The organism is Nonomuraea sp. NPDC050536 (genome assembly GCF_044457685.1).
Lineage (GTDB): Bacteria > Actinomycetota > Actinomycetes > Streptosporangiales > Streptosporangiaceae > Nonomuraea.
In genome coordinates this window covers 495,658-1,402,417 of record NZ_JBITHD010000001.1, presented here as the reverse complement: position 1 = coordinate 1,402,417, position 906,760 = coordinate 495,658, and the positions used below count along the sequence as shown (strand labels likewise).

General features: G+C 70.9%; 818 protein-coding genes, 5 tRNA genes, 1 other RNA gene, 3 pseudogenes and 2 riboswitches (2 of these 829 running past the window's edge). Of the genes and pseudogenes, 366 read left to right on the top strand and 461 right to left on the bottom strand.

From position 1 onward, the window contains the following. From pdhA to ACIBHX_RS06770, 5 genes are all read left to right on the top strand, one after another. Positions 1–206, top strand: partial view of a pyruvate dehydrogenase (acetyl-transferring) E1 component subunit alpha gene (pdhA, locus tag ACIBHX_RS06790; RefSeq protein ID WP_397064923.1) — the end only. 892 nt of this gene lie to the left of the window's left edge; only the last 206 of its 1,098 coding nucleotides appear in the window; its start codon lies off the left edge, out of view; it ends in the stop codon at positions 204–206. After that, entirely contained in the window at positions 203–1,183 is a 981-nt protein-coding gene (locus ACIBHX_RS06785) for an alpha-ketoacid dehydrogenase subunit beta (RefSeq protein ID WP_397064922.1), read from the top strand. The genes pdhA and ACIBHX_RS06785 overlap by 4 nt, the downstream gene beginning before the upstream one ends. Beyond that, the gene (locus ACIBHX_RS06780) at positions 1,180–2,550 is read left to right on the top strand and encodes a dihydrolipoamide acetyltransferase family protein (RefSeq protein ID WP_397064920.1); all 1,371 of its coding nucleotides are present in this window, start codon (positions 1,180–1,182) and stop codon (positions 2,548–2,550) included. Before ACIBHX_RS06785 ends, ACIBHX_RS06780 begins: the two co-directional genes overlap by 4 nt. Before the next feature lie 242 nt (positions 2,551–2,792). Further along, a complete protein-coding gene (locus ACIBHX_RS06775; protein WP_397064918.1) occupies positions 2,793–3,350 on the top strand; it encodes an RNA polymerase sigma factor in 558 nt (185 codons plus the stop codon). Positions 3,351–3,387: 37 nt separating this feature from the next. Next, complete coding sequence (locus ACIBHX_RS06770) at positions 3,388–3,849, top strand: peroxiredoxin family protein (protein ID WP_397064916.1); 462 nt, start codon at positions 3,388–3,390, stop codon at positions 3,847–3,849. Positions 3,850–3,935: 86 nt separating this feature from the next. Here ACIBHX_RS06770 and ACIBHX_RS06765 read toward each other — a convergent pair whose 3' ends face one another. Together ACIBHX_RS06765 and ACIBHX_RS06760 are read right to left on the bottom strand one after the other, a co-directional pair. Next, a complete protein-coding gene (locus tag ACIBHX_RS06765) occupies positions 3,936–4,580 on the bottom strand; it encodes a response regulator (protein WP_397064915.1) in 645 nt (214 codons plus the stop codon). Further along, entirely contained in the window at positions 4,577–5,701 is a 1,125-nt protein-coding gene (locus ACIBHX_RS06760; RefSeq protein WP_397064913.1) for a sensor histidine kinase, read from the bottom strand. The genes ACIBHX_RS06765 and ACIBHX_RS06760 overlap by 4 nt, the downstream gene beginning before the upstream one ends. Positions 5,702–5,826: 125 nt before the next feature. Between ACIBHX_RS06760 and ACIBHX_RS06755 the strand changes: the two genes are divergently transcribed. Then, positions 5,827–6,609 carry a lysostaphin resistance A-like protein gene (locus tag ACIBHX_RS06755; protein WP_397064911.1) on the top strand — a complete coding sequence of 261 codons (783 nt, stop codon included), beginning with the start codon at positions 5,827–5,829 and terminating at the stop codon, positions 6,607–6,609. A 25-nt stretch (positions 6,610–6,634) separates the two neighbouring features. On the opposite strand, the gene ACIBHX_RS06750 is transcribed toward ACIBHX_RS06755, so the two are convergent. Next, on the bottom strand, positions 6,635–7,426 hold the full coding sequence (locus ACIBHX_RS06750) for a hypothetical protein (protein WP_397064909.1): 792 nt from the start codon (positions 7,424–7,426) through the stop codon (positions 6,635–6,637). After that, on the bottom strand, positions 7,423–8,322 hold the full coding sequence (locus tag ACIBHX_RS06745) for an ABC transporter ATP-binding protein (protein ID WP_397064907.1): 900 nt from the start codon (positions 8,320–8,322) through the stop codon (positions 7,423–7,425). The genes ACIBHX_RS06750 and ACIBHX_RS06745 overlap by 4 nt, the downstream gene beginning before the upstream one ends. Positions 8,323–8,496: 174 nt before the next feature. Between ACIBHX_RS06745 and ACIBHX_RS06740 the strand changes: the two genes are divergently transcribed. The 10 genes from ACIBHX_RS06740 (at position 8,497) to selB (ending at position 19,535) form a co-directional block, all read left to right on the top strand. Then, on the top strand, positions 8,497–9,594 hold the full coding sequence (locus ACIBHX_RS06740; RefSeq protein WP_397064905.1) for a sensor histidine kinase: 1,098 nt from the start codon (positions 8,497–8,499) through the stop codon (positions 9,592–9,594). Next, complete coding sequence (locus ACIBHX_RS06735) at positions 9,591–10,247, top strand: response regulator (protein WP_397064903.1); 657 nt, start codon at positions 9,591–9,593, stop codon at positions 10,245–10,247. Before ACIBHX_RS06740 ends, ACIBHX_RS06735 begins: the two co-directional genes overlap by 4 nt. 72 nt (positions 10,248–10,319) lie before the next feature. Further along, positions 10,320–13,829 carry a protein kinase gene (locus ACIBHX_RS06730; protein WP_397064901.1) on the top strand — a complete coding sequence of 1,170 codons (3,510 nt, stop codon included), beginning with the start codon at positions 10,320–10,322 and terminating at the stop codon, positions 13,827–13,829. Positions 13,830–13,933: 104 nt separating this feature from the next. After that, a complete protein-coding gene (locus tag ACIBHX_RS06725) occupies positions 13,934–14,446 on the top strand; it encodes a TQO small subunit DoxD (RefSeq protein ID WP_397064899.1) in 513 nt (170 codons plus the stop codon). Next, positions 14,443–14,805 (top strand): hypothetical protein, encoded by a 363-nt coding sequence (locus tag ACIBHX_RS06720; RefSeq protein ID WP_397064897.1) that lies wholly within the window; start codon positions 14,443–14,445, stop codon positions 14,803–14,805. The genes ACIBHX_RS06725 and ACIBHX_RS06720 overlap by 4 nt, the downstream gene beginning before the upstream one ends. A gap of 147 nt (positions 14,806–14,952) precedes the next feature. Then, positions 14,953–15,522 (top strand): carboxymuconolactone decarboxylase family protein, encoded by a 570-nt coding sequence (locus ACIBHX_RS06715; RefSeq protein ID WP_397064895.1) that lies wholly within the window; start codon positions 14,953–14,955, stop codon positions 15,520–15,522. After that, positions 15,519–16,343: a radical SAM protein gene (locus ACIBHX_RS06710; protein ID WP_397064893.1), complete on the top strand. Its 825-nt coding sequence runs from the start codon at positions 15,519–15,521 to the stop codon at positions 16,341–16,343. The genes ACIBHX_RS06715 and ACIBHX_RS06710 overlap by 4 nt, the downstream gene beginning before the upstream one ends. A gap of 100 nt (positions 16,344–16,443) precedes the next feature. Continuing rightward, positions 16,444–16,535 (top strand) — tRNA-Sec (locus ACIBHX_RS06705). Positions 16,536–16,554: 19 nt separating this feature from the next. Then, complete coding sequence (gene selA, locus ACIBHX_RS06700; protein ID WP_397064891.1) at positions 16,555–17,811, top strand: L-seryl-tRNA(Sec) selenium transferase; 1,257 nt, start codon at positions 16,555–16,557, stop codon at positions 17,809–17,811. Then, positions 17,802–19,535: a selenocysteine-specific translation elongation factor gene (gene selB, locus ACIBHX_RS06695; RefSeq protein WP_397064889.1), complete on the top strand. Its 1,734-nt coding sequence runs from the start codon at positions 17,802–17,804 to the stop codon at positions 19,533–19,535. Before selA ends, selB begins: the two co-directional genes overlap by 10 nt. Before the next feature lie 9 nt (positions 19,536–19,544). Here the strand turns inward: selB and ACIBHX_RS06690 are convergent, their stop codons facing one another. The 4 genes from ACIBHX_RS06690 to ACIBHX_RS06675 all read right to left on the bottom strand — a co-directional run bounded on the left by ACIBHX_RS06690 (position 19,545) and on the right by ACIBHX_RS06675 (position 25,782). After that, entirely contained in the window at positions 19,545–21,377 is a 1,833-nt protein-coding gene (locus ACIBHX_RS06690) for a glycoside hydrolase family 15 protein (RefSeq protein ID WP_397064887.1), read from the bottom strand. A gap of 142 nt (positions 21,378–21,519) precedes the next feature. After that, complete coding sequence (gene pstS / locus ACIBHX_RS06685) at positions 21,520–22,566, bottom strand: phosphate ABC transporter substrate-binding protein PstS (protein WP_397064885.1); 1,047 nt, start codon at positions 22,564–22,566, stop codon at positions 21,520–21,522. A 123-nt stretch (positions 22,567–22,689) separates the two neighbouring features. Then, on the bottom strand, positions 22,690–23,274 hold the full coding sequence (locus ACIBHX_RS06680; RefSeq protein ID WP_397064883.1) for a helix-turn-helix domain-containing protein: 585 nt from the start codon (positions 23,272–23,274) through the stop codon (positions 22,690–22,692). Between the two features lie 48 nt (positions 23,275–23,322). After that, the gene (locus ACIBHX_RS06675) at positions 23,323–25,782 is read right to left on the bottom strand and encodes a hypothetical protein (protein ID WP_397064881.1); all 2,460 of its coding nucleotides are present in this window, start codon (positions 25,780–25,782) and stop codon (positions 23,323–23,325) included. A gap of 251 nt (positions 25,783–26,033) precedes the next feature. Here ACIBHX_RS06675 and ACIBHX_RS06670 point away from each other — a divergent pair, with 251 nt between their 5' ends. Then, positions 26,034–26,318, top strand: coding sequence for a luciferase family protein (locus tag ACIBHX_RS06670; RefSeq protein ID WP_397064880.1), 285 nt, complete (start codon positions 26,034–26,036; stop codon positions 26,316–26,318). A 19-nt stretch (positions 26,319–26,337) separates the two neighbouring features. Here the strand turns inward: ACIBHX_RS06670 and ACIBHX_RS06665 are convergent, their stop codons facing one another. Continuing rightward, positions 26,338–26,808: an Lrp/AsnC family transcriptional regulator gene (locus ACIBHX_RS06665; RefSeq protein ID WP_397064878.1), complete on the bottom strand. Its 471-nt coding sequence runs from the start codon at positions 26,806–26,808 to the stop codon at positions 26,338–26,340. A gap of 150 nt (positions 26,809–26,958) precedes the next feature. On the opposite strand from ACIBHX_RS06665, the gene ACIBHX_RS06660 reads away from it, so the two are divergent. The 3 genes from ACIBHX_RS06660 (at position 26,959) to ACIBHX_RS06650 (ending at position 31,914) form a co-directional block, all read left to right on the top strand. Continuing rightward, a complete protein-coding gene (locus ACIBHX_RS06660; RefSeq protein WP_397064876.1) occupies positions 26,959–30,282 on the top strand; it encodes an indolepyruvate ferredoxin oxidoreductase family protein in 3,324 nt (1,107 codons plus the stop codon). Positions 30,283–30,331: 49 nt separating this feature from the next. Next, positions 30,332–30,805, top strand: coding sequence for a hypothetical protein (locus tag ACIBHX_RS06655; RefSeq protein ID WP_397064874.1), 474 nt, complete (start codon positions 30,332–30,334; stop codon positions 30,803–30,805). Positions 30,806–31,095: 290 nt separating this feature from the next. Continuing rightward, positions 31,096–31,914, top strand: coding sequence for a hypothetical protein (locus tag ACIBHX_RS06650; RefSeq protein ID WP_397064872.1), 819 nt, complete (start codon positions 31,096–31,098; stop codon positions 31,912–31,914). Here the strand turns inward: ACIBHX_RS06650 and ACIBHX_RS06645 are convergent. Genes ACIBHX_RS06645 through ACIBHX_RS06630 form a run of 4 tightly spaced genes read right to left on the bottom strand, consistent with a single transcriptional unit; the run spans position 31,874 to position 36,129 of the window. Then, positions 31,874–32,782 (bottom strand): polysaccharide deacetylase family protein, encoded by a 909-nt coding sequence (locus ACIBHX_RS06645; protein ID WP_397064870.1) that lies wholly within the window; start codon positions 32,780–32,782, stop codon positions 31,874–31,876. The genes ACIBHX_RS06650 and ACIBHX_RS06645 overlap by 41 nt on opposite strands. Continuing rightward, complete coding sequence (locus ACIBHX_RS06640) at positions 32,760–33,461, bottom strand: fumarylacetoacetate hydrolase family protein (RefSeq protein ID WP_397064868.1); 702 nt, start codon at positions 33,459–33,461, stop codon at positions 32,760–32,762. Before ACIBHX_RS06640 ends, ACIBHX_RS06645 begins: the two co-directional genes overlap by 23 nt. Then, positions 33,461–34,708 carry an MFS transporter gene (locus tag ACIBHX_RS06635; RefSeq protein ID WP_397064866.1) on the bottom strand — a complete coding sequence of 416 codons (1,248 nt, stop codon included), beginning with the start codon at positions 34,706–34,708 and terminating at the stop codon, positions 33,461–33,463. Before ACIBHX_RS06635 ends, ACIBHX_RS06640 begins: the two co-directional genes overlap by 1 nt. Next, positions 34,705–36,129, bottom strand: coding sequence for an amidohydrolase family protein (locus ACIBHX_RS06630; protein ID WP_397064864.1), 1,425 nt, complete (start codon positions 36,127–36,129; stop codon positions 34,705–34,707). Before ACIBHX_RS06630 ends, ACIBHX_RS06635 begins: the two co-directional genes overlap by 4 nt. A gap of 95 nt (positions 36,130–36,224) precedes the next feature. Here ACIBHX_RS06630 and ACIBHX_RS06625 point away from each other — a divergent pair, with 95 nt between their 5' ends. Continuing rightward, positions 36,225–36,878: a GntR family transcriptional regulator gene (locus ACIBHX_RS06625; protein WP_397064862.1), complete on the top strand. Its 654-nt coding sequence runs from the start codon at positions 36,225–36,227 to the stop codon at positions 36,876–36,878. A 397-nt stretch (positions 36,879–37,275) separates the two neighbouring features. Here the strand turns inward: ACIBHX_RS06625 and ACIBHX_RS06620 are convergent, their stop codons facing one another. After that, positions 37,276–37,863 carry a TetR-like C-terminal domain-containing protein gene (locus ACIBHX_RS06620; protein ID WP_397064860.1) on the bottom strand — a complete coding sequence of 196 codons (588 nt, stop codon included), beginning with the start codon at positions 37,861–37,863 and terminating at the stop codon, positions 37,276–37,278. Positions 37,864–37,943: 80 nt separating this feature from the next. Between ACIBHX_RS06620 and ACIBHX_RS06615 the strand changes: the two genes are divergently transcribed. Continuing rightward, positions 37,944–38,444 carry an FBP domain-containing protein gene (locus ACIBHX_RS06615; RefSeq protein WP_397064858.1) on the top strand — a complete coding sequence of 167 codons (501 nt, stop codon included), beginning with the start codon at positions 37,944–37,946 and terminating at the stop codon, positions 38,442–38,444. Here the strand turns inward: ACIBHX_RS06615 and ACIBHX_RS06610 are convergent. From ACIBHX_RS06610 to ACIBHX_RS06600, 3 genes are all read right to left on the bottom strand, one after another. Then, entirely contained in the window at positions 38,419–39,702 is a 1,284-nt protein-coding gene (locus tag ACIBHX_RS06610) for a cytochrome P450 (protein ID WP_397064856.1), read from the bottom strand. The two genes, ACIBHX_RS06615 and ACIBHX_RS06610, sit on opposite strands and share 26 nt — an antisense overlap. Positions 39,703–39,777: 75 nt before the next feature. Continuing rightward, entirely contained in the window at positions 39,778–41,025 is a 1,248-nt protein-coding gene (locus tag ACIBHX_RS06605) for a hypothetical protein (protein ID WP_397064855.1), read from the bottom strand. Positions 41,026–41,151: 126 nt separating this feature from the next. Next, positions 41,152–46,104 carry a trypsin-like peptidase domain-containing protein gene (locus ACIBHX_RS06600; RefSeq protein WP_397064853.1) on the bottom strand — a complete coding sequence of 1,651 codons (4,953 nt, stop codon included), beginning with the start codon at positions 46,102–46,104 and terminating at the stop codon, positions 41,152–41,154. A gap of 82 nt (positions 46,105–46,186) precedes the next feature. Here ACIBHX_RS06600 and ACIBHX_RS06595 point away from each other — a divergent pair, with 82 nt between their 5' ends. Further along, on the top strand, positions 46,187–47,227 hold the full coding sequence (locus tag ACIBHX_RS06595) for a WD40/YVTN/BNR-like repeat-containing protein (protein ID WP_397064851.1): 1,041 nt from the start codon (positions 46,187–46,189) through the stop codon (positions 47,225–47,227). A 3-nt stretch (positions 47,228–47,230) separates the two neighbouring features. On the opposite strand, the gene ACIBHX_RS06590 is transcribed toward ACIBHX_RS06595, so the two are convergent. Further along, positions 47,231–47,860: an alpha-ketoglutarate-dependent dioxygenase AlkB gene (locus tag ACIBHX_RS06590; RefSeq protein WP_397064849.1), complete on the bottom strand. Its 630-nt coding sequence runs from the start codon at positions 47,858–47,860 to the stop codon at positions 47,231–47,233. 86 nt (positions 47,861–47,946) lie between these two features. Between ACIBHX_RS06590 and ACIBHX_RS06585 the strand changes: the two genes are divergently transcribed. Beyond that, positions 47,947–49,155 carry an MFS transporter gene (locus ACIBHX_RS06585; RefSeq protein WP_397064847.1) on the top strand — a complete coding sequence of 403 codons (1,209 nt, stop codon included), beginning with the start codon at positions 47,947–47,949 and terminating at the stop codon, positions 49,153–49,155. A 24-nt stretch (positions 49,156–49,179) separates the two neighbouring features. Here ACIBHX_RS06585 and ACIBHX_RS06580 read toward each other — a convergent pair whose 3' ends face one another. The 7 genes from ACIBHX_RS06580 to ACIBHX_RS06550 all read right to left on the bottom strand — a co-directional run bounded on the left by ACIBHX_RS06580 (position 49,180) and on the right by ACIBHX_RS06550 (position 54,668). Continuing rightward, a complete protein-coding gene (locus ACIBHX_RS06580) occupies positions 49,180–49,713 on the bottom strand; it encodes a CGNR zinc finger domain-containing protein (RefSeq protein ID WP_397064845.1) in 534 nt (177 codons plus the stop codon). A gap of 36 nt (positions 49,714–49,749) precedes the next feature. Continuing rightward, positions 49,750–50,727 carry a WD40 repeat domain-containing protein gene (locus ACIBHX_RS06575; protein ID WP_397064843.1) on the bottom strand — a complete coding sequence of 326 codons (978 nt, stop codon included), beginning with the start codon at positions 50,725–50,727 and terminating at the stop codon, positions 49,750–49,752. Positions 50,728–50,732: 5 nt separating this feature from the next. Next, positions 50,733–51,728 (bottom strand): hypothetical protein, encoded by a 996-nt coding sequence (locus ACIBHX_RS06570; protein WP_397064842.1) that lies wholly within the window; start codon positions 51,726–51,728, stop codon positions 50,733–50,735. Between the two features lie 107 nt (positions 51,729–51,835). Then, the gene (locus ACIBHX_RS06565; protein ID WP_397064840.1) at positions 51,836–52,693 is read right to left on the bottom strand and encodes an oxidoreductase; all 858 of its coding nucleotides are present in this window, start codon (positions 52,691–52,693) and stop codon (positions 51,836–51,838) included. Positions 52,694–52,711: 18 nt separating this feature from the next. Further along, positions 52,712–53,074, bottom strand: coding sequence for a DUF2203 domain-containing protein (locus ACIBHX_RS06560; protein ID WP_397064839.1), 363 nt, complete (start codon positions 53,072–53,074; stop codon positions 52,712–52,714). Between the two features lie 9 nt (positions 53,075–53,083). Then, entirely contained in the window at positions 53,084–53,323 is a 240-nt protein-coding gene (locus tag ACIBHX_RS06555; RefSeq protein ID WP_397064838.1) for a hypothetical protein, read from the bottom strand. Positions 53,324–53,372: 49 nt separating this feature from the next. Beyond that, positions 53,373–54,668 carry an MFS transporter gene (locus ACIBHX_RS06550; protein WP_397064837.1) on the bottom strand — a complete coding sequence of 432 codons (1,296 nt, stop codon included), beginning with the start codon at positions 54,666–54,668 and terminating at the stop codon, positions 53,373–53,375. 262 nt (positions 54,669–54,930) lie between these two features. On the opposite strand from ACIBHX_RS06550, the gene ACIBHX_RS06545 reads away from it, so the two are divergent. Both ACIBHX_RS06545 and ACIBHX_RS06540 read left to right on the top strand, forming a co-directional pair. Then, positions 54,931–55,632: a sirohydrochlorin chelatase gene (locus ACIBHX_RS06545; RefSeq protein WP_397064835.1), complete on the top strand. Its 702-nt coding sequence runs from the start codon at positions 54,931–54,933 to the stop codon at positions 55,630–55,632. 42 nt (positions 55,633–55,674) lie between these two features. Continuing rightward, a complete protein-coding gene (locus ACIBHX_RS06540; protein ID WP_397064833.1) occupies positions 55,675–56,223 on the top strand; it encodes a GNAT family N-acetyltransferase in 549 nt (182 codons plus the stop codon). Here the strand turns inward: ACIBHX_RS06540 and ACIBHX_RS06535 are convergent. Next, positions 56,220–57,494 carry an ATP-binding protein gene (locus ACIBHX_RS06535; RefSeq protein WP_397064831.1) on the bottom strand — a complete coding sequence of 425 codons (1,275 nt, stop codon included), beginning with the start codon at positions 57,492–57,494 and terminating at the stop codon, positions 56,220–56,222. The two genes, ACIBHX_RS06540 and ACIBHX_RS06535, sit on opposite strands and share 4 nt — an antisense overlap. Positions 57,495–57,662: 168 nt before the next feature. Here ACIBHX_RS06535 and ACIBHX_RS06530 point away from each other — a divergent pair, with 168 nt between their 5' ends. Both ACIBHX_RS06530 and ACIBHX_RS06525 read left to right on the top strand, forming a co-directional pair. After that, positions 57,663–58,307: a TetR/AcrR family transcriptional regulator gene (locus ACIBHX_RS06530; RefSeq protein WP_397064829.1), complete on the top strand. Its 645-nt coding sequence runs from the start codon at positions 57,663–57,665 to the stop codon at positions 58,305–58,307. Then, positions 58,246–58,959, top strand: coding sequence for a maleylpyruvate isomerase family mycothiol-dependent enzyme (locus tag ACIBHX_RS06525; protein WP_397064827.1), 714 nt, complete (start codon positions 58,246–58,248; stop codon positions 58,957–58,959). Before ACIBHX_RS06530 ends, ACIBHX_RS06525 begins: the two co-directional genes overlap by 62 nt. On the opposite strand, the gene ACIBHX_RS06520 is transcribed toward ACIBHX_RS06525, so the two are convergent. After that, on the bottom strand, positions 58,937–59,464 hold the full coding sequence (locus tag ACIBHX_RS06520; RefSeq protein ID WP_397064825.1) for an AAA family ATPase: 528 nt from the start codon (positions 59,462–59,464) through the stop codon (positions 58,937–58,939). The genes ACIBHX_RS06525 and ACIBHX_RS06520 overlap by 23 nt on opposite strands. Before the next feature lie 92 nt (positions 59,465–59,556). Here ACIBHX_RS06520 and ACIBHX_RS06515 point away from each other — a divergent pair, with 92 nt between their 5' ends. Continuing rightward, entirely contained in the window at positions 59,557–59,997 is a 441-nt protein-coding gene (locus ACIBHX_RS06515; RefSeq protein ID WP_397064824.1) for a hypothetical protein, read from the top strand. Positions 59,998–60,059: 62 nt separating this feature from the next. On the opposite strand, the gene ACIBHX_RS06510 is transcribed toward ACIBHX_RS06515, so the two are convergent. Next, positions 60,060–60,887, bottom strand: a complete 828-nt coding sequence (locus ACIBHX_RS06510; protein WP_397064822.1) for a class I SAM-dependent methyltransferase — start codon at positions 60,885–60,887, stop codon at positions 60,060–60,062. A gap of 61 nt (positions 60,888–60,948) precedes the next feature. On the opposite strand from ACIBHX_RS06510, the gene ACIBHX_RS06505 reads away from it, so the two are divergent. Then, positions 60,949–61,533, top strand: a complete 585-nt coding sequence (locus ACIBHX_RS06505; RefSeq protein WP_397064820.1) for a TetR/AcrR family transcriptional regulator — start codon at positions 60,949–60,951, stop codon at positions 61,531–61,533. Positions 61,534–61,959: 426 nt separating this feature from the next. Here ACIBHX_RS06505 and ACIBHX_RS06500 read toward each other — a convergent pair whose 3' ends face one another. After that, positions 61,960–62,364 (bottom strand): nitroreductase family deazaflavin-dependent oxidoreductase, encoded by a 405-nt coding sequence (locus tag ACIBHX_RS06500; RefSeq protein WP_397064818.1) that lies wholly within the window; start codon positions 62,362–62,364, stop codon positions 61,960–61,962. A gap of 143 nt (positions 62,365–62,507) precedes the next feature. Between ACIBHX_RS06500 and ACIBHX_RS06495 the strand changes: the two genes are divergently transcribed. The 10 genes from ACIBHX_RS06495 to ACIBHX_RS06450 all read left to right on the top strand — a co-directional run bounded on the left by ACIBHX_RS06495 (position 62,508) and on the right by ACIBHX_RS06450 (position 72,600). After that, complete coding sequence (locus tag ACIBHX_RS06495; RefSeq protein WP_397064816.1) at positions 62,508–63,548, top strand: LacI family DNA-binding transcriptional regulator; 1,041 nt, start codon at positions 62,508–62,510, stop codon at positions 63,546–63,548. Then, positions 63,545–64,795 carry an extracellular solute-binding protein gene (locus ACIBHX_RS06490; protein ID WP_397064815.1) on the top strand — a complete coding sequence of 417 codons (1,251 nt, stop codon included), beginning with the start codon at positions 63,545–63,547 and terminating at the stop codon, positions 64,793–64,795. The genes ACIBHX_RS06495 and ACIBHX_RS06490 overlap by 4 nt, the downstream gene beginning before the upstream one ends. Continuing rightward, on the top strand, positions 64,795–65,670 hold the full coding sequence (locus tag ACIBHX_RS06485; RefSeq protein WP_397064813.1) for a carbohydrate ABC transporter permease: 876 nt from the start codon (positions 64,795–64,797) through the stop codon (positions 65,668–65,670). The genes ACIBHX_RS06490 and ACIBHX_RS06485 overlap by 1 nt, the downstream gene beginning before the upstream one ends. Further along, positions 65,667–66,476 (top strand): carbohydrate ABC transporter permease, encoded by an 810-nt coding sequence (locus ACIBHX_RS06480; protein ID WP_397064812.1) that lies wholly within the window; start codon positions 65,667–65,669, stop codon positions 66,474–66,476. The genes ACIBHX_RS06485 and ACIBHX_RS06480 overlap by 4 nt, the downstream gene beginning before the upstream one ends. Positions 66,477–66,488: 12 nt before the next feature. Beyond that, positions 66,489–67,988 (top strand): glucoamylase family protein, encoded by a 1,500-nt coding sequence (locus tag ACIBHX_RS06475; protein WP_397064810.1) that lies wholly within the window; start codon positions 66,489–66,491, stop codon positions 67,986–67,988. Positions 67,989–68,004: 16 nt separating this feature from the next. Continuing rightward, positions 68,005–69,789: a hypothetical protein gene (locus tag ACIBHX_RS06470; protein ID WP_397064808.1), complete on the top strand. Its 1,785-nt coding sequence runs from the start codon at positions 68,005–68,007 to the stop codon at positions 69,787–69,789. Positions 69,790–69,840: 51 nt separating this feature from the next. After that, the gene (locus tag ACIBHX_RS06465) at positions 69,841–70,323 is read left to right on the top strand and encodes a metallophosphoesterase family protein (protein ID WP_397064806.1); all 483 of its coding nucleotides are present in this window, start codon (positions 69,841–69,843) and stop codon (positions 70,321–70,323) included. A gap of 36 nt (positions 70,324–70,359) precedes the next feature. After that, on the top strand, positions 70,360–70,839 hold the full coding sequence (locus ACIBHX_RS06460; protein WP_397064804.1) for an OsmC family protein: 480 nt from the start codon (positions 70,360–70,362) through the stop codon (positions 70,837–70,839). 80 nt (positions 70,840–70,919) lie between these two features. Beyond that, the gene (locus ACIBHX_RS06455) at positions 70,920–71,288 is read left to right on the top strand and encodes a PH domain-containing protein (RefSeq protein WP_397064802.1); all 369 of its coding nucleotides are present in this window, start codon (positions 70,920–70,922) and stop codon (positions 71,286–71,288) included. Between the two features lie 73 nt (positions 71,289–71,361). Continuing rightward, the gene (locus tag ACIBHX_RS06450; protein WP_397064800.1) at positions 71,362–72,600 is read left to right on the top strand and encodes a hypothetical protein; all 1,239 of its coding nucleotides are present in this window, start codon (positions 71,362–71,364) and stop codon (positions 72,598–72,600) included. 501 nt (positions 72,601–73,101) lie between these two features. Here ACIBHX_RS06450 and glgA read toward each other — a convergent pair. From glgA to ACIBHX_RS06435, 3 genes are read right to left on the bottom strand one after another with little or no spacing between them, the layout of a single operon-like run. Next, positions 73,102–74,271: a glycogen synthase gene (gene glgA / locus ACIBHX_RS06445; protein ID WP_397064798.1), complete on the bottom strand. Its 1,170-nt coding sequence runs from the start codon at positions 74,269–74,271 to the stop codon at positions 73,102–73,104. A 10-nt stretch (positions 74,272–74,281) separates the two neighbouring features. Then, positions 74,282–74,632, bottom strand: a complete 351-nt coding sequence (locus tag ACIBHX_RS06440; protein WP_397064796.1) for a hypothetical protein — start codon at positions 74,630–74,632, stop codon at positions 74,282–74,284. A 36-nt stretch (positions 74,633–74,668) separates the two neighbouring features. After that, positions 74,669–75,442, bottom strand: coding sequence for a DeoR/GlpR family DNA-binding transcription regulator (locus ACIBHX_RS06435; protein ID WP_397064795.1), 774 nt, complete (start codon positions 75,440–75,442; stop codon positions 74,669–74,671). A 59-nt stretch (positions 75,443–75,501) separates the two neighbouring features. Here ACIBHX_RS06435 and ACIBHX_RS06430 point away from each other — a divergent pair, with 59 nt between their 5' ends. The 7 genes from ACIBHX_RS06430 to glgC all read left to right on the top strand — a co-directional run bounded on the left by ACIBHX_RS06430 (position 75,502) and on the right by glgC (position 82,102). Next, positions 75,502–76,848: an MFS transporter gene (locus tag ACIBHX_RS06430; RefSeq protein WP_397064793.1), complete on the top strand. Its 1,347-nt coding sequence runs from the start codon at positions 75,502–75,504 to the stop codon at positions 76,846–76,848. A gap of 401 nt (positions 76,849–77,249) precedes the next feature. Beyond that, positions 77,250–77,432: a hypothetical protein gene (locus ACIBHX_RS06425; protein ID WP_397064792.1), complete on the top strand. Its 183-nt coding sequence runs from the start codon at positions 77,250–77,252 to the stop codon at positions 77,430–77,432. Between the two features lie 76 nt (positions 77,433–77,508). Next, positions 77,509–78,033 (top strand): MauE/DoxX family redox-associated membrane protein, encoded by a 525-nt coding sequence (locus ACIBHX_RS06420; RefSeq protein WP_397064790.1) that lies wholly within the window; start codon positions 77,509–77,511, stop codon positions 78,031–78,033. Further along, positions 78,033–78,587: a TlpA family protein disulfide reductase gene (locus tag ACIBHX_RS06415; RefSeq protein ID WP_397064788.1), complete on the top strand. Its 555-nt coding sequence runs from the start codon at positions 78,033–78,035 to the stop codon at positions 78,585–78,587. The genes ACIBHX_RS06420 and ACIBHX_RS06415 overlap by 1 nt, the downstream gene beginning before the upstream one ends. Then, positions 78,580–80,397, top strand: coding sequence for an ABC transporter ATP-binding protein (locus ACIBHX_RS06410; RefSeq protein WP_397064786.1), 1,818 nt, complete (start codon positions 78,580–78,582; stop codon positions 80,395–80,397). The genes ACIBHX_RS06415 and ACIBHX_RS06410 overlap by 8 nt, the downstream gene beginning before the upstream one ends. Positions 80,398–80,407: 10 nt before the next feature. After that, complete coding sequence (locus ACIBHX_RS06405; protein WP_397064785.1) at positions 80,408–80,857, top strand: S26 family signal peptidase; 450 nt, start codon at positions 80,408–80,410, stop codon at positions 80,855–80,857. A gap of 9 nt (positions 80,858–80,866) precedes the next feature. Beyond that, a complete protein-coding gene (gene glgC, locus ACIBHX_RS06400; RefSeq protein WP_397064784.1) occupies positions 80,867–82,102 on the top strand; it encodes a glucose-1-phosphate adenylyltransferase in 1,236 nt (411 codons plus the stop codon). On the opposite strand, the gene ACIBHX_RS06395 is transcribed toward glgC, so the two are convergent. Next, positions 82,099–84,816: a glycoside hydrolase domain-containing protein gene (locus ACIBHX_RS06395; protein ID WP_397064783.1), complete on the bottom strand. Its 2,718-nt coding sequence runs from the start codon at positions 84,814–84,816 to the stop codon at positions 82,099–82,101. The genes glgC and ACIBHX_RS06395 overlap by 4 nt on opposite strands. Positions 84,817–84,944: 128 nt before the next feature. Here ACIBHX_RS06395 and ACIBHX_RS06390 point away from each other — a divergent pair, with 128 nt between their 5' ends. Genes ACIBHX_RS06390 through ACIBHX_RS06380 form a run of 3 tightly spaced genes read left to right on the top strand, consistent with a single transcriptional unit; the run spans position 84,945 to position 88,424 of the window. Then, on the top strand, positions 84,945–85,898 hold the full coding sequence (locus tag ACIBHX_RS06390) for an ABC transporter permease (RefSeq protein ID WP_397064781.1): 954 nt from the start codon (positions 84,945–84,947) through the stop codon (positions 85,896–85,898). Continuing rightward, complete coding sequence (locus ACIBHX_RS06385; RefSeq protein ID WP_397064780.1) at positions 85,895–86,794, top strand: carbohydrate ABC transporter permease; 900 nt, start codon at positions 85,895–85,897, stop codon at positions 86,792–86,794. The genes ACIBHX_RS06390 and ACIBHX_RS06385 overlap by 4 nt, the downstream gene beginning before the upstream one ends. A 13-nt stretch (positions 86,795–86,807) precedes the next feature. Then, positions 86,808–88,424, top strand: a complete 1,617-nt coding sequence (locus tag ACIBHX_RS06380; RefSeq protein WP_397064779.1) for a hypothetical protein — start codon at positions 86,808–86,810, stop codon at positions 88,422–88,424. On the opposite strand, the gene ACIBHX_RS06375 is transcribed toward ACIBHX_RS06380, so the two are convergent. Beyond that, positions 88,425–89,534 carry a low temperature requirement protein A gene (locus ACIBHX_RS06375; RefSeq protein WP_397064777.1) on the bottom strand — a complete coding sequence of 370 codons (1,110 nt, stop codon included), beginning with the start codon at positions 89,532–89,534 and terminating at the stop codon, positions 88,425–88,427. It abuts the gene before it with no gap. Positions 89,535–89,640: 106 nt separating this feature from the next. On the opposite strand from ACIBHX_RS06375, the gene ACIBHX_RS06370 reads away from it, so the two are divergent. Next, positions 89,641–90,624 (top strand): hypothetical protein, encoded by a 984-nt coding sequence (locus tag ACIBHX_RS06370; RefSeq protein WP_397064776.1) that lies wholly within the window; start codon positions 89,641–89,643, stop codon positions 90,622–90,624. On the opposite strand, the gene ACIBHX_RS06365 is transcribed toward ACIBHX_RS06370, so the two are convergent. Beyond that, positions 90,602–91,162, bottom strand: a complete 561-nt coding sequence (locus ACIBHX_RS06365) for a TetR/AcrR family transcriptional regulator C-terminal ligand-binding domain-containing protein (protein ID WP_397064774.1) — start codon at positions 91,160–91,162, stop codon at positions 90,602–90,604. The two genes, ACIBHX_RS06370 and ACIBHX_RS06365, sit on opposite strands and share 23 nt — an antisense overlap. Positions 91,163–91,414: 252 nt before the next feature. On the opposite strand from ACIBHX_RS06365, the gene ACIBHX_RS06360 reads away from it, so the two are divergent. Continuing rightward, positions 91,415–92,020, top strand: a complete 606-nt coding sequence (locus tag ACIBHX_RS06360; RefSeq protein ID WP_397064772.1) for a VC0807 family protein — start codon at positions 91,415–91,417, stop codon at positions 92,018–92,020. A 23-nt stretch (positions 92,021–92,043) separates the two neighbouring features. Here ACIBHX_RS06360 and ACIBHX_RS06355 read toward each other — a convergent pair whose 3' ends face one another. The 6 genes from ACIBHX_RS06355 to ACIBHX_RS06330 form a co-directional block, all read right to left on the bottom strand. Beyond that, positions 92,044–92,406 (bottom strand): hypothetical protein, encoded by a 363-nt coding sequence (locus ACIBHX_RS06355; RefSeq protein WP_397064770.1) that lies wholly within the window; start codon positions 92,404–92,406, stop codon positions 92,044–92,046. A gap of 68 nt (positions 92,407–92,474) precedes the next feature. Next, on the bottom strand, positions 92,475–94,403 hold the full coding sequence (locus ACIBHX_RS06350; RefSeq protein ID WP_397064768.1) for a DUF5107 domain-containing protein: 1,929 nt from the start codon (positions 94,401–94,403) through the stop codon (positions 92,475–92,477). Between the two features lie 24 nt (positions 94,404–94,427). Then, positions 94,428–95,879, bottom strand: a complete 1,452-nt coding sequence (locus ACIBHX_RS06345; protein WP_397064766.1) for a right-handed parallel beta-helix repeat-containing protein — start codon at positions 95,877–95,879, stop codon at positions 94,428–94,430. Between the two features lies 1 nt (position 95,880). Beyond that, entirely contained in the window at positions 95,881–96,696 is an 816-nt protein-coding gene (locus ACIBHX_RS06340) for a carbohydrate ABC transporter permease (RefSeq protein ID WP_397064764.1), read from the bottom strand. Next, positions 96,693–97,634 carry a carbohydrate ABC transporter permease gene (locus ACIBHX_RS06335; RefSeq protein WP_397064762.1) on the bottom strand — a complete coding sequence of 314 codons (942 nt, stop codon included), beginning with the start codon at positions 97,632–97,634 and terminating at the stop codon, positions 96,693–96,695. The genes ACIBHX_RS06340 and ACIBHX_RS06335 overlap by 4 nt, the downstream gene beginning before the upstream one ends. Further along, on the bottom strand, positions 97,634–98,917 hold the full coding sequence (locus ACIBHX_RS06330; RefSeq protein WP_397064760.1) for an extracellular solute-binding protein: 1,284 nt from the start codon (positions 98,915–98,917) through the stop codon (positions 97,634–97,636). Before ACIBHX_RS06330 ends, ACIBHX_RS06335 begins: the two co-directional genes overlap by 1 nt. Positions 98,918–99,142: 225 nt before the next feature. On the opposite strand from ACIBHX_RS06330, the gene ACIBHX_RS06325 reads away from it, so the two are divergent. Beyond that, a complete protein-coding gene (locus ACIBHX_RS06325; protein ID WP_397064759.1) occupies positions 99,143–99,685 on the top strand; it encodes a GNAT family N-acetyltransferase in 543 nt (180 codons plus the stop codon). Positions 99,686–99,706: 21 nt separating this feature from the next. On the opposite strand, the gene ACIBHX_RS06320 is transcribed toward ACIBHX_RS06325, so the two are convergent. Continuing rightward, on the bottom strand, positions 99,707–100,924 hold the full coding sequence (locus ACIBHX_RS06320; RefSeq protein ID WP_397064757.1) for an MFS transporter: 1,218 nt from the start codon (positions 100,922–100,924) through the stop codon (positions 99,707–99,709). An 81-nt stretch (positions 100,925–101,005) separates the two neighbouring features. On the opposite strand from ACIBHX_RS06320, the gene ACIBHX_RS06315 reads away from it, so the two are divergent. Both ACIBHX_RS06315 and ACIBHX_RS06310 read left to right on the top strand, forming a co-directional pair. Beyond that, positions 101,006–101,962, top strand: a complete 957-nt coding sequence (locus ACIBHX_RS06315; RefSeq protein WP_397064756.1) for a transcriptional regulator — start codon at positions 101,006–101,008, stop codon at positions 101,960–101,962. An 80-nt stretch (positions 101,963–102,042) separates the two neighbouring features. Next, the gene (locus ACIBHX_RS06310; RefSeq protein WP_397064754.1) at positions 102,043–103,074 is read left to right on the top strand and encodes an AI-2E family transporter; all 1,032 of its coding nucleotides are present in this window, start codon (positions 102,043–102,045) and stop codon (positions 103,072–103,074) included. Here the strand turns inward: ACIBHX_RS06310 and ACIBHX_RS06305 are convergent. Beyond that, complete coding sequence (locus ACIBHX_RS06305) at positions 103,049–103,657, bottom strand: TIGR03086 family metal-binding protein (protein ID WP_397064752.1); 609 nt, start codon at positions 103,655–103,657, stop codon at positions 103,049–103,051. The genes ACIBHX_RS06310 and ACIBHX_RS06305 overlap by 26 nt on opposite strands. A 38-nt stretch (positions 103,658–103,695) precedes the next feature. Then, complete coding sequence (locus tag ACIBHX_RS06300; protein ID WP_397064750.1) at positions 103,696–105,657, bottom strand: DUF5107 domain-containing protein; 1,962 nt, start codon at positions 105,655–105,657, stop codon at positions 103,696–103,698. Between the two features lie 53 nt (positions 105,658–105,710). On the opposite strand from ACIBHX_RS06300, the gene ACIBHX_RS06295 reads away from it, so the two are divergent. From ACIBHX_RS06295 to ACIBHX_RS06285, 3 genes are all read left to right on the top strand, one after another. Further along, positions 105,711–106,505 carry a DeoR/GlpR family DNA-binding transcription regulator gene (locus tag ACIBHX_RS06295; RefSeq protein WP_397065031.1) on the top strand — a complete coding sequence of 265 codons (795 nt, stop codon included), beginning with the start codon at positions 105,711–105,713 and terminating at the stop codon, positions 106,503–106,505. A 740-nt stretch (positions 106,506–107,245) separates the two neighbouring features. Then, positions 107,246–107,974, top strand: a complete 729-nt coding sequence (locus ACIBHX_RS06290) for a DsbA family protein (protein WP_397064748.1) — start codon at positions 107,246–107,248, stop codon at positions 107,972–107,974. Further along, entirely contained in the window at positions 107,971–108,771 is an 801-nt protein-coding gene (locus ACIBHX_RS06285; RefSeq protein ID WP_397064746.1) for a cytochrome c biogenesis CcdA family protein, read from the top strand. The genes ACIBHX_RS06290 and ACIBHX_RS06285 overlap by 4 nt, the downstream gene beginning before the upstream one ends. A gap of 152 nt (positions 108,772–108,923) precedes the next feature. Here ACIBHX_RS06285 and ACIBHX_RS06280 read toward each other — a convergent pair whose 3' ends face one another. After that, complete coding sequence (locus ACIBHX_RS06280; RefSeq protein ID WP_397064744.1) at positions 108,924–109,409, bottom strand: winged helix-turn-helix transcriptional regulator; 486 nt, start codon at positions 109,407–109,409, stop codon at positions 108,924–108,926. 94 nt (positions 109,410–109,503) lie between these two features. Here ACIBHX_RS06280 and ACIBHX_RS06275 point away from each other — a divergent pair, with 94 nt between their 5' ends. The 3 genes from ACIBHX_RS06275 (at position 109,504) to ACIBHX_RS06265 (ending at position 113,151) form a co-directional block, all read left to right on the top strand. After that, positions 109,504–110,079 (top strand): dihydrofolate reductase family protein, encoded by a 576-nt coding sequence (locus tag ACIBHX_RS06275; RefSeq protein ID WP_397064742.1) that lies wholly within the window; start codon positions 109,504–109,506, stop codon positions 110,077–110,079. Then, on the top strand, positions 110,073–110,891 hold the full coding sequence (locus tag ACIBHX_RS06270) for an MBL fold metallo-hydrolase (RefSeq protein ID WP_397064741.1): 819 nt from the start codon (positions 110,073–110,075) through the stop codon (positions 110,889–110,891). Before ACIBHX_RS06275 ends, ACIBHX_RS06270 begins: the two co-directional genes overlap by 7 nt. Before the next feature lie 556 nt (positions 110,892–111,447). Next, positions 111,448–113,151 (top strand): hypothetical protein, encoded by a 1,704-nt coding sequence (locus ACIBHX_RS06265; protein WP_397064739.1) that lies wholly within the window; start codon positions 111,448–111,450, stop codon positions 113,149–113,151. On the opposite strand, the gene ACIBHX_RS06260 is transcribed toward ACIBHX_RS06265, so the two are convergent. Together ACIBHX_RS06260 and ACIBHX_RS06255 are read right to left on the bottom strand one after the other, a co-directional pair. Further along, complete coding sequence (locus ACIBHX_RS06260; protein WP_397064737.1) at positions 113,126–113,797, bottom strand: SDR family NAD(P)-dependent oxidoreductase; 672 nt, start codon at positions 113,795–113,797, stop codon at positions 113,126–113,128. The two genes, ACIBHX_RS06265 and ACIBHX_RS06260, sit on opposite strands and share 26 nt — an antisense overlap. Before the next feature lie 11 nt (positions 113,798–113,808). Beyond that, a complete protein-coding gene (locus ACIBHX_RS06255; protein WP_397064736.1) occupies positions 113,809–114,339 on the bottom strand; it encodes a CGNR zinc finger domain-containing protein in 531 nt (176 codons plus the stop codon). A 73-nt stretch (positions 114,340–114,412) separates the two neighbouring features. Here ACIBHX_RS06255 and ACIBHX_RS06250 point away from each other — a divergent pair, with 73 nt between their 5' ends. Then, positions 114,413–115,267, top strand: a complete 855-nt coding sequence (locus tag ACIBHX_RS06250; RefSeq protein ID WP_397064734.1) for a DMT family transporter — start codon at positions 114,413–114,415, stop codon at positions 115,265–115,267. Here ACIBHX_RS06250 and ACIBHX_RS06245 read toward each other — a convergent pair. The 4 genes from ACIBHX_RS06245 to ACIBHX_RS06230 all read right to left on the bottom strand — a co-directional run bounded on the left by ACIBHX_RS06245 (position 115,264) and on the right by ACIBHX_RS06230 (position 120,649). After that, positions 115,264–116,253: a mechanosensitive ion channel family protein gene (locus ACIBHX_RS06245; RefSeq protein WP_397064732.1), complete on the bottom strand. Its 990-nt coding sequence runs from the start codon at positions 116,251–116,253 to the stop codon at positions 115,264–115,266. The genes ACIBHX_RS06250 and ACIBHX_RS06245 overlap by 4 nt on opposite strands. A gap of 18 nt (positions 116,254–116,271) precedes the next feature. Beyond that, positions 116,272–117,249, bottom strand: a complete 978-nt coding sequence (locus tag ACIBHX_RS06240) for a ribonucleotide-diphosphate reductase subunit beta (protein WP_397064730.1) — start codon at positions 117,247–117,249, stop codon at positions 116,272–116,274. Between the two features lie 17 nt (positions 117,250–117,266). After that, positions 117,267–119,417, bottom strand: a complete 2,151-nt coding sequence (locus tag ACIBHX_RS06235) for a ribonucleoside-diphosphate reductase subunit alpha (RefSeq protein WP_397064728.1) — start codon at positions 119,415–119,417, stop codon at positions 117,267–117,269. A 96-nt stretch (positions 119,418–119,513) separates the two neighbouring features. Continuing rightward, positions 119,514–119,706, bottom strand: a riboswitch (cobalamin riboswitch). Positions 119,707–119,710: 4 nt separating this feature from the next. Then, positions 119,711–120,649: a Bug family tripartite tricarboxylate transporter substrate binding protein gene (locus ACIBHX_RS06230; protein ID WP_397064726.1), complete on the bottom strand. Its 939-nt coding sequence runs from the start codon at positions 120,647–120,649 to the stop codon at positions 119,711–119,713. Between the two features lie 230 nt (positions 120,650–120,879). Between ACIBHX_RS06230 and ACIBHX_RS06225 the strand changes: the two genes are divergently transcribed. Both ACIBHX_RS06225 and ACIBHX_RS06220 read left to right on the top strand, forming a co-directional pair. Next, a complete protein-coding gene (locus ACIBHX_RS06225) occupies positions 120,880–121,554 on the top strand; it encodes a Crp/Fnr family transcriptional regulator (protein ID WP_397064724.1) in 675 nt (224 codons plus the stop codon). Between the two features lie 32 nt (positions 121,555–121,586). After that, positions 121,587–121,718 (top strand): hypothetical protein, encoded by a 132-nt coding sequence (locus tag ACIBHX_RS06220; protein WP_397064722.1) that lies wholly within the window; start codon positions 121,587–121,589, stop codon positions 121,716–121,718. Here the strand turns inward: ACIBHX_RS06220 and glmS are convergent. Further along, positions 121,705–123,525, bottom strand: a complete 1,821-nt coding sequence (gene glmS, locus ACIBHX_RS06215) for a glutamine--fructose-6-phosphate transaminase (isomerizing) (RefSeq protein WP_397064720.1) — start codon at positions 123,523–123,525, stop codon at positions 121,705–121,707. The genes ACIBHX_RS06220 and glmS overlap by 14 nt on opposite strands. A gap of 12 nt (positions 123,526–123,537) precedes the next feature. After that, positions 123,538–123,801, bottom strand: coding sequence for a hypothetical protein (locus ACIBHX_RS06210; RefSeq protein WP_397064719.1), 264 nt, complete (start codon positions 123,799–123,801; stop codon positions 123,538–123,540). A 670-nt stretch (positions 123,802–124,471) separates the two neighbouring features. Between ACIBHX_RS06210 and ACIBHX_RS06205 the strand changes: the two genes are divergently transcribed. The 5 genes from ACIBHX_RS06205 (at position 124,472) to ACIBHX_RS06185 (ending at position 127,458) form a co-directional block, all read left to right on the top strand. Continuing rightward, a complete protein-coding gene (locus tag ACIBHX_RS06205; RefSeq protein ID WP_397064717.1) occupies positions 124,472–126,709 on the top strand; it encodes an N-acetylmuramoyl-L-alanine amidase in 2,238 nt (745 codons plus the stop codon). 376 nt (positions 126,710–127,085) lie between these two features. Further along, positions 127,086–127,157 (top strand) — tRNA-Gly (locus ACIBHX_RS06200). A gap of 15 nt (positions 127,158–127,172) precedes the next feature. Further along, positions 127,173–127,243: transfer RNA gene (locus ACIBHX_RS06195), tRNA-Cys, on the top strand. Between the two features lie 50 nt (positions 127,244–127,293). Continuing rightward, positions 127,294–127,365: transfer RNA gene (locus ACIBHX_RS06190), tRNA-Gly, on the top strand. Positions 127,366–127,383: 18 nt separating this feature from the next. Next, positions 127,384–127,458 (top strand) — tRNA-Val (locus ACIBHX_RS06185). 402 nt (positions 127,459–127,860) lie between these two features. Here ACIBHX_RS06185 and ACIBHX_RS06180 read toward each other — a convergent pair. Then, positions 127,861–129,573, bottom strand: coding sequence for a discoidin domain-containing protein (locus ACIBHX_RS06180; RefSeq protein WP_397064715.1), 1,713 nt, complete (start codon positions 129,571–129,573; stop codon positions 127,861–127,863). Next, complete coding sequence (locus ACIBHX_RS06175; protein ID WP_397064713.1) at positions 129,573–131,522, bottom strand: glycosyl hydrolase family 8; 1,950 nt, start codon at positions 131,520–131,522, stop codon at positions 129,573–129,575. The genes ACIBHX_RS06180 and ACIBHX_RS06175 overlap by 1 nt, the downstream gene beginning before the upstream one ends. A gap of 211 nt (positions 131,523–131,733) precedes the next feature. On the opposite strand from ACIBHX_RS06175, the gene ACIBHX_RS06170 reads away from it, so the two are divergent. Beyond that, positions 131,734–132,096 carry an ArsC/Spx/MgsR family protein gene (locus tag ACIBHX_RS06170; protein WP_397064712.1) on the top strand — a complete coding sequence of 121 codons (363 nt, stop codon included), beginning with the start codon at positions 131,734–131,736 and terminating at the stop codon, positions 132,094–132,096. Here the strand turns inward: ACIBHX_RS06170 and ACIBHX_RS06165 are convergent. Together ACIBHX_RS06165 and ACIBHX_RS06160 are read right to left on the bottom strand one after the other, a co-directional pair. Beyond that, positions 132,093–132,914: a class I SAM-dependent methyltransferase gene (locus ACIBHX_RS06165; RefSeq protein WP_397064710.1), complete on the bottom strand. Its 822-nt coding sequence runs from the start codon at positions 132,912–132,914 to the stop codon at positions 132,093–132,095. The genes ACIBHX_RS06170 and ACIBHX_RS06165 overlap by 4 nt on opposite strands. Before the next feature lie 13 nt (positions 132,915–132,927). Next, positions 132,928–133,593, bottom strand: a complete 666-nt coding sequence (locus tag ACIBHX_RS06160; protein WP_397064708.1) for a TetR/AcrR family transcriptional regulator — start codon at positions 133,591–133,593, stop codon at positions 132,928–132,930. A gap of 139 nt (positions 133,594–133,732) precedes the next feature. Here ACIBHX_RS06160 and ACIBHX_RS06155 point away from each other — a divergent pair, with 139 nt between their 5' ends. After that, the gene (locus ACIBHX_RS06155) at positions 133,733–133,993 is read left to right on the top strand and encodes a hypothetical protein (RefSeq protein WP_397064707.1); all 261 of its coding nucleotides are present in this window, start codon (positions 133,733–133,735) and stop codon (positions 133,991–133,993) included. Continuing rightward, positions 133,990–134,328, top strand: coding sequence for a DUF6463 family protein (locus tag ACIBHX_RS06150; protein ID WP_397064705.1), 339 nt, complete (start codon positions 133,990–133,992; stop codon positions 134,326–134,328). Before ACIBHX_RS06155 ends, ACIBHX_RS06150 begins: the two co-directional genes overlap by 4 nt. Before the next feature lie 8 nt (positions 134,329–134,336). Here the strand turns inward: ACIBHX_RS06150 and ACIBHX_RS06145 are convergent, their stop codons facing one another. The 5 genes from ACIBHX_RS06145 to ACIBHX_RS06125 all read right to left on the bottom strand — a co-directional run bounded on the left by ACIBHX_RS06145 (position 134,337) and on the right by ACIBHX_RS06125 (position 138,190). Further along, complete coding sequence (locus ACIBHX_RS06145) at positions 134,337–134,918, bottom strand: TetR/AcrR family transcriptional regulator (RefSeq protein WP_397064703.1); 582 nt, start codon at positions 134,916–134,918, stop codon at positions 134,337–134,339. Between the two features lie 92 nt (positions 134,919–135,010). Continuing rightward, positions 135,011–135,643: a response regulator gene (locus tag ACIBHX_RS06140; RefSeq protein WP_397064701.1), complete on the bottom strand. Its 633-nt coding sequence runs from the start codon at positions 135,641–135,643 to the stop codon at positions 135,011–135,013. Beyond that, on the bottom strand, positions 135,640–136,758 hold the full coding sequence (locus tag ACIBHX_RS06135; protein WP_397064699.1) for a sensor histidine kinase: 1,119 nt from the start codon (positions 136,756–136,758) through the stop codon (positions 135,640–135,642). Before ACIBHX_RS06135 ends, ACIBHX_RS06140 begins: the two co-directional genes overlap by 4 nt. After that, positions 136,752–137,477 (bottom strand): ABC transporter permease, encoded by a 726-nt coding sequence (locus ACIBHX_RS06130; RefSeq protein ID WP_397064697.1) that lies wholly within the window; start codon positions 137,475–137,477, stop codon positions 136,752–136,754. Before ACIBHX_RS06130 ends, ACIBHX_RS06135 begins: the two co-directional genes overlap by 7 nt. Beyond that, the gene (locus tag ACIBHX_RS06125) at positions 137,474–138,190 is read right to left on the bottom strand and encodes an ABC transporter ATP-binding protein (protein WP_397064695.1); all 717 of its coding nucleotides are present in this window, start codon (positions 138,188–138,190) and stop codon (positions 137,474–137,476) included. The genes ACIBHX_RS06130 and ACIBHX_RS06125 overlap by 4 nt, the downstream gene beginning before the upstream one ends. Before the next feature lie 129 nt (positions 138,191–138,319). On the opposite strand from ACIBHX_RS06125, the gene ACIBHX_RS06120 reads away from it, so the two are divergent. The 3 genes from ACIBHX_RS06120 (at position 138,320) to ACIBHX_RS06110 (ending at position 142,214) form a co-directional block, all read left to right on the top strand. Further along, positions 138,320–138,967 (top strand): SAM-dependent methyltransferase, encoded by a 648-nt coding sequence (locus tag ACIBHX_RS06120; protein WP_397064693.1) that lies wholly within the window; start codon positions 138,320–138,322, stop codon positions 138,965–138,967. Positions 138,968–139,195: 228 nt separating this feature from the next. Next, complete coding sequence (locus ACIBHX_RS06115) at positions 139,196–140,974, top strand: UvrD-helicase domain-containing protein (RefSeq protein WP_397064691.1); 1,779 nt, start codon at positions 139,196–139,198, stop codon at positions 140,972–140,974. Further along, on the top strand, positions 140,964–142,214 hold the full coding sequence (locus ACIBHX_RS06110) for a cytochrome P450 (RefSeq protein WP_397064690.1): 1,251 nt from the start codon (positions 140,964–140,966) through the stop codon (positions 142,212–142,214). Before ACIBHX_RS06115 ends, ACIBHX_RS06110 begins: the two co-directional genes overlap by 11 nt. 200 nt (positions 142,215–142,414) lie before the next feature. On the opposite strand, the gene ACIBHX_RS06105 is transcribed toward ACIBHX_RS06110, so the two are convergent. The 7 genes from ACIBHX_RS06105 to ACIBHX_RS06075 form a co-directional block, all read right to left on the bottom strand. Further along, positions 142,415–144,838, bottom strand: a complete 2,424-nt coding sequence (locus ACIBHX_RS06105; protein ID WP_397064689.1) for a GH116 family glycosyl-hydrolase — start codon at positions 144,836–144,838, stop codon at positions 142,415–142,417. Next, positions 144,835–145,638, bottom strand: coding sequence for a carbohydrate ABC transporter permease (locus ACIBHX_RS06100; RefSeq protein ID WP_397064687.1), 804 nt, complete (start codon positions 145,636–145,638; stop codon positions 144,835–144,837). Before ACIBHX_RS06100 ends, ACIBHX_RS06105 begins: the two co-directional genes overlap by 4 nt. Then, on the bottom strand, positions 145,638–146,573 hold the full coding sequence (locus ACIBHX_RS06095) for a carbohydrate ABC transporter permease (RefSeq protein ID WP_397064684.1): 936 nt from the start codon (positions 146,571–146,573) through the stop codon (positions 145,638–145,640). Before ACIBHX_RS06095 ends, ACIBHX_RS06100 begins: the two co-directional genes overlap by 1 nt. Positions 146,574–146,628: 55 nt before the next feature. Next, on the bottom strand, positions 146,629–147,930 hold the full coding sequence (locus tag ACIBHX_RS06090; protein ID WP_397064682.1) for an ABC transporter substrate-binding protein: 1,302 nt from the start codon (positions 147,928–147,930) through the stop codon (positions 146,629–146,631). Beyond that, on the bottom strand, positions 147,909–148,874 hold the full coding sequence (locus ACIBHX_RS06085) for a DUF4185 domain-containing protein (RefSeq protein WP_397064680.1): 966 nt from the start codon (positions 148,872–148,874) through the stop codon (positions 147,909–147,911). Before ACIBHX_RS06085 ends, ACIBHX_RS06090 begins: the two co-directional genes overlap by 22 nt. 74 nt (positions 148,875–148,948) lie before the next feature. Then, a complete protein-coding gene (locus tag ACIBHX_RS06080; protein WP_397064679.1) occupies positions 148,949–150,022 on the bottom strand; it encodes a glycoside hydrolase family 172 protein in 1,074 nt (357 codons plus the stop codon). A 107-nt stretch (positions 150,023–150,129) separates the two neighbouring features. Next, a complete protein-coding gene (locus ACIBHX_RS06075; RefSeq protein WP_397064677.1) occupies positions 150,130–151,635 on the bottom strand; it encodes a DUF4185 domain-containing protein in 1,506 nt (501 codons plus the stop codon). 234 nt (positions 151,636–151,869) lie between these two features. On the opposite strand from ACIBHX_RS06075, the gene ACIBHX_RS06070 reads away from it, so the two are divergent. After that, a complete protein-coding gene (locus tag ACIBHX_RS06070; protein WP_397064676.1) occupies positions 151,870–153,498 on the top strand; it encodes an FAD-binding oxidoreductase in 1,629 nt (542 codons plus the stop codon). A gap of 53 nt (positions 153,499–153,551) precedes the next feature. Here the strand turns inward: ACIBHX_RS06070 and ACIBHX_RS06065 are convergent, their stop codons facing one another. Genes ACIBHX_RS06065 through ACIBHX_RS06030 form a run of 8 tightly spaced genes read right to left on the bottom strand, consistent with a single transcriptional unit; the run spans position 153,552 to position 160,097 of the window. Further along, positions 153,552–154,445 carry an alpha/beta fold hydrolase gene (locus tag ACIBHX_RS06065; protein ID WP_397064674.1) on the bottom strand — a complete coding sequence of 298 codons (894 nt, stop codon included), beginning with the start codon at positions 154,443–154,445 and terminating at the stop codon, positions 153,552–153,554. Next, positions 154,442–154,741 (bottom strand): hypothetical protein, encoded by a 300-nt coding sequence (locus tag ACIBHX_RS06060; RefSeq protein WP_397064672.1) that lies wholly within the window; start codon positions 154,739–154,741, stop codon positions 154,442–154,444. Before ACIBHX_RS06060 ends, ACIBHX_RS06065 begins: the two co-directional genes overlap by 4 nt. Further along, entirely contained in the window at positions 154,738–155,043 is a 306-nt protein-coding gene (locus tag ACIBHX_RS06055; RefSeq protein ID WP_397064671.1) for a hypothetical protein, read from the bottom strand. Before ACIBHX_RS06055 ends, ACIBHX_RS06060 begins: the two co-directional genes overlap by 4 nt. A gap of 1 nt (position 155,044) precedes the next feature. Then, positions 155,045–156,040, bottom strand: coding sequence for an alpha/beta fold hydrolase (locus tag ACIBHX_RS06050; RefSeq protein WP_397064669.1), 996 nt, complete (start codon positions 156,038–156,040; stop codon positions 155,045–155,047). Then, positions 156,037–157,158: an NAD(P)-dependent alcohol dehydrogenase gene (locus tag ACIBHX_RS06045; RefSeq protein WP_397064667.1), complete on the bottom strand. Its 1,122-nt coding sequence runs from the start codon at positions 157,156–157,158 to the stop codon at positions 156,037–156,039. Before ACIBHX_RS06045 ends, ACIBHX_RS06050 begins: the two co-directional genes overlap by 4 nt. Then, entirely contained in the window at positions 157,155–157,802 is a 648-nt protein-coding gene (locus tag ACIBHX_RS06040) for a hypothetical protein (protein WP_397064665.1), read from the bottom strand. Before ACIBHX_RS06040 ends, ACIBHX_RS06045 begins: the two co-directional genes overlap by 4 nt. A 9-nt stretch (positions 157,803–157,811) precedes the next feature. Then, complete coding sequence (locus ACIBHX_RS06035; protein ID WP_397064664.1) at positions 157,812–159,095, bottom strand: ferritin-like protein; 1,284 nt, start codon at positions 159,093–159,095, stop codon at positions 157,812–157,814. 3 nt (positions 159,096–159,098) lie between these two features. Further along, on the bottom strand, positions 159,099–160,097 hold the full coding sequence (locus ACIBHX_RS06030; RefSeq protein WP_397064663.1) for an alcohol dehydrogenase catalytic domain-containing protein: 999 nt from the start codon (positions 160,095–160,097) through the stop codon (positions 159,099–159,101). Between the two features lie 105 nt (positions 160,098–160,202). On the opposite strand from ACIBHX_RS06030, the gene ACIBHX_RS06025 reads away from it, so the two are divergent. Then, a complete protein-coding gene (locus tag ACIBHX_RS06025) occupies positions 160,203–160,646 on the top strand; it encodes a group II truncated hemoglobin (protein WP_397064661.1) in 444 nt (147 codons plus the stop codon). 64 nt (positions 160,647–160,710) lie between these two features. Continuing rightward, entirely contained in the window at positions 160,711–161,991 is a 1,281-nt protein-coding gene (locus tag ACIBHX_RS06020) for a sugar phosphate nucleotidyltransferase (protein ID WP_397064659.1), read from the top strand. A gap of 16 nt (positions 161,992–162,007) precedes the next feature. On the opposite strand, the gene ACIBHX_RS06015 is transcribed toward ACIBHX_RS06020, so the two are convergent. From ACIBHX_RS06015 to ACIBHX_RS06005, 3 genes are all read right to left on the bottom strand, one after another. Then, entirely contained in the window at positions 162,008–162,913 is a 906-nt protein-coding gene (locus ACIBHX_RS06015) for a hypothetical protein (RefSeq protein ID WP_397064658.1), read from the bottom strand. A 76-nt stretch (positions 162,914–162,989) separates the two neighbouring features. Further along, positions 162,990–165,890 (bottom strand): type I polyketide synthase, encoded by a 2,901-nt coding sequence (locus ACIBHX_RS06010; RefSeq protein ID WP_397064656.1) that lies wholly within the window; start codon positions 165,888–165,890, stop codon positions 162,990–162,992. 138 nt (positions 165,891–166,028) lie between these two features. Next, positions 166,029–166,826 carry a helix-turn-helix transcriptional regulator gene (locus ACIBHX_RS06005; RefSeq protein WP_397064654.1) on the bottom strand — a complete coding sequence of 266 codons (798 nt, stop codon included), beginning with the start codon at positions 166,824–166,826 and terminating at the stop codon, positions 166,029–166,031. Between the two features lie 289 nt (positions 166,827–167,115). On the opposite strand from ACIBHX_RS06005, the gene ACIBHX_RS06000 reads away from it, so the two are divergent. Continuing rightward, positions 167,116–168,342, top strand: a complete 1,227-nt coding sequence (locus ACIBHX_RS06000; RefSeq protein WP_397064652.1) for a hypothetical protein — start codon at positions 167,116–167,118, stop codon at positions 168,340–168,342. A gap of 101 nt (positions 168,343–168,443) precedes the next feature. Here the strand turns inward: ACIBHX_RS06000 and ACIBHX_RS05995 are convergent, their stop codons facing one another. The 13 genes from ACIBHX_RS05995 to ACIBHX_RS05935 form a co-directional block, all read right to left on the bottom strand. Continuing rightward, positions 168,444–169,703, bottom strand: coding sequence for a PP2C family protein-serine/threonine phosphatase (locus tag ACIBHX_RS05995; RefSeq protein ID WP_397064650.1), 1,260 nt, complete (start codon positions 169,701–169,703; stop codon positions 168,444–168,446). Beyond that, a complete protein-coding gene (locus tag ACIBHX_RS05990; RefSeq protein WP_397064649.1) occupies positions 169,678–170,127 on the bottom strand; it encodes an ATP-binding protein in 450 nt (149 codons plus the stop codon). The genes ACIBHX_RS05995 and ACIBHX_RS05990 overlap by 26 nt, the downstream gene beginning before the upstream one ends. Continuing rightward, positions 170,124–170,429, bottom strand: a complete 306-nt coding sequence (locus tag ACIBHX_RS05985) for an anti-sigma factor antagonist (protein WP_397064647.1) — start codon at positions 170,427–170,429, stop codon at positions 170,124–170,126. Before ACIBHX_RS05985 ends, ACIBHX_RS05990 begins: the two co-directional genes overlap by 4 nt. Further along, entirely contained in the window at positions 170,426–172,435 is a 2,010-nt protein-coding gene (locus ACIBHX_RS05980) for a glycogen debranching protein (protein ID WP_397064646.1), read from the bottom strand. Before ACIBHX_RS05980 ends, ACIBHX_RS05985 begins: the two co-directional genes overlap by 4 nt. Beyond that, positions 172,432–172,767: an STAS domain-containing protein gene (locus ACIBHX_RS05975; protein WP_397064645.1), complete on the bottom strand. Its 336-nt coding sequence runs from the start codon at positions 172,765–172,767 to the stop codon at positions 172,432–172,434. Before ACIBHX_RS05975 ends, ACIBHX_RS05980 begins: the two co-directional genes overlap by 4 nt. A gap of 6 nt (positions 172,768–172,773) precedes the next feature. Further along, positions 172,774–175,173 (bottom strand): AGE family epimerase/isomerase, encoded by a 2,400-nt coding sequence (locus ACIBHX_RS05970; protein ID WP_397064643.1) that lies wholly within the window; start codon positions 175,171–175,173, stop codon positions 172,774–172,776. Between the two features lie 11 nt (positions 175,174–175,184). Next, positions 175,185–176,774, bottom strand: coding sequence for a thiamine pyrophosphate-binding protein (locus ACIBHX_RS05965; protein WP_397064641.1), 1,590 nt, complete (start codon positions 176,772–176,774; stop codon positions 175,185–175,187). A gap of 2 nt (positions 176,775–176,776) precedes the next feature. Then, positions 176,777–177,595 (bottom strand): type 1 glutamine amidotransferase domain-containing protein, encoded by an 819-nt coding sequence (locus ACIBHX_RS05960; RefSeq protein WP_397064640.1) that lies wholly within the window; start codon positions 177,593–177,595, stop codon positions 176,777–176,779. Positions 177,596–177,720: 125 nt separating this feature from the next. Beyond that, the gene (locus tag ACIBHX_RS05955; RefSeq protein WP_397064639.1) at positions 177,721–179,178 is read right to left on the bottom strand and encodes an ATP-binding protein; all 1,458 of its coding nucleotides are present in this window, start codon (positions 179,176–179,178) and stop codon (positions 177,721–177,723) included. After that, positions 179,163–180,383, bottom strand: a complete 1,221-nt coding sequence (locus ACIBHX_RS05950) for an IS701 family transposase (protein WP_397064637.1) — start codon at positions 180,381–180,383, stop codon at positions 179,163–179,165. Before ACIBHX_RS05950 ends, ACIBHX_RS05955 begins: the two co-directional genes overlap by 16 nt. A gap of 189 nt (positions 180,384–180,572) precedes the next feature. Beyond that, positions 180,573–182,147, bottom strand: coding sequence for a GMC family oxidoreductase (locus ACIBHX_RS05945; RefSeq protein ID WP_397064636.1), 1,575 nt, complete (start codon positions 182,145–182,147; stop codon positions 180,573–180,575). Positions 182,148–182,158: 11 nt separating this feature from the next. Further along, positions 182,159–183,652 (bottom strand): GMC family oxidoreductase, encoded by a 1,494-nt coding sequence (locus ACIBHX_RS05940; RefSeq protein WP_397064634.1) that lies wholly within the window; start codon positions 183,650–183,652, stop codon positions 182,159–182,161. Continuing rightward, positions 183,652–184,338, bottom strand: a complete 687-nt coding sequence (locus ACIBHX_RS05935) for an EthD family reductase (RefSeq protein WP_397064632.1) — start codon at positions 184,336–184,338, stop codon at positions 183,652–183,654. The genes ACIBHX_RS05940 and ACIBHX_RS05935 overlap by 1 nt, the downstream gene beginning before the upstream one ends. Positions 184,339–184,534: 196 nt before the next feature. Here ACIBHX_RS05935 and ACIBHX_RS05930 point away from each other — a divergent pair, with 196 nt between their 5' ends. Both ACIBHX_RS05930 and ACIBHX_RS05925 read left to right on the top strand, forming a co-directional pair. Then, positions 184,535–185,344, top strand: a complete 810-nt coding sequence (locus ACIBHX_RS05930) for an SAM-dependent methyltransferase (protein WP_397064630.1) — start codon at positions 184,535–184,537, stop codon at positions 185,342–185,344. A 468-nt stretch (positions 185,345–185,812) separates the two neighbouring features. Beyond that, complete coding sequence (locus ACIBHX_RS05925) at positions 185,813–186,682, top strand: helix-turn-helix domain-containing protein (RefSeq protein ID WP_397064628.1); 870 nt, start codon at positions 185,813–185,815, stop codon at positions 186,680–186,682. Between the two features lie 311 nt (positions 186,683–186,993). Here ACIBHX_RS05925 and ACIBHX_RS05920 read toward each other — a convergent pair whose 3' ends face one another. The 9 genes from ACIBHX_RS05920 to ACIBHX_RS05880 form a co-directional block, all read right to left on the bottom strand. Then, entirely contained in the window at positions 186,994–187,596 is a 603-nt protein-coding gene (locus ACIBHX_RS05920; protein WP_397064626.1) for a DUF305 domain-containing protein, read from the bottom strand. Positions 187,597–187,647: 51 nt separating this feature from the next. Further along, complete coding sequence (locus tag ACIBHX_RS05915) at positions 187,648–187,971, bottom strand: hypothetical protein (RefSeq protein WP_397064624.1); 324 nt, start codon at positions 187,969–187,971, stop codon at positions 187,648–187,650. Positions 187,972–188,186: 215 nt separating this feature from the next. Further along, entirely contained in the window at positions 188,187–189,608 is a 1,422-nt protein-coding gene (gene pcaC, locus ACIBHX_RS05910; protein WP_397064622.1) for a 4-carboxymuconolactone decarboxylase, read from the bottom strand. Continuing rightward, positions 189,605–190,807, bottom strand: coding sequence for a lyase family protein (locus tag ACIBHX_RS05905; RefSeq protein WP_397064620.1), 1,203 nt, complete (start codon positions 190,805–190,807; stop codon positions 189,605–189,607). The genes pcaC and ACIBHX_RS05905 overlap by 4 nt, the downstream gene beginning before the upstream one ends. Then, positions 190,797–191,285, bottom strand: coding sequence for a protocatechuate 3,4-dioxygenase subunit alpha (pcaG, locus tag ACIBHX_RS05900; RefSeq protein WP_397064618.1), 489 nt, complete (start codon positions 191,283–191,285; stop codon positions 190,797–190,799). The genes ACIBHX_RS05905 and pcaG overlap by 11 nt, the downstream gene beginning before the upstream one ends. After that, positions 191,285–191,950, bottom strand: coding sequence for a protocatechuate 3,4-dioxygenase subunit beta (gene pcaH / locus ACIBHX_RS05895; RefSeq protein ID WP_397064617.1), 666 nt, complete (start codon positions 191,948–191,950; stop codon positions 191,285–191,287). Before pcaH ends, pcaG begins: the two co-directional genes overlap by 1 nt. Further along, on the bottom strand, positions 191,947–192,573 hold the full coding sequence (locus tag ACIBHX_RS05890; RefSeq protein ID WP_397064615.1) for a 3-oxoacid CoA-transferase subunit B: 627 nt from the start codon (positions 192,571–192,573) through the stop codon (positions 191,947–191,949). Before ACIBHX_RS05890 ends, pcaH begins: the two co-directional genes overlap by 4 nt. Next, positions 192,573–193,319, bottom strand: coding sequence for a CoA transferase subunit A (locus ACIBHX_RS05885; protein ID WP_397064613.1), 747 nt, complete (start codon positions 193,317–193,319; stop codon positions 192,573–192,575). Before ACIBHX_RS05885 ends, ACIBHX_RS05890 begins: the two co-directional genes overlap by 1 nt. Next, entirely contained in the window at positions 193,316–194,473 is a 1,158-nt protein-coding gene (locus ACIBHX_RS05880; protein WP_397064611.1) for a 4-hydroxybenzoate 3-monooxygenase, read from the bottom strand. The genes ACIBHX_RS05885 and ACIBHX_RS05880 overlap by 4 nt, the downstream gene beginning before the upstream one ends. A gap of 69 nt (positions 194,474–194,542) precedes the next feature. On the opposite strand from ACIBHX_RS05880, the gene ACIBHX_RS05875 reads away from it, so the two are divergent. From ACIBHX_RS05875 to ACIBHX_RS05840, 8 genes are all read left to right on the top strand, one after another. Then, positions 194,543–195,307 carry an IclR family transcriptional regulator gene (locus ACIBHX_RS05875; RefSeq protein ID WP_397064609.1) on the top strand — a complete coding sequence of 255 codons (765 nt, stop codon included), beginning with the start codon at positions 194,543–194,545 and terminating at the stop codon, positions 195,305–195,307. 189 nt (positions 195,308–195,496) lie between these two features. Continuing rightward, positions 195,497–195,847: a hypothetical protein gene (locus ACIBHX_RS05870; protein WP_397064607.1), complete on the top strand. Its 351-nt coding sequence runs from the start codon at positions 195,497–195,499 to the stop codon at positions 195,845–195,847. Positions 195,848–195,854: 7 nt separating this feature from the next. After that, on the top strand, positions 195,855–196,346 hold the full coding sequence (locus tag ACIBHX_RS05865) for an RNA polymerase sigma factor (RefSeq protein ID WP_397064605.1): 492 nt from the start codon (positions 195,855–195,857) through the stop codon (positions 196,344–196,346). Then, positions 196,343–197,533, top strand: a complete 1,191-nt coding sequence (locus ACIBHX_RS05860) for a hypothetical protein (protein WP_397064603.1) — start codon at positions 196,343–196,345, stop codon at positions 197,531–197,533. The genes ACIBHX_RS05865 and ACIBHX_RS05860 overlap by 4 nt, the downstream gene beginning before the upstream one ends. 114 nt (positions 197,534–197,647) lie before the next feature. Continuing rightward, complete coding sequence (locus tag ACIBHX_RS05855; RefSeq protein ID WP_397064602.1) at positions 197,648–198,211, top strand: helix-turn-helix domain-containing protein; 564 nt, start codon at positions 197,648–197,650, stop codon at positions 198,209–198,211. Positions 198,212–198,227: 16 nt separating this feature from the next. After that, a complete protein-coding gene (locus ACIBHX_RS05850; RefSeq protein ID WP_397065030.1) occupies positions 198,228–198,404 on the top strand; it encodes a TOBE domain-containing protein in 177 nt (58 codons plus the stop codon). Continuing rightward, complete coding sequence (locus ACIBHX_RS05845) at positions 198,401–199,819, top strand: NAD(P)/FAD-dependent oxidoreductase (RefSeq protein ID WP_397064600.1); 1,419 nt, start codon at positions 198,401–198,403, stop codon at positions 199,817–199,819. The genes ACIBHX_RS05850 and ACIBHX_RS05845 overlap by 4 nt, the downstream gene beginning before the upstream one ends. Positions 199,820–199,830: 11 nt before the next feature. Further along, the gene (locus ACIBHX_RS05840; RefSeq protein ID WP_397064598.1) at positions 199,831–200,184 is read left to right on the top strand and encodes a cupin domain-containing protein; all 354 of its coding nucleotides are present in this window, start codon (positions 199,831–199,833) and stop codon (positions 200,182–200,184) included. A gap of 16 nt (positions 200,185–200,200) precedes the next feature. On the opposite strand, the gene ligD (ACIBHX_RS05835) is transcribed toward ACIBHX_RS05840, so the two are convergent. Continuing rightward, a complete protein-coding gene (ligD, locus tag ACIBHX_RS05835; protein ID WP_397064596.1) occupies positions 200,201–201,394 on the bottom strand; it encodes a non-homologous end-joining DNA ligase in 1,194 nt (397 codons plus the stop codon). A gap of 47 nt (positions 201,395–201,441) precedes the next feature. Next, positions 201,442–204,561, bottom strand: coding sequence for a BTAD domain-containing putative transcriptional regulator (locus ACIBHX_RS05830; protein WP_397064594.1), 3,120 nt, complete (start codon positions 204,559–204,561; stop codon positions 201,442–201,444). 55 nt (positions 204,562–204,616) lie between these two features. On the opposite strand from ACIBHX_RS05830, the gene ACIBHX_RS05825 reads away from it, so the two are divergent. Then, positions 204,617–205,870 carry an FAD-binding oxidoreductase gene (locus tag ACIBHX_RS05825; protein ID WP_397064592.1) on the top strand — a complete coding sequence of 418 codons (1,254 nt, stop codon included), beginning with the start codon at positions 204,617–204,619 and terminating at the stop codon, positions 205,868–205,870. Here the strand turns inward: ACIBHX_RS05825 and ACIBHX_RS05820 are convergent. Beyond that, the gene (locus ACIBHX_RS05820) at positions 205,842–206,327 is read right to left on the bottom strand and encodes an Lrp/AsnC family transcriptional regulator (protein WP_397064590.1); all 486 of its coding nucleotides are present in this window, start codon (positions 206,325–206,327) and stop codon (positions 205,842–205,844) included. The two genes, ACIBHX_RS05825 and ACIBHX_RS05820, sit on opposite strands and share 29 nt — an antisense overlap. Positions 206,328–206,396: 69 nt before the next feature. On the opposite strand from ACIBHX_RS05820, the gene ACIBHX_RS05815 reads away from it, so the two are divergent. After that, positions 206,397–207,317, top strand: coding sequence for a threonine/serine dehydratase (locus ACIBHX_RS05815; protein ID WP_397064588.1), 921 nt, complete (start codon positions 206,397–206,399; stop codon positions 207,315–207,317). Between the two features lie 16 nt (positions 207,318–207,333). On the opposite strand, the gene ACIBHX_RS05810 is transcribed toward ACIBHX_RS05815, so the two are convergent. After that, positions 207,334–207,918 (bottom strand): DUF305 domain-containing protein, encoded by a 585-nt coding sequence (locus ACIBHX_RS05810; RefSeq protein WP_397064586.1) that lies wholly within the window; start codon positions 207,916–207,918, stop codon positions 207,334–207,336. Positions 207,919–207,950: 32 nt separating this feature from the next. Here ACIBHX_RS05810 and ACIBHX_RS05805 point away from each other — a divergent pair, with 32 nt between their 5' ends. Then, positions 207,951–209,348 carry an LVIVD repeat-containing protein gene (locus ACIBHX_RS05805; protein WP_397064584.1) on the top strand — a complete coding sequence of 466 codons (1,398 nt, stop codon included), beginning with the start codon at positions 207,951–207,953 and terminating at the stop codon, positions 209,346–209,348. A gap of 28 nt (positions 209,349–209,376) precedes the next feature. Here the strand turns inward: ACIBHX_RS05805 and ACIBHX_RS05800 are convergent, their stop codons facing one another. Next, positions 209,377–210,351: a helix-turn-helix transcriptional regulator gene (locus ACIBHX_RS05800; RefSeq protein WP_397064582.1), complete on the bottom strand. Its 975-nt coding sequence runs from the start codon at positions 210,349–210,351 to the stop codon at positions 209,377–209,379. Positions 210,352–210,415: 64 nt separating this feature from the next. On the opposite strand from ACIBHX_RS05800, the gene ACIBHX_RS05795 reads away from it, so the two are divergent. After that, positions 210,416–210,787 (top strand): nuclear transport factor 2 family protein, encoded by a 372-nt coding sequence (locus ACIBHX_RS05795; RefSeq protein ID WP_397064580.1) that lies wholly within the window; start codon positions 210,416–210,418, stop codon positions 210,785–210,787. On the opposite strand, the gene ACIBHX_RS05790 is transcribed toward ACIBHX_RS05795, so the two are convergent. Beyond that, entirely contained in the window at positions 210,762–211,226 is a 465-nt protein-coding gene (locus ACIBHX_RS05790; protein WP_397064578.1) for a MarR family winged helix-turn-helix transcriptional regulator, read from the bottom strand. The two genes, ACIBHX_RS05795 and ACIBHX_RS05790, sit on opposite strands and share 26 nt — an antisense overlap. Before the next feature lie 52 nt (positions 211,227–211,278). Here ACIBHX_RS05790 and ACIBHX_RS05785 point away from each other — a divergent pair, with 52 nt between their 5' ends. Continuing rightward, positions 211,279–211,875, top strand: a complete 597-nt coding sequence (locus ACIBHX_RS05785; RefSeq protein ID WP_397064576.1) for a TIGR03086 family metal-binding protein — start codon at positions 211,279–211,281, stop codon at positions 211,873–211,875. Positions 211,876–211,910: 35 nt separating this feature from the next. On the opposite strand, the gene ACIBHX_RS05780 is transcribed toward ACIBHX_RS05785, so the two are convergent. Further along, positions 211,911–212,669, bottom strand: coding sequence for a crotonase/enoyl-CoA hydratase family protein (locus ACIBHX_RS05780; RefSeq protein ID WP_397064574.1), 759 nt, complete (start codon positions 212,667–212,669; stop codon positions 211,911–211,913). A gap of 143 nt (positions 212,670–212,812) precedes the next feature. Here ACIBHX_RS05780 and ACIBHX_RS05775 point away from each other — a divergent pair, with 143 nt between their 5' ends. Both ACIBHX_RS05775 and ACIBHX_RS05770 read left to right on the top strand, forming a co-directional pair. Continuing rightward, a complete protein-coding gene (locus tag ACIBHX_RS05775) occupies positions 212,813–213,796 on the top strand; it encodes a pirin family protein (protein ID WP_397064572.1) in 984 nt (327 codons plus the stop codon). Then, positions 213,793–214,101: a tetratricopeptide repeat protein gene (locus ACIBHX_RS05770; protein WP_397064570.1), complete on the top strand. Its 309-nt coding sequence runs from the start codon at positions 213,793–213,795 to the stop codon at positions 214,099–214,101. Before ACIBHX_RS05775 ends, ACIBHX_RS05770 begins: the two co-directional genes overlap by 4 nt. Before the next feature lie 237 nt (positions 214,102–214,338). On the opposite strand, the pseudogene ACIBHX_RS05765 reads toward ACIBHX_RS05770, so the two are convergent. Both ACIBHX_RS05765 and ACIBHX_RS05760 read right to left on the bottom strand, forming a co-directional pair. Next, positions 214,339–214,809: pseudogene (locus ACIBHX_RS05765) on the bottom strand (DJ-1/PfpI family protein); the annotation flags it as partial. Between the two features lie 133 nt (positions 214,810–214,942). Beyond that, positions 214,943–216,646, bottom strand: coding sequence for an acyl-CoA dehydrogenase family protein (locus ACIBHX_RS05760; protein ID WP_397064569.1), 1,704 nt, complete (start codon positions 216,644–216,646; stop codon positions 214,943–214,945). Positions 216,647–216,677: 31 nt separating this feature from the next. On the opposite strand from ACIBHX_RS05760, the gene ACIBHX_RS05755 reads away from it, so the two are divergent. Continuing rightward, positions 216,678–217,397, top strand: a complete 720-nt coding sequence (locus ACIBHX_RS05755) for a PaaX family transcriptional regulator C-terminal domain-containing protein (protein ID WP_397064567.1) — start codon at positions 216,678–216,680, stop codon at positions 217,395–217,397. Here ACIBHX_RS05755 and ACIBHX_RS05750 read toward each other — a convergent pair. From ACIBHX_RS05750 to ACIBHX_RS05735, 4 genes are all read right to left on the bottom strand, one after another. Then, on the bottom strand, positions 217,387–218,403 hold the full coding sequence (locus ACIBHX_RS05750; protein ID WP_397064565.1) for a hypothetical protein: 1,017 nt from the start codon (positions 218,401–218,403) through the stop codon (positions 217,387–217,389). The two genes, ACIBHX_RS05755 and ACIBHX_RS05750, sit on opposite strands and share 11 nt — an antisense overlap. A gap of 65 nt (positions 218,404–218,468) precedes the next feature. Beyond that, positions 218,469–218,750 (bottom strand): hypothetical protein, encoded by a 282-nt coding sequence (locus ACIBHX_RS05745; protein ID WP_397064563.1) that lies wholly within the window; start codon positions 218,748–218,750, stop codon positions 218,469–218,471. Continuing rightward, positions 218,704–219,852, bottom strand: a complete 1,149-nt coding sequence (locus ACIBHX_RS05740) for a glutamate--cysteine ligase (RefSeq protein ID WP_397064561.1) — start codon at positions 219,850–219,852, stop codon at positions 218,704–218,706. Before ACIBHX_RS05740 ends, ACIBHX_RS05745 begins: the two co-directional genes overlap by 47 nt. Positions 219,853–219,888: 36 nt before the next feature. Next, positions 219,889–220,596: an SDR family oxidoreductase gene (locus ACIBHX_RS05735; RefSeq protein ID WP_397064559.1), complete on the bottom strand. Its 708-nt coding sequence runs from the start codon at positions 220,594–220,596 to the stop codon at positions 219,889–219,891. Between the two features lie 103 nt (positions 220,597–220,699). Between ACIBHX_RS05735 and ACIBHX_RS05730 the strand changes: the two genes are divergently transcribed. Beyond that, on the top strand, positions 220,700–221,530 hold the full coding sequence (locus tag ACIBHX_RS05730; protein ID WP_397064557.1) for a helix-turn-helix transcriptional regulator: 831 nt from the start codon (positions 220,700–220,702) through the stop codon (positions 221,528–221,530). A gap of 72 nt (positions 221,531–221,602) precedes the next feature. Next, entirely contained in the window at positions 221,603–222,625 is a 1,023-nt protein-coding gene (locus ACIBHX_RS05725) for a zinc-dependent alcohol dehydrogenase family protein (RefSeq protein WP_397064555.1), read from the top strand. Positions 222,626–222,629: 4 nt separating this feature from the next. Here the strand turns inward: ACIBHX_RS05725 and ACIBHX_RS05720 are convergent, their stop codons facing one another. The 3 genes from ACIBHX_RS05720 to ACIBHX_RS05710 are packed head-to-tail and all read right to left on the bottom strand — an operon-like array spanning position 222,630 to position 223,937. Beyond that, positions 222,630–223,058 (bottom strand): YdeI/OmpD-associated family protein, encoded by a 429-nt coding sequence (locus tag ACIBHX_RS05720; RefSeq protein WP_397064553.1) that lies wholly within the window; start codon positions 223,056–223,058, stop codon positions 222,630–222,632. Further along, complete coding sequence (locus tag ACIBHX_RS05715; protein ID WP_397064552.1) at positions 223,055–223,402, bottom strand: VOC family protein; 348 nt, start codon at positions 223,400–223,402, stop codon at positions 223,055–223,057. The genes ACIBHX_RS05720 and ACIBHX_RS05715 overlap by 4 nt, the downstream gene beginning before the upstream one ends. A gap of 10 nt (positions 223,403–223,412) precedes the next feature. Next, complete coding sequence (locus tag ACIBHX_RS05710; RefSeq protein WP_397064550.1) at positions 223,413–223,937, bottom strand: carboxymuconolactone decarboxylase family protein; 525 nt, start codon at positions 223,935–223,937, stop codon at positions 223,413–223,415. Positions 223,938–223,956: 19 nt separating this feature from the next. Between ACIBHX_RS05710 and ACIBHX_RS05705 the strand changes: the two genes are divergently transcribed. Continuing rightward, complete coding sequence (locus tag ACIBHX_RS05705; RefSeq protein WP_397064549.1) at positions 223,957–224,715, top strand: SDR family NAD(P)-dependent oxidoreductase; 759 nt, start codon at positions 223,957–223,959, stop codon at positions 224,713–224,715. On the opposite strand, the gene ACIBHX_RS05700 is transcribed toward ACIBHX_RS05705, so the two are convergent. The 3 genes from ACIBHX_RS05700 to ACIBHX_RS05690 form a co-directional block, all read right to left on the bottom strand. Next, the gene (locus ACIBHX_RS05700) at positions 224,664–224,867 is read right to left on the bottom strand and encodes a hypothetical protein (protein ID WP_397064548.1); all 204 of its coding nucleotides are present in this window, start codon (positions 224,865–224,867) and stop codon (positions 224,664–224,666) included. The two genes, ACIBHX_RS05705 and ACIBHX_RS05700, sit on opposite strands and share 52 nt — an antisense overlap. Before the next feature lie 357 nt (positions 224,868–225,224). Further along, positions 225,225–225,731 (bottom strand): sensor histidine kinase, encoded by a 507-nt coding sequence (locus tag ACIBHX_RS05695; protein WP_397064547.1) that lies wholly within the window; start codon positions 225,729–225,731, stop codon positions 225,225–225,227. Next, positions 225,719–225,949 carry a hypothetical protein gene (locus ACIBHX_RS05690; protein WP_397064545.1) on the bottom strand — a complete coding sequence of 77 codons (231 nt, stop codon included), beginning with the start codon at positions 225,947–225,949 and terminating at the stop codon, positions 225,719–225,721. The genes ACIBHX_RS05695 and ACIBHX_RS05690 overlap by 13 nt, the downstream gene beginning before the upstream one ends. 213 nt (positions 225,950–226,162) lie before the next feature. Here ACIBHX_RS05690 and ACIBHX_RS05685 point away from each other — a divergent pair, with 213 nt between their 5' ends. Further along, positions 226,163–227,131 carry an aldo/keto reductase gene (locus ACIBHX_RS05685; RefSeq protein WP_397064544.1) on the top strand — a complete coding sequence of 323 codons (969 nt, stop codon included), beginning with the start codon at positions 226,163–226,165 and terminating at the stop codon, positions 227,129–227,131. Between the two features lie 132 nt (positions 227,132–227,263). On the opposite strand, the gene ACIBHX_RS05680 is transcribed toward ACIBHX_RS05685, so the two are convergent. Next, positions 227,264–229,732 (bottom strand): M14 family zinc carboxypeptidase, encoded by a 2,469-nt coding sequence (locus ACIBHX_RS05680; protein WP_397064542.1) that lies wholly within the window; start codon positions 229,730–229,732, stop codon positions 227,264–227,266. Between the two features lie 76 nt (positions 229,733–229,808). Here ACIBHX_RS05680 and polX point away from each other — a divergent pair, with 76 nt between their 5' ends. Beyond that, the gene (gene polX / locus ACIBHX_RS05675; RefSeq protein WP_397064541.1) at positions 229,809–231,491 is read left to right on the top strand and encodes a DNA polymerase/3'-5' exonuclease PolX; all 1,683 of its coding nucleotides are present in this window, start codon (positions 229,809–229,811) and stop codon (positions 231,489–231,491) included. 498 nt (positions 231,492–231,989) lie between these two features. Continuing rightward, positions 231,990–232,676, top strand: coding sequence for a hypothetical protein (locus ACIBHX_RS05670; protein ID WP_397064540.1), 687 nt, complete (start codon positions 231,990–231,992; stop codon positions 232,674–232,676). Here the strand turns inward: ACIBHX_RS05670 and ACIBHX_RS05665 are convergent. After that, positions 232,665–233,393, bottom strand: coding sequence for a short-chain dehydrogenase/reductase (locus ACIBHX_RS05665; protein ID WP_397064539.1), 729 nt, complete (start codon positions 233,391–233,393; stop codon positions 232,665–232,667). The genes ACIBHX_RS05670 and ACIBHX_RS05665 overlap by 12 nt on opposite strands. Positions 233,394–233,401: 8 nt before the next feature. Then, positions 233,402–234,187: an SDR family oxidoreductase gene (locus ACIBHX_RS05660; protein ID WP_397064537.1), complete on the bottom strand. Its 786-nt coding sequence runs from the start codon at positions 234,185–234,187 to the stop codon at positions 233,402–233,404. 96 nt (positions 234,188–234,283) lie between these two features. Between ACIBHX_RS05660 and ACIBHX_RS05655 the strand changes: the two genes are divergently transcribed. The 3 genes from ACIBHX_RS05655 to ACIBHX_RS05645 all read left to right on the top strand — a co-directional run bounded on the left by ACIBHX_RS05655 (position 234,284) and on the right by ACIBHX_RS05645 (position 237,584). Then, the gene (locus ACIBHX_RS05655; RefSeq protein ID WP_397064535.1) at positions 234,284–234,853 is read left to right on the top strand and encodes a PadR family transcriptional regulator; all 570 of its coding nucleotides are present in this window, start codon (positions 234,284–234,286) and stop codon (positions 234,851–234,853) included. A gap of 87 nt (positions 234,854–234,940) precedes the next feature. Then, on the top strand, positions 234,941–235,987 hold the full coding sequence (locus tag ACIBHX_RS05650) for a sulfite oxidase (protein WP_397064533.1): 1,047 nt from the start codon (positions 234,941–234,943) through the stop codon (positions 235,985–235,987). A gap of 121 nt (positions 235,988–236,108) precedes the next feature. Further along, positions 236,109–237,584, top strand: coding sequence for a wax ester/triacylglycerol synthase family O-acyltransferase (locus tag ACIBHX_RS05645; RefSeq protein ID WP_397064531.1), 1,476 nt, complete (start codon positions 236,109–236,111; stop codon positions 237,582–237,584). Here the strand turns inward: ACIBHX_RS05645 and ACIBHX_RS05640 are convergent. Beyond that, positions 237,522–238,067: a TetR/AcrR family transcriptional regulator gene (locus tag ACIBHX_RS05640; protein WP_397064529.1), complete on the bottom strand. Its 546-nt coding sequence runs from the start codon at positions 238,065–238,067 to the stop codon at positions 237,522–237,524. The genes ACIBHX_RS05645 and ACIBHX_RS05640 overlap by 63 nt on opposite strands. Before the next feature lie 107 nt (positions 238,068–238,174). Here ACIBHX_RS05640 and ACIBHX_RS05635 point away from each other — a divergent pair, with 107 nt between their 5' ends. The 6 genes from ACIBHX_RS05635 (at position 238,175) to ACIBHX_RS05610 (ending at position 243,377) form a co-directional block, all read left to right on the top strand. Beyond that, positions 238,175–238,714, top strand: coding sequence for a TetR/AcrR family transcriptional regulator (locus tag ACIBHX_RS05635; protein ID WP_397064527.1), 540 nt, complete (start codon positions 238,175–238,177; stop codon positions 238,712–238,714). After that, positions 238,711–240,225 (top strand): MFS transporter, encoded by a 1,515-nt coding sequence (locus tag ACIBHX_RS05630; protein WP_397064525.1) that lies wholly within the window; start codon positions 238,711–238,713, stop codon positions 240,223–240,225. Before ACIBHX_RS05635 ends, ACIBHX_RS05630 begins: the two co-directional genes overlap by 4 nt. Before the next feature lie 344 nt (positions 240,226–240,569). Further along, complete coding sequence (locus tag ACIBHX_RS05625; RefSeq protein WP_397064524.1) at positions 240,570–241,496, top strand: aldo/keto reductase; 927 nt, start codon at positions 240,570–240,572, stop codon at positions 241,494–241,496. A 167-nt stretch (positions 241,497–241,663) separates the two neighbouring features. Then, on the top strand, positions 241,664–241,897 hold the full coding sequence (locus tag ACIBHX_RS05620) for a hypothetical protein (protein ID WP_397064523.1): 234 nt from the start codon (positions 241,664–241,666) through the stop codon (positions 241,895–241,897). Continuing rightward, a complete protein-coding gene (locus ACIBHX_RS05615; RefSeq protein WP_397064521.1) occupies positions 241,894–242,496 on the top strand; it encodes a hypothetical protein in 603 nt (200 codons plus the stop codon). The genes ACIBHX_RS05620 and ACIBHX_RS05615 overlap by 4 nt, the downstream gene beginning before the upstream one ends. Before the next feature lie 50 nt (positions 242,497–242,546). Then, positions 242,547–243,377, top strand: coding sequence for an NAD-dependent epimerase/dehydratase family protein (locus ACIBHX_RS05610; protein WP_397064519.1), 831 nt, complete (start codon positions 242,547–242,549; stop codon positions 243,375–243,377). A gap of 225 nt (positions 243,378–243,602) precedes the next feature. Here ACIBHX_RS05610 and ACIBHX_RS05605 read toward each other — a convergent pair whose 3' ends face one another. After that, positions 243,603–244,616 (bottom strand): polyprenyl synthetase family protein, encoded by a 1,014-nt coding sequence (locus tag ACIBHX_RS05605; protein WP_397064517.1) that lies wholly within the window; start codon positions 244,614–244,616, stop codon positions 243,603–243,605. Positions 244,617–245,075: 459 nt separating this feature from the next. Between ACIBHX_RS05605 and ACIBHX_RS05600 the strand changes: the two genes are divergently transcribed. The 8 genes from ACIBHX_RS05600 (at position 245,076) to ACIBHX_RS05565 (ending at position 254,254) form a co-directional block, all read left to right on the top strand. Then, positions 245,076–246,461 carry a cytochrome P450 gene (locus tag ACIBHX_RS05600; protein WP_397064515.1) on the top strand — a complete coding sequence of 462 codons (1,386 nt, stop codon included), beginning with the start codon at positions 245,076–245,078 and terminating at the stop codon, positions 246,459–246,461. Then, positions 246,461–247,330 carry a terpene synthase family protein gene (locus tag ACIBHX_RS05595; protein WP_397064514.1) on the top strand — a complete coding sequence of 290 codons (870 nt, stop codon included), beginning with the start codon at positions 246,461–246,463 and terminating at the stop codon, positions 247,328–247,330. Before ACIBHX_RS05600 ends, ACIBHX_RS05595 begins: the two co-directional genes overlap by 1 nt. Continuing rightward, the gene (locus ACIBHX_RS05590; RefSeq protein ID WP_397064512.1) at positions 247,327–248,907 is read left to right on the top strand and encodes a prenyltransferase/squalene oxidase repeat-containing protein; all 1,581 of its coding nucleotides are present in this window, start codon (positions 247,327–247,329) and stop codon (positions 248,905–248,907) included. Before ACIBHX_RS05595 ends, ACIBHX_RS05590 begins: the two co-directional genes overlap by 4 nt. 311 nt (positions 248,908–249,218) lie before the next feature. Next, positions 249,219–251,420, top strand: a complete 2,202-nt coding sequence (locus tag ACIBHX_RS05585) for a nitrate- and nitrite sensing domain-containing protein (protein WP_397064510.1) — start codon at positions 249,219–249,221, stop codon at positions 251,418–251,420. Continuing rightward, entirely contained in the window at positions 251,417–251,812 is a 396-nt protein-coding gene (locus ACIBHX_RS05580) for a roadblock/LC7 domain-containing protein (protein ID WP_397064508.1), read from the top strand. Before ACIBHX_RS05585 ends, ACIBHX_RS05580 begins: the two co-directional genes overlap by 4 nt. Then, on the top strand, positions 251,809–252,171 hold the full coding sequence (locus tag ACIBHX_RS05575; RefSeq protein ID WP_214319778.1) for a DUF742 domain-containing protein: 363 nt from the start codon (positions 251,809–251,811) through the stop codon (positions 252,169–252,171). Before ACIBHX_RS05580 ends, ACIBHX_RS05575 begins: the two co-directional genes overlap by 4 nt. Then, complete coding sequence (locus ACIBHX_RS05570) at positions 252,152–252,733, top strand: GTP-binding protein (RefSeq protein WP_397064506.1); 582 nt, start codon at positions 252,152–252,154, stop codon at positions 252,731–252,733. The genes ACIBHX_RS05575 and ACIBHX_RS05570 overlap by 20 nt, the downstream gene beginning before the upstream one ends. 33 nt (positions 252,734–252,766) lie before the next feature. After that, a complete protein-coding gene (locus ACIBHX_RS05565) occupies positions 252,767–254,254 on the top strand; it encodes an APC family permease (protein WP_397064504.1) in 1,488 nt (495 codons plus the stop codon). A 4-nt stretch (positions 254,255–254,258) separates the two neighbouring features. On the opposite strand, the gene ACIBHX_RS05560 is transcribed toward ACIBHX_RS05565, so the two are convergent. The 10 genes from ACIBHX_RS05560 to ACIBHX_RS05515 all read right to left on the bottom strand — a co-directional run bounded on the left by ACIBHX_RS05560 (position 254,259) and on the right by ACIBHX_RS05515 (position 264,782). Further along, entirely contained in the window at positions 254,259–255,857 is a 1,599-nt protein-coding gene (locus ACIBHX_RS05560) for a cation acetate symporter (protein WP_397064503.1), read from the bottom strand. Then, the gene (locus ACIBHX_RS05555) at positions 255,854–256,183 is read right to left on the bottom strand and encodes a DUF485 domain-containing protein (RefSeq protein WP_397064501.1); all 330 of its coding nucleotides are present in this window, start codon (positions 256,181–256,183) and stop codon (positions 255,854–255,856) included. Before ACIBHX_RS05555 ends, ACIBHX_RS05560 begins: the two co-directional genes overlap by 4 nt. 228 nt (positions 256,184–256,411) lie before the next feature. Continuing rightward, the gene (locus tag ACIBHX_RS05550) at positions 256,412–257,569 is read right to left on the bottom strand and encodes an ABC transporter ATP-binding protein (RefSeq protein WP_397064499.1); all 1,158 of its coding nucleotides are present in this window, start codon (positions 257,567–257,569) and stop codon (positions 256,412–256,414) included. 3 nt (positions 257,570–257,572) lie between these two features. After that, positions 257,573–258,385, bottom strand: coding sequence for a carbohydrate ABC transporter permease (locus tag ACIBHX_RS05545; RefSeq protein ID WP_397064497.1), 813 nt, complete (start codon positions 258,383–258,385; stop codon positions 257,573–257,575). After that, the gene (locus ACIBHX_RS05540; RefSeq protein ID WP_397064495.1) at positions 258,382–259,272 is read right to left on the bottom strand and encodes a carbohydrate ABC transporter permease; all 891 of its coding nucleotides are present in this window, start codon (positions 259,270–259,272) and stop codon (positions 258,382–258,384) included. The genes ACIBHX_RS05545 and ACIBHX_RS05540 overlap by 4 nt, the downstream gene beginning before the upstream one ends. Next, positions 259,269–260,516 carry an ABC transporter substrate-binding protein gene (locus ACIBHX_RS05535; protein WP_397064493.1) on the bottom strand — a complete coding sequence of 416 codons (1,248 nt, stop codon included), beginning with the start codon at positions 260,514–260,516 and terminating at the stop codon, positions 259,269–259,271. Before ACIBHX_RS05535 ends, ACIBHX_RS05540 begins: the two co-directional genes overlap by 4 nt. Positions 260,517–260,573: 57 nt before the next feature. After that, positions 260,574–261,389 carry a carbohydrate ABC transporter permease gene (locus ACIBHX_RS05530; protein WP_397064491.1) on the bottom strand — a complete coding sequence of 272 codons (816 nt, stop codon included), beginning with the start codon at positions 261,387–261,389 and terminating at the stop codon, positions 260,574–260,576. Next, a complete protein-coding gene (locus ACIBHX_RS05525) occupies positions 261,373–262,284 on the bottom strand; it encodes a carbohydrate ABC transporter permease (protein WP_397064489.1) in 912 nt (303 codons plus the stop codon). The genes ACIBHX_RS05530 and ACIBHX_RS05525 overlap by 17 nt, the downstream gene beginning before the upstream one ends. Next, positions 262,281–263,534, bottom strand: coding sequence for an ABC transporter substrate-binding protein (locus ACIBHX_RS05520; RefSeq protein WP_397064487.1), 1,254 nt, complete (start codon positions 263,532–263,534; stop codon positions 262,281–262,283). Before ACIBHX_RS05520 ends, ACIBHX_RS05525 begins: the two co-directional genes overlap by 4 nt. Before the next feature lie 96 nt (positions 263,535–263,630). After that, the gene (locus ACIBHX_RS05515) at positions 263,631–264,782 is read right to left on the bottom strand and encodes a trans-sulfuration enzyme family protein (RefSeq protein ID WP_397064485.1); all 1,152 of its coding nucleotides are present in this window, start codon (positions 264,780–264,782) and stop codon (positions 263,631–263,633) included. A 289-nt stretch (positions 264,783–265,071) separates the two neighbouring features. On the opposite strand from ACIBHX_RS05515, the gene ACIBHX_RS05510 reads away from it, so the two are divergent. Further along, positions 265,072–266,037, top strand: a complete 966-nt coding sequence (locus ACIBHX_RS05510) for a LacI family DNA-binding transcriptional regulator (RefSeq protein ID WP_397064483.1) — start codon at positions 265,072–265,074, stop codon at positions 266,035–266,037. A gap of 39 nt (positions 266,038–266,076) precedes the next feature. Here the strand turns inward: ACIBHX_RS05510 and ACIBHX_RS05505 are convergent, their stop codons facing one another. The 4 genes from ACIBHX_RS05505 to ACIBHX_RS05490 form a co-directional block, all read right to left on the bottom strand. After that, positions 266,077–266,937, bottom strand: coding sequence for an inositol monophosphatase family protein (locus tag ACIBHX_RS05505; RefSeq protein WP_397064481.1), 861 nt, complete (start codon positions 266,935–266,937; stop codon positions 266,077–266,079). A gap of 106 nt (positions 266,938–267,043) precedes the next feature. Next, entirely contained in the window at positions 267,044–268,531 is a 1,488-nt protein-coding gene (locus ACIBHX_RS05500; protein ID WP_397064479.1) for a cation acetate symporter, read from the bottom strand. Next, positions 268,528–268,941, bottom strand: coding sequence for a hypothetical protein (locus ACIBHX_RS05495; protein ID WP_397064478.1), 414 nt, complete (start codon positions 268,939–268,941; stop codon positions 268,528–268,530). The genes ACIBHX_RS05500 and ACIBHX_RS05495 overlap by 4 nt, the downstream gene beginning before the upstream one ends. Next, positions 268,938–269,684 carry a LytR/AlgR family response regulator transcription factor gene (locus ACIBHX_RS05490; protein ID WP_397064476.1) on the bottom strand — a complete coding sequence of 249 codons (747 nt, stop codon included), beginning with the start codon at positions 269,682–269,684 and terminating at the stop codon, positions 268,938–268,940. Before ACIBHX_RS05490 ends, ACIBHX_RS05495 begins: the two co-directional genes overlap by 4 nt. A 93-nt stretch (positions 269,685–269,777) precedes the next feature. On the opposite strand from ACIBHX_RS05490, the gene ACIBHX_RS05485 reads away from it, so the two are divergent. Genes ACIBHX_RS05485 through ACIBHX_RS05470 form a run of 4 tightly spaced genes read left to right on the top strand, consistent with a single transcriptional unit; the run spans position 269,778 to position 277,973 of the window. Then, entirely contained in the window at positions 269,778–270,905 is a 1,128-nt protein-coding gene (locus ACIBHX_RS05485) for a hypothetical protein (protein ID WP_397064474.1), read from the top strand. Continuing rightward, positions 270,902–272,932: a CHAT domain-containing protein gene (locus ACIBHX_RS05480; protein ID WP_397064472.1), complete on the top strand. Its 2,031-nt coding sequence runs from the start codon at positions 270,902–270,904 to the stop codon at positions 272,930–272,932. The genes ACIBHX_RS05485 and ACIBHX_RS05480 overlap by 4 nt, the downstream gene beginning before the upstream one ends. Next, positions 272,929–277,008: a hypothetical protein gene (locus ACIBHX_RS05475; RefSeq protein ID WP_397064470.1), complete on the top strand. Its 4,080-nt coding sequence runs from the start codon at positions 272,929–272,931 to the stop codon at positions 277,006–277,008. The genes ACIBHX_RS05480 and ACIBHX_RS05475 overlap by 4 nt, the downstream gene beginning before the upstream one ends. Then, positions 277,005–277,973 (top strand): hypothetical protein, encoded by a 969-nt coding sequence (locus tag ACIBHX_RS05470; protein WP_397064469.1) that lies wholly within the window; start codon positions 277,005–277,007, stop codon positions 277,971–277,973. The genes ACIBHX_RS05475 and ACIBHX_RS05470 overlap by 4 nt, the downstream gene beginning before the upstream one ends. On the opposite strand, the gene ACIBHX_RS05465 is transcribed toward ACIBHX_RS05470, so the two are convergent. Beyond that, the gene (locus ACIBHX_RS05465) at positions 277,970–279,142 is read right to left on the bottom strand and encodes a sensor histidine kinase (RefSeq protein ID WP_397064467.1); all 1,173 of its coding nucleotides are present in this window, start codon (positions 279,140–279,142) and stop codon (positions 277,970–277,972) included. The two genes, ACIBHX_RS05470 and ACIBHX_RS05465, sit on opposite strands and share 4 nt — an antisense overlap. Before the next feature lie 69 nt (positions 279,143–279,211). Between ACIBHX_RS05465 and ACIBHX_RS05460 the strand changes: the two genes are divergently transcribed. Continuing rightward, positions 279,212–281,407, top strand: a complete 2,196-nt coding sequence (locus ACIBHX_RS05460; protein WP_397064465.1) for an FdhF/YdeP family oxidoreductase — start codon at positions 279,212–279,214, stop codon at positions 281,405–281,407. Positions 281,408–281,409: 2 nt separating this feature from the next. On the opposite strand, the gene ACIBHX_RS05455 is transcribed toward ACIBHX_RS05460, so the two are convergent. Then, positions 281,410–281,826, bottom strand: a complete 417-nt coding sequence (locus tag ACIBHX_RS05455; RefSeq protein WP_397064463.1) for an HIT family protein — start codon at positions 281,824–281,826, stop codon at positions 281,410–281,412. Then, positions 281,823–282,530, bottom strand: coding sequence for a DUF1838 family protein (locus tag ACIBHX_RS05450; RefSeq protein WP_397064461.1), 708 nt, complete (start codon positions 282,528–282,530; stop codon positions 281,823–281,825). The genes ACIBHX_RS05455 and ACIBHX_RS05450 overlap by 4 nt, the downstream gene beginning before the upstream one ends. A gap of 62 nt (positions 282,531–282,592) precedes the next feature. On the opposite strand from ACIBHX_RS05450, the gene ACIBHX_RS05445 reads away from it, so the two are divergent. Continuing rightward, the gene (locus ACIBHX_RS05445; protein WP_397064459.1) at positions 282,593–284,107 is read left to right on the top strand and encodes an MFS transporter; all 1,515 of its coding nucleotides are present in this window, start codon (positions 282,593–282,595) and stop codon (positions 284,105–284,107) included. A 3-nt stretch (positions 284,108–284,110) separates the two neighbouring features. After that, positions 284,111–284,686, top strand: coding sequence for a TetR/AcrR family transcriptional regulator (locus tag ACIBHX_RS05440; protein ID WP_397064458.1), 576 nt, complete (start codon positions 284,111–284,113; stop codon positions 284,684–284,686). Here ACIBHX_RS05440 and ACIBHX_RS05435 read toward each other — a convergent pair. From ACIBHX_RS05435 to ACIBHX_RS05415, 5 genes are all read right to left on the bottom strand, one after another. Then, positions 284,679–285,101: a protease inhibitor I42 family protein gene (locus ACIBHX_RS05435; protein ID WP_397065028.1), complete on the bottom strand. Its 423-nt coding sequence runs from the start codon at positions 285,099–285,101 to the stop codon at positions 284,679–284,681. The two genes, ACIBHX_RS05440 and ACIBHX_RS05435, sit on opposite strands and share 8 nt — an antisense overlap. A gap of 37 nt (positions 285,102–285,138) precedes the next feature. After that, the gene (locus ACIBHX_RS05430) at positions 285,139–285,495 is read right to left on the bottom strand and encodes a hypothetical protein (protein WP_397064457.1); all 357 of its coding nucleotides are present in this window, start codon (positions 285,493–285,495) and stop codon (positions 285,139–285,141) included. 62 nt (positions 285,496–285,557) lie between these two features. Beyond that, entirely contained in the window at positions 285,558–285,875 is a 318-nt protein-coding gene (locus tag ACIBHX_RS05425; RefSeq protein ID WP_397064455.1) for a hypothetical protein, read from the bottom strand. A 72-nt stretch (positions 285,876–285,947) separates the two neighbouring features. After that, complete coding sequence (locus ACIBHX_RS05420; protein ID WP_397064453.1) at positions 285,948–286,109, bottom strand: hypothetical protein; 162 nt, start codon at positions 286,107–286,109, stop codon at positions 285,948–285,950. A gap of 4 nt (positions 286,110–286,113) precedes the next feature. Continuing rightward, the gene (locus ACIBHX_RS05415; protein WP_397064452.1) at positions 286,114–286,845 is read right to left on the bottom strand and encodes a class I SAM-dependent methyltransferase; all 732 of its coding nucleotides are present in this window, start codon (positions 286,843–286,845) and stop codon (positions 286,114–286,116) included. A gap of 94 nt (positions 286,846–286,939) precedes the next feature. Between ACIBHX_RS05415 and ACIBHX_RS05410 the strand changes: the two genes are divergently transcribed. Both ACIBHX_RS05410 and ACIBHX_RS05405 read left to right on the top strand, forming a co-directional pair. Continuing rightward, on the top strand, positions 286,940–289,846 hold the full coding sequence (locus tag ACIBHX_RS05410) for a DEAD/DEAH box helicase (protein ID WP_397064450.1): 2,907 nt from the start codon (positions 286,940–286,942) through the stop codon (positions 289,844–289,846). After that, positions 289,846–290,628: an SWIM zinc finger family protein gene (locus ACIBHX_RS05405; RefSeq protein ID WP_397064448.1), complete on the top strand. Its 783-nt coding sequence runs from the start codon at positions 289,846–289,848 to the stop codon at positions 290,626–290,628. Before ACIBHX_RS05410 ends, ACIBHX_RS05405 begins: the two co-directional genes overlap by 1 nt. A 7-nt stretch (positions 290,629–290,635) precedes the next feature. Here ACIBHX_RS05405 and ACIBHX_RS05400 read toward each other — a convergent pair whose 3' ends face one another. Then, positions 290,636–291,235, bottom strand: a complete 600-nt coding sequence (locus ACIBHX_RS05400; RefSeq protein ID WP_397064446.1) for a TetR/AcrR family transcriptional regulator — start codon at positions 291,233–291,235, stop codon at positions 290,636–290,638. Between the two features lie 47 nt (positions 291,236–291,282). Here ACIBHX_RS05400 and ACIBHX_RS05395 point away from each other — a divergent pair, with 47 nt between their 5' ends. Then, positions 291,283–292,767, top strand: coding sequence for an FAD-dependent monooxygenase (locus ACIBHX_RS05395; protein ID WP_397064445.1), 1,485 nt, complete (start codon positions 291,283–291,285; stop codon positions 292,765–292,767). 26 nt (positions 292,768–292,793) lie between these two features. Here ACIBHX_RS05395 and ACIBHX_RS05390 read toward each other — a convergent pair whose 3' ends face one another. The 3 genes from ACIBHX_RS05390 to ACIBHX_RS05380 are packed head-to-tail and all read right to left on the bottom strand — an operon-like array spanning position 292,794 to position 296,429. After that, positions 292,794–294,932, bottom strand: coding sequence for a xanthine dehydrogenase family protein molybdopterin-binding subunit (locus tag ACIBHX_RS05390; protein WP_397064443.1), 2,139 nt, complete (start codon positions 294,930–294,932; stop codon positions 292,794–292,796). Continuing rightward, positions 294,929–295,882, bottom strand: coding sequence for an FAD binding domain-containing protein (locus ACIBHX_RS05385; protein ID WP_397064441.1), 954 nt, complete (start codon positions 295,880–295,882; stop codon positions 294,929–294,931). Before ACIBHX_RS05385 ends, ACIBHX_RS05390 begins: the two co-directional genes overlap by 4 nt. Continuing rightward, a complete protein-coding gene (locus ACIBHX_RS05380; protein ID WP_397064439.1) occupies positions 295,869–296,429 on the bottom strand; it encodes a (2Fe-2S)-binding protein in 561 nt (186 codons plus the stop codon). The genes ACIBHX_RS05385 and ACIBHX_RS05380 overlap by 14 nt, the downstream gene beginning before the upstream one ends. Before the next feature lie 194 nt (positions 296,430–296,623). On the opposite strand from ACIBHX_RS05380, the gene bla reads away from it, so the two are divergent. Beyond that, positions 296,624–297,505, top strand: coding sequence for a class A beta-lactamase (gene bla / locus ACIBHX_RS05375; RefSeq protein ID WP_397064437.1), 882 nt, complete (start codon positions 296,624–296,626; stop codon positions 297,503–297,505). Here the strand turns inward: bla and ACIBHX_RS05370 are convergent. From ACIBHX_RS05370 to ctaD, 11 genes are all read right to left on the bottom strand, one after another. Next, on the bottom strand, positions 297,502–298,701 hold the full coding sequence (locus ACIBHX_RS05370) for a monooxygenase (RefSeq protein ID WP_397064435.1): 1,200 nt from the start codon (positions 298,699–298,701) through the stop codon (positions 297,502–297,504). The genes bla and ACIBHX_RS05370 overlap by 4 nt on opposite strands. Positions 298,702–298,791: 90 nt before the next feature. Continuing rightward, positions 298,792–299,532, bottom strand: a complete 741-nt coding sequence (locus ACIBHX_RS05365; RefSeq protein WP_397064433.1) for a GNAT family N-acetyltransferase — start codon at positions 299,530–299,532, stop codon at positions 298,792–298,794. An 80-nt stretch (positions 299,533–299,612) separates the two neighbouring features. Further along, the gene (locus tag ACIBHX_RS05360) at positions 299,613–300,551 is read right to left on the bottom strand and encodes a diacylglycerol/lipid kinase family protein (protein ID WP_397064431.1); all 939 of its coding nucleotides are present in this window, start codon (positions 300,549–300,551) and stop codon (positions 299,613–299,615) included. Positions 300,552–300,557: 6 nt separating this feature from the next. Then, on the bottom strand, positions 300,558–303,278 hold the full coding sequence (locus ACIBHX_RS05355) for an immune inhibitor A domain-containing protein (protein WP_397064429.1): 2,721 nt from the start codon (positions 303,276–303,278) through the stop codon (positions 300,558–300,560). A 93-nt stretch (positions 303,279–303,371) separates the two neighbouring features. Beyond that, positions 303,372–303,713, bottom strand: coding sequence for a fumarate reductase subunit FrdD (gene frdD, locus ACIBHX_RS05350; protein ID WP_397064427.1), 342 nt, complete (start codon positions 303,711–303,713; stop codon positions 303,372–303,374). Then, positions 303,710–304,093 carry a hypothetical protein gene (locus tag ACIBHX_RS05345; protein ID WP_397064425.1) on the bottom strand — a complete coding sequence of 128 codons (384 nt, stop codon included), beginning with the start codon at positions 304,091–304,093 and terminating at the stop codon, positions 303,710–303,712. Before ACIBHX_RS05345 ends, frdD begins: the two co-directional genes overlap by 4 nt. Further along, positions 304,090–304,857: a succinate dehydrogenase iron-sulfur subunit gene (gene sdhB / locus ACIBHX_RS05340; protein WP_397064424.1), complete on the bottom strand. Its 768-nt coding sequence runs from the start codon at positions 304,855–304,857 to the stop codon at positions 304,090–304,092. Before sdhB ends, ACIBHX_RS05345 begins: the two co-directional genes overlap by 4 nt. Next, on the bottom strand, positions 304,850–306,583 hold the full coding sequence (gene frdA / locus ACIBHX_RS05335) for a fumarate reductase (quinol) flavoprotein subunit (RefSeq protein WP_397064422.1): 1,734 nt from the start codon (positions 306,581–306,583) through the stop codon (positions 304,850–304,852). Before frdA ends, sdhB begins: the two co-directional genes overlap by 8 nt. A gap of 6 nt (positions 306,584–306,589) precedes the next feature. After that, entirely contained in the window at positions 306,590–306,823 is a 234-nt protein-coding gene (locus ACIBHX_RS05330; protein WP_397064420.1) for a hypothetical protein, read from the bottom strand. 128 nt (positions 306,824–306,951) lie between these two features. Further along, the gene (locus ACIBHX_RS05325) at positions 306,952–307,587 is read right to left on the bottom strand and encodes an NAD(P)-dependent oxidoreductase (RefSeq protein WP_397064418.1); all 636 of its coding nucleotides are present in this window, start codon (positions 307,585–307,587) and stop codon (positions 306,952–306,954) included. A gap of 74 nt (positions 307,588–307,661) precedes the next feature. Next, positions 307,662–309,335, bottom strand: coding sequence for a cytochrome c oxidase subunit I (gene ctaD, locus ACIBHX_RS05320; protein ID WP_397064416.1), 1,674 nt, complete (start codon positions 309,333–309,335; stop codon positions 307,662–307,664). A gap of 177 nt (positions 309,336–309,512) precedes the next feature. Between ctaD and ACIBHX_RS05315 the strand changes: the two genes are divergently transcribed. Next, the gene (locus tag ACIBHX_RS05315) at positions 309,513–310,721 is read left to right on the top strand and encodes an aminotransferase class I/II-fold pyridoxal phosphate-dependent enzyme (RefSeq protein WP_397064414.1); all 1,209 of its coding nucleotides are present in this window, start codon (positions 309,513–309,515) and stop codon (positions 310,719–310,721) included. Positions 310,722–311,225: 504 nt separating this feature from the next. Here the strand turns inward: ACIBHX_RS05315 and ACIBHX_RS05310 are convergent. Continuing rightward, positions 311,226–311,768 (bottom strand): hypothetical protein, encoded by a 543-nt coding sequence (locus tag ACIBHX_RS05310; protein ID WP_397064413.1) that lies wholly within the window; start codon positions 311,766–311,768, stop codon positions 311,226–311,228. A gap of 99 nt (positions 311,769–311,867) precedes the next feature. Here ACIBHX_RS05310 and ACIBHX_RS05305 point away from each other — a divergent pair, with 99 nt between their 5' ends. From ACIBHX_RS05305 to ACIBHX_RS05270, 8 genes are all read left to right on the top strand, one after another. Further along, positions 311,868–313,223: an FAD-binding oxidoreductase gene (locus ACIBHX_RS05305; RefSeq protein WP_397064411.1), complete on the top strand. Its 1,356-nt coding sequence runs from the start codon at positions 311,868–311,870 to the stop codon at positions 313,221–313,223. Between the two features lie 229 nt (positions 313,224–313,452). Next, positions 313,453–315,597: a serine/threonine protein kinase gene (locus tag ACIBHX_RS05300; RefSeq protein ID WP_397064409.1), complete on the top strand. Its 2,145-nt coding sequence runs from the start codon at positions 313,453–313,455 to the stop codon at positions 315,595–315,597. A gap of 80 nt (positions 315,598–315,677) precedes the next feature. Further along, the gene (locus tag ACIBHX_RS05295; RefSeq protein WP_397064408.1) at positions 315,678–316,313 is read left to right on the top strand and encodes a TetR/AcrR family transcriptional regulator; all 636 of its coding nucleotides are present in this window, start codon (positions 315,678–315,680) and stop codon (positions 316,311–316,313) included. Positions 316,314–316,347: 34 nt separating this feature from the next. Next, the gene (locus ACIBHX_RS05290) at positions 316,348–317,880 is read left to right on the top strand and encodes an acyl-CoA carboxylase subunit beta (protein WP_397065026.1); all 1,533 of its coding nucleotides are present in this window, start codon (positions 316,348–316,350) and stop codon (positions 317,878–317,880) included. After that, the gene (locus ACIBHX_RS05285) at positions 317,877–319,730 is read left to right on the top strand and encodes a biotin carboxylase N-terminal domain-containing protein (RefSeq protein WP_397064406.1); all 1,854 of its coding nucleotides are present in this window, start codon (positions 317,877–317,879) and stop codon (positions 319,728–319,730) included. Before ACIBHX_RS05290 ends, ACIBHX_RS05285 begins: the two co-directional genes overlap by 4 nt. Then, complete coding sequence (locus ACIBHX_RS05280; protein ID WP_397064404.1) at positions 319,727–320,509, top strand: enoyl-CoA hydratase-related protein; 783 nt, start codon at positions 319,727–319,729, stop codon at positions 320,507–320,509. The genes ACIBHX_RS05285 and ACIBHX_RS05280 overlap by 4 nt, the downstream gene beginning before the upstream one ends. A 13-nt stretch (positions 320,510–320,522) precedes the next feature. Continuing rightward, entirely contained in the window at positions 320,523–321,953 is a 1,431-nt protein-coding gene (locus ACIBHX_RS05275; protein WP_397064402.1) for a class I adenylate-forming enzyme family protein, read from the top strand. Beyond that, positions 321,950–323,626, top strand: coding sequence for an acyclic terpene utilization AtuA family protein (locus ACIBHX_RS05270; protein WP_397064401.1), 1,677 nt, complete (start codon positions 321,950–321,952; stop codon positions 323,624–323,626). Before ACIBHX_RS05275 ends, ACIBHX_RS05270 begins: the two co-directional genes overlap by 4 nt. A 36-nt stretch (positions 323,627–323,662) precedes the next feature. Here the strand turns inward: ACIBHX_RS05270 and ACIBHX_RS05265 are convergent, their stop codons facing one another. Next, positions 323,663–324,580 (bottom strand): ROK family protein, encoded by a 918-nt coding sequence (locus tag ACIBHX_RS05265; protein ID WP_397064399.1) that lies wholly within the window; start codon positions 324,578–324,580, stop codon positions 323,663–323,665. Positions 324,581–324,643: 63 nt separating this feature from the next. Between ACIBHX_RS05265 and ACIBHX_RS05260 the strand changes: the two genes are divergently transcribed. The 8 genes from ACIBHX_RS05260 (at position 324,644) to ACIBHX_RS05225 (ending at position 334,703) form a co-directional block, all read left to right on the top strand. Further along, entirely contained in the window at positions 324,644–325,465 is an 822-nt protein-coding gene (locus tag ACIBHX_RS05260; RefSeq protein ID WP_397064398.1) for a GNAT family N-acetyltransferase, read from the top strand. 49 nt (positions 325,466–325,514) lie between these two features. Further along, entirely contained in the window at positions 325,515–326,519 is a 1,005-nt protein-coding gene (locus ACIBHX_RS05255) for a phosphotransferase family protein (protein WP_397064396.1), read from the top strand. Next, a complete protein-coding gene (locus ACIBHX_RS05250) occupies positions 326,504–327,769 on the top strand; it encodes an acyl-CoA dehydrogenase family protein (RefSeq protein WP_397064394.1) in 1,266 nt (421 codons plus the stop codon). Before ACIBHX_RS05255 ends, ACIBHX_RS05250 begins: the two co-directional genes overlap by 16 nt. 70 nt (positions 327,770–327,839) lie before the next feature. Further along, positions 327,840–328,091, top strand: a complete 252-nt coding sequence (locus ACIBHX_RS05245) for a hypothetical protein (RefSeq protein WP_397064392.1) — start codon at positions 327,840–327,842, stop codon at positions 328,089–328,091. A 59-nt stretch (positions 328,092–328,150) separates the two neighbouring features. After that, a complete protein-coding gene (locus ACIBHX_RS05240; RefSeq protein ID WP_397064390.1) occupies positions 328,151–329,002 on the top strand; it encodes a helix-turn-helix domain-containing protein in 852 nt (283 codons plus the stop codon). Positions 329,003–329,071: 69 nt separating this feature from the next. Beyond that, on the top strand, positions 329,072–329,338 hold the full coding sequence (locus tag ACIBHX_RS05235) for a hypothetical protein (protein ID WP_397064388.1): 267 nt from the start codon (positions 329,072–329,074) through the stop codon (positions 329,336–329,338). 166 nt (positions 329,339–329,504) lie between these two features. Beyond that, complete coding sequence (locus ACIBHX_RS05230; RefSeq protein ID WP_397064386.1) at positions 329,505–332,084, top strand: ATP-binding protein; 2,580 nt, start codon at positions 329,505–329,507, stop codon at positions 332,082–332,084. Between the two features lie 6 nt (positions 332,085–332,090). After that, complete coding sequence (locus tag ACIBHX_RS05225; protein ID WP_397064384.1) at positions 332,091–334,703, top strand: LuxR C-terminal-related transcriptional regulator; 2,613 nt, start codon at positions 332,091–332,093, stop codon at positions 334,701–334,703. A gap of 51 nt (positions 334,704–334,754) precedes the next feature. On the opposite strand, the gene ACIBHX_RS05220 is transcribed toward ACIBHX_RS05225, so the two are convergent. The 9 genes from ACIBHX_RS05220 to ACIBHX_RS05180 all read right to left on the bottom strand — a co-directional run bounded on the left by ACIBHX_RS05220 (position 334,755) and on the right by ACIBHX_RS05180 (position 347,924). Then, a complete protein-coding gene (locus ACIBHX_RS05220; RefSeq protein WP_397064382.1) occupies positions 334,755–335,702 on the bottom strand; it encodes an ABC transporter substrate-binding protein in 948 nt (315 codons plus the stop codon). Positions 335,703–335,715: 13 nt separating this feature from the next. Beyond that, the gene (locus ACIBHX_RS05215; protein ID WP_397064381.1) at positions 335,716–336,669 is read right to left on the bottom strand and encodes an ABC transporter permease; all 954 of its coding nucleotides are present in this window, start codon (positions 336,667–336,669) and stop codon (positions 335,716–335,718) included. Beyond that, positions 336,666–337,409 (bottom strand): ATP-binding cassette domain-containing protein, encoded by a 744-nt coding sequence (locus ACIBHX_RS05210; protein ID WP_397064380.1) that lies wholly within the window; start codon positions 337,407–337,409, stop codon positions 336,666–336,668. The genes ACIBHX_RS05215 and ACIBHX_RS05210 overlap by 4 nt, the downstream gene beginning before the upstream one ends. A 721-nt stretch (positions 337,410–338,130) precedes the next feature. Further along, positions 338,131–341,388: a GH92 family glycosyl hydrolase gene (locus tag ACIBHX_RS05205; protein WP_397064378.1), complete on the bottom strand. Its 3,258-nt coding sequence runs from the start codon at positions 341,386–341,388 to the stop codon at positions 338,131–338,133. A 168-nt stretch (positions 341,389–341,556) separates the two neighbouring features. Beyond that, positions 341,557–343,452, bottom strand: a complete 1,896-nt coding sequence (locus ACIBHX_RS05200) for an ArnT family glycosyltransferase (protein WP_397064376.1) — start codon at positions 343,450–343,452, stop codon at positions 341,557–341,559. After that, complete coding sequence (locus ACIBHX_RS05195; RefSeq protein ID WP_397064374.1) at positions 343,449–344,585, bottom strand: glycosyltransferase; 1,137 nt, start codon at positions 344,583–344,585, stop codon at positions 343,449–343,451. The genes ACIBHX_RS05200 and ACIBHX_RS05195 overlap by 4 nt, the downstream gene beginning before the upstream one ends. 24 nt (positions 344,586–344,609) lie before the next feature. After that, positions 344,610–346,007 (bottom strand): sensor histidine kinase, encoded by a 1,398-nt coding sequence (locus ACIBHX_RS05190; protein ID WP_397064372.1) that lies wholly within the window; start codon positions 346,005–346,007, stop codon positions 344,610–344,612. Beyond that, positions 346,004–346,699 carry a response regulator transcription factor gene (locus ACIBHX_RS05185; protein ID WP_397064370.1) on the bottom strand — a complete coding sequence of 232 codons (696 nt, stop codon included), beginning with the start codon at positions 346,697–346,699 and terminating at the stop codon, positions 346,004–346,006. The genes ACIBHX_RS05190 and ACIBHX_RS05185 overlap by 4 nt, the downstream gene beginning before the upstream one ends. A gap of 46 nt (positions 346,700–346,745) precedes the next feature. Then, the gene (locus ACIBHX_RS05180; protein WP_397064368.1) at positions 346,746–347,924 is read right to left on the bottom strand and encodes a cytochrome P450; all 1,179 of its coding nucleotides are present in this window, start codon (positions 347,922–347,924) and stop codon (positions 346,746–346,748) included. A gap of 87 nt (positions 347,925–348,011) precedes the next feature. On the opposite strand from ACIBHX_RS05180, the gene ACIBHX_RS05175 reads away from it, so the two are divergent. Then, entirely contained in the window at positions 348,012–348,569 is a 558-nt protein-coding gene (locus tag ACIBHX_RS05175) for a TetR/AcrR family transcriptional regulator (protein ID WP_397064366.1), read from the top strand. Here the strand turns inward: ACIBHX_RS05175 and ACIBHX_RS05170 are convergent. Together ACIBHX_RS05170 and ACIBHX_RS05165 are read right to left on the bottom strand one after the other, a co-directional pair. Beyond that, positions 348,558–350,063: a phytoene desaturase family protein gene (locus tag ACIBHX_RS05170; protein ID WP_397064364.1), complete on the bottom strand. Its 1,506-nt coding sequence runs from the start codon at positions 350,061–350,063 to the stop codon at positions 348,558–348,560. The two genes, ACIBHX_RS05175 and ACIBHX_RS05170, sit on opposite strands and share 12 nt — an antisense overlap. A 101-nt stretch (positions 350,064–350,164) precedes the next feature. Next, positions 350,165–351,055, bottom strand: a complete 891-nt coding sequence (locus ACIBHX_RS05165; RefSeq protein WP_397064362.1) for a LysR family transcriptional regulator — start codon at positions 351,053–351,055, stop codon at positions 350,165–350,167. A 70-nt stretch (positions 351,056–351,125) separates the two neighbouring features. Between ACIBHX_RS05165 and ACIBHX_RS05160 the strand changes: the two genes are divergently transcribed. The 4 genes from ACIBHX_RS05160 (at position 351,126) to ACIBHX_RS05145 (ending at position 356,699) form a co-directional block, all read left to right on the top strand. Beyond that, positions 351,126–352,241 carry a YeiH family protein gene (locus ACIBHX_RS05160; protein ID WP_397064360.1) on the top strand — a complete coding sequence of 372 codons (1,116 nt, stop codon included), beginning with the start codon at positions 351,126–351,128 and terminating at the stop codon, positions 352,239–352,241. Between the two features lie 117 nt (positions 352,242–352,358). Further along, positions 352,359–353,285 carry a pseudouridine-5'-phosphate glycosidase gene (locus ACIBHX_RS05155; protein ID WP_397064358.1) on the top strand — a complete coding sequence of 309 codons (927 nt, stop codon included), beginning with the start codon at positions 352,359–352,361 and terminating at the stop codon, positions 353,283–353,285. Beyond that, positions 353,282–354,211: a carbohydrate kinase family protein gene (locus tag ACIBHX_RS05150; protein ID WP_397064356.1), complete on the top strand. Its 930-nt coding sequence runs from the start codon at positions 353,282–353,284 to the stop codon at positions 354,209–354,211. The genes ACIBHX_RS05155 and ACIBHX_RS05150 overlap by 4 nt, the downstream gene beginning before the upstream one ends. A gap of 64 nt (positions 354,212–354,275) precedes the next feature. Beyond that, positions 354,276–356,699 (top strand): hypothetical protein, encoded by a 2,424-nt coding sequence (locus ACIBHX_RS05145; protein WP_397064355.1) that lies wholly within the window; start codon positions 354,276–354,278, stop codon positions 356,697–356,699. A 160-nt stretch (positions 356,700–356,859) separates the two neighbouring features. Here the strand turns inward: ACIBHX_RS05145 and ACIBHX_RS05140 are convergent, their stop codons facing one another. From ACIBHX_RS05140 to ACIBHX_RS05120, 5 genes are all read right to left on the bottom strand, one after another. After that, on the bottom strand, positions 356,860–357,993 hold the full coding sequence (locus ACIBHX_RS05140) for a DUF5685 family protein (protein ID WP_397064354.1): 1,134 nt from the start codon (positions 357,991–357,993) through the stop codon (positions 356,860–356,862). Positions 357,994–359,092: 1,099 nt separating this feature from the next. Next, positions 359,093–359,869, bottom strand: a complete 777-nt coding sequence (locus ACIBHX_RS05135) for a hypothetical protein (RefSeq protein WP_397064352.1) — start codon at positions 359,867–359,869, stop codon at positions 359,093–359,095. After that, complete coding sequence (locus ACIBHX_RS05130) at positions 359,866–361,428, bottom strand: protein kinase (protein WP_397064350.1); 1,563 nt, start codon at positions 361,426–361,428, stop codon at positions 359,866–359,868. The genes ACIBHX_RS05135 and ACIBHX_RS05130 overlap by 4 nt, the downstream gene beginning before the upstream one ends. Positions 361,429–361,431: 3 nt before the next feature. After that, on the bottom strand, positions 361,432–363,012 hold the full coding sequence (locus ACIBHX_RS05125) for a serine/threonine-protein kinase (RefSeq protein ID WP_397064348.1): 1,581 nt from the start codon (positions 363,010–363,012) through the stop codon (positions 361,432–361,434). Further along, the gene (locus tag ACIBHX_RS05120) at positions 363,009–364,592 is read right to left on the bottom strand and encodes a serine/threonine-protein kinase (protein ID WP_397064346.1); all 1,584 of its coding nucleotides are present in this window, start codon (positions 364,590–364,592) and stop codon (positions 363,009–363,011) included. Before ACIBHX_RS05120 ends, ACIBHX_RS05125 begins: the two co-directional genes overlap by 4 nt. A 77-nt stretch (positions 364,593–364,669) precedes the next feature. Between ACIBHX_RS05120 and ACIBHX_RS05115 the strand changes: the two genes are divergently transcribed. The 4 genes from ACIBHX_RS05115 to ACIBHX_RS05100 all read left to right on the top strand — a co-directional run bounded on the left by ACIBHX_RS05115 (position 364,670) and on the right by ACIBHX_RS05100 (position 369,689). After that, positions 364,670–365,557: a hypothetical protein gene (locus ACIBHX_RS05115; RefSeq protein WP_397064344.1), complete on the top strand. Its 888-nt coding sequence runs from the start codon at positions 364,670–364,672 to the stop codon at positions 365,555–365,557. A gap of 138 nt (positions 365,558–365,695) precedes the next feature. After that, positions 365,696–366,130: a GNAT family N-acetyltransferase gene (locus tag ACIBHX_RS05110; RefSeq protein WP_397064342.1), complete on the top strand. Its 435-nt coding sequence runs from the start codon at positions 365,696–365,698 to the stop codon at positions 366,128–366,130. A 34-nt stretch (positions 366,131–366,164) separates the two neighbouring features. Beyond that, positions 366,165–369,461 (top strand): helix-turn-helix transcriptional regulator, encoded by a 3,297-nt coding sequence (locus ACIBHX_RS05105; protein ID WP_397064340.1) that lies wholly within the window; start codon positions 366,165–366,167, stop codon positions 369,459–369,461. 6 nt (positions 369,462–369,467) lie between these two features. Beyond that, positions 369,468–369,689 carry a LuxR C-terminal-related transcriptional regulator gene (locus tag ACIBHX_RS05100; RefSeq protein ID WP_397064338.1) on the top strand — a complete coding sequence of 74 codons (222 nt, stop codon included), beginning with the start codon at positions 369,468–369,470 and terminating at the stop codon, positions 369,687–369,689. 246 nt (positions 369,690–369,935) lie between these two features. Here ACIBHX_RS05100 and ACIBHX_RS05095 read toward each other — a convergent pair whose 3' ends face one another. From ACIBHX_RS05095 to ACIBHX_RS05080, 4 genes are read right to left on the bottom strand one after another with little or no spacing between them, the layout of a single operon-like run. After that, positions 369,936–371,072, bottom strand: coding sequence for an acyl-CoA dehydrogenase family protein (locus ACIBHX_RS05095; protein WP_397064337.1), 1,137 nt, complete (start codon positions 371,070–371,072; stop codon positions 369,936–369,938). 4 nt (positions 371,073–371,076) lie between these two features. Next, positions 371,077–371,988: a hydroxymethylglutaryl-CoA lyase gene (locus tag ACIBHX_RS05090; protein ID WP_397064336.1), complete on the bottom strand. Its 912-nt coding sequence runs from the start codon at positions 371,986–371,988 to the stop codon at positions 371,077–371,079. Next, positions 371,985–373,889 carry an acetyl/propionyl/methylcrotonyl-CoA carboxylase subunit alpha gene (locus ACIBHX_RS05085; protein WP_397064335.1) on the bottom strand — a complete coding sequence of 635 codons (1,905 nt, stop codon included), beginning with the start codon at positions 373,887–373,889 and terminating at the stop codon, positions 371,985–371,987. Before ACIBHX_RS05085 ends, ACIBHX_RS05090 begins: the two co-directional genes overlap by 4 nt. A 2-nt stretch (positions 373,890–373,891) precedes the next feature. Continuing rightward, positions 373,892–375,460, bottom strand: coding sequence for a carboxyl transferase domain-containing protein (locus ACIBHX_RS05080; protein ID WP_397064333.1), 1,569 nt, complete (start codon positions 375,458–375,460; stop codon positions 373,892–373,894). Positions 375,461–375,507: 47 nt separating this feature from the next. Here ACIBHX_RS05080 and ACIBHX_RS05075 point away from each other — a divergent pair, with 47 nt between their 5' ends. From ACIBHX_RS05075 to ACIBHX_RS05065, 3 genes are all read left to right on the top strand, one after another. Continuing rightward, positions 375,508–376,086, top strand: coding sequence for a TetR/AcrR family transcriptional regulator (locus ACIBHX_RS05075; RefSeq protein WP_397064331.1), 579 nt, complete (start codon positions 375,508–375,510; stop codon positions 376,084–376,086). 21 nt (positions 376,087–376,107) lie between these two features. After that, the gene (locus ACIBHX_RS05070; RefSeq protein WP_397065024.1) at positions 376,108–376,380 is read left to right on the top strand and encodes a PadR family transcriptional regulator; all 273 of its coding nucleotides are present in this window, start codon (positions 376,108–376,110) and stop codon (positions 376,378–376,380) included. Positions 376,381–376,510: 130 nt separating this feature from the next. Further along, complete coding sequence (locus ACIBHX_RS05065) at positions 376,511–378,103, top strand: serine/threonine-protein kinase (RefSeq protein WP_397064329.1); 1,593 nt, start codon at positions 376,511–376,513, stop codon at positions 378,101–378,103. A 125-nt stretch (positions 378,104–378,228) separates the two neighbouring features. On the opposite strand, the gene ACIBHX_RS05060 is transcribed toward ACIBHX_RS05065, so the two are convergent. Continuing rightward, positions 378,229–379,587 (bottom strand): hypothetical protein, encoded by a 1,359-nt coding sequence (locus ACIBHX_RS05060; RefSeq protein WP_397064327.1) that lies wholly within the window; start codon positions 379,585–379,587, stop codon positions 378,229–378,231. Positions 379,588–379,785: 198 nt separating this feature from the next. On the opposite strand from ACIBHX_RS05060, the gene ACIBHX_RS05055 reads away from it, so the two are divergent. The 6 genes from ACIBHX_RS05055 (at position 379,786) to ACIBHX_RS05030 (ending at position 386,915) form a co-directional block, all read left to right on the top strand. Next, a complete protein-coding gene (locus tag ACIBHX_RS05055; protein WP_397064325.1) occupies positions 379,786–382,005 on the top strand; it encodes a dehydrogenase E1 component subunit alpha/beta in 2,220 nt (739 codons plus the stop codon). 156 nt (positions 382,006–382,161) lie between these two features. Next, the gene (locus ACIBHX_RS05050; protein ID WP_397064323.1) at positions 382,162–383,571 is read left to right on the top strand and encodes an MFS transporter; all 1,410 of its coding nucleotides are present in this window, start codon (positions 382,162–382,164) and stop codon (positions 383,569–383,571) included. 104 nt (positions 383,572–383,675) lie between these two features. Further along, the gene (locus ACIBHX_RS05045) at positions 383,676–383,849 is read left to right on the top strand and encodes a hypothetical protein (RefSeq protein WP_397064322.1); all 174 of its coding nucleotides are present in this window, start codon (positions 383,676–383,678) and stop codon (positions 383,847–383,849) included. Between the two features lie 28 nt (positions 383,850–383,877). Next, a complete protein-coding gene (locus ACIBHX_RS05040) occupies positions 383,878–384,402 on the top strand; it encodes a MauE/DoxX family redox-associated membrane protein (RefSeq protein ID WP_397064320.1) in 525 nt (174 codons plus the stop codon). 42 nt (positions 384,403–384,444) lie between these two features. Further along, positions 384,445–384,972, top strand: coding sequence for a TlpA disulfide reductase family protein (locus ACIBHX_RS05035; RefSeq protein ID WP_397064318.1), 528 nt, complete (start codon positions 384,445–384,447; stop codon positions 384,970–384,972). Further along, the gene (locus ACIBHX_RS05030; protein ID WP_397064317.1) at positions 384,969–386,915 is read left to right on the top strand and encodes an ABC transporter ATP-binding protein; all 1,947 of its coding nucleotides are present in this window, start codon (positions 384,969–384,971) and stop codon (positions 386,913–386,915) included. The genes ACIBHX_RS05035 and ACIBHX_RS05030 overlap by 4 nt, the downstream gene beginning before the upstream one ends. A gap of 23 nt (positions 386,916–386,938) precedes the next feature. On the opposite strand, the pseudogene ACIBHX_RS05025 reads toward ACIBHX_RS05030, so the two are convergent. Both ACIBHX_RS05025 and ACIBHX_RS05020 read right to left on the bottom strand, forming a co-directional pair. After that, positions 386,939–387,307: pseudogene (locus ACIBHX_RS05025) on the bottom strand (S26 family signal peptidase); the annotation flags it as partial. A gap of 95 nt (positions 387,308–387,402) precedes the next feature. Beyond that, positions 387,403–387,891 (bottom strand): DUF5946 family protein, encoded by a 489-nt coding sequence (locus tag ACIBHX_RS05020; protein ID WP_397064315.1) that lies wholly within the window; start codon positions 387,889–387,891, stop codon positions 387,403–387,405. Between the two features lie 212 nt (positions 387,892–388,103). On the opposite strand from ACIBHX_RS05020, the gene ACIBHX_RS05015 reads away from it, so the two are divergent. Next, the gene (locus tag ACIBHX_RS05015; RefSeq protein ID WP_397064313.1) at positions 388,104–389,345 is read left to right on the top strand and encodes an esterase/lipase family protein; all 1,242 of its coding nucleotides are present in this window, start codon (positions 388,104–388,106) and stop codon (positions 389,343–389,345) included. A 122-nt stretch (positions 389,346–389,467) separates the two neighbouring features. On the opposite strand, the gene ACIBHX_RS05010 is transcribed toward ACIBHX_RS05015, so the two are convergent. Then, positions 389,468–390,088 (bottom strand): DUF998 domain-containing protein, encoded by a 621-nt coding sequence (locus ACIBHX_RS05010; protein ID WP_397064311.1) that lies wholly within the window; start codon positions 390,086–390,088, stop codon positions 389,468–389,470. Between the two features lie 73 nt (positions 390,089–390,161). Here ACIBHX_RS05010 and ACIBHX_RS05005 point away from each other — a divergent pair, with 73 nt between their 5' ends. Next, positions 390,162–390,638, top strand: coding sequence for a MarR family winged helix-turn-helix transcriptional regulator (locus ACIBHX_RS05005; protein WP_397064309.1), 477 nt, complete (start codon positions 390,162–390,164; stop codon positions 390,636–390,638). A gap of 175 nt (positions 390,639–390,813) precedes the next feature. Here ACIBHX_RS05005 and ACIBHX_RS05000 read toward each other — a convergent pair whose 3' ends face one another. From ACIBHX_RS05000 to ACIBHX_RS04990, 3 genes are read right to left on the bottom strand one after another with little or no spacing between them, the layout of a single operon-like run. After that, positions 390,814–391,902 (bottom strand): magnesium and cobalt transport protein CorA, encoded by a 1,089-nt coding sequence (locus ACIBHX_RS05000; RefSeq protein ID WP_397064307.1) that lies wholly within the window; start codon positions 391,900–391,902, stop codon positions 390,814–390,816. A 10-nt stretch (positions 391,903–391,912) separates the two neighbouring features. After that, positions 391,913–392,389: a nuclear transport factor 2 family protein gene (locus ACIBHX_RS04995; protein WP_397064305.1), complete on the bottom strand. Its 477-nt coding sequence runs from the start codon at positions 392,387–392,389 to the stop codon at positions 391,913–391,915. Further along, the gene (locus ACIBHX_RS04990) at positions 392,389–393,258 is read right to left on the bottom strand and encodes an amidohydrolase family protein (RefSeq protein ID WP_397064303.1); all 870 of its coding nucleotides are present in this window, start codon (positions 393,256–393,258) and stop codon (positions 392,389–392,391) included. The genes ACIBHX_RS04995 and ACIBHX_RS04990 overlap by 1 nt, the downstream gene beginning before the upstream one ends. A 21-nt stretch (positions 393,259–393,279) precedes the next feature. Between ACIBHX_RS04990 and ACIBHX_RS04985 the strand changes: the two genes are divergently transcribed. Genes ACIBHX_RS04985 through ACIBHX_RS04975 form a run of 3 tightly spaced genes read left to right on the top strand, consistent with a single transcriptional unit; the run spans position 393,280 to position 397,112 of the window. Beyond that, positions 393,280–393,654: a YbaB/EbfC family nucleoid-associated protein gene (locus ACIBHX_RS04985; RefSeq protein WP_397064301.1), complete on the top strand. Its 375-nt coding sequence runs from the start codon at positions 393,280–393,282 to the stop codon at positions 393,652–393,654. Further along, positions 393,651–393,935, top strand: a complete 285-nt coding sequence (locus tag ACIBHX_RS04980) for a hypothetical protein (RefSeq protein ID WP_397064299.1) — start codon at positions 393,651–393,653, stop codon at positions 393,933–393,935. The genes ACIBHX_RS04985 and ACIBHX_RS04980 overlap by 4 nt, the downstream gene beginning before the upstream one ends. 3 nt (positions 393,936–393,938) lie before the next feature. After that, positions 393,939–397,112 carry a hypothetical protein gene (locus ACIBHX_RS04975; protein ID WP_397064298.1) on the top strand — a complete coding sequence of 1,058 codons (3,174 nt, stop codon included), beginning with the start codon at positions 393,939–393,941 and terminating at the stop codon, positions 397,110–397,112. Here ACIBHX_RS04975 and ACIBHX_RS04970 read toward each other — a convergent pair. Continuing rightward, positions 397,096–399,108 carry a WD40 repeat domain-containing protein gene (locus tag ACIBHX_RS04970; protein WP_397064297.1) on the bottom strand — a complete coding sequence of 671 codons (2,013 nt, stop codon included), beginning with the start codon at positions 399,106–399,108 and terminating at the stop codon, positions 397,096–397,098. The genes ACIBHX_RS04975 and ACIBHX_RS04970 overlap by 17 nt on opposite strands. A 46-nt stretch (positions 399,109–399,154) precedes the next feature. Here ACIBHX_RS04970 and ACIBHX_RS04965 point away from each other — a divergent pair, with 46 nt between their 5' ends. Beyond that, complete coding sequence (locus ACIBHX_RS04965) at positions 399,155–399,853, top strand: M50 family metallopeptidase (protein ID WP_397064296.1); 699 nt, start codon at positions 399,155–399,157, stop codon at positions 399,851–399,853. Positions 399,854–399,899: 46 nt separating this feature from the next. Beyond that, positions 399,900–401,447 (top strand): serine/threonine-protein kinase, encoded by a 1,548-nt coding sequence (locus tag ACIBHX_RS04960; RefSeq protein ID WP_397064295.1) that lies wholly within the window; start codon positions 399,900–399,902, stop codon positions 401,445–401,447. Between the two features lie 88 nt (positions 401,448–401,535). Here the strand turns inward: ACIBHX_RS04960 and ACIBHX_RS04955 are convergent, their stop codons facing one another. From ACIBHX_RS04955 to ACIBHX_RS04925, 7 genes are all read right to left on the bottom strand, one after another. Next, positions 401,536–402,477, bottom strand: a complete 942-nt coding sequence (locus ACIBHX_RS04955) for a winged helix DNA-binding domain-containing protein (protein WP_397064294.1) — start codon at positions 402,475–402,477, stop codon at positions 401,536–401,538. Positions 402,478–402,482: 5 nt separating this feature from the next. Beyond that, entirely contained in the window at positions 402,483–404,576 is a 2,094-nt protein-coding gene (locus ACIBHX_RS04950) for a transglutaminaseTgpA domain-containing protein (RefSeq protein WP_397064292.1), read from the bottom strand. Beyond that, complete coding sequence (locus ACIBHX_RS04945; protein ID WP_397064290.1) at positions 404,573–405,769, bottom strand: DUF58 domain-containing protein; 1,197 nt, start codon at positions 405,767–405,769, stop codon at positions 404,573–404,575. Before ACIBHX_RS04945 ends, ACIBHX_RS04950 begins: the two co-directional genes overlap by 4 nt. After that, positions 405,770–406,750 (bottom strand): AAA family ATPase, encoded by a 981-nt coding sequence (locus ACIBHX_RS04940; protein WP_397064288.1) that lies wholly within the window; start codon positions 406,748–406,750, stop codon positions 405,770–405,772. It abuts the gene before it with no gap. 13 nt (positions 406,751–406,763) lie between these two features. Beyond that, positions 406,764–408,917, bottom strand: a complete 2,154-nt coding sequence (locus ACIBHX_RS04935) for a fibronectin type III domain-containing protein (protein WP_397064286.1) — start codon at positions 408,915–408,917, stop codon at positions 406,764–406,766. 110 nt (positions 408,918–409,027) lie between these two features. Beyond that, positions 409,028–410,260 carry a hypothetical protein gene (locus ACIBHX_RS04930; RefSeq protein WP_397064284.1) on the bottom strand — a complete coding sequence of 411 codons (1,233 nt, stop codon included), beginning with the start codon at positions 410,258–410,260 and terminating at the stop codon, positions 409,028–409,030. After that, positions 410,257–410,766, bottom strand: a complete 510-nt coding sequence (locus ACIBHX_RS04925) for a SigE family RNA polymerase sigma factor (protein WP_397064283.1) — start codon at positions 410,764–410,766, stop codon at positions 410,257–410,259. Before ACIBHX_RS04925 ends, ACIBHX_RS04930 begins: the two co-directional genes overlap by 4 nt. A 127-nt stretch (positions 410,767–410,893) precedes the next feature. Between ACIBHX_RS04925 and ACIBHX_RS04920 the strand changes: the two genes are divergently transcribed. The 4 genes from ACIBHX_RS04920 to ACIBHX_RS04905 all read left to right on the top strand — a co-directional run bounded on the left by ACIBHX_RS04920 (position 410,894) and on the right by ACIBHX_RS04905 (position 418,843). Further along, complete coding sequence (locus tag ACIBHX_RS04920; protein ID WP_397064281.1) at positions 410,894–412,093, top strand: hypothetical protein; 1,200 nt, start codon at positions 410,894–410,896, stop codon at positions 412,091–412,093. Between the two features lie 361 nt (positions 412,094–412,454). Continuing rightward, positions 412,455–413,963: a hypothetical protein gene (locus ACIBHX_RS04915; RefSeq protein WP_397064279.1), complete on the top strand. Its 1,509-nt coding sequence runs from the start codon at positions 412,455–412,457 to the stop codon at positions 413,961–413,963. A 420-nt stretch (positions 413,964–414,383) separates the two neighbouring features. Further along, on the top strand, positions 414,384–417,503 hold the full coding sequence (locus ACIBHX_RS04910) for a chromosome partitioning protein ParA (RefSeq protein ID WP_397064278.1): 3,120 nt from the start codon (positions 414,384–414,386) through the stop codon (positions 417,501–417,503). Between the two features lie 44 nt (positions 417,504–417,547). Continuing rightward, on the top strand, positions 417,548–418,843 hold the full coding sequence (locus tag ACIBHX_RS04905; RefSeq protein ID WP_397064277.1) for a threonine/serine exporter ThrE family protein: 1,296 nt from the start codon (positions 417,548–417,550) through the stop codon (positions 418,841–418,843). Here ACIBHX_RS04905 and ACIBHX_RS04900 read toward each other — a convergent pair. Next, positions 418,837–420,012, bottom strand: a complete 1,176-nt coding sequence (locus ACIBHX_RS04900; protein ID WP_397064276.1) for a citrate/2-methylcitrate synthase — start codon at positions 420,010–420,012, stop codon at positions 418,837–418,839. The two genes, ACIBHX_RS04905 and ACIBHX_RS04900, sit on opposite strands and share 7 nt — an antisense overlap. Before the next feature lie 67 nt (positions 420,013–420,079). Here ACIBHX_RS04900 and ACIBHX_RS04895 point away from each other — a divergent pair, with 67 nt between their 5' ends. Next, on the top strand, positions 420,080–421,297 hold the full coding sequence (locus tag ACIBHX_RS04895) for a LeuA family protein (RefSeq protein ID WP_397064275.1): 1,218 nt from the start codon (positions 420,080–420,082) through the stop codon (positions 421,295–421,297). Between the two features lie 25 nt (positions 421,298–421,322). Here the strand turns inward: ACIBHX_RS04895 and ACIBHX_RS04890 are convergent, their stop codons facing one another. After that, positions 421,323–422,642: an NAD(P)/FAD-dependent oxidoreductase gene (locus tag ACIBHX_RS04890; protein WP_397064274.1), complete on the bottom strand. Its 1,320-nt coding sequence runs from the start codon at positions 422,640–422,642 to the stop codon at positions 421,323–421,325. Positions 422,643–422,707: 65 nt separating this feature from the next. After that, a complete protein-coding gene (locus tag ACIBHX_RS04885; RefSeq protein ID WP_397064272.1) occupies positions 422,708–423,256 on the bottom strand; it encodes a TetR/AcrR family transcriptional regulator in 549 nt (182 codons plus the stop codon). A 159-nt stretch (positions 423,257–423,415) separates the two neighbouring features. On the opposite strand from ACIBHX_RS04885, the gene ACIBHX_RS04880 reads away from it, so the two are divergent. After that, positions 423,416–424,738 (top strand): MFS transporter, encoded by a 1,323-nt coding sequence (locus ACIBHX_RS04880; protein WP_397064270.1) that lies wholly within the window; start codon positions 423,416–423,418, stop codon positions 424,736–424,738. On the opposite strand, the gene ACIBHX_RS04875 is transcribed toward ACIBHX_RS04880, so the two are convergent. Genes ACIBHX_RS04875 through ACIBHX_RS04865 form a run of 3 tightly spaced genes read right to left on the bottom strand, consistent with a single transcriptional unit; the run spans position 424,707 to position 431,242 of the window. Then, positions 424,707–426,017 (bottom strand): MFS transporter, encoded by a 1,311-nt coding sequence (locus ACIBHX_RS04875; protein WP_397064268.1) that lies wholly within the window; start codon positions 426,015–426,017, stop codon positions 424,707–424,709. The two genes, ACIBHX_RS04880 and ACIBHX_RS04875, sit on opposite strands and share 32 nt — an antisense overlap. Continuing rightward, complete coding sequence (locus ACIBHX_RS04870) at positions 426,002–429,982, bottom strand: AAA family ATPase (RefSeq protein WP_397064266.1); 3,981 nt, start codon at positions 429,980–429,982, stop codon at positions 426,002–426,004. The genes ACIBHX_RS04875 and ACIBHX_RS04870 overlap by 16 nt, the downstream gene beginning before the upstream one ends. Continuing rightward, positions 429,983–431,242, bottom strand: a complete 1,260-nt coding sequence (locus ACIBHX_RS04865) for an exonuclease SbcCD subunit D (RefSeq protein ID WP_397064264.1) — start codon at positions 431,240–431,242, stop codon at positions 429,983–429,985. It lies immediately after the preceding gene. 105 nt (positions 431,243–431,347) lie between these two features. Here ACIBHX_RS04865 and ACIBHX_RS04860 point away from each other — a divergent pair, with 105 nt between their 5' ends. Further along, positions 431,348–432,841, top strand: a complete 1,494-nt coding sequence (locus ACIBHX_RS04860; RefSeq protein ID WP_397064262.1) for an alpha/beta hydrolase family protein — start codon at positions 431,348–431,350, stop codon at positions 432,839–432,841. Here the strand turns inward: ACIBHX_RS04860 and ACIBHX_RS04855 are convergent. Both ACIBHX_RS04855 and ACIBHX_RS04850 read right to left on the bottom strand, forming a co-directional pair. Further along, the gene (locus ACIBHX_RS04855; RefSeq protein ID WP_397064260.1) at positions 432,814–433,737 is read right to left on the bottom strand and encodes an alpha/beta hydrolase; all 924 of its coding nucleotides are present in this window, start codon (positions 433,735–433,737) and stop codon (positions 432,814–432,816) included. The two genes, ACIBHX_RS04860 and ACIBHX_RS04855, sit on opposite strands and share 28 nt — an antisense overlap. After that, positions 433,730–434,590 (bottom strand): enoyl-CoA hydratase-related protein, encoded by an 861-nt coding sequence (locus ACIBHX_RS04850; protein WP_397064258.1) that lies wholly within the window; start codon positions 434,588–434,590, stop codon positions 433,730–433,732. The genes ACIBHX_RS04855 and ACIBHX_RS04850 overlap by 8 nt, the downstream gene beginning before the upstream one ends. A gap of 141 nt (positions 434,591–434,731) precedes the next feature. On the opposite strand from ACIBHX_RS04850, the gene ACIBHX_RS04845 reads away from it, so the two are divergent. After that, positions 434,732–436,108: an LCP family protein gene (locus ACIBHX_RS04845; RefSeq protein WP_397064256.1), complete on the top strand. Its 1,377-nt coding sequence runs from the start codon at positions 434,732–434,734 to the stop codon at positions 436,106–436,108. 1 nt (position 436,109) lies between these two features. On the opposite strand, the gene ACIBHX_RS04840 is transcribed toward ACIBHX_RS04845, so the two are convergent. Further along, a complete protein-coding gene (locus tag ACIBHX_RS04840; protein ID WP_397064255.1) occupies positions 436,110–436,604 on the bottom strand; it encodes a hypothetical protein in 495 nt (164 codons plus the stop codon). A gap of 49 nt (positions 436,605–436,653) precedes the next feature. Between ACIBHX_RS04840 and ACIBHX_RS04835 the strand changes: the two genes are divergently transcribed. After that, the gene (locus tag ACIBHX_RS04835) at positions 436,654–437,253 is read left to right on the top strand and encodes a nitroreductase family protein (protein WP_397064253.1); all 600 of its coding nucleotides are present in this window, start codon (positions 436,654–436,656) and stop codon (positions 437,251–437,253) included. A gap of 107 nt (positions 437,254–437,360) precedes the next feature. Here the strand turns inward: ACIBHX_RS04835 and ACIBHX_RS04830 are convergent, their stop codons facing one another. The 3 genes from ACIBHX_RS04830 to ACIBHX_RS04820 form a co-directional block, all read right to left on the bottom strand. Further along, positions 437,361–438,365: an enolase C-terminal domain-like protein gene (locus tag ACIBHX_RS04830; RefSeq protein WP_397064251.1), complete on the bottom strand. Its 1,005-nt coding sequence runs from the start codon at positions 438,363–438,365 to the stop codon at positions 437,361–437,363. Positions 438,366–438,376: 11 nt separating this feature from the next. Next, positions 438,377–439,750 (bottom strand): MFS transporter, encoded by a 1,374-nt coding sequence (locus tag ACIBHX_RS04825; protein WP_397064249.1) that lies wholly within the window; start codon positions 439,748–439,750, stop codon positions 438,377–438,379. A gap of 63 nt (positions 439,751–439,813) precedes the next feature. Further along, entirely contained in the window at positions 439,814–440,521 is a 708-nt protein-coding gene (locus ACIBHX_RS04820; RefSeq protein ID WP_397064247.1) for a TetR/AcrR family transcriptional regulator, read from the bottom strand. A gap of 100 nt (positions 440,522–440,621) precedes the next feature. Here ACIBHX_RS04820 and ACIBHX_RS04815 point away from each other — a divergent pair, with 100 nt between their 5' ends. Beyond that, positions 440,622–442,067 (top strand): MFS transporter, encoded by a 1,446-nt coding sequence (locus ACIBHX_RS04815; protein ID WP_397064246.1) that lies wholly within the window; start codon positions 440,622–440,624, stop codon positions 442,065–442,067. A gap of 87 nt (positions 442,068–442,154) precedes the next feature. Here ACIBHX_RS04815 and ACIBHX_RS04810 read toward each other — a convergent pair whose 3' ends face one another. From ACIBHX_RS04810 to ACIBHX_RS04790, 5 genes are read right to left on the bottom strand one after another with little or no spacing between them, the layout of a single operon-like run. Further along, positions 442,155–443,303: a VWA domain-containing protein gene (locus ACIBHX_RS04810; RefSeq protein WP_397064244.1), complete on the bottom strand. Its 1,149-nt coding sequence runs from the start codon at positions 443,301–443,303 to the stop codon at positions 442,155–442,157. Continuing rightward, on the bottom strand, positions 443,300–445,468 hold the full coding sequence (locus tag ACIBHX_RS04805) for a DUF5682 family protein (RefSeq protein ID WP_397065023.1): 2,169 nt from the start codon (positions 445,466–445,468) through the stop codon (positions 443,300–443,302). The genes ACIBHX_RS04810 and ACIBHX_RS04805 overlap by 4 nt, the downstream gene beginning before the upstream one ends. Continuing rightward, positions 445,465–446,529 carry an AAA family ATPase gene (locus tag ACIBHX_RS04800; RefSeq protein ID WP_397064242.1) on the bottom strand — a complete coding sequence of 355 codons (1,065 nt, stop codon included), beginning with the start codon at positions 446,527–446,529 and terminating at the stop codon, positions 445,465–445,467. Before ACIBHX_RS04800 ends, ACIBHX_RS04805 begins: the two co-directional genes overlap by 4 nt. Continuing rightward, positions 446,526–447,878: a DUF5691 domain-containing protein gene (locus ACIBHX_RS04795; RefSeq protein WP_397064240.1), complete on the bottom strand. Its 1,353-nt coding sequence runs from the start codon at positions 447,876–447,878 to the stop codon at positions 446,526–446,528. The genes ACIBHX_RS04800 and ACIBHX_RS04795 overlap by 4 nt, the downstream gene beginning before the upstream one ends. Further along, on the bottom strand, positions 447,875–448,846 hold the full coding sequence (locus ACIBHX_RS04790) for an SWIM zinc finger family protein (protein WP_397064238.1): 972 nt from the start codon (positions 448,844–448,846) through the stop codon (positions 447,875–447,877). Before ACIBHX_RS04790 ends, ACIBHX_RS04795 begins: the two co-directional genes overlap by 4 nt. A gap of 117 nt (positions 448,847–448,963) precedes the next feature. Between ACIBHX_RS04790 and ACIBHX_RS04785 the strand changes: the two genes are divergently transcribed. From ACIBHX_RS04785 to ACIBHX_RS04770, 4 genes are read left to right on the top strand one after another with little or no spacing between them, the layout of a single operon-like run. Continuing rightward, positions 448,964–450,262, top strand: coding sequence for an ABC transporter substrate-binding protein (locus ACIBHX_RS04785; protein WP_397064237.1), 1,299 nt, complete (start codon positions 448,964–448,966; stop codon positions 450,260–450,262). Beyond that, on the top strand, positions 450,259–451,131 hold the full coding sequence (locus ACIBHX_RS04780) for a carbohydrate ABC transporter permease (RefSeq protein ID WP_397064235.1): 873 nt from the start codon (positions 450,259–450,261) through the stop codon (positions 451,129–451,131). Before ACIBHX_RS04785 ends, ACIBHX_RS04780 begins: the two co-directional genes overlap by 4 nt. After that, complete coding sequence (locus tag ACIBHX_RS04775; RefSeq protein WP_397064233.1) at positions 451,128–451,937, top strand: carbohydrate ABC transporter permease; 810 nt, start codon at positions 451,128–451,130, stop codon at positions 451,935–451,937. Before ACIBHX_RS04780 ends, ACIBHX_RS04775 begins: the two co-directional genes overlap by 4 nt. 12 nt (positions 451,938–451,949) lie before the next feature. Beyond that, complete coding sequence (locus ACIBHX_RS04770; protein WP_397064231.1) at positions 451,950–452,354, top strand: cupin domain-containing protein; 405 nt, start codon at positions 451,950–451,952, stop codon at positions 452,352–452,354. Here the strand turns inward: ACIBHX_RS04770 and ACIBHX_RS04765 are convergent. Next, positions 452,316–453,725, bottom strand: a complete 1,410-nt coding sequence (locus ACIBHX_RS04765) for an FAD-dependent monooxygenase (protein WP_397064229.1) — start codon at positions 453,723–453,725, stop codon at positions 452,316–452,318. The genes ACIBHX_RS04770 and ACIBHX_RS04765 overlap by 39 nt on opposite strands. Positions 453,726–453,784: 59 nt before the next feature. Here ACIBHX_RS04765 and ACIBHX_RS04760 point away from each other — a divergent pair, with 59 nt between their 5' ends. Further along, a complete protein-coding gene (locus tag ACIBHX_RS04760; protein ID WP_397064227.1) occupies positions 453,785–454,441 on the top strand; it encodes a TetR/AcrR family transcriptional regulator C-terminal domain-containing protein in 657 nt (218 codons plus the stop codon). Continuing rightward, the gene (locus ACIBHX_RS04755; protein ID WP_397064225.1) at positions 454,438–454,980 is read left to right on the top strand and encodes an NADPH-dependent F420 reductase; all 543 of its coding nucleotides are present in this window, start codon (positions 454,438–454,440) and stop codon (positions 454,978–454,980) included. Before ACIBHX_RS04760 ends, ACIBHX_RS04755 begins: the two co-directional genes overlap by 4 nt. Here ACIBHX_RS04755 and ACIBHX_RS04750 read toward each other — a convergent pair whose 3' ends face one another. Next, positions 454,981–456,195, bottom strand: a complete 1,215-nt coding sequence (locus ACIBHX_RS04750; RefSeq protein WP_397064223.1) for a hypothetical protein — start codon at positions 456,193–456,195, stop codon at positions 454,981–454,983. A 378-nt stretch (positions 456,196–456,573) separates the two neighbouring features. Between ACIBHX_RS04750 and ACIBHX_RS04745 the strand changes: the two genes are divergently transcribed. Continuing rightward, positions 456,574–456,987 carry a hypothetical protein gene (locus ACIBHX_RS04745; protein ID WP_397064221.1) on the top strand — a complete coding sequence of 138 codons (414 nt, stop codon included), beginning with the start codon at positions 456,574–456,576 and terminating at the stop codon, positions 456,985–456,987. Here ACIBHX_RS04745 and ACIBHX_RS04740 read toward each other — a convergent pair. Beyond that, positions 456,971–457,723, bottom strand: coding sequence for a hypothetical protein (locus tag ACIBHX_RS04740; protein ID WP_397064219.1), 753 nt, complete (start codon positions 457,721–457,723; stop codon positions 456,971–456,973). The two genes, ACIBHX_RS04745 and ACIBHX_RS04740, sit on opposite strands and share 17 nt — an antisense overlap. A 163-nt stretch (positions 457,724–457,886) precedes the next feature. Here ACIBHX_RS04740 and ACIBHX_RS04735 point away from each other — a divergent pair, with 163 nt between their 5' ends. Both ACIBHX_RS04735 and ACIBHX_RS04730 read left to right on the top strand, forming a co-directional pair. Then, on the top strand, positions 457,887–459,422 hold the full coding sequence (locus tag ACIBHX_RS04735; RefSeq protein WP_397064217.1) for an aldehyde dehydrogenase family protein: 1,536 nt from the start codon (positions 457,887–457,889) through the stop codon (positions 459,420–459,422). Positions 459,423–459,530: 108 nt separating this feature from the next. Beyond that, positions 459,531–460,817 (top strand): CehA/McbA family metallohydrolase, encoded by a 1,287-nt coding sequence (locus ACIBHX_RS04730; protein WP_397064215.1) that lies wholly within the window; start codon positions 459,531–459,533, stop codon positions 460,815–460,817. Between the two features lie 56 nt (positions 460,818–460,873). Here ACIBHX_RS04730 and glnII read toward each other — a convergent pair whose 3' ends face one another. The 20 genes from glnII to ACIBHX_RS04630 form a co-directional block, all read right to left on the bottom strand. Continuing rightward, positions 460,874–461,893: a glutamine synthetase gene (glnII, locus tag ACIBHX_RS04725; RefSeq protein ID WP_397064213.1), complete on the bottom strand. Its 1,020-nt coding sequence runs from the start codon at positions 461,891–461,893 to the stop codon at positions 460,874–460,876. Between the two features lie 84 nt (positions 461,894–461,977). Beyond that, a complete protein-coding gene (locus ACIBHX_RS04720; protein ID WP_397064212.1) occupies positions 461,978–463,201 on the bottom strand; it encodes an FAD-dependent oxidoreductase in 1,224 nt (407 codons plus the stop codon). Between the two features lie 3 nt (positions 463,202–463,204). After that, positions 463,205–463,681, bottom strand: coding sequence for a TetR/AcrR family transcriptional regulator (locus ACIBHX_RS04715; RefSeq protein ID WP_397064210.1), 477 nt, complete (start codon positions 463,679–463,681; stop codon positions 463,205–463,207). 68 nt (positions 463,682–463,749) lie between these two features. After that, positions 463,750–464,289 (bottom strand): dihydrofolate reductase family protein, encoded by a 540-nt coding sequence (locus ACIBHX_RS04710; RefSeq protein WP_397064209.1) that lies wholly within the window; start codon positions 464,287–464,289, stop codon positions 463,750–463,752. A 6-nt stretch (positions 464,290–464,295) separates the two neighbouring features. After that, positions 464,296–465,312, bottom strand: a complete 1,017-nt coding sequence (locus tag ACIBHX_RS04705; RefSeq protein ID WP_397064207.1) for a sigma-70 family RNA polymerase sigma factor — start codon at positions 465,310–465,312, stop codon at positions 464,296–464,298. A 334-nt stretch (positions 465,313–465,646) separates the two neighbouring features. After that, a complete protein-coding gene (locus ACIBHX_RS04700; protein WP_397064205.1) occupies positions 465,647–466,693 on the bottom strand; it encodes a helix-turn-helix domain-containing protein in 1,047 nt (348 codons plus the stop codon). A gap of 69 nt (positions 466,694–466,762) precedes the next feature. Next, the gene (locus ACIBHX_RS04695) at positions 466,763–467,530 is read right to left on the bottom strand and encodes a DUF418 domain-containing protein (RefSeq protein ID WP_397064204.1); all 768 of its coding nucleotides are present in this window, start codon (positions 467,528–467,530) and stop codon (positions 466,763–466,765) included. Positions 467,531–467,602: 72 nt separating this feature from the next. Further along, entirely contained in the window at positions 467,603–469,498 is a 1,896-nt protein-coding gene (locus ACIBHX_RS04690; RefSeq protein ID WP_397064202.1) for a CocE/NonD family hydrolase, read from the bottom strand. Between the two features lie 419 nt (positions 469,499–469,917). Then, positions 469,918–471,126, bottom strand: a complete 1,209-nt coding sequence (locus ACIBHX_RS04685) for a cytochrome P450 (protein WP_397064200.1) — start codon at positions 471,124–471,126, stop codon at positions 469,918–469,920. A gap of 126 nt (positions 471,127–471,252) precedes the next feature. Further along, entirely contained in the window at positions 471,253–472,014 is a 762-nt protein-coding gene (locus ACIBHX_RS04680; RefSeq protein ID WP_397064198.1) for an ABC transporter permease, read from the bottom strand. Beyond that, positions 472,011–472,838 carry an ABC transporter ATP-binding protein gene (locus tag ACIBHX_RS04675; protein WP_397064196.1) on the bottom strand — a complete coding sequence of 276 codons (828 nt, stop codon included), beginning with the start codon at positions 472,836–472,838 and terminating at the stop codon, positions 472,011–472,013. Before ACIBHX_RS04675 ends, ACIBHX_RS04680 begins: the two co-directional genes overlap by 4 nt. A gap of 23 nt (positions 472,839–472,861) precedes the next feature. Next, positions 472,862–473,254, bottom strand: coding sequence for a DUF1048 domain-containing protein (locus ACIBHX_RS04670; protein ID WP_397064194.1), 393 nt, complete (start codon positions 473,252–473,254; stop codon positions 472,862–472,864). A gap of 2 nt (positions 473,255–473,256) precedes the next feature. Further along, positions 473,257–473,586, bottom strand: coding sequence for a PadR family transcriptional regulator (locus tag ACIBHX_RS04665; protein ID WP_397064193.1), 330 nt, complete (start codon positions 473,584–473,586; stop codon positions 473,257–473,259). A gap of 368 nt (positions 473,587–473,954) precedes the next feature. Continuing rightward, positions 473,955–474,080, bottom strand: coding sequence for a hypothetical protein (locus ACIBHX_RS04660; protein WP_397064192.1), 126 nt, complete (start codon positions 474,078–474,080; stop codon positions 473,955–473,957). Between the two features lie 173 nt (positions 474,081–474,253). Continuing rightward, positions 474,254–475,666, bottom strand: a complete 1,413-nt coding sequence (locus tag ACIBHX_RS04655) for a hypothetical protein (RefSeq protein ID WP_397064191.1) — start codon at positions 475,664–475,666, stop codon at positions 474,254–474,256. Positions 475,667–475,680: 14 nt separating this feature from the next. Beyond that, positions 475,681–476,319, bottom strand: a complete 639-nt coding sequence (locus ACIBHX_RS04650) for a sugar isomerase domain-containing protein (protein ID WP_397064189.1) — start codon at positions 476,317–476,319, stop codon at positions 475,681–475,683. After that, positions 476,316–476,525 carry a hypothetical protein gene (locus tag ACIBHX_RS04645; protein ID WP_397064188.1) on the bottom strand — a complete coding sequence of 70 codons (210 nt, stop codon included), beginning with the start codon at positions 476,523–476,525 and terminating at the stop codon, positions 476,316–476,318. The genes ACIBHX_RS04650 and ACIBHX_RS04645 overlap by 4 nt, the downstream gene beginning before the upstream one ends. Then, complete coding sequence (locus ACIBHX_RS04640) at positions 476,522–477,499, bottom strand: N-acetylglucosamine kinase (protein WP_397064187.1); 978 nt, start codon at positions 477,497–477,499, stop codon at positions 476,522–476,524. The genes ACIBHX_RS04645 and ACIBHX_RS04640 overlap by 4 nt, the downstream gene beginning before the upstream one ends. A 122-nt stretch (positions 477,500–477,621) precedes the next feature. After that, positions 477,622–478,989 (bottom strand): cytochrome P450, encoded by a 1,368-nt coding sequence (locus ACIBHX_RS04635; protein WP_397064185.1) that lies wholly within the window; start codon positions 478,987–478,989, stop codon positions 477,622–477,624. A gap of 27 nt (positions 478,990–479,016) precedes the next feature. Next, positions 479,017–479,490 (bottom strand): hypothetical protein, encoded by a 474-nt coding sequence (locus ACIBHX_RS04630; protein ID WP_397064183.1) that lies wholly within the window; start codon positions 479,488–479,490, stop codon positions 479,017–479,019. 43 nt (positions 479,491–479,533) lie between these two features. Between ACIBHX_RS04630 and ACIBHX_RS04625 the strand changes: the two genes are divergently transcribed. Beyond that, positions 479,534–481,000: an LLM class flavin-dependent oxidoreductase gene (locus ACIBHX_RS04625; protein ID WP_397064181.1), complete on the top strand. Its 1,467-nt coding sequence runs from the start codon at positions 479,534–479,536 to the stop codon at positions 480,998–481,000. On the opposite strand, the gene ACIBHX_RS04620 is transcribed toward ACIBHX_RS04625, so the two are convergent. Next, positions 480,997–483,804 (bottom strand): AAA family ATPase, encoded by a 2,808-nt coding sequence (locus tag ACIBHX_RS04620; protein ID WP_397064179.1) that lies wholly within the window; start codon positions 483,802–483,804, stop codon positions 480,997–480,999. The genes ACIBHX_RS04625 and ACIBHX_RS04620 overlap by 4 nt on opposite strands. Positions 483,805–483,814: 10 nt before the next feature. Continuing rightward, entirely contained in the window at positions 483,815–484,492 is a 678-nt protein-coding gene (locus tag ACIBHX_RS04615; protein WP_397064177.1) for a hypothetical protein, read from the bottom strand. A gap of 303 nt (positions 484,493–484,795) precedes the next feature. Between ACIBHX_RS04615 and ACIBHX_RS04610 the strand changes: the two genes are divergently transcribed. Continuing rightward, positions 484,796–485,119 (top strand): carboxymuconolactone decarboxylase family protein, encoded by a 324-nt coding sequence (locus ACIBHX_RS04610; RefSeq protein WP_397064175.1) that lies wholly within the window; start codon positions 484,796–484,798, stop codon positions 485,117–485,119. Here ACIBHX_RS04610 and ACIBHX_RS04605 read toward each other — a convergent pair. The 7 genes from ACIBHX_RS04605 to ACIBHX_RS04575 form a co-directional block, all read right to left on the bottom strand. After that, positions 485,106–485,561 carry a flavodoxin family protein gene (locus ACIBHX_RS04605; protein ID WP_397064173.1) on the bottom strand — a complete coding sequence of 152 codons (456 nt, stop codon included), beginning with the start codon at positions 485,559–485,561 and terminating at the stop codon, positions 485,106–485,108. The two genes, ACIBHX_RS04610 and ACIBHX_RS04605, sit on opposite strands and share 14 nt — an antisense overlap. Positions 485,562–485,658: 97 nt before the next feature. Further along, positions 485,659–487,107, bottom strand: a complete 1,449-nt coding sequence (locus ACIBHX_RS04600) for an FGGY-family carbohydrate kinase (RefSeq protein WP_397064171.1) — start codon at positions 487,105–487,107, stop codon at positions 485,659–485,661. Beyond that, the gene (locus ACIBHX_RS04595) at positions 487,108–488,088 is read right to left on the bottom strand and encodes a substrate-binding domain-containing protein (protein ID WP_397064169.1); all 981 of its coding nucleotides are present in this window, start codon (positions 488,086–488,088) and stop codon (positions 487,108–487,110) included. Then, a complete protein-coding gene (locus ACIBHX_RS04590) occupies positions 488,085–489,140 on the bottom strand; it encodes an ABC transporter permease (RefSeq protein WP_397064167.1) in 1,056 nt (351 codons plus the stop codon). Before ACIBHX_RS04590 ends, ACIBHX_RS04595 begins: the two co-directional genes overlap by 4 nt. Then, positions 489,137–490,645 (bottom strand): sugar ABC transporter ATP-binding protein, encoded by a 1,509-nt coding sequence (locus tag ACIBHX_RS04585; protein ID WP_397064165.1) that lies wholly within the window; start codon positions 490,643–490,645, stop codon positions 489,137–489,139. Before ACIBHX_RS04585 ends, ACIBHX_RS04590 begins: the two co-directional genes overlap by 4 nt. Before the next feature lie 29 nt (positions 490,646–490,674). Next, positions 490,675–493,101: a DUF2961 domain-containing protein gene (locus ACIBHX_RS04580; RefSeq protein ID WP_397064164.1), complete on the bottom strand. Its 2,427-nt coding sequence runs from the start codon at positions 493,099–493,101 to the stop codon at positions 490,675–490,677. Beyond that, the gene (locus ACIBHX_RS04575) at positions 493,091–494,533 is read right to left on the bottom strand and encodes an L-fucose/L-arabinose isomerase family protein (protein ID WP_397064162.1); all 1,443 of its coding nucleotides are present in this window, start codon (positions 494,531–494,533) and stop codon (positions 493,091–493,093) included. The genes ACIBHX_RS04580 and ACIBHX_RS04575 overlap by 11 nt, the downstream gene beginning before the upstream one ends. A 112-nt stretch (positions 494,534–494,645) precedes the next feature. Here ACIBHX_RS04575 and ACIBHX_RS04570 point away from each other — a divergent pair, with 112 nt between their 5' ends. Both ACIBHX_RS04570 and ACIBHX_RS04565 read left to right on the top strand, forming a co-directional pair. After that, entirely contained in the window at positions 494,646–495,620 is a 975-nt protein-coding gene (locus ACIBHX_RS04570; protein ID WP_397064160.1) for a LacI family DNA-binding transcriptional regulator, read from the top strand. Positions 495,621–495,670: 50 nt separating this feature from the next. Beyond that, a complete protein-coding gene (locus tag ACIBHX_RS04565) occupies positions 495,671–496,582 on the top strand; it encodes a DUF664 domain-containing protein (protein ID WP_397064159.1) in 912 nt (303 codons plus the stop codon). Here ACIBHX_RS04565 and ACIBHX_RS04560 read toward each other — a convergent pair. From ACIBHX_RS04560 to ACIBHX_RS04550, 3 genes are all read right to left on the bottom strand, one after another. Continuing rightward, complete coding sequence (locus tag ACIBHX_RS04560; RefSeq protein ID WP_397064157.1) at positions 496,579–499,722, bottom strand: GH116 family glycosyl hydrolase; 3,144 nt, start codon at positions 499,720–499,722, stop codon at positions 496,579–496,581. The genes ACIBHX_RS04565 and ACIBHX_RS04560 overlap by 4 nt on opposite strands. Positions 499,723–499,807: 85 nt before the next feature. Next, complete coding sequence (locus tag ACIBHX_RS04555; RefSeq protein ID WP_397064155.1) at positions 499,808–500,923, bottom strand: GTP-binding protein; 1,116 nt, start codon at positions 500,921–500,923, stop codon at positions 499,808–499,810. A gap of 399 nt (positions 500,924–501,322) precedes the next feature. Then, the gene (locus ACIBHX_RS04550; protein ID WP_397064153.1) at positions 501,323–502,135 is read right to left on the bottom strand and encodes an SDR family oxidoreductase; all 813 of its coding nucleotides are present in this window, start codon (positions 502,133–502,135) and stop codon (positions 501,323–501,325) included. Positions 502,136–502,175: 40 nt separating this feature from the next. Here ACIBHX_RS04550 and ACIBHX_RS04545 point away from each other — a divergent pair, with 40 nt between their 5' ends. Both ACIBHX_RS04545 and ACIBHX_RS04540 read left to right on the top strand, forming a co-directional pair. After that, positions 502,176–503,114 carry an AraC family transcriptional regulator gene (locus ACIBHX_RS04545; protein ID WP_397064151.1) on the top strand — a complete coding sequence of 313 codons (939 nt, stop codon included), beginning with the start codon at positions 502,176–502,178 and terminating at the stop codon, positions 503,112–503,114. A gap of 9 nt (positions 503,115–503,123) precedes the next feature. Then, positions 503,124–503,873 carry an SDR family NAD(P)-dependent oxidoreductase gene (locus ACIBHX_RS04540; protein ID WP_397064149.1) on the top strand — a complete coding sequence of 250 codons (750 nt, stop codon included), beginning with the start codon at positions 503,124–503,126 and terminating at the stop codon, positions 503,871–503,873. On the opposite strand, the gene ACIBHX_RS04535 is transcribed toward ACIBHX_RS04540, so the two are convergent. Further along, positions 503,870–504,292 carry a hypothetical protein gene (locus ACIBHX_RS04535; protein ID WP_397064147.1) on the bottom strand — a complete coding sequence of 141 codons (423 nt, stop codon included), beginning with the start codon at positions 504,290–504,292 and terminating at the stop codon, positions 503,870–503,872. The genes ACIBHX_RS04540 and ACIBHX_RS04535 overlap by 4 nt on opposite strands. Before the next feature lie 198 nt (positions 504,293–504,490). Next, positions 504,491–505,705: an ABC transporter ATP-binding protein gene (locus ACIBHX_RS04530; protein ID WP_397064146.1), complete on the bottom strand. Its 1,215-nt coding sequence runs from the start codon at positions 505,703–505,705 to the stop codon at positions 504,491–504,493. A 143-nt stretch (positions 505,706–505,848) separates the two neighbouring features. Here ACIBHX_RS04530 and ACIBHX_RS04525 point away from each other — a divergent pair, with 143 nt between their 5' ends. Beyond that, a complete protein-coding gene (locus ACIBHX_RS04525) occupies positions 505,849–506,889 on the top strand; it encodes a LacI family DNA-binding transcriptional regulator (RefSeq protein ID WP_397064144.1) in 1,041 nt (346 codons plus the stop codon). A 22-nt stretch (positions 506,890–506,911) separates the two neighbouring features. Here the strand turns inward: ACIBHX_RS04525 and ACIBHX_RS04520 are convergent, their stop codons facing one another. Next, a complete protein-coding gene (locus tag ACIBHX_RS04520) occupies positions 506,912–507,397 on the bottom strand; it encodes a glutathione peroxidase (protein ID WP_397064142.1) in 486 nt (161 codons plus the stop codon). 180 nt (positions 507,398–507,577) lie between these two features. Between ACIBHX_RS04520 and ACIBHX_RS04515 the strand changes: the two genes are divergently transcribed. Together ACIBHX_RS04515 and ACIBHX_RS04510 are read left to right on the top strand one after the other, a co-directional pair. Continuing rightward, complete coding sequence (locus ACIBHX_RS04515; RefSeq protein WP_397064141.1) at positions 507,578–507,973, top strand: lytic transglycosylase domain-containing protein; 396 nt, start codon at positions 507,578–507,580, stop codon at positions 507,971–507,973. A gap of 305 nt (positions 507,974–508,278) precedes the next feature. Continuing rightward, positions 508,279–508,767 (top strand): transglycosylase SLT domain-containing protein, encoded by a 489-nt coding sequence (locus ACIBHX_RS04510; protein WP_397064140.1) that lies wholly within the window; start codon positions 508,279–508,281, stop codon positions 508,765–508,767. Between the two features lie 50 nt (positions 508,768–508,817). Here the strand turns inward: ACIBHX_RS04510 and ACIBHX_RS04505 are convergent, their stop codons facing one another. After that, entirely contained in the window at positions 508,818–509,462 is a 645-nt protein-coding gene (locus tag ACIBHX_RS04505) for a TetR/AcrR family transcriptional regulator (protein ID WP_397064139.1), read from the bottom strand. Between the two features lie 77 nt (positions 509,463–509,539). On the opposite strand from ACIBHX_RS04505, the gene ACIBHX_RS04500 reads away from it, so the two are divergent. The 3 genes from ACIBHX_RS04500 (at position 509,540) to ACIBHX_RS04490 (ending at position 511,618) form a co-directional block, all read left to right on the top strand. Further along, complete coding sequence (locus ACIBHX_RS04500; RefSeq protein WP_397064137.1) at positions 509,540–510,652, top strand: ferritin-like domain-containing protein; 1,113 nt, start codon at positions 509,540–509,542, stop codon at positions 510,650–510,652. A 220-nt stretch (positions 510,653–510,872) separates the two neighbouring features. Next, positions 510,873–511,217, top strand: a complete 345-nt coding sequence (locus tag ACIBHX_RS04495) for a hypothetical protein (protein WP_397064136.1) — start codon at positions 510,873–510,875, stop codon at positions 511,215–511,217. Next, entirely contained in the window at positions 511,214–511,618 is a 405-nt protein-coding gene (locus ACIBHX_RS04490; protein ID WP_397064134.1) for a type II toxin-antitoxin system VapC family toxin, read from the top strand. Before ACIBHX_RS04495 ends, ACIBHX_RS04490 begins: the two co-directional genes overlap by 4 nt. 51 nt (positions 511,619–511,669) lie before the next feature. On the opposite strand, the gene ACIBHX_RS04485 is transcribed toward ACIBHX_RS04490, so the two are convergent. Continuing rightward, complete coding sequence (locus ACIBHX_RS04485; RefSeq protein ID WP_397064132.1) at positions 511,670–512,023, bottom strand: DUF1801 domain-containing protein; 354 nt, start codon at positions 512,021–512,023, stop codon at positions 511,670–511,672. A 227-nt stretch (positions 512,024–512,250) separates the two neighbouring features. Between ACIBHX_RS04485 and ACIBHX_RS04480 the strand changes: the two genes are divergently transcribed. Both ACIBHX_RS04480 and ACIBHX_RS04475 read left to right on the top strand, forming a co-directional pair. Then, entirely contained in the window at positions 512,251–513,972 is a 1,722-nt protein-coding gene (locus ACIBHX_RS04480) for an ABC transporter ATP-binding protein (protein ID WP_397064130.1), read from the top strand. Next, positions 513,969–515,795 (top strand): ABC transporter ATP-binding protein, encoded by a 1,827-nt coding sequence (locus ACIBHX_RS04475; protein ID WP_397064129.1) that lies wholly within the window; start codon positions 513,969–513,971, stop codon positions 515,793–515,795. Before ACIBHX_RS04480 ends, ACIBHX_RS04475 begins: the two co-directional genes overlap by 4 nt. 61 nt (positions 515,796–515,856) lie before the next feature. On the opposite strand, the gene ACIBHX_RS04470 is transcribed toward ACIBHX_RS04475, so the two are convergent. The 4 genes from ACIBHX_RS04470 to ACIBHX_RS04455 form a co-directional block, all read right to left on the bottom strand. Beyond that, positions 515,857–516,291, bottom strand: a complete 435-nt coding sequence (locus tag ACIBHX_RS04470) for a hypothetical protein (RefSeq protein WP_397064127.1) — start codon at positions 516,289–516,291, stop codon at positions 515,857–515,859. A 493-nt stretch (positions 516,292–516,784) separates the two neighbouring features. After that, positions 516,785–517,114 carry a DUF202 domain-containing protein gene (locus ACIBHX_RS04465; protein WP_397064125.1) on the bottom strand — a complete coding sequence of 110 codons (330 nt, stop codon included), beginning with the start codon at positions 517,112–517,114 and terminating at the stop codon, positions 516,785–516,787. Position 517,115: 1 nt separating this feature from the next. Then, positions 517,116–517,442 carry a YidH family protein gene (locus tag ACIBHX_RS04460; protein ID WP_397064124.1) on the bottom strand — a complete coding sequence of 109 codons (327 nt, stop codon included), beginning with the start codon at positions 517,440–517,442 and terminating at the stop codon, positions 517,116–517,118. A 52-nt stretch (positions 517,443–517,494) separates the two neighbouring features. Then, the gene (locus ACIBHX_RS04455) at positions 517,495–517,875 is read right to left on the bottom strand and encodes a hypothetical protein (protein WP_397064122.1); all 381 of its coding nucleotides are present in this window, start codon (positions 517,873–517,875) and stop codon (positions 517,495–517,497) included. Between the two features lie 80 nt (positions 517,876–517,955). On the opposite strand from ACIBHX_RS04455, the gene ACIBHX_RS04450 reads away from it, so the two are divergent. After that, positions 517,956–518,213: a ubiquitin carboxyl-terminal hydrolase 14 gene (locus ACIBHX_RS04450; RefSeq protein WP_397064120.1), complete on the top strand. Its 258-nt coding sequence runs from the start codon at positions 517,956–517,958 to the stop codon at positions 518,211–518,213. On the opposite strand, the gene ACIBHX_RS04445 is transcribed toward ACIBHX_RS04450, so the two are convergent. From ACIBHX_RS04445 to ACIBHX_RS04435, 3 genes are all read right to left on the bottom strand, one after another. Next, complete coding sequence (locus tag ACIBHX_RS04445) at positions 518,210–519,787, bottom strand: Na+/H+ antiporter (RefSeq protein WP_397064118.1); 1,578 nt, start codon at positions 519,785–519,787, stop codon at positions 518,210–518,212. The genes ACIBHX_RS04450 and ACIBHX_RS04445 overlap by 4 nt on opposite strands. A 75-nt stretch (positions 519,788–519,862) precedes the next feature. Beyond that, a complete protein-coding gene (locus tag ACIBHX_RS04440) occupies positions 519,863–521,044 on the bottom strand; it encodes an RNA-guided endonuclease InsQ/TnpB family protein (protein WP_397064116.1) in 1,182 nt (393 codons plus the stop codon). A 138-nt stretch (positions 521,045–521,182) separates the two neighbouring features. Next, positions 521,183–522,253 carry a hypothetical protein gene (locus ACIBHX_RS04435; RefSeq protein WP_397064114.1) on the bottom strand — a complete coding sequence of 357 codons (1,071 nt, stop codon included), beginning with the start codon at positions 522,251–522,253 and terminating at the stop codon, positions 521,183–521,185. Positions 522,254–522,481: 228 nt separating this feature from the next. Between ACIBHX_RS04435 and ACIBHX_RS04430 the strand changes: the two genes are divergently transcribed. Then, complete coding sequence (locus tag ACIBHX_RS04430; RefSeq protein WP_397064113.1) at positions 522,482–524,542, top strand: ATP-dependent DNA helicase; 2,061 nt, start codon at positions 522,482–522,484, stop codon at positions 524,540–524,542. A gap of 41 nt (positions 524,543–524,583) precedes the next feature. On the opposite strand, the gene ACIBHX_RS04425 is transcribed toward ACIBHX_RS04430, so the two are convergent. From ACIBHX_RS04425 to ACIBHX_RS04400, 6 genes are read right to left on the bottom strand one after another with little or no spacing between them, the layout of a single operon-like run. Next, positions 524,584–525,348 (bottom strand): SGNH/GDSL hydrolase family protein, encoded by a 765-nt coding sequence (locus tag ACIBHX_RS04425; protein WP_397064111.1) that lies wholly within the window; start codon positions 525,346–525,348, stop codon positions 524,584–524,586. After that, complete coding sequence (gene aroQ / locus ACIBHX_RS04420) at positions 525,345–525,770, bottom strand: type II 3-dehydroquinate dehydratase (protein ID WP_397064109.1); 426 nt, start codon at positions 525,768–525,770, stop codon at positions 525,345–525,347. The genes ACIBHX_RS04425 and aroQ overlap by 4 nt, the downstream gene beginning before the upstream one ends. Next, positions 525,767–526,825, bottom strand: a complete 1,059-nt coding sequence (aroB, locus tag ACIBHX_RS04415) for a 3-dehydroquinate synthase (protein WP_397064107.1) — start codon at positions 526,823–526,825, stop codon at positions 525,767–525,769. Before aroB ends, aroQ begins: the two co-directional genes overlap by 4 nt. Next, complete coding sequence (locus ACIBHX_RS04410; RefSeq protein ID WP_397064105.1) at positions 526,822–527,322, bottom strand: shikimate kinase; 501 nt, start codon at positions 527,320–527,322, stop codon at positions 526,822–526,824. Before ACIBHX_RS04410 ends, aroB begins: the two co-directional genes overlap by 4 nt. Beyond that, positions 527,319–528,500, bottom strand: a complete 1,182-nt coding sequence (gene aroC / locus ACIBHX_RS04405; protein WP_397064103.1) for a chorismate synthase — start codon at positions 528,498–528,500, stop codon at positions 527,319–527,321. Before aroC ends, ACIBHX_RS04410 begins: the two co-directional genes overlap by 4 nt. Positions 528,501–528,546: 46 nt before the next feature. Continuing rightward, the gene (locus ACIBHX_RS04400; RefSeq protein ID WP_397064102.1) at positions 528,547–529,176 is read right to left on the bottom strand and encodes a prepilin peptidase; all 630 of its coding nucleotides are present in this window, start codon (positions 529,174–529,176) and stop codon (positions 528,547–528,549) included. A 77-nt stretch (positions 529,177–529,253) separates the two neighbouring features. Between ACIBHX_RS04400 and ACIBHX_RS04395 the strand changes: the two genes are divergently transcribed. Further along, positions 529,254–530,030 carry an SAM-dependent methyltransferase gene (locus ACIBHX_RS04395; protein WP_397064100.1) on the top strand — a complete coding sequence of 259 codons (777 nt, stop codon included), beginning with the start codon at positions 529,254–529,256 and terminating at the stop codon, positions 530,028–530,030. A 5-nt stretch (positions 530,031–530,035) separates the two neighbouring features. Here the strand turns inward: ACIBHX_RS04395 and ACIBHX_RS04390 are convergent, their stop codons facing one another. The 3 genes from ACIBHX_RS04390 to ACIBHX_RS04380 all read right to left on the bottom strand — a co-directional run bounded on the left by ACIBHX_RS04390 (position 530,036) and on the right by ACIBHX_RS04380 (position 532,105). Beyond that, the gene (locus ACIBHX_RS04390; protein WP_397064098.1) at positions 530,036–530,578 is read right to left on the bottom strand and encodes an SseB family protein; all 543 of its coding nucleotides are present in this window, start codon (positions 530,576–530,578) and stop codon (positions 530,036–530,038) included. 16 nt (positions 530,579–530,594) lie between these two features. Beyond that, on the bottom strand, positions 530,595–531,425 hold the full coding sequence (locus ACIBHX_RS04385) for a pentapeptide repeat-containing protein (RefSeq protein ID WP_397064096.1): 831 nt from the start codon (positions 531,423–531,425) through the stop codon (positions 530,595–530,597). A 95-nt stretch (positions 531,426–531,520) separates the two neighbouring features. Next, entirely contained in the window at positions 531,521–532,105 is a 585-nt protein-coding gene (locus ACIBHX_RS04380) for a signal protein (RefSeq protein ID WP_397064094.1), read from the bottom strand. Positions 532,106–532,283: 178 nt separating this feature from the next. On the opposite strand from ACIBHX_RS04380, the gene ACIBHX_RS04375 reads away from it, so the two are divergent. Genes ACIBHX_RS04375 through ACIBHX_RS04350 form a run of 6 tightly spaced genes read left to right on the top strand, consistent with a single transcriptional unit; the run spans position 532,284 to position 538,710 of the window. Further along, complete coding sequence (locus tag ACIBHX_RS04375; RefSeq protein WP_397064092.1) at positions 532,284–534,080, top strand: ABC transporter substrate-binding protein; 1,797 nt, start codon at positions 532,284–532,286, stop codon at positions 534,078–534,080. Continuing rightward, positions 534,073–535,101, top strand: coding sequence for an ABC transporter permease (locus ACIBHX_RS04370; protein ID WP_397064090.1), 1,029 nt, complete (start codon positions 534,073–534,075; stop codon positions 535,099–535,101). The genes ACIBHX_RS04375 and ACIBHX_RS04370 overlap by 8 nt, the downstream gene beginning before the upstream one ends. Beyond that, entirely contained in the window at positions 535,098–535,937 is an 840-nt protein-coding gene (locus ACIBHX_RS04365; RefSeq protein ID WP_397064089.1) for an ABC transporter permease, read from the top strand. The genes ACIBHX_RS04370 and ACIBHX_RS04365 overlap by 4 nt, the downstream gene beginning before the upstream one ends. Next, complete coding sequence (locus tag ACIBHX_RS04360; protein WP_397064088.1) at positions 535,930–536,895, top strand: ABC transporter ATP-binding protein; 966 nt, start codon at positions 535,930–535,932, stop codon at positions 536,893–536,895. The genes ACIBHX_RS04365 and ACIBHX_RS04360 overlap by 8 nt, the downstream gene beginning before the upstream one ends. Next, complete coding sequence (locus tag ACIBHX_RS04355; RefSeq protein WP_397064086.1) at positions 536,879–537,790, top strand: ABC transporter ATP-binding protein; 912 nt, start codon at positions 536,879–536,881, stop codon at positions 537,788–537,790. The genes ACIBHX_RS04360 and ACIBHX_RS04355 overlap by 17 nt, the downstream gene beginning before the upstream one ends. Then, positions 537,787–538,710, top strand: a complete 924-nt coding sequence (locus ACIBHX_RS04350; protein ID WP_397064084.1) for an LD-carboxypeptidase — start codon at positions 537,787–537,789, stop codon at positions 538,708–538,710. Before ACIBHX_RS04355 ends, ACIBHX_RS04350 begins: the two co-directional genes overlap by 4 nt. Here ACIBHX_RS04350 and ACIBHX_RS04345 read toward each other — a convergent pair. Next, positions 538,703–539,665, bottom strand: coding sequence for a DUF5937 family protein (locus ACIBHX_RS04345; RefSeq protein ID WP_397064082.1), 963 nt, complete (start codon positions 539,663–539,665; stop codon positions 538,703–538,705). The genes ACIBHX_RS04350 and ACIBHX_RS04345 overlap by 8 nt on opposite strands. A 77-nt stretch (positions 539,666–539,742) precedes the next feature. Here ACIBHX_RS04345 and ACIBHX_RS04340 point away from each other — a divergent pair, with 77 nt between their 5' ends. Continuing rightward, positions 539,743–540,921, top strand: a complete 1,179-nt coding sequence (locus ACIBHX_RS04340; protein WP_397064081.1) for an MFS transporter — start codon at positions 539,743–539,745, stop codon at positions 540,919–540,921. A 475-nt stretch (positions 540,922–541,396) separates the two neighbouring features. On the opposite strand, the gene ACIBHX_RS04335 is transcribed toward ACIBHX_RS04340, so the two are convergent. The 3 genes from ACIBHX_RS04335 to ACIBHX_RS04325 all read right to left on the bottom strand — a co-directional run bounded on the left by ACIBHX_RS04335 (position 541,397) and on the right by ACIBHX_RS04325 (position 548,163). Next, positions 541,397–545,917, bottom strand: a complete 4,521-nt coding sequence (locus ACIBHX_RS04335) for a tetratricopeptide repeat protein (protein ID WP_397064079.1) — start codon at positions 545,915–545,917, stop codon at positions 541,397–541,399. Between the two features lie 219 nt (positions 545,918–546,136). Beyond that, on the bottom strand, positions 546,137–547,234 hold the full coding sequence (locus ACIBHX_RS04330; protein ID WP_397064077.1) for a ring-opening amidohydrolase: 1,098 nt from the start codon (positions 547,232–547,234) through the stop codon (positions 546,137–546,139). Positions 547,235–547,236: 2 nt separating this feature from the next. Next, positions 547,237–548,163: a carbamate kinase gene (locus tag ACIBHX_RS04325; protein WP_397064075.1), complete on the bottom strand. Its 927-nt coding sequence runs from the start codon at positions 548,161–548,163 to the stop codon at positions 547,237–547,239. A 70-nt stretch (positions 548,164–548,233) separates the two neighbouring features. On the opposite strand from ACIBHX_RS04325, the gene ACIBHX_RS04320 reads away from it, so the two are divergent. Genes ACIBHX_RS04320 through ACIBHX_RS04310 form a run of 3 tightly spaced genes read left to right on the top strand, consistent with a single transcriptional unit; the run spans position 548,234 to position 550,581 of the window. Then, a complete protein-coding gene (locus ACIBHX_RS04320) occupies positions 548,234–548,890 on the top strand; it encodes an alpha/beta fold hydrolase (protein ID WP_397064074.1) in 657 nt (218 codons plus the stop codon). A 22-nt stretch (positions 548,891–548,912) separates the two neighbouring features. Continuing rightward, positions 548,913–549,545 (top strand): TMEM175 family protein, encoded by a 633-nt coding sequence (locus ACIBHX_RS04315; protein WP_397064072.1) that lies wholly within the window; start codon positions 548,913–548,915, stop codon positions 549,543–549,545. Then, positions 549,529–550,581, top strand: coding sequence for an aromatic acid exporter family protein (locus ACIBHX_RS04310; protein WP_397064070.1), 1,053 nt, complete (start codon positions 549,529–549,531; stop codon positions 550,579–550,581). Before ACIBHX_RS04315 ends, ACIBHX_RS04310 begins: the two co-directional genes overlap by 17 nt. A 33-nt stretch (positions 550,582–550,614) precedes the next feature. Here ACIBHX_RS04310 and ACIBHX_RS04305 read toward each other — a convergent pair whose 3' ends face one another. Then, a complete protein-coding gene (locus ACIBHX_RS04305; protein WP_397064068.1) occupies positions 550,615–551,469 on the bottom strand; it encodes an SDR family oxidoreductase in 855 nt (284 codons plus the stop codon). A gap of 48 nt (positions 551,470–551,517) precedes the next feature. Here ACIBHX_RS04305 and ACIBHX_RS04300 point away from each other — a divergent pair, with 48 nt between their 5' ends. The 4 genes from ACIBHX_RS04300 to ACIBHX_RS04285 all read left to right on the top strand — a co-directional run bounded on the left by ACIBHX_RS04300 (position 551,518) and on the right by ACIBHX_RS04285 (position 553,488). Continuing rightward, positions 551,518–551,889 carry a MerR family transcriptional regulator gene (locus ACIBHX_RS04300; protein WP_397064066.1) on the top strand — a complete coding sequence of 124 codons (372 nt, stop codon included), beginning with the start codon at positions 551,518–551,520 and terminating at the stop codon, positions 551,887–551,889. Between the two features lie 149 nt (positions 551,890–552,038). After that, the gene (locus ACIBHX_RS04295) at positions 552,039–552,368 is read left to right on the top strand and encodes an ArsR/SmtB family transcription factor (RefSeq protein ID WP_397064064.1); all 330 of its coding nucleotides are present in this window, start codon (positions 552,039–552,041) and stop codon (positions 552,366–552,368) included. Beyond that, positions 552,365–552,847 (top strand): SRPBCC domain-containing protein, encoded by a 483-nt coding sequence (locus tag ACIBHX_RS04290; protein ID WP_397064062.1) that lies wholly within the window; start codon positions 552,365–552,367, stop codon positions 552,845–552,847. Before ACIBHX_RS04295 ends, ACIBHX_RS04290 begins: the two co-directional genes overlap by 4 nt. Positions 552,848–552,879: 32 nt before the next feature. Beyond that, a complete protein-coding gene (locus tag ACIBHX_RS04285; protein ID WP_397064060.1) occupies positions 552,880–553,488 on the top strand; it encodes a dihydrofolate reductase family protein in 609 nt (202 codons plus the stop codon). A 177-nt stretch (positions 553,489–553,665) separates the two neighbouring features. Here the strand turns inward: ACIBHX_RS04285 and ACIBHX_RS04280 are convergent, their stop codons facing one another. Next, a complete protein-coding gene (locus ACIBHX_RS04280) occupies positions 553,666–554,205 on the bottom strand; it encodes a carboxymuconolactone decarboxylase family protein (RefSeq protein WP_397064059.1) in 540 nt (179 codons plus the stop codon). Further along, on the bottom strand, positions 554,202–554,753 hold the full coding sequence (locus ACIBHX_RS04275) for a peroxiredoxin (RefSeq protein ID WP_397064057.1): 552 nt from the start codon (positions 554,751–554,753) through the stop codon (positions 554,202–554,204). Before ACIBHX_RS04275 ends, ACIBHX_RS04280 begins: the two co-directional genes overlap by 4 nt. A 95-nt stretch (positions 554,754–554,848) precedes the next feature. Between ACIBHX_RS04275 and ACIBHX_RS04270 the strand changes: the two genes are divergently transcribed. Continuing rightward, complete coding sequence (locus tag ACIBHX_RS04270) at positions 554,849–555,787, top strand: LysR substrate-binding domain-containing protein (RefSeq protein WP_397064055.1); 939 nt, start codon at positions 554,849–554,851, stop codon at positions 555,785–555,787. A gap of 243 nt (positions 555,788–556,030) precedes the next feature. Here the strand turns inward: ACIBHX_RS04270 and ACIBHX_RS04265 are convergent, their stop codons facing one another. Continuing rightward, on the bottom strand, positions 556,031–557,038 hold the full coding sequence (locus tag ACIBHX_RS04265; RefSeq protein ID WP_397064053.1) for an aldo/keto reductase: 1,008 nt from the start codon (positions 557,036–557,038) through the stop codon (positions 556,031–556,033). A gap of 74 nt (positions 557,039–557,112) precedes the next feature. On the opposite strand from ACIBHX_RS04265, the gene ACIBHX_RS04260 reads away from it, so the two are divergent. Next, positions 557,113–557,676: a TetR/AcrR family transcriptional regulator gene (locus tag ACIBHX_RS04260; protein WP_397064052.1), complete on the top strand. Its 564-nt coding sequence runs from the start codon at positions 557,113–557,115 to the stop codon at positions 557,674–557,676. A gap of 291 nt (positions 557,677–557,967) precedes the next feature. Here the strand turns inward: ACIBHX_RS04260 and ACIBHX_RS04255 are convergent, their stop codons facing one another. Together ACIBHX_RS04255 and ACIBHX_RS04250 are read right to left on the bottom strand one after the other, a co-directional pair. Further along, entirely contained in the window at positions 557,968–558,402 is a 435-nt protein-coding gene (locus ACIBHX_RS04255) for an alpha/beta fold hydrolase (RefSeq protein ID WP_397064050.1), read from the bottom strand. Then, positions 558,399–559,565 (bottom strand): FAD-binding oxidoreductase, encoded by a 1,167-nt coding sequence (locus ACIBHX_RS04250; protein ID WP_397064049.1) that lies wholly within the window; start codon positions 559,563–559,565, stop codon positions 558,399–558,401. Before ACIBHX_RS04250 ends, ACIBHX_RS04255 begins: the two co-directional genes overlap by 4 nt. Before the next feature lie 90 nt (positions 559,566–559,655). Here ACIBHX_RS04250 and ACIBHX_RS04245 point away from each other — a divergent pair, with 90 nt between their 5' ends. After that, positions 559,656–562,274, top strand: coding sequence for an ATP-binding protein (locus tag ACIBHX_RS04245; protein ID WP_397064047.1), 2,619 nt, complete (start codon positions 559,656–559,658; stop codon positions 562,272–562,274). A gap of 76 nt (positions 562,275–562,350) precedes the next feature. Here ACIBHX_RS04245 and ACIBHX_RS04240 read toward each other — a convergent pair whose 3' ends face one another. The 7 genes from ACIBHX_RS04240 to ACIBHX_RS04210 are packed head-to-tail and all read right to left on the bottom strand — an operon-like array spanning position 562,351 to position 569,116. Beyond that, positions 562,351–564,369, bottom strand: coding sequence for a hypothetical protein (locus tag ACIBHX_RS04240; protein ID WP_397064045.1), 2,019 nt, complete (start codon positions 564,367–564,369; stop codon positions 562,351–562,353). Next, on the bottom strand, positions 564,366–564,863 hold the full coding sequence (locus tag ACIBHX_RS04235; RefSeq protein WP_397064043.1) for a sigma-70 family RNA polymerase sigma factor: 498 nt from the start codon (positions 564,861–564,863) through the stop codon (positions 564,366–564,368). The genes ACIBHX_RS04240 and ACIBHX_RS04235 overlap by 4 nt, the downstream gene beginning before the upstream one ends. 33 nt (positions 564,864–564,896) lie before the next feature. Then, positions 564,897–565,292 (bottom strand): hypothetical protein, encoded by a 396-nt coding sequence (locus ACIBHX_RS04230; protein WP_397064041.1) that lies wholly within the window; start codon positions 565,290–565,292, stop codon positions 564,897–564,899. Next, positions 565,289–565,735, bottom strand: a complete 447-nt coding sequence (locus tag ACIBHX_RS04225; RefSeq protein WP_397064039.1) for a hypothetical protein — start codon at positions 565,733–565,735, stop codon at positions 565,289–565,291. Before ACIBHX_RS04225 ends, ACIBHX_RS04230 begins: the two co-directional genes overlap by 4 nt. Before the next feature lie 9 nt (positions 565,736–565,744). Then, positions 565,745–566,539, bottom strand: coding sequence for a carbon-nitrogen hydrolase family protein (locus ACIBHX_RS04220; RefSeq protein WP_397064037.1), 795 nt, complete (start codon positions 566,537–566,539; stop codon positions 565,745–565,747). Then, complete coding sequence (locus ACIBHX_RS04215; RefSeq protein WP_397064035.1) at positions 566,499–567,434, bottom strand: DUF418 domain-containing protein; 936 nt, start codon at positions 567,432–567,434, stop codon at positions 566,499–566,501. The genes ACIBHX_RS04220 and ACIBHX_RS04215 overlap by 41 nt, the downstream gene beginning before the upstream one ends. Then, positions 567,410–569,116, bottom strand: coding sequence for an alpha/beta fold hydrolase (locus tag ACIBHX_RS04210; protein WP_397064033.1), 1,707 nt, complete (start codon positions 569,114–569,116; stop codon positions 567,410–567,412). Before ACIBHX_RS04210 ends, ACIBHX_RS04215 begins: the two co-directional genes overlap by 25 nt. A gap of 25 nt (positions 569,117–569,141) precedes the next feature. Between ACIBHX_RS04210 and ACIBHX_RS04205 the strand changes: the two genes are divergently transcribed. Beyond that, positions 569,142–570,308, top strand: coding sequence for a pyridoxal phosphate-dependent aminotransferase (locus ACIBHX_RS04205; protein ID WP_397064032.1), 1,167 nt, complete (start codon positions 569,142–569,144; stop codon positions 570,306–570,308). Between the two features lie 448 nt (positions 570,309–570,756). Here the strand turns inward: ACIBHX_RS04205 and ACIBHX_RS04200 are convergent, their stop codons facing one another. From ACIBHX_RS04200 to ACIBHX_RS04170, 7 genes are all read right to left on the bottom strand, one after another. After that, complete coding sequence (locus ACIBHX_RS04200) at positions 570,757–572,256, bottom strand: carboxyl transferase domain-containing protein (RefSeq protein WP_397064030.1); 1,500 nt, start codon at positions 572,254–572,256, stop codon at positions 570,757–570,759. Between the two features lie 127 nt (positions 572,257–572,383). After that, complete coding sequence (locus tag ACIBHX_RS04195) at positions 572,384–573,541, bottom strand: CaiB/BaiF CoA transferase family protein (RefSeq protein WP_397064029.1); 1,158 nt, start codon at positions 573,539–573,541, stop codon at positions 572,384–572,386. Between the two features lie 133 nt (positions 573,542–573,674). Further along, complete coding sequence (locus tag ACIBHX_RS04190; RefSeq protein WP_397064028.1) at positions 573,675–574,364, bottom strand: histidine phosphatase family protein; 690 nt, start codon at positions 574,362–574,364, stop codon at positions 573,675–573,677. A 30-nt stretch (positions 574,365–574,394) separates the two neighbouring features. Next, positions 574,395–575,558 carry a DegT/DnrJ/EryC1/StrS family aminotransferase gene (locus tag ACIBHX_RS04185; RefSeq protein WP_397064027.1) on the bottom strand — a complete coding sequence of 388 codons (1,164 nt, stop codon included), beginning with the start codon at positions 575,556–575,558 and terminating at the stop codon, positions 574,395–574,397. Then, complete coding sequence (locus tag ACIBHX_RS04180; protein ID WP_397064026.1) at positions 575,555–576,286, bottom strand: amidohydrolase family protein; 732 nt, start codon at positions 576,284–576,286, stop codon at positions 575,555–575,557. The genes ACIBHX_RS04185 and ACIBHX_RS04180 overlap by 4 nt, the downstream gene beginning before the upstream one ends. Then, positions 576,283–576,948 (bottom strand): amidohydrolase family protein, encoded by a 666-nt coding sequence (locus tag ACIBHX_RS04175; RefSeq protein WP_397064025.1) that lies wholly within the window; start codon positions 576,946–576,948, stop codon positions 576,283–576,285. Before ACIBHX_RS04175 ends, ACIBHX_RS04180 begins: the two co-directional genes overlap by 4 nt. Positions 576,949–576,997: 49 nt before the next feature. After that, positions 576,998–578,956 (bottom strand): hypothetical protein, encoded by a 1,959-nt coding sequence (locus ACIBHX_RS04170; RefSeq protein ID WP_397064023.1) that lies wholly within the window; start codon positions 578,954–578,956, stop codon positions 576,998–577,000. A gap of 62 nt (positions 578,957–579,018) precedes the next feature. Here ACIBHX_RS04170 and ACIBHX_RS04165 point away from each other — a divergent pair, with 62 nt between their 5' ends. Genes ACIBHX_RS04165 through ACIBHX_RS04155 form a run of 3 tightly spaced genes read left to right on the top strand, consistent with a single transcriptional unit; the run spans position 579,019 to position 582,417 of the window. After that, on the top strand, positions 579,019–579,747 hold the full coding sequence (locus tag ACIBHX_RS04165; protein ID WP_397064021.1) for an amidohydrolase family protein: 729 nt from the start codon (positions 579,019–579,021) through the stop codon (positions 579,745–579,747). Continuing rightward, the gene (locus ACIBHX_RS04160; protein WP_397064020.1) at positions 579,744–580,469 is read left to right on the top strand and encodes an amidohydrolase family protein; all 726 of its coding nucleotides are present in this window, start codon (positions 579,744–579,746) and stop codon (positions 580,467–580,469) included. The genes ACIBHX_RS04165 and ACIBHX_RS04160 overlap by 4 nt, the downstream gene beginning before the upstream one ends. A gap of 10 nt (positions 580,470–580,479) precedes the next feature. Further along, positions 580,480–582,417, top strand: a complete 1,938-nt coding sequence (locus tag ACIBHX_RS04155; RefSeq protein WP_397064019.1) for a hypothetical protein — start codon at positions 580,480–580,482, stop codon at positions 582,415–582,417. Here the strand turns inward: ACIBHX_RS04155 and ACIBHX_RS04150 are convergent. Genes ACIBHX_RS04150 through ACIBHX_RS04125 form a run of 6 tightly spaced genes read right to left on the bottom strand, consistent with a single transcriptional unit; the run spans position 582,401 to position 588,379 of the window. Next, the gene (locus ACIBHX_RS04150; RefSeq protein ID WP_397064018.1) at positions 582,401–583,234 is read right to left on the bottom strand and encodes a dihydrodipicolinate synthase family protein; all 834 of its coding nucleotides are present in this window, start codon (positions 583,232–583,234) and stop codon (positions 582,401–582,403) included. The two genes, ACIBHX_RS04155 and ACIBHX_RS04150, sit on opposite strands and share 17 nt — an antisense overlap. Before the next feature lie 11 nt (positions 583,235–583,245). Continuing rightward, on the bottom strand, positions 583,246–584,202 hold the full coding sequence (locus ACIBHX_RS04145) for a hydroxyacid dehydrogenase (RefSeq protein ID WP_397064016.1): 957 nt from the start codon (positions 584,200–584,202) through the stop codon (positions 583,246–583,248). Then, on the bottom strand, positions 584,199–585,062 hold the full coding sequence (locus ACIBHX_RS04140; protein ID WP_397064015.1) for a carbohydrate ABC transporter permease: 864 nt from the start codon (positions 585,060–585,062) through the stop codon (positions 584,199–584,201). The genes ACIBHX_RS04145 and ACIBHX_RS04140 overlap by 4 nt, the downstream gene beginning before the upstream one ends. Further along, positions 585,059–585,928 carry a carbohydrate ABC transporter permease gene (locus tag ACIBHX_RS04135; RefSeq protein ID WP_397064013.1) on the bottom strand — a complete coding sequence of 290 codons (870 nt, stop codon included), beginning with the start codon at positions 585,926–585,928 and terminating at the stop codon, positions 585,059–585,061. The genes ACIBHX_RS04140 and ACIBHX_RS04135 overlap by 4 nt, the downstream gene beginning before the upstream one ends. Continuing rightward, positions 585,925–587,172 (bottom strand): extracellular solute-binding protein, encoded by a 1,248-nt coding sequence (locus ACIBHX_RS04130; RefSeq protein ID WP_397064011.1) that lies wholly within the window; start codon positions 587,170–587,172, stop codon positions 585,925–585,927. The genes ACIBHX_RS04135 and ACIBHX_RS04130 overlap by 4 nt, the downstream gene beginning before the upstream one ends. Before the next feature lie 40 nt (positions 587,173–587,212). Beyond that, the gene (locus ACIBHX_RS04125; protein ID WP_397064009.1) at positions 587,213–588,379 is read right to left on the bottom strand and encodes a DegT/DnrJ/EryC1/StrS family aminotransferase; all 1,167 of its coding nucleotides are present in this window, start codon (positions 588,377–588,379) and stop codon (positions 587,213–587,215) included. A 38-nt stretch (positions 588,380–588,417) separates the two neighbouring features. Between ACIBHX_RS04125 and ACIBHX_RS04120 the strand changes: the two genes are divergently transcribed. The 7 genes from ACIBHX_RS04120 (at position 588,418) to ACIBHX_RS04090 (ending at position 602,634) form a co-directional block, all read left to right on the top strand. Then, entirely contained in the window at positions 588,418–589,623 is a 1,206-nt protein-coding gene (locus ACIBHX_RS04120) for a hypothetical protein (RefSeq protein ID WP_397064008.1), read from the top strand. Between the two features lie 158 nt (positions 589,624–589,781). Then, positions 589,782–593,138: a hypothetical protein gene (locus tag ACIBHX_RS04115; protein ID WP_397064007.1), complete on the top strand. Its 3,357-nt coding sequence runs from the start codon at positions 589,782–589,784 to the stop codon at positions 593,136–593,138. After that, entirely contained in the window at positions 593,138–593,287 is a 150-nt protein-coding gene (locus ACIBHX_RS04110; protein WP_397064006.1) for a hypothetical protein, read from the top strand. Before ACIBHX_RS04115 ends, ACIBHX_RS04110 begins: the two co-directional genes overlap by 1 nt. Then, entirely contained in the window at positions 593,284–595,395 is a 2,112-nt protein-coding gene (locus tag ACIBHX_RS04105; RefSeq protein WP_397064004.1) for a LamG domain-containing protein, read from the top strand. Before ACIBHX_RS04110 ends, ACIBHX_RS04105 begins: the two co-directional genes overlap by 4 nt. Before the next feature lie 8 nt (positions 595,396–595,403). Next, positions 595,404–596,657 carry a ComEC/Rec2 family competence protein gene (locus tag ACIBHX_RS04100; protein WP_397064002.1) on the top strand — a complete coding sequence of 418 codons (1,254 nt, stop codon included), beginning with the start codon at positions 595,404–595,406 and terminating at the stop codon, positions 596,655–596,657. A 12-nt stretch (positions 596,658–596,669) separates the two neighbouring features. Continuing rightward, positions 596,670–600,932: a DUF6603 domain-containing protein gene (locus ACIBHX_RS04095; protein WP_397064000.1), complete on the top strand. Its 4,263-nt coding sequence runs from the start codon at positions 596,670–596,672 to the stop codon at positions 600,930–600,932. Continuing rightward, the gene (locus ACIBHX_RS04090) at positions 600,925–602,634 is read left to right on the top strand and encodes a hypothetical protein (protein WP_397063998.1); all 1,710 of its coding nucleotides are present in this window, start codon (positions 600,925–600,927) and stop codon (positions 602,632–602,634) included. The genes ACIBHX_RS04095 and ACIBHX_RS04090 overlap by 8 nt, the downstream gene beginning before the upstream one ends. On the opposite strand, the gene ACIBHX_RS04085 is transcribed toward ACIBHX_RS04090, so the two are convergent. Together ACIBHX_RS04085 and ACIBHX_RS04080 are read right to left on the bottom strand one after the other, a co-directional pair. Next, on the bottom strand, positions 602,631–603,653 hold the full coding sequence (locus ACIBHX_RS04085; protein WP_397063997.1) for a dihydrodipicolinate synthase family protein: 1,023 nt from the start codon (positions 603,651–603,653) through the stop codon (positions 602,631–602,633). The two genes, ACIBHX_RS04090 and ACIBHX_RS04085, sit on opposite strands and share 4 nt — an antisense overlap. A 61-nt stretch (positions 603,654–603,714) precedes the next feature. Continuing rightward, entirely contained in the window at positions 603,715–604,716 is a 1,002-nt protein-coding gene (locus ACIBHX_RS04080) for an NAD-dependent epimerase/dehydratase family protein (protein WP_397063996.1), read from the bottom strand. Positions 604,717–604,815: 99 nt separating this feature from the next. Here ACIBHX_RS04080 and ACIBHX_RS04075 point away from each other — a divergent pair, with 99 nt between their 5' ends. Continuing rightward, on the top strand, positions 604,816–604,971 hold the full coding sequence (locus tag ACIBHX_RS04075) for a hypothetical protein (RefSeq protein WP_397063994.1): 156 nt from the start codon (positions 604,816–604,818) through the stop codon (positions 604,969–604,971). On the opposite strand, the gene ACIBHX_RS04070 is transcribed toward ACIBHX_RS04075, so the two are convergent. From ACIBHX_RS04070 to ACIBHX_RS04055, 4 genes are read right to left on the bottom strand one after another with little or no spacing between them, the layout of a single operon-like run. Then, complete coding sequence (locus tag ACIBHX_RS04070; RefSeq protein ID WP_397063993.1) at positions 604,931–605,833, bottom strand: Gfo/Idh/MocA family protein; 903 nt, start codon at positions 605,831–605,833, stop codon at positions 604,931–604,933. The two genes, ACIBHX_RS04075 and ACIBHX_RS04070, sit on opposite strands and share 41 nt — an antisense overlap. Then, the gene (locus ACIBHX_RS04065) at positions 605,830–607,638 is read right to left on the bottom strand and encodes a hydantoinase B/oxoprolinase family protein (protein WP_397063991.1); all 1,809 of its coding nucleotides are present in this window, start codon (positions 607,636–607,638) and stop codon (positions 605,830–605,832) included. The genes ACIBHX_RS04070 and ACIBHX_RS04065 overlap by 4 nt, the downstream gene beginning before the upstream one ends. Next, on the bottom strand, positions 607,631–609,709 hold the full coding sequence (locus ACIBHX_RS04060) for a hydantoinase/oxoprolinase family protein (RefSeq protein WP_397063989.1): 2,079 nt from the start codon (positions 609,707–609,709) through the stop codon (positions 607,631–607,633). Before ACIBHX_RS04060 ends, ACIBHX_RS04065 begins: the two co-directional genes overlap by 8 nt. 7 nt (positions 609,710–609,716) lie before the next feature. Beyond that, on the bottom strand, positions 609,717–610,055 hold the full coding sequence (locus tag ACIBHX_RS04055) for a hypothetical protein (RefSeq protein ID WP_397063987.1): 339 nt from the start codon (positions 610,053–610,055) through the stop codon (positions 609,717–609,719). Between the two features lie 108 nt (positions 610,056–610,163). On the opposite strand from ACIBHX_RS04055, the gene ACIBHX_RS04050 reads away from it, so the two are divergent. Then, entirely contained in the window at positions 610,164–610,781 is a 618-nt protein-coding gene (locus ACIBHX_RS04050; RefSeq protein WP_397063985.1) for a thymidine kinase, read from the top strand. Here the strand turns inward: ACIBHX_RS04050 and ACIBHX_RS04045 are convergent. After that, positions 610,778–611,905: an FAD-dependent monooxygenase gene (locus ACIBHX_RS04045; protein ID WP_397063983.1), complete on the bottom strand. Its 1,128-nt coding sequence runs from the start codon at positions 611,903–611,905 to the stop codon at positions 610,778–610,780. The genes ACIBHX_RS04050 and ACIBHX_RS04045 overlap by 4 nt on opposite strands. An 80-nt stretch (positions 611,906–611,985) precedes the next feature. On the opposite strand from ACIBHX_RS04045, the gene ACIBHX_RS04040 reads away from it, so the two are divergent. Continuing rightward, a complete protein-coding gene (locus tag ACIBHX_RS04040; RefSeq protein WP_397063981.1) occupies positions 611,986–612,552 on the top strand; it encodes a TetR family transcriptional regulator in 567 nt (188 codons plus the stop codon). Here the strand turns inward: ACIBHX_RS04040 and ACIBHX_RS04035 are convergent. Continuing rightward, positions 612,524–612,937: a MarR family winged helix-turn-helix transcriptional regulator gene (locus ACIBHX_RS04035; RefSeq protein ID WP_397063979.1), complete on the bottom strand. Its 414-nt coding sequence runs from the start codon at positions 612,935–612,937 to the stop codon at positions 612,524–612,526. The genes ACIBHX_RS04040 and ACIBHX_RS04035 overlap by 29 nt on opposite strands. Positions 612,938–612,999: 62 nt before the next feature. Between ACIBHX_RS04035 and ACIBHX_RS04030 the strand changes: the two genes are divergently transcribed. Beyond that, positions 613,000–613,878, top strand: coding sequence for an LLM class flavin-dependent oxidoreductase (locus tag ACIBHX_RS04030; protein ID WP_397063977.1), 879 nt, complete (start codon positions 613,000–613,002; stop codon positions 613,876–613,878). On the opposite strand, the gene ACIBHX_RS04025 is transcribed toward ACIBHX_RS04030, so the two are convergent. The 4 genes from ACIBHX_RS04025 to ACIBHX_RS04010 all read right to left on the bottom strand — a co-directional run bounded on the left by ACIBHX_RS04025 (position 613,863) and on the right by ACIBHX_RS04010 (position 617,076). Further along, a complete protein-coding gene (locus ACIBHX_RS04025; protein ID WP_397065021.1) occupies positions 613,863–614,531 on the bottom strand; it encodes a DsbA family protein in 669 nt (222 codons plus the stop codon). The genes ACIBHX_RS04030 and ACIBHX_RS04025 overlap by 16 nt on opposite strands. A gap of 39 nt (positions 614,532–614,570) precedes the next feature. Beyond that, positions 614,571–615,467, bottom strand: coding sequence for a hypothetical protein (locus ACIBHX_RS04020; RefSeq protein ID WP_397063975.1), 897 nt, complete (start codon positions 615,465–615,467; stop codon positions 614,571–614,573). A 158-nt stretch (positions 615,468–615,625) separates the two neighbouring features. After that, complete coding sequence (locus ACIBHX_RS04015) at positions 615,626–616,315, bottom strand: carbon monoxide dehydrogenase subunit G (RefSeq protein WP_397063973.1); 690 nt, start codon at positions 616,313–616,315, stop codon at positions 615,626–615,628. Positions 616,316–616,629: 314 nt separating this feature from the next. Continuing rightward, positions 616,630–617,076, bottom strand: coding sequence for a MarR family winged helix-turn-helix transcriptional regulator (locus ACIBHX_RS04010; protein ID WP_397063971.1), 447 nt, complete (start codon positions 617,074–617,076; stop codon positions 616,630–616,632). Between the two features lie 221 nt (positions 617,077–617,297). On the opposite strand from ACIBHX_RS04010, the gene ACIBHX_RS04005 reads away from it, so the two are divergent. The 3 genes from ACIBHX_RS04005 (at position 617,298) to ACIBHX_RS03995 (ending at position 619,892) form a co-directional block, all read left to right on the top strand. Beyond that, a complete protein-coding gene (locus ACIBHX_RS04005) occupies positions 617,298–617,867 on the top strand; it encodes a YbhB/YbcL family Raf kinase inhibitor-like protein (RefSeq protein ID WP_397063969.1) in 570 nt (189 codons plus the stop codon). 95 nt (positions 617,868–617,962) lie between these two features. Beyond that, a complete protein-coding gene (locus tag ACIBHX_RS04000) occupies positions 617,963–618,730 on the top strand; it encodes an alpha/beta fold hydrolase (RefSeq protein WP_397063968.1) in 768 nt (255 codons plus the stop codon). 346 nt (positions 618,731–619,076) lie between these two features. Further along, positions 619,077–619,892, top strand: coding sequence for a polysaccharide deacetylase family protein (locus tag ACIBHX_RS03995; RefSeq protein WP_397063966.1), 816 nt, complete (start codon positions 619,077–619,079; stop codon positions 619,890–619,892). Here ACIBHX_RS03995 and ACIBHX_RS03990 read toward each other — a convergent pair. After that, a complete protein-coding gene (locus ACIBHX_RS03990) occupies positions 619,889–620,467 on the bottom strand; it encodes a CGNR zinc finger domain-containing protein (protein ID WP_397063964.1) in 579 nt (192 codons plus the stop codon). The genes ACIBHX_RS03995 and ACIBHX_RS03990 overlap by 4 nt on opposite strands. 74 nt (positions 620,468–620,541) lie before the next feature. Between ACIBHX_RS03990 and ACIBHX_RS03985 the strand changes: the two genes are divergently transcribed. Beyond that, positions 620,542–621,753, top strand: coding sequence for an MFS transporter (locus tag ACIBHX_RS03985; protein WP_397063962.1), 1,212 nt, complete (start codon positions 620,542–620,544; stop codon positions 621,751–621,753). On the opposite strand, the gene ACIBHX_RS03980 is transcribed toward ACIBHX_RS03985, so the two are convergent. Genes ACIBHX_RS03980 through ACIBHX_RS03970 form a run of 3 tightly spaced genes read right to left on the bottom strand, consistent with a single transcriptional unit; the run spans position 621,665 to position 624,010 of the window. Continuing rightward, positions 621,665–623,098: a multicopper oxidase family protein gene (locus tag ACIBHX_RS03980; RefSeq protein ID WP_397063961.1), complete on the bottom strand. Its 1,434-nt coding sequence runs from the start codon at positions 623,096–623,098 to the stop codon at positions 621,665–621,667. The two genes, ACIBHX_RS03985 and ACIBHX_RS03980, sit on opposite strands and share 89 nt — an antisense overlap. Beyond that, positions 623,095–623,604, bottom strand: a complete 510-nt coding sequence (locus tag ACIBHX_RS03975; RefSeq protein WP_397063959.1) for a hypothetical protein — start codon at positions 623,602–623,604, stop codon at positions 623,095–623,097. The genes ACIBHX_RS03980 and ACIBHX_RS03975 overlap by 4 nt, the downstream gene beginning before the upstream one ends. 19 nt (positions 623,605–623,623) lie before the next feature. After that, on the bottom strand, positions 623,624–624,010 hold the full coding sequence (locus ACIBHX_RS03970; protein WP_397063958.1) for an ester cyclase: 387 nt from the start codon (positions 624,008–624,010) through the stop codon (positions 623,624–623,626). 57 nt (positions 624,011–624,067) lie between these two features. Here ACIBHX_RS03970 and ACIBHX_RS03965 point away from each other — a divergent pair, with 57 nt between their 5' ends. The 3 genes from ACIBHX_RS03965 (at position 624,068) to cydB (ACIBHX_RS03955) (ending at position 628,928) form a co-directional block, all read left to right on the top strand. Further along, positions 624,068–626,527 (top strand): ATP-binding protein, encoded by a 2,460-nt coding sequence (locus ACIBHX_RS03965; RefSeq protein ID WP_397063957.1) that lies wholly within the window; start codon positions 624,068–624,070, stop codon positions 626,525–626,527. A 168-nt stretch (positions 626,528–626,695) separates the two neighbouring features. Then, positions 626,696–628,039: a cytochrome ubiquinol oxidase subunit I gene (locus tag ACIBHX_RS03960; RefSeq protein WP_397063955.1), complete on the top strand. Its 1,344-nt coding sequence runs from the start codon at positions 626,696–626,698 to the stop codon at positions 628,037–628,039. Between the two features lie 10 nt (positions 628,040–628,049). Further along, a complete protein-coding gene (cydB, locus tag ACIBHX_RS03955) occupies positions 628,050–628,928 on the top strand; it encodes a cytochrome d ubiquinol oxidase subunit II (protein ID WP_397063953.1) in 879 nt (292 codons plus the stop codon). Between the two features lie 17 nt (positions 628,929–628,945). On the opposite strand, the gene ACIBHX_RS03950 is transcribed toward cydB (ACIBHX_RS03955), so the two are convergent. Genes ACIBHX_RS03950 through ACIBHX_RS03940 form a run of 3 tightly spaced genes read right to left on the bottom strand, consistent with a single transcriptional unit; the run spans position 628,946 to position 630,837 of the window. After that, positions 628,946–629,770: an NAD(P)H-binding protein gene (locus tag ACIBHX_RS03950; protein WP_397063951.1), complete on the bottom strand. Its 825-nt coding sequence runs from the start codon at positions 629,768–629,770 to the stop codon at positions 628,946–628,948. A gap of 11 nt (positions 629,771–629,781) precedes the next feature. Beyond that, positions 629,782–630,387 carry a TetR family transcriptional regulator gene (locus ACIBHX_RS03945; protein WP_397063949.1) on the bottom strand — a complete coding sequence of 202 codons (606 nt, stop codon included), beginning with the start codon at positions 630,385–630,387 and terminating at the stop codon, positions 629,782–629,784. Positions 630,388–630,435: 48 nt separating this feature from the next. Then, entirely contained in the window at positions 630,436–630,837 is a 402-nt protein-coding gene (locus ACIBHX_RS03940; protein ID WP_397063947.1) for a hypothetical protein, read from the bottom strand. A gap of 456 nt (positions 630,838–631,293) precedes the next feature. On the opposite strand from ACIBHX_RS03940, the gene ACIBHX_RS03935 reads away from it, so the two are divergent. Then, positions 631,294–632,436, top strand: a complete 1,143-nt coding sequence (locus ACIBHX_RS03935; RefSeq protein WP_397063945.1) for an RNA-guided endonuclease InsQ/TnpB family protein — start codon at positions 631,294–631,296, stop codon at positions 632,434–632,436. Positions 632,437–632,489: 53 nt separating this feature from the next. Here the strand turns inward: ACIBHX_RS03935 and ACIBHX_RS03930 are convergent, their stop codons facing one another. The 7 genes from ACIBHX_RS03930 to ACIBHX_RS03900 all read right to left on the bottom strand — a co-directional run bounded on the left by ACIBHX_RS03930 (position 632,490) and on the right by ACIBHX_RS03900 (position 640,710). Then, positions 632,490–633,458 (bottom strand): leucine-rich repeat domain-containing protein, encoded by a 969-nt coding sequence (locus tag ACIBHX_RS03930; RefSeq protein WP_397063943.1) that lies wholly within the window; start codon positions 633,456–633,458, stop codon positions 632,490–632,492. 23 nt (positions 633,459–633,481) lie between these two features. Then, entirely contained in the window at positions 633,482–635,827 is a 2,346-nt protein-coding gene (cutA, locus tag ACIBHX_RS03925) for an aerobic carbon-monoxide dehydrogenase large subunit (RefSeq protein WP_397063942.1), read from the bottom strand. Then, entirely contained in the window at positions 635,824–636,315 is a 492-nt protein-coding gene (locus tag ACIBHX_RS03920; protein WP_397063940.1) for a (2Fe-2S)-binding protein, read from the bottom strand. Before ACIBHX_RS03920 ends, cutA begins: the two co-directional genes overlap by 4 nt. Further along, on the bottom strand, positions 636,312–637,157 hold the full coding sequence (locus ACIBHX_RS03915; protein ID WP_397063938.1) for an FAD binding domain-containing protein: 846 nt from the start codon (positions 637,155–637,157) through the stop codon (positions 636,312–636,314). The genes ACIBHX_RS03920 and ACIBHX_RS03915 overlap by 4 nt, the downstream gene beginning before the upstream one ends. Beyond that, a complete protein-coding gene (locus tag ACIBHX_RS03910) occupies positions 637,154–638,566 on the bottom strand; it encodes a uracil-xanthine permease family protein (protein ID WP_397063937.1) in 1,413 nt (470 codons plus the stop codon). The genes ACIBHX_RS03915 and ACIBHX_RS03910 overlap by 4 nt, the downstream gene beginning before the upstream one ends. Positions 638,567–638,888: 322 nt before the next feature. Then, positions 638,889–639,098, bottom strand: coding sequence for an RNA-binding S4 domain-containing protein (locus tag ACIBHX_RS03905; RefSeq protein WP_397063936.1), 210 nt, complete (start codon positions 639,096–639,098; stop codon positions 638,889–638,891). Positions 639,099–639,108: 10 nt separating this feature from the next. After that, positions 639,109–640,710, bottom strand: coding sequence for a PucR family transcriptional regulator (locus ACIBHX_RS03900; RefSeq protein WP_397063934.1), 1,602 nt, complete (start codon positions 640,708–640,710; stop codon positions 639,109–639,111). A 131-nt stretch (positions 640,711–640,841) separates the two neighbouring features. Here ACIBHX_RS03900 and ACIBHX_RS03895 point away from each other — a divergent pair, with 131 nt between their 5' ends. The 5 genes from ACIBHX_RS03895 (at position 640,842) to ACIBHX_RS03875 (ending at position 647,495) form a co-directional block, all read left to right on the top strand. Next, positions 640,842–641,687, top strand: a complete 846-nt coding sequence (locus ACIBHX_RS03895; protein WP_397063932.1) for a DUF2877 domain-containing protein — start codon at positions 640,842–640,844, stop codon at positions 641,685–641,687. Then, positions 641,684–643,000: an FdrA family protein gene (locus ACIBHX_RS03890; RefSeq protein WP_397063930.1), complete on the top strand. Its 1,317-nt coding sequence runs from the start codon at positions 641,684–641,686 to the stop codon at positions 642,998–643,000. The genes ACIBHX_RS03895 and ACIBHX_RS03890 overlap by 4 nt, the downstream gene beginning before the upstream one ends. Then, entirely contained in the window at positions 642,997–644,388 is a 1,392-nt protein-coding gene (locus ACIBHX_RS03885) for a DUF1116 domain-containing protein (protein ID WP_397063928.1), read from the top strand. The genes ACIBHX_RS03890 and ACIBHX_RS03885 overlap by 4 nt, the downstream gene beginning before the upstream one ends. Positions 644,389–644,485: 97 nt before the next feature. Further along, on the top strand, positions 644,486–646,645 hold the full coding sequence (locus ACIBHX_RS03880) for a protein kinase (protein WP_397063926.1): 2,160 nt from the start codon (positions 644,486–644,488) through the stop codon (positions 646,643–646,645). 31 nt (positions 646,646–646,676) lie between these two features. After that, positions 646,677–647,495, top strand: coding sequence for an MOSC domain-containing protein (locus ACIBHX_RS03875; protein ID WP_397063924.1), 819 nt, complete (start codon positions 646,677–646,679; stop codon positions 647,493–647,495). A gap of 12 nt (positions 647,496–647,507) precedes the next feature. Here the strand turns inward: ACIBHX_RS03875 and ACIBHX_RS03870 are convergent, their stop codons facing one another. Next, the gene (locus ACIBHX_RS03870) at positions 647,508–647,915 is read right to left on the bottom strand and encodes a hypothetical protein (protein ID WP_397063922.1); all 408 of its coding nucleotides are present in this window, start codon (positions 647,913–647,915) and stop codon (positions 647,508–647,510) included. A 120-nt stretch (positions 647,916–648,035) separates the two neighbouring features. Between ACIBHX_RS03870 and ACIBHX_RS03865 the strand changes: the two genes are divergently transcribed. Both ACIBHX_RS03865 and ACIBHX_RS03860 read left to right on the top strand, forming a co-directional pair. Then, positions 648,036–649,523 (top strand): metallophosphoesterase family protein, encoded by a 1,488-nt coding sequence (locus tag ACIBHX_RS03865; protein ID WP_397063920.1) that lies wholly within the window; start codon positions 648,036–648,038, stop codon positions 649,521–649,523. Between the two features lie 21 nt (positions 649,524–649,544). After that, the gene (locus ACIBHX_RS03860; protein ID WP_397063918.1) at positions 649,545–651,116 is read left to right on the top strand and encodes a bifunctional 3'-5' exonuclease/DNA polymerase; all 1,572 of its coding nucleotides are present in this window, start codon (positions 649,545–649,547) and stop codon (positions 651,114–651,116) included. A gap of 32 nt (positions 651,117–651,148) precedes the next feature. Here the strand turns inward: ACIBHX_RS03860 and ACIBHX_RS03855 are convergent, their stop codons facing one another. Together ACIBHX_RS03855 and ACIBHX_RS03850 are read right to left on the bottom strand one after the other, a co-directional pair. Next, positions 651,149–652,417 carry an MFS transporter gene (locus ACIBHX_RS03855; RefSeq protein WP_397063916.1) on the bottom strand — a complete coding sequence of 423 codons (1,269 nt, stop codon included), beginning with the start codon at positions 652,415–652,417 and terminating at the stop codon, positions 651,149–651,151. A gap of 115 nt (positions 652,418–652,532) precedes the next feature. After that, on the bottom strand, positions 652,533–654,074 hold the full coding sequence (locus tag ACIBHX_RS03850; RefSeq protein WP_397063915.1) for an FAD-binding oxidoreductase: 1,542 nt from the start codon (positions 654,072–654,074) through the stop codon (positions 652,533–652,535). 16 nt (positions 654,075–654,090) lie between these two features. Between ACIBHX_RS03850 and ACIBHX_RS03845 the strand changes: the two genes are divergently transcribed. The 4 genes from ACIBHX_RS03845 (at position 654,091) to ACIBHX_RS03830 (ending at position 657,456) form a co-directional block, all read left to right on the top strand. After that, positions 654,091–654,603 carry a TetR/AcrR family transcriptional regulator gene (locus ACIBHX_RS03845; RefSeq protein WP_397063913.1) on the top strand — a complete coding sequence of 171 codons (513 nt, stop codon included), beginning with the start codon at positions 654,091–654,093 and terminating at the stop codon, positions 654,601–654,603. Beyond that, on the top strand, positions 654,596–656,083 hold the full coding sequence (locus ACIBHX_RS03840) for a glycerol-3-phosphate dehydrogenase/oxidase (protein WP_397063911.1): 1,488 nt from the start codon (positions 654,596–654,598) through the stop codon (positions 656,081–656,083). The genes ACIBHX_RS03845 and ACIBHX_RS03840 overlap by 8 nt, the downstream gene beginning before the upstream one ends. A 90-nt stretch (positions 656,084–656,173) precedes the next feature. Beyond that, entirely contained in the window at positions 656,174–657,043 is an 870-nt protein-coding gene (locus ACIBHX_RS03835) for a sucrase ferredoxin (RefSeq protein WP_397063909.1), read from the top strand. A 101-nt stretch (positions 657,044–657,144) separates the two neighbouring features. Further along, positions 657,145–657,456 (top strand): WhiB family transcriptional regulator, encoded by a 312-nt coding sequence (locus ACIBHX_RS03830; RefSeq protein WP_397063907.1) that lies wholly within the window; start codon positions 657,145–657,147, stop codon positions 657,454–657,456. 104 nt (positions 657,457–657,560) lie between these two features. Here ACIBHX_RS03830 and cydB (ACIBHX_RS03825) read toward each other — a convergent pair whose 3' ends face one another. The 4 genes from cydB (ACIBHX_RS03825) to ACIBHX_RS03810 all read right to left on the bottom strand — a co-directional run bounded on the left by cydB (ACIBHX_RS03825) (position 657,561) and on the right by ACIBHX_RS03810 (position 661,227). Next, a complete protein-coding gene (gene cydB, locus ACIBHX_RS03825) occupies positions 657,561–658,556 on the bottom strand; it encodes a cytochrome d ubiquinol oxidase subunit II (protein WP_397063905.1) in 996 nt (331 codons plus the stop codon). Between the two features lie 11 nt (positions 658,557–658,567). Further along, positions 658,568–659,944: a cytochrome ubiquinol oxidase subunit I gene (locus tag ACIBHX_RS03820; protein ID WP_397063903.1), complete on the bottom strand. Its 1,377-nt coding sequence runs from the start codon at positions 659,942–659,944 to the stop codon at positions 658,568–658,570. A 52-nt stretch (positions 659,945–659,996) separates the two neighbouring features. Then, positions 659,997–660,230, bottom strand: a complete 234-nt coding sequence (locus ACIBHX_RS03815) for a DUF397 domain-containing protein (protein WP_214320123.1) — start codon at positions 660,228–660,230, stop codon at positions 659,997–659,999. A gap of 115 nt (positions 660,231–660,345) precedes the next feature. Further along, the gene (locus ACIBHX_RS03810) at positions 660,346–661,227 is read right to left on the bottom strand and encodes a helix-turn-helix domain-containing protein (RefSeq protein WP_397063901.1); all 882 of its coding nucleotides are present in this window, start codon (positions 661,225–661,227) and stop codon (positions 660,346–660,348) included. 272 nt (positions 661,228–661,499) lie between these two features. Here ACIBHX_RS03810 and ACIBHX_RS03805 point away from each other — a divergent pair, with 272 nt between their 5' ends. Continuing rightward, positions 661,500–661,826, top strand: coding sequence for an ATP-binding protein (locus ACIBHX_RS03805; protein ID WP_397065019.1), 327 nt, complete (start codon positions 661,500–661,502; stop codon positions 661,824–661,826). On the opposite strand, the gene ACIBHX_RS03800 is transcribed toward ACIBHX_RS03805, so the two are convergent. Next, positions 661,823–662,452: a phosphoribosyltransferase gene (locus tag ACIBHX_RS03800; protein ID WP_397063899.1), complete on the bottom strand. Its 630-nt coding sequence runs from the start codon at positions 662,450–662,452 to the stop codon at positions 661,823–661,825. The genes ACIBHX_RS03805 and ACIBHX_RS03800 overlap by 4 nt on opposite strands. 424 nt (positions 662,453–662,876) lie before the next feature. Next, positions 662,877–663,974 (bottom strand): ribosome small subunit-dependent GTPase A, encoded by a 1,098-nt coding sequence (gene rsgA / locus ACIBHX_RS03795; RefSeq protein ID WP_397063897.1) that lies wholly within the window; start codon positions 663,972–663,974, stop codon positions 662,877–662,879. Between the two features lie 285 nt (positions 663,975–664,259). Between rsgA and ACIBHX_RS03790 the strand changes: the two genes are divergently transcribed. The 3 genes from ACIBHX_RS03790 to ACIBHX_RS03780 all read left to right on the top strand — a co-directional run bounded on the left by ACIBHX_RS03790 (position 664,260) and on the right by ACIBHX_RS03780 (position 666,892). Continuing rightward, the gene (locus ACIBHX_RS03790; protein ID WP_397065018.1) at positions 664,260–664,748 is read left to right on the top strand and encodes a sigma-70 family RNA polymerase sigma factor; all 489 of its coding nucleotides are present in this window, start codon (positions 664,260–664,262) and stop codon (positions 664,746–664,748) included. Then, positions 664,745–665,455 carry an anti-sigma factor family protein gene (locus ACIBHX_RS03785; RefSeq protein WP_397063895.1) on the top strand — a complete coding sequence of 237 codons (711 nt, stop codon included), beginning with the start codon at positions 664,745–664,747 and terminating at the stop codon, positions 665,453–665,455. Before ACIBHX_RS03790 ends, ACIBHX_RS03785 begins: the two co-directional genes overlap by 4 nt. A gap of 165 nt (positions 665,456–665,620) precedes the next feature. Then, positions 665,621–666,892: a CHRD domain-containing protein gene (locus ACIBHX_RS03780; protein WP_397063893.1), complete on the top strand. Its 1,272-nt coding sequence runs from the start codon at positions 665,621–665,623 to the stop codon at positions 666,890–666,892. A gap of 326 nt (positions 666,893–667,218) precedes the next feature. Here the strand turns inward: ACIBHX_RS03780 and glyA are convergent, their stop codons facing one another. The 4 genes from glyA to ACIBHX_RS03760 all read right to left on the bottom strand — a co-directional run bounded on the left by glyA (position 667,219) and on the right by ACIBHX_RS03760 (position 670,787). Beyond that, positions 667,219–668,472, bottom strand: a complete 1,254-nt coding sequence (gene glyA, locus ACIBHX_RS03775; protein ID WP_397063891.1) for a serine hydroxymethyltransferase — start codon at positions 668,470–668,472, stop codon at positions 667,219–667,221. A 17-nt stretch (positions 668,473–668,489) separates the two neighbouring features. Further along, positions 668,490–668,574: riboswitch (ZMP/ZTP riboswitch) on the bottom strand. 14 nt (positions 668,575–668,588) lie between these two features. Further along, entirely contained in the window at positions 668,589–669,536 is a 948-nt protein-coding gene (locus tag ACIBHX_RS03770; RefSeq protein ID WP_397063889.1) for a YihY/virulence factor BrkB family protein, read from the bottom strand. 60 nt (positions 669,537–669,596) lie between these two features. Further along, a complete protein-coding gene (locus ACIBHX_RS03765; protein ID WP_397063887.1) occupies positions 669,597–669,971 on the bottom strand; it encodes a YccF domain-containing protein in 375 nt (124 codons plus the stop codon). Positions 669,972–670,004: 33 nt separating this feature from the next. Continuing rightward, on the bottom strand, positions 670,005–670,787 hold the full coding sequence (locus ACIBHX_RS03760) for a TIGR03084 family metal-binding protein (protein WP_397063885.1): 783 nt from the start codon (positions 670,785–670,787) through the stop codon (positions 670,005–670,007). Between the two features lie 81 nt (positions 670,788–670,868). Between ACIBHX_RS03760 and ACIBHX_RS03755 the strand changes: the two genes are divergently transcribed. Both ACIBHX_RS03755 and ACIBHX_RS03750 read left to right on the top strand, forming a co-directional pair. Next, positions 670,869–671,669 (top strand): DUF1707 domain-containing protein, encoded by an 801-nt coding sequence (locus ACIBHX_RS03755; protein ID WP_397063883.1) that lies wholly within the window; start codon positions 670,869–670,871, stop codon positions 671,667–671,669. Positions 671,670–671,704: 35 nt separating this feature from the next. Beyond that, positions 671,705–672,052 (top strand): hypothetical protein, encoded by a 348-nt coding sequence (locus ACIBHX_RS03750; RefSeq protein WP_397063881.1) that lies wholly within the window; start codon positions 671,705–671,707, stop codon positions 672,050–672,052. A 101-nt stretch (positions 672,053–672,153) separates the two neighbouring features. Here ACIBHX_RS03750 and ACIBHX_RS03745 read toward each other — a convergent pair whose 3' ends face one another. From ACIBHX_RS03745 to ACIBHX_RS03720, 6 genes are all read right to left on the bottom strand, one after another. After that, positions 672,154–672,984, bottom strand: coding sequence for a sirohydrochlorin chelatase (locus ACIBHX_RS03745; protein WP_397063879.1), 831 nt, complete (start codon positions 672,982–672,984; stop codon positions 672,154–672,156). Continuing rightward, the gene (locus tag ACIBHX_RS03740; protein ID WP_397063877.1) at positions 672,966–673,694 is read right to left on the bottom strand and encodes a phosphoadenylyl-sulfate reductase; all 729 of its coding nucleotides are present in this window, start codon (positions 673,692–673,694) and stop codon (positions 672,966–672,968) included. The genes ACIBHX_RS03745 and ACIBHX_RS03740 overlap by 19 nt, the downstream gene beginning before the upstream one ends. Then, entirely contained in the window at positions 673,691–673,834 is a 144-nt protein-coding gene (locus tag ACIBHX_RS03735) for an Insertion element protein (RefSeq protein ID WP_113703089.1), read from the bottom strand. Before ACIBHX_RS03735 ends, ACIBHX_RS03740 begins: the two co-directional genes overlap by 4 nt. Next, positions 673,831–675,504 (bottom strand): nitrite/sulfite reductase, encoded by a 1,674-nt coding sequence (locus ACIBHX_RS03730; protein WP_397063875.1) that lies wholly within the window; start codon positions 675,502–675,504, stop codon positions 673,831–673,833. Before ACIBHX_RS03730 ends, ACIBHX_RS03735 begins: the two co-directional genes overlap by 4 nt. A gap of 108 nt (positions 675,505–675,612) precedes the next feature. Then, the gene (locus ACIBHX_RS03725; protein WP_311132608.1) at positions 675,613–675,696 is read right to left on the bottom strand and encodes a putative leader peptide; all 84 of its coding nucleotides are present in this window, start codon (positions 675,694–675,696) and stop codon (positions 675,613–675,615) included. A gap of 58 nt (positions 675,697–675,754) precedes the next feature. Further along, complete coding sequence (locus ACIBHX_RS03720) at positions 675,755–675,880, bottom strand: hypothetical protein (RefSeq protein ID WP_397063873.1); 126 nt, start codon at positions 675,878–675,880, stop codon at positions 675,755–675,757. Positions 675,881–675,920: 40 nt separating this feature from the next. Here ACIBHX_RS03720 and ACIBHX_RS03715 point away from each other — a divergent pair, with 40 nt between their 5' ends. Then, positions 675,921–677,273, top strand: a complete 1,353-nt coding sequence (locus ACIBHX_RS03715) for a HEAT repeat domain-containing protein (RefSeq protein ID WP_397063871.1) — start codon at positions 675,921–675,923, stop codon at positions 677,271–677,273. Between the two features lie 11 nt (positions 677,274–677,284). Here ACIBHX_RS03715 and ACIBHX_RS03710 read toward each other — a convergent pair whose 3' ends face one another. Then, positions 677,285–678,175: a maleylpyruvate isomerase family mycothiol-dependent enzyme gene (locus ACIBHX_RS03710; protein WP_397065016.1), complete on the bottom strand. Its 891-nt coding sequence runs from the start codon at positions 678,173–678,175 to the stop codon at positions 677,285–677,287. Continuing rightward, on the bottom strand, positions 678,175–678,726 hold the full coding sequence (locus tag ACIBHX_RS03705; RefSeq protein ID WP_397063869.1) for a sigma-70 family RNA polymerase sigma factor: 552 nt from the start codon (positions 678,724–678,726) through the stop codon (positions 678,175–678,177). The genes ACIBHX_RS03710 and ACIBHX_RS03705 overlap by 1 nt, the downstream gene beginning before the upstream one ends. Before the next feature lie 224 nt (positions 678,727–678,950). Between ACIBHX_RS03705 and ACIBHX_RS03700 the strand changes: the two genes are divergently transcribed. After that, on the top strand, positions 678,951–679,376 hold the full coding sequence (locus ACIBHX_RS03700) for an OsmC family peroxiredoxin (RefSeq protein WP_214320141.1): 426 nt from the start codon (positions 678,951–678,953) through the stop codon (positions 679,374–679,376). Between the two features lie 33 nt (positions 679,377–679,409). Then, the gene (gene glgX / locus ACIBHX_RS03695; protein WP_397063867.1) at positions 679,410–681,530 is read left to right on the top strand and encodes a glycogen debranching protein GlgX; all 2,121 of its coding nucleotides are present in this window, start codon (positions 679,410–679,412) and stop codon (positions 681,528–681,530) included. Positions 681,531–681,689: 159 nt separating this feature from the next. Here the strand turns inward: glgX and ACIBHX_RS03690 are convergent, their stop codons facing one another. Beyond that, positions 681,690–682,463 carry an alpha/beta fold hydrolase gene (locus ACIBHX_RS03690; RefSeq protein WP_397063865.1) on the bottom strand — a complete coding sequence of 258 codons (774 nt, stop codon included), beginning with the start codon at positions 682,461–682,463 and terminating at the stop codon, positions 681,690–681,692. A 66-nt stretch (positions 682,464–682,529) separates the two neighbouring features. On the opposite strand from ACIBHX_RS03690, the gene pgeF reads away from it, so the two are divergent. Then, a complete protein-coding gene (gene pgeF, locus ACIBHX_RS03685; protein ID WP_397063863.1) occupies positions 682,530–683,237 on the top strand; it encodes a peptidoglycan editing factor PgeF in 708 nt (235 codons plus the stop codon). Here the strand turns inward: pgeF and ACIBHX_RS03680 are convergent. From ACIBHX_RS03680 to ACIBHX_RS03670, 3 genes are read right to left on the bottom strand one after another with little or no spacing between them, the layout of a single operon-like run. Next, complete coding sequence (locus tag ACIBHX_RS03680; protein WP_397063861.1) at positions 683,234–683,575, bottom strand: hypothetical protein; 342 nt, start codon at positions 683,573–683,575, stop codon at positions 683,234–683,236. The genes pgeF and ACIBHX_RS03680 overlap by 4 nt on opposite strands. A 9-nt stretch (positions 683,576–683,584) precedes the next feature. Beyond that, the gene (locus ACIBHX_RS03675) at positions 683,585–684,706 is read right to left on the bottom strand and encodes an ATP-dependent DNA ligase (protein ID WP_397063859.1); all 1,122 of its coding nucleotides are present in this window, start codon (positions 684,704–684,706) and stop codon (positions 683,585–683,587) included. Next, positions 684,699–685,424, bottom strand: a complete 726-nt coding sequence (locus tag ACIBHX_RS03670) for a pyrimidine reductase family protein (protein ID WP_397063857.1) — start codon at positions 685,422–685,424, stop codon at positions 684,699–684,701. The genes ACIBHX_RS03675 and ACIBHX_RS03670 overlap by 8 nt, the downstream gene beginning before the upstream one ends. Before the next feature lie 132 nt (positions 685,425–685,556). Here ACIBHX_RS03670 and ACIBHX_RS03665 point away from each other — a divergent pair, with 132 nt between their 5' ends. Both ACIBHX_RS03665 and ACIBHX_RS03660 read left to right on the top strand, forming a co-directional pair. Then, positions 685,557–685,961, top strand: a complete 405-nt coding sequence (locus ACIBHX_RS03665) for a hypothetical protein (protein WP_397063855.1) — start codon at positions 685,557–685,559, stop codon at positions 685,959–685,961. A 240-nt stretch (positions 685,962–686,201) separates the two neighbouring features. Beyond that, positions 686,202–687,920 carry a hypothetical protein gene (locus ACIBHX_RS03660; protein ID WP_397063853.1) on the top strand — a complete coding sequence of 573 codons (1,719 nt, stop codon included), beginning with the start codon at positions 686,202–686,204 and terminating at the stop codon, positions 687,918–687,920. 115 nt (positions 687,921–688,035) lie between these two features. On the opposite strand, the gene ACIBHX_RS03655 is transcribed toward ACIBHX_RS03660, so the two are convergent. Continuing rightward, a complete protein-coding gene (locus ACIBHX_RS03655) occupies positions 688,036–688,509 on the bottom strand; it encodes a winged helix-turn-helix transcriptional regulator (RefSeq protein WP_397063851.1) in 474 nt (157 codons plus the stop codon). Positions 688,510–688,569: 60 nt separating this feature from the next. On the opposite strand from ACIBHX_RS03655, the gene ACIBHX_RS03650 reads away from it, so the two are divergent. The 3 genes from ACIBHX_RS03650 to ACIBHX_RS03640 all read left to right on the top strand — a co-directional run bounded on the left by ACIBHX_RS03650 (position 688,570) and on the right by ACIBHX_RS03640 (position 690,366). Next, a complete protein-coding gene (locus ACIBHX_RS03650; RefSeq protein WP_397063849.1) occupies positions 688,570–689,115 on the top strand; it encodes an SRPBCC domain-containing protein in 546 nt (181 codons plus the stop codon). A 1-nt stretch (position 689,116) separates the two neighbouring features. After that, positions 689,117–689,851 (top strand): SDR family NAD(P)-dependent oxidoreductase, encoded by a 735-nt coding sequence (locus ACIBHX_RS03645; RefSeq protein ID WP_397063847.1) that lies wholly within the window; start codon positions 689,117–689,119, stop codon positions 689,849–689,851. A 161-nt stretch (positions 689,852–690,012) separates the two neighbouring features. After that, positions 690,013–690,366, top strand: a complete 354-nt coding sequence (locus ACIBHX_RS03640; RefSeq protein WP_397063845.1) for a VOC family protein — start codon at positions 690,013–690,015, stop codon at positions 690,364–690,366. A 383-nt stretch (positions 690,367–690,749) separates the two neighbouring features. On the opposite strand, the gene ACIBHX_RS03635 is transcribed toward ACIBHX_RS03640, so the two are convergent. Then, positions 690,750–691,208, bottom strand: a complete 459-nt coding sequence (locus ACIBHX_RS03635) for a GNAT family N-acetyltransferase (RefSeq protein WP_397063843.1) — start codon at positions 691,206–691,208, stop codon at positions 690,750–690,752. Between the two features lie 88 nt (positions 691,209–691,296). Here ACIBHX_RS03635 and ACIBHX_RS03630 point away from each other — a divergent pair, with 88 nt between their 5' ends. Beyond that, positions 691,297–692,730 carry an aldehyde dehydrogenase family protein gene (locus ACIBHX_RS03630; RefSeq protein ID WP_397063842.1) on the top strand — a complete coding sequence of 478 codons (1,434 nt, stop codon included), beginning with the start codon at positions 691,297–691,299 and terminating at the stop codon, positions 692,728–692,730. 18 nt (positions 692,731–692,748) lie between these two features. Continuing rightward, positions 692,749–693,609 carry a tetratricopeptide repeat protein gene (locus ACIBHX_RS03625; protein WP_397063840.1) on the top strand — a complete coding sequence of 287 codons (861 nt, stop codon included), beginning with the start codon at positions 692,749–692,751 and terminating at the stop codon, positions 693,607–693,609. Positions 693,610–693,658: 49 nt separating this feature from the next. Here ACIBHX_RS03625 and ACIBHX_RS03620 read toward each other — a convergent pair whose 3' ends face one another. The 3 genes from ACIBHX_RS03620 to ACIBHX_RS03610 are packed head-to-tail and all read right to left on the bottom strand — an operon-like array spanning position 693,659 to position 696,345. Continuing rightward, positions 693,659–694,228 carry a GNAT family N-acetyltransferase gene (locus tag ACIBHX_RS03620; RefSeq protein WP_397063839.1) on the bottom strand — a complete coding sequence of 190 codons (570 nt, stop codon included), beginning with the start codon at positions 694,226–694,228 and terminating at the stop codon, positions 693,659–693,661. Further along, a complete protein-coding gene (locus ACIBHX_RS03615; protein ID WP_397063837.1) occupies positions 694,225–695,679 on the bottom strand; it encodes an APC family permease in 1,455 nt (484 codons plus the stop codon). The genes ACIBHX_RS03620 and ACIBHX_RS03615 overlap by 4 nt, the downstream gene beginning before the upstream one ends. A gap of 33 nt (positions 695,680–695,712) precedes the next feature. Further along, positions 695,713–696,345 carry a GPP34 family phosphoprotein gene (locus ACIBHX_RS03610; protein ID WP_397063835.1) on the bottom strand — a complete coding sequence of 211 codons (633 nt, stop codon included), beginning with the start codon at positions 696,343–696,345 and terminating at the stop codon, positions 695,713–695,715. A 169-nt stretch (positions 696,346–696,514) separates the two neighbouring features. On the opposite strand from ACIBHX_RS03610, the gene ACIBHX_RS03605 reads away from it, so the two are divergent. After that, complete coding sequence (locus ACIBHX_RS03605; RefSeq protein WP_397063833.1) at positions 696,515–698,536, top strand: acyl-CoA dehydrogenase; 2,022 nt, start codon at positions 696,515–696,517, stop codon at positions 698,534–698,536. Here the strand turns inward: ACIBHX_RS03605 and ACIBHX_RS03600 are convergent, their stop codons facing one another. The 3 genes from ACIBHX_RS03600 to ligD (ACIBHX_RS03590) all read right to left on the bottom strand — a co-directional run bounded on the left by ACIBHX_RS03600 (position 698,537) and on the right by ligD (ACIBHX_RS03590) (position 700,747). Further along, entirely contained in the window at positions 698,537–699,202 is a 666-nt protein-coding gene (locus ACIBHX_RS03600) for a class F sortase (RefSeq protein WP_397063831.1), read from the bottom strand. It lies immediately after the preceding gene. After that, positions 699,203–699,649 (bottom strand): hypothetical protein, encoded by a 447-nt coding sequence (locus tag ACIBHX_RS03595; RefSeq protein ID WP_397063829.1) that lies wholly within the window; start codon positions 699,647–699,649, stop codon positions 699,203–699,205. 102 nt (positions 699,650–699,751) lie between these two features. Then, complete coding sequence (gene ligD / locus ACIBHX_RS03590; protein WP_397063827.1) at positions 699,752–700,747, bottom strand: non-homologous end-joining DNA ligase; 996 nt, start codon at positions 700,745–700,747, stop codon at positions 699,752–699,754. Positions 700,748–701,157: 410 nt separating this feature from the next. Between ligD (ACIBHX_RS03590) and msrB the strand changes: the two genes are divergently transcribed. After that, positions 701,158–701,559: a peptide-methionine (R)-S-oxide reductase MsrB gene (msrB, locus tag ACIBHX_RS03585; protein ID WP_397063825.1), complete on the top strand. Its 402-nt coding sequence runs from the start codon at positions 701,158–701,160 to the stop codon at positions 701,557–701,559. 7 nt (positions 701,560–701,566) lie between these two features. Here msrB and ACIBHX_RS03580 read toward each other — a convergent pair whose 3' ends face one another. After that, complete coding sequence (locus tag ACIBHX_RS03580; protein WP_397063823.1) at positions 701,567–702,175, bottom strand: hypothetical protein; 609 nt, start codon at positions 702,173–702,175, stop codon at positions 701,567–701,569. Positions 702,176–702,281: 106 nt separating this feature from the next. On the opposite strand from ACIBHX_RS03580, the gene ACIBHX_RS03575 reads away from it, so the two are divergent. Genes ACIBHX_RS03575 through ACIBHX_RS03565 form a run of 3 tightly spaced genes read left to right on the top strand, consistent with a single transcriptional unit; the run spans position 702,282 to position 705,428 of the window. Continuing rightward, positions 702,282–703,211 (top strand): ATP-binding cassette domain-containing protein, encoded by a 930-nt coding sequence (locus ACIBHX_RS03575; protein WP_397063821.1) that lies wholly within the window; start codon positions 702,282–702,284, stop codon positions 703,209–703,211. Then, complete coding sequence (locus tag ACIBHX_RS03570) at positions 703,204–704,358, top strand: ABC transporter permease (protein WP_397063819.1); 1,155 nt, start codon at positions 703,204–703,206, stop codon at positions 704,356–704,358. The genes ACIBHX_RS03575 and ACIBHX_RS03570 overlap by 8 nt, the downstream gene beginning before the upstream one ends. Then, positions 704,355–705,428, top strand: a complete 1,074-nt coding sequence (locus tag ACIBHX_RS03565; protein WP_397063817.1) for an ABC transporter permease — start codon at positions 704,355–704,357, stop codon at positions 705,426–705,428. Before ACIBHX_RS03570 ends, ACIBHX_RS03565 begins: the two co-directional genes overlap by 4 nt. Here ACIBHX_RS03565 and ACIBHX_RS03560 read toward each other — a convergent pair. From ACIBHX_RS03560 to hemG, 3 genes are read right to left on the bottom strand one after another with little or no spacing between them, the layout of a single operon-like run. Beyond that, entirely contained in the window at positions 705,418–705,993 is a 576-nt protein-coding gene (locus tag ACIBHX_RS03560) for a DinB family protein (RefSeq protein WP_397063815.1), read from the bottom strand. The two genes, ACIBHX_RS03565 and ACIBHX_RS03560, sit on opposite strands and share 11 nt — an antisense overlap. Positions 705,994–706,039: 46 nt before the next feature. Continuing rightward, positions 706,040–706,741, bottom strand: a complete 702-nt coding sequence (gene hemQ / locus ACIBHX_RS03555) for a hydrogen peroxide-dependent heme synthase (RefSeq protein WP_397063813.1) — start codon at positions 706,739–706,741, stop codon at positions 706,040–706,042. Continuing rightward, positions 706,738–708,117, bottom strand: a complete 1,380-nt coding sequence (gene hemG / locus ACIBHX_RS03550; protein ID WP_397063811.1) for a protoporphyrinogen oxidase — start codon at positions 708,115–708,117, stop codon at positions 706,738–706,740. The genes hemQ and hemG overlap by 4 nt, the downstream gene beginning before the upstream one ends. A gap of 98 nt (positions 708,118–708,215) precedes the next feature. Between hemG and ACIBHX_RS03545 the strand changes: the two genes are divergently transcribed. Beyond that, positions 708,216–709,142, top strand: coding sequence for a DUF4349 domain-containing protein (locus ACIBHX_RS03545; RefSeq protein ID WP_397063809.1), 927 nt, complete (start codon positions 708,216–708,218; stop codon positions 709,140–709,142). Positions 709,143–709,212: 70 nt separating this feature from the next. Here the strand turns inward: ACIBHX_RS03545 and hemE are convergent, their stop codons facing one another. Then, positions 709,213–710,229 (bottom strand): uroporphyrinogen decarboxylase, encoded by a 1,017-nt coding sequence (hemE, locus tag ACIBHX_RS03540; RefSeq protein WP_397063808.1) that lies wholly within the window; start codon positions 710,227–710,229, stop codon positions 709,213–709,215. Between the two features lie 316 nt (positions 710,230–710,545). Between hemE and ACIBHX_RS03535 the strand changes: the two genes are divergently transcribed. The 6 genes from ACIBHX_RS03535 to ACIBHX_RS03510 all read left to right on the top strand — a co-directional run bounded on the left by ACIBHX_RS03535 (position 710,546) and on the right by ACIBHX_RS03510 (position 715,959). Further along, positions 710,546–710,758 carry a hypothetical protein gene (locus tag ACIBHX_RS03535; RefSeq protein ID WP_397063806.1) on the top strand — a complete coding sequence of 71 codons (213 nt, stop codon included), beginning with the start codon at positions 710,546–710,548 and terminating at the stop codon, positions 710,756–710,758. A gap of 60 nt (positions 710,759–710,818) precedes the next feature. Beyond that, a complete protein-coding gene (locus tag ACIBHX_RS03530; RefSeq protein ID WP_397063805.1) occupies positions 710,819–711,415 on the top strand; it encodes a DUF3000 domain-containing protein in 597 nt (198 codons plus the stop codon). A 31-nt stretch (positions 711,416–711,446) separates the two neighbouring features. Continuing rightward, positions 711,447–712,673, top strand: coding sequence for a ribonuclease D (locus ACIBHX_RS03525; RefSeq protein WP_397063803.1), 1,227 nt, complete (start codon positions 711,447–711,449; stop codon positions 712,671–712,673). A gap of 129 nt (positions 712,674–712,802) precedes the next feature. Continuing rightward, complete coding sequence (locus tag ACIBHX_RS03520; protein WP_397063801.1) at positions 712,803–713,948, top strand: Gfo/Idh/MocA family protein; 1,146 nt, start codon at positions 712,803–712,805, stop codon at positions 713,946–713,948. After that, positions 713,945–715,075, top strand: coding sequence for a dihydrodipicolinate synthase family protein (locus ACIBHX_RS03515; RefSeq protein WP_397063800.1), 1,131 nt, complete (start codon positions 713,945–713,947; stop codon positions 715,073–715,075). Before ACIBHX_RS03520 ends, ACIBHX_RS03515 begins: the two co-directional genes overlap by 4 nt. Continuing rightward, positions 715,072–715,959, top strand: a complete 888-nt coding sequence (locus tag ACIBHX_RS03510) for a sugar phosphate isomerase/epimerase family protein (protein ID WP_397063798.1) — start codon at positions 715,072–715,074, stop codon at positions 715,957–715,959. The genes ACIBHX_RS03515 and ACIBHX_RS03510 overlap by 4 nt, the downstream gene beginning before the upstream one ends. A gap of 51 nt (positions 715,960–716,010) precedes the next feature. On the opposite strand, the gene ACIBHX_RS03505 is transcribed toward ACIBHX_RS03510, so the two are convergent. Beyond that, positions 716,011–716,889, bottom strand: coding sequence for an Lrp/AsnC family transcriptional regulator (locus ACIBHX_RS03505; protein WP_397063797.1), 879 nt, complete (start codon positions 716,887–716,889; stop codon positions 716,011–716,013). 40 nt (positions 716,890–716,929) lie between these two features. Between ACIBHX_RS03505 and ACIBHX_RS03500 the strand changes: the two genes are divergently transcribed. Then, a complete protein-coding gene (locus ACIBHX_RS03500) occupies positions 716,930–718,522 on the top strand; it encodes a 5-guanidino-2-oxopentanoate decarboxylase (protein ID WP_397063795.1) in 1,593 nt (530 codons plus the stop codon). 26 nt (positions 718,523–718,548) lie between these two features. Here the strand turns inward: ACIBHX_RS03500 and ACIBHX_RS03495 are convergent, their stop codons facing one another. The 7 genes from ACIBHX_RS03495 to ACIBHX_RS03465 form a co-directional block, all read right to left on the bottom strand. Beyond that, on the bottom strand, positions 718,549–721,110 hold the full coding sequence (locus tag ACIBHX_RS03495) for a PEP/pyruvate-binding domain-containing protein (protein WP_397063793.1): 2,562 nt from the start codon (positions 721,108–721,110) through the stop codon (positions 718,549–718,551). A 56-nt stretch (positions 721,111–721,166) separates the two neighbouring features. Then, positions 721,167–722,126: an alkaline phosphatase family protein gene (locus tag ACIBHX_RS03490; protein ID WP_397063791.1), complete on the bottom strand. Its 960-nt coding sequence runs from the start codon at positions 722,124–722,126 to the stop codon at positions 721,167–721,169. Continuing rightward, positions 722,123–722,905 (bottom strand): sugar phosphate isomerase/epimerase family protein, encoded by a 783-nt coding sequence (locus tag ACIBHX_RS03485; protein ID WP_397063789.1) that lies wholly within the window; start codon positions 722,903–722,905, stop codon positions 722,123–722,125. The genes ACIBHX_RS03490 and ACIBHX_RS03485 overlap by 4 nt, the downstream gene beginning before the upstream one ends. Positions 722,906–722,990: 85 nt before the next feature. Next, positions 722,991–723,986: a LacI family DNA-binding transcriptional regulator gene (locus tag ACIBHX_RS03480; protein WP_397063787.1), complete on the bottom strand. Its 996-nt coding sequence runs from the start codon at positions 723,984–723,986 to the stop codon at positions 722,991–722,993. A 249-nt stretch (positions 723,987–724,235) separates the two neighbouring features. Then, entirely contained in the window at positions 724,236–725,354 is a 1,119-nt protein-coding gene (locus ACIBHX_RS03475; RefSeq protein WP_397063786.1) for a hypothetical protein, read from the bottom strand. A 102-nt stretch (positions 725,355–725,456) separates the two neighbouring features. Further along, positions 725,457–726,881 carry an FAD-dependent monooxygenase gene (locus ACIBHX_RS03470; RefSeq protein WP_397063784.1) on the bottom strand — a complete coding sequence of 475 codons (1,425 nt, stop codon included), beginning with the start codon at positions 726,879–726,881 and terminating at the stop codon, positions 725,457–725,459. A gap of 46 nt (positions 726,882–726,927) precedes the next feature. Next, the gene (locus tag ACIBHX_RS03465) at positions 726,928–728,310 is read right to left on the bottom strand and encodes an MFS transporter (RefSeq protein ID WP_397063782.1); all 1,383 of its coding nucleotides are present in this window, start codon (positions 728,308–728,310) and stop codon (positions 726,928–726,930) included. A gap of 99 nt (positions 728,311–728,409) precedes the next feature. Here ACIBHX_RS03465 and ACIBHX_RS03460 point away from each other — a divergent pair, with 99 nt between their 5' ends. From ACIBHX_RS03460 to ACIBHX_RS03445, 4 genes are all read left to right on the top strand, one after another. Then, positions 728,410–728,700 (top strand): ArsR/SmtB family transcription factor, encoded by a 291-nt coding sequence (locus tag ACIBHX_RS03460; RefSeq protein WP_397063781.1) that lies wholly within the window; start codon positions 728,410–728,412, stop codon positions 728,698–728,700. A gap of 150 nt (positions 728,701–728,850) precedes the next feature. Beyond that, the gene (locus tag ACIBHX_RS03455) at positions 728,851–729,576 is read left to right on the top strand and encodes a hypothetical protein (protein ID WP_397063779.1); all 726 of its coding nucleotides are present in this window, start codon (positions 728,851–728,853) and stop codon (positions 729,574–729,576) included. A gap of 59 nt (positions 729,577–729,635) precedes the next feature. Further along, positions 729,636–730,805: a thiolase family protein gene (locus tag ACIBHX_RS03450; protein ID WP_397065015.1), complete on the top strand. Its 1,170-nt coding sequence runs from the start codon at positions 729,636–729,638 to the stop codon at positions 730,803–730,805. Continuing rightward, a complete protein-coding gene (locus tag ACIBHX_RS03445) occupies positions 730,802–732,856 on the top strand; it encodes a 3-hydroxyacyl-CoA dehydrogenase NAD-binding domain-containing protein (RefSeq protein ID WP_397063777.1) in 2,055 nt (684 codons plus the stop codon). The genes ACIBHX_RS03450 and ACIBHX_RS03445 overlap by 4 nt, the downstream gene beginning before the upstream one ends. A gap of 74 nt (positions 732,857–732,930) precedes the next feature. Here ACIBHX_RS03445 and ACIBHX_RS03440 read toward each other — a convergent pair whose 3' ends face one another. Together ACIBHX_RS03440 and dxs are read right to left on the bottom strand one after the other, a co-directional pair. Continuing rightward, positions 732,931–734,424 carry an amino acid permease gene (locus ACIBHX_RS03440; protein WP_397063775.1) on the bottom strand — a complete coding sequence of 498 codons (1,494 nt, stop codon included), beginning with the start codon at positions 734,422–734,424 and terminating at the stop codon, positions 732,931–732,933. Between the two features lie 30 nt (positions 734,425–734,454). Continuing rightward, on the bottom strand, positions 734,455–736,320 hold the full coding sequence (dxs, locus tag ACIBHX_RS03435) for a 1-deoxy-D-xylulose-5-phosphate synthase (protein WP_397063774.1): 1,866 nt from the start codon (positions 736,318–736,320) through the stop codon (positions 734,455–734,457). A 136-nt stretch (positions 736,321–736,456) separates the two neighbouring features. On the opposite strand from dxs, the gene ACIBHX_RS03430 reads away from it, so the two are divergent. The 3 genes from ACIBHX_RS03430 (at position 736,457) to ACIBHX_RS03420 (ending at position 738,962) form a co-directional block, all read left to right on the top strand. Next, positions 736,457–737,275: a neutral zinc metallopeptidase gene (locus tag ACIBHX_RS03430; RefSeq protein ID WP_397063772.1), complete on the top strand. Its 819-nt coding sequence runs from the start codon at positions 736,457–736,459 to the stop codon at positions 737,273–737,275. A 92-nt stretch (positions 737,276–737,367) separates the two neighbouring features. After that, positions 737,368–738,138 (top strand): neutral zinc metallopeptidase, encoded by a 771-nt coding sequence (locus ACIBHX_RS03425; RefSeq protein WP_397063771.1) that lies wholly within the window; start codon positions 737,368–737,370, stop codon positions 738,136–738,138. Between the two features lie 41 nt (positions 738,139–738,179). Next, positions 738,180–738,962 carry a neutral zinc metallopeptidase gene (locus tag ACIBHX_RS03420; protein WP_397063770.1) on the top strand — a complete coding sequence of 261 codons (783 nt, stop codon included), beginning with the start codon at positions 738,180–738,182 and terminating at the stop codon, positions 738,960–738,962. On the opposite strand, the gene ACIBHX_RS03415 is transcribed toward ACIBHX_RS03420, so the two are convergent. The 6 genes from ACIBHX_RS03415 to ACIBHX_RS03390 form a co-directional block, all read right to left on the bottom strand. Beyond that, a complete protein-coding gene (locus tag ACIBHX_RS03415) occupies positions 738,959–740,182 on the bottom strand; it encodes an ROK family protein (RefSeq protein ID WP_397063769.1) in 1,224 nt (407 codons plus the stop codon). The genes ACIBHX_RS03420 and ACIBHX_RS03415 overlap by 4 nt on opposite strands. Continuing rightward, a complete protein-coding gene (locus ACIBHX_RS03410) occupies positions 740,179–741,432 on the bottom strand; it encodes a sugar ABC transporter permease (protein ID WP_397063767.1) in 1,254 nt (417 codons plus the stop codon). The genes ACIBHX_RS03415 and ACIBHX_RS03410 overlap by 4 nt, the downstream gene beginning before the upstream one ends. Further along, positions 741,429–742,193: an ATP-binding cassette domain-containing protein gene (locus tag ACIBHX_RS03405; protein ID WP_397063766.1), complete on the bottom strand. Its 765-nt coding sequence runs from the start codon at positions 742,191–742,193 to the stop codon at positions 741,429–741,431. Before ACIBHX_RS03405 ends, ACIBHX_RS03410 begins: the two co-directional genes overlap by 4 nt. Positions 742,194–742,289: 96 nt before the next feature. Beyond that, a complete protein-coding gene (locus ACIBHX_RS03400) occupies positions 742,290–743,381 on the bottom strand; it encodes a sugar ABC transporter substrate-binding protein (RefSeq protein WP_397063764.1) in 1,092 nt (363 codons plus the stop codon). Positions 743,382–743,513: 132 nt separating this feature from the next. Then, on the bottom strand, positions 743,514–744,221 hold the full coding sequence (locus tag ACIBHX_RS03395) for a sulfite exporter TauE/SafE family protein (RefSeq protein ID WP_397065014.1): 708 nt from the start codon (positions 744,219–744,221) through the stop codon (positions 743,514–743,516). Between the two features lie 21 nt (positions 744,222–744,242). Next, positions 744,243–744,881: a TetR/AcrR family transcriptional regulator C-terminal domain-containing protein gene (locus tag ACIBHX_RS03390; RefSeq protein WP_397063763.1), complete on the bottom strand. Its 639-nt coding sequence runs from the start codon at positions 744,879–744,881 to the stop codon at positions 744,243–744,245. Positions 744,882–744,949: 68 nt separating this feature from the next. On the opposite strand from ACIBHX_RS03390, the gene ACIBHX_RS03385 reads away from it, so the two are divergent. Both ACIBHX_RS03385 and ACIBHX_RS03380 read left to right on the top strand, forming a co-directional pair. Next, entirely contained in the window at positions 744,950–745,873 is a 924-nt protein-coding gene (locus tag ACIBHX_RS03385) for an ATP-binding cassette domain-containing protein (RefSeq protein ID WP_397063761.1), read from the top strand. Then, entirely contained in the window at positions 745,870–746,703 is an 834-nt protein-coding gene (locus ACIBHX_RS03380) for an ABC transporter permease (RefSeq protein ID WP_397063759.1), read from the top strand. The genes ACIBHX_RS03385 and ACIBHX_RS03380 overlap by 4 nt, the downstream gene beginning before the upstream one ends. Positions 746,704–746,748: 45 nt before the next feature. Here ACIBHX_RS03380 and ACIBHX_RS03375 read toward each other — a convergent pair whose 3' ends face one another. The 3 genes from ACIBHX_RS03375 to ACIBHX_RS03365 all read right to left on the bottom strand — a co-directional run bounded on the left by ACIBHX_RS03375 (position 746,749) and on the right by ACIBHX_RS03365 (position 752,329). Continuing rightward, positions 746,749–748,485, bottom strand: a complete 1,737-nt coding sequence (locus ACIBHX_RS03375) for a CBM35 domain-containing protein (RefSeq protein WP_397063758.1) — start codon at positions 748,483–748,485, stop codon at positions 746,749–746,751. A 204-nt stretch (positions 748,486–748,689) separates the two neighbouring features. Then, positions 748,690–751,464 (bottom strand): aconitate hydratase AcnA, encoded by a 2,775-nt coding sequence (acnA, locus tag ACIBHX_RS03370; RefSeq protein ID WP_397065012.1) that lies wholly within the window; start codon positions 751,462–751,464, stop codon positions 748,690–748,692. Between the two features lie 136 nt (positions 751,465–751,600). After that, on the bottom strand, positions 751,601–752,329 hold the full coding sequence (locus tag ACIBHX_RS03365) for a metal-dependent hydrolase (RefSeq protein WP_397063756.1): 729 nt from the start codon (positions 752,327–752,329) through the stop codon (positions 751,601–751,603). Positions 752,330–752,644: 315 nt separating this feature from the next. On the opposite strand from ACIBHX_RS03365, the gene ACIBHX_RS03360 reads away from it, so the two are divergent. The 3 genes from ACIBHX_RS03360 to ACIBHX_RS03350 all read left to right on the top strand — a co-directional run bounded on the left by ACIBHX_RS03360 (position 752,645) and on the right by ACIBHX_RS03350 (position 754,623). Next, positions 752,645–753,193 (top strand): RICIN domain-containing protein, encoded by a 549-nt coding sequence (locus ACIBHX_RS03360; RefSeq protein ID WP_397063754.1) that lies wholly within the window; start codon positions 752,645–752,647, stop codon positions 753,191–753,193. A gap of 210 nt (positions 753,194–753,403) precedes the next feature. Next, the gene (locus tag ACIBHX_RS03355; RefSeq protein ID WP_397063752.1) at positions 753,404–754,096 is read left to right on the top strand and encodes a PadR family transcriptional regulator; all 693 of its coding nucleotides are present in this window, start codon (positions 753,404–753,406) and stop codon (positions 754,094–754,096) included. A gap of 14 nt (positions 754,097–754,110) precedes the next feature. After that, positions 754,111–754,623: a DUF1707 domain-containing protein gene (locus ACIBHX_RS03350; RefSeq protein WP_397063751.1), complete on the top strand. Its 513-nt coding sequence runs from the start codon at positions 754,111–754,113 to the stop codon at positions 754,621–754,623. Positions 754,624–754,746: 123 nt separating this feature from the next. Here ACIBHX_RS03350 and ACIBHX_RS03345 read toward each other — a convergent pair whose 3' ends face one another. From ACIBHX_RS03345 to ACIBHX_RS03315, 7 genes are all read right to left on the bottom strand, one after another. After that, positions 754,747–755,850 carry an ABC transporter permease gene (locus ACIBHX_RS03345; protein ID WP_397063749.1) on the bottom strand — a complete coding sequence of 368 codons (1,104 nt, stop codon included), beginning with the start codon at positions 755,848–755,850 and terminating at the stop codon, positions 754,747–754,749. A 6-nt stretch (positions 755,851–755,856) separates the two neighbouring features. Next, positions 755,857–757,446, bottom strand: a complete 1,590-nt coding sequence (locus ACIBHX_RS03340; RefSeq protein WP_397063748.1) for a sugar ABC transporter ATP-binding protein — start codon at positions 757,444–757,446, stop codon at positions 755,857–755,859. After that, a complete protein-coding gene (locus ACIBHX_RS03335) occupies positions 757,443–758,480 on the bottom strand; it encodes an ABC transporter substrate-binding protein (protein WP_397063746.1) in 1,038 nt (345 codons plus the stop codon). The genes ACIBHX_RS03340 and ACIBHX_RS03335 overlap by 4 nt, the downstream gene beginning before the upstream one ends. Before the next feature lie 215 nt (positions 758,481–758,695). After that, the gene (mug, locus tag ACIBHX_RS03330; RefSeq protein WP_397063744.1) at positions 758,696–759,214 is read right to left on the bottom strand and encodes a G/U mismatch-specific DNA glycosylase; all 519 of its coding nucleotides are present in this window, start codon (positions 759,212–759,214) and stop codon (positions 758,696–758,698) included. Then, positions 759,211–759,564, bottom strand: a complete 354-nt coding sequence (locus ACIBHX_RS03325) for a MarR family transcriptional regulator (RefSeq protein ID WP_397063743.1) — start codon at positions 759,562–759,564, stop codon at positions 759,211–759,213. Before ACIBHX_RS03325 ends, mug begins: the two co-directional genes overlap by 4 nt. Before the next feature lie 22 nt (positions 759,565–759,586). Next, positions 759,587–760,987 (bottom strand): sugar porter family MFS transporter, encoded by a 1,401-nt coding sequence (locus tag ACIBHX_RS03320; protein WP_397063741.1) that lies wholly within the window; start codon positions 760,985–760,987, stop codon positions 759,587–759,589. Between the two features lies 1 nt (position 760,988). After that, positions 760,989–761,600: a hypothetical protein gene (locus tag ACIBHX_RS03315; RefSeq protein WP_397063739.1), complete on the bottom strand. Its 612-nt coding sequence runs from the start codon at positions 761,598–761,600 to the stop codon at positions 760,989–760,991. Between the two features lie 278 nt (positions 761,601–761,878). Here ACIBHX_RS03315 and ACIBHX_RS03310 point away from each other — a divergent pair, with 278 nt between their 5' ends. Continuing rightward, entirely contained in the window at positions 761,879–763,789 is a 1,911-nt protein-coding gene (locus ACIBHX_RS03310; RefSeq protein ID WP_397063737.1) for an endo-1,3-alpha-glucanase family glycosylhydrolase, read from the top strand. Between the two features lie 9 nt (positions 763,790–763,798). Here ACIBHX_RS03310 and ACIBHX_RS03305 read toward each other — a convergent pair whose 3' ends face one another. From ACIBHX_RS03305 to ACIBHX_RS03290, 4 genes are read right to left on the bottom strand one after another with little or no spacing between them, the layout of a single operon-like run. After that, positions 763,799–764,398 carry a response regulator gene (locus tag ACIBHX_RS03305; protein ID WP_397063736.1) on the bottom strand — a complete coding sequence of 200 codons (600 nt, stop codon included), beginning with the start codon at positions 764,396–764,398 and terminating at the stop codon, positions 763,799–763,801. Beyond that, the gene (locus ACIBHX_RS03300; protein ID WP_397063735.1) at positions 764,395–765,507 is read right to left on the bottom strand and encodes a sensor histidine kinase; all 1,113 of its coding nucleotides are present in this window, start codon (positions 765,505–765,507) and stop codon (positions 764,395–764,397) included. The genes ACIBHX_RS03305 and ACIBHX_RS03300 overlap by 4 nt, the downstream gene beginning before the upstream one ends. Further along, positions 765,504–766,628 (bottom strand): histidine kinase, encoded by a 1,125-nt coding sequence (locus ACIBHX_RS03295; protein ID WP_397063733.1) that lies wholly within the window; start codon positions 766,626–766,628, stop codon positions 765,504–765,506. Before ACIBHX_RS03295 ends, ACIBHX_RS03300 begins: the two co-directional genes overlap by 4 nt. 49 nt (positions 766,629–766,677) lie before the next feature. After that, complete coding sequence (locus ACIBHX_RS03290) at positions 766,678–767,685, bottom strand: hypothetical protein (protein ID WP_397063732.1); 1,008 nt, start codon at positions 767,683–767,685, stop codon at positions 766,678–766,680. 88 nt (positions 767,686–767,773) lie between these two features. On the opposite strand from ACIBHX_RS03290, the gene ACIBHX_RS03285 reads away from it, so the two are divergent. The 4 genes from ACIBHX_RS03285 (at position 767,774) to ACIBHX_RS03270 (ending at position 774,658) form a co-directional block, all read left to right on the top strand. Continuing rightward, positions 767,774–768,688, top strand: a complete 915-nt coding sequence (locus ACIBHX_RS03285; RefSeq protein ID WP_397063730.1) for an LLM class F420-dependent oxidoreductase — start codon at positions 767,774–767,776, stop codon at positions 768,686–768,688. Between the two features lie 100 nt (positions 768,689–768,788). Beyond that, entirely contained in the window at positions 768,789–770,681 is a 1,893-nt protein-coding gene (locus ACIBHX_RS03280; protein ID WP_397063729.1) for an amino acid transporter, read from the top strand. A 46-nt stretch (positions 770,682–770,727) separates the two neighbouring features. Further along, complete coding sequence (locus tag ACIBHX_RS03275; protein WP_397063727.1) at positions 770,728–772,206, top strand: 3' terminal RNA ribose 2'-O-methyltransferase Hen1; 1,479 nt, start codon at positions 770,728–770,730, stop codon at positions 772,204–772,206. Further along, on the top strand, positions 772,199–774,658 hold the full coding sequence (locus tag ACIBHX_RS03270) for a polynucleotide kinase-phosphatase (RefSeq protein ID WP_397063726.1): 2,460 nt from the start codon (positions 772,199–772,201) through the stop codon (positions 774,656–774,658). The genes ACIBHX_RS03275 and ACIBHX_RS03270 overlap by 8 nt, the downstream gene beginning before the upstream one ends. Here ACIBHX_RS03270 and ACIBHX_RS03265 read toward each other — a convergent pair. Beyond that, a complete protein-coding gene (locus tag ACIBHX_RS03265) occupies positions 774,655–774,798 on the bottom strand; it encodes a hypothetical protein (RefSeq protein WP_397063724.1) in 144 nt (47 codons plus the stop codon). The two genes, ACIBHX_RS03270 and ACIBHX_RS03265, sit on opposite strands and share 4 nt — an antisense overlap. A gap of 107 nt (positions 774,799–774,905) precedes the next feature. Between ACIBHX_RS03265 and ACIBHX_RS03260 the strand changes: the two genes are divergently transcribed. Beyond that, positions 774,906–775,322: a DoxX family protein gene (locus ACIBHX_RS03260; protein ID WP_397063722.1), complete on the top strand. Its 417-nt coding sequence runs from the start codon at positions 774,906–774,908 to the stop codon at positions 775,320–775,322. Positions 775,323–775,653: 331 nt separating this feature from the next. Here the strand turns inward: ACIBHX_RS03260 and ACIBHX_RS03255 are convergent, their stop codons facing one another. Together ACIBHX_RS03255 and ACIBHX_RS03250 are read right to left on the bottom strand one after the other, a co-directional pair. Beyond that, a complete protein-coding gene (locus ACIBHX_RS03255) occupies positions 775,654–775,884 on the bottom strand; it encodes a hypothetical protein (RefSeq protein ID WP_397063720.1) in 231 nt (76 codons plus the stop codon). 73 nt (positions 775,885–775,957) lie between these two features. Further along, positions 775,958–777,199 (bottom strand): class I SAM-dependent RNA methyltransferase, encoded by a 1,242-nt coding sequence (locus tag ACIBHX_RS03250; RefSeq protein WP_397063719.1) that lies wholly within the window; start codon positions 777,197–777,199, stop codon positions 775,958–775,960. A gap of 65 nt (positions 777,200–777,264) precedes the next feature. Between ACIBHX_RS03250 and ACIBHX_RS03245 the strand changes: the two genes are divergently transcribed. Continuing rightward, positions 777,265–778,875: an alpha/beta hydrolase gene (locus ACIBHX_RS03245; RefSeq protein WP_397063717.1), complete on the top strand. Its 1,611-nt coding sequence runs from the start codon at positions 777,265–777,267 to the stop codon at positions 778,873–778,875. Here ACIBHX_RS03245 and ACIBHX_RS03240 read toward each other — a convergent pair. Further along, entirely contained in the window at positions 778,862–780,892 is a 2,031-nt protein-coding gene (locus tag ACIBHX_RS03240) for an APC family permease (RefSeq protein ID WP_397063716.1), read from the bottom strand. The two genes, ACIBHX_RS03245 and ACIBHX_RS03240, sit on opposite strands and share 14 nt — an antisense overlap. Positions 780,893–780,995: 103 nt before the next feature. Here ACIBHX_RS03240 and ACIBHX_RS03235 point away from each other — a divergent pair, with 103 nt between their 5' ends. Beyond that, complete coding sequence (locus ACIBHX_RS03235) at positions 780,996–781,661, top strand: potassium channel family protein (protein ID WP_397063714.1); 666 nt, start codon at positions 780,996–780,998, stop codon at positions 781,659–781,661. Further along, the gene (locus ACIBHX_RS03230) at positions 781,661–782,320 is read left to right on the top strand and encodes a potassium channel family protein (RefSeq protein ID WP_397063712.1); all 660 of its coding nucleotides are present in this window, start codon (positions 781,661–781,663) and stop codon (positions 782,318–782,320) included. The genes ACIBHX_RS03235 and ACIBHX_RS03230 overlap by 1 nt, the downstream gene beginning before the upstream one ends. Positions 782,321–782,544: 224 nt before the next feature. Here the strand turns inward: ACIBHX_RS03230 and ACIBHX_RS03225 are convergent, their stop codons facing one another. The 6 genes from ACIBHX_RS03225 to ACIBHX_RS03200 are packed head-to-tail and all read right to left on the bottom strand — an operon-like array spanning position 782,545 to position 786,461. Next, positions 782,545–783,213, bottom strand: a complete 669-nt coding sequence (locus ACIBHX_RS03225) for a DUF3159 domain-containing protein (protein ID WP_397063711.1) — start codon at positions 783,211–783,213, stop codon at positions 782,545–782,547. Positions 783,214–783,217: 4 nt separating this feature from the next. Then, positions 783,218–783,604, bottom strand: coding sequence for an OB-fold nucleic acid binding domain-containing protein (locus ACIBHX_RS03220; RefSeq protein WP_397063709.1), 387 nt, complete (start codon positions 783,602–783,604; stop codon positions 783,218–783,220). A 28-nt stretch (positions 783,605–783,632) separates the two neighbouring features. Beyond that, positions 783,633–784,271 (bottom strand): DUF3710 domain-containing protein, encoded by a 639-nt coding sequence (locus ACIBHX_RS03215; RefSeq protein WP_397063707.1) that lies wholly within the window; start codon positions 784,269–784,271, stop codon positions 783,633–783,635. Between the two features lie 17 nt (positions 784,272–784,288). Then, positions 784,289–784,726 (bottom strand): dUTP diphosphatase, encoded by a 438-nt coding sequence (gene dut, locus ACIBHX_RS03210; RefSeq protein WP_397063705.1) that lies wholly within the window; start codon positions 784,724–784,726, stop codon positions 784,289–784,291. After that, on the bottom strand, positions 784,723–785,277 hold the full coding sequence (locus tag ACIBHX_RS03205) for a PaaI family thioesterase (RefSeq protein ID WP_397063703.1): 555 nt from the start codon (positions 785,275–785,277) through the stop codon (positions 784,723–784,725). The genes dut and ACIBHX_RS03205 overlap by 4 nt, the downstream gene beginning before the upstream one ends. A gap of 11 nt (positions 785,278–785,288) precedes the next feature. After that, positions 785,289–786,461, bottom strand: a complete 1,173-nt coding sequence (locus tag ACIBHX_RS03200) for an AI-2E family transporter (protein WP_397063702.1) — start codon at positions 786,459–786,461, stop codon at positions 785,289–785,291. A 101-nt stretch (positions 786,462–786,562) separates the two neighbouring features. Here ACIBHX_RS03200 and ACIBHX_RS03195 point away from each other — a divergent pair, with 101 nt between their 5' ends. Further along, complete coding sequence (locus ACIBHX_RS03195) at positions 786,563–788,713, top strand: DUF6351 family protein (RefSeq protein ID WP_397063700.1); 2,151 nt, start codon at positions 786,563–786,565, stop codon at positions 788,711–788,713. On the opposite strand, the gene ACIBHX_RS03190 is transcribed toward ACIBHX_RS03195, so the two are convergent. Further along, the gene (locus ACIBHX_RS03190; protein ID WP_397063699.1) at positions 788,691–789,920 is read right to left on the bottom strand and encodes an MFS transporter; all 1,230 of its coding nucleotides are present in this window, start codon (positions 789,918–789,920) and stop codon (positions 788,691–788,693) included. The two genes, ACIBHX_RS03195 and ACIBHX_RS03190, sit on opposite strands and share 23 nt — an antisense overlap. A 55-nt stretch (positions 789,921–789,975) precedes the next feature. Between ACIBHX_RS03190 and ACIBHX_RS03185 the strand changes: the two genes are divergently transcribed. After that, positions 789,976–790,491, top strand: a complete 516-nt coding sequence (locus ACIBHX_RS03185; RefSeq protein WP_397063698.1) for an ArsR/SmtB family transcription factor — start codon at positions 789,976–789,978, stop codon at positions 790,489–790,491. Here the strand turns inward: ACIBHX_RS03185 and valS are convergent. Beyond that, complete coding sequence (gene valS / locus ACIBHX_RS03180; protein WP_397063696.1) at positions 790,450–792,963, bottom strand: valine--tRNA ligase; 2,514 nt, start codon at positions 792,961–792,963, stop codon at positions 790,450–790,452. The two genes, ACIBHX_RS03185 and valS, sit on opposite strands and share 42 nt — an antisense overlap. Positions 792,964–793,042: 79 nt before the next feature. Between valS and ACIBHX_RS03175 the strand changes: the two genes are divergently transcribed. Continuing rightward, entirely contained in the window at positions 793,043–793,321 is a 279-nt protein-coding gene (locus ACIBHX_RS03175) for a DUF4235 domain-containing protein (protein WP_397063695.1), read from the top strand. On the opposite strand, the gene ACIBHX_RS03170 is transcribed toward ACIBHX_RS03175, so the two are convergent. The 6 genes from ACIBHX_RS03170 to paaN all read right to left on the bottom strand — a co-directional run bounded on the left by ACIBHX_RS03170 (position 793,302) and on the right by paaN (position 801,001). Then, positions 793,302–794,687 (bottom strand): trehalose-6-phosphate synthase, encoded by a 1,386-nt coding sequence (locus ACIBHX_RS03170; RefSeq protein WP_397063694.1) that lies wholly within the window; start codon positions 794,685–794,687, stop codon positions 793,302–793,304. The genes ACIBHX_RS03175 and ACIBHX_RS03170 overlap by 20 nt on opposite strands. A gap of 22 nt (positions 794,688–794,709) precedes the next feature. Beyond that, complete coding sequence (locus ACIBHX_RS03165; RefSeq protein ID WP_397063693.1) at positions 794,710–796,227, bottom strand: FAD-dependent monooxygenase; 1,518 nt, start codon at positions 796,225–796,227, stop codon at positions 794,710–794,712. After that, positions 796,224–797,183 (bottom strand): MBL fold metallo-hydrolase, encoded by a 960-nt coding sequence (locus tag ACIBHX_RS03160; protein ID WP_397063692.1) that lies wholly within the window; start codon positions 797,181–797,183, stop codon positions 796,224–796,226. The genes ACIBHX_RS03165 and ACIBHX_RS03160 overlap by 4 nt, the downstream gene beginning before the upstream one ends. After that, positions 797,180–797,998: a 3-hydroxyacyl-CoA dehydrogenase family protein gene (locus ACIBHX_RS03155; protein WP_397065010.1), complete on the bottom strand. Its 819-nt coding sequence runs from the start codon at positions 797,996–797,998 to the stop codon at positions 797,180–797,182. Before ACIBHX_RS03155 ends, ACIBHX_RS03160 begins: the two co-directional genes overlap by 4 nt. Before the next feature lie 69 nt (positions 797,999–798,067). Beyond that, on the bottom strand, positions 798,068–798,814 hold the full coding sequence (locus tag ACIBHX_RS03150; protein WP_397063691.1) for an enoyl-CoA hydratase/isomerase family protein: 747 nt from the start codon (positions 798,812–798,814) through the stop codon (positions 798,068–798,070). Positions 798,815–799,360: 546 nt separating this feature from the next. After that, a complete protein-coding gene (gene paaN / locus ACIBHX_RS03145) occupies positions 799,361–801,001 on the bottom strand; it encodes a phenylacetic acid degradation protein PaaN (protein ID WP_397063689.1) in 1,641 nt (546 codons plus the stop codon). An 81-nt stretch (positions 801,002–801,082) separates the two neighbouring features. Between paaN and paaI the strand changes: the two genes are divergently transcribed. The 3 genes from paaI to ACIBHX_RS03130 are packed head-to-tail and all read left to right on the top strand — an operon-like array spanning position 801,083 to position 803,356. Further along, positions 801,083–801,469: a hydroxyphenylacetyl-CoA thioesterase PaaI gene (gene paaI / locus ACIBHX_RS03140; protein ID WP_397063687.1), complete on the top strand. Its 387-nt coding sequence runs from the start codon at positions 801,083–801,085 to the stop codon at positions 801,467–801,469. Further along, positions 801,466–802,761, top strand: a complete 1,296-nt coding sequence (gene paaK / locus ACIBHX_RS03135) for a phenylacetate--CoA ligase PaaK (protein WP_397063685.1) — start codon at positions 801,466–801,468, stop codon at positions 802,759–802,761. The genes paaI and paaK overlap by 4 nt, the downstream gene beginning before the upstream one ends. Positions 802,762–802,765: 4 nt before the next feature. Further along, positions 802,766–803,356 carry a TetR/AcrR family transcriptional regulator gene (locus ACIBHX_RS03130; protein ID WP_397063683.1) on the top strand — a complete coding sequence of 197 codons (591 nt, stop codon included), beginning with the start codon at positions 802,766–802,768 and terminating at the stop codon, positions 803,354–803,356. Between the two features lie 24 nt (positions 803,357–803,380). On the opposite strand, the gene ACIBHX_RS03125 is transcribed toward ACIBHX_RS03130, so the two are convergent. The 4 genes from ACIBHX_RS03125 to ACIBHX_RS03110 all read right to left on the bottom strand — a co-directional run bounded on the left by ACIBHX_RS03125 (position 803,381) and on the right by ACIBHX_RS03110 (position 806,786). Beyond that, on the bottom strand, positions 803,381–804,187 hold the full coding sequence (locus ACIBHX_RS03125) for a hypothetical protein (RefSeq protein WP_397063681.1): 807 nt from the start codon (positions 804,185–804,187) through the stop codon (positions 803,381–803,383). Positions 804,188–804,221: 34 nt separating this feature from the next. After that, a complete protein-coding gene (locus ACIBHX_RS03120; RefSeq protein WP_352324238.1) occupies positions 804,222–804,521 on the bottom strand; it encodes a DUF4193 domain-containing protein in 300 nt (99 codons plus the stop codon). Between the two features lie 286 nt (positions 804,522–804,807). After that, positions 804,808–806,094 carry a sensor histidine kinase gene (locus ACIBHX_RS03115; protein ID WP_397065008.1) on the bottom strand — a complete coding sequence of 429 codons (1,287 nt, stop codon included), beginning with the start codon at positions 806,092–806,094 and terminating at the stop codon, positions 804,808–804,810. 38 nt (positions 806,095–806,132) lie between these two features. Beyond that, on the bottom strand, positions 806,133–806,786 hold the full coding sequence (locus ACIBHX_RS03110; RefSeq protein WP_397063680.1) for a response regulator transcription factor: 654 nt from the start codon (positions 806,784–806,786) through the stop codon (positions 806,133–806,135). A gap of 209 nt (positions 806,787–806,995) precedes the next feature. On the opposite strand from ACIBHX_RS03110, the gene ACIBHX_RS03105 reads away from it, so the two are divergent. Continuing rightward, positions 806,996–807,160 (top strand): hypothetical protein, encoded by a 165-nt coding sequence (locus tag ACIBHX_RS03105; RefSeq protein WP_397063678.1) that lies wholly within the window; start codon positions 806,996–806,998, stop codon positions 807,158–807,160. 51 nt (positions 807,161–807,211) lie between these two features. Here the strand turns inward: ACIBHX_RS03105 and ACIBHX_RS03100 are convergent, their stop codons facing one another. Beyond that, positions 807,212–808,000 carry an inositol monophosphatase family protein gene (locus ACIBHX_RS03100; RefSeq protein WP_397063677.1) on the bottom strand — a complete coding sequence of 263 codons (789 nt, stop codon included), beginning with the start codon at positions 807,998–808,000 and terminating at the stop codon, positions 807,212–807,214. Further along, the gene (locus tag ACIBHX_RS03095) at positions 807,997–810,078 is read right to left on the bottom strand and encodes a S9 family peptidase (protein WP_397063675.1); all 2,082 of its coding nucleotides are present in this window, start codon (positions 810,076–810,078) and stop codon (positions 807,997–807,999) included. The genes ACIBHX_RS03100 and ACIBHX_RS03095 overlap by 4 nt, the downstream gene beginning before the upstream one ends. Before the next feature lie 48 nt (positions 810,079–810,126). Between ACIBHX_RS03095 and ACIBHX_RS03090 the strand changes: the two genes are divergently transcribed. Further along, positions 810,127–811,077 (top strand): ferrochelatase, encoded by a 951-nt coding sequence (locus ACIBHX_RS03090; protein WP_397063673.1) that lies wholly within the window; start codon positions 810,127–810,129, stop codon positions 811,075–811,077. Positions 811,078–811,234: 157 nt separating this feature from the next. Here ACIBHX_RS03090 and ACIBHX_RS03085 read toward each other — a convergent pair whose 3' ends face one another. After that, positions 811,235–812,371 (bottom strand): lytic transglycosylase domain-containing protein, encoded by a 1,137-nt coding sequence (locus tag ACIBHX_RS03085; protein ID WP_397063671.1) that lies wholly within the window; start codon positions 812,369–812,371, stop codon positions 811,235–811,237. A 73-nt stretch (positions 812,372–812,444) separates the two neighbouring features. Here ACIBHX_RS03085 and ACIBHX_RS03080 point away from each other — a divergent pair, with 73 nt between their 5' ends. From ACIBHX_RS03080 to ACIBHX_RS03070, 3 genes are read left to right on the top strand one after another with little or no spacing between them, the layout of a single operon-like run. Next, entirely contained in the window at positions 812,445–813,650 is a 1,206-nt protein-coding gene (locus ACIBHX_RS03080; protein ID WP_397063670.1) for an MFS transporter, read from the top strand. A 54-nt stretch (positions 813,651–813,704) separates the two neighbouring features. Then, positions 813,705–814,439: a polysaccharide deacetylase family protein gene (locus ACIBHX_RS03075; RefSeq protein ID WP_397063668.1), complete on the top strand. Its 735-nt coding sequence runs from the start codon at positions 813,705–813,707 to the stop codon at positions 814,437–814,439. Positions 814,440–814,479: 40 nt separating this feature from the next. Beyond that, entirely contained in the window at positions 814,480–815,760 is a 1,281-nt protein-coding gene (locus ACIBHX_RS03070) for a D-arabinono-1,4-lactone oxidase (protein WP_397063667.1), read from the top strand. Positions 815,761–815,921: 161 nt separating this feature from the next. Here ACIBHX_RS03070 and ACIBHX_RS03065 read toward each other — a convergent pair whose 3' ends face one another. Next, positions 815,922–816,743 (bottom strand): hypothetical protein, encoded by an 822-nt coding sequence (locus ACIBHX_RS03065; protein WP_397063666.1) that lies wholly within the window; start codon positions 816,741–816,743, stop codon positions 815,922–815,924. Between the two features lie 171 nt (positions 816,744–816,914). Here ACIBHX_RS03065 and ACIBHX_RS03060 point away from each other — a divergent pair, with 171 nt between their 5' ends. Together ACIBHX_RS03060 and sepH are read left to right on the top strand one after the other, a co-directional pair. Further along, positions 816,915–817,748, top strand: coding sequence for a S8 family serine peptidase (locus ACIBHX_RS03060; protein WP_397063664.1), 834 nt, complete (start codon positions 816,915–816,917; stop codon positions 817,746–817,748). A 160-nt stretch (positions 817,749–817,908) separates the two neighbouring features. Continuing rightward, positions 817,909–820,266: a septation protein SepH gene (gene sepH / locus ACIBHX_RS03055; protein ID WP_397063663.1), complete on the top strand. Its 2,358-nt coding sequence runs from the start codon at positions 817,909–817,911 to the stop codon at positions 820,264–820,266. Between the two features lies 1 nt (position 820,267). Here sepH and ACIBHX_RS03050 read toward each other — a convergent pair whose 3' ends face one another. Together ACIBHX_RS03050 and ACIBHX_RS03045 are read right to left on the bottom strand one after the other, a co-directional pair. After that, positions 820,268–821,854, bottom strand: coding sequence for a PH domain-containing protein (locus ACIBHX_RS03050; RefSeq protein ID WP_397063661.1), 1,587 nt, complete (start codon positions 821,852–821,854; stop codon positions 820,268–820,270). Further along, the gene (locus ACIBHX_RS03045) at positions 821,851–822,363 is read right to left on the bottom strand and encodes a PH domain-containing protein (protein ID WP_397065006.1); all 513 of its coding nucleotides are present in this window, start codon (positions 822,361–822,363) and stop codon (positions 821,851–821,853) included. The genes ACIBHX_RS03050 and ACIBHX_RS03045 overlap by 4 nt, the downstream gene beginning before the upstream one ends. A 405-nt stretch (positions 822,364–822,768) precedes the next feature. Here ACIBHX_RS03045 and ACIBHX_RS03040 point away from each other — a divergent pair, with 405 nt between their 5' ends. The 4 genes from ACIBHX_RS03040 (at position 822,769) to ACIBHX_RS03025 (ending at position 828,231) form a co-directional block, all read left to right on the top strand. Next, on the top strand, positions 822,769–823,281 hold the full coding sequence (locus ACIBHX_RS03040) for a YbhB/YbcL family Raf kinase inhibitor-like protein (RefSeq protein WP_397063660.1): 513 nt from the start codon (positions 822,769–822,771) through the stop codon (positions 823,279–823,281). Positions 823,282–823,464: 183 nt separating this feature from the next. Beyond that, positions 823,465–824,871: a hypothetical protein gene (locus tag ACIBHX_RS03035; RefSeq protein WP_397063658.1), complete on the top strand. Its 1,407-nt coding sequence runs from the start codon at positions 823,465–823,467 to the stop codon at positions 824,869–824,871. A 152-nt stretch (positions 824,872–825,023) separates the two neighbouring features. Continuing rightward, the gene (locus ACIBHX_RS03030) at positions 825,024–827,189 is read left to right on the top strand and encodes a SulP family inorganic anion transporter (protein ID WP_397063657.1); all 2,166 of its coding nucleotides are present in this window, start codon (positions 825,024–825,026) and stop codon (positions 827,187–827,189) included. Positions 827,190–827,223: 34 nt separating this feature from the next. Further along, positions 827,224–828,231 carry an NAD-dependent epimerase/dehydratase family protein gene (locus ACIBHX_RS03025; protein ID WP_397063655.1) on the top strand — a complete coding sequence of 336 codons (1,008 nt, stop codon included), beginning with the start codon at positions 827,224–827,226 and terminating at the stop codon, positions 828,229–828,231. A gap of 164 nt (positions 828,232–828,395) precedes the next feature. Here the strand turns inward: ACIBHX_RS03025 and ACIBHX_RS03020 are convergent, their stop codons facing one another. Next, positions 828,396–828,605, bottom strand: coding sequence for a hypothetical protein (locus tag ACIBHX_RS03020; RefSeq protein WP_397063653.1), 210 nt, complete (start codon positions 828,603–828,605; stop codon positions 828,396–828,398). Between ACIBHX_RS03020 and ACIBHX_RS03015 the strand changes: the two genes are divergently transcribed. Further along, positions 828,606–829,502, top strand: coding sequence for an NAD(P)H-dependent flavin oxidoreductase (locus tag ACIBHX_RS03015; RefSeq protein WP_397063651.1), 897 nt, complete (start codon positions 828,606–828,608; stop codon positions 829,500–829,502). Here ACIBHX_RS03015 and ACIBHX_RS03010 read toward each other — a convergent pair. The 3 genes from ACIBHX_RS03010 to ACIBHX_RS03000 form a co-directional block, all read right to left on the bottom strand. Continuing rightward, on the bottom strand, positions 829,475–829,723 hold the full coding sequence (locus ACIBHX_RS03010; protein WP_397063650.1) for an SCO4226 family nickel-binding protein: 249 nt from the start codon (positions 829,721–829,723) through the stop codon (positions 829,475–829,477). The two genes, ACIBHX_RS03015 and ACIBHX_RS03010, sit on opposite strands and share 28 nt — an antisense overlap. 89 nt (positions 829,724–829,812) lie before the next feature. Beyond that, positions 829,813–830,706: an LLM class flavin-dependent oxidoreductase gene (locus ACIBHX_RS03005; protein WP_397063648.1), complete on the bottom strand. Its 894-nt coding sequence runs from the start codon at positions 830,704–830,706 to the stop codon at positions 829,813–829,815. A gap of 56 nt (positions 830,707–830,762) precedes the next feature. Beyond that, entirely contained in the window at positions 830,763–832,193 is a 1,431-nt protein-coding gene (locus ACIBHX_RS03000; protein WP_397063646.1) for a flavin-containing monooxygenase, read from the bottom strand. Between the two features lie 78 nt (positions 832,194–832,271). Between ACIBHX_RS03000 and ACIBHX_RS02995 the strand changes: the two genes are divergently transcribed. From ACIBHX_RS02995 to rnpB, 4 genes are all read left to right on the top strand, one after another. Beyond that, positions 832,272–833,075: a Nif3-like dinuclear metal center hexameric protein gene (locus ACIBHX_RS02995; RefSeq protein WP_397063644.1), complete on the top strand. Its 804-nt coding sequence runs from the start codon at positions 832,272–832,274 to the stop codon at positions 833,073–833,075. 2 nt (positions 833,076–833,077) lie between these two features. Further along, positions 833,078–833,818, top strand: a complete 741-nt coding sequence (locus ACIBHX_RS02990; protein ID WP_397063643.1) for a zinc ribbon domain-containing protein — start codon at positions 833,078–833,080, stop codon at positions 833,816–833,818. Next, positions 833,815–835,029: a bifunctional RNase H/acid phosphatase gene (locus ACIBHX_RS02985; RefSeq protein WP_397063642.1), complete on the top strand. Its 1,215-nt coding sequence runs from the start codon at positions 833,815–833,817 to the stop codon at positions 835,027–835,029. Before ACIBHX_RS02990 ends, ACIBHX_RS02985 begins: the two co-directional genes overlap by 4 nt. 151 nt (positions 835,030–835,180) lie before the next feature. After that, positions 835,181–835,574: RNase P RNA component class A (rnpB, locus tag ACIBHX_RS02980), an RNA gene on the top strand. A gap of 19 nt (positions 835,575–835,593) precedes the next feature. On the opposite strand, the gene ACIBHX_RS02975 is transcribed toward rnpB, so the two are convergent. Beyond that, positions 835,594–836,322: a LysR family substrate-binding domain-containing protein gene (locus tag ACIBHX_RS02975; RefSeq protein ID WP_397063640.1), complete on the bottom strand. Its 729-nt coding sequence runs from the start codon at positions 836,320–836,322 to the stop codon at positions 835,594–835,596. An 87-nt stretch (positions 836,323–836,409) separates the two neighbouring features. Between ACIBHX_RS02975 and ACIBHX_RS02970 the strand changes: the two genes are divergently transcribed. Next, entirely contained in the window at positions 836,410–836,748 is a 339-nt protein-coding gene (locus ACIBHX_RS02970; RefSeq protein WP_397063638.1) for a DUF5997 family protein, read from the top strand. Positions 836,749–836,782: 34 nt separating this feature from the next. Here ACIBHX_RS02970 and ACIBHX_RS02965 read toward each other — a convergent pair whose 3' ends face one another. Beyond that, positions 836,783–837,397, bottom strand: a complete 615-nt coding sequence (locus ACIBHX_RS02965) for a hypothetical protein (RefSeq protein ID WP_397063636.1) — start codon at positions 837,395–837,397, stop codon at positions 836,783–836,785. Positions 837,398–837,494: 97 nt separating this feature from the next. On the opposite strand from ACIBHX_RS02965, the gene ACIBHX_RS02960 reads away from it, so the two are divergent. From ACIBHX_RS02960 to ACIBHX_RS02935, 6 genes and pseudogenes are all read left to right on the top strand, one after another. Further along, positions 837,495–838,574 carry a M20/M25/M40 family metallo-hydrolase gene (locus ACIBHX_RS02960; RefSeq protein WP_397063635.1) on the top strand — a complete coding sequence of 360 codons (1,080 nt, stop codon included), beginning with the start codon at positions 837,495–837,497 and terminating at the stop codon, positions 838,572–838,574. After that, a complete protein-coding gene (locus tag ACIBHX_RS02955) occupies positions 838,571–839,362 on the top strand; it encodes a GNAT family N-acetyltransferase (protein ID WP_397063633.1) in 792 nt (263 codons plus the stop codon). Before ACIBHX_RS02960 ends, ACIBHX_RS02955 begins: the two co-directional genes overlap by 4 nt. Continuing rightward, entirely contained in the window at positions 839,355–839,714 is a 360-nt protein-coding gene (locus ACIBHX_RS02950; RefSeq protein WP_397063632.1) for a VOC family protein, read from the top strand. The genes ACIBHX_RS02955 and ACIBHX_RS02950 overlap by 8 nt, the downstream gene beginning before the upstream one ends. Before the next feature lie 18 nt (positions 839,715–839,732). Continuing rightward, positions 839,733–840,590 (top strand): annotated as a pseudogene (locus tag ACIBHX_RS02945) (zinc-binding dehydrogenase); the annotation flags it as partial. Positions 840,591–840,605: 15 nt separating this feature from the next. Further along, positions 840,606–841,520 carry an NADP-dependent oxidoreductase gene (locus tag ACIBHX_RS02940; RefSeq protein WP_397065004.1) on the top strand — a complete coding sequence of 305 codons (915 nt, stop codon included), beginning with the start codon at positions 840,606–840,608 and terminating at the stop codon, positions 841,518–841,520. 31 nt (positions 841,521–841,551) lie between these two features. Beyond that, positions 841,552–842,580, top strand: a complete 1,029-nt coding sequence (locus ACIBHX_RS02935; protein ID WP_397063630.1) for a helix-turn-helix transcriptional regulator — start codon at positions 841,552–841,554, stop codon at positions 842,578–842,580. Here the strand turns inward: ACIBHX_RS02935 and ACIBHX_RS02930 are convergent. Then, the gene (locus tag ACIBHX_RS02930; RefSeq protein WP_397063629.1) at positions 842,547–843,206 is read right to left on the bottom strand and encodes a response regulator; all 660 of its coding nucleotides are present in this window, start codon (positions 843,204–843,206) and stop codon (positions 842,547–842,549) included. The genes ACIBHX_RS02935 and ACIBHX_RS02930 overlap by 34 nt on opposite strands. After that, a complete protein-coding gene (locus ACIBHX_RS02925; protein ID WP_397063627.1) occupies positions 843,203–844,279 on the bottom strand; it encodes a sensor histidine kinase in 1,077 nt (358 codons plus the stop codon). The genes ACIBHX_RS02930 and ACIBHX_RS02925 overlap by 4 nt, the downstream gene beginning before the upstream one ends. Positions 844,280–844,402: 123 nt before the next feature. On the opposite strand from ACIBHX_RS02925, the gene ACIBHX_RS02920 reads away from it, so the two are divergent. The 3 genes from ACIBHX_RS02920 to ACIBHX_RS02910 are packed head-to-tail and all read left to right on the top strand — an operon-like array spanning position 844,403 to position 847,818. Continuing rightward, positions 844,403–845,644: an FAD-binding oxidoreductase gene (locus ACIBHX_RS02920; protein WP_397063625.1), complete on the top strand. Its 1,242-nt coding sequence runs from the start codon at positions 844,403–844,405 to the stop codon at positions 845,642–845,644. Between the two features lie 12 nt (positions 845,645–845,656). After that, the gene (locus ACIBHX_RS02915) at positions 845,657–846,706 is read left to right on the top strand and encodes a carboxymuconolactone decarboxylase family protein (protein WP_397063623.1); all 1,050 of its coding nucleotides are present in this window, start codon (positions 845,657–845,659) and stop codon (positions 846,704–846,706) included. Further along, positions 846,703–847,818, top strand: coding sequence for a C45 family autoproteolytic acyltransferase/hydolase (locus ACIBHX_RS02910; RefSeq protein ID WP_397063621.1), 1,116 nt, complete (start codon positions 846,703–846,705; stop codon positions 847,816–847,818). Before ACIBHX_RS02915 ends, ACIBHX_RS02910 begins: the two co-directional genes overlap by 4 nt. Before the next feature lie 118 nt (positions 847,819–847,936). Here ACIBHX_RS02910 and ACIBHX_RS02905 read toward each other — a convergent pair whose 3' ends face one another. The 5 genes from ACIBHX_RS02905 to ACIBHX_RS02885 all read right to left on the bottom strand — a co-directional run bounded on the left by ACIBHX_RS02905 (position 847,937) and on the right by ACIBHX_RS02885 (position 853,048). Further along, on the bottom strand, positions 847,937–848,731 hold the full coding sequence (locus ACIBHX_RS02905; protein ID WP_397063620.1) for an SDR family NAD(P)-dependent oxidoreductase: 795 nt from the start codon (positions 848,729–848,731) through the stop codon (positions 847,937–847,939). Further along, the gene (locus tag ACIBHX_RS02900; protein ID WP_397063619.1) at positions 848,728–849,687 is read right to left on the bottom strand and encodes a diiron oxygenase; all 960 of its coding nucleotides are present in this window, start codon (positions 849,685–849,687) and stop codon (positions 848,728–848,730) included. The genes ACIBHX_RS02905 and ACIBHX_RS02900 overlap by 4 nt, the downstream gene beginning before the upstream one ends. A 68-nt stretch (positions 849,688–849,755) precedes the next feature. After that, positions 849,756–850,319: a TetR/AcrR family transcriptional regulator gene (locus ACIBHX_RS02895; RefSeq protein ID WP_397063617.1), complete on the bottom strand. Its 564-nt coding sequence runs from the start codon at positions 850,317–850,319 to the stop codon at positions 849,756–849,758. Between the two features lie 47 nt (positions 850,320–850,366). Beyond that, positions 850,367–851,704 carry a sensor histidine kinase gene (locus ACIBHX_RS02890; protein WP_397063616.1) on the bottom strand — a complete coding sequence of 446 codons (1,338 nt, stop codon included), beginning with the start codon at positions 851,702–851,704 and terminating at the stop codon, positions 850,367–850,369. A 3-nt stretch (positions 851,705–851,707) separates the two neighbouring features. Beyond that, the gene (locus tag ACIBHX_RS02885) at positions 851,708–853,048 is read right to left on the bottom strand and encodes a sensor histidine kinase (RefSeq protein ID WP_397063614.1); all 1,341 of its coding nucleotides are present in this window, start codon (positions 853,046–853,048) and stop codon (positions 851,708–851,710) included. Between the two features lie 156 nt (positions 853,049–853,204). Between ACIBHX_RS02885 and ACIBHX_RS02880 the strand changes: the two genes are divergently transcribed. From ACIBHX_RS02880 to ACIBHX_RS02870, 3 genes are read left to right on the top strand one after another with little or no spacing between them, the layout of a single operon-like run. Then, entirely contained in the window at positions 853,205–854,389 is a 1,185-nt protein-coding gene (locus tag ACIBHX_RS02880; RefSeq protein WP_397063612.1) for an acyl-CoA dehydrogenase family protein, read from the top strand. Then, entirely contained in the window at positions 854,386–855,417 is a 1,032-nt protein-coding gene (locus ACIBHX_RS02875) for an acyl-CoA dehydrogenase family protein (RefSeq protein ID WP_397063611.1), read from the top strand. Before ACIBHX_RS02880 ends, ACIBHX_RS02875 begins: the two co-directional genes overlap by 4 nt. After that, the gene (locus ACIBHX_RS02870) at positions 855,417–856,910 is read left to right on the top strand and encodes an AMP-binding protein (RefSeq protein WP_397063609.1); all 1,494 of its coding nucleotides are present in this window, start codon (positions 855,417–855,419) and stop codon (positions 856,908–856,910) included. The genes ACIBHX_RS02875 and ACIBHX_RS02870 overlap by 1 nt, the downstream gene beginning before the upstream one ends. Here ACIBHX_RS02870 and ACIBHX_RS02865 read toward each other — a convergent pair. Together ACIBHX_RS02865 and ACIBHX_RS02860 are read right to left on the bottom strand one after the other, a co-directional pair. Continuing rightward, positions 856,882–859,797 carry a BTAD domain-containing putative transcriptional regulator gene (locus tag ACIBHX_RS02865; protein ID WP_397063608.1) on the bottom strand — a complete coding sequence of 972 codons (2,916 nt, stop codon included), beginning with the start codon at positions 859,795–859,797 and terminating at the stop codon, positions 856,882–856,884. The two genes, ACIBHX_RS02870 and ACIBHX_RS02865, sit on opposite strands and share 29 nt — an antisense overlap. A gap of 44 nt (positions 859,798–859,841) precedes the next feature. Continuing rightward, positions 859,842–861,077: an MFS transporter gene (locus ACIBHX_RS02860; protein ID WP_397063607.1), complete on the bottom strand. Its 1,236-nt coding sequence runs from the start codon at positions 861,075–861,077 to the stop codon at positions 859,842–859,844. A gap of 108 nt (positions 861,078–861,185) precedes the next feature. Between ACIBHX_RS02860 and ACIBHX_RS02855 the strand changes: the two genes are divergently transcribed. Beyond that, entirely contained in the window at positions 861,186–861,683 is a 498-nt protein-coding gene (locus tag ACIBHX_RS02855; protein WP_397063605.1) for a GNAT family N-acetyltransferase, read from the top strand. On the opposite strand, the gene ACIBHX_RS02850 is transcribed toward ACIBHX_RS02855, so the two are convergent. Continuing rightward, a complete protein-coding gene (locus ACIBHX_RS02850; RefSeq protein WP_397063603.1) occupies positions 861,604–862,398 on the bottom strand; it encodes a class I SAM-dependent methyltransferase in 795 nt (264 codons plus the stop codon). The genes ACIBHX_RS02855 and ACIBHX_RS02850 overlap by 80 nt on opposite strands. Positions 862,399–862,451: 53 nt before the next feature. Beyond that, positions 862,452–863,699, bottom strand: a complete 1,248-nt coding sequence (locus ACIBHX_RS02845) for a cytochrome P450 (RefSeq protein ID WP_397063601.1) — start codon at positions 863,697–863,699, stop codon at positions 862,452–862,454. A 25-nt stretch (positions 863,700–863,724) separates the two neighbouring features. Here ACIBHX_RS02845 and ACIBHX_RS02840 point away from each other — a divergent pair, with 25 nt between their 5' ends. The 4 genes from ACIBHX_RS02840 to ACIBHX_RS02825 all read left to right on the top strand — a co-directional run bounded on the left by ACIBHX_RS02840 (position 863,725) and on the right by ACIBHX_RS02825 (position 869,919). Beyond that, complete coding sequence (locus tag ACIBHX_RS02840) at positions 863,725–864,123, top strand: PaaI family thioesterase (RefSeq protein ID WP_397063599.1); 399 nt, start codon at positions 863,725–863,727, stop codon at positions 864,121–864,123. Between the two features lie 81 nt (positions 864,124–864,204). Continuing rightward, positions 864,205–866,721 carry a CocE/NonD family hydrolase gene (locus ACIBHX_RS02835; RefSeq protein ID WP_397063597.1) on the top strand — a complete coding sequence of 839 codons (2,517 nt, stop codon included), beginning with the start codon at positions 864,205–864,207 and terminating at the stop codon, positions 866,719–866,721. Then, entirely contained in the window at positions 866,718–867,551 is an 834-nt protein-coding gene (locus ACIBHX_RS02830) for an ABC transporter permease (RefSeq protein ID WP_397063595.1), read from the top strand. Before ACIBHX_RS02835 ends, ACIBHX_RS02830 begins: the two co-directional genes overlap by 4 nt. 253 nt (positions 867,552–867,804) lie before the next feature. Then, the gene (locus tag ACIBHX_RS02825; RefSeq protein WP_397063594.1) at positions 867,805–869,919 is read left to right on the top strand and encodes an ATP-binding protein; all 2,115 of its coding nucleotides are present in this window, start codon (positions 867,805–867,807) and stop codon (positions 869,917–869,919) included. Here ACIBHX_RS02825 and ACIBHX_RS02820 read toward each other — a convergent pair whose 3' ends face one another. Next, the gene (locus tag ACIBHX_RS02820; protein WP_397063592.1) at positions 869,920–870,915 is read right to left on the bottom strand and encodes a hypothetical protein; all 996 of its coding nucleotides are present in this window, start codon (positions 870,913–870,915) and stop codon (positions 869,920–869,922) included. A gap of 70 nt (positions 870,916–870,985) precedes the next feature. Further along, positions 870,986–871,357, bottom strand: a complete 372-nt coding sequence (locus tag ACIBHX_RS02815; RefSeq protein ID WP_397063590.1) for an ankyrin repeat domain-containing protein — start codon at positions 871,355–871,357, stop codon at positions 870,986–870,988. Between the two features lie 95 nt (positions 871,358–871,452). On the opposite strand from ACIBHX_RS02815, the gene ACIBHX_RS02810 reads away from it, so the two are divergent. Further along, entirely contained in the window at positions 871,453–872,355 is a 903-nt protein-coding gene (locus ACIBHX_RS02810) for a proteasome assembly chaperone family protein (protein ID WP_397063588.1), read from the top strand. 54 nt (positions 872,356–872,409) lie between these two features. On the opposite strand, the gene ACIBHX_RS02805 is transcribed toward ACIBHX_RS02810, so the two are convergent. Beyond that, positions 872,410–873,171, bottom strand: a complete 762-nt coding sequence (locus ACIBHX_RS02805; RefSeq protein ID WP_397063586.1) for an SDR family oxidoreductase — start codon at positions 873,169–873,171, stop codon at positions 872,410–872,412. Positions 873,172–873,259: 88 nt separating this feature from the next. On the opposite strand from ACIBHX_RS02805, the gene ACIBHX_RS02800 reads away from it, so the two are divergent. After that, positions 873,260–874,300 carry a Gfo/Idh/MocA family oxidoreductase gene (locus ACIBHX_RS02800; protein ID WP_397063585.1) on the top strand — a complete coding sequence of 347 codons (1,041 nt, stop codon included), beginning with the start codon at positions 873,260–873,262 and terminating at the stop codon, positions 874,298–874,300. Here ACIBHX_RS02800 and ACIBHX_RS02795 read toward each other — a convergent pair. Then, positions 874,297–875,088 carry a tyrosine-protein phosphatase gene (locus ACIBHX_RS02795; RefSeq protein ID WP_397063583.1) on the bottom strand — a complete coding sequence of 264 codons (792 nt, stop codon included), beginning with the start codon at positions 875,086–875,088 and terminating at the stop codon, positions 874,297–874,299. The genes ACIBHX_RS02800 and ACIBHX_RS02795 overlap by 4 nt on opposite strands. Positions 875,089–875,153: 65 nt before the next feature. On the opposite strand from ACIBHX_RS02795, the gene ACIBHX_RS02790 reads away from it, so the two are divergent. Further along, positions 875,154–876,026: a hypothetical protein gene (locus tag ACIBHX_RS02790; RefSeq protein WP_397063581.1), complete on the top strand. Its 873-nt coding sequence runs from the start codon at positions 875,154–875,156 to the stop codon at positions 876,024–876,026. On the opposite strand, the gene ACIBHX_RS02785 is transcribed toward ACIBHX_RS02790, so the two are convergent. After that, complete coding sequence (locus ACIBHX_RS02785) at positions 876,007–878,481, bottom strand: tetratricopeptide repeat protein (RefSeq protein WP_397063580.1); 2,475 nt, start codon at positions 878,479–878,481, stop codon at positions 876,007–876,009. The two genes, ACIBHX_RS02790 and ACIBHX_RS02785, sit on opposite strands and share 20 nt — an antisense overlap. Before the next feature lie 122 nt (positions 878,482–878,603). Further along, positions 878,604–880,682: a peptidase M6 gene (locus ACIBHX_RS02780; protein WP_397063579.1), complete on the bottom strand. Its 2,079-nt coding sequence runs from the start codon at positions 880,680–880,682 to the stop codon at positions 878,604–878,606. Positions 880,683–880,782: 100 nt separating this feature from the next. Between ACIBHX_RS02780 and ACIBHX_RS02775 the strand changes: the two genes are divergently transcribed. Both ACIBHX_RS02775 and ACIBHX_RS02770 read left to right on the top strand, forming a co-directional pair. Next, complete coding sequence (locus ACIBHX_RS02775) at positions 880,783–881,934, top strand: PucR family transcriptional regulator (RefSeq protein WP_397063577.1); 1,152 nt, start codon at positions 880,783–880,785, stop codon at positions 881,932–881,934. Positions 881,935–881,994: 60 nt separating this feature from the next. Continuing rightward, the gene (locus tag ACIBHX_RS02770; protein WP_397063576.1) at positions 881,995–883,068 is read left to right on the top strand and encodes a hypothetical protein; all 1,074 of its coding nucleotides are present in this window, start codon (positions 881,995–881,997) and stop codon (positions 883,066–883,068) included. A 41-nt stretch (positions 883,069–883,109) separates the two neighbouring features. On the opposite strand, the gene ACIBHX_RS02765 is transcribed toward ACIBHX_RS02770, so the two are convergent. Then, entirely contained in the window at positions 883,110–883,529 is a 420-nt protein-coding gene (locus ACIBHX_RS02765; protein WP_397063574.1) for a MarR family winged helix-turn-helix transcriptional regulator, read from the bottom strand. Between the two features lie 70 nt (positions 883,530–883,599). On the opposite strand from ACIBHX_RS02765, the gene ACIBHX_RS02760 reads away from it, so the two are divergent. Together ACIBHX_RS02760 and ACIBHX_RS02755 are read left to right on the top strand one after the other, a co-directional pair. Further along, complete coding sequence (locus ACIBHX_RS02760) at positions 883,600–885,402, top strand: ABC transporter ATP-binding protein (protein WP_397063572.1); 1,803 nt, start codon at positions 883,600–883,602, stop codon at positions 885,400–885,402. A gap of 29 nt (positions 885,403–885,431) precedes the next feature. Then, positions 885,432–885,728 (top strand): hypothetical protein, encoded by a 297-nt coding sequence (locus tag ACIBHX_RS02755; RefSeq protein ID WP_397063571.1) that lies wholly within the window; start codon positions 885,432–885,434, stop codon positions 885,726–885,728. Here ACIBHX_RS02755 and ACIBHX_RS02750 read toward each other — a convergent pair. The 4 genes from ACIBHX_RS02750 to ppgK form a co-directional block, all read right to left on the bottom strand. Then, positions 885,725–886,381, bottom strand: a complete 657-nt coding sequence (locus ACIBHX_RS02750; RefSeq protein WP_397063569.1) for an HAD family hydrolase — start codon at positions 886,379–886,381, stop codon at positions 885,725–885,727. The genes ACIBHX_RS02755 and ACIBHX_RS02750 overlap by 4 nt on opposite strands. Beyond that, on the bottom strand, positions 886,378–886,773 hold the full coding sequence (locus ACIBHX_RS02745) for a DUF1992 domain-containing protein (RefSeq protein WP_397063567.1): 396 nt from the start codon (positions 886,771–886,773) through the stop codon (positions 886,378–886,380). Before ACIBHX_RS02745 ends, ACIBHX_RS02750 begins: the two co-directional genes overlap by 4 nt. Further along, positions 886,770–890,642, bottom strand: coding sequence for an ATP-dependent RNA helicase HrpA (gene hrpA, locus ACIBHX_RS02740; RefSeq protein ID WP_397063565.1), 3,873 nt, complete (start codon positions 890,640–890,642; stop codon positions 886,770–886,772). The genes ACIBHX_RS02745 and hrpA overlap by 4 nt, the downstream gene beginning before the upstream one ends. A 267-nt stretch (positions 890,643–890,909) precedes the next feature. Next, entirely contained in the window at positions 890,910–891,623 is a 714-nt protein-coding gene (ppgK, locus tag ACIBHX_RS02735) for a polyphosphate--glucose phosphotransferase (protein ID WP_397063563.1), read from the bottom strand. Positions 891,624–891,712: 89 nt separating this feature from the next. Between ppgK and ACIBHX_RS02730 the strand changes: the two genes are divergently transcribed. From ACIBHX_RS02730 to ACIBHX_RS02720, 3 genes are all read left to right on the top strand, one after another. After that, complete coding sequence (locus ACIBHX_RS02730; protein ID WP_397063562.1) at positions 891,713–892,792, top strand: TIGR03118 family protein; 1,080 nt, start codon at positions 891,713–891,715, stop codon at positions 892,790–892,792. A 402-nt stretch (positions 892,793–893,194) separates the two neighbouring features. Beyond that, complete coding sequence (locus tag ACIBHX_RS02725; RefSeq protein ID WP_397063560.1) at positions 893,195–893,818, top strand: TenA family protein; 624 nt, start codon at positions 893,195–893,197, stop codon at positions 893,816–893,818. Positions 893,819–893,870: 52 nt separating this feature from the next. Beyond that, positions 893,871–894,674 carry a MerR family transcriptional regulator gene (locus tag ACIBHX_RS02720; RefSeq protein WP_397063559.1) on the top strand — a complete coding sequence of 268 codons (804 nt, stop codon included), beginning with the start codon at positions 893,871–893,873 and terminating at the stop codon, positions 894,672–894,674. On the opposite strand, the gene ACIBHX_RS02715 is transcribed toward ACIBHX_RS02720, so the two are convergent. Together ACIBHX_RS02715 and ACIBHX_RS02710 are read right to left on the bottom strand one after the other, a co-directional pair. Further along, positions 894,671–895,246: an HAD family hydrolase gene (locus ACIBHX_RS02715; protein WP_397063557.1), complete on the bottom strand. Its 576-nt coding sequence runs from the start codon at positions 895,244–895,246 to the stop codon at positions 894,671–894,673. The genes ACIBHX_RS02720 and ACIBHX_RS02715 overlap by 4 nt on opposite strands. After that, the gene (locus ACIBHX_RS02710; RefSeq protein WP_397063555.1) at positions 895,243–895,851 is read right to left on the bottom strand and encodes a response regulator; all 609 of its coding nucleotides are present in this window, start codon (positions 895,849–895,851) and stop codon (positions 895,243–895,245) included. The genes ACIBHX_RS02715 and ACIBHX_RS02710 overlap by 4 nt, the downstream gene beginning before the upstream one ends. A gap of 69 nt (positions 895,852–895,920) precedes the next feature. On the opposite strand from ACIBHX_RS02710, the gene ACIBHX_RS02705 reads away from it, so the two are divergent. From ACIBHX_RS02705 to ACIBHX_RS02690, 4 genes are read left to right on the top strand one after another with little or no spacing between them, the layout of a single operon-like run. Then, a complete protein-coding gene (locus ACIBHX_RS02705; protein ID WP_397063553.1) occupies positions 895,921–896,712 on the top strand; it encodes a DUF4253 domain-containing protein in 792 nt (263 codons plus the stop codon). A gap of 58 nt (positions 896,713–896,770) precedes the next feature. Next, positions 896,771–898,288 carry a hypothetical protein gene (locus tag ACIBHX_RS02700; RefSeq protein WP_397063551.1) on the top strand — a complete coding sequence of 506 codons (1,518 nt, stop codon included), beginning with the start codon at positions 896,771–896,773 and terminating at the stop codon, positions 898,286–898,288. Then, on the top strand, positions 898,285–898,704 hold the full coding sequence (locus ACIBHX_RS02695) for a hypothetical protein (protein WP_397063549.1): 420 nt from the start codon (positions 898,285–898,287) through the stop codon (positions 898,702–898,704). Before ACIBHX_RS02700 ends, ACIBHX_RS02695 begins: the two co-directional genes overlap by 4 nt. Positions 898,705–898,720: 16 nt before the next feature. Then, the gene (locus ACIBHX_RS02690; protein ID WP_397063547.1) at positions 898,721–900,316 is read left to right on the top strand and encodes an MFS transporter; all 1,596 of its coding nucleotides are present in this window, start codon (positions 898,721–898,723) and stop codon (positions 900,314–900,316) included. 10 nt (positions 900,317–900,326) lie between these two features. On the opposite strand, the gene ACIBHX_RS02685 is transcribed toward ACIBHX_RS02690, so the two are convergent. The 6 genes from ACIBHX_RS02685 to ACIBHX_RS02660 all read right to left on the bottom strand — a co-directional run. Continuing rightward, positions 900,327–902,234 carry a Xaa-Pro dipeptidyl-peptidase gene (locus ACIBHX_RS02685; protein WP_397063546.1) on the bottom strand — a complete coding sequence of 636 codons (1,908 nt, stop codon included), beginning with the start codon at positions 902,232–902,234 and terminating at the stop codon, positions 900,327–900,329. A 113-nt stretch (positions 902,235–902,347) separates the two neighbouring features. Further along, a complete protein-coding gene (locus ACIBHX_RS02680; RefSeq protein ID WP_397063544.1) occupies positions 902,348–903,790 on the bottom strand; it encodes an amidohydrolase family protein in 1,443 nt (480 codons plus the stop codon). Further along, entirely contained in the window at positions 903,787–904,572 is a 786-nt protein-coding gene (locus ACIBHX_RS02675; RefSeq protein WP_397063542.1) for an ABC transporter ATP-binding protein, read from the bottom strand. The genes ACIBHX_RS02680 and ACIBHX_RS02675 overlap by 4 nt, the downstream gene beginning before the upstream one ends. After that, a complete protein-coding gene (locus ACIBHX_RS02670; RefSeq protein ID WP_397063540.1) occupies positions 904,569–905,522 on the bottom strand; it encodes an ABC transporter ATP-binding protein in 954 nt (317 codons plus the stop codon). Before ACIBHX_RS02670 ends, ACIBHX_RS02675 begins: the two co-directional genes overlap by 4 nt. Next, the gene (locus ACIBHX_RS02665) at positions 905,519–906,316 is read right to left on the bottom strand and encodes an ABC transporter permease (RefSeq protein WP_397063538.1); all 798 of its coding nucleotides are present in this window, start codon (positions 906,314–906,316) and stop codon (positions 905,519–905,521) included. Before ACIBHX_RS02665 ends, ACIBHX_RS02670 begins: the two co-directional genes overlap by 4 nt. Then, positions 906,313–906,760: the 3' end of an ABC transporter permease gene (locus ACIBHX_RS02660; protein ID WP_397063536.1), read on the bottom strand. Its footprint extends 476 nt past the window's final position; the window shows 448 of its 924 coding nt (coding positions 477–924); its start codon lies off the right edge, out of view — the gene reads right to left on this strand; the stop codon is at positions 906,313–906,315. Before ACIBHX_RS02660 ends, ACIBHX_RS02665 begins: the two co-directional genes overlap by 4 nt.

Here is a 906,760-nt window from a genome sequence, read left to right as displayed (position 1 = left end):
GGGCCGCCGGGCTCCTGACCGACGAGGCCGTGCAGGAGATCACCGCCGAGGCCGAGGCGGTCGCCGCCGACCTGCGCGCCCGCCTGTCAGGCGAACCGGCGGTCGCTCCTGAGGACCTGTTCGCCCACGTCTACGCCGCCCCCACCCCCCAGCTGCGAGAGCAGGCCGCGCGACTGCTGGCCGAACTCGCCGAGGAGGACCGGTGACCGCCACCACCTTCGCCCAGGCCGTCAACGCGGCGCTCGCCGACGCCATCGAGGCCGACGAGAGCGTCCTCGTATTCGGCGAGGACGTCGGGCCGCTCGGCGGCGTCTTCCGCGTCACCGACGGGCTCACCGCCAAGTACGGCGAGCAGCGCTGCTTCGACACCCCGCTGGCCGAGTCCGGGATCGTGGGGATGGCCGTGGGCATGGCCATGAACGGGCTGCGCCCGGTCGTGGAGATGCAGTTCGACGCGTTCGCCTATCCGGCCTTCGAGCAGATCGCCAGCCACGTCGCCAAGATGCGCAACCGCACCCGGGGCGCGATCACGCTGCCCATGGTGATCCGCGTCCCCTACGCGGGCGGCATCGGCGGGGTCGAGCACCACAGCGACTCCTCGGAGGCCTACTACTCGCACACCCCCGGCCTGACGGTGGTCGCCCCCGCCACGCCGTCCGACGCGTACAGCCTGCTCCGCGAGGCCGTCGAATCGCCCGACCCGGTCGTCTACCTGGAGCCCAAGCGGCTCTACTGGAGCAAGGAGGAGGTCACGCTGCCGGTGCGGACCGCGCCCTTCGGCACGGCCGCCGTCCGCAGGACCGGCCGGGACGCCACGCTGGTCGCCTACGGCCCGGCGGTGCCCCTCGCGCTGGAGGCGGCGCAGGCCGCCGCCGAGGAGGGCTGGTCTCTCGAGGTCATCGACCTGCGCACCATCGTGCCCTTCGACGACGCCACCGTCGCCGCCAGCGTCCGTAGGACCGGCCGGGCCGTGGTCGTCGCCGAGGCGCAGGGGTTCGCCAGCGTCGCCTCCGAGATCGCGGCGCGCATCGGGGAACGCTGCTTCCACTCCCTGGAGGCGCCGGTGCGGCGCGTCACCGGGCTGGACATCCCCTATCCGCCGCCCAAGCTCGAGCACCATCACCTGCCCAGCGTCGACCGCGTCCTGGACGCCGTCGCCAGCCTGCAGTGGGAGGACGCGTGACCACCAGCCAGTTCACGCTGCCGGACCTGGGCGAGGGTCTCACGGAGGCGGAGATCGTCCGCTGGCTCGTCAAGGTCGGCGACCGGGTCACGGTCGACCAGCCGATCGTCGAGGTCGAGACCGCCAAGGCCACGGTCGAGCTCCCCACCCCCTACGCCGGCATCGTCACCACCCAACCGGCAGCCGAGGGCGACGTGGTGGCCGTCGGCTCGACCCTCATCACCATCGCAGACCCCACGGACGAACCCCTCTCGCCGCGCACGGGCGCTCCGAATGCCACCCACGAGACAGCCTCGAAGGCGGCGAGTGCGGACGAGTCCCCCGGGAGGGGGCGTTCTGCGGAGTCCCCTGAGGCGGCTCGTTATGTCGAGGAGGAGCGCGCAGGATCCGGCAACGTCCTGGTCGGCTACGGCACCAGCACGACCGGCCGCCGCCGGCGCGTCCCCCGCCGCCCCGCCACCGCGGGCACGGACCGGCCGCTGGTCATCTCACCGGTCGTACGGCGCCTGGCCCGCGAGAACGCCGTCGACCTCACCGCCATCACCGGCAGCGCCCCCGGCGGCGTCATCACCCGAGCCGACGTCACCGAGGCCATCACCGCCTCCCGGACGACCCCGCCCGCGGAATCCGCGCCCCAGACCAGCGAACCCGCGCCCCGCACGGGCACGCCGCTCCCGCTGCCGGTCCTCGAGCGCATCCCGCTGCGCGGCGCCCGCAGAGCCGCCGCCGACCTGTTCACCCGAAGCCGGCGCGAGATCCCGGAGGCCACGACCTGGGTCGACGTCGACGCCACCGAACTCGTCCAGCTCCGCCAGACGCTCAACGCCAAACGCCCGATCGGCCTGCTGGCCCTCATCGCCCGCTTCGTCATAGCCGGTCTGGCCCGCCACCCAATACTCAACAGCCGGGTGGACACCGAGGCGGGCGAGGTCGTCGTCCTCGACGGCGTCAACCTCGGCTTCGCCGCCCAGACGGACCACGGCCTGGTCGTCCCCGTCATCAAGCAGGCGCACAAACTCAGCGCCGCAGCCCTCCACGACGAGCTGACACGCCTCACCGCGGCCGCCCGCGACGGCGCCCTGACCCCCGCCGACCTCACCGGGGGCACCTTCACCCTCAACAACTACGGCGTCTTCGGCGTGGACGGCGCCGCCCCCATCATCAACCACCCGGAAACCGCCATCCTCGGCCTGGGCCGCATCCTCGACCGCCCCTGGGCCGTCGACGGCACCCTGGCAGTCCGCAAGATCGCCCAGCTCTCGTTCGCCTTCGACCATCGCGTCTGCGACGGCGGCACCGCAGCGGCCTTCCTCCGCTTCATCGCCGACTCCATCGAAGACCCCCGGCAAGCCCTGACCACCTTGTAGCCGGAACGCTCACCCAGATCCACCCAAGAGACTCCCGCATTATTGGCTGCCCAGCCCCACCGTTTTCCGGGCACTCCCCGAACCGGTGGCGGCGCCGGGCGAGATTCTTGCCGACGAGAGTGAATCCTTTTGCGGTGTGGTGCCCTCTTATGGGTTGATAGCCACGCTTGGAAGGATTATGTGGATGAGCGACCTCGGGATGCCGGTCTTCATGACCTCGCGCCGGCAGCAAGGACGTGGACATGGCTGATTGGGCGAGCACGCAGCTCATCGAGGCCGCGCAGGCCGGTGACCGCGAGTCGATCACCGCGGTGCTGGACGGCGCCCATTCGCACGTCCGGCGCTTCGCGCACCAGCTTTGCGCGTCCCCGCAGGACGCAGAAGACGCCGCCCAGGAGGCGCTGATCATCCTCTACCGGAAGATCGGCACCCTGCGCGCCACCGGCGCTCTGGCCTCGTGGATGTTCAGAATCGTCAGGAACGAGTGTCTACGCCGCACCCGGCTGCTGTTCGACCGCCCTAACGAGGACGGCGCCGGTCTGGTGACGTCGGCGGAGGACGAGGTCATCCGGCGCCTGGAAGCCGAGCTCGTCGCACAGGCCATCAGGGAGCTGCCGGCGGTTCAGCGCAGAGTGCTGATCATGCGGGATGTCCTGGGCTATCCGGGACGGACGGTCGCGGAGACGCTCGGCTTGACCAACGCCGCGATGAAGTCCCAGCTCCACCGGGCCCGTAGCGCGGTACGGCTCAGCCTGGGCCCCGCCGAAGCCCCGCATGATCCCGAAACCATCAGCGCCTGACCTGTTTTTCACACCAAGTTCGAGGGGGAGTTTCGCCATGCTCGAAATCGGATCGCGCGTGCCCGAAGTGGTGCTCGAGGACACGGATGGCCAGGCCGTCCGCTTGTCCGACTACCGGGGCCGTCATGCCGTGCTGGTCTTCTTCATGCGGTCGACCACGTGCCCGGTCTGCAACGGGCACGTTCGCGACCTCGTCAGGCGCCGCGACGAGCTCGCGGCCGACAACGTCCAGGTGCTCGTCGCGGTCCCTGAGGACCGCCAGGAAGCGGCCGCGTGGAAGGCCAAGCGTCAGGTCCCGTTCACCGTCCTCGTCGGCGGCACCCCGCACGAGATGATCGGCCTGAGCAGGAAGGTCTTCGGCTCCATGCAGCAGTCGGGCAGCATCCTCGTCGATTCCGGAGGCATCGTCCGCCACGCCCACGGCGCCACCATGCCCACCGGCGCCTACGACAAGAAGGGGATCGCCGCGGCCATCGAAGGCCTGCGCACCCACGCGTGAACTCGCGCGCGGCCCTGGACCGCTTCCAGGCCGCCCGCGGCTGGGATGAGCAGTTCGAGGCCGGTCTGGAGCAGGTCCTGCGCGGTTCAGTCTCCGTGGTGCGAGGAGAGGTGGTGCGCGGAGAGGTGGAGCGCGAGGCGGGTCCTGTCGCGTAGGCCGAGCTTGCGCAGGATGCTCGAGACGTGGTTCTTCACCGTGCCCTCGGTGATGAACAGGCGGGCGGCGATCTCCCTGTTGGACGCTCCGGCGGCGACCAGCCGGGCGACCTCCTGCTCGCGCGCCGACAGCCGGTCGCCGCCCGGGGCCGGCCGGCCGCGCCGCACGTCGGCCACCAGCCGCGCGGCGACCGGTGTGTCGAGTACGACCTCGCCCCGGTGCGCCTTGCCGATGGCGTCGACCAGCTCCTGCGGCGAGCAGTCCTTGAGCAGGTATCCGCGGGCGCCTGCGCGCAGCGCGCCGAAGATGTACTCGTCCTCGTCGAACGTGCTGAGGACGATCGCCGCCACCTCGGGGTGCTCCGCCGTCAACCGGGTGATCAGCTCCACTCCATCCATTCCCGGCATCCTGGCGTCGACCAGCGCCACGTCCGGCCGGCACGCGGGCACCTGCCGCAACGCCTCGCGCCCGTCGGCCGCCTCGCCGGCCACCTCGATCCCGTCCTCGATCTCCAGCAGCTTGCGCAGCCCCTGCCGCATCAGGATCTGGTCGTCCACCAGCAGCACCCGGATCATGACCGCGCCACCGGCAGCTTGGCCCGCACCTCGAACCCGCCCCCTTCGGCATTTCCGGCATGTACGGCGCCGCCCAGCGCCCTGGCCCGCTCGTCCAGCGAGGCCAGCCCGAAGCCCGGCATGCCTGCGGCCGAGCCTCCGCCGTCGTCGCCGACCACCAGCACCACACTGTCGCGGTCGAAGGTGAGCCTGCCGTGCACACGGGATGCCCCGGCGTGGCGCAACGCGTTGGTCAGTCCCTCCTGCAGCGTCCGGTACAGGACCAGCTCGGCGTCCGGGTCGAGGCGGCGCTCCGTGCCCTCCACCTCGAAGCTGACCTGCATCCCCGTGCCGTCGAACGAGCCCGCCAGCCGTTCCAGCGCGGCGCTGCCGACGTGCCCGTCCAGCGCCAGCGGGCGCAGCGCCCTGACCCAGCGTCTCGCCTCGGCCAGGGCTTCCGCGGTGAGCTGCTTGGCCTGCCGTACCTCGTCCCAGGCGTCGGCGGGGCGCAGGTCGCGGAAGCGCTCGGCGTTCTCCAGGCCCACCTTGATCACGGTCAGGTGGTGACCGATCGAGTCGTGCATGTCCCTGGCCATGCGGGCGCGCTCCTCGGCCACGGCCAGCTCGCGGACGCGCTCGAGCAGGCCCTGCGCCTCCTCGCGGCGGCGGCGCGCCTCCAGCACCGCCGAGGCCATGCCGAGCACGAACGCCGCGAAGGTCACGCCGACCGCCATCTGCACCACGGCATCGGCCCATCCACGGCCCGGCAGCATCGCCGTGAGCAGGAAGCCGGCTACGAAGACGACCCCGAGGACCGTGGCCGCTAGCCGCATGCCGTACAGGAAGGCCAGGTTGGCGAAGCAGATCAGGACGATCGGCAGGTGCGTCCCCGCCGACCCGGTCATCCCCAGCGCGATCGCGGCCAGCAGGAACGCCGGGGCGAGCAGCTTGCGCCGGCCCGCGGCCGGGTTCCAGGGCAGCAGCAACCAGAGCGCCGCGAGGAGCACCAGGTCGACCGCGAACGCCACGGTGAAGATCGGCAGCTTCTCCCTGGTAAAACCGTCGACCGCGGTGGCCGCGAACACGACCCAGAAGACCACGTCGAACAGCACCGGGCGGTCGGGATCGCGCAGGAGGGCCATGCCCGGCACACTACGGCGATCTTCACGTCGGAGACATCCCGCTCGGGTCACCCTGACTTTGGTCATGCCGAGTTCTATCCCGGGCTCGATGTGCGTGCGGGGCGATCTTCCTAGCGTTCCCGGGTATGAAATCCACGTTGACATCTGTGCTCGTCACGATCGCCGGGCTGTTCGCGTCAGTCTTCGGCGGCAGCCTGCCCGCCTCGCTCCTGTTCGAGCGCACCAGCCCGCTGCGGCAGCCGCTGGTGGTCCTCGGGGTCACGTCCCTGGCCGTCCTGCTCGTCTGGCTGGTCAGGCGCTACCTCGCCCACCGCCCCTGGCAAGGCCTGCGCCTCACCCGCTCCCGGTGGGCGCTACCCCAGGCGCTCCTCGGCGTCGGCGCCGCCATGGCCGCGACCGTCGGAGCCAACGCCCTCTCGGTAGCGCTCGGTGTGACCACCTGGGCGCCTGGTATCGACCTGTCCCAGCTGCTCCTGCTGCCGCTCGCCATCGCGTTCATCGTCCTCGGCCAGGCCTTCCCCGAGGAGCTCTGGTTCCGTGGCCACCTCTTCGACACCCTTTCTGAGCGCCTGTCGCCGCGGGTGGTCCTCGCGGTCACCTCGCTGGCCTTCGGCTCCCTCCATCTGCTGTCCCAGAGTCCCGCCCAAGGCTTCGCGGAGAATCTCCTGTACGTCGTGCAGGCCACCACGCTCGGCCTGGCCTGCGGCGCCGCCCGCTCCCGCACCGGCGCCCTGTGGGCGGCGATCGGCTTCCACACCGGCTACCACATCGGGTACGGCCTGCTCCCCACCCAGCCCGTCCACTACGGCGTGCAACTCGTCATCCTGGCCGCCACCACCACGGTGGCCGCGTCGCTCTTCCTCGTCAGGACCCGCCGAGCACCGAGCCCGCGACCCCAGACCTCGTGATCGCGGGCTCGGGGTGCATAGCAGGTCAGACGTCGCGGCGGCGCAGGACGATCAGGGTCAGGACGGCGGCGGCGAGGGGCCAGAGCGCGAAGGTGATCCACGAGCCGGCCACCGTGGGCAGGGCGGGGTCGGGGCGGAGCTCGGGCAGGCCCAGGCAGGTGCGCCAGACGTAGAGGGGGACCAGCGCGTAGACGTCGTTGAGCCACTGGTGGACGGTCGGTTTGAAGAACGTGGGCGCGACGACCAGCGCGAAGCAGACCGTGACCACGGCGGCCGCGGTGTGCCGTACCAGGGCGCCGATCCCCATGCCGGCCAGCGCCGAGACCGGGGCGAGCAGCGCGTTGGCGGCCAGGACCCGCAGGACGCCGGGGTCGCCGAGGGAGACCGTGACGCCGCGACCGGACATGATGGCCTGGCTGACGGCGAACGTGCCCGCCGAGATGAGCGCGCCGGTCGCCAGCATGACGGCGGCCACGACGGTGAGCTTGGCCGCGGCGACGCGGTGGCGGGCGGGGACGGCGATGAAGGTGGTGCCGATGAGCCCGGTGGCGTACTCGCCGACGACCGTCAGGGCGCCCACGCTGCCGGCGCCGATCATGAGCAGGGCGGCGGCGAAGCCGCTGAACGCCTCGTTGAGCGGGCTGAACCTGGCCTTCTCCATCGGGGGGAATCCCGGCCAGCCGTTGTAGGCGTCGAGGCTGCGCTGGGCGGCGAACGCGACGATGGCCAGCGTGCCGAGGCCCAGCAGCCAGGAGGTCGAGCGCAGGGACCAGAGCTTGATCCACTCGGCGGCGAGCACGTCGCGGAAGCGGGTCATCGCGGGTCTCCGAGCAGGTAGCCGGCGGTCAGCTCCATGAACGCCTGTTCCAGCGAGGCGGTGCGGGGCGCCAGCTCGTACAGCATGATCCGCCGCTGGTGGGCGAGCTCGCCGATGCGGGCGGCGCTCAGCCCGCTCACGGTCAGGCAGTCGCCGTCAAGCCGCACGTCGGCGCCCTCCGAACTGAGGACGGCGGCCAGCTCGACGGGGTCGGCCGTGCGCACGGTGACACCCGCGCCGGTGCCGCGGGCGGCGAACGAAGCCAGGCTCTCGTCGGCGATCAGCTCGCCGCGGCCGATGACGACGAGGCGGTCGGCGGTGTTCTCCATCTCGCTCATCAGGTGGCTGGACACCAGCACGGTGCGTCCTTCGGCGGCCAGGCGGAGGAACAGGCCGCGTACCCAGCGGACGCCCTCGGGGTCCAGGCCGTTGATCGGCTCGTCGAACAGCAGCACGGGCGGATCGCCCAGCAGGGCGGCGGCGATGCCGAGCCGCTGGCGCATGCCGAGGGAGAACCCGCCGATGCGCCGGCGCGCCACCGCGGCCAGCCCGACCTCCTCAAGCACCTCGGCCACCCGGCGGCGGGGCAGGCCGTTGCCGCGGGCCAGCGCCCACAGGTGGGCGGTGGCGGTGCGGCCGCCGTGGACGTGGCCCACGTCGAGCAGGGCGCCGACGTGGCGCAACCCCGCCTTGTGGCGGGTGAAGGGCAGACCGTCGACGGTGGCGGTGCCGCTGGTCGGGCGGTTCAGTCCGAGGATCATGCGCAGGGTGGTGCTCTTGCCGGCGCCGTTGGGGCCGAGGAAGCCCGTGACGTGCCCCGGCCGTACGGTGAACGTCATGTCGTTCACGGCCAGGACGTCGCCGTAGCGTTTGGTCAGTCCGTTGACTTCGATCACGCCGGCAACGCTGCCGTAGGTCAGGGGCCTGCCACAGCCGGCCGCGGGCCAGTCCTGCCTGGCCTCGGGGCGTAGGCCCGCAGGCCGATGCCGGGTGCGGAGGCGGGTCACTACGATCGACGGGTGCCCGACAAAACGCCCAGACCGCCCCTTTGGTCGCGGCTGCCTCGTCATGTGCGGAGGCTGCTCACCTGGTGCGCGGTGGCGGCAGCCGTACCGCCGCTGTATGCCGTGACGCCGGCGGATGGCGAGAGCTTCCTGCCGGTGGGGGCGGTCCACGGGGCCTTCGCGATCGCCGTGGCGCTTCCCCTGGCGTGGGCCGGGCGACGGCCGCTGCCGGTGCTCGCGGTGCTGCTGGCCGAGCTGGTCGCGGCCACGGTGCTGGCGCGGCCCGCCGCGGGAGTCTGGCCGATCTTCCTCGCGGCCGACGTCCTGGTCTGCTGCGTCACGGCCTTCCGGTCGCGGCGGGCGGGCCTGGCCGCGGCGGCCGCCGCGCTGACCGTGCAGGAGGCGGCCTGGCAGGTGGAGCTGCTGCGCGAGGGGCACCGCCTCTCGGCGCCGGCCTTCCTCGCGCTGTCGGTCCTGCTCGGGCTGGGCGTCCTGGTCGCCTGGACGGCCGGCACCGCGATCCGCCAGCGGCGCGAGTACGGCGAGGCGCTGCGTGCCCACGCCGTCACGGCGGAGAGGCTGCGCATCTCCCGCGAGGTCCACGACATGGTCGCGCACAGCATCGGCGTCATCGCCTTCCAGGCGGGCGCTGGCGCCCGGGTCATCGACAACCGGCCGGAGCAGGCACGCGAGGCGCTGAGCGCCATCGAGACCACCAGCAGGGAGACGCTGAAGGGGCTGCGGCACCTGCTCGGCGTGCTCCGCGAGCCGCCAGGCCCGTCCTTGGAGGGTCTGGCGGACGTGGACCGGCTGGCCGAGACGACCGCGGCCGCCGGCGTCCGCGTCGACGTGCGCAGGCACGGGCGCCCGCGTCCCCTGCCCTCGGCCGTCGACAGGTCCGCCTTCCGGATCATCCAGGAGTCGGTCACCAACGTGGTGCGCCACGCGGGCACCGGCCACTGCCGGGTCTCCATCGGCTACGGCAGCCAGGAGCTCAGCATCGACGTCGTCGACGACGGACCCGGCGCCGCCTTCGAGGGAGGCGGGCACGGCATCGCCGGGATGCGCGAGCGGGTCGCCCTGCTGAACGGCGACTTCTCCGCCGGACCGCGCGCCGAGGGCGGCTTCCGCGTCGCCGTGCGCCTGCCGCTGGAGGCGACATGACGATCCGCGTCGTGCTCGCCGACGACCAGCCGCTGATCCGGGCAGGCCTGCGCATGGTCATCGACGCCGACCCGGGCGTCGAGGTCGTGGGAGAGGCGGGGACCGGAGCCCAGGCGATCCAGATGGCCAGGCAGCTGTGTCCCGACGTGGTGGTCATGGACATCCGCATGCCCGGCATGGACGGCATCGAGGCCACCCAGGCCGTCACCGCCGAATCCCCCGCCACCCGGGTGATCATGCTGACCACGTTCGACGAGGACGACAACGTCTACGCCTCGCTGCGCGCCGGGGCCAGCGGGTTCCTGGTCAAGGACATGGCCCTGGAGGACATCCTGTCGGCCGTCCATGTGGTGGCCGCGGGTGACGCGCTGCTCGCGCCCGGCGTCACCCGCCGCCTCATCGCCGATTTCGCCGCCCGCCCCTCCCCCGCCGCCCGGCCGCGCGAGCCGGCGCGCATCACGGCTCGGGAACGCGAGGTCCTCACGCTCGTCGGGCGCGGCCTGTCCAACGCCGAGATCGCCGCCTGCCTGCACATCAGCCCCGCCACCGCCAAGGCGCACGTCGCCAACCTGCTCACCAAGCTCGACGCCCGCGACCGTGTCCAGCTGGTCATCATCGCCTACGACGCCGGCCTGGTCGCCCCATCCGGCTGAGGCTCCGCACCTCGATACGACACATATGCGAACATTGTCGGCTTGCCGTACATCCAAGGTCCTGTGACTCTTGTGACGGGTGATCCGGCGCGGATCGGTGGGTACTGGCTGGCCGGGCGGTTGGGCGCGGGTGGCCAGGGGGTCGTGTACGAGGGCTACGACGCGGCCGGGCGCCGGGTGGCGATCAAGATGTTGCACGGCGCCGACGTGGGGCTGCTCGAGCGTGAGGTGATCGCGGCCCGGCGGATCTCCTCCTTCTGTACGGCGGGGCTGATCGATGCCGATCTGACCGGTCCCCGGCCGTATCTGGTCAGCGAGTACGTCGAGGGGCCCAGCCTGGGGCAGGCCGTACGGGAGGGCAGGGTCTTCGACGGCGGCGAGCTGCACCGCCTGGCGACCGGCGTCGCGACCGCGCTGACCGCGATCCACGACGCGGGCGTGATCCACCGCGACATGAAGCCGGACAACGTGCTGCTGGGCCCCGACGGGCCGCGGGTGATCGACTTCGGGCTGGCGCGGACGCTGGAGATGTCGCTGACCGCGACCGGCCTGATCTCCGGGACGCCCACGTACATGGCGCCGGAGGTGTTCACCGGCGAGCGGGCCGGGGCGCCGGCGGACGTGTTCGCGTGGGGCGGGATCGTGCTGTTCGCCGCGACCGGCAGGGACCCGTTCAAGGCCGAGACGCTCGGCGCGGTCATGCACCAGGTGATGTCGGTCGAACCGGACCTGACCATCCTGCCGGAGTCGCTGCGCCCGCTGGTGCACGCCGCGCTGCGCAAGGACCCGCTGAGCCGTCCCACCGCGCGCGCCCTGCTGCTGGCGCTCATCAGCGGCGACGGGCATCTCGACACCGCGCGCCTGCTCGAGGAGGGCAGCCGCGCCTCGCACCTGAACACACAGGGGCACGATCCCGGGCTCGGCCCGCTGGCCGAGGAGGCGTACGGCCTGCTCGGCCCCGCCGACCGCGAGCTGGCGGCGCAGGTGTTCCTGCGGCTGGTCACGGTCGACGACGAGGGCGACATCACCGTACGGCGGGCCAGGCTGAGCGAGTTCGCCGAGGCCGAGGGCGTGCTGCGGGTGTTCGGCTACCTGCTGGAGATCAGCGGCGAGGAGGTACGGCTGGCCAGGCCCGCGTTACCGCACGCGTGGCCGCGGTTCCGCCGCTGGATCGAGACGAACAGGGACGGCCTGGCCGCCCACCGCGACATCCTGAGCGCGGCGCGCCGCTGGGACGACGGCGGCAGGCGCGACGGCGACGTGTACTCGGGCCGGTCACTGGAGCACGCCCTGCATTGGGCGGCGACCGCCCGGCGGGACATCACGCTGGCCAGAGTGGAACGCGACTTCCTCGACGCGGGCGCGGCGCTCGGCCGGCGCAGGGCGCGCAGGAACCGGCTGGTGTCGGTGACTCTGGCGGCGTTGCTGGTGGTCGCGCTGGCGGCGACCGGGGTGGCGGTCTGGCAGGGCAAGGTGGCCAACGACCGGTTCCGCGTCTCGGAGGCGGCCAGGATCGCGGCGGCGGCCGGATCCGTCAGGGCCACGGACCCCCGCCTGGGCGCCCTGCTCAGCGTGGCGGCCTGGCGGCTGGATCCGACCCCGGAGACGCGCAAGGCGATGAACGACTCCCTCGCCCAGCGCGAGACCACCATGTTCCACGACCCGTCCACCGATCCAGGCACGATCCGCACGCTCAGCTCCGACGGCCGGACCCTGGTCAGCGTCAGCGGCGGCGAGGCCCGCTTCTGGGACGTCGTGACCGGGCGCCAGTCCGGCACGGTGAAGCTGCAGGTCAAGGGGTCGCCGCTGGACGTGGCGCTGAGCCCGTCGGGCACGGTGCTGGTGGTGCTGACGAGCCGGGAGGCTCACACCTGGGAGGTGAAGACGGGCAGGTCGAGCCGGGTCTGGCCGCTGCGCAAGCCGATCGCGGGCGATCAGAGCGACCTGGTGGCCGTCAGGTTCGGCACCGTCGATCGCTACGTGGTGCTGCAGTTGGACAACGACTTCACGCTCTGGGACCTGCGGACCGGCCAGACCACACCGATGGGCGGTTACTGGAACGGCGCGATGACTCCCGACGGGTCCGCCGTCTACATGCACTACCGAGGCAACGCCACGATCGGGAGGTTCGCGCTGCCCAGCATGAAGCTCACCGGGACCAGGCCCGTTCAGGAGTCGTGCGCGTACTGCCCCGATCCGCTGGCGGTGACCAGGAAGGGCATGGTGCTCGAGGTGCTGCCGCAGGGGCGGCTCGGGCTGAGCGGCAAGGACCCGTTCATGAGCGGCACGGTGGTCGACGCCGGCCCGCACCAGTGGAACAAGGGCCGGGTGGTGTTCAGCCCGGACGAGCGGTTGCTGGCCTCGGCGACCGAGAAGCAGATCCAGGTCTGGGGTGGCGGGGTGCTCCTGGTCTCGCTCACCATGGCGGCCTCCGCGGATTCCGCCGAGTCGGCGGCCGAGTCCATGTCGCCTCAGCCGAGATTCGACCCCGGTGGGAAGGTGCTGCGCTACCTGAGCGAGGACCGCGTGTTCTCCCTGGACGTGTCGGCGCTGTCCGCACCCGCCCATTCCGAGATCACCCCGCTGACGGTCAGCCCCGACGGCGCACGGACTGTGGTTCTCCGCGGTGCGGACTCGGCCGACGACGCCTACCTGGACAGCGGCGGCCACAGCGCCCTGCTGCTGCACGGCGGGTCCGAGGAGACGTTCTCCTTCACCGGCGCCGATTTCAGCCCCGACGGCAAGCAGATCGCACTGGGCACCTTCGAGATCTCCCAGAACGGGCCCGACGACGTCAGGAACACTGCCAGGCTGCGGATCCACGACGCCACGACCAGGAAGGAGATCAAGCGGCTCACGGTGAGCGCCGACAGCGAGGCCTGGGTGCGGGGCTTCAGCCCCGACGGCAGCAAGGTCGCGGTGATCGTCCAGACCTCGGACGACTCGTCCAAGGCCGTGCTCCAGCTGTGGGACTGGCGGGCTGGCCGCGCCCTGTGGTCGGTCAAGACGCGCGGCCTGACCGAGGTGTACTTCAACCGCGACGGGACCCGGCTCGCGCTGCTGGCCGATGAGCCCGCGCTGCTGGACGCGGCTACCGGCAGGACCGTGGGTTCCGGCTTCAGCGGCACGGGCCGGGTGACCAAACTGGTCCATGGCGCCTTCACCCGGTCCGGGGAGCTGGTGACCACCGACAACCACGGGCGGCTCACCGTCTGGGATCGGCAGGGCTCGCCCAGGGTGGTCATCCAGGGGCCGTCGGGCGCTCCCAGCGGCCTGGCCGTCTCAACAGCGGAGGACCTGGCCGGCGTGGTGGGCTCCGACGGCCGGGTCCGCCTCTACGACCTGGCGCTCGGCCGGCCGATCGGTGCGCTTCCCGCCGACCGGGGCAGGGTCCAGCTGGCGGCCTTCACCAGGGACGGCGCCCGGCTGATCACCTACGACGATCTCGGCGGGCGCCACGAGCACCCCGTCGCGCCTTCCGCGGTGGCCGACGCGCTGTGCCACCGCCCCTGGCGGCCCCTCACCGAGCAGGAATGGACGGCCACCGTGCCCGACCTCCCCGCCGTGGAGGTCTGCGCATAGGTCGCTGCTTTCTCTGACCAGCACCAAATCTCGGGTGGGCGTTCGCGTTCCGTAAGGTTCCCGCTCACTGCGCGTGATTTGCTGAGGTCGAGGGAGAGGTGCTCATGATGGACGCGCAGTTGCCCCGGGCGGGCCCTGCCTGCCTGGCGATCCTCCGCATCGCCATCGGCCTGCTGTGGATCCAGAACGTGGCGTGGAAGCTGCCGCCCGACTTCGGCCGGGGGACGAAGTCCGGTCTGTTTCTGTTCACCGGGTACGCGGTCGAGTATCCGGTGCTGGCGCCGTGGGCCTGGTTCGTGAAGACGCTGGTGCTGCCCAACTTCGTGTTCTTCGGCTGGCTGACCCTGCTGGTGGAGGCGGGGCTGGGGGCGTTCCTGCTGGTGGGGCTCGCCACCCGGCTCTGGGCGCTGATCGGTGTCGCGCAGACGTTGGCGATCACCTTGTCCTCGCTGAACGCACCGCATGAGTGGCATTGGACCTATTTCCTGATGCTGCTGGCCCACCTCGTCATCTTCGGTACCGCGGCAGGTCGTTACTGGGGCGTGGACGGCGTGCTGCGGGCGGTGTGGTCGCGGGGGTCGGATCCGGTGTCCCGTCTACTGGCGAGGGTGTCATGAAAGCGGCCATGGTTCTGGGCATCGTCTCCTTGGTGAGCGCGGTGCTCGTGCTGGTGAGCAACGCCCGCTGGCAGTTCGTCTCGATGACCTGGCGGACGGCGATCGTCGCGGTGGTGCTCGGCGTGCTGGCGATCGTCGTCTCGCGGCTCGGTCGTGCACGGCTCGTGGCGGTAGTGGGGCTGATCTACCTGCTGGCCGCACTGGTGCAGCTGGTGGAGCTGGGTGTGGGCGCGCACTGGCTGGGCGGGACAGGTTCGACGGTGTCGCTGTGGCTCGGCCTGGGCGCGGGCCTGCTCGCGCTTGGCCTGTACGGCGGGCCGGAGCCGCTGTCCGCCGCCGCCCGGCCTGGGCGTGGGTGAGTCCGGCGCATCAGGTTTAGAGGATCGGACCGTGGGCGGCTGCGGAGACTCCTTACAGGATTATGGCCCTGCCTGGATGGCGGGTGATGGTGTGCGCTGCAAGGCTGATGGTGAAAACGGATTCGGATGATCCGGAGGCTACCTGGCATGCCGCGGACCAGGGAGAACGCCGTGCGGCTACTGGACGCCGCCCAGGCGCCCCTGCTCGCGCGGCGCTACTACGCGCAGGGAGATCCAGGCTCGCTGGTCTCGTCGCTGGCGCAGGTGCCCGAGCTGCTGGAGGTCGCGCTGCCGTTCATCGGCACGGCGCTCGGTCCGTCCGCCCTGCCGTGGCGGACCAAGGAACTCGTCATCGTCCGGGTGTCCGCCCGCGCCCAATGCCGCTACTGCGTGCAAACCCACACGCCTGTCGCCCTCGACGCGGGCCTGAATCGGACCGAGGTGCGCGCGCTGCGCGGCGAACTCGACTACGCCGAGGTCTTCCACGACCCCGCCGAACGGGCCGTCGTGGCCTGGTCCGACGCCGTCGCGGCGGCGAAGGGCCCGGTTGCCCGTGAGGTCCGCGACGCGCTCTTCGAGCACTTCGAGGACCACGAGATCGTGGAGCTCACCATGCTGGCCGGGGCGACGCTGATGCTCAACAGGTTCGCCACCGCGCTCGAGCTGCCCACCAGCGAGGCCACCCTGGCCCGCCTGGCGGCCGAGGAGTTCCTGTGACCATCGCCGAAGCCGTCGCCACCGGAAAGCTACCCGGCCGGGTCTGGCTGTATGCCAACTACCACTGCAACCTGGCCTGCGTCTACTGCCTGACCGAGTCGGCGCCCGGCGTCCCACGCCGCGAGCTCGGCCACGAGCGCATGGTGGAGATCGCCGGAGAGGCCGCCGAGCTGGGCTTCACCGACCTCGGGGTCACCGGCGGCGAACCGTTCCTGCTGATGTGGCTGCCCGAGGCGCTGGCGGAGATGGCCGAACAGCTGCCGGTGCTGGTGCTCACCAACGGCACGCTGTTCACGCCCAAGCGGCTGGAGCGGCTGGAGCCGATCCGCGGCGGCCGGGTGGCCATGCAGATCTCCCTCGACCGGCCCGACCCCGACGCCAACGACGAGATGCGCGGACCTGAGAACTTCCGCAAGGTCGTGGACGCCGTGCCCCGCCTGGTCGAGCGCGGCGTCAGGGTGCGCATCGCGACCACGGTCGAGTCGATCGAGGACGCTGAGCTCGACCGGCTCTGCGCCCTGCACCGCGCGCTCGGCGTCCCCGACGAGGATCACATCATCCGGCCGATCGTCCACCGGGGTCGCGCGGTCGACCACGACCTCGGCGTCACCGCGGGTCAGTACGACCTCCCCGCCGAGTTGACCATCACCGCGGACGGGGCTTTCTGGAGCCCCTTCGGCCCCACTGTCCACGGCGGACTGCTCGACACCGACCTGCTCATCACCAGGACCACCCGGCCGCTGAGCGTGCCCGCCACGGCGCTGCTCGGCCTGGTGGAGAACCGCCCGCCGGGCGACGACGTCACCTTGAACATCCGTTGAGCGTGAACCCTCCAGTGTCCGGTCGGGCACTATCGACCACCGCCGCGGGCGAAGCGCGGGAGCCGAACTCCTCCTGCGCGATGGCGTATGCTCCCCGATCGGAGGCGCATGTGTCCTGGTGGGCGCCCTGGTCTTCAAAACCGGTGGACGGCGCGCCGCGCCGTCGGCGGGTTCGATTCCCGTGCGCCTCCGCTCGGCGAGGACGATGAGCATGGATCCTCGACGCCGTATCCCGCCAACCGACGCCCTGCTCGGGGATCCCCGTATCGCACAGGCCGCCGGAGGTGCGAGCCGTACCATCGTCAAGGCCGTCGTGATCGCCGCGCAGCAGCGGGCCCGGGCTGGAGAGATCGCGCCGGAGGACGTGGTGGCGGCCACGCTGTCGGCGCTCGCCGGGTCCAGGAAGGTGATCAACGCGACCGGGGTGCTCGTGCACACCAATCTGGGCCGCGCGCCGCTCTCCGCCGCCGCCGTCGACGCGCTGGCCGCCGCCGCAGGATGCACCGACGTGGAGTTCGACCTGGTCACCGGCGAGCGGGCGCGGCGGGGACGCGCGACGCTCGCCGTACTGGCGGCAGCCGTACCCGACGCCGAAGACGTGCACGTCGTCAACAACAACGCCGCCGCGCTGCTGCTGGCCGCGACCGCTCTGGCCGCGGGACGGGAGATCGTCATCAGCCGAGGCGAGCTGGTGGAGATCGGCGACGGCTTCCGCCTGCCCGACCTGCTCCAGTCCACCGGCGCACGGCTGCGCGAGGTGGGCACCACGAATCGCACCACCGCCCGCGACTACAGCGACGCGATCGGCCCGGACACCGCTTTCGTCCTGAAGGTCCACCCGTCCAACTTCCGGATCGAGGGCTTCACCGCGGCAGCCTCGGTGGCGCAGCTGAGCGGCCTGCCGGCGCCGGTCATCGCGGACATCGGTTCAGGACTGCTCGAGCCGGAGCCGTCGCTGCCCGCCGAACCGGACGCGCGCAGCGCGCTGCGGGCGGGTGCCGCGTTGGTGACGGCCAGCGGGGACAAGCTGCTCGGCGGCCCCCAGGCCGGGCTGATCCTCGGTCGCTCGGACCTGATCGACCGGCTGCGCAGGCACCCGATGGCCCGTGCCCTGCGGGTCGACAAGCTGACGCTGGCAGCACTCGGAGCGTCGTTGCGCGCGGAATCGCCGACGCGGCTGGCGCTGCACCAGAGCATGGAAGCCCTCGAACTGCGGGCACATCGGCTGGCCGAACGGCTCGGCTGCGCCGTGGTGAACTCCTTCGCCGTGGTGGGCGGCGGGGGCGCGCCGGGCCACCGGCTGCCCAGCGTGGCTCTGGTGCTGCCCGAGCGGTTGGGGCTGCCGCTGCGAAGTGGTGACCCGGCGGTCGTCGGCCGGGTCACCGGCGGCCGGCTCCTGCTCGATCTGCGCTCGGTCCCCGCGGATCAGGACGACGATCTCGCAGCGGCGGTGCTGGCATGCACGTGATCGCCACCGCCGGGCACGTCGACCACGGCAAGTCCACCCTCGTCCGGGCGCTCACCGGGATGGAGCCGGACCGGTGGGCGGAGGAGCGCCGCCGCGGAATGACCATCGACCTGGGCTTCGCCTGGGCCACCCTCCCCTCGGGGCGGCGGCTGGCCTTCGTGGACGTCCCCGGCCACGAGCGCTTCGTCACCAACATGCTCGCGGGCGTGGGGCCGGCCCCGGCGGTGATGTTCGTCGTGGCCGCCGACGAGGGGTGGCGGGCCCAGTCCGCCGAACACCTGGCGGCCCTCGACGCGCTGGGCGTGTCGCGCGGAGTGCTCGTCGTCACCCGTGCGGACCTGGCCGACCCCGGGCCCGCGCTGCGGCAGGCCAGGGACCGGCTGGCCGGTACGGCGCTCGCCCACGTCCCCGAGGTCGTCGTCAGCGGCCGCACGGGAGCGGGGCTGCCCGACCTGGTCGCGGCCCTGGACCGGCTCACCGGGACAGCGGCCCCACCGGAAACCGGCGCGGCCGTCCGGCTGTGGATCGACCGGGCGTTCACCGTTCGCGGTGCCGGAACCGTGGTCACCGGCACCCTCACCGCGGGCACGCTCCGGGCAGGGGATGAGTTGCTGCTGGATGCCCGCCGCGTGCGGGTGCGCGGACTGCAGAGCATGAACGAGGCGGCGGACGCGATACCGGCTGTGGCGAGGGTCGCGGTCAACCTCCGCGGAGTCGAGCGAGACCAGGCGGCGCGTGGCATGACGCTGCTCACGCCGGGGGCGTGGTTGTTCACTGACATCCTGGACGTACGGCTCGCCGGCCCCCGGATGGACTCCCGGCGGAGATCGGGCGCCGAGGCGGTGTTCCACATCGGGTCCGCGGCCGTCGCCGCTCGCGTACGCGTCCTCGGCGGCGACCTCGCCCGCCTGACCCTGGCGCGGGCGTTGCCACTGCGGATCGGTGACCGCGGGCTGCTACGCGCCGACGGCATCATCCGGGTCGACGTGCTCGACGTCCGGCCTCCCTCTCTGGTCCGCAGAGGCGCGGCGGCCGCCCGGGCGGCCGAACTGGCCACCGGAACACCGACCGCGGGCGATCTCCTGCGCCGCCACGGCCTGATGCGCCGTTCCGAGCTGGCCGCGATGGGCGTCGTGACCGACGTGGCCGCCGTCGCAGGGGAATGGCTCGCCGACCCCGCGCGCTGGGCTCAGCTGGCCGAACGCCTCACCGCTCAGGTCGCGAACTACGCCGGACGCCACCCGCTGCGCGCGGGAATCTCCCTCGAAGAGGCGCGGGCCGCGCTGGACCTGCCGGAAAAGCGTCTGGTCGAAGCGCTCGTCCGGCCGCCGCTCCAGGTCCGCGCGGGACGCATCCTGCCACCAGGAGCCACCCTGCCGGGGCCCGTGCTTGCGGCGGTCGAACAGGTGCTGGCCGACCTGTCGGCGGCGCCGTACCGGTCGCCGGATTCCGCGCGGCTGCGCGAGCTCGGGCTCGACACCGAGGCACTCGCGGCGGCCGTGCGAGCGGGATTGCTGCTGCGGATCGGCGAGCACCTCGTGCTCGCGCCGGGCGCCGACGTCCAGGCGCGAGGCGTACTCGCCCAGCTGCGCCGGCCTTTCACGGTGAGCGACGCCCGCCGCGCTCTCGGCACCACGCGCCGCGTGGCCGTACCGCTGCTGGAGCATCTCGATCGGGAAGGCCTGACCCGCCGCGTCGACGGCGAGCGGCGCATCACCCGATGACAGGCTTCGTCAGTGGGCAGGGCCGGTGGATACGACCTGTGGCGCGTCGCGGATGGCCCGGGCGGCGTTGATCAGGCCGATGTGGCTGAAGGCCTGGGGGAAGTTCCCGATGGGCTCCCCGGTGATGGAGTCGACCTCCTCGGCCAGCAGGCCCACGTCGTTGGCGCACGACGCCGCGGTCTGGAACACCTGCTTGGCGAGGAAGTCCTCACCCGTCAGGGCAAGGGCGTGGGCGAGCCAGAAGGTGCACAGGAGGAACGTGCCCTCCCGGCCTTCCAGCCCGTCGGCGGCGTGGTACCGGTGCACCAGGCCGCGGGCGTCGGTCAGCTGCGCGGCGACGGCGTCCACGGTGGCCCGCACCCGGGGATCGTCGCCCGGGAGGAACCCGACCAGGGGCATCACCAGCGCGGCGGCGTCCAGGTCTGTGCCGGTGAAGGTCTGGGTGAACGCGCCGACCTGCTCGTTCCAGCCGTGCTCCAGGATCGCGGCCCGGATCTCGTCGCGCGTACGCGTCCAGTCGGCGACCCGGTCGGTGGCCCCCAGCAGGGAGGCGAGGGCGATGGCCCGGTCCAGGCCCACCCAGCACATGAGCTTGGAATGCAGGAAGTGCCGGCTGGGACCCCGTATCTCCCACAGGCTCTGGTCCGGTTCCTGCCAGCGGCGGGCGGCCGTCTCGGCCACTCCTACCAGGAAGGTACGGACGAGCGGGTCGAGGTGGCCGGCGTCGCGGTAGATCTGGTGGGCCGCGTCGAGCAGCTCGCCGTACACGTCCGCCTGGCGCTGCTGCCAGGCGTCGTTGCCGACGCGCACGGGAGCGCTGCCCCGCCAGCCGGACAGGTGGGGCAGCGACCGTTCACTCAGGTCGCGCTCGCCGCCCACGCCGTACATGATCTGCAGGTCCATGCCGAGGTCGAGCCGGGTGGCCGAGGCGCGGGCGAGGAAGGCGAAGAACTCGGTCTCTTCCATCTCGCACGCGGCGGTGGACAGCGCTTGCAGGGTGAAGCTGGTGTCGCGGATCCAGGTGTAGCGATAGTCCCAGTTCCGCTCCCCGCCGACGTTCTCGGGTAGCGAGGTGGTGACGGCGGCGACGATGGCGCCGGTGGGCGCGTACGTCAGCGCCCGCAGGACCCGCCCGCTCTGGCCGACCAGGTCCTGCCAGGGCCCCTGGTAGCGCGCGTGCAGCTTGGACCAGGAACGCCACCCCGCCGCGGTGTCCTCGATGCGGCGGCGGATGCGGTGCGGTTGCCGGCGTGACGGTTCGGCACCCCAGGCCCAGCTGGACTCCAGGGCGAAGCCGAGGCGTTGCCCGGCTCGCAGCGTGACCGTGGTGTCCGCCACCGAACCACTCACCCGCAGGTCGACGGGGGTCGACAGGGTGAGGAGGTTGGCGCCGCCGTGCGCGACGAGGGCGCCGTCGACCTGTTGCATCAGTGGCTGGACCAGGCCGAACTCGGGGCGTGGCGCGTACACCACTTCCACCGGCACCTGCCCCTCGACGCAGGTCACCAGGCGGAGGAGGACACCCGGCGAGGACGCGCCCAGCGCGTGCCCGCGTTCCCGCCGGCCGAGCGCGAGAGCGTCGAGCACCACCACGGTCCCGTCCGGACCGTGGAAGGTGGTCTCCAGCACCAGGGTGTCGTCCAGGTATCTGCGGGTGGCCTTGCCAGGCCGTGAGGGACGGATCGACCAGTACCCGGCATCCTCGTCGAGCAGCCGGCCGAAGATCGACGGGCTGTCGAAGCGCGGCACGCAGAGCCAGTCCACCGAGCCGTCGGAGGTCACCAGGGCCGCTGACCGGCAGTCCCCCAGCAAGGCGTAGTCGCTGATCGGTCGTGTGCTCACCGGAGCCCCTTTCAGCCGCCAGAGGGCACGCCGCCGACCTGCAGCTCTTAGCCAAAAGTCCGGAATGCCCCCTTTCAGGCATTTTAGCTTGCCGCTATCAGGCGCTCCCGTAACGTCATCGCACCCCATGGCGTCCGGCTCATCACCTCATGCCCGCCAGCGACGCGCGTACCCTGGCGATCAGCTCGGGCGGCAGCGGGGCGTAGCCGAGAAGCGACAGGTTGGACTGGCCCGCGTTGCTGGCGGCGTAGTCCAGGAAGCCGCGCAGCAGCGGTTGCGAGCCCTTGGCGCAGGCGATCTCATAGGTGACAAGCACGATCGGGTACGCTCCCGGCTGCTTGACCGTGGGATCGAGCTTGATCGCCAGGTCCCCGCCCACGCCGACGACCGTGGCGCCGACCAGGGCCTGGCTCGCGCTCTCCGGCGTCAGCGTGACGTACTCGCCCGCGGCGTTCTGCACCCTGGCCAGGTGCAGCTGGGCGCCGCTGGCGTAGCCGTACTCCACGTAGCCGATCGAGTCGTCGGTGGTCTTCACCGCGTCGGTCATCTCGGGCGACCCCCTCACGCCCTCGCCGCCGGGCGCGAGCCACGTCATCGAGGGCTGGTACGGCCAGCCGCCCACCTGGCTGAGGAAGCTGGTCAGGTTCTTGCTGGTCCCGGAGTCGTCGGAGCGGTGGAAGGCCCGGATGCCCACGTGGGGCAGGTCGGCGCCCGGGTTCTCACGGGCGATCGCGTGGTCGTCCCACTTGGTGATCTTCCCGCTGAAGATGCCGGTGAGAGTGGTGGGCGAGAGCTTCAGGTCGGGCACGTCCATCAGGTGGTAGATCACCGCGATGGGTCCCACCACCATCGGCAGATGCAGCGCCCGGCTGCCGCAGCGCCTGTCGGCCTGCACCCGCTGCTCGGCGTTCATCACGTAGTCGGAGCCGGCGAACGCGGCATGGCCACGGATGAAGGTGCGCACGCCTTCACCCGATCCGACGGGATGATAGATGATGTTCGCCCCCGGGACGATCCTGGTGAACCCCGCCCGCCAGGCGTCGATCGCGCTGACCTGTGCCGTCGAACCCGCGCCCACGATCGTCGCCGCCTGTCCCGGCAACGAGCTCACGCTCTGCTCCTCGCCGCACGCGGCCAGCGCGACCGCCGCCAGCAGGGCAGCCGCGCCGACCGCAGTCGCGTTTCCCACATCTCAGACGCTATGGACGCACGCTGATGACTTCCTGCATCTACCGGCAAAGCGGACACGAAGGAACGGTCGCCAACCGGTCAAGCCCCCCGCATGGCGCCCCGGCCCTCCGGTCAGACGGCTTCAATCGCCTGACCTGCCGGTCGGGCGGGCGCGGACGTGCATGCGTTCGCCCTGGCTGCCGAACAGCGTCAGGAGCTCGACCGGCTGCGGGTCGGCGCTGGTGAAGGCGTGCGGGACGCGGGTGTCGAACTCGGCCGCCTCGCCGGGCGTGAGCACGACCTCCTTGTCGGCCAGCAGCAGGCGCAGCCGGCCTGACATCACGTAGAGCCACTCGTAGCCCTCGTGCACGCGCAGCTCGCCGACGGACTCCTGCGGGATGATCATCTTGTACGCCTGGATGCCGCCGAGCCGCCGGGCCAGCGGGATCACCGTCCTGCCGTGGTGCCGCACGGGGCGCAGGTGCACCCGCGGGTCCCCGGTCTCCGGCGCGTCGACCAGCTCGTCGAGCGGCACGCCGTACGCCCTGGCCAGGGGCAGCAGCAGTTCCAGCGTCGGCTTGCGCAGGCCCGACTCCAGCCGCGACAGGGTGCTGACGGAGATGCCGGTCGTCTCGCTCAGCTCGTTCAGCGTGGTTCCGGCGGCCATGCGCAGCGCCCGCAGCCGCGGCCCGACCGCCGTCAGCACCTGCTCGAAGTCGTCGCCCACCTTGCCAATCTAGCAAACTACATTGCCATGAGCTTCCTCCACGCGGCCTCAGGACGTGGTGAAGCGGTGCAGGCGTTCGCCGATCTTGTAGTAGAGGTTGCCGAAGGAGTCCGTGGCCAGGCCGTCCATGCCGGCGGCCGTCAGCAGCACGGTCATCGCCTTGGTCGCCTTGTCGATCTTGAAGAGCTGGTCGCCGATCGAGCCGTAGACACTGGCGGGGTCCTGCTTGATCGTCACCAGGTTCGCGTCGCGCCAGGCGCGCGCCGTGTCCTGCGTGTAGTCGACGGTGAACAGCTTCTTCACCGTGGGCCACGTGTCCGAGGCCGGGTCGTACACGAACAGCCAGCCCTCGGCGAAGCCCCAGATCTTGCCGTCCACCTCGGCGACGGCCGTGATGGCCTGGCGGTTGGTGATGGCGGCGGGCAGCGGGTGCGGCGTCACCGCGTCCTTGACGGGGTCGTAGTCGAACAGCGCGGCCGAGGCGCCGGGCTCCAGGACCGGGGTGACGCCGAGCGCGCCCCGGGTCGAGGTGCCGCCGTAGACCTTGCCGCCGGCGTAGGCGAGCGAGACCACGGCCTGGTCGCGCACCACGCACAGGGTCCTGCCGCCTGCGCCGGGGTTCCAGATGTTGAGCGCGCCGCTGCGCTTGCCGTACTTGGGGACCGTACCCAGGTAGATCGTGCCGTCGGGCGAGCCCGCCAGGGCGTAGGGGCGGTCCTGCGGGGGCGGGTCGTCGCCGTTGGCGCAGTCGTCGGCCTTGTCGCCGGCGTGGCCGCCCTCATAGAGCTTCGTGGGTGGCCACGGGCCGGCCGGGTCGTACTCGTAGAGCCTGGCCGAGGGGTAGGTGCCGAAGTAGAGCTTGCCGTTGATGGTCTTCAGGCTGTCGGTCTGGGTGAGGCCGGCGAGGGTGGGCGTGTCAGGCGCGGTGTCGTCGGCGTCGCCGCGCAGCGGGTCGTAGACGCCGGTGCCGCCGGTCAGGTAGCCGCCGGTGTAGATCCTGCCGTCGGGTCCCGCGCCCAGCGCGTTGATCGCCGCGGGCAGCACCGGGGTGTTCGGCACGAGGTGGGTGGTCGCCTGGCCGGTCGCGGGCGCGTACTTGAAGATCTTGGTGCCGTCCTGGGAGGCGCCGAGGCCGACGAGCGTGTCGCCGACCCAGCCGTAGGCGGTGACGTCGAGGCCGGGCTGGACGGTGGTCTGCTGCCAGGTCTTGGCGGCCAGGTCGTAGGAGCACAGGTAGCCGTCCCTGACGAACCACACCTTGCCGTCGCGGGCGTCGGAGATGTGCAGGTCGACGTCGGTGATCGTGGCGTCGACGGCGGACCGGTAGGTGCCGTCGGCGTTCTTGATCACGTCGAGCACGAGCAGCGTACGGTCGACCCAGGCGAACAGCCGCCCGCCGGTCCAGGTGACGCCGCCGACCATGGAGTTGACCGCGTACGCCGGGGGCAGCAGGTCGGAGCGGTCGCCGGTCACGTTGTCGAACCTGATGAGCGCGGCGTTGGTGCCGACGCCCAGGTAGCTGGCATTGGCGACGGGGTCGTGCGCGATGCTGCGCACGTACTCCACGGTCCCCCACACCGGGGCCGCGATCGAGCTGATCTTCCCGTTGTCGTACTTGAAGTACTGGCCGCCGTTGTAGCTGCCGCCGTAGATCTTGCCGTTGGCGCCCGGCGCGAGGCCGAAGATGACGGAGTAGCCGCCCTCGGCCCTGCCCAGATCGGTCACCGCCGACTGGCCGGGGACGTAGCTGTAGAGCTTGGAGTTGGGATAGGTGCCCAGGTAGACGGTGCCGTCGGTGGCCGTGGTCGCGGCCCAGCCGCCCACGGTGGGCGAGCTCGCCGTGTCGGGGATCGTGATCTTCTTCGTCACCGTCTCGGTGGCCACGTCGATGGCGGCCAGCTGCGGGTTGGTCTCGGCGGTGCCGGTGTACAGGCCGTACACCTGGCCGCCGGCGAACGTGGTGGCGTTCGGCACCGAGCTCTGCAGCTGTACGCCGAGGTCCGTGTCGGCCTTGGAGATCAGGATGTCGTCCCAGTAGGCCGTGCCCTGGTTGGCGACGCCGGAGTAGACGAGCGCCGACACCGCCGTCGTCCCGGTAGGCGCGGTCCCGGCGGCCTGGACGTCCGCCCATCCGCCGGTGGGTCCCGCGACGTGGGTGCTGCCGCTGCCCAGCAACTGCCCGGACGAGCCGCGGAAGCGGACGTAGAGGTCGGCGCTCCCCGTGTCCACCCAGACCTTGGCGAAGACCACGTAGCGGGTGTTCGCGGTGGCGGCCAGGCCCGGCGTGCTCTCCAGGCCGTAGGCCTTGGCGTCGGCATCGGCGATCCGCGCGCTGGTCCGGCCCTGCCAGGTGACGGCCGCAGCGCCCCCCGGGCTGTGCGAGTCGGCCCAGCCGGTGAGACCCTGGCCGAACCCGCCGTTCACGATCTTCAGGTCCGCGGCCTGTGCCGGGATCGCCGGTACGGCGAGCAGCGCGAGGACCAGGGCGAGGGCTAACGGAATCCGCATGGGCACCTCCATTGATTTTGGCCCCGACCGTAACTTGGCAAGGCTCCTTCGTCAATGAATAAGGTGATATTTCGGACCCGGCCGATATCGACCTCGCGAGCAGTCGAGACCCAGGCCGGCCGTCGTTTCGGGTAACGGTTGAAGAACGAACGGTGGCCGGTGACCGACCGGTGTACCACGATGGGACCGTGACAGGGATATCCCTCAAACGCCGCCCCCGCGCACACAAGGGGCCCTATGCGGCTCGGGCCGTGACGGAGCTGCGTTCCTGGCCCGCGCTCGCGGCACACGACAGGCGCGGGGGCGTCACCTTCTCCGTCGACGGCACCGAGATCCTGCGCCTGGCCGGCGACGACCGCGCCCAGCTCAGGCTCACCATCCCGGCCATCGACCGGCTCCAGCCGCAGCTGGAGGCCTCCGGCCAGGTCAGCGCCTGCGCCGACAAGGCGTGGGTGGCGATGAAGATCGAGGCCGAGCCCGACCTCGATCTCCTGTTGAGCCTGACCAGCGTCGCCATCAAGGCCAACACCACCTGACCTACACGATCCGAGCCGGTCACGACGGGTGCCCGGGGCGGAGGCGGGAGCGGGCGTCCCGCGTCCAGGAGCCCAGGACCATGAGCGTCTTGGTGCCCGTGACGTTGCCCGTCCTGCGCAGGTGGTCGATGACCTGCTGCAGGTGATCCAGGTCCCGCACCCTGACCCGGATCAGCGCGTCAGGATCGCCGGCGATGGTGAAGACCGCCTGCACCTCCGGCACCTCGGTGGCCGTCCTGACGATCTCGCTGACGGGCGTCGTGCCCGCGTACCGCAGCTCGGTGAAGGCCTCGATCCCCCAGCCGAGCTTGGCATAGTCGATCTCCACGGTGAAGCCGGTGATCACGCCGAGCTCCTTGAGCCGGTCAACGCGCCGCTTGACCGCCGCCACCGACAGCCCGATCTCCCCGGCCATCTCGGAGAACGTCCTGCGCCCGTCGTGGCGCAGCAGCGACAGGATCCGGTGGTCGAGATCATCGATGTCGGGCATGGGAGAACTCCTCGTGTCGGCGAACCAGACATTAGCGAAATGCCCCGTTGCCGCAAAGTGTTTGCGTCTTTGTCGTGATTTCTCATCACATACTTGCGTCGAGGCCAGTCAGCTTGTTCTCCTGAGATCCCCCCAACCAGGAGGTCCCCGGTGAGCGTGTCGCTCGATGACAGGTATACGGCCGTCGACGGCCGGGTGCTGATCTCCGGCATCCAGGCCCTGGTCCGGCTCACGCTGGAACAGCGCCGCCTGGACCAGGAGCGCGGACTGAACACCCGCGTGTTCGTCTCCGGCTACCCGGGCTCCCCGCTGGCCGGCGTCGACCTCGAGATGCGCCGCGCAGCCCGGTACCTCGACGAGGCGGGCGTGGTGCTCAAGCCGGGGCTCAACGAGGAGCTGGCCGCCACCGCCGTCGCGGGCACCCAGCTGCTCGGCAGGCTTCCCGGCCGCCGCCACGACGGCGTGACCGGCTTCTGGTACGGCAAGAACCCCGGTCTCGACCGGGCCGCCGACGCCATCCGCCACGGCAACATGGCCGGCACCGCCGCGCTCGGCGGCGCGGTGGCCTGGATCGGCGACGACCCGGGCAGCAAGTCCTCGACCGTGCCGAGCGCCAGCGAGCAAATGTGCCAGAGCATGTACATGCCGCTGCTCGCGCCCTCCTCGGTCGCCGAGATCATCGAGTACGGCCTGCACAGCGTGGCCCTGTCGCGCCGCAGCGGCCTCTGGGTGGGCCTGAAGATCGTGGCCGACATCGCCGACGCCTCGGCCACCGTCGACCTGGCCGCCCTGCGCGAGTCCATCCCCGCTCCCGACCACGCCGGACGCGAGCCCTCGGCCGCGCTGGTCGGTCCCGCGTCGCTGGACGCCGAGCACGACCTGCTCACCAAGCGGCTGGAGCTGGCCCGCGCCTACGCCCACGAGCACGGCCTCAACCGCGTCACGTTCGACCCGCGCCACGCGAGCCTGGGCATCGTGGCCTCCGGCCTGTCCTATGCCGTGCTCCGGCGGGCGCTGTCCGATCTCGGCCTGGACGAGCCCGCTCTGGAGGAGCTCGGGATCCGGCTGATCAAGCTCGGCATGCCGTACCCGCTCAACTACGAGGCCATCGCGGCGATGACCGGCGACCTGAAGCGGGTGCTGGTCGTCGAGGACAAGGTGCCGTTCCTGGAGGGGCAGCTCAAGCAGGCCCTGTACGGCAGGCCGGACGTGCCCGACGTGATCGGCAGGGAGCTGCTGACCGCCCGGGGCACGCTGGGAGCCGACGACGTGGCCAAGGCGCTGGCCGCGCTACTGCCGATCGAGGCCAAGCCGGCGCGCAGGCGCGTCTCGCTGCCGCTGGTGGCGGCCCGCACGCCGTACTTCTGCTCGGGCTGCCCGCACAACCTCTCCACCCGCACCGACGACAGCACGCTGGTCGGCGTGGGCATCGGCTGCCACGCCATGATCGCGCTGGACGGGGCGGGGCGCGGCAACCAGATCGGCATCACGCAGATGGGCGGCGAGGGCGCGCAGTGGATCGGGCTGGCGCCGTTCACCGAGGACCGGCACTTCGTGCAGAACCTGGGCGACGGCACCTTCCACCACTCCGGCTCGCTGGCCATCAGGGCCGCCGTGGCCGCCGGGGTGACGATGACCTACAAGCTGCTCTACAACGACGCCGTCGCCATGACCGGCGGCCAGCCCGCCGAGGGCCGGCTCGACGTGGCCGCGGTCACCCGGTCGCTGGCCCTGGAGGGCGTGCGGCGAATCATCGTCACCACGCCCGAGCCTGGGGATTATCGTGGCGTCCGGCTGGCGGAGATCGCCACGGTACGGCACCGCGACGACCTGGCCGAGGCCGAGCGTGAGCTGGCCGCCATCGACGGCGTGACCGTGCTCGTGCACGACGACCGGTGCGCCGCCGAGGAGCGCCGCCTGCGCAAGCGCGGCAAGCTGCCCACCCCGACCGCGAAGGTCGTGGTGAACGAGCGGGTCTGCGAGGGTTGCGGCGACTGCGGCACCGCCTCGACCTGCCTGTCCGTGCAGCCGGTCGAGACCGAGTTCGGTCGCAAGACCCGCATCCACCAGCCTTCCTGCAACTCCGACCTGAGCTGCCTGAAGGGCGACTGCCCCTCCTTCCTGCTGGTCGAGCCCGGCGTACGGCGGGCCAGGGCGGTGCCGGAGCTGCCCGTGACCCTGGTCGAGCCGGTCAGGCCGGACGAGGCGCTGATCCGGATGCCCGGCATCGGCGGCACCGGCGTCGTCACCGTCTCGCAGATCCTGCAGATGGCGGCCCACCTCGACGGGCTGCACGCCGCCGGGCTGGAGCAGACGGGGCTGGCGCAGAAGGGCGGGCCGGTCGTCAGCGACGTGCGCATCTCCAAGGACCCGATCACCGCCTCGGTGCGCGCCACGAACGGGACCACCGACGCGCTGATCGGCTTCGACCTGCTCGGCGCGGCCGCCGAGGCCAACCTGGCCGTCGCCTCGCCCTCGCGCACGGTCGCGGTGGTGAGCACCGGGCTGGTGCCGACCGCCGCCATGGTCACCGGCCGCGCCCAGACCGGCTCCCCCACGGGCGCGCTGGACCGGATCGCGTCGGCGACCCGCGGCCAGCTCTTCGTGGACGCGCACGCCCTGTCGGAGGCGCTGTTCGACGACCACATGCCGGCGAACATGCTGCTGGTGGGCGCGGCCTACCAGTTCGGGTGCATACCTGTCTCCGCCGAGGCGATCGAGCGGGCCGTCCAGCTCAACGGCGCCTCGGTCGAGCGGAACCTGGCCGCCTTCCGGTGGGGGCGTGCCACGGTGGTGGACCTCGACGCCGTACTGCGGGCCGCGGGGTTGACCTCTGAAGTGAGCGTGTCCTTCGAGGACGTGATCGCGACGAGGACGGCCGATCTGGCCGGCTACCAGAACCCTTCCTACGCCCAGCGCTATGCCTCGGACGTGCGACGGGTCGCGGAGATCGCGATCGGTAAGGCCGGCCAGGAGGACGGGACGCGGATCGCGCTGGCCTACGCCAACGGGCTGCACAAGCTGATGGCCTACAAGGACGAGTACGAGGTGGCGCGGCTGCACCTCGACCCGGCCGAGCAGGCGCGACGCGAGCGGGACTTCGGGCCGGACGCGGTCGTGTCAGTGCTGCTGCACCCGCCGGTGCTGCGGGCGCTCGGGATGAAGCGCAAGATCCGGCTGCGGCGCTCGGCCGGCGTGCTGTTCCGCGGGCTGCGGGCCGCTCGCGGGCTGCGCGGGACGTCCCTGGACGTCTTCGGGTACGCCAAGGTGCGGCGGGTCGAGCGGGCCCTGATCCCTGAGTACCGGGCGCTGGTGGCCGGCGCGCTGGCCAGGCTGGAGCCGTCGACGGCCGACACGGTGGCCTCGATCGCAGAGCTGCCCGAGGTCGTCCGCGGGTACGAGGACATCAAGCTGGCCCGGGTCGAGGAGTTCCGCACCCGCGCGGCGGCGCTGCAGGAGTCGCTGCACATTTGAGTACTCCGTACTCAGGCCGCGCCGGGCGGCTGATCGCATAGTGGGTCGCATGAAGCGACTGGGCAAGACCATGCTCGCCTGCCTGCTCTGTGCCGCGATGTTCGGCTGCGGCAGCCCACTCGATCAGTCCTCCGGCAAGCGGGGCGGCGCGCACGGGGCGCCGCTCGGCAAGGGCGACGGGCACGGGTACGGCGCGCCGATCATGATCCCTGCCAAGCAGACCGACCAGGGGCAGCCCCTGGACGACATCAGGGAGACCATCGAGAGCGGCATCCGGGACCAGTGCCCCGGGCACAAACTCTGCGTCAAGCTGCGCGTCCAGGCGGAGGACATTCCCCCCTTCACCCGGTGCACGTTCGTCTCGACCCGTCCCCCGCAGGAGACGACGGTCAAGCGCGGCTCGACCGTCGTCATCGTCACAGGCTCCGAACCCTGCGCACCCCCCTCTCCCGACGACGCCCAACCCCAGCCCGACTCCACCCCCGCCCCAGACTCCACCCCCCAGCCGGAGTCCACTCCGTGACCAAAACGCGCCCCGCCCCCGAAGCCCGCCCTGAGGCTCCGGCACCCACCGGGGCCGAGACTCTGCCGCCCGCCGGGGTTCCATCACATGCCGAGGCTCATCTCAGAGCCGACGTTCAGCCGGTTGCCGGAGCCCAGCCTGAGGCTCCGGGGCCTGAGGCTCCGTCAGATGCCGAGGCTCATCTCACAGGTGAGGTCCAGTCGGTTGCCGGAGCCCGGCCCGCGACCGCCGGCCGTACTGTCGCTGAGGCCCAGCCCGGGCTCTCGGCGGGGTTGCCCCAGGTCGCCAAGGTGGTCGGTGCGGTCGCGGCGCCCACCACGCTGCTGACCGCGGTCCTGTTCTACTTCGGCTGGTCCCACGCGTACTGGTTCTACGACTACTTCGGCGTGGACTCGGCCCTGCTGGGCCTGAGCACCCAGGACTACCTGCAGCTCAGCGTGGACGGCCTGTTCGTCCCGCTGACCGTGGCGGCCTGCGCCGGGCTGGCCGTCCTGTGGATCCGAGCCCTGCTGCGGGATCGCCGGATTCCCGCCTCCCGCCTGCTCGTCCCGGCGATGACCGGCTGCGGCCTGCTGCTCACCGCCAACGGCGTGTCCCGCATCTTCACCGAGACCTTCCTCAACCGAGGGCTGGCGGTCGCGCCGCTCACCCTGGCCGCAGGAGTGCTGCTCCTGGTGTACGCCGCCCACCTGAAGGTCGCCAACGCCCGCCCGCAGTGGGTCTCCATCCTGGAATGGACGGTCGTGTTCGTCCTCGTCGGCCTGAGCCTGTTCTGGGCGGCCAACGACTACTCGGCCGCGGTCGGCCGATCCCGCGCCCAGCAGTTCGTAGCCGAACTCCCCACCTACCCCAACGTCACGATCTACAGCGCCCGCAGCCTCAGCCTGAACATCCCCGGCGTCCGCCAATCCCACTGCCAGGACCCGGACGCCGCCTTCCGCTACCGCTACGACGGCCTCAAACTCGTCCTCCGCTCGGCCAACCAGTACCTCTTCCTCCCCCAAGGCTGGTCCCGCGAGACAGGCGTCGCCATCCTCCTCCCCAGATCCGACTCCCTCCGCCTGGAATTCACCCCCGCCCCAGCCTCCCCCCACCCCTCACCCTGCTAGGTTGATTGTGGTTTTGGTACCAGTCGAGGATTTGGTCGCCGGTCCAGAAGGCGACGTCTTCGTGGGTGCGGATGTGCTGGAGGGCCTGTTCGAAGTACTTCAGGCGGTGCGGGGCGCCCATGATGTACGGGTGCACGACCAGGGCCATGACGCGGGCCGAGTCGGCCGAGTCGCGGTAGAGCTGGTCGAACTGGTCGGCCGCCCGCTGGAAGTACTCGCGGGCCGGGTGGTGCTGGATCAGCATCATCGCCACGTCGTTGCACTCCTGGGTGTAAGGAATGCTGACGATGGGCGAGGTCCTGGTGGCCAGCTCGACGGGCTGGTCGTCGAGCACCCAGTCGCAGACGTACTCGTAGCCCTCCTCGACCAGGATGTCGGGCGTCTCCCAAGTTTCCGTCAGCCCGGGGCCGAGCCAGCCTCGGGGTCTGGCGCCGGTGGCGGTCTCGATCGCCTCGGTCGTGGCCTTGATGTCGGCCCGCTCGTCGTCGACCTTCTGCATGTTCTTCTGGGTGAAGCCGTGACCGATGAACTCCCAGCCTCTGTCCTTGGCGGCCTGCGCGATCTGCGGGTAGTGCGTGATGGCCTGGCCGTTGATCGCCAGTGTGGCCGTCACGCCCTGCCGGTCGAGCGCCTGGAGCATGCGCCAGAAGCCGACGCGGTTGCCGTACTCGTGCCAGGCCCAGTTGGGCACGTCAGGGGCGGGGATGCCGCCCGCGGGCGGCGTGAGGACGGTGCGCGGCATCGGGTCGGTGTCGGACCAGGTTTCCACGTTGACGATGACCCACACCACCATGCGCTGCCCCTCGGGCAGGCGGAGCGGGGCACGGCCCGCGATGGGGTCGTAGTCAAGCCGTTCGCTGGGACGCAAGGTCTTCTCCTTCGACGATGGTCACGGTCAGGGTGGGCAGGCCGGTGATCTCGACCTGGATGAGGTCGCCCGGGTTCACGGCCGCGACGCCCGCGGGGGTGCCGGTGTAGATGAGGTCGCCGGGCATGAGCCGGTAGGAATGCGACAGGTGGCTGATGATCTCCTCGACGTTCCAGATCATCAGGCCCAGGTCGGTGTGCTGGCGCAGCTCCCCGTTGACGCTGAGCCGCAGCTCGCCGGACGGAGGTGCCTGGCCGGGCAGGATCGGTCCGCAGGGGGCCGAGTGGTCGAAGGACTTGCCCTCCTCCCACGGATGCGCCCGCTCGCGGCACTCGCGCTGCCGGTCGCGCCGGGTCAGGTCGATGCCCGTGGCGTAGCCGTACACGTGCTCTGTCGCCTGCTCGGGGCTGACGGCGGAGGCGGGCGCGCCGATGGCGACGACCAGCTCGCCCTCGAAGTGGAGGTCGCCGGTCAGCGGCGGGTAGGGCACGCCGGACCCGTCGGGGACCACGGCGTCGGCCGGTTTCTGGAAGAAGAACGGGTCGTCGCGCTCGTCGCCCTCGCGCATCTCCCTGATGTGGTCGAGGTAGTTGCGCCCGACGCAGTACACGCGCCGGACAGGAAAGGCCTCGGTCGTGCCGCTCACGGGGAGCGCGACCTGGGTGGGTTGCCAGAGCATCAGTGGTCCTCGGAGGTGACGGTCTTGCTGAACAGGTGGGGGCGCAGGGCCAGGGCGAGGGCGGCGCCGAGGAGGGAGAAGGCGGCGATCTGGATCAGGCCTGCCGTCACCCAGCCGCCCAAGGAGGTCAGGGTGCTGAAGAGCAGGCCGGCCACGCCCGCGGCGACGTAGACGCAGGTGACGAAGAGCCCGGCCGCGCGGCTGACGATCTCGCCGGAGGCGGACTTGACGAGATAGCTCGCCGCGCCGACGTACAGGCCGCTGCTGGCGAACAGCCCGAACAGGAACGAGAACGTGCCCTGCCAGGCGGTTGTGCCTGGCCCGAGGAACAGCGCGCAGGCGCACGCCGCCACGCCCACGTTCAGCGCGGGTAGCACGATCCTGGGGCTGAACCGGTCGGCCAGGTAGCCGCCGAGCGGCGAGGCGAAGGCCGCCAGCCCGGACAACCCGATGACGAAGCCGGCTCCGCCCGGCGTGTAGCCCAGCTGGCCGCGCAGGTAGCTGGCGTACATGCCGATGTAGGCGAAGTCGGCCAGGCCGAACAGCGCGGTGATGGCCGCCAGCACCATCGGGTTGCGCGACAGCAGCCGCGTCGCGCCGCCCACGTGCCGGGTCGCGGTCTCCGCCGGGTCGATCTCGGTCAGCCCCGGGGAAACCAGTGCCAGGATGGCCAGCGCCAGCGCGACGCCGATGGCGCCGAAGGCGAGCATCGGGGCGCGCCAGGTGCCGTAGGACTCCAGGAAGCCGCTGCCCAGCGAGGGGCCGATGATCGAGCCGGCGGCGAAGGCCATGTTGACGCTGCCGATCGCCACGCCGCGGCGCGCGGGGAAGGCGCTCGACGCCACCGCGATGATCATGGCGAGCTGCAGCGCCTCCCCCACGCCCGACAGCACCCGCCAGGCCAGCATGTCGGCGAACCCGATCGACACCGTGGTCAGCGCCGTCGCCAGCGAGAACAGCAGGGTGCCCGCGACGATCGTGCGCTTGCGCCCGAGCGTCCGCTGCAGGTATCCGGCGGGCAGCCCGGCCAGGCCCATGCCGATGGCGAACACGGTGGACTGCAACCCGGCCGCCTGGAGGCTGAAGCCGTATTCGGCACGGACCTCGACGAGCAGGATGGGGAAGACCATGCGGTCCATGGCGTTGACGGCGTAGGCCAGCAACAGCAGGCCGAACATGGCGACAGCGAGCTTGGGCGCGACGATGCGCCGTGTCGGGGGTGAGAAGGGAACGGGGGTGGTGGTCATGGCAGACTCCCTTCGCCTGCGTCGGTCGGCGACTGGGGCCAGTCGCCGGCGGCCGCGGCCCTGGCGAGGAGGGCGTCGCGGCGGATCGTGGCCATGCGGACGGGGTCCTGCTCGTCGTCGGCGAGAAGGAGCCTGCCGTACCGCTTGAGGATGCGGCCGTCGGCGATGACGGTGTCGATGTTGTCGATCTGGCCCGTGTAGACCAGCGCCTCGACCGGGTCGCCGGTGGGGACCAGGTTGACGTCGGCGCCGCGGATGACGACGACGTCCGCGCGCTTGCCCGGGCTGATCGACCCGGTCCGGTCGTCGAGCCCGAGATCCCTGGCCCCGTCGAGCGTGGCCAGCTGGAGGAGCCGACGCGGCGTGACCGTGCCGGAACCGGTGCGGGCGGCCTCCACCGAGATGATCGCGCGCAGGTGGCCGAGGATGTCGGCGCTGGTCGGCATGGCCAGCGTGTCCAGCGACAGCGACACCCGCACGCCCGCCTCGAGGAGCTCGGTGACCAGCGGGAAGCCCATGGTCCGCATCTCGGTCATCGGGCTCAGCGACACGCGGGTGTGGGTGCGCGCCAGCGCCTCGATGTCGCGCCCGCTGGCGTGCACGGCATGGATGACCTGCACGTCCTCGCCCAGCAGGCCGAGCTCTTCCAGCCGGGTCAGCCCGCACTCGCGGCAGCCCTGCTCGCGCAGGCACCGGTCGCAGTGCATGGTGATCGGCAGGCCCAGCTCGCGCGCCGCCGCCCACTCCCGCTCGTACACCTCGGGAGGTGTCCTGTACGGCCCGCGGAGCGCGACCCCGAAGTCCAGCCGCCCGTCGAGCCGGTCGGCGGGCCAGCGCTCGCGGAGCCTGGCCAGGTCGTCCAGGTCGTTCGTGCTGGTGGCGGGCGCCGAGTCGGGCGGGCCGTAGGAGAAGCGCCCGCGCAGCCCGGAGTCCAGGTGGGCGCGGATGTTGGCGTCGGCGTCCTGCGGGCTGCGGACGTTGTGGTCGAAGTTGTGCACCGTGGTGATGCCGCCGCTGACCGCCTCCGCCAGCCCGAACCGGGCGGCCCAGTAGAAGTCGTCCAGCTCGAAGTGCGGCGCCAGCGCCCGCTTGACCGTGAAGTAGTCGGCCCCGGGCCGATCGCCCACCGTGCCGCGCAGCAGCGAGTTCCACAGATGCCAGTGCGTGTCGACGAACCCGGGCAACGTCACCGTCCCGGCCGCGTCGACGACCTCGACGCCTTCGGCCTCGAGCGCGCCGTACGGCCCGCCGCCCGGCTCGTGCTCGCCGTACCGCGTGACGCCCGAGGTCGGGCCGTGCGGGGAGACGGCGGCGATCAGGCCGTCGCGGATGAGGACGTCGGCGCTCGGGAGGTCGCCGATCGCGGGATCCATGGAGATCAGGTGGGTCCCGGCGAGAAGGAGGTCGGATCGTGGGCGCATCGTCACCCCTGGTGGTGCGGACTTCGGATGGGTTCCAGTATGCATTGCATGCAATGCATGTCAAGGGCGGCTTGCATGCAGCGTATACTCGACGCATGCCCGATTCGCAGCCAGGCAGTGCCCACGCGGTCTACACCGCCCTGCGCCACCGATTCTCCGACGGCGACTACGCGCCCGGCCAACGGCTGACCGAGGCGGCGCTGGCCGCCGACCTCGGGGTGAGCCGCACGCCTGTGCGCGAGGCGATCGGCAGGCTGCTGGCCGAGGGGCTGGTCATCCAGGCCGCCCGCGGGGTCGCCGTCGCGGCGCTGAGCCCCGTCGAGGCCGCGCACCTGTTCGTGCTGCGCGCCGAGCTCGAGTCGCTGGCCGCGGGCCTCGCGGCCGAGCGCCAGGCCGCGGGGCAGCTGGCCCCCGCGGCGGTGGACGCCCTCGACGGCGCGGTCGACAAGGTCGAGGAGGCGGTGCGCACGCGCGACGCCCGCGCCTCCGCCCGGGCCAACCTCACCCTCCACCGCGCCATCGCCGCCGCCGCGGGCAACCCCTTCGTGGAGGACACGCTCCACCGCGTGTGGGACCGCATCGCCGTGACCACCGTCGCCAACCTGGACGACCCGCACTGGGCGGGCGCGATCACCGACCAGCACCGCGCGATCGTGTCCGCCATCCGCCGCGGCGACGCCCAGGCCGCCAGATCCGCCGCCAAGTCCCACATCGAGGCCGCCGCCCGCGCCTACAAACCCGCCACCTAGCCGGCCACCGTGCCGGGACCAGCGGCCGAGCGTCGATCAGTACGCCGGGCCGGGCCGTCCGGCGCTTCCACTACGCGACACAGCGACCCGCACAGCAGGACAGGATGCGAGTACGGCTTGGTGGCGATCACCGTCTTGTCACAGCGCCCGCCGCCCTGGGCGATGAACTTCGGGCCATCGACCAGCGAAGAGGTGGACAGGGCCCATTAGCTGGGCATCAACTTCGTCGACTCCGCCAACGTGTACGGCAGGCAGCCCGGCCCGGGCGCCACGGAGGGAGATCGTCGGGCGGGGTTTCCTGGCGCCGGGTCGGCGGCAGGGTGCACGACGAAGGTCGGCGCCCTGCACGGCGAGCAGGATGATCACCGGGCACGGCGCACATTGGCCGCAGGAGGTGTCATGGGGTGGGGTCGGCGGCTTGCGCAGGCCAGTTGCGGAGGGCGACGTCGAGGGTGTCCAGGATCCGGCCCCAGGACTCGTCCGCGCCGCGCGGATGATGGCGGAACCCGCCCGTCCGCTCCAGGCTCACGAACCCGTGGAAGGCGCTGCCCAGCAGCCGCACCGCATCGGTCTGGTCCGGCTCCGCCAGCGAATAGCCGCGCAGGATCGCCCGCATCATCTCCGAGTGCCTGCGGGCCGCGCTCGCCTTCGCGGTCTCCGGATCGAGCTCGATCTGCGCCGCCGCGTACCTACCCGGATGCTCCCTGGCGTAGTCGCGGTAGGCGTCGGCGAAGGCGACCAGCGCGTCCTTGCCCGCGCGTCCCGCCAGCGCCGCCGCGGCCCGGTCGGCGAGCTCGGCCAGCGCCAGCACCGCCACCCGTACCCGCAGCGCGTGCGCGTTCCTGATGTGCGAGTACAGGCTGGCGTCCTTCACGCCGAACCGGCGGGCGACCTCCGAGACCGTGACGTTCTCCAACCCCACCTCGTCCGCCAGCTCGGCCGCCGCCTCGGCCAGCCGCTCGACGGTCACTCCAGCGCGCGCCACCGGCCTCCTCCATTCCTAGGACTCCTAGGAATATACATAATGGTTTGCTGTCCAGACACATGAAACATAGGTTGATGGCTATGAGACCCATCGCCGAGCCCGAGATCCGCGCCTCCTTCGTGAACTGCACCAAGGGCGAGGCCAAACGCCTGGCCGTACCCAGGGACCTGGCCACCCGGCCGTGGGACGACCTGGACTTCCTCGGCTGGCAGGACCCCGCCTCCCCCGGCCGCGCCTATTTGGTCGCCGAACACGGTGACCGGCTGGTCGGGGTCGCGCTCCGGCGCACCCCGCCGCGGACCGGACTCGCACGGCGCAGCATGTGCTCCCTCTGCCTGACCACGCACACCGGCGACGGGGTGTCGCTGCTGACGGCCCGCCGCGCCGCCGGCAACGCCGACTCCGTGGGCGCCTACATCTGCACCGACCTGGCCTGCTCGCTCTACCTGCGCGGCAAGAAGGACGCCGGGCCCGGCGGGCGGATGCACGAGTCGCTCACGCTCGAGGAGAAGATCGACAGGACCACGGCCAACGTGTCCGAGTTCCTCCAGAAGGTCAGAGCGGGTGTATCGCCATCTTGATGTCGTGCTCCGCCCAGAGGACGAAGCGCTCGACCGGTACGACCGGGTGGTCCTCAACCGGGGTGAAGGCGAAGCGCCTGAGCAGCACGGCGAGCACGAGCTGCGCCTCGAGCGTGGCCAGCGAAGCCCCCTCGCAGCTGCGCGGCCCGAAGCCGAAGGGCAGGTAGGCCAGCCGCGGACGCCCCGCCACCCGGGCGGGATCGAAGCGTGAGGGGTCGAAGCGCGCAGGGTCCGGCCAGATGCGCGGGTTCATGTGGATCGCCCAGATAGGCACGAAGATCGTGGTCCCCGCGGGGATCTCGTGACCGGCGAGCTCGAGCGGCTCGGTGGTCTCCCTGGCGCCGTAGGGGCCCGGCGGGTAGCGGCGCATCGACTCCTTGAGCGCCATGTCCAGTTCCCGCAACGAGGCCAGATCGGCGTATGCCGGCACCTCGGGCACTCCAGCCAGCTCCGCGCGGATGCGCGCGACCGCCTCCGGGTGCGACGCGAGCAGGTACAGCGTCCAGGAGATGGCCACCCCGGTCGTGTGATGGGCGGCCAGCATCATCGACAGCACGCTGTCGCGCACCCGCGCGGGCGGCTCCCCCGCCTCGGCGAGCAGGGTGATCAGGTCGGGCCTGTCAGACGGACGCCGCTCGGCCAGCACCGTGTCGACCGCGCCGCGTAGGAACGCCAGGCCCTCCTCGGCCCTGCCCTCCTGGTACGGCAGGCCGTACAGCTTGCCGAGGTATTCGGACAGGACCTCCTCGAAGGCGTGGACGACGCGCTCGGCGAGGTCGCCGGAGTCCATGTCCATGCCCAGCGCGTACTGGCAGATCATGCGCAGGGACAGCTGGCTGAGCTCCTTCTGCAGCGCGACCGGCCCAGGGGCGGCGGCCGCCCAGCGGTCGGCCAGATCGGTGGCCAGGCGCGCGAACGCGTCGTAGTGCGCCTCGTGCGAGCGCCGGCCGGCCAGCGCCGACAGCACCACCCTGCGCCACGGCGTGTGCTCCTCGGCGGGCATGACCTGCAGGTTGCCCGTCTCGAAGAGCGGGGCGAGGAACTCGAACAGCTTCTCAGGCCGCTTGTTCACCCGCGCGACCCGCTCGAGCAGGACCGGGTCGGCGACCGACACCAGGCGGGAGCCCGGTAACCGGAACTCGGCCACGTCGCCGTGGTCACGATGCAGGTCGAGCTGGAAGGTGTGCAGGCCGCCCGCGGCGGCTATGTCGTCGAGGTTGTCGCCCGAGGCGGACGGCGGTGGGCCAGGGACAGTCATGAAGATCACCCTCGTCCAGCGTCCCACACGCCGCTGCGGAAGCCAATCCCGTCAGCACCGGCGTGCAGGCGGCGCTCACGTGCCCTTGGGCGCCTCTCGTGCGAGCAGCTCCACCAGGCCGACAAGCAGCAGGGTCAAGACGGCGAGCAGCAGCACCACCTTGCCGGTCGGGTGATCCCAGAACACGAAGACCACCGCCGCGAGCGCGACGATGCCCGCCCGGACAGGACCGCGGTAGCGGTAGAGCCACAGGCCGAAGCGGCCGGTGTTGACCCTGCCGCCGATGTGCCCGGTCAGGAACCGGCGGGTGGCCACCGCGGTGGTCGAGGGACCGGTGAAGTACGCGCCGACGGCGATCACCAGTCCGACCACCAGCAGCGTCCGCAGCCCCTGACGCAGGAAACGGACCAGGGTGTCGTAGACGTCGGCGGCGGCTGCCGTGTTCAGGCCGTGGGCGGCCGCCGAGTTGAGGTAGGCGCCTCTGGCCAGCAGCAGCGCCGCCGCCAGCACCAGCATGCTGACAGCGATCCCGACGCCCGCGCCCAGCACGGCCCTGCGGTGGTTCCTGGCCACCCAGACTCCCAGCGCCAGCAGGATCAGCGTCAGGATCGGGAGCACCCACTGCAGCGCGAGCAGCCAGCTGTAGAGGGTCTGCCACCTGACCAGGTCGGGCGACTGGAACAGCTCGAAGGTGGGGTGGATCTCGGGGATGGACGCGGCGATGCCCAGCCCTGAGGCCACCAGCTTCTGTTTGACCTTGTCGATGATCGGCCCGAGGTCGACGCTGACGGTGTTGCCGGTGACCTTGAGCACCGCGCTGCCCTGGCCGGACAGGACCGCGTTGAGCTGGGTGTGCGCGACGCGGTTGGCGTCGACCCAGACGCTCTGGAACTGGTCGCTCGCCACTACCTTGCCGACGGTGTCACGCACGAATCCCTGCACGCCGCCGCTGATGGGCCCGGCCAGCCCGCCGACCTTGTCGCCTACTTTGGGTGGCAGCGCCTGGCCGAGCCTCTTCACCAGGGAGGGCACGTCGAGCGCCTTCATGATGGCCGCGGTGACCCGGTCGGACACCGCACCCTGCACGGTGGGGTCGCTCGCCAGCGGCGTGACGTTCTCCACGTAGCGGGCGGTGTCGGCGACCTGGTTGGCCGCCCAGTAGGCCACCCCCGACACCGGCAGCAGCACGCACCCGAGCGTGATCAGTGCCGCCGACACCCAGGCTCGCCAGCGTCCCCTGGCGCGGCGCTCGCGCAGTTCGGCGATCTCGCCGCGGAGCCGCTCCAGCTCCGCCCGCTCATCATCGTTCAAGCCCTCGGACACACGCCTCGCCCATCCCCCGGAGCCCTGGACAAGGGAACCTTCCCGGCTTATGGCGATGTGTACGGCAAGCGTTCGCCAAGCTATCCCAGCGTGCTGGTGAAAAAGTTCACGTAGTCGATCGAGGTATCAGGCCTCCAGCTCGCGCACGACCTCGGCCCGGTAGTCGCGCAGCTCAACCAGCAGCCGGCCCTGCTCGCCGGGATCCACCGCGGCCAGCGGCTCCTGCAGCGCCAGCGCCCTGTCGACCAGCGACAGCGACTCCTGTGCGGTGGGGACGCTGTCGGCCAGCGACATCAGCACGTTGACCAGCTCCGGCCGCAGCGCCTCCTCCCCGGCGGCGAGCGGTTCGAGCAGTTCGAGCGCCGTACGCAGGTGCGGGACGGCGAACTCCCGATCATCCAGCTCGAGCAGGCAGTAGCCGAGGTTCTGCTCGGCCTCGATCTGCTCCAACACCAGCACCGGGTTCGCGACCTGGGCGAACAGCGACGCGGACTCGCTCAGCACGGGCAGAGCGTCGCGCGGGCGCTGCAGCTCCATCAGGCAGGCGCCGAGCTGCCGCAGCGCGCTGGCCAGCATCGCGGCCGTCGCCTCGCCCATGGCCCTGAAGAGCTCGGCCGCCTCGGACACCGCGACGGCCGCGGCCTCCAGGTCGCCCGCGCGGGCCAGCTCCGCCCCGTGCACGCACAGCGCCTGCGCGAGCTGGAACTCCAGTCCGGGCACGGTGCGCAGCACGGCCACGGTTTCGGCGGTCAGCTCGCCGACCGGCTCGCCGAGCTGCGTCAGCGCGATCAGCCGCACGCTGAGCGCGGTCGCGTGCGATCCGGTCGCCGAGGCGGGCGCCGGCGGGCGCAGCATCTCGATGCCCTCGGCCGCCCCCTGCGCGGCGGCGGCCGCGTCCCCCAGCGCGAGCCGGGCCTCGGCGAGCACGATCACGGCGGAGGCGTGCGGAAGGACGAAGGCAGGCAAGCGATCCGTCGAGTCGTACAGCTCGACGGCCCGGGACAGCGCGATGACCGCCTCGTCCAGCCGCCCCAGCTGCACCAGCGCGGTGCCGCGGACGGAGTGGGCCTGAGCGGTGGCCACCAGTCCGGCGGCGTGCTCGCCGGGCGGCGGCATGGCCAGCGAACGATCCACGAACTCCAGGGCCAGATCCGGCTTGCCCAGCAGCAACTGGCAGCCTGCCATGGCCGACAGCGTGGCGCCCACCAGCGGCTGGGCGAAGACGTTGCCCGAGGCCCAGCGTTCCGCCTCGGCCAGCGGCTCGAGAGCCTCCTGCGGGCGGCCCAGATCCATCAGGCAGGCCCCCTCGCAGAAGTAGGAGCGCGCCATGATGCTGGCCACCAGCGGGTTGTCCTGCGGGTGGTGGGCCACGACGGCGCGCGCGGCCACGGCCGGCTCGAGGGCCTCGTCGAGGCTTCCCGCCATCATGCGGCTCAGCCCGAGCGTGGTCATCGCCTCGGCGAGGATCACGTCGACGCCCGCCACCGTGAGCGAGGCGTCGTCGAGCAACTCGATGGCCTGCTCGGCCAGCGGCACCGCATCCTGCGGGCGCAGGCTCACCTGCAGCGCCGCGGCCAGAATGGCCAGGGCCACGCCGCGGTCCGTCCTGACCGCGTTATCGGTGTCGGCGAGGCCGTCGAGGGCCTCCAGCGCCTCCCGGGCGCGTTCGACGGACTCCTCGGGGCGCTGCAGGTGCATGGCCCACTGGCTCATGGTGGTCAGCGCCCAGCTGAGCAGCGTGGGGTCGTCCATGTCGTGGGCGAGGTAGAGCTCCACGGCCTCGGCGGCCCGGTCGTAGCCCTCCTGGATCCGGCCGACGCTGCCGACCGAGTTGCTCAGCACCACCAGGGCCTGCGCGTGGTCCTTCATGCGCTCGGGCTGGGATTCCGCGAGCGCGGCGGTGATCTCGACGGCCTGCTCGGCCATCTCGAGGGTGGCGGCGGGGCCGCCGGTGGCGGTGACCAGGGTGCCCAGCATGGTCAGGGCAAGCGCGTGCCCCTCGCGTTCCAGCGGGTCGTCCCTGCTCAGTTCGGCGAACAGCTCGGCCGAGTCACGCAGGATCGGCATGGCCTCGTCGGGGCGGCCCAGCTCCGCCAGGTAGGTCCCCAGGGCCAGCTCGGCGTTGGCCAGCATGCTCCACTTCTCGCCCTGCCGGTAGAGCGGCAGGACCCGCCGCAGCGCCTCCACCGCCTCGCCCGGGCGGCCAGCCTCGATCTGGTAGTCGGCCAGCTGTTCCAGGGCATCGGCCAGGCCCGGCGTCGCCAGATCCCCATAGCTGTCCACCGACTCGGCCGTGTTCGCGATGGCCTCCTCCAGGTTCGCCACGCCGTAGTGAGCCTTGCCGAGCAGCCTCAGACCGAGGGCCAGCCGCTCGCGCAGGTCGGGGTTGGCGCGGATGAAGCGGCGCAGTAACGCCACGCTCTCGGCCGCCGGGACGACGGCGACCTCGGTCTCGCCCAGGGCGGTCAGCGTCTCCGACACCGCCCGCAGGATCTCCGCGTAGTCCTCGGCCGCGTACAGCGCCTGGTTTCTGGCCAGGCGGGGCGCGAGCAGCGGCAGCAGCGCGTTGCGCAGGACCTCGGGCGTGTGCTCCGCCAAGCCGGGGCACAGCCGCCCGGCCAGCAGCAGCATCGAGCCGTACCGGTCCTCGGAGTTCGGGCTCGCGCCGTTGAGCGGCCGGTAGCCGTTGCGGACGGCCGGCAGCGGCCGGTCGGCCCGCAGGCCCCGCTCGAGGTGGCGGAACGCCTCGCGCACCGTCTCCAGCAGGTGGTGGCCGGGCGTCCCGCCCAGGTAGGCGCCGATGGCCAGCCGGTAGACGCGCACGGCGTTGAGCTGGTCGCCCCGGTCGGCGCGGAAGGAGGCGAGGTTGAGCAGCGGATCGAGCTCGTCCGAGACAGCCGCGTCGATCAGCAGGGCGTCCGCCCGCTCCAGGTCCGTGCCCTGCATGGCCAGGCACGTGCCCAGGTTGTAGCGGGCCCGCGTCAGCCGTACCGCGTCCAGCCCTTCCGCCAGCGCCAGCGCGCGCTCGGCCGCCTCCAGGGCGGCGGGCAGGTCGTTGAGCGCGGCGCGGTAGGCGGCCAGGTCCGTGAGCGCGTCGGCTAGCTCGGCGCCCTCCAGCGAGCCGTTGGAGACCGCCAGCTCGGCGATCGAGCAGCGCAGCCGGGTCAGCGCGCCGGACGGCTGCGCGGTCGGGCGCGGCACCCTGGCCACCGCCCCGGCCAGCTCCGGGCCTGAGCAGAGCAGCAGCGCCGCCTCGAGCAGGCCGGGCAGCTGGGAGTACGGCTCGGCCGAGGCCGTCTCCACCAGCGCGTCCAGCCGGGCGACGAGCAGCCCGCGCAGGGCCGACAGCACGTTGCCACGCTGCGGCGCCGCCAGCCGCAGCGCGTCGAACAGCTGCGTCAGATGGGCGCCTGTGCACGCGGGATGGTCGTGCACCGCCAGCACTAGGCGGGCCAGGTCCGGGGTGGAGTCGAGCAGCTGCTCGGCGACAGGGTCCGGCTTGAGCGGCGCCAGCGCGGGCTCGCCGGGGAACAGCTCGGCCAGCCACCCGGAGATGCGCCTGCGCCGTCCCGGCTCGCTGCCCTCCAGCCCGGGCAGGGCCGCCAGCAGCTCGGCCGCCTCCTCACGGGTCGGCGCCGTCAGCGTGACCAGCGCAGCCGCCTGCTGCACGTCCTCCTCACCCAGGTCCGCGATGTGGTGCGCGGCCAGCCGCCCCTCCCACCTGCGCCACTCCCTGTCCAGGAAGTCCTTGAGCATCCCCTGTGGCGTGCGGCGCACCTCGCCGCTCAGCACGGCCAGATGCACCAGCAGCGGGCTGGTCTCCGGCAGCCCCTCGTACGGCATGCCGCCGCCGAAGGCCCGCGCGGCGGCCTCGGCGTGCCGCCGCACGTCCTCGGGACCGAGGCCGCCGTCGCCGAGCGCGATGGTCGTGCCGGTGGACCTGCGCAGCAGGCCGTCGGTGTCGCGGTTCAGCTTGCGCCACCAGGTCACCTCGTCACGGCCGGGCGAGCGGTCGACCAGCAGCAGCCGCAGCCTCGGCCCGCGCACCCGCGCGCCGAGCCGCTTGATCAGCGCGATCACCGGGTCGGTGAGCCTGTCGGGGTAGTCGGCGACCAGCAGCGTCGGCCACACCAGCTCGACGCGCACGCCCGAGGTGAGGTCGGCGGTCAGGCCCCGCTCGTCGGCGAACCCGGCCGACCAGCCCCGCTCGGCCATCTCCACGCAGAGCTGGGCGCCCAGCCGGGTCTTGCCCGCGCCGCCCGCGCCCGACACCGTGGCCGCGCTGAACAGGCCGGGCCCCGTGCACCAGGTGAGCAGGTCGCGCAGCTCGCGCTCGCGGCCGACGAATGCGACCCGGCCGTGCCTGGCCTGGATCAGCTGGTAGTCAGGGGCGTCGGCGGCCAGCGGCAGGTAGGGCGGCTCCAGGTAGCGGCCGGTGTCCAGCTCGGTGACGGCGCCCCAGTCCTCGACGTCCTCCACGTCCACCGCGCCCACCAGGCGCGCGAACGCCTCCTCCTCCAGCAGCCGCCTGACCGGCAGCGCGTGCAGGCGGGCGCTGCCGTACATCACCGGGTCGGCGATCACCACGCCGAGCAGCACCCGGCCGGGCCCGAACACGGCCGCGCCGGACATGCCGCGCCAGCCGGACTCGCCGGCCAGCGGCTTGGCGGAGTCGACGTCGATGTCGTAGCGCTGCGCGCGTTCCGTGCTGATCGTGCCGGTCATCGTCTCGATCGGACGGGCGCCATCGGGTTCCGCCTGCGCCTTGGGGAAGCCCCACGCCGTGCACGACACGCCCAGGCCCTTGACCCTGCCCCAGCGCAGCGCTCCCCGGTCGGGCGCGTCCCGCCACGGGGCCGTGGACACCCTGAGCAGGGCGGCGTCGAGCATGCCGTCCGTGCCGCGCCAGGCCACCTCGGCCGTCATCCAGCCGTCGCCGCCCTGCCGCCTGACCTGGCACGCGGGGCCGTCCGCCAGGACGTGCGCGGCCGTCAGCACCAGATCGTCACAGATCGCGTAACCGGAGCCGTAGCCACCGTCCGCGTAGACCTCGACCACCCGCCCAGAGCGCTCAGCCACCCCCCTATCTTCGGGGGTAATCGGCGCCGCGCAATGAGTATGGCCCTACTCATTCGTGATCTCCTGGGTTACGTTGCCCGGCATGAGGCTTCTCTCCGCGCTCACCGCCCTTTCCGCCGCCTGCCTGCTCGCCGTGCCGCTTCCCGCGCACGCGGCCGCGCCGTCGCCGCGCTGGCAGCTCACGGATACCGGCGTGACCGCGCGTTTCCGCGGGCTGGCGCCGGTCAGCAGGGACGTGGTGTGGGCCGCGGGGACGTCGGGGACCGTGCTGCGGACCGTCGACGGTGGCCGCAGCTGGCAGAACGTCTCGCCACCTGGGGCTGAGGCGCTGCAGTTCCGCGACGTGGAGGCCTTCTCGCCGCGGAGCGCGGTGGTGCTGTCGGTGGGCGACGGCGGGGACTCGCGGATCTACCGGACCGAGGACGCCGGCCGTACCTGGAGCGAGACCTTCAGGAATGACGAGCCCGCGGCCTTCTACGACTGCGTCTCCTTCTTCGACCCGCGGCACGGGCTGGCCATGAGCGACCCCGTCGACGGGCGCTTCCGGCTGCTGTCGACGTCCGACGGCGGGCGGAGCTGGCAGGTGCTGCCGTCCTCCGGGATGCCGGCCGCCCTGTCTGGAGAGGCGGGGTTCGCGGCCAGCGGGCAGTGCCTGGTGACCTCGGGGCGGGACGCGTGGCTGGCCACCGGCGGCGGGGAGCGCTCGCGCGTCTTCCACTCCGCCGACCGGGGGCTGACCTGGACGGTCGCCGACACGCCCATCCCGGCCGCCGACTCGGCCCGGGGCGTCTTCGCCCTGGCCTTCCGCGATCCGCGGCACGGCATCGCGGTGGGCGGCGACTACCGGCCCGGCCAGGCCTCCCCCTCCGCCGGGGCGACCACGTCGGACGGCGGGGCCACGTGGCAGCCGTCGGCGGCGCCGCCGCCCGCCTACCGGTCCGGGGTGGCGTGGCTGCCGTTCGCGGCCATCGCGGTCGGGCCCACGGGCAGCGACATCTCCTTCACCGGTGGGCGTGAGTGGCGCACCTTCGACACCGGATCCTTCGACACCGTGTCGTGCACGCGGGACCTGGCCTGCTGGGCCTCCGGCGAGCAGGGCCGCATCGCCCGCCTCACCCTCTAAGGGTCATCTGACGCCGCGCGGGCGGAACTGGATGCTGATGCGCGGGCCCGTGGGGCGGGACAGCTTGGGGATGGCGTGCTCCCAGGTGCGCTGGCAGCTGCCGCCCATGACGATGAGGTCGCCGTGGCCGAGCTCGCGGCGGATCGACGGCCCGCCCCCGCGGGGCCGCAGCAGAAGGGGGCGCGGCGTGCCCACGGACACGATGGCCACCATCGTGTCCTCGGTGCTCCCGCGCCCGATCGTGTCGCCGTGCCACGCGACGCTGTCTCGGCCGTCACGGTAGAGGCACAGGCCCGCGGTACGGAAAGGCTCCCCCAGCTCGGCCGCGTAGTGCTCGCTGAGCAGCCGCCGCGCCTCCGCCAGCGCGGGATGCGGCAGCGGCTCCCCCTCGTCGCAGAAGCACAGCAGCCGCGGCACGTCGACCACCCGGTCGTACATCCGCCGCCGCTCCGCCCGCCACGGCACCTCCTCGAGCAGCCGGTCGAACAGTGCGTCGGCGCCGGCCATCCACTCCGGCCTGACGTCGATCCAGGCACCGCCGGACAGGTCCGTCCGCCGCACCGACTCCCCCAGCCCGCGCGGCCACGGCTCCTCGTCCAGTCCGAGCAATGATGCTTGGAATACAGCCGTCATGCGTGCGATCCTAGCGCATCTTTCAAACATTCTTTCGATTAAATGGGAGTGAGCGAGGAAAGAGATGGGCGTGTAACGTCCTAGATATGTTATGGCGTTACATGATCGGTGCGGTGACGGCCCGGACCGGGGATGAGATGTCCGCGCCCGCGTTGCTGATCGCGGGGCTGGCCGTCACCGGGTCGCCGGTCGTGGCGTCGTGGTTGCTGGCCGGGCTGACCGTGTCGTCGGCAGTGGGCGGGGTCGTGCTGGGCGCCGTGCTCGACCGGGCGCGGCGGCCTGGACGCGCGCTGGCGTGGTGCCTGGGTGGTTACGCCGCCGGGCTGACGGTGATCCTGGCGGGGCTGGGGCACGTGCCCGCCGCGCCGCTGGTCGGGGTGGCGGTCCTGGCGGGGTTGCTGGGTCCCGCGCTGACCGGCGGGTGGACGGCGCAGGTGCCGCAGGTGGCGCCGGGGGCGCGGCTGGCCAGGGCCAACGCGCTGGACTCCATGAGCTACAACCTGGCCGGGCTCGCGGGACCCGCGCTGGCGGGGTTGACGGCGACGGCGGTGGGCGCCTACGGCGCGGTGGGGATCTCGGTGGGTCTGGTGCTGCTCGCCGTACTGCCTGCCTGGAACTTGCCGCCGAACCCGCGGCCGCAGGCGGCGGCCGTGCGGGGGCGTGACCTGACCGAGGGCGTGCGGGCGATTCTGCGGAGCCGGGCGCTGCTGCGGACCACGGTGGCCTCGATGGTGTCCTTCGCGGGGATGGCCATGCTGGTGGTGTCGGCGCCCGTGCTGGGGATCCGGCTCGGCGCCGGGGCCGGGTTCGGCGGCCTGCTGCTGGCGGTGGTGGCGTTGTTCGCGCTGGTGGCGAACGGGCTGCTGGCCGGGCCGCTGCGGCGCCTGGCCGGGCGTCCGGACGCGGTGCTGGTGGGCGCGACGCCGGCGCTGGGGCTGGGCCTGGCGATCACCGCGGCGGCGGGGACGACCTCGGCCATCGGGTGGGGCCTGGTGGGGGCCGTGGTGGTGGGGGCCGCCTCGGGGCCTCAGCTGACGGCGGTGCTGGCCGTCCGGCATCGGGAGGCGCCCGACCAGGTGCGGGGTCAGGTGTTCACGACCGGGGCGAGCTTGAAGATCACGTCTTTCGCGGTGGGCTCTGCGGCGGCGGGCCCGCTGGTGGCCTGGTCGCCGCCATGGGCGCTGGCGACGGGGGCGGCGCTGCAGGTGGTCGCCGTCGCGGCGTTCTGGCTGCTGTCATGGAGCGGGCCATCCCGCATCGAGGCCGAAGCGGCCGAGCGCACCCGGGCAGGATGAGCTCGCGGGCGACGAGCGGGAGGGTCAGGCGGTGGTGCGGGCGCGGTGGGCGGCCACGCGTTCGCGGGTGGCGCAGCGGGCGCTGCAGAAGCGTTGCGGGCTCCCGCCCCCGAGGTCGAGGTACGGCGTGCGGCACGCGGCCGAGGCGCACAGCCCGCCGGGCACCCGCTGGTGCTCGGCCAGCAGGACGGCCAGCGCCAGCGCCGAGGACGCCAGGAACCACTCCCCCCAGGCCGCCTCGTCGGAGCTGTCGGCGTGCAGATGCCAGGCGGTCCCCTCGTGGCTGGTCAGCCGGGGTGGGTGGGCGAGCATCCGGTTGAGCAGTGAGGCGGCGACGGGCACGGAGGAAGCACCGAAGACCTCCTCGAGCCGGGCCGCCGCGGAGCGCATGTCCTCCACGTCGCCGACGGTCGGCATGGGGGACGGTTCGCCGTGGGAGCGCAGGACCCGGGCGACCGACTCCGGCGTGGGCGTCGCGTGCAGCAACTCCACGCAGAGGTCGACGGCCCGCCGCGCCATGTCCTTGGTCGAGTGGACTCGCACAGAGTGAACCGGCACAAGGGCAGCGTACGCGGCGGGCCGTACCCCGGGGCCTCAACCCCCGCAGGCGGCGAAGACGAACGTGTTCTTCAGGAAGGAGTACTTGTCCCTGACCTTGACCGCACCGGTCTCGGTGTCGATCTGGACGATCGTCATCTTGGTCGCCTTGTTCTCCGGGTACTGGGCCAGGTGCAGCGTGACCTGCTTCTCGCCGGTCCAGTCGATCATGAACAGGTCGCCGGCGGGCAGCTTGATGCTCTTGCGCGCCGTCACCTGGTCGCTGTCCATGTCGTAGAGCACGAGCTGCTTCTTCTTGCTCATGACGACGCTCGCCACGGTCTTGCCGTCGCCCGACAGCGCCTCGGGGGCGTTGGCGGAGATGATCTGCGGCGGCGTCTTGCGCAGCTGCTGCTGGCCGTGGTCGTCGTAGACGGCCAGGTCGGTCACCGACTCGTCGCCCTCGACGCTGGTGAGGACCTCGTCGCCGTCGGCGCTGAAGCCCATCAGCGTCTCCTCGCCGGACAGGGTGCCCAGCTGCTCGCCGCTGGCGGTGTCGAAGATCCGGGTCCGCTTGGGCTTGTCGCCTCCGATGACGACCGCCAGCTTGGCGCCGTCGTCGGACAGCTGCAGCGTCACGTTGTACTGCGCGACCCGCGGCACGGCGTTCTTGGCCAGCAGCTTGACCCCGCCGTCAAGGGTCCGTACGGCCAGCCGCCCCGACGTGGTGAAGTACGCCAGGCGCTGCCCGTTGCCGCTGACGGCGATCGGGGCGGCCTGCCACACCGACGACTTGCCGTTGGCCTCGAGCGCGACGGTCTGGGCGTCGGGCAGCGAGTGCTGCATGCCGTTGTGCATGACCAGCCGCCACTTGCCGCACGGCTTCATCTCGCCGTCCTTGGAGACCTTGCACCCCTTGATCGAGGCGTAGCGGATGCTGTCGTGCCCGTGATGAGGTGCGGCCTGGGCGGCGGTGGGTGCGGCCAGCAGTCCGGCGACACCCGCGGCCACAGCCGCGGCGATCCTGAGCCTCATGTCCTTCACTCCCCGGCCGCGAAGTAGGTGTAGCGGTGCTTGCTGATGGAGAACTTGTCGGTCTGGGTGACGTGGCCGGTCTCGGGGTCGACGGTGAGCACCCGTACCACCGCCGGCTGTCCGTCGTCACCGCTGGAGACGAGGGCCCGCAGCTGCCCGTCGGCCGTCCAGTTGGCGCGGTACGGCGTGCTGCCCGGCTTGAGCGCCAGGTCGACGCCCTGCGTCAGGTCGCCGGTCTCGACGTCGTACATGCGCAGCCGCGGTGCCTTGTTCCTGTCGGCGTTGCCGGAGACGAACACCGCGACGGTCTTGCCGTCGGCGGCGAGCGCGTCGGTGGCGGCGTTGGCCACGACCTGCGGCGGCGTCTTCTTGATCGTGGTGCCGTCGAGCCGGTGCACGATGATCTGGGCGGTGTTGTCGGTCGGGTAGCGCATGGCCAGCACCTCGTCGCCGTCGGCGCTGAAGCCGGTGGGCGACTCGGCGCCGGGCAGCTTGACCGTCTTGCCGGTGGCCACCGTGTACAGCAGGGTGGGCCGCGTGGGCCTCTCCTCGCTGGAGTCCACCAGCACCCGGTCCCCCGCCGGTGACACGTAGAGCACGATCGAGTCGGTGCCGCGCGCCGTCAGCGCCTTGGGCAGCGCGGTGGCCGCTCCCCCAGCGGCCTTCCGCACGACCAGGCGGTGGTCGCTCGCGCGTTCGTAGACGATGGTGCCGCCGTCGGCGCTGACGGCGAAGACCCCGGTGTCGGAGATCTTGTGGCCCTTGACGTCGACCCTGGTGGGCGAGGCGTCGCGGACCTGCTGCTTGCTGCCGTCGCGCATGAGCAGCTGCCACTGCCCGCACGGGTAGGTGGTTTCGTCCTTCTTGTCGGTGCAGGACTTGATCCAGGCGGCCCGCGCGGTGGCTGGACCGGTCTGGGCTCCGGCGGCACTGGGTGCTAGCCCCAGCCCGCCGATGACCGCCGTCGCCAGAAGCGCGGCGGCCGCTGAGGTGTGCCTCATCGGTGTGTTCCTTTCGCTCACACCGTTAGACCCGCGCCTGCCGTGACCGGTTGATCACAGCTCGGCCACGAAGCGATGGAATTCCGGCTTGTGGCCGGGTGCCGCCTCTAGCCGAGCTCGGCGAGGTCCTCCGCGGTCAGCCGCAGCGATCCGGCGGCGATGTTCTCCTCCAGGTGGGCCGGGGAGCTGGTGCCGGGGATCAGCAGGATGTTCGGGGAGCGGGCCAGCAGCCAGGCCAGGGCCACCTGCGGCACGGTCGCGCCGTGGCGGGCGGCGACGGCCTCCAGGTGCCGGGCCGTGAGCGGCTGGAACCCGCCGACCGGGAAGTAGGGCACGTAGGCGATGCCCGCCTCCGCGCAGGCGTCGACGATCGGGTCGTCGTCGCGCTGGGACACGTTGTAGAGGTTCTGGACGCAGGCGATCGGCGCGATCGTGCGGGCCTGGGCGAGCTCGGCGGCGCCGACGTTGGAGACGCCGAGGTGGCGGATCAGTCCCTCCTCGCGCAGCGCGAGCAGCGTTTCCAGCGGCGCGGCCAGTGACGTCTGGGAGCGGTCGAGGTCACCCATCCGCAGGTTGACCACGTCCAGGCGGTCCACGCCGAGCGAGCGCAGGTTCGCCTCGACGCCGCGGCGCAGGCCGTCGGGGGTGAGGCCGTTCTTCCGGTCCGCGGGCAGGGCGATGTCGGAGCCCTCCACCAGCGCCCCGACCTTGGTCACGATCACCAGGTCGTCCGGGTAGGGGTGCAGCGCCTGCCTGATCAGCTCGTTGGCCGCCACCCCGGCGCGGGAGTAGTAGTTGGAGGTGTCGATGTGGTTGACGCCCAGCTCCACGGCGCGGCGCAGGATGGCCAGGGCCGTGTCACGGCTGGGCGCCTCGCCGCGCGGCCAGCCGGTCAGCTTCATCGCGCCGTATCCGATCCTGGCGACGCTCAGGTCACCGCCCAGAGCCCATCGTTGCGTTGTCACGATCACCCACCCTACGGGTCAGGGAAGCGGGCGGCGGCCGGGGAAGCCGAGCTCCGTGCGGTGGTACCAGCCGAGCTGCGTCTCCCCCTCGACCCAGCACAGCCGCACCGACACCCCCTCGAGCACGGAGGGGAAGTCGACCAGGACGGGGGCGATGCCCTTGATCTCGATGCCCTGGCCGATCCAGCGGCTGAGCGTCTCCTCGATGCGGGCCTCGATGGCCTTCATCTCGGCCAGTCCACCCAGCGGGGACGAGCCGGCGTTCTCCCGGTCGTAGGCGATCTCGGCGAGGTCGGCGCGGGCGGCGATCAGCTCGCGGGCGTCCTCGATGACCGCGGGCAGGAGCGCACGCGCCTCGTCGAGCGTGAAGATCCGGTCCATGACGGCACGTTAGCGGTTCGGGTCGTAGGCGTGGATGAGGAGCTGCTCGGCGTCGTCGAGATAGGCCTCGAGGAAGGCGGCCGCCTCCTCGGCGCGGCCGGCCTCGAGCAGCTCGAGCAGGGCGCGGTTGCGTTCGACGAACGGCTCGTGCAGCAGGCGCGGATTCTCCATGACGTGGAAGACCAGGCGCAGCTCGGCCAGCAGCCGGCGCATCGCCTCGTCCAGGCGCGGGCTGCCGTTGGCCGCCACCAGCGCCTGGTGGAAGCGGAGGTTGGCGGTGCCGACACCCTGCCAGTGGTCATCCCTTCGAAGTGATCACCGTGGCGCCCGCCGTACGCCATCTGCCCTTGAAGGCGGCCATGGAGGCCAGGAAGATCGCCTGGCCCACCAGGCCGACGAGCAGCCAGGTTTGCCAGCCGCCCACGGCCACGACGCGGGGTGCGACGATGAGCAGAACCACGATCATGACGCGGACCACCATGCCCCAGATGCCCAGCGCCGCGCCCTGCAGGCGGGAGTCGACGTCCTCGGCGTTCTCGGAGAAGTTGGCCATCCACGGCACGTAGGCGACGCCCATGAACAGGAACAGCAAGGCGTAGACGAGCGTGACGTGGGCGGAGGAGACCTCGGTGCCGATGATCGAGATGTAGTAGGCCAGCATCCCGATCGTGAGGACCGTACCCAGGGCCGTGAACGGCTTGCGCAACTGGAGCCTGTCGGTGATCCTGCCGACCACGATCACCGCCAGCGCGTTGAGCACGAGCCCGAGTGCCACGATGCCGTTGGCCTGGGCGGTGGTGACCTTGAAGGCGTCGGTCAGGATGGTCTGCCCGAAGATGGCGAAGGTCCAGTAGAGGACCTGCCAGCCGGTGTTGCCGAAGACGTGCGCCCACAGGTGCGGGTGCTTGAACAGCTCCCTGACCTTGCCCGGGTCGATCTTCTCCTCGGCGCTGACCTCCGACTCGGCCTGCATGACCTGGGCGCGCAGCGCGGCGGACGGCTCGGCGATCTGCCAGATGATCACGGTGCAGAGCACCAGCGAGACGATGCCCATGATGATCGCCTGCGACTGCCAGGCGTTACCGAACATGGGCAGCGTGAGGCTGGCGATCAGCGAGGCCAGGAACGAGGCGCCGACCGGGCCCCAGGTCCAGAACGCGAAGGCCTGTGCCCGGCCCAGCCGCGGGGAGAAGTCGCGCACCAGCGAGGCGGTGATCGTGATCCCGGCGCCCTCGATGAACAGCATCAGACAGCGGACGGCGAACAGGCCGCCGCTGGTGCTCACCGTGGCCAGCAGGAAGTTGCAGGCCGCGGTGACGGTGAGGGTGGGGACCAGGATCGTCACACGGCCCCAGCGGTCCGACAGGATGCCGCCGAATGCCGCCGACAGGCCGCCCACCAGCACGGAGGCGGCCGCGATCAGGCCATAGACCGTGAGCGACATGCTCAGGTCCTTCAGCAGCAGAGGCAGGATCGTGGCGATCGTGGTCTCGAAGTTGGCCACCAGGCTGGCCAGGACGGCGATGGCCAGGAGGCGGATCCGGCGGCTACCGACCGGATAAACGCTCAGTTCGCGGACATAGAACGGCTTCATGCCCATCCTCCGGGGGAGGGTCCTTGACGGTCGCTCTAGAACGCGTTTCTAGTTGCTTCACACTGGCCGCTTTGGGCTAGGCATGTCAACGTTTCCGGGCATCACGATGTGATCTCGGTCACAGCCGGACCGTTGTGATTGAATCGCCGCCGATTCCTCGAACACGGGATCGCGAATCCGCATAAAATGCGCGCCTGTGAGCCTGCCTGTACGTCAACGTTCCCCCAGGCCCGGCGGCGGTCGCCACCGGGCGCCGGTGCCCATGTCCCTGCCATCGGACGCGCCCGTGCTCGTCCTGGCCGCGCCGGGAAGCACCGAGGGAGTGGCCGCCGAGATCGCCGCCGTCGTCCGGGTCGACAACCCGCAGATCGAGGTCCGGTTGTCAAGCGTGGCCGACCTGGCCGAGGTCCTGCCCAGCGGCCGGGACGCGGTCGTGGTGCCGCTGATGACCTGGTCCGACCCGGCCGTCATGGCGGAGATAGGCAAGGCCGTGGCGGCCAGCGGATCGAACGCCGTGGTGACCGAGCCGCTCGGGCCGCACCCGCTGCTGGCGGAGGCGCTGCACATCAGGCTGGCCGAGCGTGGCCTGGCCAGGGCCGACAGGGTCCGCCTGCTGAACGTCTCCAGCCCCGTCGACGCCGTCATCCTCGGCACGGTCGGCGGTGCGCAAGCCGTCGGCGCCGTCCAGCCCACCGCCGTACTGCTGGCCTCCCGGCTCACGCTGCCCGTCGTGGCCGCCTCGCTCGACAGCGAGCCCGGCGTCGCCGTGGCCGCCGAGCGCCTGCGCGGCGCGGGCGCGCAACGCCTGGCCATCGCCCCCTGCCTGATCGGCCACGAGGCGCCCGAGGGCATCGTCGCCGAGGCGGCCGCCTCGGTCGACGCGGGTCATGCTGAGCCCCTCGGCGCGCACGGCGCCGTAGCAGAACTTGTCGCGCGAGCTTACGGCAGTCAACTCGCTACTTGACAACTCTTGTCGAGATCGCTCAAGTAGCGTTACGTTCTGCCCATGCGTAGCGTCCACGTCAACGGTTCGCGCCTTGGGCTTCGTGACGTCACCGAGGCGGACGTGGCCGCGCTGCACGCCGTCTACGGCAACCCGGCGGTCACCGAGCACATGCCGTTCGCCCCGCGCACGGTGGAGGAGGTCGACCGGATCGTTCGTGACGCCATGGAGGCGGCCCGCGCGGACCCGCGCCGCCTCTACGTGCTCGCGGTCACGGACGCCGGCTCCGACGAGGTGGTCGGCGTCGCCCGGCTGCACATTGAGGCCGACCACCCGCACAGCGCGGAGATCGGCCTCGGCCTGCGGCCCGACCAGTGGGGCCGCGGCATCGGCACGGACCTCATCAAGCTGGTTCTGTCGTTCGGCTTCCGGCAGGTGGGCCTGCACCGCATCTGGGGCGCCCGCTCCCCTGCCAACCTGCCGGCCCAGCTCGCGATGCTCACGGCCGGCATGGTCGAGGAGGGCCGCATCCGCCACCACGTCCTCACCCCGGCGGGATGGCGCGACTCCATGGTCCACAGCGCCATCGCCGACGACTGGGTCGCCTACTAGAGGCGGGCGTGTGAGGTGATGTCGGCGCCGAAGTCGTCGATCATGGTGGCGGTGACCGTGGGCCGGCACTGGCCGATCGCCACCAGGTAGTCGGCGGTACTGGCGCCCGCGGGGATGTCCATGGCTCGCGGCGTGGCGAAGTCGCGCTCGAAGGCTGTCTGCGCCGCCGTGCGTGCCGCGTGCTCGATGTCGGCGGGAGTGAACTGCTCGCTGGCCTCGACCAGCGTGTCCAGGTCCACGTCCGGGCGGCCGTCGGAGTAGCGGGCCCAGATCGCCTTGCGAGCGGCCACGTCGGGGGTACCGATCGGGACCACGTAGTCGAACCGGCCAGGCCGCAGGAACGCCGGGTCGAGCGAGCGGATGGAGTTGGTGGCGCACACCAGCAGTCGCTCGTCCCGCTCGCGGAAGCCGGGAATCAGCTTGAGCAGCTCGTTGGTGATGCTGTGGCTGCCCGCCTCCGGGCGCTCCGCCCGGACCGCGGCGATCTCCTCGACCTCGTCGATGAAGACCAGCACCCGCTCCAGCTCGGCGATGCGCCCGAAGGCGGTCCGCAGCGCCGCCGCCAGGTTGCCGTCGTCTGCCAGCCTGGAGGGCAGCAGCTCGACGAACGGCCAGCCGAGCCGGGAGGCGATCGCCCTGGCGAACGTGGTCTTGCCCGTGCCGGGCGGGCCGAACAGGGCGATGGCCCGCGGCGGGCGCACGCCGTGCCGGGCGGCGCGCTCGGGCTCGGCCAGCGGCAGCACGATGCGCCGCTCGATCAGGTCCTTCTCCACCTCCATCCCGGCGACCTTGTCCCACAGGTCTCCCGGGAGCGGCCGCCCGCCGAGCTCCGCCAGCAGGGCGGCCCCGGCGACGGCGGGCTCGGTCTTCTCGAAGTACGCCACGGCCGGCCGCCGCGTGTAGCCGGCGTTCACCAGCCCCTCGCCGAGCAGTTCCTCCTCTGGCAGCACGTAGGCGATGCGCCGCACCCGCGCGTCCACCAGCCGCCGTTCCAGCTCCCTCAACAGCGCGCTGGCCAGCCCGCGGCCCCGCCAGGCGCCGGAGATCGCGATCCGCATCACCCAGGCCCGCTCGCCGGTCACCTGCGCCAGCGCGGCGCCGATCGGCACGCCCCGGTGCACGGCCACCACGGCGGGCTGGCGCGAGGTCAGCGCGCCGATGCATTCGGCCAGCGAGAACACCGACTCCTGCCCGAGCCCGGCCGTCGTGTCGATCAGATGGACGACGGCCGCCAGGTCGTCCTCACGATAGTCGTGGATGAGCCAGTTCATCGGTACCGTCTCCTCGCCTCGGGGGGCTTCGGACGGTATACGAGGTAGAGCGGACAGTCACCCTCCAGTGCGGACAAATCCCGACCAGAAACCTTACGGCGTGCAATAGAGACACCGTTGACGCCCGCCTAACGCAGTGCGAGAATCCTAACAGCGTTAGGAGAACCGATGCGCGACAGGAAAGCCGAACGCCATCAGAGCACGCGGGCGGAGATCCTCGCCGTGGCGTGGAAGCTGGCCGCGACCGAGGGCCTGGCCGGTCTGACGCTGCGCGACATAGCCCGCGAGGTGGGGATGCGGGCTCCGTCGTTGTACTCCTACTTCGCCTCCAAGCACGCGATCTACGACGCGATGTTCGCCCAGGGCTGCCAGGAGTACCTCGAGGGGCACGCCGGGCTCACCTTCACCGGCGACCCGCTGACCGACCTCAAGATCGGGATGCGGTACTTCGTCGGGTTCTGCACCGCCAACCCCGTCCGCTACCAGCTCCTCTACCAGCGGACGATCCCCGGCTTCGAGCCGACGCCGGAGACGTTCTCGCTGTCCGTGGCCGGGCTCGGCAAGATGCGCGACAAGCTGGCCGAGATCGGCATCACCGATCCGGCCGCACTGGATCTGCTGACGGCCATCGGCACGGGCCTGACCGACCAGCAGATCTCCAACGACCCCGGCGGGGACCGCTGGACCCGCCTGGTCGACGAGGCCATGGAGATGTACTACGCGCACATCTCCGATCGCCGAAGGATTCAAGATGACTCTCACCCGGGATCAGGCCGCCACCCTCGCGGCGGCGGAGAACCAGCGATTCGTTGAGCTGGCGCGCTATCTCAGCGCCGACGACTGGTCCAAGCGCACCGAGTGCCCCGCGTGGGACGTGCGCGCGATGGCCGGGCACGTGCTGGGCATGATGGAGTTCACCACGTCGGTGCAGGAGTTCGTGCACGTGATCCGCACCGGCGGCAAGGTCGCGGGCGACCGGCCGGCGATCGACGGCATGACCGAGGTCCAGGTGGCCGAGCGCGCCCACCTGTCCACCGCCGAACTGCTGGAACGGCTGGCGGACGCGGCCCCGCGGGGAGCCCGCTCACGGCGCCGCCTGCCGGCTCCGCTGCGGATGATGCCGATGCCGCAGGAGGTCGACGGGGTGCGTGAGACGTGGCGCCTCGGCTACCTCTTCGACACGATCCTCACGCGCGACACCTGGATGCACCGGGTGGACGTCTGCCGGGCGACCGGCCACGTGCTCCTTCTCACCGCCGACCACGACGGGTTGATCGTGGCCGACGTCGTGGAGGAATGGGCCCGCCGCCATGGCCGGCCGTACAGTCTGGTGCTCGAGGGGACGGCGGGCGGCAAGTTCGGCACGTCTGGGGAGGAGCTCGTGCTGGACGCCGTGGAGTTCTGCCGGATCCTGTCGGGCCGGGGCACGGGCGAGGGGCTGCTCACCCAGCACGTGCCGTTCTGACCCAGCCCTTCAGCACCTCCTCGGCCACCTGGCGCGGGTCCGCTGTGCTTTCGACGACGTAGTCCTCGACGGCGGCCCGCTCCAGAACGCGCTCGAGCTCGCCCGAGCGGTCGAGGTGCCAGCGCAGTCCCTTGTCGTCGCCGTCGTGCCTGCGCGTCAGCCGCCTGCGCACCTCGTCGAGCGGGGCTCGCAACCAGCAGACGGTCAGCGGCACGCCCAGCGCCTCCTCGTAGCCGCGCCGCCCGTCCGCCGACTCGATCACGCCGGCCAGCACGAGCCTCTTCACGCCGGCGTCGAGGAAGTTGGCGGCGACGGCCCGCAGATTCCGCATCGTGATCGCCGCGTTGAACGGGTCCCCCTCCGGGCTCGGCCAGGACCGCCGCAGCCAGTCCACGTCGATGACCGCGTTGGGGACGCCCTCCTCGGCCAGCAGATCCCCCGCCACATCCGCGACGGTGGTCTTCCCGACCCCGACGGTTCCATTGATCAGCAACGCCCACGACATCCGCCGATCCTACATTCAAGGGCGGACCACGCTTCGGTGGATTGTCGGTGGCGGCCCCTACGATGAGCCTCCTCACGGAGGGATACTTGCTCATGCTCGACTCGCTGATCGTGCCGCTGTTCGTCACCACCGACCTGCCGCCGGAGGCCGACCTGGCCGAATTCGGCGGCCTGCTGGCCGGCACCGCCCGCACGCTCGGCTTCGACGCGTTCCTGGCGGGCAAGGTCTTCTGGCTCGACCGCCCCATCGTCCCCCGCCAGCGCCCGGCCGCCGGCACCGAGCTCCGCTTCGCCGCCATGCTCGGCTACCTCGCGGCCTCGGGCTCCGCCCACACCCCCGCCACGGTCGTCGCTGACGTCCGCGCGGCCGTCGGCGCCGCCGTCCAGTCCCGCTACGGCGACGTCGGCGCGCCACCCGCCGTCTTCGCCATCCGCGACCGCGACGTCCGCGAACGCACCCCCGACGACGCCCTCTACGTCGACACCCGCGACGCCACCCCCGACCTCATCACCGCCACCCGCCCCTACCTCTAGCCACTCTCCACCGCACGGACCACTGACTGCTCCCTGCCGCACGGATCACCGGGTTCAGTCGATCAGGCGGGGGTGGTTCGAGTGGCGGTGAGGGCCACCGTGGTGTACGTCATCGTGAAGCTGCCGCCCAGGGTGTCGATGACGGCGCCGACGCCGTCCAGTACCTCCGCCAGCTTGTCCGGTGGGCACCGGGTGAGGAGGCCGATCGTGGGCAGCTGGTCCAGCCACTCGTCGCGGGTATAGGACCGCTCCCAGGGGAAGTGCCACTGCTCCGGCTCGCTGAACCCGCCCACCTCGCGGATCCCGTCGGCGGCCTTGGTGAACATCGCCTGGTACAGGTCCATGGCCGGCCTCGGGGGTTGGGCGTTGATCGGCAAGTCGGGAAGCACCCGGCGAAAGACCGCGGCGAAGGCTTCGGCTGCGGCGGGCGGGGGCTCGAACACGTGGTTGAACGCCGCCAGCCGTCCACCAGGACGCAGCACCCGCGCCGCCTGGGCCGCTCCGGCGACCGGGTCGACCCAGTGCCAGGCCGTCCCGGCGATGACCGCGTCGAAGGTACGGCCGGCGGGGTCCCAGTCCTCGAACCTCGCCACCTCGACCTCGAGTCCGCCGCGCCGTGCGAAGTCGGCCATGCGCGCGTCGGGCTCGACGCCCAGGACCTTGCAGCCGACCGCCTGGAACTGCCGGGCTTCGATGCCGGTCCCACAGCCGACGTCGAGGACGTCGGGGCCGGGGCTGGCGGCGGCGATCCGCTCCACCATGGCGTCGGGGTACGCGGGCCGGGTCCGGTCGTAGCGTTCGGCGTCCACACCGAACGATTCCGCCATCTGCCTGGCCTTATGCGGCTCATTTCCGGAGGGACGGGCGTCCTCCGGCGGTATAGTGGTCATGCGCCCACCTTAGTGGGCAAGCGCCCACTGTCAACGTGTTTCGCCGAGCGAGGAATGCGCCGTGCCAACAGGAGTACACATCCGCGAACCGCGGGAGCAGCTGTTCGACGCCGCCGAGCGCGTCCTGCTCAGGGACGGGCCTGACGCGCTGACCAGCCGGGCGGTCACCGTCGAGGCAGGCGTCGCCAAGGGCGTCCTGCACCGGCACTTCGCCGACTTCGACGCCTTCCTCGCGGAGCTCGTGCTGGACCGCATCGCCCGCATCGACGGCCAGGCCGCGGCGCTGCGCGAGTCCGCCGGGACCGGCACGGTCGCCGGCAACCTCACCGGCGCGCTCATGGACCTGTTCGAGTCGGTCGCCGTGGCGATCGTCAGCCTCGTCATCTTCCGGGACGAACTTCGCGCCCGGCTACGGCAGGCCAGGCCGACCGGGGTCCCGCTCATGACGGAGGCGGCGGAGATGATCGCCTCCTACCTCACGGCCGAGCGTGACCTGGGACGCATCCCGCCGGACGCGGACGTCGACACGCTCGCCCCCACGCTGATCGGGGCGGCACACATGCTGTTCGCCGACCGAAAAGCCCCCACCCCCCAACCCTCCGCAATCCACAAGCTCATCACCACCCTCATCCCCACCACCTCCTAACCACGCCCCCGGACACCGTGGGGCGTACGGGTGAAGACGATGACGTGTCGCTCGCCGGGGCACCCCCCGGCGCCGGGTCGGCGAGGTGTGGGACGGCGGAGGTCGGCGCGCCTGTATGGCGGCCGACTGAGGGCCCCGGTGAGCGGGTTGTGGGCGCCGTGGCGGCGGGCAGTGTCACCGACTCGCCGGAAGCGCCGCCCGCGGGCCCTCAGCCGAAGTACGGCGGGCGGCCGGTGGGGGCGGCCCGCCGTACAGAAGCACCCAGAAAAGCTCAGCACGGGGGGCGGTCCGCCGTACAGGAGCACTCAGAAAGGGTCAGCACGGGGGGCGGCCCGCCGTACAGGAGCACTCAGAAAAGGTTCAGTACGGGGAGCGGCCCGCCGTACAGAGGACGACTAGAAAGGCTGTTGGCGGAACTGGGAAGAGTTAGGTGCGGGGTTCGAGGATTACCACTGGGATGTCGCGCGGGGTTTTGCGTTGGTAGTCGTTGTAGCTGGGCCAGGTCTTCGTCATGAGGGGCCAGAGTTCGGGCTTCTCCTCGGGCGTCGCCGTGCGGGCGTGGGCCGCGAAGCGCTTGCCGCGGACCTGGACTTCGACCTCGGGGTCGTCCTGGAGGTTGCGGTACCAGTCCGGGTCCTCGGGCGCCCCGCCTTTGGAGGCCACGACGATGTAGTCGTCGCCGTGGCGCCGGTAGATGAGCGGTGTCGTATACGGTTGGCCCGACTTGCGGCCCGTGGTGGTCAGCAGGAGGACGGTCGTGCCGCGCCAGTCGTGGCCTTCCTCGCCGTCCGTCTCGCGATATCGCTGGACGTGTTCTTTGCCGTAGAGCATGTGAAGACTGTTACCCGCACGGGCGTAACCTCACCGTTACTCGCCCGGGTCTGTACGAGAACTTAACGAGCCTGGCACACTGCCCTTCTGTAAGCGCTTACACATCTAGGAGTGGAAGCGCTTACAGGATCAGGGAGTGGCCGATGGACGTGACCATCTACGAGGTGGCCCAGCGGGCGGGCGTCTCGATCGCGACCGTGTCCAGGGCGCTGCGCGGCACCGGGCCCGTGGCGTCCAAGACGCGCGAGAAGGTCATGAAGGCGGTCGAGGAGCTCAACTTCATGCCCAGCCGCCTGGGCGTGAGCCTGGCCGAGGGCCGTCACGCCGCCAACGGCATCGTCTTCCCCAACCTCGCCGGCCCCTACTACACCGAGGTCCTGCTGGGCTACGAGGAGGTCGCCTCGGAGCTGGGCCGCTCGGTGGTGATCCTGTCGACCAAGGGCCGCTCCAACGTCAACGACCTGATCAAGGACCTGGCCGGCCGCGTCGACGGCATGCTGATCTTCGGGCACACTGCGCCCGACCCGCTGGTCACCGAGCTGGTGCAGGTGGGTATGCGCCTGGTGTTCGTCTCCCGCGAGCCGCTGGCCGGGGCCGACACGCTGCGCAGCGAGAACACCGAGAGCGCCGTGCGCCTCGCCCGGCACCTGCTGGGCCACGGTTACGAGCGTTTCGCCTTCCTCGGCGCCCCCATGGTCGGCGGCGACGACGTCGACGAGCGCTGGCAGGGCGTCCGCTCGGTCCTCGGCAGCGCGATCGAGGCCGTCACCACGGCCCAGTACACGGTCGAGTGCGGCTACGACGCCGCACTGAAACTCCTCAAATCACCAAAGGGTACGGCGAGCCACGCCGGAGCACGACCCGCCAAGACCGCGAGGCCCCAGGTTCTCGTCTGCTCCGACGACGAGGTCGCCCTCGGTGCGCTGCTGGCGGCCGAGGAGCTCGGCCTCGCCGTACCCGGCGACCTGGCGGTGACCGGCTGGGACGACATCATGGCCGCCCGCCACGCCCGCCCGGCTCTGACCACCATCCGCCAGCCCATGCGCGAACTGGGCGCAAGGGCCGCCCGCGCGCTCGACGAGCTGATCACCGGCGTCCGCGACACCCCCGAGCACCTCGTGCTGTCCACCGAGCTGGTGATCCGTGCCAGTTGCGGTACACACCCCCAGGAGGAATCCCCATGAAGACCACCGCGGCGGGCCTGCTGGCCCTGGCCCTGGTCGTGAGCGCGTGCGGAAGGAGCGCCGACAAGGCGCCGGAGCAGGCCAAGGACGTCACGGCAGGCAAGGTCTCCGGCGAGGTCAGCGTCTGGGCGATCGGCGAGGAGGGCAAGGCGCTCGGCGCGTTCGCCAAGGACTTCGAGGCCGCTAACCCCGGAGTCAAGATCAACGTGACCGCGATGGGCTGGGACGTCGCGCACGACAAGATCACCTCCGCGATCGCGGGCAGCGCCACCCCGGACATCAGCATGATCGGCTCCACCTGGGCGGGCGAGTTCTCCAAGACCGGCGCGCTCGACCCGACGCCCGGCAACCTGTTCGACAAGAGCACGTTCTTCCCCGGCGCCTGGCAGACCGTGGACGTGAACGGCACGGCCTGGGGCATCCCCTGGTACGTCGAGACCCGCGTCCTGTACTACCGCACCGACCAGGCCGAGAAGGCGGGCGTCAAACCTCCCGCGACGTGGGCGGAGTGGAAGACGTTCATCAAGGCCCTCCAGGACAGGGGCGGCGCGAAGAAGGGCTTCAACCAGGGCTACACCGCCGGATCCTGGCAGGAGCTGCTGCCGCTGATCTGGCAGGCGGGCGGCGAGATCGTCAAGGACGGCGCCTACACCTTCGACACGCCGCAGGCCGTCACCGCGCTCAAGCAGTACGCCTCCCTGTTCACCGAGAAGCTCGCGCCCAACGACACCCCGGAGGGCGCCTTCCCGCAGAACTTCATCAAGGGCGAGGTCGGCGGCTTCGTGTCGGGGCCGTGGATGGTCGGCGTGCTCAACTCCGACGGCGGCGCCGGCTTCAAGGACAAGTTCGACGTCGCGCCCTACCCGAAGGGCCCGGTCAGCGCCACCAGCTTCGTCGGCGGGTCCGACATGGTGGTGTTCAAGAAGGCCAGGAACAGGGACGCCGCCTGGAAGTTCCTGCAGTGGCTGACCGATCCCAAGGTGCAGGCCAAGTGGTACACCACGGTCAAGTCGCTGCCCGCCGTACAGTCGGCGTGGCAGGAGCCCGAGCTGAGCGCCGACAAGCAGCTGAAGGTGTTCGGCGAGCAGCTGAAGGACGCCAGGACGCCGCCGCCGTTCCCGACCTGGGAGCAGGTGTCCAAGGTCATCGAGAGCGAGCTGGAGAAGCTGGCCAAGGGTAAGTCGACGCCCGAGCAGACGGCCAAGGCGATCCAGTCGCAGGCCGCCACGATCGGCACCGGTCTGTAGTGTCGCGCGGCAACCTGCGGATCGGCTGGATCTTCGTGCTGCCGTTCGTGGTGATGTTCGTCGTGTTCTATCTCGGCCCGCTGCTGGCCGGGATCGGGATGAGCTTCACCGACATGCGCAGCACGGACGTGACGGACCCGCTCGGCGTGAACCCGGTCGGGGTGGAGAACTACCTGCGCCTGATGCACGACGGCGCGATGCAGCGGGCCGCGCTGAACACCGTGGTGTTCGTGGTGACGGCGCTGCCGCTGACGATCGGGCTGGGGCTGGGCGCGGCGGTGATGCTGAACTCGGGCATCGCGCGGCTGCCCGCCGCGTTCTTCCGGCTCGGCTACTACCTGCCCAACATCACCAGCATCATCGGCGTCGCGGTGGCCTGGAAGTTCCTGCTCGAGCCCGAGGCCGGGCTGGTCAACCGCCTGCTGGACCTGGTCGGGCTGCCCGGCAACGACTGGCTGCAGAGCGAGAGCACGGCGCTGCCGTCGATCATCGTGATGACCGCCTGGCGCAGCTTCGGCTTCAACATGGTCGTGCTGCTGGCGGCCCTGCAGTCGATTCCGCGCGAACTGTATGAGGCGGCCGAGGTGGACGGCGCGGGGCGATGGGCGCGCTTCACCGCCGTGACCGTACCGTCCATCCGGCCCGTGCTGCTGTTCTGCACGGTCTACAGCTCGGTGGGCTTCATGCAGTTCATGGAGGAGCCGCTGGTCATGACCAAGGGCGGGCCGCTGAACTCCACGCTGTCGGCCTCGCTGGCCATCTTCAACCAGTTCGGCGTCGGCAACTACGGCTACGCGGGCGCCGCGTCGAGCCTGCTGTTCGTGGTGATCGTGGCGCTTGCCGTACTGCAACTGAGGCTCGGGAGGCGCAAGTGAAGCGGCGGGCGGTCATCTACCTCGGGCTGAGCGTCGGCCTGCTGCTGGTCGTGGGGCCGTTCCTGTGGACGGCGCTCAGCTCGCTCAAGCCCGAGTCGGAGATCAGGCGCGACCCGCCGACGCTGTGGCCGCGGACGTTCACGCTGGACAACTTCGCCGAGCTGTTCCAGCGGGTCGACATCGGGCACGCCTTCCTCAACAGCCTGATCGTCGCGCTGGTGCTGGTGGCCAGCAACCTGCTGTTCTGCTCGATGGTCGGCTACGCCTTCGCCAAGCTGCCCTTCCGCGGCAAGAACGTGGCCTTCGGGCTGGTGCTGATCCAGCTGGCGATACCCGGGATCGTGGTGATGACCCCGCAGTTCGTGCTGATCGCGAAGCTGGGGATGGTCAACACCTTCCTCGGGATCATCCTGCCGACCATGGTGGCGCCGCTGGGCGTGTTCATGATGCGGCAGTTCATCTCCGACCTGCCCGACGAGCTCATCCACGCGGCCCGGGTCGACGGCGCGCGGGAGTTCCGGATCTTCTTCAGGATCATCCTGCCGCTGTGCGGGCCCGCGCTGGCCACGCTCGGGCTGATCACCTTCCTGGGCGCATGGAACAACTTCCTCTGGCCCGCCGTGGTGGCCCAGAGCGAGGACATGTACACGCTGCCCGTCGCGCTCAACATCCTCAACGGTCACGAGGGCACCCACTACAACCTGCTGGTCGCCGGGTCGGTCGTGGTGATCGCGCCGATCCTGTTCCTCTTCGTCTTCCTGCAGCGCTTCTTCGTCCAGGGCATCGCCACCACCGGCATCAAGTGAGGAGCATCCCCCATGCGCGTGATCTCCGGCCTGCTCGCCTTATCTCTGACAACCACCGATATTTCGGGAACTTCCACGCTGTACGGCTATGCCGCGGATACGTGGCGGTCCATGGCGGCCATGGTCGAACCGGCCACCGGCATCCCCGCCGACAAGGTCACCGGAGATCTGAAGACCCGGGCCAAGGTCACCTCGCCAACCAACATCTCCGCCTACGTCTGGAGCACGCTCACCGCCCGCGACCTGGGGATCATCGGCCCGGCCGACGCCCGGTCGCGGGTCGGGAAGGTGCTGTCCGCGCTGGAGAAGATGGAGCGCGACGCTCCCACCGGGCAGTACTACAACTGGTACGACCCCGCCACGCTGCGGCTCGTCCGGACCTGGCCGGACAACGGCGATCCCGTCGACCTGTTCGCCTCCAGCGTCGACAACGGGTGGCTGGCGGCCTCGCTGATGATGGTGCGCAACGCCATGCCGGGGTTCGCCGGGCGGGCCGGGCGGCTGCTCGGCTCGATGAACTTCAAGGCCTACTACGACCCCGCGGCCAGGCCGGACGCGGGCACCGGACTGCTGCGGGGCGGATTCTGGCCGGTCAAGCCCGCCGGATGCTCGATCCCCACCGACTACGCGGGGACGGGGACCACGGTCTACTCCACCTGCCACACCTACGGCTCGCCGAGCGAGACCCGGATCGGCACCTACGTGGGCATCGCCCTGGGCCAGCTGCCCCGCGAGCACTACTACGGCCTCTATCGGACCTTTCCCGATATCGCCTGTGACTGGGCGTGGCAAGATCAGAAGCCGGTCGGCTCGTGGAAGGAGTACCTGGGCATCAAGGTCTGGGAGGGCACGTACGGCTACCGCGGCATGCGGTACGTCCCCAACTGGGGCGGATCCATGTTCGAGGAGCTCATGCCCGACCTGGTGGTGCCCGAGGCCCGCTGGGCGCCCAGGTCGTGGGGCCGCAACCACCCGGTCTTCGTCAAGGCCCAGATCGCGCACGGTCTCGACGAGGCCAAGTACGGCTACTGGGGCTTCTCGCCCGCCAACGACCCGCGCGGCGGCTACCGCGAGTACGGCGTGGACCCGCTCGGCATGCAGTCCGACGGCTACACCTCCGACGAGGAGCGCACCACCACGGATCCCGGCTACGAGGGCTGCCGCCCAGCCCAGCCTGACCCGGTCTCCTACGGGGATGGCGTGGTGACTCCCCACGCCTCCTTCCTGGCCCTGCCGTACGCGAGGAAGCAGGCTCTGGAGAACCTGGCGAAGATCCGCTCGAACCTGGGGGCCTACGGGCCCGGCGGCTTCTACGACTCCGTCGCGGTCCGCTCGGGGGCGGTGTCACGCTTCTATCTCGCGCTCGACCAGGGGATGGTCATGGCCGCGCTGGGCAACGTGCTGGCCGGGGACAACCTGCACCGCTATTTCGGCAGCTCCGACGTCGAGGCGAAGCTGCGACCTGTCATGGAAATCGAGGAGTGGGACGTTCAGAGCCCGCCCGCCAACTGATCGGGGAAGTTCTTTGATGAGTACGGCTGACGCCGCACGCCGTGACTGGCAGGCACGCATCCACGACGCCTCCGGGGAGGTGTCGTCCGCCGCCGAGGTCGCGCTGGCCGCGCCCGCGGGCCTGCGTGCCGTGCCCGGGGGCGGGTGCGTGACGCTGACCTGGGATCCGGTGCCCGGGGCCGTCGGCTACCTGGTGCACCGCGACGGGTCGCCGATCACGCAGCGGGACGTGGACGTGCCCGCCGTGCCTTCCTGCCGGTATGTCGACACCGCTGCCGGGGGTTCGTACGCGGTGGCGGCCATCGCGGCGATGGACGTGGTCGGGCCGCTCTCCGATGCGGTCACCGCCTCGCCGTCGGATGCGGCGGGCGCGGTCTCGGTCCGGGTCTCCGCGGCGGAGGAGGCAGGGCCGGTGCATCGGCCGTGGTCGTACATGATCGGGTCGGAGCACCTGTCGTACCTGCTGTCGCAGGACCAGACCGGCGGCAGGCCGATCGGCGCCGAGCTCACCGAGGCGCTGCGGATCATGCGGGACGAGTTCGGCGTCCAGACCGTGCGCGCCCACGGCATCCTCTGCGACGATCTGGGCGTCTACCGGGAGGTCGAGGGGAAGGCGGTCTACGACTTCGGCAAGGTCGACCAGGTCTACGACACGATCATGAGCCTCGGCCTGCGGCCGATCGTGGAGCTCGGCTTCATGCCGCGCGACCTGGCCGCCGACCCGGCCAGGACCGTCTTCGGCTACGAGGCGATCATCTCGCCGCCCAAGGACTTCGAGGCGTGGAGCGACCTGGTCAGGGCCCTGGTCGAGCACCTCGTGGACCGGTACGGTATCCAGGAGCTCATCGACCACTGGGCCTTCGAGGTGTGGAACGAGGCCAACCTGGCGGTCTTCTGGTCAGGCACCCCTGCCGACTACTTCCTGCTCTATGACGTCACCTCCGCGGCCGTGAAGAACGTCCACCCGCGGCTGCGCGTCGGCGGCCCCGCCTCGGCGGCCAACGGCTGGATGGAGGAGCTCCTCGCGCACATCTCCGAGTCGGGCGCCGAGCTCGACTTCGTCTCCACCCACACCTACGGCAACGCGCCGCTCGACTGGCGCCCCACGCTCGAGCGATACGGCCTGCCCGGCACGCCCATCTGGTGGACCGAGTGGGGACCCACGCCCACCCACTTCCACGGCATCGGCGACGGCGTCTTCGGTGCCACGTTCCTCCTGCACGGCATGCGGTCGGCCGCCGGGCGGGTCGAGGCGTTGTCGCACTGGGTGGCCTCCGACCACTTCGAGGAGCTCGGCCGGCCGCCGCGCCTGTTCCACGGCGGCTTCGGCCTGCTCACGGTCGGCAACCTGCGCAAGCCCCGCTTCCACGCCCTCACCCTGGCCAACCGCCTCGGCCCCACGGAACTCGCCACCGACCTCACCGGCGACGTCGCCGGAGTGGAAGCGTGGTCCACCCGCCACCCGGACGGCCGCCTCGGCATCCTGCTCTGGAACGGCACCCTCAACCAGTCCCAGGCTTCCGGCGCCGCCGAGCTGAACCGGCGGATCTCCCTGACCGTGGACGGCGCCTACCGTGTCACCCACCACCGCATCGACGAGACGCACTCCAACATCAAGCCCATCTGGGACGCGATGAACAACGAGACCGAGTGGCCTACGGAAGGCCAGTGGGCGAGCCTCCACGCGGCCAACACCCTCGACGAACTCGAACCGCCCAGAACCCTCGCGCCTGGCGAACCACTCGAGTTCGACCTCCCGATGCCCGCCGTCTCCTACCTGGAGCTCACTCCCCTCCTGTGAGCCCTGGCCGAGCGACGATCGCCGTACACCGGAGCTGGTAGAACTCGGGGTATGCGGGTTGTGGCGCTGGCCGACACGCATGGGCCGCGGCGGTGGCAGGGGTGTCCTGCGCCGGTCGCGGCGTTGTTGCGGGAGGCCGATCTGATTCTGCACGCGGGGGACGTGTGCGTGCCGGCGGTGATCGACGAGCTGCGCGGGTTCGCCCCGGTGCTGGTCGTGCAGGGCAACAACGACGTGCCGGAGCTGGGCGCGCCGGAGACGCTGGAGGTGGAGCTCGAGGGGCTGCGCGTGGCGATGATCCACGACAGCGGGCCCGCCAAGGGGCGGCTGGAGCGGATGCGGCGGCGGTTCCCCGCGGCCGACCTGGTGGTGTTCGGGCACTCGCACATCCCGATGGACGAGGCGGGCCACGGGCTGCGGATCTTCAACCCGGGCTCTCCGACCGACCGCCGCCGCCAGCCGTACGGCACCGTGGGGCTGCTGCGCATCGAGGACGGCCGCCTCGCCGAGCACAGCATCGTCCCCGTCACCTAGGAGAACGACTTGACTGAGTGGGTCATGATGGGGGGCATGAGTCGGGAGCATCGGTATCGGGCGACGGTTACCTGGACCGGGAATCTGGGTGAGGGCACTTCGGGGTATCGGGCCTACAGCCGCGATCATGAGGTGTCCGGCGAGGGGAAGCCGGTTCTGCCGGGGACCTCGGATCCCGCGTTCCGTGGGGATCCGGGGCGGTGGAATCCGGAGGAGTTGCTGGTCGCGTCCTTGGCGCAGTGTCACATGCTCTGGTACCTGCACCTGTGTTCCACCAAGGGGATCGTCGTCGACGGCTACGTGGACGATCCTGAGGGGACGATGGTCGAGGGGGGCGACGGGGGCGGGCGGTTCTCCACGGTGACGTTGCGGCCGGTGGTGACGATCGCCGATCCGGCGCAGCTGGAGACCGCGATGGCGTTGCACGAGCAGGCGCACGAGCTGTGCTTCATCGCCAACTCGGTGAATTTCCCCGTCAAGCACGAACCGCAGGTCCATGCGCGGGCGCAGGACTGAGGAGCCTATTGGGACGTGGTGCTCGAGGCGCCATCGGGCTCTAGCCGGAACGCGGAGCCAGGGTGGTTCGTTGTCCTGGTATGGCTGACATCCCGTATGACCGGAAAGAGCAGCTGAAGCAGATCGAGAGCGCACTGCTGCCGGGCGAGCAGATCATCGCCGTATACGACGCTATCGGCGTGGGCACGGGCTTCCTCGGGCTCACCGATCGGCGGGTGATCGTGCAGGACAAGTCGTTCGCGGGCAAGCGGATCGCGATCACCAGCATCCCTTACAGCAAGATCTCCGCGGTGAGCGTGGTGAGCAACAAGTCGTTCGCGGGCGGGTTCTTCTCATCCGGCGCGATCGCCATCCATGTCGGGACGCACACCTACGAGGTGGACTTCCGCGGGGACAACAAGGCGCATCACGTCCATAACGTCATACTTCACTACATTTCGCAGACCTGACCGTTCTCGCTAGGAGCGTTCCAGCTTGCGCTGATCTATCCTGCGGGGGATCTCACGCGGAGGGGGCGGCCTGGTGCGATCCGGTACTGCGCGACTCCTGGGTACGGCGAGCCTGGCCACCCTCGTCATCGCCGCCTGCACGCAATCCCCCGGCGTCCCGGCCGCCTCCTCACCGAGCGGAAGCACCGATGAGGCGACAGCCGCGGCTCCATCAGGAACCCCGGCAGGAGCGACCGGCACGCTGGCACCCGTCCCCATGACAGGCCCGGGAGCGCAGCCCGTGCCCGCGAGCCCCGGCTCGTGCGCGCAGCCGGGTCCCAAGGCGGACGACCTGCACCCCGCCACGGTGAAGTCCGCGTGGAAGCGCGTGGCCTACGACACCGGCCGAGGCAGCCTCGACCACCTGGCCGTGGGCTCCGACGGAACCGTATGGGCGACCAGGACCACCCGGCGGACGGTCGCCGGCGCCGTCGAGACCCGCTTCGACGGCCTGCGACGCTGGGACGGGAAGCGGTGGACCGCGTTCCCGCTGCCGAACGTGCAGGTGACCGCGCTGGGCGCCGCCTCGGCCGAGCAGGCGTGGGTGTTCGGACTGGCCGCGGGGCAGCCGGGCCTGGTGGGCTCGTTCCAGCACGGCGTGTGGGCTCCGCTCCAGCTGACCGGCCAGTTGTCCACCGCCATCGGGACGGCCGGCACCGCCACCCGCGCGGGCTGGACCGTCAACGGCACCGAGGCCCTGCACTGGAACGGCGCCACCTGGCAGTCCTACGAGCTGCCCGCCCCCGCCGGAGCCGTCGGCGGCGAGGGCTCGGCCGTGTGGACCGTCAGCGGTCCCGTCCTGCCGCAGGGTCCCGCCTCCCGGTGGGACGGCCAGGCCTGGCAGCGGATCGGGGTGCCCAGGCTCGCCGTACCGAGAAAGACCGACTCCCCCAGGCCGCGGCTCACCGGCGTGGTCGTGCTCGGCCCGCGGGACGTGTGGGTGGTGGGCGGCGTGTCGTGGCTGGTCCCCGGCAGGTCCAGCCCCCAGAATGAGCCCCTGGAACGCCGCCGCCCCGTCGCCCTGCACTGGAACGGCGCCACCTGGCGATGCCTCTGGGGCCGCCTCGGCACCACCTTCACCCAGGCGGAGCCGGACGGCCGGGGCGGCCTGTGGGTCCTGGACTCCACCGCGTCCCGCCTGCTCCACCTGTCGCGCGCGGGCCGCTGGACCATCCACCCGATCCCGGGCACGATCACCGCCCTCGCCCACGGCCCCTCCCAAACCTACGCCGCCACCTCCACCCCCCGCCCCGCGCTCTTCCGCGCCTCGTAGAAGCCCTGTTTCCGGTACGGCAAGCCTCCGCAACCGGCCGCCGCCCGCACTTCGGCCAGGGACCCGCGACCGGCGCTTCCGGCGAGTCGGTGACTGTCGCACGCCGTCACGGCGTTCCGTTCTCCGGGCGCCACGGTCCCCCTGCCCCACCGCACATCGCGCCGGACGACCGCCGTACACCGTCTCACCGACCCCGGCGAGGAAAGCCCCGAGGCGCCGTGCGCGGGCGCCGCGCTCCGCCCGGGGCCCGCGACACCGCGGTGGGAGAGCGTCGGACGCCACGTCGACGGTCGCCCGGTGGGTGCTGGCGCGGTGCACCCCTGCAGGGGCTGGCCGAGCTGGGCCTGCAGGGAAGTTTCTGGCGCTGCCCCACCACGAGGTCCCCGCCATGGGGCTCGTGCGCCGAGCACCAGCAGCCCGGGCCGGCGGCGGACGCCGTCGTGCAGCGGCGCAGGCGCTTACCCGCGGCGGTCACGCAGGGGCTCAGGGCGGTGAGAGGGCTCAGGGTAGGGAGCGGTAGAGGTCCATGGTGCGTTCGGCGATGCGGGACCAGGAGAAGTGGTCGATGGCGCGGGCCCGGCCCGCCTGGCCCATCGCACGCGCCCTGGCGGGGTCGCCGAGCAGCTCGTTGACCCGCGCGGCCAGGTCTGCGGCGAAGCGCTCGGGATCGTGCGGCTCGCCGTCGGCGCCCTGGGAGATGGGCACGAGCAGCCCGGTCTCGCCGTCGGCCACCACCTCGGGGATGCCGCCGGTGGCCGTGGCCACCACCGCGGTCTCGCAGGCCATCGCCTCCAGGTTGACGATGCCCATCGGTTCGTAGACCGACGGGCACACGAACACGGTGGCGTGCGTGAGCAGCTGGATGACCTCCGGCTTGGGCAGCATCTCGGAGATCCAGAACACCCCGTCGCGGTCCAGCCCGCGCACCAGCCCGCCCACCTCCTCTGCGATCTCCGGCGTGTCGGGCGCCCCCGCGCACAGCACCAGCTGCGCATCAGGGGCGAAGGACCGCGCCGCGTGCAGGAGGTGGACCAGCCCCTTCTGCCGGGTGATACGCCCGACGAAGATGACGTACGGCCGGCCGGGGTCGATCCCGCGTTTCTCCAGCACGTCCACCCCGGAATCGGGCGCGTACTGGGCGGTGTCGATGCCGTTGTGGATCACGTTGACCTTGGCCGGCGGGATCTCGGGGTAGGCGGCGAGCACGTCGCGCCTCATCCCTTCCGACACGGCGATCACCGCGTCGGCCGCGGCCAGCGCGGTGCGCTCGGCCCACGACGACAGCGTGTACCCGCCGCCCAGTTGCTCGGCCTTCCACGGCCGCAGCGGCTCGAGGCTGTGCGTGGTGACGACGTGCGGCGTGCCGTACAGCATCTTGGCGACGTGACCGGCGAAGTTGGCGTACCAGGTGTGGGAGTGGACGATGTCGGCGCCGTCGCAGGCGGCGGCCATCTCCAGGTCGACGCCCAGCACCTGCAGCGCGGCGTTGGCGGTCTCGAGCCCGTCAGGGACGCGGTAGGCGGACACGCCGGGCTCCTCGCGCGCGCCGCCGAAGCAGCGCACCCGTACCTCGGCCAGCCGCCGCAGCTCCCTGGCCAGGTATTCGACGTGGACGCCGGCACCGCCGTACACCTCGGGCGGATACTCCCGGCTCAGCAGATCAACGCGCATGTCCCAGACCTTACGCGGCCGGGATGTCGGCCAGCTCGGTGAACACGCCCTTGCCCTGTGCCCGCGCCTGCTCGACCATGGCGTCGGCCCCCGCGGAGGGGCCGCCGATGCGCAGCACCGCGTCGCAGCGCTCGAGCAGCCGCTCGGCGATCGGGTGGAAGATCCGGTCGAAGGGGCCGTCGCCGACCCGGCTGGAGCCCGCCAGCTCGATCAGCGGCAGGGCCAGCGCCTCGCCGGTGACGGGCAGGTGACCGGCGTGGAAGAGCTCCAGGGCGGCCGCGTTCATGGCGTGCACGTTGGCGGCCAGCTTGGCCGGGTCGTCGCCGGTGCCGGAGCGGTAGGGGCCTGCCACGAGGATCATCAAGGTGTTTCTCCCTGCTATGCGAGAACGAGCCTGCTATGCGTGAACGAGGTGGACTCCCGCGTCGGACAACGCGGTCAGGGTGTCGGCGGCCGCCCGGCCGTCGGCTCCGGTGTCGGTGACGAGCGTGTGGACCGCGCCGAGGTCGGCCACCCTGGCGAAGGCGCGCACGCCCAGCTTGCCGCTGTCGGCCACCGCGATCGTGCAGTCGGAGCGGCGCAGCGCGGCCCGCTTGACGGCGGCGTCGTCTGGGTCGAACTCCGTCCAGCCGGCCGTGGCGTGGACGGCGCCGATCGACAGCAGGTAGGTGTCGAAGCAGAGCGATTCCAGCGCCTGCAGCGCCAGGTAGCCGACGAGGCTCCGCTCCCCCGGCCGGGACTCGCCGCCCAGCACCAGCAGCCTGATGCCGGGCTGGTCGGCCAGGCGGGCGGCGGCCTGCAGCCCGAGCGCGACCACGGTGAGCGGGGCACGGGCGATCAGGTGGCCGGCCAGGCTCGCCATCGTGGTGCCGGCGTCCAGCAGGATCGTCTGTCCCGGCTCGATGAGCTCGGCGGCTCTGGCGCCCAGGCGGTCTTTCGTGGCGGCCTGCCACTGCTCGCGGGCGGCGAACCCGGCCGCCTCCACGGGCGGGGCGAGCGCGACCGCGCCGCCTCTGACCCGCTTGACCAGGCCCTGCGCCTGCAGCTCGTCGAGGTCGCGGCGCACGGTCATCTCGGACACGCCCAGGCGCTCCGCCAGCTCGGCCAGCGTGGTCTGCCCCGCGCCGCGCACGAGCCGCAGCGTCAGGTCTCTCCGGTCAGTCACCGCCATGCCGCCATTCTTACATATCCGTTGTTAGGTATGTGAGATTGATGTTAGGTAGAGGGGTGATGCGAACGGTCTTGCTGGGGTTCGCGCTCTTCGGGGTGTTCTGGGGCGCTTGGGGGGCAGCGCTTCCTGCGGTGCAGGAGCGGGCCCAGGTGGGGGACGCGGCGTTCGGCGGGGCGCTGCTGCTGATCGGGGCGGGGGCGCTGGCCTCGATGCGGGTGACGGGGCTGCTGCTCGACCGGTTGGGGCCGTGGGTGGCGCCGGTCGTGGTCGGCTGTTTCGGGGTGTGCGCGGCGGTGACCGGGTTCGCGTCGTCGGCCGTGGCGCTGGCCGTCGCACTGTTCCTGCTCGGGGCGCTGTCGGGGGCGTTCGACGTGGTGATCAACACGGCCGCGGTGCGGTACGAGGCGGTGCGCGGGCGGCCGCTGATGGGCGGCGCGCATGCGGCGTTCTCCGCCGCCGTCGTGGCCGCCAGCGCGCTGACGGGGCTCGCTCGCGGGTTCGGAGCGGGAACACCGGCGATCTTCGCGGCGGTCGGCGTCGTCATCTGCCTCGCCGCCCTCCCCGCCCGAGCCCTGGCCGCGGGCGCTGCCGGGCGGGTCTCCGGGCGGGCTTCCGGGCGGGGCGGCGAACAAGGCTCGCGGGCTGCCTGGGCGAGGTGGTGGCCGCTGCTGGTGTTCGGGGGGATGTGCGCGCTGGCCAATCTGGTCGAGAACGCGCAGCAGAGCTGGAGTGCCCGGCAGTTGGAGGTCACGCTCCATTCGCCGCCTCAGGTCAGCGGCCTAGGCCCGTCGGTATTCGCGCTGGCCACGGTGAGCGCGCGGCTGGCGAGCCAGTTCCTGGCGGGCAGGGGCATCTCGCCGCGTGCCACGCTCGTCACGGGTGCACTGCTGGCCGCCGCCGGCACCGCGATCACCGCACTGGCATCCGGGCCGGTCATATGCCTGGCGGGGGTGGCGATCGCGGGCCTCGGTACGGGGGTGTGCGCTCCCACGATCATCGGCGTCGCCGGGAGCGGCGTGCCCGCGGCCCAGCGGGGCGCGACGGTGTCCACGGTGATGACGATCGCCTACCTGGGCTTCGCCGCGGGCCCCGCCCTGGTCGGGCTGATCGCCGCCCGGCTGGGCCTGCGAGAGGCCCTGACCGCCATGGCCGGCGCCGCCACGCTACTCGCCATCGCAGCCACCGCCATGCCGACCCGACCGCGCCCGACTCCACAAGACCCCGCCCACAGCAGCGAGCCCACCCAAACCCACGATCCCGCAATCCACGAGCCCGCCCAAACCCACGATCCCGCCTGGAGCCACGAAGCGGCCCGGACCTTCGAGCGCTCCGAGATCTCCGAGACCACCCAAATTCACGGGCGCGGCGAGGGGTGCGAGGGTGCCTGCGCGTGCTGTCCGGACTGACCGGTTTGACACAGTCGGTCAGGACGCGGGCGGCTCGGTGGGAGCCCTCCCATCCGAACATCAGCGATGCGACCTGCGCAAATTCCGGAAGTCCGATAATTGTCCTTTTGGGACCCTTGACGCGAAGTTGCCAGGCTGCTTGACTCCGTTCTGATCAACCGCCCGACCAAATTCGGAAAGGGGGTGACGATGCGCGCTCTCCTAAACTCGGGGCAAGGGTCAGTGGCCGAACTCGCCCCCGCCCAAGATCCCGCCAGGCGGAGCACGGCGCGCACGACCAGCGAAAACACGCTCTGAATCCATATGCCTGCATGGCGTTACAAGCGCATTCCAGGCATTCCCCATTCGCATTCCCGGAAAATGCGAATTCACCATTCTGCTATCTCAGAAATGAGGGATTCATGCGTATCTTCAAGGAAATCAGCGACCGTATGGTGTCCATGCTGGTGCCGAATGTCAAGGCCGCCGCCGGCTGCGCGCCGGACTGCTTCCACCAGTGGAAGGGCTCGGGCATCTGCTACGTCCGGACCTGCTGCTACACCGGCGCCTGCACGGTCTCCTGCGGCGCGTGGAGTAAGTGCTAGCCGATCGGCTCCGCAGGCCGGGCCGGCGCTGCGGAGCGTCGCCCGGCCTGCACCCCCTCACTCTGGTGAAACGCTCGTGATCTATGTCGCCGTCGCGGCGGGCTTTCTCATCGCCGCGGTCTTCCTGGCCTCCGCCTTCTCCAAGATCCGCAGCAAGCGGCAGTTCGAGCTCTTCACGGCCTCGGCCGTCGAGCTCGGCCTCCCCTCCTTCGTTCCGTCGCGGCTCGGCGCCGCGGCGATCGTGGCCATGGAGGCGGCTGTTTCCCCGCTGCTGCTCCTGCTTCCCGTCGTGGGGTTCTGCCTGGCTGTGGCGCTGCTGGCGGTCTTCATCACCGGGATCGTCCGCGTCCACCGCGCGGGCGAGAAGGTGGCGTGCCGCTGCTTCGGCGGCGACTCCCAGACCCCCCTGGGCCCCCGGCATGTCGTGCGCAACGCACTGCTCATCGCGGTGGCGCTGGCCGGCGCACTGACGGCCTTTTCCTCCGCGGAAAGCGTCCACCCCGCCATCCTGATCGCCGCCGCGGGAGCGGGGCTGATCGGCTCGGTGGTCTTCATCCTGTTCGACGACATCAGCGACCTGTTCGCGATGAGGAGATTGTGATGGTGTACGCCCTCTGGGCGGCCGTGTTCGTCTTCGGCCTGCTGTCCGTGCTCACCCTGGTGCTGACCGTCGGCGTCATCCGCAGGTTGCGCGAACACACCGAACGGCTCGACGGCCTGTACGAGCGGACCGGTTCCCCCGCGCCGGGTCTCCAGGCCGGCGAGGTGGCCGACGACTTCGAGGCCACGACCGGCGACGGCGAGACGCTGTCGGGCTCGTCGCTGGGCGAGCGGACGCTCATCGGCTTCTTCTCCCCCTCCTGCAAGCCGTGCAAGGAGCTCGCGCCCAAGTTCGTGGAGCTGGCCGCGAGCATGTCCCGCGACGAGGTGATCGCGGTGATCGCCGGGTTCCCCGACGAGATCGGCGACATGCGGGACCTGCTCGGCCCGGTCGCCAAGGTCGTCAGCGACGACGCCGACGGCGGGCCGCTGGCCAGGGCGTTCGGGGTGGAGGCCTTCCCCAGGGTGTTCATGGTCGACGAGGGCAGGAAGGTGCTGGCCGCGGGCCACACGATGGACGCCCTGGACGGCGTCCTCGCCCCCGCGCATGGCTGAGCGGCCCTGGCCGCGTGCGCTGACCGCGGTGGCCGTGCTGGCCTGGCGCAGCGCACCCGGCATGGTGGCGGCCTACGTGGCCGCCACCCTGGTCCAGGCCGCCGTCCCGGTGGCCACCACCTGGTTCACCAAGGCCCTGCTCGACGCGCTGACCGTCCAGCGCGGCTCGGTGCTGGTCGCCGCGCTCGGGCTGGCCGCCTGCGGCCTGGCCGCCGGCCTGCTGCCGGGCGTCACCACCTACGCCAACTCCGCGCTGGGCAGGTCGGTCGGGACACGCGCCACCGACCGCCTGTTCGCCGCCACCGAGAGGTTCGTCGGGCTGCGGCACTTCGAGGACCCCGACTTCCTCGATCGGCTGCGCCTGGGCCAGCAGGCCACGGTAACCAGCCACGGGCTGGTCGGCTCGGCGTTCGAGAGCGGGCGAGCCGCGCTGACCGTCGCGGGCTTCCTGGCCGCCCTGACCGTGATCAACCCGTGGATGACGGTGGTCGTGCTGGCCGCGCTCGCGCCGACGCTCGCCGTACAGCTGCGTCTGGCCAGGCAGCGGACGGCGATGATGTGGCAGACGAGCCCCGCCCAGCGCCGCGAGTTCTTCTACAGCGAGCTGCTGACCGGCGCGGAGGCCGCCAAGGAGATCAGGCTCTTCGGTATCGGGGCCTTCCTGCGCGGGCGGATGATGAGCGAGCGCGGGCGCGTCAACGCCGCGCAGCGCCGCATGGACCTGCGCCAGCTGACCATGAACGGCGCGCTCGAGCTGCTCACCGCGCTCGTCGCGGGTGGCGGCCTGGTGTGGGCGGGGCTGGCCGCGCGTGACGGCGCGCTCAGCGTGGGCGACGTGGTGATGTTCGCCGGCGCGGTGGCCGGCGCCCAGCTGGGGCTCAACACGCTGGTGCAGACGATCGCGCAGATCGCGCAGAACCTGCTGCTGTTCGGCCACTACCTCGACGTCGTCGAGGCAGCCCCCGACCTGCCCGTGGCGCGCGCCGCGACGCCGCTGCCCGCGCTGCGGCGCGGCATCGAGCTGCGGGACGTGTGGTTCCGCTACAGCGACGAGCATCCCTGGATCCTGCGCGGCGTCGACCTGTTCATCCCGTACGGCGAGGCCGTCGCGCTGGTCGGGCTCAACGGGGCCGGCAAGAGCACCCTGGTCAAGCTGCTGTGCCGCTTCTACGACCCGACCAGGGGCGCGATCCTGTGGGACGGGGTGGATCTGCGCGAGGTGGACCCGGCCGAGCTGCGCACCAGGGTGAGCGCGGTCTTCCAGGACCACATGGCCTACGACCTGTCGGCCGCGGAGAACGTCGGCCTGGGAGACCTGCGGCGCATCGGCGACAGGCGGGCCGTGGAGGAGGCGGCGCGGCAGGCGGGCGTCCACGAGCGGCTCGCCGAGCTGCCGCAGGGGTACGAGACGCTGCTGACCCGGGTGTTCTTCGGTGTCTCCGAGGAGGACGAGGACACGCGGGCCGCGGGCGTGGTGCTGTCAGGCGGGCAGTGGCAGCGGGTGGCGATCGCCCGGGCGATGCTGCGCGACGCTCCGGAGCTGATGATCCTCGACGAGCCGAGCTCGGGTCTGGATCCCGAGGCCGAGTACGACATCCACACCCGAATGCGCGACAGCAGGGCCGGCCGTACCAGTCTGCTGATCTCGCACCGGCTCAACACGGTCAGGGACGCCGGCCTCGTGGTCGTGCTTGAGGAGGGCCGGGTGGCCGAGCAGGGGCGGCACGAGGAGCTGATGGAGCGCCAGGGCGCCTATGCCAGACTGTTCACCCTGCAGTCCACTGGCTACGTCACGGAGAGCCCAGTATGAAGAGCGCGGCATGAGGGGCGAGGTCGCGGTCGGCATCGGGGTGGTGGCGCTGGCCGCCGCGGCGGGGGCGCTGGTGTGGCTGCGCCGGCGGCTCATGGTGGTCACGGTCTTCGGCCTGAGCATGCAGCCGACGCTGCGTGCGGGCGAGCGGCTGCTGGCCAGGCGCGGGACGGGGGCGACCGGCGACATCGTCGTGGTGCGCAACCCCAAGGGCGACCCGCCGCTGCTGGTCAAGAGGCTGGCCGCCGGGCCGGGCGAGCAACTTCCCGCGGTGCTCGGCGGCGGCGTCGTGCCCGGCGGCAAGGTGGCGGTGCTGGGCGACAACCCGCGCCACAGCCTGGACTCCCGGCATTTCGGCCTGCTGCCCGTGACGGACGTGGTGGGGGTGGCGCTGCGGCGGCTCGGCGGGGGCGCGCTGCCACCGGCCGTACACGATGATGTTTTGCCGGAATCGGGGTAGCTTCCAGACATGAAGTCGCCACAAGTCCTCGCGGTTGTCCTCGCAGGTGGAGAAGGCAAGCGGCTGATGCCGTTGACGGCCGACAGGGCCAAACCCGCCGTGCCGTTCGGAGGCATCTATCGCCTGATCGACTTCGTCCTGTCGAACCTGGCCAACGGCGATTATCTGAAGATCGTTGTACTGACGCAGTACAAGAACCACAGCCTCGACCGGCACGTGTCGCGCACCTGGCGGCTGTCGGCGATGCTGGGCAACTACGTGACGCCGGTACCGGCACAACAGCGGCTGGGGCCGCGCTGGTTCTCCGGGTCTGCCGACGCGCTGTTCCAGAACCTGAACCTGATCTACGACGAGATGCCGGAGCACGTGATCGTCTTCGGCGCCGATCACATCTACCGGATGGATCCGCGCCAGATGGTCGAGCAGCACGAGAGCTCGGGCGCGGACGTCACGGTGGCGGCGATCCGGCAGCCGCTGTCGCTGGCCGACCAGTTCGGCGTGATCGAGACCGACCCGATGGGGCGGCGCATCGTGGCCTTCAGGGAGAAGCCGAAGGACGCGGTGGGCCTGGCCGACTCGCCCGACGAGGTGTTCGCCTCGATGGGCAACTACGTGTTCAGAACGCAGTCGATGATCGACGCCCTGCGGGAGGACGCGCTGGATCCGACCAGCAAGCACGACCTGGGCGGCAACATCATCCCGATGCTGGTCAAGTCGGGCGGCGCCGAGGTGTACGACTTCGCCAACAACGTGGTGCCGGGCTCCAGCGAGCGCGACCGCGGCTACTGGCGTGACGTGGGGACCCTGGACGCCTACTACGAGGCGCACATGGACCTGATCTCGGCGCACCCGATCTTCAACCTGTACAACGACAAGTGGCCGATCTTCACCGGCCACGACCCGCTGCCGCCCGCCAAGTTCGTGCACAACGAGGGCGACCGAGTGGGCCGGGCGCTGGACTCGCTCGTCTCGCCCGGCGTGATCGTCTCGGGCGGCACGGCGAACCGGTCGATCCTGTCGCCCAGGGTGGTGCTGCACTCGCACTCGCTGGTCGAGGACTCGGTGCTGATGGACAACGTCAAGGTGGGCCGGGGCGCCGTCATCCGCAAGGCGATCATCGACAAGAACGTGGTGATCCCCGACGGCGCCAGGATCGGCTTCGACCTGGACTACGACCGCACCCGCTTCGCGGTGACGCGCGCCGGCGTGGTCGTCATCGGCAAGAACGAGATCATCGACCGCTAGCCGAGCCGGATGACGCCGCCACCGTCCACCCGGAAGGCGTCGCCCGCCTGGGTGAGCCCGCCGGGCATGGGCAGTCGCACCGCCGCGGTCGCGGGGTCGAGTCCGAGCGCGTCCCAGTCGATCTCCAGCCGCACGTCGACCGGTCCGTCGTGCCAGCTGCCCAGCGCGACCAGCGCGCCGCGGCTGCCCACGTAGGTGGTGGCGAGCACGCCGGGATGGTCGGTGCGGACGGGCGCCCGCGGCGACCAGTACCCCAGCATCTCGGCATGTATCACGTCGCAGGCGTCGAACAGCCGCCACATCGGCCGGGGGTCCGAGCCGTCGTAGAGCCGGTTGGTCATCCCGTGGACCAGTCCCCGCCAGGGATGCCCGCCGCCCTCGAGCATCTCCCCCATCACGCCGAACGGGATCCCCGACATCTCCACCAGCCAGTGGTCCGGCGCGGCCGCGTAGTCGAAGTACTCGCCGAACCACAGCCGGTCCACGTACGGCAGATGCTCCAGGTAGAGGTTGGCGCTGGAGGCGAAGCCGTCGCGCTCGTTGAACTGGTTGGCCGAGTGCAGGTCGATCAGCGGCTCCTCGACCTGGTCGAGCACCCGCCGGACCCGCTTCATCACCTCGCGGTCGAAGCCCAGGTCGTCCAGGTACAGCCCGTCGATCCCGGTGTGCCGCACCAGCCAGGCCAGCCCCTCGACGTAGTAGTTGTGCCAGCGCGACTGCCCCGAGGTGATCAGTGAGGAGTCGTCAGTCGGGGTGGAGAACCAGGCGGGCAGCCGCCCTTCCCCCACGTGCTCGCGCGACCAGGAGCAGCCGCCGCCCGGCCCGGCGGCCAGCACCTCGTCGCCCAGCCCGAGCAGCGCCCACAGCTCCGGCGCCCGGGTGCTGATCTCCCTGACCGTGTAGTAGAGCTTGCCGCGCAGCCCGTGCTCGTGCAGCGAGCCGACGTACTCCTTCAGCCGGTCCGCGGCCAGAAACGGGTAGTTGATGTAGGGGTTGACCTCGGTGGCGTGGTGGGTGTTCACCACGGTGGCCCCGGTCGCCGCGATCTCGTCCGCAGGGCGGTAGCCGTGGAAGTAGCGCTGCCGGAAGTGTGCCGCGGTGTCGATCGGCTTGCCGGGCGTGAGCGTGAGCCGCACGTCGAAGCGGAGCCGCTCCCCCGCTTCGATCCTGCGCGGCCCGCCGTAGCAGACGAGCCTGTCGCCCTCGGTCCTGATGCCGCCCCTGCCGCCGTTGTGCCAGGAGCCGGGCAGGACGAGCGGACGCTGGTGGTAGAAGTTCGTGTTCAGCGGCCGCCGGTAGTGCTCGTCGCTCAGGCGCACCTGGACGCCGGCGTTGACCGCGCCGAGCCAGATCGCGTCCTGGTTGCGGCGGGCGTCCCAGCGCCAGTCGAGGTCCCCGCCGCGCGCGCCGCCCTGCTCGCCCAGCCCCATCCGGTACGGCAGGCCGCGGTGGGCCAGCGTGAGCCGGGTGTCGTCCAGGTCGGCGCCTGCCTGCGCGGAAAGCTCCAGCCGGTAGTCGAGGGTGCCGTCGAACTCGAGCCTCCCCTCGAGGTCCAGGGTGAGCGGGCCGGAGCGCAGGCGCGACACCCAGGTGACGCGGGCCTGCCCGTGGTGGGTGATCCGCCAGCCGTCGCTCTCCCAGGCGACCCCCGGGATCTCGAAGGCCACCGGGGCGGCGAGCACCTGGGTGGGGTGGTCGCCGATGGCGGTCACCTCGGGCGTGAAGTACGAGGTCAGCGCCGCGGGCAGCCCGTCGTGCCCGAGTGTGACGGTGCGGCCGAGCACGCCGAGCACCGGGCCGTCGACGGTGATCGGGGTGAAGGGGCGCGGCACGGTGTCGTCGTCGGCCATGCGGGAGTTCAGCCAGCGCAGCCGCGACAGCCGTACCGGATCGTCGTCGCCCGCGTCCGGCCGCACGACGTCGGAGACCTGCACCGTGAAGTCGACCGTGCGCGGCGGCTCGCCCTCGGCGTGGACCGCCACCGAGAAGGGGCCGGGCGCGGCGGGCAGGCCGCACCACAGGGCGTGCACCGTCTCGGCGGGCACGTCGAGCCCGCGGGTGAACGGCCGGCCGAGGTAGTCGAGGCCGCCGAGCGTGAAGCAGGTGAAGCCGGGCGCGTCGGAGGTGACGCGGACGCCGGTCAGGGGGCGGGAGCCGTACACGCCGATCTGGAAGGCCAGGTACTCGCCCTGGTCGGCGGTCAGCCTGACGGGGCCGGGGGCGCGCTCGAGCAGGCGGGCGGGCAGGTGGCGCATGCGGATCGGGTTCTCGCGGCTCTCGCCGAAGGCCGTGAAACCGTCCGTATCGGGGGCGGGGCGCTCCATGTCGGTGTAGCGGTCGTGCTCAGTCCTGGCCTCGTAGGCGACCACCTCGGCCTGGGCGACGTCTCCGGAGATCTCGGGCGCCGTCCCGGTGAGGTACTCGTGCTCGGGATAGGAGGGCTTGGTGGCGTTGGCGTAGGGCGCGTAGTACAGCAGATAGCGACCTGGGCCGTTGACCGGGGCGAAGACATACGAGCCGCCCATCAGGAACGCCTGCCCGGCCTGCGCTCCCGACGGCGTGGTCACCAGGCCGACCCCGTGATGCCCCTGCGGCGCCACCCACGGCACGGGGACCGACACCCAGGCGGCACCCGGGGGCGCCTCGACCACCACGCGATGGTTGCCGAGCTCAGCGGGCTCCCATCCGGACACCACCTCGATCATCGTGCTCATAGGCAATCAGGTTAACGAAATACCTGGCCGATACTGCCCAGATCACGCATTTATCACGCACTATTGACCGCTTCTGCCCAGTTAATGCAAGCTTCCTGGATAAATCCCCCAGCCTTGGAGGTGGGTCGTTGACGGCAGACGTCACGACGGTCACCCAGGTAGTACAGGAGCGACCCGCCAGACGGACCCGAGGACGCTGGCGCCGTGACCGCACCCTGCTGTTCCTGTGCTTACCGGGCGTGCTCTACTTCGTCCTGTTCTTCTACGTGCCGTTGCTCGGCAACGTGGTCGCCTTCCAGGATTACGCCCCGTTCCTCGGCTTCACCGGCAGCCCGTTCGTCGGGCTGGACAACTTCACCGAGATGCTCTCCGACGCCGACTTCTGGTCCGCGCTCGGCAACACGCTGGAGATCACCACGCTCCAGCTGATCCTGTACTTCCCGGCTCCGATCGCGCTGGCCGTACTGCTGCACGGCATGCTCGGCAACCGGCTGAAGAAGTTCGTCCAGACCGTGGTCTACCTGCCGCACTTCATGTCGTGGGTGATCGTGGTAGCGATGTTCCAGCAGGTGCTCGGCGGCGCGGGCGCGCTCAACATGTTCCTGCGCCAGCACGACCTCGGGGTCCTGAGCATCATGAACAACCCCGACACGTTCTCCCTGCTGATCACCTCCGAGGTGGTCTGGAAGGACTGCGGCTGGGGCACGATCATGTTCCTGGCCGCGCTGGTGGCCGTGGACCAGAACCTGTACGAGGCCGGCGCGGTCGACGGCGCGGGCCGCTGGCGGCGGCTGTGGCACATCACGCTGCCCGGCATCCGCCCGGTGATCCTCATGCTGTTCATCCTGCGCCTGGGCGACATCCTGTCGGTCGGCTTCGAGCAGTTGCTGCTGCAGCGCGACTTCGTCGGCCCGCACACCGCCGAGGTCATGGACACCTACGTCTACTACCACGGCGTCATCGACGGCGACTGGGGCGTCAGCACCGCGGCGGGGCTGATGAAGGGCCTCATCGGCGCCGCGCTGATGCTCGCCGCCAACAAGCTCGCGCACCGCTTCGGCGAGCAGGGGGTCTACCGATGAGGAACCCGTTCGCGCTCCCCTCGATGCCGCCGTGGGTGGAGCGGCCCACGCCGCTCGGCCGCGCCACCAAGGGCCTGGCGCTGGCGATCATCTGCGTGCTCGTGCTCTACCCGTTCGTGCTGGCCATCGGCACCAGCCTGGCCCCGGCCGACGAGCTGATCAAGCACGGCGGCTGGGTGCTCGTCCCCGACAGGCCTACGCTCGAGGCTTACCGGGTGCTGCTGTCGGGCGGCGTGGTCACCCGCGCGGCGATGGTCACGGTGGGGATCACGGTGTGCGGCACCGCGATCAGCATGGTCGCCACGATCATGCTGGCGTACGGCCTGAGCCGCTCGGGATCGGCCGGGAGCAAGCCCATCGTGCTCATGATCCTGGGCACGTTCCTGTTCACCCCCGGCATCATCCCGGGCTATCTCATGGTCAAGCAGCTCGGGCTGCTGGACACCTACGGCGCGCTGATCCTGCCCGTGGCGCTGAACGCCTTCAACGTGATCGTGGTCCGCCAGTTCTTCATGAACGTGCCCGGCGAGCTGCTGGACGCGGCGCGCATGGACGGCGCGGGAGACCTGACGATCCTGCGCAGGGTGATCCTGCCGCTGTCCAAGGCGGTGATCGCGGTCGTCGGCCTGTTCTACGCGGTCGGCTACTGGAACGCGTTCTTCAACGCGATGCTCTACGTCCAGTCCGACAAGTACCCGCTGCAGATGATCCTGCGCTCCTACATCATCGAGGCCGGTCAGATGAACGGCGGCGACCTCGGCCTGGCCAAGCTGCCGCCCGACCAGGCGATCAAGATGGCGGTGCTGGTCATCGCCGTGGGCCCGATCATCTGCGTCTACCCCTTCCTGCAGAAGTACTTCGTCAAGGGCGTCCTCACCGGCGCGATCAAGGGTTAAGGAGACACCCCCCATGGACCGACGTGCCTTCCTGGGCTTGGCCGGGCTGACCGCGCTCGGCGCGCTGACCGGCTGCTCCACCAGCGGCGGAGGCGCCAAGGGCGCCGCCGACGGCGGGGTCGGCTCGCTGAAGATGCCCACCTACGTGCCCTTCGCCGGCCCCAAGCCGGACTTCCCCGGCAACGCCAAGGGCCTGGACCCCGGCTACCTGAGCTTCCCGGCCAGCCCGGTCAAGTCGGTGAAGGCCGTGCCCGGCGACGGCAGCACGATCACCGGCCTGACCTACGCCGACGGCCCGATCCCGCCGCCCATGGACTCCAACGCCTTCTGGCAGGAGGTCAACAAGCGGCTCGGCGTCACCTTCCAGCTGGAGACCGGCAACGACGACGGCTACCCGACCAAGTTCAACGCGCTGGTTGCCGGCGGCGACATCAAGGACCTGATGTGGGTGGCGCCCAACCAGGGCATCACCAAGATCGCCCAGCTGGCCGAGGCCAAGTTCGCCGACCTGACCCCGTATCTGTCGGGCGACGCGGTCAAGGCGTACCCGAACCTGGCCAACCTGCCGGAGATGACGTGGCTGGCGGCCATCATGAACGGCAAGATCTGGGGCGTGCCCGTCGCCTACAGCGCCTTCGGTCAGGTGTGGGTGGGCAACAAGAAGTCGTGGGAGGCGGCCGGCGGCTTCGGCGCCAAGAACCTGGAGGAGTTCTTCGACAAGTGCAAGCAGCTCACCGACGCCAAGGGCGGCAAGTGGGCGCTGGAGTCGGCCTACGTCAACGCGGTGGCGCAGATCAACCAGTTCTTCCGCGGCGCCAACACCTGGCGGCTGGAGAACGGCAAGCTCACGCACATGTTCGAGACCCAGGAGTACGCCTCGGCGATCGAGTTCGCCAACCGGCTGTTCAAGGCCGGGGTGTTCTACCCGGACCCGAAGGTCACCGACATCGACTCCAAGCTGGCCAACGGCACGGTCGCGGCCGCGGTCAAGTCGGGCGCCGGCTGGGTGGGCACCCCTGCCACGCCCGGCTACGGCACCGCCTGGGAGATGGAGGCGCTGGTCCCGTTCGGGCACGACGGCGGCAAGGGCGTGCACCAGCTGGCCGCCGGTTCGGTCGGCTTCACCGGGATCAGCAACAAGCACGACGAGAAGAAGGTGAAGATGCTGCTCGGCGTGCTGGACTACCTGGCCGCGCCGTTCGGCAGCGAGGAGTGGCTGTTCCTCAACTTCGGCGTCGAGGGCGCCCAGTACACCAAGGGGCAGGGCGGCGAGCCGAAGAAGACCAAGACGGGTGAGAGCGAGCTGAACTTCAGCGGGAACCTGAAGTTCATCGCGCAGGGCCCCGAATATCTCTACTACCCCGGTCTGAACGACACCACCAAGCAGATCTACGGCGCCCAGCAGCAGTTCCTGGAGATCGCCCAGCCGCGCCCGCACAACGGCCACTACTCCGAGACAGCCATCGACAAGGGCCAGGCGATCACCTCCGAGTTCTACAAGGTCGTGGAGGACCTGGTGACCGGCCGCCAGCCGATGTCGGCGCTCAAGGGCGCGATCGACAAGTTCCGCAGCGGCGGCGGCGACAAGATGCGCAAGGAGTACGAGGAGTCGATCGCCAAGGGCCACTGATCACAGGCCGCCCCACCGGGTCACGATCAGGTACTCCAGCACGTTCAGCGCCACGATGAGGGCGGCCAGCAGCGATAACGCGGCCAGGGCCGGCAGCAGCGGGGTGACCGGCAGCAGCACGAGCAGCACTGCCGCCGCCCCCAGCCGGGTCTTGGCCCACGCGCGGAACATCCGCCACCTGGTGTAGCCGAAGGTGGCCAGGTAGAGGGCGCACCCGCCGTACAGCAGGCCCGCGGTCGGCAACGGCAGCTGGACCGACGGGTGCGCCACCACCTCGGCCATGCCGGAGGCCATCGTGACGATGCCGGCGATGAACGCCAGGTGACCGTAAGACAGGACCGGCCGGATGATCTCGGTCGGCATGGTGGCCGTGCGCATCGCGTGCAGGATGGCGCTGGCCGCGTAGTGGTAGTACACCCACCACAGGCCGCAGGCCAGCACGAACGCGGCCGTGACGGCGGCGACCATGCCCGCGGTCAGGTGCGGCGCGGTGGCTGCGGGCATCCCGGTGGCCACGATCGACTCGCCCAGCGCGATGATCAGGAACAGGCCGAAGCGTTCGGGCAGGTGGTTGGGGTCGAAGCGGACGTTCTGCAGGCTGCCGCGGGCCAGGCGGGGCGCCGACACGTCGATCAGCGCGGCCACCGCCCACACCGCGACCCGGGCGGGCATGTCCAGGAAACCGCCGATCAGCAGCAGCGGCCCGCTGACGAACGCCGCGATGCTGAAGGCCCGCAGCGTCAGCGGCTGCCCGCGGAAGACCAGGAACGCCAGGATCAGCCGGGCCGCGTAGTAGGAGGCGCCGAACAGCATGCCCCGCTCGCCGTACGCCTGCGGGACGGCCAGCGCCATGAACAGCGCGCACAGGCCGGTGGCGAAGATGCCGATCCGCTCGAAGGGGGTGTCGACGTCGGCGGTGTTGGCGTGGATGCTGGTGCCCACCCACGCCCAGTAGATCGGCACGAAGATCACCAGCGCGCGGCCGAGGCCCGCCCAGGTGTGGTCGGCGTGCAGCAGCGACGACACCTCGGTGACGGCGAAGACGAAGACCAGGTCGAAGAAGAGCTCCGCCCAGGTCACCCGCTTCTCCTGAACCTCGGGCACACTCATACGGCTCTCCGGGGGTGGGGGGTGGGTCCCCAGGCTAGCGCGATCAGTACCAGCAGAGGACGCGGTCCTCCTTGGGCTGGTCAGTAACGCAAATAGCATGCGGAATATGCGGATCATGGAGGCGCAGGCCGTCGCGCGGGCGTGGGTGGCGGAGCAGGACGGACTGGAGGGCGCCTACCTGAGTGGGTCGACCACGTGGCTGCCGGCCGGCGCGGAGCTGGGCGTGGGTTCGGACGTCGACATCATGGTGGTGACCGGCAGGGAGCGGCCCAAGCTCGGCAAGTTCCGCCGCGACGGCGTGCTGCTCGAGGTCAGCTACGTGACCTGGGAGCAGCTGGCCACTCCGGAGCGGGTGCTGGCCGACTACCACCTGGCGGGCGGGCTGCGGACGGACACGATCCTGGCCGACCCGTCGGGACGGCTCCGTGCGCTGCAGGCCGAGGTGGAGCGGCACTACGCCGAGCCGCAGTGGGTGCGGCGCAGGTGCGCGGAGATCGAGCGGCGCATCGCCGACGGCCTGGCAGGCATCGACTCCGACGAGCAGGTGATGGGGTGGCTGTTCCTGACCGGGGTCACCACGCACGTGCTGCTGACGGCCGCGCTGCACAACCCGACCGTGCGGCTGCGCTACGTGTCCGTGCGCGAGCTGCTCATCGAACGCGGCCTGCCCGACGCGCACGAGGAACTGCTCGAGGTGCTGGGCGCCGTACACCTGACACCCGAGCGGGTGGGCGTCCACCTGGCCACGATGACGCGGGCCTTCGACGCGGCCTCGGCCGTGGAGGCCCCGCCGTACCCTTTCGCGAGCGACATCACGCCCGAGGCGCGGCCGATCGCCGTGGACGGCGGTCACGCGCTGGTCGAGCGGGGGCTGCATCGGGAGGCGATGTTCTGGATCGCGGCCACCCACGCGCGCTGCGCGACGATCCTCGGCGCCCCCGCCCCCGGCTACCGGGAGCTGCTGGCCGACCTGGGGGCCACCTCGCCCGTCGCCAGAGCGCGGGACACGCTGGCGTTCCTGCCGCGACTGCGCGAGCTCAAGGAGCTGATCCTCGCAGGGCCCCCGGTCAGCTCGTCGGACACAGGCTGAGCAGCCGGTCGACCAGCGTCCTGGCGTGCTCGTGGCCGACCGGGCGGCTGAAGAAGATCGCGTGGTAGTACAGCGGCGCGATCACCACCTCCATCAGCTCCAGCAGCGTCGGCGGATCCTCGCCGCGCCCGGCCGCCCTTTCGAGCATCTCCTGCAGGCTCACGGCGCGCTGGACCAGATACGTGCCGCCCTCGGGTCCGCGCGTACCGACCATGGCCGCGCGCAGGTAGAGGCTGCCCAGCGGGCCGGCCACGTCGTCGGCCACCTGGAGCGCGTAGGCCTCCAGGTCGCCGCGGAGCGTGCCTGTGTCGGGCACCGGCGAGCCGTGCGCCAGCTTCTCGGTCACCATGTCGTCGATCAGTGAGTTCAGCGTGCCCCAACGCCGGTAGAGCGTGGCCTGGTGCACGCCCGACCGCTCGGCGACCTTGGGCAGGCTCAGATCGTCCCAGTCCTCCTCGCGCAGCAGGTCGAGCACCGCCTCGTGGACGGCGGCCCTGACCTTGGCGCTGCGGCCACCGGGCCTGCGTGCGGGTTCCATGACACCAGCTTAACGCGAATCCGCTTGCGTTAAGTTCTAGCCCGCGTTACCTTGAAGCGAAATTCTTCGCGTTAAGGAGCTTACGATGCGCCCGAGGGCGACTACCACAGCTGGCACGACGAGTGGCTGGCCCCCGCCGCCCGGGTCGCAGGCGAGGCCGAGCGGCTGGACCGGACCGGCGCACAGCACACCAGCGTCGGGCAGGTGCCTGGCCATGGCCCGCATCGCCGCCTGGCTGGAGAGGACGTTCCGGTGAAGAAGTTCCTGCCCGTGATGCTGCTGGACATCGGGCCCGCCGTCGTCGCCTATTACCTGGCGCGGGCGCTGGGCGCGAGCGAGTACGCCGCGCTGCTGGTCGCGACCGGCGTGGGCGGGGCCAGGGTGGCGTGGGTGGCGCTCACGCGCCGCAGGCTGGACGGCTTCGCCGCGTTGACCGCCCTGTTCTTCGCGGTCGACCTGGTGCCCGCCCTGCTGACGGGGGACGCGCGGATCGTGCTGGCCACCAGGCCGCTCAGCACCGCGGTCATCGCGCTGGTGCTGGCCGGCACCTGGCTGACCGGGCGGCCGGCGGCCTTCGGCCTGGCCAAGCGCTTCGGCGCCGAGGACGAGGCCACGGCCGCCCGCTGGGACGTGCTGTACCAGGACAGGGCCGCGTTCCGGCGGATCTACGTGGTGATGACGCTGACCTGGGCGGGCGCCCTGATGGCCGAGGTGGTGGCCCGCGTGGTGCTCACGTTCGTGCTGTCGGTGGACGCCATGACGGGCCTATCGACGGTGCTGCAGATCGTCACGCTCACCCTGCTCGGCGTCTGGAGCGCCTGGTACGGCCGGCGGGGCGAGCTCGCGGCCACCTCCTGACCTGCATCTCCCAGCGGATGCGGCTAGCGCTTCGCCGTGGAGACGACGATCGCCCAGCGGGTGCCCGGCTGTACCGAGACACGGAAGGTGTAGGGGTGCTTGCGCTTGGACAGTTTGTCGGCACCCACGCCGTGGGGCTCCCCGTCGCACTTCTCGCGGAGCGTCGATCCATCGCTGACCTTCACGGTGATGCCGGGACCTGACAGGCAGGTGTACCAGAGCTCGTAGAAGCGGCTGACCTTCACCGTGGTCCGCCAGCCGGTCAGCTTGGCCTTGTCGTCGACGTGGTGAGCGACGATCTTGCCCTTGACGTCCTGGGTGAGGTCCGGCAGGTGGGGCTGGGCGGTGGGGAAGAGTAGCGCGGCGGCGAGCACGGCCTGGATCATCGGGACTCCTCTCATCGGGGGTGTACGCGACGATCCTGGCCGGGCCCGTGTTGAGGATCTGTTGAGGATCAGTGCATGCGGAAGTCGTACCGCTCCGGCAGCGGGTGCTCGCGCCGGACCCGCTCGGCGATCTCCGGGGTCACCGGGCCGCCGCCCGCCAGGCGGCGCTCGTGGTAGCCGAACCAGATGGCGTCCAGTGAGACCTCGCCCTCGCGCAGATTGTGCACCTCGATCCCCTCGGCGAGCAGTCCGGACGCCCGCTCGAGGTCACCGGTGGCCAGGGCGGCCTGGGCCTCCTGCAGGCGGATCCGTCCGAGCGCCCGCTGGTCCTGATCGAGGGCGTCGATCAGGGCGAGCGCCTCGGTGGAGCGTTCCCCGGCCAGCAGCGCCGTCAGCGTCTCGATGGTCAGCTCGGCCAGCCGCGGCGCCCGGGTGTGCGCCTCGAGCAGCAGGTCGGCGGCCCCTCCTTCCGCGGTCTGGGCCAGGCAGCGCAGCGCCCACGGCGTCCTGGTCAGCCGCAGCGACTCCTCCCACGCCTGCCGGGCTCCCGGGGTGTCGCCGTCGGCGTGGCGGAGCAGCCCCAGCTGGTAGCGGGCATGCCAGTCGGCCGGGTGGGCCTCGAGCAGCTCCCGCCAGCCGGCTCCGGTGATCGGGGCGGCGGGCGGGTCGCAGACGGGCAGTCGCCCGGTGGTGGCCAGCTCCAGCCAGGGGCGCTGCTCCGCGCCCACCTCGCCGAACGGCAGGCCGGACACCTCAGGCATACCTCCCGCGGCCACCTCGAGCGCGCCCCAGCCCGACCCCTGCGCCAGCCGCACCGGCTCAGACAGCACCGGCTCAGACAGCACCGGCTCGACGTCGAGCGCGGCGGATGGGACGAGCCGGTCGAGGGCCTCGGACACGCTCTTGCGCGCCTCGTCCCACGAGCCGTGCACCATCGACGGGTCCGCCTCGAGCAGGCCGTACGCCTCCACCCACGACCAGGTCGTGCGCCCTGGCATCGGGATGTGCTCCAGCTGGGTGCGGGCCAGGCCCGCCTGGATCTCCAGGTAGTGCGACGACGGGCCGCTCAGCCACTCCTGCCAGCGCCGCCCGCCCGGGCCTGTCCCCCAGTGGAACAGTTTGCGGCCGCGCAGCCGCTGCGTGGACGTCTGCACCAGCCCGGTGCCCGAGGCGTCGAGCGCCGCGATCCACGGCCGCTCGCCGGCGGGGATCTCGAAGAAGAAGTCGGCCGCGGCCGCCGCCCGGTCGGTGTAGCTGCGGTCGACGCCGTTCAGCTCGGGGAAGTCGACCAGGTGCAGCCGCCCGGTGTAGTCGAAGTGGTGCGCCCGCGCCGCCGGGGCCACCACCCGCACGTCCGCCGCCTCCGGCACCGCGATGTTCGACCACCAGTACACCGGCGTCTCGGCGTCGGACGGGTTACGGATCGACGGCCGCACGAACAGCACCGGCGAGCCCTCCGGCAGCCAGGCGTCGATCGACACGACCAGGCGCCGCATCCGCTCGAACTCGAACAGCCGCAGCACCGGCGTGCCGTCCTGCGTCGCCAGCCGTACGGCGTGCAGGGGGGAGCAGGTCAGCGGCCAGTGGCCGGTCGCGCCGAGGTTCCACTCCACTCCCCCGGCCAGCCAGGCGTCGCGCAGCGCCAGGTTGGCCGGTTGCAGGATCGGGTTGCGGTGCAGCAGCTCCCTTCCGGTGGGGCGGTGCACGAGCGACCACAGCCGCCCGCCGTACCCGGGCAGGAACGTGGCGCGCAGGTGCTCGTTCTCGAGCACCACCACGGGCAGCTCGCGCTCCTCGCGCGCGCGGTCGTAGCCGTCCTGCATCGTGTATGGCAGCAGGCTGTACGGCTGGCCGTACCTCATCTGCGCGGTCATCTCGGCGTCGGCGCCGGTCGCCGCGTGCCTGACCTGCGTGCCGTGCAGGATCGGCAGCAGGCCGGAGCGCGGGGGCGCGGCGGCGGGAATCCGCAGGATGTCGAGCCGGAGGGTGCTGGTCATGAAGGTCCCCGAGTGTTCAGTTGGTCAGCAGGTCGACAGCTGGTGGGCGCCGATGTCCGGCGGGCAGGCGGCCGGGATCGGGTTGCCGAAGTAGTCCCTACCCCCGTTGCCGTCGATCGATTTGCCCGCCTGGAGCGCCGGAGAGCCGGGCTGGAGCTTGAGGTCGGCCGTCAGCAGCGGGTCACCGGTGACGGTGCCTACGGCTCCCGCGGGCACCGGCGCGCCGTGGACGAGGTTGTTCTCCAGCGTGTAGCCGCCGGACCTGAGCTGGAAGGAGGCCGTGCCCGAGCCGCGCTTGAGCACCAGATTGTTGGCGAAGCTGACGTTGCGCCGGGTGGTGTTGTTCTCGTTGACGACCGTCTGGGAGACGCCGTCGCCGATGACGAACGTGTTGTTGTAGACCGCGGCGCTCTCGATGGCGCCCGAGCAGTTCTCGATACCGCGGTAGTGGTCGTCGACGCTCAGGTTGTAGCGCAGCACCGCGCCGCGGATCGCGCCCGAGGCGTTGCACAGCAGCGCGAAGCCGCCGGCGTTGTCGTGGCTGTGGTTGTACTGGAAGATCGCGCCGAAGGCGTTCTCGTCCACGTCGAAGGCCATGCCGTCGCGGGTCGTCTCGCCGCCGGACACCTCGTTGAACTGGATGAGCACGTTGTCGGAGTTGTGCGTCCAGAGCCCGGCGCTGTAGCCCTGGGAGCGGCGCTGGAAGCCGTCCACCCGGTTGTGCTCGGCCACGGCGCCGGCCACGCTGCCCAGCACGATGCCGTCGCCGCCCACGTCGGTGACGGTGTTGCCGGCCACCTTGACGCCCGTCCACGGCCGGTAGGGGCCGGGCTCCTTGCCCCAGCCGGAGCGGTTCCAGCTGGAGAACAGGAAGATGCCGGACCGGTCCGCCCTGGTCACGGTGTTGCCGGTGATCTGCACGTCGTCGAAGATCGTGGGGGTGGTGTTGCCCTCGACCCACATGGTGATGCCGGCCGAGCCGTACTCGTCCTTGGTGTCGTCGCCGTTGACGTCGTGCACGTCCAGGCCGGACAGCACGATGTGGCGCAGCGTGCCGGCGTCGCGGGCGCTGACGCGCACGCCGCGCCGCTTGCCCGCGGTGGCGCCGGTGTTGGTGACCTCCAGGTTGCGGATCTCCCACTGCTGCTGGTTGTGCAGCATCACGGCGTCCTCGGCGCCGCCGCCCTGGATGCGCGGCTTGGCGCCCTGCCCATGGGCGTCCACGACGATCGGGCTGCCCGCGGCGCCGGACCCCTTGGGGGCGAGCGTGCCGGTGCAGGCGCTGCCGCGTTTGAACAGCACCCGGTCGCCCGGCTTGAGTGCCAGCTTGTTGACCTGGTTGAGGCTGTTCAGCGGGCGCAGCAGGGTGCCCTTGGGGGCCTTGGTGGATTGGCAGTCCACGTAGTAGGTGTTCGACTGCGCCAGCGCGGTGAGCCCGGTCGCGGCCAGGCCGACCACGATTAAGGTCTTGATCACGTTATTTCCCGATCCCTACGGTCATGCCCTGGATGATGCGAGTACCGAGCCAGGAGAACAGGGCGACCATGGGCGCCAGGATGATGCAGATCCCGGCGAACATGGTGCCCCAGTCACGGCCCGCGTACTGCTGCAGGCCGACGAAGTTGACCAGCGCCACCGGCAGGGTGACCTTGTCGTCGCTGGTCATGAGCGCGATCGCGAACAGCGTCTCGTTCCACGCGCCGATGAACTGCAGCAGGAACGCGGTGATCAGCCCGCCCCTGGCCACCGGCAGCACGACCGTGACGAAGGCCCGCAGCCCGCTGGCGCCGTCGATGGCGGCCGCCTCCTCCAGCACCTCGGGTATCCCGGCGAAGAACCCGGTCAGCAGGTAGACGGTGAACGGCATGGCCAGGCCGATGTAGACGATCGTCAGGCCGAGGAAGCTGTCGGTCAGCTCGACGGCGGCCAGGCCCACGAACAGCGGCACCAGCAGCACCTGGCCGGGCACGCCGAGCCCGAGCGCGAACGTCATGGTCAGCGCGTTGGAGGTGCGGGTGCGCCGCCTGGCCAGCGCGTAGGCGGCGGGCGCGGCGACCGCCACCGCGATCAGCGACGACACCGAGGCCACGCCGACGCTGTTGAGCGCGGCGCTGCTGAAGCCGCCCTCGGCCCAGGCCTTGCCCCAGTTGCCGGCCTGCGGCGGCACCGGCAGGCCGAACGGCTGGTCGAAGATGGACCTGGTGTCGCGGATCGAGGTGAGGAAGATCCAGGCCAGCAGCGCGAGGTCGGCCGCCACCAGGATCCAGACGATGGCGTGCCCGGCGCGCTTCACAGCATCACCCGATCCCTGCGCATCAGGCGCCGCAGGATGACCACGAACACGCCCACCATGACCAGGCTGACCACGGCCGCCGCAGCGGCCAGGCCCAGCTTGGGCACCGAGCTCTGCGGGAAGGCGGAGAAGTAGACGTACATCGCCGTCGTCCAGGTCTGGATGGGCGCGTTGCTGACCGTGGAGCCGCCGCCGAACAGCAGCACGATCTCGAACACCTTCACCGAGCTGACCGTCCACAGCACCGCGCAGACGCTCACGACCTCCCACGACAGCGGCAGCGTGACGTGACGGAACCGCTGCCAGGCGTTGGCGCCCTCCAGCTCGGCCGCCTCGTAGAGGTAGGTCGGGATCTGGTCCACCGCGGCCATGATGATCGTGGTGTAGTAGCCGGTCGCGGTCCACACGATCGCCCCGATGATCATCGCGGGCAGGTTGTCGACCGACAGCCACTTGGGCACCGCGTCGACGCCCAGCAGCCCCAGCACCGTGTTGACCGGCCCGTTCGGGCCGAACAGGAAGCCCGCCGCGATGCCGAACACCAGCGCATTGACCAGGCACGGGAAGAACAGCACCGAACGGGCGAACATCTTGCCCGCCATCTCGCGCAGCGCCAGCGTCAGGGCGAAGCTCACCGCGAACGTGGCCACGCCGCCGACCACCAGGATCTTGATGGTGTTCATGACGGCGTAGTGGAAGGCCTGGTCGTCCAGCAGCGTGCGGTAGTTGTCCAGGCCGCGCCAGCGCATGTCGCCCATGCCGTCCCACTTGTACAGGCTGGTCCAGGCGGCGAAGACGATCGGCGCCAGGAACAGCACGCCGTAGAAGGCCAGGGCCGGGCCGACGAACGGCCAGAACAGCCGGTTGGCCTGCCGCTCGAGCGGACCCCCGCGGGCCAGGCGCGCCCGCGAGGGTGCGGCGAGTGTGCTGACCGCCACTAGCCGTTGGCCTTCCAGTAGGCGATCTGGCCCTGCTTGGCCTTGGCCACGAACTGCTCGGCCGTCGCCTTGCCCAGCCACAGGTCGGCGAAGGCGGGGAACAGCGACTTGTCCAGGTAGTCACCGGCGACGCCGTCCAGTGGCAGGCGGCTGGGGTTGGCGCTCAGCAGCTTCTGCGCGTCGGCCAGCTCCTCGGGGGCGGGGATGTCCTCGCGCGGGGTGATGTTCTTGGCCTCGGTGGAGATGCCCGACAGGTTGTCCTTCTTCAGGAAGTAGGCGATGAACTTCTGCGCGGGCTCGGGGTGCTTGGCCTTCTTCGGGATCGCGAAGCCGAGCGGGATGATGTCGATCTCGGTGTTGCCGCCCTTGGTGGGAGGCACGGCGAACTCGCCCACCTTGAAGCCGGCCGCCAGGTTCTTGGAGGCCTCGCTCGGCACCCAGGTGCCGTCCAGGTGGAAGGCGGCCTTGCCGGTGGCCCAGCTGGTCTGCTGCGCCGGGTACTTGCTGGCGTCGTAGCCCTTGAGCAGGTAGCCGCCCTTGACGAACTGCTCGATGCGCTTGGCCGACTCCAGCACGCCCGGCTGGTCCCAGGCCGCGCCGGTCTTGTCCTGGTAGATCTTGCCCAGCGTGCCCGGCCCGTTGTCGCGCACCAGCAGGTAGTCGAGCAGCAGGAAGTTGGTCCAGGTGTTGTCGCCGTCGGAGGCCACGCACGCCTTGGACTTGGCCTTGAGCGTGTCGCACAGCTTGACGAACTCGTCCCACGTGGCCGGGGTCGTCGCCAGGTCGGCGTCGGCCTTGTTGTAGTAGTACGTGGCCGAGTTGAGCACGTAGGGGACGATCCAGCGGGTGACGCCGTCGGGGTCCTTCGGCATCGCGTCGAGGTACTTGGCCGGGATGACGTCGGCGACCTTCTTGCCCTCGCCGGGCACCTCGCTGTTGTAGACGGGGGTCAGGTCCGCGGCCTGGCCGGTCGAGGCGAGCAGCGAGCTGATCACGTCGAAGCCGTTCTCCACCAGGTCGGGCGCCTTGTTGGCGGCGATGGCCGGGCCGATCTTGGTCCGGATGTCGCGGCCCTGCCACTCGACGTCGACCTTGGTGCCGGTCTCCTTGCTGAACTTGTCGATCGCGGCCTTGATGACCTTGGCCTGGGGCTCGTTCTCCTTCCACATCGACCAGTACGTGAACTCGCCGCCACCCTTGCTGTCGCTCCCGCCGCCTCCGCCACAGGCGGTAAGAGCGAGCGCCCCGGCCGCCAGCACGGCGGTCACCTTCGGTCCGCGCATGTCGCCACACCTTTCACCTTGAACAGGTCTGGCCGGAACCCTAGGCCGCGCCAAGAGGCCGTACAAGGCAGTATGTGCAACGCTTTGATCTCATCGTGCATAAAGCGACGGTTTGTGCGCACAAAGATGCAAGCTTCTGCAGAGAATGCGGGAAAAGTGACATGACGGATGTGCACGGCGGAAAACCGGGTGCCCGATCGCGGTGCCGCGGGCTAGCGTCGCCAGGTGAGCACGATCACCTGGCGCCGGGTCGTCCCCGGCGACTTCCCGCTGCTGCGCTCATGGCTGGAGCAGCCGCACGTGGCACGGTGGTGGAACCACGAAACGTCCCCGGAGGCGGTGGAGCGCGACTTCGGCCCCACCGCCCGCGGCGAGGAGCCGTCGGAGGACCTGCTGGCCCTGGTGGACGGCGAGCCGGTCGGGCTCGTGCAGCGCTCGCGCCTGGCGGACTACCCCGAGTACCTGGCCGAGTTGTCGGCCATCGTCCCTGTGTCGCCGGGCACGGTCACGATCGACTACCTCATCGGCGCTCCCGAGCGGACCGGTCAAGGTCTCGGCCCGCTGCTGATCGGCGCGATGCTGGACAGGACCTGGCGCGACTTCCCCGACGCGCCGTGCGTCCTGGTCCCAGTCTCGGCCGCCAACCGCCCGTCGTGGCGGGCGCTGGAGAAGGCGGGGCTGCGCCGCGTCGCCGAGGGCGAGCTCGAGCCCGACAACCCCGTCGACGACCGGGCCCACTACCTCTACCGCATCGACCGCCCGGCCTGACCACCCGTCACTGGGCGGCCGTCACTGGGCAGCGGCCGAGCTCCTGTCGCGCTGGTGCCCGTTCGGGGTGCTGATCGCCTGGCGCGCGGCACGCAGGCCCGGCGCGAGCGCGAAGGTGATGAGGATCGAGGCGGCCGCCATCACGACGATCGCCGTCGCGGGCGAGGTGAACTGCGCCACCGAGCCCGCGGCGGCCGCGGCGACGCCCTGCATGGTCATCATGCCCGAGGTGTGCAGGCCAAGCGCCTGACCGCTCAGCTCCTCCGGGGTCAGCCGCATCAGCTTCTCCTGCTGCACGAGGCTGGCCCCGTACCCGACCGCCGACACCGCGACCAGCACCGCCACGAGCTGTATCGGCGGCCCGGCCAGGAAGACCAGGTACGGCGCGGCCAGCAGGAGCAGCAGCGGCACCCCGAGCCGGACCCGCCAGTGCGCGGGCACGAAGCGCCCGAGCAGCACGTCACCGGTCAGCATGCCCAGCGCCGCGCACGCCAGCAGCAGGCCCGCGTGATCCGGCGCGTAGGACACGAACAGCGACTCGCACCCCACCACCAGCCCGTTCGGCAACCAGAGCGCCAGGTAGAGGGACCGCCGCGACCGGTCGGCCCACAGCCTGCGGTTGGTGCGCCACGTCTCGCCCACCGACAGCCGCCCCTGGGCCCGCGGCGCCCTGCGGCTCAGCCCGAACCTGGACACTCCCGCCGCCACCAGGTACAGCAGCGCGGCGACCACCAGCGTGCCGCGCGGAGACAGGGTGGCCACCAGCACCCCTCCCACCGCGAAGCCGGCGATCTGCGTCATGCCCGTCGACATGTTGATCACGGATCGGCCCAGCAGGTAGCCGTCCTTGGACAGGATCTCGTTCAGCAGGCCGTACCGCACTCCCCCGCCCGGCGAGGACACCAGCCCCAGCACCAGCAGCACCGCGAACGACGCCCAGACCGGCATACCGGGCACGGCCTGCAGTCCCGTGCCGACGGCGAAGGCCAGCGCCATCCCGGTCATCGCGGCCCGCGGCGGCAGCCGGTCGGCCGCCGACAGCAGCGTCGTCGCGCCGACCACCTGGACGAGCGCCGGGCCGAACATCGCCAGCGCCGACAGCAGCGGGGAGCCGGTCGCGGTGTAGATGAGCGTGCCCAGGGCGAGCCCGCTCACCGTCTGGGCGGTCACGGATGCTCCCGATGACAGGAACAGCGGGGTGAACTCCGGGGTTCTGAAGAGCTCGCCGTAGGTGCGCATGGGGTGAGTCTCCAACGGGCTTCCGCTCGGGCGTTATTCTTTCGCAGTGCCGCGAAAGGTCGCCTGGGGAGGTGGGGTTCGGTGGGGTGGTGGGTGATCAACGCGGACACGCTGGCGGGCGGGCGGTTCATCGTTTCGCCGCTGGCCGAGGTGACGGCCAGCCTGAAGCTGCTCGACTCGGCGGATGCGGCCGATCCCGGTGAGCGGGCCTGGCTGGAGGCGCACCTGCCCGCCTACCGGGAGCGGGTGGCCGCCGACCCGGTCACCGGGCTGATGGTGCAGATCGGGCTCGGGCGCGGCTGGAACGCGGACTTCCTCACTCCGGCGCCCGACGGAGAGGCGACCTTCGAGCGGGAGGTGGAGCAGGTCAGGGACACCGCGCCGGATGACGCGGTGGCGGATCTGGAGGTGTCGATGGGCGGGCCGCTGCCCGCCGTACTGCGTCGCAAGGACCTGCCTGAGCGGGCCGCGCGGATCATGGAGTGGGTGTGGCGGGAGACCGTGCTGCCGTACTGGCCGCGGCGCAGGCGCATCCTGGAGGCGGACATCGTGGCGCGCACCGCCCAGCTCGGGCAGCGCGGCTGGGCGGCGGCGCTGGACTCCATGCGGCCGGGGATGCGCTGGCTCGGGGCCGGGCGGCTGCAGATCAACGCCCACGACTACCCGCCACGTGACCTGTCAGGTGCGCGGCTCTTCTTCGTCCCCGTCACGCCGGGCCGGGCCTGGGTCGCCTGGGAGGAGCCGCACCGATACGCGATCGTCTACCCCTGCTCGGGCACCCTCACCGAGCACCAGCAGGTCCCGGGACCGCTCGGCCGCCTCCTCGGCCCCGCCCGGGCGGGCGTGCTGGTGCTGCTCGACACGCCCAAGAGCACCACCCAGCTGGTCGCGCTCACCGGCCAGGGCCTGGGTTCGGTCGGCCGCCACCTCAAGGTGCTCATGGAGGGGGGCCTGATCCAGCGCCGCCGCGCGGGCCGCTCGGTCCTCTACTACCTCACCCCCGCCGGCCAGGTTCTCATCGACGCCCAGAATTCGTGACCCCCCGGCTGGGGCAAGGTTTTCCCCAGTGCCCGCGCGCTGAACCGGCGCGAGCCCGGATGATCTCTAACGTGTCCGGCGTGTCTGACTTCTCCAGAGGATTGCGGCTGCTCGTCGGGGTCGCCTCCGCGGCCGTCGTGCTGTTCGGGCTGCGGCAGATCAGCGGCATCGCGGCTCCGGCGTTCCTGGCGCTGGTGCTGACGGTCGTGGTGGGCCCGCTGCGGTCCAGGCTGATACGCAGGGGCTCGCCCGCCTGGGTGCTGGTCGCCGTTCCACTGGGTGTCGTGCTGCTCGTGCTGGTGGTCTTCGTGGTGGCGATGGTGGTGTCGGTGGCGAAGCTCACTGCTCTCCTGCCTACCTACTCCAGCCAGTACCAGCAGTTGCTGTCCGGCATCGGGCAGCAGCTGGCCAAGTTGGGCATCACCTCGGCCCAGGCCCAGCAGGCACTCAGCAAGCTGGACCCCGGCAAGCTGCTCACCGCCGTCAAGGGCGTGCTGTCGGGGCTGGCGGGCGTGGTTTCGGAGGTGGTCCTCATCGCGCTGCTGCTGTGGACGATGAGCCTGGACGCGGTGTTCCAGCAGCGGGCCCTCAGGGCGCTGCGCGGATCCAGGCCGCATCTGGTGGACGCGCTGTCCGGCTTCGCCCGCGACACCTGCAGCTACATCGTGGTCTCGACGATCTTCGGACTGATCGTGGCCGTGCTGGACACGATCGCGCTGGCGATCCTGGGCGTGCCGCTGCCGGTGCTGTGGGGGCTGCTGGCGTTCATCACGAACTACATCCCCAACGTCGGCTTCATCATCGGCCTGGTGCCGCCGGCCCTGCTCGCGCTGCTCGACTCGGGCGTCGGGACGATGATCTGGGTGATCGTCATCTACTGCGTGCTGAACTTCGTCATCCAGTCGGTCATCCAGCCCAAGTTCGTCGGCGAGTCGGCAGGCCTGACGACCACACTCACGATGCTGTCGCTGCTGGTGTGGACGTGGGCGCTGGGCGCGATCGGCGCGATCATGGCGGTCCCGCTGAGCGCCTTCGTCCGCGCGATCCTCATCGACGCCGACCCCGCCACGACCTGGGCCTCCCCGCTCATCGCCGGGAAGGAACGGCGCTAGCCCTGCCCACGAAACACAGGAAGGCGGTCTGCGGATCAGCCCCTGCGGGAGCCGGGATACTGGGGTCGAAGGCGCCGGTGGCCTGCAGCCCCTCGTAGTGCGGCAGCAGCGCCTCGTGCGTGCGGATCACCGCGTCCTGGTCGAGCTGCTCGTCGCCGCCCACCGCGCGGGCCAGGTCCCAGGTGTGCCCGAGCACCTCCAGCGAGCCGATCACGTCGACGGCCAGCTCGACCGGCACCATGCCCATCGGCCCCGGCACCGTCGTGGACGCCAGCTCTGGATCGCCGAGCATCGCGACCATGTCGTCGCGGCAGCGCGCGAACGCCACGGCCAGGTCGGCGCCCGGCTCGACGGCCGGGGCGCCGTCCATCCCCGACACGCCCACCCCGTCGGCCGCGACCGGCGGGCGGCCGGTGACGAAGCCAAGGATGCCGCGGTGGCCGTTGATGACGTGCGCGACCACGTCGCGGGCCGTCCAGCCCCGGCACGGGCAGACCGCGTCCCAGCGGTCGGCCGGGGTGGCCTTGATCCTGTCCAGCAGTTGCCCGGCGAGCCTGGCGTACCTCTCGGCGACGGTCGGCATCGAGACACCTCACTAACGCGTAGGAATTTTCCTACATGTTAGTACTGTTTCACGCTGTAGTCGTACCGGCACGGCAGCGGGTGCTCGGCGCGCACCCGTTCCGCGCCCGTCGGGTTGAGCCGCTCGTGGTAGTCCCACCACAGTTCGTCCAGCGTGTCCTCGCCCTCGCGCAGGTCGTCGACCACGAGCCCGGTGTCGAGCACGCGCCTGGCCCTGGCCAGGTCGTCGCTGTCGAGCGCGGCGCGGCACTCCAGCAGCCGGATCCGGCCGTGCCAGCGGTCCTTCGGCCCGAGCCGGTCGATCAGCGTCAGCGCCTCCGGGGTCCGCCCGGCGGCCAGCAGCGCGTGCAGGGTCTCGATGGTCAGCGGGCGCAGCCGGGGCGACAGCGCGTGCGCCCGCGCGTACAGGTCGGCCGCCCGCGCCGGGTCGGTCTCCAGCACGGCCAGGTTGCGCAGCGCCCAGGCGTTCTCCGCGCACTCCAGCGAGCGCTCCCAGGCCACCCGCGCCCCTTCGCGGTCGCCGGCGTGATAGAGGTTCACCCCCAGGTGGAACTGGGTGAACCAGGTCTTGTCCGCCGCCTCGAGCAGCGCCCGCCACTCCGGCCCGACGGTGTAGGAGGAGGGCGGCAGCACCGGCGCCGGGGTCGGGATCGAGCCCTTGCGCACCAGCGACAGCCACGACTGCTGGTCGCGCCCGATCGTCTCGTCGCCGAAGGGCGTGGCGGGCAGGTTGAGCGCCCTGCTGCGCCGCTTGGCCAGCGCTCTGCGCTCCAGCGCGCCCCATCCGCTGCCGACGTGCACGATCTCCTCGGGTACGGCGCGCGCCAGCCGTACCGCCTGGTCATGCTCGGCCAGGAGCGTGGCCGCCGGGAGCAGAGACTCGATGGCTCCCGCGACGTGATCGGTGGCCTCTCCCCACGGGCCGTGCACGAGCGCGGGGTCCGCCTGGAGCAGGCCGTACGCCTCGGTCCAGGCGAACGACGAGCGGGCGGCCAGCCGTACGTGCTCGAGCTGGGTGCGGGACAGGCCCGCCTGGATCTCGGTGTAGGGGCGGCCGGGGCCCGACAGCCAGTCCTGCCAGTTACGGCCGGCGTCGGTGGTGCCCCAGCGGAAGTGCTTGCGGCCGCGCAGCTGCTCGGTCGAGGTCTGGACGAGCCCGGCGCCGCCGGCGTCCAGCGCGGCGATCCACGGGCGCGAGCCGTGCGGCAGCTCGTAGAAGAAGTCGGTGGCGGGACCGCCGCGGCCGGGATAGGACTGGTCGGTGTCGCGCCAGTCGGGCACGGGGATGCGGCGCAGCCGGCCGTCGTAGGAGAAGTGGTAGGCCTGCCGGGCGGGCGCGAGCACGCGCGTGTCGCCATCCTGGGGCACCGCGGCGTTGGACCACCAGTAGACGGCGGCGTCCTCGGCGAACGGGTTGACGATCCTGATGTGCACCAGCAGCACCGGCGAGCCGGGCGGCAGCCACGCGTCGAGCTGGTAGACCAGGCGCCGCATCCGCTCCCACTCGTACATCCGCAGGACGGGCACCCCGTCGGGCCTGGTCAGGCGGGCGGCGTGGATCGGGGCGCAGGCCAGCGCGGTGTGGCCGAACGTGCCCAGGTTCCACTCCACCCCGCCGGCGAACCAGGCGTTGCGCAGCCCCAGGTTGGCCAGCTGCAGGAAGGACGGCTTGTGCAGCAGCTCCCTGCCGGTCTCCAGGTGCACCAGGGAACGCAGCCGCCCGCCGTACTCCAGCAGGAACTCCGCGCGCAGCACGCCGTTGTCCAGCACCGCCGTGCGCAGCTCGCGCTCCTCGCGCTCGCGGCCGTAGCCGTCCTGGAAGGTGTACGGCAGCAGGGAGTCGACGTGCCCGTAGGCGAGCTGGGCGGCCATTTCCGCGTCGGCGGCGGCGAGCTCGAGGCCGCCGCGCGGGTCAGGCAGCGTGCGCAGCGGCGGGAGCGGGTTCTCCGGGCCCAGCGGCGATACCGGTATCGTGATCGAGGACAGCTGGAACTGGGTCACGTTCTCCTCGACAGTTGTCCGCGGCTTTCCGCACAAATTAGCACTTTGTCATGATGGGGCCCGTGAACCGGTACGAACGCTGGAACGTCCTGCTCGAGCTCGTCGCCGAGGCCGGGCAGCTCGACGTCGTGGAGACCGCCGAGAAGCTCGGCGTGTCGACGGCCACGATCAGGCGCGACTTCGACGAGTTGGCCGCGCAGCAACTGCTGACCAGAACCAGGGGCGGCGCTACCGCGCACAGCGTGTCCTACGACCTGCCGCTGCGCTACAAGGTGGCCCAGCACGCGCCGGAGAAGCAGCGCATCGCCGCCGCCGCGGCGGCGCTGGTCCCCGCGGGCTCGACCGTCGCGCTGAACGGCGGCACCACCACGACCGAGGTGGCCAGGGCGCTGGCCTCCCGCTCCGACCCCGGCCCCGGCGGCCGCGGCCCCGCGCTGACCGTGGTGACCAACGCGCTCAACATCGCCCACGAGCTGGTCGTCCGGCCGCACATCCACGTCGTCACGACCGGCGGCTCGGCCCGCGCCCAGTCCTACGAGCTGGTCGGCCCGGTCGCCATCGGGATGCTCGAGCAGGTGGCGCTGGACGTGGCCGTGCTCGGCGTGGACGCGATCGACGTGGATCACGGGGCCAGCGCCCACCACGAGGGCGAGGCGGCGATCAACCGGCTGATGGCCGCCAGGGCGCGGGAGGTGATCGTGGTGGCCGACGGCTCCAAGCTCGGCAAGCAGGCCTTCGCCAGGATCTGCCCGCTCACTGCGGTCTCTGTGCTGGTCACCGACGCCAGCGCGCCCGCCGCGCAGGCGGCCCGCTTCTCCGACGCCGGCGTGCGGGTCGTCAGGGCCTGACGTCACCAGAGGCTGCCGTCTTCAATCCGAGGCGACGATGCACTTCGGCTGCCGAGCGGGAGAGCCTGACAGCGTCCCTGAGCTGATCATCTGTCCACTTACGGGGGGCAGGCACGTCCAAAGCATATTGCCGTTCCGGACGGCGCCTCTGCCAGTTGGGCTAGAGCGGCATTGAGCCCCGGCCGGGCTGGCGTGGGCCACGCCCGGGGCGATGGACTCGATCCAACCGGGGGGCGCCATTCCCGCCGGGCAGACCGTAAGCCCGCGGCCCTCTGCTTTCCTGACCGCGTTATCGACGGTAACGGGCTGATCGGCCCGAGTGCCACGCATTTATCCCGGGAGGACGGCGAAGGCGCGGCAACCGCCGGGGGGTGCCGACGCGCCGTTGACTGCATCGTCATCCCATCCCGCCGGTGGGCATGGGCTTGCCTCACAAGTGCCCTTTTGGGGTGCCTGGTCGGTGACCGGTGGCGGCTCATATCTGCCCGGTTGCCTGAGCCTTCACCCGCGCAGGCGCAAAGCCCATCCTGGCGAGGTACCCGGCTTGGTCGACAGGAGGCACGGACATTGTGCTCGAGCTCGCGGCGATCATTCTCCTCGTCCTGCTCCCCGCGCTGGGTGTCCCAGATGATCTTTACCGGCGGGACAGACCGTGAGCCCGCGGCCCTTTCTTTCAGAGCCGCCGTTAATGACGGTAACGGGGTGATCGGCCGGCGTGCCGCGCATCTATCCTGGGGCGGATGACGAAGGTGCGGGTGCTGCTGGGGTTCCTGGTGGGCGCCGTCTTGCTCATGGTGCTCGGCGTGGCCGCTCTCGGGCGGGACGACGACTCCGGGTCCGCCGCTCGGATCCCTGGGGTCGCCGCTTCCACGGGGAGTCGACCTGCTGGGAGCCCGAGCGCGACACCTGCCGTCTCGGATGGGGCGACCCCGACGTGGGAGGGGCCCACACCACCGCCGGTTGATCAGAAGCTCATGAGGGGGTCCGCGCAGGCGCCGGTCACGGTGGTCGAGTTCGGCGACTTCAAGTGCCCCAACTGCCGAAATTTCGCCCAGAAGATCGAGCCCGCCCTGAAGGCCAAGTACCTCGACACCGGCATCATCCGGATCTTCTGGCGCGACTACCCCATCCGCGGCCGTGACTCGATCAGAGCCGCCATCGCCGCCCGCGCCGCCGCCAGACAGAACCGCTTCTGGGACTTCTACCAGGCCCTCTACACCGGCCACCCCAGCCTGACCGACGCAGGCCTCCGCTCGGTCGCCGCGAACCTGGGCCTCGACCTGCCCCGCTTCGACGCCGACGTCAAGGATCCCGCCGTACGGCGGGCCGTCGAGGACGACAGAGACTTCGCCACCGAGATCGGCATGCCGGGCACCCCCGCGTTCCTCATCAACGGCGAGCTCCTGTTCGGCGCCCAACCTCAGGCGGTCTTCGAGCAGGCCATCGAGAAGGCCCGCGCGGAACAGTGACCCACCTCGGCTACGCGACCGCCTTCCTCGGCGGCCTGTTCTCCCTGCTCAGCCCCTGCGGCGCGCTGCTGCTCCCGGCCTTCTTCGCCTATGCCTTCCCCACGGGGAGGGCGCTGCTGAGCCGTACCCTCCTCTTCTACCTGGGCCTGTGTGCGGTCGTCGTGCCGCTCGGCATGGGCTCGGCCCTCGCGACCCGCCTCTTCTACACCCACCAGGACCTCCTGATCACCCTCGCCGGCTGGACCCTCATCGCCCTGGGCACCATCCAGACGGCCGGGTTGTCCCTGCCCTCCGTCGGGGGCCCGATCGAGCGGTTGCGCGGCCTGGCCGGAGGCGACTCCGCCGCGGCGGTCTTCACACTCGGGTTCGTGTCGGGCCTGGGCGGTTTCTGCGCGGGCCCGGTACTGGGCGGAGTCCTCACGATCGCCGCCGCCTCAGGACACGCGCTGCGCGGCGCGGCACTGCTGGCCGTCTACGCCGCGGGAATGGCAGCCCCGCTCCTGCTGCTCGCCGTACTCTGGCAGCGCTTCGACCTGTCGCGCAGAGAATGGCTCCGCGGCCGCGGACTACGGATGGGCCCGCTGCGGGTGCACACGACTTCCCTGGCCTCCGGCCTCCTGTTCATCACCCTGGGCACGCTGTTCCTCCTCTTCGACGGCACCCGCGCAGTGAGCCTCCCCGACTCCTGGGAGACCACCCTCGACTCCCTCGCCACCGTCGACATCCCTGACCTCGCCATCATCGCCACCGGCGCGACAGCACTCGTGGCCATCACCGTGTGGCGGCTGCGGCGTTAGAGCCCCATGACGTCGTGTACGGCGCGCGCCTCGACCTCCTCCCACCCAGTGGGCCTGTTCTGGCAGATCAACCACCATGGCTCCGCGGTACGACGTTTACGGTGACCGTGAGACCGATGCACTTCTGGTGGAGCCCGGTGACCGGCATCGACTCAATCCTGCTCAGCGGCGGCGTAGGCGGCGCCGAGTCGCTCGAACGCGCCCGGGCCGTCGTGCGGCTTCGGCGGGGCGCTGAGGTGGCGAACGCGGAGCTCGTCCATGAGCTCCTCGATGAACGCAGGACCCTCATCGCGCATGAGCTGCTGCCGGCTTCGGAGCTCGGCGCTGCCGGAGCTCCAGTCAAGACCCCAGTTGCCGAGAGCATGGATGATCGGCAGAGTCTGGATGCCGGCTTCAGTGAGGCTGAAGCGCGCGCGCTGCCCGCGGGCCGCGGTGCCGCGGGTGAGGATCCCTGCATCGATGAGCCGCTTGAGGCGATCGGCGAGGATGTTCGAGGCGATGCCCTCAATCGACCCGGTGAGCAGCGCGCGGAAGTATCGGCGGTCGCCGAAGATGACGTCGCGCAGCACGAGCAACGACCAGCGATCTCCGAGCACCTCGACGGCGGCGTTGATCGGACACTCGGACCGTGGTTCCACGACTCCTCCTTGACAGGTATTCGCTCCCCCTATAGTAGTTGCAGAATGCAAGCACTCTGAGGAAGAGGGGATGATGGGTCGCTTCTTATATTGGATGAACGTGTCCCTCGACCTGCGGATCGAGCAGGTTCCTGGGGACAACGGCGCGGGCGAATGGCTTCGCATCAGCGAGGAACTGCACCGCGAGTTCAACGCGCGGGCGCAGACGCTCGCGTTGATGGTCCAGGGCCGGGTCATCTACGAGACGATGGAGGAATACTGGCCGCGGGCGCGCGAAGACGCGTCGCTGCCGGACGTCCTGCGTGAATACGGCGAGATCTGGACCGCAGCGCCCAAGGTGCTTGTCTCTCGCACCCGCCGCAGCGCCGATCACAACACCCGGATCATCGGCGGAGACGATGCGATCGAGCAGCTCGCCGCCCTCCGTGCCCAGACCGACGGCACCATCGGTGTAGGTGGCGCGGCGCTCGCCACACAGCTGCTCCGCGCCAATCTGCTCGACGAGCTGCTGCTCTTCACCCATCCCGCGATCCTCGGCTTCGGCAGGCCGCTGTTCGACGACTACGACGTGCCGATCGAGCTTGACCTGCTCGAGCAGCGCTCGTTCGAGCAGGGCGTCACGATGCACCACTACGCGATCCACAATGAGCTCGAGGACAGCCCATGCTGAGGCAGGTCGCCGAGGGCGCGTCGGTCCATGAGAGCGAGTTCTGCCAGACCAACTCCGTGGTCGTGCAAGGCCGGGCCGGCGTGTTGCTCATCGACGCCGGAATCCATCGCGACGAAATGGCCTGCCTCGCCAACGACCTGTCCGAGTCGGGCCAGACCGTGGTGGCAGGCTTCTCGACGCATCCTCATTGGGATCACCTGCTTTGGCACGCCGGGCTCGGCGCGGCGCCTCGTTACGGCACGGCCCTCTGCGCGGCCACTGTCCGAGATCGGCTCTCGGGCGGGGTGGATGCGGTCGCAAAGGCCGCCGGCATCCCCGAACAGGTACCGCTGGACCTGCTCGGCCTCATCACCGCTCTGCCCGCCGAGACGGCGCAGATTCCCTGGGACGGCCCGCAAGTCCGCATCGTCGAGCATCAAGCACATGCCCCGGGCCATGCGGCGCTGTTGATCGAGGAACGCGGGGTTCTCATCGCCGGCGACATGCTTTCCGATGTCTTGATTCCGATGCTCGACCTGAACGCCGCCGACCCGATCGAGGACTACCTCGCCGCGCTGGGCCTGATCGAGGGCGTGGCGGGCGACGTAGATGTCCTCATCCCCGGCCACGGGTCCGTCGGCGGAGCTGATCAGGTACACGCGCGGATCGACCAGGATCGGGCGTACGTGCACGCCCTGCATGACGCCCACGTCCCCAGCGACCCGCGGATCGGCCCATCGGCCATGGACGGCTGGGACTGGGTGGCCGGCGTGCACGAACATCAACTCCAGCGTCTCGCCCAAAGAAGCGAGCGCGACGGGACGCCCCGCTAGCGATCGGTGTGCGACACGCCGCCAAGATGGAGGACTGTGAATGCCCGGAGCCGGGACAGTTTTGCCTTGGTCGATTTCGTGGTAACCGACGAGACCGATCAATTTCAGCTAAAGATAAGAGGTCGGCTCAAGAGCTTTATGCTACCCAAAGCGCTCTCGACACCACGCGTCGAGAGGTTCTGCACCAATGGCTGCTCCACCCAGTCAGCAGCGGGTCACCAAATATATTGCGTCTCACATTGCGAGAATCGGGAATCTCATATTGCCGGTTCGACTCGTGATCGCAAAATGTACAATTCGGGTCACGTTGTACGACGATCGCGCCTGCACAACGCCTTGGTAATCTCGCTTTCAACTATTGAAAACCATCGCACCGAGTTTTTGGCGATCTCCGCGCGATCTCTTCAGTAAGGTGTGAGGCCCTTACATTCCGGTCGGGTGGAGGTCGTCGATGCGACAGTTCCGGGTGTGTGTGGTTTCTGCTGCTCTGGGGTTGGCTGTGCTGGCACAGCCGGTACCTCACGGTGCGGCGTACGCCTCCGAGCAGGCGAAAGCGGTGAGTTATCCCGCGTGGACCTACGGCATGAAGGTGTGGCCGTTCGACATTCTCAATCCGGGTGACGACGAGGCGTCAATCCGTGAGCGGCTGGACACCGCGAAAGACAAGGGGGCGAACACCGTCATCTTCTACCTCGAAGAAGAGCAGATGTACGGGTCGTTCGTGGACGAGGCCGGGTTCCAGAACATGCTCGGCAAAATCCGATATCTGCTGGCGCAGGCTCATACGCGGGGGCTGAAGGCGGTGTGCTATCTGAACGGGGTCGAGGTTCTGACCCGGGACGCGGTGGACGCCAACGGGCGGCCGACCGGTAAGCCGACGCTGGCCAGTACGCATCCTGATTGGCTGCAGCAGGACATCACCGGCAAGAAGATGTCGTTCACCACCACGAAGCAGGTCGACTGGGTTCCCGCGAAGGCAGCCGATGACTGGGCCTCGCCGTACAGCGGGTGGCGGGACTTCTTCAAGGGCCGGCTGGCCGCGCTCGGACAGGCGGGGCTGGACGGCGTCTACATCGACTCGACCAGCGTGGCGGGTACGGCCTTCGGGAACTTCTGGGCCTCGTCGGATCCGGGGTTCGCCAACGCGTTCAAGCAGGCGTACGGGCTGGACGTGCCGAAGACGGTCGACTGGAACTCCCCCGCCTGGCGCAAGTTCGTCTACTTCCGTCACGAGGCGATCCGCGACTACCTGGCCGACCTGGCCGGCACCGCGCGGGCCTACGGCATCACGCCGTTCTTCGAGATGTCCTCGCTGGACAACCAGACCGGCACCGAGATGGGCAACGACAACCAGTTCACCATCGGCGGCGGCATCGCCGTGTCACCGGAGGTCGAGCCGAACTATCTCTCGGGCAAGTTCAAGGAGGCCTTCCGCGCGGCCAAGGCCGGTCGGGACGCCGACCAGAGCTTCCCGATGTGGTATCTCGGCTGGCCGCAGAACGCCACCCAGGCCCGGCGCGAGTACGCGATCACCCTGGCGCTGTCCGGCAACTACTACCCGACGAGCGACAGCCCCTACCCCGCCAACGCCTTCTCCTTCCTCGACACCCTGCGTCCGATCCTCGACCGGCGCGTGCCGTACGCCAAGGCGTCGCTGCTGTATCCGATGCGCAGCAAGGACTTCACCTACGCCACCTCCGCGGCGCTCAAGGCGTACGGCGACGCCTTCACCGCGCTGGCGCGCCGGCACGTGCCGTTCCGGATCGTCCCCCAGGACGGGCTGAAGGCCTCCGACCTGACCGGCACCGTGGTCCTGGGCGGGGCGCAGTCGATGAGCGACCAGGAGTACGCCCTGGTCGCCGCGAAGACCGTGGCGCTCGTCGGCGCGGACAACGCCACCAAGGACACCTGGTTCGAGCCGAAGGCCCGATCGTTCCACACCACGGTGCCCGTCACGGGCATCGACCAGGGGCTGCCCTTCTCCGTGTCGGCTCCGGAGAGCTCCTTGATCGAGTACTACACCGACCGCGACGACCCCAACCACTTCTACCTGTTCTCCTACAACGACACCCCGTCCGGCACGATCACCCTCAACCGCGCCCAGGGGGTGAGCGCGAAGATCTTCAAGCTCGACCAGCCGGCCACCACCCAGAGCGGCACCACGGTGACATCGGCCATCTCCGCCAACGAGTACCTCACCGTCCTCGACGTCACGCTCACCGGCACGCGCGGGGTCAGCTGGAGCGGGGGGCGGGGATGACGGAGAGCTCGCAGGGGTAGGAGTCCGCGGGCGCGGCCAGGAGCCAGACGATCATGGCGGCGAGGCTGGCCGGCTGGATGCAGGCCGCCGGATCGTAGGGGCGGCCGAAGGCGGCTCGGATGGCGCGCAGGTGGTCGGTGGCCGTGGCCGCCGGGTAGACGGTGGTGACGCGAACGCCGTGCGGCTCCTCCTCCTCGCGCAGGGAGTCGGCCAGCTCGCGCAGCGCGGTCTTGCTGCCGACGAAGGCGGACCAGCGTGGTACGGCATGCATCCCGGGCGTCGCGTTGACGAAGACGACGTGACCCCGGGAGCGGCGGAGGGCGGGTAACGCCAGGCGGGTGATCTCGGCGGCGGAGGCCAGGTTCACCGCCAGGGTCCGGGTCCAGACCTCGACGGAGGCTTCCGCCACCGGGGCCACGTGCGCGACCCCGGCGCAGTGGATCACCCCGTCCAGGTCGCCCAGGTCGCCGAGGGCGGCTTCCAGGGTTTCCGGGCGCGACAGGTCCGCCTCGATACGGCGTGCCGAGCCGGGCAGCCGCTCGAGGCTCCTCCCCAGGGCGGTCACCTGGTGGCCCGCCGCCTCCAGGGCGGACACCACCGCCGAGCCGATCCCGCCTGCCGCTCCCGTCACCAGTAAGTCGCCCATGACGGAAGAGGTTAGGTGACGCGGTGGCGGGCGCGGAAGCCTGCGGCCTTGGCGCGGTTGCCGCATTCGAGCATGTCGCACCAGCGCCTCGACGACGCGCGGGAGGTGTCGACGAACAGGCGGGTGCACTGGTCGGCCCCGCACTGCTTGATCCGGGCGTGGTCGGGGCCGCCGAGCAGTTCGATGGCGGCTCTGGCCACGGTCGACAGGGCGGCGGGCACCGGGCCCAGGCGCTCGACGCCCTCCGCGGCGGCCAGCCGTACCTGGGCGGGAGGGGTGGCGGCGAAGGCGTTGAGCGTGTCGCGATCGTGCGGCTGGGCAGCGTCCGTCGCCAGGCGGTAGATCGCCTCGCGGAGCGCCTTGGTGGCGGCGAGGTCCGGGGCGCCGGCCGGCGGGGCGGAGGTGAGCAGGCCGGCCTCGGTGATCCAGCGCGACAGCGCCTCGGGACCGTCGAGCAGGTCCGTGCGGTCGGTACGGCGGTGCTGGACGGTGCCCGCGAGGTCCAGGGCGACGTTGCCGCTGACGAAGGTGAATCGGGTCACACTCACATGCTAACCCCTTTGACAGGTTATGCGCGACCGTGACATAACGAGACTCGTGCTTACTGAGACCCGCGTGAGGAACCGGACCGCGATGCTGGTGCCCGGGCTGTTCGTGGTGATGTGGAGCAGCGCGTTCATCGCCGGGATCGTCGGAGTGGGTGCGGGGACGCCGCTGTTGCTGACGTTCGTGCGTTTCGCGGCGGCGGGGCTGCTGCTGGCTGGTTTCGCGCTGGCGACCAGGGCCGCCTGGCCGCGCGGACGGGCGCTGGCGCACGTGGTGGTGGCGGGTGTGCTGATCCAGGCGGTGCAGTTCAGCGCCTTCTACACCGCGATGTCCATGCACATGCCGGCCGCGGTGGTGGCGCTGGTGCAGGGGCTGAGCCCGGTCGTGATCGCGATGGTGGCGGGGCGGGCGCTGGGCGAGCGGGTGGCGCCGTGGCAGTGGGCCGGCTTCGGGCTGGGCGCGCTCGGTGTGGCGCTGGCGGTGGCCGACCGGGTGAGCTTCTCGCTGGGCGGGCTGCTGCTGTGCGTGGTGGGGCTGCTGGGGCAGAGCCTGGGCACCGTCTACCAGAAGCGGTTCGCCGCCGACATGGACGTGCGGACGGGCACGGCCACGCAGTTCCTGGTCAGCGCGCCGCTGGTGGGTGTGGCGTCGCTGCTGTTCGAGACGCCGCGGGTGAACGACTGGGCGGGATTCTCGGCCTCGGCGGGTTGGCTGGTGCTCGTCAACTCGATCGGCGCGTTCCTGCTGCTCAACACGATGCTGAGGGACGCGCCCGCGAGCCGGGTCAGCACGCTGTTCTTCCTGACGCCGTCGGTGACCGCGGTGATGGCCTGGCTCCTGGTCGGCCAGGAGCTGCACCCGCAGGCCGTCGCCGGGCTGGTCGTGGGCGGCGCGGGCGTGCTGCTGGCGAACCGGCGTGGTTAGGACGTCTCGACGTGGAAGCGGGGCAGGGCGTCGGGGTGGTTCTCCCTGATGTACCTGACCAGGTGCTCGCGCACGTCGCACTTGAGGTCCCAGGCCGAGGCCGAGTCGGCTGCGCTCATCAGCGCCCGCAGTTCGACCAGCCCGTTGTCCAGCACGTCGGTCACCTGCAGCGTCCAGTCCTTCTGGTCCCACAGCGGGTTGGTCTGGATGAAGGAGTACAGCTCCTCCCGGATCTTCTCCACCGGCACCCGCCAGTCGACGCGCAGGAGCACCACGGCCAGCACCTGGCTGCCGTGGCGGGTCCAGTTCTCGAAGGGGTTCTGGGTGAAGTAGGACACCGGCAGCACCAGCCGCCGCTCGTCCCACAGCCGCACCACCACGTAGGTGAGCGTCAGCTCCTCGATGCGCCCCCACTCCCTGTTGACCACGACCACGTCCTCGAGGCGCAGCGCGTCGCTGAAGGCGAGCTGCAGCCCGGCCAGCAGGTTGCCCAGTGTCGACTGGGCGGCGATGCCGACCACGGCACCGGCGATGCCGGCCGAGGCCAGCAGCCCGGCGCCGAGCGCCCGCACCTCGGGGAAGGAGAACAGGATCGCGCCGAGCGCCACCACGACGATCACCGCGGTCGCGGCCCTGCGCACCAGCCCGATCTGGGTCATGATCCGCCGGGCCCGGCGATTGCGCTCGCCCTCGATCAGCGTCAGGCGGTCCAGGATGACGTCGGTGACCGCGTAGGCGGCCTGCGTCACGAGCCATGTCACCGCGACGATCATCAGCACGCCGATCAGCCTGTCGACCCAGCCGCCCATGCTCACCTCGACCGCGAGCACCGACAGGATCGCGACGGCGAACCCGGGCCACGTGCAGTGCTCCACCAGGTGACGGGCCAGGTCCCACTTACGGCCCGCCCTGGCAAGTAGCCGCCTCGCCACCTCTACCAGTGCGACCGCCGCGACCAGTGAGATGGCAAGGATGGGCCACTCCACGTTCACTCCCCCAAATGTCTAAAAGATCTCGTCAAAGCTCACATTGCCCTCAACCGCCACCTGGTACGCGGAGACACGCCGCTCGAAGAAGTTCGCCAGCTCCTGCACATCCTGGAGCTCCATGAAACCGAACGGATTGGTCGTGCCGTACCGGCGGGAGAAGCCGAGCCTGGCCAGGCGCTGGTCGGCGACGTATTCCAGATATTGGCGCATCTGGGCGGCGCTCATGCCGGGCATGCCGTCGCCGCACAGGTCGCGCGCGAAGGCCAGCTCGGCGGAGACCGCCTCCTCCAGCATCTCGATGACCTGCTTCTCAAGCTCCGCGTCGAACAGCGACGGCTCCTCCGAGCGTACGGTGTCCACGACGCTGAAGGCGAACTCCATGTGCATGGACTCGTCGCGGAACACCCAGTTCGTGCCGGTGGCCAGCCCGCTCAGCAGGCCCCGCGAGCGGAACCAGTACACGTAGGCGAAGGCGCCGTAGAAGAACAGTCCCTCGATGCAGGCGGCGAAGCAGATCAGGTTGAGCAGGAAGGCCCGCCTGTCGTCCCTGGTCTCCAGCCGGTTGAGACCGCCGAGCGAGTCGATCCATTTGAAGCAGAACTCGGCCTTGTCGCGGATCGAGGGGATGTGCTCGACCGCGGCGAAGGCCTTGATCCGCTCGTCGAGGTCGGGTAGGTAGGTGTCGAGCAGCGTCAGGTAGAACTGCACGTGCACCGCCTCCTCGAACAGCTGCCTGGACAGGTACAGGCGCGCCTCGGGGGCATTGACGTGCTGGTAGAGGTTGAGCACCAGGTTGTTGGCCACGATGGAGTCGCCGGTGGCGAAGAAGGCCACCAGCCGGTTGATCAGGTGGCGCTCCTGCGGCGTCATCTTGGCCAGGTCGGCCAGGTCGGAGTGCAGGTCCACCTCCTCCACCGTCCAGGTGTTCCGGATCGCGGCGCGGTAGCGCTCGTAGAAGTCCGGATACCGCATCGGGCGGAGCGTCAGATCCATTCCGGGATCAAGCAACATTACTGACACGCCTCGCAGGTCTCGGGGTTCTCAAGGGAGCAGGCGATCGCCTCGGCCGTGGGGGTGGTGACCGTGGTCTGGGCGATCCGGGTCGCCGGGCGCGAGCGCAGGTAGTAGGTGGTCTTCAGGCCCTGCTTCCACGCGTAGGCGTACATCGACGACAGCTTGCCGATGGTGGGGCTGGCCATGAACAGGTTCAGCGACTGTCCCTGGTCGATGTACGGCTGGCGCGCCGCGGCCAGGTCGATCAGCGCCTTCTGCGGCAGCTCCCAGGCGGTCCGGTACAGGGTCCGCAGGTCGGCGGGGACGCCGGGGACGTCCTGGACGGAGCCGTCGGCGCGCTTGAGGTCGTCGCGCATCCGCTGCGTCCACAGGCCGCGGGCCTGCAGGTCGGCCACCAGGTACCGGTTGACCTGGAGGAACTCGCCCGACAGCGTCTCGCGCTTGAAGACGTTGGACACCTGGGGCTCGATGCACTCGTAGCAGCCCGCGATCGAGGCGATCGTCGCGGTGGGCGCGACGGCGATCATCAGCGAGTTGCGCAGCCCGTTCGCGGCGATCTTGGCCCTGACCGCGTCCCAGCGCGGGCCGTGCGCCGCGTCGTAGTGGTCCGGGTGCAGCACGCCCTGAGCGGCCCGCGTGTCGGCGTAGGAGGGGTGCCTCCCGCGCTCGGCCGCCAGGTCGGCCGAGGTGTCGTAGGCGGCCAGCGCGATCTCCTCGGAGATCCTGGTCGACAACGCCAGGGCTTCGGGCGAGTCGAAGGGCAGCCGCAGCGTGAAGAACACGTCCGCCAGCCCCATCAGGCCCAGCCCGATGGGCCGCCAGCGCAGGTTGGCCGCCTGCGCCTCGGGCGTCGGGTAGAAGCCCAGGTCGATCGTCCTGTCCAGGAAGCGGACCGCGGTCCTGACGGTCCGGCCCAGCCGCGCCCAGTCCAGGCCGCCCTCGTCCAGGTGGGCGGCCAGGTTGATCGAGCCCAGGTTGCACACCGCGGTCTCGCCGTCGCTGGTGACCTCGAGGATCTCGGTGCACAGGTTCGACAGGTGGATGACGTTCTCGGGGCGGGCGGTCTGGTTGGAGGTGCGGTTGGCGGCGTCCTTGAACGTCATCCAGCCGTTGCCGGTCTGCGCCAGGGTCCGCATCATCCGCCCGTAGAGGGTGCGCGCGGGGATCTGCCGGACATGGCGGCCCTCTGCTTCGTAGGCGCGGTAGGCGGCCGTGAAGGCCTCGCCGTACAGGTCGGTCAGGTCGGGGACTGTCTTGGGGTCGAACAGCGACCACGGCTCGTCGGCCTCGACGCGGCGCATGAACTCGTCGGGCACCCAGTTGGCCAGGTTCAGGTTGTGCGTACGGCGGGCGTCCTCGCCCGTGTTGTCGCGCAGCTCGAGGAACTCCTCGATGTCGGCGTGCCAGGTCTCCAGGTAGACGCAGGCCGCGCCCTTGCGCCGGCCGCCCTGGTTGACGGCGGCCACCGAGGAGTCGAGCGTGCGCAGCCACGGCACGATGCCGTTGGAGTGGCCGTTGGTGCCGCGGATCAGCGAGCCGCGGGAGCGGACCCGGGTCCAGGAGATCCCGATCCCCCCGGCGTACTTGGAAAGCCTGGCCACCTGCCCGTAGCGGTCGTAGATCGACTCGAGCTCGTCGCGCGGCGAGTCCAGCAGGAAGCAGGACGACAGCTGCGGCCTGCGCGAGCCGGAGTTGAACAGCGTGGGCGACGACGGCAGGTAGGACAGGGTCGACATCAACGCGTACAGCTCCGCGGCCTCGGCCACGGTCTCGGACAGGCCGCAGGCCACCCGCAGGAAGAAGTGCTGCGGGCGCTCGAGCACCTTGCGCGTCTCCGGGTGGCGCAGCAGGTAGCGGTCGTAGACGGTGCGCAACCCGAAGTACTCGAACCGGTCGTCGGCCTCGGCCGAGATCAGCGCGTCCAGCTCGGCCGCGTGGGCGGCGACGAAGGCGGCCAGCGAGTCCTGGATCAATCCGGCCGCGTGGGTCGCCGCGATGGACTCGGAGAACGAGGCCAACCCGGCCTCCTCCGCGATCTCCTCGGCGAGCAACCGGGCGGCAACCCTGGAGTTCGCCGGGTCGGTGATCACCTTCGCGGCCGCCTCCTCGATGGCCAGCCGCCGATCCACCTCAACGATCTGCGTCAACTGCTCTCCTCGTGAACGATGCCCGCGAGGGCGCACGAGAGCACGGCGGCGCAGGGGTACCCCGGCCGCGACGCCCCCGGGCCCTCCCGCGAGGCCCTGGACAACTACGTCGCGGGCAGGTCTTCGGGCTCGCGGGCGTGGTCGTGCCTACTGGCCGTCGCTTCCCAGAGCTCTCTCCAGTGCTCGTGACGGCGGTCGTTCCCGCTCACCGCTGCGGGGCAGCCCCGGAATCGCACCGGGTTCCCTTTCACTCCGCCCTCACGGGCGAACCAGCGACAGGAGGGATCCTACATCTAGTGGCCGTTCCCGCAACTGCCCCAGCATGTTGTGTTCGGTGTGTCGAGAAGGCCCAGATCACCGAGCACCGCGCGGGTGCGGTCCACCTCGGAGGCCAGCCAGGCCGCGAAGTCGTCCCCGCTCAGCGGCAGCGGTCGCCAGCCGCTGGTACGGCAGGCCTCCAGCCACGGCGCCGAGGCGCTCACGTCGTCGCACATCCGCAGCGCCAGAGCCCTGGACCCGGCCGCCATGCCCGGCGGCCCGACCACCGCGCACCAGTTGGCGAAGTCGACCCGCACTCCGCATTCGAGCAGGCTGGGCGCGTCGAGCCCGTCGACCCGGTGCGCCGAGGAGACGGCCAGCAGCCTGACCCGCTCCGCGTCGACGCGCGGCCGCCACTCCGCCAGCGTCCCGGCCGCGGCCGCCACCTTACCGCCAAGCAGCGCGACGACCGCCTCGCCACCCCCCGGATAGCCGGTGTAGTCCAGCTGCCGGGCGTCGGCGCCCACCCCCCTGGCGATCAGACCGAACAGCAGGTGGTCGGGCCCGCCCATCGGGCCGCCCGCCACCGGCGTCAGCTCCGGCTTGGCGATCAGCTGCTCGGCCAGGTCACCGAACTCGCGGTAGCGGGAGTTCGCGGGCACCACCACGACCTCGACGTCGCCGGTGAGCCTGGCCAGCGGGGTGGCGGTGTCGATCGTGGCCAGCCCCCGGTGCAGCTCGCCGGCCGCCAGCGCGGCCAGCCCGGTCACGGTGATCACGGTCGCGGCGCCCGGCGCCGTCACCGGGTATCCGGCGCGGCGTGCGGCCTGGACCAGGCACTTGGTCACGGGGGTCCAGCTCTCGCCACCCGCCACGATGGAGAGGGCGCCCGCCGTACCGCCCCGAGCGGTGGCGCAGCCCGCCAGGCAGGCGGCGGCGCCCAGCCCCAGCGCCAGGAAGTGCCTCCTGCGCATGCCGGCCACCCCCTCCGCTCCTCACTACAAGTTATTGACAGAACACATCGAGTTACACATCTCGGATATGCCCGTCACGCGCCTGGCGGTTATATGCGGAATTTCTCGGGTTTAGGGGTAATTGTTGCCGGATGGGAAATCGATGGATATCTCGTTATGCCGTTGCGACCACGCTTTTACGCGTGACAATTCTGAACAGAACTGGTCAGCGATCCGGGTAAAGGAGCGGCATGCCGATCCGGCTCACGGGGTTGGGCGGGTTGATGCCGCCGTCCACGTGGCAGGTGCTGCGCAGCCTGGGGCCGCTCGGGCACCGCGAGGCGGGGCGGGTGCTGATGCGCCAGGGCGATCCGGCCGACCACGTGCTCGCGCTGGTCCACGGCAGGGTAAAGGTGTCCCAGGTGGAGCCCGACGGGATCGACCTGACGGTCGCCGTGCGGCATCCGGGCGAGGTGCTGGGCGACATCGCGGTGCTGCGCGGGGGCGGGCGAACGGCCACTGTGACCGCCGTCGACCCGTGCCAGGTTCACCTCATCCCTGGACCCGCTTTTGAACGATTTGTCGCCAAAAATAGTCTTTCAATGCTGATTATCCGGCACACGCTTGACCGCCTGCACGAGGCGGAGCGTTATCGGCCCGAGCTCACCGCGCTCCCGCTTTCCCGGCGGCTCTGCCATGCGCTGCTGCGGGTGGCCGAGCCCGACGGTGCGGGCGGGGCGGTGGTGGACGCGGGGATCTCGCAGGAGGAGTTCGGCCGCATGATCCGCGCCTCGCGCAACGCGGTGGGCCAGGTGCTGGGCCGGTTGCGCCGGCTCGGGGCGATCGACACGACCAGGAACCGTGTGACGATCAAGGACCTCGCCCTCCTGCACGCCTACGCCACCGACGATCTTCCCACTCCCTGACGCCGGGAGAGGTCCCGGCGCGGTGGACGACCATGCTCACAGGCGGGACCGGCGAGGCGCAGATCACAGGCCGTGTGCACACGGGTGGGCATTCACTGTCGCTGTGGCTGGCCACGGCCGGGGCCGCGCTGGTGGCGGCCCCGGCTCTGCTCACTCGACTGTGACGCTCTTGGCGAGGTTGCGCGGCTTGTCCACATCGCGGCCCAGCGCCACGGCGGCGTGGTAGGCCAGCAGCTGCAGCGGGATCGTCAGCAGGATCGGGTCCAGCTCGATCTCGTTCTTCGGCACCACGATCACGTCCTCGGCGAGCTTGGCGTCGGGCTCGCGGTGGCCGATCATGAGCACGTTGCCGCCGCGGGCGCGGATCTCGCCCAGCGTGGTCAGGTTCTTGTCGAGCAGCTCGTCGTCGGGGACGATCGCCACGGTCGGCATCTCCGGGCCGATCAACGCCAGCGGCCCGTGCTTGAGCTCGCTGGCCGGGTAGGCCTCGGCGTGGACGTAGGAGATCTCCTTCAGCTTCTGCGCGCCCTCGCGGGCCACCGGGTAGCCGCGGACCCGGCCGACGAACATCATGCTGGGGTACTTGGCGTAGCGGCGGGCCAGCTCGGCGATCTTGTCACCCTGGCCGAGGATCTCCTCGATCTGGTCGGGCAGCCTGCGCAGCCCCTCGCAGATGCGCCGCCCGTCGGCCGGCGACAGGTCGTGCACCCGGCCGAAGTGCAGCGCGAGCAGCGCGAAGGCCAGCGCGGTCGAGGTGAAGGCCTTGGTCGAGGCCACCGACACCTCGGGCCCGGCGTGCAGGTAGACGCCGCCGTCCACCTCGCGGGCGATGGCGCTGCCGACGGCGTTGACGATGCCGATGACGCGCCCGCCCTTGCGCTTGAGCTCCTGGACGGCGGCCAGCGTGTCGTAGGTCTCGCCGGACTGGCTGATCGCGACGTAGAGGGTGTCGGGGTCGACGACCGGGTTGCGGTAGCGGAACTCGCTGGCGGGCTCAGCGTCGGCGGGGATGCGGGCCAGCTCCTCGATGAGCTGCGCGCCGATCTGCCCCGAGTAGTAGGCCGATCCGCAGCCGATGATCTTCACCCGGCGGAAGGAGCGGGTCTCGCGGGCGTCCATGTTCAGCCCGCCCAGGTGGGCGATGTGGAAGCGCTCGTCGAGGCGGCCGCGCATGGTGCGCGCCACGGTCTCGGGCTGCTCGGAGATCTCCTTGAGCAGGTAGTGCTCGTAGCCGCCGGTGTCGTAGTGTCCCGCGTCCCAGTCCACGGTCAGCGGCTGCTTGGCGGTCTCGCGGGCGTCGCTGGCGAAGGTGTGGAAGCCGTCGGCCTTCAGTACGGCCAGCTCGCCGTCCTCCAGGTGGACCACCTGCCGCGTGTAGCGGACCAGGGCGGCCACGTCGGAGGCGGCGAACATCTCCTTCTCACCGATGCCGAGCACGATCGGGCTGCCGTTGCGCGCCACGACCACCTCGCCGGGCCGCTGGGCGTCCACCACGGCGATGCCGTAGGTGCCGACGACGCTCTTGAGCGCCTTCCTGACCGCGTCCTCCAGCGAGTCGGTCTCCTCGACCGTACGGGCGATGAGGTGGGCGAGCACCTCGGTGTCGGTCTCGGAGACGAACACCACGCCGTCGGCCACCAGCCTGGCGCGCAGCTCGTCGGCGTTCTCGATGATGCCGTTGTGCACGACCGCGACGCGCTCGTCGCTGGACAGGTGCGGGTGCGCGTTGGCATCGCTGGGCACGCCGTGCGTGGCCCAGCGCGTGTGGCCGATGCCCAGGTTCCCCTTGAACCTGGCAGGTACGACCGCCGCCAGATCGGCGACCCTGCCCTTGACCTTGCGGACCTTGAGTCCCTTGTTGGACACCACGACTCCGGCCGAGTCGTATCCGCGATACTCGAGCCGTTGCAGGCCCTCGAGCAGGATGGGCGCCGCGTCCTTCGGCCCCACGTACGCCACGATTCCGCACATACGGGTACTCCCCTATCCGTAGACGATCCTGCGCAGCTGTCGCAACGACAGGTCCGGAGCCAGCACCCGGCGGTGCCGCAGCTCCAGTGCAACCCTGGGGAAGATCTCGTCGTTGGTGAGGCCACGGGTCTTCAGCTCGCCGTGGCGCCGCCGTACGAAATCCTCGGTGCGCTCGGAGAAGTACGCCAGCACGTCGGCCACCACCCGGTCGGCCTCTCCTGGGCGTAGCGAACTGGTACGCGCGAGGTGCGCGACGAGGTCCTCGTATGAGTGCACGACGAGGAAGGTACCCAGGAGAAGGCCATGAGGCCAACATCTTGCCCGAAATCGGGCAAGAATTGGCCACTACTGGACGGCGCCGCGGCTCCAGCCCTTGGCGAAACGCCAGCAGGCGAAGACCGCGGCGCCGACGGAGAGCAGCACGCCCGCCGCGTCGCCGACTGGATCATGCTGGTCGCCCAGTATCCGGGCGAGATCGGTACGACGGCCTGCGCCTCATCGCGACCGGCACCAGCGCCCGCCTAGCGCCGAGACCGACAGCGCACCCACGGTGCACAGCGTGGTGAGCTCGCCCTGGCTGCGGACCACGCCGGCGATGGCCGTACCCGTTCCCAGCAGCGCGAAGCACCAGGCCAGGGGTGGCGCATCCCGCTGTCGCCGGCACGCACGTCCGTCACCGCCGAGGGCGTGCGGGTGGTCGACGCGCGCGCGGGTCGGGGGCGGGACCTGCCGCGCGCACGCCCGTCGCCGCCGAGGGGTGCGAGTGACCGACGCGCGCGGGTCGGGGGCGGGACCTACCGCCGTACCTCGACACGCCGGTGGACTGGGATGCAGAGTTCGCGGCTGACCTGCGCGATCTCATCCGTATCGTCCGCCCCGTCTGACTCACCCCTTTCAGGGAGGATTACTGTAAGTAGCATTCCTGTCGCGAAGGGTGGGGGTTGTCATGTTGCACTGGCTCGCCGTCTCGCTCGCTGCCGCCGCGGTCGCCGCACCCGGGCCGCGCCAGGCCGACTTCGCCGCCGCGGCCGAGCAGTACGGTGTCCCGCTCAGCGTCCTCCTGGGCGTCTCCTACCTCGAATCCCGCTGGGACGCCCACCCAGGCGAGCCCAGCACCTCAGGCGGCTACGGCCCCATGCACCTGATCGACCTGCCCACCACCCCCTCCGTCCACCGCGCCTCCCACCCCCGCGCCACGCCACCCGTAGCCGGCAACGCCATCGCCGCCACGCAGCACACCCGCTCCATCTCCCCACCCACCGCGGTCCACCTGGCAACCGCCCACTTCCCCGCAGCCTTGTCCACCTCCTCGGCCGCTGCCCGCTCCCCCGCAGCTTTGTCCAATTCGGCCGCCGCCCGCGCCCACAGCGCCACCGAATCCCGCCCCTACGCGACGCCCGTCCTGCAGCGCGCCGCGGCCTCTCCCGAGAGCGCCACGACCGACCCCCGCGGCAGCGCCATCGCCGCCAGCGCCTCCACCACCCACGCCGCCGCCTCGCAGCCCGCCGAAAGCCGCCCCGGGGATGCCGGCCCGGCCGCTCGTGGTTCCTTGCCGGTGGGCAGCCACGGCGGGCACGTCGCCGCGGATGGACCGGCGGTGGATTCCGTGTTCGACGACGCGCGGGGAGACGACTCCCGTCCGATGGTGAGGTCGGCAGCGCCCGAGGAACCCCCGGCGGCCAAGGCGCCCGAGGACACGCTGCGGATCGCGGCGCGGCTGATCGGCGCCGACCCGGCCACGGTCCGCAGGGACCCGGTGACCAACATCCGCGCCGGTGCCGCGCTCCTGGCCTCCTACCAGCGCGAGCCCAGCCAGGACCCCAACGCCTGGTACGACGCGGTCGCCCGATACTCGGGCTCCGACGACTCGTTCGCCGCGCGGGCCTTCGCCGACGACGTGTTCGCGGTGATGCGTTCCGGCGCGGCCCGCCGTACCGATGAAGGATCTCTGGTACGGCTGGCCCCCACGGAGGGCCTGCGACACCCCATGCCGATGCGGATGGCGAGCAGGGCGGAATGTCCGGCAGGGCTGGGATGCGAGTGGATGCCCGCCGCCTACAAGCGCTTCGGGAAGAAGGACTACGGCAATCACGATCGGATGCGTGGCAACCGGCGTATCGACTACATCGTGATCCACGACACCGAGGGCTCGTATGGCGGGGTTCCGTCGATGGTGCACGATCCGCAGTACGTGAGCTGGCACTACACGGTCCGCTCCCGCGACGGACATGTCGCCCAGCACGTGCGGACCAGGGACATCGCGTGGCATGCGGGGAACTGGGATGTCAATTCCCGCTCGATCGGGATCGAGCATGAGGGATACCTCGCCAAGGGCACCTGGTACACCGAGGCGCTCTACCGATCTTCCGCCCGTCTGGTGAGATACCTGGCGGGCAAGTTCGACATCCCTCTCGACCGGGCGCACATCATCGGCCACGACAACGTCCCGGGCACGACGCCCAAGACGGTGCCCGGCATGCACGAGGATCCCGGACCGTACTGGGATTGGGCCCACTATTTCGACCTGCTGGGCGCTCCCTTCGAACCGGCCGAGCAGGGTTCCTCGGTCATCATCCGCCCCGACTACCAGCAGAACCAGCCGACCTTCACCGGCTGCACGAAAGCGAAGAAGCCCTGCCCACCACGCGGCGCCTCGACCGTCTGGCTCCGCAAGGCGCCGCGCGACAACGCCATGCTCGTGGACGATGTGGGCAAAACCCTCGGCAGGAACGCGACGTACAGCGTCTACGACCACAGCGCCCGCGCCTCGACCGGCCAGCGCTACGCCCTCGCCGGCACGTCGGGCGACTGGACGGCCATCTGGTACCTCGGGCAGAAGGCCTGGTTCTACAATCCGCCCGACGAGCCCACCGCCATCCCGGCCACCGGCCCGCTGGTCACACCGCGCCACGACAAGGTCAAGGTGTACGGCAGGGCGTATCCCGAGCGATCCGCCTACCGCCGAACGGGCGTCAAGTACCAGCCGCAGGTGCCGCTCCAGTACCGCCTCCGCGCAGGCCAGCGCTACTCGCTCGGCCTCACGATCCCCAGTTCCTTCCAGTCGGCCAAGACCTTCAACCCCCGCAAGCACGTCACGGTCCGCGGGAAGCTCCGCTACTACCAGATCCAGCTCGGCCACCGCGCCATGTTCGTCAAGACCCGCGACGTCCGCGTCCTCCACTAGCCAACCGCCACGCCCGGAACCCACCGCCACACCGCCGTGCCCGCCCCGCCTCGCAACCGCCCCCGACCACGAGGCGGCACCCCTCTAACGTGTCCACACTGGCGTGTGCGCACTGACGTGTCTGCGCTGGCGTGTCCGCGCTGACGTGTCCGCGCTGGCGTGTCTGCGCGCGAATCCCGGGCCTGTGGAGGTTGTCGGTGTTGCAGGGCGTCCGGGGATGCGCCGTGGGAGCAGCGGGCGGGACGGAGGCCTAGCGTGGGACACGCCGAGGTGCGGAAATGGAACGGTGGAAATCCCGAGGGTTCGGGCGCGTGTGCGCACGGGCACTCCGTAGAGACGATATGGTTTTCCCGTGACCGGCAATCGCCGGAAACGCGCGGAAGTGGCTCAGTGGTAGAGCATCACCTTGCCAAGGTGAGGGTCGCGGGTTCGAATCCCGTCTTCCGCTCGGAGTACAACTCCTGGTGGAGTGGCCGAGAGGCGAGGCAGCGGCCTGCAAAGCCGTCTACACGGGTTCAAATCCCGTCTCCACCTCGGTGCGGTCGGCGGACCCCACGGGATCCGCTAAAGTAAGTGAGCGCCATGCGGAAGTGGCTCAGTGGTAGAGCATCACCTTGCCAAGGTGAGGGTCGCGGGTTCGAATCCCGTCTTCCGCTCTGAGTTCAACTCAACATGGACGATTAGCTCAGCGGGAGAGCGCTTCCCTGACACGGAAGAGGTCACTGGTTCAATCCCAGTATCGTCCACCAGTTTCACGGGCCGGTTCCTTCACCAGAGGAGCCGGCCTTTCGATCATCTACCATCAGCGCGCCGGCAGAACGCAGACCGATCACGCGGCGGGCGCGATCGGCGGTCTTCAATGCCGTGCCGACCCCGAAGCCGCCAGACGTGCGGCCGTCCAGCCGGGATGATCGAGGTCCCCATGCCGCACGAGGGCGACGAGCGGCTGGCCTGGCACGGCAGGCGGGCGTCGGCGGGCGGTCCTCGCCACCCAGGCGCCGGTACAGGTCCTGACGATGTCGCCGATCGGGAAGTCGCAGCCGTCCCTGCCAGCGAGAGGATCGTTGGTCTTCAATGCCGTGCGGACACCGGAGCCGCCAGGCGTGCCCGCCGTCCGGCCGGGGTGAGGGCCGGACGGCGGGCATGGGTTGTTATGGGGTGATTGGGATGTTGGTCAGGCCGGAGGTGGCGTTGGTGACGGTGTTGGAGGAGTAGACGACGTTGGGCTGCGCCGAGCACTGCGAGACCGAGGTGATCTTGATGGCGTAGGCGCCGACGCCGCCGAGGTCGGAGGTGTTGGACCGCCACACGTTGCCGCACCCGTTGGCGAAGGACGGGTTCGTGGACGGGTTGTGGGTCTCGTAGCCGTTGGCGAACGTCCCGGGCGGGGCGAAGGTGCCGGTGTTGCCCTCGATCAGGTAGCCGATCCCCTTGACGTCGACCCAGGAGTCGCCCGAGTTCTCGCCCGTGATGCCGGTGCCGTCGAAGGTGTTGCCGCGGATGACGCCGTCGAAGGTGCCCTCCTTGACGTCGATGTGCTCGGCCGCGATGTCCGGCCCGAGCCGGTTGCGCAGCACCGCGACCCGGTCGGAGCGGTCGACGCCGCCGGTGTTGCCGTGGCAGCCCCAGTTGGAGTTGGCCGACCCGATGTAGACGCCCTCGCCGTAGCCGGGCTGGACCAGGCCGGTGTGGTCGATCCTGGAGTTCTGGATCACGCCGTCGGCCGACGACCTGCGGAAGTGCACGGCCTCCTCGTCCGTGTGGTGGACGTACACGCCGTCGATGGTGACGTGCGGGGAGTCGTCCACCACGATCCCCTTCTTGGAGTCCTTGACCGTGAAGCCGGTCAGCTTCCAGTACGGCGCGCCGTACAGCCACAGCCCGTATCCGGAGTCCCACCCGGGGGTCGGGACGGGACAGGAGGGGGCCTCGCCCGAGGGCCCGTCGTTGACGAGTATCGCGCCGGACGGACCGGTCAGCGTGATCGGGGCCGCGGCCGTGCCCGCCCGCTGGGCGACGAAGACGCCGTGGTACTCCCCCGCGGCCAGGCGGATCGTCTGGCCGGGCTGGGACCCGGCCAGCGCGCTGATCAGCTGGGCCGCGGTGGAGACGTCCACGGTCGGGCCGCCACCTGACGAGGTGGTGGCGGTGACGGCGCTACTGGCGGCCGAACGGTTGCCGGCGGCGTCGCGCGCCTTGACCGTGTAGGTGTACCCCGTGGACGCGGCCAGCCCGGTGTCGGTGAACGACGTGCCCGTGACCGTGCCCACCAGGCTGGAGCCCCGATAGACCTCGTAGCCTGTGACGCCCACGTTGTCGGTGGAGGCGGTCCAGGCCAGCGAGACGCTGCTGGAGGTCGTCCCCGTGACGTGCGGGCTGCCCGGCACGGTAGGCGGCACGGAGTCGCTTCCGCTCGGCGAGCCGTACACCTGCAACTCCCAGAGCGAGTACCCGTAGGCGGTGCCCCGCGCCGTGCCGTACACGCGGATGTAGCGCCCGCTGCCGGACACCGTCAGGTCGTCCGTCCCTCCGTCGCCGCTGGTGGTGGAGTAGAGGTCGGTCCATGAGGACCCGTCGGGGGAAGCCTGGACCTTGTAGGCCCTGGCGTAGGCGGCCTCCCAGTTGAGCTTGACGCGCGAGATCACGGCGGGAGAGCCGAGGTCGACCCTGATCCACTCGGGATCGTGGCCCTCGCGAGACGCCCAGCGTGTGCCGGTGTTGCCGTCGACCGCCTTGGCCGCCGCGTAACCTGAGGCCTCGACGGACGAGGCCGTGGCGGGCTTCCCCTGGGAGAGCAGCGGGTCGGCCTGGGACGGGGACAGCAGGGCCGCGAACAGGACGGCGGGGACGAGCAAGCCCCTCATCAGGGCACCCAGTGGTTACCGGAGACCGTGATCATGGTTTGCAGCTGGATGCTGGCCGAGTAGTAGCCGGTGGTGTCGATCGGCGTGCCCAGCATCTTGTTCCACAGGGCGTCCACCCAGGCCTGGCTGCCGGGGTCGGTCAGCGCCGCGACCGCGAACGGCGCGAAGAACGCGGCCTCGCTGCCGCTGGAGATCTGCGTGCCGTCCAGCTTGTAGCCGACAGCGATCTTGGCGGGGTCGCCGCCGGTCTTGGCCTTGATCCAGCTGTTGAGCTTGCGCGCCGCGGCGAGGGACTTGGCATCGCCGCTGGTGACGGCGTCGTCGGCGATCCGCCACGGGGTGCGGCAGGAGTTCCACCAGTAGTTGCCGTCGTTGGCGTCCTCGAGGACCTTGCCGGGTGCGGGCTTGGGCGTGGTGTTGGTGTTGACGACGAAGTCCGGCAGCAGCCCGGCGCTCGGCGAGTAGGTCGACTGCATGGACGCGACCAGGTTCTGGTGCGCCGAACGGATGGTGTCCCACGCCGCGTCACCGCTGGCGGTGCGGAAGGCGCGGAAGTGGTCGATCATCCAGTCGGAGGGCCGGGTGAGGTAGTAGTACTGGTCGCCCGAGCTGGACCAGTCGCCCAGCTTGACCAGGTTCGTGGACGGGTTGACCTCGTCCTTCTTGATGGCGGCGATGTGCCGGACCGCGAGCTGCTTGTAGTTGTACGTCCCGGCGCTCCCCCACTGCCGGTCGGCCAGGAGCAGGCCGTAGGCCACGTCGAGGTCGCCGTCGGTCGCGCTGTCGGAGCCGTCGACGCTCTTGCACGCGGTGTCCTGCTCGGCGGCCAGCAGGTCGTGATTGTTGACCGAGGGGTGGTCGAGCATCCACTTGACCATTCCGTCGAAGATCTTCTTGGCGTCCGGGTCCGCCCCGGCCATCGTGGCCACGATCGCCATGCCGTACCCCTGGGCCTCGGCCACGTAGGGATGGTCGGCGTCGGGCGAGATGACCTGGTACCAGCCGTTGCCGCAGTTCTGGCGGACGAAGGCGGCCTTCCACTTCTTGTAGTAGTCGATCACCTTCTGGTCGATGGCCGCCTGGTCGCCCGTCGGGCGCAGGGTGCCCGGGGTGTAGGGGATGGTGTGGCTGCCGAACGGCACGCCGCCGCCTCCGCCGCCGGACTGTGTGGTTGCGGTGACGGCGTTGCTCGCGGGCGAGCGGTTGCCGGCGGCGTCCACGGCCTTGACCGTGTAGGTGTAGGAGGTCGAGGCGGCCAGGCCGGTGTCAGTGAAGGACGTGCCGGCCGCGGTGCCGGCCAGGGTGGCGCCCCGGTAGATCTCGTAGCCGGTCACGCCCACGTCGTCGGTGGAGGCGGTCCAGGCCAGCGAGACGCTGCCGGCCGTGGTGCCTGTCGCCTGGAGGTTCCCCGGCGCGGTGGGCGGGGTCGTGTCGCCGGAGCCGCCCGCGGTGCCGTACACCTGGAACTCCCACAGGGAGTAGCCGTAGGCGGTGCCCCTGGCCGTGCCGTACATCCGGACATAGCGGCCGCTGCCGGAGACGGTCAGGTCGTCCGTGGCGCCGTCGCCGGAGGTGGTGGAGTAGATGTCGGTCCAGGCGCTGCCGTCAGGCGAGGTCTGGATCTTGTACGACTTGCCGTAGGCGGCCTCCCAGATCAGCTTGACCCTGGAGATCGTGGCGGTGGCGCCGAGGTCGATCCGGATCCACTCGGGGTCGTGGCCCTCCTTGGAGCCCCAGCGGGTGCCGGTGTTGCCGTCCACGGCCTTGGCCGCCGCGTAGCTCGAGGCCTCTGTCGAGGAGGCGGTGGCCGGTTTGCCCTGCGACAGCAACGTCTCGGCGGCGGTGACGGCGGCGGCGTGGAACGGGGACTGGGCGGGCGGCGCGGCCATCGCTGGCTGCGCGGCGAGCGCGAGCGCGGCGACGGCGGCCGCCAGGGACATACGTAGCATCGGTGCTCCTGCGGGGCTGGGGGGGTGACAGGAACCTCGATAGTTAAGAAAGCTTCCTAACTACCAAAGAGTAGATTAGGTTGCCCTCATATCTCGCGCAAGACCCAACCTTCGCCGCGCGTACCTGCGGATTCGGACATCACCGCAGCTCAGACGCGTTGACCGGGTATCAGGAAATTCTTTACAGCCCTGACCGTGATATCCATGGCAGGTGGAGATCTGGATCAACCCCGCCTGCTCGAAGTGCCGGGCGGCCCTGGAGCTGCTCGACGCCGAGCAGGTCGGCTACACCGTGCGCCACTACCTGGAGGACCCGCCGACCGAGGCCGAGCTGGGCGAGGTCCTCGGCCGCCTGGGGCTGGAGCCGTGGGACATCACCCGGCTCGGCGAAACCGTCGCCGCCGACCTGGGTATGGACTCCTGGCCCCGCACTCACGAGAGCCGGGACCGGTGGATCGCGGCGCTCGCCGCGAACCCGATCCTCATCCAGCGGCCGATCATCACCGTGGACGAGACCACCGCCACGGTCGCCCGCTCCCCCGAGGCCGTCAGGGCCGCGATCAGGTCGGACTAGAACCGGTAGTGGAGCACGGTCGTGCCGTGGCGGGACCACCAGGCGCTCAGCGAGGCCAGCTGCGTGAACAGCCGCAGCGCGGTGGGGAACTGCGCGACCTCGGGCTCGCGGGTCAGCAGGATCTCCCTGACGAGCTTGATGCGCGGGTTCCAGCTCTCTGGCTCGCGCGGGTCGTCGAACCCGGGTGACTTGAGCAGGTCGGCGACCGACTGCGTGCCGCGATAGCGCTTGGCGGCCCAGATGGCGAAGCGGGAGTAGCCGTTGAAGGCGATCTCGCCGTGCGGGAAGTGGTCGATGAGCCGGTTCATCAGGGCGATCATGTCGTCCGGCGTGAGGAAGGCCAGCAGCCCGTCGGCGACGATCACGGCCGGCCGGCCGGTGGGCACGGCGTCCAGCCAGTGCGGGTCGGTCAGGTCCGTGCCGATGCCGTGGGCGCCGGGGCGCTCGGGCAGCACCCGCTGCCGGGCGGTGATCACGTCGGGGAAGTCGACGTCGTACCAGTCGACGCCGGGCGGCGGGTCCAGGCGGAACACCCGGCTGTCCAGCCCGGCGCCCAGGTCCAGGCCGATCGCGCCGGGGTTGCGGGCGATGAAGCCGGCCGCCACCTCGTCGAGCTTCTTGGCGCGCTGCGCGATCAACAGGATGGGGTTGGTGCTCATGTGGAACCTGTCGCAGTCGTAGCCGAGCTTCCTGACGATCTCGTCGGCCATCGTGTCGGCCAGGATGGGGTCCTCGAGGCGACTGTCGAGCGCCTTGCCGCACAGCGTCAGCCAGAGGCTGTTCTCCATCGGCGTGAACTCGGGCAGCGTGATGCCCATGGCGGTTTCCTTTCTACAGCTGGTAGATCCATTCGCGGGTGGCCGGGATCGCCTGCTCGAAGACGGCCGTGACCTCCGCGGCCGCGGCGGCGACACCCTCGGGTGAGGGGCTCGCCGGTTCGAAGGCGGTCTCGACGACGTGGGCCAGGGCGCCGGCCTTGGCCCTCAGCTCCATCTCGGCGGCCGCCGGGTCGAGGTTGTCGAGGAGATGGAAGCCGGCGTGCACGGCGGTGAAGGCGTAGGCCAGGTCCGGCACGTCGTCGCGGAAGAGGCCGTGCCTGGTCAGCACCTCCATGAAGCGGGCGGTGGCCAGCAGGTCCTCGCCGCGCCGGGGGCTGGCGGCCACGATGTCGCGCAGTTCTCTGGCCTCGCCGGTGATGATGGCGCGCAGCACCGGCCGGGCGTGGACGGCCAGGAACGAGGCGGCCATCAGGCGGTGCGGCAGCACGCCGGCCGGGTCCTCGCGCAGCCCGGCCAGCAGCTCCTCGAGATAGCCGATGCCCTCGCGCATGATCAGCGCCTCGAAGAGCTGCTGCTTGGTGCGCCAGTGCAGGTAGACGGTGCCCTTGCCGATCCCGGCGCGCTGGGCGATGTCCTCCACCGTGACCTTGCGGTAGCCCAGGCGCAGCAGCAGCTCGGCCGCCGCGTCGAGAATCCGGTCCGCCCGGCTGTGGTCCATCGCACGCTCCTCCGCTTGACTGGTTGACTGGATTTGAAATCTGGTCAACGAGTCACACGTTACGCCATGGCGGGGTTGGTGGCATCAGCCGGGGGGTGCCGTGCGGGGTATTAGAGGGATCTCTCTATAATCCGGAGGCATGGGTCTTCCAACCGTCTGGGGCGCTCGCCCCGAGGAGATGGCCGTGCCGTACGACTGCGACCGCGTCGTCGGCCGGGCTGTCGAGGGATGGTTCCGCGCCGTCACCGTCCGCGCGGACGCCGCCTCTATGTTCCGCTGGCTGTGCCAGCTCCGGGTCGCGCCGTACAGCTACGACCTGCTCGACAACTACGGCAGGCGCAGCAACCTGTTCATGATGCACCGCCAGCTGCTCACCCTGCGCACCCTGGCGGAACGATGAGCCGCTGGATCCCGAGACTGATCATCATCGCGGCCGTCGCCCACATCGCAGTCGGTCTGGCCTCCTTCGACACGCTGGGCGAGATCGTCAGCGCGGGGGTGGTCAACGCCGCCGACGGCTTCCCTCGACGCGAGGCGCAGCTGTGGTTCATCCTGGCCGGGATAGGGTTCCTGTGCATCGGCACGCTGTCCGCCTCGATGCCGAAGCTTCCCCGCCAGCTGGGCTGGTACCTCATCGGCATGGGCGTCCCGATCACCCTGCTGTGGCTGGTCAGCGGCGGCCCCGTACTGATCGTCCTGGGAGTGCTCGTCCTGGTGACCACGCGAGCGCGCTAGTGCGCGGGCTACTGGAGCGGGTCGCGGTGCTGCGGCTGTAGCAGGGCCCGGCAGGTGGTGACGATCAGGTCGTCCAGCTGCGGAGGTGGCGGGTGGCCTGAGCCGAGATGGCGGCGGACCGCACCGTAGGGGACGTCGACGACCGCGAAGGCCAGTGTCGTCGCGTCGAGGCCGGGATGGCGGGCGAGGTAGCCCTTGAGTGCGGCGGCCGGGACCCGCTCGATCCGCCGCAGCTCCTCGCCCAGCTCGGCCGGCCAGGCGGCGACCAGGTCGGTGCGCCGGTAGAGCAGCAGCACGGCCGCCTCGGCGGGGTGCAGCCGGCACCAGCGCGGGGTGTGCAGCGCGGCCGCCTCGACGTCGTCGGCGTCGAGCGCGGTGACGAAGCCCTGCTGGAAGCGCTCGACCGTGCGCACCCACAGCGTGGCCAGCATCAGGTCACGCGAGCGGAAGCGGTGGTAGAGCGAGCCGACGGGCGCGCCGAGCCGCTCGCCCAGCGCGACGGTGGTGGGCCCGGCGGGACCCTGCTCGACCAGCAGCTCCAGCGCCGCGTCGAGGATCTGATCCGCGGAGAACTTCGCCGGTCTGCCCATCGTGGGGGAATTCTACGGGTCACCGGTGCGGTTCTCCCGCCGCACCGAGCGGCTCACGAACGCGGAGATCCACGAACGGTTCAGGGCGTGGCTCAGGCGCCGGGCTTGAGCAGGCCGCCGTCGTAGGCCGCGGCCACCGCCGCCGCGCGGTCGTTGACCTCGAGCTTGGCGAAGATGTGCAGCAGGTGGGTCTTCACCGTGGCCTCGGTGATGAACAGCTTGCCGGCGATGTCGCGGTTGGTGGCCCCGCGGGCGACGAGGCCGAGCACCTCGAGCTCGCGGCGGCTCAGCGTCCTGGGCTCGGGCGCGCGCAACCGGTGCGTCAGCACCCCGGCCACCGACGGCGACAGCACCGTCTCGCCGCGGGCCGCCGCCTGGACGGCGCGGCGCAGCTCGGCGCGGGGAGTGTCCTTGAGCAGGTAGCCGGTGGCGCCCTGCTCGATGGCGGGCACCACGTCGGCGTCGTCGCCGAAGGTTGTCAGCACCAGCACGTGCACGCCGGGCTGCTGCTCGCGCAGCCGGCGGATGACCTCCGCGCCGCTCATCCCCGGCATCCGCAGGTCAAGCAGCACGACATCGGGAGAGGTACGGCCGGCCACGACTAGCGCCTCCGGCCCGTCCGCCGCCTCGCCCACGACCTCGAAGGCGTCGTCGCCGGAGAAGATGCCGCGCAGTCCGTCGCGCACCACCGGGTGGTCGTCGACGATGATCATCCGGATCGTCATGCCTCACGTCCCAGCGCGGGAACGGTCGCCGAGATCCCGGTGCCCTGCCCGGGCGCCGTCTCGACCTCGAAGCGGCCGGCCAGGCGGGTGACCCGCTGGCGCATCGCCACGAGCCCGAAGCCGCCGGCCGTACCGGATGCGCGGAAGCCGGAACCGTCGTCGCGCACGTCCAGGACCACGACGTCCTCCATGTAGGAAAGGGTGATGCCGACGCGGGTGGCGGCCGCGTGCTTGGCCACGTTGGCCAGCGCCTCCTGCGCGACCCGCAGCAGCGTGGCCTCCACGTCGGCGTGCAGGGGGCGGGCGTCGCCGGTGACCGACACGGTCGCGGGCACCGCACTGGCCCGCGACCACTTCCCGGCGACCTCTTCCAAGGCCGGGGACAGCTGGGCCTGCTCGAGCGGGGCGGGCCGCAGCGCCTGCACCGACCGGCGCGCCTCGGCCAGGCTCTCCCTGGCCAGGTCGCGCACGGTCTCCAGCCGGGGCCCCGCCTTGGCCGGGTCGTCGATGGCCTCGAGCTGGGTGAGGATTCCGGTCAGGCCCTGGGCGATGGTGTCATGGATCTCCCTGGCCAGCCGCTGCCGCTCCTGCAGCACCCCGGCCTCGCGGGCGCCGGTCAGCAGCCGGGCCTGCAGGTCGGCGTTCTCCTCCCCGAGCGCCGCCAGCTTGGCGATCATCCGCTTGCGCGACTCGTTCTGCGACCGGATCACCTGGCCCGCCAGGCCCGCCGCGGAGGCCACCAGCGTCGCCACGAGGAAGGAGAACGGGATCTGGGCCCAGGGCCTGGTGCTGACGAGGACGGCGGCGGTGGCCGCCACCCCGGCGTAGGCCCACCATCCGGGCAGGAGCAGGAAGGACTGGATGAACCCGCCCAGGCAGATCACCATGAACAGCGAGTCGATCCTGATCAGCACCGCCACCAGCCCGAGCAGGACCACGACGTAGGCGATCGCGCCCGCGAGCCGCCCGGTCCGCCCCGCCATGAACCACTGCCACGCCACAGCCGCCAGTGTCAGCGCGAGCACTTCGGGCCGCCACTGCCGTACCAGGGAGAAGACCGCAGGCAGCAGGATGAACAGGTACGGCAGGGCCGGCCAGACCCGCGGATTCACCATCGGAACGCCCGCACGGCGATCGCACCGGCGACGAGGGCTATGGCGGCCATGATCCCCACATTAGACGCGGAGACCGCGTTTCCCACCCATCCATCGCGGAGCGCGTCCACCGCCGGCGCCATCGGCATCAGGTCGCCGATCGCGCGCATCGCCCCGCCCATGGTCTCGCGCGGGATCACCGCGCCCGACAGGAACACCATCGGGAAGAACAGGCTGAGCCCGATCACGGTGGCCGCCCGCCCGCTGGGCACCAACGCGCCGACCAGCAGCCCGATCGCGCCCAGGCTCAGCCCGCCGAGCAGCCACGCCAGCAGCGCGCCCGCCACGTCCGCGGGCCCGCCGAGCCCGTAGAAGGCCAGCCCGATGCCCACCAGCAGCGCGCTGCCGAGCACCGCGAGCAGCATGTGCGCCACCCACTGCGCGCCGAACAGCATCGCGGGCGAGGCCGGCGTGGCCCGCAGCCGCTTGAGCACCCGCCGCTCCCGGTACTGCGCCAGCGTGGCGGGCAGGACGACCAGTGCGGCCAGCCCGACGACGAAGACGATCAGCATCGGCACCGTGGCGTCGACCATCCGCACCCCGCCCGGCAGCGGCCTTTCGCCGCCGCGCAGCTTGACCCAGAGCATGATCACCGGGAAGGCCAGCGCGAAGAACGCCGACATCGGCTCCCGCACGGCCAGCTTGAGCTCGACCGCGATGACGTTGGCTATGCCCTTCATGACTGGTCCTCTCCGGTCAGCGTGACGTACGCGTCGTCCAGCGAATGTGTCCTGGTCCTCGCGATGAGCTCGCGCGGGCTCCCCTCGGCGATCACCCGGCCTGCGTCGACGACCGCGATGCGGTCGCACAGCGCCTCGGCCTCGTCCATGAAGTGCGTGACCAGCACGACGGTCACGCCGCGCTCGCGGATGGCCCTGATCAGCCCCCAGACGGTACGGCGGGCCGACGGGTCGAGCCCGGTGGTCAGCTCGTCGAGGAAGACCACCTCCGGATCGCCGACGAGGGCCAGCGCGATGAACAGGCGCTGCTTCCACCCGCCCGACAGGCTCGCGAACCTGGTGCGCCGCCGGCCGGTCAGCCCCCATTCGTCCATGACCACCCGCCAGTCGGCGGGCCTGGCGTAGAAGGAGGCGTACAGCCGCAGCGCCTCCCCCACCTTGATCGCGTCGGGCAGCGCCGCCTCCTGCAGCTGGACGCCGATGCGGGGCAGCAGCGCGCGCCGGTCGGTCGCGGGGTCCAGCCCGAGCACCCGCAGCGTGCCGCCGTCGCGCCCGCGCAGCCCCGCCGCGCACTCCACCAGCGTCGTCTTGCCCGCGCCGTTGGGACCCGCGATCCCGAAGATCTCGCCGCGCTCCACCCGCAGGCAGAGCCTGTCCACTGCGGTGGTGCCGCGGTAGCTCTTGGTCAGGCCGTCGATCTCGATGACTGTCATGGCTCGAGGATCACCGCGATCCGCGGCCCCCGACATCAACCGAATGACCGATGGGCATCAACCACACCCGTTTGCCAAGTCGGCAACGGAATTTGCTTCGACACGGCCGGCTGCCGCATCCTCTGGCGCATGCATGACGACGTGATGCCCGCCGAGTTCTGGGACACCAAGTACTCCGAGCGGGACCAGTACTGGAGCGGTGAGCCGAACGCCTCCCTCGTGCGCGAGGTGTCTGGCCTGGCGCCCGGGCGGGCCCTGGACCTGGGATGCGGCGAGGGCGGGGATGCGATCTGGCTGGCCGTGCGCGGCTGGCGGGTGACGGCCGTGGACATCTCCCAGGTGGCGCTGGAGCGTGCGGCCCGCCACGCCGCCGAGGCGGGAGTGGCCGGCCTGATCGACTGGCAGCGCCACGACCTCGGCGACAGCTTCCCCGCCGGCGACTTCGACCTGGTCACCGCCGCCTTCCTGCACTCGCCCACGGAACTGCCGCGCGAGCGGATCCTGCGCCGGGCGGCCGAGGCGGTCGCGCCCGGCGGCATCCTGCTCATCGTCGGCCACGGCGCGGTGCCCTGGCAGGAGGAGAACCACGACCACGCGGATCTGGCGCTGCCCACGCCCGGCGAGGTACTGGATGCGCTCGACCTGCCGGACGGGCAGTGGAAGGTGCTGGTGGACGAGGAGTACGAGCAGACCCACACGGCCCATGACGGCCGGCACCTCCACCGCACGAACAACACCCTCAAGCTGGCGCGCACCGCCCCCACACCAGAAGCGTAATCAGGAAATATCGGGACAAGGGGGTACAGACGCGAGACCTGGGGTCACAGAAGCGACTTGAGTGATAATCGCCACATGTGTCACTATGGCGTCTGCCTGGGCGGCGGAAAATTAGTAATTATCCAAGTAAGGGGTAATTCATGCCGCTCAGATCCCCCTGCTCGGCAATTCGCATAACTCCGCGTTCAACGAGGAGTTGATTGCGAAGTGAGCAGTGCTGAGCCCATTATGAGCGACAACGACAGCGATCCCCCGCCCCTCACCCGCGAACAGCAGGCCATCGTGGACCAGCCGCCCGGCGCGCTGCTCCTGCTGGTCGCCGACGCGGGCACCGGCAAGACGCACACGCTGACCCGCCGGGTCGAGCTGCTGGCCGCGAGCCCGCTCGACGGGACGATCCTGGTCCTCACCTTCTCCAGGGCCGTGGTCTACGAGCTGCAGGTACGGCTGGCCGCCCACGGCCGGCGGGTCCAGGCGGTCGCGTTCGACACCTGGGCGCTGGACCTGCTGACCAGGATCGACCCGTCCGCGGACTGGTCGGGCCTTCCCCCGGAGGCGCGCCTCGACGCCGCGCTGCAGCACCTGACCACCGGCCTGGTCGACGAGCTGTACGACGACCTGCTGCACGTGGTCATCGACGAGGCGCAGGACCTGGCCGGCCGTACCAGGGAGATGGTGGAAGCGCTGCTGGAGCGCGTCGACTGCGGGTTCACCATCGCCGGCGATCCCGAGCAGGCGGTCCACGCCGACGGCGCGGGCTTCCTGGGCCGGCTGCGCGAGGCTTTCGGCGGGGACCTGGCCGAGGCCCGGCTCACGCAGAACTTCAGGAACCGCACCTGGGAGGCCGCCTCCGCGCTGTCGCACACGGCCAGGCTGAGCTCGCTCAAGGAGAGCGACCACTACGCCGTCCTGCGGGCAGCGCTGTGCGAGCGGGTGGACGTGGGCCGTCTGGGCCAGGGCTTCGCCGCGGACGCGCTGACCCGCTACAAGGGCACCACCGCCGTGCTGTGCAGGACCAGCGCCCAGGCCATGATCGTCTCGGCCGACCTGCAGCGGATCGGCGTGCCGCACCGGCTGTGCAGGGCGCCGGGCGACCGGGTCGCGCCGCCCTGGGTGGGGCGGCTGGTCGGGATGTGCCAGGGCGCGCTGCTGAGCAGGCCGCGCTTCGAGGAGCTGGTCGCGACGCTTGCCGTACCGCAGGAACTGACGGACGGGCGGCTGTGGGATCTGCTGCAGCGCACGGCCGGCGGCAACCCCGCCGATCTGACGCTGGAGCTGACCAGGCTGCTGGCCGGGATCGCGGCGGGGCGGCTGCCCGACGAGCTCACCGCGCAGGAGCCCGCCCAGATCATGGTGTCGTCGTTCCGCCGGGCCAAGGGCCTGGAGTTCGACCGGATCCTGGTCGCCGACCCCGGCCCCGTGCCGCCCGGCGACCTGGCAGCCGAGGCCCGGCTGCTGTACCTGGCGATGACACGGGCGAGGTACGAGATGTTCCGCCTGGAGGGCCCGGACATGCGCGGCCTCGCCGTGGATCCGGGGACCGGCAGGTGGTGGCGCCCGCGGGCGGGCATGCAGCTGCTCGAGGGCGACCTGCACACGGCGGAACCCGCCGGCGTCCGCGACTTCCTGGCCGATGCGGCGCAGGTGCAGTCCTACCTGGCCACCGCCGTGCAATCGGGGGACGCGGCCGTGCTGGAACGCCTGTACGTGCACGGCAGGGGCCCGCAGGAGAGCCCGCCGTACGTCCTGGTGCACGGGGGATACGCGATCGGAGTCGCGTCCGAGCGGTTCAGGCGGGACCTGTACCGGCTGATCGGCGACGGCCGCGAGCCGGCGGAGTTTCCGCGCACGATCACCGGGATCCAGGTCGACGCGGTGCGCACCGTCGTCGGCTCGGCGGCCGCGGGCGCGCACGCCGGGCTCGGGCCTTACGGGGTGTGGCTGGCGCCGAGGCCGGCCGGGATCGGACAGTTCATCTGGGACAGGAGTGACCATCATGAGCGTTGACTTGGGGCTGTCGGAACTGCCCTTCTGGACGCTGCCGCAGGCGCGCCGGCTCGACGCCTTCCGCCGGCTCCGCCAGCTCGACAAGCCCGTGTACTTCGAGGAGCCGAGGGTCCCCTGGGTGGGCAAGGGGACCGGCTTCCACGCCCTGGTACGGCATGCCGACGTGGTCGAGGCCAGCCGCAACGCCGAGGTCTTCAGCAGCGAGCCGTGCGCCAACAGCGTCATGGACCTGCCCAACTGGCTGGCCGTCTACTTCGGCTCGATGATCAACATGGACAACCCGCGGCACGCGCGGCTGCGCAGGATCGTCTCGCGGGCCTTCACCCCCCGCATCATCGCCAAGATGGAGGAGGACCTGGCCAAGGCCGCCGTGGAGATCGTCGACAATGCGGCCGCCGCCGGCTCCGGCGATTTCGTCGACATGGCGGCGGCCCGGCTGCCCGTCCGCGTCATCTGCGACATGATGGGCATCCCCGGCAAGTGGCATGACTACGTGCTCCAGCGGACGAACGTCATCCTCGGCTACACCGACGCCGAGTACACCGGCCTCGACCCGGCGTTGTCCCGCTGGAAGGTCGCCTCCGCGCTGGTCAAGCTGGTCCGCGCGGGTCACCAGCTCAACCGGCTGGGCGCCGGGCTGGCCGGGGAACGGCGTGCCGAGCCGACCGGCGACCTGACCAGCCTGCTGGTCAACGGCGAGGAGCGGCTGTCGCCACAGGAGCTCGGCTCGTTCTTCATCCTGCTGGTCGTGGCGGGCAGCGAGACCACCCGCAACGCGATCTCGCACGGGTTGAAGCTGTTCACCGACCATCCCGAGCAGCGTGAGCTGCTGCTCGGGGACTTCGACAAGCACATCGCGGGCGCGCTGGAGGAGATCGTCCGCTTCTGCAGCCCGGTCATGCAGTTCCGCCGGACGCTCACCCGCGATCACGAGATGAACGGCGTGCAGTACCGCAAGGGCGAGAAGGTGGTGATGTACTACATCTCCGCCAACCGGGACGAGGCTGTGTTCGACGACCCCGACCGCTTCGACATCACCCGCGACCCCAACCCGCAGATCGGCTACGGCGGCCCCGGGCCGCACTACTGCCTGGGAGCCCACCTGGCCAGGCGGGAGATGACGGTGATGTTCCGCGAGCTGTTCACCCGGATGCCGGGAATCAGGGCCGCGGGCAAGCCCGACTATCTGGTCTCCAACTTCATCAACGGCATCAAGCGCCTGCCGTACAGCGCGAGCTGAAAACACGCCGGGAAATCGATTCCACTTCGCTGCTTTCTCTCCCGCTGATTCGACGGTCACGAATCCGCGGGAGAAATCCCGGGGTTCATGCTTATCGGCGGACGTGTTGCGGGGCGCGGGCGGGAGTGCGTCAGCATGGGGCGCATGATCTACGGGAAGGGCGGCCACCGCCCCAGCCGGTGAAGCCCGGCACGTGGAAGCTACCCTGAGCGAACGGTGAACGGGTGACCCGGCGTGACCGTGACGGGGCCGTGCTCGAACACGGTCCCGTCGAGGGCGCGGATCGTCATGCTGCCCGCCGTACAGACGATCTCGGCGCCGGCGGGATCGCGGGTCAGGTGACCCCAGCCCGACGACAGGAGCAGCGGCCAACGGCCGGGCGAGCGAGTCGTCAGGTGGCCGGTGCGCTCGTCCCAGGAGATGCCGGACATGGCCTCCAGGACCGACCAGCCGGCCATGGCCCGGACATAGTGGTCGCCGCACTCGATCTCGTTGTAGGGGTTGCGGCGGCGGCCGTCGTAGCGGGCCCACAGCCCGTCGAGGATCGCCCACGCCTCGGTGTCCAGGCCTTCCCACAGGCAGTGCGCGGCCACCTGGTACTCGCTGCCCGTCCACACCTCGTCGCAGTACCGGGTGGGCACGGCCGGGCGGCCGCCGCGCGGCCAGGAGCACATCAGCAGCCCGGTGTCGTCCTCGTCGGCGAAGACCCGGTAGGGGTGGTCGAAGTCCCTGAACCCCTTGCGCAGGTTGTGGCCGACGACCGCGCGCAGGGCCGAGACGACGTGCTCGCGCGGCAGCAGGTGGCCGAGGTCCAGCTGGTGCGCCCACCACTGCCCGATGAGCTGGTCGGACAGGCAGCCGCGGCCCCACTGGAAGTCGCGGTCGGTCTCCTGTTGTTCGTAGTACTCGCCGTTGAACAGGGCCTCGTCGTAGGCCGCGCTCCCCCGCTCGAACAGCTCGCGCAGCTCGCGGGCGTACCCGAGGTCGGGCGACATCTCCTCGGCGGCCCGCAGCCCCGCCAGCCAGAGCGTGCCCATGAACGGGTTGACCCCGTACAGGTCGATGTCATGCGTGGATGGCTGGACGCCACGCAACACCCCACTCCCCTCCGGATCCCACTTTTTCCGGATGTGGGTGAGCATGCGGTGGATCGCGGGCCAGTGGCGGTCCGTGCCGCCGTGCCGGACCTCGCGGTAGGTCTTGAGGACGGCGCCCAGCATGCCGTCCAGGGCCGGCTCGACCGGGCCGCCGATGGGGACGTCCCAGAGCTGGCGCAGGTAGGTCGGCGCGATCACCCGGTGCGGCAGGTAGCCCTCGGGCGCCTGCATCACGTCGAACTCGGTGGCCCGCATGGCGCGCTCGAGCGTAGGGAAGAGCCTGGCCACGGCCTGGACGTAGTTCCAGACGTGGGTGCAGTTGAGCGGGCATGACCCGCCGACGTCCCCCGACCACATCGCGGTCGAGGCGCCGAGCACGCCCTCGAAGCCGAAGAAGGCGCCGTCGGCGCTCTGGAAGCAGGACGGGCTGCGCAGGATCGCCGCCTGCGCGGCCAGGTGCTCGACCGCGACCGGCGACAGGCTGCTTCCGGCGATCGTGTCCACCCAGGCCAGGGTGTCCTCGCGCAGCGAGGTCCACTCCTCACGCACCCGGGCGGCGACGTCGAGCGCGTCGGCGAAGCGGGTGGCGTAGGCGTTGCCCAGCCAGAACCTGGTCGGCCCCCACTGCGGGTTCGGCGGGCCGAACTGGTTGAAGTCGGCGTACCGGTTGGGGAAGTGCCAGGCCAGGCAGAGCCGCACCCGCACCGACTCCCCGGGTTCGAGAGCCGCGGGCACGACCAGCCCGCCGTTCCAGGTCTGTCCCGGCGCGCTCGGCCCGGAGGCGGGCGGGTCGGGCAGCCAGGTGTGGACCGCCCGGGACTCCAGGAACCGCAGGAACTCCTGCGGATGCTGCCAGTCCGGCAGCACGGTCGCGCTCACGGAATCCGCCGTCAGCACGGCCTGCCCGGCTCCGGCCGCCACCGGGTCCACCGACGGGTTCTCCATCACCAGCGACGTCCAGCCCCGCTCGCGCCGCACCCGGTTGACGTTCCCGCCGTAGCCGCGCGCCCGCACCCCGTCGATCGCCGTCTTCCCGTCGTGCCCGACAGGGTTCTGTACGGCTGCCGCCAGCCACATGTACACGGGCAGCGAGCCGGTGTTCGTGATCGTGAAGGTGAACAGGGCGGCAGGTAGCGAGCTGCGTTCCACGTCCAGCGGCACCAGCGGGTTGAACGCCTCCAGCGCCACCTCCACCGGCCACCGCTCGTCGTGGAAGTCCACGTTCGCCACCGGATACGTGGCGCGGAAGCTCGTACCGGATACCCCGGGCAGGTCGCGCTGCCACCCGGGCACGTGATCGTCGGTCACCAGCGGCGTGGCGGGACCCGATCCGGCCGGGCCCTGCAGGACCAGCGTGGTGTTCAGTGGCGGCTCCGGCCTGCTGACGCGCAGCGCGAAGAACGTGTAAGGCAGGTCGCCGCGGTGGTTGCCGACGTTCTGCAGCTGCCACTGCCGCAGCGCCCCGTCGGCGCAGATGGCCAGGTTCCCGGTGCCGATGCCACCCAGCGGCATCGCGACGAATCTCATTTCAACCCCGTGATGCGGACGCCGGCGATGATCTGCCGCTGGAAGATCAGGAACAGCACGATGACCGGCAGCGCCGCCAGCGTCGATCCCGCCATCAGCAGCCCCAGCTCGGAGGTGCGGTCGGAGCGGAACGTGGCCAGGTACTGCTGCACCTGGAACAGGTCCGGGTCGGTGATCGTGAGCACCGGCCAGATGTAGGCGTTCCAGAAGGCCAGGAACGAGGTGGCGCCCACCACGACCAGCGCGCCCTTCGACAGCGGGATGAAGATGCGGCTGAAGATCCGCCATGGTCCGGCGCCGTCGAGCTGTGCCGCCTCCTCCAGTGCCCGCGGGACGGCCAGGTAGTACTGCCGCAGGAAGAACACCTGCAGCCCCGAGGCCGCGCCGGGGATCACCAGGACGGCCAGCGTGTCGAGCATGCCCAGCTGGGTGACCACGATGAACGAGGTCAGCATGATCGCGATGGCCGGGATGAACATGGTGGTGATCACGATCACCCACAGCGTCCGCTTGAAGGCGAACTCCAGCCGCGCGAACACGTACGCGCCGAGCGAGTTGACCACCAGGCTGAGTGCCGCGAACAGCACGGCCCCGACGAACGTCACGCCGAGTGAGCGCAGGAACGCCTCGTCGCCCAGCATCCTGGTGTAGTTCTCCCAGCGCCACACCTCGGGGAAGAACTGGAACGGCGTGGCCACGACCTCGGTCTTGGCCTTGAACCCGGCCACCGCCATCCAGGCCAGCGGGAACAGCGCGGCGAAGACGAACAGCGCGGCCAGCGGGTACCTGGCGAACCTCATCAGCCGTCCACCGCCCTTTCCGATCTGACGAGCCTGAAGATGACCGCCGACACCGCGCCGAGCACCACGAACAGCAGCAGCGCGGCGGCGATCGAGTAGCCGACGTAGAGGTCGTTGGTGAAGTGGCGGAAGATGAACAGGTTGGGCAGCGTGGTGGAGTCCAGCGGCCCGCCGTTGGTCATCACCAGCGGCACGACCAGGAACTGCAGCGTCAGCGCGAACCCGGTGACCAGCAGGTACAGGATGATGTTCTTCATCAGGGGCAGCGTGATCCTGGTCGCCTTGGTCCACGCCCCGGCACCGTCGAGCGCGGCGCACTCGTAGTAGACCTCCGGGATGTCCAGCATCCCCGCCAGCATGATCAGCGAGGCCACGCCGGTGCCCAGCCAGATCGCGGGCACGGCCGTCGCCCACAGCGCCGTGCCTGTCTCACCCAGCCAGGCGGTGTCCTCGTGCCCGAACAGGCCGAGGAACCAGTTGAGTATGCCGCCGCGGTAGGTGTAGGCGAGCGCGAACACGATCGCCGCGATCACCTCGGACACCACGGCCGGAATGTAGATCGTCACCTTCAGCACCGCCGCCATCCGCCGGCTGCACGACTTCACCAGACTGGCGAACAGGAAGGCGATGACGAGCTGCGCGGGCACCACCATGGCCGAGAAGGCCAGGCCCCGCAGGACCGACTTGACGAAGTCGGCGTCGGTGAGCACGTTGAGGTAGTTCCGCAGCCCCACGAACACCGGCGCCTCGTAGAAGCTCCAGGTGAACAGGCTGATGTAGACGGCGTGGATGAGCGGCCAGATGACGAAGATCCCCAGCAGGATCAGCAGCGGCGCCAGCATGATCATCGCGACCTTGGTGTCGCGCCTGCCCGTCGAGCGCCGGGTGCGCGGCACGCTGGCCACCGTCGTCTTCTTCGCGAACGTCACGGCCACCGGCATCTCCTCCTTCCTGAACAGGGTGGCCCCCGAGCGGGGGCCACCCCTCGGTTCATGACGCGGTGCCCTGCCCGGCCAGGTTGTTCTTGGCGATGACGTCCTTGATCTCGGCGTCGGCGTCCCGCAGGGCGCCGTCGATGTCCTTGCCCTGCAGCGCCTTCTCGATCGCCTTGCCGAAGGCCAGGCTGACGGCGAAGTCGTAGGTGGGCTCGGGCTTGGCGTGCGCCACGATCTGGTCCTCGATGGTCTTGGCCCAGATGTTCTCGGCGGCCGCGGGGTCGTTCTTGACCGCGTCGGCCACGGCGGCGCGCGGCGAGTACTTGGAGAACTTCGTGGTCTTGAAATAGTCCACGAGCAGCGTGGTGTCACCGGCCAGCAGCCAGGAGACGAAGTCGGCCGCCGCCTGCGGCTGCTTGGCCTTGCCGTCGACCACCAGCGTCCAGCCGCCCAGCGTGGCGGTGGGCTTGGTGGCGTCGCCGTCGAAGGACGGCAGCGGCGCGGCGCCGATGTTGGCCACCATCTTCGGGTAGTCCGACAGCAGCACGCTGGCCGCCCAGGAGCCGCACACCATCATCGCCGCCTTGCCCTGGCCCATCGGGTTGGCGTCGGCGTAGGGCGCCAACGGCTGCTTGGGCATGATGCCCTGCTGGTAGAGCGTCTGGTAGACCTGCAGCAGTTGCTTGTACTTGGGGTCGCTCGCCTTGGGCGTGGACCAGTCGTCGCTGATGGGCAGGTGTCCGGCGGCGTTCCACTGCAGGCCCCACGTCGACCAGGCCAGGTCGATCGCGGCGCCGGCCGTCACCACGCCCGAGACGTCCTTGGTGGTCAGTTTCTTGCCGTCGGCGATGAGCTCGTCCCAGGTGGCCGGCGGCTTGTTCGGGTCGAGCCCGGCCTTGGCGAACAGGTCCTTGCGGTAGTAGAGCACGGCCGACGGCTCGACCAGCATGGGGTAGGCGTACTTCTGGTTCTTGTACTGGATGGAGCCGACGACCGACTCCTTCAGCCCCGCCCACTTGTCGGCCGGGATCAGCGGCTCGAGCGCCTTGATCTGGCCGGTGCGGGCGAAGCCGGGCACCTTGTTGTAGTTGAGCGTGAACACGTCCGGCGTCTTGCCGGCCGCCTGCGCCGCCTTCATCTTCTGGTCCCACGCGTCGGCCGGTACGGTCACCAGCTTGACGACGACCTTCTTCTGGGAGGCGTTGTAGGCCGCCACGGCCTTCTTGTACCAGGCGTCCTCCTGGTCGGTGAACTTCTGCTGCCAGAGCGTGAGCTCGGTCTTGCCCTGGTTGGGGGTTCCGCTGCCGCACCCGGCGACCAGCACCAGCGCGGTCGCTAAGAGGACGAACTTTCGCACGACTGCTTCTCCTTCCGGAGATCGACGCTGAAGAGGAAGACGTTGTACGGCTCCCACAGCGAGAGGTTGAAATACACCCGGCTGCCCGAGCCCGGGTACATGAAGGGGGCGTACAGCCCCGGATACTCGGCGGCGTCGACGACGGGCTTCGGCTCGCTCCACGGGCCCCAGGGCTCGGCGCTCTGGCGCATGACGACCCCGGTGCCCTCCTTGAGGTACATCATGATCCAGGCGTCGGCGTAGTCGTTGCGCTGCACCGACAGCTCGCCGACCGTGTCGTCCACGACCAGCCGCGCGGCGCGCGCGTCCGCGCTCCAGCCGTGCGGGCCGTAGTACTCGTACGCCGCGGGGTCCTCCACCCGGCCGGCGGGGACCCGCGCCAGCCGTACACCACCGAAACGGCCGGCCGGGATGCCCCAGAAGTACAGCAGGTCGCCGTCGCGGGCCACGCTGACCTGCGCGAAGCCCGACTCGCCCGGCCAGGTCGGGGCGTCGAGCGTGCGCCAGGTCACGCCCTGGTCGTCGGAACGGGCCAGGCCGGAGCGGTTGACGTCCCAGTGGCCGGGCTCGCCCCAGTGGCGTACCGACATGTAGTGCAGGTACATGCTCTGCCCGACCGCGAAGCCGTAGGTCGGGATGACCGTCATCTCGGCGCCGTCGACCTTCTTCGACGGCAGCAGCTCCTTGGCCAGCCCCACCTCGTCGGTGACCATCCCGTCCAGCCGCAGCCCGTCAGACAGGTCGCGGTCGGCGGTGTAGCCCATGACGTTGGAGCGCCAGAAGCTCCTGCCCTCGCCGAAGGTGTCGCCGAAGACCAGGTACGTACGGTCTCCCATGGTGAAGACCGAGCCCAGGTCGGTGCCGTGCACGGCGTAGCCGTCCGTGAGGCCCGGCCCGGTGACCTGGGCGAGCTTGGTCAGGCCGCCCGGCGTGACGCACTGCATGCCGCCTCCTCGAGGGCCGCCGCACCCGGCGCCCCCACTGAGGAGGACCAGGGCGAGCACGGCGAGCACCCGCTTCACCAGATCGGCAGCCGGTCCGTCACCGGCGGCAGGTCGAAGGGCTTGTGCGGCAGCTCCTGGTACCAGAACGCCACCGACGACAGGTCGTCGCTGCGCCGGTTGTCGTGCCCGTGCTCGATCGTGACCCTAATCGAGCGGGTGAACGGCACAGGGTCCTCGATGTGGAAGCGGTACATGGAGATCTGGCCGCTCCAGTTGTCGCCGCCGGGGATCGTGATGCCGTGGTAGGGCGCGTGGTAGGTCTGCGAGGGGCACCAGGCGGTGTTGAAGTAGTCCTCGGTGCCGGTGCCGTGCAGGCTGGGCGGGAACGCCTCGCCGTCGATGAAGATCATGTCGTCGCCCTCGCCGTACCAGTTCCAGTCGGCGGTGCGGCGCAGGTTCGTCACGTTGAGCACGCAGCCCACGTAGTGGCCGCGGCCCTCGGCGTCGAGGATGACGTAGTTGCCGTCACCGTCGAGGTTCTTGCCGTCGAACAGGAACTCGGAGTTGGTCAGCTCCCCCTGCTCGAGGCCGTCGGTGGGGCACTCGCGCCGCCACTGGGCGTGGAAGCGGCCCAGCCCCTCGCCCAGCTCGTCGAACTGGTCGTAGTCGATGTAGTAGTAGAACCAGAGCACCTCCGACTCGCACTCGCTGGTCAGCTCGAACCGCGCCCCGGTGGCGAACGGCATGTGGAACCAGCAGTTGAACGCCTTGCCGTCCTGCGGGCTCATCTGCAACGGCGCGGAGACCATGTTGGCGGTGCGGGCGTGCCCGACGCCGAAGAAGTCCCCGAGCGGCACCAGCACGCTGGGGTGCTCCGCCCCGTCCCAGTACACCCGCAATACCAGCTTGCGCAGGAAGTCCCGGTCGGCCGTCTCCGGCGTGCCGGGGTCGCGGGGCGCGACCGTCATCCAGATGTGGTTGACCGATCCCGCCCCGCGCAGGTCCGCCAGCGTGACCGTCTGGCCTGGGCCGACGGTGATCCGGTCGTCGTTGCCTCCGGAGCGGTCCCAGCTCGATTCACGCCGGCGACGGTGGCTGCGGAGGCGCGGCAGGTCCCTGAGGCTGCTGCCGAACTGGCCGTAGGTCACGTTGGTTTCCCTCCGTACTGCGATAGTGAGAAATCGATTGCTGACGTCCTACTCCTGACCCGGGGCAGGGTCAAGGGGGCGTTACCGAATCGTCTTCGGCATCGGCTCTAGCGACGCACGACGGCGAAGTCGTCGGCCTGCAACCACATGTCTCCGTTGTCGGTCCAGATCCCGGCGAAGACCTCCACCGAACTCCGGCTTCCGCTGCTGAAGTTCACCGTGAAGCGGGTCCAGCGGCCCACGGCCCGGAAGTTGACCTCGTTGAACGGCAGGCCGCCCGGATCGCGCACGCCGAAGAAGCCGTTGTCGTTGTTGCCCGAGGTCCGCAGCCAGCCGGTGAGCGTGTAGTCGGTGTTCGGCGTGACCCGGACCACCTGGTGCAGGTCGTGCCAGCCGCTGTTGTACCGGACGAAGCCGTTGCGGTCGGCGGTGAAGGCCCAGGTGGCGTGGTCGATCCCGCAGTTGCCGTAGCAGCCCCACGGCGGTGAGACGGTACTCGCGGTCTGGCGTTCGAAGCTGGGGTCCTGGACCAGGTTGGGGTTGGCGATGGTGGCGTCCCTGTTCAGGGTGATCCGTATCAGGTAGACGTTGTACGGCGTCCACTCCGACATCGCCAGGTACAGCGACGAGCCGGACGACCACGGATGCATGAACCCGCCATAGAGCCCCGGATAGTCCGCCGAACTGGCCACCATCGCGGGCGAACTCCACGGGCCCGTGGGCGCCGGCGCCGAGCGCAGGATGATGTCGCTGCCCTGCAGGTAGGTCATCAGCCACCTGCCGGTGTAGGCGTTGTACTGCACCGACAGCTCCGCCACCGGCGCCGCGACCACGGGTGCGGCCAGCGTGTCGGCGCCCGCCCGCCAGGAGCTGCCCGTCCAGTAGCGGTAGGCGTTCTTGTCCAGCACCGATGCCTCGGGGGCCCGGGCCAGGTAGGCGGCGCCGTTGCGGCCGTTGGGCGTGCCGTACAGGTAGACGTAGCCGCCGCGGCGCACCAGCGCGGCCATCTGGAAGTGGTCGTCGCCGGTGGGGTTGTCCCAGCGCGGGCCGCCGGCGGTGGTCCAGTTCTGGCCGTTGTCGTCGGAGTAGGCGATGCTGGCGTAGTTGGTGTCCCACTGGCCGGGCGGGCCCCAGTGCCGTACCGACATGTAGGCCAGGTACTGGCGCGAGCCCACCGAGACGCCGGCGGTCGGGATGACGGTGATCTCCACGCCGTCGACCTTCTGGCTGGGGATGAGCTGCTTGGCGTGGCCGGGCGTGTCGGTGGCGGCGCTGGTGAACGACATGCCGTCGGTGAGGTCGTGGTCGTTGCTGCGCAGCAGGGTCTGGCTGCGCCAGTCGCCGCCGTTGGCGCCCGGCGGGCTCCAGCCGTCGCCGAAGGTGTCGCCGAACGCGGTCAGCACCTCTCCGGCTCCGTTGTCCCACATGATGCCCAGGTCGGCGGCGTTGATCTTCCAGTTCGCGTCGGTGGCGCTGACCGAGTCGGGGCCGCTCATCTTGGCCACCACGACGGCCGGTGACCTGGCGGTCGTGGCCTGCGCGGACCCGGCGCCGAACGCTGGGCCCGACAGGGCCACCAGCAGGGCGGTTAACACGAGGGGGGTGGTCTTCATTTGTCCCGGCACCTCCGTCCGAGAAAACGATTTCTCCACATTGTGGGGCCGACAGGCGGCCTGGTCAAGGAATAGTGTGAGTTGCCCCTGGGGCAGACGTCCAGTTTGTGCCCGAAATGGGGAATCGATTTCACGTCTGGACTGCTCGCAGACTCCGTTAGCTGGGCCAGGCCTTCCGCGGGCGGGTTGGAAATCATGGAACTCCTAGACCCTCCAGCAGGAGAGGAGCGCCTCATGAGCGAAGTTACGAGGCGAGGGTTATTGGGCGGGGTGGCGGTCACCGCGGGCGCCGCGGCGATCCAGTCGGCGGTGGAGGCGGCCGTGAGCGCGGGCCCCGCCGCTGCCGAGACCGCCGCCTGCCCCACGACCGGTCCCGTGACCGTCTACCCCGCCGATCCCCGCTACCAGGAGCTGACCGTCGGATACAACCAGCGCTGGGTGGGCGCGCCCGACTACGTGCGGCTGGTGAGCTCCACCGACCAGGTGGTGCGGGCCGTCCAGGAGGCGGTGTCCGCGGGCAAGCGGATCTCGGTGGTGTCCGGCGGCCACTGCCTGGCCCCGTTCGTGTTCAACCCCGACGTCAAGGTCGTCATCGACCTGTCGGGCTTGAGCAACGTCTACTTCGACCCGCTGCGCAACGCCTACGCCGTCGAGGGCGGCTGCCGCCTGTCGGCCGCCTACGACGCGCTGTACAAGAAGTGGGGCGTGACGATCCCCGGCGGGATGTGCCCCACGGTCGGCATCGGCGGCCACGCCACCGGTGGCGGCTACGGCTTCCTGTCGCGGCAGCTCGGCGCCGTGATCGACCACCTCGACGCGGTCGAGATCGTCGTGGTCGACCGCACGGGCACCGCGCGCGCCGTCGTCGCGAGCCGCGACCCGGCCGACCCGAACCACGAGCTGTGGTGGGCCTGCGCGGGCGGCGGCGGGGGCAACTTCGGCATCGTCACCAGGTTCTGGTTCCGTACGGCCGGCCTGGGCGGCAAGCAGCTGGTCAGCCCGCCCAAGGACGTGCTGCTCAGCGCGGTCGGAATCCCATGGAGCGCGCTGGACAGGACCAAGTTCACCGCCCTGGTGACCAACTGGGGATCCTGGTACGAGCAGCACGCCGCCCCTTCGGACCCGGCCAGGGTGCTGTCGGGCGTCGCCTCGCTGGCGCACCGGTCGGCGCAGAACATCTTCCTGCTCACCCAGGTCGATGCCACCGCCTCGGGCGCGCAGCAGCTGCTGTCGGACTACCTGGGCGCGCTCACCCAGGGTCTCGGCGTGGACGCGATCGTGGCCGCGCAGCCGGCGGCCAAGCTGCCGTGGCTGCACGCGGTCAAGCTGATCGCGGCCAGCATCCCCTCGTTCATCAACCCGACGCTGCGCGGCTCGTCCAAGTCGGCCTACCTGCGCAAGCCGTACACGGCGGCGCAGGCGGGAGCGATGTACGACGCGCTGAACCGCACCGACTTCAGCAACCCGGCCGGCGCGGTGACGCTGGCGGGCTTCAGCGGCGGGGCGATCAACGCGGTCTCGCCTACCCAGACGGCGCTGGTGCACCGCTCGTGCTCGTACTGGACGCTGTTCGAGACGCAGTGGCAGGATCCCGCGGCGGACGCGGCCAACATCGGCTGGCTGCGCGACCTGTACGGGTCCGTGTGGTCGGCCACCGGCGGCTATCCCGTGCCGGGCGAGCAGGCCGATGGCTGCTACATCAACAACCCGGACCCCGACATCACCGATCCGGCGTTCAACAGGTCGGGCGTGCCCTGGTACACGCTGTACTACAAGTCCAACTACGCCAGGCTCCAGCAGGTCAAGGCGGCCTACGACCCGCGTAACGTCTTCCGTCACCAGCAGTCGATCGCGCTGCCCTGACACAGGAGAAAGGGGCCCCCGAGGCGGGGGCCCCTTTCTCGTGAGCGGGGTCTTCAGCCGTCCATCGGGTGGCGGCGCAGGAAGCTGAGCGCCGCCTCCCCCACCGCCACCGGGTTCATGCTCTGCAACCCGTGCGTGGCGTTGGGGATGCCGCACCGCTCGGCCTGCGGCAGCCACTCCATGAGGAAGCGCTGTGTCTCGCGGAAGCCGGGCATCGCCGACTCGCTGTCCAGGCCCATGACCGCCAGGATCGGCATCGTGGGCTTGGGACCGAACCTGTCGGCCTCCGACATCTTGAAGCCCCACTGCGAGATGGCCGGGAAGTCGACGGTGAACGTGGTGTCGACGCAGGCCTCGACCCGGTCCCACACGTCGAGCGGACCCGTCATCTCCACCGCCGGCAAGAAGCTGGGCCCGCAGACCGACTCCATGTAGCGCTGCGCGGCGCCGAGCTTGTCGCCGGTCTCGTAAACCTTCATCGCACCCATGAAGGCGTCGATGTTGGCCTGGACCGCGTTGGGGTCCTCGCGCGGCAGGTACGGCTCGAGCAGGATCGCGCTGTGCGCCCGCTCGGGGTGCGACAGCAGGAACTGGAAGGCGATCACCCCGCCGAAGGAGAAGGCCATGATGTGCGCCTTCTCCAGGCCGAGGTGGTCGAGCAGCTCGCGGACGTGCTCGGCGCCCTCCTCGATGCTGAGGGCGTCCTTGTCCAGCGTGCTGCCGTTGTAGCCGGCCCGGTAGTAGCTGATGAGCTGGTAGCCCTCCAGCAGCGGCGGGTAGAACTTCAGCGGCGTGATCAGGCTGTCGGCGATGCTGGTGCCGTGGATGCACACGACCGGCTCGCCCTCGCCGAGCACGGCGTACCTGAGCTCGCCGTCGCTCACCTTCGCGCGCCTGTTGTGGTCGACGCTCCACTCGCGCCCGATGTACAAGGCGTTTCTCGTCATGATCTCTCCAGCAGTCCTGTCTCTTCGAGGCTGGGCACGAGGTCGAACACCAGGAACTCGAGGTAGTAGCGGCCCCACAGCAGCTGCCAGAGCGGGAACACCTCGTCGAACGGCTCGCCGCGGTGTCTGGCCAGCCGGTCCTCCATGTCCCAGATGACCGCGTTGAACTCCTCGGCGGTGAACGCGTGCCCGGTCTGGGCCGCGGCGGCGATCACCTCGTCCTTGGACCTGTCCTTGAGCTTGTCCACCAGTTCCGGCTGCGTGGCCAGGAACCGCAGGAACCCCAGTGCGCTCATGACACCAGCTCCTCGTCGGTGAACCTGGAGGCGACGTCCTTGACCAGGTAGTCGAGGTAGCGGCTGCCCCACATGGCGCGCCACAGGGTGCTGCCGCCGTCGAAGGGCTCGCCGTCCTGCACGGTGACGGCGGCCACCTCCAGCCGCCCGATCACCCGGGCGGCCTCCTCGGCGGTGAAGTCGTAGCCCTGGTTGCGGGCGTGGAAGAGCAGGCGGGGCAGGCTCATCGCGGCGTAGTCGTCCAGCCGCGGCGGGCTGGCTCCGACCTCTCGCAGGAACCTGACGAACTCGGTCTCGGCCACGCTAGCTCTCCAGGGCGTGCGTGATCACGTCGTCGATGGCCTTGACGTCGTCGGCGCTGAGGCCGAACGTGGCCAGGTGGCCGAAGACGCTGTCGATCTGGCGGAACTCGGCCCCGGGGATCATCTCGGCGAAGCGCCTGGACTCCGCGGGCGGGAAGAGGTTGTCGCCGGTGAGCGCGGCCACCGTCGTCTTGGCGGTGACACGCCCGAGCACCGTCTCCAGCGACTCGCCCGCCGCGCCCGGCCAGGAGGCCCGCGCCTTGCGCGCCTGCACCAGCACGTCGTTGGGGTCCTGCGGGAGCCAGAAGCCCTCCCAGAACCCGGCGACGAAGGCGTCCACGCTGTCGAAGCCGAGCGTGGGCCACACCTCGGCGCCCTCGTGGAAGAACGTGCGCGGCGGCGCGGTCAGCGCCGAGCCGTGGGCCACGCGCTTGAGGCCGCCGGCGACCGCTGCGGCGTCGCCGTACCGGCCGTCCTTGTACTCGGGGTCGGACTCCAGCGGCTCCTCGATCACCGTCCTCAGCCACAGCTTGGTCCACGGCGGCGGGGTCGGCGCGCCGGCGATCGGCGCGATGCGGCGCACGGTGTCGCCGAAGCGCAGCGCCCACTCGTAGACCTGGATGGCGCCGATCGACCAGCCCAGCACCAGGTGGATCCGGTCGACGCCGAACACCTCCGACATCAGCCGCCGCTGCGCGATCACGTCGTCGGCGATGGACACGGCGGGGAAGTCGACGCCGCCGCTGTTGCTGGGCGCGGAGGAGGGCGCCAGCCCGAAGTGGCCCGGCAGCACGATCAGGTACTTGCGCGGGTCGAGCGCGCGGCCCTCGCCGATCCAGCCGTTGAGCACCTCGGGCGGCGCGCCGAGGAAGGTGGGGAACACCACGGCGTTGTTCCCGGCCGCGTTGAGCTCGCCGAAGCTCTGGTAGGCGAGGCGGGCGGCGGGGAGCGTGGCGCCCGAGGTGAGCTGGAAGTCGCCTAGCTCGAAGAAGTTCATGCCTGGCTCTCCGATTCGAAACGCAGGATCGTCTTGATGTTCCGGCCGGCCCTGAAGTCCTCGGCGGCGGCCTGGATGTCGGCGAACGGGTACTCCTTGATGAGCGGCTCCATCGTCAGCCGCCCCGCGCGGATGAGCCGGGCCAGCAGCGCGATCAGCCTGTCGGGGTCGCTGTCGCCCTCGCACACGCCCAGGATCCGGCGCCCCGGCAGCAGCCGGTGCACGTCGATGGAGACCTCCACCCCATACGGCGGGGCCCCGACGACCGCGACGGACCCGCGCGGCGCCAGCGCCTCGATCCCGGCGCGCAGCACGTCGGGGTTGCCCACGGCCTCGACGACGTGGTCGACCCCGGCGCCGCCGGTGATCTCGCGCAGCGCCCCGGCCAGGTCGCCCTGGGTGGTGTCGACGGTGTGGGTGGCGCCGAGCTTGGCGGCCAGCTCCAGCTGGGCGGGGTTGCGGCCGACGGCGATGATCTCGCTCACCGGGGTGAGCGCCGCTGCCATGATCGCGGCCAGGCCGACCGCGCCGGTGCCGATGACCGCGACCGAGGTGCCCGGCTCGGGCCGCAGGGTGTTCCAGACGGCGCCGGTGCCGGTCTGCACGCTGCAGGCCAGCGGGGCCAGCAGCTCGAAGGGCAGGTCGTCGGGGACCTTGACCACGCTGCGCTGGTCCGCGATGGAGTGGCGGGCGAAGGACGACTGGCCGAAGAACCTGCCGCCGATCTGCTTGCCGTTCTGGCTGATCGGCGAGCTGCCGTCGGCGCGCTTGCCGCCGATGAGGTTGGTCGGGATCCACGTCGTGCAGTAGGCCGGGTGCCCGACGCGGCACGAGGCGCAGTCGCCGCAGGAGGTGAAGGTGAGGACCACGTGGTCGCCGGGCTTGACCTTGGTGACCCCGGGGCCGACCTCCTCGACGATGCCGGCGCCCTCGTGCCCGAGCACGCCGGGCAGCGGGAACGGGATGAGGCCGGCGGCCACGGTCAGGTCGGTGTGGCAGATGCCGGCGGCCTGCATGCGGACGAGGATCTCGCCCTGGCGGGGCGAGTCGAGCTCGACGTCCTGGAGCGTGAAGGGCGCTCCCGGTGATTCGACGACCGCGGCCTGAGTGGTGGTCACGGCTGGCTCCCTTCGGGGCGAGGGCTGAGTGTGTAGGTGCTGGTGAGGTGGGTCCACTCGGCCGGGCCCCACTCGGCGCCATGCCCGACGCCGGGTCCCGTGCCGTCGAAGGGGGTGACGTAGTAGCTGAGCAGGCCGGGTGCGCGGCGGGTCCAGATCGAGCCCTGCTCGTCGTGGTGGCGCTGCCCGAAGTAGAGCCGGTCGCCGGCCAGGCCGAGCAGGTCGTACTCCAGCGGGCAGTCGTCCACGCCGGGCAGGTCGATCGGCGGGCAGCCGCCGTGCGAGACGTCCTTCCACTCCCCCGGCGTCCAGCTGCCGGGGGCCGAGGCGATCACGTCGGCGTCGAACAGCCGCAGGCACACCTTGGTCCGGGAGAAGTTCGCGTCACGGGCTCCCGGGCTGGCGGTGCTGGGGGCCTGCAGCTCCCAGAACCCGGTGATGATCAGCTCGAACAGCCGCTGGGTGCAGTCGGGGTCCTTGTAGCTGTTGAAGTGGATGGCCCAGAACGGGCTGCGCAGCCAGAAATCGTCGATCCCGTAGATGCCGGGGAAGACCTCGGCGGCCACCGGGCTGCGCCATCGGCCGTCCAGATCCTCCAGCGTGAAGTCCGCGCTGGTCGCCGGGCCGGCTGTTCCGACACTCATCATGACTCCTTAGGACAGGGGGAGCAGCGCCGGCGGCACGTGCGCCCGCAGTTGCTCGGCGAAGCGGGCCGCGACCTGCCCGGCGGCCGTGACCGCCGGGGGCGCGCCGCCGGCACGCGCCGCCTCGGCGCACCGCTGGACCAGGACCTGCATCCGCTCGTGCAGCAGCGCCCACGACGGCTCGCGCCACGGCACGAAGTTGCTCATCGCGTAGTACATCTCGAAGGCGAATCCGGCGGTACGGCCGGCGTGCCCGGGACCGGCGGGCAGCGTGGTAAGCGCGGTGCCCAGCGGCCTGACCACGGCGGCCATCAGCCCGATCGCGACCCCGACCAGCAGGCCGAGCTGCTCGGTGGTCTCGTCGGTGTGGGTGAAGAAGCGGGTCAGGGTGTGCAGCACCAGCTCGTAGGCGACCGTCGCCAGCTCGGCCACCCGGCGCGCGACCGGATCGGTGAGCAGCGGCCTGGGCTCGGCGAGGTCGAACGGCTGGCTGAGGTAGGCGGCCAGGGTGGGGCGGGCGGGTTCGAAGGACGGGTCACGGCGGCGTAGCTCGCCGTACTCCTCCCACATGGCCAGGAAGCGGCCGTAGTGCGCCGTCCGCCAGTCGCCGCGCGAGCCCTCGCCCTGCTCGATGATCATGTCGATCGCGGCGAGCGCGGAGTCCAGGCCGGTCACGGCGATCAGCTGGGGCCAGCGGAACAGCTCGGGGGTGGCCTGGGCGCGCGGCGAACCGATGAAGACGGCCCGCTCCCCCAGCCGCGAGGTCAGATCCTTCAGCCCCTCCTCCAGCCCGCGGTACAGGTGGCCGATCGTGGCGTACTCCTGCCCCTTGGGCATCAGCGCGCCGGGGTCGAGCCCCTCACGCGGCGGGGCGCCGGGCACGAACGTGGCGGCGTCCTGCAGCTGCATGCCCTCGGGACGCTCCAGGTACAGGAAGTGCCGCAGCGCCTGCTCGCCGAAGGGCAGCAGGTCGAGCCGGAAGCCGGCCGGGAAGTAGCCCGACAGCTGCGGGAAGTTGGGCCGGCCGAAGGTGGGCGCCGCGCCGATGGCCGCCATCAGGTTGGCCACCAGCGCCATGTGCAGCATCTCCTCCACGGCGATGTCGTGCAGCACCTTGCGCCAGCGTCCGACCGCCTCGGCCTGCTCCTGGGTCAGGCCCTCCGCGGTGCCGTCCTTGAGGCTGAACTCGGCGAACAGGTACTGGCAAAGGATCATGTGCTCAAGCTGGGCCGCCTCGGTGAGCAGGAACCACAGGTGTTCCCTGTTCGCGACCACGATTCTGGGTTCGCCCATGAGTCAGCCGTTCTGCAGCACAGCGCGGTAGCGCACCTGCCCGGCCTCGACACGCTTGAGCACGTCGTTGACCTCGTCCATCGCGTAGGTCTCGACGACCGGCCTGACCTTGCCCGAGGCCATCAGCGTCAGCACCTCGACCAGGTCGGAGCGGTTGTTGTGGGTGCTGCCCTTGATCGAGCACTGCTTGAACAGCAGCGTCATCATGTCGTCGATCTTCAGCGGCCCCGTGACGCCCATGGTGACGAGCCGGCCGGCGTAGCGCAGGCCTGACAGCACCTTGGCGACCAGCTCCGCCGAGGTCGTGGTGGCCAGGATGATGTCGGCGCCGCCCGCTTCGGCCAGCGTCCTTCCCGGGTCGTCGCCCGCCACGATGCCGTCGACGGCGCCCAACTGCTTGGCGTAGTCGGCCTTGTCGGGCGAGGTGGTGAGCACCACCACCTCCAGGCCGATCGCGGTGGCCAGCTGCACGGCCATGTGGCCGAGCCCGCCGACGCCGAGCACGCACACCCGCTCGCCCGGCTTGGGGTCGGCGTTGCGCAGCCCGCTCATCGAGGTGAAGCCGGCGCAGAACGCCACGGCCGCGTCGGTGTAGGACAGGCCCTCCGGCAGCAGCGTGCAACCGGACTCCCAGGCCAGCATCAGGTCGGCGTACCCGCCGCCGAGGTCCATCCACGTCTGGGTGTGCTCGCAGCGGACGGGCCGCGCGCTCTGGCACTGCACGCAGCGGCCCTCGCCGCGCTGCATCCACGACACGCCGACCCTGTCGCCCACGCGCAGCGTGGTGACGCCCGGTCCGAGCTGCACGACCTCGCCCACGGGCTCGTGGCCGGGGACGATGGGCAGCTGGACGGGCCAGTGACCGCGGTGCACGAGCACGTCGCTGAAGCACATGCCGCATGCGTGGATGCGGACGACCACCTGGCCTGGTCCGGCTACGGGGTCGGCCACCTGCTGGAACTCCCACGGTGAGTTCAGTCGTGTGATCACGGCTGCTCGCACGGTTTCCTCCTTCGCCGGGGGATGCCACGATAAGTACGGCCTGAGCGGCGAGGGGACCCGCACTTAACGCAGCAGGGTCGCCAACAGATGTGTAATCTGAATTACATGGTCAGTCTCTACGAGCACGCCGGCGGCGACGAAGCGCTGCACAGAGTCGAAGAGGCGTTCTACGCCAAGGTCCTCGCCGATCCGGTGCTCAAGCCGCTGTTTCCCGAGCGGCGCCCGCACCACGTCGAACACCTGACCTGGTTCACCGCCGAATCGTTCGGCGGCCCCGGCCGCTTCACCGAGCGCCTGGGCTTCCCCTACCTGATCGACGCGCACCGCGGCCTGCGCATCACCGACGAGCAGCGGCAGCGCTTCGTGGAGCTGTACCTGGAGGCCTTCGACGAAGCCGGGCTGCCCGGCGACGAGGCGTTCCGCGAGGCGGTGCGCTCGCACGTGGAGTTCGGCTCGCACGTGGCCATGCAGAACTCGCTGGCCACCACCGACGACGAGCTGCATCCGCTGCGCGAGGTGCCGCGCTGGACCTGGGACGAGCAGACCTGACGCAATCCGCCCGAGAGCGGGCCGGATTCCGCCGCGCCAGGGACGGCGCTGATACCAAGGAATCATGCAGGCTCTCGTCGCCATCGCTCTGGCGGGCGGCCGCGGGGTTCGCGCCCGGCCGCTGACGCTGGAAGGCCCGGGTCATATCCGTAGCAAGGCGGCCGTCTCCTTTCTGGGGCGGCCGCTCATCGAATGGCAGATCGCGGCGTTCCGCGATCAGGGAATCTCCCGGTTCTACGTGGCGGCCAACGGCCGCGAGAACCGCTACCAGGTCAAGGAGGCGCTCGGCTACGGCGAGCGGCTCGGCGTCTCGATCCGCTACTCCCGCCCGCGTTCCGACAGGCACAACACCGGCTCGGGTCAGGCGACGCTGGCCATCCTGGAGGAGTACGACCTGCGCGGGCACGCGCTGGTGTTCCCCACCGATTCGCTGTTCGAGTTCGACCTGGCCGACCTGGTGCGCGACCATCTGACCGGCGGGGCGGTCGTCACCGTCGCCACCGTCACCAGGAGCGCGGAGCAGGTGGCCGGCACCTACGGCGCGGTGGAGATCGACGGGGACATCGACGGCGGCGGCTGGATCAGGGCGTTCGTGGAGAAACCACCCGCGGACGTGCTGGCCAGGATGCCGGTCGATCCGGCCAGGGTGCCGATCAACGCGGGGCTCTACCTGATCGACTGCGCCAGGCTGCGGGAGCTGGGCGCGACGGCCGAGCTGGGGGCGCTGGCCGGGCGGCAGCTCGACTGGGGCGGCGATCTGCTGCCCTGGCTGCTGGCGCACGGTCACAAGGTGCGCAGCTCGCCCATCGGCAAGATCGGCGATCTGGGCAACCCGCGCGACTACCTGCTGACCATGGCCGAGGCGATGGGCGGCGGCTACCCCAGCCTGCGCCTGCCCGGCGAGCCGGTGATCCACGAGTCGTCGCTGGTGCGCCGCGACGCGGTCAGCGGGATGACGCTGGCGGCCAAGCTGGCCAGCGGGCTGGTCCAGGTCGGGGCGAACGTGTGGATCGGGCGGGACGTCGAGGTCGGGCCGGGCGTGGTGCTGGACGACTGCTACGTCGGCGACGAGGCGGACCTGCATCCGTGGTGCCGCCTGCGCCGGGTGGCCTGCCTGGACGGGACGATCATCGGGCCGGGGGCGCGGCTCAGCGACGCCCATGTGGGCATGATGGCGCAGGTGGACTCCTCGCTGCTGCGGCCCACCGTGATCGACGGGTTCACCGCGCTCGGCCACGAGGTGCGGGTCGACGAGGGCGCGCACCTGACCGGGGTCACGGTCTACCCGGGGGTGAGCGTGCCCGTGGGCGCGGGGGTGCCCGCGGGCGCCCGGCTCACCGGCTGAGCGCTCGCCCGGGGTATCAGTCCTCCTCGAGGTCGTAGTGCAGGCGGCTCTCGATGGCGTAGGCGTGCGGGGCGTAGCCGGTGCGCAGCTCCTGGAAGACGGCCCAGGCCGCGTGCGTGTCGCGCTCGGTCGGCAGGCCCGCCTCGCTGGCCAGCCGTACGGTGTCGGAGAAGTTGCGCTCCTCGCGGCCCTGCAGGCTGACGGTGATCGGCGGCAGCCTGATGCACAGCTCGCTCGCCAGCCGCTGCAGGCAGCGCGTGCCGGTGTCCAGCAGGGCGCGGGTGTGGGCGGGCGCCCAGGCAGGCGCCAGCGACTCGGTGAGCGCGGCCACGTCGAGCACGATGACGGCGGCCTTCAGCCAGTCCAGCTCGCCGGAGGGCCGGCGGAAGGTGAGCGTGGGGTGGGCGACGTGGGTGCTCTCCACCTCGGTCATCCAGCCCGTCCACTCCGAGAACAGGGTGTCGAGGTGGTCGCGGGTGCCGGTCCTGAGGAAGGCGGCCAGCAGCGCGTCGGCGTCGCGGGGCCGGCACACGCTGCCCGCCAGCCGGGCCACCAGGCGTTCCCGCCGGCCGTACGCCTCCATGAAGCGCAGCAGGTAGGCCGCGATGGCCACCAGCAGCAGCCCGGTGGACAGCCACTCGATCCGCTGCAGCGGCGTCTCCGACAGCAGCGCGAATCCGGTCCGGCTGGCGCCCAGCCACAGCGCGCCGACGGTGAAGATGGCCAGCGGCGCGTTCAGGTCAAGCAGCGGCTCGCGGATCCTGCGCGGCAGCCGGCCGGCCAGCGCCACGATGGTGGAGGCGTACGCGCGCAGGGTGCCGCGGATCAGCCGCGACGGCCTGCCCCTGGGGGTGAACACGGTGAGCAGCATGCTCACCCAGGCCGCGACCAGGAGCACGCCGCCGAGCAGGGCAGTCACCATGTGCACCATGGTGAGGCCAGCTCCGGTTCCGCCCCAGAAACGGTTGATGCTGGCACTCCCGATTCCAGGTCCAGCGCTAGCCGGCGCGCAGCCGGGTGGCCAGCTCCAGCAGCGTGCTCGGCCCGAGCAGCAGCCGGACGGGCACCTCGACGCCCAGGTCGCGGCGGATGCGGTCCCTGAAGCGGGTGGCCAGCACCGAGTCAAGCCCGAGCAGCGTGAGCGGCACGTCCACGCCGATGTCGTGCCCGGGCACGGCCAGCACCTGCGCCGCCAGCCCGGCCACCACGCCCGCCACCTCGGCGTCCCGCATGCCCGCCAGGTCGTAGGCCCTGGCGGGCAGTTCCGCGGCGGCGGGCTCGGGGGGCAGCACGGTCCCGGCCTGGTCGGGCCAGAAGCGGCGGCGCTGCCACGGGTAGGCGGGCAGCCGGAGGTGCTCGCCCAGCGGGTAGAGGCGTTCCCAGGCGGGACGGCAGCCCAGCTCGAAGGCGCGGCCCAGGGCGGCGTGCAGCGCGTCGGTCTCGGGCCGCCCGCGCTCGAGCGACGCCACCACCGCGCCGCGGGCGCCGGAGGCCGCGATCTCGTCCTCGAGCGCGGGCTGTAGCAGCGGGTGCGGGCTGATCTCGACGAACACCGTCGGCCGCTCCTGGGTCAGCGCCGCCCTCGCCGCGGCGGCGAACCGGACTGGCAGGCGCAGGTTCTCGAACCAGTACCCGGCGTCCATCTCCTCGCCCTTGACGGGTGCGTCCCAGGCCGTGGAGTGGATGGGGACGGCGCCCGCCTCGGGCCGCAGGTCGCTCAGCTCCCGCAGCAGCGGCGCGCGCATCGGGTCGACCTGGGGCGCGTGCGAGGCGTAGTCCACCTGCACCCGCTTGCCGAACACGCCCTTGGCCAGCAGCGGAGCGACGACCTGGTCGAGCGCGGCGGCCTCGCCGCTGAGCACGGTGGAGTGGGAGCTGTTGATCACGCCGACGCAGACCTGGCCGGCGTGGTCGCCGATGGCCTCGCGGGCGGCGTCCTCGCCGAGGCCGATCGCCCACATGGCGCCGCGGGCGTGCGACTCGCGCAGCACCCTGCTGCGGCGGCAGACCACGGCCGCGCCGTCGGCGATGCTGAGCGCGCCGGAGGTGACCGCGGCGGCGATCTCGCCCATGCTGTGGCCGATGAGCAGGTCGGGTTCGACGCCCCACTCGCGCCAGACGGCGGCCAGGGCGACCTGCATCGCCCAGATCGTCGGCTGGATCTGGTCCACGTGCTCGAGCGGCCGCTCCCGGCGCAGCAGGTCGGCGGGCGACCAGCCGAGCTCGGCCCGCACGGCCCGCGCGCAGCTCTCCAGGTGCCGCGCGAAGGCGGGCAGGCGCTCGAGCAGGTCTCGGCCCATGCCGGTCCACTGGGCGCCCTGGCCGGGGAAGACGAACACGACCTTGGGCTCCTTGCGCACGTAGGTGCCCTCGCCCGCCTCGCGCAGGGCGGCGGCCAGCTCGCCCGCGTCGGCGCCCACGGCGGCGATCCGCAGCTCGTGCCTGGTGGTCCTGGCGCCCGCGGTGTAGCAGAGGTCCTCCAGGGGAGGCTTTGCGTCGAGCAGGTCGGCGTAGGAGGCGGCCAGTTCGCGCAGCGCGTGCGGGTCGCGCGCCGAGACCGGCAGCACGTAGCCGGGCCTGGCGGGTGCGGGCGGCTGCGGCGCCGGTCGCGGCGTCTCCGACAGCACCAGGTGGATGTTGGCGCCGGACATGCCGAAGGAGCTGATGCCCGCGATCGCCGGCCGCTCGTCCTGCGGCCACGGCTGGGTGAGCATCGCCAGCTCGACAGCGGTGTACGGCCGGCGGAGGATGTCGTGGGGCCGGTCCACGTGCAGGGTCGCCGGGATGGTCCGGTGGCGGATGGCCAGGCACGTCTTGAGCAGCCCGGCCAGCCCGGCGGTGAACTCGGTGTGGCCCAGGTTGGACTTGACCGAGCCGACCAGGCAGCGCCGGTCCTCAGGCCGGCCCTCGCGCAGCACGAGGTCCAGCGCGGTCAGCTCGGTGGGGTCACCGGCGCGGGTGCCGGGTCCGTGCGCCTCGATGTAGTCCACGTCGCACGGCGCGACCCCGGCGTCGAGGTAGGCGCTGCGCAGCATCTCCTCGTGGCCCTCCAGCCCGGGCGCCACCATCGAGCCGCCGGTGCGGCCGTCGTGGGTGGCCGAGCTGCCGAGGATCACGGCGTAGGGGGTGTCGCCGTCGGCCAGCGCCCTGGACAGCGGCTTGAGTATCACCGCGGCCACGCCCTCGCTGCGGACGTAGCCGTCGCCGGCGACGTCGCCGAAGCGGCACTGGCCGGTGCTGGACAGCACGCCGGCGTCGGACAGCGCGAAGTACAGGTCGGGCACGATCTGCAGGTTGGCCCCGCCGACGATGGCCAGGTCGGCCTCGCCGTTCCACAGCGCCCGGCAGGCCACGTGCACGGCCAGCAGCGAGGTGGCGCACGCGGCCTCCACGCCCATGCTGGGGCCGCGCAGGTCCAGCCGGGTCGACACGCGCCCGGGGAAGATGCCGGAGACGGCGGCGCCGAGCGCGGCGTGCATGTCGTACATCCCGGCGCGGCGCAGCAGGTCCCAGTAGCCGGACGACAGCAGGCTGGTGTAGACGCCTGTCCTGGTGCCGGCCAGGCTCTCGGCGGGGATGCCTGCGTCGGCCAGCGCCTCCCAGATGGCCTCCATCAGGATGCGCTGCTGCGGATCCATCCTGAGCGCCTCGAACGGGGAGATGCCGAAGTACCGGGCGTCGAACCCGGTGATGTCGTCCAGGTAGCCGCCGGCCCCGCGCAGGACGCCGGGCCGCCTGCCGCGCTCGGTCTCGTCCGCGAACCTGTCCTCGGGGATGGTGCCGACCACGTCCCGGCCCTCGCGCAGCACGTCCCATAACTCGCTCATGCTGTCCGCGCCAGGCAGGCGGCATGCGGCGCCGACGACGGCGACGGGGTCCCGGCCTTGGTTGAGGTTCATGGTTCCATTCCCATCCACGCGCTGAATTCGCGCGTTGCATTTGATGGTGGGCGACAGCAACCAAAGTCCAGTGAGCGGCAGAGGCTGTCAATTTGCAGATGACGGAATACCCCTCACCCCGTTTTCCGCGTTACCGAATTATTTCGGATAATGGATCACCAGGGCGACCGTGGGCTCGTCGGGCGACAGCATCATCGCCAGACGCAGCGTCTGCACGCCGAGCCGCGGGTGGTGGAACCTGCGCATGCGGCTGCGGTGCTCCTGCACGTCGTGCTCGCGCCAGAGCCTGGAGAAGACCGGGCTGATTTTCGAGAATTCGGCGATCTTGGCCTTCATGCGCTCGTCGCGCGGCCATTTGGCGCACTCAGAACGCCAGCGGGCGACGATGTCGCGGATGTCGTTCTCCCAGTCGGGCAGGCGCTCCCTGGCCACCGGCGAGACCAGCATCCAGCGCAGCATGTTGCGCTGCTCCTGCGGCCAGGCGCTCCAGTCGTCATACCATTCCTCGCTGGCGTTGTTCCAGGCGATCAGGTCGCAGTAGACGTCGGTGGCGTAGACGGGGTAGTCGTTCTCGTCCATCAGCGACACCAGCCGCGACATCACGCCCATGGGCGGATCGGCCTCGCCCAGCGGATGCGGGTTGGCCACCTGGCCGTGCGCCAGGGTGTGCATGTAGCGGCGCTCGTCCTCGCTCAGGTCGAGCACGCGGGCCAGGCTGTCGAGCACCTGCACCGAGGGGTGGATGTCGCGCCCCTGCTCGAGGTAGGTGTACCAGGTCGGGCTGAGGCCTGCCAGCACGGCCACCTCCTCGCGCCGCAACCCCTCGGTACGGCGCCGCGAACCGGCGGGGAAACCCACCTGGTCGGGCCGTACTCTGGCTCGCCGGCTCTTCAGGAACCTCGCGAGCTCTTGACGACTCCACTCGTCGCCTGACACAGGGCGCCCCCGCTTAACCTCCAACTGCACGCACAAGAACCGTTCAAGTCCGACCTGATTCTAGGTCGATCGCCGCTCCGGGGAACCCTCAGAAACACAGAATTTTCCTCCGATTACCGATTGCGTCACATCGCCATTGACCGGGGGCCGTGTGTCCCAAAGCATGTATTCGCCCTTCCATAACGACCGACAATCGGCTGGAGGCGCCGTGGAGTGGCATTTTGTAGGCAGAACCCAGTTACTCGAAACGATTCGACGCGCGCTCCGCGCCCCCGTCACCGGCCCGCTGGTGATCGTCGGGGAGCGCGGCAGCGGCCGCACCTCCCTGGTCGAACGCCTGATCGAATCCCCCGAGGTGGCCCGCTACCAGATCGTCCGCATCCGCCCCGGCGACACACCAGCCGACATCGCCGCCCGGGCGGGCGGCGGGCCCGAGGCGCTGATCGTGGTGGACGACGCCCACCTGTGCGACCACGCAAGCCTGCTGGCGCTGCGCGAGCTGGGCCGACGCGAGGGCGCGGCGATCGTGGCCACCACGCTGGCGGGCACGCCCGACCGGCGGCCCGACCCGACCGACTGCCTGCGCTTCGAGCCGGGCGCGCGCACCCTGGTGCTGCAGCCGCTGACCGTGGAGGAGGTGGCCACGCTGCTGTCTGAGATCGCCGGGGGCCACGTCAGGCAGGCCACGGCCGCCGCGCTGCACTCGGCCTCCAGGGGGAACGCCGCCCTGCTGCACGACCTGCTGGTCGGGTGCGGGCTGGTGGACAGGCTGACGCGCGGCGCGGGCGGCTGGGAGCTGCGCCAGGTGCCCCGCTGGCGGGCCAGACAGCGCAGGCAGGGCACGCGCCACCTGGTGGAGGCGACCTGGGAGGCCTGGCGGGGCCGCGCCTTCGACCGGGCCTTCGAGCTGTGCAAGGCGGCCGCGTGGTGCGGGGAGGAGCAACTGGTCGCGGTGCCGATGGCGCACCTGCTCCTGCTGCGCGGGCGGCCTCTGGAGTGCCTGCGCTTCCTGGACTCCCTGGGCACCGGCGCGGTGGAGACCACACCGCACCTGGCGCTGGCGCGAGCGCTCGCCCTGGCCAGCGGGCTGGGCGAGCCGCAGGCGGCGGCCGACTTCCTGCTGCGGGCGGCGCTGGCCGGCGGTGTCACCCGGCCGCAGCCGCTCTACCTGGCCTACCGGGCCTGGATCACGGCGCTGACCGGGCTGAGCACGACCGAGCCCGGCGCGATCGACCGCGACGACCGGGAGACCGCGCTGTTCGTGCACGCGGCGCAGGCGATGGCCGCGCTGCGGCTGCGCTCCGAGCACGCGGTGTTCCACCTTCGGCGGGCGCTGGCCCTGGTCGGCGGCGGCACGGACGCGGGCCCGCCGTGGCTGTCGCCGCACCTGACGGCGTGCCTGATCGACGCGCTGCTGCTGGCGGGCCGCGCCAGCGAGGCGACGCTGCTCGCCGCCAACTTCCACGCCGCCGAGCCCGCCTCGGGCTGGGAGGTCGTGTCAGTGCTCGCTGCTTGACCAGGGTTCCCGTACGGCAAGGCCGGCCTGCCGCCAGTCGCCGTACGGGGCCGGCCCCTGTCCAGGGAGACGCTCCTCCGGCGATGCGCGGCCGGCCGCCGTTACAACGCTGTGTGTGCCGGGCTCGGGGTGCGGCGGAGGGCGAGGGTCGTGATGTCGTCCGACTGCTCGGCGGTTCCCGCGAAGAGACGGACCGATCCGTCTACCGAGTCCAGGAGGGTCTCGGTGTGCGGGGGCGGGCCGTTCAGCAGGGCTCGCAGGCGGGGCATGCCGTACAGGCCATGGTCGGGGTTGCGGGCCTCCACGACGCCGTCGGTGTAGGTGAACAGGGCGTCGCCGGGGGCGAGATGGACGTGGCCGAGGGTGTAGGAGCTGTCGGACAGGATGCCGACCGCCGGGCCCGTGGGCGGCAGCAGCGACTGGCCGCCATCGGAACGCAGCACCACGGGCGGGTTGTGGCCCCCGTTGATGTAGAGCAGGTCGCCGGACTGCGGATCCAGCACCCCGAAGAACATGGTCGCGAAATATCCCTGCTTGAGATGGTTGCGGGCCATGTACTGGTTGGTCCCGACGACCGCCTGGATGAGCGGGCCCGCGCCCAGCGACAGCAACGGCAGCACCACGTCGTTGGAGGAGCCGTTGTTGACGGCGACGGCCAGGTCGTCGCTGACCATCTGCCCCAGCCCCGTGTGCTCGGCCGTGTGCCGGAGCAGGGTCCTGATCAGCGCCATGAACAGCGCCGCGCCGACCCCCTTGTCGCACACGTCGGCCACCACGAACGCCAGCCGCCGCCCGTTGACGATGGTGAAGATGTCGTAGAAGTCCCCGCCCACCTGCCGGGCGGGGCGGAAGCGGGCACCGATCTCCCAGCCGTGCAGCGTGGGCATCGACTCGGGCAGGAAGCCGGCCTGGATCTCGCGGGCGATGCTCAGCTCCCGCTCGTACTCGCGCAGGCTGGCCAGCTCGGCCATCTCCTCCACGGTCGTGCTCAGCTGCCAGCGCTCCCAGCAGGAGTTCACCCGGCTGCGCAGCAAGCTCGGCAGGAACGGCCTCAGGACGTAGTCGAACCCGCCGCGCACGCACTCCTCCAGCGCGGCCAGGTCGCCGTCGCAGAAGGCCACGATCGTGGGCGCGCCGCCGTCGGCCAGGAAGCGCTGGCTGACCAGCGCCAGCCGCTGCAGCCCCAGGGAGGCCGACACCAGCAGCAGGTCGGGCCGCGCCTCCGGCGCGAGGCGCAGCGGCAGGTCGGCCGGCTCGGCGTGCCGTACGACGAATCCCTCCTCGCGCAGCGCTCCGTCCAGCTCCGCCACCGCCTCGGACCTCGCGACCTCGTACTCAGCTACCACCAGGGCATTCGGCATTCGTGCCTCCCCGCCGCATGATCAACGTGTTCCTGTTGCGCCCTCCGACGAACTCGTAGCCGAACTCGTCGACCTTGGTGATCGCCAGCATCAGCCCGTAGCCGCCTTCCTCCCTGTGCAGGGGAGGTACGGCCAGCCGCGGCGCCGGGTCGTACCCGGTCGGATCGAACGGCGGGGCGTCGTCCTCGATCCACAGCCGGAGCCGGTCCTGCTCGATCTCGGCGGCGATGTCCACCACTCCCCCGCGGCCGCCGTAGCCGTGGTGGGCGATGTTCGTGGTGATCTCGTCGGTGGCCAGCCTCAGCCAGTACGCCTGCCGGGACGTGAGTCCGGCCTCGTCGGCCAGCGCCGCCACGAAGTCGGCCACCACCCCTGGCAGGGAGGTGTTCGCGCCGTCAACCCTGAGCCGGCAGGCGAGCATCATTGCATCACGATGCTGCGATCGAAACCCGTCATGCGGATGGTCTCGGCGACCTCCGGTGTGGTGCCGACCAGGGTGATCTCCGAGTCGCGCGGGAGCTTCTGATGGGCGAAGATCAGGCAGCGCACCCCCGCGGACGACATGTAGGTCAGCTCGTCGAGCAGCAGTACCAGCTTGGCCACCTGCTTGCCGACGGCCTGGACGACGAGGTCGTTGAGCTCGGGGGCAGAGCGCCCGTCCAGCTCACCGATCAGGCGGAGTGTGGCGGTGTCCCCATCGACGTTCATCTTCACGTTGAAGCTCATGACTGTTCCCTTTCGTGCGTGACCAGGACGAGCACGCTGCGCGGGCCGATCTCCACCCGGCCCTGGTCGGCCAGGGGAGGCTCGGTGCCGGGCTCGTGCGCGTCCATCGGCGGCGCGGCCCCGGTGTCGGCGAACAGGTGCCAGGCCAGGCCGCGGGGTGGTGCGGGCAGGTCGAGCGTGTGCTCTTCCCAGTGGGTGTTGGCGGCGAAGTAGACGCAGTCGTCCCCTCCGCCGTCGAACATCACGGCGAGCAGGCGGCAGTGCGGGGACCAGTCGGGGGCCCAGGCGTGCACGCCGTGCCAGCTGACGCCGCCGGGCGCGCCGCGGCGCAGGACCGGGTGGGCGCGGCGGAAGGCGATGGCCCGCCGGACGAAGCGGATCAGGGGGGCGTTGGCGGCGGCCAGGTCCCAGTCGAACCAGGTCAGCGGGCCGTCGTGACAGTAGGCGTTGTTGTTGCCGTGCTGGGTGCGTCCCGCCTCGTCGCCGGCGAGGATCATCGGGACGCCCCAGCTGGACAGCAGGATGAGCAGGGCGTTGCGCACCTGGCGGGCGCGGGTGGCCAGCACGGCCGGGTCGTCGGTCTCGCCCTCGTGGCCGCAGTTCCACGAGCGGTTGTCGCTGTCGCCGTCGCGGTTGTGCTCGCCGTTGGCCTCGTTGTGCTTGTGGTCGTAGGAGACCAGGTCGCGCAAGGTGAAACCGTCGTGGCAGGTGACGAAGTTGACGGTGGCGGCGGTGCCGCGGCGGGCGTACATGTCGGGCGAGCCGAGCATGCGAGTGGCCAGTTCGCCGGTGACGCCGAGGTCGCCCTTGAGGAAGCGGCGCACGGTGTCGCGGTAGCGGCCGTTCCACTCCGACCAGCGGCAGTAGTCGGGGAAGGCGCCCACCTGGTAGAGGCCGGCCGCGTCCCAGGCCTCGGCGATGAGCTTGCAGTCGCGCAGCACCGGGTCGTAGGCCAGCGACTCGAGCAGCGGCGGGTTGTGCAGCAGTTCCCCGCCGGCGCCCCGGCCCAGGATGGCGGCCAGGTCGAAGCGGAACCCGTCGACGTGGAACTCCGAGGCCCAGTAGCGCAGGCAGTCGAGCACGAAGCCGCGCACCACCGGGTGGTTGCAGTTGAGCGTGTTGCCGGTGCCGCTGAAGTTGTAGTAGTGCCCGTCGGGGGTGAGCATGTAGTAGGTGGCGTTGTCCAGGCCCTTGAAGCTGATCGACGGGCCGCGCTCGTCGCCCTCGCCCGTGTGGTTGAACACCACGTCGAGCAGCACCTCGATGCCGGCCTTGTGCAGCTCCTTGACCAGGTGCTTGAACTCGTCGACCTGCATGTGGTGGCGCCCGGTGGCCGCGTAGGAGGCCTTGGGCGAGAAGAAGGCCAGCGGGCTGTAGCCCCAGTAGTTCTGCCCGGTGTTGATGTTGTCGGTCTCGTCGAACTCGAACACCGGCATGAGCTCGACGCAGTTGACGCCGAGCTCGACCAGGTAGGGGATCTTGTCCACCAGGCCCGCGTAGGTGCCCGGCGCCGGCACGTCCGCCCCGGCGGTGAAGCCGCGCACGTGCAGCTCGTAGATCACCAGGTCCTCGTGCCGGATGCGGGGCGGGCGGTCGTCCTCCCAGTCGAAGTCGTCCAGCGGCACCCGGGATCGGTGGCGGTGCTCGCCGTACCCGGTGGACAGCCGGGCGTAGGGGTCGGCGAGCACGTTGGCAGGGTGGAACGGCGGGCCGGGGCCGTCGGCGCGGTAGCCGTACTCGACGCTCTCGGGGTCGAGGCCGAAGACGGTCATCGACCACACGCCGCCGATCTTGAACGAGTCGGGGAACGGCAGCTCGGCCATCGGCTCGGCCGCGCCGTCCTTGTAGAGGACGAGCGTCATCCCGGTGGCGTGGTTGGAGAACACCGAGAAGTTGATGCCGCCGGGCACCCGCGTCGCGCCGAACGGCAGTGACCGTCCGGCGCGGACGGGGAACCCGGCGATCCGCTGCGTCGGGTAGGCGTCGATGGGCTCAAGCACCGTCATACGGACAACGCCTCCACGCCTTCCTCGATCGACCCCACCACGGTGAAGAAGCCGAGGAATCCCGTCGCGTCCATGATCTCGCGCACGTCGGGCGGCAGCCCGGTCAGCGCCAGCCGGGCGGCGCTGTGCTGCGCCTGCCGGTAGATCAGCAGCAGCACCCGCAGCCCCGCGCTGGACATGTAGGTCGTGCGGCTCAGGTCCAGCACGACGACGCCCTCATCGGGGAACAGCGCCTGCAGCTCCTGCTGGACCCGCGGCGCGGTCTCGCTGTCCAGCCGCCCGTCCATCGTGATGACGGTGATGCCGCCGCGCAGCTGCTTGCGTACGTCCATGTCCGCTCACTCCTCCACCGGCGCCAGGTGCGCCCGCACCGTCACGGGCGCCGCGGAGTCGGGCAGCTTGATCGTCATCGCGGCCGCGTCGAACAGCTGGTACGGCGTGCCGTCGATCTCCACCCACTCCAGCCGGACCCGCCCCGGGGGCAGCGCGTCGGGCGCGACCCGCAGGACCCGGTCGGTGAACCCGTCGGGCCGCGGCTTGAAGTGCAGGGTCAGCGGCTTCCTGTCGAGCAGCAGCCGCTGGTAGACCGTGGCCAGGAAGCACAGCTCGGCGGCGTGGCACATGCTCATCGAGTGGCTGCCCTTGAAGCGCTCGGTGCCGAGCAGGTAGGGGTGGCCGTCGGCGAGCACGTTGAAGTAGACGCCGCCCTCGTCGTGGTCGAGGAAGAAGGCGTTGTAGAAGGACGCCGACTCCCTGGCCCTGCGCAGGAAGGCAGGGTCGCCGGTGTTGCCGGCCAGGATCTGGTAGGCCAGGATCGCCTGCTCCTGCTGCCACCAGGCCTTGCGGTCATGCCAGGTGAAGCGGTGGATGCGCTGGCCGGGGGCGAGCTTGCGCTCGACCACGTCGTACCAGCCGCCGCGCTGCGGGTCGCTGCCGAAGGCGGGCATCTTCTGCCCGATCTGGGCGGCCAGCTCGCGGTAGCGGTCCTTGGGCCTGATCGACATCATCCGCATCAGGTTCCAGGCGATCTTCAGGTTGTGCCCCACGACCGCGCGGTCCTGCTGCCAGTGCCAGCTGGTGTCCGGCGTCCAGTCGGCGTGGAAGCGCTCCTGGACGTAGGGGCTGTCGCCGCGCGGCATGTGCTTGACGATCAGGTCGAACGTCTCCTCCAGCATGTCGGCGTGGCGCTCCTCGCCGGTGGCCAGGAAGAGGTTGATCAGGTAGGCGGGGGCGTGGTCGCCGACGGAGTTCCAGTTCTTCCTCGACTGGTTGGGGCCGAGCGACTCGTGGTTGGGATCGAGCAGGATCGGGTCGATGTGGCTGTAGTAGCCGCCCCTGTCGGGGTCGCGGAAGAACTTCTGGAACAGCCGCAGCGTGCCGTCGACGTCGGAGGCGATGCGCGGGTCGCCGGTCAGGCGGTACAGCTGGGTGGGCCCGGCCAGCGCGTAGATCTGCTCGTACATCGGGATGGCGTCGTAGTCGTCGCCGAACTCCGAGGTGAACAGCTTGTGCTCGATGCCGTCGCGGATGTCGATGCCGTGGTACCAGTACACGACGTCCTCGTCGCGGTCCACGAAGCGCATGTGCTCGCGCAGGTAGGCGGTGCCCTGCTCGGCCACCTCCAGGAAGTCCTCGTCGCCGGTGAGCATGTAGGCGCTGGACATGCCGTAGATCAGCCGGGAGATCGTGTCGGTCTCCTGGGTGAACTGGTCGATCTTGTCGCCGCCCAGGCGCAGCATGGTCCGGTAGGCGGCGTAGTCGATCGGCCCGTCGGGGCCGAACTGGGCCCTGCGGTAGAACTTGCCCAGCTCGCGGATCTGCTTGACCCACCAGTCGGGCTGCTCGAAGGTGTACTCGCCCGGGTGCCGGCCCAGGAAGGTGAGCGCCTTGGCCTCGATGGTGTACTCGTCGTGCTCGGGATAGAAGATGCCGTGCGCGAACAGGTAGCTGCCCGGGGTGAGCAGCTGGTCCAGGTGCCCTGAGGCGTCGATGTACGGCTCGGACAGGTTGCGCACGAACTCGGCCGACATGGTGGGCGTCAGCCGTACCCGCACCTTCCTGTCGTCGTTGGTGCGCAGGTCGATCGTCTGCCCGTCGAAGGCCGTGACGTAGCCGGCGACCAGATCGGAGAAGGTGAAGTCGGGCCGGTACCCGGTCAGGACGGTGCTGTGCTCGGCCGCGAGCAGGTCGATGATCATGCGGGCGAACACGTGGCAGTGGTCGGCGGTGCGCGCGGTGACCAGGTCGCGGTCCACCACGACGTCCTGGTCGGTGTAGAGCGCCCCCATGTTGCGCACGTCGCCGACGAGGTTGTTGTGGCAGGTCACCCGGCGCCCCTCGACGACCTCCGGGATCGGCGAGACGAGCCAGAGCCCGTGGCAGATGACGCCCTTGAGGATGCGCGGGTCGGCGAAGGCGTCCTTCAGCAGCCGCACCGCGGGCGGGAGCTGGTTGACGTCCTCGGTGTAGCGCAGCCGGTCGGAGACCATGCCCGAGGGCACGATCAGCGCGTCGATCCTGCCGAGATCGACGCTCTCCAGGTCGCCCGCCACGGTGAACGGCTGCCGGTATTCGTGCCCGTGGAAGGTCAGGGAACTCTCGCCCCACAGCCGGGTGACGAACTCCACCCGGGCGCCCTCCTCGATGAAGCGACGCTGGTAGTAGTGCAGCTCGGGCTCGACGAAGTCGCTTTCCATCAGGATCGCGATCGTGCGCCCCGCCAGTCGCTGGTCACTCACGATGACACCTCTCACGTCGTCACGAGATCGACGAGGAACGGCCCGGGCTCGGCCAGCATGCGCCCGACGGCCGACTCCACCTTGGCGGGCTTGTCGACCTTGACGGCTGGAACCCCGAGGCTCCTGGCCAGCCGGACGAAGTCGATCTCGGGATGAGACAGGTCGAAGCCCTCGGGGTGCGGGTGCGCCTCGACGCCACGCTCCCGCCAGTACTGCTCCAGGTTGTCGTCCAGCAGCTGGTAGCGGCGGTTGTCGCAGATCACGAACCGGGCGGCCACGCCGTACCTGACGGCGGTCCACAGCGCCTGGATGGTGTACATGCTGCCGCCGTCGCCGGTGAAGGCGACCACCTCGGCTTCGGGGCGGGCCAGCTTGACGCCGATGCCGCCGGGGATGCCGACGCCGAGCGAGCCGCCCCTGGTGGCGAAGTAGCCGCCGGGGGTGCGTCCTGGCAGGTGCCTGGTCAGCGCCGGCGAGGCGGTCAGCGCCTCGTCGAAGACGACCAGCCCGTCGGGAGCGCGGCGCGCCAGCTCGGCGCAGAACAGGTCCATCATCGAGTCGCCGTGGTCCTCCACCGGCCTGTCCGCCAACGGCCTGCCCGAGGGCTTCAGCCGCGCGGCCAGCGCGGCCAGCGTGGGCTTGGGGTCGGCCACCAGCGCGACGTCGACGGGGAAGTTCTTGGCGATCTCGTAGTCGTCCAGGTCGATGTGGACCACCCTGGCCCCGGGCCTGAAGGGGCTGGTCAGCAGCGGGAAGACCTCGGGGAAGACGTAGGTGCCGACGATCAGCACGGCGTCGGCATCCTTGATCATCTCCGCGCTGTGCTCGCCGAACATGTGCCCCAGTTGCCCTTGGTAGAGCGGATGGGTGGCGTCGATGTTGACCTCGGAGTTGTCGACCCCCCACACCGGCGCGCCCAGCGCCTCGGCCACCCGGGTCAGCTCGTCCTGCGCGCCGGAGACCGACACCCCGTCGCCCATCAGGATGACGGGGTTCTCGGCCGCCGCCAGCGCCGCCGCCGCGCGGTCCAGGTCCTCCGCGACGGGCACCGTCGACCGCCGCGGGATGGTGCTGGGCACGGCCGGCTCGTCGGTCAGCTCGTCGAGCACGTCCATCGGCAGCGCCACGAACACGGGGCCGCGCGGCGGCGTCATCGCCAGCTTGACCGCGCGGCGCAGCACCCGCAGCACCGACCCCGGGTGGGTGACCCTGGTGGCGTACTTGGTCACCGGCCGCGCCATCGCGACCAGGTCGGCGGCCATCTGCCCGTCCATCGCCTCGTAGCGCACCCCGGCCTCGCCGGCGATCACCACGAGCGGCGAATGGCCGCGCTTGGCCTGGTAGAGCATGCCGATGCCGTTGCCGAGGCCGACGCCGCTGTGCAGCTGGACCAGCGCGGGTCCGGCGGTGGCGCGGGCGTAGCCGTCGGCGATGCCGACCGCGACCGACTCCTGCAGCGCCAGCACGTACCCCATGGCCGGCGTGTCCTCCAGGACGTCCAGGAAGCCCTGCTCGACGGTTCCCGGGTTGCCGAACATGAGCGTGATGCCGTCGGCCGCGAACTGCTCGAAGATCGCGTTCTTGGCGGGGCGGGCGGCCATGGTCACCAGCCGTAACGGCGCAGGCCGGACTCGAGGACCTCGACCAGCTTCTCACCTGACAGGAACGAGTCAGGAGTGGAGCGGCCGGTGACGAACGGGTAGTCCACGATCACCGAGGTCTCCTTGCCCACGTTGCCGTGGTAGCGCCCGTCGGGACCGGTGGCGTCGCGCAGGATGTACTCCAGCGGGTACGGCGGCGGGCCCATGTTGAAGTCGACGCCCAGGAAGCCGGTGCCGTCCTTGTAGTCGTACTCCTTGCAGTGGCCGGTGACGTGCTTGCCCCACAGGATGCTCTTGCGGTCTTCCCAGTCGCGGGCGAAGGCCAGGCAGGCGATGCCGTAGCACTCGGCCAGGATGGGCTTGCCGGCCCGCAGGAAGTTCAGGATCAGGTCGTGCACGCGGCCGTTGTTGGCCAGGTCGACGATCGGCCCGCTGCCGCCCACGATGACCAGCGCGTCGTATTCGGCGATGTCCAGGCGTTCGACCTCACGGTAGTAGGCCTCGACCTTTCTCAGATATCCGTCGGCGCTGTTGTAAGGACGCTCGGGAATCCACTCGGCCAGGCTGATCGGATTGTCCAGCCTGTTGGACTCGTCCAGCCGCCTGGCCGCCACCGCGACTTCAGGCGTGGTCACGGAGCGGCCGAGCGGGGGATCGATGTAGCCGGGATCCAGGCTCGGCGGCAGGGCATGCGGTCGCTTGCCCGTAGGGGTGGCGAACACGCTCCGGTAGTCCCTCTTGTCGAAGGCCGCGAGCGGTCCGACCAGCTCTTCTCCCCAATATCCGAACTCGGAGAGGACAAAAAGAATGGTGCGTGGCATGTAAAGAATTCAAACAAGGTGCCGTATTCAACGACAAGGCCGCCGGGGCCATTGCGTCAAGTCGATAATTGTCCGCGGCACTTCGTCAGGTGACTGACAGAGCGAGTGGAATTCCATGTCAGAATTCAGTCATGTCCGACGTCGTGCCGGTCCACGGGCAGGCGCACGGTGAAGCGCGCGCCCTCGGGCCCCGAGGTGACCTCGATCGTGCCGCCGTGCCGCTGGGCCACGATGTCCCTGCTGACGTGCAACCCGAGCCCGGTGCCCTTGCCGACGTCCTTGGTGCTGAAGAACGGCTGGAACACCAGCGGCAGCACCTCGTCGGAGATGCCGGGCCCGCTGTCGCGGAACTCCACCAGCGCGTGGTCCCCCTCCAGACGGGTGGTGATCGTCAGCTCGCCGCTGCCGCCCATGGCGTCCACGGCGTTGTCGATGAGGTTCGTCCAGACCTGGTGGAGCTCGCCGGGGAACACCTTCATGTACGGCAGGCCGCCGAAGTCCCGGTGCACGCGCACGTCACGCAGCCGCGGCGCCATCAGCGCCAGCGTGGCCTCCAGCCCCTCGCGCAGGTCGACGTCCTGCTCGGGGGCGCGGTCCAGGTTGGTGTAGGTGGCGATGCGGCGCACCAGCTCGACGACGCGCTGCCCGGCCTCGGCGGCCTCCTCGGCCAGCGCCCGGGTCCGCAGCGCGCACGCCAGGTGCGCCAGCGCGGCCTTCAGCGCCTCGGGACGGACGCCGGCGGCCAGTTCGTCCAGCAGCGCCTTGTCCGCCCCCCGCTCGGCCAGCACCTCATCCAGATCGTCCGGCAGCCCTCCGGCCTCGCGCGCATCCGGCCCGGCCGCGTCCTGGCCCTGGCCGGTCTCGTCGAGGTCCTGGTCGGCCAGCCAGTCGGCCACCTCGTCCACGGCGTCGGCGGCGGCCAGGGGATCCAGGGGGCGCCGGGTGGACAGCCTGTCCTGGACGGCCTCGATCAGGCGGCACTCGGCGTCGGTGGCCAGGCGGCCCCAGGTTCTGGCGGCGGCGGCCAGCCCCGGCACGCCCGCCCGCAGGTCGCCGGCCGCGCGCAGCGCCGCGGCGGCCGGGTTGTTGAGCTCGTGCGCCAGCCCGGCCGCCACCCGGCCCAGTCCCTGGAGCATGCGGCTGCGCCCGGCCTGCCGTTCCATCGCGTTGATGCGGCCGGCCAGCACGGGCAGCAGCACCCTGCTCACCTGCGGGCAGCGTTCCAGCAGGTCGAAGAAGGCCGCCCGGTCGTAGACCATGACCTGCGCCGATCCGACGGCCAGCGCGGTCGCCAGGTACTCGCCGCCGGTCAGCAGCGGCAGCTCGCCGGTGAAGCTGTGCTCGAGCCGCTCCCCCGCGTGCCTGGCCAGCACCTCCTGGCGCCCGTCGAGCAGCTTGGTGATCACGATCTCGCCGCGGAAGAGCACGAAGAAGCCGTCGGCCTGCGCACCCTCGCGGAACAGCGGCTCGCCGTCGCCCAGCTCGCGCAGGGTGCCGGCGTCGGCGAGCCAGCCGAGCTGCTCGGGCGTCAGGTCGGCGAACAGCTCCATCCCGCGCAGCCGGTCGGTTACCCATGGGGGCACAGACACAGGTCCTCCGCGCTTTCTCCCTCGAGCCTGCGCAGCAGGCGGTAGGCGTGGGCCACGGATACGAGCGTGACATGGTGATGCCAACCCTGGAAGGAGCGGCCCTCGAAGTGCTGCAGGCCCGACTCCCCCGCCGCGCCCAGCTCGGCCAGCGCCCTGTTGCGCAGGCCCACCAGTCCCGCCAGGTCGGGCACCCGGTTGCGGCCCAGGTCGGTCAGCCAGATCGGCCGGGTGCCGGTCCTGACGGCGCCCGGCTGCCAGTGCTCGCGCGACCGCGCCGCCCCGTCGTGCCGCCCGTCGGCCGCGTGCCGCTCGGGTGCGCGGGTGGGGCGTGCCGGGCCGTGCTCCGGGGTGTGGGGCAGGCCCGGGCGCCCCGCGCCTCGTGCCGCGGCGTCATGCGGCCGTGGCGTACCCGGGCCGTAGGGGCCTCTCATCGCGGGGCGCAGGCCGCGGCCCTGGAGCGCGTAGAGGCGGGGCCTGATCGGCTCGAGCAGCGGGCGCGCGGGCAGGCCCGGCGCCATCGCGGGCAGCGCGTTCTGGGCGACGCGCACCAGGTACGGCAGGCCGCGCTCGGCCAGGCCGGCGATGAGGTGCTCGACCCCGGGCGTGGAACGGGCGTCCACCACGATGGGCGCGGGCGGCAGGCCCCAGTCGATCACCATCTCGTCGATGGCGTCGAGCAGGTGCCGCCAGCGGGGCCTGCAGCGTTCCTGGGTCGGGACGCGGGTCCTGCTGCGCAGCCCGTCGTCGTCGTCCCAGGAGCGCGGCAGCATGAGCCGCCAGTTGACCGGGCATCCCCCGTCCTCGCCGACCAGGACGACGGCCAGCCCGAGCTGGCAGTTGATGACCCGCCCGGCGGAGTTGACGAACTGCCGCTCGACCCCGACGGACTTGGAGCCGTTCTTGGGGAAGACCACCTCCTCCAGCACCCAGGCCTTGGGCCTGATGGCCTGGACGAGGAGCTGGGCGAGGCGTTGGCGTACCGGGCCCCAGTCCCACGGGCTCTGGTTGACGAACTGCTGCAGGCACTGGTCGACGGGCCGCCCGACGACGTGGTCGGAGATCCGGCGGATGGACTTGCGGCCTGGTACCGAGACCAGGCCCTGGACGTAGACCTCGCCCCATCGGCGCTGGTCGGAGCGGAGGAAGGAGCCGAACAGGTCTTCGCAGTAAGGCGTGAGCCAGGTTCCGTCAGCATACAAGTCCGCGAGAATCGCCATAACGCCGCCCCTATATATCCGGAAATATCCAATTTCTAAGTATTCGAATTACCGGGGAGGATGACAGGAGGCGTTTATCGTGGCACCGTCACTTCTATCTATGACGTCCAGGTGAACAGGCAGCGAGCAGCCGCCCCCCGAATACCGGGGAGCGGCTGCCGCGTATTCGATTCATCCGGTGATTAGCTCAGCGGCCCTTTCGGCGATCATCATGATCGTGGTGTGCGGGTGCGCGCTGACCAGCGAGGGCATGATCGAGCCGTCGGCCACGCGCAGCCCCTCCACGCCGCGCACGCGCAGCTGCGGGTCGACGACGGCGTGCGCGTCGGTGCCCATCCGGCACGAGCCTGCGAAGTGGTAGTAGGAGCCGGTGTTGGCCTTGACCCAGGCGCGCAGCTCGTCCCTGGTGGCCACCTCGGGCCCGGGCGCGACCTCGGCGAGCTTCCACTCCTCCGCGAAGGCCCTGGTGCGGTAGATGTCCCTGGCGATCTCCACGGCAGTGACCGTGCGTTCGAGGTCGACGGGATCGTCGAAGTAGCCGGCGTTGATGCGCGGGTAGGCCACCGGGTCCGTGCTTGCCAGCCGTACCGAACCTCTGGAGACGGGGCGGACGAGGCCCGTCAGGCTGAGGATCACGTGCGGGTCGACCAGTTCGGTGACGTCGGCGACGGGCTGGCCCGTCTGGACGCGGCGGATCACGTTGGCGAAGAACTTCTCGCCGAACGGCGCCCGGTGCACCAGGCAGATCTCCAGGTCGGGCACGGGCAGGCCCGGCTCGGAGCCGCAGAACAGCGCGACCTCCGTGACGTTGCCGCGCGGATCCTCGCCCGGCCGGTCCAGGTAGCCGATCGGTCCGATGACCAGCGGATGGTCGTGGAAGTTGGCGCCCACGCCGGGCAGGTCGGCCTGCACGCGGATGCCGAACTCGCTCAGCTGCTCCGGCGCCCCGAGCCCCGACAGCAGCAGCAGCTTGGGCGACTGGATCGCGCCCGCGCATACGACGACCTCGCCTTCGGCCCGCGCGGTGCGCGTCCGGCCGTCCTTGCGGTACTCCACGCCCACGCAGCGGTCGCCCTCGAACAGCAGCCGCGTCGCGGGCGCCCCGTCCAGGGCGGTGAGGTTCGGGCGCACCAGGACGGGATCGAGGTAGGCCTCGCGGGCGCCGTGGCGAAGCCCGTCCTTGATGTTGACGTGGTGCCACCCGGCGCCGAACAGCCCGGCGTTGAAGTCGTCCAGCCGGGGATGGCCCAGCTCGACGCAGGCGTCGATGAACGTCCGCGACACCGGGTTGCCCGTGTCGGCCGCGTCGACGACCGTCAGCGGGCCGCCCTTGCCGCCCAGCGGGTTGTGCCCGTCCTGCTGGTCCTCCAGCCTCTGCAGGTACGGCAGGACGTCACGGAAGGCCCATCCCGGGCAGCCGTGGTAGGCCCAGTCGTCGTAGTCCTGGGGGCGGCCCCAGGTGTGCATCATGTGGTAGACGTTCGAGGTGCCGCCGAGGCCGCGCCCGGCGGCCGAGTAGACCTGGCTGCCGCCCAGCCCGGGTTGCGGCTCGCTCATGTAGGCCCAGTCCAGCTCGGTGAGCAGCACCTCGTTCCACCGGTGCGGCGTCCTGACCGCGTCGGTGACCTTGGCGTCGCCCGCCTCGAGCAGGAGCACGGTGGCGTCGGGATCCTCGCTGAGCCGGGCGGCCAGCACGGACCCCGCGGCGCCCGCGCCGATGACGATGTAGCGGTAGGTGTCGGCCACGGCCTGCTCCTTCACGCGATCAGATCCGCCGCGCGCTCCCCGATCATCGTGGTGGCGGCGGCGGTGTTGCCTGCGGGGATGGTCGGCATGATCGAGGCGTCGGCCACGCGCAGCCGCTCGATGCCGTGCACGCGCAGCTCGGGATCGACGACCGCCATCAGGTCGCGGCCCATCCGGCAGGTGCCCACCGGGTGCCAGACCGTGGTCGCGGAGGCCCGCACGTACGCGCGCAGGTCGGCGCTGCGGCCGGGCGCGCTCTCGCGGTCACGGAACGGCGACAGCGCGGCGGTGTGCGCCAGCTCCCTGGACAGGTCGATCCCGCGCACGAGCGTCTCCAGGTCCGCCTCGTTCTCCAGGTAGCGGGGATCGACGCGCGGCAGGTCGGCGGGATCGGCGGAGCGCAGCGTGAGGGTTCCCCTGCTGCGCGGCCGTACCAGCACGGGGGCGAAGGTGAAGACGGGACCGTCGATGCGATAGGCGTCCTCGACGAACTGCACGGGGCCGAACAGCAGCTGCAGGTCGGGGTCGGCGGGCGGGAACAGGCCCGCCTCGGCCAGCAGCTCGGGCAGCGGCATGTCGACCGAGGCCGCGTAGGCGACGCCGAGGATCAGGTGGTCGTGCAGGTTCGCGCCCACCCCCGGCAGGTCGTCGACGACCTCGATGCCCAGGTCGCGCAGGTGCTCCTCGGGGCCGATGCCCGACAGCATGAGCAGCTTCGGGGTGGCCAGCGCGCCGCCGGACAGGATCACCTCGGCGCTCGCCTCTGCGCGGTGCGTCCGGCCGTTCCTGACGTACTCCACGCCGGTCGCCGTCGAGCCGTCCAGCAGCACCCGGGTGGCGCGGGCGCCCGTCTCCACGGTCAGCCTGGGGTGGCCGATCAGCGGCTCCAGGTAGGCGGCCGAGTTGCTGGACCGCTCGTTGTCCTTGGTCCTGGTCGACTGGTAGGAGAACGCGCCCTCCTGCCGGTAGCCGTTGTAGTCCCAGTCGTCGCCGCCGGGGAAGCCCAGCTCGAGCGCCGCCTGGATGAACGCCTTCGACACCGCCGACGGGCTGGCCACGCGCGAGACCTTGAGCGGTCCGCCGGCGCCGCGGAAGTGGTCGGCGCCGTCCTCGTAGTCCTCGGCGCGCTTGAAGCACGGCAGCACCTCGTCGTACGACCAGCCCTCGTTGCCCAGTTCGGCCCAGTGGTCGTAGTCGCGCCGGTTGCCCCTGACGTACAGCATCGCGTTGACCGACGTGCCGCCGCCGAGCACCCTGCCCTGCGGCAGCGCGATGGACCGCCCGCCCAGCCCCGGCTGCGGCTCGGTCACGTGCGTCCAGGTGACGTCGGGGTCGCCCCACAGGGAGACCATGGACGGGATGTCGGTGCGCCTGATGGCCTCCCTGTCGGCGGGGCCGCCCGCCTCGAGCAGCAGGACCGTGGCCTGGGTGCGTTCGATCAGCCGGGCGGCCACCACCGCGCCGGCCGCGCCGGCGCCGACGACCACATAGTCGTAGCCGGGCATCAGCGGGCCTCCGGTCCGATGACCCAGTGCTCGGTCACGACCATCCGGTGGATGTAGCGGGGTTCGACGAAGGCGTGCAGGTCCTCCTGCGCCTTGGCGAACTCGGCCGAGGCCAGCGCCGCCGCCAGCGCCTCGCGGTCGTCGAACCAGAGCTGGAAGGCGGCGTCGAGCACCGCCTCGCCGATGCCGTAGTAGCCGTCGCGGGTGTGGCACTGCAGGTAACGGCGCAGTCCCGGCACCCTTCTGACCAGCTCGGCGTGCGTGTCGAGGCTACGTGCGCGGAAGTCCGCCAGCGGCAGGCCCTCCTTCCGCTTGACCAGCACGATCAGCTTCACGCCCCCGGCGTCCTCGGGGCCCTCGACCAGCTCGTGGGCGTCGGTGTCGAGCACCACCGTGCGCCAGAACGCCGCCCAGGTCGGCTCGTCGCGGCGGGCGCCCTCCAGGAACTCCGGCGTCTGCAGGGACTCCAGCTGCTCCTGCTCGTTGCGCAGCCAGATCTCGGCCACGCCGCTCCACAGGGGCTCACCTTCGTCCTCGAAGAACGGGATCCTGGTGTCGATGAGGTATCTCCTGATCTGCGGAATCTTGCTCGCGTACGTGATGGCGTGCACGTTCAGCCAGTACTGCTGGAACTCCCGCTCGGTCATTCCCGGCCTCGGTGCCGCGAAGATGAGTTGATGGATCACCGCATACCTCCGTCACAGCCGGCGTGGACTCCGACGCTAGGAGCGCGTGATCTGCCCGAGAAGCGTGCGCGGCAGTCGCACGCGGACAAAGTCAAGTCGGCGCGGCTACTTGGCCATGTCTCGTTCCTGAAGAAAGATCGCGCGGATTCACAGGAAGTCCGTAGGATTCCTTCAGACAACCGAGAAAGGCGGCGTGATGGCCGAGGACGAGCGCGCTCCGGCGGGGATCGACCCCACCGTGCCGAGCGTGGCCCGCATGTACGACTACTACCTCGGCGGGAAGGACAACTTCGCCTCGGACCGGGAAGCGGCCCAGAAGATCATCGAGCTGGTGCCGAGCATCACGGACATCGCCAAGGACAACAGGGAGTTCCTGATCCGCGTCGTCCGCACCCTGGCCGCCAACGGGATCCGGCAGTTCGTCGACATCGGCACCGGGCTTCCGACGCAGCAGAACGTGCACCAGGTGGCACTGGACGCGGCGCCCGACGCGCGGATCGTCTACGTGGACAAAGACCCGATCGTGCTCGTCCACGCCCGGGCGCTGCTGATGGACAACCCCCGCACGATCGTCATCAACGCGGACATGCGCGATCCGAAGGGGATCGTCGAGCATCCCGAGCTGCGCTCGCACATCGACTTCAGCCGGCCCGTGGCGATGCTGCTCTTCGCGATCCTGCACTTCGTGCCCGACCAGGACGAGGCCGCCTCGATCGTCACCGCGCTGCGGGGGCCGCTCGCCTCCGGCAGCTACCTGGCCCTCTCCCACAGCTACGCGGGAAGCCTCACCCAGGACACGATCCAGCGGGGCCAGTCGGTCTACCGCACGGCCACGCCTGGCTCGATCACACCCCGCACCCAGGACCAGGTCGGCTCGCTCTTCGCAGGCCTCACGATGGAGCCGCCGGGCGTCGTGCCCGTGCAGGCGTGGCGCCCGGACTGGCACGACGTCCGGCCCGACTTCACCCTCCCTGGCCTCCTCGGCGGCGTCGCCCGAGTTCCCTGACGTTCCACGGGCGGTTGGTGGCACCACTGTCTGGCGCGCGTTCCTCGGCGCCCGTCACCCGATGGTGAGATCACCGGCTTGCCTGTGCGTGCCTGCTTCACATCGCGGTCAGACCTTCCGCCCCGGCTGTCGCTCTGCCCGTCGTCAACGAGCTGCGGGGTCTCGTCGCGGCATGCCGTACATGCGGCTTCTGAGACGCGGGCGGCGAGGGGGATGGACCGAAAAATATCCCGGGCGGTGGCGTCCGATGCGCACGCGTCGGCGAGGGCACCACCGCCCGGGCCCGGGGGGCCATTGGCCGAAGGACCGGATAACGGCGCAGATTGTTATCCGCCCCCCACGAGGCGTTCGACCTACCTATATCCTGCCTTGTGGCGATTGCATGTTCAAGTGCAGATGCAATTGCAGAAGCACCCATTGCGCCATAATTACCGCGACTTGGGGCGCGGACCGAGCACAATGGTCTGCGTGAGTACAGCGCCAGCGCACCGGATGAACGAAGCCAACGGCGGACCCACGGTGGTCCGCATTCTCCTCGGCGGCCACCTGCGACGCCTGCGCGAGGCGCGCGGCCTCACCCGGGACGCCGCCGGGCACGTGATCCGGGCATCCGAATCCAAGATGTGCCGGCTGGAGCTCGGCCGCGTCGGCTTCAAGGCACGCGACGTCTCCGATCTGCTGACCTTGTACGGCGTGAGCGACGAGGAACGCGCGTCCCTGCTCGAGATGACCCGCGAGGCCAACGCGCCCGGCTGGTGGCAGCACTACAGCCCGGTGCTGCCGACCTGGGGCGAGGCCTTCGTGGCGCTGGAGGAGGCGGCCAGCGTCATCCGCGCCTTCGAGATCCAGTTCCTGCCGCCGCTGCTGCAGACGGACGACTACGCCCGCAATCTCCTGGCACTCCAGCATCCCGACTCGCCCGACGCCGAAACGTCCCAGCGGGTCTCCCTGCGCGCCCGGCGCCGTCAACTGCTCGACCAGCCCTACGGTCCCCAGCTGTGGGCGGTGATCGACGAGGCGGCCCTGCGCCGTCCGATCGGTGGCGCAGAGGTCATGCGGGCCCAGATCGACCATCTTATCCAGACGGCGGAGACGTACCAGCACATCACGATCCAGGTGCTGCCTTATTCCAAGGCCAGCCATGTGACGTGCCCCGGCTTCACCCTGCTGCGCTTCGCCGAGCGGGACCTTCCCGACGTGATCTATCTCGAGCACCTCACGGGCGCGCTCTACCTGGACAAGCCCGATGAGGTTCAGGCTTACCGCGTGGCGATGGACCAGCTCACGATCTACGCCCTGACGCCCGCCGACAGCCTCGCCTTCCTCCACTCCCTCTGACCACCCCGCCCTCGGGCTCCCTGCCCCCACGCCCCCGCTGTACAGGGCGCCGACCCCGCCGAAACGCCGACCCGGCGCCTTGGAGACCTGCGATAGCTCACGGTGACGTGCATCTGCAGCGACGTCTTGGACGCCCTGGGTGCCGCCGGGTCGCGTCGTGGGGGCGGCGTTTGCGTTTCGTCGTGGTTGGGGGCAGTTGCGTTCCGTCGCGATTGGTGTGGGGCTCGCCGTACACCTCATGAGGGTGATGCGGGCTGGGCCGCGGGGGTGATGCGGAGTGGGCCGCGGACGGTGCCGCGGCCCACGCTGGGTTAGAGGTTCTTGAGGAGGGAATGCATTTGCGCTACCTCTGCCTGCTGGGCGGACTCGATCGACTTGGCGAGGGACTTGGCCTCGGGGTTGGAGCCCTGGGTCTGCTCGGTGCGGGCCATGTCGATCGCGCCGGTGTGGTGAGCGATCATGAGGCGGACGAAGAGCCGGTCGAAGGCCGCGCCCTTGGCGGATTCGAGCTTCTTCATGTCCTCCTCCGACATGATGCCGGGCATTTCATGACCCATGCCGCCGGACGGAACAGGCTTGCCCCAGGCGTCCAGCCAGCCGCGCATGGTCTGGATCTCCGGGTCCTGGGCAGCCTTGATCTTGGCGGCCAGGTCCTTGACCTGCGGGTTCTGCGCGCGGGTGGCCGCCAGATCGGCCATCTCCACGGCCTGCCGGTGGTGCGGGATCATCATCTGGGCGAACATCACGTCCGCGCCGTTGAAGGCAGTGCCCGACGGCGAGGACATGTCATGGGAAGTCGCTGTTGCGGCGGCGGGCGACGGCATTGTGGCCATATCGCGGGAAGTCCCGCCGCACGCCGTCAGCGCCGCGAGCGCCCCGACTGCCAGAGATGTGAGGATGATGCGGTTGGTCATGGTTCTCCTTCGGTGATGCGGTGAAAGGTCGTCTGTCGCGCGACAGCCGGCCTAGATGCGCAGCACCGACAGGAGGGTGATGATGGGCTGCGGCGGCGGTCTGGCCACGGGAAGTGCCACGATCTCGCCGTCGGAGGGTTCTTCTCGGGTACGGCGCGCCAGCCCGGCCGCCGCGATCAGCGTCAGCACCAGCAGTGGCACGAGCACGGCAAGGCAGACGGAGCTCGGGTCCGGCATCCGATGATCGTCCGAGGCCGTCGAGGGCGCGCCCTGAAGGTGCTCACGCGCCGACATCGCCATCCCCGAGGACGGCGTGACGTGCCCGAGGGTGTGCATCCCGCACACCCCTACTACGAGGAATACGAACAGAAGCATCCCACCCAAGGGCATACGGACCGAGCTGCCCATACTCCCCCTCAGCTAGATCGACCCGCCGAATGCTGAGCACCATACTACGACGAGCAATCGTAGGATCGACACGAGGCACGCCCGTGCCCATCGCGCCATGCATCGTCAGGCGATACTCAGATCGCATGACCGGTCGGCGTACCGAGACCTGGACGGGCCGCCCCCGACGACCCTGTCCTCGCTTACCCGGAATCCCTTTCGGATGTGCCCGTCTCGTCGACCCTTTCGGGTATGCCCGTCTCGTCGGCCCTTTCGGATGTGCCCGTCTCGTCGAGCCTCTCGGGTGCCTGTTCGGTGAGGACTCGTTGCGCTACGGCGAAGGCGGAGTTGGCCGCCGGGACGCCGCAGTACACCGCGGTCTGGAGGAGGACTTCCTTGATCTCGTCGGGCGTGAGGCCGTTGCGGAGCGCGGCCCGCACGTGCATGGCCAACTCCTCCAGATGCCCCCGGGCGACGAGGGCGGTAATCGTGATGCAGCTACGGGTGCGACGATCGAGCCCCGGCCGGTTCCAGATACCGTCCCAGGCGTAACGGGTAATCATGTCCTGGAAGTCCGCGGTGAACGGCGTCGTCCTGGCCACCGCGCGATCCACATGCTCGTCCCCCAACACCTCCCGCCGAGTCCGCATCCCCGCCTCCCAACGCCCATCCCCGCCATCCCCGGCCTCCTCAGCAGGCGCGGCGTCCCCGGCACTCGAAGTGTCCCCGGCACAAGCGGTGTCCCCGGTATGCGTGGTGTCCGTCGAAGGCGGGATGTCCACGGAAGCCGTGGTCTCCATGGAAGGTGGGGGTGCTGGCTTGCCGTACTGGAGGAAGGTGAGGATGGCGTGGGCGGACGCCTCGGGGCGTTGGACGGTGGCGAGGTGGGCGGCGTCGGGGAGGACCGTGAGGGTGGCGTCGGGGATGGCCTTGGCAAGCGTGAGAGCGTGGTCGAGCGGCGTGGCGGGGTCGTCGGAGCCGGCGATGACCAGGGTGGGCGCCTTGATCGTGGGTAGGCGGTCGCGGAGGTCGTAGGCCGCGAGGGCCTCGCAGCAGGCCGCGTACCCCTCGGGGTCCACCTGGTCGAGCATGTCCAGCACCCAGCCGCCGTCGAAGCCGTTGGTGAACCAGCGTTCGGCCAGCGCCGGTGCCAGGATCCGCACTCCTTCCCTGCGTACCAGTGCGGCCCGTTCGAGCCATGGTCCCGGCTCGCCGAACCGCGCCGACGTGCAGCACAGCACCAGCCCGGTCACCCGCCCGGTCACCCGCGTCGCGATCGCCGTGGCGACCGCCCCGCCCAGCGAGATCCCTCCCACAGCGAACCGCTCGTCCTCCACGAGCTCCAGTACGGCCGCCGCAATCTCCTCCACCGACAACGAACCAGCCCCCGCCGAAGACGAGCCAGCCCCTGAGAAGGAGTCGGTCTTGCGTGAGCGCGGGGGGGTGTCTCCTGAAAGGGGGGAGGGGGAGAGGCCGTGGCCGGGGAGGTCGTAGCGGAGGACTCGGTAGAACTGGGTGAGGCGGGACAGGTGGGGGCGCCAGACGTCCAGAGTGGTGCCGAGCGAGGGGCCGAGGACCAGGAGCGGTGCTCCGGATGGGCCGTCGATGCGGTGATGCAGCTTCACAGCTCTCCCAGGATTCTGTCGATCAGTTCCGAGGCCACGCCGAGGTAGCCGCCCGGGTCCTGGTCGGCATCGGGGTGTACGGCGAGCCGTTCGGAGACGAGGCCGGATCCGGTGAGCCCGGCGTTCGCCCGCATCTTGTCCGGAAATATCAGCAATCCGGTGACGAGCTCGACCGCCGTGGCCGTGGCTCCCCCGGTGAGCCGGAGGCACTCCCGCAGCGGAAGCCACGAAGCCTGCCACGCCCCGGCCGCCCGCTCGTGCTCGCCCACCGCGTAGAGCACCTGGGCGTACGCGGGCACCTGCAGCGAAGCCGACCGGATCAGGATCGACAGGGCGGAATTCCGCTTGTGCGGCATGGCCGACGAACCGCCCTCCGTCGACTCGGCCACCTCCCCCACCTCGGTCTGCGCCAGGAGGATCACGTCGGTCGCCAGCTTGCCGAGGGCGCTGGCCGTACCGGCCAATGCGGCCCCCAGCGAGGAGACGACGGAGCGCTCGGCGTGCCATGGGTAGGCGGGGGCGGCGAGGCCGAGCTCGGCGGCGTAGAGGTCGACCAGGGCGAGGGCGTCCCAGCCGCGCTCGACCATGGCCGCGAGCGTCCCGGCGGCGCCGCCGAGCTGGGCGGGGAAGCGGAGGGCGGTCAGCGCGTCGCGGGCCCTGATCAGCCCGGCGAGCCAGCCCGCGGCCTTGAGCCCGAAAGTGGTGGGTACGGCGTGCTGTCCCAGCGTACGCGCGGCCATCACGGTCGCCCGGTGGGTGTCGGCGAGCGCGGCCAGTGTCTGTATGACCGTGGCCAGGTCGTCCAGGATCACGCCCACCGCCCGGGACGACACGAGCATCGCCGCGCTGTCCACGATGTCCTGACTGGTCGCCCCCAGATGCACAAATTCCGCCGCCGAAGCACCTCCAGGACCCGAGGGAGGCTGGTGGCGGAGGGTGGTGCGGAGGCTGGTGAGGAGGGGGAGGATGGGGGTGGCGGAGGCGCGGGACTGGAGGGCGAGTTCGGCGGGGTCCGGCGTGAGGGAGGCCGCGACCCGGGTGATCGTCTCGGCGGCCGACGCGGGGATGAGGCCCAAGCGGGCCTGAGCGCGCGCCAGGGCGCCCTCGCACTCCAGCATGGCCCGCACCCACGCCTCGTCCGAGGTGACCCCCGCCACCCGGGTCCCCGCGACCACGGGCGCGAGCAGGTCAGAACTCAAGGAAAACCGTCTCCCCCGCCCCCTGCAACCGCACGTCGAAGCGATACGAGTCTCCCTCAGAAGAGGCGATGAGCGTGGCACGCCGCGCGGGCTCCAGCGAGTCGAGCAGCGGATCCGGCACGTCCGCGAGGTAGACCCGGGTCAGCAGCGACCGCAGCAGCCCGCGGGCGAAGACCTGCAGGGAGAGGTACGGCCCGCCAGGCCGCGCCGTACGGAATCCAAAGGAACCATCAGCAGCTGTGGCGCACCGCCCGAACCCCGACACGGCCCCGGGAGTGCGCAGGAGTGCGCCCCCGGACCCGGGGGAGCCGGTCCAGAGCTCGAGCAGCGCGTCGGGCACCGGCTCCCCCGCGCCGTCGAGCACCCGGCCGGCCAGGGTGATCGCCCCGGGGTGCCCGGAAGGGACCAATTCCCAGTCGCCGGGGTAGGGCAGGGCGTGGCTGAAGAAGGGACCCACGGTCTGCGACGGGGTGATCATCACGCCTCCATCGGGGTGCGCCCGAGCACGATGTCGAAGCGGTATCCGAGGGCCCACTCGGGTTCGGTCAGCTCCAGCTCGAACGTCGAGATGAGCCGCTGTCTGGCGGCCTCGTCGGGGATGGACTGGAAGATCGGGTCGAACGGGAACAGCGGATCGCCGGGGAAGTACATCTGGGTGACCAGCCGCTGCGTGAACGCCTGCCCGAAGACCGAGAAGTGCAGGTGCGCGGGCCGCCAGGCGTTGGGGTGGTTGCGCCACGGATAGGCGCCGGGCTTGATGGTGACGAAGCGGTAGTTGCCCAGCGAGTCGGTCAGGCAGCGTCCCGCACCGGTGAAGTTGGGGTCGAGCGGCGCCGGGTGCTGGTCGACGGGGTGGGCGTAGCGGCCTGCGGCGTTGGCCTGCCAGAGCTCGACCAGCGTGCCGGGCACGGGCCGCCCGCCGGAGTCGAGCACGCGGCCGGTGACGATGATCCGCTCGCCGATGGGCTCGCCGGCGTGCTGGCGGGTCAGGTCGTGGTCGAGCTCGCCGACCTCCTCGTGGCCGAAGACCGGGCTGGTCAGCTCGATCGCGTCCGGGTCGGCCGTGAACGGCACCGGCTTCTGGGACGGCGCCCGCAGCGCGGTGCTGCGGTAGGCGGGGCTCAGGTAGGGAGGGTGGGTCACGGCAGCAGCTCCGTTCCGGTCGCGGCGCGCACCTCGTCAGCACTCACTCCGGGCGCCGTCTCCACGAGGCGGAGGCCGGAAGGCGTGACGTCGATGACGGCCAGGTCGGTGATGATCCGGTTCACGCACGCCTTGCCGGTCAGCGGCAGCGTGCACTCCGGCAACAGCTTGGGGCTCCCGTCGCGGGCGGTGTGCTCCATCACCACGAGCACGCGGCGGGCGCCGTGCACGAGATCCATCGCGCCGCCCATGCCCTTGATCATCTTGCCGGGGATCGCCCAGTTGGCCAGGTCGCCCGTGGCCGAGACCTGCATGGCGCCGAGCACGGCCACGTCCACGTGCCCGCCGCGGATCATGCCGAACGACAGCGACGAGTCGAAGTAGGAGGCGCCGGTGGTGACCGTGACGCTCTCCTTGCCCGCGTTGATCAGGTCGGGATCCACCTCGTCGGGAGTCGGGTAGGGGCCGACGCCGAGGATGCCGTTCTCCGAGTGGATCACCACGGTCCGGCCGCCGAGGTGGGCGGGGATCAGCGTGGGCAGGCCGACGCCGAGGTTGACGTAGCAGCCGTCGGGCAGCTCGGCCGCCGCCCTGGCCGCGATCTCATCTCTGGTCCAGGCCATCAGGAACGCACGATCCTCTTCTCGATGGGCTTGTCGGCGGCTTCCGAAGGGGTCAGGGCCACCACGTGCTGCACGAAGATCCCCGGGAGGTGTACCTCGGCCGGGTCCAGCTCGCAGAGCTCCTCGACCTCGGCGATCGTGACCCGCCCCGCCATGGCGGCCAGCGGGTTGAAGTTCCGCGCGGCCTTCGAGAACACGAGATTTCCGTAAATATCGCCTTTCAAGGCTCGCACCAGCGCGAAGTCCGTCACGATCGACCGCTCCAGCAGGTACGGCACGCCGTCGAAGACCCGCACCTCGCGAGGAGGCGAGGCCACGGCCACGGTCCCGTCGGGGTGGTAGCGCCACGGGAGCCCGCCCGACTCGACCAGGGTCCCCACCCCGGCGGGCGTGTAGAAGGCGGGGATCCCGCTGCCTCCGGCGCGCAGCCGCTCGGCCAGCGTCCCCTGCGGGATCAGCTCGACCTCCACCTCGCCGGCCAGGTACTGCCGGGCGAACTCCTTGTTCTCCCCCACGTACGACCCGGTGACGCGGGCGATCTGCCCGGCGCCCAGCAGTTCGCCGAGCCCGCGCCCGTCGGTGCCGCAGTTGTTGGACACCACGTGCAGCCCGCCGACCCCACCGGCCAGCAGCGCGCGGAGCAGCACCGACGGCACCCCGGCCAGCCCGAACCCGCCGACGGCGATCGAAGCCCCGTGGCCGATCACCGAGACCGCGGCGGCAGCGGAATCCACGACCTTGTTCACCACGGCATCCCCACGTAGTTCTCGGCCAGCGTCGTCGCGGCGGCTTCTGAGGAGGTCACGTAGTCGAGGTAGGAAAGCTGCAGGCGCCGCCCGTAGGCGTCGTCGGACTCGAAGGTGTGCAGCAGGGTGGTCATCCACCAGGAGAAGTGCTGTGCCCGCCACACCCGCTTCAGGCACGCCGCCGAGTACCCGTCGAGCAGCTCGGCCGAGCCGGTTCTGAAGAACAGGTCGAGCGCCTCGGTCAGCACCCGCACGTCGGCCACGGCCAGGTTGAGCCCCTTGGCTCCGGTGGGCGGCACGATGTGGGCGGCGTCGCCGGCCAGGTACAGCCGGCCGTACTGCATCGGCTCGGCGACGAAGCTGCGCATGGGCGTGACGCCCTTCTCCACGATCTCACCCGTCGACAGCGTGAAGCCGGGCACCGACTCCAGGCGGGCCTTGAGTTCGGCCCAGATGCGCTCGTCCGGCCAGTCGTCGAGCGAGGCGTCCGGCGGGACCTGCAGGTAGAAGCGGCTGATCGTGGGCGATCGCATGCTGTGCAGGGCGAAGCCGCGTTCGGTCCTGCTGTAGATCAGCTCCTCGGAGGAGGGCGCCACCCGGGCCAGGATCCCCAGCCAGGCGAAGGGATACTCCCGCTCGAAGTACGTCAACTCCCCCGAAGGGATCGCAGGCCGCGAGATGCCGTGGAAGCCGTCGCACCCGGCGATCACCTCGCAGTCCAGCCGCTCGCCGCCGAAGGTCAAGTACGGCGCGGCCTCCAGCGAGTGCACCTCCACGTCCTCGACCTCGAACCGGACGTCACCGCCGGCCTCGAGCCGGGCGGCGATCAGGTCCTTGACCACCTCCTGCTGGCCGTACACCGTGATGGCACGGCCGGGCACGAGCTTCTCGAACGGGATCCGGTGTCCCGAGCCGCCGTAGCGCAGCTCGATCCCGTGGTGCACCAGCCCCTCGCGCAGCATCCTGTCGCCGACGCCCGCCTCGACGAGCGTGTCCACCGTGCCCTGTTCGAGCACCCCTGCCCTGACCCGCCGCTCCACGTAGTCGCGGCTACGCCGCTCGAGCACGACCGAGGAGATGCCGCGCAGATGGAGGAGGTGGGACAGGAGCAGACCTGCGGGGCCTGCCCCGATGATCCCGACCTGAGTTCGCATGAGGAGAGCATGCAGCCCGCGCCCGGGCCGAACCCAGAGGGGCCTTCCACTCAGTGGAATAATTGCCCCATGGCAGGCGGATCCCGTGAACCCGGCAGGTCGGTGACCTCGCGTGTCCTGGCCATCCTCGGCGCGTTCGACGCCGAGCACCCGCTGCTGAGCCTGTCCGACCTGGCCAGGCGCAGCGGCCTGGCGCTGAGCACGGTGCACCGGCTGACCGCCGAGCTGGAGGGGTGGCAGGCGCTCAGCCGCGCGCCCGACGGCCGGCTGCGCGTCGGGCTGCGACTGTGGGAGCTGGGCCAGCTCGCGCCCGGGCGCCTGCAGGACGTGGCCCACCCCTGGCTGCAGGACCTGTTCACCGGCACGGGCGAGAACGTGCACCTGGCCGTCCGCGACGGCCTGGAGGTGCTCTACGTCGACAAGGTGTACGGCAGGCGGGCGGTACCCATCGTGTCGCGGGTGGGCAGCCGGCTGCCGATGCACCCGACGGGGGTCGGCAAGGCGCTGCTGGCCTACGAGCCTGACTGGTTCGTCGAGGCCTACCTGCGGCGCAGCCTGGAGCGGCCGACCTCGCACACGATCACCGAGCCGGGGCGGCTGGCCCGCGAGCTGGCCACGGTGCGCGCCCAGGGGTACGCGCTGACGTTCGAGGAGATGACGCTGGGCTCCTGCTCGGCCGCCGCGCCGGTGCTGGTGGACGGGCGGCCGGTGGCGGCGCTCGGCATCGTGCTGGCCTCCAGGCGGGCCAGGGAGCTGCCCAGGCTGGTGGACCCGCTGCTACATGCCGCATCGGGGATCGCAGGGGCACTCCTGGGGTCTAGTAACCCCATGTAAGCGCGTGATGGCTGTCCGTTATATGCTGTTGGTCATACGAGATCCCTTTCTCGTGTGGCGGCCGCCCGCCCTACTTCGCCGTCGCGGCGGGCGGCCTTGTCCTTGATCGAGAAATATCCGAGCGAGGGGTGAAACGCCCGGCGCCCAGCCGGACAGCTCTGAGGTGTATCGACCGATGAGGAGCTGTAGATGCGATTGATCACCGTGCTCGCCGGAGCCGTCCTCGCGGCCGGGGCGCTGTCCCCTGCCGCGAGCGCCGCCACGCGCCCCACGCTGGCCGACTGCGTGGGCAAGCCGCAGGTGAAGCCCAAGGAGATCATCCTGGCGTGCGCGGACGGGGGCGACGTCGTGCACAAGCTGAAGTGGACCTCGTGGGGCAGGCGGACGGCCCAGGCGACCGGTGTGGAGAGCGTCAACACCTGCGACCCGAACTGCGTCGCGGGACACTATGAATCCCACCGGGTCAAGGTGACGCTGCGCGGCGACGGCAGGCACTTCACCAAGATCATCATCAACGGCAAGGTGCACGAGAGGCGGTAGCGGCTTCGTGGCCGATCGGGCGCGTGAGCGGTTCACTCGCGTGTTCGCCGACCACCACCGGGCCGTGCTCGGCTACCTGCTGCGGCGGGCCGACGAGCACGACGCGCAGGACGCTCTGTCGGAGACGTTCCTGGTGGTCTGGCGCAGGCTGGACGCGGTTCCGGCCGACGACCCGCTGCCGTGGCTGATCGGCGTGGCGCGCAACGTGCTCAACAACCAGCGCAGGAGCGCGGTCCGGCGGGAGGCGCTGCGGGAGCGGGTGATGGCGCACGCCGTACCCGCCCATCACGACCCCGCGCCCGCGCCGGACGGCGCGGTGATCTCGGCGCTGCGGCTGCTCGGGGAGCGCGACCGGGAGGTCCTCATGCTGCACGCGTGGGAGGACCTCTCGGCGGCGCAGATCGCCCAGGTGATCGGCGGCACCGCCGCGGGGGCGCGGTTGCGGCTGCACCGGGCGCGCAGACGTCTCGTCCAGGCGCTGGAGGAGGTCACGCGATGAACGAGCACGAGGCCCTCGACGCCCTCCGCGCGGCCGACCCCGCCCCGCACCCCTCGCTCCCCGAGGACCGCCGCACCACAATCACCGAAACCATCATGTCCTCGGCGCTTCCGATCGATGGCGCCGGGAGTGCGAGGTGGTGGCGCGGAGGGCCGCGGCCCTGGGTCGTGGCCGGCGTGGCCGCCGTGCTCGTCGTGGTGATCGCCATGGGTGCCGTGGTCGGGTCGTGGCGGGATGCCCGCCCGGCGGCGGCCGAGGTGATGGAGAGCGCGGCGCGGGCCGTGACCTCGGCGGAGACGACCTACCAGCGGATCCCCGATGAGCGGCAGGCCTACCAGAGGACGACCGAGACGACCGCCTACGACGCCGGCGGCTACCGGTACACGGTCGAGCGAACCGTGGAGACGTGGGTGTCCCCCGACGGCGTGGCCAGGGTCAAGACGACCATGGGCGCGCCCCGGTTCGCCGACCCCGGCCACGAGAGGGCCTGGCGACAGCAGGGCGGGCCGAGGCTGCCCGGCGTGAGCGTGCCCGGCGCGACCAAGGGCCCCGCCGTCTACCAGGTGGGCGACGCCCAGCTCGACTACCAGGCCATGCTCGCCCTGCCCAGGGACCCGGGACGGCTGCAGGCACGCCTGGGCCGCGACCGGTTCGACGCCGCGAGGAGGCTGCTGATGGCCCCGGCGCTGCCGGGAGACCTGCGGGCGGCGCTCTACCGGGTGATCGCCGCCCTGCCCGGCATCACCGTCACCGAGGCCACGCCGGGAAGGGTCACGGTGACCCGCGGGGGCGACCAGCTGTCGCTGGATCCGCGCACGGGCGCGGTGCTGTCCAGCGGCACCACCGTCGTGCGCCAGGCGGGCCTGGTGAACTGCGTCTCGACCGTCGAACGCCCTGCCAGCATCATCCTGACCTGCGCCGACGCCAACCACGTGCTCGAGAAGCTGACCTGGGCGCAATGGGGCGGTCTGGTGGCCAGGGCCGCGGGCGTGGCCACGGTGAACACCTGCGACCCCGACTGCGCCGGCGGCCGGTTCGTGAGCTATCCGGTCGAGGTCACGCTCGACGGGCAGCACGTCTGCGGCCAGAACCTGACCCTCTACACCAGGGCCCGCGTCCATTACCTCGACCGGGTTCCGCGCGGCCTGCACCGCACCGACGTGACCGATCTTCCGTGCGGTCCGTGAGCGGCTGTTTACGTTTTCGTTACCCTGCGCCCCTTGCTGGTCTTTCCTAGGGCTCTGTACGGTCCATCCATTGCCACTTAACAACTTGTTCAGTACAGCCAACCGAGAGGTTCGATGACTGAATCCGAGACCGCCCGCCTGGGAGCGCGGATTCGCGCCTACCGGACGATGCGTCGCATGACCGTGCGCGGTCTCGCCGGCGAGGCGCAGGCCAGCCCCAGCTTCATCAGCCAGTTGGAGCGCGGGCAGACCAGCGCCAGCATCGGAATGCTGCGGCGGATCGCCGGAGCGCTCGGCCTCACGGTGGCGGACCTGTTCAACGAGGAGGACGAGGTCGGCCACCGGGTCGTCAAGCGCTCGGAACGGCCTGAACTACACACGGCGCCGGGAACCCGCAAGTTCCTCATCTCCCAGCGCCCGCTACAGGACCTGGAGGTCTACGCCGGGGAGTTCGACCCCGGCGCGTCCACCGGCGCCGAGCCGTACACCCACGGCGACTCGCAGGAGATCTTCCTCGTCGTGAGCGGCCAGGTCACCCTCTGGCTCTCCGACGCCTCGCACGTCCTCACCCCGGGCGACAGCGTGGAATACCGCACCTCAGTCCCCCACCGCGTCGTCAACGACGGCGACGAGACCGCCGAGGTCCTCTGGATCATCGCCCCACCCACGCCCGCCTGACCCACCCACCGCTTACCTGGGCAGCAGTCGCAAACTGGAGTTGAGGCTGGCCGACGGGTCGTCCGCGCTGGTGCGCGAGCAGGCCGGTAGCCTCAGCGAAGCCCGGCCAGGCGACGAGGTGACGCTGACGTGGCGCGTCGCCGACGCCGTACTTCTACCTGATTCGCCCGATGTGGAGGATGTAGCAACGTGAAGGGCATTCCGCTGACAGGAGACTTCGCCAACGGCGGCGTCTCGTTCTGGTACCGGCAGATCGGTGTGCCGGACCGCCGCGCGGCGCTGCCCGGCTCCCGCGAGTACGACGTGGCGATCGTCGGCGGCGGTTACACCGGGCTGTGGACCGCGTACTACCTGAAGAAGGCGCAGCCCGACCTGCGCATCGCGATCCTGGAGAAGGAGTTCGCCGGGTTCGGCGCCTCCGGGCGCAACGGCGGGTGGCTGTCGGCCGAGTTCGCCGGCTCGCGCCAGCGGCACGCCAAGGCACGCGGCAGGCAGGCGATGATCGACCTGCAGCACGCCATGTTCCGCGCGGTCGACGAGGTCATCGACGTGACCCGCGAGGAGGGCATCGACGCCGACATCCACAAGGGCGGCCTGGTGCACGCCGCCACCAACCCCGCGCAGCGGCGCCGCCTGCGCGAGGAGCTGAAGGAGCTGCGCACCTGGGGGTACGGCGAGCAGGACCTCAGGCTGATGGACCGCGACGAGCAGCGCGAGCGCATCCAGGTGGCCGGCGCGCTCGAGGCCACCTACTCCCCGCACTGCGCCCGCATCCAGCCGGCCAAGCTGGCCGTCGGCCTGGCCCGCGTCGTGGCCGAGCTGGGCGTGGACATCTTCGAGGGCACCACCGTGACGGAGATCCGGCCGCGCGTGGCCGGCGGCAAGGCCTCTGCGGTGACCTCGCACGGCGTGGTCTCGGCCGAGTACGTCATCCGGGCCACCGAGGGGTTCACCGCCTCGATCCAGGGCCAGCACCGGCAGTGGCTGCCGATGAACAGCTCGATGATCGTGACCGAGCCGCTGCCGGCCGACGTGTGGAAGCACATCGGCTGGGAGGGCCGCGAGCTGCTGGGCGACGAGGCGCACGCCTACATCTACGCCCAGCGCACCTCCGACGACAGGATCGCGATCGGCGGGCGCGGCGTGCCCTACCGGTACGGCTCGCGTACCGACGTGCGGGGTGCCACCCAGGCCTACACCGTGGCGCTGCTGTGGCGGATGCTGGTCAAGCTGTTCCCCGCCACGGCCGACGCACGCATCCAGCACTCCTGGTGCGGGGTGCTGGGCGTGCCGCGCGACTGGTGCTCGACCGTCCACCTCGACCACGCCACCGGCCTGGGCTGGGCCGGCGGGTACGTCGGCAGCGGTGTCACGACCACGAACCTGGCCGGCCGTACGCTGCGCGACCTGGTGCTGCGGAACGACACCGAGCTGACCGCGCTGCCGTGGGTGGGCCGCCAGGTCCGCCAGTGGGAGCCCGAACCGCTGCGCTGGGCCGGGGTGCAGGTCATCTACGCGCTGTTCAGGGCGGCCGATCGGCACGAGAACGACCGCGGCACGAACACCTCGCTCTACGCCCGGCTGGGCAACCTGATCAGCGGACGCTAGGGGGATCTGTCATGACGTATCTGCCGAACGCGCTGGACGCCGAGCTGCCCCCTGCGCAGCCCAAGCCCACCAGCCTGACCGGACAGCGGGAGTCCACGCTGGAGCTGTGGACCAGTGGCGGCGCCGAGGCCGGCATCTGGGAGTGCGAGGCCGGCCGCTTCACCGCCGTGCGCGACGGCTTCCACGAGATCTGCCAGATCCTGTCCGGGACGGCCACCCTGACCGGCGAGGACGGGCAGGTCGTGGAGCTCGGGCCGGGCTCGACCGTGGTGCTGCCCGACGGGTGGCGCGGCACGTGGGACGTGCACACGCCGATGCGCAAGACCTACGTGACGGTTCAGACCGGCGGGACGAGCTCGAAGTAGCGGCCGGCGTGGTCGATCATTCGGCCGCACCGCGCCACGGGTCCCAGTCGACCTCGAGTGGTTCCTGCGGCGGCCGCTCCGCCTCGGGCACGTGCTGCAGATTGACCCTGATGCGGTACCACACGCTCGATCTTCCCCGCATGCCGTCGACCAGCACGTCGGCGGGCTCGAGTTGGGCGGCGACGTCCGGGTGGCGGGCCTTCCAGCGTTCGAGGCCCTCCATCGCCTCGTGCTTGTGCTCGGCCCTGGCGATCTCGATGACCGGCATCGTCTGCTGGCGGCGCCCCTCGCCCTTGGGCGGCTTGGGCGCGGGCCCGAGCTCCTCGGCCAGCCGCAGCAGCCCGTCGAGGGAGCCCGGGTACAGGTCCATGTCCTCCCACGGGTCGCCCATCTCGGCCAGGCGCTTGGGCACGGTGTCGACGGTGAAGACGGCCGGGTCGCAGCCGGGCACCTCGTCCCAGGTCAGCGGGGTGGACACGCGGGCGTCCTGGACGGCGCGGACGGAGTAGGCCGAGGCCACGGTGCGGTCGTAGGCGTTCTGGTTGAAGTCGACGAACACGCCGTGCCGCTCCTCCTTCCACCAGCGGCTGGTCGCGATCTCCGGGGCACGCCGCTCGACCTCGCGCGCCACGGTCTCGGCCGCCTTGCGCACCTGGGCGAACGGCCAGCGTGGCTCGATCCTGGCATAGACGTGGAAACCGCGTGAGCCTGACGTCTTCGGCCAGGCGGTCAGCCCGTGGTCGGCCAGCACCTCCCTGGCCACCTGCGCGGTGCGCAGCACGTCGGCCCAGTCCACGCCGGGCACCGGGTCGAGGTCGATGCGCAGCTCGTCGGGGTGGGACAGGTCGGCGGCGCGCACCGGGTGCGGGTTGAGGTCGACACAGCCCAGGTTGATCACCCACAGCAGCTGGGCCAGGTCGCCGACCACGACCTCCGCCGCACTGAGCCCGGAGCGGTAGCGCAACTCGGCCACCTCGATCCAGTCGGGCCGCTTGGCGGGCGCCCGCTTCTGGAAGAAGGCCTCCTGCTCGATGCCGTGCACGTACCGCTTGAGGATCATCGGCCGCCCCGACACGCCGCGCAGTGCCCCCTCCCCCACAGCCTGGTAGAAGCGGATCAGGTCGAGCTTGGTGTGTCCCGAGACGGGGAAGACCACCTTGTCGGGGCTGGTGATGCGCACTTCGCGCCCTGCGACCTCGATGTCAGGCATACCGCCAAGATACGCGCCGCCACCGACAGCCTCCGGGCAGCGACGCTCTAGCCAGACAGCTCTCCGGACGCGTTCTCCCAGTAGGCGAGGCCGAGCGCGCGGTGGGTCTCGAGCGCCCTGGCGGCGTGATGTGCCGCCGGGCCTGGGCGTTCGAGGCGGGTGGCCAGGCGGGCGAGCACGTCGTGTACCGAGCCCCAGGCGGTGCTGCCGACGCCGAGCACCATGAGCTGATCGGCGATGGGCAGCAGCCGGTCGTACAGGGCCGCGGGGTCGGGGGTGCCGAGGCGGGCGGCGATCAGACCCCATACGGGCCAGACGAAATCGGCCGTCCAGTCCTCGCGCAGCTCGGCTCCCCAGCGGCCGAGCAGCCGCCGGGCCAGCGCCTCGTCGCCGGTGTCCAGCGCGGCCAGGATCGCCATCGGCCGCAGCGGGCTGGGACCCGGCCGGTCCGCCGCGGCGACCAGCTCGTCGAGCACCTCGCCCACCCGGCCTTGGCCGCGGCGGCAGGTGTAGACGAGGCCGAGCCGCCGCGCCTCGGGACCCCACAGCGTCGAGCCGAACGTCAGCGAGGGGAAACGGGCCAGCAGCGCCTCCGCCTGGTCCCACTCGGCGCGCAGGGTGTGCCTGGCGCACTCGCAGACCCTGACCATGGCCTCCAGCTCGGGCCTGCGCACCTCTGCCAGCAGGCGGTCGCACGCGGCCAGCTCGCGCTCCCACTCGCCCAGCTCGCCCGCCCGCAGCAGGCACGACATCCGCGTCACTGCGGCCACCAGCCGCGCCTCCCTGGCCAGCCCGGGGATCTTCGCCATCTCCTCGGCCGCCAGCCTGCGCTCGGCGTTCCTGCCGGGCACGAAGCTGACCAGCAGGTAGTTGTTCAGCGTCCTGGCCAGCAGCTCGGGCCGGCCGAGCCGGCGGGCGATCGCCACGGCCTCCAGCGCGTGCCGCTCCCCCTCAGCGCGCCGCGGCCCGTAGTGCAGCTCGACCCCGAGCGTCCCCAGCAGCGTCGCCCGCTCTGCCTCACCGGTCCCGGTGAGGAGGGACTCCAGGGTGGCGACCATCGCCTCGTCGACGGTGCCGTAGGGGCGCCACATCCACACTGACAGGCCGCCGGTGGCCGACGCGGCGGCGACCAGCGCGTCCCTGTCGCCCACCCGCTGCGCCATGGCCAGGGCCTCGGCGGCATTCCGCGCCGCCCCTTCCGCGTCTCCCACGGTACGGCGGGCCTGCGTCAGCGCCGTGAGCAGCCGGCTGCGCTCGGCCGAGTCGCCAGGCGGCAGGTTCGCCAGCGCCAGCTCCCACAGCGCCACCGCCTCGGCGTACCCGTGGCGGCGCCCCGCCTCCTCGGCTGCCCGGCCGGCGTACCGCACCGCCCTGGGGCCGCCACCCACCACCGAGGCGGCCGCGAAGTGCCCGGCCAGCGCGGCGGGATCGGCGCCGGGCAGGCTCTCCAGGTGTTCGCCGGCCCGCAGGTGCAGCCGGGCCCGCTCGAGGCGGCCGAGCCCGGCGTCGAGGGCCTGCCGTACCAGGGCGTGGGAGAAGCGGAAGTCGGCGCCCTCGGCCAGCAGCCCGGCGGCGAGCGCGGGCTCGAGCCTGGACAGCGCCTCCTCGAAGGGCACCTCGAGCATGGCGGCCAGCAGGTCGAGCCGGAACTCGCGCCCGGCGACGGCGGCGGCGCGCAGCGCGGCGGCCGTCTCGGCGGGCAGCCTGGCGACCCGCCAGTCGATGACGTCGCGGGCGCCTGGCGGGACCAGGTGGCGTTCCGCGGCGGGCAGGCGGAGCAGCTCGCTGAGGTAGAACGGGTTGCCGCCCGAGCGTTCGAGCAGTTCGCCGGGATCGGCGTCGATGGCGTGGCGGCGCAGGTAGTCGCCGACCTCGGCCTGGCCGAACGGTTGGAGCGGCACCCGCACGGCCTCCCTGGACAGGGCGCCGGGCGGCGTCTCGGGCCTGAGCGTGGCCACGACCAGGGCGGGGGTGCGGGCGAGCTCGCCCGCCACGTACTCCAGCAGCTTCAGCGAGGAGGCGTCGGCCCAGTGCAGGTCGTCCAGGACGAGCAGCATCGGGCCGCGGCGCAGCTCGGCCACCACCTGGTCGTAGAGGTCGAACAGTTCGCCGGGCACCTCGGCGGGGATGAGCCCGGCCTGGATCCACGGCCAGAACGCGGGCGCCGTGCCGTCCTCCAGGCAGCGGCCCCACGCCACCCGGAAGCCGCGCGCGGCCGCCTCGTCGGCGGCGGCGCGGGCCAGGCTCGTCTTGCCGATGCCTGCCTCGCCGGTGACCAGCAGCAGGCCGCCCCTGCCCGTCCTGGCGGCGGCCAGCCGCTCCTCGACCAGCCGCACCTGCTCCTGCCTGGCGACCAGCGCGTGGCCGACCAGCTCGGGGCCTGGCTCGGCGAGGTGGACAGGGGCCGGCTCGGGGGCGGGCGTGTCGAGCTCGGGGGATTGGTCGAAGACCGCCTGCTCCAGCCGTTTGAGCTCGGGCCCCGGCTCGATCCCGAGCTCGTCCGACAGCAGCGCCCGCACCTCCCGCAGCGCCGACAGCGCGTCGGCCTGCCGTCCGGCCTGGTAGAGGACACGCACCAGCAGCCCCCAAGCCCGCTCCCTGTAGGGGTTGGCGGACACCAGCGACTCCGCCTCGGGCACGCCGGCCCGCCCGAGCGCGAGGCGTGCCGCGAGCAGGTCCTCCAGCGCGCCCAGCCGCACCTCTCCCGGCCAGTCGGGCGCGAGGCCGGGGAACTCGGCGAGCGGTTCGCCGCGCCACAGCTCAAGCGCCCGTTCCAGCCTCTGGACGGCGTCGTGGGCCCGCCCGCCGCGCAGCAGCCGCCGCCCGTCCTCGGCCCAGGCGGCGAAGCGCGCCAGGTCCACCTGCCCGGGCGCGACGTCGAGCAGGTAGCCGGGCTCGCGGGTGAGCAGCACCTTGGGCGGTGTGCGCGGCCTGCGTCCCGGTTCCAGTACGCGCCGCAGGTGGGAGATATAGGCCTGCAGGGTCGCGGTCGCCTTGGCGGGCGCCTCGCCCGCCCACAGCTCCTCGATCAGCCGGTCGAGCGGGACGACGCGCCCCGGCGACAGCGCCAGCATCGCGACGACCGCGCGCTGCTTGCGCGTGCCGAGGTCGAGCCGGTTGCCGTCGGCGTCGTCGACCTCAAGCGGCCCGAACAGTCTGATTTCCATCGACCTCAAGTCAACCCCAAGTCCCGCGCAAAGGTGAAAACGCAAGCTTGGGGACATGAACGAGCTGAAGAACATGATCAACGGCAGGGTGCTGCTCCCCGGCGACGACGGCTTCGACGCGGCCCGCACCCCGTGGAACCTGGCGGTGGAGCAGCCGGTGCGGGCGGTCGTCGAGGCCGCGGACGCCGACGACGTCGCCGCCACGGTCGGCTTCGCCCGGCTGAACGGGCTCGCGGTGACCGCGCAGGCCTCGGGGCACGGCGCCTCCGGCGCGACCGACGGCGCGATCCTGCTGCGCACCCACCGGCTGGGCGGCGTGTCGATCCGGGACGGCGTGGCACGCGTGGGCGCGGGCGTGAAATGGCAGCAGGTCCTGGACGCCGCGAGCCCTCTCGGGCTGACCGGGCTGGCGGGCAGCTCGCCCGCGGTCCCCGTGGTCGGTTACACCCTGGGCGGCGGGCTGAGCTGGTTCGGCCGCAGGTACGGCTGGGCGGCCGACAGCGTGCGCGCCTTCGACGCCGTGGACGCCGGCGGCGCCACGGTCAGGGTGACGGCCGAGTCCGACCCTGACCTGTTCTGGGCGCTGTGCGGCGGTGGCGGCGACTTCGCGCTGGTCACGGCCGTCGAGTTCGACCTGCACCCCGCTCCGCAGCTGTACGGCGGGCGGATCATGTGGCCGGTCGAGCGGGCGCCGGAGGTGCTGGCCGCCTTCCGCGAGGTCACCGCGGACGCGCCGGCCGCGCTGACGGTCTGGTTCGACCTGCTGAAGTTCCCCGGCGCGCCCGGCTACGTCGCGATCGACTGCACCTACCTGGGCGAGCACCCCGGCGCCCTGCTGCGCCCCTTCGACAAGATCGACGGCGCGATCTCCGACACCCGGGGCCCGCTGGCCATCGCCGACCTGGGCTCGATCTCGGCCGAACCCACCGACCCCGGACCCGGCATGGCCAGGGCCGAGCTGCTGACCGGGCTGGACGACGCGGTCGCCGAGATCCTGCTCGGCACGCCGATCGATCCGCTGATCAGCGTCCAGGTCCGCCACCTCGGCGGGGCGCTGACGGGCAGGGTGGCCGAGCCGTACGGGCTGTACCTGTTCGGGCACCCGTCACCCGGCACGGCCGACCGCATCGACGGGTTCCGCGAGCGGCTGGTGCCGTACACGACGGGACGCAAGCCGTACACCCTGCTGGCGGCGGGCGAGAGCGCGGCGGCGGCGTTCTCCGGCGCGGACCTGGCCAGGCTGCGCGACATCAAGCGGGCCAGGGACCCGCTCGGCGTCATCAGGGCGAACTTCCCCGTTCTCGGCTGACGGGGATCTCCAGGCCGGCCTTGACGCGGTCGAAGACCGGGAGCGTGTTGTAGCGCCTGATGTTGGCGTCGTTCTTGAACAGGTGCTCGCCCAGTTCCCGGCAGTGCGGCATGTCCCTGACGGCCAGCACGACCACGTAGTCCCACTCCCCCGCCACCGCGTAGCACTGCTGCACCTCGGGCGTGGCCAGCATGCGCCCGGCGAAGCGCGCGTGGTGCTCACTCGACTCGCGCTCCAGCGTCACGAGCACCACCGCGAGCAGCGCCCCGCCGACCGCGTCGGGCGCGAGAATCGCCACCTGCCGGTCGACGATCCCGGCCCGCTGGTAGCGGCCGATGCGCCGCTGCACCGCGCTCGGCGACAGCCCGACCTCCTCGCCGAGCTGCCTGAGCGTACGGCCGGCGTCGCGCTGCAGCAGGTCGAGCAGGCGCCGGTCGAGGGGATCCAGGTCGGTCACGCAACAATGTTGCGTGGGAGCGGGAAAAGTTTCAATCGGCGCCTCCGGCCCCGCGGTTATGGTCGCCGCATGGAGATGGATCTGGACGTGGGCCGCATCGCGCAGGCCGCCAAGACGATCGACCCGGCGTTCCTGAACACGCCGCAGTACTTCGACGAGCAGCTGTCGGCCCGGCTCGGCCGGGAGGTCCTGGTCAAGGTGGAGACCGCCAATCCGCTGCGCTCCTTCAAGGGCCGCGGCGCCGACTTCCTGATGAGCGGGCTGAAGCCAGGCACCCGCACGGTTTGTGTGTCCTCCGGCAACTTCGGCCAGGCCATGGCCTTCACCGGCCGCGCCCACGGCGTCCCGGTGGAGGTGTTCGTCCGGTCCGACATCAACCCGGCCAAGAAGGCGCGGATGGTGGCCTTCGGAGCGGAGGTGATCGAGGCGGGCGACGATCCGCTGTCGGCCGCCCACGAGCATGTGGACAGGCATGCCGACCGGGTCTTCATCGCCGACGGCAAGGAGGCGGCCGTGGCCGAGGGGGCCGGGACGATCGGCCTGGAGCTGCTCGAGTCCGGGCCATTCGACGCTGTGGTCGTGCAGGTCGGCGACGGCGCGCTGATCAACGGCGTCGGCCTGTGGGTGAAGGAGCACGCGCCCGGCACCCGCGTCATCGGCGTGTGCGCGGCCGGCGCGCCCTCGCTGGCCGAGAGCTGGCGCGCCGGCCACGTCGTGCGCAGGGGACAGCACACGGTGGCCGAGGGCATCAACATCGACGACCCGGTGCCGGAGTCGGTCGCCAGGATGCGGCATCTGGTCGACGACTTCGTGCTGGTGGACGACGAGGCGATCCTGGCCGCGGCCCGCCTGGCCAGGGACACGCTCGGCCTGCTGGTGGAGCCTGCCGGGGCGGCGGGGCTGGCCGCGATCGCCACCCACGACCTGCCCGGCCGCCGCCTGGCCGCGATCCTGACCGGCAGCAACCTCCGCCCCGGCGTCCTCGACTAGCGGCCCCGACCTCCTGCTAGCCCAGAAGCGCTCGCATGCGGTCGATCTCCGCGGACTGGGATCGGTCGATGTCGGTGGCCAGTCGGCGGATGCCCGGGTCGCGGCCCTGGCGCAGCACGGTGCCTGCCAGCCGGAGCGCGACCTCGTGGTGCTCGATCATCTGCTGGAGGAAGAGCCGGTCGAAGGCGGCGCCGTGGGCGGCTTCCAGCGCCGACAGGTCGTGGCCCGGTCCGTGCCGGGGGCTGCGGCCCAGCTTGGCCAGCCAGGTCGTGAGCCAGGTGATCTCCGCCTCCTGCGAGGCCCTGACCCGGCTCGCCACGGCCCTGACGGCCTCGGTGCCGGTGTGCCCGGGCACCAGCGCGGCCATCTCCAGCGCCTGCCGGTGGTGGTCGACCATGGCCTCGGCGAAGAGTACGTCCGCGGCGTCCGGTTCGAGCGGCGGCGCCACGGTCTGCCCGGGGGTGGCCGTGCCCGCCGGACGGCCCGGCTCGCCGGGAAGGATGACGGGCGGCCCGCCGGTGGGCACCACGCCGTGCGCGGGCTGCTGTGCCGTACACCCGCTGATGACTATCAACGCGGCAAACCAGGCGTTACGGTTCATCCTGGGGAGAATCTACGACGGATGGTGCCGCCATGCGACGGGGTGTCTTAGCAGGATTTTTCGCGTTATGTCTGGCCGCGTGTACGGCGCAGCCGCCTGCCCCGCCTCCCTCGAATCCCGCCACCCCCGCCGCCGCGGCGGCCGCGCCCAGCCAGTCGCATACCACGATCAAGCCGGAAGACCTGGCCTCCTACGACAGGACGGCCACGCACAGCGGCAACCTGCTGCCCGTGGCGGGTGTAGCGCGGCGGGCGCCGTTCGACACCGACGCCGCCATCGGCTCCGACCTGGCCTTCACCGGGAACTACGCGATCGCCGGCAACTACGAGGGCTTCATCGTCTACGACATCAGCCGCCCGGAGCGGACCTCGATCGTCAGCCAGGTCTACTGCCCGGGCCCGCAGAACGACGTGACCGTCAGCGGCGACCTGCTCTTCCTGTCGGTCGACTCGCCGATGACGGGCCCGAGCTGCCGCAGCCCGATGGCGCTCGACGCAGGCTGGGAGGGCATCCGGATCTTCGACCTGGCCGACAAGCGCAGCCCGCGCTACGTGGGCGCGGTCGCGGTCCCGTGCGGCTCGCACACGGCCACCCTGGTCCCCGGCCCGACCCCGGAGGCCGTCTACCTGTATGTCTCCTCCGTGCCCACTCATCAGGGCGTCACGCCGGAGTGCGAGGCGCACAAGGGCAAGATCGGCGTGGTCAAGGTCCCGGTGCACGACCCGGCCAAGGCCGCGCTGGTGGGCGAGCCGGTGGTGCTGCCCGACGGCGGCACGCCGTTGCAGCGGCTGAGCTACGGCGGCTGCCACGACATCACGGTCTTCACCGCGCGCAAGCTCGCCGCCGCGGCGTGCATCGGCGACGGGCTGCTGCTCGACATCGCCGACCCCGAGCATCCGAAGGTGCTGGACCGGATCCAGGATCCCCAGCACTTCGGCTACTGGCACTCGGCCGTCTTCAACGCCGCCGGGACCAGGGTGGTCTTCTCCGACGAGTTCGGCGGCGGGCTGTCGATCGTCTGCGACCCGAAGACCGAGCCAGGCTACGGCGGCGACGGGATCTACGACATCGTCGACCGGAAGCTGAAGCTGCGCGGCTACTTCAAGATCCCGCGTCCCGAGCTGGAGCCGGAGACCTGCAGCGCGCACAACGGCTCGCTGGTCCCGGTGACCGGCCGCGACATCATGGTGCAGGGCTGGTACGAGGGCGGAGCGTCGGTCATCGACTTCACCGATCCCGCGCACGCCCGCGAGATCGCCTACTTCGAGCGCGGCCACTCCCCCGCCGAGTTCGGCGGCTCCTGGTCGGCGTACTTCTACCACGGCTACATCTATTCCAACGACATGCTGGAGGGCCTGGACGTCCTCCAGCTCACCGGCGTCCCGTTCGCCGAACCGGCCACCACCCAGCTGAACGCCCAGACTCAGTAATAGCGAGGATCGACAGGGGCATGCTCCGTTACGCCTTCGGGTCGTAGATGCCGGCCATCGCGGTGAGCGTCTCGACTAAGCGTTCGCGCAGGTAGGCGGGGGCGATGACCTCCGCGCCCGCGCCGAGCCTGAGCAGCTCGGAAATCGCCTGGTCCGGCGACTCGATCGGGATCCGCACCTCCACCCAGCCGCCCGACTCCCGTGCCGTCGCGCGGGCGGCCAGGACGACGGCGCGCTCCATGACGTTGGGCAGGTGCTCGAAGGTCTCCGGCGAGAGCCGGACCGTCGCGGTGTCGCGGTGACGGCGGGCGTCGAACGACTCCAGGTACTCCTGCCAGTGCCCGGCCAGATCGAACCCGTCGGGCCGATCGAACCGCTCGTCGAGCACGCGCAGGTCGGCGATCCGCGAGATCCGGTAGGTCCGGATCCGCTCCCCGGTGCGGCCGACCAGATACCAGTGCCCAGCCTTCAGCACCAGCCCGAGCGGCTCCACGGTCCTGGTGACCTCGCGCGGCTCGGCCCAGCGCAGGTACCGCATCCGCACGGCCCGCCCGTTCCACACCGCGTCGGCCACGCTCGTCAGGTACGGCGTGCGGTCCGCGTCCCGGTACCAGGCCGGCGCGTCCAGGTGGAACCGCTCGGCGATGCGTCCCGCGCGGTCGCGCAACTCGGCGGGCAGCGCGGACATGAGCTTGAGCTGCGCCGCGGTCACGATCGCGCCCAGCCCGAGATCGGCGGCCGCGCCTGGCAGCCCGGTCAGGAACAGCGACTCGGCCTCGTCGCCCGTCAGCCCGTTGAGCCGTGTGCGGAACCCGCCGAGCAGCCGGTAGCCGCCCTCGTGGCCCGGCTCGCCGTACAGCGGGATGCCCGCGGCGCTGAGGGAGTCCATGTCGCGGTAGACCGTGCGGACGGACACCTCCAGCGTGTCGGCGAGCTCCTGGGCGGTCACCCGCTCGCGCGTCTGCAGCAGCAACAGGATCGACATCAACCGGCTTGCCCGCATGGTCCGGATTCTGCCGCAATCACCTGACAGAAGGTGTCAGGGGACCGTGGCTAACGTCCGCGGCATGGACATCGAACAGTTCGTCAACCGGTACGTGGCAGTGTGGAACGAGCCCGACGCCGGGCTGCGCAGGCAGGCCGTCGAAGAGCTGTGGGCAGGCGACGGCGTCGAGTACGTGGAGACCGCCGAATTCCGCGGGCACGACGCGCTCGAGGCACGGATCGCGGAGGCCTACAAGGAGTTCGTGGGCACCGGCCGTTTCACGGTCGGCTTCGCCGGGGACGTGCTCGCCCACCACGACGCGGTCACGTTCACCGTGCAGCTCCGCACGCCCGAGGGTGAGGCGGCGTGGGCCGCCCGCGTGGTCGCCATCCTGGGCGACGACGACCTCATCCGCTCCGACCACCACTTCACCGTGCAGGACCTGGCGTCCTGACGTACTCCTCGCGGGGCAGTGCCGACAGCGCCCGTACCACCCGCAGGAAGGCGTGGCGGTCGGCCTCCGGCACGCCCGCGAGGAGGCGGTCCTCGTTGGCCCAGATCTCGGCCTGGACCGCGCGGCGGACCCGCCGTCCCTCAGCGGTGATTGCCAGCAGCCGGACCCGGCGGTCGTCCGGGTCCGGGGTGCGTTCGATGAGGCCCGCATCCTGCAGCTCGTCGAGCGTGCCGATGATGCGGGTCTTGTCGGCGCCGATGGCCTGCGCGAGAGCGGCCTGGGTGCGCATCGGCTCGCCGTCCAGGGCGTTGAGCACGACATATCCCCACATGGACACCCCATGCGCCGCCAGCACCGGCAGCTCGGCCGCGATCAGGTTGCGGACCAGCGGCTGCATCATCGCCGCGAGATCGCGCCGCCCGCCTTCGTGATCCGTCATCCCCGGAAGCGTACTCCTTGACAGATAATAAGCTCTTGCACATCATAAGCTCATGCCTACTAACTTGGACATCGTCGCCCTGGACGCCGTCGCGGTCCGCACCAGCGTCGACCTGGCCGCCCAGGCCAAGCCCGCGGACCTGGCGCGTCCCACGCCCTGCGTCGGGTGGACGCTGCACGGGCTGCTGGCGCACATGGCCACGCAGCACTACGGCTTCGCCGCCGCCTCCCGCGGCGAGCCGGACCTGGCGCTGTGGAAACTGCGCTCGCTCGGCGATGACCCGGTCGAGGCCTACCGCGCCTCGGCCGAGCACGTCCTGGCGGCCTTCACCCAGGACGGCGTCCTGACCCGCGACTTCCCGCTGCCGGAGTTCACCGCCGCCCAGATCTTCCCGGCCGAGCAGGCGATCGGCTTCCACTTCATCGACTACGTGGTCCACTCCTGGGATGTCGCCAGAACCCTCGACCTCCCGTTGAGCTTCACCCAGGACGTCCTGGACGCCGCGCTGCCCATCGCCCAGGCGGTCCCCACCGGCGCGGCCCGCCAGGTCCCCGGCGCGGCCTTCGCCCCCGAGGTCCCCTGGACGGGCGGCACCACCCTCGACCGGATCCTCGCCCTCCTCGGCCGCGACCCCGCCTGGACCCCCTGAACCTCACCCTGGCCGGGTCGGCCGCACAGCCACGGTCATGACGGTGACTGTGGGCGGAAGGCGCCGTGGCGGCCCTGGCCGGAGGTGAAGCGGGCGGCGCCGTCGACGGCGTCGGGCAGGGAGACCAGGCCGTGGCGCAGTTCGTTGCGCAGGGCCTCCTCCTCCGGCAGCGGCGCCTGCTCGAGGGCCGACAGGCGGTCGCCGCGCAGGCAGAGCTGGGGGAAGGCGGCGATCTCCCTGGCCAGGGCCTCCGCCTGCCGGCGGGCCTGACCGTTGGGGACCACCCGGTTGGCCAGGCCCATCGCGTACGCCTCCTGGGCCATGACCGGGCGGCCGGTGAGGATCAGGTCGAGGGCCCGCGACAGGCCGATGAGGCGCGGCAGCCGTACCGTGCCGCCGTCGATCAGCGGGACGCCCCAGCGGCGGCAGAAGACGCCGAAGACCGCGTCCTCCTCGGCGACCCGCAGGTCGCACCAGAGGGCCAGCTCGAGGCCACCCGCGACCGCGTGACCGGAGATCGCGGCGATGACGGGCTTCGACAGGCGCATCCGGGTGGGGCCCATCGGGCCGTCGCCGTCCTCGCCGACGTGGTTGTCCAGGGTCTTCAGGTCCGCGCCCGCGCAGAACGTGCCGCCCTCGCCCCACAGCACGGCCACCGCCGCGTCGCCGGCCTCGAACTCGCGGAACGCGTCGGCCAGCGCGTCGGCGGTCTTGCGGTCGACGGCGTTGCGCACCTCGGGCCTGCTGAGCACGACGGTGAGGACGGGCCCTTCCCGCTCGATCCTGACACTCATGGCATCTCCCAACGCTCCATGTGACAGCCTCCCCCATGGAGCCTTGGTGTCAACGCCCGGCGGTCGCACCTGCTGGGAATTTATCTCGCGCGGGGAATGTTGTGCGGGGCGACTGTTTAAGATTCAACAGATCTGGAGGGGCCATGCCAGCCATCACCACCGACACCCTGACGCTGCCCCGCGTCGTCGTGACCGACCCCGCCGCGGCCACCCAGCGCCCGGTCAGGTCGGTGACCACCGCGCCCAGCGACTTCGAGGGCGAGGGCTTCCCCGTACGGCGCGCGTTCGCCGGAGCCTCATTCGCCGACCTCGACCCGTTCATCCACATGGACCAGATGGGCGAGGTCGAGTACGCGCCCGGCGAGCCCAAGGGCACGCCCTGGCACCCGCACCGCGGCTTCGAGACCGTCACCTACATCATCGACGGCATCTTCGACCACCAGGACTCCAACGGCGGCGGCGGCACGATCACCGACGGCGACACCCAGTGGATGACCGCCGGCTCCGGGCTGCTGCACATCGAGAAGCCGCCGGAGCACCTGGTCGTGTCCGGAGGGCTGTTCCACGGGATCCAGCTGTGGGTCAACCTGCCGCGCGCGCACAAGTTCCACCCACCGCGCTACCAGGACATCCGCGGCGGCCAGGCCAAGCTGCTCGCCTCGGCCGACGGCGGCACCCTGCTCCGGGTGATCGCCGGCGAGCTGGACGGTCACCAGGGGCCCGGGATCACGTTCACCCCGATCACGATGGTGCACGCCACCCTCGCCCCCGGCGCGACGCTGGACCTGCCGTGGAACCCGGGCTACAACGCGCTGGCCTACGTGCTGGCCGGCCAAGGCTCGGCGGGCACCGGGCACGCGCCGGTCCGCAAGGGGCAACTGGTCACCTTCGGGCCTGGCGGGGCGCTCACGCTGGCCGCCGACCAGCGCCAGCCGCAGGCCGAGCCGAACCTGGAGGTGCTGCTGCTCGGCGGGCAGCCGATCCGCGAGCCCGTCGTGCACTACGGCCCCTTCGTGATGAACACCCGCGCGGAGATCCTGCAGGCGATGGAGGACTATCAGGCCGGCCGCCTGGGCGTCGTCCCCGCCGCCCGGATGCCGCACACGCACGGAAAGGACCAGCCATGACCCTGGCCGAGGAGTACGCCCGCGGCCGGATGTTCTTCGAGCTCAAGGACTACATCGGCGCCGCCCGCATCCTGGCCCCGGTGGCCGCCGCCGAGCCGGGCAACGTGGCGGCCCGGCTGCTGCTGGCACGCGCCTACTACCACTCCGCCCAGCTGCGAGGCGCCGAGGCGGAACTGCGCGAGGTCATCGAGCGCGCTCCCACCGAGGAGTACGCCCACCTGCTGCTCGGCCGTACTCTCCAGCGGGCCAACCGGCACGCCGAGGCGGAGACCTACCTCCGCCTTCACGCCGCGATGACCGGCTGACCGAGATCGCCCCCGGCCGCTGTGCCGGCCAGGGGCGATCAGGTGAAGCGTCAGTCGTGCCAGCCGCCGGCGTCGAGGAAATCTTGCCAGGTGGTGTAGGGGGCCTCGGGATGCCGCTGGTGCAGGATCTCCCCCGGCAGGGTCATGGGCGGTGCCTTGCGCCGATCGGCGAGGCACTGCGCGACCATGGCGTCGGTCAGTGCGCGGGCGCCGCCGTGGCGGGGGGACGAGGGCCAGCGCCAGATCGATGCCGGCCGTGACGCCTGCCGAGGTCACGACCGGTCCGTCACGGACGAAGATGGCATCGGGCTCCACGGTGACCCGCGGGAACCGCGACGCCAGTTCAGCGCAGGCGGCCCAGTGTGTGGTCGCCCGCCGCCCGTCGAGCAGGCCGGCCTCCGCCAGCAGGAGCGCACCCGTGCACACCGACGCCACCCGGCGCGCGCGACCACCGATGTCACCCAGCAGGTCCAGGAACGCCCCGCCGGGCCGGTCGCCGTCCGGCGGCGCGTACCCAGGCACCAGCAGCGTGTCGATCGGTCCTACGAGCTCGCCCAGAGCCAGGTCGGCCCCCAGCGGCACACCGACATCCGTGCGCACCGGCCGCCCGTCGATGGACGCGTGCCGGATGCGGTAACCACCGGAGCCGTGCAGAATCTGCACCGGCCCCGCCACATCCAGCAACACCACACCGTCATAGACCGCCACCACCAGGTCCTTCACGGTGCCAAGCCTGGCGACTCCGGCGAGAGGTCCACAAGGACGGCTATCCCACAGATCCGGACATGCGGTGCTTGGCTCACCGTGGGCGCTGACCGGTGCCAGTCAGACAGCGCGATGGTCAGAGCGTGAGCGCCCCAGATACGAGGTCGTCGAAGCGCTCCAGGTTCTCCGCCGGACGGTCGATCCCGCGCAAGGGACCGTGATCGGCGAGGTGCGTGTCGGCGTACAGCCGCGCCACCAGCGTCTTGCGATCACCGTGCCCGTTGCGCTCCTCCCACCCCGCCTGCTCCAGTAGCAGAGCCGCCGCGTAAACGTCTGCCATCAGCTGGGCCAGCGGAAACAGCCGTGCCTCCGCAACTTCGGGGCTCAGCGACGACCAGGCCGTGATCGCCTTGCGAAGGTCGTCGATCCGCTCGCGCACCAGATCGCCCGACCCGGCGGGAGCCTGAGAGACGGCGGTCTCGATTCGGTCGAGGAACGGCTCGTGCGCGTTCTCGCGGAGCATGGCGCGGCGGACGTCGAGGCAGAGGATGTTGTCGCCGCCCTCCCAGATGGGGTTGACCTGGGCGTCGCGCAGCAGGCGGGCGACGGGCCACTGCTCGATGTAGCCGTTGCCGCCGTGGATCTCGATGGCGTCGGTGGCGGCGGTGACGCCGAGCCTGGCCACGCGCAGCTTGATGACGGCGGGTGTGAGGCGCTGCCGGTTGATCAGGCCGTCGAAGACCATGGCCTGGGCGGCCTCGACCTCGACGATCAGCTCGGCCAGTTTGCGGCGCATGAGCGGCTGCTGGATGAGCGGCTTGCCGAAGGCCTCGCGGGCGCGGGCGTAGCAGATCGCCTCGACCAGCGCGCGGCGGGCCACGCCGACGCCCATCATGGCGACGCCGAGCCGCGAGGCGTTGGTGAGCTTCATCATCGTGCCGAGCCCCGAGCCTTCCGAGCCTTCGGCGCTGGCCAGCAGGAACGCCTCGGCGTCGGTGAACTCGACCTCGGCCGAGGCGACCGATCGGGTGCCCAGCTTGTCCTTCAGCCGACGGATCCGCACGCCGTTGCGCGAGCCGTCGCGCCGCTCCCACAGCACGAGGAACGGCTTGACCTCCTGCGAGGCGAGCCGGGCCAGCACGACGAACGCCGAGCCGTTGGCGTTGGAGGCGAACCACTTGAAGCCGTTCAGCAGCCACGATTCGCCGTCCTGGACCGCCGAGGTCTCCAGGGCCGCCAGGTCGGAGCCGCCGGTGCGCTCGGTGAACATCTGAGCGGCCTCGCCGGAGTAGAACCCGTTGGCGAAGATCTCCCGCACCCGGGCGAGTACGTCCGGCGGTGCGTGCTTCTCGGCCAGCGAGACCACCATGTCGCCGCCTGTGCCGAGCGCGCATCCCATCCCGATGTCGGCCTGGTCGAGCAGGTATGTCCAGGCCGCTCCGAGGGCGGCCGAGTTCGCGCCGTTGTCGAGGGCCTGCCGGACGAAGGCCGGGTTGAGGAAGTTGTGCTCCATCATCGCCTCGCGGGCGGTGTGGAAGGAGGGGGGCATGACGACCTGGCTGACGTCCCTGCCCCAGCGGTCGTACTTCTCCAGCCGCGGCGGGTTGCGGTCGGTCTCCTCCGCGCACTCGGCGACCACCCCTCCGGTCACCTTGCCCAGCTCCTCCAGGTACGGCACGGCCCAGCCGTACCCGTCGCCGAGGTGACGGCGCATGAGCAGCCGCAGGGTCGGGTCGATGGCCCACCAGTCGCGGCCCACGGCGCCCTGGTAGCGCTCGGTCGCGTAGCGGTCCCCATGATTCGCGCTGCCGTCGAACGGCTCGATGAGATAGCGGCCCATGCCTCGGAGTGTTACATATACTCGACACGCGATGGAAGAGCGTAATGGAACTCTGAGCGCGCGGTCGGCGGTGCTCAGCGCGCTGCTGGGCAGCCACCCGCCCGAGCTGGCCGCGCGCCACCTGGTGCGCATCGGCGGCCTGTTCGGCATCGCGGAGGGCACGGTGCGGGTGGCGCTGTCGCGGATGGTGGCCGCGGGCGACCTGATCCAGGTCAACGGCCGCTACACGCTGTCGGAGCGGCTGGTCGAGCGCCAGGCCAGGCAGGACGAGAGCCGCGACCCGCACACCAGGCCGTGGGACGGCACCTGGGAGATCGCGGTCGTGACCGCCGAGCGCCGGGCCCCGGCGGACAGGGCGGCGTTCCGGCACGTCATGGGCGCGCTGCGGATGGCCGAGCTGCGTGAGGGCACGTGGCTGCGCCCGGCCAACCTGATCAGGCTCTGGCCCGACAGCGTGCGCGCGCAGTGCACACTCATCGACGGCCGCCCGCAGGACGACCCCACCCCGCTGCTGTGGGACCTGGACGGCTGGGCGGCCGAGGCGCGCCGGCTGGAGCGCGAACTGGCGCGCGCCGATGGGCTGGCCGAGGGGTTCCTGGTGTCGGCGGCGGTGCTGCGCCACCTGTTGAAGGACCCGCTGCTGCCGCCGGAGCTGCTACCGGACGACTGGCCGGGAGCCGAGCTGCGCCGGATCTACGACGGTTTCGACCGCGCCTACCGGGCCACGCTCCTGGAGCACCTCAGAGATTGACCCCGTAGACGATCCGCATGTCCCTGAACTCGGTGACGGACCAGAGCCGGCCGCCCTGCACGGTCAGGTCCTCGTTGCCGATCGGGAACGGGCGGGCGGTGAGCGCGCCGTTCTTCCAGACCAGCAGCTTGCCGTTGGTGTGGGAGTCGGCGGCCTGGCTGAGGTACCAGGTGCCGCCGGAGCACACGGCGCCCTGGATCTTCTTCTGGCCCATGACGTAGCAGTCCCTGGGCACGCCCGTCATGTCCAGGTCCCAGCGGGCGACGCGGCCGTTGGGGTCGGTCTCCAGGTATTCACCGGAGATGAGCGTGTGCGGGGTGGTCGAGCGGTCGATCGACACGAACGAGAAGATCGCGCCCTTGGTGGCGAGCTGCCAGGAGTCGACCTGGGGCAGCAGGTAGCGGTAGCCGAAGGCGTGGAACTTGCCGTCGTGCCGGCCGAGCAGCGTGGGATCGCCCAGATCGTTCTGCGCCGTGCGGATGTCGAGCAGGTGGTTGGTGTCGAAGACGCGCAGGCCGTGGCTGGTGTCGGCGACGTAGATGAGGTCGCCGTGCCAGGCGATGCCGCCGGCGTGGATGTTGATCGCCTTGTAGTCGCCGTCGGGGGTGGCCTCGACGAACAGCGCGTGCTGGTACTTGAACGTCGACGGGCTCAGGAACGTCGCCCTGATCCCGCGCTCGACGACGGGCGGTTCCGGCTTGAAGTACCAGCTGGCCACGAACACCGGCACGCCGGCCTGCCCGGAGTCCTCGCCACAGGTCAGGCCCTGCGGATACCAGTCGAGGGTGTCCTCGTCCTTGGGGTCGAAGGCGTACCACTCCACCGGCTTCGGGTTCATCTTGCCCAGCGCCGCGGCCGCGCCCCGGCGGGTGGCCTTGCGGTTGCCCTGCGCCAGCAGCGCTTCCACGGAGGTGCTGCCGATGTCCCTGGCCAGTTTGGCCGCCCCCTCGGCCAGGGTGCCCGTCGCCCGCCGCAGAGTGAACGGGGCCTTGTCCGTCGGAACCATATGTCCTCGCTTTGCCGTCTCGTGTGGTCAGTTTGACGGACAGTGGGCGACCAAAGTTGCGAGATTCACCACATGTGTACCGGCAGTCCGGACAGCGCCTTTTCCCGATAGCGCCGCACCAGTAGTTGCCAATCGCCGGAGAAGTTCTCTTTCTGCCACGCGGCTCCGGTAGGGCCAAGCCGTACGCGCTGCCTGATGACGTCCAGCGCGGCGTCGGCGTCGGACGGCACCACGCCGGCGTCCAGCAGCGCGGCTCTGCTCTCGGGCAGCAGGTCGAGGATCAGGTCGTCGGCGCGGAACTCACCCTTGAAGCCGGGCCAGGACAGTTTGGCCTCCAAGCCGTGCATGGCGGCGCGGTAGAAGTTCTGGTAGGCCTCGGCGAAGCGGTAGCCGGTCAGGTCCCGCTGGGCCTGCGACAGCGTGAGGCCCAGGAGGAAGGCCGTGTTGGCGGCCATCCGCGCTGGAGGGCCCCGCCGGCAGGGCGCGCATCTCGATGCGCAGGTGGCCACCGTCGGCCGGGTCGTAGACGGGACGGTTCCACTGCCAGACGGTGCCCTGCTGGAGTCGGAGCTCGGCCAGTTCGGTCTTGTCGTCGCTGTCGGAGATCTGGGGAACCACCGGCTCGTAGTCGCGCACGTAGCGCTCGAACAGCTCGTAGGCCCCCTCACGCACCCAGTCGGAGCCGAAGGTGACCCGCCCGTCGCGCCGGAAGCGCCGCCCCACGTCGCGGTCGTCGGCCGCCTCCTCCATCAGCGCGATCCTGGTCTCCTCCCACAGTCGGCGGCGCAGGAAGAACGGCGAGTTGCCGCAGGCCGCCAGCACCGGGCCGACGGCGAGCTGGGCGGCGTTGAACAGCCGGGCGAAGCGGTCGGGCGGGGTGCGCAGGTGCACCTGCCAGGAGGTGTTGGCGGCCTCCAGGATGACGTCCTCGACGGTGAGCTCCAGATCGTCGATCTTGACGATGAAAGGCTCCAGCCGGAGCCTTCTGATGCCCCTGCTCAGGGCCCGGTAGCGGTTCTCGTCGCTGATGGCCTGACGGGTGAAGTCGCCGGTGCCGAGCGTGGGCAGGATGCCGATCGGCACCACTCCCCCGCCCTCGACGGCCTGGTCGATGCGGGTGATCGTCCGTTGGATCTCCGCGCCCAGCGCCTCGAACGGCCGGCCGGCCAGCGGCCGCGGCGTCAGGTTGACCTCCAGGTTGAAGCGGCCGAGCTCCAGCACGACCCGCGGGTCACCGAGCGCGTCACGGGTCTCGCTGTTGCGCGGCAGCGGCCGCCCCGCCTCGTCGACCAGGAAAAGTTCGAGCTCCGCCCCGATCGTCGTGGGTCCCTGACCGAATCCCGGCTCGTCGAGCAGCTCGCGCAGCACCACGAGCTGCTCTTCGAGGCGCTCCCCGAAGCGGGTGAACTCCGCCTCCGAGAAGCGTTCCTTATCCAGATCCCGTCCCATACCTCCCTACCTGTCCGATAAGGAAGGCCCCACACCTCACCACTGAACGGGTCCCGCATCCTGCAGGTGGGCCCCGCTGGGTCCGTCCGCGTCCAGCGTCGCCAGCTGTACGGCTATCGCGGCGCCCTGCTCCGCGGTGCGGAATCCGGTGTGATCGTTGAGATCCGTGGCGCAGTAACCCGGGTTGGCCGCGTTGACCTTGATCGGGGTGTCCGCCAGCTCCTTGGCGAACGACACGGTGATCATGTTGAGCGCCGACTTGGAGGAGTTGTAGGCGACGAAGTTGGCGTGCCTGAACGGGCTGTCCGGGTCGACCGCCATGCTGAGCGAGCCGAGCTCGCTGCTCATGTTGACGATCCTGCCCGCCTCCGAGCGGCGCAGCAGCGGCAGCATCGCCTGGGTCACGGTGACGACGCCGAACACGTTGGTCTCGTACACCTCGCGGAAGGCCTCCACCGGGGTCGCGCTCGGCACCGGCTCCCGGTATCCGCCGGTGATCCCGGCGTTGTTGACGAGGATGTCCAGCTTGCCGTACTCCTGCTCGATCCACTGCGCGGCGGCCCGCACGCTGTCGGCGTCCGTCACGTCGAGCCGCACGTACGGCTGGCCGAGACGAGCCGCGGCCTCCTTGCCCCGCTGCTCGTCGCGCGCTCCCAGGACGACGGTGATGCCCCGCTCGCTCAGCAGGCGGGCGATCTCGAAGCCGATGCCCTTGTTGGCGCCGGTGATGAGTGCTGTTGTCATGCCCGTCAGCCTGGTCCCGGCCGCCGCGGACCGGGAGAGACCTCCGGAGACTGGGATCTTTGGTACCACCCACGTTCCGGCGACATGCCGGATGATTGATGGTGTGAACCGTTCAGCCCTGGCCGAATTCCTGCGCACCCGACGTTCCCGAGTCACGCCGCTGGAGGTGGGCCTGCCCGCGGGCGGCACCCGCCGCACGCCCGGCCTGCGCCGGCAGGAGGTGGCGCAGCTGGCGGGCATGTCGATCGACTACTACATCCGGCTCGAGCAGGGCAGGGGCCCGAACCCGTCGCGCCAGGTGCTCAGCGCGCTGGCCAGGGCGCTCATGCTCACCCACGACGAGCGCACCCACCTGTTCGAGCTGGGCGGGCAGCGCCTCGATCCGCCCCGGCTGCGCAGCGACGTACCGGACGGGATGCTCCACCTCATCGCGTTCCTGGAGGAGGTGCCTGCCTACGTCATCGACGCCAAGTACGACATCCTCGCCTGGAACCCGATGGCCAGCGCGCTGATGGGCGACCTCGACTCCCAGCCGGCCGAGGACCTGAACGTGATCCGCTGGGTCTTCCGCTCCCCCGACGTGGCCGAGCACCTGACGTATGAGGAGAAGGGCCGCTTCGCCAGGACCTCCGTGGCGGACCTCCGCATCGCCGCCGGCCGGTATCCGGACAACCCGGACATCCAGGCGCTGGTGGCGGAGATGCTGGCGTGCAGCCCGGACTTCGCCCGGCTGTGGGAGCAGCACGACGTCGAGATCCGCAGGGAACAGCGCAAGACGGTCGTCCATCCCGCGGTCGGCACGATCCACGCGATCTGCCAGGTCCTGCCCGTACCGGACCGCGACGACCTGCGGCTCGTCCTCTACACCACCGAGCCGGGATCGCCCTCGCACCAGGCCATGCGCGAGCTGCGGCGGCTGACTGTGACCGCGTGAACGGTTTCCCCCGGTCAGAACCCTCAGACAAGCTCTTGCGCGAGTCACCGCAGGTGACCCTAAGCTCGTGAGATGCGAGCTGTTGCTTTTGACGTCTTCGGTGGTGAGCTGGACGTTCGCGAGGTTCCCGACCCCGCGCCCGCCCCGCACGGAGCGGTGATCCGGGTCGAGGCGACCGGCCTGTGCCGCAGCGACTGGCACGGCTGGCAGGGCCACGACCCCGACATCACCACCTTCCCCCACGTTCCCGGCCACGAGCTGGCGGGCGTCGTCGAAGCCGTCGGCTCCGACGTGCGCGGCTGGCGGCCCGGCGCGCGGGTGACCGTCCCGTTCGTGTGCGCCTGCGGATCCTGTACGGCGTGCGCCGCCGGGCAGCAGCAGGTCTGCGAGCGCCAGACCCAGCCCGGCTTCACCCACTGGGGTTCGTTCGCCGACTACGTGGCCATCTCGCACGCCGACGTCAACCTGATCGCGCTGCCGGAGGAGATGCCGTTCGCCACGGCTGCCGGGCTCGGCTGCCGCTTCGCCACCGCCTTCCGCGCCGTCGTCCAGGTGGGCGGGGTACGGCCGGGCGAGTGGGTGGCGGTGCACGGATGCGGCGGGGTCGGCCTGTCGGCCGTGATGATCGCCTCCGCCGCCGGGGCCCGCGTGGTGGCCGTCGACGTCAGCTCGCAGGCGCTCCATCTGGCGGAGCGGGCGGGCGCCACCCACTTCGTCAACGGCTCCCACGGCGACGCCGCCGACCAGGTGCGCGAGCTGACGCGGGGCGGCGCGCACATCTCCATCGACGCGCTCGGCAGCCCGCAGACCTGTGCCGCCTCGGTCCTCGGCCTGCGCAGGCACGGCCGGCACGTCCAGGTGGGGCTGCTGCCCGAAGGCTCCCTCGTGCCGATGAACCGGGTCATCGCCTACGAACTGCGCCTGCTGGGCAGCCACGGCATGGCCGCGCACACCTACCCGGCGATGCTCGAACTCATCCGTTCCGGGACGCTCCACCCGGACCAGCTCATCACCCGCACGATCGACCTCACCGAAGCAGGCAAGGCCCTGGCGGCCATCGGCACGGTCCCCGGCGTCACCATCATCCGCCCCTGACTCCTCAGCTGAGGGCGGCGACCAGACGGGTGATGCGGCGGGTGCGCGTTTCGGGGGACTTGGAGTCCTCGATGTCGCGGACGTGTTTGCGGCGCAAGCCGTACCCGAGCCGCTCGAAGGCCGCACGTGCCCCGGCCGCGTCGAGGGCTTGAGCCAGGTCGGCGGGGAGGTCGACCGTGCGGGGCTCCGTGTCCAGCCGCAGGTCGACCTCCACCGTCTCGCCGACCGCGATGCCGCTCGCGTCGCGATTGGCGGCGCTGATGCCGATGAGGGTGGTGCCGCGCATGGCCGCGACCCGGCTGCGCCAGGTGTGGCCGTTGATCGTGATCGTCACCTCGGGACGCTTGCCGGCGCCGAGCTCCTCCAGCACCTCGGCCGGGACCTCGACGTTGAGGGCGTTGCCTCCGGGGATGACCGTGGTCTGGAAGATCATGCGGGTGGCTGCGAGAGGCCCACGATGTTGCCGTCGGCGTCCTTGACGGTGGCGATGAGCTTGCCGCCGCCGACGTCCCTGACGTCCTGGAGGGTCTCGGCTCCCGCGTCGAGCAGCGCCTGGAGGCTGGCCTTGATGTCGTCGACCTCCCAGTAGCCGACGGGGCCCGTCAGGCCGCTCTTGTGACCGTTCGGGTCCAGGCCGAGGTCCTGGCCCTCGATGCTCCAGCCCACGTAGTAGGGCGCGTCGTGGTCGGGTGCCCGCCCGAGGAGGGCGCTGAACAGGGCCTTGGCCCGGTCGAGGTCACGGACGGGATAGATGATCGTTTTCACTCCTGTGCTCATGAGGTCGAGGTTACGAGCCGGGCAGGCCGGTTGGCTTCTCCATTCCTGCTATGTCGTCGACCTGGACGCGGAGGGTCTTGAGAACCACCGCGAGCATGTCGTAGTGGGCGACGAGCATGACGAGCTCGATCCGCCCGATCTCGTCGTAGTGCTCGCAGACGGCGGCCCACGTCTCGTCCGTCAGGTCGCCGGACTCGTGCAGTTCGTCGGCCACGCGCAGGACGAGGGCGTCGATGCCGTGCCAGGTCGCGCCGGCCTGCCGTACGGCCTCGATCTCCTGCTCCGTGAGGGCTTCCAGGGCGATGCGGGCGTGCGCGGACCACTCGTAGTCGCTGCCGCGGTGGTGGGCCGTACGGAGGATGGCCAGCTCACGGTCGCGGGCGGGCAGCGTGCCGTCGAGCAGCGCACCGCCGAAGCGGAGCCAGCCGCGGTAGACCCTGGGGTGGCGGGCGAGCGTGGTGAAGACGTTGTAAGGGTTGGCCCGCTGGAACTCGTCCCATTCCGCGGACGGCAGGGGCTGCACTCGGGGTTCCATGGTCACTAGCATCCCGCATATGAACGGTCGTTTAGCGGGGCGCCGGGTGCTCGTGGTCGGCGCGGGCACGAGGCCGTCGGACGAGCCTGATCCGCCGGTGGGCAACGGGCGGGCGATCGCGGTGACGGCGGCACGGCAGGGGGCGCACGTGATCTGCGCCGACGTGGACGCCGCCGCCGCGGCCGAGACCGCCGGCTGGATAAAGCAGGAGGGTGGTACGGCGGGCGTCGTCGCGGTCGATCTCGCCGACAGCACGGCGTGCGAGACGCTTCCCGAGCGGCTGGGGCCGGTGGACGGGGTGGTGCTGAACGCGGGCATCGGAGCCGGATTCACCCTGGCGGGGACGTCCGTGGACGACTGGGACCGGGTGTTCACGGTGAACTTGCGCGCACATTTCGTGATTTGTCGGGCGTTCCTGCCGCACATGCACGGCGGGGCCTTCGTCTTCGTGGGGTCCGTGGCGGGTCTGCGGGCGGGCAGCCGCATCCCGGCCTACGAGGCCTCCAAGGCGGGGCTGATCGGACTGGCCAGGAACGTCGCGCTGGAAGGGGCCCGGCAGGGGGTGCGGGCCAACCTGGTGGCGCCGGGGCTGATCGACACACCGCTGGGACGGGACGCGTCCCGCCACTGGAAGCACCGCGACCAGATCCAGGTGCCGCTCGGCAGGCAGGGCACCGCCTGGGAGGTGGCGAACGTGGCCTGCTTCCTGCTCTCCGACGAGGCTTCCTACGTGACGGGCCAGGTCCTGGCCGTGGACGGCGGGCTCACGCTGCGCTGAGGCGGGCGCGCCTTCCTCCCCAGGGTGGATGGGTCATCCCGTGGGTAGATCGTGACCAGCTTGCCGCTGGAGGCGCGGGAGGCGGCCTTGGAGTTGACCATGACGAGCACGGACGGGCCGCGCAGGAACTTGAAGGCGATCCCGCGGGGCACGCAGTAATCCCAGACCGCCGCGATCGCCCGCTCGGCGTCGTCCAGGCGGGCCGAGACGTGGATCTTCCATCCCTGCCGGGGCAGCGGCGGCCCGTCCGCCGGGGCGTAGTAGAACCAGGTGTCGCCCTGCTCGTGGGCCCACCCTCGGGGGACCTCTCTGCGGGCCGCCGGGAAAACGACGTCCTGGCGCTCCAGGGTGTCGTAAAAGGTGGCGTCGGCCAGACAGAACGCCTCGTACTGGTCTATGACTCGAAATCTTTACCAACCACCGCTTTTTCGTCCAGTAACATACCGCATTATCGAAACGTGACTAATTCCCGCACACTTGTGAATTCCTCATAAATAGCGGGGAAGTCATCAGAATGACATGTGCACCGTGAACGCGAACTGCCCGTTGCACGCGTCGCCGAGGGTCGCCCAGCCGCCCAGCTCCGCCACCCGCTCGGCGAGGTCGGCCAGGCCGATCCCGCCTTCCGCCCGCGAGGGGCGCACGCCGTCGTTCCAGACCGACAGCTCCACGACGCCGCCCCGCTCGACGAGCCTGATGGCGCACTCCTGGGCGGCGGCGTGCCTGAGCACGTTGGTGATCGCCTCGCGCAGGACGTAGGTGAGCGCCTGCGCCATCCGGCCCGACAGGTCCCGGCACCGCACGTTGATCTGGCAGCGCACGCCGACGGACTCGAGCAGGGCCCGGGCCGCGGCCAGTTCGTCCTCCAGCGAGCAGCCGGCGCTGCCGTGCGCGACCGCCCGCACGTCTCCCGCCAGGTCGCGCACCAGCTCCAGCGTCTCACCGACCTCGCCCGCGGCCTTGCCGTCGCCGGTCTCGACCAGGCGCTGGATCAGCCCGGTCTTCAGCACGAGCACGGTGAGCCGGTGACCGACGAGACCCACGCCGGGCCGAGCAGGGCCAGCGGGAGGTAGGTCAGCCAGGCCGCGACCGCGATGGTCCACCAGCCTCCCCATACTCCGGTCAGTGCCCCGAGCGCGTACCGGACGTGGATCGCCAGGACGAACGCCAGGACGAGCGCCGCGGACCACATCTGCGGCGCGCCGGAAAGCCCGGAAAGCACGACGGCGGCCAAGGCGAGCAGGCCGGCTGTCAGGGCGGAAAAACCAAGACATAATGGGAACGACCGGAATACGGTCTTTAAATCGCGTGCTGCTGGATTCACGACTACCCCCGAATCGGGCTCTACTGCCGCGCTTGACTCACGTCCCTAAGCACGCTATGACCTGCGGATCCAGCAATACCCTCAATTGGGCGGTTCGCACATTGCAGGCCATATTATTGGGTTATGGACTACACACGACTTGGCAACACCGGGCTGAAGGTGTCCCGGATCTGTCTCGGCATGATGAGCTACGGTGACCCGGCCAGGCAGGATTGGGCGCTGCCCGAGGAGCAGGCGGAGCCGATCATCCGCAGGGCCGCCGATGCGGGCGTGACGTTCTTCGACACCGCCGACATGTACAGCACCGGCGCGAGCGAGGTCGTGACGGGCAACGTGCTGCGCCGCATCTTCCCCAGGCGCGAGGACTACGTGCTGGCCACCAAGGTCTACTTCCCGATGGGCCCCGGCGCCAACGACAAGGGGCTGTCGGCCAAGCACATCCACGCCGCCATCGACGCCTCGCTGCAGCGCCTCGGCACGGACCACGTGGACCTGTACCAGATCCACCGCTGGGACGACGAGACGCCGATCGAGGAGACGATGCAGGCGCTGCACGACGTGGTCAAGGCGGGCAAGGCCCGCTACATCGGCGCGTCGACGATGTGGGCGTGGCAGTTCGCCAAGGCGCAGCACGTGGCGGACGTCAACGGCTGGACCAGGTTCGTGTCGATGCAGAACCACTACAACCTGCTCTACCGGGAGGAGGAGCGCGAGATGCTCCCGCTCTGCGCGGACCAGGGGGTGGGCGTCATCCCGTGGAGCCCGCTGGCGCGCGGCGTCCTGGCGCGCGCGGGTGCGGCCGAGTCGACGACGCGGCAGGGCTCGGACGGCCGCATCGACTTCCTCTACGAGCCGGACAACGACCAGCGCATCCTGGAGCGGGTCGCGCAGGTGGCCCGCGAGCGCGAGCTTCCCGCGGCGCAGGTGGCGCTCGCCTGGCTGCTCCACCAGCCCACGGTCACGGCCCCGATCGTCGGCGCCACCAAGGACCGCCACGTCGACGACGCGGTCGCCGCCGTCGGCGTCTCCCTGTCGGACAAGGAACTGGCCTTCCTCGCCGAGCCGTACTCACCTCGTGAGGTGCGCTTCTAAGGAGCTCTTGTACGGCGGGCGGCGGGAACCCGCCGCCCGCCGTACTCCGGCTCGGGGCCTGTGCCCGGCGCTCGCGGCGAGTCGGGGACGGTGCCCCGCCGTCACGGCGCCCGTGACCCCTGCGAGGGCGACCTAGCGGGAGGCGCCGGAGGTGCCGGCGGTCCAGTAGAGAGCCTGGGCCACCTGCGGGAACAGGGCCTTGGGGTGGTTGCGGAACATGGGTTCCGTGCCGAAGAGAACGGCCGCGGCGCCGCGGGCCGAACGGCCCGAGACGACGGCCGCCTGGCCCTTGGCCGCGTCCTGGCCGCCCGTCCCGTCCTCGTTGGGACGCCAGTGCCCGGAGACGAACGAGTCGTACGTCTGCTCCGCCCGCACCCCGGCGCCGAGGCCGGTGAACCAGCGCGGGGAGTAGACGAAGCTGTAGTCACCGGACGTGAGCCGGACGACGCCGTTGGCGTCCGAGCGGCCCGCGACCGCCGTGACCGGCAGCAGGGCGGTGGCCGCGTTGAAGGCCGCGCCCGTCGCGCCACGGGTGACGACGCCGCCTCCGGTCAGGTACGCCTCCAGCGCCGCCTTGGCCGCCGGGTTGAGCGCGCCGTAGTTCAGGCCGGACGAAACGAACAGCACGTCCGTCGCACTCCAGTCGTACCCGGCGTTGAGCACCGCCGTCGACACCGGCGTGACGGAGAATCCCATCTCGCGCAGCGTGAACAGGTCGTCGGCCGAGGCGGCCGCCGTGACGCGGACGGGTGCCAGGGCGGCGCCGGCCGCCGTACCGGATCTGCTGAAGCGCACGCCGTACCGGTCGGCCAGCTCGCGGGCCGCGGGACGGGCGCTGTCGGGCAGGACGGCACGGCCGTTGGCGGTCCAGGTGACCTGGACGCCGCGCCCGAGCAGCGCGTTGAGCGCGATCACGTCGTTCTCGTCGGTGAGCTGGAGCGCGAGCGCCCCGTGGCCGGGCGGGACGAAGCCCGTCGGAGCCGCGACCCGCACCGGCTCGGCGACCACCCGGTAGTCGGACAGAGGCTGGACCGTGGCTCCCCACAGCAGGGCGTGGCTCCAGCCGGAGATGTCGTACATGGCGTTGACGCGCGGGCTGATGTCCTGGCCGGGCTCCAGCATGACGTTGGCCAGGCCGCGCTTGGGCTGGTGCATGTCCACGACGTACGTGCCCGCCGGATAGGTCCTGCCTCCCGAGCGGAAGGGCAGGACCGCGCGCCCGACCTTGACGTCGTTGGCGATCAGATGGTCGACGAGCCTGGCGGCCGCGGGGCTGCCGGCGGCGATGGTGTAGGCGCGCGGGAACGTGGTGTTCCACTGGTCCTCGGGTCCGAACCCGGGCACCGACCCGAGCGGGACCACCCTGGACGGCTCGCCGGCGGCGCCGCGGCGGAACACCTCGGTCTGGTCGCCGATCAGCCGATCGTGGTTGGCCTTGACGAAGGAGTACGTGGCGTGGATCGCGGCGGAGGCGATGTTCACGTTGATCTGAGCGCGCCTGCGCAGTTCCTCCACCGGGAGCGTGTTGTAGGCGGCGTTGTTGACCTGCATCGGGAACTCGATCGTGTGCGCCGCGACCGCGCCGTGGAAGGGCGCGTACTGCGGGGTGAAGATCGGGGGCCAGTCGTCCCAGCCCTCGTCCAGGTCGCGGAAGGGGATCTGGACGGGGAAGACGCCGTCCTTGTCCGGCGTGTAGCCGAGCCCGTTGATGGCCGCCTCGATGCCGAGCCCGTTGGGGTAGGCGTTGCGGATGAACAGGTCGTACTCGTAGTTGGCGCCGTGTGGCGGCGTGGTGGGCTCGACCAGCGTGCCGTTGACGTAACCGTGCAGGTCGATCATGGTGACCGGCTGGGTGTCGATCATGATCTGCCGCATGGCGCGGTCCTCGGGCTGCGAGGCGGTCACGAAGTCGCGGTTCAGGTCGAAGCCGTTGTCGTTGGCGCGCTTGTTGCCGACCCGGCCGTCGGGGTTGGCGGTGACGTTGAAGTACAGGCGGGTGGTCTTGAGCAGGTCCCCGGCCGCGGGGTCGGTGGCGAGCTCCTCGATCACGCGCAGGGCCGCGTCGGTGCCCTCCCACTCGTTGCCGTGGATGTTGGCGTTTACGTAGATCGGCGCCTTGTAGCGGTTCGCCGGGATCTGGTGGCCCGATTCGATGCGCTGGCGCAGGCGTTCCTGCTCGCGGGCCTGGGCGGCGGTCTCCGGGGCGGTCACGGTGACCAAGTAGAGGTCGCGGCCGCCGGCCGACCTGCCGATGATCTCGGCGCTGACGCGGTCGCTCCTGGCCTGCAGGTCGTTCAGCCGGGCGGCGATCGCGTGGTGCGGGATCAGGCCGAGCTTGATCGAGGCGTCGGCCGGGTTCTCGGGCGGGATCGGGAGCGCGGTGTGGCGGGGGTAGCCGCGGTTGTGGTCGAAGGCGGGGATCGCGGTTTCCGCCGCTTTCGCCGCGAATTGTTCTGGGATGAGCGCGGCCTCGTCGTTGCGGTCCGGGCCGTTCCCGAAGTCCCGTACGGCGGGCGAAGGTGTCGGCGTGGGCGCGGCGGTAGCCGTACCCGGCGAGAGGAGCAGCACGGATAACAGAGGAAGGAGGATGCTCTTTCGCATGATCGAGCCTGACACGGGATCAGGCTTTCGCCAACCGCCCAGATGATCTGTCGGCCCCAGCCTCTATGGTTGGGGCATGGCACGGGCAAACGACGAAGCGGCCGCGGCGCTGCAGGAATACGCGGAGCTGTTCGCGCTGACCGGAGGCGACGCGTTCCGGGTGCGCAGCTACCAGAAGGCCGCCAAGGCGATCGCCGGGTTCCCCGAGGACATCTCGGAGGTCGACGTGCGCGGCGTGCCCGGAGTCGGCGAGGCGATCGCCAAGAAGATGGAGGAGTTCCTGCAGCGCGGGAGCTTCCGCCAGCTCGACGACCTGCGCGGGCGGGTGCCCGACGGGGTGCGGCGGCTGACCAGGGTGCCCTCGCTCGGGCCGAAGACCGCGATCATGCTCTACGACGAGTTCGGCATCGACTCCCCCGCCGCGCTGTCCGAGGCGATCGGTGACGGCCGGCTGGAGGGGGTCAAGGGGCTCGGGCCGAAGACCCTGGCCAACCTGGTCAAGGGCATCGAGCAGTTGGAGCAGTCGGGCCGCCGGGTCCACATCGGCGTCGCCGCCGCGCTGGCCGAGCAGGTGATGGCCTCGCTGAAGGCCGACAGGATGGCCTACGCCGGGTCGCTGCGCCGGATGAAGGACACGATCGGCGACATCGACATCCTGGCCGTGGCGCCCGAGTCCATCATGGAGTCGTTCCGCGCCCAGCCGTACGTGGCCGAGGTCATCGCGGCGGGCGACAAGAAGACCTCGGTGCGCACCACCTCGGGCATCCAGGTCGACCTGCGCGTGGTGCCCGCCGAGTCGTGGGGCGCCGCGATGCAGTACTTCACCGGCTCCAAGGAGCACAACGTGGCGATCAGGGAGATCGCCGTGAAGAAGGGGTGGAAGCTGTCCGAGTACGGCCTGTTCGAGGGCGAGCGGGTGATCGCCTCGGAGACCGAGGAGGACATCTACGCCGCGCTCGGCATGCAGTACGTCCCACCCACGCTGCGCGAGGACGGCGGCGAGGTGCGCGCGGCGCTGCACGGCGAGCTGCCCCGGCTCGTCGAGCTGGAGGACCTGCGCGGAGATCTGCACACGCACACCAACCTGACCGACGGCATCGCGTCGCTGGAGGACATGGTCGCCGCCGGCCACGCCCGCGGCTACTCCTACTACGCGGTGACCGACCACGCGCCCGACCTGGTCATGCAGCGGATGACGCTGGACAAGGCGCTCGAACAGCGCGCCCAGATCGCCGCGCTGCAGGAGAAGTACCCGGACATGCGGATCCTGCACGGCACGGAGCTCAACATCGCCCCCGACGGCTCGGTCGACTGGCCCGCCGACGTGCTGCAGGGCTTCGACGTCTGCGTGGCCTCGGTGCACTCGCACTTCACACAGTCGCGCGAGGAGATGACCCGCCGCTTCATCGCCGCCTGCGAGAACCCCTACGTCGACATCATCGGCCACCCCACCACCCGCAAGATCGGCAAGCGCTCACAGGTGGACGCCGACTGGGACGCCGTCTTCCGCGCCGCCGCCCGCACGGGCACGGTCATGGAGATCGACTCCTTCCCCGACCGCTCGGACCTTCCCGCGGACCTGGTACGGCTGGCCAAGCACCACGGCGTCAAGTTCTCCATCGACAGCGACTCGCACGCCATCCCCCACCTCGCCCACCAGCGCTTCGGCATCGGCATCGCCCAACGCGCCTGGCTCACCCCCGACGACGTCATCAACACCTGGCCCCTCGACCGCCTCCTGTCCTACATCCGCCCCTGAAGGCAAGGTCCTTGCTTTTGGCAGCGCTATCGCGCTTATCACCTGCGGGCTGTTCTCAGTTGGGGGGCCGAGCCCCCCACGACCCCGTGGCAGGGGCGCACCCCTGCACCCGCGCCGACCTCGCCTCCGGCTCCGGCTGTGTTGATTGGGGCGGGGCTCCGCCCCCACACCTCACACGCGCCTCCGGCGCGAATCCCCGCCCGGTACCCCCGGACGGGAGACCATCCGACACCCGCCCCGTGAGAACCCCGAACGCTCCCTGGCGCAGGATGCCGCCAGGCACCCCGCTGAAGTTGGGCGCGAATGGAACCGCGGCGAAGCAGGCCTTCTGCTTGCTCACCTCCCATGGCTACGGCCTGGACCCGAAGGAAGCGACCCCAGCCCAACGATCTTGCATCTCTCATGTGAGAAGCCTCCGATGGCCCTGGTCTCTCAATGCCTGCATGTCCGACCCTGGGTTGATGTGGGGTGGGTGGGCGGTCGCGCAGAATCTGGGGCGTGAAGATCTGGGCGAGGGTGTTGGCGGGTGTGGGTGTGGTGGTCGCGGCGGGGGTTGTGGTGGCTGCGCAGGCGTATCCGTCTGTGGCGGCGACCGCGTGTCCCGGTTGCTATGACCTGACCGAGGCGGCTCCGGGCGTGTACGTAGAGGAGGGGCAGGATGGCGCGGAAGCGGTCCGGGTGGCCGAGGTGGCGCGGAAGCGGGTCGAGGAGTTCTACGGGTCGAGGGTGAGTTCGCCGCGGCTGCTCGTGTGCGTGACCGACGCGTGCTACCGGAGGATCGGCGGCGGGGGCGAGCGGGGTATCGCGGTGATGAACCAGGCGGTGATGCTGTCTCCGCGCGGGATCGATCCCGTGATCGCCTCTCACGAGATGTCACATGTCGAGTTGCATGCGCGGGGTGGGAAGGTGTCGCAGTGGTTCGACGAGGGGCTGGCGGTGGTGGTCTCCGATGATCGGCGGTATCTGGCCGCGCCCGATCCCGCCGACCCGAGCCGGCTCACCGCTCCGGGTTCGCACGATCGGTGTCTGGTCCGTACGGCGGAGCCGCTGCCTGACCGGCTCGACGGGTGGCTGCGGGCAGCGACCGCTGACAAGCAGTTGTACGCCAAGGCGGCCTGCCGTACGGACCAGTGGCTCGTGGCGAACGGCGGGAGGGACGGGCTGCTCAGGTCGCTAGGCCGTTGACACGCCGCCGTCGACGGTGACGATCGTGCCCGTGGTGTAGGCGGAGCGGTCGGAGGCCAGGTACGCGACCAGGTCGGCGATCTCGCCAGGGGTCGCGGGGCGGCCGAGCGGGAAGTCGGCGGCGGCCGCGCGGAAGCGCTCGCTGGTGGCGATGAGCTTGGCGATGCGCTCGGTCTGCACGGGTCCGGGGTTGACGCCGACCACGCGGACGCCGTCGTGCAGGCTCTGGCCGCCGAGTGCCTTGGTGAAGGCCATGAGGGCGGCGTTGGCCGTGGCGCCGCAGATGTAGTCGGCGGTCGGGCGCTCACCGGCCGCGCCGATGACGTTGACGATGACGCCGCGCCCGCGGGCCTTCATGCGGGCGTAGGCGTGGCGGGTCAGGTCGATGTAGCCGTACACCTTCAGGTCCCAGGCGTGCCGCCAGGTGTCGTCGTCGATCTGGTCGAGCCGGCCGGCGGGGATGTCGCCGGCGTTGTTGACCAGCACGTCCACCTCGTGCTCCGCCAGTGCGGCGCGCGCGGCGGGGTCGCGCAGGTCGAGGGCGTGCACGGTGGTGCGTACCGGGAGCGAGGCCGCGACCTTCTCGAGCGCGGCGCGGTCGCGGGCCACCAGGTGCAGGTCGCACCCTTCGGCGGCGAGCGTGGCGGCGATGGCGGCGCCGATGCCTTTGGACGCCCCGGTGATCAGGGCGGTCCTGCCGTGTAGTGCCAGGTCCATGTCGATCCTCACAATCCGAGCGCGCCGACCAGCAGCCGGTCGCGCAGTCCGATGGGCAGGTGGGACAGCAGCGCGGCCATCCGGGCGTCGCGCCCGGTGACGTAGCGGGGCCGCGGGCGGCGGGCGGAGACGGCGGTGGCGATGACCCGGGCGACGCGCTCGGCCGGTGCGAAGGTCTGCTTGGCCATGGCCGCGTCGAACTTGGCCAGCTGGTCCCGGTAGAGCCCCGCGGGGTAGCTACGGCGCGCCTGAGCCGCCTTGGCGAAGATGGGCGTGTCGAGCGCGCCCGGCTCGATGACGACCACCGGGATCCGCCACGCCGCGAGCTCCACGCGCAGCGCGTCCGACAGCGACTCGAGCGCGGCCTTGCTGGCCGAGATGGGCGCCATGTACGGCAGGGCGGTCCTGGCGCTGGCCGCGCTCACGTTGACCACCCTGCCCGTGCCCCGGCGCAGCAGCGGCAGGAACGCCCTGGTGACGGCGGCCGGGCCGAAGACGTTGACCGCGAACTGGCGCCGTAACTCCGCGTCGGGCACCGCTTCGAGCGGTCCGTCGACGATCACGCCGGCGTTGTTGATCACGGCGTGCAGGCCGTTCTCCGCTTCGGCGATCTCGGCGGCGGCGGCCTCGACGGAGGCGGGATCGGTGACGTCCAGGACCACCGGCCGGGTCCCGTCGGGTGCGCGTGCGGAGTCACGGACTCCCGCGTACACGGTGTAACCGCGTGCCAGCAGCTCCCGGGCGGTAGCCGTACCGACTCCGCCCGAGGCGCCGGTGAGAAGCAGCGCGCTCATGCCAAACCTCACATGGATCGAAGGACATGTACTTAGGGACATGTCTAGAGGGACACCGCACGCGTGTCAAGATGGTCACGTCGAAGGGAGGGGCAGGTGTCACTGCGCCACGGACTGCTCGGACTGCTGGCCGAGGGGCCTGCCAGCGGCTACGACCTGGCCGGGCACTTCCAGCGGATGCTCGGGCCCGTGTGGCCGGCGCAGCATCCGAAGATCTACGCCGAGCTGGCGCGGCTGGCCGACGAGGGGCTCATCGAGGTCGACAGCCTGGGACCGCGCGGGCGCAAGGCCTACCGGATCACCGAGGCCGGGCTGGCGGAGGTCCGGCGGTGGCTGTCGGACGGGGACGTGGACCACACGCTGCGGCTTGAGCCGCTGCTGCGCTCGTTCTTCTTCTGGTTGATGCCGCCCGAGGACCTGGACGCCCATCTGGCCAGGGAAGAGGAGTTCTTCGCCTCGACCGCGGCCGCCTACCGGGAGTACGCGGCGGCCAAGGACCGCGGCGAGTTCGGCGACGCCCCGCACACCAAGTCCGCGCGTATCGCGATCGAGGCGGGTGTCCGCCTCTACCAGGCCCTCGCCGACTGGGCCGCCTGGGCCAGGGACCAGGACCCGGGCCACCAGGAGACCGCGCCAGCGGCCACGAAGCCAGAACCGCGACCGTAAAGCCCCGGCGGATGGGTTGGACCCGGCGGCTCGCGCAGGATTAAATGGTTTCTTGGTAGGGAATTATCGTGGAGGAGGTGTGGCCCCATGACGCAGGCCCTGGCGACGATCGTCAAACCGCTACCCGAGCACCTGTTCATCCGGCGCGACGTCAGTGCCGAGATGCGCTGGGAGGCGATGGCCGGGCAGGGCTACCACACACCTGTCGACCGCTTCTTCGTCCGCAACCACACCCATACCCCCCTCATCGACGTCACGACCTGGCGCCTGCGCCTGCACGGCGCCGGGCTCCGATGTCCCGGCGAATTCAGCTACGACCAGGTGCGCGCGATGCCGTCCAGAACGATGGACGTCGCGATCGAGTGCGCGGGCAACGGCCGCCGCTTCTACGGCACGCAGCAGGGGGTCGAGGCGCCGGGCATGCAGTGGGGCCTGGGCGCGGTCGGCGTGGCCCGCTGGCGCGGCGTGCCGCTGCGCTACCTGCTGCGGCAGGCGGGCATCCGCCCCGACGCGGTGGACGTCCTCCCGCAGGGGCTGGACGCGCCGTTCGAGCACTACGGCCACGTGCGCAGGCCGCTGCCGGTCGCCAAGGCCATGGACGACGTGCTGGTCGCCTACGAGATGAACGGCAGGCCGCTGCCGCCCGACCACGGATTCCCGGTGCGCCTGGTGGTGCCCGGATGGGTGGGAATCGCGTCCATCAAATGGCTCGGAGATATAGAAGTGGCCACCCGTGAACTCTTCTCGCCGTGGAACACCGAGTTTTATCCGGACGTCACCACGCAACCGGTGAAGAGCGCATTCGAACTGCCGTGGTACGCCACGCTGGAAGCGGGCAGGGCGCACATCCTGCACGGCAGGTCCTGGTCGGGCAACGGCCGCGTCACCCGGGTCGAGGTCAGCCTCGACGGCGGCCACACCTGGCGCAGGGCAGAGCACCACGGAAAACACCTGGTCGGAGCCTGGCTGCCGTGGCACATCGGCTGGGCGCCGCGGCAGGTCGGGCCGCACGTGCTGATGGCCAGGGCCACCGACGCGTCCGGCCGCACCCAGCCGCTGGTCACGCCGCACCACCCGTTCGGCTATCACTTCGACGCCGTCGTGCAACACCCCGTTAAGGTTGCGCGCGGATAGGTAATTGTCACCGATCCGGGCTGAGCTGGGTATTCCCCGAATACGTGTCCGGCGCCCCCGAATTCATCTGTAAGACTCGCGCGGAAACCTTTCAGAAACGCCGCCGTGTAAGGGTGATGCAATGCGCCAGCTGACCGCGCTCGACGCGCAGTTCCTGAACGCCGAGTCGGAGACGACCGCCGCCCACGTGGCGGGCCTGGCCGTGCTCGACCCGGCCGACGGGGCGGTCAACCGCGAGGCGCTGGCCCGGCTGCTGTCCGAGCGGGTGCACCTGTCCCCCGCGCTCAGCCTGCGCCTGGCCGAGGTGCCGCTCGGCCTCGACCGCCCGTACTGGACCGCCGATCCTGACTTCGACCTGGCCAACCACCTGTTCGAGACGTGGCTGCCCGCCCCGGGAGACGAGCGGGCGCTGGCCGCCGAGGTGGCCGGGATCCACGCCCGCAGGCTGGACCGGGCGCACCCGCTGTGGGAGATGCACCTGATCCACGGCCTGGCCGGCGGCCGGGTCGCCGTCTACACCAAGGTGCACCACGCGGCCATCGACGGCGTCTCCGGCGCCGAGACCCTGGCCACGCTGCTCGACCTGTCGCCGGAGTGCCGCACGGTCGAGCCGCTCACGGAGGACCCGGAGGGCGCGCCCGGGCTGCTCGGCATGCTGGCCGGCGCCGCCGTGCGCAACGCCACCCACCCCGTGCGGGCGCTGGGCTCGCTCGCCCGCGCGGTGGGCGACCTGGACGCGATCCCGCTCGCGGGCACACTGCCGGGCGCGCGGCTGATCGCGAGGACCGCGCGCCTGCTCACCGGCGACCAGAAGCCCCGCGCCGACCTGCCCCGCCCTTCCGCGCCGCGCACCCCGCTCAACGGCCCGATCAGCGGGCGGCGCGAGCTGTCGTTCGGCTCGGTGCCGCTCAAGGACGTCAAGGCCGTGGCCAGGGCGCACGGGCTCAGCGTCAACGACGTGGTGATGACGCTCTGCGCCGCCGCACTGCGGACCTGGCTGCAGGAGCGCGACGCGCTGCCCGACGAGCCGCTGCTGGCCGCCGTCCCCGTCGCCGTCCGTACGGCGAGCGCCCGCGACCTGGTCGGCAACCAGATCTCCGCCATGGCCGCGCCCATGGCCACCAACGTCGCCGATCCGCACGAGCGGCTGCGCACGATGGGCGCCGCGATGCACGCGGCCAAGCGCCGCTTCGCGCAGGCCCCGGCGGGCTGGCTCAACGAGCTGTGCTCGATGCTGCCCGCCCCGGTCACCTCGGTGGCCACCCCGGCGGTGTTCCGGCTGGCCTCGGTGGCGTTCCCGCCGATCAACCTGATCATCAGCAACGTCCCGGGCCCGCAGTTCCCGCTCTATCTGTGCGGCGGGCGGGTGCTGTCGTACTATCCCATGTCGGTGCTGACCGACCTGAGCGGCGGGCTCAACATCACCTGCTTCTCCTACGACGGCATGCTCGACTTCGGCGTCGTGGCCTGCCCCGAGCGGGTGGACGACGTGTGGAGCCTGATCGGGTTCCTGCGCAAGGCGCTGGACGAGCTGCTAGACGAGCGAGTGGGCGATGAGCTCGGCGACCGCGTCGGGATCGATCTGGTGACCCGTTAGCAGGCAGAGGTTCTCCTGGTAGAGCAGCACGGCGGCGAACGTGGCCGCGGCCACCTCCAGCCGCGCCGCGTCGCCCCTGCTGCCGGGCAGCGCCAGCTCCAGGGCGAAGCGGGCCCGTCTGATCAGCTCGCCGTTGAGCCGGCCGAGCCGCTCCTTGACCGAGCCGTGCGTGTCGGCCTCGCGGAACAGGATGCGGCGCATCGCCGGTGAGGCCCGCAGCGGCAGCCTGCGCGCCAGCTTGGACAGCGTGCCCGCCGGGTCGCCGGGCACGGCGTCGACCTCCTTGCCCTCCTCGACCAGCGTCCGCTCGTCGACGAGCGCCACCAGCACGTCGATCTTCCGCGGGAAGTAGTGGAAGACCAGCCCCTTGGGCACCCGGGCGAGCTTGGCGATGACGGCCGTGGGCGTGGCCTCGTAGCCGCTTCCGGCGAACAGCTCCTCGGCGGCGTCCAGGATGCGCGTGCGCGCGTCACCGATGACCACAGCCGAACCATAACGCTCCCGGCCCCGCCCCGGCCATCCCGCCGAAGCGAGATGGCCGTGCTGTATCGTATGAGACGAAATTGTCGCAAACGAGACGGGGTTGTGTGATGACGGTGAGCCGTGAGCAGATCATGAGCGCGGCGATCCAGCACCTCAACCAGGACCCCACGGCCTCGATGGCGCAGCTGGCCGAGGCGGTCGGGGTCAGCCGCGCCACGCTCCACCGGCACTTCAGCAGCCGGGAGGAGCTCATGATCGCGCTCGGCCACTGCGCGCTGGACCAGTGGGAGCGGGTGCAGGACGAGGCGGGCATCGCCGACGCCGCCGATCCCGAGGCGGCGCTGCGGGCACTGCTGCTCGGCCTGATCGGCTGCGCCGACGAGTACGGCTTCGGGCTCACCGACTACGCCCTGGGCACCGACCCGGAGCTGCTGCGCCGCTCCGACGAGCTGGAAGAGCGGGAGATCGCCTTCTACGTGGCCGCCCAGCGAGCTGGGGTGATCAGGGCCGACCTGCCGCCGCGCTGGATCAGCAACACCGTTTACGGCCTGCTGGTGGCCGTGCGCGAGAGCCTGCGCCGCGGCGACGTCGCCAGGCGGGACGTGCCACGGCTGCTCACCGACACCTTCCTGCGGGGGACCTCATGACCGTTGTCGCCACGCCTGTCCGGCGGCGGTGGGCCGCGCTCGCCGTACTGTCCGCAAGCCTGCTGCTGGTCGTCATCGACATCACGCTGCTCAACGTGGCACTGCCCGCGATCTCCGAGGACCTGCGGCCCGGCGCCGTCCAGCTGCTGTGGATGGTCGACGTCTACGCGCTGGTGGTGGCCGGGCTGCTGGTCACCGTGAGCGCGCTGGGCGACCGCTGGGGCCGCAAGAGGATGCTGATCACCGGGTTCGCCGTGTTCGGCGCGGCCTCCACCGCGATCCTGTGGGCGCACAGCCCCGGCGCGGTGATCGCGGTCAGGGCGCTGCTCGGCGTGGGCGGCGCGATGATCATGCCGTCCACGCTGTCGTTGATCAGGACCCTGTTCACCGACGCGCGCGAGCGGGCCACCGCGCTCGGCGTCTGGGCGGCCATGGCCGCCGTCGGCAGCGCGCTCGGGCCGATCGTCGGCGGACTGCTGCTCGAGCGCTTCAGCTGGCAGGCCGCGTTCCTGGTCAACGTGCCCGTCATGGTGGTGGCGATCGTCGCGGGGGTGTTCCTGCTGCCCGAGTCGCGCAACCCGCGCCCCGGCCGCTGGGACGCCCTCGGCACGGTGCTGTCGATCGCCGGCATGGTCGCGCTGGTCTACGCGATCAAGCGCATCAGCGAGTACGGCCTGGCCGACGCGGCCTCGCTCGTCTCGCTCGCGGTGGCCGTGGCGGGGCTCGGCTGGTTCGTGGCCCGGTGCCTGCGGCGGCCCGATCCGCTGCTGGAGATCCGGCTGTTGCGCCGGCCGTCCTTCAGCGCGGGCACCATCACCGCGCTGACCACCGAGATCGCGATGGCCGGGATGATGCTGCTGCTGGCCCAGTGGATGCAACTGGTGCAGGGGTACACGCCGCTGGAGACCGGGGTGCGGCTGCTGCCCGCCGCACTCGCCGCGCTGGTCGTCTCGCCGCTGGCGCCCTCGATCGCCACGCGCGTGGGGGCCAGGCCGGTGCTGGCGGGCGGGCTCGTGATCGTCGGGCTCGGGCTCGCCGTGGTGGCCGTCAACCCGACCGGCTACCTGCCGATGGCGATCTCGCTGGTGCTCATCGGGCTGGGGATGGGGTCGCTGGCGATCGCGTCGGCGGTCATCATGGCCGGGGCGCCGCCGGAGAAGGCGGGCAGCGCGGCGGCCATCGAGGAGACCAGCTACGAGGTGGGCGGGGCGCTCGGCGTCGCCGTCCTGGGCAGCATCGCCGCCGCCGTCTACCGCTCCGGCCTGCCGCTGGACGCGCTCGCGGCCCAGGGTGTCACTGGGTCCGCGGCCTCGACCGTCCGGGAGTCGATCGGCGGTGCGCTCACCGTCGCCTCCCAGGCGGGCTCGGGGGTCGCCGGCCTGGCCAGGCAGGCGTTCACGGACTCGCTCGCGGTGACGTGCGCGGCGGGCGCCGTGATCGCGCTGATCGCGGCCGTCGGGGTCTGGCTGCTCACCCCCCGCGACCTCGACCTCTCATCCTCACAGCACTGACCTCCCACGCTTGCGGCGTGCCCGGGTTCGGTGGTTCCCACTCGGGCGGCTTCCTCGGGTCGTTGCGGCGAGCGACCCGGCGGGCGCATGCGTGTCGCCGGGTGCGGCGGGACGGGGCGTCGGTGAGTGGCTGGTGGGGCGGCGGTAGCCGTACACCCGAAACAGCCTCATCGCCGCAGAGCAACCTCAAGCAGCAGAGGCCCCTACACCTTCGTGGTGGCACCGAGCGACCGGATCGTGAGCTCCGAGGCTGAGCGCGGCAACGGCCGCTATCACGCCGATGAGGCAGGCGCGTGACCGGGGCGCTATCGAGCCTCCCTGTTGGATGCGCGGATAATAGCGGGATGCGATCAATTGGCACCACGGCTCTGTCCGTTTTTCCGATATGCCTCGGCACCAACGTCTTCGGCTGGACCGCGGACAAGGAGGCCTCCTTCGCCGTACTGGACGCGTATGTGGCCGGCGGCGGCAACTTCATCGACACCGCCGACGTCTACCCGGCCTGGGCCACGGGCGAGTCCACGTCCGAGACGATCATCGGCGAGTGGATGGTCAAGCGCGGCAACCGCGACAAGATCGTGCTGGCCACGAAGGTGGGCATGCTCCAAGGCCTGGAGGGACTGGCGCCCAGGACGATCCGCACCGCGGTGGAGAACTCGCTGCGCCGCCTGCGCACCGACCGCATCGACCTGTACTGGGCGCACGTCGACGACCAAGACACGCCGCTGACCGAGTCGCTGTCCGCCTTCGACGCGCTGATCCGCGAGGGCAAGGTCCGCTACATCGGCGCCTCCAACTACGGCGCCGACCGCCTGGCCGAGGCGCTGCGGATCTCCGACGAGGAGGGCCTGGCCAGGTACGTGGCGCTCCAGCAGCCCTACAACCTGGTCGAGCGCGGCTACGAGGGCGCACTGCGCGAGGTGGCGTCCCGCGAGGGCCTGTCCAGCACGCCGTACTTCGGGCTGGCCCGCGGCTTCCTGACGGGCAAGTACGCGCCTGGCGTGACCGTGGACAGCCCGCGGGCCGGGCAGGCGTCGGAGTACCTGCGGACCGAGCGCGGCCCGAAGGTGCTGGACGTGCTGGCCAAGGTGGCCGCCGAGCGCGGCACCGAGCTCGCCGCCGTCGCGCTGGCATGGCTGGCCACCCAGCCGACGGTCACCGCGCCCATCGCGAGCGCCAGGAACGTCACCCAGCTCCAGGCGCTGCTGACCGCCGCCTCGGTCACGCTCGGCCGGGACGAGCTCGCGCTCCTGGACACGGCCTCGGCGTAGTGTCATCGCGGAACGTTACCGATGGGTTACTATTAGCGATCCTGCATGTAGCCGTTCCCCCCTGTCCCGGAGTCCCCATGGCCGAAGAGCCATCGGCAGGCGAGCTCGCGCGCCGCCTGGCCGATCTCCAGCGCGCGCTCCAGAGAATGATGTCTCAGGAGTTATTCGTGGCCGAGCAGCGGGCGATCGAGCGCCGCTTCACCACCGTCGAGCGCGACCTCGAAGACCTCGAGGAGCGCCTCGGCGGCGAGATCAAGTCGCTGTTGGCACACATCGAGGCCCGCGAGCGCGACCGCGGCACCAACTGGCGGCAGAGCGTCTACGCCGGGGTCATCCCGGCGGCTCTGCTCCTGGTGTCCCTGCTGGTCCAGATCTGGCTGACCGCGAAGGGCACGGCGTGACCGAGAACAAGTTCCGCCCGACGCGCCGCGACCTGGCGCTCTTCGTGACCATCGCCATCCTGGTGGCCCTGGCCCTGTGGGTCTCGGCCGCCATCCGCGAACTCGGCGCGCAGTTGCAGGCCGCCCAGCACGACCGCGAGGTACTCTTCCAGCAGGTGCGCCAGCTCGGCGGCGTCCCCAAGGTCGGCGAGCGCGGCAGCCGTGGGCTTCCCGGCCTGCCTGGATTGCGCGGGTTCCAGGGTCCCCCCGGGTCTCACGGGCTGCCCGGCGCGCCCGGTTCGCCCGGTCCCTCCGGTTCTCCCGGGCCCACCGGCTCGCCGGGGCCCTCCGGGTCTCCCGGTCCCGCCGGGCCTCCCGGGCCGCCGGGGCCAGCGGTCTACTGCGTGCCAGGCGCCGAGGAGGCGTCGTGGCACTGCGGGGGGACCCTGCCAACCGCATCTCCCGCTGCCAGGGTGGTGCCGACGCCGACGCCGACCCCGGCGCCCCGTCCGAGTCCCAGCTCCAGTCCGAGCCCGACGCCGTCGGGTGAGTGCGGGGTGGTGCTGCGCAGGACGTCGCTGATCGATCTCTGCCTGCTGTCGCCCAGGCCGCGCTCGTAGATTGCTACGGTTCGTGAAGAACGGACCCCTTTCTGCGGCGAGGAGAGCGAATGTCCAGAGTCTGCGTGACCGGCGCCGCGGGCACGGCGGGCCGTGCCATCGTCCGTGACCTGCTCGCCCACGGCCACGAGGTCGTCGCCACCGACCTGCGGACCGCGGGCGGCGAGGACGTCATGCAGGCCGACCTCACCCGGTACGGCGCAGCGGTCGAGGTCCTGGCCGGGGTGGACGCCGTGGTCCACATGGCCAACATCCCCGCCCCCGGGCTGCGCACCCCGGCCACCACCTACGCCGACAACACCACGATGAACGCCAACGTGTTCCTGGCCGCCGCGCAGCTCGGGCTGAGCCGGGTGGTGTGGGCCTCCAGCGAGACGACGCTCGGCCTGCCCTTCGACACCCCGCCCCGCTACGCACCCGTGGACGAGGACCACTACCCGTATCCGACCTCGACCTACGCCCTGTCCAAGGTCGTCGGCGAGACCACGGCCGCGCACGTCGCCGAGTGGTCCGGGATCCCGTTCGTGGCGCTGCGCTTCTCCAACATCTTCACTGAGGACGAGTACGCGCGCGTGCCCGGCTTCTGGTCCGACGCGCGCTCGCGGCGCTGGAACCTGTGGGGGTACATCGACCATCGGGACGTGGCGACCTCGTGCCGGCTCGCGCTCGAGGCGCCGGTCACGGGCGCGCGCAGCTTCGTCATCGCCGCGGCCGACACGATCATGAACCGGCCGTCGGCCGACCTCATGGCGGAGGTCTACCCCGGCGTGCCGATCAGGGGCGACCTGCCGGAGTACGGCACGCTGCTGTCGATCGCCAGGGCCCGCGCGGAACTCGGCTTCGTCCCCGCCCACTCCTGGCGCGACCACATCCCAAGCTAGCCACACTTTTCTGGTACGGCGAGCCACACCACCCGCCGCCCACCGCACTTCGGCTGAGGCCCCGCGCCCGGCGCTTCCGGCGAGTCGAGGACGCTCGCCCGCCGTTACGGCGCTTTCTGGGCGTGGGTTCCCGGGCCGACGGGCGTTGCCGAGGAGGGTTGCCCGCCGCTTCGGCGCTTTCTGGGCGTGGGTCCCGGGCCGGCGGGCGTTGCTTGTCGAGGAGGGCTAGCGGGAGCGGTGCACGAGGGCCGCGCACAGGTCGTGCAGGGCCTCTGCCCTGGGCAGCTCGCTGCGCAGGGTGGTCAGCGCCGCGGTCAGGTGGGACTCGGCCAGGTCCAGGGCCGTGGCGCGCCCGCCCGCGCGCTCGATCAGCTCGGCCGCCTCGCGGAAGTCGTCGTCCGAGGCCTCCGTGCTGAGCAGGGCCGCCAGGTCCGGGCTCACCGGCAGCGCGGCCAGGACCGGAAGCGTCTTCTTGGCCCGCCGTAGATCGTTGTAGATGGGCTTGCCTGTCTGCTCCGGATCGCCCCAGATGCCCAGCAGGTCGTCGGCGATCTGGAAGGCGATCCCCAGGTCGCGCCCCATCTGCCACATCGGCTCCGCCAGCGACGGCGCCCCGCCCAGGATCACGCCCAGCGAAGCGGCCGCCGCCAGCAGCGAGCCGGTCTTACCTGCCGTCATCTCGGTGTACTCGGCCACCGTCACCGCCCCGGGACCGCTCCAAGGCCGGTCCTCGAAGACCATGTCCAGCGTCTGGCCGTGCACGAGGTCGATCAGTGCGCTGGACAGGTACCGCACCGCCAGCGGATCGCCCTCCTGCGCCAGCCGTCCGATCGCCAGCGCGAGCAGCGAGTCACCGGTCAGGATCGCCGGCCCCACGCCGTAGGCCTTCCACAGCGCCTCCCGGTGCCGCCGCCGCTCGTCCTGGTCGATGATGTCGTCGTGCACCAGCGAGAACGCGTGCACCAGTTCCACCGCCACGGCCCCCGGCAGCGCCGCCTCGGCCGTGGCGCCGACCGCCTCGGCCGCCAGCATCGCGATCGCCGGCCGCAGGTTCTTCCCGCTGTCCCCGTCGTACGGCAGGCCGTCGACGTCGGACCAGCCCAGCGTGAACGAGGCCATCCGCTCCCCCCACGGATGCAGCCCCGCGACCGCCTCCCGCAATGCGGGCTCGGCCAGCCGCCGCGCTCTCTGTAACTCGTCCTCTCCGGACCAGGATGTGGGCGAGTGCCCAGGATTCATCGGGTGCTCCTACCTTGTCCGATCTTGAGATACCAGAGACGATCATGCGATACTTACCCAAGGAAACTACTTTTGTCCTGAAATATCCCGACATTTGAGACCGGAAGATCGGACTGCCGAGGCCGCTCAGAGCGGGAGATCGCGACCATGCCTCTCGACACCGACGCGCCGAGCCCAGGACCTCAAAACCACCGCGACCAGCCTCCGGCGACTCGAACATCTCACGAACGCCGGGACGCCTCCTCGAGCCAACCGCACATCGGATCAAGGGCGGCAAGCAGTGACAGTCGCCCCCTAAACATAGGTTCGGGAGACAAGTGTCACCCTCCACCCACCTTGATCAACAAGAGGTGATCATGTGATACTCGGCCCGAAAAGTTACGTATGTCGGAAGAGTTGCCCCTTCTGGCACATGGTGGCTTAAGAGACAACAGATGGTGCCGGCGCGAGGGGAAGACCGTGGCCTTGCCGCTTGACACTGACCATCTGCGGGCGAGGCAGGCAAGGCGGATCCCGCTCTATCGGAAGACCTTCCAGTTACTACGTGACCCGATGAAGGCGTTCGGGGAGATAGGCGTCCAGGCGGGCGGAGAGATCATCCAGCTCGACTTGGGAGCCTTCCGGCCGTATCTCGTATCCCAACCGGACCACATCCATCACGTTCTGCGCGGCAACGCCGCGAACTACCCGCGCCTCGGCATGTTCTGGCGCCCGTTGAGCACGCTGGTCGGTTACGGAATCGGCGGCGAAGGACAGTACTGGGAGTACATCCGGCCAATGCTCCAACCGGTGTTCGCCGGCAAGAACGTCGCCGCGATCACCGACGACATCGTTGCGACGATCATCGACCGGGTCGACGACCTGGACCTGAAAGCGAGGACAGGGCACCCTGTCTCCGCCGAGCGCGAGATGACCCGTATCGTTCAGCATTCCGTCACACGGTTCTTCATCGGTGACAGAATTTCCGTGGACGTCGCCGACAGGCTCGGCGATGCGATCGTCTCCGCCACCACCGCCCTGGCATCCCGGATCGTTTTCTCCTTCGTTCCCGACTGGATTCCCATGCCGGGCGACCGCACATTCAAGCGCGCGATTCGCGACATCGACGAGATCGTGTTCCCGGTCATCGAGGAGGCTCGGCGCACGCCATCGGACAGCCGCGACGTCCTGTCACTGCTGCTACAGGCGCGCGGCGCGGACGGGCGGCGACTCGACGACCAGCAGCTCCGCGATGAGATCGTCGGGCTCTTCGTGGCCGGCGCGGAATCGTCCGCCGTGGCACTCATCTGGCTCTGGGTGGCGTTGGACGAGAATCCGCACGTCGCGGCCAAGCTGTATGAGGAGATCGACCGCGTGGTGGGAGAAGGGCCGCCCCGGCGATCGCACCTGACGGAACTTCGGTACACGAAAATGTTCCTGCAGGAACTGCTCCGAATGTATTCGGTGGGCTGGATGGTGCCGCGAAAAGCGGCAGGTGACGACGTCATCGACGGCGTCCACATCACGGCCGGGGCGACCGTCCTCATCAGCCCGTTCATCACTCACCAACTGGAAAGCGTCTGGGAGAACCCGCACGTGTTCGACCCGGAGCGATTCGCGCCGAACCGGCAGGACGGCCGTCAGGCGTCCTCGTACGTTGCCTTCGGTACAGGTCCGCACCAGTGCTTGGGCCGGCACCTCTTCATGATGGAGGCACAGCTCGTATTGGCCGCGATCCTTACCCGGTTCCGGCCTGATCTGCGCACGCCATCGCCGGTGGAGCCTCGGATCGGACTCTCACTGAAGCCTCGCCAGGAAGTCGAGATAGTGCTGCATCCCCGTCAAGACCGTGTAGTGGAGAAGTAATGATCAACCGCCTGACGGCCGGCGGAGGCGCATTGACGACCACCCAGATAGGCAGCGCGTGCGGGGTGGCGGGCCAGATCCAGAGAGAAATGCAGGCACAGGCCAAGGCCTATCCCGCGCTCTTTCCGGCCACGGCGTTCGACCCGGCGTTCTTCAGCACGATCTCACTCGCCATGGCCTTCAGCGCCCCGCAGCTGACAGCGGCGGACCTTCGGTTGACGCACCGCATGACCCTGTGGAGTTTCGCCCTCGACTGGCTCATCGACTATGTCGCGACCGAAGAGGACGAGGTGGTGTCCATCGTCGAAGGGTGTATCGCCGTCGCCAACGGCGCGGAGGCGTACGACGACCTCACGCGCTTCCTCACCGAGGTCCGTGACGAGCTGGCGACTGCTCCGGCCTTCGCCGATCTGCGAGACATCTGGCACGAGGAGTTCGAACGGCTCCTCCGCGCCATGACACTGGAATGGCAGTGGAAATCCGCCGCACGTCCCTCCTTCGAGGACTACTTGGCCAACGCCGCGAGTATCGGCCTCGCGCTGGTCTTCACCACGCACTGGATCTGGACGGGTACGTCGCGATCGGTGGCCGAGGGCCGGGAGGCGGGCTGGGCGGTGGAACGAGTCATCCGCCTGCTCAACGACCTGGCGTCCTACGAGAGGGAGAAGCGCTGGGGTGATCTCAACGCCCTCATGCTCGACGTCAGCCGTGAGCAGGTGGGTCAGCGGATCGACGGGCTCGTCGAGGAGTCCTGGAAGATGCTCGATCCGCTGCGGGCCACTCAGCCGGAGCTCGCCGACTACCTGGCGCGGCAGATGGAATTCTGCGTGGGCTTCTACCGGATCACTGATTACTGGGGCGCACATTGAGCGTCGACGAACTCCCGTTCGCGCTGGTCGATGTGGACAGTGCGGCGGATCGGCTGATCGCCGGACTCATGGAGCAGCCCTGGGGTCAGGTCTCCGCCTCCGTGTACGAAACAGGGCGGCTGGTGACCCTTGCTCCCTGGTTGGTCGGGCATGCCGAACGGGTGAACCACCTGATCGCGACCCAAAGGCCTGATGGCGGCTGGGGCGCACCGGGCGGTTACGCGCTGATTCCGACATTGAGTGCAACGGAGGCGCTCTTAGGCCAGGCATCCGCTGACGCGAAAGCGACTCAGTCCGTCTCGCGTGGGCTCGATGTACTGTTTCGCTGGCTCTCGACAGATCTGTTATTGCCGGACATGCCCGCCATCGAGCTCATCGCGCCGTCGCTGGTGACGCTTATCAATCAGCGCCTTGACAGATTGAATGACGAATCAGCGAGTGGCCTGGCTCTCTGGATGGGTAATGGTCGCTTGCCCATGCCAAAAGGAATGAGCAACGCCAAAGTATCGATGATCCAGGCACACCTGAAATCCGGTGCGGTAGTACAGGACAAGCTCCTGCACGCCCTGGAAGCAGCCGGTGACGCGGCGTGCGGCGCCTCGGGGGTCACCGTGGGCGCCGCGGGGAACGTCGGGGGCTCCCCAGCGGCCACCGCGGCGTGGCTGCGGGGTCGCGGTCAGACAGAAGCAGGCGTTCGGGCGCGTGGATACCTCGAAAGGGCGGCGGAGCGTCACGCGGGTCCGGTACCGTGCGCTCTGCCGATCACGGAGTTCGAGAGGGGCTGGGTGTTGAGCTGGCTGGTTCGCGCCGGCGTCCCAGTCGCTGTTCCCCCGCGGCTGCTTGAAGAGTTGAGTGCGGCCATCCGTGCTGACGGGGCTTCGGGCGGGGCGGGGCTCCCCTCGGATGCCGACAGCACGTCGGTGGCGTTGTACGCACTGGCCCTGCTGGGAGTCGAGCGGGAGCCGGACAGCCTGTGGCACTACGAGCTGGACACGCACTTCTGCACCTGGCAGGGGGAGCAGGGTGACTCCGTCACCACGAACGCGCACGTGCTGGACACCCTCGGCCACTACGCGCACGGCCGTACCGGCCTCGACAGCCGATACGCACGAGCAACGCGGAAGGTGTCGGCGTGGCTCGTCGAGCAGCAGCACCTCGACGGGAATTGGCAGGACAGATGGCACGCCTCCCCCTACTACGCCACGACCTGCTGTGTTCTCGCCTTGTCCTGCTACGGAACGAATCCGGCGCCGGTCGAACGTGCCGTGCGATGGATCATCGATTCACAGAACGCCGATGGATCGTGGGGTCGATGGGGAGGCACGGCCGAGGAGACCGCCTACGCGATGCAGGCCGTGCTCCTGGCCGACGCGGACCTGGACGGGCGCGGCCAGGCGGCGGCTCGCGGCTACGCCTATCTTCTCGACGCCCCCGCACTGGAATCCGGGCCCGCGTTGTGGCATGACAAGGACCTTTACAAGCCCGAGGCGATCGTGCGCGCGGCCATCCTCGGCGCCGTACATATGGCGCAACGCGACCCGTCACTCGTCTCCCTCAGCAAGAAAATCCGACAATAGTCACATAAGTGCTTAGAGGGATATGTGATACGTAAGCCGTACATTGCGACTTTTAGGGTTAATTAGTTCCTTGAGTGGTTAATGTTGCGTTGCTATGGTTTCCAAGTGCCGGGGGATTGGCTGCTCTCTGCCGCGAGTCGGCACACCACCCGCCGCTATCGCCTCGCGGTAGGCGGAAGGGCTTTCCGATATTCGCTGGGACAGGTGTAATGCGTTTCCGTAACTCACGTGTGCGAACCAAGGTCATAGCCCTTCTGGCGTCGCTCGCCGCGCTCTGGGCCTTTGCCGCCTGGGTGACACTGAGAGATGGATTGAACCTGCTGTGGGTCAACACTCTCGACGAGAAGGTCGGCCGGCCGACCGTCTCGCTGGTGACAGCCCTGCAGACGGAGCGGCAGCTCTCACTGTCCTACCTTGGTGGGCACACCACACAACGGCGCGATGCGCTGACCAAACAGCGGACGCAGACCGACCAGGCTCGGGCCGCCTTCGAGGAAGACATCAACAGCTACAGCGTGCGAGTCGCGGCGGATGACGCCCTCGAACGCCGCTTGGACGACTCGCTCCGGGCGCTGCAAACCCTCGACAAGCAGCGCAAGTCGATCGACTCGGGAGCACTGGACCGCACTCAGGCCTCAGCGGCTTTGACGGAGATCGTGGACACCATGTTCCTGATCTACGGGTCCGAGGCCAGTATCGACGATCAGCAGATCGCCAAGGACGCTCGTACCCTCATCGCGTTCACTCGTGCCAAGGAGGTTCTCTCCCGCGAGGACGCGCTCCTCGCCGGGGCCCAGGCGGCCGGAAGCTTCAGCACTGGGGAGTACGACCGGTTCGCCGCGCTGGTCGGCTCCCAGCGGTTCCTGCACAACGAAGCCGCGGCCGAGCTGCCCGACGCCGATCGCGCGAGGTACAAGAGTCTGACCAACAGCGCGGCCTTCCAGCGATTCCGCGCGCTGGAAGATCGAGTGATCGAGAACGGCAGGGACCAGGCGGCGCTCCCCGTCACCAACAGGGAATGGCAGGCAGGTATTCAACCCGTCCTGTCGGAGCTGGAGAAGTTCCTCCTGGTCTCCGCGGACGGATTGGTCGAGCGTGCCACCCCGGTCGCCGTCGGCGTCATCGTCCGCCTGGTGCTGGCCGGCGGTCTGGGATTGTTCGCGGTCGTCGCCTCGATCATCTTGTCGATCACCACGACCCGGGCGCTGCTGGCCCAGCTGACGAAGCTGCGGGACGCGGCGCACGAGCTGTCGGATGATCGGCTGCCTGGGGTGGTCGAGCGGATCGGGCGCGGCGAAGAGGTGGACCTGGCCCGCGAGGTGCCCGCGCTGGAGTTCGGTGACGACGAGATCGGGCAGGTGGGCCAGGCGTTCAACACCGTGCAGCGCACCGCCGTGGCCGTCGCCGCCGAGCAGGCCGAGCTGCGCCGCGGCATCCGCGACATCCTGCTGAGCCTGGCCCGACGTACCCAGGGTCTGGTGCACAGGCAGCTGACCGTGCTGGACGTGATGGAGCGGCGCGAGACCGACCCGGAGGAGCTGAAGGAGCTGTTCCGGCTGGACCACCTGGCGATCCGGATGCGGCGCAACGCCGAGAACCTGATCGTGCTGTCCGGCTCCTCCCCCGCCCGTACCTGGCGCCGCTCGGTGCCCATGGTCGACGTGGTCCGCGGCGCGCTGGCCGAGGTGGAGGACTACACCCGCGTCACGCTCATGCCGATGGGCGAGGTGGTGCTCGTCGGCCGGGCCGTGGGTGACGTCATCCACCTGCTGGCCGAGGTGATCGAGAACGCCGTCTCCTTCTCCCCGCCCTACACCAACGTGCAGGTCAGCGGACAGCTGGTGGCCAACGGGTACGTCGTGGAGATCGAGGACCGCGGGCTCGGCATGAAGGCGGAGGACCTGGACGCGGCCAACGAGCGCATCGCCGACCCGCCCGAGTTCCGCATCTCCGGCACCGCGCGCCTGGGCCTGTACGTCGTCAGCCGCCTGGCCGAGCGGCACGGCATCCAGGTGGTGCTGAAGGCCTCGCCGTACGGGGGCACGACCGTCGTGGTGCTGCTGCCGCAGGAGCTCGTGGAGCTGAGCGACGGCGCGCAGCAGGTCGACGGCGGCCAGCCGGAGACCGGCCTGCCGCGCAGGAAGTCGGCCGTGGCCACCGCCACCCGCGAGAACGTGCGCACGCTGCGCTCGGCCAGGCCGCGCGACATCCCCGCGCGCCGTCCAGACGACACGGCCGAGATCCCCGTCAGGCCGGTGACCGCAGAGGAGCAGCCCGCGAGCCCGGAGACCCCAGTGGCACAGGCCGAGACCGAACTCACCCCGGGAGGCCTGCCCATGCGCGTACCGCAGGCCAACCTGGCTCCCGCGCTGCGCGAGGAGCCGCCGCCCGCGACCGAGGAGGACGATGACGAGCGCTCGCCGGAGGAGATCCGCGCGATGATGGGATCCCTGCAGTCAGGCACCCGGCTGGGCCGGTCGGAGGCCGCCAAGCTCCTGGAGGAAGAGCAATGAGCGGCACGGACCTGAACTGGCTGCTCGACGACCTGGTGGGCCGCGTCCAGGAAGCGCAGCACGCGATCGTGCTGTCCTCCGACGGCCTGCTCATGGCCTCATCGGCGGGATTGGAGCGTACCGACGGCGAGCACCTTTCGGCGGTCGCCTCCGGCCTGCAGAGCCTGGCCAAGGGCGTGTCCGAGCAGGTCAAGGGCGGCGCGGTACGCCAGACGGTGGTGGAGTGGAAATCGCAGTTCCTCATCGTCACCGTGGCGGGCGAGCGGGCCTGCCTAGCCGTGCTGTGCGCGCAGAACGCCGACATCGGCCTGATCGCCTACGAGATGGCCATGCTCGTGGCCCGGGTCGGCCAGTACCTGACCTCGGGCGCGCGGGTGGGGAGCGACCGGTGACCGAGGACGATCGATGGATCGATCCGGAGATCATCCGGCCGTACGTGGTCACCAGAGGCAGGACCCAGCCGGCGCACGGCAGGTTCGACCTGATCTCCATGGCCCTGGCCGTCGGGCCCACCCCGGGTCCCGACGCCGGGCTGGATCCCGAGCACCTGGCGATCCTGCGGCTGTGCAGGGAGCCCAAGTCCGTCGCCGAGATCGCCGCGCACCTGAACCTGCCCGCGGGCACGATCCGGGTGCTGCTCGGCGACCTGTTCGACAGGCAACTCGTCGAGGCCCAAGAACCGCAATCCGAGGTGGACATGCATGACATGAGGATGTACAAGGCGGTGCTCGATGGCCTTCGATCGCTCTGAGCGGCGCCTGCCGACCGCGATCAAGATCCTTGTCGCGGGCGGCTTCGGCGCGGGCAAGACCACGATGGTCGGCGCGGTCTCGGAGACCAGGCCGCTGCGCACTGAGGAGATCCTCACCGACCGCAGCGTCGGCGTCGACGACCTCACGAACGTGTCGCAGAAGAAGACGACCACGGTCGCGATGGACTTCGGCCGCATCACCCTGGGTTCTGACTACGTGCTGTACCTGTTCGGCACGCCCGGCCAGGAGCGGTTCTGGTTCGTCTGGGACGAGTTGGCCGAGGGCTCGCTCGGCGCGGTCATCCTGGCCGACACCCGGCGCCTGGCCGACTGCTTCCCCTCGGTCGACTACTTCGAGCGGCGCGGCACGCCGTTCGTGGTGGCGGTCAACTGCTTCGAGGGCTCGGCGACGTTCGACATGGCCGAGGTACGGCTGGCGCTGCAGCTGAACCCGTCGACCCCGATCATCATGTGCGACGCGCGCAAGCGGGACTCCAGCAGGGAGGTGCTGGTCACGCTGGTGGAGCACTCGATGAAGTTGCGGGCGCAACCGGTTTCTTGACGATCCTGATCGTCGAGGCGCATCGTCGGAAGTATGAGCGAGCCTCAGCTGCTTTCTGAGCGGGTGGCGGGCGGGATCCTGCCACGGGTACTCACCACGTTCGACATGGTCGCCATCTTCGTGGCGATCGTCCTGTTCATCACGAACGCGGCCGTCATCCAGAGCGCGGGCCCGGCCGCGTTCGGCTGGTGGATCATCGCGTTCGCGCTGTTCCTCATCCCGTGCGCGATCGTGACCGGGCAGCTGGGCGCGATGTTCCCCGGCGAGGGCTCGATCTACCTGTGGACGAACAAGGCGTTCGGTCCCTTCTGGGGCTTCTTCGCCGGCTTCTGCGCATGGTGGCCCGGCGTGCTGGTCATGGTCGCCACCGGCACGCTGACCATCTCGTTCCTCGGGTTCGTCTTCCCGCCGGTCGGCGCGCTGCCGGTGCAGGCCCAAGGCGGGCTGATCGTGGTGATCCTGGTGGTCGCCGCGCTGCTGGCCGTCCTGCGCTTCCGGCTGACGCAGAACGTGGTCAACGTCGCGTTCGTCGCGTACGGCCTGGCCATCCTGGCCATGTTCGTGGCCGGTGTGGTGCACCTGCTGGAGGGCAACGCCTCGGCGACCAACCCGTGGGACTTCGCGGCCTGGAGCCCGTCGGCCGAGCACGGGATCAACTTCGCCAACTGGAGCTTCTTCGGCCTGGCCGTGCTGGCGCTGCTGGGCGTCGAGGTGCCGTTGAACATGGGCGTGGAGATCCGCGAGGAGAAGGCGGTCACCCGCTACCTGCTGTGGGGCTCGCTGGCCGTCATGGTCGCCTACCTGATCGCGACCTGGGGCGTGATGGTGACGGTGCCGGCCAAGGACGCGGCAACGATCACCGGGGTGGCCGCGGCGGTGAGCCTGGGCATCGGCGACTGGGCCGGCAAGCTGGTGGCGCTGGTGCTGGCGGCGATGTTCTTCATCATCACCGTGGTCTACAACTACTCCTTCGCCCGGCTGATCTTCGTCTCCGGGCTGGACAGGAGGCTGCCCAAGGTGGTCAGCCACGTCAACGCGCACAAGGTGCCGGACGTGGCGGTGTGGATCCAGACCGTGCTGGCCGGCGTGTTCACGTTGATCGCGTTCGTCGTGGTGCCGATCGCCTCGGCCAAGCCGGCCGACGCCCAGACCGAGGTCTACAACGTGCTGCAGGCGGCCGTCACGGTCATCTGGTGCCTGTCGATCGTGGTGCTGTTCGTCGACGTCCTGATCATCCTGCGGCGCTACCGCGAGCAGTTCGAGGCGCGCAGGCTCGCCCATCCGGCGGTGTTCTGGGTGGCCTCGATCGTGGGGGCGCTGGCCTCGCTGGTGGGTGTGATCTCCACGCTGTCGGGGTCGTGGACGCCGCTGATCTCCAACGACGCGGGGAAGGTCAGCCTGTTCGGCGCCGAGATCTCCTACGGCACGTGGTTCTGGCTGGTGGGCGGGATCGCGCTGGCCTCGCTGGTGGTGGGCGCCCTGCTCTACCTGCTGCAGGGCGCCCGCCGTACCGCCCAGTGATGGGCTAGTGCTTCACGGCCTGCTCGGCGCCCACACCCGTGAGGGAGCGGACCTCGATCTCGGACCACTTGTCGGCGTTGTACTCCTTGGACAGCACGGTGCCGAGCCAGCCGAGCAGGAAGCCGAGCGGGATCGAGATGATGCCCGGGTTCGACAGCTCGTGCAGGTGCCAGTCAGAGGTCTTGAACAGCGAGGTCTTGGCGCCGGAGACCACCGGCGAGAAGAACACGATGACCAGGGCGGAGATCAGGCCGCCGTAGATGGCGCAGACCGCGCCCGTGGTGTTGAACCTCTTCCAGAACAGGCTGTAGAGGATCGCGGGCAGGTTGCCGGAGGCGGCCAGGGCGAAGGCGAGCGCCACCAGGAAGGCGACGTTCTGGCCCTGGGCCAGGATGCCGAGCGCGATCGCGATCGCGCCGATGACCAGGGCGGAGATTCTGGCCACCACGACCTCCTGCCGCTCGGTGGCCTGGCCGCGCCTGAACACGTGGGCGTACAGGTCGTGGGCGAAGCTGGAGGAGGAGGCGAGCGTGAGCCCGGCCACCACGGCCAGGATCGTGGCGAAGGCGACCGCGCCGATCAGGGCCAGCAGGATCGTGCCGCCCGTCTCGCCGAAGAAGTTCGCGCCGATGGCGTTGGCCAGCTGCGGGGCGGCGGTGTTGCCCGAGGTGTCGGTCTTGGGGATCTTCACCAGGGCCGCGGCGCCGAAGCCGATCACCAGCGTGAACAGGTAGAACACGCCGATGATGCCGATGCCCCAGAGCACGGACTTGCGGGCGTCCTTGGCGGTGGGGACGGTGTAGAAGCGGATGAGGATGTGCGGCAGGCCCGCCGTACCGAGGACGAGGGCCAGGCCCAGGCTGATCAGGTCGACCTTGCCGACCCAGCCCTGGGCGTCGGTGCCGTACTTGCCGCCGGGGCTGAGCAGGCCGGGCTTGCCGCTGGCCTCCTGGGCGGCGCCCAGCAGCGTGGACAGGTTGAAGTTGTACTTGGCCAGGACCAGGACCGTGATCAGGGCGGCACCGCCCATGAGCAGGACGGCCTTGACGATCTGGACCCAGGTGGTGCCCTTCATGCCGCCGAACACCACGTAGACGATCATGAGGGCGCCGACGCCGACGACCGTCCAGGCCTTGCCCGACTCGCTGGTGATGCCGAGCAGCAGGCCGACCAGCGCGCCCGCGCCGACCATCTGGGCCAGCAGGTAGAAGATGCTGACGATGATCGTGGAGACGCCGGCGGCGGTGCGCACCGGGCGCGGGCTCATCCGGAAGGCCAGCACGTCGGCCATGGTGAACTTGCCGGAGTTACGCATGAGCTCGGCGACCAGCAGCAGCGCGACGAGCCAGGCCACCAGGAAGCCGATGGAGTACAGGAAGCCGTCGTAGCCCGACAGCGCGATGAGGCCGGCGATGCCGAGGAAGGAGGCGGCAGACATGTAGTCGCCGCCGATGGCCAGGCCGTTCTGCAGACCGCTGAAGGAGCGGCCGCCGGCGTAGTAGTCGGCGGCCGTCTTGGTCTGGCGGCTGGCCCAGAACGTGATGCCGAGCGTGCCGGCGACGAAGGTGAGGAAGAGGATCGTCGCGAGGGTGTGGGAAGTCACTGGGCCTGCTCCTCGACCTCGTGGCGGACCTTCTCGGCGAGCGGGTCGAGCTTCCTGCCTGCGTGGCGGGCGTAGGCCCACGCGATCAGGAAGGTGGTCACGAACTGCAGCAGGCCGAAGATGAGCCCGACGTTGATGTCACCGAACACCTTGGTGCTCATGAACGGGCGCGCCCACCCCGACAGCACCACATAGAGCAGATACCACGCCAGGAACGCCACGGTCATCGGGAACGTCCATCGGCGGAAGCGCCGCTTCAGCTCCTGGAAGTCACTGCTTGCCTGCACCTGTTCGTAGACCGATGCGTCATGTTCTTTAGTCGTCACGAGACCTCCACTGTGATGCGGATCACGCACAAGGTAAGAGCGCAACCTACCCCTCGTGGAGGGGGTCGGAGGGGCTGTTCGGCGAGCCGCCGCCGCCCGGCGCTTAGTTGGATGGGGCATGCGGTGAAAGGTCCTTTCAGCGCGATAAGCGGTTCCTGGACCCGTTCGCCGCGGATCAACGGCACGATCATCGGCGAGTGCCATAAACGGCCGATTGACACCGAGATTTCATGCCTCGGTGAGGTTGGTACCGCTCCTGGGGTCGAACAGGTGGATGGCCTCGGTGTCGTACCAGAGCTTGAGCGGCCGTCCCTCCTGGGCGGTGGTCCTGGGGTCGAGGCGGGCGATGAGCTGCGCGACGCCGCCGCCCTCGAAGGCGGCGGTGCCTGCCAGGTGCTCGGATTCGACGGCGCCCGCCTCGAGCGTGAAGTAGGCCAGCTTCTCCGAGCCCATCGACTCCAGGATGTCGACCGTGCCGGCGAACGTGCCGCCGTGGTCCTGGCCGTGCACGAGCGCGGCGTCCTCGAAGGACTCCGGCCTGATGCCGACGATGACCTGCTTGGGCACCTTCTGCCCGGCCATCGCGCGCCGCAGCCGGGGGCCGGGCGGGATCGTGCCGATCACGGTGTGCAGGCCGTCCGGCTCGACCCGGGCGAGCAGGAAGTTCATCGACGGCGAGCCGATGAAGCCGGCCACGAACAGGTTGCGCGGGTGGTCGTACATCTCCTGCGGCGAGGCCACCTGCTGCACCACGCCCGCGCGCATGAGCACGATCCGGTCGCCCAGCGTCATGGCCTCGGTCTGGTCGTGGGTGACGTAGACCGTGGTGGTGCCCAGGTTCTTCTGCAGGCGGGCGATCGTGGTGCGCATCTGCACCCTGAGCTTGGCGTCCAGGTTGGACAGCGGCTCGTCCATGAGGAAGGCCTTGGGGTTGCGCACGATGGCCCTGCCCATCGCCACCCGCTGCCGCTGCCCGCCCGACAGGTTGGCGGGCTTGCGGTCCAGGTACGGGCTCAGGTCGAGCAGCTCGGCCGCCTCCTCCACCTTCCTGTTCGCCTCGGCCTTGTCCACCTTGGCCAGCTTCAGCGGGAAGGCGATGTTCTCCCTGACGGTCATGTGCGGGTAGAGCGCGTAGGACTGGAACACCATCGCGATGTCCCTGTCGCGGGGCGCCTTCTCGTTCATGCGCTGCCCGTCGATGCGCAGCTCACCCTCGGTGATGTTCTCCAGCCCGGCGATCATGTTGAGCGTGGTCGACTTCCCGCACCCCGACGGCCCCACCAGGATGACGAACTCGTGGTCCTTGATGTCCAGGCCGATGTGATCCACCGCGAGCGTGCCGTCGGCGAACCTCTTGGTCACCCCTTCGAGCACGATCTCAGCCATCGTTCATCCCTTCACGGCTCCGGAGGTCAGGCCCGCCACGATGCGGCGCTGGAAGAACAGCACGAAGATCACGATGGGGATCGTGATGACCACGGCCGCCGCGCAGATCGAGCCCGTCGGGTCCTCGAACTGGGAGCTGCCGGTGAAGAAGGAGATCGTGGCGGGCGCGGTGCGGGCGGCGTCGGAGGAGGTGAGCGAGATGGCGAACAGGAAGTCGTTCCAGCACATGATGAACGCCAGGATCGCCGTGGTGACCATGCCGGGCGCCGCCAGCGGCGCGATCACCTGCCAGAACGCCTGGAACGGGGTGGCGCCGTCCATCTTGGCCGCCTTCTCCAGCTCCCACGGGATCTCCCTGAAGAAGGCCGACAGCGTGTAGATGGTCAGCGGCAGCGCGAAGGTGATGTACGGCAGGATCAGCCCCATCCAGGTGTTGAACAGCCCCAGCGACCGCTCGATCTGGAACAGCGGCGTGACCAGCGAGATCTGCGGGAACATGGCGATCAGCAGCGAGAACCCGACCAGCAGCCGCTTGCCGGGGAAGGTCAGGCGCGCGATGGCGTAGGCGGCCATGGTGCCGAAGACGATCGCCACGAACGTGGAGATCAGCCCGATCCCGATCGAGTTCACCAGCCCGCGGACGAAGTCGTCGTTCTCGAAGATGCCGCGGTAGTTGTCCAGCGTCCACTTCCTCGGGATGAACGCGCCGTCGGTGATCGTGCTGGGGTCCTTGAACGACAGCGAAGCGATCCACGCCACCGGGATCAGCGCGTACAGCAGGACGAGCACGTCGACGCCCGCCCACCTGGCCCTCACCGGCTCTCACCGCCGGGCGCCGAGGCTCCGAAGAGCTTGATGAACACGAAGGCGACGATCGCCACGGTGATCAGGATCAGCACGGACATGGTCGAGCCGATGCCGAGGTTCAGCCCGCCGATCAGGTTGTGGTAGGCGATGATCGACACCGAGGAGGTGTTCTGCGCGCCGTTGGTCAGCACGTAGATGTTGTCGAAGATGCGGAAGGCGTCCAGCGTCCTGAACAGCAGCGCGACCAGGATCGCCGGCTTGATCAGCGGGAGCGTGACCTGGGTGAAGCGCTGCCAGGCCGTGGCGCCGTCGATGGAGGCGGCCCGCAGCAGCTCCTCCGGCACGCCGGCCAGCCCCGCCATCAGCAGCAGCGCCATGAACGGCGTGGTCTTCCACACCTCGGCCAGGATGATGATCGCGATGGCCGACCACTGCTGGGTCAGCGGCGCCGAGCCCTCGGGCAGGAAGTTGGCCAGCCAGCCGGTGCCGGGCGTCCAGGCGTACTTCCAGCCGTAGGCGGCCACGACCGTGACGATGCCGTAGGGGATCAGCGCGACCGTGCGGACCAGCCCCCTGCCGACCAGCGTGCGGTACATGGCCAGCGCGAGCAGCATGCCGAACACGAGCTCGAAGGCGACGCTGACCACGGTGATCAGCAGCGTCACCCCGAAGGCGGTCCACCAGTAGGAGCTGCCGAGCACGGTGGCGTAGTTCTCCAGCCCGATCCACGCCTGGTCTTGCGGGAAGCGCAGGTCGGCCCGCTGCAGCGACAGCAGGACAGAGTAGATGATCGGCCAGCCAGTCACGGCCAGCATGATGATCGTGGCGGGCGCGCACAGCCACAGCGCCAGCCGCCGCTCGGCCTCCTGCCCCTCGGTGAGCCGCGGCTCGCTCACGGCAGCACTCCCCTGCTCTGCAGCGCGTCGGCGATCTGCTCGCGCAGCCGGGCCAGGGTCGTGGGCGGTTCGATCGCGGCGGGCGGCGACAGGATGGCGGAGGTGACCGTGGAGACGTTCTGGTAGACGGGCGTCTTGGGGCGCGGCGCCGCGGTCTTGAGCGCGTCCAGAATGGCCTGCCGCATCGGGTACGGCTTGGCCATGGCGGGATCGTGATAGACCGCCTCGATCGTGGGCGGCAGGCCGTCGAGCGTGGCGGCGGTCTTCTGGCTCTCGGCGTCGCGCAGGCACAGCGCCGCCTGGAAGGACGCCTCAGGATGCCGCGAGTAGCTGCTGACGGCGAAGTTGGCGCCGCCCAGCGGCGAGGTGCCTGGCCCGTCGATGCCCGGGTAGGGCGCCCACTTGAAGTCGGGCAGCATGCGGGGCTGGTTGGCGGCCATCGCCGCGTACACGAACGGCCAGTTGACCTCGAAGGCCGCCCTGCCCGCCTCGACCGCCAGGCGGGCCTCGTCCTCGTGGGTGTTGGACAGCGACGGGTCGGCCGCCGGCGAGGTGGCGTAGGCCCGCATCACCTGCAGCGCCTTGAGCGCGGGCGGGCCGAGCGCGACGGCGTTGCCGCCGGGTGTCAGGATCCTGCCGCCCGCCGAGGCGACCACGCTGTTGAACCAGACGACCAGCCCCTCGTACTGGGCGCCGGTCACCTCGCCGTAGTGCGGCTTGCCCTCGGCGGCCAGGCGGGCGGCCTGGGCCATGATGGCCTGCCACGTCGCCGGCGGCCGGTGCACCAGGTCGGACCGGTACCAGAGCAGCTGCACGTTGGTGGTGTACGGCGCGCCGTACAGCTTGCCGTGCCAGATCGCGGTGTCCAGCGGCTTGGCCAGCGTGCCCTGCCGGGCCTGGGCGGCGTCGCCGCCGGTCCACTCCCTGATCCAGCCCGCCTCGGCCAGCTCGGCCGTCCAGGTGACGTCCAGTGCCAGCACGTCCAGGCCCGGGTCGGCGGCTGCCAGGCGGCGGACGAGCTGCTCGCGCTGGCCGTCGGCGTCGCGCGGCAGGATGTTCACGATGATCTTGTAGCGGCCGCCGGCCAGCTTGTTGCACCGGTCGGCGATGGCCTGGATGTGCTCCTGCGGGGAGTTGTACAGGTTGATCAGCGGCACGCCGCCCTCGCCGCCGGAGCCGCACGCCGCCGGCGCCAGCGCGCACGCCGACAGGGCGGCCGCGGCGAGACGGCGGGCTGCGATCACGCATCAGGCCATACCCCTGGCGTCCTCTCCGGTCCTCGCGCGCGGGTAAATGATCCGTCAACCCTTGACGGCTCCGGCGGTCAGTCCCTCCACGATGAAGCGGCGGATCGCGGCGAACAGCACCAGCGTCGGGATCACCGACACCACGGTCGCCGCGGCCATCGAGCCCCAGTCGATGTCGTACTGGGTGATGAAGGAGTTCATCGCGACGGGGATGGTCTTGGCGTCCTCGCTGTCGATGAACGTGATCGCCAGGAACAGCTCGTTCCAGCACTGCACGAACGCGAAGATGAAGGTGGCGGCGATGCCCGGCAGCATGACCGGGATCACCACCCGCACCATCGCGGTGATTCGGGAGGCGCCGTCGACCTGAGCGGCCTCCTCCAGCGCCACCGGGATCCGCTCGTAGAAGCCACGCATGATGATCGTGGCGAAGGGCACCAGCATCGCCACGTACACCAGCATCAGCCCGGCCAGGTGGTTGAGCAGGTCCAGGTCCGACATCAGCAGGTAGAGCGGGCCGAGCGCGATGAACAGCGGCACCATCTGGGTGACCAGGAACGCCAGCATCAGCGGCCCGCGCCCGGCGAAGCTGAACCGGGCCAGCGTGTAGCCACCCATGATGCCGATCACGGTGACGGCCGCGGCCGAGACCACCGAGACGAAGAAGCTGTTCAGCAGGTAGATGCCGAAGTCGGCGAAGGAGAACAGGTCCGTGTAGTGCTCGAAGGTCAGGTTCGCGGGCCAGTAGCGCAGCGGGAGCTGGAAGATCTCCGACTTGGGCTTCAGCGAGGTGACGAGGATCCAGTAGAGCGGGAAGATGGTGATCAGCAGCCAGGCGCCGAGCACCACCGACTTAGCGAGCCGTCTCATCGGTCCTCGTCACGTTGAGATAGAAGATGCTGAAGGCCAGCAGCAGCGCCAGCACGAGCAGGCCCACCGCGCCGGCCCTGCCGTAGTCGCCGCCCATGACCTGCTGGATCAGGTACGTGGTGATGATGTCGGTGGAGCCCGCCGGTCCTCCCCCGGTCATCGAGTAGATCAGGTCGGGGAAGTTCAGGATCCAGATGATCCGCAGCAGCACGATCAGCGCCAGCGTGGGCCTGATGTGCGGCACGGTCACGTTCCAGAACTGGCCGATCCGCGTGGCGCCGTCCACCGAGGCCGCCTCGTAGAGCTCCTTGGGCACCGACTGCAGCGCGGCCATGATCATGATGGCGAAGAACGTCACGCCGTACCAGACGTTGGCCACGACCACCGAGGTCATCGCCCATCCTGGAGTGCCCAGGAACGCGATGGGCCGGTCGATGACGCCCACCTTGAGCAGCAGATCGTTGATCACGCCGAACTGGCCGTTGAACATCCACCGCCACAGCAGCCCGATCAGGAACCCGGACATGGCCCACGGGAAGAACACCCACGCCTGGTACAGGCCCCTGCCGCGGAAGTGCCTGCGCAGCAGCAGGGCCAGGCCGAAGCCGAGGAAGAACTGGAAGACCAGCGACACGAACACCCACGTGCCCGTGTTGCGGAGCGCCGTCCAGAACCGGTCCTCGGCCAGCACGCCCTTGAAGTTCTCCAGACCCACGAACGGGGTCTGGGTGAGGTCGAACAGGTTGTAGCGCTGGAAGGCCATCACGCTGCCGCGCACCATCGGCCAGTAGGTGAACACCAGCACGAAGAGCACGCCGGGCAGCAGGCACAAGCCGATGAAGGCGGCCCGCCGCCCGGTGAACGCGGGCTTGCCCCGCCTGCCGACCGCGGTCACGAGACTTTCTTCGCCTGGTCGACCCAGAAGGCGTCCCAGGACTTCAGCACGTCGGCGGCGGTCTTCTTGCCGGTGATCAGCGCCTGGATGTCACGGTCGGCGTCCACCTGGAACTGGCTGTAGCCGGGGTAGTCCGTCGGGCTGATCGTGATCACCTGGTTGGGGTCCTGCTGGGCGTCGATGTAGGCCTTCCACGCGCCCTGCGAGAACTGCGGGTCGCTCTGCGCCTGCTTGGAGATCGGCATCAGCGAGTTGCCCTTGGCGAAGGCCGTGCTCTGCTTGGCCTCCGACAGGAACTGCACCAGCTTGACCGCCTCGGCCTTGTGCTGGGTGAAGGAGGTGATGCCCCAGCCCGCGTAGCCCACGTTCTGCAGCGCGTAACCAGTCGGGCCCTTCGGGAGGGGGGCGGTGCTCCAGTTCTTCAGCCCGCTCTCCTGGACCGTCTTGATCACCTCGGGGTCCTGGATGAGGATGCCCGTGACGCCCGAGGTGAAGCCCTGGACCATCTCCGGGTAGCTCCAGGCCACCGAGTCGGGCGGCGAGACGTCCTTGAAGAGCTTGACGTACAGGTCGAGCGCCTGAGCGGCCTCGGGCGTGGAGAAGATCGTCTGCTTGTCCTTGAGGAAGAAGGACTTGTCCGGGTTGACCTTGTCGCCGTTGTAGGCGCTGATCATGAGGACGGCGTAGCCCGCGCCGCCCTTGCCGCCGCGGAAGGAGTAGCCGAACTTGCCGCCCGTGGTCATCTTCTTGGCCGCGTCGTACAGCTCGGTCCAGGTCTTCGGCGGGGCCGTCACGCCCAGGTCGGTGCGGTAGAACATGGTCTTCATGTAGAAGCCGTACGGGATCAGGTACGGCTTGCCGCCCACCTCCGCGGCCTTCTTCTGGGTGAGCTCGGTGAGGTCGTTCCAGCCGGCCCAGTCCGTGGTGGGCAGCTCGCCGAGCCAGCCGTTGTTGGAGAACGACTTGGCGGTCAGGTCGCGGACCTCCAGCACGTCCAGGTCCTTCTTGGTCTGCAGGATCTGGGTGATCTTCTGGTCGGCGCTCTCGAGGGGCGGGGAGATGAGCTCCACCTCGATCTTCGGGTTCGCCTTCTCGAAGTCCGCGATCAGGCTCTTGATCAGCTTGGTCCGCTCGGGGCTGGTCAAGCTCTCGATCATGCGGAGCTTGACCTTGCCGTCGGACGAGCCGGAGCCGCAGGCAGCGAGGGTCAGGGTCAGGGCGGTGACCGCCGCGAGGACAGGTGATCTCATCGGTACTCCCTAGGACAGCCCCGTATGACAGCGACAGCCCGGGTATGACAGCGCTGTCATGCACGGTAGGCCACCGACCCCTTTCCGCGCTAGACCTCAGATGGCCTCGAGTGCCCGGCCGAGGTCCTCGACGAGCGTTTGCGCCGACTCCAGGCCCACCGACAACCTGACCAAGCCGACGGGGACGCCCATCGTCTTCCTGACGCTCTCTTCCGTGGTGAGCGTGGGGGCGTTGGCCAGGCTCTCGAAGCCGCCCCACGAGACGCCGATCCGGAAGTGCCGCAGCTCGTCCAGAAATTTCGTGACCTGGGGGTGGGAGTCCGTGTCGAGCTCGAGAGACAGCAGGCTGGAGAATCCGGACATCTGCCGTTTCGCGAGCGCGTGACCCGGGTGGGACTCCAAACCTGGGTGGTTGACGGTTCTGACCGCCGGGTGGGACTCCAGGAAGCGGGCCACGGCCAGGCCGCGCTCCTGGTGTGCGGCCATCCGGACGGGGAGGGTGCGCAGGCCCTTGATGACCTTGCCGGCGTCGTGGGGTGACATGGCCGCGCCGTACAGCATGTACTCGGTCCTGGCCAGCGGCCTGACCAACTCGGCCGAGCCGCAGACCACGCCGCCGACCAGGTCGCTGTGGCCGCCGATGTACTTCGACAGCGAATGCAGCACCAGGTCGACGCCGAGGGTGATCGGCTTCTGGAAGATCGGGGTGGACCAGGTGTTGTCCATCACGGTGACCAGGCCGTGCTCGCGCGCCCACGCGGTCACCTGGGCGATGTCGAACAACTCGTAGCGCATGTAGGAGGGGGACTCGAAGTACAGTAGGCGCGTGGATGCGTTGATAGCGCTGTCACCTGCCGCGAGATCGCTGATGTGCGTATGCGTGACGCCGTATTTCTCCAGGTAACGCAGGAATTGCGTCGTCGGGCCGTAGACGGCGCCCAGCACGAGCACGTGGTCCCCGGCCGAGACCAGCGACGAGATCGTCGCGGAGATGGCGCCCATGCCGGAGGCGAAGCACTTGGCCCGCTCGGCCCGCTCCAGCGCGGCCAGCTTGCGCTGGGCCAGGTCGACCGTGGGGTTGGTGCCCCGCCAGTAGATGTAGTTCTCGTCCTCGTCCTTCAGCGCCTCGGCCAGGTCGCCGGCGGTCTCGAAGGTGAAGATCGAGTTCTCGAAGATCGGCGGGTGGACCGCCCCCAGCAGCCAGGGCTCGTCCTCACCGAGGCGCCCACAAATCCAGTCATCATCCATGCGGTGGACGATATCGTGCGGTTCCTTTCTCACAACCTCCTGGTTCTGTACGGCAAAGCCGCGCCCACCACGCACCGCCGACGTGACTTTCCGGCCGTGCCCGACGGCACGCATGGGTGGGACGGTTGCCCGCCGCAACGCCGCACGGAAAGCAGGGAGCGGCGGTGCGGGTCCGGGGCTGGACGAGGGAGAGGCGGGAACGCGCGCGCGAGGGGTTGTCGTGGGCTGGATAGGGTCCCTCCAGTGATCACTGCGGGGGTGGCGTGGGTGGGTTTGGGGGGTTGGGGTGATGACGCGTAAACCGACGATGGCGGACGTGGCGCGGTACGCGGGAGTGAGCCTGAAGACCGTCTCCCGGGTCGTCAACCAGGAGCCGCACGTCAGCGCCGACCTGCAGCGGCGGGTGCAGGACGCGATCGCGGCGCTGGGCTTCCGCCGTAACGAGGCCGCGGCGCGGCTGGCCAGGGGCGCGACGATGCTCACGATCGGCCTGATCATGGAGAACATCTCCAACGAGTTCTATGCCCGCCTGGCCAAGGCCGTGGAGGCGGCGGCGGCCGAGCACGACGCGCTGGTGGTGTTCGGCTCCTACGAGGAGCGGCCCGAGCGCGAGCGGATGCTGGTCGAGTCCATGTACGCCAGGGGGGTCGACTCGCTGATCGTCGTCCCGTCCGCGGGGGATCACGGATGGCTGGCCGAGGGGCCGCGCGCGGTGTTCGTGGACCGGGTTCCCGCCGGGCTGCCCGGGGCGGACGTGGTGCTGCTCGACGACGTGACGGGCGGGCGGATGGCCACCGAGCACCTGATGGCGCACGGGCACCGCAGGATCGCGCTGATCTCCGACGACAGCGGGCTGAGCTCGGTGCACGCCAGGGCGCTGGGCTACAGGGAGGCGCTGGAGGAGGTGGACGAGGCGCTGGTGGTGAAGGGGGTGTTCGATCCGTGGCGGGTGTCGCACGAGGTGGGGCGCCTGCTGGATCTGGCCGACCCGCCGACGGCGTTCTTCGCCACCAACAACCGGGCCGCGATCGGCATCCTGCAGGCGCTGCGCGACCGTCCCGAGCGGCCGGCGTTCGTGGGTTTCGATGACTTCGCCCTGGCGGACGTGTTCAACCCGGGCGTGACCGTGGTCCGCTACGACACGGCACGGCTGGCCCGGGCCGCGGTCGACCTGCTGCTGACGCCGTCGGACGCGCCGCGCCGCATCCGGGTCCCCGTCGAGCTGGTCGTGCGCGGCTCAGGAGAGCAGCGCTAGTACGGCGGGCGACGGTGTCCGGCGTGGCGCGCCGTACGGTCACCGGGGGCGGGTGGCTGCGGCGCGCAGGACCTCGGCGAGTTCGAGGGCCAGGTCGGGGGTGGCGGCGACCACGCCGCTCCAGCGGCGGGTGAGGTCGGTGTCCAGCTCGATGGGGCGGGCGAAGACGTCGCGCACCGCTCCCCCGGCCGACTCGGCCAGGACCACGGCGGCGGCGATGTCGACCAGGCGGTGCGAGTCGGAGGCGGCGTCGGCGAACGCGTCGGTGGCCCCCTGGGCGACCAGCGCGGCCTCCAGGCAGCTGGACGACAGGATCCGGACGCGGGCGGCCCGCTCGGCCACCGCCATCCACGCCGCCAGCGCTCCCGGGTTGCGCGGGTGCGGGCGCAGCAGCGACACGGCGGCCCCGTCGAGCCGGCGGCGGCCCGTGGTGCGCAGCCCGCGCATGGCACGGCGGGCCCACCAGCTGCGGCCGGTGTCGAGCCAGACGGTGAGCGCCTCGGTGAACACGCCTTCCTCGGCCAGCGCGGCGGAGAAGGCGGCCAGCGGCACCCCGGCGGCGGCGTTGGCCGAGCCGTCGACGGGATCCATGACCAGGGTCAGCGCGGAGCCGCGGTCGACCCAGCCGGTCTCCTCGGTCAGCACGTTGGCATAGGCCGGCAGGGCGGCCAGCACGGCGTCCTCGACGAGCTCGTCGATGCGCATGGTCGGGGTCCCGTCCGCGCCGTCGGCCACGATGGCGGACAGCGCGGCCCTGTCGTGCCCGGCTCCGGCGTAGGCGTCGAGCGCGGCCCGGGCCGCGGCCAGCAGCGCGGGATGGGCGTCCTCGGGCGGCGCCGGGTGCACGCCGGGCGGGAGGAACACCTGGGCCTGCGGGAAGAGCTCGGGGTGTGCGGTCATCGGGCTACTCCTGCCAGGTGGGTACGCATCATGGCAGCCACGTTCCGTGCCACCGGTGATGACCAGGGCAGCTCTTGCTTACGGCGCACGATCCGGCGGGTGAACTTCAGGAAGACCTGGGCCGCCAATCGCCGCGGTCGAGGTTGAGGTTCTCCGGCGTGTGCAGGCGCACCATGGTCCTGGCGACCCCGGCGGGCACCCGGTGCGGCGTCAGGAACGACACCGACACCATCACGGTGAACGCGATCGGCACCGTCCAGGCGGCCGGCTGGGCCAGCAGCGCGCCGGCCAGCCCGTCGTAGGGGCCGCCGGTGATCGTCAGCAGCACCGCGGCGCAGGCCAGCCCGCCACCCACGAACAGCCCGGCCAGCGCGCCCGCGGTGCTGAGCCGCCGCCACCAGATGCCCAGCACGAGCAGCGGGCAGAACGAGGAGGCGGCCACCGCGAACGCCAGCCCCACCACGTCGGCCACCGGCAGCGCCCGCGCCCACAGCGCCAGCCCCAGCGGCACCACGACGGCCAGCAGCGTGGCCTTCCTGAACGCGCCCACCCCGCCCTTCATCAGGTCCTGCGCGATCACGCCGGCGACCGACACGGTCAGCCCCGACGAGGTCGACAGGAACGCCGCGAACGCCCCCGCCGTGACCAGCGCGGTCAGCACGTCGCCGAGCGTCCCGCCGACCATCCGCTCGGGCAGCGTCAGCACGACCGCGTCGGTCCGTACCAGGTCGGGCGCGTACAGCCGGCCCAGCCAGCCGTACAGCGGCGGCAGCAGGTAGAAGGCCCCCAGCAGTGACAGCACCACGAGCGTGGTACGGCGGGCCGTCCGCCCGTCGGGGTTGGTGTAGAAGCGGACGAGCACGTGGGGCAGCCCCATCGTGCCCAGGAACGTGGCCAGGATCAGCGAGTAGGTGGAGTACAGCCCGTACTCCTTGCCACCGCCCAGCGGCACCTGCCAGATGGCGGTGTCGCCGGGGCTCAGCGCGGGCGAGCCGTCGCCCTTCCACGCCATCAGCAGGAAGACCAGCGGCACGGCCAGCGCGGTCAGCTTCAGCCAGTACTGGAAGGCCTGCACGAACGTGATCGACCGCATCCCGCCCGACAGCACGTTGACCGCCACGACCACCGCCACCAGCAGCCCGCCCGCCCACACCGGCGCGCCGGTCACGGTGCGCAGCACCAGCCCGGCGCTCTGGAACTGCGGCATCAGGTAGAGCCAGCCGATGAGCACGACGAGCACGCTGGCGGTGCGCCGCACGGTCATCGACTCCAGGCGCGCCTCGGCGAAGTCCGGCAGCGTGTAGGCGCCGGAGCGACGCAGCGGCGCGGACACCAGGACGAGCAGCACCAGGTAGCCGCCGGTCCATCCGACGGGCAGCCACAGCATGTCGGCGCCGAAGGACAGCACCAGCCCGGCCACGCCCAGGAACGAAGCGGCCGACAGGTACTCGCCGCCGATCGCGGAGGCGTTCCACAGCGGGCTGACCGTGCGGGAGGCCACGTAGAAGTCGGAGGTGGTGCGCGAGAAGCGGATGCCGAACGCCCCGATCAGCACGGCGGCCACCACGACGACGACTACCGCGGCCAGACTCATCGGCGCTCGACCAGGTCGGCGAAGTGGCGCTCGTTGCGTTCGGCCTGCCGTACGTAGAGCCAGGCGCCGGTGATGAACAGGGGGTAGATCAGTCCGGCGAGCACCGCCCACGGCAGCGGCACGCCCAGCAGGTCGACGTCGCGCAGGTGCGGGATGAGCAGGAACAGCAGCGGTAACCCGCCGACCACGCAGGCCAGCACGGTGCAGACGAACAGCGCGAGGCGGAACTGGGTGCGCAGCAGCGAGCGCATGTACACCTCACCGAGGTGGGTCTGCTCGTCGATCTCGCGGGTGGCCGGGTAGCGGGGACGGCGCGCGGCGGCGGTGCGCGGGCTGGTGACGGCGACGCGGCGGGGCGTGTCGGCGCGCGGGTACGGCACGCGGCGCGATGGACGCGGCTCGGCGGTCATTCGGCCCTCCCCTTGCGCGCCCGCCTGACCAGCAGGTCGCGCAGCTCGCGGGTGTGCCTGCGGCTGACGGGGATCTCGGTGTCGCCCACCCTGACCGTGCACCTGCCCGAATCGATGTGCAACTCGTCGATGTGCTTGACCGCGACCAGGTGGCTGCGGTGCACGCGGACGAACCCGGCCGTGGCCCAGCGCTCCTCCAGCGTGGCCAGCGGGATGCGGACCAGATGGCTGCCTGAGGCGGTGTGCAGGCGGGCGTAGTCGCCGTGCGCCTCGACGTAGACCACGTCGGCTGTGGACACGAAGCGGGTCACGCCGCCCAGCTCGACGGGGATCGTGGCGATCTCGCCGACCTCCGCGGGCACGTCAGCCGAGACGGCCACCCTGCGGATCGCCTCGGCCAGCCGTTCCGGGCGGACCGGCTTGAGCAGGTAGTCCTCGGCCTTGATCTCGAAGGCGTCGACCGCGTGCTCCTCGTAGGCGGTGACGAACACGACCCGCGGCGGGTTCGCGAACTGCGACAGCAGCCGCCCGAGCACGACCCCGTCCAGGCCGCGCATGCGGATGTCGAGGAAGACGGCGTCGATCGGCCTGCCGTCGGCGATGGCGCGGTCCAGCAGCCGCAGCGCGGCCGCGCCGTCCCTGGCGGTGGCGATCTCGCCGATGCGCGGGTCGGCGCGCAGCAGGTAGGCGAGGTCTTCCAGCGCGGGAAGCTCGTCGTCCACAGCGAGAACACGCAGTCCCATACACACACATGAAAACAGACATGAGACCTCATGGCCGTCACAGCCCGATCACAGCTACGGCATGCGCCGCCCGGCCGCTGTATCGTCCAGTACGTGCGTGTCCAGGCAAGGGTGGAACGCTCTGTCGCCGCCGCCGATCTGCTGCGCGAGGAGCTCGCCGCCTGGCTCGCGGCCCGCGCCGCCAAGCCCGGCTTCGCCCGCTTCGGCCACCACTTCGAGGTCCTCGAGACCGTCCTGTACGGCATGCTGTCCGGGATCCGCGCCAAGCTCCTGGCCGTGACCGCAGCTGACTTTGGGCCCGACTCCGGCGCCGCCTACGCCCGGTGCCACGAGCTCGACCAGAGCCTGCTGACGGTCAAGCGGCTGTTCGAGTGGTACGCGCCCAAGTACGACCAGCGGCTCGACCCGGTGCGCGGTCCCGTGCTGGCGGCCGCCGACGAGATCGTGCGCAGCTGCTGGTGGCAGCCGTTCGACGTGCTCGGCCGGCGGCCTCCCGCTGGACCGCTCCCGTACCTGGATCCGCTGTTCGACGCGTTCGCCACGCCGCGCCGCGAGGTGCCCAGGGCGCTGCGGGCGCCGGACGACGCGCTGGTGGCCGAGCTGGCCGACGAGCTGATCCCGGTGATCTCGCTGCCCGACTGGGCGGTGCGCGAACCCTGGTGGCTGGTCGTGGCCGCGCACGAGACGGGTCATCTGGTGATGCACGACCTGGACCTGGTCTACGAGGCCACGGCGGTGGCGGGTGACTGGGCGGACGAGGTGTTCGCCGACGTGTACTCGGCGCTCATGGTGGGGTCCGCGGCGGGCTGGATGGTGGGCGAGCTCATGCACGGGCTGCCGGTGGACGGCCTGTACTACCCGCCGCTCGATCGGCGGCTGGCGATCATCGGGCTGTCGGATCCGCTGGCCTCGGCGATGCTGGAGCTGACCGTGGACGGGCACCGGCTGGCCTCGCTGGCCGGGGCCGTGGACGGGCGCCTGGTGACGGCCTGGACCGCGGCGCTGGCCTCCGACGATCCGACGATCACCAAGGTCAGGTCGCGGGAGGCCGCCCGGACGATGATCGCCGCCGGGGTGGCGGCGCCGCCCGGGCCCGCCGTACGGCGCAATCTGCTGGCCTACCTGCCGACGTGCGGGCCTCCGGGGACGATGGGGTCGGCGCCGCCCGCCGGCGACGTCCGGGCGCTGGCCGACCGTCTGACGAGGCGGGTGCTGCGATGAGCCTGCCCCGCATCGTGATCGAAGTGGTACGGCTCGGCTGGCGAAGGGGCCAATGGGGCTTCAACGAACCTCCTACGAACGTCGTGCGTACCCCGGTCGGGACACGGGATCTCGGTTTCGTCCGGCCTCTTGTGGGCGCCGCGGACGGGCAGGAGCTGTTCGAGGCGCTGCTCGGGCCGCTGTGGGAGCGGATCCTGGAACTGCCTGAGGTGCGCGCGAGCCGGGGCGTGGAGCTGGCGCTCGACCTGCCGATGTCGCTGCAGGGGCACCTGTGGGAGGCGATGCACGACGGCCAGCGGCCGCTCGGGGCGAATCCGGGCTTGCTGGTGGCGATCACCCGCCGGGTGGCGTCGGACACGCCGCTGCCGGGCGTGGTGGCGGGGGCGCCGCGGGTGCTGTTCGCCTCGGGGGCCAAGCTGACCGAGCCGGTGATCCTGCCGGGCGCGATGTTCCTCGGGCTGCTGCGCGAGTGCGAGTCGGAGGGGCTGGCGCTGGCCAGCGTCGCCGACGACCTGAGCGCCGACACGCTCGCCGGCCGGGTCGAGGCGTTCCGTCCAGATCTGATCCACCTGGTGGCGCACGGCAGGCTGGATGAGGACGGCAGGCTGCTCGTCGAGCTGTCGGGCGCTCTCGTGCCGCCGGACCAGCTGGTCGCCGCGCTGCTACCGGGCGGTCACCGGCCGCTGGCGGTGGTGCTGAGCGTCTGCCACACGGCGCGGCTGAGTCCTGCCTCTCTCGCGGCGAAGCTGATCGGGGCGGGCGTGCCGATCGTGGTGGCGATGGACGGCGAGGTGGCCGAGCCCGCCTGCCGGCTGTTCTCCAAGCGCCTGGTCAGGGCGCTGCTGAACGGCGACGGCGTGGCAGAGGCCGCCGCGCACGGCCGCCGGGCGGCGCTGGTGGGCGAGCCGGACCCCGGCACGCGCGACGACTGGGCCAGGCCGACCGTGTACACGGCGGCGTCGCTGCCCGCTGCCTTCCGCCCGGTCGACCCCGAGCCCGCGCGCCGGGTGCTCGGGCAGGCCAGGCAGCTGGACCTGGCGCAGCACCCGGTCTACATCGGGCGACGCGCCATCTTCGACCAGGTGGACCGGCTGCTGCCGGGCGGGCCGGGGCTGCTGGTGGCCTACACCGAGGGCGGCTTCGCCAAGCTGGGCGCGACCCGGCTGCTGCGCGAGATCGGCTTCCGGCTGCTACACGCAGGTCACGTCCCGCTGCTGCTGGCCCCGCACACCCAGCACACCGCGCCCAGGACGTTACGGCAGGCGGTGGCCGCCGTGCTGAAGGCGGCGCTGGACGCCTGCGACCGGCTCGGCCTGCCCGCCCCTGCCCTCGGCACCGTCGCCGCAGGTCTCCCGCCCGGCGCGGCGAGCCCGCCGGGCAGCCCGCGACGCGGGGTGGTCGCCTTCCGCGACGCTCCCGGCGCGCTGGATCTCGACGTGGTCAGGGAGGCGCTGGCCGCCGACCTCGCCGCGCTGGCCCGGGTCGCCGGGGAACGGCTCGGCCTGCCGTACGGTGACCACACGCGGGTCGTGGTGCTGGCGGAAGGGCTGCACCTGTGGCTGGGCGCGCTGGGGTGGATCGAGTCGGAGCCGCCGGGCCTGCTCGACCTGGTCACGCCGAACGGGCTGGGCGGCGCGGCGAGTCCCGTGCCGGTGGTGGCCACGGCGGCGCTCGACCAGTGCGTGCCGCTGAGCGCCTTCAAGGCGCAGCGTCCGGGGATGGGCGCCTACCGCTTCGAGCCGCTCACGGCGCTGCCCGACGACGAGGCGATGCTCGGCTACCAGTGGGTCCTGCTGCAGGCGTGGCATCCCGACGACCGCTACAGGAAGGTGTGGGTGGCGGCACCCGGGCACGACAAGGAGGCGCTGCGGGCCACGTTCAGCAAGCACCTGCGCGGGCATCCTGCCGGCGTGGCCGACACGCTGTACTTCCTGGTCGACGTGCTGGCCGAGTGGAAGCACTTCGTCGCCCACGACGACGAGGCGGCCTGGCGCGTGTACGCCGAACTGCATCGGCTGGCGCCATGAGCAAGCCCCAGCCGACCCTGGACGAGCGCCTGCGGCAGCGGCGCTTCGCCGCTTACCCGGCCCACCAGCTGGCCGTGCTGGCACTGATCCCGCTATGGGATGACGAACTCGCCGAGGTGGCCGGCATAGCACCCATGCCCGACTCGGAGCTGGTGGAGAGCACCACGGTGCTGCGCGAGGACGGCTCCGAGGAGCGGGTGTTCTGGATCCGCGAGAGCGTCCGTCCCGAGCTGGGCGCCTACCTGCGTGCCGAGGTTCCTGAGGCGCTGCGCTTGGCGGTGGACAAGGCCGAGGCTCTCAGCCGACTGATCCCGGAGCAGCGCCACTCGCTCCTGGCACTCGAGGACGACCCGTCGGGGCTGCGGCTGCTGTTCGAGGTGGAGCGGCTGATCGAGAACGGCGCGGTGCCCGAGGCCGCGCGGCTCGTGGCCACCGCCAAGGCCGTCGCGGAGGTCGTCGGCGGGCACCGGGTCGGGTCCGCGCGGCGCGCCGAGTGGCGGCTGGCCAGGGCCGCCAGGGAGACGGAGGACGCGCACTACCTGCGCCACTACCAGCCCCGCAGGGAGCTCGAGGCCGCGATCGAGGAGGCCGATTCCTGGGCCGTCCACCTGCTCGGGCCGGGCGGGTCGGGCAAGACCATGCTCATCAGGCACCTGGGGCTGCGGGCGGCGCGGGTCGACTTCGACCACCTCGACCCGCGCTACCCGGAGAACCGGCCGGGCGAGATGTTCCTGGCTCTTGCGGTCGACCTGCTCGGCTGGGTGGGCGACCGGCTGAGGGAGAGGAGCTACCTCTCCTTCCTCGACGCCGTGGACGCCGTGCACGAGGAGCTGGAGGCCGCCGTCCGGGTCGAGGAGCGGGTCAGGGATCTGCGGGAGGCGATGGTCAGGCAGTTCGCCGCGTTCCTGCGTTCGATCCCCGAGGACGTGGTGCTCGTCCTGGACACCTGCGAGGAGCTGGCCAAGCTGTACCCGCCCGGCGAGCCCGCGCCCGGCATCGACGTCACCTTCGAGCTGCTCGAGATGTTGCACGAGAAGGTGCCGTCGCTGAAGGTGCTGCTCGCGGGGCGGCGCTGGCTGGTGCCGCCGCCCTCCGGCGACGCGCCCGCCGGGCCGCGGCTGCGGCCCCGGCCGTACCTGCGGGTGATCCACGTCGGCGGGTTCTCGAGGGCCGAGGCCGAGCGGTATCTGGCGGCCCGCGAGGTGCGCGACCGTGACGTGGTGCTGGCCCGGGCCCGGTCCGGCGACGAGTACAACCCGTTCGACCTGGCCGCCTACGCCGACTGGCTGCTGGCTGAGCCGGATCTGGACGCGCGGGAGCTGCTGTCCGCGCCGGGCGACCCGTACATCAGGCAGCGGATCATCGGCCGCATCAAGGACCCGGCCGTGGCGCGCTGCCTGGGCGTGGCCGCCGAGCTGGGCACGATCGACCGGTCCCTGGTCGGCGAGGTCTTCGGCGAGCTGGGGGTCGAGGCGGAGGCGGTGCTGGCCGAGCTGGCCGCGCAGGAGTGGGCCAGGGTCCGCGCCTACACCGCCGACGGGCGGCCCGCGCTGGTGGAGCTGGAGCCGAACCTGCGCGAGCGGCTGCGGGCCGAGACCGCGACCGATCCCCGCCGGTTCCCCGTGCACGAGACCGTGCTCGGCTCGGCCGCCGCGCGCGCCATCGACGCCGCGCCGTCGGTGGCGGAGGTGACCACGGGGACCGTGCTGCCGGCCGTACGCTTCCTCGCCGAGCGGGAGGCGGTGGCGCTGTGGCAGCGCATCGAGGACCGGGTCGTGGCCGAGGACGCGTGGGGGTGGGCCGAGCAGGTCGCCGCCCGCGCGGCCGCCGCCTGCTCGGGAACGGTCCTGGCGGCCGTGCTGTCGACCCAGGCCGCCTGCCGTATCCACGCCGGCGCCGGCGGGGTGGCTCCGCTGTGGCGGCACGTCGAACGGATCGGCTCCCCCGAGCAGTGCGACCGCGCGCTGCTCGGCCGGGTGGCCGCGGGCGACACCGAGGGGATCGACTTCCTCTGGGAGTTGACCCGGATCGTCTCCATCGAATCGGCTCGCACCGCGTCGATCGTGGCGGCCGTGGATGGGTGGATGGCGCAGAACCGCCGGGTGAATCATCAGGACGTCCGGGACGCAGCGGACCTCACGGACGATCCGGTGACCCGCTCATTCGCCCTGGACCAGGCGGCGGCGCTCGCCCTGATCGCCTCGGACGTCGATGCCGCGCTCGAGATCGTGGAGGAGGCGCGTCGGATCGCGCTGGACGTCGCGGGGCACCCGGTGGCCGCCGACCACCCTCCTGCTGGGGACGCGTGGGCCAGGGTGGAGCTGGTGCGGCGGCTTGCCCTCGGCGACCGGCAGGAGGAGCGGCCCAGGATGAGCGAGGCCGGCTCGCCCGAGGCCGACCGCCTGCGCTCTCTGGAACTGCTGTCCTGGAAGGCGTCCCGCAAGCTGCTCGACTCCTTCGCCCGCGTCGACCGCTACCTTCCAGGGCCGGTGACCTCCTGGGCGGCACGGCAGGTCAAGCCCTTCGTCGTCGCGCTGGCCGAGGCGTACGTGTCCATCGGCGAGCACGCCACGGCGGCCGAGCTGCTGCGGGACCGGCTCGAAGAGGCGCTGACCGCCGGGGACGACCCGGACACGGTCGAGGCCTGCCAGCTCGGGCTGCTCATGGTGTGCCGCCGGGCCCGCTCGCTCGAGCACTACCGGGCCATCAGGGAGCTGGCGTATTCCGGGTCGCCGGTGTGCCGGGCGGAGGCGTGGATCACGATCACGCTGGTGACGGGCCAGCGGCCCGAGGACAACATCGCGACGGGCTCGGTCTACGCGGCCTGGCGGTGCGGGCTGAACCTCTGGCCCGGCTCGACGATCGAGGACGAGGACGGCATCCCGCCCGCCTGGACTCAGCAGGCACGGCTGGAGCATGAGGTGGACCAGGGTTTGGCGCCGCAGTCCCGCCTGGAGGCGCCGCTGCCTTTCGCCGCCACCCGCTTCCGGTGGCTGCGCGGGCTGCGCACTCTGGAGTACGCCGAGGTGCTCGCCCTCCACTTCCCCGACAGAGCCGCCGAACTGCTGTACCGGGCGGCCGACGACCTGGGCCGCGACACCGACCTCGGACGGCAGGCCGTGGAGCTCGCGCAGCAGGCGGAGACCCCCTACGAGGCCGACGAGCCGATCGACGCGGAACCCATGGAACCCGCGCAGCCGCAACCCGAATACCAGATGCCGCCCCGGCCGGGCCTGCTTGAGCGTCTGAGCCGGGCGATCGTGCCATGGCTGGCGCGCGGGATGACGGTCACGCTGGATCCCGACGGCGTGGCATCGGTACACCGCAACACCTATGCGGCCTGGGGCGGACCGGCCTGGCAAGGCGGCTTCTGGAGGTGGACACCGGCGCTGAGTGTCAGGGTCTCGGCTTTGATCAGGGGCGTCGAAGTGCCTCCCGACGTCCGAGCCGTCCGCCTTGAGGGGACTCCGCCCGAGGACGGCCTCGCCTTCGGCGACCGCCTGCCCGCCGTGTTCCGGTCGGAGCACTCCACGGCCCGGCTCGCACTGGAGACCGACTACGACTACCAGGGTCCCGACCACGTGCCGAGATTCCAGGGCGTCAAGCTTCTCGGCCAGCGCACGCATCTGATCGGCACTCCGGTCGACACCAGGGACGGCGTACGGCTGCGCCTCATGATCGACCTCGAGCCCTCGGTCGTGTCCGCAAGGCGCGAACAGCTCGTCGCTCCGACGGGCCTGCCCAGGCTCTACATCCTCCAGGCGGATCCTGTGGACGGCCCGCCCAGGCCGTTCGACGAACAGGAGCACGCCGGGTTCCTGACCTTCGCACGGACGCTCTGCCATGCGGATGCGCCGGCCGTACTGATCATCCCGCCGTTGCCTGACCGGGCCGCCAGTAGGGCCGTCGAGATCTGCGCGACCTGGAAGATCGCCAGGCGGAACATGGTCGACGGGCGGCGGATGCTCAGGCTGCAGCGGCGGCTGCGCGAGGTCGTCGCCGAGGCCGGGGGCGATGTCCGGGCGATGTGCGATGTGATCCTGTTCCTCCCGACGGAAAGCGAGGAGGCTCGATGAGCCGTATCTCCCAGTGGTTCAGTGCGCGGGCAGAGCACACGCACCTGGCGTTCCTGCCGGAACCCGGCTCGAGGCCGCTGCTGCCCCGCGAGGGCTACCTGCGGGCCTGGCTGGTGGAGGGATTCCTGGCGCAGCGCAGGACCTGGGGAAACGATCACTACCCCGCCCTGCACGGCGGCGTCACGCTGACCTTCCTGGGCGCGCAGCCCAGCGCCTTCACGGCCGTGACCACGCCCGCCTGGTCCACCCCCGGCGTGCACCTGGACCTGCCGATCTCGCCGCTGCTGCCATACCACGGCGGCGTCGTCAGCGTCGAGGCGGGCCTGTTCCAGGTGTCGCAGCGCGGCCCGCTGGCCGCGGCGGTGCAGGTACTGGGCAAGCTCGCGGCACTGGTCGGGCCGCCGCTGTCCACGGCGGCCACGATCGCGGAGAAGATGTCGGAAGGCATGGACACCGTGCTCGACGCCACCGGCGACCAGCCCAAGCTGGGCGTCCACTGGAGCATGGTGGCGCCGGGCGGCGTCGGCCGTCCGGTGCAGTCGGGCCACGTGGTGGTGCTGGACGCGCCGGAGCCACCGGGTCCGCTGGAGATCGTCGAGGGCAGGCTGCGCGCGGGAGGCCGGCCGGTCGAGCTGGACTACCTGGTGATCCGCCTGGAGACCAGGGCCGAGCACGACTCCCCCATCACGCCCGAGCTGGCCCAGCTGATGCGCCGGGCCATCGAGGCGGGCCTGCGCGGCGAGGTGGAGTCCATGGACGCGCTCAGGAAGGAGGCCGTCATCAAGGCGTGGAACTCCTCCGACCTGGTGCCCAAGGACGCCCGCCGGGTCGCCAAGCTCATCCACGACGAGATCGACACGGCCAGGCCGCTGGGCATCGTCCCGACCGAGCGGCTCGTCGCCCGGCTGCCCGCCCGCGACGACCCCGAGCTCAAGCGGCTGCGCCTGTCCGACCTGCTCGGCTAGTGGACCGAGACGCCCGGGTGGTACTTGGGCAGGCGGATGTTCACCTTGGTCCCCGCGTCCTTCTCGGTCTCGACGACGAGGCCGTACTCGTCGCCGTAGACCTGGCGCAGGCGCTCGTCGACGTTGGCCAGGCCGACCCCGTTGCCCTCGGACCCGGCCAGCACGCGGCGCAGGCGTTCGGGCGCCATGCCGAGGCCGTCGTCCTCGACGCTGATGCGGCATTCCGCCCCGGCGTCCTCGGCGATGATCGTGATCCGCCCGATCCCGTCCTTGCTCTCGAGGCCGTGCCGTACCGCGTTCTCCACCAGCGGCTGCAGGCAGAGGAACGGCACGGCCACCGGCAGCACCTCGGGCGCGATGCGCAGCGTGACCTGCAGCTGGTCGCCGAAGCGGGCGCGCTCGAGTATCAGGTAGCGGTCGATCGAGCGCAGTTCCTCGGCCAGCGTGGTGAACTCGCCGTGGCGGCGGAAGCTGTAGCGGGTGAAGTCGGCGAACTCCAGCAGCAGCTCACGGGCCCGCTCGGGATCGGTGCGGACGAACGAGGCGATCGTGGTCAGCGAGTTGTAGATGAAGTGCGGCGAGATCTGCGCCCGCAGCGCCCGCACCTCGGCCTCCATGAGCATCGTCCGTGAGCGGTCCAGCTCGGCCAGCTCGAGCTGGGAATCCACCCACCCGGCCACCTCCTGCGCGGCCCGCACCAGCCCGGCAGAGGCGTGCGGGCCGTAGGCGGCCAGCGAGCCGACCACCCGGTCGTCGGTGGTGAGCGGGACCACGACCGCGTGCCTGATCGGACACTCCAGCAGCTCGCACTCGATGGCCAGCACCTGGGTGCGGCCGTCGCGCAGGGTGGCGGCGGCGTGCTCGAACGCCTCGCGGGCGTGGTGCTCGCCCGCGCCGTCGTAGACCAGCAGCCGCTCGCCGTCCGTGATCGCCAGCGCGGGCGAGCCGAGCAGCTCGCGCAGGTGACGCGAGGCCTTCAGCGCGCCCTCGGCCGTCAGCCCCGCCCGCAGCGGCGGCGCCGCCAGCGAGGCGGTGTGCAGTGTCTCGAACGTGGCCCGCTCGGCCGGGCTGGTGCCCAGGTCCCTGCGGCCCCGGACGACCCGCCACAGCACGATCGCGGGCACGCCCACGAGCATCGCCACGACCACCACGCCGACCAGGTACTCCACGGGCGGAGCCTACCTTGACGGCGTTCCCGCCCCGGATCTACTTTCCGAAGAGGGGCAAGGAGCAGTGTCATGAGAAACTGGGCCAGCCTGAAGCCGTTCGGGCTCGGCGAGCAGAAGCCCAACAACTACCTCGAAATCTGGAAGGCCTTCCGCGAGAACCGGGGGCGGCGGCGCTTCGCCTGGCGGATCCTGCGCGACGGCGCGTGCGACGGCTGCTCGCTCGGCACCAGCGGCCTGCACGACTGGACGATGGACGAGGTCCACCTGTGCAACGTCCGGCTCAGGCTGTTGCGGCTCAACACGATGCCACCCCTCGACGCCGGGGTTCTGGCTGACATTTCGGAAATATCCGGTAAGTCGAGTGCGGAGCTGCGGGATCTGGGACGCCTGCCGTACCCGATGATCAGGCGTGCGGGAGAGCCGGGCTTCACCAGGATCGGCTGGGACGAGGCGCTCAACCTGGCGGCCGAGCGGCTGCGACAGGCCGGGCCCGACAGGTTCGGCATGTACATGACCAGCCGGGGCGAGCCCAACGAGAACTACTTCGCCGCACAGAAGGCCGTGCGCGCGCTGGGCGGCAACGCCATCGACAACGCCGCCCGCATCTGCCACTCGCCGTCCACGGTCGTGCTCAAGGGCACGCTCGGCGTGGCGGCGACCACGTGCTCCTACACCGACTGGATCGGCAGCGACCTGATCGTCTTCATCGGCTCGAACGTGGCCAACAACCAGCCCGTGGCGATGAAGTACCTGTACCACGCCAAGAAGAAGGGCACGAAGGTCGCGGTCGTCAACACCTACCGCGAGCCGGGCATGGACCGGTACTGGGTGCCGTCCAACGTGGAGTCCGCCGTCTTCGGCACCCGGATCACCGACCGGTTCTTCCTGGTCAACGTGGGTGGCGACATCGCGTTCCTGAGCGGCGTGCTCAAGCACATGATCGACAACAAGTGGGTGGACAGGGACTTCGTCGACGCGCACACGGCCGGGTTCCCCGAGCTCGAGGCCGCTCTGGCCGAGCGCTCGTTCGAGGAGCTGGCGGCGGTCTCGGGCGCCTCGATCGAGGACATGCTGGAGCTGGCCAGGATGCTGAGTGAGGCCCGTACGGCGGTGCTGGTGTGGTCGATGGGGATCACCCAGCACGAGTTCGGCGAGGACAACGTCCGGTCGATCGTCAACCTGGGCCTCAGCAAGGGCTTCGTGGGTCGCGAAAAGTGCGGGCTCATGCCGATCCGTGGCCACAGCGGCGTGCAGGGCGGCGCGGAGATGGGCGCCTACAGCACGGCGCTGCCAGGTGGATTGGCGGTCAACGAGGAGAATGCCGCGAAATTCCGGGACTTGTGGGGATTCGACGTCCCCGCCCGGCCCGGACTCACGGCGCCGCAGATGCTCGACGGCGACCTGGACGTGCTGATCTCCAGCGGCGGCAACTTCCTCGAGGTGCTGCCGGACCCGGCTTACTCCAGGGCCCGCCTGGCCCGCATCCCGCTGCGGGTTCACATCGACATCTGCCTGTCCAGCCAGATGCTCGTCGCGCCGGCCGACACGGTCCTGCTGCTGCCGGCCCAGACCCGCTACGAGATGATCGGCGGCGTCACCGCCACCTCCACCGAGCGCCGCATCATCTTCTCCCCCGAGATCCCCGGCCCGCGCACCCCCGAGGCCTGGCCGGAGTGGAAGATCACCACCGAGCTGGCCGCCCGCGCCAAGCCCGGGATCGCGGCACTGGTCCGCTACACCGGCACACCGCAGATCCGCGAGGACATCGCCCGCGCCGTCCCGGCCTACCGGGGCATCGACACGCTCACGGCCAAGGGCGACAGCTTCCAGTACGGCGGGCCGCTGCTCTGCCGTGGCTGGGACTTCCCCACCCCCGACGGCAAGGCCCACTTCTCCGTGGTCGAGCTGCCCGCCGTGGAACGCCCCGACGGGACGTTCGTGGTGGCCACCCGCAGGGGCAAGCAGTTCAACTCGATGGTCCACGAGCAGCGGGACACCCTGACCGGCGCCACCCGCGAGGCCGTCCTGATGAACCCGCTCGACGCCGACCGCCTCGGCCTGTCCGACGGCGACCGGGTCACGCTCAGGAGCGCCGGCGGCGAACTGTCGTGCCGCGTCTGCCGCGCGCCCGTCACGCCCGGCAACCTGCAGGTGCACTGGCCGGAGGGCGAGGTCCTGGTCGACCGCACGAAGCACTCGCCGCAGGCGGGCATCCCCGACTACAACGCGGTGGTCACGGTCGAGCCCGCGCCCTCCCGCCCCTGACCTCAGGAGGCCGTGGCGATGGCCGTGGTGATGCGGTCGGCGTAGGACCGGGCCTCCTCGTCCGAGTCGTACTTGGTGCGCGGCCAGAAGAAGCCGCGCAGCCCGTCCTTGCGGTTGCGCGGCACGACGTGCGCGTGCAGGTGCGGCACGCTCTGGCTGATGCGGTTGTTGATCGCCACGAACGTGCCGGCCGCCTCGAGCCCCTCCTCGACCGCGCCCGCGACGAGTTTCACCCGCTCGAAGAAGGGGCCGACGTCGGCCAGGTCCATCAGCGTCTCGACGTGGATCCGGGGCACGACCAGCACGTGCCCCTTGAAGACCGGGCGCGCGTCGAGGAAGGAGACGGCCACCTCGTCGGAGTGGACGACGAAAGCGGGCCGCTCCCCCGCGATGATCTCGCAGAACAGGTCGGTGCTCACCGCCTGACTTTATCGGCGAAGGCCGTCCAACTCGTCATGTTCCGCCCGCCGAACTCCGTGGGGGCGTGCATGAAGTGCTCACCGGCGAAGGAGCGCAGCCGTTCCGGCACCGAGGAGACCTTGGCACCGCGGCAGTGGTAGACCAGGCCGCCGCCGCGCGGGCCCATGGCCATCCACGGCAGCCATGGCGAGACCCGGCACCACGAGAACACCGTCGGCACATCCGGCATATCCGACTTCAGATCAGCCTCGGCCGCGAAGAACTGGAAGAGCTCGAGAGCCCTGTAGGTGTCATTTGCCGAATTCTCCGGATATTTCGCGACTGGAAGGGGTGAGGGGTAGGCGAGCCGGATGTCCACGTTGAACACCACCTGGTCGCCCAGCGACGTCGTGGGGACCGGGTAGTTTCCGAGGCGCTGGTTGACCGGATCGTTGAAGACGTGCTGGACCTCGACCGACCTGCCGGTGATCGGGTTCTCCCAGACGGAGAGGATCTCGCGGCTGCGCGGATCGAGGTAGGCGGCGACCTCGCGGGTCAGCAGCTGCCACCCCTCGTCGGTCTCGACGGCCCTGGCCACGTTGATCCCCTCGAAGCCGAACAGGTGGTGCGGGCCGTCGTCGTCCTGCCAGCCGTACACGTCACCGGTCCACCACGAGATCGTCTCCGCGCCGTCGGCCGACGCGCGCACGCGAATGAAGTCCATGACAGGAAGCCTCTCCAACCTCACCCCTTGTTTCAAGACACGCTGTTGCTATCCTTAGCGACATGGTGTCGCTATCTGAGCGAACCCGTCAGGGCTGGCTCCCCCTCTTCGTGCTCGCGGTCGGCATGTCGATGATCATCATCGACGCCACCATCGTGAACGTCGCCGTCCCCGCGATCCTGGCCGACCTGCGGTTATCGGCCACGGACGTGGAGTGGATCAACTCGATCTACTCGCTGATGTTCGCCGCCCTGCTCATCCCGCTCGGCCGCACCGGCGACGTGCGGGGCAGGCGGCTGGTCTTCGTGCTCGGCCTGGTGATCTTCCTGGCCGCGAGCGTGCTGGCGGCCGCGTCGGTGAGCGGGCCGATGCTGATCGGCGCCCGCGTGATCCAGGGCGTCGGCGCGGCCATGGTCGTGCCGATGACGCTGGCCATGATCAATGCGCTCTACACCGGCCCGCGCCGGACGATCGCCTTCGCCGTCTGGGGTTCGGTGATCGGCGGCATGGCGGCGGTCGGGCCGCTGCTCGGCGGCTGGCTGGTGACCGACCACGGCTGGCGGTGGGCGTTCTGGGTGAACCTGCCCATCGGCCTGCTGGTGCTGGCCGGCGCGACGCGGTTACCCGAGTCGCGCGACCCGTCGGCCGGCGGCTACGACATACCCGGCGTGCTGCTGTCGATGGCCGGCACGTCGTCGCTGGTGTTCAGCCTGATCGAGAGCCAGCGCTACGGCTGGGGCGCGTCCTCCCCTGTGCCGTTCGCGTTCGCGCTGGCCGTACTGGCCCTGACGGGGCTGGTCCTGGTGGAGCGTTCCCGGGCGCGCAGGGGCCGCGCGGTGATGCTCGACCTGTCGCTGTTCTCGATCGGCTCGTTCCGGTACGGCGGGGCCGCGGCGACCGTGGTCGCGCTCGGCGAGTTCGGCATGATCCTGGTGCTGCCCCTGTTCCTGCAGACCGCCATCGGCTACTCGGCCTTCCAGACCGGGCTGATCATCGCCGCGCTGGCGGCCGGGGCGTTCGTGGCGGGCGGGATCGTGCCCGGGCTGGCCAAGCTGCTCCCGGCCCGGCGGATCGTCCAGGTGGGCCTGCTGTGCGAGGCGATCGGCGCCGCCGGCATCGGCCTGGTCGTCTCCCCCGATCTGGGGCCGTGGACGTTCGTGCCGTGGCTGGCGCTCTACGGTCTCGGCGTCGGCTTCGCCTCCGCCCAACTGACCAGCGTGATGCTGGCCCAGGTGCCGCCACACCAGTCGGGCCAGGCCTCCGGGCTGCAGTCCACGATGCGCCAGGTCGGGGCCGCCATCGGCGTGGCCGCGCTGGGCGGGGTGCTGGTGACCGGGCTCGGCGGGGCGATGGAACGCCACCTGCCCGGCAGGCCCGACCTGGCGCGCGCGGTCAAGGACTCCGGGGGCGCGGCCATCGCCGCCATCCGCGAGCCCGCCACCCGCGCGGCCGCCGTCGAGGCCTCGGCCGAGGCCACCCGGCGGGTGACGTTCGTGACCAGCGCGGTGCTGCTCGCCGGGGTCGGCGCGGCGCTGCTGCTGCCCGATACTGGGGGGAGACGACGCGAGGAGGAGTGACCCGTGCCCAGGATCACCGCGGCGACGGTGGCCGACCACCGGGCCAGCCAGCACGCCGCGCTGCTCGAGGCCGCTCTGAAGATCCTGGCCGACGAGGGCGCGGCCGCGCTGACCCCCGCCGCGGTGGGCGCCCGGGTGGGGCTGGCGCGCTCCAGCGTCTACCGGTACTTCTCCTCCACCGCCGACATCCTGGCCCAGCTGGTCGAGGACTCCATCCCGCGCTGGGCGCAGGTGCTCACCACGGCGGCCGGCGGGCCCGGCGACCTGCGCGGGCGGCTGGGCGCGTACGGCGCGGCCGCGCTGACGTTCGTGCACAGCCGCGAGTACGTGCTGCTGCCCACCTTCGCCGTGATCGACCTGCCCGACGAGTGCCAGGCGCGGCTCGGCCAGCTGCACGAGACGATGATCGAGCCGTTGCGCGCCCTCGCGGCGCAGGCCGGGCACGACCACCCCGATCTGGTGGCTCACCTGGGGTGGAGCATCCTGGGCGAGGGGCAGCGTCAGATCGCGGCGGGCGCGGACACCGAGGTGGTCACCGCGGTCACCATCGACACGCTCTGCCGTGCCGTAATCATTTGACCGTCAGCTCGAAGATCGCTTCGCCTGACTGGCGTTTGCTGTCCTCGGTGGTGGGCGTCTTGTTCTGGCCGCAGCGCCAGCAGTCGTGCAGCCTGATCTCGGTGGTCCCCGGGTGCTTGGCGTTGAAGACGAAGTAGCTGGTGCCCGGCGAGCCGGGGGCGTCGCCCTGGCTGTGGTGCTCCTTGCTGATGAAGGAGGCCACGGTGGCGTCTGGCACGGCCACCAGCGTCCACGAGTCGCCGACCGAGGGATTGTCGGCGACGGCCAGCGAGAACCGTTCGCCGCCCGTGGCGGAGACCTGGGTGGTCGCGCCCTTGGCGCCCTTGACCACCGTGCCGAGATTGCTCACTGCGGAGCCCGCACCGCATCCCGCGATCAGCAGGGCGAGCAGGGCTCCCAGTGCCGTACGACGCATCACTCCGGCAGCGTATCGGGCCCAGGTGGCGGGGTCCCTACTTGGTCTTGCCGCGCCTCATGAGCCTGCGCGCGACGAGCGCCAGGATGACTCCCGCGGCCACCATGACCAGCACGGGGCGCTTCTTGGCCTCCGTGGTCACCTTGTCGGCGGCGTCCTTGACCTGGTCGGGCATCTTGTCGGCGACCTCGGCGGCCTTGGCCTTGACCGCGTCCTTGACCTGGTCGGGCATCTTCTCGGCGACCTCGGCCGCCTTGGCCTTGACGGCTTCCGCCTTGCTCTTCACGTCGATGTCGGTGTTCTTGTGCACGTCGTCCTCCTCGGTCTCCCCCTCGAGCGCTGCCGCCCGCCTCACCTGGTTCTTACCGATCGGCACGAGCGCCGAGGCAAGCACCGGCAAAGCTCCTTCCACGATTACGACAGCCGTACATGCGACTACCCAGCGGAAGGGCTTTCTCACCGGCCTTCCAGATCGGCCTCCATCGCGTCCCTGGCCGCGATCAACGGGTTCTCGCGTTCCTCCTCGAGGCGGACCGCCTTGGACTCCTCGTCGCCGGTCGTGTCCAGGACGTCTCCGCCGGTGATCCGGCTCGCGGGAACGAACACGTCGTGCCGCTCGTGGGACTTCACCCACGCCTCGGCGTTCTCCGTCGCTCCCGGCCTGCGCTGCGGGACGTTGATGGACCCCTCGTCGATCGGGGTCCCGATCGTGGCACGCCGCGATCCCACGTCGCCCGCATGCCCCTCGATGTAGCCAGGGTCGGTCTCACTCATGGCTTCGCCCCCTTTGACCCGATTCTCGCCTTCCGGGTCGGAGCGGGATGGCAAGGGCAGGCAAAGCCTCCGTCAGCGCCTGGCGAGACGCAGCAGCAGGCCCACCACGTCACCCAGGGGCGACTCGACCTCACACCAGTTGTCCGGCTTCTTCGGCTTGCTCCACGGGGAGGGCAGCTCGCACGAGGGAGCCGGCGGCTTGGGCCGCTCGCACCACGATCCGGGAGGATTCATGTTTTCAGCGTACGACCAGATGCGTGAGTGCGGCGACCCTTCTGTACGGGTCTGTCCGCCCGGCCTGCTCCTCGCACTCCAGCAGCTCCTCCAGGTCCGCGGGCACAGGCGCTTCGTTGGCCGCCGCGTCGGTGAACACCCGCACGCCGTACCACTCCTCGACCTGGAGATCGTGTACGGCCAGCCGCCGTGTGAGGTCCTCCAGGCGGTCGGCGCGGGCCCGCACGCCGATCCGGTTGGTGTACCCCTCGGCGCCGAACGCCTGCCTGGCGGCGGCCCAGTCGTTCAGCAGCGCCGGCCGCATGGCCATCGCGTCGCCGTTGCGCACCAGCAGCGACAGCCTGCCGCCGGGCGCGAGCACCCTGGCCAGGGCGGCGATCAGCGGGTCCGGATCGTCGAAGTACATCAGCACGCCGTGGCACAGCACCACGTCGAAGGAGCCCGGCTCGAACAGCTCGCCCATCCTGTCGACATCCCCGTGGACGATCCGCACGTCCATGCCCGGTTCGATGCCCTGGCGCAGCAGGCCGAGCAGGTCCGCCGAGGCGTCGAGCGCGGTGACGTGGTGTCCGCGCGCGGCGACGCGCAGGGCCTGGGTGCCCTGGCCGCAGCCGACGTCCAGCACGCGGGCCGGCTCCTCAGGCAGGTGCCGCGCCAGCTGCCGGGTGACGAGCTCCTGACGGACGACGTTGCGCAGGTTGCCGAGCCGGTCCCGCCAGCTGCTCTCTCCGGTCACGAATCCCATGGTGTCCTTCCTGCCTGCGGCCAAATTGCCGAGCACGTTAGCAGACCCGCGCCGACCTGTCGGTGGCGGGCGGTAACCTGCCGGGGTGCTGGTCGTACACGGAGTCTGGGCGGGAGACGCACTCGCCTTCTGGGCGGAGGGCTCCGTGGCCGCACCCGCGCACGGCGCCGGGGCGCACCCGTTCGCCGTGGCGCCCTTCCCCGATGAGGACTTCCCGCATCGCGACCTCGAGCTGCTGCTGCCCGGATCCGCGCGCGAGCCGCTGCCCTCGCCCGAGACCGGGCGGATGACGGAGATCATCCGGCCGCGGTTGCGGCTGTGGCGGGTGCCCGCCGCCGTGCCGCCGGTCGCCGCCGCGCTGCGCGTGCTCGACGACCACCCGGGCAGCGCCACCGTCCGCCACTGGGCCGCCGTCGCCGACCTGGCCCGCGATCTGGTACGGCGGGGCCGCGTCGTGCCCGGGCTCTTCTCGCTCGGCGAGCCCGCCGAGGTCGACATGTGGTCGATCCCGCAGGACAACGCGGTGGCGGCGTGGCGTCCGGTGCTGACAGGGCCGGACGCGGCCCACTTCAGGCAGCTGGCGCTGGCCATGCCGCCCGCCTGCCGTACCTCCCGGGTGGAGCGTCCCTCGGCGGAGGTGCTGCGGGAGGCGCTCGACGCCTTCACCGACGCCCTGGTCCGCGAGCGGCTCACCGAGCCCCTCGTGGCCAGGCCCAAGACCCTGCTCGACCGGTGGCTGGCCGCGCTCACCGGCCCCGATCCCGCCTGCGTCGACCTGCCCGAGCTGCGGGAAGACCTGGCCGGCTGGCACGCCGCGGTCTCGGCGGGCGACGGCGCGGCCCGGGTCTGCTTCCGCCTCGTCGAGCCGCCCGAGGCCGACGACCTCTGGCGGGTGGAGCTGGCCCTGCAGGCCGCCGACGATCCCAGCCTCTACGTTCCCGCCCGGCGGGTGTGGAGCGGCGAGCCCGTCGTCGGGCTTCCCGTCCGGCCCGAGCGGGAGCTGCTGGCTGGGCTCGGCCGTGCCGTACGGCTGTATCCCGAGCTCGACCGGGCGCTGCGCGTCGCCGAGCCCGCCGAGCTGGATCTCGACACCGCGGGCGCGTTCGACTTCCTGCGGCAGGCGGCGCCGCTGCTCCAGGCGGCCGGGTTCGGGGTCCAGCTGCCGCGCTGGGCCGGCCGTACCCGGCTGGGGCTGAAGCTGACCACCCGCAGCAAACCGCAGAGCGCGGCCACCAGCCAGGGGTTCGGGCTGGCGCAGCTGGTCGACTTCCGCATCGACCTGGCGGTCGGCGACCAGACGATCAGCGAGGCGGAGCTGGCCGAGCTGGCGCGGCTGAAGGTGCCGCTGGTGCGGGTCCGCGGCCAGTGGGTGGAGCTGGACGACCGCCAGCTCAAGGCCGCGCTGCGCGCTGTCGAGGGCGCCCGCTCCGGCCGGCTGCCGGCCGCCGATCTGCTGCGCACGGTGATCCAGGGCGACGACGACGAGCTGCCGCTGCTCGAGGTCGACGCCGACGGCGTCCTCGGCGACCTGCTGTCCGGGCAGGCCGAGCACCGCCTGGTGCCGCTGGCCGCACCGGCCGGGCTCGACGCCCGGCTGCGGCCATACCAGGAGCGCGGGCTGGCCTGGCTGAGCTTCCTGTCGGAGCTGGGGCTCGGCGGCGTGCTGGCCGACGACATGGGGCTGGGCAAGACGATCCAGACGCTGTCGCTGCTGCTGCACGAGCGGGCCGAGCTGCCGACGCTGCTGGTGTGCCCGATGTCGCTGGTGGGCAACTGGCAGCGCGAGGCGGCCAGGTTCGCCCCGTCGCTGCGGGTCTACGTGCACCACGGCGCGGGCCGCGACGCCGCGAAGATCTCCTCCGCCGACCTGGTGATCACCACCTACGGCACGGCCCAGCGCGACCTCGAGGCCCTGCGCGAGGTGGAGTGGCGGCGCGTGGTGTGCGACGAGGCGCAGGCGATCAAGAACAGCGGCACGCTGCAGTCCCAGGCCGTGCGCGCGATCCCGACGCGGAGCCGGCTGGCGCTGACCGGCACCCCGGTGGAGAACCACCTGGCCGAGCTCTGGTCGATCATGGAGTTCTGCAATCCCGGGCTGCTGGGCTCGCGGTCGCGGTTCAAGACCCGCTTCCAGGAGCCGATCGAGGCGCGCGGCGACGAGCAGGCCGCCCACGCGCTCAAGCGGGCCACCGGGCCGTTCGTGCTGCGCCGCGTCAAGACCGACAAGACCATCATCTCCGACCTGCCGGAGAAGCTGGAGGTCAAGGAGTGGTGCACGCTCACCCCCGAGCAGGCCTCGCTCTACCGGGCGGTCGTCGACGACATGATCGGCAAGATCGACGACAGCGAGGGCATCGAACGGCGCGGCATGGTGCTGGCCGCCATGGCCAAGCTCAAGCAGGTCTGCAACCATCCGGCCCACCTGCTCAAGGACGGCTCGCTGCTGTCGGGCAGGTCGGGCAAGCTGGCCCGGCTGGAGGAGCTGGCCGAGGAGATCACGGCCGAGGGTGAGAAGGCGCTGTTCTTCACGCAGTACTCCGAGTTCGGCACCATGCTCCAGCCCTACCTGACCCAGCGCCTCGACCGGCCGGTGCTGTGGCTGCACGGCGGGCTGCCCAAGAAGGCGCGCGACCGCCTGGTCGACCGGTTCCAGCAGGAGGACGAGCCGATGGTGTTCCTGCTGTCGCTCAAGGCGGCCGGGGTCGGGCTCAACCTGACCGCCGCCAACCACGTCGTCCACATCGACCGCTGGTGGAACCCGGCCGTCGAGGACCAGGCCACCGACCGCGCCTTCCGCATCGGGCAGCGTAAGAACGTGCAGGTCCGCAAGCTCATCTGCGCCGGCACGCTGGAGGAGCGCATCGACGAGATGATCGAGCGCAAGAAGGCGCTGGCCGAGCGCGTCGTCGGCACCGGGGAAGACTGGCTGACCGACCTGTCGACCGAGGAGCTGCGCGAGGTCTTCCGGCTCACCGCCGAGGGGGTGGCGTGATGCCGTTCTTCGACAAGGGCGCGCCCATCAAGGTCGAGGGCGGCATCAAGGCGCGCAACCAGCGCGGCTCGATCGGGTCGTCGTGGTGGTCGCGGCGCTTCATCGACGTCCTGGAGCGCATCTGCGACAGCGGCCGCCTCTCGCGCGGCCGCACCTACGCGCGCAAGGGCCAGGTCTTGTCCATCGACCTGTCCGCCGGCCTGGTGCAGGCCGCCGTCCAGGGCTCCCGCCCTGCCCCCTACGAGATCACCATCAACATCACCGCGTACGGCGAGGCCCAATGGGCCGCCATCGAGGAGGCCATCGCCGCGCAGGCCGTCTTCAAGGCCAAGCTGCTGGCCGGGGAGATGCCGCCGGAGATCGAGGAGGTCTTCTCCTCGCTCGGCCTCGACCTCTTCCCGCAGTCCCTGGACATGGAGTGCTCGTGCCCCGACTGGGGCTGGCCGTGCAAGCACCTCTCGGCCGTGCTGTACCTCCTGGCGGAGTCCTTCGACGACGACCCCTTCCTCGTGCTGGCCTGGCGGGGCCGCACCCGCGACCAGCTCCTCGGCTCCCTCGAGGCCCCCGCCCCGCTCACGGTCGACGACGTCCCCTTCGCCGACCGCCTCACTGACTTCTACGCCGCCGGCGCCACCCTCCACCGCCCCGAACGCCGCCCCGCCCCCGCCGCGCCCGACCTCCTCCTCCGCCTCTTCCCCCCACCCCACAACCTCACCCACCACCTCCGCCCGGCCTACAACCACCTCCCGCCCCCCACCGTGGACGGGCCGGCCGTACCGTGATCTCTGGCTAGAGGAAGGCGCGCTCGAGCGCGTCGAAGGCTCTGTTGACGGCGGCGACGTGGTCGTCGTGCACGTCCGCGGCGCTCTCGCCCGCGAGCATGCGGGCGGCGGTGGCCTGGTAGGTGCTGCGGAAGGCCGCGACGACGAACGCGGCGGCCAGGCGCGGGTCGTGGTCCTCGCCCGACTCGGAGAAGAGGGCGGCCAGCACCGCCTCCACCTCGTCGGCCACCTCCCTGGCCCGGGCGCGCAGCGCCGGGGAGTCGAGCACCACCCGCCAGAAGTAGCGGTAGTGGTCCTCGATCCCGGCCAGCGGGTGGCCGGTGGCGACATGCCCGAGGAGCATGCGGCGCAGCGCGCCCAGCACGGTCTCGCCCGCGGGCCTTTCCCTGATCGTGCCGGTCAGGATGTCGATCAGCTCGGGGACTCGGTCGAGGAAGATGTCCTCCTTGCGGGGGAAGTAGTTGAAGACGGTCACCTTGGACACGTCCGCCGCCTCGGCGATCTCGCTGATGGTCACGTTGTCGAAGCCGCGCTCGTAGAACAGCAGCGAGCCCTGATCGGAGATGCGCTGTCTCGTCTCCGCCTTCTTACGTTCGCGCAGGCTCATAAAAAAAGTTTAGCGCACTCAAAGTTGAGTCGGGTATGGTTTTAGCCATGGACTACGACGTGATCATTTCCGGTGGCGGGCCCGTGGGCCTGATGCTCGCGTGCGAGCTCGGGATCCAGGGGGTGCGAGTGGCCGTGCTCGAGCGGCTCACCGAGGTGGACGAGACGATCAAGGCGGGGGCGATCAACACACCCACGGCGGAGGCGTTCTACCGGCGGGGGCTGTTCGGGCGGCTGTCCGAGGCGCAGGAGCGGACGATGGCGCAGTTCCGCGCCTTCATGGCGAGCAAGGGCGACAGCGCTCCGCCCAAGGGGAAGAGCTTCGCCGGGCACTTCGCGGCGCTGTGGCTGCTCGGGGAGCTGGTCGACGAGGACGATCCCGACTTCGCCGATCGCGGTCCCGCCGCCCGGCTCACCGGGGTCAGTCAGCAGGACATCGAGCAGGTGCTGGCGGCCAGGGCCGCCGAACTCGGCGTGGACGTGCTGCGTGGCGTCGAGCTGACCGGGTTCGAGACCTCGGCCGACGGGGTGACGGTCGAAGCGGGCGAGCGGGTGCTGCGGGCGGCGTGGCTGGTGGGCTGCGACGGCGGGCGCAGCACGGTCCGGCGGATCGCCGGGTTCGACTTCCCTGGCACGCCGCCGGAGATCACCGGCCACCAGGCGCTGGTGACGATGGAGGGCGCCGAGGGCCTCGGGTTCGGCTGGAACCACACCGACACCGGCATCTACGTCCACGGCCCCATCCCCGGGCGCATCCTCACCGTGGAGTTCGACGGCCCGCCCGAGTACCGCGACGCCCCCATCACGGCCGAGGAGCTCCAGGCCAGCCTGCGCAACGCCTCCGGGGTCGACGTCACGATCACCGGCGTGCGGTCGGCCACCCGCTTCACCGACAACGCCCGCCAGGCGACGACCTACCGCCTCGGCCGCGTCCTGCTGGCCGGGGACGCCGCCCACGTCCACTCGCCGTTCGGCGGCCAGGGCCTCAACCTGGGCATCGGCGACGCCGTGAACCTGGGATGGAAGCTGGCCCGCGTGGTCCACGGCCACGCCCCCGAGTCGCTCCTGGACACCTACACCGCCGAGCGCCACCCCATCGGCGCCTGGGTGCTCGACTGGACGCGCGCCCAGGTGCTGCTCATGCGCCCGGACCCGAAGGCCCGCGCCCTGCGCTCGATCGTCTCCGACCTGGTCGGCACGGTCACGGGCACGACGTACTTCGTCAAGAAGCTCTCCGGCGTGTGGCAGCGCTACGACCTGCCCGGCGACCATCCGCTCATCGGGCGCAGCGCCCCCGACCTGGAGCTGGCCGACGGCACCCGGGTGGGCGACCATCTGCACGCGGGCCAGGGCCTCCTGCTCGATCTCGGCCTCTCGCTGGCCGCCGATCCCCGCGTCCCCCTGCTCAAGGCGGAGCCCGCCGAGGATCCCGGCTTCCTGGCGATGCTCGTCAGGCCTGACGGGGTGGTCGCCTGGGCGGGCAGCGATCAGGACAAGGCCCTGGACCAGGCGCTGGCCACCTGGTTCCAGTGAGGGTCACGAGCTCGGCCTGACCACCCTCAGGCGAGCAGCTTCTCCGGGGTGAGCGGTAGGTCGCGCACGCGGCGGCCGGTCGCGTTGTGCACCGCGTTGGCGACCGCGGCCGCCGCGCCGACGATGCCGAACTCGCCGATCCCGCGCGCGCCCAGCGGGCTCAGCAACGTGTCTGGGTAGTCCAGGAACCGGATGTCCATGGGTGGGATGTCGGCGTTGACGGGGACCAGGTAGTCGGCGAGGTTGGCGTTGGTGAAGCGGCCGGTCGCGGCGTCCAGCCGCAGATCTTCCAGCAGCGCCTGCCCGATCCCCATCACGATGCCGCCGATGATCTGGCTGCGCGCGGTCTTCTCGTTGACGATCGTGCCGGCGTCCGCGACGCACACCCACCGGGTGACGCGCGGCTCCATCGTCCACCGGTTCACCCGCACCTCGCAGAAGTGCGCCCCGAACGAGCGAAAGGCGTGATCCTTGACCTGGTTGCGCGGCGAGGTGGCGGTGGCCTCGACCGCCGGCACGTCCAGCGAGCTCAGCAGCCTGCCGAACGGCATCGCCAGCCCCTCGGCCACCACCTCGCCCTCCGCGAAGCGCGCCTTCCTGCCGTGGAAGGGCGAGGCGGGGTTCCCGGTCGCGAGTTCCAGCAGCGCCGCGATCGCCGCCGAGGTCGCCAGCTGTACGGCGGGCCCGTTCGTGGACGTGGATCCCGACCCGCCCGCGGCGGCCGCCGGGGGCGAGGCGGAATCACCCAGCTCCGGCACGACCCGCGTGACAGGGATGCCCAGCCCCTCCGCCGCGAGCAGCGCGAACACGGTCGACTGCCCGGTGCCGAGGTCGGCCGCGGTCCCGGAAACCGTGGCACGCCCGTCGGACAGCAGCCGCACCTTGATCGACGCCTGATCCCTGAACGCGCCGTAGGTGGCCGTGGCCATGCCCATCCCCACCAGCCAGTCGCCGTCCACCACCGTGCCCGGCTCCTCGGCCCGCTGCGACCAGCCGAACCGCTCGGCGCCCAGGTCGTAGCACTCCGCCAGGTGCTTGCTCGACCAGGGCAGCCCGTTCGACGGGTTGACCGGGGAGTCGTTCCTGCGCCGCAGTTCCAGGGGATCCATCCCCAGCTCGCCGGCCAGCTCGTCGAGGGCGCTCTCCAGGGCGAACGACCCGTTGGACTCACCCGGCGCCCGCATGATCGTGGTCACCGGCGTGTCCAGCGGCACGTACGACCGGCTCACGTGCAGGTTCCGCGCGCCGTACATGATCATCGACAGGTCGGCGGCCGACTCGAAGAAGCCGTTGGAGACCGCCTTGGCCGAGACGCCGTCGTTCTTGACCGCGACGAGCGTGCCGTCACTGTCGGCGCCGAGTGTGACGGTCTGCCTGGTCGGCGGGCGGTGACCGACGACGGTGAAGACCTGCTCGCGGGTCAGTACGGTCTTGACCGGCCTGCCCAGGGCCCGCGCGGCGGCCACGGTGAGGGGCGTGTGGGCCCAGGTGTCCCACTTGTTGCCGAACCCGCCGCCGACGTAGGGGTTGATCACGTGGATCTTGGAGCGGTCGATGCCCAGCGTCTCCGACAGCCGGTCCACGGCCAGCCGTACGCCCTGGGAGGCGGTGTAGACGGTGACATGGTCACCGTTCCACGAGGCGAGGGTGGGGTGCGGCTCCATGGCGGCGTGGTTCTCGGCCGGGCTGGTGTACGTGGCGGTGATCCGCACGGCGGCGCCGGCCAGAGCCTCGTCGATCGAGCCCACACCGGGGGCGAGCACCTGGCTCGTCCCCGCGGCCACCGGGGTCCCCTCGGAGAAGCAGGCCTGCGGCGGCTCGGCGTCGTACTCGCAGCGGACCAGCGCGGCGGCGTCCCTGGCCTGCTCGAACGTCTCGGCCACGACCAGGCCGATGGCCTGACCGTAGTAGCGGACGCCGGGGCTCTGGATCGGCGGCGTCAGCTCGGCGTTGTCCTCCTCGGCGAACGGATGCAGCTCGAGCGGGTTGAACGGCGTGTAGACGGCCAGCACGCCGGGCGCGTCGGGGACGTCCATGCGCCGGATCGTGCCCCTGGCGATCGTGGCGGTGATCAGATAGCCGTAGACGAGGCCGTCGAGGTGCTGGTCGGCGGCATATCGGGCGGCGCCGGTGACCTTGACGTGCCCGTCTTCCCTGTCGGTCATCGGGTGGCCTCCACGAGGGCTCGCACGATCGTACGTTTCAGCAGGGGAACCTTGAAGGCGTTGTCCGCCAGCGGGCGGGCGCCGCGCGCGGACAACTCGGCGGCCGCCTCGAACGCCTCGACCGTCGCCGGGCCGCCGCGCAGCGCCGCCTCGACCTCGGGCAGCCGCCACGGGACCGTGCCCACGCCGCCCGCGGCGATCCGCGCGTTGTGGATGGCGCCGCCGTCCAGGTCGACCGCCACGGCGGCCGAGGTGAGGGCGAACTCGTAGGACCGGCGATCGCGCACCTTCACGTACACGGACCTGCTCGCCCAGGGCAGCGGCGGGACGATCACCTCGGTGACGAGCTCCCCGGGTTTCACCTGGTGCTCGACGTGCGGGGTGTCGCCGGGCAGGGTGTACAGGCCGGCCACCTCGACGGTCCGCTCGCCGGTACGCGTGGCCAGCCGTACGGACGCGTTTAGGGCGACCAGCGCCACAGCCAGGTCGCTCGGATGGGTGGCGACGCAGGCGGAGGACGTGCCGAGGACGGCGTGCGAGCGGTTGCCGCCGGTCTGGGCGGGGCAGCCCGTGCCGGGGGCGCGCTTGTTGCACGGCGTGGCGACGTCGCGGAAGAAGCCGCAGCGGGTGCGCTGGAGGAGGTTGCCGCCGATCGTCGCCATGTTGCGCAGCTGGGGCGAGGCGCTCTGGAGCAGGGCCTGCCGGATGACCGGATATATCCCGTGATGGTGGGCGACGTCCTCCATGAGCTCGAGGGCCCCGATGCGCAGGCCGTCGGGGCCGGGATGGATGCCGCGTAACGGAAGGCGGGTGATGTCGACGACGTGGTCGGGCGTCATCACCTCGAGCTTCATCAGGTCCACCAGCGTCGTGCCGCCGGCCAGGTACGCGCCCGGCAGGTCCAGAGCCTCGTGCGTGCTCTCGGGCGCGGCGTACTCAAAGGGCCGCATCGCGCACGTCCTGGCTCATCGCGGCCCGCACCGCATCCACAATGTTGGGATATGCGCCGCACCGGCAGATATTTCCGGACATGGCCTCGCGGATCTCCTCGCCCGTCGTGGCCCGCCCCTCGTCGACCACCGCCACGGCCGACATGATCTGCCCCGGCGTGCAGAACCCGCACTGGAACCCGTCACATTCGACGAACGCCCGCTGCACCGGATGCCCGCGGACCCCCTCGATCGTGGTGACCCGCTTCCCGCGCACCGCCACGGCCAGCGTCAGGCACGACAGCACGCGCCGCCCGTCCACGTGCACGGTGCAGGCACCGCACTGCCCGCGGTCGCACCCTTTCTTGGTCCCGGTCAGCCCGAGCCGCTCGCGCAGCGCGTCCAGCAGCGTCACCCGCGGGTCCACCCGCAGCGCCGCCTCCCGGCCGTTCACGCTGAACACCAGCGCGTCCTGCTCGCCGCCCGACGCGTACGGCGCGGCCTCCCCCACCGGGGCGACCTGGGCCGGGGCCGCCTGGTCCAGGAACTCACGCCTGGATGGATCCATCCGAAGATCTCCCTGCTGGTAAGCGTTTTCCCAGCAGGTATACGTCCCTGCTCTCCCCAACGTCAACAACCCGGGCCCGACCTGCCCGGATAGCCGAATCGCTATGGACGCCGAGGTGATATCGATATTAGACATGCCGTGATCACATCTGCTTTGCTCCTGCCACTGACGGACGAGAGCAAGGGAACCTCGACATGCGAAACCGCCGCGCCCTCGCGCTGGCCACGCTGACGATCACGATCCTGGCCGGCGCGCCCTTCCCCGCACAGGCCACTGGCCTGCGCCAGGAGCTGCGCGCCCTGGAGGCGTCCTTCCACGGCCGGATCGGGGCGTTCGCGCTGGACACGGCGACCGGGAAGACGGTCGGCTACCGGGCCGCGGAGAGCTTCCCGTTGCTGTCCACGTTCAAGGCGCTGGTGGCGGCGGCGGTGCTGCACCAGGCCCGCACCTCCGCGCCGGGGCTGATGGACAAGGTGCTGCACTGGACCTCCGGCGACCTCAAGCCCAACTCGCCGATCACGTCCAAGCACGTCGAGGACGGGCTGACCGTGGCGCGGCTCTGCGAGGCGGCCATCACGGTGAGCGACAACACCGCGGGCAACCTGCTGCTCAAGCAGATCGGAGGTCCGGCAGGCCTGACCCGCTACCTGCGCTCGCTCGGCGACCCGGTGTCACGCCTGGACCGCTGGGAGTCCGAGCTCAACGACTGGAAGCCCGGCGAGCGCCGCGACACCACCACGCCCGCGGCCGCCGCCACCGACCTCCGTAAGCTCACCACCGGCACGGCGCTCACGCCGAAGGACAGGACCCGCCTCATCGGCTGGTTGCTGGCCACCAGTACCGGTGACGCCCGTATCCGCGCGGGCCTGCCCAAGACCTGGACCATCGGCGACAAGACCGGCACCGCGGGCGTGTACGGCGGGGCCAACGACATCGCCGTCATCTGGCCCACCAAGCATGCCGCCCCCGTCATCATGGCGATCTACACCACCCGCCGCGAGGCGAGCGCCGCCCCCGACGAGAAGACCATCGCCCGAACGGCGACCATCCTCGCCCGCTCCCTGGGAAAGCTCTAGTGGCCCGGAGACCAGATGAGCAGGCCCAGGCACATCTCGTCGCTGGTGCCCTCGCCCCAGACGACGTAGCGGGCGGGCTGGTGGCTCAGAGCCGGCAGCATCTTGCGCAGTCCCGCGTCGTGGGTGCAGGTGACGCGGACGGTGTCGCCCTTCTTGACCGCGACCGGCTGCGGTAGCGGCCGGATGGCCTGCTCGTCGAAGTTGTACTGCGGGATGTCCAGCAGCGTCCGCGCGCCGGGCTTGCCGGGGTTGAGCTCGACCTTGATCGAGCGGCCGAGCAGGTGCATGTGCCCGGCCGTGGCGTAGACCGTGCCGCCGACCGGCAGCTTCCTGCTGCAGCTCTGCGTGTCGCCGGGGGCGAGCGCCTTGCCATGACCGCAGGTCTTGCCGAGGAAGTCCGCCGTCTCGCGCGCCTGCTGGCCGAAGCGGTGCGCCAGGTCGTCGACGGCGGCGGCGCGGTCGCACAGCGGGCCTGACTCCTGCTTGGTGCAGGGGAGCTCGACGGGCGCGGGCAGCGTGGTCGTCTCCAGTGGCGTGAGCTTCTGCGCCCCGTCGGCGAACCTGAGCCGGATGCCGGACTGGTCGCTGCCCGCCGGCTTGCCCTCGCTGGCCAGCAGGTTGTAGTGGATCTGCAGGATCAGCCGGCTGCCTGCCGCGACGGGGTGGCCGACGCGCTGGGTGAGCAGCGTCTCGTTGGCTCCGGGCGCCCAGTGGCCGATCCAGTTGCCGTTCTCGATCCCGGCGTCGCCGAAGCAGGTCCAGCCCTCGCCGGGGGTGCTCGCGTCCAGCGCCTGCGCCTTGTCGGCGCCGGCCTGGTCGACGGCGTAGACGATGGCGTGGTGGACCAGGTCGGTGTTCTGCGGCAGGAACTGGTTGCCCGTCAGGTAAGCCGGGCTCTGCAGCTGCGGGTCGAGCAGGAAGCACCGGTATTCGTCGGTCGCGCCCGCGGGAGCGGCCGGGGTGTAGGGCTGGGGCATCTTCAGCGTGACGAACCGTTCCCCGGCCCGTAACGGCGCGGCCGGGGGCGGCGCCTCGGCCTTCATCCCATGTCCGGCGTGAGCCTGCTGCGTCGTCGCGGTGGGGGCCGAGGCAGGATCCCCGTGGTGCGCGCCCGTCGCACCCTGCCCGCATGACGCCACGACCAGTGCACCTGCCAGGGCCAGCACGGCCCCGCCCATCCACCCTGTCGGTCTCATGCGATCAAGGGTGCACTCCCGCGCCCGCGCTTACATCACCCGAGAAGCCGAACCATGTCATACCTAAGGGTGAATTCCGGGCCAGACCCGCTACCGGAGGGAGGTGTGCAGCATCTCGCCGACCTTGCGGTAGCCGACCCGGGCGTAGACCCGGCCGGCCTCGTCATCGCCCGGCGTGAGGAAGGGCGTGGTGATCCCGGCGGCCCCGCCCGCGCGGGTGAGCAGGGCCGTGACGGCGCCGGCGATGCCGCGGCGCCGGTGCGAGGCGAGGACGGCGATCCCGGCGACCTCCGCGACGCCGTGGTACGGGCTGCCGAGCTGCCCTGCGCCGACCGCCTCGCCCGTCGCGGTGTCCGTGGCGGAGGCGACGAGGCCGCCGCCGTCCAGGGCCCGGCGGAGCCGGGCGACGTCGTGCTCGGTGGCGGCGGGCGCGTCGAAGGCCGCGTTCATCACCTGGGCGACGCGCCACAGGTCGGCGTCCTCGGTCACGAGGACGACGTGCACGCCTTCGGTGACGGGATCCGCCGCCTCGTCGGGGCGGCACACCATGAGCGGGAAGCGGCCCTCGGGAGTGAAGCCGAGCAGCGCCTCCTCCACCTTCGGAGCGGCGGTGGGGACGTACTCCAGCCGCGGCGTCCGAGCCCGCGACCGGAACGCCCGCACCAGCTCGCCGATGTCGTCCGCGGTGGGCGCCGCCCCGTCGTCGGGGATGGCGTAGTTGAAGGGGAGAGCGTCGTCGTGCTCGTCGAACCGGATCACGAACGGCCCCACCCGATGGGCGTGCGGCCCTGCCACTGACCTGAGGTAGGCGTGCACGTCGGCTTCCAGCAAGTTCCCTCCTCGTCACGGCGACCACCGCACGCTAGGGCCTGACGCGCCGCCCTGCCAACCGGTTATTCGATCGCCAGGGTCTAGCTGTCGACGAACGCCTCGGGCACCATCACGCGCACGCCGTTGGGCACCACGCGCAGCCGGATCGGGGTGCGCAGCCGTACCTCGCCGTCGACGTCGGCGGCCATCGGCGGGTCGGTCTCGAGCAGCATCTCCCGCCCCACCACGAACGGCCCACCCGCGAGGCTGCGCCAGCGGCCGGTGGTGGCCCTGGCCAGCGTCTCGAGCAGCAGCCGCAGCCGCTTGCCCGAGCCGAGCTGGTAGGCCACCAGCTGCCCGTTGTCGATGCTGATGTCCCTGGCCACCTGCCAGCCGCCGTGGAAGCGGCCGTTGGCGATGTTGAGCTGGTGGGTGAGCAGTTCGTGCCGCTTGCCGTCGACCGTGATGTAGGCGCGGAACGGCTGGTGCCCCGGCAGGACCCGCAGGGCGGTCAGCGGGTAGGCGGGTCGGCCGAGCAGGCGCTTGAGCCACGGCTTGACCGTGCCGGCCACCTCGACGGAGACGCCGAAGCTGGCCAGGTTGGCGAAGGGCCGGTCGTCGGCCATGCCCAGGTCGATGTCTGCGACCTTGCCCTCGGAGAACACCCGGATGGCGCCCGGCAGGTCGAGCGGCAGGCCCAGGCTGCGGGCGAAGTTGTTGGTGGTGCCGAGCGGCAGCACGCCGAGCGCCACGTCACGGTGGGCGATGTGGCGCACCGCCGACGACAGCGTGCCGTCGCCGCCGCCGACCACGAGCACGTCCGGCTCCAGGGCCAGGGCCTTGTCGAGGTGGTCGCGCAGCCGCTTGGGGTTGACCACGGAGAACTCCCCGAGCGGCTCGAACCCCTGCCGGTGGATCAGGTCCAGCGCCTCGAAGTAGTGGCGGCGGCCGCGGCGCGAGCGCGTGTTGACCACCACGGCCATCCGGCGGTCGCGCCGGATGGCCGCGGTGTGGTCGGCCTTGCTCCGCAGGTCACTCATGACCCTTCATCGTAGAGGCGGAACAACCTTCACGAGTGCCCCCAGATTCCCCGGAAGCGGAGCGATCAGCTTGAACTGCACGCCCAGCGCCTTGCCCTCGTCACCGGGATTGCCGGTGCCGAGAACCGCGCCGTTGGGCAGCTGCTGGCCGTACAGCTCGGTGGCGGGGGTGCCGTCGGCGTGCACCACGCGCGTGTTGTAGGTCTGGTCGCCCTTGGACGGCACGACCATCGAGGCGTCGAAGTCGCGGTAGCCGAGGGCGCCGTCGCGCACCTCCATGCCCGGGTACCAGGTCTTGGCGTCGGTGAAGGCGGAGACACCCTTCAGCGCGGGCACGTCCGTGCAGTACTCGCTGAACGGCTCGGCCGGCGCCTCCAGGCACTCCTTGAGCGGGTAGGTCTTGCCGAAGGTGAAGGCCGCGTTGGAGGACTGCGTGCGCGATTCCATGTTCTTGCGCAGCGTCGGGTCCTTGTCGGCCGCGGTGCCGGTACGGCGCAGCGGCTCGTAGTGCGAGTCCACGATCAGCAGGCTGCCCTTGGTGCCCACGCTCGGCGGGTTCTCCAGGTTCGGCAGCAGCACGTTGTTGGTGTAGGTCGAGTCGCGGTACCAGACCAGGAGCCCGGGTGCGTCGTACTTGACCTTCTCCACCTTCCACGACCCGTCGCGGGAGTAGGAGGTGTCGTAGGCGTACTGCAGGCCCTTGTCGAAGCCGTCGAAGTTGCGCCACTCGGCCAGGTAGAACCGGGAGATCTCCCGGGATCCGTTGTTGATGGTCCAGCCCTGGCCGCTGGTGTTGGTGAACGAGCCGCCGGTGGCCTTCCAGCCGTTGTCGCCGCCCTCGACGTCGTCGCTCCACACGGCGGCGCCGCCGTTGGTGAGCTGGAAGTCGTCGGCGTGCCAGCCGCGCAGCGTGGTGGCCGCGTCGGTGTCGTAGTCCAGGCGCAGCTTGATCGTCTGGCCCGCGTACGGCGTCAGGTCCACATAGTCGTGCCGCCAGCCGTTCGACGTGCCGGTCAGGCCGTGCTTCTTGTTGCCGAACGCCTGCAGGTTCTTGTTCGGGTCCGGATAGTCGTCCGGCGTGGAGACCTCGTTGCCGGCCTCGTCACGGACCTTCAGCTGGGTCCAGGTGTCTCCGCCGTCGGTGGAGACCTCGACGAAGCCGGAGTCCCAGTCCTGCTCGGTCTCGTAGTTGTTCCACATCCAGAACCTCAGGTCGGTCCCGGCGGGCACCTGCACCTCGCGGGCCACCTTGACGTCGGCCCACTCCTGGTCCTGGCCCGTCCACCAGGCCTTGGCGCCGCTGTGCGGGTCGAGCATCTTCTGCGGCGTGCTGGCCAGGTTGACGCGGACGCCGTCCTCGGTGAAGCGGGGCGTGCGCGAGGACTGCCCGACGGTGACCACGCGGGCGGAGTCGCCCGGGTTGAACACCTTCGGGTTGGCCCAGCCCAGCACCCACTTGTCCCACAGGCCCATGTGGGAGGGCATCGACTGGAAGATCGGCCCCGAGTGCGAGCCGCTGGACATCAGGTCCCAGAAGTCCACGTCGGAACTCGCCGCGCCCGAGGTGTCGTAGAGGTCGGGCAGGCCCAGGTCGTGGCCGTACTCGTGGGCGAACACGCCGACGCCGGCGTCCTCGGGCTGCACGATGTAGTTGGAGATCTTCTTGTCGGCGCCGGGGATCCTGTAACCGCCGGCCACCGCGCTGGAGTGTGCCCAGATGGCGTAGGTGCCCTCGGCGCCGCCGTCCGCGGACTTGTCCTTGCCCGCGTGGATCAGCACCAGGTGGTCGATGACGCCGTCGGGCTCGGCGTAGTTGCCGTCGCCGTCGAAGTCGGAGACGTCCTCCTGGTCGTAGTCGGCCCAGGGGAAGTTCGGCTGCGCCTTGGCCAGCGCGTCGACCGCGTCGATGGCCAGCTGCCCGGCGCCGCGCGGGTTGTCGGGGTGGCCGCTCATGTCCTGCGGGACGCCGCCGCAGGCCGCCGCGCCGTACCAGGCCTCGGAGTGCGGCGCCTGGACCCAGCCGACGGCCGAGCCGGTGACGGAGTAGGCGCCCTTGGACATCTCCTCGTACATCTTCTTCATCGTGTAGCCGGAGATGTCGATGCCGGGCTTGCCGTCGCGGGGGTCCTTCAGGTCGGGGCGGACGCGCTCGGTGATGCCCTTGTCGGTGTAGAGCATCGTGTTGAAGTGCTGGGTGCTGAAGTCCTTGACCCAGTAGGTGTTGTCGTCCTTGTGCGGCAGGGTTGCCGGGTCGGGGAGCTTGTTGTGCAGCGGGCCGTTCTTGATCGTGCCCTGCGGCTCGGTCACGCAGTCGTTGGGGGCGCTGTTCGTGGTGCGCAACCGCTTATAGCCGGAAAAATCGTCATTCGCCTGGTCGTTGAATTCGACGAGGAGGGTGAGCAGCTTGGCGGTCTTGGTCTGCTTGGCCCTCTTGAAGATGAAGTCGGCGGGGTTGAGTCCCGTCCTGATGGCCTCGTTCTCGCGGGCCGCGAGCACCCGGGCGGCCGCCGGGTTGCCACTGACGAACTTCCTGTCGGCCTTCTGCGCCGGCGTCAGGGACCGGGCTTGCTGCCCCGGCAGGCCGGGTTCCGCGGGATCGTTGTCGACCCGGGGCGGGGCGTAATTGATGTAGAAGTCGGCCGGGCCGGGCTGGTAGCCGGCGGCTGAGGCGGGAGCGGGCGCCGTCAGCGCGGCGGCGAGGAGCGCGGCCGCGGGTAACGCCGCCAAGATTCGCAGTCTTTTGGGCACAAACTCGGACGTTAGACGTCAGATAAAGTAATAGTAAAGAACGTTGTCGAAATGTGACGTGCTGTCCGATTTTCAGAACAGGACGAGCACGGCCACCGCAGCGCCGAAAATCGCGGCCCCGTAACAGAGGATCGCGATGGCCAGGTCGAACCTGGCGATCCCGAGCAGTTCCTCACTGGTGAATCGGATCCGATGCGCTGCGTGAAACAGGCAGAGCACGACGACGACGAGCAGCGCCAGCCGTACCACGACGTTGCCCAGCAGGGCCTGCAGATGATCGGCGGAGGGCCAGTCGAGCACGCCGAGCGGCATCAGCACCCCGAACAGCAGCACCAGCACGGGCAGCACCAGCGCGGCCACCACTCCCCCGCCGCTGAACAGCAGCCACAGGTAGGGCTCGAGCGTGCGTCTCATCGGAACCCCCGCAGCACGAAGAAGGCGATGATCGCGGAGATGACCAGCCAGGCCGAGTGGTTGCCGCCCTGGATCATCCAGGCGGGCAGCCGGTACCCGTCGAGCCGGACGACGGTGGCCTTGGGCGCCAGGTTGAGGAAGGTGACCGAGTGGAAGGCGGTCGCGACCAGCCCGACGAGGTTCAGCGCGATCACCCACGGCTGCCGGGCGAACGCCTCGAAGTCGGCGAGCGTCCCGCTCAGCACCGCGTCGGCGAGCAGCAGCAGGAACACCACGGTCCAGGCCACGAAGACGCTGGTCAGCTCCCGCAGCACGAACACCGTGTAGGTGCGCCTGCGCAGGAACCAGGCGAAGTCGCGCGGCGCGCGGTAGGTGGTCATCGCTTGCCCCGCTTGGCCGAGAAGGGCAGCACGGACCGCAGCGCGGCGGTCACCTTGTAGCGCTGGATGGCCTCGGCCGGATCCACGTGCTTGGGGCAGGCCCGGGTGCACTCGCCCACGAAGGTGCACCCCCACACCGCCTCGTCCAGGTTGAGCACGTCGAAGCGGTCGCCCATGTCCCGCGAGTCCAGGTTGTAGCGCTGGGCCAGCGCGATCGCCGCGGGCCCGAGGAAGTCCGGGTTGAGCACGTAGACCGGGCAGGCCGAGTAGCACAGCATGCAGTTGATGCACATGCTGTACTGCTTGAACGCCTCCAGCTGCTCGGGCGTCTGCGCGTACTCGGCGGTCAGCGGCAGTTCCTCGCCCTCGCGGATCAGCCAGGGGCGCACCGAGGACAGCTTGGCCAGGAAGTCGTCGATGTCCACCACCAGGTCCCTGATCACCGGGAACCCCTTGAGCGGCTCGATCCTGATCGGCCCGTCGCCGTACTCGGTGAAGAACGTGCCGCAGGTCAGCCGCGGCTCGCCGTTGACGGTCATGCCGCACGAGCCGCAGATCCCCATCCGGCACGACCAGCGGAACGACAGCGACCCGTCCAGCTGGTCCTTGATGTAGGTGAGCCCGTCGAGCACCGCCCAGTCGTCCATCCTGGGCACGTCGTAGCTCTCGAAGACCGGCTCGGCGTCCTGCCCCGGCCGGTAGCGCGCGACCTCCAGGGTGATGGTCCCTACGGCCTGCCGTACCTGCTGCTTGGCTTCAGTCACGGCCGTAAACCCTTTCCCCCGGGGGCCAGCGGGTGATCGTGACGGGCAGGAGCCCGACGGAGGGCGTGCCGTCTGGCGAGCGGTGCACCAGCGAGTGCGCCAGGTAGTTCTCGTCGTCGCGGGCCGGATGGTCGGTGCGCTGGTGCGCGCCGCGCGACTCGCGCCGGTTGAGCGCGCAGGCGGCGATCGTCCGCGCGATGTCGAGCATGGAGCGCAGCTCCTGCAGGGTGATCAGCTCGGTGTTGAACGCGGTGCTGGTGTCGTCGAGGCGGGCGTCCTGGGCCCGGCGATCGAGCTCGGCGAGCGTGTCGACGGCCTTGGCCAGCTCGGTGCCCGTCCGGTAGATGCCGGCGGCGCTCTCCAGCGTGTGCTGCATCCGCTCGCGCAGGTCGGCGATCCGCTCGCCGTCGGGGTTGCCGCCCCGCACGCGCTCAAGCCGCCGCTGCTCGTCGGCCCCCTGACTGCGTACGGCCGGCGGCTCGGACTGCCGGTGCTCGCGGGCGAACTCGGCGGCCGCCAGTCCCGCCCGGCGGCCGAAGACCAGGATCTCCGGCAGCGAGTTCGACCCCAGCCGGTTGGCGCCGTTGATGCTCACGCAGGCCGTCTCCCCCGCGGCGTACAGGCCGGCGACGGGGGTCGCGCCGTGGATGTCGGTGTGGACGCCGCCCATCATGTAGTGCACGACCGGCCGCACCGGGATCAGGTCGGTGGCCGGGTCGAGGTTCTGGTAGCTGCGGCACAGCTCGCGGACGAACGGGATCCTGGTGTCGATCTTCGTCTCGCCCAGGTGGCGCAGGTCCAGGTAGACGACGGGCCCGTAAGGGGTGTCGACCGTGCGGCCCTTCTCCTGCTCGTGCACGAACGCCTGCGAGACGCGGTCGCGCGGGCCCAGCTCCATGCTGCGCAGCTTCGGCGTCGGGGTGGGCTTGCCGAGGTCGTAGTCCTGCAGGTAGCGGTAGCCGTCCTTGTTGATGAGCCAGCCGCCCTCCGCCCTGGCCGCCTCGGTGATGAGGATGCCGGTGAACGGCAGGCCCGTCGGGTGGTACTGGACGAACTCCATGTCCTTCAGTGGCGCGCCCGCCCGGTAGGCCAGCGCCATGCCGTCGCCGGTCTTGATCGCGGCGTTGGTGGTGAACGGGAAGACGCGGCCGCAGCCGCCGGTGGCCAGGATGACGGTCCTGGCGGCGATCGTCTCGATGCGGCCGGTGCGGATCTCGACCGCCACGACGCCGTGGACCCGGCCGTCGTCGACGAGGAGCTTGGTGACGTACCACTCGTCGTACCGCTTGATGTCCTGATATTTTAGGGTTGTTTGGAACAAGGTGTGGAGAAGGTGGAAGCCGGTCTTGTCGGCGGCGTACCAGGTGCGCTCTCGCTTCATGCCACCGAACGGGCGGACGGCGACGGTGCCGTCGTGCTCGCGGCTCCACGGGCAGCCCCAGTGTTCGAGCTGGATCAGCTCTCTGGGCGCCTCGGCCACGAACGCCTCGACCGCGTCCTGGTCACACAGCCAGTCGCCGCCCGAGATCGTGTCGTAGCAGTGCTCGTCGAGCGTGTCGCCATCGCCGATCACCCCGGCGGCGCCGCCCTCGGCGGAGACGGTGTGGCTGCGCATCGGATAGACCTTCGACACGACGGCCACCTCGAGCGCGGGGTCGGTTTCCGCCACGGCGATCGCGGCCCGGAGCCCCGCTCCGCCGCCTCCGACGATGAGCACGTCGATCATGCGCGATCAGCTCCCGTGATCAGCCTGGAACGCGTCCTTCACCCGTTTCCCGTCGTGGCGGATGGCGGACAGATGGATGCTCCCGTCGTGGTACTCGTGCCGGATCCTGCGGCAGCCGCAGTCGAAGAACTGGTCACGGATCACCAGGCCATAGCCATCGTCGTCGACGAGGCGTTCTCCGCCGGACTTCTTCCCGCAGGGGGCCGTCTCGGGATCGAAGTGCGTCTTGGTGCCTGTCATCGCCGATCTCCTTAGATAGGCGAACGCCATTTCCACACAAGCACCGGAGGCCACCTCTGAAAAGGGGGTCAGACCTATCTCGCTGGTTATCAAGGAAGAGCTTCCATGGTCACGTCCCGACCCGCGCTTTAGGCGCTCACCCCCACCGCGTGGCGGAAGGTCTCCGGCATCGTCACGAAGTCCAGCATCGCCCGCGCCGCGTCGGCCCGGGTGATGGACGCGCCCCCCGGCCCGCCCTCGACCAGGTGCCGGTAGGTTCCCGTGCCGGGGGCGTTCAGCAGCCGCGGCGGGCGTACCACGGTCCAGTCCACGTCGCTGTCGCGCAGGATCCGCTCCATCCGCGCCAGGTCGGTGTAGACATCCCTGAGCACCGCCCACAGCAGCGGCCCGAAGACGCGACGTGACGCGAACGACTGTCCCGCGCCCGTCCGGTTGAGCGGGCCCGCGCTCACCGTCAGGATGCGCCGCACGCCCGTCGACGCCATCGCCTCCAGCGCGGCCCTGGCGGAGGTGGAGGCGGGCCTGAGCGGGTCCTTGCGCCCCGCGGCCCCGATCCCCGACAGCACGGCCTCGCTGCCCGCGATGACGTCCTTGATCGAACCGGCGTCCAGCGCGTCCGCCCGCACGACCCTGAGGTTGTCGTGCTGTACGGCGAGCCGTGCCGGATCCCGCACGGCCGCGGTGACCTCGTGCCCGTCGGCCAGCGCGAGGGTGACGACGTGCCTGCCGATGCCGCCGCTGGCGCCCAGTACGGAGAGCTTCATGACCCCTCCAGAGGTGAGTGAGTACTTACTAACCTCCAGTGTACGAAAGAGCGCGGCGCCTCGCGCGGGCGGGCTCAGTCGGACTTCTCCGCCTCTTCCGGCTCCTCGATCGCGGGCACCTCGCGCGGGTAGTGCAGGTCGAAGGCCGGGCGCTCGGAACGGATGGGCGGGATGCGCAGGAAGTTGTGGCGCGGCGGCGGGCAGGAGGTCGCCCACTCCAGCGAGTTGCAGTAGCCCCACGGGTCGTCGAGCGTGACCTTGGGCGCCTTGCGCGCCGTCTTCCAGACGTTGTAGAGAAACGGCAGCGTGGACAGGCCGAGCAGGAACGCCCCGAGCGAGGAGATCTCGTTCAGCGTGGTGAACCCGTCGGCCGGGCTGTAGTCGGCGTACCGCCGGGGCATGCCCAGCACCCCGAGCCAGTGCTGGACCAGGAACGTGGTGTGGAAGCCGATGAACAGCGTCCAGAAGTGCAGCTTGCCCAGCCGGTCGTCGAGCATCCGCCCGGTCATCTTGGGCCACCAGAAGTAGAACCCGGAGAACATCGCGAACACCACGGTGCCGAACACCACGTAGTGGAAGTGCGCCACCACGAAGTAGCTGTCACTGAGGTGGAAGTCCAGCGGCGGCGAGGCCAGGATGACGCCGGTGAGCCCGCCGAGCAGGAAGGTGATCAGGAACCCGATGGCGAACAGCATCGGCGTCTCGAAACTCAGATGCCCGCGCCACATGGTGCCGACCCAGTTGAAGAACTTCACCCCGGTGGGCACCGCGATGAGGAACGTCATGAACGAGAAGAACGGCAGCAGCACCTGGCCGGTGGCGAACATGTGGTGCGCCCACACCGTCATCGACAGCCCGGCGATGGAGATCGTCGCGCCGACCAGCCCCATGTAGCCGAAGATGGGCTTGCGGCTGAAGACCGGGATCACCTCGGTGATGATCCCGAAGAACGGCAGCGCGATGATGTAGACCTCGGGATGGCCGAAGAACCAGAACAGGTGCTGCCAGAGCATCGGCCCGCCGTTGGCCGACTCGAACACCTGCGTGCCCAGCTTGCGGTCGATCTCCAGCACCAGCAGCGCCGCCGCGAGCACCGGGAAGGCCATCAGCACGAGCATGCTGGTCAGCAGCGTGTTCCAGGTGAACAGCGGCATCCGGAACATCGTCATGCCGGGGCAGCGCATGCAGATGATCGTGGTGATGAAGTTCACCGAGCCCAGGATCGTGCCGAGGCCGGACAACGCCAGCCCCATGAGCCACAGGTCCGCGCCGAGGCCCGGGCTGAAGGTGGGCGAGTTCAGCGGCGCGTAGGCGAACCAGCCGAAGTCGGCCGCGCCGGTCGGCGTGATGAACCCGGCGAGCACCATGATCCCGCCGAACAGGAACAGCCAGTACGCTACGGCGTTCAGCCGCGGGAAGGCCACGTCGGGCGCGCCGATCTGCAGCGGCATGACGACGTTGGCGAACCCGGCGAACAGCGGCGTGGCGAACAGCAGCAGCATCACGGTGCCGTGGATGGTGAACAACTGGTTGTACACCTGCTGGGAGACCAGTTGCAGCCCCGGCTGGGCCAGCTCGGCCCGGATGACCATGGCCATGACGCCCGCGATGAGGAAGAACACGAAAGAGGTGATCAGGTACAAGTAGCCGATGATCTTGTGGTCGGTCGTCGACATCCAGGACACGAGGATCGTCCCGGTCCGGCGGCGCCTGACCTGCTCGAACGAGGTCTCGCGAACGGTCGTCACGGCTGCTCCCCTCCACCCCGGAGTGTTGCGTGCCTCGATCTCCCCATTTCACGCCTCCGATCGCCCCACGTGAAGCGGTATAACGGAAAATCTCCCTCTGTCCACATGGTGGACATCGGGCCCGGGCGGCCACTTGAGTCTCCTATCCTCGGTATTTCACCGATCGGAGGAGATTTCGTGAGTGCTCAGCGTGACTACGCCGCCCTCGTCCAGCAGGGACTCAAGCTCGACCTCACCCGGGGCAAGCCGTCGTCGCGTCAGCTCGATCTCTCCAATGACATGCTCAAACTTCCGGCGTCTTACACCTGCGCCGACGGCGCCGATGGGCGCAACTACGGAAACCTGCAGGGGCTGGCCAAGCTGCGGGAGCTGTTCGGGCCGCTGCTGCAGGTGCCGGCCGAGCAGCTGGTCGTGGGGGGCAACTCCTCGCTGGCGATGATGCACGACACGATCGTGCACGCGCTGCTGACCAAGGCGCCGGGGGCGGAGCGGCGCTGGGTGGAGCAGGACGTGACGTTCCTGTGCCCGGTGCCAGGCTATGACCGGCATTTCACGATCTGCGAGCGGTTCGGGATCAAGATGGTGCCCGTGCCGATGGGGGCCGACGGGCCCGACATGGACGTGGTCGAGCGGCTCGTCGCCGAGGACGCCTCGGTCAAGGGCATCTGGTCGGTGCCGAAGTACAGCAACCCGTCCGGCGCCACCTACAGCGACGAGGTGGTCCGCCGCCTGGCCTCGATGCCGACCGCCGCCCCCGATTTCCGGATTTTCTGGGACAACGCCTATGCGGTGCACCACCTGACCGACACGCCCGACCAGCTCGCCGACCTGCTGGCCCAGTGCGAGCAGTACGGCAACGCCGACCGGACGTTCGTCTTCGGCTCGACCTCGAAGGTCACGATGGCGGGCAGCGGCGTGTCGTTCTTCGGCTCGTCGCCGGCCAACGTCGAGTGGTTCCTGGCCAACACCGCCAAGCAGTCGATCGGCCCCGACAAGATCAACCAGCTGCGGCACGTGGAGTTCCTGCGTGACGCCGACGGCGTGGCCGCGCACATGCGCAGGCACGCCGAGCTGATCTGGCCCAAGTTCGAGACCGTGGACCGGCTGCTGACCAAGGAGCTGGGCGACCTGGCCACCTGGTCGAGCCCGCGCGGCGGCTACTTCATCAGCCTGGAGGTGCCGCACGCCCGCGAGGTGGTGGCCAAGGCCAAGGCCGCTGGTATCGCGGTCACCCCGGCCGGCGCCACCCACCCCTACGGCGACGACGCGGCCGACCGCACGATCCGCCTGGCCCCCACCTACCCGGACCTCGAGGAGCTCGAGCAGGCCATCCGCGGCCTCATCACCTGCGTCCGCGTGGTCTCCGACGCCCACGACTCTTTCTGAAGTTAGTTTCAGCTCTTTCTGAAGTCAGGACCTGCTCTTTCTGAAGTACGGCGAAGCCGCCCCACCGCCTCTCGCCGTACTTCGGCCGGGCCCTGTCCAGGGAGACGCCACGGCTAGCAGGACATGGCTGAGCACCGTCACGGCGCACGGAACCCACCTGGGTTGGTCCCCACCCAGATAGCACCTCCCGCCCCGCGCAGCGCTTCCCGCACGGCGCTTCCCGCACGGCGCTTCCCGCACGGCGCTTCCCGTACGGCGAGGCGCATTCCCGCGCCGGGGTCGGCGAGTCGTGGCACGGCGGTCGTCCGGCGCCCTGTACGGCGGGCCAGGGGGGCCGTGGTGCCCGGACAACGAATCGCCGTGACGGCGGGCAAGCGTCCCCGACTCGCCGGAAGCGCCGGTCGCGGGCCCTCAGCCGGAGTACGGCGGGCGGCCGGTCGCGGCGGCCTCGCCGTACAAGAGCTCGCCGTACAAGAGAAAGCTCTTCCAACAGAAGCAGAAGACCTAATCTCTTCCAGCAGCAGAGGAATGCGGCCTGAAGCCGAAGATGTATTCGCGCATCTGCGCCGGCGGGAAGGCCATGTCGATGCCGGGCTCGAACACCTGGTTGTCGCGAGTGCAGTAGTACAGGCCTTCCCAGACCTGCAGCGCCTTGTCCCTGGCGGGGCCCTCGGCGGCGTCGCGCTTGCGCGCGCCGTACGAGCTGAGCACGAACAGCAGGCCGAGCCCCCAGAACAGGCCCGTCAGGCACAGCGGCGCGAGCAGCACCTCCGTCCAGCTCGACTGCTTGCCCATCGCGATGACGAGCGAGGACACCAGGTGCACCAGGCCCGCGCCTAACAGCATGAGATAGCCGGCGTTCCTGTTCGAGGCCGCGTAGTGACGGGAGGGGAACGAGAGCCACACAGCCAGCTGCGTGCGGTGCATCACCTGCTTGGTGGCGCCGCCGAGCGACAGGGACGTCGGCAGGTCGGCGATCTCTCGCTCGCCGGGAGGCCTGACGCGTCCGATTCGGTACGTGGTCCCCGCGGCGACAACTCCCGGCACAGAGGCAACCTGGTCATCTTGCTTACAGACCGGGCACGTCACATCCACTTAGGCAGTCTGGCCTTAAGTAACAAGCGGTGCAAACCGTAGTGTTTACCTGTGATTGATGCCTTGGTGAACGCCCTGCCTGAAGGCCGCGTGCTGACCGACCCCGACGTCATCGATTCCTACGCCCGTGACAGGACCTTTCTCGAGCCCGGCAAGCCGCTCGGCGTCGTGCTCGCGACCAGCCGCGATGATGTCGTGGCGACGCTCAAGTGGGCCAGCGAGCACCGGGTGCCCGTGGTGCCGCGCGGCGCGGGCAGCGGACTGGCCGGCGCCGCCACGGCGGGCGACGGGGCGATCATCCTGTCGCTGGCCAAGATGACCGCGATCAAGGAGATCTCCCCCGCCGACGAGCTCGCCGTCGTCGAGCCGGGCGTCATCAACGCCGACCTGGACAAGGCGGCCCGCGAGTACGGCCTGATGTACGCGCCGGACCCGTCCTCCTACGAGATCTCCACGATCGGCGGCAACCTGGCCACCAACGCGGGCGGGCTGCGCTGCGTGAAGTACGGCGTGACCCGCGACTCGGCGCTCGGCCTGGAGGTCGTGCTGGCCGACGGGCGCGTACTCGAGACCGGGCGGCGCACGGTCAAGGGCGTGACGGGCTACGACCTGACCGGGCTGTTCATCGGCTCTGAGGGCACGCTCGGAGTGATCACGTCGGCGACGGTACGGCTGCGCCGCGTGCCCTCCGTGGAGCCGGCCACGTTCGCGGCCGAGTTCGGCTCGCTGCGCGACGCGGGCGCCGCCGTGGCCGCCATCATGGCCGCCGGATGCCAGCCCTCGCTGATGGAGCTGCTGGACCGCGCCACGCTCGAGGCCATCGACGACTGGCGCAACATCGGGCTCGAGCCGGGCACGATGGCGATGCTGATCGGCCAGTCCGACGCCTCCGACGCGCCCGAGGTGGCACAGCGCATGCAGGAGCTGTGCGAGGCCAACGGGGCCAGCTTCGTCGCGGTGTCCTCCTCGCCGCAGGAGACGGAAGAGCTGATCGGCATCCGGCGGATGGCCTACCAGGCCAAGGAGCGCCTGGGCGCCTGCCTGGTCGAGGACGTCTGCGTCCCGCGCTCCAAGCTGCCCGAGATGATCACCGCGGTCGAGGAGGCCGCTCGCAGGCACTCGGTCAAGATCTGTACGGTGGCCCACGCCGGTGACGGCAACCTGCATCCCGTGTTCATCTTCGACCACGGCACGGCCGAGCCCCCGCCCGAGGTCTGGGCCGCCGCCGACGAGGTCTTCCGCCACGCCCTGGAACTCGGCGGCACCCTGACAGGCGAGCACGGGGTCGGCCTGCTCAAGAAGCGCTGGCTGGCGCTGGAGTCGGGTCCGGTGGTCCAGGAGATCCAGCACGGCATCAAGGCCGTCTTCGATCCGCTGGGCATCCTGAACCCCGGCAAGGCGATCTGACACGCCTCCGCGACCGTTTCACGGAGTTTCGGACAGCTCGGTCAAGATCCTCCGCAGCGGATCGGATGCGTTTCCGATGGCGTTGACCAAGCCGTGACCTGGGTCCTGACCTGCGGCGTCCGTGACCGGTTTGTCCAGAACGTGAAAGATCTGTCACGTCCGGAAGACGTAACAATGGCCACACTGGTAGCGTTTTGCCCCGCCTGTTCATGACAAATGGGGGTCAGACGTGGATCAGAACCAGCCGCTCGCGGCGGACGAACCGCGGCGGCTGGGCGCCTACGACATCGTCGCCCGGCTCGGCGAGGGTGGTCAAGGCATCGTTTACCTGGGCCGCAGCGACTCGGGCGAACAGGTGGCGATCAAGCTGCTGCACCAGTCGCTGGTGGCCGATGCCGAGGCCAGGAGCAGGTTCCTGCGCGAGGTCGCCGTCGCCCAGCGGGTGGCCAGGTTCAGCACCGCCCCGGTGCTCCACGCCGACCTCGAGGGCAGCCGGCCGTACATCGTCAGCGAGTTCATCCCCGGACCCTCGCTGCGCGAGCTGGTGATCAACGAGGGTCCGCGGCGCGGGGCCGCGCTGGAGCGGCTCGCGATCAGTACGGCCACCGCGCTGGCGGCCATCCACCGGGCCGGCATCCTGCACCGCGACCTCAAGCCCGCGAATGTGCTGATGGGCCCCGAGGGTCCCGTCGTGATCGACTTCGGCATCGCGCGCGCCCTGGACGCGCCCGGCGCCACGGCCACCGGGATGGCCATGGGCACGCCGTCGTACCTGGCTCCCGAGCAGCTCAGCGGGGACCCGGTGACGGAGGCGGCCGACGTGTTCGCCTGGGGTGTCACGATGGTCTTCGCGGCCACGGGCAAGCCCGCGTTCGGCGCCGACTCCATCCCCGTGGTGATGAACCGCATCCTGCACGAGGAGCCGCAGCTCGGCAGCATGGAGGGCGTCCTCGGCGGGCTGGTCGCGGCCTGCCTCTCGAAGGACCCCGCCCAGCGCCCCACCGCCGACGAACTCATCCTCCGCCTGACGGGCCAGCCGGTCCCCAACGCCGCCATCGCCCCCGTCTCCGGCGCCCACCCGAGCCCCAGCCCGCCCGGCCCCCAGACCGCCCAGCCGGGTTCCGGACCGTGGCACGGTCAGCCGCCGGTCACCGGCCCCCTGGGCATGCCCGCGGCCGCTTCCGCCGGCGGTACGCCCCCCGGCCGGCCCGCGAACGCCCCCGGAGCTCCGGGCGGCCCCGCCGGCCAGGCTCCGAACGCCTCAGGCCGCAACGCGCAGGCTCCCAACGCCCCCGGCCCGAACGCACCGGGACCGAACGCACCCGGCGCCAAGCCCCAGGGACCGAACGCCCAGGGCGCGAATCCGCACGGACCGAACGCGCACGGATCGAACCCGCAGGGGCCGCACGCCAAGGGACCGGGCCAGCCGGGTGGCGGGCCGAATCTGTTCCAGCCCGGCTCCCAGGTCCCGCCCCAGCAGCCGAAGCCGGCGGTGGACGGCGCGGCGGTCAAGCAGCGCCGCGTCCTGACCCTCGCCCTGTCCGGCGCCGCGGCGGCGGCCCTGCTGGTCGTGGCCGGCGCCGTCGTGGTGAACGCCAACTCCCGCCCCACCCAGGTCGTGGCCGTGGGCAACGCCTCGCAGTCGACCCCCACGGACGGCTCGGCCGGCGGCCAGCCCGCTGACCCGCCCGTCGAGCAGCCCACCGCACCCACGGGCGACCCGCAGCCGGTGCCGACGCTGACGGTCGAGCAGCCGGACCCGACCAAGACCAAGGAAAAGCACCTCAAGCAGCCGCCGATCCAGGTCACCGTCACCCAGGCCCCGGCTCCCACCACGGCCCCGCCGACGTCGGCTCCGACGACGACGAAGCCGACACACAAGCCCACGCACAAGCCGAAGAACACCGACTCGACGGACCCCAACCAGGAGACCCCGCCGACGATCACCGATGCTCCGGAGCCGAGCGCCAGCCCGACCAAGAAGCCGACGACCAGGCCGACGGTCAAGCCGACGACGAAGCCCACCACCAAGCCGACGACCACCCCTCCCAAGCCGAACCCGTACTCCGCCACCTCGGTGTGCGGCGCCGGTTTCAAGGTCATCGACTCGCACGCGCTGGGCAGCAGCGCCACGATCTACCTGCTGTACGGGAACGGTAAGAACTGCGTCGTGACGATGTCGCGCTACGTCTATCCGAAGAAGGTGGCGATGAACGCCACCCTGAAGGTCCAGAACGGCGGCAGCGGCGGCAACCCCGGCAGCTTCACCGCCTACGCGGGCCCGATCCGCCTGGCCGCGGTCAAGAAGTGCGTCCAGTGGGGCGGCTCCTGGAGCACCCTCAGCTGGACCTCCGGCTGGTCCCACTGCACCTGACGGCAGCAAGCAACACCAAAAGGGCCCGACCTCGCGTCGGGCCCTTTTCTGTGCGCCCGGATGGCGTTAGCGTAGTTGACGTGATCGTCAGGTCTGAGGTGCTCACCGGGCGCGGGCGGCGGACGCGGGCCGCGCTGATCGAGGCGGGCAGGGCCGCGTTCGAGACGCAGGGGTACGACGCCGTGCGGATCGACGACGTGTGCGCGCGGGCCGGGGTGTCTCACGGGACGTTCTACACCTACTTCGACTCCAAGGAGGCGTTGTTCGGCGAGGTGGCGGGAGCCGCGGTGGGGGCGATGTTCGCCGAGTCCGTGGTGGGGCCCGCGCCGGACGACCCGTATGCGCGGATCGAGGCCGCCAACCGGCTCTACCTGCGGGCCTGGGCGGCCAACTCGCGGCTGGTGCGGATGCTGGAGCACGCGGCCACGGACGCGGACCGGTTCGGGCGGCTGCTGCTGGAGCTGCGCGAGGTGTTCGTCCGGCGGGGCGCCGACGGGCTGCGGCGGCTGCAGGAGCAGGGGCTGGCCGATCCCGCGCTGGATCCGCGGCTGACGGCCATCATGTTGGGCGGCATGGTGGAGCACTTCGCCCACGTCTGGCTGGATCTGGGCGAGCAAGCGGACGAGGAGACGGCCGTGGCGCTGCTCACCAAGCTCTGGGCCAGGGCCATCGGCCTGACGCCGCCGTCAACAGAGAGGGGCGAGGCAGGTGATTAGCAGCGGCGAGGAGTACCTGCGGCGCCGCGAGGCGATGCTGGCCAAGCTGGCCGAGTTGGAGGCCGAGCAGGTCAAGGCCGTCGCGGGCGGCGGGGACAAGTACGTCGAGCGGCACCGTAAGCGCGGCAAGCTGCTCGCCCGCGAGCGGATCGAGCTGCTGATCGATCCCGACTCCCCGTTCCTGGAGCTGTCGCCGCTGGCCGCGTGGGGCAGCGACTTCCCCGTGGGCGCCAGCGTGGTGACCGGGATCGGCGTGATCGAAGGCGTCGAGTGCGTGATCACCGCGAACGACCCGACCGTCCGCGGCGGCTCGTCGAACCCGTGGACCCTGCGCAAGACGCTGCGCGCCGCCGACATCGCGTTCAAGAACCGCCTGCCGTACGTCAACCTGGTCGAATCCGGCGGCGCCGACCTGCCGACGCAGAAGGAGATCTTCATCCCGGGCGGCCGCATCTTTCGCGACCTGACGCGGCTGTCGGCCGCGGGCATCCCGACGATCGCGCTGGTCTTCGGCAACTCGACGGCCGGCGGCGCCTACGTGCCGGGGATGAGCGACTACGTGGTGATGGTGCGGGAACGGGCGAAGGTGTTCCTCGGCGGGCCGCCGCTGGTGAAGATGGCGACCGGGGAGGAGTCGGACGACGAGTCGCTGGGCGGGGCGGAGATGCACGCCAGGACCAGCGGGCTGGCCGACTACCTGGCCGAGGACGAGCACGACGCCCTCCGGATGGGCCGGAACATCGTGAAGTCGCTGCGGTGGCGGAAGCTGGGCAACGCGCCGCTCGCCGTACAGGAGCCGAGACATCCGGCGGAGGAGCTGCTGGGGATCGTCCCCGAGGACCTGAAGGTGCCGTTCGACCCGCGCGAGGTGATCGCGCGGATCGTGGACGCCAGTGAGTTCGAGGAGTTCAAGCCCCTCTACGGCTCCTCCCTGGTCACGGGGTGGGCACGGCTGCACGGCTACCCGATCGGGATCCTGGCCAACGCGCGCGGCGTGCTGTTCAGCGAGGAGTCGCAGAAGGCCACCCAGTTCATCCAGCTGGCGAACCAGTCGCGCACGCCGCTGCTGTTCCTGCAGAACACGACCGGCTACATGGTCGGCAAGGAGTACGAGCAGGGCGGCATCATCAAGCACGGCGCCATGATGATCAACGCGGTGTCCAACTCGACCGTGCCGCACCTGACCGTCACCATGGGCGCCTCGTACGGGGCGGGCAACTACGGCATGTGCGGGCGCGCCTACGACCCCAGGTTCCTGTTCACCTGGCCGAGCGCGAAGTCGGCGGTGATGGGCCCGGCGCAGCTGGCCGGGGTCCTGTCGATCGTGGGCAGGGCGGCCGCGGGGGCGCGCGGCCAGGTGTACGACGAGGAGGCCGACGCGGCGATGCGGGCGATGGTGGAAGCACAGATCGAGGCGGAGTCGCTGCCGTTCTTCCTGTCCGGGCGGCTCTACGACGACGGGGTGATCGATCCGCGCGACACCAGGACGGTGCTGGGCATCTGCCTGTCGGCCATCAACAGCGCAGCGGAGCCCGCCGAGGGCAGTTTCGGGGTGTTCCGGCCATGATCACACGCCTGCTCGTCGCCAACCGCGGGGAGATCGCCCGGCGGATCTTCCGCACCTGCCGCGAGCTCGGCATCTCGACGGTCGCGATCTTCTCCGACGCCGACGCCTCCGCGCCACACGTGGCCGAGGCCGACCTCGCCGTACGGCTGGACGGGGTGCGGCCCGGCGAGACCTATCTGGACATCGCGCGAATCCTCGAGGCCTGTACGGTGGCCGACGCAGATGCCGTCCACCCCGGCTACGGCTTCTTGTCGGAGAACGCGGACTTCGCCCGGGCCGTGATCGGGGCCGGGCTCACCTGGGTGGGCCCGTCGCCGGAGGCGATCGCGGCGATGGGCTGGAAGATCGAGGCCAAGCGCCTGATGGCCGAGGCCGGGGTCCCGGTGCTGCCGTCGTGGACGGAAGAACAGGGCTACCCCGCGCTCGTGAAGGCGGCCGCGGGCGGCGGCGGTCGCGGGATGCGCGTGGTCCGAGCGGCGCAGGACTTCGAGCGCGAGGTGGAGGCCGCCCGGCGGGAGGCCGAGGCCGCCTTCGGCGACGGGACCGTGTTCGTGGAGCCGCTGCTGGAGCGGGCACGGCACGTCGAGGTCCAGGTCGTGGCCGACCGGCACGGCACCGTGTGGACGCTGGGCGAGCGCGAGTGCAGCATCCAGCGCAGGCACCAGAAGGTCGTCGAGGAGTGCCCGTCCCCCGGGATCTCCGAGGACACCAGGCGGATCCTGCTGGAGGCGGCGGCCAACGCCGCGAGGAAGATCGGCTACGAGGGCGCGGGCACGGTCGAGTTCCTGGTCAGGGGCGACACCGTGGCGTTCCTGGAGATGAACACCCGGCTGCAGGTCGAGCACCCGGTCACCGAGCTGGTCCACGGCGTCGACCTGGTCCGCCTCCAGCTGGAGATCGCCGAGGGCGCCCGGCTCGCCGAGGCCCCGCAGGCGAGCGGGCACGCCGTCGAGGTCAGGCTCTACGCCGAGGACGACCGGCACCTGCCGCAGTCAGGCGTGATCCACCGCTTCGAGATCGGCGGCGAGGTCCGGGTGGACTCGGGCGTGGAGTCCGGCTCCCACGTCTCCCCCTACTACGACCCGATGCTGGCCAAGGTCATCGCGTACGGCGCCGGCCGTACCGAGGCCATCAGGAAGCTCACCGACGCGCTGACCCGCGCCAAACTCCACGGCCTCACGACAAATCGCGATCTTCTCGTCAACATCCTGAAAAATCCGGACTTCCGGGCCGGCGACACGCACACGGCCTTCCTTGACGAGCACGACCTCACGGGCCAGCACTCCGACCTGGAAACGGCCGCACTGGCAGCCGCACTGGCCATGGCCGCCCGCAACCGGGCCGAGGCCAAGGTCCTGGCCACGATCCCGGGAGGCTGGCGCAACGTCCGGTCCCAGCCGTCCCTCGCCCGCTTCGAGGAGGCGGAGACCGCCTACGACCCGCTCCCCGACGGGTACACGCTGGTCAGCGCGGCACCGGGCGAGGTGGTCCTGGAGCGGCACGGCCTGCGCCTGCGGTTCGAGGTCGCCGAGCACGACGGCAAGGTCTACGTGAACTCCGCGCACGGCCAGGTCACGCTCACCCCGATCCCCCGCCTGCCCGAACCCGTCGAACGCGTCGCCCCGGGCTCACTGACCGCGCCCATGCCCGGTACCGTGCTGCGCGTGGCCGTCGAGCCGGGAGAGGTCGTGTCCGGCGGCCAGGAGGTGCTGGTGCTGGAGGCGATGAAGATGGAGCATCGGATCGTCGCGCCCGCCCGCGGTGTGGTCTCCGACGTACGCGTCGAGAAGGGCCTGCAGGTCGAGGCGGGTACGGTGCTGGTGATCATCAACCAGGAGGGGGACGCATGACGCGGCTGGTCCACAAGGAGCTCGCCGATGGCATCGCCACGATCACGCTGGACTCGCCGCCGAACCGCAACGCGCTGTCGGTGCGGCTGCTCGGCGATCTGGAGGACCGGCTGAACTGGGCGCTGGGCGAGCCCGAGGTCCGGGTGATCGTGCTGACCGGCACGGGACCGGTGTTCTGCTCGGGCGCCGACCTGAAGGAGCAGCGGGTCGAGCCCGCCCAGGGCACCGGCGACGCGCCTGTGACGGCCTCCTTCCCCGAGATCCTCTCGCTGATCTGGGAGAGCCCCAAGCCGGTCATCTGCCGGCTGAACGGCACCGCCCGCGCGGGCGGCCTCGGCCTGGTCGCGGCCTGCGACTTCGCGATCGCGCCGCTGTCGGCGTCGTTCGCCTTCACCGAGGTACGGCTGGGCGTCGTGCCGGCCATGATCTCCGTGCCCGTGCTGCGCAGGCTGGAGCCGAGGGCAGCCGCCGAGTACTTCCTGACCGGCGAGGTCTTCGACGCGGCCAGGGCCGAGCGGATCGGCCTGGTGACGCGTGCCGTACCGGCGGAGGAACTGGACGCGACCGTGGCCCGCTACGCCGAGATGCTGATCAAGGGCGGCCCCGAGGCGCTGGCGATCACCAAGCGCCTGGTCAGGGAGATCCCCGAGGTGTCCTTCGAGGAGGGCCTGCGGCGCATGACCGCCCTGTCGGCCCAGCGCTTCACCTCAGCCGAGGGCCAGGAGGGCATCGCGGCCTTCATGGAGAAACGCCCCCCGAAGTGGGTTCCCGACGTGTAGCAGGGAGGATCCCGTGTCCACGATCGCTGCCGCCTTGCGTGCGGCTCCGCGCAATGCGCCGTTTCTGCATCACGGCGAGGAGACGATCAGCTTCGGCGAGCTCGACGAGCGTAGCGACCGGGTCGCCGCCGGGCTGGCCGAGCGGGGCGTCGGCAAGGGCGACCGCGTCTCGGTCGCGCTGCCGAACGGGCCTGCGTGGCTGGAACTGTTCTTCGGCGCGATGAAGCTCGGCGCGATCGTGGTCACGCTGAACCCCCGCTACCGCGAGGCCGAGCTGCGGCACATGCTCAGCCACTCCGGCACCAGCCTCGCCGTGACGGACGCCGAGACCGCCGTCCACTACCGGGACATGGGCGTCGCGGTCTGCACCGAGATCCCGTACGGCACGGCCGCCGCGCCCGAGTCCGAGGTCGGGCCCGACGATCCCGCCGTGATCCTGTACACCTCGGGCACCACCGGCCGCCCCAAGGGTGCCGTACTGACCAACCGCGGCATCCTGGCCTCGGCCGCCGCGCAGGCCGCGCACTTCGGCTACGGCAGCGAGGTGATCGTGGGCAACATGCCCTTCAACCACGTGGGCGGGCTGACCTGCACGATCGCCACGGCCCTGCTGACCGGGAGCGCGGTGGTGCTGCTGCCGGCCTTCAGCGCGGAGGCGGCCCTGTCTGCCATCTCGCGGCACCGGGCGACGATCTTCGGCGGCGTCCCCACGATGTACGTCATGATGCTCAGCCACCCCGGCTTCGCCACCTTCGACGTGGCGTCGGTGCGCATGTGCATCGCGGGCGGCTCGAACGTGGAGCCCGCCCTGTGCGAGCGGATCATGGCGGGCTTCCCGAAGGGCCGCGTGCTGAACCTGTACGGGCTGTCGGAGAGCTCGGGCGCCTGCGTTCTGTCGCGGCCGGACGACGACGTGGCGGCGGTGTCGTCGACGATCGGCGTGGTGATCGGCGACTTCGAGGCCAGGATCGAGGACGCCGTGGACGGGATCGGCGAGCTGCAGGTCAGGGGCGCGTGCGTGGCGGCCGGGTACTGGGGCCAGGACGCGCCCGACACGTTCCTGCCCGGCGGCTGGCTGGCCACCGGAGACCTGGGCTCGATGGACGCCGCCGGGCGCATCGCGCTCAAGGGCCGCAGGAAGGAGATGTACATCCAGGGCGGCTACAACGTCTACCCGGTCGAGGTGGAGAACGTCCTGGTCACCCACCCCGCGGTGGCGATGGCGGCCGGGGTCGGGCTGCCGGATCCGTGGCTGGGCGAGATCGGCCACTACTCGGTGGTCCTGCGGCCAGGCGCCTCGGCCACGGCGGAGGAGCTGCTGGAGTACTGCGGGGCGAGGGTGGCCGACTACAAGGTGCCCAAGCGGCTGGAGATCGTGGACGACCTGCCGCTGACCCCCGCGGGGAAGATCCAGAAGTCGGTGCTCAAGGAGCGGCTGTCGTGACGCTGCGGATCGCCAACTGCAGCGGCTTCTACGGCGACCGGCTCTCGGCGGCGCGCGAGCAGGTCGAGGGCGGCCCGATCGACGTGCTGACCGGCGACTGGCTGGCCGAGCTGACCATGCTCATCCTGGCCGGCAACCGGCTCAAGGGCCGCCCCGGATACGCGCCTACCTTTCTCAAGCAGCTCGAGCAGGTCCTAGGAACATGCCTAGATGAAGGCATAAAAATCGTGACCAACGCCGGCGGGCTGGACCCGGCCGGCTGCGCGGCGGCCGTGCACGAGCTGGCCGCGCGGCTCGGGCTCTCACCCAAGGTCGCGCATGTCACGGGCGACGATCTGACGGGCCGCGAGCTGGACCTGGTCAACGCCGACACCGGCGAGAAGCTCGCGGCCACGCCGCTGACGGCCAACGCCTACCTGGGCGGCCGCCCGATCGCCGCCGCGCTGTCGGCCGGCGCCGACGTGGTGGTGACGGGCCGCGTCACGGACGCCGCCCTGGTGACGGGCCCCGGCATCTGGCGGTACGGCTGGCGGCCCGGCGACCTGGACGCGCTGGCCGGTTCGGTGGTCGCCGGCCACGTCATCGAGTGCGGCTGCCAGGCCACGGGCGGCAACTACGCCTTCTTCCAGGAGGTCCCCGATCTGGCGCACTGCGGGTTCCCGATCGCCGAGCTGGAGGCCGACGGGTCCGCGGTGATCACCAAGCATCCGGGCACCGGCGGGCTGGTGTCGATCGGCACGGTCACGGCTCAGCTGCTGTACGAGATCGGCGCGCCGCGCTACCCGGGTCCCGACGTGGTGGCCCGCTTCGACACGATCACGCTGTCGGACGACGGTCCCGACCGGGTGCGGATCTCCGGGGTGCGGGGCGAGGCGCCGCCGGACACGCTCAAGGTGGCGGTCAACTACCTGGGCGGCTACCGCAACACGATGACGCTCGTGCTGACGGGCCTGGACGTGGCGGACAAGGCCCGCGTCGCGGAGGAGGCGATCTGGGCGCGCGTCCCGCGCGACTCCTTCGACCAGGTGGACGTCTCCTTCGACCCGCCGCTGCTGCGGATCACCGTGATGTCCCCGCACCAGGAGGTGGCCGGGCGCCGCTTCTCCTCGGCCGTGGTGGAGACGGGCCTGGCCAGCTACCCGGGCTTCTACGGCCTGACTCCCCCGGGCAACGCCTCGCCGTACGGCGTCTACTGGCCCGTCCTCATTCCGGCCGTCCAGGTGAACCCCGAGGTCCACCTGGACGGCGTTCGCATCCCCTACGAGGAGCCCCCTCCGGCGCAGGCCCGGCGAGAGGAGCTACGGCGGCCCTCGGCGCCCTCGTACGGCGACCGGCCCACGATCCGGATGCCCCTCGGCAGGCTCGCCGGAGCGCGATCGGGCGACAAGGGCGGCAACGCCAACCTCGGCGTGTGGGTCGCGGGCGCCGAGCCGTACGCGTGGCTGGCCGGCTACCTCACCGTCGAGCGGCTCAAGGAGCTCCTGCCCCACCTGGCTCCCTACGCCGTCGACCGGTATGAGCTGCCCAACCTGCACGCGCTGAACTTCGTCGTCCACGGCCTCCTGGGCCGGGGCGTCGCCGCGAGCCCCCGCCTCGACCCGCAGGCCAAGGCCCTGGGCGAGGAACTCAGGGCGGCGACCGCGGATATTCCACGGCATCTCACACCCGATTGACCGTCGCCGGCTGCTGGTCGAAGTGCGGTGACCGGGCTACCCGCGAGCGCCACGCGGGGTGTCGTGGGCCCGCCAGCCGAGGAGCGCGGCGCCGAGCATTCCGGCACGCATGCCGAGCCGCGACACGCGGAGTTCCGGGGCGGCTCGGAAGGCGAGGCGGGCGGCGAGGCGGCTTCTCAGCGGCGTGAGGAGCGCCTCGCCGGCCAGGGACAGGCCGCCGCCGATCACGATCAGCGCGGGGTCCGCGACGAGGGTGTAGGTGGCCAGCGCGATGGCCAGGGCCTCCACGGCCTCGGCCCACACCCGGGCGGCCTCGGGGTCACCCTCCCGCATGCGGCGCACCACGTCGGCGGCGGAGCTCTCGCCGCACCGGGCCGCGATCGCGGAGGCGGAGGCGTACTGGCCGAGGCAGCCACGCTGGCCGCAACCGCACGCTCGCCCGTCGGGCCACACGGGGATGTGGCCGATCTGCCCGGCCCACCCCGCGGCGCCCCCGTATAGGCCGCCGGACAGGACGACCGCGCCCGCGATGCCGGTGCCGATGGGGAGGAACAGCACGTGGCGCCCGTCGCCGTCGCGTCCTTCGCCATGGACGAGCCCATGGACCAGCCCATGGGCCAGCTCCGCCTCGCCCGCCGAGCGGACGTCGTGGCCGAGCGCCACCGGCAGGTCCACGTCCGCGAACGCCGCGGCGGGCACGTCCCGCCAGCCGAAGGCCGCGGCGAACACCGCCCGCTCGGGCGTCACCAGGCCGGGCACCGCCAACCCCACGGCCACCGGTTCCCCACCTGCCACGAGATCCGCGACGAAGGCGCCGATCGCCGCGATCACCCGGTCGGGGCCCTCGGCACGCGGCGTGGGGCGGCGCTCTTCGTGCAGGATCGTGCCGTCGCGGGCCACGAGCCCGCCTTTCATGGAGGTACCGCCCACGTCGATCGCCACCACACACGTCATGAGGCCCCATACTCCCGCATAACCCTTTGCCTGCCGGGAGCCGGCCCCACCAGGATGTGCGGCGTGGACGTACGCCGCCTGGACCTCGACGACCTGCCCGCCTGCACCGACCTGGCCATCAGCCGCGATTGGGGCGCCGAGGAGCACAAGTGGCGCCTGCTCTTCGCCGCCGGCGAGGTGTACGGCCTGGACGCGCCCGACGGCGACGGCCTGGCCTCCACCACCGTCCTGGTCCGCTACGGCCAGGACTCCGCCGTGGCCAGCATGGTGCTCACCGCCCGCCGCTACGAGCGCCAGGGCCTGGCCACCCGCGTCATGCGCTACGTGCTGGACCAGGCCGGCGACCGGATCGTCTCCCTGCATGCCACCGCCCAGGGCCGGCCGGTCTACGAGCGGCTCGGCTTCGAGACCGTCGGCCGGGTCGACTCCTGCCGCGGCCTGTTCCGCGGCGAGCCGTCCGGCGCCACCCGCGCCGCCACCGAGGACGACCTCGACCGGATCGTCGAGCTCGACGCGGAGGTCTTCGAGACCGACCGCGCGCCGCTGCTGCGCCGCATGCCCGCCTTCCACGAGCGCCTGCGCGTCCTGGAGCGCGACGGCCGCGTCGCCGGGTACGGCGGGGCCTGGCGCAACGGCGGCTACCTGGTCATCGGCCCCGTCGTGGCCCAGGACGTGGAGCAGGCCAAGGCGCTGATCGGCGACCTGGCCACCGGCTGGGGCGTGCCCGTCAGGCTCGACCTGGACACCCGGCAGGAGGAGCTCACCGCCTGGGCCAAGGCCAACGGCGTCGACCAGGGCTTCCCCAACGCGCTGATGGTCCGCGGCGGCAGGCTGCCCGGCGACAGGAGCCGGCTGTTCACGCCGTTCATGGTGGCCCTGGGGTGACCCTTTTGATAGATTCGCCTCCAGAATAACGTTCTGTCGAAGGGCGGCCATGACCTCCACCCATATCGACGTCGGCGCCGTCGACTTCGCGGCGCTGGGCGGCTGGATGGACGGGCAGGGCCTGCCCGGCGGGCAGATCACCGAGGTCGCGCCGGTGCTCGGCGGCACGCAGAACGTCATGGTGCGCTTCGAGCGGGGCGGCAGGCCGTACATCCTGCGCAGGCCGCCGCTGCACGCGCGGCAGAAGAGCAACGAGGTACTGCGGCGGGAGGCGCGCCTGCTCGGCGTGCTGCGTGACACGCGGGTGCCCGCGCCGCGGCTGATCGCGGCGCAGACCGCCGAGGAGCCGGTCTTCTACCTGATGGAGCCCGTCGACGGTTTCAACCCCTCGACGGGGCTGCCCGCCCTGCACGCGGGCGACCCGGCGATCAGACACCGGATGGGGCTGGAGGCGGCCGCCGCGCTGGCCGAGCTCGGGCGGGTCGATCCTGGCAGGCTGCCGGGCTTCGGGCATCCCGAGGGCTTCCTGGAGCGGCAGGTGCCGCGCTGGCTGGGCGAGCTGGAGTCGTACGGCAGGCTCGACGGCTACCCGGGTCCCGACATCCCGCACCTGGACGCGACCGCCGCCTGGCTGGAGGCCAACCGGCCGGCCGGCTTCACGCCGGGGATCATGCACGGCGACTACCACTTCGCCAACCTGATGTTCGCCCACGACGGGCCGAGGGTGGCGGCGATCGTCGACTGGGAGATGTGCACGATCGGCGACCCGCTGCTGGACCTCGGCTGGCTGCTGGCCACCTGGCCGTCGAACAACGGGCACGTGCCCGGGCTGCCCTCCCCCGAGGCGCTGGTGGCCTACTACGCCGAGCTGTCGGACCGGGACCTGTCGGCCGTCGACTGGTACGCGGTGCTGGCCTGCTTCAAGCTCGGCATCATCCTGGAGGGCAGCCACGCGCGCGCCTGCGCGGGCAAGGCGCCGAAGGACATCGGCGACCTGCTCCACCAGACCACGCTGGACCTCTTCGCAAGGGCGCAGACATGGATTTCTCAGTAGAACCGGAGTTCCAGGCCAAGCTGGACTGGATGGACGCGTTCATCCGCGACGAGGTGGAGCCGCTCGACCTGGCCTTCCCCGGCCGCGCCTACCAGCGGCTGGACGACCGGCTCCGCAAGATCGTGGACCCGCTGAAGGAGCAGGTGCGGGCGCAGGGGCTGTGGGCCTGCCACCTCGGCCCCGAGCTGGGCGGCCAGGGGTACGGGCAGCTCAGACTGGCCCTGATGAACGAGCTGATCGGGCGCTCCACCTGGGCTCCGGTCGTCTTCGGCTGCCAGGCGCCCGACACCGGCAACGCCGAGATCATCGCGATGTACGGCACGGCCGACCAGAAGGAGCGCTATCTCAAGCCGCTGCTTGAGGGCGAGGTGTTCTCCGCCTACTCGATGACCGAGCCGCAGGGCGGATCCGATCCCCGGATGTTCCGGATGCGGGCCGTCAAGGACGGCGCGGAGTGGGTGCTCGACGGGGAGAAGTACTTCACCTCGAACGCCGCCAACGCCTCCTTCCTCATCGTGATGGCGGTCACGGATCCCGAGGCGCACCCGTACAGGCGGATGTCGATGTTCCTGGTCCCGGCCGACACACCAGGCGTGGAAATCATCCGAAATATCGGCACGATGGGTGAAAGGTCCGGCGGGCATGCCCACATCCGCTACAGCGGTGTCAGGGTGGGCTCCGACGCGCTGCTCGGCGAGGAGGGCGGGGCGTTCGCCGTCGCCCAGGCCAGGCTCGGCGGCGGCCGGGTCCACCACGCGATGCGCACGGTGGCGGCGGTCAAGAAGGCCTTCGACATGATGTGCGAGCGGGCGCTGAGCCGGCAGACCTACGACGGCGTGCTGGCCGACAAGCAGCTCGTGCAGGCCGCGATCGCCGACTCCTACCTGCAGATCCAGCAGTTCAGGCTGCTCGTGCTGCACACGGCCTGGCTGATCGACCAGTCCTCGACCAGGGAGGCGCGCACCCAGATCGCCGCGTGCAAGGTGGCGGCCGCCCGGGTCTTCCACGACGTGGTGTACCGGGCCATGCACATCCACGGGGCGCTGGGGGTGTCCAACGAGACGCCGCTGGGCCGACTGTGGCAGGCGGCACCGTTGATGGGGATCATGGACGGGCCGACCGAGGTGCACCAGGCGTCGATCGCCCGCAGGGTTCTCAAGGGTTACGAACCGGCACCGGGACCCTGGCCCACGGAGTTCCTTCCTGAGAAGATCGAAGCCGCTCGCGCCAAATATGCCGATTTCTCGTAAGACGGTCGCTTTTGATCTCCCGAGCCCTACAATTGCGCGCAATTGCTCTTGTTCTCGGGGAAGGATCGTCATGCGCATGCGGTTCCTCGGCTCCACCTCGGAGGCGGGCGCCTGCCCCACCCTCTACGAGACCGACCGCGGCACCATCGTCGTCCAGGGACTCACCGTCACCGACCCGGAGGCGCTCGCGGACCTGCGCGACGTGCTCGACGGGGAGTCGGCGGTGGAGGTTCCGCGCGAGCTGCTGACCGAGATCGCCCGCCAGGTACTCCAGGCAAACGCTTTCCACATCACGGAATCGACACCCGCCGCGATCGATTGATCACAATTGCGCGACTGGGCCTGGCATGATCCGCATCCACGGGAATAGCCTCTTGCGGCGTGACGTCGTTCCAGCAGGCGCGCATCGATCTGGGCAGCCAGCTGCGCCAGTTGCGTGAGGCCGCTCATCTGTCAGGCAAGGACCTGGCCGAGCGGCTCCGATGGCAGGCCTCCAAGGTCTCGCGCCTGGAGAACGCCCGCCAGACGGCCACCGAGGACGACGTGGTCGTGTGGGCGCAAGCCGTACAGGCCGCCCCCGAGACGACGGACGACCTGATCAGGCAGGCGATCGCGCTGCTCGAGCGGCACGACGACTGGAAGCAGCGCCATCGCAGCGGGCTGGCGGCCATCCAGGAGGACATCCGCGACCTCGAGGCCCGCACGAAGCTGTTCCGCGTGTTCGAGCCGGGGATCGTGGTCGGGCTGCTGCAGACCTCCGAGTACGCCCGCTACATCTTCCAGAAGGTCAAGCGGCTCTACAGCGCGCCCGACCAGATCGACGCGGCCGTCCGGGTGCGGATGCAGCGGCAGGAGATCCTCTACGACCGGGGGCGGACGTTCCGCTTCGTGGTGCCCGAGTCCGCGCTGCGCACCCGGCTCACGCCGGTCGACGTGATGCGCGGGCAGCTCGACCGGCTGCTGGCGGTGAGCACGCTGCCGAACGTGGAGTTCGGCGTGATCCCCTACGACAACGAGCTGCCGTCGGCTCCGATCAACGGGTTCTGGATCTACAACGAGGCCATGATCGGCGTGGCCACCCTGACCAAGGACCTGGTGCTGCGGGATCCCGACGACATCGCCTTCTACGTGCGGGCCTTCGACGACTTCTGCGAGGTCGCCGACTTCGGCCCGGCGGGCAGAGCCCACATCATCCGGATTCTTCACGATTACGGGAAACAATCCCCACATTAATCGCCGCAATTGCTTGCCTCCCGGCTCAAGATCGTGCAATTCTGTCGCGAGACGTTGCGGAGGTGACGCATGATGTTGGATACCGCGCTCTGCCTGGAGCGGTTCGCGTGGTACGCGGGACGTCACGCAGACCTTTCGGTGCAAAGCCTCGCGCTGGCCTGCGAGCCCGCCTACGTTGCGGTGCGCAACCGCTTCTCCAGCACGCTCACCGAGACGGTGACCTGCTCCGACGAGGGAGTCTTCGTCACGTCCTGGGGATACCGGCTCGGCAGCTCCGACGACGTCGAGAGCGCCGCCGCCCGCCTCGCCTTCCTCCTGGCCGCTCTGCCCGCCTGACCCCGGCCGGCTCCGTCGGCCCGACCTTGAACGGTACGGCTCGGCAGCCATGGACGCCCTTCGCGATTCTGACAACGGCGAAATAGAGGGCGAAAAGGTTCGGGTCGGGGTTGAACCGCGGAGCCGTACGGTACGTCTTCTGGTCGGGGGCCGGAACGGAGACGTCATGGGGGAGCACCCTCTCACCGGCAGAAGTCGCGAGGTCGCCGCACTCCAGCAGGCCGTATCGCTGGCCGCGCAGGGCTGCACGGTGTTCGTGGATGTGCGGGGCGAACCAGGCATCGGAAAGACGAGCCTGCTTGACGAACTGGCGCGGATCGCGACGCGTCACGGGTTCGCGGTGCGGGCGGGGCGGGGGCAGGAGGTGTCGCGGCAGCGGCCGTTCGGGCTGTTCGCCGGGATGCCGTCGCTGCCGCCGACCGCGCTGATGGTGGAGCGCTACCGGCTGCACCGGGCCTTCGCGGCCGAACTCGAGCGGGCCGCGAGCGATCGTGGGCTGCTGCTGATCCTGGACGACCTGCACTGGGCCGACAGCGCCTCGTACGAGCTGCTCAGCCATCTGCTGCGCCACCCGCCCGAGGCGCCGCTGCTGGTGGCGGCGGCCTACCGGCCGAGGCAGGCGCCCGCGCTGCTGCTGGCGACCGTACAGAAAGGACATGCCCGGCACATCAGGCTGGACGTGGGCCCGCTGAGCCGCGAGGCCGTGGCTGAGCTCGTCGGCGAGCGGGAGGCCGAGCGCCGCCACGCCGAGAGCGGCGGGAACCCGTTCTATCTGAAGGCCGGCGCCCCGACGGAGGAGTTCGCGCGGCTGGACCGGACGGCGGCGACCGTGGCATCGGCGATCGCCGTGGGCGGAGACGGGCTGGATCCGCACCAGGTCGCGCACCTGGCCGCGCTGCCGATCGAGGACACGCTGGCCGCGCTCGACACGCTGGCCGCCCGCGACCTGATCGGTCCCGATCTCGCCTTCCGTCACCCGCTGCTGCGCCAGGCCGCCTACGACCACGCGGACGACGCCTGGCTGGCGGGAGCGCACGGGCGGGCGGCCGAGTGGCTGCGCTCGCGCGGCGCGCCGGCGACCGAACTGGCCCACCACGTGGAACGTTCTGCGACCGTGGGTGACGCGCGGGCCGCGGCGACGCTCATCGAGGCGGCCCAGCAAGCGCTGGCCGGCGCTCCGGCGAGCGCCACGCACTGGCTCGGGGCGGCGCTCAAGCTCATCCCGGCCGGTGACGCCGATCCCGAGCTGCTGCACACCCTGGCCAGGGCGCTGCACGTGCAGGGCAGGATCGGGGAGAGCAGGCGGCTGCTGCGCCGGCTGGTGCCCGCGATGCCGTGGGGGGACGAGCGCGGCTCGACCGTGTTCCTCTGTGTCGCGCTGGACCAGATCGCCGGCGACCGCCCCGCCGCGACCGCGCTGCTGGAGTCCGAGCTGGCCGCGCCGCCCGAGCAGGCGGCGTACCTGGCCCGGGTGCGGCTGAACCTGGCGATGATCCACGCCGACTCCGGCGAGGCCGAACGGGCCCGCGCCTGGGCGACGTGCGTCATCGGGTCAGGCCACCGCCTGTTCGAGGCGGGCGCGCACGCGGTGCTCGCGGTGGTCGCCGCCGAGCGGGCCTTCGGCGACGCGGTCGGGCAGGCGCGCCACGCCACCGCCCTGCTGGACGGCATCCTGGACGGCGAGCTGGCGGGGGCTCTTGAGGTGGCGATGTGGGCGGCGGAGGCCGCGCACGTCACCGAGTGCTTCTCCGACGCGATCAGGCATCTGACCAGGGCGCTGCCGCTGGCCAGGTCGACGGGGCAGAACGTGTTCGCGCACGCGTTCCTGTTGCAGCTGGCCGGGTCCCAGTTCTGGACGGGCAGGCTGGCGGAGGCCTGGCAGAGCGCAGGCGACGCCCTGGAGATCGCCGAGCTGCTGCAGAGCCCGGAGATGGTCTGCGTGACGCTGGCCAGGCAGTGCCAGATCGCGATGGACCTGGGTGAGGTAGAGCTCGCCGTACAGCTGGGAGAGCGGGCCTGCGCGGAGGATCGACATCGGCGGCCCATGTGCGCGGGGCTGCTGGCGATGGCGCGGCTGGCGGCGGGCGACGCCGAGGGCGCGCTGCGTGATCTGCGGGCGGCCCTGCCCAGGATGGCGGCGGCGCGGCTGCCGCACTGGTACGACGTGCTCGTCCAGGCCGAGCTGCGGCTCGGGCGGGTGGCGCAGGCCCGGCTGTGGGCCGAGGCGGCGGCCGGGCTGACCGTGCCCGCGGCCTACGGCTATGCGCGCCTGGCGGCGGCCCGGGTGCACGCGGCCGCAGGCGACCCGCGGCTCGCGGCGGCGGCGGCGGGCGAGGCGGCGACCAGGTTCGCGGAGATGGGAGTGCCGATGGTGGAGGCGCAGGCGCGGCTGGTCGCCGGGGGCGCGCTGGCCGACCTGGGGGAGAGCACGGCGGCGCACCACGAGCTGAGCCGGGCTCGCGACCTGTTCACCGCGTGCGGCACCCCGCACTGGCGCGACCAGGCCCGCAGCGAGCTGCGCAGGCTCGGGGCGCGGCGCCCGCGCAGGACGACCGGGGAGGCGCTCACCGAACGCGAACGCGACATCGCGGTACTCCTGCGGCAAGGCTTCAGCAACCGGCAGATCGCGGTCCGGCTCCGGGTGAGCACCCGGACCGTGGAGACGCATCTCGGCCGGATCTACCGCAAGATGGGCGTGGCCAACCGGGCCGGGCTGGTCAGCGCGATCTCCACGATGGCCGGGTGAGGCGGGATGCTGATCGGACGCGAACGGCACCTCGCTTTCCTGCGCCGTGCCGGGGTGGCGGTGCTGGCGGGCGAACCGGGTATCGGCAAGACGGCGCTGCTGCGGGCGGCGTGTGAGCAGGCCGTGTGCGACGGGTACACCGTCTTCCGCGGCGGCGGGTGCGCGGCCGAGCGGGGCGTGCCGTACGGGGTGTTCCTCGACGCACTCCCCCAGGCGCGGCGCGCGCGGGCCGAGGTCGGGTGGCGGACGGGCCTCGCGGAGGCCGCGGCCTGGGTTCGCCAGGCGCTGGCCGGGCGGACGCTGCTCGCATTAGACGATCTGCACCTGGCCGACGAGCCGTCCCTCGCGCTGCTCGACGACCTGCTGCGCGACCCGCCGTGCCGGCTCCTGCTGGTCGACCGCCACGGCGCGCTGCCCGGCGAACGCCTGGACCTGGAGCCGCTGACCGTCGCCGACGCGCTCGCCATGGGGTGCGGCGCCGCGGAGCACGCGCGGGCGCTCGGCGTGCCGTTCTACCTGCGGATCCTGCGCGACGGGGGCGACCCGCGGGCGGCCGTCGAGCCCGAACTGGCCGGTCTGTCGCCTGTGGAGCTCCGCGTCCTGCGAGCGGCCGCGGTCGCGGGCGAGCACTTCGACGCGCCTCTGCTGGCCGAGGTGGCCGAGCTCCCGCTGCCTGCGACCCGTGCCGCCCTCACGACCCTCCTGCACGAGTCCCTCGTACGGCCTGCCTATGGTGGCGAGACGGAGGTGTTGGGGCATCGGCATCCCATGGTGCGGGACGCCGTGTACGACATGTGCGGACCCGGATGGCGATTCGGGGCGCACGTGCGGGCGCTCGCCGTACTGGAGCGTCGTGGCGCGCCCGCGCACCTGCGAGCCCCGCACGTCGAGCGGGCCGCCGCATGGGGCGACACCCGGGCGGCGGCGATCCTGACCGAGGCCGCGGCCCACGCCGACCCCGTCGACGCGGGCACGCGGGAGGCCGACCCCGCGCTGGCGGTGCGCTGGCTGGAGGCGGCCATCCGCATCGCGCCCTCCCCCGCGCTCGACGTACGGCTGGCCCGGAGCCTCACCGCCACCGGACGCCTCCGCGAGGCCCGCGACCGCCTGCACCGCACGATCGGCGCCCTCCCCCCGGGCCCGCTGCGTGCCGAGGCCGTCGAGCGCTGTGCCATGGTGGAACGCCTCCTCGGCCGCCACGCCGAATCCCTCGCCCTCCTGGCGGCCGAGCCCGACCCGCCGCTCCCCCTGCGCATCGAGGCGGCCGCCGCCCACCTCATGGGCGACCTCCCCTGCACCCCCTGGCCCCTCAACGACGCCACCCTCGCGGCCGCCCGCACTCAGCCGGACCCCGACCTGCTGGCCACCGCCCTGGCCCTACGCGCCCTGGACGACGCCGCCCACGCCACCATCACCCCCACCACCTTCTCCCACGCCCTCCAGGCCACCACCCTGCTCGCGGATCACGCTTCCGGGGGCGTTCAGTTGGAGCGTGGGGGTGCTCGGCGGGTGGGGGCGTTGTTGTGGGCCGGGGTCGCGGCGCTGGTGCTCGGGCGGATGGACGACGCCAACGAGCTGCTGCGGCGGGCCGGAGAACTCGCGCGGCGCACGTGCCAGCGGCACCTGGTCAGCCACATCCGGTACTTCGCCGGGCTGGCGGACCTGCGGCTCGGGCGGATGGAGGAGGCGGCGAGCGCGTTCGCGGAGGCGCTGGAGGCCGCACGGCAGACCGGGAGCCCGGACCTCGTCTGCATCGCGCTGGCCGGGCGAGCCCAGGCGCTGGCCTGGCGAGGCGAGGCAGCGGCCGCGGCCGCCCTGGCGGAGGAGGCGGTCGAGGCGGCAGCCGGGCGCCGCAGCGTACCCGCGTCACTGGCCATCGGCATGGTCGCACTGACCAGACGGCTCATGGGCGATCCCGCGGGCTGCGCCGACCTCCTGATGGCGTGGGGAGGCGGGCCCGAACTCCCCGCGTTCGGCCTGCTTCACCGGGTGGACTGGCTCGCCGTACTGGCGGAAGCCCAAGCCGCGGCCGCCCGCTCCACCGCAGGCGCAGCGGAGGCCGTCGGTGTGCTGGGGCGGGCGGCGCAGGCGGAGGTGGCGGCGGAGCGAGCGGTGGAGTTAGCCGCACGGCTGGGGGTGGCCAGGCTGGTGGACCTGGCGGGGTTCGCGCGGGCCTGCGCACTGAAGGCGACCGCGCCGGGGTGGGCCGCGAGGGTCGCGGCGGAGGCGGCGGAGTCCTTCGAGCGGCGCGGGGACGTGCCGTACGCCGCGTGGGCGCGGATCCTGGCCGGGTCCGCGCTGGCCGACGCCGGCGAGGTCGGGGCGGCGTGCAAGGAACTGGAGTACGGCAGGGCCCTGGCCGCCGCGAGCGGTGCCCGGACGCTCAACGAGGCGGCGGCCAGGGAACTGCGCAGGACGGGCACGGCCGTACCGCTCGACCCGAGGGAGCTCCAGATCAGCCACCTGGTGAGCGCCGGCCTGACCAACAAGCAGATCGCCCGCCGCCTCTACCTCAGTCCCCGCACCATCGAGGCGGCCCTGACCCGCATCTTCGGCAAACTCGGCGTCTCCTCCCGAGCAGGCGTGGCCGCCGCCCTCACCACCCAACGCTCGGCCTGACCTCGTCCACGTAACCCGCCTGCTTCCCAGCGAACCGGCAGGCGGGTTCTGTCAGCAGCCTGCCTTGTAGAGCACCTTCTGGACCTCCGGCTTGTCCACGTTGTCCTTGGTGACGATGGTGGCGTCGGTCGGGATGGACGGGGTGATCTGGCGGCCCTTGACCGCGTTGACGGCCTGCTCGACGCCCTTGGCGCCGATGTCGCCCGGCAGCTGGGCGATCAGCGCCTGGACGACGCCGTCCTTGAGCTGCTTGACCTGGGCCGGGCCGGCGTCGAAGCCGACCATCTTGACCTGGCCGAGCTTGCCCGCCTGCTGCAGCGCGGTCCCCGCGCCGGTGGCGGAGTTGAGGTTGGTGGCGAACACGCCCGCCAGGTCCGGGTCCTTGGCCAGGGCGGCGTTCACGATCCTGGAGGCCTCGCCCACGTCGTTGTGCGAGTACTGGACGCCCACGTAGGAGATGTTCGGGTGGTTGGCCTTGATCTCCTGCTCGAATCCCTTGATGCGGGCGTCGACCGTGCTCACGCCGGGGTCGGTGGAGACGACCAGGGCCTTGCCCTTGTCACCGATCTGCTCGGCCAGCGCCTTGGCGGCCGCCGCGCCGCCCTTCTCGTTGTCGGTGCTGATGCGTGACAGCCCGATCGACGGGTCGTCCACGACGGTGTCCACCAGGATGATCTTGATGCCCTGCTGTTTCGCCTGGGTGAGCGGCGCGATCATGGCCTTGACGTCGGTGGGGGCGATGAGCATGGCGTCCGGCTTGCCGGCGCTCACCGAGTTGACGATCGGCGTCTGCAGTGTCGGATCGAACTTCTGCGGCCCCTGCACGTCGAGCTGCACGCCCAGTTCCTTGGCCTTGGCCTTGGCCCCGCAGGCCATCGTCTCGTAGAACTCCTCGCCCGCCAGCCCCTGGACCAGCGTGACCTTGATCTGGCCACTGCCGCCGCCGGAGCAGGCGGCGAGAGTGAGCAGCAGCGTTCCGAATGCCACAGCCTTGCGCATGTGTGATGCCTCCTCATCGCTCGCGTCTGCTGCGCTGCCGCTGGTCGACGTAGACGGCGGCGACGAGCACGCCGCCGACCACCACCTGTTGCCAGAACGGCTTGACCCCGAGGATCTGGAACCCGTTCTGCAGCACGGCCGGGATGAACACGCCGATGACGGTGCCCACCACGGTTCCCACGCCGCCGAACAGGGACGTGCCGCCGATCACGACGGCGGCGATGGCCTGCAGGTTGTCGGTGGAGTGCGCGGACACGCCGGTGATGCCGTACTTGGCCAGCGACAGATATCCCGCGAACCCGGCCAGCAGCCCCGCCAGGCCGTACACCTTGATCAGGTGCGTGCTGACGGCCACGCCGCTGCGGCGGGCCGCCTCGGCGTTGGAGCCGATCGCGTAGGTGTGGCGGCCGAAGCGGGTGCGGGCGAGCGCGACGCCGAGCACGGCGGTGATCGCGGCGCAGATCCACACGATCTGCGGCACGCCCAGCCAGCGGTCCAGCCCCAGGCCGAGGTTGAGGTCGCTGGGCGCGCGCAGGTCCACGCCGCCGGTCAGCAGCAGCGCGCCGCCGAGCGACATGCCCAGCGTGCCCAGTGTCACGATCAGCGCGGGTATCCGGCCGCGCGCGACCAGCACGCCGTTCAGCAGCCCCCAGGCCAGTCCGGTCAGTACGGCTGCCGCCGCGCCGAGCAGCAGGGAGCCGGTGGCGTCCATGACCTCGGTGGCGGCCACGGCGGAGAAGACGAGCACGCCGCCGACGGACAGGTCGATGCCCGCCGTGATGATCACATACGTCATGCCGGTGGCGAGCAGTAGCAGGATGGCGGCGTCGCTGACCAGGTTGAGCAGGTTGAACGCGGTGGCGAAGCTGCCGGGCCTGAGCGCCGAGAACGCCACCAGCAGGACGAGGAGCACGATCGCGATCCACACGACCTGCCGGTCCCACAGTCTGGTCCGCTCTCCGGTCACTGCTCCATCGCCCCCGTCATCGCCGCCACGAGGTCCTCCATCGAGGCGTCCGCGGTGGCGAAGCGGGCCACCCGGCTTCCCAGCCGCAGCACCTCGACCCGGTCGGACACCGCCTTGACGTCCTGCATGTTGTGGCTGATGAGCACGACCGCCACCCCGGCGTCGCGCACGCTGCGGATCAGGTCGAGCACCCGCTGGGTCTGCAGCACGCCGAGCGCGGCGGTGGGCTCGTCCATGAACACGACCCGTTCGGCCCACGTCACCGCCCGTGCCACGGCTACGCCCTGGCGTTGCCCGCCGGACAGGGTCGAGACGGGGGCGCTCTGCGACTTGAGCTGGACGCCCAGTCGCTCGCAGGCCTCACGGGTGCGGCTGCGCATGAGAGCGTTGTCGAGGAAGCCGAGCGCGCCGAGGATTCCCGGTTTGAGCACCTCGCGGCCGAGGAAGAAGTTGGCGGCCGGGGTCAGGTCGGCGCAGAGCGCGAGGTCCTGGTAGACGGTCTCGATGCCGGCCTCGCGCGCCTCCTCCACCGAGCCGAACGACACCGGTCGGCCGTCCAGGAGGATCTCGCCCGCGTCCGGCTGTTCGACGCCCGACATGATCTTCGCGAGTGTGGACTTGCCCGCCCCGTTGTCGCCGATCAAGGCCACGACCTCGCCGGGCGGCAGCGAGAAGTCGGCGCCTCGCAGCGCCTCGACGTGTCCGTAGCTCTTCACGATCCCGCGGGCTTCGAGGAGCATAGATCCATCAAGAATCCCAATGACATCGTTGTCAACCCCAGATCGGTTGCTCGAGTGCCCAGATCTTCTGGCTGTACGGCAAGCCGCCCCCACGCCACCCGCCGCACTTCGGCTGGTCCCTGTCCAGGGAGACGCTCCTCCGGCGATGCGGGGTTGCGGCCGCTACGGCACTTTCTTGGCCGGGCACCCCGGTCCCTGGCTCCCGCCGCACAGGGCGCCGACCTTCGCCATACCTCGCCCCGCCGACCCGGCGCCTAGAACGCCCACCGTGGCCACGTCCCTGACCCACAACGAGGTGCCACATCTCGGCACTGCGGCTCGCGGCGGCCTTCTTATTGCCGGGCCCGCCTCGGACCTCTCCCCGGCGGCCACCGGGGTGTTCCTGGCGCCGGGTCGGCGGGGAGGGGTGCGGCGAAGGTCGGCGCTCTGTGCGGCGGGATGCTGGGGAGCCGGGTGCCCGCGTCACGAAGCGTCGTAACGGTGGTGCATGTGCATCGCCGGAGGAGCGTCTCCCTGGACAGGGCACAGCCGGAGTGCGGCGGGTGGCGGTGGGGCGGCCTCGCCGTACAGGAGCAAGCCCCTGCAAGCGGACAGCCTTGCTGTACAAGAGCAAACTCCTGTAAGGCCGGGCGGCCTCGCCGTACAAGAGCAAACCCCTGTAAGGCCGGGCGGCCTCGCCGTACAAGAGCGAACTCCTGTACGGCGAGGATGGGAGCGAGGGCTACTGGAGCAGGCTCCAGGCGAACACGTGGGCTGTGGCGCGGCCGGTGGGGGCGGACAGGGTTAGGGACTTGAGTTGTTTGGTGGGGTCGAGCTGGATCGGGGCCGTGGCGAAGATGTAGACGTTGATCTCCTGTTTGCCGCCGCCGGCGTCGAGGCGGTACGGGGTCTTGGCGACGATCTCGTTGCCGAAGCGGGGCGGGTAGGCGTCGCGCGCCAGCGCCCAGTCGCTGAGGCCGAGCGTGGCGTCCTGGGTCGTCCCGTCCGTGTAGGTGATGGTGACCTTGGTCTGGATGTCGCCGCTGCCCCCGGCGCCGAGGAAGGCGAGGGACTTCGCGGCCGTCGGCGCGAGCTCGACGGTCTGCCCGTTGGCCTGGACGTTGTCCCACTCGCCGGGTTTCCGGTTGGGCCAGGTGAAGGTGTACCCCTTCCAGGTGACGGCCGCGCCGGGCTTGAGTCCGGCCGTGGCCAGGGCCTGGGCGGAGTAGCTCCAGCCACCGCCGTCGAAGTTGGCCAGCCCCGCCTCGGTGTCGTCACCGATGCCGGAGTTGTTCTGGTTCCACTCGATGGTCCCCTTCTTGGCGACGTTGAGCCGGATGCCGGCGGTGACGCCGGAGACCTCGAACGGCACCGAGACGAACCCGGTCGCCGCGTCGGCCGCCACCGACACCGTGACCTGCACCTTGCCGAGGCCGTAGTCGGGCACGTCGACGGTGCCGGTCGCCGGGGTGACGGTGATGCCGGCCGGCGGCTTGGCGGTCCACGGGAGTGTGCCGCCCTTGCCGACCGCCTGGACGCTGAGCGTGGCGGTGACGGAGCCGCCCGGCTCGGCCGCGGCGCCGCCGGGGTCGACGCTCACCAGATAGGGCTTCTGACCTGCCTGGAAGCTGGGCGGGGCATCCTTGCCGAAGTCGGTGTTCGGCTGGGCGCCCATGGTGAAGTCGAGCCTGCCCGCGAAGCCCTCCGGCAACCACGCCTTCGAGCTTGCGGCGCCGTTGACGCGCAGTGTCTGGATGTAGCGGTTGGTGTCCGAGGCGCCGGGGGCGTTGATGGTGATGGTCCTGCCGTTGGACCTGGTGACGGTGATCTTCTCGAAGGCCGGGCTGTTGAGGATGAGCTCCGCCCTGCCCGGGATAGCGGGATAAATCCCCATCGAGGCCCAGACGTACCAGGCGCCCATCGTGCCCAGGTCGTCGTTGCCGGTCAGGCCGTCGGGGGTGGGCTTGAACAGCTCCTTGCGTGCCCGGGCCACGATGTCCTGGGTCTTGTACGGTCGCCCGGCGAAGGCGTACAACCACGGCGACAGCAGCGAGGGCTCGTTGCCCAGGTAGGCGTAGGGCTTGTTGGGTCCCGCGTTCAGCTCGGTGAAGAACGTGTCGAGCCTGGCCGCCGCCTTGTCGTCGCCGCCCATCGCGTCGAACAGGCCGCGCGCGTTGAACGGCACCAGCCAGTGGTACTGGGCGCCGTTCCCCTCGACGTACCAGCTGGGGCTGGCCGGGTCGAAGTTCGGCAGGAACGAGCCGTCGCCGAAGCGGGGCTGGATCCAGCCGTTGGCCGGGTTGAACGTCGACTGCCACGCCTGGGCGCGCTTCATGAACTCGTCCCTGGTGGCGGTGTCGCCAAGGCGTTCGGCCAGCTGCGCGATGCCGAAGTCGGCGATGCCGTACTCGAGCGTCGTCGACGGGTCGGCGGGCACGTAGCCGTTCTTCATGTAGGCGGCGTTGCCCGGGCGCTCGGTGTAGCCGGTGCCGGCGTCCTCGCCGACGCGCTTGGCGCCCTTGACCATGGCGGCCAGGGCGGCCTTGGCGTCGAAGTCGCGCGCGCCCATGGCGTACACGCTGGCGATGATCGAGTGGTACGGGTCGCCGTTCATCACGCCGGTGATGGTGTTCTGGTGCGACCAGCGGTCCCAGACGTCACCGAGCTGGTGCGCGTCGTCGTACATGGACTGGGCGATGTCGCTCGCCACGTCCGGGGCCAGCAGCGCGATGAGCTGCATCTCGCTGCGGTAGACGTCCCAGCCGGAGAACGTGGCGTACTGGTGGTGGCCCCTGCGCACCTGGTGGGTGCGGTAGTCGAAGCCCGTGTAGGTCCCGTCCGCGTCGTCGAAGACGTACGGCTGCAGCAGCGCGTGGTACAGGCTGCTGTAGAACGTGCGCTTCAGCGTCTCGTCGCCGGTGACCTGGATCTGGCCGAGCCGGGCGTTCCAGGCGGCGCGGGCGTCGTCGGCCACGCGGTCGTAGCCCTTGGAGGCGACCTCCTTGGCCAGGTTCCGCTTGGCTCCGTCGAGGCTGACGTAGGACAGGCCAGTTCGCATCTGTACGGCGCTGCCGCCGTCGAACTGCAGGTAGACGCCGGAACCCGGACCCTTGACGATCACGTCCTGCGAGGGTGCGGAAAGGGCCTGGCTCTGCGGCGCCGGTGAGGGCTCGGCGGCGGGCCTGCCGTCCTTGCCTGGCGGGGCCGGGGCGTTGACCAGGCCGTGCGGCTTGACCGGCGAGGCGATCTTGGGCTCGGACTTGCCGGTGACCTGGGCGTCCCCGGGCGCGACCGAGTCGTTCTTCCACGTGCCGTACGCCCGGATCGGCCGGTCGAAGGTGGCCTGGAAGTAGACGTAGTACATGTTCTCGGTGCCGCAGAAGCCGCCGGTCCTGGCCCAGCCGCTAACGGTGTTGCCGCTGATTCTCGCCTCGGCGTCGTCCACGCCGTTGACCGACCCGGTGACGTTGAGCAGCAGTGTCAGCGGCTTACCGGCGGGCCCGGTGAAGCGGCCCACGCCGGCCCGGGTCGTGGCCGTGGTCTCCGCCTTGACAGCGCTGTCCAGCGTCACCGCGTACCGGCCTGGAGACGCGTTCTCGTTCTCGTGCTTGAAGGTCTGGACGTAGTCCTCGCCGTGGGTGGCGGGCGAGCGGCCGATCGTGCCGGAGATCGGGATGACGGGGAAGTCCTCGGCGCCCTGGCAACCGGGGCCCGAGATGTGCGTGAGCGACAGCCCGCGCAGCCGGTTGTCCTCGTACTTGTAGCCGCCGCCGGAGCCACGCACCGTGTCGGGGCTCCACTGCATCATGCCGAACGGCACGGCCGCGCCGGGGAAGTTCATCCCGGCTCCACCGCCATGCCCGAAGTCGGGGCCGCCGTCCTGGGTGCCCATGAACGTGTTGACATATCCGGCCAAGTCGGGTGCCGCCTTGGCCTGAATGGGAGTGGGGATCACGAGGGTGGCCGCGGTCAACACCGCTAACCCGGGTAAACGTGACAAGGCTCCTCCGTGAGGGGCTTCGCGTTGACAGCAGGCCCGCCCTGTCCGCGGTCGGCGAGCCCGTAAGGGTAGACAACGTTGTCATCCGCGAGTAAACGACCGCGTTCTCTCCCTGTCAAGCTCCCGGTCATCCCCGGCTGGACCGCGGCGGCGGTCCAGCGGGGTGGGTCAGGCGCAGTCGTAGAGGCCTTCCTGGCCCTGTACGGCGGTGCAGTTGGCCGTGACCCAGCCGGTCACCTCGGTGCTGCCGCGTCCCGGGCCGCCGCGGTCGTCGCCGGTGAGGACGTAGCGCAGCTCGCCGTTCTTGACGAGCTGCTGGAGCCTGGCCACGGTCATGGCGGGGTCGCTGCCCGTGAAGCCGCCCATCGCGATGACCGGCAGGCCGGTGCTCAGGATGATCGAGGAGGCCTGCTGGGCGCTGCTGACGGCCACCAGCCAGGTCGCCCCTCCCCTGTGCGCTTTCAGGTAGGAGATCAGCGACTCGCTCACCGGCCCACCGGGCCCGCCCATCCGCCCGCGGAAACGCCCGTCCTGCCCAGGCCCCGGGAAGGAGGCCGTGGCGCCGGGTGGGAGCCGGCCGGGGAAACCGCCGGGTCCGCCGAATCCCATCCTGTCCGTGGCCGGGCCAGCCAGCGGGTTGGCGCCGTTGACCTGGGAGGAGAGGGGCGACACCGCGTACGCGGCGGGTCCCGCGAGACCGGCGACCAGAGTCGCGGCCAGCGCGCCGAGCGCCACCCCGGCCACCACCCGGCGCCGCACCCGGGCCAGGACGAGCCCGAGCACCGCCACGACGGTAGTTCCCAGCACCACCCAGGCCAGCCACGGCACGAACCCGGGCGTACGGCGGAGCACCGCGAACGACCAGGCGCCGGTGACGCCGACCCCGAGCGGCAGCACCCACGCCCAGGCCCGCGACTCCCGGTAGGCCTGCCACATCGCGACCCCGCCCATCCCGGTGATCGCCGCCACTGCCGGCGCCATCGCGGTCGTGTAGTACGGGTGGAAGGTCCCGCTGGAGAAGCTGAACACGACGAAGTGAACGGCCAGCCACCCACCCCACACCAGCCACGCGGATCCAGCCGATGCCGAGGCGCGGCGGGACCGCAGCCAGGTGGCCAGGGTGAAGGCCAGGGCCAGCGCGCAGAACGGCAGGAACCAGGAGATCTGCCCGGCCATGGTGTCGTTGAACAGCCGCCCGGCCCCCGACTCCCCGCCGAAGGAGGCGCCCCCGCCACCGCCGAACCCGCCCTGGCCGAAGACACGGCCGAGCCCGTTGTACCCGATCACCAGGTCCCACACGGAGTTGTCGGTCGACCCGCCGATGTACGGCCGTGACGACGCGGGCCACAGGTCGACGATGACCATCCACCACGCGCTCGACGCGACCAGCACCGCCCCGGCCGCGAGCAGGTGCCCCACGCGGCCCCGAAGCGAGACCTTGGCGCACACCAGGTACGCCAGGGCGAAGGCGGGCACCACGAGGTAGGCCTGCAGCATCTTGGTGTTGAACGCCAGGCCCACGAACAGCGCCGACAGCAGCAGCGACCGCAGCCGCCCGGTCCGCAGTGACTCCAGGCAGAACCAGGCCGCCAGCACCAGCAGGAACACCAGCAGCGTGTCCGGGTTGTTGTCCCGGTTGATGGCGACCGTGATGGGCGTCAACGTCATCACGACCGCCGCGGCCAACGCCGCCACGTGTGCCCGCCGTACACCGAGACATCCGGACGTGCTGCGCCGTACGGCCGAGAAGACCAGCCCCACCGCGGCGACGCCCGCCAGGGCCTGCGGGAGCAGCATGCTCCACGTCGAGAAGCCGAAGATCCGCGCCGACAGCCCCATCACCATGAGCGCGAGCGGCGGCTTGTCGACGGTGATGAACGAGCCGGAGTCGAGCGCGCCGAAGAACCAGGCCTTCCAGCTCTGCGTCCCGGACAGGATCGCGGCGGCGTAGTACTCGTTGGCGTATCCGGACAGCGCCCAGGCGTACAGCACGGCCGCGACGGCCAGCACGCCCCAGAACGCGGGCCGCGACCAGCGCGGGGCGTCGTCAAGGGGACGGCTCATCGGGACGCCCTCCGCCGCTCGGGGTTGAACACCCACACGCGCAGCAGCAGGAAGCGCACCAGCGTGGCCAGCGCGTTGGCCACCACGACCGCCACCAACTGCACCCGGTGCGGCACGCCGTCGGGCAGCAGGGCCAGCCCGCCTGTGGTCAGGACGAGCCCGACGAGGAACGCGATCAGGCCCTCCACCTGGTGCCGCATCGCACCGGCCGCGCCGGTGACGCCGAAGGTGAAGCGCCGGTTGGCGGCGGTGTTGGCCACGGCGGTCGTCAGCAGCGCGATCGCGTTGGCCACGAGCACCGGCAGCGCGTACGACAGGAAGGAGAACAGCAGCAGGTAGGCCACCGTGCTGATCACGCCGACGACGGCGAAGCGGGGCAGCTGCCTGGCCATGCCGCGCGGCAGCTCCTGCATAGAACCGCTCAAGGCGACCCGCGCCATGCCGCGCAGGTCCTCGAGCGCGGTCTTCAGGATGTCGACCCGGCTGTCCGGATCGTCGGTCCAGTCGACGGGCACCTCGTGGATGCGCAGGCCGTGCCGTTCGGCCAGGAGCAGCAGCTCGGTGTCGAAGAACCACTGCTCGTCCTCGACAGCGGGCAACAGCGCCTGGGCGACCTCGGTCCGCAGCGCCTTGAACCCGCACTGCGCGTCGGAGAAGCGGGCCCCCAGCAACGACCTCAGCAGCAGGTTGTACGAGCGCGAGATGAACTCCCGCTTCGGCCCGCGCACCACCCGCGAGGCGCGAGCCAGCCGGGTGCCGATGGCCAGGTCGCTGTGTCCCGACAGCAGCGGCGCGACCAGGGGCAGGAAGGCGTCCAGGTCGGTGGACAGGTCGACGTCCATGTAGCTGACCACGTCCGCCTCGCTCGCCGACCACACGGCTCGCAGCGCCCGGCCGCGCCCCTTGTCCCCCAGATGTACGGCGCGCACCTGCGGAAGCTCCCGGGCCAGCTCGGTGGCCAGGCGCCAGGTGTCGTCGGTGCTGGCGTTGTCCGCGATCGTGATGCGGAAGCCGTACGGGAAGGTGCGGGCGAGGTAGCTGTGCAGCTGCCTGATGCTCGGGCCCAGCGCGCGCTGCTCGTTGTGGACCGGGACGACCACCTCGACCAGGCGCGTCCTGATAGCTGTTTCCATTACCCCACCGTCGCGGGACGATCTTTAACCCAACTTAGCCGATTCTGAATGGGGCGTTAGATTTCCCGGCATCTTGATCGTCGCCACGATGCCGCCACCTGGGGCGTTGTCCAGCCAGACCGCACCGCCCGCCTCCGCCACGGCCTGCGCCACGATCGCCAGTCCGAGCCCGGACCCGGGCAGCCCGCGCGCGGACGGCGAGCGCCAGAACCGCTCGAAGACGTGCGGCAGCTCCTCCTCCGGGATCCCGGGACCGTGGTCCCGCACGGTCACCACGCCCTCGCGCAGCCGCACCTCGACCTCACCGCCCGGGCTGAACTTGGCCGCGTTGTCGATGAGGTTCAGTACGGCACGCTCCAGCGAGACCGCGTTGCCCACGACGTACCAGGCGCCGAGGTCCGTGGCCACCCTGGCGCCGCGCAGCTCGGCCCGCCCGACGGCGGCCTTGACCACGTCGTGCAGCGCCAGCTCGACGTGCGGCTCGTGGTCGTTGTCGCCGCGGGCCAGCTGGAGCAGGTCGCCGACCAGCGCGCTGAGCTCGGCGAACTGCGCCTTGACGTTGACCAGCAGGCGTTCCTTGGCGCCCAGGTCGAGCTGCCTGCCGGTCTGCTCGCTGCGCAGCAGCAGGTCGATGTTGGTACGCAGGATGGTCAGCGGGGTGCGCAGCTCGTGCCCGGCGTCGGCGACCAGCTGCCGCTGGCGGTCGCGCGATCCGGCCAGGGAGGTCGTCATGGCGTTGAAGGACTGGCTGAGGCGGGCGATCTCGTCGTCGCCCGTCACGGGGATGCGCGTGTCCAGGTCCTCGGTGTGCGCGATGTGCTCGACCGCCTCGGTCAACCGGCCCACGGGCCGCAGCGCCGTACGGGAGACGACCCGCCCGGCCCAGGCGGCGAGCAGCACTCCGCCGGCCGCGACCCCGGCGAGCAGGATGGCCAGGTTGCGCATCGAGCTGTTCAGCTCGTGCAACGGCCTGCCGATCATGACCGACACGTCGGGGAAGATGTTGGCGGCCATCACGCGCATGGGCGTGCCGTCATCGGCGACGCCGTCGTAGAAGTCCTTGAAGTCGCGCGGTGCCCGCGTGGCCGTCTTGGCCTTCTCCGACACCGTCATGCCCGTCGAGCTCTCGACGCAGCGGTTCCCGTCGGGGAAGACCACCTGCAACGCCTCGTGCGAAGGAGGTCCGTGTCTCCAGCGCGGATCGGGCCGGGGCTGGGGCGAGCAGTCGTTCATGATGTGCCGGACCTGGTCAGGGGTCGGCACCGATTCGCTCAGCGAGGCGTTGAGCTGCCAGGACAGCTGCCGGTAGACCAGGTACCAGCACCCCACGGCGCTGACCGCGACCGCGATCGCGACCGCGGCGGCCACCAGGAGCGTGAGGCGGGTGCGCAGGCTGCGGGACTTCTTCACGGGCTTTTTCATGGGGCGGCTCGCAGCACATACCCCACCCCGCGCACGGTGTGGATGAGCCGCGGCTCTCCCGCCGCCTCGAGCTTGCGCCGCAGGTACATCACGTACACGTCGAGCGAGTTGGACGTGGGCTCGAAGTCGAACCCCCACACCTCGCCCAGGATCTGCTCCCTGGTCAGCACCTGGCGCGGGTGGGTGAGGAAGAGCTCGAGCAGCAGATACTCGGTCCGCGTCAGGTCCACGAGCCGGGAGCCGCGGACGACCTCGCGGGTGGCCGGGTCCATGCGCAGGTCGTCGTAGGCGAGCGCGCTCTCGTCGACGCGGCCCGACAGGGCGCCGCGGCGCAGCAGCGCGCGGACGCGGGCCAGCAGCTCGTCCAGCTCGAACGGCTTGACCAGGTAGTCGTCGGCCCCGGCGTCCAGCCCTGACACCCGGTCGCCGACGGCGTCGCGGGCGGTGAGCATGAGGACCGGCACGTGGTTGCCCGACTGCCGCAGCCGCCGGCACGCGGTGAGCCCGTCCAGGCGCGGCATCATCACGTCCAGCAGCACGGCGTCGTACGGCTCGCGCGCCAGCGCGTCCAGCGCGGCCTGACCGTCGTTGGCGGTGACGACCTTGTAGCCCTCGAACTCCAGGCTCGACTGCAGCGCCTCGCGCAGTGCGGGCTCGTCGTCCACCACCAGCAACCGGGCAGGCTCACTCATGGCTCACACGCTATGGCCCCATTCTGAGAACTCGGTGAAGGCGCACTCAGAAGGTCACCGGCAGGGCATTCAGCCCAAAGATGGCGCTGTCGTACTTGAACGACAACTCCTCATCTGCCTGCGGGACGCGCAGTCCGGGGATGCGCTCGAACAGCGTCCGGTAGGCGATCTCCAGCTCCGCCCTGGCCAGGTTCTGCCCGAGGCACTGGTGCACGCCGTACCCGAAGGCCACGTGGTTGCGGGCGCCGCGCTCGACGTCGAGCTCGTCCGGCCGGTCGAAGGCGCGCTCGTCGCGGTTGGCGGAGGCGCCGAGCACGTAGATGCCCTCCCCCTGCTTGACGTGCTGCCCGCCGATCTCCTGGTCCTCGATGGCGACCCGGTCGAAGGCCACCCAGTCGACGATGGAGTGGTAGCGCAGCAGCTCTTCGACGGCCAGCGGCCACCCGTCGGGGTTCTCGCGCAGCCGGGCCAGCTGCCCGGGATGGCGCAGCATGCTGAGCACGCCGAGCGGGATCATGTTGGCGGTCGTCTCGTGCCCGGCCACCAGCAGCAGGAACGCCGTGCCGACGATCTCGTCGTGGCTCAGCTGCCCGCCCTTGTACAGCCGCCCGATCAGGTCGTCGCCGGGATCCCGGGTGAACAGGTCGTCCAGGTACTGCCTGATCTCGAAGGCCGCCTGGAACCCCTCCCCCGACAGCAGCGCGCGCGTCCTGGACTGGAAGAACTCCCTGTCCTCGTACGGCACGCCGAGCAGCTGGCAGATGACCAGGGACGGCACGGCCAGCCCGAAGTCCTCGACCAGGTCGGCCGGAGGCCCCTTGGCCAGCATGGCGTCGATCATCCCGTCGACGGCTTCCTGGATGCCGGGCCGCATGTCCCTGACGCGCCTGACGCTGAACTCGGAGATGAGCAGTTTGCGGAAGCGCGTGTGCTCGGGCGGGTCGAGGTCGATGAACTGCCCGACGCTGAACTTCCGCAGCGCCTCCATCTCCTCCGGGCTGCGTGGTTCTGCGTGCAGCGCGTTGTTCGGGTGGCCGGGCGTGGCCGGGTTGGTGCTGATCGCCCCGCCGCGCAGCACCTGCTGGGCCTCGTCGTGCCGGGTGACCAGCCAGACCTCGCCCCCTGGCAGGCTCGCCCGCACCAGCGGCGCCTCCTCACGGAAGGCCCGGTACTCATCGGGCGGCGCGAACGGGCACGTCCGCTGGACGGGGAAGGAACGAGCCATAGTCTTGCTCCCTACTAGCCGGATCGCATTGCTTACTTACGCGAAAGTAAGCAATGTGGTCCGAGGATGTCAAGCACGAGGAGCGGTATGGCGGGGCGCCGGACGGACACACGCGAGCGGATCCAGCGGGTCGCGCTGGAGCTGTTCACCGAGCGCGGCTACGACAGGACCACGCTGAACGAGGTCGCCGAGCGGCTGGAGATCACCCGCCCGGCGCTCTACTACCACTTCCGCACGAAGGAGGACATCCTCACCAGCGTGATGGAGGGACTGCTGGACTCCATGGACGAACTGGTGGACTGGGCCGCGCGGCAGCCGCGCACGCACGAGGCCAGAGTGGAGATCCTGCACCGCATCTCGGCGCTGCTGGAGGACCAGTGGCGGCCACTGTTCGCCTTCGCGCAGGTCAACCAGGGGGCGATGCGCGACATCCCGGCGGGCGAGCGGATGCAGCAGAGCATGTTCAAACTGCTGTCGGTGCTGAGCACGCCGGAGGCGGGCGCGAAGCAGCAGTTCGAGGCCCGCCTGGCGGTGTTCGCGGTGATCATCGGCAGCATCCCGTTCCTGTTCGGGATGGACGTGCCGGAGAGCGAGCGGTCGGCGGTGGCCATGGAGGTGGCCACCGACCTGCTGTCACGCCCCTAGGACCGCCATGGCGGCGTTGTGGCCGGGGATGCCGCTGACGCCGCCGCCCCTGCGCGCGCCCGCGCCGCACAGCAGGATGCGCTCGTACCCGCTCTCCACGCCCCAGCCGCCCTCGTCGGAGTACGGCCAGCTCAGGTCGCGGTGGAAGATGTGGCCTCCGGGCAGTCCCGCCTCGGTCTCCAGGTCGACGGGCGTTTTGGCCTCGATGCACGGCGTGCCGTCGGGGGTCCTGAGCAGGCAGTCCTCGATGGGTTCCGCCAGCACGGAGTTGATCGACGCCAGCGTGGCGTTCAGAGCAGCTTCCCGTGCTTTTTCTGGATTTTCCCGGAAGAGTCGGGCGGGCATGTGGAGGCCGAACAAGGTCATCGTCTCCGCCTTCCCCCGCAGCTGCGGCCCAAGGATGGACGGGTCGGTCAGCGAGTGGCAGTACACCTCGGCGGGCGGGAGGTCCGGGATCCGGCCGCTCGCCGCCTGCGCGTGGGCGCGCGCGAGCTGGTCGCGCCCCTCGTTGATGTGGAAGGTGCCGCTGAAGGCGGCCAGCGGATCCACCGCCGCGTCCTTCAGCCGCGGCAGCCTGCTCAGCACCATGTTGACCTTGAGCTGCGCCCCCTCGGGCACCTCGGGCGTCCTGCCGAGCACCCGATCCAGTACGGCCGGCGGCAGGTTGACCAGCACCCGCCCGCCGCTGACGGCGTGCTCCCTACCGTCGGCGACGAAGGTGACCTCACCCTCGGGCGAGATCCCGACGACCTCCGCCCCGGTCCTGATCTCGGCACCCGCCTCGCGGGCAGCCGCCTCCAGGGCCCCGGACACCGCGCCCATGCCGCCGACGGGGACGTTCCACTCTCCCGTGCCGTCGCCGATCACGTGGTAGAGGAAGCACCGGTTGGCCACCAGCTCGGCAGCCGGGTCCGCGAACGTGCCGATCAGCGCGTCGGTCAGCACGACCCCGCGCACGGTGTCGTCATGGAAGCGCTCGTCGACCACCTCGCCGATGGGCCGCTGGAACAGCTCGCGCCACGCCTCGGCGCCGACCAGCGCCTCGACCTCCTTGGCCGGGCGCAGCGGCTCGAGCAGCGTGGGCGCCAGGGTCTGCGCGACCCGGGCGGTCATGGCGTAGAAGTCCAGCCAGGCACGGTAGTCGGCGTCGCCGCCCGTCACGGCCCTGAACGACTCCTCGGTCCGCCCGGCGTCCTGGTTGTCCACGAGCAGCCCGCCGTCGCCCTTCGGCGTGTAGGAGGCGTAGCGGCGCCGCCGCAGCTCCAGGTCGAGCCCCAGGTCTTTGACGATCTTCGAGGGCAGCAGGCTGACCAGGTAGGAGTACCGCGACAGCCGTACGTCCACCCCGGGGAAGGCCTGCGCGGAGATCGCCAGACCGCCCACGTGGTCCAGCCGCTCCAGCACCAGCACCCGGCGGCCCGCGCGGGCCAGATACGCGGCGGCGACCAGGCCGTTGTGCCCGCCGCCCGCGATCACCACGTCGTATGCGCTCATTCCAGGACCATATGTCAGGGGCAATCCCGAATCGACACTCGCGTCTCCATATGTCTGGGTCGGTGTGCGTCAGGGGTGTGAGGCGGTTGGCGGCGTCGCCGTCAGGGGCGGGAGGCGATCGACAGGAGCGTGGCCGCGGGGGCGGTCAGTGGGCGGCCGCGGCGCCAGACCGCGCGCAGGTTGCGCACCAGGTTGAGGCCGGCCAGGGGCACCTCCACCAGGCGTCCGGTGGCCACGTCGGCCTCGACCGCGTAGCCGCTGAGCACCGCGGGGGCGGCGCCGGCCTGGGCGGCGCCCTTGACCGCCGAGTTGGAGCCCAGCTCCAGCCGCGGGCTGGCCCGGTGCAGGGCGCGGAAGGCCAGGTCGAGGGTCTCGCGCGTGCCCGATCCCGGCTCCCGCACGACCAGCGGCGTGGCGGCCAGCTCCGGCCCGCGCAGCACCGTACGGCGGCGCGCCCACGGATGGCCCGGCGCCACCACCACGACCAGCCGGTCGGTGCCCACGACCCGGCTGGCCAGCCCCTCGGGCACCTGCGGGCCCTCGACGAAGCCCAGCTCCACCTCGCCCGCCAGCACCCGGTACGCGACGTCGGCGGAGTTGACCACGTCCAGGCCGACCTGCATCTCCGGCTCCCTGTTCTGCAGCTCGCCGAGCCAGCGAGGCACCAGGTACTCGGCCACGGTCATGCTGGAGGCCACCTTCAGGTGCACCGCGCCGCTCTGCCGTACGGCTCGCGCGGCGCGCATCAGCTCCTCGGCCGCGGCCAGGACCTGGGCGGCCCAGTTGACCACCATCTTGCCCTCGGCGGTCAGCCTCGAGCCGCGCGGTGTGCGCTCCAGCAACGGCAGGCCGAGGCGGCGTTCGAGGAGCGCGATGCGCTTGCTGGCCGACGGCTGCGCGATGCCCGCCCGTTTGGCCGCCTGGCCCAGGCTGCCCAGCTCGCCGACGTCGACCAGCAGCTTCAGCGAGTCGAGATCGGGCAGCGCACTCATAGCCATAGGCTATGGCCTGCCAGACAAGGCGTGGCTACCGGGGGCTCCGGGCGCGCCGAAGACTGGGATCATGCTTCTTGCCGATCGCCGAACCTCGCTCGTACCCGGACTCCTCGTGACCGCGGTGGTGGTGGTGTTCGCTCTGGTCGTGAACCGCTTCCTGCCGCTGCTGAGCCCGGCGGTGATCGCGGTGGTGACGGGTGCGGCGCTGGCCAACCTGGGCGGGATCGGCGAGAGCTCCCGCCCGGGGCTGCAGTTCGTCGCCAAGCGGGTGCTGCGGGCCGCGATCGTGCTGCTGGGGCTGCAGATCGCGCTGCCGCAGGTGCTCGCGCTCGGCTGGCAGACGATGCTGATCGTGGTGGTGGCGACGGGGGTCACGTTCACGGTCACGCCGCTGATCGGGCGCAGGCTCGGGCTCTCCCCTGGGACGTCGCTGCTGGTCGCGACCGGGGTGTCGATCTGCGGGGCGGCCGCGATCGCGGCCATGCACGACAGCGCCGACAGCACCGACGACGACGCGGCCAGCGCGCTCAGCGCGGTCGTCCTGTACGGCAGCGCCGCCATCGTGGTCGTGCCGTTGCTGGCGTCCTGGCTGGGGCTGACCCACGCGCAGCTGGGCGTGTGGGCCGGGGCGGCCGTGCACGAGGTGGCCCAGGTGGCGGCGATCGGGGCGGCCTCGGGCGTGCTGGCGGCCGCGGTGACGGTCAAGCTCGGCCGGGTCATCCTGCTGGCCCCGATCGTCGCGCTCACGACGCTCCGCCGGCGCGCTGCCGCCGCGTCCAGCCAGACCGCCACATCCCCCGCGGTCGCCACGCCCTCCGCGGTCGCCACGTCCTCGGCGGCTGGCTCGGCCGATAAGTCCGACGTGTCGGGCATTTCTGGCGCGCCCGGGAATTCCGCGACATCCGGGGCGGCGGGAACCAAGAAGCGGCCGCCGGTGATACCGCTCTTCGTGGCCGGGTTCCTGGCGATGGTGGCGCTGCGGAGCACGGGATTGGTCCCGTCCGTGGTGACCGGCGTGGTGCCGACGGTCACGAACGTTCTGATGGCGGGCGCGCTGTTCGGCCTCGGGACCGGGATCGACCTGCGGAAACTCATCAAGGGCGGCCGGGCCATGCTGCTGGGCGCCATCGCCACCGGCCTGATAGGAACGATCTCGTTGGCGGGCGTCGCACTGCTCGTCTGATCACTGGCTGGACGAGCGCCCGGTCCGGCCGTAACGTGCTCATTTTGGAACAAATTCCGCGAAATACACCGTTCCATCTGAGCACGCGCCGGTACCAGCAAGGAGCACGAACCAGTTATGCGCACCACCGCCGACTCCATCCTGCAGCCGTCCGATGAGGTGGCGCAGGCCCTCGCCGCCGGAGCCCCGGTCGTCGCCCTGGAGTCCACGATCATCTCCCACGGTCTGCCGCAGCCGCGCAACCTGGAGGTCGCCAGGGAACTGGAGGCGGTGGTCCGCGCCGCGGGAGCCGTACCGGCGACCATCGCGGTGCTGGACGGGGTCGCCAAGGTCGGGCTGGACGAGCTGGAGCTGGAGCGCATCGCGACCGAGAGCGGGCTGCGCAAGCTGGGTCAGCGTGACCTGCCGGTGGCGGCGGCGCTGAAGGCCAGTGGCGCGACCACCGTGTCGGCGACGGCGTTCCTGGCCGCGCGGGCCGGGATCCGGATCTTCGCGACCGGCGGGCTTGGCGGCGTCCACCGTGGCTGGACCGAGGACCAGGACGAGTCGGCCGACCTGGACACGCTGGCGCGCACCCGCATCACGATCGTGTGCGCGGGCGTCAAGTCGATCCTGGACGTGCCCGCGACGTTGCAGCGGCTGGAGACGCGCGGCGTCACCGTGGCCGGCTACCGTACCGACACCTTCCCCGGCTTCTACCTGCACTCCTCCGGCGAGCCCGTCGACTGGCGGATCGAGTCGCCCGAGCAGGCCGCGGCCGTCATGCGCGGCCAGGACGCGCTCGGAGGCGCGCACACCGCGCTGATCGTGGCCAACCCCGTGCCCGAGGACCAGCAGCTCGACCCGGCGCTGCACGACCGGGTGCTGGCCGAGGCGCTGGCCGCCGCGGGCAGGGAAGGCGTCACCGGGCAGGCCATCACGCCGTACCTGCTCGACTACCTGGTGCGCGCCACGCAGGGCGCCTCACTCGAGGCCAACCTGGCCGCGGTGCGCGGCAACACCGCGCTCGCGGCCCAGATCGCGCTGGCCTGGTCGCGGCCGTGAGCGACTCCGGCCTGCTCGTGATCGGCGACGTGGTCACCGACGTGGTGGCGCTGCACGGAACGCCGGTCATGCCGGGCACCGACACGGCGGCCGACATCGTGCTGCGGCCGGGCGGCTCGGGCGCGAACACCGCCGCGTGGGCCGCCCACCTGGGCGCCGACGTCCACCTGCTGGCGCGCCTCGGCTACGACAGCAGCGAGTGGCACACCACCGAGCTGGTCAAGACCGGCGTGCAGCCGCACGTCAGGGTCGATCCCGACCACCCCACGGCCGTGGTCATCTCGATGGTCGACCAGACCGGCGAGCGTTCCATGCTCACCAACCGCGGCGCGGGCGGGCGGATCTCGGCCGACGACTGGGACCCCGGCTTGCTGGACGGGGTACGCCACCTGCACCTTTCCGGCTACACGCTGTTCGCCGACGGCGGGCTCGGGCTGGCCAGGATGGCCATGGCGGCCGCCGCCGCGGCCGGCGTCTCGATCAGCGTCGACCCGGCCTCGACCGGCCCGCTGCGGGACTTCGGCGTGGACCGCTTCTTCGCCGAGACCACCCTCGCCGGACTGATCATCCCGAACCTCGACGAGGCCCTCCTGCTGACCGGCGCGTCCACGCCCGCGCAAGCCGCCACCTCGCTCAGCGAGCGGTACGGCATGGCGGTGGTGAAGCTGGGATCACAGGGAGCGGTCGCGGCCAGGGACGGCAAGGTCGTCGCGACCGCCGCTGGGGTTCCGGCCGAGGTGGTGGACTCGACGGGCGCGGGTGACGCCTTCGCCGCCGGGTTCATGACGGCGCTGCTCGACGGGTTTTCCGAAGAGGCCGCCTTGCAGGCAGGATGCCGTGCGGGGGCGGAATGCGTGGCCCTGGTAGGCGGTCGGCCACGATACGGTTTGGACTTGAACCTTCTTTACCCTATTCACACCGATTGATAGCTTGCCGCGTAGGCTGCACCAATAGCCACATGCGTCACTCTGGGGAGGATAAGGTCCGCCGATGGATGTCGAGTCATCGATCTGCCTGAGCGACCTGGTGCCTGCCCTGCGCTGGAGCCGTCCCCAGCAGGTCGCGGAGGCACTTGCCGACCCGCGGCTGCCCGCGAGCTGGTGGTCCTCGGTCGCCCTGTCCCGGGCGCTCGGCACCGCCGGGCTCGACTGGATCTGCGAACGGCTGGCGCGGCTGGCGTCCTCCCGCTGGGACTATCTGCCGCTGGCGGACATGGTTCCCGCCCTGGTGGTGCACCACATCGACCCCGGGCTCCCGGGCTGGCCCGAGCCCACGCGCACGGCGATCAAAGGGCTGGGCGGGTGGCAGCGGCTACGCCGCCTGTGTCCCGGCGATCTGACCACCCCGTCGGTGACCGCCGAAGTGGTCATCGGGTCGGTCTTCAGGGAGATCCTGGGCCGCATCCCCCAGTCGCGGACGGAGTCGCACCCGGAGATCACCCACCCGGTCCAGCTCCCCTCCCAGCAGTCCTTCTCCTCTGGCGCCCAGCCCCAGACGGGCCCGCACCCCGCGGTTCCCCTCTCGGACGCCCGGCCCCAGACCGGCCCACATTCTGCGGTTCCGCCGCTCTCTACCGGCTCTCCTGCGGCCGCTTCGGGAGCTCAGCCCGCCCAGCCGCAGACCGGCCCGCATCCTGCGGTTCCGACGCTCTCGGACCCCAGGCCCGAGACCAGCCCCGCGGTTCCTTCCTTCTCGGACCCCAGGCCCCAGACCGGGCCGCATCTTGCGGTTCCGCCGCTCTCGACCGGCTCGCCTGCGGCCGCTTCGGGGGCTCGGCCCACCGGGCCGCAGACCGGCCCGCATCCCGCGGCTCCGCCATTCCCGGCCGCCGCCTCTGGGGCTCAGCCCGGCTCGGCGCTTCCCTCGATTCCGGACGACTCCTCGGGGGCCCGGCCCCAGACCGGCCCCCTTCCCTCGGTTCCGCCGCTTCCGGCCGACTCTCCGGCCGCCGGGCCGCACGCTGCCGGATCGCAACCCGGCGCCTTGCCGCGGCGCCCGTCGGGTTCGCCGAACGGGCCGCTGTCCGCGCCTCCCGCGTCCGGGACCTCTGGGCCGCGTCCCACCGCCCCGCCTTCGGCGCAGGGCTCCAGTGCCCCGCCCCAGACCGGGCCCTTCCCCGCCGTGCCGTCTTCCAGCGTTCCGCCGCAGACGGGGCCGTTCCCCGCTGTGCCGCCTTCCGGAACTCCGCCGCAGACCGGGCCATTTTCCGCCGTGCCGCCTTCCGGCGTACCGCCGCAGACCGGGACCTTCGCCCCTTCTGGGAGCGGGTCCTTGGAAGGTGGGCCGCAGACCGGGATGTTCTCCGCGATTCCGGCCGCTGCTTCCGCTTCGCCGGCCGTACCGTCTGACACCGACCACGCGATGGTGCGGGTCGTCGACGGCCTCTTCCGCAGCCTGGACAAGCTGGAGCTGGCGGTAGCCGTACACCGTCTGTTCGCCGAGGACCCCGTGAGCCTGCGGACGCTCGCGCACAAGATGCTCGTCGACCGGGACGCGCTGTCGCAGGCTCAGCGCACCGCCGAGGAGCGCATCCTGCACTGGCTGCGCTCGTCGGAGTCGGCACCGGTGACCGGGCACATGTTCCGGCTCACCGAGTGGCTCGGCGCCGCCGCCACCCAGGACCAGCTGGTCGGCGCCGACCCTGCCCATCCGGTGAGCGTGCCGTCGCTGCGGTCGCCGCTGTGGCGGGTACTGGTCACGCTCATGCCCGACCGCCGCCTGCAGGACGGCTGGCTCGTCGTCGGCGACATCCACGGGCTGCAGGCCCGTACCCGGCAACTGCTGGCCACTCGCCGCAGCGACTCAGACCCGGTGGAGCTCCTCGCCGAACTCGGTATCCGTGCCCACTCGGCCAAGGCCTGGCTCGACGCTCTCCCGCCCGAGGCGCCCTCCGAGCCGATGGCCGCCTCGTCCGCCGCTCCGGCACCCGCCCAGCCGCTGCCCCGCCGTACTCCCGGAGCCAACGGCCACCACCATCGCGGCGGCCAGCCCATCCCCACCGCCGACACCGGTTCGATCGACCCCACCGCGGCGCTCGCCGCACTGTCTGCCCTGTCGGGCGGCCGCCCGCCGGTCCTTCCCGGCCTCGCCGGCGCGCCTTCGACGCCGCCCCGGCCGATCCCCGGGCCCACCTCGGACCCGCGCCGCTGGCAGCGTATCGAGGTCACCCCCGAACACCTGCGCGGCGGCCCGGTCCCGGTCCCCGAGGGTTACGCGGCCCAGCTCGGCATGCGCCCCGGCACCCTCCTGTCGGTCACGGGTCCCGGGGACAACGCCATCGTCCTGGTCTGGCAGGGCCACCAGCCGGTCTTCGACTCCCTCCAGCCGGTCCTCATGCGCCTCAACGCCCGCCCCGGCGACCAGGTCTACGTCACAGTCGACGGCTACCGCCTAGAAGCCCAACTAACCGGCTGACCCACCCACCCCCGGGGCCCGGCCTGGCCAACCACCACGCCCGACCCCACACCCCAACCTCCCCGCATCGCCCCACATCGCGGCCTCCCCGCATCGCGCCCCCGTATGGACGGCGTTCGTCAAGGCGAGCACAACGACGTCGAGCGTCCGGAAGTGGACTTCAGCAGTCGCAACTGCAGTCGCAGCAGCAGCCATCGTCGCAGCTGCAGCAGTCGCCGCAGTTGGAGCAGTCGCCGCAGTTGGAGCAGGCGTCGCAGCACCCGGTGTCGCAGCGTTCGGTGCATGACCTGTGGCGGTCCTCGTCCCACGGCGGCCGGTACAGGCCGCAGGTACAGCAGGCCATGGCCCCGCAGAACAGCGAGAGGAGACCACCTGGGTCCGGCTCGACCTTCCGCTCGTCCTCGGTCTCCGAGGCGTCCGCGAACGTGCGGGTGACGGCCTTGTCCGTCTCCTTGACCAGCAGCGCGGTGACCAGACCGCGGCGCTCCAGATCCAGGTCGGCCACGGCGGCCCGCAGTCCCGCCACCGCATCGTCGCAGAGCCGCCTGGCCTCCGCCAGGCTCGTGCCCGACGCCACGAGCGGGTTGTAGGCGCCGCGGGCACGGTCGGCTGCCAGATCCTCGACCGCGTCCAGCAGATGGGCCAGGCGACCGAAGTACCGGCCCGCCTCCTCCAGAGTCACCCGGTTGTGCGGCCGGTCGGCGAGCACGGCGGTGTGGCAGAAGGCCGCGGCGACGGCGGACTCGGTGGGCGCGGTGAGCTCCAACACGGCCAGACCGGACCGCCGTTCGAGCCTGGCCTGCTCCTCCACCGCGGCCGCCAGCGGCGCCGGATCGAAGCCGAGGCCGACGGCCGTCCCGCCTCCGGCGGCCGACCAGCGGGCGGCCAGCCGCGTGGCACCGGCAGCCACCAGCCTGCGCGCGTAGACGCCGTCACCGTCCGCGACGTTGTCCTTGACCTTGCCTGCGGCCAGGATCAGCGACACGGCGGCCGCCAGCCGTACACCTTCTGCCTCAACAACGTCGGCGCGCCGGAACCCGCGCAAAGCGCACGGCGCGGCCCGGCGGCGCGGCGCGGTCGCGGGCCGCTGCGCCTCGGTGAGCACCGAGACGAGCAGGCCGTCATAGCTCGTCACGAGACGCGCGGCATGGCCATGCTCATCCCGCAGGGCCAGGCACAGCCCGCACAGGTGCGCCAGCCAATCCTTGAACAGTCCCGTACATAACCCATGCCGACACGGACGAACGATCCCAAACACGGGCCAACCGTAGCGTTCGCCGTACGGCACAGCCATCTCCGGGCACCCTCGGGCCCCTCACGCTCCACCGAGCGCCCCGCACCCTCACGCGCCACCGATCACCGTGCGACCTCGCGCGCCACCGATCGGGGGCCTCGTGCTCCTCCGGCGGCACGCTATATGTCTTCGACTCCATACGAGGAAATCGATCTTGAGAGCGAGGCGCGCTCCTGCTTGATCCCCGTTCGGCGGCAGTGAAGGAAATCCACACATCCGGGGCGACATCGGACCGGTTCGGGATGAGCTGGCGTTCCTCCGTCCACGCGTCACCGGCGATCTCGGTGGCAACGCGCCGCCAGAACACGACGGCCACCGTGTTCGAGACCTGGAAGGCGATCTTCCAGGGGCCGGGGTGCTGGGAGATCACCTCCCGCACACGGTTCATGCCGATCCCGGCCCGGCGCGCGCCTCGTACCACGAAGAAGCTGTTCAGCACGCGCGCCGGCCCGGGACAGCACGCGCACGAACGAGAACCTGATCGCCGAAAGGTGCGAGAAACTCACCATCAGCTACCTCACACCTGGACACCCCACATTCATTGACCACTCACACAAATCCCCGTTGACTCCAAACGTGAGCGCTGATATCACGATATTACACAGACTCGATCAAGGAGGATGACACACGTGATCGGCTACAGGATTTGGAACCACGCCGCGGCCGTTGGCCTTCTCTCACTGGCTACATTTGCCGGCCCAGCGGCAGCTCAAGCACACAGCGCGAAAGCAAACTGTGTGAACCTGATCGCCGAAAGCCCCGACGGAGGCGCCTACGCAGAGTATGAGCGATGCCAGCTCAACGATACTTATACACGGCGGGGCACGCTGTACGACATGAAAGCAGATGGAAGAGCGGCTCGGATCTATCGCAACACGAGAATAGTCGCCACCGCTACCACAGCGAACAATTCTCAGCCGTTTGGGTTCGAGTATTCAATTAGTGAACTCCCTCAGATTTGCACGGGTTTTGGTTACTCGTGCGATTTCCTGAGGTGAGACGCTTCAGAAGCGGTCGGCCACCTATGTCAAAAGGTCAGCCCAGGGTTTCATGACGTCATGCTGACCCGAGACCCTGGGAGCCTTATTCCTGCCGCCACTCAGCCGCCAGTGGAGAGCTTGTCGGCGGCGGCCTTGGCGATCTTCAGCGCGCCCTTCATCAGCCTGCCCTGCGGGTCCTCCGTGACCCGCCGCTGGTAGGTCACCATGATCACGGCGTTGCTGACCCGGACGCCGACCGTCGCCGTGGTCGGCCCGTGGTCGTTGCCGCTGTCCAGCGTGTACAGGGTCGTCCACGATGCGTCGCCGATGGGCGGCTCGGCCGGCGTGAACGTCTTGGACAGCAGCACCGAGTCCTGCCGCTGCGCCAGGAACTGCTGCTGCGCCTTGGCCAGGTCACCGGGGAACACCTTGACGTACAGCTTCAGCAGCCACTGGTTGTTCCCCGGCATGCCCTTCCCCGGCGCGAGCGTCTGCCACTCGCACTCCTCCTGGTAGATCTGCTTCTTGTCGGGGAAGAAGGTGTACTTCCTGACCAGGCTCTGATCGACCAGCGGGCACGGCTCGACGTCCTGGGTGAACTTGGCGGTCCCGGTCGGCGGCGGATCCGCGGTGCTGGCCTGCTCGCTGGGCGTCGGCTCCACGGCCGGCTGCGTCGGCACCTGCGCGGGCGTCTTGGACGGTACGGCTGCCGCCGCGGTCTTGTCCGGCTGCCTGGTCGCCAGGAACACGACCGTGAACACCATCAGCACGACCACCGCCAGCGCCCCGCCGAAGATCACAGGCGTGACCCGCAGCCCAGGCCGCGTACCCGCGGGAGCGGTGGGCGCGGTGTGGTCGCGCATCGCCGCGGTCGGGAAGTTCTGGTTGTCGTTCATGATGCCTTCTGGAGGTTGTCGGCCACGGTTCGGGCGGCTTTGACCGCGAGGGGGTGCAGCTTTTTGGTCGCGTTGTCGTGCGTGTAGTAGATCTCGAGCTTGACCACCACGTTGCTGACGCGCAGCCACGCCGTGCTGGCGGAGGAGTTGAACCAGCTCTCCCGCCTGTCCTGCACGAAGGCCTGGTCGCCCAGGCCGAGCCGCTGGATGGGGAACGTCTCGCTCTTGTCCGTCTTGGCGGCCTTGGACTTCTGCGTCTGCTGGGTGCGCTCGAAGGTCGTCCTGGCCTTCTCGACCGTGTCCGTGTAGGTGACCTTGACGCTGATGCTGGCGTTGTCGACGCCGGCCAGCCAGTTGCACGCGGAGTCGTCGTAGACCTGGTCCTGGCTGGAGTGGGAGCCGGGCAGGATCTCCTGCGCCTGCTCGTCGGTGATCAGGTCGCAGGCGGCCGGGGACTGGCCGAACTTGCCGTCGCCCCTGGCCGGCACGGTCGGCGGCGCCGCGCTGGACGGCGCCTGTGACGGCGCGGCCGAGGTGGCGGCCGGCGGCTCCACGGGGGCCGGGATGTCCGTCTGCGCCTGCGGCTGCGGGGGTGGCTCCTCGCCCCGGTTGAGCAGCACGACCGAGGTCACGCCGACCGCGGCCAGCACGGCCGCGCCCGCCACGATCAGCGGCGCCCTGCTCCTGCGGGCCCTGACCGGGATCGTGGGGGCGGTCGCCATCTCCCGCGCGCGCACCGGCAACGGCGCCGCCAGCGGACCGAGTGCCGTCCTGATCGCCTGCGGGTGCGGACGCATCCCGGGATCCTTGGCCAGCATCGCCAGCAGCAGCCCGCCGAGCGGTCCTGCGCGGAGCGGCGGTGCCGGCTGCGCGTTCAGCACCGACGCGATGATCGCCATCGTCGAGTCGCGGTGGAAGGGCGGCCTGCCCTCCGTCGCGGTGAACAGCGTGGCGCCCAGCGACCACAGGTCCGACAGCGGCCCGCCCGGCTCGCCGCGCAGCAGCTCGGGGGCGATGAAACCGGGCGAGCCCGGCACGTTGCCCAGGTGCGCCGCGGCCGCCGCGGTGGCCGCGCCCGGCACGTCGCCGGTGTGCGAGGCGATGCCGAAGTCGGTCAGCACGACCTCGCCCGACTCGGTGACCATCACGTTGCCCGGCTTGACGTCGCGGTGCAGGATGCCCCGGTGGTGGGCGGCCTCCAGCGCGTCGAGCACCCGCAGCCCCACGGTGGCCACCTGCCCGACCGGCAGCGGGCCGCGCTGCTTGATCAGGTCGCCTAGCGACGAGCCCGTCAGCAGGTCCATGATGATCCACGGCTGTCCGCCCTCGTCGATCACGTCGTGCACCGTGATGATCGACGGGTGGTTCAGCGCCGCCGCCGCCCTGGCCTCGCGCAGGGTGTCGACCAGCGCCCGGTCACGGTCACGGCCCGGCGGCAGCCGTACCTCCTTGACGGCCACCTCGCGGTGCAGCACCTCGTCGCGGGCGCGCCAGACGGTGCCCGCGCCGCCGGCGCCGAGCGGGGCGAGCAGTTGGTAGCGTCCTGCGATCACGCGCATCGGTCAGGAGGCCTTGCCCGCCAGGCCCTGGACCAGGAACTTGGCGGCCTGCGCGGCCTTGTCGCGCAGCTTGGGGTCGTTGGCGAGCTTCTTGGTGAAGCGGAGCTCGCCCACCATGTTGCTGGTGCGGAACGTCACGTTGACCACGTAGGTCTTGCCGCCCGCGCCGGTCTCCTCGACCTCCTGGCCGAAGGCCTCGTCGCCGGCGCCCGGCACCTCGAACACCTCGCCGTGCCTGCCGCCGGTGCCGCCGCGGCCCGCCTGGTCCTGGTCCTCCTTCTTCCTGCCCGTCATGTGGTCCTGGGCCAGGGTCGTCTCGTAGCCGTCGCCCTGCGGCGGGTAGAGCCACAGCTCCACCCAGAAGGCCATCTCCTTGTTCCCGCTGGCCGTGTTGCCCCAGCCGCAGATGAACGACGGGTCGAGCGAGGAGGTCAGGTAGGGGCCGATGAGCTGCGTGGCCTGCGGCTTGGTCAGCAGCGAGCAGGGCCTGGGCATCTTGGAGAACTTGCCGGGCTCGGCCGGGGCGCTGCTGGTCGACGTCGACACCGACGGGGTGGGCGTCGTGCTGGTGGGCGCCTGGCTGGGTGCCGCGCTCTGAGTCTTCTTGGGCGCGGCGACGGGCGTCGGGGTGGGCTTGGGCGTGGCCGACGACGACCCCATGGTGAGGATCAGCGTCATCGCTGCGACGAACGCCACGACCACCGCCGCGGCCGAGCCGTACGCGGCGGCCTTGGGCACCACCCAGTCGGCGGCCGGCGTCCTGACGCCCGGCCGGCCGGTGAGCTTGGTCAGGGCCTGTCTGAGTGTGGCGGTGTCGGGGCGGTGCGCGGGGTCCTTGGCGAGCAGGCCTTGCAGGATCGGCGCGAGCGCGCCCGCGCGCTGCGGCGGCCTGGGCGGCTCGGTCATCACCGCGCCCAGCGTGGCCATCGCGTTGGGCCGCTGGAACGGCGGCGCCCCCTCGACCGCGTAGTAGATCGTGGCGCCCAGCGAGAACAGGTCGGAGTACGGGCCCGGCCGCATGGGCTCGGTCAGGCACTCCGGTGGCGTGTACCCGGGCGTGCCCACCGGCACGGTGCCCGGCTGGACCGCCGCGCCGGACGGTGCCGCGATGCCGAAGTCCGACAGCAGGATGCGGCCGTCGTCGGCCATCAGTACGTTGCCCGGCTTGACGTCGCGGTGCAGCAGGCCGCGCGCGTGCGCCGAGGCCAGCGCCGACAGCACGAACAGCCCGACCGAGGCCGCCCACTGCGGCGACATCGGGCCGCCCGCCTTGATCACCTGGTCCAGCGAGCGGCCGCGGACCAGCTCCATCACGATCCACGGCTCGCCGCCCTCGTCGACCACGTCGTGGACGCCTACCACGGCCGGGTGCCTGATCTGCGCGGCCGTGCGGGCCTCGTGCAGCGTCCGGGCGCGCAGCGCCGCCGCGTCGGCGGCGGCCATGCCCTGCGGCGGCATGACCTGCTTGATCGCCACGTCGCGGCCGATCGAGGTGTCGCGGGCCTGCCAGACGATACCCATCCCGCCCCGGCCGATCTGCTGGATCAGCTGGTAGCGGCCGCCCACGAGTCGAGGTTGGTTCATTCGGTACTCCGGTTGAGCCTGTCGGCGACCCAGCGCGCGGCGCCGCGCGCCCCCTGGCTCAAGGTGTCGCCCTTGCCGATTCGGTTGACGTTGACGTAGCTGATCTCGATGTTCACGTTGCTGACCCGGAAGATCACGGTGACGTGCTCCGCCTGGCCCTTGGGGTTGACCAGGTCGTAGGTGAACGCCTCGTCGCCGATGCCCTTGAGATCCTTGAAGTGCGTGCGGGGCTGGGTGATGCCCTTCTTCAGCCCGATCTCGGGCCACAGCCAGGTGATCTTCGCACTCTGGCTGCGCGCGTTGCTCTTGTTGACGTATTCCTCTTTGGCGGGATCCAGCTCCGCGCTCCACGGATCCGGTGCCTTGTCCACGGCGAGCGCCTGGATCGACAGCCCGATGCCGCGCAGGGTCCAGTCGCAGGAGTCGCCGTCGCGCTTGCCCTTCGGAGCCCCGGGTACCAGCGCGGCCAGCTGCTTGGCGGTCAGGGTCTGGCACAGGTTCACCGGAGCGTGGAACCTGGCCTCCTCCTCCTGCGCCGGCGTGGGCGTGAGGGTGGGAGTCGGCGTGGGGGTCGGGGCGATGTGCGTGGGGTTGCCGGCTCCGGCCACCTTGGGCGGCGGGTGCGGCTTGTCGCCCGGCATGAGCGCCACCACCGCGACGGCCGCCGCCGCGACCACCACGACGCCCGCCCCGACCAGGATCGGCACGCGATTGCTCTTTCTCACCGGCGGTGGCGCCAGCGCGGGCCCGCCCTCGGCGACACGCCGCAGCAACTGCTCCGCGGCCTGCGCCATGGGTCTCTGGTACGGCTCGCGCGCCATCATCGCCATCAGCACGGGACCCAGGTGACCCGCACGCATCGGCGGGTCGGGCGGCCGGGTCAGCGCGTCACGCAGGATCGACAGCGGGGACGTGCCGACGTACGGCGCCCTGCCCTCGACCGCCGCGTACAGCGTCGCGGCCAGCGACCACAGGTCGGACTCGGGGCCGCCGCGCTCGCCGCGCAGCCGCTCGGGCGCGATGAACCCGGGCGAGCCCACCAGCAGGCCCGAGGCGGTGATCGTGGCCTCGTCCTCCAGCCTGGCGATGCCGAAGTCGGTCAGCACCACCCGGCCGTCGTCGGTCAGGAACACGTTGGCCGGCTTCACATCGCGGTGCTGGATGCCCCTGGCGTGCGCGGCGTTCAGCGCGTCGAGCAGCCGCAGGCCCAGGTCCGCCGCCCGTTCGGGCGCCCAGGGTCCCTCGGCCGCCACGGCCTCCTTCAGGTCGCGGCCCTTGAGCAGTTCCATGACGATCCACGGCCTGCCGTCCTCCGACAGCACGTCGTGGATCGTGATGATGCCGGGATGGCGCAGCTGGGCGGCGGCCATCGCCTCGCGCATCGACCGCTGCAGCGCCTCGGCGCGCCCGGCCGGATCGAGGGACTGCGGAAGCAGTACTTCCTTGATGGCGACCTGGCGGTCGAGCAGCTCGTCGTGGGCGAGCCAGATGGTCCCCATGCCTCCCTGGCCGAGCGCTCGAAGCACTCGATAACGGCCTGCGATCGTTGTTTCCCCCTGACCAGGCACGCACGTGACCATAGTGTTTATTGTTTCAAGTTGGCTATATTTCGATCCCTAACTGACCTATTCGTAATCATTGACTCCAGGATGTGGTCATGATCCAGAGTCCGGACGCGCCCCCGGTTCCCCCGCCGTCCTACTGGCCGGACGCGGGCCACCAGCCACCCTCCGGGTCGAAGCCGCCGGGCTGGGCCAAGGGGATCCTGGCGGGTGCGGCGGTCGTGGCGCTCGTCGGCGGGCTGGCGGTCGGGCTGCGCGACGTGGGCTCCTCCTCCCCGCCGCCACTGGCCGAGCCGTCCTTCGCGCCGCCGTCCCTGGACCTGCCCTCCGGGCTGCCGTCCGAGCTGCCGTCCGAGCTGCCGTCGGAATCCGCCTCCGTCTCGGAGTCGCCCACCCCCAGCGCCACCTCGACCTACCCGCCGCTGAAGGCGGTGCCCGAGGTGTGCGACCTGCTGCCGGAGACCCTCATCGCCAAGCTGGCGCCCAAGGCGGTGTCGGAGCCCGGCGTGCAGAAGGACGGCTACGGCGCCCTCCGCAAGGGGTGCGAGTGGACGCAGAAGACCTGGAACAAGACGGGCACGGTGCCGCTGCGCTCCATCCACCTGTCGGTCAACGTCTGGCCCAGCGTCGACGACGCCCGCGGGGACTTCGAGGATCAGATCCGCTCGATGAAGGACATGGCGGGCACCAAGGAGGAGAACCCCGGCCTGCGCTACCTGAGCACGTACGCCCCGATGAAGGACTTCGCGGGGGTCGGTGACGAGGCGCACGCCATGTACACCTCGAACCTCAAGGGCACCACCAACGTGTGGGCGGAGGTCGTCGCCGGCAACGCCACGCTGGAGATCCGCTACTTCGGCACGGACTTCCCCAACGGCGACATCCTCGCCCAGGGCGACAAGGTCAAGCCGGTGCCGGAGGACGTGCTGATCAAGGGCGCGCAGGACGTGGCCGCCCAGGCCGTCAAGGCCCTCACCAGCTGACTTCGTACGGCGGGCGTCACCGGCGGGTCGGGGGGTGGCCGGCCGTACGGATGCCTATGCTTGTCGGTGAGTGGCAGGTGCGGGAAAGCGGGTGCCCAAGTGGACGGGCGAGGCGAAAACGATCTAGTGTCACGTGCCATGACGTCTGAGGATCTCCTGATCAGGAGGGCTGAGAAGACCGATGCGGACGAGATCTTCGCGCTCGCCCACGAGTTCGGGCTGACGTTCCGCCCCGAGCGGGAGGCCTTCGACGTGGCCCTGCCCCAGCTGCTGCGCAACGACGATGCGCTGCTGCTCGCCGCGGTGGTCGGTGGACACGTGCACGGCTACCTGCTGGGGTTCGTGCATCTCACGCTCTTCGCGAACGGGCCGGTGGCCTGGGTCGAGGAGGCCATGGTCCAGACGGGCTCGCGCCGGCAGGGCATCGGGCGGGCGCTGCTGGTCGAATTCGAGGCGTGGGCGCGCTCGCGCGAAGCCGGATATGTGGCGATGGCCACACGCAGGGCGCCCGAGTTCTACCACGCGCGCGGCTATGAGGCCTCGGCGACGTTCTATCGCAAGGTATTGCGCTGACCAACCTGTCGTATCCAGATGGCATCCTTGCCGTGTGAGTATCCACACGGTGAGCCCGGTGTTCGTCGGGCGCTCGGGCGAGCTGGCGGCGCTCGGCCGCGCGCTGGCGCAGGCACGTTCCGGGGCCTCGTCCACCGTGCTGATCGGCGGCGAGGCGGGCGTCGGCAAGACCCGTCTGATCAAGGAGTTCACCGACCGCGCGGGCGATGCCCGGATTCTGGTGGGCGGCTGCCTGGAGCTGGGCACCGACGGCCTGCCGTTCGCACCCTTCACGGCGGTGCTGCGCACGCTGGTGCGCGATCTCGGGCGTGACGCGATCGCGGCGATGGTGCCCGGCGGCACCACGCGCGGGCTGGCTCGGCTGCTGCCGGAGTTCGGCGAGCCCGACCGCGACGGCGCCGAGGCGCGGGCGCGGCTCTTCGAGCAGGTGCTCGGCCTGCTGGAGCGGCTCACCGAGGACGAGCCGGTCATCCTGGTCATCGAGGACGCGCACTGGGCCGACCGCTCCACCCGCGACCTGCTGTCCTTCCTGGTCCGCTACCAGCGTTCCGACGCCCCCATGCTGATCGTGGTCACCTACCGCGCCGACGAGCTGCACCGCACCCATCCGCTGCGGCCGCTGCTGGCCGAGCTGGGGCGGGTCGCCTGGGTGACCAGGCTGGAGCTGCGCCGCCTGTCGCGCAGGGAGGTGATCGCGCAGGCCGCCGGCATCCTGGAGCACGAGCCGTCCGCCGCCGAGATGGACGAGATCTACGAGCGCAGCGAGGGCAACCCGCTGTTCGTCGAGGCGCTGCTGGTCGAGGGCGGCGGCGACGCGCTGCCCGAGTCGCTGCGCGACCTGCTGCTCGCCAGCGTCGAGCGGCTGCCCGACGAGACGCAGGAGCTGCTCAGGGTGGCCAGCGCCGGCGGCCAGCGCATCGAGCACGCCCTGCTGTCGGCGGTGGCCCAGCTCGACGACGGCGCGCTCAACCGGGCGCTGCGCCCGGCCGTGGCCGGCAACGTGCTGGTCGTCGACGGCGAGGGCTACGCCTTCCGGCACGCGCTGATCCGCGAGGCGCTCCACGACGACCTGCTGCCCGGCGAGCACACCCGCCTGCACACCCGCTTCGCCGAGGCGCTCGAGAAGGACCTGTCGATCCTGCCCGCGCCGCGCGGCGCCATCGAGCTGGCCTACCACTGGCACGCCGCGCACGACTCCACCTGGGCGCTGATCAGCGCCTGGCGCGCGGCCGCCGCCGCCCGCAAGTCCGCCGCCTACGACGAGCAGCTCACCATGATGTCCCGCGTCCTGGAGCTGTGGGACCAGGTGCCCGACGTCGCCGAGCGCATCGGCGCCGACCACGCCGAGGTGCTGCGTCTCACCAGTACGGTCGCCCACCTGGCGGGCGAGTACGAGCGCGCCATCGCGCTGGCCGGCGCCGCGTTGGCCGAGGTCGACCAGGAGACCGACCCCATCCGCGCCGCCCGGATGCTGCGCCAGCGCGGCCTGACCCGCTACGACTTCGGACGCCACGGCTTCATCGACGACCTGCGGCAGGCCGCGGCGCTGGTGCCGGCCGAGCCGCCCAGCCGCCTGCGCGCCCAGGTGCTGGAGAGCCTGGCCCGCATGCTGCACACCCCCGAGGACTGGGACGAGAAGATCGCCACGGCCGAGCAGGCCATGCGCATCGCGCACGAGGTCGGCGACGGACGCACCGAGTCCCACGCGCTCATCACGCTGACCTGGGCGCGCTGCCGCTACTCGCAGATCGAGGTCCAGCTCGGCGCGTTCGCCGAGGCCAACAGGATCGCCATCCGCGCCGAGGCCTACAACGCGCTGCTGCGCAGCGCGATCTCCGAGTCCGACGCGCTGGAGGGCGCCGGCTGGCACGAACGCGCCGCCCAGGTCGCCCGCAACGGCATCGCCGAGGCCGACCGCTACGGCCTGGCCCGCACGTCGGGCACCTTCCTGTCGATCAACCTGGCCGAGCCGCTGGTCTCGCTCGGCCGCTGGGACGAGGCGCTCGAGGTGGTCGAGCACGCGGTCGACCTCTCCCCGCCCGCGCCCTACCGGGCCAGCCTGCAGGGGTTCGCCTTCGACATCGCCCTCGCCAGGGGTCAGCTCGACCGGGCCGACACGCTCTTCGCCGCCACCCGCAGCGTGCTGTCGCGCGGCTCGTACCGGGCCCAGACGATCCTGCCGCAGGCGCGCCGCGAGATCGAGCTCCTCACCGCGCACGGCCGCCTCGACGAGGCCCGCCACATCGCGCTCCGCACCCTGCGCGAGCAGGACCTGACGGCCAGCCCTCGCTACGCGTGGCCGGTCCTGGTCGCGTGCGCGCGGCTGGAGTCGGCGCCTCTGGAGGAACTGCGGTCGCTGGCGTCGTGGCTGGACGCCGAAGGCGACCTCCAGCAGGCCCTCCGCCTCACCTTCCACGCCCTCACCGGCCTCACCCTCCCGCCAGAGGCCACCCCGAAGACCCCTACGGATGCGCCTCCCGCCGACTTGGTCGAAGGGGTTCCCGCGACTCTTGACGGCGCGTCGGCTCCGGCTTCTTACGCTGAGACCGCAACTTCTGACCGTGTGGCCATGGAGGACGCTTCGGCTTCTGGCGGCGTGGCCACCGAAGATGCTTCGACCTCCGGCGGTGCCGGGGCGCCTGGCAGGGCCGTGACCTCTGCGGATGCGGCACCGTCCGGCGTTCCCACGGTCACCCGGAATGCCGTGGCTTCCGGCGGCGTGGTCGGTGGAGGTCCTGCGGGTTCTGGCGGTGCACCGGCCACGGCTGACGGCAGGGGTGTTCCGGGTCGGAATGCGGTGTCCGGCGGGGTTGCCGCTCGTCGCGGAGGCGCGTCGGTTTCGGGGCTCGAGGCCGTGGCGGATACCCCGGCATGGCGGGTCGAGGCCTGGGACGCGGCGGTGGAGGCTTGGGCGGAGCTGCGGCAACCGTACTCGGAGGCCTGGGCGTTGCTGGGCGGGGCACACGCGGCGGTGACGGCCGGTGACAGGCAGGGTGCGGCATCGCGGCTGACCCGAGCGCGAGAACTAGCGGAGCAACTCGGCGCGGCACCGCTGACGGCGGAGCTCGACGACCTGGCCCGCCGAGCCAGGATCGCGATCGCGGACGAGCCCGTGCCTCAGGGCCAGCCGCTCGGACTCACTGCCAGGGAGCTGGAAGTCCTGTCACAGGTAGCCGACGGCCGCAGCAACCGGGAGATCGCCGCCGAGCTCTTCATCTCGGTCAAGACGGTCAGCGTCCACGTCTCCAACATCCTGTCCAAACTAGGCGTGGCCTCCCGCACAGAGGCCGCCGCCACAGCGCACCGCCTCCACCTCTTCCCCCTCGACTAAGGGGTGTTGCAAGCGCGGGAACTGGCGGAGCAACTGGGCGCGGGGTCGCCGACGGCGGAGCTCGGCGACCTGGCCCGGCGCGCCAGGATCGCCATCGCGGACGAGCCCGTCCCCCAGGGCCCGCCGCTCGGACTCACCGCGAGGGAGCTGCAAGTCCTGTCACAGGTAGCCGACCGCCGCAGCAACCGGGACATCGCCGCCGAGCTCTTCATCTCGGTCAAACGGTGAGCGTCCACGTCCCCAACATCCTGTCCAAACTAGACGTAGCCTCCCCGAGCCGAGGCCGCCGCCACAACCCACCGCCTCTACCTCTTCCTCTAGTTCTAGGCGCTGGCACGCCCCCGTACGGCAAGGGAGAACCCCACCGCGGTGTCATGAGCCTTAGGCCATAGGTGGGCCGAGAGCTCTCAAGGAAACCGCCTGCTGAAACGACCAGGCCGTGCGGGGGAGAGGGAGTCTCACCCGCACGGCGGGTTAGAGGTCGCCGAGGCCGAGCTGGCGGGCGATCAGCATGCGCTGGACCTCACTGGTGCCCTCGCCGATCTCCAGGATCTTCGCGTCGCGGTAGAAGCGGCCGACGGGGAACTCGTTCATGAAGCCGTACCCGCCGAAGACCTGGGTGGCGTCACGGGCGTTGTCCATGGCGGCGTTGGAGGAGACCAGCTTGGCGATGGCCGCCTCCTTCTTGAACGGCACCCCTGCCAGCATCTTCTCGGCGGCGTGGTAGTAGGCCAGGCGGGCGGTGTGGGCCCGCGCCTCCATGTCCGCGATCTTGAACTGGATGGCCTGGTAGTGGCCGATCGGGTGGCCGAAGGCCTTCCTGTCGCGCACGTAGTGCAGGCACTCGTCGACACAGCCCTGCGCCAGGCCGACGCTGAGGGCCGCGATGGCGATGCGGCCCTCGTCGAGGGTCTGCAGGAACTGGGCGTAGCCGCGGCCGCGCTGGCCGAGCAGGTTCGCGGCGGGGACGCGGCAGTCGGAGAAGGACAGCTCGCGGGTGTCCGAGGCGTTCCAGCCGACCTTGGAGTACTTCTTCGACACGGTGAAGCCGGGCGTGTCGCTGGGCACGAGGATCGTGGAGATCTCCCGTTCGCCGGTGAGCGCGGCCACGCCGATGACGCCGGTGATGTCGGTGCCGGAGTTGGTGATGAACGCCTTGGTCCCGTTGATGACCCACTCGGCGCCGTCGAGGCGGGCGGTGGTGCGCATGCCGCCTGGCACGTCGGAGCCGCCGCCCGGCTCGGTCAGGCCGAAGGCGCCGAGCACCTGGCCGGTGGCCATCCTGGGCAGCCAGGCCTGCTTCTGCTCCTCGGTGCCGAAGCGGTAGATGGGCATGGCGCCGAGCGAGACCGCGGCCTCCAGCGTGATCGAGACGCTGGAGTCGACCCTGGCCAGCTCCTCCAGCGTCAGGCACAGCGCGAAGTAGTCGCCGCCCATGCCGCCGTACTCCTCGGGGAGCGGCAGGCCGAACAGTCCCATCGTCCCCATCTGGCGCACGATGTCGTAGGGGAACTCCTCGCGCTCGTAGTAGCCGCCGATCACCGGCGCGACCACGTCGCGGGCGAACGCCTCGACGGTCTTGCGCAGCTCCTCGTACTCGTCGTTCAGCATGGGCCTATTCCTTCTTCGTGAGTGCTTGGACGACTCGGGATGGGCTGGGTCGGCCCAGCCGCTGCGCCAGCCAGCCGCTCGTGGCGACCAGCTTGTCCAGGTCGAGTCCCGTCTGGATGCCCAGGCCGTGCAGCATCCAGACCAGGTCCTCGGTGGCGAGGTTGCCGGTGGCCGACTCCGCGTAGGGGCAGCCGCCGATCCCGCCGGTCGAGGCGTCCACGACGGTGACACCGGCGCGCAGTGCGGCGAGGGTGTTGCCGAGCGCCTGGCCGTAGGTGTCGTGGAAGTGCACGGCCAGCCGGGAGGGGTCGCCGAACGCCTCGATCAGCGCCTTGACGTGGCCGGGGGTGCCGACGCCGATGGTGTCGCCGAGCGAAAGCTCGTGGCAGCCCAGTTCGAGCAGCCGGGTGCCCACCCTGACGACCTGGTCGATCGGGGTGGGGCCCTCCCACGGGTCGCCGAAGACCATCGACACGTAGGCGCGCACCCGCACGTCGTTGTCCAGCGCCCGGGCGACCACCGGCTCGAACATCTCGAACTGGCTCTCCAGGCTGCGGTTGAGGTTCTTGGCGGCGAACGTCTCTGTGGCGCTGGCGAACACGGCGATCTCGTCGACCTCGAGCGCCAGCGCGCGGTCCAGGCCGCGCTCGTTGGGCACCAGCACCGGATAGCGGACGCCGGGCCTGCGGTGGAGCCTGGTCAGCAGGTCCTCGGCGTCGGCGAGCTGCGGCACCCACTTCGGGTGCACGAAGCTGGTCGCCTCGATCACCTTGTGCCCGGCGTCGGCCAGCCGGTCGATGAACTCGGCCTTGACCTCGACGGGCACGATCGCCGACTCGTTCTGCAGCCCGTCGCGCGGCCCCACCTCGTAGATCGTGACGTGGTGCGGCAGCCCGTCGAGCGGATAGGCCGTCATGACTCCTCCTCGTGGACCACGGCCAGCACGGCGTCCATGTCGACCGGCTGCCCGACCTTGACCGCGAGCTCGGTGACCACGCCGTCGCGCGGCGCGGTGATCGTGTGCTCCATCTTCATCGCCTCCACGATGAGCAGCGGCTGCCCCTCGGCGACCTGGTCGCCCTGCTGCGCCTTCACCACCAGCACGGTGCCGGGCATCGGCGACCTGACCACGCCGTCGGCGGCGCCCGCCGCGCCCGGCCTGTCACCCGGGTCGCCGATCAGGTGCCGGGTGAAAACCCAGCTCCTGCCGTCCCTGCCCAGCCACAGCGTCTCGCCGTCACGCGCCGCCGCATAGCGCGTGGTACGGCCGGCCAGCTCGACCGCCACGCCGTCCGGAAGCCTGAAGAGCCGGGCGGGCACGCCCTCGACCTCGGCGGAGACCTCCGGCAGGCCGCGCACCCTGATCGCGTGCACCTCGCCCCTGGACTCCAGCCGCCACGTCGTCCAGGCGGGCTCCCCCACCCGCCAGCCGTCGGTGACCTCCCACGGGTCGGCTCCCTGCGGAACCGCGTGGAACACCAGCGCCGCGGCGGCGGCCACGTCCTCGGGCAGCTCCGCCGTACCGACCAGCTCCGGCAGGACCCGCTCCACCAGGCCGGTGTCCAGCTCCCCCGCCCGGACCGCGGGGTGGGCGGCCAGCGCCCGCAGGAACGGGACGTTGGTGGTGACGCCCAGCACGACCGTCTCTCCCAGTGCCCGGTCGAGCACCCGCAGCGCGTCTTCCCGCTCCGGCGCCCAGGCGATCACCTTGGACAGCATCGGGTCGAACTCGGACCCGACCACGCCGCCCTCGGCCAGCCCGGAGTCCACCCGCACCCCGGCGGGCTCGCGCAGGGCCAGCACCCGGCCGCCGGTGGGCAGGAACCCGCGCTCGGGATCCTCGGCGTAGACGCGCGCCTCGACGGCGTGGCCGCGCAGCCGTACCTCCTCCTGCGCGAGGGGCAGCGGCTCGCCGGCGGCCGCCCGGAGCTGGAGCTCGACCAGGTCCAGGCCCGTCACCAGCTCGGTGACCGGGTGTTCGACCTGCAGGCGGGTGTTCATCTCCATGAAGTGGTAGTCGCCGGTGGTGCCGTCGACGATGAACTCGACCGTGCCGGCGCCCACGTAGCCCACGGATCGGGCCGCGTCCACGGCGGCCGCGCCCATGCGGGCGCGCATCTCCGCGGAGACGAAGGGCGACGGGGCCTCTTCGATGATCTTCTGGTGGCGGCGCTGGAGGCTGCACTCGCGCTCGCCCAGGTGGATCACGTTGCCGTGGGTGTCGGCCATGACCTGGATCTCGATGTGGCGCGGGCTGTCGATATAGCGCTCGATCAGCAGCGTGCCGTCGCCGAAGGCGTTCACGGCGGTGCGGCGGGCCGACTCGAGCGCGGCGGGCAGCTCCGCGGCCGACCGGACGACGACCATGCCCTTGCCGCCGCCGCCCGCCGACGGCTTGATCAGTGCCGGGAACTCCGACCACGTCTCCAGGGATTCGGCGCTGCCGGGCACGACGGGGACGCCGGCGGCGGCCACGGTGGCCTTGGCGCGGATCTTGTCGCCCATCGCGTCGATGGCCCGGGGCGGCGGGCCGATGAAGACCAGGCCGGCCTCGGCGCACCTGCGGGCGAACTCGGCGTTCTCGGCCAGGAAGCCGTAGCCGGGATGGACGGCCTGCGCGCCGCAGGCCACGGCCGCCGCCACGATCGCCTCCATATCCAGATATTTCGGGATCTGGAGGGCTTGGTCGGCGTGCCGTACGTGGAGATCGTCGGAAGCGGTGTGGACCGCGACCGAGGCGATGCCCAGCCTGCGAAGCGTGGCGATGATCCGGACGGCGATCTCGCCCCGGTTGGCGATGAGGACTGTGGAGAACATGGTCACATCCGGAAGACGCCGTAGCCGGCGGGTTCGAGTGGCGCGTTTGCCGCGGCCGACAGGGCCAGGCCGAGCACGGTGCGGGTGTCGAGCGGGTCGATGACGCCGTCGTCCCACAGCCTGGCGGTGGAGTAGTACGGATTGCCCTGGTGCTCGTACTGGGCACGGATCGCGTCGGCGTCCGCGTTGCCGACCGTGGTCAGGACGTTGGCCGCCTGCTCGCCGCCCATGACGGAGATGCGGGCGTTCGGCCACATCCACAGGAACCTGGGCGAGTACGCCCGCCCGGACATGGCGTAGTTGCCCGCGCCGAAGGACCCGCCGATCACGACGGTGAACTTGGGCACCCGGGCGCAGGAGACCGCGGTGACCATCTTGGCGCCGTGCTTGGCGATGCCGCCCGCCTCGTAGGCCTTGCCGACCATGAAGCCGCTGATGTTCTGCAGGAAGACCAGGGGAATTTTGCGCTGGTCGCACAGCTCGATGAAGTGCGCGCCCTTGAGCGCCGACTCGCTGAACAGGATCCCGTTGTTGGCGATGATCCCCACCGGGTGCCCGTGGATGTGCGCGAACCCGGTCACCAGCGTCGAGCCGTACTCGGCCTTGAACTCCAGCAGCCGCGACCCGTCCACGATCCTGGCGATCACCTCGCGCACGTCGTACGGCTGGCGCGTGTCGGCGGGAACGATCCCGTACAGGTCGTGCGGGTCGAGCCGGGGCTCCTCGGGTGCGATCCGCTCCCACGGCGGCGACGCCTTCGGCGCCAGGGTGGAGACGATGTCGCGGACGATGGCCAGCGCGTGCGCGTCGTCCTCGGCCAGGTGGTCGGTGACGCCGCTGATCCGGGAGTGCAGGTCGCCGCCGCCCAGCTCCTCCGCCGTGACCTCCTCGCCGGTGGCCGCCTTCACCAGCGGCGGGCCGCCCAGGAAGATCGTGCCCTGGTCGCGCACGATGACCGCCTCGTCGCTCATCGCGGGCACGTACGCGCCGCCCGCCGTACAGGAGCCGAGGACGGCGGCGATCTGCGGGATGCCGCGCGCGGACATCGTGGCCTGGTTGTAGAAGATGCGGCCGAAGTGCTCGCGGTCGGGGAAGACCTCGTCCTGCTTGGGGAGGAACGCTCCACCGGAGTCGACCAGGTAGACGCAGGGCAGGCGGTTGTGCAGCGCCACCTCCTGCGCGCGCAGGTGCTTCTTGACGGTGATCGGGTAGTACGTGCCGCCCTTGACCGTGGCGTCGTTGGCCACGACGACGCACTCGCGGCCGCTGACCCGGCCGACGCCGGTGATGATCCCGGCGGCCGGCGCCTGGTCGTCGTAGAGGCCGTTGGCCGCCAGCGGCGACAGCTCGAGGAAGCGCGAGCCGGGGTCGAGCAGGCCGTCGACGCGGTCGCGCGGCAGCAGCTTGCCGCGCGCCTCGTGGCGCTGCCGCGAACGCTCGGGACCGCCGAGCGCGGCCACGGCCAGACGCTCGCGCAGGTCGGCGGCCAGCCGCTCGTTGAGCTCGGCGTTGGCCTTGAACGCCTCGCTCCCCGAAGCGGCGGCGGACTTCATGACCGGCCAATCGCTCATGCTCGGCATGTTAGTCATCATTAACTCATTCGTCTAGAATGTGAGACGTGGCCACTCCTACCCGCAACCGCCGCACCGAGATCCTCGAGGCGGCCGCCAGGCTGTTCGCCGCCCGCGGCTTCCACGGAGTCACCATCGAGGACATCGGCGGCGCCGTCGGGGTGTCGGGTCCCGCGCTGTACCGGCACTTCAGCGGCAAGGACGCGCTGCTCGCCGAGATGCTGCTCGACATCAGCTCCCGGCTGCGCGGCTCGGCCGCGGCGGTGGTGACGACGGCGGCCACGCCCGCCGAGATGCTCGACGCGCTGCTGAACGTGCAGATCACCTTCGCACTCGAGCAGCCGGCGCTGATCACCGTGCACGACAGGGAGCTGGGCAACGTGCCCGACCAGGAGCGGCGGCAGATCAGGCGGCTGCAGCGGCTCTACGTCGAGGAGTGGGTGACCGTGCTGGCCGAGCTGCACCCGGGCACGCCCGCCGCCCGCCTGCGCGCGGCCACGCACGCCGTGTTCGGCCTGCTCAACTCCACCCCGCACAGCGCCGGCGAGCTGCCTTCCCAGGCGATGCGGCCACTGCTGCGCGCGATGGCGCGCGCAGCGCTCCACGCGTCAGTTAACGGTCACTAACATCCCTGTTCCCCTCAGAACATAGGCCTTGCTGGGCGGCGCGGCGACGTACGGCTGGCCCTGCTGAGGCTGCTGGGCGAGGGGCCGAGGAACGGCTACCAGATGATCCAGGACATCGAGGCGCGCAGCCGCGGCATCTGGCGGCCCAGCCCCGGCTCGATCTACCCGGCGTTGCAGCAGCTTGAGGACGAGGGCCTCCATGCTGCTGCAGCCGGTGCTGTGGCTGTGTCATGGGCACCGGGCTGGGGCGCTCCTGGACCGTATCGCACCGGCTCGGGCCGGGCCTTCGGTTGATCTGGCGGAGCGTCAGGCAGGGTTCTACGCTCGTGGGGCGAATGCGGCGGGCGGTTGAGCCGTGAGGTATCCCCGGGTGGGGAGACGAGGGGAGTGCTTCGTGTCGAGGGCGGCGTTTCGGTTTCCTCCATTGCAGTCGAACGATCCGGACAGTCTCGGGGGCTTTCGGCTGGTGGCGCGGCTGGGCGAGGGCGGTATGGGCCAGGTGTTTCTCGCTCTCTCCCCCGGCGGGCAGCCTGCGGCCGTGAAGGTGATCCGTCACGAGTTCGCCAGGGACGCGGAGTTCGGGCAGCGGTTCGCGCGCGAGGTGGGTGCCGCACAGAAGGTGCGTGGGGCCCACCTCGCGCCGTTGCTGGACGCCGACCCCCAAGCCGAGCGGCCATGGCTGGCCACGACCTACGTGGCCGGGCCGACCCTGCGGGACCTGGTGGTCGATCACGGGCCGCTGCCGACCGAGCAGGTGATGCTGCTGGCCTGGGGCATCGCCCACGCCCTCGCCGACATCCACGCCGCGAAGGTAGTGCATCGGGATCTCAAGCCCGGAAACATCATGCTGGACGAGAGCGGTCCGAAGGTCATCGACTTCGGCATCGTCAAATCCCTGACGCAGTCGGCGACTTACAGCAGCCACTCCACCCGGATCGGCACCCCGCTGTACATGTCGCCCGAGCAGGCCGGAGGCCGCGCCGTCGGTGCGGCCTCCGACGTCTTCGCTCTCGGTTCCACCCTGTACTTCCTCACCACCGGTCGTGAGGCGTTTGCCGCGGAGAACGAGTGGGCCGTTTCCCACCGCGTCGTCGCGGACGACCCGGACGTGTCGGCCCTCGCCCCACCCCTACGCCAACTGATCGCCGCCTGCCTGCACAAGGACCCCGACCAGCGCCCGGCACCGGTATATGTGCGGAAGTGGTGTGAGGAGGAGCTGGGTGTCGTGCTCGGTCCGGGCGCCTGGATGAGGATCACCGGTGCCCGCGCGGCGATCCAGGCGCGCACCAGCGCATTGCGCGCCCTCACCGTCACCGGCTCGGAAGCGGTCGGCTCCGTCTCCCGCGATCAGCCCGATTCCCCGCGTGTCAGCGGGGGCGGCGGGACGCTGGGGGCAAGGCCCGCCGCCTCGTCGGCCCCCGCTGTGGTGACGCATGCTCAGAAACCTGCGCAGCTGGCGCAACCGACCGCGCCCGTGTCGACGGGCGGCGTGATCGCCACCCATGTGACAGAGATCCTTCTGGCAGCGGGAGCGCTCGTCTGGGCGAGCTTCCTGCCGATCTTGTCGGAGTCCTGGAAGGAGACGTCCTCCGGCGCTCAGGTGGCGCGTGTGATCGAGTCCTTCAACCTGCGCCACCCGTGGGAATCGGTTTCCAGCGGCATCCCCGGAGTGGCAGCAGACTGGCAGCTGATACCGATTGAGGTCATCGGCACAGCGGCCGGGCTCGTCTTGGCACTCCTGTTCCTGCTGAGGTTTGCCAGGGAGCCCGACCTTCGGAAGCGGGGCTCGGCGGCCGGCATTGCCTGTTCGGCGTGGATCGTCCTCGTTGCGTTCTTCAATCTGTTCCTGCTCTCGATGACACTCGGCCTGGAGCTTTCGGACGACAACCCGGCATACACGGTTCGAAGTGTGTACATGCCTGGAGGATGGTTGCTACTTCTGGCAAACGGCCTGATAGCCGACGCGCTCCGGCGCACGCAGCGATACCTCGTGCGGCGGGCAGCGGGCAGCGCCTGACGCTCGGCACGTTACCCGCTCATCCACCTGGCCCTCCTCGGCGTCGGCATCGCCGAGTTCCGCCGTGCCGAGTAAGCGCGAAGGCCCGGGACTCGCGTCCCGGGCCTTGCGTCGTTCAGCGGATGTCAGCGCTTGACGCTGACGTAGTCCGTGCGGCTGGTGTCGCCGTAGAAGTCGGCGTCACCCCTGAACACCATCTTCCAGGTGCCGGACTTCCACGCCTTGACCTTGGTGTAGAGCTTGCCGCTGTCCGTCGACCACACCGTCTTGACGTACTGCCAGTGCGTCGAGCCCTTGGGCTTGAAGTACAGCCGCACCTTGGCGCCGTACCCCTCCCAGGTGCCCGCGTCGTCGATCTGCAGCTTGCCCTTGAAGCGCAGGTAGTGCCCGCGCTTGACAGGCTCGGGGTAGGCGTTGAACTTGATCAACCGGCTGTCCGACTTGGCCGCCGGAGGCGGGGTCGGCTGGTTGACCGTGACCCAGTCGGCGTCGCTCACCGAGCCGTTGACGCCGTGGTCGCCGCGGAAGACGGCACGCCACCAGCCGGACTCCACCGCCGTCGCGGTGGCCAGGAACCGGCCGTTGCGACCGGTCACGTCGCTGGTCACGTACTCCCACCGGTCCGAGCCGCCGGCCTTGAAGAAGATCGAGACCCGCTCGCCCGGCAGCGGGTCCCAGCCCGACGCCTGTAGGACCCCGGTGAAGGTGAGCCTGTCGCCCTTGTTCACCGGCTCCGGGTAGGCGTCGAAGCCGACGATCCGGCTGTCGCGGTTGCGGAACCTGACGTCGACGCGGTCGGTGTCGCTGACCGAGGACCGGGCGAACTTGTTGCCCGCGAACTCGGCCCGCCACCACCCGGTGGCGTCGGCCCGCACCTTGGTGGCGAACCAGCCACTGTCACGCGTCGTGGCCGTGGTGACGTGGCGGAACGCGTCCGTCCCCTTCTCGCGGAAGGTGATGGTCACGCTCTGCCCGCCGTACCCCTGGCCGTTGGCGAGCAGCCGGCCGGAGACCCGGATGAGGTCGCCCTTGCTGACCAGGTCGGGGGTCGCGTCGAAGTCGACGATCTTCGTGTCGAGGGCCTTGCGGACCTCGAACGTGCCGCGGGTCGAGCTCTCGTCCTTGTCGCCGTGGGCGATGGCCAGGAAGCTCCACTTCCCGGCGTCCTTGGCGTCGAAGGACTTGGTGCCCGTCCACTTCGTCTCGCTGCCGTGCGGCGACGGCGTCAGCGCGACGGGGGTGCCGACGCTGACATCACCGGGGGCCTTGAGCTGCAGCTCGGCCTTGCCGGCGTCCTTGGTGGTGAACGAGAAGGTCGCCGTCACGGGATTGTCGAAGACGACGATCGGGGGACCTGGACTGATGTCCACGTCGGAGATGACGGGGGCTTTCGCCCCCGCCGCTGCCGAGGCCGCGGGTGCCAGGGCTAGCGCCCCGGCGCCCACTGCGAGCGCGACGGCAGCAACACGGATGCGTTGCAACATTCGGGTTCCTTTCTGGACCCCAACTGGTTGAAACGCGGCATTGAGGGTGCCACGCATATCTCTCAAGTAGACGTTCGGACCGCCTAAAAGGTTGGTAATTCTGACAATCTGTTATTAATCCGGGTCAATCGGACCGGTCCATAACATGTCACCTCCGACGGGGAGACGCGGGCGGTACCTGGGAGACATAATCGGCCTGTGGCGCGCGACACTGTTGAGACTCATTTCACCCAGGCGGTTGCGACACTGAAGGCGGGCGTGCCGCGAGATCCCGCCCGGCCCGTCCGTGACGGGACCGCGCTGACGGGCGAGCAGTGCCTGCGCCTGTTCCACCGTCAGCTCGACAGCAGGCTCCTGGACATCGCGGCCCGATGGCTGCGTGAGCAGGACGAGGGCTTCTACACGATCGGCTCGGCCGGCCACGAGGGCAACGCCGCCGTGGCCGCGGCGCTGCGGCCGCAGGACCCCGCCCTGCTGCACTACCGGTCCGGCGCCTTCTACCTGACGCGTTCCGAGCAGGCGGGGCGGCTGCCCGAGCAGGGCCTCCGCGACGTGCTGATGGGGCTGACCGCGTCATCGGAGGAGCCGATCGCCGGCGGCAGGCACAAGGTTTTCGGACATCCCGATCTGGCGATCATCCCGCAGACCTCGACCATCGCCAGCCATCTGCCGCGCGCCGTGGGCGTCGCGTTCGCCATCGAGCGCGCCCGCGCGCTGGACATGCCCTCGCCCTGGCCGCACGACGCGATCACGGTGTGCAGCTTCGGCGACGCCTCGGTCAACCACGCCACCGCCCTGTCGGGGTTCAACACCGCCGCCTACGCCACCTACCAGGGGCAGTCGCTGCCGATCCTGTTCGTGTGCGAGGACAACGGCATCGGCATCAGCGTCCGCACGCCCAGGGGATGGGTGGAGGCCGCGGCGCGGCGGCCCGGCATCGAGTACTTCGCGGCCGACGGCTGCGACCTGGCCGACGCCTACGACACGGCCCGCAGGGCGGCCGAGTACGTGCGCACCCACCGCTCCCCCGCGTTCCTGCACCTGAGCACGGTCCGGCTGATGGGCCACGCGGGCTCGGACGTGGAGAGCGCGTACCGCACGCAGCGGGAGATCAGGGCCGACCTCGAGCTCGACCCGCTGGTCAGGACCGCGCGCCTGCTCGTCGAGGCCGGGCTGCTGACGGCCGAGCAACTGCTCAAGGAGTACGAGTCCGCCCGCGAGCACATCCTGCGCATAGCGCTCGAGACCACGCGCAGCCCGCGCCTGGAGTCGGCCGAGCAGGTCATGGCGACGATCGCGCCGCGCCGCGCCGACATGATCGCCAAGATCAGCCCGGTCGCGGCCGAGACCTCGGCCAGGGAGAAGGCCTTCAACGGCACGCTGCCCGAGGCGGAGAAGCCGCTCACGCTGTCGCAGGCCATCAACCGCACGCTCGCCGACGCGCTCGCCGTCTACCCGGAGATGATGGTCTTCGGCGAGGACGTGGCCAAGAAGGGCGGCGTCTACGGCGTCACCCGCGGCCTGCAGAAGCGCTTCGGCCCTGGGCGGGTCTTCGACACGCTGCTCGACGAGCAGGCCGTGCTCGGGCTCGCGCTCGGCGCCGGGGTGTCGCAGATGCTGCCCGTGCCCGAGATCCAGTACCTGGCCTACCTGCACAACGCGCTCGACCAGATCCGCGGCGAGGCGGCCACGCTGTCGTTCTTCTCCCAGCACGCCTACCGTAACCCGCTGGTCGTGCGGGTCGCCGGATACGCCTACCAGAAGGGCTTCGGCGGGCACTTCCACAACGACAACGCCATCGGCGCGCTGCGCGACATCCCCGGCCTCGTCATCGCCTCGCCCTCGCGTCCCGACGACGCCGCCGCCATGCTGCGCACGTGCCTGGCCGCCGCGCGCACGGAGGGCTCGGTCTGCGTCTTCCTCGAGCCGATCGCCCTGTACCACACGCGCGACCTGTTCGACGAGGGCGACGGCGGCTGGCTCTCGCCGTACGCGGCGCCGTCGCGCTGGGCCGAGACGCACGTCCCGATCGGGCGGGCGCGCTCCTACGGCGACGGGCGCGACCTGACGATCGTCACCTACGGCAACGGGCTGCGGATGTCGCTGCGCGCGGCGGTCCGGCTCACGCAGGAGGGGTTCAGCTGCCGGGTCCTGGACCTGCGGTGGCTGGCGCCGCTGCCGCTCGAGGACCTGCTGCGGGCGGCCGAGCTCACGGGCAAGGTCCTCATCGCCGACGAGACGCGCCACACCGGGAGCGTTTCCGAGGGGCTCATCGCCGCGCTCGTGGACGCGGGCTTCACGGGGCAGGTGGCCCGGGTGACGTCTTCTGACAGCTTCATCCCGCTCGGCGACGCCGCCAACCACGTGCTGCTCTCCGAGGAGGAGATCGAGGAGGCGGCCCGCAAACTCCTCGTCTGACGCACTCTCCTTCATGCACAGCAGGTTCGTGTACGGCACGCCACCCCACGCACCGCGGCCGAGCTGGCCGCGTGGGTGACGGGCCGCGCCCCCGCCCCGCAAGGTTCGAGCATGCTTTGGTCTGCGTCGAAATGACTCGCGCCTAGCGTGCCGAGTATGGAGCCTGATACTCAGACCTCGGCCGCCCGCGTAGCTTCCTCAAGGCGGCGGGTCGTGCTGGCGGCGACGAGCATGGGGCTGGCGGTCGTCCAGCTCGACGTGAGCGTGGTGAACGTCGCGATCAAGCCCATCGGCGCGTCACTCGGCGGGGGCGTCGCGGCGCTGCAGTGGGTGGTGGACGCCTACACGCTCGCCTTCGCCGCCCTCATCCTCACGGCCGGCTCCCTGGGCGACCGCTTCGGCGCCAGGCGCGTCTTCGTCGCGGGCTTCGCCGTCTTCACGCTCGCCTCGGCGGCCTGCGCGCTGGCCCCGGACGTCACCGCGCTGATCGCCGCCCGGGCGCTGCAGGGGGTCGGCGCCGCCGCGCTGGCCTCGTGCTCGCTCAGCCTCCTCACCCACGCCTACCGCGAGCCCGCGGCCCGCGTCCGCGCGGTCGCCCTCTGGGCCGCGGGCGCCAGCACGGCACTTGCCGCGGGCCCGGTCGCCGGGGGCGCGCTGATCGCCACGCTGGGCTGGCCGTCGATCTTCTTCATCAACCTGCCCATCGGCGTGGCGGGCATCTCCCTGACCCTCCGGTACGCCACGGATCCGCCTCGCCGAGACGGGCGTGCCGCGGTGGATCCGTGGGGGCAGGTCACCGCGGGTGTGGCGTTGACGGCGCTGGCGGGGGCCGCGATCGAGGCGGGGGCGCGCGGCCTGACCGATCCCCTCGTGCTCGGCGGCTTCGCCGTCGCCCTCGTGTCGGGAGCGCTGTTCGTGATCGCCGAGCGCAGGACCCCGCACCCGATGCTGCCGCTGCGCCTGTTCGCCGTGTCGAGGTTCGCGCTGCCGGTGGCCATCGGCCTGCTCGTCAACGTCGCCTTCTACGGCCTGATCTTCGTCTTCAGCCTGTTCTTCCAGCAGGAGCAGCGCCTGTCACCGCTCGAGACGGGGCTGATGTTCACGCCGATGCTGGGCGCGATCGTGGCCGCCAACATCACGGCCGCCCGCCTGGCCAGACGCGTCGCCCCTCGTGCGCTGATCGTCACCGGCGCGCTCCTCCTGGCCGCCGCCTGCCTGGGGATGCTTCCCATCACGGCCTCCACCGGGCCCGCCGTACTCGCCGCGGCGTTCGCCCTGGAAGGCTTCGGCCTGGGCCTGGTCGTCCCCGTCATGACGGCGACTCTGATGAGCAGCGTGGACCACACCCGCTCCGGCGTGGCCGCCGGCACCCTCAACGCCTCTCGCCAGACTGGTAGCCTCCTCGGCGTGGCCGCCTTCGGCTCACTGGCGGCCGAGACCGCCCTCGTGGACGGCCTTCGCGCCGCGCTGCTGATCTCCGCCGTCCTCGCGATCGGCGCCGCCGCCCTGGGGCTCGTGCTGGGTGGGGTGCGCGATCATGAACGCTCACCCTTGTCAAGATCATGACTCGCCGAACGTCGTTCCGCCGTGTCGGCCAATCTCTCCATTAACAAGGTGATCTTCGCTGAGTGAGTGTGGGCCCGTAAAGATCCCCCCGCAAGGAGGCCGCCATGATCCGCGCACTCAACAAGCTGGGCGACCGCATCCTCGACAAACTCCTGCCCTCGGCCGACGCCTCGGCCGCGTGCTGGACCGACTGGTGCTGCAACGGCAAGTTCTGCCGGACCTGCTGCTACCACGACTCCACCGGGACGGTCAGCTGCGGCAGCTTCGACTACTGCTGACGCGTCGTTCCGACCTTCAGTGACAGTCATGCAGTACGTCGCGCTGGCCTGCCGGGTGGCGATAGGCATCGTCTTCCTGGTGGCCGTGCTCGGAAAGCTGCGCGGTAGGTCCGCGTTCGCGGGATTCCGCGCATCCGTGCGAGGCCTGGTCCCGGTGGGGCCGCGGGCCTCCACGGCGCTGAGCGGCGCGATCGTCCTCGCGGAAGGATGCGTCGCCGTACTGCTGGCGATCCCTGGGACGGTGCGGGCCGGCATGCTGCTGGCCGGCACCGTTCTGGTGGGTTTCTGTGCCGGCATCGTCAGGGCGATGCGTTCGGGCACCACGACGCCGTGCCGGTGCTTCGGCGTCACCGGGACGCCGCTCGGCGGGCGCCACCTCATCCGCAACGCCGGGCTCCTCGCGCTCGTCGCCGCCGGGCTCGCGCCGGGGCACCTCTCTCCACAGCCCGCGGGCGTCGCGCTGAGCGTGCTGGCCGGAGCCGTCCTCGCCGTCCTCGTGATCTTCTTCGACGACCTGGCCGATCTGTTCGCCGTCCAGCCGCGCCGCCCTTGAGGAGCGCATGCCGTACCTCGTCACCACCCCTAAGGAGCTCGCATGCCGTTTCTCGTCGCCGCCGTCATCGTCATCGGACTGCTGTGCCTGGTGGACCTGGTGCTGACCCTGGCGGTCGTGCGCCGCCTGCGCGCGCACACGTTACGGCTGGCGGAGCTGGGCCCGGCGCGTGCCCCGCTGGTGCAGCCGGGAACGACGCTCGGCGACTTCAGCGCGACCGCCCTCGACGGCGGGACCGTCTCGCGCGCGTTCTTCTCGGGGCCCACCGTGGTGGGGGTGTTCTCCACCGAGTGCGCGTCCTGCCACGAGCGGCTGCCGGAGTTCACGTCCTACCTGGCCGACACCCGTCCCGAACGCGTGCTGGCGGTGGTCACCGGCGACGCCGACGAGGCCCGGCGGTTCACCGGCGAGCTGACCTCGGCCACCGTCGTGGTCGAGCCGATGGGCGGCCCGGTGAGCAGGGCGTTGCAGGTTTCCCAGTTCCCCAGCTTCTACCTGGTCGACGGTGACGCGGTGGTCGTGGCGGCGGACACCGCCCCGGGCAGGCTCCCGGCGGTCACGCGCCGATGACCTCCCCCGCCGGGCCACGGCGGTTGCGTGCCGCCGCGGCGCTGGCCTGGCGGGCGCACCCGGCCGCCGTCCTGGGATCCGGGATCACGGTGCTGCTCATGGGCCTGGTCCCGGTGGTCGCCGCGTGGCTGACCAAGCTCGTCCTCGACGGCCTGGCCGCCGGGGCGGGCCCCGCCGAGCTACTGCCGCAGGGTGTGGCCCTGGGCGTGACCGGCCTGGCGGGCGCGGGCCTGCCCGCGGTCGCGGACTACGCCCAGGAGCAACTGCGCCGCGCCCTCCAGGTGCTGATCCAGGATCGGCTGTTCACCGCCGTCAACGCCCACCCCGGGTTGAGCCGGTTCGAGAACCCGGCCTTCCACGACCAGGTACGGCTGGCGCAGGAGGCCGGCCAGAACGCGCCGCAGCGGATCGTCCGCTCCGCCCTGGGGATCGCCCAGGGAGCCGTCACCCTGGCCGGCTTCGCCGCGACGCTGGCCGTACTGGCTCCGGGGATGATCCTCGTCGTGGCGCTCTCCGCGATCCCCTCGGTCCGCGCCCAGCTCGGCCTCAGCCGGCGCCGCGCCGGGATGATGTGGGGAGTCAGCTCCAGGACCCGGCGGCAGATCTTCTTCGCCAACCTGCTCACCAGCCCCGATGCGGCCAAGGAGATCCGGCTGTTCGGCCTCGGCGACTTCCTGCGCGCCAGGATGCTGGGCGAGCTGCGCGCGGTCAACGACGCCGAGCAGGTGCTCGCCCGCAGGACGCTGCGCACCCAGGGGTCGCTGTCGCTGGTCGGAGCGGCCGTCGCCGCGCTCGGCTTGCTCTGGGCGATCGTCAGCGCCGCGTCGGGCACGCTCAGCGTCGGCGGCGTGGCCGTGTTCGTCGCGGCCGTCGCCGGGGTGCAGTCCGCGCTCACGGCGACCGTCGGCCAGTCGGCCGACGCGCACAACGCGCTGCTGATGTTCGGCCACTACCTCGACGTCGTGGCCGAGGCGCCCGACCTGCCCGTCCCGCGGCGGCCGCACCCCGTCCCCGCGCTGCGCGAGGGCATCGAGCTGTGCGACGTGTGGTTCCGCTACGACGACGCACATCCGTGGGTGCTGCGCGGGGTCGACCTCTTCATCCCCCGCGGAAGCTCCCTGGCTCTGGTCGGGCTGAACGGCGTGGGCAAGAGCACCCTGGTCAAGCTGATCTGCAGGTTGTACGACCCGGTACGCGGATCCATCCGCTGGGACGGCGTCGACCTGCGGGACATGGATCCCGCTGAGCTGCGCGGCCGCATCGGCGCGGTGTTCCAGGACTACATGTCCTACGACCTGACCGCGGCCGAGAACATCGGACTCGGCGACGTCGCGGCGCTCGGTGACCTGGAGCGGGTCGAGGCCGCCGCCAGGCTGGCCGGTGTGCACGAGATCGTCGCCGGGCTGCCGCGGGGCTACGACACGCTGCTGAGCCGCATCTTCTTCGGCGACAGGGACGACCCGCAGGCGGGGATGGCGTTGTCCGGCGGGCAGTGGCAGCGCATCGCGCTGGCCCGCGCCCTGATGCGGGAAGGACGCGACCTGCTCGTGCTCGACGAGCCGAGCTCCGGGCTGGACGCGCAGGCCGAGCACGCCATCCACCAGAGCCTGCGCCGCCACCGGGCAGGCCGGACCAGCCTGCTGATCTCGCACCGGCTTGGCGCGGTCCGGGAGGCGGACGTGATCGTCGTGCTCGCCGAGGGGCGGATCATCGAACGCGGCTCGCACGCGGAGCTGATGTCCCTGACCGGAGAGTACGCGAGCCTGTTCACCCTGCAGGCCCAGGGCTACGAACCGACCGCTTCCCCGAACCCACCGGGCATGCCAGATTCGCCGAGCTTCCCGGATCCGCCGAGTGTCACGGATTCGCCGGGCTTCCCGGATTCACGGGAGGGGGCGAGTGCGCGGACGACGACGCCCAGCACGCGGTCGAAGGGCACGTAACCCCACGCCCGCGAGTCCTCGCTGACCGGCCCGTCACCGAGCACGACGAGCCGGTCCGCCGGGACCGTGTCGCCCGGCGACGCCTCCACCCGCTCCGCGACCTGGGCGGGCACCGGGTCACCCGGCACGGCCACCGCGCGCTTGATGAACCACCTGGCCGCTCCCGGCTCAGGCAGCGGCCCGGTACGCCACACTCCCCCAGGCAGCGCGGTCTGCAACACCACCACCTGTCCACGCTTGACGCCCGCTCCCCTGGTCCTGCGGACGAGCACCCGATCCCCCGTGCGGTACGTCGGCAGCATGCTCGCCCCGCTGATCCGGACGACGACGAACCGCCGCCGCGCGACGACCAACCCGACGGCAAACGCCGCGATCGGGGCCAGCAGGACCATGACACGCCGCACGACACCCTCCAAAGTCGATCATCGCCACCCTAGCGACCGATCCCCTCCTCGACCACAGACCTGGTCGTGCTCGGCGTCGTGCATCAGCTCTGGACGGATCTCCAGGACTCCACTGTCGCTTCGGCGATGCTTTCGATGCGGCGGCCGTATTCCAGATGCCCATCAGACACGAAGCTGCCATCCCTGAACGGCAACCCGCAGAACGTGGCGCTGAAGTGCCCGGGAGATCCGCCCGCCGGAAGCGGCGCGTACGCCTCCAACGGCGCCATGTCGTAGCCCGACTGCGCACTGTGCTTGTTCCGCGCCACCTGATGAGCTGCCACGCGAAGCATCGCGTCAAGCCCCTTGTCCACGTAGAGCTGCAGCTGGCGGAACTGGCCGTCAAGGTACGTCTCACGCGCTCTGGAAGGATGCTGCAGGAGATACGCGCAGACCACAGGCGCGTGCCACCGGTACATCTCAGGGTCTCGCTGCTCTTCGGCCAGGATCTCGTGGTAGTAGTCCACGCACAGGCCCAGTGGGCCGGCAAGCGCACCACAGTCGCACTGACTCAGTACGGGGCTGTCTGTCATGGCCTGCAACATAGGTGGCCGGCAACGACCTTGTCGACGCATTTCCCGTGGGCCGCACGGGGTCCGTGCGGGCCGGGCGCTGTGACGTCCTGGTACGGCGGGCCGTACAGGGCCGTGAGGGTGGTGGCGACATGGGGGTATGGGGGCGCGTCACATTGACTCCCGGGGCTGGATCGAGCGAACTAGAGCCATCCGAACCTTGTGGAGGTCTGATGAGACGACGTGCGTGGAGCCGCGTGGCCGCGGCCCTGGTGTTAGCCGCCGGAATGCTGGTCACGAGGCCGGCCGCCGCGACGGCGTCGGTGACGCTGGAGGCCTCCTACACCTCCGGCCTGGAGAACGGGTGGGCGCTGGTCGAGCGCTACAAGGACAACTCCACGGGATTCCAGACCGAGACCTATCCGCCCGACGGGCGTGGTGATCACGCGGGGCAGACCAAGAGGCTGTTCGGCGACGTCGCCCGGCCGCACTCCTCGCGCTACCTGCTGTACCACGCGCCGGGCTGGCAGACGGGCGCCAAGGCCACCCCCGTGCTGCTGGTGCACGGTGCCAACCAGAACGCCGACCTGGCCTGGGCCAACCCCAACGCCAAGGGGTCGTACGGCTGCGGCCAGGCCAGCTGCCCCACCACCGGGCTCATGCAGTACCTGTCCGGGCAGGGGTACAAGGTGTTCGCGATCGGCTTCCCGCATGTCACGGGCGACGGCTACTACTGGGCGGAGCAGATCCACGACGCCGTCGCCACGATCAAGGCGAAGACCGGAGCGTCGCAGGTGGACGTGATCGGCTGGTCGAAGGGCGCGTTCAACGCGCGCATGTACGTCTCGTCGCTGCGCAAGTCCTGGGGCACGGCCTATGCGGGCGACGTCAGGAAGCTGGTCCTCCTCGGCGGGCCGAACAAGGGCTTCGACTGGGGTTACCGCCACGGCTGGACCCACGATTTCGCGATATTTCCGGAATGTGGGGGGTCGTTGAACGCGCCCGCGCCCCACTCCCAGATGGTCTGCTACGGCCTGTGGCGCAACCATCCCGAGCTGAGCTACGAGGGCGACGCCTACCCGGGCTCCGACGACATGCTCTACCGCTGGGACGACGTCTATCCGCTGCCCACCACCGAGCAGGACTGGTACACCACCTACTACGGCGGGACCGGCTTCTACACCGCCGGCCGCGGGATCCAGTGGGCCATCGACAGGGGCTCGCTGGTGCGGCCCCTCATCGACGCGGGCACTCCGTCGAGCGTGCCGGTCTACCAGCTGTGCGGCAACACGCCGGACATGGCGCTGCTGCACAACGAGCACACGGGCCCGTCGGACGGCGCCGTCTTCGTGGCCAGCTGCACCGCGCCCGACGGCATCGCGAACCGGGCCGCCACGGCGACGCTCGCCCTCAACCACCTCAAGCTCGGCTGGGCCGCGTCCGCCATGAGCCAGATCTCCACCTGGCTCGGCTGAGCGGGGTGAACCGATGGAGCCGGAGCGCTCGCGGCAACGGTCTCCGTCGGGTGGCGCGGGGACGGGGTGACGCACGAACCGTCACCCCGCCCCCGCAGCAGCGCGGGAAACTCACGAAACCGTCACTCCGCCTCCGCAGTGCCGCGTCGAGGGGCCGCCGGTCCTTGCCGCCAGGCGACGAAGGCCAGGTAGCCGAAGCCGGTCAGCATCGCAAGGCGCTGGAACAGGCCGGCGGGCGCGGGCGACCACACCCCCGCATGGTCCAGTCCGTTGAGGGTCCCCGCTGCCAGCCAGAAGACGATCACTCCGATTCCGCTGGCCAGGCCGTAAACGCGGTGGAACCGCCGGGAAAAGGCCAGCGCCGCCGCGGCGACGGACAGCACCACGATCGGACCGAGAATGTCGTGCAGGACGCCGTGCCAGGTAGTCCCCGCCGTACTTCCCTCGGGGTTGTACAGACCTGGATCGATCACGAAGAAGCCGGCCAGGACCAGCCCGGCCCCGGCGAGGGTGACCAGTCCCGGCCCCCACCCTCCGACGGTACGGCGCAGCGCCTGGCCGAAGGCGGCGATCAGCAGACCGCTGAGCACGAAACTCGCGATCTGGATCCAGCCTCGGCCGGATAAGGCCAGCTCGCTGATCCAGTGGCGCATCGGGTGGTACCCGGGCCTGATCGCGCCTTCGACCAGCCAGACGAGCGTGAACAGCGCGGTTCCTGCGATCCCGATCAGGCGAGCGGACATCTATCTTCTCCTCTCAGAGTCTGCATGATGCAGATAATGACCTGAGAAGATTATGAGTACGTAAGATGGGTTCATGTCAACACCCGAGCCGGTGACTCCTGCCCGTCGTGACCTCGAAGCCGGCCTCCAAGCCGAGGTGCAACAGGCCATCGCCGACGGAATCCTGCTCCAGCAGGCCGCAGCGGACCGCCTCGGTCTGGGCCTGAGTGACTTCAAATGCCTGACCGCCCTGAGCGGAATGGACGCGCCCACAGCGGGGGATGTCGCCACTCACACGGGACTGACCACGGGGGCCGTCACGCGGATGATCGATCGCCTGGAGCGCGGGGGGTGGGTGCGACGTGAGCACGATACCCACGATCGCCGCAAGGTGATCGTGCGCTTGGTGCCCGAGAGGATGACACAGATCGGCCCGCTGTTCGACGGCATGTCGGCGGCGTGGACCCATGCCCTGGCGGAGTACGACGACGATCAGATCGCGATGATGCTCGACCTGTTCCGGCGAATGCGCGTGGTCGCCAGGCAACAGGCGCTCGCCCTCACCGAGTGACAACCGTGAGGCGCAGCGCGTGCAGCACGTGCGCGCCATGGGGTCGCGATCATCTCCGGCCGGACATCACCGCTACCGCCCGTCTCCGCAGGCTGGCGGCTTCCGAGAAGACAGCGACGCGCGTCTGTTTCCCGGATGATCATGAAAAACGTGCTGACCTGCGGATACGTAGCCTTCAGAGCCAGTCGCGGCGTTTGAAGACCGCGTAGAGGACGAGGCAGACCGTGGCCATGAGGACGATGGCGAAGGGATACCCGAGGAGCCATTTGAGTTCCGGCATGTGGACGAAGTTCATGCCGTAGATCGTCCCGACGAGCGTGGGCGCGAAGAGGATGGCGGCCCAGGCGGAGATCTTCTTGACCTCCTCACCCTGCTTGATGCTGGTCTCCGTGAGGGCCTGGGTGACCAGGGTGGAGTTGATGACCAGGATGTCCTGAAGCATCTGACGGAAGGAGGCGACGCGTTCCGAGACGGTGATGGCGTGGTCCGCCACGTCCCGCAGGTAGCTCTGGAGCTCCTGGTTGACCCCGTACTTGGCCGCGCCGAGGATGAAGCCGTCGATCATGCGGATGAGCGGCTGCGTGGCGCGCTGGAACTCGATGACCTCGCCCGACAGCTCGTAGACCCGACGCGAGACCGAGGGGTCGCCGCCGAAGACCTGGGCCTCGATCTCCTCCAGGTCCTTCTGGAGGCCGGCGACCACGGGGGCGTAGCCGTCGACCACCGCGTCCAGGATGGCGTACAGCACGGCCTGGGGACCCTGGCGGAGCAGGTCGGGGTCCGATTCCATGCGTTTGCGCACGGCATGCAGGTCGGGCGCCTCGGCGTGCCGTACCGTGATCACGAAGTTGGGGCCGAGGAAGACGTGCAGCTCGCCGAAGGCGACCTCCTCCACGTCGTCCAGGTAGCGGGCGGCGCGCAGCACGACGAAGAGGGTCTCGCCGTAGCGGTCGGCCTTGGGGCGCTGGGAGCCGACGATGGCGTCCTCGAGGGCGAGCTCGTGGAGTTCGAACTCCTCGCCCAGCTTGACCAGCTCCCACTCCTTGGGGCGGTACAGGCCGATCCAGGCCATGCTGCCCGGCATCTGCTTGAGGCGTTCGAAGGCGTCCGCCAGCGAGCCCGGGTTGTCGACGCGGTGGCCGTCCACGTAGATGGCGTTGTCGATGACGGTCGGCCGGTAGGGGGCCTCCTCGGGGGCCCGCGGGTCCATCGAGTGCTCCGGCGCCTCCTCGCGGGGGGCCGTGATACGCCGGAATCCCTTCATCCTCGCCATGTCAGACCAGCTCGCCCAGCGCCTGGGCGGCGCGGTCGCGGATCGTCTTGCGCCACATGGGGGTCCAGCCGAACACGTATCCGTGCGGCCGCCCGAGCGCCATCTTGGACCAGTTCTTGAAGTCGAAATCGTCGTGGTGACGCACGATCAGTCCGTCCTCGAATCGGAACAGGGCGTCGATCTCGTTGACGACCTGCCGCCCTGTCCTGGAGAAGGTGTAGCGGGCGGTCCAGTGGGCGGTGGCGGAGAAGTCGTCGGCCCGCACGTCGCGGTAGGCGGACGTCAGCCCGCCCTGCACGCCCAGCTGCAGCCGCCACATGGCCATGACCTTGTCGCGTCCCTCCACCTCGGGGAAGACCGGGTCGCCGAAGCTCACGTCGGGGTGGTAGCAGCGCTCCATGGCCGCGTAGTCCGCGCGGCCCAGAGCTTCGTAGAAGGCGCTCACCAGCGCCACGTGCCGATCGTTCACGGTTTCCATCAGATCACGGCCGCACCGTTGTGCCAGCACACGGCCCTGAGCCAGTCGTCTCCGAGCTCAAGCCGGTCGAGCGCGTGCAGCTGGTGCGCGTAGGGGTATGGGATTGTCGGGAAGTCGCTTCCCAGAACCACCTTCCCCGCCAGCCCGAGATCACGCAATGCCGGGCGCAGAGCGGCAGGAAACGGCATGCGCCGCTCGGAGAAGTCGGTGAAGGCCATCGTGGTGTCCAGCATCACCCGCTCGTGGCGCTGGGCCAGCTCGAAGAACGGCTCGTACTCGGGCATGCCGAGGTGCGCGATCACCGCGCGCAGCCGCGGGTGCCGCCGCAGCACCTCGGCCATCGGCCCGGGCCCCACTCCCCCGCCGGGCACGGGCACCGAGCTGGCGTGCACCACCACGGGCACGCCCGCCTCTGCCAGCACGCCCCACACCGGGTCCAGCTCGGGCACGCGCGGGTCGAAGCCGCCCACCTGGAGGTGCACCTTGAAGACGCGCACGCCCTCCGCCAGGGCCTGCCGTACGTAGTCCACGACCCCAGGCTCGGGGTAGAAGGTCGCCGACAGGAGACATTCAGGTGTACGGCGCGCGAAGTCGGCCGCCCACGCGTTCAGGTCTCGCGCCATGTCCGGCTTGTGCGCGTAGGACAGGGCAGGGAAGGAGCGCACGCCCAGTTCGCGCAGCCGTGCCACGCGCTCCTCGACCGGCCACTCGTACTCGATCTTCCATCCGTCGCCCATGAGCGGCCCGCCGTGGTTGAAGTGGTGCCACACCCGCCGTTCCATCCGCTCGGGCAGGAAGTGCACGTGCAGGTCGATCAGCCCGTTCAGTCCCAGCGCGCCCCACCAAGCGGGCACATCCACATCAATCACCCTTTTAGTATGGTTTCCCCCGTGGATGAGTTCACCGCGGAGATCGAGCGGCTCACCGAGGAGTACGCGCGCCAGGCCGCCCGCGTCAAGCAGGCCTACGGCGAGCTGAACGAGCTCGAGGTGACCGCCGAGTCGGGCGACGGCCTGGTGGCGGTGACCGTCGGCGGCAGGGGCCAGGTGCGCGGCATCGAGCTGAATCCCCGGGTCTACCGCAAGGTGTCGCCGTCGGAACTGGCCGAGTCGATCATGGAGCTGATCGACCGGGCCACCGACACGGTGACGGAACGTTCCAGGGAACTACTGGGACCGCTGGTGCCGGACGGCGTGCCGTACGAGGAGCTGTTCGGGCCGGGCGCGGATCTGGACGCGCTGCTGCCGAACCCCGGGGACGCATGACCGAGCCCGGGTATTCCGTCCGCTGGGAGTCGCTGCGGCGGGAGAGCTCCGTGCTGAGGGAGCGGCACGGGGACGCCGAACGGGCGCAGGAGGAGCTGAAGGCGGCGTTCGACCGTGACAGGGGCGCGCTCGGCGGCGACCCGTACGGGGCCGAGCTGGCCAAGAAGCTGCCGGGCATCGAGCGGGGCATCTTCGAGGCGTTCGACGCCTATCTCAAGGACCTCGACGACAGCGGTGAGAACCTGCGCAAGGGGTCGGCGGGCTACGAAGCCGCCGAGTGATCCATGGGTTTCGACGGATGCGCGGTGCCGGGATGGCTGCGTCCCTACGTGGACTGGGTCACCGGGATGGCCTGGCCCGAGGGCGACGAGCACGGGTGCTTCAGGATGGCCGACGCGTGCGTGGTGGCCGCGCACCGGGTGGTCGAGGGCACCGTCGCGGCCGATCCGTCGACCGCGCGGCTGATCGGCCACGACTGGGACGGCGCGGCCCAGCAGGCGTTCGCGGTGCACGTCGCCATGACGCTCGGCGGCAAGCAGGCGGAGCTGGTCAAACGGCTGATCGACGCGGCGACCGCGCTGAACGGCGTGGGGCTGACGATCCAGCACGCCAAACGCATGATCACCCTGATCGTGGTGTTCCTGCTGCTGACGCTGCCGCTGCTGATCTGGCGGGCGCCGTGGCTGCTGCGGCCGTTCCTGCAGGTCAACCGGCTGTCGGCGCTGCAGATCGCGAGGAACGCGCGGACCCTCATGACGCTGTTCGCCGGGTTCGGCGGCGGGATGGAGCTGCTGACGCAGGTGACGCAGCTGCTGGGCGGGCGGCGGGACACCCTCGACCAGGAGCAGCTGCTCAGGGCCATCCGCGATGGGGGGATCAACGGGCTGCTGACCGCGTTGCTGGGCGGCGGGCTCGGCAGGCTGGCCACCCCGGCCCTGCGCGCCGGGGTGTCGCGGGCCGAGGCGGCGTTCGCGGAGAAGCTGCTCGCGCTCCTCACCTCCACGGCGCCCGGCCAGATGGCGCAGTTCGCGGTGACGGGCGCGGCCTCCACCGCGCTCAGCATGGCCATCGACGGCCAGCCCCTGGACTGGGACATGATCGTCAAGAGCGGTACGGCCGCCGCACTCGGCGCCGACGGCCATCACCTGTCCGGGCACGACGTGGCGGCGCCGCGGACCGACCTCGCCCACGTGCTCGGCCAAGCCGCCGACGTACACGTCGACCGCCCGCGGGGACACGCGGACGAGCACTCCCTGACCGCCAGCTGGAACAGCGGGGTGGTGCACCACCAGACGATCGCCCACAACTCCAAGGCGGGCACCGACGCGCGGATCACCCTGCTCCAGCTCCACGACGGCACGTGGGCCGTGCACAAGGAGCTCGTCAGCACCGAGGCTCGGGACGCCGAGTACTACGGTGCCAAGCTCAAGCGAGTGGCGGGCGCGGACGTCCCGCCCGTGATCAGGGTGGGCGACCGCGCCGTGGTCGTCGGCTGGGCGGACGGAACCCACCTGCGCGTCCCGTGGGACGGGAACACCTGGCACGCCAACGGGCACGAGCGGACCGCGAGCGGGGTCAGGACGGGGCTGGCCTACGCGCTCACCCTCGATCACGACGGCAAGCCCGCGCAGATCAGGATCGGCGAGCACGGCCAGGTCAGGAGCTTCGACCACGACATGGCCTTCCGCGGGCTCCTGCCCGACGACAAGAACCCGTTCGTGCGGACGTTCTTCCACGACGGCGCCTTCGTCGACAACCCGCTCACCCCCGGCGACGTCGCCCAGGTCCGCGCTCAGATGGCGGGATTCGAGGCGCAGATGCGGGCCGACCACCGCGGCCAGTGGTTCGACAACGCCAGTACCGCGCTCGAGCACATCGAGCGGCACGCCAAGGGCACGACGCCGGTGTTCGGCCTGCCGCCGAACGCCCCCGTCCACTTCCCGCCCGGAGCCCACCAGCCGACACCGCACGTCCCGCAGCCGCGCAGCGCCGACCTCAACCCGGACACGCGCGAGCCGCTGCTGGCCCAGCACGGCCTCGATGACCGCGGCGAGCTGGCGGGCAGGCTGTCCCACACGATCGATCCCGCCCATGCCGCGGTCCCCGCCCAGTGGGCGCAGGAGCGGCGGCACGTGCCGCCGGTCAGGCTCGAGGACCCCTTCGGCATCCCCATCAGAACCCTGGACAAGCGGCAGCTGCTCGTCCCTGGCGAGCACGGTCGCCACCACTGGGTGACCGAGCTGACCGTGACACTGAAGTACCGCACCGACCGAGGGGTGGGGCCGCATGAGCTGGCCCGCCTGATGTCCGACGCGATGGACGGCGTCGACCTGTACTTCAACTACCAGCACCGGCTGCCCGACGGCTCCCAGTTGCACGTCCGGCTGGCCTTCGAGGAGGCCCCGCCCGGCGGAGGACCGTACGACCACCTGCGGATCTCCCCGGGTTCCGGCAGGTCGATGGCCGGGCGCTGGTACGTGGACACGCTGCCCGTCGTCCACGCGCACGAGCTGGGTCACCTGCTCGGCCTGCGGGACGAGTACCGCGACGCCCGTTTCCCCGAGCGCAGGACGATGACCTCGCCGGGGACGCGGGCGACCAGGTCCCTGATGGCGGGCCCCTACACGATGCAGTGGTCGAGCGGCCATCTCGTGGTGGACCACCTGGGGAATCCGGTGCTCGCGCCGCTCGCGCCCCGCGACGCGCACCTCGAGGTGATCGCCGGATTCCTAGGTGAGGGCGGCGAATTCCTCCCGCCCTCCGCGCCGCCGCTGCCGCGCGGGCAGGTCCACACGCAGGGGCGATTCGACCTGGCGGGCGACCGGCTGGTCGCACCCGGCACGGTCTCGTCGCGGTTCACGGACTTCGGCACGCACGGCCTGGCGGACGTCCGGCTGATGGACAGGACCGCGGCGATCTTCGGCGGCGACTCGCCCGCCCTCACCAGCCACCACTCGGACTTCACGCGCGCCCTGGTCGAGACGGCCCAGCATTTCTACGGTCCGGGCGCCGACACCATGATCCGGCTCAACGACCTGGCCAGGCTCAGGGATCTCGCGTTCCTGCTCGGAGCGGAACCCGGTCGCGCGCTGCCGGGCCCGGACTTCTTCACCGCGCGGCTGCGGGAGGTGTTCGGCGGGGGCGCGGTGGAGCCGCGCGCCGTCGAGGGACTGGCGAGGATGGCGGAATGGATCACCGAGACCGGCGATCGGCTCCCGTCCGAGCCGGGGGTGGGCACCCTGCACCGGGTCGCAGGGCGCCTCCTCGGCCAGTCGCCGTGGCCGGAGGTCACGCACCGCGCGGCGCACCTGTTCTCGGACGCCGCCGAGCGCTCCCCCGACCTCGCCGAGGGCCGGGGCACCGTGAACTACCCGGCCGCCGGCGCCCGCCTGCAGGCCCACGCACCCCGCGGCACCACCGCGGACGCCCTCGCCTGGGCCGCTAATCGAGGTGGATGAGCCCGTCGGGGCCGCCCGCGTGCAGGACGCCGGACTCGACGGTCAGTGCCAGGACCGGGCCCTGAAGCCGGTGCTCGCCGAGGAGGGTCCGGTCGCTCACGCGCCACGTGCGCACCCTGCCGTCGTCGAACCCGGCCGCGAGCATGTCGCCGTCCAGGCACAGCGAGCGCACCGTGCCCGGGTTCCCGCGCAGCAGCGCGACCCGCTCGCCGGTCCCCGCATCCCAGATCGGAACGTTCCCGTCGGAGCTGCCTGAAGCGATCACCCGGCGGCCCTCGATCGTGCCCAGGGCCAGCGCGTACACGGGCAGCGCGTGGGCGACCGCGGACACGCCGGCACGACCGGTGGCCCCGTCCCACACGCGGACCGTCCTGTCGTACCCGCCGGAGACGATCAACCCGCCGCCCGCCACGACCGCGGTGACCCCGCCCGCGTGCCCGGTCATCCTGCGGTACGGCAGGCCGGAGCGCGCATCCCACGTCCGCACGTACCCATCAGCGCCGCCCGAGACGAGCACGCCGCCATCGAGGGCCAGCGCGTGCACCGGCCCGCCGTGCGGCGTCGGCACGGCGATCACGCCGAGCCCGGGAAGCTCGTGGACGCGGACGGTCCCAGTGTCGGTGCCGCAGACGAGCCGGTCGTCCCCGGCGAAGGCCAGCCCGGTCACCGCCCCATCCGGCCAGGCCGCCTCGCCCATCGGTTCGCCGGAGCGCAGGTCGAACAGCCGGACCGTGCCGTCGTGGAACCCGGCCGCCACCAGGTCCCCCCGGGTCGCCACGGCGCGCGCCACCTGGCCGTCGGAAAGGGTGAGTAGGAGCCGGCCGCGCACGTCCCACACCCGGACCGCGCCGCCGCCCGTGACCAGGACCTGCTCGCCGCAGGCCAGCCCAGCCGGCCACGCGTCCTGCGCGCTCCAAACCCTGGCCGGGTCACCGGTGAACGGGTCCCAGGTGCGCACGGTGCCGTCGAACGAGCAGGAGGCCAGCATCGGCCGGTCCGCGGTGAGGAACGCCAGCCCGGTCACGCCCGCCCCGTGTCCCGCCAGGACCCGGGGCTGGTCCCCTGCCTGGTCCCAGACCCGGATGAGCCCGTCGGGCCCGGTGCCGGCGACGAGTCCGCCCGAGGCGGCCACGGCGGTGACCCAGCCGGGTCCGCGGTCGAGCTCGCGGTCACCCGCCCGCACGACGCCGTCGTCGCCGCCCGTGACCAGGCCGTCCGCCGTGACGGCCAGCGCGTTGACCGTGCCCGGCGCGCTCGGGGCGCCGTCCGGCCAGGATCGGACGCATCCCGTGCCCGCCGAGCAGATCCGGTCGCCGTCGGCCGCCACCGCCCACACCGGGCCACCGTGCCCCGTCCTGTCGTGCAGCCGCTTGCGTGACTCCGCGTCCCAGACCCTGATCACGCCGTCGTCCCCCGCGGCGGCGACCAGGTCACCGTCCACTGCCACGGCTCTGACGGGGGAGCTCACGGCAGCCAGCGGTCCTGGCCGCTCGCCGTACAGGCTCAGCGTGCCCTGGGCGCGCGCCACCGCCAGCACGGGCCCTGGGCCGAACGCGGCGGCCTCCGGGCGGCCGAGCGGGGCGTCCGGCGTGAGCTTGGCGGAGCGGTGGGCGATCCGCGGCAGCAGGTCGGGCGCGGTCCGCTCCACACCGGAGGCGACTTGGACGACCAGCGCGTCCAGGATGCGGAAGGCCTCCGCCAGACCGGCCGCCGCGGCGTCGTCCCAGGCGATCGCGATCTCCCCGGCCGGCTCCTGATCGATCATCGCCAGCTCGCGCAGCACCGCCCCCGCGGGGGCCGGCGCCGTGCGCACCTCGGGGAAGCCCGCATCGCGGAGCGCGGCCAGCAGGCGTGGCCACACCACCGGGTCGAGCCGCGCCGACCACGACTCGACGCCCTCGCCCCGCACGCGGTCAAGCCGGGCACGGCCGTCCTGCCACACCGTGAGCAGCACCGGCGGGCTCAGCTCACCGCCGAGACGATAGTGGACAGGCATCCTGGCACCCTACACAGGCGCGTCCGGGCGGATAGGGTCTCCCTCGATGGACAAGCTCTGGGCTCATTTGGTCAAGGTTCAGCCCGCGCCGGAACCCTGGGTGGTCGGCGTGGCCGCGCTGGTGGCGTTAGCGGTCGTGGGCTTCACCACGCCGTGGCACCTGAGCCGCGGCCTGATCACGATCGCGCACGAGGGCGGCCACGCCCTGATGGCGCTGCTGACGCGGCGCAAGCTGGAGGGCATCCGCCTGCACTCCGACACCTCGGGCGTGACCCTGACCAGGGGGCGGCCGACCGGTCCCGGGATGGTGCTGACCGCGCTGGCCGGCTACCTGGCCCCGTCGCTGCTCGGGCTCGGCGCCGCCTGGCTGACCTCGGAGGGGCGGATCACGCTGCTCATCTGGGCGGTGCTGCTGTTCCTGGTCTGCATGCTGCTGCTGATCCGCAACCTGTACGGCGCGCTGATCCTGCTGGCCACCGGCGGCGCCGTCTTCGCGCTCTCGATGTACGCGCCCGGCAGGATCCAGCAGATGGTGGCGTTCCTGGCGGTGTGGTTCCTGCTGTTCGGCGGCGTGCGGCCGATCATCGAGCTGCAGCGCAAGCGGTCCAGGCGGCAGGCCCGCGACTCCGACGCCGACCAGCTGGCCCGGCTGACGATCCTGCCCGGCGGCTTCTACGTGTTCTTCTTCCTGCTGGTCGCGGCCGCCTCCGTGGCCGCAGGCGCTTACCTCATGAATCCGCTCTAAAGTCCGAAAAATCACACTAAACTCGCCCGTGACAGGGGGGAGTGCTGTGCTGCCAGTCGAGGACACGCCTGGCTACCGGGTGCTCGATCAGGCCGGACAGGGTGGATTCGCCGTCGTCTACCGCGCCTACCAGGAGCGCCTCGACCGGGTCGTCGCGCTCAAGGTGCTGTCGGTGGACAGGGTGGACCAGCGCACCATGCGCAGGTTCCAGCGCGAGCTGCAGCTCACCGGGCGGCTGACCGGCCACCCGAACGTGGTGACCGTGTTCGACACCGGTGTCACCCGCAACGGCAAGCCGTACATCGCGATGGACTTCTTCGAGAACGGCTCGCTGCGCGACAAGGTGCGCAGGGAGGGTCCGCGGCCCGTGCCCGAGGTGCTGCGCGCGGGCGTGAAGCTGGCCGGCGCGCTGGCGGCGGTGCACGAGGCGGGGGTCCTGCACGGCGACATCAAGCCGCAGAACATCCTCATCTCCCGGTACGGCGAGCCGGCGATCGCCGACTTCGGCGTGGCCCGCGTGGTCGACTCCTCCGAGGTGTCGGCCATGGCGCAGGCCTTCACCCCGCTGCACGCGGCGCCGGAGGTGCTCAACGGGCAGCCGCACTCGGTCTCCAGTGACATCTACTCGCTCGGCTCGACGCTGTACCACCTGCTGGCCGGGCAGCCGGCCTTCCACAGCCCGACGGATCCGTCGATCGCGCTGGTGATGTACCGGGTGCTGAGCACCGAGCCGCCGCCGCTGAACCGCGCGGACGTGCCACCGGTAGTGTTCGAGGCGATCCTGCGGGCGATGGCCAAGCAGCCGGAGCAGCGCTACGGCTCGGCGCGGGCGTTCGCGCAGCGGCTGCAGCAGGTCCAGGGCGAGCTCGGGCTGCCGGTCACCGACCTGGTGGGCCAGGATCCTGGCCCGGGTCCTGCCATGTCCACGGTGCCGCGCACACGTCCGGAGGCCGAGCCGCAGATCGGCATTTCGACGGGCGCCCAGCTCCCGCCCCCGGCGCCCCCGGTGAGGCATCCGGTCGATCCGTGGGTGAACAACGGTCCCGCCTATCCCCCGGCGCTCGACCACACGCCGGAGACCGTCGAGCCCCACCCCGGACCGCCGCTTCCCGTGCGCCCGCAGTCGCGGCTCGGGGTACGGCTGGCCATCGGCGCCTCGGTGGGCGTGGTCGCGATCGCGGGAGCGGGCTTCGCCGTCTACCTGTCGCGGCAGAACGCCTCGCACACGCCGAACCCCCCGGCGGTGTCGAACCAGCCGCAGAAGACCGTGCCCGCCTCCATCGACGAGCGGATGATCGCCTCGCTGGCGCCGCGCAACGTGCGCGTGGCCGACAAGGGCCGGATCGTGGAGCTGCGCTGGAGGCTGCCCGCCAACGCCATGCGCTACCCGGTGGTGCTGCAGCGCTCCCCGGTCAACCCGGGCGAGCAGCCGATCACTCCGCTCCCCCAGGGCACCACCTCGACCAAGGTCGCGGGCTTGGATCCAAACAAGGGCTACTGCTTCCTGATCGGCGTGCCGCTGCAGATCTCCAAGAACAGCACGGTCTCCTGGTCCAAGCCCGCCTGCATCAGGGGCGCGGTCACCACAGGCTAGTTCCACTGTGCGGCACCCGGTCCGATGCGGCGATGGCAGGGTGGCGGCGGCCGATTCCGGGAGGCCGCTCGGGGTTATCCCGACGTGGCTACCTGAGGAAGCGGGCGACGTCGTCGATCTCCGCCTGGAGGTCGGGCAGCAGCCCGTCGTCGAACGGGGTGACGGTGACAGCGTTGCCCCTGCGTCCCCAGGTGCCCCGGATCACGCCGTCGACCAGCACCACCGGGCGCAGGATGCCGCCTCCGGGGAACACCTTCCGCGCGTGTCCTGGCTCGAGGATGGGGTCCCTGCTCTTCCAGCCGAGCAGGTACTCGTCGAACGACGGTGCCAGCCGTACCACCTGCTCGTGGACGGGGTCGTACGGCGGTGCGCCGGCCCAGGCTGCGCGGGCGTCCCCGAGCGACAGGCCCGACCAGGCGGCCAGGTCCTCGGGGGCGGCGTCGGCGTGCGCGCGGCGGTAGCGGACGCCCAGCTCGGTCAGGGCCCGCCCGCTGTCCTGCTCGAAGACGATCGGCGCGCCCAGCCAGTCGGCGGCGTGCACGTAGGTGGGCTTGCCGCCGCGGAGCGGCCCCAGCACGGCCTTCCCGTAGGAGGCGGCCAGCGCCACCAGGTGCACGATCCCCTGCCCTGTGGCCCTGCCCTTGAGCCGTTCCTCCAGCTCGGCCTTGGTGAGCGGCCCCTGCCCCTCCAGCGCCCGGTCGATCAGCCCGGGCAGGTCGTCGCCGGTGACGCCTTCCTCGGCCAGGCGGCGCAGCGCCCCGCTACGGCGAGCCGTCAGCGCCAGCAGCCACGGCAGGTCGTCGGCGTGCACGAAGTGCAGTGTCCCGCGCGGACCCCAGGCCCGCACGATCTCGCGTGCCTGCCAGGCCGCCTCGATGTCCGCGACGGTGAGCGTGGCCGACCGTGCGCGGAACGCCAGGCGGGCCGACGGGACGTCCTGCGCCTGCACTGCCAGCAGGTGACGGACGATCTCCCCCGCGCCCAGGCCCGGCGGGCGGTGCAGGAGCTGGGCGGCCAGCCTGGTTCTCATAGGCGTCATTTCAGCAGAAGCCGTCGGCGCAGGCGGTGCTTGAGCGGGGTCTGGCGGCGGACGGCGACCCGGACGGCGTCGCTGCGCCGCCAGGCCTCGTCGGCCGCCTCGGTGGCCACGTCCTCGGGCGCGTACCGCACGAAGTTTGAAATATCGGCCAACGGCTGCAGGTGGGTGGATATGTCGCCCGGGTGGCGGGCGACCACCTCCTCGGCGGTCAGCGCGTTCTGCTCTTTCAACCCCAGGTCGTCGCAGGTCTGCTGCCAGGCGCCCAGGGCCCGCTGCTCGGCGCCGGCGACGTTGCGCCGCCTGCGCCGGCGCCACCAGGGCAGCGCGAGCGCCGCCCCGCCGTACACCAGCAGGATCGCGGCACCGGCCGCGGGGGCGATCAGCCACAGCGGCGTGCCACCCGCGGTGTCCTTGGCCTGCGCGCCGACCGGGTGGGAGGAGTCCTTGGGCTTGTTCTCCGTGCCCTGGGTGAACTCGCCCGCCAGCTCCTCGCTCTCCTCGATGGCCGAGGAGACGACGTCGTGGTCGTCCTTGGCGCCGCTGCGGCCCGGCGTCGGGAAGAACGGCCGCCAGCCCAGCTTCTCGAACTTGATCTCCGCCCAGGCCATCACGTGCCCGGACTTGACGTGATAGACGCCGTTGACGGGCTGCCCCGGGCGGAACCCGACGACCACCCGCGACGGAAGTCCCAGCGTGCGCGCCATGAGCGCGTAGGTCGCGGCGAACTGCTCCGACGTGCCGCGGTGCGTGGTCTCCATGAAGAACTCCAGGCCCTTCAGCGAGTGCCCGGGCGGCGCGGTCACGTCGTAGGTGGCGTTCGCGCGCAGGTAGTTCTGCAGCAGGTAGGCCTGCTTGATCGGCACGTCGGCGCCCTTGGTGGCCTGCTGCGCGAGCTTACGGAACAGCGCCTCCTGCGGCCCCGGCGGGAACGTCGTCAGCGACGGGTCGTTGACGGGCGCTGCCGCCAGCAGGTCCGCCCTGGACGGCTGCGCGACCCGCGAGGTCACCTCGTAGCGGAACCCCTTGACCGGTTTGGTGCCCGCCAGCAGCGCCCCGCTCGTCGGGTCCACGGCCAGCCCGTGCACGCCGCTCACCTCGACCGGCCGCTCGGCCGCCGGCAGCCACGTGCCCGGCAACCCGTCGACGGTGATCGTCTGCTGAACGGTCGCCGACCTGCCCGTCCACTCCCCTTCCGGCACGCGCCCGCCCGTCGGCTGGAAGCGCGCGCTGGAGGTCCAGCGCACGCCGTCGTAGTGATCGAGTACGGCCAGCCGCCAGTTGAGCGGCTTGTCCGCCTGCACGGTGAACAGCTCCCGATCCGGGATCTGCAGCCACGCCGATACGCGGTCCAGCGGGCTCACGCTGTCGACGCGGATCGGCGGCGGCAGCTCCACGTTCCGGCGCGGGTTGTACGGCTCGGCCGCGATGGGCAGCAGCGGGCCCACCACGCTTGCGGCGGCCGCGAGCACGGCGGCGGCCGGAGCCCCCGCCAGGAGCCAGCCGGGCGGACGCTCGTCGCGCACCATCGCCAGCGCCGCCACCAGGACCAGGATCGCCGCCGTCGGGACCAGGTTGTCGCCGTCGCCGTCAACGCCAAGCAGCAGCGCCACGCCGTAGACCGCCAGCGCGGGAAGCGCGGCCGCCACCCGGGTCCTGGTGCGGGTCAGCGTCTCGGCGCCGATCACGGCGGCCACCCAGACCAGGGTGTGCGCCAGGATCAGCAGCCTGGGCTCCGGCTGGGCGGGGAGGAGCGTGGTGAGCAGCGCCTGCCAGGAGTTCACCAGGTCGCGGGGCATCGCCGGGTTGACGCCGCCGTAGAGCGGGATCGTCGCGGCGAACCACAGGACCACGTCGAGCACCAGCGCCAGCCACAGCGGCCTGCGCCAGGTGATCGCGGCCACGACCGCGGGCACCGTGGCGGCCGGCGCCACGGTCTTCAGCAGCTCGAGCCCCGGGAACACCCGGTGAAACCCCCACCCCGCGACCCCGGCCACGGCGGCCACCAGCACCAGCCCGACGACCCGCCGCCACGTGGCGTGGGGCGGGGCCGGGTGGGCGGTCGAGGGATTTGTGGTGGGGTCCCAGGTCATCGGGGACTCCAGGCGAGGGGGAGGGCGGGGAGGTCGGGGATGGGGGCCACCGTGACGCCGGGGGCGGTGGGGTGACCGGGGCCGAGGTAGACGCAGATGACGCGGTCGAAACGGCGGCGGACCCCGGCGGCACGGCCCACCTCGGCGGGATCCGCCGTGACCAGGACGAGGGAGCCGCCGCCCCTGGCCACCCTGACGGCCTCCGTGACGCCTGCCGTACCAGAGGTGACCAGGGCGAGACGGTTGAGCACCAGCTCGGCATCGGACTTGGTCTCGGCGAGCAGGCCGTCGCCGGTGATGAGCCGCACGGGGAAGCCCGCGCGGGCCGCCGCGACCGCCACCGACGCGGCGGCGTCGACACCGAGCTCGAAGGCCTCGTAGGCTCCCCCCTCGCCCGCCGATCCCTCTCCCGCCGATCTCGAGGAACCGCGCCCGGACCCGGACGCCTCGCGCGGAGATCCAGGCGTGGCGTCGAGGGTGGAAGGGCTGAGGAGGCGGGTGTCGAGGACGATCGTGGTGGTGGGGAGGCTGGCGTCGATGAGCTGGCGGACCATGAGCGTGCCGGTGCGGGCGCTGGATCGCCAGTGGACGTGGCGGAGGTCGTCGCCGACGACGTATTCGCGCAGCGTGTGGAAGGTGACCGTGCCCGCGGGGGCGTTGTCGCTGGTCGGGCCCTCCAGGTGGTGCGCCCTGCCGGAGGGCGGCACCGGCAGGTCGACCGTGCGCGGGCGCACCAGGAGCGTGGCGGCCTCGCCGTACTCCCTGACCCTGCGGGTGAGGCCGAACGGGTCGGCGCGCACCAGCAGCAGCGGGCCGACGGGGATCTCGCCGCGCACGCCCGTGGGCAGCGGGTAGGAGACCGTGCGCAGGCCGCCCCTGGGCAGGCGGGGCACGTCGACGGTGTGCTCGGCGGCGCCGATGCGGTCGCGGGCGCGCAGGCCGGACAGGCCCGAGCGGCCGAGGTTGCGCACGTGCAGCACCGCGATCGCGGCCTCGCCGCGCGGCACCTTCAGCGGCGTGATCTCGCGGTGCACCTCGAGCCTGGGCCGCGGGGCCGTCCACACCAGCGCGGCGGCCAGCGCGAGGAGGCCGCCGGTGGCCAGCACGACGGGTTCCGGGTAGCCGAGGGCGAAGCCGGCCGCGTAGAGGAGCACGGATCCGGCCAGCGTCCCCCAGCCGAACGGGGTGAGCATCTAGGCCGCCTGCGGCACGGGCATCCCGGTGAGGATCTCGCCCAGCACGTCCCCCGCGCCGATCTCGCGCAGCTCCGCCTCGGGCGTGAGGATCAGCCTGTGCGCGATGACGGGTACGGCGAGCGTCTTGACGTCCTCGGGCACCACGTAGTGCCGTCCGGCGGCGGCCGCCTTGACCCTGGCGGCGCGCAGCAGGGCGAGGCTGCCCCGAGGGCTGGCGCCCAGGCGCAGGTGCGGGCTGGTGCGCGTGGCGGCGCAGAGCGCGACGATGTAGTCGTAGACGGGGTCGGCGACGTGGATCCGGGTGGCGAAGTCGATCATCGCGGCCACGTCGGACGCCCTGGCGACCACCGGCAGCCGGTCGACCTGCGGGCCCGTCGGCATGCCCTTGAGCACCTCGACCTCGGACAGGTGGTCGGGGTAGCCGACGGAGATCTGCATGAGGAAGCGGTCGAGCTGGGCCTCGGGCAGCGGGTAGGTGCCGTCCATGTCGACCGGGTTCTGCGTGGCCACCACCAGGAACGGCCGGGGCACGGGATGCGGTTCGGCGTCGACGGTGACCTGGCGCTCCTCCATGACCTCAAGCAGTGCCGACTGGGTTTTCGGCGAGGCGCGGTTGATCTCGTCGGCGAGCACGATGTTCGCGAAGACCGGCCCGTGGTGGAACTCGAACTTCTGGTGCGCCTGGTTGAAGATCGACACGCCGGTGATGTCGCTGGGCAGCAGGTCGGGTGTGAACTGGATCCTGCGCCACTCGGCGTCCACGCTGGCGGCGATCGAGCGGGCCAGGGTGGTCTTGCCGGTGCCGGGGACGTCCTCGATGAGCAGGTGCCCCTCGGCGAACAGGCAGGTCAGCGCGAGCTCGATGGCCTCGCGCTTGCCGCGGATGATCCTTTCGATGTTCTGGGCCAGCACCTGGAACCGCTGGGCGAACTGAGCGGCTAACTGCTGGTTGTTGTCCTGATAGGTGTACTGGGTCAACTGAGTCCCCTTCTCAGTCGTCACACTCGAACAGCGGACCCCCTGGGAAACCGCCCTTCGGCGTGCCCACCATCGTGTCGTTCATGTAGCCGTTGCCGTACTGGGTCTCGACTCTGTTCCACACGTCGCTGCTTTTCCCCGTCGACGTGTCGGTGTAGTTGGCGCCCTTGACCTGGCAGATCACTGTGAGGGTGATGTACTGGTGCTGCGGGATCTTGCCGCTTTCACCGCTGGGCGACGGTCCCGGGCGGATGATCGTGTTGGTGTCGTCGTTGCTGATGTTCTGGTACTGCTGCTTCGGATACGCCAGGTCCACGTCAGTGGACGCCTCGTCCTGGCTCTCCCCCGCGTCGTTCTTCGCCTTGAGCTTGAAGGAGTACTTGGCGTTGTTCTTCAGGCCGTCGACGGTGAACGACGTGCCCTTGACGCCCTCCTTGGTGGCGGCGCCCGTCAGCGTGTACGTCACTCCGTCGTCAGCGTTGGCGGGCGCGTTCCAGGTCAGCTCGGCACCGTGGTTCTTGGGCTTGGCCGAGAACCCGGACGGCGCGCCCGGCGCCACGCACGGCTTGGCGCTCGCGCTCGGCTCCGACTCGACCTCGCCGCCCGACCAGTGGGCGATCACGGTGAAGGTGTACTCGTGGCCGCAGTCGCCCTTGAACTCGAACTGGAACGGCCCGTTCGCATCCACCGACTGCGGTGTGGTGTCGCCGGATCCGCCCGAGGCCCTGAGCGTGTAGCGCTCGACCTTGCCGCCCGTCGACGGGCTGAAGTGGATCTCGATCTTCCCGGGTCCCGACTTGGCGCTGACCGCGCCCGGGCGGGACGGCGCGCTGGGCGACGGGGTCGGGGTGGGCGACGTGGTCGGCGTCGGAGTCGGGGTCGGAGTGGGTTCGTCGGTCGGCTTGTGCTTCGGCTTCTTCGTGGTCGGGTCCGGGTTCGGGACGTCCGTCGTGGTGGGATCCGGCTCGGCGGTCTTGGTCGGGTCCGGCTTCGACTGGGTGTTGGTGGGGTCCGGCCTGGGCGTCTGCTTGGGCTTGGGCGTGTTCGTGGGGCCGGGGACGTTGGAGTCGTCCTTGACGATGTCGTGCTTCTTGCCCTCGGGGTCGATCACGACGGCCTTGTCGCCGTTCTCGTCGTTGGCCCAGAGCAGGCCGTCCTTGACGAACACGTCCACCGGGCCGGGTTGCTCGGCCACCTGGAGCCTGGTCGGCTGGCCGCCGGCCGCGCTGTCCCACACGATGAGCCCGCCGGTGCTGCGGTCCGGCACGTAGATCTTGGATCCCAGGACCTGCGGGACGCCCAGCGAGCCCGGGTCGTCGACGGCGAACTTGGTGTTGAGGACCGAGTTCGAGGCGGTGTCGATGACGACGAGCAGGCCTGCCGTACCAGGAGCCAGAACGGGGACGAGCGAGCCCTCTGTCGTCGCCGGCGTGAGCACGCCGCCCTTGGCCGCCTGGGCGACCTCCTTGGGCAGGGTGATCTCGCCGATGCCGCCCTCGGAGCCGATGATCGTGGCGGTGGCCGCCCTGGTGTTGACCACGACGGGCAGGCCGCCCGCGACCGTGACCGCGAGCTCCTCGCCCGGGTCGCCGACCTTGACGGGGTTGCCCGCCTCGCTCCTGGTGACGGGGACGACCTCGCCCTTGGCGGTGACGGGGACCCACAGGCGGCCGCCGCCGTCGATGCGGGAGGCGCCCAGCGGGCCCTCCAGCGAGACGGGGTCGCCGATGGAGTTCAGTGTGGCCGGGTCGATCCACTGCACCTTGCCGGCCGGGTCCACCGCGTACGCCGTGGGCCCGGAGACGACTAATTGCAGCCCCGCCGCGCCGAAGTCGCGGGTCTGGGCGACGTTGAGCTGGCTCGGCTCGATCCGGCTGACATATCCGGTGCGGTCGTCGACGAGCAGCACGTTCGAGCCGTCCTGGACGACGCGCAGCTGCTTGCCCGCCTTGGCGTCGAGGTAGCCGTCGACCTCGCCCGACAGGCCGTTGACGTGGACGACCTTGCCCTTGACCTTCGTCCACAGCCACGCGCCGACGTCAGCCAGTTTCGGGTTCGCGCTGGACACGCCCACGCCGAAGACGGCGGCCGCGACCACCAGGACCGCCGCCGCCGTACCCGCGATCACCGCGGTGGCGCGGTCACCTCGGAGCACGCGGATACGCATCCGTCACTCACCCCGTATGTGCGATTACCGTGCGTTTGCCCCCGTTTAACGGGCATCACGATAGCGCCTTGCCGTACCTTCGCGCAGGAGGTACGGCAAGGCCGCTATGTCTAACCAGATATACCGGAAGCGTCCGCCTCGTGTCGCGCGGCCGGGAGCTCCGAGCTGACCGCCGAGGAGACCACGTAGGACTTCAGAAACCGGGACTGCCCCGTGTGGACGTCGACCGCGTAGGCGTGGACGGTCCGCTCCCCGGCGGGGAGTCTGTCGAGTTCCTTGGCCTGGCCCCGATCCATCAGCGCGACGACCATCGGGTACACGTCGACGCGCACGGTGGTCGGGCTGAGCCATCCCCACACGGTCTGCATGGTGCCCTGAGCCTTTTTCATGTTGACGGGCCGCATGGCAGTGAGCGCGAGCCTGACGGGCGAGGTCCAGGTCCCCTGCTCCACGTCCAGGGTGGTGAGCCGGTCCGTGAACGCGTCCCTGCTCGAGTCGGTCAGCCGGGCCAGCATCCGCCCGTCGGCGGACAGCGCACCGCTGTCTATGGTGGAACCCTTCGGTCCCCGCGGAATCGCGACCCTGGAGATCACCTGTCCGTCCAGCCCCAGAGTGACCAGTTCGTCCTTGTTCCTGGTGTCGACGCCCATGACTACCCGGTCGCGGGTGATCACCCGTACGCAGCACCGCTCCTTCAGCCGGGTGCTCGTGCCGGTGGCCAGGTCGACGTAGAGCGCGTGGCTGTCGCCCGTGCCCAGGTCCATGTCGCGGAATGCGACGACGAGCTGGGACCCGTCGGCCGACAGGTTCAGTCCCATGAACCCCACGTCCTCCTTGCGGGGCGGCACGCCGTCCGTCCTGACAGGCCGGACGGATCCGCCGCTCAGGTCGCGCACCACGAGCCGGCGGTCGCTCGCCTCGTAGTAGGCGATGTGGGTGCCGTCCTCGCTGAGCGCCAGCGGCGCGGTCACGGCACTGCTGCCGCCGTTCTTGCTGACGTAGGACCCGAGCGCCTGCGTGACCTGCCACTCCCGTCCGTCGCGGCCCGTCAGCTGCCAGCGCTTGCAGTCCTTGCCACACGAGACCATGCGCGCGTGCGTCATCGGTCCCGCGCCGTGATCGGGCAGCGGGCGGACCTGCGGCGTGACCTCCGTCGCGCGCTCGCGCTGCTGCTGGATGATCGGCACCGCCACGACCGCCAGGGCCGCCGCCAGGGCCGGTGCGACGATCCACCTGGTACGGCGGCGCCGCCGCGTGATCCCGATGGCGCGCTCGGCCAGGCTCGTGGTGGGCTCAGGGGCGTCCTCGGCCAGCGCGGCGAGCGTCGTGCGCAGGCGGGTCATCGGGCCACCTCCTCGGGGTCGAGATCTGTCAGCAGCTCGGGCGCCAGGGCCCGCAGCTTCGACAGGGCATAGCTGGTCTGGCTCTTGACCGTGCCGACCGAGCAGCCGAGCAGGTCGGCCGTCTCCCGCTCGGTGCGGTCCTCGTAGAAGCGCAGGACGATCACGGCCCGCTGCTTGGCGGTCAGCCTGGCCAGCGCGTCCCTGAGCGCGAGTTTCAGATCCACGTCCTGGCCACTGGCCGGCTGGTCGGGCGGGGCCGGGCTGGGTAACTCGGCGTGCCGGAGCCTGCGGCGCCAGGAGATGTGCTCGTTCACCAGCGCGCGGCGGGCGTACGCCTCCGGGTTGCCGTCGGTTTCCAGCCTGTGCCACTTCCGCGCGACCTTCGCCAGGACGCTCTGCAGCAGGTCCTCGGCGAGATGCGGGTCCCCCGTCAGGAGGTAGGCCGTGCGCATCAGCGCGCGTTCGCGGCTGTAGACGAAGGCCCTGAAGCCGTCATGTTCATCCATGCCGCCTCCTCTCGCCCGTTACCAACGCTCCCGCGCACCCCTGAGGTTGGAATCGCCCCGGGCTTTGTCGGTGGGGCTCTGCCGTACCTCGCGATTCTTGTCGGCGCGAGGCCGTACCTTAGACCGCGTGCCTGAAGACCCGTTGACCTTGGACGCGGCGCTCTCCGACGAGGCGGTGCTGTCGACCTACCGCCGGATGTTCGCCGCGCTGGCCCGCGACAGCGGCGCGGTGGTCGACGATCCGGTGCTGGTCGACATCGCCGAGACGCTGTTCGCGGCGTTCGCGGAGGCGGGCGAGGAGTGGCTGACGCACGAGCAGATGCGCTTCGCCTGCCGTGCCTACCCGGCCGACCAGTTCGACAACCGGCTGCGGGTGCTCAAGGGGCTGGGCGCTGTCCGTGAGGTGTTCCCCAAGCCCAACCAGCTGCGCTACCGGGCGTCGTTCACCAGCGTGGTCGGGCTGATGTTCATCAGGCGGATGATGGACGACGGCGGCCAGTCGGAGATGCACCGGCTGCTGGCGCTGGAGGATCTCAACGTCGCCGACCCGCGCACCACGATGGAGGAGGCCCGCCTCTCCGCGGTCAACCTGGCCAGGGCCTTCCGGCTGTGGGCGCTGGAGCTGATCACACTGTCGTCCGGCACCATCGAGGAGCTGCGCGAGCAGGCGCCCAAGCTGTGGGGCACCGAGGAGATCGCGCGGCGGGCGCAGGGGCTGCACGGCACGATCCTGACCCGGTGGCCATCGCTGGACCGGGTGTGCACCGATCTGCGTGCCGCGATCTACGCCTACAGCGACGCCTCCCGCCGTGCGGCCGGGCGCCTGGCCGACTCGGCGGGCACGACGCGCAACCTGACGCTGCTGCCGTCCGAGACATGGCGCACCTTCTCCCAGACGGCCTCCAAGGAGCGGCTCGCCGCGGTCCTCGACGGGTTCGTCTTCGACGCGCCCGCGCCGTGGCATGATCCGGCCGCCATCGTCCGCGCCGTCGACGAGGCTCCACGCCCCGCTCCCGCCCAGCCCGCTCCCCCGCGCTCGGCCCTGCCCGACGCCGGTCCCGCCGACGCCGTCGACCAGTCGGGCGACGCCGCCATGCAACGCCTCACGGCCGTCGCCGAGTCCGCCCTGGGGCCGGAGTCCCGGGTCGCGCTCGCCGAGGTGATCGGCTCCGACTGGGCCTCCACCCGCCGCCTGCTCGCCGACCTCACCACGATCGACCTGCGCCCCGAGCTTCCCTACCGCCTCACCTGGTCCGACGCGCTCACCATCGCCCCCGGCAGCGAGCCCGCCTGGCTCTCCCACGGCTACCTGGAGCGCACCCCATGACCCCTCGCCCATACGGCAAGCCCCCCACCCACGTAACTTCCGCTCGGAGCCCCGGGCCGCTGCGCACGCACGCCCGCCCCACACCGTGCAGCGCCATCCAGGCCGTGTCCGCCCACACCACGCGCCCCGCGCCACGCAGCACCGCCCGAGTCGTGTCCAACTGTCCCGCGCATTCTGTGCGGCACAGCACCACCCGGGTTGTGTCCTACCGCACTAGTTATCCCGTGGTTTGTGGTGCCACGCGCGTCTTGCCGGACTACTTCGCCGGGGGCGCGTCGGGCTGCGGCGTGGCGGGGCGGGGCGGTGTCGAGGGGTGTTGGGGCGATTCGTTGAGCATGCCGTACTGCATTGAGGGGGTTGGGTGAAGGGATCGCATGCCGTGCGCGAGGGCGCGGACGGCGCGTACGCTCACGTGCTGGCTCGGGCCGGAGGGCCGGTCGGGCTGGGGGCGGGGGTGGCGGCGCCTGCGGGGATGGCGCGGCTGACGTACGACGACTCCACCGGGGTGGGCGTTCCTGTGTGGCCCGATGGGGTGACGCCGTCGCTGCTGGAGGAGTACCAGGTGGCGGGGGTGTCTGTCGAGCGGGCCGGGGAGTCGCGGCGGGTGCTTGCCGCGTGCCTCAAGTGCTGCTGGACCGACCTGTCCGCCGACCCCTGGCCCGGCTCTCCCGCGCCGCTCGACCAGGTGCTCGACACGTATCGGGCGCTGATCGGGCGTACCGACGACCTCATGCGCAACTGGGCGATCGGGGCGTTGCGCCGCCTGCACGACTCGGGCTGGGTGGTCATGAGAGACGGCGTGGTCCGGCTCGGGCCCCGGTGCGCCACCTGGCCCGTGGAGTCGTACGCCCTGCTGAAGGAACTCCTCCGCCGCCTCCCAGAACCAGACCGCACCGGCCTCATCACCACCCTCCCCACCGGGAACACCGCACCGGCCGAGGACACCACGTCACCACCAGCCGCGGACACGGCGCCTGCGAACGCCGAGGATGCAGGCTCGGCCCCGAATGACGACATCACGCCAACACACGCCAAGCAGGGCCTGCCCGTGGAGGTCGTCCCAGCCCAGGCTGCCGATGCTGAGACAGCCCTGCGCGGGGATGCCGGGGCGGAGCAGGTCGAGGGCGCGGGGGTGGCGTCTCGCGATGGTGTTGGGGCGGAGAGTGGGCGGGTTGAGGGGGCGGCGGGGGACTTTGAGGATTTGTTGGGGGGGTTTGACGAGCGGCGGCGGGCGGAGTTGGTGGCGGCGTTCATGGCGGTGGAGTGCGCCGGGGAGCCCGTGCCCGAGGCCAGGTTCGGGGCGCTGCGGGATCCGGCATTGCGGCACACGTTGGGCGAGATGCTGGCCCGGCGCGGGCGGGTGCTGGTGCAACATCGCGAGCGGTGGATCTCCGGGTACGCGGACGAGTTCGCCAAGCGGGTGGAAGGGCCGGGGCTGTCCGAGGCGGAGCGGGCGGTGCTGACGCTGGTGCTGGTGCACTCGGTGGCGATCCCGCGGGCCGAGGGGATGCTGCCCGAGGACTCGTGGCTGTCGCCGCACCCGACGGCGGCCGAGGAGCTGCGGCGGCACACCCAACTGCCGATCGGCGAGCTCGAGGGCGCGCTGCGGACGCTGCGGCACGCCGGGCTGCTCGGGCAGGTCAAGGCCGGCGAGGAGGCGGGCGGGTACGTCCCCGGGCCCCAGTTCCACCGGCTCACGCCCGCGGCTCGGCGGCGGTTGCAGGAGGAGCTCATCCTCGCCGCGGGCCCGCACACGCCGCTGGCGGCAGCCGTACGGGCCAAGAGATCGTCCTCCGACCCTGCCCGCCGCACGGCTCGCGCCCGGAGCTCAGGAGATGTACGGCCCGCCGAGTCCGAGACCGTCGCATGAGTGGGCGATGCACCCCCCAGAAGGCGACCGGCAGAGGCCGCGACTACGTGGCGACGCGAGCAGGCGACGGCATGGGCAAGCGACCAGGGATCCGGCGGCCCGCAAGGGCGAGGAACCCTGGCCGTGGGCGGGTGATGGCTTGGGCGAGGAGTCAGGAGTCGGACGGCCCGCAAGGGTGACGAACCCCGGCTGCAGGCGGGTGACCGCTTGGGCGAGCGGCTGGAGATCTGGCGGCGCGCAAGGGCCAGGGACCCGGCTGCGGGTGGGTGACGGCTTGGGCGAGCGGCTCGGTGTCTGGCGGCGCGTGCGAGGTCGCGGGGAGCTGCGGCCGGGCGCGGGTCTCGTGGGCGGGGCCGGTGGGTGGGCTGGTGGGTGTGAGTTGGCGTTTGGTGTGGATGGAGGGATTTCGGGGTGTCTCAGGTGGAGAACGTTGTCGGGGATCGGGTGCTGATCGCCGCCCAAGCGGTCAATATTTCGCGGCTTTCGACGCACCCGGTCCCGATTGTGCCGGGGACGCTGATCGTGGTGGCCGGGGCGGGGCCGAAGGACTCCAACGGCGCGGGCAAGTCGTCGTTCATCGCCTCCGTCACCGCGCTGCTGGGTGACGAGCAGTGGCGGTTCGCCTCCGGGGCGAAGGCCGTGTCGGAGCTGCTGTTCAACGCCGAACTGGCCAGCGGCACCGGCGCCCGCCAGTGGGCCAGCGCCGACCACGGCTACATCGTGGGCGTGTTCGGCTACCCGGACGGCCACGAGGTGCCCGAAAGCGACGACGAGCTGTTCCCCGCCGACGAGAGCGGCGCCGTGACGGTGTGGCTGCGCGTCAATCAGGAGGCGCCGCACCTGGAGATCCGCTGGCAGGAGGGCGTACGGCTGGCCGCGGCGGGATCCGAGGCCGAGCGGGTGACCAGGGCGGACGACATCTGGTCGGCGCTGCCGAAGTCCGCGGGCCGCAGGGACGTGGTGGCCCGTGACCTGACCAAGGTCCTTTACGGCGACCGGGTCAGGTGCGTGTCGTTCCTGTCGACGTCCGTGCGGAGCAAGGTCGCCACGAACCTGCTGTCGCAGCCGCTCAACGAGATCTCCCCCGAGCGCGTCTTCGAGGCGATCGCCGCGCTCACGGGCTTGGACGCCGAGCTGGAGCAGGAGCGCGAGGCGCGCCGCGACGAGCACGCCAGGCGGGTGCGGGCGGCGCAGGCGGGCGAGCGGCTGGCCGAGTTCGAGGTGGAGTCGAAGGCGTTGCTGACCACGTTCGACCGCCGCGACCAGGCGCGGATCCGGCTGGCGGACGCGTTGCGGTGCTGGCGTGGCAGGCAGGCGCGCAAGCTGGCGGACGCGGCGGCGAAGGACGAGGCGCTGGCCACCGAGGCGGCCAAGCACCGGAAGGCGGGCGAGGCGGCCGCCGAAGCCGTGGCGATGGTCAAGGCGGAGATCACCACCCTCAAGGACGACACGCTCGACCGGCGGGTGTCGGAGGCGCGCAGGGAGCTGGCGGCGCTGCAGGCCAAGGCGGCCAAGCTGGACGCCGACCGGGCGGTGGCGGAGAACTCGGCCGACGAGCTGCGCGGCCGGATCCCGGCGCTGGAGGAGTCGCGGCGCTTCGCCGACGGGCGCGACGTGGCCACGGCCGAGCGGGAGCTGGGCGAGGCACGGCGGCGGATGAACGAGGCGTTCAAGGCGCTGGGCGTGGCCGACCGGGAGGTGGCCTCCGCCCAGGCCGCGCTCGACGACGCCGAGGGCGGCCCCGCGGCGGCCCAGCTCAACGCCCTGGCCGCGGCCGGCGTCTCCGCGACGGGCCTGCTGGACGCGCTGGACGTGGCCGAACAAGCCCGCGACTACGCCCACGGAACCGGGGGCCCCGGCAGGGCAGACACCAGCGACACGGGCGGCGTAGCCGCGGTTGGCATCAACGCCGGGGGCGCAAGCGGCATAAACGCGGACGGCGCAAACGCAGGGGGCGCGGGCGGCAGAAGTGCGGACGGCGCGGACGCGGGGGGCGGACGCGGTCGAGGTGGGCTGGGGGTCGAGGGGCTTCGCGGGTGGCCGAACGAGCATGCCGTGATCGTGGATGCCGCCCACCTGGACCAGGCCGCGCGAGCGCTCGCGGACCTGCCGGGTTCGGTGCTGGTCAGCTCGGCGGGCGTGTCCGTGGTGGGCGCGTTCGACGGCGTCGCGACGGGTAGGGAAGCGCGGATCAAGGCTGCCGAACACCGGCTCAACCGGGCCAGGGACACCCAGGAGAGCGCCGCGCAAGCCGTACACGAGAGCGAGGAAGCGGTAGCCGAGGCCCAGCGGAGGCTGGAGGGCGCCAAGGCCGGGGTGCAGCTCGCCGAACTGCAGGAGCGGCTGAAGGAACGGCGTGCCAAGCTGGCCGAGCTGACCGCCGCGCTGGAGGAGCTGGTCCCGGCCGTGGCCGAGGCCGAGCGGCAGGCGGGCACGCTGGATTTCCGCGCCCGCACCCGGGACATGGAGATCGAGCGCCTTGAGGGCCGCAGGCACCGGCACGAGCAGGAGCGCACGCAGGCCCACGGCCTGGAGGCCAAGGCGGAGTCCGAGCGGGAGGCGCTCAAGCTCGACGCGCTCAGGGCAGACTGGGGCGGCACGATCGACACCGCGCGGGAGTGGCTCGACGCGCTTGCCGACGAGGAGCGGCCCAGGAGCGCCGACGAGTGGTGGCGCGTGGCCGAGCGTCACCTGGACCAGTCCTTCAGGGACTCCTTCCCCGAGGAGGACGCCGAGGTCCCGGAGGAGCTGGCGTTCCTGCTCGAGGACCGGGGCGGCAGCGCGGCCAGGGAGCAGGCGACGTTCGCCGCCGTGTGCGGTTCGCTGGCCTCATACCTGCGCGGCCAGGAGGAGTACGAGCGGCACCAGCGCCGCCAGATCGAGGCGCAGATCACCAGCAGGCAGCGCGACCTGGCGGCGGCCACGAAGGGCGCCGAGGAGGCGGCCCAGTCGACGGCCGTGCACCGGGCGGCGCTGACCGCCGCGATCAAGGCCAGGCTGACCAGGGTGGCCGAGGAGTTCGAGAAGCTCGACACCTCCTACGGCGGCTACGGCGCGACGCTGGAGTTCCCGTTGCCGCCGGCGCCCGCCGATCCGGAGCAGCGCTGGCAGTGGCGGGTCACGCCGAAGTGGCGGCGCGGCGAGGGCCAGGGTTTCGTGCCCTACAACCGGCGGGCCAACACCGCGCTCATGGACGAGAAGGCGGTCAAGCTGGTGTGCGCGGCGGCCATTGCCTCGAGCGGCGGCGGCCATCTGTGCCTGGTGCTCGACGAGCTGGGCCGCAACCTCGGCAAGGAGCACCGCCGCGAGGCGGTCGCGCTGTTCCGCAGGATCGGCGAGACCTACGGCATCACCGTGATCGGCGCGCTCCAGGACGACATGGAGCCGTACGCGATCGACGCCTGCGGCCAGTACATCAAGCTCAGGCGGTCCTCGGACGCCATGCCGTACAACGAGCCGCCGGTGATCATCGGGCATGATCAGCACGCCGAGCGCGTCCGGGCGCTCGCGAAGTACGTGGACAGGAGCCCCAATTCTTAATCAAGCGGCGTTTGCCCGGATAACGACCGGAAATCGTCTTTCCAATGACCTACGCAGCCTCTGACGCGGACGCGCATCGTGCCATGGCCCTCGCGTTGCGCGTCGGTGAGCTGCTGCTGGGCAGCGGCGAGGCGACGGAGAACGTGTCCGGCTCGATGACCAGGATCCTGCAGACGTACGGTATGCGCCAGGTCGAGGCCGACGTGAACCTGTCGGCGATCACGCTGTCGCACGTCCCCGAGGACGGCAGACCGGCGGCCACGGCCGAGCGGCGGGTGCGCAGGCGCCAGCCGGACTATGACCGGCTGATAGCGGTGCACGAGCTGGTGGGCGAGATCGTGGCGCAGCAGCTGCCGCTGACCGACACCCACGAGCGGCTGCGCGAGGTGGGCCTCCGCAGGCCCGTCTATCCGGGCTGGGCAGTGGTGACGTCGCTGGCGCTGATCGCGGCGTCGGCCGCGGTGCTGATCGGCGGCGGTCCGATCGTGGCGCTCTCGGCGTTCGTGGCGACCGTCATGGGCGACCGGCTGGGCGCGTGGCTGGCCAGGCGCGGTGTGGCGGAGTTCTTCCAGCTGGCGGTGGCCGCGAGTTGCGGGACGCTGATCGCGGTGCTGCTGATCTGGCAGCGGGTGCCGGTGCAGGCCTCGGCCGTGGTGGTGGGCGCGGTGATCGCGCTGCTGCCGGGGCGGCCGCTGGTGGCGTGCGTGCAGGACGGCATCGCCGGCGAGTACGTCACGGCGGCCGGCAGGCTCACCGAGGTGGTCTTCATCATGGCGGCGGTGATCTCGGGGATCGGCACGATACTGTCGATCGGGGTACTGCTGGGGGTGCCGATCAGGGTGGACGTGGTGCCCGTGGCTCCGCTGTCGCTGGCCGCGCCGCAGCTGCTGGGGGCGCTGGGAGTGAGCCTGACGTTCGCGGTGGCGCTGCTGGTGCCGCCCAAGCACGTGGTGGGGGGCGCGCTGGGCGGCGGGGTGATCTGGGTGACGTTCGTGCTGCTGGCCAGGAACGGGTTCCCGCCTCTCATGGCGACGACGATCGCGGCGGCGGTGGTCGGGCTGCTCGGCACCGCCTACGCGCGGATGGTGCGGGTGCCCGCGATGGTGTTCGTGATCCCGGCGATCGGCCCGCTGCTGCCCGGCTCGGTGCTGTATCGGGGGATGCTGGAGATGAGCCTGGGCGAGCTGTCGAAGGGCACCCTTGACCTGATCGAGGCGCTGTCGATCGCCCTGGGTCTCGGCGCGGGCGTGATCCTGGGCGCCGAGGTACTGCGCGCGCTGCGTGGTCGCGGCCTGGCCCGCCGCGTGCGCCCGGCCTCGCGCAGGACCCGCGGCTACTGAAGCGGCGGTCCGACGTAGGCGGCGCGCAGCCGCAGCAGGGACCGCCTGGCGTACTCCTCCATCGCGTGCGCCAGCCAGCCCGCGGTCCTGGACACCGCGAAGATCGCCTCGCCGGCGCCGGGGATCATGCCGGTGACCGCGCCGAGCGTGGCCAGCGCCAGGTCGATGTTGTGCTCGGGCAGCCGTCGCCTGCGCACTTCCACCAGTACGGCGCGTGCCGCGGCGAGCCGCCCGTGGCCGGGCGCGGCGGCCTCGACCAGGTCGAGCAGGAGGGCGCCGCGGGCATCGCCGTTCTTGTAGATGCTGTGGCCGAACCCGGGGATGCGCTCACCCCTGCGGACGCGGTCGCCGACCGCGCGCGGCGCCTGGCCGGGCTCGGCCACCTCGGCCAGCAGACGCTCGGCGCCGTACGACGCGCCGCCGTGCAGCGGGCCGCCCAGCACGCCCAGCCCGGTGAGCACCACCGCGTACGGGTCGGCCTTGGCGGAGGCCGCCACGCGGGCGGCCAGTGTGGAGGCGGCCAGCTCGTGGTCGGCCAGCAGGATCATGGCGGCCTGGAGCGCGTGGAGCAGCGCGGGGGTCGGCGGGTTCGGGCAGATCTTCCCCCAGAGCCGCCCGGCCAGGGATCCGGGGTCGCCGGGCCCGAGGGCGGGCAGGGCGTCGACCAGGCCGCAGATCAGGCGGCGGCCGGTGGCGACCACCGATTCCTGGTCGAGCTGGTAGCGCAGGGAGTCGGAGGCGCCGAGCACGGTCGTGATCACCTGCAGGCGGTCGAGCGGCAGGAGATCGCCGGCCAGCCCGTGCTGCGCGGTCACGGCGGCCTGCAGAGCCGCGGGATCGCTCGCCCACCGCGCGGACGGCGCGGACCACAGCCACTCGGCCACCGATTCGAACGTTCCTGTGCGGGCCAGGTCGATCGCGTCCAGACCGCGGTAGTACGGCCGGTCGACCCCGAGCGCGGTGATCGCCGACTCGATGACCAGCTCAGGCGGCTGCCCGCGCGGACGGCCGCGCCGGGCCAGCCGCTCGATCTCGTCGGCGTCGAACAGGCTGCGCCGCCCGTCCTCGCTGTGGCGGCGCTTGAGCACACCCCTGCTCACGTACGCGTACAGGGTCGCGGGCTTCACGCCGAGCCGCTCGGCCGCGCTGGCGGCGTCGATCCACTCCACACCCAGCCTCCAACATTGATGAAAATCAATATTGATACATATTGAATGAGCATGTCAACGTGAAGGCATGCCTCAAGTTCACTTCCTCGACGTGACCAACCGGGACGGCGTGCAGACCGCGCGCACCGGCCTGTCGAAGTTCGGCAAGACCATGGTCAACTTCTATCTGGCCAAACTCGGCGTGGCGCAGTCGGAAATCGGCTTCCCCTTCCTCTTCCACGAGGTCCCCTACGTGCGGGCGCAGGTCGCGCTGCGGGAGGCGGGCGCGTTCGGCGACCTGCGCCTGTCGGGCTGGTGCCGCGGGGTGGCGCAGGACGTGGAGCAGGCGGCGCCGCTCGGCCTCGTGCACTACAACCTGTCGATCTCGACGTCCGACTACATGATCCAGAACAAGTTCAAGGGCCGGCTGGACCGGAAGGCGATCATCAGGGAGATGACCGCCGCGGTCAGGGCGGCCAAGGCGGCGGGTGCCGAGACGATCGGCGTGAACGCCGAGGACGGCTCGCGCACCGACGACGGGTTCCTGCTGGAGTTCGCGCTGGCGGCCAAGGAGGCCGGCGCCGACCGGGTGCGCTACTGCGACACGATCGGCGGCGACACGCCCGACCGGATCCGCGAGCGCTTCGCCAAGCTGGCCTCCGCCACGGCGATGCCGATCGAGACGCACTGCCACAACGACCTCGGCCTGGCGGTGGCCAACTCGGTCTCGGGCGCGCTCGGCGACCTGGACGCCGGGCAGGACGCCTGGATCAACACCTGCGTCAACGGGATCGGTGAGCGTTCCGGCAACGCTGACCTGCTGTCGACGATCCTCGCCTTCGAGCACGGCTTCGGCCTGAACGCCACCATCGGGGACGCCCTCGACCTGACCTGGGCCAGGCGCTTCGCCCTGTGGGCCGCCTACGCCCTGGGTCAGCCGCTGCCGTACAACCAGGTCGGGGTCGGCCGCAACGCCTTCGCCCACGAGTCGGGCATCCACGCCGACGGCGCGCTCAAGGACCACGGCAACTACGAGCTCTACGACGAGGCCACACTCGGGCCCTTCCCCGAGGACTGGCACGCGCGGGCCGGCCGCGTCGTCCTGACCGGCGAGTACGGCGGCAAGGCCGGCTTCCGCCACGTCATGGACGGGCTCGGACTGCAGGTGGAGGACGAGGACCTGGCCTTCCGGGTCGTCCAGCTCTGCAACGCGATGACCGGCCGCCCCCTCACCGACGACGAACTCACCCTGATCGCCACATATCCCCGAGAGCTCGCACTGCTCTTCCCCGGTTACTTGGACTGACACGGCGAGCTGCCGTGCAGGGGAGTTATGCGGCGAAGTTCTGGGTCGACCTGGTCGGGAAGGAGTCCTGGAAGTCGGCGGCGGGGTGTTCGATGGCGGTGAGCTGGACCGGGTCGCGGCGGAAGAGCATCGACAGGGTCCAGTCCGCCAGGACGCGGGCCTTGTGGTTGAAGGTGGGCACCCAGGCCAGGTGATAGGCCCGGTGCGCCAGCCAGCCGAGCACCCCCGTGAGCTTGAGCCGGTAGACCTGGGCGACGCCCTGGTGGTGGCCGAGCCCGGCGACCGAGCCCAGGTAGGCGTGCCGGTAGGGCTTGAGCGCGCGACCGCGGACGTAGGCGACGAGGTTCCGGCCGAGCAGCTTGGCCTGCCGGACCGCGTGCTGCGCGTTGGGCGCGGTGAACTCGCCGGGCCGGGTGAGGTCGGGCACCGCCGCGCCGTCACCCGCGGCGAAGGCGTCGGCGACGCCCTCCACGGTCAGGTACTCGGTGGCCTTGATCCGCCCGCCGCGGTCGAGGGGCAGGCCGCTGGCCGCATTGAGGGGGTTGGGACGCCCGCCCGCGGCCCAGACCAGGGTCCCGGCGTCGATGGCGGTGCCGTCGTCCAGCGTCGCCCTGCCGTCCTGCGCCGAGACGAGGCGGCTGTTGAGGCGCACGGCCACGCCGCGCTTGGTGAGGGCCTTGGCGGTCCAGACGCCGAGGTCCTCGTGGAGCTCGGGCAGGATCCGCCCGGTGGCCTCCACCAGGGTCCAGCCGAGCTCCTCGCGCGCGATCGACGGGTGGTAGCGCAGCGCGTCGTCGGCCAGGCCCTGCATCTCGGCCAGCGCCTCGACGCCCGAGAACCCGCCACCGACCACGACGAACGTCAGCGCCCTGCGGCGGACGTCGGGGTCGTCGGTCGAGGCGGCCGCCGCGAGCTGCCCGAGCACGTGGTTGCGCAGATGGACGGCCTCGCCCACCGTCTTGAAGCCCACCGCGTGCTCGGCCAGGCCGGGAATCGGCAGCGTACGGAGAATCGAGCCCGCGGCCATCACCACGATGTCGTACGCCAGGGTGCGCGCGGGCCCCTGCACCGGCTGGAACTCGGCCACCCGCTCGTCGTGGTCGATGCGCGTCACCCGCCCGGCCAGCACCTGGACACCCTTGAGCACCCGGCTGAGCGGGGCGACCACGTGCCGCGGCTCGATCGCGCCACCCACCGCCTCCGCGAGGAACGGCTGGTAGGTCATGTAGCCGCGGGGGTCGACCACGGTGACGCTCACCTCGCCGGAACGGATGAGCTTGCGCAGCCCCAGTGCGGTGTACATGCCGACATATCCGCCACCAACGATCAGGATGTGCTTCCTCATGGTTCCGTCTCCTTTCGGGTTCTTCACCACAAGGACGGGACAGCCCTGGCGTTTGTGACAGTGATCTAGCGCACACGCAGCCCGTCGAGCGTGAGCTCCAGAAGGCGGTCCACGTCGGCCTCGCCGTCCGGGCTGCACTCGGCGATCCAGGAGATCGCGCTGACGAACTTGATCAGGTCGTCCACGGTCATGTCCGGCCTGAACGCCCCGGCGGCCTGCGCCCGTTCGAGCAGGTCGCGGCCCATCGAGCGCAGCGACTCGCAGGAGTCCTTGAGCTCGTCGCTGCCGCCCTGGATGCCGACCAGGTACTCGCGCGCCAGCCCGCGGTACCGCGCGGTGTGGCGGATCCACCCGCGCACCCACACCAGCAGCGCCTCCTCGGGAGGAGCGGTCTCCCGCAACTCGCGCGCCCTGGCCTCCAGATCCAGCCGCCCCTGGTCGAGTACGGCCTGCACGAGCGCGCGCCGAGTCGGGAAGTGCCGGTAGAGGGTGCCGATGCCGACACCGGCCGTCCTGGCGATGTCCTCCAGCGACGCCTCGGTCCCGTCGCGGATGAACGCCTGGCTCGCCACCTCCACCAGCCGCAGGTAATTGCGCCGGGCGTCGGCACGCATGGGTGACCTCCCTTGCAAACCGGAGGCACCCTCCGTATATTCACCGGAGGAGGCCTCCACTTACTGTCTCAACTCTATCTCTGGACTGCCATGCAGACGACTGTCCGGACAACCGAGCGGTCCTGGGCGACCCTCGGTGTCCTGGTTACCTCGCAGCTCATGCTCATGATCGATGGAACGATCGTCAATATCGCGCTCCCCCGGATCGGCGCGGAGCTTCACATGTCCCGCACCGACCTGTCGTGGGTGATCAACACCTACATCCTGGCCTTCGGCGGATTACTGGTGCTGGGCGGGCGCGCCGGCGACATCCTCGGCCGCCGCCGGATCTTCCTCGCCGGGATCACCTTGTTCACCCTCGCCTCGCTGATCGGCGGGCTGGCCCCGACGGCCGGGGTGTTGCTGGGGGCGCGGGTCATGCAGGGCGTGGGTGCCGCGCTCGCCGGGCCGGGCACCCTGGCGTTGATCACCGGCAACTTCGCCGAGGGAGAGCCCCGCAACCGGGCTCTGGCCGTGCTGACCGCCGTGACCAGCGGGGGCGCGGCGCTCGGGCTGACCCTGGGCGGCGTGCTCACCGACTCCGCGTCGTGGCGGTGGGTAATGTTCATCAACGTGCCCATCGGGGTGGCCGTCATGGTGCTGACCCCGCGTTTCGTCCAGGAGAGCGAGCGGCATCCCGGCCGGTTCGACCTGCCGGGCGCGCTGACCTCCACGCTCGGCATGACCTCCCTCGTGTACGGGCTCATCAGGGTCTCCTCAGCCGGCTGGTCCGACAGGCAGGCGCTGGTCGCCTTCGCGGTCGGGGTGGTGCTGCTGGCCGTGTTCGGCTGGGTGGAGACCAGGGCCGAGCAGCCGGTCGTGCCCCTGCGGTTGCTGGCCGACCCCAGCCGGCTGGGGGCCTACATCAACATGCTGCTCGTCCCCGCCGCGGGCATCAGCATGTTCTTCTTCATGGGCCAGTACCTGGAGGACGTGCTGGGCTACGGCTCGCTGGCCACGGGCCTGGCGTTCCTGCCGCTGGCCGGGGCGCTGCTCATCGCGTCACAGCTGGCACCGCGGCTGATGACCAGGTACTCCCCCAAGCCGGTCGCGCTCGCCGGCATCGCGGTGATCACGGTGGGCCTGGCCTGGCTCACCCAGGTCGACACCGGCACCAGCTACGTGACCGGGATTCTCGGGCCGATGTTCCTGTTCGGGTTCGGCGCCGGGTTCACGTTCATGCCGCTGACGTCGATCATCCTGTCCGGGGTGGCGCCGAGCGAGGCGGGGGCCGCCTCGGGGCTGATGCAGGCCTTCCAGCAGACCGGCGGGTCGCTGGGCCTGGCGATCCTGGTCACGGTGTTCGGCTCGGTCACCGCGCACACCACGCTACGCGGGACGGCCGCGCTGGCCCAGGGCATCAGCGCCGCCGTCACGGCCACGGCCGTCTTCACCGCCGCCGCGATCGTGATCATTCTGGCAGTACGGCAGCGCCGTACCTGAAGCCTTGGAGGTTCTCGCCGGCCGTCTCGGGGAGGGCGAGCAGGCACAGCAGGCTCAGTACCGCCATCGCCGAGACGTAGATCCCGACGGCGAACACGCCCAGGCTGGTGACCTGCAGCCCGGTGGCGACCAGCGGCGGCACCGCGCCGCCCAGCACGCCGCCGAGGCTGTAGGTCACCGAGGCGCCGCTGTAGCGGTACTCGGTCAGGAACAGCTCGGGCAGGTAGGCGCCCATCGGGCCGAAGATCAGGCCCATCAGCGCCAGCGCGCCCGCCAGCGACAGCCCGACCAGGACGGTCGACCTGGTCTCCATCAGCGGGAACATCGCCAGGCCCCACGCGATCGCGATCGCCGTCCCGGTGATGAGCACGCGCCGCCGCCCGAGGCGGTCGGAAACCAGGGCGGAGACCACGATGCCCGCGGCCATGAAGACCACGCCGATCATGGTCAGGCCGAGCATCGTGGTCTTCGGGATCTTCAGCGTGGCCGTGCCGTACGACAGGCAGTAGGTCGTGGCCGTGTAGAAGAGCGTGTAGGTGATCGTCATCGCGCCCGCGCCCAGCAGGACGCGGCGCCGCTGGTGGCGCATCAGCCCGGCGAACGGGACCCTGGCGATGCGCTGCTCTTCCATCGCGGCCCGGAAGACCGGCGTCTCGGAGATCCGCAGCCGCACGTACAGGCCGATGAGCACCAGCAGCAGGCTGGCCAGGAACGGCAGCCGCCAGCCCCAGCCGGCGAACTGCCGATCGCTGAGCATCACGCCCAGGATCAGGAACAGCCCGTTGGCCGCGATGAACCCGACCGGCGGGCCGAGCTGCGGGAACATGGCATACAGGCCGCGTTTGCCCGGCGGCGCGTGCTCGGTGGCCAGCAGCGCGGCGCCACCCCATTCCCCGCCGAGCCCGAAGCCCTGGGTGAAGCGGAGCAGCACCAGCAACACCGGCGCGGCCACGCCGATGGCCGCGTACCCGGGCAGCAGCCCGATCGCGACCGTCGACAGGCCCATCACCAGCAGCGAGACCACCAGCATGGACTTGCGGCCGATCCGGTCGCCCCAGTGCCCGAACACCGCCGACCCCAGCGGCCTGGAGACGAACGCCACCGCGAACGTGGAGAACGCCGCCAGCCGTCCCGCGACCGGGTCGAGCTGGGGGAAGAACGCGGTGTTCAGCACCAGGGCGGCGGCCGTGCCGTAGATGTAGAAGTCGTAGAACTCGATGGCCGTTCCGACGAGACTGGCCGCGGCGATCCTGGTCCGCTCCGTCAGCCGGGCAGGCATGCCAGCGTCGAACCCGTCCTGGCCTTGGTCACCTTCAGCTGGGCGGTGATCCTGCTGCGCAGCTCGGCCACGTGGCTGACGATGCCGACCGCACGGCCGCCGTCGCGCAGGCCGTCGAGGATGTCCAGGACGCCGTCCAGGGTGTCCTCGTCCAGCGTGCCGAAGCCCTCGTCGACGAAGAGCGTGCCGAGTTCGGCGCCGCCCGCCTCGGCGGTGACCACGTCGGCCAGGCCCAGGGCGAGCGCGAGCGAGGTGATGAACGACTCGCCGCCCGACAGCGTGGCCGGGTCGCGGTCGACCCCGGTCCACCCGTCGGCGACCCGCAGCCCGAGCCCGCCTCCCGAACGCCCGCGGGCGCCCGCCGTCTTGCGCAGGTCATGCCGGAGCAGGTAGCGGCCTGCGGACATGTGGTCGAGCCGGTCGTTGGCGGCGTCCACGACCTGACGCAGCCGCTCGCCGAGCACGAACGACGACAGGCTCATGCTCCACTGGTTGTCGGCCGAGGTGCCGCTGGCCAGCGCCGCCATCCGCTCGGCCAGGCGGTGACGCTCGGCGGCGGGCTCCCACCGGACCAGGCATTCCTCGAGCTCCCGCGTCAGCTGGCGCAGGCGGCGCAGCCTCGACTCGGCCTGGTCCCTCTCCGAGGCCAGGGCTGTGTGCTCCAGCTCGGCCCTGTCGCGTTCCGCCTCGAGTACCGTCAGGTCCGGCCTGGGCTGCTCGGCGGCGGACTTCAGTTCGGGGTCGTCGAGGGTGGCGGTGACGGCGGCGTGCTGGGCGTCGAGGGTACGCAGCAGCTCGGCCTTCCGCTCCCGCTCGGCCGCCGGGCGCGCGGCCGCCAGCGCGTCCCTCGGATCGCCGAACCCGGCCTCCTCGGCGGCCGCCCTCGCGGCCTGCCGTGCCTTCTCGTGCTCGGTTTCCGCCTGCTCGGCGGCGCGGACGGCCTCCAGCGCCTCGCGCAGCAGCTCGGCCTCGTCGGTCAGCCTGGACAGGCGGGCGGCCAGCGTCCGGTCGTCGCCGCGGGCGCTGTCCAGGCGCGCGGTCAGCCTGCCGACGTCGCCGCTCAGCTCCTCCTGCCTGGTACGGCCGGCGGCCAGCCTCGCGGTGACGCGGCGCAGCTCGTCCTCCAGCGCGGTTCGCTCCTGCGTCAGCCGGTTGGCCTCGGCGGCGAGCCCCGCCTCCCTGGCCGCCGACTCCCGCAGCCCCGCCAGCTCCCGCTCAGCCACCCCAAACACCCACCGCCCCTCAACCTCCCCCACACCCATGCCTTCCGCGACCCCGGTGGGGGCTTCGGCTTCGGTGGCGGCGAGGAGGGGGTGGAGACGGGCCGTGAGGCGGGTGCGTTCGGTCCGCAGGTGTTCCTGGTGAGTACGGGTGGCCGCCAGGGCTTCGGCGACCTCGCGCGCCAGATCCGCCACGCGCTGCCACTCCGCCTCGACCCGGTCGACCTCGGCGCTCAGCGCCCGCTCGCGCTCGGCCACAACCCGCAGCCGCCCAAGCTCCTCCTCAGCGGCCCGCACCAGCCCCTCGACGGCCTCCTCTGAAACCTCTCCCCCAGCCTCCACCACCGCCCGCAACCGCACCCCAAGCCCCTCAAACCCCCCAACAGCACCCCAAGCACCGAACACTGCGCCACCCGGCTCGCCGGTCCCAGTCACACCGACCGGAATCGACTCCCCGGGCGTGTCTCTTGGCTTGGCGGGCTCGCTGGGCGGGCTCGGCTTGTGGGGTTGGGGGGTGGCGGGCGGGCGGGTTGCCAGGGGGCCGAGGGCGGTGATCGGGGGGGATGCGAGGGTCTCCAGGGTGGTGGCCAGGCGGGACTCGAGGGTGGCGAGGTGGCGTTCGCCTGCCTCGCGTTCGGCCACCGCCGTCTCGTGGGACTGCTCGGCCGCCTGCTCGTCCTCGGGCGACGGGGTAGTGGGGGCGGCGGCGGCCGGGTGCGGGTGGTCGGGCGAGCCGCACACGGCGCACGGCACCCCGTCCGCCAGGTCGCGCGCCAGCTCGGCCGCCATACCGTCGATGCGGGCCTGGCGCAGGTCGAGCCAGCGTTCGCGGAGCGACTGGGCTCGGTCGACGAGGTCCCGGTGGGTCTCCCGCGCGGCGGCCAGCTCGGCGGTGAGGGCGTCGCGCCGCCGTACCGCGTCCAGGATCGTGTTCGCACCGTCCAGGACCGCCGCGACCGCCGGGATGGCCGCCGCTTCGTCCCGCGTCTCGGCCAGACGGTCCCGCGCCTCGGCCAGCCGGTCGGGCAGCTCGGCCGTCGTCGCGGCCACGCCGGCCTCGCGCTCCTCCAGCCCCGCCGCCGCCGCGGCCAGCCGTACCAGCTCCTCCTCGACCCGTACCAGGTCCGCCGCGGCATCCCTCAGCGACTCGGCCGCGGGCACCCGCGCCGCATCCACCCTCGCCCGGGCAAGCTCGCGGTCGGCGGCCTCGACCAGGTCGGGCAGTACGGCGAGCCGGCGCGCCACCGCCTCATCCTGCGCGACGAGCCCGGTGAGCTCCTCCTCGACCCTGCCCAGGTCGCGCCGGACCACCGACAGCCGCGCTTCCTCGGTCAACAACTCGGACAGCCGAGCGATCTCCCCCTGCCGCTCCCGCTCCATCCCCGCCAACCGCCCAACCAACCCCACCCCAAACCCCCACCCACCGAGAACGTCATCCCCTGCGACGGGGTGCCTGGTAGTGGGGTGCCCGGTGGTGAGGTGCCCCGTGGCGGCGTGGCCCCCGGCGGGGTGGGACGTGGTGGGGGTGCCGGTGGCGGGGTGAGACGGGGTGAGGAGGGGGTGGGCTCGGGCTACGGCGTCGGTGGCCAGGGTGCGGGCCTTGGCGTAGGTTTCGGCTCGGTGGTGGGCGGCGGTGATCAGCGGGAGTACGCGGTCGGCGCGGGTGGCCTCGTCGAGGATCGCCTCGAGGTCGGCTCGCTCGTCGGCGCGTTCGTCCAGGGTGCGGCGGAGCGTGAGGGCCTCGGCGTGGCGGCGCTGCCGGTCGGCCAGTGCGGCGGCCTGCTCGTAGCGGGTCCTGATGGTGCGCAGCGCCTGCTCCCCTGCCGAGAACCGCTCGCTCGTCCGGGCGACGACGCCCTCCACCCGCGTCACGAGCCACCCCGCCCACCCCAGCGGATCCACCTCGACATCCGGAACCACCACGGCCGCAGTGGCAGTCGGGGATGGAGTACTCGTGGCGGCAGTGCCCGGGGACGACGGCTGGTCATACCCGGCTGCAAGGCCAAGGGGCGAGGCGGTGAGGTCGTTCGTCGTGGGAGTGGTGGGTGAGGGGGTGGGGAGTTCGGGGGTGGCATGGGGGCCGGCGGCTTCCTGGAGGCGTTGGAGGGCGTAGTCGACCTCCTGTCTGAGCGACTGCTGGTCGCGCCAGGTCTGCTTGCGGTGCTCCGCGAGCCAGGTCTCCGCCTGGGTGAAGGTCTTGACGGTGAACAGGCGCTCCAGGAGCTTGCGGCGGTCGTCGCCGTCCGCGCGCAGGAACTTGGCGAAGTCGCCCTGCGGCAGCATCGCCACCTGGCAGAACTGGTCGGCGTTCATGCCGAGCAGCCCGCCGATGAGGTCGCCCGCCTCGTCGGCCCGGGTGGTGAGGCCGTGCCAGGCGTCGCCGAGGCGTTCCTCGACGATGACCTTGGCCTTCTCCTCGGTGAAGCCGGAGCCGCGCAGCTTGGGGCGCTGCCAGGCCGGCGAGCGCTGGATGCGGAACAGGCGCCCGCGGATCGTGACCGAGAGCGTCACCGAAGGGCCCGTGCCCGCGGGGGCGTGGTCGCAGCGCAGGGTGCGGGCGCTGTTGCGCTGGCCGGGCACCTGGCCGTAGAGGGCGAAGCAGAGCGCGTCGAGGATCGTGGTCTTGCCCGCACCCGTCGGGCCGTGGATGAGGAAGAGTCCGGCCTCCGCCAGCGAGTCGAAGTCGACCGTTTCCGAGCCCGGGAAGGACCCGAACGCCGTCAGCGAGAGCCGGTGTGGCCGCATCTACGCCATCGTCTCCTTCACCCTCGACGCCTCGATCGCCTGTCTTAGCAGGTCTTCCTCCTCAGGTGCGGCAGGCTCGCCGCGCACCTCCCTGACGAAATCCAGCGCCACCTCCGCCTCGGGACGCCCGCTGAGCCGGACCTGCTCCACCTTGGCCTGCGGGCCCGAAGGCTCGAACGAGAGCGCCAGCGCGTGCGGGAAGCGGGCGCGCAACCGGTCCATGGCCGACCTGGGCCGGACCGGATCGGTCAGCGTGACCTGCAGCCAGTGGTCCTCGTACGTCTCGTAGGAGGGCAGGGTCAGCAGGTCGTCGATCATACCCCGCAGCCGGCCGATCGGCCGCGGCACGGGCGCGGCCACGAATTCCACGGTGGCCGCCCCACCGGACCCGCGCACGACCTCCACCTCCGGAATCCCGCCGTTCCCTGAAGACATGAGCGGGCCATCGGCGAGGGCGTCGTCCACGCCGAACAGGGCGTCCTGCTCCGTCCCTGCGGGCGCGCGGGGAAGCCGCGCCCGCTCGGAGGACAGCGTGACCAGCCAGCACCCCTTGAGCTGGCCGGCCTCGGAGAAGGAGTAGGCCAGGGGGGATCCGGAGTAGCGCACCGTGCCGGACATGCGCTGGCGGCCGTGGAGATGGCCCAGGGCGGCGTAGTCCACGCCGTCGAAGGCCGAGAGGGGAACGTGGGCGACACCGCCCACGCTGATGTCGCGCTCGCTGTCGCTGGCCTGGCCCCCGGTGACGAAGGCGTGTGCCAGCACGACGCTGCGGCGGTGCCGTACGGCGTCGAGGCGGATGCGGGACATGGCGTGGCCGAGCGCGGCGCTGTGGGTGCGCTCGTCCAGCTCCCAGGGGGTGCGCACCAGCTCGGGCTCGAGGTAGGGGATGCCGTAGAAGGCGACGCCGTCGAGCACGATCGGATCCCAGGCGCGGGAGGGCTCGGTGCGCAGGTAGACGCCGGCGGCGTCGAGCAGATCGGCGCCGAAGCCGAGCCGGCGGGCGGAGTCGTGGTTGCCGCTGATCAGCACCACCTTGGCGCCGGCGGCCACGACGCGGCGCAGCGCGTCCTGCAGCAGGGAGACGGCGTCGACCGGCGGCAGCGCCCGGTCGTAGACGTCGCCGGCGATGGCGACCACGTCGACCCGCTCGGCGTGGACCGTGTCGACGAGGTGGTCGACGAAGGCGGCCTGGGCGTCGAGCAGGCTCTCCCGGTGGAACGACCGGCCCAGGTGCCAGTCGGACGTGTGCAGGATGCGCATGTCGCAGGAAGCTAACAGGTCCCACCGACAAATGCGGTCCCCCGCGCCACAGGGACCCGGAGTAGCCTGGTGATCGGCGGGCAAACCAACGCAGACGGGAGGCCGATGCGCACCAGCCGTGGCACGTTGAGCGTCGCTGCCGGGTTGGTGCTGGTGGCGCTGGCGTCCGTTGGCTACGTGCTTCCTCCCGCGTTCGATCCGCCTGCGCTCCAGGTCGACCAGGCGTTCAAGTCGGTCCCGGCGCAGTCGGCGGTGGAGACGAGGCCGGTGGTCCAGCAGGGCACCTACCGCCAGGAGGAGTTCTCGATCCCGGCCGAGGGCCAGCACCTGGAAGGAACGGTCCGGATCCCGGTCACGCCGGGCAGGCACCCCGCGATGGTGTTCGTGTCGGGCTCGGGAAACGGCTCGCGGACGGAGTTCACGCCGCAGGCGGAGTTCATGGCCAGGGCGGGCGTGGTGACGCTGGCCTTCGACAAGCGCACGGTCGGCTACAACTTCCGCGACAGGGACTTCGGCCTGCTGGCCGACGACGTGCTGCGGATGGTGCAGTACCTGCGTGCCAGGCCCGAGGTTGATCCCGCGCGCACCGGGATCTGGGGGGTGAGCGAGGGCGGCTGGGTCGTGCCGATCGCCGCGGCCAAGAGCAATGCCGTCGGCTTCATGGTGCTGGTGTCCTCCTCCAACGTCTCGCCGCTGCGCGAGGTCGCCTGGGCGCTGAACGAGCAGTTGCTCAGGCTGCGCGCCCCGATCGGCGCGCGCGACCTGCTGACCAGGGCGATGGGCGCGGTGGGCTTCAACTTCCTGCGGTACGACGCGATGCCCGCGCTGAGCCGTATCAAGCAACCGGTCCTGGCCTTCTACGGCACCGAGGACCCGTCGATCCCGTTCGTGGAGTCCACCCGGGCGTTGACGCAGGCGATGCGGACGGCGGGCAACGACCAGTACACGATCCGCTTCATGGGCGACGGCGACCACGCGATGCGCGTCAGCGGCGGCCCGTTCACCCACGGCTACCTGGAGACGCTGACGAACTGGGTGACGGGACTGCCCGGCACCGCCCGCCCGGCCGTGCACATGGCGGGCGCGACGCCGGTGCAGCGTTTCGAGGCCAGTGACGTGCCGAAGGCGCCCTGGTACGCGGGCGGCACGATGCTCGGGCTGACGATCTGCCTGACCGCCGTCGGCTACGTGGCGGGCCCGGTCGCGGCGATGGTGGTACGGCTGCGCGGCAGGGAGGGAACGGGGTCGGAGACGAACGCGGTGCTGTGGCCGCCGATCAGGCGCAGGCTGAGGCGGATGGCATGGACCGGGCTCGGGCTGCTGGCCTCCGTGGTGGCCTTCATCACGCTGCTGGTGCTGTTCGCGGTCAACCAGGCGGGCGCCTGGCCCGCGGTGCTGGCCGGATGGCTGGTGGTGCGGGTGCTGGCCGTACTGATGCTGATCCAGGAAGTGACGGCGGTGGCCGCGGTCGTCGCGGCGCTGCGGGAGGGTATGGTGCCCGGGCGCGGCCAGCACGTGGCGATCGCCGGCGTGCTGGGCGGCACCGGGCTGCTGCTCGTGGTGGCCGCCTACTACGGCCTGTTCTCGTTCCCCTGGTAGACGAACGCGTTCATCCAGCGGTCCAGCTCGGTGAAGGCCTGCTTGCGGGCGGGCTCGGCCGACAGCACCACGTCGTGCACGGCGTCGGCGATGCGGACGCAGGTGACGTGCGGCCCGATGGCGGTGGCCCAGCGGGCGATCTGCCGGGGATCGAGCACGATGTCTGCCGACTGCGCCTCGGGCACGAAGTCCTTCACGCGCAGCCCCTTGGTCGAGGCCAGCACGAGCACGGGCACGTCGACGGACAGCCCCGCGTGCAGGCGCCGCTGCGCCCGGCGGATCGCGGCCAGCCAGGCGGCGTGCACGGAGAAACCGCCGAGCGGCTTCAGCTCCAGGTCGTACTCCCACTCGCCGTGCCGGGAGCGGTGCAGGCTGTCGCCGTAGGCGGTGCTGATGCCGACCGGCAGGGCACGGGCGGTGTACGACAGCGGCGTCTTCAGCAGGTCGGCGGCCAGGCGCATCGGCGCGGGCACGTTCAGGTCGAGGAAGGGGCTGTTGAGCGCGAGCCCGTCCACCAGGCCCTTGCCGCGGACCCGGTCGGCCCACAGCGCGGCGACGAGCCCGCCGGTGGAGTGGGCGTTGATCGTCACCGAGTCGTGGTCCTCGCGGATGACGCGGACGGCCGCGTCGATCTCGGGGAAGTACTCGGTGATGCTCCTGACCAGGCCCCTGGTCTGGTGCGGCAGCAGCGACCTGCCGTATTTGCGCAGGTCGAGCGCGTAGAAGTCGATGCCGCGGTCGAGGTAGTGCTCGGCCAGGTGGTCCTGGAAGAAGTAGTCGGTGAACCCGTGCAGGTAGAGCACCGCCCTGGAGGAGCCGACGCGTCTGGACACCAGCGTGGCGACGACCTCGCCCTCGTAGTCGGGCGGCAGCTGCAGCACGGTGCTCTCATACATGGCCATCACGATAGGGCCAATCGGGCAAACCGCCAGGAAGATCGGCGCTGATCTTCATCGGGAAGTCGGCCTGCCGCTTCTCCAGGAACGAGGTGACGCCCTCGACGGCGTCGGGCGCGGTGCCCAGCTCGGCCATCAGCCGGGAGTCGGCGGCGTGGGCGTCCCACGGCGTAGGCGAGGACAGCCCCGACCACATCAGCCGGCGGATGGCGGCCACGGCGACGGGCGAGGTGTTGTCCGCGATCTCGCGCGCCAGGGCGTAGGCCGCGGGGAGCAGTTCCTCGCCCGGGTAGACCCGGGACACCAGCCTGCCGGCCAGCGCCTCCGCGGCGTCGAAGACCCTGCCGGTCGCGGCCCACTCCATGGCCTGGGCGATGCCCACGATCCTGGGCAGGAACCAGCTGGATGCCGCCTCGGTGACGATGCCGCGGCGGGCGAAGACGAGGCCGAAGCGGGCGGTGTCGGAGGCCAGCCGTACGTCCATCGGGAGCGTCAGCGTCAGGCCCACGCCGACGGCGGGGCCGTTGATCGCGCCGATGACCGGCTTGAGCGAGCGGGCGATGCGCAGCGCGACCGTGCCGCCGCCGTCGCGCGGATGGCCGTCGACCGTCTCGTCCTGCTCGCGACGCTGGAACGTCCCGCCGCCACCGCCCAGGTCGGCTCCGGCGCAGAACGCCCGGCCGGCTCCCGTGACGACCACGGCGCGGACGTCGTCGTCGGCGTCGGCCAGGTCGAGGGCCTCGATGATCTCTCTGCGCATGGTAAAGGTGAAGGCGTTCAGCCGCTCTGGCCGCTTCAATGTGACGGTGGCGACTCGCTCTGCCACGGCGTACTCGATCTCGGAGAAGGCCATGGACCGAATCTTATTCGGCCACTGATGTTCACCCTCCCATAAGGACATAGTTCGCATTCGGTCCATAGGCTGCGGCGGCGAATCGGCCTACCGTCAAGCGCACGGGGAAGCGGGGATGGCGTGGGGCAGGCAAGGAGACCGGTGAGCGTCATCGGCTGGCTGCTGCTCTCGGCGGTGGTGCCGGGTGCGGCGCACCTGCGGGCCGGCTGGCGCAAGACCGGTCTGGCGCTGCTCGGCTGCTACGTGGCCGGGCTGCTGGCGCTGCTCTGGATCGTGCTGAGCACCGACAACCTGCTCGGCAAGCTGACCGAGAACTCCTGGCTGACCACGATCACCGTGACCGCGGCGGTGCTGGGCGCGGTGTGGTTCGGGCTGATCGTCCACTCGTTCGTGGTGCTGAGGCCGTCCCGGATGGCCCAGGGCGGGCAGATCCTGGCGGGTACGCTGGCGGGCCTGCTGGCCGTGGCCGTGGTGCTGCCGTTCGGCGTGGTGACGCAGTACGTCTGGGTCTACCAGAAGACGCTGAACGACGTGTTCGTCAACGATCCGGTGGAGCGCCAGGTCCAGGCCCCCGTCTCGGAGGAGGATCCGTGGGCGGGCCGTGACCGGGTCAACATCCTGCTGCTGGGCGGCGACGCCGACGACAACAGGATCGGCGTGCGCACCGACAGCATGAACCTGGCCAGCGTGGACGCGAAGACCGGCAACACCGTGCTGATCAGCCTGCCGCGCAACCTGGAGGACGTCCGCTTCCGTCCCGGCACCCCGATGGCCGAGCACTTCCCGACAGGTTTCCGGCTGCCGCCCGACCCGGGTGGCGGGCGCAGCGACCTGCTCAACAGCGTCTGGGAGTACGCCGACGCGCATCCCGAGCTGTTCGGGGGCAAGCAGCACCAGGGGCCGCAGGTGTTGATGGACACGATCGGCTACACGCTGGGCCTCAAGGTCGACTGGTACGCGCTGGTCAACATGTGGGGCCTGGCGCGGCTCATCGACGCGATCGGCGGCGTCACGATCACGGTCGAGCAGGACGTGGTGTTCGGCAAGTACAACGAGGGCCTGGTCAAGGCCGGCACGCGCAAGCTGAAGGGCGCCGACGCGATGTGGTACGCCCGCTCGCGCACCTACAGCGACGACTACACGCGTATGCGCCGCCAGCGGTGCGTGCTGGCGGCGCTGCTCGACCAGGCCGATCCCGCGACGGTGCTCACCAGCTTCAACAAGATCGCACTGGCGACAAAGGATCTGGTCAAGACCGACATCCCCCGGCCGATGCTGCAACACCTGGTGCCCCTGGCGCTCAAGGTCAAGAACGCCAAGGTCACCAGCATCCAGTTCGTGCCCCCGCTGATCAACACCGGCTCACCCGACTGGGACAAGATCCGCACCATCGCCCAGAAGACCATCCGTACCTCGGCCAACCCTCCGGCGGTGGCCATGTCACCCAAGCCCGCGAAGACGCCCGACCCCACGGGCTCGCCCACCAAGGACCTCAGTGAGGGCTGCGGGGTGACCTAGCTCAGTTGAAGCAGTCCTGGGTGTTCAGGGCGATGCCGAACTCGGTGACCTTGCCGTGCGAGACGCCGAAGGAGTAGTACGCCTTCTTGTTGCCCGGGACCTTGATCACGTTGTAGCCGTGGGCGTCCTTCTTGATGTGCGGGTAGGCGGCCTTGAGCTGCTTGCCGGTCGAACCGAACCCGATGCCCTCGGGGGTCTTCATCCCCTTGGCGGCGAAGATCGCGGCCAGGCCGGCCTTGGGTGAGATGTAGACGCCCACGGCGTCCTTGCCCGTCGGGAACTTCTTCAGGTCCCAGCCCGAGCAGGAGTCCTTGCCGCCGTCCATCTTCTTGACCACGGCGCCCGTCGCCTTGGCCTGCTTCACGGTCATGCCGAGCTTGACGTCGCCGTATCCGTAGGGGCCCAGCGTGGGCCCGGCCTGGGCGAATGCCCCCGTCGCGCCGCCGGCCAGCACTGACCCCGCTACCAGCACGCTTCCGATCACCGTCTTCATCATGACTGCTTTGACTCACGTTCCGGCGCAGAAGTTCTGAGAAGCTGGCGGGATGGATTTTCAAGAGGTGGTACGGCGGCGCCGCATGGTCAGGAACTACGACCCCGACCGTGCGGTGCCCGCCGCGCTCGTCGAGCGGATCCTGACCAACGCGCTGCACGCCCCGTCGGCCGGCTTCAGCCAGGGCTGGGCGTTCCTGGTCCTGGAGGAGCCGTCCGACCGGGCCCGCTTCTGGGAGCTGGCGGTGGAGGACGGCGGCCCGTGGGCCGAGGGTTTGCGCAAGGCGCCGCTTCTGATCATCCCGTTCTCGCACAAGCAGGCCTACCTCGATCGCTACGCCGAGAGCGACAAGGGGTGGACCGACAAGGACGAGTCTCGCTGGCCGGTGCCCTACTGGGACATCGACACCGGGTTCGCCTCGCTGCTGATGCTGCTCAGCGCCGTGGACGAGGGGCTGGGCGCCTGCTTCTTCGGTATCCCGCCGGGCGAGCGGACGGCCGAGGTGAAGCAGGCCTTCGGCGTGCCCGCGGCGTACAGCCCGATCGGCGTGATCAGCGTGGGATACCGGGCGCAGGACAAGCGGTCGCCGTCGCTCAAGCGCGGCAGGCGCCCACTGGAGGAGGTCGTCCACCGGGGCCGCTGGACCGATTGAAGTCAAGAAACTCTCACCCATGCCGAGAACCCTCATCGCCGTACTCCTTCGTCTTGGGTGCTTCCACCGGAGACGTCGGATCTGCCGCGGCTTCTTCGACACCCGGGTCAGGCGCGGAAGGAGTCCTTCGCCAGACGCCGCAGCCGCGTCTCGTCGATGGTGTGACCGAGGCCCGGCTGGGTGAACGGGACCGCGATCACGCCGGCGTTGGCGCCGACGATCGGCTCGACGAGCTGGTTGTTGCGCGGCGGCTGGGTGACGTCGCACGGCAGGGTGCATCCGGGCAGGCTGGCGATGGCGACGGTGGCCGCCCTGGCCAGCCCGGCTCCCTGGCCGCCGGTGCACTGGATGTCCCAGCCCGCCGCGACGGCCCGGTCGTGGGCCCGCCGTACCTCGGACAGCGCGGGGAAGGCGGTGGGGCGCAGCAGCAGCACCCGGGCCGCGCGCAGCGTCAGGTACTCGTCGAGCTGGGCGGTCGAGCGGGCCTCGACGGCCACCGCGGCGGCGACCTGGTCCTGGAGGGTGGCGTGCAGGTAGACGTCGTCGACGGCGAACGGGCGCTCGATGACCTCCAGGCCGTAGGAGTCGAGGGCCACCAGCTGCTCGGGGCTGGTGTAGCTGCCGCCGCCGTCGACGGCCAGCGTCAACGCGGGGTAGGCCTGGCGGACCGCGCGGACGGGCTCGACGTCGAATCCCGGTTGGATGTCCAGCGTCACGTGGCCGTAGCCGGCGCAGACCTGCTGGTTGACCCGGGCCACCAGCGACTCGACCGACGGGTCCGGGCTGAGGCGGATCGTGGCCATCAGCGAGGTGCGGGTGCCGCCGACCGCCTCGGCCAGGGGGACGCCGCGCATCCTGGTCCACAGGTCCCAGCAGGCCATGTCGACGGCGGAGTCCTGCGAGTCGACGGAGTCGGGATGCTCCCAGTCGACGCCGATGAGCCGGGCTGCGAGGGATTCCTCGAGCCTGGCCCAGGTCTTGGCACCGGGCGAGACGGTCTCGCCCCAGCCGACCATGCCACCGTGATCGGTGAGCTTGACCAGCAGGCTTTCCGACCGCCTGCCGTACGGCAGGTTCAGCCGGAAAACCTCCAGCTCCCGCACTCGCGGCATGTGGATCCCCCCTAAGACGTGACCTCCTCCATGGTGCCTGCCGGAACGGACTGCGCAAAACGGGGGGCCACGAACGCCGCCACGAGGGCCAGCACGAAGGCGAAGGCGAACCCGACCAGGAAGGCCTCACCGGTCGCGGTGAACAGGGCGCCGGTGATGGCCACGGCCACCACGGTGAAGACCGACTCGCCCACGCCCACGGCCGCGGTGTTGGCGCCCTCCTCACCCTGCTTGGACATCTGCAGGACCAGCACCGACACGGTCGGGTGCAGGGCGCCGATGCCCAGCCCGGCCAGCGCCCAGGCGAGGAAGGCCAGCGCGATCGGGACGGCGTCCACCAGGACCAGCGTGATCAGGCCGATGCCCGCGGCGATCAGGAGCGCGCCGCCGCGCAGGGCGGTCAGGTGGCCGATCGTGCCACGCCCCTTGATCCAGGAGCCGGTGGACCAGCCGAGCGCGCCGACGGTGAGCACCAGGCCGGCGCTGATCGGGGTCATGTGGCGGACGTTGATCAGCATCAGCGGGATGAGGACCTGGGCGGCGGTCAGCGCGCCGAAGGCCAGGCCGCGCAGGACGGGGGCGCTGGGCAGGCCGGGGGCGGCGCGCAGGGATCCGCGCAGCAGCAGCTTGGGCAGGGCCACGACCAGCAGGACCACGCCGACGAGCAGCAGGGGTAGGCCGGCCAGCGCCTGGGCGCTGCCGTACTGGATGAGGGCGGCGGCGACCGCGGTCACGGTGGCCCAGACGAGCTTGCGGCCCAGGCCGGGAGCGGGCTCGGCGGTGCCGCCGGACAGCGCGCTGCCGGCGGTGCCGCGCCACAGCAGCAGCGCCGAGGGGATCACAATCAGCGCGACGCCGAGGAAGACCCACCGCCAGTCGGCGTTCTCCACCACGAAACCGGCGATCGCCGGGCCGACCATCGACGGCACCACCCAGCCCGCCGAGAACAGGGCGAACACCTTGGGATGCATGGCCGGCGGGTAGGCACGCGCGACCAGCACGTACAGCGAGACCTGGATCAGCCCGCCGCCCAGGCCCTGGACGAATCTGCCCGCGACGAACACCTCCATCGTCGGGGCGAAACCGGCCACCAGCAACCCGGCGACGAACCCCACCACGCCGACCGCGATCGGCTGCAGCGGGCCGCGCACGTCGCTCCAGCGCCCGCCGAGCACGGTGGCGATGACCTGCGCCGCGAGCGTGGCGCTGAAGGCCAGGTTGTACAGGTGCATACCGCCAAGATCGCGGGCGACCACCGGCATCGCGGTCGCCACCGCCATCGCTTCGAACGCCACCAGGACGATCAGGGCGACCAGGCCGATGCTCAACGTCCGGTACGTCGAGGAGACCACGCTGGCCGGGGGTGCTTCAACGGTCGTTGTCATACCCGGCAAGCTATGGCGACACCCCAGGTCGGCACATCGGGCGGCGGGCCTAGGCAATTGGGCCTAAGGCATGCGGGCCTCCAGTCCGGCGATGATGAGGTCGAGCCCGTACATGAAGCGGGTGACGCCGTCGTCGGAGGTCAGCACGTCCGCGTACTTGGTCGTGTTCGGGAACTCGTCCGGCGGCAGCGACTTGTAGTAGGCGTTGATCTGGCCGATGAACCCGGTGATGTACTCGACCGGGTCGTCGATCCCCGAGGTGCGCATCCTGGCGTAGTGCAGCGACTCCTCGTAGGCGTCGCTGGAGATGTACAGCGAGATCCGGTCGAGCGCCAGGGCGGCGTCGCGCGGCGGCAAACCCGCCCCGATCAGCAATCCGAAGACGGCCTCGCCGATGCGCAGCGCGTTCGGCCCGGTGGGGATGTTGGCCAGCGCCGCCTTGGCCAGGTCGGCGTGGGCGGTCAGCACCCGGTGCGACTCGGTCGCGAAGGCGCGCAGGACCTCCTGCCAGCTGCCCACCGTCTCCGGCAACCGGATCTCGCCCACAGCCAGGTCGTAGATGAGCTCGATCAACTCCTCCTTGTTGGACACGTGCGCGTACAGCGACGCGGGGCCGGTATCCAACTCCTGGGCGATCCGCCGCATGCTCAGCGCGTCGATGCCCTCCTCGTCCACGATCCGCAATCCGGTCTCAACGATGAGCTCCTGGCTCAGCTGCGGCTTGATCTGGCGGCGTTGTTTCCGCCACGGAGGCGATGGCACGTTCGTCATAACGAACACTGTACTTGACACGAACGGCGTTCGCCACTAAAACAGTGTTCGTAACGAACAGCGTTCGTCTAAAGAACATCGTTCCCCCAAGGAGTTCCCGATGACCGTCACCGCCCCCGCGGCAAGCTCGGAGGCGCAGCGTTACCGCTGGCGCTGGGCCGCGCTCTTCGTCATCCTGGCCGCCGAGGTGATGGACCTCCTCGACGCGCTGATCACCACCATCGCCGCACCCACCATCCAGAAGGAGCTGGGCGGCACCGCGAGCCTGGTCCAGTGGCTGGGCGCCGGCTACACCCTGGCCATGGCCGTCGGCCTGATCACCGGTGGCCGCCTGGGCGACCTGTACGGCCGCAAGCGCATGTTCCTGATCGGCGCCGCCGGCTTCACCGCGATGTCGCTGGTGTGCGGGATCGCCATGAACCCCGAGATGCTGATCGGTGGACGCGTGCTGCAGGGCCTGTTCGGCGCCGTGATGCTGCCGCAGGGGCTTGGCCTGATCAAGGAGATGTTCCCGCCGGACGAGATCGGCAAGGCGTTCGGCATGTTCGGCCCCGTCATGACCATCTCGTCGGTGGGTGGCCCGGTGCTGGGCGGCTGGCTGGTCGACGCCGACCTGTTCGGCACCGGCTGGCGCATGATCTTCCTGGTCAACCTGCCGCTCGGCCTGGCCGCGCTGGTGGCCGGGCTGAAGGTGCTGCCCGAGTTCCGCCTGTCCGACGCCACCCGGCTCGACCTGGTCGGCGTGGTCCTGGTGTCGGTCGCCGCCTTCCTGCTGGTCTTCCCGCTCATCCAGGGCCGCGAGCTGGGCTGGCCCGCCTGGACCTGGTTCTCGATGGCCGGCTCGATCGTGATGTTCGCCCTGTTCGGCCGTTACGAGTCGCGCCGCACCCGCTCCGGCAAGGACCCGCTGGTCACGCCGAGCCTGTTCCGCAAGCGCGCCTTCACCGGCGGCCTGGTCGCCGGGCTGGCCTTCTTCTCCGGCATGATCGGCCTGTCGCTGGTCTTCAGCCTCTACACCCAGGTCGGGCTCGGCTTCAGCCCGCTCAAGGCCGGCCTCACCAGCCTGCCCCAGGCCATCGGCGGCGTCGTCGGCTTCGGCCTGGCGATGTCGGGCCTGCAGGAGAAGCTGGGCCGCGGCCTGCTGCAGATCGGCGTCACCGTGATGGCGGCCGGCGCCGGGGTGCTCGGCCTGACCATCCACCTGGCCGGCCTGTCCGTCGGGCCGTGGCAGCTGGCTCCCGGGCTGGCGCTGGTCGGCATCGGGATGGGCCTGACGATGGCGCCCTTCTTCGACATCGTCCTGGCCGGGGTCGAGCCGCACGAGTCGGGCTCCGCGTCGGGCGCGCTCACCGCGACCCAGCAGCTCGGCGCGGCGGTCGGCACCGCCGTCCTGGGGACGCTCTTCTTCAACCTGCTCAAGAGCCAGTGGTCGTTCAGCTCGGCGATGCAGCTGACGGTCTGGGTGGAGATCGGCCTCCTGGCCGCCACCTTCGCCTTCTCCTTCCTCCTCCCCCGCCGGGCGATTGCGGAGTCCTCCGCCCACTGACCGCTCTTTCCGAAAGCCCCGCCATTCGTGCGGGGCTTTCGCTTTTGTACGGCGAGCCGCCGCAACCGACCGCCCGCCGTACAACGGCTAAGAGGTATGGGTCTCGGGCCAGTGGGTGAGGTTGCGGCGTTCGAGGGCGGCGGCCATGAGGTCGGGGAAGGCGTCGGGGGTGCAGGCGAAGACCGGGACGCCGAGCGCGGCGAGCGCGGCGGCGTTGTCGTGGTCGTAGGCGGGGGCGCCCTCGTCCGAGAGGGCGAGCAGGACGATCACCTGAATGCCCTGCTCGGTCATGGCCGCAACCCTGCGCAGCATCTGCTCGCGCAGCCCGCCCTCGAACAGGTCGCTGACCAGCACCAGGATCGTCTCGGTCGGACGGGTGACCAGGCCGTGGGCGTAGGCGAGGGCGCGGTTGATGTCGGTGCCGCCGCCGAGCTGGGTGCCGAACAGCACCTCGACCGGATCGTGCAGCAGGTCCGTGAGGTCCACGACCGAGGTGTCGAAGGCGACCAGCGAGGTCCTGAGCGAGCCCGTCGAAGCGAGCACGGCCGCCAGCACTCCGGCGTAGACGACCGAGTCGGCCATCGAGCCGCTCTGGTCGACGCAGAGCACGACCTCCCGCTGCAGGGCCCGCTGCCTGCGGGCGTAGCCGACCAGGCGGGAGGGGACGACGGTGTTGCGCTCGGGCAGGTAGTTCTTCAGGTTGGCGCGGATCGTCCTGGCGAAGTCGATGTCGGCGGCCGTGCGCGGGCGGTGGGTGCGGGCGGAGCGGTCGAGCGCGCCGGCGACGGCGGCGCGCGCCTTCTGGGCGAGCCTGCGCTCCAGGTCGTCGACGACGTGGCGGACGACCCGGCGGGCCGACTCGCGGGCGGCGTCGGGCATCACCTTGTTGAGCGCGAGCAGCGTGCCGACCAGGTGGACGTCGGGCTCGACCGCCTCGAGGAGCTCGGGTTCGAGCAGCAGCCTGGTCAGGTCGAGGCGTTCGATGGCGTCCTTCTGCATCACCTGGACCACCGTGGACGGGAAGTACGCCCGGATGTCGCCCAGCCACCTGGCCACCTTCGGCGCCGAGGCCCCCAGTCCGGCGGCGTCCTCGTAGACGGCGCCCAGCGCGCCGTCCATCCGCGCGTCGGACGCGTCGAGCGCCATCCCGATGCCGTCGGCCTCGCCGCCGCCCAGCACCAGCCGCCACCGCCGCCACCGCTCGTCCACGGGTCCCGCGTGCTCCCTGCCGCTCATGCTCCGGCCTCCATCGACGTGGACGGCCTGCCCAAGATCGTCAGCACGGTCTGTACGGCGGGCGCCGCGCGCTCCTCGTCCACCTGCTCCTCGGCCGACACCCGGCGGGCGCCCGCCCTGAGGCGGTCGCCGATCGCGCGCCGTTCGGGTGCGGCGAACTCCGAGAACGTCCGCCGCAGCAGGGGCAGCACCTCGGTGAACTGGTCCCCGGTCAGGTGCGCCAGCCACGAGTCGACCAGCTCGAGCAGCCGCGGATCGTGCACGAGCAGCAGCCCGCCGCCCGCCAGGAACCCCTCCACCCAGGCCGCCGCCCGAGCCGGGGTGTTGCCCCGGGACATGGCCCTGGACATCCGCCCGGGCGCGTCCTGCAGCGACCCGGCGTCCAGCAGGATCCTGGTCAGCCGACCCTCGATCAGCCCGTGCGGCTCGCCCCTGTCGCAGATCCCGCGCAGGGTCTCCAGCCAGAGTTCCCGCTCGTCGGATGAGGGCTCCTCGCTGAGGAGGGCGACCGCGGAATGCACCGCGTCGATGTGCTCGAGCAGCCCGGACGCCGCGCCGTCGTCGACCCCGGACACCGCCACGGGCAGCCCGACCCTGATCCGCTCCAGCATGGAGTGCGCGATCGTGGCCAGCCCCTCGGCCGGGGTCCCGCGCACGTCTCCGTACCGGTGCGCCCGCACCATCGCGGGCAGCGCCGCCATCAGGTGGGTGACGTCGGCGTCCAGCGCCGCCCGTGCCGACAGGGCGGCCAGCACCTCGGGCATCGCCTCCGGCAGCCCGGCGAGCAGGGCCCGCTCCACCAACTCGGTCAGCTCCGCAAGCGACACCACACCGGACGCGCATCGGTCGCGGGCGCGCTGGGCGGCGGCCGCACGGACCGTGGTGCCGAGCGCGGCCGACTCGATGAGCGCCAGGTCGTACTCGGGCCGCCACTCCAGCGTCCACGTCTCCCTGAACGTGCCCCTCCCCCGCGCCTCCTCCTGAGCGCCCCACTCCACGCCGAGCAGCCGCAGCCGGTGCAGCAGGTGGCTGCGCTCCAGGTCGAGCGGCTTGCGCAGGTCCAGGTCGAGCTCGCGGCTGAGCGCCTCCGGCTTGAGGCGCAGCCGCCGCTGCTGGTCGCGCAGGTCCCGCTGCAACGGCACCATGGGCGTGCCGTCGGCGACCTGGCCGAGCCGGTCGCCGACGACCATGCGCCGCTGGATCAACCCGACCGGCAGCTCGTCACCCTCGCACAGCACCGCCCTGGCCGCCTCCGTCACCTCGCCGAGCCCGGCCAGCGGGCGCCCGCGCAGCGCGGCCAGCGCCTCGGCCAGCCGTACCGCCTCGATGACGTGCGCGGAGGAGACGGCGAGCCCCTCGGCGCGCAGGACGGCGGCGGCCTCGGCGAGCCAGCGCTCGACGGGACGGTCGGCGACGGTGAACAGGTGGTGGTACCAGCCGGGCGAGGTGACCCCGGCGCCGTAGCCGGACCAGGCGGCCAGCCGCCCGTAGGTCCACGGCACCCAGGTCAGCTCGGCCTTGACCCGCGGCAGCCTGCGGAGCAGGGCGTCGTCGGAGGTCGCGGTGGGGAACGGCTCGGTGAGGGCGGGCACGTGCCAGGCGCCGCACACCACCGCGATGCGCTCGTATCCGGCCTTCCTGGCGGCGCGGATGGTCCTGCGCATGTGGGCCTCGCGGCAGGCCTCCCGCTCGTCCGGCTGGTAGCCCTCGCGCAGCGCGGCCATCGCCTCGGCGATCACGTCGAAGGGCGTGTCGCCGCGGTGCTCGACGACGTCCTCCCACCAGCGTTCCGGGTCGTCGTAGCCGGCCACTGCGGCCAGCTCGCCGATCGGGTCGCGGGAGAAGGCCGCCCGCTCCGCCACGGCCAGGCTGTGGGAGGCGGGCAGGTCGCAGAACCGGACCGGGGTCCCGGAACGCGTGCCGTACAGGATCGCCTGCCATTCCGGCGAGAACACCGCGAATGGCCAGAAGGCCGCGCGGGAGGTGTCGCCGGGCACGTGGGCCAGCAGCGCGACCGGCGGCTCGCACCCGGGCGCGTGCGCGACCAGGCCGTCGGCTTCGGGCGGCCCCTCGATGAGGATCACGTCGGGGCGCAGCCGCTCCAGCTCGTCGCGTACGGCTCGCGCCGAGCCTGGACCGTGGTGGCGGACGCCGAGCACTCTCATGAGACCTCGCGGCAGGCCCGGTAGAAGTCGCTCCACCCGGAGCGCTCCTTGACCACGGTCTCCAGGTACTCGCGCCACACCACCCGGTCGGACACCGGCTCGCGCACGATCGCGCCCACCAGGCCGGCGGCCACGTCGGCGGGGCGCAGCACGCCGTCGCCGAAGTGCGCGGCCAGCGCGATGCCGCTGGTCAGCACCGAGATCGCCTCGGCGGTCGACAGGGTGCCGCTGGGCGACTTGACCTTGGTGCGGCCGTCCTCGGTCACACCGTCGCGCAGTTCGCGGAAGACGGTCACGACCCGGCGGATCTCCGCCAGCCCCGTCGAGATCTCCGGCAGCGCCAGCGAACGGCCCAGCTCGGCCACGCGGCGCGCCACGATCTCCACCTCCTCCTCCGCGCTGGCGGGGACCGGCAGCACGACCGTGTTGAAGCGGCGGCGCAACGCGCTGGACAGCTCGTTGACGCCCCTGTCGCGGTCGTTGGCGGTGGCGATCAGATTGAAGCCACGCTCGGCCTGCACCTCCCTGTTGAGCTCGGGGATGGGCAGCGTCTTCTCCGACAGCACGGTGATCAGCGCGTCCTGCACGTCGGACGGCATCCGGGTCAGCTCCTCGACGCGGGCGATGCGGCCCTCGGCCATCGCGCGCATCACCGGCGACGGGGTCATCGCGTCCATCGAGGGGCCCTCGGCCAGCAGGCGAGCGTAGTTCCAGCCGTAGCGGACGGCCTCCTCCGCGGTGCCGGCCGTGCCCTGCACCAGCAGCGTGGAGTCGCCGCTGACGGCGGCGGCCAGGTGCTCCGACAGCCAGGTCTTGGCCGTGCCCGGCACGCCGAGCAGCAGCAGCGCGCGATCGGTGGCCAGGGTGGCGACCGCCACCTCGACGATCCTGCGGGCGCCGACGTACTTGGGCGTGATCCGGTCGCCGTCGCCCAAGACGTAGGTGGTGACCGCCCAGGGCGACAGCCGCCAGCCCGGCGGGCGGGGCCTGTCGTCGTCCTTGGCCAGCAGGGCCAGCTCTTCCGCGTACTGGTCCTCCGCGTGCGGGCGCAGTACCGTCATTCGAGCTCCTTCAGCATGTCGGCACGGAAGCGCAGCAGGGCGGCGACCTCCTGGACGTTCGGGTCGGGCCTGGCCAGCATCGGCAGGTCGCACAGCGCGGGGTCGATCCGCTCGGCGGCCAGCCTGCCCAGCTCGCCGAGGTTCCACGGCTGGGTGGTCGCCACCTGCACGATCTTGCGGAGTACGGCTGCCGCCAGCGCGTCGTGCCACGGCGCGGGAACGCCGCCGAGGACCATGATGAGCTGGCTGTCCATCTCCCGATTCTTCACGAAATCGGCGGCGAGGTGCTGCCGCTCCTCGGGCGGCAGGACGGCGAGCAGGTCGGCGATCGGGTCCCAGGCGAACATGGCCCGCGCCCAGGCCGGATCCCGTTGTAGCACCGCGCCCCTGACCCAGCCGGCGCGCACCTCGTCCTCCCAGTCGGGGATCCGCCCGCGGACCACGCCGTCGGGATCGCCCCACAGGGCCAGCGGCGCCCTGGCGATCAGCTGCTGGAGCCACCAGGCCCGTTCGCCGATGCCGCGCGGCGGCTTGGCCCTGACGCCGTCGCGCTCCATCGCCCTGTCGCACTCCTCCGGCGGGTTGACCGCGATCTCGCCGGGCCCGATGACGTCGATGACGCGGGCCAGGCGTTCCGCCATGCGCCGGGCCAGGCGGGATTCGGGCAGGCAAGTCAGCAGGTTGGCGGCCTGCTGGCGCACCTCGCGCCTGCGGTCGTCGAGGGCGGCCTCCAGGAAGGGCTCGTCGTCCATGGTGAGCCCGTCGGCCAGCACGCCGACGAATTCGGCCCGGTCGTCGGGCGTCTCCCGCTCCCAGGTCTCCTCCAGCAGGCCGCGCGCCCTGGCCGGATCCGTGGCGCGCAGGAGTGCCAGGTGGGCCCGCCGGTCGCCGGCCCCGCCCAGCTCCCAGACCTGCCCGCCGGGCTCGCCCGTCGCCTCTTCCAGCAGGTAGGCCCAGTCGGGGTTGCGCCGCGCCAGCCACCTGCCCCGCTCGCCCGCCAGGACGCCGAGGTGCGCCCGCATGGAACGATCCCGCCTGCCGCGCTCCAGCAGGTCAGGCAGCGCGTGGGCAGGGGCGCGCCGCCCGGACGCGGCGGCCGCGGCCAGCCACTCGGGCAGCACCCTGATGTACTGACCGGCCAGGATCCGCACCAGTCGCCGTGCCGCGGCCCGCCCCACGGCCTCGCGTTCCTCCTCCGGCGCCACGTCGATCTCGCCCCCGTGCGCCGCCGGCTGCTGTCCCGCCCGGCGGCGCACGACCTCGACGGCCGCGTCGGCCAGCAGGTCGGCGCCGTACGGCCGGCGGTCGGTGCCGACCAGCGCGGTGGAGACCAGGTCCTCCCACGTCACAGCGGCACCGCCGTCCCGTCGTCGGCCCAGGTGGCCAGCGGGCGCAGTCCGGCCGGCGTCCAGTCCACGGCCACCGTCACGGGCCGCCCGCCCGCGACGGCGATGAGGCGCCAGGGCTCCCGGTCGCGGGGATGCAGCGGCAGCCCGCCCAGCATCTCGGCCTCGGGGACCACGTCGCGCAGCACCAGCGGCCACGACTCGATCCACGGATCGGCCGCCAGCACCCCGCCCACCTGCGCCAGCCCCTCCGCCACGCTCACGCCCGGCGGCTCCTCGAAACCCACCTCTCCTCCGGGCGATCGCGGCGAACCCGCTGCCGGAGCTCCTTCGAACGGCTGGAACTCCGGCGAAGCCGCGGGAACGACGATGGCCCGCAGCGGGGCGGCGCCGGGGTAGAAGGCGAGGGCGGCGTCGATGACCGTGCCGGGAACCAGGGAGTCGTCGGGCCGCTGGCCGGGCGGGGTGAACGTGAGGATCAGGGCGGGACGGCCGGTGCCGTGGCCGTGCAGCCAGACGCGGCGGACGACGAGCGGGTCCTGGTCCTCGTCGCGCAGGGCCAGGACGTGCCAGTGGTCGCGCACCGCGGGCCCGGCCAGGACCTCCTCGCGCGAGGTGGGGAAGCCCACCCGGCTCAGCACGGTCCGCGCCAGCGGCTCGGGCAGCTCCGCCCGGCGCCTGAAGGCCACGGCGAGCAGGTTGAGCAGCGCGTATTCGGCCAGCAGCCGCTCCGGCCAGCCCTCGAACGACCGCACCCGCTCCAGCCGGGACACCACCCCGGCGACCCCGGAGGCCTGCGCGTCGACGAGCCGCTTGGCCAGCTCGTCCCAGGCGCGGCGATCGGCTCCCGCGATGCCGTGCCGTACCTGATCGCCGAGCCAGCGCTCGAGCTCGACCAGGCCCGCGGCCACGCGCGCGTGCCTGGCCGTTTCCCCAGGTCGCTGGGCCGGGGAAGGGCCCTCATGAGTCACGTGCCGCAGCGTAGCCACCCTGACCGACATTTCACAGCGCTCTGGTGCATCCGGCGGCGGACGCCTATTGTATTCAAAACTCAGTATGCAGAGCATGACATACCACAGGACGTCATCGTGAACAAGATCCATGTCATAGCGGGGTTGGCGGCCGTCGTCGCGCTGAGCTCCTGCGCCACCGGCGGGGCCCCGGCCAAGCAGGCTCCGAAGCTCGCGCAGTCGGCCAAGGTCTCGGGCTCCATCAAGGTCTGGTCCTGGGACGTCGCCGCCAAGGCGCTGCAGCGCCTGGCTCCGGAGTTCGAGAAGTCCCACCCCGGCGTCAAGGTGGAGATCGAGGACATCGGCTACGACAACGCCTACGACAAGATCACCGTCGGGCTGAAGTCCGGCGCCGGCCTGCCCGACGTCATCACGCTCGAGGACACCTACATCGCCGGGTACGCCGAGCACTTCCCGAACGGCCTGGTGGACCTGAGCCCGGTGGCCGCCAAGTACCAGGGCGACTTCGACCCGGCCAAGTGGAAGGCCGCCACCTCGGGCAAGGGCCTGTACGCGATGCCGTGGGACTCGGCGCCCGTCGGCCTGTTCTACCGCCGCGACTACTTCAAGCAGGCCGGGGTGGACCCCGAGGCCGTCCAGACCTGGGACGACCTGGTCAAGGCGGGCGAGAAGATCAAGCAGGCCACCGGCAAGCGCCTGTTCGTCTCCGACCTGACGAGCGCCGCCGCGTTCACCACGCTGCTGCAGCAGCTGGGCCAGGGCTACTTCAAGGACGGCAAGGTCGCCGTGAACAGCCCGGCCGCCGTCAGGGCGCTCACGCTGCTCAAGACGCTCAAGGACAAGGATCTCCTGCAGAACGAGAAGGGCTGGGACGGCCGCGTCACCGCCACCAAGCAGGGCAAGGCCGCCACCCAGCCCACCGCCGCCTGGTGGACCGGCACGCTCACCGGCGAGATGGCCGAGCTGTCGGGCAAGTTCGGGGTCATCCCGCTGCCCGCCTTCGACCAGGGCGGCATCCGTACCTCGGCCAACGGCGGGTCGGCGCTGGCGATCACCTCGCAGACCAAGAACCAGGACACCGCGTGGGCGTTCGTGGAGTGGCTGCTGGCCGGCAAGGAGCGGCAGGTGTCGATGATGAAGACCGAGGCGCTCTTCCCCGCCTACCTGCCCGCGCTGTCCGACCCGCTCTTCGACGAGCCGCAGCCCTACTTCGGCGGGCAGAAGGTCAACCGCCTGTTCGCCGACCAGGTCAGGAACATCCCGCCGATCGAGCTGACCGGCGATGACAAGGAGGCCGAGGAGCTGCTGAAGAAGGCGGTCCCCGACGCGCTGCTCAACGGCAAGGACCCCAAGGCGGTGCTCGACAGGGCCGCCGAGCAGCTGGCCGCCGCCACCAAACGGGGTCTGGCTTCATGACAGCCACGAGTACGGCGGGCCGCCTGATCGTGGCCCCGCAGGCGAAGCGGTGGCGCCGCCGTACCGTGCCGTGGATCTTCGTCGGGCCCGCGGCGGCGCTGTTCGGGATGTTCTTCGCCTACCCGCTGGCCGCGTCGCTGTTGCAGAGCCTGGACGGCGGTGCGGGCAACTACACGCGGCTGGCGGGCGACCCGTCGTTCCTGCAGTCGCTGGTGAACGTGGGGCTGATCCTGGTCATCCAGGTGCCCATCATGATCGCGCTGGCCACGGTGCTCGCGTACGTGCTCAACCAGTCGTGGCTGCGCTTCCGCGCGACGCTGCGGGCGGCCTACTTCCTGCCGGCGGTGACGACGCTGGTGGCCTACGCGGTGGTGTTCCGCGTGCTGCTGCGCACCGAGGGCGGCGCGGTCAACCAGGTGCTCGGCCTGCAGGTCGACTGGCTGAACGACCCGCTGTGGGCGCGGGTGGCGCTGATCGCCTCGATCACCTGGCGCTGGGCCGGCTACAACGCGATCATCCTGCTCGCCGGGCTGCAAGCGATCGGGCGCGAGCAGTACGAGGCGGCCGCCATCGACGGCGCCGGGCCGCTGACGACGTTCAGCAAGGTGATCCTGCCGCAGCTCAGGCCCGTCCTGCTGTTCTGCTCGATCACCTCGACGATCGGCACGCTGCAGCTGTTCGACGAGCCGCTGGTGCTGACCGGCGGCGGGCCTGGCGACGCCACGCTGACGCCGATCCTCTACCTGTACCAGGTGGGCTTCAAGCAGTTCGACTTCGGCTACGCGGCGGCGATCGCGTGGGTGGTGGTGCTGCTGATCGGCGGGCTGTCCTGGCTGCAGTTCCGCTACTTCGGAAAGGGGCGCGGGTGAGGCGGCTCGTCCTGTGGGTGCTGGCCGCGGCCGGCGCGGTGGTCAGCGTGGTGCCCTTCTACTGGATGGTGGTGGCCGCCACGCACGACGGGTCGGAGCTGTTCGCCTCTCCGCCGCCGTTCCTGCCGGGCGGCGACCTGATGGCCAACCTGCGCCATCTGGAGGAGTCGGTCCACTTCGCCAGGGTGCTGGCCACCAGCGTGTGGACGGCGCTGGTCTACACGGCGCTGAGCGGGCTGGTGTCGGCGATGTGCGGTTACGGGCTGGCCAAGTACCGCTTCCGCGGGCGCGGACTGCTGCTCGGGGTGGTGCTGGCCACGATGATGATCCCGTTCCAGGTGCTGCTCGTGCCGCTGTTCCAGATGATGGCCAGCATCGGCTGGGTCGACACCTACCAGTCGATCATCATCCCGTTCCTGGCGAACTCCTTCGGGATCTTCCTGATGCGGCAGGCGTTCGTGGACTTCCCTGACGAGCTGCTGGAGAGCGGGCGGCTCGACGGTGCGGGCGATCTGCGGATCTTCTACCGGATCGTGCTGCCGTGCGTGCGTCCGCAGCTGGGCGCGCTGGTGATCTTCACGTTCATCTCGCAGTGGAACGCCTTCATCTGGCCGCTGCTGATGCTGAACTCCGAGGAGCGCTACACCGTGCCGGTGGCGCTGAACCACCTGATCGGGTTGTCGCACGTGGACTACGCCGGGCTGATGCTGGGCGCCTTCCTCGCCACGCTGCCGCTGATGCTGGTCTTCCTGGTCTTCCAGCGGCAGTTCGTGTCGGGGTTGCTCGGTGGCGCGGTCAAGGCCTGAGATCATGGTCGCATGACACGACCGTTCTTGGCCGAGACCCTGGACCTGCGTGCGCACCCGGAAGGCGGCTGGTTCAAGGAGACCTGGCGCACCGAGGTCTCCTTCGAGCCTCCCGGGTACGGCGGGCCCAGGGCGTCGGCCACCGGGATCTACTTCCTGCTCTGCCCCGGCGAGGAGTCCAGGCCGCACGTGGTCCGCTCGGACGAGGTGTGGCTGTGGCACCGGGGCGGGGCGCTGGAACTGACCATCGGCGACGAGACCGTCGTCCTGGGCCCGCTGGTGGAGCAGGGCCAGGTGCCGCAGGCCGTCGTGCCCGGCGGCGTGTGGCAGTCGGCCCGGCCCGCGGGCCAGGAGGAGGTGCTGGTCAGCTGCGTGGTCTCACCGGGGTTCGACTTCGCGGACTTCCAGATGCGCTGAGCCGAACCAGCGGGTGAGCGCCGCCGTGACGGGTTCCCGCTCTCCCGCGGCCCAGGCCACGTAGCCGTCGGGGCGGACCAGCTGCTCGGGCTCCGCTTCGGCCTGCCGTACCAGCAGACCCTTGCCGTCGCGCAGCAGCTCCCGGTAGGGCGGCGCCGCGAAGCGGCCGACGCGCGGGTCGGCCGAGGCGGGGGCGTAGTCGATGTCGGTGCCGTTGGCCATCGCGGTGAAGTGGTCGTGCGCCTGCGGGAGCCGCAGCGTCTCCTCCAGCACCGCGCGCAGGGCGTCGACCTGCGGGCCCGGGCGCATGAGCGCGACCTGGGCGCGGGTGTTGCGCAGCACCCGGTCGGCGACCGGCCGGCGCTCGGCGGTGTAGGTGTCGAGCAGGGACTCCGGAGCCTTGCCCCGTACCACCAGGGCGAGCTTCCAACCCAGGTTGGCCGCGTCCTGCAGGCCCATGTTGAGCCCCTGACCGCCGATCGGCGAGTGCACGTGCGCGGCGTCGCCCGCCAGCAGGATCCGGTCACGGCGGTAGGTCTCGACCAGGCGGGTGTTGTCGCTGTAGCGGATCCCCGCCTCCAGCGACGTGACCCGCACGGTGTCGACGCCGCTGGCGCGGCGCAGGCTGGCCTGCAGCTCCTCGGCCGTCATCGGGGCGTCGCGCTCGCCAGGTCCGCCGTCGAACTCGATCGTGGCGATCTCCCCCGGCACCAGTGACAGGTTGACCAGGCCGCCGGGGCTGCGCAGCGACGAGGTCAGCGCGGCGGGGTCGGCCACCTCGGCCACGGCGGTGCGGCCCGTCATCGTGGCGTCCGTGCCGGGGAAGGGGATGCCCGAGCGCTTGCGCACCACGCTGCGGCCGCCGTCGCAGCCGACCAGGTAGGCGCCCTCGAAGCGGCGGCCGTCGCGCAGCACCGCCGTGGCCCCCTCGACGTCGACGACCTCGCAGCCGGCCAGGATCCGCACGCCCAGTTCCTCTGCCCTGGCGGCGATCACGCGCTCGAGCAGGTGCTGCTTGAGCATCATGTACTCGGCGGGTCCCTCCTGGTCCTGCAACAGCGGCAGCCCGCCGAAGTGGCCCCGGGTCTTGCCCTCCTTGAGCAGCTGGATCAGGAACGACACCGCGTCGGCGCCGTCGTGCGCCACCCCCTCGAGGTACTTCCACTGCTCCTCGATCACCGGCTCCGCGAGCCCGCGCAGAGCCAGTGTCTGAGTGCTGCGCACGTTGACCGAGCGCAGGCCGAGGCTGCGTTCCCGGCGGACCGGGCTCTCCGCCGCCTCCAGTACCAGCGCTTCCACGCCGCCCAGCGTCAGCTCGGCGGCCAGCAGCAGGCCGACAGGCCCGCCGCCGACGATGATCACGTCTGTCATGAGTCCTCCCATCGAAACTTACGGCGTAAGTAGAACGCTTACGGTGTAAGTTTGTCAACGTGGGTAAGGGAATCAACCGCGAGGCGATCCTCGACGCCGCCCTCCTCCTGGCTCAGGAGGAGGGCCTGGCGGGGCTGTCGATGCGGAAGCTGGCCAAACGGCTCGGCATCGAGGCGATGTCGCTGTACAACCACTTCGCCAACAAGGCCGACATCCTGGACGGCCTGGCCGAACGGGTCTACGGCGACGTGGCGCGCCCCGATCCCGGGCTGCCCTGGCAGGAGCGGGTGCGGGCGACGGCGCTGGGCATGTACCGGGCGCTCTCCCGGTATCCGGTGGTGCCGCTCGCGCTGGTCACCGACCAGGCCAACCCCACCTCTGAGCGGGCGCTGCGGCCCCTGGAGGATCTGCTCGAGGCGCTGTACGCGGCCGGATTCGACGACACTCAGGTACGGCGGGCACTGAGCGCGATCAACGGGCTGATCATGGGCTCACTGCTGCTGTCGACCGCCGGGTTCACCGGCGACTTCTACGCCAGCCAGGGCGAGGAGCAGCTCGACCACTTCCGCCAGGGCGTCGACGCCGAACGGCTGCCGCACTTCACCCGGCTGCTCGGGGTTCTGCCCGACATCGACGCCGAGGCGGACTTCGCGGCCGCCCTCGACATGTTGATCATGGGAATAGCCGGCACGGCAGGGCGGTTGCGCCGGGCATGAAGATCGCAGTCATCGGTAAGGGAAACATCGGCGGCACGCTGGGGCGGGCCTTCGCCGCCGCCGGGCACGAGGTGACCTACGGTTCACGGAGCACGCCGATCCCCGACGCGCTCGCGGGTGCGGAGACCGTCGTCGTGGCCGTGCCCGGCACAGCCGTCGTCGCCTTCCTGGACGAGTACGGGCCCGAGCTCGACGGGAAACTCGTCGTGGACGCCGTCAACCGGATGGGCGAGGACAAGCTGCACAGCGCGGCGGACGTCGCCGCGAAGGCGCCCGGCGCGCGCTACGCCCGCGCCTTCAACTCCTACGGCTGGGAGAACTTCGCCGACCCGGCCTTCGACGGCGAGCGCGGCGACCTGTTCTACTCCTCGGCCGAGGCCGACAAGGACACCGTCGAGCAGCTCGTCGACGCCGTCGGCCTGCGGCCGGTGTACCTCGGCCCCGACCAGCACGACGCGCTCGACGGAGTGCTCCGCCTCTGGTTCGCGCTCGCCGTGGGTCAGGGCCGGGGACGGCACCTGGCGTTCCGGGTGCTGTGATCAGTAGCCGCGGGTGTAACGCACGCCCGGGCCGATCGAGATCGGCACGCCGGCGCCGTCGACCAGGTTGACGCCCGAGGCCACCGAGAGCTGGTCGCCCTCGCCCTTCTTGAGCTGGATGCCGGTCTCGAGCTTGGTGCCGTGGCCGACGATCGTGTTTCCGGAGATCGCGGCGTGCCCGGTGCCGTAGTTCACCGCGTCAAGCGCCAGATAGACGAAGTTGACGTCGGCCGGCAGGTCGCCGGTGGCGGTCATCTTACGTACGTCGGGCGCCCTGCGCTCGCGGAAGGCCTGCTTCAGCGCGGCGAAGCCGTCCGGCGGCGGCAGGAACTTGTGGATGCGGTTGCCGGTGATCGTGGTCGCCGCGTCACCCTGCAGGTCGCAGCGGATGCCGTAGTACGTCTGGTCCTTGGTGCTCTCGGAGCCGAAGTCCTCGATGTAGTTGTTGGAGATCGAGGTGCCGAAGCAGCGGTGGGCGTCGATCGCATTCTTCGGCGAGCCGTACAGGTGCAGCTCGCTCAGCGTCCAGCCCGCCGCGTTGTCCATCTGGATGGCGTTGGTGCCGTTGAAGCCGATCCAGGCGCGTTGCAGCGTCCAGTCCGTGACCGAGTTGCCCGGGTCCACCACGCGGATGCCCGCTTCGGCCGAGCCTTCGATGTCGACGTCGCTGATGATGCTGTTCACCATGGTGTTGCGCAGCATCGTGCCGTTCTGCGACGGGTTGCTGATCCTGATCCCGTCCGACGGCGCGCCGTAGATGTCGACGTCGTAGACGCGCGCGTTCCACGCTCGCAGCATCAGCCCCACGGTGCCCTTGTTGGCGTCACGGTTGCCGTCGAGCGTCAGCCGCTCGATCCTGACCGTGTCGTCGCTCGTCTCCGCGTTCTTGACCCAGCCCTCGGAGGCCAGCATCGCCGGCAGGTTCGCCCCGTCGGCCTGCTTGATGACCGTGCCCGCCTTGCCGTCACCTCGATAGGTACGGCGCGGCGGCAGGCTGATCGTGGCGTTGATCAGGCACGGCCCCTTGATGACGACCTCGTCCCCGTCCTTGGCGGAGTCGATCGCTGCCTGCAGATTCTTGGCGTCGTCAGCGGTGTTCGCACAGGTGGCATCCACCCGATTCGCCGAAGCCGGCGTCGCCACCACCGTCACACCCAGCCCGGTAACAGCCACCACAGCGGCCCCCGACAGCAGAGCAGTACGTAACCTTCGCATGAATTCCCCGTTCCTTACTGACGAAGCAGGAGACGCTTCCCCCGTCCCCAGTCCCCCGTCACTCCGGTCCCCCTGGACCGGCTACTGATCATCCTGCCGGAAATCCCCATACCCGAAGCCCGCAATTCCGGATTTATCCCGACAGCAAAGGCGTAGATTTCCCCCATGCCGGCGTGGCTCCGCCTCCTCCTGACAGCCGTGGCCGCCGCATCCCTGCTGACGCCCCCCACGTCCCGCCCCGAAATCCACCACGAAGGATGCCCGCTACCTGGGTCCCGAGCTGGGGGATCCGCGACAGGCCCGGCGACTTCCTCCCCTCGGACCCTGTCGCGTCCGTGACGTACTGCCGGCTCATCCTCGAGCCGCGCCGGCTCATCGTTGCGCGACGACATCGCCCGCAACCGAGGAACGTCGAGCACCTTCCTGCCGAGCCCACTCGCCGCGGCCACCGCCTGCCGTTACGGCCCCGGCGGCCGCCTCACCAGACAACGAACGATCACCGGCGACCTCGACCCCTTCCGCACGCTCATCACCGCCGAGACGGCGCCGAAGTCGTCCTCCTCGGGCGGCACGGAATCCTTGCTCAACGGGACCCGGTGCTCGACGGACGGGTCGTCGCCCACCGCCCTCGATGCGATCTGGGTGACGGACACGACCGGCGCGACCGCCGAGATCCGCGTCTGGCGGGCGCCTTGCCTCGCGGTCCTGTACGGCGGCTTCGGGCCGTTGGTCCCGGGCCGGGCACTCCTGGAACGCCTCGACACCGTGCTGGGCGCTATTTCGGGTGGGTGAGCATCTTGGTCTGGCTGGCGGGTGGCGGCTTGATCGTCACCTTCATGCCCCAGTCGGTCAGGCGGATGTCATCCAAGGCGTGGAAGCGCTTGTCACCCTCTTTCGTGTCCATGCCGCACACGTCGGACGACGTCCAGATCCGGCGAACCAGCTGGTCCTTCCCGATCCACAGGCGCCAGAGGACCACCCAGTCTGCGCACTTGGCGGCGTCCTTGCCGAAGAGCGCGGGATCGATGGCGGCGAGCTGCCCCTGCGTGATCGTGCCCTGGTAGAGGGTGGTCGGCGTGCCGTCATACACCTCGTCGGGACGCGTCTGAGTGGTGCTGGACAGGATCGCCTTGAGAATCCGAGCATTGGCGAGGTTGACGAGCGGCAAACCCAGAAATTTCATGCAACGCCAGGTGATGCCGGTCCATCGCTTCTTCTTGCCGCGACGCTCGTACATGTGGCCATTCACGCAGATCTCGCGGACGTGCAGGCCATCGACTGTGTACGACGTCTCGGTGCCTGCGACTTTGCCGTCACTGAAGCCCACGATGTCGTGCTGCGTGAGGTGATTGATCCAGCCTCGCCCGCCTTCGTCCCATTGACCGCGGCTCACGATCTTCACGCCGTGACCCTTGACGAGTTGGTGCTGGATTGCCGTGACCGGGTCCTGGGCGGTTGTCGCGCTCGCCGGGGCCCCGAAGGCCGCTCCGGCCATGACGGCCGCGGTCGCCGCGCGCAGAAGTCTCATGGCGGCGAATCCTCCCAGGCCCGAATTTCGACGTGATCACAAGGGACTCGCTGGTTGTCCCTTTCTCGGGACGGGGTGATCATTCTGGTCCGGGACGGCTCTGGGTTTCCAGATCTTGCGGCGAGATGATTGTGTGGGCGAAGGAACTACGAGGAGGTCCCCGGTGACCCGTCACATCGTTTCGGTCATGGGCGGCAAGGACGCCGCCGCCGCGAGCACGTACGAGTCGGTCAATCCCGCGCGCACCGGCCAGGTGGTCGCCCGGGTCGGTCTCGCGGACGCCGACACGTTCGCAGCGGCCTGCCGTACCGCCAAGGAGGCCCAGCGCGAGTGGGCCAGGGTGCCCGCGCCGGTCCGCGGCAGGGTGATCGCGTCGATCGGGCGCCTGGTCGAGGCGAACGCCGAGACGCTGGCGCATCTGGTGACAGAGGAGATCGGCAAGCCGTTCAAGGAGGCGCTCGGCGAGGTCAGGGAGATCGTCGACACCTGCGACTTCTTCCTGGGCGAGGGGCGCAGGCTGTACGGCCAGACCGTGCCGTCGGAGATGCCGGACAAGAACCTGTTCACCTTCCGCAACCCGGTCGGGGTGGCCGCGGTGATCACCGCGGGCAACTTCCCGGTGGCCGTGCCGTCCTGGTACCTGGTTCCGGCGCTGCTGTGCGGCAACGCGGTGGTGTGGAAGCCCGCCGAGTACGCCGCCGCCTCCGCGCACGCGATGTACCAGCTGTTCGTGGCCGCCGGGCTGCCCGACGGGGTGCTCAACATCGTCTTCGCCGACGGCGCCGACACCTTCGCCGGGCTGGACAAGGCTCTAGCGGAGGGGACGGTGCAGAAGGTCGGCTTCACCGGCTCCAGCGCGGTCGGCAGCAAGATCGGCGAGCTGACCGGCCGCCACCTGCAGGCGGCCTGCCTGGAGCTGGGCGGCAAGAACCCGATGGTGATCATGCCGGACGCCGACCTGGACCTGGCCGTCGAGGGCGCGCTGTTCTCCGGCTTCGGTACGGCGGGCCAGCGCTGCACGAGCCTGGGCACGGTCATCGTGCACGAGTCGATCCACGAGGAGTTCGTCGAGCGCTTCGCCCGGGCCGTGCGCAACGCCAAGATCGGAGACCCGGAGCAGGACGTGCTGGCCGGTCCGCTGCTCGACCAGAAGTTCGCCGACCGGTACGAGGAGTTCCTGACCTGGATCCAGCCCCACCACCGGGTCGTGTCAGGGGAAACCGGAAAGATCACGGCGGACAACCCTCACCACGACTTCACCGGCGAGGGCGGGATCTACTACCACCCGGTGGTCGTGGACGGGGTCAGGCCGGACGACCAGTTGTTCTTGGAGGAGACGTTCGGCCCGATCGTGGGCATCGCCTCCTTCCAGACCCTGGACGAGGCCATCGAGCTGGCCAACCTGCCCGGCTACGGCCTGTCCAGCTCGATCTACACCACCGACCCCAAGAACGCCTTCCGCTTCCGCGAGGGCATCTCGGCCGGGATGGTCAGCGTCAACAACTCCACCTCCGGCGCCGAGGCGCATCTGCCCTTCGGCGGCAACGGCAAGTCCGGCAACGGCAGCCGCCAGTCCGGCATGTGGGTGCTCGACCAGTTCACCCGCTGGCAGGCGATGAACTGGGACCACTCGGGCCGCCTGCAGAAGGCCCAGATGGACGTCGCCGACATCACCCCAGATATGGATTTCCGACTCTAGATCCTTCCACCTGGGAGTAAGAAAGCCACTCCGCCGGGAAGCATGGGCCTTCCCGGCGGGTGAGGGTCGTGCCACGATAACGGCGCCTTCGATTACGGGGAGAAGCCGATGCGTGACGATCTGAAACTGGTGACGGCGGCGATCCGGCTCCGCGCGGGGTTCCCGTGCCGGTGGAGCGTGGTGAGCGCCGACGGCAGGGGCTGGTTCCCGCAGGGCACCTCACCTGCCCGCGACCTGGACGGCCTGCCGTACTTCCACGGCGACGACCTGCTCGTGCACGTCCCGCGCGAGCGGCTGACGATCAGGGTGACCAGGGGCATGGAGTACGGCTCGGCCGAGACGACCCTGACGCCCGGCTCCGGCGAGACGCTCGTCGAGCTGGCCCCGCGGCGCATCTACGACGCCGCCGCCCGCGGCTGGTACGGCGCCGACCTGCACGTCCGCTTCAACCGCCCCACCCAGTGGATGGCCGACTCCCAGCATGGCGAGGACCTGCACGTGGTCAACCTGCTGCCCGGCGACGGCGAGGCCGTGGAGACCTGGACGGGCCGGGACCTGCCGTGGTCCGACGAGACCCACGTGGCCAGAGTAGGCCTGGCCCACCAGGCGCTCGGCCCGGTGAGCGACGCGCTGACCAAGCTCCGCGAGCGGGGCTCGCTGATCGGCTACGCCAACGCCTACCGCGGACCGGTCGAGACGCCTGAGCAGCTGGTCGGGGCGGGCGATCCCGGCTTCGACGCGCGGCTGTCGGTGGTGGACGCCGCTCTAGGGCTGGTCGACAGCTTCTCCTCGGCGATCGGCTCGGCGCAGGCCTACCGGCGCCTGATCGGCGCGGGCAACAGGATCGCGGCCGTCGCCGGCACCTCGCAACGGCTCGGCCCGATCGGCCGCGAGCGCACCTACGCGCACGTGCGCGGCCCGCTGACCGCCGAGTCCTACGCCGAGGCGGTACGGCGGGGCCGCACGTTCGCCACCACGGGCCCGTTCCTGGAACTCGCGGTCGACGGGGAGGTCCCCGGAGCCACGCTGGACCAGGTGGCGGGCAACCGAGTGAGCGTGGTGGGCCGGGTGATCGGTCCCGGCGTGGAGACCGTACGCCTGCTGACGGCGGACGGTGAGCTGGCCTCGGGCCCGCCCGGGGAAGTGGCAGCCGAACTGACGGTCAACTGGCCGACGTACGTGGTGGCCGTGGCCGAGGGCGGCGGCCAGGTGCGGGCCCACACCAGCCCGGTCTACCTGGACGTGGAGCGGCGCAGGGTGGCCCGCGAGGAGGACGTGACGTTCTGCCTGCGCTGGCTGGAGTTACTCGAGGACCTCATCAGAGACCGCGTCAGCGCGGACTATCTGTCCGTGGTGGAGGAGGCGCGCCGCGTCTACCAGGCGCGCCTGACCTGAACGTGAGAGAACGCGGGCCCCATATCGGGGGTGCCCGCGTTCTCTCAGAACCTCGCTCAGACCTGGCCGGCCTTCTCCAGGGCGGAGCAGCAGGTGTTGACCAGCAGCCTGGTCACCACGTACGGGTCGACGTTGGCGTTGGGGCGGCGGTCCTCGATGTAGCCCTTGCGATCCACCTCGACCTGCCACGGGATGCGCACCGAGGCGCCGCGGTCGGAGACGCCGTAGGTGTACCTGTTCCACGGGGCGGTCTCGTGCGCGCCGGTCAGGCGGGACTGGATGTCGGCGCCGTACTGCTTGACGTGCTCCATCGGCTTGTCGCCCTCACCGAGCGCCTCGCAGGCGGTGATGATGGCGTCGTAGCCCTCGCGCATGGCCTTGGTGGAGAAGTTGGTGTGCGCGCCGGCGCCGTTCCAGTCGCCGCGGGCGGGCTTGGCGTCGAGCGTGGCCTCCACGCCGAACTCCTCGGCCGTCCGGTAGAGCAGGTAACGGGCGACCCACATGTGGTCGGACACCTCGACGGGCCCGGCGGGGCCGATCTGGAACTCCCACTGGCCGGGCATGACCTCGGCGTTGATGCCGGAGATCGCGAGCCCGGCGGCGATGCAGCGGTCGAGGTGCAGCTCGACGATCTCGCGGCCGAACGCGGCCTCGGCGCCCACGCCGCAGTAGTAGTGGCCCTGCGGGGCGGGGAAGCCGCCCTCGGGGAAGCCGAGCGGGCGGCTGCCCTTGAAGAAGGTGTACTCCTGCTCGATGCCGAACCAGGACTCCTGGTCGGCGAACTGCTCGGCGATCGGACGCAGCAGGGCGCGGGTGTTGCTCTTGTGCGGCTCGCCGTCGATCTCCTCGACCTCGCACAGGACCAGGACGTTGTCACCGCCGCGGACCGGGTCCGGGCAGGTGAAGACCGGGCGGAGCACGCGGTCGGAGGAGTGACCCTCGGCCTGGTTGGTGCTGGATCCGTCGAAGCCCCACACCGGCGGCTCTGCTCCGTCGGCAAGGATCTTCGTCTTGGCGCGCAGCAGAGCCGTGGGCTCGGTGCCGTCGATCCAGATGTACTCAGCCTTGTAGCTCACGGCGGTCCTTTCGCGGTTCTCTCCAGCCACGCCGAGAAAACCAGACGGCCGTTTCCCGGTTTTTGCCCGTATGTAACCAGCGTGTTAATCCGAAGACCATCTTTCGCCGAAGATGCGCCTCTTCAGCGGGGGTACGGCCTGGCACGTACGGAAGAAGGCGCGGGCGAAGGCCCGGTTGATCCGGCTAGCCGAAATCCCCATCCTGGCATTGGACAGCGCCCGCTTCGAGGCGGCGAAGCCGTACTCGATCATGGCGCGCTCGTACTCCCCCAGCGCGGTCAGCAGCTCGGCCTGGCCCCTGCCGACCGCGGCGAGCTTGGCCGTGAGCAGCTGGGCGTCGCGCAGCGCGGTGTTGCCGCCCTCGCCGCCGGTGGGCAGCATCGCGTGGATCGCGTCGCCGAGCAGCGTGACCGGCCCCGTGGGCCACGGCTTGACGGGAGCGGAGGTGCGGAAGTCGAACATCTCGACGTCGCCGGGATCGGAGTCGGCCACCATGCGGACCAGGGCGGGATGCCAGCCCTCGATCATCTGGGTGACCGTCTCGCGCAGGTCGTCGCGCTTTTCCGGATACGCATCGCGGCGGGCGACCAGCGACCACAGCACGTAGTCGCCCTCGCCGGCGTCGTAGGTCCTGCGCTTGAAGACGGCGGTGAACATGGAGCGGCCCGGCTGGCCGAAGATGACGTTCATCCCGGCCGGGATCCGCTCGGGGAGCCAGGCCTTGGTCTCGGGGGTGAGGTAGAGCTTGCCGCCTACCGCCAGGGCGCCGGTGTCCAGGTAGCCCGCTTGCGGGAGCAGCTGTGCCCTGACCCGGGAGTTGCTTCCGTCGGCGCCGATCAGGACGTCGCCCGTGGCTGTGGATCCGTCGGCGAAGCGCGCCGTGATGCGCCCGTCCTTCGTCTCGTAGCCGGTGAACTTCCGGTCGAAATTCACGATCTCGGAGATATCGGCCAAGAGCAGGTTTCGCAGCGTGATGCGGCTGACCGCGTGGTGGCCTTCCTCCGGCGCGGTGCGCCCGCCGGTGAACAGGTCCTCCTCTATCAGCGTGAGCAGGTCCAGCCGGTGGGTCATGAACGCCATCCCCGCGCCCGGGTCGCCGGCCGTGGCCACGAACCGCTCCCAGACCTCGGGGCTCAGGCAGTCGTGCAGGGCACTGCTGCCCTCGGTGTTGATGTGGATGCGGTAGCCCTGGTTGCGGTTGGTCGGGGTGATGTCCCGCTCGTAGACCGCCACGCTCACGCCGGCCCGCTTGAGCCCGTTGGCCAGGCAGAGTCCGCCGATGCCGCCGCCTATCACGATCACGTGCATGGTTCAGGCTCCTTCGATGAGTTCGCGGAGGTGGGCGAGCACGACCGCCGGGTCGTCGGGGATGAGCGTCAGGCCCTTGGCCACGGCGATGACCAGCGCGGCGTGCTCCGGCGCGACGCGCATGGCCAGCGCCCCGCGCCAGCCCTCCTCCACCTGCTCGACGGTGGCGCGGATCTCCGGGTCGCGCAGCGAGCGCAGGTCGATCTCGCGCAGCACCACGAACAGCTCGGGCTGCTCGCGCATCGCGACCGCCAGCATGTCCAGGTAGTCGCCGAGGGTCGTGCCGGGCGCGTGCAGCTGCCGGGTGGTGTACTGCACGACCGCGGCGATGAGGTCGTTTTTGGTGGGGAAGTGGTGATGCAGCGTGGAGTGGTCGATGCCCACCTCGCGCGCCACCTCTCTCAGGCGCAGGCCCTCGAACCCCTTGACCGCCAGGCAGCGGAACGCCGCCTCGATCAGCTCCTGCCGTCGATCTCCCACGATCTTCCACCTCTCCACCAACCAGTTGGTGGAGAGGTAATCACGACCCGCTCGTGCCCGTCAACCCATCACAGGACGCGGAACCAGAGGTTGGTGGCGTGCGGGACGGCGCCGTGGGTGAGGCGTTCGAGCTTGACGTCGGTGCCGCCCGGCCGGTCGAGCAGGCGGGTGCCGTCGCCGAGCATGACGGGGGCGACGATCACGAGGACCTCGTCGAGCAGGGCCGCCTCGAGGCACTGGCGGGCGACGTCGGCGCCGAGCACGTTCACGTACTTCTCGCCCGCGGCGGCCTTGGCCAGGGCGACGGCGGTCTCGAGGTCCCCCGCGTAGGTGAGGTCCGCGGCAGGGGCGCCGGGCCGGTGGGTCAGGATGATCTGCGGCCCGCTCCACCCGCCGCCGAACGCCTTGCCCTCCTTGTCGGGGACGCCCTTGTACGGATCGTCACCGCGGAAGGTGCGGTTGCCCACGAGCAGCGCGCCGATGCGCGGGACCAGCTCGTCCACGAGCGGGTTGGGACCGAGGTGCTCGGTCAGCCAGGACATGTCCCCGCCGGGGCCCGCGATGAAGCCGTCCAGCGACATGGTGGCCGAATACAGCAGCTTGGCCATGATGATCTACCTCCTTGGTCGACCTCCTTCAAGACGGGCGTCCGGCGGAAAAGTCATCGGCAGGCCGAACGCCTCGAACACCCGAACATCATGGAAAGCGGTCAGCTCGTTGATGCGCCCGCCCTCGACGCCCAGTACGGCTATCGCGAAGGCGCGCCCGTCGAGGTAGGCCGCCGCGGCCGGCTGCCGGTTGGCCTCCAGGGGAAGCATCGTGAAGCGGCCGATGGGGTGCGCCGGGTCCCAGCTCGCCCTGAGGCTTCCCAGGACCGCTTCCCTGCCCAGGAACCAGGTCGGGTAGGGCGGCATCGTCGCGCGGACCTCTTCGGCGAGCAGGTCCGCCATGGCGGCCAGGTCGGCGCGCTCAGCCGCGTCCATGTAGCGGCGCAGCACGGCGCGCTCCTCGCCGGTCGGGTGGTTGCGGGCCGCCCAGTCCAGGCGGTGGCCGGGCAGGCGTTGCCTGAGCGTGGCCCTGGCCCGCTGCAGCGCGCTGTTCACCGACGCCTGCGTGCCGTCGAGCAGCTCCGCGGTCTGCCTGGACGGCCAGCCGAGCACGTCACGCAGGATCAGCACGGCGCGCTGGCGGGGCGGCAGGTGCTGGATCGCGGCCAGGAACGCCAGCTCGATCGTCTCCCTGCTCACCGCCGCGGTCGCCGGGTCGTTCCCCGTCGGGTACGGCTGCAGCCACGGAATGTCCATCCGCGGGCCCTCCGTCTCCGGCGGGCCCAGATCGTGCGGGAGCACGCGCCGCTCGCGGGTCTCCAGGGCGTCGAGGCAGGCGTTGGTGGCGATCCGGTAGAGCCAGGCCCGCAGCGACGAGCGGCCCTCGAAGGCGGGCAGTCCCTTCCAGGCGCGCAGCAGGGTCTCCTGCACCAGATCCTCGGCCTCCTCGAACGACCCCAGCATCCGGTAGCAGTGGACGCGCAGCTCACTCCGGTGCCGGTCCACCAGCTCCGCGAACGCCCCCTCGTCCCCGCCCCGAGCCTGCGCGACCAGCCCGTCCTCTACTCCATCCCCACGAGGCACCCCATCCACTTCTCCACGCCCCTGCCCGCCACCTCGACCGTCCTGTCCCTACCCACCCTCCATCACGCGACCTCAACCCGGGCGCGTCAGACCTTCCCACGCCCCGGACACCCCATCCTCCCGGCCCGCCAGACCTTCCCCCCGTCCCGGACACCACCCCATTCTCCCGGCCCGCCAGACCTTCCCCGCATCACGGACGCCACCCCGTCCTCCTGGCGCGCCAGTCTCTTCCCGCCCATCCGCGTCCTGGGCACAACCCGCGCGCCAGGCCCTTCCCGCCCTTCGGCGGGGCAGACCTGGGCTGCTTCCCGGCATGCCGTACCCCCTGGGTGGGTCATGTCCAGCGGCCGGTGGCGGCGCAGGCGCGGATGGTGTCGGCGGTCGGCTCGGGGAGTCCGGCCGCGACGAGGTCGGCCGAGGCGAGCGCTTCGGCAGACGGGAACAGGTGGGTGAGGCCGTGCGTCAACCCGGGCACCGGCTGCCCGAAATTTCGGGCTATGGCTCCCAGCTGCTCTCGCGCCCACGTCGAGCCCCCGTCAGCGGAGAGGACGGCCCGTACGGTCCCCTCGAACGGACCCCAGCTGACCGGCCCGCCCTGCCCGTCGACCCCCAGCATCAGCCCGACGCGCTCGACCACGTGGATCAGCCCCTCCCAGTACGGCAGGTGCGCCCTGAGCACCAGGTGGTCCTCGCCACCGGCGTGGACCTCGAGCATCCCTGGCCCGCCGTCGAGCCCGATCGTGCGCCGGTAGACCCGCCCCTCGACCGACTCCACCCCGGGCACGGCCCCCTCGGCCAGCCCCGCGACGACCTTGTCCCAGTCGAAGGGCTGCTGGACCGGCAGCCGCATCGCCAGCCCGCCGTCGGCCGCCAGCCGATCGGAACGCCGCCTGCGTCCGCGCAGCTCCCGTGGCGAGGCGCAGAACACCTCGCGCATCTCCCTGTTGAACTGCCGCAGGCTCCCGAACCCCGACGCGAACGCCACATCCGCCACGCTCAGCTCGGTGTCGTCCAGCATCCGCCGCGCGAAGTGCGCCCTGCGCGAGCGCGCCAACTGGTCGGGCGTCACGCCCAGATGATCGCGGAACAACCGCCGCAGGTGCCGCGGCGACACGGCCAGCCGCTCCCCCAGCGCCGCCTCGTTGCCCTCGTCGAGCACCCCACCGATGATCAGCTGTACGGCCTGGCACACGAGCTCCGGCGCATCGGCCCCCACCGGACTGGCCACCCGGTACGGCCGGCAGCGCAGACAAGCCCGGAACCCTGCGGCCTCCGCGGCGGCCGCCATCTCGAACGTCCGCACGTTCTCCGCCAACGGCCGCGCCCCGCACCCGGGCCTGCAGTAGATCCCGGTGGTCACCACGGCCGAAAACATCGTCATCCCCCCTTTATAGAAAAGCCCTCCGACCCTTTCTCGCCACATCCGGACACCCCTTGGTGACCATGCAGATCAACGCGACAGTCGGCGCAGGGCGATCTCGAAGGGGCCCCGATGGCCCACCCGGCGCATCCAGTCGGCCAGCACGATCGAGAGCAGCCAGACCCCCACGCCGATGGCGAGTGCGGCGGCGGCGCCCATGTCACCGGCCAGGTCCAGCGTGAAGGGATAGAACAGCGCGACGAGCACGACGGACTGGAAGAGATAGAAGGTCAGCGAGCGCCAGCCGAGCGCCACCAGCGCGGTCGTGACGCGGCCACGGTTGCTGCCGATCTTGACGGCGATCAGCCCGATGGCGGCGGCCAGTCCGATGCCGCCGGCGTAACCGGTGATCGTGTGCGCGATCGCGGGCAGCCAGGTCGAGCCGGGCGTCCACGCGCCGACCGAGATCAGCGCCATCGGGAGCCTGCCGACGTCGGCCGTCGCGAGGAAGGTGAAGGTGACGCGGCGGAGCAGGGCCACGTGCTGCTCGGGGTCGTCGATGATCCGGCGCCTGGCGGCCCAGATGCCGATCGCGATGCCGGGCATCACGATCAGGACCGTCCCCGGTGCTTTCCCCACCCACAACGCCAGGTGGAAGAGCACCTGGCTGGCTAGGTCGTCCTTCATCAACGACGCCAGCGACTCCGGGTGGCCGCCTGCCGCCGCGGCATGCGCCCGAACGGTCTGCCAGGCCAGCATGGCCGTCGCGGGCACCAAGGAGATCGCCGCGGTCCAGAGCAGGACCGAGTCGCGGGCGCGCACCATGGGCGCCACGATCAGCAACGTCAGGCCGTACACACGGCGACATGGCCCCGTGTGTACGGTCGCGGCCAACGGCGGCCGCGACCGTACGGATGATCGATCTTTCTGTTACCTGATGGACGTGCCGGTGACCAGCGGCAGCGAAATCGACGTGCCGGCCAGGTCGACGGTGACCTTGGCCCCGGTGCCGGGTTCGACGTCGGTCCCGGAGCCGTTGCCGGTCTCGTCGAGGTTGAAGTCGTCGTTGGTTCCGGTCAGCACCAGGCCCAGCCGGTGCCCGGCCTTGAACTCGTAGTCCTGCGGCAGCATCTTCCAGGTGATCCGGTACGGCTTGCCCGGCGTCAGCGGTGTCGAGCGGCTGAGCGATGTGTGGTTCTGCGCGTCCAGGATTCCGCGGGTGACCACGTTGAAGCCGGAGGTCGCCGTGTTGTCGCCGGCCCTGAAGTAGCAGCCGTCGTCATCGGCCGTGCTCGGGCCGACGCAGTCTTCACCCCCGATGATCTTGAGTCCTTGCGAGGCCGTCGTGGTGGTCTCGCGGTAGTTGATGCGGATGTCCTGGCCGTAGTCGACGAGCAGCACACCCAAGTTGGCGGTCGGCTTGTCCAGCGTCACCCGTAGGGTCACCGACGGCGTTCCGGACAGCCGCATCGCGTTCTTCAGCGGCGAGGTCAGGAATGTCAACCGGTGGGGGTTGGTGGTGGCGGGGTCGGCGGCCATCGCGATCTCGGCCTGGGCGATGTCGAGGTAGCTGCCGGTGCCGGTCGACCGCGTGCGGCTCAGGGAGCCGTCCTGCTGCGGCCGCAGAGTCGTCGTCCGCGCCGCGGGTGCCGGCCAGTCGGCCTGGGTGATCCAGCGGTCCGGGCCGAGCTGCACGTCGACGCGTGGCTGGCGCATGATGTCGTTGGAGATGCCCATCAGTTCGTGGTCGAACCACTTGTTGAGGGTGTTGAGCCACACCTCGCGGCGGGCCCAGAACGGGTCCAGGTGCCCGTACTGCGTCACCCACGCCTTGCGCTGCACGTTGCGGGGCAGCTTGGCCCACCACTCGGAGAACTGGCTGCCTACCACGTTGCGGTCCTGCATGCCCATCACCGCGAAGACGCTGGCGCGGACGTTGCGCGCCTTCGAGATCGGCCCGGTCCGGTAGTTGCGTTCGTCCCAGTAGGCGTTGTAGTTGCCGGTCTCGTCGTCGGATTCGGCGTCCATCCGCTGGCGTACAGCCTCACACTTCTCCGCCGGATCCTTGTCGACATGCTCGGACTGCCACCTCGCCCCGCCCTTGAACCAGGTGAGGACGCCGTTGGCGTGCGCGTTCTCGTATCCGCTGGTGAAGGCCGCAAGCGGCACGATCGTGTCCAGGCCTTGCACGCCGGTGCCGGCGACGCCGACGGCGAGGCCTCCTTCGTACGAGTGGCCGATCATCCCGGTGCGGCCGGTGGTCCAGGTGGCTTTGACCGGATCGCCCTTGTCGTCGTAGGCGGTCGCCCGGCCGTTCAGCCAGTCGACGACCGCCTTACCACCCAGCACGTCGGGGGCGCCGTAGGAGGTCGGGCAGCCGTCGGACAACCTGGTGCCGATCATGTCGACCGAGACGAACGCGTACCCGCGGGGCACGAAGTAGTTGTCGTAATACATCGGGAACTTCATCACGTTCCCGTTCGCGTCATACTTCTTGTGTTCAATCTCGAAGCCGACGCCGGGGTTGTCGTAATACGGGCTTTCCTGCATGATCACCGGAACCTTGAGCCCGGAACTGCTCTCCTTCGGCCGGATGATGTCCACCCGGACCAGATCCTTCTTGCCGTCGCCATCGCTGTCGACCGACGACTCCACCCGGACGTGCTCACGGATGGCGTCCTGGTAGGAGAAGACGGGCTGCGTCAGCCCGCCGGAGATTTCAATCTTCGGCTCCGCCGTCGCGGACGCGACGGGAGCACCGGAAACCACGAGCGCGGTCGCGAGTGGGATTGCGGCGAGGAACCCTCGCCGACGCGCGTTGGACATGTGAATCCCTTCGGGGGTCGGCTGTTGCCAGGTGTGTCGGTATTTGTGGCGTGGTGGTGGCACCGAGCTGTGGTTTTCGCTTGTCAGCGCGGGGCGTGCCGGGCAGATCGGCGGCGGCCGGCGGAGCACGCGAAGGTGGCGGCGAGTCGGCCGACGGGCAGCGGCAAGCTCGTCGTGGTGCGCGCGAATGGAGCGGGCAGCCGGTGCGGAACGCCTCGCGCCGCAGGTTTCGGCCGGATGGGGACCTGGTGCCCAACCGGGCAGGTCACGGTGCTGACAGCGGTGTCGACGGCCAAGTCATCCAGGTCGAACCCGCCCGGGAACAGCGGGTTCGATCACGGCACGATGCCCGGCGGTGGGCGTCGGCCAGGGTGAGCCACGTGCATGGACTGGGTGGTGCCCGGTTGCTCAGGCGAACATCAGGCGTCCCAGGTGACCGGGAGGCTCTTGACTCCGTAGATGTCGGCGGTCTCCGGGCGCAGGGCCACTTCTTCAGCCGGGACAGCCAGGCGCAGGGTGGGGAAGCGGTTGAGCAGGGCGGGGAGCGCGACGCGCAGCTCGACGCGGGCCAGTTGCTGGCCCAGGCACTGGTGGATGCCGTGGCTGAAGGCCAGGTGGCCGCCGTCCTGCCTGCGCAGGTCGAGCACGTGGGGGTCGGGGAAGCGCGCAGGGTCGCGGTTGGCGGTGGCGTACGACAGGATGACCGTCGAGCCGGCCTTGATGGTCTGGCCGCCCAGCTCGACGTCCTCCAGCGCGACCCGAGCGAACTGCTTGGCGACGCTCAGATACCGCAGCAGCTCCTCCACGGCCCCGTCGGTGAGCGCGGGATCGGCGCGCAGCGCGGCCAGCTGCGCGCGGTTCTGCAGCAGTGCGAAGGTGCCCAGCGCCAGCATGTTCGCCGTGGTGTCGAACCCGGCCGACAGCAGGATCAGGGCCATGCCCCGCAGCTCCTCATCGGTCAGATCGCTGTCGAGGAGGTCGCTGAGCACGTCGTCGGTGGGGTTGGCGCGCTTGGCCGCCACCAGCTCCGCGAGGTACTGCTGGGTCGCGGTGTAGGCCGCGATCAGTTCCTCGTCGCTGACCTCCCCGCCGAGGAACTTGTCGATGTTGTCCTGGAAGGAGCCCCTGTCCTCGTACGGCACGCCCAGCAGCTCGCAGATGATGATGGCGGGGATGGGCTTGGCGAACGCGGTGACCAGGTCCGCCGGCGGGCCTGCCTTCTCCATGGCGTCCAGGTGCTCGGCGGTGACCTGCTCGACGCGCTCGGTGAGCAGCCGCATCCGCCGTACGGTGAACTTGCCCACCAGCGGTTTGCGGTAGCGGCTGTGCTGCGGATCGTCCATCAGCAGGAACTCTCCGGGCGGCGGCGGGGGGACCTCGATCTCGCCGAAGTCGACCAGCGGATGATGGCGCATGAGCTCCTTGCGCGAGCTGAAGCGCGAGTCGGCCAGGATCGACCGGAGCAGATCGTAGCCGGTGACCAGCCAGCCCTGGTGCCCGTCGGGGAAGGTGAAGCGGCTGATCGGGCCGTGCTCGCGGGCCTCGATCAGCTCCTTGGGCGGGTCGAAGGGGCAACCGGCCTGTCGCGCCATCGGCATCGTCGTGAGGGTGTGGGGGGAGTCAGTCATGGATGTTCCTCTTCTCGCGATAGTACGTGTCTTGTACGGCTCGAATGCGAGGCTGCGGTGTGAGCGCGGCGCCGTACCGAGGGGGCACCCGCGGACGGGCGTCGAGCTTGTCCGGCTTCCGCAGCCCTAGGAGATCTTGCGGCGGTAGGTGTTCATGGCGAAGGCGTAGGCCACGATGAGGATGCCGACGCACCAGGCCAGGGCGATCCAGATGTCGGTGCCGACCGGCTGCTGGGTGAACAGGTCGCGGATGGCGTTGACGATGGAGGTCACCGGCTGGTGCTCGGCGAAGAAGCGCACCGGGCCGGGCATGGTGTTGGTGGGCACGAACGCCGAGCTGATGAACGGCAGGAAGATGAGAGGAAAGGAGAACGCGCTCGCGCCGTCGACGGTCTTGGCGGTGAGGCCGGGGATGATGGCGATCCAGGTCAACGCCAGGGTGAACAGGATCAGGATGCCGGCGACCGCGAGCCAGGCCAGCAGGCCCGCCGTCGAGCGGAAGCCCATGAGCAGGGCGACGAGCATGACGACCACGAGCGAGATCACATTGGCGATGAGCGAGGTCAGCACGTGTGCCCACAGCACGGACGAGCGCGCGGTCGGCATGGATTGGAATCGCTCGAAGATGCCGCTCTTCATGTCCGTGAAGAGCCGGAACGCGGTGTAGGCGACGCCCGAGGCAACCGTGATGAGCAGGATGCCGGGCAGCATGTAGTTCACATACGACGCCGACCCTGTCTTGATCGCGCCGCCGAACACGTAGACGAACATCAGCATCATGGCGATCGGCATGATCGCGGTCGTGACGACGGTGTCCATGCTGCGCGTGATGTGGCGCAGAGAGCGTCCCAGCAGGACGGTGGTGTCGCCGAAGAAATGCTTGCTCATCGTTGTTCCTTACTCGTCCGTACTGAGGTGCGGTGTTTGCCGGCGTCGCCGTCCTTGCCGTCGCTGCCGACGAGCGTGAGGAAGACGTCCTCGAGGGTCGGCTGCTTCTCGATGTATTCGACCTTGGCGGGCGGGAGCAGCTGCTTGAGCTCGGCCAGGGTGCCGTTCACGAGGATCCGGCCCTCGTGCAGGATCGCGATCCGGTCGGCGAGGTGTTCGGCCTCGTCCAGATACTGCGTGGTGAGCAGCACCGTCGTGCCCTGGCCGGCGAGTTCCTTGACGGCCTGCCACACCTCGATGCGTGCCTGGGGGTCCAGCCCGGTTGTCGGCTCGTCGAGGAAGATGACCGGCGGATTCCCGATGAGGCTCATCGCGATGTCGAGGCGGCGGCGCATGCCACCCGAATACGCCGACACCTTCCGCGCGCCCGCGTCGGTCAGCGAGAAACGGGCGAGCAGGTCATCGGCGATCTTGCCCGGATCCCTGAGGTGCCGCAACCGGGCGACCAGCACGAGGTTCTCCCGCCCGGTGAGGATCTCGTCGACGGCCGCGAACTGCCCGGTGAGGCTGATGGACTCCCGCACATCCGCCGCCTGCTTGGCGACGTCGAAGCCGTGGACGCTTGCCGTACCCGCGTCGGCCTTGAGCAGCGTGGAGAGGATTTTCACCGCCGTGGTCTTGCCTGCCCCGTTGGAGCCGAGCAGGGCGAAGATGCTGCCCCGCGCGACCTCGAAGTCCACGCCGCGCAGCACGTGCAGTTCCTTGTACGACTTCTCCAGGCCCTGCACGCGGATCACGGGCCCCTGAATCTGATGAATTGCCATCCGGATATCCGTTCTCTGTTTGGTCACGACTCGTCGCCCGCGACCCGATCGATGGCCTTGGTCAGCCGTTCCCGCTCCCGGCGGATCCAGGAACCCCCCGGGTAGTTGCGCAGAAACGCCTCGGCGAACTCCACCGGGTCTTCGCCGACGATTTCGCGGACCGGGGTTCCGTCCGCCGCGCTCTGCTCGAACAGGTCGGCGAGATCATCCAGCATCGCCAGCAGGCTTTCGGCGTCCCCCGGCCCGAAATACCCCATGTACCGATCCAGCGCCTCAACCGCAGTGCGATAGCTCGCCGGAAGCTGCGCCACGCGCGCCTTGTACAGCCGGTAGCGCTTCTTGTCCTCGAGCGGCCCGGTGACCATCTCCAGGTACTGCCGGTAGCGGCTCTTCTGCTCGCTCGGCCCTGTGGCCATGGCTACTCACCTCCTTCGCGGAGCTGTTCGAGCCGTTCCGTGAGGAAGCTCCAGGTCCTCCAGAACTCTTCGAGATACACCCGTCCCTGAGCGTTCAGGGAGTACACCTTGCGCGGCGGCCCCTTCTCCGACGGGACCTTCTCCACGTCGACGAAGCCGCGCTGCTCGATCCTGACCAGCAGCGCGTAGATGGTGCCCTCGGCGATGTCAGAGAAGCCCTGGTCCCGCAGCCACGCCGTGATCTCGTAGCCGTAGGCGGATCGGCCGGACAGGATCGCCAGAACGATGCCCTCCAACACGCCCTTGAGCATCTCCGTCGCCTGCTTGCCCATGGCACACCCCCTTTCGGCTATTCAATGTTGCTGACTACCAGTACAAAGTACCACTGACTACTGGTACATAGCAACACTGAATAGCCGAGGTGCAAACCAAGGTCGCAGCCCGCGGGAGATTTCGACCTCCGGCTTCGCCGTCGCCCGACGCGGCGGGAGCACCGGCGACCACGAGTGCGGCCGCAATCGCTGAACATCCCATGGCGCCCACCATCACCGACCGCGCTGACATCGGGACGTTGCCGTGCTGACACGACACCGCATCAGGGATCCTCATAGCCGCGGAAATCCAACGAACCAGTCTCTGACCTGCTGTTATTCGGGCTCCTGGGACGTCTGACGATGTTCGCCGCTACGGTTCTTCCGTTTCAGCGCCCCCCGCCGTCGAGGGCGGCGACCTCGCGTACGGCCTCGGCGACGGCGCGGAAGTCCTTACGCAGGATCGCACCGGCGACCTTCGTGTGGATCCGGATGTTCGCGTTGCGGGCGGTCACCGCAGGACCTCGAAGGAGTAGTCCGCCGAACGCTTCGACTTGCCGCGAGCCCGCTCGTCGTACCACGATCGACCACACCGTTGGCGTCCTCGGGCGTGAGCGGCTGCTGGCCGAGATCACCGACGCTCCCCCGCCGTCACGCCCCTCCGTGAACGTGGCCGGGGAGGGCCGAGTCACCGTGCGTGGTCGAATTCCCTCCGCAGGAGATCGAGAACGGCCTCGACCAGCAGGTCACCGGTGGCGGCCTCGAAGTAGCTCATGAGCGCCTCGTAGCCGCCCTCGGCATGCGCGGTGGCATCAGCGACATATCCGAAGTAGCCGTCGGTGTAGCCGACGACCCGCGTCACGGGGAACGGGCTGCGTTCCTTGATCTGCACGGCGAGCGTCGTGAACAGCTCGACGGGCACGTGCGCCCACGCGATCCCGCCCAGCCGCACCACGCTGATCGGCAGCTCCATCACCGAAGGCAGCGCGGCATCGCCCAGGGCGGCCAGCCCGCGCGCCCCCTCGACCAGCGACTGCGCCACCCGGTCGCACGGGTCCCGCCCCACCGCCTCCCGCACCTCCGCCAGCCTCACCTCGACCTCACCCCGCCCGGGAAGGCCCCGCACAGGCAACGCCACGCTGCCCCGCCTGATCCTCGGCCCAGAATCAGAGAACGGCACGGCGGGCAACGCCACCGCGCCTTGCCCGATCCTCGAGCCCGGATCAGAGACTGGCCGCACGGCGGGCAACGCCACCGTGTCTTGCCTGCTCCTCGGGTCCGGATTGGAGAGCGGCCGGGCGGTGGGCGGTGGCACGGGGTCCTGTCTGGTCCTGGGGGCCAGGGCAGGGAGTGGTTGGGCGGTGGGTAGGGCTCGCAGGATGGGGGTGGCCAGGAGGTCGCCCAGGCGGGTGGCTTCGGTGGCGTCGCGGCCTCGCCGTACGAAACGGGGGCTGACGTCGCCGGCGGCGCCCTGCAGGAAGCCGACGACGCCGGGCAGCGAGCGGCGGGCGGCGCCCGGCCAGTCGGCCGACCAGGACAGGTTGTCCGGGCCGAGCACCGTGGGATGGCAGGCGTAGTCGACGAGCAGCGCCTCGATCCCCTCGGGACCGTGGAGCGCGAGCACCCCGGCGGAGGTGTCGTGCGGCCCGTCGGGGCGGTGCCGGTTGGCGCCCACGCCGGGCGCGTCAGGTGAACACCACAGCCCCCGCACGGGCCGCCGCTCGAGCGCCACGCCCTCGACGGCCGCGACCAGCGCCTCGACCAGTTCGGGAGACCGTACGGCGGGCAGGAAGGGATGGATCGTCCCCGACCACCCCGACGGACCCGAGTGGGTGTGCGAGGCGCACACCACCACCCGCTCGTCAGGCACTCCCGGCACGGCCCCGGCCAGCCGGCGCGCCAGGTCCGCAGACACCGCGACGGCGTCCAGGCACAACCACGCCACGCCGGGATCGCCGGCCGTACTCAGCCAGACGACCGTGGCACGCAGCGGATCGGCGGCGCCGTCGGCGACGCCCTCACGGGCGGCGTACCCGTCGAGCGGGTGACCGGCAGGGGGCGTGACGTCGAGCGACGCGGCGGCCAGCAGCAGGCCGGACATCGGCCGCACCTCCTTCAGCTGTCGACGTTGAAGCTCCTCAGTACGCGCGGCGCGGCCATCCGCGACACGGCCTCGCAGGCGATCGCCTGCACGATGAGCGTCCCGGTGATGGTCGAGGTGGCGCCGTAGGGCGGGTCGCCCGGCACGCCGCAGTTGTCGATCACGAGGGAGGCCACATCGGCGAGCTTGTGCCCGCTGGGCGCGCGAGACGGCACGGACCGGGTGTGCGCGAGCGAGGTCACCGCGATCACGTAGGCGCCCCGCGCCACGCAGCTCGCGGCGAACTCGACGGGAACGGCGTTCCGCCCCGAGTTGGACGCCACGATCACCACGTCTCCTGCGGCGATGCCACGATCCTCGACCAGGATCTCGGCGAGCCCGGTCAGCCGCTCGAGCGCGGAGCTCTTGTGCGGGCCCTCGTGCAGCATCAGCGCGGGCTCCAGTACGGCCCGCACGTCGGCGAGACCGCCCGCCCTGGCGTACAGCTCCTCGGCCAGCAGGTGCGAGTGCCCGGTGCCGAACACCCACAGCCGCCTGCCGGAGGACAGCGCGTCGGCGAGCCGCTCGCCCGCCTCCTTGATGGCCTCCAACTGCGTGCCGACGACCCGGGCGGCGATCGAGGTGGCAGCGGCCAGGTAGGCCTCGGCGCTCACGTGAGTACTCCCGCGGTCATGCCGGACCCGATCCGGCGCTGCAAGTCGATGGAGACGACCCAGACCACGGCGACCCAGACCACGGCGGCCCGGACCACGGCGGACTGGGCCATAGGCGCCATGTGTGCGGGGACGGGCAGCGAGTTGCTCGGCTGGGCTTGGCAGGACACGGCTGGTGACCTGGCGGGATGGTCATGCGGGGTCATCGGTTCCGGTTTCGTCGGGGGTGGCTGGGGTGGGGGAAGCGGTGGACGGAGATGAGGTCGGCGTAGGGGCCCGACGGCCCGGTGGCGAGCCGCGCCGCTCCGTCCAGCGGAGTCCCGGCCGCCGCGACCAGCTCGACAGGGGTGTCCAGGGCGGCTCTGAGGGGGTCGAGCAGGGCCTGGCCCGCCGTGAAGAGGCCGCCGGTGAGGGCGACGGGCACGACCTCGGCATCCGCGGGGGTGGCCGGCTCGGCGTGCGCGGTGACGGCCGCCTCGGCGTGGGTGGTGGTGGCGAGCCAGCGGGCGGCCGTGGTGACCGTCTCGGCCAGGTCGGCCGCGGCGGCGCGGACGATGCCCGCCGCCACCGGGTCGCCTTCGGCCGCGGCCTCGAACACCCGGGGCGCGAAGCGGGCCACGTCGTCGACCAGCGTGAGCGAGCCGTACAGCGCGGCGGGGTCGAGCCCGGGCGCGGCGAGCAGCGTCCGGGGCCCACGGCCGTCGCGGGAGCGCTGGACGGCGGCGAGCCCGGCGCGGCCGATGGCGAACGCGCTGCCCGCGTCGCCGAAGAGGTAGCCGCCGCCGTCCACCTTCCTGAAGGCGCCGGACCGGGAGACGGCCAGGCACACCACCCCGGTGCCCGCCGCCAGCACCATGCCGAACCCGTCCGGCAGCGCCCCCGCGTGCGCCGTCACCATGTCTTGAGATATCCGGACCTCGGCCGCGCCCAGGACCTCGGCCACGCCGGAGGCGAGCGACGCCAGGCCCTCGACCGTACCGGGGTACCCGGTCAACCCGAGGCATGCCACGCCGACCGGGCCGCGCAGCCCGGCCGAGCAGGCGGCCTGCCGTACGGACTCGACGATGGCGGGCACGCCGCCGGCGTGCGCGTACCCGGGGCCGGCGCCCGTGCGGCCCTCGGGCAGGACCCGCAGCCGCAGAGCGGACTGTCCCCCGTCGACGGCGACGTGGCGGTTCACGTGGTTGTTCCGTGCACCACAGCCTCCTCACGGATCGCTGGCCCCTACTGTGGGGCTCGGCGGCGCCTGCCGTAAAGAAACCCGATTGGACCAATTCGCCCGCGTACAGGGCGTGAAGCGGGTTAGACCGCTTCCCGCGGGACCAGGGTCATCGGCATGCCGTGCCGGGGCCGCAGCGTCACGGTCGCCTCGGGTACCACCTCCGCGCCCGGCCGCAGGTCCAGCCGGAAGCGCTGGGCGATCATCGCGATGATCAGGGTGGCCTCCATGACGGCGAACCCGGCGCCCACGCAGATCCGCCGCCCGCCGCCGAAGGGCAGGTAGGCGAAGCGCGGGTGGGTGACGCCCGGCAGGAACCGCTCGGGGTCGAACCGCTCGGGGTCCTGCCAGAGCCGCGGGTTGCGGTGGGCCAGGTAGACGGGGATGACCACGTTCGTGCCCGCCGGGATCGGCCGGCCGTCCAGGGTGTCGGGTTCGACGGTCTTCCTGACGATCGACCAGGCGGGCGGGTAGAGCCGCAGCGCCTCCTGGAAGGCAGCGGCCGTCCACACCAGCTTCTCCGCGTCGTCCGCGGTGGGCGTGCGGCCGCCGAGCACCTCGTCCACCTCGGCGTATACGCGCTCGCGCGCCCGCGGATGCAGGGCGAGCAGGTACCAGAGCCAGGCCAGCCCGTTGGCGGTGGTCTCGTGCCCGGCCAGCAGGAACGTCATCAGCTCGTCGCGGATCAGCCTGCGGTCCATCGGCGCGCCCGTGTCCGGGTCGCGGACCGCGAGCAGCAGGCCGAGCAGGTCGTCCGAGCCCTCCGGGTGCCGGTCGATGATGCCCTCCACGACCTCGTCGGTGGTGTCGAGCACGTCGTGGATCCAGCGCAGCCCGGGGGTCCACGCGGGGGCGCGCCGTACCAGTGCGGGGGCCTTGTCCAGCAGCCAGGGCGGCGGGTTGAACAGGAGTTGCAGCCGCGAGACGCGGACGCCGGCCCGCAGGCCGGTGGTCATGACGGGCCCGAGCCTGGCTGCCTCGGCGGACAGCTCGGTGCCGAACAGGGCGCGGCCGACCACGTCGAGCGTGAGGCGGTTCATCGCGGTGGCGGCGTCGAGCTCGGCGGGACGGGCAGGCAGGGCGTCCAGGAAGTCGGCGATCGCGGCCGTCATGTGCTCGGCGAAGCGGCCCAGGTGGCGCTTGGCGAACATGGGCTGGATGAGGCGCCGCTGCGCCGCCCACCGCTCCCCCTCGCTGGTGAGCAGGCCGTCGCCGACGACCAGCGACAGCAGGCGGTACTGCTCGGACTTGGCGTAGACGTGCTGGTGGGTGACGAGGATCCGCTCCAGGTGCTCCGGCGCCCAGGCCACGTAGTAGGAGGTGCGGCCCGCCTCGATCTTCACCAGCCCGGCGGCCCTGTCGTTGATCATGCCGAAGCGGTCAAGGACCTGCTGGGAGGTGAACAGGGCGCGCAGGCGCTGCCTGCGGTTGATGCGGACGACCTCCACCATGACGGCTCCCGCTATTAGGTGAGATGTCTAATGAGAGGTTACCTTGCCGATACCGTCGACCATGAGCTTGCCCTGCGGCCCGAGTTCACCGCACTCGGGCCCGTTCGGGTAGACGCCCTTCGGCGTGACCTTCACCGTCACGTCGAGCAGCTTCGTGCTCGCCTCGTCGTACAGGGCCAGGGTCACCTGGACAGGACGCTTGGGCAGGCCGGGAACCTCACTGATGCCCTGCTTGCCCCCGGTCGGGGTCGACTTGGCCGAGCACGCGGAGCCGGCGCAGGTCTGTTGTGCGGCGGCCTGAGCGGGGAAGAGCTCGAGCTTCGGTCGCTGACAGCGGCCGTCCCAGCACACCTCCAGCTCCGCCCTGCTCACGCTGGCGGCGAGCGGCGGTTGCAGGGTGACCACGATTCCCGTGACAGCGCCCATGGCAGTGCAGATGCGCTCCTGCGCGCAGCCGGTCAGCAGGGCGGCCAGGACGACGATTACGGCGAGACGGTGCACACCTCCTTAGACGCTCAAAAGGGGCCCATGCGATCCTGCTGCAATGGACGATCTCTGGTTCGGGGCGTTCCTGACGCCCGAGGCCGCGGCTCGCGAACGGCTGATGCGGCACGTCACGCTGGCCGAGCAGCTCGGGCTCGACCTGGTCGGCATCCAGGACCACCCCTACCAGCCCGCGTTCCTGGACACCTGGACGCTGCTGTCGGCCGTCGCGGAGCGCACCGAGCGGATCCGGCTCGTCCCCGACGTGATCAACCTGCCGCTCCGGCCGCCCGCCGTGCTGGCCCGCGCCGCGGCCTCGCTGGACATCCTCAGCGGCGGCCGGGTCGAGCTGGGCCTGGGGGCGGGCGCGTTCTGGGACGGGGTCGCCTCGATGGGCGGGCCGCGGCTGGCGCCGGGCGAGGCGGTGGACGCGCTGGCCGAGGCCATCACCGTGCTGCGCGAGCTGTGGACGCCGGGCGACCCCGTGACCTTCCGCGGCACCCACTACCGCCTCGAGGGCGCCCAGCCGGGACCGTTCCCGCCGCACCGGATCGGGATCTGGGTGGGCGCGCTCAAGCACAGGATGCTGGAGCTGACCGGCTATATGGCCGACGGCTGGCTGCCGTCCTCCGCCTACAGCCCGCCCGAGGCGGTCGCCCGCCAGGCCAAGGTGATCGACGCCGCCGCGGCCCGCATCGGGCGCGACCCGGCAGAGATCCGCAAGGTCTACAACATCAGCGGCAGCTTCTCTCCGCTGCCCGGCGACGGGTTCCTCGACGGGCCGCCGAGCCTGTGGGCCGAGCAGCTGACCGAATTGGTGCTCACGGTCGGCATGAGCGGGTTCGTGCTGGCGCCCGGGCTGGACGCCGAGCGGGATCTGCGGGTCTTCGCCGAGGAGGTGGCTCCCGCCGTACGGCGGGCCGTGGCGGCCGAGCGTGGCACCACTGTGCCCGGGGGGCCCGAGCGGCCCGCCGTACGGGTGACCGATCTGGACGAGGGAGGGCGGCCGCACGCGCCCAAGCACGATCCGGCCGAGCTCAGCCCGGCGCAGCGGCAGGCCGGGCAGCACCTGGTCGACGTGCACGACGGCTACCGGCAGGAGCTGCGGCAGGTGCGCGACGCGGTCGACCAGGTCGCGGCCGGGGCGCTGGACGGCAGCGCGCTGCGGTCGCTGATCAACCAGCTGACCATGCGGCAGAACTACTGGACGCTGGGCACGTTCTGCGCGACGTTCTGCCGGCTGGTGACGGTGCACCACACGATCGAGGACGAGGCGATGTTCCCCGCGCTGCTCCAGCGCGACGGCGAGCTCGCACCCGTGATCAAGAAGCTGGAGCAGGAGCACGAGGTCATCGCCGAGCTGCTGACCCGCCTGGACGAGGCCTGCGTCGACCTGATCCGCGATCCGGCCCACCTCGACCGGGTCCGCGCCCAGGTCGACCGGCTGTCGGAGACCCTGTCCTCGCACTTCGCCTACGAGGAGGAGGAGCTCGTCGAGCCGATCGGCCGGTTGGACATCCAGATCTAACCTCTCGGTTCGGAGCCGTTGCCGTCGTAGCCGAGCAGGCGCATGGCCGTGTCCGGGTCCATCGCCGCGGCCAGCAGCTGGGCGCGCGCGTGGGCCTGGTCGCGTTCGCGTTCCGCCTTGGCCTGCGCGGCCTTGACCCCCTTGACGGCCCCGATCGCGAGCCCGGTGCCCACGACCACCGCGACCACGATCACGAACAGCACCAGCAGCCAGCCGGGCGAGGCCACGTTCGGGATCGTGGCGATGCCGGTCACGAACAGCCCGGCCACCGCCGCCAGCGCGATCAGGCCGAGCAGGCTGCCCAGCACCACCCAGACGCCGCGCCCGTTCCTGCTGTCCTGCGCGATCGCCTGCGGCGGCGCCACCTGTACGGCCAGCGGCTCCGACGCCCACGGGACGAACTCCGGCTTGCTGCCGTTGCCGTTGCCGTTGCTCACCACGGCGGGCACGCTGGGCTCCAGCTCGACGATCTCCGGCTCGATCACGGCGCCCGGCAGGTCGCGCTCCACCCGGCTGTGCTCGTTGTGTGCGCGTACCGCCTCGGTGTGGTAGTCCTCCAGCTCCTGGTAGAGCTCCTCGGAGGCGTAGAACGTGCCGTCGATCATGGGGCCGTGGGTCTGTTCGATGATCGCCACGACGTCGTCGCCGTTGAGTGTCTTGTGCGTCTCCAGGGCGTGCGCCACGCACAGCACGTCCCTGCGGTGCTCCTCCAGCAGCTTGCCGGTCTTCTCCAGCAGCCGCACCAGGTTGAACTCGATGCGCTCGCCCAGCACGTGCGGCGTCAGGCCGGCGCGCGGCTTGTCCTTGCCCTGCTCCTCGCCGGGCTTGGGCAGCGACTTGCCGCCCATGATCTCCAGCTCCTGCAGCGCGGGCAGCGAGGTCACACCGGAGCCCATGCCCCAGTAGGCCTCCATCAGGGCCGTGAGGTAGGTGGCCGAGTGCAGGTCGCCGGAGACGCCGGAGGAGTTGTCGTCGCCGAAGAACATCCGCTCCCCCGCCAGCGAGGCGAGCGAGACCATGATGTCGGCCTCGTGCTCCGACTTCCACATGGTGAACTGGTCCTCGGGCTTGATCGAGGCGACCATGCCCAGGTAGTCGGCGCCCTTCTCGATCGTGGCGATGTCGATCTCCAGGTGGAAGCGGGTCCGGTAGGCCACCACGGCGTGGCAGGCCTCATGGACGGCCACCGCGTGCCGTTCCCGCTCGATGTACTCCACGTCCTCCGACGGGCCCAGTTGCTTGAGCCGCTTGGCCCGCAGCACGTCGGACCAGGTGATGACCTCGCGCCCGTCGCGGATCGCGGTGATGAGCGACTCGTTGACCAGATCCTTGATCGTGGCACCCGTGGCGTACGGCGTGATCGTGGCCAGGCGGTCGATCTGCTCCTCGGTGAGCGCGTGATCGACCTTGTCGAAGTAGCCCTGGTAGGTGCGCATCCGGCCGGCCTTGGACGGGTAGCCGACCTTGTAGATGCGGTCGATGCGGCCCGGCCGCAGCAGCGCCTCGTCCAGCGCGTCGGGCCGGTTGGTGGCCATCATGACCAGGATGCGGTACTTGGGCGGCGGCTTGGGCCGCATGCCCAGGAGCCTGCGCACCAGCCGGTTGAAGAACCCTCGCGGCTTCTTCAGACCCGACAGCTCCGTGAGCAGCGCCTGCAGCGTGCCGGGATCGCCACTGCCGTTCATCCCGCCGCCCATGAAGAAGCGCTCCTTCGTCGGCTCCTGCGGCCGGTCACCGTACGCGATCAGGGAGCGGGTCCGCTCCGGCAGGTAGCTCATGCCGTGGCAGGCCGAGAAGCCGGAGAAGCCGCCGCCCTGCCCGGGCGGGCCCTGCTGGGCCAGGCGGCCGCGCTTGCCGAGCGAGTCGGCCTCGTCGAAGAAGACGATCACGCCGCCGTAGCGCAGCGCCAGCTTGCGCAGCTTCCTGAACAGCGCCTTCACCTTCATGATGCCGACGCCCATGAACATGTTGGTGAACGCGCCCGGGTCGACGAACACGTACGGCTTGCCGGTCTCACCGGCCACGGCCTCGGCCATCAGCGTCTTGCCGGTGCCCGGCGGTCCCCACAGCAGCAGGCCGCTGGGGACGTAGCCGCCGCGCTGCTCGATCTCGCCCGGCCGCTCGAGGAAGACGATGTTCTCCCTGACGCGCTCGACCACGTGGTCCTGTCCCCATACGTCGGCGAAGCGGGTCTTGATGTCGTCGGGGAAGTACGTCTCCACGCCGCCCCTGGACAGGAACCAGAACAGGCCGACGAACTGGATGATGACCACGAAGAACAGGAAGACGATCTGCACCAGGAACGGCAGCGCCTGGACGACGAGCGAGGGCACCGTGAACAGCGCCACGAACGGGTTGTCCCCGCTGACCGCCCCCAGCACCAGCGCCAGCAGCGTGACGAAGAACAGCACTTTGATGGCCCGCGAGATGCGGTACCTGGTCCAGTCGTCGAACCTGCGGTGCGTCCAGCGCTCGAACCCGCCGAAGACCTTCTGGCTCCAGAACCGGTGGTAGCCGGACCAGCGCTCGCTGATGAAGAAGTGCAACTGCCGGATGACTTCCGCGCCGAGCAGCCAGAAGATCCACGGGTAGGCACGCGCGATGGCCTGCATGGCCTCGGTGAAGGGAACGACCCCCGCGAAGTCGGCCATCACCTTCCAGGTCAGTACCAAGAAGGCCAGCACGATCGCCAGCAGGAACTTGCTGCGATCCCAGAGCTGCATCTTCTTCCTGGTGACGGCTTCGGGATCGGAGGGCCCGCTGCCGGGGGCTCGCAGCCCCTCGTGGTGAGCTGTGGTGGTCAAAGGTGCTCCCTCATCCGGGCAGCCGGAGCAGCTTGAAGGAATCAATGATCTTTTCGAATTCCGCGCTCCGCGCCTGGAAGCACTGCGACTGGCAGCGGAAGAGCAGGATCGAGACGGTGGCACCCTTCTCGTCCAGGATGGCCGTCTGGTCGAAGGTCTGGACCTGACCGCCGATCTCGTAGTTGAAGCGCGTCCGCACTCCCCGGGCGCCCTTGTCGAGCTGGACCATCTTGTCGCCCAGGGACTCGAAGTTCGTGAACAGCGGCTGGCGCCCGGTCCCGGTGAACTGGCTCAGGTACATCGAGCGCGTCTGCGCCGTCACCGGCAGGATGAAGTCGCGCATCTGGTTGAGGGACATGGAGTCGCGCTCCTCGTCCGTCAGCTTGTGCACGGCCGCGTAGACGAACGCGTCGTTGGAGCCGAACAGGTGCAGCACCTGTGGCTGAGTCGACTGGTCGAACGCCGTCGACCAGACCCGCTGTTTGCGTTCCTGCGCCGCCGCCGACTCCGGGTTGTTGCCGCTCAGCAGGGCTTCCAGCGGATCGGCGTCCAGCCGGGTGTAGGAGGAGGGGACCTTGAAGTAGGTGGTCCCGCCGTTGTCCTTGACATAGGTGTAGGTGGGCTGCCCGCACGCGGACAGCGCAAAGAATGCCGCCAGGACGGCAGCACAAGCCCGCGTCTTTATCACCAGGGCTTACCTCCGCGATACGGACCAATGCAGTTGTTGTGCCCGCTTTCAGGCGGAATGAGCCCAGTGCCGGGTGATAAATCTTGACCAAATCTTGGCCATTCATTGGCCTTAGTTGTTACAGATCAGCTTTGCCGGTGCTTTACCGGGATCTGCGGGTCGCGCTGCCGGCGATTTTGATGATCGCGAACGCGCACATACCCACACGTTCTCCCTCGTACAACGTTCGTGCAACCCCCCATTGGTTCAGCTCGAGAAGTAGCGAAGGATATGGGGGATGCCCGCTCGTACTGGGAGCGCCCGATGACGGAAACCGCAATGGAGATCATGAACAACTGGGACGACTCCTTCGGCATGAAGGCGGAACGACTCTTCACCGAGGTGTGGGCGCGCGACGTGCTGTCGACGAGGGACCGCCGCCTGCTCCTGCTCGCGCTCCTGGTCGGGCTCGGGGGCCTGGACGACCAGGTGGAAGTGCAGCTCGACAACGCCCTGCGGACGGGCGAGCTGAGCGCCGACGAGATGCGCGAGGTCGTCGCCTTCCTCACCCACTACGCCGGCTGGGCCCGGGGGTCCCACCTCGGCTCCCAGGTCGAGGACCTGATCGAACGCGTCAACCGGGACTGATCGTCGCCGCCACCGTGGCGCCCAGCTCCCAGCACGCCTCCAGATCCGCCTTGGTGGGCGCGCCCACGATCATGACGGGCGCGCTCACGCGTTCCCAGCCGAGCCCGCCCGCGATCGCCTCCACCGCCCGCACCGCTCCCCCGACGTCGTTGTTGCCGTGCACGTAGAGCCCGTACGGCAGACGCCGCGTCTCCTCCAGGCACGGGTAGTAGACGGTGTCGAAGAAGTGCTTGAGCGCGCCCGACATGTAACCGATGTTGGCCGGAGTCCCGAGGATCAGCCCGTCGGCGGCCAGCACGTCGGGCACGGTGGCGCCGAGCGCCGCCCTGGTGACGACCTCGACGCCCTCGATCTCCTCGCACTGGGCGCCACTGCGGACCCGCTCGAACAGCTCATGCGTGGTAGGCGACGCAGTGTGATGAACGATCAGCAACCGACTCACCCCACATACCCTTCCACGCCATACAGACGCTCTCGTACGGCTCTACGCCATACAGACGCTGGCGAAGCAGAACCGTGCAACCGAGCCAGGGGCCGGGTCAAGAGAGGTGGGACAGGGCGTGGGCGATGGGGAGGGTGGTGGGGTAGAGGTCGCGGTAGAGGGTGTAGAGGTGGTCGTACAGGGCCTTGGACTGCGGGGTCGGGTGGATGGTGGCCGCGGGCGGATTCCAGGGGGCGGTGTCGATGCCGGCGGCGCCGGCCGAGAGGAGGGCGTCGCCGTAGGACGCGCCCAGGGTGTGGGTGGGCAGGACCTGCGGGGCGTCCAGGACGTCGGAGACGATCTGGGGCCAGAGCGAGCCCGCCGTGCCACCGCCGACGGCGACCAGGCGCTTGCCCGAGGCGCCCGCCGCGCGCATCTCCTCCAGGTTGTGGCGGACGCCGAAGGCGGTGGCCTCCAGCGCCGCGCGGTAGAGGTGACCGCGGCCGTGGCGCAGCGTGAGCCCGATGATCGTGCCGCGGGCGTCGGGGTCGAAGACCGGCGTCCGCTCGCCGGCGAAGTACGGGAGCATGAGCAGGCCCTCGGCGCCGATGCCCGCCTCGGCCGCCTCCTGGATGAGCCGCTCGTAGGAGGCGCCGGTCAGGTCGCGCAGCCACGCGGTGATGGCGCCCGAAGTGGCCATGCCCGCGGCCAGGTTGTGCGAGCCGGGCGTGACGCCCGCCGTGCCCCAGAAGGACGGGGAGGTCACCCGCGAGGCCAGGATCTCGACGATGAACATGGTGGTGCCGTACATGAGCATGACGTCGCCGGGCTCCCGCACGCCGACGCTGGCCGCCTCCGCCCAGGCGTCGATGGTCCCGGCGATCACCGGCACGCCCGGCGGCAGGCCGAACTCCGCGGCCGCCGCGGCCGTGACCGTGCCCACGACCTCGCCGCTCCAGGCGAGCTCAGGAAGCCGGAGCCCGGGCGCGACCTCCTCGGCCCACTCGGGGATCCACGAGAAGGTCCTGGTGTCGTAGAGCGGCGCGCACTGGCTGGCCGAGTGGTGGTCGAGGACGTAGGCGCCGGTCAGCCGGTTGACCAGCCACGAGTGCGCCATGAACAGCCGCCTGGTGGCGCCCCACACCTCGGGCTCCTCGGCGCGCAGCCACTCCAGCTTCGGACCGACGGCCTGCGAGGTCAGGGGCGATCCGCAGCGCTCCAGGATCTCGGCCGCGCCGTACCTGGAGGTCTGGGCGGCGATCTCCCGGGTAGCGCGGGTGTCCACGCCGTAAAGGATCGCGGGCCGCAGCGGCGTGCCGTCCTGCGTCGCGGGGAGCACGCACGGCCCGATCCCGCTGACCCCGATGCCGGAGATTTCGGGATGTGAGAGCTCGCGGCAGACGGCCGAGAAGTCCTCCAGCCACACCGTGCGAGCGTCGTGCTCGAACCAGCCCGGACGGGGCGTGGCCGTGCGGTGCTCGCGCACCGCGGAGGCCACGACCCGCCCGTCCGGGGTGACCAGGACGCCCTTGGAGCTGGAGGTCCCGATGTCGACGCCGAGATACATCTAGTTGGCCCCTGAGAGGTCGTACTGCTTGTAGAGCTGGGCGGCGTTGTCCTTGGACACCTGGGTGGTGCCGAGGACCTGCTTCTTCTCGACCTGCTGCCCGTGCAGGATCTTGTTCACCGTATCGGCCGCCTCCTGCGCGCCGGTCGGATAGATGAACGTGGCGGCGAGCTGGCCGAGCTGGACGGCGCGGATGCCGCCGTCGGGGATGGCCAGGCCGTCGATGCCGATGAACTTGATCTTGTCGGCCCGCCCGGCGGCCTGGGCGGCCAGGTAGGCGCCGAGCGCCATCGGGTCGTTGTGCCCGTAGACCACGTCGATCTGCTGGTTCTGGGCCAGCCACTGCTGCATGATCGGCGTGGCGGCCTCCTTGAGCCACTTCGCCTCGCGGTCCGCGATGATCTTGATCTTGGGGTTGGCCGCGATGGCCTCGCGGAAGCCCTTGTCGCGGTCGATCTGCGGCTGGTTGGACAGGATGCCGCGCAGCTCCACCACGTTGCCGCCGTTGGGCAGCAGCTTGACCGCCTCCTCGCCGGCCTTCCTGCCGATGAGCACGTTGTCGCCGCCGATGAAGGAGGTGTAGCACTCGGTGTTGACCGTGCGGTCCAGGATGATCACCGGGATCTTGGCGTCGCAGGCCTGCTGCACCGCCGCGGTCAGCGGCGCCGGCTCGGTGGGCGAGACGATGAGCGCGTCGACCTTCTGGGTGATGAAGTTCTGCACCTGCGACACCTGGGTGGCGCTGCTCTGCTTGGCGTCGGCGATCGGCAGCAGCTCGATGTCCGGATATTGCTTGAGGAAGTGCTGCAGCTGCAGGTTCAGCTGGGCACGGTACGGCTCGGCGTTGTTGGACTGCGAGTAACCCACCACGAACTTCTTGCCCGCGGGCTTGGCGCCGGGCGAGGACGAGGCGGTCGGGGCCTTGGAGGCGCACCCGGCGGCCAGCGCGACGGCGAGTATCGCGACTGCGAGAGCTTTCATGATTGTTTCCCTCCTCGGAGGAACCTGAACAGATCGGGGCGCTGCAGGACGACCGCGACGACGACGATCAGCCCCTTGATGACGAGCTGCCAGTTGTCGCTGACCGCGTTGAGCCCGAGCACGTTGTCGAGCAGGGTGAGGATGAGCGCGCCGACGAACGTGCCGGCGATCGCGCCGCGCCCGCCCGCCAGCGACGCGCCGCCGATGACGGCCGCCGCGATGGCGTCCAGCTCGAACGACTGCCCGGCCAGCGGGTCGGCGGAGGCGCTGTAGGCGGCGTCGATGGGACCGGCGAACCCGGCCAGCATGCCGCTGAGCGTGAAGACCGCGATGGTGACCGCGGTGACGTTGACGCCGGACAGCCTGGCCGCGGTGGGGTTGCCGCCCACGGCGTAGACGTGCCGGCCGAACCGCGTCTTCGCCAGGATCAGGTGGAAGACGATGCAGACGACGACGAAGGCGAGCACCGGGTAGTAGATCCGGTCGAACAGGTTGTGCCCCGGCGTGCCGAACAGCTGGAACGCCTCGGCCTGCGGGGTGAGCCTGCCGTCCGGCCCGGCGATCTGGGTGCCGACGCTGACGTTGTCGCTGATCTGCCGGTCGAGCCCGCGCACCACCGACAGCATGGCCAGCGTCATCACGAACGACTGGATGCGCAGCCAGGCGGTGCCCGCGCCGTTCAGGAAGCCGAAGAAGGCGCCGACGAGCATGCTGAGCGGCACGATCTGCCACGGCTCCAGGGCGAACTTCGACAGCAGCATGGCCGAGGTCATCGAGGCGATGCCGAGCAGCGAGCCGACCGACAGGTCGATGCCGCCGGTGAGGATCACCAGCGTGACACCCACCGCGAGGATGCCGCGGGAGGCGAACGCGCCGATGGAGTTGGTGAGGTTCGTCTCGTTCAGGAACATCTCACCCTTGGTGGCGACGCCCACGGCCAGCACGAGCACCAGCCCGATGTACGCCTGGGCGGCGCCCAGCGCGGACAGCGTCCGCCGCATCCTGCTCTCCGACGGCGCCTTCACGTGCGGCGGCGCGGTCTTCACTGTCATGGTCCGGACTCCGTTGCGATCACCTGCTGGCGGGCCATGGCGGCCTCGAGGATGGCCTCCTGGGAGGCGCCGCCGCGGGCGAAGTCGGCGGTGATGCGGCCCTCGCAGAGCACCAGGATCCTGTCGCACATGGCAAGCAGCTCCGGCAGCTCCGACGAGGCCACGAGCACGCCCTTGCCCGAGGCCGCCAGCGACGACATGAGCGCGTGGATCTCCGCCTTGGCCCCGACGTCGATGCCCCGGGTGGGCTCGTCCATGAGGATCAGGCCGGGCGAGGTCAGCAGCCACTTGGCCAGCACGACCTTCTGCTGGTTGCCGCCCGACAGGTTCCCCACCGTGAAGCGCAGCCCCGGCGTCTTGACCCGCAGCTCCTCCACCTGCTCGGCCACGGCGGCGTTCTCGCGCCCGCGGTCGACGGTGCCGAGCCGCAGGAAGCGCTTGAGCGAGGACAGGCTGGCGTTGAAGGCCACGGTGTTGCCGAGCACCAGGCTCTGCGCCTTCCTGTCCTCCGCGACCAGCGCCACGCCGCGCCTGATCGCCCGCTGCGGGCTCCTCGGCTTGTACGACGTGCCGTTCAGCGAGACCGAACCCGCCGCGGGCCGGTGGACGCCGAACAGCGTCTCGAGCAGCTCGCTCCGCCCGGCGCCCATCAGCCCCGCCACGCCGACGATCTCGCCCCGCCGTACCGTGAGCGAGATGTCGCGCAGCGCCGTACGGCCGGTGGCCGGATCGCCGGGGACGGACAGCCCGTCGACCTCGAGCAGCACCTCACCCGACGAGCCGCCGTCGGCCCGCGGGAACATCTCGCCCAGCGGGCGGCCGACCATCATCTGGATGAGCTCGTCGCGGGTGGCGTCCTTCATGACGCGCTCGCCGATGTAGGCGCCGTCGCGCAGGACGACGACACGGTCGGCGATCTCCTCCAGCTCCTCGAGCCTGTGGGAGATGTAGACCACCGCGACGCCGCGGCCGGTGAGGTCGCGGATCACCTGGTGCAGCCGGTGCACCTCGGCGTCGGCCAGCGCGGAGGTGGGCTCGTCCATGACCAGCACCCGGACGTTGAGCGACAGGGCCTTGGCCACCTCGATGAGCTGCCGCTCGGCGATCTTGCACTGCTTGATCAGCCGGCGCGGCGCCAGGTCGAGCCCGAGTCCGCGCAGCAGCTCGGCGGCCTTACGGTCGGCCGTGCGGCGGTCGAGGACGAGCCGTTCCTGGCCGAGGAAGATGTTGTCGGCGATGGACAGCTCGGGCACCAGGTTGAGCTCCTGGTGGATCATCGCGATCCCGTGCCGCTGGGCGTCCCTGGGCGAGTGGATGCTGACGGCCTCGCCGCCCACCTCGATCTCGCCCTCGTAGTCCTTGAACACCCCCGCGAGGATGTTCATCAACGTGGACTTCCCCGCGCCGTTCTCCCCGAGCAGGGCCACGACCTCGCCCTCCCCCACGGAGAGCGAGACCCCGTCGAGCGCCCGGACGCCGGGGAACGACTTCCCGATCCCCCGCATCGTCAGAACGATCCCCACACCAACGCTCGTCACCGGAGGCTCCAGGCCGTGTAGGCGGCGGCTGACCATGGGGTCTTCGGGGTGAGGGTTACGGTGACGGACGACATTCCGCGGGTGACGGATGACGGGATCGGATAGACGTCGTCGAGCCATCGTCGGCTGGTATTCGACAGTGGCTGGGTCCAGTCCGTCAGGCGTTGGCCGTTGACCGTGATCTCGGCCTGCTGCCAGCCCTGGTTCTGGTCCGAGGTACGGCGCAGCTGGACGCCCTGGTTGGCCGGGTCGACCCTGAGCGTGAAGGAGATCGGCTGGTCCGTGGTGCGTTGGGCGGCCTTGAGCGCCAGGGGGCCCTTCCAGTCGCCCTCGAAGAACGAGTCGAGGGTGGTGGCCTCTCCGCCGCCGGTGTAGTGGTGTGCCTGCTCGCTGGGCTGGTTCCCGATGGTGAGGGTGTCGGTCGGGCGCCCGGACGGGGTGGTCGTGCCGTACCAGAAGGCCGTGGAGGAGTAGACGGAGTCGATGTTGTTGATCCAGCCGTGCTCGATGCTGAAGTCGAGCGAGCCGGCGAAGGGGACGGCGTCGGCGAGCATCAGGCGGTAGGCGCCAGTGCAGTCGTTGTCGGCGGCGCAGCCGGTGAACGGGGTGAGGTGGGCAGTGTTGCCGTGCCAGGGGGTGGAGAACGTCTCGCGGTTGAAGTACCAGCCCGCCTGGTAGAAGTCCTCGGTACCGGTCCCGTGGATCTGTGGGGTGCGGGAGCCGTCAACGTAGACGCGCTCGTCGCCTTCGAGGAAGTTGCGGTTCGCAGGGCCGCGCATGGTGTGGCTGACGCCGACGAACTTGCCTGTGCCGGTGGTCCGCAGGAAGGGCCAGCTCTTGTCGGGGGTGGTGGGGCCCGTGCGGGACTGGGTCCGGAAATATCCGGTCGAGGCGGGGTGCGGGACCGCCGTGACCCAGGCGGTTCCCGTCGTCACCGGCTGGTCGGAGGCGTTGTAGAGGTCCACCGTGGCGGTCGCCCGGTAGGGCATCGGCCACCAGGACGTCATCGTGCTCGTGTCGGCGTCGATGGCGGACATGAGTGACTTGACCGGGTTCATCGCGTGACCCGAGCCGAAGAACTCGCCCAGCGGTGAGTCGACCGTGCGCTGTCCGTCGAAGGAGATCCGCAGCCGCAGCCCCTGCAGCAGCGCCTGGGCCGCCTTGATCTTGGCCGTTCGCGCGTCGTCGAGCGGATAGCTGAACGTGCGGGTCCCCTGCCAGGTCTGGCCCGCGATCGCGTACGTGTGCGCGGCCTCGTCGGCGGCGTCGCCCACGTTCACGGTGTCCGTGCGCTTGCCCGCGCTGTCGGCCCAGTAGGTGAACTCGTTGTAGTCGTAGTCGGAGCTGACGAACACGTTCTTGATCGTGAGCTGCGACTTGCCCTTGGTCAGCGCGGGTGGCAGGTCCACCGACTCCTCGGCCCACAGCCCGTAGGGCAGCTTCTTGCTCGGCCCCCACTGCCCGGCCTCCTGGCCGTCGACCAGAACCTTGGCCACCTGGTTGCCGATGGCGGGGTCGAGGCGGCGGGTCAGGCGGACGCCGTCGTTGGCCGGGTCCACCTTGACGGTGAACTGGCTGGAGCCGTCCTTGCCGAACGCGCGCCCGTCGTCGGTGTCGGTCCGCGCCTGGACGTGCTCGGCCTGCGGCAGCCGTACCTTGAGCGCGGAGATCAGGCCGGAACCGCTGGTGCGGGCCAGCCGTACCGTCTGACCAGGGTCGACGCGCAGAGCGGTCTGCTGCGTGCGGCCGCCGGCCACGACGGGGCCGGGGTTCTCCAGGCGGTCGAGCACGTCCTGCGCCTTGTCGGCCGGGTCGAACCTGGTCACGCCCTGCGCGTCGGCGAACGTGCGGTAGGTGACGTGGTAGAAGAGCGGGTTGTTCTGCGTGGTGATCCGCATCGAGCGGGTGAACGGCATCGGCACCTCGACGTAGACGCCGCCGGAGCTCTGGTCGGCGTTGCCCACCAGCGGAGCGGCGAACGGCGCGCCCAGCTTGCCGTCCACCAGGTCCTGCAGGCTCGCGTCGACGACCTTCGTGCCGTCCAGCTCGATCGTGATCTTGCCGGTGCGGCTGACGTCGCCCTCGTCCCTGGTGAACCAGATCGCGTCGACCTCGCCGGGGCCCGCGTGCTCGGCGATGACGCACCCGTTCTGGTCGGTGCGCAGGCAGGAGTAGGTGCCGTTGAAACCGTCGTTGTTCTCGCCCGTGCGGTCGAAGCTGGAGTACTGCCTGGTCTCCACGTTGACCGGGATCTCGGGCAGCCGCTCCAGGTGCCGGTAGACGTCCCAGCCGACCGGCCCCTTGGTCTGGAGCGACGCTACGGCGGGCGTCTCGTTGCCGTGGTCCGCCTGCGTTGTGGCGTTCTGCGCGGGTACGGCGAGCATCCCGGCCACCAGGACGGCCGCCGCGAGGCTAGGCGGCATCCCCACCGCGCTCCTTCTGGCCGGCGTCGCCGAAGGCTTCGAAGTCGACGTCGAGCTGCTTGCACACGGCCGCGAGCTCGGCCACGTAGTCACCGGGCACCGCGTGGATGTGGTTCGAGCCGAAGCGCTCGAGGAACTCGGTGGCAGGGACGTGCAGCCGGGTGAAGGCGTGCGGCCACTCGAAGGTGGACTGGCGGGCCATGCGCTCGTTCGTCTCGTCGTCGTACAGCTCGAAGTCGCCGCGCATCACGTGCATGCGGTAGCGGCCGTCCCTGCGGGTCAGGCGGGCGAAGGTGGCCGATCCTGGCGCGGCCAGGTGATGGACGCTGGCGCCACCCGCGGGGAAGAAGAACACCTCGGGGTAGAAGTGGGTCCTGGCCAGGTTCTCCAGCGGGTCGTCGGAGCGGGCCGCGTACCAGGTGGCGTGCTGGCCGGAGTTGCACAGGTCCCACACGTCCTTGTCGGCGTGATAGTGCCTGACGTCGGCGAACAGCACCGGGTCGCCGCTGATCAGCTTGAGGATCTGCATGCTCAGCGCGCCGTCCATGTCGGCCTCGGTGGCGCAGACGTGGGTCTCCTTCGGCCCCTCCCAGTCGTAGGGGTCGTTGAGGAAGGCCTCGGCGATGTCCATCGTGCAGAAGTGCGTGGTCAGTTCCGGCTGACCCTTGATGCCGGTGAAGTCGAGGTTCCACTCGTCGATGAGCTCGCGCATCGCGTAGTAGCTGCGGATCTGCCGTTCCAGCAGCTCGGGGGTGAGCTGCTTGCCGTTGTAGTGCACGTTGCCGTGGCGCTCCAGCCACTGTCGTGCCTGGGTGACCCTGGCCTGCTCGGCGTTGTCGCTGCGCCGGACGACCTCCCACTGGTCGATCTCCTCGACGTCCACGCCGAAGGTGCGCATCCACTGGTCGGTGTTGGCGACGGCGGTGTACATGCCCATCGGGCGGCCGCCGATCCGGCCGAATGTCGAGCCGCGCAGCCTGCTCACCGCGTGCGCAGCCCTGACATGGGTGAGCACGCGCTCACGGACCGCCGGGTCGGAGATGTCACCCCAGGCCCTGGCGTGGGTGCGGCCGATCTGGTCGAGGGCGCCGCCGCCCGCGAGCATGCCGACCATGCCGGGTTGAACCGGGTCGATGTTGGCCATCAGCAGCAGCGGACCGCCGGTCGCCTCCGCGGCCAGCATCGTGAAGTGCGGGAACGCCCAGACCGCGTAGTTGAAGATCGTCAGGTCGGGGCGCTGGTCGGCCAGCCAGCGGGCCTGGCTGGTGGCCAGCTCGTTGGTCCAGACGATCTCCGGAGCCACGATCACGTCGTGGCCCTCCTTGCGCAACGCCTCCGCCAGGCCGTTCGTCGCGGCGTTGATGTGGTCGACGAGATCGCGGGCGACGTAGTCGCGCCCGTCCGACATGCTCAGCAGTCCGATGCGTGCCACCCGGTACCTCCGCGAGAAATCGTTTGCTAGAAATCGATTTCCCGCTAAGCTAGATCCGGCCTCGAGGGGTGTCAATGGACCCTCGGATCACAGAATCGCAACGGGGGTGCCGGTGACGCAGATCACGATCAAGGATGTGGCCCTCGCGGCCGGCGTCTCCCCCTCGACCGTCTCCCGCGCGCTGAACGGCGGCCCGACCGTCGCCTCCGACCTGCGCGACCGGGTCCTCGCCACGGCCCGCGAGCTGGGCTACCGCCCGAACAGCCAGGCCAGGTCCCTGCGCACGCGCGCCACGACGGTCCTCGGCGTGATCATCTCCGACATCACGAACCCGTTCTTCACCTCGCTGGTGCGCGGCGCGGAGGACGCCGCCTCGCGGGCCGGGTACTCGGTCGTGCTGGCCAACACCGACGAGGACCTGGACAAGGAGCAGCGCTACCTGGAGGTGGCGGCGGCCGAGAGCATGGCAGGGGTGATCCTGTCCCCCGCCTCGACCACTCGCACCTCGATCGACCTCATGCGGGAGCGCGGGATCCCGGTGGTGACGATCGACCGCCGGCTGCGCACGGCCGACGTGGACCGGGTGGGCGTGAACAACGTCAAGGCAGCCCAGGAGGCGGTGCTGCGCCTGGTGGCGCGGGGGTGTGGCCGTATCGGCTTCATCGCGGGGCCCGCCGACGTCACGACGGCCGCCGACCGCCTGGCCGGCTACAAGCACGGGCTCAAGGCGGCCGGCCTGCCGTACGACAGGAGCCTGGTGGCGCGGGGGGACTACCGGATCGAGGGCGGGCGGGCGGCCGCGCAGACACTGCTGTCGCAGGGGCCCGACGCGCTGTTCATCTCCAACAACCTGATGACACTGGGCGCGGTCGCGGCGATCAGGGACCGCGGGCTGCGCTACCCGGGTGACATCGCGGTGGCGGCCTTCGACGACATGAGCTGGGCGCTGGGCCTGGCGGAGGAGATGACCCTCATCTCGCAGCCCACCTACGACATCGGGCGGCACGCGGCCGAGCTCCTCCTGCGCCGCGTCTCGGGGGAACGTTTTCCCCCGAGTCACGTCGTGCTCCAGGCCACTCTCTGCTGACGCGCCCTGGCTCAGGGGATGAAGGTGACCTCGGGGAAGCGCCTGGAGGGGTGCTCGAGCAGGCGCGAGGGGCGGAACTTTTCGTCGGGGCGCGGGTGGCCGAGGGGTCGGACTACCTGAAGGTGCTCATCGACGACGGCTCGACCGTGGGGATGCCCACGCCGGCGCTGTCACGGGAGACGGTCGGGGCGCTGGTGGCCGCCGCGCACCAGCGCGGCAGAGTGGCCATCGCGCACGCGCTCACCGCCGGGTCCGCCAGGATGGCCGCCCAAGCGGGCGCCGACGTGCTCGGGCACCTCTTCGTCGACGGGCCGGATCCGGATCTGGCCCCCGAACTGGCAGAACGCGGCACCACCGTGATCCCCATTCCTCGGCGTGTGGCGAGCGGGCCACCGTACCAGGGCGGCGAAAAGCGAATGCGGGGCGAGCGACGGCTGCAGTACCGTCCGGCCATGACCCCACCAAGGATCCGCCCCGAGTTCGAAGCGCCCGAGCGCGACCAGTTGGTCGGCTGGCTCGACATGCAGCGCGCCATCATCCACTGGAAGTGCGAGGGCCTGTCCGAGGAGGACGCGCACCGGGCCGTCCTCCCCAGTTCCCCGTTGATGACGATGGCCGGCCTGGTCTCCCACATGCGCTGGGTCGAGCACACCTGGTTCGAGGTGCTCTTCCTCGGCCACCCGGCCGAAGGTCCGCAGTTCGCCGACGAGGAGGACGCCGACCTCAAGGTGGACGGCGTCCCGCTGGCGCAGCTGCTCGACGAGTACGGCAAGCAGTGCGCGATCTCCAACGAGATCGTCGCCACCCACCCGCTCGAGGCCGTCGGCACGCATCCCGACTTCCGCTCCGCCAAGGCGAACCTGCGCTGGATGCTCATCCACATGATCGAGGAGACGGCCCGCCACGCGGGCCACGCCGACGTGATGCGCGAGCTGCTCGACGGCGAGACGGGCTACTACTAGCGCACGATCACCTCCAGCGCCTGCCCCGCCACCAGCTCCACGGGCCTGTCGAGGGTGATCGTCAAGGTCCCGTCCGCGTGCGCGAAGCGGACAGGCCCGGCCTGCGGTACCTGCACGATCCTGGGCTTGTCCGGTACGGCGAGCGTCAGCGTCGACACGCGCAGCCTGCCGTAGCGCAGCTCGACGGCCGCGTGCAGGACGGGGCCGGTGCGGCGCTGGCGGAAGAGGCCCCAGCCCTCGGCGGCGGTGAAGGCGGCGCGGAAGTCGTCCGGGGTCAGGCGCGGCGCGAAGCCGATCCTGCCCTCGGGCCCGTGGTAGGTGAACCCGCAGGCCGAGACGTAGACGCCGTAGGAGGCCATGGCGCGGGCGTAGTGGTCGCCGCACTCGATCTCGTTGTAGGGGTTGCGCTTGGCCGGGTGGTAGCGGTCGTGGATCGCCCTGGTGAGTGTGAGGCCCTTCTCGACCAGGCCCTCGTCCATCATGTGGTGGGCGACCTGGTACTCCTGGCCGGTCCAGCACTCGTTGAAGTAGATGGCGGCCCAGCTGGCCGGGTTGCCCGGGGCCTCCTTGTCGCCGCCGTGCGGCCAGGTGGTCATGAGCATGCCGTGCTCGCGCGCCATGGCGAACCAGCGCCCGCCCTCGATGGTGTGGAACTTCGAGCGGTAGTCGGCGGGGTCGGGGGCGAAGTTGTAGCGGTAGAGCTTGTCCAGTGCGGTCCTGCACTTGTCGGCCGGCATGACTCGGGGCAGGCCATACTGCGAGGCGAGGCTCTGGCCGAACATCTGGTCGATGTGGCAGCCCCTGTTGTGGTTGATGACGCCGGCGTGCGCGGGGTCGACGCGCTGGATGTAGTACTCGCCGGTCCAGAGGTTGGCGTCGATGAACGCCTCGCCCTTGGCCGCCAGGCCGGTGCAGGTGGCGGCGAACGCGGTGTCGCCGACCTCGGTGGCCATGATCGCGCCTGCCCTGAGCGCGGCCACGTACATGGAGGTCATCCAGGAGATCTCGCCGTACCAGTCGGTGTCGAGCGTGTTGGGCTGGCGGCCTTCGAGCGTGCCGTCGGCGTCGCCGTCCTGAGCGATGACCCACTCGATGGACCTGCGAATCTTCGCCCAGTTCTTCCTGATGAATCCGTCGTCGGGCGACATCGTGTGCTCGCGGTAGATGCGGAGGATGGTGCCACACTGGCCGTCGGCGGCCCAGCCCATCCAGGCCTCGGCGCGGAAGCCCATCTCGCCGGTGTCCTCGTGGAAGCCGATCCCCAGGTCGACGCGCTCGCGGGCGTCGCGCTCCAGATCGGGGAAGAGGCGGCCGAGGGCTTGGGCGTAGTTCCAGACGTGCTCGCAGGTGCCCGCGCAGCAGTAGACGCCCTCCCAGCCGTAGAAGCGACCGTCGTCGAAGCGGTAGCAGGTTGCGGTGGCCAGGGTGGAGGCGGTGGCGAAGGTCCGTTCCAGGAACCAGTGCGGCAGCGTGGAGTCGGTGTAGAACGTGTCGACCCAGCGCCTGGTCGCGCCCTCCAGCCTTGCCAGATTCTTCACGATGTATCCGGTTACGTCCGATGCCGAGCCGAAGCGGGTGGCGTAGTGGTGGCGCAGCTTGTCCGAGCCTCTCAGGAAGGCCAGGGATTGGCGGTCGGGAATCGGGAAGTGCCAGGCGAGAACGAACCGGAAATTTCGTGATTCGCCGGGCGCTAGCCGTACGGGCACCGACACCGCACCCGCCATCGCGGCCTTGCCCGCGTCCACCTCGGCCGGGCCGTCGCCCGAGGTGAAGACCGCCTCGGGCGTGTCCCATCCGGCGATCGACGGGCGGACCCTGGCTGCGGGGGTGAGCGCGGTGAGGGCGAGCGTGCCCGCGTCGGGAAGCTGGTCGAAGGGCCGGGGCGCGGCAGGCTTGTCGCTGAAGACGATCGAGTCGACGTTGATGTGGCCCCAGCCGCCGGTGTGCTCGTCGACGATCTCGATGCTGGCCGTCTTACCCTCATATTTCGCGACGTCCAGGGATCTGAGGGCCATGGGCTCGGCCTCGTGGCCCGTCGCGGTGGCCACGACCTTGCCGTCGACGACCACGTTCACGCAGGTCTGACCCGCGTGCCCGCCGCCGCCCACCGCCAGGTTCACGTACCGGCGCTCGACTGTGAACGCTCTGCTGGTGAGCCGGCCGGTGTGCGCGTCGGCCTGCCAGACGTCCTCGCCGTTCCTGAACTGGTGCGAGGTGACGAACCTGGCGCCCGTCCCGCCGAGGTCGCCGAAGCGCTTCATGTAGTCGGGCACCTTGGCCTTCTCGACCGGCCCGGTGCCGAACGCCGTGCCCGTGGCGGTCCAGCCCTGGTAGGTGTCCTGCTCGAAGTCCTCGAACGGGATGTCCTCGCGTGGGTGTCCCGACTGCCCGTCGTGGGCTCCGAACCGCAGCCCCCCGCCGGCAGCGGCCGCCGTGAGCATGATCGGCTGCTGGGTGCGGCTGTCGAGGCACACCGGGTTCTCCAGCCAGCCGAGCAGCTCGCCGTCCAGCCTGCCGGTGCCGAGGTTCTTGATCTTGTAGGTGAGTACGGTGGCCGGGATCGTCGAGTCGTCGGCGTTCAGCGGGATGAACGGGGAGAACGCCTCCAGCGTCACGGTCACGTCGTCGGCCCGGTACGTCACGGTCCCGATCGGGTACTGCCCGACGAAGGCGTGGTCGGGGAACCCTTCGGCGTCCAGCGACCGGTACCGGCTCCCGGTCCGCAGCACGAACCCATGGTTGAACGGCGAGCTCGGCTTGGGCGGGTCGGCGTAGGTGGTGTCGTTGGTGGGCTTGGCCGGGGTGTTGAAGATGTCCCAGTGCCACAGCCTGCCGTCGCCGCCCAGGTAGAGCTGCCCCGCGCAGCCGCCGCCCACCGGCATGCCCACGTAGGCGGGCCTGTCGTAGCGGGTGGGCTCGGCGCGCCGGTAGAGCGCCTTGATCCACTCGGCGGACAGGCCCTTGTCCTCGGGGACGAGGATCACGTCCTCCTCGCGTAACCCGAGCGCCGCCGCGGCCTCGGCCCGCCACGGGACCATGGCCGCCGCCACTCCCCCGGCCGCCGCGGCCAGAAACCCCCGCCGCGACACGGCCGCGGGCGTACAGCAGGAACCATCGGTACAGCACGTCTGTGTGGTCATGGAGCATTGCCTCCATCGTGGTTCAGCACGGATTCAAAGGCGATCAGCCCGAGAAGCGGGTTGCGCGCGGAAGGCTCGGAGGTGGTCAGGCGGCCGGGATCCGGTGGACGGGCCTGGGGTAGGCGGGACTGAAGGCGTTCGTGGACTCTGCCGACGACCGTGCGCCTGTCGTCTCGTCGGCAGCCCGGATCGCGTTCGTGACCAGCCCTTCCAGCTCGTACGGCGAGCACCCCACCCGGACGTTCACCACCGCCCGCAACGCCCCCGCGCCCTCCGGCCCCGGAATGTCGAGCGCGGGAGCCACCCCAGCAGCCACCAAACTCGCCTTGGCCAGCCCACCCACCCCCGACGTGGGAAGGCCGTGCGCGGCTTGCGCGGTGAGCTTGGCGTGGCCGATCACGTATCCGGCGCGGGCGCAGGCGCGCGAGAGATCTCCCAGTACGGCGAGCACCCACTCCCCCGGCACCGCGCCGTCGACCAGGTAGCGGGCGTTAAGCCAGCCCAGCCTCGCCTCGGCCGCCGCGTACCTGTCGTAGTCGACCTCCAGGTCCCGCCCGGCGGGCTCAGGTGCCTCCCACGCCTCGAGCACCCGCTCCATCCCCTGCCCGGTGACCGCCGAGCACGGCACGACCAGCGCGTACGGATACCGCCGCGCCAGCTCCCCCGCCAACCCGGCACCCCGCTGCGCGTCCATCTTGGTCAGCGCGATCACATCCGCCTCGGCCAACTGCCGATCGAACAGATACTCCAGGTCAGCACCCGCTGCCCGGTGCGCCCTGTCGCCCGCGGAGGCCGGCCCCAAGGCGGCCATGCGGATCGGCTCGACCAGGGTCGTCAGCGGGGAGACCCGGATCGAGTCGCCATAGAAGCGGCGCAGCGGACGGAGCACAGTGGCCTGCAGGTCGGTGCAGCTGCCGACCGCCTCGGCGATCACGGTGTCCGCCCCCGTACGGCCGACGACCTCGCGGATGGTCCGCTCCAGGTCCTCGAAACGACAGCAGAAGCAGCCGCCGGTGATCTCCGCGACCGCGCCCTCCGGCAGGCCGTGCGCCGCCACCGCCGTGTCGACCAGGTCGCCGGCCTGGTCGTTGGTGATGACGGCCACCCGCCTCCCCCGCCGCCCAAGCGCCCGCGCTGCGCCCACCATCATGGTCGTCTTCCCCGCCCCCAGGAACCCACTCAGCACGACGAGCCGGAACATCCGCGCCTCCCAGCAATCGATTTCTCGGTAATCGATTTCCCGTTAGCAAAGACGCAATCCCTGGAGCTGTCAAGAGATCCGCTACCACGAAGCCGGGCCTGCGCGCCACCTGGAAGCTCCGGGGTGCCGCCACGCGTGGAGACGGGCCTACAAAGGAGCCTCAGGATTCACCAAGGGGGAGATCACATTGCGCCTGCGCTCAGGATTGCTCTGCCAGAGCCGCAACAACGAGAACCCGCCCGTGGCCCCCGGCCTCCCCTGGTGCTACGACATCCGCCCCCTGGGCAACGCCCCGAAGGGCGCCGTCTAGCTCTCCCCAGAGAACCCGCCCGGTCCCCCTGACGGTTCCAGGGGGACCGGGCTTGTGGTTCTCCGCCGTCCGTCAGGCCACCAAGGAGCTCATCGGGACGCGATCCACTCGGCGGGCGGCTGGAAGCGCATCCCGAGGAGGTCCTCGACGGCCGGGTCGGCCACGTAGAGGTCGCGGCCGTGCTCGGCGACCCAGTGGTAGGTCCCCGCCACGCCCGCGGCCGTCTCCTCCCCGAGCGCCGCCGCCAGGGCGCCCTCGAACTCGGCCACGTCCTGCGCCTCGTAGCGCACGCCGGGCCCGAACTCGGCGGCCAGCTCGGGCCCGGTCAGCGGCGCCGGTCCGAGGTCCAGCTGCCTGCCCTCCACCCCGGGGCGGGTCAGTGCCGCCATGGTGGCGGCCCCCAGGTCGGCGTGGGTCAGCCACGACACGGGCACGTGCGCGGGAATCGGATACCGCAGCACTCCGGCGGCCAGCGGCCCCGCCACCCAGGGAGCGAGCACGTTGTCCAGGTAGATCGGCGGGCGCAGCACCACCACCGGCAACCCGGACTCGAGCAGCGCGGCGGCCGCCGCCCTGCGCGTCTCGAAGGCGGCCACGCCCGTCGGTCCCTGCGGGATCCGGTTGCCCGTGTTGAACACCAGCCGCCGCACCCCCGCCGCCGAGGCGGCGTCGATCACGTTGCGGACGTAGGACTCCACCGCGGGCGCCGCGTACACCATGGGCAGCAGCAGCGACGCGTGCGTCACCCCGGCGAACGCCTCCTTCACGCGTTCGGCGTCACCCAGGTCACCGCGGAAGCCCGCCGTACGGGAGAATCCCCTGACCTCGTGGCCCGCGGCCGTGAGCGCCCTCGTGATGGCAGAACCCTGGGCGCCCGACGCGCCCATCACCAGAAATGTCATGGCGGCAAGTCTTGCCCGCCCTCGCGATACGATCGATAAAGTGCGGTCTGCTGTCATTAATGAATCGTCCGACCTGCTGAGCGAGCTGCTGGCTCCGCTGCGGTTGCGGGGTGTCTTCCACAGCCGATGGTCGGCGCGGGCCCCCTGGGGGGTGGCGGGCGAGCGGGAGAGCTGCGCGATCCTGCACTACGTCGAGGAGGGCGAGTGCACGGTCGAGCTGCCCGGCCTGGAGCCGGTACGGCTGGCGGCGGGCGATCTCGCGGTGTTCCCGCACGGCAGCGCCCACCGGCTGGCCGACGCGCCGGGCCGGGCGGCGGTGCCGCTGGCGAGCCTGCTGCCGGAGCGTCCGGCGGGCGAGGTGCGCACGGTCACCATCGACGGTCCGGGGGCGCGTACCACGATGCTCTGCGGCGGGCTGCACTACGCCGACGCGGCGGTGTCGCCGCTGTACCGTGCGCTGCCGCCGGTGCTGGTGCTGGACCGGGAGACCGTGGAGCGGCGGCGGCTGCTGGCCTCGACGCTCTCCGGGCTGGGCGAGGAGTGGGACACCCGTGAGGCGAACGGGCTGGTGGCACTGCGCGGGTTCGAGCTGGTCTTCGTGCTCGCCCTGAGGGAGGCGCTGGGCAACGTGTCCGCCGGGGTGCTGCGGGCGCTACGGCATCCGGCGATCGGTCCGGCGCTGCTGGCCGTACAGTCCAGGTTCGCCGAGCCGTGGACGGTGGAGTCGCTGGCGGCCGAGGCGGGGCTGTCGCGGTCGGCGTTCGCGGCCACGTTCCGCGAGCTGGTCGGGGAGGCGCCGATGCGGCACCTGACCGCGCGCCGGATGCAGGAGGCGGCGCGGCTGCTGACCGAGACCTCGATGCCGCACAGCCGCATCGCGCAGGCCGTCGGCTACCACTCCACGGTCGGCTTCCACCTGGCCTTCCGCCAGTGGTATGGCATGACGCCCGGCGACCACCGCAGATCCGGAACCGGTTAGGGTGCTGGCATGCCAACCGCATTGATCACGGGCGCCACCGCGGGCATCGGCGCCGCCTTCGCCCGCCGCCTGGCCGCCGACGGGTTCACGCTGGTGCTGGTCGCGCGCGACGACAAGCGCCTGGCCGAGGTCGCCGAGCAGCTCAGGCTCAGGTACGGCGCGGCCGCCGAGACCCTGGTCGCCGACCTGGCGACCGACGAGGGGCTGGCCAAGGTCGAGGCACGCATCCGCGACGGGGTGGACCTGCTGGTCAACAACGCGGGGTTCGGGCATCCGGGGGCGTTCATGCAGACGCCGGTCGAGGACGAGCTGCGGATGCTCAAGGTCCACTGCGAGGCGGTGCTGCGCCTCACGCTGGCCGCGCTGCCGGGCATGAAGTCCCGCGGTCGCGGCGGGGTGATCAACGTGGCGTCGGTGGCGGCGTTCTTCACCCGCGGCACCTACAGCGCCTCCAAGGCCTGGGTGGTGAACTTCAGCGAGTCGGCCGCCGCCGAGGTCGGCCACCCGCGGGTCAAGATCATGGCGTTGTGCCCCGGTTTCGTGCGGACCGAGTTCCACGAGCGGGCCGAGATGGACGTCTCGGACATCCCCGGGTTCCTCTGGCTCAAGGCCGACGACGTGGTGAAGGAGGCCATGCGCGACCTGGCGCTTGGCAGGACCGTCTGCGTCCCCGACCTGCGCTACAAGGCCGTGGTGGCGATCGGGAAGTTCATCCCGCGCGGCGTCGTGGGCCGCGTGTCGGCCAGGATCGGCCGCTAGTCACACAGCTCCTCCAGCACCAGGCCGAGGCCGATGCCCAGCAGCCAGATGTCCTTGCTCAGGGCGATGCCGTCCTGAGTGGGCCGCAGGCTGCCCTCCTGGCGCATGCCGGGCGTCTTGTAGTAGATGCCGAGCAGGCCGGCCGCGAACGCGGCCAGCCCCGCGCCGGCCACCAGCGACGGCACCATCGGCAGGATCAGCGCGGTGCCGAGCGCGATCTCGCCCATGGACGCCAGCTTCAGGAACGACTTCGGGTCCTGGCCCCGCAGGAACGGGTAGGTGCCCGCGGCCAGCCCGTGCATCGCGGCGGCGGTGGCCTCGTCGTCCTTGTTCTGGGCCTTGGTCAGCCCGGAGTTCAGGATGTACACCCCCGCCGCCAGCCGCGGCGGGAGCTGGTGCAGGCGCGCAAGAATCCTCACGATCCCCCCAAACGATCGTTGCCGACGTCGAGGGTTGTTCCCTGCTTGTAGGTCCACAGCCGCGACTTGGCACAGCCTTACCCAAAAACCGCCTCGACGGTTTCCGTCCGGCACCGTTGCCCGCCGTAAGGGATCAGGAAATGGAACGGGCCCACGGCGCGGGAGGGGGTCGCGGCGTGGGCCCGAGTCTAGGAGAGGTCAGCGACCGACGTTGGCCTCGTGGCCGATGGACAGGCCGGAGGTCGGGTCGAAGAAGTGCAGGTTGTGCGTGTCGACGACCAGGTCGATGGTCTGGCCCGGGCGCGCGTGGCTGCGGGCGTTGACGCGGGCGGTCCACAGGGACTTGTCGCCCACCAGCGGCAGCGCCGCCTCGTCGTCCTCGTTGTCCTGCGCGGCGGTGGTGTCGGCGTGCTCGACCGGCGGGGCGTCGATCAGGAACAGGACGTTGATCTCGGAGCCCAGCTCCTCGGTGACCTCCGCCTTGACGGACAGCGAGGCCCAGCCGTTGGCGTGGTTGCCGGCGGAGGAGGCGTCCTCGAAGTCCGAGGGGCGGATGCCGAGGATGATCTTCTTGCCGATGTACTGGTCGAGGCCCGGCTTGTCGGAGAAGGCCGACTCGGGGATCGCCAGCTTGAGGCCGGCGAAGCTCACCGCGGGGCCGTCGTCGCGGACCAGCTCGGCGGTGACGAAGTTCATCGAGGGCGAGCCCATGAAGCCGGCGACGAACAGGTTGACCGGCTTGTCGAACAGGTTCTGCGGGGTGTCGACCTGCTGGAGGAGGCCGTCGCGCAGCACGCAGACGCGGTCGCCGAGCGTCATGGCCTCGACCTGGTCGTGCGTGACGTAGACGGTGGTGACGCCGAGGCGCTCGTGCAGCGTGTTCAGCGAGGCGCGCATGGAGACGCGGAGCTTGGCGTCCAGGTTCGACAGCGGCTCGTCCATGAGGAAGGCCTGCGGCTCGCGGACGATGGCCCGGCCCATCGCGACACGCTGGCGCTGACCACCGGACAGGGCGGCCGGCTTGCGCTTGAGGTAGGTGTCCAGGCCCAGCATCTTGGCGGCTTCCTGGACGCGGCTCTGGATCTCCGCCTTGGGCATCTTGCGGAGCTTGAGGCCGAAGGCGAGGTTCTCCTCGACCGTCATGTGGGGATAGAGGGCGTAGTTCTGGAAGACCATGGCGATGTCGCGGTCCTTGGGCGGAAGGTGGTTGACCACCTTGTCGCCGATCGAGATCTCGCCGCCGCTGATGTCCTCGAGCCCTGCGATCATCCGGAGCGCGGTCGACTTACCGCAACCGGAGGGGCCGACCAGGACCATGAACTCCCCGTCTTTGATCTCGAGGTTGAGCCCGTCCACGGCCTTGACGCCACCGGCGTAGATCTTGTCGACACTGTTCAGAACGATGGATGCCATGACAGTCCTTCACGCCCCGGGGGTTGTGCTTTCTTGGATACGTTTTCATGCATCTCATCGGAAACGGTCATGAGTGTCAAGAACTAGCCGGTAATTGCCCTCGGGACTTCCAGCAAACGGGAAAGCATGATGGAATCGTTTCCATGGAACGGGCGACGATCAAGGATGTGGCCGAGGCGGCGGGCGTGGGCGTCGCGACCGTGTCCCGGGTGCTGTCGGGCGGCTCGGCCAGTCCCGCGACCCGCGAACGGGTGCTGGCCGTCGCCGCCCAGCTCGACTACCGGCCCAGCGCGCTCGGCCGTAACCTGCGCCAGCGCCGCACCGGCGGCATCGGGCTGCTCGTCCCCGACCTGACCGACACGTTCTTCGGCCAGCTGGCCGAAGGAGTGCTGGCGTGCGCGCGCTCGGCGGGCGAGCCGGTGGTGACCGGCTCCACCGGCGACGATCCCGAGCAGGAGGCCGAGCTGGTCGGCATGCTGCTCGAGCAGAGCGTCGACCGGGTGATCGCCGTCCCGTCCGGAGACGCCGACACCTGGGGCCCGGCCATGCGCGCCGGCATGAACGTGATCTTCGCCGACCGGCTGCCCGCCGCCGAGCCCACCGAACCCGACCCGATCACGGATCTCATGCTCCTCGACGGCGTCATCCCCCCTCCCCCGCCGCCGATGGACGTCCCGTCCGTGCTGGCCGACGACCGGGCGGGCATCCGTACGGCGGTGCGCTACCTGCGGGGCCTGGGTCACAAGCGCATCGCCTTCCTCGGCGGCCCCGGACACGTCCGCCGCGTGGCGGCCTTCCGCGAGGCCGTGGGCGGCCCCGTGGACGAGGAACTGGTCGTCTTCGCCACTGGCAGCCGCGACGCGGCCTACGCGGCCGCCTCAGGACTGTTCCAGAGCCGTCCCGACCTGACCGCGGTGGTGGCCGGCGGCAACGTGCTGGGTGAGGCCGCCGTGCTGGCGGCGCGGGAGCTCGACCTGCGCGTGCCGCGCGACGTGTCGCTGGTCATGTACGACGACGTGCCTTGGGCCGAGCTCTGCTCGCCGCCGCTGACGGTCGTGGCGCAGCCCGGGCGGGACATGGGTTATCGCGCCGCCGAGCTCCTGCTGCGCGGCGGCCGCCGCCCGCGCGGCGTCGTGCTGCCCACGGAACTCATCGTCCGCGGCAGCTGCGGCCCCCGCCACTGACGTACGGCGGGCGGGGCCGGGATCAGAGCAGCTTCTCGATCGCGGCGGTGATCGTCGGGTCCCCGGGCTCGGTGCCGGGGCGGAAGCGGGCGACCACGGCGCCGTCGCGGTCGAGGAGGAACTTCTCGAAGTTCCACTGCACGTCGCCGCCCTGCCCGTCGGCGTCGGGGGTGTCGACGAGCCCCTGGTAGAGCGGGTGCCGGTCGGGGCCGTTGACGTCGGCCTTCTCCAGGAGCGGGAAGTCGACGCCGTAGGTCGTGGAGCAGAACTCCTGGATCTCCTCGGCCGAGCCCGGCTCCTGGCCCATGAACTGGTTGCACGGCATGCCGACCACGGTGAAGCCACGCTCGCCGTACTGCTGCTGGAGCTCGACCAGGCCGGTGTACTGGGGGGTCAGGCCGCACCTGGAGGCGACGTTGACGAGCAGCACGGCCTTGTCGCCGGCGAGCTCGGCCAGGGTGGTCGGGGTGTCCGCGAGGGTGCGGACCGGGATGTCGCGAAGGCTCATGATCCGACCCTACCCGTCCGGAGAAATGTGGCGCGTTCCACATTTTCCGCACAAACCCCCTGAAAGAAGCTAAATCGCGATCTTTACCTGTGATCTACCTTTTCATGGTCAATTCGCAACGATTGGTGCGTATGCGGCAGGGTGGCGCGGTCCCCCGATCCCCCTCGAAAGGGCTCACGTATGCTCCGCCGTACCAGAGCGCTCGTCCTGTCCGCCGCGATCGTGGCGGCCGGAGCGGGCACCGCGACGGCCGCGCAGGCAGACACCACCAGCACCGCGGGCAGGAACAAGGCCATCGCCAAGCACATGGTCGCCAAGCGCGGCTGGGGCCACGCCCAGTACCGCTGCCTGGTCAGCCTGTGGAACAGGGAGAGCGGCTGGCGCCACACCGCGGGCGGCAGCGCCGGCCCCTACGGCATCCCGCAGGCGCTGCCCGGCCGCAAGATGGCCACCGCGGGCCACGACTGGCGCACCAACCCGCGCACGCAGATCGCGTGGGGCCTGGGCTACATCAAGCACCGGTACGGCACGCCGTGCCACGCCTGGGCACACTTCCGCATGCACCACTGGTACTGATCAAGACGGCCAAGCACCGGTCATCCCCGCTCCGGGCCAGGTCAGGCGGGTCCCGCGACCGGGTAAACATCTGTGCGCACGGCGCCGGAATGCGACGGCCGGTGCCGAGTGCGCGTACTAGAAACCGCCTTGAGGACACGTCGCGGGCCCTGCGGGCCGCCCAGCACGATCGGGCGGGACAACGGATCCCGGAGCGGCCGCGCGGACCCTCCACGTCCGAGCCACGGACGCGGACCGGCAGAGTGCCCCGAGACATCCGTCCCGGCCGGCGCTCGTCCGCACGCGACCTGATAGCAAGGATCGATTTGGACAGCAAACGCGCGCTCGCCATGGTGATCACGTTCACCACGTTCACCGGCGGGACTGCGACCGCCGCCTTGGCGGATCAGAACGACAGTGTCAGTGTCCACCAGAGCTCCTGGCAGGCTCCCGAGGTCAAGCAGCGGGTCTGGAGAACCGCGGCCGAGCCCCGGGAGAGGGTCGTCCGGCCGGAGAGCAGGAACAAGCACATCGCCCTCGGACTGGTCGTCCAACGGGCCTGGTCCTACCACGAGTTCCGATGCCTGGACAGCCTCTGGACCAGAGAGAGCGGCTGGAACCATCAGGCGTACAACAGCTCATCCGGTGCCTATGGCATCCCTCAGGCGCTGCCTGGGGGCAAGATGCGGGGAGCTGGACGGGACTGGCGGCAGAACCCGGCCACACAGATCCGGTGGGGCCTGAAGTACATCAAGGGCAGGTACGGCAAACCGTGCGGCGCTTGGGGTCACTTCAGATCACACAACTGGTACTAGCAGCCGATCTCGGGGAAGGAACGGCTGCCCTCACCGGTGGGAGCGCCCGACTACTGGGGGCTCCCACCTTTTTTCGGCAGTACGGCTATCGCCTGGACGAGCAGCTCGACGCCGAACTCGAACTCGGCCTCGTGGTCGCAGCTCTTCAGCAGCGGAGCCAGCTCGCTGACCTGCGGGAACAGGGTCACATCGATCTCGGGGTCGACCATCGGCCCGTGGGTGGGCGCGAACGTGGGCGTCACCCCGACCTCGCGCAGCAGCGAGCCCACGATGAAAGCGATGAACAGCCGCAGGACGCGCACCGCGTCCTCGCCGTCGAACCCGGCACTGCGCAGCGTGGCCAGCGCCCGCTCGACCGGCAGCAGCCCGGCGTCCGACTGCAGCTGGCGGCTGACGACCAGCATGGTGCAGCGCGGGTAGTGGTGGGCGATCTGGCGGAAGGCCCGCGCCTGCATGCGCACCCGGTCCTTCCAGTCGGCCTCCGGATCGTCGGTGAACTCGATCCCGCTCAGCACGCTCTCGGCCACGCCGTTGAGCAGCGCGTCCTTGTTGGGCACGTGGTTGTAGAGCGACATCACGCCGACGCCCAGGTCGGCCGCGATCCGGCGCATGGACACGGCGTCGGCGCCCTCGCGCTCGATGAGGTCGATCGCCGCGGCGACAATGCGCGCCCGGGTGAGCGGCTCGGAGGTCATAGCTCATTCTATTGACGTACGTACACCGTACGTGCAAGCTTACGTACAGTGTACGTACCCACTGCGGAGGGGCCCCCATGTCGACGCACGAGCTGTACACGATCCCCGCCGAGCTCTCCACGTGGAACGTGGAGATGGCCGGTTCCAGCAGGTTCACCTGGGAGTACGACGACGGCAGGGACCGCATGCTGGCCCTGTACCAGAAGGGCAAGGACAAGCAGTGGGACTCGGTCAAACGCATCGACTGGGACCTCGAGGTCGACCCCTACAACGTGCTGGGCATCCCCGACCAGACCATCGCCATCTATGACACGCCGCTGTGGCACCGGATGTCGCCAAAGATACGCAACGACGTGCGGCTGCACGGCGCCGCCTGGCAGTTCTCCCAGTTCCTGCACGGCGAGCAGGGCGCGATGATCTGCTCGGCCAAGATCGTGGAGTCGGTGCCCGACCTGGACTCCAAGTTCTACGCCGCCACGCAGACCATGGACGAGGCCCGCCACGCCGAGACCTACGCCCGTTTCCTGCAGGAGAAGGTGGGCCTGGCCTACCCGATCAACGAGCACCTCAAGGCGCTGCTGGACTCGACGCTGTCCGACTCGCGCTGGGACATGCCCTACCTCGGCATGCAGGTGCTCATCGAGGGCCTGGCGTTAGCCGCTTTCGGCGTCATGCGCGACATCACCACCAAGCCGCTGCCCAAGCAGATCCTGGCCTACGTGATGCAGGACGAGGCCCGCCACGTCGCCTTCGGCCGCATGGCGCTGCGGGACTACTACCGCGAACTGTCGGAGTCGGAGCTGCGGGAGCGCGAGGACTTCGTCATCGAGGGCTGCTACCTCATGCGCGACCGCCTCCGCGGGCGCGAGACCTGGGAGAACCTCGGCCTGTCCGCGGCGGAGGTCGAGGAGGCCGAGGAGGCGACCGAACACTCGGAGTACCTGCGGCTGTTCCGCTCGCTGCTCTTCAGCCGCATCGTGCCCTGCGTCAAGGACATCGGCCTGTGGAGCCCGAGGCTGCAGCAGGCCTACGCGGACATGGGCGTGCTGGACATGGCCGGCCAGTCGCTCGACGCCCTGATGAAGCAGGACGAGGACATCGCCGACAAGCTGGACGAGGAACGCTTCGCCCAGGAGGAAACGGAACGCCACGCCGAGGTAGCCGAAACCATCGCCCAGGGCACCTCATAAGGGCACCGTCTTCGCTTCGCGCCGCTACGCGGATCGAGCGTCGGGTCGTCCTTAGTGGGGGGCCGAGCCGCCAGGAACGCCTGTCCCAAATCCACCCGGCGCCCTCTGCGGCGCCCGTCAACCGCGCCGCGTAGGCAGTCCCCGATCATGAGGGATTCCGCCACTTCTTTTGTATCGACCCAACCGGTCCTCCCCCGGACCGGAGGAAGGAGTGGATGAGATGGATCCGATCGTTCTGGCCACAGTCGGAGCTGACACCGAGGCGCATTCGCACTTTGCTAGCATGGATGGCATGTCCGGGATCATCTATGTCCGCGACGTAGAGGACGACGTCATCGAGACGCTCAAGCAACGAGCCGCCGAGGCGCGTATGTCGCTGTCGGCCTACGCCGCTCAGCAGCTGACACTCGTTGCAAGACGTCCCACCAACGCCGACGTCGTGCGACGAGCTCGCCAATACGCGGCGGCGCGACGGCAGAGCGGGGCCTTGACCCCGACCACGGACGAGGTCGTGGAGGCTGTGCGAGCCGAGCGCGATAGGGACACGCTCGGAGACAGCGAGTGATCGTTGACTCATCAGCGCTGGTCGAGGCGTACACGTCGAGCGGTCCCGATGCGGATTTGCTGACTGCGCTGGAGTCTGGCGACCTGTACGCGCCACATGTGTTGGAGCTGGAGTTCACGTCGGTGTTGCGCGGCCTCGTGCTCGGCAAGAAGCTCGACCCGTCCGTAGCCGAGGAGGCCAGGCAGCTCTTCGCGGAAACCTGGATCCAGCTCCAACCCGTCACGGGTCTGATCGATCGCATCTGGGAACTGCGGCACAACTACAGCCCCTACGATGCGGCCTACGTCGTGCTGGCAGAGGCACTCGAACTGCCACTCCTGACGTGCGATGCCAAGCTGCGATCGGAACAGGGCGGCAAGCGATTGCATGAGGCGGAAGTCGTACTCATTCCCAATGGATGAGTGCCCGATTGCCGGCCTTCGCGATGCGCTGCCCATGCAAGGGCCGTGCCCTCAGCGGTGGCGGTCCAGGGCGGCTGTCAGGAGGGTGGCGAGTTCGGGGCGGTCGAGGTCTTCGGGGGTGCGGAGCTTGATGTGGCGGTGGAGCTTGCCCGCGCCTTCCATGAGGCCAGCCGGGTCCGGCAGCGACGCGCCGCCCGCGATGCCGAGCGTGACGTACGACTTGGCAGGGCTCAGCGTGAACACGAGTCCCTTGTAGCCCGGAGCGATGCCGAAGCCGATGTCGTTGCCGTCCACGCTCACCACGGCGTCGGGAAACAGCGCCATGAGGCGCTCGACGGCTCGCCTGGCCACCTCGCCGATGGCCGGGCCGCGCGAGTCGAGCACCTCCTCGATTGCGGGATCCATGGAGTCAAGACTGCCAGGAGTCCCACGGGTCGCGCAGCGCGAACGCCCCGGCCTCGCGCAAGCCCCAACGGGTCGCGACCGCCGCCCAGTGCGGCGCGGAGAAACACCGTTCCACCCTGTCCCTGGGTCAAGAAAATGGGTTGATCTGAAGAGTTAGCCTGGAAGGGATGCCTCCCGATACGCGTTCACCTCGCCGTCCCCTGCTCAAATCCAACTCACTGTGGCGGATGAAGTCCTACCTCCGCCCCCACGTGGCCAGACTGGTCGTCATCTGGCTCACGGCGATGCTCGGAATCGCCACCACCATCTCGCTGCCGCTGGTCAGCAAGGAAGTCATCGACGGGCCCGTCCTGCGCGGCGACTCAGGAGCGCTGCTGTGGCTCGGGCTGCTCGCGCTCGCCCTTGGAGCGGTCGAAGCCTTATTGATCTTCATGCGGCGGTGGATCCAGGTCAAGCCCGTACTCGGCCTGGAGACCGAGATCCGCGACGACCTCTACGAGCACCTGCAGCGTCTGCCGATGAGCTTCCACGGCGACTGGCAGTCGGGCCAGCTGCTGTCGCGGGCCACGACCGACCTGTCGACGATCCGCCGCTTCCTCGGCTTCGGCATGCTCTTCCTGGTCATGAACATCGTGCAGCTGACCACGGTGACCCTGCTGCTGATGAACATGTACTGGCCGCTGGGGCTGCTGGTAGCGGCCTCGGCCGTCCCCATCGTCTGGGTGTCGCTGCGATTCGAGAAGCGCTACATCAAGATCTCCCGCCAGGTCCAGGACGAGCAGGGCGACCTCGCCACGCTCGTCGAGGAGTCGGCGATCGGGATCAGGACGATCAAGGCGTTCGGCCGCCGCCACTACGTCTACGACAACTTCGACGACGCCGCGCTCAAGGTCTACCGGACGTCGATGGACAAGGTGCGGCTCTCGGCCAGGTTCTTCACCTTCCTCGAGGTGATCCCGAACTTCACGCTGGCCCTGGTGCTGCTGCTCGGCGCGCTGGCGGTGGGTCAGGCCTCGCTGTCTCTCGGCACGCTGGTCGCCTTCACCACGATGATGCTGCAGCTGGTCTGGCCGATCGCCAGCCTCGGCTACATCCTGGCCATGGCGCAGGAGGCGATGACCTCCGCCGACCGGGTGATGGAGGTGATGGACACCGTCCCCGCCATCGAAGGCGGCCCCGACACCATCGAGCACCCGCGCGGCCACCTGCGCTTCGAGGGCGTCGGGTTCCGCTTCGACGACTCCGAGCAGCCCGTCCTGCGCGACGTCTGGCTGGATGTACGGCCGGGCGAGACGGTGGCCATCGTCGGCGCCACCGGATCGGGGAAGACCACGCTGACCGCCCTGGTGCCCCGCCTGCTCGACCCCACCGAGGGCCGGGTCACGATCGACGGCCACGACGTGCGCGATCTGTCGCTGCCCACGCTGCGCAAGGTGGTGGCCACCGCCTTCGAGGAGCCGACGCTGTTCTCCATGAGCGTCAGGGAGAACCTCACGCTCGGCCGCCACGACGCCACCGAGGAGGAGCTGGACGAGGCGATCAGGACCGCCCAGGCCATGTTCGTCTACGACCTGCCGTGGGGGCTCGACACCCGCATCGGTGAGCAGGGCATGTCCCTGTCGGGCGGGCAGCGGCAGCGGCTGGCGCTGGCGCGAGCCGTACTGAGCAACCCCAAGATCCTCGTGCTGGACGACACCCTGTCCGCGCTGGACGTGGAGACCGAGGCGCTGGTGGAGGAGGCGCTCAAGCACGTGCTGCGCGAGGCCACCGGCATCGTGGTCGCGCACCGCGCCTCGACGGTGCTGCTGGCCGACAAGGTGGCGCTGCTGCGCGGCGGCACGATCACGCACGTGGGCAGGCACGAGCGGTTACTCGCCGAGGTGCCCGAATACCGTGAACTGCTGGCGCAGGACGCCGACCTCGACCCGTCGGAAGGAGCGCTGCGATGACGACCCCCGCGGCCACGACCTGGCGCGGCACGGCGTCCGAGGACCAGGACGAGCTGTCCGACAAGGTCTCCGTACTCCTGCGGGAGCGTTCCCGCAGGCTGCTCGGCGACCTGCTGACCCCGCACCGCAAGGCGATCGCGGCACTGACCGCGATCATCGTCGTGTCCAACCTGGCGGGACTGGCCATCCCCTACCTGGTCAAGGTGGGCATCGACGCGGGCATCCCGCCGATGCTCAAGGGCACGGGCCCGGGCACCCTGCTGACCGTGGTGGGGGTGATCCTCGCCGCGGCCGCCACGCAGGCCTTCACCCGGCAGGCGTTCCTGCAGATGTCCGGCCGGATCGGTCAGGACATCCTGCTGGAGCTGCGGCGCCGGGTGTTCGACCACTTCCAGCGGCTGTCGCTGTCCTTCCACGAGAAGTACACCTCGGGCCGGGTCATCTCCCGGCTGACCTCCGACATCGAGGCCATCGCCGAACTGCTCGCCTCAGGGTTCGACGGGCTGGTCACCGCGGTGCTGACGATGTTCGGCACGGCGACGCTGCTGCTGGTGCTCGACGTCCACCTGGGGCTGGTCGCGCTGGTCCCGCTGCCGGTGCTGCTGCTGTTCACCAAGTGGTTCCGCAAGCAGTCGGCGATCGTCTACCGGCGCACCAGGGAGACGGTGGCGCTGGTCATCGTCCACTTCGTGGAGTCGATGACCGGCATCCGCGCGGTGCAGGCCTTCCGCCGCGAGCCGCGCAACCAGGAGATCTTCACCCAGCTCAACGACGACTACCGTGACGCCAACGCCAGGAGCATGCAGCTCGTGGCGATCTTCATGCCGGGCATCAAGCTGATCGGCAACATGACCGTGGCCGGCGTGCTGTTCTACGGCGGCTGGCTGGCGGTGCACCACGAGGTCACGATCGGCGTGCTGGCCGCGTTCCTGCTCTACCTGCGCCAGTTCTACGAGCCGATGCAGGAGATCAGCCAGTTCTACAACACGCTGCAGTCGGCCTCCGCCGCGCTGGAGAAGCTGTCGGGCGTGCTGGAGGAGGAGCCGTCGGTGCCGGAGCCGCGCGAGCCCGCGGCGCTGGAGAACGCCCGCGGCAAGGTGCGCTTCGAGAGCGCCCGCTTCGCCTACGTCGAGGACCGGCCGATCCTGCCCGAGCTCAACCTCACGATCCCGGCCGGGCAGAGCGTCGCGCTCGTCGGGGCCACCGGCGCGGGCAAGACCACGCTGGCCAAGCTGATCTCCCGCTTCTACGACCCGACCGCGGGCCGGGTGCTGCTCGACGGGGTCGATCTGCGCACGCTGGACGAGCCGACGCTGCGCCGCGCCGTGGTCATGGTGACGCAGGAGAACTTCCTGTTCACCGGTACGGTCGCCGACAACATCAGGTTCGGCCGCCCCGACGCGACGGACCGGCAGATCAGGGAAGCGACCATGGCGATCGGGGCGCACGACTTCATCTCCTCGCTGCCCGACGGTTACGACACCGAGGTAGGCAAGCGGGGAGGGCGCATGTCGGCGGGGCAGCGGCAGCTGGTCGCCTTCGCCCGGGCGTTCCTGGCCGATCCCGCCGTGCTGATCCTGGACGAGGCCACCTCGTCGCTGGACGTGCCGAGCGAGCGGCTGGTGCAGCGGGCGCTGCGCACGATCCTGGCCGAGCGGACGGCGCTGATCATCGCGCACCGGCTGTCGACGGTGGAGATCGCCGACCGGGTGCTGGTGATGGAGCAGGGCGAGATCGTCGAGGACGGGCCGCCCGACCGCCTGATCGCCGCCTCCGGCCGCTTCGCCGGTCTCCACCGGGCCTGGCTCGAGAGCCTCAGCTAGCCGGTGCGCGGAAGCCCGGGGCCCGGTGGGGAATCCCCCACCGGGCTCCGGTCGGTACGGGTCAGCTGTGGGTGTGCGGGTGCGTGACCGCGACGAGGTTCTCGTACAGCTCGTAGGCCACGAACAGGGCGACCGGCACGCCGATCGCCGCCAGCAACCGGCCGGGCAGCGGTGCCCTGGCAGGCATCTGCCTGGCCACGACGGGTACGGCGGGCGGCTCCGTCACGGTTGCCGGCTCCGGCACGGGCACGGGCACCAGCTCGGGGTGCCGGCGCAGGTACCCGTGCGGGAACATGGTCACGTGGTAGGCCCCGCAACCCGGGCAGGACGCGCCCGACCACGGCGGCTGGACGGTGACCGTACCGCGTAACCAGACGACCATTTCGTTGCCGTAGTTGTCGGTGAGACGCCGGACGGTGTAGACCTCTTCCCACACGTGCCAGCACCGCAGGCACTCGAAGGGCCACGTCTCTCGGCTCTCGAACTGATCGCGCACGGAGACCACCCCCGGCTCACGGACCGACCGACATCCACTCCGAGTGTCACCCCCGCGTCAAAGACGCGGCAAGGAGGGGCTCATGACACTCCTGGCTAGGAAATGCTCACCGACTGTCAGGGTTAACGATCCAGGACCGGTGGACCATGGCGACGTGCCGGCGGGGCGCCGGACTGACCATCGGTGTCGGATCGGACTCCGCGGGCTCTCCTGCCTTCCTGGCCTCGGGATGGCGCCCGAGGTACCCCTCCGGGAATGTGGTCACCTGGTGCGAGCCGCACTTGGGGCAGAAGGCCCCGGATGACGGCGGCGGGACGGGCACGCCACCCCGCGTCCAGATGTGACTCTCGTTGCCGTGGCTGTCGTCCACGTGCCTGACCACGTATTCCTCTTCCCAGACGTGCCAGCAGCTGCGGCACTCGAAAGGCAGGTTCCTGCGTTCTTCCTCCATGAGGTCACCCCCTTACTCCGAGTGTGCGTCTCGAGAGGCCCCTCACGCAACGCACAGCACGAAGGCGGCAGCTCCCACCACGACGCAGAGCGTCCCGAGCCACGCCACCAGCGCGTCCGCGCCGTGGTCCAGGGGCCTTCCGCCGTGCAGCGCCTCCTGGACCCGGCGGAAGCGGATTCCGGTTCGCACGAGCAGCACGCCACCGCCCAGGGCAGCCAGCGCGAAGGCCAGTACGGCCGGCAGCGGCACACCGTGGCGCATCGACAGCCCCGCGCCACCCAGGCCGGCCGTGGACAGCGCCACGGCGCTGCGCACCCAGGCCAGCCTGGTCCGCTCGCTCTGCAGGCCCGGGTCCCAGATCTCGGCGGACATCTCAGATGGACAGCACGATCAGCACGAGCGCGATGACGGCCACGGCGGCCACGCCGTACCCGAAGATCGCGGCGAGCTTGGGCGGCGGGAGTGGCGCCTTGTCGCGCAGGGCGCGCTGGATGTTGCGCCAGCGCGGATAGGCCATGCCGGCCGCCAGCGCGGACAGCGTCACGAGCACGATCGCCAGCGCGCTGCGCACCCAGGGGACGAAGACGCCCTCGGGCACGGCCGCCATGGCGACCCCACCCGCGCTGAGGGCGAGCGCAGTGCTCAGCCACGTGAGGAAGGTGCGCTCGTTGGCGAGCGTGAAACGGGGGTCCGGTTCCATGCTCAAACGGTAATTTATCCCCATTTCCCCTAGAGGAATTGGGATTCCCTTCTTACGAAGCGCAGGCCTTGGCCACCTTCTGCAGGTAGTCGGCCGTCTCGTTGCCGATCTTCTGGGCCGCGTCCACGGCGTCGTTGACGCTGTTCACGTCGATCTTGCTGAGCGAGTTGGCCAGGTTCTCGGTGGCCTGCTTGAGCGTGGTGTTGGCGGCCTTGTCGGCGACGTCGTTCAGCTTCTTGGCGGCGTCGTCGACCGCCTTGTCCATGGCCTTGGGGTCGTCCTGGAGCTGCTTGAGCTTCGCCCCGAGATCGGTGAGGATCTTCGGCGCCTCCAGGCAGGCCTGGGCCTTGTCAACGGCGTCGTTGACCTCGCCGCAGCCGGCGATGAGGACGCCTGAGACGAGCAGGATGAGGGGCGCAAACCGGAGTCGCATGGTTGCGACCCTACCCAACGGGCGCCCGCGGAGCGCTCCCGCCAGATTTCTCACTCCCGCGTCGTTCTAGGATTTCTTCCATGGCAACTTGCGAGCATCTTCTCAAGGCGGGGGACCCGCCGCCGCGCACTCCTGAGGGCTGCGAGGAGTGCCTGGCGACCGGCGGCCGCTGGGTCCACCTACGCCGCTGCCTGGAATGCGGTCATATCGGGTGCTGCGACTCCTCCCCCAACAAGCACGCGTCACGGCACTTCCACGACGCCAGTCACCCGGTCATGCAGTCGTACGAGCCGGGCGAGAACTGGCGGTGGTGCTTCCTCGACAACGCGATGGGCTAGCGCTCCAGAATCGCCTCTTCGAAGTCGAGCGAGGCCATCACCTCGCGCAACACCTCGTCGTCCAGCCTGCGCTCATCGCGCAGGCGGATGAAAACGTCCCGTTCGGCCTGCATCATCTCCCTGCGCAGGCGGCGGTAGAGGGAGCTGGGCGTCTCCGAGCCGCCCTGCGCGGTGCCGCCGCCCAGGCGTTCCCAGGCCGTCAGCGAGCGCCGCCAGGTCTTCTCCTTGAGCTGGTCGATGACCTGTTTCTGGATCTCGTCCGGATTGCCGCCCTCGCGCTCGATCAGCTGGTCGAGCTTCTCCAGGCCGGCCGTGAGCGCTGCCTGCTGGGCGGAGGCCTCGGCCAGGCGATCCTCGTAGATCTCCTGCTCGCTGGAGACCCGCAGCTTCCTGATCAGCCACGGGAAGGACATGCCCTGCACCAGCAGGGTGCCGATGACCGTGGTGAAGGTCAGGAACAGCAGCATCGCCCGGTCCCGTTCCGGCATGGCCACGGGGATGGCGAACGCGGCGGCCAGCGAGACCACGCCGCGCATGCCCGCCCAGCCGAGGATCACCGTGACCCTGGGATCGGGCTTGAAGTCGCGCCTGAACAGCCCCAGCAGGTAAGTGACGGCGAACACCCACACGAACCTGGCCAGCACCGTCACCAGGAAGACGGCCGCGGCCACGCCCACCACCTGCCAGGCGCTGCGCGCGGCGATCCCCTTGATGACGGGCACCAGCTGGAGCCCGATCAGCGCGAAGACGATGGTCTCCAGGAAGAAGGCCGTCACCCTCCAGACCGCGTCGGACACCAGCCGGGTGCCGAACCCCGTGTGGTACATCCGGTTGCCCAGATACAACCCGATGATCACCACGGCGATCACGCCGGATGCGTGCATCGACTCGGCGGCGAGATAGGCGCCGAACGGGATCAGGAGCATCACCGTGTTCTCGACCAGCGAGTCCCTGATGCGCTCCAGGATCCAGCCGAACACGAACGCCAGCGCCAGCCCGATCACCACGCCCGCGGACGCCGCGTACAGGAACTGGCCCACGCCCTGGAACAGGGTGACCGTGCCGCCGATGGCGGCGCCGATCGCGACCCGGTAGAGGGTCAGCGCGGTCGCGTCGTTGAACAGGCTCTCGCCGATCAGGATCGTCAGCGACCTGCGTGGCAGGCCGAGCCTGCGCCCCACGGCCACGGCGGCCACCGCGTCGGGCGGAGCGATGATGGCGCCGAGCGCGAACGCCGCGGCCAGCGACAGGTCGGGCAGCAGCAGGTGCACGACCAGCCCGACCACCACGGTCGTGAAGATCACCAGGCCGATCGACAGCATGCCGACGGCCCGCTTGACGTCGCGCAGCTTCAGGTAGGAGCTGTCGAGCGCCGCCGAGTACAGCAGCGGCGGCAGGAACACGAACAGCACCAGGTCAGGATTGAGCGGCACGTTCGGCACGAACGGCGACACGGCGAGCCCGGCCAGCACCAGCAGCAGCGGCGCCGGCCAGCCCATCCGGCGGGCCACCGCCGCCACCGTGATCGCACCCGCCGCGATCAGCAGCAGGTCAAGGATCAACGTCCGATCCACCGGGGGCTCCTCATCTCGACACACACGATCCTGATCACATCGTGACTCCTCCGCTCCCTACAGAGCGGCTTCTCGCTAGGCCGCTTCCGCAGCTTTGCGAAGGGCAAGCCCTGCCCTGAGGATGTTGACGGCCGCGTTGACGTCGGCGTGCGCGCTGTGGCCGCACGCCGTACATCGGAACTCGGCCTGGCTGGAGCGGTTCTCCTTCGCGCAGTGCCTGCATCGGGCACACGTTCGGGAAGTGTTGCGGGGCTCGACTGCGATCAGCTCACGACCGGCACTCTCAGCCTTGTGCGTAAGGATCGTCAAGAACACCCCCCAACTCGCATCCAAGATAGAACGGGTGAGGCCGGCCTTCTGGGCCACGTTGTGGCCCGGCTGCCCAACAGTGCCGGAAGCCGACCGCGTCAGGTTCGCGATCCGCAGATCCTCATGCACGAGGATGTCGTAGCCGCGAACCAGGCGAAGGGCGGTCTTATGCGCGGTGTCCAAGCGTTGGCGCCGCACCTTCGCGTACAGGGCTGAGACCCTCGCGACGGCCTTGCGGCGGCGCGTGGAGCCGCGCTTCTTCCGGGCGAGATCTCGCTGTGCAACTGCCAACCGATCTGCGGACGCGGCAAAGTGGCGCGGGTTTGCCAGGTGCTCTCCGTCGCTGGTGGAGACCAGCGAGGCCACGCCCAAGTCCAGGCCGACGACCTCGCCAGTCGCAGGCAGCGGCCTGGCTGGCACCTCATCGCAGGCCAGGATGACATACCACCGGACTCCTTCCCGCTTGACGCTGATCGTCTTGATCCGGCCCCTCACAGCACGGTGCTGATGGACTCGGACATGGCCGACTCCTTGAAGCCGCACGAACGTCGTCGGATGATCAGGCTGGGAATCCCACCTACAGCCATCCCCGTCCTTAGGCCATTCCACCATGTGGAACCAGCCTCGGCCCTTGAACCGCGGGAACCCCGGCGTGCGGCCCTCACGGAGTCGGCGGAAGAACGCGGCGAACGTCTTGTCCAACCGGCGCAGGGTGGCCTGCTGCGAGGAGAACGACCAGCGGCCCTGACCATCGGGGTCCGCCGTGCGGATATCCCTCAGCTCAGCTGACTGATCTCCGTATCGAACTGTGAGGCCCGCCCTGGCGTAGGCGGTACGCCGGTGCTCCAGCGCTGCGTTGTACAACTGCCGATGGTCCTCCAGACAGGCGGACAGCGCCACCGCCTGCTTGCTCGTGGGGCGCAGCAGGAACCTGTACGACCTGCGCACACCTACCTCCGTGGACGAGCCCGACCAGTCATTGGACGGTATCGACCAGCACCGACAAAACCCGAAGTGGGGATTGCGGATCTCCCGCCAGCTGGAGCAGGCACGCCTGTCGTGGACACGTGGGGCGCCGCAGGACGATCACCACTCCCTGCGGTCGCCCCGCTCGTCGTACTGCTGATCGGGACGCAGCCGCTCCCCGGTGGAGAACATCGGGTCGCCCACGTACGGCCGTGACAGGGGCTGCTGTGGCGGCTCCGGCGTGCCGAGGGCCAGCAGCGGGTCGACCGGGTTGGGCTCGTGCTGCGGCGGGTCGGCGCGCCGGCCCGCTCCGGGGATGCCGTGCATGGGCGTGCCGAGCCCGGCCGCGCCCCCGCCGCGCTGAGACTGCTGCGGCTGCTGGTCGTAGTAGCCGTGCTGCTGCTGCGGTGCGGGGGCGGCCTGCGAGGGGAAGCCGAGCGGATCGGTCATGGGCGCCTGGCGGCGCTCGCCCGGCATCTGGTAGACGGGCTCGCTTGACGGCATGGCGCGCGGGTCCGAGTACGGGTCGGCATACGCCGCGGCGCTCTGGTCGGTGTACTGCGGGCCCGTGAAGGTGTCCTGGTACTGGGAGCGCTGCTCGGTGTACTGCTGCTCGGTGTATTGGGGACCGCTGAACGGCTCGTGAGGCTGGGTGAGCGGGTCGTTCTGGTCGACGTACTGCGGGCCGGTGAAGGGCTGGCGCTGCGGCTCGGCGGGATAGGCCTGCCGCTGCGGCTCGCCGTACTGCGGGATGGGGGTATCGCGGGGGACGGTGGTCTCGGCGTACGAGGCGACGAGTTTGTCCTGGTGGCTGGGCGTGCCTCTGGCGACCAGCACGTCGCTGGGCGAGATCGCGGAGGTGGGCCGCTCGTCCAGCGGCGGCGCGACGGGCTGCGGGGCCGGCTGGGGCGGGCGGTGGTACTGCCCGGTGCCGGGGATCACCTCGGTGCCCGGATCGTCGGCGGGGACCGCCGGCTGCTCGCCCGTGGCCTCCGCATAGCCGTCGTCGAGCGTGTCGAGCAGGCGGCCGACGTCCTCCATCGGCATGCGGAAGCTGGCGGTGCACATCTCTCCGCGCCACAGGCTGAGCACCAGCGTGCCCTCATGCCATGTGACCCGAAGGCACCTCTCCTGGCCTCGGGCGTCGAAGAACACTTCACCGAACGATGGCAACGGGACAACTTCCGACATGGCAGACATATTGCTTTAACCAGCCTTTATCCGTCCACTCAACCCCGGAAAACCCTACCTAACCAGACTTCCCCTGCCTATCTGAAACCCCACCGACCTCAGCAGGAAGATCTTCTTTGACCTGGCTGGAGTTCCGACGGCCAGTGTGCCACGGGCCTCGCGCCGCGGTTCCGCGAACGCCGGGATGCGTCCGTTCGATCACTGCGCGTTCGGCGCGCCCACCCGAGAATGCGGGTAGCGTTTACTGCCGTGCCGGACTCCCACCTCCCTCCTGTCGACGAACTGCTCAGCATCGCCGTGAAGGCGCTGGGAGGGAGCGAGCGGCAGGGCCAGATCACCATGGTCAAGGCCGTCCAGCAGGCCATCGACGACGATGAGCACCTTGCGGTCCAGGCCGGCACCGGCACCGGCAAGTCGCTGGCCTACCTGGTGCCCTCGATCAGGCACGCGATGGAGTCCGATTCGCCCGTCGTGGTGTCCACCGCGACGATCGCGCTGCAGCGCCAGCTTGTCGACCGCGACCTGCCACGGCTGGCCGATTCGCTGATCAAGGAACTGCCGCACGAGCCGACGTTCGCCATCCTCAAGGGCCGGCGCAACTACCTGTGCCGCTACAAGGCGACCGCCGGCTGGCCCGAGGAGGACGAGCAGGACCAGCTGTTCGACCCGCGCGAGGTGAGCGCGACCGGGCGGATGGTGCAACGGATCCAGGACTGGGCCGAAGAGACCGAGACGGGCGACCGCGACGAGCTCGTCCCGGGCGTCAACGAGCAGGCCTGGCGGCAGTTCTCGGTGAGTGCGCAGGAGTGCCTGGGCGCCCAGCGCTGCCCGAGCGGGGCCGAGTGCTTCGCCGAGCTGGCCAGGGCGCGCGCCGGCGAGGCGGACGTGGTGGTGACCAACCACGCGCTGCTGGCCATCGACGCGATGGGCGAGATCCCGGTGCTGCCCGAGCACGACGTGGTCGTGGTGGACGAGGCGCACGAGCTGGTCGACCGGGTCACCTCGGTGGTCACCCAGGAGCTGTCGGAGGTGTCGGTCTCGCTGGCCGTGCGGCGCGTGGGCCGCCTGATCGAGCAGCCGATCGCCGACCAGCTGATGGAGGCGGGCGAAGACCTGAAGGCCCTGCTGGCCGCCGCTCCGGCCGGGCGCATCGACGAGCTGCCCGAGGTGCTCGGCCTCACGCTGGCGCTCGTCCGCGACACGGCCCAGCGGTGCATCACGGCGATGGGCTCGCGGGGCGGCGACAAGGACGACCCAGACAAGGCGGGCCAGCGCAAGGCCGCCTTCAGCGCGCTGGACGAGATCCACGACACCGCGGTGCGGATGCTCGAGGCCTACGGCCACGCGAGCGAGGCCGACCGTGCCGAGGTGGTCTGGCTCGACGAAGGCACCGACCGGCGCCCGCCCGTGCTGCGGGTCGCGCCGCTGAACGTGGGCGGCATGCTGCGCGACAAGCTCTTCGGCGAGCGCACCGTGGTCCTCACCTCCGCCACGCTCGCGCTCGGCGGCACCTTCGACGGGATGGCCCGGCAGTGGGGGCTGGGGGACCCGGAGCGAAGGAGCTCGGGAGGAGAGAGCGAGGGGACCAATGCCAACGAGTCCCGAAGCGGTCGCGACCATAAGCGCGCGTGGACGGGCATCGACGTCGGCTCGCCCTTCGACCACCCCCGTTCCGGCATCCTGTACGTGGCCAAGCACCTGCCGCAGCCCGGCCGCGACGGGCTCCCGCAGGCCTACCTCGACGAGATCACCGAGTTGATCGAGGCGGCGGGCGGGCGGACGCTCGGGCTGTTCTCCTCGATGCGGGCCGCCAAGGCCGCCACGGAGGCGCTGCGCGACAGGCTCGACGTGCCGCTGCTCTGCCAGGGCGACGACTCGACGATGCTGCTGGTCAAGCAGTTCTCCGAGGACGAGCCGACCTGCCTGTTCGGCACGCTGTCGCTGTGGCAGGGCGTCGACGTGCCAGGGCCCTCGCTGCGGCTGGTCATCATCGACCGGGTGCCGTTCCCGCGGCCGGACGACCCCATCACCTCGGCCAGGCAGCGCCACGTCGTGGCCAAGGGCGGCAACGGCTTCATGTCGGTCGCCGCCACCCACGCCGCGCTCCTGCTCGCCCAGGGCACCGGACGCCTGCTCCGGTCGCAGGACGACCGCGGCGTCATCGCCGTGCTCGACCCTCGGCTGGCCACCGCGCGCTACAGCGGGTTCCTGCTCGGCTCGCTGCCGCCGTTCTGGCGCACCACCGACCCCGCCGTCCCCCGCGCCGCCCTCCGCCGCCTCGCCGGCTGATCGTTTTCACCGGGCTGGGCGCGCCAGGTGCTGCTCGGAGTCTAGGGGCGCTTCCACGGCGTGAGCTCGGAGCGCTTGGGCGGCAGGCCGTCGCCCGAGGAGGTGCCGCGCAGCCGCCTGGTCATCCACGGCACCAGGTGCTCGCGGATCCACTGGGCGTCCTCGCGCCGCTTGACCCGCGGGTCGACCGATCGCTGCGGCCACACCTTGTGCCAGGACTCCTCGTACGGCACGCCGAGCACGTCCAGCACGCGCGCCGCGACCAGGCGGTGCCCGTCGGCGTTCATGTGCAGACGGTCCTCGCTCCACGCCTGCCAGTCGCGCAACCCCTGCATCGACCACTGATCGACCAGGCGGCAGCCGTACAGGTCGGCGATGCTGCGCACGTGCAGGTAGAAGACGGCGAAGCGGCCGCGCAGGCGGCGCATGAGCGGGGTGTCGCGCGGGTCGACACCAGTGAACAGCAGCACGTCGGCGCCGGTCGCCCGCAGGTCGCGGACGGCTCCCGCCAGCTTCTTGGCCATCCGGTCGGGATCGGAGCCGGGGCGGAGCAGGTCGTTGCCGCCGGCGCAGAGGCTGACCAGGTCGGGCGCGAGCTCGACGGCGACGGGGACCTGCTCGGCGACGATCTGGTCGATGAGCTTGCCGCGCACGGCCAGGTTGGCGTACCGGAAGTCCGGGTCGTCGGCGGCCAGCCGTTCGGCCACCCGGTCGGCCCAGCCCCTGAAGGCGCCGTCGTCGCCGGGGTCGTTCAGGCCTTCAGCGAAGCTGTCGCCGAGGGCGACGAAGGACCGGTAACGCGTCATGACAGCTGCTTGATGGCGTGCAGCGCCAGCACGTAGGAGCGCAGGCCGAACCCGGCGATCGTGCCGGTGGCCACGCCGGCCACCACGGAGTTGTGGCGGAACTCCTCGCGCGCGGCCGGGTTGGAGATGTGCACCTCGACCAGCGGCGCGGTGCGCTGGGCGATGGCGTCGCGCAGCGCGTAGGAGTAGTGGGTGAAGGCGGCCGGGTTGAGCACGACGGGGATGTGGCCGTCGGCGGCCTCGTGCAGCCAGCCGACCAGCTCGGCCTCGTCGTCGGTCTGCCGCACCTCGACGTGCTCGCCCAGCTCGCGGCCGGTGGCCACGCACAGCTCGGCCAGGTCCTCGAAGGTCTCGGCGCCGTAGACGTCGGGCTCGCGGGTGCCGAGCCGCTTGAGGTTGGGGCCGTTCAGCACCAGGATCATCGCGCGATCTCCTCATAGGCGGCCTCGAGCAGGTCCTCGGCGGGGCCTTCGAGGCGGGCGGGCCTGGCCAGGTCGTCCAGGACGACGAAACGCTGCTTGGCGCCGCGGTTCTTCTTGTCCAGGCGCATGTGCTCGCGCAGGGCGGGCCACGCGTCCGCGCGGTAGGCCGTGGGCAGGCCCACAGAGGTCAGGATGTTCCTGGTCCTGTCCACGAGGTCGGCGCGCCCGGAAAGGCGTGACAGCACGGCGGCGTACACCATGCCGATGGCGACGGCCTCGCCGTGGCGCATGCGGTAGTTCTCGTGGCGCTCGATGGCGTGGGCCAGCGTGTGGCCGTAGTTGAGGATCTCGCGCAGCCCGGCCTCGCGCAGGTCGGCGCCGACGACGTCGGCCTTGACCCGGATCTTGCGCTCGATGAGCTCGAGGGTGTGCTTGCCGTCGGGCGTGGTGGCGGCCCGCGGGTCCTCCTCGATCAGCTCCAGGATCCGCGGGTCGGCGATGAAGCCGCCCTTGATGATCTCGGCGAGCCCGGCCACGTAGTCGGCGCGCGGCACGCTGCCGAGCGTCTCCACCTCGCACAGCACGCCGGCGGGCGGCAGGAACGTGCCGACCAGGTTCTTGCCCTCGGGCGTGTCGATGCCGTTCTTGCCGCCGACCGCGGCGTCGACCATGGCCAGCAGTGTGGTGGGCACCAGCACGACCTTGACGCCGCGCAGCCAGGTGCCCGCCACGAACCCCGCCAGGTCGGTGGTGGCTCCCCCGCCGACGCCCACCACGGCGTCGGACCTGGTCACGCCGTTGCGGCCGAGCGCCGACCAGAGCCCGGCGGCGACCTCGACGGTCTTGGCCGCCTCCCCGTCGGGCACCGGGAGGTCGAGCACATGGTAGCCGGACAGCGCCTGCCGTACATTTCCGGAAATCTCCGGCAGGCCCTCGGGGCGGATCACCGCGACGGTCGCCGCGCCTGAGCCGATGAGCCCGGGCAGCTCGCCCAGCACGCCCTGGCCCGCCACCACGTCGTAGGGGCTGTCGCCGTTGACCGTGATCCTGCTCACTTGGCCAGCTCCTTGAGGATCTCCTCGGCCAACTCCTCCGGCTCGCGCTTGTCCGTCTTCACGGTCAGTACGGCCAGCCGCTCGTAGATCGGGCGCCGCTCCTCCATGAGCTTCTTCAGCTGGCTGCGCGGGTTGAGCACGAGCAGCGGCCGGGCCGAGGCCAGGCCGACCCGCTGCACGGCGTCGGTCAGGCCGACCTCCAGGTAGACCACGGTGTGGCCGTCGAGCAGCGCCTGGGTCTCGGTGTTGAGGACGGCACCGCCGCCGAGGGAGAGCACCCCGTCGTGTTCGGCCAGGGCCTGCCGTACGGCCTGGTGTTCGAGCTCGCGGAAGCGCTCCTCGCCGTCCTCGACGAAGATGTCGCTGACGGGCTTGCCCGCCACGGCCTCCACGTCCCTGTCGGTGTCGCGGAAGCCGACGCCCAGCCGCTCGGCCAGGAGCTTTCCGAGCGTCGTCTTGCCGGAGCCGGGCGGGCCGATCAGCACTGCGGTCGTCACTTGATCACCATCGATGAAAGGTAGCCGGACAGGTTGCGGGCGACCTCCTCCACGGAGTCGCCGCCGAACTTCTCGAGCGCGGCGTCGGCCAGCACCAGCGCCACCATCGCCTCGGCGACGATGCCGGCGGCCGGCACGGCGCACACGTCGGAGCGTTCGTGGTGGGCCTTGGCCGCCTCGCCGGTCTTGACGTCGATCGTGGCCAGCGCCCTGGGCACGGTGGAGATCGGCTTCATCGCGGCGCTGACCCGCAGGATCTCGCCGTTGGTCATGCCGCCCTCGACGCCGCCGGCGCGGTTGGTGATGCGGCGCACGCCGTCGGCGGCTGTGTACTCGATCTCGTCGTGGGCGCGCGAGCCGGGCCTGCGCGCGGTCTCGAAGCCGTCGCCGACCGCCACGCCCTTGATGGCCTGGATGCCCATGAGCGCCGCGGCCAGGCGGGAGTCGAGGCGGCGGTCCCAGTGGGTGTAGCTGCCCAGGCCGGGCGGCAGGCCGTAGGCCAGGACCTCGACGACACCGCCGAGCGTGTCGCCGTCCTTGTGCGCTTTGTCGATCACCTCGACCATGGCGGCGCTGCCCTGCGGGTCCCAGCAGCGCACCGGGTCGTCATCGATGCGGGCCAGGTCGCCGGGGCCGGGCAGGGCCTCGGCCGGGGTGCGGGCGCCGCCGAGCTCGGTGACGTGGCTGACGATGTCGACGCCGAGCGCCTGCTTGAGGAAGCGCCTGGCGACCTCGCCGAGCGCCACCCGGGCGGCCGTCTCGCGGGCGCTGGCCCGGTCGAGCACGTTGCGGGCGTCGTCGAGCCCGTACTTCTGCATGCCCGCCAGGTCGGCGTGTCCTGGGCGGGGGCGGGAGCGCGGGGCGTTGCGCGCCAGGCCGTCCAGCTCGGCCGGGTCGACCGGGTCGGCCGCCATGACCTTCTCCCACTTGGGCCATTCGGTGTTGCCGACGCGGATCGCCACGGGGCTGCCCATGGTGCGGCCGTGCCGTACGCCGCCGACGATGGTGACCTGGTCCTGCTCGAACTTCATCCGGGCGCCGCGGCCATAGCCGAGACGGCGGCGGCGCAGCGCCTCGTCGATGTCGGCCGTGGTCACCTGGACCCCGGCCGGCAGGCCCTCCATGATGGCTACGAGCTCGGGCCCGTGGGACTCTCCGGCGGTCAACCAGCGCAACATGCGTACAAGTCTTCCATGCGCGGCCCAGTGAGATGTCCGGTGTCCGTCAGCCGAGACACAGCCCGGCCAGCGCCCCCAGCAGCATGAACGGCCCGAAGGGGAACTGGGTCTTGCGGTCGCCGCGCTTGGTGACGAGCAGGCCGACGGCGTACAGGGCGCCGAGCAGCTGCCCCCAGAACGCGGCCACCAGCCACGCCTGCCAGCTCAGCGTGGCGCAGGCCAGCCCGATGAGCCCGGCCAGCTTGGCGTCGCCCAGCCCCATGGCCTGCGGCCGCAGCACCCACAGGCAGCCGTAGACGGCGGCCAGCGCCGCGCCGCCGAGCAGCCCCCTTCCCAGCTCGCCGGTCGGCAGCAGGGTGAGCGCGACCAGCGGGTAGGCGGGCAGCGTGATGGCGTCGGGCAGGCGGGTGGTGCGCCAGTCGATGACGGCCAGCACGACGCCGATCACCGCGAACAGCAGGTACGGCAGACCCGCCCGCCACGCGACCAGCACGAGCACCAGGGCGGTGGCCACCTCCACGGTGGGCGGCAGGATCACGGTGGGCCTGAGGTGGACGGTGTCGTGGACGGCGCGGCGGAACTCCCCGTCGACCGGCTCCGGCCCGGCGAACCCCTTCGCGAACGTCCGGATGTAACGCCCGAGAACGAGACCGAGGACCGCCGCGATGATGACCACCCCGCGACCATAATGCGGACGACTCTCATTTTTGGGGCTCCCGCCGGAAAAGCCGCCATGCCTAAGATCACCCCACTATGGGCGAACCTCCGAAGATCAACACATCGGTGGCGCATCCGGCGCGCATGTACGACTACTACCTGGGCGGCAAGGACAACTTCGAGGCCGACAGGGTCGCGGCCGAGAAGATGATCGAGGCCACCCGTGGCGGCGTGCGCCTGGGCGCCAGGGAGAACCGCGCGTTCCTGGTCAGGGCCGTGCGCGCGCTGGCGCAGGCGGGGATCACGCAGTTCCTGGACATCGGCACCGGGATCCCGACCTCCCCCAACACGCACGAGGCCGCCCCTGGGGCGCGGGTGGCGTATGTGGACAACGACCCGATCGTGCTCCAGCACGCCCGCGCGCTGCTGGTCGGCCGGACCACGGTCATCCAGGCGGACCTGCGGGACCCGGGCGGCATCCTGGACGACCCGCGCACCCGCGAGACCATCGACTTCACGCGGCCCGTCGGTGTGCTGCTGGTGGCCGTGCTGCAGTTCGTGCAGGACTCGGAGGATCCCTACGGGGCGGTGTCCAGGTTGATGGCGGCCACCGCGCCAGGCAGCCACCTGGTGGTCTCGCACGTCACGCAGGACTTCGATCCCGAGGTGGCGGCGCGCGGCGCGGGCGCCTACGACCGGGCGACGGCGCGGCTGGTGCTGCGCTCACACGCGGAGGTGACGCGCTTCTTCCAGGGGATGGAGCTGCTGGATCCCGGCGTGGTCCAGGTCTCCCGCTGGCGCCCCGACGGCGTGGTCCCCCGCATCCCCGACAACCATCCCTGGGTGTGGGGCGGCGTCGCCCGCCGGCTGTGAGGTGATCAGCGGCGGCGGGACCAGGGGAAGCGGCGGCGTTGCGGAGCTGGCTCTTCCAGGCGGGTGACCGTGATGGCGTCGTCGGAGTCGGGGAGGCTGCCCGAGGCGACCGCGGCCATGGCAGTCAGCGCGGCGCCCTCGATGACGAAGGAGTGGGGGCCCGCCACGTCGAGCACGACGGCGGCCGCGCGCTCCCCCACGGCGGCCTGGCAGACCTGCAGGGCGGAGGCCTGGATAGGGCGGGCGTCGGGGCGCCACCGCGCCAGCGACTCGGCGCTGGTGAAGGCGAGCACCGCCTCCCGCCCGTCCTTTCCGACGAGCTTGGGCAGCGCCATCTCGCTCTCCTTCTCCTGCCGCAGCCCGTGCTCGCCCACCTCGGACTCGGTCAGCAGGGCGACCACGGGCACCAGCACCCGGGCGCCGGTCAGAGCGTTGAGCACGTCGGCCGGGCCCGCCGTACCGGCGTGGAAGGCCCGCAGCGCGGCGGCCACGGCCGGCGCGGCCGAGCCGTCGTCGTCCGGGAGCAGAGGCTGGGGAATGCTGGGCACAACCTCCGACCCTAGTTCATGGCCGCAGGTGTCCCGCGCACGTCCCGCCCGCGGCGTCGCTGATGACGCCGTCGGGGCAGGTGGTGGCGCGCCAGGTGACGGCCGTGAGCGAGGCGCCCGTCAGATCGGCGCCGCGCAGGTCCGCGCCCGTCAGGTCGGCGCCGTCGAGCCTGGCACCGCGCAGGTCGGCGTCGCGCAGGTAGGCGTTGACGAGCCGGGCGCCGTGCAGGTCGGCGGTGGTGGCGGCGGGCGGCGGGTTGGCCGCCCAGGTGAAGGCGACGATGCCGGCCGCCGCCACCGGCGTGGCCAGCAGCAGCCTGCGCATCGCGCCCTTGAATTCCAGCTTGAGCGCCTGGTGGGCGGCCATGTCCTCGATGGCGGCGATGCGGCTGTCGAGGTGGGCGACCTGCGCGGTCAGCGCCATGGCGTCGGCGCTGTCGGGATCGGGCAGCCGGGCCAGCTGCTTGACCAGGTGGTCGCGGTAGTCGATGACCTCGGCGGGGGTGTCGAAGCCCTGCAGGTATCTGGGGTGACCGCGGAAGAAGGCTGCCACCCTGGCGCCGGGGTCGTCCCAGGCGGCGGCCAGGTCGGCGACGGGCACCGGCTTGGGCAGCAGGATCTGCACGGTGGCCCGGATCACGTACACCACGCCGGTCAGGCCGAGCAGCGCGCCCGCGGCGGCCACCCAGAGCCGGTAGTCGGGGTTCAGCCTGCCGATGCCTGACAGCTGGGTGCCGGCGATCAGTGCGGCGCCGACGGCGACGGCACCCGCGACGAGCCACCCGGCCGCGTCGCGGATCCGGCTGTTGGCCTGGTCCAGCGGGCTCTGGGGCGCAGCATCAGCCATGGACCCTTCCTCACCCCAGGTCGTCCATCACCGCTTCATCGCGCCACCGGCCTGGAATGTTTCACCCACCCGGCGCGGCGGCAGTAGGGCGATGATCAGGATTCGCCGGCCACCACGAGGTCGTACTCGGCGACCGTGCGGAAGCCGCCGGTGCTGCCGCGGACGGTGAGGGTGTGGCGGCCGGGTGGCAGCGGCTCGTGCCGTACCCACAGGCCGCAGGCGTGGGTCAGGAAGGTGCCGGCCGAGGTGGTGACGGGGTTGTGCTCGACGGCGGTGACGCGGACGCCGTCGCCCTCGATCCGCTCGGGCGTGACCGGCTTCCCGTCGAGCGTCACGGTGCCCTGGGCGCCGGCCATGAAGCGGGCACAGGTCCTGCGGTCGGCCAGCACGTTGACGACGGGGAAGATCAGCGGGCGCCTTGCGGGCACGGTGCAGCGCCGGTGCACCCTGCCGCCGAACGTTCCCGCCAGGAACCAGACGTCGGAGGGCTGGTTGCGGGCGCAGTCGCGGCCTGTGGTGTCGGAGACGGGGTTGCCGATGACGGGGGTGGAGGCGGCCCAGCTCCACCAGCGTCCCTGGACGGCGTCGGCGGCGGGCATGGCCGGGCGGGCGGGGCGGCGTGCCACCGGCTCGTCCCGGCAGGCGGCCAGTACCAGGCATAAGCCCACGAATAACGACATAACCCGATACGAGGCCATCGGCGCATCATAGCCCTCGTCCTCCCCGTCCGGATCCGCGCTGGTGACGTCGGGGAAGCATGGAAGTTTTCGATGCTCAGAATCATAAGCCTGCACGATTGTTGGGGTCGTGACGCCTTCTCGTCAGCATTCGTTCACACCTGACCGGAAGGAGCCCCCCATGCCCAGATGGACCGGCGCCGTCGCCGCCTGTGCGCTGACCCTGGCGCTCGGCGCCGCCCCGCCCGCGACCGCCGCACCCAGCACCACGCTGCGGGCCGCGATGGACGGCTCGGGCGTGGACACGCTCAACCCGTTCCTGGCGTTCTTCGACGGAGCGCTGGAGATCTTCGGCAACGTCTACCCTGCACTCAACTCGCTGCAGCCCGACGGGACGCCGGGGCCGTACCTGGCGACGTCGTGGACGCCCTCGGCCGACAAGCTGACCTGGACCTTCAAGCTGCGCGACGGGCTGAAGTGGAGCGACGGCAAGCCGCTGACCTCCGACGACGCCGCATGGACGCTCAATCTGATCATGTCGGACGCGGTGGCGGGCACCGCCAACGGCTCGCTGGTCAGCAACTTCGCCTCGGTGACCGCGCCCGACCCGACCACGCTGGTCATCAAGACCAAGGCGCCGCAGGCGAGCGTGCCGTACGTGAGCATCCCGATGCGCGGCATCCCGATCGTGCCGCGGCACGTGTGGGAGCCGCACGCCCAGCAGCTCAAGGACTACAAGAACGACGCGCTGCCCGTGGTCGGCTACGGGCCGTGGGTGATGACGGACTACAAGCAGGAGCAGTACGCCAGGTACGACGCCAACAAGAGCTTCGTGCTGGGCGCGCCCAAGTTCGACCACCTGGTCGAGCAGAGCTTCAAGTCGACCGACGCCGCTGTGGCCGCGCTGCGCAGTGGTCAGATCGACTACAAGTCGGGCGTCAACGCGACCCAGTTCAAGGCGCTGCAGAACGACAAGAACATCAAGGCGATCCAGACGGTCGGCAACGGCTGGATGGGCCTGGAGATCAACCACAACGCCCGCACCCGCTCGGGCAAGAGGATCGGCACCGGCGACCCCCGGCTCGGCGACCCCGTGCTGCGCAAGGCCATCGCGCTGGCCACCGACAAGCAGACGCTGGTCACCAAGGTGATCGACGGGGTCGGCCAGATCGGCGCCGGCTACCTGCCGCCCGCCTGGCCGCAGTGGGCGTGGAAGCCCGCCGAGCCGACCCCCTACGACCCGGCCCAGGCCGGCAAGCTGCTCGACGACGCCGGCTACACCAAGGGCGCCGACGGCATCCGCGTCAAGGACGGCAAGCCGCTGAGCTTCCGCCTGGGCATCCACTCCGACGACTCCGCGGACGCGGCGATCTCCACCTACCTGGTCGGCTGGATGAAGGCCATCGGCATCAAGCTCACCATCGAGCCGCTGTCGATGAGCGCGCTCAACAGCGACCTGGCCAAGGGCGACTGGGACCTGCTGATGGACGCCTGGACGACCGGCCCCGACCCGACCTACCTGCTGGGCATCCAGAGCTGCTCGACGCTGCCCAAGGACGACGGCACCGGCGGCAACACCGACTCCTTCTTCTGCGACGCCGACTACGACAAGCTGTTCAAGGAGCAGCTCGGCACGTTCGACCAGGCCGAGCGCGCCAAGATCATCGGCCAGATGCAGGACATCCTCTACAAGGCCGACGTCAACCAGATCTACTACTACGCCAACGGCCTCGAGGTCGCCCGCACCGACACCGTCTCGGGCCTGACGCTCGGCGAGCCCAACGCGCAGGGCCTCTACCCGGCGCAGTCGGCGTTCTGGAGCTACCTCAAGGCGACCCCGCCCACGGCCGCGGCCGCCGCCGAGGGCAAGTCGGACGGCGACGGGCTGCTGTGGGGCGGCGTCGCGGTCGTGGTGATCGTGCTGGGCGCCGCGATCGTGGTGCTGCGCCGCCGCTCGGCCAAGGGCGACCGTGAGTAGCGCGAGTACGGCTACCGCCCCGGCGCGCACCGCCTCGGGCACTTTCCTGCGGTACCTGGGTTCCAAGCTCGGGGCGGCGCTGGTCAGCTTCCTCATCACGCTGGTCATCGGGTTCGTCATCTTCAACCTGATGCCGTCGGATCCGGTGCGGACGCTGACCCGCGGCCGCCCGACCAGCGAGGCGCAGCTGGCTCAGATCCGCGTCCAGCTCGGCCTGGACGAGCCCGTCTGGATGCGGTTCCTGACGTTCGTCAACGACACGCTGCACTTCCGGCTCGGCTACTCCTGGCAGTTCCAGGAGTCGGTGTCGTCGCTGGTGGGCGAGCGGCTCGGGCCGACGCTGCTGCTGATGGGCACTTCCGCGGTCATCTCCGTGGCACTCGGGCTCTGGCTGGGCGTGCGCAGCGGATGGCGGCACGGCAGCCTGTTCGACCGGGTGTCGTCCGGGGTGTCGCTGACGCTGTGGTCGGTGCCGACGTTCTGGCTGGGCATGATCCTGCTGATCACGCTGAGCGTCGGCGTCGGCCCGATCCCCGGGCTGTTCCCCGCGGGCGGCATGACCGACCCGGCGCTCAACGCCAACGGGCTCGAGCACGTGCTCGACGTGGCCAGGCACCTGGTGCTGCCCGCCCTGACGATGGTGCTGGTGGTCTTCGCCCAGTACGTGACGATCATGCGGTCGTCCATCATCGACGAGCTGGGCAGCCCCTACCTGCTGACCGCCAGGGCCAAGGGGCTGACCGACGCCGAGGTCCGGCGCCGGCACGCCGTACCCAACGCGCTGCTGCCGTCGGTGACGGTGATCTTCATGCATCTGGGCACGCTGGTGACCGGCGCGATCACCGTTGAGTCGGTCTACTCCTGGCCCGGCCTGGGCTACCTCACCTACGAGGCACTCAAGATCCCCGACCTGCCGTTGCTGCAGGGCACCTTCATCATCTTCAGCGCGAGCGTGATCGTCATGAACCTGCTGGCGGACGTCGCCTACCGCTTCCTCGACCCGAGGGTGCGTGCCCAGTGATCCGCGCCTTCACCAAGCGGCCCGCCGGGCTGGCCGGGCTGGGCGTCCTGCTCGCCTTCGCCGTGCTGGCGCTGGCCGCGCCGCTGTTCATCGGGCCCGACCAGCTCGACGTGGTCAGGGTGGACGGGCCACGGCTGGCGCCGCCGAGCGCCGGTTACCCGCTCGGCACCGACCTGGCAGGCCGTTCGATCCTTCTGCTGTCGATCTGGGGCGCGCGCGAGTCGCTGGCCATCGGCCTGATCTCGACGCTGCTGACGGTGCTGCTCGGCACCGCGGTCGGCCTGATCGCCGGGCACTACCAGGGCCGCCTCGGTCGGACGCTGATGCACGTCACCGACTGGTTCATCGCGCTGCCCAGCCTGCCGCTGGCCATCTCGCTGTCGGCCGTGCTCGGCCAGGGCGCGGCGTCCATCACGATCGCCATCGCGATCACCTCGTGGACGGCCACCGCCCGGCTGGTGCGCGCCCAAACGCTGGCCGTCGAGGCGCGCCCGTTCATCGAACGGGCCAGGGCGCTGGGCGCGGGCAACCGGCAGATCATGATCCGGCACGTGCTGCCCAACGTGATGCCGCTCATCCTGGTCTCCAGCACGCTGACCGTCGCCTCGGCCATCCTGTCGGAGGCCACGCTGACCTTCCTCGGCCTGGGCGACCCGACCAGCGTCACCTGGGGCTCAATGCTGCAGACGGCCTTCTTCGGCGGCGCCGTCACCGCGGGCGCCTGGTGGTACCTGATGCCGCCGGGCGTGGCGATCCTGCTGGTCGTGCTCGGTTTCACGCTGACCGGGCGCGCCGTCGAGCACATTCTCAACCCTCGGATGGTGAACCATGCTTGACGTGCGCGACCTGCGCGTCAGCTACGGCACGGCGCCCGCCGTCCGCGGCGTCAGCTTCACGCTGGAGCCCGGGCAGACGCTGGGCGTGGCGGGCGAGTCGGGCTGCGGCAAGTCCACGATGGCGCTGAGCCTGCTGCGACTGCTGCCGACCACCGCCAAGGTGAGCGGCCAGGTGCTGTTCAACGGCGAGGACCTGCTTACCGCCCGGTGGGAGCGGCTGCGGGCGGTGCGCTGGGCCGGCGCCTCGGTGGTCTTCCAGGGCGCGATGAGCGCGCTCAACCCCGTCCGCACGATCGCCGACCAGCTCGTCGAGCCGATCGTGCGCCACGACAAGGTGTCGGCGAAGGTCGCCAGGGCCCGCGCTGCCGAGTTGCTCGACAGCGTGGGCGTCCCGGCGAGGCGGATCGGCTCCTACCCGCACGAGTTCTCCGGCGGGCAGCGCCAGCGCATCATGATCGCGATGGCGCTGGCCTGCCGGCCCGACCTGATCATCGCCGACGAGCCGACCACCGCGCTGGACGTGATGGTGCAAGCCCAGATCCTGGAGCTGCTGTCGGGCCTGATCCGCGACCAGGGCATCGCCGTCATCATGATCAGCCACGACCTGTCGGTGCTGGCCCACCTGTGCGAGCGGCTCGCCGTCATGTACGGCGGGCGGATCGTCGAGCTGGGCCCCGCCAAGCAGCTGATCTCCGATCCACGCCACCCCTACACCAGGGCGCTGGCCGGGGCGTTCCCCACGATCGGCGATCCCGCTTCCCGGCGTAACCCGTCCGGGCTGGCCGGGGATCCGCCGTCGCTGGGCTCGTTGCCGTCGGGGTGCTCGTTCGCGCCCCGGTGCCCGGAGGTGGGGGCGGCCTGCCGTACGGAGACCGTGGAGCTGTGGCCCGCCGGAGCGGGACGCGAGGCGGCGTGCCTGCGAGTGCTGGAAGGGGCTGTCGATGCTGGAGGCGCGTGACCTGCGGGTCGCCTACGGGCAGGCGCGAGCGGTGGACGGGGTGAACCTGCGCGTCGAGCCGGGCGAGATCGTGGCGCTGATCGGCGAGTCGGGGTGCGGCAAGAGCACGCTGGCGCGGGCGCTGGTCGGGCTGGTCGAGCCGACCAGCGGGCAGGTGCTCTACCAGGGAAAACCGCTGAACTACAAGGCGTTGAAGGCCTACCGGCGGCAGGTGCAGCTGGTGCTGCAGGACCCGTTCGGTGCGCTGAACCCGCGGCAGTCGGTGTTCGACGCGGTGGCCGAGGGGCCCAGGTTGCACGGGCTGACCGATGGGCTGACGGAACGCGTGACCTCGTCGCTGGCCCGGGCGGGGCTGCGGCCACCGGCGGAGTTCTTCCGCAGGTTCCCGCACGAGCTGTCCGGCGGGCAGCTGCAGCGGGTCGTCATCGCCGGGGCCCTGGCGCTCGACCCGTCGGTGATCGTGGCCGACGAGCCGGTCGCCTCGCTGGACGCCTCAGTGCGCGGCGAGATCCTCAAGCTGCTGCTCGGCCTGCGCGACGAGCTCGGCCTGTCGGCGCTGGTCGTCAGCCACGACCTGGGCCTGGCCTGGAACATCGCCGACCGGGTCGCGGTGATGTACCTGGGGCGGATCGTGGAGCAGGGCACGGTCGAGGAGGTGCTGCTGCGCCCCCGCCACCCCTACACGCAGGCGCTGCTGTCGGTGGCGCCCAGCGATGACTGGCAGCCCACCCTGCTGACCGGGGAGCCGCCTGATCCCACCCGGATCCCCGGCGGCTGCCGCTTCCATCCCCGGTGCGGGAAGGCCTTCGAGCCGTGCGCCGTCCGCGACCTGCCGGCGCTTTCTGCTGATATTTCGGGCGCTGCCTGCCATCTGCTGTCTGAGGAGACTTCGTGACCCGTTTCGTGCAACCCCGCGCTCTGCGCCCCGGCGACCGCGTCGCGGTGATCGCGGCCTCCAGCCCGCCAGGGCAGACCAAGCTGGACGGCGGCGTCCGCGCGCTCGAGGCGGAGGGCTTCACGGTGGACGTGTTCGACTCCGCCCGGGCCACCGGGACCGAGTACGACTACCTGGCCGGCGACGACGTGCTGCGCGCCCGGGACCTCACCGCCGCTCTGGCCGATCCCGCCTACACGGCGATCTTCATGGCGTGCGGCGGTTACGGCGCGCAGCGGACCCTGGAGCTGGTCGACTGGTCGCGCGTCGACCCGGCCAGGCCGAAGGCGGTGATCGGCTACTCCGACGTGACCGCGCTGCTGGAGGCGATCGCGGTCAAGCTGGGCTGGGGGTCGTTCTTCGGGCCGCTGGTGGCCACCGACTCCTTCCACCTGGGGCGCGGCGACTACGCCTTCGACACGCTGATGGCCATGCTCCGGGGTTCGATCAGCAAGCTGACCTTCCCCGACGCGCGGACGATCACGCCCGGCGTGGCGGAAGGGGTGACGCTCGGCGGCACCGCCTCGCTGCTGGCGGCCGGCCTGGGCACCGACACCAGCCTTCCGGCCAGTGGCGCGATCCTGTTCCTCGAGGACGTGGACGAGTTCCTGTTCCGCCTGGACCGGATCCTCACCCAGCTGCGCCGCTCGGTGTATGTCGAGGGGGTGGCGGGGATCGTGCTGGGCACGTTCACCGAGTGCGGCGATCCGCGCGACGTCGACCGGCTGCTCGCCGACCGGTTCCACGACCTGGGCGTGCCCGTGCTGGCGGGGGCCGACATCGGCCACAACATCCCCACCCAGACCTTCCCGATCGGCGTCCCGGCCCGCCTGGACACCGAGGCGGGCACGCTCACCCTGCTCAAGCCGCCCGTCAGCTGAGCACGGCCTCGGCGCGCGGTGTGCGGGCGTACAGGACAGAGCGCCCGACCCGGTGCGGGGTGACGAACCCGGCCTCCTTGAGCAGCGTCAGCTGCTCCGAGACGCTGCCCGGCGACAGGCCGGTACGGCGCGCCAGCTCCGTGGTGGAGGCCGGGGACTCCAGCTCGACCAGCAACAGGACGCGGCTCCTGCCGATGACGGCGGACAGCGCGTCAGGGGCCGGGGCGGTGCCGCGTTCCCAGAGCGTGGCCACGCCCCTGGCCGGGTAGGCGATCACCGGCCGGCTCGGGGCCTCCGTGCGGTAGGAGACCCGGGGCCAGACGAAGATCGACGGCACCAGCAGCAGTCCCTCCCCGCCGAGCGCGCGGGAGTAGACGGCGGGCCGCTCCTCCAGGCACAGCCGCATGTCCTGCCAGCGCACGGCCGTGTGCATCCCGGCGAACAACCCCTCAGGGCCGCGCGCGGCCAGCTGCCTGCTCCGGTAGACCAGGTCGCCCTCGAGCAGGGCGCGCATCCGCGGCCAGTGCGGAGCCACGGCCGTCTCCCAGTACCTCTCGATCGCCGCGGCCAGCCGCGCCATCCCCTCGCCCGGCTCGTCATACAGCTCCCGCACCGTGGGGGCGCGCGGCCCGGCCAGGGTGTCCAGGTTGGCCCGCACCACCTCCGGCGGCGTGGCACGGAACGTGGCCAGCTCGACCTCCAGGTCGGGCAGCGGCGTCGACGGGGACGGGGTCAGGAAGTCGGGGATGTAGCCGGTGGGGTCGGCCTGCAGGTCCACCAGCGGCCCCAGGTCGAGCCCCGCCAGCTTCCCGCGCACCTCCTTCATCCACGGCAGGTGCAGCGCCCGCCCGGCCGGCCGCAGCAGCGTGCGGAAGCTGTAGACGGCCTCACGCAGCGGCGAGTAGGCGAAATGGATCGACGACAGGTCGTACGCCGAGAACGTCAGCGTCAGCATCCGTCCGGACACCTCCGATTATTCGGGTCTCGCCGAATCTATCGCGAGGCTCCAACCACCGGAGGCACCTTTGCCGCATGACGCTCACAACGGTTTTCGGCGGACTCCCCAAGGTCTTCTGGCTGCTGTTCTCCGGCCAGCTCGTCAACCGGTTCGGCGCGGTGGTGCTGCCGTTCCTCGTCTTCTACCTGGGTGCCAAGGGCTTCTCCCCCGCGGAGATCGCCGGCGTCATGTCGGCCTACGGGCTGGGCGGCCTCGGCGGGCAGCCCATCGGCGGCTACCTCGCCGACAGATTCGGGCGCAAGCTCACCCTGATCGGCGGGCTGCTGGTCACCGCGGCCTGCCTCGTGCTGATCGGACTGGCGAGCAGCCTGGTCTGGCTGGTGACAGGCGCGGTCGCGCTGGGCCTGGTCGGCGACGTCTACCGCCCGGCCGCCTCGGCGATGGTCGCCGAGACGACGCCAGGGCCGCAGCGGGCCAAGGCGTTCGGGCTGATGCACTGGGCGATCAATGTGGGCGCCGCCATCTCGGGCGCCGCGGCCGGGCTGCTGCTGGCCCACGGTTACTGGGTGCTGGTGGCACTGGACGCGGGGTCCAGCGTGGTGTTCGCGGTGATCGTGGCCTTCGGCGTGCCGGGCGACCGGCCCGCTGCCCGGGCCCGGCGCGAGCGGGCGGGCTATGGCGTGGCGCTGAAGGATCCGGCGCTGGTGGGGTCCGTGCTGATCATCCTGGTCGGGCTGACGATCTACGGGCAGGTCAAGTACGGCCTGCCGCTCAAGCTGGCCGCCGACGGGCTGCCGCCGTCGCTGTTCGGGCTGCTCATCACGCTCAACGCGGGCATCGTCGTGCTGTTCCAGCCGGTGGCGGTGGCCTGGCTGTCCCGCTACCGCCGCCTGCCGGTGCTCGGCGTTTCGATCGCGGTGATCGGGGTGGGGCTCGCGCTCACCGGGGTGGCGGACCACGCCTGGCAGTACGTGGTCACCGTCCTGATCTGGTCGGCCGGGGAACTGGGCATGGCCGCCGTCGAGGCGGTCGTCATCGCCGACCTCACGCCGGAGGGCTCGCACGGCACCTACCAGGCCCTCTACGGCTGGGCCGCCGCCGTCTCCCGCTTCGCCGCACCCGCCCTCGGCGCCCTGCTCTACGGCTCAGGGCTGCTGTGGTGGTCGTGCGCGGCGCTCGGGCTGGGCTGCCTGGCGCTCGCCCTGGTCCTCATGCCCTCCTTCGCCCGCCGCGCCGCCCTGATCGCCGGGTGAGGTCTCATCCTCCTTGTACGGCGAGCGGCCGCCACCGGCCACCCGCCATACTCCGGGTCTTCTCGTGTACGGCGAGCTGCCGCCACCGGCCGCCCGCAGTACTTCGGTTGCGGGCCCGCGACCGGCGCTTCCGGCGAGTCGGGGACACTTTCCCGCCGCCACGGCGCTTCGTCATCCGGGCACCACGGTCCGGGTGACCGCCGTACAGGGCGCCGACTTTCGCCGTACCCCTTCTCGCCGACCCGGCGCCTGGAAGCGCGCGCCCGGGGTCAGCGCGGCGGTCCCGGGGCCGCGTGGCGGGGTCGGTGGTCAGGTTTCGGGGGGCGCGCAGGTGGGTTCTGGGTGCCGTGGCGGCGGGAAGTGTCACCGACTCGCCGGAAGCGCCGGGCTGGGGTCATCAGCCGGAGTGCGGCGGGCGGCCGGTGGGGCGGCTTGCCGTACAAGAAAGATGTTGATCTTTGTCGTACTGGTTCCGCTATCGGGTGGGGCTTTGTTCTCGGCGGGGGAGGAGGCCGGTGGGGCCGGTGACGACGCTCAGGCGGCCCGGGGCGAACATGACCTCGCCCGTGGGGCCCAGGGAGATGGCCGAGTTGCCTGCCTGGAGTTCGGCCTGGAGGCCGGGGAGTTTGAAGCGGACCAGGTTCGGCAGGAGGGCCGACAGGAGGAACAGGCCGAGCAGGATGGGCGTCATCGCCGACAGCAGGACCACCGTCACCCTGTCGGTGAGCAGGAAGGCGGTCCACAGAGCGGCCAGGAGCGTCAGGGAGATGGACGCCACCGCGTAACCGCCCCAGGCGGCGGGCGTGGCGGCGCGCAGCTCTCGTTCGAGCAGGTGCAGGCTGCGCTGGGCGTCCACGTGGAGGGGGTCGCGCTTGAGGCAGGCACGCAGGTGGCGCATGGCCCGCCGGCGATAGCCGAAGCGGCCACCCGCGCCCGTCAGCAGCGAGCCCATCCTGTGGTGGGCGACGCCCGCCACGTAGTGCGGGTCGGCCTGGCTCTCCGGCGCCGTCCCGATCGCCAGCTGCGCCTGGGCGTAGGCGTCGGCGTGCAGGTCGGCGTTCTGCTGGTCATCGCCGCGCTGCACGAGCAGGCGGGCCAGCGCCAGGTGGATGCGCCAGCGCTGGTCCACGTCCTGTCGCAGCAGCGTACGGCGCAGCGTCTCCTCGGCCTCGGCCTTCTCCCCCGCGGCGGCCAGCGCCTGCGCGTACCCGATGGCGGCCGGGCCCGAGGCGGGGTCGACGGCCAGCGCGTTGCGGAACTGCTGCTCGGCGTCGCCTCCCCTGATCAAGTAGAGGGAGCCGAGCTCCACGTGCGCGGCCACGTCGTACCAGTCCTGGGTCACGGCGCGCAGCAGGTGCTCCTCCGCCTCGTCGTAGCGGCCCATCTGGACGTAGAGGGCGCCCAGGTCGGTGTGGCTGCCGCGCGGGTCGATCTCGGTGGTCTTCTTCAGGTGTGCCTCCGCCGAGGCCAGCGCGCCCTGCCGGAAGGCGATCACGCCCAGGCACAGGTGGGCCGAGGGTTCCGGATACCGGTCGAGCACGTCGTAGGCGATCTGCTGGGCCTCCTGGTAGGTGTCGTCCCTGGACTGGCCGACGAGGGCCCAGGCGAGGGCGAGCCGGTGCGCGGAGTCGTGCGGCCTCTGCTTGAGCGCGGCGCGGAAGTCGTCGGCCGCCTCGACGTGGTGACCTCCGGCGTAGTGCACCCAGCCGAGGCTGTAGCGGGCGGCGGCCCGCTCGCGGTCGTTGGCGGCCTGCTTGAGCAGGCGGGTGAAGGCCTGCTCGGCCTCGGTCAGGAGCCGCTGGTCGTGGTAGAGCCAGCCCTGTTCGACCTGCAGGTCCCAGTTGGCGGGGTGCACGGCCCGCGCGCGGTCCAGCTCACGTTGGGCGTCGGGCCAGCGGCGCAGCGAGCGGAGCGTGGCCGCGCGCGCGATGGTGGCCGCCGGTTCCCGCGCGACCATCCCGAGCGCCTTGTCGTAGCAGCTCAGCGCGTCGTCGAACTGGAGCCGGTTGTCGTGGACGCGGCCGAGCTCGGTCCACAGGTCGATCTTCTCCGGGTTGCGGTTCAGCGCGGTCCTGAGGATGCGCTCGGCCTCGTCGAAGCGGCGCAGGGTTCTGAGGGTGAAGCTCTGCCCTTCGATGCCTTCGGTGTACCCGGGCCAGCAGGCGACCGCCCGCTCGAAGCAGGCCAGCGCTCCGCCCAGGTCCTGCGAGTCGTAGGCGAGCCACCCCGCGCACACGTGCAGGCCGGGCTCGCCGGGATGGGTCGCGAGCGCGTCCGTCACCGCCTGCCGGGCCTCGTCCAGACGTCCGCTGTGGCGTAGCAGGTCGATCCTGCGTCTCAGCATCGACAGGTGGCGGGGCGCGATCGCGTGCGCCTCGTCAAGGCGGGCGCGTGCCTCGTGCTCGCGCCCCTGCGCCTCCAGCAGCGCGGCGACCGAGTCGAGCACGTCCACCGAGCGGGGATGCAGGCCGAGTGCCGTGGCGGCGACCGCCTCGGCCTCGTCGTAGCGGCGCATGGACACCAGAAGCTCGATCTTGCGCCAGAGCGCCCCTTCGTAGCCGGGGTTGATCGACAGCGCCAGGTCCAGGACTTCCAGCGCTTTGGCCGGGTCGCCCCGGCCGTCGTGGAAATGGGCGACGCTGACGTAGACGGCAGGCTCGTGGCGATGGCGCTCCAGCGCCTGCGCGGCCAGCCGCTCCGCCTCGTCGTAATGGTTGATGTAGGTGAGGTACTCGATGAGGCTGCGCGCCGCCCATTCGCTCGACTCGTCGAGCTCGAGCGCGCGTGCGGCGAGGTCGGCGGCCTCCCTGTCGCGGTCCTGGCGGCTCATCAGCCACGCGCCGTACAGCAGGACATCGGCCGATCGCGGCCACTTCTCGCGAGCCCGCGTGAACGTCTGCTCGGCCTCCTGGAAGCGGCGGAGATCGCGGAGCACCAGGATGCGATCCCACCAGGCCCATTCGAAGCCCTCGTCCATCGACAGGGCGGTGTCGATCTCGGCCAGCGCCTCGTCGAGGCGGCCCTCACTCCTCAGCAGGTAGCCCACGCGCAGCCTGATCGCCGCGTCCTCGGGGCACCGCTCGACCGCGAGGTCGGCGGCGCGGTGCGCCTCCTCGTAGCGTCCGGCGTCGGTCAGCACGTCGATGCGCCGCCGCAGGGCCCAGGCTTGGTCCTTGTCGATGGCCAGCGCCCGCTCCAGCCATGCGAGAGCGTCGTCGGCGGATCGGGGGGCGCAGAGGTTGGCCATCTCGACACAGACGTCCGCGTCACCGTTCAGTGCCTGCTGTGCCCGCTCGGCCGCGTCGAGTGCCTCCTGGTAGCGGCCCTCGGCGCCCAGCAGGCGCGGGCGCCGCCGCAACGCCTCGGGCTGCTCCGGATCGAGCGACAGCACCCGTTCCACTTGCTCCAGCGCCTGCGGAGCGCGCCCCGCGATCTCGTAGGCGCTGGACGCCGCCAGCAGGATGAGGACCGTGGTGGGCCGGCGCTGGATCGCCACGTCGGCCGCGCGCACGGCGTCGGCCGGCCGCTCCGCGTAGCTGAGGAAGTCTATGCGTCTGGGCAGCGCCTCCAGATGGCGCTCGTCCAGTTCCAGCGCCTGCTCCGCCTGCTCGGCGGCCTCGGAGTCCCTGTCCTGCGCCGACAGCAGCTCGGCCAGCGCCATGTGCACCTCGGGCGACCCGGCGAACCGCCGGGCCACCTCGTGCGCCTCGTCATGGCGCCGCATCCATCGCAGCAGGTTCATGCGCCCGGCGGCCAGGCCGGGATCGCGCGGATCGAGGGCCTGCGCCCGCTCCAGCAGTTGGAGCGCCTCCTCGCGGCGTCCCGCCCGCTGGAGCGCCGTGGCGGCGGACTGGTGAAGGTTGATCCCATCCGGTCTGGTCTCGAGCGCCTTTCCGGCGAACTCGACCGCTTCCTCCGTTCGCTCGGCCTCCACCAGGATGTCGATGCGCGTGCTCAGCGTGTCGGCGTCCCGCTCGTCCAGGGACAGGGCGTGATCGACGGCGGCCAGGGCCTGGTCGTACTCCTCCCTCCTGGACAGCTCGTAGGCGACGGTCCGCCAGATCCAGGGGTCTCGCGGCGCCCGGCGCTTGGCGAGTTCGGCGGCCTCGAGCGCCTCCTCGGGGCGGCGCGCGTAGCGGAGCAGGTTGATCAGAGAGACCAGGGCCCGCGGGTAGGCCTCGTCCACGGTCAGCGCGCGCCGCGCCCACTCGGCGGCCTCGTCGTCCAGGTCGCGGCTGCTGAGCAGCCATGCCTGCTCGAGCATGACGGTCGGATGCCGGGGGAAGGCGGCCAGCCCCTGCTCGACGAGCCTCTCGGCCTCGCCGTAGCGGCCGTGTAACCGCAGGATGCCCATCGCGTCGACGGCCCATCGGGGGTCGAGGCCGCCCAGCGCCGTCGCCGCCTCGTACGCCTGGATCACGCCCGGGCCGTCGTGGCAGTCGTCGAGCACCCAGCCGAGCGTCGCGTGGGCCGACGGCTCCTCGGGGTGGCGGGCGACCAGGTCCCGTGCGCAGGCCTCCGCGTCGTCGAAGCGGTTCACGTTCAGCAGGCCGTGGGCGTGCCACTGGTGGGCTTTCAGGTGGTCCGGGGCGACCCGGCGGGCTGCTTCGAAGTACTCCAGCGCCTGCGCCGGGCGGTTGGCGTCGAGCATGGCGCGGCCCGTCGCCACCCGGATCAGCGGCGAGTCCGGTAGCCGTGCCAGGGCGCTTTCCCCGGTCTCGACGGCCTCGTCGAGGCGGCGGGCGCGGGCCAGGGCGGCCACCGTCCAGGCGGCAGGCTCCTCGCGGCCGGGCGCTCGGTCCGCGGCCCTGGTGAAGGCGGCCAAGGCCTCGTCGTCGCGGCGCATCGCCAGCTGCAGGCGGCCCCGGGCGACCAGGACGTCCTCGTCCTCGGCCAGGTCCGGGTGCTCGGCCAGCAGCGTGGTGGCCTCGTCGAACTCGTAGCGCCTGCGCAGGTCGTCGACGCGGGCCGCGATCTCGGTGCCGGACGCGCTCATGCACACCCTTCTCGGGAGTCGGATACGCCCTACACCTTAGGGTTTCCCGGCCGGGATTCCCGGTGTTCCGGAGATCACCCAGGTGGGTTCCTGGCGCCGTGACGGCGGGCGACCGTCACCGACTCGCCGCAAGCGCCGGGCTGAGGTCCTCAACCGGAGTACGGCGGGCGGCCGGTGGAGCGGCCCGCCGTACAAGAAGCTAATAGCGCTTGAGAAGAATCACCCATGGTCGGCGATGGCGGCGACCGGGCCGCCGCCGGAGGGGCCCTGGTGGACGGCGGCGACGGAGACGAAGACCGCCGGGTCGCCCGTGACCGAGGCCGCGACGCCGCCGACCGTGGCCTTGATCTGCCTGTGCCAGTGCACGTCCGAGTCGTCGAGCATGATGTTGCGCCGGCCGCGCACCCTGCCCGAGGGGTCGGCCTCGCACTTCATGAAGACGTTCACGAGCCTGTCGCCCAGATCGGAGGGGTGCGGCCGGTCGGGCAGCGGGATGCCCGAGTCGCGGATCGCCTCCCAGATGCCGTCGGCGTCCAGGGCGTCCTTCATGACGCTGTGGCCGATGCGGTAGCGGCCGCCGATGCCGCGCACGTTGCCGACCAGGACGATCTGCGCCCTGTCCAGCTCCACTCCTGACGAGCACGACGCGACGCTGCTGTAGAGCGACAGGTCGTGGAAGATCTGGTCGGCGCCGGGCATGTCGATCTCGCCGAGGGCGACCGCGATGCCGAGGGCCGTGGTGGCGTTCGACAGGTCCATCGACGGGCCCGTCTCCTCGATCGCGGTCTCCTTTCCGCGGCTCTTGGCGTCGGTGATGGTGGCCAGCGTGAGCAGCGGCGTCTTGGTCTGCACGTAGTGCACGTCGCTGGGGTCGTCGATCCCGGCGATCTTCATGGCCTCGCGGACCCCGGCCGCGACCTTCTCCACCATCGCCGGCCTGCCGATGTCCTCGGGCAGGATCACGTCGCTCATCGCCACGCCCACCGACACGCGCGGCTCGTCGGAGGCCGGCGCCTTGGCCGGGTCGACGGTGGCGAAGACGGTGGCGTGCGGGCTGAGCACGCCGTCGGTGCCGCCGGACCACACCAGCGGCACGTTCTCCGGCGCCGGATGCCCCTTGGCTGCCAGGACCTCGCGGAAGGCCCGGTCGGCCAGGATCCTGGTGTAGTCGTTCACCCCGCCGTTGCCCTCGGTCTTGCCGACCACGGCCAGCACCCGGCGGGCCTCGATCACCCCGTCGTCGATCAGCCGTTCCAGGCCGGAGGCGTCGGTGACGCTCTCGATCGGGATTTTGCGTACTTCTATCGGATCCGCCATGCTCACGTGACTCCTGCCCTGTCGGGTTCCACCTGCGTCCCCGTCTCCAGGGACATGGCTCGCTCGATTCCTGCCAGCGAGGTGATCACCGCCCGGCTGCCGCCCTCGTCGACGAACCGCAGCGCCGCCTCCACCTTCGGACCCATGCTGCCTCCGGCGAAATACCCAGCCGCGTGAAGGACACGCAGTTCACCGGCGGAAATCCGGCCGATCGGCCTGGGATCCGGCCCGCCGTACCCGATCACGGCGTTGGGCACGTCGGTCGCGATGAGCAGCACCGTGGCGCCCACGGACCGGGCCAGCAGGGCCGCGGCGAGGTCCTTGTCGATCACCGCCTCGACGCCGGCCACGGTCCCGTCGGCCTGCCGTACGACGGGAACTCCCCCGCCGCCGGCGGCCACCACCGTGTAGCCGGCGTCCATGAGCACCCGCACCGCGTCGGCGTCGAGGATCTCCAAGGGGTGCGGCGAGGCGACCACCCGGCGCCAGCCGCGCTCGAAGCGGCGCCAGCTCTGGCCGAGCGCCTCGAACCGGCGGGCCTCGGCCTCGGAGAAGTAGCGGCCGATGGGCTTGGTCGGGTCGGTGAACCCCGGGTCGGCCGGGTCGACGAGAGTCCTGGTGACCACGGTGGCCACGCCCGGCCCGAGCGCGTTCATGATGAGCGTGCCGATCGTGGCCTGCGTCTGCGCGCCGCACCAGTCGAGCGGCACCGGCGGCACCACCGCGGCGGCCAGCTGGTTCTTCAGCAGCAGGTTGCCGACCTGGGGCCCGTTGCCGTGGGTGAGGATCACCCGGTGCCCCCGGCCGAGCAGGGCCCGCACGTGCCGCATCGCCTCCTCCACGGCCGCCCGCTGGTCATCGGGGGCGGCGCTGCCGTCGGGCGCGGTCATCGCGTTTCCACCGAGGGCGATAAGTACCCGTTCAGCCACGCTCTGACGCTACTGACCGGCGGATCGGGGATTCATGGGCAATGTCTGCCTAACATAGGCTCGCCGTGTGATGCGTGAAGCCACTGCCAACGGGATCAAGCTCGTCTATCGGGAAGAGGGGTCCGAGGCGGACCCGCTGCTGGTCCTCCTGCACGGCAGGACGGCCGACCACAACAACTGGAACGGCATCACCCAGCACTTCGCCCGCCGCTACCACGTGCTCGTGCCGGACCTGCGCGGCCACGGCGCCAGCGACCACCCCGGCTCCTACGCGCTCACGGACATGGCCGACGACATCGCCGGACTGCTGGCGGGACGGCGGGCCGTGGTGGTCGGCCACTCGCTGGGCGGCGTCGTCGCCTACTTTCTGGCCGTCCGGCATCCCGAGCTGGTCGAGCGCCTGGTGCTGGAGGACCCGGTGCCGCCGGTGCCGATGACCGGGCGGGCGCCGATCGAGGAGGACGACTCGACCGGGTTCGACTGGCAGATGATGCACCAGACCGAGAAGCAGCTCATCAGCCCGGATCCCACCCTGCCGGGCGTGCTGGCCGGCATCACCGCGCCCACGCTGGTCGTCTCCGGCGGGCCGTCCAGCCACATCAGGTCCGAGCCGCTGGCCGCGCTGATCCCCGGGGCCGAACTGGTCACGATCGACGCCGGGCACCTGATCCACGAGAACGCGCGGGCCGAGTTCCTGGGAGTCGTCGACGACTTTCTCAAGATCTGACCAAACGATTAACATCTCCCGGGTGACAGAAGCCAAGCCGCATCCTGGTCTGACGCCCGAGCGCGTGAGCATGTTCACCGACGCGGTCCTGGCGATCGCGATCACGCTGCTGGCCCTGGAGATCCCCCGCCCTTCCGAGAAGGACCTGGAGGACCTCGGCGGGTTCCTGGCCCACCAGAGCAGCGCCTTCTACACCTTCGCCCTGGCCTTCGTCATGCTCTGGTTCGCCTGGCGGGCCCACCACACGCTACTCGACCAGCTGCGGAAGGTCTCCCAGCTGACGCTCGGGGTGCACGTACCGCTGCTGCTGTTCGCGGCCTTCCTCCCCTACACCGCCCACCTGTTCGGCGAGGCCGGTTCGATCCCCAAGTCGGCGCCGATCGCGGTCGCCATGTTCTCCGGCACCGAAGGCGTGATCATGATCTGCCTCGCGCTGCTGTTCACGCTCGCCGTCTCGCAGAAGCTCTACAGCGCCGACGCCGGCGTCCAGAGCCTGGTCACCTGGGCCGCCGTCAACTGGGGCATCGGCCTGTGGTGGACGATCAGCGCCGCCGTGGCCCTGTTCGGCAAGCCCGACCTCGCGATCACGCTGTGGTGGTTCACGCCCGTCGTCACCACCGCGGTCGTCCTGGTGCGGCGTGCAAGGGTTTCGTGAACGGCTGAGCCGCTTCTGGCTCATGGCGCCCTCGATCGGGCAGTGCGCGGTCGGCGCGGCGCTGGCATGGCTCGTCGCCCTGAACGTGCTGGGTCACCCGCAGCCGTTCTTCGCCCCGATCTCGGTGCTGATCTGCGTCGGCGTCGGGCTCGGTCAGCGGCTGCGGCGCGTGGCGGAGCTCGTCGTCGGCGTCAGCCTCGGCGTCGGGGTCGGCGATCTGCTCGTGTCCTGGATCGGGTCGGGGCCCTGGCAGCTGGCGCTGATCGTGGCGCTGGCCATGTCCGCGGCGGTGCTGCTCAACAGCGGCGCCCTGTTCATCGCGCAGGCCGGATCGTCGGCCGTGCTGGTGGCCACGCTCCTGCCGTCGACCGGCACCGGCGGGCTCGACCGCATGGCCGACGCGCTCACCGGCGGCATCATCGGCGTCGCCATGGTCGCGCTGCTGCCCGCCAGCCCGTTCACCATCGCCGCCAAGCACGCGTCGGAAGTGCTCGACGCCCTGTCCACCGCGCTGGAAGGCGCCGCGGAGGCCATCGACAAGCACGACGTCGAGCTGGCCGCCGAGGCCCTGGAGGAGGCGCGCGGCACCCAGTCGGCGATCGAGGAGTTCACCCAGGCGCTGCAGACCAGCCGCGAGATCGCCACGATCTCGCCGCTGCACTGGCACAGGCGGGCCCGCCTGACCCGCTACGAGACGGCCGCCGCGCCCATCGATCACGCGCTCAGGAACGCCCGCGTCCTGGTCCGCCGCACCATCTCCGCTCTCGGCGAACCCACGCCGCCGCCCGCCTGGCTCGCCACGTCACTGCGCGAGATCTCGGAAGCGGCGCTGCTCCTGCAGCTCGAACTCGGCGCCGGCCGCGAACCCGTCCTGGCCCGTCAGGCCCTTCTCGCGGTCGCGGGGCGCGCCAGGCCGGAGCGGCACGGCTTCTCGACCGACGTCATCACCGCCCAGCTCCGCTCCATCGCCGTCGACCTGCTCGAAGCCACCGGCCTCCCCCACCCCGACGCCACCGCCGCCCTCCCGCCCGCATAGTTCCTGTTCGTCGTCACCCGCGAAAGGCCGAGGTCAGCTGAACTCGGCCGCATGGTCCATGGCCCACTGCGCGAAGGTGCCGGCGGGGCGGCCGGTGAGGCGCTCGACATGATCGGTGATGCGGCCGGACTCCGGCCGGCGCGCCGAGGCGGCGATCAGCGCTTCCACCAGCCGCTCGGGACGACCGTCCGCGAGCATTCGCGAGCGCGCCAGGTCGGCGGGGATTGCCTGGAAGCGCAGACGGCGCCGCAGCGCGACGCCGAGGCGATCGACCTGGTCGGCACGGCTGAGGACCTCGGGTCCCGTCAACACGTACGGGCCATGGACCGGTTGGCCGCGGTCCGCGAGCAATACGGCAACAGCCGCATCAGCGACATCGCGCTCGTCAACGACAGCCGTGCGCGCCATATCAGGACCCGCCACCACGTCGCCCGCTCGCAACTGCGCCGCCCAGCCACGGGCATTGGACGCCAACGTGTCGCTGCGCAGCACCACCGGTCGCAGGCCGGCATCGCGCAGCAGGGCTTCCATGTCCGCGTGCACCTGAGCGATCGGATCACTCTGACGTACGGCCTGGTCGTCTACGGCTGTCGAGGACAGGTAGACGACATGGGGTGCCGCTGCCGCGAGTTCCGCGATCAGGCCGTGTGCGGAGGCGGCGTCGATCAGCGGCCAGAGGAGGAAGACGGCGTCGACCCCCACGAGCGCGGCACGGACAATAGTGGGGTCTGTGAGGTCGCCGACCACGGGCTCGGCTCCGGCGCGCACACCGGCTTGCCGGCGTACCAGGCAGCGCACGCGCGCACCGCGGGCTTCAAGTCGGTCAACGACCTCACTGCCGAGGTTGCCGGCCGCGCCGGTGACCAGAATCGTTGGGGCTTCAGGCATGTTCGAGACGGTAAGGGTTCAGGTCGACATGAAGGCAAGGCGCTTGTGGTGAGGACGATCGGAGACGCGGCTGCGGAACTCGGTATCGAAGCTCACGTGCTTCGGCACTGGGAACAGGTTGGGGCGCTCACCGTTCGTCGCGACGGCAACGGCTACCGCCTTTACGACGACAACGCTCTGGAGCAGGCACGCACCGTGCTGAAGCTGCGGCGCGTCGGACTGTCGTTGCCGGAAGTCGTCGCCGCCATGGCGCCGAAGAAGTCGACGGCGCAGGCCGTTGTACGGGCGAAGATCGCCGCACTCGAAGACGAGGTCCTCCGGAGACAGCAGGCCATCACCTTCCTGCGGCACGCCGTCGAGTGTCGCCATCGGTATCTCGACGAATGTCCGGACTGCGAGAACTTCGTCCGTGAAGCTTGACGGGTTGGACCGTGCCAGTGCGGTCAGGGGCGGGTGGGCAGGTCGGTGCTCGTCAGCAGCGGTACGCCGGGGCAGGTCAGAGGGTGTCTGCCGGTGTTGAAGTAGACCTCGATCTTGGCGATGCAGGCGGGTTGCCTGAGCGCGGAGCCGTGGCTGTCGGACGTACATCGGGCGAGGGGCTCTGCACGGCCCCCGAGGGCCCGCGGCCCCCTGGCCTGCCGTACCGGGCGGCGAAGTTGTCCGTGTCGCGGCTGGCCGAGGGGTATTCGATGAGCTTCGCCGCGGTGCAGAAGCACGTCGCGGTGCTGGAGCGGGCCGGGCTGGTCAGCAAGCAGCGCCGCGGGCGGGAGCAGCTCGTCACCACGGACCTCGATGCCGTACGGCGGGCACGGCGGGCCCTCGACGAGTACGAGGCGATCTGGCGCGGACGGGTGGACCGGATGGCGCACCTGCTCGACGAGGAAACGGGGACCACATGACCGTCATGCGCGTCGACAAGGACTTCGACGCCCTGACCCTCACGCTGGTCGCCGAGTTCGACGCGCCGGTCGAGCGGGTATGGCGGCTGTGGGCCGACCCGCGGCGGCTGGAGCGGTGGTGGGGCCCGCCGAGCCACCCGGCGACGGTGCTGGAGCACGACCTGAGCCCGGGCGGGACGGTCACCTACTTCATGACCGGGCCCGACGGCGAGAGGTCGCACGGCTGGTGGCGGGTCACCTCGGTGGAGCCGCCCGGGTCGCTGGAGTTCACCGACGGCTTCGCGGATCAGCACGGCCGGCCGATGCCCGGGATGACCAGCAGCATGCGAGTACGGCTCACCGCGAACGGCGGCGGCACCCGGATGGAGGTGCGCTCGACGTTCAGCTCCCTGGAGCACATGGAGACCGTCGTGCGCTGGGGTGCGCCGGAGGCGTTCGCCCAGGCCATCGGCCAGATGGACGCCCTGCTCGCCGGCTGAGGGCCGGAAAGTAATCGGATCGAGGAGTGAAGATGGCAAGCAAGCTCGTGGTCGGCACGTTCCTGTCGCTGGACGGCATCATGCAGGGTCCTGGCGGGCCCGGCGAGGACGACTCCAACGGCTTCCCGCACGGCGGCTGGCTGCCCCCGCACGTGGACGAGGGGTTCAACCAGATCATGGGCGACGTGCTCGAGCGCGCCGACGGGATGCTGCTGGGGCGCAGGTCCTACGACATCCTGTCCTCGTTCTGGCCGAGCGTGCCCGACGAGGAGGGCGGCGCGAAGATCAACAGCATGCCCAAGTACGTCACCACCAGGTCGCCGATGACGGCCACGTGGCGCAACACCGAGGTACTGGTGGGCGAGGCGGCCAAGACGGTGGCCGAGCTCAAGCAACGCACCGACGGCGAGATCCTCGTCCAGGGCAGCAGCGACCTGCTCCGCACGCTCCAGCAGGCCGAGCTGATCGACGAGTACCGCCTGCTGATCTTCCCCGTGGTGCTCGGCGAGGGCAAGCGCCTGTTCGCCGAGGGGACCACCCCGGCGGGGCTCAAGCTCACCGGCTCGACCATCACCGACGCCGGCGTCGCCTACCTCACCTACGAGTGGACGGGCAAGCCCGCCTACGGCTCCGTCGCCTAGCCCACACCCCGACACCTTCGGTACGGCAGGGCCCGGGTGCCCGGCCTAGAGCGGAGTCGTGGCGGCGGGCTACCGTCATCGACTCGCCGGAAGCGCCGGGCTGAGGCCCTCAGCCGACGTACGGCGGGCGGCCGGTGGGGCGGCCCGCCGTACAAGATCAAACTCTCCGAGAGGGAGTCAGACCGTCACCGTCAGCAGGGACTCGGCGTCGAGGGTGGCGGCGGTGGCGTTGAGGACGGCGGCGATGCGCAGGGCCTCCTGGACGTGCTCGCGCGGCAGGCCGGCGGCGCGCAGGACCTGCTCGTGCGACTCGAGGCAGCGGCCGCAGCCGTTGATCGCCGAGACCGCCAGGCACCACAGCTCGAAGTCCGTCTTGTCCACGCCGGGGCTGCCGATGACCGTCATGCGGAGTTTGGCCGGCAGCGTGGCGTAGGTGTCGTCGCCGATGAGGTGGGTCGCCCGGTAGTAGACGTTGTTCATCGCCATGATCGACGCGGCGGCCTTGGCGGCGGTGAACGCCTCCTCCGACAGGCGTTCTGCCGCCTCGGCCGACACCTCGGCGATGACCCGCGGCGAGCGGGTGGTCAGCGCGCACGCCAGCACCGCACCCCACAACTGCTGGTCCGTCAGCGCCGAGGTGGTGGTCACCGAGCCCAGGTTGAGCTTGATGTCCTTGGCGTAGGCCGGGAGGGCGGCCTTGAGCGCGTCGATGCTCATGCGCCCAGCAGCGTCTTCGCGTCGAGGCCCGTCTCGCCCTTGTTCCAGTTGCACGGGCACAGCTCGTCGGACTGCAGGGCGTCGAGGACCCGCAGGACCTCCTTGACGTTGCGGCCGACCGATCCGGCGGTCACCATCGTGAACTGGATCTCGTTGTTCGGGTCGACGATGAACGTGGCGCGCTGCGCGACCCCGTCGCCGCCGAGCACGCCGCAGGCCTCGCTGAGCTCGCGCTTGATGTCGCTCAGCATCGGGTACGGCAGGTCGCGCAGGTCCTCGTGGCTCTTGCGCCAGGCGTGGTGGACGAACTCGGAGTCGACGGAGACGCCGAGCACCTGGGTGTCACGGTCGGCGAACTCCTCGTTGAGGCGGCCGAACTCGGCGATCTCCGTGGGGCAGACGAAGGTGAAGTCCTTCGGCCAGAAGAACACCACGCGCCACTTTCCCTCGTAGGTCTTGTGGTTGATCTCCTCGAACGCCTTGTCGGGGTCGAGGTCGACGCAGGCGGTGAGTTCGTACTCGGGGAAGTGGTCACCGACGGTGAGCAAGTTCAGGTCTCCTTCGTGGTCGTCGCAGGTCAGGGCTCCAGGGTTGCGCACCTAGCATTGATTCGAGAAATCGAGCAGTTGGACCAATCTGAGAGGTGATCCCTATCAGTCCGACCCTGGCGCAGCTCAGGTCGTTCCTGGCGGTGGCCGAGCACCTGCACTTCAGGGAGGCGGCCACGGTGTTGCGGATGAGCCAGCCCACCTTGTCCGGAAATATCGCGGCATTGGAGGAACTGCTGGATACGCAGCTGCTGGAGCGGACCACCAGGAAGGTGCTGCTCACGCCGGTCGGCGAGCGGGTGGCCGAGCACGCCCGGCGGGTCCTGGCGGCCGTGGACGACCTGATGAGCGAGGCTGCCCAGAACCGCTCACCGTTCAGCGGGCCGGCGCATCTGGGCGTCATCCCGACGGTCGCGCCCTATGTGCTGCCCGCGCTGCTTCCGATGTTCGCCCGCCGCTTCCCCGACCTCAAACTGACCGTGCACGAGGCCAAGACCGAGACGATCCTGGCCGAGGTACGCGAAGGGCGCCTGGACATGGTGCTGCTCGCCCTGCCGACCGAGGTGGGCGGGCTGGTGGAGGAGCCCCTCTACGACGAGGACTTCCTGCTGGCGCTGCCGGAGGACCACCCGCTCGCCGCGGACTCGGGGCCCATCTCACGCGATGCGCTGAAAAATCTGGACATCGTGTTGCTGAACCAGGGGCACTGCCTGCGCGAGCAGGCCATCGACGTCTGCCGCGAGGTCGGCGCCCGCGCCACGGCCACGACCTACGCCACCAGCCTGCCCACACTCGTCCAGCTCGTCGCGGGCGGGCTCGGGGTGACGCTCCTGCCCGAATCGGCCGTGCCGGTCGAGACGGGCAAGCGTGTACGGCTGGCGCTGCGCCGCTTCGCCGATCCGGCGCCGGGGCGGACGATCGGCCTCGCCTACCGCGCCTCGTCGGCCAGGGCGGCGGAATACGCCCAGCTGGCCAAGGCGGTCCGCACCGCCGTCCGCCAACGCCGCCTCCCCGTCAACGTCGTCTCCCCCTGACCCCGCCCTCTCCCCATCTGGCCGTGGCGGCCCGTTCAGCTCTCGCCCGACAGTGCCTCCTTGCCGCACACGTCGTCCCCCCGGCAGGACGTCCTAGCCCGGCAGGCCGTCATCGCTGGGGAGGGCATCACTGCCCCGGCAGACCGGCCTTGCGGACAGGACGTCAATGACCGGCCGATTCAACCTCGTCCGATAGGCCATCCCGCCCGAGCAGGGGCCGCGGGCGGTGCGGCGCTGCCGGGGTCAGCGGGTGGGGGTGAGGTGGAAGAGGCTGCCGTCCTGGGGAGCGAGGTGGGGGTCCGAGACCTGGGTGAGGCGCTCGGCGGCCTCCGGCGGGAGGTCGAGGTCCAGGCCCGCGAGGTTCGACTGCAGCTGCTCCACGGACCGGGGGCCGAGCAGCACCGAGGTCACCCCGGGCCGCCGTGCCACCCACGCCAGCGCCACGTGCCCGGGCTCGGCACCGAGGTCGGCGGCCACGTTGGTGACCTCGGCGGCGATGGCCAGGTTACGGTCGGTGAGAAGCATCTCCGCCCACCGCCGCGCCCCGGGCATCGACGAGCCGAGCAGGCGGCCCATCCGGCTGTCAGGGTCGGGAGCCGTGCCGGGGGTGTAACGGCCGGCGAGGATGCCGCCGCCGAGGGTGCCGTAGACGACCGTGCCCAGGCCGTGGCGCTCGCAGACCGGCAGGACCTCGGTCTCGATCACTCGGGCCAGCAGCGAGTACTGCGGCTGCAGGCTGATGAACGGTGTCGCCGCCGCCCACTGCGACTCCACGATCTGAGCGGCGGTGAAGTTGGAACACCCCAGGTAGCGCACCTTCCCCGCCCGGACGAAGCCGTCCAGCGTGGCCATCGTCTCCTCGATCGGCGTCACCGGGTCCCACTGGTGGCACTGGTAAAGGTCGACGTAGTCGGTGTCCAGGCGGCGCAGGCTGGCGTCCAGGGCCCGGGTCAGGTGGCGCCGCGACAGTCCCCTGCCCTCGTGGTCCACGGGCATCGCGCCCTTGGTCGCCAGCACCACCCGCTCGCGCCGCCCCTTGAGCAGGCGTCCGAGGATCTCCTCGGTCTCCCCGCGGTGGTAAAGGTCGGCGGTGTCGACGAAATTGCCGCCTGCGTCGAGGAAGGCGTCCAGGACGCGCCCGGCCTCCGCCTCGTCCGCCGCGGCCAGGCCGTACGTGGTGCCGAAGTTCATCGTGCCCAGGCAGGCCCGCGAGACGCGTAGCCCGGAACGGCCCAAGGTCGTGTATTCCACCAAAGCCTCCTAGAATCGGAACCGATGTTCCGGAAGATACGGAACACGCGTTCCGCTTGTCAATGGAGAGGCCTATGCGAGCAGACGCCCAGCGCAACCGCGCCCGGGTGCTGGAGGCGGCGGAGACCGTACTGGCGCGCGACGGGCTGTCGGCGTCGATGCGCGCGGTCGCGGAGCTGGCCGGGGTCGGGGTGGGCACGATCTACCGGCAGTTCCCCACCAAGGAGGCCCTCTACCAGGCGATCCTGGTCGGCCGCCTCCACCGCCTGGCCGCCAGGGCCGACGAGCTCGCCGCCGCGCCGGACGCGGGCACGGCCTTCTTCGACTTCTTCACCCAGGTGGTGGAGGACGCCACGACCAAGAAGGTCTTCGCGGACGCGCTGGCCGCCTCGGACCTCGACCCCAAGGCCGGCGCGCCCGACCTGCGCGGCCGGATCGAGACCCTGCTCGTCAACGCCCAACGCCAGGGCACGGTCCGCCCGGACGCCCAGCTACCCGAGGTCCTCGGCCTCCTCAGCGCCGCCTGCCTGGCCGCCCAACACCACACCTGGAGCGACCCTCTCCGCACCCGCACCCTCTCCATCCTCTTCGACGGCCTCCGCCACCACGCCCCAACCGCTGAGCGCAGTGAGGTCTGAGGTCGCTGAAGGGCTCAGGGCCTGCAGAGCCTGTACGGCAAGCCGCACTACCGGCCGCCCACCGCACTTCGGCTGACGACCCGCGCCCGGCGCATCCGGCGAGTCGGTGCCCCTTACCCACCGCCACGACTCCGCCCTACGCCACCTAGCTAGGCAAAACCCACGGGTCGTGGCTGCCACGGAAGGAGGGTCGTACCTGCTGTGAAAGATGGGCCGAGCCTGCTGCGGAAGGCGGGTCGGACTGGCTGCGGAGGATGGGCCGGGGCTGCTGCGAAAAGGGCGGAGCAAGAGCTAGGCGAGGGTGAGGCCGAGGAAGGTGGGGAGGGGGGCTGGGGAGTCGACGATCAGGGTGGGGAGGGTGAGGTCCGGCCAGCGGTCGGTCAGGAGGGCGGCGAGGAGGCGGTCGTGGTGGAGGGCGAGCCGGGTGATGCCCGACAGGACGCGGGCCGCCTCGAGGGCGAGGACGGCGCCGGCGGCGCGGCCGTAGACGGCCGCCGTGCCGCCGGCCTCGGTGATGATCGCTTCCAGGTCCTCGACCTCGCGCCTGATGTTGTACGGGGCGGTGTCGCCGCTGGCCCCGCAGCCGCGGCGGTCGTAGGTGTAGACGGTGAAGTGCGGGGCCAGCAGGGCGGCGGGCTCGCGGTCGCCGACGAGGACGACCGCGGGCCCGGCGCCGGTGCGCTCGTAGGCGATCGACGTGCCGTCCGCGGAGATGACGCGGCTCATCGGATCGCGTGGCCGACGCTGAACAGCTGGCCGGGGTCGTAGGCGCGCTTCACCTCGGCGAGGCGGGCGTAGTCGGAGGCGGTGTAGGCCTCGGAGGTCCTGCTCGTGTCGGCGAGGAAGTTCAGGAACGTACCGCCCCGCGGCAGGCCGGGCAGCGCGGTGTCCACGATCACGGAGAACGTGGTGTCCCGGTGGCCGATCGGGCCCGTGTCGGGACCCGTCGCCGACAGGGCGCCGCCCCAGTGGCGGATCTCCACCCGGGCCTGCTCGCCGGCCGCCAGCCAGACGTCCAGGTCGCCGAGCCGGTCGAACAGCGCCAGGTGCCTGGCCGGCGTCCCGCCCATGGCGGCCTCGGCGAAGGCCATCTCCCGCAGCCCGTCCAGCACGCCGAGCGGCGCCAGCGAGGAGGGGTCCCCCGCCGCCATGACCTTGACGGCCGCCGACTCGGGGGTGAGCATCAGCGCGGTGCTGACGTGGTCGGGCGCGGACCGGGCGTAGTCCAGGTAGCGCTCGAGCAGGTCGGCCTTCCGCTCGGCGGGGAACTCCACGATCCCGGCCCACACACTGCTGACCGGGTAGAGCCGGAACTCCAGCCGGGTGACCACGCCGAAGTTGCCGCCGCCGCCGCGCAGCGCCCAGAACAGCTCGGGGTGGCTGTCGCGACTGGCCGTGACCAGGTCGCCGTCGGCGGTGACGACCTCGGCGCTCACCACACTGTCGGAGGCGAAGCCGTGCAGCCTGCCCAGCCAGCCCAGGCCGCCGCCCAGGGTGTAGCCGGTCACGCCCACGTCGCGGGACGAGCCCGCCAGCGGCGCCAGCCCGTACGGCCGGGCCGCGTCCACCACCTGGCCCCAGCGGGCGCCGGGCCCAACCGTGGCCACCCCGCGCCGCGGGTCGATCTCCACCTGGTCCATCTCGGTGGTCTTCAGCAGCACACAGCCGTCGGCCGGCACGTGGGTGCCGTGCCCGGTGGCCTGGACGGCCAGCGGTACGCCGAGCTCGCGGGCCGCCAGCACCGCCGACCGCACCTCGGCGGCGCTCCTGGCCTGCACGATCAGTGCGGGATGCGGGTCGAGGCCCGCGTGCAGCGCCTGCCGCGCCTCGTCGTAGCCGGGCTCGCCCGGCAGCAGGGTTCCGGCTCTTTCCACGATTCGCTGTGTCATGGCTCAACCCTCGCGAATGCGGACCCGCGTGCCATCCGTGGTCACCACGGATGCACTACGGAACCGTCCCGGATGGGTAGGTTGTTCTCCGTGGCTGAGGTGTCGGATCGCGAAGCCGAGGTGCTGGAGGCGCTGGGCGCGCATCTGACGAACGCGCAGATCGCCGGGCGGCTGCACATTTCCGTGCGCACGGTGGAGAGCCACGTCTCCTCGCTGCTGCGCAAGTACGGCGTGCCTGACCGCAGGGCGCTCGCCGGGCTGGCCGCCGCCGCCGAGCCGTCGGGGGCGGTGCGCGGGATCCCCGCGGCGCGCACGTCGTTCGTCGGCCGCGCCGGCGAGCGGGAGGCGGTGCTCGCGGGCTTCGACGGGTCGCGCCTGGTGACGCTGCTCGGTCCCGGCGGGGTCGGCAAGACCCGGCTGGCCGCCGAGGTCGCCTCCGTCCTGCCGTACGGCGGGGCGTTCGTGGAGCTGGTGCCGGTCAGGGACGGGTTCGTGGCGCAGGCGGTGGCGGCGGCGTTCGGCGTGGCGGAGCGGTCGGAGCAGCCGCTGGAGGACGCCATCGCCGAGCGGCTCGGCAAGCGGCACACACTGGTCGTGCTGGACAACTGCGAGCACGTGCTGGACGCGGTGGCCGCCTTCGCGGACCGCCTGCTGTCGGACTGCCCCGGCGTCAGGATCCTGGCCACCAGCAGGGAACGCCTCGGCATCCCCGGCGAACGCATCGTCCCGGTGACCCCGCTGCCTCTCGCCTCTGATGCGGAGCGGCTGTTCCTGGATCGGGCTCGGGACGCCGATCCCGGGTTCGAGGCGCCGGCCGGAGTGATCGGGGAGATCTGCGCGCGGCTCGACGGGGTGCCGCTGGCGATCGAGCTGGCCGCGGCGCGCAGCGGGACGCTCGGGGCGGACGGGCTGCTGGCGGCGCTGGACGACTCGCTGCGGCTGCTGTCGGGCGGACGGGGGGCCGCCGAGCGGCACCGGTCCCTGGGGGCGGTGCTGGGCTGGAGCTACGACCTGCTCGACGAGGAGGAGCGGGCGTTCTTCCGCCGGCTGTCGGTCTTCGTGGGCGGGTTCGACCTCGATGCGGTGACGGCCGTGGCGGCGGACGGTGACCGGCTCGCGGCGGTCGACGTGCTGGCCCGGCTGACGGGCAAGAGCCTGGTGGTGCGTACGGGGAGCCGCTGGCGCCTGCTGGAGACCGTCCGGGCCTTCGCGCTCGACCGGCTCACGGACGGCGATGACAGCGAGCCGGCGCAGACGCGCGCGCGGTATCTGCGGTGGGCAGCGGACACGGCTTCGGCGCTGCGTGACCGGCTCGGCGGTGAATGGCGGGACGACTTCGACGCCGTGGTCGACGACCTGCGCGCCGCCCTCACGCTCGCCGCCCCTGAGCCGGCGGCGACGGCGCATCGGCTGGCGCGCGGGCTGGGGCGGCTGGCGTATGCGCGGCGGTTCCTGAAGGAGGCGCGCGAGCGTTACCTGCAGGCCGCCGAGCTGGCTCCCGACCCGGCCGGAGCCGCCGAGGATCTGCGGAGCGCGGCCGACATCGCCGTGGCCACCGCCGCGGCGGGGACGGCCTACGAGCTGCTGCTCGCCGCCGCGGACAAGGCGGAAGGGAACGCCAGGGCGGCCGCGCTGGCGCAGGCCGTGGTCGTGGCGACCCGCCATCCCGGGTTCGGGTTCGACAAACCGGCGGGGCCGGACCGGCTCGCCGTACTGGAGAAGCAGGCGAACGAGGCGGCGGACCCGCACGACCCCACGGTCACGGCTCACCTGGCCGCGGCGGCCGCATGGACCGCGGACTGCGGCAACCCCGCGCTGGCCAAGGCCGCCGTCGAGGCCGCGCGCGCCGCCGGCGATCCCGTGCTGATCACCGGGGCGCTGGACGCGCAGCTGTCGACCGCCGCCAGGAACGGTCACCTGCGCCAGGCCCACGCCCTGGCCAGGGAACGCCTGGACCTCCTGCCTGAGCTGGACAGGGGCGACCCGCGCGCCGCCATCGAGATCGTCGACACCTATCACTCGGCCTCCACCTACGCCATCGCGGTCGGCGACATCGCCGAGGCGCTGGCGGTGGCGCGCATGGTCCTTGCCGACGACCTCGTCGGCAGCCACATGGCGATCGCGTTGACCAAGTTCATCCCGCCGCTGGTGCTGGCGGGGCAGTTCGAGGAGGCGCTGAGCCACGCCGGCGCGATGTGGGAGTCGCGGGCGCGGGCGGGCAGCCGGCCGGGCAGCTGGCTGACGTTCTCGCTGGCGGCGCTCAGCCTGGCGCAGGGGCTGCGGGACGACGAGGAGCAGTCGCGGCTGTGGCGGGACCGCGCCACGGGCCTCGGCGCGTCCGCGACCTCCCGCGAGCTGGGACCCTTCCTCGCCTTCGTGGACGCCCGGCTGGCCGTGCACACGGGCCGCCACGAGGACGCCGCCGCCCTGGTGGAGCGCGCCTTCGCTGACTTCGTCCCGGGCCGTTTCGACCGTTACGCCCGCGCGGCGGGCGCCGAACTCGCCGTCGCCGCCGGCCTCCCCGACGCCCCTGCCCGCCTCGAGGCGGCCGCCGACGACGCCCACGACAACGACTGGGCCGCCGCCTGCCTCCTGCGCGCCCGCGCCCGCCTCACCGGCGACCCCGCCCTCCTGGAGTCCTCCGCCGCCACCTGGTCCCGCATCGGCGCCACCTTCGAACACGCCGTCACGCGCTCTCTTATTTCTTGATCCTTTACGGCGAGCCGACCGGCATCCGACGGCTCACGCTCTCCGGGCTCCTCCGCGACCTCGCCCACACCCCCGGCTAGAAGTCGTCCTCCTGCGGCTCGTAGGTCCAGAGGACCGAGCCGTCGGCTCCGTAGCCGGTGAACCGCATGCCGCGCCAGAACATCCCCTGTTTGCCCACCTTCTCGGGGATCTTCCCGGAGAAGAGCGCCACCCCGTGCCCCCACGGGTCAGGGACCGCGTCGGCCGTGGCCTGGCCGCCGCCGGGCAGGGTGACCGTGAGGCGGGTCGTGCCCGCGAGCGCGAAGCCGTACCAGACGTCCTTGTTGTACGCCCATCCGAGCGGGTGCTCGCCGAGGGCGAGGAGGCCGCTGAGCTTGCCGCCGGGGAGGGCTTCGAAGGCGCGGGGCTGCTCCTTGCCGTCGCGCTGGAACTTCAGGCAGGGCCCGTCGAAAAGGTTGGCGACGAGACCGTCCCCCAGCGGCCCGCCGGCGGCGATGGGGCGTTTGTCGTCCCAGCACCAATGCTGGCTCTCCAGCCACACCTCCTCCAACTGCCTGCCCTTGTGCCTGAAGGCGAAGGCAGCGACGCGCTCGTTCAAGGGGGTGCGCACGTACCAGAGCGCGGTGGGGGTGTCCTTGGGGCGCGTGATGGTGGCGGGGATGCGGCGGCCGTCCTCGGTGACGGCGTCGGCGGACTCCAGGTCGTCGGCCGCGGGACCGTAGGACAGGCGGCTGCCGGGCGGCGGCAGGTAGCTATCGCGCCAGCCGGGGCCTGAGCGCATGTCGTGCCGGGATTCGAGAGGTGAGCAACCCGTGCCCGCATTGCCGCCGCTGGAGCACAGGAACTTGCCTTTCTCCAGCTTGATGGTGGTGAACCAGAGCTTGACCGGGCCGCCGGTGAAGTCGTCCGTGCCGGGCACGGTCATGACCTCGCCGATCGGCGCGCCGTACATCTCGTCGTCCTTCCGGTCGGGCCGGGCGGGCAGGTCCTTGCGCCACAGCAGCTTGCCGTCAGCGTCGTAGCCGGCCTGCCGTACGCCCTGGGACCAGTCCGGGATGAAGTCCGCGGGGAAGTAGGTGGGTCCCGTGAAGATGGCCAGGCCCAGGTTCCACGGGTCCGGCCGGGCCTGGAGTGTCAGAGGCGTCCCGGTGCCGAAGGTGATCTCGACCCTGGCGGTTCCCAGCTTGGCCACACCCCAGGCCACGTCTTGGTCGATGTACAGATTCAGCGGCGAGTCCTTCTGGCCATCCATGTCCTTGAAGAGCCACTGCTTGTCCAGCGACATGAATCCCAGCTCCTTGCCCTGGCGGAACAGGAACAGCCGCCCGCCCTCGACGTCGTAGTCGTAGGGCTGCATGACCAGGCCGCCGGGCAGCGCCAGCGGCATGCCGGTGGGCCGGCCGCGGCGGCTTTCGTGCCGCAGGGAGGTGGGCGCTTCGCTCATGCCCGGGCGGCCCTTGCCGTCGACGAACTCCACGGTCTTGACCTGGTCACGCGCGTTGAGGGTGACGGTCCAGATGGACCAGGGCGCGTTGGCGAAGGCGTGCACGGTGCCGTCGATGCGCCGGCCGTCGTCAGTGACGGCGGTCACCTTTGCCACGTCGGTGCTCGCCAGGCCGTAGTCGACGTAGCTGGGAGAGGTGTCGGTGCGGGTGGTGCCCTCGTACCAGCCGCTGCGCTCCTCCGCCATCCGTATCGGCGCGTAGCAGGAGCCGTACGGCTCATCCTTGGCCTGCTCGACCATCGAGCAGAACTCAGGGTCGCCGGTCTTGGTGCGGGCCATCCACAGTCGCAGCGGCCTGCCCTCGGCCGGGTTGTCCACCAGCACCTGCTCGCTGGCGGGGGTCAGGCCCTGCATGAGCTTGCGATACAGCTCGTCGGTGTCGCCCGCGGTCGTCCTGCCCAGGCCCCCGTTGACCAGGACAGGAACGATGAGCGCGATGGCGATCACGGGGATGGCCGCCAGCAGCCACCGGCCGCGCCCCCGCGGCAGCCGGGTGCGGCGCTGGACGTCCAGCCAGGCGCGCGGCGAGGCGTCGAAGGTCTGGGCGCGCGCGTCGAGTGCGGCCTTGAGCCGCTGTTCCAGGGTGTTCACGCGTCCTCCTCCTTCAGTGCCTTGCCGAGCGCGGCCAGCCCGCGGCTGGCGTGCGTCTTGACCGAGCCGGACGAGACGCCCATGGCCTGGGCGATCTCGCGTTCTGACAGGTCCAGCCAGTAGCGCAGCACCAGCGCCTCGCGCTGGCGGCGCGGCAGCCGGTCGAGCGCGGCCAGCAGCTCGCGGTGTTCCTCGGCCACGAGTACGGCCTGCTCGCTGCTGCGCACGGGCTCGGGCGGGTCGGGGCGGCGCAGCCGGACGATCCTGAGGTGGCGCAGGCGGTTGCGGGTGAGGTTGCAGACCGTGGCACGCAGGTAGCCCAGGGCGGCGCCGTCGTCGCGCAGGCTGCGGGTGGTGAGCCTGGCGAACGCCTCCTGGGCGATGTCCTCGGGGTCGTCGGCGCCGAGCAGCCCCGCCAGCCGTACCAGCGACTGGTACTGGGCGGCGAACAGCGCGGCGAACGTCGGCTGCTCCACAGTGGGGGAGTCGATCACGCTTAAAAGACACCCGGGGGTGACGGTGGTTGACTAGGGGACGGGAATTCGTTCGACCCGGATGGAGAAGACCTCCTCGCGCGGCACGACCACCTCGTAGGCGCCGTGGTCGACCATCCAGTAGCCCAGCGCCTCGGCCTTCATGCCGCTGTGACCGGTGTAGGCGATGTGCAGGCCGTCCTCGTCCTCGTCGAGCACGATGCACGGCTCGCCGCCGAAGGCCGCCACGGTGCGGATCAGCACCAGCCACTCCAGCTGGGAGCGCCGCACGGTGCGCCGCCAGTAGCCGGAGGCCGCCTCGAAGCCGTCCTGCTCCTCCTCGCTGAACAGCACGACCTGGTCGTTCTCCGGGCCGAGCGCGGCCGGCAGGGTCAGCTCACCGAACCGGGCGACGAACCCGGAGGCGACAGGAGTGATCTCGTCACTCATGCGGCGGGCCGCCAGGTCAGCCCGTCGTACTCGGCGAAGGGCCGCTCCTGCTCGCCGCGCAGGTGCACGATCGTCGCCCCGGCGGGGATCGGCATCGGCATGGTGTGGAACTGCGGCACCACGTGTTCGCGCGAGGTGGTGAACCCGTTGCCGGCGAACGGCGGCGCGTCGCTCCAGTCGCCGCCCATGTGCGGACCGTACGGCACGGCGTAGCTGTCGACGTCGCGCGCGTACCACCGCATGATGTACAACTCGGGCACCTCGCCGGTCAGCTCGGACCCGTCGAAGGTCAGGTCGAGCGCGTGGAAGAGCTGCCGAGGCGTGGTCAGCCGCGCGCAGTCCTGCACGCGGTAGACGTAGCCGGAGATGACCGTGCGCTTGCCCGACAGGTAGGGCACGAGCAGACGCGGCGGGACCACCTTCTGCATCTGCGTTCCGCTCACTGTTCCACTTTACGGTCGCTTGACCCCGAGTACTCGATGTTCCAGGCAGGGCAGGATCTTCCTGGCCGCGGCCACGGTCTCCTGATCGACTTCGACGAGCTGGACGCCGGGCAAGGTACCGAGGTCGGTGCGGACCACGCCGAGCGGGTCGACCAGCATGCTGCGGCCGACGCCGAAGCCGTCCTTGGACTCGGCCGGGTTGGGCGCCTGGCCGACGGCGGCGGTCCACATGGTGTTCTCCAAGGCGCGGGCCCTGACCAGGGTGACCCAGTGGTCCTCCTTCAGCGGGCCGGAACCCCAGTTGGCGATCACCGCGAACAGTTCGGCGCCCCCGTCGACCAGCTCCCTGGCCAGCTCGGGGAAGCGCACGTCGTAGCAGGTGATCAGCCCGATCCTGAGCCCGGCCAGCTCGACCACGGCGGGTTCGCGGCCGGGCACGACCAGCTCGGACTCCTTGGAGTTGAACGCGTCGAACAGGTGGATCTTCCGGTAGGCGGCCCGCACCTCGCCGCCGGCGTCCAGCGCGACGGCGGTGTTGTGGACGCGCCCGCCCTCGCCTGGCTCGAACATCCCGGCGATCACGGCCATCCCGTGCGAGCGGGCGGCCTCGGCCACGCCGGTGACGAACGGCCCGTCGAGGGGCTCGGCCACGTCGAGCATGTGCCTGCCGTACCGGGTGAGGGTGGCTTCCGGGAAGATGGCCAGGTCGGCGCCTTCGGCCCTGGCCAGCGCCTCGCGCACCCGCTTGAGGTTGGCGGCCGGGTCAGGGGACACCGGGATCTGGCAGAGGGCGATTGTCGTCACGGCCAGACCTTAACCGATTCGGCACCCATCGAAACCAGGTCAGGCATCTCCAAACCCACTCAAGTGGCCCGTACCTGAACCTGCCGAGCCACCATCGGCTGCCGACGAGCTGTGCCAGTACGGTGACCAGCGCGATCGCCACCACGGTCAGACGCGTCGAGTCCTGGCGCACCAACGACCCGGTGAGGGAGATCACCAGGGTGCCGGTGACGTAGTTGGTGAGCGCCATCCTGCCCAGCGCCTCCAGCGGCGCCGCCCTGCCGACGAGCGCGACGAACAGGCCGGCGTAGGCGGCGGCCCCCGCCAGCGCGGCGGTGCTGTAGTAGGCCCAGTCGCGGCCGACGAACCAGAACACCGTCAGCAGCGCCGAAGCCGTGGCGGCCACCACCGACGACGGCGCCAGCAGCCACCCCGGCGGCCGCAGCCGCATCAGCGCCATCCCGATGAGGAACAAACCGGGGATCTCCAGCGCGCCGCCGCCCTCGAGCACCGCCCAGGCCAGCACTCCCACGCCCAGGATCAGCACGGGGATCCCGCCTTCGAGGAAGGAGACGGGCAGCAGCACGGCCGCGCCGTACAGGGCGTAGTCGGTGAGCACCTCGCCCTGGTAGAAGGTGTGCTGCACCAGCCCGAAGCACAGCAGCCAGAGCAGCCGCCGCAGCAGCACCCAGCGGCCCGCCTTCTCCTGGAACAGCACGAAGCCGATGCCGAACAGCAGCGAGAAGATCGGGTAGAAGCGGCTCTGGAACAGCGTGTCGACGGTCCAGTCGATGCCGGTGCGCGGCGTGTGCGGGGCGTGCTGCCAGGTGTTGACCAGCATGATCCCGCACACCGCGAACCCGCGGAGCGCGTCGAGCTCGCCGATCCGCCTCACGTCGCCCAGGCGTACCACCACACCAGGAATCCGGCGGCGACCACGACCGCGGTGATCTGGGGCCAGCGCCGCTCACGCACCAGCGCGACCACCGCCAGGACGGCGGAGGCGGCGGCCAGGTAGCCGTAGTAGGTGACCGCGGCGGGCAGGCCGACGGCCAGCGCGGTCTGGTTCTCGCCGATCATCGCGTAGACGCTCTGCGCGACCAGGCCGGCGAAGGCGACGCCCGCCAGGCCGGAGAAGGCGGTGATGGCGCGGCCCCTGAGCCCGCCGACCACCAGCTGGAACAGCGACACCAGCGCGAACAGCGCGAACGGCGCGCCCAGCCAGGGCATCAGCGAGATCTGGTACGGCGCGCCGCCGGCGTGCACGTCCGCGGGCTTCACCCGCGGGAACGCGGCCGATTCTGCCGGGCTGCACAAGCCCGACATCGCACCCTTGGCAATGTCCGGATTATTCACGAAATATCCGATCCACTGCCTGGCGCACTGGTTGACCAGGAACACCGCGTGGCTGGTGTTCGCGAACTCGACGAAGCGAGCGTTGGGCAGCGCCTCGGCGGCGGGCTTGGCCGTCCTGGCGGGGGTCGTCGGGTCGTCCTGTCCGCCGACCACCAGCACCGGCGCCGTGGTCGTCGCGTTGACGGGCGCCGACTTGGGCAGCTTCCACGCCGCGCACACCGCCTTGTCGGCGTTGACGGTGAAGAACCGGGACTTCGCGGTGACCGTGTTGAACGGGACCTCGTCCTGGCACTGGACCGCGTGATACAGCCCGAACTCGTGCGAGACCAGGCTCTGCCCCACTCCGTCGGCCAGCGGCCGCAGCAGTTCGTCGTGCCCGTCGGCGAGCGCGTCGATCAGCGCGGGCGCGACCGCGCTCAGGTCGCTGTCGTGCATGCCCTCCGACAGGATCGTGGCCACCATGTCGCCGGTCATCCTGGCCGTGTACGGCTTGCCGACCAGCGGGTCGACCGTCGGCACCTGCGCGGGGTGGGCGTTGAGCCTGGCCACCAGCGCGTCGAAGCGGTCCCCGAGCCCCAGCCTCCGCAGGACGTCGCCGAAGTTCCCCTCGGCGTCGTCGTACCAGTTCACCTTCTCCGGCAGGAACGAGTCGAGCACGACCGACCGCACGCCCTTGGGGTCGGCGGCGGCCACGTCCAGCATCACCCGGGTGGAGTAGCTGACGCCGAACAGGTTCCACTGCGGGTAGCCGAGCGCCTGGCGCAGCGCCACCACGTCGGCCGTGATCTCCTTGGTGTTGTAGCCGCGCAGGTCCACGCCCTGCTCGCGCAGCCGGTCGCGGCACTTGACGGCGGCCGCGGCCACGTCCGTGCTGCGCAGCATGGCCTCGGCCGTCTCGGGGCAGGCCAGCACCGGGTCGGAGTACTTGGAGCCGCGCTGCTCGATCGTCACCACGTCGCGGTCGGGGAACATCTGGCTCATGAACGTGGTCAGCTGGATCGACGCCGAGGCGGGACCGCCGCTCATGTAGACGACGGGATCGGGTTTCCTGTCCTTGGCGGTCGAGCGGTGCACCGCGTAGCCGACCTTGGTGGTTTTGCCGGGGGCATCCCTGCGTTCCGGCACGACCAGGAAGCCGCACGTCGTGTTCGCGGGGACGGCCACGGGGCAGGAGCGCGCCTCCGTCTCGACCGGGACGGCCGGCACGGTCAAGGCGAGGGCTAACAGGACCCGAATGATCACAGGTCGAGACTAATAGTCTGGGGCCGTGACTGAGCCTCTTGTTTCACGGATGCGCGCGTTCGGCACGACGATCTTCGCCGAGATGAGTGCGCTGGCAGTCCAGACCGGATCCATCAACCTCGGCCAGGGGTTCCCCGACACCGACGGGCCCGCGGCGATGCTCGACTGCGCGGTGGAGGCCATCCGGTCGGGCGCCAACCAGTATCCGCCCGGGCCCGGCGTGCCCGAGCTGCGGCACGCGGTGTCGGAGCATCGCTCCGCCCACTACGGGCTGGACTACGACCCCAACGGCGAGGTGCTGGTCACGGTGGGCGCCACCGAGGCGATCGCGGCCGCGGTGCTGGCGCTGTGCGAGCCGGGCGACGAGGTGATCGCGTTCGAGCCCTACTACGACTCCTACGCCGCCTCCATCGCGCTGGCGCAGGCCCGCCTGGTGGCGGTGACACTGCGGCCGGTGGAGGGGCGTTTCACCTTCGACCCGGACGAGCTGCGCGCCGCCGTCACGCCACGGACGCGCGCCATCCTGGTCAACACGCCGCACAACCCCACGGGCACCGTGTTCACCCGCGCCGAGCTCCAGGTCATCGCCGACCTGTGCCAGGAGCACGGGCTGACGGCCATCACCGACGAGGTCTACGAGCACCTGGCCTTCGACGGCGTCGAGCACATTCCCCTGGCCACCTTCCCCGGCATGCGCGAGCGCACGGTGATGATCTCCTCGGCGGGCAAGACGTTCTCGGTCACCGGCTGGAAGACCGGCTGGGTGTGCGCGCCCCGGCCGCTGGTCACGGCCGTGCAGACGGTCAAGCAGTTCCTCACCTTCACCGCGAGCGCGCCCTGGCAGGTCGCGGTCGCCTACGGGCTGCGGCACGAGCTGGCCTGGGTGTCGGCCCTACGCGCAGGCCTGCAGGACAAGCGCGACCGGCTCATGGAAGGCCTGACCGCGGCGGGCTTCGAAGTCTTCAAACCCTCGGGCACCTACTTCGTCCAGACGGACATCCGGCCGCTCGGCTTCACCGACGGCCTCGAACTCACCCGCCGCCTGCCGTCGCTGGCCGGCGTCGTCGCCATCCCCACCCAGGTCTTCTACGACCACCCCGACCGCGGCGCCCACTTCGTCCGCTTCGCCTTCTGCAAGAAGGACGAAGTCATCGACGAGGCCGTCACCCGCCTCAAACACCTGTCCACGTGATCCTCTCTCCTGTACGGCGGGTTAGTGCCTTCTCCTGTACGGCGGGCCACCGCAATCGGCCGCCCGCCGCACTCCGGCTGACGGCCCGCGCCCGGCGCTTCCGGCGAGTCGTTGCCGCTTGCCCGCCGTCACGGCGCTTCGTGAGGCGGGCACCACGGTCTCAGTGACCCGCCGTACAGGGCGCCGACCTTCGCCGCACGCCCGCCCGCCGACGCGGCGCCCGGGATCGAGCTCGTGGGTACCCACGCTCACGACTCGCGCCGGGGTCGGCGAGGAGGGGTACGGCGGTCGTCCGGCGCCTTGGACGGCGGGTCAGGGGGACCGCGGTGCCCGCCTACCAAGGCGCCGTGACGGTGAGCAAGGATCCCCGACTCGCCGGAAGCGCCGGTCACAGGCCGTCAGCCGGAGTACGGCGGGCGGCCGGTGGCGGGGGCCTCGCCGTACAAGATCAAGAAAGAGCCTGTGTGCCGAGGGCTCGGTAGCGGGAGGTGCGGGTGGCGGCGCGGGCGGAGGAGGGTTCCGTCAGGAGGCCGGTGAGTTCGTACTCGAGGGCCCGGCCCACGCGGACGCAGAAGGCCTCCGGTTCGTAGGCCGCGTCCGGGAGTTCGGGGATGACGCGGTCGACGATGCCGTTGCGGCGCAGGTCCGTGGCGCGTACACCCTGGACCTGGGCGATCTCGGGAGCGAAGTCGACCGAGCGGTAGAGGATGGCCGAGGCGCCCTCCGGCGGGAGGGGCGACAGCCAGGCATGCTGAGCGCACAGGACGCGGTCCGCCGGGAGGAAGGCCAGGGCGGCACCTCCGGCCCCCTCACCGAGCAGCAGGCAGACCGTGGCGGCGTCGAGCGTGACGAGGTCCGCCATGCAGCGGGCGATCTCGGCGGCCAGGCCGCCCTCCTCGGCCGCCTTGGACAGGGCGGCGCCCGCCGTGTCGACGACCGTGACCAGGGGCAGGCCGAGTTCGGCGGCCAGGCGCATGCCGCGGCGCGCCACGCGCAGCCCGGCAGGCCCGAGGGGAGAGTTGGCCCGCTGCCTGCGGCGGTCCTGACCGAGCACGACGGCGGGAGCCGTACCGAAGCGAGCCAGCGCCAGGAGCAGCCCTGGCTCGTTCTCACCCTCGCCGCTGCCGTTGAGCGGCGTCACGTCGGAGGCGGCGAACTTCAGCAGCGTCCGCACGCCGGGCCGGTCGTCGCGGCGGGAACGGGTGATCGCCTCCCATGCCTCGACAGGCCGCAGGTCCTCCTCGGGCGGGGCGCCTCGCTCAAGTCCTGATGTGCCGGTGCAAAGGACTTCGAGCGCCCGGATGGCCACCGCGCGCGCGTCCTCCGCGGAGACCACGGCGTCCACCAGCCCGTGCCGGTAGAGGTTCTCCGCCACCTGCACACCCTCGGGGAACGGATAGCCGTGCAGCGACTCGAACACCCGCGGCCCCAGGAACCCGATCAGCGCTCCCGGCTCGGCGGCCGTCACGTGCCCCAGCGACCCCCACGACGCGAACACCCCGCCCGTCGTCGGATGCCGCAGATACACCACGTACGGCAGGCCGGCCGCCCGATGCGCCTGGACCGCCGCCGTGATCTTGACCATCTGGACGAAGGCCAGCGCCCCCTCCTGCATCCGCGTCCCGCCGGAGGCCGGAGCGGCGAACAGCGGAAGCCGCTCCCTGGTCGCCCGCTCGACCGCGGCAGTGATCCGCTCGGCCGCCGCCACCCCGATCGACCCCGCCATGAACGTGAACTCCGAGGCCACCACCGCCACCCGGCGCCCGCCCAGCGAACCCTCGCCGGTGATCACGGACTCGTCGTAGCCCGACTTGGCGCGCGCGGCGGCCAGCTCGTCGGCATAGGAGGTGCCCGGTCCCGCCGGGTCGGCGGGCGGCGCGTCCCACGATTTCCACGATCCCTTGTCCAGGACCGTTTCGATCAGCGTGCGCGCGTCCGGACGGCTCACTATGTCTCCCTGCTCATCGGTCGCTCCCCCACCGGGCCGCGTTCGGCCATGGCAGGTTCGCTGCGCCTGTCATCCGGTGATGCAATGTTGACGCACGCCGAGCCGAACCGGTGCCGCGAAATACCGATCATCGCTCGCGCTCTTCGAGCCAGGCCAGCACCGCGTCACGGTCCTGGCCGAGCGAGGGCGGCGCGACGTGCTCCACCGGGCCGAGCCCGTCGAAGCGCAGCACCGGCCCCGGCAGCCGGATCCTGCCGAGCACGGGGTGGTCCACCTCAACCAGCAGCCCCTGGGAAAGGGTCTGATCCCAGGCGTACACCTCGTCGATCGTGCGGATGGCACCGGCGGGCACCCCCGCCTCGTTGAGCCTGGCCAACCAGTACGCACGGTCGTGGGTGGCCAGGGCCTTCTCCATGTCGGCTATCAGCTCATCCCGATGCGCGAATCTCTCCCTATTCGTCGCATATTTCGCCACATTGGGATCAATGTCCAGTAGCGCGGCGACCTTCTTCCACTGCACGTCATTGGCCACCGCGATCTGCAGCATCCCGTCGGCCGCGTGGAAGGCGCCGTAGGGCGCGATCGAGGCGTGGTGGTTGCCGTTCGCCCTGGGTACCTGGCCGCCGACGGTCCAGGCCGTGCCGTGGTAGGAGTGCACGCCGGTGACCGCCGCCAGCAGCGACGTGCGCACCACGCGCCCCTTGCCGGTCCGCTGCCGCTCGTAGAGCGCCGCCGCCACGCCGTACGCCCCGTGAATGCCGGCGAGCAGGTCCGCGATCGAGGCCCCCACCCGGTACGGCTCGTCAGGCCCGGGACCCGTCAGGGACATCAGCCCCGCCTCGCCCTGCGCGATCTGGTCATAGCCCGGCCGGCCGCCCTCGGGCCCGTCGTGGCCGAACCCGGTGATCGACAGCACCACCAGGCCGGGGTTGAGCTCGTGCAGGCGCTCGACCGGGAAGCCGAGCCGGTCGAGCACGCCCGTGCGGAAGTTCTCGATCAGCACGTCGCTCTGCCTGACCAGGCGCTCGATGAGCCGCTTGCCGTCCTCCGACTTCAGGTCGACGGCGATGGACTCCTTGTTGCGATTCGCCGCCAGGAAGTACGTGGAAATATCGTGATCCGGCCCGACGAAGGGCGGCCCCCAGCCCCGCGACTCGTCACCCCCGTCCGGGAGCTCCACCTTGATCACCTTGGCACCCAGGTCGCCGAGCAGCTGCGCGGCGTGCGGGCCTGCCAGGGCCCTGGACAGATCGAGCACGACGATGTCGTCAAGGGGTCCGAGCAAGATCGACCTCCTGCCTGCGTTTCGGGACGAACGACCATTGTCTCAGCCCCACCCCAGCCCCGCCCCAGGGGCTTTCCCCCTCCGGCAGACGATCCTCGGCAAGCCGAGGCAACGCCGCCCGTCGACCAGAGTGCTAAGAGGAGAGCCCGTCCAGATGGGAGACGCTGTTGAAGGTGGTGAGGTGGAGGTGGCCGTCGCGGGCGTGCCAGGTGGAGACCGAGGCGTTGCGGATCGGGGTGTGCCGCGCCAGGGCGGGCAGATCCGCGTCGGGCGTGCGGGCCAGAACGTGGCGCAGCACGAGCACGACCGCGTCGTGGGCGACGATGAGGACCCGCCGCCCGGCCGCCGCCTCGTGCAGGTCGGCCGTGAAGTGGCGGAGCCGCTCGGCCACGTCCCCGAAGGACTCACCGCCGGGCGGGCGGTAGCCGTACTCCCCCTCGGCACGGTGCCGGGCCGCCTCCTCGGGAAAGTGCCGCTCGATGGCGGCGTGGTTGTAAGGCCCGAGCGAGCCCCATTCGCGGTCCCTGAGCCGCTCGTCGACCGTGACGGGCAGCTCAGGACCTCCCCAGGAATGCTGAGCGACGGCCCAGGTGTCGCGGGCCCGCAGGTACGGCGAGCACCACACGAGCTCCGGCGCCTCCCCCGCCGGCAGCGCGGCGAGCAGGCTGCCGAACGCGGCGGCCTGACGGCGGCCCAGGTCGGTCAGCGCGACCTCGTGGTCGCCGCGCTCGTAGACCAGGGGCGTGCCGGCCGCCCGCTGGTAGGCGAGGTTGGCCTCGCTTTGGCCATGCCGTACCGCCATGATTCTCATCGGACCCGTCATGCCGGTCATATTGCCACCAAGCAGGCGCCTTTACATTGTAGATTTCCAGCGTGCCACCTTACTGAAGGCGGCCACGACGTCAGCCGCCTCGGCGGGATCGGCCATGAGCATCGGCTGGGTGAGCCACACGACGCTCCGCGCGGCCGCCTCGGCGGCTGGGCACTCCCCGGCCCGCGTCAGGCCCCGCCCGGCGAGGGCGGGCAGCGTGCCGAGCGGCGGATAGCCCGCGCTGAGCGGGACGCCCTCGGCGGCCATGGCGGCCAGCACCCTCTGCTTGTCGAGGCCGGGCTCGAGGCGCAGCATCAGCAGGTGGCGCGAGTCGCGGGTGGTGCCCCGCGGCTGCGGGACGGCGCTGACGGGCAGCCCCTCCAGGTCGAGTGCGGCGCAGAAGGCCTCCCGCCGCTCGATCTCGGCCTCGAGCCGGTCCAGCCACGGCAGCAGCAGCGCCGCCTGGAGCTCGGTCAGGCGCAGGTTCCACCCCAGCTCCGGATGGTCGTACCAGTGGCCGCCCCGGCTCCTGCCCAGGTTGCACACCGACCAGATCGCCTCATGCGCCGCCTCCTCCCGGCAGACGACGGCGCCGCCCTCCCCCGCGGTCATCGCCTTGCTGGACTGGAAGCTGAACACCCCGGCGTCTCCCAGCCCGCCCACCGGCCGGCCTCGGTAGGTCGCTCCGTGCGCCTGGGCCGCGTCCTCCACGATCCGCAGGCCGTGCCGTACGGCGAGCGCCGCCAGCGCGTCCACGTCGGCGGGACTGCCGGCCAGGTGCACGGGCATGATCGCGGCGGTGCGCTCGGTGACGGCGGCCTCGACGACGGCGGCGGCCAGGTGCAGGTCCACCGGGTCGACGTCCACGATCACCGGAGTGGCGCCGGCCAGGATCACCGAGGTGGCCGAGGCCACGAACGTGTAAGCGGGCACGATCACCTCGTCACCCGGCCCCACGCCGAGCCCGCGCAGCGCCGCGAACAACCCGAGCGTCGCGTTGGCCACGCCCACGCCGTACGGCACGCCCGCCATGCCCGCCAGCGCGGTCACGAACCGGGAGCCGACCTCGCCGCCCTGGGAGGCGCCCCAGCGCCCGCTCTCGAGCACCTCGGTGACCAGCGCCCGCTGCGCGGGGTCGAGCGGCGGCGGCCAGGACGGCCAGGGTTTCGTGCGGACAGGGACACCGCCGTCCAGTGCGAGCGTCATGGGTGCGGGCCTCCGGTGAGTCGGTCGCCGAGGATGCGGGCCAGGTTGCCGCCCAGGACGAGGGCGCGATCGGCGTCCGGCATGGAGGCGAGCCGGGCGCGGCCGAGGCCGACGCGCAGGTCGAGGAAGCAGGCGTCCGAGCCGTACACGACGCGCTCGGGGCCGGCGAGCTCGGCGAGACGGGCGATCCAGCGGCCGGTCATGCGCGAGCCGCAGGTCTCCAGGTACACGTTCGGGTGGCCGGCCACCGCGCGGGCCGCGGCGGCGAAGCCGTACGGCCACAAGCCGCTGTGCCCGAGCAGGAGCGGCACGTGCGGGTGCCGGGCGGCGACAATGGCGAACAGGGCGGGATCGCTCCACGGCGAGTCGGTCTGCCCGTGGGCCAGCACCGGCAGCCCCAGCTCCCAGACGGGTTCGTAGCGCGGGTCGTCGAGACGGCACCGGTGCACGTCCGGGTGGAGCTTCACCCCCCAGCCGTCCAGCAGCAGCGGGTTGCGGCGGTGCGGGTTGTAGACCTCCCACACGCCGAAGCGGCCGGGGTGCTCGGCGGCCGCCTCGAGGGCCAGCCGGTTGCCCTCGTCGGGATCGGGCCCGACGGCCAGCAGATGGCTGATGCCGATCACGTCGACGCCGATCCTGTCCATCAGGGCGACCATGCCCTCGGCCGACGGGTCGGGGATGAGGAAGTCGGGCCAGGTGCCGAGGTGGCCGTGCGCGTCGAGTATCACAGCAGGCCCCGCAGTGTCCCGGCGGCGACCAGCGCGAGCTCGTCCTGGTCGAGTTCGAGGTGGTCGAGCAGGAAGCGGGGCCCGCAGTCGTCGAGCACCGGCGCCCCGGTGCCGAACACCAGCCGCCGCGCGCCGAAGCGGGAGGCGAGCCATTCCACGCCGCGCTGGGTGTTGACCGTGCCGATCTCCAGCCACACGTTGGCCGCCTCGGCCATCAGCTCGGCCACCGCGCGCAGCCGCCGGTAGCCGGGGTTGAGCAGCAGGATCCGCAGCCGGGGCAGCCGCAGCGCCAGGCCGAGCAGCTCGGAGGTGGACGTCTCGTCGAGCTCGATCGCGACGGTCAGGTCCAGGCCGGCCAGCCAGCGCGTGGTGATCGGGCCGGACAGCGCGAAGCCGTGCGTACGCGGGCAGAGCCTGACCATGCCGACGCCCCGCTCCCGGAACCCGGCGAGCTCCTCGAAGGCCGCGGGCACGCGCGCCCCTGGCACTCCCGGCACCACCACGGGCACCGGGATCAGCCGGGGGTCGTCGAGCCTCAGTAATGCCCGGTTCCCCGCCACGGGATCGGAGTAGAGGCTGAGCGCGTGGGTCACGCAGGCGGCCTCGATGCCGAGCCGGTCCATCTCGGGACGAGGGTCGACCGGCAGGTCGTCGAACGGCACCGGACCGATCAACCGATTGGCATCCCAAGGTTTCGGCACAGACCGAAACCTAACTCGCTTCCTGAGTGACGGTCAAGGGCGGGCAGCCTGGATCCAGCCGCACCTGCGCCAGGTCGCGGCCGACCAGCGTCCACGCCCGCCACGAGCCGGGCTCGAAGTGCAGTTGTGGGTTGGTGTACCACTCGTCGCCCAGGCCGGTGGCCAGCAGCTTGGCCTCGGTGCCCAGCTCGTAGGCGTTGCCGCCGCCGAAGAAGGTCTGGGCGAAGACGTGGCCGCGGTGCACGGTCAGCTCGCCGTACCCGGACAGCGTGCCCTGGTGGACGACCTGCCTGGTGGCCAGGTCGAGGGCGATCCAGGCGCCCGAGTTGCGCTTGTAGACGCCGTAGAGCAGCCCGTCGTGCACCTTGATGTCCTGGAAGGTCTGGTAGCCGGGCACGGGATCGGCCTGCCAGAGCACCTGGCGGGTGTTCAGGTCGAAGGCCGCCACGGTGGCCGAGGTCTTGACCGGCGGGCTGCCGCCGCCGCCCCGGACGTCGCCGCCCAGGTAGACGATGCCGCCGTCGCCGACGCTGAGGCTCATCAGGCTCTCGCCGGGGATGACGCCCTCGTAGACGTCGATCCGGTGTGACCGCGGGTCGATCACCGACAGGGCGCCGTCGAGCTTGGCGCCGAGCGGCGCGCTGGCCACGACGAGCCTGCCGGTGTGCTCGTCGTACTCGATGTCCCACGGGCGCTGCTGGCCGTGGCCCAGGTAGCCGAGGCTCTCCACCTGGTCGGTGCGGATGTCGATGGAGATGATCTGGCCGCTGGGGTACATGGCGGCGTAGATCTTGTGGCCGTGGCGGACCAGGTCCTTGGGCTCGCCCGGCACGCGGAAGCGGCGCTTGTCGCCGGTGCGCAGGTCGCGGACCGTCATGGCGAAGTGGCCGCCCACGTACAGGGCGCGGTTGTCGACCAGCAGCATGCTCTGCGGGCGCTCGGAGCCGCTCTGCAGGCCGGCCTCGATCAGATCGGTGAAGACGGAACGTCCTGTGGCCAGGTCCAGGCGCCACATGCCGCCGCTGCCGGAGAAGCCGACGAGGGTGTTCTGGTCGATCTGTGCCATCCTGCGCGTCTCGTCCTCGGGCGAGGGCGGGTCGGCGACCTTGGTCAGCGCGCCGTTCTGGTAGCGGTAGACCGCGCCGTCGGGGCGGCTGGTGGCGTAGACGGCGCCGTCGGGGGTGACGGTGAGCATGTCGATGCTGCCCGCCAGCGTCGCCCGTTTGCCATCGGTACCGTCCTTGCGCACGTCGATGAGGGTGTCGCCGCTGCCTGCCAGCACCCGGTCGCCGAAGTCCTGGACCACGCCGATGCCGGTGGGGCCCTGGGCGAGCTCGCGCTTGGCACCGGTCCTGCGGTCGATGGCGATGAGCTTGCCCTTGTCGAGCAGGCCGGCGTAGACGCTGGTGTCGTCGGCGGCCACGGCCCTGACGTAGCGCTCGCCCGCGGCCAGCACGCCGAGGTTCCTGACCGCGCCGGTGGACGGGACGTACTCCCAGACCCGGCCGTCGGGGTACGTGCCGGCGTACAGGGTGCCGTCGGGGGCGGCGGCCAGGCTCCAGACGAAGCCGCCGTACTTGCCCAGCGAGCGCAGGTGCTCGACCGCGCCGGTCTGCGGGTCGTAGCTGTACAGGTCGGGCGAGGGGTAGGTGCCGATGTAGAGCTTGCCGCCTGACATGGCGGTGGCCCAGGCGCCCTCGATGGGGTCGTCGGGCAGGCGGGTGTTCCTGACGATCTTGTTCGTGGCCAGGTCGATGTCGGCGACGACGGGGGGCTTGAGTCCGCGGGTGACCACGTAGGCGTGGCCGGCGTCCACGGTGGCTCCCACGATCGCCCCGGTCACGGAGGCCTCGCCGTACTTCTGGACTGCGGGGGTGTCGCAGGGCTGGGGTTCTGCGGCATGGGCGGGCCTGACGCCTGCCAGGACGACGATCAGTGCGGCCAAGGCCATCAGCCTGGGTCTCACCACGGGCGCACCTCCGGGGGTGTCCACTCTTGCTCAATTTAGGTCCAGACCGTAATCTTTCGAGCGTGATCCCGTCAACGTTCGACGCGAACCGGCTGATCGGCGATCTTGAGGTGACTCTGGACGTCGACGTGCTCGCGGGCGCGTATCCCGATCGCGACGCCCCACCGGGGCCCTTCACGAAGATCCTCGCCGAGCACCGGATCCGCGCGGCCGCGGTGGCCTCGCTGCGGGGAGCGCTGTTCGACATGCGTTCAGGCAACGACGAGGTCCTGACACTGTCGGACGTCGTCCCGGTCGGCGCCCTGGACCTGCGCGATCCGCTCGGGTCCGTAAGAGAGCTGGAACGGCTGGCCGGAGCGGGAGTGCGCGCCGTCAGGCTCTTCCCCGACGAGCAGGGCGTGGAGGCGGGCTTCCCGTCGGTGCGGCACGTCGCGCGCAAGGCGGCCGAGGCGGGGCTCACCGTGCTCACCGGGGGCGACGTGCGCCGCTTCTGGCAGCCGTTCGCCGGGTGGGGCGGCAGCGTCGTCTTCCTCGACACGCACTTCTACCACCTGGGCGACTTCCTGGTCGCGGCCGCCGACGAGCCCGGCTTCCACACCTCGACCCGGTTGCTCAACTCGCCCGACGCGCTGGAGACGGTCGCCGCCACGCTGGGCGCCGACCGGATGCTGTACGGCTCCCGCACGCCGTACAGCGAGCCCGTGGTGCCGCTGCTGCGGCTGGCCACCAGCGGGCTCGACGCCGCCCAGATCGCCGCGGTGGCGGGCGGGAACGCGCGGAGGCTCCTTTGATCATCGACGTGCACGCCCACTGGGGACCGTGGTTCTTCACGATGGACGTGGCGGGGCTCAGCCTGGCCGCGATGGACCGCTACGGGATCGACGTGTCGATCGTGTCGGCCACCGAGGCGGTCATCTACGACGCGCCCGCGGGGAACCGGGCGCTGGCGGGCTTCCTGGCGACGCCCACCGCCGCGCGGTTGTACGGATATGTCACGATCAATCCGCGCAGGCTGGCGGAGGGCGAGCGGGATCTGCGCGAGCTGCTGCCGACCGGGCGCTTCGTCGGCGTCAAGATCCACACCGACTACACGGGGTCGCCGATCCCGCGGCTGCGCGAGGCGCTGGCGCTGGTGGCCGAGGCGGGATGCCCGGCGCTGGTGCACACGTGGGGGGCGTCGGTGCTCGACCTGGCGCAGGTGTGCCTGGACACGCCGGGGTTGCGGGTCATCGCCGGGCACATGGGGGCCGACGGGCATCGGTACGCGATCGAGGCGGCCTCCGGCTGTGACCGGCTGTATCTGGAGCCGTGCTACTCGCACGCGCCCGCCGGGCGGATCGCCGAGGTGGTGGCCGGGGTGGACCCGCGGCGGCTGCTGTTCGGCACCGACTCGACACTCATCGACCCCGCCTCGGCCTACGGCGCGATGGCCGCCGCCGACCTCGATCCCGAGACCGCCGAGCTGATCGCCTGGCGCAACGCCGCCGACCTGTTCGACATCCCGCTGGGTTAGGAGAGACCCCATGATCCCCCGCCGCCGGTTCCTGCAGTTAGCCGCCGCCACCAGCGCCGCCATCGCCGTACACCCCGAGGCCGCGCACGCCGGGACAGCGCACGCCGAGACAGAGGGCACGCTCACGCATCTCGGGCCGGCCAGCGTGGCCAGCCCGCTGGGCAACGGCGAGTTCGTCGGCGACGTGCTCTACGCCGGGTCGCGCGGCCTGTCGCCGAACGTGGTCGGCGCCTACGACCTGGCCGCCGACCGGGTCACCAGGCACTTCGACATCCCCACCGGGATCGGCATCTGGGCGATGTGCAAGCACGGCACCGACGTCTACGTGGGCACGCACTCGCCGTCCGACCTCTACAGGATCGACACCGTGGCGGGGACGGTCACCAAGCTGGCCTCGCTGCCCGACCACTTCGTCTGGACGATGGCCGCCGCGCCCGACGGCAAGCTCTACCTGGGCACCTCGGAGCCGGGGCGGCTGGTGGAGTACGACCCGGCCACCGGGGCCACCCGCGACCTCGGGCAGCCCGCGCCCGGCGAGGCGTACGTGCGTGCCGTACAGGCCGACGAGCAGTATGTCTATGCCGGGATCGGGACGCACGCCCACCTGATCGCGATCGACCGGGCCACCGGCGAAAGGCGCGACCTGCTGCCCGCCGAGCTGGCCGGCCGCGACTGGGTGTCGAGCATGGCGGTGTCGGACACGCACGTGGCGGGCGGGATGAATTCCCTCGCCGAGCTGATCGTCTTCCCCAAGGCGGACCCGTCGGCGTACAAGGTCGTGAAGGCGACGGCGGCGGGCGAGAAGTACATCGTGTCGGTGCTGATCGCCGGCGAGTGGGTGTACTTCGCCGGGCGGCCGAGCGGGACGCTGTACCGCTGCCGGCTGGACGGCAGCGGGCTGGAGGCGGTGGGCGTGCCCTTCCCCGAGGCCGCCACGGTCAGGCTGCTCGAGCACGGCGGGAAGGTGTACGGGCTGCAGGACAACGGGGTGTTCGTCTACGACGGCACGCTGGAGTACCGCAACCTGGTGCAGCGCGGCTTCAAGGCGACGCCGGAGGAGCCGATGTCGGTGCACTCCGACGGCGAGCGCGTCTACGTGGGCGGCAAGAGCGGCGCCGACATCCACGACCTGGCCACCGGGAAGGTCACCCGCCTGCCGATCGGCGGCGAGCCCAAGACCATGGTCACCGTGAAGGGCCTGACGTATCTCGGCGTCTACACCCAGGCCGCCCTCTACTCCCACAAGCCCGGCGACTCCGACGCCAAGCTCATCAAGCGGACGGGCAACGAGCAGGACCGCCCGCGCGACCTGGCCTACGACGCCAGGACCGGCCTGATCGTCGTGCCCACCCAGCCGGAGCCCGGCCACATCAACGGCGCCCTGTCGCTGTACTCGCCGCGCCGCGGCACCTACGAGACCTACCGCCCGGCCGTCGAACGCCAGACGGTCTACACGGTCGTCACCCGCCACGGCACCGCCTACCTGGGCACCCTCATCCAGGAGGGCCTCGGCCTGCCGCCCGTCACCACGACCGCCCGCCTGGCGGCCTTCGACCTGGTGGCGCGCAGGCTCCTGTGGCAGGTCGAGCCCGTCCCGGGCGCGCGCTACATCTCCTCGCTCAGCCTCGGCCACACGCTCCTGTACGGCATGGCCAGCACCGGCGACGTCTTCGAGTTCGACCCCGTCCGGCGGCAGGTGACCAGGACGCTCAAGGTGGGCGCCAAGGGCGGCGAGATCTTCGTCGTCGGCCGGGTGGCGTACTGCGGCGACGGTGACCGGATCTACAAGCTCGACCTCGAGACCTTCACCGCCGAGACGATCGTCGAGGGCCTGGCGGGCCAGTGGTTCGGCGGCGAGCCCAAGCTCGCCCTCGACCCGTCCCGCCGGTTCCTGTACGCCGTGCGGGCCCGCAACCTGGTCCGCGTCGCCATCAATCCGGCTGGGTGAGCGGCGGGCAGTGCGGGTCGTGGGCGTGCGTCGCGGGGATGCGGCCCTCTTCGGCGGCGAGCGTCAGCATCCGCTGGACGTAGCCCTCCATGGGCTCGATGAACGTGGTGGCGGCCAGGGCGTCAAGCCGGGCCGCCGCCTTCTCGAAGGCGCGCAGGTCGTTGGCGGCGTAGGCGCGCATGACCTCCGCCGTGACCGGGACCTGCGCGGCCGCCAGGCCGACCAGGGCCGACTCGCAGCCCCACAGCAGGGACGCGGCGAACATGCGGTCCTCGCCGGTGATCGCCAGGCGGCCCGCCGCCCGGGTGATCGCGATGGTCTGCTGGCAGGCCATCGCGTCCGACAGCAGTGCCGCCTTGACGCCGGCCACGCCGGGGTGTGCCGCCAGCTCGCGCAGCGTGGCGGGCGGGCATGGCCGGGTGTACAGGTCGAAGGCGATCATCGGCAGGCGCGTCTCCTGCCAGATCGCCTCGTGCACGGCCAAGCGGTCGCCGGAGGTGGGGAAGACCAGGACGCCGTGCGCGCCGAGATCTTTGGCGGCCCGGGCCTGGGCGGGGCCGTCCACGCCGACCAGGACGGGGGCGCCCAGGGCCACCGCCCGCTCGATCAGCCCGGCACGCACGTCCGGCCGCAGGTACGGCCCGCGGCCCGTGTGGGCCAGCACCGCCAGGGCGTCGGCGCCGTCGGACAGCAGGCCCGTGTAGTAGCGGGCGGCCACGTCCATGGACACCTCCCCCGAGACCGTCATGGGGGTGGCCGCGGCGGCGACCAGGGCGCCGCGCAGCGAGTCACGCAGGTCTTCAGCGCGCGAATCCATGGGGCAACACCCTACGCGGTCCAGCGCAGGGCATCCTCGGTGATCTCGTGCCGCAGGGGTTCACCCCGCAGGAAGCGGGCGATCTCCTCGATCACCAGCTCTCCCTGGCGTCGGCGGGCCTGCATGGTGCCTGCCGCCTGGTGGGGAGTGAGCAGCACGTTGGGCAGGCCGCGCAGCGGGCTTTCCGCGGGCAGCGGCTCCTCGTCGAAGACGTCCAGCGCCGCGTCCAGCCGCCCGGAGGTGAGCTCGTCGAGCAGGGCGTCGGAGTCGACCAGCCACGAGCGGGCCGTGTTCACCAGGGCGGCGCCGTCGGCCATCAGCGCCAGTTCCCGCCTTCCGAGCAGGTGCCGGGTGGCGGGGATCGCGGGCGCGTGCAGGGCCACGACCCGGCTGCGTGCCAGGAGCTCGTCCAGCGGGACGAGGGAGGCGCCCAGCGCTTCGGCCTCGCCGTACGAGATGAGCGGGTCCGACAGCAGCGGGACGGCGCCGAGCGCGCGCAGCAGCTGCAGGTAGGCGCGGCCGGTGCGGGAGGCGCCGACCACGCCGACCACGCAGCCGCGCAGCTCGGCGCGCGGCGGGGCGGCCGCGATCAGCCCGTGCCAGTCCTGGCCGTCGTGCAGGCCCAGGGAGAAGCGGTGCGTCTGGTGCAGCAGCGACAGCGTGAACGTCAGCGCGGCCTCGGCGACGGCCGGCGCCATCGCGGCGCCCGTCTGAGTGACCCTGATCCCCCGGGCGAACAGCTCGCCGGAGACCAGGAAGCCGACGGCCGCCCCGGTGTGGGCGACCAGCCGCAGCCCGGGCAGGTCCGCCAGCAGCGCCGCGTCGAGGCGGGGCGCGCCCCACCCGGTGACCAGCACCTCGGCGTCGCGCAGCCCGCGGACGACCTCGTCGAGCGACTCCAGCCGCGCCCACAGCGGCGCGGGCAGGAACATCTCCCGCAGCTCGGCGGACAGGTCCACGGCGATCATTTCAGTCCCGTCATCGCGATGCTGTTGACCAGGTAGCGCTGCAGGAGCGCGAACACCAGCAGGCACGGCACGACCGAGATGGCCGCCGAGGCCATCACCAGCGACATCGGGTGCTCGGCGCCCTTCAGCGTGGTCAGGCCCACCGTGAGCGTCCGCAGCTCGTCGCTCTGCGCGATCACCAGCGGCCACAGGAAGTCGTTCCAGTGCCACAGGAACACGAAGACGCCCAGCGTGGCCAGGATCGGCTTGGTGAGCGGGATCACGATCTGCCAGTAGATGCGCCATTCGGAGGCCCCGTCGACCTTGGCCGCCTCGAACAGCTCGTCCGGGAGGTCCCTGATGAACTGCCGCATCAGGAACACCGCCTGCGAGTTGGCCAGCGTCGGCACGATCATCCCCCAGAACGTGTCGACCCCGTTGATGTCCGACACCAGGACGAACAGCGGGATGAGCATGGCCTGGAAGGGCACCATGACGGTGGCCAGGAACGCCCACATGAGCGCGTCGCGCCCGGGGAAGCGCTTCTTGGCGAAGGCGTACCCCGCCATCGACGCGGTGAGCAGGATGATCACCACCGAGACCCCGGCGTAGACCAGCGAGTTCAGCGTCCACCCGAGGAACCCGGCCGCCGACAGCGTCTGCGCGAAGTTGTCGAACGTGAGCTGCGCGGGCCACTGGTGCGGCACGGTCGGCTTGCGCGGCGGCGACAGCGCCACCACCAGCGTCACCAGGAACGGGCTGACCGTCAGCACCGACACCAGCCCGAGCAGCAAGGTCATCGGCCAGGTGCGGCCGGTACGGCGCGACCGCGCCCGCCCCCGCGCCGCCCGCGTGACCGGCCGGGTGGCGGTGAGCGTCATGACGTGCTCCGATCCAGGAAGCGGCGCTGGATCATCGACACCACGAACACCAGCAGGAACAGCACGATACCGATCGTGGCGGCGTAGCCCAGGTTGAAGAACTTGAAGCCCTGGTCGTACAGCGCGTACACGAGGTTGTAGCTGGCCCTGGTCGGCCCTCCCCCGGTCATCACGTAGATCGAGTCGAAGGTCTGGAAGGCCCCTATCGTCTCGATGACCAGCACGAAGAACAGCGCGGGCCGCAGCAGCGGCAGGGTGACCGAGCGGAAGCGCTGCCAGGCGTTGGCCCCGTCCACCCGGGCCGCCTCCAGGTAGGACGGGGGGATCGACTTCAGCCCGGCCAGCAGGATCAGCATCGAGTATCCGAAGCCCTTCCACGTCTGCACCAGCGCCAGCGACGGCAGCACCAGCGAGGTGTCCTCCAGGAACCCGACGGGCCCGAGATCCAGGTGGGCCAGCAGCCCGTTGATCAGCCCGTCGAAGTCATAGGCCCACTTCCAGATCACTCCGGCGAACACGAAGCTGGTCACGTAGGGCAGGAACAGCATGCCCCGGAACAGCCCGCGCAGGAACACCACCGCGTTCAGCAGCAGCGCCGTGCCCAGCGCGATCATCACGGTGAGCGGGACGTAGATCGCCACGTACACCAGCGTCACCCGTAGGCTGCTCAGGAAGATCGGATCGTCAAGCAGCTTGGCGTAGTTGTCGACGCCGGTGAACGTCCACTCGCCGCTGATCTGGTAGTCCGTGAGGCTCATGCCCGCCGCCCCGAGGGCGGGCACGAACCTGAAGATCACGAACAGGACCAGCATCGGCAGCACGAACAGCAGGCCGGTGACCGGGTCCCGCAGGCGGTGACGCATCATCCGCCGCCGGACACCACGGCGTTGGCCGCCTTAGCCGCGTCGTCGAGCGCCTGCTTGGCCGTCTTCTTGCCCTGCAGCGCGGCCTGGATCTCCGGCACCAGCAGCGCCATCACCTGGCGGGCGGCGGGGTGGGCGTCACCGGGGTAGGCGTACTCCAGCGACTTGGCGAACTCCTTGAGCGTGGGGCTCGCCTCGTCCACCTGGGCGTCGGCGCGCGCGGGGAAGTAGCCGGACTCCTTGGCCAGGTCGGTCGCGACGGGGGCGGAGGCGATGTACTGCATGAACTTCTTGGCCGCGTCGGCGTTCTCGGCGTTCTCGGCGTGCTTGGCCAGCAGCAGGCCGCCGGGGATGCCGAACGTCACCTGCTTGGCGCCCTTGAACGGCAGGCCCACGGCCACGTTCTCGGCGCCGATGGCGGCGCCCAGCTTGACGGCGTCGATGTTGGCCGCCGCGTTCAGGATGCCGGCCTTGCCCTGCTCCATCGGGCCGCCCTCGGTCTTGTCCAGGGTGGCCGCGTTCTCCGGCAGCCCGCCGGCCGCCTTCAGGTCGAGCAGGTACTGCAGCGACTGCACGCCTTCCGGGCCGTTGAAGGCCACGCTCTTGCCGTCGGGGGCGAAGACCGAGCCGCCGTTGGACCACAGGATCGGGTAGAAGCTGAGGTTCAGCGTCGTCTCCGGGCCGCCCGGGTACATCAGGATGGCGATCTTCTTGGCGGCCAGTTTGGGCGCGTCCGCCTTCAGCTCGTCGTAGGTCTCGGGCAGCTTGGTGATGCCGGCCTCGGCGAAGGCCTTCTTGTTGAAGATCGGGGCAGTGACCGTCTGGTAGATCGGCACGCCGAACAGCTTGCCGTCGGTCGTCAGCGCGGTCAGCGCGCCGGGGCGGAAGGCGGCCTTGTCGGGCGCCACCACGTCGTCGACCGGGGAGATCGTGCCCTGCTTGGCGTACTGCGGGATCTGGTCCGGGCCGAGCAGGACGATGTCGAAGCCCTTCTTCGAGGCCAGCGACGTGGTGACCTTCTCCTGCCTGCCCTCCCAGGGCTGCAGGTCGACCTTGACGTCGATCGTGGGGTTCTTGGCCTCGAAGTCCTTCTCGACCTTGGTCCAGAACGCCTTGCTCTTGGCCTGGTCGTCGATGACCGGGTACATCCACATGGTCACGGTCTTCTTGCCGCTCGAATCGCCGGAACCACTGGATCCGCAGCCTGCCAGTGCTAACAGCAGGGCGGCCGCGAGGATCTTCCTCATCGGCTCTTCCTTTCCGTTTAATACCGGTCTAGACCGAAACCTAGCGAGCCGACGGAGGAGGGGTCAATGCCTGATACAGGACCGTAACGACGGCCGCCACGTGCTCGGCGGTGTAGTGCTCGTTCCAGTCGATGACCAGCAGCGTTTCCGCCACCATCCGCTCGGCCTGCGGGCAGGCCGGCATCGGCCCGGTCAGCGGGTAGGGCGAGCGGCCGTAAATCGGCCCGTCCCAGATCGGCGCGCGGTTCAGCGGCTCGTTCAGATACCCGGCCCGCGCGGGGATTCCGGCCCGCCGCAGCTCGGCGGCCACCTCGGGCGCGCCGCCGCCGGGCAGCACGAGCGGGAACAGCCACCACGCGTGCCCCTCGGGCCGCGGCAGCCGTACTCCATCGAGGCCCTTGAGCGCTTCCATGAGCTGTACGGCGGTGCCGCGGCGGGAGGCGACCACGCCGGGCAGCTTGGCCAGCTGGGCGCGGGCGACCGCGGCCTGCAGCTCGGTCATGCGGTAGTTGAGGCCGAAGCCGGCATGCGAGCGGCCGGCGGCGCGATCCCAGCCCTTGTCGGCGAACAGGCGCATCGCCCTGGCCATCGCGTCGTCATCGGTGATGGTCAGGCCGCCGTCGCCGCAGGTGATGTGCTTCCACTGCTGCAGGCTGAGCGTGCCGACGTGGCCGGCGGTGCCCGCGTAGCCGCCGCCCGGCAGCTCGGCGAGCCAGGCCTGGGCGCAGTCCTCGATGAGGGTCAGGCCGTGCTCGTCGGCCAGCTCTTTCAGCGCGCCGACCCTTGCGGGGGCGCCGAAGAGGTGGACCGCCATGATCGCCCGGGTTCTGGGGCCGATCAGCTTCTCGACGGCCCCTGGATCGAGATTGCCGTCGGAGGGGTCCACGTCGGCGAAGACAGGGACCGCGTTCTGCGCCAAGATGGGGGCCACGGTCCCGAAGTCCGTGATCGGCGTGGTGATGATCTCGTCCCCCGGGTCGGGCGCCGCCGCGACGACCGCCAGGTGGAGCGCCGCCGTGCCGGAGCTGCAGGAGATCGCGTGGCGGGCGCCGTACATGGCGGCGACCTCGCGCTCGAGTGCGCGGGCCTCGGTCCCCCAGACCGAGCTCAGCATGCCGGAGCGGATCACCCGCTCCGCCGCGGCGACCTCCTCGTCCCCGAGGGTTCGGCCGTCGGGCTCGGCCATGCTTGGGAATTTCGGGATCACGAGTTAACCTTTCGGTCTTGACCGTATTAGGAGGCTGGGTGGGTATCGTCATCGGGGTCGTCGGGCCGCACGATCTGGTCGACGACGTGGCCGCCACCTGCGAGGAGCAGCCCGGCGTGAGCACGCTGCGGCTGGACTACGACCACGAGTCGCAGGCCCCGGCGATCGTCGAGGCGCACGCGCAGGCCGTGGAGGGCTGGCTGTTCACCGGCATCGTGCCCTACATGCTGGCGCGCGACGCCGAGGCTCTGACCCGGCCGGCCTCCTTCGTCGACTACTCGGGCGCGACGCTGCTCAGCGCGCTGGTACGGCTGCAGCACTCCGGCCACGACGTCACCCGGCTGTCGATCGACACGCTGTCGGCCGCGGACGTGGGCATCACCTTCGCCGAGGCCGGGCTGCCTTCCGGCGACCTGCGCACCTTGCCCTACCGGGCCGGGATGACCTCCGAGAAGGCCGTCGCCTTCCACCGCCGCGGCCCCGCTCATCCGGTGATCACCTGCCTGAGCTCGGTGCACGAGGCGCTGCGCGACGAGATGCAGGTCATGCGACTGGTTCCGTCGGTGCACTCGGTGCGGGTGGCGCTGCGGCAGCTGCTGCTGACAGCCGAAGGACAGGCGCAGGAGGACGCGCAGATCGCGCTCGGGCTGATCGAGGTGGACTCCGACGAGGGGCTGCTGCGCGAGGCGACCGCGCTCGGCGGCACCCTGGCGGCCTTCCGCGGCGGCACCCACCTGCTGGTCACCACCCGTGGCCCGCTGCACGACGCCACTGGCGGTTTCACCGGGTTGCCGATGCTGGCCCGGCTGGCCGGGCACAACCCGCACGTGCGGGTGGGCTTCGGGCTCGGGCGCAGCGCCGCGGAGGCCGAGAGCCTGGCGCGGCGCGCGCTGGCCAGGGCGCGGCGCATCGGCGACGTCGCGGCGGTGCTGTCGCTGCGCGCCGACACCGACATCGTCCTGGAGTCGGTGTCGACCATGCCCACCGGGGAGCAGAACCTGTCGGTGCTGGCCCGCCGCGTCGGTCTGTCGGTGCCGACGCTGGAGAAGCTGCTCGAGGCGCGCGCCGCCGTCGGCGACGAGCCGCTGACCACCCGCGAGATCGCCGAACGGCTCGCCGTCCAGCAGCGTACGGCGCGCAGGATGCTGCACCGGCTGGAGCTGGCAGGGCTGGCCGAGCGCACGGGGAACCTGACGAGCGGCTCCAGCGGCCGCCCGCTCACGCTCTACCGGCTCACGCTCTAGCACCCGTCACCCCTCCTCCACAGCCTGGCGAGTTAACGGTCCAGACCGTAACTCTGGGCGGGTGGGGGTGTCAACGCCGGAGGTGTCCGGATCCGGACCTGGCCAGCGGTCAGGCGCGCGGTTACGTTGGGGATCCCGGATCGCGGAGAGAGCTCCTGATGAGTGCTGTGCTCGTGGTTCCCGTGCACGTGGACGCGCTGTGCCTGACCGAGGATCGCGATGTGACCGGTCCCAGCGCGGACTTCACCCGCCTGCCGTACGTGGATCGTGACAGCCGGGATCGGGGGGCCGGCCAGCCGTACGTCAGCGAGATCATGCTGCCGGTGCCGTTCCAGGACGAGACGCTGCGGCTGCGGGCGGGGGTGCACCTGCACTGGTCGCTGCCGGACGCGCTGACCCGGCTGGTGCAGGTGGACGGCGAGACGCGGGCGCCGGCGGTGCCGAACCGGTGGCTCGTGACGCGTACCAGGGCCGGAATGGTCGAGCGGCAGTGGGTGGTGGAGAGCGACTACCTGTCGGCGCCGGGCGCGGACGACCCGGCCGTCGCCTACCCGGCGACGGGGCAGGTGCCGTTCAGGAGGCTGGGCCGCAAACTGCCGCTGTCCGCGTGGCCCGCGCCGGGCGGCGGGAAGCTGGACAGGCTGACGGCCGTCGGTTACGGCGAGCCGACGTTCGCCGCCTTCTACCCCAACTGCCACAGCGTGTTCGGCCTGCACGACCCCGAGGTCGCCGGGGTGCCGCAGCCGGGGGTGTCGTATGACGTGATGGGCTGGTTCACCGACGCCGAGGACGATCCCGGGGCCGGGCTGACCCCCGACGTCCTGGAGCGCGACCTCTCCTGGAGCGTGCCAAAAAGTGCGCAGAAGGCCGGGCGCACGGTCTGCTTCGCGCGGGTGGACTTCGCGCCCTCTCCCCTGCCCGCCAACCCGCTGCTGGACGGCGAGACGGGCGTGTACGTGGGCACGACGGCGACCGAGGCGCTGGCAGCGCACCTGGGCGAGGTGCTGCCAGGCGTCGAACCCGACCAGGCCGAGAACCTGCTCGAAGCGCTCGCGTTCGCCGACGACGTCGAGGGCGGCCCGCTGGACCTGGGGCGCAAGCTGGCCGAGCGGCGGCACGCGGCCGCCTTCCGCACGGTGGCCTCGGGCACGCTGTGGACGCTGCGCCGCCAGGACGGACCCGCGCCCCCGCCCGAGCAGAAGCAGGAGCGCGAGCGGCTGGTGGTGCCCGAGGCGGTCTCCGACCTGCTGAACCTGCTCAACCGGGCGCAATCGGACGTGGACGCGACGTCCTGGCTGCTGGCGGGGCTGCGGGAGCGGCTGTTCACCGACTGGTACCGCTACCTGCTGTGCGCCTACCCTCCGGAGACGGTCAGGGAGAGCTACCCCGACCCCGACGAGGTGGCCTTCTTCCTGCGCCGCCAGGTCACCCGCCTGTCCAGGGAGGGCGAGCGCGCGGGCGAGCTCGGCAGGCGGCTGGCCGCGGCCCGGGCGGACCTGGACGCGGCGCTCGCAGGGCTGAACACCACGGCGCTGGCCGCGGGAAGCGCGTTCGTGCCTCAGGAGACGCCCGCGCCGCCGTACTTCCTGCCGAACGAGCCGGTGGTGCTGCTGACGGGGTCGGCCGCCACGCCCGGCGACCGCAACGGCCAGGACGGCGCCGACCACCCGCAGGGGCTCCTGCTCTGCGGGGTCGCCCCGGCCGCCCCCGACACCGCGCTGACGGCGCAGGCCGTCAGGGACCTGCGGATGGCCGTCAACGCGGCGGCGCCGCCGTCGTCCAGGACGGTCTGGCGGAACCCGCCGTGGCATCCGGTGCTGCTGCTGTGGGAGGTCGAGTTCTTCCCGGCCGCTGGCGGCAACAACCTCGACCCGGCAGACCGCCGCTACCGGACGAGCTACGTGACGGACAACTATGACCTGCCGGGCGGCGAGGCGGACCTGGTGGTGCGCCCCGGGCGCGACATCCCGGACAAGGCCGCCAACCTGTACGCCGGCCGCACGGTCCTGTCCCCCGCCGCCCGCCCGCTGCTGGCCGCGCGCGTGCTCGGCTACCTGACGGGCGCGATCCTGCCCGCCTACAACGCGGGACGCACGCCGCCGCTGTCCGCCGACGGCTTCGCCAAGGACCCGGAGCCGGTCCTGACCTGGTACGGCACGCACGGCACCGACGCGGCGATCCAGATGCTGATCGCGGTCTACCGCCACCTGCGCGAGCACGAGGCGTCCAACCTGGCCCAGGCGCTCGGCGGCTTCACCGAGGCGCTGCTGATGCGGCGGCTGGTGCGGCAACTGCCGATCGCCGACCCGCTCGGATTCCCGCCCTACCAGCAGCTCGCGGCCGACGTCGCGGCGGCGGTCGGCAGCGACAGCACGCACGCCCCTGTCCCGCTCAGCGACTTCAACCCGATCAGGGCCGGCGCGATGCGGCTGCTGCAGCTGCGCATCGTCGACAACTTCGGCGTGAGCCTGGACGTCGATGTCAGCCGCATCGCCACCACCACGCAGCTGCGCGTCCCCGGCCGCGCCGACTGGGTGGCGATGCCGCCCCGGCTGGCCCAGCCTGCCAGGATGACGGCCAGGTGGCTGGACGGCGAGCACGAACTGGCCGAGATGAACAACCTGCCCGACAGCTCCCCGGTGTGCGGGTGGCTGCTGCCCGACCACCTCGACGGCGGCCTGGCCGTGTACGCCGCGGACGGCAGCGGGATCGGCACGCTCACCGCGCTCGGCCGCTGGGACCCGGCTCCTGGCGCCACCGGCGAGATCGCCAACGCCCACCTGCGGGAGGTCGTCGACCGGCTGCGGGCGATGGGCGCCGACGGGCTCACCGAGTTCGGCGCCCGGCTGGAGGACCTGCTCGACCTGATCGAGCCGGAGGAGGCCGCCAGACACACCGGGATGGCGCCACTGGCCGGCCGCCCGATCGCGGTCGCCCGGGTGGAGATCAGCCTGGACCTGATGGGGCCGCCCGCGCTGCACCAGGACTGGAACGTCTTCCGCCAGGACCTGCGCCGCTCCAGCAGGGAGGACGACGACTTCCCGCTGGTGCGCTTCCCGCTGCGGGTCGGCGATCCGCTCCGGCTGGGCGACGGCGTCATCGGCTACTGGGTGGCGGGCGAGGAGGAGTTCAGGGACGCCACCTCGGTGCTGGAGCAGGCGCCGTTCATGCCGCCCACCCGGCTCACCCTGCTGCTCGACCCGCGCTGCCCGGCGCACGTGACCTCGGGCGTGCTGCCGGGCAAGTCGCTGCGCATCCCGGCGGAGCACTACCAGGACGCGCTGAACGGCATGGAGATCGACTTCTTCACCGGGCCGGTGCTCGCCGGGCCTGGCACGCCCGCGCTGCCGCTGCCCGCCGAGCCCGGCTACGCGTGGTTCTGGGTGGCCCGTGACGGTGACGCCTGGACGCGCGCGCCGGTCGAGGCGGGACCCGGCGTCGAGCAGACCCCCGACATCCTGTTCGCCCAAGAGGGCTGGCTCGCGATCCGCCCCACCTCACCAGGAGCGCCCTGATGCAGATCACGTTGTCCCTGTCGATCGACGACACCAACCTCGTGCTCGAGGCGCTCGGCGAGCTGCCCTACGCGCGGGTCTACCGGCTGATCGCCGAGATCCACGGGCAGGCGGAGTCCGCCCTGGTGCTGGAGGGGAAGCCCGCATGACCGCGACGTTGGTCCTCCACTGGGCACTGGACGCGCTCGGCGACCGGGTGCAGGCCGTCGACTCCTCGCCCAACCACCTCAACGGCATGGCGAACGGGTCGCCGGACAACCTGCCCGACGAGCGGTTCGGCAGCTGCCTGGCCTTCGACGGCAAGTACGACATGGTGGGCTCGCCGACGACCCCGCAGCTGCGGCTGCCCGCCTACACGCTGGAAGCCTGGGTGCTGCCCGATCGGCAGGCCGTACAGAACGTCGGTGTGACGGGGATGCCGACGCGGCAGTTCCGCTTGATCATCAACGGCAGCAGCTTCGAGCACCGCTTCAGCACGCTCGGCGCGCCCGACGACGGGCACGTGCTGAAGGTCCCGGTCAAGTTCGGCGCGTGGCAGCACGTGGCCGTCACCTTCGACGGCGGGACGGCCAGGGCGTACGTGGACGGGGTGGACGCGGGCACCTACACGACCATCAGGCCCAGGGACGCCCGGGAGGCGCCGCTGTTCGCCGGGACCGACGGGGTGGCCGGGTTCTTCGCCGGGCGGCTGGCGCACGTGCGCCTCTACAGCGGCGCTCTCACCGCCGCCGAGGTGGCCCGCGACATGGCCGACGACGAGGCGGCGCTGGCCGCGTTCGTGCGCAGCCACCCGATCGACTTCAACCTCTGGAACCCCGACCAGAGCGCCGTCCTCTACATCACCGACGACCCGGCCGGTCAGCCGATGAACCTGCGCCTGACCAACAGCTCGCGCGAGGACGTCGAGTTCGGCCCGCTCACCGGCACCCCGGCGGAGAACAACCACCACTTCGCGCTCCGGTTCCGCCCGGGCACGCTCGCGCCCGCGATGACGGTGAAGACCACCGCCGCCGGCTGGGCGCTGCAGCGCTCGCTCGACGGCAGCACGATCTACCTCACCGCGACAGCGCTCACCCGCATCCCCCGCGGCCAGTCCGTCGACCTGCCGCTGACCGGGATGAACGCCGACGGCAGCTCGGGCACCCGCGGCACCCGGGTCGAGCTGACCTACCGGGGTGTACGGCAGGCCGGCCAGCCCGCCGAGCTGACCGGCAACCGCCTGCAGTTCCTCGACGTCGTCAACCACCGGGGACGCAAGGACATCCCGCTGGTGGCCACGTTCGTCGGCGGCGAGCGGGTGATCAACGACGGCGCCACCGAGGGGAAGCTGCGGATCAGGATCGCCAACTCCTCCCGCGACAAGCCCATCTCCCTCAAGGGCGCGACGTTCACCGTGTCGTACGAGACGCAACTGGCCAACGAGTCGCGGCCGTGGGCGCTCAGCGACGCGGGCAAGACGGGCGTGGCGCAGCTGGCCGTGGAGTCTACCGACAAGGTCACCGGCACGATCGGGGCCACCCCGCCGGCCGACCTCGGCGCGCGCAAGGTGTGGACGCTCAAGTCGTCCGACGGCTCCATCGCCGCCGACGGCTCCTTCACGCTGCTGCTGTCCCGGCTGGTGGGGCTGCCCGCGCCCGGGCACGCCGCCATCGACATCGCCTACCAGGACGTGCCCGGCTACCAGGACGGGTCGCTGCGCGTGGTCGCGGAGCGGTCGCCGCTGCTGTTCGCCGACCAGTCGGTGTGCATCGGCTCGCAGAAGACCGACGCCCGCCTGACGGTCAGCGCGCCGACCGCCCACCTGCAGCTGCGCCGCGAGGCCACGCTCGGGGGCGGCGGGAAGCAGCTGTTCCTGGAGCTGTTCCAGGACACCACCACGGGCGATCCCGTCACCTATCCCAGCATCCGCTTCCACCACGGCCAGAAGTTCTGGCACCGGATCGAGGCGCGGCCGGAAGGGATCATGTTCAAGCACGGTGACCTGCTCACCGACCGCTTCATCAACATCTTCGCCGGAGAGGCCAACGTCACCTCGCTCAGGATCGGCTCGACGGTGGTGACGGAGCGGGAGCTGGCGCTGCTGGTCAAGCTGGTGGCAGGAGCGCTGCAGTTCGACCTGCTCAACGTGACGGAGAACGAGTTCGCCTTCGTCGGCGAGCCCTCGTTCCTCGACACCAACCGGCGGCACGTCATCTCGTGGCCGAACAAGGGGCAGCGCGTCCCCCAGGGCCGCTGGCAGATCTCCTTCCCCTCGTGAGGTGAGCGATGAGCGACCCGCAAGTGCCCAAGAAGCGCAAGCGCAAGTCTATGAAGGAGTTGCAGTACGGCGACTACGGGCCGGCGAAGCTGCAGAAGCCGTTCCTGTCGAGCAGCCGCGAGTTGGCCTTGGCCGAACAGGAAGCAGAGCGGAAGCGGGAGGAGGAGCGGCTGCTCAACGAGGGCGCGGAGCTGGCGGCGCGCAAGGCGAAGGAGGCGGCCGAGCGGCCGCCCGCGCCGGACGGGCAGCGGGGAGACGGCAAGTTCTACGCCGCCTTCGTCAAGATGGGGCAGGGCGACTGCGCGCTGTTCACCACGCCCAAGGGCCAGCTCGTGATGATCGACTGCGGGACCACCTGCCACGACTCCGAGGAAGAGGCGGCCTACCGGCGGCGTGTCTCCAGCATCGTCGGCCGGACCTACTTCCTCGGCGTGAGCACCACCATCGACATCCTGATCCTGTCCCATCCGGACAGGGACCACTTCAACCTGCTCGACACCGTGCTCCCCACCACGTGCGCGCCCTCGCTGATCTACCACAGCGGGCAATTCTCCGACTACGGGTCGGGCGCGCAGTGGGCCTACCCGAAGATCGCCAAGCAGTTCATCAAGCGGGTCACGGCCAACCGGTGGGACGGCCAGGGTGGCTGGACCCTCGCGGGCAGAGCGGTGCCGCCGTGGCCGGCCAACGCCAGGCCCGAGGAGACGATCGAGAAGCTCGACTCGACCGGCGGCATCACGATCGTCAACGAGCCGGACTGCAAGATCACGATCATGGCCGGCGAGATGGAGGCCGACCCAGCCGGGGACGGCGATGACGGCACCAACCGGGGCAGCATCGTCACGTTCGTGGAGATCTTCGGCATCAAGATACTCGTCTGCGCCGACGCGACCCGCAGCACCGAGGCGATGCTCATGCGGCAGCACGGCGACCGGCTGCGCGACCTGCACCTCGTCCAGGCGGGGCACCACGGCAGCAACCGCACCTCCAGCTCCGAGGCGTTCGTCCGGCACGTCAACACCTTCGCCGCGGTGATCAGCGCCGGCGAGGTGGGGCACCGGGGATACCACCTGCCCAGCTGGAACGTCATCAGGCGCTACGAGCGGCAGATGGCGACCCCCGGGCGCACCTGGGACAAGCGGCTGACGACCGCGTGGGACGACAGCTTCGAGCCGGCGAGCAGCACCGTCGCCGAGGTCAGCGGGCCGGTCTACGTCACCGGCTCGCACGACACCCAGTACATCGAACTCCACCCCCTCTGATCGGGAGCGACCGTGGCCCTGACCATCAGCCAGCTGCGCTCGCTGCTGGCCACCCCCGACGGGCAGCTGAGCCTGTCCGGCGCGCAGGTGGAAGCGGCGGAGCTGTTCGCCGGCCACCTGCCCGGCGGGGTGCTCGCCCTGACCGGCGCCACGACCGACGGCTCGGCCGCCGACCAGGTGACGGTGACCGGTATCGGGAGCGGCGTGCCGTACGCGGGCATGGGCGTGACGCTCACGTGCACGACCGCGGGCGAGGTGACAGTGGCCGGCGACGGGCCTGAGGGGTGGACGTTCGCCCGCGCCTACCCGTGCCTGGCGGGCACCATCTACGACACGTTCCTGTTCGACGCGCCGCGCCTGGTGCTGAGCACGACGACCGGGACCCTGACCTTCGACGGGGTGCTGCGGGTGGACACCCGCATGGCACTGGTCGACCTGATGATGCCGGGCGTCACGCACCGGGTGACGGGCTCGATCGAGATGATCGAAGTTCCGGCCGACCTGGGCTTCGCCATCACGCCGGTCCCGAGCATGCTGCTGCTCGGCCCGGAGGGCGGCGCGCTCGACCTCGGGCCCATCGCGGTCAGGAACGTCCGCTACGAGCTGGGGGTCAGGCCCTGGTTCGACTCCGACCTGATCGACTACGTGCCCGACGCGTCCTTCCAGGTGACCGGGGAGGTGGCCTTCTCGGGTGGCCAGGTTCTCGTCGGCGCGCTGGTCTCAAGCTGGGCCGACGCCGTGGAGTTCATGGGCGACTTCAGCGAGGCGGGTGAGGTCCGGCTCCAGGACATCGCCGACCTGGTCGGCCAGGCCCTCGGCGTGCCCGACGAGATCAAGGTCGCCGGGACCGTCCGGCTCGGCGAGCTGCGCGTCCGCATGACCGCCTCGCCGTTCCGCATCGCGAGCATCGCGCTCACCGTGCAGACGGAGGCCGAGTGGAGCCTGGATCCGTACATCCGCCTCGAGGCGATCGACCTGCTGTTCCGCGTGGACGACCCGCTGGGCTCCCCCAGCGTGACGTGCATGGTGTTCGGGCTGATCGGCATCGGCGAGAGCGGCACGCTGGAGGTGATGGCCGACCTGACGGGCGGCTCGGTGGGCGGCGGGCTGCGCGACCACGACGGGCCGCTGCGGCTGCGCGAGGTGTACGCGCACTTCACCGGCGATCCCGGCCTGCACCTGCCGGACCTGGAGGTCAGCGCCTTCCAGTTCGGGCTGGAGTTGCCCGGGCAGGGCAGGGCGCTGGGCTACCGGGGCGTGCTGCGTATCAGCGGGACCTGGCCGGTCAGCGACCTGCTGGCGCTGACCGAGGTGTCCATGCAGATCGACAACCGGAGTTTCCTGGCCAGGGCCGGTTTCTCCGTGAGCGGGATCACGATGACGCTGGAGGCGGCGTACGACTCCGCCCCCGACAGGCTGTGGACGTTCTCCGGCTCGACGGCGCCCGAGCAGCCGTTGCCGATCGGCGAGCTGATCGACGACCTGGCGCAGGGGTTCGGCGCAATGCCGCTGCCCGCGCCCATCGCCAGGTTGACGCTTGAGAACCTCGCGGCGGCCGTCACCACCGGGTCGGGGCAGCTCGTCCTGACCGGCGAGGCTCGCTTCCCCATCGACACGGTCGAGGTGGAGATCGCCGTCGCCATCGACACCCACGCCCAGCGGTACGGCGGGCGCCTGACCGTCACCCCGCGGGGCGGCACGCCGTTCGCGCTGGAGATGCACTTCGATGACCAGCCCACGGCCAAGCGGTTCGCCGCGACCGCGGGCAGGGCGGCGACAGGGCCGCCGCCCCCGCTCAAGGAGCTGGTGGCCGCGCTGTCGCCGACGGCGGCCGATTTCGTCCCCGAGGGCGTCGCCATCGACCTGCGCGACCTGCTGCTGGCCGTGGACGACACGGAAACGGGCACCGCCTACCTGTTCGCGCTCGACGTCGCCGCCACCCTTGACCTGTCCAGGCTGCCGCTGGCCGGCGAGCACCTGACGGGCGGTTTCGACCCGCTGCGGATCCTCGCCGCCTCGGGTCCCGTGCTGTCGGCCGAGGTGACCGCGATCAACGCCATCCTGCCCGACGGCGTGCTCGGGCTGCCCGAGCGCGACCTCGACGCCGGGTTCTGCCTGGACGGCGTGCTCAGGCTCGGCCCGCTCGACACCCCGCTCGCGCTGCCCGTGGGACCCCCCGCGCCGCCCGCGCCGACCCAGCAGCGCGCCCAGACCGGCGACGACGTGCTCTGGCACAAGATTCAGAAGTCGTTCGGTCCCGTGCACGTGGAGCGGGTCGGCCTGGCCTACCGCCACCCGCAGGGGCAGAGCGCCACGGTCGCGCTGCTGCTGGACGCCGCGGTCACCGTCGGCGGGCTCACCCTGGCGCTGGACGGGCTGCGGGTGGAGCTGTCGCTGGCCGATCTGACCGCGCTGCCCGCCTTCGGCCTGTCGGGGCTCGGCCTGTCGTACTCGGGCGGGCCCGTCGAGATCAGCGGCGCGTTCCTGGCCGGGCAGACCGTCTACGAGGGCACCACCTACCCCTCCTACAGCGGCAAGGCGCTGATCCGCACCGAGGAGCTGACGATCGCCGCGCTCGGCTCCTACGTGCAGCTGCCCGTCGGGCCCTCGCTGTTCGTCTACGCCTTCCTCGACTACCCGATCGGCGGCCCCGCCTTCTTCTACGTGCGCGGCCTGGCGGCCGGGTTCGGTTACAACCGGCGGGCTGAGCTGCCCGGGGTGACCGAGCTGGCCGACTTCCCCCTGGTGGCCGAGGCCGTCGGGCGGCGCACCCCGGGCACCCTGGCCGGGGAGCTGTCTGCGCTGGAGGGCTATCTGCCGCCGTCGGCCGGGGATCTGTTCCTGATGATCGGCGTGCACTTCACCACGTTCGAGATGATCGACTCGTTCCTGCTGCTGTCGGCCTCCGCCGGTCACCGGTTCGAGCTGGACCTGCTGGGCCTGTCCACGCTGATCCTGCCGGTCCCCGACCAGTCGGTGACCGCGACGCCGGTAGCCGAGGTGCAACTGGCGCTGCGCGCCACGCTCGTCCCCGACGACGGCTACTTCGTGATCACCGCCCAGCTCACCCGCGACTCCTTCCTGCTGAGCCGCGACTGCCACCTGACGGGCGGGTTCGCGTTCGCCACCTGGTTCGGCGAGCAGCACAACGGCGACTTCGTCATCACCGCGGGCGGCTACCACCCGCACTTCGCCGTGCCCGGCCACTACCCGGCCGTGCCGCGGCTGGGGTTCAGCTGGCAGGTGACGCCGTCGCTGTCCATGTGGGGTTCCGCCTATTACGCGCTCACGCCGAACGCGCTCATGGCGGGCGGCGCGATCAACGTGCTGTGGGCCGAGGGGGCGCTGCGGGCCTGGTTCAACGCCTCGATGGACTTCCTCATCGCCTGGCAGCCCTACCGCTACGAGGCCTCCTTCCACGTGGAGGTCGGCGCGTCCTACACCTTCGAGTTCTTCGGCACCCAGACCGTCGAGGTGCACGTCGGGGTCGACGTGCAGCTCTGGGGTCCCGAGTTCGGCGGCACCGCCACGGTGGACCTGTCCGTGGTGTCGTTCACGATCGGCTTCGGGGCCGGACGGCCCGCGCCCCAGGGGATCCCGTGGGCGCAGTTCCGCACCGCCTGCCTGCCGGAGGCCTCCCGGATCGCCACCATCACGGTGCGCGGCGGGGCCGTACCGGATGCCCAGGGGACGGGTGACGACCTGGGGCTGATCAACGCGGCCGAGCTGGAGCTGGCGACCGAGTCGGTCATCCCCAGCACGGTCGGCAGGTCGGGCGACGCGCTGCTGCCGGTGGACGGCGCGCGCACCTCCTTCGGGATCTCGCCGATGGGTCTGAGCGGAGGGTTCGCCTCCACGCACAGCGTGCAGATCACCAGCGCGGTCAAGTCCGCCGAGAGCCTGTTCACGTTCACGCCGCTGCGCAGGAACCTGCCCTCGGCGCTGTGGAGCGGCGTGCTCGCGGCCGACGTCAACGCGCCGCAGCTGGTGGAGGACCTGCTGGTCGGATACGTGATCCGGCCCGTGCCACCCACCACGAGCGGCGAGCCCGCCACGCTGAGCGGCGCAGACCTGACGGCGGACACGCCGATCTTCACCGTCACCGGCGCGTTCGGCGCGACCGCCGCCGCCGAGTTCCCGTCCACCGCCGGATCCCTCGACGGCATGGCGGACGGGCGCGCCGTCGTCGTCCAGGCCGTACTGCCCGGGGCGCCGCTGACCGGCGACCTGCTCCGCGACTTCTACGAGATGCCCAGGGTGAGCGAGCATGACTGAGACCACGATCGCGTTCCTGGACGAGCTGGTGCCCGCGCTGCGGGCGGGCGACTACGCCATCACCGTGAAGCAGACGATCGACCTGGACGCCGAGCCGTTCTCCGCCACCCGCACGTTCACGGTCGGCGGCGAGCGCCACAGCCTGAGCCCGGCGCTCGTCGGCGCGGTCTTCCCGCCCGACGGCAGCCTCGGCGACCACGAGAACGTGCTGCCCCACGTCGTGCTCAACCGCGCCACGCTGCCCTGGGAGCGGTCCGCTGGACCCGACGGCGGCCCCTGGCTGGCACTGCTGCTGTTCACGGAGGAGGAACGCCCGGAGCCCAAGGTCGTCCCGCGCTCCGCGCTCACCCCTGCGCCGCCGCGCGAACGCCACGAATCCGACACCGACCTGATCACCGTCATCGACGTGCCCGCCACGCTGCTGAAGACGCTCCTGCCCAGCCGCCGCGAGCTGTCCTTGCTTGCCCACGTACGGCGGGCCGCCACCGAGACCGCGGTGGTGATCGGCAACCGGCTCCCCTCCCAGGGCGGCACCAGCACCGTCCACCTGGTCTCTGTCGAGGGCCGCTATCCCTTCGACGTCGCGGCCTCGCCCACCGTGCGGCTGGTGTCGCTGGCCAGCTGGCGCTTCGCCTGCGTCACCGAGAGCCAGTCGTTCGCCCACCTGGCCCGCGACCTGGCCGGGGGCGAACATCGACTGCGCCTGCCCGACACGGGACAGGCCACCGCGGACGCCTTCCTCGACCGCGGGTACATCCCGGTGCGCCACCGGCTGCGGCAGGGCGCCGATACCGTGTCGTGGTACCGCGGCCCCCTGGTCAACGGGCCGATCGCGGCCGACCCCGCTCCCCCGCCGGGCCGTACGCCCGACCACCTGCTGCGGGTGCACACCGGGGTGGGGATGATCGACGTCGGGTACGCGGCCGCCTGGCAGCTCGGCCGGCTGCTCGCGCTGCGCAGCACCGACGTGGCGGCGGGGCTGTACGCGTGGAAGCGCCGCAGGCGGCACCGGCTGCTGCGCGAATCCCTGCAGGGCTCCGACGGCTACCCGCTGACGGCCCCGGACATCGACGACACACTGCCCGGCGGGTTGCGGGCCTGGCTGGAGGGACTGGCGGTACTCGACGGCGTGCCGTACCGCTATCTGGTGCCGGACGAACGACTGGTGCCGGTGGAGTCGATCAGGTTCTTCGACGTCGACCAGGAGTGGACGCGCTGCCTCGTCGACGGCGCCTACAGCATCGGACGGCTCACGGCAGCGGACGCCGACCTCGACCGCCGCCACCCGCTGCCGGTGGACCATCCGCGGCTGAGCGGGGTGCTCATCCGCTCCGACCTGGTGGCCGGGTATCCGGGGCTGCGCATCGACGGGTACGGAGCGGACGGCGTCGCGCTGCCGCAGCTGCGGCACGTCACGCTGACGCCGAGCGTGGCCATGACCCTGTTCGACGGGCGGCTCGACCGGCTGGACATCCACCAGCACCCCGAGGCGCTGCATTTCGCCGTGGAGGTCGTGGACGGCACCCACGTGCGCAAGGCGCTGCGGCCGGGCGGCTACAGCGATCCCGTCGAGCTCGGAGCGAACCGCCGGGTCCCGATCGAGAGCCTGGTCACGGCGCTCGGGGTGGACTCACGGGGAGCCGGGGCCTTCGCCGCCCAGATGATCGAGACCGCCGAACGTGTCACCTTCCTGCGCGGTTAGCTCAACCAGCGGTCCAGGCCCTCGGCCACGAACTCGTCGTCGCGCAGGCCGGGGTAGGCGTCCCAGATGCGGTCGATCTCGGCGAGCTGCCCGGAGGAGAGCTCCTCCACCGGGTCCAGGCACCAGCGGCCCTCGAGCAGGCCCTGGCGGCGCAGGACCTCGTGGATGCCGGGGATGCAGCCGTGGAAGCCGTTCGCGGAGTCGAAGATGGCGGCGTTGGCGTCCGTGAGGTGACCGTCCAGCCTCAGCAGCCTGCGCACGGCCTGGTCGTCGCCCTCGCGGGCGCGGCGCGCCTCCTCCAGCAGCTGGACGGCGCGATGCACCCACACAGCCCACTGGCCCAGCAGGCCGCCGACGAACTCGACCTCCACCTCGCGCCCGTCCACGACCACCCGGTGCGGGGTGATGAGGTCGGCCAGGATGTGGTCGTCGTTGCCCGTGTAGAGGGCCACCTCGTCGCCGCGGCCCGCGCGGACCACGCCGTGCAGGACGTCCAGAGTGCGGTAGCGGTCGAAGGGAGCGACCTTGATCCCGACGACCGCCTCGATCTCCGCCAACCGAGTCCAGAAATTTCGGGACAAGGGGCAGCCACCAACCGCGGGCTGCAGGTAGAAGCCGATCACCGGCATCACCTCGCCCACCGCCCTGGCCCGCTCGATGAGCTCGTCCTCCGACAGCTCCCGGTACGGGCTGAGCAGCACCATGTGGTAGCCGAGTGACCGCGCCAGCTCCGCCTCGGCCACGGCCTGCGCGGTGGGCCCGGTGGCGCCGGCCACCAGCACCACCGAGCGGGAGTACTCGCGCGCCGTCGTCGCCGCCAGCTCCAGCACCGGCGCGAGCAGCGGCGTCCCGTGGATGGCGAACTGCGTGGTGTGCACCCCGACGGCCAGCCCGCCCGCGCCCGCCTCGACGTAGTACCGGGTCAGGGCCCGCTGCCGCCGCTCGTCCAGTTGCCGGGAGGCGTCCAGCGCGAGCGGGTGGGCCGGGATGACCAGCCCGCGCCGGAAGAGGTCACGCACGGATGTCTGCGCCTCGGGTGCCGTGCCAAGCACGATGTGTCCCCCCTTTTGAGTGAAAAATCTAGAACTGGCCGTCGCGGCGTTCAAACTTGGTCGGCTTGCCCAGCAGCGGCCCGCCGTCGGCCACCCAGCACGCGATGTGCTCGATGAGCTCGGCGGGGGTCAGCTCCGGGTAGCCGTAGGTCCGGTGGCACCGGGAGGCGTTCGACAGCAGCGCCGTCGGGGCCTCCTCACCGGTGAAGACGGGCTCGCGGCCGAGCGCGCGCCCGAGGTCGGTGGCGGCCTGCCGTACCGACAGCAGCTCGGGACCCGTCAGGTTGAGCACGTACGGCGGCGCCGAGGCGTGCAGCAGCGAGCGGAGCGTGACCTCGTTGGCGTAGCCCTGCCAGACCACGTTCGCGTGCCCGGTGGCCAGGTCGATCGGCTCTCCCGCGTGCACCTTCTGGGCGAGGTCGACCAGCACGCCGTAGCGGAGCTCGACGGCGTAGTTGAGGCGGATGAGGGCCAGCGGCGTGCTGTGCTTCTCGGAGAAGTGCGACATGATCCGCTCGCGGCCCAGGCAGCTCATCGCGTAGTCGCCGACGGGGCCGACCGGGGTGTCCTCGGTGGCTCCGCCGCTGGTGACGGGGACGAGCGGGTAGACGTTGCCGGTCGACAGCGCGGTGATGCGGCTGTCGCGGAAGCGCTCGGCGACCCGGCCAGGCAGGTAGGTGTTGGTGAACCAGGCGGCCGACTGGCGGCCGGAGGTGCCGAACTTGGCGCCGACCAGGAAGACCACGTTCGCGGCGTCAGGCAGGGCCTTGAGCGCCTCGTCGTCGGCGACGTCGGCGCGCACGACCGTGGCGCCATGCTCGGTGAGGGACTCGGCCAGGCCCGGTTCTGAGAACCGCGAGACCGCGATCACGTTCTTGGCGCCCGCGTTGAGCGCCAGCCGTACCAGGCTCGGGCCGAGTTTGCCCCCGGCCCCCAGGATCATGACGTCGCCGTCGAGCCTGCTCATGTCCTCGACGAGTGCGGCGCTCGGTAGTGCGAGCCGCTCCTCGAGTTCCGCCAGCGTGCGCAACCTCAGCTCCTCTCATTTACGGTCCAGACCGTAAACCGGGAGGAGGTTGAGTGTCAATGCGGGAACGCGATGACCCGGGCAGGGGCGGCGGTGGTGTCGATGAGCTTGGGGACCGCCAATCGGCTGGCGGCGGTCCTGTTCGGCAGCGGGATCGGCATCAACGTGATCCACGAGCTCGACGACACCGTGGATCACGAGGGCGGGCCGCAGTCGCTCAGGCAGTTCCTGGAGCCGGCACTGCTTCACGGGCGCTGACGAGAATTTCCAGGATCGCCCTGGTCTGCTCCCAGGGCACCGGGCTGGGGGCGCCCGCGACCATCGCGAGGAACGCCTCGATCGTGCCCTCGTAGCCCAGACCCTTCAGCGGGTCGTCGCCGGCGTCGATGACGATCTCGCGCTCGCCGGCGCGGGTGTGCGCGGTGACGGTGTAGCGCTCCCCGTCGGAGACGCCGAGGATCTCGACGGTGCCGGTGATGCCGCTCCCCCACCGCAGCGCCATGACGCCGGTGTCCTCCGAGCGCAGGCCCTCGTAGTGGCGGACGGCGCCGGCCGCCCCGGCCAGCCGTACGTCGGGGCCGAGCAGCGCGACCAGCAGCTCCACGCCGTGGACGCCCATCGTGACCATCGTGCCGCCGCCCTGGCCCGGCGTGTCCTGCCAGGCGTTGTAGCCGGTCGCCCACATCCCCACGTCGTGGCGGACCGTGGCACGCACCGCCAGCACCTCGGCCGGGTCGAGCGTGACCCCGGCGAACGAGGGCGAGAAGCGCAGCACCGAGGTGGACATCACCCGGTCGCCGATGGGCAGCCGGTCGAGCGCGTCGAGCTGCTCGCGCGAGGCGGCGGCGGGCTTGTTCACGAAGACGGGCGCGCCCGTCTCGAGCACGCGCGCCAGCGCGCCGGGCGCCCGCGGGTTCGGCACAGTGAGCACCACCCCGTCTGGCCCCGTCTCCATGAGGGCCTCCAGCGACGGGGTCACGAGCGCACCGGGATGCTCATCGGTGAAGCGCTGCAACCGCTCAGGATCTGGCTCCCAGACGGCCAACTCGCCGTGCTTGGCCAGGGTGTGCGCGTCGGTGTACGGGTGGCTGGTGGCTAGCCCCGCCAGCGCGATCCTCACAGCTCGTCCACCTCGGCGTGGGTCCGCCCGCCCGACAGCTTCGGATAGCCCGGCCCGCGGTCGAAGAACCGATCGGTCGAGGGCCGCAGCCGGGCGCGCAGCTCGGCGGTGCCCTCCTCGTCGATGCGGTCGCCCTCCAGCACCACGCCGTAGTCGCCGAGCGCGCCCGCGATCGACACCTTGCCGTCGCGCACGTCCGCCGCCACCGCGCGCGGATCCCTGTCGTACGGCGAGCCCCAGCCGCCCCCGCCGGTGGTGCGGATGCGGATGACCTCGCCCGCCTGGACCGGGTGGTCGTCGACCAGGCCCTCCATCTCCTTGCCCGCGATCTCCACCCGGAACGGCCGCCCGGCCAGCCCGCCGTTCACGCCCCAGCACGACAGGATCGACCGGTCGGCGATGGACATGTACGACGCGTCGCGCAGCATCCGGATGTGCTTGTCGTAGCCGAGCCCGCCGCGGAACATGCCGGGCCCGCCCGAGTCGGTGGCCAGGGCCAGCCGCTCCACCCGGAACGGCCAGCGCGCCTCGGCGAACTCCACCGGGATGTTGCGCGAGTCGGGCACCACGTGGATGGTGTCCTCCCCATCGGCGTACCAGCGCCCGCCTGACCCGCCGCCCAGCACCTCGCGCATGAGGTACGGCAGGCCGTCGGCGTCGGCGCCGTAGACGCCGGTGTAGCGGATGGTCTCCTGGTCGGCGGGCATGCGGCCGCCGGTGGCCTTGGCCAGCACCCCGGCCAGCACGCCGAGCAGCCGCAGGATGACGAAGGTACGGGCGTTCGTGGGCGCAGGGAAGATCGGGGTCAGCAGCGTGCCCTTGCCCGGGAACCGCATCTCGATGAGGGGGACGACACCCTCGTTGACGTCCAGCTCGGCCATCCGCTCGGGGGTGTCGGCCAGGTTGCGCAGGATGGGCGCCAGCCACTTCTTCAGGAACACCCCGCCGGCGTAGTCGCCGGCATGGTTGATCGGCCCCTTGGCCTGCGGCGAGGTGCCGGTGAAGTCGATCGTGAGCGGCGCGGGCGCGGCGTGGTCGACGGTCAGGGTGATGCGCTGGGTGTGCAGCCGGGGCTCGTCCACGCCGTCATGTTCGGCGTAGTCCTCCCAGACGTAGGTCCCCTCGGGGATCTTGGCCAGCAGTTCCCTGCGGAACGTCTCGGTGGTCTTGTCGATGATGGCGTCGAAGCAGGCCTCCACCTCCTGCTTGCCGTACCTGTCGAAGAGCTCACCCAGGCGGCGGGCGCCCATGAGGCAGGCCGAGCACTCGGCGTCGAGGTCGCCGGCGAGCGAGTCGGGCATCCGGGAGTTGCGCGTCATGATGCGCAGCGCCGCCTCGTTGGGCACGCCCTGGTCCCACAGCTTGATCGGCGGGACCATCAGGCCCTCTTCGTAGACGCTGCGGGCGTGCGAGGGCATGCTGCCGGGCACGGCGCCGCCGATGTCGTCGTGGTGGCCGAAGGCCTGCACGAACGCGACGACCTCGTCGCCGTGGAAGACGGGGACGGTGACGCACAGGTCGGGCAGGTGGCCGATGCCGCCTTCCGACAGGTAGACGTCGTTGTGGAAGTAGACGTCGCCCGGCTTCATCGTCTCGATCGGGAAGTCGCGCACGACGGGCTGCACCAGCGCGCTGTAGGAGCGGCCCGTCAGCTTGCGCAGCTTGACGTCGTGGATGCCGGCCCTGAAGTCGTGCGCGTCGCGGATCATCGGGGAGCGTGCCGTGCGGGCGATGGCGGTCTCGACCTCCTTCTCCACGGAGGCCAGGGTGCCCTCGACGATCTCGATGAGGATGGGATCAGCCATGGCGGATCTCCAGATTTCCGTAATCGTCCACCGTCGCGGTGAAGCCTGGGTGAAGGGGAGTGGTGGAGCCGTACTCCTCGATGACCGCCGGCCCTTCGATCACCGTGCCCGGTTTCAGCGTGTCGCGCTGGTGGATGGGCGTCGGCACGGCCTCCTCGAAGTGGACCGTCCTTGATGAGGGCTCCCCCTCGCGAGCTGGCGTGAAGCGGTGGATCGCCGGGCGCGTGATCGGGCCGATGCCCGACACCCGCAGGTTGACCCACTCGACCGCGTGGCGCGGGTCGTCGCGGTAACCGTAGCCGTACAGCTTCTCGTGCGCGTCGTGGAAGCGGCCGGTCACCTCGGCCAGCCACTCCTCGTCGACGGGCCCGGCCGGAGCCGGGACGCGCACCTCGTAGGCCTGGCCGTAGTAGCGCAGGTCGGCGCTGCGGGCGAAGACCGGCTCGTCGAAGCCCTCCCTGTCCAGCGCCTCGGCGGCCTCGGCCTCCAACTCGCCCAGGATCCTGGCCGCGGTGTCCAGGGCCAGCTCGCGGGTGACGTGGGTGCGCACGTAGTCGTTCTTGACGTCCACGGTCAGCAGGCCGAACGCCGAAACGTTCCCGGGCTGGCGTGGCACCAGGACCGCGGGCAGGCCGAGGATGTCGATGAGGCGGCAGGCCAGCAGCGGCCCCGACCCGCCGAAGGTGACCAGCGGGAAGTCGCGCACGTCCAGCCCGCGCTTGACGGTCAGCTGGCGGATGGCGTTGCTCTGGTTGAACGCGCTGATCTCCAGGATGCCCGTGGCGGTGCGCTCGGGGCTGAGTCCCAGCTTGCCTGCCAGCGCCTCGATCCCGGCGCGGGCGGCGCCGGCGTCGAGCGGGATCTCACCGCCGAGCAGGTGCGGCGGGATGCGGCCAAGGAACAGGTGCGCGTCGGTGACGGTCACCTCGGTGCCGCCGCGGCCGTAGCAGAGCGGGCCCGGGTCGGCGCCCGCCGAGCGTGGCCCGACCTTCAGCGTGCCCTCGGGCGAGATCGAGGCGATCGAGCCGCCCCCGGCGCCCACGGTCACGATGTCGATCATCGGGATCTTGCACGGGTAGCGGCCGACGCTGCCCTCGGTGGTGAGGGAGGGCTCGCCGTCCACGACCACCGCCACGTCGGTCGAGGTCCCGCCGCCGTCCAGGGTGATCACCGAGCCGTGGCCGGCCGTGGAGGCGATCAGCGCCGCCCCGAGCGCCCCGGCAGCGGGGCCCGACAGCACGGTGGAGATGGGCTGGTTGACGACCTCGCGGGCCGACAGCACGCCGCCGTTGGACTTCATCACTGAGAACGGCATGCCCAGCCTGCCCGACAAGTTGGCGATATATCGCCGCATGGTGGGCTTGACGGCGGCATCGACGAGCGTGGTGACCGACCTCTCGTACTCGCGGTACTCGCGCAGCACGTCGCTGGACAGCGAGACCACGGCCTCCGGATGCTCGGCGGCCAGCACGTCCCGCATCCGCCGCTCGTGCTCGGGGTTGGCGTAGGAGTGCAGGAAGCACACGCCGATCGCGGTGATCCCGCGGGCCCTGAACCAGCGGGCCACCTCGACGGCCTGCTCGGTGGAGAACGGCCTGACCTCCTCGCCCAGGTGGTCGAGCCGCCCCCCGACGGTCCTGACCAGGTGCACTGGAACGATCCTGGGCGGCTTCACCCAGAAGTAGGAGTTGCCGTATCCCTCCGGCACGCTCTGCCGGGCGATCTCCAGGATGAACTCGAAGCCCTCGGTGGTGATGAACCCCAGGTTCGCGATCCGGTCCTCGAGCAGCTGGTTGGTGGCCACGGTGGTGCCGTGCACGATCGAGCTGACCATGTCCATGGTCGCGCCCGCTTCGCTCCTCGTTGGCATCGCTGCGCTCGCTCTCTCGTCGCGAGCTCCTGCGCTCCGAATGAGCTCCCCCAGCTTGCCGATGCCCGTGATGAACCCGTCGGCCGGGTTGGCCGGGGTCGAAGGTGTTTTGGTCGTGACGATCTCACCGGTCTGCTCGTCCACCGCCACCACATCGGTGAAGGTGCCCCCGGTGTCGACCCCGATACGGACGTTCTGCATGGATTCCTCAGCTTCGACGGCGGCCGAGCACTTCGTCGATGACCCGCGGCGCGTTCTCGGTCCCCACGTACGCCGCGAGCCGGACCACCAGCTCCTGTGCCTTGGCCAGTTCGGCCTCTACCCTGGCCTTACCCGACTGGCCAGCCTGCACGCCGAAATAAGCCCCGATGATCGTGCCGACCACTCCTGCCACGCCCGCGAACAGCGCTGCGAACTCCTTGGTGGCGAAGACCGCGGCACCGAAGGCGATCAGGATGGTCACGATCCCGGTCACCACGACGAGGAAGCCGTAGCGCCACCTGGCGGCGTCGGCCTGGGCTGCCGTCACGTCATCCGGTGTCATCATCGCGTCCAATGCTTGCGGTTTGTCGGTGACCACAGTTCCTCCTGATGCGTCAGGAGAGAAATCTCCCACGAGGTCGTGGATGTAGCCAAGCCGCTAAGGTGGCCCCCTGTGACCGATCTGTCTCGACGCGATGCCGTACTGAAGTTCTACTTCGGACCCATGGATTGCGGGAAGTCCACCCTGGCCCTCCAGATGAACTACAACCACGGGCGCCGGGGCAGGCGCGGGCTGGTGCTGACCAAGCACGACCGTTCCGGCGGCCCGCAGGTCACCAGCCGGATCGGCCTGGGCCAGGAGGCCGTGGAGGTGCACGACGGGCTGGACCTGGTGGAGCTGGTCACCTCGCACGCCGGGGTCGACTACCTGATCTGCGACGAGGCCTGCTTCTACTCCGTCGAGCAGATCGAGCAGCTGGCCGACCTGGTCGACGAGCACGGCGTGGACGTCTACGCCTTCGGGCTGGCCTCCGACTTCCGCTCGGTGATGTTCCCCGCGGCGCGGCGGCTGTTCGAGCTGGCCGACGAGGTGTGCCGGCTCCAGGTCGAGGTGCTGTGCTGGTGCGGGCGGCCCGGGCTGCTCAACGCCCGGGTGGCGGGCGGCGTGATGGCGCGCGAGGGCGAGCAGGTGGTGATCGGCGACACCGACGCCGCACCCGTGCGCTACCAGGTGCTGTGCCGCCGCCACCACCGTTCTGGCGACCTGGGTGAGGGTACGGCTGCCGCCTAGTTCTCCAGCTCGGAGAGCGTCAGCGCCATCTTCCTGTGGACGGCGGGGATGAAGTCGAGAGTGCGCAGCGCGGCGTTGCGGATGCCGCGCAGCGGCGAGTTGCCCACGGTGGCGATGCGGGTGATGCGGTGGGTGAAGGCCACCACCTCCTCGGCCACGGGCCGGCGCTCGGCCTCGTACTCGTCGAGCACGCTGTCGGGGGCGCTGTTCTTGAGGACGGCGACCAGCTTCCCGGCGAGGTTGACGGCGTCCTGGATGCCGGTGTTCATGCCCTGCCCGCCGGCCGGGCTGTGCACGTGGGCCGCGTCGCCCGCCAGGAAGAGCCGGCCCGCGCGGTAGTGGTCGGCCAGGCGGTGGTGGACGCGGAAGCGTGAGCTCCACACCACGTCCTTCACGGTGACGTACTCCCGCAGCAGGGCCTGGACGTACTCCAGGCTCGGCTCGTGGGGCGCCTCCTCGACGGTGGCCACCAGCCGGTGCCGCCCGCCGGGCAGCGGCGCGAGGACCAGCACGCCCTCGGCGCTCAGGTGGAGCCTGACCTCGGCGCCGAAGTCCTCGTCCAGGTGCATGTCGGCCAGCACGAACGACTGCGCGTAGGTGTCACCGGTGAAGCCGATCCCAGTGTGCTCGCGCAGCGCGCTGTGCATGCCGTCGGCGCCGACCACGTACTGGGCTCTGATCGTCTCGCCGGTGGCCATGGTCGCGGTCACGCCGGTCTCGTCGGCCTTGACGTCGGCCAGCTCGAGTGGCCTGTGCACGCGCCCGCCGACCTCCTCCAGCCTCTTGAGCAGCAGCTCCTCGGTGACGTCCTGCGGCACGAGCAGCGTGAACGGGTAGTCGGTGGGCAGCTCGCCGAAGTCGACGGTGAGCAGGACTTTGTCGTGGTCGCGGATGGTGAAGCGGGGCACCACGATGCCGCGCCCGACCAGTTCGTCGGCGATGCCGACCTCGCGCAGCACCTCCAGGGTGCGGGCGTGGACCACGGCGGCGCGCGAGGTGTTCAGGCCTTCGGCCAGCTTGTCGATGAGCACCACGTCGACGCCCTGCGCGGTTAGGGAGGCGGCCAGGGTGAGGCCGACGGGACCGGCTCCGACGATGAGAACCGAGGTTTCCGAGGGGAGCATGACAGATGCCAATCCGTGTTTGCCAACAGTTGTGGGCAAACCGTAACACGGCCCACGGGCGTTGGCCTACACTTGTTGGCATGGCCTTCACCGAGCGATCCGCCCAGACCAGAGCCGCCATCCTGGCCGCCGCGCAGGGACGCTTCGCCGCCGAGGGCTACGAGCGCGCCACGATCCGGGCCATCGCCGCGGACGCCGGGATCGACCCGTCCATGGTGATCCGCTACTTCGGCAGCAAGGCCGAGCTGTACGCGGCCGCCTCCGCCATCGACCTCGCGGTGCCCGACCTGCCGCCCGATGAGGCGGCCTACAGGTATGCCAGGTCCTTCCTGGACCGCTGGGAGGCGGGCGAGAACGCCGCCGAGGCCGTCCTGCTGCGGACGGCGCCCACCCACCCCGACTCGGCGCAGCGCGTCCAGCAGATCTTCGACGCGCAGATCGTGCCCGCCCTGCGCGGCGCCTTCCCCGACGACCCCGACATCGAGCTGCGGGCCGCGCTGGTGCTCAGCCAGACCCTGGGCGTCGCCTACGTCCGCTACCTGCTCGGCATCGAACCGCTGGGCTCGATGGATCCCGCCGTGATCGCCGCGGCCGTGGGGCGGGCGATCCAGTCACATCTCACCGAGCCGCTCGAACCAGGCGACTGAGCACGTCCCTGAACAGCCGGGCGTCCTCGTCCGCGACCTCGGCGAGGAACTCGCGCTCGGCCCGCTCAACCGCGTAGCCGCCGTCGCGATGGGTTTGCCGCCCCTCGGCCGTCAGCTCGACGAGGTTCCTGCGCCGGTCGGCCGGGTCGGGGCGGCGGGTCACCAGGCCCTTGCCCTCCAGGGTGTCGACCATCGCGACCATCGTGGTGCGGTCGATGCCCAGCCGCGTGGCGGCCTCCTGCTGCGAGATCGGCTCGGTCACGTCGAGGACGGCGAGCACGGCCAGTTCGCGCCCGTCGATCCCGTAGGGCGCCAGGGCGGGGCCCGTCAGCTCCGTCAGGCGGAGCTGGGCGTGCTTGAGCAGATATCCCAGACGACTCGACACGTTCCGATTCTCGCACTACGTTAATCATCAGTTGGACTGACGATTTATGGAGCTGACTTTCTGTGAAGCTGAGCTTCGGTATCAAGACCGTGCCCGTGGACACGACGTTCGACGAGCTCGCGGAGATCTGGCAGGAGGCCGATGGCATTCCCGCCATCGAGCACGCCTGGCTGTGGGACCACTTCCTGCCGCTGCGCGGGCCGGTCGAGACGCCCATCCACGAGGGCTGGACGATGCTGTCCGCGCTGGCCGCGCGCACCCGGCGGCTGCGGCTCGGGCTGATGGTGACGGGCAACATGAGCAGGCCGCCCGCCGTACTGGCGAAGATGGCCGCGACGGTCGATGACATCTCGCACGGGCGGCTGGTGCTGGGGCTGGGCGCGGGCGCGACACGGCAGCCGGGCGACACGCTCGGGCCACGCGAGTTCGGCGCGTACGGCCTGCCGCTCGTATCACCGGGTGAGGGGGTGGCCAGGCTGGCGGAGTCGTGCGAGATCATCCGGAGGCTGTGGCGCGAGGACCACTTCGACTTCGACGGGCGCCACTACCAGCTGCGCGACGCCGTGCTGCGGCCCAAGCCGGCGACCGCCCCTCCCCTGCTGCTCGGCGGCTGGGGCGACAGGATCCTCGGGGTGGTGGCCGAGTACGCCGACGTGTGGAACGTGCCCGGGCCGCCGCACAACACGCTGGACTTCCTGGCCGACCGGAGCAAGGCGCTGGACGAGCGGTGCGCCGCGATCGGGCGCGACCCGGGCACGATCGTCCGCTCGACCCAGCTGTTCGTGGATTACCCCGACCCGGCCGCCACCCGGCGCACGATCGGCGACCTGATGTCGATCGGGTTCGGCCACTTCGTGCTGAACATCGTGCGCCCGGCGCCGGACCACGTGGCCCGGTGGGTGGCCGAGGAGATCATCGAGCCGGTTCAGACGGCGCAGTAGCCGTCCTCGCAGCCGTCCGCGGGGTCGGCCAGGCGGACGATCGGAGTCTGTCCCGTGCGCTCGGCCACCTCGTCGATGGCGGCCTCGAAGGCCTCGAGCGGCTGGGCGCCCGAGACGGCGTACTTGCCCTCGAACAGGAACAGCGGCACGCTGGAGATCCCCAGCTGCGTGGCCCTGTCCAGCTGCTCGCGCACCTCGGCGGCGCCCTCACCGTTGTCCATGACGCCCACCTCGGCGGCCAGCTTGGCCAGCACCTCGGGATCGCCGACGTTGAGCGCGTCGGAGAAGTAGGCCTTGAACAGCCGCTGGGCCATCTCCTCGCCCTTGCCCTGCTCGGTGGCCAGGGCGATGAGGCGATGGGCCTCGAAGGTGTTGGCGCTGACAGCGGTCTCGAAGCGCATCTCCAGGCCGTCGAGCTCGGCCGCGGCGGAGACGCGGGTGCTCATCTGGGCCACGTTCGCGCCGAACTTGCGTTCCAGGTGGGTCAGCAGCGGCTCACCATCGGAGGTGGCGGCGGGGTTGAGCTGGAAGGGGCGCATCGCCACCTCGATCTGGCCGCCCTTGGCCCTGAACGCCTCGGCGGCGCGGGCGAATCGAGCGTGGCCGATATAGCACCAGGGACAGGCTACGTCCGAAAGAATCTCCACTTTCACGGACAAGCACAACCGCTTCGCCTTCCGAACAATTCCGGCCTACCCGGACGCGAGCTCCTCCAGGCGGTAGGGCAGGTAGCTCGAGTCGTCCACGAGTGCGGAGGCGCCGCGCCACCAGCCGAACCACTCGGCGCTGCGCCACATCCAGTCGACGCGCTCGATGGCGGCCACCACGTCGCCCACGTTCTTCCACCGCTCACCCAGCTGCTCGTGGGTGGCGCCGTGGCGCAGCGCCCAGGCCCGCAGGATGCCGACGGCCGTGCTGTCCACTTCGCGCGCGTACGGGTCGGGGTCCTCGCCGGGCAGCCGGTGCGGCCCGAGCCCGGCCGCCACACCCCAGCTCCACTGCGCCTCGGCGGGCCTGGAGTAGCGCAGCGAGTGGAAGTCCAGGTTCGAGCCCAGCTCGTCGTCGGGGCGGCGGGTGACCACGGCGTCCAGGCGGCCACCGGCGTCGAAGTGCACGACCAGCCGCTGACCCGGCTTGACGCCCGGCGGCAGCTCGAAACGGTCCTCGGCCTGCCAGGAGTTCAGGTCGACCTGCGCCACGGCCGGGCCCCACAGCGCGTCGGCGGTGTCGTCGGCGATCCAGGCGGCCAGCATCTCCAGCGCCGTCAGATCGGTCCACGGCTCGATGGCGACGGCCGTCTCCAGCACCTCGCCGGGCGCGGGCAGCTTGCCGCCCCTGGCCCTGCCCCACCACTGCTCGCCCAGGTCGCGCGTGCCGACCAGGAGCGCGGCGACGGCGGCCAGCTCGGCGGAGCGTCTGGTGAGCGAGGCGCCCAGGGCGAGCGCGAGACACCGGTCGATGCGCGCGTCACCCAGCACCGGCCGCGCGTCCGCGATCAGCGTGCCGGCGGTCGGATGCTCCTCGCCCAGCAGGTTGCGCACCACCCGCCGGGCCTCGGTTCGCGCGTCTTCAGCATGTGCCTGCCGCATACTCGCCACGCTACGCCCGGAGATCCTTTTCCTCCAGAGTCCACTCCCCCGCACTCTCGCCCCACCCCAGCCGCCACCCCGTTCAGGTCACCGCGGCCTCGGCCCGGCCCAACCCGGCCGCCCCGCCGTTCAGGGCGGCGCGGGCCGGGGTCGGGGCGTCAGGAGCGGCGGGCCGCGCGGCCGAGGAGCCAGCCGACCGCGACGCCGGTGATGGCGATGCCCGCGCCCATCCCGAACGCGGCCAGCATCACCCACGGCTTGGTCTGCGTCTGCGCCTTGGGCGGCCGCTCGTACACACCCCGCGCCGCCGCGCCGTCTTGCTCGGCCGGCATAACCCCGCCCACCGCCTGGGCCACCCCGCCCGGCTCGGCACCGGTTCGCGCGTGGTCGGGCAGCGCTCCGTTCGCGGGCCCGGACAGCAGCTCCTGCTCCACGGCCGCGAAGAACTCATCGGCGGTACGGCGGGCCACCGAGCCCAGCATCCGCTGCCCGACGCCGCCGATCATCCCGCCCACCACGGCGTCGGCGTCGTAGTCGACCCGGGTACGGCCGTCCTCTTCGGCCAGCCGTACCTGGATGGTGGCGTCCACAGTGCCGGGCGCGCCCTGGCCGCGGGCCTTGAGCACAAAGCTGTCGGGCTGGTGCTGGTCGGCCAGCGCGACCTCGCCCTGGTAGACGCCCTTCACGGAGGCGACCCCCGCGTTGACCGTCATCCGGTAGGTGTCGGCGCCGGTCTCCTCCAGACGCTCGCAACCCGGGATGGTGCGCACCAGCACCGCCGGATCCTGCAGCGCGGACCACACGCGCTCTCTGTCGATGCCGATCACGGCACTGCCTGCGACCTTCACACCCGCCACTGTAGGCAAATCATCGCCCCGGGAACAGGATCACGACACGCGTGGTCGCCGCGTCGGCGCGAACAGCACCAGCAGCCCGGGCGGCGTGCTGTCGAGCCCGATCGCGACCAGCAGCAACACGCCAAGCCCGCTCACCGCCACGAACGCCGCAGCCGGCCATGCCGCTCGGGCGCCCTCCTCGGAGGCCTCTTCTATTGCGGCCGGATCCCACACACGAGCGGTTGCCCAGCCTCGCCTCGGCGGCCCACCGCATCATGGAATCTGCGGCAGATCCGTTTCACGCTGACGAGGCCGGGATGGCGTTCTCAATCGAGGAGTCGGCGGAGCAGCCCGAGTGCGTTGGACAGTTGCGTCTGCTCGACGGCGGTGAGTCGGCCGGCGATCGCGTCGGCGAGGTTTTCGTGGCCCGCGTCCCGGCGTTCGGCCAGCCATCGCTTGCCCTCGTCCGTGATGACCAGCAGCTTGCGTCGCCGATCGTCGTGATCCGGGACGCGGTGCACCAGCCCCCGGTCGACCAGGCCGGCCACGCAGACGGTGACCGACTGGTGAGTGATCTTGTCCAGCCTGGCAAGGTCGGCGGCGGTGTGCGCCCCCTCGCGATCGAGCCGTTTGAGGATCGAGACTTGCGACAGCGTCACTTCGCGACCAGGCGACACCGCGCGCATCTGCCGGACCAGCGCGCCGACCACGATCTGCAACTCGTCAGCGATCGCCGCCGCATGGTCTGCCGGGCGTGCCGTTTCCTCTCCCATATTCGCTAAAGTACAGTAAAACTGCGCAGTCTAGTTGCGCATTTTGCTGGGGAGTGGGGTGCATGGCAACCAATGGTGATCTGGTCACTGGTGAAGGGACCGTCGCTTCACGACCCATCGAGCGATCTCAGTACAGCGCCGCCGACGAACTCGCCCGGCTACGCCGGCACCCTGACGTCCACCGGCACACTCGACGGTTCCGACCCTCCCAGGAGAAATCCATGACAACGAGCGGCGAGTCGCCCAAGAGGCGACGGGCCGGGCAAGCGGGCCTTGCCTGGAATTCGCTGAACCTGGCCGGCGAGCAGACGCTGGCGCTGAGCAGTCCCGATTTCGAGAACGAGGGCACGATTCCGGCCGTGCACGCCTCGACCCGGGTCGGTGGCAAGGACCTGTCACCGGCCTTGACGTGGTCTCCCGCACCACAGGAGGCGGCGCAGTTGCTGCTGGTCGTCGAGGATCCCGACGCGCCCACACCTATGCCGTTCGTGCACTGTGTGGCCTTGCTCGACCCTTCGCTCACCGGTCTCGCCCACGGGGCGCTCGATGCCGCCACCGACTCCGACGGCGTACGCGTCCTGCGCTCGGGCATAGGCAGCGGCTACTTCGGACCGGCGCCGCCGAAAAGTCACGGCCCACACCTTTACGTGTTCCAGCTCTTCGCTCTGGCGACGCCCCTCACCGCGGCCTCGAGCGGCGCCCTGGAGTCCGCCAAGCCGCGCGAAGTACTGGCCGCCGCCGGTAACGTCCTCGCCCGCGGCCGTCTCGACGGCTTCTACCAGCGCACCTGAGGCGCGCTCGGCGCAGGGGCGTACAGCGCCGGAACCGCGATCGGCCATCCCAGAACTGACGAACGACACCAGCTCCGCCGGGAGGAAACCGCGACATGACTGATCCACGCGTGCATCGGTTCATCGGCCGTGATGGCCTGGAACTGACCTACCGAGAGACGGGGGACGGCCGCCCGCTGGTACTGCTCCACGGCTTCACCGCCACGGGGATGCAGTGGCTCGATCACGGCCCCGCCGCGGCCCTCGCCGAGCGCGGCTACCGCGTCATCCTTCCGGACCTCCGCGGCCACGGTGACAGCGCCCGACCGCACGATCCGGCCCGCTACCCGCCCGACGTGCTGACCGACGACGGACTCGCACTGATCGATCAGCTCGGACTCGACGACTACGACCTCGGTGGCTACTCGCTGGGTGCGCGGATCGTGCTCCGCATGCTGGTCCAGGGCGCCCGGCCGGCTTGTGCGATCGTGGCCGGCCAGGGACTCACCGCAGTGAGCAGCCCGGTGTGCGGCGGCACGTACCGCCGCGTGCTGACCGCCCTCGCCGACGACGACGGCATCGAACCCGGGTCACCTGATGCCGAGGCCGCGTACTGGATCACCCGGCTCGGCGGTGACCCGCGTGCGCTCCTTCAGGTCCTGAACTCGCTGGTCGCAACGCCCGGCGAGGCCTTGCGACAGGTCGAAACCCCCACACTGGTAGCGGTAGGCGACCAGGATCACGACCACGCCCGCGCCGGCGCACTCGCCGCGGCCCTGCCCAACGCGCGATACACCCGAGTGCCCGGCGACCACTGGACCGCCCTCACCAGCCCAGAGCTCGCAACCGCGATCAAGACATTCCTCGCCGAGTGCTCCCCGTAAGCCGACGTGACGATGCGAGCACCATGCCGCAACCCCCCATTTCGGCAGGCTCTGGCCTCGGCCGACGATTCCGCGGCACGACCCGGGTGTTACCGCAAACCCCCGGTCCGCCAGAGCGCGGCCGCACCTACGCGAAGGGGGTTCTCCCCCGTTGTCACGGGGGGCGTCGTGGAAGACCCTGCCGTGCTTGGTGGCCGAGCTCGGCGCGCAGCCGGTGGTTACGCCCTGCCACTAAGGGCGGCGTGCTCTGTCCGGAACGGGTACGCGGGCGGGTTTTCCGGCTGGCATGATGTGCGCCATGTTCAGGGGGCGAAACGGGGGGCCACGCCTGGCGGGTGTGGCAGGTGTGGCGGTTGTTCTGATCACGGGCTGTACGGCCGGCCAGGCGGAGAGCCCGCCCCCCGTGGGAGACACGGGATCCGGGACGCGCACGGCCTCGGCGTCGCCGTCGCGGCCTGCCGTACGGGAACCGACCGGGGTGCTGCCGAAGCCGGGCGAGGTCCGGCGACTCCAGGCGGGCGACGGGCCGCTGCCGGTGATCAGCTCGATCCCGACCAAGCGGAAGGTGGTCTTCCTGACCATCGACGACGGGTGGGAGCAGGATCCCGGCTTCGTCAAGCAGGTGCGCGACAAGCGCATCCCGATCACCGTGTTCGCGATGCGCGACGCGGTGGAGGCCCGGGGGACGCCGGACCCCACCGGCGGCGTGGGCCGGTACGTGGGTGCCGGCAAATGGGGATATTTCCGGCAATTGCGTGATGCGGGCGCGCCGATCGAGGATCACACGCTCACCCATCCCAACCTGCGGCTGCTCGGCTACGACGCGCAGCGGCGGGAGATCTGCGGCTCCGCGCAGGTCATCAAGAAGGAGATCGGGGTCAGGCCGACGCTGTTCAGGCCGCCGTTCGGCAACTACAACACCGACACGCTGCGGGCCGCCGCGGCCTGCGGGATGAAGAAGGTGCTGCTGTGGACGGCCACCGTGCAGCCCGGCGGCAAGATCGCCTACCAGGTGCCGGACAAGCGGCTGCGGCCGGGTGACATCCTGCTCATCCACTTCCGCCCCCACCTGGCCAGGGACTTCCGCATCCTGGTCGACAAGATCCACCGGCGGGGCTTCGAGCTGGGCAACCTCCGGGCCTACCTGCGCGCCATGGCCTAGGAGGCCCCGGCGGCCCTGGCCCGCAGGGTCTGCTTCTTGGCCCGGTTGCCGCAGGTGCCCATGGAGCACCAGCGGCGGGTACCCGGCCGTGACCCGTCGAGGAACAGGGCGGCGCAGCCATCTCCCGCGCACGCGCGCACCCGCTCGATCGCCGGCGAGGTGACCAGCTCGAGCACGTCACGCGCCACCAGGGACAGCACCGCCGCGACGGGATCCTCGGCCGCCCAGCGCAGCCGCCCGTCACCCCCCAGCAACGGCGCCGGCACCGGCCGCGCGGCCGCGCGATTCACCACGTCCCGCTCGCCCTGCCCCACCACGCGCCCGGCCCGCGCCGCCAGCACCAGCGCGTGCACTGCCTCCCGCAGTTCCCACGCCTCCTCGACCCGCACGTCTCCCCCTGAGCCCTCGCCCGAATCGCGCGCGGCGGTGGTCAGCAGGCCGGGGACGAACTGGTGGATCCACGTGGCGAGGGCCTTCGCGTCCGGCAACTCTTCCGCCTCGTCTGCCAGGCCGCGGCGGCGCAGCGTGCGGATGTAGTCCAGGCTCAGGCGGCCGGCCCCCTCGCGGAATTCCATGATCCTCACCCTACCCCGGAACCGGTTTAACTGGTACTGTCCCGAACCAGTCAAACCGGTTCCAAGGAGGACGCGTGATCCTGATCCTGGCGATCGCCTGCGGGGTGGCCGTGGCCAACATCTACTTCCCGCAGGCCGTCAGCCCGCTGATCGCGGCGGGGCTCGGATTACCCGCCGACGACGCCGCGCTGGTGGTGACCGCCGCCCAGCTGGGTTACGCGGCCGGGCTGTTCCTCCTCGTGCCGTTGGGCGACCGGGTGCCGCACCGGCCGCTGATCGTGACGCTGCTGGTGCTGACCGGTGCGGGGTTGCTGGTGGCGGGGTTCGCGCCCGGGCTGCCCGTGCTGGTGGCGGCCAGCGCGGCGGTCGGCGTGACGACCGTGGTGCCGCAGATCATCATCCCGATGGCCGCCGGGCTCGCAGGCGAGGAACGCCGCGGCGCCGTCACCGGGACGCTGCTCAGCGGCCTGATCGGCGGCATACTCCTGGCCAGGACGTTCGGCGGCACGCTCGGCGAGTGGCTCGGCTGGCGCGCTCCCTACTGGGTGGCCGCGGCGACGGCCCTCACCCTCGCCGCCGTCCTGCGCGCCGTCCTCCCCCGCCCGCGAGCCGAGGCCGTACGGGGGTGGCATCCCCGGTTGCTCGTCGAGCCCGTCCGGCTGATTCTGGCCGAGCCGGAGCTGCGCAGGTCGTGCCTCTACCAGGCGATGATGTTCGGCGGGTTCAGCGCCGCGTGGACGAGCCTGGCGCTGCTGGTCACGGGGCCGACCTACGGGCTCGGGGCGCAGGCCGTGGGGCTGATCGCGCTGGTGGGGGCCGGGAGCATGGTGTCGGCTCCGTTCGCGGGCAGGTGGGTGGATCGGGGTGGACCCGACCGCGTGAACCTGGTGTGCCTGCTCGGCGCCGTGGCGGCGGCCGCCGTCCTGCTGATCGGCACGCGCGGCGGCGCGGCCGGGCTGGTGGGGCTGGCGGCGGGGATGCTGCTGCTCGACGTGGCGATGCAGTCGGGCCAGGTGGCCAACCAGGCGCGCATCTTCGCGCTCCGCCCCGAGGCGCGCGGCAGGCTGAACACGGCCTACATGACCTGCTCGTTCGCCGGCGGCAGCGCGGGCTCGTGGCTGGGCGTGCAGGCGTTCACGCACCTGCGCTGGCCGGGCGTGTGCGCGCTGGTGGCCGCGGCGGCGGGGATCGCGCTCCTCAGGTGGTGGCGAAGGTCGCCATCATCGCCATGTCCTCGTGTTCCAGATTGTGACAGTGCACCAGATACCGCCCGGGGTAGTCGGTGAAGCGGACCGCCACGTCCACGTACTCGGAGGGGCTGACGTCCACGGTGTCCTTCCATCCACCGTCCAGCGGCCCCGGCTCCTCGCCGCGCCGGGAGATCACCTGGAACGGATCGAGGTGCACGTGCACCGGATGCCGCAGCTCCGTGACGAACCGCCAGATCTCGACCTCGCCCAGCCGCGGCGCGGCGTCGACACGATCGGGCGCGTACGGCAGGCCGTTGATCAGCCACATGCCGGAGTCGTGATCGCGGCTGAACCGCCACTCCCTGGTGCGCACGGCACGGGCAGGATCGAGCCGCTCGACCCTGGCCAGCCGCGCGGGGATCCGGGACTCGTCCGCCGTCCTGCGCGTCACCCTGAAGCGCATCACCTGGGCCGTCGACCCGCTGCCGAGCGTGTTGCGCATGGTGACCTCGCCACCCGGCCGCACCCCGGAGAAGTCGACGATGACGTCGTAGCGCTCCCCCGGCGAGATCTGGATCTCGTCATGTGTCACCGGCCGCTCGAGCAGGCCACCGTCCGACCCGATCTGCGTGTACGGCAGGCCGGGCTCGAGCGCCAGACCGTAGCGCCGCGCGTTGGAGGCGTTGAGCAGGCGCAGCCGGTACCGCGCGGCCTCCACTTCGAAGACCGGCCACGGAGCGCCGTTGACCAGCACGACGTCCCCCAGCACACCGTTCATGAAATTTCCGGACATGCCGGGGTAGATCAGCGAGCCGTCCTCCGCGAAGGCTCGATCCGCGATCATCAGCGGCACCTCGCGCTCCCTCCTGGGCAGCGGCAACGCCTCCTCCTCGGCGTCGCGCACCAGGTGGAACCCGGCCAGCCCCCGGTACACGTCGGCCCCGGTGAAGTCCATCCGGTGGTCGTGGTACCAGAGCGTCGCGGCCCGCTGCGCCCCCGGATACACGTAATCCCGCGACGACCCGGGACCGACCAGATCCGTGGGATGCCCATCGCTGCCCGCGGGAGTGTGCCCTCCGTGCAGATGTGTGCTCGTGGCTTCCGCCAACCGGTTCCGATGCGTCACCACGACCCGCCGCCCGCTCCGGCCGGCCACGGTCGGGCCGGGAAAGGTCCCGTCGTAGGACAGGATCCGCGTCCGCAATCCCGGCAGGATCTCCACGTCGGCTTCCCGCTGCACGATCTCGTAGTAGTCGGTGCCCGCGTCCCGCCGTACCGGCACGGCAACCGGTGGCACGGGCAGCGGCACCGTGAACGGCCTCGGCAGCCGCGCCGTACTGGAGACCACGGCCGGCCCCGGCAGTGCGAGCCCGCCGAAGCTGACCGCCCCCAGCGCCGTCACACCCAGCGTGCCGAGAAACGCCCGCCGCGACATCCTCATGACGCCGCCCTCCCGCCCCCGGACGCACCTGCGGAGGACCCGTCCGCGCCCATCGAGGAACCGGCCGGGCTTGAAGAGGTGCTGGACGTGGCGGTGGAGGCGCGGGCGGGCTTCGGGGTGCGGGCGGCGCCCGCGGCGGCGCGGAACAGCCAGACGGTGAACAGGACCTGCCCGGAGATCAGCGAGACCCCGAGAGGCACGTGCACCGGCAGCAGCCCCATGGACCCGAGCGAGGCCTGCGCCTCCTCCACGACCAGGATCACGATCGACCACCACAGCGGCCAGGCGCGTCCCCGCCCGCCCCACACGAACACGACCGCGGCCACGACCTGCGCGATCCCCAGGATGCCGGCGAAGATGGCGTTCACGTCGTGCAGGTCGAGCGCGCTCACCTCGCCCCCGAGGTAGACGCCGGCGAACATGGGCTGCGCCGCCAGGCTCAGGCCATGTGCCACGGTCACGACCCGCAACGCGAGCAGCGTGCCACGCGGCCCCATCTCCGTCATGACACACTCCTTGGTCTCGTCAAAGGCATGGCGGTTCCTCTCCCAGCGAGGCCAGGCTCCAGCGCGCGACGAACGTGCCGTCCGCGCCGACCCTGGCGATGTCCACGAGGTCGAACTCGATCTCCCGCCCGGTCTCGGCGTGCGTGCCGCGCACGGTCAGCCGCTGGACGAGCGTGTCGCCCTCCGCGATCTGCTCGTCCACGTGGGACCGCAGGTCGGGAAAGGCCTGCCGTAGCCGCACGATCTGGTCCTTGACCGCGGCCAGGCCGGAAACGGTGCGCCGTCCGGCGGCGATGTACTGCGTGTAGTCCCGATCGATGAGTTCGTCCGCGACCGAGAGGTCTCCCTGGTTGAACAGCTCCTCGGCGATGCGCCGCCCGCGTTCCTTGAGCTCCTCCGGCGTCATGGGAGCGAGCATGACCCGGCGCGGCGCGGGCGACCATGACGAAGGCTCACCGTTGGCATGACATTCGGCCACTCTCTGAAGGCGTTGCGCCTGGCGGCCGGGCTCACGCAGGAGGGGCTGGCCGAGCGGGCGGGCATCAGCGCCCGCGCCGTCAGCGATCTGGAGCGTGATCCCGTCAGGACACCCCGCATGGAGACCGTGGCGTTGCTGGCGGCAGCGCTGGGTGTGGAACGGGAAAGGCTGACCAGGGGCGCCCACGGGCTGCCGCGCCCGCTCACGCCGCTGATCGGCCGGGAGGGGGTCACCGCGGCGCTGGTCGACATCCTGCGGCGGGGCGAGACGCGCCTGCTCACGCTGACCGGCCCCGGCGGGGTGGGCAAGACCCGGCTGGCGCTCGAGGTCGCCGATCGGCTGCCGGACGAGGCGGTGTTCGTGGACCTGGCGCCGCTGCGGGAGCCGCGGCTGGTGATCGCGGCCGTGGCGGCCAGGTTCGGGTTGGACGAGCGGGACGCGGTCCCCGTCCAGCAGCGGCTCGTCGCGGCGCTGCGCGAGCGGCGGGTGCTGGTACTGCTCGACAACTTCGAGCACGTGGCCGAGGCCCGCGCCGATCTGCTCGACCTGCTGGGCGCATGCCCGGGCGTGACCGCGCTGGTCACCAGCAGGATCCCGCTGCGCGTGCGGGGCGAGCGCGACTACCGGATCGCGCCGCTCGAGCCGGATCCCTCGCGAGCCCTGTTCGTGGAACGTGCCCGTGCGGCCGGGGTCGAGCTCGATCAGGGGCCGGCGGTGGAGGAGATCTGCCGCCGTCTGGAGGGGCTGCCGCTGGCCATCGAGCTGGCCGCCGCCCGCGTCAGGCTGCTGCCGCCGGACGCGCTACTGGCCCGGCTGGAGCCGCGGCTGCCCCTGCTGGTCGGCGGCCCGCACGACCTGCCCGACAGGCAGAAGACCATGCGCGACGCCGTCGGCTGGAGCTACCAGCTGCTGTCCGCCCCGGCCAAGGCCCTGTTCAGGACGCTGAGCGTGTTCGCCGGCGGTGCCACGCTCGAGGCAGCCGAGGCCGTCAGCGGAGACCCGGACTTCCTGGCCAACGTGGGCGAGCTGGTCGACGCCAGCCTCGCCGCCGCGGGCACGCGCCTGACGATGCTGGAGACCATCCGCGAGTACGGCATGGCCGAGCTGGAGGCCGCCGGGGAGGCGGCAGCGGTGGCCGCCAGGCACACGGCGTGCTTCCTGTCCGTCGCCGAGACCGGCGACCCGCTGCCCGAACAGGACAACCTGCGTGCAGCCCTGGCCAGGGCACTACACGAGGGCCAGGCCGAGGCCGCCCAGCGGATGTGCGCCGCGCTGTGGCAGTTCTGGATCGACCAAGGCCGCCTCGGCGAGGGCCTGGCCTGGGCCACCGACGCCGTCGAGCTCCCGCCGTCGGCCGGCTACTTCGCCGCGCTCAACGGCGCCGCTCGCCTGGCCATCGCCCGCTCCGCATTCGACCGGGCCCGCGACTGGTGCGATCGCCTGGTCGAGCTGGGCGAGGACCCGGTCACCGCGCTCAACACCCGCGCCCTGCTCGCCAGGGTGGAGGACAGGTACGGCGCAGCCATCGCGGACCACACCCGCGCCCTTGCGCTGGCCGAACGCGCCGGCGACACGGCCGGGCAGGCCCAAGCCCTCCTCGGCCTGTCCTACAGCCGCTTCTTCGAGGGCGAGTCGCGCCCCGCCTACGAGCTGGCCGAGCGCGGCCTGGCCGCCGCCCGCCTGGCGGGCAGCCGCCGCGACGCCGGCGAGGCACTGCTGCTGCTCGCCTGGCAGAGCGTGCACGCCGGCGACCATCAAGCGGCCGATCGCCTGGCGGCCGAGGCCGTCGAGGTGTTCCGCGCCCTGCACGACGCCCGCAACACCGCGGAGAGCCTGCGCGTGCTCGGCATGAGCGCCCAGATGCAGGACAGGTTCGAGCAAGCCGCCGCCTACCACGAGGAGGCACTCGAGCTGTATCGCCGCGGCGGCGACGAACGGGTCGCGCCCCAGTTGCTCGGCCACCTCGCCCACGTCGCGCTGGCCACCGGCGACCTGCCGCGCGCCCGCGCTCTGGCCGAGGAGTCCCTGGTCGCGGCCCGCCGCTTCGACGATCGCTGGGCCATCGCGATGTCGGCCACGATGCTGGGCCACGCCGAACTGGCGACGGGACGGGCAGAGGCCGCCCGCACGCTGTTCGCCGAGGCGGCCGGGCTGTTCCTGGCGATCGGCAACTCGATCTACCTGTCGTGGTGCCTGGAGGGGCTTGCCGGGGTGGCGGCGCCGGCGGATCCCGTGCTGGCCGCCCAGCTGTGCCAGGCCCGCGACGCGCTGCTGGCCACGCTGGAGGCGGGCCTGCCCGCCGTGCACGCCGCCGGCTACGCGCACACGCTGCGAACGATCGAGGCCGCCCTGGCTCCCGGCGGCGTGGCCGCGGCCAGGGAGGCGGGGCTTGCCGTACCGCTGGAGCAGCTGATCGACAGCGTGGTTGTCCGCCCAGAGAGGTAGAGGCGAGTCAACCCGCCGGGGGACGCCCGGAATGCGTGGGTTCGAGACCCTGGAATCACCGAGGAGAACGCGTGTGACGAAGATCGCATCGCGTTGCTCTACGACCTGTAGTACTACTTTATGTAGAAAGCTCTACGAGCTGTAGAGCAACGGTCCGGTGAGGGGACTATGGACGCACTTGATCTCGCGCGGTGGCAGTTCGGGGTGACCACCGTCTACCACTTCCTGTTCGTGCCGTTGACGATCGGGCTGGGGATCTTCGTGGCCGGGTTGCAGACCGCCTGGCACCGCACGGGCAAGGAGGAGTACCTGCGGCTGACGAAGTTCTTCGGGAAGCTGTTCCTGATCAACTTCGCGATGGGCGTGGTGACCGGGATCGTGCAGGAGTTCCAGTTCGGGATGAACTGGAGTGAGTACTCCACCTTCGTCGGCGACGTGTTCGGGGCGCCGCTGGCGATGGAGGCGCTGCTGGCGTTCTTCATGGAATCCACCTTCCTGGGACTGTGGATCTTCGGCTGGGGCCGGCTGCCGAAGCGGGTCCACCTGGCCACGATCTGGGCGGCCGCCCTCGGCTCCAACCTGTCGGCGTACTTCATCCTGGCGGCCAACGCCTGGATGAAGCATCCGGTCGGCTACACCGTGGAGAACGGCAGGGCCAGGATGACCGACCTGTGGGCGGTGCTGACGAACTCGACCGCGCTGGCCCAGGTGCCGCACGTGATCGCGGCGGCGTTCATCGTGGCGGGCGGGTTCGTGCTGGCCATCAGCGGCTACTGGCTGCTGAAGACCAAGGCTCCGATGTGGCGGAGCGCGGCACGGGCGGCGCTGGTGATGACGGCGCTGGCGGGGGCCGTCGTCGCGTTCACCGGCGACAGCTCGGCCCAGCTGCTGCACACCCAGCAGCCGATGAAGCTGGCCTCGGCCGAGGGCCTGCAGCGCGACACGGCGGGCGCGCCGTTCTCGGTGGCGCCGGGCCTGGAGATCCCGAAGGTGCTCAGCTTCCTGTCCACCCACGACCCGAACGCCACCGTCCAGGGCACCGAGGATCTGCAGCAGCGCTTCGAGCGGCAGTTCGGTCCCGGCGACTACCGGCCCAACCAGCCGGTGGTGTTCTGGTCCTTCCGCCTGATGATCGTCTTCGGCCTGGCGACCGTCGGGCTGTCGGTGCTCGGGCTCTGGCTGACCCGGCGTCGTCGCCAGGTCCCGGCCTGGCTGTCCAGGCTGATGCTCCTGGCCCTGCCGCTGCCGCTGCTCGCCGTGGTCGCCGGTTGGCTGCTCAGCGAGATCGGCCGCCAGCCCTGGACGGTCGCCGGCGAGCTGCTGACCGCCTCCAGCGTCTCCCCCGGCGTCTCGCTGGCCGAGGTGGCCACGTCACTGACGATCTTCACGCTCCTGTACGGCGGGCTCGCCGTGGCGGAAGCCGTACTGATCACCAAGCACGTGCGCAAGGGCCCCGAGGAGCCCGAACTCGCGCCACAGGCCGAGAAGCTCGAACCGTCGCTGATGTACTGAGGACACCAACATGATCAACCTGTGGTTCGTCATCATCGCCTTCCTCTGGACCGGCTACTTCGTGCTCGAGGGCTTCGACTTCGGCGTCGGGCTGCTCGCGCCGTTCGTCAGCCGCGGGCCGCGCGAGCACCGGCAGAGCCTGGACACCATCGGGCCGGTATGGGACGGCAACGAGGTCTGGCTGATCACCGCGGTGGGCGCCATGTTCGCCGCGTTCCCCGCCTGGTACTCGGGCCTGTTCAGCGCGTTCTACCTGCCGGTGGCGCTGATCCTGGTCGGGCTGATCGTGCGCGGCGTGGGCCTGGAGTGGCGCGGCAAGGTGGACAACCCGTTCTGGTGCGATCTGGGCATCGTGTTCGGCAGCGCGCTGCCGGCGTTCCTGTGGGGCGCCGTCTTCGCCGAACTGCTGTACGACACGGTCCTGGCGGCCGTGGTCGGCGGCGCGTTCACGCTGGCCGTCTGCGTGCTGCACGGCGGGGCGTTCCTGGCGCTGCGGACGACGGGCCCGGTGCGCGCCCGCGCCAGGACCGCGGCGCTGATCGCGGGGGCATTCGCGATCCCGCTGGGTGTGGTGGCGCTGTCGAACCTGGGCACCGTCCCCGCGCTGATCGCCATGGCCGCCCTGGCGGCGGGCGCCGTGCTGAACTGGCGGCGGCGCGAGGGCTGGGCGTTCGCCGCCACGGCCGCCGCGATCGTGCTCGCCTCGGCGTCGGTCTTCATGGAGCTGCGCTGGGCGCCGCTGCCGGGGCTGACGCTGGCCGAGGCGGCCTCGGGCCCGTACACGATGAGGATGCTGACCTGGATCGGCCTGATCGCGCTGCCGTTCGTGCTGGTCTACCAGGGCTGGACCTACTGGGTGTTCCGCAAGCGGGTGGCCGTGCCCGCCTGACCCGTGCCGTACCGCCGCTATCGGGAGAAGTCGGAGACGTGGTCGCGGGCCCACTGGGCGAAGGTGTGGGCGGGGCGGCCGGTCAGCTCGGGCACGATCGCGGACGTGCGGGCGGGCACGCCCACACTGGACGACCACACGCGCATCATCGTTTCGACGCCGATGGGCGGCATGGTCCTGGCCAGCTCCACCCGCGCCTGGTCAGGGGTGAGCTCCTCGACGGGGATGTCGCGCCCGATGGCGTTCCCGAGGTGCTTGACGAGCTCGCGCTGCGTGAGGGATTCCGGCCCGTAGATCGTGTAGGCCTGACCCGCGTGCCCCGGCCGGGTGATCGCGGTGACGGCCAGCGCGGCCATGTCCTTCTCATGGATGGGCGCCGTCTGCGCCTCCGGGTACGGCATGCGCACACGGCCCTCGTCCCTGATGGAGCGGGCCCACCACCACAGCGTGTTCGTGGCGAACATGCCGGGCCGGATGAACGTCCACTCCAGCCCCGACTCCTCCAGCGCGGTCTCGACCGTGCGATGGCTGACCGCGATGGGGTTGCGTTCCGCGCCGGGATTGACCACGGCGCCCGAGGAGAGCAGCACCACGTGCCGCACCCCGGCGCCCCTGGCCGCGGCCACGAACCCGTCGATCCCGTCGGGCTTGGCGTAGATGAAGGCCCTGTCGGCGCCCTCCAGCGCTGCGGGCAGCGTCTCGGGCCGCTCCAGATCCGCGGCCACGAACCCTTCGGCGGAGCCGCTCCTGCTCGTGCGGCGGACCGGCACACCCGCCTCTGCCAGGCCCGCCGCGACGTGGCGGCCCACGCTGCCCCTGGCTCCGAAGACGACCGCGACCATGGATTCCTCCCTCATCCCCGTCCGAGGAGTTTGACCAGTTCGGCTCGGCAGCGGCTGCGGTACTCGGGCGACATCGGGTCCATCCCGAGCACGCCCTCGACGAACTGCGGCATCGTGATCGGCGCCAGCACCAGCGCGTAGGTCACCAGCAGCGCGAACGCGGGATCGAGCTCCCCGGAGACCTCGCCGTCGTGCTGGCGGCGGCGCATGCTCTCCACGCCCTCGGCCAGCCGCGCCCGCTGGGACCGCGCGAAGCGCTCCCCGTCCGCCTCGTCGGCGAACGGGCAGTCGCCGAGCGCCTGCCACACCAGCAGCCTGGCCCAGTCGGGCCGATCGAGCGTGGCGTCGAGCGCCTTGCCGATCGTCTCGTCGAGGGAGCCCTCGATGGTGTCCTCGGTCTCCTGCCAGCGCTCGCGCAGGGCGTCGAGCAGCCCCTGCTTGCCGCCGAAGTAGTAGGCGATCAGCTGCTGGTTGACGCCCGCCCTGGCCGCGATCCCCGCCGTGCGGGCGCCCGCGTAGCCCTTGGCGCCGAACTCCGCGACCGCGGCCTCCATGATCCGCTCACGCGTCTGCGCGGCCGCGACGCCGCGTTCCTCCGGGGCCCTCCGTGCTGCCATGAGGGCGACCGTACATCATCAATCAATTGAATGACAAGCGTCACCCAATCAGTTAATGGTCTTCATCGTCCTGTGGTCCTTCAGGTGGAGGTCGCCGCCGAGCCGCTCCTTGAGCAGCTCGAGGACCTGCCGGCTGGACAGCGCGGTCCACAGGTAGCCGACGAGGTGGGGGTTGTACTCGGGCGCGGTGTCCATCCAGGCGTCCTTGCCCGCCTGGGTGGTGAAGGTCGTCAGGAAGAACTCCCCGTCGACCGTCTTGCAGTAGGCCTGCCGCATGTCGGTGGCGTTCACCTGGATGCGCGGCGCGCACCCGACCTTGGCGGCGAGCTGCTCGACCGAGAGCGGCTTGGCCGGGTTCTGGACGGCGGCCAGGCGCGTGCCGCCGGATGAGCAGGCGGCGCCCAGCCCCACGGCCATCACGCACACCACCAGGCGCGGAAATGTCGTCATGTGCCGAGATACGCAGCCTCCCGAGCCCGGGTTCAACTCAACTAGCGAGGAACCCTGGGTGTTTCGGCGAGAGGAACCGCTTCCCTGACCCGGGTTTCCGCCCGGACGTCAATCCAGACGCTTCTGGTTCTCGATGTACTCCTTGATGGTCGACGGGGGGCTCCGCCGCAGCAGGTGGTGAAGGAGGAAGGGGCCCAGAAGTGGCTACCCCACAGGTATGTGCGGATGCGATCTGGGAACCTTGCGCAGCAGCCGGGCGGAGACGTCCTTGAGCCTGTTGACCATGGCGGACAAGCGACCTCGGGCGCAGCGGCGCAGGATCTCGCCGTTGAACACCTTCCGCCATATCTGGGGGTAAGGACCAAATGTGCGTGCAGACTGCAGACGACGCTGCGGCCTCGGCGGATATCGGGGTTGGGTTCCCAACGCGAGGACTAGACCGATAGTGTGTTCGATATGAGGCTAGTGGTGCAGGTGAAGCTCCTGCCGGTGCCCGAGCAGTCAGCGGCACTGGAAACCACCCTGCGCGCAGCCAACAAGGCCGCGAACCTCGTCTCGCGCATCGCCTTCAACCAGCGGTGTTTTCGTAACTTCGATCTGCGCAAGCACACCTACGCGCAGCTCAAGGCCGAGTTCGCCCTGGCTGCTCAGGCCGCCCAACATGTGATCAAGAAGGTCGCCGACGCCTACCGCACGCTGCATGCCAACCTGGCGGCCGGGAACCTGGGCAAGCCGGGGTCGGCGCGGCGGATCAAAACCGAGGGCAAACCGATCACCTTCCGTCCCGGCGCGGCGCAGCCCTACGACGACCGGTGCCTGTCGTGGCAGTACGACGCGCGCACGGTGTCGATCTGGACGGTGGCCGGGCGGCTGCGCGGTATCGCGTTCACCGCATCGGCACATCAGCTCGTTCTGCTGGCCAAGCACCGCAAAGGCGAATCCGATCTGGTCTGCCGGGACGGCATGTGGTTCCTGCATGCCACCGTCGAAATACCGGACGTCCCGCTCACCGCTCCGGATGGGTTCCTGGGGGTGGATCTGGGCATCGCCAACATCGCCACCACCAGTACCGGGACCCGACACAGCGGCAAAGGCCTGACCGCGGTCCGCCACCGGCATCGCCAACTACGCCGCCGGTTGCAGGCCAAAGCCACCAAGTCGGCCAAGCGGCTATTGAAACGGCGCCGCCGTAAGGAGGCCCGATTCGCCGCGAACGTCAACCATGTCATCGCCAAGCAGATCGTGACCGTGGCAGAACGCACCGGACGCGGGATCGCCCTGGAAGACCTGGGGAGCATCCGCGAGCGGGTACGGCTTCGCAAGCCCCAGCGGGTCACGCTGCATTCGTGGAGTTTCCACCAGCTGGGAGCCTTCATCGCCTACAAGGCGGCCCGGGCGGGGGTGGCCGTGATCCACGTCGATCCGGCCTACACCTCCCAAGAGTGCTCGACGTGTCATCACGTGGACAAGCGCAACCGTCCAGACCAAGAAACCTTCGCCTGCACGTCGTGCGGCTTCGCTGAGCACGCCGACGTCAACGCAGCCCGCATCATCGCCTCACGCGGTGAAGCGGGCTGGGCAGTGAGTCACGCTGCCTGACGCGGACCAGACCGTCGAAGCCGTCGACGGCGAGGAGCTGCAAGCTCGGTCGTTTACGACCGAGAAGCTGACCGCAGGATGACGCACCCGCGCTCGCGCAGCCGGTCCAGGCAGGCGGGCTCGTGGTCGAGCTTGTTCCAGCGCAGGTCGAGCTTCTCGAGGGCGGGCAGGTCGCCGAGGGTGCCCGGCAGCGTCCTGAGGCGGTTGTTGCGCAGGTCGAGGTGCCTGAGCCGGGTCAGCTCACCGATCCCGTCGGGGATCTCGCCGAGGTGGTTGTTCCTGAGGTCCAGCTGCCGCAGCTCGCCCAGCTCGGCGATCGAGGCGGGCAGGGCGGTGAGCCGGTTGCCCTGCAGGTGGAGCTCCCTGAGCCGGGACAGCCGGCCGATCGAGCCGGGCAGGCTCGTCAGGCGGTTGTTGTAGAGGCGCAGCTCGACCAGCGAGGCCAGGTCGCCGATCGCGTCCGGGAGCGTGGTGAGGCGGTTGTCCGTCAGGTTGAGGTACGGCAGGCGCCCCAGCCTGCCCAGCGCGGCGGGCACCTCGGTGAAGCCGTTGTCGCTCAGGTAGAGGTACTCGGTCAGGTCCAGCTCGCCCAGCTCGGCGGGGATGGCGGGCAGCCGGTTGTGGCCGAGGTCGAGCATGCGCAGCCGCCGCAGCCCGCCGATCCCCGGCGGCAGGTCGGTCAGCCCGCACTCGGCGAGGTTGAGGCTCTCCAGCTCGCGCAGCTCCCACAGCGTCTTCGGCACGCCGGACAGCGGGTTGCCGCCGACGGCCAGGTGGCGCAAGCCCGGCGGGAGCCGTTCGGGCAGGGTCTCGATCGCGTTGCCGTAGGCGAACAGGACCCGCAGCCCGGGCGGACACTCGGGCAGCGCCCGCAGCCTGTTGCCGTCCAGGTGCAGCTCCCGCAGCGAGCCCAGGTGGGCCAGGCTCGGCACCTCGGTCAACCGGTTGCCGTCGAGCCGCAGGATTTCCTGCTCCCCCACCTGCGCGGGCATCTCGGTCAGTCCCCGCCACGCCAGATCCATGCCGCATATCCTCCCAGAAGGAGTCAGCGGCGCTGCCGGGCCCGCAGGTCGAACAGGTCTGACGGGGAGATCGGCATGCGGTCGATCGGGATGCCCTCGGCGTCCTCGATCGCGGAGGCGATCACCGCCGAGACCGGGATGACGCCCGCCTCGCCCGCGCCCTTGATGCCGAGCGGGTTGAGCGGCGACGGCGTCTCCAGGTGCGCGGTCTCCACCTTCGGGATCTCGGTGGCGTACGGCATCAGGAAGTCCATGAACGAGGCGTTGAGCAGTTGCCCGTGCCCGTCGTAGACCATCTTCTCGTACAGGGCGCCGGCGATGCCCTGCGCGACGCCGCCGTGGATCTGGCCCTCGACGATGGCCGGGTTGATCATGCGGCCGCAGTCGTGCACCACGGCGTAGCGCAGCACCCGGATCTCGGCCGTGTCGGGGTCGGTCTCGACGATGGCGGCGTGCATGCCGGAGGCGAACGTGGAGCGGATCGGCGAGTAGTAGTCGCGCCCCTCCAGCCCCGGCTCCTCCCCCTCGGCCACCGGCGGCCGGTCGGGCGAGGCGGTGCCGGAGAACTGGGTGGCCTTGGCCGCCTCGTCGTCGAAGGCGTACCGCAGCGGGTTGGCCAGCACGGCGACCGTGGACAGCGGGATCGAGACCTGCGGCGTGCCCACGACGTGCACGAGCCCGTCGGTGATCTCCAGGTCGGCCGGGTTGGCCTCCAGTGCTTCGGCGGCGATCCTCAGCGCCTTCTCCCGGACCTTACGGCAGGCCAGCGCGATGGCGTTGCCGCTCATCACCGCGGCGCGGGAGGCGAACGTGCCGACGGCGTACCCGAAGCGGCGCGTGTCGCCGGTCACCACCGACACCTGCTCGATCGGGACGCCCAGCTCGGTGGCCGCGATCTGGGCGAAGACGGTCTGATGGCCCTGGCCCTGCGAGGTGAGGCCGGTCGAGACGTGCACGCGGCCGTCGGAGGTGACCTGGACGTGGCCGCCCTCGTAGGGGCCGACGCCGGTGCCCTCGACGTAGCAGCCGATCCCGATCCCCCGGTGGGGCTTCCTGTCGAAGGTGTCCCAGCCGATCAGCTCCTTGATCATGCGGAGCATCTCGGGGTAGTCGCCGCTGTCGTAGATGAGCGGGCGCCCGTCCTGGAAGATCATGCCCTGGTCGTAGGGGAAGTCGCCGGCCTGGATGAGGTTCGCGGCGCGCACCTCGGTGCGGTCCTTGCCGAGGTACTGCGCGATCTTGTCCATCGTGCGTTCCATGCAGAACACGCCCTGCGGCCTGCCCGCGCCCCGGTAGGGCGTCACCTGCACGGTGTTGGTGTAGACGGAGGTGAACTCCACCCGGTAGGAGCCGATCTTGTACGGCCCGAGCAGCTGCGTGGACGTGATGATCGGCACGATGATCCCGTACGGCGTGTAGGCGCCGTGGTCGTGCAGGAACGTCACCTCCAGCCCGAGGACGCGCCCGTCGTCGTCGAAGCCGACCCGCACGTACTGCACCTGGGCGCGCTCGTGGGCGCTGGAGATGAAGTGCTCGCGCCGGTCCTCGGCCCACTTCACCTCGCGGCCCAGCGTCATGGCCGCCCAGGGGACCAGCACCTCCTCCGGCCACGGGTGCACGATCTTCACGCCGAAGCCGCCGCCCACGTCGGGGGCGATGACCTCGACGTGGGTGAGTGGCAGCTCGAGCGCGGCGGCGACGGCCATCCTGACGCTGGTCGAGGTCTGGGTGCTGGAGTAGACGCGCAGGTCGGTGCCGTCCCAGCGGGCGTAGACGCCGCGGCCCTCCAGCGGCATGCTGGCGCTGCGCTCGATGTCGAGCCGGAAGGCCAGCGTGTGCGGCGAGGTCTCGATGCTCTCCCTGGCGCTGCCGACCTCCTGCACCAGGTTGGCGCCCACGTTGCCGGGCACGTCGTCGTGCACCAGCTGGGCGCCCTGGACTGCCTCTTCCAGGCCGACGACCGGCTTGAGCGGCTCGTAGTGCACCTCGATCAGGGCGCAGGCGTCCTCGGCCAGGTAGCGGTCGGCGGCCACGACCATGACCACCGGCTCGCCCACGTGGCGGACGACCTGCCTGGCCAGCGGGTAGGCGGTGCGGCCGTGGGTGAGCGCGGGGTGCGGGATCAGCAGCGGCAGCGGGCGTGCCAGGCGCTCCGGCAGGTCTTCCCACGTGTAGATCGCGATGAGTCCGTCCACGTCCAGAGCCCGGGAGACGTCGATGTCCCGTATCCGGGCGTGCGCGTGCGGGGATCTCACGAATGCCGCGGCGAGGGCGTCGGAGCCCAGGTCATCGACGTAGCGGCCCTGCCCGGTGAGCAACCGCGGGTCCTCCCGCCGCTGGACCGGCTCCCCGAACAGCCGCGTCGTCATCCGGCCTCCTCCGCGATGAGCTCGGCCGCCCGGTGGACCGCCTTGGCGATGTTCTGGTAGCCGGTGCACCTGCAGAGGTTGCCGGAGATGCCCTCCAGGACCTCCTCGTCGGTGGGCGCGGGGTTGTCGCGCAGGAACGCGGTCACCGTGCAGAGGAAGCCGGGAGTGCAGAAGCCGCACTGCAGCCCGTGGCATTCGGCGAAGGCGCGCTGCACGGGCGACATCTCGCCGTCGCGCGCCAGGCCCTCGACCGTGGTGATCGACTGCCCGTCCACCGTCACCGCGAACGTCAGGCACGAGCGCACCGGCTCCCCCTCGAGCAGCACCGTGCAGCAGCCGCACACGCCGTGCTCGCAGCCGACGTGCGTGCCGGTCAGCCCGAGATCGTGGCGCAGGCAGTCGGACAGCAGCCGCCGCGCGGGCACCCGCACCCGGCGGGTCACGCCGTTGACGACCAGCGTGACGTCCCGCTCGCTCGCGCCGCTCATGCCGCCGCCTCCCTGGTCGCGTCCGTGAGGGCGCGCTCGGCCAGCACCCCGGTCAGATGCCGCCGGTATCCGGCGCTCGCGTGGATGTCGGTCTCCGGATCGATCGCCTCCCGTACGGCTGCCGCCGCCGCACCCCAGTCGCCGCGCGTTTGCGTGACGTCGACCACGACCGGCACGGGCCCGACGCCCACGCACCCGACCCGGGCCGCCTCCACCCGCAGGTCCTCATCCAGGCTCACCACCGCGCACACCCCGGCCAGGGCGTAGTCGCCGTGCCGCCGCGCCACCTCGAGGAACGCCGTGCCCGACCGTTCGGGCAGCGCAGGGAAGAACGCCGACACGGCCAGCTCCCTCGGCTCGATCGACGACTCCATCGGCCCGACGAAGAACCGGGACGCGGGCACGTCCGTGAACTCGGGGCCGTCGCCGCCGCGCCGCGCCAGCCGTACGGAACCTCCCAGGACGGCCAGGACGGCGGGCAGCTCGGCGGCCGGGTCGGCGTGCACCAGGCTGCCCACGACCGTGCCGCGGTTGCGGATCACCGGGTGGGCCACCAGCCGCAGCGCCTGCCGCAGCAGCGGCGGTACGCCGGCCCGCTCCACCTGGGCGTGGCGGGCCAGCGCGCCGACCGTCACGCCCTCGGGCCGGGTCTCGATCACGGCCAGCGACTCGATCCTGTTGATGTCCACCAGGTGAGCTGGGGCCGCCAGGCGCATGTTGAGCATCGGGATCAGGCTCTGCCCGCCCGCGAGCACCTTGCCGTGCGAACCCACCTCGGCCAGCACGTCGAGAGCCTCGCCGAGGTCCGCCGGGGCGTGGTGCTCGAAGGGCGGGGGCTTCACCCTGCTTCGCTCCCCACGGGTGTCGCGGGACGCCCGGACAGGGCCCGCAGCAGGTGGTAGCCGCCCACCACCACGATGGTGCCGAACGCGATGCCCTCCAGTCTGAAATCTCCGGCGATCACATGCTTCACCGGTCCGACTGCCAGGATGATGCCCGCTCCGATCGGAACCATGTTCACCGGATCGGCGAAGTCGACCCGGTTCTCGACCCAGATCTTGGCGCCCAGCAGGCCGATCATGCCGTAGAGGATGACGGTGACGCCGCCGAGCACGCCGCCCGGCGTGGCCGCGACCAGCGCGCCGAACTTCGGGCACAGGCCGAACAGGATCGCGATCACGCCCGCGATGTAGTAGGCGGCCGTCGAGTAGACCTTCGTGGCGGCCATGACGCCGATGTTCTCGGCGTAGGTGGTGGTCGGAGAGCCACCCACGGCGCTGGCGACCACGGTGGCGACGCCGTCGGCGGCCACGGCGCGGCCCACGTACGGGTCGACGTCGGTGCCGGTCATCTCGCCGACGGCCTTGACGTGGCCGATGTTCTCGGCGATCAGCGCGATCACCGCGGGCAGCACGAGCAGCACGGCCGAGGCCTTGATGTCGGGCGCGTGGAAGTCGGGGATGCCGATCCAGGGGGCCTTGGCCAGGTTGGCGAAGTTGACCCGGTCGTGCTGGAACGCGGTGGCCACGCAGTAGGTGCCTTCGTTCTGGCAGAGCGCGCCCGCGGCGTCGCGCAGGTTGGCGCCCGGCAGCACGGAGGTGATCGGACCGGCCGTCTTGTCGAGCACCCAGGACAGGACGAAGCCGACGACGAGCCCGATCAGCACGCCGATGCGCCCGATGAACCCCTTGGACATGACGATGACCACGAACGTGACGACCATCGTGATGAGCGCCACCCACTGGTCCTGGGGCCAGTAGACGTCCGCCACCACGAACGCCAGCCCGAACCCGATCAGCATGACCACCGCGCCGGTCACGACCGGCGGGAAGATCTTGTGGATGATCTGCACGCCGAGGAAGTGGATGGCCACCCCGGCCAGCGCGAGCACGAGCCCGGCGATCAGGATCGCCCCTGTCACGATCGCGTCGGTGCCTGGCGTGTCACCGCCGAAGGCCGCCCTGATCGCGAACACGCCGCCCACGAACGAGGCGCTGGTGCCCAGGTAGCTGGGGATCTTGCCCTTCACGATCAGCAGGAACATGATCGTGGCCACGCCGGACATCATCACGGCCACGTTCGGATCGAGCCCCATCACCAGCGGGAACACGAACGTGGCGCCGAACATCGCGATCACGTGCTGTGCCCCGAACCCGATCATCCGCGGCCAGGTCAGCCGCTCGTCAGGTCTGACCACCTCTCCCGGGGCCAGGTGCTTGCCGTCGCCGTGTTTGGTCCAACCCAAAACCATGAGAGCCCCTTTTCGCCCGGGCCGTCGGTTCGGTGGCCACCCCGCTGGCCGTTTGCGGGCACATTAGGCCAGATCGCCGCCGGTTACATCGGCATGATCTGCCAGTTCTTCCCCATGGTAGAGGTGGCTTATCGCCGCGTGCCTCCTTTACCCCAACTCCCCTCCGGCGAGTCTCCCCCCCGCAGGCCAGAACGCCGGGACCCCGGGAAGTGGATCCCGTGCGTCGTAGCGGCGAGCGACCCCGCATCACCGGAGGAGCGTCTCCCTGGACAGGGCCCGGCCGGAGTACGGCGGGTGGCGCAAGGGGCGGCTCGCCGTACAGTCAGTGAACCCTGATAGAGAAGCCGTCGCCCGAGACGAGCGACCCAGAACGCACCTTGCGCGTCTTGCGGAGCTCAACTTCACCGTCCACCAGCACCATGCCCTCGGCGATGAGCTGTTTGGCCATTCCGCCCGTTTCGGTGATGCCGCAGTACTTCAGCAGGTCGCACAGCGGGATGAAGTCGGAGTCGAGGTCGAATTCCAGGTCCACGAGCCCCAGCCTAGATGCCGCGCATGCGCAGTACGTGCAGGGCCAGCGTCAGGTTGAGCCGCAGGTGGGGGTCGTCGGTGAAGTTGCCGAGCAGCCGCTCCAGCTTCCCGATCCGGTAGCGCAGCGTGTTGTAGTGGAAGTGCAGCCGCCGCGCCGTCTCGGCCACGTTGAGGTTCGTCTCCAGCAGCACCTGCAGCGTGCGGCGCAGGTCGGCGTTCTCGGCGTCGTCGTCGGAGGCCAGCGGCCCCAGCGTCTCCCGTACGAACGCGTGCAGTTCCTCGGTGTCGTTGACCAGCGACAGCAGCCGGTAGACGCCGAGCTGGTCGAAGTGGGCGACCGCGCCGCGCCCGTGCAGCTGGCGGCCCACCCTGGCCGCCTTGAGCGCCTGGGCGTAGGCCTCGGGCAGCGAATCGGCGCCGGGGCACGTCCGCGAGGTGCCGGTGGAGAACGTGGCGGGCAGCATGTCGGCGAAGGCCGAGGCGGCGTCCTTGGCCACGCGGGCCGCGTCCACCGCGGCGTCGATCACGGCCACCACCTCGTGCGAGAAGCCGGCGACCGCGCCGCGCGGGTCGTGGCGGCGCATCGCGGCGGTCCACGAGGTGATCAGCCGGTCCTGGGCGGTGCGCTCGTCGCAGTCCGGGTCCAGCTCGGCCACCAGGACCGTGACCGGGCGCTCCAGGTCCCAGCCGAAGGCGCGGGCCCGGGTGGTGATCCGCTCCGCTGTACCGGCCCTGCCGGTGAGGACGTCGCGCAGGAAGTCGGCACGGTACTTGGACTCGACCGCGTTGACCGCCTCCTGCCTGGTCACGACCAGCGCGGCGACCGTGGCGGCGCGCTCCAGGATGCCGATGTCGCTGTCGCGGATGTTGCCCAGCGGGCTGTAGGCGACGATGCGGCCGTGGTGGTGGCCGCCGGCCACGACGGGGACGGCGGCGAAGAACTGGCCGCGGCCCGCCGTGCCGGGCGTCGGCGGGCCCTCGTGGGAGATCGACTCGCGCAGCGCGGCCAGGTGGTCGGACGGCCCGGCGGAGGCCAGCATCCGGCCGGCGCCGTCGACGGCCGCCACGGCCACGTCCAGTAACGCGGCCACCTCCGCGGTCACCTCGTTCAGCCCGCCGCCGGCCAGCACGACCTGCACCAGCGCGCGGTGCGCCTCCTCGGCCCGCAGCAGGTCGGCGGCCTGGCGGTTGAGGATGTCGGTGAGCACCTGGTTGAGGATGTCGTCGAAGCCGACATCGTTGGGCAGCAGGATGAGCGGGAAGCCGAGCCTGTCGGCCTGCTCCGCCATCTCCTCCGGCAGTTCGTCGACGTAGCGGCCGAGCTTGATGGCCAGCGCCGCGAGCCCTCTGTCGTCCAGGTCGGCGACCAGCCGGCCCAGCGACTGCGGGGTGTTGCGCAGTGGGTAGCCGGTGGTGAGCAGCAGCTCGTGCGGCTTCACCCAAGCCAGGATGTCGGGCACCTCCATGACGTTGAGGCGCTGCACGATGCGGCCCAGCCCGCTCTCCCCCGCGATCAGACGGGCCTCCGCCAAGGTCGACACCCCCAGCACCTCTCCTACGGACACGCCGTGGATGATCGTTCCTGTGCTGGCAAGACGGACAGGGGGCTCCATAGTGGTGATTGTGACCCTAGAAGCGGTCTGTCAGGAAGAGCCAACCTTCCCGCTGGCTGTTGGCAAATTTCTCCGTACGAGGGGTTGAACGGGCGTTCTACGGTCAGGTCCAGGATCGGAAGGGAGCTCCTGTGACCGTCGGTACGCGCACCAGGCACGTGACGGGCGCCGCAAGCACAGCCGTACGCCCCGTGCTCGAGGCTCCGCGCCGCCCCGCGCGCGTGCTCGCGGCCTTCCCTGCCGGGGTGTACCTCGAGGTCAGGACCGATCTGGAGCCGTCGGTGATCGCCGTCATCACCGGGGCGGCCACCCGCCTGCCCAACTCGGTGCTGCTGGCGGCGGAGCTGCCGCACGTCACGGTCGGTGACGAGGCGTCGGTGGGCGACGGCTCGGTCGAGCTGGGCCACCTGAGCCTGCGCGCGCGCCGCTGGTGGGATCCCGCGCCGCCGCTCGGCCCCGTCGATCTCGTACGGCTGGCCGAGGCGCTGCCCCGGGTGGTACCGCACGGCGCCGGGCTGGCGGGGAACGCCGCGGTGGCGCTGCTCGCCGAGAGCTGCGCGTCGGGGTGGCTGCTCGGCGCGGTGACGGCGGCCGAGCAGCTGGTGGGTCTCGGCCCCGGCCTGACGCCCAGCGGCGACGACGTCCTGGCAGGGCTGCTGGTGACGCTGCGGCACCTGGGCGGGGCCGCGGGCGCGGAGCGGGCGGTGTGGCTGGCGGGCTGGCTCGCGGCCACCGTCACCTTCGACGCCCGGACGCGGACGACGCCCATCTCGGCGACGTTGCTGCACTGCGCGGCGCGCGGCGAGGCCAGCCCCGAGGTGATCGACGTCCTGCGCTGTGTCGCCGGCGGCCACCCTCTCGAGCCGGCGCTGCTGCGCCTGCACGCCCTGGGGCACACCTCGGGGGCGGACCTCACCCAGGGCATCGCCATCGGCCTGTCGGCCATCGTCGGCATGGGCGCGGGGGGCGGCACGTGACGCGCGATCTGGTGCTGGTGCGGCGCGGGGTCTATCACGACTCCGTGGCGTTGATGCGGGTGAGCCGGGCGCTGTCCGAGCTGCCGGGCGTCCAGGTGGCCACGGTGGCGATGGCGACCGAGCTGAACCAGGGCGTGGCGCGCGACCTGGGGTTCGACCTTCCCGCCGCGGAGCCGGGCGACCTGCTGGTGGCCATCCGCGGGCAGGACGTGGACGCCGCGGCGGACGAGCTCGACCGCCAGCTGGGGGCGTTGTCGAGCCCGTCCGTCCAGGCGGCCGAGCAGCCGCCGCTGACCACCCGTGCGGCCGTCCGCGCCGGCGGCGGGAACCTGGTGCTGGTGTCCGTGCCGGGAGAGCACGCCTTCTGCGAGGCCATGGACGCGGTCGAGGCGGGCCTGGACGTGATGGTGTTCAGCGACGGCGTGCCCGTGGAGCAGGAGGTGCTGCTCAAGCGGCGGGCCGACGAGCAGGGCGTGCTGGTCATGGGTCCCGACTGCGGCACCGCGATCATCGCGGGGGCCGGGCTCGGCTTCGCCAACGTCGTCAGGCCGGGTCCCGTGGGCGTGGTGGCCGCCTCGGGCACGGGCGCCCAGCAGATCACCTCGCTGCTCGACCTGGCGGGCGTGGGCACCAGCCACGTGCTCGGCGTGGGCGGCAGGGACCTCACCCCGGAGGTGGGCGGCCGCTCCACGGCCAGGGCGCTGCGCCTGCTCGACGAGGACCCGGCCACCAGGCTCATCGTGCTGGTCTCCAAGGCTGCGGGAGCCGTACCTGAGATTCCCAAGAAGCAGGTGGTGAGCGCGATCATCGGCGAGATCGATCTGACCGCCGCGGCGGAGGCGGCGCTGCGCGCGCTGGGCAGGTCCGTGCCCGACTGGCCCGCCTGGCCCGGATGGTCGGGCAAGCCGGTGACGGGCACGATCCGCGGCATCTACTCCGGCGGCACGCTGTGCGCCGAGGCCGCGGCGATCGCCGGGCGCGGCGAGTTCGTGGACTACGGCGACGACGCCTACACCCGCGGCCGCGCGCACCCGATGATCGACCCGATGCTGCGCGTGGAGGCGATGACCAAGGTGGACAGGGGCGACGTGGTGCTGATGGACGTGGTGCTCGGCCACGGCGCCGACCCCGACCCGGCCTCGTGGCTGGTGCACGCCATCCACCGCTGCCCGGCCACGGTGGTGGTCGCCCTGGTCGGCACCGAGGGCGACCCGCAGGACCTGCACCGGCAGGCGGCCGCGCTGCGCGAGGCGGGCGCGTCCGTCTTCACCTCCAACGCCCAGGCGGCCAGATACGCGGGGAGCCTGCTGTGAGCCTGCTCTCCGGCCCGCCCAGGGTGATCACCGCCGGCGCCGGCCTGCTCGAGGAGTCGCTGCGGGCGCAGGCCGTGCCCACCACGCCGGTGGCCTGGCATCCGCCGCTGTCCGGCACCCAGGACGCGCTGGCCACGCTGATGGCCGATCCGCGCCGCGAGGCCGCCAACGAGCTCGCCGTGGACAAGCTGACCTCCGCGCGTCCCTTCCTGGTGGGAGTACGGCGGGCCGCCGAGATCCTGCCCGAGGGGATGTTCCTGCACGCGGGACCGCCGATCACCTGGGATCGCGCGTCCGGCCCGCTGCGCGGCGCGCTGATCGGGGCGATGCTGCTCGAGGGGCTGGCCGCGGACGAGCGGGACGCCGAGGCCAGGCTCGCAGCGGGCGAGGTGCGGTGGGAGCCGTGCCACGAGCACGCCGCGGTGGGGCCGATGGCGGGTGTGCTGAGCCCGTCGATGTGGGTGTTCGAGGTGCGCGACGCCGAGCACGGCGGCACCGCCTACTGCTCGCTCAACGAGGGCCTGGGCAAGGTGCTGCGCTACGGCGCCTACGGTCCCGAGGTGCTGGACAGGCTGCGGTGGATGGACCGCGTGCTGGGCCCGGCGCTGGCCGCGGCGCTGGAGGCCGGCGGGCCGCTCGACCTGCGGGCGATGATCGCCCAGGCGCTGCAGATGGGCGACGAGCTGCACAACCGCAACCGGGCCGCCACCTCGCTGCTGCTGCGCGAGCTCGCCCCGGCGCTGGCCGAGACCTGTGGCGAGGCCGCGGAGGTGCTGCGGTTCATCGGCGGCAACGACCATTTCTTCCTCAACATCGGCATGGCCGCCGCCAAGGCCGCCACGGACGCCGCCCGCGGCATCCCCGGTTCGACCATGGTCGTGGCCATGGCGCGCAACGGCACCGACTTCGGCGTGCAGGTCTCCGGGCTGGGCGGGCGCTGGTTCACCGGCCCGGCCGGCGTGCCCGACGGGCTGTACCTCGGCGCCTACGGCCCCGACGACGCCAACCCGGACATCGGCGACTCCACGATCACCGAGACGTCCGGGCTGGGCGGGTTCGCGATGGCCGCCTCGCCGGCGATCGTCCGCTTCGTCGGCGGCGACGTGTCCGACGCGGTGGCCGCCACCCGGTCCATGTACGAGATCACGCTCGCCGAACATCCCGCCTACCAGATCCCCGGGCTCGGCTTCCGCGGCACGCCCGCCGGGATCGACGTCACCCTGGTCGCCAGGACGGGCCTGCTGCCCGTGGTGAACACCGGCATCGCCGGGCGCGTGGCCGGCACGGGTCAGGTCGGCGCGGGTCTCGTCAGGCCGCCCGTCGAGGCGTTCACCAGCGCTTTGGCCGCCCTGGCAGCCGACGTCACCGCAGGTCAGCCGAGCAGTTAACTTCCGTTTCTGAACAACCTGCCTATATCGTGGCGAATCTCATAATCTGGAAGCGTGGCGCGAATGTGACATTTGAGGCGGAAGATAGGGGCGGGACATGGCAGCCGACCGCTTGCTCAGCGGGCACGGAGACGCTCCACCTCCGCCTCCGCCGTCGCAGAGCCAGGGCCGACTGATCGGCAGGCGCTACCGGCTCATGTCGCCTGTCGGCAGGGGCGGCATGGGCATGGTCTGGCACGCCCACGACGTGCTGCTCGACCGCGACGTGGCGGTCAAGGAGCTCATCCTCCCCTTCGGGCTCGACCACGCGGGCAAGCAGGTCGCCCACCGGCGGATGCTGCGCGAGGCCCGCTCGGCGGCCAGGCTCACGCATCCCGGCATCGTCACCGTGCACGACGTGGTCGAGGAGGACGGCCGCCCCTGGATCGTCATGGAGCTGGTCCGCGCCTGGTCGCTGGAGCAGGCCGTACGGCAGAGCGGCCCGCTGCCCGTGATCCAGGCCGCCGAGATCGGGATCCGGGTCCTCGACGCGGTGCGGCACGCGCACGCTGCCGGGATCCTGCACCGCGACATCAAGCCCGGCAACGTGCTGCTCACCTCCGACCGGGTGGTGCTGACCGACTTCGGCATCGCCGCGATCGAGGGCGACGTGACCATCACCCAGACCGGGCTGCTGATGGGGTCGCCGGCCTACATCCCGCCGGAGCGGCTGTCGGGGCAGCCCATCACGCCCGCGGCCGACCTGTGGTCGTTCGGCGCCACGCTGTACGCCTCGGTCGAGGGTCGCCCGCCGTACGAGGGGCCCGACGCGATCGCGGTGCTGGGGGCCGTGCTGACCCAGCCGCCGATCCGGGCGCAGCGGGCCGGGGCGCTGCTGCCGGTGATCGACGGGCTGCTGCGCAAGGACCCCGCCGAGCGGTTCACCGCGGAGCAGGTGAGCGAGCAGCTCGAGCAGGTCCTGCGGGCGCACGGATCGAACCCGCCGCGCACGCTGCCCACCCAGGGCGATTCGACGCCCGCCGGGTTGCTGCCGCCGCTCGACCCGCCCTCGGGGCCGATGCCCTCCCGCATCGTGGAGACGCCTTCCGGGCCCGTCCGCGTGCCGTACGATCCGCTGACCAGCCCGTCGGGCGGATACGCGATGCCGTTCGACAGCCCTTCGGGGGCGCATCGCACGGACCAGCTGCCGCAGCGGCCCTTCGACGCCTTCGCCAGCCACTCGGGGCCCCTTCCCGCGCACTCCGGCCCCGCGGAGGCTCCGCACGACGTCCTCGACACCCCGCACAGGACTCCCGACGTCCTCGACACCCCGCACAGGACTCCCGACGTCCTCGACTCCCCGCGCCGGGCACCTGAGCCCGCGCCTGCGCCCGCTCCCGTGCCCGACGCCTTTGGCGGGCCGTCAGGGCCGTATCCCACGCTCGGCGGCGCGCACCAGCAGCCGTCCTTCGGCAGCCCGTCGGGTCCGCAGCCGATCCTGCCGCTGACCACCGACGCCAAGGCCGCGCCATGGCCGCTGGCCTCGGCCGACGACCTGCGCGAGCACTCCAGGGACCTGTCGCGCGCCCTGCGTCCCGGGCATTCGGGCGGCCACGCGCTGCCGGAACGGCCGCTGAAGGGCCGGCGGCGCCCCGCGGACGACGGCGGCGGCTGGATCCGCGACGGCCGTCCCACCGTCCGCCTGATCGTGACCGCGGTGGCCGCCGCCGGTGCCGCCGTGGCGGCGTTCGCGTTCCTCACCTCGGGCGGCACGCAGACCCCGGCGACCTCCGCGACCCCGCTGACCGCCCAGCAGAGCGCCGATCCCGGCCAGACGGCCGCCCCGCCCGGCGGGTTCAAGGAGTTCACCCCGCCCGGCTTCACCGCGGCCGTGCCCGACGGCTGGAAGCTGACCTCCTCCAGCACGGAGGCCACCTTCACCGGTCCCAAGGACTCGGGCATGAAGATCAAGGTCGTCCACGCCACGCCCCAGGCGGACGGCGGCCTGTCGGAGCTGGGCCACGAGGAGGCGGCCGGCGGCGTCGACGGCTACATCCAGGTGCAGCTGCAGGCGGTCAAGTACCGCGACTGGAAGGCCGCCGACTGGGAGTACACCTACACGCTGCCCAACGGCGTCCCCATGCACGCCCTGACCCGCTACGTCACGACCGACGATGCCACGGCCTTCAAAGTCACCTTCGACCTGCCGGAACTCAAGTGGGACGACCAGGCCGACACCCGCAGGACCTTCCTGTCCACCTTCCGCCCCACCCGCTAGCACCCGTGGCGTTTGAGATACGGTCGGCGGCATGAGGCTGGCGAGCATCCACTACTACCCCGTGAAGTCGACCCGAGGTCACGACGTCCAGCACGCGCAGGTGGAGCCCTGGGGCCTGGCCGGCGACCGGCGCTACCTCATCGTGGACGCCAAGGGCGAGATGCTGACCGCCCGCGAAGAGCCCCGCCTGCTGGCCTGCCACCCGCGCCTGGACCCCGACGGCGGCCTGACGCTCACAGGCCCGCACGCCGCCCCGCTTCGCGTCACGCCCACCGACCACATGGCGCCCGTCGAGGTGTGGCGTACCGAGATGAAGCTCACCGACTGCGGCGACGACGCGGCCGCCTGGCTGTCGGCGCTGGTCGACGCCCCCGTCCGGCTGCTGTGGCTGGACGACCCGACCCGCCGCCCCGTCGACCCGGAGTACGGCGAGCCGGACGACCGCGTCAGCCTCGCCGACGGGTATCCGCTGCTGCTCGCGTCCACGTCGTCCCTGGCGCAGCTCAACGACTGGATCGCCGAGACGGCCGTGGAACGCGGCGAGGAGCTGCCCGAGCCGCTGCCGATGCGCCGCTTCCGTCCCAACGTCGTCGTGGACGGCGCCGAGCCCTGGGCCGAAGACGACTGGCGGCGCCTGCGCATCGGCGAGATCACCTTCCGCGTCACCAAGGGGTGCGCGCGCTGCGTGCTCACCACGGTCGACCCCGAGACCTACCAGAAGGGCAAGGAGCCGATCCGGACCCTGGCCCGCCACCGCCGCTGGGACGGCAAGACCTGGTTCGCCATCAACCTCATCCCCGACACCCCCGGCCTCCTCACCGTCGGCGACCCCGTCGTCGTCCTCTCCTGAGCCCCGGGGGTGTCAGGAGCTTTCCTGGGCGAGCTTCTCCGCGGCGGCGGCCGCCTCGGCGGCCTCGGCGTCGCGGTGGAGGGCGCTGAGGACGTCGGCCAGGCAGGCGAGCGCGACCACCAGCGGCGCACCGCCCTGAGGGCGGCTGAGCGCGACCGCCTCCTCCGCGCGGGTCAGCGCGTCCTCGGGACGGCGGGCCCTCAGGAGCGCCCTGGCCGTGGTGCGTAACGCCCGGGCCAGCAGCGGCTCGTAGGCGGCGGGATTCGCCTGCGCCAGGTCACGGCAGAGCGAGACCGCCTCCTCGCACGCCTTCACCGCCCCTCGCCTGGACCGCGTCCGGGCGTGCGCCAGCAGGCCCTCCACCGCCTCGGCTCCTGTGGTGCCCCGCCGTACCGCGTCGTCAAAACCGTTCCTGGCCATAGAAAGCCCCCGGCCTAGGCAACCGCTTGTTCGGGGCTTGAGGTTACCGCACAGATACTCCGAGTAACAGAACCATTTGACCCGCTGCCCGGCGTGCATGATCGCGGTAAAGATAGGGACATGGTGGAAGTCGCGGCAGAGCGTGGCAGGCAGGCCTCGTCACGGGTCTCGGAGGAGGGCGCCGGCTGGCGGTGCCGGCGCATCGGGACGTTCAAGGACCTCAGGCCGAACAAGGGCAGCTTCTCCTGGTTCAACCCGCGGACACTGTGGCACTCGCGCAACCAGGTGGTGGCGGGACTGCTCGGCGACCCTTCCGGGCAGGTGCGGCGGCGCTGGATGGCCTCACAGCAGGCGCGCGGCGCCGACCCGGAGTTCCGCATCAGGCCGGAGGTGGGTGAGAGCTTCTCGTTCCTGCTGCTCGGCGACACCGGTGAGGGCGACGCCTCGCAGTACGCGGTGGTGCCGGGGCTGCTCAAGCTGGGCGAGGAGACCGACTTCGCGGTGATCGCCAGCGACGTGCTCTATCCGGCTGGATCGGGCAACGAGTACTGCGACAAGTTCTTCCGCCCCTACAAGGACTACGACGCGCCCATCTACGCCGTGCCGGGCAACCACGACTGGTACGACGGGCTCGGCGGCTTCATGCGGGTCTTCTGCGACGCCCACCCGCTCAAGCCCGCGCCGGATCCCGGGTTGCGCGGCCTGCTGTGGCGCAGGCCGGAGACCATCGACGAGGGCGGGCTGGCCGAGGCCAGGAAGTTGCGCGACAGGCCGTCGCAGCGGGCGGTCCAGCCGGGCCCCTACTGGGCGATCGAGACGCCGAGCCTGCTCATCGTCGGCGTCGACACGGGCATCGACGGCTCCATCGACCGCGACCAGGCCGAGTGGCTGCGCCGTACCTCGCGAGACCCGAGGCCGAAGCTGCTGGTCACAGGCAAGCCCATCTACACCCGCAACGCGCACAAGCCCTCACAGCTGGAGGGTGGCGGCACCATCGACGACATCATCCGCGATCCGGCCAACCGCTACGTGGCGGCCATCGGCGGCGATGTCCACCACTACCAGCGCTATCCGGTCAAGGTGGGCGACCGGGTCATCCAGTACCTCGTGTCCGGCGGAGGGGGCGCGTTCATGCACGCCACCCACACCACTCCCCGGGTGGACGTGGCCGGGGTGCACGAGGACGAGTTCAGGAGCTATCCGCTGCGCGGCGACTCCCTGTCGTTCTACAGCCAGCTGTACGCGCAGCGGCTGCACATGAAGTGGCTCTACCTCACCCCCGCCGAAGCGTCCGCGATCATGGCCGAGCAGATCGGGAACACCCCGGTCAGGGCTCCGCAGCCGGTGGAGATCACCTGGCGCATGCGGCTGGCCGCCCGCCTGCTCGGCGGCGTCTGGAACTCGCGCTTCCGCCTGCCCGTCGAAACCGTCTTCCACCGGTACCTGTCGGAGCTGTCCGACTGGGACACCCCGCCGTTCTTCAAACAGTTCCTCCACCTCGCCGTCACCCCCGACCGGCTCACGATCCGCTGCTTCGCCGCCACCGGCTGCCTGCCGCAGGAGGTCGACCCGCCGCTCGAGGACGAGGTGGTCATCGCTTTGTCGTAGCCGCCTGGCACTCTTGGGAGCGTGTACGTGGTGCTGGCGGGCGACACGCTCCTCCCTGCCGGAGGAGCGCCCCGGCCTGCCCGCGACCTGCCCGAGCTGGAGCGGCAGCGCCCGCGCTGGGTGTGGGCCGACGCCCGCACGGCCTACCCGCCGCTGCTGCGCGCGGGCCTGCGCCTGTCCCGCTGCCACGACCTGGCCCTCACCGAGGGCCTCCTGCTCGGCCACGAGGGCAGGTACGGCGAGCCGCACTCCGCCCGAGCCGCCTACGCCCGACTCCACGGGCTGGAGGTGCCCGCCAATGAGGAGGAGCACACGGCCAGGCAGGACACGCTGTTCGAGCCCGAGCGGCCGGAGCTGACCGCCGGGCAGCTGGCCGAGGTGCTGCACGACCAGCTGCGGCGCATCGAGGCGCTGCCCGACCCCGGCCGCTTCCGCCTGCTGGTGGCCGCCGAGTCGGCGGGCGCGCTCATCGCCGCCGAGCTGGGCCACGACGGCATGCCGTGGCGCCGCGACGTGCACGACGCGCTGCTGACCGAGCTGCTCGGCCCCCGCCCCCGCCACGGCATGCGCCCGGCCAAGCTGCAGGCGCTGGCCGATGAGATCTCGGCGGCCTTCGGCGGGCAGGCGATCAACCCCGACTCGGTGCAGCAACTGGTCAAGGCGTTCAAGGGCGCGGGGGTGGCGCTCAAGACGACCCGGTCGTGGGAGCTGAAGCAGATCGAGCATCCCGCGATCGCGCCGCTGCTGGCCTACAAGGAGCTGGCCCGCCTCTACAGCTTCCACGGCTGGGCCTGGGCCGACCAGTGGGTGCGCGAGGGCCGCTTCCGCGCCGAATACGTGGTGGCCGGCGTGGTGTCGGGCCGCTGGGCCACCAGCGGCGGCGGGGCGCTGCAGATCCCGAAGGTGATGCGCAAGGTCGTGGTGGCCGACGACGGCTGGATCCTGGTCGTGGCCGACGCCGCCCAGCTGGAGCCGCGGGTGCTCGCGGCCATGGCCGGCGACACCGGGCTGGCCAGGGCCGCGGGGGAGATCGACCTGTATTCGGCGCTGGCCCAGTCCTTCGGCGGCGAGCGCGACAACGCCAAGATCGCGATGCTGTCCGCGATGTACGGCGGGACCAGCGGCGACGCGCCCAAGCTGCTCGCGGTGATGCGGCAGCGCTTCCCCAAGGCCTACCAGTTCGTGGAGGACGCCGCCCGGAGCGGCGAGGAGGGGCGGCTGGTGCGCTCCTGGCTCGGCCGCACCTGCCCGCCGCCCTCGGAGCACTGGAAGTCGTTGGTGTCCGGACCGGAGGGCGCCCGGGCCGCCAGAGACCGCGGCCGCTTCACCCGCAACTTCGTCGTCCAGGCCACCGCCGCGGAGTGGGCCCTCGCCCTCATGGCGGTGCTGCGCGGCCTGCTACCGGAGCCGGCCAGGCTGGTCTTCTTCCAGCACGACGAGGTCATGGTCCACTGCCCCAGCGCCCAGGCGGACGCGGTCATCGAAGCCGTCACCACCGCCGCCGCCCAAGCCACCGCCCTCCTCTTCGCCAACACCCCAGTCCGCTTCCCCATGCAAGCCACCCCCGTAACCACCTACGCCGACGCCAAGTAGCCCCTCAGAAACCACGGGAGATCGGCGGCGGATCAGGCGGGTTGGCGGCGCCAGGTTATGAGGAGCCAGAGGCCTGCGGCGGCGACCATGATGCCGACCACCAGGCCGAGGAAGCCGTAGGAGAGGCCGCCGACGATGGCGCCGGCGACGATGGTGCCCGTGGCGCCGCAGACGTTCATGAGGAGGTCGGAAAGGCCCTGCACCGCGGGGCGGCGTTCGATCGGCACCGACTCGGTGACCAGGGCGGATCCGGCCACGAGACCGCACGACCAGCCGAGGCCGAGGATCACGAGGGCCATGGTGACCTGCCAGACGTGGTGGCCCGCCGTACCCGCGAGGACGGCGGCGCTGAGCAGCAGCGCCATCCCCAGGATCAGCACGGGTATCTTGCCCGCCTTGTCCGCCAGCCAGCCCACCACGGGCGACAGAACGTACATGCCGGCGATGTGCAGGCTGATCACCAGGCCGATGATGTCCAGGGTCGAGCCGTCGTGGTGGAGTTTGACCGGGGTCATCGACATGACCGACACCATGGCCGTGTGGCTCACCGCGATCATGACGAGCGCGCGGCGGGCCATCGGCGTGACCCGCAGCGTCCGCCAGGCGTCGCGGACGGCGCGCTCATGCTTGGCGGTGGTGGCGTGCGTGCCGTCCAGGCGGCGGGCCAGCTTGAGCGGGTCGGGGCGCAGACCGGCCACGACGACGATCAGCGCCAGCGCGAAGGCCAGCGCCGCGAAGGCGAAGGGGCCCGCTTTCTCCACCAGGCCCACGTTCATGCCGATCTGGTCGGCGGGCTTGGCCAGGTTCGGGCCGGCCACGGAGCCGAACGTCGCGGCCCAGACGACCAGCGACAGGTGGCGCCCGGCGTGACCCTGCGGCGACAGGTCGGTGGCCGAGTAGCGCGCCGCCAGGTTGCCCGCGCTGCCGCCGCCCACCAGCACCAGCCCGCCCAGCAGCAGCGGCCAGTTGCCGATCGTGATGGCGGCGACCGAGATCGCGCAGCCGACCAGCGCGGCCACGTACGCCAGGGCCAGCCCGGCCCGGCGCCCTCCCCTGCCGGCGGCCTTGGCGATCGGCAGCGCCAGCAACGCCGCCCCCAGCACGGTCGCGGTCCCGGCGAACCCGCTGATCACCGTGGAGCCCGACAGCTCGTCGACCACGACGGAACTCAGCGCCAGCCCCACCGCGACCCCGACCCCGCCCACGATCTGCGCGGAGGACAGGACCGCCAGCGTGCGGCGCTGGATCCCACGGATCCGATCGGGTGAAGTGCTCTCGCGTTTGGTGGGGGCGCTGGTCACCCGTGAAGTCTCCCATACCCCCCAAATCGGGACGACCTTATACTTCCATGATCTTGTACGGCAAAGCCCCGGCACGCATCTGCGCGCGGACTACCGCGGCGTCCTGGGTGAGGGGTCAGGGGATCAGGGCGCCGGGGTTCATGATGCCGGTCGGGTCGAGGCGGTGCTTCACCGCGCGTAGGACTTCCGCGCCCAGGGGGCCGAGTTCGGTGGCGTGGGCGTCGCGGTGGTCGCGGCCGATGCCGTGGTGGTGGGAGATCGTGCCGCCTGCCTGGATGATGGCGGTGTTGACCGCCTCCTTGGCGTTCTCCCAGGTCTGGAGGCCGTGGGAGGTGACGACGGTGAAGTAGAGGGATGCGCCCGTTTCGTAGACGTGCGAGATGTGGCACATGACGAGCGGGTTCCCGAGCAAGTCCGCGAGCGTGCTGCGGACCGCGTCGTACAGGCCGGGCAGGGTGGACCAGAAGCCGGCCGTTTCGAGCGTCTCGACGGTGGCGCCGACCGACAGCAGCGAGTCGCGCAGGTAGGGGGCCGAGAAGCGGCCGTGCTCCCAGGACTTTCCTGGCTCCTCGCCGAGGGGCGTGCCGCCGTGACCGGTGAGGACGCCGGCGGCCTGACGGCGACGGTCGTCGACCGACGTGCCCTCGTAGCCGGCGATCACCAGGCAGCCGTTGTCGGAAGCGCCGCCGATCGCGTCGGGGCGGGCCAGGCCGATCATGGTCTCCGTCTCGTCCGACAGGCGCAGCACGGTGGGCAGCGGCCCGTCCTGGGCCAGCGCCCGCAACGCGGCGGACCCCGCGGCGAAGGACGGGAAGTGCCACCCCTCGTAGACACGCTCCGCAGGCGCCTTGCGCACCCGCAGGCGCAGTGAGGTGATGACGCCGAAGGCGCCCTCCGAGCCCAGGACGAGCTGGCGCAGGTCGGGCCCGGCGGCGGACTTGGGGGCGCGGCCGAGCGTCAGCGTGCCGCTCGGCGTGGCCAGGGTGAGCCCGGCGACCATGTCGTCGAAGCGCCCGTACCCGGCCGAGGCCTGGCCGCTGGAGCGGGCCGCGGCGAAGCCGCCGAGCGTGGCGTACTCGAACGACTGCGGGAAGTGGCCGAGCGTGAGCCCGTGGGCGGCCAGCAGGCGCTCGGCCTCAGGACCGGTCACGCCGGGTTCGAACGTGGCCAGCCGCGACTCGGCGTCCACCTCGACGAGCCGGGACATCCTGCGAAGGTCCAGCGCGATCACCGCCGCGTATCCCGCTCTATCCGCGGAAAGCCCGCCGACGACGGAGGTGCCCCCGCCGAAGGGGACGACGGCGACGCGTGCCGAGGCACACGCCGAGAGCAGCGCGACCACCTCGTCATGCGTCCCCGGCAGCACCACGGCATCCGGCGCAGCCGACCCGTCCCCGGACCGGATGCGCATCAGGTCCGGCGTGGACTTGCCGCGCGTGTGCCGCACCCGGCTCTCGTGGTCGGTCAGCACGTGCGCAGAACCGACGATCTCGGCCAGCGAGGCGGGCACCGGCGCAGCCGGCGGCAGCCGTACCTCCTCGAGGGAGACCGGCGGCCCGGCCGGCGGGCGCACGCCGAGCAGGTCGTGCAGCAGCGCCCGGACCTGATCCGGCAGCTCGCGGGCGCGCTCGGGGTCGCCCCATCCCAACCACAGCATGTCTACACTGTGACACATGCCGTCGAATCGTCACAATGAGGATGTCCTGGACGCGGCGCGGGACTGTGTCCTGGCCTACGGCGTGCGGCGCACGACGCTGACCGACGTGGCGCGCAGGGCCGGCGTCTCGCGGATGACGATCTACCGGCGCTGGCCCGACGTGCGCACCCTGGTCGGCGACCTGATGACCCGCGAGTGGGTGCGCGTGATCGAGGGACTGGACGTCGCGTCCGACCCGGTCAAGGCCGTGGTGGAGGGCGTCAGGGCGCTGCGCGAGCACCCGCTCTGGCGCAAGATCGTGGAGGCGGATCCCGAGCTGCTGCTGCCGTACCTGATCCAGCGCAGGGGCGCCAGCCACGAGGCGATCCTCGCGGTGCTCGAACGCGCGACAGGCGACGCGCGCAAGGCCAGGGCGGTGCTGCTGGTGGCGCAGTCGTTCCTGCTGTCGGCGCCGACCATGCTCGACCCGGTGACGCTCGGCGACCTCGACGACGAGCTCACGGCACTGCTGGAGGGATACCTTGGATAGCTCGCTGAACGCCGACCGCCGCGCCCGCGACCTGCGGGAGGTGGCGGAGGAACAGGTCGACGTGCTGGTCGTCGGCCTGGGCGCGACCGGCGCGGGCGCCGCGCTCGACGCGGCCTCGCGAGGGCTGAGCGTGGCCGCGATCGACGCGCACGACCTGGCGTTCGGCACCTCCAGGTGGAGCTCGAAGATGATCCACGGCGGGCTGCGCTACCTGGCCAAGGGCCAGGTGGGCGTGGCCTACGAGAGCGCGGTCGAGCGCGACGCGCTGCTGCGCGTCACCGCGCCGCACCTGGTCAGGGCGCATCCGTACCTGCTGCCGCTGACCCCGGAGGTCTCGCGGGCACAGGCGTCCCTGGTGATGACCGGTTACCGCCTCGGCGACGCGCTGCGGGCCGCCGCCCGCACCCCGCGCCGCCTGCTGCCGGGCCCGTCCCGGCTGAGCGCCGCCCGCACCCGCGCCGCCGCCCCCGTCGTGCGCGAGTACGGCTTGCGCGGCGGGCTGCTGTCGTGGGACGGCCGCCTCCTGGACGACGCCCGCCTGGTGGTGGCCATCGCCAGGACGGCCGCCGCGCACGGCGCCAGGATCCTGACCCGGTGCCGCGCACTGAGCCTGTCGGGGCACGGCGCCCGGGTGCGCGACGAGCTGACCGGCCAGGAGCTCGACATCCGGGCCAGGGTGGTGATCAACGCGGCCGGGGTGTGGGCGGGCCAGCTGGACCCGTCGGTCGAGCTGCGTCCCTCGCGCGGCACCCACCTGGTGCTGCGCTCCCTGCCGGGGCTCCGCACCGGGCTGCACGTGCCGATCCCTGGCTCGCTCAACCGTTTCGCCCTGGTCCTCCCCCAGGCCGACGGGCGCGTGTACGTGGGCCTGACGGACGAGCCTGTCGACGGTCCGATCCCCGACGTCCCCGAAGCTCCAGAGGAGGACATCAGGACGCTCCTGGACCTCCTCAACTCGGTCCTGGGCGCTCCGGTGCCACGCCAGGCCGTGGCGGGCGCCTACGCGGGCCTCAGGCCGCTGCTGGCGGCCGAAGGGAGCACGGCGGACATCTCCCGCGAACATGCCGTCCTGTGCCGCGACGGGCTCATCACGGTCGTCGGGGGCAAGCTCACGACATACCGCCGCATGGCCGAGGACGCGGTGGACCGGGCGGTCTCGTTCGCGAACCTCCCCGCGGGCCCGAGTCGCACCTCCACCCTCCCGCTGGCCGGCGCGGGCCCGGTACGGCCGGGCGTGCCGGCCCGGCTGGCCGAGCGCTACGGCGGCGAGGCGCACCTGGCGCTCCGGCTCGTCAGGGAGCACCCCGAGGAGGTGGGGCTCGGCTTGACAGAGGGCGACCTGCTCTGGTCGGTGCGGCACGAGGGCGCGCTAGACGAGTCGGACCTGCTCGACCGCCGCACCAGGATCGGCCTCGTCCCGGAGGACCGCCTGGCGGCGCTCGCGGCGGCGCGCCGGGCGTGCCGGCCACCTTCCCGTTAGGTTAGTCTTACCTAATTCTCGGACGGGGAGACGGGCGGGGGAGACTTGGCCAGGGGCTGCGCGCATCCGGACGGCTGCCACTCGGGCGCGGTGCCCACGTTCGCCAGCGCGACCGTGGGCGCACGGCTCTGGCTGCTCATCGAGCACACCGGCACGTGGCCCTCGCACCTGGAGAATCTGACACTCCCCGAGGAGATCTCCGAGCTCGTACGGCGGGCCCTCGACCGCGGCGTCCGCCCCCAGCTGATCCGCCGCCCCGGAAGGCGCACCCGCTCGCGGGACCAAGGGATCCGTGTGCTAGTGGCCTACGGCAGCGGGCCCGATCCCTGGCTGGCCAGCGGCGTCATCGCAGGTCCTGACGATCTTGATCTGGACGCGCTGGTGGCCGGAGTGGTCCCGGAGTCCTGCATACTTGAAGACGAGCCGGTATTTCTGGTCTGCACGCACGCCAAGCGCAATGCGTGCTGCGCCCGCATTGGACTACCCCTCGCTCGTGAGCTGGCGGAAATTCTGCCGGACAGAGTGTGGGAAACGTCACACGTTGGCGGCGATCGCTACGCCGCCAACCTCGTGTGCTTGCCACACGGAATTTTCTACGGCAGCATGTCTCAGGCTGCTGCGATCGCAGCGGTAAACGCGTACCGGTCGGGCGAGGTCACCCTCGACCGTCTCCGGGGACGCGCAGGCATCCCTGAGCCATTGCAGGCCGTAGAGCATTTTGCCCGAGCCCATACGGGAGAGTGCTCGCTCGGCGCGGTGGCCGTGGAATCCTCCAGGTCGGACGGTGACGTCACCGAAGCCATTGTGCGCGTCGGCGACGTCCGGTTCCAGGTTGTGGTTGAGCCATCGGCGCTCCAAGCGCCGTGTGGTACGGCTTGCGCCGAGACGATCACCACCTACCGGCTGGTTTCGCTGGACAGGCTCGCGCCTGTGCGGTACGCCACGCCGGCTCTTACCTGATCACGGGAACATCACGGCTAACCCCTGCGTTGGAACAGTGACGCCGAAAGCGTCCAATGCGGCTCTATCAGCGAAATACCTCTCACGAAGGTGGTTTTCTCATGTCTCAGGTACGTCGGCAGCTCGCCCGCCCGCGCCCCAGCTGGGGTTGGCAGGATGATGCCGCGTGCCGGGGTGAGGACCTCGTGCTCTTCTTCGGCCCCGATGGGGAGCGGCAGCCCGAGCGTGACGTACGCGAGCGGAAGGCCAAGGCGATCTGCGCCGGTTGCCCGGTCCGCAGCGAGTGCCTTGACTACGCGCTGTCCCGTCCGGAGAAGTACGGCACGTGGGGCGGTCTCAACGAGGACGAGCGCGCCTCCGAGCGTCGCCGTCGTATGCGCCGCGCCGCCAGCGCCGGCATCTCCGCCGCCTGACACACCCGGCCACTTCCGCGTGATCACGCAGTTGTCCCGATGATCCGGGGCCCTGGCCTTCCATGCCCGTGGCCCCGGCGAACCCGGTCGGGACAACTGCCTGATCAGGCTGGAATGTCGTGCACGCCGATCCTGCGGCGGAACACCCAGTACGTCCACCCCTGGTAGAGCAGCACCAGCGGCAGGAAGATCACCGCGACCCACGTCATGATGCCCAGCGTCTTCGGCGTGGAGGCGGCGTTGATCACTGTCAGGCTGTATGCCGGGTTGAGCGTCGAGGGCAGCACGTTCGGGTAGAGCACCGCGAACAGGCTGATCACGGCCACGCCGATGGCGAGCGCCGACAGCCCGAACGCCCAGCCCTCCCGGCCTGCGGCCAACACCCCGAGCGCGCCCGCGAACGCCAGCGCGGCCACCCCGGCCACGACCGCCGTCACGGCGTTGCCGCCGTGGAACTGCGTCCACACCAGGAAGATCACGGCCAGCACCGCGGCCACCACGCCCGTCTTCAGCGCCAGCCCGCGGGCCCGCTGCCTGATCTCACCCTTGGTCTTCAGCGCCAGGAAGATCGCGCCGTGCGTGGCGAACAGCGTCAGCGTGACCAGCCCGCCGAGCAGCGCGTAGGGGTTGAGCAGATCCCAGAACGTGCCCACGTACTCGTGCCGGGCGTCCAGCTTCACGCCCCTGACGATGTTGCCGAAGGCCACGCCCCACAGCAGCGCCGGCACGACCGAGCCGAACACGATGGCCCTGTCCCACCCGGCATGCCACCGCTCTGAGTCCCGCTTGGCCCGGTACTCGAAGGCCACCCCGCGCAGGATCAGCGCCACCAGGATCAGCAGCAGCGCGAGATAGAACCCGCTGAACAGCGAGGCGTACCACTCCGGGAAGGCCGCGAACGTGGCGCCTCCCGCGGTGATCAGCCACACCTCGTTGCCGTCCCATACCGGCCCGATCGTGTTGATCATCACCCGGCGTTCCGTGTCGTCCCTGGCCAGGAGCGGCAGCAGCATCCCCACGCCGAAGTCGAACCCCTCGAGCACGAAGTAGCCGACCCACAGCACCGTGATCGCCACGAACCACACGTCGTTGAGCGTCATCGCCGTCCTCCTCAGTACGCGAAGGCCAGGGGGCCGCCGTCCTCGGGCACCTCGTCGGGCGGTGGGGCCTTCCTGCCGTACTTGATCATCAGGCCCAGCTCCACGACGGCGAGCGCGCCGTACAGCAGGGTGAAGACGATCAGCGAGAGCAGGACCGTGCCGGCCGAGACGGACGGCGAGACCCCCTGAACCGTCTTCATCTGCGAGAAGACGATCCACGGCTGGCGCGCCATCTCGGTGAAGATCCAGCCGAAGCTGTGCGCGAGCACCGGCAGCACGATCGACCAGACGGCCACCCGCCAGAACCAGCGCTTCTCAGGGAGCCTCCCGCGGCGGGTCACCCAGATAAGGACAAGCGCTACGAGCGCGGCCAGCAGACCGAAACCAATCATGAGGCGGAAGCCCCAGTAGGCGATCGGGATGTAGGGGCGGTAGTCGCCGGGGCCGAATTTCTGCTGGTACTCGGCCTGCAGGTTGTTGATGCCCTGGACCTTGCCGTCGAAGGAGCCCGTGGCCAGGAACGACAGCAGGCCGGGGATGTCCAGCGAGTAGATGGGCTGGGTGCCGTCCAGTGTGCCGATGGTGAACAGGGAGAACGGCGCGGGCTGCGCGGTCTCGTAGAGCGCCTCGGCGGCGGCCATCTTCATCGGCTGGGTCTGGGTCATCGTCTTGGCCAGCTGGTCGCCCGACAGCAGCGCGCCGACCATGCCGATCAGCACGGCGATCGCGCCGAGCCGCATCGAGGGACGGAAGACGTCCAGGTCGCGCTTCCTGGCCAGGTGCCAGGCCGAGACCGCCATGAGGACGGCACCGCCCGACAGCCAGCAGGCGAGGATCGTGTGCGGGAACGCGGACAGCACGACCTTGTTGGTCAGCACGGCGCCGAAGTCGGTGAGCTCGGCCCGGCCGCCCGCCCGCTTGAAGCCGACCGGCCACTGCATGAAGGCGTTGGCGGCCAGGATGAAGTAGGCCGACACCGCGCTGCCGATCGCCACCACCCAGATGCAGGCCAGGTGAATCCCCTTCGGCAGCCGGTCCCAGCCGAAGATCCACAGCCCCAGGAACGTTGACTCCAGGAAGAAGGCCAGCAGCGCCTCCATGGCCAGGGGCGCGCCGAAGACGTCCCCCACGAACCTGGAGTAGGAGCTCCAGTTCATGCCGAACTGGAACTCCTGCACGATTCCCGTCACGACGCCCATGGCGAAGTTGATCAGGAAAAGCTTCCCCCAGAACTTCGTGGCCCGGCGATAGGAGGGGTTGCCGGTTCGTACCCAGATCGTGTGCAGGATGGCCACCAGCAGCGACATCCCTATCGTGATCGGCACGAACAGGAAGTGGTACACCGTGGTGACCCCGAACTGCCAGCGCGCGACATCCAACGCGTCCATGTCGATGACTCTAAGTTCATCGACAGACACGCATTGTCATGACACGCCCGGATCAGGCGATCAGGTCATCGAACTCCCCGTCCTTGGCACCAAGGACGAAAGCGGTCATTTCCGCCCGCGTGTAGACCAGCGCGGGTCCGTCGGGGAATCGGGAGTTTCGCATGGCCACCTCCCCCGTCGGCAGGGGAGCCACCTCGACACAGTTGCCGTTGGGGTTGCTCCACCTGCTCTTGCGCCAGACTACGGATAGCCGTCCGGCGGGCGTTCCGTTACGGAACTCATGCATGGACACGCTCCTTGCGCGCTTACAGATGCACGTGCATCGGTGGTTGCGAGCCGAGGATACGGGAGCGCAGTGATCGCCATATAGGTGATGACCAAAAATCCCTATATGGGGTGAATCACAGCTTCTCGAGGAACCGCCGCGTCTCTGCTGGGGATTCGGCCTGAATGCTCAGCCTGTCCATGACCTGCATGTAGTGCTCCGACTCGGCTGGCTTGTCCAGATAGAGGGCGCTGGTGAGCTGCTCCATGTAGACCACGTCCGGCAGTTCCCGCTCGGGGAAGCGCAGGATGGTGAACGGCCCGCCCGCCGCCGCGTGCCCGCCCCGGTCGAAGGGCATCAGCTGCACGGTGACGTTCGGCCTCGCGGTCATGTCCAGCAGGTGCTGGATCTGCTCGCGCATCACCTCCGGCCCGCCGCCGGGCGAGCGGCGCACGACGGCCTCGTCGATTACCGCCCAGAGCTTGAGCGGACGGTCGCCCACCAGCCGGTCCTGCCTGGTCATGCGCAGCTTGACGCGGCGCTCGATCTCCTCCTCGGGAGTGCGCTCGTGGGCCAGCCTGATCACGGCCCTGGCGTAGGCCGGCGACTGGAGCAGGCCGGGCATGAACTGGTTCTCGTAGGTGCGGATGACCGAGGCTGCGCCCTCCAGGCCGATGTAGACCTCGAACCAGCTCGGCAGCAGATCGCCGTACTTGTGCCACCAGCCGGGCGCGTTGGCCTGACGCGCCAGCTCGAGCAGCGGGGCCCGCTCGGCGGGGCTATGCACGCCGTACAGGGTGAGCAGGTCGGCGACGTCCCGCTCCTTGAAGCTGACCTGGCCCAGCTCCAGCCGGCTGATCTTGGCGTGGGAGGCCCGGATGGCGTACCCGGCGTCCTCCCGCGAAATACCCATCTCCGTGCGTAGCCGACGCAACTGGGTGCCCAGCAGTATCCGCAGCACCGTGGGGCTGCCCTGCGAGTAGCCCAGGATGTTACTCTCGGCACTCTCTGCTTTCACTCCGTGCTCCCAGGTCACCTGCACGTGCAGATGCGATTTGCATCTGTAAACTCGGAAAAGTCTTGCATCCGTAAGCATGCCCCGTAAAGATGGGCACTGGATCACCAGACCGCGCTTCGGGGGCCAGGATGACGACTTTCGACGCACGGCCGCAAGCCGCCACCGGGTCCGCTCCTCCAGGATGGCTTTCCTCCATTCTGCTGGACGGACGACCGAGCCCATGCGATGCGGTCTTCCCCTTCCATGAGCTCAGCACGTTCGAACCCACCGGTGTGGCCTCGGCCAGGAGGTTCGTGGGCTCGACGCTCACCGCGTGGGGCGGGGACGGCGTCGTGTTCGACGCGCAGCTCGTGGTGTCGGAGCTGGTCACCAACGCCATGCGGCACGGGGGCGGGGCGATCCAGCTGCGGCTGCTGTGTCACGGACCCGAGTACGCCTGTGTGGTCACCGATTTCAGCAAGGCCGCGCCCATCGCCAGTTCCCCGGACGTCTTCGCCGAATTCGGCCGCGGGTTGCGCCTCGTCGAAGCCCTCTCGCGAGCCTGGGGCTGGCTCACCCCCGCCGGGCCCCGCAAACTCGTCTGGGCCGTCCTCGTCTAGCCCTGGTTCAGGAGCGTGAGGACGTCCTTGTCGGTGAGCTGGTCGAAGTGGTCGTACCACTGGCCCACCGCGCGGAAGTCCGGCGGCGTCGCCAGCACCACCAACTCGTCGGCCTCCGCCCGCAGGGCCATGACGGTCTCTCGCGCACCCACCGGTACGGCGAGCGTCAACCTGCCCGGCCGGGCCACCACCACCGCCCGCAGCGCAGCCCTGGCGGTCCCGCCGGTGGCCAGCCCGTCGTCGACCACGATCACCTCACGACCGGTGAGATCGGGCAGGTCCCGCCCGCCCCGGTACACCTCGATCCGGCGGGCCAGCTCCCGCCGTTCCTGCTCCAGCACCCAGGCCACGGACTGCGGCGTCAGCCCCAGCCGCCGCAGCAGGTCGTGGTCGAACACCGGCTCCCCGCCCTCGGCGATCGCCCCCACGCCCAGCTCCGGGCTCGGCGGGTAGCCGATCTTCCTGGTCACGAGCACGTCGAGCACCCCGCCCAGCCGGTGCAGGATCGGCACGGCCACGGCCACGCCGCCCCTGGGCAGCGCCAGGATCACCGGGTCGCGCGCGAACAGCAGCCGCTCGGCGAGCAACGCGCCCGCCTCGGCCCGATCCGCGAACAGGTGCCCCATACACGGGAACTACCCATTCCCCACCACTTCCCCACCCCCGCCAACATCCCTCACCTCCCCAAACCCCCCACCGCCGCACGCCATCCCCACCGACCCTGCGCCCAAGGTCCCACAACGCGGGGACCCAAAAACGCGAGCACCCAAGGCAACACCCACACGCACGGCAGGCACGCCACGGTCCCCGAGTTGCCCGCCATACAAGGGCGCCGCCCACCTCCGCACCACACCCCGCCGACCCGGCGCCCAAGGCGCCAAAACGCGGAGCGCAAGGGCGCGAGCGCCCCGGGCAACCCCCGGACGCACGGCAGGCACGCCGCGGTTCTGGGTTGACCGCACGGGCCGAGGGGGGAGAGTCCTCGGCCCGGGGTGTGCGGCGGGGGGTGGCCCGGGGGCTGGGGGGGTTGGCTGCCGGGTGAGGGTGGGGTCAGGGGCGGTTGCGGTTGGCGCGGCGCATTTCCTTGTGGATGATCTTCCAGCGGTTCTGCTGCTCCTTGCGGAGGCGGGCGTCCGTGCGGCCGGCCATCCAGGCCGCCTCGCGTTGGAGCTTGCGCCAGCTCTCCAGGCGCCTCTCCGGAAGATCCCCCGTCTCCACCGCGGCCAGTACGGCGCAGCCGGGCTCGCCGGCATGGGCGCAGTCGGCGAAGCGGCAGGCCTGCGCGAGTTCCTCGATGTCGGAGAAGACCAGGTCCACGCCCTCCGTCATCTCGTAGAGGCCGACACGGCGGATGCCGGGCGTGTCGATGATCAGGCCACCGTCCGGCAGCGGGATGAGCTCACGGTGGACGGTCGTGTGACGGCCGCGCCCGTCGGCGGCGCGTACCTGCTGGGTGTCCATGACCGCCGACGTCGCCAGGGCGTTGACGAGGGTGGATTTGCCCGCCCCCGACGGCCCGAGGACGACCGCGGTGCGCGAACCCGCCAGGTAACCGCGCACGAGGTCCACCCCTTCGCCGAGGAACGAGGAGACCGCGTGCACGTCGACGCCGGGCGCGGCGGTGCGGACGTCGGCGAGCAGGTCGTCGAGGCCGCGTTCGAACAGGTCGGACTTGGTGACGAGCACGACGGGCGTGCCGCCGGACTCCCAGGCCAGCGCGACGAGCCGCTCGATGCGCCCGAGGTCGGCGAAGTCGGTGGCGTGCATGGACGGCTCGGCGACGAAGACCAGGTCCACGTTGGCGGCCAGGACCTGGCCCTGGCCGTCGCCGGACAGGCCGCCCCTGGAGTCGCGGCTGACGCCGCCGCGGACGAACGCGGACGTCCTGGGCAGCACGGCGTCGAGCTCGTAGCGGCCCTCGGGCAGCGCCTTCAGCGCCACCCAGTCGCCCACGCAGGGCAGCGCGACCGGGTCGTCGGCGGAGGCCCGCCGTACCCGCGCGCTGTACTTGACGTGGTACTGCCCGTCGGAGGCGATCACCTCGGCGGCGCCGCGGTCGACGCGGGCCACGCGGGCGGGCACGGTGAGAGAAGGCAGCTCGGCGTCCCGGGATTCGGTCCAGCCGAGCAGCGAAAGATCGTAGAGCAACGGAGGTAACACCCTTGGTTGAAGCCGGGTGTCTACACGGGCACCCGGAGGTTGATGGACGGCAGGCTGAACAGAACGACCCGCATAGTCCTCACCTCCCTGGTAGTGGTGCCGAGCAAGAACTTTATCCCAGCCCTCCGACAAGATCGCAATCGTATTTTTGAACCCATCGCGGGGCGCGGGCCGTACTCCCTGCCGAGACCAAGGGAAAGGGGAATGATGCGACTGAGCACCTGTCCCCCCGAGGGAGCCGCCCCCATGCGCTTACGCCACGAGGAAACCGCGGTGTCCGCGCTGTACAGGCAGTACCACGGGCCGCTGCTGGCCTTCGTCGTGCGCCTGACGGCCGGCGACCGGCAGTGGGCGGAGGACGTGGTGCAGGAGACCATGATCCGCGCCTGGCGCAGCTCCGACCAGCTCGACCCCGGCGCCTCGTCACTGATGCCGTGGCTCGCTACTGTGGCCAGACGGATCGTGATCGATGAGCGTCGGCGCAGGGATGCCCGGCCGAAGGAGTCAGGCGACGGCCCGCTGGAGAGCGTGCCGATGCCGGACGAGATGGAGGGTCTCCTGCACCAGGTGGTCGTCTCAGAAGCGCTGCAGGCCCTTTCACCCGCGCACAGGGAGATCCTCAACGAGACGATCCTGCGGGATCGGTCGGTGAACGAGGCGGCCGAGGTCCTGGGCATCCCCGTGGGCACGGTGAAGTCCCGGGTGTACTACGCGGTCCGCGCGCTGCGGATCGCCCTGGAGGAGAGAGGGGTGACGGCGTGAGCCAAGGAGTCGAGCACACCGACGTGGGCGCCTATGCCCTCGGGCTGCTGGAGGAGGACGACCGGCGGGCCTTCGAGGCGCACCTCTCGACCTGTGAGTCCTGCACGGCCGAGCTGGCGGAACTGTCGGGGGTGGCCACCGCGCTGACCGGCATGGGGCCGGTGGAGGAGGATCCGCTGCCCGAGGAGGACGTCCTCGACCTGCTGCGCAGGCGCAGGGCCGAGGCCAGGCGCAGCCGCAGGGGCACGATGGTGATCGCGGCGGCGGCCGCGGTGACGCTGCTGGCGTGCGGCATCACGATCGGCGCCCGCCTCGGCGGCGACACTCCCGGCACGGTCGCCGGCAGCGAGCACGCGGGCCATCTGGGTCCCGCCGAGCAGTTCTACGCCGAGGGCACTCCGGTGGAGGGCACGGGCGTGGACGGCGTGACGGGCGGGCTGGTGCTGGAGTCCAAGGGCTGGGGCACACACGCGGCGCTCAGGCTGGCGGGGGTGAAGGGGCCGCTGGAGTGCGAGCTGGTGGCGGTCTCCAGGTCCGGCCAGCGGAAGATCATGACCGGCTGGTCGGTGCCTCCTTCCGGGTACGGCGTGCCGGGGTCGCCCGATCCGCTCTACATGCACGGCGGCAGCCCGTGGCCGTTGCAGCAAATCGACCATTTCGAGGTCAATACCACGGCCGGTAAGACGCTACTTACCGTTAAAGCCTGAAATTTCGGTCGACGAGCCCTCCCGCCGCAGGTGGGAGGGCTTCTTCATGCCCCGCATCCCGCTTATGTGGATTTTTACGCATAAAACGCTTGAACCCCGCGGAACTCCGGTCCCGTACTGCCTGCCGTACCAGATCCGGAAGTATCCACCCAAGGGGTTAGAACAATGTCGATTTCCAAGCTCGCCCTCGCCGCCCTCGCCTCCGGTGTGATGATCCCCGCCGGCGTCGCCCATGCCGCCACCACGACCTCGGGTGACGAGGTCTACCTGGCCGCCGGCCTGCGCGGCGCCAACGAGGTGGGCGTCAAGGGCGACCCTGACGGCCGCTCGACCGTGGTGATCAAGATCAGCGGCGACCAGGTCACGTTCGCGATCCGCTGGAACAAGCTCGACCCGCCCACCGCCGGCCACATCCACCTGGGCGCCAAGGGCAGCAACGGCGACGTGAAGCTGGAGTTCTTCACCAAGCCGCTGCCCGACACCGTGCTCGGCGTGACCGGCACCGTCACCGCCACCCCCGACCTGGTCAAGGCGCTGACCGACGACCCGGGCGGCTTCTACGCCAACCTGCACGACGCCGCGCACCCCAAGGGCGCGCTCCGCGGCCAGTTCCACCGGCTGAGCAAGCCGGTCGACCTCAACGGCGTCCTGCACGGCAGCAACCAGGCCACGATCAACTCCCACGACGACGGCGCGCAGGAGGTGCAGGCGAACGACGGCAAGAAGCGCGGCGACCAGGACGGCAAGGCCACCTGGTGGCTGCGCCCGCTCGGCACCTCGATCGCCTACACCGCGTTCTGGGACGGCCTGTCGCCGGTCACCAACGGCCACCTGCACAAGGGCGTGGCGGGCGCGAACGGCCCGGTGGCCGTGGACCTGTTCGGCGCGCTGCCCGCCAACGTGACCGGCGTCGCCGGTGAGGCCCCCGCGCCGAAGCAGCTGGTCAGGCGCATCGCCAAGAACCCCGGCAACTGGTACACCAACCTGCACACCACCGAGTTCGACGGCGGCGCGGTGCGCGGGCAGCTGTCCGGCAAGCCGTTCACCCACCCGACCGCGGTGACGGCCGACGTGCTGCGCGGCGCGCAGATCTACGCCTGCACCAACGGCGCCTTCGCCCAGTTCGGCGTCTCGGCGAAGCTGCGCCGCGGCATCGACCACTCCTTCGTGCAGCCGGTCGCCGGGCCGCCGCAGTGGATCGCTCCAGACGGCAGCGCCGTGCGCGGCAAGCTCGTCACCAAGACCCCCAACGGCGACGGGAACATCCCCGAGCTGGTCCTGGACGCCACCCAGTCCGGCAAGCCGACCGGGCTGCTCTCGCACGCCACCCAGGTGCTGCGGCTCAACACGACCGGCGGCGTCGCCCCCGCGGGCGCCTGCAAGCCCGGCGCCAAAGTGTCCGTCCCCTACCGGGCCGACTATCTGTTCCTGAGCTAGGAGGGGTCTTCCGGCTTCGTCTCGACATGCGGCATGTACGGCGGGCCGCCGCCACCGCCACCCGCCGTACTCCGGCCGGCCCCTGTCCAGGGAGACGCTCCTCCGGTGATGCGGGGTTGCGCGCCGTTACGCCGCAAGGAGCCCGCGTCCACGGCCCCGGTTTCCCGCCGTACAGGGCGCCGACCTCCGCCGACCCACACCCCGCCGACCCGGCGCCTGAAAACCCCGCCGGAGCCCTCGCCGAGCACGACGACGGCGCCGGGGATGTGCCCCGGCGCCGTCGTGGCTGTTCGTTCGAGAATGCGTGGCCGGCCGTTCGAGAAGGGCTAGGACAGGCCGGGGGCGGGGAAGCGGGCGGTGAGCTCGCTGACCTCGCCGTGGACGCGGGTGATGACGTCCTCGGCGTCGCCCTTGGCCAGGGCCGTGACGACCTCGTCCATCCAGGCGCCGATCTGGCGCATCTCCGCCTCCCGCATGCCACGCGAGGTCACCGACGGCGTGCCGATGCGGATGCCCGACGGGTCGAAGGGCCTGCGCGGGTCGAAGGGGACGGTGTTGTAGTTCGTCTCCAGGCCGGCCCTGTCGAGCGCCTTGGCGGCGGGCTTGCCGGGCACGCCCTTGGAGGTCAGGTCGATGAGGATCAGGTGGTTGTCGGTGCCGCCGGAGACCAGGTCGAAGCCGCGGCTCGACAGCTCCTCGGCCAGCGCCTTGGCGTTGGCGACCACCTGGTGGGCGTAGGTCCTGAACTCCGGCTGCGCGGCCTCGTGCAGCGCGACCGCGATCGCGGCGGTGGTGTGGTTGTGCGGGCCGCCCTGCAGACCCGGAAAGACCGCCTTGTTCAGCAGGGTTGCCTTCTCGTCGTCATCGGCCATCAGCATGGCGCCGCGCGGGCCGCGCAGCGTCTTGTGCGTGGTGGTGGAGATGACGTCGGCGTGTCCGACCGGCGTCGGGTGGGCGCCACCCGCGACCAGGCCGGCGATGTGCGCGATGTCGGCGGCCAGGATCGCGCCGACCTCTCGGGCGATCTCGGCGAAGGCCGGGAAGTCGATGATGCGCGGGATGGCGGTGCCGCCGCAGAAGATCACCTTGGGCCGGTGCTCCAGGGCGAGCTCGCGGACCTGGTCCATGTCGGCGCGGCCGGTCTCCTTGCGCACGTTGTAGGCGACAGGCTTGAACCACTTGCCCGACACCGCCACGGGCGAGCCGTGGGTGAGGTGGCCGCCGGAGGACAGGTTCATGCCCATGAAGGTGTCGCCCGGCTGCATGAAGGCCAGGTAGATGGCCAGGTTGGCGGGCGAGCCCGAGTACGGCTGGACGTTGGCGTGGTTGACGCCGAACAGCGCCTTGGCCCGGTCGATGGCCAGGGTCTCGATCGGGTCGATGACCTGCTGGCCCTCGTAGTAGCGCTTGCCGGCGTAGCCCTCGGAGTACTTGTTGGTCAGGACCGTGCCGGTGGCCTCGAGCACCGCCTTGGAGACGTAGTTCTCCGAGGGGATCAGCTTGACCGTGTCGGCCTGGCGGCGTTCCTCGGCGCCGATGAGCTCGGCGATCTTCGGGTCGACGCTCTCGAGAGAAGACATTGCGCTCCTTACCCCTCCGCGAAGACCCAGGCGCACGGCCTCCGCCCCTTTCGCTTCCCGGTGGTCGGTCCCACCTTTGATGCGCCAGTCGCGACGTGTAGACCATAGCGGAACCCTCAGGGAGTGGCGCGACTCACTCCCGGCCACAACCGGTCCACTTCGGCGTTGAGTATCGCTCCTATCAGCACTGCCAGCGCGGTGATGTAGAGCCACAGCAGCAGCGCGATCGGCGCGGCGAGCGAGCCGTAGATCGACACGGGCGACACCCAGGCGGCCAGCACCGCCCGCAGCACCGCCGCGCAGACGATCCACAGGATCAGCGCCAGGATCGCCCCCGGCAGCTCCCGGTACCACTTCGTCCGCACCGGCACGCTGACGTGGTACAGCACGGTCAGGAACAGCACCGAGCCGATGATCACGACCGGCCAGTAGAGGATGTCGACCAGCACCCGGTAGTCGGCCGGGATCGCCTGTTTGAGCAGCGTCGGCCCGATGACCAGCACCGGCATCACGATGATGCCGATCACCAGCCCCACCAGGTACAGGCCGAACGACATCAGCCTGGTCCTGATGATGCCGCGCTCCTCCCCCAGCCCGTAGGCCACCGAGATGAGGTCCACGAAGACGTACAGCGCCCGCGAGCCGGACCACAGCGACAGCAGGAAGCCGAGCGAGATGATCGACACCTTGCTGGCGTTGTCGCTGAGCACGTCCGTGATGAGCGGCTTGACGACCTTGTTGACGGCCTCCTGGGTGAACAGGATGCCCGCCTGGTGCAGCACCCACTGCTCGGTCTGCCGTACGGTCGCCTCGCCCAGCCAGGTGCCGAGCTTGCCCAGCACCCCGATCAGCCCCAGCACGAACGGCGGCAGCGACAGCAGCGCGAAGAACGCCGCCTCGCCGGCCAGCCCCGTCACCCGGTAGTTGACCCCCGCGTTGGTGGCGGCGCGGACGATCGCCCATGACCGAGTGTCACGGACCCAGCTCAGCTGGGTCCGCGCCAGCGAGGCGAGCCTCTTGGAGGCTGCCTTCTTCGGCCTGCTAGGCGCATCGGTGGACGTCATGGCACCCAACGGTATTAGCAGTGACTCTTCGGGACAGCTTACGTCCCCAAGTGCCCTGCCCTAGTCTGCGTCGACGATGCGCGCCCCCAGCGGGAGCAGCGACACCGGGATCATCTTGAGGTTGGCGATGCCCAGCGGGATGCCGATGATCGAGATGAACAGCGGGATCGAGGTGACCACGTGCCCGATCGCGAGCCAGATGCCCGCCACGACGCACCAGATGATGTTGCCCAGCGCCGAGAACACGCCAGCGTCGGGGTCGCGGACGACCTCCCGCCCGAACGGCCACAGCGCGTAGGCCGCGATCCTGAACGACGCGATGCCGAACGGGATCGTGATGATCAGGATGCAGCAGATGATCCCCGCAACGGCGTAGCCGATGGCCAGCCACAGCCCTGCGAAGACCAGCCAGATGACGTTGAGGATTGTCCGCATGACTACAGCATGTCACCGTTCAGGCCGCCGACGTCATCCGGAATGGCCCTGATTCTTCCCTGGCGCCCTCCCCTTACCCGGCGGCCCCGCGAAGGCCTGCGCGATGGCCGTCCAGGCCTTCGCGGTCTCTCCCGTGACCTCGAGCGCGGTGTCGGCCAGGTGCGCCCGCTGGGTCACCAGCAGGCAGAAGTCCAGCATCGGCCCGCGCACCAGGTTCGCGGCGTCCTGCGGCCCCGCGCTCCACGCCTGCCCGTCCGGCATCACGAGCTCCACCCTGACCGGTTCCTGAGGCACCGGCAGGTTCCGTACGGCGAAGCCGTACGGCATGGCACGGAAACCGATCATCGCCACGTGCCTGAGCCTGGCCGTGGGCTCCCTGGTGACGCCGAGGGCGTCGGCCACGTCCTGGCCGTGCGCCCAGGTCTCCATCAGGCGGGCGGTGGCGAACGAGGCGGCCGACATGGGCGGGCCGTACCAGGGGATGCGCGTGCGGGCGTCCAGGCCGGCGAAGACCTCGACGAGGCGCGCCCGGGCCGAGGTGAACCACGCGTGCAGGTCCGCGGCGGGCATCGCGCGGTGCTCGGCCGCGATGTCGTCGGGCGAGGTGAGCCCGGCCGCCAGGAAGGCGTCGGGGTCGGTCACGGCGGTCCGGGCCGCGTCGTCGAACCACGCCAGATGGCTCACCTGGTCGCGGATCGCCCACCCCTCGGCGGGCGTGGCGGTTTCCCACTGTTCGGCGCGCAGCGGCCGCAGCAGGGCCTCCAGGGACGCGGTCTCCTCGCGCAGGTCGGCAACCAGTTCGGCGATGAGGTCCACGTCGACACCCTACGGTCGCGGAGGCCGACGGAACAATGATCTGCCGTCCGCGGTTCCGGCAAAACGCGATATGTTGCGTTTATGACTGACCCGGGCGAGCTGCGGGCCTCGGACGCAGAGCGAGAGGCCGTCGTCGAGCTGTTGCGCGAGGCCTCGGTGGAGGGGCGCCTGACGCTGAGCGAGCTGACCGAGAGGACGGAAGCCGCCTACAGCGCCAAGACCCACGCCGAGCTGGATCTCGTGACCCAGGACCTGCCGTCGGCGACGCGTCCGGCCGCGTCCACGGCCCCCAAGCCCCCAGGCGGGGCCTTCCAGCAGCAGCTGCAGCGGGCACGCAAGTGGTTCGTCGGCGTGCTCGGCGAGAACAAGCGGCGCGGCGCCTGGCGCATCGACGAGGAGATCGGCGCCACGGCCGTGCTCGGCGAGGTGGTGCTGGACCTGCGCGAGGCCGAGGTCCGCACGGACGTGGTGGACATCATGGCGATCGCGGTGCTGGGCAACGTGAAGATCATCGTGCCCGACGGCGTCTACGTGGACCTGGACGGCGTCGCGGTGCTCGGCGAGCGCAAGCTCGAGGTGGCCCAGGCGCCCCAGGGCATGAACGTGCCCGTCATCAGGATCCACGCCTACGCGATGCTGGGCGAGATCAAGATCCTCGGCGACTCTCGGGCCCAGCCGCTGCGGCGCGCGATGACGGCATGGCAGGAGCAGTGGAGGCAGCTGCACGGCGCCGACTGGCAGAGCATGCGCCGCGATCTGCACGCGGGCTGGCGCGAGGCGCGCAGGGAGATGCACGAGGAGTGGCGCGACTCGCGCCGCCAGATGCAGGAGGACCTGCGTGATGCCCGCCGCCGGCAGCGCAGGGACCGTCGCGGCTACTGACGCAACAGCCTGACCGCCCCGGGCGTCCCAGGGGCATGAAGTCCCTCACGGCTGCTGTCCTGCTCGCCACGCTGGTGTCCGGCCACGGCGGCGAGCCGGAGTCCTTCACGTTCACCACGACAGCGCCTTCCGTCCGTCTCGAGATGCGCTGTACGGCGGGACAGCACGCGCTGGCGTGGCTCAACGGCGCCCTGGTGATCAGCGCCCGCTGCCCCCGCGCGGTCTACGCGGGTACCGCCCGGCGGGGCGTCAACCGGGTCGTGGCGGCCGTCGTCCGCGCCCGGTCGGCGGGCACGGGCGAGCTGACCTCGCTGGAGGCCGACGAGCTGCTCGCCTGGTCGGTGCCCTACCCCTCCCGCTGGTCGATCACCGTGTTCCGGTGAACCTCAAGCAGCGGCAGCGGGCTGACGTAGTCGCGAAAGGACACGATGCGGCCGTCGCGGACCCTGATGACCTGGATGGGCCGACGCGCCCGCCGAGGGCGTCATCGAGCTGCTACGGCCCTGCTTCGAGAGTCTGGCCGGATCGTGAGAGCCGCCTCGTAGCGCTCGAGCAGCACCCGGACCAGCTCCGGCGCCACGCCGAGCACGTCCGCCGTCACGTCGGCCCCCGCGCTGTCGCGCACCTTGTCGGCGAAGTAGCCGGGCGCCAGCAGGTACGGCGCCACGGCCACCCGGGGCGCCCCCGCTCGCCGCAGCGCGGCCACGGCCTGCGCGGGCGTCGGCTCCGCCGCCGAGGCGTACGCCGCCCGCACCGCCCACCACCCGCGTTGCTCCCACGCGGCGGCCATGGTGGCGATCACCGCGTTGGCCCCCGCGTCGCTCGAACCCGCCGAGACCAGGACGACGGCCGTGTCAGGGTCGCCGGGCTCGACTCCCGCCTCTGCCAGGCGGCGCTCCAGCGCCGAGAGCATCAGCGGGTGCGGGCCGAGCGTGCTGCCGTAACGGACGCGCAGCCGCGGGTCGCGGGCCCGCAGTTCGTTGAGCGCCGCAGGCAGGTCGACCCGGCTGTGGTAGGCCTCGGTGAGCAGCAGGGGCAGCACCACGGCCTCCCCCAGCCCGTGCATGGCCTGCGCGAGGGCGGGCGCCGAGTGGTCCAGGTAGGCCACCCGCACGGGTAGGTCCTGCCTGGCCCGCCGTACCTCCTCGAGCAGGGCCTCCACCGTCGCGGCCGCGCGCGGATCGCGGGAGCCGTGCGCCACCGCGACCAGCGGCACCGGGTTCGCGGGCGGCGCGGGTGAATGCCCACCCGCGCCGCCCCGGAAGGGGCCCGTCCCGCCTGCCAACAGGTCGGGGCCTAGAGGTGAATGCCGCATTCGATCTTTCCCAGCCCGGACCAGCGGCCGCTGCGCGGGTCCTCGCCCTCGGCGACCTGGCGGGTGCACGGCGCGCAGCCGATCGACGGGTAGTTGTCGTAGTGCAGCGGGTTGATCAGCACCCCGTTGTCGGCGATGTAGTTGTCGACATCGTCCTGGGTCCAGGAGGCGATCGGGTTGACCTTGACCATCTGGCGCTTGGCGTCCCACTCGACGACCTTGGTGCCCGCGCGGGTGGGCGACTCGTCGCGGCGGATGCCGGAGAACCACGCCAGGTACGGCTCCAGGGCGCGGTTCAAAGGCTCCACTTTCCGCAAAAAGCAGCACAAATCGGGATTGCGTCCGAACAGCCGGGGTCCGAGGTCGCGGTCCTGTTCCTCGACGGTCCGCGACGGCGTCACGTTGACCACGTTGACGTCGTAGACCTGCTGGACGGCGTCACGCGTGCCGATCGTCTCCACGAAGTGGTAGCCCGTGTCGATGAACAGCACGTCCACGCCCGGCTTGACGCGGCTGACCAGGTCGATGAGCAGGGCGTCGCTCATCGAGGAGGTCAGGCACAGCCGGTCGCCGAACGTGGCCGCGGCCCAGCGGATGATCTCGCGGGCGGGCGCGTCCTCCAGGAAGATGGCCGCGGACTCGACGATGCCCTGCAGGTCGAGCGTGCCGCGCTGTTCTCTCAAGCCGTTCTCTATCTCAACGAGCGTCATATCTTCACTCCGATCCCCAGAAACTTGAGCTTGAAGGCGCGGGCGCACGAGCGGCAGTACCAGCCGCCGTCGCCCTCGTAGGGCTCCAGGTCCTCATCGCCGCAGTAGGGGCAGTGGAACGGGACGGCTCGCGTACTCATCGCAGGTCCGCCTCGTCCGCTCGCTGCACCCAATCGGCGAAGGACTCGCCCTCCTTCTTCTGGGAATCGAAGTTCCTGACGACCCGCTCGACGTAGTCGGGCAGGGCCTTGGCGGTGGTCTTGAGGCCGCGCACCTTGCGGCCGAAGTTGGCGTTCACGCCGAGCGAGCCGCCCAGGTGGATCTGGAAGCCCTCGACCTGCTCGCCGTTCTCGTCGACGACGAGCTGACCCTTCAGTCCGATGTCGGCGACCTGGATGCGGGCGCAGGAGTTGGGGCAGCCGTTGACGTTGATGGTCAGCGGCTCCTCGAAGTCCGGCAGGCGGGCCTCGAGCTCGTCGATCAGGTGGGCCGCGGCGGCCTTGGTCTCGACGATGGCCAGCTTGCAGAACTCGATCCCGGTGCACGCCATCGTCTGGCGGCGGAACGTGGACGGGTTGACCTGCAGGTCGTTGGCCTCCAGCTCGGCCACCAGGCTGTCGACCCGATCGGGCGCCACGTCGAGGATGACCAGCTTCTGCTCGACCGTGGTGCGCACCCTGGCCGAGCCGTGCCGCTCGGCGATGTCGGCGATCACGTGCAGGGCGTCACCGCTGAGGCGGCCGACCTTGGGCGCGAAGCCGACGTAGAAGTTGCCGTCCCTCTGCGGGAAGACGCCGACGTGGTCGCGGCGGTTGGCCCGGGGCAGCTCGGGCGCGGGGCCGTCGGGCAGCGGCTCCTTGACGTACTCGGTCTCGAGAACCTCGCGGAACTTCTCCGCGCCCCAGTCGTTGACCAGGAACTTGATCCGCGCCCGGTGGCGGAGGCGGCGGTAGCCGTAATCACGAAATATCCCGATAACGCCGCCGTAGACATCTCCGACCTGGTCGGGACGGACGAAAACCCCCAGGCGCTTGCCGAACATCGGGTTGGTCGACAGGCCGCCGCCCACCCACAGGTCGAAGCCCTTCTCCCCCTGCTCGTTGACCACGCCGACGAAGGCCACGTCGTTGATCTCGTGGACCGTGCAGTGCGCGGGGCAGCCGCTGATCGCCGACTTGAACTTGCGCGGCAGGTTGGAGTACGCCGGGTCGCCGATGAAACGCTCGTGCACCTCGCTGATCTGCTCGGTGGCGTCGATCACCTCGTCGGAGTCGATGCCGGCAAGCGGACAGCCGAGGATGACGCGGGGGGTGTCACCGCACGCCTCGGTGGTCGACAGGCCGACCGCCTCCAGGCGGGCCCAGATGTCGGGCACCGACTCGATCTCCACCCAGTGCAGCTGGATGTTCTGCCGATCGGTGACGTCGGCGGTGCCTCTGCCGTACTCGTTGCAGATGTCGGCGATGACCCGCAGCTGCTCCAGGCTGAGCTGGCCGCCGTCGATGCGGATGCGCAGCATGAAGTAGCGGTCGTCGAGCTCCTCCGGCTCCAGGATCGCCGTCTTGCCGCCGTCGATGCCGGGCTTGCGCTGGGTGTAGAGGCCGTACCAGCGCATCCGGCCGCGCAGGTCGGCGGGGTCGATGGAGTCGAAGCCCTGCTTGGAGTAGATGTCGATGATGCGCTGGCGGACGTTGAGCCCGTCGTCGTTCTTCTTGTTCTCTTCGTTCTTGTTCAGCGGCTCCCGGTAACCGAGAGCCCACTGACCTTCGCCGCGCGGGCGCTTGTGATGCCGGCTGGTAGGGGTGCTCATTGCGCGTCCTTCTGACTCATGGGGCGCGCGCAGGATTCCTCCTGCCTCGTCATCGAGTGCAGGGGTGCGGAGGAGGGTGCGACGCGCTCAGCTGGAAAGATGAGGGGGTTAGCGGGCGTCGCAACAGATGGCACTGCGGACACGCTGAAGGTCGACGTGGCGTCGACCGACGAGCATGGGGTCCGCTGGCATGTATCGAAGATACCTTGGTGTCCCCGGATGTCCAAGAAGGGGTCCAGCCATTGGACACCTAGCCCTGGCGGGGCCAGTCGAGCGCCGACTCCTGGGGCTCCTCCGCCTGCTGGTGCTGGCAGTCGCACCACGAGCCGCCGCGGCAGTCCTCGTGCCGATCGTCCTTGCAGCTCTGGCAGATCACGATCCCATTATTCACCCGCGGGCCCGGCTAGGCTCGGCACATGCACGAGGATGAGCTCTACCAGGCCGCGCTGGGCGGCGACCTGGCTGCCGTGAGCGATCTGCTCGCCCGCGGCGCCGACCCCAACCAGGCCACCTCGGACGGCCTGCCGCTGAGCGCGGCCGCCGCCAGGGACCACGCACCCGTCGCCGAGGCGCTGCTGGCCGCCGGTGCCGAGGTGAACGGCCGGGAGGGCGGCGGCTGGTCCGCCCTGCTGTGGGCCGCCGCCAACGGCTGCGCCGACACCGCCCGGGTCCTGATCGAGGCCGGGGCGAACCTCGACGAGGCCAACGAGGACGGCGACATCCCGCTGACGCTGGCCGCCAGGCGCGGCGCTCTCGGCGTGGTCCAGGCGCTGCTCGAGGCGGGCGCCGACGCCGGGAAGTACGACGGCGACGGCGACACCCCCTTGGAGAACGCGCTCGGCTGGGTGGGCGTGCACCTGGAGAACGCGCTCCTGGAGACCATCGCGAACGAGGGCTGGGACTACGTGGTGACCCGCCAGTTCGCCAGGGACGGCACCGAGCTGGTGACCGTGACCGGGCTGGCCCCCGACGACTCCACCCGCGAGGAGGTCCAGGCCCAGCGCGGCCACGCCGCCATCGCCACCCTGCTGGAGGAGGCGACGGACGTGCGGCCGCCGGTGGAGGAGCTGGTGGCCAGGGCGCTGGCCCACCGCGACACCGACGAGGACGCCGAGACCTGGTGGATCGTGGCCGACACGCTCGGCAGGCGCGCCGACGAGGAGACCTACGAGGCGCTCGGCAGGCTGTGCGTGAGCCAGGACGCGCGCGAGCGCGAGTTCGGCGTGGACGCCATCGCCCAGTTCGGCGTCACCAAGGACGCCAAGCCCTACCTGGAGCGCACGCTGCCGCTGCTGCAGCGTATGGCCACGACCGAGCCCAGCCCGCAGGTGCTCAGGTCCGTGCTGGCCGCGCTCGGCCACCAGGGCGATCCGCGCGCCTTCCCCCACGTCATGGACATCATCACGCAGGAGGGCCACACCCGCACGATGACCGACGCCATCGCGCTGGCCGACGTGCTGCAGCCCGGCAACGCCGAGGGGCTGGCGCTGCTGATCTCCATGACCACCGACGACTCCGACGAGGTGCGCGACTGGGCCACCGCGGGCCTGGCCGGTCTCGAGCTCGACACTCCCGAGGTACGGCAGGCGCTGGCGGACCGGCTCGACGACACGGATCTGCACACGGTGGCCGAGGCCACCCGCGGCCTGGCGGAACGTGGCGATTCCCGGGCCGAGCAGGGGGTCAAGCGGGTGCTGGCGGAGAGCGACGACGAGTACGCCAGGGAACTGGTCACCGAGGCGGCGGCCAAGCTCTCCGGAGGGTCCTAGCCGTCCCTGTGTCAGGGGCCGGACAGGGCAGGGGCCGTGCGCAGGACGTCGCGGGCGAGCGAGAGGTCGCCCGCGAGCTCGACGGGGATGGTGTCGTGGGTGCCGCGGCCGCCCAGCAGGAAGCAGAAGTCGACCACGTCAGCGGTGATGTGCGCCTCGGGCGTGCCGGCGGCGGTGTCGGACACGCCGAGAGGAACGTGCCAGTCGCCGCCGCCCGGTCCCGTGAGCGTGACCAGGATCGTGCGGCCCGTGCCGTCGAGGCCCGACAGCATCATCGTCCAGGGCAGCAGGCGGGTGCACAGGTCCGCGGTCGGGTGGATGTGCTCGGGGATCGGGTGCGGCAGGCGGACGTGGGCGGTCCTGGCGGCGTCGTCGGTGTGGATCCAGGTCTCCAGCGTCCTGGCCAGCAGTTGGTCGCCGAGCGGCGTCTCGATGCCGTCCACGGCCGCGGGCGTGGCGGGGTCGAGCTCGCTGACGTGCCGGCACAGGGCGTCGGCCTGCGCCCGCCAGTCGCGGCGGGTCTGCTCGGGACTGCGGTTGCGCTCGTGCGCCTGCACGTCGGCCGTACGGCCGGCCGCGTCGGCGGCGCGCAGCTCTGGTCCCAGCACGGGGGCGCCGACCGAGGCCGCGAGCAGGCCGTCCTTGGCGGCGAGATGGGCCACGAGCTCCTGCAGCGTCCAGCCTTCGACGATCACGCGGGACCAGTCCTCGTCGACCGCGGCGGCCAGCAGCGCGTCCATGGCGGCCACCCGGGCGGCGTACGGCTGCGCCCAGGCCGCGGTGGCGGCGGCGGGCCTGCGCCGCGCCCTGGCCCCGGCCAGCAGCTGCGGGCGCAGCGACCGCTCAGGCACGGCCGGCTCCTCCATCAGCGCGTCCAGGTAGAGACGCTCGACGGGCTCCATCACACCTCTTCCTCCGACAGCGCGTCCGCCAGGCGCCGCAGCGCCAGCCGGATGCGCGATTTGGCGGTGCCCTCGGGCACGCCCAGCTCCTCGCCCACCTGCCGGTAGGTCCTGCCCCCGAAGTAAGCCAGCTCGACGGCCTGGCGCAGGCTGTCGGGTAACTCCGTCACCGCCTGCCGCACCCGCTTGGCCTCGTCGGCGGCCAGCACGTTCTCCTCCAGCCTGGCCGGCTCGGGCTCGAACAGGCGGGGCCCGAGCGCCGACACGCGGCGGCGCTCCTCGGCACGGACGTGGTCGACCGCGCGCCTGTGCGCGATCGTGGCCAGCCAGGCGCGCAACGTGCCGCGTTCCGGGTCGTAGGCCAGCGGCCGCTCCCAGAAGACCAGGAACACCTCCTGGGTGATGTCCTCGGCGATCACTCGGTCCCTGGTGACGCGCAGGGCCAAGCCGAAGATCAGCGAGGAGAGCCGATCGTAGACCTCCCCGAGTGCGGACTCGTCACCGCCGACCACCCGCTGGTGCAGCAGGCGGTCGTCGTACGGTGCCTCCACTGGCACCACGCTCCCGTGATCCGGACCAAGGCGGCGGGTGCGCCGCGACCCGAGCATGTCATTATTCGCCGGAAAAGTTGAGGCGGATGACGAACGTCACGCCATTTCCGAAATCGCCTGGCGCAGCGTGGATGCGCCACGCCCGCAGGGGTGAGGCGGGGTCCCGAGGCAGCTCGCGCGATATGTTCGTGACTGGAGCGCAAGCCGATGAAGGGACAGCCGCCATGGCCACCACCCGTACCGCTACCACGCAGTGGAAGGGTGCCCTGCTCGACGGGTCGGGCACCGTCTCGCTCGACACCTCGGGCGTCGGCACCTTCGAGGTCTCCTGGGCTTCGCGAGCCGAGGCCGCCAACGGCAAGACCTCCCCGGAGGAGCTGATCGCCGCCGCGCACTCCTCCTGCTTCTCGATGGCCCTGTCGCATGGCCTGGCCGGCGCGGGCACGCCGCCCGAGTCGCTGCAGACCAGCGCTGACGTGACCTTCCAGCCGGGCGAGGGCATCACGGGCATCGCGCTCAGCGTGAAGGGCCACGTGCCCGGCATCACGGCCGAGCAGTTCCAGCAGGCCGCCGAGACCGCGAAGGCCAACTGCCCGGTCAGCAAAGCCCTGACGGGCACGACGATCACGCTGACGGCCGAACTGCTGTAGCGGGAACGCGATCGCGTGCGACAATTGGGTCACATGCGCGAGGTCTGGCCGGGCGAGCCCTATCCACTCGGCGGCACCTGGGACGGCGTGGGCACCAGTTTCTCGGTGTTCTCCGAGGTCGCCGAGCGGGTCGAGCTGTGCCTGTTCGGGGATGACGGCTCCGAGGAGCGCGTCGACCTGCCCGAAGTCGACGGCTTCGTCTGGCATGGCTACCTGCCGGGCATCATGCCGGGCCAGCGGTACGGCTACCGCGTCCACGGACCCTACGAACCGGCCAGGGGACACCGGTGCAACCCGGCCAAGCTGCTGCTCGACCCGTACGCCAAGGCGATCGACGGCGAGCTGGTGTGGAACGAGGCGCTGTTCCCCTACCGCTTCACCCGGCCCGAGGCGTCGAACACCGAAGACAGCGCGCCCTTCATGCCGAAGAACGTGGTGATCAACCCGTTCTTCGACTGGGGCAACGATCGGGCGCCGCGCACGCCGTACCACCAGACCGTGATCTACGAGGCGCACGTGCGCGGGATGACGATGCGGCACCCGGCGGTGCCCGAGGAGCAGCGCGGGACGTACGCCGCGATCGGGCATCCGGCGATCATCGACCACCTGCTGTCGCTGGGTGTGACGGCCGTCGAGCTGATGCCGGTGCACCACTTCATGCCCGAGCACTTCCTGGTGGCGCGCGGGCTGACGAACTACTGGGGCTACAACACGATGGCCTACCTGGCGCCGCACGCGGGCTACTCCAGCTCGGGGACCCGCGGCGAGCAGGTGCTGGAGTTCAAGGCCATGGTGCGGGCGCTGCACGAGGCGGGCATCGAGGTCATCCTGGACGTGGTCTACAACCACACGGCCGAGGGCGACCACATGGGGCCCACGCTGGGCTTCCGCGGGATCGACAACGCCGCCTACTACCGGCTGCACGACGGCGACCGGCGCTACTACCTCGACTACACCGGGTGCGGAAACTCGCTGAACGTCCGCTCGCCGCACGCGCTGCAGCTGATCATGGACTCGCTGCGGTACTGGGTGCTCGACATGCACGTCGACGGGTTCCGCTTCGACCTGGCGGCGGCGCTGGCCCGCGAGCTGCACGACGTGGACCGGCTGTCGGCGTTCTTCGACCTCATCCAGCAGGATCCGGTCATCTCGCAGGTCAAGCTGATCGCCGAGCCCTGGGACGTGGGGCCGGGCGGCTACCAGGTCGGTAACTTCCCCCCGTTGTGGACGGAGTGGAACGGGAAGTTCCGCGACACCGTGCGCGACTTCTGGCGGGGGACGGGCTCGGCGCTGCCGGAGTTCGCCTCCCGGCTGACCGGCTCGGCCGACCTGTACGCCACCTCGGGCCGCCGCCCCGTCGCCTCGATCAACTTCGTGACCTGCCACGACGGCTTCACCCTCGCGGACCTGGTCTCCTACGACCGCAAGCACAACGAGGCCAACAGCGAGGACAACCGCGACGGCACCGACGACAACCGCTCGTGGAACTGCGGCGTCGAGGGCCCGGTGGAGGACCCGGAGATCGTCCGGCTGCGTCACAGGCAGCGGCGCAACTTCCTGACCACGCTGTTCCTGTCGCAGGGCGTGCCGATGCTGTCCCACGGCGACGAGCTGGGCCGCACCCAGCGGGGCAACAACAACGCCTACTGCCAGGACAACGAGATCGCCTGGATCGACTGGTCGATGCTGCGCACCGAGTCGGACCTGCTGGAGTTCGTCCGGTCGCTTTCGCGGCTGCGCCGTGACCACCCGGTCTTCCAGCGCCGCCGCTTCTTCCACGGCGGCTCCTCCGACGGCGGCAAACGCGACCTGGTCTGGCTCACGCCCGCCGGCGCGGAGATGACGGCCGGCGACTGGCACACCGGCTACGCCAAGTCGCTCATGGTCTACCTGAACGGCGAGGCCATCACGGAGCCTGGGCCACGCGGGGAGCCGATCACCGACGACTCGTTCCTCATGCTCATCAACGCCCACCACGAGGACCTGACGTTCACCCTGCCTGGCCCCGAGTTCGGTCCCACCTGGATCCCGATCCTCGACACCAACGACGACACCTTCCAGGCAGGCCCGTTCCCCGACGACCACTGGTCGCCCGGCTCCCTGGTGGCGGTCACTTCCCGCAGCATCCAGCTCCTTCGCAGCCCTCTCCCCTAGCCCGCTGCCGCTGGGGTCCGTGCGTGCCCGCTCCAGGAGCGAGTCGTCACGGCGGCCGGCCATGCGTCACCTGAGGAGCGTCTCCCTGGACGGGGCCCGGCCGAAGTGCGGCGGGTGGCGGTGGGGTGGCTTGCCGTACAGCTGAAAGAGGGGGGCCTGTCAGGCGACCGGGGTGGGCAGGAAGGTGGCGATGGCCTCGGCGAGGGCGTCGGTGTGGCTGAGGTAGAGGTCGTGGCCGGCGCCGGGGATCGTGACGAGGCGCGTGTGCGGCCGGCGGGCGATCATCTCGGGTGCGCGAGGGGCGACGGGGCTGGCGCCCCCCACCACCAGGAGGGCGGGCTGCGGGCTGGAGGTCCAGTCGTCCCACCAGGACCCGGCGATGCCGCGTTTGGTGGCGCGGATGTCCTCGGCGTTCCACAGGAAGCCCCAGCCGCGCTCGTCCTCGAAGGCGCTCTCCAGGAAGTGTCCTGGCACGTCCGTGGAGACCACCCGCTTGAGCGCCTGCTCGAGCTGGGTGAGGCTGGCGAAGCGGTCGGGCAGCTCGTCGAGCCAGGGGTCGGTGAACGCGCCCGCCTCGGCGGGGAAGTCGATGGCCACGAACGACTCCACCAGCTCGGGACGGCGGGCCGCCAGCTGGTAGGCGTTGATCGCGCCGAGTGAGTGGCCGACGATCGTGACCGGCGCGAGGTCCAGCGCCTCGATGAAGGCGGCGGCGTCGGCGAGGAAGCCCTCGCGCGAGTAGTCACCCGGCTTGTCCGACAGGCCGTGGCCGCGCTGGTCGGGCGCGATGACGCGACGGCCGAGGCGCTCGGCGAGCGGCATGAAGGAACGGCCACGGCCGAAGGCGCCGTGCAGGGCGAGGATCGGGCGGCCGGGACCGCCGGAGTCGACGAAGGAGAGGCGGACACCGTGTGGCGTGGAGACGAAGCTCATGGCGATGACACTAATCGAGACTCTCGAATCGAGTCACCTCTTTTCGAGAGTCGATAGGATCAGGGCATGCAGCTAGCTCCGGGGATCCAGGTCGCCGTCACCGACCGTCACGGCGGTGTCAGCCGCCCGCCGTACGGCTCGCGCAACCTCGGCGGGCTGGTCGGCGACGACCCGGAGGCCGTGCGCGCCAACCGCGAGGACGTGGCGCGGGAGCTGGGCGTGCGGGCGATCGTGTTCATGCGCCAGGTGCACAGCGCGGAGGTCGCCTACGTGAGCGAGCCGTTCGGGACCGAGGCACCGCCGCTGGACGGCGTGTTCACCAGCGAGCCGAGGCTGGCGCTGGCCTCCCTGGGCGCCGACTGCCCGGCGGTGCTGGTGGGCGACCCCGAGGCCCGGATCGTGGGCGCCGCGCACTCGGGGCGGCCCGGCACCGAGGCGGGCATCGCCACCGCCCTGGTCGAGGCCATGGCCGCCAAGGGCGCGGATCCGGCGCGGATGGTCGCGCTGGTCGGCCCCGGCGCCTGCGGGCGCTGCTACGAGGTGCCCGCCGACCTGCGCGAGCGGGTGGCCGCGGCGGTCCCCGAGACGTTCTCGACCACCTCGTGGGACACGCCGGCGCTCGACCTGCGTGCGGGCATCGAGGCGCAGCTGCGTGCGGCGGGCGTGGCGCAGGTCCGGCACGACGCGCGGTGCACGATCGAGTCGGCAGAGCTCTACTCCCACCGCCGCGAGCAGCCCGGCGGCCGCTTCGCCGGGCTCATCTGGCTCGGCTAGCCGCTCCGGCGGCCCAGCGCGAACACCAGGTTCACCAGCACGATCCCCAGCCAGATGATCAGGAAGGGCCGCTCGGATCCACCCGAGACGGCGATCGCGATCGTGCCGAGCGTGCCGAGCGACATCGAGACGATCGCCAGCGCCAGCCTCAGTCCGTCGGCCGTCTTCTGCCGCTTGTCCAGCGCCTTGGGGTTGGCCGTGGCCAGGCGTTCGTCGACCCGCCGGTCGACCTCCTTGCCCATCCTGTCGAGGAACGACTCGACGACGGCGTCCTCGTAGTCGGGGCCCAGTTCGCGGCGGGCCGAGACCGCGGCCCTTAACTCATCACCGGTGCTCATGGATCGAGGCTACCTGGCGAGGATGTCCTCGAGCTCGTAGGAAACCGGGCGCTCGAGCTGCTCGTAGGTGCACGACTCGGGCGTGCGGTCGGGACGCCAGCGCCGCCACTGCGCGGTGTGGCGGAACCGGTCGCCCTCCATCTGGTCGTAGGCCACCTCGATCACCAGCTCGGGCCGCAGCGGGGTGAACGACAGGTCCTTCTTGGCGTTCCACCGCGAGACCGCGCCGGGCACCCGCTGCCCGCCCCGGGCGGGGCCCGCCGCGGGCTGGCCGATGGTGGCCGCGGCCTGCTCGGCCCAGTGGCCCCACGGGTGCTCGCCCAGCTCGGCGATGTAGGGCCGCAACTCCTCCATCAGCTCGGCCCTGCGCGCCATCGGGAAGGAGGCCGCCACCCCGACGTGGTGCAGCTTGCCGTCGGGCCCGTACAGGCCGAGCAGGATCGAGCCGATGATCGGCCCGGTCTTGTGCTCGCGGAATCCGGCGATCACCACGTCGGCGGTGCGCTCGTGCTTGACCTTGAACATCGTGCGCTTGTCCGGCACGTAGGGCTGGTCGCCCGGCTTGACGATGATCCCGTCGAGCCCGGCGCCCTCGAACATCTCGAACCACTCCTCGGCCTGGGAGTCGTTCGTCGTGACGGGTGTCAGCCTGATCGACCCGCCCTTCTCCGGGAACATCCCCTCCAGGCGCTCCCGCCGCTCGGCGAAGGGCGCCTCCATGAACGACTCGTCCCCCAGCGCCAGCAGGTCGAAGGCGACGAACGAGGCCGGGGTCTGCTCGGCGAGCATGTTCACCCGCGAGGCCGCAGGATGGATGCGCTGCTGCAGCGCGTCGAAGTCGAGGTGGCTGCCCCGCGGCAGCACGATCTCCCCGTCGACCACGCACTTGTCCGGCAGCTCCGCCTTGACCGCTTCCACCAGCTCGGGGAAGTAGCGCGTGAACGGCCGCTCGTTGCGGCTGCCGAGGAAGACCTCGTCGCCGTCGCGGAAGATGATGCAGCGGAAGCCGTCCCACTTCGGCTCGTAGAACAGCGTGCCGTCCTGCTTGGGCATGGCCTTGACGGCCTTGGCCAGCATCGGCGCCACGGGCGGCAGCACCGGCAGGTCGAGCCGGAGTTCCTCGTCATCCATCGGCCAGCTCCCTCGTGTACGCGCAGAAGAGGACGCCCTCCTCCTCCAGAACCTGCCGCAGGCCCAGCTTCACCTGCGCGGACTCGCCGTTCAGTATCCGTGCCGCGCCGCCGCCCACCAGCATCGGGCTGGTCGACACGCACAGCTCGTCGATCAGGTCCGCGGCGGCCAGCTGCCCGTTGAGGCGCGGCCCGCCCTCGCACAGCACCCGGGTCAGCCCCCGGTCGTGCAACTCCCGTACGGCGAGCGTCATGTCCACCCGCTCGTCGCCCGCCACGATCACGTCGGCCATCCGGGCGGCGTCCTCGCGCCGGTCGGCGGGCGCGGCCTCGCAGGTGATGACGATGGTCCGCGCCTCCGCCTGGGTGAACAGCGGGCTGCCCAGGTCGAGGTCGAGCCGCCGGGTGACGACCGCGATCGGCGGGGCCGCGGGCCGGCCCGCGCGCAGCACCTTCCAGGACTCGCGCGGCTTGGCCGGGCCGTATCCCTCGGTGCGGACGGTCGCGGCCCCGGCCACGATAACGTCGGCCAGCCCGCGCAGCACTCCGAAGATGCGCCGGTCGCCCTTGCTGGACAGGCCGCCGGACAGGCCCTTCACCCAGGCGGCGCCGTCGGCGCTGGCCACCATGTTGACCCGCAGCCAGGGCCGCCCCGCGGGGTAGGCATAGGCCAGCTCGATGTCCGGGTTGTCCTGTATGTCGGGATGGATGCGGCGCACCCCTCTACCTTGGCACACGGCTCCGACACTCAGCGCTTGAAGGCAGATATAGCACTTTGGTACATCCCCATGACGTACGTGGAGAGATGTGCATAACGTGGCACCAGGGATCAGGGACTACAGGGAGGCCCAGTGGGTCTGGCCACTGCCGTGACGTGGTTGTTCACCGCGCTGGTCGGGATCTACCTGCTCTATCTGTGGCTGTCGGGCGGCGGGCTGCGACAACAGGCGACGAAGGTGACCCGGTTCCCGGTCACCCTGATCTTCTCCCATCCCGCGCTGGCCGTGACCGGGCTGGGGTGCTGGGTGGCGTTCCTGCTGACCGGCAGCAAGGTGCTGGCCTGGGTGTCGTTCGGGGTGCTCGCCTCGGCGGCGCTGCTCGGGTTCACCATGTTCACCCGGTGGCTGGGCGGCGGGCGGCACGCCAGGGGGGCCGAGCGGCGCTTCCCCGTGCTCGCCGTACTGCTGCACGGCCTGGCGGGGGTGGCCACCTTCGTGCTGGTGCTGCTCACGGCGAGCGTGGCGCGCAGCCTGTGAGTGCTGCTGTACGGCAAGGCCGCCCCATCGCCAGTCGCCATACTTCGGCCGGGCCCTGTCCAGGGAGACGCTCCTCCGGTGATGCGGGGCCGGCCGCCGTTACGACTCGCTCCTTGAGCGGGCGGGACAGTAGTTGAGAAATCGATTACCCGGAGTTTACGGATATATCTTGACGATCCGCAGGAGTTGCGAGAAAACGATTTCCAGAAGCCTGTCCGCCTCGAGAATGCGAACCGCTCCATGAAGAGGTTGTTCAGCGTCAGCGTGCTCTGCGCGCTCCTGGTCTCGTCCCTGATCTGCTTACCCGCCGCGGCCGCGCCGTGGCCGGCCCCGGAGACCGACCTCGCCTGGCCCACCGCCGGCACCTTCGACCACGTGTGGAACCCGGGCAGAGGCACGTACAACGGAAGGGAGGGACAGCTCTACATCAACGACCACACCCTCATCTACGACGGCTTGAAATGGCACCTGTTCGGCATCACCGGGGTGGCGGACCCGGCGGATCCCGACGGCGAGGACCAGCTCATTCACGCCACCGCCACGAACCTGGCCGGGCCGTGGCACATGGAGCCCGACGTCCTCACCAATCCCGATGCCTACGGCGAGAGCCACGTGTGGGCCCCGCACGTGGTCAAGAACGGCGGCACGTACGTCATGTTCTACGCCGCGGGCAGCGCGGACAGCGCCAAGATCAAGTACGCCACGTCCACGGACCTGTGGAACTGGCACCGGGAAGGGATCGCGTTCACGGACGGCGCCGAGGCCAGGGACCCGATGGTCACGTGGATCGACGGCCAGTGGGTGATCTACTACACCACGACCACGACGGGCGGCGTCGGCAACTACGCGGTCGCCTACCGGACCAGTCCCGACCTGAAGTCCTGGAGCCCCCGGCACATCGCCTACAGCGACCCCGTGGTCGGCTGGGTGTACGAGCTCACCGAGTCGCCGTTCGTGGTGCAGCGGGACGGCTGGTGGTACCTGTTCATCGGCCCGCGCGGCGGCTACGCCGGCACCGACGTCTACCGCAGCCGCAGCCCCTACAACTTCTCGATCAACGACTACGCGGGGCACGTCAACGCGCACGCCGCCGAGGTCGTCCAGGACGGCGCCTCCTGGTGGGTCACCGGAGCCGGCTGGTTCCAGCAGGGGCTGTGGCTGGCCCCGCTGACGTGGTCGCCCGATCCGCAGCTGTGGCAGAGCGCGCAAAACCCGGCCGTCGCCGCGAACGCCGACGGCAGGCTCGAGGCCTTCGTCATGGAGCCGGGCAGCAACAACCTGTACCACCGCTGGCAGACCGCGCCGAGTGGGTCCTGGAGCGGGTGGGAGAGGTTCGGCGACTCGGCCGGAGCCGTGCCGACCGTCGCGCGCAACGCCGACGGCCGCCTGGAGGTGTTCGCGCTCAGCCCCGGCGGGACGGGCATCTACCACCGCCTGCAGACCGCGCCGAGCGGCGGGTGGGGCGACTGGGCTCCCTTCGGCGGCCCAGCGGGCGCGGCGCCGGTGGTCGGCCAGAACGCGGACGGCCGCCTGGAGGTCTTCGCCCTCGGCCCCGCGGGCAGCGGCCTCTTCCACCGCTGGCAGACGGCGCCCAGCGGCGGGTGGAGTGACTGGGCCTCCTTCGGCGGTCCCGCGGGCGGGCCGCCGACCGTCGGGCGCAACGCCGACGGCAGGCTCGAAGTCTTCGCCCTGGCGCCCGGCGGCGCCTCCATCGCCAACCGGCACCAACTCGCGCCGAACGGCGGGTGGAGCGACTGGGACGGCGCCTTCGGTCCCACCGCCGCGGGTTGCTCGCCCACGCTGGCGAGCAACGCCGACGGGCGCCTCGAACTGCTGGCTCTCGGGCCCGAGGGGCGCGGCGTCTTCGACCGCCACCAGACGGCGCCGAACAGCGGCTGGAGCCCCTGGGCCTCCTTCGGCCAGTGGGCCGCCGGCCTGCCCTGCGCCGGTCCGTACTGATCCTTCTCCGGCGGGCCGCGTTCCTCACGCGGCCCGCCGTCTTCCTGTACGGCAAGCTTCCTGTACGGCAAGCCGCCCCCGGGCCCGTCGGGGGAGACGCAGCCGCCGACTGTGGTCACCGCATTGATCGCCTACCGGGGGGCATACCGGGCCCGGTATCGGCCTGGATCTCGGCCGGATCGTCCACCCGACCGCAGTGGGCGCACACCGTCTGCTGGGTGATTCCGGCGCCGCACACCGAGTGGGTGTAGAGGATCGGCGGCTCCCCGTCGGTCGCCCACTGGTCGCCCCATTCGGTGAGCGCGACCAGCGCGGGCACGAGCGCCCGCCCCTTGTCGGTCAGCAGGTACTCATACAGTTCGGGCTGCTCGGAGTACTTGTGGCGCCGCATGATCCCGGCCTGGACGAAGCCGTCGAGCCGGGACTGGAGGACGTTGGTCGCGATGCCCAGGCTGCGCTGGAAGTCGCTGTAGCGGGTGGCCCCCGCGAACAGGGCGTCGCGAACGATCAGCAGGCTCCAGCGTTCGCCGATCACCTCCAGGGAACGTGCGATCGAGCACACCTGTGTGTCGTAGCTCTTTCCCAGCATGCGCCCCAGTCTACCGAAGGCACTTGCGTCATGAAAGCGCCTAACGTTAAGGTGACTTGCATGATGCAAGCTCCCCAGAATTTCACCACCACTTTTACGGTGGACCGGACTCCCCACGAAGCATTCGAGGCCATCACCAACGTTGGCGGCTGGTGGTCGCAAGAGGTCGAGGGCGTCACCGACCAGGTCGGCGGCGAGTTCTACCACCGCTACAAGGACGTCCACCGCAGCACGATCCGCGTCACGGAACTCGTGCCCGGCCGGAAGGTCGCATGGCGCGTCCTGGACAACTACTTCAACTTCATCGAAGACCAGGCCGAATGGAAGGACACCGAGATCGTCTTCGAGATCTCGGAAAAGGACGGCGGCGCCGAGGTCCGCTTCACCCACGTGGGCCTGGTTCCGCAGTACGAGTGCTACGACGTGTGCTCCAACGCGTGGGGTGGCTACCTCGGTGGCAGCCTGCGGAACCTGATCAACACAGGGAAGGGGCAACCCAACCCGAAAGAGGACGGGGACGCCCCGGCCCACCAGCACACCGCCACTGTGCTGCGCGCCAAGCGCTGGGCCACCAGCCTGGCCGGCACCGAGTCAAGGAGCGCCTGAGATGACCGCGATCACAGGAAAGATCGTCCTGATCACCGGCGCCAACCGAGGTATCGGGCGGGCACTGCTCGACGAAGCCCTGCGCAGGGGCGCCCAGCAGGTGTACGCCGGCACGCGCGCCCCCTTCGCCCACCCGGACGAACGGGTCACACCCCTGCTGCTTGACGTGACCGACGCGGCACAGACGCAGCAGGCCGCCCAGAAGGTCCCCGCGCTCGACATTCTCGTCAACAACGCCGGCGTGTCGCTCTACGACGATCTCAACGAGCGTGCCGTGCTCGAACGCCACCTGGCCGTCAACCTCTTCGGCACCCACGGCGTGACACAGGCCTTCCTGCCCCTGCTGACCCGTGCGCGAGGTGCCATCGTCAACAACCTGTCCTTGGCGGCCCTCGCCCCGCTGCCGGTCGTCCCGGCCTACTCGATCTCGAAGGCGGCCGCGTTCTCCCTGACTCAGGCACAGCGGGCACTTCTCGCCGGCCAGGGGGTAAAGGTCCACGCCGTCTTCATCGGCCCGACCGACACCGACATGTCTCGCGAGTTCGACGTCCCGAAGGCCTCGCCGCAATCGGTCGCGCGAGCCATCTTCGACGGCGTGGAGAACCAGGAGGAAGACATCTTCCCCGACGCCATGTCACAGACCATGGCCTCAGGCTGGCAGGGGAGTGCGGCCAAGGCGCTGGAGCGCGAGTTCGCCGCCATCGCGGCAGCGGAGCCCACCGAGTCCCACGCGTGAATCATCGGTACGCGAGCCGGCACCGGCCCGCGTACCCGTCACGCTCGGACCCGGCGCGGGACTCCCCCACCCCTCCGGCAGTGGGACCGCAACCACATCCGGCCGCCACAGCGCGGAAGTCACTTCCCAGAGCCATTCCATCGACGACGAGGAGAACTGAAATGATCACCCCAAAACCCGGCAGCATCCTTCTTGGCACGACCCGGCCCGCGGAACTGCGTGACTGGTACCGCAGGGCGCTCGCCCCAGGACACCAGGGCGAAGGCCCGATCGATCTCGGCGGCTTCCTGCTGGTCATCGATCGGCGCGACGACGTCGATGCGAAGAACAACGAGCCGGGCCGAATGATCCTCAACTTCCACGTCGACGACTTCGACGCCGTCGAGGCGCAGCTGCGGGAGGCCGGCGTGGACTGGCTCGTCCCCGCCGAGGATCGCCCTTCCGGCCGCTTCGCAACGTTCACCGACCCCGACGGAAACCACCTCCAGATCATCCAGTTCAACCAGCACCCCTAGCCCAGACACCGCCGCCCACAACCCATACCCGCCCAGCCCCCACGGCCCGCCGCCCCCCACCTCACACCGACTCGCCGACCCGGCGCCTGGGCAGGGCGGGAAGCGGCAAGGCCTCGCGACCGGGGCCAGGACCGGTCCGCACGCTCCTCGCTCGCGACCAGCCTGACCGCCGTAAAGGGGCGCCGGCCTCCACCGCACACCGTCTCGCCGACCCGGCGCCTGGGCAGGGCGGGAAGCGGCGGGGCCTGGTGGCGGGGTTTGGGTGGGTTCTGTTTGGGGAGGCGGGGCTGTGGTGAGGCGTGGGTGTGGGGGGCCAGGGCTCCGGGCTAGGCCGGTATGCGTGGGTTCGATGAACGTCGCGTGCGCTTGGGGGGTGGGGTGGGTTAGTCGTCGGCTAGGACGAGCATGATGTGTTCGTTTTCGCCGTGGCGGATCATGCCGGTGCGGCAGAAGCCGCAGCGCTCCAGGAGGCGGACCGAGCCGGTGTTGCCCTCGAAGGGGTCGGCGTAGAGGGGGCGGGCCTTCTCCAGGTGCAGGAAGAGCTGGAGCGCCTCGGTGCCGATCCCGCGGCCCCAGTATTCGCGGCCGAACCAGTAGCCCACGAAGCGCTTGCCCTCCTCCCACCAGGCCACCAGGTTGCCGGCCGTCTCGCCGCCGACCGTGACCGTCTGGACGAAGACCTCGGGGTCGCCGAGGATCCTCTCGGCCCAGTGGGTCATGAACCGGTCGCGCTCACGGGGTGCGAACATCGACCTCTTGGTGGCCTCGGGGTCGTTCTCCTGCTGGTAGAACACCTCGAGATCGTCCTGCTCGACGTCTCTCAGCCGCACTTCTTCTCCCATGGCATCCGAGTGTGGCAGGAGTCACCGACACTTTGGCCGACCGGGGTGCGCCTACCGAGCGGAGGCAAGCAAGCATATGCTTGGGCGCGTGACTGAGTATCGCAACCTCATCGGCGGCAGGCTCACGACGGCACGCGACGGCAGGACCCTGGAATCGGTGAACCCGGCCACCGGCGAGCCGTGGGCGACGATCCCGAGAAGCGGTCCCGAGGACGCCGAGGACGCCGTCGCCAAAGCGGCCGCGGCCTTCCCGAAGTGGGCGGCGATGCCCGCGCTCGGCAGGGCGTACTTCCTGCGCAAGGTGGCCGAGGTCTTCGCGGCGAACGCCGAGGAGCTGGCCAGGCTGGAGACCCGCGACAACGGCAGGATCCTGCGCGACACGCTCAAGCGGGACCTGCCCGGCATGACGCACCTGTGGACGCTGGCCGCGGGCCAGTGCCTGGAGGCCGTCAAGGGCGAGACGGTCATCCTGGGCCCCGACGCGCTGGGGATGACGCGGCGCGAGCCGTACGGCGTGGCCCTGTGCATCATCCCGTGGAACTCCCCCATCTCGACGTTCTCCGCCAAGGCGGCGTTCGCGCTGGCGGCGGGCAACACGGTGATCGTCAAGCCGGCCGAGCAGGCGTCCGCGTCGGTGCTGCGGCTGGGCGAACTGCTGGCGGAGGTCTTCCCGCCCGGCGTGCTCAACATCGTCAGCGGCCTGGGCGAGGAGGTCGGCGAGGCGCTGGTGCGGCACCGCGGCGTGCACAAGATCAGCCTGACGGGATCCACGGAGACGGGCCTGGCCATCACGCGCGCCGCCGGGATCAAGCCGCTGACGTTCGAGCTGGGCGGCAAGTCGCCGAACATCGTCTTCCCCGACGCCGACCTGGACGCCGCCGCCCAGGGAGTGACGGTCAACTCGATCTACACGGGCAACGCCGGCCAGGTCTGCGTGGCAGGCTCCCGCATCCTCATCCACCGCCAGGTCTGGGATGAGATGATCGGAAAAATCCAGGATATAGCGGCGAATATCCGGATCGGCGACCCGCTCGACCTCGACACCGAGATGGGCCCCATCGTCTCCAGAGGCCAGTACGACAGGGTGACCGGATACCTGGAGCTGGCCGAGAAGGAGGGCGCCGAGAAGGTCTTCGGCGGCACCCACGGTGCCGAGGTCGTGCCCGGGATGCCGGGCGGCTACTGGGTCTCTCCCACCCTGTACACCGCGACCGACAACGCGCTGCGGGTCTGTCAGGAGGAGATCTTCGGGCCCGTCGCGGTCGCCATCCCGTTCGACACCGACGACGAGGCCCTGACGATCTCCAACGACTCCGCCTACGGCCTGGCCGCCGGGCTCTGGACCAGGAACCTGTCCAGAGCCCACCGCTTCGTGCGGGACCTGCAGAGCGGCACCGTCTGGGTGAACACCTTCCGCCAGATGCCGCCCGGCCTGCCGTTCGGGGGCGTCAAGGACAGCGGCTACGGCCATGACTCCGTCCTGCAGTACACCAGGGAGAAAGCGGCGATCATCCAGACTTAGTCCGATAGATTCCCCTCTATGAGCGAGGAGATCACGGAGGCGGCGGCCCAGTCCCGCGCCTCCGTGCTGCGCAGCCGCGCCGAATCCTACGTCGCGCTGGGCAGGTACGAGGCGGCCGTCTCCGACCTGACCGAGGCGATCGGCCTGATCCCCGACAACGCCCGCGCGTGGCGGCTGCGCGGCGAGAGCCACCGGCTGATCGGCCGCTATGAGGCCGCGCTCACCGACTTCGACGAGGCGATCAGGCTGGAGCCCGACAGTTCCTACGCGCTCGGCTCCCGCGGGCAGACCCTGGCTTCACTCGGCCGCTTGGAGGAGGCCATGGCCGACTACGACCACGCGCTGCTGCTGGCGCCCGAGTCGCCGTGGATCCTGGAGGCCCGCGCCAACGCGCTGGCGGACCTGGACCGGTTCGAGGACGCGCTGGACGAGCACGCCAAGATCATCGCGATGAACGAGACGCTGGCCTACTCCTGGCTGGCCAGGGGCGACCTCTACCAGCGGATGCACCTGTACTCCGAGGCCGTCGACGACTACGGCAGGGCCCTGGAGGCCGATCCCGAGTACGCCAGGGCCTTCGCCCGCAGGGGCGACGCGCTGCGCATGATGGAGCGCTACCCGGAGGCCCTGGCCGACCTGACCCGCGCGCTGGAACTGGACCCGGACAACGAGCGCGCGCTGGCCGTCCGCGGCGCGGTCCGCAGCGAGCTGGGCGACAACGACAGCGCGCTGAAGGACCTCGACCGCGCGATCGAGCTGGCCCCCGACTATGTCTGGGCCTACCGCGTGCGCGGCGAGATCCTCCAGGAGCTCGAGCGCCACGAGGACGCCGTCGCCGACTTCACCCGGGCCCTGGACCTGGAGTTCGGCGAGTCCTAGCGGCGGGTACGGCGTGCTTCCCCCGATCCGTGGACCGGGGGAAGCCCGATCACCGGCCCGGCCGCCACATGGGCCAGAACAGTGTCCCGTCCGGCAGGGCGAACGGCTCGCGGGCCTGGTAGCCGTGGCGGGCGTACAGGTCGCGGCTCTTCGGGTGGCTGGCCTCCAGGTAGGCGGCCGTCCCGCCGAGCGCCGCGTGGTGGTGCTCCAGCAGCGCGCTGCCGATGCCCCGGCCCTGACGGTCCGGGTGGACCGCCAGGAACGCCAGGTGGTGGTGCGGCTCGGCCGGGTGGTTGGCCTCGAACAGCTTGTCCAGCAGTTGGAAGCGCTCGAGGCAGTCGCCGGTGGCGGCCGCCAGCCGCGCTTCGTAGTCCGCCGGCTCCGGCACCGGCCCGGTCACGGGGAACCAGACCGCGGCGGCGGGGCCCTCGTCGACCACGTCTACCTGGCCGTGCTCGAGCGCGTGTTCGACGAGGATGCGGAAGTCGGCCGTGATGATCCGGTGGCGGCGCTCGGGCTCGGGTACGAGGTAGGCGGTCGCCCGCATCGGCAGGAACGCGGTGGCGACCAGCTCCGCCACGGACTGCGCCTCGCCGGGCTCCGCCCGCCGGATCATCATTGGGCGGCCGCCTTGGCGCCCATCCCGACCAGGGAGTACACGCTCGGCTGGCCGTACCGCAGGAACAGCGCCCACCCGGCGCCGAGCAGCGCGACGACCGCGTAGACCAGCGGCAGGACCCAGGTGAGCGGGTCGCCCTTGGGCACGCCGAGCAGCGCGTCGAAGTTCGTCACGCCGAGCCAGACCATCACTCCCAGCGCGACCGCGGCCGGGACCGGGGCGACGAGGCGGCGCAGGGCGCTCTCGCCGCTCGGCTGCCTGACGAAGAACACGATGATCGCCAGGGACGTGACGAAGATCAGCAGCAGCACGCCGAACCCGCCGAACGCGCCGCCGTAGAAGAACAGCTGGACCAGCGGGTCGAGCCCGAAGATGGCGTAGACGGCGATCACGATCAGCCCGATGAGGCTCTGCGTGGCCGAGCCCACCACCGGCGCGCCCGAGCGGATCCCGGTGCGGCCGAAGAAGGCGGGCAGCACCCGCTCGCGGCCGAGGGCGAAGAAGTAGCGGGCCGTGGTGTTGTGGAAGGAGATCATCGCGGCGAACACGCTGGTGACGAACAGGACGCGGGCGATGTCCACCACGACGCCGCCGAGGTGCGCGGCCGCGAGGTTGAAGATGGTCTCGGCCTGCTCCTTCCTGGCGACGTCCACGATCTTCGACGGGCCGGTGGCGACCGTCATCGCCCACGACGACAGGGCGTACAGGCCGGCGATGATGGCCACCGACGAATACGTGGCGGTCGGGACGGTCCTGCGCGGATCGCGGCTCTCCTCCGAGAACACCACCGACGACTCGAACCCGACGAAGCCCAGCGTGGCGATGACCAGCAGCGCGCCCACCCCGGGTACGAACAGCTCGCCGGGCGACAGCGTGGCCACCGACACGCCCTCGGGACCCGGGTTCGCCACGTCGGCGAGGTCGAAGAGCAGGATGACCGCGACCTCGGCGGTCAGCAGGATGGCCAGCAGCCGGCCGTTGATGTCGACGCGCATCATGCCCAGGACGCCGACCAGCACCCAGGCCACCAGCGAGACCGTCCACCACGGCGGCGAGACGCCGGCCCACCGCTCGATGAGCGGCACCGCGGCGGTGCCGAGCGCGCCGTACAGGCCGACCTGCAGCGCGTTGTAGGCGACCAGGGCCACCCAGGCGCCGGCGATGCCCACGGGCCTGCCGATGCCGCGGCTGATGTAGGTGTAGAAGGCGCCGGCGTTGGCCATGTGCCGGGCCATCGCCACGTAGCCGACCGCGAACACGGCCAGCACCACGCCCACCACGAGGAAGGCGATCGGCAGGCCCGTGATGCCGGTCACGGCGTATCCGGTGGTGATCACTCCGGCGACCACGGTGAGTGGCGCGGCGGCCGACAACACGAAGTACACCACGGAGGGGGCGCCGAGCCGGTCCGCGGCGAGCGCGCCGGCGATCGGGTCTTGCTGGGGTTGCATCGCGTTCCTTTCTGGGGGGTTCGTCCGGAAGCTTCAGGTGCGATACGTCAGTACGGCGTCGCCGACGGCGGCGCCGAGGTGCTTGGCCAGGTCGCTGAGCGCGGGCGGCATCGCGGCCAGGACCGTGGTCAGGTAGCGGCGTGCGGTGCGCCGTTCCGCGGGGTCGTCGACCACCGTGTCCGTTATGCCGCAGGCGTCGACGAGCGCCGCCAGGGCCATGTCGAACGGCGTCATCGGCTGGCCGCGGACGAGCGCCATTCGGAGCCTGGTCGCCGGCCAAACGGCCCGACCGAAATCATCCGAAAAATAGCGACTCTGGCGATTTTTGAGGAGCTTTGGCGTTTCCTTTCGCATAAATCCGGCATTAAGGAGCCGTCCGGAAACATCGTCAACGGAGCGTTGCGCGAGATACGCCAGCCACGTCCGCACGTCGGTGTGCTGCGGCGAGGCCAGCATGTCGGTGATCACCCGGTCGGACACAGGCTCACCCACCTGCCGCCGGTCGACGGGATGCAGCTGGGCGCCGCGCACAGCGACCCTGTTGTCCATGACCAGCTCCCCGATCAGGGCACCCGCCAGACCCAACGCGACACCGTGCCCGTGCAGGCGCGGCCTCCCCGAGCCCGTCGTATCCCACGCGACCAGGAAGAATTCATCGGCCAGCACCCGATTCTCCCTTGAATAGGCCTGTCGATAAAGCCCCCGAATCGGTCGGCCAATATGCAGCGACCGCTTTATATGGATATTCCCGGGCTGAACCTACTATGAAATCAGGGGCCCCATGACGACGGTCCCGCCTCTGGAGATGAACCGAATATCGTTCTAGGGTCTCCTCATGGGCATCGGGTTGACCTGGGAGCACAGAACGCTGGCCGAATCCGTGCGCGGGCGGGCGGCGCGCGGCGAGGTGGACGTGCTGAGCCTGCACGTGCCTGAGGAGTACGGCGGGGAAGGCCATGGGCTCCTCGAGCTGTGCGTGGCGCTGGAGGTGCTCGGCGAGCTCCGGGTCTCAGGGGCGTACCTGCCGGCCCTCATCGCCTCCGCGGCGATCGCCTGGCCGCCCGGCGACCCGTTTACCGAGGACATCCCGCGGGGCCTCGGCAGCGGCGCGCTGACGGCGGCGGTCGCCCTCGGCCCGTCGGGCCAGGCGCTGGGGAGCCACGAGGCCGACCTGTTCCTGGTGCCCGTGGACGGCGGGTGGGCCCTGCTCGACCCGGACGACGTCGAGGCGGAACCCGTCGAGGGGGTCGATCTGGACCGGGCGCTGTGCTCGGTGCGGGTCAGGGCCGTGCCCGACGAGCGGTCGCTGGGGCCGGTGCCGGTGAGGGAGCTGGCCGCCGTGCTGCTGGGCGCCGAGGCGTGCGGGCTGGCCGCCTGGGCGGTCGGCACCGCGACGGACTACGCCAAGGTGCGCGAGCAGTTCGGCCGCCCGATCGGCCAGTTCCAGGGCGTCAAGCACCGCGTCGCCGCCGCCCTGGTCCGGCTGGAGCAGGCCCGCGCCGCCGTCTGGGACGCGGCTCGCGCCCTGGACCCCCAGCGGCCCGCCGGCGCAGTCGAGCCGTCAGACGAGGTACGGCTGGCCGCGGCGGTGGCCGCGGTGCTCGGCCCCGACGCGGCCGTGGGGTGCGCCCAGGACGCGATCCAGGTGCTCGGCGGGATCGGCTACACCTTCGAGCACGAGGCCCACCGCTACTACCGGCGGGCGCTGAGTGACCGGATGCTGGCGGGCGACCCCGGCGCGTGGGCCGGGGAGGTGACGCGGCTGGCGCTGGCCGGCGTGCGCAGGGACATGGAGCCCGACCTGCCGGCCGAGGCCGCGGGCATCAGGGACGAGATCCGCGCGCACGCCGCCGAACTGGCCGCCGAGCAGCCACTGGCCAGGCTGGGCCGCTTCGCCACGGAGGGCTGGATCATGCCGTACCTGCCCAAGCCGTGGGGCCGCGGTGCCTCGCCGCTCGAGCAGTACGTGATCCACCAGGAGTTCCGCGAGCTCAAGCGCCCCAACCTGGGCATCGCCGCCTGGGCGGTCCCCTCGATCGTCAAGTACGGCACGCCGGAGCAGCAGGAGCGCTTCCTGCCGAAGACGTTCACCGGCGAGATCGTGTGGTGCCAGCTGTTCAGCGAGCCCGGCGCGGGCTCGGACCTGGCCGGGCTGACGACCAAGGCGACCAGGGTGGAGGGCGGCTGGTCGATCAGCGGTCAGAAGATCTGGACGTCGCTGGCCCAGTACGCGCACTGGGGCATCTGCCTGGCCAGGACCAGCCCGGACAGGCCCAAGCACGAGGGCATCACGTACTTCCTGGTGGACATGAAGGGTCGCGGCGTCACCGTCAGGCCGCTGAAGGAGATCAACGGGGAGGAGATCTTCAACGAGGTCTTCCTCGACGACGTGTTCGTGCCCGACGACCTCGTGGTGGGCGAGGTGGACCAGGGCTGGAAGGTGGCCCGCGACACGCTCTCCCACGAGCGGGTGGCGCTCGGCGACTCGTGGGGACCCGGATCGCAGCACACCGACATGATCCGACTGATCCAGAAAATTCAGGACATCAGCCCTGCGCAGCACGAGCAGGCCGGACGTTACTGGGCGGAGGGGCAGGCCATCTCCGCGCTCGGCCTGCGGGTCACGCTGTCGCAGCTGGCCGGCGCCGACCCGGGACCGGCCTCGAGCGTGCGCAAGCTGCTCGGCATGCGCCACGCCCAGGCCATCTCGGAGTTCTGCTGGTCGCTGGCGCCGGCGGACCGGTACTGGAACCGGATGATCCTCACCACCCGGGCCTTCACCATCGGCGGCGGCACCACCGAGGTCCAGTTGAACATCATCGCCGAGCGCGCGCTCGGCCTGCCGCGTGACCCGTGATCAGCTCTTGAGGTAGACCGGCGCCGCCAGGTGGGCGTAGACGATCGTGTTCTCCCGGTAGCTGTGCGCCGCCGGGTCGAAGCTGCCGCCGCAGGTGATCACCCGCAGGCCCGGGTAGGACAGCTTGCCGTACACCTTCCTGGTGGGGAAGGTGCTCTTCGGGGTGTGCTCGACCTTGTCGACCACGAAGACGGCGACCGAGCGGTCGGCGCGCAGCACCTGGATCTGGGCGCCGCGCTTGACGTTGCGCAGGTACTCGAAGACGGCCGGCCCGCTCTTGGTATCCAGGTGCCCGGTGATCACGGCAGCGCCGCGCTGGCCGGGCACGGGGCCGTAGCGGTACCAGCCGGCCAGGTTCGAGGGGGAGAACGGCGGGTTCTGGATGGCGCCGCCCGCGTCCAGACCCAGCTCCATGAGCGGCGCCGCCACCCCGATCGACGGGATGTAGACGGCGTAGGGCTGGGCGGCGGTCATCGGGGCGGCCACGTGGGCCAGGCGCAGGTTCTTGGGGAGGTTCAGCGTGGGGGCCGTCCGCTGGGTCATCGGCGACGGCTCGGGCGGCTCGTCACCGCCGCCGCCGATGATGCCGGTCATGCCCATGAGGATGAGCGAGACCCCGGCCAGCGACACCGCGCCGGCCCCGGCCAGGATCAGCTTGTGACCCACCTACGCTTTCCTGCGCCGCAAGGCGTAGCCGGTCAGCCCGCCGCCGGCCAGCAGCGCCGTGCCGCCCACGGTGAACGGCCACACGGTCGTGCCCTGCGCCAGCCATCCGCCGCCGGTCTCCGGGTGGCCCTGCGGCACCTGATGCTCGTCCTGGTCGACCGGCTTCCACGGGTGGTCGTCCTGCTTGTGCTCCTGCGGCGGGCCCTCGGGGCCCTGCGACCAGGAGTCCTGCGGCTCGGGCCGGCCGCCCGGGGTGCTGTCCAGCGGGTTGGGCAGCTTCAGGTCGGGCAGCTGCAGCCCGCGATCGGCCTGGGTATCGCACGGCAGCAGCGGCAGCAGGCACGAGTCGCCGGCCTGTGCGTTGGCCGTGCCGATGCCGATGCTCAGCCCGCCCACCACGAAGGCCGTCAAGGCTCCGGCGGCTGCCAGTCGTCGCGCTCTTGCCATATCCAGGCTCCCGAATCGGTTTGTCGCGCCCGAGGTAGGAAGCGAGCCTTGCGAACTATTAGACCGAGAGTCAAGTAATGTGACCAAAGCGAAATCAGTTGATTACTCCCTGGCTTTGGAGGGCTGGACCCGCTTCGGTTCGCCCGGCATCTTGGGGTAGTTCGGGGGATAGGGCATGTCACCGCGATCGTCCTTCTCGTACCACTCCAGCAGGGTGTCCAGCGTGTAGGCGTGGTCGTCGATCGCGGCGTGCACGTCGCCCAGCTCGGCGAAGCGGGCGGGCACGGTGCGGATGTCGAAGTCGCGCGGGTCGGCGTCCTCCAGCTCCTGCCAGGTCAGCGGCGTCGAGACGGGCGCCTCCGGCTTGGCGCGGATCGAGTAGGCGCTGACCACGGTGCGGTCGCGGGCGTTCTGGTTGTAGTCGATGAACACGCGCTCGCCCCGCTCCTCCTTCCACCACGCCGTGGTGACCAGGTCGGGGTCCTTGGCCTCGATGGCCCGCGCCAGCGCGATGCCCGCGTGCCGTACCTCGACGAAGTCCCAGCGCGGCTGGATGCGGACGGCGATGTGCACGCCTCGGTTGCCCGAGGTCTTCACGAACCCGGTCAGGCCCGCCTCCTCCAGCACCTCGCGCGCCAGGAACGCGGTCCTGCGCGCGTGGTCGAAGGGCGTGTCGGGATGCGGGTCGATGTCGATGCGCAGCTCGTCGGGGCGTTCCACGTCGGCGGCGCGCACCTGCCAGGGGTGGAAGTCGATGGTGCCCAGGTTGGCGGCCCAGGCGATCGCGGCCACCTCGGTCACGCGCAGCGAGTCGGCCTTGCGTCCGCTCGGGAAGGTGACCGTCACGGTCTGCAGCCAGTCGGGATACTTGGGCGGCATCCGCTTCTGGTAGATCGCGTCGGTCTGCACGCCGTCGGGGTGGCGCTTGAGGTTCGTCGGCCGGTCCCTCAGCGCGCGCAGCGCCCCGTCCCCGACGGCCACGTAGTACTCGACCAGCTCACGCTTGGTGGCGCCGATCCCAGGAAAGTACACCTTGTCGGGGTTGGTGACCTTGACGGTCCTCTCCCCCACTTCCAGCTCTATGTACGGCGATGCCATGCCCCCGAACCTACCCCGCCCCCAAGATCATCCTCTTGTCCAGCAGGCCCTCGACCGAAGTGCGGCGGGCGGACGGTGCCGGCAGCCTCGCCGGACAAGCAAGATCATAAATAAGCTCGGGGTGGGTCCGGGCGGAGCACCTGGTGGCGGGACCAGGGCTCGACGCGCCGGACCACTAGACCATGCGCCCTCCGCCGTTCCGGGCGCTGGCGCGTCGCCCGGCCGGCCTGTGTGACCGCCGGCGGCGCCAGCACGGGCGTGGGCTGTGCCGCTCGGGCGATCCGGCGATGATCTCACCCCTTTGCAGGGAGCTATGGCGCCCCCATGCCTACAAAGACGCGAAATCACCCCAGAATGGATGCTTCCCCCTGCGGAGATCTCTTTTTGCCGGGATCTCGTAGGCTGGAGGCATGGACAAGGTGGTCAAGAGCGAGGCCGAATGGCGGGTCCAGCTCTCTCCCGAGGAGTTCCACGTGCTCAGGGAGGCAGGCACCGAACGGCCCTTCACCGGCGAGTACGTCGACACCAAGGACGAGGGTGTCTACGTCTGCCGCGCGTGCGGGGCCGAACTGTTCCGCTCCGATACGAAGTTCGAGTCACACTGCGGGTGGCCGAGCTTCTTCGAGCCGTCGGAGTCGGACGCCGTGCGGTTGATCGAGGACCGCAGCCACGGCATGGCCCGCACCGAGGTGCGCTGTGCCCGCTGCGACTCGCACCTGGGTCACGTCTTCCACGGCGAGGGCTACGCCACGCCCACCGACGACCGCTACTGCATCAACTCGATCTCCCTGCGGATGAACCGGGCGGGCTGAGGCCCGGTCACCGGGGTTCCGGGTCCGTGAGGCGGCAGTTCGTGTCGGACGGGCCGATGACGTTGGCCAGCACCGGGTTGCCGTTGTCGCCGTATTCGGCCTGGACGAACACGATGGGCTCCTCGACGCCCTCCTGGCGCAGGTACTCCAGGCCGCGCTCGCACAGCGTGACGGCCTCCGCCGAGTTGTGCGCCGATTCCGGCAGGTCGGTGTAGAGGCGCAGGTAGCCGCCGACGGTCCTGATCTCCTTGAGCCGGCCGGCCGCCTTGTCGTTCCAGTGCGTGCGGAAGTACTCGGCCGCCTTCTGGTCGGTGTCCCTGGACGGCCCGTCGGCGCGCTTCTCCGACTCGGCGTTGGCCTGCATGTCGCCCGACGGCTGCTGCGCCTGCGAGGCGGCCTGCGCCTGCGGTGCGATCTGCGAGACGGTCGGCGCCGGGCCTGACATCAGCCCGGTTCGAAGGGGCTCGGCATGCCGCGTGCTCACGGCCACCAGAGCCGCCGCCACCAGCGCGAACGCCGTGGCCAGTACCCACCCCCAGGGTCCTCGCGACTTCTTGCGGCGCCGCCCCCGCCGCCTCGGGCCCTTCTCCACCCCGCGCCCCCTGGAACGTGCCATGCCGATTTCCCCCGATTGTGACAAACGGGAAAGATCAAATCCGATGGATGCGGAAGTTGGGTCTCGGGTCTTGCCCGCCGTACCGCCGCGCTAGCAAGCTGTGCGGGTGCAGGGGGACGAGATCCTGAGATGCCGTGATCTCAAGAAGGCGTTCGGCGACCTCGTCGCCGTCGACGGCGTGAGCTTCACGATCTCCGCCGGAGAGACCTACGGCCTGCTCGGGCCGAACGGCGCCGGCAAGACCACCACGATCTCGATGATCGCCGGCGTCCTGGCCAGGGACTCCGGCGAGATCCTGGTGGCCGGCCGCCCACACGACACCGTCAGCACCTGGGGCAAGGCCAGGATCGGCTACGTCCCGCAGGAGCTGGCCCTCTACCCCGACCTCAGCGCCCGGGAGAATTTACGCTTCTTCGCCCGCCTGTACGGCATGGGCCGCGCCGAGGCCCGCACCCGGGTGGCCGAGGTGCTGGAGGTCGTCGGCCTGACCGAGCGGGCGGGCGACCCGGTCAGCCAGTACTCGGGCGGCATGAAGCGCCGGCTCAACATCGGCGCGGGCCTGCTGCACCGACCGCCGCTGCTGATCCTGGACGAGCCCACGGTCGGCGTGGACCCGCAGAGCCGCAACGCGATCCTGGAGAGCGTCGCCGCGCTGGCCGGCGAGGGCGTGGCCGTGTTGTACACCACGCACTACATGGAGGAGGCCGAGCGGCTGTGCGACCGCATCGGCGTCATCGACCTGGGCACGATCAGGGCCGAGGGCACCCGCAGGGAGCTGGTCGCCCTGGTCGGGGAGCTCGATCGCATCACGCTGGACGTCGACGGCGCGATAGCCGTACCCGATCTCCAGGAACTGCCGGAGGTACGGCGGGCCGACGCGAGCGAGGGGCACGTGGAGCTCATGGTCGAGGACGCCAGGGCGGCACTGCCCAAGGTGATGGCGGTGGCGGGGCCCGGAGTGCGGGCGGTGGAGGTGCACGAGCCGAACCTGGAGTCGGTGTTCCTGCACCTGACCGGCAAGGCGCTGCGTGACTGACGTGCGCGTGATGCTGCTGATCCTGGCCAAGGACCTGCGCCAGCGGGTCAGGGACAGGTCGCTGTTCATGCTGGCGCTGGTGGTGCCGTTCGGGCTGGCGGCCATCTTCAGCCTGGTCTTCCACGGGCTGGACGAACGCCATCCCGCCAGGATCGCCCTGGCCGACCAGGACCGCGGCCCCGTCGCGGCGAGCTTCTCCCGGCAGGCGCTGCGGCCGCTCGAGCGCGGCGGCGCGATCACGCTGGTGACCGCCGCGGACCCGGGGCAGGCGCGGGCGCTGGTCGAGCGCGGCGAGGTGGACGCCGCCTACGTGCTGCCGGCCGGGCTGAGCCAGGCCGTGCTGAGCGCCAGACCGGCCTCGATCCAGGTGATCGGCGACGTGGACGCGCAGGTCGGCTCGTACGTGGCCCGCTCGGTCGCCGGAGCGTTCGCCGCCCAGGTCCGCTACGTGCAGGTGGCGCTGGCGGCCAAGGGGTCGGGCGATCCGCAGTCCGCGCTGGCCACGCCCGATCCCCTGACCGTGCGCGACGCCCCGGCGGGCAGGCGGCAGCTGACGGCTGCCGAGAGCCTCAGCGCCGGGATGGCGGTGTTCTTCCTGTTCTTCACCGTGCAGTTCGGCTTCAGCGGCATCCTGGACGAGCGGCGCGACGGCACGCTGGTCCGGCTGCTCGCCGCGCCCGTCCCCCGCTACACGATCGTCTTCGGCAAGTTGCTGAGCGGCTTCGTCCTGGGCGTGGCGTCGATGGCCGTGCTGCTGACCGCCTCGGCGCTGCTGCTGGGGGCGCACTGGGGCGACCCGGTGGGCGTCGGCCTGCTGATCGTCTCCGGGGTGCTGGCGGCGACCGGGGTGATGGCCACGGTCGCCACCGCCGCCACCTCGGCCGAGCAGGCGGGCAACATCGAGGCCGTGGTGGCCGTGCTCCTGGGCGTGCTCGGCGGGGTGTTCCTGCCGACGCCGCAGCTGAGCGACGTCATGGCCGGGCTGAGCCTGGTCACCCCGCACCGCTGGTTCCTGCAGGGGCTGGCCGACCTGAGCGGCGGTGGCGGTCCCGGCGTGGTGGCCGTCCCCGTGCTGGTGCTGACCGGCATCGGAGTGGTCACCATCGGGCTGGCGCTGCTGCGGGTGGGAAGGTGGACGCGGGCGTGATCGCGATCGTGCGGATCAATCTGCTCAGGCTGGTGCGTGACCGGTCGAACATCTTCTTCGTGATCGTCTTCCCGATCGTGCTGATCCTGGTGCTCGGGATCGCGTTCGGCACCGGCGGCAAACCCCGGCTCGGCGTGAGCGGCGACGGGTTCCTGGTCGGCGCGCTGGAATCGGCGCGGGGCTTCGAGGTGCGGCGCTACGACGACGCCGGCGATCTGCGGTCCGATGTGGAGCGCGGCAGGCTGACCGGCGGCCTGGTGATCTCCGCCGGCGGGCTGGAGTACGTCTCCCGGCGGGAACCGCAGGGGCAGCAGCTCGGCGTGGCCGTCAGGGCGATCGTGGCCGAGGCCGCGATCCCGCTGCGAGCGGCGAACTACGCGGGCGTCACACCCGACAGGACGAGGAGCATCTCCGTACCCGGGCTCACGATCGAGGAGTCCACGACGGGCACGGCGCGGATCCCCGTGACCGTGACCGGGTTCGACGTGGCCGCGAGCGAGCAGTTGCTGCTGTTCGTGTTCCTGACCTCATTGACCGGGGCGTCGGAGCTGATCGAGACCAGGCGGCTGGGCATCTCGCGGCGCATGTACGCCGCGCCGCTGTCGAGCGGGCGGATCCTGCTCGGCGAGGGCGCCGGGCGGGTCGCGGTGGCGCTGGCGCAGGGGCTGGTCATCATGGCCGGCTCCGCGCTGCTGTTCGGCGTCCACTGGGGCGACCCTCTCGGCGCCGCCGCCCTGCTGCTGGCGTTCTCGCTGGTGGGCGGGGGCGCCGCGATGCTGCTCGGCTCCGTGCTGCGTTCCGGGCAGCAGGCCACCGCGCTGGGGCTGCTGCTCAGCCTCGGGCTCGCCGCGCTGGGCGGGGCGATGCTGCCGCTGGACCTGTTCTCCGAGCCCATGCGCCGGCTGGCGCACGTGACGCCGCACGCCTGGGCTCTGGACGGCTTCGCCGAGCTGCTGCGCCACGGCGGCACCGTGGTCGACGTGCTGCCGCAGCTCGGCGTGCTGCTCGCGTTCGCGGCCGTGCTGTTCGGGCTGGGGTCGTGGCGGCTGGCCGCCGCGCTCACCCGCTAGCGGCCTGGCGGGCCGAGTCCTCCAGGCGTGCGTGGTAGGCCTTCCACCACGCCTCGTCGACGTCGGGCAGGTTGGAATTGTCCACGCGCCTTCCGGCGGCCCCGTCGACGAGCTCCCTGACGATGTCGGCGTGCCCGGCGTGCCGATGGGTCTCGGCGATGACGTGGACGAGGATGCGGCCCAGCGTCACCTTACGGCGCTCCTGCGGCCACCACGGCACCTCACCCACGGCGTCCAGCTCGAGCGCCTCGACCGTGGCGTCGGAGTGCGTCCACACCCGGTGGTAGAGGCCGACGACGTCCTCGCGCGACTCGCTCGCGGTGGCCCACATGTCCGCGTTCGGCTCGGCGTCATCGGCGAACCAGGGCAGCGACTCCGGTGACGGCCTGCCGAACACGTCGCCCAGGTACCATGCCTCGACGCTGGCCACGTGCTTGACCAGGCCGAGCAGGTTCGTCCCCGTCGGGGTGAGCGGGCGCCGGATGTCGTACTCGCTCAGGTCGTCAAGCTTCCACACCAGGGCCTCGCGGCCCTCCTTCAGATAGCGATGCAGGTCCTGTTTCACCGTGCCATCCTCCGGGTTGTAAGGCGCGCCGGACAACCCGATTCGGTCACGGCAGGGAGGCGAGCAGCTCCTGCACCGGCTTGCGGCGGCCGGTGTAGAAGGGGATCTCGACCCGGGTGTGCCGGCGGGCCTCTGCACTGCGCAGGTGGCGCATCAGGTCGACGATGCGGTGCAGCTCGTCGGCCTCGAAGGCGAGCATCCACTCGTAGTCGTTGAGCGAGAAGCAGGCCACCGTGTTGGCCCGCACGTCGGGGTAGTCGCGGGCCATCTTGCCGTGCTCGGCCAGCATGGCTCGGCGCTCGGAGTCCTCGAGCAGGTACCACTCGAGCGACCGCACGAACGGGTACACGCTGACGTAGTTGCGCGGCTCCTCCTCGGCCAGGAAGGCCGGGATGTGCGACTTGTTGAACTCCGCCGGGCGGTGCAGCGCCATCGCCGACCACACCGGCTCGCTGTGGCGGCCGAGCCCGGTGCGGCGGAAGCGGGCGTAGACGTCCTGCAGGTCGTCGGAGGAGGGCGCGTGCCACCAGAACATGTAGTCGGCGTCGGCGCGGAAGCCGCCCACGTCGTACAGCCCCCGGGTCACCACGTCCTTGCCGGCGGCCTGCTCGAGCAGCTCCTCGACCTCGTCGGCCAGGCCCTCGCGGTTGCCGGGGCATGGCTCGCTGACCTTGAACACCGACCACATCGTGTAGCGGATCACCTGGTTCAGGTCGCGGGCCTTCGGCCGCGCAGCGTTCTCGGTCATGTGTCCAATCCTCCCAGAATCCCGGCGGCAGCCGTACGAGCAGTGGAAATACAGGCGGGGATGCCCAGCCCGTCGTAGGCCGCGCCGCAGACGGCCAGCCCGGGCTGGACCGCGACGGCGGCGCGGACGCGCGCGATGCGGTCGAGGTGGCCGACGTTGTACTGCGGCAGTCCGCCGCCCCAGCGGGTGACGCGCGTGTCGGCGGGCAGCCCGCGCACGCCCATCACCTCGCCCATCTCGGCCATCGCCAGCGAGACGAGCTCGCCGTCCTCGCGCTGCAGCAGCGCTTCCTCGCCGAGCCTGCCGATCGAGCAGCGCACGATGATCAGGTCGTTGGCCAGGTGCGGCCACTTGACGGAGCTGAACGTGGCGGCCTTGACCGACCGGCCCTCGACGGGCGGGACGAGGTAGCCGCTGCCCGTCGGCGGCTCGGGGAAGGCGTCGACCGGGTAGGCGAGCGTGACGATGGCCATGCTGGCGTACTCGATCCTGGCCAGCTCGGCGGCGGCCTTGGGCACCTCGGTCTGCAGCAGCCGCGCGGCGGCCGGGCCCGGCAGGGCGACCACGACCGCGTCCGCGTCGATCACCTCGGGCCGCGGCACGGGCCCTGTCACCAGGCGCCAGCCGTGCTGGGTGCGGCGCAGCTCGCGCACGGTCACGCCGGTCCTGATGTCGGCCCCCGAGGCCGCGGCGACCGCCTCGGGCAGGCTGCCGAGGCCGTTCCTGAGCGAGGCGAACACCGGGCCCGCCTGCTTGGGCGCCTCCTCGGTGATCTGCCTGGCGGCGTTGAGCAGCGAACGCTCCGAGCGGGCGGCAGCGGCGATCGCGGGCATCGTGGCCTCGAGCGACAGCATGTCGGCCCGGCCCGCGTACACGCCGCCCAGCAGCGGCTCGACCAGCCGTTCGAGGACCTCGCCGCCGACCCTGGCCCTGATGTAGGCGGCCACGGACACGTCGCTGCGCACCAGCGTGGCGGGCAGGATCTGGTCCAGCGGCACCCGCAGCAGCCCGCCGGGCGAGATGATGCCGCTCCTGGCCAGCTCGGTCACGTCCGAGGGGACGCCCATGACCTGCCCCTTGGGCATCGGCCGCAGCGCGCCCCTGCTGTAGATGGAGGCGCTGGTAGTGCCGGGGCTCACCAGGTCGTCGCCGAGCCCCACCGCCTTGGCCAGGTCCTTGCCCTCGGGCCTGCGGGCCAGCATGGCCTCCGCGCCGGCGTCCACCCGGACTCCGGCCACCTCGGTCGCCAGCAGCTTGCCGCCGATACGCGGGCTGCCCTCCAGCACCGTCACCCTGACGCCGCCCTGACTCAGATACCAGGCGGCGGCCAGCCCGGAAATCCCGCCACCCACGACGACCACGTGCTTGCCTTTCACGTCTCCTGACGCTACCGCCTGCGGTCAGTGCCCCGGCGCGTGACCCTAACGTGACGGTTTCTCCTCAACCGCACGTGATCGGGAACCGTCCTTAGAGCATGAGGACAATCAGGTACGGCACAGCGCTGGCGCTGGCACTGGGCGTCGCGCTCCTGTCCGGATGCGGCGGCGGGGGCGCCGTGACCACGCAGTCCCAGTCGGACGCGGCCCCCATGTACAGGGGGGAGGCAGCGCCCACCCCGGCGCCCGCGGACCAGAAGGCCGCCGAAGGAGGCACCGGCAAGTCCCTCACCGCGGGCGTCACCGTCACGCAGCAGGACAGGCAGGTCATCTACGTGGGCGGCCTGACCGTGCGCGCCAAGGACGTCCCCACGGCCGCCGACAGGGCCAAGCAGATCGTCACCGCCGCGGGCGGCTACCTGTCGAAGGAGGACTCGAGCGCCGCCTCCGACGCCCAGGCGAACGCCACCCTGGAGTTCAAGGTCCCGCCCGCCCGCTACCCCGACGTGCTCGCCTCGCTCGGCAGGGACCTGGGCAAGCGGGTGTCGGTCAACCAGGGCACCCAGGACGTCACCATGCAGGTGGCCGACGTGGACAGCCGGCTCAAGTCGGCCCAGCGGACGCTCGACTCGCTGCGCACGCTGCTGACCAAGGCCAAGACGATCGGGCAGGTGCTCGAGGTCGAGCGGGAGATCTCCACCCGTGAGGCGGACCTGGAGTCGCTGCAGGCCCAGCAGAAGGAGCTGGCCAGGCAGGTGTCCATGGCCACGCTCACGCTCCAGCTGATCGGCCCGGCCGCCGTCGCGCATGAGCCCTCGCACGAGCCGTCCGGCTTCCTCGGCGGGCTCAAGACGGGCTGGAACGCGCTCGTCTCCTTCGTCAAGATCGTCCTGACGGTCCTCGGCGTGCTGCTGCCCTGGCTGATCGTCGCGCTGCCGGTGGTCCTCGTCGTCGTCTTCCTGGTACGGCGCGGCCGTCCCCGGACGCCGCCTCCCCCCGCCGAAGCTCCCGAACCCACCACCTGACTGACTACGCACGCCGCGGGGCCGGCATGGTGGGCGCCCTGACGTCAGGCGGGGTGCGGGAGGGCTTCGCTCACGCCTCGTGGACCAGGTCGGTCAGCCGCTTGAGCTGATCGGGGTCGGTGTTCGGCAGCACGCCGTGTCCGAGGTTGAACACGTAGCCCTCGGCCTGCCGCCCGCGGCGCAGCACCTCGCGGGCGCGGGGCTCGACGGCCTCCCACGGGGCCAGCAGGATGGCCGGGTCGAGGTTGCCCTGCAACGCCTTGCCCGGCCCCACCCGGCGGGCGGCCTCGTCGAGCGGCACCCGCCAGTCGACGCCGACCACGTCGGCCCCGGCCTCGCCGAGCACGCCGAGCAGCTCGCCGGTGCCGACGCCGAAGTGGATGCGGGGCACGCCCTGGACGCCCTCGAAGATGCGGCGCGTGTGGGGCAGGACGAACTCCCGGTAGTCGTCGGGGGACACCGCGCCGACCCAGGAGTCGAACAGCTGGATGGCCGACACCCCGGCCCTGATCTGGATGAGCAGGTGCTCGAGCACGATCTCCGACAGGCGCTCCATCAGGGCGTGCCACAGGCGCGGCTCGCCGTACATCATCGCCTTGGTGCGGTCGTGGTTCTTGGACGGCCCGCCCTCGATCAGATAGGAGCCCAGCGTGAACGGCGCGCCGGCGAAGCCGATCAGCGGGGTGTCGCCGAGCTCCTTGACCAGCGCCTGGACGGACTCGGTGATGTAGGGCTCGTCGCCGGGCTCCAGCGGGCGCAGCGCGTCCAGGCCCTTGAGGTCGCGGATCGGGTCGGCCACCACCGGGCCGATGCCCGGGTGGATGTCGAGGTCGACGCCGATGGCCTTGAGCGGCACCACGATGTCGCTGAAGAAGATGGCCGCGTCGACGCCGTAGCGGCGGACCGGCTGCAGCGTGATCTCGACGATCAGATCGGGCGTCGCGCACGCCTGCAGCATCGGCACGCCCTCGCGCACCTTCAGGTATTCGGGCAGCGAGCGGCCCGCCTGGCGCATGAACCACACCGGCGTGTGCGGGACGGGCTGGCGGCGGCAGGCGCGCAGGAACGCGGAGTCGGCGAGGGTCACCCTCCAAGGGTGCCACGCCCGCGGCGCGGTCGCCCAATCCGCCCGCAGTGTCGGAAAAGTAGGCATTGGGCGGCCAAAATCATGATCAGATAGCCGGATGTATGTTTACCGGTCAGCCAGGCATTCGCCTCGGAGGTGGGTTGAACACACCCCATGGATGTCCAGAAAGCCGGTCTCGACTGGACCAAATGTTCGCCAAGCCACCGCGCGGCACCGATTCAGCGACCACTTTCGGGACACGCCGAGCGCGTTGCGCGGAATTGTCAGCGAGGCATGCCAACGTCGGAGCCACGACCCGAAGAAAGGCCCCGGTGCGATGACCGCGTTGTGGAGTTCCCCAGAGCGCCGCAGTGAGCTCTGCGCTACCTGTGCTGGCGAGCGACTGTTCGAGCAGCCGCCGTGCCTGGCGGAGCTCGACGGGCACGAGGCCTGGCCGGAGTGGGCGTGCCTGGAGTGCGGCTCCGCGATCCTCATCGGGCTCGCCGCGGTCCGCCCGCTGGCTCGCCACCAGGTGAGCGCGGCGGCTTGACCAGGATAGATGAGCACCCCCGTGGTCCCCTTCCGCTCCTCCGAGACCTACGCTTCCGCTATGACCCTCGGTGACCAGCCGCCGGCTCCCGCGGAGTTCCTGCGGGCTGCCGAGAGCATGCGGACGACTGAGGTCAGGCCGGAGATCGAGCTGGAGGACCTGCCGGCGCCGCAGCGCCTCGCGCCGTTCTCCGCGGCCATCGGCGCGTCTGTCTACCGCGACGACGACGAGCTCGCCGTCGGGCGGCTGATCCTGCTGTACGACCCCGACGGGCAGCGCGGCTGGGACGGCCCCTTCCGGCTGGTGGCTTACGTGCGGGCCGACATGGAGCCGGAGATCACCTCCGATCCCCTGCTCGGGCCCGTGGCGTGGAGCTGGCTCACCGAAGCGCTCGAGGCCCACCACGCCGACTACTCCGCCGCGGGCGGTACCGTGACTAGGGCGGTGTCCGAGGGGTTCGGCAACAAGGCGGAAGACCCGGTCACCACCGAGCTCGAGCTGCGGGCTTCCTGGTCTCCCGCCGAAGAGGATCTCTCCGGCCATGTGGCCGCCTGGTGCGACCTCATGTGCCTGGCCGCCGGGATTCCGCCGCTCCCTCCCGACGTGGCGACCCTGCCCCGCCGGCGCGATGATCCGGAGAGTGACCGAACGAAGTGAGGGCACCAAACGTCATGAGAGCGGTGATCTCATGACAGAAGAGCGCACTGTCGTCCCGCTGCTGGAGCCGCGCGACGGCATTCCGCCCGTGATCGCGGACGCGGAAGCCCTGGCCGAGACCGTGGCGGCCTTCGCCGCGGGCAGCGGGCCCGTCGCCGTCGACGCCGAGCGCGCCTCCGGCTACCGCTACGGCAACCGCGCCTATCTGGTGCAGCTGCGCCGTGCCGGGGCGGGCACCGCGCTCATCGACCCGATCACCTGCCCCGACCTGTCCGCGCTCGACGAGGCGGTGGCCGGCGCCGAGATCGTGCTGCACGCCGCGTCGCAGGACCTGCCGTGCCTGGCCGAGGTGGGCTTCAGGCCGCACGACATGTTCGACACCGAGCTGGCCGGCCGGCTGCTCGGCTACGAGCGGGTCGGCCTGGGCACGATGGTGGAGACCGTGCTCGGCCTGCGGCTGGAGAAGGGCCACTCGGCCGCCGACTGGTCCACCCGCCCGCTGCCGGAAGACTGGCTGCGCTACGCCGCGCTCGACGTGGAAGTGCTGGTCGAGCTGCGCGACGTGCTGCACGCCGAGCTGGCCGAGAGCGGGAAGCTGGGCTGGGCCCGCGAGGAGTTCGCCGCGGTGCTCAACACGCCGCCGCCCGCGCCGCGCTCCGATCCGTGGCGGCGCACCTCGGGCATCCACAAGGTGCGCAACGTGCGGGCGCTGGCGATCGTGCGGGAACTGTGGACGATGCGCGACGGGATCGCCCGCGAGAGCGACCTGGCGCCGGGGCGGGTGCTGCCCGACGCGGCCATCGTGGCCGCCGCGCTGGACGTGCCGCGCACCAAGAAGGCGCTCACCGAGATCAGCGCCTTCACCGGCCGCAGCGCGCGCCGCTACATGGGCGACTGGCTGGCCGCGGTCACCAGGGCCCGCTCGCTGACCGACAGCCAGCTGCCGCAGCCGAGCACTCCCGGTGACGGGCCGCCGCCGGCCAACCGCTGGGCCGACCGCGACCCGGCCGCCGCCAAGCGCCTGCAGGCTGCCAAGTCGGTGGTCGCGGCGCTGGCCGACGAGCACCGCATGCCCACCGAGAACCTCCTGCAGCCGGACGCGATCCGCCGCCTGACCTGGGAGCCGCCGGAGGAGATCACCGAGGAGTCGGTGGCCTCCCGGCTGCGCAAGCTCGGCGCCCGCGAGTGGCAGCTCTCCCTGACGGTGCACCCCATCGTCAAGGCGCTCTCCCGCCTCGAGCTCAAGGGCGACATCTGACCCTTCTCGTTTCCCGTACGGCAGGCCATGGGGACCCGCCGTCCGCTTCGCCTGCCCCGTGAGCCCCCTTGACGATGGCCGGGTCACGGTCATACCGTTCGGGAAAGCGCTTTCCCCGAAAGGAATCCCATGAGCGTGCGCACCATCGGCGTCGTGATGAACGGCGTCACCGGGCGGATGGGCTACCGCCAGCACCTCGTCAGGTCCGTCCTGGCCATCAACGAGCAGGGCGGCGTCGCGCTCTCGGACGGCGACCGGGTCCTGCTGCGCCCGGTGCTGGTGGGCAGGAGCCTGGACAGGGTGGCCCGGATCGCGGCCGCGCACGACATCCCGGACTTCACCGACGACCTCGACGCGGCGCTGGCCGGCCAGGACAACCTGATCTACTTCGACGCCCAGGTCACCACCGCCCGGGTGAAGTCCGTGCTGACGGCCATCGAGGCGGGCAAGCACGTCTACGCCGAGAAGCCGACCGCCGAGACGATGCAGGAGGCCGTGGCGCTGGCCGAGGCCGCCGAGGCCAGGGGCGTCAAGAACGGCGTGGTGCAGGACAAGCTGTTCCTGCCGGGCCTGCTGAAGCTGAAGCGCCTGATCGACGGCGGCTTCTTCGGCCAGATCCTGTCGGTGCGCGGCGAGTTCGGCTACTGGGTGTTCGAGGGCGACTGGCAGCAGGCCCAGCGCCCGTCGTGGAACTACCGCGCCGAGGACGGCGGCGGCATCGTGCTGGACATGTTTCCGCACTGGCACTACGTGATGGAGAACCTGTTCGGCCGCGTCGAGTCCGTCTACGCCGAGGCCGTCACGCACCTCCCCATCCGGGTGGACGAGCAGGGCCGGCCGTACCAGGCGACCGCGGACGACGCGGCCTACGCGGTCTTCGAGCTGGCGGGCGGCATCGTCGCGCAGATCAACTCCTCCTGGACCGTCAGGGTGAACAGGGACGAGCTGGTGGAGTTCCAGGTGGACGGCACGCACGGCAGCGCCGTGGCCGGGCTGCGCAACTGCCGCATCCAGCACCGCGCCGCCACCCCCAAGCCCGTCTGGAACCCCGACCTGCCCGCCACGGCACGCTTCCGCGACGGGTGGCAGGAGGTGCCGGACAACGAGGACTTCGACAACGGGTTCAAGATCCAGTGGGAGCGATTCGTCCGCCACGTGATCGAGGACGCGCCCTTCCCCAACGACTTCGCCTCGGGCGCGCGCGGTGTGCAGCTGGCCGAGCTGGGCCTGCGCTCGTCCGCCGAGGGTCGCAGGATCGAGGTGCCCCAGCTGTGAGGATCGATCTGCCCGGCGGGCCCTACACGCTGCGCGAGCCGGTGACCTGGACTCCCCCAGGCAGGCCGGCGCGGAGCCGCGTCGTCTACGCCGCCGCGCACGTGGTCGCCGACCCGCTGGGCGACAACACGCCCGGCTCCCCCGCCGCCGTCGACTGGGACGCCACGCTGCGCTTCCGCCGCCACCTGTGGTCCTATGGCCTGCGCGTGGCCGACGCGATGGACACCGCGCAGCGCAACATGGGCCTGGACTGGGCCGCCACCCGAACGCTGATCGAGCGCAGCGCCCGCGAGGCCCGCGCCTTCGGCGACCCTGCCACGCTCGTCAGCTGCGGCGCGGGCACCGACCACGCGCCCGACGCGACGACCCCGCACACGATCGCCGCCGCCTACGCCGAGCAGATCGAGACGGTCCAGGCCGCCGGCGCCGGGGTGATCGTCATGGCCTCCCGCCAGCTCGCCGCGGCGGCCTCGGGGCCGAAGGACTATAACCAGGTGTACGGCAAGCTGTTCGGCCTGGCGGACCGGCCGGTGATCCTGCACTGGCTGGGTGAGATGTTCGACCCGCGGCTGGCGGGCTACTGGGGCTCGCACGACGTGGCCGCGGCCACCGAATCGTTCCTCGAGCTGGTGCACGCGCACGCCGCGATGGTGGACGGGGTGAAGGTCTCGCTGCTAGACGAGGAGCACGAGGTGCGGCTGCGTGCCGCGCTACCCGACGGGGTCAGGCTCTACACCGGCGACGACTTCAACTACCCGTCGCTGATCAAGTCCGGCTCCCACGCGCTGCTGGGCATCTTCGACGCCATCGCCCCGGCCGCCGCGGCGGCCCTCCAAGCGCTCGATGCCGGAAATATCGCGCTTTATGACGAGATCCTCGCGCCGACCGAAGCACTGTCGCGCAAGATCTTCGAGGCGCCCACCTACCACTACAAGACCGGCATCGTCTTCATGGCCTGGCTCAACGGCCACCAGGACGCCTTCACCATGGTCAACGGCGCCCAGTCGGCCCGCACCATCACCCACCTGGCCGAGGTGTTCCGCCTGGCCGACCGGGCGGGTCTGCTGACCGACCAGGAGCTCGCCGTGCACCGGATGAGGTCCTTGCTGGCGGTGAACGGCCTGTGAACCGGCTGTCGCTGAACCAGCGCACCACCAAGCGGTGGACCGTGGCCGAGGCGGTCGACGGGTGCGTGCGCCACGGGCTGGAGTCGATCGGGCTGTGGCGGGAGGAGGTCGCCGAGCAGGGCTTGTCCGAGAGCGCCAAGCTGGTGCGCGCGGCGGGGCTGCGGGTGTCGTCGCTGTGCCGGGGCGGCTTCCTCACGGCGAGCGGACTGCCGGGCGACGAGGGCAGGCGAGCTTTCTCGGCGGCGCTCGACGACAACCGGCGGGCCGTCGACGAGGCCGCCGAGCTGGGCGCGGCCTGCCTGGTCATGGTCGTGGGCGGCCTGCCGGGGGTGGCCCCCGGCGAGCCGTTGGGGGCGGGTTCCGGCTCGCCGGGGTTCTCGCGGGACCTGGCGGGCGCCCGCGATCGGGTGGCCGAGGCGCTGGCCGTACTCGCGCCCTACGCCGGAGAGCGCGGGGTGCGGCTGGCGCTCGAGCCGCTGCATCCGATGTACTGCGCCGACCGGGCGGTGATCTCGACGTTGGCGCAGGCCGTGGACCTGTGCCTGCCGTACCCGGTGGAGCAGGTCGGGGTCGTGGTGGACACCTTCCATGTGTGGTGGGATCCCGAAATATCGCAGCAGATCGCCCGGGCGGGAGCCAGGATCGCCTCGTACCAGGTGTGCGACTACCTGCATCCGCTGCCCTCCGACGTGCTGCTCGGCAGGGGCATGATGGGCGACGGGGTGATCGACTTCCGGCCGATCACCGGTGCGGTCCTGGAGGCCGGCTACCGGGGCGACATCGAGGTCGAGATCTTCAACGCCGACGTCTGGGCCGCGGACCCGGACGAGGTCGTCGCCACGATGAAGCGCCGCTACGCGGAGGTGGTGATCGGCGCCGGGTGAGGCTTGAGCCGGGCCGTACAGGAGATGCCGATCAGTTTGGCGGACGAATCGTCAGTAGCGCTCCTTGACGACCTCGGCGTGCACCCACGACGTCAGCTCACGCACCTCCTTGAGCCCACGCACCTCCTCCAGTACGGCCAGCACGTCGGCGAGCGACTCCCCCGCCACCGTGCCCACCAGGTCGGCCCGCCCCATGCAGGCGGCCAGATACGACACCCGGTCCCACCCGGACAGCCGCTCGACCAGCGGTCCCGCGTCGCCCTCGATCCGCACCGCGAACCCGCACAGCTGGCCCATCCCCAGCACCTCGGGCCGGACCAGCGCGACCACCCTGGCCACGCCCGTCTCCAGCAGCCGCAGCGTCCGCGCCCTGGCCGCGCCCGGCGACAGGCCGACCCGCGCGCCCAGCTCGGCGAAGGCGATCCGCCCGTCGGCCTCCAGCTCGGTCAGTATCCGCTGGTCCAGCGCGTCCAGGTGCGGGTCGGCGGGCGGGTCGGACAGCGTGGTGGAGTCCTTGAGCACGCGGCTGTAGACGAGCGTGTCGACGCCGCGCACGCCGGGCAGTCCGCGGAGCCGGTCGATCGAGGCGGACAGGGCCGCGAAGTCGCGTGCGCGCACCTCACTCACGAGCGCGTGCCCACCGACCGTAAGCGTGACGAACGGAGCGTCGGCCAGCTCGGCGATCGCCAGCGCGACGGGCCTGGCGGGGCCGTCCACGCTGATCGAGGCGTGCGCGACCGCGGTCAGCCCCTTGACCGACGGGTGCACGATAGCCACGATCCGGACCGCCCCCGAGCTCAGCAGCCGCTGCGCCCTGGTCCGGGTGGCGGGGCGCGACAGGCCCACGCGCTGGGCGATGGTCTCGTAGGTGAGCCGCCCGTCCGCCTGCAGATGGCGGACGATCTCGAGGTCGGTGCGATCCAGGTCCACATGGACAAGACTACGGGCGAAACGTAAGCTCGGCCGTACTATGGCGACCGAATCATCACTGAACGGCGCCGCCGCCGTCGTCCGCGCGCTGCGCGACAACGGGGTGGGCACGGTCTTCGGCATCCCGGGAACGCACAATCTCGAGATCTACCGTCACCTGACGGGCTCGGGCATCCGCCACGTGGCGCCGCGGCACGAGCAGGGCGGCGGCTACGCGGCCGACGCCTACGCGCGCGTCAGCGGCCGTCCCGGCGTCTGCGTCACCACGAGCGGTCCCGGGCTGACCAACATCGCCACGGCCGCCGCCACCGCCTACGCCGACTCGGTCCCGCTGCTGGTGATCTCACCGGCGGCGCCGCTCGGGCAGGAGCGGGCGGACGTGGGCTGGCTGCACGAGGTCAAGGACCAGCGGTCCGCCATGGACGCGCTCTACGACCGCAGCGTCCGCGCGAGCTCGCCCGCGCAGGCCGCCGCGGTGGTGCACGAGACGTTCGCCCGCTGGCGGGTCGAGCGTCCCCGGCCCGTGCACCTGGAGCTGCCGCTCGACGTGCTCGAGGCGCCCTGGGACGGCGACGCGCCGGGCCCGCTGACACCGGCCGCGCTGCGCGCCCCGGACGAGGTGGTCACCGCCGCCGTCTCGGCCCTGCGCGGGGCCGCCGCGCCGCTGATCGTGCTGGGCGGTGGCGCCCGCGACGCCTCCGCTCAGGCTGTACGGCTGGCAGAGCTGCTCGGGGCGCCCGTGGTCACCAGCGTGAGCGGCAAGGGCGTCGTCCCCGAGAGCCACCCGCTGTCCGCCGGGGCGAGCGTGTCACTGGCGCCGGTCCAGGAGGCCATCGAGGGCGCCGACGTGCTGCTGGTGGTGGGCAGCGAGCTGGCGAGCTCCGACCTGTGGGAGGCGCGGCTGCGCCCGCGCGGGACCGTCATCCGGGTGGACGTGGACCTGCGGCAGCTGCACAAGAACGTGCCCGCGGACATCCCGGTGCACGGCGAGGCGGCCACGGTGCTGACCGAGCTGGCCGACGCCCTCACGGACCGGCCCGCCGACGGGAACGGGCGGGAACGGGCGGCCCGGCTGCGGGAGGCGGCCGCCGGGGCGGCCATGGAGATGGGTTCCGGGTGGCGTGCCGTACAGGACGTGCTGAGGGAGTGCCTTCCGGGTGACACGATCGTGGCGGGCGACAGCGCGCAGGTGTCCTACTTCGGGACCGTGCCGTTCTGGCCGATGCAGGCGCCGCGGCGGTTCGTCTACCCGACCGGGTACGCCACGCTCGGCTACGCCATCCCCGCGGCGATCGGGGCCAAGCTGGCCGCGCCCGACACGACCGTGATCGCGCTGGCGGGCGACGGCGGGACGCTCTTCAGCGTCCAGGAGCTGGCCGTGGCCGCCGAGCTGGGGATGACGCTGCCGGTCGTGGTGATGAACAACCACGGCTACGCCGAGATCCGCGAGGAGATGCGGGCCAGGGACATCCCGGAGACCGCGGTGGACATCCACGGCGTCGACTTCCCCGGGCTCGGCCGTGCCTTCGGCGGGCACGGCGAGCGTCTCGACGGGCTGGACGACCTGCCCGCCGCCGTCGAGCGGGCGCTGAAGGCCAGCGGGCCCACGGTCATCGAGATAGCCGTTCCGTAGCCCGGACCTTCCTGGCGGATCGTTCGCTAGTCGGCCGGAGTGACCGTGCCCGCGGCACCGTTGACCGTGATCTCGGCGCCGGTGGTGATGCGGTGGGTGGCGTCGCGAACGCCGACGACCGCCGGGATGCCGTACTCCCTGGCCACCACGGCGCCGTGGGACATCGCGCCGCCCATCTCCATGACCAGGCCGCCGGCGGTGAGGAACAGCGGGGTCCAGCCCGGGTCCGTCGAGGGGCAGACCAGGATCTCGCCCGGCTCCAGGTGGGCGCCGACCGGGTCGAGGACGACCCTGGCAGGGGCGGTGACCGTGCCGGACGAGGCGGGGGTGCCGGTCAGCGCGCCCTCCTCCGCGGGGGTGGACAGGGCCTCGGGTTCGGTGCCGTCGGACAGCATGACGCGCGGCACGTGCCTGCGACGCGACTCCAGCTCGTAGGCCTGTTTCCGCTCGGCCACCAGGGTCCGCAGCTCGTCGGGTCGCGGCTCCGCCAGGGCGGATCGCGCCTCGGGCAGGGTCAGGTAGAAGACGTCGTCCGGGTCGTCCAGTGGCAGGTGCGCGCCCACGGCCTGGAGGCTGCGCCGTACCGCGGCCAGGGTCTTGACCGCATAGAACTTGGGCAGCTCGCGCAGGCCCGCGTAGGCGCGGGTGCGGCGCAGCGCGGCACGGATGATCGCGCGGCGCAGCGGGCCCTTGCCGCGGGCGGCGAGTCTGGCGATGGTGGCCTGCGCCTCGGCCGCGCCCTTGGCGAACAGGGCGGCGGGGGCCAGGGCGGGGTCGTCGAGGCGCAGGTAGTTGGCCAGGACGCCGAGGATGTGCGCGGGCCGTTCCGACCAGCGCGGGACGCCGAGGTCGATCTCCGCCACCCCGCGATGCCCGTACTCGCGCAGGAAGGCCTCGATGCCCTGCTGGGCCCTGGGCGGCAGCGAGCCGGACTCGTAGAGGCGGACCAGCTCGGCGACCGGCTTGCCGAACGGCTCAGGCTCGATGCGCGTCGCCAGGTCCCACAGAGCCAGGTCCATCTCGGTGGTGGGGTTGTTCGGCAGGCTGCGCAGCACGGTCTGCAGTTCCTCCGCCGAGGCGCCCGACAGCCTGCCCGCCAGCCCGAACAGGCCGTAGCCGGTGATCACGATCGGCATCACGGAAGCGATGAGCGGGAACGTCCTGCTCAGCACCCGCTCGGCGTGGTCCAGGCGGAACGCCGGGCTCGCCGTGTCGGGCACCTGGAGCCACCTGTCGAGCACCCCGTCGAGGCTCCTCGGGTAGGCCAGTGCCGCCCGCGGCCGGGTGAGCGCCAGGAACACCCGGCTCGGCGCGTGCAGCCGCCGCGCGAAACGCGAGGCCGCCCGCACGAACGGCAGCCGCGAGGTCTGGGTCACCGACAGCCGCGGGTCGTCCATGAGCCGCTCGAAGACGACCCCGGCGCGCGCCTCGCCCAGCTTGAGCAGCCGCGGCAGCAGGAACCTGCCCACAGTGGCGCGCAGGGCCGGCGTCACGTCCATCCACAGCCGCTGCCCCGCCACCCGCAGCGCCGTGGCCCGCGGGAACCCGAACGCGCCCGCCGCCCCGTCAGCGATCACGCGGAAGGAGTCCAGCCCCATCGGGGTGATCGGCCCCATCACGCCCTGCGCCACGTTGACGGACAGGTAGACGCGCAGCCCTCCGGCCGTCTTGTCCGGCAGCGGGTAGAGCGTGGTGATCGGCCGGGCCTGCGTCAGCCAGAGCCCTCCCTCGGCGTCGATCGCCCACTCGGTGTCCTGTGGCGCCCCGTAGTGGTCCTCGACGCGCGCGCCCAGCGCGGCCAGCGCGCGCACCTCGTCATCGGTCAGCGACAGCCCCTCGCCCGCGGCCTCGACCCGTTCGGTTCCGCCGCCCGGCACGGAGCGGATGGCCAGCCGTTTGTCGCCCGCCTGCCGCAGCAGGATCTCCCTGGTGGCCGTGTCGACCACGAACCTGTCGGGGTTGACCGCGCCCGACACCACGGCCTCACCCAGGCCAGGAGCGGCGTCGATGACGGCCTCGCGGCAGCGGCCCGTCACCGGGTTCGCCGTGAACATCACCCCGGCGACGCCGGCCTGCACCATCTCCTGGACCACCACCGCCAGCCGTACCGTGGCGTGGTCGATGCCGTTGGCCTCGCGGTAGGCGACCGCGCGGTCGGTCCAGAGTGAGGCCCAGCAGCGGCGTACGGCGTCCAGCACCGCGTCCGCGCCGACCACGTTGAGGAAGGTGTCCTGCTGGCCGGCGAAGCTGGCGTACGGCAGGTCCTCCGCGGTGGCCGACGAGCGCACCGCCACCGGCACGTCGAGCCTGGCGTGCAGCTCGCGCACCTCCGCCGCGATCTCGTCCGGGATGCCGGTCCCGAGCAGCCGCTCCCGCGCGATCCTCGCCAGATCCTGCCCGCCGTGGGCCGCGATGACCTCGTCGAGGCCCGCCGCCTCGGCCGCCCGTGCGTAGGCGTCGGTCGTGAGCACCCAGCCGGGTGGGACGGGCAGGCCCGCCCGGGTGAGCTCGCCCAGGTTGGCGCCCTTGCCGCCGACCTCGGCCAGCATGCCCGCATCGATCTCCGAGAACTCCAGCGCGGTCTTCATCGCCCGTACTCCCCGCGTTCGCCTGAGGTTCAGCGTCTCACCTCAGGCCAGAGAATTCAACGACTGATGAAAAGTGGGATCCCGTCGAGATCCCACCCGGGATCGGTGGCGATGCCGAGCTGCGCAAGCGCCGTCGGCCCCACGTCGACCAGGCGCGGCCCGTCCAGGCGGATCCCGCCGAGGTCCTCTTCCAGCCGGGCCGCGATCATGAAGACGCCCCGCTCCTCGGCGGAGTCGCCGCCGTGCCCTCCGCCGTCCACATGGCCGTGGTCGGTGGTGACGATGACCGTCCAGCGCTCCTCCTGGTACGGCGGGCGGCTACGGACGGCCTCGACGAAGCGGCCCAGGTAGGAGTCCTGGGCCATGAGGGCGTCGGCGTACTCCTGGCACAGCGGGCCTTGCTCGTGCGCCACCTCGTCGGTGGCGCCCAGGTAGACGAACATCAGGTCGGGGTCGGCCTCGGCCAGGTGGCTCTCCGCGGCGGCGGCCAGCTGCTTGTCGGCCGTCATGAACGAGATCGCGTAACCGTCGAGCACGAACCTGGAGTCGACCGCCAGGCCGAACGCGCCGTGCTCGTCGAGGGCGGCCCACGAGAAGAACGCCGAGGTGTTGAGCTCCGGCCTGGCCTGCTTGGCCCGCGTCAAGAAGTCCGGATATTTCGTGAAGCGGGCACCTCCGAACCCGTTGTCCACCACCCGGTGCCGATCCGGCCACACCCCCGTCAGGATCGACGCCCACCCCGGCCCAGAATCCGTCCGCGAGTCGATCTCCCTGTCGCACTCACCCGAAGCCCGCACCGCGACTCCAGGCCCGATGCCGGAAGAGGTGGCGGGTCCGGGCGTGCGGATCACCTCGCCGGGAGCCTGGGTGCGGGGAGTGGCGGGCTTGCCGTACGGCAGGAGGCTCGTGCCGTGGGCGCCTGTGGAGATGAGGTGCGTCAGGGTCGGCGGGCGTAAGGCCGTGACGCGGTCGAAGCGCAGACCGTCCATGCCGACGACGAGTACCTTGTCCCTCACAGCGACGTCCTCTCGTAGCGGCGCACCCACTCGGCCGCGCCCGGCAGGATCTCCTCGACGGGAGCCACCTGTGGATACCACGTCCGCTCCCACTCCAGCGACACCCATCCGTCGTATCCGGCCTCGTGCAACAGCCGGCCCTCCTCCTCCAGCGGCACCGACCCGGTCCAGAGCGGCACCGGCGTGCTGTCGGTGGCCGAGACGGCGTCCTTGACCTGGACGTAGGCCAGATGGGACCCGAGCGCGGCGAGCGTTTCCGCCGGAGATTCGCCGTTGCTCCAGGGATGCAGCAGGTCCCACAGCGCGCCGGTCACCTCGGGATGGCCTGCCGCGTCGAGCAGGCGGGCCACGGCCGCCCCGGTGGGCATCAGGTCGTGCGTCTCCACCAGGACCCGGACGCCCAGGCTGCCCGCCGTACCCGCGACGGCCGTCAACCGGCGCGCCCCCACCGCGGGATCGTCGCCGCGCGGGAACACCCGCACCCCGGGAGCGCCCAGATCCGCGGCCAGCCGCAGATCGGCCAGCAGGGCCGCCACGACCGGCTCGTCATCGCCCGGCTCACAGACCCTGACGTATCCCGCCAGCGCGGAAATCTCCAGACCCGCCTTGGAGATCCGATCCCGCACGGACCGCCGCTCATCCGGGGACAGCCCCGCGTGCACCCCCGTGTCGGGATGCAGCCGCAGCTCCAGCCCCTGACACCCGTGCCCGGCCGCGATCGCGATCGCCCGATCGAGCCCCTCACCCGGCATCCCGAGCGTGCTGACCGCCAGCTTCACGTTCCCTCTCCTCCGCTACCGCAGACCACCACGCCGTACGGCAGGCCACCGGATGCGGCTGCCGGTGGCGTCACGCGAGGGCGGGTCAGGGGCCGCAACGGCGCACGCTCTCCCTGAGGACGACCTCTCCGGTGATCTCCTCCACCACGGGCGCCTCGCCCTCGCCGAGCGCCAGCTCCAGCGCCCTGGCGCCCATATCGGTCAGCGGCAGCCGTACCGTCGTCAGGGCCGGCACCTGGTCGCGCAGCGTGGCGATGTCGTCGAAACCCGCCACCGACACGTCCTGCGGCACCCGGATCCCGCGCTCGCGGTAGGCGGCGAGTGCGCCCACGGCCATCACGTCATTGACCGCGAACACGCAGGTCGCATCGCCCGTCTCGATGGCCGCCTGATAGCCGCCGTCGCGGTCGAAGGGCCCGTGGACGACGTGCGGCGTCGGCAGCCCCAGCTCCTCGACGGCCTCGACGAACCCGGCGCACCGGTCGGCGGCCGTCATCAGGTGCGGCGGCCCGGCGAGCACCGCGAAGCGCGTGTGGCCCAGCTCGGCCAGCGCGCGGGCGAGCGCCGCGGCCCCCGCGCGGTTGGCGGGGGCGATCGTGTCGACGCCGAGCAGGTCCTGGCCGACGCAGGCGACCCGGCCGCCGCCCGCCTGGTATCGCGCCAGCTCGCTACGCAGCCGGGCGGTGACCTCGGCGTCGGTGACGCGGGAGCCGGCCAGCAGGACGGCGCGCACCCGCTGGGCGTTCAGCGTCGCCACGTAGGCGATCTCCTGTTCGGGGTCGCGATGCGTGGTCCCGACCATGACCAGCAGGCCCTCGCCGGCCGCCGCCCGCATGGCGCCGTCGGCCAGCGCGGCGAAGTAGGGGTCGGTGAGGTCGTGCACGACCAGCCCGATCACGTTGCCGGCCCCTCTGGCCAGCGCCTGGGCCGCGACGTTGGCGCGGTAGCCGAGCTCGTCGGCCGCCCGCTCCACCCGGGCCCTCAGGTCCGCGCCCACCTGGCGGGTGCTGCCGTTGAGCACCCGCGAGGCGGTCGCCAGGGACACGCCCGCCTGCTTGGCGACGTCCTCAAGCGTGACCACGAGACCTCCCCGGAAAGCGGTTTCCCAGTGTGCCAGAACGGCACCTGGCCCGCATCCTCGCGCGCCCCACCGCACCAGAACAGCACCGCGGGCCGGCCAGGGCCGCAGGAGCCCGGCTCTTGCCGGGCGTTGCGACGTTGCGAATGCCGCGGCCGGTCCGCGCCCTCGAGAGGATTGGGCTCGCGTGTGGCCCCGGCCTGCGGTGGGCAGGCCGGGGCGGCAGAGAGCGCGGTGGTGCAAGACGGTGTGCTAGGCCCAGGGGAACAGGAATCCCAGCAGGCCGCCCTTCTTGGTCTCCGCGGGCTGCGGAGCGGGAGCCTGGGTGGTCGGCGCGGGCGGCGCCGTGGTCGGCGAGCTCGACTGCTTGGTCGAGACCTGCTGGTCCTGCTGGTCCGTCGTGGTGGTCTTGACGTCACCCTCAGGCTGCTTGGTGCCGCGCGTGCTCGGCTTGGTGGTCGGCACGCCGATGCGCGTGGGCGAGGTCCTGGGCGAGGGCGTGCGCGTGCTGCGCACCCGGACGGGTGTGTGCGTCGGCGCCGCGGTCTCGGTGGCCGTGGGCTCGGGCGAGTCGGAATCCGTGGGCTGCGACTCCGGCTTGGAGTCCTTGGGCTTGGGCGTCTCGACCGGCGCGGTCGCCTGGCCGACGCTGGCGCAGTGGCCGCCGGCGCACGGGTCGTCGCCGGAGGAGCTGGTGAGCATCCAGCCCGCTCCCGCGCCCAGCACCACGACCGCCGCCGCCGCGACCAGCAGGATCTTGGTACGGCGGCGCACCTCGTGATCCCCCTGCTCACCGTCGCCGTCGTCGCTCCACCCTGAGCCGAGGAAGCCCCGCTTGGGCTCGGCATCCTCGGACTCGTAGCCGCGGTCGATCGGCAGGTAGCCGGAGTCGGACTCCTCGTCAGCGGAGGAGGTCAGGTCGTGCGGGCCGCTCGCGCCGGCCGCCCCGGTGAAAGGCTCGTCCCTGAGCGGATCGCCAAACGCGCCGCCGGAGCCCAAGGCGTCACCGGTTCCGAGGGGATCGGCGGACCCCAGCGGATCCACCGGCCCGAGAGGGTCGGCCGCGGAAAGATGGTCGCCCGGGGCCGCCAGGGCGTCACCCGAGCCAAGACGGTCACCGAGGGGATCGGCGGCCAGGGCGTCACCGGCCAGCGCGTCCCCGGAATCCCCGTAGGAGGATCCGGTCTGCGCGAGGTAGTCGCTGATCTCCATCGGGGTGCTCTTGTCCGCCGGCATGATGTAGGTCTCGTTGCCCGAGACCTGGATGGCAGGCTGCTCATCCGTGTCGTCCGTGCTCCAGCGCGGGGACAGCACGTCGCCGCTGAGGTCCGGGTTTAACGCCTCATGCCTGTCGTTCTCGTCGCGCGCCACGGTGAACCTCTCTAGTACGAATTCGCAACGCGCCCCTTCCTAACAGACTCGACCACCACTTGTCCGGAAATTTCACAGGAACATCGCAAATGATGGCGTGTTTTAGGGGCCAAACCAACGTTCAAGGGCCTCACGCAGTGGGTAGGAGCTCCTATTTGGGATCCAGGCGACATACCCATCCGGACGCACCAGAACGGCGTCCACGTCGAGCTCCGCCGTGGCCCGCACGACCTCCACCCGATCGCGCCATCCGGCGGCCTCGGCCACCAGGTCGTCCCGCCCGGCCAGATCGAGCAGCAGCGGCCGCCCGGCCCGCAGCAGCTCGACCAGCCGCACGGGACCGTCGGAGGTCTTCAGCGCCACGTCGGGCAGCATCCACCCCGCTCCCGGCGCCCCGACGCAGTAGACGGTGTCCACGCCGCTGATCATGCCGCCCAGGTACTCGTTGACCTGGTCGAGCCCCATCAGCTCGGCGAACAGCTCGCGCAGCGGGTCCACCGCGGGATCGGGGTTGGCCAGCGCCGTCTGCGCCCGCACGTTCCACAGCACCCGGGCCGCCACCGGGTGCCGTTCGGCGTGGTAGGTGTCGAGCAGGCTGTCGGGCGTCTGCCCGCCGACCACGGCGGCCAGCTTCCAGCCCAGGTTCATGGCGTCCTCGAGCCCGGTGTTGAGCCCCTGCCCGCCCCACGGGAAGTGGACGTGGGCCGCGTCCCCGGCCAGCAGCACGCGCCCGGCTCGGTAGTTCTCGGCCTGCAGGGCGGCGTCGCCGTACCGGGACAGGCTGACCGGGTCGGCCATCGGGACCGGCACGCCGAGGATGCGCTCGGCGCTCTCCCTGAGCTCGGCGAGGGACACGGGAGCCTGCCGGTCGGCGTGGGGCGCGCCGAAGTCGTAGGTGGTGATCCGGCTGTGGCCGGCGGGGTTGACCCACGCCAGCACCCAGCCCCGCGGCGTCCGGTTGTATCCGGGCGGCACGCCGTACGGGTCGAGCAGGCGCACGTCTCCCGAGAGCGCGGCGACGCGCGCGCCCGTGCCGGTGAAGGGGATGCCCGCGGCGTCGCGGACGGCGCTGCGCGCGCCGTCGGCGCCGACCATGTAGCGGGCGGCGAGCTCGCGGCCGCCGACGGTCAGCAGCACGTGGTCGTCGTGCTGGACCAGCCCGGTCACCTCCTGCCCGCGCCTGATCTCGGCGCCCAGCTCGGCGGCGCGGCGCGCGAAGACCTGCTCGGCCCAGGCCTGCGGGCTGCCGACGATGCTCGGCCCCTCCCCGGCGACCGCGCCGAGGTCCAGGCCGAACATGCCGGAGAAGTGGAAGCTGACGCTCCCCCTGCTCGAGCGGCCCACCAGGTCGAGCAGCCCGCGCCGGTCCAGGCTCTGCGCGGTGCGCGCGTGCAGCGTGCCGGCCTTGGACTCCCCCGACGGTACGGCGAGCCGCTCGAACACCACGGGCCGCACCCCCTGCAGGGCGAGCTCGGCGGCGAGCAGCATGCCGACGGGTCCCCCGCCGGCGATGGCGACATCGATCATGTTGATCCTCCTCGACAGGGCGAACACCGGCGGGCCGGAAGAGGTTTCACGCGGGCACCGGCTCGGCGATCCGCCTCCTGGCGAAGGTGAGCGCGACCACCGTGCCGAGCAGCATCCCGGCGGCGGCGATCAGCACGGCGATGCGCAGGCCCGAGGCCAGTGCGGCGCCGGAGGCCTCGCCGAGCCCGCCGGCCGCGACCAGGACGGCCAGTCCGAGCGCGGCGCCGACCTGCAGCGCCGTGGAGGCCATGCCGGAGGCGACGCCCTGCTCGGCCGCGGCAACGCCGGTGGCCGCGGCGATCCACATGCCGGTCCAGGTCAGCCCCTGGCTGACGCCCATGACGACGATGCCGGGCAGGACGGCCCAGTAGCTGCCGTCCTGGCTCACCCCGAGCGCGAGCGCGGCGGCGCCGAGCGCCCCGCCGACCGTGCCGATGACCAGGGTGGCGCGCATCCCGATGCGGCCCGCCATCCGCCCGCCCAGCTGCGTGCCGAGCGCGATGAGCAGCGCGGGGACGAGGAAGGCCAGGCCGGTGGTCACCGCGCCGTAGCCGAGCACGTTCTGGAAGTAGACGGTCAGGAAGTACGGGATGGAGTTGAACGTGGCGCCGAAGACCAGGATGACCGCGATGGCCGAGGTGAGGCTGCGATTGCCGAACAGCCGCAGCGGCATCAGCGGATCGGCGCTGCGCCGCTCGACGGACACGAAGGCGGCGATCAGCACGACGGCCAGCGCGAAGGCCGCCAGGATGGCCGGTGAGGCCCAGCCGGACTCGGGCCCCTGGATGAGGGCGTAGGCCAGCAGGCTCACGCCACCGGTGGCGAGCACGGCGCCGGGCAGGTCGAAGCGGCGGCCACGCTGGCGCGGCCCGTCGGCGGGCAGCAGCACGTAGGCGCCGGCGATGGCGAGCGCGGCCAGCGGCACGTTGACGTAGAAGTCCGCCTGCCAGCCCCACGCGCCGGTGAGCAGGCCGCCGGCCAGCGAGCCGATGGCCAGGCCGCTGGCGCCCGCGCCGCTCCACACGCCCAGCGCCCTGTTGCGCGCGGGACCCTCCTCGAAGCGGGTGTTGACCAGCGCCACCGTGGCGGGGAAGAGCAGTGCGCCGCCCAGCCCCTGCACCACCCTGGCGGCCACCAGCAGCCCGGGGCTGCCGGCCAGCCCGCCCGCCAGCGACGACAACGCGAAGATCGCCAGCGCGGCGACGAACATCCTGCGCCGCCCCAGCAGGTCCGCGGCGCGCCCGCCGAACAGCAGGAAGCCGCCGTAGGCCACCGCGTACGCGCTGGCCACCCATTGCAGGGTCTGCGGAGAAAAGCCGAGATCCCGCCCGATGTCGGGAAGCGCCACGAACACGATGAAGAAGTCGAGGGCGATGATGAGCTGCGACAACGCCAGCAAGGCCAGGGTCCAGCCGGAACGAGGGGACATCGCTATCCTTAGTACGAAATTATCGAACGGTACGAAATCCTCGTACAGTCGAACCGTCGGCGTCAAATCATCGTTCGAAAATCTCGTACTATGGACGGCATGCTTCATCCATCGCGGGAGCAGATCGAGCTGGTGGACGTGCTGGCGGCCCTGGGCCACCCGGTGCGCGCCCAGATCGTGCGCACGCTGGCCGACGGCGAGGAGCAGTCCTGCGGCGACATCATCAGCGGCGTGCCGAAGTCCACGCTGACCAGCCACTGGCGGATCCTGCGCGAGAGCGGCGTGACCTTCCAGCGCAACCAGGGCAGGAACCTGCTCGTCCGGCTGCGCCGCGACGACCTGGAGGCCCGCTTCCCCGGCCTGCTCGACCTCGTCTGCAAGGAGGGATGAGCGCGACGCCGAGGCTTACACCGACTACGGCTGTCGTCTCGTCACGCTGCCGAAGGCGTCGGTGGCCGAGCGCGCGCGGGTGATCGAGGGCTCCATCAAAACCCGTGAAGCGGGCGCGCGGTCACATGCCGTGACGCCATCATGACTGTCATGCTATCGGCCCAGAAAGCACCCCCTCCCGGTGCGCGGGCGGTGACCGGGCTGCGCGCGCAGGCCCAGAGCGCGCGCCGGACCGCGCTGATCGCGCTCTCCGGTTCGATCGCGCTGATCACCGCCGCCCAGTTGCTCGCCGAGCGGGCCCGCACCCGCGAGGGCACCCTGCCGCTCGCCGTACTCGCCCTCGGGCTCTTCCTCGGCGCACTGCCTGTGCTGGCCGTCACCCAGGGGATCTGGGGCGCGCGAGCCAGGGCGGTGCGCAGGCGCGAGCTCGAGCTCTACTCCGCCGCCCGCGGCGCCTGGCCGCGCCTGGCCTCCCGGCTCGGCGTGGCCGCCTGCTGGGCGGTGACGCTGCTGCTCGGCTTCACGGTGCCGCGTCTGTTCCGGGAATCGGGGATGTACGGCTTGGCCGGCGCGCTCACCAGTGCGGCGGACGTCGTCGCGATCCCGGCGTACGCCGCGGGCGCGTTCTTCCTCCTGTGGTGGGGACGCGACGCGGCCATGACGCTGGCGCGCGTCAGGTCGGGAGGCGCTCCCGGCGACCCGTGGGATCCCGGCTCGGGCAGGCGCGGACGAGGCGTGGCGGCGCTCTGGGCGGGCGCTGTGCTGGCGGTCACCGCCCTGGTCGCGGCCCGCGCCCACCTGTGGGAGCCGCCCACCGCGCTCGTCTACGCGCTGCTGGCGGCGGCGCTCGTCCTGGCGTTGGTTACTCGCGAGTAGCATAGGCGCGGTGGCTTTCCCCAACGAGGAGCGAACCCGTGCCTAATTCACGTGACGTCGTGTTCGTCGACGGCGTGCGCACACCTTTCGGCAGGTCAGGGCCGAAGGGGCTGTACGCGGAGACCCGCGCGGACGACATGGTCGTGCGCGTCATCCGCGAGCTCATGCGGCGCAATCCCGACCTGCCGCCCGAGCGGGTGGACGAGGTCGCCATCGCGGCCACCACCCAGATCGGCGACCAGGGGCTGACCATCGGCCGCTCGGCCGCGGTGCTGGCGGGGCTGCCGAAGAGCGTGCCCGGGTACGCCATCGACCGGATGTGCGCGGGCGCGATGACCGCGGTCACCACGGTGGCCGGCGGGATCGCGTTCGGCGCCTACGACGTGGCGATCGCGGGCGGGGTGGAGCACATGGGGCGCCACCCGATGGGCGAGGGCCTGGACCCGAACCCGCGCTTCCTGTCGGAGAAGCTCGTCGACCCCAGCGCGCTGGTCATGGGCATGACGGCGGAGAACCTGCACGACCGCTACCCGGAAATCACCAAGGAGCGCGCGGACGCCTACGCGCTGCGCTCGCAGGAGAAGGCGGCCAAGGCCTACGCCGACGGCAGGATCCAGCCCGACCTGGTGCCGACCGCGATCAGGACCGCCGAGAAGGGCTGGGGACTGGCCGTCTCCGACGAGGCACCGCGCCCCGACACGACGATGGCGGGCCTGGCCGGGCTGAAGACGCCCTTCCGCCCGCACGGGCACGTCACCGCCGGCAACTCCTCGGGCATCAACGACGGCGCCACCGGCTGCATCGTGGCCGCCTCCGAGGCCGCCGAGGAGCTGGGGCTGAACGCGCGCATGCGGCTGGTCTCCTACGCCTTCGCCGGCGTGGACCCCGAGGTGATGGGCGTCGGCCCGATCCCGTCCACGGAGCGTGCGCTGCGGCTCGCCGGGCTGGACGTCTCCGACATCGGGCTCTTCGAGATCAACGAGGCCTTCGCCGTGCAGGTCCTGGCCTTCCTCGACCACTTCGGCATCGACGAGGAGAAGGTCAACCCGTGGGGCGGCGCGATCGCCTTCGGCCACCCGCTGGCCTCCTCGGGGGTGCGGCTGATGACACAGCTGGCCCGGCAGTTCGGCGAGCGCCCCGACGTGCGCTACGGCATCACCACCATGTGCGTCGGCATGGGCATGGGCGGCACCGTGATCTGGGAGAACATCGGGGGTAACGCGGCATGAGCTTCGAGGAACTCGTCACCAAGGCCATCGTGCGCGACGTCGAGCTGCCTTACGGCGCGGGGACGATGGCGCTGATCACCCTGGACAACGGCTTCGACCACACCAAGCCGAACACCTTCGGCCCCGGCGGGCTGACCTCCCTGGGCGAGGCGCTCGACGCGGTCGCCGCGCGCACGGACCTGGTGGCCGTGGGCGTGACGGGCAAGCCGTTCATCTTCGGCGTGGGCGCCGACCTGAAGGGCGCCGCGCAGGTGCGCACCCGCGAGGAAGCGCTGGAGATCGGCCGCCTCGGCCACGCGGTCTTCGCGCGCCTGGGCTCGCTGGCCATCCCCAGCTTCGCCTTCGTCAACGGCGCGGCCATGGGCGGCGGCCTGGAGGTGGCGCTGCACTGCACCTACCGGACGATCTCCGCGGGCGTGCCCGCCGTGGCGCTGCCCGAGTGCTTCCTGGGCCTGGTGCCCGGCTGGGGCGGCACCCAGCTGCTGCCCCGCCTGATCGGCCCGGCCGGCGCGATCAAGCTGATCGTGGAGAACCCGCTCTCCCAGAACCGCATGATCAAGGGCACCCAGGCCTTCGAGTACGGCGTCGCCGACGCGATCTTCGAGCCGGCCGACTTCCTGGAGGAGTCGCTGCGCTGGGCCGCCCACGTGATCAAGTCCGAAATTTCGGTCGATCGCGCCTCTTTTGACGATGTGGACTGGGACAAGGCGGTCTCGGACGCCCGCTTCCTGCTGGACATGAAGCTGCACGGCGCCTCCCCCGCCCCCTACCGGGCGCTCGACCTGATCGCGATGGCCCGCACGGCCACGCCCGCGGCCGGCTTCGCGGCCGAGGAGGAGATCCTGGCCGACCTGCTGATGAGCGACACGCTGCGCGCCGGGCTGTACTCCTTCGACCTGGTCCAGCGGCGCGCCAAGCGGCCGGCCGGAGCGCCCGACCCGGCGCTGGCCCACAAGGTCACCAAGGTCGGTGTCGTCGGCGCCGGGCTGATGGCCTCGCAGATGGCGCTGCTGTTCGCGCGCCGCCTCGAGGTGCCCGTCGTGCTGACCGACCTGGACCAGGCCCGCCTGGACAAGGGCGTCGGCTACGTGCACGCCGAGGTGGACAAGCTCCTCGGCAAGGGCCGTATCTCCGGCGACCAGGCCAACCGCCTCAAGTCGCTGGTGACGGGCTCGCTCACCAAGGACGCCTTCGCCGACGCCGACTTCGTCATCGAGGCCGTCTTCGAGGACCTGGCGGTCAAGAAGCAGGTCTTCGCCGAGGTCGAAGCCGTAGTCTCGGACTCGTGCGTGCTGGCCACCAACACCTCGTCGCTGTCGCTGACCGAGATGGGCTCCGGCCTGCGGGTGCCGGCGCGGCTGGTCGGGTTCCACTTCTTCAACCCGGTGGCGGTGATGCCGCTGCTGGAGATCATCCGGGGCGCCGAGACCGACGAGGTGACGCTGGCCACCGCCTTCGCGGTGGGCAAGGCGCTGAAGAAGTCGTCGGTACTGGTCAAGGACGCTCCCGCGTTCGTGGTGAACCGGCTGCTGACCCGCTTCATGGGCGAGGTCGTGGCCGCCGTCGACGAGGGCACGCCGCTGGAGGTGGCCGAGCACGCGCTGGACGACCTGGGGCTGCCGATGACGCCCTTCGCGCTGCTGCAGCTCGTCGGGCCCGCCGTCGGCCTGCACGTGGCCGAGACGCTGCACGCCGCCTTCCCCGGCCGCTTCGGCGTCTCTCCCGGCATGGCCAAGCTGGTCGCCTCCGGCAAGCCGGGCGTCTACCGGGCCGACTTCTCGCTCGACCCCGACGCGGTCGCGCTGTTCGAGGGCGGCACCTCGCCGTCCACGGCCGAGCAGGTACGGCGGCGCGTCCTGGAAGCCCTGTCCGAGGAGATCCGGATCATGCTGGACGAGGGCGTGGTGGCGGCCGCCCAGGACATCGACCTGTGCATGATCCTGGGCGCCGGCTGGCCCTTCCACCTCGGCGGCGTCACCCCGTACCTGGACCGGGCCGGCCTGTCCGACCCGCGGTTCCTGGAGCAGGGCGTCGCCTCGGTGCCCGCCTGACGTGAAGACCCCCGGGGGAAAGCGGTTCCCTCGGGGGTCTTTCGTGTGGACGGCCAAGAACGGGGTCGCCGGGCCTAGAAGGTTCCCGGGACCGGCGGCGGCGTCGGTTCCGTCGGGGTGCGTACGGCGCGGCTGTGGCGGTAGCCGTACAGGAAGTAGATCACCGCGCCGATCACCATCCACACGACGAACCGCAGCCAGGTCTCCACCGGCAGGTTCAGCATCAGGTAGAAGCACGCCAGGATCGACAGGATCGGCAGCACGGGCACGAACGGCGTGCGGAACGCGCGAGGCAGGTCCGGCCGGGTGCGACGCAGGATGATCACGCCGGCCGAGACCACCACGAAGGCGAACAGCGTCCCGATGTTCACCAGCTCGGCCAGCGCGCCGAGCGAGATGAACCCGGACAGCGCCGCCGAGACCACGCCGACGATGACCGTGAGCCGCGCGGGCGTGCCGAACTTGGGGTGCACGACCGACAGCTGCCGCGGCAGCAGCCCGTCACGGCACATGGCGAACAGCACCCGGCTCTGCCCCAGCATCAGGATCATCACCACGGTGGTGAGACCGGCGATGGCGCCGATGCTGATCAGCGCGGCGGCCCAGTTCTGCCCGACGGCTCTGAACGCCTCGGCCAGCGGCGCCTTCGTGCTCAGCTGGGTGTATTTCTGCATGCCGACCACGACGAGCGAGACGGCGACGTACAGGACCGTGCAGATGGCCAGCGAGCCGAGGATGCCGCGGGGCACGTCGCGCTGCGGGTTGATGGTCTCCTCCGCGGCGGTGGCCACGATGTCGAAGCCGATGAAGGCGAAGAAGACGACCGCGGCGGCGGAGAAGATGCCGATCACACCGAACGACACCGGGGTGATGCCGAACAGCACCTGGATCAGCGGCGCCTTCAGTCCCGCGACCGCGGGGGTGGAGATGGCGGGAGGGATGAACGGCGTGTAGTTCGCGCCGTTGATGAAGAACAGCCCGGCCACGATCACGAGCATGATGACCGACACCTTGATCGCGACGATGACCTCGTTCACCCGCGAGGACAGCTTGATGCCGGCGACCAGGATCGCGGTGAGAATCAGCACGACCACGATCGCGGGCACGTTCACCACCGGCGTCTCCCCCGCCATCCAGTCGGGCAGATGGATGCCAATCGACTCGAGTAGCGCCGAGAAGTAGCCCGACCAGCCGACCGCGACCACGGCTGCGGCCAGCGCCATCTCCAGCATCAGGTCCCACCCGATCACCCAGGCGGGGAACTCGCCCAGCGTGGCGAAGGAGAAGGTGTAGGCCGACCCGGCCACCGGGATGGTGGAGGCGAACTCCGCGTAGCACAGCGCGGCCAGGCCGCAGACCACGCCCGACACCACGAAACCCAGCGCCACGGCCGGGCCCGCGGTCAGCTTGGCCACCTGCCCTGTCAGCACGAAGATGCCCGTGCCGACGATCACCCCGATGCCGAACACGGTCAGGTCGAGGGCCGACAGCCGCTTTCTCAGCCGGTGCTCGGGCTCCTCGGTGTCGCGGATCGACTGCTCAACGCTCTTGGTGCGAAAGATATCCACAATCGGTGATATTGCCCGCACCGGGAGTGATCATGCCTCGATGGGGGCACTCCGCTTCGCGACCGCCTCGGTGATCCCCCTGGCCACGTCCTGGCCGGTCAAGCCCTGGTAACCGAGAATCTTGGCGCGCTTGGCCACGTCCAGGAAGCACTGGTCGATGCCGAACGTCTTGACCGGCACGTCCACGTCGTTGTCGCGCAGCAGCCTGGCCACCGCGTCGCCGACGCCGCCCACGCGCCCGTTGTCCTCCACCACCGCGACCAGCTTGTGCGCTCCGGCCGCCAGCACCAACGCCTCGTCCAGCGGCTTGACCCAGCGCGGGTCGATCACCGTGGCCGAGATGCCCTGCTGGTCGAGCAGGTCGGCGGCCTCCATGCACGGGTGTGCCATCGGGCCGACGCCGATGATGAGCACGTCGGGATCCGCGGCACGCAGCACGTCCATCTCGCCGAGCTTGCCGATCGCCTCCAGCGGAGCGGCCAGCGCGCCCTTGGGGTAGCGCAGCGCGGTCGGGCCGTCCTCGATCGCGACGGCCTCGCGCAGCAGCTCGACCACGCGGTCGCCGTCGCGCGGCACCGCGATCCGCAGGCCCGGCACGACCTGCAGGATCGACAGGTCCCACATGCCGTTGTGGCTGGGGCCGTCGTCGCCGGTGACGCCCGCCCTGTCGAGCACGAACGTGACGGGCAGCTTGTGCAGGGCCACGTCCATGAGCAGCTGGTCGAAGGCGCGGTTGAGGAAGGTGGCGTAGACGGCGAACACCGGGTGCAGGCCGCCGAACGCCAGCCCGGCCGCGCTGGTCACTGCGTGCTGCTCGGCGATGCCGACGTCGTAGAAGCGCTCGGGGAAGGCCTCGGCGAAGGGGGCGAGGCCCACCGGGTACTGCATGGCGGCGGTGATGGCCACGATGTCGTCGCGCTCGTGGCCGAGCTTGACGATCTCCTCGCTGAACACGTCGGTCCAGATGCGGCCCTTCGGCTTCTCCCTGCCGGTCACCTTGTCGAAGGGGCCGGGGCCGTGCAGCTGGTCCTCGTCGTGGTTCTCGGCCGGGGAGTAGCCGTGGCCCTTCTGGGTGAGCACGTGCACGATGACCGGGCCGCGGAAGTCGCGGGCCTGGCGCAGCGCGGCCTCCACGGCCTGCTCGTCGTGGCCGTCGATGGGGCCGACGTACTTCAGCCCGAGGTCCTCGAACATGACCTGCGGGGCCAGGACGTCCTTGACGCCCTTCTTGATGCCGTGCAGCGCGTCGTACAGGACGGGGATGTTGCCGAACTTCTCCTTGACGAACTCCAGCACGTCCTCATAGCGGCGGTTGGTGCGAAGCGAGGACAGATGGCTGGCGAGCCCGCCGATCGTCGGCGAGTAGGAGCGGCCGTTGTCGTTGACGACGATGACGAGCGGCAGGTCCCTGCGGGCGGCGATGTTGTTGAGCGCCTCCCAGGCCATGCCGCCGGTGAGCGCGCCGTCACCGATGACCGCCACCACAGTCCGGTCACCCTCGCCGCGCACCCGGAAGGCCTTGGCCAGGCCGTCGGCGTAGGACAGCGCGGTGGAGGCGTGGGAGTTCTCCACGAAGTCGTGCTCGGACTCGGCCTGGCTCGGGTAGCCCGACAGGCCGCCCTCCTGCTTGAGCGCGGCGAAGCCGTCCAGGCGGCCGGTCAGCAGCTTGTGCACGTAGGCCTGGTGGCCGGTGTCCCAGATGATCGGGTCACGCGGCGAGTCGAACACCCGGTGAACGGCGATGGTCAACTCGACGACGCCCAGGTTGGGCCCCAGGTGGCCACCGAACTCGGCGCACGCGTCGACGAGCACGTCCCGGATCTCCCCGGCGAGCCGCGGCAACTCCTCTACGCCGAGCTGTTTGACGTCGTGCGGTCCCCTGATCGAGCCCAGCATGCCGCGTCCCCTCCGCTCCGACTGCCCCAACGGATCGAGTCTAGTTCGTGGCCCCGGCATTGACTCCATCGAGTCAATTGAGCCCGCATTTGTCCGATCTTGACCTAGTCTTTTCCTCACTATGAACACTCTCCCCATGAGGAAACTGACGTCACTCCTGGCGGCCGGGGTCGTCCTGGCCCTGGCCGGCGCGGGTACAGCGTCAGCGCAAGCAGCAGAAACGAGCAACGAGGCATCGCAGCAGGCGGCCAACCCCAGTGGCAAGGTGGCGGCCGTCAACAACCCCCTGTACAAGACCGGCCGGCTCGCCGGCTCGAACTGTTCGCCCGGTTCCCTTCCCAAGGGCAGCGTCGCGGCCTACAGGCACTTCCTGACAGCGGTAACCAACTGCCTGAACCGCTCCTGGGGCAGCCAGTTCAAGAAGGCGGGGCTCACTTTCAGCTCCCCGCGTCTGCGCATCATCACCAGGAAGATGCGCACCCCCTGCGGCCCCTGGAGCGTCGGCGCCGACGGCATCTACTGCTCCACCGACCGCACGATGTACATGTTGATCACCAAGTCGCAGCTGCGCGACCCGTTCGCCCTGGGCATCACCCGCCTGATGGCGCACGAGTACGGTCACCACGTGCAGAACATGTCCGGTATCTGGAGCTACTACTGGACGGCCAGGAACGCCTCCGGCCACTCCGGTCAGCTCCAGCTGTCGCGCCGGTCGGAGTTGCAGGCCGAGTGCTTCTCCTCGGTCTTCATGAGCACGGTCCACGACTCGCTGCCCATCGACGACCGCGAGTGGGACTACACCGTGAACTGGTTCCGCCAGCACGGCGCCGACTCCTGGCCGGAGAACGACCACGGCAAGGGCCCGACGATCGCCGCGTGGATGAACCGGGGCTACAGCTCCGGCTCGCCGGGCGCCTGCAACACCTGGAAGGTGTCCGCCGGCTACGTCCGATAGCCCACACCGACCCGCACGGCCGCGCCCTTCTGGCGCGGCCGTGCCGCGTTTATGCAAACAAACTGCCAAGAACTGGTCTAAGATCCGCCATCGTGCGAATTCCCCTGATCGCCGCAGCTGTGGTCATGACCGCGGGTGCGGCCTTATCGGGTACGGCCAGCGCGGAGGTCAGACCGTCCGCGCAGGCACCGCCGGCCGTACTCACCAAGAACAAGATCTACTCCGCAGGCACCACCACGCCGCAGTCGTGCGCGATCCCGGCGATCCGCAAGGGCAGCGCGGCCTCGCTGAAGAGCTTCCACCTGGCGATGGCCGGGTGCGCGAACGCGTTCTGGGCCGACAGGTTCAGGGCGGCGGGCCTGGTCTACCGCCCGCCGAAGGTCACGATCACCACCGGCAGCGGGTCGGCGTGCGGGCGGATCACCACCAACGGCGCCCAGTACTGCCCCACGCAGCGCACGATCGCCATCCGGATCATGAAGCGCGACCTGACCGACCCGTTCAGGATGAACATCGCCCACTCGGTGGCGCACGAGTGGGGCCACCACGTGCAGCAGCTCACCGGCATGCTCGACGCACAGAACCGGCTCTACTGGCAGGCCACGGGCACTGCGCGCCAGATCCTCAGCCACCGCCTCGAGATGCAGGCCGAGTGCTTCGCCGGCGTCTTCTACAGCGCCACCCTCGACTCGATCAACCCCGGCATCACCTGGGAGCAGTGGATCGACGCGGTCAGCCGGGCCGGCGAAAGCAAGATCCACGGCAGGCCGGCCAACCTCGCCTACTGGCAGAACCAGGGGTTCAGCCACGGATCAACGCGCTCTTGCAACACCTGGACCGCAGACAGGGGACACGTTTCGTGAACGTCAAGCAATCTTCAATCCGGGGAAATCACACTTTGGGGATGAAGATCCCCTTTGTCGCCGCGGTGGTCGCGGTGATCGCCGGCCTCTGCCTCTCCGGCGCCCCCGCTCAGGCCGCCACCGGGCAGGCCCAGTACCCGATCAGGAGCAAGCAACTCACCCAGAACAAGCTCTACAAGTCCGGCCCGCTGGAGACCACCAGCTGCCCCGAGCCGGCCGTGAGCTCGGCCAAGCGGTACGTCAAGACGCTGTTCTCCTGCCTCAGCGACTCCTGGTCCGCCCAGTTCGAGCAGGCGGGCCTGCGCTTCAGCAAGCCGTCGCTGCGCTTCTTCACCTCCAAGAAGGGCCTGCGCTACTGCGGCTCGAAGTGGGGTGACGCGGCGGGGATCTACTGCCCGAAGACGCGCCAGTTCGCCGTCCTGCTCGACAAGTCGATCCTGACCGACGTCGACGACCTGTTCCTGATGGACGTGGTCGCGCACGAGTACGGCCACCACGTGCAGCAGATGAGCGGGATCATGCGCTCCTACCAGTACGAGCCGTACCACGGCAAGAAGGAGGAGACCGAGCAGACCAAGCGCCTGGAGCTGCAGGCCGAGTGCTTCGCGGGCGTGTTCATCGGCAGCGTCTGGGACTCCCTCGACCGGTCCGAGGACGACTGGCAGCGCCTGCTCGACGTCGTGGCGATGAACGGTGACGAGACCACCAAGGACAAGGACCACGGCAAGGGCTCCACGCAGAAGTCCTGGCTGAACAAGGGCTTCCAGTCGGCCGCGCCCGGCGGGTGCAACACCTGGGCCGCCCCCGCGAGCCGGGTCCGCTAGCCGTTCGCCCTCGCCAGCACTTCCAAGGGGTCCGCGAGCACGTGGGCGAAGGCCAGCTCGGCTGCGCCCACGAGCGTCGCGTCGTCGGCCAGTGCCGACGTGCGCAGCCGCAGCTTCTCGCGCTGGGGGGCCAGCGCGTGCACGGCCAGGCGGCTGCGCACCTGGGCGGCCGAGCCCAGGTAGATCTCCCTGAGCATGCCGCCGAAGATGACCAGCTCGGGGTTGAAGATGTTGACCAGGTTGGCCACGCCGAGCCCGAGCCAGTCGCCGACCCTGCTGAGCGCGTCCTGAGCGACGATGTCACCCCTGTCGGCGGCGTCGACCACCGCGCGGACGGCGTCGCGGCCGTGCTGGCCCGGGCCGACCCGCCCGGCGGCCTCGAGCAGCGCCCGCTCCCCCACCTCCGCCTCCAGGCAGCCGTGGGAGCCGCAGCCGCAGGCCCGGCCGCCCGGATTGACGATCATGTGCCCGACCTCGCCACCGTAGCCGTCGCGGCCGCCCAGCAGGTGGCCGCCCGCGATGATGCCGCCGCCGATGCCGACGTCGCCGTGCAGGTAGATCAGGTCCCTGACGGCCACGCCGACGCCCCTGCTGTGCTCGGCCAGCGCGGCCAGGTTGGCGTCGTTGCCGACGCTGACCGGCAGCCCGAGGCCGAGCCTGCGGCCCAGCTCCTCGCCGAACGGTGCCTCCTCCGACAGCAGGTTCGGCCCGAAGGTGATGACGCCGTCGCTCTTGCGCACGCCGCCGGAGACCGCCGCGGCGGCGCCCACGCAGACCGTGTCCTGGCGGGTCTTCCTGCGCATTTGCCTGGCGAAGCCGGCCAGTGTGCCGGCCAGCTCCTCCACCACGAACGGCCCGCGCTCGCGGGCGACCTCGCGCCGGTCGAGTATCGCCCCGCCCAGCCCGACTCGGGCCGCCGCCAGCCGGTCGGGGCCCACGTCGAAGGCGAAGACGTAGACGCGCGACGACTCGGGGCGCACCACCAGCGAGGGCCTGCCCGCGCGCCCCGTCTCGCGCGGCAGTTCCTCGCGCACCAGACCGGCGGCGGTCAGGTCCGAGGTGAGCGCCATGATCGTGCTACGGTTCAGCCCCATCTTCGAGGTGAGCTCGGCGCGCGAGGTGGGTCCGCTCAGGTGCACGTGGCGCAGCAGCGCGCCGAGGTTGTGGCGCCTGATGTCCTCCTGTGACGGGCCTGCGCTCAGGGGCGGCTGGCTGATCACCTTAGCCCGGCGGCCGCCGCTCGCCTGCGCGCCAGCGCGTCCACACCCGCGGCCAGCAGCAGGACGAATCCAGTCACCAGGTACTTCACGCTGGCACCATAGTTCATCAGACCCATCCCGTTGTCGATCACCGCGATCACCGCACCGCCGAGTATCGCGTCCAGCACCCGCCCCTTGCCACCGAACAGGCTGGTGCCGCCGATCACGGCCGCGCCGACAGCGTAGAGCAGCACCGAACTGCCGCCCGTGTTCGGGTCCACCGAGCTGGCGCGGGAGGCGGCCACGATGCCGCCGACCGCCGCCATCGACGAGCAGATCACGAACGCGCTGATCTTGATCCTGTCGACCGGGATGCCCGCTCTGCGCGCCGCCTCGGCGTTGCCGCCGACCGCGTAGATGTGCCGGCCGAAGGCGGTACGGCGCAACATGAACGTCCACAGGACCAGCAGCGCGACGATGACAGGGATCACGATCGGCACGCCCGTCAGCGAGACCAGCGCCGGGTTGCGGCTGCGCTCCAGGTTGAGCACGTAGACGGCGACGCCCGCGAGGAGCGCCAGCGCGCCGACCCTGGCGGCGATCAGCGACAGCGGATCGGCGACCAGCCCCCGTCCCGTCCGCTTCCTGGCCCTGATCAGCTGCACGGCCGCGTAGATCGCGACGGACGCGGCGTACAGCGTCCAGCCCAGCCAGGGCGGCAGGTTCCTGTTCGCGATCGCCACGATGACCGGGTCGCGGATCGAGATGTTCGTGCCCTCCTGCACCAGGACCAGCACGAGCCCCTGGAAGGCGAGGAAGGCCGCCAGCGTCACCACGAACGACGGGATGCCCACCTTGGCCACCAGCGTGCCGAGCACGATGCCGATGATCGAGCCGGTGACGATCGCCGCGAGCACCCCGACGTACCAGGGCAGGCCCAGGTTGGTGAGCGTGACCGCGAGCACCGCCGCGCAGACGCCGCTGGCGAAGCCGGCCGACAGGTCGATCTCGCCCAGCAGCAGGACGAAGACCAGGCCCATGGCGATCACGGTGACCGCGGCGCCCTGGGTGAAGAGGTTGGCGAAGTTGATCGCGGTGACGAAGGCCGGCCGTGCGATCGCGAACGCCGTGCACAGGACGAGCAGGCCGAGCACGGCGGGGATCGCTCCGATGTCGCCGCCGCGCACCCGCTCGAGGTAGGCGCGGGTGCTGTGCGTGATCGACGGCGACTGGGCGGCCGTGACGATGGGGTCCTCGGTGACCATGTTCATGGGGTGACCCCGTTCCTGAGGCCGAGGTCGCCGCTCCGGCCGGATGTGATCAGTTCGACGACCTGTGCGTGCGTCACGTCGGCGGTCCTGACCTGGGCGGCCATCCTGCCGAGGTAGAGCGCCGCGATCCGGTCGGAGACGGCGAACACGTCGTTCATGTTGTGCGAGATGAGGACCACGGCCAGCCCGGTGTCGGCCAGCCGCCGCACCAGCTCGAGCACCTGCGCGGTCTGGGCCACGCCGAGCGCCGCCGTCGGCTCGTCGAGGATGACGACCTTGCTGTTCCACAGCACGGCCTTGGCGATCGCGACCGTCTGCCGCTGGCCGCCCGACAGGCTGGAGACCTGCTGCCTGATCGACTTCACGGTGCGGACGGACAGGCCGTTGAGCGTCTGCTCGGCCAGCTCCTCCATGGTGGCCTCGTCGAGGACCAGGCCGCTGCGGCGCTCGCGGCCGAGGAACATGTTCTGGACGATGTCCAGGTTGTCGCAGAGCGCCAGGTCCTGGTAGACGATCTCGATGCCCAGCTCACCCGCGTCGCGAGGGCCGTGCACCTGGACGGGTTTGCCGTCGAAGAGGATCTCGCCCGCGTCGATCGGGTGGATGCCGCCGACGCACTTGACGAGCGTGGACTTGCCGGCGCCGTTGTCGCCGACCAGGGCGGTGACCTCGCCGGAGTAGGCGGAGAGGGCGACGTCGTGGAGGACCTGGACGGGTCCGAAACTCTTGTCGACGCCGCGGATTTCAAGAAGGGGGGTCATGAGGCCTCCTTCGCCGGCCTCATGACCAAAATGCTCGCTCACGGGGGCTCCCTCAGAGAGAGGGGTACGGCCGGCGCGCGGCCGTACCCCTGATGTTCACTGAATCCCTGCCTCCGTGCACTTCTTGGCGAAGTCGCCCGTGCAGAGCTCCTCCTTGGAGACGTAGCCGTCGGCGACCACGTCCTTGACGTTGTCGACGGTGATCGACTGCGGCTCGAGCAGCTCGGAGGGCACGTCCTGCTTGGTCTGGGGGTCGGTGACCTTGCCGCTCGCCGTCGGCTTGTCGCCCTTGGCCAGCGCGACCGCGAGCTTGGCGGCGGCGTCGGCCTCCTTCTTGACGGCCTTGTAGACGGTCATGCACTGGTCGCCCGCCAGGATGTTCTGCAGGCCCTGGACGGTGGCGTCCTGGCCGGTGACGGGAACCTTGCCGTTGAGGTTGTTCTTCTTCAGCACGGTGATGGCGGCGTTGCCAAGGCCGTCGTTGGCGGCCAGCACGCCGGCGATCTTCGGCTGCTGGGTGAGCATCTGCTCGAAGATCGTGCCGGCCTGGGTGTTGTCCCACTCGGGCACGGACTGGTCGGGGCCCTTGACGAACTCGCCGGAGTCGTACTTCGGCTTGAGCACGCCGTCGTAGCCGTTCTTGAACAGCGTGGCGTTGTTGTCGGTCGGCGAGCCGTTCAGCTCGGCGACGATGGGCTTGCCGGCCTTCTTGTCGGCCAGGCACTTGACCAGGCCTTCTCCTTGCAGCTGCCCGACCTTGGTGTTGTCGAAGCTGACGTAGTAGGCCGCCCCGCCCCCGAGCGTGAGGCGGTCGTAGTCGATGACCGCGACGCCCTGCGACTTCGCCTTGTCGATCACGGTCTTGCCGGTGCCGCTGTCCAGGTTCACGATCATCAGCACGGTCGCGCCGTTGGTGATCATCTGGTCGGCGATGGTCTGGAAGGCTGTCTTGTCGTTCTGGGCGTTCTGGATGTCGTAGGCGATTCCCGCCGCCTTGAACGCCTCTTCGAGGTACTTGTGGTCCGCCGTCTCCCAGCGGGCCGACGACTTGCTGTCGGGAAGGATCACGCCGATCTTCCCGGCTTTCTGCGAATTCTGCGCCGTCGACGTGGCGGTGGTCCCGCTGTTGCCCCCGCAGGCGGTTAGACCGAGGACGAGCACGGCCAAGCTGAGGATCCCCTTGCGCATGGTGCAGGGTCCTTTCTTCCGGAGGGGCCCGGATGAATGTTGTTTGCGGCAACGTATTCCGGGACGGCCTGCTTTGGAAGACCCACGGGAGGGGGAGTTTGTTGTTCCCGGTAACAATCCAGAAACGTGTGATCAACGGAGGAGGCTCTGCCCGATGAGCACGATCGCGGAAATCGCGGCCACCACGAGGATCGCGACGCGCATCTTGCCGCCGTCGACGTAGCGGCGCACCGGCCCGCTGACCAGGAACCCTGCGATCATCGGGATGAGCAGGAACGCGCCGGTGACCAGGGCCTTGCCCGGCAGGTGTCCGACGACGGCCAGGATGCCCAGCGACTGCGCGGCGCTGAGGAAGAAGTACATGGCCAGGGTGGCCCTGATCTCCGGTCCCTTGGCGTTCTGGTAGACCAGCGCCATGGGCGGCCCGCCGATGCCGGTGGCGGTGCCGGTGATGCCCGAGACGAAGCCGGCCCCGCTGACGGAGTATCCGTTGCGCGGCAGGCTCGGCGCCCGAGCGGTGAGCACGACCGCGATCAGCACCATGGCGCCGACGAGGATGCCCAGCGCCTGTACCGAGACGTACACCACGATCCAGGCGCCGACGAAGCTGCCCGGCACCCGCCCGAGCACGGCGAACCCGAGCCCGCGCCAGTCGACTCTGCGCCACTCCCTGGCCAGCGTGAACAGCGGAAGCGCGAGGTTTGCCACCTGGACGGCGCCGGGCATCACGCCCGGATCGAGCAGCGTGAGGATGGGCGCCGCGATCAGCCCGAGCCCGAAGCCCACGCTCCCCTGCACTAACGCCCCGACGAATACCGCCAAACCACCAACAATCAGCACTTCTGTCACGCAGACAGTCAATCAGGACGCAGCGCCCTGGCTCCTCCGCAGGCGGGCCTCCATCCCGTCCAGCACGAGCCGCACCCCCTCCTCGAAGGCGAGGTCGCCCTGCGGGTCGCCCAGGTGGTTCAGCGCGGCCATGAGCCGCGGGTAGGCCGCGGTCACCGCCTCGATGTCGGGGTGCTCCTCCGGCTGGTCGGGGCGCCCCCGGTCGGCCTGCTCCTCCAGCACGAACCCGCCCACGTAGTTGCTGAGAGCGAACACTCCGACCCCGGCCTCCACCACGTCGAAGCCCACCCGCTCCAGCGCGGCCACCATGCCCTCGATCATGTCGAACAGTTCGGGCGAGGGCCGCGTACCCGCGGTGATCCTGGCGCCGTCGCGATAGGAGTTGAGCATGTCCCGCTCGCCCCTGGCGTAGTCGGCCAGCCATTCGCGCCACTGCGTGGGATCGGTGAGCGGCGGCCGGTCCAGGTGCGGCCTGATGATCGCCGCGGCCATCTCGTCCAGCAGTTCCTGCTTGTTCCTGACGTGCCAGTAGAGCGCCGGTGCCTGTACGTCGAGCTCGGCCGCCAGGCGGCGCAGCGTCAGCCCCTCCAGGCCGACCTCGGCGAGGAGCTTGAGCGCCGCGGCCACGATGGCGGATTTCTCGAGACCCACGATTGACAGCTTAACAACGTTAGAGGCATCCTTAACGCTGTTAGATTTAACACCGTTAAGGAGTGCTCGTGATCAGAGCGAACGGCTTGCGGAAGCGGTACGGCGAACAGGAGGCACTGGCCGGCGTCGACCTCGACGTGCCCGAGGGCACCGTCTGCGGCCTGCTCGGCCCCAACGGCGCGGGCAAGACCACGATCGTGCGGATCCTGGCCACGCTCCTGCACCCCGACGCCGGCCAGGCCCGGGTGGACGGCCTGGACGTGGTGCGGGACGCGGCCCGGCTGCGCTTCCGCATCGGCCTGGCCGGCCAGCACGCCGCGGTCGACGAGCTGCTGACCGGGCGCCGCAACCTGGAGCTGTTCGGCCGCCTCTACCACCTGCCGCGGCGGCAGGCCAGGCAGCGGGCCGACGAACTGCTCGAACGCTTCGACCTGGCCGAGGCGGCCCGCCGGCCGGTCAAGACCTACTCCGGCGGCATGCGCCGCAGGCTGGACCTGGCCGCCAGCCTGATCGTCGCGCCGCCGGTGCTGTTCATGGACGAGCCCACCTCGGGACTCGACCCGCGCAGCCGGCTCGGCCTGTGGGACATGCTGCGCGGGATGGTCGGCGAGGGCACCACCCTGCTGCTCACCACCCAGTACCTGGACGAGGCCGACCACCTGGCCGACCAGATCGTGGTGCTCGACCAGGGGCGGGTCGTCGCCGCCGGCTCGCCCGCGCAGCTGAAGAAGCGCATCGGCGGCAACCGGGTCGAGGTCGTCCTCCACGAGGCGGCCGACCTGACCGAGGCGCAGGAGCTGATCCGGCAGACGGCCTCCGGCTCGCTCGAGGCCGACCCCGTGCAGCGCAGGATCACCGTGTCGGTGAGCGACGGGCCGCGCTCGCTGGCCAGGATCGCCGGGGCGCTGGACGGCGCCGGGATCGAGATCGAGGACCTGAGCCTGCGGCAGCCGACGCTCGACGAGGTCTTCCTGGCGGTGACGGCCGCATGACGCTCATCGTGCCGGCACCGCCCGCGACCATCGTCGGGCGCCTGCGGTGGACCGTCACCGACTCGCTCACGATCGCCGCGCGCACCTTCTCCCGGCTCAAGGCGCAGCCCTTGGAGATCGTCTCGTTCCTGGTGTTCCCGATCATGATGACGGTGCTGTTCGGGTACGTCTTCGGCAGCGCGATCAAGCTCCCGGGCGGCGGCGACTACCGCAGCTACCTGATGCCGGGCATCTTCATGCAGGTCATGGCCATGACCGCGACCGCCGCCGCGACGGCCGTCGGCGCGGACATGGAGCGGGGCATCATCGACCGCTTCCGCGCCCAGCCGATGGCGCGCGCCGCCGTGCTCATCGGGCGCAGCGTGGCCGACCTGTCGATGCACCTGCTGTCGCTGGCCTCGATGGTGGTGGCGGCCCTCGTGCTGGCCGGCTGGCGCGCCCACGGCACGCCGGCCCAGACGGCCGCCGCGTTCGGGCTGCTGGCGCTGTTCGGGTTCGCCATGATCTGGGTGGGGACCTACATCGGCCTGTTCGTCAAGAGCGGCACCCAGGCGGACGCGGCCACGTTCGGGTGGCTGTTCCCCATGACGTTCCTGGCCAACACGTTCGTGCCCACGGAGGGCCTGCCGTCCTGGCTCAAGCCCATCGCCGACTGGAACCCGATGAGCGCCACGGTCGCCGCCGTCCGTCAGCTGTTCGGCAACCCCACCTCGGTCTCGCAGGCCTGGCCGATCCAGCACCCCGTCACGGCCAGCCTCGCCTGGTCCGTGCTGATCCTCCTCGTCTTCACTCCCCTGGCCGTCCTCCGCTACCGCTCCACCTCCCGCTGACCCTGTACGGCAGGCCTGCCCGCCGTACAGGGAGCGTGCGAAGCGCTAGCCGGTGTAGCCGGCGATGATCTTGGTGAAGTCGTAGGGCTGCTGGGAGACGCCGCTGCAGGCGTTGAGGTCGCCGCCCGAGCCGCAGGCGCGGTCGCGGTTGAGCTCCCAGAACGTCAGGCGGGCGATGTGGTGTTGCTGGGCGTAGGACAGCATGGTCTGGAAGTCCGCGAGCGATACCACCTCGTCCGCCTCGTCCGTCTTACCGTTCATGGACGACAGGCCGAGGTGGGCGTACGTGGCGGCGTCCGAGTAGCCGTAGGCGGACTTGACGCGGGACTTGAGCCCCTCCATGGCGTTGACCGTGGCCTGGCCCATCGTGCCGGTGTGCCCGCCGAAGTCGAACGGCATGATCGTCCAGATGTCGTTCTGCAGCCCGGACGTCGCGCCCCGGTTGATCATGTCGACGCCGGTCGAGTCGGGACCCGTGGGCGTGGTGCCGAACGTGATGATCGTCTTGATGCCCGGGTTGCCGGCCTTGACGGTCTTGAGCGCGTCGATCACCCGCTGGCGCACCGTGGCACTGGCCCACTCGGTGTCCTCGATGTCGATGTCCAGCGCCTTGAGCGAGTAGGCGTTGATCACCTTCTGGTAGGCGCCGGCCAGCGCCGACGCGCTGGTGCACTTCTCGCCCAGCTTGGTGCCGCTCCAGCCGCCCACCGAGATCACCACATCGCCGCCGGCGGCGCGGATCGCGTTGATCGTGGCCTGGTCCGTGCCGCCGGTCAGCGGGCGCGAGCCGTCCCACTTCGGATTGCACGTCCCGTCCGACAGGATGAAGGCGAGCGTGAACCACTTCACCCCGGTCGCGGACATGGCGCCGCTCGGCGACCCGGCACTCCCCCACCCCGCGTACACGTAGGGCGCCACGGCGTCGGCGGTGACGGGCTGCTGCCCGGCGCCGACGGTGAGCTTGTCCAGGTTGGGGCCGCCGCTGGCCCCGGTGGCGGTGGCCCTGATCGTGTTGGCCCCGGCGGCCAGCGTGACGGGCACCTGTACGGTGGCCCAGGTGTCCCAGTTCGCGGTGGGCGCGAAGTCGCGGCCGGCCACGGTCGTCCCGTTGACCGCGAGGTCCAGCGGCCTGGCCGAGGTGGTCCCGTTGGCGTACCTGAAGGTCAAGGTGGCGGGGCCGCCGGTGGACTGGACGGACCACTCGACGTAGCCGCCGGCCACGTTGACGTAGTCGACGAACCCTGAGCCGGTGAAGCCGGTGTGGTTGGCGGCCACGGCGGCCTGGCTGAGCGTGGCGTCCTCGGCCTGGTAGTCGGGGCCTCCCGTGGCGGCGGTCGCGACGTCCAGGTAGTCGGCGTTGGGCCCGCCGTTGGCGGTGGTGGCGGTGGCCTTGACGGTGTTCGTCCCGGCGTTGAGTGTGGCGGGGATGTCGGCGGTGGCCCAGGTGTCCCAGCTGCCGGTGCCGTTGAAGTCGCGGTCGACCGGTGCGCCGCCGTTGACCGAGATCGCCATCGGCCGGTTGACCGTGGTGCCGTTGGCGTACCTGAGCTGGAGGGTCACCGGCCCGGCCTGGGCCGCGTTCACGGTCCAGGTGATCGAGCCGCCGGTGACGTTGTCGTAGTTGACGAAGCCGGTGCCCGAGAAGCCGAGGTGGTTGGACTCCACGACTCCCTGGCTGATGGTGGCGTTCTCCGCCTCGTAGCGCGTGGTGGCGGCCTGCGCCGGTAAGGCGCCGGTGACCAGCAGTGCGAGGACGGCGAGGATGGGGGTGATCCTGCGCACGGGCTTGCCCCTTTCGGCATTAGTTGTTAGGAAGGCTTCCTAACAAACATGGGGTTGTCAAGACCGCGAAAAAGGGCCACCCGGGCGGATGGGTGTTCCGCCGGGCGGCCCTCGAGGATCGGGTGGTTCCCCCGATGTGGGCGCGTGAGGATCGCGCCCGTCCCCACCGGGCCCGCCACGGATCGTGGCCGGGCCCGGGGAAGATCACTTGGCCAGCAGCGACCTCAGGACGTACTGCATGATGCCGCCGTGCCGGTAGTAGTCGGCCTCACCGGGCGTGTCGATGCGGACGACCGCGTCGAACTCGACGTCGCCCGCCTTCACGTGCACGGTGCCCGGGATGCCGCCCTGGTTGAGGTCCTCGACACCGGTGATGTCGAAGCTCTCCTCGCCCGTCAGGCCCAGCGACTCGGCCGTGGCGCCCTCGGGGAACTGCAGCGGCAGCACGCCCATGCCGATCAGGTTGGAGCGGTGGATGCGCTCGTAGGACTCGGCGATCACGGCCTTCACGCCCAGCAGCGCGGTGCCCTTGGCCGCCCAGTCGCGCGAGCTGCCCGAGCCGTACTCCTTGCCCGCCAGGACCACCAGCGGCGTGCCCTGGGCGGCGTAGTTGACCGAGGCGTCGTAGATGAACGACACCGGGCCCCCGTCCTGGGTGAAGTCGCGGGTGTAGCCGCCCTCGGTGCCGGGGGCGATCTGGTTGCGCAGGCGGATGTTGGCGAACGTGCCGCGGATCATGACCTCGTGGTTGCCGCGGCGTGAGCCGTAGGAGTTGAAGTCCCTGACCTCGACCCCGTTGGCCTGCAGGTACTGGGCGGCGGGGGTGCCGACCTTGATGGAGCTCGCCGGCGAGATGTGGTCGGTGGTGACCGAGTCGCCCACCTTGACCAGGACCCGGGCGCCGTGGATGTCCGTCACGGCCTCCGGCTTCTCCGGCATGCCGTCGAAGTAGGGCGCCTTGCGCACGTAGGTGGAGGCGGGGTCCCACTCGAAGGTGTTGCCCGTCGGGATCGGCAGCGAGCGCCAGGTGTCGTCGCCCTTGAAGACGTCGGCGTAGTCGCGCTCGAACATCTCCCGCCCGATCGAGGAGTTGACCACCTCGGCCACCTCTTCCGGCGAGGGCCAGATGTCCTTGAGGTAGACGGGCTTGCCGTCCGAGCCGACGGCGAGGGGCTCGTTGTCGAGGTCGATGTCCATCGTGCCCGCGAGCGCGTAGGCGACCACCAGCGGCGGTGAGGCCAGGTAGTTCATCTTGACGTCGGGGTTGATGCGGCCTTCGAAGTTGCGGTTGCCGGACAGCACCGCGGTGACGGCCAGGTCGTTGGCCTGCACGGCCTCGGAGATCTCCGGCAGCAGCGGGCCCGAGTTGCCGATGCAGGTGGTGCAGCCGTAGCCGACCAGGTTGAAGCCCAGCTTGTCCAGGTAGGGCTGCAGGCCGGAGCGCTCGAAGTAGCCGGTGACGACCTGCGAGCCGGGCGCCAGCGAGGTCTTGACCCAGGGCTTGCGGGCCAGGCCCTTGTCGACGGCGTTGCGGGCGAGCAGCGCCGCGCCGAGCATGACGTACGGGTTGGAGGTGTTGGTGCAGGAGGTGATCGCGGCGATCGAGACGATGCCGTGGTCGATCTCGAAGGACGTGCCGTCCTCGAGCGTGACCGGGACCCTCTTGTGCGGGCGCTCGCCGTTGAGCGTTGCGGCGTGCGGGTGGTCGCCGTCGCTGTCGTGGCCGATGGCCGGCGAGTCGGAGGCGGGGAAGGACTCGGCCGACGCCTCGTCGAGCGGCCCGAAGTCGGATTCGGCGGCGTAGTCCTTGACGGCCGCGCGCCAGGCCCGCTTGGCGTCGCCGAGGGCGATGCGGTCCTGCGGGCGCTTCGGGCCGGCGATCGACGGCACGACGGTGGCCAGGTCCAGCTCGATGTACTCGGAGAACTCGGGCTCGCTCGTGGCGTCCAGCCACAGGCCCTGGGCCTTGGCGTAGGCCTCGACGAGGGCGATCTGCTCCTCCGAGCGGCCCGTCAGTCGCAGGTAGTCGACGGTCTGGCCGTCGATCGGGAAGATGGCGCAGGTCGAGCCGAACTCGGGGCTCATGTTGCCGATCGTGGCCCGGTCGGCCAGCGGCACGGACGAGACGCCCTCGCCGTAGAACTCGACGAACTTGCCGACCACGCCGTGCTTGCGCAGGATCTCGGTGATCGTCAGCACCAGGTCGGTGGCGGTCGCGCCGGCGGGCAGCTTGCCGTTCAGCTTGAAGCCGACCACGCGCGGGATCAGCATGGAGATCGGCTGGCCGAGCATCGCGGCCTCGGCCTCGATGCCGCCGACGCCCCAGCCGAGCACGCCGATGCCGTTCTCCATCGTGGTGTGGCTGTCGGTGCCGACGCAGGTGTCGGGGTACGCCTTGCCGTCCCGCGTCATCACGACGCGCGCCAGGTGCTCGATGTTGACCTGGTGGACGATGCCGGTGCCCGGCGGGACGACCTTGAACTCGTCGAAGGCGGTCTGGCCCCAGCGCAGGAACTGGTAGCGCTCGCGGTTGCGCTCGTACTCGCGCTCGACGTTGCGCTGGAAGGCGTCCGGGTGGCCGAAGTAGTCGACGATCACGGAGTGGTCGATGACCATCTCGGCGGGCGCCAGCGGGTTGATCTTCGCCGGGTCGCCGCCCAGGTCGCGCACGGCCTCGCGCATGGTGGCCAGGTCGACCACGCACGGCACGCCGGTGAAGTCCTGCATGATGACTCGCGCCGGGGTGAACTGGATCTCCACGCTCGGCGTCGCCTTCGGGTCCCACCCGGCCAGCGCGCTGATGTGGTCGGCGGTGATGTTCGCGCCGTCCTCAGTGCGGAGGAGGTTCTCCAGCAGGATCTTCAGGCTGTACGGCAGGCGCGCCGCGCCCTCGACGGCATCCAGCCTGAAAATCTCATACGACGCGTCGCCGACGCGTAGCGTGTCACGGCTGCCGAAGCTGTTCGCGGACACGGATATTCGCCTCCTCGGTGGACCTTTGCTCAGTCAAATCCTGCCGCACCGTGGGACCACACAAGACGTTAGGTCACCCTAACCGCGGTGCGGCGGAAGTCTCTCGACGTCAAGATATCCTGGAAAGTATCTCGACATCAAGTTAAACCGGCGCCAGCCGCCAGAAGAGCAGGCCGATGATGGCCACGGACAGGATCGGAGCCAGGATCTTCTGCTCGAACGTCTTCCCGGTCTTGATGCCGATCTTCCACGGCAGCATGAACTTGTAGGCCAGTGGCCACAGCACCGGGCACCCGCGCTCGGTCATGCAGTCGCCCAGCACGTGCACCAGGCAGCCCACCCCCACGGCCATACCCAGCCAGGCGTATCCCACGTGCAGCGACAGGAACACCGCGAAGATCCCGGCCGTCAGCCCGATGTTGATCATCGCGGAACCGGCCTTGTTACCGGGGATGCCGACGCCGATCGCCCGTAACGCCAGCCCGATCAGCAGCACCACCATGATGTCGCGCCCGATCGGATAGGTGGCGGCCAGCCAGTGCGCGCCGAACCCCAGCGCCACCGCGAACGCCAGCGAGTGGGTCATCCCCCGGTGCCCGCCGCCCACCCACGACACCATCTTGGCCAGCGCCCACGTGATGGGGCCGAAGGTGTGCGCGATCGTGGCGCTGGGGTGGTCGAGGTCGGGCAACATGGCGGCGCCCGCGCAGACCAGCGCCCCCGCGATCAGCTCGACGGGGGTGAGCGCGTTGGCCATGATCCCGGTCTCGATGAACCGGGTCGACTCGGTGACCATCGGCAGCGAAGCGAGCGCCGGAGCCAGTGCCAGCCAGGCGATGGCGCCGGTCATCGCGTGCGAATGACCCATCATGATCAGCGACTGTACGGCAAGCGCCCGACAGATCCCACGGACCGACATGCCAGAAATATCCACACATCCACCCACCCCAAGCCCGCCTGCGGCCGAACTCACACCCTGTCGGCCGCCGCAGCCAAGGCCCTCCAGGACCGGCAAACGGGGAGGTGAAGGCGGGCGGGAGGCGACGCGGGTGGGAGGTGACGGCGGGTGGGGGTGATGGTATCCGGGGCTGCCGGAGTTCAAGCAGCTCAGGCATGCCGCCACCGGCACCTGCCTGGACGTGGACGGCAACTCCTCGCGCAACGGCAGGAAGCTGGTCTCCTGGCCGTGCGAGGGCACGCGCAACGAGGCCTTCCCGGTACGGCGCGCGCCCTGACCGACGGGCCGGTCCTGGCGGCCTGCGACGGCTCCGACAGGCGGCAGGCGTTCACCTGGGAGCCCAGGAAGGCGTTCACGTACACGCAGCTCAAGCTGAACGGCAAGTGCCTGGACGTCCCCGGCGCCAAGCCGTCGAGCGGCGCCAACCTGCTGCTGTACGCCTGCGACGGCAACGCCGACCAGTTCTGGTCGTTCAACCCGGTCTCCGGGCAGCTGCACAACCTCGCCGATCCCGGCATGTGCGCGGACGTCGAGGGCGGGACGATGGCGCAGGGCACGCCGGTCCAGGTGGCCACCTGCTCCTCGGCGGTCGGTCAGTACAGCGACTCGATGCGGTGGAACCTGTCGGGCGGGACGTACGGCTCGCGCAAGGATCCCTCGTGGGTGATCGGCAGCGCCGACGGCACCGCGGTCACCCTGCAGCGTTCCGGCGCCTGGGCGGGCGGCGACAGCCGTACCCCTGATCAGTGGAAGTTCCTGACGGCGGACGTCTACTAGTCCGCAAACGCAGACGAGGTCGTCTCCGCGGCGACAGCACCCCCCAGCCCTGCCGACGCGGAACGACCTCGTCTGCTCTAGTTAACGGCCCGCATCCCCGTCCTGTTCCCCGATTCCGCAACTTTTTCGTGATCTGTCTCACTCTCCCCCCTCGCTTGTCACCGACATTCTTTCGATATATCTTTGATGCATCGGAAGGGGAGGTTTTTGATGACTTCGGCAGCGATGGGCGGCCAGTGGGCCGACCCGAGAGAGTTGAAGCGTGTGGCCCGTGAGGCGATCCGTCAGGTCGCGGAGGCCTTCGAGGGCCACCACGAGCGTGGGCCGCACGAGCACAGGCACCGTGGCAGGCGTGGTCCCGGGCCGTGGGACTTCCGCGGCGGTCCTTTCGGCCCCGGCGGGCCGTGGGGGCACCGCGGCGGCTGGGGCGGCAGGACGCGCAAGGCCAAGCGGGGCGACGTGCGTTCCGCGATCCTGGCCCTGCTGGCCGAGGAGCCGCGCAACGGCTACCAGATCATCCAGGAGATCGCCGAGCGCAGCGAGGGCGGCTGGAAGCCCAGTCCCGGCGCCGTCTACCCGGCGTTGCAGCAGCTGACCGACGAGGGACTGGTCGTCGCGGAGGAGAGCGAGGGGCGAAAGAGCTTCCGCCTCACCGACGAGGGCCGCGCCTACGTGGAGGCGCACGCCGACGAGGTGCGCGCGCCGTGGGACGAGATGCGCCCCGACATCGACGACAACACCGCCGATCTGTGGGACATCGCCCGGCAGTCGGCGTTCGCGATGATGCAGGTTCTGCAGACCGGGAGTGACGCACAGATCCGCGAAGCGCGTAAGACTCTTGTTGAGACCCGGCGCAAGCTCTACCAGATCCTGGCTGACGGCGACCCGGGCGACGAAGAGTGAGCGAAGGGCGCTTGATGGACAGGGACGATCTCCGCATCGGCGACGCCGAGCGCGAGCAGACGATGGCCTCGCTGCGCGAGCACTTCGCGCAGGGCCGCCTCACCCACGAGGAATTGGACGAGCGCCTGGACCGGGCGTTGGCCGCCAAGACGGCCCGCGACCTGGCCCAGATCACCGCCGACCTGCCGGGCTCCAGGGTCAAGGAGCGGGCAGCGCCCCCGGCGGAGGCGTTCGACCCGGACGGCTGGCGGGACGCCATGTGGTCGCATCGAAATCAGATGCACCAGATGCGGCACCAGATGCACCAGGCGCGGCGGCAGATGCGGCGCGAGGGGCGCTACCAGGGGCCCCCTGGCCCGTGGGGCAGGCGCGGCCCGGGCCCGTTCGTGCCGCTGCTGTTCGCGGCCTTGATCGTCGGCCTGGTCGTGGGCGGGTTCGGCATCTTCTTCAAGGTGCTGCTGGCGATCTTCGTGGTGTCGGTGGTCCTGCGCCTGGTGTTCCGCAACTCGCACTGGTCACGCCGCTGAGGCGCGCGGGCGGGTCATCTCCTCGGCGATGCCCGCCCGCGTCGGCCTCCGGCTGGGCGAGCCGTACAGAAGCCTGCGGCATTGATCGCTTCTGTACGGCACGGCCGGATGAGCACGCCTGGGTCAGCCGCTTGCGGCAGACCGCCTGGTGTTCAGCTGGTCGAACCCGACCGCGACGAGGATGAGCACTCCGATGGCGATCTGGAGATAGAAGGCGTTGATCGCCAGCAGGTTGCCGCCGTTGTTGAGGACGCCCATGATCAGGGCTCCGGTGGCGGCGCCGATCGCGCTTCCCTTCGCGCCGAACAGGCTCGCGCCGCCGATGACACAGGCGGCGATCGCGTTGAGCTCGAAGCCCGTGCCTGCGGTGGGGATGCCTGCTCCCAGGCGGGAGGCCAGCAGTACCCCGCCAAGACCGGCGAGCAGGCCCGAGATCATGTAGACCGAGATCGTCACCATGCGGACGGGTACGCCGGCGAGGCGGGCCGACTCGGGATTCGAGCCGACGGCGTAGATGTAGCGGCCGAAGACCGTCCGGGTGAGCACGAACCACATCACGGCGACGACCACGGCGGCGATGATGAGCAGGTTGGGAATTCCGAGGATCGTGCCGTTCGCGATGGCCTGGAACGCCGCCGGCACACCCTGGATGGTCTGGGCGTCGGTGCTGAGCAGGACCAGTCCGCGGGCGATGCCGAGCATGCCCAGGGTCGCGATGAACGGCGGTAGCAGGGCCCGGGTCACCAGCAGGCCGTTGACGATCCCGAGCGCGGTGCCGATCCCCACCCCGATCAGGATGGACGGCAGGATCGGCATGCCGGCGACCAGGAGCTGCGCGGTGGAGGCGCCTGCCAGGCCGAGGACCGACCCGACCGACAGGTCGATCCCCGCGGTCAGGATGACCAGGAGCTCGCCGACCGCGATGATCCCGAAGATGGCGACCTGGCGGGCCAGGTTGGACAGGTTGTTGGGGGTGAGGAACTCGTCGCTGGCGAGCGTGAGGGCGCCGATGGACACGAGCAGGACGACGAGGCCGCCGCTCTCGCGACCGGCGATGTCCCCCAGCGTGATGACCCGTCGCCGGGGCTCGGCCGGCGCCTCGGGCGCCTCGGGCGCCTCCCTGGCCTTCGGCACCGTCTCCAGTCCCGGTGCCGGTGCCGCATCGCCCGGCGGCTTGTTGGTGATCGTCGTGGTCTCGATCGGCTCACGCCAGATCAGCTTAGGCATCTCGGCTCACCCTTCTGGATCGTCTGGCGTCGGCGGGGTCGCGCTCTGAGGCGCCCGGACCTCTTCCGGATGCGATGGGGTCTCCTCTTCAGCCGCCTGGGCGCCTCCGGTACCGCTCGCCAGGTGGAGCACGTCCTCCTCGGTGGCGGATCCGGGAAGCTCGCCCGCGACGGCCCCGTCGCGCAGCACCAGGATGCGATCGGCGAGCCCCAGCAGCTCCGGGAGATACGACGAGACCACGATGATTCCCAGCCCTTTCGCGGCCAGGTCTCCGATGACGGTGTAGAGCTCGCCCTTGGCCCCGACGTCGATGCCCTTCGTGGGCTCGTCGAACATCAGTACTTTCGGCTTGGTGAGCAGCCATCGGGCGAGCAGTACCTTCTGCTGGTTGCCGCCGGACAGCGTCGACACCGGCTGGAGGTAGGAACCGGCCCGCAGCCGCAGGCTGTCGAGCAGCCGATCCGCCTCATCGGCCTGTTCGCGGCCCGGCAGGAGACCACGGCGAGAGCCGCTGCGCAGGCTGGCGATGGTGACGTTCTCCCGGATCGACAGTTCCGGCAGCAGTCCCAGCACCTTGCGATCCTCGGTGAGGAGTCCGACCCCGGCGTTCATCATCGTGCGTGGACTGGACGGTTTCACCGCCTTGCCGTCGACCTCCACCTGACCGGCCACGATGGGAGCGGCGCCGAAGATGGACAGCAGCACCCCGCTCCGCCCCGACCCCAGCAGCCCGCCGAGGCCGAGGATCTCGCCGGCTCCGACGTGGAGATCGACGCTCGGCGAGCCGTCGAACCTGCGCAGTCCCCGGACACGCAGCGCGGGCGTTCCCGCGTGCCGGTGGGTCTCCGGATACAGAGAGCTGATCTCCCGGCCGACCATCGCGGTGATCAGCTTGTCCTCGTCGTAGTTGCTGATCGGCCCGGCTTCGGACAGGCTCCCGTCCCGCAGGACGGTCACCCAGTCGCCGATCTCGAACATCTCCTCGAGCCGGTGGGTCACGTAGAGCATCGCTATACCGCGTTCGCGCAGCCGCAGGATGTGCTCGAGGAGCCGCGCCGACTCCGCCTCGGTGAGCGCCGTGGTCGGCTCGTCGAACACGATCACCTTGACGGAGTCGGCGGTCAGCACCTTGGCGATCTCCACGAGCTGGCGCGTGGCCGCCGGGAGCCGTTCCACGATCGCATCCGGGCTGAGGTCCGTCAGGCCGACCTCGTCAAGGGCCGTCCTGGCACGGGAACGCAGCCCGCTCCTGGCGATGATCCCGGTGCGCGCGGGAAGGCGTCCCATGAACAGGTTCTCCGCGACCGACAGGTGCGGGAGCAGGCTGAGCTCCTGGTAGACGGCCTGAACTCCGGCCGCGCGCACCGACGCGGGGGTCGGCGCGGTGACCGGCCTGCCCTCGATCTCGTAACTGCCGCTGTCTCGGCGCAGCGCGCCCGTCAGCACCCGGATCAGGGTTGACTTCCCCGCGCCGTTCTCCCCCGCCAGGCAGTTGACCTGGCCGGGGACCAGGCGGAGCGACACGTCACTGAGCGCCTGGACGGGGCCGAAGGCCTTGGAGACGCCCTGCAGTTCGACGACGGGCTCGACCATCATTCCGCCTTCATCGTCGGCGGGTTGAGCAGCTGGTTCACCTCTGGCTCGTGCATGTTCTGCTTGTCCGCCACGACCGCCCCAGGATCGATGTTGCGCGGCGGGATGCGATCGACCGTGGCCATGCCGGCCGCCAGGACGCCCTGGTAACCGAAGAAGTAGGGGTTCTGCACCACCAGCGCGTCGATGGTGCCCGCGGCGAGCGCGGCGTTCTCCTGCGGGTCGGAGTCGAACGCCACGACGGGGACGGTGTTGGTGGCGTTGTTGTCCTGGATCGCCCGAGCCGCGCCGACCCCTGAGGTGTTGTTGTCCGCGAAGACCCCTGCCAGGTTCGGATTGGCGGTCAGCGCATCGTTGACCTGAGACGCCGCGGTGTTGATGTCATTGTTGTTGTAGCGCTGCAGCGACACCTTGAACTGCGGGCAGAGGGTGGCGAGGCCCTGCTTGAAGCCGGCGTCCCGGGCGACCAGCGACTGGATGCCGGCGACGGAGGACTCGATCATGACACTGCCGCTCGCCTTGTTCTGCGCCTTGAGCAGCTGGCACATGCGCTGGGCGGCCTGCATCCCGGCCTTGTAGTTGTCGGTGCCGATGAAGCCCTCCGAGGGGGTGGTCACGCGGCTGTCCACGGTGATGACCTTGAGGCCCGCCTTGCGCGCCCGGTCGATCGCCGAGTTCAGGGCGCTGGAGGAGTTGGGCGCGATGACAATCCCGTCGACGCCCCTGGAGATGGAGTTCTCCACCAGTTGCACCTGCTCGTCGACGTTCGTCTCGGACGTGGGGCCGAAGGTGCTCACCTTGATGCCGAAGTCTCCGCCCGCGTTCTTCGCGCCGGCGATCATCGTCTGCCAGAACGACGAGTCGCTCGCCTTGATGATCACGTCGACTTTCTTGCCGCTCGCCGCGCCGCCCGCGCCTCCGCCTGATGACTGTGTGGCCGAACTCGTAGCTCGGCCGCCCACCACTCCGAGCACGAGTGCTACCAGGGCGATGGCCGCGACCAGCGATAGCGAGAAGACGATACGTGAGCGAGCCATGACGGCCTCCCGAAATGGACTCAAGGGGATGTCGACAGGCGTCGCAGGCGGATATCAGGCGCGGTCGTGTCGGACAGGCGCCAACGGCGGTGAGGTGCTGCCCCCGGAGAACTCTTCATTCAACAAGGACTCATAACAATGGGCCGTTTCCAGCAAAGCTCCGGAAGTGCCTGGATGGAAACAAGTAAAAGAAAAGAACTCATTACTCGCGAAACTCAGCGGGCTGACCCACCTGGTCCCTCGAGGGTCGCGCGCAGCTTGCTCAGCTCCGCGGCGATCCCCTCCAGGGTCCAGTGCGCGTTGAGGCCGCTCGGGTTGGGCAGCACCCACACAGGTGTCTCGCCGATCTTCGTCTCCTGCGGCCCGACCGACGCCTTGGGTACGGCGAAAGCCGTACGGAATGCCGAGACCCCGAGCACGGCCAGCACCCGGGGCCGCACGTCGGTCACCAGCCTGGCCAGCCGAGCCCCGCCCTCCACCAGCTCCTGGCGGGACAACTCCGACGCCTTCGCACTCGAGCGTGCCACCACGTTGGTGATGCCGAGGCCTAGGGACGGGAGCAGGTGCTGCTCCGCGGGGGCGAGCCGCCGGGGCGTGAAGCCCGACAGGTGCAGCGCCGGCCAGAACCGGTTCCCCGGGCGGGCGAAGTGGTGGCCGGTCGCCTCCGACATCAGGCCGGGGTTGATGCCGCAGAACAGGACCTTCAGCCCAGGGCCCAGCACGTCGTCGATCACAGCAGGATCCCCGCCAGCTCCTCGAGGAGGGCCGTCGCGCGGCGCGCGGCGGCCTCGTCGTGCAGGGCGGCCGCGAGCGCGGGCGCGGCGTCGCGGGCGCCGCGGCCCGTCATGGCGCGCAGCGCTCCCGGGGCGACGCGGACCAGCGTGCGGCGGCCGTCGCCGGGGTCGGCCACCGTCTCCAGCGCGCCGAGCGAGCGCAGGCGGGCGATGACCGCCGAGACGTGACTCTGGGCGAAGCCGGTCCTGTGCTGGATGTCGCGGATGGGGCTGTCCGGAGATTTCATGGCGTCTTCGAGTATGACCGTTTCCGCGGCGCTCAGCGCCACGTCACCGACCTCACCCGTCACGTCCGCGGACAGCTCGATGAGGCTAGCCCATCTCTTCCAGTTTGCGGCCCTTCGTCTCCTTGACCCAGAACCACACGAACACGAACGACAGCGCGGCGAACGTGGCGTAGCCCGCGTAGGTGACGGGCAAGTTCCACTCCGACAGGGCGGGGAACGACACGGTGATCGCCCAGTTCGCGATCCACTGCGCGGCCGCGGCGACGCCGAGGGCTGCGGCCCTGATCCGGTTCGGGAAGATCTCCCCCAGCAGCACCCAGACCACGACACCCCACGACAGGGCGAAGAACAGCACGAACGCGTTGGCCGCGATCAGCGCGATCGGTCCCTGCGGGTCGGGCAGCGTGACCGCGCCGTGCACCTTGGTCGCCGCGCTGAACGCCCACGCGGCGGTGCCCAGCGAGATCGCCATGCCCGCCGAGCCGATCATCAGCAGCGGCCGGCGGCCGATCCGGTCGACCAGGGCGATCGCGATGAACGTACCGATGATGTTGATGACCGAACTGGAGAAGCTGATCAGCAGCGAGTTGCTCTGGGTGACGCCGACCGACTGCCACAGCACCGACGAGTAGTAGAAGATCACGTTGATGCCGACGAACTGCTGGAACACCGACAGGGTGATCCCGATCCAGACGATCGGCAGCAGCCCCAGCGCCGGCCCGCGCAGGTCCTTCATCGTCGGCGCATGCTCGGTGTGCAGCACGTGCTGGATCTCGGCCACGCGCGCGTCCAGGTCGATCTTCTCGCCCTCCACCTCGGTCAGCACCACACGCGCCTGCTCGATACGGCCGACCGCGATGAGGAAGCGCGGCGATTCCGGGATGTTCAGCGCGAACAGCAGGTACAGCAGCGCGGGCACCACGCAGGCGCCGAGCATCCACTGCCAGGCCTGCAGCCCCCGCAGCGTGTTGTTCACATCCCCTTCGGCCAGCCGCACGATCACGTAGTTGACCAGCTGCGACACCGCGATCCCGAGCACGATCGCGAGCTGCTGGAACGAGCCGAGCCTGCCGCGGTAGGCGGGCGGCGCCACCTCCGCGATGTAGGCGGGCCCGAGCACCGAGGCCATCCCGATCGCCATGCCCGCGAGAATGCGCCAGAACCCCAGGTCCCAGATCGAGAACGGCAGCATCTGCCCGATCGAGCTCACGGCGAACAGCACCGCCGCCGCCTGCATGGTCCGCGTCCGCCCCCACCGGTCGGCCAGCCCGCCGCCGATCCAGGCCCCCAAGGCCGACCCCAGCAGCGCGATCGCCACCACCAACCCGGTCTGGACCGGGCCGACGTGGAAGTACTTCTGGATGCCGACCACGGCTCCGTTGATCACGGAGCTGTCGTAGCCGAACAGGAAGCCGCCGATGGCCGCCGCCGCCGTGATGAACACGACGTGCCCGAGATGCTCCTGGTGTGTGGGTCCTACGGCCATCTCAGCTCCTCTCCACGCGCGTCTCCACGGCGATATCAACCGTGATCAGGTATCCCGGATCTGTGGGGTCGTATCCCGGCGTCTGCGCGACCAGGCCGTTCCCATGCCATATGCGCCGCCCGTCCACGACGAGCCGGCGGGCTTCCCTGTGCACCTCGACCAGCACGGGCACATCCGCCGGCCGCCGGATCGTGGCCTCGCAGAGCTCGTCGGCGATGATGCCGCGCGGCTTCTCAGGCTCGTCGAGGATGAGCGTCAGCCCGTTCGCCCCGCCCGTGATCTCCAGCTCGCGCAGGTCGGACCCGGTCAGGTCGATGAGCACGTCGTGGGCGCCGCCCACGATCCTGATGGTCCAGCCGACGCCTGCCTCGACCAGCACCTGCGCGGGATGCGCCCTGCGCAGGACGCCGAGGTAGGGATAGTCGACGTCGATCCGCCCGTCGGCCCAGCTCACCTCCGGGCCCGGAGTCCCGAGCTTGGCCTCGAGCAGGTATCCCAGGCTGGAACTCGCCTGAAGGCTCATCCGGTCGACGCCGTGGTCGAAGACGAGCATCGCCTCGTTGTCCCGCGCGTCACCCAGAGGAACGGTGACGCGCTCCGCAGTCACCGACATGTCTCGACATATCCCCAGATCAGGGACGTACCAACGCTTCATCGCCCCTTCTTGCCCAAACCTTCAAACCCCGGCGCTCCGGGAAGGCTCTGGGGTTTGCCAGGAAGACCGATGCGTGGCCACGATCCTGCTCAACGGGGGGCGGCATCGACCAGGCTCTAATATGTAATTCCTGTTACAGGCGAGGCTCCGGAAGTCTATGATCATGCCCGTCTCAGTGCGGTATGTCATGACATGTCGCTATATGGAGGGCAACGATGAGCTTTCGCCTACGCGCGATGACCCTGTTATTCGTCACCCTGGCAGGCGCCGCCCCGATGGTCACGACGACCGTCGCGGCGGCGGCAGAGAAGGGCGTGACGTTCACATCCGAGGAGGACAGCTACGTCAGCGAGGCCGGTCCCGACAAGCCGCACAACACCGCCACCTGGCTGTCGGTCTGCACCACCCCGTGCGACGGCGCGAACGCCTCCGAGCGTGGCGCGTTCATTCGCTTCACCGTCAAGGACGTCCCGGACAACGCGGTCAACGTCAAGATGACCCTGGACGTGCAGTCCGTCAGGACCACCGACACCACGCTCGAGGTGCGGCCGGTGACGGGCAAATGGAGCGCCGACACGCTCACGTTCAACAACCGCCCGGCCGTGGGAGAGGTGATCGCCACCCGCAAGGGCCTGACCTCCGGTGCTACGGCGAAGCTGGATGTGTCCTCCGCCTTCACCGGCAACGGCTCCTACGACTTCGCGCTGACCTCCCCGTCGGGCGCCCACGGCGTGCTCCACTCCTCCCGCGCGACCGCAGGCGTGGGACCCAAGCTGTCGATCAGCTACGACACGCAGGCGGCGACGCCCAGTGGCCCGCTGCCCTTCGCCATGCCCTCGACCGCGACACTGCGGGCTTCCGAGCGCAAGGTCTTCGCGCACTACTTCACGCCGTACCCGATCTCGCTGAACAACAAGGCCGGCGCGGACGACTACTACACCAAGAACTACCTCACCCCGACCGGTGAGAGCGGCAAGCACGCGGCCTACGGCGGCCTGCTCAGGGACCGTCCGGTGCCGCGGGGCGTACTGGCCGGCGACTGGCAGCTCGCGGACATGAAGAAGGAGGTCCAGACCGCCGCGGCGGCGGGGCTCGACGGCTTCACCGTGGACGTCCTCTCGCTCAGCGGCGCCCACTGGGACCGCCTCCAACTGCTGATCAAGGCGGCGGAAGCGGTGGACCCAGGCTTCAAGATCGTGCTGATGCCGGACATGACCTCGCTCAAGGTCGACGCGGCCACGCTGGCGGCCTCGATGGCCAAGCTGGCCGCCGGTAAGTCCGTCTACCGCCTCGCCGACAGGCGCCTGGTCATCTCCCCGTTCAAGGCGGAGGGGCAGACGCCCGCGTGGTGGCAGAACTTCATGAAGATCATGAAGGACACGCACGGGATCACGGTCGCCTTCGTGCCCGTCTTCCTGAGCTTCCCGTCCAACGCCTCGGCCTTCGCATCGATCAGCTACGGCTTCTCCAACTGGGGCAACCGCAGCCCGGCGGGGCAGAGCGGCCTCGCCTCGAACGTCGCCAAGGCCCACGGCATGGGCAAGATCTGGATGCAGCCGGTGTCCGTTCAGGACGAGCGGCCCAACCAGGGCATCTACGACGAGGCCGACAACACTGAGAACCTCCGCCTCACCTGGGAGAAGTCCATCGCCGAGGACGCCGACTGGGTCCAGCTGACCACCTGGAACGACTTCTCCGAGGGAACACAGTTCGCGCCCTCGGTGCACAACGGCGGCGCCTACCTGGACATCTCGTCCTACTACCTGACGTGGCTCAAGACCGGCAAGGCGCCGGCGATCGTCCGTGACACGCTCTACCTGACGCATCGCACGCAGTTTGTCACCGCCCGGCCGACGCTGGGGACGCAGAGCAAGCTCATGGTCCCGCGCTCCGGCACCAGCGCCCCGCGGGACACGGTCGAGGTGCTCTCCTTCCTCACCCGTAACGCCACGGTCAAGGCGAGCATCGGCGGTGCCGAGAAGACCTACGCGGGCCAGGCAGGGATCCAGGCCAAGACGTTCCCCTTGGCGTACGGGACGAACAAGGCGTCGGTCGGCGCTGTGACGGTCACCTCGCCCTGGGAGGTGAAGAGGGACTTCGCCGTGCAGGACCTGCAGTACCACGCGGTCAGCAGCGGCAGGAAGTGATCTCGGTGCTCAGAGCCAGCCCATGCGCTGGGCGGTGCGGATGGCCTCGAGGCGGTTCTGGGCGTTGAGCTTGGTCATCGCGCTGGACAGGTAGTTGCGGACCGTGCCCTCCGTCAGATGGAGTTCCCCGGCGATCCGGGAGACGCTGGCGCCGTCGGCCGCCAGGCGGAGGGCGTCGCGCTCGCGGTCCGTCAGCGGGCTGTCGCCCGCCGCCATGGCGGCGGCGGCCAGCTCGGCGTCCAGGTAGCGGCCGCCCGCCTGGACCTTGCGGATCGCCGCCGCCAGCTCCTCGGCCGGGGCGTCCTTGCCGAGGAAGCCGCTGACTCCCGCGGCCATGGCGCGGCGCAGGTAGCCGGGCCTGCCCAGGCTCGTCAGGATCACGATCTTGCAGAACGAGCTGATCTGCTCGGCCGCGGACAGGCCGTCCATGCCGGGCATCTCGATGTCGAGCACCGCCACGTCCGGGCGGTGCTCGGCCACGGCGGCGAGCACCTCGTCGCCGCGGCCCACCTGGGCGACGACCTCGATGCCGTCCTCCAGGTCGAGCAGGGCCGCCAGGGCTCCCCTGATCAGGTGCTCGTCATCGGCCAGCAACACCCGAGTGGTCACGCGCCCTCCCCTGCCTGCCGTACGAGAGCCCTGAGGAGGTAGCGGCCGCCGGGCTCGGGCTCGGCCGTGAGGGAGCCGCCCGCGGCGGTCAGCCGCTGTGCCAGGCCGCGCAGGCCGGCGGCGGCCTGGCCGTTCACCCCGGCAGGGCCGTCGACCCCGTCGTTGGACATCTCCAGCACCCCATCCTTGATCGTGATCGTGCAGTGCGCGGCCGTGCTGTGCTTGAGCACGTTGGTCGCGCCCTCGCGCACCACCCCGGCCAGCAGCGTGCGCGCCTCAGCGGGCAGCGGCCCAGTGTCGGCCTCGACCGTGGTGCGCACGTCGGCCGCCTCCAGCACCGCGCGCACGCTGGCCAGCACCTCGTCCAGGTCGAGCGCGCGATAGCCCTGTACGGCGGAGCGGACCTCCCGCAGCGAGGTCCTGGTCAGCTCCCGGATCCGCAGCATCTCCCGCGCGGCGGCCTCAGGATCGGTGGCGAGCAACTCCTCGGCGGCGGCCGTCCTGGCGGAGATGTCCGTCAGGCTCTGCCCGAGCAGGTCGTTCAGGTCCCCGGCGAAGCGCAGCCGGGCCTCGGAGACGGCCAGCCCGGCCCTGGCCTCCTGCCCCTCGTGCGCCTCCTTGGCCAGCCGCCACAGCCACAGGTTGAACGGCACGCCGGCCACCACGATCGCGGTGACGACGACCATCGCGATCACGACGGGCACCTCGACCACCGTCGCGAGGACCGGCGAGTAGACCGCCAGGAACAGCACGCTCAGCAGGACGACGATCCAGCGGCGGACGAACGGCGCCAGCATGGCCAGCCAGACCGACGCCACAAAGGGGTTGAACGGGCAGATGAGCAGCGCGATCACACCGGAGACCGCCAGCACGGCCACGGGCGCGCGCCCGCCCCTGACCGCGACGCGGAAGGGCCGGGTGGACAGCACGTAGAAGGCCACGGTGAACACTGTCACCACGATCGGAATGATCACGGGGACCGTTTCGGCGGCGCCTGAGCCCAGGAGGGCGACCACGCCGACGAGGCCTGTCAGCGGCAGAAGGAAGATGAAGTCGACCGAGTGGACGATGATCATCCGCACCCGGTCGAGCCGGGAGCGCCGCCTCATGCCGGCACCGCCGCGCGCAGCAGGAACTCCCCGCCGTCGGTGGGGGCGGCCGACAGCGAGCCGCCGGCGCCGGCGATCCGCTCCGACAGCCCGCGTAGCCCGCTGCCCTGGCCGGATACGGGCCCTGCCAGGCCGTCATTGCGCATCTCGAGCACGCCGCCGTCGATCCTGATCGCGATGCGGGTGGCGGTGCTGTGCTTGAGGACGTTGGTGGCGCCCTCGCGCACCACCCAGGCCAGCAGGGCGCGCGCGGCGGGCGACAGGTCGGCGGCGCTGGCCTCGATCGTGCAGCGCGCTCCGGCCGCCTCCAGCGCGGCGCGTACTCCGGCCAGCTCGGCCTCCAGGTCCAGCATCTGGTAGCCCTCGACGGCGGCCCGCACCTCGGTCAGCGACTCGCCCGCCAGGTGCCGTACCGAGGCCATCTCGGCCGCGGCGCGGCCGGCGTCCTTGGTGGCGAGCTTGGCTGCCAGCTCGCTCTTCAACGCGATGACGGACAGGCTGTGGCCGAGCAGGTCGTGCAGGTCGCGGGCGAAGCGCAGCCGTTCCTCGGAGACGGCCAGGCTGGCCTTGGCCTCCTGGCTGTCGTGCGCCTCCTTGATCGTGCGCCACAGCCAGAGCCACAGCCACATCGACACGGGTATCAGGATCGCAGAGCCCACCTGGAGTGCCAGCGAGGCCGCCCAGGGCATCCAGGTGATCCCTCTGGTGTACGGGATGACGGCGGCGATCTCCAGCACGCCGAACGCCACCGTGGCCTGCCACGGCAGGAACAGCACGGCGGCCGACAGCCACAGCGGGCCGACCAGGTCCCAGGCCAAGAAGGGCTGGTCGAGGCCCGCGCCGTAGGGCAGCAGGGCCAGGGTGACCGCGGTGAGCAGGCCGGAGACGATCAGCTTGGCGACGGGCGTGGGCCGCTCTTGGTAGGCGTCACGCAGCATGAAGGGGAAGACGGCGCAGAAGGCGACCGCGCAGCCGGCCCCGGCCACCGCGTGTGGCACGGAGATCTGGTCCTTGGCGATCAGGCCCCAGGCGCCGCCGACGAACATGAGGGCGGCCAGAGCGATCATGCCGTCCATCCAGTAGAGCAGGACCTTCCTCGCCGTCTCCGGACGGGCCGCCAACTCGTACTCCCAACGCCGGAAATGCCGCCTTGCTGGGAAATCCTATAGTTCAGGAGCGAGTGCGCCAGAGGATCTGGGCGACCGCCGGAGGCGGCTGGGCGCCGCGCAGCGACAGCCAGGCCAGTTCGTGCTTGTCGGAGAACCCGGCCAGCTTGCGGGCTTCGACCTCGTTCAGATCACCCGGGGCCGCCAGGGCGGTGGTGAGCCCGATCCGCCGCCACGCGTCGCCGACGTCCAGGGCTTTCGCGATCTGCCGCTGGGCGGCGTTGACCGCGTCCGCGACGCGGTGCAGCCGCCCTGCGGGCGCGGTGCGCGGCTCGAGGGAGACCAGCAGGTCGACGGTGGCGATGTCGGCCCCCGCCTCGCGGGTGGTGCGCAGCATGGCGGCGTCGGCGTCGGACAGGCCGTCGGGCTGGAGCGGCAGCGTGAAACCGACCCGCAGCGTCCGGTCCTGCTGCAGCGCCCGGATGGCGCGGGCCCTGCGCTGCACGGTGGCGGCGTCGGAGCCGTCGCGGACCTCGAAGTCGACGTAGGAGGCGTCGAAGGACCCGGTCATCCGCCGGTAAGCGGCGACGAGCGCGTCGGGCCGGGTGCAGGTGGCGGCCAGCTCGTTGCCGCCGGGGCCGCCGAATGCGAGACCGGCGTCGGCGCCCTCGGCGCGCAGGCGGGCGATCCGGTTGGCGACCGGGTTGCCGCCGGGGGCGAGCCCGCCGGTCCAGCGCGGCTGGCATCCATCGCCGCCGGCGATGACGTGGCCGAGCGAATACCACCTGACGCCGCTGCGGCGGGCGTCGGCGAGCAGGTCGAAGCCGGGATGCCGGGCGGTGTCGACGAAGGTCAGGAACGCCGAGGGGCCTGCCATCCGGGCCTGCTGCGTGAGCGACGGGCTCGGAGGCACGGGTGCGGCCTTGCGCGGCGGGGCGGCCTGCTGGGGCGCGGCCGTGGCGGGCAGCAGCCAGACGGCGACGCCGGTGCCGCCGGCCAGCGCCACGGCCAGGAGCGTGGCCAGCGGGCGCGGGAGCGTCCCCGGCTCCCTACGGTGCCGAGACTCGGACATAGGCCACCCCCCGTGGTGGACCGGCTACAGAGAGCACTGGCAGGGGAACGCTAGCAGCCACGCCGACCGCGTTGCGGATAATTGCCATATGAAGTTGCGGATCTTCACCGAGCCCCAGCAGGGCGCCACCTACGACGATCTCCTGGCCGTGGCTCAGGCCACCGAGCGGCTCGGATTCGACGCGTTCTTCCGGTCGGACCACTACCAGCGCATCGGCCCGGGGGACCCGGGTCCCGGCTCGACCGACGCCTGGATCACGCTGGGCGCGCTGGCCAGGGAGACCTCGCGGATCAGGCTGGGCACGCTGGTGAGCCCGGCCACGTTCCGGCTGCCCGGGCCGCTGGCGATCAGCGTGGCCCAGGTCGACCAGATGAGCGGCGGCCGGGTCGAGCTCGGCCTGGGTACCGGCTGGTTCGACCAGGAGCACGCCGCCTACGGCATCCCGTTCCCGCCGCTGGGCGAGCGCTACGGCCGCTTCGAGGAGCAGCTGGAGATCGTCAAGGGCCTGTGGGCCGCCGAGAAGCCCTACTCCTTCGAGGGCAGGTACTACCGGGTGGCCGACTCGCCCGCGCTGCCCAAGCCGGTCCAGCGCCCCGGCCCACCGCTGATCATCGGCGGGTTCGGCGCCAAGCGCACGCCGCGCCTGGCCGCCACCTACGCCGACGAGTACAACGCCCCGTTCGGCACGGAGTCCGACACGGGTGAGGCCTTCGGCCGCGTACGGCAGGCCGCCGAGACCGCCGGCCGTACGCTCGTCCTGTCGGCGGCCCAGACGGTCTGCGTGGGGTCCGACCAGGCCGAGCTCGAGCGGCGCGCGGCCGCCATCGGCCAGGACCTGGGCGTGCTGCGGCTGAGCGGCCTGGCGGGCACGCCCGCGGAGGTGGTGGACAAGATCGGCCGGCTGGGTGAGCTGGGCGCCGAGCGCGTCTATCTCCAGGTGATGGATCTGTCGGATCTGGAGCATCTGGAGCTCATCGGGGCGGAGGTTCTCCCCCAAATCTGAATATTGACGTTTTCTTGACGCCCTGGGCGCGAGAGCACCCTGCACAACCTCAGTAGGGTGCTCTTCGTCTTTACGGGTTGTTGATGTGGGGGTGGCCGAAATGGCCGGGTATGCGCCGTTTCGTGCATGGCTACTAGAAGGGCTGACCACCGACCGCAAACAGATCGAGCACGGCCCCCACAAGAAGCACGTGTGGTGGCAGGTCATGTGCCTGACCGGCGTGGACTATTTCTCCACGCTGGGCTACCAGCCGGGCATCGCGGCGCTCGCCGCCGGCGCGCTGTCGCCGATCGCCACGCTGTTGCTGGTCGCGCTGACGTTGTTCGGCGCGCTGCCGGTCTACCGGCGGGTGGCCGAGGAGAGCCCGCACGGCCAGGGCTCGATCGCGATGCTGGAGAAGCTGGCGCCGCAGTGGTGGGGCAAGCTGTTCGTGCTCGCGCTGCTCGGCTTCGCCGCCACCGACTTCGTGATCACGATGACGCTGTCGGCGGCCGACGCCACCGCGCACATCCTGGAGAACCCGTTCGCGCCCGACTTCCTGAACGGGCAGCAGGTGATCGTCACGCTGGTGCTGCTGGCCGCGCTCGGCGGCATCTTCCTCATGGGCTTCAGCGAAGCGATCAGCATCGCCGTCGTACTCGTCTTCGTCTACCTGGCGCTCAACGCGGTCGTGGTGGCCGTGGCGATCCTGCACGTGCTGGAGAACCCGCAGGTGGTCCTGGACTGGAAGAACCTGCTGCGCGTCGACTACAGCAGCCCGCTGGTCATGATCGGGCTCTCGCTCGTCGTCATGCCCAAGCTGGCGCTGGGCATGTCCGGCTTCGAGACGGGCGTCGCCGTCATGCCGGTGGTCAAGGGCGACCTCCCGCAACGCATCAGCGGCACGAAGCGGCTGCTGACCACGGCCGCCGCCATCATGAGCGTGTTCCTGATCCTGACCAGCTCGGTGACGACCGTACTGATCCCGCACCAGGAGTTCGAGCCGGGCGGCAAGGCCAACGGGCGGGCCCTGGCCTACCTCGCGCACAGCTTCCTCGGCGACTGGTTCGGCACGATCTACGACGTCAGCACGATCGCCATCCTCTGGTTCGCCGGGGCCTCCGCGATGGCCGGGCTGATCAACCTGGTGCCGCGCTACCTGCCGCGGTACGGCATGGCGCCCAACTGGACGCGCGCCGTCCGCCCGCTGGTGCTGGTCTTCTCCGTCATCGGGTTCGCCATCACGATCATCTTCCGCGCCGACGTCGACGCCCAGGGCGGCGCCTACGCCACCGGCGTGCTGGTGCTCATGCTGTCGGCCGCGGTGGCGGTGACGCTGTCCGCCTTCCGCAGGCGGCAGCGCCTGGCCACGGCCGCGTTCGCGCTGATCTCCGCGGTGCTCGCCTACACGCTGGTCGCCAACATCTTCGAGCGGCCCGACGGCGTGAAGATCGCCTCCTTCTTCATCTTCACCATCATCGGGACCTCGATCCTGTCCAGGGCCACCCGCTCCACCGAGCTGCGGGTCACCGACGTGCACCTGGACCCGCTGGCCGAGCAGTTCGTGAACGAGGCGGCGGCCGCGGAGATCCACCTGATCGCCAACGAGCCGCACCAGCGCGACCAGCGCGAGTACAACGACAAGCTGCGCGAGCAGTGGCTCAACCACCGCCTGCGCTCCTCGGAGCCCATCATGTTCGTCGAGGGCACGGTCGTGGACGCCTCGGAGTTCGAGTCGGAGCTGCGGGTGCGCGGCGAGGAGCGCTACGGCCACCGCATCCTGCGCTTCGAGTCGCCCACGGTGCCCAACGCGCTGGCCGCGCTCACGCTGAATCTGCGCGACCGCGCCGGCAGGCCGCCGCACATCTACTTCCACTGGAGCGAGGGCAACCCCATCATCAAGATGATCGGCTACCTGCTGTTCGGCGGGGGCGACGTGCCGCCGATGACCAGGGAGGTGCTGCGCAAGGCCGAGTCCGACCTCGACAAGCGGCCGCACGTGCACGTCGGGTGAGATATTCCGTTCGCGCCGCTCTGCCGGGCTGCGGCACACTTGGGGCGTGCTGCTGACGATCTCGACGACCGCCTCGCCCGCCACGGATCTGGGCTTTCTCCTGCACAAGCATCCCGACCGGGTGCAGGAGTTCGGCCAGTCGTTCGGCACGGCCACGGTCTTCTACCCGGAGGCGGGCGAGGATCGCTGCACGGTGGCGCTGCTGCTCGAGGTCGACCCGGTCGCGCTGGTGCGCTCGCGCGGGCGCAACTCGCCCGACTTCAGCCTGTCGCAGTACGTCAACGACCGGCCCTACGCCGCCTCCTCGCTGCTGGCGGTGGCGCTGGCCGACGTCTTCCGCACCGCGCGGGCCGGGCGCTGCAAGGCCAGGCCCGACCTTCCCGGTACGGCGCTGCCCCTGGAGATCCGGATCCCCGCGCTGCCCTGCCGGGGCGGGCCGGGACTCGCACGGGAGCTGTTCGAGCCGCTCGGATGGCAGGTCGAGGCGGAAGCCGTACTCCTGGACGGGGCCTTTCCCGAGTGGGGCGACTCGCGGTACGTGTCGCTGACGCTGCGCGGGACGCTGCGGCTGGCCGACGCGCTCAACCATCTGTACGTGCTGCTGCCCGTGCTCGACGACGGCAAGCACTACTGGGTGGCGCCGGACGAGGTGGACAAGCTGATCAGGGCCGGCGAGGGCTGGCTGGCCGCGCACCCCGCGCGCGGGCTGATCACGCGCAGGTATCTGGGACGCCGCTGGGCTCTGGCGCGTACGGCTCTCGCCCGGCTGGCCGAGCTCGGCGACGAGACCGAGGAGCGCCTGGAGCCCGCGGTGGACGAGGAGGCCGCGCCCGACGAAACCGCCGCCACAGAGGCGGCCTCCGTGGCGGCCTCCGCCGAAGCCGAGCAGGAGGCCGAGCCGGGGAGCGCGCCACCGGAGGACAAGCCGCGGCCGCTCAACACGCTGCGGCGCGAGGCCGTGCTGGCGACCCTGGAGGAGCTGGGCGCGACCAGCGTGATCGACCTGGGCTGCGGGCAGGGCGAGCTGGTCGGCGCGCTGCTGGCCAGGCCGCGCTTCGCCCGTGTGGCGGGCGCCGACGTCTCGTCGCTGGCGCTCACGATCGCGGCGCGCAAGCTGCGCCTGGAGCGGATGCCGGATGCCAAGCGGGCCCGGCTGACGCTGTTCCAGGGCGCGCTCACCTACACCGACAGGCGCTTCACCGGCTACGACGCGGCCGTGCTGATGGAGGTCGTCGAGCACGTGGACCCGCCGCGGCTGGCGGCGCTCGAGCGGGTGGTGTTCGGCCACGCCAAGCCGCAGCACGTGATCGTGACCACGCCCAACGTCGAGTACAACGTGCGCTACGAGTTCCTGACCGGGCTGCGGCACAACGACCACCGCTTCGAGTGGACCAGGGCCGAGTTCCAGGAGTGGGCGAACCGGGTGGCCGCTTCCTACGGCTACCAGGTGATATTTCGGCCTATCGGGGAGGAGGACGCGGAGATCGGCTCTCCGACGCAGATGGGGGTGTTCAGTCGTGATTAGCGTTCCTGAGCTGTCGCTGGTCGTGCTCGTGGGCGTGTCCGGGAGCGGCAAGTCGACCTTCGCCGCCAAGCACTTCAGGCCCACCCAGGTCATCTCGTCGGACTTCTGCCGCGGCCTGGTGGCCGACGACGAGAACGACCAGTCCGCCACCCCGGCGGCCTTCGACCTGCTGCACCACATCGTCGGCGTACGGCTCTCGCGCGGCCTGTTCACCGTGGTCGACGCCACCAACGTGCAGTACGCCGCGCGCAAGGCCCTCATCGACCTGGCCAGGAAGCACGACGTGCTGTGCGACGCGATCGTCCTGGACGCCCCCGAGGAGGTCGCGATCGAGCGCAACGCCGCCAGGCCCGACCGCGACTTCGGGCCCGGCGTGGTGATCCGCCAGCGCAAGGACCTGCGGCGCTCGCTGTCGAAGATCTCCCGTGACGGGTTCAGGAAGGTGCACGTCCTGCGCGGCCTGGACGAGATCGCCGCCGCGGAGATCGCCTACGAGAAGGGCTGGACCGACAAGCGGGAGCTGACCGGACCGTTCGACATCATCGGCGACGTGCACGGCTGCCGCTCGGAGCTGGAGTCGCTGCTGGCCGAGCTGGGCTGGGAAGGCATCACGCATCCCGAGGGGCGTACCGCGGTGTTCGTCGGCGACCTCGTCGACCGCGGTCCCGACACCCCCGGCGTACTGAAGCTGGTCATGAGCCTGGTCGCGGCGGGCACCGCGATCTGCGTGGCGGGCAACCACGAGCAGAAGCTGGTGCGCGCGCTGAACGGGCGCGACGTCAAGGTCGCGCACGGTCTGCAGGAGTCGCTGGACCAGCTGGCCGCCTGCGACCCGGCCTTCGTCGAGGAGGCTCGGGCTTTCATGGACGGGCTGATCAGCCACTACCAGCTCGACGGCGGCCGCCTGGTCGTCGCGCACGCCGGGCTCAAGGAGGCCTACCACGGCCGCGCCTCCGGCCGCGTCCGCTCGTTCGCGCTGTACGGCGACACGACCGGCGAGACCGACGAGTACGGCCTGCCGGTGCGTTACCCGTGGGCCGAGGAGTACCGGGGCCGGGCCATGGTCGTCTACGGGCACACCCCGACCACGACCCCGGAATGGGTCAACAACACGATCTGCCTCGACACCGGCTGCGTGTTCGGCGGCCGGCTGACCGCGCTGCGCTACCCGGAGCGGCAGCTCGTCGCCGTGCCCGCCGAGCAGGTCTGGTACGAGTCGGTCAAGCCGCTGGGCGGGCCGTCCCGCGATCCCGGCATGCTCGACATCACCGACGTCCAGGGCACCCGGCACGTGGAGACCCGCTTCGGCGCCCGGGTCAAGATCTTCGAGGAGAACGCGGCCGCCGCGCTCGAGGTGATGAGCCGGTTCGCGGTCGACCCGCGCTGGCTGGTCTACCTGCCGCCGACCATGGCGCCGCCGGAGACCTCCAAGCTCGACGGCTACCTTGAGCACCCGCACGAGGCGTTCGAGGAGTTCGCCGCCGCCGGGGTGACCGAGGTCGTGTGCGAGGAGAAGCACATGGGCTCGCGGGCGATAGCCGTACTGGCCCGCGACCCCGACGTGGCCGCCGCGCGCTTCGGCGTGACGGACGGCTCGTCGGGCACGGTGTTCACCCGCACGGGCCGGCCCTTCTTCGACGACGTGGCGCCGCTGGTCGAGCGGCTGCGCGAGGCATGCGAGCCGCTGTGGGAGGCGCTCGGCTCCGACTGGGTGGCGCTGGACTGCGAGCTGCTGCCCTGGTCGGCCAAGGCGGGCGAGCTGATCCGCACGCAGTACGCCTCGGTCGGCGCCGCGGCGCGCGCGTCGCTGCCCGAGGCAGTCGCGGCGCTGGAGGCGGCGTCCGGGCGCGGGCTGGGTGTGGGCGGGTTGCTGTCCCGCACCCGGCGTCGCCACGACAACGCTGCCCTTTTCCGCGACGCCTATGCACGCTACTGCTGGCCGGTCGACGGACTTTCCGGGGTACGGCTGGCGCCGTTCCAGATCCTGGCGTGCGAGGGGCGCGCGGCGGCGCTGGAACCGCACGCCTGGCACCTTTCGACGCTCGGGTTGCTGGAGTCTCCGCTGATCACCCAGACCAGGCACCTGTTCGTCGACCTGAGCTCGGAGTCCTCCCGGGCCTCGGCCGTGGAGTGGTGGACCTCGCTCACCGCGGCCGGCGGCGAGGGGATGGTGGTCAAGCCCGCCGTCCACACCTCCGGGCGGGTGCAGCCGGGGATCAAGGTGCGCGGGCGCGAGTACCTGCGGATCATCTACGGGCCCGACTACACCGAGTCGCTGGACGTGCTGCGGCGGCGCTTCCTGGGCAAGAAGCGGTCGCTGGCGCTGCGCGAGCACTGGCTCGGGCTGGAGGCGCTGTCACGGCTGGCCGACGGCGAGGCGACCTGGCGCGTCCACGAGCCGGTCTTCGCCGTGCTCGCCCTGGAGTCCGAGCCCGTCGACCCGCGCCTCTAGGGCCTCCACCAGCCGGTGCACTCCCAGGCGCCGGACCTCTTCAGGCACGACCTGAAGATCCGGCCGCCCGGGTCGTGCTGGGCCGCGGCGGGGATGGCGGGCCGGAGTACGGCTGCGGCGACGGCCGTCGGCTTGCGCATGGCCTGACCGTATTCCGGGCGCTGTTGAGAATCCGTTGGGGCCGCGTTGAGCAATCCGTCAGGATCTGAGAAGCGCCGCGGGGGACGTCGAGAATAGCGTTCTCGGCATGAGAAAACGCCTCCTCACCGGTTTCTACTGGCTGCTTGCCGTCGAGTTCATCATCGGCGCCGTGACCAAGTACTGGCCGGGGCCGACGTTCTTCGGTCCCGCCTATTCCGTGAAATTCGTGGAATGGGGTTATCCATCCTGGTTCAGATTCGTGATCGGCGCGGTGGAGTTCATCTGCGCCATCCTGCTGGTCATCCCGCGCCGCGAATACCGCTTCCTGGGGGCGGCCATTCTCATCGTCGTGCTGACCGGTGCCACCCTCACCCACCTCATCAACCAGAACCCCTGGTGGGAGAGCACCTCGGCGCCCACCCACCTGGCGATCATGCTGGTGATCGCGTGGACATCCCGTCCGCCGGACCTGCTCGCCTGGGCCAAATCACTCACAAAGCCAATCCAAACCCCATCCCGCTGACCCCACACACCGGGCGGCAGGAAACTGAGTTACTTGCCGCCCACATTCTTTACGGCATCGGTCCTCATTGACCTGAACTCTTGCGAATGCGCCTCAGGCGTTCAGCTGCCAAAACCCGATTAGCCCGCTCCGCCTCTTTGGACGTCAGCGCGGCCTCCTTCTCCTCCTGGCCGGCCCCCTGCCCGGAGGGGCGCCTATCACGCAGAACCGACCTCCTCCAGTCGGCCTCGTCAAGCGCCTGTTTGGCGTCCTCGTACCGCCGCCGAAACTCCTCCGGCCCCCAGGCCGCCATGTCCTCCCTGCCCGCCGCCCTCTACCCGTGGCGGATGCTTCACGAGGGCGGCGGTCTGAAGCGATCGCGGACGATGCGCCCACACTTCATGGTCATGTGGACGCAGAGAATCAAGCATGCGCCGGTGATCAGATAATCCAGCCACGTGTCCCGATCGTCCAGCAAATCCGTAAGCCTCACGACCGCCGCCAGGGGAAAGAAAACGAGCCCGACAACATTCACCCACACGCGCTGCCCTAACGGGACCTTGGCCTGAGCTTCGGACGCCATGCGATCACAATAGCCGCGGCGACCTCGAACGATCACCAGCGAACCCCGCCCCATCGCCCGGGCTTTGGCCTGATCACTCCCTGGTCAGGAGGGCGACGCATTCTACGTGGTGGGTCATGGGGAAGGCGTCGAAGGCGCGGAGGTCCGTGAGGGGGTAGCCGAGGTCCGCGAGCCATGACAGGTCGCGGGCCAGCGTGGCGGGGTCACAGGAGACGTAGACGATGCGGCTCGCCTCCAGGGTGGCGATGCGCTCGACGACGTCGCGGCCGAGGCCCGAGCGGGGCGGGTCGACGACGACGAGGTCCGCGCGTTCGATCTGGAAGCGGTCAAGTGCCTCCTCCACCCGGCCGCGTTCCACCCGCGCCTGCGGGAGGTCGCGGAGGTTGGCGCGGGCGTCGCGGACGGCGGAGGCCTCCGATTCCAGGCCGAAGACCGCGCCGGAGCGGCCGACCCCCTCGGCGAGCCCGGCTGTGAACAGGCCGACGCCGCAGTACAGGTCGAGCGCCCACTCCCCCGGCTCGGGCGCCGCGTAGGAGAGGACGGCGTCGAGCAGCGTCTCGGCGGCGCCGGGATGCACCTGCCAGAAGCCGCTGCCCGCGACCCTGTACTCCCGGTCGCCGACCTGCTCGCGCAGCATGCCGGAGCCCCGGCGCGGCTCCGTACGCCCCTTGCCCGATTCCAGCAGGATCGAGGCGGGCGCGTCGAGCGGCGGGACGGTGACCGTACGGCGTGGCTTGGGCTTGACGACGACCGCGCGGTCGCCCACCGACGAGGCGATGACCTCGACCCCGGCGGCGCCGCCCCACGGGACCTGCTCGGCGCCGACGGCCTCCACCTCGGGGTGCGCGATCAGGCAGGCGTCGACCACCTCGATGTCGTGGGAGCGGTGCCTGCGGAAGCCGAGCGCGCCCTCCGGCGTGACCGCGAACTGCACGCGGCTGCGCCAGCCGAGCCCGTCCTTGGCCCCGGGCACCTCCTCCACCACGACGTCCCTGGTGATGCCGGCCAGCCGTTGCAGCTGCTCGGCGACCACGGCGGCCTTCAGGTTGCGCTGGGCCTCGAGCGTGGCGTGCTGCCAGTCGCAGCCGCCGCAGCGGCCGGGGCCCGCGTAGGGGCAGGGCGGGACCACGCGGTCGGGCGAGGCCTCCAGGATCTCCACGGCGTCGGCGCGCAGGAAGCGGGTGGTCTCCTCGGTGACCTCGGCCACGATGCGCTCGCCCGGCAGGGCGTGCCGGACGAACACGACCCGCCCATCATGGCGCGCCACGCACCAGCCGCCATGGGCTACCGGACCTACCGTCAGCTCGAGTGTCACACGGATACCCTATGCCCTGGCCTGGTCCGCTACGTCCCGGACATGGTCCGATACGCTTTGTGATCGTGGACAACGCGAGCGTGGTGTGGCGGCGGCCCGGCTTCGGCGGGACGCTGGGTGCGACGCTGTTCTTCTGCGCCTCGCTGACGCCCTCGCTGCTGCCGCGGCCCTGGCTGCTGCAGGGTGTGATGGGCGCGATCACCGGCATCCTGGGTTACGGCGTGGGCGTCGCGATCGGGGCCGCCGGACGGCGGCTGCTTCCCGCCAGTGAGCGGGCGCGGCGGCTGTCGTGGCAGATCATGCTCGGCTGCTGCGCGGGGCTGACCGCGGTCGCGCTCTGGTACAGCTACGACTGGCAGCGCGACCTGCGCGCGCTCATGGACATGGACACCCGCATCACCTGGTTCCCGCCGGTGATCCTGGCCGTCTCGCTCGCGCTGTTCACGGTCTTCCTGCTGATCGCCCGGCTGGTACGGCTGGCGGGCCGGAGACTGATCGACTGGCTCGACCGGTTCGTCCCCGTCTACGTGGGCCACGTGGCAGGCGTGGCGATCGTCGGGGTGGTCGTGGCCGTGTTCGCCAACGACGTGCTGTTCTCCGGCTTCGTCGGCACGATGGGCGACCTGTCCTCGGTCACGAACGGCACCACCGACCCGCGGGCGCACCGGCCCACCTCGGCGAAGGTCTCCGGCGGCCCCGGCTCGCTGGTGAGCTGGGCGTCGCTGGGCCGGGAGGGGCGCACGTTCACGGGCGAGGCGGTGACCCCGGCGCAGCTGTCCGCCTTCTCGGGTAAACCGGCGCTCCAGCCGATCCGGGTGTACGTGGGGCTCGACTCGACCTCCTCGCCGGAACAGCAGGCGGCCCTCGCCGTACGCGAACTGGAGCGGACCGGGGCGTTCCAGCGGCGCGTGCTGGCGGTGCTGGGCACGACCGGGACCGGGTGGGTGGACCAGCATCTGGCCGACTCGCTGGAGTTCATGGCCAACGGCGACTCGGCGCTGGTCGCGCTGCAGTACTCCTACCTGCCGAGCTGGGTGTCGTTCCTGGTCGACAGGGACAAGGCGGCGGCCACCGGGGCGGCGCTGTTCGACGCGGTACGCCGGCGGTGGGCGGCGCTGCCCGTGCAGCACCGGCCGAGGCTGGTGGTGGCCGGGGAGAGCCTGGGCTCGTTCGAGCTGGAGTCGGCCTTCGCGGACCTGCGGGCGCTGACGGGCAGTGCGGACGGCGCGCTGTTCGTCGGGCCGCCGAACGTCAACCGGATCTGGAGCGCGCTCACGGCCGATCGGGAGCCGGGCAGCCCGGTATGGCGGCCGGTCTACCAGGGCGGGCGGACGGTCCGCTTCGCGCAGCGTCCCGCGGATCTGGGCCGGCCGCGCGTGGTCTACCTGCAGAACGCCTCGGACCCGGTGGTGTGGTGGTCGCCGCGGCTCGTCTACCACAGGCCCGCCTGGCTGGAGTCGCCGCGGGGACCCGACGTGAACCCGCAGATGAACTGGTTCCCGCTGGTGACGTTCTGGCAGGTGCTGGTCGACATGGCTGCGGCGCAGCAGGTTCCGGCGGCGCACGGGCATGTCTACGGCGCCAACATCGTGGACGGCTGGGCCGCGGTGGCCGCGCCGCCCGGGTGGACCGGCCAGGACACGGCCCGGCTCCGGCAGCTGGTCAGCCCGCCTTGATCTGCTCGTCCTCCCGTAGCGGGCGGCGCACCGAGCCCGGCGCGGCCGGCTCGCGGCGGCCGAGCAGCCGGTCGGAGGAGTGCAGCTGCCACGGCACGCTGGTCACCATCACGCCCGGCTTGAACAGCAGGCGTGCCTTCAGCCGCAACGCGCTCTGGTTGTGCAGCAGGTGTTCCCACCAGCGGCCGACCACGTACTCGGGGATGAACACGGTGACCACGTCCCTGGGCGAGCGGCGGCGCAGCGTCTTGACGTAGTCGAGGATGGGCTGGGTGATCTCCCGGTAGGGCGAGTCGAGCATCTTGAGCGGGATCGGCAGGCCCAGCCGCTCCCAGTCTTCCTGCAGCTTGCGCGCCTCGTCGCCCTCGACGCCGACCGTGATGGCCTCCAGCGTGGACGGGCGGGTGGCGCGGGCGTAGGCCAGGGCCCGCATGGTCGGCTTGTGGATCTTGGAGACGAGCACGATGGCGTGGTTGCGCGCCGGGAGCATCGTCTCGTCGTACTCCTTGTCCAGCGCCAGCTCGGCGGCCACGTTGTCGTAGTGGCGCCGGATGCCCTTCATCATCAGGAACAGCACCGGCATCGCGATGCAGACGATCCAGGCGCCGACCGCGAACTTGGTGAGCAGCACCACGATCAGCACGATCCCGGTCATCACGCCGCCGAAGAAGTTGATCACCCGGGAGCGCATCATCTGGAAGCGGACCTTGGGATCGGTCTCAGTCTTCAGATGCCGCGTCCAGTGGATGACCATGCCGGTCTGGCTCAGGGTGAACGAGACGAACACGCCGACGATGTACAGGTTCAGCAGGCGGCTGACGTCGGCGTTGAAGCCCCACAGCAGCAGGCAGGCGGCCGCCGCCAGGATGACGATGCCGTTGGAGAAGGCCAGCCGGTCGCCGCGGGTGTGCAGCTGGCGCGGCAGGTAGCGGTCCTGCGCCAGGATCGAGCCGAGCACGGGGAAGCCGTTGAAGGCGGTGTTGGCGGCCAGGAACAGGATCAGCGCGGTGACCGCGGAGATCAGCACGAACATGAACGTGCCGCCGCCGAACACCGCGTCGGCCACCTGCGAGATGATCGGCTGCTGGTAGTAGCCGGGACCGACCGGCTGGCCGTTCTTGAGCAGGTCGGTGGCCACCACGGACGGCTCGGCCACCTTCACGCCCGAGGCCAGGCCGAGCGCGATGATGCCGCCGAACATGGTGATCGCGACCAGGCCCATCATCAGCAGCGTGGTGGCCGCGTTCTTGCTCTTCGGCTTGCGGAAGGCGGGCACGCCGTTGCTGATGGCCTCGACACCGGTCAGCGCCGCGCAGCCCGAGGAGAAGGCGCGCAGGATCAGGAAGGCCGCGGCGAAGGAGGTCAGGTTCGACTGCTCGGGCACGATCTCGAAGCCCGCGCTCGGCGCCGTCAGATCGTCGCCGAGAACCAGCAGCCGGAACCCGCCCCACAGGACCAGGCCGATCGTGGACACCATGAAGGCGTACGTCGGGATCGCGAAGGCCAGGCCGGACTCGCGGATGCCGCGCAGGTTGACCACGGTCAGGAAGACCACGACGGCGACGGCGACGGCGGGCTTGTGCTGGGCCACGAACGGCATGGTGGCGCCCACGTAGTCGACGCCGTTGGCCACCGAGACGGCCACCGTGAGCACGTAGTCGACCATGAGCGCGCTGGCCACCGTCAGGCCCGCGTTCTTGCCCAGGTTGGTGGTGGCCACCTCGTAGTCGCCGCCGCCGCTCGGGTACGCGTGCACGTTCTGCCGGTAGGAGGCCACCACGGTGAGCATGACGACCACGACGGCCAGCGCGATCCACGGGCTGTAGGTGTAGAAGGACACGCCCGCCAGCGAGAGGATGACCAGGATCTCCTGCGGGGCATACGCCACGGAGGAGAGGGCGTCGCTGGCGAAGACGGGCAGAGCGATGCGTTTGGGCAGCAGTTGCTCATGGAGCTGACCGCTGCGCAGCGCCCTGCCCACAAGTAGGCGTTTGACAAGATCCGTAACCTTCGCCACGTTACGAGATGCTAGCCCCATGACGGGGCAGCAAACGCGGCGCGCCCCCATCGGGCCATACTGGTGTCGAGTAACCGGCCGAAACCGCGGAGTGCGGAGAGTAATGCATATAGTGATCATGGGGTGTGGCCGGGTCGGATCGACCCTCGCGCACATCCTCGAGGACAACGGCCACTCGGTCGCCATCATCGATCGGGATCCGCAGGCATTTCGCCGGCTCCGCGCCGGATTCCGCGGCCGCCGGGTGACGGGCGTCGGTTTCGATCGCGATGTGCTCACCGAGGCGGGCATCGAGTCCGCGGCCGCCTACGTCGCGGTCTCCAGCGGCGACAACTCCAACATCATCTCGGCTCGGGTCGCCCGCGAGACGTTCGGCGTCGACAACGTGGTCGCCCGCATCTACGACCCCCGCCGGGCCGAGGTCTACCAGCGGCTCGGCATCCCGACCGTGGCGACCGTACGCTGGACCGCCGACCAGATCCTGCGGCGCATCCTGCCCGAGGGCGCCGAGCCGCTGTGGCGCGACCCGAGCGGCACGGTCATCCTCGCCGAGGTCACCGTGCACCCTCGCTGGATCGGCACCCGCGTCGTCGACATGGAACACCGGGCCGGCGCGCGCGGCGCGTTCATCAACCGGATGGGCGAGGCACTGGTGATCGCCGACGACACGGTGGTCCAGGAGGGTGACGTGCTGCACGTCATCGCCGCCGAGAACGACATGGACCGGATCAACAAGGTGCTCGCCGCGGCACCGGAAGAGGACCACTGATGCGCGTCGCCATCGCCGGCGCCGGGGCCGTCGGCCGCTCCATCGCGGCGGAGCTCCTGGAGAACGGCCACGAGGTCCTGCTGATCGACATCGACCCCAGGGCCATCAAGATCGACAGCGTGCCGCGCGCCGAGTGGCTGCTCGCGGACGCCTGCGAGATCGCCTCCCTCGACGAGGCGGGCCTCAGCAACTGCCACGTCGTCGTCGCCTCCTCCGGCGACGACAAGGTCAACCTCGTCGTCTCACTGCTGGCCAAGACGGAGTACGGCGTGCCCCGCGTGGTCGCCAGGATCAACCACCCCAACAACGAGTGGCTCTTCAACGAGTCGTGGGGCGTGGACGTGGCCGTCTCGACGCCACGCCTGCTCAGCGCCCTGGTCGAAGAGGCGGTCAGCGTCGGCGACCTGGTCCGCCTGATGACGTTCCGCCAGGGCCAGGCCAACCTCGTCGAGCTCACCCTCGCCGAGGACGCGCCCGTGGTCGGTCAGCGCGCCGGCTCGGTCCCCTGGCCCACGGACGCCGCCCTCGTCGCCATCCTCCGCGAAGGCCGAGTCCTGGTGCCCACGAACGACGACCCCCTCGAGGCCGGCGACGAACTCCTCTTCGTGGCCAACCAGGAGGTAGAGCAAGAACTCGCCCACCTCCTCTCCAAGCACTGACCCCCGCAACCGCGACCCTCATCGGTCAGGTCGACGCCCTCTTTGCCTCCTCGGACGCATCGAGGGCGTCGATGTCATACTGCGAGATCAGCTCGGCGAACACGTGCCCGATCAGACGGCCTGTGTGAACCCCCATGTGAAGCCGTCGTAGTCCAGCGACTCGCCCGCCAACGCCGAGGAACCCGCCTCACGACACGGTGGACGTCAGGCGGGTGGTGGTTCAGCTAGGCGGGGGCGATGGGGGGCTTGAGGGGGGTGCGGCCGCGGCCGAGGAGCCAGAGCATGGTGCCGAGGGCCGCCACCTGGAGGGGCCAGCCCATGAGGATCTTGGTGATGCCGAGGGCCGCCACCGCCTGGTCGCCGCCGTAGAGATAGACCGGCAGCTGGACCGCGACCCGCACCACGCAGGGGATGAGCAGCAGCCAGGTCAGGCGCGTGCAGAGTTTGACCACGCCGGAGTCCTTGTGCCAGGCCGTGGGGTCACCCGTGACCGAGCCGATGAGGAATCCCACGACCGGCCACCGGGTGATGATCGACAGCAGCATGGCCAGCGAGTATCCGGCGTTCCACAGGATGCCGGGCAGGAAGTAGGCCCTCGCGTCGCCGGAGCGACTGGCGAAGAAAGCGCCGATCGCGATGCCGATGAGGCTGTTGATCACGAACTGCGGCGTGGAACGCTGCACGAGCCGGGCCACCAGCAGCACGACCGACAGCGAGACGCTGATGATGAGCGACAGTTTCAGCTGCTCGGTGGTGATCCACGCGACGGTGAACGCGATGGTCGGGACCGCCGCCTCGACCATGCCCCGCACACCGCCGAGCGCCTTGGCGAGCTGGGCTCGCACGGCCGCTTCCACCGTGTCGTGGGCGACTTCCTCAGCCTCGGCTACCACGTGATCAACTCCCTGGGCGCAGCTCGTATCGAGGATTGAACATCACCTTGCGCCCATCTTGAAGGCTGACGAGACCTTCTGCCTTGACGGTGCGCCCGGGCTCGATGCCCGCGATCTTGCGGCGGCCGAGCCAGACCAGATCGATCACGTCCGACCCGTCGTAGAGCTCGGCCTCCAGGGCCGGCGCTCCGCCGCGCGGACGCAATGTCACTGTACGTAGCGTACCCGCTACGCAGAAGCGCTTACGTCCGCCGCACCTGGCGATGGGGGTGGCGCCGACCTCGTCGACGTCTTCCCGCAGCTCCTGGGCCTCGATCTCGGACTGGGGAGACGCCAGCCGACTGAAGAACCCACGCAATCCCCCGCGTTTGGGGGGCTCTGCCGTACTCATGATGAATCAGCCTATGCGATGGCGGTGGTCAGCGAATCTCGCTGATCTCAGGTCCTCGTTTGAAGGGGTTGAGCCCAGGCGACTCCTCGCCTTCCGCTTCCGCCTGCTCGTTGGGACGGCGCAGCGTGATGGCCTCCTCGCGGGCCATCGGCTCGTCGCCGCGCACGACCACGACGTCGCGGATGTAGTCGAGGAACGCCTCGGCGACCTGCTCGTCGAGTGCCGCTCTGCCGCCGATGACGCCGAGCAGCAGCCAGCGTGGGCCGTCGACGCCCACGTAGCGCACGTCCCGGTCGGCGCCCTCGGCGTTCACCTTGCCGGTGAGCTCGGTGCCGAAGGGGCCCTCGGCCTCCTGCAGGGTGGCGCCGCCGGTGTGCAGCTTGGTCCTGATCTCGTCCCAGAGCCCGCTGGTCTTGGGCGCGGCCAGGGCCTGCAGTTGCAGGGTGCTCTCCTCGTAGATCACGACCACCCCGACGTGCTGGTCGCCCATGGAGGCCAGCCGTACGTCGAAGTCCGGGTTGTGCGGCACGCGCAGGCCACCCAGGTCGATGCGGTCGTTGTCGGGGTGGGGTTCGTCTGCGTCCCACGGCCCGGACTCGCGCGTGGGAGCCTGGCTCTCGACCTCGGCCGCGGGCTCCTGCTGCTCACGACGACGACGTCGGAACACTGTGCTCACTCTCCTGTCTAGCGTCCTGTGGAACCGAAGCCACCATTGCCGCGCGCGGACCCGGGCAGGCGCTCCACCTCGTAGAAGGCGGCGCGCTCGACCCGCTGGACGACGAGCTGCGCGATGCGGTCGCCGCGGCGCAGCTGGAAGGCGTCCTTGGCGTCGGTGTTGATGAGCGTGACCTTGATCTCGCCCCGGTATCCGGCGTCGACCGTGCCGGGGGCGTTGACGAGTGTGACACCGTGGCGGGCGGCCAGCCCCGAGCGCGGGTGCACGAAGGCGGCGAAGCCGTCGGGCAGCGCGATGGCCACCCCCGTGCCGATCATGGCGCGTTCTCCCGGCAGCAGCTCGAGGTCCTCGGCCGCGTAGAGGTCGGCGCCCGCGTCGCCCGGGTGGGCGTAGGACGGCAGCGGAAGCCCGCTGTCGAGCCGCTGGATGAGGACCTCCACGTTCACGGGTTCACCTCGAAATCGGTGTGTTCTGCGGCGATCGCCGCGGCGTCGCCGTGCCGGGCGAAGTGCGCCATGTCCACCTCGATGAACAGAGCGGCCGCCCGGACGGCGACCGGGCCGTCAGGGGCGCCGATGCGCCCCTCAGCCTCAAGGTACGCCTTTCTGCCCGCGATCCCGTTGCACCAGGCGCGCAGGTGGAGTGTCGTGCCGACGGGAACCGGGAGAAGGTAGTCGGTCTCCAGCCGCCCTGTCACATACGGCTTGTGGAACAGCCAAATGGACATTCCGATGACCTCGTCCATCGCCGCAGCGAGCACGCCGCCGTGGGCGAGCATGGGCGCCCCCTGGTGCGCCTCCCCCACCGTGAACTGGGCCTCGACGGTGGCCCCGTCGGGCGTGGTGGCCAGGATGCGCAGCCCCGTCGGATGGTCGGCGCCGCAGCCGAAGCAGCGGCTGTAGTGGGAGCCCAGCTCGGTCCCCGCGGGCGGGGCGTTGAGATGGATCCTGGGCTCCTCGGCCCCGGGCGGCGGGGTCGTCAGGGCGGAACGCGTCACGAGTGACGAGGTTACTCCGAACGGCGAGCCGATTCGTCATCGCCGGGCTCGCGCGGCTCCGGCGCCGACGGCGTGGATGGCGTGGATGGCGACGTGCCGGCTTTGGGCACAGGGGGTCCCGGTGACCGCGTGGGCTGCTTGTCCCTGAGCTCCGGAATCGCCCGGTAGATCACGGCGGCGATGGGCACGGCCACGGCGGCCCCGGCGATCCCGCCCAGGATGCCGCCCACGGCCAGCACGATGATGATCGCCAGCGGGTGGAAGTTGAGCGCCCGCCCCACGATCAGCGGCTGCAGCACGTGGTTCTCCAGTTGCTGCTCCACGATCAGGACGCCGAGGAAGATCAGCGCGAACACCGGCCCCTTGGCGCCCAGGGTGACGAGGGTGGCCACCGTACCGGCGAAGAAGATGCCGACGATCGGGATGAAGCTGGCGAAGAAGATGAGCACCGCCAGCGGCGCCCAGAGCGGGACCCCCATGCCGGCCAGCACGATGCCCATGATCACGCCGTGCACCGCGGCGACGGCGACCGTGCCCTGCACGTAGTGGGACAGCGTGGTCCAGGCGGCCCGCCCTGCCCTGTCGACGCGCGGCGCGACGGAGCCGAACATGCCGTAGAACCAGGCCCAGATCCGGTCGCCGTCCTTGAGCAGGAAGAACGTCACGAACAGCAGCAGCACGATCGAGGCGAGCACCTCGAAGGCCACCGCGCCCGCGGTCAGCACGGTGCTCGTGATGGCAGTGCGCTGCGCGTTGACCATCGTGGCGATCTCGTCCACGTAGCTGGTGAGCTGGGCCTCCTTGATGTGCAGCGGCCCGGTGATCAGCCAGTTCTGCACGTCGCGGACGGTCACCTGGACCTGCTGCACCAGGTTGGGGAACTCGTCGGAGGCCCGCGCGCCGACCAGCCAGCCGATCCCGACAAGGATGGCCAGCGCCACGAACATCGTGATCCAGGTGGCGTAGATCGGGCGCATCCCCGCTTCCCTGAGCGAGCGGGTGAGCGGGAACAGCAGGGCCGTCAGCAGCAGCGCGATGGCCACCGGCAGGGCGACGAAGGTGAGCCGCGCGATGCCCTGGACGAAGAAGTAGACGACCACGCTGACGAGGATCAGGCACGCGCTCCACGCGGCCATCCTGGCCAGCACGGGTGGCACGAGCTTGGTTGGTCCGTCGGTCAGCACGTGTTCAAGACTGGCACGTCGCGGGCGCGGATGCGCGCCGTTATCCGCCGGGCGAAAGATCGGGTCTGTGCAAGGCCTGGCCTGCGTGTCACCTTCGAGCCATGAAAGTTGCCTTAGCGGGTGTGGCGATTCTCACCGCGATGTCCGGCCTGCCGGCGATGACCGGCAACCATGTCGAGCTGGAGGTGCTCTCCAGCCGCGCCGATCAGGTCACCGGCGGTGACGCGCTGGTCAGGGTACGGCAGGGCCCCAGGTCGGCGCACTCCGGGCCGGTGAAGGTGCTGCGCAACGGCGAGGACGTGACCGCCGCCTTCAAGCCGGACCCGGACGGGCGCTCGTACACGGGCCTGGTGACCGGGCTGGCGGTCGGGTCCAACCGGCTTGAGGCCGTGGCCTGGCCGTACCGCGACTCGCTCAAGCTGCGGAACTTCCCGATCGAGGGTCCGGTCTTCTCCGGCCCGCACCAGTACCCGTTCCTGTGCAAGACCGAGCGGACCGGGCTCGGCCCGCCGGAGCCGGACAACCAGGACGGCCAGGGCTACCGCGTGGCGGGCGGCTGGAGCAGGGACTGCTACGCCAAGCCCGTCACCGACCGGCTCTACCGCTCCACCGACGGCACCTTCAAGCCGATGCCGGACCAGCGGCCCGCCGACATGGCCACCACGACGACCCTCGACGGCCGGACGGTCGACTTCGTGGTCAGGCGCGAGCGCGGCGTGATCAACCGCTTCCTGTACTCGATCGCGAGCCTGGAGGACGGCTACAACGGCCGGGCCATCTTCCGCTTCGACGGCGGCGTGGGCATCGGGCACGACCAGGGACAGCTCGCCGGCAACGCGCTCGATCCCTACGGCCTCGGCAAGGGCTACGCGATCCTGTACTCCTCGGGCACCCGCACCTCCACCCACTACAACCTGATCGTCGGCGGCGAGACGGCCCTGATGGTCAAGGAGCGCTTCATCGAGCGGTACGGCGTGCCGCTGTACACCGTGGGCGTGGGCGGCTCGGGCGGCGCCATCCAGCAGTACCTCTACGGGCAGAACTACGGCGACCGGGTGATCGACGCGGCCATCCCGCAGTACTCCTATCCCGACATGGTCACCCAGACCATCCACGTGGGCGACTGCGAGCTGCTCGAGAACTACATGGACCACAACCCGCGCTGGGCGCACTGGGACGAGCGGACCGCGCTGATCGGCTTCAACGCCAGCGACACGGTGGCCAACCCGTACACCGGCAAGCCGGGGTCGGACGAGTGCGTCAAGGGCTGGCGCGGCCTGACCCCGCTGACCATGAACCCGAAGTGGACGCCGAACAACGACCCTGAGTGGGCCAGGATGGATCCGCCGGGCGTCAAGGACACGGTCCAGTGGACGCACTGGGACGACGTCAGGAACGTCTACGGCGTCGGCCAGGACGGTTACGCCCGTTCCACCTGGGGCAACGTCGGCGTCCAGTACGGTCTGGCGTCCCTGCGCGAGGGGACGATCACCCCCGCCGAGTTCCTCGACGTCAACGCCAAGGTGGGCTCCTGGAAGGAGGCCCGCGACATGGTGCAGGAGGGCTGCCCGTTCGTCTGCCCCGGCGACTTCGACCCGTGGAGCGCCCGCAACCAGCTCACCGGCGATCCCGCCCCGCGCAGGACGGGCGACCCGGTCGCGATCAGGAACGTGCGGCGCAGCGGCCTGGTCTTCCGCGGCGACATCGGCATCCCGATCATCGACTGGCGGCACTACCTGGAGGATCAGCTCGACATGCACGACGCGCGGGAGTCGTTCGTCAGCAGGCAGCGCATGCTGGACTTCGACGGCCGGGCGGGCAACCAGGTCATCTGGTTCACCGACGCGCGTCCCGACGGTCCCCGCTTCGACCAGACGCCGGAGGCGCTGCAGGTGATGGACCAGTGGATGGCCAACATCCGGAAATATCCGTACAAGGGGGTGGAGGGCAACAAGCCACCCCTGGCCACCGACCGGTGCTTCGCCACGGACGGCACCGAGATCGCGTCGGGTCCCCACGTCTGGGACGGCATTCTGGACAAGAACCCCTCTGGCCCCTGCACCACGAAATTTCCGATCTATACGTCTGCACGGATGATCGCGGGCAGCCCCCTCGAGGGCGATGTCTACGCGTGCAGGCTCCAGCCGGTGGCCAGGGCCATCGACCGCGGCCTGTACGGCGCCTGGCAGCCGAGCCAGGACGAGCGCGCCCGGCTGGAGCAGATCTTCCCTACCGGAGTGTGTGACTACTGACGGGCAGCTCCCGCATGGTGCGCAGGGGCGAGGCGAACACCCACAGGAACGCCAGGCAGCCGCCCACCGCGGCGACCAGGATGGTGGCCCTGACCCCGATCGCCTCGCCCAGCACGCCGCCGAGCAGCCCGCCCAGCGGCAGCGTGCCCCACACCATGAAGCGCATGGTCGCGTTCATCCGCCCGAGCAGCGCGTCGGGGGTGGCGGCCTGGCGGAAGCTGAGCTGGGTGACGTTGTAGACGACCACGCCCACGCCGAAGGCGAACTCCTGCAGCGCCACGAATGCCAGCCGCCAGTCGGCCTGCGCCAGCGGCACGAGCAGCAGCAGCGGCGCCGGCACCAGGATCGCCAGCCACAGCGTGGGCCCCTGCCCGAGCAGTACGGCGAGCCTGCCGGTCAGCCAGGCGCCGAGCAGCCCGCCGATCCCGCCGAGCGCGGCGAGCAGCCCGATCGCGCCCGGGCTCAGCCCCAGCTCCCTGGCCAGCAGCAGCAGGACCATCGGCTGGGCCATGGCCCCGAACAGGTTCGAGGTCGCCGTGCACCCGGCGATCCTGCGCAGCAGCCGGTCCCCGAGCACGAACCGCAGCCCCTCCAGGATCTCCTTGCCGAGGTGCCCGGCCCCCGCGCCGCGGTACTCCGGCTTGCGGATCGTGCCCAGGCACAGCGCCGACCACGCGAACCCGGCCACGGTGGCCACCAGCGCGAACGGCGCGGTCAGGAACTGGATGAGGTAGCCGCCCGCGCTCGGCCCGCCCAGCTGCGCGACCGTCCGCACCACCTCCAGCGCCGCGTTCCCGCGCACCAGCTGGTCGCGCTCGACCAGGTGGGGCAGGTAGCTCTGGTAGGCCACGTCGAAGAAGACGGTGAAGGCCCCCAGCACCAGTGCCACGGCGTAGAGCTGGTAGATGCCCAGCACGCCCAGCCACCACGCCAGCGGGACCGAGGCCAGCACCGCCGCCCGCCCCCAGTCGCACACGATCATCACCTGCCGCCTGCGCAGCCGGTCGATGATCGCGCCCGCGGGCAGCCCGATGACCACGAACGCCAGCGTCTGGCACATGGCCAGCACACCCACCTCGAAGGCCGAGGCGTGCAGCACGGTCACCGCGACCAGCGGCATGGCCAGGACCAGGATCTGCGCTCCCGCCTGGCTCGCGGTGTCGGCGAGGAAGAGGCCGCGGAAGTTCCGGTCACGAAGGAGGGTCACGACATGAGGGTCTAGGACCGATTGAGAAAAGTCAATCGGTTGTAGGGTGCTCGCGATGGGACCCAAACGCCGACCGCCCACCGAGGCCGAGGCCCGCGCGCTGGCCTCCGCCGCACGGCTGCGCATCCTGCGGCTGTGCCTGGACGAGGCGCTCACCAACAAGGAGATCGCCGGGCGGCTCGGCGCCAACCCGGCGACCACGCTGCACCACGTGCGCAAGCTCGTGGAGACCGGCTTCCTGGCCGCCGGGCCGAGCAGGCCCGGCCCGCGCGGCTCGACGGAGATCCCCTACCGGGCCACCGGCAAGTCGTGGGAGATGGACATCCGCGACGCGCCGGTGCCTGGGGGCGAGGAGGCGATGCTCGAGGCCTTCCTGGACGAGGTGCGGCTCGTCGACGTCAGGGAGGCGGACTTCACCCGGCTGGGGTTCCGCCTCACCGACGCCGAGAAGGCCGAGCTGCAACGCCGGTTGCACGAGGTGTACGAGGACTTCAGGAGCCGGAGCCCGGCTCCCGACGCCCTGCCGTACTCACTGTTCGTCGCCCTGCACCGCGACGTCGGCCGTGACTGAAAGCTCGGGGCCCTCGGTCAGGACGAACTCCTCGACGTTGCCTGCGCCGCACAGGTCGTCCTGGGCCAGCCGTACGAGAGCGGCGGGGCCCGAGACGGTCAGCCGGGAGATCTCGGCGCGCATGGACAGCTTGGCCGCGGACTTGGCCTTGCGCACCTGGCGCAGCACCTCCGAGGCCACCGTCAGCACGGCGGGGTCGCCCTCGACGGCCCCGGCGGCGGGCCACTCGGCGCGGTGCACCGAGCCCGGGCGCCACCAGGACCAGACCTCCTCGGTGACGAACGGCAGGAACGGCGCGAAGAGCCGCAGCAGCGTGTCCAGCGCCTGCCGCAGCGCCGCGACCGCCGAGGCGTCGCCGTCGTAGGCGCGGGCCTTGACCAGCTCCAGGTAGTCGTCGCAGAAGGACCAGAAGAAGCGCTCCGTGGCCTCGAGCGCCCTGGTGTAGTCGTAGCCCTCGAAGGCCTCGGTGGCCTCGCGCACCACCTCGGACAACCCGGCCAGCATCGACAGATCCAGCGGCTCCACGACATCGCCCGAAATTTCGTCAAATGAGAGGACGAACTTCGAGGCGTTCAGGATCTTGATGGCGAGGCGGCGCCCCACCTTGATCTGCCCGGTGTCGAAGGCCGTGTCGGTGCCCGGCCGGCCGCCGGCCGCCCAGTAGCGGACCGCGTCGGAGCCGTACTCCTCGAGCAGGCCGAGTGGCGTGGTCACGTTGCCCTTGGACTTGGACATCTTCTTGCGGTCGGGGTCCAGGATCCACCCGGAGATCGCCACGTCGGCCCACGGCAGCGTGCCGAACTCCTGGTGTGCCCTGACCACGGTCGAGAACAGCCAGGTGCGGATGATCTCGTGGGCCTGCGGACGCAGGTCCATCGGGAAGACCCGGGAGAACAGGTCGGGGTCCCGCTCCCAGCCGCCGGCGATCTCCGGCGACAGAGACGAGGTCGCCCAGGTGTCCATCACGTCAGGGTCGCCCATGAAGCCACCGGGCTTGCCCCGCTGGTCCTCGCCGTAACCGGACGGCACCTGCGAGGAGGGGTCGATCGGCAGCTCGTCCTCCGACGGCACCAGCGGGTTGGCGTAGTCGGGGTTGCCGTCGGCGTCCAGCGGATACCAGATGGGGAACGGCACGCCGAAGAAGCGTTGCCGGGAGACCAGCCAGTCGCCGGTCAGCCCGCTCACCCAGTTGTCGTAGCGGACCCGCATGTGCGGCGGTTGCCAGCGCAGCTCCGAGCCCCGCTCGAGCAGCCGCTGCCGCAACTCCGCATCGCGCCCGCCGTTGCGGATGTACCACTGGCGGGTGGTGACGATCTCCAGCGGCCGGTCGCCCTTCTCGAAGAACTTCACCGTCCGCTGGATCGGGCGCGGCTCGCCGTCCAGGTCGCCCGACGCGCGCAGCATCTCCACGATGCGCTCGCGGGCGCTGTGCACGGTCTTGCCCGCCAGCTCCTTGTACGGCTCGGCGTCCACCCCCTCGGGCGGCTCGGGCAGCAGCCTGCCGTCCCAGCCGATCACCGGCCGGGTGGGCAGGCCGAGCTCACGCCACCAGGTGACGTCGGTGATGTCGCCGAAGGTGCAGATCATCGCGATGCCGGAGCCCTTGTCCGGCTCGGCCAGGTGGTGGGCCAGGATCGGCACCTCGACGCCGAACAGCGGCGTCAGCGCGGTGGTGCCGAACAGCGGCTTGTAGCGCTCGTCGTCGGGGTGGGCGACGAGGGCCACGCAGGCCGGGATGAGCTCGGGCCTGGTCGTCTCGATCCAGACGGGCCCCTTCTCGCCGTAGAAGGAGATCCGGTGGAAGGCGCCGGGCCAGTCCCTGTCCTCCAGCTCCGCCTGGGCGACAGCCGTACGGAAGGTGACGTCCCACAGCGTGGGGGCCTCGGCCATGTAGGCCTCGCCGCGGGCCAGGTTGCGCAGGAAGGCGCGCTGCGAGGCGGCGCGGGCGTTGACGTCGATGGTGGCGTAGGTCATCGACCAGTCGACCGACAGGCCCAGGCGCCGCCACAGCGCCTCGAAGGCCTTCTCGTCCTCGACGGTCAGCCGCTCGCACAGCTCGATGAAGTTGCCGCGCGAGATGGAGATCTGACTCTTTCCGGGCTTCTCGGGAGGTTCGAAGGACGGATCGTAGGGCACGGAGGGGTCACAGCGGACGCCGAAGTGGTTCTGCACGCGGCGCTCGGTCGGCAGGCCGTTATCGTCCCAGCCCATCGGGTAGAACACCTCGCGCCCGCGCATGCGCTGGAAGCGGGCGATGGTGTCGGTGTGGGTGTAGGAGAAGACATGGCCGACGTGCAACGCGCCGGACACGGTCGGCGGCGGCGTGTCGATCGAGTAGATCTGCTCGCGCGTCTTGGAGCGGTCGAAGCGGTAGGTGCCGTCGCTCTCCCAGCGAGCTACCCATACCTGCTCCAAGCCGTCGAGAGAGGGTTTCTCCGGCATGGGGGCATGGCGTAGTCGCTGTTGAGTCATGCCTCCATATGGTACGGGTTCGCAGGACCCGGGGCCGGTACAGACTAGTGTTCGTTACATACGCGAAGGAGAGGTAGGCATGGCGGAGGATAAGCCGGATCTCGCCTGGCGGGTCATCGGGGGGCTGCTCGGACTGGTCACCGCATGGGTGGCCAGGAAGATCCTCGGATACGCCTGGGTGAAGGCGACCGGCAAGGAGGCGCCGCTCGACGCCGAGTCGGACGAGGTCGGCATGGCCGAGGCCATCGGCTATGCCGTGCTGATGGGCGTCGGCATGTCCGTGGCGCAGATCGTGGTGAACAAGACCGCCAAGAAGCGCTACGTCGCCTGGAAGGCGCTCAAGTCTCCAGAGCAGTGAGGAACTCGCTGGCCCAGCGGTCCACGTCGTAGGTGGCGACCCGGCGGCGCATCGTGCGCATGCGCCGGGCCAGCTCGTGCGGCGTGGCCCGCATCGCCGCCAGCAACGTGCGCTTGACGCCCTCCACGTCGTAGGGGTTGACCAGGTAGGCCTGCCGCAGCTCGTCGGCGGCCCCGGCGAACTCGCTGAGCACCAGCGCGCCCTGCAGGTCGTGGTGGCAGGAGACGTACTCCTTGGCGACCAGGTTCATCCCGTCGCGCAGCGGCGTCACCACCATCACGTCGGCCGCCAGGTAGAGCGCGGCCAGCTCCGCCCGGTCGTAGGACTGGTGGAAGTACTGCACCGGCTGGTGGCCGAACATCGAGTGCTCGCCGTTGATGCGGCCCACCTGCCGCTCGATCTCGTCGCGCAACCGCCGGTACTGCTCGACCCGCTCCCTGCTCGGCGTGGCGATCTGCACGAACACCGCCTCGCCCGGGTAGACCCGGCGGTCCTTCAGCAGCTCGCCGAAGGCCCGCAGGCGCTGCCCGATGCCCTTGGTGTAGTCGAGCCGGTCGACGCCGAGCAGCACGTGCTCGGGATCGCCCAGCTCCGCCCTGATCTCCTTGGCCCTGGTGATGATGTGCGGCTCGCGCACCATCGTGTCAAGCTCGGCGAAGTCCACCGAGATCGGGAAGGCCTGCGTCCGCACGATCCGGTCGTCGAGGAAGATCTCGTTTCCCTTGTACGGCAGGCCCAGCAACCGCCGGCACAGCCTGCGGAAGTTCGAGGCCCCGCCCGGTAGCTGGAATCCGACCAGGTCCGCCCCGAGCAGCCCCTCCACCAGCTGGCGCCGCCAGGGCAGGCGCCAAAACAGCTCGACCGGCGGGAACGGGATGTGCAGGAAGAAGCCGATGCGCAGGTCGGGGCGGAGCTTGCGGAGCATGGCGGGCACCAGCTGCAGCTGGTAGTCCTGCACCCAGACGACGGCCCCTTCATCGGCCGCCTCGGCGGCGGCCGCCGCGAAGCGCTCGTTGACCTCGCGGTAGGCCTCCCACATGTGGCGGTGGAACACCGGCGGCGCGACCACGTCGTGGTAGAGCGGCCAGAGCGTGGCGTTGGAGAAGCCCTCGTAGTAGTTCTCGACCTCGCGCGCCGACAGCGGGACCGGGACCAGGTTCATCCCGTCCTGGTGGAACGGCTCCACGTCCTCGTCGGCGGCGCCCGCCCAGCCCAGCCAGGCGCCCTTGCGGCGCTGCATGACCGGCGCGATGGCGGTGACCAGGCCGCCGGGGCTGCGGCGCCAGGAGGCGGTGCCGTCAGGCTCGATCGTGCGATCCACTGGCAAGCGGTTCGCCACGATTACGAACGAGCTACGGCTGACCACACGATCCTCCCCTACGTCAAGCTTACGAGAGCCGCAGGCAGCGGCTCACGGCGGCCGTCACAGACTCGGGCCCCGCGTGGGGGATGATCGCGGCGATATGGGCGTCGGGCCTGACGACCCACGCCTCACCAGGCACCGCTCCCAGCGTTTCCGCCAGGGTGCCGGTCCCGTCGACCTCCGCGAGCTCGCGTACGGCGAGCGGCGCCGTTGTCACTTTGCCCACGAGCTGCGCAAACAAACCCGAATCACGCATTTCGCCCAGAAGTATGAGGAATCCATCCCTGCACAGATCCCTTAACCGGCCGGCCGGAATGGGGAGGTCCGGCAGGATCACGCCGGGCGCGGGCGGCACGGTCGCACCCTTGGGCGGGCGGCCGGCGAAGGGGCGGCTGCGCTCGGGCGTGGTCAGCGGCGAGTCGACGTACCAGTACGGCTCGGCGAACCTGCCCGAGTCGACCTCGTCGATCGCGGCCCGGTCCAGCACGTCGCGCCGGTGCCGCCGCTGCTCCTCGGTGCCCGGCACCAGGAAGCGCATGGTCGCGGCGGTGACCTCCAGGTTCTCCCTGGCGGCGGCGTGACGTTCGGTGTGGTAGGTCTCCAGCAGCTCCTCCGGCGCCCAGCCACGGGCCACGAAGGCGAGCTTCCAGGCGGCGTTCTCGGCGTCGGGGACCCCGGAGTTGAGCCCGCGCGCGCCGAACGGGGCCACCAGGTGGGCGCAGTCGCCGGCCAGCAGGACCCGGCCGACGCGCATCCGGGAGGCGATCCTGGAGTGGAAGTGGTAGACGGACTGCCAGATGAGCTCGTAGTCCCACTCACCGATGATCTGCCTTATTTTTTCCGAAATATCGTCTTTTGTTGGGTGGAAGTCTGGGGGGACCTGCCAGTCGATGCGGAACGTGCCGCCGGGGCAGGGGTGGATGAGCACCTGCCTGCCCGGGTTCCACTCCGGGTCGAAGTAGAAACGGCGCTCGTTCTCCCAGCCCGGCAGGTCGGCCCGGATGTCGCAGATGAGGAACCGGTCGTCGAAGGTCTCGCCGTCGAAGGTGACACCCAGGGCCTGCCGTACGGCATGCGCGCGGGCACCGGCGCAGGCCAGCACGTAGGGGGCGCGCAGGACCCGGTCGCCGCAGCGGACCGTGACGCCGTCGGCGTCCTGCGTCAGGCCGGTGACCTCATGGTCCCAGCGGACCTCGATCCGGGGCTCGCGGGCGATGGCGGCGTCGAGGAGCTGCTCGGTGCGGGCCTGGGAGATGTTGACGAACGGCGGCAGCGGGCCCTGGGAGTCGAAGCTCCAGGAGAACAGCTCCTTGTCCCGGTAGTAGGTCCGGGCCGTGGTCCAGGTCAGGCCCTCCTCGGCCACCTCGGGGACGCCGAGCGAGGACCAGAGGTCGAGCACGTCGCGCTGCTGGCAGATGGACTTCGAGCCCTCGAGGTCGCGGGCGGGGCGCTGGTCGAGGACCAGGACGTCCAGGCCCCAGCGGGCCAGCAGCAGCGCGGCCGTCTGCCCGACGGGGCCCGCGCCGATGACGATGACGTTCATGACTGGAGCTGCTTCCATACCTCCTGGTCGCGCTCGGTGGTCCAGATGCGCGGCCGCTCGACGCCGTCCAGCTCGTCCCACAGGCGGGACACGTCGAACGGCAGGCAGTGCTCGAAGATCGGCCACCTGCCGTAGCGGGGTTCGAGCGCCTCGTGCGTGGCCTCGAACGCGTCCTTGAGTGTGCCTCCGCGGGCGTGGACCGTGCCCACTCGCTCGATCATGACATTGAGGAAATTTCGGGTTTGTGCGATGGCGGCCTCGACCTCTGCCGCTGTTCTGGCGACGGCGCCGCGGCCGCCTATCAGGGTCTCCGCCTCGAGTTCGGCGATGCGGTCGAGGGTGGTGGTGGCCCACTCTCGGTGGAAGGCGTCCCCGGTGTAGAGGGCGGCCTGGGATTCGACCAGGTCCCCCGCGAAGACGATCTTCTGCTTGGGGAGCCAGGCGACCAGGTCGCCCTCGGTGTGGCCTCTGCCCTGATATTTCAGGACAAGGTCGCCGCGGTCGCCGCCCAGGTCGATCGTCAGCGTGTCGCTGAAGGTCAGCGTGGGCCAGGTCAGGCCCGGGATGGAGTCGGGGTCCTTGAACAGGCGGGGCATCCTGGCGTACTCGCTGGCCCAGTCCTGCTCGCCCCGCTCGGCGACCAGCATGCGGGTCTTGTCGTGCGCCACGATCACCTCGGCGCCGAACGCCGAGGCGCCCAGCACCCTGACGGCGTGGTAGTGCGACAGCACCAGGAACTTCACCGGCTTGTCCGTGTGCTCGCGCAACCGGGCCAGCCACTCACGGGCCGCCACCGGCGTGGCCAGCGCCTCAAAGCACACCAGGAAGTCCTCGCCCTCGATCGCGCCCACGTTCGGGTCGCCCTCGGCGGTCAGCGCGTAGACGCCGTCCGCGAGCACCTCCAGCGTCTGCTCCTTGGTCGCCAGGTCGGCCGATGAGGCGAACGGCTTGGTCATGCGGTCCTCCATGCGTAGAAGCCCTGGCCCGTCTTGCGGCCCAGTTCGCCCTTGGCGACCTTGTCACGCAGGAGCTGCGGGGGTTCGAAGCGGGGGCCGAGCTTGGCGGCCAGGTATTCGGCGATGGCCAGCCGTACGTCCAGCCCCACCAGATCGCTCAGCCGCAGCGGGCCCATCGGGTGGCGGTAGCCGAGCACCATCGCCGTGTCGATGTCCTCCGGGGTGGCGACGCCCTCCTCGACCATGCGGACGGCCTCAAGCCCGAGCAGCACCCCCAGCCGGCTGCTTGCGAAGCCTGGCGAGTCGTTGACCACCACGCCCGTCTTGCCGATCCGCTCGACCCACTCCCTGGCCGTGGCCAGGACCTCCGGCGGAGTCGCCTTCGTCACCACGATCTCGACCAGCTCCTGCACCGGGACGGGGTTGAAGAAGTGCATCCCGATCAGCCGCTCCGGCCGCTCCAGGCCGCTCGCCAGCTCGCCGATGGACAGGGAGCTGGTGTTGGTCGCCAGTACGGCATGCCTGTCGAGCCGTTCCTCGGCCCTGGCCAGGACCTCCACCTTCAGCCGCGGATCCTCGGGCACGGCCTCGATCACCAGCTCGGCGTCACCTGGTATCTCGGCCATGGTCAGCCTGCCCAGGGCCTCTTCGGCGGAGCCCCCGCCCTTGCCCTCGGCCACGGCCAGCCCCTTGGCGACGCGGTCCCTGGCCGCGTCGGCCTCCGGCTCCTGCACGGTCACGCGGGCACCGGCCGCCAGGAACACCTGCGCGATCCCGGCCCCCATCCGGCCTCCGCCGATGACTCCGACCTTCATGCTGCCGCTCCGGCCCTCATCCACGTCCCTCTCCCATCCTCTTCCCCGGCGTGCGTCTCAGCGGTGCCATCAGTCGCGACCCTTTTCCAGAAATTTCGTCATCCTGGCGTGTTTGTCCGGGTCTTCGAAGAGGACGGCCTGGGCGAGGTGGTCGGCCAGCGGGTGGGACCCCGGTGGGGCATCCAGGACGAGCTTGGTCAGGCGCAACGCGGTGGCGGAGACCCTGGTCATCCGGTCGATCAGGCGGTGGGCCGCCTGTTCCAGCTCCCCCGGCTCGTGCACCTCGGCCACGAGCCTGCACCCGGCGGCCTCCACGGCGTCGACGATGTGCCCCGCCAGCAGCACCAGCTTCGCCAGCGGCTCACCCACCAGCTCCTTCAACCGCCAGCACGCCCCGGCTCCCGCGATGATCCCCAGATTCGGCTCCGGGTTGCCGAACTTGGCCCGAGTGCTCGCCAGCCGGATGTCGCACGCGTACGCCAACTCGGCACCACCGCCCAGCGCATACCCGTCTACGGCCGCCACGGTCGGCATCGGCAACCGCCTTATGCGCTCGAACAACGTGCTGTTGATCCCCTGCAGCGCCTCGTCCCTCCCGCGCTGCCGCAACTCCCCGATGTCGGCCCCGGCCGCGAACACGCTCTCACTCCCGGTCAGCAGCAACGGCCTGGGGGTCCGCTCCAACGCCTCACACACGTCATGGAGCTCCCGCACCATCACACTGTTGATCGCATTCCGCGCCCCGGGCCGATGCAACCGCACCACAATCCGATCCCCAAGCTCCTCAACCACCAACGTCTCCACTACAACCTCCACTCACGTCCCAGCCACTGCTAACCCTCAGCCCCACACCCACGCCCCACGCGCCCACCCGCACCCCGCCTCACCGCGCCACCCGCGTCCCAACTCACCGGGCCACATCCCGACTCACCGGTCCACGCACATCCCGACCACCCACGCCGCCGGGATACTCGCCGCACCAGAGCACCGACCACCGCCGACGTCCCGACCCGCCGCACCGGCGCTTGGCAGGGCGCCCCTCGGCATGCACGCAAGCCCCCTGCGCCCCGGCGCGCTAGGCATCCCAGGCACCCGCGCGAGTCCCCCGCCACCGCCCGCCCGCAACCCCGGGCGAAGACCACGCATCCCGCCGAGGACCACGCCGCCGGGCGCTCGCCGTACTCGGGCGCCGACCACCGCCGACGTCCCGGCTCGCCGTACCGGCGCTTGGAAGGGCGGCCCGTGGCATGCGCGCAAGGTCCTTGTGTCCTGGCGCGCTGGGCCGTCGCATTCCAGGCATCCGCGCGGTGCCCTCGCCACCTGCTGGCATATGGGGCGTTTCTTGTGGCGTGGGGTGGGAGCTCATGCGGGGCGGCGGGATTGGACGATGTGGAAGCGGCCTGCGACGTAGGAGGGGTCTGTGAGGGAGGCGGTGGCGGCGGGGTTGGCGCCGGAGCCGTGGTAGTCGCTGAAGGCGGCCGACTGGTTGACGAAGACGCCGGCCGTGAGGTTGCACGACAGGTTGACCCCGGCGTCGAGGGCGGCGCGTTCGGCGGCGTCGAGCGTGCCGGGCGAGGTCGAGTAGACCGCCGCGGTGATGGCGCCGCGGGAGGAGACCGTGGCGCGGAGCAGGTCGAGCGACTCGGCCGTCGACCCGGTGGCGATGACGAAGGCGATGGGGCCGAAGTGCTCGTGGTCGTAGACCTCGCGCTGGTCGGCCGTGAGCTTGACGATGACGGGCGTGCGCACCACCGCGTCCGGGAAGGCCGGATGCTTGACCGCCCGGGACTCCAGGACGACCTCGCCGAGCGCGGGTGCGTGCTCGACCCGCTCGAGCACCCCGGGGTTGACGATGGCGCCGATCAGCTCGACGGCCTTGGCGTCGTCGTCGGTGAGCCTCCTGACCGCGGCGGCGATCCCTGATGCCACCTCGTCGAAGGTCTTGTGGCCTTCGTCGGTGGAGATGCCGTCCGCGGGGATGAAGATGTTCTGCGGCGCCGTGCACATCTGCCCGCTGTAGAGCGAAAGCGAGAAGGCCAGGTTGCCGAGCATCCCCTTGTAGGAGTCGGTCGAGTCGACGACGATCGCGTTCACGCCGGACTTCTCGGTGTGGACCAGGGCGTGCCGGGCGTTGGCCTCGAGCCAGTCGCCGAACGCGGTCGACCCGGTGAAGTCGATGATCTGCGCCTGCGAGGCGAGCTCGACGGCCAGCCCCTGCCCCTCCTCGACGGCCAGCTGCACCAGCGCCTGGTCGAACCCGGCCTCGGCGAGCACCTCGCGCGCCACCCCGACGGTGATGGCCAGCGGCAGGACCGCCCGCGGGTGCGGCTTGACGATGACCGGGTTGCCGGTGACAAGCGAGGCGAACAGGCCGGGGTAGGCGTTCCAGGTGGGGAACGTGTTGCACCCGATCACCAGGCCGATCCCGCGCGGCACGACGGTGAACTTCTTCTCCATGACCAGCGGGTCGCCCTTGGTGGGCTTCTCCCAGCGTACGGAGGAGGTCGAGGCGGTCTGGGCGGCGTAGCCGTACGCGATGGCCTCGAGCGCGCGGTCCTGCGCGTGCGGCCCGCCGGCCTGGAAGGCCATCACGAACGCCTGCCCGGTGGTGTGCTGGACGGCGTGGGCCAGCTCGAAGCTGCGCTGGTTGATCCGGTTCACGATCTCAATGCAGGTGAGCGCGCGCACCTCCGGCCCGGCGTCGCGCCAGGCCGGCAGCGCCTGCCTGGCCGCGGCGACCAGCGCCTCGACGTCCGGCTTCGGGTAGGTGATGCCGAGATCGATCCCGTACGGCGAGCGTTCCGCACCGATCCAGGATCCGGTGTCCGGCTGGTCGAGCGGGAACGGCTTACCGAGGCGGCCCTCGAAGTCCGACTTGCCCCGATCGGCGGCCCCTTCTCCGTACACGCGCGGGCTGGGCGACTCCGGGTAGGCGCTCCAGTAGCCGCGGCCGGCGATGGCGGAGAGAGCTCGATCCAGGGTCTCGCGATGCTGCTCGAACACGGTGGTCCCTCTCTTGACAGGGATGGCCGGACGGTGAAGTGTTTACCGAACATTCGGTCAGTTGACAAGGGAGAACTCCGTATGGAGTCCGCGCGTCGCATGATGGATGCCGACACCGCGTCCAAGGCCCTCGGCATCGAACTGGTCGAGCTGGCGCAGGGCAGGGCCGTGTGCAGGATGGCCGTCACCGCGCAGATGATCAACGGGCACGCGCTCTGCCACGGCGGGTACGTCTTCCTGCTCGCCGACACCGCCTTCGCCTGCGCCTGCAACACCCACGGCCCGGTGACCGTGGCCGCCGGCGCGGAGATCATTTTCGTGGCGCCCGCGCACGAGGGTGACGTCCTGGTGGCGGAGGCGGTCGAGCGCACCCGTTACGGGCGCAGCGGCGTCTGCGACATCACGGTGAGAAAGTCAGATGGTCAGGTGGTCGCGGAGTTCCGCGGTCGCAGCAGGGAGATCAGGTGAAACTCGCACAACCCCCCGCGCGGGAAGAACTCGACGCGATCGAGCGCGTGTCGCGCGACGAGCTCACGGCGATCCAACTTGAGCGCCTTCAATGGACGCTTCACCACGCCTACGAAAACGTCCCGCTATATCGGCAAAAATTCGACCAAGTGGGCGTTCATCCGAGCGACTGCAAGGACCTGTCGGACCTAGCCAAATTCCCATTCACAACAAAGCAGGATTTGCGGGACTGCTACCCATTCGGGATGTTCGCCGTGCCGCGCACCGAGGTCGTGCGGGTGCACGCCTCCAGCGGGACCACCGGCAAGCCCACCGTGGTCGGCTACACCCGGCGCGACATCGACACCTGGGCCGAGGTGATGGCCCGCTCGATCAGGGCCGCCGGCGGCCGCCCCGGCGACATCGTGCACGTGGCCTACGGCTACGGCCTGTTCACCGGCGGGCTGGGCGCGCACTACGGCGCCGAGCGGCTGGGCTGCACGGTCGTGCCCGTCTCCGGCGGCATGACGCCGCGCCAGGTGCAGCTCATCACGGATTTCCGGCCCTCGGTCATCATGGTGACCCCGTCGTACATGCTGGCCCTGCTCGACGAGTTCGAGGCGCAGGGGCTCGACCCGCGCGAGAGCTCCCTGCGCGTGGGGATCTTCGGCGCGGAGCCGTGGACCGAGCAGATGCGCGCCGAGATCGAGGACCGCTTCGACCTGCACGCCGTCGACATCTACGGCCTGTCGGAGGTGATGGGTCCCGGCGTCGCCCAGGAGTGCGTGGAGACCAAGGACGGCCTGCACGTCTGGGAGGACCACTTCTACCCCGAGACGGTCGACCCGTTCACCGGCGAACCGGCCGAGTCCGGCGAGCTGGTCTTCACGTCGCTGACCAAGGAGGCCCTGCCGATCATCCGCTACCGGACGCGCGATCTGACCCGCCTGCTCCCCGGTACGGCACGGCCCGCGTTCCGCCGCATGGAGAAGGTCACGGGACGCACCGACGACATGATCATCCTGCGGGGCGTGAACCTCTTCCCCACCCAGATCGAGGAGCTCGTGCTGCGCATCCCCGGCCTGTCGCCACACTTCCAGCTGCACCTTTCGCGCCCGCAACGCCTGGACGTGCTCACGGTGAAGGTCGAGTCCCGCCCCGGCTTCGAGGACCGCGCGAGCGCGTCCGCCCAGCTGGCCAGGCAGGTCAAGGACCGGATCGGGCTGACGGTCGAGGTGGAGGTCGTCGAGCCGGACACGCTGGAGCGGTCGATGGGCAAGCTCAAACGGGTCTACGACAGACGGGATAATTAGCCATATGGCCAGTCCAACCCGTCAGCGCAGGCGCGGGCACGATCCCGAGTCCGTCCTGTCGATCGCCGTCGGCGTCTTCAACGAGCGCGGCTACGACGGGACCAGCATGGAGGATCTCGCCCGCGCGCTCGGCGTCACCAAATCCGCCATCTACTACCACGTTCCCGGCAAGGAGCAGCTTCTGGCGCGGGCGCTCGACCGGGCGCTCGACGGCCTCTTCGCGATGGTCGCCGACCCGCGCGCGACGACCGGGCCGGCGCTCGAGCGGCTCGAATGGGTGGTACGGCAGAGCGTCGCGATCCTCGTGGACCGCCTGCCGTACGTGACGCTCCTGCTGCGGGTGCGCGGCAACAGCCGGACGGAGCAGGCGGCGCTCGGCCGGCGGCGCGAGTTCGACCGCTTCGTCAGCCACCTCGTCAAGGAGGCGGCCTCGGACGGCCAGATCCGGCCGGATCTCGACCCGGCGCTGGTCACGCGCCTCCTGTTCGGCACGGTCAACTCGATCACCGAGTGGTACCAGCCCACCCGCGGCACGACAGCCGACGACCTCGCCACCGCCATCCTCCGCATGACCTTCGACGGCCTCCGCGTCTAGCCCCTCCCCCGTACGGCAAGCCCCTTATGGGGAGAGTTCGGTGCGGGGCGAGGGCGGGGGGAGGTTGGGGCGCTTGAGGCGGAGGTCGTTGCGGATCGCCTCGCCGAGTCTCTTGGTGGCCGCCCGGTTGAGGGCTCCGCCGGCGACCGCGCCCGTGAGGAAGGGCCCGAGGGTCGTCAGGTGCCGCCCGAGCGTCCGCATGAGGCGGTTGCGCAGCGCCGTCTTGGTGGCCGCGCCGAGCGCGAGCGTGACCGAGGCGGGCGCGAGCGGGTCGATGCCGCGCTGTTTGGACCATGCCGAGGTGAAGGCGATCGCGCGCTGCGTGCCCGAACCCTCGACGCGTACGCCGTACACCTCGTGCAGCTCGGCGAGAAGTTTGACCTCGATGGCCGCGACCACGATGGTCTCCGCGACGAGCTGCGCGGGGGCTGAGAGGAGGAGGGGTGGGGCGGCGAATTCGGCCGCCGCGAGCGCTCCGCCGATGGCCCCGACGCTCATCGTGGCCTTCTGGGCGGTGCGTACGAGGTCGTCGGCGAGTTGTTCGCCGGTGAGCCCGTGGTGGTGTTCGGAAAGCGTGTGCAGGTCCCTGATGGGAATGCGTGGCGCGATGTTGAGGAAGACGTCGGCCAGCCAGCGGCCGCGGCCGATGCCGGACTCCTTGGCCTTCCTAGCCCCGGTGGACAGTGACCGGGCTAGACGGCCGAGCAGCTTGCGCCGCTCGGCCGGCTCCAGCTCGCCAGGAGTGGTGAGCTTGCCTACGAGCTCGCCGACCTCGCTGTCGGGATCGGCGAGTTCCTTGCCTGGTTCCTGGTCCTTTTCGGATGCAGCCACGCCAAGCCTCCCTCTGCTGATCGCGGTGCTGCGGTCAGGCGGCGCACTCCCGGCAGATCTGCTGGCCGTTCTTCTCGGAAGCCAGCTGACTGCGGTGGTGCACCAGGAAGCAGCGCGAGCAGGTGAACTCGTCGGCCTGGCGGGGAATCACCCGCAGGGAGAGCTCTTCGTTCGACAGGTCCGCGCCAGGCAGCTCGAGCGACTCGGCCAGGTCGGTCTCATCGATGTCGATGCTGCCGGACGACTTGTCGGTACGCCTGGCCTGGAGTTCCTGGAGGCTGTCCTCACCCAGGTCGTCGTCGGTCTTGCGCGGGCTGTCGTAGTCGGTAGCCATTGTGCTTACTCCATCCCCCTCATCTATATGCTTTCGCGCTCATCGCGCGTTCTCTAACGCTTGAGAGGCTCATCTTGTGCCCGTTCCGTCCGGGGATTTTGCTTCGGTACCCCGCAGGAACGGACGACGAACCTGCCAACACGTCAGGGCCTGCTGCCGACAGCCGCGCGGTTAGCCAAATATGGCGAAACACACAGCCTTGGCGTCATGCACCACCGTGTTCGACGGCACATCCAACCACATGTACGGCGTGAACGAGACGCCCGCGGTGGAGCAACACGCCGGATCACCGTCCGGGAAGGCGAATGGTGACAACCAGTCCCCCGCCATCGCGGGGAACGGCGGTCACGTTTCCGCCATGCGCTTGCACCACAGCACGGACGATGGACAGCCCGAGACCCGCTCCCTTGGCTGAATCCACGCGGTCGGCATGGAGCCTCCTGAACGGCTCGAACAGGCTGTTCACCTCGTACGCCGGGACATGCTGCCCGGTGTTGGCCACCTGAACAACCAAGGCCCCGTCTACCATTCCCGTTCTGATCCAGACTTTTCCGTCCTTGGGGATGTTGTACTTGACGGCGTTCTCGAGCAGGTTGCTGACGGACCGCTCCAAGAGCACCGGGTCGCCGATCGCGGGAGCGCTCGCCAGCTCCGTGGTGATCGTGACATCGTGCTCGGCGGCGAACGGCGTGACCTGCTCGACAGCGGTCTGGGCGACCTCCTTGACGTCGAGGGGCTTGCGCACGGCCAGCTCCCGCTCGCTCCTGGCCAGCAGCAGCAGGCCCTCGATGAGCTTCTCGTTGCGGGCGTTGACCTCGAGCAGGGTACGGCCCAACGCCTTGAGATCCTCGGAGGCCTCAGGATCGGACAGGGCGATCTCCAGGACCGTCCTGTTGATGGTGAGCGGGGTGCGCAGCTCATGGGAGGCGTTGCCGACGAAGCGCCGCTGGGTGTCGAAGGCGACGTTGAGGCGGGTCAGCATGTCGTCGAAGGTGTCGGCCAGCTCCTTCAGCTCGTCCTCAGGCCCCTGGAGGCCGATGCGCTGGTGGGCCAGGTTGCTGTCGGACAGCTTGCGCGCGGTGGCGGTCATCTGGGCGACCGGCCGCATCGCCCTGTCGGCCGCGAAGTAGCCGACCATGAGCGCCAGGATGCCCATGCCGAGCAGCGCCATGAACGAGCTGCTGAACAGCGCGGCCCGGGCCTGGGCGATGGCGTTCACCTGCGCGTTGTGCCAGATCAGCTGGGTCCTGGTGGCCGACTCCACGTCCAGCCCGCTCAGGTCGAGGTTGGGCCAGGCGCTGTCGATCGCGGTGCCGACGATCGAGTAGAGGGTGAAGAGCAGCAGGGCCGAGGCCACGAAGAACAGGGCGCTGTAGGTGAGCGTGAGCCGCCAGCGGATGCTCACCTTGGCGGGCAGCCCCTTGATCCGCTCCATCGGGGTCTGCTGGGCGGGGGCGTAGGAGGGCGGCGGCGGGCCGTCCCAGGCCGGCGGGCCGGTCGGAGGGGGCGGCTGCTCGCCGCCCACGGTCAGGTCCTCCCGCCGAGCCTTGCGCTCGGAATGCGGGCTGATCATGGGGTGCGTTGGCACCCCCTCACGGTCCGGCCTTTCACTCACAGTTTGTATCCCACTCCAGGTACTGTCTCGATCACCTGCGGCTCACCGAGCTTCTTGCGCAGCGTCATCATCGTCACGCGCACCACGTTGGTGAACGGGTCGATGTTCTCGTCCCACGCCTTGTCCAGCAGGTCCTCCTGGCTGACGACGGCGCCCTCGGCCCGCATCAGTTCCTCCAGGACCGCGAACTCCTTCTTGGTGAGGATGATCTCCTTGCCGTCGCGCTGCACCAGCCGCTTGCCGGGATCGAGCGTGATCCCCCCGCGCTCCAGGACGGGCGGCAGCGCGGGCGCGGAGCGTCTGCCCAGCGCCCTGACCCTGGCCACCAGCTCGATGAACACGAACGGCTTGGCCAGGTAGTCGTCGGCGCCCAGCCCGAGCCCCTCGACCTTGTCGTCCACGTCGCCGGACGCGGTCAGCATGAGGATCCGGGAGGCGGAGCGCTGCTCCACCAGCCGCCTGCACACCTCGTCGCCGTGGACGACGGGCAGGTCGCGGTCCAGCACGATCACGTCGTAGTCGATGTAGGAGGTGCGCTCGAGCGCTCCGCCTCCGTCGTAGGCCACGTCGACCGCCATGGCCTCGCGGCGCAGCCCGGTCGCGATCGCGTCGGCGAGCACCCGCTCATCCTCAACCACCAGCACTCGCACGGCCTGGTACCCCTCTCAGATCCGGTCTTCATTCTGCCCACAGGCCCGATAAACGCACGGTAAGGCATGTTCGGGAGTGTGTGCGGCAACGCACAGCCAATTCCAGGTTTCGGGGTGCGAGGAGGGTGGGTATGCCGTCGGGACACCCATCGCCGTGTGTTCCCTCAGTGTCCCGTGCACACGTGTCGAACCCCACGAGAGAAGGTGAGATGGGCGAGTTCACCACCACGATCGAACGCCGCCTCGACCAGGCTTACCAGGGTCTAAGGGAGGCTCGGTGCGCCGGCGACGACTACCTCGCCGACACGCTCACCGCCGAGATCGATGACCTGCGCCGTCTGGCCGACGATCACGGCGTGCCATTGCACCACTGACCGGTGACATGGCGACGGCCGGAGCCTGCGGGCTCCGGCCGTCGCTCGTTTCTAGGCGTCGCGTTCCGGGTCGAGCGAGGCCAGCAGGTCGTGCAGCTCCTCGAAGAGCCCTGGCGCCGCGCACAGCGTCAGCTCGGAGTTGTACGGCTTGCCGTGCAACCCGCCGATGCGCGCGCCCGCCTCGGTGGCCACGAGCCCGGCGGCGGCGTAGTCCCAGTAGTTGGTGCCCCGCTCGTAGTAGGCGTCGATCCGCCCGGCGGCCACCGAGCACAGGTCGGAGGCGCACGAGCCGCCCCGCCGGATGTCGCGCACCCGCGGCAGCACGGCGGCCAGCACCTCCCCCTGCACCGCCCGGCGTCCGGCCGAGTAGCCGAACCCGGTGGCCACCAGCGCCCGCTCCAGCGGGACGCCGGTGTTGCAGCGCAGCCGTTCGCCGCCGAGCCAGGCGCCGTGTCCGAGGGCGGCGGTGAACATCTCGCCGCGCGGCACCACGTTCACGGCGCCGGCGACGACCTGGCCGTCCACCTCGACCGCGATGGACACGGCCCAGTCGGGCAGGCCGTACAGGAAGTTGACCGTGCCGTCGATGGGGTCGACGACCCAGCGGACGGACGAGGCGCCGCGGGCCTCGCCGCCCTCCTCGCCGAGGATCGTGTCGTCGGGACGGGCGGCCAGGATCCGGGAGCGGATGAGCTGTTCCGAGGCCTTGTCCAGCTCGGTCACCACGTCGGTCGGGCTGGACTTGGTCTCGATCGTGGACGACATCGTGGGCCGCTTGGCGAGGAGCATCTCCCCCGCCTCCCGCGCGATGTCCTCCGCGAGCCGTACGAAATCTCTCATGCCAGCGAGTCCGGTCGCTTCCATTCCTGGGCGAGAACGTGCTGGGCGAGGAAGGCGAGCACGGTCTCGTACCAGGCGACGGCGTTGCCCGGCTTGAGGACCCAGTGGTTCTCGTCGGGGAAGTAGAGGAACTTCGACTCGACGCCGGTGCGCTGCAGGTCCCACCACAGGCGCAGGCCCTCGCCGATCGGCACGCGGTAGTCCTTGTCGCCGTGGATGACCAGCATCGGCGTGCTGATCTTGTCGAGCGCGTGATGCGGTGACAGCTTGGCGTAGCGCTCGGAGCCGGGGTCGCCGAACTCGCGCTGCCAGTACATCGAGGCGTCGGTGGTGCCGGCGAACTGGTCGAGGTTCCACAGCGAGGCGTGGGTGACGATGGCCTTGTAGCGGTCGCTGTGCCCGGCCACCCAGTTGGCCATGTAGCCGCCGTAGGAGCCGCCCATCGCGCCGAGGCGGTCGGCGTCGATGTCATCGCGGGCCAGCGCCACGTCCACGATCGCGTCGAGGTCGGCCAGCGTGCGCGGGCCCCAGTCGCCCCAGCCGCGGTCGATCATGTGCTGGCCGTACCCGGTCGACAGGCAGGGGTCGGGCAGCAGGACGGCGTAGCCCTGCTCGGCCATGATCCACGGGTTCCAGCGCCAGGACCAGTCGTTCCACGAGGCGACGGGACCGCCGTGGATCCACAGCAGGAACGGCGCCGGGTTGTCGGCCGAGGCTCCGCTGGGCAGCACCAGCCAGCCGCGGATCTCCTGCCCGTCGTCGGCGGTGGCGGAGATCTCGGTGAGCGTGCCCGGCAGCTCCAGGGCGGGCGCGGGCGAGGGCAGCGCGGTGATCTCGCCGGAGACGGCGTCGACGCGGGCGGGCGCGGGCGCGGCGTCCACGCCGCTGCGCAGCGCGTACACGAAGCGGCCGTCCTGGGAGGCGCTGAGGCTCAGGTAGGCGGCGTCGTCGGAGGTCAGGCGGACGGCGTCGGCGTGCCAATTGTCGCGCCCGCTTCGCTCCTCGTTGGCTCGTTCCTCGCTCTCTCGTCGCGAGCTCCTGCGCTCGGGGAGCGGCACCCGGAAGATCGGCCGGCGTCCCTGGTGGTCGGCCACGATGAAGACCGCGCTCGAGTCGGGCGCCCAGACGATGTCCATCGGGAACAGGTCGGGCGCGTGGGTGGCACCCTCGCCGGTGGCCAGGTCGCCGATCCACAGCTCGCTGCGGGCCGACAGGTCGAGGCCGGTGAGGCGTTCGCGGGCGCAGGCGACGCGGGCGCCGTCGGGCGACACCGCGATCGGGCCGGTGAAGTCATAGGCCTCGTCGCTGAACAGGACGCGCCCCTCCCCGCTGGCCACGTCGATGGCGACCAGCTCGGAGCGCAGCTCGCCGCGCGGCAGGAACACCCGCCAGGTGGCGATCACGGTGGAACCGTCGGGGGTGAGCGCGAAGGACACGTCGCGCAGCGCCTCACCCGGCGCGGGCGTCAGGTCGCGCACGTCCTCCAGGCGGTCGTCGCCGATCGTGGCCGCGAACAGCCGGGTGCGGCCGGGGCCGAGGTCGTGGTCCCAGTAGCGCACCGGGTAGCCCTCGTGCAGGATCGCGCTGATCCCGGCGTCCTTGCGGGCCTTGCGGCGCTCCTCTTCTGCGGCCTCCTCCCCGGTGAGCACGTCGGCGGCGAACACGACGACCTGGCCCGCCGTACGGAAGGCGCCGATGCCGCCGGGGCGGGTGGCCACCTGGCGGGCCTCACCGCCGGAGCGGGGCAGCAGCCAGAGCGCGGGCACCTCCTCGTCGGGGTCCTTGACCGTCGGGTCGGGGCGTGCGGAGGTGAACAGCACGTCGCCGGCGTCGGTGAAGTCGGCCGAGCTCTCGCCCTTGGTGGAGCGGGTCAGCCGGGCGGGTTCCCTGTCCTTGTCGGCGGGGGGTGGCGGGGCGGGGTCAAAAACAGGGATGCCCCAGAGCGCTGTGCCGTACGACTTGCCGTCGGGGTTCAGCGACTGGACCACGGAGACCAGCCGGGAACCGTCAGGGGCGAGCTTCAGCGAGAGGACGCGCGGGATGCCTACATAGTCACGTATGTCGTTGAATGCGCTCACCTGATCGAACCTACCTCCCTCTCAGCACTGGTCATAGGCTTACTCACCGTGGGAACTTACGACGCTTTGCTCGTCCTGTCGTTCGGGGGCCCGGAGGGGCCGGACGATGTCCTGCCGTTCCTGGAGAACGTGGTGCGGGGCCGGGGCGTGCCGCGCGAGCGGCTGCTCGCGGTGGCCGAGCACTACCAGTCCTTCGGCGGGGTGAGCCCGATCAACCAGCAGAACCGGGACCTGGTCGCGGCGCTGCGCCAGGTCGTGGACGTGCCGGTCTACTGGGGCAACCGCAACTGGCACCCCTTCGGCGAGGACACCGTGCGGCAGATGCGGGACGACGGGATCCGGCGCGCGGCCGTCTTCGCGACCTCGGCCTTCGCCGGCTACTCCAGCTGCCGCCAGTACTACGAGGACATCTCCCGCATCTCGGTCGAGGGCGGACCCGAGCTGGTCAAGATGCGGCACTTCGGCGATCACCCCGGTTTCGTGGCGGCCGTGGCCGACCACGCGGGCCAGGCGCTGGCGCGGCTGGGGCGCGACGACGCGCGGCTGGTGTTCACCGCCCACAGCATCCCCGAGTCCATGGCCCGTACGGCGGGCCCCTCCGGCGGCCTCTACGAGGCGCAACTGCGCAGGTCGGCGGCCCTGGTCAACGAGGCGCTCGGCCGGACGGGGCCGTGGGACCTGGTGTGGCAGTCCCGCTCGGGACCGCCGCAGGTGCCGTGGCTGGAGCCGGACGTCCTCGACCACCTGCGCAAGGTCGACGCGCCGGCCGTGGTGCTGGTGCCGATCGGGTTCGTCTCCGACCATATGGAGGTCGTCTACGACCTCGACACCGAGGCCCGCCAGCTGGCGCAGGAGCTCGGCCTACCGCTCGAGCGCGCCGCCACGGCAGGCACCCACCCACGCTTCATCCAGATGATCAAGGAGCTCATGGACGAGCCCGAGCCCGTCCAGTGCGCACTGACGTGCTGCCCACCTCCAGCCCGGCGGCCCTCGTCGTGACCGCGCCAGACGGATTCCAGGCATCCCACGCCATGACCGCGCCAGGTGGATTCCGTGCGCCGTAGCGGCGAGTAACCATCACCGACTCGCCGGAAGCGCCGGTCGCGGGCCCTCAGCACAAAACGGCGGGCGGCCGGTGGCGGCGGCCCGCCGTAACTCAGGAGTATGAACGCGCGTAGGCGTCGGCGATGGAGAGGACCTTGTTCACGTAGTCCCATGAGTGGTTGTAGAACCACACGGACTTGCGGAGCTTGTCGCCGCCCTGGCCCGCGCCGTTGGCGCACAGGTACTGGGCGGCGGCGGGCACCGCGTCGTAGGGGCTCCAGATGTCGGCCTTGCCGTCGCCGTCGCCGTCCACCCCGTAGGTCTTCCAGGTGGCCGGCATGAACTGCATGGGGCCGAGGGCGCCGGCCACCGACGGGCCGTTGTTGCGGCCGTGTCCGCTCTCCACCTGACCGATCGCCGCCAGCACGGTCCATGACAGTCCTGGGCAGCGGGTGGCGGACTGCCGGTACAGGTCCAGGTAGCTGCCGGGACGTCCGGCCGTGACCGTGGGCTTCCCGCTGCTGGAGGGCCTGCGGCCGATGGTGACGACCTGGGCGCCCTTGCCCAGCACCCGCTTGACGCCGTGCTCGCTGATGGACGACTTGCCGTGCAGCAGCACCGCCACGCCCTCGGCCAGCCCGAGCACCTTGCCGGTCTCCACGCTGACCAGCCCGTCGATGCCGACCAGCCCGAGCGTCGCCGAAGCCGCCACGCGCAGCCTGGGACCGCCGTCGACCTGGTACTGCGCGCCCAGGATCAGCCCGAGCCTGTTCACCGCCGACTGGTCGGCGATGAACTCGCCCCTGGTCAGCGCGCTCCACACGGCCGGCTGGTCGGACACGGCCTTGGGCGTCCACGAGCGGAAGGCGGCCGGGTCGACGGCGAGCAGGTTCAGCGCGGTGCCCGACACCTTGACCGAGCCCGCGTCCACGACCGTGACCTTCTGCACGTGCCTGAGCCTGGCCAGCGCGAAGCGGGCCGGCTTGGGCACGGTGGCTCGCGCGATCGCGATCACCCTGGGCGGCGTCGAGGTGACGCTCGGGCCTCCCTGCCCGAACTCCTTCACCGGCTGCAGCAGGTCCATCTTGGGGGTCTCCTGCTGCGGCTTGGCGAGCGGGCGATGCGCGGCGGTGGTCTGCTGGTCCCGGTCGAAGCGCACGATCAGCGCGGTCACGCCGCCGGCGACGGCGACGGCGAGCAGCCCGGCGAGCAACAGGACGACCGGACGGGACCAAGGGAAGCCGGACACCCGGCACACGTTAACCGAAACTGGGGGAAAATCAGTTGCTGTCCGGGCAGACGGTACACAAAGGTTGGGGGTCATGGTGGTCGGGCCATATCGGGGATTGTTGGACGGGCCCGGCGTCAAGGGCTTCGTGCTGGCCGGCTTCGTGGGCCGGATGCCGATGTCCATGCTCGGTATCGGCATCGTGCTGCTGATCTCCGGTCTCACCGAGTCCTACGCCACCGCCGGCGCGGTCGCCGCCACCACCAACGTCTCCTACGCGGTCATCGCTCCCCTGTCCGGGCGGCTCGTGGACCGTTTCGGCCAGAACCGGGTGATCGTCCCCTTCGCCGTCGTGAACGCGGTCGCGCTGGCCGCGCTGATGGCGTGCGCGGGCTTCGACCTGCCGGAATGGACGCTGTACGCCAGCGGCCTGCTGGTCGGCTCCACCTCGCTGTCGATCGGCTCGATGGTGCGGGCCCGCTGGTCGAAGCTGCACGGCGGCTCGGCCAAGCTGCACACCGCCTTCGCCTTCGAGTCCGTTGCCGACGAGGTCATCTTCGTCACCGGACCCGCCCTGGTCACCGTGCTCGCCACCGCCGTCAACCCGTACGCCGGGCTGATCGTCGCGCTGGTCTGCATGCTGGGCGGCTGCCTCGCGCTGGCCCTGCAGCACCGCACGCAGCCTCCCGTCCAGGAGGCCCGTACGGCCGGCGGCAGCCCCATCCTGATCCCGGGCATCGCCCTGCTGTCGTGCGTCTACCTGGCGCTGGGCGCCGTGTTCGGCTCCGTGGACCTGATCACGGTGGCCTTCGCCGAGGAGCACGGTGTCAAGGCGGTCTCCGGGTTCCTGCTGGCCTGCTTCGCGGGCGGCTCCATGGTGTCGGGGCTCTGGTTCGGGTCGCGGGCCTGGAAGATCTCGCTGCGCGGGCGGTTCGTGCGGGCGCTCGGCGTGTTCGTGGTGGGGCTGCTGCCGATCATGTTCATCGGGGACGCGCGGGTCATGGCGGTGTTCCTGTTCATCGCCGGGCTCGCCATCTCGCCGACGCTCATCACCGGTTTCTCGCTGACCGAGCGGCTGGTGCCGCCGTCGCTGCTGACCGAGGGGATGGCCTGGATCTCCACCTCGATCGGGTTCGGCGTGGCGATCGGCGCGTGGGCGGGCGGGCGGCTCACCGAGGTGTTCGGCGCGTCCAACGCCTACGGTTTCTCCTTCGCCTGCGCGCTGGTCGCCGTGGTGGTGGGCATCGGAGGTTCGGGTTTGCTGAGACTTCCCGAAGCGCCTTCACCGGCCAAGAGCTGATCCGCTACGGTCGGGACATCCCTCGCAACACTCTTCACAACTGAAAGTTTTGCCATGTCCCGACACATCACTTCACTTCTGGCCATCGCGGCTGTCACCGTCGCTCTGACACCGGCGATCGCGCAGGCCGCGCCCACCAAGCCGAAGAAGACCGAGCCCGTAGACTGCTCGCAGGTCAAGTGCCTGGCGCTGACCTTCGACGACGGCCCGGGCAAGTACGCGGGCAAACTGCTCGACACGCTGAAGAAGTACAACGCCAAGGCCACGTTCTTCCTCGAGGGCCAGTACGTGCACGCCCGTCCCGCCTACGTCAAGCGGATGGCGCAGGAGGGGCACGAGCTCGGCAACCACAGCTACACGCACCCGAACTTCACCAATCTCGAGCCGGAGGCCATCAGGTCCGAGATCCAGAAGACCCAGGACGCCGTCAAGAAGGCCTCGGGAGTGACGCCGACGCTGCTGCGCCCGCCGTACGGGATGGCTGACACGCAGGTCTCGGACGTGGCGGCCGAGTTCGGCATGCCGATGATCCTGTGGACGGCCGGGTCGCGCGACTGGGCCACCAAGAACGTCAAGGAGATCCAGAAGCAGACCCTGTCGGTGGCCCAGCCCAACGGGATCATCCTCATGCACGACTGGGTCAAGCAGACGGTCGACGGGATGCCGTCGCTCATCAAAACGCTGCAGGCCAAGGGCTACCATCTGGTCACCGTGTCCGAGGTCATCAAGGACGAGAACCTGCAGCCCGGGGACATCTTCCCCGAGCCTGCCGGTTGGGACGAAAAGTGAGTATCGTTCACCTTTAGTCGGACACCGAAGGGGAACGCGCATGGTCTTCACGAACTGGGCGGGCAATCAGTCAGCCACTCCCGCGGAGACGCGCGTCCCCACCTCGGCCGAGGACGTGGCGCTCGCCGTACAGGACGCGGCAAGGAGCGGGCGGCGCGTCCGCATGGTCGGCACGGGCCACTCCTTCACGGGGGTGGCCCTGACCGACGGCATCCTGCTGCGGCCCAGCGGGCTCAACGGGATCAGGTCCGTCGCGGACGACCGGGTGACGGTGCTGGCGGGCACGCCGCTGTGGCGGCTGAACGAGGAGCTCGACCGGCACGGCCTCGCGCTGGCCAACATGGGCGACATCACCCAGCAGACCGTCGCGGGCGCGATCCAGACCGGCACCCACGGCACCGGCCGCGACAGCGGCGGCCTGGCCGACCAGGTGACCGCGCTGGAGCTGGTGCTGGCCGACGGGTCGCTGGTGACCGCCGAGCCTGGCGAGGAACTGTTCGACGCGGCCCGGGTCGGGCTCGGCGCCCTCGGCGTCCTCACGGCGGTGACGTTGCGGGTGGAACCCGCGTTCCTGCTGCACAACCGGCGCCGGGCGATGACGCTCAGCGGGATCCTGGACTCGCTGGACGAGATGACCGGCGCCAACGAGCACCTGGACTTCTTCTGGCTGCCGCACACCGACGCGTGCCTGGTCAAGACCAACAACCGGCATCCAGGGCCGGCCGGCCCGCCGAGCGCGTTCAAGCACTGGCTGGACAACGTACTCCTGGAGAACACCCTGTTCGGGGCCGCCTGCGCCGTGGGCGCCTGCTTCCCCGGCGCCATCCCGCGGATCAACGCGATCAGCGCCGCCGCGCTCGGCGACTCGGAGTCGGTCGACACGTCGTACAAGATCTTCACGGCCCGGCGGGACGTGCGCTTCCTCGAGATGGAGTACAACATCCCGCGCGAGCACCTGGGCCAGGCGCTGCGCGAGACGCGGGACCTGATCGAGCGGATGGACTGGAAGATCACCTTCCCCGTGGAGGTGCGGGTGACGCCGCCCAGCGACGCCTGGCTGTCCACGGCGTACGGCAGGCCGTCGGCGTACATCGCCTGCCACATCTACCGGCCCACGCCGAACCCCGCCTACTTCGAGGGCGTGGAGGAGATCATGGTCAGGCTCGGCGGGCGGCCCCACTGGGGCAAGTTGCACACGCGAGACGCCGCCTACCTAGCCAAGGTTTATCCCCATTTTTCGGACTTTGTGGCGCTTCGTGATCAGCTGGATCCCGATCGGATCTTCGCCAACGACTACCTGGACACCGTGCTGGGCGCCTGACACCGAGCAGCTCTCTCTGTTCTGTCGCGGCTGCCCTGTTCTGTTACGGCAGGCCGTGGGGACCCGCCGCCCGCCGTCGCGGGCTGACGACGCGGCTCCGGCGTTGCCCTCGTGGTGTGACGGTCGCCCGCCGTCACGGCGCACGGGAACCATGTCGGGGGTCACGGCGTGGCGCCGTCCTGCTCGGGCTGGTCCGCGGGTGGGGAGTCCTGCGTGTCGGGATGGGTGGGGCCCGTGCTGGTCGGGCCGTCGCTGGGGTTCACCGACGGCTCCACCTGGGGCGAACCGGACGGGTTCGGGGTCGGCCGCTGGCCAGGGGTCTTGTCCGGCGTGGGGGTCGGAGTCGGGGTGGGCGTCGGCGTGGGGTCGGGCGCCCGCGTCGTGGGAGCGTAGGACGGCGCGTGGGTGGCGGGGCCTTCCTGCTTGGCCGGGGCCTTGTGGTGGACCACGGGGGCCGGGTCCTTGGCGCCGCGGGTCTGCTCGTCCACCCGGGAGCCGGAGATGCCCTGGTAGGCGAGGATCGCCCCCATACTGACGGCGAACACCAGCGACGCGCCCATGCCCATCTTCAGCCACGGCAACGGGCGCCCGGGTCGCTCGGCGCGCGGCATCACCAGGGTGGTCTCCCCGGGTTCCGATGTGTCCGCGGATCCGGAGACCTCGGAGGGTTCGGGAGTGTCGTCCGGCTCGCGGGTTTTGCCGGGCTTGCCGTACTCGTCCTGTGGGGTCCTGCCGGGGAACTCCGGCGGGGGCTGGTCGTGCCAGGTGATTACGGTGCGTAGCTTCACCTGCTCGCTGGTGCGCTTGAGGTAGTGGGTGTAGATGGCGCCGCCGACGGTGCTGGCCACGCTCACCACGGCGGCGCCGATCACCGTTCCCGCCACGCCCAGATACGAGGCGGCGACCGCGGCGGTGACCGCGGCCAGGGCGCTTCCCAAGATCTGCGGCACGCTCAGCTCGAACTTCCGCTGCTCGCCGCTCATCCCCCGGATCAGTCCTCTCTTGTGCAGTGTTTCGGTAAAAAGCTTCCTCGTGAATAGACGCGAGCGCGTGTCCTGTTGTTCCTGTGACCTGCGCGACAGGCAGATTCGTGGCCCGTGCCCCGCCGATTCGCACTGCCCTGCGTTTATGCCGTCGCGGCTTTGGCGACGGTCGTGACAACGGTGGCCCCGCTGGCCACCACGCCCGCCTCGGGGATCGCCGGGCCTGAAGAGCCCGTCCTCCCCTACATCGTCACCGCGCGTAACCGGGCTGACGCCAGAGACCTGCTGGGCGAGGCGCCCTGGCGGGTCCGCCGCTCCTACCTCGCCGCGCTGCCCGGCTTCGCCACCTACCTCAGCGCCCGGCAGGCGGCGCAGCTGCGTACCGACAGGAGAGTGCGCGCGCTCGAGCCCGACCGCAGGCTCCGCCCCTCCCCCGCCCACCCGGCCAGGCGCGCCCACCACGGCGGCGCGGACCCGAGCGGTGGGCACGGCGATGGGCACGGCGTTACCGTCTACGTCGTCGACAGCGGCCTGGACGTGACCCAGCACGGCTTCGGCGACCGGGCCTGGCGCGCCTACGACGCCACCGGCGGCCGCGGTCAGGACTGCGACGGCCACGGCACCCGTATGGCGCGGGCGCTGGCAGGGCGGAAGTACGGCGTGGCGCGCGAGGCCAGGATCGCCTCGGTGCGCGTACTGGACTGCGCGGGCACCGGCAGCCTGTCCGACGTGATCGCGGGGATCGACTGGATACGCGGGCACGCCAGGGGACCAGCGGTGACGAATCTGTCCATCCCCGTCCGCTCCGCCGCGCTACGGACCGCCCTGCGCAGGCTGGCGCGCGCGGGCGTGCCCGTGGTCACCGGCCCCGAGGCGGTCGCCCACCTCCTGGAGTCCCAGGGGGACGCCAGCCCTTCAGCTCTCGCGTCTTGGTGGAAGTCCACGGCGGCGCGCGGTGTCATTCGCCAGAATCCGACGAGGACCCACCCGGGCGGCGGTCAATAGGCTAATGAATGACACAAATGTGACCGGCGTCACATCGTCCCGGGCCTATCCCATGAAGGCGATGTTCGGACATGCCGGGTACGGTGCTGGCAGGCAACCGGCCCACGCGAGAGACTCAAGGGTCCGGGGGAAGAAAAAGCGCGCTGACGAAGGGACTCGCATGCAGGAGCTCCGTCTCGTCGCGGTAAGTGAGGACGGCACCTATCTCGTCCTGGCGACTGCCGGACGGGGTACGCGGTTCACGCTTCCCGTGGACGATCGGCTCCGTGCTGCCGTCCGCGGCAACTTCTCCCGTCTCGGCCAGTACGAGATCGAAGTGGAGAGTCCGTTGCGCCCCAAGGAGATCCAGGCACGCATTCGCGCCGGAGAGACCGCGGAGCAGATCGCCGCGACCGCGGGTATCCCGGTCGAGCGCGTCCGCTGGTTCGAGGGCCCCGTGCTCCAGGAGCGGGAGTACGTCGCCCAGCAGGCGCAGCGCGTGGCCGTGCGCATGCCTGGTGAGTCCGCCCCGGGCCCGACGCTCGGCGAGCTGGTGGCCGAGCGGCTGACCCGGCGGGGCGTGCCCACCGACGAGATCGACTGGGACTCGGCCAAGCGCGATGACGGCCTGTGGCGGGTCAAGCTCGGCTACGTGTGGAACGGCAACACCCGGGACGCCGAGTGGCTGTTCGACCCGCGGCGCCGCCATGTGACGCCGCACGACGACGAGGCGATGCGCCTGTCGGGGGCCGACTTCGATCCCAGCCCGCCGGTCGAGGACAGCACGGTCACGCCCTTCACGCCGCGGCCCGGCAAGCTCCAGCCCGTGCCGCCGCTGGCCTCCGACCCGCTGCCCTTCCCCTCGGTCGTCCGCCAGGACCCCATCGGCCGGGCGGAGCCTCCCGTCCGCGCGCCCGAGACGGCGCGCGCTCCAGAAGCCGACATGCCGCCCAGGGAGGACCTGCGGCGCCCCGAGCCTCCCGCCCGCGAGACGGGCTACGCCCGTCCTGGCGAGCCGGTACGGCGGGCGGCCCCGTCACCGTGGACGCCCGACTTCGGCGCCCGCACCCCTGACCGTCCCCGCGACGCCCAGCCCTTCTACGCGCCCGCGTCCCCCACGCTCCCACCAGAGCGTCCGCCGGCCCCCGAACCCGCCGCCCCCGCAGCCACCCAGGCCGCGCCCCCGGCAGCCCGCCCAGAGGTCCGCGTCGAGCCCACGCCCCCCGCCGAGGTCTATGCGGAGCCCGCCCCGGTCCCCGCCGACGTTCGCGTGGAGCCCGCGGTTCGTGTACAGCCTGCCGCTCCTGCAGAGGTCCGTACGGAGCCCGCCGCGATCCCCGCCGACGCTCATGTCGAACCCGCGGCGGTCCAGGCGGAGGTTCGTGTCGAGCCCGCGGCCCCTGCTGAGGTTCGTGCGGTGCCCGCGGAAGTTCGTGTGGAGCCTGCTGCTCCTGCGGAGGTTCGGGTGGAGCCCGCTGCTCCCCCCGCCGACGCTCATGTCGAGCCCGCGGCGGTCCGGCCGGAGGTTCATGTCGAGACCGCGGCCCCTGCCGAGGTTCGTGCGGTGCCCGCGGAAGTTCGTGTGGAGCCTGCTGCTCCTGCGGAGGTTCAGGTGGAGCGCGTTGCCGCCCCGGCCGACGCTCAAGTGGAGCCTGTCGAGGTGGCGGAGGTGCTTCCGGCGGTCACGGTGAACGAGGCGTCGGAGGTCGTGGCCGCGCCCGTCGAGAAGCCCGCGGTGGAGGTGGCCGCGCCTGAGCCTGCGGCCGTCGCCAAGCCCGCCGTGGAGACCGGGGACGACCTCACCACCACCACGGAGCCCGTCACGGAGGAGCCCGACGAGGCCGAGGTTTCGGAGCCCGTCGCGGCCACCGAGCCCGTCGCCGCGGCGCCCGCGCCCGCACCCGCCGAAGCCGTGACCACGGAACCGGTGGCCGTCGAGCCCGCCAAGACCGAGCCCGCCGAGAACGAGCCCGCCAAGCCAGAGCCTGACAAGACAGAGGCTCCCAAGACAGAGCCCGTCGCGGAGGCTGGGCCCGCCACCGTGCCTGTGCCCGCCACCGTGCCCGCAGCCAACGCCGTGCCCGGGTCCGACACCGTGGCCGAGCCTGTGGCCGTGGCCGACGCCGTGCCCGTGGCCGACGCCGTGGCCGGGTCCGACACCGTGGCCGAGCCTGTGGCCGACGCCGTGGCCGGGTCCGACGCTGTTCCGGAGACCGTGGTCGAGGCCGCGGTGGAGCCTGTGGGGGCGGAAGCCGTACCTGAAGAGCCCGCCGTACCCGAGAAGGTTGCCGAGCCCGAGAGGACCGTCGAGCCCGAGAGGCCCGCGGCCGAGAGGCAGGAGGCGGCGGGGAAGGGGAAGGCGGCGAAGAAGGTGCCGGCGGCCCGGCCGAGCAAGGAGGACAAGGACGAGGCACCCGTGCCCGTCCCGTCGCCGCCACCCGCACCCGCGGCGCGTCAGGCGCGCAAGGGCTCGCGTGGACGCCGGGCGTCGGTGCCCACCTGGGACGAGATCATGTTCGGGGCGCGCAAGTCCGACTGACTCACTCCGCCAGGAACGGCGCCAGCCACTCCGGCGTCACCTCGGCGGTCAGCCCGAGCGCCTGCTCCCGCGAGACGTCGATCGCGTCGTAGCCGCCCTTGCCCGCGCCCACGCCCGCGATGAGCGTGTACACCCCGGCGCGGCGCTGGAACCACGTCTGGCGCAGCCGCCAGCCCACCACGGCCCGGCGCTCCACCACGGCCTGCGCGCGCCGGAACGAGCCGCTGCGGACCGACAGGCGCACGCCGTCGTAGCCGTGCCCGAGTGACCGGTAGCGGTCGAGTCCGATCGGCACTCCGGCGATCGCCAGCAGAAGCCCGGCGACCGTCAGGGCCCACCCCAGCCCGGTCGCCTGGGCGGCCACCACGCCTGCCAGCGCGAGCAGCAGCCACGGGGCGATGGCACGGAAGAGCCGCCGGTTGCGGGCGATGGGCGGGTGCGGGCGCAGCGTCCCCAGGTAGGGGCCGATCGCGCCGCTGGTCACCTGCTGGGCGACCGCCCTGGGGACGTCGGGCAGCAGCTGGCCGCGCGTCTCCGAGTCGCCGAGGCCGGTCACGATCGCCCAGGCGCGGGCGATGCCGGCCCAGCGTTCCACCCAGCCCTCGACGAGCTCGTAGCCGCGGACGCGCCGCAGCTCGAGCGAGACGCTGCGCCGGGTCACCAGGCCGCGCTCGGCGACCAGGTAACCTTCGCGCTCCTTGAGCGTGAAGCCCCAGTTGAAGATCGCGTACATGACGCCGCCGACGAACGGCATAGCCACCACGAGCAGCAGCACCACGACCAGCAGCAGGTACGGGTGGTCCCACAGCCACTCGCCCGCGCCGATCGCCGCATCGCGGCCGAACCCCAGGTCGTCGCCCCACTGGAAGGCCAGGCCGATGGCGCCACCGGCCAGCGCGAACGGGGTGAGCAGGTAGGCCCCCGACAGCGGCCCGTAGAACAGCCACCTCGGCGGGACCCGGAAGATGACCCTTTCCCCGGGCTCCACCGCGGCCTGGGCGGTCGCGGGGACAGCCTCCGGCTGCGGGGTGCGGCGCCTGCGCAGGAGGACGGCCTTGAGGCGCTCGGCCTCCTCCAGGGTCACCCCGTCGAGCTCGCCCTCCTCGTCGCCCTTGCCGCTGGCGCCTGTGTCGATCTTGAGTACGGCGAGGCCGAGCAGGCGGTGCATGGGCGGGGTCGACACGTCCACGCCGCGGATGCGTTCCAGCGGGATCGTCCTGATCGAACGGCTGATGAGGGACCGTTTGATCTCCAGCCGGTCGCCGGCGACCTGGTAGGTGAACGTCAGCCAGCGGATCACGGCGAACACCACGGTGCCGATGACGCCCAGCGCGGCCCAGACGTACGAGCGGATCGAGAAGCCGCCCACGAACAGCACACCCACCAGGGGCAGGATCAGCGACGGCAGCATCCGCACCGGGTCGATCAGCAACAGCTTCGGACTCAGCCGCATCGGCGGCGCCGCCCAGTGAGGACCTGATGGGCCGCCTTCGGCCACGTGCCCGGGCGGGGGCGCGGTGCCGTACGGCGGGGCGTCGTGCGGCGCTGTGTCGTGCGGCGCTGCGTCGTGCGGGTCGGAGTGGGTCACGTGGCGTCGTCCCTGAGCTGTTCCGCGCGGTGCGCGAGCTGCTCGGCGAGCCCGGCCGCGACCTGGAAGTCCAGGCCCTTGATCGTGGAGGACCCGGCGTGCGAGGCGGTGCGGATCTCGAGCGTGGCCAGCCCGAGCGAGCGTTCCAGCCAGCCCTGCGCCTTGTCGACCGTCTGGATGCGGCTCACGGGCACGAACACCCACTCCCGCGTCAGGAACCCGGAGCGGGCGTACACCACGTCTCCGGACAGCTCCCACCGGTGGACGGAGTAACGGACGAACGGCTCGGCCACCAGGAGCGGCGTCGCGAGCACGCCGATGACCACGGGCAGCAGCCAGATGTTCGACGTCAGCCAGCCGGGCAGCCACGACCAGTCGGAGGCCCAGTCGGCGACCAGCAGCGAACCGCCCACGAGGAGCACGAAGGCGATCAACGATTCGAAGAGCCAGAGCCTGACGGCCTTCGGTGAGACGCGGTGCGCCGGATCGCGCAACTGGCCAGTTGACATCACGTCACCCAGCTTAGGGCTCCGGCAAATAGCAGATCCCCCCTCGAATCGCCCAACCGGGTCCCCGGACAAGGAGTGACCGATTTTCGTGTGTTCACGTAGCACGAGTTGGCACGCCCACTTCTCGGGTGGGCGGGATGCGGCCTGCCGTACCTGATCTCCTGGATCGGGCGAAGGGGCAGGCCAACCGGCGTCATGTACCCCGGGTTTGGGTCCTTCGGAGGTCATGCTTGTGCCCAAGCTCACCACGCCGAGCCCGCGATTCCGGCGGAATTCGGGTCGTATCCCGGCCACCGACCCTCGCGAAACGGTCGGCGCATGGCCGAGACCCGCGTAGCATCATCCGGCATGGGGCTGCGTTACACGGCAAGACGCGTGAGACGCGCCGCTGTCACTGTGACAGCGGTGGTGGCTGTGCTCACCCTGCCGGGTTGCGCGAACTTCATCGGAAGGTCCCAGGCGAAGGAGATAGCTCAGGTCAACGTCTCGAGCCCGGAGCTTCGCGAGGGCAAACCGCTGCCCCGCGAGTACTCCTGCGGCGGGACCCAGGGCAGCCCCCCGCTGCGCTGGTCGAGCGAGCCGTTGCCGAACGCCAAGTCGATCGCGATCGTGGTCGACTCCCACACACCGCAGGAATCGGCCGTGAACTGGGTGATGTACAACATCCCCGCCACCACGACCGAGCTGGGTCCCAACGCCGCCGCCGAGCACCCGCAGGGCGCCAGTCAGGCCAAGGGCACCAGTGGCAAAGCGGGCTACCAACCTCCTTGTGGCGACAAGGGCAGCTTCAGGTTCACCGTCTACGAGCTGAGCGACATGGTCACGGTCGGTAAGGACGCGCTCCTCTCCGATGTGCTGAAGAAGATCGCGGACCTGACCATCGCGCGCGGCAGGCTCACGGCGGTCAACATCGAGTGAGATGCCGAACACCGCAGGTAGTAGTGGTTACCAATTCTTCACTTAGGGTGTGACAACGCTCATAGTGGTCCGACACAATCAGATCCAATTGTTAGACGTTGGTGATCAAAGGGGGAAGATCGCGTCGATGGCCGCGCGATCTCACCGGCGTCGTAAGGAGGCCATGGCTTTGAGGGTGGTGCAATGATCGCGGTCGTAGTGAGCTTGGTCGCTGTCGTGCTCCTCGTGCTCGTCGTCGTGGCACTGGGCATGCGCTCCATGAACAAGAGGGAGAGCTCTCTTCCTCCCGAGCGGCTGAAGCAGATGGCCGAGAAGGAGGAGATGACCCACGCCCGGTCGACGGACGAGTTCGCGGCACACGAACCCCGCATGAACAACTTCAGCCCGGATTTCAGCCCCATCGACGAGGTGCGGCCGCCGAAACCGGTGCGCACCGGGCAGCGTGGCAGGCGTGGGGTCGACGAGTGGGGCAACCCGAGCTCGGACGACGAGGACGAGGAGTTCTGGGCGAACATCCGCAGCGATGCGGAGCACGGCGGCTTCGGCGCCGGCGGCACGGTCGCCGCACGCAAGGCCGCCCCCTCGCCCGTGGAACGGGAACGGCCCGCGGCGGAGCGCCCGGCTGACCGGCCGAGAGAGAGGCGGCCGGTCACCGCGGACCCGAACGCGGCCACCGTCCAGGCACCGCTCCCCCAGCGGACTCCCGCGATGCCCGCCCCCGCGGCGGCCTCCGCCGGGCTGGCCGACCTGGTCGAGCCCGTGCAGCGGACCGCGCCGTCGGCCGGAGACCTGGCGGACCAGCGCACGGTGACGTTCTCGGCGCCGACGCCCGACGTGATGAGCATCCTGGGCGCGGGCGCGAAGCCGGTCCCGCCCACCCGTCCCGACCCGCTGACCTCCAGCGGCTCCTTCTCCCCCGCGAACGGCTCCGCCAGCGGGAGCTTCCCGGCCGTGAACGGCTCCTCGAGCGGGTCCTTCCCCGCGGTGAGCCCCACCGGCAGCGGGTCGTTCCCCGTCACGCCGTCGGGCCCCATCCATGGCGCGCCGACCAGCGACCCGTTCCCCGCCTACCCCAACGGCGCCGACCCGCTGGCCACCACGTGGACCGGCGGCATCACCCCTAGCCCTGCCTCCGGGTCCTGGCCCGCCCGCGACGTCCTGGACGACCCGAACCCCGCCGCCGCCACCGGCCCCTCGGGATCGTGGCCCGCGTTCGAGCCTGTCCAGCCGCAGAGCCGCTCCTCCTACGAGGTCCGCTCCGGCTGGGCGGTGGCCGACGACTCCGACCCGCTGACGGGCCCCTCGCCCGCCGCGGGCACGCCCACGGCGCCCAGCCGCGCGGTCTCGGCCTACGACGACGTGCTGTCGGCTCCCACGCAGGCCCCCCAGTCCTTCGCGTACGAGACCGGCGACTACGCCGCCCCCGCCGGGCCCGCCGCCTGGCCCGAGCCGCCCGCCGCCAACGGCAGCTGGCCGAGCTACGGCGAGATGTACGGCACGCCATCCGAGGCGGGCGCCGCGCAGAACGGCGTCCGCGGCGGCCACCGCCGAGCTCCCGAGCAGCAGGAGCACCCCGACTACTACCGCTGACCGAACCACCCCTCACGTGGGCGCGCCACCGACCGGGCGCGCCCACAGCCATGTCCGGCCCCGGCAAGCCTGAACCGTGGTCATAATGATCTTGTAAAACACCTTGCGGAACGGCATCCGGGCAGGTCAGTGGGGCAATAGAGTCTGGCCACATGATCAGGCTGCTCAAACACGACCTACCCGCGTCCCTGGTGGTGTTCCTCGTCGCGGTCCCGCTGTCGCTGGGGGTGGCGATGGCCTCGGGGGCGCCGCTGGCGGCGGGGCTGATGGCCGCGATCGTCGGCGGCATCGTGGCCGGCGCGCTGGGCGGCTCGCCGGCGGTGGTGAGCGGGCCCGCGACCGGCCTGACGCTGGTGGTGGCGGACCTGATACAGACCTACGGCTGGCGGGCCACCTGCATGATCACGCTGCTGGCCGGGGTGCTGCAGCTGGTGCTCGGCGTGTTCAAGGCGGCCAGGGCGGCGCTCGCGGTCTCTCCGGCGGTCGTGCACGGGCTGCTGGCCGGCGTCGGCGTGGTGATCGCGCTGTCGCAGCTGCACGTGGTGCTGGGCGGCAGCCCGCAACGTTCGGCGCTGGCGAATCTGGTCGAGCTGCCCACGCAGATCGCGCAGAAGCACACCCACGCGGTCGTGATAGGCGTGCTGACGATCGGCGTGCTGGCCGTGTGGACACGGCTGCCCAAGCGGATCCGCGTGGTGCCGGCGCCGCTGCCCGCGCTGATCGTCGCCGCGGTGGTGGCCGCGGTGTGCGGCTGGGACGTGGCCAGGGTCGACCTGTCGGGCGGCCTGGGCGCGTGGGCGTTCCCCGTGCTGCCGCAGGGCGACTGGCACAAGATCGTGGCGGCGGTGATGCTGGTGGCGCTGCTGTCGGCGGTGGAGTCGCTGCTGTGCTCGGTCGCCGTGGACGGCATGCACTCCGGGCGGCGGGCCGACCTGGACCAGGAGCTGATGGGCCAGGGCGTGGCCAACGTGGTGGCGGGTGCGCTGGGCGGGCTGCCGGTGGCGGGCGCGATCGTGCGCAGCACCGCGAACGTCGCGACGGGGGCGCGCAGCCGCTGGTCGGCGATCCTGCACGGGGTGTGGGTGCTGCTGTTCCTGTGCGGGTTCGCCTGGACGATCAAGCTGATCCCGAGTGCCGCGCTGGCGGCGTTGCTGGTGTTCATCGGCGTGCAGATGGTGAACCTGGGTCACATCAGGAAGGTGCACGGGCACGGCGAGGTGCCGGTCTACCTGGTGACGATGTGCTCGGTGATCCTGCTCGGGCTGGCGGAGGGAGTCCTGGCGGGACTCGGGCTGGCGGCGCTGCTGGCACTGCGCAGGCTGACCTGGGTGACGGTCAGGGTCAAGCAGGAGCGGGACGGCCGCTTCCACGCCATGATCTCGGGGTCGCTGACGTTCCTGGGCGTGCCGCGGCTGACCAGGGAGCTGCGGGCCATCCCGGCGGGGGCGGCCGTGGACCTGGATCTCAACATCGACTTCATGGACAACGGCGCCTTCGAGGCGATCCACTCCTGGCGGCTCGACCACGAGCGGCTGGGCGGCACCGTCGACATCGACGAGTTGCACGACGAGTGGTACGCGATGTCGGCCAGCGGGTCGCGGATGTTCCCCGCCAAGACGCCGCCTCGCGCGCCGGATCGGTGGTGGCTGCCGTGGGCGCATCGCGGGCGGCGTCCGCAGCGGCTTGCCGTACCGTCGCAGGGTGGAACGGCGGAGGTGGAGTGCCAGCTGACGGCGGGGGCGCGCGAGTTCCACCGGCGGACGGCGCCGCTGGTGCGGCCGATCTTCAGCCAGCTGGCGCGCAAGCAGCAGCCCTCGCATCTGTTCATCACGTGCGCCGACTCGCGGGTCGTGCCCAGCCTGATCACGGCCAGCGGGCCCGGCGACCTGTTCACGGTGCGCAACATCGGCAACCTGGTGCCGCGCAAGGGGTCCTCGGACGACTCGGTGGTGGCGGCGATCGAGTACGCGACGCAGGTGCTGAGCGTGCGGACGATCACGGTGTGCGGGCATTCGGGATGCGGGGCGATGGCCGGGCTGCTCAGCGCGGGTGTCAAGGCGGGGAGCCTGCCGGGGCTGCGGCGGTGGCTGCGGCACGGGCACCACAGCCTGGCGCGCTTCATCGAGGAGGAGTGGGACGGGGATCCGCTGGACGTGCTGTGCCGGGTCAACGTGCGGCAGCAGCTGGACAACCTGCTCACCTACACCAAGATCCGCGAGCAGGTGGAGGCGGGGAAGCTGGAGCTGGCGGGGCTGTACTTCGACATCGGCGCGGCGCGGGTGCACATGCTGTCGTCTACGCTCTCCGTGAAGATCTGATTCGTCCGGGTTTCTGCGGCGAAGAATGAGGGCCATGAGAGTTCTGGTTCTTGGAGGGTCCGGGTTCCTCGGCCGCGCCATCGTCGAGGACGCGCTCGCGCGCGGGCATCAGGTCACGACGTTCAACAGGGGGCAGAGCAACCCCGACGTGCCGGGGGTCGAGCCGGTCCACGGCGATCGGGGAGTGACGGCCGACCTGGAGCGGCTGGTCGACGGGCGCTCCTGGGACCTGGTGATCGACGTGAACGGCTACGTGCCGCGCGTGGTGGGCGAGTCGGCGCGGCTGCTGTCCGGGCACGCGCAGGGCTACGTGTTCATCTCGACCGTCTCCGCCGTGAAGGACTTCCCCGACAAGCCGGCTACGGACGAGTCCGGCATCTGGGACTGCGCGCCCGACGCAGGTCCCGACGACGGCGACTACGGGGTGCTGAAGGCGGGCTGCGAGCGGGCCGTCGAGCAGGCGTTCGCCGGAAACGTGCTGATCGTCCAGCCGGGCCTGGTCCTCGGCCCGTACGAGAACGTGGCCAGGCTGCCGTGGTGGCTGACCCGGATCTCGCACGGCGGCCAGGTGCTGGCCCCCGGCGAGCCCGACAGGCCGATGCAGCTCATCGACGCCCGCGACATCGCCTCCTTCACGCTGGACCACGGCGAGAAGGGCACCCGTGACCGCTTCATGGTGACCGGTCCGGCCGGAAACACCACCTACGGCCAGTGGCTGGAGCTGTGCAAGCAGGTCACGGGGTCTGACGCCGAGTTCGTCTGGGTGGACGACGACTTCCTGAAGGAGCAGGGGGTCGGCGAGTTCGTGGAGCTGCCGCTGTGGTCGGCGGACCAGGAGGAGCGGGCCAACTTCTGGTCCATCTCCACCGCCAAGGCCGAGGCCGCGGGGCTTCACGTGCGCCCGGTGGCGGAGATGGTCCGCGACACCTGGGAGTGGCTGCGCCACATCCCCGAGGAGAAGCGGGTGTACGGCTCGCGCATGCAGCACGGCATCGCCCCCGACAAGGAAGCCGCCGTCCTGTCCGCCTGGGCCACCCGCTGAGCCGGAACGAAGCCGAGTGTGCATTTCTCCGCAGACTGGGGTGAATGCCGCGATTTACCCTCGACTGTGCGCGAGGAAGCCTGGTCCCCTCCTCGCGCGGTGTCGGTCCTGACTCCCAGGGGCCGGAGGGGCGGAGGTTCCCATGCCTCCGCCCCTCGCACAAGTCACAGGGGCCTGACGACGGCCTCCAGGTAGTCAGCGTCGACGACCAGGGTGCCGTCGTCGGCCCGGTTGTGCGCCTCCCAGACGCCGATCATGTCTTCCCGCATGGCCTCCCGCCGGTGCTCCGCCAGGGCCGCGAAGGCCGCCTTGGCCGGCCGCCCAGTCGCCCTCCCGCAGCAGCTGCTCTCCCCGCGTGCTCTTACGGTAGTCACATGACGTGGCTGACTGATCGGTTCGGTCTGGATGTGCCTCTGGTGGGGGCTCCGCTGGCGGGAGTGGCCGACGGGCGGCTGGCGGCCGCGATCTCGCAGGCGGGGGCGCTGGGCATGTTCGGCGTGCCCGCGACGGGCGCCGCCTCGTGGATCTCGGCGCAGGCCGCCACGTGTGCCGCGGGCGGCCGGCCGTACGGGATCGGGCTCATGGCCTGGGCGCTCACGGGCGAGCAGCTCGAGGCCGTGCTGGCCGCGCGGCCGGCGCTGGTGTCGGTGAGCTACGGGTCCTACGCGACGTACGTCGAGGAGTTGCGGCAGGCGGGCATCACGGTCGTCACGCAGGCGGGCACGACGGACGAGGCGCTGGCCGCCGAGCAGGCCGGGGTGGACGCCGTGGTGGCCCGCGGCGGCGAGGGCGGCGGGCACGGGCGCGCCGAGGTCGGCACGCTGCCGCTGCTGCAGAGCGTGCTGGACGCGGTGCGGATCCCGGTGCTGGCCGCGGGGGGCATCGCCACCTGGCGGGGCATGGCCGCGGTGCTCGCCGCGGGCGCGGCGGGGGCGTGGGTGGGCACGGCTTTCCTGGGCTGCGTGGAGACCACGCTGTCGGACGCGGCGACCGCGCAGGTGCTCGACGCCGGTGAGACGGGCACCGTCTACGGGCGCGTCTTCGATGTGGCGCAGCAGCTCGCCTGGCCCGCCGAGTACGGCGGGCGGGCGCTGCGCAACGACTACTTCACCAGGTGGCAGGGCCGCGAGGACGAGCTTGCCGCCTCACCCGAGGGCCGTGCGGAGCTGAAGCCCGGCGGCTACGTGTACGCGGGCCAGGCCGTCGGCATGGTCCGCGAGCGCCGCACGGCCGCTGAGGTCGTTCAGTCGATGTCGACGGGCAGCTCGTAGATCTCCTTCGTCGGGTGGCCCGCCTTCTCGTGGACCCGCAGCACCGCCTCCTTCGACGGGCCGGAGGACAGGCAGAACACCTTGCCGGACTCCGGGTCCATCCAGGCGTGCTCGAAGTGCACGCCCTCGGAGTCCTCGAGGGCCAGGTCCTGCTCGTGCGCCTGGCGCAGTTCCTCCTCGCTCACGCCGACGAACCCGCTGTGCACGTCCATGAACTTCATGGTCAGCTCCCTTCGTTGGACGGGAAAGGTGCGACCCATCCCCCAGCGTAGTACTGACTAAGATCACGGCCGTGACTGAGCCCAGGTACTCAGGGCTTGGCGACGGCCTCGCGGACCGCGGGGACGATCTCCCGTGCCCAGCGGCCGAACTGGTCGTCGACGGGCAGCCGGTCTGACAGGAAGAACACGAATCCGGCCGCGCCGTGCTCCAGCACCGCGCGGGTCAGCTCCTCGGCCCACTGCTCGGCCGAGCCGCCGATCCACCGGCCGTCGCCGTCGCGGGTGGCGGCCAGCGGCTCTGGGGTGATGACGCCGGGCAGGTTGTAGATCGTGGCGACGTCGGCGGGGTCGCGTCCCGCCTCGGCCGCCGCGGCGTCGATGATCGGGCGCGAGGTGCGGTAGCGCTCGCTCAGCCAGTCCGCGGCGTGGCCGGGGATCCAGCCGTCGGCCAGGCGGCCGGTGACGGCCAGCGACTGCGGGCCCACGGATCCCGTCCAGACGGGCGGCGCCGGTACGGGGGCGGGCTCGAGCCCGCTCACCTGGTAGAACTCCCCGTCGAACGTCACCGGCGCGCCGCCGCCCGACAGCGCCCTGATCAGGGTGATCGACTCCGCGAAGGCCCGTACGGCGGCGCCCGGCCCGAGCCGCGGCACGCCCAGCCTGGCGATCCCGTCCCAGTACCCGCCAGCGCCCAGCCCGAGCACGATCCGCCCGCCGGACAGCGCCGACAGCGAGGTCACGGTCCTGGCCAGCATCGGCGCGGGTCGGCTCGGCAGGTTGGACACGCTGACCAGCCCCGCGATGTCCTCGGTGGCGCCCAGTGCGGTCCCGACGATGGCGTAGGCGTCCAGCCTGCCGCCGAAGTAGGGGTGATCGGAGACGGTGAACAGGTCGAGCCCGTCCCTGTCGAGCTGTACGGCATGCCGCAACGTCTGCCGCGCCTCGCCCACCGCCGTCGAGATCCCCGCACCGAACAACGCCATGACAACCTCCCCAGTTCGTGCCACGAACCATATTAGTTCGTACCACGAAGCGCAAATCAGCCCAGGGAGTAGGCGGGCAGCGGAGGCCGGGCGGTGAGCCTGCGGTAGAGCGTCGTCGGGCCCGGCCAGTTGTTGGTGACCCGCCCCTCGGCCGTCTTGTACCAGCTCTGGCAGCCGTTCCCCCACACCATCCGGCCCATCGCCGCCTCGAGCTGCCGCGTCCAGGCCGCCATCGCCTCCGGCCTGACCTCGATCGTCCCGTGCTTCCTGATGTACGGCAGGCACGACAGGACGTGGTTCACCTGGCACTCGATCATGAAGACGATCGAGTTGTGACCCAGATTCGTGTTGGGCCCGTACAGCAGGAACAGGTTCGGGAAGTTCGGCACCGAGATGCCCAGGTACGCCTCGGCCCCGCTGTGCCACTGCCGCGTCAGCGAAACCCCGTCACGCCCCTGGACCTCGATCGGGGACAGGAACTCGGTGCTGCGGAACCCGGTGGCGTAGATGATCGTGTCGGCCTCGCGCAGCCCCTCGGCCGTCTCGACGCCCTTGGCCGCCACGCGGACGATCCTGTCGGTGACCACGTCCACGTTCGACCTGGTCAGCGCCGGATAGAAGGAGCTGTCGATCACCACGCGCTTGCATCCGGGCGGATAGCCGGGGGTGAGCTTCTCGCGCAGCCCGGGGTCAGGGACCTGGGCCTCGAGGTGGTCCATGGCGCGCTTCTTCAGCAGGCCGGTGCTCCAGCCCTGGGCGAGCGCCGGGTACAGGGTGCCCTCGGCGTACCGGTAGATCCACTCCCGGTAGGCCCGCTGCAACCCGGGCACGTAATGGAAGGCCAGCCTGGTCAGCGGCCCGAAGGCGGCGTCGGGCTTCGGGATCACCCAGTTCGGCGTCCGCTGGAACACGTCGAGGTGCTCGACCCGCTCGGCGATGCGCGGGATGAACTGCGCTGCCGACGAACCGTTGCCGATCACCGCCACGCGGCGGCCGGTGAGGTCGTGCTCGTGGTTCCAGCGGGCCGAGTGGAAGCAGGTCCCCTCGAAGTCATCCATACCCGGGATGTCCGGCATGCGGGGGCGGTTGAGCTGGCCCACGCTGATGACCACCACGTCGAAGGTCTCCGTGCCGCCGGCCGTACGGATCTGCCAGGAGGCGTCGGCGTACGTGGCGGACAGCACCTCGGTGTTGAAGCGGATCTTCCGCCTGACGTCGTACTTGTCGGCGCACTGCTCGAGATAGCCGAGGATCTCCGGCTGCTCGGGATAGCGGCGGGTCCAGCTGGCGTACTTCTCGAAGGAGTAGGAGTACAGATGCGAGGGGATGTCGCAGCCGGCGCCGGGATAGCTGTTGTCGCGCCAGGTGCCGCCCAGGTCGCCGGCCTTCTCGAAGACCGTGTAGGAGGAGAGGCCCGCCCGTTCGAGCTGGATCGCCATGCAGAGCCCGCCGAAACCCGCACCGATGATCGCGACCCTGGGTGCCATGCCGTCCTCCGCGTGTCAGGATTCACTTACATTACGCCGAGCGCCGTTCTGGGGACAGTCCCCCGATAGTCTTCCCAGGTGGCTGCATTGACGGATGTCATCGACGCGCTGGAGACCGCGTACCCGCCGGCCCGCGCCGAATCCTGGGACGCGGTGGGCCTGGTCAGCGGCGACCCCGCCCAGCCGGTGCGCAAGGTGCTCTTCGCGGTGGACCCGGTCGTGGTCGTCGTCGAGGAGGCGCTGGAGTGGGGCGCCGACCTGATCGTCACGCATCACCCCCTCTACCTGCGCGGCACCACCACGGTGGCCGCCGGCACCCCCAAGGGCCGGGTCATCCGCGCGCTGATCAAGAACGACATCGCCCTCTACACCGCTCACACCAACGCCGACGTGGCCAACCCCGGCGTCTCCGACGCGCTGGCCCGCGCCGTCGGCCTCACCGGCGACCTCGTGCCGCTGCGGCCCTTCCCTGACGACCCGGGGCGCGGCCTGGGCCGCATCGGCGAGCTGCCCTCGCCCATGCCGCTGGGAGACTTCGCCGAGCAGGCCGCCGCCGGTCTGCCGAAGACCTCCTGGGGCATCCGCGTCGCGGGAGATCCCGGCCGGCGCGTCTCGCGCGTGGCAGTCAGCGGCGGCGCGGGCGACTCCCTGCTCGGTACGGCTGCCGCCGCGGGCGTGGACGTGTTCCTCACCGCCGATCTGCGGCACCATCCGGCCAGCGAGTTCGTCGAGGCGGGCGGCCCCGCGCTGATCGACGCCGCGCACTGGGCGACCGAGTGGCCCTGGCTCGACAGCGCCGCGTCAATGCTGGCCTCCAGTGGCGTTACCGTTGAGACGCGCGTCTCCGCCACGGTCACCGATGCTTGGACAAGAGGATATTGATCATGAAAGCAGCCCCTGAAGCACAGAAGCGACTGCTCGATCTGGCTGAGCTCGACTCCACCGCCGACCGGCTGGCCCATCGCCGGCGCACGCTGCCCGAGCTGGCAGAGATCGCCGAGCAGTCCAAGCAGTACGCCAAGCTGGCCACCGAGGCGATCGAGGCCGAGACCGAGGCGGGCGACCTGGCGCGCGAGCAGACCAAGGCGGAAGGCGACGTCGACACCGTCCGCACCCGCGCCGACCGCGACCAGAAGCGGCTCGACTCCGGCGCCGTCACCTCCCCCAAGGACCTGGCCAGCCTGCAGTCTGAGATCACCTCCCTGCACCGCCGCCAGGGCGACCTGGAGGAGATCGTGCTGGAGATCATGGAGCGCAAGGAGGCGGCCGACGCCAAGGTCACCGACCTGACCGCCAAGCGGGACGAGATCGCCGCCGTCCGCGCGGTCTCCGAGGAGCGCCGCGACGCCGCGCTCACCGAGATCGACAAGGATTCGGCCGAGGTCGTCGAGAAGCGCGTCCAGATCGCCGGCGACATCCCTGCCGACCTGCTCGCGCTCTACGACAAGCTCAGGGACCAGTACGGCGTGGGCGCCGCGATGCTGCGCGGCGGCCGCTGCCAGGGCTGCAAGGTGGCCCTGTCGATCGCGGAGATGAACTCGATCAAGGCCGCGCCGCACGACGAGGTGGTGCGCTGCGAGGAGTGCCGCCGGATCCTGGTGCGCACGGCGGAGTCCGGCCTATGACCTACGTCGTCGAGGCCGACGGCGGCTCGCGGGGCAATCCGGGCCCCGCGGGCTACGGGGCGGTCGTCAAGGACTCCGTCGACGGGCAGGTGCTGGCCGAGGCCGCTGAGGCGATCGGGATCGCCACCAACAACGTGGCCGAATACCGCGGGCTGATCGCCGGGCTGCGGGAGGTGCTGCGGCTGGGCGGCGAGGGCGCCCCGGTGGCGGTCCGGATGGACTCCAAGCTCGTCGTCGAGCAGATGGCGGGACGCTGGAAGATCAAGAACGAGGGGTTGCGCCCCCTCGCGCTGGAGGCGCGCGACCTGGCCACGCGGCTGCGCGTGACCGAGTGGACGTGGATCCCGCGCGAGCGCAACAAGCACGCCGACCGCCTGGCGAACGAGGCCATGGACGCCGCCGCCAAGGGCCTGGTCTGGAAGGCGGGCGGCTCCGCCGTACAGGAGTCAGGGCCCGCGCAGACCGACCTGTTCGAGCAGGCGCCCGCGGCCACCCGCTCGCGGCGTCCGGCCGGGGCTGACCTGTCGGCGCCGACCGCGTCCGTGGCGACGGCGCAGGAGCGCTCCAAGGGCGGCGGATGGATGCCGCCGACGCGGGTGGCGACCTCGCTGCTGCTGCTCAGGCACGGCGAGACGCCGCTGTCGGTGGAGCGCCGCTTCTCCGGCCTGGGCGACGCCGAACTGACCGCCAACGGGCTCGCGCAGGCCGCGGCCGCCGCCCGGCGCCTGTCGCGGGAGCCGTACCGGATCGATGTGATCGTCAGCTCGCCGCTCAAGCGCGCCAGGCAGACCGCGGAGGCGGTGGCGGAGCTCACCGGGCTGGCCGTCGAGGTGGACGAGGACCTCAGGGAGGCCGATTTCGGCGCCTGGGAGGGACACACGTTCACCGAGATCCAGCGGGAGTCACCCGACGAGCTCACGGCCTGGCTGGCCGACCCGAACGTGGCGCCGCCCGGCGGCGAGAGCTTCGCGCAGGCGGCCCGGCGGGTCGAGCGCGTCAGGGACCGCCTGATCGAGCGGTACGAGGGGCGCACCGTGCTGGTCGTCTCGCACGTCACGCCGATCAAGACGCTGCTGCGCCTGGCGCTGATGGCGCCGCCGGCGGCGCTCTACCGGATGCACCTGGACCTGGCGTGCCTGTCGCTGGTCGAGTACTTCGCCGACGGCCAGGCGCTGGTCAAGGCCTTCAACGACACGTCACACCTGCGCTGAAGCCGGTGCTGGGCCGTGCCGGATGCCGCCAGAACACCCGGCACGACCCGTCGCCACCGCCCCCCTCAGGCGATGACGCATCCCATTCCACCCCACCGATCTTGTCGGCCGGTTGGAGATCGCTTGATGTTTGATAATCTCTCCAGGTAGACGAGCCGGCCGGGCGGCCGCGTCGAGTCCCTTCGGGGCTCGCCGAGGAAGGTCCGGGCTCCACAGGGCAGGGTGGTCGGTAACGCCGACCCGGGGCGACCCGCGGGAAAGTGCCACAGAGAGCAGACCGCCTCCCGCTTCGGCGGGGGGTAAGGGTGAAAGGGTGGTGTAAGAGACCACCAGCGCCCACGGTGACGTGGGCGGCTCGGTAAACCCCACCCGGAGCAAGGTCAAGAAGGGACGTTCCGCAAGGAGCGTCCCGCGCGCGACGTTCGAGGACTGCCCGTCCGAGTCGCGCGGGTAGACCGCTTGAGGCCGCCGGCAACGGCGGCCCTAGATGGATGGCCGCCCCTTCGCAAGAAGGACAGAACCCGGCCTACAGGCCGGCTCGTCTCACTCCACCCCTCGACCAGATCACCGAGGCCGGTGGCCCTTCTTTTTGCGGCTGGCCGGTACGGCTCGGCGGCCGGAGGCATTCCGCGTGGGTTTTTGTGCCTGCCGTTGTGCCGGTTTCTCCGCAGGGGAGGCGGGGGTACGGCCCCGCGAGCTGTTCACTGTCCGGCCGCGGACGATACCGATGAAGTCTTCCACCAGGTCCGTGGTCGCGTCCGTGGGCCAGGTCAGCGCGACCTGAGACTGCGGCGCGTCCGGCACCGGCCGGTAGGTGAGATCTCTGCGGTGGTGGAGGCGTGCCAGCGACTGCGGAACCAGGAGAAGCCCACTGCCGGCCGCGACCATCTCGACCGCGTCCGCCGTCGTGGCCGGGCGGGTGAACGCGGGCAGCCCCGGCCGGACCGTCCACTCGATGGTGTCGTCCAGGGGATGGAACACCTCGTCGTCGGCCAGGTCGGCGATGGCCACCTCGTCGGCGGCGGCCACCGCGTGGTCCTTGGGCACCACGACCACCGTGGTCTCCACGTAGAGAGGAATCACGCTGAGCCCGTCCCGGTCGACCGGCAGCCTGACGAATCCGGCGTCGGCGCCACCGTCACGCAGGAGTCGCACCACCTCGGCGGCGGGAACCGCGAGCAGGGTAATCGGCACGCCGGGCATCCTCTCGGTCCAGACGTTGACCCATTTCGCGGGTGTCACCCCGGGCACGTACGCCAGCCGGAACACCCTGCCGGTCTCTCCATCAGTCACTTCCTCAGGGTACTGATGTCAGGAAACCCGTTCCGCCTGACTACGCTTGACGCCATGACCTCGCCTAAACCGAAGACCATCCAGACGATGAAGCCCGAGACCGCGGCCAAGAAGCTGGGTGTCCTCCTCTCGGCCACTCCCGCCGAGTTCCAGGCGGGTGTCGTCTCCAGGGACGAGCTGAACCAGTTGCAGTCGGCGCCGCCCGCCTGGCTCGCTGACCTGCGCCGCAATGGCCCACATCCCAAGCAGGTCGTCGCCGCCAAGCTTGGGGTCTCCATTTCCGGCCTGCTCAGAGGCGGGATCACCGAACCGCTCACCACCGCTGAGATCGATGCGCTGAAGGCGGAGAACCCAGCGTGGCTTGAGCGCGAGCGGTCCATCCAGGCCGAGACCCGCAAAGAAGCACTCCGCCTCAAGCAACCCTAGACAGCTGCCCACGCGCAAGCCAACGCCGATGTCGTCAGGGGTGGATGCGGAGGCCGGGGAGCTTGTTGTAGGGGATCTTGACCGTCTGCTGGCCGCAGGCCGTGGCCGTGCTGAAGTAGGGGCCGTCCACGTCGACCTCCAGGCGCGTCCTGGTGAGGGCGAACTGGAGGCCAGGACCGTTGAGGTCGGCGCGCTTGAGGCGGATGTCGGCGAAGCAGGGCTGGCCCGCGGTGAAGAGCTTGGTGAGCTTGCGCATGTTCACGTCGCCGGCGAACAGGTCCGTACCCTGCAGCGCCCGGCCCGAGCGCAGGTCGACCGTGACCGTGCGGGCGCGGGTCCAGGTGGGATGCCACAGGATCTTCGAGTGGATCGTCATGTCGTAGCGGACCGAGGCGTAGCGGGGACCGTTGAGCTTGACGGTGGTGTCCACGTAGGCGGTGGCCCGGCTGCCCTCGAGGTTGGCGGCGTACTCCTTGGCCCGGGCGTCGATCGGGGCGCGCAGGGCGGCGTCCACCCGCTTGCCGGTCCCCTTCGCGTAATCGCCCTTGACGGTCAGCTTGCCGACGGCGAAGTGGAGCGGGACCACGGAGACGGCGGGAGTGTGGACCGGCAGGGTCAGCGCGAGAGCGGCGGCGGCGAGAAGGTGCATGACACGCGATCATAGGGACGAAACCCCAAACGCACCCAGGAACCCTTGTGCGAGCCGACGTAGGAGCGGCCCTGCGGGTGACGGTAGCGTCGCAAGGGTGATCGAGGATTTGGAAGAGCTGGTGGTGTGCGAGTCGTTCTCCAGTGACCTGGAGGCCGTCGCGCGCAGCGCCAAGGTGGTCGCCGCGATGGGCGCCCGATATCTGGACGCCGAGCCCGAGTTCCTGGTGATCGACGGCGTCACGCACCTGCGCTGGACGTTCGGCACGCCGCGGGTGCTGCTGCTGGGCCACCACGACACCGTCTGGCCGATGGGCTCGCTGAAGACGCACCCGTGGTCGGTCCAGGACGGCGTCGCGCGCGGGCCGGGCGTCTTCGACATGAAGGCCGGGATCGTGCAGACGTTCCACGCGCTGGCGGGGCTCGGCTCGCTCGACGGCGTCAGCGTGCTGATCACCGGTGACGAGGAGGTGGGCTCGATCACCTCCACCGGGCTGATCGAGGACGCGGCGCGCGGGCTGGACGCCGCGTTCGTCATGGAGGCCAGTGCCGACGGCGGCGCGCTCAAGACCGCGCGCAAGGGCACGTCCATGTACGACGTCAAGGTGTACGGCAAGGCCGCCCACGCCGGGCTCGAACCCGAAAAGGGGGCCAACGCCGGGATCGAGCTGGCCCACCAGATCCTGGCGATCTCCCGGATGGGCGCGGGCGCGACCACGGTCACGCCGACCGTGCTGCGCGGCGGCAGCACGGTGAACACCGTGCCCGCCGAGGCGGAGCTGGGCGTGGACGTGCGCGTGGCCGAGGTGTCGGAGCAGGACAGGGTGGACGCGCTGATGCGGGCGCTGACCCCGGTGGTGCCGGGGACCCGGCTGGAGGTGGGCGGCGGGGCGAACCGGCCGCCGCTGGAGTCCTCGATGTCGGCCGGGCTGTACGCGCTGGCGCAGGAGCTGGCCGCCGGGCTCGGGCTGGAGCCGCTGACGTCCGCGTCGGTGGGCGGCGCCTCCGACGGCAACTTCACGGCCGGGGCCGGCTGCCCGACGCTGGACGGCCTGGGCGGCGTGGGCGGCGGCGCGCACGCCGACCACGAGCACGTGATCGTGGCGGAGATGCCCGGGCGCACTGCGCTGCTGCGGGCACTGGTGGAGGCGGTCCTGGCGGGTAGAAGCACTGGGTGACGACGTACGAGGCGGCGCTCCACGAGGCGGAGGCCGCGGCGGGCAAGACCGGGGTGACGATCAGGGAACTGCACGGCATCCCGGAGTTCGAGCAGGTGTTCCGGCTCTTCGACGAGATCTGGCATCCGGGGCCGGCCAACGTTCCCGTGCCCGTCGAGCTGATGGTGGGCTTCGCCCACTCGGGCAGCTACGTGGCGGGCGCCTTCGAGGGCGACGCGCTGGTGGGGGCGTCGGTCGGGTTCCTGGCGCCCGGCCGTACGCTGCACTCGCACGTGACGGGGGCGCTGATCGGGCGGGGCATCGGGACGGCGCTCAAGCTGCACCAGCGCGCCTGGTGCCTGCGGCGCGGGCTGGAGAAGATCACCTGGACCTTCGATCCGCTGGTGCGCAGGAACGCCCGGTTCAACCTGGCCAAGCTGGGCGCCCGGCCCGAGGACTACCTCGAGGACTTCTACGGGGTGATGGCCGACGCGATCAACGAGGGCGACTACTCCGACCGGCTGGTGGCCATGTGGCGGCTGACCGAGGAGCCTGCTCCGCTGCCGCCCGGGCCGTACGCCAGGCTGCTGGGCGCGGACGGCGACCTGCCCCGTGTGACGCCCACGGTAGGGGCCGTGCTGCTGGTGGGAACGCCGCCGGACATCGAGGAACTGCGGCGGCGCGACCCGGAGGCGGCCCGGGCCTGGCGGCTGGCGATGCGCGAGACGCTGGGCGCGCTGATGCGCGCCGGCGGGCGAGTCGTGGGTTTCTCCGAGGAGGGCGACTACGTAGTCTCGGTGGATGATTAACGGCGCACACGTGATCATCTACAGCAGGGACGCGGAGGCCGACCGCGCGTTCCTGCGCGATGTGCTCGGCTATCCGCACGTCGACGTGGGCGGCGGCTGGCTGATCTTCAAGCTGCCGCCGGCCGAGATGGCGGTCCATCCCACCGAGGCCGCGGCCGAGGCGCACGAGCTCTACCTGATGTGCGACGACCTGGACAAGACGGTCGCCGAGCTCGCGGCCAAGGGCGTCACCACCTCCCCGCCTACGCAGGCGAGATGGGGCGTGCTCACCTCGATCACGCTGCCCGGCGGCGGGACTCTGGGGCTGTACGAGCCGCGGCATCCCACGGCCATTGACCTCAACCAGGCTTGAGGTACCAGACTCGCTGCCATGAGAGTCATCGAGGCAGCGGGTTTCGGCGGTCCTGAGGTTCTGGCGGTGCGCGAGGCGCCCGATCCTGTGCCCGGGCCGGGGCAGGTCGTGGTGGACGTCTCCGTCGTGGACGTCATGTCGATCGACGCGCAGGTGCGGGCCGGGTGGGGCAGGGAGTGGTTCGGCCATGAGCCGCCGTACGTGCCGGGCACCGGCGTGGCCGGGTACGCCGGCGGGCGGCGGGTGGCGGCTCGTGTGAACGCGGGCGGTTACGCCGAGAAGGTGGTGGCGAGCGAGGTGGCCGCCGTGCCCGACGGGTTGAGCCTGCGCGCCGCGGCGGCGCTGCTGCAGGTGGGTCCGGCGGCGCTGAGCCTGCTGGACGCGGCGGAGTTGAAGCCGGGCACGCGGGTGCTGGTGACGGGGGCGGGCGGGGCGCTCGGCCTGGCGCTGGTCCAGCTGGCCGCCGCCGCGGGCGCCGAGGTCACGGGCGCCGCCCGCGGGGCGGGCAAGCGGTCGGCGGCCCTGGCGGCGGGCGCGGCACGGGTGGTGGGCTACGACGAGTTCGCCGGCGAGTTCGACGTGGTCTTCGACGGGGTCGGCGGCCAGGTGGGGGCGGACGCGTTCGAGCGGGTGGCGCCGGACGGGATGTTCTTCGCCTACGGGGTGGCCGACGGCAACCCCGCCCAGGTGGATGCCGCGGGGCGCCGGGTGGTCGGGATGGAGCAGGTGCAGTTCGCGCCCGAGGAGTTCGTCCGCCTGGCCGAGCGGGCCTTCGCCGAGGCCGTCGCGGGCCGGCTCCGGCCGCACGTGGGGCTGGCCGTGGCCTTCGACCAGGTCGCGCGGGCGCACGCCGCGCTGGACGCGCGCCAGCTGACCGGCAAGGCGCTGCTGCTGCTCACCTCCCGCGCCGCGCGCTATGCCACATACGGCGGGCCCGAGGTGCTGCACGTCGACGAGCTGCCCATCCCCCAGCCCGGCCCCGGCCAGGTACGGCTGGCCGTCCAGGCCGCCGGGATCAACGCCATCGACTGGAAGTTCCGCCAGGGCATGACGGGCCGCCCGCTGGAGGCCCCGGCGGGGACGGGCATGGAGGTGGCGGGCACGATCGACGCGCTGGGTCCCGGCGTTCGGGGCCTGCGGGTCGGGCAGGCGGTGTTCGGGCGGGTGCCGGCGGGCGCGGTGGCCGACTTCGTCCTGGCCGACCCGGCGGACCTGCTGGCGCGGCCCGACTGGCTGGCGCCCGAGCAGGCCGCCGCGCTGCCGGTGGCGGCCGAGACGGCCTACCGGGTGCTGGACCAGCTGGGGCTGCGGTCCGGGCAGACGCTGCTGATCCACGCGGTGGCGGGCGGCGTCGGGCTTGCCGCGGCGCAGCTGGCCATCGCGCGCGGGGCCCGGGTGATCGGCACGGCCAGCCAGCGGCACCACGACTTCCTGCGCGCTCTGGGCGTCGACCCGGTCGTCTACGGCGACGGCCTGGAGGAGCGGATCACCGGACCCGTCGACCTCGTGCTGGACGCCTCGGGTCGGGACGTGCTCGGGCTGTCGGTGCGGCTGACCGGCGACCCGGACAAAGTGATCACGATCGCCGACGGGCGGACGGCCGCCCAGCACGGGGTGCGTTTCTCCACGGGCACGCAGGGCGGTGCGGCGCTCGGCGAGGTGTTCGCGGAGGTGCTGCCGCTGGCCGAGCGGGGAGCTCTGCGGATCCCCGTCGCCGCCACGTTCCCGCTGGAGCGGATCGCCGACGCGCACAGGATGAGCGAGGACGGGCACTTCCTCGGCAAGATCGTGGTCATCGCGGAATGAACCTTTCCGCGATGGGCGGCAGACTGGTCGCATGCTGGAAACCTCGGCCCGCCTGCTGAAGCTGCTTTCCCTCCTCCAGGCGCACCGCGAGTGGCCCGGCCCCGAGCTGGCCACGCGGCTCGGGGTGTCGACCAGGACCGTGCGCAACGACGTCGAAAGGCTGCGCAGCCTCGGCTACCCGGTGCACGCCACGCCCGGCGTCGCCGGCGGCTACCGCCTGGGCGCCGGGGCCGCGCTGCCGCCGCTGCTCCTGGATGACGAGGAGGCCGTCGCCGTCGCGGTCGGCCTGGGCAGGGCCGCCGGGGGCGGGGTGGAGGGCATCGAGGAGTCGTCGGTACGTGCGCTGGCCAAGCTGGAGCAGGTGATGCCGTCGCGGCTGCGGCGCCGGGTCAGCACGCTCAACTCCTACACCGTGCAGATCCCCGGACGGTCGTCGCCGGTGCCGCCCGAGCTGCTGACGACGATCGCCAACGCGGCCCGTGACCACGAGCGGCTCCGCTTCGACTACACGGGCCACGACGGTACGGCCGGCGTCCGCGACGTGGAGCCGCACCGGCTGGCGCATCTGCGGGGCCGCTGGTATCTGGTGGGCTGGGACGTCGACCGGGACGACTGGCGCACCTTCCGGGTGGACCGGATGGCGACCAGGACGCCGACCGGTCCCCGCTTCACCCCGCGGCAGCTGCCCGAGGACGGCGACGTGGCGGCGTTCGTGGAGCGCGGCGTCAACAAGGCCATGTGGCGTTACCGGGCCACGGTGCTGCTGCACGCGCCGATCGAGAGGGTGCGGGACCTGCCGCTCGGGCTGGAGCCTGAGCCGGTGGACGAGCGGACGTGCCTGCTGCGGATCGGCGGCGACGACCTGGCCGGGATGGCCGCCTGGGTCGGCTTCCTGGGCCTGGACTTCGAGGTGCTGGACCCGCCCGAGCTGGCCGAGGCGGTCCTGGCCCAGGCCGAGCGCTACCGCCGCGCCGTACCGGGTGAGCCGGGGCCCGCTGAGCGCCCGGCCGCTCAGAGCCCGGCCGCTCAGCGGCGGGCGGTGACGAGGCCGGACTCGTAGGCCATGACGACGAGCTGGGCGCGGTCGCGCGCGCCGAGCTTGGTCATGGCGCGGCTGACGTGGGTCTTGGCCGTGAACGGGCTCACCACCAGGTGCGCGGCGATCTCCTCGTTGGACAGGCCGCGCCCGACCAGGGCCACGGTCTCCCGCTCCCGCTCGGTCAGCACGTCCAGGTCCCCGGTCGGCAGCGACAGCTGAGGGCGGGCCACGAACTCGCCGATGAGCCGCCGCGTGATGTCGGGCGACAGCAGCGCGTCCCCGCGCGCGACCACCCGGATGCCGTGCAGCAGGTCGTCGGGGTCGCTGTCCTTCAGCAGGAACCCGGCGGCCCCGGCCTTCAGCGCCTGGAAGACGTACTCGTCCACGCCGTAGTTGGTCAGGATCATCACGTGCACGCCGGCCAGTCGCGGGTCGGCCGCGATGCGCCTGGTGGCCTCGATACCGTCCATGACCGGCATCTGGATGTCCAGGAGCACCACGTCGGGCACGTGTTCGACGGCCAGCGCCACGGCCTGCCGCCCGTCGGCGGCCTCGCCGACCACCTCGATGGAGTCCTCCGCCTCGATGAGCGCCCGGAACCCGGCCCTGATCAGCACCTGGTCGTCTGCCAGCAGCACCCGGATCATGCCTCACCGCCCACGGGAAGGTCGGCCCGGACGGCGAACCCGCCGGACGCGCCGGGACCGGCCACGAGCCTGCCGCCGAGCGCGGTGACCCGCTCGCGCATCCCGATCAGCCCGACCCCCGGCTCGTCGTGCGTGGGTCCAGGACCCTCGTCCTCCACGCGGACCACCAGGTCGCGCGGCCCGTAGTCGACGACGACCGTGGCGGGCGCGCCGCCCGCGTGCCGGCTCACGTTCGTCAGCGCCTCCTGCACGATCCGGTAGGCGGCCTGCTCCACCTCGTCCGACAGCTTCCTCGGCTCGCCGCCGATGGTGAGCGTGGCGGGCTGACCGGCGGCGCGCGCCCGCTCGACCAGATCGGGCAGCCGCTCCAGCGAGTTGCCCGACGGCTCGCGCAGCACGTCCAGCGTGGCGCGCAGCTCGCGCATGGCCTCGCCGCCCGCCTCCCGGATGGCCAGCAGCGCGGGCGGGACCTCCTCGCCGCGCTTGCGCGCCAGGTGGATGGCCACGCCCGTCTGCACCTTGATGATCGAGATCGAGTGGGTGAGCGAGTCGTGCAGCTCCCTGGCGATGCGCAGCCGCTCCTCCCCCGCGCGACGCAGCGCCGCCTCCTCGCGGGTCCGCTCGGCCTCCAGCGCGCGCTCCTCGGTCTGCCTGAACACCACGCCCATCACGGCCGAGGCGATGTACCAGCCGCCCATCAGCGTGGCGGTCTTCACGGCGGTCACCAACGGCTGCCCGTCGAGGATGAGCGCGGCGATCATGCCGCACTCCAGCACGAACGTCACCATGAGCGCGAGCGGGTTGTGCCCGTTCTTCACCACGCTGAACATCGTGATCAGGGCCGGCAGTGAGGCGATCACCTCGGGCGACTCCACCAGCGCGTAGGCCAGGGCGCAGGCGCCCGTCAGCAGCAGGACGGTCCTGGGCGCCAGCCGGTGGGCGTACAGGACCAGCGCCGACACCGCCAGCAACGCGTAGCCCAGCGGGCCGGCTCCGGTCAGTGCCGCGTTGCCGGCCATCACGGCGGCCACCCCCGCCACCAGCGCGACGTCGGGCAGATGGAGTCTCACCATGGCCAGAACCCTATGGCGAAACCGGACAGAAGGGCATCGTCTGGAGGTGCTACTCCTCCGGGAGTAGGCAGTGCATCTGGCAGCACGACGACCCGGATCGCCCCGGGCAGCAGCATCGCTGCCATGACATATCGAGCACTCAGGGCCGCCGGGTTCCAGGGCCGCGTCCACCTGCCCGGCGAGGAACGCTACGAGCTGGAGCGCCTGCCGTGGAACCGCCGCTTCGACCCCAGGCCGGCGCTGGTCGCCGAGCCCACCGGCGCAGAGGACGTGCGGGCGGCCATGGCCGTCGCCCGCGACCACGGCCTGCAGGTGTCGGTCCAGTCCACCGGCCACGGCGCGGTCACCTCCGACGAGGGCGGGCTGCTGCTGCACACCTCGGCGATGGGCAGGGTGAGCGTGGATCCGCACGCTCGCACCGCCACCGCGGGTCCCGGCGCGCTGTGGTCCGACGTGATCGCCGCGGCCGCGCCGTACGGGCTGGCCCCGCTGTCCGGGACGCCGTGGGTCGGGGTGGCGGGCTACACGCTGGGCGGCGGGACGGGCTGGCTGTCACGCAAGTACGGCTACGCGGCCGACAGCCTGGTGCGCGCCGAGGTGATCACCGCCGACGCCCGGCTGGTCACGGTCGGCCCGGACCACCATCCCGACCTGTTCTGGGCGCTGCGCGGCGGCAGCGGCAACTTCGCGATCGTGACCGAACTGACCTTCCGCCTGTACCCGGTCGAGCGGCTCTTCGCGGGCATGACGCTGCACCCCTTCGAGCGGGCCGCGGACACGCTGGCCGCCTACCGCGACTGGGCGGCGGACGAGCCCGACGAGTCGAACACGGCCGTGATGCTCATGCGCAGGCCCGACGGCGGCCGGGTCCTGGCGGTCCGGGCGGTGTGGCTGGGGGCCGACCCCTCGCTGAAGCCGCTGCTGGAGGCCGCGGGTGAGCCGATCGGCGGGGAGATGCGCGAGATGACCTTCGAGGAGGCGGGCCTGGCGCTGGCGGGGCCGCCGCGCCCGCCGATGGCCATGACCCAGCACATCGAGCTGGCCGAGGACCTCCCCGACGACCTCATCGGCGCGCTGCTCGAGTCGGAGTCCGAGGCGGTCGAGGTGCGCCACTGGGGCGGCGCGATGGCCAGGCCGGACGCCGACGCGGGACCCATCGGGCACCGCGACGTGCCCTTCTCGATCATCTCGGCGGGCGAGCCCGCGGACGTCGGCGAGCACGCCACCGGCGGGACCTTCCTCAACTTCCTGGCCGACCCCGGCCGCACCGCCTCCGCCTTCACCCCCGAGAACCACGCCTGGCTCATCCAGGTCAAGAAGGCCTGGGACCCGGACCGCGTCATCCGCGCGGGCCACACGATCTGACCGGAGAAGACCATGACGTTCCGCCACATCACACCCATCGAGCCCAAGGCCGCCACCGGCCTGGCCGCCGACGTCTACCAGCAGCAGCACGCCGACGTGGGGCTGCGCAGGATGCCCGCGCTGATGACCCTGTCGCCGGCGCCCGACCTGCTGGCCGCCACCTGGGCGCTGCTGCGCGAGTCGCTGATGGCCGGGACGATGTCCAGGACCGCGCGGGAGGTCGTCGCGCTGGGCGTCTCACTGGCCAACCGGTGCCCGTTCTGCGTGTCGGCGCACTCGGTGTTCCTGCACGCCACCGGCGACCACCGGCTGGCCGAGACGCTGCTGTCCGGCGGGCAGCCTGACGATCCCCGCATCGCGGCGCTGTTCGCCTGGTCGGGGTCGCGGGCGGCCGCGCCGTACCGGGAGCCGGAGATCGTGGGGACGGCGCTGACCTTCCACTTCATCAACCGGATGGTGTCGGCGCTGCACTCGGAGGACATGCTGCCGGGCGGGCTGCAGCGCTCGCGGGTCGTGCGCGGAGTGGGCGGGCGGATGGTCGCGGGCAAGGTCCGCGCCAACCCCGAGCCGGGGGCGAGCCTGCCGCTGCTGGCGGGCCTGCCGTCCGGCCCGGCCCCGTCCTGGGCGGGAGACTCGCCGGTCGGTACGGCTCTCGCCACGCTGCTGGCCACCGCGGGCACGGCCGAGGTCGGAGACGACACCCGGCAGGCGGTGACCGAGGCGGCGGACCGGTGGGCGGGCAAGCATCCGCCGATGGGCGATGCGTGGCTGACCGAGGCCCTGTGGGGCGTGCTCGAGGACGAGCGGCCCCAGGCGCGCCTCGCGGTGCTGGCCGCCGTCGCCGCGTACCGCATCACCGACGCCGACGTCGCCGCCTGGCGCACCTCCGCCGGCCGGGCCGGCGCCGACCATGCCGGTCCGGGGCGCCGCTCGGACGCCGACCTGGTACGGCTGCTGGCCTTCGGCGCGGCGGCGGCCGTACGGCGGGCCGAGGCGGACTACACCGCCGGTCAGCCGCCGGTCAGCGCCTGGTCAGCGGAGGCCCCGATCGTGGTCGCATGACCATCACGCAAGTCGCGGGAAGCAGGCACGACTTCCAGCTGGTCCGCCACCTGACGGCCGGCGGTTCCCACTACGAGATCGGCATGGCGCTCGCCGAGGAGGCTCGCCGCCTCGGCTGGGCGCCGCGGCCGGTCGATCCCACGGTGAGCAGGGCCCGCCGTACCTGGTTCGAGCGCAACTGGCCGCAGCAGCACGCCCGCATGGACGGCGCCGCGGCCGTGCTCGGGCTCGACCCCGACCAGGACGAGCTGGCCCTGGACTCGCTCGGCTACATCCCCATGGCGTTCGGCTGCTCGGCGCTGTGGTGCCCGCCGTCGGCCGGCACCGACGGCCACGGCAGGATCGGGCGCAACTACGACTTCTTCACCACCACGTTCAGCGAGCTCAAGGGGCTGCCACCGCAGCAGGGCGAGCTGCCCATGACCTCGCGGCCCTATGTGATCACCACGCTGCCCGACGAGGGCCTGGCCTGCACGGTCATCACGATGAACGCCCTGGACGGCTGCATGGACGGCATCAACGAAGCAGGGCTGGCCGTCATGCTGCTCATCGCCGACATCGACAGCGCCGAGCCGCCTGAGGAGTACGCCCCGCAGGTGGGCCTCGACTCCGTGCAGCTGCCCAGGTTCGTCGTGGAGACCTGCGAGAACGTCGAGCAGGCCAAGCAGGCGCTGCTGGGTGCCAAGCAGTACGACCACGGCATGCCGCTGCACTACCTGGTGGCCGACGCCAACGGGCAGGCCTTCGTCTGGGAGCGTGGCAGGGACGGCGCCGAGCACATCGTCGAGTTCGGCGACGCGCCGCTGTGCGTCACCAACCACCTGCTGCACCGCCACCCCGACCCGATGGACCTGCCGGAGGACACCGAGGCCACCTTCGACACCTACCGGCGGCTGCGCGTGCTCTACGAGCTCAGCAAGGGCGCCACAATGTCGCGGGAGGACCTGCGCGCGGCGATGGACTCGGTCGGCGAGCGCGACGACCCGGCCAAGCCGTGGCGGACGACCTGGACCACGATCTTCGACCCCGCCGACAGGACGCTGTCCACCCGGTTCTTCCTGGGCGACAACCGCTACACCGAGGAGCTGGTGTTCTCCGCCGAGCGCCCGTGAAACACGCGCCGGTCCCAGGCCCGGACGGGTCGGGACCGGCATCTGCGGATTCAACCGCCGGCTCTGAGCGCCAGCGCCTCCCTATATGACCCATATGTCCGGATTGGGATTGATGAAACTACGTGCGCAGGCGCCGGGTGGCCAGGCCGGCCACCCTGACCGCACCGGCGGGCGAGAGCCTGGCTCCGCGCCAGGCCACGCGGCCCGAGGCGGGGGCCACGATCATGGCCTGGTTGCGGGCCACGCCGCGCAGGATGTCGGCGGCCAGCCGGTCGACCGAGTACAGCCGGCCGGTGCTCTTGATCGCGGACTCGCGGGCGTGCGCGGCCAGCTCGGTCGGCGGCAGGCCGGGGTTGGCGTGGTCGAGCAGCGGCGTGTCGGTGAAGCCCGGGCAGACCACGCTCACCCGGACGCCGCGGCCCGCGGCCTCGGCCCGCAGCGCCAGCGACAGGCCGACCACGGCGTGCTTGGTCGTGGTGTAGGGCAGCATGAGCGGCGCGGGGACCAGCCCGGCCAGCGAGGCGGTGTTGACGATGTGGCCGGAGCCTTGCTCCAGCATGATCGGGTAGGCCGCGTGGACGCCGTGCACGACGCCGCGCAGGTTCACGTCGATCGCGCGGTTCCAGTGGTCGAGCGTGAGCTCGTCGGTGAAGCCGCCGACCGCGATGCCCGCGTTGTTGAACACGAAGTCCAGGCGGCCGTGCGCGTCGCGGACGCTCCCGAGCACGGCCGCCACCGCGGCCGCGTCGGTGACGTCCAGCGGCGCGAACTCCAGCCCGAACTCCTTGGCCGTGCGGTCCCCCGCCGCCTCGTCGAGGTCGGCGATCGTCACCGCCACGCCCTTGGCCGCCAGCTCCCTGGCGACGGCCCGCCCGATCCCGGACGCGCCTCCGGTCACCACCGCGGTTTTCAAATCCCCATCGCCTTCCAGATGCGGCGGGTCAGCGGGTTCATCAGGCCGACCTGCTCGCACAGCTCACGGGTCTTGCCCACCGAGTCGCGGATCTCCTGCTTGGCCGCCGCGTTGTGCAGGTACACCTCCGCCACCACGTTGCGCGGAATCTTGAAGCGGCTGATCATCGGCCCCGGCGGGGCCAGCATGATCCTGGCCATGATCCCCAGGATGATCGGCGAGATGATCCCCAGCATCAGCCGGCGGTAGCGGGGCATCCGCGGCACCCGGTTGCGCAGGTAGTGCCGGGCGAAGGAGATGTGCCTGGCCTCCTCCGCGATGTGGATGCGCATGATCGTCTCTTCCAGCGGATGGTGGACCTGGCCGTCCTTGAGCACCTTGCGCTGGACGTGGTCGATCGGGTCCTCGCCGCCGAGCACGAACACGAAGAACAGCTCGGTGGAGATGAGCGGGATCCAGGGCGCCACCTGCGCGATGACCGACAGCGGTCCCGGCATGCCGCGCACGGGCATCTTCGTGCGGTTGACGAACTCCTGGAACATCATCCCGTGATGTCCCTCTTCGATGGTCTCGTGGTAGACGTAGCGGAACTCGGGCGAGCCGTTGGGCAGCCGGTAGGCGTAGTTGAGCAGACCGCGCTTGAGCAGGTTCTCGAACTGCAGCCCGATCTTCATGGCGGTCGCCACGCGGAACAGCCCGATCCTGGCCCGCGTCTCCGGGGAGCGGCTGCGGTACCACGGATGGCCGCCCAGCCTGTCGACCTCCGGCAGCTCCCAGCGCGAGTCCGCCGGGTCGACCAGGAACTCCGGGTCGTCCCACGGGATGTCCTTGTAGGGCTCCCAGTGCTTGTCGACCGAGGCCTTGGACAGGCGGTGGATGACGGCCTCGTAGGCGCTCCGGTCGGCGACCGTCTCGTCGCGCTCCCTGGCGGCTGTAGAGCTCGGTGCGGATGCCATCGCATGCACTCCTCTCCTCGCCAGGTAATTGTACGGAGCATCCAATAGCTGTGGAAGAGTGACCGCGCTCACAGCTGTTCCACCGTCAGGCCCAGCTCCGCCGCGGCAGCCGTACGGACCAGTTCGGTGACTCGGCGGCGGGTGAGGACCCTGGCGTGCACGTTGACCTGGATGGCCAGCCCGTCGCAGAGCGCGAACAGCCGCCAGGTGGCGGCGTCGGGATCCGGGCAGGCGAAGACGCCGGAGGCCACGCCGTCCTCGATGATGCCGCGCAGCACCGAGCGGCCCTGCAGGTCCAGCCGGCGCGAGGTCTCCTCCAGATCGGGAGTGCGCATGGACTCGGCCCACGCGTCGATCCACAGCCGCCAGCCGTCCGGGCCGGCGCTGGGCGAGCAACGCTTGAGGAAGGTGCGCAGCCGGTCCAGCGGCGGCCTGGTCGAGCGCTCGATCTCGGCGAGCACGTCGAGGTGCTGCCTGGCCGCGTAGGCGAAGGCCTGGGCGAACAGCCGCTCCTTGGTGTCGAAGTGATAGAACAGCAGCGCCTGACTGACTCCCGCGGCCTTGGCGATGTCCTGCGCCCTGGTACGCCCGAATCCCAGCTCCGCGATCACCTCGCAGGCCGCCTTCAACAAGTCCTCACGCCTTAATCGGCCGAATCCCCGCGTCACAGCGGGCCACTCTAACTTCCGCTGATCGGTAGATGAAGGACGAAACGGGCGCCGACCTCGGAATCTTCGATCGTGAGCGTCCCGCCGTGCGCCCTGGCCACCTCGCGGGCGATGGGCAGGCCCAGCCCGGTGCCGCCGGCGTCCCTGCTGCGCGAGGCGTCCAGCCTGGTGAAGCGCCTGAAGACCAGCTCGCGCAGGTCGGGCGAGATGCCCGCGCCGTCGTCCTGGACCTCCAGTACGGCCAGCCCGTCCCCCCGGGCGACGGTCACGGTGATCGTCTCCTCGGCATGGCGCTCGGCGTTGTCGAGCAGGTTCGTCAGCAGCCGGGCCAGCCGCAGCCGGTCGCCCCTGACCGTCACCCCCGGCGCCAGGCTCAGGTTGACCTGCTTGCCGCGCGGCCGTCTGGCCAGTTCCTCCTCCACCAGGACCGCGAGGTCGAGCGGCTCGTTCCTGCCCGGCGAGCCCGCGTCGAGGCGGGCCAGGGTCAGCAGGTCGGTGACGATGGCCTGCAGCCGGTCCAGGCTCGTCAGCAGCGCCTGGCCGGTGCCCTGCCAGTCGGCGTCCTCCGGGTGCATCAGCGCGTCCTCGACCTGGGCGCGCATGGCGGTGATCGGGCTGCGCAGGTCGTGCGAGGCGTCGGAGGCGAAGCGCCGCTGCTGCTCGACCGCGCCCTCGAGGCGGTCGAGCGTCTCGTTGATGGTACTGGCCAGGTCGTCCAGCTCGTCCTGGTGCGCCGTGGGCGGGACCCGGCGGCCCAGGTCGGTCTCGGTGATCTCGGCCAGCTCGTCCTTTATCGTCTTGACGGGTTCGAGCGCCTTGCGGACCACCATCCAGCACACGGCGGCGACGAGCGCGGACATGAGGACGCTGCCGGCCAGGACGCCCACGACGTAGCGGATGCTGATGTACCACGGGATCTCGGGCACGTAGGTGTAGACCATCCAGAAGCCGGACCCCACGGCCACCCGGTATCCGACGACGATCAGGCAATCGCCGCCGATGCACACCCGGCCGTCGATCCGGCCGTCGGTGCCCTGGGGCTGGATGCTGGTCAGCGGCGGCTTCCCGAGCATGCGCGCGCTGGCCTGCCGTACCACTCCCTTGTCGTCGACCACCTGGACGCGGTCGACCTCCTCGGTCGCGACGACCGGCTTGAGGTTGTCGGGGGCGTACCGCTCGACGCCGTAGGCGACGCGCCGGCCGGCCGTGGCGGCCTGGTCGGTCACGTAGGAGGTGGCCAGCGCGTGCACCAGCGGCGTCACCACCAGCGCGATGAGCAGGAACCCGGCCAGCGTGGTGAGCAGCGTGACCACCGTGAGTCTGCGCCTGACCGACCACCGGGTGAACACCGCTCATCCCGCCCTCATCGGCAGCCGCAGGACGAAGCGGGCGCCTGTGTCGGAGTCCTCGATGGCCAGGCTGCCGCCGTGCGCGTTGGCCACCTCGCGGGCGATGGGCAGGCCCAGCCCGGTGCCACCGGCGTCGCGGTTGCGCGAGGCGTCCAGGCGGGCGAAGCGCTGGAAGACGACCTCGCGGTGCTCGGGCGCGATGCCCGCGCCGTCGTCGTTGACCTCCACCACGGCATGGCCGTCCCGCTTGGCGACCGAGACGGTGATGGTGTCCTCGGCGTGGCGTTCGGCGTTGTCGAGCAGGTTCGTCAGCAGGCGGGCCAGGCGCAGCCGGTCGCCCTCCACGACCACGTCGTGCTGGAGCCGGGCGACCACCCTCTTCGAGCGCTGCCGGTCCGTCTCGGCGCTGACCAGCTCGCCCAGATCGACGGGCTCGCGCCGGCCGGGGGCACCGGCGTCCAGGCGGGCCAGCGTCAGCAGGTCGGTGACGATGGCCTGCAGCCGGTCCAGGCTGTCCAGCAGGGCGTGTCCCGTCACCTGCCAGTCGGCATCCTGCGGGTGCAGCATCACGCCCTCGACCTGGGCGCGCATGGCGGTGATCGGACTGCGCAGGTCGTGCGAGGCGTCGGAGGCGAAGCGCCGCTGCTGCTCGACCGCGCTCTCCAGCCGGTCCAGCGTCTGGTTGGCGGTCAGCGCGAGCGCGCGCAGCTCGTCGGCGTTGTCCGGCACCGGGACCCGCTGACCCAGGTCCGTGGCGGTGATGTCGTCCAGCTTGGCCCTGATCGCGGCCACCGGGGCGAGCGTCCTGGCCACGACGCGAGAGGTGACGAACCCGGTCAGGATCACCGCCGCCAGCGACACCCCGACCAGGAAGGCGACCACCCGGGGGCCGACGTACCACGGCGGCATCGGCCCGGCGGCGTAGACGAGCCAGTCGCCGTCCGTCTCGTAGATGCGGAAGATCACCATGATCACGCACTGCTCGGGGAAGGCCGGCAGGTCGCACATCACCTGGGTGCGGTTGGCGTTGTCGGCGTCGGGGACGACGGTGGTGATGGGCGGGTTGCCCTTCAGCTCGGGTGAGGAGGCCACCACCCTGCGGCCGGCGTTCAGCACCTGGATGCCTTCCAGGGTGGTCGGGATGACCGTCGGCAGGGCTCCCCGCTTGACCTGGTGGACCACCTTGAGCGCCGCGGTCAGCACCTCGTTGGTGCGGATGTCCACGGCCGTGTTGTGCAGGCCGTACAGCACGAGACAGCTTCCGGCCACGCACAGCAACGCCATGGCTACGCCGGCGAACGCCGTCAGCCGTGCGCGTACCGATCCCCCGAACCCTGCGATCACGCCTCCCCCCGGTGATCAGGTGATCACATTAGGTCCCCCTAGCCCTAATTAAAGGAGATTCAGTGATAAATCCAGACAAAACGCTCCAGATCAATGCTCTATGCGTTCAGCTTTCCCCTGACTAGAGTAAGTGAGCACTGATGCCAAGGAGTCGACGTGAACCTTGATGAGTATCGGCGTGCCGCACGGGCCTGGCTGCTCGAGAACACTCCTACCGAGGACCCTCCCGAGGGCGAGGCCGTCGCCCGTGCCAAGCGGTTCATGGCCAGGCTTCACGACGCCGGATACTCCGGCATCACCTGGCCGGAGCAATGGGGAGGTCAGGGGCTCACCCAGGCGGAGGAGCGCGCCTTCGCCGCCGAGGCGCGGGCCTTCTCGCTGCCGACCTACATCTTCTCGATCGGGCTCGGCATGACCGGGCCGACGATCCTGGACCGGGGCGACGACGAGCAGCGGGCCCGCTGGCTGCGGCCGCTGCTGCGCGGCGAGGAGATCTGGTGCCAGCTGTTCTCCGAGCCGGGCGCGGGCAGCGACGTGGCCAGCCTGCAGACCAAGGCGGTGCGTGACGGCGACCACTGGGTCGTCAACGGGCAGAAGGTGTGGACCACCAACGCCCAGTACGCCGACTGGGGCCTGCTGCTGGCCCGCACCGACGTGGACGTGCCCAAGCACAAGGGCCTGACCATGTTCGTGATCGACATGCGCCGGCCGGGCGTGACGGTCAAACCGCTGAAGGACATGAGCGGCAGGTCCGGCTTCAACGAGATCTTCTTCGACGACGCCGTCATCCCCGACACCGACCGGGTGGGCGAGGTCAACGACGGCTGGGGCGTCGCGGTCACGACGCTGCTGCACGAGCGGCTGTCGATCTCCGCGGGCGTGGGCATGAGCGGCCAGCGCGACAACCCGACCTCGCTGGAGGCACTGCGCGAGGTGGTCGACACCAGCGATCCGCTGGTCCGCGACGAGCTGGTCGAGCTGCACATCCGCTCGCGCGCGCTGGCCCTGTTCAACCAGCGCCTGGCTCAGGAGACCAGGGCGGGCGTCTTCCCCGGGGCCAGGGGCAGCGCGGCCAAGCTGCTGCTGGCCGAGCTGACGCTCTTCCAGGCGGACCTGGCCACCCGGCTGGTCGGGCCCGAGTCGGTGGTCGACGGCAACCCGCTGGGGTTCGCGGTGTCGCTGGCGCCGGCGATGGCGCTGGGCGGCGGCACCAACGAGATCATGCGCAACATCGTGGGCGAGCGCGTGCTGGGCCTGCCGCCGGGACCGCGCGTGGACAAGACCGTGCCGTTCAAGGAGCTGAAGGTGGGGACGCAAGAGGGGCTCGGTGGGGTGGGATGAGCAACGTGAAACTGGTACTCAGCCAGGAGCAGCAGGAGCTGCGCGGCGCGGTCAGGTCCTTCCTCGCCTCCGCCTCGCCCGCCGCCAAGGCCCGCGACGGGTACGACCCGGCCGTCTACGCGCGCCTCAACGGCGAGCTCGGTCTGTCCGGCCTGATCATCCCCGAGGAGTACGGCGGGGCAGGCGCGGGATTCGCCGAGCTGGCGGTCGCGCTGGAGGAGACCGGCGCCGTGCTGCTGCCAGGCCCCTTCCTGGCGACGGTGTTCGCGACGATCGCGCTGGCCGCCACCCCCGACAAGGAGCTGCTCACCGGCATCGCCGAGGGCAGGATCGCGGCCACGCTGTCGGAGACCGAGGTGAGGCTGACCGACGGGAAGGCGTCAGGCGAGCTGCCCCGGGTGCTGTCCGGCATGGAGGCCGACGTCCTGGTGATGCCCGCCCGCGACGGGGACGGCGTCGTCATGGCGGCCGTCGAGCTGTCCGGGACCGGTGTGAGCAGGCGGGCGCTGGAGGCGCTCGACCTGACGCGCGGCCAGGCCGCGGTGACACTCGACGGCGCCCCCGCCCGCGTCCTGGGCCAGCGGCCGGCGGGCGGCATCCTCGAGCGGCTGGCCGTCGTGCTGGCGGCCGAGCAGCTGGGCGTGATGCGGGCCGCGTTGGACGCGATCGTGGCCTACGCGAAGATCCGGGTGGCGTTCGGCCGGTTCATCGGCTCCTACCAGGGTGTCAAGCACAAGCTCGCCGACATGCACGCCAAGCTGGAGCAGGCCGAGTCGATCGTGCGCTACGCGGCGTGGACGGCCGACGAGTCACCGGACGACCTGCCGGAGGCGGCCATGCTCGCGCAGGCCTTCGTCGGCCGGGCCTGCTTCGAGGTGGCCCGCGACCACCTGCTGCTGCACGGCGGCATCGGCTTCACCTGGGAGCACGACGCGCACCTGTACTACAAGCGGGCCAAGAGCGACGAGGTGCTGCTCGGCCCGCCCAGGATGTACCGAGCCCGCCTCGCGGAACTGCTGGAGCTGTGATGGACATCAGCCAGTTGCCCGGTTTCTACGCCATCGCCGAGGCGGACCCCGGCCGACCCGCCGTGATCGACACCGACGGGACCCTGACGTCGTACGGCGAGCTGCTGGCTCTGGTGAACCAGGTCTCCCACGGTCTGCGGGCCCGCGGGCTCGGCAAGGGCGACGTGGTGGCCGGAGTCCTGCCGAACGGCGTCGACGCGGTCGTCATGCTGATGGCCACCGGGCAGATCGGCCTGTACTACGTGCCGATCAACTGGCACCTGACCGACCCGGAGATCGCCTACATCCTGGGCGACTGCGACGCGAAGGTCGTGGTGGCGGCCGAAGCCTATGCCGAGAAGACCATAAATCCTGACATCGGGATATCTGGGCTCGCCGAGGGGCAGCCCGCCACGGCGCCCGAGGACCGGTCGGCGGGGGCGGTCATGTGGTACACCTCGGGCACCACCGGGTTCCCCAAGGGCGTGCAGCGGCCGCTGCCCGACGTGCCGCCGGAGCAGCTGGTGCCGGTCTACACGTGGTTCCTGGGCGAGGTGTGCGACCTGAGTCCGGGCGACGGGGTGCACCTGGTGACCTCGCCGATGTACCACTCCTCGCCGTGCGCGCACACCCAGTTCGCGCTGCACCTCGGGCACACCGTGGTGATCACCCCGCGGTTCGAGCCGGTCAACATCCTGGAGCTGGTCGAGCGCCACCGGGTGACCAACGCGATGATGGTGCCGACCATGTTCCACCGGATGCTGCAGCTGCCGCAGGAGGTCAAGGACCGCTACGACGTCTCCTCGCTGCGGCAGGTCGTCCACACCGGCGCCGCCTGCCCGGTCGCGGTCAAGCAGGGGATCATGGACTGGTGGGGGCCGGTGCTCTACGAGTACTACGGCTCGACCGAGTCCACGATCGCGTTCGCGGTCAAGCCGCAGGAGTGGCTGGCCCGCCCGGGCACCGTCGGCAGGCCCGCGCCCGCGTTCGAGGCGTGCATCCTCGACGAGAACGGGACGGAGCTGCCACCCGGCGAGCCGGGCATGATCTACGTGCGGTCGGCGACGGTGAAGTTCGAGTACCGCAAGGACCCGGCCAAGACCGCGGCCAGCAGGCGGGGCGACTGGTACGCGCCGGGCGACATCGGCTACATGGACAAGGACGGCTACCTGTTCCTGTGCGACCGGCGGACCGACCTGATCGTGTCGGGCGGGGTCAACATCTACCCGGCCGAGATCGAGGCCGCCCTCCTCGAGCACCCGGCCGTCGCCGACGTGGCGGTGATCGGGGTGCCGGACGAGGAGTGGGGACACAAGGTGGTCGCCCTGGTCCAGGTCGCCGACGGCTACACCGCCGGGGACGCGCTGACGGCCGAGCTGCTTGAGCACTGCGTGCCGCGGATCGCCCGGTTCAAGCATCCCAGGGTGATCGAGTACCGCGACTCGCTGCCCCGCACGCCCACAGGGAAGCTGTCGCGCAGCAAGGTCAGGGAGGAGTACCTGGCCCGGCTGTGACCAGCGCGATCGCGGCCTGCCTGGTGAGCGCGGCGCCGCGTTCGTAGTCCTGGCCGTGGCGGGCGGCCCGCAGGACCAGCTCGTCGACACCGCCGCGCTCGTCCACGCCGCGCAGCGCGGTCGCGACGCCGAGCAGGTAGGCGGCGCCGGCGGGGTCCCGCTCCAGGGCCGCCGACAGGCGCACCGCCGTCGCCAGCGCGGACAGGTCCTGCCCGGCCAGCGCGATCGCGCTCGTCACCCGCTCATGCGCGCCTGCCGTGTCCTCGTCGAGCAGGGCCGCCACCGCTTCCATGCACGCGATGCGTGCCCGCACCCACGACTGGCCTGAGACCGCCGCCGCGGCGCCGGCCTGGTCGCGGAAGGCCGCCCGGTCGCCCGACCTGAGCATGGCCTCGGCCACGGCCAGGTGGACGACGGCGAAGTCTGCGTTCGGATGCATCCGTTCCAGCCCCGCCAGCGCCGAGCTCGCCAGGGCCCGCGCCCTGTCGAGCTCGCCCAGCCGCGCGTGCGCGACCGCGAGCTCCGCCTCGATGCTGGTCACGTCGGGGGGCACACCCAGCTCGGCCGCCAGCCGCTGCGCCCGCGTCAGGGCAGGGACCGCCGCGTCCGTCTCGCCCCGCAGCACGTAGTGGTAGGCCAGCATCCGCAGCGTCACGGACATGGCCCAGCGCTCACCGAGCGGCTCCAGGATCTCGCGTGCCTCCCGCAGCAGCGCGAAGGCTTCGGCGACCGAGCCCTCGCCCTCCACCTCGAGCGCCAGGAAGCACAGCGTCAGCGCCCGCTCCCACCCGGTCAGCCGCGGCAGCCTGCTCTCGGCGGTCGCCCTGTCCTGCAGCAGCACCGGCGCCACGAGTAGCACGAACGCCCCGCCATCAGGGATGGGCGCGGGCTCGCCGTCCCGCCCGAGCTCCAGACCGCGGGCCGCGCTGCGCAGCACCTGCCGTACGGCGTGCAGTTCGCCCGGCAGCTCGCCAGGAAGGTCCAGCACGTTGCGCGACCAGTGGATGCCCTCGGTGTACCTGCCCTGCAGGCGCCAGAACCACCACAGTCCGGCCGCCAGCCGCACCCCCAGCTCGGCCTCCCCCGCGTCGGCCGCGTAGCGCAGCGCCGCCAGTAGGTTGTCGTGTTCGGCCTGCAGCCGGTCGAGCCAGTGGAGCTGCCCGGGGCCGCGCAGCTCGGAGTCGGCCTGCTCGGTCAGGCGCAGGAAGTGCCGCGCGTGCTCGCCGCGGACCTCCAGGTCGCGACCCGACTCGGCCAGCCTGGCCATGCCGTAGGCGCGCACGGTCTCCTGCATGCGGTAGCGCTCGCCGGACAGTTCGACCAGCGACTTGTCCACCAGGCCCGCGAGGGTGTCCACGGCGGGGAACAGATCGAGCGTCGCGCCGCCGGGCAGCGCCGCCAGCCGCATCGCCAGGTCGCGCTCGGGCTCCGACAGCGGCTCCCAGCTCCAGTCGACGACGGCCTCCAGCGTGCGGTGCTGCGGCAGTGCCGTACGGCTGCCGCCGCTGAGCAGGCGGAAGCGGTCGTCGAGGCGGGCAGCGATCTGCTCGGCGGTCAGCGCGCGCATCCGCGCGGCGGCCAGCTCGATCGCCAGCGGCATCCCGTCCAGCCGGCGGCAGATCTCGGCGACGGTCCTGGCGTTCGTCTCGTCCAGCGCGAACCCGGGCCGCAGCGCGACGGCCCTGTCGGCGAACAGCCGCGCCGCCGCGGCCTCCTCCAGCGCCGGGATCGGGTACAGGCTCTCCCCCGGGATGGCCAGCGACTCGCGGCTGGTGGCCAGGATGCGCAGGTCGGGGCAGGCGCCCAGGAGCCGGTCGGCCAGCGCGGCGGCGGCCTCCACGACGTGCTCGCAGTTGTCCAGTATCACCAGCGCGCGCTTGCCGGCCAGGGCCTCCGCCACGCTCCCCGTCGCGTCGGACTCCAGCCACCCGTTGTCGCGCGCCCCGATCGCGGCCAGTACGGCGTGCGGCACGTCCCCCGCCTCGGCCACGGCCGCCAGCTCCACCAGCCACACCCCGTCCGGGGCCTGGGCGTCGGCGGAGTCTGAGAGGTGGGCGGCCGTCTCGACGGCCAGGCGGGTCTTGCCGGCGCCGCCGGGGCCGACGACCGTGACCAGGCGGGAGGCCCGCAGGGCGGTGGCGAGCTGGCCGAGCTCCCGCTGCCGGCCGACGAACGTGGTGACCTGGGCGCGCAGCCGGCTGGGTGCCTGGCGCCGCTCGTGGCGGAGGATCGCGAGGTGGATCTCCGCCAGCTCGTCCGAGGGGTCGACGCCGAGCTCGTCCGCGAGCGTGCGCCGGGTCCGCTCGTAGGCCTCCAGCGCCTCCGCCTGCCGTCCCGATCGGTACAGCGCCTGGATCAGCAGCCCCTGCAGCCGCTCGCGCAGCGGGTGGGCCGCGGCGAGCTCCCGCAGCTCGGACAGCACCTCGGCGCCCGCGGCGAGCTCGAGGGCGAGCCTGTCCTCCGCGGCCGACAGGCGCAGTTCCGCCAGCCGTACGCCCGCGCCGGCCGGGGAGAGCTGCGCGGGCCCGCGCCACAGCCGCTCCGCCTCCCGCAGCGCCGCGAGCCCGCCCTCGGCCACCAGGCGCTCGAAGCGCACCGCGTCCACGTCGCCGGGGTCGACGGCCAGGCGGTATCCGGCGGGGTGCGACTCGATCGCGGCCGCGCCGACCAGCCGCCGGGCGCGGGAGACCAGTGACTGCAGGGCGTTGCCGCTGCCGGCGGGCGGCTCCTCGCCCCAGACGGCCTCGATGAGGGCCTCCACCGGGACGACCCTGCCGGGGTCGAGGGCGAGCCTGGTCAGCAGCGCACGGAGCCTGGCACCTGGGATGTCGATGGGCTCGCCGTCGTCGTCGCGCATCTCGAAGGGGCCAAGCAGCAGGACTCGCACGGCCCCAAGCTTGCCAGCTCACGGACGGAAGTACGCCCGGGCGTTCACGGGACCGACTTGATGCGCCAGACCAGGCCCGCGCCCAGCAGCGCGAGCGCGGTGGCGGTCAGGAACAGGACCGGGTAGCCGCCCAGCCCGGCCACGATCGGGCCCGCGATGACCGGCGCGATGACCTGCGGCCCCGAGTTGGCGATGTTGATGATCCCCAGGTCCTTGGCGCGGCCTTCCGCCGTGGGCAGGACCTGCGTGACCAGCGCGTTGTCGACCGCGTTGTAGACGCCGAAGCCCACGCCCAGCACGGCCGCCGCGACCATCGCGACCGGCCACAGCGGCCAGAACGCCAGCATCACTGTCGGCACCGTGGAGATGATCCCCGACACCGTGACCAGCAGCTTGCGGCGCCCGATCCGGTCGGAGACCACCCCGCCCACCACAGTCGTGAGCACGACGCACACCGTGTAGATCAGGATCAGGATGAGCAGCCCGTCGCTGGCCTTCTGGCCGGGGAACAGCCGCTCGTACCCGACCGCGTCGGTCAGGAAGTACAGCAGGTAGAGCGTCGCCATGGAGTTGCCCAGCTGCATGAGGAAGCGGGTGATCCAGGCCCAGAAGAAGTCGGGGTGCCGGCGCGGGCTGATCCAGAAGGAGGCCAGCCTGAACGGCGGGCGCTCCGTGAGCCGGGGATCGGGGGTGGTCAGGATGAACGGCAGCACGCACAGCGGGATCACCACCGCGAGCAGCAGGTACCCGGACCTGGTGGTGGTCGCGACCATGGTCACCAGCACGACCGCGAGGACCACCCCGACCGCCTGCGGGACGCCGATCCATCCCGACACCTCACCCCGCTGGCTGACCGGCACGTGGTCGGGCACCCCCGCGGTGAGCGCGGCCTGCATCGCGTTGAGCGCCGCCTGCGCCAGGCACCAGCCCACCGCGATCCCGACGACCGTGCTCTGGAAGGCCAGGAACGCCAGCGCCGCCCCGCCGGTCAGCGCCCCGGCCAGCGTCCACGGGTGGCGGCGTCCCCACCGGCCGACCGTGCGGTCCGACAGCGCGCCCACGATGGGGTTGCCCAGCATCGCCACCAGCGCGCCGACGCCGGTGACCCAGGCCAGCGCGCCCTCCTTGCCCGCGGGCGCGACGGCGGCGACCTGCTCGGGTAACAGCACCTGCAGCGGCCCTAAGTAGCCGAGGAAGAGTGCCAGGTTCCCGAGCGAGATCGCGGAGATCCACCACGGCCCGACCCGGCGAACCGGTTCGGCGAGAGCGTTACTGGTCATCCGAGCCCGCCTCATGATCAGTTGTTGCGGGGATGCTACGCCTCTCCCCCGCCGTCAGGAAGGCCCACCTGATCGTCAGGGAGATCAGGTATAGGCCATCATCGTGACATGTCATCCTTCGAGATCCGTCCCGCGTCGCCCGCCGACTCCCAGGGGATCGAGGACGTGCGGATCACCACGTGGAAGACGGCCTACCGGGGCGTCATGCCCGACTCCCTTCTCGACGAGCTGTCCGTCTCCCCCGAGATGGTGAGCCGCCGCTCCGCGCTGCTCACCGACGGCACCAGCGGCTTCGTCGCCGTCCGCGACGGCCGGGTGCGCGGATTCACGCTGTACGGCGAGGCCAGGGACGACGGGCACGACGGCATGGAGATCTACGCCATCTACGTGCTGCCCGAGGAGTTCTCCACCGGGATGGGCCGGACCCTGATGGCCGCGTCGCTGGAGGACCTGCGCGACCAGGAGGTCGGGCTGTGGGTGCTGGCCGACAACCCGCGGGCCAGGCGCTTCTACGAGCGCTGCGGGTTCACGAGGTCGGGGCTGGTGAAGACGGAGTCGGATCCGCCGCTGGAGCAGGTGCACTACCGGCGCGCAGCGAGTACATGAGCGGGATGCGCGGCCTGCCCTCGGGCATCCGATAGCGGCCGCCGTCGCCTTCCATCACGGGGAAACGCGGGAACAGCGTGAAGTCGTGCTCGTGCAGGAACTCGATCCGCAGCCCCGCGGCGGCCACGGCCGAGACCACCTCGCCCAGATGGTGGGTGAACTGCACGCTGACGGTGTGCTCCAGCGGCTGGTCTCCGGTGTAGGTGTACGGAATGTCGTAGATCTCCGGGCCGCGCGCGAAATAGTCGTGCGAGACCACGCTCCCCGTCTCGTCGTCCAGCATGTCCTGGAACGGGTGGAACTCGGCCAGGTACAGGAACCCGCCCGGGTTCAGCAGGGCGGCGACCGTCTCGGCCCAGCGGGTGAGATCGGGCAGCCAGACCAGCGCGCCGATGCCCGTGTACACGATGTCGTAGGTCTCCCCGAGCGCCTCGGCCGCGTCGTAGACGTCGGCGGCGACGAACCTGGCCGGGATGCCGCACTCCTCGGCGATCTTCCTCGCCGACTCGACGGCCCTGTCCGAGAGATCCAGCCCGGTGACCGTGGCGCCGCGCCTGGCCCAGTCGAGGGTGTCGAGGCCGAAGTGGCACTGCAGGTGGACCAGCGACCTGCCGCCGACCTCGCCCACCTCGTCGAGCTCGAACGACCTCAGCGGGCTGGCGCCCGCCTTGAATCCGGCGACGTCGTAGAACTCGCTCTCCAAATGGATGGGCACCCGCCCATTCCAGTTCTGCCGATTAATAGCCAGATAGTCCGACATTTAATGCTTTATCCCCGTCTGGTCAGCCTGATGGGCAGGTGTTTGAGGCCGTTCTGGAAGTTGGACGTGAGCCGGACGGGCGGGCCGGCCGGCTCGACGTCCCATTCCAGCAGCTCGGTGAAGACGGCCCGCATCTGGACCCTGGCCAGGTGGGCGCCCAGGCAGAAGTGCGGGCCGAACCCGAAGCTGACGTGGTCGTTCGGGGTGCGCGCGATGTCGAACCGGTCGGGGTCGGCGAAGACCTCGGGATCCCGGTTGGCGGAGGCGTGGTAGACGACCACCTTGTCGCCACGCTCGATCTTCTGGCCGCCCAGGGTGAGGTCACGCGTCGCCGTACGCCTGAAGTCCATGACGGGCGGCCAGAAGCGCAGCATCTCCTCCACCGCGGAGTCCAGCAGCTCCGGCTCGGCGCGCAGCCGGGCGTGCTGGTCCGGATGCTCGAGCAGCGTCAGCAGGCCGCCGGGAAGCCCGTTGCGCAGCGTCTCGTTGCCGGCCACGGCGAACAGGAAGAACATGTTCTCGAACTCGGGCCCGGTCAGCTCGCCCATCGCCTCCATGATCGAACCCTTCCGCGGCTCGAGGGCGTGGGCGTAGGCGAACATGTCGGTCAGCGCGGCCTTCGACCGGGGGTTGATTCCCGGGCCCAGCTCCGGTCTCGTCGCGACGGCCAGGCGGCCGGCCGGGCTCAGGCGGCCGGCGTCGGCCGTCGACAGCCCCGCGTAGTCGGCGTCCTGGTAGCCGATCACGCGCGAGGCCCAGTCGTACAGCAGCCGCCTGTCCTCGTCGGGCACGCCCATCACGTGGGCCAGCGTCCAGACGGGCAGTTCGGCGACCACCTCGACGAAGTCGCACTCCCCCTCGCGGAACAGCCCGCGGGCCCTGGCCACGATCGTCTCCTCCAGCGCCCTGACGGCGCGCGGGGTGAACGCGGCCGCCACGATCCTGCGCAGCCTGGAATGCCCGGGCGGGTCCGTGTTGAGCATCATCGCCCGGACGAACTCCAGGTCCTCGGCGGTCTCCGGGTCGCGGATCTGGGTGGCGCCCAGGTGGGAGGAGAAGTCCTCGGTGGCGCGCAGCACGTGCTTGACGTCCCGGTGGCGGAACACGGCCCAGAAGCCCGTCCCCGCCCGCCACGGGCCGACGGCCGGCTCGGGCACCCGGCACACGGGGCTGTCCCGGCGCAGGGTCGCGAACAGCTCGTACGGCACGGCCTTCGCATACGTGGACGGCAGGAACAACGCCTGCGTGTTCTCCATGGGCTCCAGCGTGCATGATGAGCCGGTGACTCCTGAAGAGATCCTCCGCGACAACTTCTCCCCCTGGGTGCTGGACCTCGGCCTCCGGGTGGAATCGGTCGGCTCCCGGGAGGCAGTGCTCCGGCTGCCCTGGTCCGCGTCGCTGGCCAGGGAGGGCGGCGGGCTGTCGGGGCAGGCCATGATGGCCGCTGCCGACACGGCCACGGTCATCGCCATCTCGGCGGCGCGCGGAGGCTACGTCCCCATGACGACGGTGCAGCAGTCGACGACCTTCCAGCGGCCGGTCATCGACACGGACCTGCTCGTCCACGCCCGCATCACCAAGCTCGGGCGCACGCTGGCCTTCTGCGACATCGCGCTCACCCCCGACGGCGCCCCCGACCCCGCCGCCCACGCCACCACCGTCTACGCGCTTCTTTCCTAGAGAGGGCACCGCGGTCCCGCTTGCCCGCCGTACATCCCGTGGTCTCAGGGTGCTCTCAGGTGGGATAAGTAGGGTCGGGGCATGAGACGTGTGGCCGCGCTGGTCGCGGTGCTGGCCCTGGTGGGGATGGGGGCGTGGCTGGTGTGGCCGTCGGGCGGCGACGTCCGCGGGCAGGACCAGAGGATCACGGTCGTCGACGGGCCCCGCGACGACCAGCGGGTCGAGCTGGATGCCACGTTCTTCCCGCCGAAGGGCGGCGGGAAGGCGCCCGCCGTACTGCTGGCCCATGGCTTCGGCGGCAGCAAGCAGAGCGTGCGCGAGCCGGCCGAGCGGCTGGCCGCGGACGGGTACGCGGTGCTGACCTGGTCGGCGCGCGGCTTCGGCAGGTCGACGGGGCAGATCGCGCTGAACTCCCCGGACTACGAGGTCAAGGACGTCAAGCAGCTCATCGACTGGCTGGCCCGGCGCCCCGAGGTGAGCCTGGACAAGGCCGGCGACCCGCGGGTGGGCATCGCGGGCGGCTCCTACGGCGGCGCCATCGCGCTGATGACGGCGGCCGCCGACCCCCGCGTGGACGCGATCGTTCCGCAGATCACCTGGTACGACCTGGCCGACGCGCTGTTCCCCGACGCCTCGGGGCAGGGGCCGGCCAACGGGGTGTTCAAGCGCATGTGGGCGGGCTTCTTCTTCGGCCGCGGCGGCGGCCTCGGCCAGGCGTCCGCGCAGGACCTGCTGGCGCCGCGCGCCACCGTCCCGCTCACCCCCGAGCAGGCCAGGTGCGGCCGCTTCCTGCCGGAGATCTGCGACATGTACCAGCAGGTGGCCAAGACCGGCCGGGCCACGCCCGAGGCGGTGGCGCTGCTGCGCAAGTCCAGCCCCAGCTCGCAGGCGGGCAGGATCAAGGCGCCCACCCTGCTCATCCAGGGCCAGCGCGACTCGCTGTTCCCGATCGCGCAGGCCGACGCCAACGCCAGGGCTCTGGCCCCTGGCACCCCGGTGAGCGTCGCCTGGTTCGACGGGGGCCACGACGGCGGCACCGGCGAGCCCGACTGGCTCTACGACCAGACCACCGCCTGGTTCGCCCGCTACCTGAAGAACGCCCCGCAGGCGACGGCCGCGAAGTTCACGGTCACCAGGGACGGCGGGCGCGATCCTGGCACCCGCCAGCGCATCCTGCTGCACCCGGAGACCGGCGCGTACCCCGGCATCGAGGGCACCGCCACCACCGCCGTCACCTTGACCGGCCCCGAGCAGAACGTGGTGAACCCGCCCGGCGGCGCCCCCGCCGCGATCTCCACCGTGCCCGGCGTCGGCGGCCTGGTCGCCGGCGCGACCGCGGCCGGCCCGAGCGTGGCGCTGGACATGCCCGGGCAGAACGCCTCGTTCGAGTCCGCGCCGCTGAAGGCTCCGCTGCAGCTCACCGGCGGCCCCGGCGTCAAGCTGAGGGTGTACGGCACGGGCGAGGCGACCCTGTTCGCCAAGCTCTACGACGTGGCCGACGCGCTACAACCGCCCACGCTGCCCGCCGGCCTGGTGGCGCCGTTCAGGGTGAAGATCCCGCAGGGCGCGCAGTTCGCCGACGTGACGGTGCGGCTGCCGGTGGTGGACCACACCTTCCCGCTCGGGCACCGGCTGCGGCTCACGGTGGCCACGACCGACATGGGGTACGCCACCCCGGCGGAGCCCGCCTCGTACCGTGTGGGGCTGGCCTCGCCGGCGCTCGCCGTACCGACCGTGGCGGCCATGGAGGCGCCCGCGGCCGGACTGGCCTGGTGGGTGTGGGCGATGCCGCTGGTGGCGATCGCGGTCGCGGCCGGGATCCTGGTCACCGGCCGGACCAGGAAGGCCGATCCCGTGCCAGGGAGCACGCTGGTGCCGCTGGAGATCGCCGGGCTGACCAAGGCCTACCGCAACGGTGAGAAGGCCGTGGACGACGTGTCGTTCCGGGTCGAGCAGGGCCAGGTCCTCGGCCTGCTGGGGCCGAACGGCGCGGGCAAGACGACCACGATGCGGATGATGATGGGCCTCATCCACCCCGACGCGGGCGAGATCCGGATCTTCGGCCAGAAGGTCACGCCCGGGGCGCCGGTGTTGTCCAGGCTCGGGTCGTTCGTGGAGGGACCCGGGTTCCTGCCGCACCTGTCCGGCAGGGAGAACCTGGAGCTGTACTGGGCCGCGACCGGCCGGCCGCTCGACGAGGCGTACCTGGACGAGGCACTGGAGATCGCGGGACTCGGCAAGGCGCTGGAGCGTGCCGTACGCACCTACTCGCAGGGCATGCGGCAGCGCCTGGCGATCGCGCAGGCCATGCTCGGCCTGCCCGACCTGCTCGTGCTCGACGAGCCCACCAACGGGCTCGACCCGCCCCAGATCAGGGAGATGCGCGAGGTGCTCAAGCGGTACGCCCGCGACGGCCGCACCGTGATCGTCTCCAGCCACCTGCTGGCCGAGGTCGAGCAGACCTGCAGCCACGTGGTCGTCATGCACAGAGGCCGGCTGGTCTCCGAGGGCCCGGTCTCCAGGCTGCTCGCCTCGTCGAACGGCCACGGGCCACGCCTCGAGGACGTCTTCCTCGACCTGATCGGAGAGCAGTCATGACGTACGTGGCGAGCCGTACCTTGCCGCTGCGGGTGGAGATCGTCAGGCAGTTCAAGCGGCGCAGGACGCTGGTGATGTTCGGGCTGCTGCTCCTGCTGCCGTGGATCCTGGTGGTGGCCTTCCAGTTCGGGCCGCAGTCCAGCGGGCAGCAGCGGGCCCTGCGGCTGTCGGACCTGGCGACCGCGGGCGGGCTGAACTTCGCGGCGTTCACACTGTCGGTGTCGGCCACCTTCCTGCTGGTCGTGGCCGTGGCGCTGTTCTGCGGCGACACGGTGGCCAGCGAGGCGAACTGGTCGTCGCTGCGCTACCTGCTGGCGGCGCCGGTGCCGCGCGACCGGCTGCTGCGGCAGAAGCTGATCGTGGCGCTCGGGTACGCGGCGGCGGCCGTGATCAGCGTGCCGCTGATGGCGCTGCTGGCGGGCACGGTCGCCTTCGGCTGGCACGACATCCAGGTGCCGGGCACCGGCGAGCTGATCCCGGCGCTGGACGTGCTGCCCAGGTTCGCCATCGTGATCGGCTACGCGCTGGTCAGCCAGCTGGTCGTGGCGGGGCTGGCGTTCCTGATCTCCACGCTGACCGACTCGCCGCTCGGCGCGGTGGGCGGCGCGGTGGGGCTGTGGATCGTCAGCAACATCCTGCAGGCGGTCGAGGCGCTGGGGTCGCTGCGGGAGTTCCTGCCGACGTTCTGGAACACGGCCTGGCTGGACGCGCTGGCGCCGGAGCTCGACTGGAGCGGCATGGCCAAGGGCGCCTCAGTGTCGATCACCTACGCGGCCGTCCTGATCGCGATCGCGTTCCGCCGCTTCCGCCGCAAGGACGTCGTCTCGTAACCGGAAGATCGTTCTTCCCTACGACTGGTCAGTCCCAGTGGGGCGGGCGATTGTCGAGGTAGAAGGCGTCGGAGTCGTCCTCGCGCCAGTCGCCCCAGCCCAGGTCGGTGTCCTCGCTGGTCTGCTCAGGGAGATATTCGCTCACGAAGACATGCTACCGAGGAGAACAAACCTGACTCCGCCGCCCACATGCCAGCAAGGACAGGCGGTTTGGCGCGGGGTACCATGCGAAGGCAGGTGTCGCCTATCCCCCGTGAGGCTGCCCATGGCCACCCCGACAGGCTGGCGGCGAGAAGGCAATCTACCGGCCGAGCTCACCAGCTTCATCGGCCGGACCCGGCTGCTCGCCAACCTGAAGCGCCGTCTGAACGAGTCACGTCTCGTGACGGTCACCGGCATCGGGGGTGTGGGCAAGTCGCGCACCGTCCTTCGCCTGGCCCACCAGGTCCGCTCGCAGTACGAGGACGGCGTGTGGTTCGCCGACCTGGCCCGGCTGCAGGACGCGGGCATGGTCAGGCACACCATCGCCTCCGCGCTCGGCATCGCCGACCAGTCCTCGCGCGCGGAGTCGGAGTCGCTGTCGGAGTGGGTGGGTGAGCGGCAGATGCTGCTCATCATCGACACCTGCGAGCATCTCGTGCAGGGCTGCGCCGAGCTGGTCGAGGAGTTGCTCGAGAGCAACCCCAACCTGAAGGTGCTGGCCACCAGCCGCCAGTCGCTGCACCTGCCCTACGAGCACGTCGTGCCGGTGCCGCCGCTGCAGGTGCCGGGCGACGACCCGGCCGAGGGCCTGTTCACCAACGAGTCGGTGCAGCTGTTCGCGGCGCGGGCCGGCGCCGTGATGCCGGACTTCGTGCTGGACGAGGAGAACATCAGCGCGGTGGCCGAGCTGTGCCGCCGTCTGGACGGCATCCCGCTGGCGATCGAGCTGGCCGCGGTCCGGCTACGGGCGCTGTCGGTGGAGCAGATCCTCGGGCTGCTGACCGACCGGTTCAGCCTGCTGGCCGGCGCCAGCCGTACGGCGCTGCCCAGGCACCAGACGCTGCGCGCGGCCATCGGCTGGAGCCACGAGCTGTGCGAGCCGGCCGAGCGGCTGCTGTGGGCTCGGCTGTCGGTGTTCGCCGGCGACTTCGAGCTGGACGCGGCGCGCTTCGTCTGCGCCGACGAGCGGCTGCCGCAGGAGGACATCACCGACCTGGTCACCGGGCTGGTGGAGAAGTCGATCCTGCTGATCAGGAGCAACCACGCCGGCGTGCGCTACAAGCTGATCGACACGCTGGCCGAGTACGGCGAGGAGTGGCTGGACAAGCTCGGCGAGACCGAGCCGATGCGCCACCGCCACCTGGACTACTACCTGAGCCTGGCCCAGCGAGGCGAGGACGCCTGGTCGGGCCCGCGGCAGATCTACTGGTTCGTGCGCATGCGCCAGGAGCACGACAACGTGCGCGTCGCGCTGGAACACGCGCTGCGCACGCCGGGCAAGACCATGCTCGCGCTGAAGCTGCTGTCGTCGCTGTGGTTCATGTGGATCTGCTGCGGCTTCACCCGCGAGGGCCGCCTGTACCTGGAGCGGGCGCTGCAGGCCAACCCGGGCGTGAGCAAGGAGCGGTGCAAGGCGCTGTGGGTGCTGTCGTACGTGCGCAGCGCCCAGGGCGACAGCGGGGGCGCGCTGGCCGCCTCCGAGCAGTGCAGCACCGAGGCCGTCAGGGTCGGCGACTCCAAGGCGGTGATCCTGGCCTCGAAGATGCAGGGCACGGCCGCTCTCCTGCAGGGCGATCTGCAGAAGGCCAGCGCGCTGCTCGGCGTGGCGATCGAGTTCAACACCGACAACAAGGAGCTCAACCCCGGCCTGCTCCCCGCCATCGTGGAGCTTTCGCTTGTGCTGAACTCCCAGGGTGAGATGTACGAGGCCGAGTCTCTGCTCGCCGACTGTCTCCAAGTGTGCAAGGAGCGCGGCGAGCTGTGGGTCGCCTCCTACGCGAACTGGGCACTGTCCATCGTCTGCCTGGCCACGACCAGAGCGGCCGACGCGCTCCGCAGCGCTCAGGAGGCCCTGCGGATCAAGCGGCACTTCCACGACACCCTCGGCACCCTGCTGGTACTCGAGACGACCGCCCGGATCCTCACTGCCCAGGACCAGATGTCGCTGGCGGCCCGGCTGCTCGGCGCGCTGCACCAGAACTGGAAGAGCGCGGGCCTGCCCATGCTCGGCGCGCCGTTCTTGACGACCGACCACGATCAGGTGGTCAAGGAGTGCAAGAAGTCGCTGGGTGAGCAGGCCTACGACGAGTACTTCGGGGAGGGCACCCGCCTCGACCTCGACGAGGCTTCCGCGAGCGCACTCGGTGAGCTGGACACCATCGAATGATCAAACGGCCTCCGGCCATCGGGTGTCACGCGGCCAGGCGTGCACGTAGCGCGCGCTCCCCAATGAGAAGGCGATGTGGCCGCGCACCCAATGCTCGAGCCCGCGAACGTATCTGCACACCGGCAGCGGGGCCCACTGGTCGACGGCCTCACGCCGCTCCAAGAAAGCCGTGATCGCGTCTTCGTGCATGCGCGAGACCTCTTCCAGCGCTTGCTGCAGGCTGTAGGAGCGGTGCGTGGCGAGAACGGTGACCAGGTTGTGCCGCGCCTTGTCGTTGGAGCGTTCCTTGGCGTAGGAGAGCATGTCGTTGTCCCACCCGATCAGATCGCACGCCAGGTCGGACAGTAACCGCACGTCAGGGTGGTGCCACTCCTCGGCCTCGAGACAGTATCCCCCACCGACGTCGATGAGCGCGAAGCAGGTGTAGGTGGCACCCGTGATGCGGCGCATGGCGATGTAGTCCTCGGGCGTGGGGATCCGGTCCACCTCGCGGTTGGCAGCCTCCCAGATCTGGGCGAACAGGTACTCCTTGACCGTGGTCCGCCACCGATCGACCTGGGCGGAGCTGGCGACCTCCGAGATGCGTCCGAGAATCTCGTGGAGGGTGAGCTCGAAGGCGTTGGACGGATCGGGGCGACCGCGGCCGTCGATGATCTCCAGCAGCGGCGGCAGGGCCTGGGCGACGGCGGAGGCCCGATGCCCCATCAACTCGCTCTCGCAGAACGTGTCGTCGAAGGCGAACAGCCAGTTGTACCAGTCGTTGATCAGCCGCAGGCTGTCGCGCGGCACGAGCGGGTTGGTGCGAGCGGCCAGATAGCCGATCTTCGAGCGCTGGAAATGCTCGATGGCGCCACTTCCGGAGAGCATGTGCGATGCGGCGAGCCAGGCATGGCTCTCGGCGTCGACCTCTGCGGCATGGGTGTTGATCTCGCTGGGGAACGGGCAGGGCAGCGAGGGGATGCGGATGGGTGTGGCTTGCGCGGTTTTTCTAGCCATGCCCTCATGATCGCAACGTTACAGAAACATAGCTATATAGCGCTAATAGCCTCTTTTCTCCCTTCCCCGGCTATACAAACGAGTCCTCAGTCCCGAACATGCGCGCCGCGTCGATCGCGGACGGTGTGCCCTCACGCGGGTCGGCACCCGCCTCCAGCAGCGCGTCGACCACATCGCGCTCCATCTTGAACACCGCGCCCGCCAGCGGCGTCTGGCCCCTGTCGTTGGCCCAGCCCGGATCGGCGCCGAGGCCCGTGAGCATCCGGACGGTCCCGGCGTGGCCGTGGTAGGCCGCCGGCATCAGCAAAGTGTCACCTTTGCCGTTGGTGAGGTCCGCCGGAACTCCCGCCTCCACGTACGCCTTGAGGGTTTCCGTGTCACCCGCTCTGGCCAGGTCGAACATCCTCGTGGCGAACTCTTCGAGCTCCGGGTCCCCGTCCATGCGTCCCGTTCTGCCTCGATAAAGTGCGCTGCACGGAATCGTTCCGGCTCGCCGTAGGTTCAGGAGAAAGTAGCTAAGGGAAAGGCTGTCCAATCGTGTTCGACCCGACGGACCTCTATACGCTCGCCGACGACGCGCCGTCGCTCGCCGAGCCGGTGCTGCTCTACCACTTCGACGGCTTCGTCGACGCGGGCGGCGCCGGGCGGCTCGCGCTCGGCCACCTGCTCGCCGAGCTGGAGCACCGGGTTGTCGCGACCTTTGACGTGGACCGGCTCCTCGACTATCGCTCCCGGCGGCCGATCATGACCTTCGACACCGACCGCTGGGTCGATGTCGAGAGTCCGGAACTCGCGGTCCACGCCACTCAGGACGCGACCGGCACTCCGTTCCTGATCATGTCCGGGCCCGAGCCCGACCGCGAGTGGGAGCTGTTCACCCAGGCCGTGGGCGTCATGGTCGACTACTTCGGGGTGAGCAAGCTGGTCACCGTGCACGGCATCCCGATGGCGGTGCCGCACACGCGGCCGCTCGGCGTCACGATGCACGCCAGCCGCCCCGAGCTGATCAACGCCCAGACCAGCTCGTTCGGCCGCGTCCAGGTGCCCGGCAGCGCGGCCGCCCTGCTGGAGTTCCGTCTGGGCGCGCAGGGCCACGACGCGCTCGGCTACGCCGTCCACGTGCCGCACTACCTGTCGCAGGCGGAGTACCCCACCGCCGCGGTCACGGCGCTGGAGGCCGTCACGCGCGGGACGGGGCTGGTGTTCCCGATGGACACGCTGCGCGACGCCGCCGAGCGCACGCTGGCGGAGATCGAGGAGCAGATCCAGGCCTCCTCCGAGCTGTCGACCGCGATCACCGGGCTCGAGCAGCAGTACGACGCGTTCGCCACGGGCGCCGACCGCGAGAACCTCATGGCCGAGACCATCCCCATGCCCACGGGCGACGAGCTGGCCGCCCAGTTCGAGGCCTTCCTCGCCGACCGGGAGGAAGATCTCTGAGGTACGGCCCCGCCGCGCACTCCCCGGGGAGAGCCCGGGGAGGCGGGAGGCCGGTCACATGCGGGGACCGAGGAAGCAGCCGCCGGAGGCGTCGATGACCTGCCCGGTCACCCAGCGCCCCGCCTCTGAGGCCAGGAAGCCCACCACGTCGGCGACGTCGGCGGGCTGACCGACCCTGGGGATGGCGTTGCCGCTGCCGACCATCTGCTGGACCTGCGGGTTGTCCTGCATCCACGGGTTCATGTCCGTGAGGGTGGGACCGGGCGAGACGGTGTTGACCGTGATGCCGCGCGGGCCGACCACGTTGGCCAGACTCCGCGAGAGCGCCTCCACGGGCGCCTTGCTCATCGAGTAGCCAACCTCGGGCAGCGCGATGCGGGTGGCGCCGGTGGAGACGTTGACGATGCGGCCGCCGTCGTTGAGCAGGGGCAGCACCCGCTGCGTGATGAACAGCGGCGCCTTGGCGTTGACGGCGATCAGCCGGTCGAACACCTCGGGCGTGATCTCGTCGATCGAGGACGGTGTGTTGATCGCCGCGTTGTTCACCAGGACGTCCAGCCGCGCCTGCCCGGTCCACTGCCGCAGCCCGGCCTCCAGCGCGGCGAACAGCGTGTCGATGTCGCCGGGGGCGCCGAGCAGCGCGCGGACGGGGAAGGCGCGCCCGCCCTGCTTCTCGATCAGCGCGATCGTCTCGTGCGCGGCCGCCTCGTTCTCGCCGTAGTGCACGGCCACCAGCGCGCCGTCGGCCGCCAGCCGCTGCGCGATGGCCCGGCCGATCCCCCGCGAGGCACCCGTCACCAGAGCGGTCCTGGTCATGTCCTTCTCCATTCGTCGTGGTCAACGGGATAGAGACTCTCCGGGCCCGCTGACCGCCCGCTGACAACCGGCTGACTACGCTGGGCCGATGGACGACATCAGGGTGGGGCTGGTCGGGTACGGCGTGGCCGGCGCGTACTTCCACGCCCCGCTGATCCACGCCACCCAGGGCCTGCGCCTGGCCGCCGTGGTGACGCGGAACCCGGAGCGGGCCGCCGAGGTGACGGCCAGGTACGCCGCCACCCCGGTCGGGGACGTGGAGGCGCTGGCGGGCGCCTGCGACCTGGTCGTGGTGGCCTCGCCGAACCGGACGCACGTCGCGACCGCGAACTGGGCGCTGAGCCAGGGCCTGCCCGTCGTCGTGGACAAGCCGCTGGCCAGGACCGCCGAGGAGGCGCGGCTACTGGTGCGGACCGCGCGCGAGCGTGGCCTGATGCTGACCGTGTTCCAGAACCGCCGCTGGGACGGCGACTTCCTGACCCTCGCCAAGCTGGTCGAGGCGGGCGCCCTGGGCCAGGTCATCCGCATGGAGTCCCGCTTCGACAGGTGGCGGCCGCAGCCGAAGGGCGGCTGGCGGGAGACGGGCGGGACGGAGGAGATCGCGGGCCTGCTGTACGACCTCGGCAGCCACCTGGTCGACCAGGCGCTACGGCTGTTCGGCCCGGCCGTACGCGTCTACGCCGAGACCGACGTGCGCAGGCAGGGCGTGACAGCGGACGACGACACGTTCGTCGCGCTGACCCACGAGGGCGGCGTCCGCTCGCACCTGTGGGCCGGCGCCCTGGTGGGCCAGCTCGGCCCCCGCTTCCGCGTCCTGGGCACGGAGGCCGCCTACGTCAAGTACGGCCTGGACGTCCAGGAGGGCAGGCTCCGGGCGGGCGTGTCGCCGCTGGAGCCCGATTTCGGCGAGGAGCCGGAGGACCGGTGGGGCCTGCTGGGCACCGACGAGGCCAACCGGAGGGTCCGCACCGAGCCGGGCTCCTACCTCGACTTCTATACCGGCGTCGAGAACGCCCTGCGGCACGGCGGGCCGCCCCCGGTCGACCCGGAGGAGGTGATCCGGGGCCTGGCGGTGCTGGAGGCGGCGCACCTGTCGGCCACGCAGGGCATCGAGGTGCACCTGTCCTAGTCGCGCAGCCTGGCCCGCATGGCGGCGGTGTCCTCGGCGGTCCAGCCGTGGGACTCGAGCCAGGCCATCGGCCCGCCGAACCGCTCCTGGAGCACGTTGAAGAACTGCAGGATGTAGCGCGGCCGCGGCATGTGGTCGTCGGCGGGGCGCGAGTCCAGATCGTCGCGGTAGGTGGTGCTGCCGCGCAGCCGCGCCAGCACCCCTTCGAGCCGCTCGCCGGTGGCCGCGTAGTCCTCGACGATCGCCTCCCTGGTGGCGCCCGCCACCTCGAGCGCGAGCGCCGACAGCACGCCGGTGCGGTCCTTGCCGGCCGCGCAGTGCACGATGGCCGCGCCGTCGTTGAGCGCCATGGCGCGCAGCGCCGCCACGACCGCGTCGGGCCGGTCACGCAGGTAGCCGAAGTAGAACCCGGTCACCCGCAGGTCGTCGTCGAGGCCACGTTCCTGCCAGGGCAGGACCTTCTCCGCGTCGATGCCGTCGGCCTCGACGTCGGTGTGGGTGCCGCCCTCGGCGAACATGCTCAGGTGGTGGTGGGTCACCTCGGACACCCTGGTCAGCGGGCCCGGCCCCTCCAGTGACACCTCGGCGTTGGAGCGCAGGTCCACCACGTGCCTGAGCTTGAGCTCACCGACCAGCAGCGACACGTCGCCGGGGGTGAGCCCCTGAAGATTGTCCGCCCGGAAAATCCGCCCGAAGCGGGTCGCGCCGCCGTCCGTCGTGGGGAGTCCTCCCAGGTCACGGGCGTTGACGGCGCCTTCGAGTGCGATCCATCTCGTCTTCTCGTTCATTGATTCGACCCTATATGTCCCGCCAAAGCTGAGCGGATCCGAGGTTCATAACGCAGCATGAACGTATGGGTCCACGCGCTCTGCCTCCCGGGCTGGTGATCGATCCATCGCTGCCGTCCGACGTCATCTCCGAGCTGCGGGCCACTCCGCACCTGCTCAGGATGGCCAGGATGGGCAGGAGGATCGAGCGTACGTACAGTCCCACCCTGCCCTTAGCGGTGCTCGGCTTCATGGTCGTGCTGTGGTTCGCCACCGGCGGGCCGGGCCCCATGGTCATCTCGATCGTGGTGGCACTGTTCATGGCGGGCAGATGGGCCTCCGTCGACGCGGCCAACCGGTCGGCCAGGCGGCGGCTGAAGCTGGCCTACGACCACGCCGCCCACTACGTGCTGCCGGAGGACCTGGACCACCCGTGCCAGATGCTGCTGCGCCGGGCGCAGGACGCGGTGGAGGTGATCCTGTCCTCGCGGGTGAACAGGGCGGGCTTCATCGACACGATCAACAACCAGGTGACGCTGCCGGAGGAGGTCTGGCAGATCGCGCAGCGCCTGGTGAACCTGTCGCGGATGCACGCCGAGCACTCCCACCTCGTCCCGCACGACGTGCCGTCGGGGATGGAGGAGGCGTTCAAGCCGTACACCTCCGCGCTGGACGCCGCCTGGACGTCGCTGTCGAAGCGGGTGCGCCAGCTGGAGCGCTACGCCAAGCAGGTGCAGCAGGCCGACCGGGTCTTCCACGCCCACCAGCGGCTGGAGGCGCTGATCGCACGGACGCCTGAATACCAGGCGCTGATCGCCGACACGCTCCGCGACGACCTGGCGCGCAGGCACATCAAGGAACTGGCCGACCAGGCGGCCGGCGCCCGCAAGCTGTTCGAGGAGAGCATCGCGCGGGCCAGGCAGACGGCCGGCGAGCTGCTCAGGAGCCCGCTCTCCTGAGCAGCTCCAGGGTGCGCCGCATGCCCGCCTCGTTGCCCAGGCTGCGGTAGATGTCCCTGGCCTGCTCCAGCGGCTCCACGGCGGCGCCGGAGCCGCCGGTGTCCAGGTGCGCCTCGCCCAGGTAGCGCAGGCTCAGCGCCATCCACCAGCGGTCCTCCAGCTCCTCGAAGGCCCGTACGGCCCGCCGCAGCTCCCGCTCCGACTCCTCGATCCGCCCGAGCCTGGCCAGTACCCGCCCGGTGGACAGCGCGGTGCGGGCCACGCCCCACGAGTCGCCCAGCGCCGCCAGGATCTCCTCGGCCCGCCGTACCATCTCCAGCTCACGCAGCCCGTTGGAGGGGTCGCCGACCTCGCCGGCGGCGCGCAGGCAGCGCGCCTCCTCCCACAGCTCGCCGCGCTGCTTGAACATCTCGGCGGCCCGGTTGAGGTTGTGTCCCGCCTTGGCGAAGCCGGCCATGGCCTCCCGGTGGTCGCCCTCGCGGCTCTGCCCGCGCGCCTGCGCGGCGATCACCTCGCCGTAGGCGCGCAGCGTCTGCGCCTCGGAGTAGCGGTTGCCGTCGCGCTTGAACACCTCGAGCGCGTCCTCGAGCAGCTCGCGCGCCTCCTCAGGGCGGCGCTCGGCCAGGCGCATCTCGGCCAGGTTGCGCTGCGTGCGGGCCAGCCACCACAGGTCGTCCTCGCCCTTGAACGCGGTGATGGCGCCGATGAGGAACTCCTGCGCCCGGTCCAGGTGCCCGTCGCTGAACAGGCTCATCCCGACCGTCCGCATCGCCCTGGCCGCCCACCACGACTCGCCCAGCTCGGTGAACAGCTCCAGCGCCCGCTCGGCGTCCGCGCGGGCCGCCGCGCGCCTGCCCAGCCCGCCCTGTACGGCGGCGCGGTCGAGGAGCGAGATGCCCAGGGCACGGCGGTCGCCGGAGCGCTCGGCGGCCTGGCAGCCCAGCTCGGCGACGGTGTCCCAGTCGCTCCAGTAGGCCCGCAGCGAATGACACAGCGAGCAGAACGCCCTGGCCAGGCCCCAGGTCAGGTCCCATAGCTGGAGCTGGCTGGCCAGGGAGACCATGGCGATCAGGGACAGGCGCTCGGCGTTGAGCCAGTCGCCTGCGTGCACCTCGCCGGGTCCGGTCGAGCGGTGACCGCCCTTGCTCCAGTCCTGCGGCCAGCGTTCCTGGGCGGCGTCCTCGGCGCGGCGGCGGTAGCCGTACAGGACCCGCTCGATCGCGGCGCGGCGGCGGCCCGGCTCGTCCTCCTGGGCCAGCTCGGCGGCGAAGACGCGGACCAGGTCGTGCAGGCGGTAGCGGATGGTGCCGGTCTGGTCGGTGCCGGACGACTCGGCCAGCTGCGCGTCGATGAGCGCCTCGAGCTGGTCGCCGCCGTCCAGGACGGAGATGTCGAGCAGCTCGCCCGCCACCCAGCCGGGCACGTCGGGCGAGGTGAGCGCGGACAGCAGGCGCAGCAGGCGGCGCTGCATGCCGGTGCAGTCGTCGTAGCTGAGCTGCACCGAGGCCCGCACGCTCTTGTCCAGGGTCGGGCCGAGCTCCAGCTGGTCCAGGCGGCGGCGCTCGTCGAGCAGGCGGCCGGCCATCTCGCGCAGCGTCCACTGCTCGCGGGTGGCCAGGCGGCCGCCGCAGATGCTGATCGCCAGCGGCAGGCTGTCGCACAGCGCCACGATCTGCTTGGCCGAGGCCAGGTCCTCCACGACGCGCTCGCCGCCGGCCAGCCTGGCCAGCAGCTCCACGCCCTGCGCCTCGCTGAACTGGCCGAGCTGCTTGTCGTAGGTGGCGCCCAGGAACAGCGGCTGGCGCGAGGAGACGAGCACCGCGCAGCCGGGCTCGGCGGGGATGAGCGGTTTGACCTGCTGGGCGGTGTGGGCGTTGTCCACGCCGATGAGGATCCTGCGGCCCTTGGTCCAGGTCAGCCAGAGCTTGCGTAACTCGTCCAGCCCGCCGGGGTCGGTGGTCAGGCGGACGCCGAGCGCCCGCAGGAACCCGACCAGCACCTCCTCGGGCCGCACCTCGGCGTCGACGCCGCCACGCAGGTTGGCGTACAGGCGGCCGTCGGGAAACCACTGCGCGGCCTCCTGGGCGAAGCGGGCAAGCAGCGCCGACTTGCCGATGCCGCCCCTGCCGTACACCGAGACGACCAGCGACGGGCCGAGGTCCTTGGCCTTCCTGCGGGCGGTGAACACCTGGCGCAGCTCGGCGAGGTCGTCTACGCGGCCGGTGAAGTGCTCGGGCGCGGGCGGCCACTGGTCGGGCTGCCGCCACTGCGACTCGCCCTCGGGTAACCCGGGGTTCTTGTCGGTGGTGGCCCAGGTGGTCAGGCCTACGAGGAGGGCCGCCCCCGCGGTCAGGCCGATCTTGATCGCCGGCGGCACGTCCCAGTCCACGAACGCGGCCAGCACGCTCGCGGCGGCGGCGGCGACACCCGCGGCGACAGGCGCGGCCAGCGGCACTTTCCTACGCCGGCGCTTCGGTTTGTCCGGCAGTGACAGCGGGCCTGTCAATGAACACCCCCTTTGGGGGTGATTCAACTCGATGAGGTACGGCTCGCGCCAGCCGTACCCCATCCGTTCATCTAAAGGCCGACCACGTGGCAGGTGGCGGTGGCCGTCTTCGTGGGGTCGCTCTCCGAGGTGGCGGTGAGCTTGACCTTGGCGAGGCGGTCGCCACCGGCGGCGCGGATCGCGTTCACCGTGACGAGCGACTGGTCGCCCGTCTGGATCGACGACAGCTCGTTGGGCAGCTGGGTCGTCCAGCCGTTGCCCTGGACCTCGGCCTTGAGGCGGTAGACGTCAGCACTGGCGCGCGGGTCCGACACCTTCTGACCGGTGTTGAAGACGGGGAAGCGGCAGGTGGAGACGCCGTTCCCGGCGGGCACTCCCGCACCGGGCAGGACGCGGACGCCACGGCGCTGCGTGCCGGAGCCGTCCAGGGAGCGGACCGCGACCGTGTACGTCAGCGTGCCCTTGCGGTCGCGCTTGACGTCGAGGACGTAGAAGTGCAGGCGGTTGGCCGTGTCCTCGTACTCGTACTGGCTGCCGGAGCCGGTGCCCGCGTGGAAGAGGGCGTCGGACAGCTGCCGGTAGTCGCCGATCGTGATCGGCACCTTGGTGCCGTCGGGCAGGACGTAGTCGGTCATCTTGATGTCCTGCGGGTTGGCGTCGACGACCCACTCGAACGGGGCGCTGTCCTGGTTCTTGGTCTTGGCCAGCAGGACGCCCGCGTCGGGGGTGAAGGAGTCGGTGCCGACCCGGTCCACCACCTCGACCGTGTAGTTCTCGTAGCCCCCGCCGTCGCACAGCGGATCGGTCTTGATGTCGCACTTCGGGCTCTTGTCGCCGCCCTCGAGCACGATGTTGACGCCCGAGAGGTCGCCGGCGCCCGGGAGGGTCTCGCGGGAGTTGACCCTGGCCGTGATCAGGCCCGACTGCGTGATGCCGTCGCGGGAGAGGCTGAGCACGTTCGCCGGGTCCACCAGGCCGAGCTTGATCTTGTTGCGCAGCATGTGCTGGGCGCCCATCGACGCGCCCGAGGTGGGCGGGATCAGCCAGCGCGAGTGCGGGCCGCCGGGACCGTTGAAGGTGCCGCGGCTGAGCATCTCCCAGATGCCGGAGTACGCGCGGCGGGGCGGGATGCCGTACGGGTTGTTGTAGTTGTCCAGCACGCCCAGGATGTGGCTGAACTCGTGGGCGTAGACGGACATGCCGGAGCTCTCGGCCTGGACGGAGTCGACGCCGATGTTGGCGTTGGGCCAGAAGTTCGACCCCGCCTGCCAGGAGGTCCAGTCGACGTACCGGGTCTTGACCCAGTTCGGCAGGTTCGGGTCGGGCGGGCCCCACTCGTCGGTCACGTCCTCCTTCGTGGGGAACTTCATCATCCCGAACTCCTGCCAGGTGGAGGACTCGTCCTGGCCGGCGCTGAGGTAGAAGACGAAGTCGAACTGCTTGACCGTGTCGGGGCCGACCGCCGCCTCCCAGGCGGCGTGGCCGTCGGTGCGCAGGTTCTTGTTGCAGGAGTCGCCGGCCGGGCAGCCGGTGCCGCCCTGGAACTCCATGGCGTACTCGTGCCGCTTGCCCGGCAGGGTGTAGGGGCCGAAGCCGGTCAGCTCCACGCCGTAGCGTCCGCCCGAGTCCTCCATCCAGTACTCGTGGATGGTGTGGCCCTTGTTGAGCGCGTTGGGGGTGTTGAGGAAGTCCTGGTAGAACTTGGCCACCTGGTCACGGGGGATGTCGTGGGCCTCGGCGCTGGGGTTCTTGTAGATCGTCGAACCCTTGGGCTGGGTGACCACGAACTTCTGGTCCGGGTAGTCGAGCAGGACCAGCGCGCCCTTGAAGGTGCGCTTGGACCCCTTGAGGTTCGGGTCGTTCCAGGCGGTGCCGGGGACTCGCTTGTAGTCGTCCCACGTCATGTGGTCGGGGTTCTCCCAGTTCTGCGGGTCGATGGGCTTGATGTCGCCCGCGGGGCGGCCGCGCAGGGTCTGGGCCTGGTCGGGGCCGTCCTGCTGCCACGGCTGGGTCTGCGGCCAGTGGTCCTGGCGCCAGGGGTACTTCGGATCGTCGGGGGATGCTGCGGAAGCGGGGGCCGTCATCAGGCTCGTCGGAATCGCGACGATCACCGTCAGTAACCCCAAAAGCAGCTTCTTCGGGGCATTCACCCATCGGACGGTATAGACGATGTTGACGGAGATCATCGGGCAGTTGTAGGGAAGAGCCGTGGATTTATTTCCGGCATATATAGAAACGTCCAGGTGAGCTGTGGCGGATCTTCAGCGGATCGTGGATGAGCTGGCGGCCCGGCTCGACCGGCCGCTGCTGCTGGAGGACCGCCTCCAGCGAGTGGTGGCCTACAGCGAGCAGAGCGGGGCCATGGACGACATCCGCCGCGACTCGATCCTGCGCAGGCACACCACGCCCGAGGTGCGCGCCTGGCTGCGGGACGCGGGCATCCACGGGGCCACCGGGCCGCTGCGCACCCCGGGGTCCGCCCCGCTGGGGCTGCTGCCGCGGGTGTGCGTGCCGATCCGGCACGACTCGGCGCTGCTCGGGTTCCTGTGGTTCATCGACAAGCCCGCCATGAGCCCGGCGGACGTCGCGACCGCGGCCGAGGCGGTGCCCGCGCTGGCGCTGGCGCTGTTCCACGAGAGCCTGGCCAGCGGTCTCGCCTCGCACCGGGAGCTGGAGGCCGTCACCGGCGTCCTGCTGGGCGAGCGGGAGGCGGCCCGTCAGCTGATCGAGGCCGGCGCCTTCCCACAGGCGCAGGCGGTCACCGTCCTGGTGGCCAGGCCCGTGGCCGCGCCGGGCGAATCTGTCAGGCTGGCGCTCGAGCAGGGGCTGCTGGCGCTGCGGCGGCGGCTCAGCGGGCACCACACGCTGCATCTGGTCCGCTACGACCACGGCGTGCTGCTCATGGCGGGGGGCGGGATGCCGATGGAGGAGGTGCACGCCGCCGTGGGCGTGCCCGTCGTGGTCGGCGTGGGCCGGCCCAGGCCGTCGCTGGCCGAGGCCGCCGGGTCCTACACCGAGGCGCTGCACGCGGCGGAGGTCGCCGGGCGGGTGCCCGGGCTGGGCGACTCGGTGGAGTGGGCGCGGCTGGGCGTCTATCGGTTGCTGACCCGGGTGCCGCACGACGAGCTGCATCCCGGGCTCGAGATCCTGCTGGCCGACGAGCAGCACCTGACGCTGCTGGAGACGCTGGAGACCTACCTGGACCTGGCGGGCAGCGCGGTGGCGACCTCGCGGGCCCTGCGCCTGCACAGGACCTCGCTGTACTACCGGCTGCAGCGGGTGGAGGAGCTGGCCGCCACCGACCTGAAGGACGGCGGGGAACGGCTCGCGCTGCACCTGAGCCTCAAACTCGCCCGTCTCTCGGGTCGCTACCGCCCCAGGGACACAGGTGCCCGGGCGTGATTGCGTGGCCGCTCGGGCTCACGTTTAATGCCGGAAAGGAAAGATCCGACGGGAGATTTCATGCCGTCTGCAACGCGTGCCGGTCCGGTCCTGGGCCGGCGCGCGCCCGCACCCGTCGTGCTCCACTCGGCCCCGCTGGTGCTGCCGATCGGTACGGAACCACTGCGTGACGGGGCCGTCGCGATCAGGGGTGATCGGGTGCTGCGGGTGGGTCCGCGCGCGGAACTCCTCGGGCTCTTCGCGGTCACGCGGGAGCGCCGCTGGCCCGGCGCCCTCCTGCCCGGCCTCGTCGACGCCCGGGCCACCCGCCGCCACCCCGGCGCGCCGGGATCCCGCACACCCGGTTCCGGTACGCCGGGGCGATCGGCGCAGGCCGGAGAGCGGTCTTGCGCGCCCGGGTTCGGGGTGACGACGCGGGCGGGGGTCGTCGGGGAGCCGGGCGAGGCGGGATGGGTGCCGGACCTCGGGTACGTGCCGGTGACCAGTCCCGGCGTGGAGGAGTGGGACGAGCGGGACCGTGACCTGCTGATCACGGCGATCCGCGAGGTCGAGCGGCCGAGCGCGATCGGCGTCGCCGCGTACACCGCCGACCTCCAGGTGCTGGAGGACGTGGCGGTGCTGGCCAGGACGTTCGGGCTGCGGCTCCTGGTCGACCTCGACCGGCACTCCCTGGCGGCGCTCGACGAGGCGGGCATCCTCGGACCGCACTGCCACGCCGCCTGCTCGCGGTCCCTCGACCCTGGCGAGCGGAAGCTGCTGAGGCTGCGCCACACCGTGGCCGCCCTGTGCCCGCCGCCGCCGGACGACGCGCTGACCCTGATCGAGGAGGGCAACCTGGTCGCGCTCGGCTCGGGCGGCCTGGGCGACCCGCTGGCCCAGGCCCGTACGGTGCTGGCGCAGGCGCGCGGGCGCACCCCTCGCCCGCGCGGCCTGGACGGCAAGCTCGTCGAGGCGGCCACGCTGGGTGGTGCCAGGGCGCTGGGCCTGGCCGAGGGGGCCGGGCGGATCGGCACCCTGGGTCGCGGCAGCCGGGCCGACCTGGCCGTGTTCGCCGCCGGCGGCCGCTATCCCTACGCGTCCCTGCTGGACGGCGTCCCCTGCCTGGGCACCGTCATCGGCGGCGTCGAGCTGTAGCCACGGCTTCCGCCCCGGCCTGCCGTACCGGATCGGCGGGGTCAGGACGGCTGGGCGTCGACCGTGCCGAGCAGGCGGGTGAGCTGTTCGCGCTCCTCCTCGGACAGGACCGCGAACAGCTCCTGGCCGGCGAGGCGGCGGGCCTCGCGGGAACGCTCGTGCGTGGCGAGCCCCTCCGGCGTGAGGACCACCAGCGTCGAGCGGCGGTTGGACGGGTCGGTCTGGCGGCGCACGAGCCCGTCCTCCTCCAGCGCGTCGACCACCGGCGTGAGCGAGCGCGGCACGATCCGCAGTTGCTCTGCCAGGCGCACCATGCGCAGCGGCCCGTCGGCCTCGGCCAGCGCGCGCAGCGCCCGCGCCTGGCCGGGATTGAGCCCGAGCGGCTCCAGGCGCTGCTTGTAGCCGTAGCGCAGCCGCCGGCTGACCCGATGCAGGAGCTCGGAAAGCTCCACGTCCTCCATGACCACACAGTTTAGCGGGAACAAATATGAGCTAACCTCTGTTGGAGGGAACATCTGAAAGGAGCTTTACTTGGCAGAGGAACCACGCGCGCCGCTCGGGCGCATCATCGGACTCTTCCGCGCCTATCGCGGCCGCCTGGCCCTGGTGGGCGCACTCATCCTGCTGTCGTCGCTGGTCTCGCTGGCCTCGCCGTTCCTGCTGCGCGAGGTGCTGGACGTGGCGATCCCGTCGCACGACACGCTGCTGCTGTCACTGCTGGCCCTGGGCATGATCGCGGTCGCGGTCACGACCAGCGTGTTCGACGTGCTGCAGACGCTGATCTCCACCACGGTCGGGCAGCGGGTCATGCACGACCTGCGCACCGCCGTCTACACCCACCTGCAGCGCATGTCGCTGGCGTTCTTCACCCGCACCAGGACGGGCGAGGTGCAGTCACGCATCGCCAACGACATCGGCGGCATGCAGTCGGTGGTCACCTCCACCGCCACCTCCATCGTCTCGAACCTCACCACCGTCCTCGCCTCGATCGTGGCCATGGTGGCGCTCGACTGGCGGCTCACCGTGGTGTCGCTGCTCCTGCTGCCCCTGTTCGTGTGGATCAGCAGGAAGGTCGGCAAGGAGCGCCGCCGCATCACCGCCGAACGGCAGCGCAAGCTGGCCGGGCTGTCGTCCCTGGTGATGGAGTCGCTGTCGATCAGCGGCGTCCTGCTCGGGCGCACCATGGGCCGCTCCCCCGAGCTCACCGCCCGCTTCGCCACGGCCTCCGACGAGCTGGCGGACCTGGAGGTGCGCTCCAGCATGGCCGGGCGGTGGCGGCAGTCGTCGATCCAGATCATCATGGCCGCGATGCCGGCGCTGATCTACTGGGCGGTCGGCTACACCGGCGCGATCTCGGTCGGCACCCTCGTCGCCTTCACCACGCTGCAGCTCTCGCTCTTCCGTCCCGCGGTGTCGCTGCTGCGGCTCGGGGTGGAGGTGCAGAGCTCGCTCGCCCTGTTCGGGCGCATCTTCGAGTACCTCGACCTGCCCGTCGACATCCGGCCCGGCGCCCGCTCGCTGGAGTCGCCGCGCGGCCACGTCCGCTTCGACCAGGTCTCCTTCTCGTACGGCGAGCCCCCCGCATCACCCGATCCCGCCGATCCCGATCCCGCCGAGTCCGCGACGGTGCCCGATGTCGCCGAGTCCGCGACTTTGTCCGACATTTCGGTGGACGTTCCGGCGGGCAGCTCGCTCGCGGTCGTCGGCGAGACCGGGTCGGGCAAGACCACCCTCAGCTACCTGCTCCCCCGCCTCTACGACGTGAGCAGCGGGCACGTCAGCATCGACGGCGCCGACGTGCGGGACCTGACCTTCGAGTCACTGGCCGGCACGGTCGGCGTGGTGTCGCAGGAGACCTACCTCTTCCACGCCTCGATCGCCGACAACCTCCGCTTCGCCAAGCCGGACGCCACCGACGAGGAACTCGTCGAGGCGGCCACCGCGGCGCGCATCCACGGCCACATCGCCTCGCTGCCCGACGGCTACGACACGCTGGTCGGCGAGCGCGGCTACCGCTTCTCGGGCGGGGAGAAGCAGCGCCTGGCCATCGCCCGCACCCTGCTGCGCAACCCGCCGATCCTCATCCTCGACGAGGCCACCAGCGCCCTGGACACGCAGACGGAACGCGCCGTGCAGGAGGCGCTCGACGCGCTGGCGCAGGGCCGCACCACCATCACCATCGCGCACCGCCTGTCGACGATCAGGGACGCGGACCAGATCATCGTCCTGGACCACGGCCGCATCGTCGAACGCGGCACCCACGACGCCCTCGTCGCCCTCAACGGCCACTACGCCACCCTCACCACCCGCGACCGCCCCCTCGAACTCGTATAGGAGACCCAGGTCAGGGGTAGGGGGCGCGTATGACTGAGAGACCGCCCGACCGTTTTGGGCTGAGTGACGAGCAGGAGATCGAGGTCGAGGAGTGGAACGACGACCTCGGCCTGGAGCATGAGATCGCCGAGGACGACCCCGAGCAGCGTGACACCATCGGCGAGCGGCTGTGGCGGGAGGCGCCCGAGCGCGAGCGGGAACCCCGCGAGGAGCACCGGTTGACGAGCGACGGGGAGGAGTACGCCGAGGACTGGGGGGACGAGGCCGGGGACGACCTGTCCGCCGAGGAGCGGGCCGTGCGGGTTGATCCGGACGAGGAGTACTAGGCGTTCTCGCGGAGGTAGGGCAGCAAGGCACGCAGGTCGTCGATGACGACGTCCGCCTTGGCCGCCTCCGGGCGGAGCGCGTGCAGGTAGCCCCAGGGGCCGCGGCGCAGCATGGCCGTGCGCATGCCCGCCTCTCCCGCCGGCAGGACGTCGTTGTCGAGCCGGTCGCCCACGTAGAGGATCTCCGCGGGCTCGCGGCCGGCCACCGCCGCCACCTTGGCGAAGAAGCCGGGCTCCGGTTTGGCCACGCCCCAGCCGTCCGAGGTGTGGATCGAGTCCGCGGGCAGGTCCATCGCGACCAGCGCGTCGTAGGCCGTGGTGGGCTGGTTGCCGGCCACGATCACCTGGTAGCCGGCCGTACGCAGCTCCTCGAACGCCGGCCGTACGTCGGCGTAGAGATCGTCGGCGTCGAAGTGGTTACGCAGGCTGCCGGGCTCGTCGCGGGCCCAGGCCTCGATGTCGGCGTCCACGTCGAACCCGGGACGCAGCACCTCGAAGGTCTCCCCGTGCGGGAGGTCGAGCGCGGCCATGCCGCCGAGCACGCCGAGGAACGTCAGCCGCGGCACGCCCAGCCGGTCGGCCCAGCGCGACCAGATGCGCGTCTCGTCGATCAGCGTCTCACCGACGTCGAACACCACGGCTTTGATCGTCAACGAGCTCTCCATTCGGCCACGACGCGGTCGACGTCGAAGGGCATCAGGTTCAGCGGCGGACCGGACAAACCAGTCTTTATCGCCTGACGGATCCTATCGTTGACCTCCTCCACGATCTGCCGCACCTCGGCCTCCGACCTGGCCTTATGCGCCAGCTCCAGCGCCTCCTCCGCGTCCTTGCGCAGCTGGAGCGTGGGCGGCAGCGGCATCTTCAGCCCTTCACTGGCGATCTTCTGCTTGACCCACCAGTTCTCGTCGTTCAGCTCGCCGCGATTGGGCAGCGGCTTGCCCGCGCCCGGCAGGTCGTCGAACTGGCCGCGCTCTGCGGCCTCGCGGATCTGCCTGTCGATCCAGGTTTCGAAGTTCATCCCGAGCGGTTTGCGTTCCGTCATGTGAGCCTCTCCATCGTCTTGGCGATGCGCTTCTCGGAGACGGGCGTCGGCGTGCCGAGGGTCTGCGCGAAGAAGCTCACGCGCAGCTCCTCGATCATCCACCTGACCTCGGTGACATCGGGGTCGGTACGGCGGGCCGGGTGCAGCCGGTCGAGCAGGTCGAGGTAGGCGTCCTCCACGGCGTGCACGCGGTCCATCCACTCCACGTCCCGCCACGGCTCCTCGGGGAGCTTGGCGAGCCGGCGGTCGATGGCCCGCAGGTAGCGCGAGACGTCCGGCAGCCGCCGGGCTCCGGTCGCGGTGACGAAGCCGGGGTAGACCAGCTTGCCCAGCTGGTCGCGCACGTCGTCGGTGGAGGGACCGGCCCGCAGCCCGTCGAGCCGGCCGCCGATCGTGTGCCAGACGGAAAGGATCTGCTCCACCTTGTCCAGCACGTCGCGCGCGGTGTCGTGCAGCTCGGCGCGCACGTGCTGGTAGAGCCGGTCGAACGAGACCGAGTCCCAGGCAGGACCGCCCACGTCGGCCATCAGCTTGTCGGCCGAGGCGTTCACCACATCGTCGAACAGCGCCACCGCGCCGCCGTGCGGGCTGCGCGACAGGGCCAGCTTGGCCTGGTTGGACAGACCGCCGAGCAGCGACTTGGCCGGGTTGGTGACGTTCAGCAGGAGCAGGCGCCGGGTGCCGGGCCAGTGCGCGCGCCGCTGCTCGGCCGCCGTCTCGAAGATCTTCACGCCGACGCTGGAGCCCTCGTCGACCAGCGCCGGGTAGCCCTTCATCCGCCCCTGCTCGAACACCTTGGGCAGGGTGCCGACGCTCCAGGTGTGCAGGCCCGACTGCTCCAGGTCGTCACCGGCGGCCGACAGGGTCTTGCGCAGACGCGGGGCCAGGCGGCGCTTGAGCGCGTCCAGGTCCTTGTCCTCGGCGACGGTCCGCTTCTTCTCGTCGATCACCCGGTAGGTGATGCGCAGGTGGTCGGGGACCTGGTCGAGCTGCCAGGCGTCGTGCGGGACGCGCACGCCGGTCAGGCGCAGCAGCTCGCGCTCGACGGTCTCCAGCAGCGCGCCGTCGGGGTTGCCCACGTTCTGAAGCACCTGGCGGGCGAAGTTGGGGGCGGGCACGAAGTTGCGGCGCAGGTGCTTGGGCAGCGACCTGATCAGCGCGGTGACCAGCTCCTCGCGCAGGCCGGGGATCTGCCAGTCGAAGCCGTCGGCGCCGACCTGGTTGAGCACCTGCAGCGGCACGTGCACGGTCACGCCGTCGGCGCCCTGCTCATCATCTGGGCCCGGCGCGAATCGATATGTGAGCCGCATCCGCTGGCCGAGCTGCCGCCAGGTGTCGGGGTAGTCCTGGGTGCTGACGTCCGCGTTCTCGTTGACGAGCATCTCGGGCGTGAAGGTCAGCAGGGCCTTGTCCTGGTTCTTCTTCCACCACGCGTCGAAGTGCCGGGCGGAGACCACGTCGGCGGGTACGCGCTGGTCGTAGAAGTCGAACAGGGCCTCGTCGTCGACCAGGATGTCGCGGCGGCGGGCCCGGTTCTCCAGCTCCTCGACCTCCTCCAGGAGCTTGCGGTTGTCCTTGAGGAAGGCGTGGTGGGTGTCCCAGTCGCCCTCGACCAGCGCGTGCCGGATGAACAGCTCGCGCGACAGGTCCGGGTCGATCCTGCCGTAGTTGACCTTCCTGCCGACCACGAGCGGTACGCCGTACAGGGTGACCTTCTCCAGGGCGATGACGGCGCCCTGGTTCTTCTCCCAGTGCGGCTCGGAGTAGCTGCGTTTGATCAGGTGCTGGGCCAGCGGCTCGACCCAGTCGGGCTCGATCTTGGCGTTGACGCGGGCCCAGAGCCGGGAGGTCTCGACCAGCTCGGCGGACATGACCCACTGGGGCTGCTTCTTGGCCAGGGACGAGCCGGGGAAGATCGCGAAGCGGGCGTTGCGGGCGCCGATGTACTCCTGGATCGGCCGACGGCCGTCACCGGAGCGTTTCTCCATGACGTCCTTGACGCCGAGGTGCGACAGCAGGCCGACGAGCAGGGAGGTGTGGACGGCGAGCGGCGAAGCAGGGGTGCTGTCCGGCTGAACGCCCAGGGTCTGCCGGATTTGGCTGTAAATATCCTGCCATTCCCGGACACGGAGGTAATTGAGGAACTCGGCCTTGCACAGGCGGCGGAAGGCGCTTGAGGACAGCTCCTTCTGCTTGTCGCGCAGGTGGTTCCACAGGTTGAGGTAGGCGAGGAAGTCCGAGTCGGGGTCGGCGAAGCGGCGGTGCTTCTCGTCGGCCTGCTGCTGCTTGTCGGCGGGGCGCTCGCGCGGGTCCTGGATCGACAGGGCCGCGGCGATCACCATGACCTCGCGCAGGCAGCCGTTGTGCTCGGCCTCCAGCACCATCCGGCCCAGCCTGGGGTCGACGGGCAGGCCCGCGAGCTTGCGGCCGATCGGGGTGAGCTTGTCCTGGGCGTCGAAGGCGCCCAGCTCGTGCAGCAGGTTGACGCCGTCGCGGACCTGCCGCTTGTCCGGCGGCTCGACGAACGGGAACGCCTCGATGTCGCCCAGCCCGATCGAGGTCATCTGCAGGATGACGCTGGCCAGGTTGGTGCGCAGGATCTCCGGGTCGGTGAACTCCGGCCTGTTGAGGAAGTCCTCCTCCTCGTACAGGCGGATGCAGATGCCGTCGGAGGTGCGGCCCGAGCGGCCCTTGCGCTGGTTGGCGCTGGCCTGGGAGACGGCCTCGATGGGCAGGCGCTGCACCTTGGTGCGGTGGCTGTAGCGGGAGATGCGCGCGTAGCCGGGGTCGACCACGTACTTGATGCCGGGCACGGTCAGCGACGTCTCGGCCACGTTGGTGGCCAGCACGATCCGGCGGCCGGTGTGGCTCTGGAAGACGCGGTGCTGCTCGGCGCTCGACAGCCGGGCGTACAGCGGCAGCACCTCGGTGTTGCGGAAGTCGGCCTTGCCCAGCGCGTCGGCGGCGTCGCGGATCTCCCGCTCCCCGCTCAGGAACACCAGGATGTCGCCGGGGCCCTCGGTGACGAGCTCGCGGCAGGCCGCCACGATGCCCGCCGTCTGGTCGTCGTCCTCGTCCAGCGGCCGGTAGCGCACCTCCACGGGATAGGTCCGGCCGGAGACCTCGACGATCGGGGCGTCGCCGAAGTGGCGCGAGAAGCGCTCGGGGTCGATCGTGGCGCTGGTGATGATCACCTTGAGGTCGGGGCGCCTCGGCAGGAGCTGCTTGACGTAGCCGAGGATGAAGTCGATGTTGAGGCTGCGCTCGTGCGCCTCGTCGATGATCAGCGTGTCGTACTGCTCGAGCAGCCGGTCGTTCTGCAGCTCGGCCAGCAGGATGCCGTCGGTCATCAGCTTGACCAGGGTGCGGTCGCTGCCCTTGTCGGTGAAGCGGACCTTGTAGCCGACGACCTCGCCCAGCTGGGTGTCCAGCTCCTCGGCGATGCGCTCGGCCACCGTGCGGGCGGCGATGCGGCGCGGCTGGGTGTGGCCGATGAGGCCGCGGACGCCGCGGCCCAGCTCCAGGCAGATCTTGGGGATCTGGGTGGTCTTGCCGGACCCGGTCTCGCCCGCGATGATCACGACCTGGTTGTCGCGGATGGCCTCGAGCAGGTCGTCCTTCCGCTGCGAGACCGGCAGATTTTCCGGATATTTCACTACCGGTACGGCTGCGCGGCGGGTCTCCAGGCGACGCTCGGCCCGTTCGATGTCGGCCAGGATCTCGGCGGCGATCTTGTCACGGGCCTCGCGGGAGCGGACCCGGCGCACGCCGTCGAGCCTGCGCCGCAACCGCCGCTGGTCGCGCGGCATGAGTTCGGGCAGGCGTGCCTGGAGGTCGGCGAGAGGAGAGGACAACGCAGAGGTTCCCATACTGCTTTCAAGGATATTTGAGCCCCGCGCACCGGGAGCCAACGGCCCATCGTGCCTCAGCGTCCCGCGGCTCCGCATCCCAATATCGCCGTGCAAGCAGGAGACCGTGATCGCCCACAGCCGGCCCACTCTCCCCAGAGTTACGCCATGGGCAATCACGGTCTCGGTAGTGAGACTCCCAGGGGGCCCCGGAGGTTGCATCCCGGGAACCCCTGATTTCTCGGACTTTCGTCCCGATGACGGCCGGCCGTACCCCGGCCCGCGGGGTCAGGCCGCGACGAGGGCGGCGCCGATGATGCCGGCCTCGTTCTGCAGGGCGGCGGGAACGACGCGGGTGTCCACCTTGATGTGCGGCAGGAACTTGTCCGCCTTCTTGCTCACCCCTCCCCCGATGATGATCAGCGACGGCGACAGCAGCATGTCGACGTGGCGCAAGTACTCCTCCACCCGCTCGGCCCACTTGTCCCAGTTCAGGTTGCGCTCCTCGCGGACACGGTCGGACGCGCGGTGCTCGGCCTCCTTGCCGCGCAGCTCCAGATGGCCGAACTCGGTGTTGGGCACGAGCGTGCCGTCGACGAACAGGGCGCTGCCGATCCCGGTGCCGAACGTCAGCATCAGCACCGTGCCCCGCTTCCCGCGCCCCTGACCGAAGGTGACCTCGGCGATGCCGGCCGCGTCGGCGTCGTTGAGCACGCGGGCGCCGTCGAAGAGCTTGCCGGCGTCCACGCCGACCCAGGCCTGGTCCAGGTTGGGTGCCGTGCGGACGACGCCGTCCATGACCACTCCCGGGAATGTCACCCCGACGGGACCGCTCCAGGAGAAGTGCTTGACGATCTCCGCGACCACTTCGGCGACGGGTTCGGGCCTGGCGGGCTGAGGCGTGGGGATGCGCAGCCGCTCCTGGGTGAGCTGCCCCGACGCGACATCCACGGGCGCGCCCTTGATCCCGGAACCGCCGATATCGATGCCCAGAACTTCCATATCTGGACACTCCCCGTTCCTGGCCGGGAATGAACCTCGCATGCGCACCACGCGTATCTCGCGTCACAAGCCATTCCAAGGAGGCTCGGATGCGGGCACGCATCATCACGCTCTGCGCTGTCGCGGCCGTTCTGGGAGCCACTCTCACCACTCCCGCGGAGGCCGCCACCAGATCCCGATTCGACGTGGTCAACCTCGTCTCCGACGTCAAGGGCAAGGCCGCCGTCACCGATCCCAAGCTGGTCAACCCGTGGGGGCTGGCCATGGGCAAGACCCTGTGGGTCTCCGACGCCGGCACGGGCACCGCCACGGTCTACTCGGGCCAGGGCAAGAAGGAGCAGGCCGAGGTCGCCATCCCGGGCGGCTCGCCGACCGGGCAGGTGTTCAACTCCGGCGAGGGCTTCACCGTCAAGGGCAAGCCCGCCACGTTCATCTTCTCCAGTCCCAGCGGCGCGATCACCGGCTGGAACGCCGAGGCGGACCCCAAGAACGCGATCATCGCGGCGTTCACCCGGGGCGCCGACTACAAGGGCCTGGCCCTGGTCCGGACCTCCGACGGCGACTTCCTGCTGGCCGCCGACTTCGCGGGCGGCCGGGTGCACGCCTTCAACGAGGACTTCCGGCGCATCCGCCTGGCGCACTGGCAGTTCGCGGACCCGGCGGTGCCCGAGCAGTTCCACCCGTTCAACGTGGCGGTGGCCAACGGCTCGGTCTGGATCGCCTACGCCAAGCGCGACCCCGCCACCGGCAAGGCGGTGCCCGGTTCGGGCGTGGCCAGCCGCTTCAACGCCGACGGCCGGCTGACCGGGCGCATCACGGGCGGGCTGAACGCCCCGTGGGCGATCACGACGGCGCCGCGCGGGTTCGGCCTGTGGCGCGGGGCGCTGCTGATCGGCAACTTCGGCGACGGCACGATCCACGCCTACCGCCACGGCCGCCATCTCGGCGCGCTGCGCGGCGCCGACGGCCGCCCGATCATGCTGCCGGGTCTATGGGACCTCGAGCCCGGCACGGCCGCCAACGGCGGCGACAACGCCCTGTGGTACGCCGCCGGCATCGAGGGCGGCCAGCACGGCCTCCTCGGCCTCATCCGCCCCGCCGGCGCCACCTCCACGGGCACTCCCACGCCCACGTCCTCGCCGACCTCTTCCTACAACAGCGGCTACTAGCCCTCCGTAGAGCGGGCTCTCTCGTGCAAGAGAGCTCTGCCGTACGGCAGGCCGCCCCACCGCCACCCGCCGCACTTCGGCGGGGCTCCGTCCAGGGAGACGCTCCTGCGGCGATGCGGGGTGGCCCGCCGTTACGGCGCACGGGATCCCCTTGGTGGGTCAGGCGGGTCCCGTGCGCCGTGACGGCGGGCGACCGTCCCCGACTCGCCAGAAGCGCCGCCCGCGGGCCCTCAGCCGGAGTACGGCGGGCGGACGGTGGGACGGCCTGCCGTACCAGAACACCCGGAAGATCGGGCCCTCAGCCGGGGTGCTGCCTGCCGTACGAGAACACCCAGAAAGACCGGGACCCCAGCTGGAGTGCGGCCTGCCGTGCGAGAACAGGGGCATCGCTAGAGTCAGGGCGTGAGTGAGCGATCCTTCAGCCAGTGGCTGCGTGAGCGATGTGCCGACGAGTGGGACGCGGTGGTGAACCACCCGTTCGCCACGGCGATCATCGAGGGCCGGGCGGACATGCGGCGGTATCTGGAGCAGGACTTCCAGTTCGTGGACTCCTTCACCGCGCTGCTCGGGGCGGCCGTGGCGAGTGCGGACACGCTGGAGGCGCGCGTGCCGTACGCCAGGTTCCTCGGCCAGGTGGCCACCACCGAGGAGAAGACCTACTTCCACCGCGCGCTGGCCGAGCTGGGCGGCACGACGACGCCGCGGCTCGAGCCCGCCACGTCCGCGTTCAGGAACCTGATGGACGAGGTGCGCAGGTCGCAGGACTACCCGTCGATCGTGGCCGTGCTGTGCGTGGCCGAGTGGACCTACCTGGGCTGGGCGTCGCGGGCGGCCGAGCCGTACACCGCGAGCTGGATCCATCGCGAGTGGATCGAGCTGCATGAAGGCCCCGCGTTCCGCGAGTGGGTGGCCTTCCTGCGCGGCGAGCTCGACCGGCTGGACGAGGCGCAGCGGGAGGGCCTGGAGGACACCTTCCGCCGGGCGGTCGAGCTGGAGCGCGGGTTCTTCGACATGGCCGCAGGTTGACCTTGCCCCTGGGGGAAGCCACAGCGTGGGTGGCGACACGAGGAGGCGGCCGATGTTGACGATCGGGGCGTTCGCCAAGGAGTCGAGACTCTCGCCCAAGGCGCTGCGGCTCTACGACGAGCTCGGGCTGATCGTGCCCGCGCGGGTGGATCCGTTCAACGGCTACCGGATGTACGAGCCGGAGCAGCTGGAGCGGGCGCGGCTCGTCGGGCTGCTGCGGCGGTTGGGGATGCCGCTGGCCCGGATCAGGGTCATCTGCGACCTCCCCCAGACCAGGGCAGCTGCCGAAATTTCCGCGTATTGGGCGGAAGTAGCGGCGAAGCACGCGCAGCGCGCCGATCTGGTCGCCTTCCTCGTCGAGCAACTCACAGGGAAGGACAGATCCATGTTCGAGGTACACCAGCGCGACCTGCCGGACCGGGTGCTGCTGACGGCGACGCGCCACGTGACGGCCGACCAGGTGGGCGCGTTCACCATGGAGCTCATCAACCGCCTGGCAGGCATGCCGGCGCTCGACGGCATCCAGGGCGCGCCGTTCCTGCTGTTCCACGGGGAGGTGAGCGCCGACAGCGACGGGCCGGCCGAGTTCTGCCGTCCCGTGCCGGACGAGGTCGCGGACGCGCTGCACGAGCGTTTCCCCGACCTCACCGTGCGCACCGATCCCGCCCACAAGGAGGCGTACGTGCGGCTCACGACCGAGCAGCTGGGGGCGGCCGGGGCGCTGCGGGCCATGCAGGCGCTGGGCGAGTGGGCCGGCGAGCGGGAGTTCACCGGGCCGCCGCGCCAGCTCTTCTACGCCGACCCGCGTACGGCGGGCAAGGACGAGCCGGTGAGCGACCTGGCCGGCCCGTTCTAGAGGGCGGCCGCCAGGTCCGCCACGCAGGTGTAGTGGACGCCGATCATGCCGAGGGCGCGGGCGCCCTCGACGTTCTCCAGGCGGTCGTCCACGAACAGGCAGCGCTCGGGCGGGACGCCCGCCTGCTCGGCCGCGATCTCGTAGATGCGCGGGTCGGGCTTGGCCACCCCGACCCGGGCGCTGCTGACCACGGCGTCGGCGAAGTAGGTCAGGCCGAGCAGGTCGAGGTGCGCCTCCAGGGTGTCCGTGGCGTTGGTCACCAGGATCACCGGGACCCGCTCCTGCGCGCCGGCCAGCAGCGTCCTGACGTCCTCGTCGACCCAGAAGGGCACCTCGGCGAACTCGCGGGCCGCCTGCCTGGCCCGCTCGTCGCCGCCGAGCGCCTCGGCGATCGACTCCAGCCACTGCGCCTCGGTGATGTGCCCGAGGGTGGCGGGCATGATCAGGGTGGGGTCCAGTGCCACGGAGAGCACCGGCAGGCCGTACCGCGCCTCGATGTCACGCTGGCGCGAGTGGTCGAACAGGCGCAGCACCCCGTCGAGGTCGCTGAGCACCGCGTCATAACCCGTCATAGCCACCCATTGTGCCGGGCGAGCCGGGCCGCCTCGATCCGGTTCCTGGTGTGCGTCTTGCCGATGGCCGACGACAGATGGTTGCGCACCGTGGATTCCGACAGGTGCAGCCGCGTCGCCACGTCCGCGATCGTGGACCCGTCCAGCGCGACGGACAGCACGTCGCGTTCCCTGTCGGTCAGCGGTGAGGGTCCGGCGTGCAGCGCGGCGGCGGCCAGCGTGGGATCGACGACCCGTTCCCCCGCCACGGCCCGCCTGATCGCCGCTGCCAGCTCCTCCACCGGCCCGTCCTTGACCATGAAGCCGGCCGCGCCCGCCTCCATCGCCCGCCGCAGGTAGCCGGGCCTGGCGAAGGTCGTCAGCACCAGTACGGCACAGCCGGGCAGCTGCGCGCGCAGCTCGGGCAGCGCGTCGAGGCCGCTGCGCCCGGGCAGCTCGATGTCCAGCAGCGCCACGTCGGGCCGGTGCTCGCGGGCGGCGGGCAGGACCTCGTCCCCCGAGGCGACCGTGGCGACGATCTCCAGGTCCTCCTCGAGCCCGAGCAGCAGCGCCAGGGCGTCCCGCATCATGCCCTGGTCCTCGGCGATCAGCACCCGGATGGCCATGGGCACAACCGTAGCCGGATGCTCGGCACTACCATCTCCGAGACGGAATGCGACGGTAACGGGTAGGCAATGGACGATCTGAGCCGGCTGTTCGCCGACGGCGGCCGGGGGCGCACGGTGCCTTCGGGGCTGCCCGAGGGCGGTCTCGTCTGGCCCGATCCCGAGTTCGCCGAGGCGGCCAGGCCCGCGTTCTGGATGAGCGACGAGCCGGCCAGCGGCGAGGAGTGGGCACGCCTGCGCTCGGAGCACCCGCGTACGGGCCTGTGGCCGATCCTGCTCGACGAGACCGCCCAGCCGTGGTCGGCCGGGCAGGTGGTGCCCGACGACACGGCGCTCATCGGCCACTTCACCGCCGAGGGGTTCATGGCCGAGGTGTGGCGCGAGTGGGTGGCGCAGATGCCGCGGGGCGCGCTGGAGGAGGTGGAGCCGTTCGGCGCGTACTGCCCCGGCCCCGCCGCGCCAGGACAGTACGTGGCCGACCCGGGCGCGGTCGCCGACTGGTACGCCAAGGAGCTGGCGGGCAGGGGCATGCCGCTGGGGCTGGCCGCGGTCAACCGGGGCGCCGACGCGCTGGTGGCGATGGGCTGGCAGGGCGCGCTGCACCACAACGAGTGGATGGTGCCGCTGGCCGCGGTGGTGCGCAGCTGGGAGGACCGGTTCGGCGCGCGGGTGGTCGGCATGGGCTTCAACACGCTGGAGGTGAGCGTGGCCGCGCCGCCGGTCGAGCCCGACCACGCGTTGCACGTGGCGGCCGAGCACTGGACGTTCTGCCCCGACAACGTGGTGCAGGGCGCGGGAGATCTGCGGGGATACGCCGAGCAGATCATCGGCAGCCACGCCTGGTCCTTCTGGTGGGACTGACGCTCCACAATTGTGGATCTTTACGCTAGTTTTGGTCCTCGTAAGGGGGCATAACAGCATGTCGCGGGGCGATCTCACACCGGAGTTACTCGACTCCCCTCTGTGGGCCGACGAGCTGGTGCAACGGGCGGGCATCCCGGTCTTCGACGTGCCGCTGGTGTCGGTCGGCGGCGGGATCGGCTCGTTCACGCTGGTCGACGCCCTGCGGATCCGGGGCGTGCCGACCACCTCGATCAGGGTGCTGTCGACCTCCGACTCGCCCTGGCAGACGTGGGAGTACCTGACGCGCGTGTCGCAGCTGCCCGCGCACGAGCGGATCCGCTCCGACTCCGGCGCCCGGCCGGACAACCTCTGGGGCTTCCCGTCCTACGCCCTGCAGGAGGCCTGGCAGGAGCGCACGCTCAAGCCCGTCTACCAGGTGCTGGCCGAGCCGGTCCTGGCCGACTTCTACAGCCCGCGCTCGGGCATGGTCACGCGGAGCCTGCGCCGCGAGGCCGACCGGATCGGCTATTGGGAGACGCTGGCCAAGGGGCAGGTCCGGATGGTCAGGAAGCGGGCGGGCGGCGGCTACTTCACGGTTCTCACCCCGCCGGCCGGGACCGGCCCGACCAAGCGGGTGGTGATCCGCTCGCAGTACGTGCATCTGGCGGTGGGCTATCCGGGGCTGAAGTTCCTGGACGACCTGCAGGACTTCCGGCAGGCGCACGGCGAGCGCTACCGGGTGGTCAACGCCTACGAGCCGCACGAGCACGTCTACGAGCGGCTGCGCTCGCGCCCCGGCGTGGTCGTGGTGCGAGGGGCCGGCATCGTGGCCTCGCGGGTGCTGCAGCGCCTGATCGACGACCGGCAGCGGCACGGCCTGCAGACCCAGATCGTGCACCTGTTCCGCACCTGGGTCTCCGGCTCGCACGGGCCGAACCCGTGGATGCGGCGCAAGGGCGGCGACGGGTGGGCCTACCAGGCGTTCACCATGCCCAAGTCGGCCTTCGGCGGCCAGCTCAAGGCCCGCTTCCGCAAGGCGGACGCCGAACGCAGGGCCAGGCTCGCCAAGACCGTCGCCGGGACCACCACGCCCAAGCTGCGCCGCTGGCAGGAGCAGCTGCGCCAGGGCCGCCAGGGTGGCTGGTACCACCCGGTGCAGGCCGTGGTCGACCGGATCGACCGCGCCCCCGACGGCCGCCTGGTGACGCTGACCCGCAGCGACGGCGCCGCGCCCATGCAGTACGTGTCGGACTTCATCATCGACTGCACCGGCCTGGAGGCCGACATGGACGAGCACCGCGTCCTGGACGACCTGGTACGGCACGGCGGCGTGCTCACCAACCGCGCGGGCAGGCTGCTGACCGGCAAGAACTTCGAGGTGATCGGCGCCGACAGCGACGGCGGCGCGCTGTACGCCTCGGGCGCGGCCACGGCGGGCAACCACTTCCTGGCCGTCGACAGCTTCCTCGGCATGCAGACCGCCGCCCTGGACATCGCCGACGACCTGGCCGGGCGCGGCTTCTGCGCGCGGCTGGGACCGATCAGGTCGGTGGCGCAGTGGGCGAAGTGGGCGGCCAACCGGAGGCCGTCGTGATCCCGACGCTGGCCGGGCGGATCCAGACCCGGCTCTTCCTGCTGGCCACCGTGGGCGCCGTGCTCACCGCGCTGTCGGCCCTGGTGCTGCCGATGTCCTTCGTGGACGCCTATCTCGTGCTGCTGGCCGTCGCCGTGGTCGGCGTGGGCTGGGAGCTGCTCTACCACCTGCTCATGCAGTTCCGCTGGGACAAGGACTGGCCGACGCTGTTCGGCCTGGTCGCGATCGTCCCCGAGGGGCTGCTGATGTGGGTGCTGCTCGACCGCGGCCTGATCCCGGGGGTCGGGGGGCCGGTGCCGGCCGGGGCGTTCGCGGCCATGTTCGCGATCGTCTGGATCGGCCAGTGGCTGTTCGCGAACGGCCCGATGCGGGTGCTGTTCGTCCAGTGGCGGCTGCGTGGGGGCCGCCTGATCTGATCACGAAGGGGGAGGCATGGGCGGCATCGAGCTGGCTCGTCCGCTGTACTTCTGGCTGGGTTTCCTGGCCACGGCCGCGGGGGTCTTACTGCACCTGCCGATGTATCTGCACGGTGCGGACATGCACTACAAGCTGGCCGGGATGATGATGGACACGCCGATGACGATCGGCATGATCCTCATCGTGCTAGGCCTGGCCGCCACTGGCTACGGCCTGATACCGAAGGGCGCGTTCGCCTCCCGGCCTGCCGGGGAGGCGCGGGTGCGGGCGCTGGACGACGCGCGGATGCGCCCGGCGCACATCGGCCTGATCGTCGTGCTGTCCATCGCGGTGATCATCGACGCGATGAAGCCGATCACGCTGGGCTTCGTGGTGCCCGGCATGGCCAAGGAGTACGGGCTGCGCTCGGCGCTCAACCCGCACGGCGAGTGGCCGGCGGCGATCCTGCCACTGGCCGGGCTGACCGGCACCGTGCTGGGCTCGCTGCTGTGGGGCTGGATGGGCGACCGCATCGGGCGCAAACCGTCCATCCTGTTCGCGGGCGTGCTGTTCATCGGCACGGCCATCTGCGGCGCCATGCCCGACATCCGGTGGAACCTGGTCATGTGCCTGCTCATGGGCCTGGGCGCGGGCGGCATGCTGCCGATCACGTTCTCGCTGCTGGCCGAGACGATCCCGCCGCGGCACAAGGGCTGGGTGATGGTGCTCATCGGCGGCAACCTGGCCATCGCCTACGTGGTGGCCAGCTGGCTGTCGGCCGCGCTCGCGCCCACCTACTCCTGGCGGATCCTGTGGCTGATCGGCATGCCGACCGGCGTCTTCCTGATCCTGCTCAACCGCTTCATCCCTGAGTCGCCCCGCTTCCTGCTGGCGCACGGACGCGGCGAGGAGGCGCGCAGGATCATGGCCAGGTACGGCGCGGCCACCACCACGGAGGCCGTCGAGCTGGTCGAGGACGAGCAGACGGGCGGCTACTCGCGGCTGTTCCGTGCCCCGTTCAGCGGGCTGACGGTGGCCGTGGTGATCCTCGGGCTGAGCATCGGCCTGGTCACCTACGGCTTCCAGCTGTGGATCCCGTCGAACCTGCAGAAGCTCGGGCTCGACCAGCCCACGGCCGACCGGGCGCTGCGCGACTCGGCGCTGCTGGGCCTGCCGCTGATCTTCATCTCGGCGGCCATGTACGGGCTGTGGAGCGCCAAGAAGACGATCATCGTGCTGTCGACTCTGGTGGGGGCGGCGCTGGTCGTGCTGTCGTTCGCCGGTGAGACGCTCGCCCAGGACCGCACCTGGCTGTACGTCCTGCTGGCCGGGCCGATCGTGGGCACGGCCACGATCGCCGCCGTCCTGGCGGCCTACTCCTCGGAGATCTACCCGACCCGGGTCCGCTCCCGCGGTTCCGGCCTGTCGGCGGGGGTCGGCAAGTTCGGCGGCGTCGCGGTCACCGCGTTCCTGGTGGCAGGCGCTGCCGCGCCCTCCATCGGGGCCACGGCCCTGCTGGGCGCGATCCCCCTGGTGCTCGCGGTACTCGCCGTCCTGTTCTTCGGCGTGGAGACGACGAGAGCGGGCGCCGACCCGGCCCCCGTCGTGGAGGCCGGGTCGACGCTCACCTAGAAGCGCTCGTCTAGAAGAAGCTGAAGCCCTGCTCCGGCTGCGGCAGGTTCAGCTGCTGCGGGCCGTGGAACTTGGCCTTGTCCTTGGGCAGGCTGCCCGGGGTGGTGACGAACGGGACGATGATGCGGCTCTTGGCCAGGTCAACGGTCACGTTCGCGCCGGTGCCGGCCTCGTCGCTGTAGTCGTAGTCGGTCCCGGCGAGCACCAGGCCCAGCCGGTGGCCCTTCTTGAAGGTGTAGTCGTGGGGCAGCGTCGGCCACTTGACGTGGCCCCACGTGCCCACGGGAAGCGGGTTCGAGTCCGTGAGCGAGTCGCGGTTCTGCACGTCGATCCAGCCACGGGCGACGATCTCGGCGGGGGCGGTCACCAGGTTCGTGACCGTCTTCTTGTAGCAGCCGTCGTCGGCCGGGGTGGAGTCGCCGTGGCAGTCCTCCTCGGTGAGCGTGGTGATGCCCTGGCCGCGGCGCCAGTCGACCCTGGTGTCGTCGCCGAAGTCGACGAGCAGGGCCGTCAGGTTCGAGGTGGGCTGGTCCAGCTTCACCCGCAGGTCGGCCGTCGGCGTGCCGGACAGGCGCAGGTCCAGCGGGAGCGCCCCGCTGGTGAACGCGATCCGGCCCGGCTTGGCCGTACCGACGTCCGCGATCATGTCGGACTCTTCGAGGCTGACGTCGGTGAACGAGGCCGTCGCGCCCTTGGCCGCGGGCACCAGCCCGAGCGAGCCGTCGGCGGCCGGGCTGAGCGGGACCTTGACCGCGAACGGCGCCGGCCAGTCGCGCTGCTTGATCCACTGCGTGGGGCCGACCTGGACGTCGGCGCGCGGCTGGGTGAGCGCGTCGTTGCGGACGCCCTGCAGCCAGTAGTCGAACCAGCCGTGCAGGGTGTCGACCCAGATGTCCCTGCGGCCCTCGAAGTCGAACGGGTCCACGTGCTGGTACTGGCCGACCCAGAGCCTGCGCGGGATGTTCCGCTCGGTCAGGCCCTGCCACCAGGTGGAGAAGTCGTCCGGCTTGACGTTCAGGTCGTTGACCGTGTGCACGGCGAAGACGCTGGCGCGCACGTTGGAGACGTCCTTGAGGTAGTCGCGCTCGGCCCAGAAGGCGTTGTAGTTGCCGGTGTCGTCACCGTCCTCGGCGTCCATCTTGTCGCGGACGGCCTGGCACTTGGCCTCGGGGTCGGTGTCGACGTAGTTGGCCAGCCAGGAGGCGTAGTCGTGGTTGTAGATGACGCCGTTGGAGCGCTGGTACTTGTACCAGGAGTCGATCGCCGAGATCGGCACGATCGTCACCAGGCCCTGCACTCCGGTGGCGGCCACACCCTGCGCCAGCGTGCCGTCGTAGGACTTGCCGATCATGGCGGCCTTGCCGGTGGTCCAGTCGGCGGTGGCCAGACTGCCGTCCGCGCGGAAGGCCTTGGCGCGGCCGTTGAGCCAGTCGATGACCGCCTTGCCGCCGGCGATGTCGGCCTTGCCGCCGATGTCCGGGCAGCCCTCGGACTTCGTGGTGCCGATCATGTCCACGTTCAGTACGGCGTAGCCGCGCGGCACGAAGTAGTTGTCGTAGAAGAGCGGGAACTTCACGGGGTTGCCGGAAGCGTCGTAGACCTTCCGCTCACCCTCGTTCCCACGGCCCGAGTTGTCGTAGTAGGGGCTCTCGTCGATGATCACCGGGACCTTGAGCCCGGGTCCGGACTCCTTGGGCCTGATGATGTCGACGCGGACCCTGTCCAGCCTGCCGTCGGAGTCGCTGTCGACGCTGGACTCGACGTAGACGTACTCGCGGACCGCGTCCGCGTAGGAGAAGACGGGCTGGGTACGGCCGTTCTGGACCGTGATCGCGGGTTCGCTCGCCGCCTTCGCCGGGGTCGCGGCGACCGCGAGGGTGAGGGCGATCGCGATGAGGGCCGGGCGTAATTGTGGCACGCGTGTCCTCCGAGACATTTGGGGAAAAGTACCCGCAATCTCTCAGACGACCGCACGCATGACAAGATCCCGGCTCCTCCCGTCAGCCTTGTCCGGACTCCGGCCACGGGGCGCTAGCGGACCTCGGGGAAGGACGGCGGGAAGAGCTCGGCGGGTGGCCGGCCGAGGCGGTCGCGCGTGGAGTAGGCCGCCTTCATGCGGTCGAAGTAGGCCTGGGCGCGCGACTGGAGCGCGGTCTCGTCGACACCGGGGATGACGCGGTCGCGCATGACCGTGCGCCCGTCGATGACGACCGTGGTGACGTCCGCGCCCGAGCCGTTCATGAGCAGGGTGCGGATCGGGTCGTCGACCGGCCCGGTCAGGGCCACCGCGACGAGGTCGGCCTTGGCGCCGGGGGCCAGGCGGCCGAGGTCGTCGCGGCCGAGCGCGCGGGCGCCGCCAAGGGTGGCGGCCCGGTAGTAGTCGGCCGCCGACCCGGCCTCCAGCCGGCCCGTCACCAGCTTGGCCAGGTTGTTGCCGTAATCCATGTTGCGGATCATGTCCGGCGGATAGGAGTCCGTGCCCAGCGCCATCGTCACCCCGGCGGCGCGGTAGCGGTCGAAGTCGTGCAGCGCCGAGCCGTAGCGGACCATGGTGAGCGGGCAGTGGACGATCCCGGCGATCCCGGCGAGCCGGTCGAGGTCGTCCGGGCCTGATCCGGGCGCGTCCGGATGGCCCGCGGCGTACAGGGCGTGCGGGATGAGCAGGCAGCGGTTCAGCAGCCCGGTCTCGGCGAGCACGTCCAGGGGCCGTTTGCCGTACCACTCGCGCAGCAGGCGCAGCTCGGTGGCGCCCTGCAGGCAGTGCAGGCGGACCAGGCAGCCGAACTCCCCGGCGGCGGCCGCGGTGGCGCGCATGAGGTCCAAAGTGAGCGTCTCGATGCGGCAGGGCAGCAGGGAGCCCCTGATCCGCCCGTCGAAGGCGCCGTCGAAATCCTTCACGAAGCGGACGGCGTCGGCGAGGCCCCGCTCGCCGAGCGAAGGCTCCCAGTGAACGTCCCTGGACCCATCGGGCAGCACCACCGGGACGCCGGAGCGGTAGCTGGGACCCAGGTACATGCGCAGCCCGAGGCGGCCCGCGATGGCGGCCATCCCGGCCAGCTCGTCGTAGGACTCGGCCCAGGCGCTGTGGGTCTCCGCGGCGATGGGCATGGCGGTGGTGATGCCGTTGCGGATCAGCCGGGTCAGCGCGTACTCCCGCATGAACAGCGTCTCCTCCAGCGGGAAGACGGCCGCCCTGCGGTTCGTGGCGTAATCGCGCGACCAGGTCAGGCCGCTGGAGTCGGCGGGCCAGGTGTCGAGGATGGCGTGGTCGATGTCGGCCAGCGCGTCCAGGTCGATGAACCCGGGCCCGACCACGGCCTGCCCGGCGTCGATCACCTCGTCGTACGGACCCTGATACGACGGGCCCACGTAGACGATCTTGTCAGAGGAGTAGGCCACACAGCCGTCCCTGTGCACGACGTGGTCGCCGTCCCGGTATCCGATGACGTGCGAGGCCTTGACGAGTGTGATCACGTGGTGGTTCTCCTGGTCGGTTTCCATCCTGGCCGCGGCACGGCCTCCAGCAGCGCTCTGGTGTAGTCGTGGGCGGGCTCGCGCAACAGGTCGGCGGTGTTCCCGCGCTCGACGATCCTGCCCTGCCGCATGACGATGGCGGTGTCGCTGATCTGGTTGACCACGGCCAGGTCGTGGGTGATGAAGACGTAGCTGATCTCGCCCCGCTCCCTGATGTCGGCCAGCAGGTTGAGTATCTGGGCCTGGATCGACACGTCCAGCGCGGCCACCGCCTCGTCGAGCACCAGCACGCGGGGCTTGGCGGCCAGCGCGCGGGCGATGGCCACGCGCTGGCGCTGGCCTCCCGACAACTGCCTGGGCAGCATGGCGGCGTGCCGCTCGGCCAGGCCGACGGACTCGAGCAGCTCGAGCGCTCTGTGGCGGCGCTCCGCCTGGGTGAGCGGGAAGTGCAGGGCCAGGCTCGTCTCGATGACGTCGCCGACGCGCTGCAGCTTGTCCAGCGAGGAGTACGGGTCCTGGAAGACGATCTGGATCTCCCTGGCCCGCCGCCTGCGCTCGGCGGTCGACACGCGCCCGCCGCCGCGCCGCCTGTCGCACACGGTGATCGTGCCGCCGGTCGGGGACTCCAGCCCGAGCAGCATCCGCGCGACCGTCGTCTTGCCCGACCCCGACTCCCCCACCACGGCCAGCGACTCGCCCGGCTCGACGGTGAACGACACGTCGTCCACCGCGACGGCCTGCCCGTAGACCTTCCGCAGTCCCTCGGCCCGAATGATGCTCATGCGATCTCCTCGGCCCGCGCGCAGGCCACCAGCACGCCCTCGACCTTCCGCATCGGCGGCTCCCCTTCCTGGCAGTACGGCATGCGTTCCGCGCACCGTGGCGCGAAGGCGCAGCCGGGATCCGCCTCGAAGGCGGCCACCGGTCTGCCCGGGATGACGGGCAGCCACTTCCGCTCGCCGAGCGCCGGCCGCGACTGGAGCAGCCCGCGCGTGTAGGGATGGCGGGGCGCGGTCACCAGGTCCGCGGCGGGCTGGGTCTCCACGACCCGGCCGGCGTACATCACGGCCAGCCGGTCGCAGGTGGCCGCCGCCAGCTCCAGATCGTGGGTGATCAGTAGCATCGCCATGCCCCGGTCCCTGCGTAGCTCGTCCAGGATGGCCATCACCTCCGACTGGGTGGTCACGTCCAGCGCGGTGGTCGGCTCGTCGGCCAGGATCAGGTCGGGCTCGACGGCCAGCACCGAGGCGATCATCACCCGCTGCAGCAGGCCGCCCGACAGCTCGTGCGGGTACTGCCTCATCCGCCGCTCCTCGATGCCGACCTCGGCCAGCAGCTCGGCGGCTCGCGAGGAGGCCTGCCGTACCGGGGCGCCGAGGTTGTGGATCATGGCTTCGGTGAGGAAGTCGCCGACGCTGCGCACCGGGTTGATGTGCGCCCGCGGGTCCTGGAAGATCATCGCGATGCGGCGGGCGCGCAGCACGCGCAGGTCCTTGGGCCGCAGTGCGAGCACGTCGGCGCCGTCGAAGAGCACCGACCCGGTGACACGCGCGCCCGGCGGGGCGAGGCCGATCACGGCACGGGCGGTCATCGACTTGCCGGAGCCGGACTCGCCGACCAGGCCGACGGCCTCGCCGCGGGCGATGTCCAGGCTGACGTCCGCCACCAGCGTGCGCCAGTCTTTGTCGAAGGGCACGGCCAGGTTGAGCCCGGCCAGGCTGAGCAGGCTCACGACTGCCTCCCGATACGGTCGCCGAGGACGTTGAAGGCGGCGACGACCAGCGCGATCAGGATCCCCGCGCTGAGCGCCTCGAGCGGCTGGCCGCGCATGGCGCTGTCCAGGCCGCTCTTGACCATCAGCCCCCAGTCGGCGGCCGGCGGTTGCACACCCAGCCCGAGGAACGAGACCGCCGCCACGTCGATCACCGCGAAGCCCAGCGCCGACACCGACTGCGCGATGATGATCGGCCGCAGGTTCGGCAGCAGGTGCCGGGTGCAGATGGCCAGCGCCCCTCGCCCCTGCACCCAGGCCGCCGCGATGTACGGCAGGCCGCGCTCCCGCAGCGCCGCCCCGCGCACGACACGGGCCACGTAGGGCGTGTAGGCCACCGCCAGCCCGGCCACCACGCCGGGGATGCCGGGCCCCAGCACGGCCACGGTGACCAGCGCGAACACGATCCCTGGCACGGCGAACAGGACGTCGAGCGCGCGGGAGACGACGGCGTCGACCCGGCCGCCCGCCCAGGCGGCGGTGATGGCCAGCGCGGTCCCCGCCACGCTGGAGACGGCGATGACGAGCACGGGTCCGAGCAGCGTGGTCCGCGCGCCGTACATCAGCCTGGACAGCACGTCCCTGCCGAGCGCGTCGGTGCCGAGCGGGTGCGCGGCCGTGCTCCCGCCCAGGGCGTTGAGCAGGTCGGGGAAGTCGGGGTCGTAGGGCGCCAGCAGCGGCGCGGCCAGCGTGACGGCCACCACCACGAGCAGCAGCGCGGCGGCGGCCGTGCCGAGGCCGCCGAGCGCGGTCACAGGCGCGGGTCGAGAGCGGAGTAGCACAGGTCCACCAGGAGGTTGATCAGGACGAAGGCGGTGACGAGCACGAGCACCACCGCCTGGACGATGGCGAAGTCGCGCTGCAGGATCGCGCGGACGAACAGCCCGCCGAGCCCGTCGAGGGCGAAGATGTTCTCCACCACGACCGACCCGGCGATCAGCCCGGCCACGTTGAGCCCGGTCACCGTCACCACCGGGATGGCGGCGTTGCGCAGCACGTGGCGGCGCACGATGTGGCGCTCGGCGAAGCCGCGGGCGCGGGCGGTCTCCACGTGCTCGCGGCCGAGCTCCTCCCGCACCGAGGCGCGGGTGATGCGGGCCAGGAAGGCGGCGCTGGCCAGGCTGAGCGTGATCGCGGGCAGCGTCAGATGGTGGATGCGCTCGCCGAACCCGCTGCCGGCCCCGAACACGGGGAACCAG

Coding starts and splice junctions, on each gene's coding strand:
- ACIBHX_RS05460 (WP_397064465.1), top strand. CDS start 279,212: ATGAGAAACTGGGCCAGCCTGAAGCCGTTCGGGCTCGGCGAGCAGAAG.
- ACIBHX_RS03495 (WP_397063793.1), bottom strand. CDS start 721,110: ATGAAGACCGCGCTGGAGTTCTCGGAGATCGATGCGGGCATGCTGGCC.
- ACIBHX_RS06530 (WP_397064829.1), top strand. CDS start 57,663: ATGCGCGACAGGAAAGCCGAACGCCATCAGAGCACGCGGGCGGAGATC.
- ACIBHX_RS05280 (WP_397064404.1), top strand. CDS start 319,727: ATGACGCGGCTGGTCCACAAGGAGCTCGCCGATGGCATCGCCACGATC.
- ACIBHX_RS04290 (WP_397064062.1), top strand. CDS start 552,365: ATGACCGTCATGCGCGTCGACAAGGACTTCGACGCCCTGACCCTCACG.
- ACIBHX_RS04115 (WP_397064007.1), top strand. CDS start 589,782: ATGAGTGCTGTGCTCGTGGTTCCCGTGCACGTGGACGCGCTGTGCCTG.
- ACIBHX_RS05190 (WP_397064372.1), bottom strand. CDS start 346,007: ATGAAAAAGCCCGTGAAGAAGTCCCGCAGCCTGCGCACCCGCCTCACG.
- ACIBHX_RS06290 (WP_397064748.1), top strand. CDS start 107,246: ATGACGAAGGTGCGGGTGCTGCTGGGGTTCCTGGTGGGCGCCGTCTTG.
- ACIBHX_RS04425 (WP_397064111.1), bottom strand. CDS start 525,348: ATGACGCGTTACCGGTCCTTCGTCGCCCTCGGCGACAGCTTCGCTGAA.
- ACIBHX_RS05095 (WP_397064337.1), bottom strand. CDS start 371,072: ATGCTGAACGACGAGTACGAGGAGCTGCGCAAGACCGTCGAGGCGTTC.
- ACIBHX_RS05975 (WP_397064645.1), bottom strand. CDS start 172,767: ATGGACGTACGCAAGCAGCTGCGCGGCGGCATCACCGTCATCACGATG.
- ACIBHX_RS04435 (WP_397064114.1), bottom strand. CDS start 522,253: ATGTCGGAAGTTGTCCCGTTGCCATCGTTCGGTGAAGTGTTCTTCGAC.
- ACIBHX_RS04285 (WP_397064060.1), top strand. CDS start 552,880: ATGGCAAGCAAGCTCGTGGTCGGCACGTTCCTGTCGCTGGACGGCATC.
- ACIBHX_RS02925 (WP_397063627.1), bottom strand. CDS start 844,279: ATGGTGAGACTCCATCTGCCCGACGTCGCGCTGGTGGCGGGGGTGGCC.
- ACIBHX_RS04870 (WP_397064266.1), bottom strand. CDS start 429,982: ATGCGGCCACACCGGCTCTCGCTGACGGCGTTCGGGTCCTTCCCGGGC.
- ACIBHX_RS05400 (WP_397064446.1), bottom strand. CDS start 291,235: ATGAGCCTGCGCGAACGTAAGAAGGCGGAGACGAGACAGCGCATCTCC.
- ACIBHX_RS03105 (WP_397063678.1), top strand. CDS start 806,996: ATGGGCGAGTTCACCACCACGATCGAACGCCGCCTCGACCAGGCTTAC.
- ACIBHX_RS06370 (WP_397064776.1), top strand. CDS start 89,641: ATGCGGATCATGGAGGCGCAGGCCGTCGCGCGGGCGTGGGTGGCGGAG.
- ACIBHX_RS03455 (WP_397063779.1), top strand. CDS start 728,851: ATGCTATCGGCCCAGAAAGCACCCCCTCCCGGTGCGCGGGCGGTGACC.
- ACIBHX_RS03615 (WP_397063837.1), bottom strand. CDS start 695,679: ATGCAACCCCAGCAAGACCCGATCGCCGGCGCGCTCGCCGCGGACCGG.
- ACIBHX_RS06220 (WP_397064722.1), top strand. CDS start 121,587: ATGCTCACAGGCGGGACCGGCGAGGCGCAGATCACAGGCCGTGTGCAC.
- ACIBHX_RS06135 (WP_397064699.1), bottom strand. CDS start 136,758: ATGGTGAATCCGCGGGTCTGGCCGGCCCTGCCGTACCTGTTCATCCTG.
- ACIBHX_RS05370 (WP_397064435.1), bottom strand. CDS start 298,701: ATGAGACCGACAGGGTGGATGGGCGGGGCCGTGCTGGCCCTGGCAGGT.
- ACIBHX_RS05920 (WP_397064626.1), bottom strand. CDS start 187,596: ATGACCAACCGCATCATCCTCACATCTCTGGCAGTCGGGGCGCTCGCG.
- ACIBHX_RS04505 (WP_397064139.1), bottom strand. CDS start 509,462: ATGACCTCCGAGCCGCTCACCCGGGCGCGCATTGTCGCCGCGGCGATC.
- ACIBHX_RS03770 (WP_397063889.1), bottom strand. CDS start 669,536: ATGACGTCCACCGATGCGCCTAGCAGGCCGAAGAAGGCAGCCTCCAAG.
- ACIBHX_RS06330 (WP_397064760.1), bottom strand. CDS start 98,917: ATGCGCGGACCGAAGGTGACCGCCGTGCTGGCGGCCGGGGCGCTCGCT.
- ACIBHX_RS03530 (WP_397063805.1), top strand. CDS start 710,819: ATGACCCTCGGTGACCAGCCGCCGGCTCCCGCGGAGTTCCTGCGGGCT.
- ACIBHX_RS05745 (WP_397064563.1), bottom strand. CDS start 218,750: ATGCACGGCTTGGAGGCCAAACTGTCCTGGCCCGGCTTCAAGGGTGAG.
- ACIBHX_RS04810 (WP_397064244.1), bottom strand. CDS start 443,303: ATGAGCGGCAGGGAGCACGCGGGACCCGTGGACGAGCGGTGGCGGCGG.
- ACIBHX_RS06355 (WP_397064770.1), bottom strand. CDS start 92,406: ATGATCCAGGCCGTGCTCGCCGCCGCGCTACTCTTCCCCACCGCCCAG.
- ACIBHX_RS05595 (WP_397064514.1), top strand. CDS start 246,461: ATGATCAACCGCCTGACGGCCGGCGGAGGCGCATTGACGACCACCCAG.
- ACIBHX_RS05195 (WP_397064374.1), bottom strand. CDS start 344,585: ATGGAAACAGCTATCAGGACGCGCCTGGTCGAGGTGGTCGTCCCGGTC.
- ACIBHX_RS04875 (WP_397064268.1), bottom strand. CDS start 426,017: ATGCCTGCCCGGCTGACGGAGCGGACCAGGATCGCCGCGGCCAGTCTC.
- ACIBHX_RS03605 (WP_397063833.1), top strand. CDS start 696,515: ATGGGCATCGGGTTGACCTGGGAGCACAGAACGCTGGCCGAATCCGTG.
- ACIBHX_RS06385 (WP_397064780.1), top strand. CDS start 85,895: ATGAGGAACCCGTTCGCGCTCCCCTCGATGCCGCCGTGGGTGGAGCGG.
- ACIBHX_RS06415 (WP_397064788.1), top strand. CDS start 78,033: ATGGTGTACGCCCTCTGGGCGGCCGTGTTCGTCTTCGGCCTGCTGTCC.
- ACIBHX_RS03355 (WP_397063752.1), top strand. CDS start 753,404: ATGACTTCGGCAGCGATGGGCGGCCAGTGGGCCGACCCGAGAGAGTTG.
- ACIBHX_RS03980 (WP_397063961.1), bottom strand. CDS start 623,098: ATGAGGATGTCGCGGCGGGCGTTTCTCGGCACGCTGGGTGTGACGGCG.
- ACIBHX_RS06295 (WP_397065031.1), top strand. CDS start 105,711: ATGGGGCCCGTGAACCGGTACGAACGCTGGAACGTCCTGCTCGAGCTC.
- ACIBHX_RS06775 (WP_397064918.1), top strand. CDS start 2,793: ATGGCTGATTGGGCGAGCACGCAGCTCATCGAGGCCGCGCAGGCCGGT.
- ACIBHX_RS02910 (WP_397063621.1), top strand. CDS start 846,703: ATGACCATCACGCAAGTCGCGGGAAGCAGGCACGACTTCCAGCTGGTC.
- ACIBHX_RS03715 (WP_397063871.1), top strand. CDS start 675,921: ATGCACGAGGATGAGCTCTACCAGGCCGCGCTGGGCGGCGACCTGGCT.
- ACIBHX_RS05755 (WP_397064567.1), top strand. CDS start 216,678: ATGGAAGAGCGTAATGGAACTCTGAGCGCGCGGTCGGCGGTGCTCAGC.
- ACIBHX_RS04000 (WP_397063968.1), top strand. CDS start 617,963: ATGACTGATCCACGCGTGCATCGGTTCATCGGCCGTGATGGCCTGGAA.
- ACIBHX_RS04765 (WP_397064229.1), bottom strand. CDS start 453,725: ATGACAGACGTGATCATCGTCGGCGGCGGGCCTGTCGGCCTGCTGCTG.
- ACIBHX_RS04950 (WP_397064292.1), bottom strand. CDS start 404,576: ATGACCTGGGACCCCACCACAAATCCCTCGACCGCCCACCCGGCCCCG.
- ACIBHX_RS06765 (WP_397064915.1), bottom strand. CDS start 4,580: ATGATCCGGGTGCTGCTGGTGGACGACCAGATCCTGATGCGGCAGGGG.
- frdA (WP_397064422.1), bottom strand. CDS start 306,583: ATGATCGACGTGCTCATCGTCGGAGGCGGCGGAGCGGGGCTCCGGGCC.
- ACIBHX_RS02985 (WP_397063642.1), top strand. CDS start 833,815: ATGACCTACGTCGTCGAGGCCGACGGCGGCTCGCGGGGCAATCCGGGC.
- ACIBHX_RS04255 (WP_397064050.1), bottom strand. CDS start 558,402: ATGAGCCGCGTCATCTCCGCGGACGGCACGTCGATCGCCTACGAGCGC.
- ACIBHX_RS06720 (WP_397064897.1), top strand. CDS start 14,443: ATGAAAGCGGCCATGGTTCTGGGCATCGTCTCCTTGGTGAGCGCGGTG.
- ACIBHX_RS05710 (WP_397064550.1), bottom strand. CDS start 223,937: ATGGAACCCCGAGTGCAGCCCCTGCCGTCCGCGGAATGGGACGAGTTC.
- selA (WP_397064891.1), top strand. CDS start 16,555: ATGGATCCTCGACGCCGTATCCCGCCAACCGACGCCCTGCTCGGGGAT.
- ACIBHX_RS02820 (WP_397063592.1), bottom strand. CDS start 870,915: ATGGCTAGAAAAACCGCGCAAGCCACACCCATCCGCATCCCCTCGCTG.
- ACIBHX_RS04690 (WP_397064202.1), bottom strand. CDS start 469,498: ATGTCCAACGCGCGTCGGCGAGGGTTCCTCGCCGCAATCCCACTCGCG.
- ACIBHX_RS06500 (WP_397064818.1), bottom strand. CDS start 62,364: ATGCTCTACGGCAAAGAACACGTCCAGCGATATCGCGAGACGGACGGC.
- ACIBHX_RS06225 (WP_397064724.1), top strand. CDS start 120,880: ATGCCGATCCGGCTCACGGGGTTGGGCGGGTTGATGCCGCCGTCCACG.
- ACIBHX_RS06430 (WP_397064793.1), top strand. CDS start 75,502: ATGCGAACGGTCTTGCTGGGGTTCGCGCTCTTCGGGGTGTTCTGGGGC.
- ACIBHX_RS05000 (WP_397064307.1), bottom strand. CDS start 391,902: ATGAAGGGATTCCGGCGTATCACGGCCCCCCGCGAGGAGGCGCCGGAG.
- ACIBHX_RS03745 (WP_397063879.1), bottom strand. CDS start 672,984: ATGCGGCATTCACCTCTAGGCCCCGACCTGTTGGCAGGCGGGACGGGC.
- ACIBHX_RS05735 (WP_397064559.1), bottom strand. CDS start 220,596: ATGACAACAGCACTCATCACCGGCGCCAACAAGGGCATCGGCTTCGAG.
- ACIBHX_RS03520 (WP_397063801.1), top strand. CDS start 712,803: ATGAGCGTGCGCACCATCGGCGTCGTGATGAACGGCGTCACCGGGCGG.
- ACIBHX_RS05515 (WP_397064485.1), bottom strand. CDS start 264,782: ATGGATGATGACTGGATTTGTGGGCGCCTCGGTGAGGACGAGCCCTGG.
- ACIBHX_RS05915 (WP_397064624.1), bottom strand. CDS start 187,971: ATGCTTCTGTTCGTATTCCTCGTAGTAGGGGTGTGCGGGATGCACACC.
- ACIBHX_RS05155 (WP_397064358.1), top strand. CDS start 352,359: ATGCGCACCACCGCCGACTCCATCCTGCAGCCGTCCGATGAGGTGGCG.
- ACIBHX_RS05180 (WP_397064368.1), bottom strand. CDS start 347,924: ATGGCTCGTTCCTTCCCCGTCCAGCGGACGTGCCCGTTCGCGCCGCCC.
- ACIBHX_RS03115 (WP_397065008.1), bottom strand. CDS start 806,094: ATGATCAGCCCGCATTCCGAGCGCAAGGCTCGGCGGGAGGACCTGACC.
- dxs (WP_397063774.1), bottom strand. CDS start 736,320: ATGCTGGGCTCGATCAGGGGACCGCACGACGTCAAACAGCTCGGCGTA.
- ACIBHX_RS05145 (WP_397064355.1), top strand. CDS start 354,276: ATGGATGTCGAGTCATCGATCTGCCTGAGCGACCTGGTGCCTGCCCTG.
- ACIBHX_RS05770 (WP_397064570.1), top strand. CDS start 213,793: ATGACCCTGGCCGAGGAGTACGCCCGCGGCCGGATGTTCTTCGAGCTC.
- ACIBHX_RS06475 (WP_397064810.1), top strand. CDS start 66,489: ATGCGCGTGATCTCCGGCCTGCTCGCCTTATCTCTGACAACCACCGAT.
- ACIBHX_RS06160 (WP_397064708.1), bottom strand. CDS start 133,593: ATGGACCACAGCCGGGCGGACCGGATTCTCGACGCGGCGGCCGAGCTG.
- ACIBHX_RS03405 (WP_397063766.1), bottom strand. CDS start 742,193: ATGACCCCCCTTCTTGAAATCCGCGGCGTCGACAAGAGTTTCGGACCC.
- ACIBHX_RS05235 (WP_397064388.1), top strand. CDS start 329,072: ATGATGTTGGATACCGCGCTCTGCCTGGAGCGGTTCGCGTGGTACGCG.
- ACIBHX_RS04645 (WP_397064188.1), bottom strand. CDS start 476,525: ATGACCCCGCATGACCATCCCGCCAGGTCACCAGCCGTGTCCTGCCAA.
- ACIBHX_RS06085 (WP_397064680.1), bottom strand. CDS start 148,874: ATGCAGTGCGTCACGCCGGGCGGCCTGACCAAGCTCGCCCAGGTCACC.
- ACIBHX_RS06075 (WP_397064677.1), bottom strand. CDS start 151,635: ATGAAGACCACCCCCCTCGTGTTAACCGCCCTGCTGGTGGCCCTGTCG.
- ACIBHX_RS06640 (WP_397064868.1), bottom strand. CDS start 33,461: ATGCTCTGGCAACCCACCCAGGTCGCGCTCCCCGTGAGCGGCACGACC.
- ACIBHX_RS04525 (WP_397064144.1), top strand. CDS start 505,849: ATGGAACGGGCGACGATCAAGGATGTGGCCGAGGCGGCGGGCGTGGGC.
- ligD (WP_397063827.1), bottom strand. CDS start 700,747: ATGGCATCGCCGTACATAGAGCTGGAAGTGGGGGAGAGGACCGTCAAG.
- ACIBHX_RS03015 (WP_397063651.1), top strand. CDS start 828,606: ATGACGTGGCTGACTGATCGGTTCGGTCTGGATGTGCCTCTGGTGGGG.
- ACIBHX_RS04955 (WP_397064294.1), bottom strand. CDS start 402,477: ATGAGAACCAGGCTGGCCGCCCAGCTCCTGCACCGCCCGCCGGGCCTG.
- ACIBHX_RS03525 (WP_397063803.1), top strand. CDS start 711,447: ATGACAGAAGAGCGCACTGTCGTCCCGCTGCTGGAGCCGCGCGACGGC.
- ACIBHX_RS04580 (WP_397064164.1), bottom strand. CDS start 493,101: ATGCCGCCTAGCCTCGCGGCGGCCGTCCTGGTGGCCGGGATGCTCGCC.
- ACIBHX_RS02710 (WP_397063555.1), bottom strand. CDS start 895,851: ATGGCCATCCGGGTGCTGATCGCCGAGGACCAGGGCATGATGCGGGAC.
- ACIBHX_RS03350 (WP_397063751.1), top strand. CDS start 754,111: ATGGACAGGGACGATCTCCGCATCGGCGACGCCGAGCGCGAGCAGACG.
- ACIBHX_RS05015 (WP_397064313.1), top strand. CDS start 388,104: ATGAGACGACGTGCGTGGAGCCGCGTGGCCGCGGCCCTGGTGTTAGCC.
- ACIBHX_RS05550 (WP_397064499.1), bottom strand. CDS start 257,569: ATGGCTGAGATCGTGCTCGAAGGGGTGACCAAGAGGTTCGCCGACGGC.
- ACIBHX_RS03310 (WP_397063737.1), top strand. CDS start 761,879: ATGACCCTGTTATTCGTCACCCTGGCAGGCGCCGCCCCGATGGTCACG.
- ACIBHX_RS03235 (WP_397063714.1), top strand. CDS start 780,996: ATGCATATAGTGATCATGGGGTGTGGCCGGGTCGGATCGACCCTCGCG.
- ACIBHX_RS03750 (WP_397063881.1), top strand. CDS start 671,705: ATGAAGTCCCTCACGGCTGCTGTCCTGCTCGCCACGCTGGTGTCCGGC.
- ACIBHX_RS03130 (WP_397063683.1), top strand. CDS start 802,766: ATGGCCAGTCCAACCCGTCAGCGCAGGCGCGGGCACGATCCCGAGTCC.
- ACIBHX_RS04075 (WP_397063994.1), top strand. CDS start 604,816: ATGAGCTTGGGGACCGCCAATCGGCTGGCGGCGGTCCTGTTCGGCAGC.
- ACIBHX_RS05660 (WP_397064537.1), bottom strand. CDS start 234,187: ATGAGCGCGCTGCTTCTCACCGGCGCCTCGGGCGGAGTCGGTACGGCT.
- ACIBHX_RS03380 (WP_397063759.1), top strand. CDS start 745,870: ATGACGCTCATCGTGCCGGCACCGCCCGCGACCATCGTCGGGCGCCTG.
- ACIBHX_RS03625 (WP_397063840.1), top strand. CDS start 692,749: ATGAGCGAGGAGATCACGGAGGCGGCGGCCCAGTCCCGCGCCTCCGTG.
- ACIBHX_RS04320 (WP_397064074.1), top strand. CDS start 548,234: ATGCGTGAAGCCACTGCCAACGGGATCAAGCTCGTCTATCGGGAAGAG.
- ACIBHX_RS02690 (WP_397063547.1), top strand. CDS start 898,721: ATGGGCGGCATCGAGCTGGCTCGTCCGCTGTACTTCTGGCTGGGTTTC.
- ACIBHX_RS05130 (WP_397064350.1), bottom strand. CDS start 361,428: ATGCGCGTGATCGCAGGACGCTACCAACTGCTCGCCCCGCTCGGCGCC.
- ACIBHX_RS02790 (WP_397063581.1), top strand. CDS start 875,154: ATGGGTCCACGCGCTCTGCCTCCCGGGCTGGTGATCGATCCATCGCTG.
- ACIBHX_RS04625 (WP_397064181.1), top strand. CDS start 479,534: ATGGACGATCTCTGGTTCGGGGCGTTCCTGACGCCCGAGGCCGCGGCT.
- ACIBHX_RS02835 (WP_397063597.1), top strand. CDS start 864,205: ATGAGACGTGTGGCCGCGCTGGTCGCGGTGCTGGCCCTGGTGGGGATG.
- ACIBHX_RS05750 (WP_397064565.1), bottom strand. CDS start 218,403: ATGGTTCCGACGGACAAGGCCCCGTTCACTCTGCGGCGGGCGACGGGC.
- ACIBHX_RS06040 (WP_397064665.1), bottom strand. CDS start 157,802: ATGAGTGTCGGAACAGCCGGCCCGGCGACCAGCGCGGACTTCACGCTG.
- ACIBHX_RS06735 (WP_397064903.1), top strand. CDS start 9,591: ATGACGATCCGCGTCGTGCTCGCCGACGACCAGCCGCTGATCCGGGCA.
- ACIBHX_RS05345 (WP_397064425.1), bottom strand. CDS start 304,093: ATGACCACCTACCGCGCGCCGCGCGACTTCGCCTGGTTCCTGCGCAGG.
- ACIBHX_RS03725 (WP_311132608.1), bottom strand. CDS start 675,696: ATGCCAGCGGACCCCATGCTCGTCGGTCGACGCCACGTCGACCTTCAG.
- ACIBHX_RS03120 (WP_352324238.1), bottom strand. CDS start 804,521: ATGGCTACCGACTACGACAGCCCGCGCAAGACCGACGACGACCTGGGT.
- ACIBHX_RS05080 (WP_397064333.1), bottom strand. CDS start 375,460: ATGAGCGATTGGCCGGTCATGAAGTCCGCCGCCGCTTCGGGGAGCGAG.
- ACIBHX_RS05610 (WP_397064519.1), top strand. CDS start 242,547: ATGTCCAGAGTCTGCGTGACCGGCGCCGCGGGCACGGCGGGCCGTGCC.
- ACIBHX_RS04465 (WP_397064125.1), bottom strand. CDS start 517,114: ATGTCCGCCGAGATCTGGGACCCGGGCCTGCAGAGCGAGCGGACCAGG.
- ACIBHX_RS03640 (WP_397063845.1), top strand. CDS start 690,013: ATGATCACCCCAAAACCCGGCAGCATCCTTCTTGGCACGACCCGGCCC.
- ACIBHX_RS06625 (WP_397064862.1), top strand. CDS start 36,225: ATGCCCGATTCGCAGCCAGGCAGTGCCCACGCGGTCTACACCGCCCTG.
- ACIBHX_RS06065 (WP_397064674.1), bottom strand. CDS start 154,445: ATGACGAGAAACGCCTTGTACATCGGGCGCGAGTGGAGCGTCGACCAC.
- ACIBHX_RS06410 (WP_397064786.1), top strand. CDS start 78,580: ATGGCTGAGCGGCCCTGGCCGCGTGCGCTGACCGCGGTGGCCGTGCTG.
- ACIBHX_RS04855 (WP_397064260.1), bottom strand. CDS start 433,737: ATGTATGAGAGCACCGTGCTGCAGCTGCCGCCCGACTACGAGGGCGAG.
- ACIBHX_RS04460 (WP_397064124.1), bottom strand. CDS start 517,442: ATGGAACCGGACCCCCGTTTCACGCTCGCCAACGAGCGCACCTTCCTC.
- ACIBHX_RS03815 (WP_214320123.1), bottom strand. CDS start 660,230: ATGCATGAGTTCCGTAACGGAACGCCCGCCGGACGGCTATCCGTAGTC.
- ACIBHX_RS03880 (WP_397063926.1), top strand. CDS start 644,486: ATGGCAGCCGACCGCTTGCTCAGCGGGCACGGAGACGCTCCACCTCCG.
- ACIBHX_RS05405 (WP_397064448.1), top strand. CDS start 289,846: ATGCCGTTCTTCGACAAGGGCGCGCCCATCAAGGTCGAGGGCGGCATC.
- ACIBHX_RS02845 (WP_397063601.1), bottom strand. CDS start 863,699: ATGGAGAACACGCAGGCGTTGTTCCTGCCGTCCACGTATGCGAAGGCC.
- selB (WP_397064889.1), top strand. CDS start 17,802: ATGCACGTGATCGCCACCGCCGGGCACGTCGACCACGGCAAGTCCACC.
- ACIBHX_RS06150 (WP_397064705.1), top strand. CDS start 133,990: ATGAGCCGCTGGATCCCGAGACTGATCATCATCGCGGCCGTCGCCCAC.
- ACIBHX_RS05800 (WP_397064582.1), bottom strand. CDS start 210,351: ATGCGGGCAAGCCGGTTGATGTCGATCCTGTTGCTGCTGCAGACGCGC.
- ACIBHX_RS05220 (WP_397064382.1), bottom strand. CDS start 335,702: ATGCGCAAGGCTGTGGCATTCGGAACGCTGCTGCTCACTCTCGCCGCC.
- ACIBHX_RS03230 (WP_397063712.1), top strand. CDS start 781,661: ATGCGCGTCGCCATCGCCGGCGCCGGGGCCGTCGGCCGCTCCATCGCG.
- ACIBHX_RS05780 (WP_397064574.1), bottom strand. CDS start 212,669: ATGAGTGTCAGGATCGAGCGGGAAGGGCCCGTCCTCACCGTCGTGCTC.
- ACIBHX_RS03465 (WP_397063782.1), bottom strand. CDS start 728,310: ATGTCCCCTCGTTCCGGCTGGACCCTGGCCTTGCTGGCGTTGTCGCAG.
- ACIBHX_RS04540 (WP_397064149.1), top strand. CDS start 503,124: ATGCCAACCGCATTGATCACGGGCGCCACCGCGGGCATCGGCGCCGCC.
- ACIBHX_RS05990 (WP_397064649.1), bottom strand. CDS start 170,127: ATGATGCTCGCCTGCCGGCTCAGGGTTGACGGCGCGAACACCTCCCTG.
- ACIBHX_RS03195 (WP_397063700.1), top strand. CDS start 786,563: ATGAAAGTTGCCTTAGCGGGTGTGGCGATTCTCACCGCGATGTCCGGC.
- ACIBHX_RS04480 (WP_397064130.1), top strand. CDS start 512,251: ATGAAGTCCTACCTCCGCCCCCACGTGGCCAGACTGGTCGTCATCTGG.
- ACIBHX_RS04840 (WP_397064255.1), bottom strand. CDS start 436,604: ATGATGAAGACGGTGATCGGAAGCGTGCTGGTAGCGGGGTCAGTGCTG.
- polX (WP_397064541.1), top strand. CDS start 229,809: ATGGCACGGGCAAACGACGAAGCGGCCGCGGCGCTGCAGGAATACGCG.
- ACIBHX_RS04500 (WP_397064137.1), top strand. CDS start 509,540: ATGTCGACGCACGAGCTGTACACGATCCCCGCCGAGCTCTCCACGTGG.
- ACIBHX_RS03740 (WP_397063877.1), bottom strand. CDS start 673,694: ATGACGCTCGTTGAGATAGAGAACGGCTTGAGAGAACAGCGCGGCACG.
- ACIBHX_RS04250 (WP_397064049.1), bottom strand. CDS start 559,565: ATGACACAGCGAATCGTGGAAAGAGCCGGAACCCTGCTGCCGGGCGAG.
- ACIBHX_RS06585 (WP_397064847.1), top strand. CDS start 47,947: ATGTTATGGCGTTACATGATCGGTGCGGTGACGGCCCGGACCGGGGAT.
- ACIBHX_RS05445 (WP_397064459.1), top strand. CDS start 282,593: ATGGTGTCGCTATCTGAGCGAACCCGTCAGGGCTGGCTCCCCCTCTTC.
- ACIBHX_RS03100 (WP_397063677.1), bottom strand. CDS start 808,000: ATGAGAGATTTCGTACGGCTCGCGGAGGACATCGCGCGGGAGGCGGGG.
- ACIBHX_RS03420 (WP_397063770.1), top strand. CDS start 738,180: ATGAAGATCCCCTTTGTCGCCGCGGTGGTCGCGGTGATCGCCGGCCTC.
- ACIBHX_RS03025 (WP_397063655.1), top strand. CDS start 827,224: ATGAGAGTTCTGGTTCTTGGAGGGTCCGGGTTCCTCGGCCGCGCCATC.
- ACIBHX_RS06050 (WP_397064669.1), bottom strand. CDS start 156,040: ATGAACTTCTTCGAGCTAGGCGACTTCCAGCTCACCTCGGGCGCCACG.
- ACIBHX_RS05815 (WP_397064588.1), top strand. CDS start 206,397: ATGGAGATGGATCTGGACGTGGGCCGCATCGCGCAGGCCGCCAAGACG.
- ACIBHX_RS04655 (WP_397064191.1), bottom strand. CDS start 475,666: ATGTCCGGCCTGCTGCTGGCCGCCGCGTCGCTCGACGTCACGCCCCCT.
- ACIBHX_RS05470 (WP_397064469.1), top strand. CDS start 277,005: ATGAGCCGTATCTCCCAGTGGTTCAGTGCGCGGGCAGAGCACACGCAC.
- ACIBHX_RS04065 (WP_397063991.1), bottom strand. CDS start 607,638: ATGGCTGATCCCATCCTCATCGAGATCGTCGAGGGCACCCTGGCCTCC.
- ACIBHX_RS04045 (WP_397063983.1), bottom strand. CDS start 611,905: ATGCTCCCCTCGGAAACCTCGGTTCTCATCGTCGGAGCCGGTCCCGTC.
- glgC (WP_397064784.1), top strand. CDS start 80,867: ATGAAGTCGCCACAAGTCCTCGCGGTTGTCCTCGCAGGTGGAGAAGGC.
- ACIBHX_RS04260 (WP_397064052.1), top strand. CDS start 557,113: ATGCGAGCAGACGCCCAGCGCAACCGCGCCCGGGTGCTGGAGGCGGCG.
- ACIBHX_RS03000 (WP_397063646.1), bottom strand. CDS start 832,193: ATGGCACCCAGGGTCGCGATCATCGGTGCGGGTTTCGGCGGGCTCTGC.
- ACIBHX_RS06750 (WP_397064909.1), bottom strand. CDS start 7,426: ATGACCCGCTTCCGCGACGTGCTCGCCGCCGAGTGGATCAAGCTCTGG.
- ACIBHX_RS05565 (WP_397064504.1), top strand. CDS start 252,767: ATGAGCGAGCCTCAGCTGCTTTCTGAGCGGGTGGCGGGCGGGATCCTG.
- ACIBHX_RS06145 (WP_397064703.1), bottom strand. CDS start 134,918: ATGGGCAGACCGGCGAAGTTCTCCGCGGATCAGATCCTCGACGCGGCG.
- ACIBHX_RS06490 (WP_397064815.1), top strand. CDS start 63,545: ATGAAGACCACCGCGGCGGGCCTGCTGGCCCTGGCCCTGGTCGTGAGC.
- ACIBHX_RS05980 (WP_397064646.1), bottom strand. CDS start 172,435: ATGACGGTGCTTGAGCCCATCGACGCCTACCCGACGCAGCGGATCGCC.
- ACIBHX_RS05045 (WP_397064322.1), top strand. CDS start 383,676: ATGATCCGCGCACTCAACAAGCTGGGCGACCGCATCCTCGACAAACTC.
- ACIBHX_RS06595 (WP_397064851.1), top strand. CDS start 46,187: ATGAGGCTTCTCTCCGCGCTCACCGCCCTTTCCGCCGCCTGCCTGCTC.
- glmS (WP_397064720.1), bottom strand. CDS start 123,525: ATGTGCGGAATCGTGGCGTACGTGGGGCCGAAGGACGCGGCGCCCATC.
- ACIBHX_RS04945 (WP_397064290.1), bottom strand. CDS start 405,769: ATGCTCACCCCGTTCGGCTGGGGGACGCTGGCCGGATCCGTGCTCCTC.
- ACIBHX_RS05580 (WP_397064508.1), top strand. CDS start 251,417: ATGAGCGGCACGGACCTGAACTGGCTGCTCGACGACCTGGTGGGCCGC.
- ACIBHX_RS06025 (WP_397064661.1), top strand. CDS start 160,203: ATGGTCAGTCTCTACGAGCACGCCGGCGGCGACGAAGCGCTGCACAGA.
- ACIBHX_RS06610 (WP_397064856.1), bottom strand. CDS start 39,702: ATGACTGTCCCTGGCCCACCGCCGTCCGCCTCGGGCGACAACCTCGAC.
- ACIBHX_RS06015 (WP_397064658.1), bottom strand. CDS start 162,913: ATGGTGACTGCCCTGCTCGGCGGCGTGCTCCTGGTCGCGGCCTGGGTG.
- ACIBHX_RS03645 (WP_397063847.1), top strand. CDS start 689,117: ATGACCGCGATCACAGGAAAGATCGTCCTGATCACCGGCGCCAACCGA.
- ACIBHX_RS03300 (WP_397063735.1), bottom strand. CDS start 765,507: ATGAGGCGGCGCTCCCGGCTCGACCGGGTGCGGATGATCATCGTCCAC.
- ACIBHX_RS03875 (WP_397063924.1), top strand. CDS start 646,677: ATGAGGCTGGCGAGCATCCACTACTACCCCGTGAAGTCGACCCGAGGT.
- ACIBHX_RS05125 (WP_397064348.1), bottom strand. CDS start 363,012: ATGAACCAACCTCGACTCGTGGGCGGCCGCTACCAGCTGATCCAGCAG.
- ACIBHX_RS04280 (WP_397064059.1), bottom strand. CDS start 554,205: ATGAGCATCGACGCGCTCAAGGCCGCCCTCCCGGCCTACGCCAAGGAC.
- ACIBHX_RS02675 (WP_397063542.1), bottom strand. CDS start 904,572: ATGAGCATCATTCGGGCCGAGGGACTGCGGAAGGTCTACGGGCAGGCC.
- ACIBHX_RS03165 (WP_397063693.1), bottom strand. CDS start 796,227: ATGAACGTCATCGTCATCGGCGCGGGCCCCGTCGGGCAGACGGCCGCG.
- ACIBHX_RS03755 (WP_397063883.1), top strand. CDS start 670,869: ATGACTGACCCGGGCGAGCTGCGGGCCTCGGACGCAGAGCGAGAGGCC.
- ACIBHX_RS05030 (WP_397064317.1), top strand. CDS start 384,969: ATGACCTCCCCCGCCGGGCCACGGCGGTTGCGTGCCGCCGCGGCGCTG.
- ACIBHX_RS04345 (WP_397064082.1), bottom strand. CDS start 539,665: ATGCTGACGCTGACGTTCTCGGCGTACGACCTGTCGTCGATCCATTTC.
- ACIBHX_RS03335 (WP_397063746.1), bottom strand. CDS start 758,480: ATGGCTCGCTCACGTATCGTCTTCTCGCTATCGCTGGTCGCGGCCATC.
- ACIBHX_RS04550 (WP_397064153.1), bottom strand. CDS start 502,135: ATGACATTTCTGGTGATGGGCGCGTCGGGCGCCCAGGGTTCTGCCATC.
- ACIBHX_RS03820 (WP_397063903.1), bottom strand. CDS start 659,944: ATGGACGCGTTGGATGTCGCGCGCTGGCAGTTCGGGGTCACCACGGTG.
- ACIBHX_RS05325 (WP_397064418.1), bottom strand. CDS start 307,587: ATGAAGCTCTCCGTACTGGGCGCCAGCGGCGGCATCGGCAGGCACGTC.
- ACIBHX_RS05170 (WP_397064364.1), bottom strand. CDS start 350,063: ATGAGCGCATACGACGTGGTGATCGCGGGCGGCGGGCACAACGGCCTG.
- ACIBHX_RS04830 (WP_397064251.1), bottom strand. CDS start 438,365: ATGCCGCGAGTGCGGGAGCTGGAGGTTTTCCGGCTGAACCTGCCGTAC.
- ACIBHX_RS05930 (WP_397064630.1), top strand. CDS start 184,535: ATGGCCGAGGACGAGCGCGCTCCGGCGGGGATCGACCCCACCGTGCCG.
- ppgK (WP_397063563.1), bottom strand. CDS start 891,623: ATGGAAGTTCTGGGCATCGATATCGGCGGTTCCGGGATCAAGGGCGCG.
- ACIBHX_RS04105 (WP_397064004.1), top strand. CDS start 593,284: ATGACCGCGACGTTGGTCCTCCACTGGGCACTGGACGCGCTCGGCGAC.
- ACIBHX_RS05230 (WP_397064386.1), top strand. CDS start 329,505: ATGGGGGAGCACCCTCTCACCGGCAGAAGTCGCGAGGTCGCCGCACTC.
- ACIBHX_RS06395 (WP_397064783.1), bottom strand. CDS start 84,816: ATGAGCACGATGATCGAGGTGGTGTCCGGATGGGAGCCCGCTGAGCTC.
- ACIBHX_RS03900 (WP_397063934.1), bottom strand. CDS start 640,710: ATGGAGCCCCCTGTCCGTCTTGCCAGCACAGGAACGATCATCCACGGC.
- ACIBHX_RS04475 (WP_397064129.1), top strand. CDS start 513,969: ATGACGACCCCCGCGGCCACGACCTGGCGCGGCACGGCGTCCGAGGAC.
- ACIBHX_RS05085 (WP_397064335.1), bottom strand. CDS start 373,889: ATGTTCTCCACAGTCCTCATCGCCAACCGGGGCGAGATCGCCGTCCGG.
- ACIBHX_RS03660 (WP_397063853.1), top strand. CDS start 686,202: ATGAAGAGGTTGTTCAGCGTCAGCGTGCTCTGCGCGCTCCTGGTCTCG.
- ACIBHX_RS05490 (WP_397064476.1), bottom strand. CDS start 269,684: ATGGGACTGCGTGTTCTCGCTGTGGACGACGAGCTTCCCGCGCTGGAA.
- ACIBHX_RS05020 (WP_397064315.1), bottom strand. CDS start 387,891: ATGACAGACAGCCCCGTACTGAGTCAGTGCGACTGTGGTGCGCTTGCC.
- ACIBHX_RS05860 (WP_397064603.1), top strand. CDS start 196,343: ATGAACGAGCACGAGGCCCTCGACGCCCTCCGCGCGGCCGACCCCGCC.
- cydB (WP_397063905.1), bottom strand. CDS start 658,556: ATGACGCTCAACGACGTGTGGTTCGTGGCGATCACGGTGCTGTGGGTC.
- ACIBHX_RS04780 (WP_397064235.1), top strand. CDS start 450,259: ATGACAGCCACGAGTACGGCGGGCCGCCTGATCGTGGCCCCGCAGGCG.
- ACIBHX_RS05265 (WP_397064399.1), bottom strand. CDS start 324,580: ATGACGTGTGTGGTGGCGATCGACGTGGGCGGTACCTCCATGAAAGGC.
- cydB (WP_397063953.1), top strand. CDS start 628,050: ATGATCAACCTGTGGTTCGTCATCATCGCCTTCCTCTGGACCGGCTAC.
- ACIBHX_RS05505 (WP_397064481.1), bottom strand. CDS start 266,937: ATGACCGCACACCCCGAGCTCTTCCCGCAGGCCCAGGTGTTCCTCCCG.
- ACIBHX_RS04670 (WP_397064194.1), bottom strand. CDS start 473,254: ATGGCCACAGGGCCGAGCGAGCAGAAGAGCCGCTACCGGCAGTACCTG.
- ACIBHX_RS05200 (WP_397064376.1), bottom strand. CDS start 343,452: ATGAGCCGTCCCCTTGACGACGCCCCGCGCTGGTCGCGGCCCGCGTTC.
- ACIBHX_RS03320 (WP_397063741.1), bottom strand. CDS start 760,987: ATGGCCGTAGGACCCACACACCAGGAGCATCTCGGGCACGTCGTGTTC.
- ACIBHX_RS05390 (WP_397064443.1), bottom strand. CDS start 294,932: ATGACCGACAGGGAAGACGGGCACGTCAAGGTCACCGGCGCCGCCCGA.
- ACIBHX_RS02915 (WP_397063623.1), top strand. CDS start 845,657: ATGACGTTCCGCCACATCACACCCATCGAGCCCAAGGCCGCCACCGGC.
- ACIBHX_RS05005 (WP_397064309.1), top strand. CDS start 390,162: ATGTCAACACCCGAGCCGGTGACTCCTGCCCGTCGTGACCTCGAAGCC.
- ACIBHX_RS03735 (WP_113703089.1), bottom strand. CDS start 673,834: ATGAGTACGCGAGCCGTCCCGTTCCACTGCCCCTACTGCGGCGATGAG.
- ACIBHX_RS02765 (WP_397063574.1), bottom strand. CDS start 883,529: ATGGAGGACGTGGAGCTTTCCGAGCTCCTGCATCGGGTCAGCCGGCGG.
- ACIBHX_RS06125 (WP_397064695.1), bottom strand. CDS start 138,190: ATGACAGTCATCGAGATCGACGGCCTGACCAAGAGCTACCGCGGCACC.
- ACIBHX_RS05645 (WP_397064531.1), top strand. CDS start 236,109: ATGCGCCAGCTGACCGCGCTCGACGCGCAGTTCCTGAACGCCGAGTCG.
- ACIBHX_RS04010 (WP_397063971.1), bottom strand. CDS start 617,076: ATGGGAGAGGAAACGGCACGCCCGGCAGACCATGCGGCGGCGATCGCT.
- ACIBHX_RS02970 (WP_397063638.1), top strand. CDS start 836,410: ATGAAGCCCGAGACCGCGGCCAAGAAGCTGGGTGTCCTCCTCTCGGCC.
- ACIBHX_RS06405 (WP_397064785.1), top strand. CDS start 80,408: ATGAGGGGCGAGGTCGCGGTCGGCATCGGGGTGGTGGCGCTGGCCGCC.
- ACIBHX_RS05625 (WP_397064524.1), top strand. CDS start 240,570: ATGCGATCAATTGGCACCACGGCTCTGTCCGTTTTTCCGATATGCCTC.
- ACIBHX_RS04700 (WP_397064205.1), bottom strand. CDS start 466,693: ATGACGATGTTTTCGGCCGTGGTGACCACCGGGATCTACTGCAGGCCC.
- ACIBHX_RS04190 (WP_397064028.1), bottom strand. CDS start 574,364: ATGACGGGTCCGATGAGAATCATGGCGGTACGGCATGGCCAAAGCGAG.
- ACIBHX_RS06615 (WP_397064858.1), top strand. CDS start 37,944: ATGAGACCCATCGCCGAGCCCGAGATCCGCGCCTCCTTCGTGAACTGC.
- ACIBHX_RS04935 (WP_397064286.1), bottom strand. CDS start 408,917: ATGCGTATCCGCGTGCTCCGAGGTGACCGCGCCACCGCGGTGATCGCG.
- ACIBHX_RS04805 (WP_397065023.1), bottom strand. CDS start 445,468: ATGAGAGTGCTCGGCGTCCGCCACCACGGTCCAGGCTCGGCGCGAGCC.
- ACIBHX_RS05120 (WP_397064346.1), bottom strand. CDS start 364,592: ATGGTCACGTGCGTGCCTGGTCAGGGGGAAACAACGATCGCAGGCCGT.
- ACIBHX_RS06725 (WP_397064899.1), top strand. CDS start 13,934: ATGATGGACGCGCAGTTGCCCCGGGCGGGCCCTGCCTGCCTGGCGATC.
- ACIBHX_RS05175 (WP_397064366.1), top strand. CDS start 348,012: ATGGCGGGGCGCCGGACGGACACACGCGAGCGGATCCAGCGGGTCGCG.
- ACIBHX_RS04185 (WP_397064027.1), bottom strand. CDS start 575,558: ATGACGCTCGCACTGGACGGCGGTGTCCCTGTCCGCACGAAACCCTGG.
- ACIBHX_RS06520 (WP_397064825.1), bottom strand. CDS start 59,464: ATGTCGTGGGCGTTGCTGATCAATGGAACCGTCGGGGTCGGGAAGACC.
- ACIBHX_RS06575 (WP_397064843.1), bottom strand. CDS start 50,727: ATGAGGCTCAGGATCGCCGCGGCTGTGGCCGCGGGTGTCGCCGGACTG.
- ACIBHX_RS04515 (WP_397064141.1), top strand. CDS start 507,578: ATGCTCCGCCGTACCAGAGCGCTCGTCCTGTCCGCCGCGATCGTGGCG.
- ACIBHX_RS04675 (WP_397064196.1), bottom strand. CDS start 472,838: ATGGCAATTCATCAGATTCAGGGGCCCGTGATCCGCGTGCAGGGCCTG.
- ACIBHX_RS05090 (WP_397064336.1), bottom strand. CDS start 371,988: ATGACGGCCTATCCGCTCGACGGGCTGCCGCACCACGTCACGATCTAC.
- ACIBHX_RS06305 (WP_397064752.1), bottom strand. CDS start 103,657: ATGCCGACCGTCGCCGAGAGGTACGCCAGGCTCGCCGGGCAACTGCTG.
- ACIBHX_RS03280 (WP_397063729.1), top strand. CDS start 768,789: ATGGCCGGGTATGCGCCGTTTCGTGCATGGCTACTAGAAGGGCTGACC.
- ACIBHX_RS04520 (WP_397064142.1), bottom strand. CDS start 507,397: ATGAGCCTTCGCGACATCCCGGTCCGCACCCTCGCGGACACCCCGACC.
- ACIBHX_RS06165 (WP_397064710.1), bottom strand. CDS start 132,914: ATGGGCATCACGCTGCCCGAGTTCACGCCGATGGAGAACAGCCTCTGG.
- ACIBHX_RS04890 (WP_397064274.1), bottom strand. CDS start 422,642: ATGAGGAAGCACATCCTGATCGTTGGTGGCGGATATGTCGGCATGTAC.
- ACIBHX_RS03690 (WP_397063865.1), bottom strand. CDS start 682,463: ATGAGCTTCGTCTCCACGCCACACGGTGTCCGCCTCTCCTTCGTCGAC.
- ACIBHX_RS02855 (WP_397063605.1), top strand. CDS start 861,186: ATGTCATCCTTCGAGATCCGTCCCGCGTCGCCCGCCGACTCCCAGGGG.
- ACIBHX_RS03920 (WP_397063940.1), bottom strand. CDS start 636,315: ATGAGCGGCGCGAGCGAGCGGGACGTCACGCTGGTCGTCAACGGCGTG.
- ACIBHX_RS04055 (WP_397063987.1), bottom strand. CDS start 610,055: ATGATGACACCGGATGACGTGACGGCAGCCCAGGCCGACGCCGCCAGG.
- ACIBHX_RS04130 (WP_397064011.1), bottom strand. CDS start 587,172: ATGAGGAAGATCCTCGCGGCCGCCCTGCTGTTAGCACTGGCAGGCTGC.
- ACIBHX_RS04710 (WP_397064209.1), bottom strand. CDS start 464,289: ATGGCCAAGCTGCTGTATTCGGCCACCATGTCGCTGGACGGCTTCATC.
- ACIBHX_RS04835 (WP_397064253.1), top strand. CDS start 436,654: ATGGATTTTCAAGAGGTGGTACGGCGGCGCCGCATGGTCAGGAACTAC.
- ACIBHX_RS06120 (WP_397064693.1), top strand. CDS start 138,320: ATGCATGACGACGTGATGCCCGCCGAGTTCTGGGACACCAAGTACTCC.
- ACIBHX_RS03870 (WP_397063922.1), bottom strand. CDS start 647,915: ATGGCCAGGAACGGTTTTGACGACGCGGTACGGCGGGGCACCACAGGA.
- ACIBHX_RS03365 (WP_397063756.1), bottom strand. CDS start 752,329: ATGATGGGTCATTCGCACGCGATGACCGGCGCCATCGCCTGGCTGGCA.
- ACIBHX_RS02715 (WP_397063557.1), bottom strand. CDS start 895,246: ATGACGGGTTATGACGCGGTGCTCAGCGACCTCGACGGGGTGCTGCGC.
- ACIBHX_RS05510 (WP_397064483.1), top strand. CDS start 265,072: ATGACGCGTAAACCGACGATGGCGGACGTGGCGCGGTACGCGGGAGTG.
- ACIBHX_RS02935 (WP_397063630.1), top strand. CDS start 841,552: ATGCTGGAAACCTCGGCCCGCCTGCTGAAGCTGCTTTCCCTCCTCCAG.
- ACIBHX_RS05500 (WP_397064479.1), bottom strand. CDS start 268,531: ATGAGTCTGGCCGCGGTAGTCGTCGTCGTGGTGGCCGCCGTGCTGATC.
- ACIBHX_RS06635 (WP_397064866.1), bottom strand. CDS start 34,708: ATGACCACCACCCCCGTTCCCTTCTCACCCCCGACACGGCGCATCGTC.
- ACIBHX_RS05985 (WP_397064647.1), bottom strand. CDS start 170,429: ATGAGCTTCAACGTGAAGATGAACGTCGATGGGGACACCGCCACACTC.
- ACIBHX_RS04720 (WP_397064212.1), bottom strand. CDS start 463,201: ATGCACGTGATCGTGATAGGCGGCGGCATCGGCGGACTCTGCCTGGCC.
- ACIBHX_RS05965 (WP_397064641.1), bottom strand. CDS start 176,774: ATGGCCGCCCGCCCCGCCAAGAACGCGATCTTCGAGCAGTTCGCGGCC.
- ACIBHX_RS06275 (WP_397064742.1), top strand. CDS start 109,504: ATGAACGTGTCCCTCGACCTGCGGATCGAGCAGGTTCCTGGGGACAAC.
- ACIBHX_RS05960 (WP_397064640.1), bottom strand. CDS start 177,595: ATGCCACGCACCATTCTTTTTGTCCTCTCCGAGTTCGGATATTGGGGA.
- ACIBHX_RS03290 (WP_397063732.1), bottom strand. CDS start 767,685: ATGTCCGAGTCTCGGCACCGTAGGGAGCCGGGGACGCTCCCGCGCCCG.
- ACIBHX_RS06465 (WP_397064806.1), top strand. CDS start 69,841: ATGCGGGTTGTGGCGCTGGCCGACACGCATGGGCCGCGGCGGTGGCAG.
- ACIBHX_RS02720 (WP_397063559.1), top strand. CDS start 893,871: ATGTTGACGATCGGGGCGTTCGCCAAGGAGTCGAGACTCTCGCCCAAG.
- ACIBHX_RS03960 (WP_397063955.1), top strand. CDS start 626,696: ATGGACGCACTTGATCTCGCGCGGTGGCAGTTCGGGGTGACCACCGTC.
- ACIBHX_RS02900 (WP_397063619.1), bottom strand. CDS start 849,687: ATGGCATCCGCACCGAGCTCTACAGCCGCCAGGGAGCGCGACGAGACG.
- hrpA (WP_397063565.1), bottom strand. CDS start 890,642: ATGGGAACCTCTGCGTTGTCCTCTCCTCTCGCCGACCTCCAGGCACGC.
- ACIBHX_RS03070 (WP_397063667.1), top strand. CDS start 814,480: ATGGTCTTCACGAACTGGGCGGGCAATCAGTCAGCCACTCCCGCGGAG.
- ACIBHX_RS05665 (WP_397064539.1), bottom strand. CDS start 233,393: ATGGACCTGGCACTACACGGCAGGACCGCCCTGATCACCGGGGCGTCC.
- ACIBHX_RS04600 (WP_397064171.1), bottom strand. CDS start 487,107: ATGTATCTCGGCGTCGACATCGGGACCTCCAGCTCCAAGGGCGTCCTG.
- ACIBHX_RS02745 (WP_397063567.1), bottom strand. CDS start 886,773: ATGACGGAACGCAAACCGCTCGGGATGAACTTCGAAACCTGGATCGAC.
- ACIBHX_RS04740 (WP_397064219.1), bottom strand. CDS start 457,723: ATGAGACTTCTGCGCGCGGCGACCGCGGCCGTCATGGCCGGAGCGGCC.
- ACIBHX_RS05795 (WP_397064580.1), top strand. CDS start 210,416: ATGGACATCGAACAGTTCGTCAACCGGTACGTGGCAGTGTGGAACGAG.
- ACIBHX_RS06435 (WP_397064795.1), bottom strand. CDS start 75,442: ATGGCGGTGACTGACCGGAGAGACCTGACGCTGCGGCTCGTGCGCGGC.
- ACIBHX_RS04820 (WP_397064247.1), bottom strand. CDS start 440,521: ATGACGAACGTGCCATCGCCTCCGTGGCGGAAACAACGCCGCCAGATC.
- hemQ (WP_397063813.1), bottom strand. CDS start 706,741: ATGACCGAGAACGCTGCGCGGCCGAAGGCCCGCGACCTGAACCAGGTG.
- ACIBHX_RS06510 (WP_397064822.1), bottom strand. CDS start 60,887: ATGACCACTATACCGCCGGAGGACGCCCGTCCCTCCGGAAATGAGCCG.
- ACIBHX_RS06515 (WP_397064824.1), top strand. CDS start 59,557: ATGCTCGACTCGCTGATCGTGCCGCTGTTCGTCACCACCGACCTGCCG.
- ACIBHX_RS03975 (WP_397063959.1), bottom strand. CDS start 623,604: ATGACGGAGATGGGGCCGCGTGGCACGCTGCTCGCGTTGCGGGTCGTG.
- pgeF (WP_397063863.1), top strand. CDS start 682,530: ATGCAGCTAGCTCCGGGGATCCAGGTCGCCGTCACCGACCGTCACGGC.
- ACIBHX_RS06440 (WP_397064796.1), bottom strand. CDS start 74,632: ATGATCCTCGTGGCAGGCCCCTACCGCTCCGGCACCGGCGACGACCCG.
- ACIBHX_RS04925 (WP_397064283.1), bottom strand. CDS start 410,766: ATGGATGAACATGACGGCTTCAGGGCCTTCGTCTACAGCCGCGAACGC.
- ACIBHX_RS04360 (WP_397064088.1), top strand. CDS start 535,930: ATGCTTGACGTGCGCGACCTGCGCGTCAGCTACGGCACGGCGCCCGCC.
- ACIBHX_RS03010 (WP_397063650.1), bottom strand. CDS start 829,723: ATGAAGTTCATGGACGTGCACAGCGGGTTCGTCGGCGTGAGCGAGGAG.
- ACIBHX_RS05040 (WP_397064320.1), top strand. CDS start 383,878: ATGCAGTACGTCGCGCTGGCCTGCCGGGTGGCGATAGGCATCGTCTTC.
- ACIBHX_RS05760 (WP_397064569.1), bottom strand. CDS start 216,646: ATGGGCCGCTATCTCATCGAGCCGTTCGACGGCAGCGCGAATCATGGG.
- ACIBHX_RS04895 (WP_397064275.1), top strand. CDS start 420,080: ATGCCTCAAGTTCACTTCCTCGACGTGACCAACCGGGACGGCGTGCAG.
- ACIBHX_RS04850 (WP_397064258.1), bottom strand. CDS start 434,590: ATGGCCTTCTCCGAGATCGAGTACGCCGTGGCAGAGCGAGTCGCCACC.
- ACIBHX_RS06535 (WP_397064831.1), bottom strand. CDS start 57,494: ATGAACTGGCTCATCCACGACTATCGTGAGGACGACCTGGCGGCCGTC.
- valS (WP_397063696.1), bottom strand. CDS start 792,963: ATGACTCAACAGCGACTACGCCATGCCCCCATGCCGGAGAAACCCTCT.
- glyA (WP_397063891.1), bottom strand. CDS start 668,472: ATGTCTTCTCTCGAGAGCGTCGACCCGAAGATCGCCGAGCTCATCGGC.
- ACIBHX_RS03260 (WP_397063722.1), top strand. CDS start 774,906: ATGAGAAAACGCCTCCTCACCGGTTTCTACTGGCTGCTTGCCGTCGAG.
- ACIBHX_RS05385 (WP_397064441.1), bottom strand. CDS start 295,882: ATGCGGCCCTTTGAGTACGCCGCGCCCGAGAGCACGCACGAGGCTCTG.
- ACIBHX_RS04750 (WP_397064223.1), bottom strand. CDS start 456,195: ATGCGAAGGTTACGTACTGCTCTGCTGTCGGGGGCCGCTGTGGTGGCT.
- ACIBHX_RS06715 (WP_397064895.1), top strand. CDS start 14,953: ATGCCGCGGACCAGGGAGAACGCCGTGCGGCTACTGGACGCCGCCCAG.
- ACIBHX_RS04330 (WP_397064077.1), bottom strand. CDS start 547,234: ATGGCGGATCCGATAGAAGTACGCAAAATCCCGATCGAGAGCGTCACC.
- ACIBHX_RS06110 (WP_397064690.1), top strand. CDS start 140,964: ATGAGCGTTGACTTGGGGCTGTCGGAACTGCCCTTCTGGACGCTGCCG.
- ACIBHX_RS04995 (WP_397064305.1), bottom strand. CDS start 392,389: ATGGAAACCGTGAACGATCGGCACGTGGCGCTGGTGAGCGCCTTCTAC.
- ACIBHX_RS04305 (WP_397064068.1), bottom strand. CDS start 551,469: ATGCCTGAAGCCCCAACGATTCTGGTCACCGGCGCGGCCGGCAACCTC.
- ACIBHX_RS03460 (WP_397063781.1), top strand. CDS start 728,410: ATGCTTCATCCATCGCGGGAGCAGATCGAGCTGGTGGACGTGCTGGCG.
- ACIBHX_RS04455 (WP_397064122.1), bottom strand. CDS start 517,875: ATGCGACTCCGGTTTGCGCCCCTCATCCTGCTCGTCTCAGGCGTCCTC.
- ACIBHX_RS04815 (WP_397064246.1), top strand. CDS start 440,622: ATGACCGTCACCGCCCCCGCGGCAAGCTCGGAGGCGCAGCGTTACCGC.
- ACIBHX_RS05685 (WP_397064544.1), top strand. CDS start 226,163: ATGGACTACACACGACTTGGCAACACCGGGCTGAAGGTGTCCCGGATC.
- ACIBHX_RS05875 (WP_397064609.1), top strand. CDS start 194,543: ATGGCAGGCGGATCCCGTGAACCCGGCAGGTCGGTGACCTCGCGTGTC.
- ACIBHX_RS03500 (WP_397063795.1), top strand. CDS start 716,930: ATGGCGACCGAATCATCACTGAACGGCGCCGCCGCCGTCGTCCGCGCG.
- ACIBHX_RS02700 (WP_397063551.1), top strand. CDS start 896,771: ATGTCGCGGGGCGATCTCACACCGGAGTTACTCGACTCCCCTCTGTGG.
- ACIBHX_RS05635 (WP_397064527.1), top strand. CDS start 238,175: ATGACGGTGAGCCGTGAGCAGATCATGAGCGCGGCGATCCAGCACCTC.
- ACIBHX_RS04885 (WP_397064272.1), bottom strand. CDS start 423,256: ATGCGTGCCGACGCCCGGCGCAATTACCTGCGGCTGGTGGAGGTGGCG.
- ACIBHX_RS06550 (WP_397064837.1), bottom strand. CDS start 54,668: ATGAAGCCGTTCTATGTCCGCGAACTGAGCGTTTATCCGGTCGGTAGC.
- ACIBHX_RS04375 (WP_397064092.1), top strand. CDS start 532,284: ATGCCCAGATGGACCGGCGCCGTCGCCGCCTGTGCGCTGACCCTGGCG.
- ACIBHX_RS06205 (WP_397064717.1), top strand. CDS start 124,472: ATGTTGCACTGGCTCGCCGTCTCGCTCGCTGCCGCCGCGGTCGCCGCA.
- ACIBHX_RS05165 (WP_397064362.1), bottom strand. CDS start 351,055: ATGAGTGCGCTGCCCGATCTCGACTCGCTGAAGCTGCTGGTCGACGTC.
- ACIBHX_RS03930 (WP_397063943.1), bottom strand. CDS start 633,458: ATGGATCTGGCGTGGCGGGGACTGACCGAGATGCCCGCGCAGGTGGGG.
- ACIBHX_RS04930 (WP_397064284.1), bottom strand. CDS start 410,260: ATGACCCGCCTGCGCACGACGCTCGCCGCGCTGGCCGAGGACGCCCCT.
- ACIBHX_RS05495 (WP_397064478.1), bottom strand. CDS start 268,941: ATGACCGCCGAGCCGCGTCCATCGCGCCGCGTGCCGTACCCGCGCGCC.
- aroC (WP_397064103.1), bottom strand. CDS start 528,500: ATGTTGCGCTGGTTGACCGCCGGAGAGTCCCACGGGCCCGAGCTCGTA.
- ACIBHX_RS03470 (WP_397063784.1), bottom strand. CDS start 726,881: ATGATCGATGTCGCCATCGCCGGCGGGGGACCCGTCGGCATGCTGCTC.
- ACIBHX_RS04110 (WP_397064006.1), top strand. CDS start 593,138: ATGCAGATCACGTTGTCCCTGTCGATCGACGACACCAACCTCGTGCTC.
- ACIBHX_RS03445 (WP_397063777.1), top strand. CDS start 730,802: ATGAGCTTCGAGGAACTCGTCACCAAGGCCATCGTGCGCGACGTCGAG.
- ACIBHX_RS04090 (WP_397063998.1), top strand. CDS start 600,925: ATGACTGAGACCACGATCGCGTTCCTGGACGAGCTGGTGCCCGCGCTG.
- ACIBHX_RS03035 (WP_397063658.1), top strand. CDS start 823,465: ATGATCGCGGTCGTAGTGAGCTTGGTCGCTGTCGTGCTCCTCGTGCTC.
- ACIBHX_RS05435 (WP_397065028.1), bottom strand. CDS start 285,101: ATGCGTCGTACGGCACTGGGAGCCCTGCTCGCCCTGCTGATCGCGGGA.
- ACIBHX_RS04970 (WP_397064297.1), bottom strand. CDS start 399,108: ATGCCTGTCCACTATCGTCTCGGCGGTGAGCTGAGCCCGCCGGTGCTG.
- ACIBHX_RS05380 (WP_397064439.1), bottom strand. CDS start 296,429: ATGGATCCATCCAGGCGTGAGTTCCTGGACCAGGCGGCCCCGGCCCAG.
- ACIBHX_RS05225 (WP_397064384.1), top strand. CDS start 332,091: ATGCTGATCGGACGCGAACGGCACCTCGCTTTCCTGCGCCGTGCCGGG.
- ACIBHX_RS02815 (WP_397063590.1), bottom strand. CDS start 871,357: ATGGACGGGGACCCGGAGCTCGAAGAGTTCGCCACGAGGATGTTCGAC.
- aroQ (WP_397064109.1), bottom strand. CDS start 525,770: ATGATCCTGGTGCTGAACGGCCCCAACCTCAAGCGGCTCGGCACCCGC.
- ACIBHX_RS03680 (WP_397063861.1), bottom strand. CDS start 683,575: ATGAGCACCGGTGATGAGTTAAGGGCCGCGGTCTCGGCCCGCCGCGAA.
- ACIBHX_RS04060 (WP_397063989.1), bottom strand. CDS start 609,709: ATGCAGAACGTCCGTATCGGGGTCGACACCGGGGGCACCTTCACCGAT.
- ACIBHX_RS05425 (WP_397064455.1), bottom strand. CDS start 285,875: ATGAGTGAGACCGACCCTGGCTACATCGAGGGGCATGCGGGCGACGTG.
- ACIBHX_RS06060 (WP_397064672.1), bottom strand. CDS start 154,741: ATGAGCGCACTGGGGTTCCTGCGGTTCCTGGCCACGCAGCCGGAACTG.
- ACIBHX_RS05890 (WP_397064615.1), bottom strand. CDS start 192,573: ATGGCCTGGACCAGAGATGAGATCGCGGCCAGGGCGGCGGCCGAGCTG.
- ACIBHX_RS03780 (WP_397063893.1), top strand. CDS start 665,621: ATGTCGATTTCCAAGCTCGCCCTCGCCGCCCTCGCCTCCGGTGTGATG.
- ACIBHX_RS04685 (WP_397064200.1), bottom strand. CDS start 471,126: ATGACTGACTCCCCCCACACCCTCACGACGATGCCGATGGCGCGACAG.
- ACIBHX_RS06375 (WP_397064777.1), bottom strand. CDS start 89,534: ATGAGTGTGCCCGAGGTTCAGGAGAAGCGGGTGACCTGGGCGGAGCTC.
- ACIBHX_RS05740 (WP_397064561.1), bottom strand. CDS start 219,852: ATGGGACGGGATCTGGATAAGGAACGCTTCTCGGAGGCGGAGTTCACC.
- ACIBHX_RS02870 (WP_397063609.1), top strand. CDS start 855,417: ATGGACATCAGCCAGTTGCCCGGTTTCTACGCCATCGCCGAGGCGGAC.
- ACIBHX_RS04495 (WP_397064136.1), top strand. CDS start 510,873: ATGGATCCGATCGTTCTGGCCACAGTCGGAGCTGACACCGAGGCGCAT.
- ACIBHX_RS04430 (WP_397064113.1), top strand. CDS start 522,482: ATGCGGGTAGCGTTTACTGCCGTGCCGGACTCCCACCTCCCTCCTGTC.
- ACIBHX_RS05060 (WP_397064327.1), bottom strand. CDS start 379,587: ATGTTGCAACGCATCCGTGTTGCTGCCGTCGCGCTCGCAGTGGGCGCC.
- ACIBHX_RS02965 (WP_397063636.1), bottom strand. CDS start 837,397: ATGCACCTTCTCGCCGCCGCCGCTCTCGCGCTGACCCTGCCGGTCCAC.
- ACIBHX_RS04595 (WP_397064169.1), bottom strand. CDS start 488,088: ATGAAAGCTCTCGCAGTCGCGATACTCGCCGTCGCGCTGGCCGCCGGG.
- ACIBHX_RS06560 (WP_397064839.1), bottom strand. CDS start 53,074: ATGGACCGGATCTTCACGCTCGACGAGGCGCGTGCGCTCCTGCCCGCG.
- ACIBHX_RS06320 (WP_397064757.1), bottom strand. CDS start 100,924: ATGCGCACCTACGGCGAGCTCTTCAGAACCCCGGAGTTCACCCCGCTG.
- ACIBHX_RS06175 (WP_397064713.1), bottom strand. CDS start 131,522: ATGCTACGTATGTCCCTGGCGGCCGCCGTCGCCGCGCTCGCGCTCGCC.
- ACIBHX_RS04150 (WP_397064018.1), bottom strand. CDS start 583,234: ATGGATTCGCGCGCTGAAGACCTGCGTGACTCGCTGCGCGGCGCCCTG.
- ACIBHX_RS04145 (WP_397064016.1), bottom strand. CDS start 584,202: ATGATCGCCGTGGACCTGTCCGCCGAGCTGCGGGAGATGTTCCTGCCC.
- ACIBHX_RS06755 (WP_397064911.1), top strand. CDS start 5,827: ATGAAATCCACGTTGACATCTGTGCTCGTCACGATCGCCGGGCTGTTC.
- ACIBHX_RS05855 (WP_397064602.1), top strand. CDS start 197,648: ATGACTGAATCCGAGACCGCCCGCCTGGGAGCGCGGATTCGCGCCTAC.
- ACIBHX_RS05250 (WP_397064394.1), top strand. CDS start 326,504: ATGGATTTCTCAGTAGAACCGGAGTTCCAGGCCAAGCTGGACTGGATG.
- ACIBHX_RS05605 (WP_397064517.1), bottom strand. CDS start 244,616: ATGAATCCTGGGCACTCGCCCACATCCTGGTCCGGAGAGGACGAGTTA.
- ACIBHX_RS03030 (WP_397063657.1), top strand. CDS start 825,024: ATGATCAGGCTGCTCAAACACGACCTACCCGCGTCCCTGGTGGTGTTC.
- ACIBHX_RS04585 (WP_397064165.1), bottom strand. CDS start 490,645: ATGCGGGGGATCGGGAAGTCGTTCCCCGGCGTCCGGGCGCTCGACGGG.
- ACIBHX_RS04590 (WP_397064167.1), bottom strand. CDS start 489,140: ATGACAGTGAAGACCGCGCCGCCGCACGTGAAGGCGCCGTCGGAGAGC.
- ACIBHX_RS05330 (WP_397064420.1), bottom strand. CDS start 306,823: ATGACAGGCACCAAGACGCACTTCGATCCCGAGACGGCCCCCTGCGGG.
- glgX (WP_397063867.1), top strand. CDS start 679,410: ATGCGCGAGGTCTGGCCGGGCGAGCCCTATCCACTCGGCGGCACCTGG.
- ACIBHX_RS04385 (WP_397064096.1), bottom strand. CDS start 531,425: ATGGCTGATGCTGCGCCCCAGAGCCCGCTGGACCAGGCCAACAGCCGG.
- ACIBHX_RS06495 (WP_397064816.1), top strand. CDS start 62,508: ATGGACGTGACCATCTACGAGGTGGCCCAGCGGGCGGGCGTCTCGATC.
- ACIBHX_RS05110 (WP_397064342.1), top strand. CDS start 365,696: ATGACGTCTGAGGATCTCCTGATCAGGAGGGCTGAGAAGACCGATGCG.
- ACIBHX_RS05720 (WP_397064553.1), bottom strand. CDS start 223,058: ATGATCTTCCAGACCACGGTCATCCCCGGAGGCAACGCCCTCAACGTC.
- ACIBHX_RS06240 (WP_397064730.1), bottom strand. CDS start 117,249: ATGGATCTGACGCTCCGCCCGATGCGGTATCCGGACTTCTACGAGCGC.
- ACIBHX_RS06460 (WP_397064804.1), top strand. CDS start 70,360: ATGAGTCGGGAGCATCGGTATCGGGCGACGGTTACCTGGACCGGGAAT.
- ACIBHX_RS05360 (WP_397064431.1), bottom strand. CDS start 300,551: ATGAGTGACCTGCGGAGCAAGGCCGACCACACCGCGGCCATCCGGCGC.
- ACIBHX_RS02705 (WP_397063553.1), top strand. CDS start 895,921: ATGGACGATCTGAGCCGGCTGTTCGCCGACGGCGGCCGGGGGCGCACG.
- ACIBHX_RS04980 (WP_397064299.1), top strand. CDS start 393,651: ATGACCGAGCCCGGGTATTCCGTCCGCTGGGAGTCGCTGCGGCGGGAG.
- ACIBHX_RS06270 (WP_397064741.1), top strand. CDS start 110,073: ATGCTGAGGCAGGTCGCCGAGGGCGCGTCGGTCCATGAGAGCGAGTTC.
- ACIBHX_RS05255 (WP_397064396.1), top strand. CDS start 325,515: ATGACCTCCACCCATATCGACGTCGGCGCCGTCGACTTCGCGGCGCTG.
- ACIBHX_RS04005 (WP_397063969.1), top strand. CDS start 617,298: ATGACAACGAGCGGCGAGTCGCCCAAGAGGCGACGGGCCGGGCAAGCG.
- ACIBHX_RS03185 (WP_397063698.1), top strand. CDS start 789,976: ATGGGACCCAAACGCCGACCGCCCACCGAGGCCGAGGCCCGCGCGCTG.
- ACIBHX_RS04155 (WP_397064019.1), top strand. CDS start 580,480: ATGATCCCCCGCCGCCGGTTCCTGCAGTTAGCCGCCGCCACCAGCGCC.
- ACIBHX_RS03620 (WP_397063839.1), bottom strand. CDS start 694,228: ATGATGATCCGGCGGGCGGAGCCCGGCGAGGCGCAGTCCGTGGCGGAG.
- ACIBHX_RS06570 (WP_397064842.1), bottom strand. CDS start 51,728: ATGAGGCACACCTCAGCGGCCGCCGCGCTTCTGGCGACGGCGGTCATC.
- ACIBHX_RS06140 (WP_397064701.1), bottom strand. CDS start 135,643: ATGACGATCCGGATGATCATCGTCGACGACCACCCGGTGGTGCGCGAC.
- ACIBHX_RS03730 (WP_397063875.1), bottom strand. CDS start 675,504: ATGAGCACCCCTACCAGCCGGCATCACAAGCGCCCGCGCGGCGAAGGT.
- ACIBHX_RS04340 (WP_397064081.1), top strand. CDS start 539,743: ATGACGCTCACAACGGTTTTCGGCGGACTCCCCAAGGTCTTCTGGCTG.
- ACIBHX_RS06155 (WP_397064707.1), top strand. CDS start 133,733: ATGGGTCTTCCAACCGTCTGGGGCGCTCGCCCCGAGGAGATGGCCGTG.
- ACIBHX_RS03935 (WP_397063945.1), top strand. CDS start 631,294: ATGAGGCTAGTGGTGCAGGTGAAGCTCCTGCCGGTGCCCGAGCAGTCA.
- ACIBHX_RS03800 (WP_397063899.1), bottom strand. CDS start 662,452: ATGGGGCACCTGTTCGCGGATCGGGCCGAGGCGGGCGCGTTGCTCGCC.
- ACIBHX_RS06115 (WP_397064691.1), top strand. CDS start 139,196: ATGAGCGACAACGACAGCGATCCCCCGCCCCTCACCCGCGAACAGCAG.
- ACIBHX_RS05570 (WP_397064506.1), top strand. CDS start 252,152: ATGGCCTTCGATCGCTCTGAGCGGCGCCTGCCGACCGCGATCAAGATC.
- ACIBHX_RS06365 (WP_397064774.1), bottom strand. CDS start 91,162: ATGGAACCCGCACGCAGGCCCGGTGGCCGCAGCGCCAAGGTCAGGGCC.
- ACIBHX_RS06020 (WP_397064659.1), top strand. CDS start 160,711: ATGCAGGCTCTCGTCGCCATCGCTCTGGCGGGCGGCCGCGGGGTTCGC.
- ACIBHX_RS06525 (WP_397064827.1), top strand. CDS start 58,246: ATGACTCTCACCCGGGATCAGGCCGCCACCCTCGCGGCGGCGGAGAAC.
- ACIBHX_RS03285 (WP_397063730.1), top strand. CDS start 767,774: ATGAAGTTGCGGATCTTCACCGAGCCCCAGCAGGGCGCCACCTACGAC.
- ACIBHX_RS06675 (WP_397064881.1), bottom strand. CDS start 25,782: ATGCGGATTCCGTTAGCCCTCGCCCTGGTCCTCGCGCTGCTCGCCGTA.
- ACIBHX_RS04355 (WP_397064086.1), top strand. CDS start 536,879: ATGCTGGAGGCGCGTGACCTGCGGGTCGCCTACGGGCAGGCGCGAGCG.
- ACIBHX_RS04825 (WP_397064249.1), bottom strand. CDS start 439,750: ATGACAACGACCGTTGAAGCACCCCCGGCCAGCGTGGTCTCCTCGACG.
- ACIBHX_RS05050 (WP_397064323.1), top strand. CDS start 382,162: ATGGAGCCTGATACTCAGACCTCGGCCGCCCGCGTAGCTTCCTCAAGG.
- ACIBHX_RS06035 (WP_397064664.1), bottom strand. CDS start 159,095: ATGGGCGAACCCAGAATCGTGGTCGCGAACAGGGAACACCTGTGGTTC.
- ACIBHX_RS03990 (WP_397063964.1), bottom strand. CDS start 620,467: ATGGAATTCCGCGAGGGGGCCGGCCGCCTGAGCCTGGACTACATCCGC.
- ACIBHX_RS03965 (WP_397063957.1), top strand. CDS start 624,068: ATGACATTCGGCCACTCTCTGAAGGCGTTGCGCCTGGCGGCCGGGCTC.
- ACIBHX_RS04680 (WP_397064198.1), bottom strand. CDS start 472,014: ATGAGCAAGCATTTCTTCGGCGACACCACCGTCCTGCTGGGACGCTCT.
- sepH (WP_397063663.1), top strand. CDS start 817,909: ATGCAGGAGCTCCGTCTCGTCGCGGTAAGTGAGGACGGCACCTATCTC.
- ACIBHX_RS04100 (WP_397064002.1), top strand. CDS start 595,404: ATGAGCGACCCGCAAGTGCCCAAGAAGCGCAAGCGCAAGTCTATGAAG.
- ACIBHX_RS06760 (WP_397064913.1), bottom strand. CDS start 5,701: ATGGCCCTCCTGCGCGATCCCGACCGCCCGGTGCTGTTCGACGTGGTC.
- ACIBHX_RS03580 (WP_397063823.1), bottom strand. CDS start 702,175: ATGGCACGTTCCAGGGGGCGCGGGGTGGAGAAGGGCCCGAGGCGGCGG.
- ACIBHX_RS05420 (WP_397064453.1), bottom strand. CDS start 286,109: ATGAATCCTCCCGGATCGTGGTGCGAGCGGCCCAAGCCGCCGGCTCCC.
- ACIBHX_RS06665 (WP_397064878.1), bottom strand. CDS start 26,808: ATGCCCGACATCGATGATCTCGACCACCGGATCCTGTCGCTGCTGCGC.
- ACIBHX_RS03970 (WP_397063958.1), bottom strand. CDS start 624,010: ATGACGCCGGAGGAGCTCAAGGAACGCGGGCGGCGCATCGCCGAGGAG.
- ACIBHX_RS03830 (WP_397063907.1), top strand. CDS start 657,145: ATGTCTCAGGTACGTCGGCAGCTCGCCCGCCCGCGCCCCAGCTGGGGT.
- ACIBHX_RS02830 (WP_397063595.1), top strand. CDS start 866,718: ATGACGTACGTGGCGAGCCGTACCTTGCCGCTGCGGGTGGAGATCGTC.
- ACIBHX_RS04860 (WP_397064262.1), top strand. CDS start 431,348: ATGCGCACCAGCCGTGGCACGTTGAGCGTCGCTGCCGGGTTGGTGCTG.
- ACIBHX_RS04395 (WP_397064100.1), top strand. CDS start 529,254: ATGGGCGAACCTCCGAAGATCAACACATCGGTGGCGCATCCGGCGCGC.
- ACIBHX_RS06130 (WP_397064697.1), bottom strand. CDS start 137,477: ATGAAGGGCATAGCCAACGTCATCGCGGTCGAGCTCAAGCTGGCCGTG.
- ACIBHX_RS06655 (WP_397064874.1), top strand. CDS start 30,332: ATGAAGCGACTGGGCAAGACCATGCTCGCCTGCCTGCTCTGTGCCGCG.
- ACIBHX_RS06590 (WP_397064849.1), bottom strand. CDS start 47,860: ATGACGGCTGTATTCCAAGCATCATTGCTCGGACTGGACGAGGAGCCG.
- ACIBHX_RS03075 (WP_397063668.1), top strand. CDS start 813,705: ATGTCCCGACACATCACTTCACTTCTGGCCATCGCGGCTGTCACCGTC.
- ACIBHX_RS04770 (WP_397064231.1), top strand. CDS start 451,950: ATGACACGACCGTTCTTGGCCGAGACCCTGGACCTGCGTGCGCACCCG.
- ACIBHX_RS05840 (WP_397064598.1), top strand. CDS start 199,831: ATGACGTATCTGCCGAACGCGCTGGACGCCGAGCTGCCCCCTGCGCAG.
- ACIBHX_RS03345 (WP_397063749.1), bottom strand. CDS start 755,850: ATGCCTAAGCTGATCTGGCGTGAGCCGATCGAGACCACGACGATCACC.
- ACIBHX_RS03265 (WP_397063724.1), bottom strand. CDS start 774,798: ATGCGCAAGCCGACGGCCGTCGCCGCAGCCGTACTCCGGCCCGCCATC.
- ACIBHX_RS04335 (WP_397064079.1), bottom strand. CDS start 545,917: ATGAGCGCGTCCGGCACCGAGATCGCGGCCCGCGTCGACGACCTGCGC.
- ACIBHX_RS05830 (WP_397064594.1), bottom strand. CDS start 204,561: ATGGAAATCAGACTGTTCGGGCCGCTTGAGGTCGACGACGCCGACGGC.
- ACIBHX_RS03940 (WP_397063947.1), bottom strand. CDS start 630,837: ATGACGACATTTCCGCGCCTGGTGGTGTGCGTGATGGCCGTGGGGCTG.
- ACIBHX_RS05775 (WP_397064572.1), top strand. CDS start 212,813: ATGCCAGCCATCACCACCGACACCCTGACGCTGCCCCGCGTCGTCGTG.
- ACIBHX_RS05530 (WP_397064491.1), bottom strand. CDS start 261,389: ATGAGACGGCTCGCTAAGTCGGTGGTGCTCGGCGCCTGGCTGCTGATC.
- paaI (WP_397063687.1), top strand. CDS start 801,083: ATGGAGTCCGCGCGTCGCATGATGGATGCCGACACCGCGTCCAAGGCC.
- ACIBHX_RS05785 (WP_397064576.1), top strand. CDS start 211,279: ATGCCTACTAACTTGGACATCGTCGCCCTGGACGCCGTCGCGGTCCGC.
- ACIBHX_RS05185 (WP_397064370.1), bottom strand. CDS start 346,699: ATGAGTGAGCCTGCCCGGTTGCTGGTGGTGGACGACGAGCCCGCACTG.
- ACIBHX_RS02930 (WP_397063629.1), bottom strand. CDS start 843,206: ATGATCCGGGTGCTGCTGGCAGACGACCAGGTGCTGATCAGGGCCGGG.
- ACIBHX_RS03005 (WP_397063648.1), bottom strand. CDS start 830,706: ATGGCGTTGTTCGGTGCGGGGATCTCGACGGCGGTGGGCGAGGCGCGG.
- ACIBHX_RS04975 (WP_397064298.1), top strand. CDS start 393,939: ATGGGTTTCGACGGATGCGCGGTGCCGGGATGGCTGCGTCCCTACGTG.
- ACIBHX_RS03655 (WP_397063851.1), bottom strand. CDS start 688,509: ATGCTGGGAAAGAGCTACGACACACAGGTGTGCTCGATCGCACGTTCC.
- ACIBHX_RS03845 (WP_397063913.1), top strand. CDS start 654,091: ATGCCGTCGAATCGTCACAATGAGGATGTCCTGGACGCGGCGCGGGAC.
- ACIBHX_RS05725 (WP_397064555.1), top strand. CDS start 221,603: ATGCGAGCTGTTGCTTTTGACGTCTTCGGTGGTGAGCTGGACGTTCGC.
- ACIBHX_RS02805 (WP_397063586.1), bottom strand. CDS start 873,171: ATGACCAGGACCGCTCTGGTGACGGGTGCCTCGCGGGGGATCGGCCGG.
- ACIBHX_RS06470 (WP_397064808.1), top strand. CDS start 68,005: ATGAGTACGGCTGACGCCGCACGCCGTGACTGGCAGGCACGCATCCAC.
- ACIBHX_RS03340 (WP_397063748.1), bottom strand. CDS start 757,446: ATGATGGTCGAGCCCGTCGTCGAACTGCAGGGCGTCTCCAAGGCCTTC.
- ACIBHX_RS04530 (WP_397064146.1), bottom strand. CDS start 505,705: ATGGCATCCATCGTTCTGAACAGTGTCGACAAGATCTACGCCGGTGGC.
- ACIBHX_RS05995 (WP_397064650.1), bottom strand. CDS start 169,703: ATGCCGAATGCCCTGGTGGTAGCTGAGTACGAGGTCGCGAGGTCCGAG.
- ACIBHX_RS06105 (WP_397064689.1), bottom strand. CDS start 144,838: ATGAGATTCGTCGCGATGCCGCTGGGTGGCATCGGCACCGGGAACCTG.
- ACIBHX_RS06540 (WP_397064833.1), top strand. CDS start 55,675: ATGCGTAGCGTCCACGTCAACGGTTCGCGCCTTGGGCTTCGTGACGTC.
- ACIBHX_RS06455 (WP_397064802.1), top strand. CDS start 70,920: ATGGCTGACATCCCGTATGACCGGAAAGAGCAGCTGAAGCAGATCGAG.
- ACIBHX_RS03595 (WP_397063829.1), bottom strand. CDS start 699,649: ATGGCAAGAGCGCGACGACTGGCAGCCGCCGGAGCCTTGACGGCCTTC.
- ACIBHX_RS02875 (WP_397063611.1), top strand. CDS start 854,386: ATGAGCAACGTGAAACTGGTACTCAGCCAGGAGCAGCAGGAGCTGCGC.
- ACIBHX_RS04610 (WP_397064175.1), top strand. CDS start 484,796: ATGACGGAAACCGCAATGGAGATCATGAACAACTGGGACGACTCCTTC.
- ACIBHX_RS02860 (WP_397063607.1), bottom strand. CDS start 861,077: ATGACCAGTAACGCTCTCGCCGAACCGGTTCGCCGGGTCGGGCCGTGG.
- ACIBHX_RS05290 (WP_397065026.1), top strand. CDS start 316,348: ATGCTGGCCAAGCTGGCCGAGTTGGAGGCCGAGCAGGTCAAGGCCGTC.
- ACIBHX_RS02795 (WP_397063583.1), bottom strand. CDS start 875,088: ATGAACGAGAAGACGAGATGGATCGCACTCGAAGGCGCCGTCAACGCC.
- ACIBHX_RS06180 (WP_397064715.1), bottom strand. CDS start 129,573: ATGAGGGGCTTGCTCGTCCCCGCCGTCCTGTTCGCGGCCCTGCTGTCC.
- ACIBHX_RS05805 (WP_397064584.1), top strand. CDS start 207,951: ATGCGACGGGGTGTCTTAGCAGGATTTTTCGCGTTATGTCTGGCCGCG.
- ACIBHX_RS03535 (WP_397063806.1), top strand. CDS start 710,546: ATGACCGCGTTGTGGAGTTCCCCAGAGCGCCGCAGTGAGCTCTGCGCT.
- ACIBHX_RS04040 (WP_397063981.1), top strand. CDS start 611,986: ATGGCCTTCACCGAGCGATCCGCCCAGACCAGAGCCGCCATCCTGGCC.
- ACIBHX_RS05395 (WP_397064445.1), top strand. CDS start 291,283: ATGGACTACGACGTGATCATTTCCGGTGGCGGGCCCGTGGGCCTGATG.
- ACIBHX_RS03160 (WP_397063692.1), bottom strand. CDS start 797,183: ATGACCAAGCCGTTCGCCTCATCGGCCGACCTGGCGACCAAGGAGCAG.
- ACIBHX_RS03220 (WP_397063709.1), bottom strand. CDS start 783,604: ATGAGTACGGCAGAGCCCCCCAAACGCGGGGGATTGCGTGGGTTCTTC.
- ACIBHX_RS04135 (WP_397064013.1), bottom strand. CDS start 585,928: ATGATGCGTCACCGCCTGCGGGACCCGGTCACCGGCCTGCTGTTCGTG.
- ACIBHX_RS06010 (WP_397064656.1), bottom strand. CDS start 165,890: ATGAACCTCAACCAAGGCCGGGACCCCGTCGCCGTCGTCGGCGCCGCA.
- ACIBHX_RS05825 (WP_397064592.1), top strand. CDS start 204,617: ATGAACGAGCTGAAGAACATGATCAACGGCAGGGTGCTGCTCCCCGGC.
- ACIBHX_RS03400 (WP_397063764.1), bottom strand. CDS start 743,381: ATGCGCAAGGGGATCCTCAGCTTGGCCGTGCTCGTCCTCGGTCTAACC.
- ACIBHX_RS02950 (WP_397063632.1), top strand. CDS start 839,355: ATGATTAACGGCGCACACGTGATCATCTACAGCAGGGACGCGGAGGCC.
- ACIBHX_RS06350 (WP_397064768.1), bottom strand. CDS start 94,403: ATGACCAGCACCCTCCGGCTCGACATCCTGCGGATTCCCGCCGCCGCG.
- ACIBHX_RS03410 (WP_397063767.1), bottom strand. CDS start 741,432: ATGAACATGGTCACCGAGGACCCCATCGTCACGGCCGCCCAGTCGCCG.
- ACIBHX_RS05480 (WP_397064472.1), top strand. CDS start 270,902: ATGAGCCTGCCCCGCATCGTGATCGAAGTGGTACGGCTCGGCTGGCGA.
- ACIBHX_RS04140 (WP_397064015.1), bottom strand. CDS start 585,062: ATGACGCTCACCGCCACCCGGCCGGTCACGCGGGCGGCGCGGGGGCGG.
- ACIBHX_RS03710 (WP_397065016.1), bottom strand. CDS start 678,175: ATGGAGCCCGTCGAGCGTCTCTACCTGGACGCGCTGATGGAGGAGCCG.
- msrB (WP_397063825.1), top strand. CDS start 701,158: ATGGACAAGGTGGTCAAGAGCGAGGCCGAATGGCGGGTCCAGCTCTCT.
- frdD (WP_397064427.1), bottom strand. CDS start 303,713: ATGAGACGCACGCTCGAGCCCTACCTGTGGCTGCTGTTCAGCGGCGGG.
- ACIBHX_RS04380 (WP_397064094.1), bottom strand. CDS start 532,105: ATGTCGTTATTCGTGGGCTTATGCCTGGTACTGGCCGCCTGCCGGGAC.
- ACIBHX_RS05160 (WP_397064360.1), top strand. CDS start 351,126: ATGCTTCTTGCCGATCGCCGAACCTCGCTCGTACCCGGACTCCTCGTG.
- ACIBHX_RS03045 (WP_397065006.1), bottom strand. CDS start 822,363: ATGTCAACTGGCCAGTTGCGCGATCCGGCGCACCGCGTCTCACCGAAG.
- ACIBHX_RS03945 (WP_397063949.1), bottom strand. CDS start 630,387: ATGGCAGCACGGAGGGCCCCGGAGGAACGCGGCGTCGCGGCCGCGCAG.
- ACIBHX_RS05680 (WP_397064542.1), bottom strand. CDS start 229,732: ATGCGAAAGAGCATCCTCCTTCCTCTGTTATCCGTGCTGCTCCTCTCG.
- ACIBHX_RS03155 (WP_397065010.1), bottom strand. CDS start 797,998: ATGAAGGTCGGAGTCATCGGCGGAGGCCGGATGGGGGCCGGGATCGCG.
- ACIBHX_RS02755 (WP_397063571.1), top strand. CDS start 885,432: ATGACTGAGAGACCGCCCGACCGTTTTGGGCTGAGTGACGAGCAGGAG.
- ACIBHX_RS02800 (WP_397063585.1), top strand. CDS start 873,260: ATGGACGACATCAGGGTGGGGCTGGTCGGGTACGGCGTGGCCGGCGCG.
- ACIBHX_RS04020 (WP_397063975.1), bottom strand. CDS start 615,467: ATGCGGCAGGCACATGCTGAAGACGCGCGAACCGAGGCCCGGCGGGTG.
- ACIBHX_RS03865 (WP_397063920.1), top strand. CDS start 648,036: ATGGTGGAAGTCGCGGCAGAGCGTGGCAGGCAGGCCTCGTCACGGGTC.
- ACIBHX_RS02990 (WP_397063643.1), top strand. CDS start 833,078: ATGAAAGCAGCCCCTGAAGCACAGAAGCGACTGCTCGATCTGGCTGAG.
- ACIBHX_RS04560 (WP_397064157.1), bottom strand. CDS start 499,722: ATGACCACACAGACGTGCTGTACCGATGGTTCCTGCTGTACGCCCGCG.
- ACIBHX_RS03700 (WP_214320141.1), top strand. CDS start 678,951: ATGGCCACCACCCGTACCGCTACCACGCAGTGGAAGGGTGCCCTGCTC.
- ACIBHX_RS03950 (WP_397063951.1), bottom strand. CDS start 629,770: ATGGTCGCGGTCGTCTTCGGAGCCAGGGGCAGCGTGGGCCGCCACGTC.
- ACIBHX_RS02770 (WP_397063576.1), top strand. CDS start 881,995: ATGCCGTCTGCAACGCGTGCCGGTCCGGTCCTGGGCCGGCGCGCGCCC.
- ACIBHX_RS05790 (WP_397064578.1), bottom strand. CDS start 211,226: ATGACGGATCACGAAGGCGGGCGGCGCGATCTCGCGGCGATGATGCAG.
- ACIBHX_RS06070 (WP_397064676.1), top strand. CDS start 151,870: ATGAGCGAAGTTACGAGGCGAGGGTTATTGGGCGGGGTGGCGGTCACC.
- ACIBHX_RS04880 (WP_397064270.1), top strand. CDS start 423,416: ATGCTCATGATCGATGGAACGATCGTCAATATCGCGCTCCCCCGGATC.
- ACIBHX_RS05940 (WP_397064634.1), bottom strand. CDS start 183,652: ATGCCCGGCTACGACTATGTGGTCGTCGGCGCCGGCGCGGCCGGCGCG.
- ACIBHX_RS04865 (WP_397064264.1), bottom strand. CDS start 431,242: ATGCGCATCCTGCACACGTCCGACTGGCACCTGGGCCGGTCGTTCCAC.
- ACIBHX_RS04965 (WP_397064296.1), top strand. CDS start 399,155: ATGGACAAGCTCTGGGCTCATTTGGTCAAGGTTCAGCCCGCGCCGGAA.
- ACIBHX_RS04665 (WP_397064193.1), bottom strand. CDS start 473,586: ATGGGCAAGCAGGCGACGGAGATGCTCAAGGGCGTGTTGGAGGGCATC.
- ACIBHX_RS04800 (WP_397064242.1), bottom strand. CDS start 446,529: ATGACGGTACTGCGCCCGCACGCGGAGGACCAGTACGCGGAAGAGCTG.
- ACIBHX_RS03255 (WP_397063720.1), bottom strand. CDS start 775,884: ATGGCGTCCGAAGCTCAGGCCAAGGTCCCGTTAGGGCAGCGCGTGTGG.
- ACIBHX_RS06770 (WP_397064916.1), top strand. CDS start 3,388: ATGCTCGAAATCGGATCGCGCGTGCCCGAAGTGGTGCTCGAGGACACG.
- ACIBHX_RS06100 (WP_397064687.1), bottom strand. CDS start 145,638: ATGAGGTTCGCCAGGTACCCGCTGGCCGCGCTGTTCGTCTTCGCCGCG.
- ACIBHX_RS04730 (WP_397064215.1), top strand. CDS start 459,531: ATGCGTGACGATCTGAAACTGGTGACGGCGGCGATCCGGCTCCGCGCG.
- ACIBHX_RS03765 (WP_397063887.1), bottom strand. CDS start 669,971: ATGCGGACAATCCTCAACGTCATCTGGCTGGTCTTCGCAGGGCTGTGG.
- ACIBHX_RS05630 (WP_397064525.1), top strand. CDS start 238,711: ATGACCGTTGTCGCCACGCCTGTCCGGCGGCGGTGGGCCGCGCTCGCC.
- cutA (WP_397063942.1), bottom strand. CDS start 635,827: ATGACGACGCGGCTGTTCGGGGAGCCGGTCCAGCGGCGGGAGGACCCG.
- ACIBHX_RS04755 (WP_397064225.1), top strand. CDS start 454,438: ATGAAGATCGCAGTCATCGGTAAGGGAAACATCGGCGGCACGCTGGGG.
- ACIBHX_RS05010 (WP_397064311.1), bottom strand. CDS start 390,088: ATGTCCGCTCGCCTGATCGGGATCGCAGGAACCGCGCTGTTCACGCTC.
- ACIBHX_RS06230 (WP_397064726.1), bottom strand. CDS start 120,649: ATGCGCAGGAGGCACTTCCTGGCGCTGGGGCTGGGCGCCGCCGCCTGC.
- ACIBHX_RS04450 (WP_397064120.1), top strand. CDS start 517,956: ATGGCAACTTGCGAGCATCTTCTCAAGGCGGGGGACCCGCCGCCGCGC.
- ACIBHX_RS04905 (WP_397064277.1), top strand. CDS start 417,548: ATGACCTACGCAGCCTCTGACGCGGACGCGCATCGTGCCATGGCCCTC.
- ACIBHX_RS06630 (WP_397064864.1), bottom strand. CDS start 36,129: ATGCGCCCACGATCCGACCTCCTTCTCGCCGGGACCCACCTGATCTCC.
- ACIBHX_RS05810 (WP_397064586.1), bottom strand. CDS start 207,918: ATGAACCGTAACGCCTGGTTTGCCGCGTTGATAGTCATCAGCGGGTGT.
- glgA (WP_397064798.1), bottom strand. CDS start 74,271: ATGCGCGTTGATCTGCTGAGCCGGGAGTATCCGCCCGAGGTGTACGGC.
- ACIBHX_RS05035 (WP_397064318.1), top strand. CDS start 384,445: ATGCCGTTTCTCGTCGCCGCCGTCATCGTCATCGGACTGCTGTGCCTG.
- ACIBHX_RS05705 (WP_397064549.1), top strand. CDS start 223,957: ATGAACGGTCGTTTAGCGGGGCGCCGGGTGCTCGTGGTCGGCGCGGGC.
- ACIBHX_RS06545 (WP_397064835.1), top strand. CDS start 54,931: ATGTCCCTGCCATCGGACGCGCCCGTGCTCGTCCTGGCCGCGCCGGGA.
- ACIBHX_RS03430 (WP_397063772.1), top strand. CDS start 736,457: ATGAGGAAACTGACGTCACTCCTGGCGGCCGGGGTCGTCCTGGCCCTG.
- ACIBHX_RS03910 (WP_397063937.1), bottom strand. CDS start 638,566: ATGGTTTTGGGTTGGACCAAACACGGCGACGGCAAGCACCTGGCCCCG.
- ACIBHX_RS05140 (WP_397064354.1), bottom strand. CDS start 357,993: ATGGCTGTGCCGTACGGCGAACGCTACGGTTGGCCCGTGTTTGGGATC.
- ACIBHX_RS05520 (WP_397064487.1), bottom strand. CDS start 263,534: ATGAGATCACCTGTCCTCGCGGCGGTCACCGCCCTGACCCTGACCCTC.
- ACIBHX_RS04635 (WP_397064185.1), bottom strand. CDS start 478,989: ATGGTGGAGGTCGTCCGCATCAACCGCAGGCAGCGCCTGCGCGCCCTG.
- ACIBHX_RS03675 (WP_397063859.1), bottom strand. CDS start 684,706: ATGGATGACGAGGAACTCCGGCTCGACCTGCCGGTGCTGCCGCCCGTG.
- ACIBHX_RS05715 (WP_397064552.1), bottom strand. CDS start 223,402: ATGAGCACAGGAGTGAAAACGATCATCTATCCCGTCCGTGACCTCGAC.
- ACIBHX_RS06425 (WP_397064792.1), top strand. CDS start 77,250: ATGCGTATCTTCAAGGAAATCAGCGACCGTATGGTGTCCATGCTGGTG.
- ACIBHX_RS05870 (WP_397064607.1), top strand. CDS start 195,497: ATGCGATTGATCACCGTGCTCGCCGGAGCCGTCCTCGCGGCCGGGGCG.
- ACIBHX_RS03850 (WP_397063915.1), bottom strand. CDS start 654,074: ATGCTGTGGTTGGGATGGGGCGACCCCGAGCGCGCCCGCGAGCTGCCG.
- ACIBHX_RS05450 (WP_397064461.1), bottom strand. CDS start 282,530: ATGGACTTCATTCGCGTGCGCGCGTCGGCCGACGGCGCGGAGACGATC.
- pcaG (WP_397064618.1), bottom strand. CDS start 191,285: ATGATCACCCCGTCGCAGACCGTGGGTCCCTTCTTCAGCCACGCCCTG.
- ACIBHX_RS05245 (WP_397064392.1), top strand. CDS start 327,840: ATGCGCATGCGGTTCCTCGGCTCCACCTCGGAGGCGGGCGCCTGCCCC.
- ACIBHX_RS03650 (WP_397063849.1), top strand. CDS start 688,570: ATGATGCAAGCTCCCCAGAATTTCACCACCACTTTTACGGTGGACCGG.
- ACIBHX_RS05285 (WP_397064406.1), top strand. CDS start 317,877: ATGATCACACGCCTGCTCGTCGCCAACCGCGGGGAGATCGCCCGGCGG.
- ACIBHX_RS05880 (WP_397064611.1), bottom strand. CDS start 194,473: ATGCGAACTCAGGTCGGGATCATCGGGGCAGGCCCCGCAGGTCTGCTC.
- ACIBHX_RS02920 (WP_397063625.1), top strand. CDS start 844,403: ATGACATATCGAGCACTCAGGGCCGCCGGGTTCCAGGGCCGCGTCCAC.
- ACIBHX_RS03545 (WP_397063809.1), top strand. CDS start 708,216: ATGAGGACAATCAGGTACGGCACAGCGCTGGCGCTGGCACTGGGCGTC.
- ACIBHX_RS05650 (WP_397064533.1), top strand. CDS start 234,941: ATGACGCAGGCCCTGGCGACGATCGTCAAACCGCTACCCGAGCACCTG.
- ACIBHX_RS05135 (WP_397064352.1), bottom strand. CDS start 359,869: ATGAACGACAACCAGAACTTCCCGACCGCGGCGATGCGCGACCACACC.
- ligD (WP_397064596.1), bottom strand. CDS start 201,394: ATGCCTGACATCGAGGTCGCAGGGCGCGAAGTGCGCATCACCAGCCCC.
- ACIBHX_RS04555 (WP_397064155.1), bottom strand. CDS start 500,923: ATGTTCCGGCTCGTCGTGCTGAGTGGGTTCCTGGGGGCGGGGAAGACG.
- ACIBHX_RS02730 (WP_397063562.1), top strand. CDS start 891,713: ATGCGGGCACGCATCATCACGCTCTGCGCTGTCGCGGCCGTTCTGGGA.
- ACIBHX_RS03175 (WP_397063695.1), top strand. CDS start 793,043: ATGGCGGAGGATAAGCCGGATCTCGCCTGGCGGGTCATCGGGGGGCTG.
- ACIBHX_RS05115 (WP_397064344.1), top strand. CDS start 364,670: ATGATCCAGAGTCCGGACGCGCCCCCGGTTCCCCCGCCGTCCTACTGG.
- ACIBHX_RS03080 (WP_397063670.1), top strand. CDS start 812,445: ATGGTGGTCGGGCCATATCGGGGATTGTTGGACGGGCCCGGCGTCAAG.
- ACIBHX_RS04485 (WP_397064132.1), bottom strand. CDS start 512,023: ATGGATCCCGCAATCGAGGAGGTGCTCGACTCGCGCGGCCCGGCCATC.
- ACIBHX_RS04230 (WP_397064041.1), bottom strand. CDS start 565,292: ATGAGTGACGAGATCACTCCTGTCGCCTCCGGGTTCGTCGCCCGGTTC.
- ACIBHX_RS06260 (WP_397064737.1), bottom strand. CDS start 113,797: ATGGGCGACTTACTGGTGACGGGAGCGGCAGGCGGGATCGGCTCGGCG.
- ACIBHX_RS05475 (WP_397064470.1), top strand. CDS start 272,929: ATGAGCAAGCCCCAGCCGACCCTGGACGAGCGCCTGCGGCAGCGGCGC.
- bla (WP_397064437.1), top strand. CDS start 296,624: ATGCGAAACCGCCGCGCCCTCGCGCTGGCCACGCTGACGATCACGATC.
- ACIBHX_RS03065 (WP_397063666.1), bottom strand. CDS start 816,743: ATGAGCGGCGAGCAGCGGAAGTTCGAGCTGAGCGTGCCGCAGATCTTG.
- ACIBHX_RS05210 (WP_397064380.1), bottom strand. CDS start 337,409: ATGCTCCTCGAAGCCCGCGGGATCGTGAAGAGCTACGGACACGTCGAG.
- ACIBHX_RS03315 (WP_397063739.1), bottom strand. CDS start 761,600: ATGTCGGTGACTGCGGAGCGCGTCACCGTTCCTCTGGGTGACGCGCGG.
- ACIBHX_RS06380 (WP_397064779.1), top strand. CDS start 86,808: ATGGACCGACGTGCCTTCCTGGGCTTGGCCGGGCTGACCGCGCTCGGC.
- ACIBHX_RS03635 (WP_397063843.1), bottom strand. CDS start 691,208: ATGGGAGAAGAAGTGCGGCTGAGAGACGTCGAGCAGGACGATCTCGAG.